Source organism: Bradyrhizobium sp. SYSU BS000235 (genome assembly GCF_049747295.1).
Taxonomy (GTDB): Bacteria; Pseudomonadota; Alphaproteobacteria; order Rhizobiales; family Xanthobacteraceae; genus Afipia.
Genome location: NZ_JBMHJM010000001.1, coordinates 1,576,745 through 2,492,027 on the forward strand (window position 1 = coordinate 1,576,745; position 915,283 = coordinate 2,492,027).

At 59.3% G+C, this 915,283-nt stretch carries 847 protein-coding genes, 9 tRNA genes, 1 other RNA gene and 13 pseudogenes (2 of these 870 cut by a window edge); 424 read left to right on the top strand and 446 right to left on the bottom strand.

Annotated features, from left to right (window positions below; all coding sequences use genetic code 11):
• On the top strand, positions 1-48 hold the final stretch of the coding sequence (locus ACP0KA_RS07335) for a PsiF family protein (RefSeq protein ID WP_424628171.1). 237 nt of this gene lie to the left of the window's left edge; the window shows 48 of its 285 coding nt (coding positions 238-285); the start codon falls outside the window, past its left edge; it ends in the stop codon at positions 46-48.
• Positions 49-206: 158 nt separating this feature from the next.
• Positions 207-1,298: an AbrB family transcriptional regulator gene (locus ACP0KA_RS07340; protein WP_424628172.1), complete on the top strand. Its 1,092-nt coding sequence runs from the start codon at positions 207-209 to the stop codon at positions 1,296-1,298.
• A 27-nt stretch (positions 1,299-1,325) separates the two neighbouring features.
• Here ACP0KA_RS07340 and ACP0KA_RS07345 read toward each other — a convergent pair whose 3' ends face one another.
• On the bottom strand, positions 1,326-1,868 hold the full coding sequence (locus ACP0KA_RS07345; RefSeq protein ID WP_424628173.1) for a disulfide bond formation protein B: 543 nt from the start codon (positions 1,866-1,868) through the stop codon (positions 1,326-1,328).
• A 147-nt stretch (positions 1,869-2,015) separates the two neighbouring features.
• Here ACP0KA_RS07345 and ACP0KA_RS07350 point away from each other — a divergent pair.
• Both ACP0KA_RS07350 and ACP0KA_RS07355 read left to right on the top strand, forming a co-directional pair.
• Positions 2,016-2,100: transfer RNA gene (locus tag ACP0KA_RS07350), tRNA-Leu, on the top strand.
• 460 nt (positions 2,101-2,560) lie between these two features.
• On the top strand, positions 2,561-2,887 hold the full coding sequence (locus ACP0KA_RS07355; protein WP_424628174.1) for a GrlR family regulatory protein: 327 nt from the start codon (positions 2,561-2,563) through the stop codon (positions 2,885-2,887).
• Between the two features lie 106 nt (positions 2,888-2,993).
• Here ACP0KA_RS07355 and ACP0KA_RS07360 read toward each other — a convergent pair whose 3' ends face one another.
• The 7 genes from ACP0KA_RS07360 to ACP0KA_RS07390 all read right to left on the bottom strand — a co-directional run bounded on the left by ACP0KA_RS07360 (position 2,994) and on the right by ACP0KA_RS07390 (position 9,920).
• Positions 2,994-5,354, bottom strand: coding sequence for a TonB-dependent receptor (locus ACP0KA_RS07360; protein WP_424628175.1), 2,361 nt, complete (start codon positions 5,352-5,354; stop codon positions 2,994-2,996).
• A gap of 371 nt (positions 5,355-5,725) precedes the next feature.
• A complete protein-coding gene (locus ACP0KA_RS07365) occupies positions 5,726-6,499 on the bottom strand; it encodes a thioesterase family protein (protein WP_424628176.1) in 774 nt (257 codons plus the stop codon).
• A 44-nt stretch (positions 6,500-6,543) separates the two neighbouring features.
• Positions 6,544-7,512 (bottom strand): NAD(P)H-dependent flavin oxidoreductase, encoded by a 969-nt coding sequence (locus ACP0KA_RS07370; RefSeq protein WP_424628177.1) that lies wholly within the window; start codon positions 7,510-7,512, stop codon positions 6,544-6,546.
• Between the two features lie 101 nt (positions 7,513-7,613).
• Entirely contained in the window at positions 7,614-8,213 is a 600-nt protein-coding gene (locus ACP0KA_RS07375) for a hypothetical protein (RefSeq protein ID WP_424628178.1), read from the bottom strand.
• 66 nt (positions 8,214-8,279) lie between these two features.
• Positions 8,280-8,861, bottom strand: a complete 582-nt coding sequence (locus ACP0KA_RS07380) for a YqaA family protein (protein WP_424628179.1) — start codon at positions 8,859-8,861, stop codon at positions 8,280-8,282.
• Between the two features lie 64 nt (positions 8,862-8,925).
• Positions 8,926-9,375, bottom strand: a complete 450-nt coding sequence (hisE, locus tag ACP0KA_RS07385) for a phosphoribosyl-ATP diphosphatase (protein WP_424628180.1) — start codon at positions 9,373-9,375, stop codon at positions 8,926-8,928.
• Positions 9,376-9,506: 131 nt separating this feature from the next.
• Positions 9,507-9,920, bottom strand: coding sequence for a hypothetical protein (locus tag ACP0KA_RS07390; RefSeq protein WP_424628181.1), 414 nt, complete (start codon positions 9,918-9,920; stop codon positions 9,507-9,509).
• A 243-nt stretch (positions 9,921-10,163) separates the two neighbouring features.
• Between ACP0KA_RS07390 and ACP0KA_RS07395 the strand changes: the two genes are divergently transcribed.
• The 6 genes from ACP0KA_RS07395 to ACP0KA_RS07420 all read left to right on the top strand — a co-directional run bounded on the left by ACP0KA_RS07395 (position 10,164) and on the right by ACP0KA_RS07420 (position 18,757).
• On the top strand, positions 10,164-11,204 hold the full coding sequence (locus tag ACP0KA_RS07395) for an ABC transporter substrate-binding protein (RefSeq protein ID WP_424631505.1): 1,041 nt from the start codon (positions 10,164-10,166) through the stop codon (positions 11,202-11,204).
• 93 nt (positions 11,205-11,297) lie between these two features.
• The gene (locus ACP0KA_RS07400) at positions 11,298-13,097 is read left to right on the top strand and encodes a glucan ABC transporter ATP-binding protein/ permease (protein WP_424628182.1); all 1,800 of its coding nucleotides are present in this window, start codon (positions 11,298-11,300) and stop codon (positions 13,095-13,097) included.
• 218 nt (positions 13,098-13,315) lie between these two features.
• The gene (locus tag ACP0KA_RS07405; RefSeq protein WP_424628183.1) at positions 13,316-14,797 is read left to right on the top strand and encodes a D-alanyl-D-alanine carboxypeptidase family protein; all 1,482 of its coding nucleotides are present in this window, start codon (positions 13,316-13,318) and stop codon (positions 14,795-14,797) included.
• A 250-nt stretch (positions 14,798-15,047) separates the two neighbouring features.
• A complete protein-coding gene (locus tag ACP0KA_RS07410; protein ID WP_424628184.1) occupies positions 15,048-16,736 on the top strand; it encodes a long-chain fatty acid--CoA ligase in 1,689 nt (562 codons plus the stop codon).
• A gap of 23 nt (positions 16,737-16,759) precedes the next feature.
• Positions 16,760-17,311 (top strand): DUF924 family protein, encoded by a 552-nt coding sequence (locus tag ACP0KA_RS07415; protein WP_424628185.1) that lies wholly within the window; start codon positions 16,760-16,762, stop codon positions 17,309-17,311.
• A gap of 81 nt (positions 17,312-17,392) precedes the next feature.
• The gene (locus ACP0KA_RS07420) at positions 17,393-18,757 is read left to right on the top strand and encodes an oligosaccharide flippase family protein (protein WP_424631506.1); all 1,365 of its coding nucleotides are present in this window, start codon (positions 17,393-17,395) and stop codon (positions 18,755-18,757) included.
• On the opposite strand, the gene ACP0KA_RS07425 is transcribed toward ACP0KA_RS07420, so the two are convergent.
• From ACP0KA_RS07425 to cysG, 12 genes are all read right to left on the bottom strand, one after another.
• Complete coding sequence (locus ACP0KA_RS07425; RefSeq protein WP_424628186.1) at positions 18,758-19,546, bottom strand: 3-hydroxybutyrate dehydrogenase; 789 nt, start codon at positions 19,544-19,546, stop codon at positions 18,758-18,760.
• A gap of 13 nt (positions 19,547-19,559) precedes the next feature.
• Positions 19,560-20,717 carry a DUF3734 domain-containing protein gene (locus ACP0KA_RS07430; protein ID WP_424628187.1) on the bottom strand — a complete coding sequence of 386 codons (1,158 nt, stop codon included), beginning with the start codon at positions 20,715-20,717 and terminating at the stop codon, positions 19,560-19,562.
• 98 nt (positions 20,718-20,815) lie between these two features.
• Positions 20,816-21,325, bottom strand: a complete 510-nt coding sequence (locus tag ACP0KA_RS07435) for a CAP domain-containing protein (RefSeq protein WP_424628188.1) — start codon at positions 21,323-21,325, stop codon at positions 20,816-20,818.
• A gap of 97 nt (positions 21,326-21,422) precedes the next feature.
• A complete protein-coding gene (locus ACP0KA_RS07440; RefSeq protein WP_424628189.1) occupies positions 21,423-22,472 on the bottom strand; it encodes a sulfate/molybdate ABC transporter ATP-binding protein in 1,050 nt (349 codons plus the stop codon).
• Positions 22,462-23,328, bottom strand: coding sequence for a sulfate ABC transporter permease subunit CysW (gene cysW / locus ACP0KA_RS07445; RefSeq protein ID WP_424628190.1), 867 nt, complete (start codon positions 23,326-23,328; stop codon positions 22,462-22,464). Before cysW ends, ACP0KA_RS07440 begins: the two co-directional genes overlap by 11 nt.
• Positions 23,329-23,339: 11 nt before the next feature.
• A complete protein-coding gene (gene cysT, locus ACP0KA_RS07450; RefSeq protein ID WP_424628191.1) occupies positions 23,340-24,182 on the bottom strand; it encodes a sulfate ABC transporter permease subunit CysT in 843 nt (280 codons plus the stop codon).
• A gap of 26 nt (positions 24,183-24,208) precedes the next feature.
• Positions 24,209-25,198, bottom strand: coding sequence for a sulfate ABC transporter substrate-binding protein (locus ACP0KA_RS07455; protein WP_424628192.1), 990 nt, complete (start codon positions 25,196-25,198; stop codon positions 24,209-24,211).
• A 147-nt stretch (positions 25,199-25,345) separates the two neighbouring features.
• On the bottom strand, positions 25,346-26,107 hold the full coding sequence (locus ACP0KA_RS07460) for a phosphoadenylyl-sulfate reductase (protein ID WP_424628193.1): 762 nt from the start codon (positions 26,105-26,107) through the stop codon (positions 25,346-25,348).
• Entirely contained in the window at positions 26,104-26,616 is a 513-nt protein-coding gene (locus ACP0KA_RS07465) for a DUF934 domain-containing protein (RefSeq protein ID WP_424628194.1), read from the bottom strand. Before ACP0KA_RS07465 ends, ACP0KA_RS07460 begins: the two co-directional genes overlap by 4 nt.
• Positions 26,603-28,261: a nitrite/sulfite reductase gene (locus ACP0KA_RS07470; protein WP_424628195.1), complete on the bottom strand. Its 1,659-nt coding sequence runs from the start codon at positions 28,259-28,261 to the stop codon at positions 26,603-26,605. The genes ACP0KA_RS07465 and ACP0KA_RS07470 overlap by 14 nt, the downstream gene beginning before the upstream one ends.
• A gap of 11 nt (positions 28,262-28,272) precedes the next feature.
• Positions 28,273-28,587 carry a DUF2849 domain-containing protein gene (locus ACP0KA_RS07475; protein WP_424628196.1) on the bottom strand — a complete coding sequence of 105 codons (315 nt, stop codon included), beginning with the start codon at positions 28,585-28,587 and terminating at the stop codon, positions 28,273-28,275.
• Positions 28,584-30,008 (bottom strand): siroheme synthase CysG, encoded by a 1,425-nt coding sequence (cysG, locus tag ACP0KA_RS07480; protein ID WP_424628197.1) that lies wholly within the window; start codon positions 30,006-30,008, stop codon positions 28,584-28,586. Before cysG ends, ACP0KA_RS07475 begins: the two co-directional genes overlap by 4 nt.
• A 381-nt stretch (positions 30,009-30,389) precedes the next feature.
• On the opposite strand from cysG, the gene cysD reads away from it, so the two are divergent.
• The 4 genes from cysD to ACP0KA_RS07500 all read left to right on the top strand — a co-directional run bounded on the left by cysD (position 30,390) and on the right by ACP0KA_RS07500 (position 35,836).
• Positions 30,390-31,208 (top strand): sulfate adenylyltransferase subunit CysD, encoded by an 819-nt coding sequence (gene cysD / locus ACP0KA_RS07485; RefSeq protein WP_424628198.1) that lies wholly within the window; start codon positions 30,390-30,392, stop codon positions 31,206-31,208.
• 18 nt (positions 31,209-31,226) lie between these two features.
• Complete coding sequence (cysC, locus tag ACP0KA_RS07490; RefSeq protein ID WP_424628199.1) at positions 31,227-33,143, top strand: adenylyl-sulfate kinase; 1,917 nt, start codon at positions 31,227-31,229, stop codon at positions 33,141-33,143.
• Between the two features lie 236 nt (positions 33,144-33,379).
• Positions 33,380-35,539 carry a malate synthase G gene (locus ACP0KA_RS07495; RefSeq protein ID WP_424628200.1) on the top strand — a complete coding sequence of 720 codons (2,160 nt, stop codon included), beginning with the start codon at positions 33,380-33,382 and terminating at the stop codon, positions 35,537-35,539.
• 96 nt (positions 35,540-35,635) lie between these two features.
• Positions 35,636-35,836: a CsbD family protein gene (locus tag ACP0KA_RS07500; RefSeq protein WP_424628201.1), complete on the top strand. Its 201-nt coding sequence runs from the start codon at positions 35,636-35,638 to the stop codon at positions 35,834-35,836.
• An 84-nt stretch (positions 35,837-35,920) separates the two neighbouring features.
• On the opposite strand, the gene ACP0KA_RS07505 is transcribed toward ACP0KA_RS07500, so the two are convergent.
• From ACP0KA_RS07505 to ACP0KA_RS07515, 3 genes are all read right to left on the bottom strand, one after another.
• Positions 35,921-36,082 carry a Thivi_2564 family membrane protein gene (locus ACP0KA_RS07505; protein ID WP_424628202.1) on the bottom strand — a complete coding sequence of 54 codons (162 nt, stop codon included), beginning with the start codon at positions 36,080-36,082 and terminating at the stop codon, positions 35,921-35,923.
• A gap of 99 nt (positions 36,083-36,181) precedes the next feature.
• On the bottom strand, positions 36,182-36,835 hold the full coding sequence (locus ACP0KA_RS07510; RefSeq protein WP_424628203.1) for a DUF2865 domain-containing protein: 654 nt from the start codon (positions 36,833-36,835) through the stop codon (positions 36,182-36,184).
• Positions 36,836-36,905: 70 nt separating this feature from the next.
• A complete protein-coding gene (locus ACP0KA_RS07515; RefSeq protein WP_424628204.1) occupies positions 36,906-37,685 on the bottom strand; it encodes a L,D-transpeptidase in 780 nt (259 codons plus the stop codon).
• A 217-nt stretch (positions 37,686-37,902) separates the two neighbouring features.
• Here ACP0KA_RS07515 and ACP0KA_RS07520 point away from each other — a divergent pair, with 217 nt between their 5' ends.
• The 4 genes from ACP0KA_RS07520 to ACP0KA_RS07535 all read left to right on the top strand — a co-directional run bounded on the left by ACP0KA_RS07520 (position 37,903) and on the right by ACP0KA_RS07535 (position 40,147).
• Positions 37,903-38,061 (top strand): DUF3309 family protein, encoded by a 159-nt coding sequence (locus ACP0KA_RS07520; RefSeq protein WP_424628205.1) that lies wholly within the window; start codon positions 37,903-37,905, stop codon positions 38,059-38,061.
• 15 nt (positions 38,062-38,076) lie between these two features.
• Complete coding sequence (locus ACP0KA_RS07525) at positions 38,077-39,192, top strand: AI-2E family transporter (RefSeq protein ID WP_424628206.1); 1,116 nt, start codon at positions 38,077-38,079, stop codon at positions 39,190-39,192.
• A gap of 64 nt (positions 39,193-39,256) precedes the next feature.
• The gene (locus ACP0KA_RS07530; RefSeq protein WP_424628207.1) at positions 39,257-39,628 is read left to right on the top strand and encodes a DUF883 family protein; all 372 of its coding nucleotides are present in this window, start codon (positions 39,257-39,259) and stop codon (positions 39,626-39,628) included.
• A gap of 84 nt (positions 39,629-39,712) precedes the next feature.
• Positions 39,713-40,147 carry a hypothetical protein gene (locus tag ACP0KA_RS07535; RefSeq protein WP_424628208.1) on the top strand — a complete coding sequence of 145 codons (435 nt, stop codon included), beginning with the start codon at positions 39,713-39,715 and terminating at the stop codon, positions 40,145-40,147.
• A 93-nt stretch (positions 40,148-40,240) separates the two neighbouring features.
• Here ACP0KA_RS07535 and ACP0KA_RS07540 read toward each other — a convergent pair whose 3' ends face one another.
• Entirely contained in the window at positions 40,241-40,681 is a 441-nt protein-coding gene (locus ACP0KA_RS07540) for a hypothetical protein (protein WP_424628209.1), read from the bottom strand.
• A 324-nt stretch (positions 40,682-41,005) separates the two neighbouring features.
• Positions 41,006-41,815: a response regulator gene (locus tag ACP0KA_RS07545; protein ID WP_424628210.1), complete on the bottom strand. Its 810-nt coding sequence runs from the start codon at positions 41,813-41,815 to the stop codon at positions 41,006-41,008.
• 231 nt (positions 41,816-42,046) lie between these two features.
• On the opposite strand from ACP0KA_RS07545, the gene ACP0KA_RS07550 reads away from it, so the two are divergent.
• Together ACP0KA_RS07550 and ACP0KA_RS07555 are read left to right on the top strand one after the other, a co-directional pair.
• Positions 42,047-42,289: a NepR family anti-sigma factor gene (locus tag ACP0KA_RS07550; protein ID WP_424628211.1), complete on the top strand. Its 243-nt coding sequence runs from the start codon at positions 42,047-42,049 to the stop codon at positions 42,287-42,289.
• Complete coding sequence (locus tag ACP0KA_RS07555; RefSeq protein ID WP_424628212.1) at positions 42,289-42,837, top strand: sigma-70 family RNA polymerase sigma factor; 549 nt, start codon at positions 42,289-42,291, stop codon at positions 42,835-42,837. Before ACP0KA_RS07550 ends, ACP0KA_RS07555 begins: the two co-directional genes overlap by 1 nt.
• Before the next feature lie 106 nt (positions 42,838-42,943).
• On the opposite strand, the gene ACP0KA_RS07560 is transcribed toward ACP0KA_RS07555, so the two are convergent.
• The 15 genes from ACP0KA_RS07560 to urtA form a co-directional block, all read right to left on the bottom strand.
• Positions 42,944-44,599, bottom strand: a complete 1,656-nt coding sequence (locus tag ACP0KA_RS07560) for a CHASE domain-containing protein (RefSeq protein ID WP_424628213.1) — start codon at positions 44,597-44,599, stop codon at positions 42,944-42,946.
• Positions 44,600-45,107: 508 nt separating this feature from the next.
• Positions 45,108-45,746 carry an urease accessory protein UreG gene (ureG, locus tag ACP0KA_RS07565; protein WP_424628214.1) on the bottom strand — a complete coding sequence of 213 codons (639 nt, stop codon included), beginning with the start codon at positions 45,744-45,746 and terminating at the stop codon, positions 45,108-45,110.
• A gap of 28 nt (positions 45,747-45,774) precedes the next feature.
• Positions 45,775-46,500, bottom strand: a complete 726-nt coding sequence (locus tag ACP0KA_RS07570; RefSeq protein WP_424631507.1) for an urease accessory protein UreF — start codon at positions 46,498-46,500, stop codon at positions 45,775-45,777.
• Positions 46,478-47,053 (bottom strand): urease accessory protein UreE, encoded by a 576-nt coding sequence (locus tag ACP0KA_RS07575; RefSeq protein WP_424628215.1) that lies wholly within the window; start codon positions 47,051-47,053, stop codon positions 46,478-46,480. Before ACP0KA_RS07575 ends, ACP0KA_RS07570 begins: the two co-directional genes overlap by 23 nt.
• 64 nt (positions 47,054-47,117) lie before the next feature.
• On the bottom strand, positions 47,118-47,417 hold the full coding sequence (locus ACP0KA_RS07580) for a putative quinol monooxygenase (protein WP_424628216.1): 300 nt from the start codon (positions 47,415-47,417) through the stop codon (positions 47,118-47,120).
• Between the two features lie 39 nt (positions 47,418-47,456).
• Positions 47,457-49,172, bottom strand: a complete 1,716-nt coding sequence (gene ureC, locus ACP0KA_RS07585) for an urease subunit alpha (protein WP_424628217.1) — start codon at positions 49,170-49,172, stop codon at positions 47,457-47,459.
• 9 nt (positions 49,173-49,181) lie between these two features.
• Positions 49,182-49,535 (bottom strand): GFA family protein, encoded by a 354-nt coding sequence (locus tag ACP0KA_RS07590; RefSeq protein WP_424628218.1) that lies wholly within the window; start codon positions 49,533-49,535, stop codon positions 49,182-49,184.
• A 28-nt stretch (positions 49,536-49,563) separates the two neighbouring features.
• Positions 49,564-49,869: an urease subunit beta gene (locus ACP0KA_RS07595; protein WP_424628219.1), complete on the bottom strand. Its 306-nt coding sequence runs from the start codon at positions 49,867-49,869 to the stop codon at positions 49,564-49,566.
• 9 nt (positions 49,870-49,878) lie between these two features.
• Positions 49,879-50,181 (bottom strand): urease subunit gamma, encoded by a 303-nt coding sequence (locus ACP0KA_RS07600; protein ID WP_424628220.1) that lies wholly within the window; start codon positions 50,179-50,181, stop codon positions 49,879-49,881.
• Positions 50,182-50,206: 25 nt separating this feature from the next.
• Entirely contained in the window at positions 50,207-51,043 is an 837-nt protein-coding gene (locus ACP0KA_RS07605) for an urease accessory protein UreD (RefSeq protein WP_424628221.1), read from the bottom strand.
• Positions 51,044-51,077: 34 nt separating this feature from the next.
• A complete protein-coding gene (urtE, locus tag ACP0KA_RS07610; protein ID WP_424631508.1) occupies positions 51,078-51,773 on the bottom strand; it encodes an urea ABC transporter ATP-binding subunit UrtE in 696 nt (231 codons plus the stop codon).
• Positions 51,774-51,777: 4 nt separating this feature from the next.
• The gene (gene urtD / locus ACP0KA_RS07615) at positions 51,778-52,539 is read right to left on the bottom strand and encodes an urea ABC transporter ATP-binding protein UrtD (RefSeq protein WP_424628222.1); all 762 of its coding nucleotides are present in this window, start codon (positions 52,537-52,539) and stop codon (positions 51,778-51,780) included.
• 4 nt (positions 52,540-52,543) lie between these two features.
• A complete protein-coding gene (gene urtC / locus ACP0KA_RS07620) occupies positions 52,544-53,713 on the bottom strand; it encodes an urea ABC transporter permease subunit UrtC (protein ID WP_424628223.1) in 1,170 nt (389 codons plus the stop codon).
• Positions 53,713-55,281: an urea ABC transporter permease subunit UrtB gene (gene urtB, locus ACP0KA_RS07625; protein WP_424631509.1), complete on the bottom strand. Its 1,569-nt coding sequence runs from the start codon at positions 55,279-55,281 to the stop codon at positions 53,713-53,715. Before urtB ends, urtC begins: the two co-directional genes overlap by 1 nt.
• 119 nt (positions 55,282-55,400) lie before the next feature.
• Positions 55,401-56,723 (bottom strand): urea ABC transporter substrate-binding protein, encoded by a 1,323-nt coding sequence (gene urtA, locus ACP0KA_RS07630; protein WP_424628224.1) that lies wholly within the window; start codon positions 56,721-56,723, stop codon positions 55,401-55,403.
• A gap of 528 nt (positions 56,724-57,251) precedes the next feature.
• On the opposite strand from urtA, the gene ACP0KA_RS07635 reads away from it, so the two are divergent.
• From ACP0KA_RS07635 to ACP0KA_RS07645, 3 genes are all read left to right on the top strand, one after another.
• Positions 57,252-58,718 (top strand): DEAD/DEAH box helicase, encoded by a 1,467-nt coding sequence (locus tag ACP0KA_RS07635; RefSeq protein WP_424628225.1) that lies wholly within the window; start codon positions 57,252-57,254, stop codon positions 58,716-58,718.
• Between the two features lie 34 nt (positions 58,719-58,752).
• Complete coding sequence (gene infA / locus ACP0KA_RS07640) at positions 58,753-59,037, top strand: translation initiation factor IF-1 (protein WP_424628226.1); 285 nt, start codon at positions 58,753-58,755, stop codon at positions 59,035-59,037.
• Positions 59,038-59,307: 270 nt separating this feature from the next.
• Entirely contained in the window at positions 59,308-59,520 is a 213-nt protein-coding gene (locus tag ACP0KA_RS07645) for a cold-shock protein (RefSeq protein WP_002714433.1), read from the top strand.
• Positions 59,521-59,629: 109 nt separating this feature from the next.
• Here ACP0KA_RS07645 and ACP0KA_RS07650 read toward each other — a convergent pair whose 3' ends face one another.
• Genes ACP0KA_RS07650 through cpaB form a run of 3 tightly spaced genes read right to left on the bottom strand, consistent with a single transcriptional unit; the run spans position 59,630 to position 61,765 of the window.
• The gene (locus ACP0KA_RS07650; RefSeq protein WP_424628227.1) at positions 59,630-60,169 is read right to left on the bottom strand and encodes a TadE/TadG family type IV pilus assembly protein; all 540 of its coding nucleotides are present in this window, start codon (positions 60,167-60,169) and stop codon (positions 59,630-59,632) included.
• A gap of 41 nt (positions 60,170-60,210) precedes the next feature.
• Positions 60,211-60,882, bottom strand: a complete 672-nt coding sequence (locus ACP0KA_RS07655) for a TadE/TadG family type IV pilus assembly protein (protein WP_424628228.1) — start codon at positions 60,880-60,882, stop codon at positions 60,211-60,213.
• A 58-nt stretch (positions 60,883-60,940) separates the two neighbouring features.
• Complete coding sequence (cpaB, locus tag ACP0KA_RS07660) at positions 60,941-61,765, bottom strand: Flp pilus assembly protein CpaB (RefSeq protein ID WP_424628229.1); 825 nt, start codon at positions 61,763-61,765, stop codon at positions 60,941-60,943.
• A 422-nt stretch (positions 61,766-62,187) separates the two neighbouring features.
• Between cpaB and ACP0KA_RS07665 the strand changes: the two genes are divergently transcribed.
• From ACP0KA_RS07665 to ACP0KA_RS07700, 8 genes are all read left to right on the top strand, one after another.
• Positions 62,188-62,370: a Flp family type IVb pilin gene (locus ACP0KA_RS07665; RefSeq protein WP_424628230.1), complete on the top strand. Its 183-nt coding sequence runs from the start codon at positions 62,188-62,190 to the stop codon at positions 62,368-62,370.
• A gap of 300 nt (positions 62,371-62,670) precedes the next feature.
• On the top strand, positions 62,671-63,195 hold the full coding sequence (locus tag ACP0KA_RS07670; protein WP_424628231.1) for an A24 family peptidase: 525 nt from the start codon (positions 62,671-62,673) through the stop codon (positions 63,193-63,195).
• A gap of 378 nt (positions 63,196-63,573) precedes the next feature.
• Positions 63,574-65,052 carry a type II and III secretion system protein family protein gene (locus tag ACP0KA_RS07675; RefSeq protein ID WP_424631510.1) on the top strand — a complete coding sequence of 493 codons (1,479 nt, stop codon included), beginning with the start codon at positions 63,574-63,576 and terminating at the stop codon, positions 65,050-65,052.
• A gap of 20 nt (positions 65,053-65,072) precedes the next feature.
• A complete protein-coding gene (locus ACP0KA_RS07680; RefSeq protein WP_424628232.1) occupies positions 65,073-65,810 on the top strand; it encodes a CpaD family pilus assembly protein in 738 nt (245 codons plus the stop codon).
• Positions 65,807-67,069 (top strand): AAA family ATPase, encoded by a 1,263-nt coding sequence (locus ACP0KA_RS07685; RefSeq protein ID WP_424628233.1) that lies wholly within the window; start codon positions 65,807-65,809, stop codon positions 67,067-67,069. Before ACP0KA_RS07680 ends, ACP0KA_RS07685 begins: the two co-directional genes overlap by 4 nt.
• A 21-nt stretch (positions 67,070-67,090) precedes the next feature.
• Positions 67,091-68,572 carry a CpaF family protein gene (locus ACP0KA_RS07690; protein WP_424628234.1) on the top strand — a complete coding sequence of 494 codons (1,482 nt, stop codon included), beginning with the start codon at positions 67,091-67,093 and terminating at the stop codon, positions 68,570-68,572.
• Positions 68,573-68,583: 11 nt separating this feature from the next.
• Positions 68,584-69,561, top strand: coding sequence for a type II secretion system F family protein (locus tag ACP0KA_RS07695; RefSeq protein ID WP_424628235.1), 978 nt, complete (start codon positions 68,584-68,586; stop codon positions 69,559-69,561).
• Between the two features lie 9 nt (positions 69,562-69,570).
• A complete protein-coding gene (locus ACP0KA_RS07700; RefSeq protein ID WP_424628236.1) occupies positions 69,571-70,548 on the top strand; it encodes a type II secretion system F family protein in 978 nt (325 codons plus the stop codon).
• Positions 70,549-70,609: 61 nt separating this feature from the next.
• On the opposite strand, the gene ACP0KA_RS07705 is transcribed toward ACP0KA_RS07700, so the two are convergent.
• Positions 70,610-71,413, bottom strand: coding sequence for a tetratricopeptide repeat protein (locus ACP0KA_RS07705; protein ID WP_424628237.1), 804 nt, complete (start codon positions 71,411-71,413; stop codon positions 70,610-70,612).
• 144 nt (positions 71,414-71,557) lie between these two features.
• Here ACP0KA_RS07705 and ACP0KA_RS07710 point away from each other — a divergent pair, with 144 nt between their 5' ends.
• Both ACP0KA_RS07710 and ACP0KA_RS07715 read left to right on the top strand, forming a co-directional pair.
• The gene (locus ACP0KA_RS07710) at positions 71,558-72,940 is read left to right on the top strand and encodes a leucyl aminopeptidase family protein (RefSeq protein ID WP_424628238.1); all 1,383 of its coding nucleotides are present in this window, start codon (positions 71,558-71,560) and stop codon (positions 72,938-72,940) included.
• Positions 72,933-73,778, top strand: coding sequence for a C40 family peptidase (locus tag ACP0KA_RS07715; RefSeq protein WP_424628239.1), 846 nt, complete (start codon positions 72,933-72,935; stop codon positions 73,776-73,778). The genes ACP0KA_RS07710 and ACP0KA_RS07715 overlap by 8 nt, the downstream gene beginning before the upstream one ends.
• On the opposite strand, the gene ACP0KA_RS07720 is transcribed toward ACP0KA_RS07715, so the two are convergent.
• The 6 genes from ACP0KA_RS07720 to ACP0KA_RS07745 form a co-directional block, all read right to left on the bottom strand.
• On the bottom strand, positions 73,779-75,416 hold the full coding sequence (locus tag ACP0KA_RS07720; protein WP_424628240.1) for an ABC transporter ATP-binding protein: 1,638 nt from the start codon (positions 75,414-75,416) through the stop codon (positions 73,779-73,781).
• A gap of 5 nt (positions 75,417-75,421) precedes the next feature.
• Positions 75,422-76,600, bottom strand: a complete 1,179-nt coding sequence (locus tag ACP0KA_RS07725) for an ABC transporter permease (protein ID WP_424628241.1) — start codon at positions 76,598-76,600, stop codon at positions 75,422-75,424.
• Positions 76,597-77,706 (bottom strand): microcin C ABC transporter permease YejB, encoded by a 1,110-nt coding sequence (locus ACP0KA_RS07730; protein WP_424628242.1) that lies wholly within the window; start codon positions 77,704-77,706, stop codon positions 76,597-76,599. The genes ACP0KA_RS07725 and ACP0KA_RS07730 overlap by 4 nt, the downstream gene beginning before the upstream one ends.
• A gap of 3 nt (positions 77,707-77,709) precedes the next feature.
• A complete protein-coding gene (locus tag ACP0KA_RS07735; RefSeq protein ID WP_424628243.1) occupies positions 77,710-79,581 on the bottom strand; it encodes an extracellular solute-binding protein in 1,872 nt (623 codons plus the stop codon).
• Positions 79,578-81,470: an extracellular solute-binding protein gene (locus ACP0KA_RS07740; protein WP_424628244.1), complete on the bottom strand. Its 1,893-nt coding sequence runs from the start codon at positions 81,468-81,470 to the stop codon at positions 79,578-79,580. Before ACP0KA_RS07740 ends, ACP0KA_RS07735 begins: the two co-directional genes overlap by 4 nt.
• Before the next feature lie 213 nt (positions 81,471-81,683).
• Complete coding sequence (locus ACP0KA_RS07745) at positions 81,684-82,235, bottom strand: c-type cytochrome (protein WP_424628245.1); 552 nt, start codon at positions 82,233-82,235, stop codon at positions 81,684-81,686.
• A gap of 211 nt (positions 82,236-82,446) precedes the next feature.
• Here ACP0KA_RS07745 and ACP0KA_RS07750 point away from each other — a divergent pair, with 211 nt between their 5' ends.
• Complete coding sequence (locus ACP0KA_RS07750; protein WP_424628246.1) at positions 82,447-83,193, top strand: 3-deoxy-manno-octulosonate cytidylyltransferase; 747 nt, start codon at positions 82,447-82,449, stop codon at positions 83,191-83,193.
• The gene (locus tag ACP0KA_RS07755; RefSeq protein ID WP_424628247.1) at positions 83,190-84,053 is read left to right on the top strand and encodes a prephenate dehydratase; all 864 of its coding nucleotides are present in this window, start codon (positions 83,190-83,192) and stop codon (positions 84,051-84,053) included. The genes ACP0KA_RS07750 and ACP0KA_RS07755 overlap by 4 nt, the downstream gene beginning before the upstream one ends.
• Before the next feature lie 6 nt (positions 84,054-84,059).
• Here the strand turns inward: ACP0KA_RS07755 and ACP0KA_RS07760 are convergent, their stop codons facing one another.
• Positions 84,060-85,079 (bottom strand): LLM class flavin-dependent oxidoreductase, encoded by a 1,020-nt coding sequence (locus ACP0KA_RS07760; protein WP_424628248.1) that lies wholly within the window; start codon positions 85,077-85,079, stop codon positions 84,060-84,062.
• 390 nt (positions 85,080-85,469) lie between these two features.
• On the opposite strand from ACP0KA_RS07760, the gene metF reads away from it, so the two are divergent.
• From metF to ACP0KA_RS07775, 3 genes are all read left to right on the top strand, one after another.
• A complete protein-coding gene (metF, locus tag ACP0KA_RS07765) occupies positions 85,470-86,372 on the top strand; it encodes a methylenetetrahydrofolate reductase [NAD(P)H] (protein ID WP_424628249.1) in 903 nt (300 codons plus the stop codon).
• Positions 86,373-86,375: 3 nt separating this feature from the next.
• Entirely contained in the window at positions 86,376-90,218 is a 3,843-nt protein-coding gene (metH, locus tag ACP0KA_RS07770; RefSeq protein WP_424628250.1) for a methionine synthase, read from the top strand.
• Between the two features lie 246 nt (positions 90,219-90,464).
• Positions 90,465-91,031: a hypothetical protein gene (locus ACP0KA_RS07775; protein WP_424628251.1), complete on the top strand. Its 567-nt coding sequence runs from the start codon at positions 90,465-90,467 to the stop codon at positions 91,029-91,031.
• A gap of 71 nt (positions 91,032-91,102) precedes the next feature.
• On the opposite strand, the gene glpK is transcribed toward ACP0KA_RS07775, so the two are convergent.
• The 7 genes from glpK to ACP0KA_RS07810 form a co-directional block, all read right to left on the bottom strand.
• Complete coding sequence (gene glpK, locus ACP0KA_RS07780) at positions 91,103-92,608, bottom strand: glycerol kinase GlpK (RefSeq protein WP_424628252.1); 1,506 nt, start codon at positions 92,606-92,608, stop codon at positions 91,103-91,105.
• A 139-nt stretch (positions 92,609-92,747) separates the two neighbouring features.
• Complete coding sequence (locus ACP0KA_RS07785) at positions 92,748-93,521, bottom strand: SDR family NAD(P)-dependent oxidoreductase (protein ID WP_424628253.1); 774 nt, start codon at positions 93,519-93,521, stop codon at positions 92,748-92,750.
• 20 nt (positions 93,522-93,541) lie between these two features.
• Entirely contained in the window at positions 93,542-94,684 is a 1,143-nt protein-coding gene (gene pimD / locus ACP0KA_RS07790) for a pimeloyl-CoA dehydrogenase small subunit (protein ID WP_424628254.1), read from the bottom strand.
• A gap of 14 nt (positions 94,685-94,698) precedes the next feature.
• Positions 94,699-95,886, bottom strand: coding sequence for a pimeloyl-CoA dehydrogenase large subunit (gene pimC, locus ACP0KA_RS07795; protein ID WP_424628255.1), 1,188 nt, complete (start codon positions 95,884-95,886; stop codon positions 94,699-94,701).
• 20 nt (positions 95,887-95,906) lie between these two features.
• On the bottom strand, positions 95,907-97,091 hold the full coding sequence (locus tag ACP0KA_RS07800; RefSeq protein ID WP_424628256.1) for an acetyl-CoA C-acyltransferase: 1,185 nt from the start codon (positions 97,089-97,091) through the stop codon (positions 95,907-95,909).
• Positions 97,088-98,764 (bottom strand): dicarboxylate--CoA ligase PimA, encoded by a 1,677-nt coding sequence (gene pimA, locus ACP0KA_RS07805; RefSeq protein ID WP_424628257.1) that lies wholly within the window; start codon positions 98,762-98,764, stop codon positions 97,088-97,090. Before pimA ends, ACP0KA_RS07800 begins: the two co-directional genes overlap by 4 nt.
• A 3-nt stretch (positions 98,765-98,767) precedes the next feature.
• The gene (locus ACP0KA_RS07810) at positions 98,768-100,855 is read right to left on the bottom strand and encodes a 3-hydroxyacyl-CoA dehydrogenase NAD-binding domain-containing protein (RefSeq protein WP_424628258.1); all 2,088 of its coding nucleotides are present in this window, start codon (positions 100,853-100,855) and stop codon (positions 98,768-98,770) included.
• A 126-nt stretch (positions 100,856-100,981) separates the two neighbouring features.
• Here ACP0KA_RS07810 and ACP0KA_RS07815 point away from each other — a divergent pair, with 126 nt between their 5' ends.
• The 11 genes from ACP0KA_RS07815 (at position 100,982) to ACP0KA_RS07865 (ending at position 113,074) form a co-directional block, all read left to right on the top strand.
• Positions 100,982-101,866 carry an IclR family transcriptional regulator gene (locus ACP0KA_RS07815; protein WP_424628259.1) on the top strand — a complete coding sequence of 295 codons (885 nt, stop codon included), beginning with the start codon at positions 100,982-100,984 and terminating at the stop codon, positions 101,864-101,866.
• Positions 101,867-101,905: 39 nt separating this feature from the next.
• On the top strand, positions 101,906-102,703 hold the full coding sequence (locus tag ACP0KA_RS07820; RefSeq protein ID WP_424628260.1) for an ABC transporter ATP-binding protein: 798 nt from the start codon (positions 101,906-101,908) through the stop codon (positions 102,701-102,703).
• Entirely contained in the window at positions 102,700-103,413 is a 714-nt protein-coding gene (locus ACP0KA_RS07825; RefSeq protein ID WP_424628261.1) for an ABC transporter ATP-binding protein, read from the top strand. Before ACP0KA_RS07820 ends, ACP0KA_RS07825 begins: the two co-directional genes overlap by 4 nt.
• Positions 103,414-103,423: 10 nt before the next feature.
• Complete coding sequence (locus ACP0KA_RS07830; protein WP_424628262.1) at positions 103,424-104,302, top strand: branched-chain amino acid ABC transporter permease; 879 nt, start codon at positions 103,424-103,426, stop codon at positions 104,300-104,302.
• A 1-nt stretch (position 104,303) separates the two neighbouring features.
• Entirely contained in the window at positions 104,304-105,323 is a 1,020-nt protein-coding gene (locus tag ACP0KA_RS07835) for a branched-chain amino acid ABC transporter permease (RefSeq protein WP_424628263.1), read from the top strand.
• Between the two features lie 9 nt (positions 105,324-105,332).
• A complete protein-coding gene (locus ACP0KA_RS07840) occupies positions 105,333-106,556 on the top strand; it encodes an ABC transporter substrate-binding protein (RefSeq protein ID WP_424628264.1) in 1,224 nt (407 codons plus the stop codon).
• 210 nt (positions 106,557-106,766) lie between these two features.
• Positions 106,767-107,993, top strand: a complete 1,227-nt coding sequence (locus tag ACP0KA_RS07845) for an ABC transporter substrate-binding protein (RefSeq protein WP_424628265.1) — start codon at positions 106,767-106,769, stop codon at positions 107,991-107,993.
• A gap of 118 nt (positions 107,994-108,111) precedes the next feature.
• Positions 108,112-109,398, top strand: coding sequence for a glycerate kinase type-2 family protein (locus ACP0KA_RS07850; protein WP_424628266.1), 1,287 nt, complete (start codon positions 108,112-108,114; stop codon positions 109,396-109,398).
• A 153-nt stretch (positions 109,399-109,551) separates the two neighbouring features.
• Positions 109,552-110,592 carry a branched-chain amino acid ABC transporter permease gene (locus ACP0KA_RS07855; RefSeq protein WP_424628267.1) on the top strand — a complete coding sequence of 347 codons (1,041 nt, stop codon included), beginning with the start codon at positions 109,552-109,554 and terminating at the stop codon, positions 110,590-110,592.
• Complete coding sequence (locus ACP0KA_RS07860; RefSeq protein ID WP_424628268.1) at positions 110,592-112,367, top strand: ABC transporter permease subunit; 1,776 nt, start codon at positions 110,592-110,594, stop codon at positions 112,365-112,367. Before ACP0KA_RS07855 ends, ACP0KA_RS07860 begins: the two co-directional genes overlap by 1 nt.
• Complete coding sequence (locus tag ACP0KA_RS07865) at positions 112,364-113,074, top strand: ABC transporter ATP-binding protein (RefSeq protein ID WP_424628269.1); 711 nt, start codon at positions 112,364-112,366, stop codon at positions 113,072-113,074. The genes ACP0KA_RS07860 and ACP0KA_RS07865 overlap by 4 nt, the downstream gene beginning before the upstream one ends.
• 162 nt (positions 113,075-113,236) lie before the next feature.
• Here ACP0KA_RS07865 and ACP0KA_RS07870 read toward each other — a convergent pair whose 3' ends face one another.
• Positions 113,237-114,391, bottom strand: a complete 1,155-nt coding sequence (locus ACP0KA_RS07870; RefSeq protein ID WP_424628270.1) for an ABC transporter substrate-binding protein — start codon at positions 114,389-114,391, stop codon at positions 113,237-113,239.
• 355 nt (positions 114,392-114,746) lie between these two features.
• Here ACP0KA_RS07870 and ACP0KA_RS07875 point away from each other — a divergent pair, with 355 nt between their 5' ends.
• Positions 114,747-115,169 carry a PaaI family thioesterase gene (locus tag ACP0KA_RS07875; protein ID WP_424628271.1) on the top strand — a complete coding sequence of 141 codons (423 nt, stop codon included), beginning with the start codon at positions 114,747-114,749 and terminating at the stop codon, positions 115,167-115,169.
• Here the strand turns inward: ACP0KA_RS07875 and ACP0KA_RS07880 are convergent.
• Complete coding sequence (locus ACP0KA_RS07880; protein ID WP_424628272.1) at positions 115,166-116,071, bottom strand: LysR family transcriptional regulator; 906 nt, start codon at positions 116,069-116,071, stop codon at positions 115,166-115,168. The two genes, ACP0KA_RS07875 and ACP0KA_RS07880, sit on opposite strands and share 4 nt — an antisense overlap.
• Positions 116,072-116,181: 110 nt before the next feature.
• On the opposite strand from ACP0KA_RS07880, the gene ACP0KA_RS07885 reads away from it, so the two are divergent.
• The gene (locus ACP0KA_RS07885) at positions 116,182-116,805 is read left to right on the top strand and encodes a pyridoxamine 5'-phosphate oxidase family protein (RefSeq protein ID WP_424628273.1); all 624 of its coding nucleotides are present in this window, start codon (positions 116,182-116,184) and stop codon (positions 116,803-116,805) included.
• Between the two features lie 17 nt (positions 116,806-116,822).
• Here the strand turns inward: ACP0KA_RS07885 and ACP0KA_RS07890 are convergent.
• Positions 116,823-117,550, bottom strand: a pseudogene (locus tag ACP0KA_RS07890) (glutathione S-transferase family protein).
• 106 nt (positions 117,551-117,656) lie between these two features.
• Here ACP0KA_RS07890 and ACP0KA_RS07895 point away from each other — a divergent pair.
• Genes ACP0KA_RS07895 through ACP0KA_RS07905 form a run of 3 tightly spaced genes read left to right on the top strand, consistent with a single transcriptional unit; the run spans position 117,657 to position 118,908 of the window.
• Complete coding sequence (locus ACP0KA_RS07895; RefSeq protein ID WP_424628274.1) at positions 117,657-118,355, top strand: helix-turn-helix transcriptional regulator; 699 nt, start codon at positions 117,657-117,659, stop codon at positions 118,353-118,355.
• A gap of 5 nt (positions 118,356-118,360) precedes the next feature.
• Positions 118,361-118,669, top strand: coding sequence for a YkgJ family cysteine cluster protein (locus ACP0KA_RS07900; protein WP_424631511.1), 309 nt, complete (start codon positions 118,361-118,363; stop codon positions 118,667-118,669).
• A 56-nt stretch (positions 118,670-118,725) separates the two neighbouring features.
• Positions 118,726-118,908 carry a hypothetical protein gene (locus ACP0KA_RS07905; protein WP_424628275.1) on the top strand — a complete coding sequence of 61 codons (183 nt, stop codon included), beginning with the start codon at positions 118,726-118,728 and terminating at the stop codon, positions 118,906-118,908.
• A gap of 21 nt (positions 118,909-118,929) precedes the next feature.
• Here ACP0KA_RS07905 and ACP0KA_RS07910 read toward each other — a convergent pair whose 3' ends face one another.
• The 7 genes from ACP0KA_RS07910 to ACP0KA_RS07940 all read right to left on the bottom strand — a co-directional run bounded on the left by ACP0KA_RS07910 (position 118,930) and on the right by ACP0KA_RS07940 (position 125,535).
• On the bottom strand, positions 118,930-119,385 hold the full coding sequence (locus ACP0KA_RS07910; RefSeq protein ID WP_424628276.1) for a hypothetical protein: 456 nt from the start codon (positions 119,383-119,385) through the stop codon (positions 118,930-118,932).
• Between the two features lie 289 nt (positions 119,386-119,674).
• Positions 119,675-120,370: a nitroreductase gene (locus tag ACP0KA_RS07915; protein ID WP_424628277.1), complete on the bottom strand. Its 696-nt coding sequence runs from the start codon at positions 120,368-120,370 to the stop codon at positions 119,675-119,677.
• Between the two features lie 5 nt (positions 120,371-120,375).
• Positions 120,376-121,620 carry an acyl-CoA dehydrogenase gene (locus tag ACP0KA_RS07920; RefSeq protein ID WP_424628278.1) on the bottom strand — a complete coding sequence of 415 codons (1,245 nt, stop codon included), beginning with the start codon at positions 121,618-121,620 and terminating at the stop codon, positions 120,376-120,378.
• Positions 121,621-121,637: 17 nt separating this feature from the next.
• Positions 121,638-122,765 (bottom strand): acyl-CoA dehydrogenase family protein, encoded by a 1,128-nt coding sequence (locus tag ACP0KA_RS07925; RefSeq protein WP_424628279.1) that lies wholly within the window; start codon positions 122,763-122,765, stop codon positions 121,638-121,640.
• A gap of 85 nt (positions 122,766-122,850) precedes the next feature.
• The gene (locus ACP0KA_RS07930) at positions 122,851-123,609 is read right to left on the bottom strand and encodes an SDR family NAD(P)-dependent oxidoreductase (RefSeq protein ID WP_424628280.1); all 759 of its coding nucleotides are present in this window, start codon (positions 123,607-123,609) and stop codon (positions 122,851-122,853) included.
• A 33-nt stretch (positions 123,610-123,642) separates the two neighbouring features.
• Complete coding sequence (locus ACP0KA_RS07935; protein ID WP_424628281.1) at positions 123,643-124,767, bottom strand: CaiB/BaiF CoA transferase family protein; 1,125 nt, start codon at positions 124,765-124,767, stop codon at positions 123,643-123,645.
• A gap of 45 nt (positions 124,768-124,812) precedes the next feature.
• Complete coding sequence (locus ACP0KA_RS07940) at positions 124,813-125,535, bottom strand: TetR family transcriptional regulator (protein ID WP_424628282.1); 723 nt, start codon at positions 125,533-125,535, stop codon at positions 124,813-124,815.
• Between the two features lie 139 nt (positions 125,536-125,674).
• On the opposite strand from ACP0KA_RS07940, the gene ACP0KA_RS07945 reads away from it, so the two are divergent.
• Positions 125,675-126,847 (top strand): acetyl-CoA C-acetyltransferase, encoded by a 1,173-nt coding sequence (locus tag ACP0KA_RS07945; RefSeq protein WP_424628283.1) that lies wholly within the window; start codon positions 125,675-125,677, stop codon positions 126,845-126,847.
• A gap of 77 nt (positions 126,848-126,924) precedes the next feature.
• Positions 126,925-128,472, top strand: coding sequence for an acyl-CoA synthetase (locus ACP0KA_RS07950; RefSeq protein ID WP_424628284.1), 1,548 nt, complete (start codon positions 126,925-126,927; stop codon positions 128,470-128,472).
• A 6-nt stretch (positions 128,473-128,478) separates the two neighbouring features.
• Here the strand turns inward: ACP0KA_RS07950 and ACP0KA_RS07955 are convergent, their stop codons facing one another.
• Positions 128,479-129,087: a hypothetical protein gene (locus ACP0KA_RS07955; RefSeq protein ID WP_424631512.1), complete on the bottom strand. Its 609-nt coding sequence runs from the start codon at positions 129,085-129,087 to the stop codon at positions 128,479-128,481.
• Positions 129,088-129,247: 160 nt separating this feature from the next.
• Here ACP0KA_RS07955 and putA point away from each other — a divergent pair, with 160 nt between their 5' ends.
• Positions 129,248-132,256 (top strand): bifunctional proline dehydrogenase/L-glutamate gamma-semialdehyde dehydrogenase PutA, encoded by a 3,009-nt coding sequence (gene putA / locus ACP0KA_RS07960; RefSeq protein WP_424628285.1) that lies wholly within the window; start codon positions 129,248-129,250, stop codon positions 132,254-132,256.
• A 21-nt stretch (positions 132,257-132,277) separates the two neighbouring features.
• Here putA and ACP0KA_RS07965 read toward each other — a convergent pair whose 3' ends face one another.
• From ACP0KA_RS07965 to ACP0KA_RS07975, 3 genes are read right to left on the bottom strand one after another with little or no spacing between them, the layout of a single operon-like run.
• Positions 132,278-132,775: a TPM domain-containing protein gene (locus ACP0KA_RS07965; protein ID WP_424628286.1), complete on the bottom strand. Its 498-nt coding sequence runs from the start codon at positions 132,773-132,775 to the stop codon at positions 132,278-132,280.
• 17 nt (positions 132,776-132,792) lie between these two features.
• Positions 132,793-133,653 (bottom strand): TPM domain-containing protein, encoded by an 861-nt coding sequence (locus ACP0KA_RS07970; protein ID WP_424628287.1) that lies wholly within the window; start codon positions 133,651-133,653, stop codon positions 132,793-132,795.
• A 21-nt stretch (positions 133,654-133,674) separates the two neighbouring features.
• Positions 133,675-134,310: a LemA family protein gene (locus ACP0KA_RS07975; RefSeq protein WP_424628288.1), complete on the bottom strand. Its 636-nt coding sequence runs from the start codon at positions 134,308-134,310 to the stop codon at positions 133,675-133,677.
• A 338-nt stretch (positions 134,311-134,648) separates the two neighbouring features.
• Between ACP0KA_RS07975 and ACP0KA_RS07980 the strand changes: the two genes are divergently transcribed.
• On the top strand, positions 134,649-135,482 hold the full coding sequence (locus ACP0KA_RS07980) for an enoyl-CoA hydratase (protein ID WP_424628289.1): 834 nt from the start codon (positions 134,649-134,651) through the stop codon (positions 135,480-135,482).
• Positions 135,483-135,488: 6 nt separating this feature from the next.
• On the opposite strand, the gene ACP0KA_RS07985 is transcribed toward ACP0KA_RS07980, so the two are convergent.
• The 3 genes from ACP0KA_RS07985 to ACP0KA_RS07995 all read right to left on the bottom strand — a co-directional run bounded on the left by ACP0KA_RS07985 (position 135,489) and on the right by ACP0KA_RS07995 (position 137,764).
• On the bottom strand, positions 135,489-136,772 hold the full coding sequence (locus ACP0KA_RS07985; protein WP_424628290.1) for an acetyl-CoA C-acyltransferase: 1,284 nt from the start codon (positions 136,770-136,772) through the stop codon (positions 135,489-135,491).
• Between the two features lie 99 nt (positions 136,773-136,871).
• The gene (locus ACP0KA_RS07990) at positions 136,872-137,510 is read right to left on the bottom strand and encodes an N-acetyltransferase family protein (RefSeq protein WP_424628291.1); all 639 of its coding nucleotides are present in this window, start codon (positions 137,508-137,510) and stop codon (positions 136,872-136,874) included.
• Positions 137,511-137,554: 44 nt separating this feature from the next.
• Positions 137,555-137,764 carry a DUF1127 domain-containing protein gene (locus ACP0KA_RS07995; protein WP_424628292.1) on the bottom strand — a complete coding sequence of 70 codons (210 nt, stop codon included), beginning with the start codon at positions 137,762-137,764 and terminating at the stop codon, positions 137,555-137,557.
• A gap of 114 nt (positions 137,765-137,878) precedes the next feature.
• Here ACP0KA_RS07995 and ACP0KA_RS08000 point away from each other — a divergent pair, with 114 nt between their 5' ends.
• Both ACP0KA_RS08000 and ACP0KA_RS08005 read left to right on the top strand, forming a co-directional pair.
• Complete coding sequence (locus ACP0KA_RS08000) at positions 137,879-138,820, top strand: transcriptional regulator GcvA (protein WP_424628293.1); 942 nt, start codon at positions 137,879-137,881, stop codon at positions 138,818-138,820.
• Between the two features lie 24 nt (positions 138,821-138,844).
• Positions 138,845-139,264, top strand: coding sequence for a VOC family protein (locus tag ACP0KA_RS08005; protein ID WP_424628294.1), 420 nt, complete (start codon positions 138,845-138,847; stop codon positions 139,262-139,264).
• A gap of 28 nt (positions 139,265-139,292) precedes the next feature.
• Here ACP0KA_RS08005 and ACP0KA_RS08010 read toward each other — a convergent pair whose 3' ends face one another.
• Both ACP0KA_RS08010 and ACP0KA_RS08015 read right to left on the bottom strand, forming a co-directional pair.
• The gene (locus ACP0KA_RS08010) at positions 139,293-142,445 is read right to left on the bottom strand and encodes an efflux RND transporter permease subunit (RefSeq protein ID WP_424628295.1); all 3,153 of its coding nucleotides are present in this window, start codon (positions 142,443-142,445) and stop codon (positions 139,293-139,295) included.
• 9 nt (positions 142,446-142,454) lie between these two features.
• Entirely contained in the window at positions 142,455-143,624 is a 1,170-nt protein-coding gene (locus ACP0KA_RS08015; protein ID WP_424631513.1) for an efflux RND transporter periplasmic adaptor subunit, read from the bottom strand.
• A 222-nt stretch (positions 143,625-143,846) separates the two neighbouring features.
• Between ACP0KA_RS08015 and ACP0KA_RS08020 the strand changes: the two genes are divergently transcribed.
• Together ACP0KA_RS08020 and ACP0KA_RS08025 are read left to right on the top strand one after the other, a co-directional pair.
• Positions 143,847-144,452, top strand: coding sequence for a hypothetical protein (locus tag ACP0KA_RS08020; RefSeq protein ID WP_424628296.1), 606 nt, complete (start codon positions 143,847-143,849; stop codon positions 144,450-144,452).
• 68 nt (positions 144,453-144,520) lie between these two features.
• Complete coding sequence (locus ACP0KA_RS08025) at positions 144,521-144,658, top strand: hypothetical protein (RefSeq protein WP_424628297.1); 138 nt, start codon at positions 144,521-144,523, stop codon at positions 144,656-144,658.
• A 154-nt stretch (positions 144,659-144,812) separates the two neighbouring features.
• Here the strand turns inward: ACP0KA_RS08025 and ACP0KA_RS08030 are convergent, their stop codons facing one another.
• Positions 144,813-145,169 carry a hypothetical protein gene (locus ACP0KA_RS08030; protein WP_424628298.1) on the bottom strand — a complete coding sequence of 119 codons (357 nt, stop codon included), beginning with the start codon at positions 145,167-145,169 and terminating at the stop codon, positions 144,813-144,815.
• Positions 145,170-145,442: 273 nt separating this feature from the next.
• Here ACP0KA_RS08030 and ACP0KA_RS08035 point away from each other — a divergent pair, with 273 nt between their 5' ends.
• The 3 genes from ACP0KA_RS08035 (at position 145,443) to ACP0KA_RS08045 (ending at position 150,919) form a co-directional block, all read left to right on the top strand.
• Positions 145,443-146,432 (top strand): AraC family transcriptional regulator, encoded by a 990-nt coding sequence (locus tag ACP0KA_RS08035; RefSeq protein WP_424628299.1) that lies wholly within the window; start codon positions 145,443-145,445, stop codon positions 146,430-146,432.
• A gap of 371 nt (positions 146,433-146,803) precedes the next feature.
• Positions 146,804-147,319 (top strand): hypothetical protein, encoded by a 516-nt coding sequence (locus ACP0KA_RS08040; RefSeq protein ID WP_424628300.1) that lies wholly within the window; start codon positions 146,804-146,806, stop codon positions 147,317-147,319.
• A 240-nt stretch (positions 147,320-147,559) separates the two neighbouring features.
• The gene (locus ACP0KA_RS08045) at positions 147,560-150,919 is read left to right on the top strand and encodes an adenylate/guanylate cyclase domain-containing protein (protein ID WP_424628301.1); all 3,360 of its coding nucleotides are present in this window, start codon (positions 147,560-147,562) and stop codon (positions 150,917-150,919) included.
• 24 nt (positions 150,920-150,943) lie between these two features.
• Here ACP0KA_RS08045 and ACP0KA_RS08050 read toward each other — a convergent pair whose 3' ends face one another.
• The 3 genes from ACP0KA_RS08050 to ACP0KA_RS08060 form a co-directional block, all read right to left on the bottom strand.
• Positions 150,944-152,197, bottom strand: coding sequence for a patatin-like phospholipase family protein (locus ACP0KA_RS08050; protein WP_424628302.1), 1,254 nt, complete (start codon positions 152,195-152,197; stop codon positions 150,944-150,946).
• A gap of 319 nt (positions 152,198-152,516) precedes the next feature.
• Complete coding sequence (locus tag ACP0KA_RS08055; protein WP_424628303.1) at positions 152,517-153,155, bottom strand: alpha/beta hydrolase; 639 nt, start codon at positions 153,153-153,155, stop codon at positions 152,517-152,519.
• On the bottom strand, positions 153,152-154,087 hold the full coding sequence (locus tag ACP0KA_RS08060; RefSeq protein ID WP_424628304.1) for a ring-cleaving dioxygenase: 936 nt from the start codon (positions 154,085-154,087) through the stop codon (positions 153,152-153,154). Before ACP0KA_RS08060 ends, ACP0KA_RS08055 begins: the two co-directional genes overlap by 4 nt.
• Before the next feature lie 128 nt (positions 154,088-154,215).
• Between ACP0KA_RS08060 and ACP0KA_RS08065 the strand changes: the two genes are divergently transcribed.
• Positions 154,216-155,097 carry a LysR substrate-binding domain-containing protein gene (locus tag ACP0KA_RS08065; RefSeq protein WP_424628305.1) on the top strand — a complete coding sequence of 294 codons (882 nt, stop codon included), beginning with the start codon at positions 154,216-154,218 and terminating at the stop codon, positions 155,095-155,097.
• A 46-nt stretch (positions 155,098-155,143) separates the two neighbouring features.
• Here ACP0KA_RS08065 and ACP0KA_RS08070 read toward each other — a convergent pair whose 3' ends face one another.
• From ACP0KA_RS08070 to ACP0KA_RS08100, 7 genes are all read right to left on the bottom strand, one after another.
• Positions 155,144-155,695 carry a hypothetical protein gene (locus tag ACP0KA_RS08070; protein WP_424628306.1) on the bottom strand — a complete coding sequence of 184 codons (552 nt, stop codon included), beginning with the start codon at positions 155,693-155,695 and terminating at the stop codon, positions 155,144-155,146.
• Positions 155,696-155,714: 19 nt separating this feature from the next.
• Positions 155,715-157,157, bottom strand: a complete 1,443-nt coding sequence (locus tag ACP0KA_RS08075) for an LVIVD repeat-containing protein (protein WP_424628307.1) — start codon at positions 157,155-157,157, stop codon at positions 155,715-155,717.
• 389 nt (positions 157,158-157,546) lie between these two features.
• Complete coding sequence (locus ACP0KA_RS08080; protein WP_424628308.1) at positions 157,547-160,099, bottom strand: ATP-binding protein; 2,553 nt, start codon at positions 160,097-160,099, stop codon at positions 157,547-157,549.
• A gap of 397 nt (positions 160,100-160,496) precedes the next feature.
• Positions 160,497-161,453, bottom strand: a complete 957-nt coding sequence (locus ACP0KA_RS08085; protein WP_424628309.1) for an antibiotic biosynthesis monooxygenase — start codon at positions 161,451-161,453, stop codon at positions 160,497-160,499.
• Complete coding sequence (locus ACP0KA_RS08090; RefSeq protein WP_424628310.1) at positions 161,450-164,155, bottom strand: molybdopterin-dependent oxidoreductase; 2,706 nt, start codon at positions 164,153-164,155, stop codon at positions 161,450-161,452. Before ACP0KA_RS08090 ends, ACP0KA_RS08085 begins: the two co-directional genes overlap by 4 nt.
• Entirely contained in the window at positions 164,152-164,967 is an 816-nt protein-coding gene (locus ACP0KA_RS08095) for an FAD binding domain-containing protein (protein WP_424628311.1), read from the bottom strand. The genes ACP0KA_RS08090 and ACP0KA_RS08095 overlap by 4 nt, the downstream gene beginning before the upstream one ends.
• A gap of 12 nt (positions 164,968-164,979) precedes the next feature.
• Complete coding sequence (locus tag ACP0KA_RS08100; protein WP_424628312.1) at positions 164,980-166,605, bottom strand: multicopper oxidase family protein; 1,626 nt, start codon at positions 166,603-166,605, stop codon at positions 164,980-164,982.
• 246 nt (positions 166,606-166,851) lie between these two features.
• On the opposite strand from ACP0KA_RS08100, the gene uraD reads away from it, so the two are divergent.
• Complete coding sequence (gene uraD / locus ACP0KA_RS08105) at positions 166,852-167,886, top strand: 2-oxo-4-hydroxy-4-carboxy-5-ureidoimidazoline decarboxylase (RefSeq protein ID WP_424628313.1); 1,035 nt, start codon at positions 166,852-166,854, stop codon at positions 167,884-167,886.
• Between the two features lie 11 nt (positions 167,887-167,897).
• Positions 167,898-168,341 carry a hydroxyisourate hydrolase gene (gene uraH, locus ACP0KA_RS08110; RefSeq protein WP_424628314.1) on the top strand — a complete coding sequence of 148 codons (444 nt, stop codon included), beginning with the start codon at positions 167,898-167,900 and terminating at the stop codon, positions 168,339-168,341.
• A gap of 50 nt (positions 168,342-168,391) precedes the next feature.
• Here uraH and ACP0KA_RS08115 read toward each other — a convergent pair.
• Both ACP0KA_RS08115 and ACP0KA_RS08120 read right to left on the bottom strand, forming a co-directional pair.
• A tRNA-Arg gene (locus ACP0KA_RS08115) sits at positions 168,392-168,468 on the bottom strand.
• 138 nt (positions 168,469-168,606) lie between these two features.
• A complete protein-coding gene (locus ACP0KA_RS08120; protein WP_424628315.1) occupies positions 168,607-170,085 on the bottom strand; it encodes an ATP-binding protein in 1,479 nt (492 codons plus the stop codon).
• Positions 170,086-170,412: 327 nt separating this feature from the next.
• Between ACP0KA_RS08120 and rpmH the strand changes: the two genes are divergently transcribed.
• From rpmH to ACP0KA_RS08160, 8 genes are all read left to right on the top strand, one after another.
• Positions 170,413-170,547 (top strand): 50S ribosomal protein L34, encoded by a 135-nt coding sequence (gene rpmH, locus ACP0KA_RS08125; RefSeq protein WP_006609582.1) that lies wholly within the window; start codon positions 170,413-170,415, stop codon positions 170,545-170,547.
• A gap of 48 nt (positions 170,548-170,595) precedes the next feature.
• Positions 170,596-170,985 carry a ribonuclease P protein component gene (gene rnpA, locus ACP0KA_RS08130; RefSeq protein WP_424628316.1) on the top strand — a complete coding sequence of 130 codons (390 nt, stop codon included), beginning with the start codon at positions 170,596-170,598 and terminating at the stop codon, positions 170,983-170,985.
• 3 nt (positions 170,986-170,988) lie between these two features.
• Positions 170,989-172,833, top strand: a complete 1,845-nt coding sequence (gene yidC, locus ACP0KA_RS08135) for a membrane protein insertase YidC (RefSeq protein WP_424628317.1) — start codon at positions 170,989-170,991, stop codon at positions 172,831-172,833.
• A gap of 60 nt (positions 172,834-172,893) precedes the next feature.
• The gene (gene yihA / locus ACP0KA_RS08140; RefSeq protein WP_424628318.1) at positions 172,894-173,562 is read left to right on the top strand and encodes a ribosome biogenesis GTP-binding protein YihA/YsxC; all 669 of its coding nucleotides are present in this window, start codon (positions 172,894-172,896) and stop codon (positions 173,560-173,562) included.
• A gap of 50 nt (positions 173,563-173,612) precedes the next feature.
• Positions 173,613-174,014, top strand: coding sequence for a DUF423 domain-containing protein (locus tag ACP0KA_RS08145; protein ID WP_424628319.1), 402 nt, complete (start codon positions 173,613-173,615; stop codon positions 174,012-174,014).
• Positions 174,015-174,090: 76 nt separating this feature from the next.
• Positions 174,091-174,987 (top strand): acetylglutamate kinase, encoded by an 897-nt coding sequence (gene argB / locus ACP0KA_RS08150; RefSeq protein ID WP_424628320.1) that lies wholly within the window; start codon positions 174,091-174,093, stop codon positions 174,985-174,987.
• Positions 174,988-175,085: 98 nt separating this feature from the next.
• Positions 175,086-176,063, top strand: coding sequence for a DUF1036 domain-containing protein (locus ACP0KA_RS08155; RefSeq protein ID WP_424631514.1), 978 nt, complete (start codon positions 175,086-175,088; stop codon positions 176,061-176,063).
• Positions 176,060-176,758, top strand: coding sequence for a pyrimidine 5'-nucleotidase (locus ACP0KA_RS08160; RefSeq protein ID WP_424628321.1), 699 nt, complete (start codon positions 176,060-176,062; stop codon positions 176,756-176,758). Before ACP0KA_RS08155 ends, ACP0KA_RS08160 begins: the two co-directional genes overlap by 4 nt.
• Before the next feature lie 36 nt (positions 176,759-176,794).
• On the opposite strand, the gene ACP0KA_RS08165 is transcribed toward ACP0KA_RS08160, so the two are convergent.
• Positions 176,795-178,006 (bottom strand): DNA recombination protein RmuC, encoded by a 1,212-nt coding sequence (locus ACP0KA_RS08165; RefSeq protein WP_424628322.1) that lies wholly within the window; start codon positions 178,004-178,006, stop codon positions 176,795-176,797.
• Positions 178,007-178,178: 172 nt separating this feature from the next.
• Here ACP0KA_RS08165 and def point away from each other — a divergent pair, with 172 nt between their 5' ends.
• The 3 genes from def to truA all read left to right on the top strand — a co-directional run bounded on the left by def (position 178,179) and on the right by truA (position 180,433).
• Positions 178,179-178,694, top strand: a complete 516-nt coding sequence (gene def, locus ACP0KA_RS08170; RefSeq protein WP_424631515.1) for a peptide deformylase — start codon at positions 178,179-178,181, stop codon at positions 178,692-178,694.
• A 69-nt stretch (positions 178,695-178,763) separates the two neighbouring features.
• Positions 178,764-179,696 carry a methionyl-tRNA formyltransferase gene (gene fmt / locus ACP0KA_RS08175; RefSeq protein WP_424628323.1) on the top strand — a complete coding sequence of 311 codons (933 nt, stop codon included), beginning with the start codon at positions 178,764-178,766 and terminating at the stop codon, positions 179,694-179,696.
• Positions 179,696-180,433 carry a tRNA pseudouridine(38-40) synthase TruA gene (gene truA / locus ACP0KA_RS08180; protein ID WP_424628324.1) on the top strand — a complete coding sequence of 246 codons (738 nt, stop codon included), beginning with the start codon at positions 179,696-179,698 and terminating at the stop codon, positions 180,431-180,433. The genes fmt and truA overlap by 1 nt, the downstream gene beginning before the upstream one ends.
• A gap of 60 nt (positions 180,434-180,493) precedes the next feature.
• Here the strand turns inward: truA and ACP0KA_RS08185 are convergent, their stop codons facing one another.
• The 4 genes from ACP0KA_RS08185 to dapD are packed head-to-tail and all read right to left on the bottom strand — an operon-like array spanning position 180,494 to position 183,467.
• On the bottom strand, positions 180,494-180,874 hold the full coding sequence (locus ACP0KA_RS08185) for a RidA family protein (RefSeq protein WP_424628325.1): 381 nt from the start codon (positions 180,872-180,874) through the stop codon (positions 180,494-180,496).
• A 13-nt stretch (positions 180,875-180,887) separates the two neighbouring features.
• Positions 180,888-181,457: a 5'-methylthioadenosine nucleosidase gene (locus ACP0KA_RS08190; protein WP_424628326.1), complete on the bottom strand. Its 570-nt coding sequence runs from the start codon at positions 181,455-181,457 to the stop codon at positions 180,888-180,890.
• A gap of 10 nt (positions 181,458-181,467) precedes the next feature.
• Positions 181,468-182,622 (bottom strand): succinyl-diaminopimelate desuccinylase, encoded by a 1,155-nt coding sequence (gene dapE / locus ACP0KA_RS08195; protein WP_424628327.1) that lies wholly within the window; start codon positions 182,620-182,622, stop codon positions 181,468-181,470.
• On the bottom strand, positions 182,622-183,467 hold the full coding sequence (dapD, locus tag ACP0KA_RS08200; protein ID WP_424628328.1) for a 2,3,4,5-tetrahydropyridine-2,6-dicarboxylate N-succinyltransferase: 846 nt from the start codon (positions 183,465-183,467) through the stop codon (positions 182,622-182,624). The genes dapE and dapD overlap by 1 nt, the downstream gene beginning before the upstream one ends.
• Positions 183,468-183,622: 155 nt before the next feature.
• On the opposite strand from dapD, the gene ACP0KA_RS08205 reads away from it, so the two are divergent.
• Positions 183,623-184,999, top strand: coding sequence for an AmpG family muropeptide MFS transporter (locus ACP0KA_RS08205; RefSeq protein WP_424628329.1), 1,377 nt, complete (start codon positions 183,623-183,625; stop codon positions 184,997-184,999).
• 90 nt (positions 185,000-185,089) lie between these two features.
• Here the strand turns inward: ACP0KA_RS08205 and ACP0KA_RS08210 are convergent, their stop codons facing one another.
• The 5 genes from ACP0KA_RS08210 to ffs all read right to left on the bottom strand — a co-directional run bounded on the left by ACP0KA_RS08210 (position 185,090) and on the right by ffs (position 188,552).
• Positions 185,090-185,512, bottom strand: a complete 423-nt coding sequence (locus tag ACP0KA_RS08210; RefSeq protein ID WP_424628330.1) for a hypothetical protein — start codon at positions 185,510-185,512, stop codon at positions 185,090-185,092.
• A gap of 23 nt (positions 185,513-185,535) precedes the next feature.
• Entirely contained in the window at positions 185,536-186,141 is a 606-nt protein-coding gene (gene recR / locus ACP0KA_RS08215; protein WP_424628331.1) for a recombination mediator RecR, read from the bottom strand.
• 1 nt (position 186,142) lies between these two features.
• Positions 186,143-186,463 (bottom strand): YbaB/EbfC family nucleoid-associated protein, encoded by a 321-nt coding sequence (locus tag ACP0KA_RS08220; protein ID WP_424628332.1) that lies wholly within the window; start codon positions 186,461-186,463, stop codon positions 186,143-186,145.
• A gap of 22 nt (positions 186,464-186,485) precedes the next feature.
• Positions 186,486-188,342 carry a DNA polymerase III subunit gamma/tau gene (locus tag ACP0KA_RS08225; protein ID WP_424628333.1) on the bottom strand — a complete coding sequence of 619 codons (1,857 nt, stop codon included), beginning with the start codon at positions 188,340-188,342 and terminating at the stop codon, positions 186,486-186,488.
• A 113-nt stretch (positions 188,343-188,455) separates the two neighbouring features.
• Positions 188,456-188,552, bottom strand: an RNA gene (ffs, locus tag ACP0KA_RS08230) — signal recognition particle sRNA small type.
• 171 nt (positions 188,553-188,723) lie between these two features.
• Between ffs and ACP0KA_RS08235 the strand changes: the two genes are divergently transcribed.
• The 4 genes from ACP0KA_RS08235 to ACP0KA_RS08250 all read left to right on the top strand — a co-directional run bounded on the left by ACP0KA_RS08235 (position 188,724) and on the right by ACP0KA_RS08250 (position 191,790).
• Positions 188,724-189,149 (top strand): HIT domain-containing protein, encoded by a 426-nt coding sequence (locus tag ACP0KA_RS08235; protein ID WP_424628334.1) that lies wholly within the window; start codon positions 188,724-188,726, stop codon positions 189,147-189,149.
• Between the two features lie 19 nt (positions 189,150-189,168).
• Entirely contained in the window at positions 189,169-190,107 is a 939-nt protein-coding gene (gene nudC / locus ACP0KA_RS08240) for an NAD(+) diphosphatase (RefSeq protein WP_424628335.1), read from the top strand.
• A gap of 126 nt (positions 190,108-190,233) precedes the next feature.
• The gene (locus ACP0KA_RS08245) at positions 190,234-191,190 is read left to right on the top strand and encodes a sugar kinase (RefSeq protein WP_424631516.1); all 957 of its coding nucleotides are present in this window, start codon (positions 190,234-190,236) and stop codon (positions 191,188-191,190) included.
• Positions 191,191-191,277: 87 nt separating this feature from the next.
• Complete coding sequence (locus tag ACP0KA_RS08250) at positions 191,278-191,790, top strand: Lrp/AsnC family transcriptional regulator (protein WP_424628336.1); 513 nt, start codon at positions 191,278-191,280, stop codon at positions 191,788-191,790.
• Between the two features lie 59 nt (positions 191,791-191,849).
• Here ACP0KA_RS08250 and ACP0KA_RS08255 read toward each other — a convergent pair whose 3' ends face one another.
• On the bottom strand, positions 191,850-193,349 hold the full coding sequence (locus ACP0KA_RS08255) for a phosphomannomutase/phosphoglucomutase (RefSeq protein WP_424628337.1): 1,500 nt from the start codon (positions 193,347-193,349) through the stop codon (positions 191,850-191,852).
• 188 nt (positions 193,350-193,537) lie between these two features.
• Here ACP0KA_RS08255 and ACP0KA_RS08260 point away from each other — a divergent pair, with 188 nt between their 5' ends.
• Entirely contained in the window at positions 193,538-194,140 is a 603-nt protein-coding gene (locus tag ACP0KA_RS08260; protein ID WP_424628338.1) for a DUF938 domain-containing protein, read from the top strand.
• Positions 194,141-194,151: 11 nt separating this feature from the next.
• Here ACP0KA_RS08260 and ACP0KA_RS08265 read toward each other — a convergent pair whose 3' ends face one another.
• The 3 genes from ACP0KA_RS08265 to ACP0KA_RS08275 all read right to left on the bottom strand — a co-directional run bounded on the left by ACP0KA_RS08265 (position 194,152) and on the right by ACP0KA_RS08275 (position 198,650).
• Entirely contained in the window at positions 194,152-194,691 is a 540-nt protein-coding gene (locus ACP0KA_RS08265) for a TIGR02281 family clan AA aspartic protease (RefSeq protein ID WP_424628339.1), read from the bottom strand.
• Positions 194,692-194,830: 139 nt separating this feature from the next.
• A complete protein-coding gene (hrpB, locus tag ACP0KA_RS08270; RefSeq protein ID WP_424628340.1) occupies positions 194,831-197,302 on the bottom strand; it encodes an ATP-dependent helicase HrpB in 2,472 nt (823 codons plus the stop codon).
• A 40-nt stretch (positions 197,303-197,342) separates the two neighbouring features.
• Positions 197,343-198,650 carry a UDP-glucose dehydrogenase family protein gene (locus ACP0KA_RS08275; RefSeq protein ID WP_424628341.1) on the bottom strand — a complete coding sequence of 436 codons (1,308 nt, stop codon included), beginning with the start codon at positions 198,648-198,650 and terminating at the stop codon, positions 197,343-197,345.
• Positions 198,651-198,804: 154 nt separating this feature from the next.
• Between ACP0KA_RS08275 and ACP0KA_RS08280 the strand changes: the two genes are divergently transcribed.
• Positions 198,805-199,863, top strand: coding sequence for an acyltransferase family protein (locus tag ACP0KA_RS08280; RefSeq protein WP_424628342.1), 1,059 nt, complete (start codon positions 198,805-198,807; stop codon positions 199,861-199,863).
• A 168-nt stretch (positions 199,864-200,031) separates the two neighbouring features.
• Positions 200,032-203,046 carry a DNA polymerase I gene (gene polA / locus ACP0KA_RS08285; RefSeq protein ID WP_424628343.1) on the top strand — a complete coding sequence of 1,005 codons (3,015 nt, stop codon included), beginning with the start codon at positions 200,032-200,034 and terminating at the stop codon, positions 203,044-203,046.
• A 92-nt stretch (positions 203,047-203,138) separates the two neighbouring features.
• Here the strand turns inward: polA and ACP0KA_RS08290 are convergent, their stop codons facing one another.
• Positions 203,139-203,765 (bottom strand): glutathione S-transferase family protein, encoded by a 627-nt coding sequence (locus tag ACP0KA_RS08290; RefSeq protein ID WP_424628344.1) that lies wholly within the window; start codon positions 203,763-203,765, stop codon positions 203,139-203,141.
• Positions 203,766-203,872: 107 nt separating this feature from the next.
• Between ACP0KA_RS08290 and pyrE the strand changes: the two genes are divergently transcribed.
• From pyrE to ACP0KA_RS08305, 3 genes are all read left to right on the top strand, one after another.
• Positions 203,873-204,436, top strand: coding sequence for an orotate phosphoribosyltransferase (pyrE, locus tag ACP0KA_RS08295; RefSeq protein WP_424628345.1), 564 nt, complete (start codon positions 203,873-203,875; stop codon positions 204,434-204,436).
• A gap of 91 nt (positions 204,437-204,527) precedes the next feature.
• Entirely contained in the window at positions 204,528-205,952 is a 1,425-nt protein-coding gene (locus tag ACP0KA_RS08300; RefSeq protein WP_424631517.1) for a sodium:proton antiporter, read from the top strand.
• A gap of 118 nt (positions 205,953-206,070) precedes the next feature.
• Entirely contained in the window at positions 206,071-206,880 is an 810-nt protein-coding gene (locus ACP0KA_RS08305) for a DUF2865 domain-containing protein (RefSeq protein ID WP_424631518.1), read from the top strand.
• 60 nt (positions 206,881-206,940) lie between these two features.
• Here the strand turns inward: ACP0KA_RS08305 and ACP0KA_RS08310 are convergent, their stop codons facing one another.
• The 6 genes from ACP0KA_RS08310 to ACP0KA_RS08335 form a co-directional block, all read right to left on the bottom strand.
• Positions 206,941-208,002 carry an alpha/beta fold hydrolase gene (locus ACP0KA_RS08310; RefSeq protein ID WP_424628346.1) on the bottom strand — a complete coding sequence of 354 codons (1,062 nt, stop codon included), beginning with the start codon at positions 208,000-208,002 and terminating at the stop codon, positions 206,941-206,943.
• A gap of 187 nt (positions 208,003-208,189) precedes the next feature.
• The gene (locus tag ACP0KA_RS08315) at positions 208,190-208,621 is read right to left on the bottom strand and encodes a hypothetical protein (RefSeq protein ID WP_424628347.1); all 432 of its coding nucleotides are present in this window, start codon (positions 208,619-208,621) and stop codon (positions 208,190-208,192) included.
• A 198-nt stretch (positions 208,622-208,819) separates the two neighbouring features.
• The gene (locus ACP0KA_RS08320; RefSeq protein WP_424628348.1) at positions 208,820-209,824 is read right to left on the bottom strand and encodes a formylglycine-generating enzyme family protein; all 1,005 of its coding nucleotides are present in this window, start codon (positions 209,822-209,824) and stop codon (positions 208,820-208,822) included.
• A 68-nt stretch (positions 209,825-209,892) separates the two neighbouring features.
• Complete coding sequence (locus tag ACP0KA_RS08325) at positions 209,893-210,306, bottom strand: SgcJ/EcaC family oxidoreductase (RefSeq protein WP_424628349.1); 414 nt, start codon at positions 210,304-210,306, stop codon at positions 209,893-209,895.
• A 170-nt stretch (positions 210,307-210,476) separates the two neighbouring features.
• Positions 210,477-212,093 (bottom strand): phosphoenolpyruvate carboxykinase, encoded by a 1,617-nt coding sequence (locus ACP0KA_RS08330; protein ID WP_424628350.1) that lies wholly within the window; start codon positions 212,091-212,093, stop codon positions 210,477-210,479.
• Between the two features lie 217 nt (positions 212,094-212,310).
• The gene (locus tag ACP0KA_RS08335; protein WP_424628351.1) at positions 212,311-213,048 is read right to left on the bottom strand and encodes a HugZ family protein; all 738 of its coding nucleotides are present in this window, start codon (positions 213,046-213,048) and stop codon (positions 212,311-212,313) included.
• A gap of 245 nt (positions 213,049-213,293) precedes the next feature.
• Here ACP0KA_RS08335 and ACP0KA_RS08340 point away from each other — a divergent pair, with 245 nt between their 5' ends.
• The 5 genes from ACP0KA_RS08340 (at position 213,294) to ACP0KA_RS08360 (ending at position 217,460) form a co-directional block, all read left to right on the top strand.
• Positions 213,294-213,995: a response regulator transcription factor gene (locus ACP0KA_RS08340; protein ID WP_424628352.1), complete on the top strand. Its 702-nt coding sequence runs from the start codon at positions 213,294-213,296 to the stop codon at positions 213,993-213,995.
• Between the two features lie 256 nt (positions 213,996-214,251).
• The gene (locus tag ACP0KA_RS08345) at positions 214,252-216,096 is read left to right on the top strand and encodes a stimulus-sensing domain-containing protein (RefSeq protein WP_424628353.1); all 1,845 of its coding nucleotides are present in this window, start codon (positions 214,252-214,254) and stop codon (positions 216,094-216,096) included.
• Positions 216,093-216,539, top strand: coding sequence for an HPr kinase/phosphorylase (locus ACP0KA_RS08350; RefSeq protein ID WP_424628354.1), 447 nt, complete (start codon positions 216,093-216,095; stop codon positions 216,537-216,539). Before ACP0KA_RS08345 ends, ACP0KA_RS08350 begins: the two co-directional genes overlap by 4 nt.
• Positions 216,540-216,747: 208 nt before the next feature.
• Positions 216,748-217,149 carry a PTS sugar transporter subunit IIA gene (locus tag ACP0KA_RS08355; protein WP_002713595.1) on the top strand — a complete coding sequence of 134 codons (402 nt, stop codon included), beginning with the start codon at positions 216,748-216,750 and terminating at the stop codon, positions 217,147-217,149.
• A 5-nt stretch (positions 217,150-217,154) separates the two neighbouring features.
• On the top strand, positions 217,155-217,460 hold the full coding sequence (locus ACP0KA_RS08360; RefSeq protein WP_424631519.1) for an HPr family phosphocarrier protein: 306 nt from the start codon (positions 217,155-217,157) through the stop codon (positions 217,458-217,460).
• A gap of 52 nt (positions 217,461-217,512) precedes the next feature.
• Here the strand turns inward: ACP0KA_RS08360 and ACP0KA_RS08365 are convergent, their stop codons facing one another.
• Entirely contained in the window at positions 217,513-219,219 is a 1,707-nt protein-coding gene (locus ACP0KA_RS08365; RefSeq protein ID WP_424628355.1) for a glycosyltransferase family 39 protein, read from the bottom strand.
• A gap of 179 nt (positions 219,220-219,398) precedes the next feature.
• Here ACP0KA_RS08365 and lepA point away from each other — a divergent pair, with 179 nt between their 5' ends.
• The 3 genes and pseudogenes from lepA to ACP0KA_RS08380 all read left to right on the top strand — a co-directional run bounded on the left by lepA (position 219,399) and on the right by ACP0KA_RS08380 (position 223,005).
• The gene (gene lepA / locus ACP0KA_RS08370; RefSeq protein ID WP_424628356.1) at positions 219,399-221,204 is read left to right on the top strand and encodes a translation elongation factor 4; all 1,806 of its coding nucleotides are present in this window, start codon (positions 219,399-219,401) and stop codon (positions 221,202-221,204) included.
• 843 nt (positions 221,205-222,047) lie between these two features.
• Positions 222,048-222,227: pseudogene (locus tag ACP0KA_RS08375) on the top strand (YegP family protein); the annotation flags it as partial.
• A gap of 388 nt (positions 222,228-222,615) precedes the next feature.
• Entirely contained in the window at positions 222,616-223,005 is a 390-nt protein-coding gene (locus ACP0KA_RS08380) for a hypothetical protein (protein ID WP_424628357.1), read from the top strand.
• A 10-nt stretch (positions 223,006-223,015) separates the two neighbouring features.
• On the opposite strand, the gene ACP0KA_RS08385 is transcribed toward ACP0KA_RS08380, so the two are convergent.
• Positions 223,016-225,226: a putative bifunctional diguanylate cyclase/phosphodiesterase gene (locus ACP0KA_RS08385; protein ID WP_424628358.1), complete on the bottom strand. Its 2,211-nt coding sequence runs from the start codon at positions 225,224-225,226 to the stop codon at positions 223,016-223,018.
• 404 nt (positions 225,227-225,630) lie between these two features.
• On the opposite strand from ACP0KA_RS08385, the gene mepA reads away from it, so the two are divergent.
• The 5 genes from mepA to modC all read left to right on the top strand — a co-directional run bounded on the left by mepA (position 225,631) and on the right by modC (position 229,428).
• The gene (gene mepA, locus ACP0KA_RS08390; protein ID WP_424628359.1) at positions 225,631-226,566 is read left to right on the top strand and encodes a penicillin-insensitive murein endopeptidase; all 936 of its coding nucleotides are present in this window, start codon (positions 225,631-225,633) and stop codon (positions 226,564-226,566) included.
• 161 nt (positions 226,567-226,727) lie between these two features.
• Positions 226,728-226,937, top strand: coding sequence for a TOBE domain-containing protein (locus ACP0KA_RS08395; RefSeq protein ID WP_424628360.1), 210 nt, complete (start codon positions 226,728-226,730; stop codon positions 226,935-226,937).
• Between the two features lie 312 nt (positions 226,938-227,249).
• On the top strand, positions 227,250-228,035 hold the full coding sequence (gene modA, locus ACP0KA_RS08400) for a molybdate ABC transporter substrate-binding protein (RefSeq protein ID WP_424631520.1): 786 nt from the start codon (positions 227,250-227,252) through the stop codon (positions 228,033-228,035).
• Positions 228,036-228,046: 11 nt separating this feature from the next.
• On the top strand, positions 228,047-228,742 hold the full coding sequence (modB, locus tag ACP0KA_RS08405; protein ID WP_424628361.1) for a molybdate ABC transporter permease subunit: 696 nt from the start codon (positions 228,047-228,049) through the stop codon (positions 228,740-228,742).
• Between the two features lie 2 nt (positions 228,743-228,744).
• Positions 228,745-229,428, top strand: coding sequence for a molybdenum ABC transporter ATP-binding protein (gene modC, locus ACP0KA_RS08410; RefSeq protein WP_424628362.1), 684 nt, complete (start codon positions 228,745-228,747; stop codon positions 229,426-229,428).
• Here the strand turns inward: modC and ACP0KA_RS08415 are convergent.
• On the bottom strand, positions 229,412-230,266 hold the full coding sequence (locus tag ACP0KA_RS08415; protein ID WP_424628363.1) for an ABC transporter substrate-binding protein: 855 nt from the start codon (positions 230,264-230,266) through the stop codon (positions 229,412-229,414). The two genes, modC and ACP0KA_RS08415, sit on opposite strands and share 17 nt — an antisense overlap.
• A gap of 73 nt (positions 230,267-230,339) precedes the next feature.
• Between ACP0KA_RS08415 and ACP0KA_RS08420 the strand changes: the two genes are divergently transcribed.
• Positions 230,340-231,350, top strand: a complete 1,011-nt coding sequence (locus ACP0KA_RS08420; protein ID WP_424628364.1) for a FecCD family ABC transporter permease — start codon at positions 230,340-230,342, stop codon at positions 231,348-231,350.
• Positions 231,347-232,132 (top strand): ABC transporter ATP-binding protein, encoded by a 786-nt coding sequence (locus ACP0KA_RS08425; RefSeq protein WP_424628365.1) that lies wholly within the window; start codon positions 231,347-231,349, stop codon positions 232,130-232,132. Before ACP0KA_RS08420 ends, ACP0KA_RS08425 begins: the two co-directional genes overlap by 4 nt.
• A 3-nt stretch (positions 232,133-232,135) precedes the next feature.
• On the opposite strand, the gene ACP0KA_RS08430 is transcribed toward ACP0KA_RS08425, so the two are convergent.
• Positions 232,136-233,932 (bottom strand): potassium/proton antiporter, encoded by a 1,797-nt coding sequence (locus ACP0KA_RS08430; protein WP_424628366.1) that lies wholly within the window; start codon positions 233,930-233,932, stop codon positions 232,136-232,138.
• 236 nt (positions 233,933-234,168) lie between these two features.
• On the opposite strand from ACP0KA_RS08430, the gene ACP0KA_RS08435 reads away from it, so the two are divergent.
• The 4 genes from ACP0KA_RS08435 (at position 234,169) to radC (ending at position 238,013) form a co-directional block, all read left to right on the top strand.
• The gene (locus ACP0KA_RS08435; RefSeq protein WP_424628367.1) at positions 234,169-235,482 is read left to right on the top strand and encodes a mechanosensitive ion channel family protein; all 1,314 of its coding nucleotides are present in this window, start codon (positions 234,169-234,171) and stop codon (positions 235,480-235,482) included.
• Between the two features lies 1 nt (position 235,483).
• On the top strand, positions 235,484-236,212 hold the full coding sequence (gene sfsA / locus ACP0KA_RS08440) for a DNA/RNA nuclease SfsA (RefSeq protein ID WP_424628368.1): 729 nt from the start codon (positions 235,484-235,486) through the stop codon (positions 236,210-236,212).
• 137 nt (positions 236,213-236,349) lie between these two features.
• The gene (map, locus tag ACP0KA_RS08445) at positions 236,350-237,177 is read left to right on the top strand and encodes a type I methionyl aminopeptidase (protein WP_424628369.1); all 828 of its coding nucleotides are present in this window, start codon (positions 236,350-236,352) and stop codon (positions 237,175-237,177) included.
• A gap of 116 nt (positions 237,178-237,293) precedes the next feature.
• Positions 237,294-238,013: a RadC family protein gene (gene radC / locus ACP0KA_RS08450; protein ID WP_424628370.1), complete on the top strand. Its 720-nt coding sequence runs from the start codon at positions 237,294-237,296 to the stop codon at positions 238,011-238,013.
• A gap of 15 nt (positions 238,014-238,028) precedes the next feature.
• On the opposite strand, the gene ACP0KA_RS08455 is transcribed toward radC, so the two are convergent.
• The 5 genes from ACP0KA_RS08455 to ACP0KA_RS08475 form a co-directional block, all read right to left on the bottom strand.
• Positions 238,029-238,682 (bottom strand): AprI/Inh family metalloprotease inhibitor, encoded by a 654-nt coding sequence (locus tag ACP0KA_RS08455; RefSeq protein WP_424631521.1) that lies wholly within the window; start codon positions 238,680-238,682, stop codon positions 238,029-238,031.
• Between the two features lie 77 nt (positions 238,683-238,759).
• On the bottom strand, positions 238,760-239,743 hold the full coding sequence (locus ACP0KA_RS08460) for a 2-hydroxyacid dehydrogenase (RefSeq protein ID WP_424628371.1): 984 nt from the start codon (positions 239,741-239,743) through the stop codon (positions 238,760-238,762).
• Positions 239,743-240,540: an ABC transporter permease gene (locus ACP0KA_RS08465; RefSeq protein ID WP_424628372.1), complete on the bottom strand. Its 798-nt coding sequence runs from the start codon at positions 240,538-240,540 to the stop codon at positions 239,743-239,745. Before ACP0KA_RS08465 ends, ACP0KA_RS08460 begins: the two co-directional genes overlap by 1 nt.
• A complete protein-coding gene (locus tag ACP0KA_RS08470) occupies positions 240,537-241,313 on the bottom strand; it encodes an ABC transporter ATP-binding protein (protein ID WP_424631522.1) in 777 nt (258 codons plus the stop codon). Before ACP0KA_RS08470 ends, ACP0KA_RS08465 begins: the two co-directional genes overlap by 4 nt.
• A 57-nt stretch (positions 241,314-241,370) precedes the next feature.
• Positions 241,371-242,387 carry an ABC transporter substrate-binding protein gene (locus ACP0KA_RS08475; RefSeq protein ID WP_424628373.1) on the bottom strand — a complete coding sequence of 339 codons (1,017 nt, stop codon included), beginning with the start codon at positions 242,385-242,387 and terminating at the stop codon, positions 241,371-241,373.
• 127 nt (positions 242,388-242,514) lie between these two features.
• On the opposite strand from ACP0KA_RS08475, the gene ACP0KA_RS08480 reads away from it, so the two are divergent.
• Together ACP0KA_RS08480 and ACP0KA_RS08485 are read left to right on the top strand one after the other, a co-directional pair.
• The gene (locus ACP0KA_RS08480; protein WP_424628374.1) at positions 242,515-243,330 is read left to right on the top strand and encodes a creatininase family protein; all 816 of its coding nucleotides are present in this window, start codon (positions 242,515-242,517) and stop codon (positions 243,328-243,330) included.
• A gap of 136 nt (positions 243,331-243,466) precedes the next feature.
• Complete coding sequence (locus ACP0KA_RS08485) at positions 243,467-243,745, top strand: hypothetical protein (RefSeq protein WP_424628375.1); 279 nt, start codon at positions 243,467-243,469, stop codon at positions 243,743-243,745.
• Positions 243,746-243,842: 97 nt separating this feature from the next.
• Here ACP0KA_RS08485 and ACP0KA_RS08490 read toward each other — a convergent pair whose 3' ends face one another.
• Entirely contained in the window at positions 243,843-244,757 is a 915-nt protein-coding gene (locus ACP0KA_RS08490) for a hypothetical protein (protein WP_424628376.1), read from the bottom strand.
• Positions 244,758-245,007: 250 nt separating this feature from the next.
• On the opposite strand from ACP0KA_RS08490, the gene ACP0KA_RS08495 reads away from it, so the two are divergent.
• Positions 245,008-247,005, top strand: coding sequence for a carbohydrate porin (locus ACP0KA_RS08495; RefSeq protein WP_424628377.1), 1,998 nt, complete (start codon positions 245,008-245,010; stop codon positions 247,003-247,005).
• On the opposite strand, the gene ACP0KA_RS08500 is transcribed toward ACP0KA_RS08495, so the two are convergent.
• The 3 genes from ACP0KA_RS08500 to ACP0KA_RS08510 form a co-directional block, all read right to left on the bottom strand.
• The gene (locus tag ACP0KA_RS08500) at positions 247,006-248,664 is read right to left on the bottom strand and encodes an FMN-binding glutamate synthase family protein (RefSeq protein WP_424628378.1); all 1,659 of its coding nucleotides are present in this window, start codon (positions 248,662-248,664) and stop codon (positions 247,006-247,008) included.
• Between the two features lie 213 nt (positions 248,665-248,877).
• Positions 248,878-249,750: a patatin-like phospholipase family protein gene (locus ACP0KA_RS08505; RefSeq protein ID WP_424628379.1), complete on the bottom strand. Its 873-nt coding sequence runs from the start codon at positions 249,748-249,750 to the stop codon at positions 248,878-248,880.
• A gap of 110 nt (positions 249,751-249,860) precedes the next feature.
• A complete protein-coding gene (locus tag ACP0KA_RS08510; RefSeq protein ID WP_424631523.1) occupies positions 249,861-250,616 on the bottom strand; it encodes an N-acyl homoserine lactonase family protein in 756 nt (251 codons plus the stop codon).
• Positions 250,617-250,861: 245 nt separating this feature from the next.
• On the opposite strand from ACP0KA_RS08510, the gene ACP0KA_RS08515 reads away from it, so the two are divergent.
• On the top strand, positions 250,862-251,287 hold the full coding sequence (locus tag ACP0KA_RS08515; protein WP_424628380.1) for an HIT family protein: 426 nt from the start codon (positions 250,862-250,864) through the stop codon (positions 251,285-251,287).
• A gap of 45 nt (positions 251,288-251,332) precedes the next feature.
• On the opposite strand, the gene ACP0KA_RS08520 is transcribed toward ACP0KA_RS08515, so the two are convergent.
• Genes ACP0KA_RS08520 through ACP0KA_RS08535 form a run of 4 tightly spaced genes read right to left on the bottom strand, consistent with a single transcriptional unit; the run spans position 251,333 to position 256,200 of the window.
• Positions 251,333-252,031, bottom strand: coding sequence for an ABC transporter ATP-binding protein (locus tag ACP0KA_RS08520; protein WP_424628381.1), 699 nt, complete (start codon positions 252,029-252,031; stop codon positions 251,333-251,335).
• Complete coding sequence (locus ACP0KA_RS08525; protein WP_424628382.1) at positions 252,028-253,935, bottom strand: ABC transporter permease subunit; 1,908 nt, start codon at positions 253,933-253,935, stop codon at positions 252,028-252,030. The genes ACP0KA_RS08520 and ACP0KA_RS08525 overlap by 4 nt, the downstream gene beginning before the upstream one ends.
• 3 nt (positions 253,936-253,938) lie before the next feature.
• Positions 253,939-254,814: a branched-chain amino acid ABC transporter permease gene (locus ACP0KA_RS08530; RefSeq protein ID WP_424628383.1), complete on the bottom strand. Its 876-nt coding sequence runs from the start codon at positions 254,812-254,814 to the stop codon at positions 253,939-253,941.
• 39 nt (positions 254,815-254,853) lie between these two features.
• The gene (locus tag ACP0KA_RS08535) at positions 254,854-256,200 is read right to left on the bottom strand and encodes a substrate-binding protein (protein WP_424628384.1); all 1,347 of its coding nucleotides are present in this window, start codon (positions 256,198-256,200) and stop codon (positions 254,854-254,856) included.
• A 357-nt stretch (positions 256,201-256,557) separates the two neighbouring features.
• On the opposite strand from ACP0KA_RS08535, the gene ACP0KA_RS08540 reads away from it, so the two are divergent.
• Complete coding sequence (locus ACP0KA_RS08540; RefSeq protein ID WP_424628385.1) at positions 256,558-257,124, top strand: hypothetical protein; 567 nt, start codon at positions 256,558-256,560, stop codon at positions 257,122-257,124.
• Between the two features lie 152 nt (positions 257,125-257,276).
• Positions 257,277-257,756 (top strand): MarR family winged helix-turn-helix transcriptional regulator, encoded by a 480-nt coding sequence (locus ACP0KA_RS08545; protein WP_424628386.1) that lies wholly within the window; start codon positions 257,277-257,279, stop codon positions 257,754-257,756.
• Between the two features lie 93 nt (positions 257,757-257,849).
• Here ACP0KA_RS08545 and ACP0KA_RS08550 read toward each other — a convergent pair whose 3' ends face one another.
• Positions 257,850-259,649: a chloride channel protein gene (locus ACP0KA_RS08550; protein WP_424628387.1), complete on the bottom strand. Its 1,800-nt coding sequence runs from the start codon at positions 259,647-259,649 to the stop codon at positions 257,850-257,852.
• Between the two features lie 441 nt (positions 259,650-260,090).
• Here ACP0KA_RS08550 and ACP0KA_RS08555 point away from each other — a divergent pair, with 441 nt between their 5' ends.
• Positions 260,091-261,071, top strand: a complete 981-nt coding sequence (locus tag ACP0KA_RS08555) for a Bug family tripartite tricarboxylate transporter substrate binding protein (RefSeq protein WP_424628388.1) — start codon at positions 260,091-260,093, stop codon at positions 261,069-261,071.
• A 52-nt stretch (positions 261,072-261,123) separates the two neighbouring features.
• Here the strand turns inward: ACP0KA_RS08555 and ACP0KA_RS08560 are convergent, their stop codons facing one another.
• The 16 genes from ACP0KA_RS08560 to ACP0KA_RS08635 all read right to left on the bottom strand — a co-directional run bounded on the left by ACP0KA_RS08560 (position 261,124) and on the right by ACP0KA_RS08635 (position 277,971).
• Positions 261,124-261,621, bottom strand: coding sequence for a hypothetical protein (locus ACP0KA_RS08560; protein WP_424628389.1), 498 nt, complete (start codon positions 261,619-261,621; stop codon positions 261,124-261,126).
• A gap of 45 nt (positions 261,622-261,666) precedes the next feature.
• Complete coding sequence (locus tag ACP0KA_RS08565) at positions 261,667-262,761, bottom strand: DUF937 domain-containing protein (RefSeq protein ID WP_424628390.1); 1,095 nt, start codon at positions 262,759-262,761, stop codon at positions 261,667-261,669.
• Positions 262,762-263,018: 257 nt separating this feature from the next.
• Positions 263,019-263,483, bottom strand: coding sequence for a DUF3617 family protein (locus ACP0KA_RS08570; RefSeq protein WP_424628391.1), 465 nt, complete (start codon positions 263,481-263,483; stop codon positions 263,019-263,021).
• Positions 263,484-263,645: 162 nt separating this feature from the next.
• Entirely contained in the window at positions 263,646-264,980 is a 1,335-nt protein-coding gene (locus ACP0KA_RS08575) for an MFS transporter (protein WP_424628392.1), read from the bottom strand.
• 77 nt (positions 264,981-265,057) lie between these two features.
• Positions 265,058-266,368: an NAD(P)-dependent oxidoreductase gene (locus tag ACP0KA_RS08580; RefSeq protein WP_424628393.1), complete on the bottom strand. Its 1,311-nt coding sequence runs from the start codon at positions 266,366-266,368 to the stop codon at positions 265,058-265,060.
• On the bottom strand, positions 266,365-267,990 hold the full coding sequence (locus tag ACP0KA_RS08585) for a GMC family oxidoreductase (RefSeq protein WP_424628394.1): 1,626 nt from the start codon (positions 267,988-267,990) through the stop codon (positions 266,365-266,367). The genes ACP0KA_RS08580 and ACP0KA_RS08585 overlap by 4 nt, the downstream gene beginning before the upstream one ends.
• Positions 267,991-268,021: 31 nt before the next feature.
• Positions 268,022-269,716 (bottom strand): thiamine pyrophosphate-binding protein, encoded by a 1,695-nt coding sequence (locus ACP0KA_RS08590; protein ID WP_424628395.1) that lies wholly within the window; start codon positions 269,714-269,716, stop codon positions 268,022-268,024.
• A 279-nt stretch (positions 269,717-269,995) separates the two neighbouring features.
• Complete coding sequence (locus ACP0KA_RS08595; RefSeq protein WP_424628396.1) at positions 269,996-270,736, bottom strand: GntR family transcriptional regulator; 741 nt, start codon at positions 270,734-270,736, stop codon at positions 269,996-269,998.
• 42 nt (positions 270,737-270,778) lie between these two features.
• On the bottom strand, positions 270,779-271,702 hold the full coding sequence (locus ACP0KA_RS08600) for an ABC transporter permease (RefSeq protein WP_424628397.1): 924 nt from the start codon (positions 271,700-271,702) through the stop codon (positions 270,779-270,781).
• Positions 271,702-272,502, bottom strand: coding sequence for an ABC transporter ATP-binding protein (locus ACP0KA_RS08605; protein WP_424628398.1), 801 nt, complete (start codon positions 272,500-272,502; stop codon positions 271,702-271,704). The genes ACP0KA_RS08600 and ACP0KA_RS08605 overlap by 1 nt, the downstream gene beginning before the upstream one ends.
• 11 nt (positions 272,503-272,513) lie before the next feature.
• Positions 272,514-273,518: an ABC transporter substrate-binding protein gene (locus ACP0KA_RS08610; RefSeq protein ID WP_424628399.1), complete on the bottom strand. Its 1,005-nt coding sequence runs from the start codon at positions 273,516-273,518 to the stop codon at positions 272,514-272,516.
• 784 nt (positions 273,519-274,302) lie between these two features.
• On the bottom strand, positions 274,303-274,749 hold the full coding sequence (locus ACP0KA_RS08615) for a GlcG/HbpS family heme-binding protein (protein WP_424628400.1): 447 nt from the start codon (positions 274,747-274,749) through the stop codon (positions 274,303-274,305).
• 9 nt (positions 274,750-274,758) lie between these two features.
• Complete coding sequence (locus ACP0KA_RS08620; protein ID WP_424628401.1) at positions 274,759-275,901, bottom strand: acyl-CoA dehydrogenase family protein; 1,143 nt, start codon at positions 275,899-275,901, stop codon at positions 274,759-274,761.
• A gap of 55 nt (positions 275,902-275,956) precedes the next feature.
• The gene (locus tag ACP0KA_RS08625; RefSeq protein ID WP_424628402.1) at positions 275,957-276,556 is read right to left on the bottom strand and encodes an enoyl-CoA hydratase/isomerase family protein; all 600 of its coding nucleotides are present in this window, start codon (positions 276,554-276,556) and stop codon (positions 275,957-275,959) included.
• A 3-nt stretch (positions 276,557-276,559) separates the two neighbouring features.
• Positions 276,560-277,321 (bottom strand): enoyl-CoA hydratase-related protein, encoded by a 762-nt coding sequence (locus ACP0KA_RS08630; protein WP_424628403.1) that lies wholly within the window; start codon positions 277,319-277,321, stop codon positions 276,560-276,562.
• On the bottom strand, positions 277,318-277,971 hold the full coding sequence (locus ACP0KA_RS08635; RefSeq protein WP_424628404.1) for a TetR/AcrR family transcriptional regulator: 654 nt from the start codon (positions 277,969-277,971) through the stop codon (positions 277,318-277,320). Before ACP0KA_RS08635 ends, ACP0KA_RS08630 begins: the two co-directional genes overlap by 4 nt.
• A 217-nt stretch (positions 277,972-278,188) precedes the next feature.
• Between ACP0KA_RS08635 and ACP0KA_RS08640 the strand changes: the two genes are divergently transcribed.
• The 3 genes from ACP0KA_RS08640 to ACP0KA_RS08650 are packed head-to-tail and all read left to right on the top strand — an operon-like array spanning position 278,189 to position 281,789.
• Positions 278,189-278,953 carry an enoyl-CoA hydratase/isomerase family protein gene (locus ACP0KA_RS08640; RefSeq protein ID WP_424628405.1) on the top strand — a complete coding sequence of 255 codons (765 nt, stop codon included), beginning with the start codon at positions 278,189-278,191 and terminating at the stop codon, positions 278,951-278,953.
• A gap of 23 nt (positions 278,954-278,976) precedes the next feature.
• On the top strand, positions 278,977-279,873 hold the full coding sequence (locus tag ACP0KA_RS08645; protein ID WP_424628406.1) for an HpcH/HpaI aldolase/citrate lyase family protein: 897 nt from the start codon (positions 278,977-278,979) through the stop codon (positions 279,871-279,873).
• Positions 279,874-279,878: 5 nt separating this feature from the next.
• Entirely contained in the window at positions 279,879-281,789 is a 1,911-nt protein-coding gene (locus ACP0KA_RS08650; RefSeq protein ID WP_424628407.1) for an AMP-binding protein, read from the top strand.
• A gap of 161 nt (positions 281,790-281,950) precedes the next feature.
• Here the strand turns inward: ACP0KA_RS08650 and ACP0KA_RS08655 are convergent, their stop codons facing one another.
• The 5 genes from ACP0KA_RS08655 to ACP0KA_RS08675 form a co-directional block, all read right to left on the bottom strand.
• The gene (locus ACP0KA_RS08655) at positions 281,951-283,477 is read right to left on the bottom strand and encodes a tripartite tricarboxylate transporter permease (RefSeq protein ID WP_424628408.1); all 1,527 of its coding nucleotides are present in this window, start codon (positions 283,475-283,477) and stop codon (positions 281,951-281,953) included.
• A 1-nt stretch (position 283,478) separates the two neighbouring features.
• Complete coding sequence (locus tag ACP0KA_RS08660; protein WP_424628409.1) at positions 283,479-283,958, bottom strand: tripartite tricarboxylate transporter TctB family protein; 480 nt, start codon at positions 283,956-283,958, stop codon at positions 283,479-283,481.
• Positions 283,959-283,982: 24 nt separating this feature from the next.
• A complete protein-coding gene (locus ACP0KA_RS08665; protein ID WP_424628410.1) occupies positions 283,983-285,146 on the bottom strand; it encodes an enolase C-terminal domain-like protein in 1,164 nt (387 codons plus the stop codon).
• 14 nt (positions 285,147-285,160) lie between these two features.
• Positions 285,161-286,165, bottom strand: a complete 1,005-nt coding sequence (locus ACP0KA_RS08670) for a Bug family tripartite tricarboxylate transporter substrate binding protein (protein WP_424628411.1) — start codon at positions 286,163-286,165, stop codon at positions 285,161-285,163.
• A gap of 164 nt (positions 286,166-286,329) precedes the next feature.
• A complete protein-coding gene (locus ACP0KA_RS08675; protein ID WP_424628412.1) occupies positions 286,330-287,034 on the bottom strand; it encodes a TetR/AcrR family transcriptional regulator in 705 nt (234 codons plus the stop codon).
• Between the two features lie 165 nt (positions 287,035-287,199).
• On the opposite strand from ACP0KA_RS08675, the gene ACP0KA_RS08680 reads away from it, so the two are divergent.
• The 3 genes from ACP0KA_RS08680 to ACP0KA_RS08690 all read left to right on the top strand — a co-directional run bounded on the left by ACP0KA_RS08680 (position 287,200) and on the right by ACP0KA_RS08690 (position 290,143).
• Complete coding sequence (locus ACP0KA_RS08680; protein WP_424628413.1) at positions 287,200-288,288, top strand: amidohydrolase family protein; 1,089 nt, start codon at positions 287,200-287,202, stop codon at positions 288,286-288,288.
• A 66-nt stretch (positions 288,289-288,354) separates the two neighbouring features.
• Complete coding sequence (locus ACP0KA_RS08685) at positions 288,355-289,260, top strand: fumarylacetoacetate hydrolase family protein (RefSeq protein WP_424628414.1); 906 nt, start codon at positions 288,355-288,357, stop codon at positions 289,258-289,260.
• A gap of 43 nt (positions 289,261-289,303) precedes the next feature.
• Positions 289,304-290,143 (top strand): polysaccharide deacetylase family protein, encoded by an 840-nt coding sequence (locus ACP0KA_RS08690; protein ID WP_424628415.1) that lies wholly within the window; start codon positions 289,304-289,306, stop codon positions 290,141-290,143.
• 35 nt (positions 290,144-290,178) lie between these two features.
• Here ACP0KA_RS08690 and ACP0KA_RS08695 read toward each other — a convergent pair whose 3' ends face one another.
• Both ACP0KA_RS08695 and ACP0KA_RS08700 read right to left on the bottom strand, forming a co-directional pair.
• Positions 290,179-291,021, bottom strand: coding sequence for an amidohydrolase family protein (locus ACP0KA_RS08695; protein WP_424628416.1), 843 nt, complete (start codon positions 291,019-291,021; stop codon positions 290,179-290,181).
• Positions 291,022-291,523: 502 nt separating this feature from the next.
• Positions 291,524-292,612, bottom strand: coding sequence for an ABC transporter substrate-binding protein (locus ACP0KA_RS08700; RefSeq protein WP_424628417.1), 1,089 nt, complete (start codon positions 292,610-292,612; stop codon positions 291,524-291,526).
• Positions 292,613-292,868: 256 nt separating this feature from the next.
• Here ACP0KA_RS08700 and ACP0KA_RS08705 point away from each other — a divergent pair, with 256 nt between their 5' ends.
• Positions 292,869-296,285 (top strand): molybdopterin-dependent oxidoreductase, encoded by a 3,417-nt coding sequence (locus tag ACP0KA_RS08705; RefSeq protein WP_424631524.1) that lies wholly within the window; start codon positions 292,869-292,871, stop codon positions 296,283-296,285.
• 484 nt (positions 296,286-296,769) lie between these two features.
• On the opposite strand, the gene ACP0KA_RS08710 is transcribed toward ACP0KA_RS08705, so the two are convergent.
• From ACP0KA_RS08710 to ACP0KA_RS08740, 7 genes are all read right to left on the bottom strand, one after another.
• The gene (locus ACP0KA_RS08710; protein ID WP_424628418.1) at positions 296,770-297,864 is read right to left on the bottom strand and encodes an ABC transporter substrate-binding protein; all 1,095 of its coding nucleotides are present in this window, start codon (positions 297,862-297,864) and stop codon (positions 296,770-296,772) included.
• Between the two features lie 21 nt (positions 297,865-297,885).
• Positions 297,886-298,671 (bottom strand): ABC transporter permease, encoded by a 786-nt coding sequence (locus tag ACP0KA_RS08715; protein WP_424628419.1) that lies wholly within the window; start codon positions 298,669-298,671, stop codon positions 297,886-297,888.
• Positions 298,668-299,513: an ABC transporter ATP-binding protein gene (locus ACP0KA_RS08720; RefSeq protein WP_424628420.1), complete on the bottom strand. Its 846-nt coding sequence runs from the start codon at positions 299,511-299,513 to the stop codon at positions 298,668-298,670. The genes ACP0KA_RS08715 and ACP0KA_RS08720 overlap by 4 nt, the downstream gene beginning before the upstream one ends.
• 333 nt (positions 299,514-299,846) lie before the next feature.
• Complete coding sequence (locus tag ACP0KA_RS08725) at positions 299,847-300,551, bottom strand: TetR/AcrR family transcriptional regulator (RefSeq protein ID WP_424628421.1); 705 nt, start codon at positions 300,549-300,551, stop codon at positions 299,847-299,849.
• 138 nt (positions 300,552-300,689) lie between these two features.
• Positions 300,690-302,981: a xanthine dehydrogenase family protein molybdopterin-binding subunit gene (locus ACP0KA_RS08730; protein WP_424628422.1), complete on the bottom strand. Its 2,292-nt coding sequence runs from the start codon at positions 302,979-302,981 to the stop codon at positions 300,690-300,692.
• Positions 302,981-303,454, bottom strand: coding sequence for a (2Fe-2S)-binding protein (locus ACP0KA_RS08735; protein ID WP_424628423.1), 474 nt, complete (start codon positions 303,452-303,454; stop codon positions 302,981-302,983). The genes ACP0KA_RS08730 and ACP0KA_RS08735 overlap by 1 nt, the downstream gene beginning before the upstream one ends.
• A gap of 9 nt (positions 303,455-303,463) precedes the next feature.
• Positions 303,464-304,321, bottom strand: coding sequence for an FAD binding domain-containing protein (locus tag ACP0KA_RS08740; RefSeq protein ID WP_424628424.1), 858 nt, complete (start codon positions 304,319-304,321; stop codon positions 303,464-303,466).
• 184 nt (positions 304,322-304,505) lie between these two features.
• On the opposite strand from ACP0KA_RS08740, the gene ACP0KA_RS08745 reads away from it, so the two are divergent.
• Together ACP0KA_RS08745 and ACP0KA_RS08750 are read left to right on the top strand one after the other, a co-directional pair.
• Positions 304,506-305,459, top strand: coding sequence for an amidohydrolase family protein (locus tag ACP0KA_RS08745; protein ID WP_424628425.1), 954 nt, complete (start codon positions 304,506-304,508; stop codon positions 305,457-305,459).
• 7 nt (positions 305,460-305,466) lie between these two features.
• Positions 305,467-306,381, top strand: a complete 915-nt coding sequence (locus ACP0KA_RS08750; RefSeq protein WP_424628426.1) for an alpha/beta hydrolase — start codon at positions 305,467-305,469, stop codon at positions 306,379-306,381.
• Positions 306,382-306,397: 16 nt separating this feature from the next.
• On the opposite strand, the gene ACP0KA_RS08755 is transcribed toward ACP0KA_RS08750, so the two are convergent.
• Positions 306,398-307,810: an aldehyde dehydrogenase family protein gene (locus ACP0KA_RS08755; RefSeq protein WP_424628427.1), complete on the bottom strand. Its 1,413-nt coding sequence runs from the start codon at positions 307,808-307,810 to the stop codon at positions 306,398-306,400.
• A 124-nt stretch (positions 307,811-307,934) separates the two neighbouring features.
• Here ACP0KA_RS08755 and ACP0KA_RS08760 point away from each other — a divergent pair, with 124 nt between their 5' ends.
• Both ACP0KA_RS08760 and ACP0KA_RS08765 read left to right on the top strand, forming a co-directional pair.
• Positions 307,935-308,711, top strand: a complete 777-nt coding sequence (locus tag ACP0KA_RS08760; RefSeq protein WP_424628428.1) for an aspartate dehydrogenase — start codon at positions 307,935-307,937, stop codon at positions 308,709-308,711.
• 107 nt (positions 308,712-308,818) lie between these two features.
• Complete coding sequence (locus tag ACP0KA_RS08765) at positions 308,819-309,271, top strand: SRPBCC family protein (protein ID WP_424628429.1); 453 nt, start codon at positions 308,819-308,821, stop codon at positions 309,269-309,271.
• A gap of 21 nt (positions 309,272-309,292) precedes the next feature.
• Here ACP0KA_RS08765 and ACP0KA_RS08770 read toward each other — a convergent pair whose 3' ends face one another.
• Positions 309,293-310,690, bottom strand: coding sequence for an aspartate ammonia-lyase (locus ACP0KA_RS08770; RefSeq protein WP_424628430.1), 1,398 nt, complete (start codon positions 310,688-310,690; stop codon positions 309,293-309,295).
• Between the two features lie 162 nt (positions 310,691-310,852).
• On the bottom strand, positions 310,853-311,323 hold the full coding sequence (locus ACP0KA_RS08775) for a cupin domain-containing protein (RefSeq protein ID WP_424628431.1): 471 nt from the start codon (positions 311,321-311,323) through the stop codon (positions 310,853-310,855).
• 800 nt (positions 311,324-312,123) lie between these two features.
• Here ACP0KA_RS08775 and ACP0KA_RS08780 point away from each other — a divergent pair.
• The 5 genes from ACP0KA_RS08780 to ACP0KA_RS08800 all read left to right on the top strand — a co-directional run bounded on the left by ACP0KA_RS08780 (position 312,124) and on the right by ACP0KA_RS08800 (position 317,221).
• Positions 312,124-313,281, top strand: a complete 1,158-nt coding sequence (locus ACP0KA_RS08780; RefSeq protein ID WP_424628432.1) for a thiolase family protein — start codon at positions 312,124-312,126, stop codon at positions 313,279-313,281.
• A 98-nt stretch (positions 313,282-313,379) separates the two neighbouring features.
• Positions 313,380-313,709 (top strand): Zn-ribbon domain-containing OB-fold protein, encoded by a 330-nt coding sequence (locus ACP0KA_RS08785; RefSeq protein WP_424628433.1) that lies wholly within the window; start codon positions 313,380-313,382, stop codon positions 313,707-313,709.
• Between the two features lie 2 nt (positions 313,710-313,711).
• Complete coding sequence (locus tag ACP0KA_RS08790; RefSeq protein ID WP_424628434.1) at positions 313,712-315,232, top strand: class I adenylate-forming enzyme family protein; 1,521 nt, start codon at positions 313,712-313,714, stop codon at positions 315,230-315,232.
• Positions 315,233-315,238: 6 nt separating this feature from the next.
• Entirely contained in the window at positions 315,239-315,880 is a 642-nt protein-coding gene (locus ACP0KA_RS08795; protein ID WP_424628435.1) for a TetR/AcrR family transcriptional regulator, read from the top strand.
• Positions 315,881-316,129: 249 nt separating this feature from the next.
• Positions 316,130-317,221 (top strand): ABC transporter substrate-binding protein, encoded by a 1,092-nt coding sequence (locus ACP0KA_RS08800; RefSeq protein ID WP_424628436.1) that lies wholly within the window; start codon positions 316,130-316,132, stop codon positions 317,219-317,221.
• A gap of 312 nt (positions 317,222-317,533) precedes the next feature.
• Here ACP0KA_RS08800 and ACP0KA_RS08805 read toward each other — a convergent pair whose 3' ends face one another.
• The 3 genes from ACP0KA_RS08805 to ACP0KA_RS08815 all read right to left on the bottom strand — a co-directional run bounded on the left by ACP0KA_RS08805 (position 317,534) and on the right by ACP0KA_RS08815 (position 319,207).
• A complete protein-coding gene (locus tag ACP0KA_RS08805) occupies positions 317,534-317,677 on the bottom strand; it encodes a hypothetical protein (RefSeq protein ID WP_424628437.1) in 144 nt (47 codons plus the stop codon).
• A gap of 301 nt (positions 317,678-317,978) precedes the next feature.
• Positions 317,979-318,431 (bottom strand): CoxG family protein, encoded by a 453-nt coding sequence (locus ACP0KA_RS08810; protein WP_424628438.1) that lies wholly within the window; start codon positions 318,429-318,431, stop codon positions 317,979-317,981.
• A 155-nt stretch (positions 318,432-318,586) separates the two neighbouring features.
• Positions 318,587-319,207 carry a MarR family winged helix-turn-helix transcriptional regulator gene (locus tag ACP0KA_RS08815; RefSeq protein ID WP_424628439.1) on the bottom strand — a complete coding sequence of 207 codons (621 nt, stop codon included), beginning with the start codon at positions 319,205-319,207 and terminating at the stop codon, positions 318,587-318,589.
• 221 nt (positions 319,208-319,428) lie between these two features.
• On the opposite strand from ACP0KA_RS08815, the gene ACP0KA_RS08820 reads away from it, so the two are divergent.
• From ACP0KA_RS08820 to ACP0KA_RS08830, 3 genes are read left to right on the top strand one after another with little or no spacing between them, the layout of a single operon-like run.
• Positions 319,429-320,298, top strand: a complete 870-nt coding sequence (locus tag ACP0KA_RS08820) for an FAD binding domain-containing protein (RefSeq protein ID WP_424628440.1) — start codon at positions 319,429-319,431, stop codon at positions 320,296-320,298.
• Positions 320,295-322,619 (top strand): xanthine dehydrogenase family protein molybdopterin-binding subunit, encoded by a 2,325-nt coding sequence (locus tag ACP0KA_RS08825; RefSeq protein ID WP_424628441.1) that lies wholly within the window; start codon positions 320,295-320,297, stop codon positions 322,617-322,619. The genes ACP0KA_RS08820 and ACP0KA_RS08825 overlap by 4 nt, the downstream gene beginning before the upstream one ends.
• The gene (locus tag ACP0KA_RS08830) at positions 322,616-323,092 is read left to right on the top strand and encodes a (2Fe-2S)-binding protein (RefSeq protein ID WP_424628442.1); all 477 of its coding nucleotides are present in this window, start codon (positions 322,616-322,618) and stop codon (positions 323,090-323,092) included. Before ACP0KA_RS08825 ends, ACP0KA_RS08830 begins: the two co-directional genes overlap by 4 nt.
• A gap of 156 nt (positions 323,093-323,248) precedes the next feature.
• Here the strand turns inward: ACP0KA_RS08830 and ACP0KA_RS08835 are convergent, their stop codons facing one another.
• The 11 genes from ACP0KA_RS08835 to ACP0KA_RS08885 form a co-directional block, all read right to left on the bottom strand.
• The gene (locus ACP0KA_RS08835; RefSeq protein WP_424628443.1) at positions 323,249-324,217 is read right to left on the bottom strand and encodes an amidohydrolase family protein; all 969 of its coding nucleotides are present in this window, start codon (positions 324,215-324,217) and stop codon (positions 323,249-323,251) included.
• Positions 324,214-324,981, bottom strand: coding sequence for an FCD domain-containing protein (locus ACP0KA_RS08840; protein WP_424628444.1), 768 nt, complete (start codon positions 324,979-324,981; stop codon positions 324,214-324,216). Before ACP0KA_RS08840 ends, ACP0KA_RS08835 begins: the two co-directional genes overlap by 4 nt.
• 15 nt (positions 324,982-324,996) lie before the next feature.
• Positions 324,997-327,306: a xanthine dehydrogenase family protein molybdopterin-binding subunit gene (locus ACP0KA_RS08845; RefSeq protein ID WP_424628445.1), complete on the bottom strand. Its 2,310-nt coding sequence runs from the start codon at positions 327,304-327,306 to the stop codon at positions 324,997-324,999.
• Positions 327,306-327,782: a (2Fe-2S)-binding protein gene (locus tag ACP0KA_RS08850; protein ID WP_424628446.1), complete on the bottom strand. Its 477-nt coding sequence runs from the start codon at positions 327,780-327,782 to the stop codon at positions 327,306-327,308. Before ACP0KA_RS08850 ends, ACP0KA_RS08845 begins: the two co-directional genes overlap by 1 nt.
• The gene (locus tag ACP0KA_RS08855) at positions 327,779-328,660 is read right to left on the bottom strand and encodes an FAD binding domain-containing protein (RefSeq protein WP_424628447.1); all 882 of its coding nucleotides are present in this window, start codon (positions 328,658-328,660) and stop codon (positions 327,779-327,781) included. The genes ACP0KA_RS08850 and ACP0KA_RS08855 overlap by 4 nt, the downstream gene beginning before the upstream one ends.
• A 36-nt stretch (positions 328,661-328,696) precedes the next feature.
• A complete protein-coding gene (locus tag ACP0KA_RS08860) occupies positions 328,697-329,788 on the bottom strand; it encodes an ABC transporter substrate-binding protein (RefSeq protein ID WP_424628448.1) in 1,092 nt (363 codons plus the stop codon).
• A 15-nt stretch (positions 329,789-329,803) separates the two neighbouring features.
• Positions 329,804-330,577 (bottom strand): ABC transporter permease, encoded by a 774-nt coding sequence (locus ACP0KA_RS08865; protein ID WP_424628449.1) that lies wholly within the window; start codon positions 330,575-330,577, stop codon positions 329,804-329,806.
• Between the two features lie 10 nt (positions 330,578-330,587).
• Positions 330,588-331,316, bottom strand: coding sequence for an ABC transporter ATP-binding protein (locus ACP0KA_RS08870; RefSeq protein WP_424631525.1), 729 nt, complete (start codon positions 331,314-331,316; stop codon positions 330,588-330,590).
• Positions 331,317-331,485: 169 nt separating this feature from the next.
• A complete protein-coding gene (locus tag ACP0KA_RS08875) occupies positions 331,486-332,565 on the bottom strand; it encodes a WD40 repeat domain-containing protein (protein ID WP_424628450.1) in 1,080 nt (359 codons plus the stop codon).
• 141 nt (positions 332,566-332,706) lie between these two features.
• The gene (locus ACP0KA_RS08880; protein ID WP_424628451.1) at positions 332,707-333,639 is read right to left on the bottom strand and encodes a cyclase family protein; all 933 of its coding nucleotides are present in this window, start codon (positions 333,637-333,639) and stop codon (positions 332,707-332,709) included.
• Between the two features lie 9 nt (positions 333,640-333,648).
• Positions 333,649-333,957, bottom strand: coding sequence for a Dabb family protein (locus ACP0KA_RS08885; RefSeq protein WP_424628452.1), 309 nt, complete (start codon positions 333,955-333,957; stop codon positions 333,649-333,651).
• Between the two features lie 268 nt (positions 333,958-334,225).
• Between ACP0KA_RS08885 and ACP0KA_RS08890 the strand changes: the two genes are divergently transcribed.
• Positions 334,226-335,230, top strand: coding sequence for an amidohydrolase family protein (locus tag ACP0KA_RS08890; RefSeq protein WP_424628453.1), 1,005 nt, complete (start codon positions 334,226-334,228; stop codon positions 335,228-335,230).
• Between the two features lie 39 nt (positions 335,231-335,269).
• On the opposite strand, the gene ACP0KA_RS08895 is transcribed toward ACP0KA_RS08890, so the two are convergent.
• The gene (locus tag ACP0KA_RS08895) at positions 335,270-336,205 is read right to left on the bottom strand and encodes a glutathione S-transferase family protein (protein WP_424628454.1); all 936 of its coding nucleotides are present in this window, start codon (positions 336,203-336,205) and stop codon (positions 335,270-335,272) included.
• 115 nt (positions 336,206-336,320) lie between these two features.
• On the opposite strand from ACP0KA_RS08895, the pseudogene ACP0KA_RS08900 reads away from it, so the two are divergent.
• A pseudogene (locus ACP0KA_RS08900) lies at positions 336,321-337,678 on the top strand (amidase).
• A gap of 818 nt (positions 337,679-338,496) precedes the next feature.
• Here ACP0KA_RS08900 and ACP0KA_RS08905 read toward each other — a convergent pair.
• The 5 genes from ACP0KA_RS08905 to ACP0KA_RS08925 form a co-directional block, all read right to left on the bottom strand.
• Positions 338,497-339,486 carry a hypothetical protein gene (locus ACP0KA_RS08905; RefSeq protein WP_424628455.1) on the bottom strand — a complete coding sequence of 330 codons (990 nt, stop codon included), beginning with the start codon at positions 339,484-339,486 and terminating at the stop codon, positions 338,497-338,499.
• Positions 339,453-340,151, bottom strand: coding sequence for a Tn7 transposase TnsA N-terminal domain-containing protein (locus ACP0KA_RS08910; protein ID WP_424628456.1), 699 nt, complete (start codon positions 340,149-340,151; stop codon positions 339,453-339,455). Before ACP0KA_RS08910 ends, ACP0KA_RS08905 begins: the two co-directional genes overlap by 34 nt.
• A 1,203-nt stretch (positions 340,152-341,354) precedes the next feature.
• Positions 341,355-343,436, bottom strand: coding sequence for an AAA family ATPase (locus ACP0KA_RS08915; RefSeq protein ID WP_424628457.1), 2,082 nt, complete (start codon positions 343,434-343,436; stop codon positions 341,355-341,357).
• A 22-nt stretch (positions 343,437-343,458) separates the two neighbouring features.
• The gene (locus ACP0KA_RS08920; protein ID WP_424628458.1) at positions 343,459-344,235 is read right to left on the bottom strand and encodes a metallophosphoesterase; all 777 of its coding nucleotides are present in this window, start codon (positions 344,233-344,235) and stop codon (positions 343,459-343,461) included.
• Between the two features lie 460 nt (positions 344,236-344,695).
• Entirely contained in the window at positions 344,696-345,097 is a 402-nt protein-coding gene (locus ACP0KA_RS08925; protein ID WP_424628459.1) for a hypothetical protein, read from the bottom strand.
• A 312-nt stretch (positions 345,098-345,409) separates the two neighbouring features.
• Here ACP0KA_RS08925 and ACP0KA_RS08930 point away from each other — a divergent pair, with 312 nt between their 5' ends.
• Entirely contained in the window at positions 345,410-345,679 is a 270-nt protein-coding gene (locus ACP0KA_RS08930) for a helix-turn-helix transcriptional regulator (RefSeq protein ID WP_424628460.1), read from the top strand.
• A gap of 260 nt (positions 345,680-345,939) precedes the next feature.
• Entirely contained in the window at positions 345,940-346,689 is a 750-nt protein-coding gene (locus ACP0KA_RS08935; RefSeq protein ID WP_424628461.1) for a CBS domain-containing protein, read from the top strand.
• Here the strand turns inward: ACP0KA_RS08935 and ACP0KA_RS08940 are convergent.
• Both ACP0KA_RS08940 and ACP0KA_RS08945 read right to left on the bottom strand, forming a co-directional pair.
• The gene (locus tag ACP0KA_RS08940) at positions 346,686-346,916 is read right to left on the bottom strand and encodes a ChaB family protein (protein ID WP_424628462.1); all 231 of its coding nucleotides are present in this window, start codon (positions 346,914-346,916) and stop codon (positions 346,686-346,688) included. The genes ACP0KA_RS08935 and ACP0KA_RS08940 overlap by 4 nt on opposite strands.
• 32 nt (positions 346,917-346,948) lie before the next feature.
• Positions 346,949-347,395: a host attachment protein gene (locus ACP0KA_RS08945; protein WP_424628463.1), complete on the bottom strand. Its 447-nt coding sequence runs from the start codon at positions 347,393-347,395 to the stop codon at positions 346,949-346,951.
• A gap of 436 nt (positions 347,396-347,831) precedes the next feature.
• Between ACP0KA_RS08945 and ACP0KA_RS08950 the strand changes: the two genes are divergently transcribed.
• The 5 genes from ACP0KA_RS08950 (at position 347,832) to nhaA (ending at position 355,428) form a co-directional block, all read left to right on the top strand.
• Positions 347,832-348,815, top strand: a complete 984-nt coding sequence (locus tag ACP0KA_RS08950) for a zinc-dependent alcohol dehydrogenase family protein (protein ID WP_424628464.1) — start codon at positions 347,832-347,834, stop codon at positions 348,813-348,815.
• Positions 348,793-350,361: an AAA family ATPase gene (locus tag ACP0KA_RS08955; protein ID WP_424631526.1), complete on the top strand. Its 1,569-nt coding sequence runs from the start codon at positions 348,793-348,795 to the stop codon at positions 350,359-350,361. The genes ACP0KA_RS08950 and ACP0KA_RS08955 overlap by 23 nt, the downstream gene beginning before the upstream one ends.
• 201 nt (positions 350,362-350,562) lie before the next feature.
• Positions 350,563-352,953: a phosphoketolase family protein gene (locus ACP0KA_RS08960; RefSeq protein WP_424631527.1), complete on the top strand. Its 2,391-nt coding sequence runs from the start codon at positions 350,563-350,565 to the stop codon at positions 352,951-352,953.
• Positions 352,950-353,921 carry an iron exporter MbfA gene (gene mbfA, locus ACP0KA_RS08965; RefSeq protein WP_424628465.1) on the top strand — a complete coding sequence of 324 codons (972 nt, stop codon included), beginning with the start codon at positions 352,950-352,952 and terminating at the stop codon, positions 353,919-353,921. The genes ACP0KA_RS08960 and mbfA overlap by 4 nt, the downstream gene beginning before the upstream one ends.
• A gap of 169 nt (positions 353,922-354,090) precedes the next feature.
• On the top strand, positions 354,091-355,428 hold the full coding sequence (gene nhaA / locus ACP0KA_RS08970) for a Na+/H+ antiporter NhaA (RefSeq protein WP_424628466.1): 1,338 nt from the start codon (positions 354,091-354,093) through the stop codon (positions 355,426-355,428).
• A gap of 488 nt (positions 355,429-355,916) precedes the next feature.
• On the opposite strand, the gene ACP0KA_RS08975 is transcribed toward nhaA, so the two are convergent.
• Genes ACP0KA_RS08975 through ACP0KA_RS08985 form a run of 3 tightly spaced genes read right to left on the bottom strand, consistent with a single transcriptional unit; the run spans position 355,917 to position 358,841 of the window.
• Positions 355,917-357,092, bottom strand: coding sequence for an MFS transporter (locus ACP0KA_RS08975; protein ID WP_424628467.1), 1,176 nt, complete (start codon positions 357,090-357,092; stop codon positions 355,917-355,919).
• A gap of 21 nt (positions 357,093-357,113) precedes the next feature.
• Positions 357,114-358,475, bottom strand: a complete 1,362-nt coding sequence (locus ACP0KA_RS08980; protein WP_424628468.1) for an FAD-dependent oxidoreductase — start codon at positions 358,473-358,475, stop codon at positions 357,114-357,116.
• Positions 358,476-358,523: 48 nt separating this feature from the next.
• Positions 358,524-358,841, bottom strand: coding sequence for an ArsR/SmtB family transcription factor (locus tag ACP0KA_RS08985; RefSeq protein WP_424631528.1), 318 nt, complete (start codon positions 358,839-358,841; stop codon positions 358,524-358,526).
• A gap of 96 nt (positions 358,842-358,937) precedes the next feature.
• Here ACP0KA_RS08985 and ACP0KA_RS08990 point away from each other — a divergent pair, with 96 nt between their 5' ends.
• The 5 genes from ACP0KA_RS08990 to ACP0KA_RS09010 all read left to right on the top strand — a co-directional run bounded on the left by ACP0KA_RS08990 (position 358,938) and on the right by ACP0KA_RS09010 (position 364,321).
• Complete coding sequence (locus ACP0KA_RS08990; protein WP_424628469.1) at positions 358,938-359,306, top strand: ArsR/SmtB family transcription factor; 369 nt, start codon at positions 358,938-358,940, stop codon at positions 359,304-359,306.
• Positions 359,299-359,826, top strand: coding sequence for an arsenate reductase ArsC (locus ACP0KA_RS08995; protein WP_424628470.1), 528 nt, complete (start codon positions 359,299-359,301; stop codon positions 359,824-359,826). The genes ACP0KA_RS08990 and ACP0KA_RS08995 overlap by 8 nt, the downstream gene beginning before the upstream one ends.
• Before the next feature lies 1 nt (position 359,827).
• Positions 359,828-360,874 carry an ACR3 family arsenite efflux transporter gene (gene arsB, locus ACP0KA_RS09000; RefSeq protein ID WP_424628471.1) on the top strand — a complete coding sequence of 349 codons (1,047 nt, stop codon included), beginning with the start codon at positions 359,828-359,830 and terminating at the stop codon, positions 360,872-360,874.
• On the top strand, positions 360,871-361,332 hold the full coding sequence (gene arsC / locus ACP0KA_RS09005; protein ID WP_424628472.1) for an arsenate reductase (glutaredoxin): 462 nt from the start codon (positions 360,871-360,873) through the stop codon (positions 361,330-361,332). The genes arsB and arsC overlap by 4 nt, the downstream gene beginning before the upstream one ends.
• A 298-nt stretch (positions 361,333-361,630) precedes the next feature.
• A complete protein-coding gene (locus ACP0KA_RS09010) occupies positions 361,631-364,321 on the top strand; it encodes a GNAT family N-acetyltransferase (protein WP_424631529.1) in 2,691 nt (896 codons plus the stop codon).
• A gap of 491 nt (positions 364,322-364,812) precedes the next feature.
• Here the strand turns inward: ACP0KA_RS09010 and ACP0KA_RS09015 are convergent, their stop codons facing one another.
• Positions 364,813-365,463, bottom strand: coding sequence for a BON domain-containing protein (locus tag ACP0KA_RS09015; RefSeq protein ID WP_424628473.1), 651 nt, complete (start codon positions 365,461-365,463; stop codon positions 364,813-364,815).
• A gap of 298 nt (positions 365,464-365,761) precedes the next feature.
• Positions 365,762-366,226 (bottom strand): Hsp20/alpha crystallin family protein, encoded by a 465-nt coding sequence (locus ACP0KA_RS09020; RefSeq protein WP_424628474.1) that lies wholly within the window; start codon positions 366,224-366,226, stop codon positions 365,762-365,764.
• 1,400 nt (positions 366,227-367,626) lie between these two features.
• Here ACP0KA_RS09020 and ACP0KA_RS09025 point away from each other — a divergent pair.
• Positions 367,627-368,310 carry a CBS domain-containing protein gene (locus ACP0KA_RS09025; protein ID WP_424628475.1) on the top strand — a complete coding sequence of 228 codons (684 nt, stop codon included), beginning with the start codon at positions 367,627-367,629 and terminating at the stop codon, positions 368,308-368,310.
• 58 nt (positions 368,311-368,368) lie between these two features.
• Here the strand turns inward: ACP0KA_RS09025 and ACP0KA_RS09030 are convergent, their stop codons facing one another.
• From ACP0KA_RS09030 to ACP0KA_RS09040, 3 genes are read right to left on the bottom strand one after another with little or no spacing between them, the layout of a single operon-like run.
• Complete coding sequence (locus ACP0KA_RS09030; protein ID WP_424631530.1) at positions 368,369-369,475, bottom strand: ABC-type transport auxiliary lipoprotein family protein; 1,107 nt, start codon at positions 369,473-369,475, stop codon at positions 368,369-368,371.
• Positions 369,475-370,248 (bottom strand): ABC transporter ATP-binding protein, encoded by a 774-nt coding sequence (locus ACP0KA_RS09035; RefSeq protein WP_424628476.1) that lies wholly within the window; start codon positions 370,246-370,248, stop codon positions 369,475-369,477. Before ACP0KA_RS09035 ends, ACP0KA_RS09030 begins: the two co-directional genes overlap by 1 nt.
• 2 nt (positions 370,249-370,250) lie before the next feature.
• On the bottom strand, positions 370,251-371,387 hold the full coding sequence (locus tag ACP0KA_RS09040; RefSeq protein ID WP_424631531.1) for an MlaE family ABC transporter permease: 1,137 nt from the start codon (positions 371,385-371,387) through the stop codon (positions 370,251-370,253).
• Positions 371,388-371,525: 138 nt separating this feature from the next.
• On the opposite strand from ACP0KA_RS09040, the gene ACP0KA_RS09045 reads away from it, so the two are divergent.
• From ACP0KA_RS09045 to ACP0KA_RS09055, 3 genes are read left to right on the top strand one after another with little or no spacing between them, the layout of a single operon-like run.
• Entirely contained in the window at positions 371,526-372,371 is an 846-nt protein-coding gene (locus ACP0KA_RS09045; RefSeq protein WP_424628477.1) for a universal stress protein, read from the top strand.
• A gap of 36 nt (positions 372,372-372,407) precedes the next feature.
• The gene (locus tag ACP0KA_RS09050; RefSeq protein WP_424628478.1) at positions 372,408-374,168 is read left to right on the top strand and encodes a cation-translocating P-type ATPase; all 1,761 of its coding nucleotides are present in this window, start codon (positions 372,408-372,410) and stop codon (positions 374,166-374,168) included.
• A gap of 23 nt (positions 374,169-374,191) precedes the next feature.
• Positions 374,192-374,950, top strand: a complete 759-nt coding sequence (locus ACP0KA_RS09055) for a cation transporting ATPase C-terminal domain-containing protein (protein WP_424628479.1) — start codon at positions 374,192-374,194, stop codon at positions 374,948-374,950.
• A 518-nt stretch (positions 374,951-375,468) separates the two neighbouring features.
• On the opposite strand, the pseudogene ACP0KA_RS09060 reads toward ACP0KA_RS09055, so the two are convergent.
• The 8 genes and pseudogenes from ACP0KA_RS09060 to ACP0KA_RS09095 form a co-directional block, all read right to left on the bottom strand.
• A pseudogene (locus ACP0KA_RS09060) lies at positions 375,469-375,783 on the bottom strand (nuclear transport factor 2 family protein); the annotation flags it as partial.
• 476 nt (positions 375,784-376,259) lie between these two features.
• Positions 376,260-377,246, bottom strand: coding sequence for a zinc-dependent alcohol dehydrogenase family protein (locus tag ACP0KA_RS09065; RefSeq protein ID WP_424628480.1), 987 nt, complete (start codon positions 377,244-377,246; stop codon positions 376,260-376,262).
• 217 nt (positions 377,247-377,463) lie between these two features.
• Positions 377,464-378,471, bottom strand: coding sequence for a DMT family transporter (locus ACP0KA_RS09070; protein ID WP_424628481.1), 1,008 nt, complete (start codon positions 378,469-378,471; stop codon positions 377,464-377,466).
• Positions 378,472-378,506: 35 nt separating this feature from the next.
• Positions 378,507-379,592, bottom strand: coding sequence for an L-dopachrome tautomerase-related protein (locus ACP0KA_RS09075; protein WP_424628482.1), 1,086 nt, complete (start codon positions 379,590-379,592; stop codon positions 378,507-378,509).
• Positions 379,593-379,623: 31 nt separating this feature from the next.
• A complete protein-coding gene (locus tag ACP0KA_RS09080) occupies positions 379,624-380,739 on the bottom strand; it encodes an L-dopachrome tautomerase-related protein (protein WP_424628483.1) in 1,116 nt (371 codons plus the stop codon).
• A 134-nt stretch (positions 380,740-380,873) separates the two neighbouring features.
• Positions 380,874-381,311: a GlcG/HbpS family heme-binding protein gene (locus tag ACP0KA_RS09085; protein ID WP_424628484.1), complete on the bottom strand. Its 438-nt coding sequence runs from the start codon at positions 381,309-381,311 to the stop codon at positions 380,874-380,876.
• A gap of 69 nt (positions 381,312-381,380) precedes the next feature.
• The gene (locus ACP0KA_RS09090) at positions 381,381-381,905 is read right to left on the bottom strand and encodes a cupin domain-containing protein (RefSeq protein WP_424628485.1); all 525 of its coding nucleotides are present in this window, start codon (positions 381,903-381,905) and stop codon (positions 381,381-381,383) included.
• A 65-nt stretch (positions 381,906-381,970) separates the two neighbouring features.
• The gene (locus ACP0KA_RS09095) at positions 381,971-382,984 is read right to left on the bottom strand and encodes a zinc-binding alcohol dehydrogenase family protein (protein ID WP_424628486.1); all 1,014 of its coding nucleotides are present in this window, start codon (positions 382,982-382,984) and stop codon (positions 381,971-381,973) included.
• A 237-nt stretch (positions 382,985-383,221) separates the two neighbouring features.
• Between ACP0KA_RS09095 and ACP0KA_RS09100 the strand changes: the two genes are divergently transcribed.
• A complete protein-coding gene (locus ACP0KA_RS09100) occupies positions 383,222-384,115 on the top strand; it encodes a LysR substrate-binding domain-containing protein (RefSeq protein WP_424628487.1) in 894 nt (297 codons plus the stop codon).
• 5 nt (positions 384,116-384,120) lie between these two features.
• Here the strand turns inward: ACP0KA_RS09100 and ACP0KA_RS09105 are convergent.
• Positions 384,121-384,255 (bottom strand): annotated as a pseudogene (locus tag ACP0KA_RS09105) (AraC family transcriptional regulator); the annotation flags it as partial.
• Positions 384,256-384,564: 309 nt separating this feature from the next.
• On the opposite strand from ACP0KA_RS09105, the gene ACP0KA_RS09110 reads away from it, so the two are divergent.
• Positions 384,565-384,780 (top strand): hypothetical protein, encoded by a 216-nt coding sequence (locus ACP0KA_RS09110; RefSeq protein ID WP_424628488.1) that lies wholly within the window; start codon positions 384,565-384,567, stop codon positions 384,778-384,780.
• Positions 384,781-384,784: 4 nt separating this feature from the next.
• Here ACP0KA_RS09110 and ACP0KA_RS09115 read toward each other — a convergent pair whose 3' ends face one another.
• The 5 genes and pseudogenes from ACP0KA_RS09115 to ACP0KA_RS09135 form a co-directional block, all read right to left on the bottom strand.
• Complete coding sequence (locus ACP0KA_RS09115; RefSeq protein ID WP_424628489.1) at positions 384,785-384,988, bottom strand: hypothetical protein; 204 nt, start codon at positions 384,986-384,988, stop codon at positions 384,785-384,787.
• 550 nt (positions 384,989-385,538) lie between these two features.
• Positions 385,539-385,739: a hypothetical protein gene (locus ACP0KA_RS09120; RefSeq protein WP_424628490.1), complete on the bottom strand. Its 201-nt coding sequence runs from the start codon at positions 385,737-385,739 to the stop codon at positions 385,539-385,541.
• Positions 385,740-386,888: 1,149 nt separating this feature from the next.
• Positions 386,889-387,149 (bottom strand): hypothetical protein, encoded by a 261-nt coding sequence (locus tag ACP0KA_RS09125; RefSeq protein ID WP_424628491.1) that lies wholly within the window; start codon positions 387,147-387,149, stop codon positions 386,889-386,891.
• Positions 387,150-387,350: 201 nt separating this feature from the next.
• Positions 387,351-387,578: pseudogene (locus ACP0KA_RS09130) on the bottom strand (hypothetical protein); the annotation flags it as partial.
• Positions 387,579-387,646: 68 nt separating this feature from the next.
• Positions 387,647-388,102: an Hsp20 family protein gene (locus ACP0KA_RS09135; RefSeq protein ID WP_424628492.1), complete on the bottom strand. Its 456-nt coding sequence runs from the start codon at positions 388,100-388,102 to the stop codon at positions 387,647-387,649.
• 613 nt (positions 388,103-388,715) lie between these two features.
• On the opposite strand from ACP0KA_RS09135, the gene ACP0KA_RS09140 reads away from it, so the two are divergent.
• From ACP0KA_RS09140 to ACP0KA_RS09165, 6 genes are all read left to right on the top strand, one after another.
• Positions 388,716-388,910 (top strand): hypothetical protein, encoded by a 195-nt coding sequence (locus ACP0KA_RS09140; RefSeq protein WP_424628493.1) that lies wholly within the window; start codon positions 388,716-388,718, stop codon positions 388,908-388,910.
• Positions 388,911-389,518: 608 nt separating this feature from the next.
• On the top strand, positions 389,519-390,511 hold the full coding sequence (locus ACP0KA_RS09145) for an MBL fold metallo-hydrolase (protein WP_424628494.1): 993 nt from the start codon (positions 389,519-389,521) through the stop codon (positions 390,509-390,511).
• A gap of 252 nt (positions 390,512-390,763) precedes the next feature.
• Positions 390,764-391,969 carry a molybdopterin-dependent oxidoreductase gene (locus ACP0KA_RS09150; RefSeq protein ID WP_424628495.1) on the top strand — a complete coding sequence of 402 codons (1,206 nt, stop codon included), beginning with the start codon at positions 390,764-390,766 and terminating at the stop codon, positions 391,967-391,969.
• A 47-nt stretch (positions 391,970-392,016) separates the two neighbouring features.
• Positions 392,017-392,307 carry a cytochrome c gene (locus tag ACP0KA_RS09155; RefSeq protein ID WP_424631532.1) on the top strand — a complete coding sequence of 97 codons (291 nt, stop codon included), beginning with the start codon at positions 392,017-392,019 and terminating at the stop codon, positions 392,305-392,307.
• Positions 392,308-392,584: 277 nt separating this feature from the next.
• Positions 392,585-393,955, top strand: coding sequence for a PLP-dependent aminotransferase family protein (locus ACP0KA_RS09160; protein ID WP_424628496.1), 1,371 nt, complete (start codon positions 392,585-392,587; stop codon positions 393,953-393,955).
• Positions 393,956-394,260: 305 nt separating this feature from the next.
• Positions 394,261-394,659 (top strand): hypothetical protein, encoded by a 399-nt coding sequence (locus tag ACP0KA_RS09165; RefSeq protein WP_424628497.1) that lies wholly within the window; start codon positions 394,261-394,263, stop codon positions 394,657-394,659.
• A 660-nt stretch (positions 394,660-395,319) separates the two neighbouring features.
• Here ACP0KA_RS09165 and ACP0KA_RS09170 read toward each other — a convergent pair.
• Positions 395,320-396,291, bottom strand: coding sequence for a helix-turn-helix domain-containing protein (locus ACP0KA_RS09170; protein WP_424631533.1), 972 nt, complete (start codon positions 396,289-396,291; stop codon positions 395,320-395,322).
• Positions 396,292-396,825: 534 nt separating this feature from the next.
• Here ACP0KA_RS09170 and ACP0KA_RS09175 point away from each other — a divergent pair.
• Both ACP0KA_RS09175 and ACP0KA_RS09180 read left to right on the top strand, forming a co-directional pair.
• A pseudogene (locus ACP0KA_RS09175) lies at positions 396,826-397,226 on the top strand (DUF302 domain-containing protein).
• Between the two features lie 162 nt (positions 397,227-397,388).
• On the top strand, positions 397,389-398,792 hold the full coding sequence (locus ACP0KA_RS09180) for an FAD-binding oxidoreductase (RefSeq protein ID WP_424628498.1): 1,404 nt from the start codon (positions 397,389-397,391) through the stop codon (positions 398,790-398,792).
• 600 nt (positions 398,793-399,392) lie between these two features.
• On the opposite strand, the gene ACP0KA_RS09185 is transcribed toward ACP0KA_RS09180, so the two are convergent.
• Both ACP0KA_RS09185 and ACP0KA_RS09190 read right to left on the bottom strand, forming a co-directional pair.
• On the bottom strand, positions 399,393-399,929 hold the full coding sequence (locus tag ACP0KA_RS09185) for a carboxymuconolactone decarboxylase family protein (protein WP_424628499.1): 537 nt from the start codon (positions 399,927-399,929) through the stop codon (positions 399,393-399,395).
• Between the two features lie 259 nt (positions 399,930-400,188).
• Positions 400,189-400,332, bottom strand: a pseudogene (locus ACP0KA_RS09190) (transcription termination factor Rho); the annotation flags it as partial.
• Between the two features lie 954 nt (positions 400,333-401,286).
• Between ACP0KA_RS09190 and ACP0KA_RS09195 the strand changes: the two are divergent.
• The 6 genes and pseudogenes from ACP0KA_RS09195 to ACP0KA_RS09220 all read left to right on the top strand — a co-directional run bounded on the left by ACP0KA_RS09195 (position 401,287) and on the right by ACP0KA_RS09220 (position 407,123).
• Positions 401,287-401,964 (top strand): HD domain-containing protein, encoded by a 678-nt coding sequence (locus ACP0KA_RS09195; protein ID WP_424628500.1) that lies wholly within the window; start codon positions 401,287-401,289, stop codon positions 401,962-401,964.
• Positions 401,965-402,241: 277 nt separating this feature from the next.
• Positions 402,242-402,562 (top strand): annotated as a pseudogene (locus ACP0KA_RS09200) (cbb3-type cytochrome c oxidase subunit I); the annotation flags it as partial.
• Between the two features lie 97 nt (positions 402,563-402,659).
• Positions 402,660-403,364 carry an HD domain-containing protein gene (locus tag ACP0KA_RS09205; protein WP_424628501.1) on the top strand — a complete coding sequence of 235 codons (705 nt, stop codon included), beginning with the start codon at positions 402,660-402,662 and terminating at the stop codon, positions 403,362-403,364.
• 173 nt (positions 403,365-403,537) lie between these two features.
• The gene (locus ACP0KA_RS09210; RefSeq protein WP_424628502.1) at positions 403,538-404,500 is read left to right on the top strand and encodes an MBL fold metallo-hydrolase; all 963 of its coding nucleotides are present in this window, start codon (positions 403,538-403,540) and stop codon (positions 404,498-404,500) included.
• 519 nt (positions 404,501-405,019) lie between these two features.
• Positions 405,020-405,349 carry a hypothetical protein gene (locus tag ACP0KA_RS09215; protein ID WP_424628503.1) on the top strand — a complete coding sequence of 110 codons (330 nt, stop codon included), beginning with the start codon at positions 405,020-405,022 and terminating at the stop codon, positions 405,347-405,349.
• 313 nt (positions 405,350-405,662) lie between these two features.
• Positions 405,663-407,123, top strand: coding sequence for an MFS transporter (locus ACP0KA_RS09220; RefSeq protein WP_424628504.1), 1,461 nt, complete (start codon positions 405,663-405,665; stop codon positions 407,121-407,123).
• Between the two features lie 178 nt (positions 407,124-407,301).
• Here ACP0KA_RS09220 and ACP0KA_RS09225 read toward each other — a convergent pair whose 3' ends face one another.
• From ACP0KA_RS09225 to ACP0KA_RS09240, 4 genes are all read right to left on the bottom strand, one after another.
• Positions 407,302-407,706: a response regulator gene (locus tag ACP0KA_RS09225; RefSeq protein WP_424628505.1), complete on the bottom strand. Its 405-nt coding sequence runs from the start codon at positions 407,704-407,706 to the stop codon at positions 407,302-407,304.
• Between the two features lie 166 nt (positions 407,707-407,872).
• Complete coding sequence (locus ACP0KA_RS09230; RefSeq protein ID WP_424628506.1) at positions 407,873-408,187, bottom strand: hypothetical protein; 315 nt, start codon at positions 408,185-408,187, stop codon at positions 407,873-407,875.
• A 278-nt stretch (positions 408,188-408,465) separates the two neighbouring features.
• Positions 408,466-408,840, bottom strand: a complete 375-nt coding sequence (locus tag ACP0KA_RS09235) for a hypothetical protein (protein ID WP_424628507.1) — start codon at positions 408,838-408,840, stop codon at positions 408,466-408,468.
• Between the two features lie 75 nt (positions 408,841-408,915).
• Entirely contained in the window at positions 408,916-409,371 is a 456-nt protein-coding gene (locus tag ACP0KA_RS09240; RefSeq protein WP_424628508.1) for an Hsp20 family protein, read from the bottom strand.
• Positions 409,372-410,462: 1,091 nt separating this feature from the next.
• Between ACP0KA_RS09240 and ACP0KA_RS09245 the strand changes: the two genes are divergently transcribed.
• The gene (locus ACP0KA_RS09245; protein ID WP_424628509.1) at positions 410,463-410,918 is read left to right on the top strand and encodes an Hsp20 family protein; all 456 of its coding nucleotides are present in this window, start codon (positions 410,463-410,465) and stop codon (positions 410,916-410,918) included.
• Positions 410,919-410,981: 63 nt separating this feature from the next.
• Positions 410,982-411,335, top strand: coding sequence for a hypothetical protein (locus ACP0KA_RS09250; protein ID WP_424628510.1), 354 nt, complete (start codon positions 410,982-410,984; stop codon positions 411,333-411,335).
• 398 nt (positions 411,336-411,733) lie between these two features.
• Here ACP0KA_RS09250 and ACP0KA_RS09255 read toward each other — a convergent pair whose 3' ends face one another.
• Complete coding sequence (locus ACP0KA_RS09255) at positions 411,734-412,252, bottom strand: hypothetical protein (RefSeq protein WP_424628511.1); 519 nt, start codon at positions 412,250-412,252, stop codon at positions 411,734-411,736.
• Positions 412,253-412,685: 433 nt separating this feature from the next.
• On the opposite strand from ACP0KA_RS09255, the gene ACP0KA_RS09260 reads away from it, so the two are divergent.
• Positions 412,686-413,153 (top strand): DUF4142 domain-containing protein, encoded by a 468-nt coding sequence (locus tag ACP0KA_RS09260; protein ID WP_424628512.1) that lies wholly within the window; start codon positions 412,686-412,688, stop codon positions 413,151-413,153.
• Between the two features lie 235 nt (positions 413,154-413,388).
• Here the strand turns inward: ACP0KA_RS09260 and ACP0KA_RS09265 are convergent, their stop codons facing one another.
• From ACP0KA_RS09265 to ACP0KA_RS09275, 3 genes are read right to left on the bottom strand one after another with little or no spacing between them, the layout of a single operon-like run.
• Positions 413,389-413,991 carry an NADPH-dependent F420 reductase gene (locus ACP0KA_RS09265; protein ID WP_424628513.1) on the bottom strand — a complete coding sequence of 201 codons (603 nt, stop codon included), beginning with the start codon at positions 413,989-413,991 and terminating at the stop codon, positions 413,389-413,391.
• A 32-nt stretch (positions 413,992-414,023) separates the two neighbouring features.
• Positions 414,024-414,776, bottom strand: a complete 753-nt coding sequence (locus ACP0KA_RS09270; protein ID WP_424628514.1) for an SDR family NAD(P)-dependent oxidoreductase — start codon at positions 414,774-414,776, stop codon at positions 414,024-414,026.
• A 48-nt stretch (positions 414,777-414,824) separates the two neighbouring features.
• A complete protein-coding gene (locus tag ACP0KA_RS09275; protein ID WP_424628515.1) occupies positions 414,825-415,559 on the bottom strand; it encodes an SDR family NAD(P)-dependent oxidoreductase in 735 nt (244 codons plus the stop codon).
• A 255-nt stretch (positions 415,560-415,814) separates the two neighbouring features.
• On the opposite strand from ACP0KA_RS09275, the gene ACP0KA_RS09280 reads away from it, so the two are divergent.
• Together ACP0KA_RS09280 and ACP0KA_RS09285 are read left to right on the top strand one after the other, a co-directional pair.
• Positions 415,815-416,711, top strand: a complete 897-nt coding sequence (locus ACP0KA_RS09280) for a LysR family transcriptional regulator (RefSeq protein WP_424628516.1) — start codon at positions 415,815-415,817, stop codon at positions 416,709-416,711.
• A 349-nt stretch (positions 416,712-417,060) separates the two neighbouring features.
• On the top strand, positions 417,061-417,300 hold the full coding sequence (locus ACP0KA_RS09285) for a hypothetical protein (protein ID WP_424628517.1): 240 nt from the start codon (positions 417,061-417,063) through the stop codon (positions 417,298-417,300).
• A gap of 302 nt (positions 417,301-417,602) precedes the next feature.
• Here the strand turns inward: ACP0KA_RS09285 and ACP0KA_RS09290 are convergent, their stop codons facing one another.
• Positions 417,603-418,637 (bottom strand): IS110 family transposase, encoded by a 1,035-nt coding sequence (locus tag ACP0KA_RS09290; RefSeq protein ID WP_424628518.1) that lies wholly within the window; start codon positions 418,635-418,637, stop codon positions 417,603-417,605.
• Positions 418,638-418,752: 115 nt separating this feature from the next.
• Here ACP0KA_RS09290 and ACP0KA_RS09295 point away from each other — a divergent pair, with 115 nt between their 5' ends.
• Positions 418,753-419,292 carry an SOS response-associated peptidase family protein gene (locus tag ACP0KA_RS09295; protein ID WP_424631534.1) on the top strand — a complete coding sequence of 180 codons (540 nt, stop codon included), beginning with the start codon at positions 418,753-418,755 and terminating at the stop codon, positions 419,290-419,292.
• 498 nt (positions 419,293-419,790) lie between these two features.
• Here ACP0KA_RS09295 and ACP0KA_RS09300 read toward each other — a convergent pair.
• The 6 genes and pseudogenes from ACP0KA_RS09300 to ACP0KA_RS09325 form a co-directional block, all read right to left on the bottom strand.
• Positions 419,791-420,198, bottom strand: a pseudogene (locus tag ACP0KA_RS09300) (XRE family transcriptional regulator); the annotation flags it as partial.
• Positions 420,199-420,746: 548 nt separating this feature from the next.
• Positions 420,747-422,522, bottom strand: a complete 1,776-nt coding sequence (locus tag ACP0KA_RS09305) for an ABC-three component system protein (RefSeq protein ID WP_424628519.1) — start codon at positions 422,520-422,522, stop codon at positions 420,747-420,749.
• Positions 422,519-422,770: an ABC-three component system middle component 6 gene (locus ACP0KA_RS09310; RefSeq protein ID WP_424628520.1), complete on the bottom strand. Its 252-nt coding sequence runs from the start codon at positions 422,768-422,770 to the stop codon at positions 422,519-422,521. The genes ACP0KA_RS09305 and ACP0KA_RS09310 overlap by 4 nt, the downstream gene beginning before the upstream one ends.
• Entirely contained in the window at positions 422,767-423,876 is a 1,110-nt protein-coding gene (locus ACP0KA_RS09315; RefSeq protein WP_424628521.1) for an ABC-three component system protein, read from the bottom strand. Before ACP0KA_RS09315 ends, ACP0KA_RS09310 begins: the two co-directional genes overlap by 4 nt.
• 221 nt (positions 423,877-424,097) lie before the next feature.
• Positions 424,098-424,174, bottom strand: a tRNA-Arg gene (locus ACP0KA_RS09320).
• 105 nt (positions 424,175-424,279) lie between these two features.
• Positions 424,280-426,247 (bottom strand): cache domain-containing protein, encoded by a 1,968-nt coding sequence (locus tag ACP0KA_RS09325; protein ID WP_424628522.1) that lies wholly within the window; start codon positions 426,245-426,247, stop codon positions 424,280-424,282.
• A 239-nt stretch (positions 426,248-426,486) separates the two neighbouring features.
• Between ACP0KA_RS09325 and ACP0KA_RS09330 the strand changes: the two genes are divergently transcribed.
• Entirely contained in the window at positions 426,487-426,933 is a 447-nt protein-coding gene (locus tag ACP0KA_RS09330) for a DUF1810 domain-containing protein (RefSeq protein WP_424628523.1), read from the top strand.
• Positions 426,934-426,943: 10 nt separating this feature from the next.
• A complete protein-coding gene (locus ACP0KA_RS09335) occupies positions 426,944-427,405 on the top strand; it encodes a secondary thiamine-phosphate synthase enzyme YjbQ (RefSeq protein ID WP_424631535.1) in 462 nt (153 codons plus the stop codon).
• Positions 427,406-427,416: 11 nt separating this feature from the next.
• Here ACP0KA_RS09335 and ACP0KA_RS09340 read toward each other — a convergent pair whose 3' ends face one another.
• Positions 427,417-427,839, bottom strand: a complete 423-nt coding sequence (locus ACP0KA_RS09340) for a CAP domain-containing protein (RefSeq protein WP_424628524.1) — start codon at positions 427,837-427,839, stop codon at positions 427,417-427,419.
• Between the two features lie 158 nt (positions 427,840-427,997).
• Between ACP0KA_RS09340 and ACP0KA_RS09345 the strand changes: the two genes are divergently transcribed.
• The 4 genes from ACP0KA_RS09345 to ACP0KA_RS09360 all read left to right on the top strand — a co-directional run bounded on the left by ACP0KA_RS09345 (position 427,998) and on the right by ACP0KA_RS09360 (position 429,967).
• Positions 427,998-428,297 carry a hypothetical protein gene (locus ACP0KA_RS09345; protein WP_424628525.1) on the top strand — a complete coding sequence of 100 codons (300 nt, stop codon included), beginning with the start codon at positions 427,998-428,000 and terminating at the stop codon, positions 428,295-428,297.
• A 99-nt stretch (positions 428,298-428,396) separates the two neighbouring features.
• Positions 428,397-428,807, top strand: coding sequence for a VOC family protein (locus ACP0KA_RS09350; protein WP_424628526.1), 411 nt, complete (start codon positions 428,397-428,399; stop codon positions 428,805-428,807).
• A gap of 152 nt (positions 428,808-428,959) precedes the next feature.
• Entirely contained in the window at positions 428,960-429,598 is a 639-nt protein-coding gene (locus tag ACP0KA_RS09355) for a YidB family protein (protein ID WP_424628527.1), read from the top strand.
• 87 nt (positions 429,599-429,685) lie between these two features.
• Positions 429,686-429,967, top strand: a complete 282-nt coding sequence (locus ACP0KA_RS09360) for a GlsB/YeaQ/YmgE family stress response membrane protein (protein WP_424628528.1) — start codon at positions 429,686-429,688, stop codon at positions 429,965-429,967.
• 39 nt (positions 429,968-430,006) lie between these two features.
• On the opposite strand, the gene ACP0KA_RS09365 is transcribed toward ACP0KA_RS09360, so the two are convergent.
• The gene (locus ACP0KA_RS09365; protein WP_424628529.1) at positions 430,007-430,786 is read right to left on the bottom strand and encodes an SDR family NAD(P)-dependent oxidoreductase; all 780 of its coding nucleotides are present in this window, start codon (positions 430,784-430,786) and stop codon (positions 430,007-430,009) included.
• Positions 430,787-431,050: 264 nt separating this feature from the next.
• On the opposite strand from ACP0KA_RS09365, the gene ACP0KA_RS09370 reads away from it, so the two are divergent.
• Genes ACP0KA_RS09370 through ACP0KA_RS09380 form a run of 3 tightly spaced genes read left to right on the top strand, consistent with a single transcriptional unit; the run spans position 431,051 to position 434,122 of the window.
• Positions 431,051-432,115, top strand: coding sequence for an acyl-CoA dehydrogenase family protein (locus ACP0KA_RS09370; protein WP_424628530.1), 1,065 nt, complete (start codon positions 431,051-431,053; stop codon positions 432,113-432,115).
• 29 nt (positions 432,116-432,144) lie between these two features.
• Entirely contained in the window at positions 432,145-433,305 is a 1,161-nt protein-coding gene (locus ACP0KA_RS09375; RefSeq protein WP_424628531.1) for an acyl-CoA dehydrogenase family protein, read from the top strand.
• 31 nt (positions 433,306-433,336) lie between these two features.
• A complete protein-coding gene (locus ACP0KA_RS09380; RefSeq protein ID WP_424628532.1) occupies positions 433,337-434,122 on the top strand; it encodes an enoyl-CoA hydratase/isomerase family protein in 786 nt (261 codons plus the stop codon).
• Between the two features lie 15 nt (positions 434,123-434,137).
• Here ACP0KA_RS09380 and ACP0KA_RS09385 read toward each other — a convergent pair whose 3' ends face one another.
• The gene (locus ACP0KA_RS09385) at positions 434,138-436,267 is read right to left on the bottom strand and encodes an acetate--CoA ligase family protein (protein ID WP_424628533.1); all 2,130 of its coding nucleotides are present in this window, start codon (positions 436,265-436,267) and stop codon (positions 434,138-434,140) included.
• A gap of 202 nt (positions 436,268-436,469) precedes the next feature.
• Positions 436,470-437,615: an ABC transporter substrate-binding protein gene (locus ACP0KA_RS09390; RefSeq protein WP_424631536.1), complete on the bottom strand. Its 1,146-nt coding sequence runs from the start codon at positions 437,613-437,615 to the stop codon at positions 436,470-436,472.
• A gap of 318 nt (positions 437,616-437,933) precedes the next feature.
• Here ACP0KA_RS09390 and ACP0KA_RS09395 point away from each other — a divergent pair, with 318 nt between their 5' ends.
• Together ACP0KA_RS09395 and ACP0KA_RS09400 are read left to right on the top strand one after the other, a co-directional pair.
• Positions 437,934-438,710, top strand: coding sequence for a thermonuclease family protein (locus ACP0KA_RS09395; protein WP_424628534.1), 777 nt, complete (start codon positions 437,934-437,936; stop codon positions 438,708-438,710).
• Positions 438,711-438,771: 61 nt separating this feature from the next.
• Entirely contained in the window at positions 438,772-440,208 is a 1,437-nt protein-coding gene (locus ACP0KA_RS09400) for a M48 family metalloprotease (RefSeq protein ID WP_424631537.1), read from the top strand.
• 93 nt (positions 440,209-440,301) lie between these two features.
• Here ACP0KA_RS09400 and ACP0KA_RS09405 read toward each other — a convergent pair whose 3' ends face one another.
• The 5 genes from ACP0KA_RS09405 to ACP0KA_RS09425 form a co-directional block, all read right to left on the bottom strand.
• Positions 440,302-441,078, bottom strand: a complete 777-nt coding sequence (locus ACP0KA_RS09405) for a CarD family transcriptional regulator (RefSeq protein ID WP_424628535.1) — start codon at positions 441,076-441,078, stop codon at positions 440,302-440,304.
• A gap of 388 nt (positions 441,079-441,466) precedes the next feature.
• Complete coding sequence (fdxA, locus tag ACP0KA_RS09410) at positions 441,467-441,805, bottom strand: ferredoxin FdxA (RefSeq protein WP_424628536.1); 339 nt, start codon at positions 441,803-441,805, stop codon at positions 441,467-441,469.
• 93 nt (positions 441,806-441,898) lie between these two features.
• Positions 441,899-442,168 carry an RNA-binding S4 domain-containing protein gene (locus ACP0KA_RS09415; protein WP_424628537.1) on the bottom strand — a complete coding sequence of 90 codons (270 nt, stop codon included), beginning with the start codon at positions 442,166-442,168 and terminating at the stop codon, positions 441,899-441,901.
• An 8-nt stretch (positions 442,169-442,176) separates the two neighbouring features.
• On the bottom strand, positions 442,177-445,578 hold the full coding sequence (locus ACP0KA_RS09420) for a helicase-related protein (RefSeq protein ID WP_424628538.1): 3,402 nt from the start codon (positions 445,576-445,578) through the stop codon (positions 442,177-442,179).
• Positions 445,579-445,949: 371 nt separating this feature from the next.
• Complete coding sequence (locus tag ACP0KA_RS09425; protein ID WP_424631538.1) at positions 445,950-446,804, bottom strand: DUF3108 domain-containing protein; 855 nt, start codon at positions 446,802-446,804, stop codon at positions 445,950-445,952.
• A gap of 532 nt (positions 446,805-447,336) precedes the next feature.
• On the opposite strand from ACP0KA_RS09425, the gene rpmB reads away from it, so the two are divergent.
• Positions 447,337-447,630 (top strand): 50S ribosomal protein L28, encoded by a 294-nt coding sequence (gene rpmB, locus ACP0KA_RS09430; RefSeq protein WP_424628539.1) that lies wholly within the window; start codon positions 447,337-447,339, stop codon positions 447,628-447,630.
• Between the two features lie 88 nt (positions 447,631-447,718).
• Here the strand turns inward: rpmB and ACP0KA_RS09435 are convergent, their stop codons facing one another.
• The 3 genes from ACP0KA_RS09435 to cobS all read right to left on the bottom strand — a co-directional run bounded on the left by ACP0KA_RS09435 (position 447,719) and on the right by cobS (position 451,789).
• Positions 447,719-448,762: an esterase-like activity of phytase family protein gene (locus ACP0KA_RS09435; protein WP_424628540.1), complete on the bottom strand. Its 1,044-nt coding sequence runs from the start codon at positions 448,760-448,762 to the stop codon at positions 447,719-447,721.
• Positions 448,763-448,765: 3 nt separating this feature from the next.
• Positions 448,766-450,664: a cobaltochelatase subunit CobT gene (gene cobT, locus ACP0KA_RS09440; RefSeq protein WP_424628541.1), complete on the bottom strand. Its 1,899-nt coding sequence runs from the start codon at positions 450,662-450,664 to the stop codon at positions 448,766-448,768.
• A gap of 129 nt (positions 450,665-450,793) precedes the next feature.
• On the bottom strand, positions 450,794-451,789 hold the full coding sequence (gene cobS / locus ACP0KA_RS09445) for a cobaltochelatase subunit CobS (protein ID WP_424628542.1): 996 nt from the start codon (positions 451,787-451,789) through the stop codon (positions 450,794-450,796).
• 268 nt (positions 451,790-452,057) lie between these two features.
• On the opposite strand from cobS, the gene ACP0KA_RS09450 reads away from it, so the two are divergent.
• Positions 452,058-452,708 carry a DedA family protein gene (locus tag ACP0KA_RS09450; RefSeq protein WP_424628543.1) on the top strand — a complete coding sequence of 217 codons (651 nt, stop codon included), beginning with the start codon at positions 452,058-452,060 and terminating at the stop codon, positions 452,706-452,708.
• Between the two features lie 43 nt (positions 452,709-452,751).
• On the opposite strand, the gene ACP0KA_RS09455 is transcribed toward ACP0KA_RS09450, so the two are convergent.
• Complete coding sequence (locus ACP0KA_RS09455) at positions 452,752-453,393, bottom strand: J domain-containing protein (protein ID WP_424628544.1); 642 nt, start codon at positions 453,391-453,393, stop codon at positions 452,752-452,754.
• 6 nt (positions 453,394-453,399) lie between these two features.
• Positions 453,400-453,654: a hypothetical protein gene (locus ACP0KA_RS09460; protein WP_424631716.1), complete on the bottom strand. Its 255-nt coding sequence runs from the start codon at positions 453,652-453,654 to the stop codon at positions 453,400-453,402.
• Here ACP0KA_RS09460 and ACP0KA_RS09465 point away from each other — a divergent pair.
• Positions 453,547-453,792 carry a BolA family protein gene (locus ACP0KA_RS09465; RefSeq protein ID WP_424631539.1) on the top strand — a complete coding sequence of 82 codons (246 nt, stop codon included), beginning with the start codon at positions 453,547-453,549 and terminating at the stop codon, positions 453,790-453,792. The genes ACP0KA_RS09460 and ACP0KA_RS09465 overlap by 108 nt on opposite strands.
• Positions 453,793-453,817: 25 nt before the next feature.
• On the opposite strand, the gene ACP0KA_RS09470 is transcribed toward ACP0KA_RS09465, so the two are convergent.
• From ACP0KA_RS09470 to ACP0KA_RS09480, 3 genes are read right to left on the bottom strand one after another with little or no spacing between them, the layout of a single operon-like run.
• Positions 453,818-455,122 (bottom strand): HlyC/CorC family transporter, encoded by a 1,305-nt coding sequence (locus tag ACP0KA_RS09470; RefSeq protein ID WP_424628545.1) that lies wholly within the window; start codon positions 455,120-455,122, stop codon positions 453,818-453,820.
• Between the two features lie 19 nt (positions 455,123-455,141).
• On the bottom strand, positions 455,142-456,284 hold the full coding sequence (gene aroB, locus ACP0KA_RS09475; RefSeq protein WP_424628546.1) for a 3-dehydroquinate synthase: 1,143 nt from the start codon (positions 456,282-456,284) through the stop codon (positions 455,142-455,144).
• The gene (locus ACP0KA_RS09480) at positions 456,281-456,904 is read right to left on the bottom strand and encodes a shikimate kinase (RefSeq protein WP_424631540.1); all 624 of its coding nucleotides are present in this window, start codon (positions 456,902-456,904) and stop codon (positions 456,281-456,283) included. The genes aroB and ACP0KA_RS09480 overlap by 4 nt, the downstream gene beginning before the upstream one ends.
• 366 nt (positions 456,905-457,270) lie before the next feature.
• Between ACP0KA_RS09480 and ACP0KA_RS09485 the strand changes: the two genes are divergently transcribed.
• The 4 genes from ACP0KA_RS09485 (at position 457,271) to ACP0KA_RS09500 (ending at position 461,292) form a co-directional block, all read left to right on the top strand.
• Entirely contained in the window at positions 457,271-457,417 is a 147-nt protein-coding gene (locus ACP0KA_RS09485) for a histidine kinase (RefSeq protein WP_424628547.1), read from the top strand.
• Positions 457,418-457,428: 11 nt separating this feature from the next.
• Positions 457,429-458,391 (top strand): site-specific tyrosine recombinase XerD, encoded by a 963-nt coding sequence (gene xerD, locus ACP0KA_RS09490; protein ID WP_424628548.1) that lies wholly within the window; start codon positions 457,429-457,431, stop codon positions 458,389-458,391.
• A gap of 145 nt (positions 458,392-458,536) precedes the next feature.
• On the top strand, positions 458,537-459,499 hold the full coding sequence (locus tag ACP0KA_RS09495; protein WP_424628549.1) for an acetyl-CoA carboxylase carboxyltransferase subunit alpha: 963 nt from the start codon (positions 458,537-458,539) through the stop codon (positions 459,497-459,499).
• A gap of 314 nt (positions 459,500-459,813) precedes the next feature.
• On the top strand, positions 459,814-461,292 hold the full coding sequence (locus ACP0KA_RS09500) for a L,D-transpeptidase family protein (RefSeq protein WP_424631541.1): 1,479 nt from the start codon (positions 459,814-459,816) through the stop codon (positions 461,290-461,292).
• A gap of 100 nt (positions 461,293-461,392) precedes the next feature.
• On the opposite strand, the gene ACP0KA_RS09505 is transcribed toward ACP0KA_RS09500, so the two are convergent.
• On the bottom strand, positions 461,393-461,920 hold the full coding sequence (locus ACP0KA_RS09505; RefSeq protein ID WP_424628550.1) for a hypothetical protein: 528 nt from the start codon (positions 461,918-461,920) through the stop codon (positions 461,393-461,395).
• A 134-nt stretch (positions 461,921-462,054) separates the two neighbouring features.
• Positions 462,055-462,825 carry an alpha/beta hydrolase gene (locus ACP0KA_RS09510; protein WP_424628551.1) on the bottom strand — a complete coding sequence of 257 codons (771 nt, stop codon included), beginning with the start codon at positions 462,823-462,825 and terminating at the stop codon, positions 462,055-462,057.
• Between the two features lie 216 nt (positions 462,826-463,041).
• On the opposite strand from ACP0KA_RS09510, the gene ACP0KA_RS09515 reads away from it, so the two are divergent.
• Positions 463,042-463,995 (top strand): cupin domain-containing protein, encoded by a 954-nt coding sequence (locus tag ACP0KA_RS09515; protein WP_424631542.1) that lies wholly within the window; start codon positions 463,042-463,044, stop codon positions 463,993-463,995.
• Between the two features lie 123 nt (positions 463,996-464,118).
• Here ACP0KA_RS09515 and secA read toward each other — a convergent pair whose 3' ends face one another.
• On the bottom strand, positions 464,119-466,953 hold the full coding sequence (gene secA / locus ACP0KA_RS09520; RefSeq protein ID WP_424628552.1) for a preprotein translocase subunit SecA: 2,835 nt from the start codon (positions 466,951-466,953) through the stop codon (positions 464,119-464,121).
• Between the two features lie 332 nt (positions 466,954-467,285).
• Between secA and ACP0KA_RS09525 the strand changes: the two genes are divergently transcribed.
• The 3 genes from ACP0KA_RS09525 (at position 467,286) to ACP0KA_RS09535 (ending at position 469,996) form a co-directional block, all read left to right on the top strand.
• Positions 467,286-468,209 (top strand): peptidylprolyl isomerase, encoded by a 924-nt coding sequence (locus ACP0KA_RS09525; RefSeq protein ID WP_424628553.1) that lies wholly within the window; start codon positions 467,286-467,288, stop codon positions 468,207-468,209.
• Positions 468,210-468,353: 144 nt separating this feature from the next.
• On the top strand, positions 468,354-469,595 hold the full coding sequence (argJ, locus tag ACP0KA_RS09530; RefSeq protein WP_424628554.1) for a bifunctional glutamate N-acetyltransferase/amino-acid acetyltransferase ArgJ: 1,242 nt from the start codon (positions 468,354-468,356) through the stop codon (positions 469,593-469,595).
• Positions 469,592-469,996 (top strand): (deoxy)nucleoside triphosphate pyrophosphohydrolase, encoded by a 405-nt coding sequence (locus ACP0KA_RS09535; RefSeq protein ID WP_424628555.1) that lies wholly within the window; start codon positions 469,592-469,594, stop codon positions 469,994-469,996. Before argJ ends, ACP0KA_RS09535 begins: the two co-directional genes overlap by 4 nt.
• 233 nt (positions 469,997-470,229) lie before the next feature.
• On the opposite strand, the gene ACP0KA_RS09540 is transcribed toward ACP0KA_RS09535, so the two are convergent.
• Complete coding sequence (locus ACP0KA_RS09540; protein ID WP_424631543.1) at positions 470,230-471,072, bottom strand: methyltransferase domain-containing protein; 843 nt, start codon at positions 471,070-471,072, stop codon at positions 470,230-470,232.
• 119 nt (positions 471,073-471,191) lie between these two features.
• Here ACP0KA_RS09540 and ACP0KA_RS09545 point away from each other — a divergent pair, with 119 nt between their 5' ends.
• Genes ACP0KA_RS09545 through ACP0KA_RS09565 form a run of 5 tightly spaced genes read left to right on the top strand, consistent with a single transcriptional unit; the run spans position 471,192 to position 474,154 of the window.
• Positions 471,192-472,016: a ComF family protein gene (locus ACP0KA_RS09545; protein ID WP_424628556.1), complete on the top strand. Its 825-nt coding sequence runs from the start codon at positions 471,192-471,194 to the stop codon at positions 472,014-472,016.
• A 32-nt stretch (positions 472,017-472,048) separates the two neighbouring features.
• Positions 472,049-472,324: a glutaredoxin 3 gene (gene grxC, locus ACP0KA_RS09550; protein WP_424628557.1), complete on the top strand. Its 276-nt coding sequence runs from the start codon at positions 472,049-472,051 to the stop codon at positions 472,322-472,324.
• On the top strand, positions 472,321-473,208 hold the full coding sequence (locus ACP0KA_RS09555; RefSeq protein WP_424628558.1) for a carbon-nitrogen hydrolase family protein: 888 nt from the start codon (positions 472,321-472,323) through the stop codon (positions 473,206-473,208). The genes grxC and ACP0KA_RS09555 overlap by 4 nt, the downstream gene beginning before the upstream one ends.
• Entirely contained in the window at positions 473,205-473,678 is a 474-nt protein-coding gene (locus tag ACP0KA_RS09560; RefSeq protein WP_424628559.1) for a DUF1178 family protein, read from the top strand. Before ACP0KA_RS09555 ends, ACP0KA_RS09560 begins: the two co-directional genes overlap by 4 nt.
• A 23-nt stretch (positions 473,679-473,701) precedes the next feature.
• The gene (locus tag ACP0KA_RS09565; protein WP_424628560.1) at positions 473,702-474,154 is read left to right on the top strand and encodes an EamA family transporter; all 453 of its coding nucleotides are present in this window, start codon (positions 473,702-473,704) and stop codon (positions 474,152-474,154) included.
• On the opposite strand, the gene ACP0KA_RS09570 is transcribed toward ACP0KA_RS09565, so the two are convergent.
• From ACP0KA_RS09570 to ACP0KA_RS09580, 3 genes are all read right to left on the bottom strand, one after another.
• A complete protein-coding gene (locus tag ACP0KA_RS09570) occupies positions 474,155-475,054 on the bottom strand; it encodes an EamA family transporter (RefSeq protein WP_424628561.1) in 900 nt (299 codons plus the stop codon).
• Between the two features lie 146 nt (positions 475,055-475,200).
• Positions 475,201-475,953, bottom strand: a complete 753-nt coding sequence (gene ubiG, locus ACP0KA_RS09575; protein ID WP_424628562.1) for a bifunctional 2-polyprenyl-6-hydroxyphenol methylase/3-demethylubiquinol 3-O-methyltransferase UbiG — start codon at positions 475,951-475,953, stop codon at positions 475,201-475,203.
• A 32-nt stretch (positions 475,954-475,985) separates the two neighbouring features.
• Complete coding sequence (locus tag ACP0KA_RS09580; protein WP_424628563.1) at positions 475,986-476,453, bottom strand: PH domain-containing protein; 468 nt, start codon at positions 476,451-476,453, stop codon at positions 475,986-475,988.
• 141 nt (positions 476,454-476,594) lie between these two features.
• On the opposite strand from ACP0KA_RS09580, the gene ACP0KA_RS09585 reads away from it, so the two are divergent.
• The 5 genes from ACP0KA_RS09585 (at position 476,595) to ACP0KA_RS09605 (ending at position 483,839) form a co-directional block, all read left to right on the top strand.
• Positions 476,595-477,848, top strand: a complete 1,254-nt coding sequence (locus ACP0KA_RS09585) for an aspartate kinase (protein ID WP_424628564.1) — start codon at positions 476,595-476,597, stop codon at positions 477,846-477,848.
• Positions 477,849-478,307: 459 nt separating this feature from the next.
• Positions 478,308-480,575 carry a phosphoenolpyruvate--protein phosphotransferase gene (ptsP, locus tag ACP0KA_RS09590; RefSeq protein ID WP_424628565.1) on the top strand — a complete coding sequence of 756 codons (2,268 nt, stop codon included), beginning with the start codon at positions 478,308-478,310 and terminating at the stop codon, positions 480,573-480,575.
• Between the two features lie 58 nt (positions 480,576-480,633).
• A complete protein-coding gene (gene prfA, locus ACP0KA_RS09595; RefSeq protein WP_424631544.1) occupies positions 480,634-481,719 on the top strand; it encodes a peptide chain release factor 1 in 1,086 nt (361 codons plus the stop codon).
• Positions 481,716-482,603: a peptide chain release factor N(5)-glutamine methyltransferase gene (gene prmC, locus ACP0KA_RS09600; protein ID WP_424628566.1), complete on the top strand. Its 888-nt coding sequence runs from the start codon at positions 481,716-481,718 to the stop codon at positions 482,601-482,603. The genes prfA and prmC overlap by 4 nt, the downstream gene beginning before the upstream one ends.
• Before the next feature lie 453 nt (positions 482,604-483,056).
• The gene (locus tag ACP0KA_RS09605) at positions 483,057-483,839 is read left to right on the top strand and encodes a DUF4167 domain-containing protein (protein WP_424628567.1); all 783 of its coding nucleotides are present in this window, start codon (positions 483,057-483,059) and stop codon (positions 483,837-483,839) included.
• 39 nt (positions 483,840-483,878) lie between these two features.
• Here ACP0KA_RS09605 and ACP0KA_RS09610 read toward each other — a convergent pair whose 3' ends face one another.
• On the bottom strand, positions 483,879-484,634 hold the full coding sequence (locus tag ACP0KA_RS09610) for a methyltransferase domain-containing protein (RefSeq protein WP_424628568.1): 756 nt from the start codon (positions 484,632-484,634) through the stop codon (positions 483,879-483,881).
• Between the two features lie 142 nt (positions 484,635-484,776).
• Between ACP0KA_RS09610 and gloB the strand changes: the two genes are divergently transcribed.
• Both gloB and ACP0KA_RS09620 read left to right on the top strand, forming a co-directional pair.
• A complete protein-coding gene (gene gloB / locus ACP0KA_RS09615; RefSeq protein WP_424628569.1) occupies positions 484,777-485,544 on the top strand; it encodes a hydroxyacylglutathione hydrolase in 768 nt (255 codons plus the stop codon).
• Positions 485,544-485,981 (top strand): cupin domain-containing protein, encoded by a 438-nt coding sequence (locus ACP0KA_RS09620; RefSeq protein ID WP_424631545.1) that lies wholly within the window; start codon positions 485,544-485,546, stop codon positions 485,979-485,981. The genes gloB and ACP0KA_RS09620 overlap by 1 nt, the downstream gene beginning before the upstream one ends.
• Here ACP0KA_RS09620 and ACP0KA_RS09625 read toward each other — a convergent pair.
• The 3 genes from ACP0KA_RS09625 to ACP0KA_RS09635 form a co-directional block, all read right to left on the bottom strand.
• Complete coding sequence (locus ACP0KA_RS09625) at positions 485,978-486,853, bottom strand: DMT family transporter (protein WP_424628570.1); 876 nt, start codon at positions 486,851-486,853, stop codon at positions 485,978-485,980. The genes ACP0KA_RS09620 and ACP0KA_RS09625 overlap by 4 nt on opposite strands.
• A gap of 54 nt (positions 486,854-486,907) precedes the next feature.
• On the bottom strand, positions 486,908-487,633 hold the full coding sequence (gene phbB, locus ACP0KA_RS09630; RefSeq protein WP_424628571.1) for an acetoacetyl-CoA reductase: 726 nt from the start codon (positions 487,631-487,633) through the stop codon (positions 486,908-486,910).
• 175 nt (positions 487,634-487,808) lie between these two features.
• On the bottom strand, positions 487,809-488,984 hold the full coding sequence (locus tag ACP0KA_RS09635; protein WP_424628572.1) for an acetyl-CoA C-acetyltransferase: 1,176 nt from the start codon (positions 488,982-488,984) through the stop codon (positions 487,809-487,811).
• 284 nt (positions 488,985-489,268) lie between these two features.
• Here ACP0KA_RS09635 and phaR point away from each other — a divergent pair, with 284 nt between their 5' ends.
• The gene (gene phaR / locus ACP0KA_RS09640) at positions 489,269-489,871 is read left to right on the top strand and encodes a polyhydroxyalkanoate synthesis repressor PhaR (protein WP_424628573.1); all 603 of its coding nucleotides are present in this window, start codon (positions 489,269-489,271) and stop codon (positions 489,869-489,871) included.
• A 39-nt stretch (positions 489,872-489,910) separates the two neighbouring features.
• On the opposite strand, the gene ACP0KA_RS09645 is transcribed toward phaR, so the two are convergent.
• Positions 489,911-491,608, bottom strand: coding sequence for an EAL domain-containing protein (locus tag ACP0KA_RS09645; protein ID WP_424631546.1), 1,698 nt, complete (start codon positions 491,606-491,608; stop codon positions 489,911-489,913).
• A gap of 478 nt (positions 491,609-492,086) precedes the next feature.
• Here ACP0KA_RS09645 and ACP0KA_RS09650 point away from each other — a divergent pair, with 478 nt between their 5' ends.
• Entirely contained in the window at positions 492,087-492,404 is a 318-nt protein-coding gene (locus ACP0KA_RS09650; RefSeq protein WP_424628574.1) for a hypothetical protein, read from the top strand.
• A gap of 29 nt (positions 492,405-492,433) precedes the next feature.
• Here the strand turns inward: ACP0KA_RS09650 and ACP0KA_RS09655 are convergent, their stop codons facing one another.
• The 3 genes from ACP0KA_RS09655 to mtgA all read right to left on the bottom strand — a co-directional run bounded on the left by ACP0KA_RS09655 (position 492,434) and on the right by mtgA (position 494,343).
• On the bottom strand, positions 492,434-493,201 hold the full coding sequence (locus ACP0KA_RS09655) for a hypothetical protein (protein WP_424628575.1): 768 nt from the start codon (positions 493,199-493,201) through the stop codon (positions 492,434-492,436).
• Positions 493,202-493,339: 138 nt separating this feature from the next.
• Positions 493,340-493,525 (bottom strand): 50S ribosomal protein L32, encoded by a 186-nt coding sequence (rpmF, locus tag ACP0KA_RS09660; RefSeq protein ID WP_424628576.1) that lies wholly within the window; start codon positions 493,523-493,525, stop codon positions 493,340-493,342.
• Positions 493,526-493,668: 143 nt separating this feature from the next.
• Positions 493,669-494,343 carry a monofunctional biosynthetic peptidoglycan transglycosylase gene (mtgA, locus tag ACP0KA_RS09665; protein WP_424628577.1) on the bottom strand — a complete coding sequence of 225 codons (675 nt, stop codon included), beginning with the start codon at positions 494,341-494,343 and terminating at the stop codon, positions 493,669-493,671.
• A 476-nt stretch (positions 494,344-494,819) separates the two neighbouring features.
• Between mtgA and ACP0KA_RS09670 the strand changes: the two genes are divergently transcribed.
• The 3 genes from ACP0KA_RS09670 (at position 494,820) to ACP0KA_RS09680 (ending at position 498,227) form a co-directional block, all read left to right on the top strand.
• Positions 494,820-495,746 (top strand): polyprenyl synthetase family protein, encoded by a 927-nt coding sequence (locus ACP0KA_RS09670; protein ID WP_424628578.1) that lies wholly within the window; start codon positions 494,820-494,822, stop codon positions 495,744-495,746.
• A 21-nt stretch (positions 495,747-495,767) separates the two neighbouring features.
• A complete protein-coding gene (locus tag ACP0KA_RS09675; protein WP_424628579.1) occupies positions 495,768-496,445 on the top strand; it encodes a DUF1345 domain-containing protein in 678 nt (225 codons plus the stop codon).
• Positions 496,446-496,622: 177 nt separating this feature from the next.
• Positions 496,623-498,227 (top strand): Na+/H+ antiporter, encoded by a 1,605-nt coding sequence (locus ACP0KA_RS09680; protein WP_424628580.1) that lies wholly within the window; start codon positions 496,623-496,625, stop codon positions 498,225-498,227.
• Between the two features lie 61 nt (positions 498,228-498,288).
• On the opposite strand, the gene ispG is transcribed toward ACP0KA_RS09680, so the two are convergent.
• The 3 genes from ispG to ACP0KA_RS09695 are packed head-to-tail and all read right to left on the bottom strand — an operon-like array spanning position 498,289 to position 501,084.
• Positions 498,289-499,581, bottom strand: coding sequence for a flavodoxin-dependent (E)-4-hydroxy-3-methylbut-2-enyl-diphosphate synthase (gene ispG, locus ACP0KA_RS09685; RefSeq protein ID WP_424628581.1), 1,293 nt, complete (start codon positions 499,579-499,581; stop codon positions 498,289-498,291).
• Between the two features lie 28 nt (positions 499,582-499,609).
• Positions 499,610-500,554, bottom strand: a complete 945-nt coding sequence (locus tag ACP0KA_RS09690) for a DMT family transporter (RefSeq protein ID WP_424628582.1) — start codon at positions 500,552-500,554, stop codon at positions 499,610-499,612.
• Positions 500,555-500,592: 38 nt separating this feature from the next.
• Entirely contained in the window at positions 500,593-501,084 is a 492-nt protein-coding gene (locus ACP0KA_RS09695; RefSeq protein WP_424628583.1) for a Fur family transcriptional regulator, read from the bottom strand.
• 192 nt (positions 501,085-501,276) lie between these two features.
• Between ACP0KA_RS09695 and ACP0KA_RS09700 the strand changes: the two genes are divergently transcribed.
• From ACP0KA_RS09700 to ACP0KA_RS09715, 4 genes are all read left to right on the top strand, one after another.
• Positions 501,277-502,383: a patatin-like phospholipase family protein gene (locus ACP0KA_RS09700; RefSeq protein ID WP_424628584.1), complete on the top strand. Its 1,107-nt coding sequence runs from the start codon at positions 501,277-501,279 to the stop codon at positions 502,381-502,383.
• Between the two features lie 131 nt (positions 502,384-502,514).
• On the top strand, positions 502,515-502,985 hold the full coding sequence (locus tag ACP0KA_RS09705) for a MarR family winged helix-turn-helix transcriptional regulator (protein ID WP_424628585.1): 471 nt from the start codon (positions 502,515-502,517) through the stop codon (positions 502,983-502,985).
• Positions 502,978-504,135 (top strand): HlyD family secretion protein, encoded by a 1,158-nt coding sequence (locus tag ACP0KA_RS09710; RefSeq protein ID WP_424628586.1) that lies wholly within the window; start codon positions 502,978-502,980, stop codon positions 504,133-504,135. The genes ACP0KA_RS09705 and ACP0KA_RS09710 overlap by 8 nt, the downstream gene beginning before the upstream one ends.
• 47 nt (positions 504,136-504,182) lie before the next feature.
• Positions 504,183-505,694 (top strand): MDR family MFS transporter, encoded by a 1,512-nt coding sequence (locus ACP0KA_RS09715; protein WP_424631547.1) that lies wholly within the window; start codon positions 504,183-504,185, stop codon positions 505,692-505,694.
• Positions 505,695-505,816: 122 nt separating this feature from the next.
• Here the strand turns inward: ACP0KA_RS09715 and pcaF are convergent, their stop codons facing one another.
• Complete coding sequence (pcaF, locus tag ACP0KA_RS09720; protein ID WP_424628587.1) at positions 505,817-507,025, bottom strand: 3-oxoadipyl-CoA thiolase; 1,209 nt, start codon at positions 507,023-507,025, stop codon at positions 505,817-505,819.
• A 204-nt stretch (positions 507,026-507,229) separates the two neighbouring features.
• Between pcaF and mutS the strand changes: the two genes are divergently transcribed.
• The gene (gene mutS / locus ACP0KA_RS09725; RefSeq protein ID WP_424628588.1) at positions 507,230-509,962 is read left to right on the top strand and encodes a DNA mismatch repair protein MutS; all 2,733 of its coding nucleotides are present in this window, start codon (positions 507,230-507,232) and stop codon (positions 509,960-509,962) included.
• 5 nt (positions 509,963-509,967) lie between these two features.
• On the opposite strand, the gene ACP0KA_RS09730 is transcribed toward mutS, so the two are convergent.
• From ACP0KA_RS09730 to ACP0KA_RS09745, 4 genes are all read right to left on the bottom strand, one after another.
• The gene (locus ACP0KA_RS09730) at positions 509,968-510,480 is read right to left on the bottom strand and encodes an OsmC family protein (RefSeq protein WP_424628589.1); all 513 of its coding nucleotides are present in this window, start codon (positions 510,478-510,480) and stop codon (positions 509,968-509,970) included.
• Positions 510,481-510,526: 46 nt separating this feature from the next.
• Positions 510,527-511,309: an ABC transporter ATP-binding protein gene (locus tag ACP0KA_RS09735; RefSeq protein WP_424628590.1), complete on the bottom strand. Its 783-nt coding sequence runs from the start codon at positions 511,307-511,309 to the stop codon at positions 510,527-510,529.
• 1 nt (position 511,310) lies between these two features.
• The gene (locus ACP0KA_RS09740; protein WP_424628591.1) at positions 511,311-512,156 is read right to left on the bottom strand and encodes an ABC transporter permease; all 846 of its coding nucleotides are present in this window, start codon (positions 512,154-512,156) and stop codon (positions 511,311-511,313) included.
• A 98-nt stretch (positions 512,157-512,254) separates the two neighbouring features.
• Positions 512,255-513,229 carry an aliphatic sulfonate ABC transporter substrate-binding protein gene (locus tag ACP0KA_RS09745; protein WP_424628592.1) on the bottom strand — a complete coding sequence of 325 codons (975 nt, stop codon included), beginning with the start codon at positions 513,227-513,229 and terminating at the stop codon, positions 512,255-512,257.
• A 329-nt stretch (positions 513,230-513,558) separates the two neighbouring features.
• Here ACP0KA_RS09745 and ACP0KA_RS09750 point away from each other — a divergent pair, with 329 nt between their 5' ends.
• Positions 513,559-516,351, top strand: coding sequence for a [protein-PII] uridylyltransferase (locus ACP0KA_RS09750; RefSeq protein WP_424631548.1), 2,793 nt, complete (start codon positions 513,559-513,561; stop codon positions 516,349-516,351).
• A 4-nt stretch (positions 516,352-516,355) separates the two neighbouring features.
• Here the strand turns inward: ACP0KA_RS09750 and ACP0KA_RS09755 are convergent, their stop codons facing one another.
• Positions 516,356-516,895, bottom strand: a complete 540-nt coding sequence (locus ACP0KA_RS09755) for a methylated-DNA--[protein]-cysteine S-methyltransferase (protein WP_424628593.1) — start codon at positions 516,893-516,895, stop codon at positions 516,356-516,358.
• Positions 516,896-517,039: 144 nt separating this feature from the next.
• Between ACP0KA_RS09755 and ACP0KA_RS09760 the strand changes: the two genes are divergently transcribed.
• Complete coding sequence (locus ACP0KA_RS09760) at positions 517,040-517,402, top strand: DUF1304 domain-containing protein (RefSeq protein WP_424628594.1); 363 nt, start codon at positions 517,040-517,042, stop codon at positions 517,400-517,402.
• A 110-nt stretch (positions 517,403-517,512) separates the two neighbouring features.
• Entirely contained in the window at positions 517,513-519,795 is a 2,283-nt protein-coding gene (locus ACP0KA_RS09765) for a transglycosylase domain-containing protein (protein ID WP_424628595.1), read from the top strand.
• A gap of 32 nt (positions 519,796-519,827) precedes the next feature.
• Here ACP0KA_RS09765 and ACP0KA_RS09770 read toward each other — a convergent pair whose 3' ends face one another.
• Positions 519,828-520,667 (bottom strand): M48 family metallopeptidase, encoded by an 840-nt coding sequence (locus ACP0KA_RS09770; RefSeq protein WP_424628596.1) that lies wholly within the window; start codon positions 520,665-520,667, stop codon positions 519,828-519,830.
• 256 nt (positions 520,668-520,923) lie between these two features.
• Positions 520,924-522,249: a polyhydroxyalkanoate depolymerase gene (locus ACP0KA_RS09775; RefSeq protein ID WP_424628597.1), complete on the bottom strand. Its 1,326-nt coding sequence runs from the start codon at positions 522,247-522,249 to the stop codon at positions 520,924-520,926.
• A gap of 247 nt (positions 522,250-522,496) precedes the next feature.
• On the opposite strand from ACP0KA_RS09775, the gene ACP0KA_RS09780 reads away from it, so the two are divergent.
• The 3 genes from ACP0KA_RS09780 to ACP0KA_RS09790 all read left to right on the top strand — a co-directional run bounded on the left by ACP0KA_RS09780 (position 522,497) and on the right by ACP0KA_RS09790 (position 525,497).
• Positions 522,497-523,828 (top strand): ActS/PrrB/RegB family redox-sensitive histidine kinase, encoded by a 1,332-nt coding sequence (locus ACP0KA_RS09780; protein WP_424628598.1) that lies wholly within the window; start codon positions 522,497-522,499, stop codon positions 523,826-523,828.
• Between the two features lie 90 nt (positions 523,829-523,918).
• Positions 523,919-524,473, top strand: coding sequence for an ActR/PrrA/RegA family redox response regulator transcription factor (locus ACP0KA_RS09785; RefSeq protein ID WP_424628599.1), 555 nt, complete (start codon positions 523,919-523,921; stop codon positions 524,471-524,473).
• A gap of 442 nt (positions 524,474-524,915) precedes the next feature.
• On the top strand, positions 524,916-525,497 hold the full coding sequence (locus tag ACP0KA_RS09790; RefSeq protein WP_424628600.1) for a biliverdin-producing heme oxygenase: 582 nt from the start codon (positions 524,916-524,918) through the stop codon (positions 525,495-525,497).
• A gap of 1 nt (position 525,498) precedes the next feature.
• Here ACP0KA_RS09790 and ACP0KA_RS09795 read toward each other — a convergent pair whose 3' ends face one another.
• A complete protein-coding gene (locus tag ACP0KA_RS09795) occupies positions 525,499-525,990 on the bottom strand; it encodes an MmcB family DNA repair protein (RefSeq protein ID WP_424628601.1) in 492 nt (163 codons plus the stop codon).
• Between the two features lie 627 nt (positions 525,991-526,617).
• Here ACP0KA_RS09795 and ACP0KA_RS09800 point away from each other — a divergent pair.
• Positions 526,618-529,053, top strand: a complete 2,436-nt coding sequence (locus ACP0KA_RS09800; RefSeq protein WP_424628602.1) for an EAL domain-containing protein — start codon at positions 526,618-526,620, stop codon at positions 529,051-529,053.
• Between the two features lie 104 nt (positions 529,054-529,157).
• A complete protein-coding gene (locus ACP0KA_RS09805; protein WP_424628603.1) occupies positions 529,158-529,829 on the top strand; it encodes an MBL fold metallo-hydrolase in 672 nt (223 codons plus the stop codon).
• 33 nt (positions 529,830-529,862) lie between these two features.
• Here the strand turns inward: ACP0KA_RS09805 and ACP0KA_RS09810 are convergent, their stop codons facing one another.
• The 4 genes from ACP0KA_RS09810 to ACP0KA_RS09825 all read right to left on the bottom strand — a co-directional run bounded on the left by ACP0KA_RS09810 (position 529,863) and on the right by ACP0KA_RS09825 (position 534,115).
• Entirely contained in the window at positions 529,863-531,797 is a 1,935-nt protein-coding gene (locus tag ACP0KA_RS09810) for a PAS domain S-box protein (protein WP_424628604.1), read from the bottom strand.
• Between the two features lie 108 nt (positions 531,798-531,905).
• A complete protein-coding gene (locus ACP0KA_RS09815; protein ID WP_424628605.1) occupies positions 531,906-533,093 on the bottom strand; it encodes a DUF3095 domain-containing protein in 1,188 nt (395 codons plus the stop codon).
• A 157-nt stretch (positions 533,094-533,250) separates the two neighbouring features.
• On the bottom strand, positions 533,251-533,562 hold the full coding sequence (locus tag ACP0KA_RS09820; RefSeq protein ID WP_424628606.1) for a DUF3551 domain-containing protein: 312 nt from the start codon (positions 533,560-533,562) through the stop codon (positions 533,251-533,253).
• Positions 533,563-533,680: 118 nt separating this feature from the next.
• Positions 533,681-534,115 (bottom strand): cupin domain-containing protein, encoded by a 435-nt coding sequence (locus tag ACP0KA_RS09825; protein WP_424628607.1) that lies wholly within the window; start codon positions 534,113-534,115, stop codon positions 533,681-533,683.
• Positions 534,116-534,215: 100 nt separating this feature from the next.
• Between ACP0KA_RS09825 and ACP0KA_RS09830 the strand changes: the two genes are divergently transcribed.
• Positions 534,216-534,620 (top strand): YccF domain-containing protein, encoded by a 405-nt coding sequence (locus ACP0KA_RS09830; protein ID WP_424628608.1) that lies wholly within the window; start codon positions 534,216-534,218, stop codon positions 534,618-534,620.
• Positions 534,621-534,635: 15 nt separating this feature from the next.
• Here ACP0KA_RS09830 and ACP0KA_RS09835 read toward each other — a convergent pair whose 3' ends face one another.
• The 4 genes from ACP0KA_RS09835 to ACP0KA_RS09850 all read right to left on the bottom strand — a co-directional run bounded on the left by ACP0KA_RS09835 (position 534,636) and on the right by ACP0KA_RS09850 (position 538,196).
• On the bottom strand, positions 534,636-535,025 hold the full coding sequence (locus tag ACP0KA_RS09835) for a nitrile hydratase accessory protein (protein WP_424628609.1): 390 nt from the start codon (positions 535,023-535,025) through the stop codon (positions 534,636-534,638).
• Positions 535,022-535,684, bottom strand: a complete 663-nt coding sequence (nthB, locus tag ACP0KA_RS09840) for a nitrile hydratase subunit beta (protein ID WP_424628610.1) — start codon at positions 535,682-535,684, stop codon at positions 535,022-535,024. The genes ACP0KA_RS09835 and nthB overlap by 4 nt, the downstream gene beginning before the upstream one ends.
• Positions 535,681-536,331 carry a nitrile hydratase subunit alpha gene (nthA, locus tag ACP0KA_RS09845; protein ID WP_424628611.1) on the bottom strand — a complete coding sequence of 217 codons (651 nt, stop codon included), beginning with the start codon at positions 536,329-536,331 and terminating at the stop codon, positions 535,681-535,683. The genes nthB and nthA overlap by 4 nt, the downstream gene beginning before the upstream one ends.
• 86 nt (positions 536,332-536,417) lie before the next feature.
• Positions 536,418-538,196, bottom strand: a complete 1,779-nt coding sequence (locus ACP0KA_RS09850; protein WP_424628612.1) for a B12-binding domain-containing radical SAM protein — start codon at positions 538,194-538,196, stop codon at positions 536,418-536,420.
• 384 nt (positions 538,197-538,580) lie between these two features.
• Between ACP0KA_RS09850 and ACP0KA_RS09855 the strand changes: the two genes are divergently transcribed.
• The 4 genes from ACP0KA_RS09855 (at position 538,581) to ACP0KA_RS09870 (ending at position 541,469) form a co-directional block, all read left to right on the top strand.
• A tRNA-Arg gene (locus ACP0KA_RS09855) sits at positions 538,581-538,657 on the top strand.
• 291 nt (positions 538,658-538,948) lie between these two features.
• On the top strand, positions 538,949-539,269 hold the full coding sequence (locus ACP0KA_RS09860; protein ID WP_424628613.1) for a UxaA family hydrolase: 321 nt from the start codon (positions 538,949-538,951) through the stop codon (positions 539,267-539,269).
• Positions 539,270-539,344: 75 nt separating this feature from the next.
• Positions 539,345-540,553 (top strand): UxaA family hydrolase, encoded by a 1,209-nt coding sequence (locus tag ACP0KA_RS09865; protein WP_424631549.1) that lies wholly within the window; start codon positions 539,345-539,347, stop codon positions 540,551-540,553.
• Positions 540,554-540,722: 169 nt separating this feature from the next.
• Positions 540,723-541,469 (top strand): GntR family transcriptional regulator, encoded by a 747-nt coding sequence (locus tag ACP0KA_RS09870; protein ID WP_424628614.1) that lies wholly within the window; start codon positions 540,723-540,725, stop codon positions 541,467-541,469.
• Positions 541,470-541,506: 37 nt separating this feature from the next.
• Here ACP0KA_RS09870 and ACP0KA_RS09875 read toward each other — a convergent pair whose 3' ends face one another.
• A complete protein-coding gene (locus tag ACP0KA_RS09875) occupies positions 541,507-542,562 on the bottom strand; it encodes a LacI family DNA-binding transcriptional regulator (protein ID WP_424628615.1) in 1,056 nt (351 codons plus the stop codon).
• A gap of 139 nt (positions 542,563-542,701) precedes the next feature.
• On the opposite strand from ACP0KA_RS09875, the gene ACP0KA_RS09880 reads away from it, so the two are divergent.
• The 10 genes from ACP0KA_RS09880 to ACP0KA_RS09925 all read left to right on the top strand — a co-directional run bounded on the left by ACP0KA_RS09880 (position 542,702) and on the right by ACP0KA_RS09925 (position 553,257).
• Entirely contained in the window at positions 542,702-543,481 is a 780-nt protein-coding gene (locus tag ACP0KA_RS09880) for an ABC transporter permease (protein ID WP_424628616.1), read from the top strand.
• Positions 543,481-544,263 carry an ABC transporter permease gene (locus ACP0KA_RS09885; RefSeq protein ID WP_424628617.1) on the top strand — a complete coding sequence of 261 codons (783 nt, stop codon included), beginning with the start codon at positions 543,481-543,483 and terminating at the stop codon, positions 544,261-544,263. Before ACP0KA_RS09880 ends, ACP0KA_RS09885 begins: the two co-directional genes overlap by 1 nt.
• 10 nt (positions 544,264-544,273) lie before the next feature.
• A complete protein-coding gene (locus ACP0KA_RS09890; RefSeq protein ID WP_424628618.1) occupies positions 544,274-545,095 on the top strand; it encodes an ABC transporter ATP-binding protein in 822 nt (273 codons plus the stop codon).
• 18 nt (positions 545,096-545,113) lie between these two features.
• Positions 545,114-546,160, top strand: a complete 1,047-nt coding sequence (locus ACP0KA_RS09895) for an ABC transporter substrate-binding protein (protein ID WP_424628619.1) — start codon at positions 545,114-545,116, stop codon at positions 546,158-546,160.
• Between the two features lie 70 nt (positions 546,161-546,230).
• Entirely contained in the window at positions 546,231-547,544 is a 1,314-nt protein-coding gene (hisD, locus tag ACP0KA_RS09900; protein WP_424628620.1) for a histidinol dehydrogenase, read from the top strand.
• Positions 547,544-548,317 carry an SDR family NAD(P)-dependent oxidoreductase gene (locus ACP0KA_RS09905; RefSeq protein ID WP_424628621.1) on the top strand — a complete coding sequence of 258 codons (774 nt, stop codon included), beginning with the start codon at positions 547,544-547,546 and terminating at the stop codon, positions 548,315-548,317. The genes hisD and ACP0KA_RS09905 overlap by 1 nt, the downstream gene beginning before the upstream one ends.
• Before the next feature lie 11 nt (positions 548,318-548,328).
• Entirely contained in the window at positions 548,329-549,324 is a 996-nt protein-coding gene (locus ACP0KA_RS09910; RefSeq protein ID WP_424628622.1) for a zinc-dependent alcohol dehydrogenase, read from the top strand.
• Between the two features lie 646 nt (positions 549,325-549,970).
• Positions 549,971-550,891, top strand: coding sequence for a hydroxyacid dehydrogenase (locus ACP0KA_RS09915; protein ID WP_424628623.1), 921 nt, complete (start codon positions 549,971-549,973; stop codon positions 550,889-550,891).
• Positions 550,888-551,877, top strand: a complete 990-nt coding sequence (locus ACP0KA_RS09920) for an Ldh family oxidoreductase (RefSeq protein ID WP_424628624.1) — start codon at positions 550,888-550,890, stop codon at positions 551,875-551,877. Before ACP0KA_RS09915 ends, ACP0KA_RS09920 begins: the two co-directional genes overlap by 4 nt.
• Before the next feature lie 42 nt (positions 551,878-551,919).
• On the top strand, positions 551,920-553,257 hold the full coding sequence (locus tag ACP0KA_RS09925) for a cation:dicarboxylate symporter family transporter (protein ID WP_424628625.1): 1,338 nt from the start codon (positions 551,920-551,922) through the stop codon (positions 553,255-553,257).
• 137 nt (positions 553,258-553,394) lie between these two features.
• On the opposite strand, the gene mddA is transcribed toward ACP0KA_RS09925, so the two are convergent.
• From mddA to ACP0KA_RS09940, 3 genes are all read right to left on the bottom strand, one after another.
• Complete coding sequence (gene mddA / locus ACP0KA_RS09930) at positions 553,395-554,180, bottom strand: methanethiol S-methyltransferase (RefSeq protein ID WP_424628626.1); 786 nt, start codon at positions 554,178-554,180, stop codon at positions 553,395-553,397.
• Between the two features lie 458 nt (positions 554,181-554,638).
• Positions 554,639-555,613: a tripartite tricarboxylate transporter substrate-binding protein gene (locus ACP0KA_RS09935; protein ID WP_424628627.1), complete on the bottom strand. Its 975-nt coding sequence runs from the start codon at positions 555,611-555,613 to the stop codon at positions 554,639-554,641.
• A gap of 304 nt (positions 555,614-555,917) precedes the next feature.
• Positions 555,918-557,960, bottom strand: a complete 2,043-nt coding sequence (locus tag ACP0KA_RS09940; RefSeq protein WP_424628628.1) for a YgiQ family radical SAM protein — start codon at positions 557,958-557,960, stop codon at positions 555,918-555,920.
• Between the two features lie 360 nt (positions 557,961-558,320).
• Between ACP0KA_RS09940 and ilvD the strand changes: the two genes are divergently transcribed.
• Together ilvD and ACP0KA_RS09950 are read left to right on the top strand one after the other, a co-directional pair.
• Positions 558,321-560,165, top strand: coding sequence for a dihydroxy-acid dehydratase (gene ilvD, locus ACP0KA_RS09945; protein WP_424628629.1), 1,845 nt, complete (start codon positions 558,321-558,323; stop codon positions 560,163-560,165).
• Positions 560,166-560,294: 129 nt separating this feature from the next.
• A complete protein-coding gene (locus tag ACP0KA_RS09950; protein WP_424628630.1) occupies positions 560,295-560,465 on the top strand; it encodes a hypothetical protein in 171 nt (56 codons plus the stop codon).
• Positions 560,466-560,483: 18 nt separating this feature from the next.
• On the opposite strand, the gene ACP0KA_RS09955 is transcribed toward ACP0KA_RS09950, so the two are convergent.
• Positions 560,484-562,289 (bottom strand): ABC transporter ATP-binding protein/permease, encoded by a 1,806-nt coding sequence (locus tag ACP0KA_RS09955; RefSeq protein WP_424628631.1) that lies wholly within the window; start codon positions 562,287-562,289, stop codon positions 560,484-560,486.
• An 85-nt stretch (positions 562,290-562,374) separates the two neighbouring features.
• On the bottom strand, positions 562,375-563,052 hold the full coding sequence (locus ACP0KA_RS09960) for an FkbM family methyltransferase (RefSeq protein ID WP_424628632.1): 678 nt from the start codon (positions 563,050-563,052) through the stop codon (positions 562,375-562,377).
• A gap of 761 nt (positions 563,053-563,813) precedes the next feature.
• Here ACP0KA_RS09960 and ACP0KA_RS09965 point away from each other — a divergent pair.
• Complete coding sequence (locus ACP0KA_RS09965) at positions 563,814-566,144, top strand: arylsulfatase (RefSeq protein WP_424628633.1); 2,331 nt, start codon at positions 563,814-563,816, stop codon at positions 566,142-566,144.
• Between the two features lie 94 nt (positions 566,145-566,238).
• On the opposite strand, the gene ACP0KA_RS09970 is transcribed toward ACP0KA_RS09965, so the two are convergent.
• Both ACP0KA_RS09970 and ACP0KA_RS09975 read right to left on the bottom strand, forming a co-directional pair.
• Positions 566,239-566,520 carry a DUF3551 domain-containing protein gene (locus ACP0KA_RS09970; RefSeq protein ID WP_424628634.1) on the bottom strand — a complete coding sequence of 94 codons (282 nt, stop codon included), beginning with the start codon at positions 566,518-566,520 and terminating at the stop codon, positions 566,239-566,241.
• Between the two features lie 169 nt (positions 566,521-566,689).
• Entirely contained in the window at positions 566,690-567,895 is a 1,206-nt protein-coding gene (locus ACP0KA_RS09975) for a cytochrome P450 (protein WP_424628635.1), read from the bottom strand.
• Positions 567,896-568,081: 186 nt separating this feature from the next.
• Between ACP0KA_RS09975 and ACP0KA_RS09980 the strand changes: the two genes are divergently transcribed.
• On the top strand, positions 568,082-568,822 hold the full coding sequence (locus ACP0KA_RS09980) for a TetR/AcrR family transcriptional regulator (protein ID WP_424628636.1): 741 nt from the start codon (positions 568,082-568,084) through the stop codon (positions 568,820-568,822).
• A 102-nt stretch (positions 568,823-568,924) separates the two neighbouring features.
• Here the strand turns inward: ACP0KA_RS09980 and ACP0KA_RS09985 are convergent, their stop codons facing one another.
• The gene (locus tag ACP0KA_RS09985; RefSeq protein WP_424628637.1) at positions 568,925-569,164 is read right to left on the bottom strand and encodes a hypothetical protein; all 240 of its coding nucleotides are present in this window, start codon (positions 569,162-569,164) and stop codon (positions 568,925-568,927) included.
• Between the two features lie 155 nt (positions 569,165-569,319).
• Between ACP0KA_RS09985 and ACP0KA_RS09990 the strand changes: the two genes are divergently transcribed.
• Positions 569,320-569,547 carry a hypothetical protein gene (locus ACP0KA_RS09990; RefSeq protein ID WP_424628638.1) on the top strand — a complete coding sequence of 76 codons (228 nt, stop codon included), beginning with the start codon at positions 569,320-569,322 and terminating at the stop codon, positions 569,545-569,547.
• Positions 569,548-569,559: 12 nt separating this feature from the next.
• Here the strand turns inward: ACP0KA_RS09990 and ACP0KA_RS09995 are convergent, their stop codons facing one another.
• The 3 genes from ACP0KA_RS09995 to ACP0KA_RS10005 all read right to left on the bottom strand — a co-directional run bounded on the left by ACP0KA_RS09995 (position 569,560) and on the right by ACP0KA_RS10005 (position 572,277).
• Positions 569,560-570,483 carry a DMT family transporter gene (locus ACP0KA_RS09995; protein ID WP_424628639.1) on the bottom strand — a complete coding sequence of 308 codons (924 nt, stop codon included), beginning with the start codon at positions 570,481-570,483 and terminating at the stop codon, positions 569,560-569,562.
• Positions 570,484-570,576: 93 nt separating this feature from the next.
• Complete coding sequence (locus tag ACP0KA_RS10000; RefSeq protein ID WP_424628640.1) at positions 570,577-570,921, bottom strand: AtuA-related protein; 345 nt, start codon at positions 570,919-570,921, stop codon at positions 570,577-570,579.
• A gap of 3 nt (positions 570,922-570,924) precedes the next feature.
• Entirely contained in the window at positions 570,925-572,277 is a 1,353-nt protein-coding gene (locus ACP0KA_RS10005) for an acyclic terpene utilization AtuA family protein (RefSeq protein ID WP_424628641.1), read from the bottom strand.
• Between the two features lie 83 nt (positions 572,278-572,360).
• On the opposite strand from ACP0KA_RS10005, the gene ACP0KA_RS10010 reads away from it, so the two are divergent.
• Both ACP0KA_RS10010 and ACP0KA_RS10015 read left to right on the top strand, forming a co-directional pair.
• Positions 572,361-572,690 carry a hypothetical protein gene (locus ACP0KA_RS10010; protein ID WP_424631550.1) on the top strand — a complete coding sequence of 110 codons (330 nt, stop codon included), beginning with the start codon at positions 572,361-572,363 and terminating at the stop codon, positions 572,688-572,690.
• Positions 572,691-572,775: 85 nt separating this feature from the next.
• Complete coding sequence (locus ACP0KA_RS10015; protein ID WP_424628642.1) at positions 572,776-573,447, top strand: dienelactone hydrolase family protein; 672 nt, start codon at positions 572,776-572,778, stop codon at positions 573,445-573,447.
• 60 nt (positions 573,448-573,507) lie between these two features.
• On the opposite strand, the gene ACP0KA_RS10020 is transcribed toward ACP0KA_RS10015, so the two are convergent.
• The 3 genes from ACP0KA_RS10020 to ACP0KA_RS10030 all read right to left on the bottom strand — a co-directional run bounded on the left by ACP0KA_RS10020 (position 573,508) and on the right by ACP0KA_RS10030 (position 575,302).
• Positions 573,508-574,074, bottom strand: a complete 567-nt coding sequence (locus ACP0KA_RS10020) for a polysaccharide biosynthesis/export family protein (protein WP_424628643.1) — start codon at positions 574,072-574,074, stop codon at positions 573,508-573,510.
• Positions 574,075-574,183: 109 nt separating this feature from the next.
• A complete protein-coding gene (gene msrA, locus ACP0KA_RS10025; protein WP_424628644.1) occupies positions 574,184-574,840 on the bottom strand; it encodes a peptide-methionine (S)-S-oxide reductase MsrA in 657 nt (218 codons plus the stop codon).
• 144 nt (positions 574,841-574,984) lie between these two features.
• Positions 574,985-575,302 (bottom strand): hypothetical protein, encoded by a 318-nt coding sequence (locus tag ACP0KA_RS10030; RefSeq protein ID WP_424628645.1) that lies wholly within the window; start codon positions 575,300-575,302, stop codon positions 574,985-574,987.
• 314 nt (positions 575,303-575,616) lie between these two features.
• On the opposite strand from ACP0KA_RS10030, the gene rpsT reads away from it, so the two are divergent.
• The 12 genes from rpsT (at position 575,617) to ACP0KA_RS10090 (ending at position 592,090) form a co-directional block, all read left to right on the top strand.
• On the top strand, positions 575,617-575,883 hold the full coding sequence (gene rpsT / locus ACP0KA_RS10035; protein WP_424628646.1) for a 30S ribosomal protein S20: 267 nt from the start codon (positions 575,617-575,619) through the stop codon (positions 575,881-575,883).
• Between the two features lie 1,324 nt (positions 575,884-577,207).
• Positions 577,208-578,647 (top strand): chromosomal replication initiator protein DnaA, encoded by a 1,440-nt coding sequence (gene dnaA / locus ACP0KA_RS10040; protein ID WP_424628647.1) that lies wholly within the window; start codon positions 577,208-577,210, stop codon positions 578,645-578,647.
• 224 nt (positions 578,648-578,871) lie between these two features.
• On the top strand, positions 578,872-579,990 hold the full coding sequence (dnaN, locus tag ACP0KA_RS10045; RefSeq protein WP_424628648.1) for a DNA polymerase III subunit beta: 1,119 nt from the start codon (positions 578,872-578,874) through the stop codon (positions 579,988-579,990).
• A gap of 134 nt (positions 579,991-580,124) precedes the next feature.
• Complete coding sequence (recF, locus tag ACP0KA_RS10050; RefSeq protein WP_424628649.1) at positions 580,125-581,264, top strand: DNA replication/repair protein RecF; 1,140 nt, start codon at positions 580,125-580,127, stop codon at positions 581,262-581,264.
• Positions 581,265-581,535: 271 nt separating this feature from the next.
• Positions 581,536-583,977 (top strand): DNA topoisomerase (ATP-hydrolyzing) subunit B, encoded by a 2,442-nt coding sequence (gene gyrB, locus ACP0KA_RS10055; protein ID WP_424628650.1) that lies wholly within the window; start codon positions 581,536-581,538, stop codon positions 583,975-583,977.
• 127 nt (positions 583,978-584,104) lie between these two features.
• The gene (locus tag ACP0KA_RS10060) at positions 584,105-585,283 is read left to right on the top strand and encodes a helix-turn-helix domain-containing protein (protein WP_424628651.1); all 1,179 of its coding nucleotides are present in this window, start codon (positions 584,105-584,107) and stop codon (positions 585,281-585,283) included.
• Between the two features lie 312 nt (positions 585,284-585,595).
• Positions 585,596-586,411 carry a winged helix-turn-helix domain-containing protein gene (locus tag ACP0KA_RS10065; RefSeq protein WP_424628652.1) on the top strand — a complete coding sequence of 272 codons (816 nt, stop codon included), beginning with the start codon at positions 585,596-585,598 and terminating at the stop codon, positions 586,409-586,411.
• Between the two features lie 116 nt (positions 586,412-586,527).
• Entirely contained in the window at positions 586,528-587,241 is a 714-nt protein-coding gene (locus ACP0KA_RS10070) for an SDR family NAD(P)-dependent oxidoreductase (RefSeq protein WP_424628653.1), read from the top strand.
• A 43-nt stretch (positions 587,242-587,284) separates the two neighbouring features.
• Positions 587,285-588,346 (top strand): NAD(P)H-dependent flavin oxidoreductase, encoded by a 1,062-nt coding sequence (locus ACP0KA_RS10075; protein ID WP_424628654.1) that lies wholly within the window; start codon positions 587,285-587,287, stop codon positions 588,344-588,346.
• A 157-nt stretch (positions 588,347-588,503) separates the two neighbouring features.
• The gene (locus tag ACP0KA_RS10080; protein WP_424628655.1) at positions 588,504-589,514 is read left to right on the top strand and encodes a methyltransferase; all 1,011 of its coding nucleotides are present in this window, start codon (positions 588,504-588,506) and stop codon (positions 589,512-589,514) included.
• Positions 589,515-589,570: 56 nt separating this feature from the next.
• Positions 589,571-590,800 (top strand): glycosyltransferase, encoded by a 1,230-nt coding sequence (locus tag ACP0KA_RS10085; RefSeq protein ID WP_424628656.1) that lies wholly within the window; start codon positions 589,571-589,573, stop codon positions 590,798-590,800.
• Positions 590,801-590,983: 183 nt separating this feature from the next.
• Complete coding sequence (locus ACP0KA_RS10090; protein WP_424628657.1) at positions 590,984-592,090, top strand: NADH:flavin oxidoreductase/NADH oxidase; 1,107 nt, start codon at positions 590,984-590,986, stop codon at positions 592,088-592,090.
• Positions 592,091-592,150: 60 nt separating this feature from the next.
• On the opposite strand, the gene ACP0KA_RS10095 is transcribed toward ACP0KA_RS10090, so the two are convergent.
• On the bottom strand, positions 592,151-592,597 hold the full coding sequence (locus ACP0KA_RS10095; protein ID WP_424628658.1) for a hypothetical protein: 447 nt from the start codon (positions 592,595-592,597) through the stop codon (positions 592,151-592,153).
• A 324-nt stretch (positions 592,598-592,921) separates the two neighbouring features.
• Here ACP0KA_RS10095 and ACP0KA_RS10100 point away from each other — a divergent pair, with 324 nt between their 5' ends.
• The 4 genes from ACP0KA_RS10100 (at position 592,922) to ACP0KA_RS10115 (ending at position 597,819) form a co-directional block, all read left to right on the top strand.
• Positions 592,922-594,292, top strand: a complete 1,371-nt coding sequence (locus tag ACP0KA_RS10100; RefSeq protein ID WP_424628659.1) for an MmgE/PrpD family protein — start codon at positions 592,922-592,924, stop codon at positions 594,290-594,292.
• Between the two features lie 138 nt (positions 594,293-594,430).
• Positions 594,431-595,813, top strand: a complete 1,383-nt coding sequence (locus ACP0KA_RS10105) for a malonyl-CoA decarboxylase (protein ID WP_424628660.1) — start codon at positions 594,431-594,433, stop codon at positions 595,811-595,813.
• A gap of 28 nt (positions 595,814-595,841) precedes the next feature.
• Complete coding sequence (locus ACP0KA_RS10110; protein ID WP_424628661.1) at positions 595,842-596,759, top strand: pirin family protein; 918 nt, start codon at positions 595,842-595,844, stop codon at positions 596,757-596,759.
• Between the two features lie 265 nt (positions 596,760-597,024).
• Positions 597,025-597,819 carry an enoyl-CoA hydratase/isomerase gene (locus ACP0KA_RS10115; protein ID WP_424628662.1) on the top strand — a complete coding sequence of 265 codons (795 nt, stop codon included), beginning with the start codon at positions 597,025-597,027 and terminating at the stop codon, positions 597,817-597,819.
• A 132-nt stretch (positions 597,820-597,951) separates the two neighbouring features.
• Here the strand turns inward: ACP0KA_RS10115 and ACP0KA_RS10120 are convergent, their stop codons facing one another.
• Both ACP0KA_RS10120 and ACP0KA_RS10125 read right to left on the bottom strand, forming a co-directional pair.
• Positions 597,952-598,287: a hypothetical protein gene (locus ACP0KA_RS10120; protein WP_424628663.1), complete on the bottom strand. Its 336-nt coding sequence runs from the start codon at positions 598,285-598,287 to the stop codon at positions 597,952-597,954.
• Positions 598,288-598,717: 430 nt separating this feature from the next.
• Positions 598,718-599,719 carry an adenosine kinase gene (locus tag ACP0KA_RS10125; protein WP_424628664.1) on the bottom strand — a complete coding sequence of 334 codons (1,002 nt, stop codon included), beginning with the start codon at positions 599,717-599,719 and terminating at the stop codon, positions 598,718-598,720.
• Between the two features lie 148 nt (positions 599,720-599,867).
• Here ACP0KA_RS10125 and murJ point away from each other — a divergent pair, with 148 nt between their 5' ends.
• The 15 genes from murJ to ACP0KA_RS10200 all read left to right on the top strand — a co-directional run bounded on the left by murJ (position 599,868) and on the right by ACP0KA_RS10200 (position 613,933).
• Positions 599,868-601,424, top strand: coding sequence for a murein biosynthesis integral membrane protein MurJ (murJ, locus tag ACP0KA_RS10130; RefSeq protein WP_424628665.1), 1,557 nt, complete (start codon positions 599,868-599,870; stop codon positions 601,422-601,424).
• Positions 601,425-601,480: 56 nt separating this feature from the next.
• Positions 601,481-602,518, top strand: coding sequence for a tryptophan--tRNA ligase (gene trpS, locus ACP0KA_RS10135; protein WP_424628666.1), 1,038 nt, complete (start codon positions 601,481-601,483; stop codon positions 602,516-602,518).
• A gap of 302 nt (positions 602,519-602,820) precedes the next feature.
• On the top strand, positions 602,821-603,315 hold the full coding sequence (locus tag ACP0KA_RS10140; protein ID WP_424628667.1) for a universal stress protein: 495 nt from the start codon (positions 602,821-602,823) through the stop codon (positions 603,313-603,315).
• Positions 603,316-603,451: 136 nt separating this feature from the next.
• Positions 603,452-604,012 (top strand): NifU family protein, encoded by a 561-nt coding sequence (locus ACP0KA_RS10145; protein WP_424628668.1) that lies wholly within the window; start codon positions 603,452-603,454, stop codon positions 604,010-604,012.
• 136 nt (positions 604,013-604,148) lie between these two features.
• Entirely contained in the window at positions 604,149-604,844 is a 696-nt protein-coding gene (tsaB, locus tag ACP0KA_RS10150; protein WP_424628669.1) for a tRNA (adenosine(37)-N6)-threonylcarbamoyltransferase complex dimerization subunit type 1 TsaB, read from the top strand.
• 2 nt (positions 604,845-604,846) lie between these two features.
• Positions 604,847-605,353, top strand: a complete 507-nt coding sequence (gene rimI / locus ACP0KA_RS10155; protein ID WP_424628670.1) for a ribosomal protein S18-alanine N-acetyltransferase — start codon at positions 604,847-604,849, stop codon at positions 605,351-605,353.
• 46 nt (positions 605,354-605,399) lie between these two features.
• The gene (locus ACP0KA_RS10160; RefSeq protein WP_424628671.1) at positions 605,400-605,849 is read left to right on the top strand and encodes a Fur family transcriptional regulator; all 450 of its coding nucleotides are present in this window, start codon (positions 605,400-605,402) and stop codon (positions 605,847-605,849) included.
• Positions 605,846-606,559: an HAD family hydrolase gene (locus ACP0KA_RS10165; protein WP_424628672.1), complete on the top strand. Its 714-nt coding sequence runs from the start codon at positions 605,846-605,848 to the stop codon at positions 606,557-606,559. The genes ACP0KA_RS10160 and ACP0KA_RS10165 overlap by 4 nt, the downstream gene beginning before the upstream one ends.
• A gap of 96 nt (positions 606,560-606,655) precedes the next feature.
• Positions 606,656-608,056, top strand: a complete 1,401-nt coding sequence (gene miaB / locus ACP0KA_RS10170) for a tRNA (N6-isopentenyl adenosine(37)-C2)-methylthiotransferase MiaB (protein ID WP_424631551.1) — start codon at positions 606,656-606,658, stop codon at positions 608,054-608,056.
• 4 nt (positions 608,057-608,060) lie between these two features.
• Positions 608,061-609,143 (top strand): PhoH family protein, encoded by a 1,083-nt coding sequence (locus ACP0KA_RS10175; RefSeq protein WP_424628673.1) that lies wholly within the window; start codon positions 608,061-608,063, stop codon positions 609,141-609,143.
• Positions 609,144-609,201: 58 nt separating this feature from the next.
• A complete protein-coding gene (gene ybeY / locus ACP0KA_RS10180; protein WP_424628674.1) occupies positions 609,202-609,711 on the top strand; it encodes an rRNA maturation RNase YbeY in 510 nt (169 codons plus the stop codon).
• Positions 609,712-610,827 carry a hemolysin family protein gene (locus ACP0KA_RS10185; RefSeq protein ID WP_424628675.1) on the top strand — a complete coding sequence of 372 codons (1,116 nt, stop codon included), beginning with the start codon at positions 609,712-609,714 and terminating at the stop codon, positions 610,825-610,827. It abuts the gene before it with no gap.
• Positions 610,824-612,425, top strand: coding sequence for an apolipoprotein N-acyltransferase (gene lnt, locus ACP0KA_RS10190; RefSeq protein ID WP_424628676.1), 1,602 nt, complete (start codon positions 610,824-610,826; stop codon positions 612,423-612,425). The genes ACP0KA_RS10185 and lnt overlap by 4 nt, the downstream gene beginning before the upstream one ends.
• A gap of 245 nt (positions 612,426-612,670) precedes the next feature.
• Positions 612,671-613,087, top strand: a complete 417-nt coding sequence (locus tag ACP0KA_RS10195; protein ID WP_424628677.1) for a helix-turn-helix domain-containing protein — start codon at positions 612,671-612,673, stop codon at positions 613,085-613,087.
• Positions 613,088-613,222: 135 nt separating this feature from the next.
• Positions 613,223-613,933, top strand: coding sequence for a tRNA (guanine(46)-N(7))-methyltransferase TrmB (locus ACP0KA_RS10200; RefSeq protein WP_424628678.1), 711 nt, complete (start codon positions 613,223-613,225; stop codon positions 613,931-613,933).
• On the opposite strand, the gene ACP0KA_RS10205 is transcribed toward ACP0KA_RS10200, so the two are convergent.
• Entirely contained in the window at positions 613,930-615,012 is a 1,083-nt protein-coding gene (locus tag ACP0KA_RS10205) for a DUF2336 domain-containing protein (protein ID WP_424628679.1), read from the bottom strand. The two genes, ACP0KA_RS10200 and ACP0KA_RS10205, sit on opposite strands and share 4 nt — an antisense overlap.
• A gap of 319 nt (positions 615,013-615,331) precedes the next feature.
• On the opposite strand from ACP0KA_RS10205, the gene rimP reads away from it, so the two are divergent.
• The 10 genes from rimP (at position 615,332) to ACP0KA_RS10255 (ending at position 626,654) form a co-directional block, all read left to right on the top strand.
• On the top strand, positions 615,332-616,105 hold the full coding sequence (rimP, locus tag ACP0KA_RS10210) for a ribosome maturation factor RimP (protein ID WP_424628680.1): 774 nt from the start codon (positions 615,332-615,334) through the stop codon (positions 616,103-616,105).
• Between the two features lie 3 nt (positions 616,106-616,108).
• On the top strand, positions 616,109-617,710 hold the full coding sequence (gene nusA / locus ACP0KA_RS10215) for a transcription termination factor NusA (RefSeq protein ID WP_424628681.1): 1,602 nt from the start codon (positions 616,109-616,111) through the stop codon (positions 617,708-617,710).
• Between the two features lie 16 nt (positions 617,711-617,726).
• A complete protein-coding gene (locus ACP0KA_RS10220) occupies positions 617,727-618,419 on the top strand; it encodes an RNA-binding protein (protein WP_424628682.1) in 693 nt (230 codons plus the stop codon).
• Positions 618,420-618,463: 44 nt separating this feature from the next.
• On the top strand, positions 618,464-621,193 hold the full coding sequence (gene infB, locus ACP0KA_RS10225; RefSeq protein ID WP_424628683.1) for a translation initiation factor IF-2: 2,730 nt from the start codon (positions 618,464-618,466) through the stop codon (positions 621,191-621,193).
• Between the two features lie 181 nt (positions 621,194-621,374).
• Positions 621,375-621,803 (top strand): 30S ribosome-binding factor RbfA, encoded by a 429-nt coding sequence (gene rbfA, locus ACP0KA_RS10230; protein ID WP_424628684.1) that lies wholly within the window; start codon positions 621,375-621,377, stop codon positions 621,801-621,803.
• Positions 621,803-622,930: a tRNA pseudouridine(55) synthase TruB gene (gene truB, locus ACP0KA_RS10235; RefSeq protein ID WP_424628685.1), complete on the top strand. Its 1,128-nt coding sequence runs from the start codon at positions 621,803-621,805 to the stop codon at positions 622,928-622,930. The genes rbfA and truB overlap by 1 nt, the downstream gene beginning before the upstream one ends.
• Before the next feature lie 2 nt (positions 622,931-622,932).
• Positions 622,933-623,202, top strand: coding sequence for a 30S ribosomal protein S15 (rpsO, locus tag ACP0KA_RS10240; RefSeq protein ID WP_424628686.1), 270 nt, complete (start codon positions 622,933-622,935; stop codon positions 623,200-623,202).
• Between the two features lie 100 nt (positions 623,203-623,302).
• A complete protein-coding gene (locus tag ACP0KA_RS10245) occupies positions 623,303-623,569 on the top strand; it encodes a hypothetical protein (RefSeq protein ID WP_424628687.1) in 267 nt (88 codons plus the stop codon).
• Positions 623,562-625,706, top strand: coding sequence for a polyribonucleotide nucleotidyltransferase (gene pnp, locus ACP0KA_RS10250; protein WP_424628688.1), 2,145 nt, complete (start codon positions 623,562-623,564; stop codon positions 625,704-625,706). Before ACP0KA_RS10245 ends, pnp begins: the two co-directional genes overlap by 8 nt.
• Before the next feature lie 201 nt (positions 625,707-625,907).
• Complete coding sequence (locus ACP0KA_RS10255) at positions 625,908-626,654, top strand: superoxide dismutase (protein ID WP_424628689.1); 747 nt, start codon at positions 625,908-625,910, stop codon at positions 626,652-626,654.
• A gap of 94 nt (positions 626,655-626,748) precedes the next feature.
• On the opposite strand, the gene ACP0KA_RS10260 is transcribed toward ACP0KA_RS10255, so the two are convergent.
• On the bottom strand, positions 626,749-627,660 hold the full coding sequence (locus ACP0KA_RS10260; protein WP_424628690.1) for a LysR substrate-binding domain-containing protein: 912 nt from the start codon (positions 627,658-627,660) through the stop codon (positions 626,749-626,751).
• Positions 627,661-628,041: 381 nt separating this feature from the next.
• Here ACP0KA_RS10260 and katG point away from each other — a divergent pair, with 381 nt between their 5' ends.
• Both katG and ACP0KA_RS10270 read left to right on the top strand, forming a co-directional pair.
• Positions 628,042-630,225 (top strand): catalase/peroxidase HPI, encoded by a 2,184-nt coding sequence (katG, locus tag ACP0KA_RS10265; RefSeq protein WP_424628691.1) that lies wholly within the window; start codon positions 628,042-628,044, stop codon positions 630,223-630,225.
• A 153-nt stretch (positions 630,226-630,378) separates the two neighbouring features.
• On the top strand, positions 630,379-630,975 hold the full coding sequence (locus tag ACP0KA_RS10270; protein WP_424628692.1) for a glutathione S-transferase family protein: 597 nt from the start codon (positions 630,379-630,381) through the stop codon (positions 630,973-630,975).
• Positions 630,976-631,010: 35 nt separating this feature from the next.
• Here ACP0KA_RS10270 and ACP0KA_RS10275 read toward each other — a convergent pair whose 3' ends face one another.
• The 4 genes from ACP0KA_RS10275 to fabA form a co-directional block, all read right to left on the bottom strand.
• Positions 631,011-631,469: a DUF1579 family protein gene (locus ACP0KA_RS10275; protein WP_424628693.1), complete on the bottom strand. Its 459-nt coding sequence runs from the start codon at positions 631,467-631,469 to the stop codon at positions 631,011-631,013.
• Between the two features lie 17 nt (positions 631,470-631,486).
• Positions 631,487-632,290 carry an enoyl-ACP reductase FabI gene (gene fabI, locus ACP0KA_RS10280; protein WP_424628694.1) on the bottom strand — a complete coding sequence of 268 codons (804 nt, stop codon included), beginning with the start codon at positions 632,288-632,290 and terminating at the stop codon, positions 631,487-631,489.
• A 139-nt stretch (positions 632,291-632,429) separates the two neighbouring features.
• Positions 632,430-633,653, bottom strand: a complete 1,224-nt coding sequence (gene fabB / locus ACP0KA_RS10285; protein WP_424628695.1) for a beta-ketoacyl-ACP synthase I — start codon at positions 633,651-633,653, stop codon at positions 632,430-632,432.
• 76 nt (positions 633,654-633,729) lie between these two features.
• Positions 633,730-634,260, bottom strand: coding sequence for a 3-hydroxyacyl-[acyl-carrier-protein] dehydratase FabA (fabA, locus tag ACP0KA_RS10290; protein WP_424628696.1), 531 nt, complete (start codon positions 634,258-634,260; stop codon positions 633,730-633,732).
• 219 nt (positions 634,261-634,479) lie between these two features.
• Between fabA and irrA the strand changes: the two genes are divergently transcribed.
• Positions 634,480-634,962 (top strand): iron response transcriptional regulator IrrA, encoded by a 483-nt coding sequence (gene irrA, locus ACP0KA_RS10295; RefSeq protein ID WP_424628697.1) that lies wholly within the window; start codon positions 634,480-634,482, stop codon positions 634,960-634,962.
• Positions 634,963-635,047: 85 nt separating this feature from the next.
• Here the strand turns inward: irrA and ACP0KA_RS10300 are convergent, their stop codons facing one another.
• Positions 635,048-635,575 carry an SH3 domain-containing protein gene (locus ACP0KA_RS10300; RefSeq protein WP_424628698.1) on the bottom strand — a complete coding sequence of 176 codons (528 nt, stop codon included), beginning with the start codon at positions 635,573-635,575 and terminating at the stop codon, positions 635,048-635,050.
• A 284-nt stretch (positions 635,576-635,859) separates the two neighbouring features.
• Between ACP0KA_RS10300 and ACP0KA_RS10305 the strand changes: the two genes are divergently transcribed.
• Positions 635,860-636,864, top strand: coding sequence for a 2-hydroxyacid dehydrogenase (locus ACP0KA_RS10305; protein ID WP_424631552.1), 1,005 nt, complete (start codon positions 635,860-635,862; stop codon positions 636,862-636,864).
• Here ACP0KA_RS10305 and ACP0KA_RS10310 read toward each other — a convergent pair whose 3' ends face one another.
• Entirely contained in the window at positions 636,865-637,785 is a 921-nt protein-coding gene (locus tag ACP0KA_RS10310) for a LysR family transcriptional regulator (protein WP_424628699.1), read from the bottom strand.
• 120 nt (positions 637,786-637,905) lie between these two features.
• Here ACP0KA_RS10310 and ACP0KA_RS10315 point away from each other — a divergent pair, with 120 nt between their 5' ends.
• Positions 637,906-638,910 (top strand): aldo/keto reductase, encoded by a 1,005-nt coding sequence (locus ACP0KA_RS10315; protein ID WP_424628700.1) that lies wholly within the window; start codon positions 637,906-637,908, stop codon positions 638,908-638,910.
• Between the two features lie 100 nt (positions 638,911-639,010).
• Positions 639,011-640,663 carry an NADP-dependent glyceraldehyde-3-phosphate dehydrogenase gene (locus tag ACP0KA_RS10320; RefSeq protein WP_424628701.1) on the top strand — a complete coding sequence of 551 codons (1,653 nt, stop codon included), beginning with the start codon at positions 639,011-639,013 and terminating at the stop codon, positions 640,661-640,663.
• 60 nt (positions 640,664-640,723) lie between these two features.
• On the opposite strand, the gene ACP0KA_RS10325 is transcribed toward ACP0KA_RS10320, so the two are convergent.
• Positions 640,724-641,521 (bottom strand): HesA/MoeB/ThiF family protein, encoded by a 798-nt coding sequence (locus ACP0KA_RS10325; RefSeq protein ID WP_424628702.1) that lies wholly within the window; start codon positions 641,519-641,521, stop codon positions 640,724-640,726.
• A gap of 143 nt (positions 641,522-641,664) precedes the next feature.
• Between ACP0KA_RS10325 and ACP0KA_RS10330 the strand changes: the two genes are divergently transcribed.
• On the top strand, positions 641,665-643,032 hold the full coding sequence (locus ACP0KA_RS10330; protein WP_424628703.1) for a peptidoglycan-binding protein: 1,368 nt from the start codon (positions 641,665-641,667) through the stop codon (positions 643,030-643,032).
• 66 nt (positions 643,033-643,098) lie between these two features.
• Here the strand turns inward: ACP0KA_RS10330 and mutM are convergent, their stop codons facing one another.
• Complete coding sequence (gene mutM / locus ACP0KA_RS10335) at positions 643,099-643,980, bottom strand: bifunctional DNA-formamidopyrimidine glycosylase/DNA-(apurinic or apyrimidinic site) lyase (protein WP_424628704.1); 882 nt, start codon at positions 643,978-643,980, stop codon at positions 643,099-643,101.
• Between the two features lie 15 nt (positions 643,981-643,995).
• A complete protein-coding gene (locus ACP0KA_RS10340) occupies positions 643,996-644,376 on the bottom strand; it encodes a glyoxalase superfamily protein (protein WP_424628705.1) in 381 nt (126 codons plus the stop codon).
• Between the two features lie 152 nt (positions 644,377-644,528).
• On the opposite strand from ACP0KA_RS10340, the gene ubiE reads away from it, so the two are divergent.
• From ubiE to trxA (ACP0KA_RS10395), 11 genes are all read left to right on the top strand, one after another.
• Entirely contained in the window at positions 644,529-645,290 is a 762-nt protein-coding gene (ubiE, locus tag ACP0KA_RS10345; protein WP_424628706.1) for a bifunctional demethylmenaquinone methyltransferase/2-methoxy-6-polyprenyl-1,4-benzoquinol methylase UbiE, read from the top strand.
• Positions 645,287-646,855, top strand: coding sequence for a 2-polyprenylphenol 6-hydroxylase (ubiB, locus tag ACP0KA_RS10350; RefSeq protein ID WP_424628707.1), 1,569 nt, complete (start codon positions 645,287-645,289; stop codon positions 646,853-646,855). The genes ubiE and ubiB overlap by 4 nt, the downstream gene beginning before the upstream one ends.
• A 78-nt stretch (positions 646,856-646,933) precedes the next feature.
• Positions 646,934-648,343: a bifunctional phosphopantothenoylcysteine decarboxylase/phosphopantothenate--cysteine ligase CoaBC gene (gene coaBC / locus ACP0KA_RS10355; protein WP_424628708.1), complete on the top strand. Its 1,410-nt coding sequence runs from the start codon at positions 646,934-646,936 to the stop codon at positions 648,341-648,343.
• A gap of 167 nt (positions 648,344-648,510) precedes the next feature.
• Positions 648,511-648,969, top strand: a complete 459-nt coding sequence (dut, locus tag ACP0KA_RS10360; RefSeq protein WP_424628709.1) for a dUTP diphosphatase — start codon at positions 648,511-648,513, stop codon at positions 648,967-648,969.
• 151 nt (positions 648,970-649,120) lie between these two features.
• On the top strand, positions 649,121-651,637 hold the full coding sequence (locus tag ACP0KA_RS10365) for a PAS-domain containing protein (protein ID WP_424628710.1): 2,517 nt from the start codon (positions 649,121-649,123) through the stop codon (positions 651,635-651,637).
• Positions 651,634-653,157 carry a tRNA (adenosine(37)-N6)-threonylcarbamoyltransferase complex ATPase subunit type 1 TsaE gene (tsaE, locus tag ACP0KA_RS10370; protein WP_424628711.1) on the top strand — a complete coding sequence of 508 codons (1,524 nt, stop codon included), beginning with the start codon at positions 651,634-651,636 and terminating at the stop codon, positions 653,155-653,157. The genes ACP0KA_RS10365 and tsaE overlap by 4 nt, the downstream gene beginning before the upstream one ends.
• Positions 653,158-653,304: 147 nt before the next feature.
• Positions 653,305-653,622 (top strand): PilZ domain-containing protein, encoded by a 318-nt coding sequence (locus ACP0KA_RS10375; RefSeq protein ID WP_424628712.1) that lies wholly within the window; start codon positions 653,305-653,307, stop codon positions 653,620-653,622.
• 169 nt (positions 653,623-653,791) lie between these two features.
• Positions 653,792-654,514, top strand: coding sequence for a nucleotidyltransferase family protein (locus tag ACP0KA_RS10380; protein WP_424628713.1), 723 nt, complete (start codon positions 653,792-653,794; stop codon positions 654,512-654,514).
• Between the two features lie 69 nt (positions 654,515-654,583).
• Positions 654,584-657,754 carry a double-strand break repair protein AddB gene (addB, locus tag ACP0KA_RS10385; RefSeq protein WP_424628714.1) on the top strand — a complete coding sequence of 1,057 codons (3,171 nt, stop codon included), beginning with the start codon at positions 654,584-654,586 and terminating at the stop codon, positions 657,752-657,754.
• Entirely contained in the window at positions 657,751-661,251 is a 3,501-nt protein-coding gene (gene addA, locus ACP0KA_RS10390) for a double-strand break repair helicase AddA (protein ID WP_424628715.1), read from the top strand. The genes addB and addA overlap by 4 nt, the downstream gene beginning before the upstream one ends.
• Positions 661,252-661,459: 208 nt before the next feature.
• Complete coding sequence (gene trxA, locus ACP0KA_RS10395; protein ID WP_424628716.1) at positions 661,460-661,780, top strand: thioredoxin; 321 nt, start codon at positions 661,460-661,462, stop codon at positions 661,778-661,780.
• Positions 661,781-661,852: 72 nt separating this feature from the next.
• Here the strand turns inward: trxA (ACP0KA_RS10395) and ACP0KA_RS10400 are convergent, their stop codons facing one another.
• The 11 genes and pseudogenes from ACP0KA_RS10400 to aroA form a co-directional block, all read right to left on the bottom strand.
• Positions 661,853-663,097, bottom strand: coding sequence for a bifunctional folylpolyglutamate synthase/dihydrofolate synthase (locus ACP0KA_RS10400; protein WP_424631553.1), 1,245 nt, complete (start codon positions 663,095-663,097; stop codon positions 661,853-661,855).
• 95 nt (positions 663,098-663,192) lie between these two features.
• A complete protein-coding gene (accD, locus tag ACP0KA_RS10405; RefSeq protein WP_424628717.1) occupies positions 663,193-664,104 on the bottom strand; it encodes an acetyl-CoA carboxylase, carboxyltransferase subunit beta in 912 nt (303 codons plus the stop codon).
• 65 nt (positions 664,105-664,169) lie between these two features.
• Complete coding sequence (trpA, locus tag ACP0KA_RS10410) at positions 664,170-665,006, bottom strand: tryptophan synthase subunit alpha (protein ID WP_424628718.1); 837 nt, start codon at positions 665,004-665,006, stop codon at positions 664,170-664,172.
• Entirely contained in the window at positions 665,003-666,220 is a 1,218-nt protein-coding gene (trpB, locus tag ACP0KA_RS10415) for a tryptophan synthase subunit beta (protein ID WP_424628719.1), read from the bottom strand. The genes trpA and trpB overlap by 4 nt, the downstream gene beginning before the upstream one ends.
• Positions 666,217-666,897, bottom strand: a complete 681-nt coding sequence (locus ACP0KA_RS10420) for a phosphoribosylanthranilate isomerase (protein ID WP_424628720.1) — start codon at positions 666,895-666,897, stop codon at positions 666,217-666,219. Before ACP0KA_RS10420 ends, trpB begins: the two co-directional genes overlap by 4 nt.
• A 66-nt stretch (positions 666,898-666,963) precedes the next feature.
• Entirely contained in the window at positions 666,964-667,359 is a 396-nt protein-coding gene (locus tag ACP0KA_RS10425; protein WP_424628721.1) for a LapA family protein, read from the bottom strand.
• Between the two features lie 97 nt (positions 667,360-667,456).
• Positions 667,457-667,780: pseudogene (locus tag ACP0KA_RS10430) on the bottom strand (integration host factor subunit beta); the annotation flags it as partial.
• 155 nt (positions 667,781-667,935) lie between these two features.
• A complete protein-coding gene (sppA, locus tag ACP0KA_RS10435) occupies positions 667,936-668,916 on the bottom strand; it encodes a signal peptide peptidase SppA (RefSeq protein WP_424628722.1) in 981 nt (326 codons plus the stop codon).
• A 269-nt stretch (positions 668,917-669,185) separates the two neighbouring features.
• On the bottom strand, positions 669,186-670,886 hold the full coding sequence (rpsA, locus tag ACP0KA_RS10440; RefSeq protein WP_424628723.1) for a 30S ribosomal protein S1: 1,701 nt from the start codon (positions 670,884-670,886) through the stop codon (positions 669,186-669,188).
• Between the two features lie 256 nt (positions 670,887-671,142).
• Positions 671,143-671,781 carry a (d)CMP kinase gene (gene cmk, locus ACP0KA_RS10445; protein WP_424628724.1) on the bottom strand — a complete coding sequence of 213 codons (639 nt, stop codon included), beginning with the start codon at positions 671,779-671,781 and terminating at the stop codon, positions 671,143-671,145.
• A complete protein-coding gene (gene aroA, locus ACP0KA_RS10450) occupies positions 671,778-673,115 on the bottom strand; it encodes a 3-phosphoshikimate 1-carboxyvinyltransferase (protein WP_424628725.1) in 1,338 nt (445 codons plus the stop codon). Before aroA ends, cmk begins: the two co-directional genes overlap by 4 nt.
• 149 nt (positions 673,116-673,264) lie before the next feature.
• Here aroA and ACP0KA_RS10455 point away from each other — a divergent pair, with 149 nt between their 5' ends.
• From ACP0KA_RS10455 to ACP0KA_RS10500, 10 genes are all read left to right on the top strand, one after another.
• Positions 673,265-673,678, top strand: coding sequence for a TIGR02300 family protein (locus ACP0KA_RS10455; protein WP_424628726.1), 414 nt, complete (start codon positions 673,265-673,267; stop codon positions 673,676-673,678).
• Positions 673,679-673,741: 63 nt separating this feature from the next.
• Positions 673,742-673,817: transfer RNA gene (locus ACP0KA_RS10460), tRNA-Ala, on the top strand.
• A gap of 219 nt (positions 673,818-674,036) precedes the next feature.
• The gene (locus ACP0KA_RS10465; RefSeq protein ID WP_424628727.1) at positions 674,037-675,236 is read left to right on the top strand and encodes a CaiB/BaiF CoA transferase family protein; all 1,200 of its coding nucleotides are present in this window, start codon (positions 674,037-674,039) and stop codon (positions 675,234-675,236) included.
• Positions 675,237-675,577: 341 nt separating this feature from the next.
• Positions 675,578-676,894 (top strand): sn-glycerol-3-phosphate ABC transporter substrate-binding protein UgpB, encoded by a 1,317-nt coding sequence (gene ugpB, locus ACP0KA_RS10470; RefSeq protein ID WP_424628728.1) that lies wholly within the window; start codon positions 675,578-675,580, stop codon positions 676,892-676,894.
• A 57-nt stretch (positions 676,895-676,951) separates the two neighbouring features.
• Positions 676,952-677,350, top strand: a complete 399-nt coding sequence (locus ACP0KA_RS10475; RefSeq protein ID WP_424628729.1) for a VOC family protein — start codon at positions 676,952-676,954, stop codon at positions 677,348-677,350.
• Positions 677,350-678,231, top strand: a complete 882-nt coding sequence (gene ugpA, locus ACP0KA_RS10480; protein ID WP_424628730.1) for a sn-glycerol-3-phosphate ABC transporter permease UgpA — start codon at positions 677,350-677,352, stop codon at positions 678,229-678,231. The genes ACP0KA_RS10475 and ugpA overlap by 1 nt, the downstream gene beginning before the upstream one ends.
• Positions 678,231-679,079, top strand: a complete 849-nt coding sequence (gene ugpE, locus ACP0KA_RS10485) for a sn-glycerol-3-phosphate ABC transporter permease UgpE (RefSeq protein ID WP_424628731.1) — start codon at positions 678,231-678,233, stop codon at positions 679,077-679,079. Before ugpA ends, ugpE begins: the two co-directional genes overlap by 1 nt.
• A 10-nt stretch (positions 679,080-679,089) precedes the next feature.
• Positions 679,090-680,187, top strand: a complete 1,098-nt coding sequence (locus tag ACP0KA_RS10490) for a sn-glycerol-3-phosphate import ATP-binding protein UgpC (protein WP_424628732.1) — start codon at positions 679,090-679,092, stop codon at positions 680,185-680,187.
• A 164-nt stretch (positions 680,188-680,351) separates the two neighbouring features.
• Positions 680,352-680,777 carry an Hsp20 family protein gene (locus ACP0KA_RS10495; protein WP_424628733.1) on the top strand — a complete coding sequence of 142 codons (426 nt, stop codon included), beginning with the start codon at positions 680,352-680,354 and terminating at the stop codon, positions 680,775-680,777.
• Between the two features lie 50 nt (positions 680,778-680,827).
• On the top strand, positions 680,828-681,091 hold the full coding sequence (locus ACP0KA_RS10500) for a DUF1150 family protein (RefSeq protein ID WP_424628734.1): 264 nt from the start codon (positions 680,828-680,830) through the stop codon (positions 681,089-681,091).
• 85 nt (positions 681,092-681,176) lie between these two features.
• Here ACP0KA_RS10500 and ptsN read toward each other — a convergent pair whose 3' ends face one another.
• From ptsN to ACP0KA_RS10540, 8 genes are all read right to left on the bottom strand, one after another.
• Positions 681,177-681,638 carry a PTS IIA-like nitrogen regulatory protein PtsN gene (ptsN, locus tag ACP0KA_RS10505; protein ID WP_424628735.1) on the bottom strand — a complete coding sequence of 154 codons (462 nt, stop codon included), beginning with the start codon at positions 681,636-681,638 and terminating at the stop codon, positions 681,177-681,179.
• Between the two features lie 138 nt (positions 681,639-681,776).
• Positions 681,777-682,391 (bottom strand): ribosome hibernation-promoting factor, HPF/YfiA family, encoded by a 615-nt coding sequence (gene hpf / locus ACP0KA_RS10510; protein WP_424628736.1) that lies wholly within the window; start codon positions 682,389-682,391, stop codon positions 681,777-681,779.
• 70 nt (positions 682,392-682,461) lie between these two features.
• Positions 682,462-684,093 (bottom strand): RNA polymerase factor sigma-54, encoded by a 1,632-nt coding sequence (gene rpoN, locus ACP0KA_RS10515; protein ID WP_424628737.1) that lies wholly within the window; start codon positions 684,091-684,093, stop codon positions 682,462-682,464.
• Between the two features lie 156 nt (positions 684,094-684,249).
• A complete protein-coding gene (gene lptB, locus ACP0KA_RS10520; RefSeq protein ID WP_424628738.1) occupies positions 684,250-685,356 on the bottom strand; it encodes an LPS export ABC transporter ATP-binding protein in 1,107 nt (368 codons plus the stop codon).
• A gap of 167 nt (positions 685,357-685,523) precedes the next feature.
• Positions 685,524-686,243, bottom strand: coding sequence for an LptA/OstA family protein (locus tag ACP0KA_RS10525; protein WP_424628739.1), 720 nt, complete (start codon positions 686,241-686,243; stop codon positions 685,524-685,526).
• Positions 686,240-686,938: an LPS export ABC transporter periplasmic protein LptC gene (lptC, locus tag ACP0KA_RS10530; protein WP_424628740.1), complete on the bottom strand. Its 699-nt coding sequence runs from the start codon at positions 686,936-686,938 to the stop codon at positions 686,240-686,242. The genes ACP0KA_RS10525 and lptC overlap by 4 nt, the downstream gene beginning before the upstream one ends.
• A 221-nt stretch (positions 686,939-687,159) precedes the next feature.
• Positions 687,160-687,774, bottom strand: a complete 615-nt coding sequence (locus ACP0KA_RS10535; RefSeq protein ID WP_424628741.1) for a ribonuclease D — start codon at positions 687,772-687,774, stop codon at positions 687,160-687,162.
• 104 nt (positions 687,775-687,878) lie between these two features.
• The gene (locus tag ACP0KA_RS10540) at positions 687,879-688,184 is read right to left on the bottom strand and encodes a DUF930 domain-containing protein (protein ID WP_424628742.1); all 306 of its coding nucleotides are present in this window, start codon (positions 688,182-688,184) and stop codon (positions 687,879-687,881) included.
• A gap of 356 nt (positions 688,185-688,540) precedes the next feature.
• On the opposite strand from ACP0KA_RS10540, the gene ACP0KA_RS10545 reads away from it, so the two are divergent.
• Positions 688,541-689,845, top strand: a complete 1,305-nt coding sequence (locus ACP0KA_RS10545) for a glycosyltransferase family 87 protein (RefSeq protein WP_424628743.1) — start codon at positions 688,541-688,543, stop codon at positions 689,843-689,845.
• A 60-nt stretch (positions 689,846-689,905) separates the two neighbouring features.
• Here ACP0KA_RS10545 and ACP0KA_RS10550 read toward each other — a convergent pair whose 3' ends face one another.
• On the bottom strand, positions 689,906-691,060 hold the full coding sequence (locus tag ACP0KA_RS10550) for an acyltransferase family protein (RefSeq protein WP_424628744.1): 1,155 nt from the start codon (positions 691,058-691,060) through the stop codon (positions 689,906-689,908).
• 404 nt (positions 691,061-691,464) lie between these two features.
• Between ACP0KA_RS10550 and ACP0KA_RS10555 the strand changes: the two genes are divergently transcribed.
• The 3 genes from ACP0KA_RS10555 (at position 691,465) to ACP0KA_RS10565 (ending at position 695,266) form a co-directional block, all read left to right on the top strand.
• Complete coding sequence (locus ACP0KA_RS10555) at positions 691,465-692,280, top strand: glycosyltransferase family 2 protein (RefSeq protein WP_424628745.1); 816 nt, start codon at positions 691,465-691,467, stop codon at positions 692,278-692,280.
• Positions 692,271-694,247: a hypothetical protein gene (locus ACP0KA_RS10560; RefSeq protein ID WP_424628746.1), complete on the top strand. Its 1,977-nt coding sequence runs from the start codon at positions 692,271-692,273 to the stop codon at positions 694,245-694,247. Before ACP0KA_RS10555 ends, ACP0KA_RS10560 begins: the two co-directional genes overlap by 10 nt.
• 77 nt (positions 694,248-694,324) lie before the next feature.
• Positions 694,325-695,266: a class I SAM-dependent methyltransferase gene (locus tag ACP0KA_RS10565; protein ID WP_424628747.1), complete on the top strand. Its 942-nt coding sequence runs from the start codon at positions 694,325-694,327 to the stop codon at positions 695,264-695,266.
• 440 nt (positions 695,267-695,706) lie between these two features.
• Here ACP0KA_RS10565 and ACP0KA_RS10570 read toward each other — a convergent pair.
• A tRNA-Leu gene (locus ACP0KA_RS10570) sits at positions 695,707-695,793 on the bottom strand.
• A 159-nt stretch (positions 695,794-695,952) separates the two neighbouring features.
• Between ACP0KA_RS10570 and ACP0KA_RS10575 the strand changes: the two genes are divergently transcribed.
• Positions 695,953-696,921: a complex I NDUFA9 subunit family protein gene (locus ACP0KA_RS10575; RefSeq protein WP_424628748.1), complete on the top strand. Its 969-nt coding sequence runs from the start codon at positions 695,953-695,955 to the stop codon at positions 696,919-696,921.
• A 47-nt stretch (positions 696,922-696,968) separates the two neighbouring features.
• Here ACP0KA_RS10575 and ACP0KA_RS10580 read toward each other — a convergent pair whose 3' ends face one another.
• Positions 696,969-697,775 carry an undecaprenyl-diphosphate phosphatase gene (locus tag ACP0KA_RS10580; protein WP_424628749.1) on the bottom strand — a complete coding sequence of 269 codons (807 nt, stop codon included), beginning with the start codon at positions 697,773-697,775 and terminating at the stop codon, positions 696,969-696,971.
• Between the two features lie 249 nt (positions 697,776-698,024).
• On the opposite strand from ACP0KA_RS10580, the gene ACP0KA_RS10585 reads away from it, so the two are divergent.
• Positions 698,025-698,717: a glutathione S-transferase family protein gene (locus tag ACP0KA_RS10585; RefSeq protein ID WP_424628750.1), complete on the top strand. Its 693-nt coding sequence runs from the start codon at positions 698,025-698,027 to the stop codon at positions 698,715-698,717.
• Entirely contained in the window at positions 698,666-699,859 is a 1,194-nt protein-coding gene (gene queG / locus ACP0KA_RS10590) for a tRNA epoxyqueuosine(34) reductase QueG (RefSeq protein ID WP_424628751.1), read from the top strand. The genes ACP0KA_RS10585 and queG overlap by 52 nt, the downstream gene beginning before the upstream one ends.
• 7 nt (positions 699,860-699,866) lie before the next feature.
• On the opposite strand, the gene ACP0KA_RS10595 is transcribed toward queG, so the two are convergent.
• Positions 699,867-700,337 (bottom strand): nuclear transport factor 2 family protein, encoded by a 471-nt coding sequence (locus ACP0KA_RS10595; RefSeq protein WP_424628752.1) that lies wholly within the window; start codon positions 700,335-700,337, stop codon positions 699,867-699,869.
• Between the two features lie 48 nt (positions 700,338-700,385).
• Positions 700,386-701,183, bottom strand: a complete 798-nt coding sequence (locus ACP0KA_RS10600) for an alpha/beta hydrolase (protein WP_424628753.1) — start codon at positions 701,181-701,183, stop codon at positions 700,386-700,388.
• A 339-nt stretch (positions 701,184-701,522) separates the two neighbouring features.
• Between ACP0KA_RS10600 and infC the strand changes: the two genes are divergently transcribed.
• On the top strand, positions 701,523-702,062 hold the full coding sequence (gene infC / locus ACP0KA_RS10605; RefSeq protein ID WP_424631554.1) for a translation initiation factor IF-3: 540 nt from the start codon (positions 701,523-701,525) through the stop codon (positions 702,060-702,062).
• Positions 702,063-702,188: 126 nt separating this feature from the next.
• Here the strand turns inward: infC and ACP0KA_RS10610 are convergent, their stop codons facing one another.
• Positions 702,189-702,611 (bottom strand): hypothetical protein, encoded by a 423-nt coding sequence (locus tag ACP0KA_RS10610; RefSeq protein WP_424628754.1) that lies wholly within the window; start codon positions 702,609-702,611, stop codon positions 702,189-702,191.
• Between the two features lie 354 nt (positions 702,612-702,965).
• Between ACP0KA_RS10610 and rpmI the strand changes: the two genes are divergently transcribed.
• From rpmI to ACP0KA_RS10635, 5 genes are all read left to right on the top strand, one after another.
• Complete coding sequence (gene rpmI, locus ACP0KA_RS10615) at positions 702,966-703,166, top strand: 50S ribosomal protein L35 (protein ID WP_011470932.1); 201 nt, start codon at positions 702,966-702,968, stop codon at positions 703,164-703,166.
• A gap of 62 nt (positions 703,167-703,228) precedes the next feature.
• Entirely contained in the window at positions 703,229-703,588 is a 360-nt protein-coding gene (rplT, locus tag ACP0KA_RS10620; RefSeq protein WP_424628755.1) for a 50S ribosomal protein L20, read from the top strand.
• A gap of 120 nt (positions 703,589-703,708) precedes the next feature.
• Positions 703,709-704,791, top strand: coding sequence for a phenylalanine--tRNA ligase subunit alpha (gene pheS, locus ACP0KA_RS10625; RefSeq protein ID WP_424628756.1), 1,083 nt, complete (start codon positions 703,709-703,711; stop codon positions 704,789-704,791).
• Positions 704,788-707,196 carry a phenylalanine--tRNA ligase subunit beta gene (pheT, locus tag ACP0KA_RS10630; protein WP_424628757.1) on the top strand — a complete coding sequence of 803 codons (2,409 nt, stop codon included), beginning with the start codon at positions 704,788-704,790 and terminating at the stop codon, positions 707,194-707,196. The genes pheS and pheT overlap by 4 nt, the downstream gene beginning before the upstream one ends.
• 79 nt (positions 707,197-707,275) lie before the next feature.
• Positions 707,276-708,229 carry an MBL fold metallo-hydrolase gene (locus ACP0KA_RS10635; RefSeq protein WP_424628758.1) on the top strand — a complete coding sequence of 318 codons (954 nt, stop codon included), beginning with the start codon at positions 707,276-707,278 and terminating at the stop codon, positions 708,227-708,229.
• A gap of 70 nt (positions 708,230-708,299) precedes the next feature.
• Here the strand turns inward: ACP0KA_RS10635 and ACP0KA_RS10640 are convergent, their stop codons facing one another.
• From ACP0KA_RS10640 to ACP0KA_RS10650, 3 genes are read right to left on the bottom strand one after another with little or no spacing between them, the layout of a single operon-like run.
• A complete protein-coding gene (locus ACP0KA_RS10640; RefSeq protein WP_424628759.1) occupies positions 708,300-708,971 on the bottom strand; it encodes an ATP-binding protein in 672 nt (223 codons plus the stop codon).
• A 6-nt stretch (positions 708,972-708,977) separates the two neighbouring features.
• Positions 708,978-710,420 carry a flavin monoamine oxidase family protein gene (locus ACP0KA_RS10645; protein WP_424628760.1) on the bottom strand — a complete coding sequence of 481 codons (1,443 nt, stop codon included), beginning with the start codon at positions 710,418-710,420 and terminating at the stop codon, positions 708,978-708,980.
• Between the two features lies 1 nt (position 710,421).
• On the bottom strand, positions 710,422-710,610 hold the full coding sequence (locus ACP0KA_RS10650; RefSeq protein WP_424628761.1) for a hypothetical protein: 189 nt from the start codon (positions 710,608-710,610) through the stop codon (positions 710,422-710,424).
• Between ACP0KA_RS10650 and ACP0KA_RS10655 the strand changes: the two genes are divergently transcribed.
• Positions 710,609-711,481: a YiiX/YebB-like N1pC/P60 family cysteine hydrolase gene (locus ACP0KA_RS10655; protein WP_424628762.1), complete on the top strand. Its 873-nt coding sequence runs from the start codon at positions 710,609-710,611 to the stop codon at positions 711,479-711,481. The genes ACP0KA_RS10650 and ACP0KA_RS10655 overlap by 2 nt on opposite strands.
• Before the next feature lie 36 nt (positions 711,482-711,517).
• Here ACP0KA_RS10655 and ACP0KA_RS10660 read toward each other — a convergent pair whose 3' ends face one another.
• Positions 711,518-713,617, bottom strand: a complete 2,100-nt coding sequence (locus ACP0KA_RS10660) for a glycoside hydrolase family 113 (protein WP_424628763.1) — start codon at positions 713,615-713,617, stop codon at positions 711,518-711,520.
• Positions 713,618-714,110: 493 nt separating this feature from the next.
• Here ACP0KA_RS10660 and ACP0KA_RS10665 point away from each other — a divergent pair, with 493 nt between their 5' ends.
• Positions 714,111-714,863, top strand: a complete 753-nt coding sequence (locus tag ACP0KA_RS10665) for a sulfate transporter family protein (protein WP_424628764.1) — start codon at positions 714,111-714,113, stop codon at positions 714,861-714,863.
• Between the two features lie 40 nt (positions 714,864-714,903).
• Here ACP0KA_RS10665 and nth read toward each other — a convergent pair whose 3' ends face one another.
• The gene (gene nth, locus ACP0KA_RS10670; RefSeq protein ID WP_424631555.1) at positions 714,904-715,680 is read right to left on the bottom strand and encodes an endonuclease III; all 777 of its coding nucleotides are present in this window, start codon (positions 715,678-715,680) and stop codon (positions 714,904-714,906) included.
• A gap of 22 nt (positions 715,681-715,702) precedes the next feature.
• Between nth and ACP0KA_RS10675 the strand changes: the two genes are divergently transcribed.
• Together ACP0KA_RS10675 and ACP0KA_RS10680 are read left to right on the top strand one after the other, a co-directional pair.
• Entirely contained in the window at positions 715,703-716,224 is a 522-nt protein-coding gene (locus ACP0KA_RS10675; RefSeq protein ID WP_424628765.1) for a DUF2244 domain-containing protein, read from the top strand.
• Between the two features lie 68 nt (positions 716,225-716,292).
• Positions 716,293-717,186 (top strand): methylated-DNA--[protein]-cysteine S-methyltransferase, encoded by an 894-nt coding sequence (locus ACP0KA_RS10680; protein WP_424628766.1) that lies wholly within the window; start codon positions 716,293-716,295, stop codon positions 717,184-717,186.
• Positions 717,187-717,269: 83 nt separating this feature from the next.
• Here ACP0KA_RS10680 and ACP0KA_RS10685 read toward each other — a convergent pair whose 3' ends face one another.
• The 8 genes from ACP0KA_RS10685 to dnaK form a co-directional block, all read right to left on the bottom strand.
• Complete coding sequence (locus ACP0KA_RS10685) at positions 717,270-717,893, bottom strand: 2,3-bisphosphoglycerate-dependent phosphoglycerate mutase (RefSeq protein ID WP_424628767.1); 624 nt, start codon at positions 717,891-717,893, stop codon at positions 717,270-717,272.
• A 31-nt stretch (positions 717,894-717,924) separates the two neighbouring features.
• Complete coding sequence (gene dapB / locus ACP0KA_RS10690; RefSeq protein ID WP_424628768.1) at positions 717,925-718,734, bottom strand: 4-hydroxy-tetrahydrodipicolinate reductase; 810 nt, start codon at positions 718,732-718,734, stop codon at positions 717,925-717,927.
• Positions 718,735-718,819: 85 nt separating this feature from the next.
• A complete protein-coding gene (locus ACP0KA_RS10695) occupies positions 718,820-719,125 on the bottom strand; it encodes a DUF1330 domain-containing protein (protein WP_424628769.1) in 306 nt (101 codons plus the stop codon).
• A gap of 19 nt (positions 719,126-719,144) precedes the next feature.
• A complete protein-coding gene (gene pyrF, locus ACP0KA_RS10700; protein WP_424628770.1) occupies positions 719,145-719,855 on the bottom strand; it encodes an orotidine-5'-phosphate decarboxylase in 711 nt (236 codons plus the stop codon).
• A 6-nt stretch (positions 719,856-719,861) separates the two neighbouring features.
• The gene (locus tag ACP0KA_RS10705) at positions 719,862-720,443 is read right to left on the bottom strand and encodes an NADPH-dependent FMN reductase (protein WP_424628771.1); all 582 of its coding nucleotides are present in this window, start codon (positions 720,441-720,443) and stop codon (positions 719,862-719,864) included.
• A gap of 259 nt (positions 720,444-720,702) precedes the next feature.
• Positions 720,703-721,302, bottom strand: coding sequence for a class I SAM-dependent methyltransferase (locus ACP0KA_RS10710; protein WP_424628772.1), 600 nt, complete (start codon positions 721,300-721,302; stop codon positions 720,703-720,705).
• Positions 721,303-721,392: 90 nt separating this feature from the next.
• Positions 721,393-722,529 carry a molecular chaperone DnaJ gene (dnaJ, locus tag ACP0KA_RS10715; protein WP_424628773.1) on the bottom strand — a complete coding sequence of 379 codons (1,137 nt, stop codon included), beginning with the start codon at positions 722,527-722,529 and terminating at the stop codon, positions 721,393-721,395.
• Between the two features lie 104 nt (positions 722,530-722,633).
• Positions 722,634-724,535: a molecular chaperone DnaK gene (gene dnaK / locus ACP0KA_RS10720; RefSeq protein ID WP_424628774.1), complete on the bottom strand. Its 1,902-nt coding sequence runs from the start codon at positions 724,533-724,535 to the stop codon at positions 722,634-722,636.
• 375 nt (positions 724,536-724,910) lie between these two features.
• Between dnaK and ACP0KA_RS10725 the strand changes: the two genes are divergently transcribed.
• Positions 724,911-725,855, top strand: coding sequence for a hypothetical protein (locus ACP0KA_RS10725; protein WP_424628775.1), 945 nt, complete (start codon positions 724,911-724,913; stop codon positions 725,853-725,855).
• Between the two features lie 10 nt (positions 725,856-725,865).
• Here ACP0KA_RS10725 and grpE read toward each other — a convergent pair whose 3' ends face one another.
• Both grpE and hrcA read right to left on the bottom strand, forming a co-directional pair.
• A complete protein-coding gene (gene grpE, locus ACP0KA_RS10730) occupies positions 725,866-726,471 on the bottom strand; it encodes a nucleotide exchange factor GrpE (RefSeq protein ID WP_424628776.1) in 606 nt (201 codons plus the stop codon).
• A gap of 89 nt (positions 726,472-726,560) precedes the next feature.
• Positions 726,561-727,652 (bottom strand): heat-inducible transcriptional repressor HrcA, encoded by a 1,092-nt coding sequence (gene hrcA, locus ACP0KA_RS10735; protein ID WP_424628777.1) that lies wholly within the window; start codon positions 727,650-727,652, stop codon positions 726,561-726,563.
• A 162-nt stretch (positions 727,653-727,814) separates the two neighbouring features.
• Between hrcA and rph the strand changes: the two genes are divergently transcribed.
• From rph to hemW, 3 genes are all read left to right on the top strand, one after another.
• The gene (gene rph, locus ACP0KA_RS10740; RefSeq protein WP_424628778.1) at positions 727,815-728,528 is read left to right on the top strand and encodes a ribonuclease PH; all 714 of its coding nucleotides are present in this window, start codon (positions 727,815-727,817) and stop codon (positions 728,526-728,528) included.
• 204 nt (positions 728,529-728,732) lie between these two features.
• Complete coding sequence (rdgB, locus tag ACP0KA_RS10745; protein WP_424628779.1) at positions 728,733-729,374, top strand: RdgB/HAM1 family non-canonical purine NTP pyrophosphatase; 642 nt, start codon at positions 728,733-728,735, stop codon at positions 729,372-729,374.
• Positions 729,361-730,521 (top strand): radical SAM family heme chaperone HemW, encoded by a 1,161-nt coding sequence (hemW, locus tag ACP0KA_RS10750; protein WP_424628780.1) that lies wholly within the window; start codon positions 729,361-729,363, stop codon positions 730,519-730,521. Before rdgB ends, hemW begins: the two co-directional genes overlap by 14 nt.
• A gap of 2 nt (positions 730,522-730,523) precedes the next feature.
• Here the strand turns inward: hemW and ACP0KA_RS10755 are convergent, their stop codons facing one another.
• Entirely contained in the window at positions 730,524-731,741 is a 1,218-nt protein-coding gene (locus tag ACP0KA_RS10755; RefSeq protein ID WP_424628781.1) for a penicillin-binding protein activator, read from the bottom strand.
• 187 nt (positions 731,742-731,928) lie between these two features.
• Here ACP0KA_RS10755 and rsmI point away from each other — a divergent pair, with 187 nt between their 5' ends.
• The 5 genes from rsmI to ACP0KA_RS10780 all read left to right on the top strand — a co-directional run bounded on the left by rsmI (position 731,929) and on the right by ACP0KA_RS10780 (position 737,116).
• Positions 731,929-732,888, top strand: coding sequence for a 16S rRNA (cytidine(1402)-2'-O)-methyltransferase (rsmI, locus tag ACP0KA_RS10760; RefSeq protein ID WP_424628782.1), 960 nt, complete (start codon positions 731,929-731,931; stop codon positions 732,886-732,888).
• Positions 732,875-733,315, top strand: coding sequence for a YraN family protein (locus ACP0KA_RS10765; protein ID WP_424628783.1), 441 nt, complete (start codon positions 732,875-732,877; stop codon positions 733,313-733,315). Before rsmI ends, ACP0KA_RS10765 begins: the two co-directional genes overlap by 14 nt.
• Before the next feature lie 254 nt (positions 733,316-733,569).
• Entirely contained in the window at positions 733,570-734,511 is a 942-nt protein-coding gene (gene gshB, locus ACP0KA_RS10770; RefSeq protein ID WP_424628784.1) for a glutathione synthase, read from the top strand.
• A 114-nt stretch (positions 734,512-734,625) separates the two neighbouring features.
• The gene (locus ACP0KA_RS10775; protein WP_424628785.1) at positions 734,626-735,477 is read left to right on the top strand and encodes a hypothetical protein; all 852 of its coding nucleotides are present in this window, start codon (positions 734,626-734,628) and stop codon (positions 735,475-735,477) included.
• Positions 735,478-735,577: 100 nt separating this feature from the next.
• The gene (locus ACP0KA_RS10780; protein WP_424628786.1) at positions 735,578-737,116 is read left to right on the top strand and encodes a YifB family Mg chelatase-like AAA ATPase; all 1,539 of its coding nucleotides are present in this window, start codon (positions 735,578-735,580) and stop codon (positions 737,114-737,116) included.
• A 244-nt stretch (positions 737,117-737,360) separates the two neighbouring features.
• On the opposite strand, the gene ACP0KA_RS10785 is transcribed toward ACP0KA_RS10780, so the two are convergent.
• Positions 737,361-737,648: a hypothetical protein gene (locus ACP0KA_RS10785; protein ID WP_424628787.1), complete on the bottom strand. Its 288-nt coding sequence runs from the start codon at positions 737,646-737,648 to the stop codon at positions 737,361-737,363.
• Positions 737,649-737,933: 285 nt separating this feature from the next.
• On the opposite strand from ACP0KA_RS10785, the gene ACP0KA_RS10790 reads away from it, so the two are divergent.
• Together ACP0KA_RS10790 and ACP0KA_RS10795 are read left to right on the top strand one after the other, a co-directional pair.
• Positions 737,934-740,192, top strand: coding sequence for an ATP-binding protein (locus tag ACP0KA_RS10790; protein WP_424628788.1), 2,259 nt, complete (start codon positions 737,934-737,936; stop codon positions 740,190-740,192).
• 98 nt (positions 740,193-740,290) lie between these two features.
• Positions 740,291-741,316, top strand: a complete 1,026-nt coding sequence (locus ACP0KA_RS10795) for a GNAT family N-acetyltransferase (RefSeq protein ID WP_424631556.1) — start codon at positions 740,291-740,293, stop codon at positions 741,314-741,316.
• A gap of 33 nt (positions 741,317-741,349) precedes the next feature.
• On the opposite strand, the gene coaA is transcribed toward ACP0KA_RS10795, so the two are convergent.
• The 7 genes from coaA to hisB all read right to left on the bottom strand — a co-directional run bounded on the left by coaA (position 741,350) and on the right by hisB (position 746,120).
• Positions 741,350-742,315 carry a type I pantothenate kinase gene (coaA, locus tag ACP0KA_RS10800; RefSeq protein ID WP_424628789.1) on the bottom strand — a complete coding sequence of 322 codons (966 nt, stop codon included), beginning with the start codon at positions 742,313-742,315 and terminating at the stop codon, positions 741,350-741,352.
• Between the two features lie 55 nt (positions 742,316-742,370).
• The gene (locus ACP0KA_RS10805) at positions 742,371-742,694 is read right to left on the bottom strand and encodes a phosphoribosyl-ATP diphosphatase (RefSeq protein WP_424628790.1); all 324 of its coding nucleotides are present in this window, start codon (positions 742,692-742,694) and stop codon (positions 742,371-742,373) included.
• A 63-nt stretch (positions 742,695-742,757) separates the two neighbouring features.
• Positions 742,758-743,534, bottom strand: coding sequence for an imidazole glycerol phosphate synthase subunit HisF (gene hisF / locus ACP0KA_RS10810; RefSeq protein WP_424628791.1), 777 nt, complete (start codon positions 743,532-743,534; stop codon positions 742,758-742,760).
• Between the two features lie 12 nt (positions 743,535-743,546).
• A complete protein-coding gene (gene hisA, locus ACP0KA_RS10815) occupies positions 743,547-744,296 on the bottom strand; it encodes a 1-(5-phosphoribosyl)-5-[(5-phosphoribosylamino)methylideneamino]imidazole-4-carboxamide isomerase (protein ID WP_424628792.1) in 750 nt (249 codons plus the stop codon).
• Positions 744,284-744,934: an imidazole glycerol phosphate synthase subunit HisH gene (gene hisH / locus ACP0KA_RS10820; RefSeq protein WP_424628793.1), complete on the bottom strand. Its 651-nt coding sequence runs from the start codon at positions 744,932-744,934 to the stop codon at positions 744,284-744,286. The genes hisA and hisH overlap by 13 nt, the downstream gene beginning before the upstream one ends.
• On the bottom strand, positions 744,931-745,425 hold the full coding sequence (locus ACP0KA_RS10825) for a DUF2628 domain-containing protein (protein WP_424628794.1): 495 nt from the start codon (positions 745,423-745,425) through the stop codon (positions 744,931-744,933). Before ACP0KA_RS10825 ends, hisH begins: the two co-directional genes overlap by 4 nt.
• A 101-nt stretch (positions 745,426-745,526) precedes the next feature.
• On the bottom strand, positions 745,527-746,120 hold the full coding sequence (gene hisB / locus ACP0KA_RS10830) for an imidazoleglycerol-phosphate dehydratase HisB (RefSeq protein WP_424628795.1): 594 nt from the start codon (positions 746,118-746,120) through the stop codon (positions 745,527-745,529).
• 181 nt (positions 746,121-746,301) lie between these two features.
• On the opposite strand from hisB, the gene hslV reads away from it, so the two are divergent.
• From hslV to hslU, 3 genes are read left to right on the top strand one after another with little or no spacing between them, the layout of a single operon-like run.
• Positions 746,302-746,856 (top strand): ATP-dependent protease subunit HslV, encoded by a 555-nt coding sequence (hslV, locus tag ACP0KA_RS10835; RefSeq protein WP_424628796.1) that lies wholly within the window; start codon positions 746,302-746,304, stop codon positions 746,854-746,856.
• 29 nt (positions 746,857-746,885) lie between these two features.
• Positions 746,886-747,341, top strand: coding sequence for a GNAT family N-acetyltransferase (locus ACP0KA_RS10840; RefSeq protein ID WP_424628797.1), 456 nt, complete (start codon positions 746,886-746,888; stop codon positions 747,339-747,341).
• Positions 747,338-748,639: an ATP-dependent protease ATPase subunit HslU gene (gene hslU, locus ACP0KA_RS10845; RefSeq protein WP_424628798.1), complete on the top strand. Its 1,302-nt coding sequence runs from the start codon at positions 747,338-747,340 to the stop codon at positions 748,637-748,639. The genes ACP0KA_RS10840 and hslU overlap by 4 nt, the downstream gene beginning before the upstream one ends.
• Positions 748,640-748,690: 51 nt before the next feature.
• On the opposite strand, the gene ACP0KA_RS10850 is transcribed toward hslU, so the two are convergent.
• From ACP0KA_RS10850 to ACP0KA_RS10860, 3 genes are read right to left on the bottom strand one after another with little or no spacing between them, the layout of a single operon-like run.
• Complete coding sequence (locus ACP0KA_RS10850) at positions 748,691-749,278, bottom strand: Smr/MutS family protein (RefSeq protein WP_424628799.1); 588 nt, start codon at positions 749,276-749,278, stop codon at positions 748,691-748,693.
• The gene (locus ACP0KA_RS10855) at positions 749,275-750,693 is read right to left on the bottom strand and encodes a murein transglycosylase A (RefSeq protein WP_424628800.1); all 1,419 of its coding nucleotides are present in this window, start codon (positions 750,691-750,693) and stop codon (positions 749,275-749,277) included. Before ACP0KA_RS10855 ends, ACP0KA_RS10850 begins: the two co-directional genes overlap by 4 nt.
• Positions 750,671-751,372 (bottom strand): Tim44/TimA family putative adaptor protein, encoded by a 702-nt coding sequence (locus tag ACP0KA_RS10860; protein WP_424628801.1) that lies wholly within the window; start codon positions 751,370-751,372, stop codon positions 750,671-750,673. Before ACP0KA_RS10860 ends, ACP0KA_RS10855 begins: the two co-directional genes overlap by 23 nt.
• 405 nt (positions 751,373-751,777) lie before the next feature.
• On the opposite strand from ACP0KA_RS10860, the gene secB reads away from it, so the two are divergent.
• Positions 751,778-752,254, top strand: a complete 477-nt coding sequence (gene secB / locus ACP0KA_RS10865) for a protein-export chaperone SecB (protein WP_424628802.1) — start codon at positions 751,778-751,780, stop codon at positions 752,252-752,254.
• A gap of 1 nt (position 752,255) precedes the next feature.
• Here secB and dnaQ read toward each other — a convergent pair whose 3' ends face one another.
• Genes dnaQ through ACP0KA_RS10885 form a run of 4 tightly spaced genes read right to left on the bottom strand, consistent with a single transcriptional unit; the run spans position 752,256 to position 755,054 of the window.
• On the bottom strand, positions 752,256-752,963 hold the full coding sequence (dnaQ, locus tag ACP0KA_RS10870; RefSeq protein ID WP_424628803.1) for a DNA polymerase III subunit epsilon: 708 nt from the start codon (positions 752,961-752,963) through the stop codon (positions 752,256-752,258).
• A gap of 24 nt (positions 752,964-752,987) precedes the next feature.
• Positions 752,988-753,587: a dephospho-CoA kinase gene (gene coaE / locus ACP0KA_RS10875; RefSeq protein WP_424628804.1), complete on the bottom strand. Its 600-nt coding sequence runs from the start codon at positions 753,585-753,587 to the stop codon at positions 752,988-752,990.
• A gap of 19 nt (positions 753,588-753,606) precedes the next feature.
• Positions 753,607-754,215, bottom strand: coding sequence for a Maf family protein (locus ACP0KA_RS10880; protein ID WP_424631557.1), 609 nt, complete (start codon positions 754,213-754,215; stop codon positions 753,607-753,609).
• 5 nt (positions 754,216-754,220) lie between these two features.
• Complete coding sequence (locus ACP0KA_RS10885) at positions 754,221-755,054, bottom strand: pyruvate, water dikinase regulatory protein (RefSeq protein WP_424631558.1); 834 nt, start codon at positions 755,052-755,054, stop codon at positions 754,221-754,223.
• Between the two features lie 525 nt (positions 755,055-755,579).
• Here ACP0KA_RS10885 and hemJ point away from each other — a divergent pair.
• The 7 genes from hemJ to ACP0KA_RS10920 all read left to right on the top strand — a co-directional run bounded on the left by hemJ (position 755,580) and on the right by ACP0KA_RS10920 (position 763,686).
• Positions 755,580-756,002, top strand: coding sequence for a protoporphyrinogen oxidase HemJ (gene hemJ / locus ACP0KA_RS10890; RefSeq protein WP_424628805.1), 423 nt, complete (start codon positions 755,580-755,582; stop codon positions 756,000-756,002).
• Between the two features lie 268 nt (positions 756,003-756,270).
• Positions 756,271-757,536 carry a transcription termination factor Rho gene (rho, locus tag ACP0KA_RS10895; RefSeq protein WP_424628806.1) on the top strand — a complete coding sequence of 422 codons (1,266 nt, stop codon included), beginning with the start codon at positions 756,271-756,273 and terminating at the stop codon, positions 757,534-757,536.
• Between the two features lie 219 nt (positions 757,537-757,755).
• Positions 757,756-759,114, top strand: a complete 1,359-nt coding sequence (gene mnmE / locus ACP0KA_RS10900; protein WP_424628807.1) for a tRNA uridine-5-carboxymethylaminomethyl(34) synthesis GTPase MnmE — start codon at positions 757,756-757,758, stop codon at positions 759,112-759,114.
• Between the two features lie 158 nt (positions 759,115-759,272).
• Positions 759,273-761,144 carry a tRNA uridine-5-carboxymethylaminomethyl(34) synthesis enzyme MnmG gene (mnmG, locus tag ACP0KA_RS10905; protein ID WP_424628808.1) on the top strand — a complete coding sequence of 624 codons (1,872 nt, stop codon included), beginning with the start codon at positions 759,273-759,275 and terminating at the stop codon, positions 761,142-761,144.
• Positions 761,145-761,155: 11 nt separating this feature from the next.
• Positions 761,156-761,821 carry a 16S rRNA (guanine(527)-N(7))-methyltransferase RsmG gene (rsmG, locus tag ACP0KA_RS10910; protein ID WP_424628809.1) on the top strand — a complete coding sequence of 222 codons (666 nt, stop codon included), beginning with the start codon at positions 761,156-761,158 and terminating at the stop codon, positions 761,819-761,821.
• A 39-nt stretch (positions 761,822-761,860) separates the two neighbouring features.
• Positions 761,861-762,703 carry a ParA family protein gene (locus tag ACP0KA_RS10915; protein WP_424631559.1) on the top strand — a complete coding sequence of 281 codons (843 nt, stop codon included), beginning with the start codon at positions 761,861-761,863 and terminating at the stop codon, positions 762,701-762,703.
• Positions 762,704-762,795: 92 nt separating this feature from the next.
• Positions 762,796-763,686: a ParB/RepB/Spo0J family partition protein gene (locus tag ACP0KA_RS10920; RefSeq protein ID WP_424628810.1), complete on the top strand. Its 891-nt coding sequence runs from the start codon at positions 762,796-762,798 to the stop codon at positions 763,684-763,686.
• A gap of 6 nt (positions 763,687-763,692) precedes the next feature.
• Here ACP0KA_RS10920 and holA read toward each other — a convergent pair whose 3' ends face one another.
• The 4 genes from holA to ACP0KA_RS10940 form a co-directional block, all read right to left on the bottom strand.
• Positions 763,693-764,721, bottom strand: a complete 1,029-nt coding sequence (gene holA / locus ACP0KA_RS10925) for a DNA polymerase III subunit delta (protein ID WP_424628811.1) — start codon at positions 764,719-764,721, stop codon at positions 763,693-763,695.
• Between the two features lie 15 nt (positions 764,722-764,736).
• A complete protein-coding gene (gene lptE, locus ACP0KA_RS10930) occupies positions 764,737-765,291 on the bottom strand; it encodes an LPS assembly lipoprotein LptE (RefSeq protein ID WP_424628812.1) in 555 nt (184 codons plus the stop codon).
• Positions 765,278-767,914: a leucine--tRNA ligase gene (gene leuS / locus ACP0KA_RS10935; protein WP_424628813.1), complete on the bottom strand. Its 2,637-nt coding sequence runs from the start codon at positions 767,912-767,914 to the stop codon at positions 765,278-765,280. The genes lptE and leuS overlap by 14 nt, the downstream gene beginning before the upstream one ends.
• Positions 767,915-768,155: 241 nt before the next feature.
• Positions 768,156-769,847: a diguanylate cyclase domain-containing protein gene (locus ACP0KA_RS10940; protein WP_424628814.1), complete on the bottom strand. Its 1,692-nt coding sequence runs from the start codon at positions 769,845-769,847 to the stop codon at positions 768,156-768,158.
• Between the two features lie 106 nt (positions 769,848-769,953).
• Between ACP0KA_RS10940 and ACP0KA_RS10945 the strand changes: the two genes are divergently transcribed.
• On the top strand, positions 769,954-770,634 hold the full coding sequence (locus ACP0KA_RS10945; protein WP_424631560.1) for a YggS family pyridoxal phosphate-dependent enzyme: 681 nt from the start codon (positions 769,954-769,956) through the stop codon (positions 770,632-770,634).
• Positions 770,635-770,645: 11 nt separating this feature from the next.
• Here the strand turns inward: ACP0KA_RS10945 and ACP0KA_RS10950 are convergent, their stop codons facing one another.
• Entirely contained in the window at positions 770,646-771,218 is a 573-nt protein-coding gene (locus ACP0KA_RS10950; RefSeq protein WP_424628815.1) for a L,D-transpeptidase family protein, read from the bottom strand.
• A gap of 131 nt (positions 771,219-771,349) precedes the next feature.
• On the opposite strand from ACP0KA_RS10950, the gene ACP0KA_RS10955 reads away from it, so the two are divergent.
• Both ACP0KA_RS10955 and ACP0KA_RS10960 read left to right on the top strand, forming a co-directional pair.
• The gene (locus tag ACP0KA_RS10955) at positions 771,350-772,036 is read left to right on the top strand and encodes a response regulator transcription factor (RefSeq protein WP_424628816.1); all 687 of its coding nucleotides are present in this window, start codon (positions 771,350-771,352) and stop codon (positions 772,034-772,036) included.
• A 36-nt stretch (positions 772,037-772,072) separates the two neighbouring features.
• Positions 772,073-772,513 (top strand): Crp/Fnr family transcriptional regulator, encoded by a 441-nt coding sequence (locus ACP0KA_RS10960; RefSeq protein ID WP_424628817.1) that lies wholly within the window; start codon positions 772,073-772,075, stop codon positions 772,511-772,513.
• Positions 772,514-772,612: 99 nt separating this feature from the next.
• Here the strand turns inward: ACP0KA_RS10960 and ACP0KA_RS10965 are convergent, their stop codons facing one another.
• From ACP0KA_RS10965 to tesB, 9 genes are all read right to left on the bottom strand, one after another.
• Positions 772,613-773,428 carry an exodeoxyribonuclease III gene (locus tag ACP0KA_RS10965; protein ID WP_424628818.1) on the bottom strand — a complete coding sequence of 272 codons (816 nt, stop codon included), beginning with the start codon at positions 773,426-773,428 and terminating at the stop codon, positions 772,613-772,615.
• Between the two features lie 80 nt (positions 773,429-773,508).
• Positions 773,509-774,264: an outer membrane lipoprotein carrier protein LolA gene (locus ACP0KA_RS10970; protein WP_424631561.1), complete on the bottom strand. Its 756-nt coding sequence runs from the start codon at positions 774,262-774,264 to the stop codon at positions 773,509-773,511.
• Positions 774,265-774,435: 171 nt separating this feature from the next.
• Complete coding sequence (locus ACP0KA_RS10975; protein ID WP_424628819.1) at positions 774,436-776,910, bottom strand: DNA translocase FtsK; 2,475 nt, start codon at positions 776,908-776,910, stop codon at positions 774,436-774,438.
• An 8-nt stretch (positions 776,911-776,918) separates the two neighbouring features.
• The gene (locus ACP0KA_RS10980; RefSeq protein ID WP_424628820.1) at positions 776,919-778,145 is read right to left on the bottom strand and encodes an aminotransferase class I/II-fold pyridoxal phosphate-dependent enzyme; all 1,227 of its coding nucleotides are present in this window, start codon (positions 778,143-778,145) and stop codon (positions 776,919-776,921) included.
• A 378-nt stretch (positions 778,146-778,523) separates the two neighbouring features.
• Positions 778,524-779,966, bottom strand: a complete 1,443-nt coding sequence (locus tag ACP0KA_RS10985; RefSeq protein ID WP_424628821.1) for an ammonium transporter — start codon at positions 779,964-779,966, stop codon at positions 778,524-778,526.
• 37 nt (positions 779,967-780,003) lie between these two features.
• On the bottom strand, positions 780,004-780,342 hold the full coding sequence (locus tag ACP0KA_RS10990) for a P-II family nitrogen regulator (protein ID WP_424628822.1): 339 nt from the start codon (positions 780,340-780,342) through the stop codon (positions 780,004-780,006).
• A gap of 342 nt (positions 780,343-780,684) precedes the next feature.
• Positions 780,685-781,941, bottom strand: a complete 1,257-nt coding sequence (locus ACP0KA_RS10995; RefSeq protein WP_424631562.1) for an ammonium transporter — start codon at positions 781,939-781,941, stop codon at positions 780,685-780,687.
• Between the two features lie 119 nt (positions 781,942-782,060).
• Entirely contained in the window at positions 782,061-782,399 is a 339-nt protein-coding gene (locus ACP0KA_RS11000) for a P-II family nitrogen regulator (RefSeq protein ID WP_424631563.1), read from the bottom strand.
• Positions 782,400-782,549: 150 nt separating this feature from the next.
• Positions 782,550-783,434: an acyl-CoA thioesterase II gene (tesB, locus tag ACP0KA_RS11005; protein ID WP_424628823.1), complete on the bottom strand. Its 885-nt coding sequence runs from the start codon at positions 783,432-783,434 to the stop codon at positions 782,550-782,552.
• A 176-nt stretch (positions 783,435-783,610) separates the two neighbouring features.
• Here tesB and ACP0KA_RS11010 point away from each other — a divergent pair, with 176 nt between their 5' ends.
• Positions 783,611-784,831, top strand: a complete 1,221-nt coding sequence (locus tag ACP0KA_RS11010; RefSeq protein WP_424628824.1) for a ubiquinone biosynthesis hydroxylase — start codon at positions 783,611-783,613, stop codon at positions 784,829-784,831.
• Between the two features lie 59 nt (positions 784,832-784,890).
• Here ACP0KA_RS11010 and ACP0KA_RS11015 read toward each other — a convergent pair whose 3' ends face one another.
• The 3 genes from ACP0KA_RS11015 to trxA (ACP0KA_RS11025) all read right to left on the bottom strand — a co-directional run bounded on the left by ACP0KA_RS11015 (position 784,891) and on the right by trxA (ACP0KA_RS11025) (position 786,791).
• Complete coding sequence (locus ACP0KA_RS11015; protein ID WP_424628825.1) at positions 784,891-785,088, bottom strand: Trm112 family protein; 198 nt, start codon at positions 785,086-785,088, stop codon at positions 784,891-784,893.
• 76 nt (positions 785,089-785,164) lie between these two features.
• On the bottom strand, positions 785,165-785,839 hold the full coding sequence (locus ACP0KA_RS11020) for an LON peptidase substrate-binding domain-containing protein (protein ID WP_424628826.1): 675 nt from the start codon (positions 785,837-785,839) through the stop codon (positions 785,165-785,167).
• A 37-nt stretch (positions 785,840-785,876) separates the two neighbouring features.
• Positions 785,877-786,791: a thioredoxin gene (gene trxA, locus ACP0KA_RS11025; RefSeq protein ID WP_424628827.1), complete on the bottom strand. Its 915-nt coding sequence runs from the start codon at positions 786,789-786,791 to the stop codon at positions 785,877-785,879.
• Positions 786,792-787,038: 247 nt separating this feature from the next.
• Between trxA (ACP0KA_RS11025) and ACP0KA_RS11030 the strand changes: the two genes are divergently transcribed.
• The 4 genes from ACP0KA_RS11030 (at position 787,039) to ACP0KA_RS11045 (ending at position 791,274) form a co-directional block, all read left to right on the top strand.
• Positions 787,039-787,113 (top strand) — tRNA-Gly (locus ACP0KA_RS11030).
• Between the two features lie 232 nt (positions 787,114-787,345).
• Complete coding sequence (locus ACP0KA_RS11035) at positions 787,346-788,401, top strand: alpha/beta hydrolase (protein WP_424628828.1); 1,056 nt, start codon at positions 787,346-787,348, stop codon at positions 788,399-788,401.
• Positions 788,402-789,025: 624 nt separating this feature from the next.
• Entirely contained in the window at positions 789,026-790,042 is a 1,017-nt protein-coding gene (locus tag ACP0KA_RS11040; RefSeq protein WP_424628829.1) for a hypothetical protein, read from the top strand.
• A 38-nt stretch (positions 790,043-790,080) separates the two neighbouring features.
• Positions 790,081-791,274, top strand: a complete 1,194-nt coding sequence (locus tag ACP0KA_RS11045; protein ID WP_424628830.1) for a TAXI family TRAP transporter solute-binding subunit — start codon at positions 790,081-790,083, stop codon at positions 791,272-791,274.
• Positions 791,275-791,311: 37 nt separating this feature from the next.
• Here the strand turns inward: ACP0KA_RS11045 and panE are convergent, their stop codons facing one another.
• Both panE and ACP0KA_RS11055 read right to left on the bottom strand, forming a co-directional pair.
• On the bottom strand, positions 791,312-792,241 hold the full coding sequence (panE, locus tag ACP0KA_RS11050; RefSeq protein WP_424628831.1) for a 2-dehydropantoate 2-reductase: 930 nt from the start codon (positions 792,239-792,241) through the stop codon (positions 791,312-791,314).
• Between the two features lie 108 nt (positions 792,242-792,349).
• Positions 792,350-793,087: an SDR family oxidoreductase gene (locus ACP0KA_RS11055; protein ID WP_424628832.1), complete on the bottom strand. Its 738-nt coding sequence runs from the start codon at positions 793,085-793,087 to the stop codon at positions 792,350-792,352.
• Between the two features lie 313 nt (positions 793,088-793,400).
• Here ACP0KA_RS11055 and ACP0KA_RS11060 point away from each other — a divergent pair, with 313 nt between their 5' ends.
• Positions 793,401-794,066 carry a glutathione S-transferase family protein gene (locus ACP0KA_RS11060; RefSeq protein ID WP_424628833.1) on the top strand — a complete coding sequence of 222 codons (666 nt, stop codon included), beginning with the start codon at positions 793,401-793,403 and terminating at the stop codon, positions 794,064-794,066.
• Positions 794,067-794,110: 44 nt separating this feature from the next.
• Here ACP0KA_RS11060 and ACP0KA_RS11065 read toward each other — a convergent pair.
• A pseudogene (locus ACP0KA_RS11065) lies at positions 794,111-794,356 on the bottom strand (amidohydrolase family protein); the annotation flags it as partial.
• Between the two features lie 35 nt (positions 794,357-794,391).
• Here ACP0KA_RS11065 and ACP0KA_RS11070 point away from each other — a divergent pair.
• Positions 794,392-796,233: a recombinase family protein gene (locus ACP0KA_RS11070; protein ID WP_424628834.1), complete on the top strand. Its 1,842-nt coding sequence runs from the start codon at positions 794,392-794,394 to the stop codon at positions 796,231-796,233.
• Here the strand turns inward: ACP0KA_RS11070 and ACP0KA_RS11075 are convergent.
• A complete protein-coding gene (locus ACP0KA_RS11075) occupies positions 796,183-797,070 on the bottom strand; it encodes an amidohydrolase family protein (protein ID WP_424628835.1) in 888 nt (295 codons plus the stop codon). The two genes, ACP0KA_RS11070 and ACP0KA_RS11075, sit on opposite strands and share 51 nt — an antisense overlap.
• A 358-nt stretch (positions 797,071-797,428) precedes the next feature.
• Here ACP0KA_RS11075 and ACP0KA_RS11080 point away from each other — a divergent pair, with 358 nt between their 5' ends.
• Complete coding sequence (locus tag ACP0KA_RS11080) at positions 797,429-800,884, top strand: class I SAM-dependent DNA methyltransferase (protein ID WP_424628836.1); 3,456 nt, start codon at positions 797,429-797,431, stop codon at positions 800,882-800,884.
• Between the two features lie 148 nt (positions 800,885-801,032).
• Positions 801,033-801,824, top strand: a complete 792-nt coding sequence (locus tag ACP0KA_RS11085; RefSeq protein WP_424628837.1) for an abortive infection family protein — start codon at positions 801,033-801,035, stop codon at positions 801,822-801,824.
• Between the two features lie 29 nt (positions 801,825-801,853).
• Here ACP0KA_RS11085 and ACP0KA_RS11090 read toward each other — a convergent pair whose 3' ends face one another.
• A complete protein-coding gene (locus tag ACP0KA_RS11090; RefSeq protein WP_424628838.1) occupies positions 801,854-802,513 on the bottom strand; it encodes a recombinase family protein in 660 nt (219 codons plus the stop codon).
• Between the two features lie 229 nt (positions 802,514-802,742).
• Between ACP0KA_RS11090 and ACP0KA_RS11095 the strand changes: the two genes are divergently transcribed.
• Both ACP0KA_RS11095 and ACP0KA_RS11100 read left to right on the top strand, forming a co-directional pair.
• Positions 802,743-804,317 (top strand): hypothetical protein, encoded by a 1,575-nt coding sequence (locus ACP0KA_RS11095; RefSeq protein ID WP_424628839.1) that lies wholly within the window; start codon positions 802,743-802,745, stop codon positions 804,315-804,317.
• Entirely contained in the window at positions 804,310-806,907 is a 2,598-nt protein-coding gene (locus ACP0KA_RS11100) for an AAA-like domain-containing protein (RefSeq protein ID WP_424628840.1), read from the top strand. The genes ACP0KA_RS11095 and ACP0KA_RS11100 overlap by 8 nt, the downstream gene beginning before the upstream one ends.
• A 161-nt stretch (positions 806,908-807,068) precedes the next feature.
• On the opposite strand, the gene ACP0KA_RS11105 is transcribed toward ACP0KA_RS11100, so the two are convergent.
• Genes ACP0KA_RS11105 through ACP0KA_RS11115 form a run of 3 tightly spaced genes read right to left on the bottom strand, consistent with a single transcriptional unit; the run spans position 807,069 to position 810,434 of the window.
• A complete protein-coding gene (locus ACP0KA_RS11105) occupies positions 807,069-807,980 on the bottom strand; it encodes a plasmid partitioning protein RepB C-terminal domain-containing protein (protein ID WP_424628841.1) in 912 nt (303 codons plus the stop codon).
• A 1-nt stretch (position 807,981) separates the two neighbouring features.
• Entirely contained in the window at positions 807,982-808,869 is an 888-nt protein-coding gene (locus ACP0KA_RS11110; RefSeq protein ID WP_424628842.1) for a plasmid partitioning protein RepB C-terminal domain-containing protein, read from the bottom strand.
• On the bottom strand, positions 808,866-810,434 hold the full coding sequence (locus ACP0KA_RS11115) for a recombinase family protein (protein WP_424628843.1): 1,569 nt from the start codon (positions 810,432-810,434) through the stop codon (positions 808,866-808,868). The genes ACP0KA_RS11110 and ACP0KA_RS11115 overlap by 4 nt, the downstream gene beginning before the upstream one ends.
• Positions 810,435-810,502: 68 nt before the next feature.
• Here ACP0KA_RS11115 and ACP0KA_RS11120 point away from each other — a divergent pair, with 68 nt between their 5' ends.
• The gene (locus tag ACP0KA_RS11120) at positions 810,503-810,904 is read left to right on the top strand and encodes a hypothetical protein (RefSeq protein ID WP_424628844.1); all 402 of its coding nucleotides are present in this window, start codon (positions 810,503-810,505) and stop codon (positions 810,902-810,904) included.
• 329 nt (positions 810,905-811,233) lie between these two features.
• Here the strand turns inward: ACP0KA_RS11120 and ACP0KA_RS11125 are convergent, their stop codons facing one another.
• A complete protein-coding gene (locus tag ACP0KA_RS11125) occupies positions 811,234-811,683 on the bottom strand; it encodes a hypothetical protein (protein WP_424628845.1) in 450 nt (149 codons plus the stop codon).
• Positions 811,680-812,075, bottom strand: a complete 396-nt coding sequence (locus tag ACP0KA_RS11130; RefSeq protein WP_424628846.1) for a hypothetical protein — start codon at positions 812,073-812,075, stop codon at positions 811,680-811,682. The genes ACP0KA_RS11125 and ACP0KA_RS11130 overlap by 4 nt, the downstream gene beginning before the upstream one ends.
• A gap of 315 nt (positions 812,076-812,390) precedes the next feature.
• Between ACP0KA_RS11130 and ACP0KA_RS11135 the strand changes: the two genes are divergently transcribed.
• The 3 genes from ACP0KA_RS11135 (at position 812,391) to ACP0KA_RS11145 (ending at position 814,141) form a co-directional block, all read left to right on the top strand.
• Positions 812,391-812,903, top strand: coding sequence for a hypothetical protein (locus tag ACP0KA_RS11135; RefSeq protein ID WP_424628847.1), 513 nt, complete (start codon positions 812,391-812,393; stop codon positions 812,901-812,903).
• A 155-nt stretch (positions 812,904-813,058) separates the two neighbouring features.
• Entirely contained in the window at positions 813,059-813,571 is a 513-nt protein-coding gene (locus ACP0KA_RS11140; RefSeq protein WP_424628848.1) for a hypothetical protein, read from the top strand.
• 141 nt (positions 813,572-813,712) lie between these two features.
• A complete protein-coding gene (locus ACP0KA_RS11145; protein ID WP_424628849.1) occupies positions 813,713-814,141 on the top strand; it encodes a hypothetical protein in 429 nt (142 codons plus the stop codon).
• 562 nt (positions 814,142-814,703) lie between these two features.
• Here ACP0KA_RS11145 and ACP0KA_RS11150 read toward each other — a convergent pair.
• The 3 genes and pseudogenes from ACP0KA_RS11150 to ggt form a co-directional block, all read right to left on the bottom strand.
• Positions 814,704-815,369: pseudogene (locus ACP0KA_RS11150) on the bottom strand (amidohydrolase family protein); the annotation flags it as partial.
• Between the two features lies 1 nt (position 815,370).
• Positions 815,371-816,666 (bottom strand): MFS transporter, encoded by a 1,296-nt coding sequence (locus ACP0KA_RS11155; RefSeq protein WP_424628850.1) that lies wholly within the window; start codon positions 816,664-816,666, stop codon positions 815,371-815,373.
• 142 nt (positions 816,667-816,808) lie between these two features.
• Positions 816,809-818,542, bottom strand: coding sequence for a gamma-glutamyltransferase (gene ggt, locus ACP0KA_RS11160; protein WP_424628851.1), 1,734 nt, complete (start codon positions 818,540-818,542; stop codon positions 816,809-816,811).
• A gap of 112 nt (positions 818,543-818,654) precedes the next feature.
• On the opposite strand from ggt, the gene ACP0KA_RS11165 reads away from it, so the two are divergent.
• On the top strand, positions 818,655-820,046 hold the full coding sequence (locus ACP0KA_RS11165; RefSeq protein WP_424628852.1) for an MFS transporter: 1,392 nt from the start codon (positions 818,655-818,657) through the stop codon (positions 820,044-820,046).
• A 23-nt stretch (positions 820,047-820,069) separates the two neighbouring features.
• On the opposite strand, the gene purH is transcribed toward ACP0KA_RS11165, so the two are convergent.
• From purH to ACP0KA_RS11180, 3 genes are all read right to left on the bottom strand, one after another.
• Positions 820,070-821,662 carry a bifunctional phosphoribosylaminoimidazolecarboxamide formyltransferase/IMP cyclohydrolase gene (gene purH, locus ACP0KA_RS11170; protein WP_424628853.1) on the bottom strand — a complete coding sequence of 531 codons (1,593 nt, stop codon included), beginning with the start codon at positions 821,660-821,662 and terminating at the stop codon, positions 820,070-820,072.
• 97 nt (positions 821,663-821,759) lie between these two features.
• Positions 821,760-823,511: a heparinase II/III family protein gene (locus tag ACP0KA_RS11175; protein ID WP_424628854.1), complete on the bottom strand. Its 1,752-nt coding sequence runs from the start codon at positions 823,509-823,511 to the stop codon at positions 821,760-821,762.
• Between the two features lie 247 nt (positions 823,512-823,758).
• The gene (locus ACP0KA_RS11180; RefSeq protein WP_424628855.1) at positions 823,759-825,108 is read right to left on the bottom strand and encodes an RsmB/NOP family class I SAM-dependent RNA methyltransferase; all 1,350 of its coding nucleotides are present in this window, start codon (positions 825,106-825,108) and stop codon (positions 823,759-823,761) included.
• 293 nt (positions 825,109-825,401) lie between these two features.
• Here ACP0KA_RS11180 and ACP0KA_RS11185 point away from each other — a divergent pair, with 293 nt between their 5' ends.
• Positions 825,402-825,599: a DUF1674 domain-containing protein gene (locus ACP0KA_RS11185; protein WP_424628856.1), complete on the top strand. Its 198-nt coding sequence runs from the start codon at positions 825,402-825,404 to the stop codon at positions 825,597-825,599.
• Between the two features lie 69 nt (positions 825,600-825,668).
• Here the strand turns inward: ACP0KA_RS11185 and ACP0KA_RS11190 are convergent, their stop codons facing one another.
• From ACP0KA_RS11190 to tsaD, 7 genes are all read right to left on the bottom strand, one after another.
• Entirely contained in the window at positions 825,669-826,178 is a 510-nt protein-coding gene (locus tag ACP0KA_RS11190) for a L,D-transpeptidase (protein ID WP_424628857.1), read from the bottom strand.
• Positions 826,179-826,431: 253 nt separating this feature from the next.
• Positions 826,432-827,547 (bottom strand): Kelch repeat-containing protein, encoded by a 1,116-nt coding sequence (locus tag ACP0KA_RS11195; protein ID WP_424628858.1) that lies wholly within the window; start codon positions 827,545-827,547, stop codon positions 826,432-826,434.
• Positions 827,548-827,735: 188 nt separating this feature from the next.
• Positions 827,736-829,688 carry an acetate--CoA ligase gene (acs, locus tag ACP0KA_RS11200; protein WP_424628859.1) on the bottom strand — a complete coding sequence of 651 codons (1,953 nt, stop codon included), beginning with the start codon at positions 829,686-829,688 and terminating at the stop codon, positions 827,736-827,738.
• 157 nt (positions 829,689-829,845) lie between these two features.
• A complete protein-coding gene (locus tag ACP0KA_RS11205; protein ID WP_424628860.1) occupies positions 829,846-830,520 on the bottom strand; it encodes a class I SAM-dependent methyltransferase in 675 nt (224 codons plus the stop codon).
• A 33-nt stretch (positions 830,521-830,553) separates the two neighbouring features.
• Entirely contained in the window at positions 830,554-830,967 is a 414-nt protein-coding gene (locus ACP0KA_RS11210; RefSeq protein ID WP_424628861.1) for an EVE domain-containing protein, read from the bottom strand.
• A gap of 13 nt (positions 830,968-830,980) precedes the next feature.
• A complete protein-coding gene (locus ACP0KA_RS11215; RefSeq protein ID WP_424628862.1) occupies positions 830,981-831,961 on the bottom strand; it encodes an NAD(P)H-dependent glycerol-3-phosphate dehydrogenase in 981 nt (326 codons plus the stop codon).
• Positions 831,962-831,975: 14 nt separating this feature from the next.
• Positions 831,976-833,067 (bottom strand): tRNA (adenosine(37)-N6)-threonylcarbamoyltransferase complex transferase subunit TsaD, encoded by a 1,092-nt coding sequence (gene tsaD / locus ACP0KA_RS11220; RefSeq protein WP_424628863.1) that lies wholly within the window; start codon positions 833,065-833,067, stop codon positions 831,976-831,978.
• A 219-nt stretch (positions 833,068-833,286) separates the two neighbouring features.
• On the opposite strand from tsaD, the gene ACP0KA_RS11225 reads away from it, so the two are divergent.
• The 4 genes from ACP0KA_RS11225 to ACP0KA_RS11240 all read left to right on the top strand — a co-directional run bounded on the left by ACP0KA_RS11225 (position 833,287) and on the right by ACP0KA_RS11240 (position 837,215).
• Positions 833,287-834,033: a uroporphyrinogen-III synthase gene (locus ACP0KA_RS11225; protein ID WP_424628864.1), complete on the top strand. Its 747-nt coding sequence runs from the start codon at positions 833,287-833,289 to the stop codon at positions 834,031-834,033.
• A gap of 47 nt (positions 834,034-834,080) precedes the next feature.
• Complete coding sequence (locus tag ACP0KA_RS11230) at positions 834,081-835,304, top strand: hypothetical protein (RefSeq protein ID WP_424628865.1); 1,224 nt, start codon at positions 834,081-834,083, stop codon at positions 835,302-835,304.
• A gap of 8 nt (positions 835,305-835,312) precedes the next feature.
• Complete coding sequence (locus ACP0KA_RS11235; RefSeq protein ID WP_424628866.1) at positions 835,313-837,061, top strand: heme biosynthesis protein HemY; 1,749 nt, start codon at positions 835,313-835,315, stop codon at positions 837,059-837,061.
• Positions 837,062-837,139: 78 nt separating this feature from the next.
• Positions 837,140-837,215, top strand: a tRNA-Thr gene (locus ACP0KA_RS11240).
• A gap of 33 nt (positions 837,216-837,248) precedes the next feature.
• On the opposite strand, the gene ACP0KA_RS11245 is transcribed toward ACP0KA_RS11240, so the two are convergent.
• On the bottom strand, positions 837,249-838,187 hold the full coding sequence (locus tag ACP0KA_RS11245) for an AraC family transcriptional regulator (protein ID WP_424628867.1): 939 nt from the start codon (positions 838,185-838,187) through the stop codon (positions 837,249-837,251).
• A gap of 128 nt (positions 838,188-838,315) precedes the next feature.
• On the opposite strand from ACP0KA_RS11245, the gene ACP0KA_RS11250 reads away from it, so the two are divergent.
• Positions 838,316-838,852, top strand: coding sequence for a carboxymuconolactone decarboxylase family protein (locus tag ACP0KA_RS11250; RefSeq protein WP_424628868.1), 537 nt, complete (start codon positions 838,316-838,318; stop codon positions 838,850-838,852).
• A 50-nt stretch (positions 838,853-838,902) separates the two neighbouring features.
• A complete protein-coding gene (locus ACP0KA_RS11255) occupies positions 838,903-839,376 on the top strand; it encodes a YkgB family protein (RefSeq protein WP_424628869.1) in 474 nt (157 codons plus the stop codon).
• Between the two features lie 102 nt (positions 839,377-839,478).
• On the opposite strand, the gene ACP0KA_RS11260 is transcribed toward ACP0KA_RS11255, so the two are convergent.
• Positions 839,479-839,694 carry a hypothetical protein gene (locus ACP0KA_RS11260; protein ID WP_424628870.1) on the bottom strand — a complete coding sequence of 72 codons (216 nt, stop codon included), beginning with the start codon at positions 839,692-839,694 and terminating at the stop codon, positions 839,479-839,481.
• Positions 839,695-839,928: 234 nt separating this feature from the next.
• Between ACP0KA_RS11260 and ACP0KA_RS11265 the strand changes: the two genes are divergently transcribed.
• The 8 genes from ACP0KA_RS11265 (at position 839,929) to ACP0KA_RS11300 (ending at position 849,339) form a co-directional block, all read left to right on the top strand.
• Complete coding sequence (locus ACP0KA_RS11265) at positions 839,929-841,317, top strand: cytochrome P450 (protein ID WP_424628871.1); 1,389 nt, start codon at positions 839,929-839,931, stop codon at positions 841,315-841,317.
• 250 nt (positions 841,318-841,567) lie between these two features.
• Positions 841,568-842,701 carry a TRAP transporter substrate-binding protein gene (locus ACP0KA_RS11270; protein WP_424628872.1) on the top strand — a complete coding sequence of 378 codons (1,134 nt, stop codon included), beginning with the start codon at positions 841,568-841,570 and terminating at the stop codon, positions 842,699-842,701.
• Between the two features lie 109 nt (positions 842,702-842,810).
• Positions 842,811-843,479: a TRAP transporter small permease subunit gene (locus tag ACP0KA_RS11275; protein ID WP_424628873.1), complete on the top strand. Its 669-nt coding sequence runs from the start codon at positions 842,811-842,813 to the stop codon at positions 843,477-843,479.
• Complete coding sequence (locus ACP0KA_RS11280) at positions 843,476-845,356, top strand: TRAP transporter large permease (protein WP_424628874.1); 1,881 nt, start codon at positions 843,476-843,478, stop codon at positions 845,354-845,356. The genes ACP0KA_RS11275 and ACP0KA_RS11280 overlap by 4 nt, the downstream gene beginning before the upstream one ends.
• 132 nt (positions 845,357-845,488) lie before the next feature.
• Positions 845,489-846,898, top strand: coding sequence for an adenylate/guanylate cyclase domain-containing protein (locus ACP0KA_RS11285; protein WP_424628875.1), 1,410 nt, complete (start codon positions 845,489-845,491; stop codon positions 846,896-846,898).
• Between the two features lie 164 nt (positions 846,899-847,062).
• Positions 847,063-847,542, top strand: a complete 480-nt coding sequence (locus ACP0KA_RS11290) for a TerB family tellurite resistance protein (RefSeq protein ID WP_424628876.1) — start codon at positions 847,063-847,065, stop codon at positions 847,540-847,542.
• 86 nt (positions 847,543-847,628) lie between these two features.
• Positions 847,629-848,408: an SDR family NAD(P)-dependent oxidoreductase gene (locus ACP0KA_RS11295; RefSeq protein ID WP_424628877.1), complete on the top strand. Its 780-nt coding sequence runs from the start codon at positions 847,629-847,631 to the stop codon at positions 848,406-848,408.
• A gap of 100 nt (positions 848,409-848,508) precedes the next feature.
• Entirely contained in the window at positions 848,509-849,339 is an 831-nt protein-coding gene (locus ACP0KA_RS11300; RefSeq protein ID WP_424628878.1) for a glutamine amidotransferase, read from the top strand.
• Between the two features lie 3 nt (positions 849,340-849,342).
• On the opposite strand, the gene ACP0KA_RS11305 is transcribed toward ACP0KA_RS11300, so the two are convergent.
• A complete protein-coding gene (locus ACP0KA_RS11305) occupies positions 849,343-850,566 on the bottom strand; it encodes an alpha/beta fold hydrolase (RefSeq protein WP_424628879.1) in 1,224 nt (407 codons plus the stop codon).
• A 132-nt stretch (positions 850,567-850,698) separates the two neighbouring features.
• A tRNA-Ala gene (locus ACP0KA_RS11310) sits at positions 850,699-850,774 on the bottom strand.
• 167 nt (positions 850,775-850,941) lie between these two features.
• Between ACP0KA_RS11310 and ACP0KA_RS11315 the strand changes: the two genes are divergently transcribed.
• Genes ACP0KA_RS11315 through folD form a run of 3 tightly spaced genes read left to right on the top strand, consistent with a single transcriptional unit; the run spans position 850,942 to position 852,459 of the window.
• Positions 850,942-851,232: a YggT family protein gene (locus ACP0KA_RS11315; protein WP_424628880.1), complete on the top strand. Its 291-nt coding sequence runs from the start codon at positions 850,942-850,944 to the stop codon at positions 851,230-851,232.
• A 19-nt stretch (positions 851,233-851,251) separates the two neighbouring features.
• Positions 851,252-851,575 carry a DUF167 domain-containing protein gene (locus ACP0KA_RS11320; RefSeq protein ID WP_424628881.1) on the top strand — a complete coding sequence of 108 codons (324 nt, stop codon included), beginning with the start codon at positions 851,252-851,254 and terminating at the stop codon, positions 851,573-851,575.
• Entirely contained in the window at positions 851,575-852,459 is an 885-nt protein-coding gene (gene folD / locus ACP0KA_RS11325; protein WP_424628882.1) for a bifunctional methylenetetrahydrofolate dehydrogenase/methenyltetrahydrofolate cyclohydrolase FolD, read from the top strand. The genes ACP0KA_RS11320 and folD overlap by 1 nt, the downstream gene beginning before the upstream one ends.
• Before the next feature lie 47 nt (positions 852,460-852,506).
• Here folD and ppa read toward each other — a convergent pair whose 3' ends face one another.
• Positions 852,507-853,040, bottom strand: a complete 534-nt coding sequence (gene ppa / locus ACP0KA_RS11330) for an inorganic diphosphatase (protein ID WP_424628883.1) — start codon at positions 853,038-853,040, stop codon at positions 852,507-852,509.
• 95 nt (positions 853,041-853,135) lie between these two features.
• Entirely contained in the window at positions 853,136-853,645 is a 510-nt protein-coding gene (locus ACP0KA_RS11335; RefSeq protein ID WP_424628884.1) for an N-acetyltransferase family protein, read from the bottom strand.
• A 170-nt stretch (positions 853,646-853,815) separates the two neighbouring features.
• On the opposite strand from ACP0KA_RS11335, the gene ACP0KA_RS11340 reads away from it, so the two are divergent.
• The gene (locus ACP0KA_RS11340; protein ID WP_424628885.1) at positions 853,816-854,745 is read left to right on the top strand and encodes an alpha/beta hydrolase family protein; all 930 of its coding nucleotides are present in this window, start codon (positions 853,816-853,818) and stop codon (positions 854,743-854,745) included.
• A 9-nt stretch (positions 854,746-854,754) separates the two neighbouring features.
• Here ACP0KA_RS11340 and ACP0KA_RS11345 read toward each other — a convergent pair whose 3' ends face one another.
• The 4 genes from ACP0KA_RS11345 to ACP0KA_RS11360 all read right to left on the bottom strand — a co-directional run bounded on the left by ACP0KA_RS11345 (position 854,755) and on the right by ACP0KA_RS11360 (position 861,383).
• Positions 854,755-855,999, bottom strand: a complete 1,245-nt coding sequence (locus tag ACP0KA_RS11345) for a flavin monoamine oxidase family protein (RefSeq protein ID WP_424628886.1) — start codon at positions 855,997-855,999, stop codon at positions 854,755-854,757.
• 175 nt (positions 856,000-856,174) lie between these two features.
• Positions 856,175-858,001: a translational GTPase TypA gene (gene typA, locus ACP0KA_RS11350; RefSeq protein WP_424628887.1), complete on the bottom strand. Its 1,827-nt coding sequence runs from the start codon at positions 857,999-858,001 to the stop codon at positions 856,175-856,177.
• A 214-nt stretch (positions 858,002-858,215) separates the two neighbouring features.
• Entirely contained in the window at positions 858,216-859,775 is a 1,560-nt protein-coding gene (locus ACP0KA_RS11355) for an alkaline phosphatase D family protein (RefSeq protein ID WP_424628888.1), read from the bottom strand.
• Positions 859,776-859,976: 201 nt separating this feature from the next.
• Positions 859,977-861,383, bottom strand: coding sequence for a TAXI family TRAP transporter solute-binding subunit (locus ACP0KA_RS11360; RefSeq protein ID WP_424628889.1), 1,407 nt, complete (start codon positions 861,381-861,383; stop codon positions 859,977-859,979).
• Between the two features lie 165 nt (positions 861,384-861,548).
• Here ACP0KA_RS11360 and ACP0KA_RS11365 point away from each other — a divergent pair, with 165 nt between their 5' ends.
• Together ACP0KA_RS11365 and ACP0KA_RS11370 are read left to right on the top strand one after the other, a co-directional pair.
• Positions 861,549-861,854 carry a 4a-hydroxytetrahydrobiopterin dehydratase gene (locus tag ACP0KA_RS11365; protein ID WP_424628890.1) on the top strand — a complete coding sequence of 102 codons (306 nt, stop codon included), beginning with the start codon at positions 861,549-861,551 and terminating at the stop codon, positions 861,852-861,854.
• Between the two features lie 91 nt (positions 861,855-861,945).
• Positions 861,946-862,320, top strand: a complete 375-nt coding sequence (locus ACP0KA_RS11370; protein WP_424628891.1) for a YkvA family protein — start codon at positions 861,946-861,948, stop codon at positions 862,318-862,320.
• 99 nt (positions 862,321-862,419) lie between these two features.
• Here ACP0KA_RS11370 and ACP0KA_RS11375 read toward each other — a convergent pair whose 3' ends face one another.
• Positions 862,420-863,394, bottom strand: a complete 975-nt coding sequence (locus tag ACP0KA_RS11375) for an NADPH:quinone oxidoreductase family protein (RefSeq protein WP_424628892.1) — start codon at positions 863,392-863,394, stop codon at positions 862,420-862,422.
• A 218-nt stretch (positions 863,395-863,612) separates the two neighbouring features.
• Between ACP0KA_RS11375 and ACP0KA_RS11380 the strand changes: the two genes are divergently transcribed.
• From ACP0KA_RS11380 to ACP0KA_RS11410, 7 genes are all read left to right on the top strand, one after another.
• Complete coding sequence (locus ACP0KA_RS11380; RefSeq protein WP_424628893.1) at positions 863,613-864,242, top strand: invasion associated locus B family protein; 630 nt, start codon at positions 863,613-863,615, stop codon at positions 864,240-864,242.
• A 107-nt stretch (positions 864,243-864,349) separates the two neighbouring features.
• The gene (rlmN, locus tag ACP0KA_RS11385) at positions 864,350-865,579 is read left to right on the top strand and encodes a 23S rRNA (adenine(2503)-C(2))-methyltransferase RlmN (protein ID WP_424628894.1); all 1,230 of its coding nucleotides are present in this window, start codon (positions 864,350-864,352) and stop codon (positions 865,577-865,579) included.
• A gap of 6 nt (positions 865,580-865,585) precedes the next feature.
• Complete coding sequence (locus ACP0KA_RS11390) at positions 865,586-866,044, top strand: hypothetical protein (protein ID WP_424628895.1); 459 nt, start codon at positions 865,586-865,588, stop codon at positions 866,042-866,044.
• Positions 866,045-866,089: 45 nt separating this feature from the next.
• Positions 866,090-866,944 (top strand): phosphatase PAP2 family protein, encoded by an 855-nt coding sequence (locus ACP0KA_RS11395; RefSeq protein WP_424628896.1) that lies wholly within the window; start codon positions 866,090-866,092, stop codon positions 866,942-866,944.
• 77 nt (positions 866,945-867,021) lie between these two features.
• Positions 867,022-868,251, top strand: a complete 1,230-nt coding sequence (locus ACP0KA_RS11400) for an argininosuccinate synthase (protein WP_424628897.1) — start codon at positions 867,022-867,024, stop codon at positions 868,249-868,251.
• A 69-nt stretch (positions 868,252-868,320) separates the two neighbouring features.
• Positions 868,321-868,572 carry a hypothetical protein gene (locus ACP0KA_RS11405; protein WP_424628898.1) on the top strand — a complete coding sequence of 84 codons (252 nt, stop codon included), beginning with the start codon at positions 868,321-868,323 and terminating at the stop codon, positions 868,570-868,572.
• 184 nt (positions 868,573-868,756) lie between these two features.
• Positions 868,757-869,713, top strand: a complete 957-nt coding sequence (locus ACP0KA_RS11410) for a homocysteine S-methyltransferase family protein (RefSeq protein ID WP_424628899.1) — start codon at positions 868,757-868,759, stop codon at positions 869,711-869,713.
• A gap of 58 nt (positions 869,714-869,771) precedes the next feature.
• Here ACP0KA_RS11410 and ACP0KA_RS11415 read toward each other — a convergent pair whose 3' ends face one another.
• Entirely contained in the window at positions 869,772-870,923 is a 1,152-nt protein-coding gene (locus ACP0KA_RS11415) for an OmpA family protein (protein ID WP_424628900.1), read from the bottom strand.
• Positions 870,924-871,144: 221 nt separating this feature from the next.
• On the opposite strand from ACP0KA_RS11415, the gene ACP0KA_RS11420 reads away from it, so the two are divergent.
• On the top strand, positions 871,145-871,564 hold the full coding sequence (locus tag ACP0KA_RS11420) for a hypothetical protein (protein WP_424628901.1): 420 nt from the start codon (positions 871,145-871,147) through the stop codon (positions 871,562-871,564).
• Between the two features lie 357 nt (positions 871,565-871,921).
• On the opposite strand, the gene ACP0KA_RS11425 is transcribed toward ACP0KA_RS11420, so the two are convergent.
• Entirely contained in the window at positions 871,922-872,140 is a 219-nt protein-coding gene (locus tag ACP0KA_RS11425) for a hypothetical protein (RefSeq protein WP_424628902.1), read from the bottom strand.
• On the bottom strand, positions 872,140-872,610 hold the full coding sequence (locus ACP0KA_RS11430) for a pyridoxamine 5'-phosphate oxidase family protein (RefSeq protein WP_424628903.1): 471 nt from the start codon (positions 872,608-872,610) through the stop codon (positions 872,140-872,142). The genes ACP0KA_RS11425 and ACP0KA_RS11430 overlap by 1 nt, the downstream gene beginning before the upstream one ends.
• 122 nt (positions 872,611-872,732) lie before the next feature.
• Between ACP0KA_RS11430 and ACP0KA_RS11435 the strand changes: the two genes are divergently transcribed.
• Complete coding sequence (locus ACP0KA_RS11435) at positions 872,733-873,110, top strand: MAPEG family protein (protein ID WP_424628904.1); 378 nt, start codon at positions 872,733-872,735, stop codon at positions 873,108-873,110.
• On the opposite strand, the gene ACP0KA_RS11440 is transcribed toward ACP0KA_RS11435, so the two are convergent.
• From ACP0KA_RS11440 to sdhC, 8 genes are all read right to left on the bottom strand, one after another.
• A complete protein-coding gene (locus tag ACP0KA_RS11440; RefSeq protein WP_424628905.1) occupies positions 873,111-873,494 on the bottom strand; it encodes a VOC family protein in 384 nt (127 codons plus the stop codon).
• Between the two features lie 19 nt (positions 873,495-873,513).
• Entirely contained in the window at positions 873,514-874,329 is an 816-nt protein-coding gene (locus ACP0KA_RS11445; protein ID WP_424628906.1) for an FkbM family methyltransferase, read from the bottom strand.
• A gap of 90 nt (positions 874,330-874,419) precedes the next feature.
• Positions 874,420-874,992: a cytochrome b gene (locus ACP0KA_RS11450; RefSeq protein WP_424628907.1), complete on the bottom strand. Its 573-nt coding sequence runs from the start codon at positions 874,990-874,992 to the stop codon at positions 874,420-874,422.
• Positions 874,993-875,142: 150 nt separating this feature from the next.
• Positions 875,143-876,552, bottom strand: coding sequence for an MFS transporter (locus tag ACP0KA_RS11455; RefSeq protein WP_424628908.1), 1,410 nt, complete (start codon positions 876,550-876,552; stop codon positions 875,143-875,145).
• Between the two features lie 91 nt (positions 876,553-876,643).
• On the bottom strand, positions 876,644-877,426 hold the full coding sequence (locus ACP0KA_RS11460; protein ID WP_424628909.1) for a succinate dehydrogenase iron-sulfur subunit: 783 nt from the start codon (positions 877,424-877,426) through the stop codon (positions 876,644-876,646).
• 39 nt (positions 877,427-877,465) lie between these two features.
• Positions 877,466-879,289, bottom strand: a complete 1,824-nt coding sequence (gene sdhA, locus ACP0KA_RS11465) for a succinate dehydrogenase flavoprotein subunit (protein WP_424628910.1) — start codon at positions 879,287-879,289, stop codon at positions 877,466-877,468.
• Between the two features lie 3 nt (positions 879,290-879,292).
• Entirely contained in the window at positions 879,293-879,709 is a 417-nt protein-coding gene (gene sdhD / locus ACP0KA_RS11470; protein WP_424628911.1) for a succinate dehydrogenase, hydrophobic membrane anchor protein, read from the bottom strand.
• Entirely contained in the window at positions 879,706-880,101 is a 396-nt protein-coding gene (gene sdhC / locus ACP0KA_RS11475; protein ID WP_424628912.1) for a succinate dehydrogenase, cytochrome b556 subunit, read from the bottom strand. Before sdhC ends, sdhD begins: the two co-directional genes overlap by 4 nt.
• 281 nt (positions 880,102-880,382) lie before the next feature.
• Between sdhC and ACP0KA_RS11480 the strand changes: the two genes are divergently transcribed.
• Positions 880,383-881,243: a sulfite exporter TauE/SafE family protein gene (locus tag ACP0KA_RS11480; RefSeq protein ID WP_424628913.1), complete on the top strand. Its 861-nt coding sequence runs from the start codon at positions 880,383-880,385 to the stop codon at positions 881,241-881,243.
• Positions 881,244-881,298: 55 nt separating this feature from the next.
• Here the strand turns inward: ACP0KA_RS11480 and ACP0KA_RS11485 are convergent, their stop codons facing one another.
• A complete protein-coding gene (locus ACP0KA_RS11485) occupies positions 881,299-882,822 on the bottom strand; it encodes a malonate--CoA ligase (protein WP_424628914.1) in 1,524 nt (507 codons plus the stop codon).
• 83 nt (positions 882,823-882,905) lie between these two features.
• On the opposite strand from ACP0KA_RS11485, the gene ACP0KA_RS11490 reads away from it, so the two are divergent.
• The 4 genes from ACP0KA_RS11490 (at position 882,906) to ACP0KA_RS11505 (ending at position 886,121) form a co-directional block, all read left to right on the top strand.
• Positions 882,906-883,658, top strand: a complete 753-nt coding sequence (locus ACP0KA_RS11490) for an SDR family oxidoreductase (protein WP_424628915.1) — start codon at positions 882,906-882,908, stop codon at positions 883,656-883,658.
• 209 nt (positions 883,659-883,867) lie between these two features.
• Positions 883,868-884,467, top strand: coding sequence for a fasciclin domain-containing protein (locus ACP0KA_RS11495; protein WP_424628916.1), 600 nt, complete (start codon positions 883,868-883,870; stop codon positions 884,465-884,467).
• Between the two features lie 219 nt (positions 884,468-884,686).
• On the top strand, positions 884,687-885,322 hold the full coding sequence (locus ACP0KA_RS11500; protein ID WP_424628917.1) for a cytochrome b/b6 domain-containing protein: 636 nt from the start codon (positions 884,687-884,689) through the stop codon (positions 885,320-885,322).
• A gap of 13 nt (positions 885,323-885,335) precedes the next feature.
• Positions 885,336-886,121 carry a molybdopterin-dependent oxidoreductase gene (locus ACP0KA_RS11505; protein WP_424628918.1) on the top strand — a complete coding sequence of 262 codons (786 nt, stop codon included), beginning with the start codon at positions 885,336-885,338 and terminating at the stop codon, positions 886,119-886,121.
• Positions 886,122-886,180: 59 nt separating this feature from the next.
• On the opposite strand, the gene ACP0KA_RS11510 is transcribed toward ACP0KA_RS11505, so the two are convergent.
• A complete protein-coding gene (locus tag ACP0KA_RS11510; RefSeq protein ID WP_424628919.1) occupies positions 886,181-887,062 on the bottom strand; it encodes a sigma-70 family RNA polymerase sigma factor in 882 nt (293 codons plus the stop codon).
• 140 nt (positions 887,063-887,202) lie between these two features.
• Here ACP0KA_RS11510 and ACP0KA_RS11515 point away from each other — a divergent pair, with 140 nt between their 5' ends.
• Positions 887,203-887,661 carry a carboxymuconolactone decarboxylase family protein gene (locus tag ACP0KA_RS11515; RefSeq protein ID WP_424628920.1) on the top strand — a complete coding sequence of 153 codons (459 nt, stop codon included), beginning with the start codon at positions 887,203-887,205 and terminating at the stop codon, positions 887,659-887,661.
• A 64-nt stretch (positions 887,662-887,725) separates the two neighbouring features.
• Here the strand turns inward: ACP0KA_RS11515 and ACP0KA_RS11520 are convergent, their stop codons facing one another.
• Positions 887,726-888,922 (bottom strand): YbfB/YjiJ family MFS transporter, encoded by a 1,197-nt coding sequence (locus tag ACP0KA_RS11520; protein ID WP_424628921.1) that lies wholly within the window; start codon positions 888,920-888,922, stop codon positions 887,726-887,728.
• A gap of 143 nt (positions 888,923-889,065) precedes the next feature.
• Between ACP0KA_RS11520 and leuB the strand changes: the two genes are divergently transcribed.
• Positions 889,066-890,178, top strand: coding sequence for a 3-isopropylmalate dehydrogenase (leuB, locus tag ACP0KA_RS11525; protein ID WP_424628922.1), 1,113 nt, complete (start codon positions 889,066-889,068; stop codon positions 890,176-890,178).
• A 76-nt stretch (positions 890,179-890,254) separates the two neighbouring features.
• Here leuB and ACP0KA_RS11530 read toward each other — a convergent pair whose 3' ends face one another.
• Complete coding sequence (locus ACP0KA_RS11530; protein WP_424628923.1) at positions 890,255-890,635, bottom strand: hypothetical protein; 381 nt, start codon at positions 890,633-890,635, stop codon at positions 890,255-890,257.
• Positions 890,636-890,765: 130 nt separating this feature from the next.
• Positions 890,766-891,563, bottom strand: a complete 798-nt coding sequence (locus ACP0KA_RS11535; RefSeq protein ID WP_424628924.1) for a hypothetical protein — start codon at positions 891,561-891,563, stop codon at positions 890,766-890,768.
• A 193-nt stretch (positions 891,564-891,756) separates the two neighbouring features.
• On the opposite strand from ACP0KA_RS11535, the gene ACP0KA_RS11540 reads away from it, so the two are divergent.
• Positions 891,757-892,791 carry an aspartate-semialdehyde dehydrogenase gene (locus ACP0KA_RS11540; RefSeq protein ID WP_424628925.1) on the top strand — a complete coding sequence of 345 codons (1,035 nt, stop codon included), beginning with the start codon at positions 891,757-891,759 and terminating at the stop codon, positions 892,789-892,791.
• 192 nt (positions 892,792-892,983) lie between these two features.
• On the opposite strand, the gene ACP0KA_RS11545 is transcribed toward ACP0KA_RS11540, so the two are convergent.
• Positions 892,984-893,628 carry a carbonic anhydrase gene (locus ACP0KA_RS11545; RefSeq protein ID WP_424628926.1) on the bottom strand — a complete coding sequence of 215 codons (645 nt, stop codon included), beginning with the start codon at positions 893,626-893,628 and terminating at the stop codon, positions 892,984-892,986.
• A 116-nt stretch (positions 893,629-893,744) separates the two neighbouring features.
• Between ACP0KA_RS11545 and ACP0KA_RS11550 the strand changes: the two genes are divergently transcribed.
• Positions 893,745-894,626: an HpcH/HpaI aldolase/citrate lyase family protein gene (locus tag ACP0KA_RS11550; protein WP_424628927.1), complete on the top strand. Its 882-nt coding sequence runs from the start codon at positions 893,745-893,747 to the stop codon at positions 894,624-894,626.
• Between the two features lie 259 nt (positions 894,627-894,885).
• Here the strand turns inward: ACP0KA_RS11550 and leuD are convergent, their stop codons facing one another.
• Together leuD and ACP0KA_RS11560 are read right to left on the bottom strand one after the other, a co-directional pair.
• Positions 894,886-895,491 carry a 3-isopropylmalate dehydratase small subunit gene (gene leuD, locus ACP0KA_RS11555; RefSeq protein WP_424628928.1) on the bottom strand — a complete coding sequence of 202 codons (606 nt, stop codon included), beginning with the start codon at positions 895,489-895,491 and terminating at the stop codon, positions 894,886-894,888.
• Between the two features lie 384 nt (positions 895,492-895,875).
• Complete coding sequence (locus ACP0KA_RS11560) at positions 895,876-896,274, bottom strand: metallopeptidase family protein (protein ID WP_424628929.1); 399 nt, start codon at positions 896,272-896,274, stop codon at positions 895,876-895,878.
• Between the two features lie 134 nt (positions 896,275-896,408).
• On the opposite strand from ACP0KA_RS11560, the gene ACP0KA_RS11565 reads away from it, so the two are divergent.
• Positions 896,409-896,741: a hypothetical protein gene (locus tag ACP0KA_RS11565; RefSeq protein WP_424628930.1), complete on the top strand. Its 333-nt coding sequence runs from the start codon at positions 896,409-896,411 to the stop codon at positions 896,739-896,741.
• Positions 896,742-896,931: 190 nt separating this feature from the next.
• On the opposite strand, the gene ACP0KA_RS11570 is transcribed toward ACP0KA_RS11565, so the two are convergent.
• Positions 896,932-897,234 (bottom strand): hypothetical protein, encoded by a 303-nt coding sequence (locus ACP0KA_RS11570; RefSeq protein WP_424628931.1) that lies wholly within the window; start codon positions 897,232-897,234, stop codon positions 896,932-896,934.
• A 180-nt stretch (positions 897,235-897,414) separates the two neighbouring features.
• Here ACP0KA_RS11570 and ACP0KA_RS11575 point away from each other — a divergent pair, with 180 nt between their 5' ends.
• A complete protein-coding gene (locus tag ACP0KA_RS11575) occupies positions 897,415-897,774 on the top strand; it encodes a hypothetical protein (RefSeq protein ID WP_424628932.1) in 360 nt (119 codons plus the stop codon).
• Positions 897,775-897,887: 113 nt separating this feature from the next.
• Here ACP0KA_RS11575 and leuC read toward each other — a convergent pair whose 3' ends face one another.
• Positions 897,888-899,300, bottom strand: coding sequence for a 3-isopropylmalate dehydratase large subunit (gene leuC / locus ACP0KA_RS11580; protein ID WP_424628933.1), 1,413 nt, complete (start codon positions 899,298-899,300; stop codon positions 897,888-897,890).
• A 123-nt stretch (positions 899,301-899,423) separates the two neighbouring features.
• Here leuC and ACP0KA_RS11585 point away from each other — a divergent pair, with 123 nt between their 5' ends.
• The gene (locus tag ACP0KA_RS11585) at positions 899,424-899,837 is read left to right on the top strand and encodes a VOC family protein (RefSeq protein ID WP_424628934.1); all 414 of its coding nucleotides are present in this window, start codon (positions 899,424-899,426) and stop codon (positions 899,835-899,837) included.
• An 82-nt stretch (positions 899,838-899,919) separates the two neighbouring features.
• Here ACP0KA_RS11585 and rplS read toward each other — a convergent pair whose 3' ends face one another.
• The 5 genes from rplS to ffh form a co-directional block, all read right to left on the bottom strand.
• Positions 899,920-900,306, bottom strand: coding sequence for a 50S ribosomal protein L19 (rplS, locus tag ACP0KA_RS11590; RefSeq protein ID WP_424628935.1), 387 nt, complete (start codon positions 900,304-900,306; stop codon positions 899,920-899,922).
• Positions 900,307-900,409: 103 nt separating this feature from the next.
• On the bottom strand, positions 900,410-901,138 hold the full coding sequence (trmD, locus tag ACP0KA_RS11595) for a tRNA (guanosine(37)-N1)-methyltransferase TrmD (RefSeq protein WP_424628936.1): 729 nt from the start codon (positions 901,136-901,138) through the stop codon (positions 900,410-900,412).
• A 21-nt stretch (positions 901,139-901,159) separates the two neighbouring features.
• Positions 901,160-901,687: a ribosome maturation factor RimM gene (gene rimM, locus ACP0KA_RS11600; protein ID WP_424628937.1), complete on the bottom strand. Its 528-nt coding sequence runs from the start codon at positions 901,685-901,687 to the stop codon at positions 901,160-901,162.
• 12 nt (positions 901,688-901,699) lie between these two features.
• Positions 901,700-902,032 (bottom strand): 30S ribosomal protein S16, encoded by a 333-nt coding sequence (rpsP, locus tag ACP0KA_RS11605; protein ID WP_424628938.1) that lies wholly within the window; start codon positions 902,030-902,032, stop codon positions 901,700-901,702.
• 42 nt (positions 902,033-902,074) lie between these two features.
• Positions 902,075-903,589 (bottom strand): signal recognition particle protein, encoded by a 1,515-nt coding sequence (ffh, locus tag ACP0KA_RS11610; RefSeq protein WP_424628939.1) that lies wholly within the window; start codon positions 903,587-903,589, stop codon positions 902,075-902,077.
• 438 nt (positions 903,590-904,027) lie between these two features.
• Between ffh and ACP0KA_RS11615 the strand changes: the two genes are divergently transcribed.
• A complete protein-coding gene (locus ACP0KA_RS11615; RefSeq protein WP_424628940.1) occupies positions 904,028-905,086 on the top strand; it encodes an MBL fold metallo-hydrolase in 1,059 nt (352 codons plus the stop codon).
• A gap of 7 nt (positions 905,087-905,093) precedes the next feature.
• Here ACP0KA_RS11615 and ACP0KA_RS11620 read toward each other — a convergent pair whose 3' ends face one another.
• Entirely contained in the window at positions 905,094-905,795 is a 702-nt protein-coding gene (locus ACP0KA_RS11620; RefSeq protein ID WP_424628941.1) for an SIMPL domain-containing protein, read from the bottom strand.
• A 17-nt stretch (positions 905,796-905,812) separates the two neighbouring features.
• Entirely contained in the window at positions 905,813-906,631 is an 819-nt protein-coding gene (locus ACP0KA_RS11625; RefSeq protein ID WP_424628942.1) for a GyrI-like domain-containing protein, read from the bottom strand.
• A 244-nt stretch (positions 906,632-906,875) separates the two neighbouring features.
• Between ACP0KA_RS11625 and dapF the strand changes: the two genes are divergently transcribed.
• Together dapF and mtaB are read left to right on the top strand one after the other, a co-directional pair.
• Positions 906,876-907,748 (top strand): diaminopimelate epimerase, encoded by an 873-nt coding sequence (gene dapF / locus ACP0KA_RS11630; RefSeq protein ID WP_424628943.1) that lies wholly within the window; start codon positions 906,876-906,878, stop codon positions 907,746-907,748.
• Between the two features lies 1 nt (position 907,749).
• Positions 907,750-909,021 (top strand): tRNA (N(6)-L-threonylcarbamoyladenosine(37)-C(2))-methylthiotransferase MtaB, encoded by a 1,272-nt coding sequence (gene mtaB / locus ACP0KA_RS11635; protein WP_424628944.1) that lies wholly within the window; start codon positions 907,750-907,752, stop codon positions 909,019-909,021.
• Here the strand turns inward: mtaB and ACP0KA_RS11640 are convergent.
• Entirely contained in the window at positions 909,010-909,744 is a 735-nt protein-coding gene (locus ACP0KA_RS11640; RefSeq protein ID WP_424628945.1) for an RluA family pseudouridine synthase, read from the bottom strand. The two genes, mtaB and ACP0KA_RS11640, sit on opposite strands and share 12 nt — an antisense overlap.
• Before the next feature lie 51 nt (positions 909,745-909,795).
• Between ACP0KA_RS11640 and ftsY the strand changes: the two genes are divergently transcribed.
• Together ftsY and ACP0KA_RS11650 are read left to right on the top strand one after the other, a co-directional pair.
• Positions 909,796-910,743 carry a signal recognition particle-docking protein FtsY gene (gene ftsY, locus ACP0KA_RS11645; protein ID WP_424628946.1) on the top strand — a complete coding sequence of 316 codons (948 nt, stop codon included), beginning with the start codon at positions 909,796-909,798 and terminating at the stop codon, positions 910,741-910,743.
• Positions 910,744-910,770: 27 nt separating this feature from the next.
• Positions 910,771-911,373: a septation protein A gene (locus tag ACP0KA_RS11650; RefSeq protein ID WP_424631564.1), complete on the top strand. Its 603-nt coding sequence runs from the start codon at positions 910,771-910,773 to the stop codon at positions 911,371-911,373.
• A 93-nt stretch (positions 911,374-911,466) separates the two neighbouring features.
• Here ACP0KA_RS11650 and ACP0KA_RS11655 read toward each other — a convergent pair whose 3' ends face one another.
• The 5 genes from ACP0KA_RS11655 to ccmA all read right to left on the bottom strand — a co-directional run bounded on the left by ACP0KA_RS11655 (position 911,467) and on the right by ccmA (position 914,331).
• Positions 911,467-912,060, bottom strand: coding sequence for a DsbE family thiol:disulfide interchange protein (locus ACP0KA_RS11655; protein WP_424628947.1), 594 nt, complete (start codon positions 912,058-912,060; stop codon positions 911,467-911,469).
• Positions 912,057-912,236 (bottom strand): heme exporter protein CcmD, encoded by a 180-nt coding sequence (gene ccmD, locus ACP0KA_RS11660; RefSeq protein WP_424628948.1) that lies wholly within the window; start codon positions 912,234-912,236, stop codon positions 912,057-912,059. The genes ACP0KA_RS11655 and ccmD overlap by 4 nt, the downstream gene beginning before the upstream one ends.
• 4 nt (positions 912,237-912,240) lie before the next feature.
• Positions 912,241-912,972 (bottom strand): heme ABC transporter permease, encoded by a 732-nt coding sequence (locus tag ACP0KA_RS11665; RefSeq protein WP_424628949.1) that lies wholly within the window; start codon positions 912,970-912,972, stop codon positions 912,241-912,243.
• Positions 912,973-913,066: 94 nt separating this feature from the next.
• Positions 913,067-913,735, bottom strand: a complete 669-nt coding sequence (gene ccmB, locus ACP0KA_RS11670; RefSeq protein ID WP_424628950.1) for a heme exporter protein CcmB — start codon at positions 913,733-913,735, stop codon at positions 913,067-913,069.
• On the bottom strand, positions 913,732-914,331 hold the full coding sequence (gene ccmA, locus ACP0KA_RS11675) for a heme ABC exporter ATP-binding protein CcmA (protein WP_424628951.1): 600 nt from the start codon (positions 914,329-914,331) through the stop codon (positions 913,732-913,734). The genes ccmB and ccmA overlap by 4 nt, the downstream gene beginning before the upstream one ends.
• A gap of 240 nt (positions 914,332-914,571) precedes the next feature.
• Between ccmA and acnA the strand changes: the two genes are divergently transcribed.
• Positions 914,572-915,283 carry the start of an aconitate hydratase AcnA gene (acnA, locus tag ACP0KA_RS11680; RefSeq protein ID WP_424628952.1) on the top strand. 2,009 nt of this gene lie beyond the right edge of the window, so the window shows 712 of its 2,721 coding nt (coding positions 1-712); its start codon is at positions 914,572-914,574; its stop codon lies beyond the right edge, outside the window.

Here is a 915,283-nt window from a genome sequence, read left to right on the forward strand (position 1 = left end):
GCCGCCAAAGCCGGTTCAACGACCACCGACACCACCAAGGCGAAGTAAGACCACACGCCTGCAGTGAGCCGGCCGTGAACCTAGCGCCGCGGCCGGCTTTTTGCTGCGAGTTTGCCGCATGGAGATCGCGCGAGCCATGTGCAGCGCTCATTTGTCGGGTACGGTTCGATTTGCGATAAACGCGGCATCCTCGAACCCATTGCCTGATGTCGTTACTTCACCTGAAATTTTCAAACATCTTCGGTCCAGACCTCAAACGCGACACCTTCGGCGTGATCGAAACACTTGCGATCGGGGCCGCGGGAAGTCTCACCTTTCAGTGGCTTGAACTTCCCGGCGGCTTGATCTCCGGTGCGATGATCGCGGTCGGCATCGCCGCCATCTCCGGCCGCCCGATGGCCCTCCCCCCGATCATGGCACACATCATCCTGATGACCCTCGGCCTGTCGCTCGGCTCGATGGTCTCGCCCCAGATGCTGTCCAACATGGCGTCCTACCCGCTCAGCATCGCGATCCTCGCCGCCTCGACGTTTTGCGCGACGTTCGGCAGCAGCCTGTATCTGCAGCGCGTCCACGCCTGGGATCGCACCTCGGCCCTGCTCGCCGGCAGTCCGGGCGCCCTGTCCCAGATCATCATGCTGGCGAACGAAAAAGGAGCTGACGTTGCCGGCATCGCCGTGGTCCAGACCATGCGCGTCATCATCCTGACTGCCGCCCTGCCGATCATTCTCGCCACCTTCGGCCTCGGATCTCACGGAGCAGCGTTGATGCGCGCGGCACCGGCAACCCCGCTGGCGCTCACGGTCCTTGCGGTTGCCTGCGTCGGGACAGCCTGCCTGCTGCGACTGCTGAAATTCCCCGCAAGCTGGATGTTTGGCGCCATGCTTGGGTCAGGCGTGTTGCACGGATCAGGTTGGATCACCGGCGGACTGCCGGGCTGGGCTTACGCCACCGCTCTGATCGGGATCGGGACGCTGATCGGGACGCGCTTCGCACGCATTTCAGCCCGCACCTTGCTCAGCCATATGGTCGCGGCGCTTGGCTCGTTTGCAGCCGCCATCGTCGTCTCGGCCATCTTCGTCGCCATCGTCTTTCTGACGGCGCAGGGCCGGTTCGGGGATCTCGTGGTCGCGTTCTCACCGGGAGCGATGGACGCCATGCTGGCTCTCGCCCTCACCCTGCATATCGACCCGATCTTCGTCGGCGCGCATCATCTGGCACGATTTATCTTCGTCTCGGTCGCGACGCCGGGCATCGTCCACCTGTTCGGACGCCCGCAGGTGGACGCGGACGACTAGGCGCCAAATCCGATCAGGCTATTGAGGCTAGGCCGGCTGTCTCGACTTGATGACGCCCCAGAGGGCCAGCAGCGCCAGCGCCAGCGAGATCAGCACGTTGTAGCCGGCCAGCGACAGGCCCAGAAAACGCCACTGCACCTCGTCGCAACGAATCACTTTCACTTTGTTCAAGCCGTCCAGCAGGTTGCCGGTATTGCCGAAATCGGTGATCGGACCGGTGCAATCAGTCGGGCCCTGCCAAAATCCCCATTCCACGCCCGCGTGATAGCCGCCGAGCACCGCATTGGCGACGAGCGCAAGGCCGAGAATGGCTAAGCCGCCGCCAAGCAGGCTGCGCGACAGTCCCCGGGATGCGCCGAGGGCGATCAGAACCGCCAGCGGGATTGCGAAATAATAGGCATAACGTTGCTCCAGACAGAGCGGACAGGGCCGAATATCGAGCACCAGCTCAAAAAACCAGGCGCCGGCGATGGTGGCGGCCGCGATCACAGCGACGGCCGCCGCAGCAACGAACACCGGGTCCCAGGAGCTGCCGGCCTGCCCCTGTCTCAAGGTCGTCTCGCTCGCCACGTCGTGCTCTCCTCTTCCAGACCGGGTCGTACCTCGCACGATCAAAACTGTCGACGCCCACATGATCACAGGCGGTTGACCAGACGGCCGCGCAAGCTATAGTCCCGCCCGCTTCGTGACCCCTACCGCTCGGTGGTGGTCCCGGGAGCCCCTGTGGCGGAACTGGTAGACGCGCTCGACTCAAAATCGAGTTCCGCAAGGAGTGCTGGTTCGATTCCGGCCAGGGGCACCACCACCTTCCTTCCAAGGCAGTCCCATCCAAGACAGTCCCAGGGGATCGGTGCGTCCATTGAAGAGGCCGCGCCGGTATGGATGGTTCGACCTTCCGGTTCGGCGGCTTCGCCCGACGAGAGCCCGCCGAAACGCGTCGCTCAACGCACACGAACTCATCTGATCGACAGGCCGCGCTTATTGACTGACATCTGCGCGAGCGAGACTCGAACGCACTGTCCCAACGCCGACATTGAATCTGCTTCTCACTCCGAGCTCCGATCCAAGATGAACGATCGAGCTGCACCGGCAATGCCGTCGCGGCTGTTCAAAGAAACTGCACATTTGAAATCGGCTAAAGAATTCGATCAAATTTTTCTGATGGCGGCAAACGACGCGAAATCATCCTTTGTCGAGTTGTGCATCGGCGCGTATACACGCTAAAGAATCGTCACAACATCTCAACGAGCCAACGTCCGCAAATGTTCAAAGGTTTGTACAAGGTCGAATTCGAAACCCCGCGCGGAAAAGCGCTCGGCGTCGTGAACGCTGAGAATGGAAGAATACGCGGCGGCAGTTCTGCATTCGCCTATGTTGGCTCCTTCACCGAGAACGGGCACTCGTTTTCAGGGAGCGTTCGCAGCATCCGACATACCACAGATCCGGCACATCCATCGGTTTTCGGATTCGACGAGGTGAGCGTCAACTTTCAAGGCGCGGCGAAAGGCGACTACGCGATCTGCGAAGGTACATCGCCCGACTTTCCAAGCCTCGCATTCAAAGCCGTACTCACACGGCTTTCGGATTGAAAGCGATCCTTCATCGCATCGCATATCGCTACTCATGAAAACGCCCGACACAAAGCCGGGCGTTTGATTTGTGCAGAACCTGCACCTTATTTTAGCGCGATCACATTCAGAACTTCGCCGTCGCCGACACTTTGAAGGTGCGCGGCTGGCCGGGAGAGATGTTGTTGTTGCCGTCGGCGGATGCCCAATAACCCTTGTCGAAGATATTTTCGATGTTGAGCTGGCCGCGCCACGTCTCATTGATCTTCACGTAGAGCGCGGCGTCGACACGGACGAAGCCGGGTAAGCGAACGGTGTCATCGGAGGCTGCATAAGAATCCGAGAAGTAAATAATACCGAGCCCAGCTCCCCAGATTGGGTCGATCTGATACTTGTTCCACCACGAGAACTGATTGTAGGGGACGAGTTGGACTCGATTCCCGGCAAGGACAGGCGGTACTGCAGTGGGCTGCGTGAGATCCTTCGCGATCCGCGCATCCGTGTAGGCGTATCCGATCGAGGATTGCCAGGCATCGGTCACATAGCCATTGAGGGCCGTTTCGAAGCCCCGCACCTTGCTGGCGCCGTTCGGCAACACAAAAGGCGATCCTCTGACAGGATCAGGAATTGGCTGATTGGTGCGGTTCAATTCGTAAATCGCAGAAGTAAACTGCAGCTTTGGAGTGATGTTCCACTTCACACCAACTTCGGTGTTCTCGAATTTCTGCGGTTCGAGAATCAACGTGCCATCGTTCAACGCGCTGAACTGGTCGCCTGACGCCGGCAGATACGACACGCTATAGGCGCCATAGACCGACAGATTCTCCACCGGCTTGACGATAATCGCAGCCTGCGGTGAAAGCTTCTCGTCAACACGACCCCTTTGGATGCCGGTATTCCTGTCGACCGCCGACATGTCGAAACGGTCATAGCGAACACCACCAATTACTTGCAGCCAACGCGTAATTTCAATCTGGTCACGCACATAGGCCGACTGGGTGTTGAGCGCGTATTTGCTGTTCGAGTCAGCCGACGTCACGCCATCGGTGTTGGTCGCGGTCGGGTGATGAATGAAATCGATAGTCCCGAAGAAGGTCGGATCGAACGGATTCGCCGTGAACGAATTCGTCCCGGTGCTTGCGAAGATGCCGGTGTTACGCTGATCGATACCCGTCTGCCGGCCGAATTCCGTTCCGAACCCAAGTGTATGACGGATTGAGCCGGTTGAAGCCTTGTAGGTAAAGTCCGTCTGGTTGATGGCGTTGTCGCGGTCTGTCCAGTGCTGGTACGCATTCAGATTGACCGCTGTTTGCGCGGAGTTCACCGCGCCGCCCGGATAAACGTTCTGATAGAATTTATTGTAGTCGGCATACACCGCCGAATTCTTCACGGTCAGTCCGTTTTCGAAGTCATGTTCGATCACAGCCATCGTGGTCTGCACGTCGGCCTTTGCGACGTTATAGGTTGGACTGCCGAAAAACGCCGTCAGATCTCCGTTCGGCGCGAACGGCGTCGTCGGATTGAAGCGTGTCGCGCCGCCAGGAATAGCAAGCGCTTGCGACGGATTCCCGCGATCCGCCGTGCGTTCATCGTGATAGTATTCATAGCTCAATTTGATCTTGGTGGTGTCGTTCGGCTTGAGCGTCAGCGTCGGATTGATGCCGTAACGCTCCAGATTTCCGAAGTCGCGGAACGTCTCAGACCCCTCATAGAAAGCGTTGAAGCGAGCAGCAACATTCTCGTTCACCGCCTGGCCGGCATCGATCGAGATGCGCCTGTCACCATATGAACCGGCTTGCGCCGTAGCCTCGTAGATCCTGGTGCCGTCGGCCTCCTTGAGCGTGCGGTTGAGAAGACCGCCGCCCGCACCGCGACCAAAGGTCAACGCGCTCGGTCCTTTCACGATCTCGATGCTCTGGGTGTTATAGAGATCGCGAAAGATCTGAACGTCATCGCGGATACCATTGACGAAGAAATTCGCACTCGAGTCCACACCACGGATAACGAGTTCGTCACGATTGCCTTCGCCCTGATGGACAGCGACACCAGGGACGTAGCGCGTGACGTCAGTGAGGCCGAGCGGGGCTTGATCCTTGATGAAATTCTTGGTGAGGACGCTGACGGACTGCGGAATGTTGATCAGCGGCGTGTTGGTCTTGGTGGCGACCGACGTGCTGTTGGAGACGTAGCCAGCAGTGCCGGTGCGGCTGTCCTGCGTGTCCGGCAGCGGTTCGGGCTTTGGCTTGGCTGCAGCTTCATCCGTCCGCCGCCGAGACGCCGTCCCCCGCCGACGCGCCTTCGGCTTGTGTGTCGCAACCACGACGGGAGGAAGCGCTGTCGCCCCCGACTGGTTTTCCGCAGCAGCCTGAGCCATTGCATCCGGCGCCCACAAGGTAACGCTGAGCACGAGATAGCTGGCGGACATGAGGATCGATCTGGAGATCGAAGTCGAGCGTGCCTGACGCTGCATGCGAATGGCGTGAATCATAACTGGCCCCAAGAAAAACACGCGCCGCAACCACGCGACGACGTCGTGGGCTTCTCTTGGAAAAATCAGCAGACTGCGTCCAGACGTCGCAGCCTTGAAAAATTTGTAATGTGTTGCGGAATAAACTTCAGCCGGATCGTTTTAGAAGCGATCTAGACTATATATCGTGTAACGATATGCCCGCCGATACGGTGTTTCTTCGTTTCTGAAGCAATCGAGACCCCATCGAAGCAATGAAGTCCGGTCCATATCAACGACTCATTCTCGATAAATTCTAAAACCGAGCAGCCACGAACTCATGATGATGCACAGCCACCGCGTGCAGTGACAGCAGCACCGCTCTCGCTTCAAGTTCACATTTGTGATTTTTGCTAGCGGCGCGGCTCGACCACGAGACACTGAATGGAGCGGCCGAAATAGCCTTTTGCATCTCCCAATCGCGACACTGCGATGCCCGCGCCATCCGGCCCCAATGTCGTTTCCGAGTTCAACAGAATCCAGTCGCCGACCGGTGCACGAGCAAGCGTGACGGTTAGATCGGCGTTGATGAACGTCCATTTGGCAAAATCGACGATCGAGGCGACGCCATTGGTGAAATCCGCGGAGAGCGCGGCCCGCATCACCGCAGAATTTTCACTTCCCTCGACCATGGGACGATTGGTGCGAAACCAGATCGCGGCCGGACCAAGCGTCAGAAAGCGCCCGCGCACCGATCGCAACGTCACGCTGTTGATGAACTTGCTCGAGCCGTGAGGCGGTTCTTCAATGCCATCGTCAGGCCCGGGAACGTCGATTGGCATATCCGCCACATCCGCCGGCAGTAAAACGGCCTCCGATCTCACCTTGAGCACGGTGGCGCGAACAACCTCTACGCCATTTGACAGAATGCTGACCCTGCAAAGCTGTATCTTGCGTCCTTCGCGCACCACCTCGCTCTCGAGCGTCAACGGCGCCACCGGCACCGGCCGCATCAGGTCGACGCTGACGCGAACCACCTGCATCGGCTGGGCAGACGGAATTCGTTCTGCAGCCCACACCACCAGGGCCGATGGCGCGCCGCCATGTTGCATCCCGGGATCCCACGGACCTCCGGCATGCTCGCTGGTGAACACACGATTCCCGTCAACGCGAAATACAGCTTCCATCAGATGAGACCGATTGCCAGATATCGATAAGGTTTGAAATCAGATCAAAGCGGATTGTCGACCGCCTCGCCATATTCCGTTGTGAGGCGCGCAACCAGTTCGGCGACAGGCACGACTTTCTCGACGCTGCCGATACCTTGGCCACTGCCCCAGATTTCCTTCCAGGCCTTCGGCTTGTTGCGCTCACCGCTGGCATCGGTCGCAAAGCTCATTTTCGATGGATCGGAAGCGGGCAGGTTGTCCGGGTCCATGCCGGCCGCGACGATGGACGGCTTCAGGTAATTGCCATGAACGCCGGTGAACAAGTTTGAATACACGATGTCTTCGGCAGCCGACGATGCAATCATCTCCTTGTAACCTTGAGGCGCGTTCGCCTCTTGCGTCGCGATGAATGCCGAGCCGATATAGGCGAAATCGGCACCCAGGACGCGCGCCGCGCGGACCGCCCGCCCCGTACCGATCGCACCGGACAGCGCAATCGGGCCATTGAACCATTGCCGCGTCTCCGCCACGAAGGCGAACGGCGACAGCGCTCCAGCATGACCGCCCGCACCGGCGGCAACCAGCACCAAACCGTCAGCCCCCTTCTCGATCGCCTTGTGAGCGAACTTCTGATTGATGACATCGTGAAAGGTGATGCCGCCCCAGGCATGAACAGCCTGGTTCAATTCCTCGCGCGCACCAAGCGACGTGATCACCATCGGCACCTTGTGCTTTTCACAAACCGCGAGGTCCTGATCCAACCGGTTGTTCGATTTGTGGACGATCTGGTTCACCGCGAACGGGGCGGACGGACGATCGGGGTGCGCCTTGTCGTGCGCAGCCAGCTCTTCTTTGATCCGATGCAACCACTCATCCAGCAAGGCTGCAGGGCGCGCATTCAGCGCTGGAAACGACCCGACTACACCGGCCTTGCATTGAGCAATGACAAGATCAGGACCCGATACGATAAAGAGCGGTGAGCCGATCACCGGTATCGAGAGACGATTCTTGAACAAGGCAGGCATCGACATCCGGAATTCCTTTTCTTCAAATTGATCGCCCGGCATTCGCCGTCAGGGCATTATCCCTACGGTCATACGGGCTGCGAGCGCGCCTTGGAAGAGCAGGAAAATTATTGACAGACGGCGCGGGTGACGAAATTTTCCGTCCTGCACGCCCTGCCCCCTGAAAAATAAGCTTTTGCCGAGCATTTCTGGGCGGCTTCGACGTCCAGGCTGCGACCTTCCTTATAGCCTTTTTCCCTGCATAGCTGGTCTGACGCCGATTTGCAGTCGGGTGCACCGTTGGATGCAACGATGCACATCGTCCGACCGACAACCACGGACTGCCCGGATAGCGGCGCGATGCGGGACAAACTGTCCGTCGCCTTTTTTGTACTGGAGTTCAGCTGCTCGAAGGTCTGCTGGGGCGACGGCAGCGAAGATGGCAAACTGAATGTGGGAGCCTTGAGCAGCTTTCCGATTTCCTCCACGAGGCCGGGGTTACTGCGTGCAGGCGGCTCGGGAGATGGCGGCTGATCAGTTGGTGAGACATCCGGTGCCGGAGCCTGGGTCGGCTGGGCTTGGGATTGCTGAGGCTGCGATTGCTGGGTCTGGGGTTGTTGCGGCCAAGCAACCGTCGTCACACCCAACAGCGCAACCAACATCGCAATCGCCGCAAAAATCTGGCGACTCCGCACATCCACAAAAATCTCGCCGGCGCGAATGGACATGCAGCGAACCTATCCTGCCCCTTCCAGGAGGGAAAGGGCTGTTCAACTAGTACGGTGATCGGGACACTAGAACAGCCGGAAGGCGATGATGAATCCGACGATCAGGGCGCCTGCTCCAATGCTCACCCACATCCCGAGCCGCTTCTCGATGGCCTCGCGAATCCAGGTGCCGTATCGGTTCAGCAGCACTGCCACGAAGAAAAACCGTCCGCCCCGCGCAACGATCGAGAGCAGCACGAACAGGAGCAGATTGTAATTGGCGAAGCCCGACGTGATCGTGACGATCTTGTAGGGGATCGGCGTTAGGCCCTTGAGCAGGATGATCCACGCGCCGTATTCGGCATAGGCGGTCCGGAATGCCTCGACCTTTTCGCCGTAGCCGTAAAGCTGGATGAGCCACTGTCCGACGGAATCGTAGAGCAGCGCCCCGATGGCGTACCCCACCATGCCACCGGCCACCGATGTGACGGTGCAGACCAACGCGTACAGCCAAGCCTTCTTCGGCCGGGCGAGCGACATCGGTATCAGCATCACATCCGGCGGGATCGGAAAGAACGAGCTTTCAGCGAACGAGACAGCCCCCATCAACCAGAGGGCGTAGGGCTTGTCGGCGGCGGCGATACACCAGTCATACATTTTTTTCAGCATGGGGCGATGAACCATCGTCCAGCCGATTTGTCCATGGATGGAATTGTGTCGAAGCTGCGAAAAATCAGCGCCGTTTCTTCAGGCGGCCACTTTCCCGCGCGACAATAGGTCGCCGAGGCGCATGCTCGGGAGCCGCCTTTTTCAGCTCCGGAGCAATGTCCGAAGACGGTGCGGCCGACTTGGTCGCGGTGGCCTTGGTGGCGGATTTGGGAAGTTTCTCGGCAATCCCCTGGGCCCGCTCGCGGCGATCCATCTCGTCCCACACGTCCTGCGGCTTGACCCCGGCAGCAACCCACAAGACGGACAGGTTATAGAATAAGTCCGCGCTTTCCCGGACGACGGCTTCTGGATCGCCATTCACGGCATCAATCACGACCTCGATGGCTTCCTCAGCGAGCTTCTTGGCCATCTTTGCCGGACCGCGTTGAAACAGCCGTGCAGTCCGCGACGTTGCCGGATCGAGATCCTTGGCCGCAATTACCGCTCGATAAAGCCGCTCCAGCGAATCGCTCATAGGGAAACCTTAGGTGAAATCTGTCCACAGCGTGTTAACAAGCGATCTTTCAACCGGCGGACATGCTTAAAAAAGCGAAAATCGCCGGGGTTTCCCGGCGATTGGCTTACGCAGCCGAAGCCTTCCGGGCCTCAATAATCCCAGTAGCCATCGCCGTCATAGGGCGGGACCCCGTAACCGTAATAGGCTGGCGCACCATAATAGTGGCCGCCGTAGTACGGTGTACCGCCATAGAAATAGTGCTGGCGATAGTAATCGCGGCGGCGTTGATCGGCGATGGCGGTCCCGATCGCACCAAGCGCCAGGCCCATAAAGGCGAGGCCCGCGGCATTGTTATGACGGTAGTGCCGCCGAGCCACACGGCGGCGGGCGCTGAAGTCGGTGGCCTCGCCCACCACGGCCGTCGAGGCGCTCACATCCTTCACGGCAGGAGCGGCGGTTCGCGCCTGAACGGCAGACGGAGGGACGGCGAGGCTTAGTGACAGAGCGGCAACGGTCGTCAGAACCATGCCTTTACGGAAGGACAAAATCTTCGGTCCGAACATTTCAAGTCCTCATGATCAAGTCCGGCGGCTATTGGCCGGAAAGGGAAGAATCCCTGAGCTTACACTGAGTTCCCCATCCCGAATGCAAGCTGAACGATGAGTGGCAAAATCAAGGCAATCTGTTACCAAAAGATAGAGCAGTGGCAAGCGGTCGCGGGTCCATCCATGGCTGGAGTCATCAAACAAACATACGGCGCGGACAAAACGTCATCGCGTCTCGTGTCAGGTCTCAAGCCAAGCATCATGTTGAAGCGTTCGACCACCTCCCTCCGCACGACCTTCCTGCTACTTATTGCGCTTCTCGGTGTCCTCTGCTTCGGCTCAAACGGAGCGCATGCGGCCACGGCGATGCGTTTCTCACTCGACCGGACAATCGACGGTGCGGCGGCCCCATTCATTGCAGCCTCAGCGAAAGACCTGTTCCGCGAGGAAGATCTGGCTGTCACAATCGATTCTGCCAATGGGTCGGAGGATGCGATTGCGCGGGTGGCGTCAGGCGCCAGCGACATCGCGCTGGCCGACATCAATGCTTTGATCCGCTATCGCGACAAAGACCACACGTCGCCGATCAAGGCTATATTCGTGCTGTACAACAAGGCGCCCTATGCCATGATCGCCCGCAAGAGCCGCGGCATCAAGTCGATGGCGGACCTTGAAGGCAAAACGATAGGTCTGGTGGACGGCGATCCCGCCGTAGGGCTGTGGCCCGCCGTTGCCCACCGGAACCATATCGATCTCGCCAAGGTGAAAGCCGAAAAAATCAATGCCGCTGTGCGAGAACCCATGCTGTCAGCCGGACAGCTGGATGCGGTCACCGGCTTCTCATTCCTGTCTGCGATCACTCTGCGGGATCGCGGAGTTCCTGCAAACGACCTGGCGATTTTGCGATTTGCCGACTTCGGTTGCCTGGTCTACGGCCATGCCCTGATCGTCAACCCCGCCTTCGCGGCAAAAAATCCCGAAGCTGTGAAAGCATTTTTGCGCGCGACGGTGTCCGGCGTGCGGATCGCCATCAAAGACCCTGAACTTGCGATCGACCTGGTCATGACGCAAATGAACAACGGCTCCCGCAGCATCGAGCTCGCGCGGCTGCAGGCAAGCATTCATGACAACATCGTTACGCCAGAAGTGAAACAGAACGGTCTCGGCGGGATCGAGACACATCGCTTTGAGGTCGCGCTGGATCAGATCGCGGAAGGCTACACCTTCCGCAAACGCCCGTCCGCGACCGACATTTTCGATGATAACTTTCTGCCGCCGGCAGACGACCGCAAAATCGATTAAGCACAGCGCGAACGACTGCTGTATTCCCTCAGCTTCACCAGTTAGGGTATCGTTCAGGTCAGCCTTGTCCGTGCGATAGTCGAGCAGAAGCCCATGCCCCTTATCCGCCTGTACATTCGTGTTCTCGACCTGCTCGGCAAGGAGGCGCGTCTCGGCTGGCTGCTCGCCGGCGCCAATCTGCTGCTGGCCATCGCACAGTTTGCTGAGCCGGTTCTGTTCGGGCGCATCGTTGATGTGCTGTCGGCGACGCCCGCCGCCGGTACCGAACCTCGATCGCCTTGGCCCCTGCTCGGCGCATGGGTTGCCTTCGGGTTGTTCACGATCCTCTGCAGCGCCGTGGTCGCCCTGCATGCCGACCGCCTCGCCCACCGTCAACGTCAGGCAGTCCTGACCGATTATTTCGAGCACATCATGCAGCTGCCGCTGACATTTCACAGCGGGACCCACTCCGGCCGTCTGATGAAGGTGATGCTGCAGGGAACGGATGCGCTGTGGCGGCTCTGGCTCAGCTTCTTCCGCGAACACTTCGCGGCAATCGTCTCATTGGTCGTGCTGCTGCCGCTGTCGGTCTACCTGAACTGGCGATTGGCCGTCCTGCTGTTCGTGCTGTGCGTTATCTTCACGTTGCTGACGACGCTTGTGGTGCGCAAGACCTATAGCCTGCAGATGCAGGTCGAAGAGCACTACGGCGATCTCGCCGCCCGTGCGTCCGACGCGCTCGGCAATGTCGCGCTTGTACAAAGCTTCGTGCGCGTGGATGCGGAAGTGCAGGGCCTGCGCGGCGTCGCCGACAAGTTGCTCTCGGCTCAGCTTCCTGTGCTGTCCTGGTGGGCGCTGGTCGTGGTCATGACCCGCGCATCCACGACCATCACCATCCTCGCTATTTTTGTTGTCGGCATCATCCTGCACGGACAAGGGCTGGCGAGCGTCGGCGAGATTGTGATGTTCGTCAGCTTCGCGACCATGTTGATCCAGAAGCTGGAGCAAGTCGTCAGCTTCATCAACAATGTCTTCATGGAAGCTCCGCGTTTGCGGGAGTTTTTCGACGTGCTCGACGCTGTCCCTGCGGTGCGTGATCGGCCGGACGCCATCGATCCCGGCCACCTGCAAGGGCTCGTGGAGTTCAACGATGTAACGTTTTCCTATGACGGCAAGCGGCCGGCCGTGGAAGACGTATCCTTCACCGCGCTGCCTGGGCAGACCTTCGCACTCGTCGGCGAAACCGGCGCGGGCAAATCAACCGCCATAGCCCTTCTCCACCGCGCGTTCGATCCGCAGTCGGGCATTATCAAGATCGACGGCATGGACGTGCGCGGCATGACGCTCGCTTCATTGCGCAGAAACATCGGCGTGGTGTTTCAGGAAGCCTTGTTGTTCAACCGCTCGATCGCGGAGAACCTGCGCGTCGGCAAGCCCGACGCTACCGACGCCGAATTGCGCGCAGCAGCCGAAGGCGCGCAGGCGCTGGATTTCATCGAACGCAGCGACCTGAAATTCGAGACCAACGCAGGCGAGCGCGGCCGCATGTTGTCCGGCGGCGAACGGCAGCGGCTATCGATCGCGCGCGCGCTGCTGAAAAATCCGCCCATCTTGATTCTCGATGAAGCAACCAGTGCTCTCGACGCAGTGACCGAGGCGAAAGTGAACGCTGCTCTCGATACTGTGATGAAAGGCCGCACCACGTTTGTGATCGCCCACCGCCTCTCTACGATCCGCAACGCGACCAGGATCCTGGTGTTCGACAAGGGTCGCGTCGCCGAGAGTGGAACGTTCGATGAACTCGTTGAAAGAGGCGGCTATTTTGCCCAGCTCGCGAAGGCGCAGTTCATGGTTCAGGAGAAAGCTGGCACCGGACTCGCGCCGCCGGCAACGCTGCTTGACGCAGAACCATGAGGCCATGCACAGGGTGTGGGCAACCGTCGAAATTTGGCCCATTTCCTGCTTGAATGAAGCCTTGACCCACTATGCCGGACCACCGCTCCGGTATAAGTATTGATCTCGTCGCCGCGCCGATCTGGCGGCATGGTCGCATCGCATATCCGAACGCAACACGCCGAGGACGCCATGACTTCATTCGCCGCAGGCGTGCTTTCAGAGATCGGAATCGGATAGTGGCGTTGTCTCCCACCCGGTTCCAATGGCTGTCATTGCGGGCGCTGATATGTGTCGTGGCGCTGGTTGCCGCGCTGGTGGCACCGCAGACCGTGCGTGCGGAAGCGCTTCTCGTCATCGAGGCCGACACCGGCAAGGTCCTGCAGGCCGAGAACGCAACATATCCTTGGTATCCGGCTTCGGTCACCAAGCTGATGACGCTCTACGTCACGCTGAAGGCCGTGAAGGAAGGTCGCATCACGCTGGACACATTGTTCACGGTGTCGCCGACTGCGCTTTCGCAAGCACCGTCGAAGATGGGATTTCCGGTCGGTACGCAGGTCACCGTCGATAACGCCGTGAAGATGATGATGGTGAAGTCGGCCAACGACATTGCCGTCGTACTTGCCGAAGGCGTTGGCGGCTCGATCGACAATTTCGCCGAAGAGATGAACAAGAATGCGCAGCGTCTCGGCATGACGCAGACGCATTACGTCAATCCGAACGGACTGCCCGCCGATGGGCACGTCACGTCTGCCCGCGATCTCGGCATCCTGGCACGCGCATTGCTCCGTGACTTTCCGGAGTATGAATATTACCTGCACATTCCGGCGATTAAATTCGGCCGCCGCATCACCGCGAATTTCAACAAGCTGATCGGCCGCTATCCCGGCGCCGACGGGATGAAGACCGGCTTCATCTGCGCATCGGGTTTCAATCTGGTCGCATCCGCAACCCGCAACAACAAGCGCCTGATCGCTGTTGTGCTCGGAGCATCTTCAGGGACCATGCGCGCGGTGCGCGCCGCACAGCTCTTGGAACGGGGCTTCAATAATCGCCTGTCGTGGCTCAAGCCATCACTCGGCACGGTCGACTCGCTGGCGCCGATCGACGCCGCACCGCCGAACCTCCGCGACGAAATGTGCGGACCAAAACGCAAGCGCCCCGCCGCCGAGGACGAAGACGATGATGTTGCAGTGACCGCCGGCAATACTGAGGGCGGCGTCTCAATGTTCACCTCCGGCTTCCAGGCGCATCCCATGAAGATCTCGGAGATGATTGCCGCACCGGCGAACCCTGTCACCCCCATCATCGTCTACACCGGCCCGACACGCACAGGCGACGCCGTTCTCGCGGCCGACGCGGCTGAAACCGCCAAGCAATCCATTCCGAGGAGGAAGGGTGCGAAGGCGAAAGCAAAGCTCGCCAAGCAAGAGGCGGGAACGGAGAAGAAGGACGACGCCAAGCAGGAGGCCAAGTCCAGCGCCAAGCCGGTCGCAAGCGCCAAGCCCGCGGCGGCCCATGGCAAATCTGCGGCCGGCGCCGCTTCGGCAGCCAAGCCGGCGACCACCGCCGCCGTCACGCCCGCAAAGCCGGACAAGAAGGCGGAGACCGCAGCCAAGCCGCATCCGGCGAAGCCCGCCCCGGCCAAGCCGGCGGCCGCCAAGACCGGTAAGCCAGCCGCGACGCAACAGAAGTCCGACACCGCGCCGCGGAGTTGAGTTCGCCAAGTGGTCAAGTCTCTCTTGGAGTTTGGGATTTGACATTCGCTTGACGAACGCGCGACCGGACGGGCAGCGAATGTCAAATCCACTCCACGAGATCTGTTTACCCTGCCCGCAAACCTTCGATGCGTCGTTAGCGCGCACAGGCTTGCTATGCCCCTCACTTCGGCCCAATACTCTGGGAAATACGTGGCATTCGGCGCAAGAACCGTAGCCAGCAGCAGGACATCAGCCGAGGGGACATCCGATGGAACGCATTTGGCTCAAGCAATATCCGGCCGGCGTGCCAACCGATATCGACGCCAACCAATATCCATCGCTCGTCGAACTGCTTGAGGAGAGCTTCAAGAAGTTCAGCGACCGCAAGGCGTTCATCTGCATGGACAAGTCCATCACCTATCGCGAGCTCGACGAGATGTCGACGGCGATCGGCGCCTACCTGCAGAGCAAGGGCCTGAAGAAGGGCGCCCGCGTCGCCATCATGATGCCGAATGTGCTGCAGAATCCGGTTGCGTCATCGGGCATTTTACGCGCCGGATATACCGTGGTGAACGTCAATCCGCTCTACACGCCGCGCGAACTTGAGCATCAGCTCGCGGACTCCGGTGCGGAAGCCATTATCATTATGGAAAACTTCGCCGGCACGCTGGAAAAAGTGCTGGCGAAGACCAACGTCAAGCACGTCATCATGGGCACCATGGGCGACCTACTCGGCTTCAAGGGCGTGATCGTCAATTTCGTCGTGCGCAAGGTCAAGAAAATGGTGCCGCCATTTTCGATACCCGGCGCGGTGGCCTTCAACGATGCGCTCGCAGCCGGCCGCAGGCTGACGTTGAACAAGCCCACGATCGGGCCCGACGACGTCGCTTTCCTGCAATATACCGGCGGCACAACCGGCGTTTCCAAGGGCGCAACGCTGCTCCACCGCAACATCCTCGCCAATGTCCTGCAGAACGATGCCTGGCTGCAGCCGGCGCTGCGCAAGCCACCCATCGTGGACCAGTTGCTGATCGTTTGCGCGCTGCCGCTCTATCACATCTTCGCGCTGACGGCGTGCTTCCTGCTGGCGGTGCGCGCCGGGGGCGCCAACCTTCTGATTCCCAATCCGCGCGACATCCCCGGCTTCATCAAGGAATTGCAGAAGTACCAGGTCAACAGCTTCCCGGCGGTCAACACACTCTACAATGCGTTGGTCAACAATCCCGAATTCAAGAAGGTCGACTTCTCCAAGCTCAAGACCTGCTTCGGCGGCGGCATGGCCGTGCAGAAGCCGGTGGCCGACCAGTGGCTTGCCGTGACCGGTTGCGCGCTGTCGGAAGGCTATGGCCTTTCGGAGACCTCGCCGACGCTGACCTGCAATCCGGCGGATACGGACCGGTTCAGCGGTTCGATCGGCGTGCCGGTGCCCTCGACCTATCTTTCGATCCGCGACGACAACGGCAACGAGGTGCCGCTTGGTGAGCCGGGCGAGATCTGCGCCAAGGGCCCGCAGATCATGGCCGGCTACTGGAACAGACCGGACGAGACCGCGAAGGTGATGACCGCCGACGGTTTCTTCCGCACCGGCGACATCGGCATCATGTCGCCGGACGGCTACACCAAAATCGTCGACCGCAAGAAGGACATGATCATCGTTTCCGGCTTCAACGTCTATCCGAACGAAGTCGAGGAAGTGATCGCCAGCCATCCCGGCGTGCTGGAATGCGCCGTGATCGGCGTGGCCGATTCGAAATCAACCGAAGCGGTCAAAGCCTTTGTCGTGAAGAAGGATCCGAACCTGACGGCAGAGGACATTATCAAGTTCGCTCATACCCAGCTCACGAACTACAAGGTGCCGAAGCACGTCGAGTTCAGGACCGAATTGCCGAAGACGAATGTCGGCAAGATCCTGCGCCGTGAGTTGCGCGACGAGAAATCCAAGGCCGCTGCAGCGTAGTCGAACTGATCTGCAACACACGCATGAGCAAACAGGACGTTTCACCTGAAGACGTTTTGAATTTCTGGCGTGCCGCCGGCCCTGACCGGTGGTGGACCAAGGACATTGCGTTTGACGCAGAAGTTCGCGACCGTTTCACACATGTGTGGAACGCCGCGCGAGGCGGGCAGTTGTCCGCATGGCAGGCCAGCGACAATGGCGCGCTTGCTCTCGTCATCGCGCTCGATCAGTTTCCGCGCAACATCTTCCGCAATGACCCGCGCGCGTTTTCGACGGATGCCATCGCTCTAGAGGTCGCGTCGCGCGCGATCGCCGAGGGACGCGACAATCGCATCGAAGCCGACTTGCGCGTCTTCGTGTACCTGCCCTTCATGCATTCGGAAAATCTCGCCGACCAAGAGCGCTGCGTCGAATTACTCAGTCAATCGGGCGACGCGGAAAACCTCAAATATGCAGAGGTGCATGCCGACATTATTCGCACATTCGGCCGCTTTCCTCATCGTAATCCGATCCTCGGTCGCGAGATGAAATCTGAGGAAGCCGCGTTCCTTGAGAGCGGCGGCTTCGCCGGTTAACCCAACCAAATATTAACGAATCCTTGCTAATTCACAGCATGCCGCCATCTGCGGCGAGCTGGAATCAACACCGTGTCCGTCATGCAAGCCGAAAGCGCGCCCGAAGCGAAGCCCGCTGGTCTGATCGCGCGGCTGCGTGAAGTGCTTGTCGGCACCAGCGAAGCCGCCGTCACCAAGCGCCTCGCAGGCACCGTCTTTCTGATCCGCGTGCTGAGCGCTGGTCTTGCCTATTTTTCGCAAGTGCTGCTGGCGCGCTGGATGGGCGGCTCGGACTATGGCGTATACGTCTATGTCTGGACCTGGGTGTTGCTGCTCGGCAGCGTGCTCGACTTCGGCATTGCCGTGTCAGCGCAGAAACTCATTCCCGAATATCGCACGGGCGGTCAGCTCGCCTTGCTGCGCGGCTTTCTGTCGGGCAGCCGCTGGATGGTGTTCGGAGCGTCGACAGCGGTCGCGCTGCTGCTCGCCGGCCTTGTCACGATCCTGTCGCCATGGATCGACGCCGACACAATTATTCCGCTCTACATCGGCTGCCTGACCCTGCCGGCCTTCGTCGTCGCCAATACTCAGGACGGTGTCGCGCGCTCCTATGACTGGATGCGGCTTGGCCTGATGCCGCAATTCATCGTGCGGCAGGGACTGATCATCGGCTTCACAGCCGGCGCCGTCGTGCTTGGCCTGCAGCTGGGGGCGACCGCGGCAATGATCGCGAGCACAGCCGCGGTATGGATTGCGATGATCGGGCAAATGCTGGTGCTCAACCGCAGCCTGCGCAACGCCGTGACGCCGGGACCCAAAGCCTACGATGTCCGCAACTGGCTAAAGGTCTCGCTGCCGATCATGATGGTGGAAGGCTTTTACCTGCTGCTCTCCTACACCGATGTGCTCGTGCTGCAGCAGTTTCGCTCCTCCGAGGAAGTCGGCGTCTACTTCGCGGTCGTGAAAACCCTCGCGCTGGTCTCCTTCATTCACTACGCGATGTCCGCGACCACTGCGCATCGCTTTAGCGAATATCATGCCACCGGCGACACGGAACGCCTCTCCGAATATATCGCGCACGCGATCAAATGGACCTTCTGGCCATCCGTCGCAGCAACCGCTGCACTGCTCGCCGTGGGTAAGCCGCTGCTGTGGCTGTTCGGTCCGCAGTTCACGGGCGGTTACGGCATCATGTTCGTCGCGGCCATCGGGCTGATTGCGCGCTCCGCGATCGGGCCGGTCGAGCGCCTGCTCAACATGTCAGGCAACCAGAACATGTGCGCTCTCGCCTATGCCCTTGCCTTCCTGATGAACCTGGCGCTGTGCGTCGTGCTTGTTCCCCGTTACGGCGGCTATGGCGCCGCCGCCGCAACATCGACAGCGCTTATCTTCGAGACGGTGCTGCTGTTCTGGATCACTAAGCGCCGTCTCGGCTTTCACGTTTTCGCCTTCGGCAAGAAAGGCTGATTACTCAGCCGTCCAGCCGCCGTCGATCGACAGGTTTGCACCGGTGATCTGCGCTGCATCGTCGCCGCAGAGGAACAGTGCAAGCGCCGCCACCTGCTCCGAAGTCACGAATTCCTTGGTCGGCTGTGCGTCGAGCAAGACATCGCGAATGACCTGTTCCTTGGTCATGTTACGCGCCTTCATCGTATCCGGGATCTGTTTCTCGACCAGCGGCGTCCAGACATAGCCCGGGCTGATGCAGTTGCAGGTGATCTTGAAGGTCGCGACTTCCAGCGCGATGGTCTTGGTCAGACCGGCGAGGCCATGCTTTGCCGAGACATAAGCGGACTTGAACGGCGAGGCGACCAGCGAATGTGCCGAGGCGGTGTTGATGATGCGCCCCCAGCCGCGCTTCTTCATGCCCGGCACCGCGGCACGAATGGCATGAAACGCGGACGACAGGTTGATCGCGATGATCGCGTCCCATTTCTCGATCGGGAATTCCTCGACCGGCGACACAAACTGGATGCCGGCATTGTTGACGAGCACATCGACCGAACCGAATGTCTTCTCACCGAGCGCGATCATCTCGGCGATCTCAGCGGGCTTGGTCATGTCTGCCGGCGAATAGGCCGCCTTGACCTTGAAATCATTCTCGATCGCGGCGCGCTCTTTTTCGATGTCGGCGGGAGCACCGAAGCCGTTGATCACCACGTTTGCGCCGGCGCTGGCAAAGGCACGCGCATAGGCCAAACCGATGCCACTGGTCGAGCCCGTCACGACAGCCGTCTTGCCGGAAAGAGTACCCATCATTTGCTCCTGTTTACTTTCGTTCGATTGGTTCGTCGCCGCAGAGATCGTAAGTCACCATGGTCTCGTCGGATTGCGGCCGCGCCAGCCACTCGGGATGGCTCATGGATTGATAGACGTCGCGTTCGCCGGCTTCCCAATGCTCGACCATCGCGACGCGAGAGAAATCGTAGTCCTTCGATGACGCTTCGTGGATCTTGCTGCGGTAGATCAAGTGGACGACAGTGACGGTATTTTCCTTCGCCGCCTCATTGAGAATACCGACCAACGGGTCGTTCTTGAGATCATCCGGTAATTTCGCGATCAGCGCTCGCACCGCCAGCTTGGCGTTATGAATCCTTCTGTTCTTATCCGTGTTCATGCGGGTACGGCTGGAGAAGCGAATATCTTTTTCGCGCTCTTCAGCTTCAGAAACAGTTTTGGGCAACGGCCCGCGCGCGCTGAACAGATCGACCTGAAAGATCAAGAGATCTTCGCGCGTTTCTTTTTCCAGCACGTAGTCCAGCGGCGTGTTTGAGACGATGCCGCCGTCCCAATAATAGGCACCGTCAATTTCGATCGGCGGAAATCCCGGCGGCAGTGCGGCCGACGCCATGATGTGTTCCGGTCTGATTTCGCGTTCGGTATTGTCGAAATACTCGAAATTTCCGGTCGCGACATTGACCGCGCCGACGCTGAGACGGATGCCGTTTGTGTTGATGCGATCGAAATCCACCAGCCGCTCAAGCGTGGCGCGCAATGGAGACGTATCGTAGTAGCTCAGCGACTGCGGAGTGCCGGCCGGCCATAACGGCGCGGCAGGAAAACGCGGCCTGAAAAATCCCGGCACCCCAAAGGTCGCGACCAGCGCCGCACTGGTCTCATTGAAAATCGATCGCGCCTTGTCCCCTTGCATAAACGGACTCCAGAACACCGGCGCCGAGGCCATATCCCAGAATTCTTTCAGCCGTGCGATGCGCTTCTCGCGCGGATTCCCGGCGATGATTGCCGAGTTGATGGCGCCGATCGAAATGCCGGCGATCCAGGAGGGCTCAAAATCATGATGGCACAAGGCCTGATAAGCGCCTGCCTGATAGGAGCCAAGTGCCCCTCCCCCCTGAAGCACAAGAACGCGCTTCGCTTCCATCGGCCTTGTGGCCTTCGGCTCGTGAATGTCGATCGGAGAGTTCATCAGGGATCACTGGAACAGACGGCGGGAATGTTCCCGCACCGTGGCGTCAGTTCGTCACGGCGTCAATGTGTGAAACGTTAAGGAATGTCACACGGATGTTATTGACCGTCGGGTGCCGCCAGAATGAGCGTCCAGAAAACTTTGTATTTGGTGTTCGGCGCATAGGTCGCCGCGATGCCCATTTTTGTGACACCCGACGCCAACATATTTGCTTTATGCGGCGGTGAATCCCGCCATCCGGAAAACGCCTCGGCAAGGGTGTGATAGCCGGCGGAAACGTTCTCCACGGCCTTGGTTGCATCGAATCCCGACGCCTTGATGCGTTTATCGAGTGTCCCGGCAACATTGTGATCGAGCTTGTTGCGGCTCGCCATGGCGTTCGATTGCGCCTCAGCCGCCTTCATCAGTAATGGATCGATCTGTACGGCGCCAAGGCCATTGTTCTGCCGGTAACCGGAAATCATGGACGCGGCCACCGGGCCATCGAGCTTGGCGTTCGGATTTGCCATGCTCACGTAGAATGCCGGCTGCTCGGTCGACGGCTCACGATCGGCCGTACAACCAGTCATCACCATCAGCGCCAGAAAGGCCCCCGCCGCACGCTTCATTCACGCCCCCAAACCCGTCAAAGGGCACTTGTTGCACACCAACAGTGGCTGAAAGGTGAACGGGATGAATGGAACAACCCACACGAACGCAGGTGGGTTAACCCTGGGCCGCGAACAGCCGATAACGCCGGGGCTGCAGGCTGACGACGTCGCCCGGCTTCAAATCGCGGTCGCGCGGCGCGTCCACCTCGACAAGGGTTTCGCCATCCCCGGCGCGCAATACGATATCGGCCCGCTGGGTCGGTCCAAACGCGCGAACGCGCTTGACGTCGCCCTCGATCATTCCGCTTCCCGCCGGGCCGATGGCCACATCGTGACGGCGGATAAACAGGCTCGACGGCCCCGAGATCGCATCTCGCGGCTCAAGGTTCAGGACCTTGTCGCCGAGGCGAACGCGGCCGTCACTGACCTCAACCGGCAGTACGATGGACTCGCCGATGAAGCTGTGAACGAAGGCGGTGGCCGGGTTGTCATACACCTCTCCCGGCGTGCCGATCTGCTCGATCTTTCCCTTGTCCATCACCACCACGCGGTTGGCGACCTCAAGGGCCTCTTCCTGATCGTGGGTCACGAAGATCGATGTCACATGGATTTCGTCGTGCAGCTGGCGCAGCCATCGACGCAATTCCTTGCGCACCTTTGCGTCGAGCGCACCGAACGGTTCATCAAGCAACAGGATGCGCGGTTCGATCGCCAGCGCACGTGCCAGTGCAATACGCTGCCGTTGACCGCCAGACAACTGGCTCGGGTAACGATCGGCCAGCCAGTCGAGCTGGACGAGGTCGAGCAATTCTTTCACGCGCTTGCGGATTTCCGTCTCGCTTTTCCGGATCGCGCGCGGCTGGACCCGCAGGCCGAACGCGACGTTCTCAAAAACGCTCATATGGCGAAAAAGCGCATAGTGCTGAAATACGAATCCGACATGGCGTTCGCCGGCACCACGTTCCAGTGCGTTCTCGCCATCGAAGCTGACGGATCCGTCATCGGGCCAATCGAGGCCGGCGATAATCCGCAGCAACGACGTCTTCCCCGATCCGGATGGGCCGAGCAGCGCAACGAGTTCACCGGTCGCGACCTTGAGGTCGACATCGTCCAGCGCTGTGAAGCTGCCGAACTTCTTTACGATATTACGAACTTCAATCGTCACTGACGGGTCGCCCCTCTTCGAGATGGCTTTCGAGGATCGTTTTCACGATCAACGTCACGAGCGCAAGGAATGCGAGCAGCGACGCGATCGCAAACGAAGCTACGAACTGATATTCATTGTACAGAATTTCAACCAGCAGCGGCATCGTATTCGTCTCGCCGCGGATGTGACCAGATACCACAGAGACGGCGCCGAACTCGCCCATGGCACGCGCATTACAAAGCAGCACGCCATACAGGACGCCCCATTTGATGTTGGGAATGGTGATGCGCAAAAATGTGAGCAGGCCTGAGGCGCCGAGCGAGATGGCGGCCTCTTCCTCCTGCGTTTCCTGCTCCTGCATCAGCGGGATCAACTCACGCGCCACGAACGGAAACGTGACGAACGTCGTCGCGAGCGCGATACCCGGCACCGCGAAAAGAATGTGAATGTCGTGAGCCTGCAGCCACGCGCCGAAATAGCCCTGCGCTCCGAACAACAAGACAAAGACGAGACCGGCAATCACCGGGCTGACGGAGAACGGAAGATCGATCAGCGTGATCAGAATCACCTTGCCTGGAAATTCAAATTTAGCGATCGCCCAGGCGGCGATAATTCCGAATACGAGATTGATACTGACTGAAATCGCCGCCACCAGCAGCGTCAACTTGATCGCCGATTGCGCTTCCGGATCCGACAATGCCGCAAAATAGGCGGCAGCGCCTTTGGCGAAGGCTTCTGTAAACACGACCACCAGTGGCAAAACCACGAAGATCGTCAGAAACGTGATCGCAATGCCGATCAAGGTCCACCGGACCAGCGCAGGTTCGGTCCGCGTGTCATGCGCCGACGAGGTGCGGGGACGGTTGATGACCATGACCATGCGACTCAGTGCGCGATTGCCGCGCCGCGCGTCTGCGCCCAGCGCTGAATGCGGTTGATGGCAAAGATGATCAGAAAAGCCACAACCAACATGATGACCGCAATGGCAGTCGCATCAGCGTAGCGGAATTCCGACAACCGGATCACGATCAGGAGCGGTGCAATTTCCGAAACGTTGGGCAGATTTCCCGCGATGAAAATGACCGAACCGTACTCGCCTACGGCCCGCGCAAATGCGAGCGCAAACCCTGTCAGGATCGCCGGCGTCAGGGTCGGAAGAATAACGCGGCGGATGATATCCCAGCGGCCCGCGCCGAGGCTTGCGGCGGCCTCCTCGACCTCAATCTCAAGATCGATCAGAACCGGTTGCACGGTCCGTACCACAAACGGAAAGCCGATGAAGATCATCGCGATGAAAATGCCGATCGGCGTAAAGGCCACCTTGATGCCCATCTGGGCAAGCGGCGCGCCGAGCAATCCCTTCTGTGCAAACAACGCCGTCAGTGCGACACCCGCGACTGCGGTCGGCAAAGCGAAGGGAACGTCAACAATGGCATCAAACAGGCGACGGCCGGGAAAGCGATAACGCACCAGCACCCAGACGATCACCATCCCCATCACGAGATTGACGATAGCGGCGGCAAAGGCGAGTCCAAAGGAAATCTTCAGCGCATTCAAGGTCCGCCGTGCGGTCAGAATGTCCCAAAATTGATCGAGGCTGAGTTCCGTGGTCTTCAGAAAAAGACCTGCGAGCGGAATCAGGACAATGATCGAAAGCCAGGTCAGCGTCAGCCCCATGGTGAGGCCAAATCCTGGCAAGGTCCGTCGCTGTCCCGCTCCTCCGCTCACGATGCCCCCTTCACAAATCGATCAGATCAGTTCTTGTAAATCTGATCGAAAATGCCGCCTTCAGCAAAGTGATCTTTTTGCGCCTTGGTCCAGCCGCCGAACACGTCGTCGATGGTAAAGAGCTCGACCTTGGCAAACGAGGCCTCGTATTTCTTGGCAATTTCCGGATCGCGCGGACGGTATGAATTACGCGCCGCGATCTCCTGGCCCTCCTTGGTGTACCAATATTTCAGATAAGCTTCGGCGGCAGCCCGGGTTCCCTTCTTGGCCGCGACAGAATCGACGACCGCAATCGGCGGCTCGGCCAAAATCGATAGTGGGGGCGCCACGATCTCGAACTTGTCCTTGCCGAATTCCCTGATCGCGAGAAACGCCTCGTTCTCCCACGCCAGCAGGACGTCGCCGACACCGCGCTCGACAAAGGTAACCGTGGAGCCCCGCGCGCCGGTATCCAGCACCGGCACGTTCTTGTAGAGGTCGCCGACGAACTTCTTCGCCTTGTCCTCGGAGCCGTACTTCTTCAGTGCGTATCCCCACGCCGCGAGATAATTCCAGCGCGCACCACCTGAGGTTTTCGGATTCGGCGTGATGACGTCGACGCCCTTCTTCACCAGATCATCCCAATCCTTAATCCCCTTCGGATTACCCTTGCGGACAAGAAAGACGATGGTGGATGTGTAGGGCGAAGAGTTCTGCGGAAGCTTGGTCTGCCAATCCTTCGCCAACAGCCCTTTGTTGCCGATCGCATCGATGTCATAGGCCAGCGCCAGCGTGACGACATCGGCCTGCAATCCGTCGATCACCGAGCGCGCCTGCGAACCGGAGCCGCCGTGTGATTGCTTGATCTCGATGCTCTTGCCGGTTTCCTTCTGGTACGCCGCCGAGAACGCCTTGTTGAAATCGACATACAGTTCACGGGTCGGATCGTAGGACACGTTCAGCAACGACACGTCAGCAGCAAATGCAGAGCCTGCCCAAAGAACACCCGCGATGACGAGAAGACTACGGCGAACCATCTCAATCTCCATTCAAACCAGCAACATCAGTGTCGCCGGAAGAGGTCACAACCTCTGAAAGTCGCATGGTTCTGTCAACGAAACTGGATTTCATTCTTCGCAGGCGCGCTGCACAATCGTTCTACGAAGCTGTGATTCTATGAAATTCTACGAATCCTTGGTGACATTCGTGTCAGCAAGATGGATTCCGCATTCGGTTTTATCCCGTCCCCGCCACCGTCCCGCGCGCGGATCTTCGCCGGGCCGCGTGCGGCTCGTGCAAGGCATACACCCGATGGACGAGAAACCGGATGCGACCAAGGGATGCGGCGGCAGCTTCATGGCTGCGTAGAGCGCCTTGAGTTCGTCCTGGGACACATTGGCAAATGGATTGAATTTCAGTCGGTCGCCATCGGCTTCAACAACCGGAAGGGCTGCGCGGTCGCCGCCCTGAAAACGTTTACGTCCATTGATCCAGGCATCGAAAGGCTTAAGCGCCCGCGCCAGCGGCTCAACCTTGCGAATGAAACAGCACCGGTCAGGATCGGAGAACCACAGGTCGCGGTCCTTATCCTCGCGCGCGAGGATTTCCGTCGACGGACGGATGGTGCGCACATCCTTCAAGCCCAACAAGGACGTCAGTGTGTCGCGATAGGCCAACGTTTCCGCGAACAGCCATCCGGTATCGAGAAAGACCACCGGAATGGCCGGGTCGACATCGGCAGCAATCTTCAATAGCGCGGCCGATTCAGTCCCGAAGGACGAGACCACTGCCAATTTGTCCCGGCCTACTCGCGTCATTGCTGCAGCAATGATCTCTGCGGGAGAGATCGCGCTCAAGGCGCGATCCAGCTCCGCTGCCTCTACGGCAAGATGCGAGGATGACGTCTCTGAAGATGGCGACAGGAATGACGCCGTGGCCACACTCATGAAGCCACGCTCTCCGACAAATGCATCAAGCGCCGGTGGAACGCGGTGACCCGGCCATCGCCGGTCGGCTGATAAAACACCGAATACCGCTTCGCCACCGTCGCGAAGGCTTCAGCATCGCTTTGCTTCTTGACCTCGAACGCATCGAACCCGGCACGCAGCATGAACACGAATTGGTCGCGCAGCACCTGACCTGTCGCGCGGAGTTCGCCACGAAACTTATAGCGCTCGCGCAGCAGCCGCGCCTGCGTATAGGCGCGACCGTCCCGGAACACCGGGAACACCAATGCGACCACAGCAAGCCGGCTGAGATAGGGCAGCAGATCCTCGACGTCGCGGTTGTTCGGCCAGATCACACCGGTTTTTCCCTGCCGCGCCAAAACGGCGTCGGGACCAGCCAGAAAACGCTCGGCCGAAACCAGGATTGCTCCGTCAGCGGGGATTTCCGCATCGTCGGCCAGATGCGCGAATTCATCGGCGACGATGACGTTACCTTTAACGAGTGGCATAAACGCGCTCCTTGAACGGCTCGACGCCGAGACGCTTCACAACATCGACGAACAACTCATCGGGCCGCTGACGCAAGGCAAGATAGGCCTCCACAATGTCCTCAACCACGTCAGCCACCTGCTCGTGAGGCACAGCGGGACCAACCAGCGTCCCGAGCTCCGCATGCTCATCAGCGCGGCCGCCTATAGTGATTTGATAGAACTCCTCGCCGTTCTTTTCGACGCCGAGAATGCCGATGTGGCCGACGTGATGATGACCGCACGCGTTGATGCAACCGGAGATGTTGACATGCAGTCGGCCGATCAAATTCGCCGTATCGGGATTGGCGAAGCGCCGCGTCAATTCCTGCGCGATCGGGATCGACCGCGCATTGGACAGCGAGCAATAGTCGAGCCCGGGGCAGCAAATGATATCCGACACCAGGTTGACGTTCGGCGTTGCCACGCCGACTTTGTCGAGCGCGCGCCACAACGCCGGTAGATCGCGTTTGGCGACATGAGGCAGAGCAAGATTTTGCTCGTGCCCGACCCGGATTTCGCCGAACGAATACTTCTCCGCGAGATCGGCAATGGCATCCATTTGGTCTGCCGTCGCATCACCGGGCGTCCCACCTTCGGGTTTGAGCGACAGCGTGACGATGGCATAGCCCGGCACCTTGTGGGGCGCGACGGAATTCTTGTACCAGGCCTCAAAGTGACGATCGGCTGCAACAGCCTTCGTGAGCTCGTCCGGCGTATCGGACAGCGTTTCGTAGTTCGGATAGGTAAAGCGCGAACGGATGTCCTCGATCTCGCTGCCTTCCAGTGTCAGTGCGCCGTCGCGCATCTGCGCCCACTCTTCTTCCACTTCCTGCTTGAATTTTTCGATGCCAAGCTCGTGGACGAGGATCTTGATGCGCGCCTTGTAGATATTGTCGCGACGGCCGTATTGGTTGTAGACGCGCAGAATTGCCTCGCAATAACTCAAAATATCGCGATGGCTGACGAAGCTGTTGATGGTCTTGGCGAGGAATGGTGTGCGTCCCAGGCCACCACCGACCAGCACCTCGAACCCGACTTCGCCTTCTGCATTCCTGTGGATGCGCAGCCCGATGTCGTGCACCTTGATCGCCGCACGATCATGCTTCGACGCCGTGATGGCGAACTTGAACTTGCGCGGCAGGAACGAGAATTCCGGGTGCAGGGTCGCGTATTGCCGCAGGATTTCAGCCCAGATCCGAGGATCGTCGACCTCCCCTGGTGCAACGCCTGCCCATTGATCGGCCGTGATGTTGCGGATGCAGTTACCACTGGTCTGCATGGCATGAATGCCGACCTCCGCGAGATCCGCCAGCGCGTCGGGCAATTCCGCGAGTTTGATCCAGTGAAACTGGATGTTCTGCCGCGTGGTGAAATGGCCGTAGCCACGATCATAGCGGCGCCCGACATGAGCCAGCCGCCGCAACTGAGCCGAGGACAGCGTACCGTACGGGATGGCAATCCGCAGCATGTAGGCATGCAGTTGCAGATAGACGCCGTTCATCAAGCGCAGCGACTTGAACTCATCTTCCGTCAACTCGCCGGACAGCCGGCGGGCGACCTGATCGCGGAATTCAGAGACGCGTTCGTTGACGATCGTGCGATCGAGTTCATCGTATGCGTACATGTCGGTTGGCCTTAAGCAGAGAGCCGCAGCGGGAAGGTAACGCCCTGCTGGCGAATGCGTTCACGCAGATTCCCCGGTGCAACGGTGCCCTGGTTGGAGATTTCGACAGGCGCGATGTAAGCGCCGATCGCGCCGAGATCATCGGCGGCGGATTCGGCGAGCAACTTGCGCGCATCATCCGCTGTCCGCACGATAGCGGCGTCGGACAATTCGACCGACCATCCTTGCGAGGCGGTCCGATAGATGACAACACCATCGCGGGTGCGATTGGCGGTGACGACGGAAGGTCCGCTGATTCTGATTTTCTGTTGCAGTGGGGAGGTCATTCGGCAGCCATCAAAAGTTGCGAGAGGATTTTCTCTGGGTTGGCATTCCGCCACGGGGCGGAGTGGGCGACGACGTCGCCAATGATCAAGATCGCAGGACCAGTCTCGACCTGCTTGGCGAGGTCGGGGAGATCGTTGAGAACGCCGACGACCGACTTGGCATCGGGCCGCGTGACCCGCGCGAACACTCCGACCGGCGTCTGCGGAGAGCGGCCGGCAGCGAGCAATCCTTCGCGGATGGTCGCAGCCGCGGTGATGCCCATGTAGACAACGACCGTCATTTTTGTATCGGTCAGCGCCGACCAATCGACATTGCCTGCGTCTTCCGCTTTGTGGGCCGTGAGGAAGGTGATGCGCAGCGCTTTCTTGCGAAACGTGAGCGGCACTTCCCATTCAGCTGCGGCACCAAGACCCGCCGTAATGCCCGGAATCACGGCGTAAGCGACATTTGCTTCACGCAGCGCCGCGATCTCTTCCCCGCCGCGCCCAAAGACAAATGGATCGCCGCCCTTCAAACGCACCACGCGTTGTCCGGCGCGTGCGGCTTCGATCAGCAGACGATTGACCGCGTCCTGCCCGATGCCAGGCTTGCCGATCCGCCGGCCGACAGACACACGGGTCGCATCGCGGCGGGCGCGGTCGAGCACCTCGGGCGAAACGAGATCGTCGTAGAAAACAACATCGGCATCCTGCAGGGCACGCAGCCCCTTGACCGTCAAGAGATCCGGATCACCCGGTCCCGCGCCGACCAAGGTCACAAAACCTTGGCCGTCGGCCTCGGCAAAAGCGGCGTGGTTCGGCAGATTTTTCAGGGCACGCTCGGCACTGTCGACACGCCCCGCGAGCACGTCGGCGCCGATGGCGCCATCGATCACGCGCTCCCAGAATTTGCGGCGCAATGAGATATCCGGCAGTCGCTGTTTGATGGTGTCGCGCCAGCGGCCAATGAAACCCGCGAGATCACCGATCCGCGCAGGCAATACGGCCTCGATGCGCTCGCGCACGCGCCGCGCAACAACGGGAGACGTCCCGCCTGTGCCCACAGCGACAACAACATCACCACGATCGACAATCGCCGGAAAGATGAAAGTGGAATGTGCAGCTTCGTCCATGACATTGACCGGAATGCCGACCGCGCGAGCACGCGCAGCCATCACCTGACCGATGTCACCGGCACCTGCACACAAAACAGCAATCACGTTTGAAAGATCGGCGGTGAGCGGATCACCTTCGGCGCGCTCAACACGCGCCGAGGTGTTCGCGTCTAATCCCGTCACGTCGTACCGGCCATCCGTCGCATACCACCGGACATGCGCGCCAGCAGACAACAGCAGGCGCAACTTGGCCTGTGCAGCCTCGCCCTGTCCGACCAAAATGATCGGTCCGACGTGCAGATCGAGAAATACCGGCAGAAACCGCATGCGAAACCCACTTCCCCATTTGCGGGGTTGACTGAAATTATTTTCTATATATGTATCGATTGCGTCACGTAAAGAGAAAATTATTTCTTCTCTGCTGCGCCGCAACTTTGGAAATTCGTACCACGAACCCGACGCAAAAGAGATGCTTGTTCTCGCGCCAATTCGGCATGGCCAGCGGCTTCACTTCACCCCCGACGACCGGCAGGCGGCGGTGCTCGCGGCTGACGCAGATAGTGGCGCTACTGGAAGCCGCGACGGCATCGGCAGGCTACTCAGCACAAAATTCGAGCACCTTCAGTCGGCGCCCGTTCGGGTGACCCCTTCCCACCTCTCTAACTTACGGTCTGCAGGCGCACGATGCGCCAGGCACGGAGTGAACCCATGGCGCCATCCATCCAGCCTTCAATGGATCATCTCGACGAGCTCGAAGCCCAGAGCATCTACATTTTTCGGGAAGGCTTCGCGCGATTGAAGAAGCTCGCTTTGCTGTGGTCGCTCGGCAAAGATTCCAACGTGATGATCTGGCTCGCGCGCAAAGCGTTCTTCGGCAAGGTGCCATTCCCCGCATTGCACGTTGATACCGGCAAGAAATTTCCGGAGATGTATGCTTTTCGCGATCACTATTCGAAGGAATGGGGTCTCGATCTGCGCGTCGATTACTGCCCGCCGATCGAGGACATCGATCCGACTCTGCCGCCGGCTGCGCGCTCAGCTGCGCGTAAGACGGAAGGGCTCAAGCTCGCCCTTGCCAAATATGGCTTCGATGGGTTGATCGCCGGCATCCGCCGCGACGAGGAGGCAACCCGCGCCAAGGAGCGCGTGTTTTCGCCGCGCGGCCTCGAAGGAAACTGGGACGTGCGCGACCAGCCTCCTGAATTCTGGGATCACTTCAACGCATCCCCACCGCAAGGCGCGCATCTGCGGATCCATCCGATCCTGCACTGGACCGAGGCCGACATCTGGGCCTACACGCAGCGCGAAAATATCCCGATCATCCCGCTTTATCTGTCAAAGAACGGCAAGCGTTATCGTTCGCTCGGCGATCAGGACATCACAAATCCTGTCGAATCGAACGCATCGAACATCGAAGAAATCCTGATTGAATTAAACGCGACCAAAGTGCCTGAGCGTGCCGGCCGCGCCCTCGACCATGAGACGGAAGACGCCTTCGAACGCCTTCGTGTTGCCGGCTATCTCTGACGCAGGATGAGTGCCCCCATGAATATCGCCGTCCCCAAAGTCGCATTGACCACGCCCAATGGCACCACGCGTCCGCAGGTTCGCATCGTCATTGTCGGCCACGTCGACCACGGCAAGTCCACGCTGGTCGGGCGCTTGCTGCACGAAACCGGCAGTCTGCCCGACGGAAAGCTTGAAATGCTCCAAGCCGTCAGCGCGCGGCGCGGCATGCCGTTCGAATGGTCGTTCCTGCTGGATGCGCTGCAGACCGAGCGGGATCAGGGCATCACCATCGACACCACGCAAATCCGCTTCCGCACCAAATCCCGCGACGTCGTTTTGATCGACGCGCCGGGCCACGCAGAATTCCTGCGCAACATGATCACCGGCGCCTCGCAGGCCGATGGCGCGGTGCTCATCATCGACGCCCTCGAAGGCGTCCGCGACCAGACCCGCCGCCATGGTTATCTGCTGCATCTCCTCGGCGTCAAACAGGTCGCCGTCGTCGTCAACAAGATGGATCGCGTTGATTTCAGCGCATCGCGCTTCAAGGAGATCAACGACGAGATTACGTTGCACTTGACTGGCCTTGGTGTGACACCAACGGCCGTCATCCCCATTTCCGCGCGCGACGGCGACGGCGTTGCCGAGCGCACACCCAACATCAATTGGTACGAAGGACCGACCGTGGTCGAGGCGCTCGATGCGCTGACGCCTGCGCGTCCGCTCGACGAATTGGCGCTGCGGCTTCCGGTGCAGGCGATCTACAAGTTTGACGACCGCCGCATTGTCGCGGGGCGCATCGAATCCGGCAATCTCGCTACCGGGGACGAAATCGTCATTATGCCGGCCGGCAAGATCGCCAAGGTGAAATCCATCGAAGGCTGGCCGGCAACGCCCGTGACAACCCCGCTGGGCGCTGGACGTTCGATCGGCATCACGCTTGACCGCGAATTGTTTTTAGAGCGTGGCGATATCATCGGCCACGTCAACGCCGCACCGCGCGACACCCGTCGCCTGCGCGCGCGGATTTTCTGGCTGCACGATGCACCGCTGAAAGCAGGTGCATCCGTCCTGGTCCGTCTCGGCACGATGGAATCCCGCGCCACGGTCGTTACCATCGACAAGGCGGTTGACCCCGGCGAGCTCGAAAGCGTCTCAGCTTCGTCCATCGCGCGAAATCATGTCGGCGAAATCGATATCTCGCTCGCCAAGCCGGTGGCGGCGGACGCTTACACCGAAAATCCGCGCACCGGACGGCTTGTGATCGAGGTCAACGGACGTATCGCAGGCGGCGGCTTGGTGTTGAGCGTGGACGCGGGGCAGCGTGCGATCCCGGTCGATATTGTCCCCGTCGAATCCGCCTTGCGTCCGGATGAACGTTCTGCGCGCTATGGCCATGGCGGCGCCGTTGTCTGGCTGACAGGCTTGCCCGGCTCAGGAAAATCCACCGTGGCACGCGCGCTGGAGCGCAGGTTGTTCACGCGCGGCGGGTCGCCTATCCTGCTCGACGGCGACACCTTGCGTGCGGGCCTCAACAGCGATCTCGGTTTTTCGCCTCAGGATCGCACCGAGAACATTCGCCGCCTCGCCGAGACCGCGACACATCTGGCGCGCAACGGCCACATTGCAATCGTTGCCGCTGTTTCGCCGTCCAGTGACGATCGGGCACAGGCGCGGCGCGTCGCCGGCGATCTGTTCCGGGAAGTCTATGTGTCGACACCGGCCGAGGTCTGCGAGAGCCGTGATCCCAAGGGTCACTACGCCAAGGCACGGGCCGGAAACCTGCAGAGCTTCACGGGGATCGCCCAGGACTATCAGCCCCCCGCGAATGCGGAACTGACCCTCGATACCTCGAACAAATCCATTCCCGATGCCACGGAAGCGGTCGAAGACCTGCTTGCGGGCAGCGGTGTACTGTTCGGCGAATTGAACGATCTCGCCGCGAACATCTGATCGCGAAAAATACAGTTTTCCAGCTTTTGGAGCTCCACGGCCACCTCGCTGCCAGTGATTGCCCTGCGATAGAATGGACCGTGGTATACAAGCTTGGAGCGGGGAAGGGACTTCTCTTTTGCCCGGCTTTGGCGTTAAAACCACCCCCACAAAGCCGCCCCGGCGGCGGCCCTTAAATTCACCTCATCCTGAAGCCCTGAAACGGCGCTTTTTTGCCGTTGTCCGTGAGATTTGTCATGAAACGTATCGATGCCAGCGGATTGAAGATCGCGCCTGCCCTGTTTGACTTTATCGCCAAAGAAGCAACCGCCGACACCGGCGTTTCACCCGATGCGTTTTGGGCCGGACTTGCCGCGATCGTGAACGACCTGGCGCCCCGCAATCGCGAGTTGCTGGCATTCCGCGATACGCTTCAGGCCAAGATCGACGACTGGCACAAGGCCCACAAAGGCAAGCCGTTCGACATGAATGCCTATACGGCATTCTTGAAGGAGATCGGCTACCTGCTCCCGGAGCCCGTTGCGAAGGAAGTGCAGACCGCGAACGTCGATGAGGAAATCGCCCGCATGTTCGGCCCACAGCTCGTGGTGCCGCTCACCAATGCGCGATACTCACTCAACGCGGCGAATGCACGCTGGGGCAGCCTTTACGATGCGCTCTACGGCACCGATGCGATCCCGCACGACCCGAGTGAGAGCGGCAAGGGCTACAACAAGGCGCGCGGCGACAAGGTCATCGCCAAAGCGAAGTCGTTCCTTGATCAGGCTGCACCGCTTGCGACCGGCAATCACAGCGACGTCACGGCCTACAGCATCGAGAGCGGACAGCTCGCAGCCAAGCTGAAGAGCGGCAACGCAACCGCACTGAAAAACAAGGCGCAGCTTGTCGGCTATCAGGGCGACGCGGCAGCTCCGAGCGCGATCCTGCTCGTCAACAACGGCCTGCACATCGACGTGCAGATCGATCGCAACCATGTCATCGGCAAGGACGATGCGGCCGGCGTCTCCGACATGATCCTCGAAGCGGCAGTCAGCACCATTCTCGATATGGAAGACAGCGTCGCCGCGGTTGACGCCGACGACAAGGTCCTGGTCTATCGCAACGTGCTCGGCCTGATGAACGGGACGCTGTCTGCGGACTTCGAAAAGGGCGGCAAAACCATGACCCGCGCCCTCAATACCGACCGCGTCTACAAAGGCGTGGATGGCAAAGAGGTGAAGCTCCACGGCCGCAGCATGATGCTGATCCGCAACGTCGGCCACCACATGTTCACCGACACCGTGCTTGACGCGAAGGGCGAGGAAATTCCGGAAGGCATCCTCGATGCCGCGGTCTCTGGCTTGCTCGCAATCCACGACGTGAAGGGCAAGTCCCAGCTCAAGAACAGCCGCAAGGGCTCGGTCTATATCGTCAAGCCGAAGATGCACGGCCCGGATGAAGTTGCGCTCACGGTCGAGATTTTCGGCCGCGTCGAAAAGATGCTGTCGCTGCCTGCCAACACGCTGAAGGTCGGCATCATGGATGAGGAGCGCCGCACCACGGTGAACCTCGCTGCCTGCATTCAGAATGCAGCTCAGCGCATCTGCTTCATCAACACCGGCTTCCTCGACCGTACCGGTGACGAGATCCACACCTCGATCGAAGCGGGCCCGATGATCCGCAAGAACGACATGAAGGCGCAGCCCTGGATCAAGGCCTACGAGGACTGGAACGTCGACATCGGTCTCGCCAATGGCCTGCCGGGCCACGCCCAGATCGGCAAAGGCATGTGGGCCGCACCGGACAAGATGGCCGACATGATTGCGCAGAAGGTCGCGCACCCGCAGGCCGGCGCGAGCACGGCGTGGGTCCCCTCGCCGACCGCGGCGACGCTGCACGCCCTGCACTATCACCAGGTCGATGTGCATGCCCGCCAGGAAGAACTGAAGACCCGCACCAAGGCGAAGCTCTCCGACATTCTCACCATTCCAGTTTCGCAATCGAACTGGGCACCGGATGATGTGAAGCAGGAGATCGACAACAACTGTCAGGGTATTCTTGGTTACGTCGTGCGTTGGATCGACCAGGGCGTCGGCTGCTCCAAGGTGCCGGACATTCACGATGTCGGCCTGATGGAAGACCGCGCAACGCTGCGCATTTCAAGCCAGCATCTGGCGAACTGGCTGCTGCAGGGCGTCGTAACCCGGGATCAGGTGATGGAGTCCCTGAAGCGCATGGCGATTGTCGTCGACAAGCAGAACGCCGGCGATCCGCTGTACCGCCCGATGGCACCATCGTTCGATGGCGTTGCCTTCAAGGCGGCGTGCGATCTGGTCTTCAAGGGGCGAGAGCAGCCGAACGGCTACACCGAGTTCATTCTCCACGCACGCCGCAAGGAAGCCAAACTCGCCGGCTGATCACAAACACACGGCGCGATGTCGCATCGTTTATCAGGAACGATCGCGACATCGCACCGTTATCGGTCACGTTCCATTTAAAAAGGGAGATGGCCGATGGACTGGAATCGCATTGAAGGGAACTGGAAGCAGTTCAAGGGTTCAGCCAAAGAGAAGTGGGGCAAGCTGACCGATGACGATCTCGATGTCATTGAAGGCCGCCGCGAACAGCTCGAAGGCAAGCTTCAGCAGCGTTATGGTTACGCCAAGGATCAGGTTCACAAGGACGTGGATGATTGGTTCGGCACGTTGAAGTGAGTGTCCTTGGAAGTGAGTTTCTCTCACGAAAAGCCCCGGCAACAATGCCGGGGCTTTTTTGTTTTAATTCCTTGGCAAAGAATTTCAGAACACGGCGAGATATTTCAGCATCGAAACGATGCCGATGATCACCACGATGGCTCTCGCGATCTGCTTCGCGCGCCCATCGATCGGCAACATGTTGATGAGATAAAGAACCAGGATAACGACAAGAAACGTAATCAAGATGCTTATCAGTATCGCCATGATCACCCCTCATGAGACCGGACTCGATGAAGGCACGCAACGCGTGCCATATCGGATCCAACGGTCGCCATCAGGATTGGTTCCCGTTCGGGAACAACGTTATTGAGCAGCAACTACGGGCAACTGCCCGAACTTCGCCCGCAAGGACTGAGGGGCCGGCGTGAAGTTGAGCTCCGCGCTGCGGCGGCTGCGGCCAACGACCATCAAACCGTCTGCACCGGCCACGATGTCGCCCTTGCGCAAGGTCGGATCGTCTTCAACCTTCATGGGCGCGAGACCGAACGCATCCTTTCCATTGCAGGTGCATCCGGCAACCAGTTCGTTACGATAGCGAAACGCGTTCGGCATGTCCGAATAGGATTTTCCGCTGTCGGTCGAAGCCTCGTCGATCGATGAGCCGCGATAAATTTTGGTCTCGCTGGCCGGGCAGAAATTGCTGCACATCTCCGCGCTGCTCTGCCCTTCGCGCACAGCGACCGGGAAATAGCGGCCATCACACGTTCGCACGCAAAAGGCGGTCGCGGATTCACGGTGCGGACGATAGACATAGACCCGTTGAGGTCGATCAAACCCCGTGCCCGGATCAGCATAGCCTAAGGATTGCTGCGCAGGTCTGGGATTACAGCCGCCGAAAAATTGCGTGAACGGATCACACGCGCCTTGCGCATGAGAAGGGACGATAAGATCGCCGTGAAATGCAAAGAGGAGAAGCGCGAAGGTCGAAGCGATTTTCAGACACGTTGAAACATGCATCACGAACCTCTTGGCGGGCACTTCACACTTCAACCAACGAGACCTCTAAACGGCGTTTCAAAACACGCGTTTAATATAATCCCGACATCTTGATGTTTTGTGACAGGCCACCCGCGGACGGCACATTCATCGAGAGACGCCCGCGACCCGCCAGTTTTTCTTCAATTTGAATTGGCTTGTTCTTGGGAAGAACGACGACCTTCGTGCCTATGCTGACGCGATTGAACAGATCCTGCACGTCAGTGTTGGTCAGCCGAATGCAGCCACTCGATACGAACTTGCCAATGGTCGAAGGATCATTGGTGCCGTGAATGCGATAGGCGCTGGAGCCGAGATACATCGCAGCCGCTCCAAGCGGATTTCCCGGACCGCCTGCAACAAACCGCGGCAGATAAGGCTGGCGCGCGATCATTTCTGCCGGTGGATGCCAATCGGGCCAGGCTGCCTTGCGCGACACACTCTGCACACCGGACCAGGTAAATCCTTCACGGCCGACGCCGACGCCGTAACGGATCGCGCGGCCACCACCCAGCACGTAATACAGCGCCGTATTGCCGGTATCGATCACAATGGTGCCGGGCGCTTCACGGGTTTCGAAAGAGACCACGCGCCGGCGAAAGCGCTCGGGAAGAACCGAACTCTCGTCCTCTTCCGGCGTAACTTGCGGCGAGGGTAACGATCGATCGTTTGACCAGAAATTGCCTTGCGGTTGTCCCGCATATCCCAGTGTCTGTGACAAGGCCGGACCGGCCAACCCGACCGAAAGCACGGCAGTCGCCGCCAGTGTGAACAGTCTTACGAAACGACGGGAATTCCCAGACCTTGCACTGAACGGCATTGAATACGCCATGACCAGCCTCGCTTCTGCGGTTGCCTTGGGAAGTGACTGGGAAACCGAACGCGCTGCCCCGGCGCTTGTTCCATGGCTCGCAGGCCTTGAGTCCGTTCAGTCAACCCCATCGGCAGTTCACGATCGCGCGAGGGAACTTCAGTTGCTCCGGGCGATTAGCGCTGGTGGGAGCCGGCGAGGAGGAGCCAGTCGGCAGAGACATGGAAGGATCACTGTCATGTCTTTGGGCACCGTACTTCTCATCATCCTGATCTTGATCCTGCTCGGTGTGTTTCCGCGTTGGGGTTACAGCAGCTCCTGGGGTTACGGCCCGTCCGGGATCGTCGGGACCCTTCTGATCATCGTGATCATTCTCTTGCTTCTCGGCAGACTTTGATGATGGGCGACCACGATGAGTGAAGCTCGCGAACTCAACCTGCACACCGCGAGCACACCGCTCGACGCCAGCCGGCTTGAGCGTCCTCCCATCATTCAGCGCACCGAGATCGTGACGTTCTGTCTGATCGGGTTGTTGCTGATCAGCATCACCGCTGTCCTTTACGTAGGGCGCGCATTTTTCCTGCCAATTGTCACAGCCGTTATCGTCGGGACGATGCTGTCTCCCGCCGCCAAATTTCTTGAGCGCTACCGAATTCCGCGCTCCGCCTCGGCTGTCGCAATTGTGACCGCAACGTTTGCCGGCCTTGCATTCATGATCGGGCTCATTTCCGCGCCCGTCATGGAATGGACCACGCGGCTGCCTGAGATTGGACCGCGCCTGAAAGACAAATTCCATGTGTTCGATCGGCCGATTGCGCTGTGGCACCAACTGCAGGGAATGTTCGGGGCGGCACCGGGACCGGGGGAGACGTCGCTCTCCTTGCCGCTGCCGAAGGTGGAATGGGTGCAGCCGACATTTGAATTCCTGTCGCCGACCTTCACCGAGATCCTGTTGTTTTTTGCAGTTCTCGTCCTCTTCATCGCGAGCTGGCCGAGCCTCCGACGCGCGCTGGTCCTGACCTTTGGCGACCATGAGTCGCGGTTAAGAACTTTGCGGATTCTGAATGCAATCGAGACGCATCTCGGCAACTATCTCCTGACGGTTACGCTGATCAACATGGGTGTTGGCATTGCGACCGGCGTTATCTGTGCCTTCACCCATATGCCCAATCCGGCGGGTCTTGGAGCGCTCGCAGCCATTCTGAATTTTATTCCGATCATCGGCCCGATCGTGATGTTTGTGGTGCTGCTGGCCGTGGGCATCATTACGGCCGCGACCTTAGGCGCCGGGCTTATTGCCGCAGCCGGCTTCGCGATCGTCGCCTTTATCGAGGGGCACTTCATTACTCCCACAATTATCGGCCGGCGGCTCGCGCTCAATGCGCTTGCGGTCTTCATCGCGCTCGCGTTTTGGACATGGCTATGGGGACCGATGGGGACGTTTTTGTCGTCGCCCCTGCTGATCGTCGGGCTCGTTCTCAAGGAGCATCTGATGCCGGTCAAGGATACCCAGCTTCCGGAGATCTAGCCGATGGAACCTTCCCGATAACACGGCGTTTTCGCAGCAGGAAATCCGTTTCCGGGAGCTTTCGATGTCGAGTACCGACGGCGAAGATGCGATGAGGACCATGACGGACAAAGCAACATATGACCGCCTGCAGAAGGATGTAGATACCGTGAAGAACGATATGTCAGCTCTGGCAGACCAGATCACAGATGTTCTGGACGCCTTCACAGGCAGCGCGCGCAAACAAGCCAGGCGCTCCTACAAACAGGCCCGCTCGAACGTGGATTCCATGATGTCCGATATCGGCCAGCGCGGCAGTGAGGCGCTCGATGCCGCACAGGAGGCTGCCGGCACTCTGGAGGAGTCGTTGGAAGACGCCATCGTGGAACGTCCGCTGGCGGCCGTTGGCCTCGCACTGGGACTAGGCTTTTTGATCGGCGTCACCTGGAGACGCTAAAGCGCGTCTCCCCACACCATCAATTGCTGATGACGCGCTTTCGGCGCGTCAATTTCATTGTGGCCATTTTGGATCGGATTTTCGATGCTTCAAAAACTCATCGATGATGTTCGCGAAAGCACCGGATCGGCGCTGCGGCAAACATCCCTCGCGCTTGCCGCCGCGGTATTTCTTTTTGTCACTGTCTCGTTCTTATGCGCGGCCGCCTTTGTCTTCGTTCTCGAGCGCTACGGCTTGATCCAGGCTTGTCTCGCGGGCGCTGGCGTATTCTTTATCGCCACGTTGCTGGCAGCAATGTCTTATGCGGTCCAGAAACGGCAGCAAGTGAACAAGCCTAAGCCGCCCTCTCCGTCCGCCATGCAGGCTGCTCTCAGCGATCCCATGGTGCTGGCTGCGGGCCTGCAAATTGTGCGAACAATCGGGATCAAGCGCATCATTCCCTTGCTTGCCATCGCTGGCGCAGCCCTCGGATTCATGGCAAATCGCAACGCGGCGGCAAAAGAAGAACCGGGCGAATAACTCATTCAGGCGAGCAACGGATAAGAAGGCCAAATGAAAAGAGGCGCCCATCGGCGCCTCTTTTCATTTAATCGGCTTATTGTCAGCTCTGAATTATGTAATGCAGCGCCCTGGGCCGAGCTGCTTGGCCACAGCGGTCAAGGCACTCACTACGGGTTCGCATGCAACCTGCCTGCGCTCCACAGCAGATCCTTTTTCCAGTCTAGCCGGCTGTACCGGCTTGCGGCGTGCATCCGCCGCATCACCTGCCGGCATTCGCAAGGCAACCGATGCATCGTTTGCGCCAGGGACTTTGAATGAAATCGTCAAGCCCCCAGATGGCTGCATCGCCAGATCGCGATCACCTTTTGCAGAGCGATTCACGTTCTGAGAGACAGCAGTCACATTAGCCGGTGCGTGGGCAATACCCATCGTTCCGCTCGTTCTTTGTGCCGAACCGACCAGATCGTTACCGGTCGCCACTTCAAGATGCACGGCACCGAGCGCAAGCGTTGCCGCCACCGCACCGAGAATTCCGGAAGTTACGTTTGACATGATACGCCTCTACGCGTTGTTGCATCGCCGAAGAGCGAATGCGTTAAACAACGTGAACGAAACGGCTTCGTTCCGGACTCAGCCGAAAGGGTGATGGGAACGGCGTCAAAATAATTGTGAAGTGGCCCGGAACGTTTTCGGATACCCCGCGTCTTTCCAAAAGCCGGTTATTCCCCCTGCCCCTAATCAACCGGCTATCGCGTGGGGTGCGACCGTGGTGATGCCGGCCGCACCCCATGTTATTTTAGTGAGACGCAAAAAGCAGGCAGGCAGCAAAAAGCCGGGCGTGGAAATCCACGCCCGGCTTTGCAATGCACTGCTGCGTCAGGAAGCGGCTGCCCTCGACGCACGATTGCGTGAGTTGCGCTGGAAGAACAAAGCCTGGCTCGCGACCGCTGAGACCATCGCGGGCTGGAACGGCTTGGAAATCAGGAAGGCCGGCTCCGGCCGTTCACCGGTGAGGAAGCGTTCCGGATAGGCGGTAATAAATACCACCGGCACCTCGAAGCTTCGCAGCAGTTCGTTGACAGCGTCCAACCCGGAGCTGCCGTCAGCCAACTGGATGTCTGCGAGGATCAATCCCGGCTTCTTGTTCTTGGCCAAGGCAACGGCATCCGCATGGGTCCGCGCCACGCCAATGACGTTATGGCCGAGATTTTTGATCAGGCTTTCCAGGTCCATCGCGATGAAGGTCTCATCCTCGATGATCAGGACGTCGGTCGCGATTTCCGCAGCCAGTTCGCGACCGGCGGTGTCCGTCAGTTCGCGGATCTTCGACACCTCAGTATCGAGGATGTGAGCGACCTCCTGCTCCGAAAAGCCTTCCAGCGACAGCAGCAGAAAGGCCTGCCGTGCCAACGGCGTGATATTTGAGAGCCGCTGCTCCGACGCCGCCTGGGCGGAGGCCGGAGCCTCGGCATTTTCGTTCAACGACACGGAATTCCAGATCCGCGTGAATAGCCGAAACAAGCCCGCACGCGGTCCAAACTTTTCTTCAAGCAACGAGGGGTCTTGCAACAAGGCCTCGAGCATGGCCGCCACATAGGCATCGCCGGACGTCTGGCTCCCGGTCAGGGCGCGTGCGTAGCGACGCAACAGTGGCAAATGTTCAGCAACGAGCTGAGAACGAGACATACCCCCTCCAATCGATAGCTAACGGTTCAGACCCGGAGACATCCACCCGTGGATCCCCGGTTCCTTGATCGCGATAATTACGCACGAACTTCATAAAAGTTCCCAGATGCTGGAACTTTATCCCAAACGACGCATTAGGTTTCTCACATAGGGGCTGAAGTCTTCATTGGCAGGGGGAAACCACCTGCAATTCAAAGCACTTAGCTCTCGGGGAAAACACGGATCACCGCCATGAAAGACTTGAAGCCTCCATCAAACAAACCATCTAGTGGATCGGGTGGATCTGGAAGCGGATCAGGCAAGCCAGGTGGGCTCAATGCCGAGATTCAATCCCGGATCGGACATCAGCTTCGTGCCATGTACGACGATGTAGTGCGCCAAGGCGTGCCGGATCGCTTTGCTGAATTGATCCGCCAGCTCGACACCCCGGATGCCGCTGCGCAGGCGCTGGCGAAAAAAGACGGGAGGGACTAATGCCTCTCACTGACTCTCTTCGAGATGAAATCCTGGCGACCGTGCCAAGTCTGCGCGCGTTCGCAATTTCACTGAGCGGTAACGGCGACCGGGCAGACGACCTGGTGCAGGAAACGCTGCTGCGCGCGCTGGCTCATATCGACTCCTTCCAACCGGGATCGAATCTGCCGGCATGGTTGTTCACGATTCTGCGCAACCTTTTCCGCTCGGACTACCGCAAGCGCCGCCGCGAGGTGGAAGACGCGGAAGGCAGCTACGCGAAAACTCTCAAATCGCAGCCGGCTCAGAATTCACATCTCGAATTCGAGGAATTCCGTACTGCCCTCGAGAAGCTTCCACAGGATCAACGTGAAGCACTTATTCTCGTCGGTGCATCCGGCTTCTCCTACGAAGATGCTGCAGCCATCTGCGGATGCGCGGTCGGCACTATCAAAAGCCGGGTCAATCGCGCTCGCTCCAAACTCAGCGCGCTGCTGACTGTTGAGGGTGCCGAGGATTTCGGTCCAGATGATACGGTGCGCGCCGTGATCGGAGGCGGAGGAGGCTGAGCTCCTCCGCTAATCAGAGAGCAAAACCGATAAAGCAAAAGCAGCTGCGCGGAGCGGCTGCTTTTTCGTTTGTCATGACACAAGCAGAAATAATCGATTTATCGGATCAGCGCTTTTTCACCGGCGCGCTGAGGCGGTTTGTGCGATCAAGTTCATTTTCGTCGATCACCGTTTCCATTGGCGCGGTCAGCTCATACACATAGCTAACATCTGTAAAGTAGCGCTTGGCTGTACCGCCAAGCGCTTCCGGCGCCACGCGATCCAGGAGAACAATGCCGAAATCACTATCGGGCCGCCGGGTGGCAGCGCTGGTATTGAATTCTTCCCAGCGGAAATGAAAGATCGTATCGGGCCGTTCGCCCGCCACGCTCCACTCCACGACCACATGCGGATGCTTGCCAACGAGTGAAAGCCCTTCATCGGCGTGAGAGGCGAGCTCAAAGAACAGCAGCGACAGGCTTTGCGCTGCCCGCGCACTGATGGTGATGTCGGGCCCGTTGAGGACGATGCGCTCACCGTGAGGAATGGCGCGCGACTCGAACAACCCCTTCAGCTTGACACCCTGCCACTGGCTCTCGCTCAGAAGCGAGACGACGTGCGACATGGCATGAATGCGTCCAATCAGCAATTCGCGCGCAACATCGATATCCGCGCCATGCCGCATGGTCCGGGTCACGATGGACTGGATCACCGCGAGGATGTTCTTCACCCGGTGATTGAGTTCATCGATGACGGCGGTCAGCCTCCGCTCAAAGCCGATCCGTGTCTCGATTTCGCGGCTCAGCCGGATGTTGTTGTACGAAACATACCCGAACAGGCCGCAAAGGATCGTGGTCAATGCGGCTCCGATCGCCAGCACGATCGCCGCGACTTCCTGCGCATGAGCCCCTACATGCAGCTTGGCGTAATAGATCAGTGTCCAATCCCGACTGCCGAATGAAACGACGCGCAACAGCGGCGGATTCTCGGCATCGAGTTGCAGGGGGACGGAAACAATGTTCCCGTTGGTGTCGGCACTGAGATTGTTGGACGCATCGCGGGGATCACGCAGCGCCACCGAAAACAGCGACAACTCATCGTTGGCCAGCATCAACGGTGCCAGGCGGTACGAGATCGTCAGAAATCCGGCCACAGTATCCGATCCATCGCCCTTGACGGCAGCGGCAAGAACAATCCCCATCGGGCCGCCGTTTCGGACCAGCTCAAGAGGATCAGATGAAATCGGCTTCCCTTCCTCCGCGGCGCGCGTCAGCACCGGTCCAATAATGGGCTGATCGTCAAAGACGCGGCCGACAAACAATTTCGTTTCATCGTTCTTCGGCTCGACATCCATCAAGACGCTTTCCGGATCCCGTAACGTTGCCGAAGTCAGCGGGGTGTCGTTGAAATTTCGGACCGTCGGATTGGGATAGCCGGCAGCTTTCAGCTCGGCCTGCGCCTGCCCAAGTTGTGAAACCGGAACGCGTGCGATCCAACCCGCGACGACGAAGTCCGTCTTGAATGCGTAGATTGACGAACGCAGCGGCTGCAGGGCATTGGCCTTGTTGATCGACGGCGTCCGGAAAAGCCCGACCGCCACCCTGGTCAGCAATTCGCGCTCGCTCAAGCGCTCCTGCACAAGCGCTGCATGGGTATCGACGGCCCGCGCCAGCGCGATTCGATCAAGCGACAACTCTTGTTCATAGACCTTGAAAGCGGCAAGCCCGGAGACAAGCACTCCGATAATCGCCATCAGTCCTATGATGAAGCCGAGACGGAGCACGCAACTACTCGGAAGAGGAGGAGAACGGGATAGCAGATCGCCGCCGATCAATAGCGGAGCAGTGCAGAGCGGGGAAGGACGCAGATACTGAACGAATGATCATTTGCGCTCAAGAGCCGGCAATCGTTAACCAATTCCAGGGCTGGAAATGGCCCGTGAGTGGGCTAATCACGCCGTGTTCTTTTGGTTCCCGGCAATCAACAAAGAAACCCCGTAATTCTTAATTTCGGATCACCGCTGAACCGTTCTGCGGCTGACCCTTGTCTCGAAGGACGTTCGGTTGATCCGTCCTGACCCTGGCGCCCAATGTCTCCGGGTACCGAGACGTGGAGTGAGCAATAGCCATCATCAAGCTGAGTACAATAACGACGATCCCGATGAGAATCGCCACAAGGAAAATATCGCTGTAGTCTTTGGTCGCGCCACGGTGTCCTCGCTTCATCCGGACTAACCCGCCCACGGGGTGGCAGTTCCGGAACGGACAAGCCAAAGACGAGCGACGAGCCGGCTAATTCTTGCGGGCTGCGTCGGTCACCTGAAGGCCGCCTTTGGTTTCGATAAAGCGGATGATCCGATCGAGCCCCTCGCTCTTCTTGAGATTGGTCATGACGAACGGCCGTTCCCCTCGCATACGCTTTGCGTCGGTGTCCATCTTGTCCAGCGACGCACCGACATAAGGCGCGAGATCGATCTTGTTGATCACCAGCAGATCCGATCGCGTGATTCCAGGGCCGCCCTTGGACGGGATCTTATCGCCTGCGGCAACGTCGATGACATAGATCGTCAAGTCGGCAAGTTCCGGTGAAAAGGTGGCGGCAAGATTGTCACCTCCCGATTCAATCAGTACGAGATCGAGGTTGGGAAACTTGACACGCATGTCGGCGACGGCAGCGAGATTCATCGACGCATCTTCCCGGATCGCCGTATGCGGGCATCCGCCGGTTTCCACACCGGCGATTCGATCCGGCGTGAGAGAACCCGAGCGCACCAGAAACTCTGCATCCCATTTCGTGTAAATGTCATTGGTTATCGCCGCGATATCGTAGCGTTCCCGCATGGTCTTGCAGAGCAGATCCATCAGCGCGGTCTTTCCGGAACCCACCGGGCCGCCAATACCGACACGTAACGGGCCATTGAATTTTGTCATGCGCATACTCGTTTTGCGAAAATCCGACTCATGAGCGGAACAGCCGTGTGTATTGCGTCTCGTGATGCATGCTGGCGAGATCGGCGCGGAATGTCGCGCTACCGAGGTCATCGAGCGTAGCGTCGAGAGCTTTGTCCGCTGTCACGAGGATCATGCTCTCAAGACCGGCAAGGACACGCTGGCTATCCGTCTGCCCGAGCGGAATGAGCCGCACCCCGGCCGAAATCCAGTTCGATGTCATCGCATGCAGAAACGCATGCAGCGTAAGGGCTAAGGAAATGCGGTGCCCGGCGGCCAGCACGCCGACAGCAACAGGATATGCGATCGGCCCGCCGCATGCAGCCAGCAAACCGAGAGCATCGCAGTTCCACGCAGCGCGTGCGATTTCAACGAACGCCCTGCCCTGCGCCGTCGTCTCGAGATGCCGCTCGCGCGACGGCGCGAATGCCGCGGCCAATTCGACGATATGCTGCAGCGTTGTCACGTCGCCCGCCTGCGCTGCGCGATGGGCGTGACTCAGGAACACGCCGTCGCAAAAGCCAGGACCATCCACGAGCATCGCGGATAGCCAGTCCTGAAGCGTCGCGGTGTCGATGATGTCTCCCGCCTCGACTGCCCATTCAATACCGCTTGAGTAAGAGAACGATCCAACGGGAAATGCGGGCGAAAGCCACGTCATCAGCCGAAAGAGCGAAGCCTGATCCGCTTCCGGAATGTGATTCAGACTGTTCTCAGTGCTCGTGGTCATGAGCATGGGAATGACCGTGGTGGTCGTGGTTGTGATGACCGTATGCGTGATGCTTGTGATCGTGCCCTGCGTGATCATGGCCATGATCATGATGGGCGTGCGCTGCGTCGTGCCCACCATCGTGACCATCGCCGGCATAGGCCCCGCCTTCCGGATCGAACGGCGCTTCGATCTCGATAACGCGCGCACCAAGTCCCTTCACCATAGCCTCGATCACATGATCATGACGAATCCGAAGACCCTTTCCGACAATCTGGGTCGGCAAATGCCGATTGCCGAGGTGCCAAGCCAGCCGCACCAGATGCGATGGATCAGTTCCTCGGATTTCAAGAAGCTGCTCGGCGGCAGCGACCACCTCGACCAGCCGGCCATCCTCCAGCACCAGCGCATCGCCGCTGCGCAGGGCAACTGCCTGTTGCAGATCAAGAAGGAATTCAAGGCCGCGAGTACCCGTCATCGTCATACGGCGGCGATGACGGTCGTCGAAACCAAGCACCACAGTGTCAGCCGCCGCCTCGTTCCAGCGATAATGTGGTCGCACTTGCGTTGCGCGGATCATATCAACAGCCTCACAACTTTTTGGATTTCGCCGCGCTGTAGTATGGCAGACGCGGCAACGTCAATTATCGGACATCCACCTTCGCAGGCGTAATCACTTCGATCTTTGGCGGTGCCGCCATGCAGTTTACCGCAATACGCCCGAACGCGCGCATATGGTCGGCCTTGCGGTGCGGCTCCAGCGCCTCTGCATTTTCCCACTGCTCCACGAACACAAGCTTGCTCGGATCAGTGACGCTCTCATGCAGATCATAGGCGATGTTACCCGCTTCCTTGCGTGTCTCCGCGATGCAAGCTTTCGCGCCTGCGATCAGCTCGGCGCGCATTTCAGGCTTCACGGTCAAAGTCGCAACCACATAGATCAAGGCATTTCTCCCGACTGTTTTACTTTCGACGCCGGGACCCTAGTACATGAAATACCGCTGCGCCATGGGCAGCACCTCGGCCGGCGCGCAGGTCAGCAATTCTCCATCGGCACGCACTTCGTACGTTTCCGGATCGACCTCGATGTTCGGTGTGGCACCATTGTGAATCATGCTCTTCTTCGAAATCCCGCCGCGCGTGTTTAAAACAGGATAGAGCGCCTTCTCGGTGCCCAGCTTCTTGCCGAGGCCCGAGATAACGGCAGCCTTTGACGTAAACACCACCGACGACGCCGTCAGAGATTTCCCGAACGCTCCGAACATCGGCTGATAATGCACGGGCTGCGGCGTCGGGATCGAAGCGTTCGGATCACCCATCGGCGCCGCGACGATCGAGCCGCCCTTGATGATGCAATCGGGCTTGACGCCGAAGAACGCAGGCGACCATAGCACGAGATCAGCCATCTTGCCCTTCTCGACCGAGCCGATCAGCTTCGAGACGCCGTGCGCGATCGCCGGATTGATCGTGTATTTCGCGATATAACGCTTCACCCGGAAATTGTCGTTGTCCTTACCCTTGTCCTCGGGCAGCGATCCGCGTTGTTTCTTCATCTTGTCCGCGGTCTGCCAGGTCCGGATGATCACTTCGCCGAGGCGACCCATGGCCTGGGAGTCCGACGACAGCATCGACAGCGCGCCAAGATCGTGGAGAATATCTTCCGCGGCAATGGTCTCCTTACGGATGCGGCTCTCCGCAAAGGCGAGATCTTCGGCGATCGACGGATCGAGATGGTGGCAGACCATCAGCATATCGAGATGCTCATCGATGGTGTTGCGTGTGAACGGCCGCGTCGGATTGGTCGACGACGGCAGCACGTTCTTCAACCCAGCAACCTTGATGATGTCCGGCGCGTGCCCGCCGCCCGCACCTTCCGTGTGGAAGGCGTGGATCGTGCGGCCCTTGAACGCCTTGACGGTATCCTCGACAAAGCCCGACTCATTCAGTGTGTCGGTGTGGATCATCACCTGAATGTCGTGATCGTCCGCCACCGAGAGACAATTGTCGATCGCCGCCGGTGTCGTCCCCCAATCTTCATGCAGCTTGAGCGCGCAGGCGCCCGCCTTGATCATCTCCACCAGCGCGGCAGGCCGCGACGCGTTGCCCTTGCCGGAAATGCCGAGATTGACGGGAAACGCATCGAAGGACTGGATCATCCGTGCGATGTGCCACGGCCCCGGCGTACAGGTGGTGGCGAATGTGCCGTGCGACGGACCGGTGCCGCCGCCGAGCATCGAAGTGACGCCCGACATCAGCGCGTGTTCAATCTGCTGCGGGCAGATGAAATGGATGTGGCTGTCGAAACCACCGGCGGTGAGAATCTTGCCCTCGCCCGCGATGATGTCGGTGCCAGGCCCGATGACGATGGTCACACCGGGCTGAATGTCCGGGTTGCCGGCCTTCCCGATGGCCGAGATGGTACCATCCTTGATGGCGACATCGCCCTTTACAATGCCCCAGTGATCCACAATCAGCGCGTTGGTGATGACCGTGTCGGCCGCCCCTTGCCTGTTGGTGACCTGCGATTGGCCCATGCCGTCGCGGATCACCTTGCCGCCACCGAACTTCACCTCCTCGCCATAAACGGTGAAGTCTTTCTCGACTTCGATGATCAGATCTGTATCGGCCAACCGGACGCGATCTCCGGTCGTGGGGCCGAACATGTCGGCATAGACGGAACGTTTAATCCTGGTGGCCATAAAACGCTTTCAGTATGCCTTGCCGTTGAACTTTTTCACCTGCAGCGAATCGACATCAATATCGTCAAGGCAGCGAACGTTGACGGCGATCATCTCAGCTCCATCAGGCGCTTTGCCGGACGCAAAAGACTCAACGCCGCAGGTCGCGCAGAAACGATGGCTAATGGCGTTTTTGTTGAACAAATATTCCGTTGTCGCGCCTTCACCGGAGAGCAGCTTGAAGTCCTGCGCCGGAACGAATGCAAGCAGTGTCCCGAGCCTGCCGCAGCGTGAGCAGTTGCACGCAAGGACCTCTCCGATCTCTCCGGACATTTCGTAACGAACCTTGCCGCACTGACAGCCGCCCGAATATGTGTCTTTCATCGTTTTCTCCGCCCGCTGACGTGTGCACTCACAGCTTGCCGCTCACCTCGCCGCGGAAGCCATAGATGGTGCGCTTGCCCGCAAGCGCCACGAGATTGACCTCACGCGTCTGCCCGGGTTCGAATCGCACAGCGGTACCCGCCGCGATATCCAGCCGCATCCCACGCGCTTTCTTCCGATCGAACTTCAAGGCTGGATTGGTTTCGAAGAAATGATAGTGCGACCCGACCTGAACGGGGCGATCGCCGGTGTTGGCGACGGTGAGTGTCACCGTCTTGCGGCCGGCGTTGAGTTCGATGTCGCCGTCCTTGATGAACATTTCACCGGGAATCATGGACGCCTCTCAACGAATTGGCTCGTGAACGGTGACAAGCTTAGTGCCGTCCGGGAATGTCGCTTCAACCTGGATATCATGGATCATTTCAGGAATTCCGCTCATGACCTGATCGCGCGTCAGGACTTCCGCCCCGGCCTTCATCAACTCGGCGACGGTACGGCCGTCGCGCGCGCCTTCAACGATGAAGTCGGAAATGATCGCCACCGCTTCGGGGTGGTTGAGTTTGACGCCGCGCTCCAGACGCCGCCGCGCCACCATCGCGGCCATCGAAACCAGAAGTTTGTCCTTTTCGCGGGGAGACAAATTCATGCGCAGTATCCGATTGAAATTGAACCTAGTTAAGCCAAAGACGCGGCAAACCCGACGGACTGGCCTGCCCTAACACCGTCATCATGTCGGCGCGAAGCGTCGCCGCATCCTGTGCGCAGAAGCGCGCGATTGCAAATCCGTCCCAGGCAGAGATACCGACTTCACCGCCGAATCGATCCGACGATGCGCGGATACGCTCCACGACCGCCTCATCCCCGGGCACGATGAGCGCCGTGCCGATCGCTCCGCCGCCGTTCAGGACAGCGCGGCTTGCCAGCCTGCGCGCGATGTCGCCGTCGAGACGAACGGTTTCCGCAAACGCCAGCTTGTCCCCGAGCCGCATTCGCCAGCGATCCACAAAGCGGCCCTTCGTCATCGTTTCGCCCATGGCGGCCCGGCCGAACACGACGATTTCGCACAGCAGAAGCGAAGCACCCTCTGCCACATCAATATCGATGCTGCGTGATACGCAAGACTGATCGAACAGGATCGTTTCCTGCGGTAACCACGCAAGCCGTGACCCGGTTTCGGCACACAACTTGATGTTCACATGCGATTCAGGCCCATGGGAGCGATAGAGTTTTTCCGCCGCAGCTGTCGTGACGGTCAGTTGGGCGTTGGCCCGCGTGCAGATATCAATATCGAAGCGATCGCCGCCCGCGATGCCGCCGGCGGTGTTGACGAAGACCGCAGAGAGGCCTTGCTGCTCGGGTGACGGAAAGCGCACACGCAGTGACCCCTCCTCGTGCAGCTCGCGCCGTCGCGTCAGTCCATCCCGGACATGCACGTCAAACCTCACCGCGCCAATCGCACGATTGGCCGCGAAGGTCTCCGATACCGAAGATGTCGTCTCGCTCTGCATCCCGCCCAGCCCGCTCAGGAGTCTTCACTTCCTATCAGAGCGCCATCTGGCGACTGATCTCGTCCGGATCGAGCGTGCTGCGACCGCATGTGAACTTCACCGCGCCGCGATCCATGACGGCGAAATTGTCGCCGAGCTCGCAGGCAAAGTCGAGATATTGTTCAACCAGCACGATGGCCATCGTGCCCAAGCTGCGAAGGTAGGAAATCGCCCGGCCGATATCCTTGATGATCGACGGCTGAATGCCTTCGGTCGGCTCGTCCAGGAGAAGCAGCTTCGGACGCATCACGAGTGCGCGGCCGATCGCGAGCTGCTGCTGCTGGCCTCCCGACAGATCGCCGCCGCGGCGGCCCAGCATGTTCTGCAGGACCGGAAACAGCGAGAACACGTCGTCCGGTATAGAGCGTTCGCTCCGCTTGAGCGGCGCAAAGCCGGTCTTGAGGTTCTCTTCGACGGTCAGGAGAGGAAAGATTTCGCGGCCCTGAGGTACAAAGGACATGCCTTTTCGGGCGCGCTCATACGGCTTCAATCCCGAAATGTCGGCGCCGTCGAAGGTGATGGAGCCGCCGGAGATTGGGTATTGTCCGACCATGGCGCGCAGCAGGCTGGTCTTGCCGACGCCATTGCGGCCCAGCACGCAGGTCACCTTGCCGGGCTCGGCCAGCAGCGACACCCCGCGCAATGCCTGTGCTGCGCCGTAGGAGAGGCTGATGTTGTTGACATTGAGCATAGCTTCACCGCCCCAGATAGACTTCAATCACGCGCTCGTTGGCGGAAACCTGGTCGATCGACCCTTCCGCCAGCACTGAGCCTTCGTGCAGGCAGGTCACGCGCACACCAAGCTCGCGCACGAACGTCATGTCGTGCTCGACCACGACCACCGTCTTGTCCTTGTTGATCTCTTTGAGAAGCTCAGCGGTCTGATGGGTTTCGACATCGGTCATGCCGGCCACCGGCTCGTCGACCAGCAACAGCTTGGGATCCTGCGCCAGTAACATGCCGATCTCGAGCCACTGCTTCTGACCATGCGACAATGCGCCAGCCAGCCGATCGCGCGAACCGGTCAGACGGATCGTCTCAAGAACGCGGTCGATCCGCTCGCGCTCGTCCGCCGTCTCCCGCCAGAACAATGTCTTGCGAACGCCATGGTCGGTCTTCAGCGCAAGGCGCAGATTGTCCTCGATGGTCTGGCTTTCGAACACGGTCGGCTTCTGGAATTTGCGGCCAATGCCGAGCTCCGCGATCTGGGTCTCGTCCAGTCGCGCGAGATCGACCGAACCATCAAACAGGACATCGCCTTCGTCGGGCTTTGTTTTCCCGGTGATGATATCCATCATCGTCGTCTTCCCGGCCCCATTTGGACCAATGATGGCCCGCATCTCGCCCGGCGCGATGGTCAACGACAGATTGTTGATGGCGTGAAATCCATCGAAGGAAACATGGACCCCATCGAGGTACAACATGGCAGACGTCGCGCGAGTGTCCATGACATTCATAGGCTTACTCCGCCATCCGTGTTTCAGCGATGCCATCTTCGAGTGCTGCGCTCGCTGCGTTTGTCTCGAACTGCTCTTCCCGGCGTCGCTCCCACCAGTCCTTCACAGTGCCGACAATCCCCTTGGGCAACAGCAACGTCACCAGGATGAACAGCGCTCCCAGCATGAATAGCCAATATGGCGCCAACACACCGGACGTGAACGCCGTCTTGGCGTAGTTCACAACAACAGCGCCGAGCGCTGCACCGATCAGCGTGCCGCGTCCGCCGACGGCAACCCAGATCACCGCCTCGATCGAATTGCCCGGCGCAAACTCCCCAGGATTGATGATGCCGACCTGCGGCACATACAGCGCGCCTGCGACCCCCGCCATGCAGGCCGACAGCGTGAAGACGAAGAGCTTGTAGGACTCCACGCGATAGCCCAGAAACCGCGTCCGGGATTCCGCGTCACGTATGGCAACGAGAACCTTGCCAAGCTTCGAGGTGACGATGGCGCGGCAGATCAAGAAAGCAACTGCAAGCGCGACACAAGACAGGATGAACAGCACCGCGCGCGTTCCCTGCGCCTGGACACTGAAGCCGAGAATATCCTTGAAGTCAGTCAGGCCGTTGTTGCCGCCGAAGCCGAAATCGTTGCGGAAGAACGCCAGCAACAGCGCATAGGTCATGGCCTGCGTAATGATCGACAGATACACGCCGGTCACGCGCGAGCGGAAGGCCAGCCAGCCGAAGCAGAAGGCCAGCAGGCCCGGCACCACAAGCACCATCAGGGCGGCGAACCAGAACATATCGAAGCCCAGCCAGTACCACGGCAGCTTCTGGTAGTTGAGGAACACCATGAAATCAGGCAACAGCGGATTGCCGTAGACGCCGCGACTGCCGATCTGCCGCATTAGATACATGCCCATGGCATAACCGCCGAGGGCAAAGAAGGCGCCGTGACCGAGCGACAGGATTCCGCAATACCCCCAGATCAAATCGATGGAGAGCGCGAGGATCGCATAGCAAAGATACTTGCCAAACAGTGCCATCAGATAGGTGGGCACCTGCAGCGGAGACGTTTCCGGCAGCAGCAAATTCGACAGCGGCACAAGAATGCCGATTGCCGCGACGATCAACAGAAAGACCGTCGCGCTTTTGTCGAGGGATCGGGTGAGAATGTGCGGCGTCATCATGCTTCCACCGACCGACCCTTGAGCGCGAATAGGCCGCGCGGCCGCTTCTGAATGAACAGGATGATCAGGACCAGAATGGCGATTTTGCCCAGCACCGCGCCGGCAACCGGCTCGAGAAACTTGTTGGCCATGCCGAGGGTCAACGCGCCGACCAGCGTGCCCCACAGATTGCCGACACCACCGAACACCACCACCATGAATGAATCGATGATGTAGCTTTGGCCGAGATTAGGGCTGACGTTGTCGATCTGGGATAGGGCCACGCCCGCAATGCCGGCGATGCCCGACCCGAGACCGAAGGTCAGGGCGTCGACCCGCGAGGTGGCGATGCCCATCGAAGCCGCCATGCGCCGGTTCTGCGTCACGGCGCGCATCTCAAGTCCGAGACTTGTGAAACGCAGCATCGCCAGCAGGATGAAAAACACCGCGAGCGTAAAGACCACGATCCACAGCCGGTTATAGGTAATCGTCAGGTAGCCGATGTCGAATGCGCCGCTCATCCACGACGGATTGCCGACCTCGCGGTTGGTGGGGCCGAAGACGGTCCGCACCGCCTGCTGAATGATGAGGGAGAGTCCCCAGGTGGCGAGAAGGGTCTCGAGCGGGCGTCCGTAAAGAAAGCGAATGATCGTCCGCTCGATCAAAACACCGATGAGCCCGGCGACCAGAAATGCCAGCGGCACGGCGATGAACAGCGAATAATCGAACAGCGCCGGGTAGCTCGTCCGGATGATCTCCTGCACCACGAAAGTGACATAGGCGCCGATCATCACCATTTCGCCATGGGCCATGTTGATGACCCCCATCACGCCGAACGTGATCGCGAGGCCGATCGCGGCCAACAGCAGTACCGAACCGAGTGAGAGGCCGTACCATGCGTTCTGCACGGTCGCCCAAATCGCAAGGGTGCTTTGGATCGATCCGATCGCACTCGCGGCCGCACGCACCACCGACTGCGGCTGATCCGGCGGCAAACTTGTCAGGATCGCCAAGGCGTCCTGATCACCGCGCGCGCGGATGACGGAGATCGCATCGAGCTTGTCAGCCTCGCTTGCATCGTCCTTGAACAGCACGATGGCGGCCTTGGCTTGCGCTAGCGCCCGCTTGGCGGTGCTGTTGGGTTCTTTCTGCAGCGCGCTTTCAACCGTCGGCAGAACAGCCGCGTCATGGGATTTGAAAACCGCCTGCGCGGCTTGAATGCGCGTCGCGACATCCGGCGATAGCAGTGTGAGCCCGCCCATGGCAGCCTCAACCGCACGGCGCAGGCGGTTGTTGAGGCGCACGGCACTCGCGCCCGCAGGCACCTCGGCCACAGGCGCCCCGGTCGCAGCGTCGGAAACTTTGCCGTCAGCGGCCTTGATGAAAACCTTCTTGCTCTCGGCATCGGCCATCAGGCGGCCATCCTGCAATGCCGCGATGATAGGAGCAGCCTGTGGATTGCCGCTGGTTGCGATCACACCGACAGCTTCTTCGGTATCGGAGAATGAGTCATTGGCAAACTGCGCAACCGCATCTTCAAAGGGCCCCGCCACTGCGGGCAGAGCCATGCAGACGATCAGCGCCATTGCCGCGAACAGCGCGCGGCCTCGAACCATGAAATTTAAAAGCACGTGACAACCCCGGCAGAGGTGGTGGGAGACGGCGACAATCGCCGCCCCCCGGACGTTCAGCTCAAGTCAGGCAATCAGGAGCCCTGACCGCCGCACTTGTTGGTCTTGACGTTGAAGTTGCCGCACTTGTGCGTGACCCAGTCGCCGATCAGATCCTTCGAGCCGTCGAGCTCCTTCGACCAGGCATCGCCGGCCACGAGGCTCGGGGTCTTCCACACCACATCGAACTGGCCATCGCCTTTGATTTCGCCGATGAACACAGGCTTGGTGATGTGGTGGTTCGGCAGCATCTTCGACACGCCGCCGGTCAGGTTCGCCGCCTCGGTACCGGGCAGAGCATCGATCACCTTGTCAGGATCGACCGACTTGGCCTTCTCGACAGCCTTCACCCACATGTTGAAGCCGATCACGTGCGCTTCCATCGGGTCGTTGGTGACGCGCTTCGGATTGTTGGTGTAGGCCTGCCACTTCTTGATGAACTCGGTGTTGGCGGGGGTCTTGATGGATTCGAAGTAGTTCCAGGCCGCGAGGTGACCAACGAGCGGCTTGGTGTCGATGCCGGCGAGTTCTTCTTCACCCACCGAGAACGCAACCACCGGAATATCGGTCGCCTTGATGCCCTGGTTGCCGAGCTCCTTGTAGAACGGCACATTGGCATCGCCATTGATGGTTGAGACCACCGCCGTCTTCTTGCCCGCAGAACCGAACTTCTTGATATCGGCCACGATCGTCTGCCAGTCGGAGTGACCGAACGGCGTGTAGTTGATCATGATGTCTTCCGGCTTAACGCCCTTGGACTTCAAGTAGGCTTCAAGGATCTTGTTGGTGGTGCGCGGATAGACGTAGTCGGTGCCGGCCAGCACCCAGCGCTTCACCTTTTCTTCCTTCATCAGATAGTCAACCGCGGGGATGGCCTGCTGGTTCGGCGCAGCGCCGGTGTAGAACACGTTGCGCTCGCTTTCCTCACCCTCGTACTGAACGGGGTAGAAGAGGATCGAGTTCAGCTCCTTGAACACCGGCAGCACGGATTTGCGCGACACCGAGGTCCAGCAGCCGAACACCACCGAGACCTTATCCTTGGTGATCAGCTCGCGGGCCTTTTCGGCGAACAGCGGCCAGTTCGAAGCCGGATCAACGACGACAGCCTCTAACTTCTTCCCGAGAACACCACCCTTCTTGTTTTGCTCGTCGATGAGAAACAGGATGGTGTCTTTCAGCGTGGTTTCGCTGATGGCCATGGTGCCGGACAGCGAATGCAAAACACCGACCTTGATGGTGTCATCGGCAGCCTTGGCGCCGCCGAGCGTCGCGAGACCTAAAAACAGGCCGGCTGACGCAGCCAGCCATCTGCGGCGGCTGAACGGCACGGCCATTGTCGTGCTGAAATGCGTAGTCATGCGATGATATCTCCCTGACGCAGCGTGAAACGCGATGAGACGGCCCTGGGCCGGCTGCGTTTAAGAGAATCGCAAGAAGTGTGCCACCGCCTGAAAATTCATCAAACCATTGCTAAAACTAACGAATTTCAGATTCCCGGCTTACGGTGTACGCAGCCAGCCCTGTTTTTAGGCGGCCGTCCTGAATACGAAGGCAGCAGAATGCCCAATAAATGAACAGTTGCGGCGCAGTGATTAAATCTGAAGCAAGCCAGCTCCTATCGACATTGGCGGGAGATCAACCATCCGGCGCGATTACCCGAAACAACGGATATTCACCTTGAAAGCGCCGCGTTCATGTTCCATATCAACGCCGCGACCTTGAGAATCGTAAGGTCTTTGCGAGCCGCGTGTTCTGATCCCGTTTTGCGGTTTCTGGCTTGCTTTCAGCTAACCGAAACCGACGCCCCAAACACGCGGGTGTCCCCGACACCGCCCGTACCCGACATGATGTCCGGCGCGCGCAATGACTCATAGAAAGACCCGCTTTTGACCTCGTTTCAGGATTTCGGGCTCGCCGATCCAATCTCGCGTGCTCTTAAGGAAGAGAATTATCACACGCCCACGCCTATCCAGGCTCAAACCATTCCCATCGCGATCACCGGACGCGACGTTATCGGCATCGCCCAAACCGGCACGGGCAAGACGGCATCCTTTGCGCTGCCGATCCTGCATCGTCTGCTGGAAAACCGTATCCGGCCGCAGCCGAAGTCTTGCCGCGTTCTGGTGCTCAGCCCAACGCGAGAGCTGTCCGGGCAGATCCTCGAGAGCTTCAACGCCTACGGCCGGCACCTGAGGCTGACGTCCGCGCTCGCCATCGGCGGCGTCCCGATGGGACGCCAGGTCCGCTCGGTCATGCAAGGTGTCGAAGTGATGGTCGCCACGCCTGGGCGCCTGCTCGACATGGTGCAGGGCAACGCCCTGAAGCTTGCTCAGGTGGAATTTCTGGTACTTGACGAAGCCGACCGCATGCTCGACATGGGCTTCATCAACGACATCCGCAAAATCGTCGCCAAATTGCCGATCAAGCGTCAGACGCTGTTCTTCTCGGCCACCATGCCGAAGGACATCGCCGATCTCGCGGAGCACATGCTGCGCGATCCGGCCCGGGTCTCGGTGACACCGGTCTCGTCCACCGCCGAACGGATCGATCAGCGCATCATCCAGGTCGACCACACGGCCAAGCCGGCCATCCTGGCACAACTCCTGAAAGCTGAGCCGGTGAACCGCGCTCTGGTCTTCACACGCACCAAGCACGGCGCCGACAAGGTGGTGAAGGGTCTTGCAAAGGTCGGGATTGCGGCCGAGGCCATCCACGGGAACAAGTCGCAGAACCATCGCGAACGTGTGCTGGCGGCCTTCCGCTCCGGCGACATCCGCACCCTGGTCGCGACCGATATCGCCGCGCGCGGCATCGACGTTGACGGCATTACCCATGTGGTCAATTTCGATATCCCGAATGTTCCGGAAACCTATGTTCACCGCATTGGGCGGACAGCGCGTGCAGGCGCCGACGGCGTGGCCATCTCGCTCTGCGCAGGCGAGGAACACACCTACGTGCGGGACATTGAAAAGCTGATCCGCATCAGCCTTCCGAAGGAAGATCGCCGTACGCCCGGTCAGCACCGCGCAGCGGCCTCCCCGGCGCAGCAGCGGCCGGTGCGTTCCGCAAACGGCCATGGACATGGAGCTGGAGCTCGTTCGAATGACGCGGCTCCCGCCTCGCAGGGCCCCAAGCGGCGCCGGCGACGTCCGGGCGGGGACAATGCAGCCCATGCCGGCCGGCATGAAGGCAACCGGCACGAAGGCAAGCGTAACGACGGCAAGCGTCACGAGACTTCCCGTCCGTCACAGGGCGGCAACAATAAGGGCGAAGGCATTCAGGGCGTCGCGTTCCTGCACCGCGAAAATCGTCCTGCTCAGGCCCAGCGCAACCAGCGCCCACACCGTTCATAGTCAGATCAACTATCTAGAGGACTTGGAGACCCCTATGGCGAAAGAAGAGTTGATCCAGTTCGAAGGACTGGTCACGGAAATCCTCCCCGACGCGCGTTATCGCGTCCAGCTCGATGCCGGACACGAGATCGTGGCTTACACCGCTGGCAAGATGAAGAAGAACCGCATCAAGACGCTGGCCGGAGACCGGGTCACGATCGAGATGTCGCCGTACGATTTGGAAAAAGGCCGCCTCATCTTCCGCCATAAGGACGAGCGTCCGAGCGGCGGACCTCCCCGTGCAGGCCCCCCGCGCGGCGGACAGTTCCGGCGCCGTTAATGGCCGGTACGCCATCCGCCATCGCGCACGGTGAATGCCTTGCGCGATTCGGCTATTTCAGCCGCCCCCGCGGATGTTAATATTTGGCGCACGTCAGGATTGTTTTGAGAGCATATCTCACGTATTATCGGCTTATCGATCTTCGGCCGGACGACACTCGCTATCCACCGGTACAGCCAGGTTAGCGCTCGACCTCTTCCAAATTTCGATCTCACCAGCCCATTTAACCGTGGGCTTCTACTATATCTATCTCGAGAAGGACTACCCCACGTGAGCATGGGAACAGTGAAGTGGTTTAACGCGACCAAGGGCTACGGCTTCATTCAGCCGGATGATGGCGGCAACGACGTGTTCGTTCACATCAGCGCTGTCGAGCGCGCTGGCCTTGGAACACTGCGCGAAGGCCAGAAGATCAGCTACGAAATCGTTGCGGATCGCCGTTCGGGCAAGTCGTCAGCGGACAATCTCCGCGCCGCCGGCTAAGCGAAGTTTCCGCGGCTCTGTCCGGAAACCGACCTAACTGACTTAAAGACAAAAAGGCCGTGCGCATCGCACGGCCTTTTTCAATTTCCGCAATATGAGCGGCGAAGCCTTAGCTGCACGATTTGCTGGTGTCGTATTGGACGAAGCTCGTTTGACGGGGACTGGTGAAACCCTGCTTGCTGAAATGGATCTGCGGGGCTTGAAAATTATTTGCGATATTAAATCCGATCGCCGGAGTGAAATAGTAATCGACCTCGCTCATGATCAAATACGTGCCGCCGACCGCGATATCCTGAGGCACCGTCACAGCGGATCCGACGGCGCGTGTTTTTTCGTTGCTGCTCCAGTCTATTTTTCCCTGAAGGGTCTTGGGATCGATTTTGACCTGCGAAATCGTCGCCGACATCTCCGATGGATAGGGCCACATGATCGCCTTACCGACTGCAAGGGCGTTGTTGAGATCGGTCGTGCAGACCTTCACCTCCTGGGAAACCAAGTCGGACATCGTGCGCGAGACCACCGCCACTTTTCGGTACACCGCGTACGCTGCGGTAACCTGAACCCCGCCGAACATGAGCGCCAACATCAACGGAACGATCAGCAGGAATTCAATAGAAGCTACGCCGCGCTCATCTTTCGAGAAACGCAAGGCAAGGCGATTGCTCCGACGCGATCTTAATTTTGGCATCGTCATGACGGCAACCCCGGTTCAACGCGGAAGGCTGCCGTTGCCGTAAGATACGTGAACTGCTTGCCAGCCACACTTGCGAGACTAAAGCCGTTAATATTCACGAGGAACGGCCACTTATAAAATGTGCGCACGATGACCGTGGATCCCGGCGGCGGATTTGTGTACGAAAGCCCCTTTAAATTCCCGTTTGCGTCGACCGGAGGTTCAAGAGCTGACGGCTCTACCGCGCTGAACTGGGGAATGATCTTCACGTCGATCATAACGCCTTGGTCCAAAGCGCCCTTTTTGCAATCGAACATCAGCCCGTTCAAGCGATCGCAAAGCTTATTCTTGAAATCATCCGCCTTGAAATTTTGGGCCTGCGCCTGGTTCGTGAAAATCAACCGGGCAGTGTCTTGCGTCACAGTCTCCAGCACCTGTCCCGCAAGAAACATCAGCGCGAATTCGAAAATCGCGAATAGCATCCCGAAGAATGGAAGCGCGACCATCGCAAATTCAACCGCAGCCGACCCACGCTGGCTGCTTCGAAAACGGCGCAAGATCCTGATGAACTTGCCTGGGAGCGGTGAAGGCATTGGGTAATTCCGGAATGAAGCAAAAGCACTGTTCATTCCAAAATAGACGACATTGATTGTTGAAAGCTTGCGGCGGATCTGGACAAGATGCAGCACCGCATTATGGAGCCGTTAACCAACAACCGGCGTCTTTACTGTCCAAGAGCTTCAGTTTCTAGCCGCCACCTTCGTTCACGACCTTTTTCTGGCAGGTCGACTTGCAATCGTAGGTTTGGCGCTGATCTCCGCGATAGACATTCACCAGGTTATCTGCGCTGTCATCCTCCTCACGGAGAGTGGAGACATTTGCATCAACAAGGCTGCGCAATGCGAGCGACAGCGTTCCGCTCTGACGCGCCCTCGCCAATGTTTCCGATTGCCGCGGCTTAAGTTCGAGGGTTGCGGTCTTCCCGACAACAACCTTTTGCCCGTTTTTCTCTTCGACCGTCTGGTCGATGGCGAGAACCCGTATATTGCTTAGGAGAGTCTCGGACGTGACGGTTTCCTTACCCTCATCGCCGCCTCTCTGACGGCGGGTCAAAATGACGTCGACGCGGTCATTGGGAAGGATGAACCCCCCGGCCCCCGTTTCCGGCGTGATCTCTGTCGAGACAGCCCGCATACCGGTCGGCAGGATCGCCGCCATAAAGCCCGACCCGTTGCCCTTAACAAGTTTTGTATCGCGGATCGGCTCTCCAGCCAGCATCGGCGAACGTGCAATCGAACCCGTCAACTGCGTGACGGCATCGGAACGGTCTTCGCGACGGATAAAGCTCGCGCTCGCAGTAGCTGCGGGCCAGGATTGCCATTGCAAATCTTCAGGCTTTAACTTTTCTCCGAGCCCGATGTCGGATTTGGCAACGAGCACGTCCGTCGTTTTCATCTGGGGCGCAGCCGGCGCTGTTTGCACCGTTTTCGGGGCGGAGCCGCTCGCCAGATAAGCCGCCACGCCACCTGCAGCCACAGCAATGGCCAATACGACAACCTGGGCCGGTTTCATACGCTTTACTCTCTTACGCTACGCAACACACGGCGTCCTCATGCTCTGCCAGATACACAACAGCGAATGACGCCAGACATGGCAAATCTGACGTTAATTGATGAATGAACTGCAAACGGAGCAGATCCCTATGTTGCGCCCCCAGGCGCGTCGCGGGGCGAGGATCTTTCCCACGTCACACAAATGGCATCGCCGTCTCACTGCATAGTCGATAAATCAGGATCGATATAATTCGATATAAATTATTTATGGGCATTAATTGCGCATTTACCGTCCGCAAGAACAGCCCGATACCCCAGTCTTTCGGCAATCGAATTAACTGCGCTGCAATTCCTCCCTCGTACGTTCACGCCATGGTCACGGTGGTTTCCGCCCCCGCAACGACCAAAGTTCGACAGCCACGTGTACATAGGGAGTCTTAAATGACCAATCTCATTGCTCGCTTCGTCAAAGACGAATCCGGCGCTACTGCAATCGAATACGGTCTGATCGCCGCCGGCATTGCGCTGGCGATCATCACGATCGTGAACACTCTTGGCGGCACCCTCAGCGGCAAGTTCACCAGCCTGAACACCTCGATCCTGAACGCTCCGAAGGATCCATAAATCCAACGCAGTAGCTATGAAAAGGCTTCGGTCCCCCGAAGCCTTTTTTCTTTTTCACCGCTTCTCTGATCGTACTGAGTTGATCCGCATATGAGTAAGGTCGCAACGGGACAGGCGCAGCGACCAAGGGCTGGAGCAAAGGGCCTGCAGCCAACCGTACTCGTATGTGCCGCGCTCATTCTTGCGCTATCGATGGTTTTGTTCCGGATCGCCATCATCTTGTGAAAGCTGTTTCACGATTTTTCATATCCGCGCTTTAAGGTGCGGCTCTCTCGTTGAACAGAACTGAAGCTCAGACCCATGATGATCGATCTTGCTCGTCTCTTTCTGTTCCCGGCATTGATCGCATTCGCCGCCGCGAGCGATCTGCTGACGATGACCATTTCCAACCGGGTATCTTTGCTGCTGGTTATGGGCTTCTGCGTGATGGCCGGAGTGAGCGGCATGCCGCTTCACGACATTGGAATGCATGTTGCGGCCGGCCTCACAATACTTGTCCTTGCATTTGCCTGTTTCGCCTTCGGATGGATGGGAGGCGGAGATGCAAAAATCGCGGCCTGCGTCGGGCTTTGGTTTGGCTTCCCTCATTTGCTCAATTACCTGACTTACACGTCGGTGTTCGGCGGCGCATTGACCCTTCTTCTGCTCGAATTCCGGCGATGGCCGCTTCCTTACGCGCTCGGTTCGCAGGAATGGGTGCAGCGACTCCACGGCAAAGACAGTGGCATTCCTTACGGCATCGCGCTCGCCATGGGCGCGTTGATGATCTATCCGGACACAGAATGGATGAAAGCGGTCGATCTGGTCTGGCTTCTCGGCCACTAGTGCAATCGGAACACTAGCGAGCCGGAAACGTCTCATTAACTCGGTTTAGATACGCCTCATTAACCATGCTTTGACCTTTAACTGGTCAAATCCCATCGCAGCGGCGGGTCCCGTCGTGCGTGATGTGGAAAGTTAATGCGTATGAAGACCGCGAAGAATGTCGTTCCGCCCACTTGTGCCGGCGGCAATGTTGCCTCCGTAACGGACGCACTTGGCTTCGCGAACACCATCCGGCCGGGCAGCCGCTCCAGCATCGGCACCGTCACTCACGCGACCAGCGGACAAAACGACAATGGCGATGCGGTACGCGACGGCGCCGATGTCCCGAGCCGTGGCTTCTTATTTGGCAGTCGTAAGGTGATCGAGAGGATCGGCAATATGAGGCGAGAGGGATATCGGGCACCTTTGCGGACCTTCTCGGTGCGCGCCCTGTCGTTTGCGGCCATTTCCGCGCTGATCTTGAATAATACAACCTCTCCGATCTTCGCCAGCGACTACCGCGCCGCGCCGGCACCGGTCGAGAGCTCCGCAGGCGGCCAGTTGAACGCCAAGTTTCTCCCGCTTGGCATCGGTAAATCCGTGGTCGTTGACCTCCCGCGCGACGTCAAGGACGTGTTGGTGGCAGACCCCAAGATCGCAAATGCGGTCGTACGGTCGGCGCAGCGCGCCTACATCATCGGCGCCGCCGTGGGGCAAACGAATATCATCTTCTTCGACTCCGCCGGGCAACAGATTGCTGCCTACGACATTGCGGTCACACGCGATCTGAACGGTGTCCGAGCTGCGCTCAAGCAAGCTCTTCCGTATGCCGATATCAAAATCGAAGGTGTCGGGGACGGCGTGATACTCACCGGCTCGGCCTCGAACCCGGCCGAAGCTCAACAAGCGCAGGAACTCGCAGTGCGTCTTGTCGGCGGCGCGGATAAGGTCTTCAACAGCATCGCTGTGCGCGGGCGCGATCAGGTCATGCTCAAAGTGACTGTCGCGGAGATGCAGCGCAACATCATCAAGCAGCTCGGCATCGACCTCAGCGGACAGCTGAATTACGGCACGGCGGTGGTGAATTTCAACAACGTCGCGCCGTTTACTCAACTCGGGCGCCCTCTGACGAACAGCTCGATCGCCGGCAACTTCGGACAAACGATAACCCCCGGCGGCCCGGTTCCGTCTGTGACGGCCACACTGCGAGCCATGGAAAGCGCCGGTGTCACGAAGACCCTTGCTGAACCGAATTTGACCGCGATCTCGGGTGAATCAGCGACGTTCATCGCGGGCGGCGAATTTCCGATTCCAACCGGCGTCACCTGTCAGAACGGCGGTAGCGGACCGTGTCAGCCATCGGTCTCGTTCAAGAAGTTCGGTGTCTCGCTGAATTTCACTCCGGTCGTCCTGACGGAAGGACGCATCAGTCTGCGCGTCATGACCGAAGTTTCGGAAATCTCGAACGACAACTCCATTACGATTAACACGCTCACGATTCCATCGATCAAAACCCGCCGTACGGAAACAACCCTGGAAATTCCCTCGGGCGGATCGATGGCGATCGCTGGCTTGATTCAGGACCAGACCAAGCAAGCCATCAATGGACTGCCGGGCCTCTCGCAGGTTCCGGTCCTTGGCACGCTGTTCAGAAGCCGGGACTTCATCAACAACCAGACTGAACTCATGGTCATCGTGACGCCGTATATCGTCCGCGCGGTTGCACAAAAGGATTTGTCGCGCCCCGACGATGGATTCGCCGAATCGTCTGACCCTCAAGCTGATTTCCTCGGCAGTGTCAGTCGCATCTATGGCGTTCCCAACCGAAGCCCGCAAGGCCGGACATACCGCGGCACCTACGGCTTCATCACGGATTGAGATGGGACAAGGATAGTCACATGATTACGCGAGTACCCGATCTCAAACGCGGCCTGCATGTTGCAGGAGTTCTTCTGGCGGCCGCCACCGCTCTAGGAGGCTGCAAGCACACCGAACAGGAAATCGTCACCGGAACCGTTCCGAACGATTATCGTCAACGACATCCGATCGTGATTCAGGAAGCCAGCCGCACCACCGAAGTGTTCGTTGGCCAGGGACGCGGCGGCCTCACAGCCGCACAACGTGCTGATATCATGGGGCTTTCGCAAGCATGGTTACGCGAAGGGACCGGCGGCATCATCATCGATATGCCGGTCGGTACGGTCAATGCGCGCACGGCCGCAGATTCACTTCATGAAATCCAGGCCATTTTTGCTGCTGCCGGTATACCTCCACGCGGAGTTACCGTTCGCAACTACCGACCAAGCGATCCTCGGCTGTTTGCAACCATCCGCGTGAGTTACCCGAGAATCATGGCGGACGCTGGTCCGTGTGGCGTATGGCCCGAAGACATCGGTCCATCGATCAAAAACAAAGGCTATTTCGAAAACCGTCAGTACGACAATTTCGGCTGTGCGTACCAGCGCAATCTCGCCGCGATGGTCGACAATCCGTCAGACCTCGTACAGCCGCGCGCTGAAACCCCGCCGATGGAGTCGCGCCGGAATGTCATGTTCGACAAGTATCGCAAGGGTGAGCCGACAAACTCGCAATACCCCGAGGCGGACAAGGCCAAACTGAGTGAAGCAGGCAAATGATCAGTTACGCCCGTCAAGATCAGGAAGACCAAGCATCCGCGCCCGCGGCGGACGAGCACATCGCGCCTGCTCCGCGCGTGTCGGTACAGGCGTTTTGCGAAACCGTCGAAACGGCGGCCGCCGTGCAGGCCGCCGGCGAGGATCGGCGGCTGGATAAGGCCCATCTCAAAATACAAATGGGCGGCATGACCGCCGCTATCGAAGCCTATCGCACCGCACCGACACCAAATGTGATCCTGCTCGAAACGGACGGTCGCGCCGACATTCTCGGCGGGCTCGATCAACTCGCGACAGTGTGTGACGCCGGTACTCGCGTTATCGTCATTGGCCGCGTCAACGATGTTCTGCTGTATCGAGAGCTCGTAAGACGCGGAGTCAGCGACTATGCGATCGCTCCGGTTGCACCGCTCGACGTCGTGCGTTCCATTTGCAATCTATTCTCGATTCCGGAAGCCAAGGCTGTCGGACGTATCATCGCGGTCGTCGGTGCCAAAGGTGGTGTTGGCGCATCGACCATCGCACACAACGTTGCCTGGGCGATCGCGCGCGATCTGGCGCTCGATTCCGTGGTCGCTGACCTCGATCTGGCATTCGGGACCGCGGGCCTCGACTACAACCAGGATCCGCCACAGGGCATCGCCGATGCGGTTTTTTCTCCAGACCGCGTTGACACAGCTTTCATCGATCGACTGCTCTCGAAATGCACCGATCACCTCAGCCTGCTGGCTGCTCCGGCGACCCTTGAGCGAGTTTACGATTTCGGCGCAGAGGCCTTCGACGCGATTTTCGACACGCTGCGCACCACAATGCCTTGCATCGTTCTCGACGTGCCGCATCAATGGTCCGGCTGGACCAAGCGCGCTCTGGTCGGAGCCGACGATATTCTTATCGTCGCATCGCCAGATCTCGCCAACCTCCGCAACACAAAGAACATGTTCGACATGCTCAAGGCTGCGCGCCCCAATGACCGTGCGCCTGTCTACTGCCTGAACCAGGCAGGCGTGCCGAAACGGCCGGAAATTGGCATCAGCGAATTCGCCAAAGCCATCGAAAGCCAACCGATCGTCACAATCCCGTTCGAGCCCCAGATTTTTGGGTCGGCTGCCAACAACGGACAGATGATCGCCGAGATCGCGGCCAACCACCGTGTGACCGAGATGTTTTTGCAGATCGCGCAACGTTTAACGGGTCGGGCCGAATCCAAAAAGCAGCGCAATTCGTTCCTTTCGCCTTTGCTCGGGAAACTTCGAGGCAAGTAAGCTTACGCGTGGAGTATCGTCGTGTTTGGTAAGCGTAGCGGACCAGAAACCGAATTCGGGGGAGCCAGAACTCCCAGCCGTGGGCTGGAGCCTGCTCAGACGCCTGCTGCCGCTCCCACCGCCTCGCGTCCTCCCTCCTCCCCGAGCGTGGCCTCGCCCCCGCTGGCTCCGGCGAGACCATCCGCACCGCCTCCTGTCGTCGAAGCCCGGCGCTCAGATACGTACTATCAGGTCAAGGCGACGATCTTCGGCGCGCTGATCGAGGCCATTGACCTCGCACAGCTCGCCAAGCTCGATGTTGAATCGGCCCGGGAAGAAATTCGCGACATCGTCAACGAAATCATCTCGATCAAAAACATCGTGATGTCGATTGCCGAGCAGGAAGAATTGCTCGACGATATCTGCAACGACGTTCTCGGCTACGGCCCACTCGAGCCTTTGCTGTCGCGTGACGATATCGCCGACATCATGGTCAACGGTGCCGGCACGGTCTACATCGAAGTTGCCGGCAAAATTCAAAGAACCAATATTCGGTTTCGCGATAATCAGCAGCTCCTCAATATCTGCCAGCGCATTGTGAGTCAGGTTGGCCGCCGCGTCGACGAGTCCTCTCCGATTTGCGACGCCCGTCTTGCCGATGGCTCACGTGTGAACGCCATCGTTCCGCCGCTCTCGATTGATGGCCCTGCACTCACAATTCGTAAGTTCAAAAAAGACAAGCTGACCCTGGATCAGCTGGTTAAATTTGGCGCGATCTCGCCCGAAGGCGCGCAAATTCTACAGATCATCGGTCGTTGCCGCGCCAACGTTCTGATCTCAGGGGGTACCGGCTCCGGAAAAACCACGCTTTTGAACTGCTTGACGAATTACATCGATGAGGATGAGCGCATCATCACCTGTGAAGACGCCGCTGAACTTCAGTTGCAGCAGCCTCACGTGGTCCGGCTCGAAACCCGCCCCCCCAACATCGAAGGCGAGGGGCAGATTACGATGCGCGATCTGGTCAAGAACTGTCTGCGTATGCGGCCCGAACGCATCATCGTCGGCGAAGTCCGCGGACCCGAGGCGTTCGACCTGCTGCAGGCCATGAATACCGGTCATGACGGATCGATGGGAACGCTGCACGCCAACAATCCCCGCGAAGCATTATCGCGCGCGGAATCCATGATTACCATGGGCGGCTACTCGCTGCCGTCACGCACGATTCGGGAAATGATCTGCGCATCGGTCGACGTCGTGGTGCAGGCCGCCCGCCTGCGCGACGGTTCGCGCCGCATCACGCACATCACCGAGGTGATGGGCATGGAAGGCGACACGATCATCACGCAGGATATTTTCGTCTACGACATCACCGGCGAAGACCTTAACGGAAACATTCTCGGCCGGCATCGATCGACGGGCATTGGACGCCCGCGGTTCTGGGATCGCGCTCGTTATTATAACGAGGAGAAACGCCTTGCGGCAGCACTCGACGCTGCCGAAGTGACCGGGGCGGATAGCTAGGAAAAGCGCCCATGAATATGCAAGCGATTGCGCTGGCCTTCCTGAGCTCCATCACGATTGGCGGGCTGGCGTGGGTCTTTCTCTATCCGCTCCTCAGCGGCGAGAAGAAAGTCGAGCAGAGACGAGCAGCATTTTCCCGGCCCGACCCTAGCCCTCGCGGCGGCGAAGAACGCACGTTGCGCTCTCGCCGCGCCCAAGTCGAAGAATCGATGAAAGAGGTCGAGCAAAGGCGAAAGCAGAACGAGAAGATCCCGCTCGCGATGCGAATTGAGCAGGCTGGCCTGAGCATATCGAGCCGGCAGTTCATCGTTTTCTCGATCATTCTGGGTGGCGCCACATTACTTGTTACCGTTATGACTGGCATATCCCCTTTAGCCGGCGCCGGCTTCGCTCTCGCCGCTGGTTTTGGGCTGCCGCGCTGGGTCCTCAATCATCTCAAGAAGCGAAGAGAAGCCAAATTTCTGGCCGCCTTGCCTGATGCGGTCGATATCATCGTCCGCGGCATCAAGGCTGGATTGCCGCTGTTCGAATCCATCAAAGTCGTCGCAGGCGACGCCCCTGAGCCGCTCCGAAGCGAGTTCAGCGCAATCATCGAGACACAGACGATCGGAATGCCGCTCGGCGAGGCATGCCAGCGGCTTTACGACCGTATGCCTGTTCCGGAAGCGAATTTCTTTGGAATCGTCATCGCCATCCAGACCAAGTCCGGCGGCAATCTGTCGGAAGCGCTTGGCAATCTCTCTAAAGTTCTTCGTGATCGAAAGAAGATGAAAGGGAAGATCCAGGCCATGTCGATGGAAGCAAAGGCTTCAGCTGCCATTATCGGGGCACTGCCGCCGCTCGTCATGCTCCTGGTCTATATCATGACGCCGCAATACATCTCTCTGCTGTGGACCCATCCAACGGGACAATTCATGCTTGCAGGCTGCGTCTTGTGGATGACGACAGGTATCATCGTGATGAAAAAGATGATCAACTTTGATTTCTGATGGGGTCGCATGTTCGGTCTTCTAATTGAGAAATTTCACGACGCCAGATTCATGACGATGCTTTTGTCGGCGATTGCCGTCGGCGCAACGGTGTGGGCGCTGGTGTCACCGATGTTTGCGGGCGACGGGCTGCAAAAGCGCATGAAGATGGTTGCAAGTGAACGCGAGCGTATGCGTCAGCGTGAACGCGACCGACTGAACCGCAACGAGAAGGTGACGTTGCGCCAGACACCCAAGCAGCTTGTGCAGAGGATCGTGGAAGACTTCAATCTCGGCAAATGGCTTGCCCAGGAAGAAGCCCGCGACAAACTCATCATGGCGGGATACCGCGGGCAGGCCCCGTACACCACGTTTCTTTTCTTCCGCCTCGTTATGCCGCTCGCATTTTTGATCTTTGGGACTGTGTATGTTTTTCTGATCGGAAACATACAGCAACCCGCAACCATCAAGATTGCCATGTGTATCGGCGCTGCCTGGCTTGGCATGCAGGCGCCGATGCTGTTTTTGAAGAACGCGATCAGCAAGCGACAATTGTCGATCCGGCGTGCATTTCCTGATGCGCTCGATCTGCTTCTGATCTGCGTCGAGTCCGGCATGTCAATCGAAGCAGCCTTCCGGAAGGTGTCACAGGAGATCGGCGGCCAATCGATCGCCCTCGCGGAGGAATTCACGCTGACCAACGCCGAATTGTCCTATTTGCAGGACCGCAAGGTCGCTTACGAGAATCTGGCGAAGCGGACCGGCTTGGAAGGCGTCAAATCGGTGTGCTTGGCACTCCAGCAATCGGAGCGCTATGGCACTCCACTGGGCCATTCACTGCGGGTGATGGCGCAGGAAAATCGCGACATGCGAATGAACGAGGCGGAAAAGAAAGCTGCAGCCCTCCCGCCAAAGCTCACCGTGCCAATGATCGTGTTCTTTCTGCCGGTGCTGTTCGTGGTCATTCTCGGCCCGACAGCCATCAGGGTCACTGAATACATGAAGTGACCTCCGGATCGCGCAGCACGATTGCTCGCGCGATCTGAGCTTAAGTTTTCGAAGTAGAATTTCAGCTCCGACTGACGCCGGCTGTCGATGTGGTTTGTTGACCGCGCGAACCGTCACGGCTCAGCATCTGCTTGAGATAGGCGACGTTCGCTTCGGCTTGCTCAGGCGGGAGATCAGCCTTGGCAATCGACTCCGCCTCGCTGAAACGCCCCTGAAGTCCCACCACAAGGGCGAGGTTCTGGCGGACGCGCGGATCGCTCGTGCCCCGGTTATATGCCCTGCGCAGAACCGCCTCTGCCTGGGACAAATCCTTGGACAAGACATACGACATGCCAAGGTTGGAGAGAACCGAGGGATCCTCCGGAGCAATTTTCAAGGCGCTCGCATAGTAACGGCGGGCTTCGTCATGCCTGCCGAGCTGATCAAGCGCTGTGCCCTGCACGGACAAAATGCGCCAATCGGGATTTGCCGGCGAGTGCGCGCGTGTGAGGACATCAAATCCCAACTGAAAACTACCGTTATCGACCAAAGCCCGGCCGTACGCCGCAAGCAGGGGCTTGTTCCCGGGATTGGTGAGCGTCGCCTGCTCCAGCACGGCGACAGCCTGCGGGCGCTGCCCGTTCAGACGCAACGCCTGGCCATACTGGAGCGCGGCATCGGCATTGCGCGGATTTGCACGATACCGCTCACCGAGCGCATCGATCTCACTGCGCGGAAGGGAGTTTGGCGTCACCTCTGCCCTCGCGTTCAGCGAACCGGTCACCTCAGGGGACCGCATGGTCTGGCAGCCGGCAAGACCGACAGCCAAGATCGCGACGGCCGCAACTGAACCGAGGTGCTGGGAGAGACGGAATGAATTACGCATGGGCACTTGGACTCGCAGTGGCGATGGGCGAAGCCGGTGTCCAAGCAATAGACTGTTAACCCTAATGTCTGGTTAATTGGGCTATGATGCTGTCCTATCCCGCCCTGCTATACTGCCCTTCCGCCCGCATCCTTCGAGAGCCTTATGCATTCAGCGTTTGAGACTTCGGCCACCGCCACAGCTGTTCCCATCACGTTTGCAACGAAATCGACCTGGAAGACCGTTAGTGCGACGCTTCCCGCCGCCGCGCGCCAGTTTGCGGAAGCCAACGCCTTCGCCGCGAAGCCCGGCCAATATCTGCCGCTCCCCGGCGCGGATGGAACCCTGGCTCATGTCCTCTTCGGTCTTGAAGATGAATCAAAGGAATGGCGTGACCTGTTCAGGCCCGGGCAGTTACCCGGCCTGCTGCCTGCCGGCGTTTATCAGTTTGCAAACGCACCACACGACGCTCGCCTTGCCGCGCTGGCTTTCGCACTCGGAAGCTACCGTTTCAACCGGTATCGCAACAACGACGCTCCCGGCGCACGGCTGGTTCCTCCGGATGGAATCGACGCACATGACATCTCGCGCATGGCGCAGGCTGCGGCGCTCGCGCGCGATCTCATCAATACGCCCTCCAACGATATGGGGCCGGTCGAACTCGCGCGAGTCGCGCAGGAGCTCGCAGAGCGATATAGCGCGACGTACCGCTGTGTCGTTGGTGAAGACCTGCTGAAGCAGAATTTCCCGCTGATCCATGCCGTCGGCATGGCGTCTTCGCGCGCGCCTCGCCTGATCGACATCACATGGGGCAATACATCCGACCCCAAAATCACGCTGGTCGGAAAAGGCGTCTGCTTCGATACCGGCGGGTTGGATCTGAAGCCGTCCAGCGGCATGCTGATCATGAAGAAAGATATGGGCGGAGCAGCCAACGTTCTGGCGCTGGCACAGATGATCATGGATGCGAAATTGAAGGTCCGGCTGCGCGTTCTGATTCCCGCCGTCGAAAATTCCGTCGCGGGCAACGCCTTCCGTCCTCTCGATATCTTCCGCTCCCGCAAGGGATTGAACGTCGAGATTGGCAACACCGATGCGGAAGGCCGTCTGGTGCTGGCCGACGCACTGGCACTGGCGGACGAAGAGAAACCAGATCTGTTGATCGATCTCGGCACGCTGACCGGCGCGGCGCGCGTGGCCCTCGGGCCCGAGGTGCCGCCATTCTACACCAATGATGAAACGCTGGCTGCAGACGTCGCACGATATGCGCGCGAAGAGAACGATCCTCTGTGGAGGCTGCCGCTGTGGATGCCTTACGACGCGTGGCTCGATTCGAAAGTTGCCAACATTAACAATGCGCCATCGGGAGGGTTCGCAGGCTCCATCACGTGTGCTCTGTTCCTCAAGCGCTTTGTCGAATCCGCAAAGAGCTGGCTTCACGTTGATATCTATGGTTGGACTCCCAGCGCAAAACCCGCCCGCCCGGAAGGCGGTGAATGCCAAGCTGCACGTGCGATCTACAAATTGCTGAGCGAGCGTTATGGCTGATCCTCGCCTCACACCCGCACGACCGGACCTTGCCGCCAAACACCTTGAAGGCAGGGTGCAGGCTGCACGCTTTGTCGAGGGCGTGGAATTCGAGGTCTTCGATCCGATCGCGCCGGTTCGTCGAAGTCCATCGCACGATGCTGCGCTCGACACCGAGGCGCTGAAGGGAGAGCGCGTCACGATCTATGATCGCGATGCGGAAGGTTGGGCTTGGGGACAACTTCAGTCGGACGGCTATGTCGGGTGGCTGCCGGACAGCGCACTGGTGCAGCCGCGCAGCACGGCAACCCATAAAATCACCGCGCTGCGTACGCTCGCCTTCCCCGGTCCCTCGATCAAATTACCTCCCGCGGAAAGCCTGCCGCTTGGCGCCCGTGTTGAGATCGTCAAGAGCGACGCCAATTTTGCGATCACCAGCCAGCGGCATTATCTGCCGTTGCAACATGTCGGGCTGCTCGATGCGAATGAAGCGGATTTTGTTGCAGTGGCGGAAAGGTTCGTGGGAACGCCTTATCTTTGGGGCGGCAAGAGTGCCCTCGGCATCGACTGCTCTGGGCTGGTCCAGATTTCACTCGCCGCCGCCGGGATCCCCGCCCCACGCGACAGCGATATGCAGGAAGCCGCGCTTGGAAAGGCGCTTCCACAGTCAGAATGGAGAGGCGCCAAGCGCGGCGATCTGATTTTCTGGAAAGGACACGTCGCCATCGTGCGTGATCAGGAGACCATCGTGCACGCGAATGCCCATCATATGGCAACTGCGATTGAAACCACGCAGGGCGCCATCGACCGCATCAAGGCCGCAGGCAGCGGCGTGATCAGCATCAAGCGATTGAGTTGATCAATCGTCCGGGACAATATTCGGGGCGGCCTCGATATTGAACGCCGCGGCAAACAAGGCCTGGGTGTAATCGGTTTTCGGATTCTTGAAGAGGTCGGATGCAACGCCTTCTTCGACAATCTTGCCATGGCGCATCACAATCAGATGGCTGGCGAGCGAGGCTACCACGCGCAGGTCGTGCGAGATGAACATGTAGGTCAGGTCGCGCTTGCGTTGCAGATCGCGCAGCAACGCCACCATCTGCGCCTGGAACAGCATATCCAAGGCACTGGTTGGTTCATCGAGCACCACAAAGCTCGGCTCCAGCACGACGGCGCGCGCGATGCTGATGCGCTGCCGCTGACCGCCGGAAAATTCGTGCGGATAGCGAAATCGCGTTGCAGGATCGAGACCGACATCCTTGAGCGCCTTGATGACGCGCGCTTCTCGCTCCGCGGCCGTCAACGACGGCTGATGCACCCCGAGCCCCTCGGCCACGATATCGCCCACGGACATACGCGGGCTGAGCGCACCATACGGATCCTGAAACACGATCTGCATGTCCCGGCGGATCGGGTGCATCTGCTTGAAGCGCAGGCCCTGGATGTTGTTGCCGAGAAAAACGATCGGGCCATCCGACGAAATCAGCCGCAACAACGCCAGCCCGAGAGTTGTCTTACCCGAGCCAGACTCGCCCACGACGCCCAACGTTTCACCCTGGCGCACGGAGACACTGACACCATCAACCGCCTTGATATGCCCCACTGTCTTGCGCAACAGGCCCCGCTTGATCGGGAACCATACCTTCAAGTCGTCGGACGACATGACGACCGGAGATTCCGGACGCGGCGGCGCCGGATCCGGCTTCGGCTCAGCGGCCAACAGCGCCCGAGTGTACGGGTGCGTGGCGCGGGTGAAGACCTGCTCGACCGGTCCCCTTTCGACGATCTTGCCGTTGTTCATCACACAGACCGTATCGGCGATACGGCGGACGATCCCGAGATCGTGCGTGATGAACAGCATGCTCATTCCCAACCGCGTACGGATTTCCGAAAGCAGCTTCAGGATCTGCGCCTGCACCGTCACATCGAGCGCCGTGGTAGGCTCATCGGCGATGAGCAAGTCCGGCTCGTTTGCCAGCGCCATCGCGATCATGACGCGCTGCCGCTGGCCTCCGGACAACTGATGCGGATAGCTTCCGAGCCCCGTCTCCGGGTCCGGAATGCCGACCTGCGTCAGCAGCTCGAGCGTGCGCGCCCGCGCCATCGATCCGCGGACACCGCTATGCAGGTAAATGGCCTCGCCAATCTGTGCCCCGACCGTGTGCAGCGGGTTGAGCGACGTCATCGGCTCCTGGAAGATGATCGAAATATCGTTGCCACGAATGGCGCGAATTTCGTTCTCATTCATTCCGAGCAGTTCATGGCCTTTGAACCGGATGCTGCCGGATGGATGCGTTGCAGTGGGATACGGCAACAATTTCAACACCGACAGCGCGCTGACCGACTTGCCTGAACCCGACTCTCCGACCAGTGCGACACACTCGCCGCGATTGATCGAAAATGAGATCCGATCCACGGCGACGCTCTCATGTCCGCCCTGGCGAAACGCCACCGACAGGTCTCGGACATCCAGCAGGGGTTGATTGATCGCATCCATGCCGTTCACCTGAATGTCTTGCGCGGATCGAAGGCATCGCGAACGCCTTCGCCGATGAAGATCAACAGCGACAACATGATCGCTACGGCGAAAAAGCCGGTGAATCCCAACCACGGCGCCTGCACATTGGCCTTGCCCTGCGCGAGCAGTTCACCGAGTGACGGCGAGCCGGGCGGCAAGCCAAACCCGAGAAAGTCCAGCGCCGTGAGCGTCATCACCGATGATGAGACGATGAAAGGCAGGAAAGTCATCGTCGCCACCATGGCATTCGGTAACAAATGACGGACCATAATGGTCTTGTTTGAGACGCCGAGCGCGCGGGCCGCCTGGATGTACTCGAAATTCCGCCCACGCAGGAATTCTGCGCGGACAAGACCGACCAATGACACCCAGGAAAACAGCAACAGAATACCGAGCAGGACGAAGAACCCCGGCACCAGCACCGACGACAGGATCAGGAGAAGATAGAGCGAGGGAATCGCCGTCCATATTTCGATGAAGCGCTGAAACACAAGATCGACCCAACCGCCGAAATATCCCTGTATACCCCCCGCCGCAACGCCGATGATGGACGAGATAATCGTCAGCGCCAGACCGAACAGCACCGAAATGCGGAAGCCGTAGATCAAGCGCGCAACAACATCTCGTCCCTGATCATCCGTGCCAAGCCAGTTGTATTCGAGATCGCGGCAGCTCTTGAGCCCCTTCTTCTCGACCACCGATTTGCACTGCGCTTCGGTCAACATCCAGGTCGGCGGCGATGGCGCCGGCGTCGGCAAATCGAGATTATGCGTATCGTAGGAATACCGGATCAGCGGCCAGACGATGGTGCCGCCTTTGTCTGCAATCAATTTCTGCAGGTAAGGATCGCGATAGTCCGCGGCGGTCTCGAAATCCCCGCCGAACGTCGTTTCCGAATAGGTCACGAATGCCGGGAAATACAGATGGCCATCAAATTTGATCAGGAACGGCCTGTCGTTCGCGATCAATTCCGCAAACAGCGAAACCAAGAAGAGGATCGAGAAGATCCAAAACGACCAGTATCCCCGGCGATTCGACTTGAAGTTCTTCCAGCGGCGGCGATTGAGCGGGGACGGACTGAAACGATGGCGCGTCGGCGGCACGGCTTCGCCCAGCGGAGCCTGCGATGTCGTCTCGGTTGGCGGGGAAACGACCGTCGTCATACCTCTCGCGCCTCGAAATCAATTCGCGGATCGACCCACATATAAGCGAGATCGGAAATCAGGTTCACGATCAGGCCCACGAGCGAAAAAATAAACAAGGTGCCGAAAACCACCGGATAATCGCGGTTCAGCACGCTCTCAAAGCCAAGCAAGCCGAGTCCATCGAGGGAGAAGATTGTTTCGATCAGCAACGATCCGGAAAAGAACGCATGGATGAAGGCGCTCGGAAACCCCGCAATGACAATCAACATGGCATTGCGGAAGATATGCCCGTAGAGCACCTGCCGCTCAGTGCAGCCTTTGGCGCGGGCGGTCATGACGTATTGCTTGCGAATTTCGTCGAGGAACGAATTCTTTGTCAGCAGCGTCATGGTCGCAAAGGCGCCAAGCGCCATCGAGATCAACGGCAGCGTGATGTGCCAGAAGTAATCGATGATCTTCCAGTACCAGGGGAACTGCGACCATCCATCCGACGTCAATCCGCGTAACGGGAAAATGTCGAAGAATGACCCGCCTGCGAACAGAATGATAAGCAGGATGGCGAACAGGAAGCCCGGAATCGCGAAGCCGATGATGATGATTCCCGAAGTCCAGATATCGAACCGGGAGCCGTCCTGGATCGCCTTTCGAATCCCCAAAGGAATCGAGATCAAATAGGTCAGCAGCGTCATCCAGATGCCGAGCGACATCGACACCGGAAGCTTCTCCTTGATGAGCTGAATGACACTGACGTCTCGAAAATAGCTCTTGCCGAAATCGAAGCGCGCGAAATTCCACACCATTAGCAAAAAGCGCTCGGGCGCGGGCTTATCGAAACCGAACTGCTTTTCGAGGCTCTTGATGAAATCCGGGTCAAGCCCCTGAGCGCCCCGATACTTTGAACTGACGGCATCCGCGGATGCTCCGGCCTGCGGACGTGAGGCAAAGTCGCCTCCGGATGACCCCGAGATGCGCGAACTGGCGCCGGTATCCGAACCGGACAATTGCGCAATCACCCGTTCAACCGGGCCGCCGGGCGCGAACTGCACGACGACGAACGACACGAAGAGAATTCCCAGCAGAGTGGGAACCATCAGTAAAATTCGGCGGGCGAGATATGCAGCCATGAACTACTTTGCCTGCTCGGGCTTTTTGGCCTTGGCCTCATCGGACCACCACAAATCCGGCACGCCGGCACTGCCGGCGTAACGCGGAATATGGGGAGGATGGGCGAAGACATCCCAATAGGCAATGCGGTGGCTGCCTGAATACCATTGCGGGACCCAGTACCGGCCGGCGCGGAACACGCGGTCGAAAGCCCGGCAGGCGGTGCGCAGATCGTCTCGATTGTCGGCAGCAATGATCTTTTCGATCAGCGCATCGAGCGCCGGACTGGCCACGCCGGACAGGTTTTGCGATCCCTTGATGTTGGCCGCCTGTGAAGAGAAGAACGTCCGGAGCGAATCTCCCGGGGTCGATGCCATGCTGAAGCGTTGAATCGCGACATCGAAATCGAAGTCATCGACGCGGGCGCGGAACTGCACCGGATCGACCAGACGAACATTGGCGTCGATCCCCAGCGTGCCAAGGTTCTTGATGTAAGGCGCGTGGTGGGCCTGGAAGGCCGGCTCATCGAGCAGAAACTCCACGCGGAATTGCGCGCCGTTCGGCAACCGCCGCTTACCGTCCTTGATCACGCATCCGGCGTCCTGCAACAGCTGCGAGGCTTTACGCAACAAAGCACGGTCCTGTCCCGATCCATCAGACACCGGCGGCACATAGGGATCGCCAAACACTTCGTCGGGCACCTGACCACGAAATGGCTCCAGCAGTTTGAGCTCTTCCGGCGACGGCTTGCCGCTCGCCATCAGGTCCGAATTCTGAAACGGCGAGTGAGTACGCGCATACGCGCTGTACATGATGGTCTTGTTGGTCCACTCGAAATCGAAGGCCTGGGTCAGCGCTTCGCGGACGCGTGGGTCCTTGAACTGTTCGCGTCGGGTATTGAGGAACCAGCCCTGAGCTCCCGACGGCGTCTCATCGGGCAAGATTTCCTGTTTGACGCGGCCGTCCTTGATCGCAGGAAAATCGTACCGTGTACTCCAGATGCGCGCGGTGAATTCCTCACGATACAAATAATTGCGCCCGGTAAATCCTTCGAACGCGACGTCGCGATCGCGATAGAATTCGTAGCGCACAGTGTCGAAGTTGAATGTTCCGCGCGAGACCGGAAGGTCTTTCGCCCACCAATCCTTGACACGCGTGTATTCGATATAGCGGCCGGCCTCGAAACGCCCCACCTTGTACGGCCCCGAGCCCAACGGAATATCGAGGGTCGATTCATCGAACGGCTTTTTATCGTAATAAGCTTTGGAGAAGATCGGCAGGCCCGCCACATACAGCGGCACATCACGGGCACGTTTCTCGGCGAAGACCACGACAAGCGACGCATCGTCAGCGGCTTCCGCTTTCACCATGTCGCGCAGTTGCTGCCGGATGATCGGGTGCCCCTTTTCCTTGAGGACGTTCAGGGAGAACGCGGCATCCTGCGCCGTCAACTTCGTGCCGTCATGGAAGCGCGCTTCCGGCCGCAACGTAAAACGATACGTCAGCTTGTCCTTTGAGATCTGCACCGAGCGCGCCACGAGCCCATACATGGCGTCCGGCTCGTCGTTTGCCCGCACCATCAGCGGAGCGAAGGTCAAATCCATCGCAACCGCACCGTCACCCTTCAGGATGAAACTGTTGAGCGAATTGAAGGTCTGGAACGACTGATTGTAGGCGCGGGTGGATGGAATGGTGGAGAACGTACCGCCCTTGGGCGCATCCACATTCACGTAATCGAAATGCTGGAAATCGGGCGCGTATTTCAGATCACCGAACGCCGACATCCCGTGGGACTCGGGATCGTTGTCAGCCAGTGAGACCGACGGCCGAAGCAAGGTCGCAGCGGCCGCGCTGCCACCCAGGACGAGAACAGATCGCCGCGAAAATGTCTTCAAGAACGCCTGCCAATCTTGTTCGCTTTTTCCGTATCGAACCACCAAATCGTCGGAAATGCGGACATCCCATATTTCGGCAGTTCAGCAGGACGACCGAACCGATCCCAACGCGCCGTGCGCACGCGTGGATAATTCCATTGCGGCACGACATAGTGATTCCAGAGCAACGCACGATCGAGCGCTTTGGTTGCAGCAACGAGGTCTGCCCGATCCTTGGTGAAGATCACGCGCTCAATCAAGGCATCGATCGCCGGATTCTTGATGCCGATGAGGTTGCGAGAACCTGCCATATCGGCAGCCTGCGACCCCCAGTATTCGCGCTGCTCGTTCCCGGGAGAGAGTGACTCCGGCCACGAAGACGCCCCCAACACGTCGAAATCCCAACTTCGAAGACGATTTTCATATTGGGTGGGGTCGATGGTGCGAACGGTGACCGCGATCCCCAGCCGCTCCAGCGACGGCTTGTAAAACAACGTCACCCGCTCAAAGGACGGGTCGCTGGTCAGCAGCTCCATTTCAAACGGCGCTCCCGACTTGGCATCGACCAACTTGCGATCGCGTACCTCGTATCCGGCCTCTTTCAGCAGCCGCAGGGCCTCACGCAAATTGGTTCGCACATTCTCGGGACTGCCTCCGACCGGATTTTTATATTCAGTCGTGAACACTTCCGGAGGGAGCTTGTCCCGAACGGTTTGAAGGATTTCGAGCTCTCTGCCCTCGGGGAGACCACTCGATGCAAGCTCCGTTCCGGCGAAATAACTTCCAATGCGCTCGTACTGTCCGTAGAAAAGCTGCTTGTTCATCTCCTCGAAATCGAACGCGAAGTTCAATGCACGCCGCACACGGGCGTCCTTGAACTTGTCGCGACGAATGTTGAGGACGAACGCCTGCATGATGCCGGAGCTGCGATTCGGGAATTCTTCCTTCAGGACGCGCTTGTCATTGACTGCTGGAAAGTCGTAAGCGGTGGCCCAGTTCTTCGCGCTGTTCTCGGTGCGCCAATCGAGCTGATCACCCTTGAAGCCTTCGAGCGCTACCGTCGTATCCCGAAAATATTCGTACCGGATTTCGTCGAAGTTGTTTTGGCCAACGTTGACGTTGAGATCACGTCCCCAATAATCCTTCACGCGCTCGAGGATTACGGTGCGTCCCGGCACGAATTCCTTGATACGGTAAGGGCCGCTGCCGAGCGGCGGCTCGAGCGTGGTCGTGGTGATATCGCGATTGGTGCCGGACGCATTCTTCCCTTCCCACCAATGCTTCGGCAGCACGTTGAGCTGGCCGACGATTTGCGGCAACTCGCGATTGCCGGGTGCATCGAAGGTGAACTTGATATCGCGTTCGCCGACTTTTTCAGCCTTCACCACGTGGCGATAGTATGCGGAGTACTGCGGATGATTCTTCTTGAAAGCATCAAGCGAGAAGATCACATCCTCCGGCGTCACCGGCTTGCCGTCATGCCACTTCGCCTCGGCGCGCAGCCGGTAAGTCACCGATGAGTAATCCGGCGGATAACTCATGGACTCGGCGAGCAAGCCATATTGCGTCGAGACCTCGTCAAGGGAGGACGTGGTCAAAGCTTCGAAGAGATTCCCAATCGGCGCGAGCGATCCCTTCACACCCTCAGGTACCGGATTGAAGTTGTCGAAAGTCCCGATCGCACCCAGACGCACCTGTCCGCTTTTTGGGGCATCGGGGTTCACATAATCGAAACGTTTGAACCCTGCGGGATACTTCACGTCGCCAAACAGGGAGAGACCATGCACCCACGTTTGAGCTTCCTGCGCGCTTGCCACCTCGATCGCCGGCAATCCAGCAACGGTCTTGAACGCTGGAACGGCCGCGATGAAAGCGGCGCTCTGAAGAAGGCTTCGCCGGGTAATGCTCAATGCAAAGTTCCTGTTGTTGGAATTGGCAACCGGATAATCAACAAAAAGTCCGGACGGATTATGTCGGTTTTTGGATACGATACCAGTCCGCCATAACACCTTGTTGCGGCCAAACGTCCCGACAAACATGCGTGCACAAACGCAAAACGGCCAGGCGAACCTGGCCGTCAATTGCATTAAATTCCCGTAACAGCGACAGGCCCGAATGAGCCGTTATTGAGCCGTCGGAAGCGGCTCCGGATGATCCGACAACGTACGCAGATAAGCGATCACGTCGGCGCGCTCGCTGTCCTTCTGAATGCCGGCAAAGCCCATCGCCGTACCCGGAATGAAGCCCTTCGGACTGGTGATGAACTTGTTGAGATCATCGTAGGTCCACTTGCCGGGCTTGCCTTTCATCGCAGCCGAGAAGTTGAAGCCACCACGGCCCTCGCCTCGCGCTTCACCAACGATGCCGTAAAGATTCGGGCCGACCTTGTTCGGGCCGCCCTTCTCGAAGGTATGGCAAGCCGCGCACTTCTTGGCAGCGGCGGCGCCCTTCTCAGCCGAAGCGGTCTGGAGCAACTTTTCGATCGGCTCGGCAGGAGCGGCAGCTGCGGCGGCAGCGCCAGGTGCACCTTCGGTTTCCTTCACCGCGATTTCAAAACCCGGCTTCTCGGGCGTCTTCGGCGAGAAAATCGCGTTGGCGGTAAAATTGGTCACAAGCAGAACGAGGCAGGTGCCGAGCACCGCGCCCATGATCTTGTTCAGTTCAAAGGAGTCCATTGTCGATCAGGCTCCGGGCCGTAATGTCGAGATGCGCAGCCGCGGAAACGGCCATGAGGATGCTCCCTGCGACAGGCGCGCAGCGCCCCACAGGTAACGGGGTTGAGATAACGGTTTGCCTGCCTTCTGGCAACCCGTATAAACGGGCGACTCCTTGAGAACACCCATCATTTCCTCATCAATTCGGCCGCCTGAGCGCCCCTCGATTCCGATGACTGAAAGCCGCACTTTGGTGCTGATTCCCGCCCGGATGGCGGCCACGCGCCTGCCCGGAAAGCCGCTGCTGGACATCGGCGGCCTGCCGATGATTGTCCACGTGCTCAGGCGTGCGCAGGCTGCCCGAATCGGCCGCGTGGCGGTTGCGACCGACTCACCCGATATCGCCCAGGCGGTCACCGCCCATGGCGGCGAAGCCGTCATGACCCGCGCCGATCACCCGTCCGGATCAGACCGGATTTTCGAGGCTCTGGAGACGCTTGACCAGGCCGGCCAGATCGAGACCATCGTCAACGTCCAGGGCGACCTGCCCACCATCGATCCTGCGGACATCCAGGCCGCCGTTGGGCCGCTTGAGGACCCGGGCGTGGATATTGCCACGCTTGGGGCCATCATTCGCAAGGACGAGGAACACACCAACCCCAACGTGGTCAAAATCGTCGGCTCCCCGCTCGGCGGGGCGCGATTGCGAGCGCTGTACTTCACCCGCGCGACTGCGCCCTACGGCGACGGCCCGCGCTATCATCACATCGGGCTCTATGCCTATCGCCGGAGCGCACTCGCCCGGTTCATCGCGCTGCCGCCCTCCCCTCTCGAGATCCGCGAGAAGCTGGAACAGCTTCGCGCCCTCGAAGCAGGAATGCGGATCGACGTGTCCGTTGTTGACACGGTGCCGCTGGGCGTCGATACGCCTCACGACCTTGAGACCGCACGCCAAGTATTGGCTGGAAGACCATCATGACCAAAACTTTGAAGATCGCCTTCCAGGGCGAGCCGGGCGCCAACTCCCACATCGCGATCGCGGAAGCTTATCCCGACGCGACGCCGATACCTTGCGCCACCTTTGAAGACGCCCTTGCGGTCATCTCTTCCGGCGAAGCCGATCTCGGCATGATTCCGATTGAGAATTCGGTGGCCGGCCGTGTCGCCGACATCCATCACTTGCTGCCCCAGTCCGGCCTCTTCATTGTCGGCGAATGGTTCCTGCCGATCCACCATCAATTGATGGCGCCACGCGGCGTAAAGCTCGGTGACATCAAGACCGTCGAAAGCCACGTGCATGCGCTGGGCCAATGCCGCCGCATCATCCGCAAGCTCGGAATCAGGTCGATCGTGGCAGGCGACACCGCCGGCTCAGCCCGTATCGTCGCCGAGCGCGGTGACAAGAGCTGTGCTGCGATTGCCTCGCGTCTCGCCGCCGATATTTACGGCCTCGACATTTTGGCTGAGGACATCGAAGACGAATCCCACAACACGACCCGCTTCGTGATTCTGGCGCGCGATGAAAAATGGGCCGCTCGGGATTCCGGCCCGCTGGTGACCACGTTCGTATTCCGCGTCCGCAACCTGCCCGCAGCCCTCTACAAGGCGCTCGGCGGCTTCGCGACCAACGGCGTCAACATGACGAAGTTGGAAAGCTACATGGTCGAGGGTAATTTCTTCGCCACTCAATTCTACGCCGACGTGGATGGCCACCCCGAGGACCGCAATCTCGCCTTCGCTTTGGAGGAGCTGAAGTTCTTTTCAAAAGAACTGCGAATCGTCGGCGTCTATCCCGCCCATCCGTTCCGCGTCGCGTTCAGCGAAAAGGCGGCGGAGTAACCTCATTCAGGCCGCCGCCTGTTTTCCGAGCTTGAACGCGTCCGCCATCAGGCTGTATGAGCGTTTGCGCGCGTCGTGATCAAACACAGCCGTAATCACCATCACCTCACCGGCTTCGCTTGCCGCGATCAGCGGCGAGATCTTCTGCATCACCGTTTGCGGGCTGCCCACGAACAGCCGTGAGCGGTTGCGCGCGATGTGCGCCCGCTCGGCATCGCTATAGGGATACGCCAGCGCCTCCTCGATGCTCGGCAGCGGGCGATACTGGCCGCGGTCGCGCAGCAGACGGTTGAGATCCGCCGATAGAACCAGCCGTTCTGCCTCTTCATCGGTCGGCGCCATGATGACCGCGATGGCGAGGATACTGTGCGGCTGGTCGCGCCAGCGCGACGGCTTGAAGTGCGCACGATACCACGTCATCGCATCCACGGCGTCGTGAGATGCGAAATGATGGGCGAATGCGAATCCCATCCCGATTTGCGCCGACAGCTGCGCGCTGTAGTCGCTCGATCCGAGCAACCAGATCGGCGGCAACGGCGCATCGTTCGGCATCGCGACGACGTTGTTATAGGGGTGGCCGTCCGGAAACTCACGCGTCTCCCAGAGTGTCAGTTCGATCAGCCGCTCGACGAAGTCGTCCCCTTCGCGGCCGTCGAACCTGCTGCGCAGCGCGTGAATGGTTGCATGGTCCGTACCCGGCGCACGGCCGAGCCCGAGATCGATACGCCCCGGGAACAACGCTTCCAGCATCTTGAAGCGCTCCGCCACCATCAGCGGTGCATGGTTGGGCAGCATCACGCCGCCGGACCCGACACGAATGCGTTCCGTCGCGGCTGCAATCTGCCCAATCATGATGTCAGGCGCCGGACTCGCGACCGACGCCAGGTTGTGATGTTCGGCCAGCCAGTAACGGGTGTAGCCGAGCTGGTCGGCATGCTGCGCGAGATCGATGCTGTTGCGCAGCGCCACGGACGGCCTGGTGGCTGTGGTGACCACCGAAAGATCGAGGATGGACAATGGAATCATGCGACTAGGCTAGTGGTCCAGGCGTTGTGGACAAGGGGCCATGGATCAGACTGCCCAAGCGTTCGGATGACGCCTATCAAGTGGGCAGAAACCAACGACAAACTAAGATCTACAAAAGACCCCAACGAATATAGACCCTATTAAGTACAAGAAGGTCGATTTCCATCGGGATTTGCGTATCTTTCATCGAGATTTTCCGCTTTTATTCCTCCCACCGAGACCATGTATCGGGATTATTACCGACCCAAACCACAATAAGTGGGCAATTTCCCATAAGAAATACGCCCCCAGTGGGCTGTTGAACATCCTTGCTTTCATCTATTTTAGAGACCTGCCCAAGGCCGCCGGCACCAACCGCAGTGCGGTTTTTCAGATGTGGAGTCTCCCAGCGTGACAAGCGAAACACCCGGCGCACAGACGCAAAAGCTCCCGACGATCTCTTTCGAATTCTTCCCGCCGAAGACGGAAGACATGGAGCGTAATCTGTGGGAGGTCATCAGCCGGCTGGCACCGCTGACGCCGAACTTTGTCTCTGTCACCTATGGCGCCGGCGGATCGACTCGCGAACGCACCCACTCCACCATTGCCCGCATTCTCTCTGAGACGGAGCTGACGCCGGCGGCTCACCTCACCTGCGTCGATGCAACCTGCGCGGACGTGGATGATGTCGTCGCGCGCTATTACGAAGTTGGCGTCCGTCACATCGTCGCCCTGCGTGGCGATCCGTCGAACGGAATTGGGACCGCCTATCAGGCTCATCCGCAAGGTTACCAGACGTCCGCCGATCTCGTGGCCGCGATCAAGCGCAACCACAGCGACATGGAAGTCAGCGTTTCGGCCTATCCGGAGAAGCATCCAGAGAGTGCCGATCTCGATGCCGACATCGACGTCCTGAAAGCCAAGGTTGATGCCGGCGCGACACGCGCGATCACGCAATTCTTCTTCGATAACGACCTTTATTTCCGTTATCTCGATCGCGTTCAGGCCGCCGGCATCACGATCCCCATCGTGCCGGGCATCTTGCCGGTGCAGAATTTCAAGCTGGCCAGCAATTTCGCCAAGCGCGCAGGCGCGACGCTGCCAGAATGGCTCGCGAAGAAATTCGAAGGCCTCGATGACGACGCCGATACCCGCCGTCTCGTCGCGGCCACGGTGGCTGCCGAACAGGTGCAAAACCTCTCGGCACGCGGCGTCGAGAACTTTCACTTCTACACGATGAACCGTGCGGACCTCGTATTCGCCATTAGCCACCTGCTCGGCATCCGTCCGAACGGCGCGCAGAAAGCTGCTTGATCCATGACCAAGAAAACATCCCAGCAGGCCGACCTTTTCCGCGCGCTCGCGCGCGACCGTATCCTCGTGCTCGACGGCGCGATGGGCACCATGATCCAGGGTCTGCAATTCGATGAAGCAGCCTTTCGGGGCGAGCGCTTCAAGGATTTCCACCGCGACGTTCGCGGCAACAACGATCTGCTGATCCTGACGCAGCCGAAGGCCATCGAGGACATCCATCACGCTTACCTGCGCGCAGGCGCCGACATCGTCGCGACCAACACGTTCTCGTCCACATCGATTGCGCAAGCCGACTACGACATGGCCGATATCGCCTACGAGATGAACCTCGAAGGTGCAAAGCTGGCCCGCAATGCCGCCAAGCGCGCGACTGCAGAGGACGGCAAGCCACGTTTTGTTGCCGGCGCGCTGGGCCCGACCAACCGCACGGCGTCGATTTCACCGGACGTCGCCAACCCGGGCTATCGCGCGGTCACCTTCGACGATCTGCGCATCGCCTACAGCGAGCAGATCAACGGCTTGCTCGATGGCGGCGCGGATCTGCTGCTGGTCGAGACCATTTTCGACACGCTCAATGCCAAGGCGGCTTTGTACGCGATCTCCGAAATTTCCGAGGCGCGTGGCATTTATGTACCGGTCATGATTTCGGGCACTATCACCGACAAATCGGGACGGCTGTTGTCCGGCCAGTTGCCGGAAGCCTTCTGGTATTCGGTGCAACACGCAAATCCGATCACCATCGGCTTCAACTGCGCGCTCGGCGCGGAAGATTTACGTGCTCACATTGCCGACATCGGCCGTGTCGCGGATGCGCTTGTCTGTGCCTATCCCAACGCCGGGCTGCCGAACGAATTCGGCCAATACGATGAGAGCCCCGAATACATGGCGCGGCTGGTCGGCGAGTTCGCGCAGGCCGGCTTGGTCAACGTGGTCGGCGGCTGCTGCGGCACCACGCCGGATCACATCGCGGCGATTGCTGCTGCGGTTGCACCCCACAAGCCTCGCGTCGTGCCGGAGATCGCGCCGCTCCTGCGCCTGTCGGGTCTCGAGCCGTTCTCGCTCACGTCGGATATTCCGTTCGTCAACGTCGGTGAACGCACCAACGTGACGGGCTCCGCCCGCTTCCGCAAGCTCATCAAGAACGCGGACTACACCGCTGCGCTGCAGGTGGCTCGTGATCAAGTCGAGAACGGCGCCCAGGTCATCGACATCAACATGGACGAAGGCCTGCTCGACTCCAAGCAAGCGATGATCGACTTCCTCAATCTCGTGGCCTCCGAACCGGACATTGCCCGCGTGCCGGTGATGATCGATTCATCGAAGTTCGACGTCATCGAAGCCGGCCTGAAGTGCGTTCAGGGCAAGCCGATCGTCAACTCGATCTCGCTCAAGGAAGGCGAAGAGAAGTTTTTCCACGAGGCGACCGTTGCCCGGCGTCACGGCGCGGCCGTTGTCGTCATGGCGTTCGATGAGACCGGACAAGCCGACACCTATCAGCGCAAGATCGAGATCTGCAAGCGCGCCTACGATCTTCTGGTCGAGAAGCTGGATTTCCCCCCGCAGGACATCATCTTCGACCCCAATATCTTCGCGATCGCGACCGGTCTCGAAGAGCACAACAATTACGGCGTCGACTTTATCGAGGCCACGCGCTGGATCCGCCAGAATCTGCCCCACGCACATATTTCCGGCGGCGTCTCGAACCTCTCGTTCTCGTTCCGAGGCAATGAACCGGTGCGCGAGGCCATGCACTCGGTGTTCCTGTATCATGCCATCAAGGCCGGCATGGACATGGGCATCGTCAATGCCGGGCAGATGGTCATCTACGACGACATCGATGCCGAGTTGCGGCAAGTTTGCGAAGACGTCATCCTCAATCGCGATCCCGGCGCGTCGGAGCGACTGCTGGCGCTGGCGGAGAAATTCCGCGGCCAAGAAAAGCAGACCAAGGAAGCCGATCTGGCTTGGCGCGAATGGCCGGTGGAGAAGCGGCTGTCGCACGCTCTCGTTAACGGCATCACGGAATTCATCGAGGCTGACACCGAAGCCGCGCGTCTCACTGTCGACCGGCCGTTGGGAGTCATCGAAGGCCCGCTGATGGCCGGCATGAATATCGTCGGTGACCTGTTCGGCGACGGCAAGATGTTCCTGCCGCAGGTGGTGAAGTCCGCCCGCGTCATGAAGCAGGCGGTCGCCTATCTGATGCCGTTCATGGAAGAGGAAAAAGCGCGCAATCAAGCGAAGGGTATTGCCGGAGATGGGCGTAACTCAGCCGGCAAGATCGTGCTCGCGACCGTAAAGGGCGACGTCCACGACATCGGCAAAAACATCGTCGGCATCGTGCTCCAGTGCAACAACTTCGAAGTGGTCGATCTCGGCGTCATGGTGCCCGCCGCCAAGATCATCGATACAGCCAAGGCCGAACAGGCCGACATCATCGGCCTGTCGGGACTGATCACGCCGTCGCTCGACGAAATGGTGTTCCTTGCCTCCGAACTCGAACGTCAGGGGCTCGATATTCCGCTGTTGATCGGCGGCGCCACCACCAGCCGCGTCCACACCGCCGTGAAGATCGATCCGGCCTACAAGCGCGGCCCTGTTGTCCACGTCAATGATGCCAGCCGCGCGGTCGGTGTCGCGTCGTCGCTGCTGTCCCTCGACAAGCGCATCGACTACGCGCGTGAGATCCGAGCCGACTATGCAAAGATCTCCTCGGCGCACTTCCGCGCCCAGCAGGACAAGAAACGGCTGAAGCTGCAGGACGCGCGCAACAACGCTTTGAAGATCGATTGGTCGCAAACCAAGCCGACCAAACCCGCCTTCTTCGGTACCAAAAGCTTCACCGATTATTCGCTGGCAGAACTGGCCGAATACATCGACTGGACGCCGTTCTTTCAGACCTGGGAATTGGCCGGGCGTTTCCCTGCCATCCTCGATGATCCGAAAGTCGGCGAAGCCGCGCGGTCGCTCTATGAGGACGCCCGCAAGATGCTGGATCGGATCATCAAAGAGAACTGGTTCAAGGCGAGCGCCACGATTGGCTTCTGGCCCGCGAATGCCGAAGGCGACGACATCGTTCTCTACACGGATGAATCCCGCAAGACACCGATTGCGACGCTGCATACGTTGCGCCAGCAGTTGGAAAAGCGCGAGGGCCGCTTTAACGCGGCGCTATCGGACTTCATCGCACCTCAGACCAGCGGCGTGCCTGATTATGTCGGCATGTTCGTCGTCACCGCCGGCATTGGCGAAGATGTGATCGCGGATCGCTTCAAGAACGCCAATGACGACTACTCATCGATTCTCGTGAAGGCGCTGGCGGACCGTCTCGCCGAGGCTTTTGCCGAACGCATGCACGAGCGCGTGCGCAAGGAATTCTGGGGTTATGCTCCGGATGAAGCGCTCTCCAGCGATCAGTTGATCCTTGAGCAATACCAGGGCATCCGCCCTGCGCCGGGATATCCCGCGCAACCCGATCACACCGAGAAGGCCACCCTGTTCCGCCTGCTCGATGCCGAACAAACCGCAGGCGTGAAGCTCACCGAGAGCTATGCGATGTGGCCCGGCTCGTCGGTCTCGGGTCTCTATTTCAGCCATCCCGAAAGTTATTATTTCGGCGTCGGCAAAATCGAGCGCGATCAGGTCGAGGATTACGCAGCGCGTAAGGGATACTCTTCTGAACAGATCGAGCGTTGGCTCGCGCCGATCTTGAACTATATCCCGACTGCGAACTCCAATGCCCTCCCGCAGGCAGAGGAAGCGACCGCCGACACGGCATCACATCCTCCCGGATGCAACTGCGCATTCCATCTGCAGTATCGCAAGAAAACAGCGCAAGCGAGCTAGTTTGGCTTTGTCCCGCAACTGCCGGACGCCACACAAATTGCGACAATAACGCTGCCTCACCATGAGAACCTGAACCTCTGCTGCGCGTTAGCAGCAGAGGGTGAAAAGGCAGATCGATCCGCACAAAAGCGGAACTCGATTTCTCACGTGCGTGTGATGTCATTTGATACGGAACAGGGAACGGCGAGCCGCGCGCTGGGTTGAAGACCCGTCTGTTTTCGTCCCGCAAAAATAAGGAGTTCAACGATGAAGAAGGTGACATTGCTCGCCGCAGTAGCGGCTGTGAGTGCGCTGGCCGCAACACCTGTTATGGCAAGGGATTATGTGAAGCCCCACGCGGGGGCTCACATGAAGGGCACGAAACATCAGGCGCGCATGCAGAACCGCGCGATGTATCGTGACCGTACGGCCTATCGTCAGAACAATTGGGACGGTGGACCAGGAGCAGTCGCGGGTGGAATTGTGGGCGGTGCGATCGGCACGGCCGGCGCAATTACCGCCGGCGCTCTGAACACCGCGGGAGCGGTCGCAACTGCACCATTTGGCGGCCCGTACTATAACAACACCGCCTACTATAACCGAGGGCCGTACTACGGCGACGCAGGCGGCTATGCATATGGCAACCGCGTGCGTTACGGCGGGTCTTATGCATCGGCCGACACCATGGGCTGGGGCGGACCCGGTTATGGCGATGCCTATTCCACTTACAGTTACGACGGCATCGCAATGCCCGGTTCACCAGACTATGACGCGCGAAACGGCTTTTCATGCCGTCCGGGAACCATCACAAAGAGTGGCGCGATCTGTCAGTAATCACTGACGCAGCGTATACTCAGCGATAAATCAAACGGCGGCTCAAAGCCGCCGTTTGATGTGTATGGAAACTATTCGCCCGGATCGCTCGCCAGCACGCCCTTCACCGCCTGCGACCATCCTGTGAGCTTCCGCGTGCGCGTGGCTTCACTCATGTTCGGCTTGAAGCGATGCTCGAGCCGCCAGCTGTCGGCGAAGCGCGCCGGCTCCGGATAGACACCCGCACCAAGCCCTGCGAGATAGCCCGCGCCGAGCGCCGTGGTTTCCTGGATCATCGGCCGATCCACCGGCGCATCGAGCAAATCAGCGAGGCGCTGCATGGTCCAGTCGGACGCCGTCATGCCGCCGTCGACACGTAACACGGTATTCGCGTCCGATGCCTCAGGCCAGTCGGCGCGCATCGCGGCCCATAGATCGTAGGTCTGATAACACACGCTTTCCAGCGTCGCGTGCGCCAATTCGGCCGGCCCGGTGTTGCGGGTCAACCCGAACAACGCACCACGTACACGCGGATTCCAGTAGGGCGCGCCGAGCCCGACAAAAGCAGGCACGAGATAAACCGACTGCATCGGATCAGACTGGTCAGCGAGCGTCCCGGTCTCGCTGGCACTTTTGATGATTCCGAGGCCGTCGCGCAGCCACTGCACGGCGGAGCCGGCGACAAAGATGGAGCCTTCCAACGCATAGGTTCGCTGGCCATTCAGTTGATAGGCAATCGTCGTCAGCAGTGTGTTCTTGGAGGCCACTGCCGTGGTGCCCGTGTTCAACAGCGCAAAACATCCGGTGCCGTAGGTCGATTTCATCATGCCCGGCGTGAAACACGCCTGACCAATGACCGCCGCTTGCTGGTCGCCCGCAATGCCGCGAATGGCGATCGCCCCGCCAAACAGCTCCGGAACACTTTCACCAAAGTCGGCCGACGAATCCCGCACGTCCGGCAACATCGAGCGCGGCACCCTCAGCAGCTTGAGCAGATCATCATCCCACTGGCCGGTGTGGATGTTGAACAGCAGCGTACGTGACGCGTTGGTCGCGTCCGTCGCATGGACCTTGCCCCCGGTCAGCCGCCACAGCAGATAGCTGTCGACGGTGCCGAACATCAACTCGCCGCGCTCGGCGCGTTCGCGTGTGCCCGGTACGTGATCGAGAATCCATGCGACTTTTGTCCCCGAAAAATAGGGGTCGATAATCAGGCCTGTCTTGGCGCTGATGGCAGGCTCGTGTCCTTCAGCTTTCAGTTTGGCGCAAAACTCCGCCGTGCGCCGATCCTGCCAGACGATGGCCCGGTGCACGGCGCGGCCCGTGGCGCGGTCCCATACCACCGTTGTCTCGCGCTGATTGGTGATGCCGATGGCGGCAATATCGGCCGCGGTGACATTGGCCTTGCCCATAGCCTCACGGCAGGTCGCGATGGTCGACGTCCAGATGTCTTCCGGCTCATGCTCGACCCAGCCGGACGCCGGAAAATGCTGCTGGAATTCCCGCTGGGCCTGCGCTGCTATCGAGATATCAGCTCGAAATACGATGGCACGGGATGAAGTCGTGCCCTGATCAATGGCCAGAATGTGGGACGCCATGTCGTTTCCTCAAATCGCTTTCATTTCAGCGGTTGGACGCAAGCAAACCGATTGCCACCGCATCCGTCAACCCGCGCAACGCATACAAAAAGGGGCTCCAAAAAGGAGCCCCTTCAAAGAATCCGCCGCAAAGTGGAGATCAAACGGCAGCCGTTGTCACACCGCCGTCGATGACGATCGTCTGACCCGTCATAAAGGTCGACGCATCGGACGCCAGATACACGACGGCTCCGGCAATCTCGTGCGGTTCGCCGATGCGGCGCAACGGCGTCGTCGCCGTCCGGCGCTTGAGATTGGCTTCATCCTCCCACAGCGCGCGGGCGAAATCGGTCTTCACCAGACCCGGCGCGATGCAATTGACCCGCACGTTCTTCGGCCCCCATTCGCCGGCGAGGCTGCGGCACAATGCAAAGTCCGCTGCTTTCGAGATGCCGTAGGCGCCGATGACGGTCGAACCACGCAGACCGCCGATGCTGGAGATGATGATCACCGATCCGCCGCCACGCTCGGCCATCTTCGGAATCGCGAGGCTGGACAGCCAGATGTTGCTCTTGACGTTCGAGCCCATGATCTTGTCGAACGCCTCGTCGGTAATGTCGAGCAGCGGTCCGTAATAAGGATTCACCGCCGCATTGCAGACGAGAATATCGAGCTGACCATAGTGCTTGATGGTGCCGTTGATCAGCGCCTCGACTTCCTCGCGGCGGCTGATGTTGCAGGCGATGACGTGCGCGTCACCGCCCTCCTTGCGAATGCCGTCCGCAACGTCCTGGCAGGCATCCGCCTTGCGGCTGGACACCACCACCTTCGCGCCCATGCGGGCGAGAAGTTCGGCGGAGGAACGGCCGATGCCCCGGCTTGAACCGGTGACGACAGCCACCTTTCCCGCCAGATCGAATGGCGACTTTGTCATGGCTGCGTCTCCGATTGCCGTCAGATCAAGCCGCCCTGCGCGCTGACACGACGCAGGTGATAATCGGTGTCACCAAAGGTGTTTTCGATCATGGTCAGCCGCTTGAAGTAGTGACCGATCTTGAACTCCATGGTCATGCCGACACCGCCATGCAGCTGGATCGCCTGCTGGCCGACGAACTTCAGCGATTTGCCGATCTGCACTTTCGCAGCTGCGACAGCGTTGGCACGTTCCTTCGCATTGGTGAAGTCGCCCGCCATGGTGGCGAACATCGACATGCTGCGGGCCTGTTCAAGCGCCACGAACATGTCCGCGGCCCGGTGCTGAAGCGTCTGGAACGTTCCGATCGCAACGCCAAATTGCGTACGTGTCTTGAGATATTCGACGGTGGCCTTCAACGACTCGTCCATCGCGCCGACGGCCTCGGCACACATCGCAATGCGGGCATCGTCCACGACCTGCTCGATCAACGGCAAAGCGTTCTCCGGATCGCCGATGGCGGAATCCGCGCCAACCTCGACGCCAGAAAACGAGATGTCTGCCGCATGCAGGCTGTCCTGGGTCGGATAGCCCTTGATGGTGACGCCCTTCGCATTGGCCGGCACCAGAAACAGGCCGATGCCGTTGCGATCACGTTGGCCACCCTTGGTCCGCGCCGTGACGATCAACGTATCCGCCGAGTCGCCATTCAAAACGACAAACTTCTCGCCGTCGATAACCCAGCCGTTGCCCTTCTTCTTGGCCGTGGCCGAGACATCGCCGAGATCGTAGCGCGAATTCTTTTCCAGTTGCGCAAAGGCCAGCGTCTTGCTGCCATCGATGATCGACGGAATGTAGGCAGCCTTCTGCTCGGCCGAACCGCCGCGGCGCAGGAAGCCGCCGCCAAGCACGACGGTCGCCAGATAAGGCTCCACGACGAGCGCCTTGCCCAACGCTTCCATGACGATCATGGTTTCGATCGCACCAGCGCCGAACCCGCCGTCTTCCTCCGAAAACGGCAGACCCAGCAGGCCCTGCTCTGCAAGCTTGCCCCAGACCGCTTTGCTCCAGCCGCCCTTTTCGGCCACGTACTTCTTACGTTGTTCGAAATCGTAGGAATCCGTAAGCAAACCGTCGACGCTATCCTTCAGGAGCCGCTGCTCCTCGGACAAATCAAAATCCATTTTAATTCCTCAAATCACAAACCGAGAACGGCCTTGGTGATGATGTTGCGCTGAATTTCGTTCGAGCCTCCGTAGATGGAGACTTTGCGGTTGTTGAAGTAGCTCGGCGCGATCTGCGTGGTCCAATCCATCGCTTCGTTCGAACCATGCTCGTGATCGTCGTAAGGCGCCGCGAACGGCCCGATGACTTCCATCATCAGTTCGGTCGTTGCCTGCTGGATTTCCGAACCCTTGATCTTGAGAATCGACGACGCCGGATCGGGCTTGCCCTTCCCGTGCTTACCTTCATTGGCTACCACGCGGAGCTGCGTCAGCTCGAGCGCCTTCAGCTCGATCTCGACAGCGGCGAGCTTCTCGCGGAATTTTTCATCCTCGATGATCGGGCGTCCAGCGGACTCGACCTTGGCGGCCAGTTCCTTGATACGGCGAATGCGCTCCTTGGACACGCCAACGCGGGCAATGCCGGTGCGCTCGTTGCCGAGCAGGAACTTGGCATAATCCCAGCCCTTGTTTTCCTCGCCGACGAGATTGGTGACCGGCACCTCAACGTTATCGAAGAAAACTTCGTTGACCTCGTGGCTGCCATCGATGGTCTGGATCGGGCGCACGGTGATCCCGCGCGACTTCATGTCGACCAGAATGAACGAGATACCCTGTTGCTTCTTGGCGGCCGGATCCGTGCGGCAGAGACAGAAGATCCAGTCGGCGTATTGCGCCAGCGTGGTCCAGGTCTTCTGACCGTTGATCACATAGACGTCGCCCTTCCGCTCCGCTTTGGTCTTGAGCGAGGCGAGATCCGACCCCGAACCTGGCTCGGAAAAGCCCTGGCACCACCAGTCATCGATATTCGCGATGCGCGGCAGGAAGTATTTCTTCTGCGCCTCGTTCGCGAAAGTGTAGATCACCGGGCCGACCATGCTGACGCCGAATGGCAGCGGCGACGGTGCCGGCGCCATCTGCATTTCTTCGTTGAAAATATACTGCTGCACCGGCGTCCAGCCGGTACCGCCGTATTCCTTCGGCCAGTGCGTCACCGCCCAGCCCTTCTTGTTCAGGATACGCTGCCAGTTGACGAGATCCTCTTTGCCGAGGTGGCGGCCTTCCTGCATTTTCTGGCGCGTAGACGCCGGGACATTCTCATTGAAGAAGGTCCGCACCTCGTCGCGAAACGCCAGTTCTTCCTTGGTGAAGCTGAGATCCATCGGACCCTCCTTAAGAGTCGTTACTGGAGAATTTCGAACAGTCCGGCGGCGCCCATGCCGCCACCGACGCACATGGTCACGACGCCGTACTTCGCCTTGCGGCGGCGGCCTTCGATCAGCACGTGGCCGGCGAGGCGCGAACCGGTCATGCCATACGGATGACCGACGGCAATCGAACCGCCGTTGACATTGAGCTTTTCCGGGTCGATGCCGAGCTTGTCGCGGCAGTAGATGACCTGAACGGCGAAAGCTTCATTCAGCTCCCAGATGTCGATGTCGTCGATCTTGAGGCCGTGACGCTGCAGCAGACGTGGAATCGCGAACACCGGGCCGATACCCATTTCGTCCGGTTCGCAGCCTGCGGAGACGAAGCCGCGGAAAATGCCGAGCGGCTTCAGGCCCTTCTTGGCGGCCATTTTGTCGCTCATGATAACAGCTGCGCTGGCGCCGTCCGAGAGCTGGCTGGCGTTGCCCGCGGTGATAAAGCCGTTTTCACGCACCGGCTTCAGACCGGCGAGACCTTCCGCAGTGGTGTCCGGACGCGGGCCCTCGTCCTGCGACAGGGTGACGTCCTTGAACGACACTTCCTTGGTTTCCTTGTTGACCACAGCCATCTTGGCCGAGATCGGTGCGATTTCTTCCTTGAAGCGGCCGCCCTGCTGCCCGGCAGCCGTGCGACGCTGGCTCTCGAGTGAGTACTCGTCCTGCTTCTCACGCGAGATGCCATAACGCTTCGACACCACTTCGGCGGTATCGAGCATCGGCATGTAAACGTCGCCCTTCATCGCCATGAGTTCGGGATCGACAGCGTGGAACTTGTTGATGTGCTCGTTCTGCACCAGGCTGATGGACTCGCCACCACCTGCAACGGCGATATCGAGACCGTCATAGATGACCGAACGCGCGGCCAGCGCGATCGCCTGCAGGCCCGAGGCGCACTGACGGTCGATTGTCGTGCCGGCAACGCTCACAGGCAGACCCGCACGGAGCAGCGCCTTGCGCGCGATGTTGCCACCGGTCGCGCCCTGCTGCAGCGCCGAGCCCATCACCACGTCTTCGACTTCGGCGCCGTCGATGCCGGCGCGAGAAACGGCGTGCGAAATGGCATGACCGAACAGGGTCGCACCTTCGGTGTTGTTGAGGGCGCCACGAAAGGCCTTGCCGATCGGTGTGCGAGCAGTGGAAACGATAACGGCCTCGGTCATGGGTGACCTCCTGTGACAAGTTGTTGCGGTTGTTTGCGTTGTTGAGAGCGCAGTTCGTGCCGGGACAGTTTGCCGACACTCGTACGCGGCAGTTCTTTCACGAATTCAACGGCCACCGGCAACTCGTGCTTGCCTAGTTTGCCGGTGAGGAATTCGCGCAATTCTTCGATCGTGAACGGCAACGCGTTGGCACGCAACGTCACGAAAGCCTTCGCGGCCTCGCCACGATAATCATCTGGAATGCCGATCACGATGACTTCCTGGACCGCGGGATGCTGATAGATCGCCTGCTCGATCATCTGCGGGTAAACGTTGAACCCGCCGGAAATGATCATGTCCTTCTTGCGATCGACCAGATAGAAATAGCCATCGCTGTCCATGTAGCCGATGTCCCCGGTCAGGAAGCGATCGCCGACAAAGGCTTCGGCGGTTTCCTTTTCCCGATTCCAGTAACCGCGCGTGACGTTCGGACCACGGACACGGATCTCTCCGGTTTCACCGACCGGCAAAACCTGCTTCGGATCGTCCAGAGACACCACGTCCATTTCGATGCCCGGCAGCATGAGGCCGATGGAGCCCGGTTTGCTCGGCCCTTCCGGAGGATGGCTCGTGCCTGGTGAACAGGTCTCGGTCATACCCCAGCCGCTCTTCAGCGTCAGGCCAGTTTTCTTCTCGAAGATCTTGGCAACCTCGACCGGCAGCGGTGCGCCACCCGACCCTGCACTCACCAATGACGACAGGTCCCGCTTGTCGAGATCCGGCAGATTGGCAATGGCGATCCACATGGTCGGCACGCCGGGGAAATATGTGGCGCGCTTTTCCTCGATGTCACGCATCACGGCCTGAACATCGAATCGCTGATGCATCGAGATGAGGTCCCCATTGCGGATGTTTCGCAACAAGACCACGGTCAACGCGTAGATGTGGAACAGCGGCAACACCAGGATGACGCGCTCGATGGTGTTGCGTTCGGCTTTCGCTTGCGCATTCCAGACATCATAGATCGACACCGCCGACGTCAGGTTGCCATGGGTCAGCATCGCGCCTTTCGGCAGGCCGGTGGTCCCGCCGGTATACTGCAGCAACGCGATGTCATCGGAACTGACGGACGGCCACGAAGCCGGCGGCTGCGCTCCTTCAACGAACTGCTTGAAGGTCACAATTCGCGGATCGTCCGGAATCGCCGCGACCGTATTGCCGACATCACCCCAGGTCGCATCCTCGCAAACGATCAGACGATCAAGCAGCCCCTTGTTAAGGAACTTCAACGCCATCGGCAGCAGTGCCGCCAAATTGCAAGTCACGAGAATGCGGGCGCCGCTGTCCGTCAGCTTGTGCGACAGCGCGATTTCACCGTCGAGCGGACTGAGATGCACGATACGTGCACCGGCTGTCAGCCCGCCGAAGAAGTTGGTCGGGTGGTCCGGCGTATTACCGAGAAACAGCGCAATCGACGCGCCCTTGCCGTATCCGGCACGCAGAAAGGCTGATGCCGCAACGTCAGCCATGCCCTTCAACTGAACGAAGGTGATCGGGCGCTCCCGAAATTCGATCGCGGTACGCGATCCAAAATCGGAAGCCGCCTTCGACAGCAGATCCGGCAAGGTTCCGCGGGCGATTGGTGCATCCCAGCGAACGCCTTCCGGGTAGTGCTGCTCCCCAGGGTGCGTCATCGATCAGCCCTTGGCGAGCGATGCGAATGTCTTGCCTTCGTCTGCAAGGCGCTTCAACAGCGGCGCCGGTTCGAGTGACGGATCGTTGGTCTGCTTGGCGTAGAACGACAGCCGCTCCGCGATGTGCTTCAGGCCGACCTGATCGGCATAGAACATCGGACCGCCGCGATAGATCGGCCAGCCGTAACCATAGAGCCAGATGACATCGATATCGCTGGGGCGTGACGCGATCTTCTCTTCAAGGATACGCGCCCCCTCGTTGACCATCGGATAGATCATGCGCTCGAGGATCTCGTCATCGCTGATGGTGCGGCGCTTGAGGCCAAGACGCGCGCAGGTTTCTTCGATCAGCTTTTCGACTTCCGGATCCGGCAGCGGTGCACGCGAACCAGCCTCGTACTTGTAGTAGCCCTTGCCGGTCTTCTGGCCGAAGCGGCCAGCTTCGCAAAGCGCGTCGGCGATCTCGGACTTGATGCCGCGATCCTTGCGCGAGCGCCAGCCGATATCGAGGCCTGCGAGATCGCCCATGGCAAACGGTCCCATCGGCATACCGAACTTGGTGACCACAGCGTCGACCTGCTGCGGCAAAGCCCCCTCGAACAGGAACTTCTCGGACTGCTTGGAACGGGCCGCCAGCATGCGGTTGCCGACGAAGCCGTCGCACACACCCACTACTGCGGGCACCTTGGCAATCCGGCGCGCAACGGCAACAGCCGTCAGCAGCACATCCGGCGCGGTTTTTTCGGCGCGAACGATTTCGCACAGCTTCATCACGTTGGCCGGGCTGAAGAAGTGCATGCCCAGCACATCCTGCGGACGCTTGGTGATTGCGGCAATCTCGTTGATGTTGAGATACGACGTGTTGCTGGCGAGCACGGCCCCCGGCTTGGCATACTGATCAAGCTTGGTGAAAACCTCCTTCTTGATCGCCATCGTCTCAAACACGGCTTCGATGATGAGGTCCGCATCCTTCACGTTTTCGAGGCCGACAACGCCGGTAATGAGCGCCATGCGCTTGGCCGGCGCATCCGCCGGAATGCCGCCGCGCGCCGCCGTTGCCTCGTAATTCTTCTGCATGATGCCGAGGCCGCGCTTGAGCTGCTCGTCGCCGGTCTCAATCAGCGTCACCGGGATGCCCGCATTGGCGAATGACATCGCAATGCCGCCGCCCATGGTGCCAGCGCCGATAATGGCAACCTTCTCGACCTTGCGCGGCTTGGTGCCCTCGGGAACGCCGGACACCTTCGCTGCCTCGCGCTCCGCAAAGAACGCATAGCGCTGCGCCTTCGACTGATCGCCATTCATCAGCTTGAGGAAGGAATCGCGCTCCTTCTTCAGGGCTTCGTCGAACGGCGTGTCGAGCGAGAAGCTCACCGCCTCGGCAGCCGCAAGCGGCGCATCCAGACCGCGGTTGCGCTTATTTGCCGCAGCTGCCGCATTGGTGAAGATTGCACGATCGGCCTTCGCCGCCGCCAGCTTGGCGTCGTCGTCCCGCAGCCTGCGCAGCGGGCGCTTTTCAGCGAGCACTTTGCGCGCAAATGCCTCACCGCCGACCGCAGGCTCGCTCTCGATAATTTCTTCGATCAAGCCGGCCTTCAAGGCGTCCGACGCGCCGATCGGATCTCCGGTCACGATCATCTTCACCGCGAGTTCGGGTCCGACCGCACGAGGCAGACGCTGCGTTCCACCCGCACCCGGCAGCAAACCGAGCTTCACTTCAGGCAGACCGAGCTTTGCATCCTTGACCGCGACACGGAAATGACATCCGAGCGCCAGTTCCAACCCGCCACCGAGTGCGGTGCCATGGATGGCCGCCACCACCGGCTTCGGACAATTTTCAATTTCGACAATGACCTCGTGAAGGCTTGGCGACTGCGGCGGCTTGCCGAACTCGGTGATGTCAGCGCCTGCAATGAAGGTGCGGCCCGCGCACGCAATGACAATGGCCTGAACTTGTTGGTCGGCAGCGGCATTCTTGACCCCGTCAAGGATGCCCTTTCGCACTGCAGCACTCAGTGCATTCACCGGAGGACTATCGACCATGACGATTGCAACTGCGTCGTGACGTTCCACCTTGACCACTTCGCTCACGCAACTCTCCCTTAAAACGAGGCCTTTTCGCTTGTTTCGCAGAGCGGAACTTAATTCCACATCTTGACATGGAGGCATATTTTGAAGCACGTGCCTTGTCAACGAAGACCATCCATGCAGCGGAACATGAAACGGGCACCAAAGAAATCTGCGACTGATCGCAGTTTCGTCGTCGCACTCTCGCGCGGCCTTGATGTCTTGCGCGCGTTTCGCCCCAATGACGGACTGCTCGGCAATCAGGAAATCGCGGCGCGCACGAATTTGCCGAAGCCGACCATTTCGCGGTTGACGTACACTCTTACAAAACTCGGTTATCTCACGCAGGTGCCGCGGTTCGAAAAGTATCAGCTCGCACCAGCCGCCATGGCGCTCGGTTACGCCGCGCTCGCAAATATGGGCGTTCGCCACGTGTCGGACCCATATCGGGATCAATTGATGCGGGAGACCGGCGGCGCGGTTGCGGTCGGCGCGCGCGATCGTCTCAGCATGATTTATTTCGGACAGAGTCGCAGCGAACTCACCGTCGGCGTGTTGCTTGATGTCGGATCGCGCGTTCCAATCGCAACATCCGCCATGGGCCGTGCATATCTTTGGGCGCTTCCGGAAGAAGAACGCGCTGAATTGCTGCACGACATAAAAGAACACGTCGGACATCGCTGGCCGAAAATGCGTGACGGCATCGAGCGCGCAGGCGAGACCGTGGCCAAGCACGGTTTCGTAATGTCGGCTGGCGAATGGCACAACGACATTCATGCTGTCGGCGTCGCACTAAAGTTGAATGACGGCACTGGACCTTATGCATTCAATTGCGGCGCGCCAGCGTTTAAGTTCACCGAAGAGGCTTTGCTGAACGACATTGGACCACGTCTTGTCGCGATGGTAAGGAACATCGAAGCCGCAATGACGGGCAATGTCGTTATGCGCAAATCACAAAACAAAGAAATTGCCGACACAAAGAAACTGAAGCCGTCAGGAGGGAAAGTTGCGCGCGTTACTGAGGGGATTGGATAACCGCGGCTGCTGCGGTTTTCAGGCTGTGAGCGTCCGCGTATGACGCAGGCACAGGTCGCGCAGGGACAGGATCCCCTGCTTGCGGTTCGCGACGTCAGCGTCGTGTTCGGCGGCATCGTTGCGCTGAATGGCGTCTCGTTCGAGATGAAGAAGGGCCATATTCTCGGTCTGATCGGCCCGAACGGCGCCGGCAAGACGACACTCTTCAATTGTCTCAGCCGACTCTATCAGCCCACCACGGGGGATATCCTGATGGAGGGAAAAAGCATTCTCAACCGTCAACCTTCGCAGATTGCAGCTGCTGGTATCGGCCGCACGTTTCAGAACGTTGCGCTGTTTCCGCGCCTGACGGTGCGCGACAATATACGCATCGGCGGGCATTCCCGCACCAAGAGCGACATCATCAGCGATGCGCTGAAGCTGCCGTGGGTTCGCAGCGAAGAGCACGATCTCAATATCAAAGTCGACGAAATCCTGACCTATCTCGATCTGCATGATGTCGCCGATCGTGAAGTGGCCGGACTTCCGTTCGGAACGCAGAAGCGCGTCGAGCTCGGCCGCGCGCTCGCGACCGAACCAAAGATCCTGCTCCTCGACGAGCCAGCCGGCGGCCTCAATCACGAGGAAGTCTACAGCCTCGGTGACTTGATCCGCCGCGTTCGCGACGAACGCGACATCACCGTTCTTCTGGTCGAACACCACATGGGACTGGTGATGTCGATCGCCGATCACGTCGTTGCGCTTAATTTTGGCAAGAAACTCGCTGAAGGCACGCCCGCCGCCGTGCAGTCCGATCCCGACGTTATCAAGGCCTATCTCGGGAGCAAGGACGCATGACGACGCTGCTGACGATCAAGGATCTGCGCGCCTACTACGGACAGGTCCAGGCTTTGCACGGACTGGAGCTTTCGCTCAACGAAGGCAGCGTGACCACGCTGCTCGGCGCCAACGGGGCCGGCAAGACGACGACGCTACGCGCGATCTGCAACATGATCCGCTCAACAGGCGCGATCGAATTCGAAGGCAAGCCGCTCGCCGGCATGTCGACCGAAAACATCGTCCGCCTCGGCATCGCGCATGTGCCTCAAGGCCGCGGCACCTTCACCAACATGACGGTCGAGGAAAATCTTCAGCTCGGCGCGATCTCGCGGAACGACAGAAAGGCGATCGACAGCGACATCGAGCGCATGTATGCGCATTTCCCCGTGCTCAAGCAGCGGCATACGCAGCAGGCAGGCACGTTGTCGGGCGGCGAACAGCAGATGCTGGCGGTTGCCCGCGCGCTCATGCTGCGTCCCCGATTGATGCTGTTGGACGAGCCGTCCTTCGGCCTCGCGCCTCTCATCGTGCGCGACCTGTTCGGCATCCTCGGCAAGATCAATCGCGAGGATAAAGTCTCGATCCTGGTGGTGGAACAGAATGCGCAACTCGCCCTTGAGATCGCGCAGAAAGCCTACGTAATCGAAACCGGCCGCATCGTGATGCAGGGCAACGCCAACGAGATCGCGAACGACGAAAATATACGCAAGTCGTATCTCGGATACTGAGGAACCGGCTATGGAACTGTTTACCAACCAAGTCCTGGCTGGCATCGCCACCGGCGCAATTTACGCCTGCATGGCGCTGGCCGTCGTCATGATCTATCAGGCGATCGATCACCTCAATTTCGCTCAGGGCGAAATGGCGATGTTTTCGACGTTCATCGCCTGGCAGCTGATGCAATGGGGCCTGAGCTTCTGGCCGGCATTTCTCCTCACGCTGGTGATCTCGTTCGTCGGCGGCATCGCGATCGAGCGGACACTATTTAAGCCGCTGACCAATGCCCCAGTCCTTGTCCATGTCGCGGGCTTCATCGCGCTGTTCGCGATCCTCAACAGCGTGGCGGGCCTGACCTGGGACTTCACCATCAAGCAGTTTCCGTCGCCGTTCGGATCATCCGGCTTCCTCGGTAGCCAGTTGATCAGCACTCACCAGGCTGGAATGATCGGCGTCACGCTTGTTCTGCTGCTCTTGCTGTATGGGTTTTTCCGCTTCACGCGCATCGGCCTCGCCATGCGCGCGGCGGCGGCAATGCCGGAGTCTGCCCGCCTCGTCGGCATCAACACCAGCTGGATGATCGCGCTGGGCTGGGGCATGGCGAGCGCCATCGGCGCCATCGCCGGCATGCTGATCGCCCCTGTTGTGTTCCTGGAGCCCAACATGATGGGCGGCATCCTGCTCTACGGCTTTGCCGCAGCTGTGCTTGGCGGCCTGACCAGCCCATTCGGCGCCGTGGTCGGCGGCTTCCTCGTCGGTGTCTTCGAAAACCTGGTCGGCACCTACATTCCCGGTGTCGGCAACGAATTGAAGCTGCCGATCGCGCTGGCCCTCATCATTGTCGTGCTTGTCATCAAACCTTCCGGCTTGTTCGGCCGCAAAATCGTGCAGCGAGTGTAACATGAGCACAGTTCAGGATTCTCTCGCCAAGCCTGCAGCCGTCGGAGCCGCCGTTTCCAAAAAGACGATGACGGTCAGCACCACAGCGTCGCTGATTTTGCTGGCGCTTCTGATCGTCGTTCCTCTGTTTGTGAAGAACTTCATCATCTTCCAGATGACGATGGTGCTGATCTACGCCATCGCCATTCTTGCGCTCAACATCCTGACCGGCGGAAGCGGTCAGTTCTCGCTGGGGCAGAGCGCGTTCTACGCGGTCGGTGCCTACACGGCTGGGATCATGATGGAGCACTACAACATCAACTATGCCGTCACGATCCCGGCGGCGGGCATGATCTGCTTCCTGTTCGGCTTCCTGTTCGGCTTCCCGGCGCTGCGCCTGAGCGGCGTATATCTCGCACTCGCCACCTTTGCGCTGGCGGTCGCGATGCCGCAGTTGCTCAAACTTGGCGTGTTCGAACCGTGGACGGGCGGTGTGCAGGGCCTGGTCGTGACCAAACCCGATGCGCCGTTCGGCCTGCCGATGTCACAGGATATGTGGCTCTATTATTTCACGCTGTTTATTTCGATCGTGATCTATGTGCTGTCCGTGAACCTGCTGCGCAGCCGGTCGGGACGCGCCATGATGGCCATTCGCGACAACCAGATCGCGGCGTCCGCCATGGGCGTCGACCTGCCGCTCTATAAAACGCTGGCCTTCGGCATCAGCGCCGCGTTTACCGGCATTGCCGGCGCACTTGGCGCCATCGTGGTTCAATTTGTTGCACCCGACAGCTTCACCATCCAACTGGCCATTGCCATCTTTCTCGGAATGGTGGTCGGCGGCGTTGGCTGGCTGCCGGGATCGCTCGCCGGTTCGGTGTTCATCGTGTTCGTCCCCAACATTGCGGAGGGGATTTCCAAAGGCCTCTCAGGCGCCGTGTTCGGCGTGCTGTTGATCGCCGTCATCTTCCTCGTGCCGCATGGCGCGAGGCAAGTCGCCTACACCATCGAAGCTCTGTTTCGAAAAATGAAGAAGCCCTAAGGAGTGAAAATGCTTTCTACCAGACTCAGCGTCGCAGCATTGTCGGCGGCCGTCGCCCTGGCCATGACGAGCGGCAGCGCCCTCGCGCAAAAGAAGTACGATACGGGCGCGAGCGATACCGAAATCAAAATCGGCAACATCATGCCCTACAGCGGTCCGGCTTCGGCCTACGGCGTCATCGGCAAGATGGAAGAAGCCTACTTCAAGATGATCAATGAGCAGGGCGGCATCAACGGCCGCAAGATCACGTTCGTCACCTATGACGACGGCTATAGCCCGCCAAAGGCCGTGGAGCAGGCGCGCAAGCTGATCGAAAGCGATGAAGTGCTCTTCATCTTCGGACCGCTCGGCACTCCGTCGAATTCGGCTATCCAGAAATACATGAACGCCAAGAAGGTGCCGCAGCTCTTCGTCGCCACCGGCGCGACCAAGTTCGGCGACTACAAAGGCTTCCCGTGGACCATGGGCTGGCAACCAGCCTATCAGAGCGAAGGCCGGATTTACGCCAAGCACCTGCTGTCGACCAAGCCCGACGCCAAGATCGCCGTCATGTATCAGAACGACGACTTCGGTAAGGACCTGCTGAAAGGTCTCAAGGACGGTCTTGGTGCAAAGGCCTCGCAGATCATTGCGGAAGAGAGCTATGAAGTGTCCGAGCCGACCATCGACTCACACATCATCAAGCTCAAGGCGTCCGGCGCTGATGTCTTCGTCAGCATCACCACACCAAAGTTTGCCGCTCAGGCGATCAAGAAGGTGGCCGAGAGCGGTTGGAAGCCAACCTACTACCAGAGCAACGTCGGCGCATCCGTCGGCAGCGTGCTGAAGCCGGCTGGTTTCGAGAACGCCCAGGGCCTGCTCTCCGCCGCATATGCCAAGGACGGTGCCGACTCGCAGTGGGACAACGATGAAGGCATGAAGAAATTCTACGCTTTCCTTGCCAAGTATGCTCCCGACATGAACAAGACCGATGGTTCCGTCGTCTATGGCTACGGCCAGGCTCAGACCCTTGTGCAGGTGCTGAAGCAGGCCGGCGACAACCTGACCCGCGAAAACATCATGAAGCAGGCGGCGAGCCTGAAGGCCTTTGCGCCGGATACGCTGCTGCCTGGTGTCGCCATCACCACCAGCCCGACGGACTTCTATCCGATCGAGCAGCTTCAAATGATGAAATTCAACGGCGACAAGTACGACCTGTTCGGACCGGTCATCAGCGGCGAACTCAGCCACTAATCTCTTTCGCCCTGCGAAACGAGAATAGTTCATTCGACTGATAAATGAGCCCTCTGCGACGTTGTCGCAGGGGGCTTTTTATTGAACGGCTTTGGCAAAAGGTATTGAATATCCGCGAAGCCGCTAGAGCTTTCGAAGCCGCTAAGAGCTTTCAACGAAGAAACGAACAAAGAAGAGAAGAGGAAACGACCAAGATCAGGGAGTAAGCTAATGAGGACCAAGTCTGGACTTGCAGTACTTTCGGCTGCGCTCACGATGCTCGCAGCCACAAGCAGCGGCGCACTTGCTCAAAAAAAATATGATCCGGGTGTAACGGACACCGAAATCAAGATCGGCAATATCATGCCCTACAGCGGACCCGCTTCCGCCTACGGCATCATCGGCAAGACCGAAGCCGCCTACTTCAACAAAATCAATGCCGAAGGCGGCATCAATGGTCGCAAGATCAATTTTGTTTCTTACGACGACGGCTACAGCCCGCCAAAAGCAGTCGAGCAAGCTCGCAAGCTCGTCGAGAGTGATGAAGTCCTTTTCATATTCAATTCGCTCGGGACGCCATCAAACTCGGCAATCCAGAAATACATGAACGGCAAGAAAGTGCCGCAGCTGTTTGTTGCGACCGGCGCGACCAAGTGGAACGATCCGAAGGATTTCCCTTGGACCATGGGTTGGCAACCCAACTACCAGAGTGAAGGCCGCATCTATGCCAAGTATCTGATGAAAGAGAAGCCGAATGCCAAGATCGGAATTCTCTATCAGAACGACGACTTCGGCAAAGACATGCTGAAAGGCCTCAAGGACGGTCTCGGCGCAAAAGCCGCCAGCATGATCATCGCCGAGGAGCCTTATGAAGTCACCTCGCCCACCGTGGACACGCAGATCGTCACGCTGAAGTCCAAGGGCGCCGACGTCTTCATGAGCTTCACCACGCCGAAGTTCGGCGCCCAGTCGATCAAGAAGGTGGCGGAGCTTGGCTGGAAGCCGTTGTTCATTCTCAACAACGTCGCGGCCTCCGTCGGCAGCGTGATCAAGCCGGCTGGCTATAACAACGCACAGGACGTCATCTCCGCGGCCTACGCCAAGGACGCGACTGACCCGCAATGGAAAGACGATCCGGGAATGAAGAACTTCGATGCCTTCCTCGCGAAGAACTTCCCGGAAGGTAACCGCGAAGACGGCTCGGTCATGTACGGCTTCAATGCCGCACAAACGCTGGTGCACGTCCTCAAGGCGTGCGGCGACAACCTGACCCGTGAGAACGTGATGAAGCAGGCCGCAAGCCTGAAAAAACTTCAGCAAGACGGAATCTTGCCCGGCATTACGCTCAACACAAGTCCGACGGACTTCGCACCGATCGAGCAACTGCAGTTGATGCGTTTCCAGGGCGAGCGCTGGCATCTCTTTGGCGACATCATCAGCGGGGAAGTTGGCGGCTAACTCGACCAAACTCTGTTGCAATGCACCAAGGCCCTTCGCAATAAGTTGCGGAGGGCCCTTTTATTGACCGGATCGCCGTGCGATGTGTTGGCCCCCGCCACGTGACCAAGATGCCGCAATGACCGATAGACGTCCCCTGCTGCACGCGATCTTCGACGCCGCGGTTGCCGCAGCCCATCCTGACCGTATTCTCGCTGCTCATCTTCCTTCGCCGCCGAAGGGCCGAATTATATGTCTCGCAGCCGGTAAGGGCGCGGGAGCATTGGCCGCCGCTGCCGAACGGCACTATCTAGACACGGTCAAGTTCGAACCTTCGCGGCTTTCGGGGCTCGCCACAACACGACACGGCCATGGCGTGCCAACCCGGCGCATCGAAGTCGTCGAGGCCGGCCATCCCGTGCCTGATGAGGCGGGAATGAAAGCCGCCGGCCGCACGCTGGAGCTTGCCGAGACCGCCGGTGCCGACGATCTGGTCCTCGTGCTGATGTCAGGCGGCGGATCCGCCAACTGGATCGCACCCGCCGAAGGCGTCTCGTTCGCGCAGAAGCAACAGATGAATAAAAGTCTTTTGCGATCCGGCGCGCCGATCTCGGAGATCAACACCGTACGCAAGCATCTGTCGCGGATCAAAGGCGGACGCCTCGCCCGCGCGGCAGCACCCGCTCCAGTTCTCACGCTCGCGATTTCGGACGTGCCGCACGATGACCCGGCCACGATTGCGTCAGGCCCCACCGTGCCGGACCAAACCACCCTCGCCGACGCGCGTGCAATCGTCGCACGCTATGGCATCAAGGCTGAAGACGCGGTCCGTGATGCCCTCGACGATCCGCGTAACGAGAGCTGCAAGCCGGGAGACGCCGCATTCGAACGCGCGGAATTCAGGATCATCGCGCGGCCTCGTGAATCGCTCGATGCTGCCGTCGCGGTGGCGCGGCAGGCGGGGTACGAGGTCATCGATCTGGGCGCCGACCTCGAGGGAGAGGCGCGGACCGTTGCCGCCACACATGCGCAGCTGGCGTTGAAGGCCCGTGCCGAGGGAAAAAAGCTCGCCATCCTGTCGGGTGGTGAACTCACCGTGACAGTGCGAGGCAACGGCCGCGGCGGCCCGAACCAGGAGTATGTGTTGGCGCTGACGGATCTTCTTGCCGATACGACCGGCATCTCCGTGCTGGCTGGCGATACGGACGGCGCCGATGGCGGCGCAGGAAGCGCCACCGACCCCGCGGGTGCACTTTGCGATCAGCGGACATTCGCGAAAGTGCGCGAACTCAAACTCGATCCAAAAGCCTACCTGGACAACAATGACGCAACCGCATTCTTCACCGCCACGGGCGATCTCCTGAATACCGGGCCCACACTGACGAATGTTAACGATATCCGCATCATTCTTGTCGATCCGGCCTGATGGACTGCGCCCTCCGCGCCAGACCGGGTGTTCTTGAGCTTGCCGACCATAGCCGTTAAGAACACCGGCAAAATCGACGGTGCGGAACTCAACGGCCGTTTTGTTTGGTCGGCGGATCATTTCCGCAGCACGCTCGGCGCGTGAGGGGGCATTTTGGACAGTACGATTCTTCTGTTCCTGCTGCAGGACGGAATTACCAGCGGCGCGATCTACGCGCTGCTCGGCCTTGGACTCGTGCTGGTCTTCGCCGTGACCCGCGTGATCCTGATTCCGCAAGGCGAGTTCGTCACATTCGGCGCACTGACCTACGCGATGCTGTCAGCAGGCAAGATGCCGGGCACCACCTCGCTTGCCATTGCCCTGGGTGCCATCGCGTTTTGCTTCGACATGATCAGCCGCCGCAATGCCATGAGCGCACAGTTGTTCCTGCGTTCATTTGCGCTGAACATCGCGCTGCCGCTCGCGATCTACGGCATCGTGACACTGTTGATCGGTCGGCCAGCTAACCCATGGCTCAACTTCCTTTTGTCCGTTGTGATCGTCTCGCCCATCGGCCTTTATCTCTATCGCATCGCCTACCAGCCGATTGCACATGCGTCGGTTCTGGTGCTGCTGATCGCATCGGTCGGCATTCACTACGCGCTGCAAGGACTGGGCCTTGCCTTCTTCGGTCCGGAAGGGCTGCGCGGACCGGCGATTTCCACTGCAGCATTCACGCTCGGACCACTGCGCTTTACCGGCCAGAACATCGCCATCTACGCAATCACGATCCTGCTGATCATCGGTCTTTGGCTGCTGTTCGGCCACACGCTTTACGGCAAGGCCTTGCGCGCCACCGCCGTTAACCGTCTCGGTGCCCGCATCGTCGGAATCCGCACCTCTCTCTCCGGGCAAATCGCATTCCTGCTGGCGGCAGTGATCGGTGCCATCTCGGGCATTCTGATCGTGCCGATCACCACCGTGTACTATGACACCGGCTTCCTGATCGGCCTGAAGGGCTTCGTCGCAGCGATCATCGGCGGACTGGTGAGCTATCCCCTCACAGCCATCGCGGCGCTCGTGGTTGGCATCGTCGAAGCCTTTTCGTCGTTCTACGCCAGCAACTACAAGGAAGTTATCGTCTTCACACTGTTGCTTCCCGTCCTGGTCGCACGTTCCCTCGCTTCGCCCGAAGTCGAAGAGGAGAACGATTGATGGCTTCCTCGCGACGCTGGACGGTGCTGGTCTTCGCGCTGGTGATGGCGCTTGTTCCCTTTATTCCGGGAATTCCTCCATTCTGGATTGTGCTGCTCGATAACATTGGTCTCGCAGCACTGGTCGCGATGGGCCTCGTGCTGCTGACCGGTGTCGGCGGCCTGACGTCATTCGGCCAGGCCGCATTCTGCGGCTTCGGCGGCTATGCCACTGCGCTGCTGACGACATCCTTCGGCTTGTCCCCATGGCTGACGCTCCCAATCGCACTGATCGTCAGCGGTGCCGCTGCCGTGGTGCTTGGCCTGATGACCGTGCGTCTTTCGGGGCACTACCTGCCGCTCGGCACCATCGCGTGGGGACTGAGCCTGTTTTACCTGTTCGGTAAACTCGAATTCCTCGGGCGTAATGACGGCATCTCCGGCATCCCGCCTCTCTCGCTTGGCTCCCTCCAACTCACGGATCCCGCCAGGATTTACTTCGCGATTTGGCTTGCAGTGATCATCTGCGCAGTGCTGACCACGAACCTTCTGGACTCGCGCACGGGCCGTGCCATCCGCGCCCTGCGACGCGGCCATGTCGCGGCGGAAGCCTTCGGTGTGGAAACCGCAAGCGCCAAGTTGCTGGTGTTCATCTATGCCGCTGTGCTCGCGGGCCTGTCCGGATGGCTGTACGCGCACTTCCAGCGGGCAGTGAACCCGACGCCGTTCGGACTCAACGCCAGCATCGAGTACCTGTTCATCGCGGTCGTCGGCGGCGCCGGCTATGTGTGGGGCGCCGTGCTCGGCGCAGGCATCGTCGTGGTGCTCAAGGAACTTCTCCAGAGCTATTTGCCCGTGGTGTTTCACGGCTCGGCTCAACTCGAGACTGTGGTGTTCGGCGTTTTGCTGGTCGTCCTGCTGCAGATCGCTCCCGCAGGAATGTGGCCGCAACTCGCGGCACTTCTTCCGTTTTCTTCGGCACCGCGCCGGCTTGAATCGGGTGAGGCCCTCCCTGCAGCGCACCGCCCTCAAGAGAGCAACAAACCTCTTCTGAACGTCGTCAAGGCGCGGAAACAATTCGGCGGCGTCATCGCGGTGAACGATGTCAGCTTCGATGTCGGCACAGGTGAAATCGTTGCCTTGATTGGTCCGAACGGCGCAGGGAAAAGCACCACCTTCAATTTGATCACCGGTGTGCTGCCCGCATCGGACGGCAATATTTCCGTCCTGGGCAACAACGTCAGCAACGCATCACCGCAAGACATCGTGAAACTTGGCGTTGCCCGGACATTCCAGCACGTCAAGCTCGTTCCGGACATGACTGTGCTCGAGAATGTCGCGCTCGGCGCTCATCTGCGCGGATATGCCGGGCCTGTTGCCAGCATGCTGCGGCTGGACCGCACGGATGAAGCCAAGCTGCTCTCCGAGGCGGCCCGTCAGATCGAGCGCGTCGGCCTTGCCGAACAGATGCATCAACTAGCCGGAAATCTTTCGCTGGGCCAGCAGCGCATCGTAGAGATCGCGCGCGCCTTGTGCGTCAACCCACTGCTGTTGCTGCTTGACGAGCCCGCCGCCGGTTTGCGCCACATGGAAAAGCAAAAACTGTCCGCATTGCTGCGGCAACTGCGCAGCGAGGGCATGTCGGTGCTCCTCGTCGAGCATGACATGGGTTTTGTCATGGATCTCGCCGACAGAATTGTTGTCCTGGAATTCGGCACCAAGATTGCCGAAGACGTCCCGAGCGCCATTCGCACCAATCCCGATGTGATCAAAGCCTATCTCGGAGGTGCAGCATGAGCCCTCCCCTGTTGGCCGTCTCGGATGTGTCGATTTCCTACGGCAAGGTCGAGGCCGTCCGCAACGTCACGCTCGACGTGCATGCCGGAGAGATCGTTACCATCATCGGCGCCAATGGTGCCGGCAAGACCACGCTGCTGAATGCCGTCATGGGAATTCTGCCGCTGACCGGCAGCGTGATGTTTATGGACAGGCAGATCGCCCGCCTCGACATCGAGGATCGCGTTGCCGCGGGGCTTTGCATCGTGCCCGAGCATCGCGAATTGTTCGGCACCATGACCGTTGAAGAGAACCTTCAGCTTGGCGGCTTCCGCGTCTCGCGCGTGAAAGCGGCGACGGAGCAGGAGCGCGTCTACACGCTGTTCCCGCGGCTCAAGGAGCGGCGCACGCAACTCGCAGGGACGCTTTCGGGCGGCGAGCAACAGATGCTGGCGATGGGCCGCGCGCTGATGAGCGATCCAAAGCTCCTCATGCTGGACGAGCCAAGCCTTGGCCTGGCCCCGCTGATCGTGGCGGACATTTTCCGCATTGTCGGCGAGTTGCGGCAGATGGGCGTCTCGGTGCTTCTCGTCGAACAGAACGCACGTGCCGCGCTCGAAATTGCCGATCGCGCCTATGTGATGGAGCTTGGGGAATTCGTCATGAGCGGATCGGCCAGGGACATCGGTGCTGATCAGCGCATCGTGGCGAGCTATCTCGGTTTCTAGTGGTCTGATTCTAACGTTCGCATCACGACTTCGCGGCAAGCAAGATAGCGAACGTCAAATCCGCTCCACTAGCACGGCGAAGACAGCGCGCTCTAAGTGCAATAAAAAATGGCCGGGCGAACCCGGCCATTCATCAGGATTCAAGACTGGCGTTTCATCCAGTTACTTGATCATCACGTACTTTCCATTCTTCACGGTCAAAAGAATGCGCGAACGGTCATCGGTCCCGAAGCGATCCTTCTCGGTGAAATTATAGACACCCTGGGTCGCAGGAATTTCCCGCTCCGTGAGCAGCGCCTTACGAATGGCTTCACGGAATTCAGGCGTACCCGGCTTTGCCGTTTTCAGCGCGACCGGAACGACGCGCTTGAGCATCTCGAACGCGTCGTACATATGCCCGGCGAACTGGCTCCGGGTGTTCGCGCCATACTTTGCTTCATAGGCGGTATCCAGCGCGAGGCCCGGCTTCTTCGTCAGCGCGCTATCGGCCTGATCTTCAGGAGCCATCACCGGTCCGGAAGCCATGATGACGCCTTCCGCCGATGCTCCGGCGATACGGATGAAGTCGATCGCCGCGGCACCATGCGTCTGATAGATCAGGCCCTTGTAGCCGCGCTCACGGAGCGCGCTCTGGGGCAAAGCGGCGCCTGCGCCGGACGCACCAATCAGGATCGCATCTGGATTGGCCGCCACAAGCTTCAGCACCTGGCCCGTGACTGACGTGTCGGGACGGGCATAACGCTCCTCGGCGACAACGCTGATACCCCCCATTTTGGCAGTCTGGGTCTTGAGGTCGTTCGACCACAGATCGCCATAGGAATCCGAGTAACCGATATAGCCGACGGTCTTCACGCCGTTCTTCTTCATGTGTTCATAGAGCGCCTTGCCCATGATCGACACCGGCTGCGGCAGCACAGCGGTCCACTTCTCGCGAGCCGGAGTCACTGGGATCGGCGCGAGGCTGAAATGAGGAACGCCGGCCTCGTTGGCAACGGTGGAAACCGCGATGGCGGGTGGTGTGGCCGACGAACCGACAATCACATCGGCGTTTGATTCGGTCACGAAACGACGCGCGTTGGTGGTGGCGTTGGTCGGGTCACCGGCGTCATCGAGCACGATGGTCTTGATCTTCACGCCGCCAATTTCAGTCGGCACGAAATCCAGCGCATTCTTCTCCGGCACACCGAGTGCGGCGACCGGTCCCGTGGTGCTGATGGTAATTCCCACAGTCAGGTCCTGTGCCGCAGCCGGCGCCACCAGGCCCGGCAGAGCAGCCGAAGCCACGAACGCCACGGCTGCCAAAATCGAACGCTTCATTCAGTCCTCCCTCTCGGTTTTCCTCAACCGCGAAACATCACGATAATTCCGCCATTGCGGCGCACCATCGCACTCGAAATATCCACCATACAGATACAAGTTATCGGCCATTTGCAATGGCTTCGGCGCCATTTCAGCCGCTTGACCCAGGGGCCCCGAAATGGAATCCGCCGTCGAAGCCTGCACCGGCTCGCCGTTACGAAATCACAGGCTCATCCCTAGGACCGTCGCTCGCCCCCCGCATGTTTGAAACCACCGAGACGTGATCGTTTCAAACTTTGATTGCCAATGAGCTCGTCACACCCATGGCCTAACAATTCGGGCAGCGAAGTCGACTGCCTGGAGGAGAGAGACCATGACCACCGCCGACATTCCGTCGGGCTTTGAACCTCATTCGCGGCGAAGTCCGGTGACCGAACCTTGGGAACCGATCTACGCAAAGAAAACGCCTGATGCCGTGATCATCGGTCTTAGGCTGGCGCAGGCTCATACAAATTCGCGCGGCATTGCTCATGGCGGTCTGATCACGACACTCGCAGACAACGCAATGGGGCTGAGCTGCGTCCGCAAAATGCCCGAACTTCCCCATGGACTTGTCACCGTCTCGCTGGGCGTCGATTTTCTCGGTTCAGCCAACGTCGGGCAATGGCTGGCGGTCGAAACCGATTTCATCAAGCTCGGCGGATCGATCTGCTTCGCGCAGTGTTTCGTCACTGCGGACGGCGAACCGTGCGCGCGCGCCAATGCAACATTCAAGGTGCTGCGAAAGAAGCTCTAATCATATGCTTTGGCGAAACGCCAATCCGCCTGCTCCACCACGAGGTCGATGAATGCTCTCACCTTCGCCGAGAGCAGCCGCGACGTCGGATAGACCAGATTGATCGGCATCGGCGGCGGCTCATAATCGGCCAGCACAACCTTCAAACGTCCCGCCTCGATCGCCTCCGCAGCCTGATAGGCCAACACCATCGCGAGGCCACCATCCTGTTCCGCATGCAAGACCGCCGCATCGGCACTGTTGGTCGCGTAACGCGACACATGCGACACACGGACGTCGCGCCCGTTCTCCGTGAAGCTCCAGTCGTGAAGCGAACTGCGGCTGGTAAATCGAATAATCGCATGCTGGGCGAGGTCGGACGGCTTCATTGGCGTTCCGCGTTCTTTCAGATATCCCGGCGATGCCACCACCAGCAGCCGCATGTCGCCAACGCTGCGTGCGACCAGGCTTGAATCGGCGAGGTGTCCGATACGAACCGCGATATCGATTCCCTCGTCGACGAGATTGACCATACGATCGGACAATCGCAGTTCAGCACTGACGGCTGGATACGCCCTCAGATAAGCCGACATCATGTGGCCCACATGCAGCCGTCCGAAAACCAGTGGCGCCGAGACCACCAGCCGTCCCGACGGCTGGGTACGCTCGGCCTGCGCTGATGCCTCTGCCTCTTCCACATCGCCAAGAATGCGCCGCGCCCGCTCCAGGTAGCGCTCGCCGACATCGGTCAGCGTCACCGACCGCGTGGTCCGCTGCAGGAGCCGCGCCCCGAGGCGTTCTTCAAGACCGGCCACCAACCGCGTAACCGCCGACGCGGACAGCCCGAGCTTGCGGGCCGCGGGGGCAAATCCCGCTAAATCGGCTACCGCGACAAAGGCTTGCATGGCGTCAATACGGTCCATCAGATTATTTCATATTATGCAACGATGAACTGTCAATCCCGATGATTGCCCCTATACGCGAAAGAACTTACATCTGCGCGCGAGGTTGTGATGTGCCGAGGAGGTTTTTCATGACCAACATTCATGTTTCGAGCGACGTTGCCTTCACCCCCGCCGTCAAGGCCATCCAGACGCGCAAAGGCTCCCGTGAGAGTTATGCGCGGGTCGAAGAACGTGGTGGATGGCGCACCGAAATCGATGACGGTCTCGCAGCCTTCATCAGCGAGCAGACGAGCTTTTTTCTGGCCACAGCCACGGCGGATGGGCAGCCGTATATCCAGCATCGCGGCGGACCGCCCGGCTTCATTCACGTCCTCGACAAGACGACGCTTGCGTTCGCCGATTTCCGCGGCAATCAGCAGTACCTCACCCAGGGAAACCTGTCCGAGAACCCGAAAGCCTACATTTTCCTGCTCGACTACGTTCACCGCCGCCGCATCAAGATCTGGGGCGAGGCGCGGGTCATCGAGGATGATCCCGCACTGGTCGCGTCCCTGATGCCGCGTGGCTATAAGGCGAAGTCCGATCAGGCGATTCTGTTCAAGGTTGCTGCCTGGGACATGAACTGTCCCCAGCATATCCCGCAGAAACTCGACGTCGCCGATGTCGCAGCCGTCATCGGCCAGCGCGACGAGCGCATTGCGGCCCTCGAGGCAGAAGTGGCGCAACTGAAGCAATTGCTTCCGGCCTCGTAACCACCGCTTCGCCCCGATCAGGCAGCCGCTTTCAGCGGCTGCCATGCGTGTTCCGGATAATATTGCGCCATCATCCGATCGACATACGCAACGAGATTGGCGAATTCGCATGCCCGGTCGCGCAACGGCGAGTCGAAGAACGGCGTCAGTAATCCTGCCAGCACCCCGAAAGCCGTTGCATCCACTCCGCAGGGACGATCGCCCATGAGATAGGGCTTCCAGCCCAGCAGCATCGACAACGCTGACAACGACCTTGTGCCGAGTTCCACGATCTCCGGCAATGCATGACGACCAGGCCCGGTCATCCTAACAACATCTTCGACCCGCGCATGAGCCTCGCGTCGCACCTGATCGCGAACCGCGTCCGGCAACGCGTCAAAAATTGCGACGGTCCTTTTTCAAAATTCTCCGGAATCACCCAGCGCATATAGACGAGCATCCAATAAAGCTGGTTTTCGACCATCCGCTCGATGGCCCAGGCTTCCGCACGCCGCGGCTCGTCGAGCGCGGCATCGAGGTCGAAATTATAGGTCTTCTCAAGATGCATGCGAATAAAGGTCGAATCCGCAATGCGCGTTGCGCCGTCATCGAGGTAGGGCAATTGGCCCTTCGGTGACTGCTCCCGTGCGCCGATTTGCTTGTCATAAGCGAGGCCGAGCATCTTGAGCTGAACTTCAGTTTTGATAACGAAGGGGCTGGCCTCGGGAAGTCCAAAATAGGGGCCGAAGCCATACAGCGTGATCATGATGGACATCCTTGTATGTTGATGAGATGCCTGTTTGTAGCTACCCCCTGCTGCCAACGTGGTGTCAGCAGCAAACTGGGCGATCCACTCAGCGGGACTAAATTCAATGAGACGCGCCGACCGGCTGTTTCAAATCATTCAAGTGCTTCGACGCAGCCGCAAACCGCTGACCGCGGAGACGATCGCCACTGAGCTCGAAACGTCCAAGCGGACGATCTATCGCGACATCGCCACCCTGATTGGCCAGCGCGTTCCGATCAGAGGCGAAGCCGGCACCGGCTACGTGCTGGAAAAAGGGTTCGACATGCCCCCTCTCATGCTGACGCCGGACGAAATCGAAGCGGCCGTATTAGGCGCGCAATGGGTCGCCGGACGTGCGGATCGCGTGCTGGCGAAGGCCGCCCACGATCTGATTGCGAAGATCGTCGAGACCGTTCCGGAACGTCTACAACCGCTGGCGCTTGAGCCCGCCAGTCGCGCGCCACCGAAACTGGAAGAGGAGGAGGACACCATCGACATGACGCGATTGCGCGCCCATATTCATGCCGAGAGAAAGATCCAGCTCGATTATCGCGACGAACATGGCCGAGGCACGCAACGCACGATTTGGCCAATTGCAGTCGGGTATCTGGAGACGGTCCGGCATCTCGCAGGATGGTGCGAGTTGCGCAAGGATTTTCGCAGTTTCCGCATCGACCGGATCGTTCAGGCGGACTTTCTGGACGAACGCTATCCCGAGCGCCGAACCGCTTTGCGAGTCAGATGGATGAAGAGCATGCACATGTCGCGTCTGCGCGAACGGTGAAGCGGATGGATAATCCCTGCCAAAGCTGCGGCGCATGCTGTTCCTATTCGCGCAACTGGCCGCGCTTCACCATTGAAGACGATGCCGCGCTCGATCTGATCCCTGCGGAACTCGTCAACGAACGATTGTCCGGGATGCGGTGTGATGGAGAGCGATGCTGCGCGCTGGCCGGAAAAATCGGCGAGGCGACGTCATGTGGAATTTATGCCATCAGACCAGAGGTTTGCCGGACATGCATGCCCGGCGACGCTGAATGCGCCATGGCCCGCCGCAAGTTCGGCCTTCCGGAACTTGCTGGCAATTCTATCGGATAGTCGCGGAACGAAGCGGCTGTTGCGACGTCGACTCTCTCGAACAGGGAGCAAAGGCCATGTTGCAAACTGAAATTCACACCTACGCGCGGCAATTGATGGAGACATTCGGTCAGAATGCCATCGCCAAGGCGGCGGAACGCGCAGTGGAATGTGAAGCGCAAGGCAATACGGACCAGGCGAAAACCTGGCGAAGCGTTGAAGACGCATTGAAGAGCATGCGCGGCCCGCGCCAAGGCTAAGCCGGGTGCTCCGAGCGTCCGTTAGACCGATGTCGGTTCGGCGGCGGCCGCGGAGACGTCGTCGCTGGAAGCCGCGTGGGCGGCATTGGTGACATCATCCTCGTCGTCGAAATCATCGTCATTCACGTCGACGAAGGTGCTGAGCGGCGCGGTGGATAACGAAATGGAACGGCGGCTGCTTTGGGCGGACACCGGGCTCGTCGAGGGGGCTTCACGCGAGAGCGCGAAGAGCGTCGAACCGACAGTGCCGCCTTGCTCGGTCAGGTCTCGCTCGTTGCAGGATGCGGCGATCGCGAGGCTCAGCGAGTGCAAATGGGCGCGCCGATAGCAAAACAAAGCAAGCATAGCGCGTACATCGGAAGAGACGGTTTCCACCAGTTCTGCCAGTCCGTGCGGACTGGCGCGGTAGAGCGTTCCGAGGAACTCGTCACCTACGGGACAAGCATCGCTTTCAAAGACTGTTCGGCTCGACCACATGGCAAATCTCCCTGATGCGAAGGATGCAATGCAATATCCTAACGAGAGGTTAACCACCTTCGCCGGTACAGCCGTATGTTCACGTTTTATAGAGGGGTGTCGGAACGGCAACATATCCGGGCCGATTCGGCGCGGCTCGTTGTTTCCCGGCCAGGCTCGCGTCCCGAGTCCGAAGTTTGCATCCTTGCGCGGCAGCTTGGTTTGCGAACTTCAGCAAATTATTGATTTGGTTCAGAAGTCCGCATTCCAGACTCGCCGCACGAATGACGCGGACTTCTGAACCGCCACACTATTCTCCGATGAAAGTCACCGCCGCGGCGAGATCCGCCCGCCGCGTTCGATAGCTGTTGGCAGGATGGCTGTTGTCCGGATAGCCAAATGAAATCCCACACACGATACTTCGGTCCGCACCGAGGCCGAGATGCTCGCGAATCACATCCGAATGAGTAGCAAGTGCGGCTTGGGCGATTGTGGCTAGACCCATGGCTTCCGCAGCCAGCATGAAATTACTTACATACCCACCGCAATCGACCGCGCCATAGACACCAAGCGCCTCATCGCTTGTGATGATCGCCACATGAGGCGCCCCAAACAGGCGGAAGTTCTCAAGTGACTGTTTGCGGTAAGCGCTCTTGTCGCCGCGGGCGATTCCGAGGGCACCATACAGTTGAAATCCAGTTTCCCGCCGCCGGTCGAGATAAACGCCCCGGTATTCGCGCGGGAACGGAAAATCGCCGGCGTGCGGTGCACCGTCGCTGGCGGCTTTGTACATGACATCCGCGAAAGTACGGGCGGCGGTGCCGCTAAGAACGTGAACATGCCAACATTGACTGTTGGACCACGAGGCCGTTCGTTGCGCAGCCGTGAGAACGCGCTCGATGGTGGCGCGCGGAACGGGATCCGGCTTGAATGCGCGGCAGGAAAACCGTGCAGCCAGAAGCCTCTCCACGACCGGCATGTCGTTGTCATCCACTCGAGCGGGCATGGTGCTCAACGCCCTTTGGTCGGAATGGCGTTGAAGGGAACGTCCTTGTCGACACGGATATCGCCCGGCAGCCCCAGCACGCGCTCCGCGATGATGTTGCGCAGGATCTCGTCGGTGCCGCCGGCAATGCGATCGGACGGTGACCGCAACAGGATCGCCTGGAACTGTCCGGCTGCGGCGACACTGTCGGCATCGCTCAAGACGCCGGCCGCCCCCTGCAAATCCATGGCGAAGGTTGCGATGTCTTGCAGCATCGTGCCGGCCACGAGTTTGCCGATGGAATTCTCCGGCCCCGGGCGCTCCCCGCGCGACAGCGCCGAAATCGAACGGTAGCTGGTATATTTCAGGCCGCTCGCCTTGACCGCCCAGCTCGCCAGTTTCGAACGCACGTTCTTGTCGTCGATCGCGAGCCCGTCTTCCAGCATGAGGTTGCTGCAAAACGCGAACAGCTCGGGAAGGCCGGTCGACTGCCGCGCACCGATCGACATGCGCTCGTTCATCAGCGTTGTCAGCGAAACGTTCCAGCCGTCATTGACCGCACCTAACCGCTGCGAATCGGGAATCTTCACGTCGGTGAAATAGACCTCGTTGAATTCCGATTGACCGTTGGCCTGCTTGATCGGCTTCACCTCGACGCCGGGCGTCTTCATGTCGAGGAAAAACATCGTCAGGCCCTTGTGCTTGGGCTGGGTCGGATCGGTGCGCGTGATCACGATGCCGTAGTTGGAAAAATGCGCACCTGTGGTCCAGACCTTCTGGCCATTGATGATCCAGTCGTCGCCCTTCTTCTCCGCACGCGTGCGAAGTCCTGCGACGTCCGATCCGGCGGAAGGCTCGGAGAACAACTGGCACCAGATGTCCTCGCCGGATGCCAGTTTCGGCAAATACTTCGCTTTGTCCGCTTCGCTGCCGAATGCCATCACCGTCGGGCCGCACATGCCCTGGCCGATGAGAAAGACACCTTCCAGCTTGCCGTAGATGCCCTCTTCCTGCTGCCAGATCACCCGCTCGATGGGCGAAGCTCCGCGACCACCGTATTCCTTCGGCCAGTGCAGACACGCCCATCCGGCCTCGGCTTTTTTCTTCTGCCATTTCTTGGATTCGGCGAGGATGTCCCTGTCCTTCAGCGCAATGCGACCGACGGTCGGCTGTGACAACTCGGCTTCCAGTTCTTTGGGCGCATTGGCGCTGATCCAGGCACGTGCTTCGGCGCGGAACGCGGCTTCCTGCGGGGTGTCGTCGAAATTCATGATGCGATCCGATCCTCTTAGACGGCGTTGCGAAAGCGCATACGGTCGATCAACTGGCTTTCCCAGTAAGACAGACTGCCGAGCGAAAGCGCGAGCGCATTGGCACGCCGATAGTACAGGTGACAATCGAATTCCCAGGTGAAACCCATGCCGCCATGCACCTGGATGTTGTTTTTCGCGCAATGCTGAAACGCCTGCGTGGCGCTGATGCGCGCTGTCGCGGCCGCTTCCGGCAGTTCGGCCGCATTGGTCGACAACGCCCACGCGCCGTAATAGCAATTCGAGCGGGCCAGCGTCGCGGAGACGTACATATCCGCAAGCAAATGCTTCACTGCCTGGAATGATCCGATCTGCCGGCCGAACGCGATCCGGTCGAGTGCGTAATCCCGGCCCATCTCCAGCGCACGATCCGCACCACCAACCTGCTCGAATGCGGTGAGTACCGCAGCACGGTCGAGCACGCGCGTGAGAATGCTCCAGCCTTCGTTCGCCGCGCCAAGCGGCTCCGCCTTGCATCGATCGAAGATGATTTCCGCCTGATTGTGGGACTGATCGATGTTGGTCAATGTCTTGCGCTGAACGCCATCGCCACTGAGATCGACCAGAAACAAGCCAATATCGCTCTCACGGCCGGTTGAAGCCGTCCGCGCGGCAACGATCGCGAAATCGGCGATGGTGCCGTCCGCGACAGGCGCTTTGGTGCCGGAAACCGTGCCTTGCGAACCGGATACCTTGATCGTCTTGTGCGCCGGATTGCCTGCGCCCTCAAACAGCGCCAGCGCTCCAACAGCCGCGCCGGATGCAATCGCCGGAAGCCATTTTGCTTTTTGGGCATCGCTGCCCGCGAGCATGATGGCTTCCGCCGCCAGATAGATCGTCGAGGCGAACGGCACCGGCGCCAGTGCCCGGCCCATTTCTTCCGCGATCACGCACAATTCGAGGTAGCCTGCGCCGGCACCGCCAAACTGCTCGGGTATGGCAACGCCGAGGAAGCCCATTTCCGCGAGCCCTTTCCAGAGCGCGCGGTCATAGGGTTGCCTGCCCTCCAGCACGTCACGGACCGCCTTGGGCGGACAGCGCTCGGTTAGAAATCGCCGCGCTTCGTCGCGAAGTTGCTTTTGATCGTCGGAGAAATCGAAGTTCATGCGTTCCACCCGGAGTCTGTCGAAAGAAGGTCATCGGCGAGGGACTTGTTGGTGTTGTCACCCTCGCCGATCGGCGGCGATGCCGTTAGCGCGGCGCCATGCGGATCGCGCCATCGAGACGGATGACTTCACCGTTGAGCATCGGATTCTCGACGATATGCACGGCGAGATTGGCATACTCGCTGGGATCACCGAGCCGCGCGGGATGCGGCACCTGCTCGCCGAGGCTTTTCCGTGCTTCCTCGGACAATCCCATCAACAACGGCGTCAGGAACAGACCCGGCGCGATGGTCATCACGCGGATGTTGAGCGAGGCAAGATCGCGCGCCACCGGCAAGGTGAGACCAACGATACCGCCTTTCGAAGCCGAATAGGCGGCCTGACCGATCTGGCCGTCATAGGCCGCAACGCTCGCGGTATTGATGCACACGCCGCGCTCTTCACCGATCGGAGCCGCGGTCTGCATGCGCTCGGCAACCAGCCGAATGCAGTTGAACGACCCGATCAGATTGACCTTGATGATGCGCGAGAAGTGATCGAGCGGATACGCGCCGTTCTTGCCGACGGTCTTCACCGCGCCGCCGATACCTGCGCAGTTGACCAGCACGCGAATGGTGCCGTGCGCAGCCTCAGCCTTCGCAATCGCTTCCTTGACCGGCGCTTCTTCCGACACGTCGCCAACCAGCGCGAGACCCTTGATCTCGGCGGCGACCTTCTCGGCGCCCTCCTTGTTCATATCGATGACCGCAACCTTGGCGCCCTTGGCTGCCATGGCACGCGCTGTCGCGGCCCCCAGACCAGAGCCACCGCCTGTGACGAGAACCGAAATATCCTTGAGCTGCATCAGTTGTTTCCTGCTTTGGTTTTGAAGGTTGGATTACGAAACGTGGTTTGCAGTGACTTCGGACCACTGCATCAGAATGTCCGCAGCCTCGGCAGGCGGCGTTGCCGCCGATCCCTGGATCGCGGATGGCGTGCGTGAAAATCTGGGTGCGGGCGCAGGCTGAACACCGCCATGCGCGTCGACGAAGGTCTGCCGCGCGGCAAGATGCGGGTGCAAGGGCGCCTCGAACATTCCGACGACTGGCGCGGCGCAGGCGTCCGATCCCTCGAGGATCTTCGTCCATTCATCGCGGGTCCTGGTCTTGAACAGCGCCTTCATCTTCTCCTGTAGATCCGGCCACTGCTCGCGGTTCATTTGATTGTCGAAGCAGTCCTCGTCGAGGCCAGCAAGCGTCCGGAGCTCCGCGTAGAATTGCGGCTCGATGGCTCCGATCGCCATATACCGCCCATCCTTGCACTCGTAGGTGCGATAGAAATGGGCACCACCGTCGAGCAGGTTGGTTCGTGGCTTCTCATGCCAGTTCCCCAGCGCACGCATGCTGTGAAAGAGTGTGAGCATGTTGGTCACGCCATCGCACATCGCGGCATCGACCACCTGCCCCTTGCCGGAGGTCCGCGCTTCAATCACGGCGGCCAGGACGCCGACCACCAGGTAAAGTGCGCCGCCGCCATAGTCGCCGACAAGGTTGAGCGGTGACACCGTATCGCCGTCGCATGAGCGGAACGAATCCAGCGCGCCGGTGATGGCGATGTAGTTGATGTCATGACCTGCGGCGAAAGCGAGAGGCCCGGTCTGCCCCCAGCCTGTCATACGTCCGTAAACCAGACGCGGGTTGCGTTTCATTGCAACGTCCGGCCCAAGGCCGAGGCGTTCCATGACCTGCGGCCGGAATCCCTCGATCAAAATGTCGGCCGCCGCAATGAGATCAAGCGCCTGCTGGACGTGATCGGATTTTTTCAAATCGAGCTCGACCACCCGACGCCCGCGATGAACGAAATCGCGCGCGTCACGCTTGCCCTGTCCAGGCCGCGTAATGCAGACCACGTCGGCGCCCATGTCGGACAGCATCATCGATGCAAACGGCCCGGGACCGAGACCGGCGAATTCGATCACCCGTATGCCACGCAGCGGGCCCGTCGCCGCCGACTGCTCGTTCATTCATCCCTCCCAAATTTATTTTTCTTGTTTGTGAAAATCATCTTATCACGCCCGAACGGCCGGGCTTTCAATGATACGACCCGGCAGATCAGCCTTGTCCGTGAGCATGCCGCCAAGGATGAGATTGGTCATATGCGCGATATACTGCCGGCGAACGGCGTCGGTAATGCCATTCGCCCCGAAGCGCGCGCTCATCTGGCGCCCATAGAAAAGATGGTCGCAGGCGCCGACCAGACTTGTGTAGAACAGCGCCGGATCAACCTTGCGAAATTCTCCGGCGGCAATGCCTTCCGCGAGCAGCCTGCGCTGAAATTCAAACAACGGCGTGACAAAGAAGCGATTGACTTCCCTCGCCGTCTTCTCGCTGCCCTGATGCAACAGCAGATGGATCAGGCGATTGAGATAGGGGAAGCGGTAATAGGCATTGATGATGCCGGCGATGTGCCGCTTCAATTTCTCGGTTGGTGAAATCGGCTGATCGAGCACGAAGGCAAGGTTGGCCATTTCGGCTCCGGCATCGCGAGCGAGCAGCGCAAGCAACAGGCCATCCTTATTACCGAAGTGATATTTCACCAGCGCAGAGTTGACGCCCGATTTCTCCGCGATGTCGCTCAGCGAGATATCCGTTGAATTGCGCTCGATCATCAAGTCGCCCGCGGCCACCAGCAACTTGGCGGCCGTTGCATTCATCGGGACAGCGTCTTTTTCCGGCACTCGCTTGGCCGGCAACTGTCGTCTCGATGTTTTCGGACTCGGACTAGGCGACATTCGGAATCCTGTGCGCGCAAGGGAGATAGCTAAGCCGATGATCGGACGCCGCTCAAGAGTTAATTGACCGATTGACTAAACCCCGAACGGCCATTTTAATTCTCGCCAATCAACAAGAACGACAATCAGGGAGAATGGAATGGCCGAAGCCTATATCGTCGCCGCAGCCCGAACCGCCGGCGGCCGCAAGGGAGGCCGCCTCGCGGGATGGCATCCCGTCGATCTCGCCGCATCCGTGCTGGATTCGCTGGTCGATCGCACCGGCGTCGACCCTGCGCTGGTGGAAGATGTCATCATGGGCTGCGTGATGCAGGCCGGGGAACAATCGAACAACGTCGCGCGGAACGCGGTGATGGCCTCAAAGCTGCCGGAGAGCGTGCCCGGCACATCCGTGGACCGTCAATGCGGCTCTTCCCAGCAGGCGCTGCATTTTGCCGCACAGGCGGTAATGTCAGGTGCGATGGATGTCGTGATCGCCGCCGGCGTCGAAGGTATGACCCGCGTGCCGATGGGCCTGCCCGCCTCGCTTCCGTTCAAGAACGGATTCGGCTCCTATATGAGCCCTAACCTTCAGGAGCGTTATCCGAACATCCAGTTCAGCCAGTTTACCGGCGCGGAAATGATGGCGCAGAAATACGGCATCGAGAAAGACGAACTCGATGAATATTCCTACTACAGCCACCAGAAGGCGATTGCCGCCACACAGGCAGGCAGCTTCAAGGACGAGATCGTGCCGCTGCCGATCACGCGGGCCGACGGCTCAAGCGACACCCACGCCATCGATGAAGGCATCCGTTTCGACGCCAGCCTCGACGGCATCCGCAGCGTCAAGCTGCTGGCCGAAGGCGGACGCATCACGGCCGCCAGCGCCAGCCAGATCTGCGATGGCGCTTCCGGCGTGATGATCGTGAATGAACAGGGTTTAAAGGCGCTTGGCGTTGCGCCGATGGCCCGCATTCATCACATGACCATGATCGGCCATGATCCGGTGATCATGCTGGAAGCGCCGCTGCCGGCGACGCACAGAGCGCTGAAGAAAGCCGGAATGACAATCGACGACATCGACCTGTTCGAAGTCAACGAAGCCTTTGCATCTGTCCCCACAGCATGGCTCAAGGACACCGGTGCCGATCCTGCGCGGCTCAATGTCAATGGCGGCGCGATTGCGCTCGGACATCCGCTCGGCGGCTCGGGCACAAAACTGATGACCACGCTGGTCCACGCTCTGAAGCAGCGCAACAAGCGCTACGGCCTGCAGACCATGTGCGAAGGCGGCGGCATGGCGAATGTGACGATCGTCGAACGGCTTTGATGTCGTATAAAGGCGGGTGCATCACCCGCCTTTTTTGTTTACGCCGCATTTCGTAAGTCGCAGCAGGTCGCTTCAGCATGACCCATCCGTCTCTTCACGCGCAGTCGACGCCTGACAAGATCGCCTACCAGATGGCCATGAGCGGTGAGGCGATCACCTACCGCGAGCTCGATCAGCGATCGAACCAGGGAGCGCATCTGTTTCGCAAGCTCGGACTGCGCAATGGCGACCACATCGCCGTTCTGATGGAAAACTCGCTCGCATTCATGGAAATCTGCTGGGCAGCCCAGCGCAGTGGCCTCTACTACACGGCAATCAGCCGCTATCTCACCGCTGACGAGATCGCCTACATCGTCAAGGATTGCGGAGCCAAGGTTGTCATCACCACGCCGAAGTGCGGCGAGACAATCGCAGGATTGGTCACAACGAACGCGGACGCGTCCGTCTTCTTCATGACGGGTGAAGCGCGCCCCGGGTATCGTTCGTGGGACACCGAGCGGGCTGCGCAACCTGTAACGCCCATTGCCGACGAGACCGCCGGCTTCGACATGCTCTATTCGTCAGGCACCACCGGCCGACCAAAGGGCGTGAGGCGTGTCGCGACCGAGATCTCTGTCCTCGTGCCGAACGCTTTCCTGAGATATCTCTGCGTGGACATGTACGGCATGTCTTCGGACAGCATTTATCTGTCCCCGGCGCCCCTCTATCACGCGGCTCCCTTGCGCTTCAACATGATGGTCGGCGTGCTCGGCGGCACCTCGATCATCATGGAACATTTTGACGCCGAGGAATTTCTCAAGCTCGTCGAAAAACATCGCGTCAATGTTTCGCAACTCGTGCCGACGATGTTCGTCCGCATGCTCAAGCTGCCGAATGAGATCCGTACCCGCTACGACATCTCTTCCCTGAGATCGGCGATCCATGCGGCCGCGCCGTGTCCCGTCGAGGTCAAAGCGAAGATGATCGACTGGTGGGGGCCGATCATCGTCGAGTATTACGCCGGCTCCGAAGGAAACGGCGTCACGGTTTCAAATTCGAAAGAATGGCTGAGCCATCGCGGCACCGTGGGACGCGCCGTTGTCGGCAAGATCAAGATTGTCGATGACAACGACGAGGAGCTTTCCACTGGCGAGGTCGGCACGGTGTATTTCGCCGACGCGCCGCAGTTCGCCTATCACAACGATCCCGAAAAGACCAAGCGTGCCTACAACGCCAAAGGCTGGTCGACCCTTGGCGATGTCGGCTACGTCGATGCGGACGGCTTTCTCTATCTCACGGACCGCAAGGCCTACATGATCATCTCGGGCGGCGTGAACATCTATCCGCAGGAGACCGAAGATATCCTGATCACGCACCCTGCGGTCGCCGATGTCGCGGTCTTTGGCGTCCCGAACGAGGAAATGGGTGAAGAGGTCAAGGCCGTGGTGCAGCCGCACGATATGTCAGCCGCCGGCAAGGAGCTTGAAGCCGAGCTGATTGCGTTCTGCCGGCAGCGTCTATCGCCGATCAAATGCCCCAAGAGCGTGGATTTTGAAGCCGAATTGCCGCGGACGCCGACCGGGAAACTGGTGAAACGGCATCTGCGGGATCGCTACTGGGCAGCCGCGAGGAAAGCACGGGCGTAACCGCCCCTAGTCTTCCCGCAGCCATTTCTCCACCAGCATGACTTCCGGCGCTTGCAGGTATTTGGTCGTCCACATGTCGACGGACCACTCGATCCCGCTTTCCTTTTCCACAATGACGGCGGTGTTGTGCGGCAATTGAAGCGCGAGCAGGTTGCCGCGGTAGCGGGGATTGCCGACCCTGTGATGCTTCAGCAGCCCCCACTCCTGCAGCACCAATAAAAAGCTCGACGCGTTTCGGGTGGAATCCCAACAGTCGAAATTGCCGGCATCAGCGCCAGTCCGGATGTCCGCCCGCGCCACGCGCTTGTTGGTTCCGATCATCGGACCGACACGATGGTCGAACCAGATCACGGCTTTCTGAATAGCTGCGCGCTCGGCGGCGGCCGACGCCTTCCCGGCCGCCAGTATCTGCGTCAATTGCTTTTTGTCGCCGGCAGTAAAGTCGAGGAGTGCGCGGCGACGGCAGACAAAACCGTAGCAAATCGTCATCTCGCTGGCGTTCGGCGGATTGATCGAGACCGACGTATACAAGTCCGCCTGCTGCGGACTGAGTTGAAGGGCACGGGCCGGCAGCACACCGGAGACGAGACCAAACGTCGCCACAGCGAGGGCGATACGGGAAGAAAATCCAGACAACGGACTGCCCTGTTGATGTTCGTGACGAAGGAGTATGGCGGATTTGATGTGCGATCAACAGACAGATCGGTCATGCCACGAATATTCGGATGGAATTGTGGCAGTCTCCGCGATTAGGATTTGACCTCAAGAGGATGTCATGTCCACAGCACAGTCCAGCGCCCCCTCATTTTCTGCGCCTTACGCGGCAGATGACAATCAGATTGCGGCACGGCTGCTCGCCCTGCCGCCGCTGGCCCAAGAGCAGAATGCCCGAATTGATCACACCGCGGCGCGGCTGATCGAAGCCATCCGCTCCCGCGATGCCGGGTTCGGTGGCGTGGAGGACATGCTGCGGGAATTCGCGCTGTCGACCAAAGAGGGCCTAGCCCTCATGGTGATGGCCGAGGCCCTTCTGCGCGTTCCCGACACGGCGACAGCGGATCGCTTCATCGAGGACAAGCTGGGACAAGGCGATTTCGCCCATCACCAGACCCGATCGAGCGCCTTGCTGGTCAACGCATCGGCCTGGGCGCTCGGGATGTCGGCGCGGGTGATCCAACCCGGGGAGACCCCGAGCGGCACCATTGGGCTTCTCGCCAAGCGTCTTGGTCTTCCGGCGGTGCGCACGGCGACCCGGCAGGCGATGCGCCTGATGGGCAATCACTTTGTGCTGGGCGAAACCATCGAGGCGGCCCTTGAACGCGCCGGCAATGACCGAATTCACGGCCATCGTTACTCTTTCGACATGCTTGGCGAGGGGGCCCGCACAGCGACCGACGCCAAGCGCTATTTCGCATCCTATGCATCCGCTATTGATGCGATTGGACATGCGGCAGGCAGCAAGCCTCTGCCGGATCGCCCCGGCATTTCAGTGAAACTGTCGGCATTGCATCCGCGTTACGAACCGTTGAGCCGCACCCGAGTGATGGCGGAACTGGTTCCGCTCGTCACCAAACTGGCGCAACGCGCCAAAGCATTTGACCTGAACTTTACCATCGATGCCGAAGAGGCGGATCGGCTCGAACTCTCGCTGGATGTGATCGATCAGGTGTTTTCCGATGCATCATTCGCCGGCTGGGACGGCTTCGGTCTGGCTGTTCAGGCCTATCAGAAGCGCGCCGAAGCGGCGATCGATTATGTTCACGATCTGGCATCTCGCCATGACCGGCGCATGATGGTGCGTCTCGTGAAAGGCGCCTATTGGGACACCGAGATCAAGCGCGCGCAGGAACGCGGCCTTGACGACTATCCGGTGTTTACGCGCAAGGCGATGACTGACCTCAACTACGTGGCCTGCGCACGGAAACTTTTGGCGCTCCGCCCGCGCCTGTTTCCGCAATTCGCCACCCACAACGCGCTCTCCGTCGCGACAATTGCCGAACTTGCCGGCGGAAGCCGGGATTTTGAATTTCAGCGCCTGCACGGCATGGGCGACGCGCTTTATGCGCAGCTGAACGAGGACAAGCCGACCATCGCGTACCGGACCTACGCGCCGGTCGGCAGTCATCGTGACCTCCTGGCCTATCTGGTGCGTCGCCTGCTCGAGAACGGCGCAAACTCATCTTTCGTTGCACAGGCTTCGGACGATTCGATCCCCGTTACAGCATTGTTGGAGCGGCCGGAGGCCCTGGTGGGATCCGCGGACAATGCCCGCCTGTCTCATTTGCCGCGACCACGTGATCTTTATCTTCCTCGCATCAATTCGCGCGGCATCGAGTTCGGCGATCGAAACGCGTGCGATGCCCTGCTGCAATCCGTTGCCCGTGAAGCTGCCTCGCTGCCCGCGAAATCTTCGATTCACAGCTCAGATGATCCGGCGAAAGCAATGGTTGCTGCCCGATCTGGATTCACCGCGTGGAGCAGGACGCCTGCCGAGGTCCGCGCCGCGGCCCTTGAGCGCGCAGCCAATCTGCTTGAACACCGCATGCCGCGCTTCATCGCCTATCTGCAGACGGAGGGCGGCAAGACCATCGACGACGCGGTCTCGGAAGTTCGCGAGGCGATCGACTTCTGCCGCTACTATGCGATGGAAGGCCGTCGGCTGTTCGGCAATAACGTCGCGATGCCTGGCCCCACCGGCGAGACCAACTCCTTGCGGCTGCGCGGCCGCGGCGTGATCGTGGCCATCTCGCCGTGGAATTTCCCGCTGGCGATTTTTCTCGGGCAGATCACAGCAGGCCTGATGGCCGGCAACGCCGTCGTCGCCAAGCCTGCCGAGCAAACGCCGCTGATTGGTGCGGAAGCGATCAAGTTGTTGCATGAGGCCGGCATACCCGTAGCGGCTCTCCATCTGGTGCAGGGCGACGGCAAGACCGGCGCGGCACTGGTCACGCATCCCGATGTCGCAGGCGTCGTCTTTACCGGATCGACCGAAGTTGCGCGCGCGATCAATCGCGCACTCGCCGCAAAGGACGGCCCCATCGTGCCGCTCATCGCTGAGACCGGCGGTATCAATGCCATGATTGTCGATGCAACGGCCTTGCCCGAACAGGTCGCCGATGACGTTACAACATCGGCATTCCGCTCCGCGGGCCAACGGTGTTCAGCGCTGCGGTTATTATTCGTCCAGGACGATGTCGCCGACCGCATGATCGCGATGATCGCGGGCGCGGCGCAAGAGTTGACAGTCGGCGATCCGCGCGATCCGGCCACCCAGATCGGCCCGGTGATCGATGCAGAGGCCAAACAACGGCTCGACGCTTACATCGCCCGCATGAAAAAACAATCGCGCGTGCATTTTTCCGGCGCGGCACCTGCTGAGGGCCGCTTCGTTGCGCCGCATGTATTCGAACTGTCGAGCGCGACCGAGTTGACCGAAGAAGTATTCGGCCCAATCCTTCATGTCGTGCGCTACAAAGCCGACAAGCTCGGCGCTGTCCTGCAATCCATCGCCGCCGGCGGCTACGGACTGACGCTCGGCATTCACTCCCGGATCGATGAGACCATCGAAGAGATCATCGAGCGGCTTGCGGTCGGAAACATCTACGTCAACCGCAACATGATCGGTGCGGTCGTCGGCGTGCAACCGTTCGGCGGGCATGGCTTATCGGGAACGGGACCCAAAGCCGGCGGACCACATTATCTCGCGCGCTTCGCGACCGAGCAAACCGTTACGATCAACACGGCAGCGGCCGGCGGCAATGTCGCTTTGATGTCCGATCAATAGCGGCCCGGCACAGAAGCAGAACTAGACCACCACCGGCTTGTCAGGCAATTCGTTCGGGTGCGGTCCTGATGCCGGGAAATGCTTCATCAGGAGTTTGGTGACGGCGGCAATGCCGGCCAGCACGCCGCCCTCGAAGTTCCGGCTGCGCAATTCCGCTTCCATCACGCGACAGATCGCCTCCCACTCGCTCTGATTGACCTTGGCATCGATGCCGCGATCGGCAACAATTTCGACATCGCGGTCAGCGAGCAGCAGATAGATCAAGATGCCGCTGTTCTTGTCGGTGTCCCAGACCCGCAGTTGCGAGAACACATCGATGGCGCGCGCCCGCGCCGGCTGATCCCTGAACAACGGACGACCGTCGAGTGCGCCTTCTACAACAAAGCGGATTTGCCCGGTGTGATCTTTCTCGCTGACCTCGATGGCCGTCTCGATATTGGCCAGCGCGTCGCGCGGAAAAGCGCGCCGCACACTCCAGCGATACGGAATAAGATGCCTGCCGATGCGTTGAATGCTCATCGCTACATCTGCCCTGGCTACCATCTGCCCGAGGCGCCGCCGCCCCCAAAGCTGCCTCCGCCTCCGCTAAATCCACCACCCGAGCCGCCAGAGCCTCCCGAGCTCCAACCGCCGCCGGTACTGTAGCGCCCGCCGCCACCAGTGCCCACGGCGTCGCCGATCAATGTAACGAAAAAGGCGATCAGCCCAGCGATCAAAGCCACCGGCAGAACGCCAAGCATACTCCACGCGATAAAGGCGACGCCGCCGCCCATCACCAGCGATCCCAGCAATCTCCCCAGGATCGCCCTGAGAATTCCGCCCACGACCAAAGCTCCGATGATCAGAACCGGGAAAAATTCTCCGAGGCTATCGAAACTGGCGCTGGTGTCCGACTTCGGTTTAGGAGCGGGCAACGGCTCGCCATCGACCACACGTTCGATGCGATTGGTCCCGTCGATGATTCCTCCGGCGAAGTCGCCGGTGCGAAACTTCGGCGTGATGATCTCGTCGATGATCCGTCTTGCGGTTGCGTCGTTCAGCACGCCTTCAAGACCGTAGCCGACTTCGATGCGCAATCTGCGATCATCCTTGGCGACAATCAGAAGCGCACCATCGTCGATCTTCTTCCGCCCGAGCTTCCACTGCTCGACCACGCGCAAGGAATACTGCTCAATGGTTTCCGGCGCGGTTGTCGGCACGATCAGCACGGCAATCTGGGTGCCCTTGCGATCTTCGAAATCCTTGAGCTTGTTGTCGAGAGAAGCGATCTGGTCACTGCTGAGCGTCCCAGTCAGATCAACCACGCGACCGGTGAGTGGCGGCACCGCGACGTCGGCCGCGGCGGCCCAAGCCCAGCACAGCATAAACGCAAGAATGACTGCTCTTGCCGCCCTCATCGCGGATACTCGCGTTGCCGCTTACTTTGCAGGCGCGGGTGTTGCCGGCGCAGGCGACGCTGGAGGCGGCGGGTTGAAATCAACCTTCGGTGCGGTCGATATCTCCTTCTCGTTGTCGACCGTGAAGTTCGCCTTTTCCTTGTAACCAAACGCCATCGCCGTCAAATTGTTCGGAAATGTCCGGATACCGACATTATAGTCCTGTACCGACTTGATGTAGCGATTGCGCGCCACGGTGATCCGATTTTCGGTGCCCTCAAGCTGCGCCACAAGATCACGGAACAGCTGATCGGATTTAAGCTGCGGGTAATTTTCCGTCACCACCAGCAAGCGCGATAGCGCACCGGTCAGCTCACCTTGCGCGGCCTGGAATTTCTGCATCGCCGCCGGGTCGTTCACGACATCCGGCGTCATCTGCACGCTGCCGACCTTGGCCCGCGCATTGGTGACGCCAAGCAGGACATCTTTCTCCTGCTGCGCAAAGCCTTTCACCGAGTTGACGAGGTTGGGCACCAAATCAGCGCGGCGCTGATACTGGTTCACCACTTCCGACCAGCCCGATTTGACCGCTTCGTCGTTCTGCTGGATGGCATTGTAGCCGCAGTTGGTGAGGCTAAGTGAGGCGAGCGCCGCGAAGACCGTCAAAAGCTTGCGCATGGCTATCTCCAAAATAAACAAAGTCGAATGCGACCCTACAATGGTCCTGTGTCAGCCATCATACACGGTCAAAGAGACCAGGTCATCTGGCCCATCCGCGTCCACATTTGTCAGCTTGTTTCGGCAAAATCGATGTAAGCCCGGAGTGCCACTGGCAGCAGGCGCCCTGCTCACTGTTCTGGATCGCTCTGCGAAACAACGGTGCGCGGGTGACAATGCTCTTGCCCGCACGCCGGGCACTCCTTGCGCAACCCTGTCATGTTGCGCGAGGTTTCGCTGGTATCATCACCCTGATGGCTCCAGAGTCTCGGTTGGACCACACACGGATTGGGCAGCATATGAACAACACAACAGGCAGCATCGACATCGATACCGGAACTGATGAGCTGCTTTGTTCGCTGCGCGATCGCGTTGCCATCATCACGCTGAACCGCCCGCAAGCACGCAACTCTCTCTCGGACAATCTTACGCCGGCGCTTCGCACCATGATCAAGGAGCGCGGTGAGGACCCAAATGTCGGCGCCATCATCATCACCGGTGCCGGCACCGCCTTCTGCGCCGGCGGCGACGTCAAAGGCATGGGCGCGAACAGCAAGAAGCAAACGTGGTCGTTCGACCAAAAGGTCGAGGATCTGCAGGACCGTCAGCGTCGGCTGACCGGCGCGCTGATATCGGTGCGCAAGCCGACCATCGCGGCCCTCCCCGGCGCAGCTGCCGGTGCCGGTCTTTCGCTCGCGCTCGCGTGCGACATTCGCATCGCGGCGGAATCGGCATTCGTCAGCACGGGATATATGCGCGTCGGCCTTAGCGGCGATTACGGCATTGCATGGCTGCTGACGCGGCTGGTTGGCACCGCCCGCGCTCGCGAGTTGATGTTCCTGTCCGAGAAGATCGACGCCAAGCGCTGCGAGACCATCGGCCTCGTCAACCGCGTGGTGCCTGATGACAAGCTGCAGGACGAGGCCTTCGCGATGGCCAAAGCCATGGCGGAAGGCCCCTCCATCGCCCTGCGATATATGAAGAACAATCTCGACGAAGCGATGGCCTTCGACTTCAACACCGCGCTCGACCATGAAGCCGAGCGGCTGGTGCGCGCGGCGAGCACCGCCGATCACAAGGAAGCGGTGCAGGCCTTCATCGAAAAGCGAAAGCCCAACTTTAAAGGCGTCTAATCGCCTCTAAGCGGACTGCAGCAACGCCACCGTGCCCTGACCGCCATCGGCGCAAATGCTGACGATGGCGCGCTGTCCGGACGGCATCGCTGCCAGCTCCTTGACGGCCTGGCTCAAGATGCGCGCACCTGTTGCCCCGAACGGATGGCCGATCGCCGTGCTGCCGCCTGTCGGATTCAGCCGCTCCCGCGGAAATTTTCCGAACTCTGCATTCACTTTGGCTTTGTCGCGGATGAATTCGGGACTCTCCAATGCCTTGATGTGCGCCAGCACTTGGGCCGCGAATGCCTCGTGGATTTCCCAAAGATGGATATCGGCATAGGTGAGGCCGTGACGCGCCAGCAGACGCGGAATGGCATAAGGCGGCGCCATCAACAGGCCTTCGGTGCGGAAGTCCACCGAGGCGATTTCGTAATCGATCAATTTGACGCGCGGCGTCTCGGCAGGAAGTTTGCTCAATCCTGCAGATGAGGCAACCCAGATGCTGGACGCGCCATCCGTCAACGGCGAAGAATTGCCAGCAGTCAAAGTGCCTTTGCCGCTGGTGCGGTCAAACGAGGGCGGCAACCGCGCCAGCTTTTCAAGCGACGTGTCCTTGCGGGGGATGGTATCCCGGCGCACGTCGCCAAATGGAATCACCAGATCGTTGAAGAAACCGCGCTCCCAGGCCGCGACCGCACGCTGGTGACTTTCCAGCGCGATCTGGTCTTGCGCCTCGCGCGAGATATTCCAATCCTTTGCGGTGATTTCCGTGTGCTCGCCCATGCTCATGCCCGTGGTGCGATTGCTGACCGCCGGGATATAGAGCCGCACATCGCGCAGCTTGAGATCGATGGCGTGGGTTAGCTTCTGCCCGAGCGAGCGCGCCGACTGAAACTGGCGTACCCAGTTCGACAGCGACGTACCCAATCCCAATTGAACCTGGCTCAAGCTGTCGACGCCGCCGACCAGGGCGAGATTACGCGCCTCGCCATCGAGCATCCCGGCCGCCTCAAGAACGCCCATCATGCTGGTCGAACACGCCATGACCGTGGAATAGGCCGGAACCGTTGCATCGACGCCGGCATCCATCAGGATTTCCCGGGCGATATTGCTCCAGGTGAGGTTCGGGACCACGTTGCCCCACACCGCGAAGTCAGGCTTGCCGCCGTTCAACTGGCCGACCATATGCTTCACGACCGGGACCGATAGCGCGATTGCATCGGCGCCGCTCAATGGTCCATCGACCTTTGCGAACGGCGTGCGAACGCCTGACGCCAGCCAAATTTCGGTTTTTGCGGCTTGCGCCATCGGACCACTCCCCGGATCAAACGCCGTCAACGGCGCGCTTGAATCCTAGTCGATCCGACCGATTACGCACAAGCAGACACACGAGGCAAAGAGATAAAATCAGGCCGCGGCCAGCGCAGCGTGCAGTTGATCAATGATCGCCGCATCTTTCCAGCTCTCGCACGGAATGTCCGCGCGCCCGCCCTGCAACGTCTTCTCAAGGCGAACATGTCGCCAATCGTAGGGAGCCGGCACAAATTCGTACCCAGACTTCCTTGCGAGCCCGATCATTTGCTCGTTGTTACGAAAAGTCTCTCCCACCATACGAACAGCGCCTAACGCGGCTGACCGGCACTCAAGATTCATCAGGATCGCCGATCCGATCCCACGCCCCCGCCATGCATCGCCGATCGACAGTCCGAACTCGCTGCTGCGCGCCTCCGCATCATAACTATAGCGCGCTTCACCGACGACGGTGCTCACGCCGTCGACTTTCATCTCGGCAATCACCGCGAAGCGGCTGTTCTCACCCACATGAAGGGTCTTATCCAGTTCTGAAGGGGGCAGCTCGCTCGCGGCCCCCATCAGACGATTGTAACGTGACTGCTGCGACAACGAGCGGAAGTAAAACTGGAGAACGTCACCATCGCCCAAGGTCACAAATCGGATGATCAACGTTTCTCCAGTCCGCAGCCGTACGACATCGGTGAACCTGCCGAGCGCGTTTAAACCGGCCTGACTTACGCTGAACGCCACCATCTGACTGCTCCATCCCTGACGAGATTCAGCTTCCAGGCGCAGTATCACGCCCGCCAAAACGGCTTATTCGCTTCGTATTCGTAATCCGACCAGCTCGCGCCGACGTCATGGAAGTCCTGGTCGCTCATCCGGGCCAGCTCAACCCGGTATTGATAGCGGTAGCGCCACTTCCGCAGAATCTCGGCGACATAAGACGCGGGATGAGCAATGCTTGGATGATGATTTGTCATCCCTTCGCTGTTGCAAACAGACATTTTTGCCTCCTGAATTAATTTGATGACGCTAATATCTATGGTGCACTGCAGCTTGACAAACGACAGCTTGTCCTCCGATATATGAGATATTCTCATGTATTGGGTGCCCGGCCGATGATCGCAAGGTTGCCATCGCTGAACGGACTGCGCGCTTTCGAGGCGGCCGCCCGGCATTTGAGCTTCACGCTCGCGGCCCAGGAGCTGAACGTCACGCAGACCGCGATCAGTCATCAGATCCGACGGCTGGAAGAAGAGCTTAATATCCGCCTGTTCATCCGCCAGAACCGGTCACTGGCGTTGACACCGCAAGCCATCGAATATCTTCCCGGGATCCGAGCCGCCTTTCAGGATCTTCGCTCGGCCACCGATCGCCTGCTGCGCAATGACAATGATCGCGTTTTGACCGTCAGCACGCTGACCTCATTTGCAGTGAAGTGGCTGCTGCCGAGGCTGCGCGGCTTTCAGGACCAACATCCGGACATCGATGTCCGCATCACGACGTCCATCGAGCTGGTCGATTTCCGCAAGGACAATGTTGACGCCGCCATCAGGTTTGGCCGCGGACAATGGCCGGGACTTCGGGCCGACTGGCTGATGGCTGAGCATCTGTTTCCCGTGTGCAGCCCGGCGCTGCTCAAGGGCAAGCAGGCTCTGCGGCGACCGGAGGATTTGTCACGCGTCACATTGCTGCACACCAGTGCACATGATGACTGGCGGCTGTGGCTCACCGCCGCTGGCCTGCCGCCCGAGCTGTCGCAAAGTCCGGGGCTGACGTTCGATCTGGCCTTCATGACGATCCAGGCCGCAATCGATGGTATCGGCGTGGCCATGGGCCAAACAGCCTATGTCGCGGACGATATCGCCAAGGGACGCCTCGTCGTTCCTTTCGACATCACCATGCCGGCCGACGCCGGGTTCTACATCGTTGCACCACAGAGCAAAGCGACGGCGCCGAAAATCGATGCATTCCGTGATTGGTTGATCGCGACTACCGAAGCCGAACGAAACGCACAGTCAACGCGAAATCATTCCGGGAAAAGACTCTCGACTGCCTGAATGACAGAAACCAGGAGGCTAAAAATGCGGCTCGCTGATTTCTATCCTCTCATCATGACGGACAAGCTTGCGGAAACACGCGACTTCTACATCCGATGGTTCGGCTTCACACCACAGTTCGAGGCCGACTGGTGCGTCTATATGCGCTCAAAAGGCGAGCCAGGTTTCGCGCTGATGTTCATGTCACCCGATCATCCCTCGCGGCCGCCGGGACGCGAAACGCATTCGGGACAGGGGCTCATCCTGACCATGCAGGTAGAAGATGCCGAAGCCGCCTTCAAAGAGATGAAAGACAGGGGACTGCCAATCCAACACGGCTTAACGGATGAACCGTGGGGACAGCGCCGTTTTCTGACGCGGGATCCCGCAGGCGTGTGGATCGATGTGGTCGAGCAGATCGCACCGGCTGAAGGCTTCTGGGAGCAATACGCCGTTGCAAGCTAGGCAGCAGATCGCGGCCTGAGTGCATCATTCACGGCGACTCGGCGACGGCCGATTTCGCCGGCTTCTTTCGGCTTGCGCGCCATTCCTCGAAACGTTGCACCACGACAAAGAACGCCGGCACGAACAGGACGGCAAGGCACGTCGAAGCCAGCATGCCGCTGAACACGGTGATGCCGATGGATTTACGCGCGCTGGCACCGGCGCCTGTTGCGAGAACCAGTGGCACGACGCCGAGGATGAACGCAAAGGATGTCATCAGGATCGGACGGAAGCGCGCCCGCGCAGCTTCGACGGCGGACTCCAGCAAAGGCTTGCCGTCGCGAACACGCATTTCACGCGCCACTTCCACGATCAGAATCGCATTCTTTGCGGAGAGCGCAATCAGCAGGATCAACCCGATCTGGACGTAGAGATTGTTGTCGATCCGCAGGCCCATCAGCACGGACATCGGGCCGAGCAGAGAAAGCGGCACCGCAAGAATAACGGAAATCGGCGCATACCAGCTCTCATATTGTCCGGCCAGGACAAGATAAACCAGCAACAAGGCCAGACCGAACGTGAAGTAGATCTGGTTGCTGACGATTTTTTCCTGATACGACATCGCCGTCCATTCAAAGCTCGTGCCCGGCGGGAGCGTTTTGGCCGCAATCTGCTCCATGAGCGTCATGGACTGTCCGGAGCTGAAGCCCTGCGCAGGCAATCCGATCACGGTCGACGATGGATAGAGATTGTAGAGGCTGATCAGCGAGGGGCCGACCGTGGGCGTAATCTTGGCGATCGTCCCGAGCGGGATCATGTTGCCCTGCGCATTGCGCACCGTCATGTTCTCGATGTCCCGCAGGCGCAACCGGTAAGGTGCGTCCGCCTGCGCGTAAATCTGGAATGTCCGCCCGAATCTGTTGAACTGGCTGACGAACGTCGATCCCAGATAGGCAGCGAGGGCCGAGAACACTTGATCCGTCGAGACCTGCATCGTCTGGATCTTGACGCGATCAACCTCGACATTGAATTGCGGTACCAGTGCGCGAAACGGCGAGCTCACCCGCTGCAGCGAGCTTTGGGTCTGGGCGTTCGTGACGACCGCATTGGTGATGGTCTGCAGTTTGGCATAGTCGGAACTCCCATCACGCAGCTCGATCTGCATGGCAAATCCGGCCGCGTTGCCGATGCCCTGGATCGGTGGCGGCGGCAGCACGATCACCCGCGCTTCAGGAATCTCCGCCATCGCCTGATTGAGACCAACCACCAGTGACCGCAGATCCTGGCCGGGGCCGCGCTCGCTCCAGTCCTTCAGGACCAGATAGGCCACACCGGCATTGGCAAGGCTCGCGCTATTATCGAGGGCCGAAATACCGGCGATGCCGAGCACATGCGCAACGCCCGGCGTCTTGCCGGATATGTTGCTGACCCGGTCCATGACACGCTGCGTGCGATCGAGCGACGCGCCATCCGGCAGTTGCACGGCTGCGAGCAGATAGCCCTGATCTTCGATCGGCAGGAATCCGGTCGGCACGCGGGACAGGCCGTAACCGCCGATCCCGATCAGAACCAAGGCAACGAGCACCGAGATTCCGCTATGGGCGACGAGGCGTTGGATGAAATTGGCGTAGCCGCGCTCGATCCGCGCATAGACCACATTGAATCCGCGGTAGAACCAGTTGCGCTGTTCCGGCGGCACGGAAGGCCGTAGCCACAAGGCGCATTGCGTCGGCTTCAAGGTTGCCGCGTTGATTGCGCTGATGAGTGCCGTCGCAGCGATCACCAACGCAAACTGCGCGTAGATTCGCCCTGTTAGGCCCGGCAGGAATGCTGCAGGCAAGAACACCGATATAAGCACCAGAGTGATGCCGATGATCGGACCGAACAGCTGATCCATCGCGCTGATGGCGGCCTGCGGCCCGTTCATTCCGCGCTCAATATTATGCGCGGCGCCTTCCACCACGACGATGGCGTCGTCCACCACGATGCCGATGGCGAGAATGATGGCGAACAGCGTGGAAAGATTGATGGAGAAGCCGAGCGCCGCCATCGCGGCAAACGCACCGATGATCGTGACCGGCACCGTGGTCGCCGGTACCAGCATGGCCCGCCAGTCCTGCAGGAACACGAGGATCACGATGAGAACCAGCAGCGCCGCCTCGATCAGCGTTTTATAGACCTCGTTGATCGAGGCTTGGACAAACTTGGTGGTGTCGAACGGAATGTCGTACGTGACCCCTTGCGGGAAATTCTTCGCAAGTTCGGCCATCTTTTTCTTAACTTCGCCCGCCACGTTAATGGCGTTGGCTCCCGGCGACTGGAACACGCCGATGCCGGTTGCCGGGCGGTTGTCGAGCGAAAAGGCCTGGCTGTAGGTCTGCGCCCCCAGCTCCACCCGCCCAATATCGCGCAAACGCGTCACGTCGCCCGCGGTACCGGTCTTGACGATGATATTTGAGAACTGGTCGACGTCATCAAACCGGCCTTTCACATTCAGCGTGTATTGAAAGGCCGTTCCGCCCGGCGTCGGCGGCATGCCGACCTGACCAGCCGTTACTTGTTGGCTCTGCTGCTGCACGGATTGGATGACGTCTTGAGGCATCAAGCCTCTGGCCTGCAGCTTTTCGGGATCAAGCCACAGGCGCATGGAATACTGCCCTGCGCCGAACACGGTCACGTTGCCGACGCCGGGCAAGCGCGAGAGTTCATCCTTGAGATTGATGGTGGCGTAGTTGCTCAAGTAAAGGCTGTCGCGCTGGGAATCAGACGATGTCAGCGTCACGAACAGCAGGATCGCGGTCGATTTTTTTTGAACTGTCACGCCTTGGGTCTGCACAGCTTGCGGCAGCGACGACAGTGCGCTCGCGACCCTGTTCTGGACCAGCACCTGCGCGAAGTTCAGATCAGTGCCGATCTTGAACGTGACGGTGAGCGTATAGCTGCCGTCGGACGCGCTGTAGGACTGCATGTAGAGCATGTCCTCAACGCCATTCACCTGCTGCTCGATGGGCAGCGCCACCGTATCGATGACCACCTGCGCGCTTGCGCCCGGATAACGTGTTGTGACTTGAACCGTTGGCGGCACCACGTCGGGATACTGGGCAACGGGAAGCCGCAGCAGCGCCACCGCGCCGATGAGAACCATCAGAATCGCAATGACGTTGGCGAGAACCGGCCGCTCGATAAAAAACTTTGAAATCATGCGCGATTCCTAATTGGCTGACGCGCGTGGCTGTTCAATCGTCTGTATCTTCGGATTAACTTTCTGACCCGGGATGGCCCGCAGGACGCCCGCGATCACAACGCGGTCCTCCGGGCCAAGCCCTTTTTCGATCACCCGCAGAGAGCCCTCCACCGGACCGATTTCGACTTTACGTTGCTCGACAACATTATCGCTGTTGACGACCAGCACATATTGTCCGCCCTGATCGCTGCCCAACGCGACGTCGGGCACCAGCAGTGCCTTGACTGATTCTTCAACGGGAACGCGAACGCGCACAAAATAGCCCGGCAATAGCGCGCGGTTGGCGTTTGGAAGAACGCCACGAACGGCGAGCGTTCCCGTCGACTGATTGACCGTCGGCGCCGCGTAGTCGAGCTTTCCCCTGTGAGGAAAACCGGTCTCCGTCTGCAAGCCGACCTCAACGGGTATATTAAGCAGATCGGCCGAGGTGAGCCCTTTCATCATGGCTTCGGCGCGAATGCGAAGAACGTCCTGCTCACCCACGTTGAAGTTCACATAGATCGGGTCAAGCTGGACGATCGTTGCGAGCTGCGTCGGCGATGCGACGCCGACCAACTCACCGACGGAGACAAGGTGCGCAGTCACGATGCCATCGAAGGGCGCGACGACGTTGGTATAACCGTAATTGACGGCGGCGATCTTGGTATTGGCCTGGGCCTGCTGCAGACTGGCCTGGGCATTGTCGCGCGCGGACGTCGCCTGTTCGAAGTAGGATTGCGTTGCAAATTGCTTGGCGACCAATTCCTGCTGGCGCTTGAATTCCGCCTCGGACTGCTTCAGCGAAGCCTGTGCGCCAACTTCTGCAGCCTGCGCCTGATCAAGCTTCAGCTTGTATGTCTCAGGCTCGATGGTGAAGAGCGTGGTGCCTTCCTTGACGAAGGATCCGTCTTTGTAATTGATCGCCTGCAACACGCCCTGTACACGCGCGACAAGGTCGACGCTTTTGATCGGCGCTGTATTTCCCGTTGCATCCAGATAGCGCGTAATCGTTTTCTGAAGCGGGGGAGCCACATCCACGACAGGCGGAGGCGGCTGAACGAACGTGTTTTGCTCACATGCCGTGAGCAGAGAAACAGCTGCTAACAAAAGTAATACGCGTTGCTCGCGGGCCTTCGCAATTCGTGTATGGCCCCTCATCAATATGTCGAGCAGCGAATGACGAAACTTCATTCCCATTCCTCCCTGTCGACGTGTCTTCGGCAAGCAGGCTCGCACTAATGGTAGGACGATAGCATATTCTTCTTGCCGGAAAATCCAAAAGCGTGCAGTCTTTCTTTCGTTTCAAGGTCTCTGCTGGTCGCTGCTTGATTTCATTCGCTGCTGACACGTCTTCTACAAGGCAAAGCACTGGAGATCGAAATGCCAAAAGTTATTGGATGCCGCCTGGCGGCGCTATTTGCTTTAATTGCGACAGGTCTAGCCCTTCTGATTGCCCCCGCTGCGGCGCAGCAGCCAACGACAGCGCAACGCGATGCCATTCGCTCAGCCTGCCGTTCCGACTACGAGGCCCATTGCGCAAGCGTTCCGCCTGGCGGCAAGCCGTCGTTCATGTGCCTGCAGAAGAACATGGCCAGCCTGTCACCGGACTGTCAAAAGGCTGTGAATGCGGTCGGGAAGTCATCAGCGGCACCGGCAGCAGCTCCCAAATCTTCCGCAGCGACTCCTTCGACAGCGGCGCCGCCGGCACAAGCAGCGACCGGCGCAGCACCTGCCGCCGCCGCTCCACCTCCGGCTGGAACAGCTCCTCAAGCAACGGTCGGCGCAGCAGCCATAGCGCCTCCACCCGCGCTTACGCCGCGCCAGGAACTCAGGCTTGTCCGCCTCTCCTGCGGCGGAGACTATCGCACCTACTGCAGCAACATTCCGTTGGGTGGAGGCCGAGTTGCCCAATGCCTGCGCGCAAACGCAGCGTCGCTTTCCCCGGGCTGCCAGAGCGCGCTGATGGGACTACGCCAGTCTCGTTGAATCTTCACTCCTTTCATACGCTTGGAAATGCGCATCAGCGCAAGAAAGCGAACGCTTGGGAGACAAGCATGATCCTCATTGGTTCGGCGACGGGCGCTGATGCCACAGCGCCTGGCGGCACCACCATCGCACATGCGGCAGCAGCAGGTTCGCTGGTCGAACAAATTGTTGTTGTCCGCCGCAGCGTCTATCGAGGCACACCTTAGTGGCTGCCGCCGCGTCCGCACATGCGGCCCGAACGGCTGTGTGTACGTTCGCAGGTGCTGGTAGACGCAAGGCGCGACATCAACCCACACCAGATGATGTATGCCGCTTCGAGGCATTTCTCGAAGCGGTGATGTTTTTGTGTGTGTATCATTCCTATTCGCCGCGAAAGGCGAGAATCAGCTGCACAAGGCGTACGGAGAGCGCAACGTAGCAGACTGCCATGACGATCTGCAGAACCGTGTGCCATTCCGATTTAGAGAGACGGTACAAACCATCAAGAAAATTCAAGGCAAGAAGGACGATACCGAATAATTCGATGCCGCGCCCGACAAGGCCATGCCGCAAATATCCAAATAACATGATCGCCGGTTCGTTCGTGGAGATGTGCGTACCTGCCGATACCACGAGCGTCCCAACAATAATCCTCTCAACGTAGCCAAAGACCGCATGCACGGACTCTTCAAGATGTCCCGTGTAAAATGAATGCCACTTTCTCTTGTACGTATTCATTTCTAGCTCCGTCAGTTTCGAAACAAAGCCGTGAGCAGCAAGGTTAAAAATTTTTGCAACACCCGTGTGAGGCGGTCCGACATCACCGAAATCTACGCCGTGACACCGACCTCGCAATTCTCCTCCTCTGGTCTCCTCCGCGGTAGCAGGGCTTGTAACAAATGCTATTGCGCCCTCATTTCCGCACAGCCCTAGGTCGACTTCCTTACAGACCAAGACAAGAAGACCTACCCTCCACATACTGTGGCAGTTGTTGCTCGATAGGAAGTCCGCGTGGCGCCCCCAACCGGGAAAACCGCTGTCCTCAAATTTTCAACCGACGACCTTCCCGCCCGCGACCGGATTACCATTTGGCGGGAGGTCTTCGCGCGTTCCGTGGTCAAGGTGGACCTGGAGCCTCTTGGTGAGGGCCCATTTCGCAGTGAATCCCTCGTCCGCGTCTTGCCGGATGTCATGGTCAGGAGCTCCTCTGCATCTGCGGCTGTCGTGCGTAGAACCAAGCCTCTCGTGGCCGATGGCGACGACAATCTGATCCTGAGCATCATCAGGAAAGGCCAGATGTTCGCGACACAGGGCAATCGCGAAGTCTACCTGGATAACGGAGGCGCCTATCTGTGGTCGAATGCGTCGACCGGCGTCTCGCGCAACCCCACCGCGATGGACCTCGTCACCATCTCATTGACAAGGCGTAGCCTCTCTGCGGTCGTCGCCGATCTCGACAGCGCTGTGATGCGGCTCGTGCCGGCATCGTCCGATGCTTTGCGGCTACTGGTCAGCTACGTCGACATTCTGCAGAAACAAACAGCCCCGATGACGCCGGACCTGCTCGCCGTCAGTGCGACGCATATTCAGGATCTGGCCGCCCTTGCCCTCGGCGCGACGCGGGATGCCACGGAGGCTGCAAAAGTCGGAGGATTGCGTGCCGCGCGCCTTCAGGCGCTGAAGGCCGACATCATCGCCAATATTGGAAATCCCGAACTCTCACTCGATGCGATCGCTGTTCGGCACAATATATCTCCAAGATACATTCGGACATTGTTCAACGATGAGCAGACAAGCTTTTCCGATTTCATCCGCGAGCAACGGCTGAGACGCGCGTATCGCATGCTCAGCAACCCTCAACTTATTGACCGGAACGTCAGCGCGATCGCACTCGAATGCGGATTCGGCGACCTCTCCCATTTCAACCATTCGTTCCGGCGACGATTTGGCGCTACGCCCAGCGACGTCCGTACCCGCGCGCAACAAGAACGGGCAACCTAACCGGACAGTGCCCGTGACATTTTTGATGTTTGCTGCCGCGTCATCCGCGCGCTTACCTCCAAAGAGTATCGTTGCTTTGCCTAGTGGCAGTGGTCACCTGGTGCTACTCTGACGACCGCCAACGCATCGTCCGAACCGAAGCGCGTCGCTATGCGTGGGTGCGCTGAAAGCCAGCCTTTGAAGGAATGGCATTTATAACCCGCTCTATTGAAACGGTGCCGATTCTCATGGGTACACGACAGGATGCGGAGACGCTCGCATCAACGACCTCTTCGCTCATAGTGCGGAAATACAAATCAAGATCGGGCCGACGCTCTGAGAACCATAGCGTGCTCGATCGCATCTCATTTTCCAAACTGAAGGAGAGAACCATGGCAATGACACATGCACTCTTCGTATTGTCTTCCGTTACCGTCGCCCTCGCTGCCGGCAACGCCCAAGCGCAGAGCATCCCGCCGGAAGGTCCTGTCTCGGTGACATTCACGGCCACGCAAACTTCACCTGTCAAGCCGATGCCGATCGGAAACGGGAAAGAGTTCATGGTGATCAATCAGGCGATGACCGCATCGAACGACGCAGGAAATCCGATCCTTCACAACATGGGCGGACGATGCCTGTTCAGCCGTCTCGCGGATTCATCGGCCAAGACTGTGGAGCTTCACGGATTCTGCAATTACGTCGACAAGGATGGCGACCAGATCTTCGAGCAGTGCAATTTCCTTCCTGGCGCGCCCAACAACTGCAACGTCGTTGGAGGAACGGGTAAGTTCGAAAATCTTCAAGCTTCGCTCGTCATCAGCGTCACTCCCCTTAAGTCCAACTACGAGGGCATCACTCAAGTCGTGGGCCACAAAAAGGGGACGTACAAGATCGTCAAAACAAACTGATAAGCCCCGACCCAATCCCCGCACTTTGGGCATTGCCGGTGTCGCCGCGGGGATTGCCGGTTACAACCACCGGACGTTTCCGGATCGTTGATACAAGGAATTGGCGACAACGCTTTGAGAGGGGCTGATCGCCTTTTCATCGGATTGGAGTGAAGACCGAAGGCGATATAGCGGAGCTTTGAAAGCAGCTTTGCATGTTCCATTGACATGCTATGATCCCACGGAACCGTGGGCGCCACCATGACAGGTATTGCGGAGTGGCTAGCATCGATCGGGTTGGGAGAGTACGCCCAGCGTTTCGGCGAGAATGCGATTGACCTATCGGTCGTCCGCGATCTGACAGAACAGGACCTCAAGGACCTCGGTGTCCTGCTTGGGCATCGCCGCAAGATGTTGCGTGCGATTTCAGAGCTCAAAGCCGGTATCCTCGTAACGCCCCAGACCAGAACCAGGCTAATGCCGCGCGATGCCGCGGAAAGGCGTCAGCTCACCTTGATGTTTTGCGATCTGGTAGGCTCGTCGGCGCTGTCAGTCCGCCTTGATCCTGAGGATTTGAGGGCCGTTATTGCCGCCTATCATGACTGCATCGCGAAAGTCATCGGCAAGAATGACGGTGTCATTGTTAAATATCTCGGCGACGGCGTGCTTGCGTCTTTCGGCTATCCGGTTGCGCACGAAGATGATGCGGAACAAGCAACGCGCACGGGGCTTGCGCTCGTTGAAGCTGTGGCCAGCCTTCCGACCGACATCGGCGAAACGTTGCAGGTGCGCGTCGGCATCGCCACCGGCACCGTGGTCGTCGGCGATTTGATTGGCGAGGGCGCGGCCAAGGAGCAAGCAGTGATCGGTGAAACGCCGAATCTGGCTGCGCGCCTGCAGATGCTTGCCGAGCCGGCCACAGTGGTCATTTCAGAGAGCACCCACCGTCTCACCGATGGACATTTTGAGTACCGGCATCTCGGTCCGATCACATTGAAGGGTTGGACGGAGCCGATCTCGGCATGGCAGGTCTTGCGAACCACCGGCGTGGTGAGCCGGTTTGAAGCGCAGCACAAGAGCAGACTGACCCCTCTCATCGGGCGCAACGAAGAACTCGAGTTGCTGTCGCGCCGTTGGCGTGCTGCGACCCGCGGCCAGGGCTGCGTTGCGGTGCTGACGGGAGAACCGGGCATCGGAAAATCGCACATTGCTCTGGCACTTCAGGAGCGAGTCCAGGTCGAGCCACATTATACGCTGCGCTTCTTCTGCTCCGCACACCACACCAACAGTGCGCTGTATCCCTTCATCGGCCAACTCGAACGCGCCGCCAGATTCGAGCGAAGCGATACGCCATCAGAAAAACTCGCCAAGCTCGAGACTTTGCTCGCACTCTCCGGCCCTCAAGCAGGCCATACGGTGCGGCTGGTGGCCAACCTGCTCTCGTTACCCGCCGACGATCCGTACCATCTCGCGGAGATGCCTCCGCAGAAACGTCGAGAGTTGACCTTGACTGTGCTTTTGGCATTGCTCGAAGGCCTCTCGGCGCGCAGGCCCGTATTCCTCATCTTCGAAGACGTCCATTGGGCGGACCCGACCTCTCGGGAATTGTTGACGGCGATCCTGGATCGTGTGCCGCAACTGCGCGTCCTGCTTCTCATCACGGCGCGGCCGGAGTTTACGCCGCCTTGGCCCGGCCACGCGCATGTGACAACTGTCTCCCTCACGCGGCTGAGCCGGCGCGACGGAGCGACGTTGATCGACCGTGTCACGGCCGGCAAGGCGCTTCCCGAAGAGGTGATGAACGAGATACTCGCCCGCACCGACGGCGTGCCTCTCTTCGTTGAAGAACTGACCAAGACGGTGCTCGAAACGGGACTGCTGGACGAGCAGGATGGACGTTACACGCTCAAGCGCCCGCTACCCGCCTTGTCGATTCCAACCACACTACACGCATCGCTGATTGCCCGGCTTGATCGGCTGGCCCCCGTGAGGGAAGTGGCACAGATCGGCGCCGTCGTCGGCCGCCAATTTTCCTACGAGTTGCTGAGCACCGTTGCCGGACTGCCCCGAGAGAAACTCGACGAAGCACTTGCCCAATTGGTTCAATCCGAATTGATGTTCTGCCGGGGCGAAAACCCGGACGCGGTTTACATTTTCAAGCACGCGCTGGTTCGCGATGCTGCCTATTCAGGTCTGCTGAAAAGCCGCCGCGCAGCGCTTCATGCCACGATTGCGGACGCATTCGAACAACGCTTTCCGGAGATCGTCGAGGCGCAACCCGAAACTCTCGCGCATCACCTCACAGAGGCGGGCCTGATTGAAAAGGCGGAGGGCTATTGGCTCGAGGCCAGCAAGAAGGCGGCCATGCGCTCTGCGAACCTCGAGGCGATCGCACACGCGCAACGTGGCATAGAGACACTGGCTTATTTGCCCGACGGTGCGGAAAAGGATCGGCGAGAGCTCGATTTTCAGTTTGCTTTGGGACCCTGCCTCATCGCGACCCAGGGTCCGGCGTCGAACAATGCAATCGCGACGTTTGCCCGCGCCCGTGAATTATGCGAGCGCCTCGGAGATCCGCCCGAACATCTCCAGGTTATGTTCTGGCTGACCACCGCAAGCGTCATTCGCGGCGAACTGCCGACTGCGCAGGAAACAATCGCGGTGTTGCTGAATCTTGCGCAGGCGCGCGGCGATCGGGCGGCCCTGCTCAACGCCATGCGCGGGCAAGCCATGATCAGGCTTTTCATGGGACAATTGACCGGCGCGCGAGATGTGCTTGAGCGAGCCATCGAAGCCTTCAACATCAGCAGCGAAGAGGAGCGATTGGCGGCCCGTGCGGCCGGTCAGGACGCCGGCGTGGCAGACATGGCTCTGATGTCATGGGCTCTCTGGCTGCTCGGCGATGCCGATACCGCAATCGCTCAAGCTGCCGCCGCCATCCAGCGCGCCGACGATATCGATCATCCGCATTCGCAAGCCTATGCCTGCTACTACGCCTCGGTTCTTCATGCCTTGCGTGGAGAGTTCGCGCACGCGCAAAGCTATGCGGAGCGCTGCCTTCTGCTTTCGGACGAGCACGGCTTCCGGCAATGGCGCGGGCTGGCACACGCGGTGCGGGGCATATGCAGTGACCTGCTGTCCCCATCCGCGGCCGCACTCGAAGAAGTGCACATGGCGCTCGATGAGTATCGCAGCGCCGGATATCAGCTCGGCATTACAGCACTGTATGTATTGCTGTGTCCGGCCCTCTTGGCAAACAGCAAACGGGACGCCGCGTTGGACCTGATCGAGCAGGGACTGACGATGGCGAACCATAATTCGGAACGGATATTCGAGGCCGAACTGTATCGGTTGAAGGCGAATGCGCTGCTTATCTGTGGGACACCAGGCACCGATCCCGAGGTGCAGTCACTGCTCGAGCAGGCATTGGCCTTGGCAAAAGGTCAGAAAGCGAAGGCACTTGAACTTCGCGCCGCAAACAGCCTTGCAGCATTGTGGGTCAGCCAAGGCAAGCGACTGGAAGCGCGCGGCCTGCTTGAACCGATCTATGTTTCCCTTACAGAGGGATCTAACACACGCGACCTCATGGAGGCGAAGGCACTGCTCGATCAACTGCAATAACTGCGCACGCAGGGCAGATGATCTCTATTCGGCTGCGGCCTTGTGACCTCCATGCTTGTGGCCTCCATGCTGCGGACCGGGCTTGGGATTCAGCTCATTGATGAAGCGGACTTCTCCAGTCCCATTGTCGCCTGCAGCCCGGTAAGCCTCGATGGCTTTCTCCGCGGCAGCTCGTCCTAATCTTTGTCCTTTGTCGAGATTGCTGTGATTCCATTTGAAATCGATCGTGCTCGGCACCTGAATTTCGACGACGGTGCCCTTCCAGGGCTTCTGCCCTGCCTCGGGATAACGAAGGTGATACTTGAAGAGCTTGACGTCGTCTTCGCCTACGGTCGCCGCAAAGAGCTGACATAGATTTGCGAGGGCATCATGCAGATTGTCAGGCTTACGGATTTGCTTGGCATCAACAATTCGGCTGATCCATATTTCATCCAGATCAGGATGCTCCTCAAGCAAGCTCCTGAAATTAACCGTGTCCACCAGCGCACCCTCGCAATATGTGGCCCCGTCGATCTTGACGGTCTCCTCGACAAACGGGAGCGCCGAGCATGCGCAAAGCGTCGACGCCTCGATATCGCCTTTGTACCCTTTGTCTTTCATTGGGTAGTTGGAGAAGAACGCGAGCTCCTGTGCATCCAGATTCCACGCGTTGTGGAATATCCACGGCTTCCCTTTTTCAAAGAGCCTGTCGAACTTGATGCGCTTCATGAATTCGCTGTCCGGATAGTTGATCCTCGACAAGCCAGTGATGTTGGACAGATACATCAGCGACGTCAGATAGCGAACCGCCGGATTTGGCGCCAACACCTGGTTGAGAAGCCATCCATTGATGTCCCCTCGGTCCCATTTCTGGTAATTTCTGCGCATGGGAGAATGATCGTACATGAGAGACATCGTCTCATTGAAAGCATCGACCATTTTGTGCGGTTGCCAGAGATGCTTGTAGCTCTCAGGATTGAAGGCGAAGTCCATGATCGCGCGCGAATTACCGAACCAGTCCGAGCCGAACACCGAATTGATGGGAAAGCGTTCATAGCTCTCATCGTCGCGAAATACTTTATCGCGGAAGAACTGGTACGTTTGCTCGACTTCCCTGCCGTCGTCGCACTGGTTGTAAACAATCCCGACCCATGCACCGATACATGACAGCGACCACACGTTAAATTTTATGCCGGCGGAATGAAGGGCTCTTAAAGCTCCGATGTGCAATCCGGCGGCGGGACCACCCCCGCCAAGTGTAATTGCTCTTTTGGGAGTCGACTTTGCTATCTCCTTCATGTGAACCCCCTCAATATGCGTTTGATATTAAATGTGCCCGCAATGCTCTCGTATTTAATGAACTGGCAAACAGCTTAATTGCTTTGTTTAATATTGGAAAGCGCACGTCCGCGTGTACGGATATGACAGCAAAGCTGACGGAGTCACATCGCTGCTCACGGATAAAAATTAAAGCAAATACAAAACACCAAAACGCAATCTGCTCGCTTGGAAACCATAATCGTAAACGCGCGAAGCCCGCCAGTCATGTTCGACTGGCGGGTTCTAATTGCTGTTCACCAATGCCGATCGCGATTCTGCGTTTGCTTTTTAGCATCCATCAAACATCGTGCGTCGCAGAGACGCGCCTCGCCGCGATCCACTGCTGCGCAAGCAAAAGATCTGCCTGCGAAAGTTCATGCCCGACTGGCACAACTCGGCGATCGACGTCTGCTCCGGCATCGCGCAGCATCGCGGCCAGCGATTCACCATTTTCAGAAGGAATGATCGGATCTCGCAAGCCCGACAAAATCAGCACAGACTTTCCCGCGAGATCGGCTTTTGGCGGCCGCGACAACGGCACCATCGCACGAACCAGCAAACCTCCGGCGAGAACACTTGGCCGAAGCAAAAGCGTCGCGGCCGCGATATTCGCGCCGTTGGAATAACCCAACGCAATTGGCGCGGCGATACCATACCGCTCGCGGGCATCCTCAACGAAATCGGCCAACTCGTGCGCACGCCGCACGACATCCTCTTCATCGAAAACGCCTTCCGCCAGACGGCGAAAGAAGCGGGGCATGCCGTGTTCGAGCACCTGGCCGCGAACCGACAACAAGGCTGAGCCCGGCGAGACCGCACGGCCCAAGGGCAATAAATCATTCTCGTCGCCTCCGGTCCCGTGCAGCAGCAGAAGCGGCGGGGCTTCGAGCCGGGTGGCCGGCTCGAAGCGATGGATGAAAGATTGGCTTTGCGTCATCGCGTAACTCCTTCCAGCGCAGGCAACACGTTCTCAATGTCCTTGCGATGCGGCTCGAGGAAAGACGGTAACTTCAATTCCTTGCCCAGCGATTCCACTGGTTCATCAACAGCGAAGCCGGGAATGTCCGTCGCGATCTCGAACAGGACACCGCCCGGTTCGCGGAAATAGATCGAGCGGAAGTAGTTGCGGTCCTTCTGCTCGGTCGGATGCATGCCGTGACCCATGACAAGCTTTCGCGCCATCGCAGCTTCCTCGGCATCGTCTGCCGCACGGAAAGCGATGTGATGCACCGAACCACGCCCCTGCCTTCCCGGCAAAAAGCCCTTAGCTTCATAGATATCGACGATGTGTCCAAGCTCCGCGCCTGCCGTGTAACGGACCACGGAGCCTTCACGCGCGCTTTCCTTGAAGCCGAACACGTCGGTCAAAATTGCGCCGGTCTTCGTCGCATCGTCGAGCAGCAGCGTGACGCCATGAAAACCACGGATCGCGTGCTCCGCCGGGACATCACCGTTGCTCCAGCCTGGTTCGTTCTCTGCGCCCTGTACGCCGACCAGTGCAAGGCTCATCCCGTCCGGATCGGTGAACGGAAGCACCGCTTCGCCGAAGCGCTTCTCCAACGCCTGGTGCGCAATGCCCTTCTCGATGAAGCGGTGTGTCCAGTAGCCCAACGATCTTGCCGGTACACGGAAAGACGTCTGCTGGGCCTGGCCAACGCCGCCACGGCCGGCTGCGGCGTTCTCCCATGGAAAGAACGTGAGTATCGAGCCCGGCTGCCCGGTCTCGTTGCCGTAATAGAAGTGATAGGTGCCTGGATCGTCGAAATTGACCGTCTTCTTGACGAAGCGCAGTCCCAAGGCACGCGTATAAAAGTCGAAATTCCGCAATGCGTTACCAGCGATCGCGGTGACATGATGGATGCCGGACATGATCTTCTCTCCTCATTTCGGGGCTCATCGCCCGTTGTTGAGGGGAATATTGGGCATCTTCATTCTATGGACAATTAGGCAAATCAAAGCATTACTGTCTATGATTTGGAAACAATAGTAGCCCGCCCATGGACAAGCTTGCTAGCCTTCGCGCGTTCACCAAGGTCGTCGAACTCGGCAGCTTTTCGGAGGCCGGCCGGGCGCTACGTCTCTCCCGCTCCGCGATCAGCAAATACATCAATGATCTCGAAAACGAACTCGGCGTTCAGCTGCTGAATCGGACGACGCGGCAGGTCAGCCCGACAGAAAACGGCCAGGTCTATTTCGAACGCGCCATTGGTGTGCTGAGCGAACTCGACGCCGCAGATCAAGCCGTCACACATCTGCAGGCAACGCCGCGCGGCCTGTTGCGCGTCAACGCGCCGATGTCGTTCGGCACATTGCAGCTTGGACCGGCGATTGCCGAGTTCATGGAGCGCTATCCCGAACTTCGCATTCAGCTTGTGCTGAGCGATGCCCAGGTGGATCCAATCCAAGAGGGTCTCGACGTGACGCTCCGCATTGCCGATCTTGAATCCTCCAGCCTGATTGCGCGCAAGATCATGCCGGTTGATCGGGTGGTCTGTGCGTCCCCGGATTATTTCGCGCGCCATGGCACACCGAAACATCCGAGTGACCTGCGCGATCATAACTGCCTCACCTACGGTTTCCTCTCCACCGGCAACCAATGGAAACTGACGGGGCACGACGGCGACCACTGGATTCAGCCGCGATGGACGTTGTGCGTCAACAACGCCGAAGTTCTGCGCGATGCCGCCATCAATGGCCGCGGCATCGCCGTCCTACCGGTGTTCATCGCATCAGATGCATTGCGTGACGAACGGCTGCAAACGTGTCTCGCCGACTATCATCCGCCTGAACTCGCGCTCTATGCGATTTATCCGCCCACGCAGCATCTGGCTGTGAAGGTCCGGCTCTTCATCGATTTCCTCGTCGAGAGGTTTGGCTGATCAAGCCTCAGGTAAATAGGACTCTCAAAATCTGGCAATGCGCGATCTACTCGCTCTGCATCGCCGATTTGATCCAGCCGGCTTCATCGTGCGACGACAGCAAGGCCAGCGCTCTTTGCTGGAGGTCCGCCGTGCTCGCCTTGCCTTGCACCACTGCAACCATCAGATCGCAGCGATGGGACACCGCCATCCCCACGGCTTGCCGCGTCGATCCGTCGCTCATGTTGAGGCTGTAGTTTCTTGTTCGGCCCGTCATGCCGGCGATCTGCACCACCTGGCCCGGCTGCAGCGGCCGAAAGCGCGGGGTAATCATGTCAAGATCCGCCACCCGATCAACCTCGTCGTCGTCCGCAACACCGGTGTCGCAATTGCAAAACCCGATCTTCGGTCGAACGTAGAGCTCCATCTCGCTGCCGCAGGTTGCCGCCTGGCAACGGTAAGCATGGCCAGGCGGCCAGCCATCCCGCGGAAACGGCCAAGCGATGCTTTGCCAGGCTTGGCCGCGCTCGGAAGCCCCGACATAGGCTGCGATGGCGATGACGGAAGACGCGATGAGCACGAGCATCCCGGCCCCGATCATCGTCGTCTTTCGCACCATCGCCAACCTCACTTCGTCACTATTTGAGCCCCGCGACGTCACGCGCTTCGCCGGTCAATTCGAGAATGTGCAGACCCGTGTTGGCGCGGTCGACGATATAGATATAGCCGCGGTCATCGGTCTCCACATTGTTGGTTTGGATCGCCACGCGGCAGCGTTCCTTGCCATCGATGGTGACACAACGCTTATCCGTCGCAGCGGTAATCGACGGAATGAAGTATCCAACTTCCTTGGGGTGATAAGGATCGCGGATATCGAGAGCCCGGACGCCCGCGTTGAAGAAGGCAATGAAAGCCATCTTTTTGTAGAACACCGGATCCATGCTTTCGTTTGACGAGTGCGAACCAAATCGTCCCCCTCGTTCGCAAAACGATCCGCTGGCCTCAGGTACCGTGTAGCTCGAGATCATCATCGGCCGGCTTTCGACGGTGACATCGGCAAACCACACCATCTGCCGTGGCTCACCGCATTCATTGAGAATGGCTTCATCGACGATCATGACGATGTCACGGGTCTTGCCGTCCTTATCCTTGGCGAACTCCGCGATCGGCATATCCTTCATCGGAAACGTCGTATGGGCGCCGTTGAAGGCCGACATGGGCATGCGCGATATTTCGGGGTACCGCAGATTCTCCGGCGTCGGCTCCTTCGGCCCATTGATGAGCTTGTCGCGATCGACGATCTGCAGGAAGCCACCTTTGTTCGTGCCGTAGCCAAAATAAATGCGATTGGCCTTGGGGCCGAGCGAGATCGGTCCGTGAACTTCCGTTGGAACAGCACCGGTCGACCCCGGCTCCTGACCGGGCAAACCGAAATCGCGAATTTTCACTGGATGAGCGGGGTCGCTGAGATCGTAAACCTGCGTCATGCGCTTCGTTCGCCAGTCCGGCGCGCCGGACACCAAAAAGGCGATGCCCGTGTCGCATTCCCACCAGCTCTTGTGCGTGTCCTTCAATCCGCCAATCCGCGTCACCAGAACCGGATTTGCCGGGTCGGCGACATTCCAGATTTCATGCGCCTCGCTGCCGAACGTGCGCAGCATATAGACCGCTGAGGGATCCCCCTTCGGCAGCGTCTTCCCGTCACACACGCGGACCATCTGCGCACCGCCGCTCTCATACTTTCCCTCTTGTCCGGGGATGTGGCGCAGATATTTGGGATGAGCGGGGTCGGTCACATCGACAATGGAGGTGCCGTTCGGCTCGGCCTTGCCGGTTTGCGGGTTGATGGGATCCGGGACATCATCCGTACCGCCGTGATGACCAATATAGGCAATCCAGCGGTTGCCTTGATGATGTATCGTCGGCTGATAGCCGGCGCGCGCCTGCAGATCATTCATCCCCACAAGCTTCATATTCTTGGCTTCCGGAGGAGCGCCAATAACTTGCTGCTGTGCAAGAAGCGGCGTGGACCATCCGGAAAAGACGACAAAAAGACATGCCGCAAGTTTTAGTCGATTCATTTTCTTGCACACCCTATTTCAAATTCCCGCGTTTCCTCAGCGGTTGACGGCGCTTTATTTATTCCATGCGCCGTTCCCGTCGGTTGCCGCATCATCGCGAATAATGCCGACCGAGCTTCGAATGCTATGTCGAGTTTATTGAGTGAACAATTCGCGTATCGCGCACACCCCTCCTCATAAAAATGCTGCTTGCAAATCAGATTTTCCCTCGTGACGCGAGATAACGGGGGTGTTCGGTCATGAGCGATTGAACGCGCCCTGGATCAGGCAGGGTTTTCCGAAGTTCGCCACGCGTTATGGGATTCAGAGCAAGCTGCTCGAACGAGCGGCATCATTCGGAACGTCGTTGCAGGCGACCCCGGTCGCAACCCTCAGTGACGTAGTGAGGATTATGTATCCTGCAGGACCGAACGCAGGCGCCGAGCCAAGTCCGCCAAGCGGAAGGGCTTATCAATAATTGAAAACTCTCCTACCGCGTTGTGTCGTTCGAGCACGTCCTCTGCGTAGCCTGAGGTGAGTAAGATCTTGATATCTTCGCGTAGCAACCTGGCTTCGCGGGCCAGCTCAACACCGCTTATCCCGTTCGGCATGACGATATCGCTCAGCAGGAGCTCAAATTCCTGACCGCTGTGAAGTATTTCAAGCGCTTCCGCGCCATTCCGGGCGGATGAAACCTGATAACCCAAGCCGGTGAGCATGGTCGACGTGACGTCCAGAAGATCCTCATTGTCGTCAACCAATAGAATTCGCTCCGACCCTGCCGGTACAGCCATGGGTTGGGTCTGATTTGCTTCGGCATCGGGCGTTTGCGTCCCCTTCGGCAGATACAAATCGATGGTCGTTCCCACATCGAGGACACTGTTGATGTCAATGTGTCCACCTGATTGCCGGACAAACCCATAAACCATGCTCAGACCGAGCCCCGTACCTTTCCCGACCTCCTTCGTCGTAAAGAACGGCTCAAACACGCGATCCCGTACCTCTGGAGTCATCCCGCAGCCGGTGTCCGCGACGGATATCTGGACGTACGATCCGGGCAGACATCCGGCTACCGCAGATTTCTCATCCAATACTGCGTTCCTCGTTTGGATCTTGAGCACCCCGCCGTCCTGCATGGCGTCGCGCGCATTCAGAGCCAGATTGAGAAGAGCTGTCTCCAGCAACGCCGGGTCGACACAGCACAGCCACAACTGATCATCGGTCTGCAGCATGACCTCGCATCGCGCTGCGACAGCCTGATGAATGAGTGCGAGAAATGCACAAATGAGCTGGTTCGCGTCGACCACTTTCGGGTTCAGGACTTGCTGCCGCGAAAACGCAAGGAGTTGCGACGTCAGCTTTGTCCCCCGGTCAATCGCCCGTCGCGCCGTGGTGCCGTATTGCCGGATCTTACTGATATCCGTGGCGTCTTCGATCAGCTCGAGATTTGCGGAAACGACCATAAGCAGGTTGTTGAAGTCGTGCGCAACGCCACCGGTGAGCTGGCCGACCGATTCCATTCTCTGGCTATGGTGGAACTGCGCCTCGATGACGCGCTTTGCCTCGACGGCATTCTTGTGCTCGGTTATGTCTCGGAGGAAAATCGCGATGCCCTCGCAAGACGGGAACGCGTTGACCGCATACCAGACATTTCGGCGAGTGCAGAACACTTCGACGAAAGCCGGGCGTTGCTCCGAGATTGCGTCTCGAAGCTGGCTCATGATTTCAGTCTCGGCGACATCTGGCATAACCTCCAACAATGTCATGCCGATGAGATTGCGATTTTCGATGAGTGTCCAAGCTGACCCATTGAGGTAGCTGATCCGCCAGTTCGGATCGACAATGACCACACTGTCAGTGGTACTCTCAAAGATCATGGTAATACGGGCTGCGGCTTCTTCAGCTCTCTCCTTCGCTTCGGACAACTCTTGCTCGCGATGTTCCAACGCGTCTGCCATCGTGTTGAAAGCTTCGGCGACTCCCGCGATTTCGGATTTCCCCCGGATATCTACACGGCGGAAAAATTCGCCGATCCGCCATCGGTTCGCAGCATCGACCAGCTGCCCAAGCGGATGATGAATAAACCGCCTCGCGCCGAGTGATATCAGCCCCAGCGTTAGCGAGGTGCTCAGGCAAATCAAGAAAATGCCACGCTGAGTACGGCGTTGAATCTCAGCAAAGGTCTGCACCTTGTCGAGACCGAAGCTGATGACAAGCCCTCCGTATTCGTCTCCCAGAGCCGAATAGCCGACAATCCGCCGCACGCCATCGACGTCGATAATATCCTCAGCGCGCCGATGGCCAGGCGAGAAACTCTTTTCAGGGGCCTTTCGCCCGACAAACTGAGCGTTGTCCGGATAGCGGGCGAGGAAAGTGCCATTACGGTCCATGATCGCAATCGCGGCTCCCGCCGGCACGCCTTTCTTGGCGATGTAATCGGCGAGCCAGTCGAGACCGATCGTCCCGATGATGATGCCGCCCATTTTGCTGTCGTCACCGTAGAATGGTAACGCAAACTGTATCGCTCTTCGGCCGGATTGCAGACCGTACGAAAATTCGCCCACCGTGAAATCCCCCGTCTTGAGGATGCTGGCAAAATATGCCCGCGCGGAGACGTTGACCGGCTTGTTGTAGGGATCGCAGAAGGTCTGGCCCTTCAAATCCGTCACGACAAGGGTGAGAAATGCGGGAAAGCGTTGCTTCACTGCTCCCAGGTAGGCATTGCAGGCCTGCCCATCCCTCGCCTTTATCGACGGAAGTTCTGATAACACGATCAGGACTTGATGAATTCCCTGGACAATCTGCCGTTGCTCCTCCGCTGCAAGGTCGGCAAGATTGATCGCGTGGTTTTGCACTTCAATCTGACGCGAGCGGCGCAGGTCGAATTCATTGTAAGCTTGGATCGCGATCGCTGGCAGTAGAGCGACAAACACCAACACAAGCAGCCGCGATAAAAGGGTCAAATCCCAGTTCCCAGTCCTATGACTTCGGCCGCCGGCATAAGGACTGCGGTAACTCGTGACGAGTTAGGGGCGCGAGCAAGCCTACTCACGGAATCCGTCTGTCCACCTTAGGGCTATGTCGAGGATGAGGACGCTATGTAACGGCTATATTTCACCAGCGAGGAGTTTCGTTACAAACGTAATGCGTTGAGATCGCTGCCAACGCGACAGCGATCAACGCGACTCTCGCGAAAGCCGTTTTTAGCGGCTATCTCGTGTTCTCCACCGGTTAGACACTTTCAAGATTCCGGAATCCCGCTCCCGGCGGGTCAGCCGCCGATCGGCGGTCGCAATCACCTGGCCAGCCTCGGAAGCAGTTATTGGGAATCATGGTCGATCACAACTGACCGTACGACCGCTATAAAACCTTCCAGAACAGCACGACCATGATTGCGTAGGCCGCAATCAGCAAACAGGTGCCCTTGAGGTCAACGAGAGTTCGTCCGGCCTTCGGCGGCGTGAGCCACCAGTCGAGCCGCTTGGCGGTCCACGGCACCAGATACGACGTCAGGATGACGCTGAACGCATTGCCGATGAACAGCGCAACCGGAAAATTCAGGTGCAATAATCCTGTCAGAAGCGGCGTGCTGACCCACAGGCCCCACAGAAACACGACCGGATAGAGCGTCAGAAGCACGATCATGTTCATCTTCCACGCTGCGGGTGGCGGCGCACCCAGCGGCGTGGTGTCGCGAAACCATTGCTCGAAACCGCTTTGTGCCGTGCGCGTGTGAAACTCTTCCGCCAGCGGCGCGGCTTCGTCGAGCAATTGACGTCGCTCTGGCGAGTCCAGCCAGGCCTTCAGATTGGCCTCGCTGTCAAAACGCAAGATCGCGACAAAATCGTCCTGCAAACCGGGCACCGCCGGCTCGAACCGATAGCCCTGCAAACCAGCTGCCTTCGATTGCGCGGCCGCGATCTTCTGCTCCCATTTGAGATACTCGGCCTCCAGACCGGGTTTCACCCTGGTGCTGATGACCGCGGAGACGGGCGCCGTACGCACGCCACCGGCATCGTCGCGCACGATATGCACGTCATCGCGCCCTACGAGCATGGACGCGACGCCTTCGATGCGGGATTGCCGCTCGGGCGATCCCAGCCACCGCGTCGCGTCCTGCAGGCTGCCGAAACGCTGCAGGATCACCCAATCGACCTGCAGCGGCGGCTGCGGCGGCATCAGCCGCTGCTCGATGAACCCCGGAAAGCGCGAGATCACGCGGCTGGTTTCGCCCTGCCATCGCGCGAAAGCGTCGGCACACTCCGGCCGGACGCATGTCTGCGTGACAATACTGACGCTGGCCGCCGCTTCGCTCATTTGGCGGCTGCGAGTTTCGTGAAAAGACGATCGGGCGTAAACGGCAGATGGGCAAAACGCACGCCGGTCGCATTGGCCAGCGCATTCGAGACAGCCGGTGCCACCGGATTGATGCCGCACTCACCTTGCGACTTCGCGCCCAGAGGCCCGATCGAGTCAGTCGTATCGGCAAAGAAAATGTCGGTATGCGGCGTGTCGGCGAAGGTCGGAATGCGGCAGTTGCGCAGCTGCGGATTGACCATGTGGCCTTCGTCGTTATGCACCATGTGTTCGACCAGCGCCCAGCCATAACCCATCGAAACCGCGCCATCGAGCTGGCCGCGACACTGCATCGGGTTGATCGGCCGGCCGATATCGGCCGCGTGCACGCTGTGCAGCACCCGGATTTCGCCAGTCACCCGATGCGCCGCAAGCCGCACGCCTTGCACGTTGAAGGCAATCGTGCGCGGCGAGAGATAGGCCCGACGGCTGACCGAGAAGCGATGGCCGGTCTTCGCGCCTTCGGCATAGAGTTCACGCAGCGAAATCCGTCGATTACCGCAGATGACGGCGTCGTTATCCAATCGGCATTGATCGACGGGCACGCCGGCGTGGCGGCTTGCAAAGCCGATGATATCGTCCGCCATCGCCTGCGCCGTCACATGAACCGCCTTGCCTCCGACGACAACGCCGGTGCTCGCGAAAGTGCCGGTGTCGTAGGGCGCGCGATCGGTATCGGCATTGATGATGTCGATGTCGTCGGCGCGCGTGCCCAGGATCGACGCGGCGATCTGCTTGTGCGCCGTGGTAATGCCGTTGCCCATTTCGGTCGAGCCGCAGGCGAGATGATAGGTGCCGTCCGGCAGCAGGCGCATTTCGGCGCCCGAGCGATGCTCGGTCGGCGGTCCGCATTCGAGCATCGCCATTGCGACGCCCTGCCCCTCGGCCCATTCCGCGCCTTCCGGCTTTGCGACGCCATTGCCCTTCTTGAGCTCTCGTTCGACGATATCGAGGCATTCGTCGATGCCGTAGCTGCCAAAGCTGGCGTCGTTGGGCTCTTTCCAGATCGATTCAATATTGTCGCCCGGCCGCACCACATTCCTGCGCCGCATCTCGAACGGGTCGATGTCGAGCAGCCTTGCCACCTCGTCGATCGCGCATTCGATCGCGAAGGTCGTCTGCGAAGCGCCATAACCGCGAAACCCGCCGGCTGGGGTCATGTTGGTGTAGACCGCGTGGCCGATACCCTTCTTGTTCTCGCAGCGATAAGCCGCGATCGGGCTGGCCATCGCGGCCGCCAGCGTTTCGCTGCCGTGGCCGCCATAGGCGCCGGTGTTGGAGAACACCTCCACGTCGAGCGCTGTCAGCGTGCCATCCTTGCGCGCGCCGATCTTCACCTTGGTGGTCATCTGGTGCCGAGTCGTGGCGCTGATAAATTCTTCCTCGCGGCTCCATTCCCACTTCACCGGACGTCCCAGTTTCATCGTGGCGAACAGCACAAGATCTTCCGAAACCATCTCCTGCTTGCCGCCGAAACCGCCACCGACGCGCTCGGTGAACACATGCAGGTCGCGCGGCGGAATTCCCATGATGTAAGCGAGCTTTTGAAGCGCGGCGAAGGGGGCCTGCGAACTCGTTCGGATATGCCAGCGGTTATCATCACCCTTCCAGGCGATCGACCCATGCGTCTCCAGATGCACGTGCTGCACGCGCGTGGTCGAATAGGTCTGCTCGTGCACGGCGTGGGCTTCCTTGAAGCCCTTGGCGACGTCGCCGATTTCCCCCTGCAGCGTGCAGAATATGTTGTTGCTGGCGGTCATCCCGTCCTTGTCATGCAGCAGCGGCGCGTTGGGTTGCATCGCCGAGACCGGATCGAACACGGCGGGCAGGATCTCGTATTCAACGCGCAGCGCACGGCAACCGGCTTCGGCCGCCGCCTCCGTCTCCGCGACAACGGCCGCGATCCGCTGGCCGACGAAACGCGCAACATTGTCGAGCAACAGCATGTCGTCGGGATCGACGAGATGATCCTCATGCAGCGCCGAACTGAAAAGACGCTTCGGCACGTCTTCCCAGGTATAGACCGCGATAACGCCCGGCACCGCAAGCGCGGCGCTTCGATCGACGGAGACAATGCGCGCATGGGCATGCGGAGAACGCATAACCTTCAGATGCAGAAGTCCCTCGATCGCCAGATCCATCGTGTAGCGCGCGTGGCCTGTCACGATGGTGTCGGTGAACGGATTGGGCAGGCTCGCGCCGAGTGCCTTGCCGGCTTCGTCCGCCTCGATGTTGCATCGGCCATGAAGCGCGTCATTGATCGAGCGATAGCCGGTGCAGCGGCAGAGATTGCCCTTCAGCGTGTGAGGCAGATCGGCCTTTTGCGCGTCAGTCAGCGTCACCGCCGTCATGATCATGCCGGCGGTGCAATACCCGCATTGAAAAGCCTGCGCATCGTGAAACGCCTTCTGCATCGGATGCAGCTCGCCGTTCGGCGCCAGCCCCTCGATCGTGGTGATCTCGCGGCCTTCAGCACGAAAGGCCGGCACCAGACACGAATGGAAGGGCTTGCCGTCGATATGCACGGTGCAAGCGCCGCAATCACCGGCATCGCATCCCTTCTTGACGCCGAACACGTCGAGATCGCGCAAGAACGTACGCAGGCACTGGCCGGGGGCCGGTTCGGCGGCGTAGCGGCGGCCATTGACGTGATAATGGCTCATGCAAGCTCCGCGCGAATTTGTTCGGCGAGATAATGCGTCACGTGGCGCTTGTAGGCCGCCGATCCGTGCACGTCGTCGAAATATGCTTCCGGCGCCAATCGCGCATCGAGGGCGCGGCGCAGCTCGTCAGACGATGGATAAGCCGTGAAGCGAAGCTGCACCGGCCGCGGGGTTGCCGCCGAGACGGTCAGCAGGAAATCCGAGCCGTCGTCGCGCACCGTGGCGACGATGAGCGCTGCCGAGCGGCCGAGTTTGGTGAGGGACACCTGCCGCATCGCGCTGCGTTTGGACAAAGCCGCCGCGGGCAGATGAATATTGCGCAGCAACTCGCCTTTCTGCAGCACGTTCTGATGATTGCCGGTTACGAAATCGACGACGGGCACCTGCCGCGGTTCGCCGTCATGCGCCCATAGCGTGCAGACGCCCTCAAGCGCCGCGGTCAGCGAGATCATCGCTCCGGCAGGTAGCGACATGCAGATATTGCCGCCGACGGTCGCAGCATTCCAGATCTTGAACGACATCAGAAACGCATCGATGCATTGTCTGAACAGCGGCACGGCGTGCCATTCGGACGGACCTTTGAAGTCATGCAACTCGACGATCCGGCAGGTTGCGGCGATGTCGAGGCCCGCTTCCGTCACTGTCAACGGAGTCCAGCCCAAGCTATCGAGATCGATCAGCGTATCGACAGCCACCTGAGGCTCGGAGAACAGCCAGGTGCCGCCGGCCAGCCATGAATAACCGTCACGCCACTCTCTGAGATCGCCGAACGACGCCGGGCGTTTGACTTCGGTTATCGTGTTCAAATTCATGATCGTATTCGCCTACGCTTTGTAGACTTCGACCGTCTGCATCATGCCCATCTCTTCATGATTCATCATGTGGCAATGGAGCATGAAGATTCCGGTGAAATCCAGAAAGCGTGAGCGGAATACGACCTTGCCACCCTTGCGATCGACAATCACGGAATCGCGCCATTCCGGCACGGCCAGCGTCTTGCCGTTGACCGACACGACCTCGAACGGGTTGGTGTGGATATGGAAGACGTGATCGTCATGCTCATGGGTGTTGATGATCGTCCACTCTTCGACCGCCCCGAGCTTGACCCGTTGATCGATGCGGTTCGGATCGAATTTCTTGCCGTCGATGAAGAAGCCGAATTCCTGCCAATGGCCGGCAGCATCCGCCTCGGGTGCGGTCGCCGAGAGAATCACCGTCCGACGATTGGTGATTTCGGAATCCTTGATCCTCGCCAGCGGCGGCGGGGGCAACGCGGCCGGCAGCTTCATGTCCACCGGCGCGCCCGACACGACCACCGTCGCGAGCGGGCCGACCGGCGACGGATGCCCCTGATCGTAGTCCACCGCCTTCAACGCGTAGCTGCCGGGAGACCCCGCACGCACCAACAAATCGGCGCGCTGTCCCGGCGCGATCAGAAGCTGCTTGAGAGACTGCACGGCTCCAAGCTGAATTCCGTCATAGGCGATGGCGTGCAGGTTATGCTTCTCCAGATCGAGCAGCATATCGTCCTGATACGCCGCATTGAGAATCCGCCAGCGCTGTACCTCGCCGGGGCGCATGTCGATGACGGGCCGGCGTTGGCCGTTGATCGCCAGAAACCGCGTCGCCGTCTCCGGAAACAGCGTCTCGAAATTCTCGACCATACCGCTTGCGTCAAAGACGACCTGCGTGAGCACCAACAGGCGTTCGCGGACACTGGCGATTTCCGGCACCTCGGCGAAATCGCCCTCGACGATGACGGCGCCCACCATGCCGCTGGACATCTGAATATCGGCGCTGCCGTGATGGTGCGGGTGATACCAATAAGTGCCCTTGGTGTGATCCTCCGGCAGCTTGATCTCGATGTTGTAGCTGTGGCCGGGGGTCATCGAGCGCATAACGTTGTCGGCGATGCCGCTCGGGCTCGCATGCGCACCATGAAAATGGAAATTGGTGTTGTTGAACTGATGCGGATGGCCAATATCGGCGGGCAGGATGTCCCGGTTCGGCGGCAGATCGTTGATGAGTTTGATGCGCAACGTTTCGCCGGCCTTCATGCGCAAGGTCGGCCCCGGACTGCCGCCTTCATAAGACCGCACATAAAGCCTGACGCCGCCAATTTGCCGGTAAGCGTAAGACACGCGCAGAGTGGTATCGAGCACACCGTTCACGGATCGGCGCACCTCCGGCTCGATCAGCGGCTGATCCATCGCGGGCACCGGCGGCTCCGGCACCATGCCCATCGTGGGAGACATGTCCGCGGACATCGCTCCGGACATGGCGCTCTTGCCGTGCATGTGGGCGTGCATGTGGCCTTGGCCCTTGGCCGCCCCCGCAGTCAGCAAAAATGCACCGATCCCTATGCTGCCATCGAGCAGTTCGCGCCGGGATAATTTCTTTGCGCTAGATGAGATAGCGACGGCGCCATTATTTTCCAAATCCTGCGGCACTTAAATTCTACTCCCCGAAGATCGATTCATTTTAAATACATACCCATCGTAAATTCGGCGTGAATGATTCGCGTACAATGCTCGACTGCGTGATGTCCATATCCACTGTTTTCCGAATGGCGCGCAGTGCTTTTGACTTTGCACGGTTTTGGCAGCGAATTGACTAACGAACGGAAGTCTCCGTAAATGACGCAGGTTCTCCCAATACGCCGGACGTTTGTCGCCCGGCTTCACGGCTGACAGCTCATGAAGCTCAACACCATCTCCGAAGCGAAGACTTGCTCCGAAGCGAAGACTTGCGACAACGCATTTTTGGAGCGCTTGTCTTTCGGTCGCCGCGATTTCCTGCGGATGACTGTCGGAGGGACTATCGCGGGCGCCGGCTTGGCGTCCTTGCCATTCGGACGCGCGTTGGCCGAGCCGGCCAAGCTGACGCTCGATCAAGTCAATCGCATGGATCTCGACGCGTTCGTCGCTGCGTTCGGTGACGTGATCGAGTTTACGCCGGCGGCGGCGAAGGAAGCCTTCACCAAGCGACCTTTCGCCACCGTGACCGCCCTGCATGAATCGCTGTTCGATAATTTGCGCCTGGCGCCGCCTGCAGAACAGCACACGTTCTTCCGCAGGCTGTCCGACATCGGAGAGAACGCCGTTCCGTTCACGGCGGCCTCCACGTCAGAACAGGCGAAGGCCAGCATCTCTTCGCTGGATGCGCCGGCGCTCGCGCGCCTGCATGCGTTGAACGTGGCGTATCGGGCGAAGTTCGACATGTCCTATACGATCTGCGTCAGGCGCAATACCGTGCAGAGGATTTTCGATGAACTCGAGCGTCGCCTGCACAACGAGAAGGACGTCGAGCTCGCCACAGCTGTGCAGGAAGAACACCTCATCACGCGGATACGAGTCGTCGAGCAAGTGAGCGGACCGGGAGCGCCGAAGATTTATGGCGACATCACCACTCATGTGCTGGACGCCATGATCGGCAAACCGGCGAAAGGCGTGAGGGTTGAACTCTATGATGTCGGCTGGGACAATCCTCGCAAGGTCAGCGAGGCCATCACGAATGCCGATGGCCGCGCCGAGTTGATGAAGGAGCGCCCCGTGCCTATCGGCCGTTACGAATTGCGCTTCGCCATGGGCGATTATTTCCGCAAGAGTCGCACGCCGGTCGCCAAGCCATTTTTCGACGTGGTGCCGATGCGCCTGTCGATCAGCAAGCCGGAAGAGAGCACCCACGTGCCATTGATCGCCACGCCATTCAACTATTCCACCCACGGCTGACCGAGCACAGCATGAAACGCCTTGTCCTCGCGCTTGCTATCGTCGGCGCCTCGCTCAGTGTTTCGGCCGATGCCTCGCCGAGCCACGCACAAGCGAAGAAGAAAGCCTCCGGCGATCTCAGCACGATCGTGACCAACGCCGTGAGCGGCGGATCGGCCGCAGGCATGATCATCGAGCTTTACGAGATTTCCGGCGCCAAGCCGCGCAAGATCACCCAGGTTTCAACCGGGGAAGACGGCCGGGCCGATTTAATCAGCAGCGGTCCCTTGCCGCTCGGCAAATACGAATTGCGATTTCAGGTGGGCGACTATTTCCGCAAGCAGAGTGTGGGCGCCAGCGATCCCGCGTTGCTCGATTTCGTGCCGGTCCGCTTTTCGATCACCGACCCGGCGGGGCATTATCACGTGCCGCTCACTTGCACGCCTTCGAGCTACACGACCTACCGGGGGAGTTGAATAACAGGCCCGGACACTGTGTCCGGTGGGGTTCGCAGATACGTATGGAATGGCGCGCTCGAAGAGATTCGAACTCCTGACCCCCAGATTCGTAGTCTGGTGCTCTATCCAGCTGAGCTACGAGCGCGCGTTTCACGGACGATTGGGGCCGAGGGCCCGCCGCGAAAGAGCGCCATAGCTAACGGCTCCGGCATGGCTTGGCAAGAGTCGATTCACGGGTAATCCCGGGCAAGTTCGGCTGAGAATGCGAAATTGGTGAAGTTTTTCAGGCGCGCGCCCGTGCTTCGCGGAGGCTGAGCAGCTCGACGGCCCGGTCCGGGATCGTAATGCGGAATGTCGCGCCGATCGTCCCTTCCACCAGATTGAGGTCGCCGCCGTGGGCACGGACCAGCTCCGCCGCGATAGCAAGACCAAGACCGGTTCCGCCGTCTCGGGACGAGCCCTGAAATGCCTCGAACAGATGTTCGCGGGCTTTGGCCGGAATACCTGGGCCGGTGTCGGAAATTTCCAGAATCGTCACCGCGCCTTCGCGGCGGCCGGTCACCCGGATCTGATGGGCCGGCGCCGACTTGGATTTCTGGCTTTCCAGCGCTTGCGCCGCGTTGCGCACCAAATTGAGCAGAACCCGGAACAGTTGATCGGGATCGGCATCCACCATCAGGCCGCGCTCGATGGCATTGACCCACTCGATCGAGGCATCGGAGGCCAGGCCTGCCGATTCGCGCACCTCGTTGACGATCGGCTCCACCAGAATCAGACGACGGTCGGGCGGCGCTTCCTGCGCCTTGCCATACGACAGGGTGGACTGACAGAACGCGATGGCGCGCTCGAGAGAACGCATCAATTTCGGCGCAAACCGTTGCACCCGCGGATCCGGAACGCTCGCAAGCTGATCGGACAGCAGTTGCGAGGACGCGAGCAGATTGCGCAGATCGTGGTTGATCTTGGAGACCGCGAGACCCAGCGCCGCAAGCCTGCTCTTTTGATGCAGCATCGAGACAAGATCCCGCTGCATGTCGGACAATTCGCGTTCTGCGACTCCGATTTCATCGCCTCGTCTCGACGGCTCGATGATCCGCGCGCTGCTCTCCGGATTCTCATGGAAGGCCACGAGGCTCGCGGTCATGCGCCGCATCGGCCGCACGAACAGATGGTGCAGAGCATAATAGATGAGGCCCGACGTGATGATCGCCATGGCCAGCGACAACAGCAGCAAATTGCGAGAGAACCGAAACATCGCATCGCGCAACGGCTTCTCGTCGACGACAACCTCGATGAACTGGCCACCGCCCGGCGGCGGGCCGATGATGCGGATGACTTCATCACCGCTGTCGAGCATCACCTGAAACGCGTCGAAGATCGCCGACCAGACGGACATGTCCCGCATGTCAAAGTCGTGATCGATTTTCGTCGGCATGTCCGCAACGGCCAGCAACCGGCGCTGCTGGCCAGACTTGATCGCGACCGCCCGCGCGCCGATGCTTGCGAGAATTTGCCGCGCCAACGCATCCGGGACCATGCCCATGGGGGCCGCATCAAGAACCAGCGCGGCGGTATTCGCCGTGGCCAGCCGGTCATTGAGCCGGTTCACCCGAAAATTGGCGATGGATGGCACATAGATGAGGATTTCGGCGATCAGGATGAGCGGAATCGTCAGCAGCAGCAGTTTTCCAGACAGCCCAAGCCATGCCCCCGATCGGGGCTGGGGAGCGGTCTCAGCTGGCTGCTCGCCGGATTCGGACATAAGGTCGATTGCCTGCCTCTATTTTCCGCCCCAACATGCGCTGCGACGGCACCGTGGTCAAATCTTTCAAAGTGTTAAGGTTTGTTCCAACCACGCCCGCCAGCGAGTCTGGCGCAAACGACGACTTCGTAAACCCCAAGATTGACGAAAACAGGCCGCTCCCGTATAAGCCGCGCCAACTGTCCGCGATGGCCCGGCTCGACCGGGCCGGTTCATTTTGGGGCCGAAAGGTCTCGTCTTGGAACCGAAAACTGGCCCAACCGGGCTGACATCGCAGGATTTCATCTCAATTTATCGGCGAATTACTCGGCCAGCGGAGAACGACCCGTGAAGCGGACTTATCAACCCAGCAAACTGGTGCGCAAGCGCCGTCACGGCTTCCGTGCTCGTCTCGCGACCACCGGCGGCCGCAAGGTTCTCGCTGCACGCCGTGCGCGTGGCCGCAAGCGTTTGAGCGCCTGAGCGGACCACACCGAGACCTTTCATGCTCCGGTTGAGATCGCTGAGATCATGAACCGGTTGAAACAACGTGCGGATTTCGTCGCAGCATCCCATGGACCGCGAATGGCAAGTGCTGCCTTTGTGGTCCAGAGTCGTATGCGCGATGATGATGGTCCGATCCGGGTCGGTTTTACCGTCACCAAGAAAGTTGGAACTGCCACGGAACGCAACCGCGTCCGCCGCAGGCTTCGCGAATTGGTGAAGCGGCTGGATGTCACATCCATGCGACCACACCATGATTATGTGATAGTTGGCCGTAGAGCTGCGCTGGACCGCGGCTTCGAAACCATGTTCAACGATTTGCGCTCGGCGCTTGGTCGCCTCGAGCAGCAGACCCCGAAACGGCCAAGCAACCTGCCTCATCCAGTATCCACGCTCGAGCGGAATGACGAGACCTGAACGATGACCGATAACCGCAACACCATCCTCGCCGTCATCCTGTCCGGCCTCGTGCTGATCGCGTGGCAGTACTGGTACAACATTCCGCAAATGGAAAAGCAGCGCATTGCGCAGCAGGCCTCCCAGAGCCAGACAGCGAATCCTAAGGACGCATCCGGCGCAAATCAGCCGGCAGGCACAACTCAGGCACCGGCGCCAGGACAGCAAGCGGGCGCTCCCGCTAACCAGCCTGCTGCCGCACAGGCAGCTCCGGTCCAGCCGCGCGCGACAGTGCTCGCAGCTTCTCCGCGCGTGAAAATCGACACCCCGAGCGTGAGCGGCAGCATCTCGCTGACCGGTGCACGGATCGATGACGTCGCACTGGTGAAGTATCGCGAGACGGTGGATCCGAAATCACCGGCGATCGAATTGTTGTCGCCGTCCGGCACCAAGGAGCCTTTCTACGCTGAGTTCGGCTTCGTTCCTGCCGCCGGCTCCAACGTCAAAATGCCGGATCGCGACACTGTCTGGAAGCAGGAAGGTTCGAATGCGCTGACCCCCTCGAGCCCGGCCGTGCTGACCTGGGACAACGGACAGGGACTCACCTTCAAGCGTACGATTTCCATCGACGACAAGTACATGTTCACGATCAAGGACGAGGTCACGAACGCCGGCAATGCGCCGGTCACGATGTATCCGTTCGGCCTGATCTCGCGCCACGGCACGCCGCCCGTGTCCGGCTACTACATCCTCCATGAAGGCCTGATCGGCGTGCTCGGTGATCACGGCTTGCAGGAATACAACTACAAGAAAATCGACGAAGCCAAGGCGGTGGAGTTCAAGGCCACCAATGCGTGGCTTGGCATCACCGACAAGTACTGGGCCGCGACACTGCTTCCGAGCCCGAAGGCTGCGGTGCAGGCGCGCTTTTCGTCGAACCTGGTCGGTTCGCTGCGGACCTATCAGACCGACTATCTGCTCGACCCGATCACCGTCGCAACCGGCGGTACGGGGACGACGACCACCAACCTCTTTGCCGGCGCCAAGGAATCCAAGACCGTCGACGCCTACGACCAGCAACTCGGACTCAACAAGTTCGACCGCCTGATCGACTGGGGCTGGTTCTACTTCATCACCCGCCCGATGTTCTGGATGATCGACTTCCTCTATCACATCGTCGGCAACTTCGGCGTCGCCATCCTGTTGGTGACAGTGATGGTGAAGGCGATCTTCTTCCCGCTCGCCAGCAAGTCCTATGCGTCCATGGCCAAGATGAAGGCCATTCAGCCGCAGGTCGCTGCGCTGAAGGAGAAGTATCCTGACGACAAGATGAAGCAGCAACAGGAGATGATGGAGATCTACAAAAAGGAGAAGATCAATCCGATCGCGGGCTGTCTTCCCATCGTGATCCAGATCCCTGTGTTCTTCTCGCTCTACAAGGTGCTGTTCGTCACCATTGAAATGCGGCATGCGCCGTTCTTCGGATGGATCAAGGACCTCTCGGCGCACGATCCGACCAACCTGTTCACTTTGTTCGGCCTGTTGTCTTACGATCCGACGCAGCTTCCGATTATCGGACACTACCTCGCACTTGGCCTGTGGCCGATCATCATGGGCATCACGATGTGGTTCCAGATGAAGCTGAACCCGACCCCGCCCGATCCTACGCAGAAGATGATCTTCGACTGGATGCCGCTGATCTTCACCTTCATGCTTGCCTCGTTCCCGGCCGGCCTCGTGATCTACTGGGCCTGGAACAACACGCTGTCGGTACTTCAGCAGAGCTACATCATGCGGAAGAACGGCGCGAAGGTCGAATTGTTCGACAACGTGAGGGCGCTGTTCGCCGGCAGTAAGAAAGCAACCTGACATTCCTGAATCAAAACGCCCGGCGAAGTCGCCGGGCGTTTCATATCCGAGAGCCTTCGCATGACCGCCGATAATGATGCGGAGCTGATTGAAGCCGGCCGAAAGATCTTCGCCGGCGAATGGCAATTCTTCTGGGCGTCGCCGTCCATCGAAAGCCTACCCCCGATGCAGGGGGTCGAGGTCGCTTTCGCCGGCCGTTCCAACGTCGGCAAATCCAGCCTCATCAACGCGTTGACCAATCGCAACGGGCTGGCACGCACCTCGCACACGCCTGGCCGTACCCAGGAGCTGATCTTCTTCGAGGGCCCGACGCCTGCCGACGGCAAAGACGCCGGCCTGCGTCTCGTCGACATGCCCGGTTATGGCTACGCATCCGCCCCCAAGACCAAGGTGGCGTCGTGGACCGCGCTGATTCATAAATTTCTGCAGGGCCGCGCCAATCTCGCACGGGTCTATGTACTCATCGACTCGCGTCACGGCTTCAAGGACGTCGACGCCGACGTGCTCAAGACGCTCGACAGAGCCGCTATGAGCTATCAGGTGGTGTTGACCAAGGCCGATCAGATCAAAAAATCTGAGCTCGAGGGCACGACGGCCGGCGTCATGGAAGCGCTTCGCAAGCATCCGGCCGCCTTTCCGGAAATTCTTGTGACATCATCACGCACGGGCGCGGGCATGCCGGAACTTCGCGCCGCGATGATCAAATTGTTACGCGAGCGCGGAAGCTAGTGTCCCGAGAATCGTACGACCGCAGACAAATCATTTCAGGGCAATGACAGATGCACCCCGATGCTCCCATAGCGACTGCCAACACGACGATCCGGCTCGCTGCGGTATTGGCAGGATTGATGGGCGCTCTCGGTGTCGTCCTTGCCGCTGCGGCGGCCCATCAGCCTGACGCAACACGGCTCGGCTCGGCATCCTCAATGCTGCTGTTTCACGCCAGCGCCGTCCTCGGAGCGGCGCTGTTGACCGCTCAAGGTCTCATCCAGCGGCATCTCGGCCTGGCCGCGACCTACGGCTTCATTTTGGGCGCAGCGCTGTTCGCAGGCGACCTCGCTATGCGCCAGTATGTTGGTCACAGCCTGTTCACAATGGCCGCGCCGACCGGCGGGACGTTGCTGATCCTGAGCTGGCTGGTGCTGGCTGTCGCCGCCGGATGGCCACGGCGCCGGGGCTGATCCGCGCGACAGGTGCTTTCCGCCTCCCCGCCAATCGGCTACACCGTCCTGGCCCGCCAGCAAACGAGATTCCTCAATGATCGATCTGCCCAATATCAGCCCGCAAGATCAGGCCCGCATCCTCTCCGAAGCGCTGCCGCATATGCAGCAGTACGACGAGGAAACCATCGTCATTAAATACGGCGGTCACGCTATGGGCGAGGAATCGCTGGCCAAGCAATTCGCCCGCGACATCGTTTTGCTCGAGCAGACCGCAATCAACCCTGTGGTGGTGCATGGCGGCGGCCCGCAGATCGCCTCGATGCTCACCCGGCTCGGCATCAAATCGGAATTCGCGGCCGGCCTGCGCATTACGGACGCCGCAACCATCGAGATCGTCGAGATGGTGCTGGCCGGTTCGATCAACAAGCAGATCGTCAGCCACATCAATGAAGCCGGCGGTAAGGCGGTCGGCCTGTCCGGCAAGGACGGCAACATGGTCACAGCGGTCAAGGCAAGCCGCACCATGGTCGACCCGGATTCCAACATCGAGAAGATCGTCGATCTCGGCTTCGTCGGAGAACCCGACAAGGTCGATCTCACGCTGCTCAATCAACTGATCGGCTACGAGCTGATTCCGGTGCTGGCACCGGTGGCGGCCTCGAAGACCGGCGAGACGTTTAACGTCAACGCCGACACGTTTGCGGGTGCTGTGGCCGGTGCACTAAAGGCAAAGCGCCTGCTGCTGCTGACCGACGTCCCGGGTGTGCTCGACAAATCCAAGAAGCTGATCCCGGAACTGTCGATCAAGGATGCCCGCAAACTGATTGCGGATGGCACCATTTCCGGCGGCATGATCCCGAAGGTGGAAACCTGCATCTACTCGCTGGAAGCGGGCGTCGAAGGCGTCGTCATTCTCGACGGCAAGACCCCGCACGCTGTGCTGCTGGAGCTGTTCACGAACCAGGGCACCGGCACATTGATGCACAAGTGATCTGCAACGAAACCGCTGTGAGTTCCATCGAAGCCGTCTTTGCGAAAGCAGGGCGGCATCGTTCATGGTTTCGATCACGGAGTTTCGCTGCGCTCGCTGTGGGTGTCGTTGCTCAGGCTTTCGCTGCTGCTCCGGCTCTGGCCGATCTGAAGATCTGCAATCGCATGAGCTATGTGGTTGAAGCCGCCATCGGCATCGACAACCAGAACACCACCGCCACGCGCGGCTGGTTTCGCATCGATCCCGCGCAATGCCGTGTGGTGGTGCAAGGCGCCCTCGCCGCAGATCGCACTCTGCTTCATGCCCGCTCGCTTCCAGTTTATGGGGCTTCGCCTGTCCCGCAGAACGGCAGTGACACCCTGTGTATCGCGCCAACGGACTTCGTGATCGCGGCGGCGCGGCAGTGCCGGGGCGGCCAAACCGCAGTGCCATTTACCGAGATCAAGCCGAGCACTGGAGAAGACGGCAATCAGGTCGCTTATCTTGCCGAAGACTCCGAATACGATGACGAGCAGGCGCGGCTGGCCGCGATCCAGCGATTGCTGGTGATTGCAGGCTATGACGCAGCCCCGATCGACGGCGTTGACGGCCCCAAGACGCAGAATGCCCTGTCCGCATTTCTGAAAGCGCGAGGCCTTCCCGCGGATGCGCCACAGGCAGCGAACTTCTTCGACACCATGATCGCGGCGGTAGAATCGCCGTCGGCCACCGGGCTGACCTGGTGCAACGACACCACTTATCGAGTGATGGCATCGATCGGCACCGATGACGGAAAGGCGGTCACCAACCGCGGCTGGTATCGCATCGAGCCGGGCAAGTGCCTGCATCCCGATATCACGGGGCAGCCGCGCAAGGTGTACAGTTTTGCTGAAGCCGTCGACACCGACGGCCGCACCATCAAGCTCAATGGCCGTCCGTTGAACTGGGGTGGAGCGACCGCGCTCTGTACGCGCGAAACACAATTCGAGTTCACCGGGCAGAGCGATTGCGGCGCGCGCGGCCTGAGCACCAGCGGTTATGGGCAAGTCAATATCAGCGCCACCGCCGGCACAACGCTACGATTTGGGATGCCATGATTCAAAAAGCCAAGCGGTCCTTCGCCCATGTGGAGACCTGGGTGTTCGATCTCGACAACACGCTGTACCCGCATCACGTCAATCTCTGGCAACAGGTCGATGTCCGGATCCGCGATTTCGTCGCGTCTTATCTGAAGGTCTCGAAGGACGAGGCGTTCAGGATCCAGAAGGACTATTACCGCCGCTATGGCACCACGATGCGCGGCATGATGACTGAACACGGCCTGCGCGCCGATGACTTTCTCGCCTACGTCCACGAGATTGATCACTCGCCGCTCGAACCCAATCCCGAGATGGGCACGGCCATCGAGAAACTTCCGGGCCGCAAATTGATCCTTACCAACGGGTCACGCGCCCACGCCGGCAAGGTGCTGGAGCGGCTCGGCATCGACAAGCATTTCGAAGACGTGTTCGATATCGTTGCGGCAGAACTGGAGCCGAAGCCGGCGCGGCAAACCTATCTGCGCTTCCTCAAGCTGCATGGCGTCGATCCGCAGAAGGCCGCGATGTTCGAAGACCTCGCCCGCAATCTGGTGACGCCGCACGATCTCGGCATGACCACCGTTCTCGTAGTCCCTGACGGCACCAAGAACGTGGTACGCGAAGATTGGGAGCTGGAGGGCCGTGACGCCGCTTATGTCGATCACATCACGGATAATCTGACGGGCTTCCTGGGAACACTCGAGAAGCACTGAGGCGCGGGACCGCTAGCGAGCAGCAACCTCGCTCTTTTATTCCCCGGCTTGGAGCTTGCGCGGTGTGCGGGCCTGAAACAGATCGCTGGGGGCCGCAGTAGCTTGCGGCGCATCGCCCTGATCGGTGGCCTTGTCGAAGTCGAGTTCTTCGATCCTGGCCGCACGTTTGCCGATCTTGTTGACCGAGATCAGCACCTGCCGGACGTCTTCGTTGACCTGATCGAAGTGGCCGCCGAGCTTGCTGACACGGTCACGCAGACGCTCGACATCGCCCATCATGTTGACCACTTCGGTCCGGATCTGATCGGCGGCATCGCGCATGCGCGCGTCTTTCAGAATCTGCTGCATCACCTGGATCGCCAGCATCAGCAGTGACGGCGACACCAGCACCACGCGGGCGCGATAGGCCTTCTGGATGATGTCGTCAAAGCCGTCGTGGATTTCCGCATACACCGATTCCGACGGCACGAACATCAAGGCCGTGTCCTGGGTTTCGCCGGGAATGAGATATTTGTCGGCAATATCGCTGACGTGCTTCATCACATCCTGACGCAGCCGTTGCGTCGCGTATTTTCGCTCCTCATCGCTCCGGGCATCGCGGAGCGCCGTCACGGCCTCCAGCGGGAATTTCGCATCGATACAAAGCGGCCGCTGATCCGGCAGATACACCACACAGTCCGGGCGCTTCCCCGTCGACAGCGTATGCTGGAATTCGTAGCTGCCCTTCGGCATGCCGTCCTGCACGATGGCTTCCATCCGTGCCTGTCCGAATGCGCCGCGCGCCTGCTTGTTGGCAAGCACGTCACGCAACGTCGTCACCTGGGTCGTGAGGTCGGTGAGATTCTTGTGCGCATTGTCGATGATGCCGAGACGCTCGTGCAGCACGCGGAGCGAGTCCATGGTGTTGCGCGTGGTCTGCTCCATCGACTGGCCGACCTTGTGGGTCACGGAGTCGAGCCGCTCGCTGACCGCGCGCGCCATCTCAGCCTGCCGGCCAGCCAGCGCCTGCCCCATGGCATCGACCCGGCCCGCGGCTTCGCTCTGCAGCCGCACCATCTGGCTGAGGCGTTCTTCCAGTTCGTTGGCGCGAATGGCCTGCGCCATCGCCACCTCGGCACCCTTCCGGCCGGAGCGCGCGATCACCACGGCAATCACCACAAGCAGCAGGAGCGCGAACACACCGAAAACGATGAGGGCCGTCCCGCCACGGACCGGCATATCGCCGAGCATGAAAAGAATGTCGTTCATGCCGACCTTGTAGCGCGATTCGCCCCCATCCGCGAACGAATAGAGAACATTTATGGTTAACAGATCCCTTATTTTTATGGTTAACCGCCGGTTAACGGGGCCACGCCCTACCGAAACGCGTTGCGCAACAAGGGATTTGACCCCGGCAAGCGCTCCCATTACATCGCGCATCATGGCTATTCGTGAAATCATCAGCTTGCCGGACAAGCGCCTTCGGCTCGTCTCCGAACCCGTCAAAGCGATCACGCCGGACATCCGTGCGCTCGCCGACGACATGCTCGAAACCATGTATGACGCGCCGGGCATCGGCCTGGCCGCGATCCAGGTGGCTGTTCCGCTGCGGCTCATCACCATGGACCTCTCCAAGAAGGAGGGGGAAAAGGAACCGCGCGTTTTCATTAATCCCGAAATCCTGTCCTCGTCGGAAGACTTGTCCGTCTACGAGGAAGGCTGTCTCTCCATCCCCGAATATTACGAAGAGGTGGAGCGGCCGGCCAAGGTACGGGTGCGGTTCATGGATCTTGATGGCAAGATTCATGAAGAGGATGCCGAGGAGCTCTACGCTACCTGCATCCAGCACGAGATCGACCACCTCAACGGCGTGCTGTTCGTGGACTATTTGTCCAAGCTCAAGCGCGACCGTGTGATGAAAAAATTCACCAAGGCCGCCAAGCTCGCGGCTAAATAAGACGGTGATCCGGACAAGCGGACACCGGTTTTCCAAAAAGACCTCGATCTCAACTTATTGGCCGATCGCATGCCGCTTCGTCTGATCTTCATGGGCACGCCGGACTTCGCGGTGCCGACATTGCTGGCGTTGGCGGACCACGGCCACGAGATCGCAGCCGTGTACACCCGCGCGCCGAAACCGGCCGGCCGCGGCATGAAGCTGCAGGCGACGCCCGTCGAGATCGAGGCACGGCGGCTCGGTATTCCCGTGCTAACGCCGAAGACATTGAAGACACCTGAAGCGGAAGCGGAATTTCGCGCTCATAATGCTGATGCCGCGGTCGTGGTCGCCTACGGCATGATCCTGCCGCAGAACATTCTCGACGCCGTGCCGCTGGGTTGTTTCAACCTGCATGCATCGCTGCTGCCGCGCTGGCGCGGCGCCGCGCCGATCAATCGGGCCATTATGGCTGGTGACGCGGAAAGCGGTGTCATGGTGATGAAGATGGATGTCGGGCTCGACACCGGTGATGTCGCCATGGCCGAGCGCCTCGCCATTACCGACACCATGACCGCGCAGGATCTGCATGACGCGCTCGCGCCGCTGGGTGCCGACCTGATGGTGCGTGCAATCGGGGCGCTGGCCCGCGGTGGGCTGCAGTTCACCAAACAGAGCGAACAAGGCGTCACCTACGCCGCCAAGATCGACAAGCTCGAGGCGCGGATCGACTGGACCCAACCGGCCAACGACGTGCTGCGGCACATTCATGGCCTCTCGCCGTTTCCAGGTGCATGGTTCGAGTTCCCGCTGGAAGGTGAGGCCGTGCGTGTGAAAGTGCTGCGCTGTCAGCTTGCCAAAGGTTCAGGCGCGCCGGGCGAACTGCTCGACGATCAGTTCACCATCGCCTGCGGCGAAGACGCCATCCGCCTGCTCGACGTGCAGCGCGCCGGCAAGCAGCCGATGAAAGCAGCGGACTTCCTGCGCGGCACGCCGCTCAAGCCGCCACTGCGTGTGAGCTGATGCCGCGCTATAAACTCATCATCGAATATGACGGTTCGCCGTTCTGCGGCTGGCAGTATCAGGACAATGCCCCGACCGTGCAGGGCGCGCTGGAAGCCGCTGTCACGGCGATGACCGGCGAGATGGTGCGTGTCAGCGGCGCGGGCCGTACCGATGCCGGCGTCCACGCGCTCGGCCAGGTGGCACATATCGATCTGACACGGGAATATCGCGCGGACCGCGTCCGTGACGCACTGAACGCGCACCTGCGGCCCCATCCCATTGCGGTGCTTTCGGCCGAGATCATTCCAGAGACCTTTGACGCGCGGTTTTCCGCCATCAAGCGGCACTACGTCTATCGCATCGCCAATCGCCGCGCGAACCTCGCGCTTGGCGCCGGACACGTCTGGCGCGTTCCGAAGACCCTCGACGTCGAGGCCATGCACGAAGCCGCGCAGGTTCTGGTCGGGAAACACGACTTCACCACCTTTCGCGACACCGAATGTCAGGCGAAGTCTCCGGATAAAACGCTGGATGCACTCGATGTGACGCGCGACGGCGAGAATGTCATCGTCACGACGTCAGCGCGCTCGTTCCTGCACAGCCAGGTCCGTTCCATGGTCGGATCACTGGTGTGGGTCGGCCACGGTCGCTGGGATGCTGATGACATGCGCGCCGCGCTGGAGGCGTGCAACCGTGCGGCGTGCGGTCCGGTCGCGCCACCGGACGGCCTTTATCTCGTGCGCGTGGACTATTAAGCTTTTTTTGGTTTGACGCGTTTTCTTTACGCGAACCGGTATCCACTTCGCTTGAAAACGCTACGCAGCTGCGACCACCTCGATCTCAAGCAGCCACTTGCTGTCGAAAATTTCCGCAACGATCACCGTCAATGCCGGCGCGTGGCTGCCGAGAACATCCTTCCGCACAGCGCGATTTTCGAGATTGTATTTGCGGTCGGACAGAAACGTCGTCACCTTGACAATGTTGCGCAGACCCATGTCGACCGCTTTGAGCTGGGTTTCCACATTGACCCAGACTTGGCGGCACTGTGCCTCAAAGGTGTCAGGCACGGCGCCATCGGCGGATTGCGGGATCTGGCCGCTGACGAAAGCCCAGCGTTTGACGTCGCTCACTTCGCAAACCTGCGCGTAACCGAACGGTTGCGGCGCGTTTGCGGCATTGACGCTGCGTCGTTCCATCACCGCCCCCCGATCAAGATCGATCGATGATCTGTCGCCTCAGGATATCCCAGAACAGCTCTTCACCGTCAGCGATGTTCTCGGTCCAGTGATCGGCCGCATTGTCATCGGCATCGTCGGTGATGAACTTGAACGCTCGCCATGGCACACTGTGACGTTGGCAAACATGCGCGATAGCGAACAACTCCATATCGACGATGTCGATATTGTTCTCCGTCAGCCACGGGTCCACGGAGGTGACGAAGCTGTCGCCGGTGCCGCAGACCACGCTGCCATATCCCGACGACAGACGATCGAGATCCGGCGAGAACGGCGTCCGGCCACGCGGCGCCAGAGGCATCGCCATCATATCGCGCTGGACCACCGCCGAGACTTCGACAAGACCGCGCAACGACTTGGTGATCTTGCCTGCCGTACCGTAGTTGATCACAAGGGTCGGCTGCTGGGCTTGTAGCGCCAGGGTGGTCGCACTCGTGGTGTTGATCTTGCCGACGCCGGTGTAGATCACTTCCACGCCGGCCGGCGCACGCGCCTTGTCGAGTTCATCGCTGATGGCGGTCAGAACGAGGATCTTGTCGCTCATGGGCGAAGGCTCATGCGAAGTAACGTTCCAGAATACTGCGGTAGATGGTCGTGAGCTTCTCGAGGTCGGCGACAGGCGTGCGCTCATCCACCTGATGCATGGTCTGGCCCACCAGACCGAACTCCAGCACAGGACAATAATTCGTGATGAAGCGCGCGTCCGAGGTGCCACCGCCAGTGTTGAGATCCGGCTTGCGGCCCGTCACCTCTTCAATCGATGCCACCACGAGATCGGTGAATTTTCCCGGCTGCGTCAGGAACGCATCGGAGTTCGACGGCTCCCAGACCACGTGTGCCTTGATGCGATTGCCGGAGGCTTGCATCACGCGCTGCTCGATCAACGCCTGCAATGATGCCCGCGTGTGGCAATCATTGTAGCGGATGTTGAAACGCGCCTTGGCCTGCGCCGGGATCACATTCCATGCCGGATTGCCGACGTCGACCGACGTAAATTCCAGATTCGACGGCTGGAAATGATCGGTGCCCTGATCGAGCGGATCGCCGCTCAGCGCCGCAATCAACGTGGCGATATCGGGAACGGGATTAGACGCACGATGGGGATAGGCGACATGGCCCTGCGTGCCGTCCACAATCACCGTACCAGACTGCGATCCGCGCCGGCCCACCTTGATGCTGTCGCCGATCTCATTGACGTTGCTCGGCTCGCCGAGCAGACAGTGATCGAATGTCTCGCCACGGTCCGCCGCCCATCTCAACAGTTTGATGGTGCCGTTGACGGCGATATCTTCCTCGTCGCCCGTGATCAGGAACGAGATCGAGCCCTTGGGCTTGCCGCCATGGGCAGCAAGATAGTCGAGGACTGCGGCGACGCAGCAGGCAATCCCGCCCTTCATATCCACGGCCCCGCGACCGTAGAGGTAACCGTCCTTCACGTCGCCGGAAAACGCACCGTGCGTCCACGCCGCTTCATCGCCTGCAGGCACGACGTCGGTGTGTCCTGCGAAGGTGATGTGCGGCGCCTCGGTGCCGATGCGCGCATAAAGATTGTCGATATCAGCCGTGCCCGGCTCGCTGAAGGTGATGCGCTGAACGTCAAAACCGGCGCCCTTCAGCAAAGCCTCAAGAACACCAAGCGCGCCCGCGTCCGCCGGCGTCACCGAAGGACAACGCAACAGGTCGCGGGCGATGGTGAGAGCGTCGGACATCAGTCGCGCAGCAACTCGTTAATGCTGGTCTTGGCGCGGGTCCGCTCGTCAACCCGCTTGACGATCACGGCACAGCTCAGCGACGGGCCCGGTGAGCCATCCTTGAGCGGCTTGCCCGGCATCGAGCCTGGCACAACGACGGAGTATTCCGGAACTTCGCCGATGAAGGTCTCGCCGGTTTCGCGATCGACGATCTTGGTCGACGCGCCGAGAAACACGCCCATGGACAGCACCGCGCCCTTGCGCACGACGACGCCTTCGGCGACTTCCGAACGTGCGCCGATGAAGCAATCGTCCTCGATGATCACCGGCCCGGCCTGCAGCGGCTCCAGCACGCCGCCGATGCCGACGCCGCCGGAGATATGCACATTCTTGCCGATCTGCGCGCAGGAGCCGACCGTCGACCAGGTATCCACCATGGTCGATTCATCGACATAGGCGCCGAGATTGACGAACGACGGCATCAGCACGACGTTCTTGGCGATGAAAGCCGAGCGGCGCACGATCGCGCCGGGCACCGCACGGAAACCCGCGGCACGAAAACGGTTTTCACCCCAGCCCTCGAACTTCGACGGCACCTTGTCCCACCAGGTGGCGCTGCCGGGACCGCCGGGGATGGCGGTCATGTCGTTCAGCCGGAACGACAGCAGAACGGCCTTCTTCAGCCACTGATGCACCTTCCACTGGCCATCGGCTTGCCGTTCTGCGACGCGAGCCTTGCCCTCATCCAGCAGTTGCAGAGCATGGTCCACGGCCTCACGGACTTCACCTTTGGTCCCGGAATTGACGGTGTCGCGGGCATCGAAAGCGGAGTTCAGCGTGGTTTCGAGAGCGGAGAGAGACATTGCTTTTCCCTGGCTATTTCTTCGAGGGCCCTCAAGCAGGCCCCAAAATTGTCAGGAAAGCTTGTCGGAATTTGACGGGGCAGTGTCAAGCAGCGGCCGCCCTCGTTCTACCATCGTGGCGGGAGAAAGAAGCTCGAATCTGCTAACAGGGCATCATGACAGCTCCTGAAACGACGAAGGCAGCCTCGGCCGCTCCCCGCGCCGCTTCCCAAGACTCTTGGCGCGCGGCCATGGCAGTGTACCTGCAACCGCGCGTGCTGATCGTGCTATTCCTCGGCTTCTCATCCGGACTGCCGCTGGCGCTGTCCGGATCCACGCTGCTGGTGTGGATGCGGGAATCCGGGGTCGATCTCGGCACCATCGGGCTGTTTGCCCTTGTCGGCACGCCCTACACGCTGAAATTTCTCTGGGCGCCGCTGGTCGACGCGCTGCATGTGCCGATCCTCACCCGATGGCTGGGACGCCGTCGCGGCTGGCTGGTGTTTGCGCAACTCCTGCTCATCGCGGCCATTCTCGTGCTCGCCATGACAGACCCTGCGCGATCCCCCTTCTATGTCGCATTCGGTGCCCTGCTGGTGGCCACGGCTTCCGCGACACAGGACATCGTCGTCGACGCATTTCGTGTCGAAAGCCTGCCGGAAAGCGAGCAGGCCGCGGGCATGGCCTCCTATGTCGCCGCTTATCGCGTCGGCATGCTGATCTCGACAGCAGGAGCGCTGTTTCTGGTCAGCGGATTTGAAGCCACAGGCTTGACGAAATCGGCGGCCTGGATGTGGGGCTATGTCGCGATGGCCGGCATGGTCCTGATCGGGATGATTGCCTCTTTGCTCGCAACCGAACCTGAGCAATCCCGCCGCGCCGATGAGGCGACATCCGGCGAAAGCGCGATGAAGCGTGTCACCACGGCGGCTGTGGGAGCCTTCACCGAATTCCTCACTCGCAAAGACGTCTGGACGGTTCTCGCGTTCGTCGTCCTGTACAAGTTCACGGATTCATTTTCCGGCGCGATGACGGCGCCGTTCGTGATCGATCTCGGATTCAGCCGCAATGACTATGCGGCCATCGTCAAAGGGGTTGGCCTCGCGGCAACACTTATAGGCGGGTTCGCCGGCGGCTTTCTGGCCCGCGCATGGTCTCTCGAATCCTGTTTATGGATCGGCGGCGTGCTGCAGGCGATTTCGAACCTGGCGTTTGCTTGGCTGGCGTTGGTCGGCCTCAATCAGTGGGCCCTCGCGCTTGCGATCACTGCCGAGAATTTCACCAGCGCGATCGGCACGGTGATCTTCGTCGCCTATCTGTCGTCGCTGTGCCAAAGCCCGCTGCACACGGCGACGCAATATGCCCTGCTGACGGCCTTCGCCGCCATCGGCCGCACCTATCTGTCGTCAGGCGCGGGCTACGTCGCGCAAGCGACGGGCTGGCCGATGTTCTTCGTGCTCAGCGTGATTGTCGCGATCCCGAGTTTCATTCTGCTCGCGTGGCTGCAGCGGCGCGGCCACTTCGCGGAACTGGTCAGGGCACGCGCAACCTGACTAAAGCGATCTTCAAAAAACAAAACTGCCGGGTCAAACCCGGCAGCGGCACTGACGTCTGATCGTGATCGGCAATTGCAAGACGCCACACTAGTGCTTCACCACGCTCCACTTCGAGACGATCGCGTCGCTGAATTGCCCGGCCTCTGCGGCGCAGGACATTTCATCAGCCTTCAGCGAGACGCTTTTGCCGATATAGGGCTTGAGCGCGGCAGCTTCAGCATCGCTCTTGGTCACGATCTGAAATGTCTCAGGGCCGGTTTCGAGATTGCAAAGGCCTGACGGGGACGGCAACCGGCGCGGCTCGCTGGTCAGCTGATACGTGATCATCCGCTTCTTGCGCGGACCGCTGCGCATCGCGGTCAATTCTCCTGACAGCACCTCACCGGCGTGAAGCGGCTTGGGCGCGGGCGGCTTGGCGGCCTGCGCAGACGCTCCCGTTACCTCCAAAGAGAGGGCACAACACGCGAAAACAAAACCCGTTGCGAATTTTGCAAACAGAGATGACGTCATGCGACTTCTAGTCCCAGTGATTTTCAAAACAAAGTCCGCTGCCGCATTGCAGCCGAGAGTGTTCCTTCGTCGAGATAATCGAGCTCACCGCCCACCGGCACACCGTGAGCCAGCCGCGTGATTCGCACATTAGCATCCTGCAACAGGTCTGTGATGTAGTGAGCCGTGGTCTGCCCATCGACAGTTGCATTCAATGCCAGAATGATTTCCGTCACCTGTGGATCGTGCGCCCGCGCCACCAATGCATCGATGGTCAGATCCTGCGGACCGACCCCGTCGAGCGGCGACAACGTCGCACCCAGCACGTGGTAACGCCCGTTTGTGGCATTGGCGCGTTCCAGCGCCCACAAATCGGAAACATCCGCCACCACGACAATGATGGCTGGATCGCGCCGCGGATCGGTACAGACCGTGCACGGGTTATGTGTATCGATGTTGCCGCACGTCTTGCAGACCTGAATCTTGTCGATCGCAACCTGCAGCGCCGTCGTGAGCGGCGTCATCAGGGCTTCACGCTTCTTGATCAAATGCAATGCCGCGCGCCGCGCCGAGCGCGGACCGAGCCCCGGTAACCTTGCAAGCAATTGAATCAGCCGTTCGATTTCAGGACCGGCAACCGAGGTAGCCATGTCAGCCGAGACCTAGCCCCGGCGGCAAACCGAGCCCGCCCGTCAGCGACTGCATCTTTTCCTGCATCGCCGTCTCAGCCTTGCGACGCGCATCGCCATGCGCCGTCACCAGCAGATCCTCAAGGATTTCACGTTCCTCGGCCTTCATCAGCGAAGGGTCGATCTTGATCCCCTTCACTTCCATCTTCGCAGTCATGCGCACGGTAACAAGACCGCCGCCGGACACGCCTTCGACCTCGACGTGTTCGAGTTCGTCCTGCATCGCCTTCATCTTCGATTGAAGCTGAGCGGCCTGCTTCATCATGCCGAGAAAATCAGCCATGAGTCATTCCTCTTTTTAAAATTTAGAGTTCGTCGTCTTCAATCGGCTCGACAGGATCTTCGCCGGTCGGCTCGCTCGCGGGCTCCGGTGCCAACCTGCGCACATCAACCAGCTGCGCGCCGGGAAATTTCGCAAACACCGCCTGCACGCGCGGATCGGCATGCACGCCTTCCCTGAGCTGCTCTTTCTCCGCCTGTGCCTGCGAGCGCAGTGTCGGCTGACCCTGTTCGTTGGACACAACGATGGTCCAGCGCCGGCCGGTCCAGACTTCGAGCTTGCGCGATAGGTCGCTGATCACAGAGCGCGCAGCACTGCGCTCCAGCGCAACTTCAAGCTTGCCGTCTTCCATGCGCACGAGGCGCATGTCGGCTTCGAGCGCGGATTTGATCTGCAGATCACGCTTCTCACCGGCGAGCGCGACCAGTTCAGCGAACGTCGCGATGCGCCGCTGCGGCTGCGCCGGCGGAGCTGGAGCGGGCGCGGGCACGCTCATCTGCGGACGATTCAGCGCCTCACCACCGGGCCGCGCGCCGGAGGCAACTGCCCGCACAGGCGAGCCATGGTCCACCACAGGGGCCATCGACACCGTGCCGCGCGGCACGCCATTGCCGCCGTGTCCACCGACCACAGGCGATGAACCACCACCTGCATCAATCATTCTGATCGCCTCGTCCGGTGTCGGAAGATCGGCAACATACGCGATGCGCACCAGCACCATTTCCGCCGCCGCCTGCGGACGTGTCGCGGCCTGGACTTCGGCAATGCCCTTCAGCAACATTTGCCACATCCGCGACAGCACCCGCATCGAAAGCTTCGCAGCAAAATCGCGTCCGCGCGTCCGCTCGGTTTCACCAAGCGCCAGATTGTCGGCGGTGGCCGGCACGACTTTCACGCGGGTGACGAAATTCACGAACTCGGCAAGATCGCTCAGCACCACCACAGGATCGGCGCCGGTGTCATACTGCTCGCGGAACTCCTTGAACGCAGCGGCGATGTCGCCGCTCGCCAGGGACTGAAACAAATCGATGACGCGGGTACGGTCGGCGAGACCCAGCATCTGCCGGACGTCTTCGGCGCGGACCACGCCGGCTGCGTGGGCAATGGCCTGATCGAGCAACGACAGCGAATCGCGCACCGAGCCTTCCGCGGCTCGTGCGATCAGACCAAGCGCTTCGGGCTCCGCCTTCACGCCTTCCTTGTCGGAGATGTTGGCAAGGTGCGCCATCAGCACATCCGAGTCGACGCGTCGCAGGTCGAAGCGCTGGCAGCGCGACAACACCGTCACCGGCACCTTGCGGATTTCGGTCGTGGCGAAAACGAACTTGGCGTGCTCCGGCGGCTCCTCCAGCGTCTTCAGGAAGGCGTTGAACGCCTTCTCCGAGAGCATGTGGACCTCGTCGATAATGTAGACCTTGTAGCGCGCACTCGATGGCGCATAGCGGACGCCGTCGGTGATCTGTCGCACGTCGTCGATGCCGGTGTGCGACGCCGCGTCCATTTCGAGAATATCGATATGCCGGCTTTCCATGATCGCCTGACAATGGGTGCCCATCGTCGGCATATGAATAGTCGGCCCCTTCACCGAGCCGTCCGGCAACTCATAGTTCAACGCACGGGCCAGAATGCGCGCGGTCGTGGTTTTGCCGACGCCGCGAACGCCGGTGAGGATCCAGGCCTGCGGAATGCGTCCGGCCTCGAATGAATTCGAGACAGTGCGGACCATGGCCTCCTGGCCGATCAGGTCATCGAATGTCGAGGGGCGATATTTACGCGCCAGGACCCGATAGCCCGTCCCGGCATTCGCGGAACCGGATGCGCCGCCGAGTGCGAAACCCGCCTGATCGGCCTGGGTCACGGCGGAAATGTCAGCATCGGTCATGGAGCGATCCGCGATTATCTCATCAAGGGGCGTCTTGCGGAAAATCCGGCGCCCGGCATCCTGGAGCGCACCGCGCACACATTGTACCGATCCGAGCCCGTCGGATAGAAGAGGTAGGAGACTGACGAGCGACCCGATCCGGACCTCGTTAGGGCTGCTTCCTTCCGGACCTGACCCGGTTGGCGAGTGGCTCGTCCACCGCCAATCTCCCGGTCCCTATTTGGGGCCAAAGGCGACGGAAAGCAAGCCTCCGAATAACCGACCCGATTTGCGGCGCGCTCGCCCCGATCAACAATTTGCGCGAATTTTGACAGTGAAAGCGGTAACAACGGGCGCCGGATACGCGCTAAGTTGAGTTTATTGAAATCATACGGAATTCTGATGGCCGCCGACGTCCCTGCCTGGTCGCTCAATCCCCAGCTTGAAAAAGACACGATCAATATCGGCGACCTGCCGCTGTCCCGCGTGCTTGTCATCAAGGACGCAAATTATCCGTGGCTGCTGCTGGTTCCACGCCGGACGGACATTGTCGAAATCATCGATCTCAGCGAGGTCGAGCAGGCGCAGTTGACCACCGAAATCAACCGCGTCGCCCGCGCGCTCCAGGACATTACCAAGCCCGACAAGCTGAACATTGCCGCCTTGGGCAATGTCGTCCCGCAATTGCACGTTCATATCATCGCCCGCCGTTCCAGCGACGCCGCCTGGCCGCGGCCGGTCTGGGGTGTCGTCCCGCCGCTTGCCCACGACCCACAGGAAGTGGAAGCATTCATCAGCGCCCTGCGCCGCAAGATCTGGTTGACCTGACGTCTAGAGCAAAAAAAACATGACAACAAACGACTCCTTTCCGCTCGGGCAGCCGGGCTTTGTCTCCCATCCGATCGATCGCGCTGCCCATCTGCGCGGCAATGACGAAAAGCTCTACGCGATGGAAACCCATCGCGACGCACGGGCTTACGTGATCCATCGCGATTCGCTGCTCATGACACAGGGAGCGGACGGTCCACGCGCGCTGCTGACCCTGGATGAGGCCCGCAAATTCGGCGCCAACCCCGGCACAATTTTTCTCGGCCTGAACGATGGCGCTGCGATCTTCGGCATGGGCATCAGTGCGACGGCAGCGGAAGCCTTGATGGGGCGAAGCGATGTCGGCGTGGAAAATCTCCGCGCGGTCGCCGCGAGCGGTGCGGTGGCCGCACGAGAACTGTCCACCATCGCCATGGCGAAGTCCCTCGTCGGCTGGCATCAACGCCACGGCTTCTGCGCCAATTGCGGCACCCGCACCTCCATGACCCAAGGCGGATGGAAGCGCGATTGTCCGAGCTGCAAGGTCGAACATTTCCCGCGCACCGACCCCGTTGTCATCATGCTGGTCACAGCAGGTGACAAATGCCTGCTCGGACGGCAGGCGCAGTTTCCGCCGTCCATGTGGTCATGCCTTGCAGGGTTCGTCGAAGCCGCGGAAACCGTCGAAGACGCAGTGCGCCGCGAAATCCTGGAAGAATCCAATATCCAGTGCACGGACGTGCGCTACTACATGACGCAGCCGTGGCCCTATCCGTCGTCGCTGATGATCGGATGCACGGCGCGCGCGACCACGACCGATATCATCGTCGACAAAACCGAACTGGAAGACGCACGCTGGTTTAGCCGTGACGAAGCTGTTGCGATGCTCAAGAGAGAGCATCCGCAGGGGCTGACGGGGCCACATCCTGTCGCGATCGCGCATCATCTTCTGGCAAACTGGCTAGCCCAACCTGCTTGATCGGTTGCCGCCGCATTGCAGGAACTGCGTTCCCTGTGATTGATTGTTTTGCCGTGAGGCGGCGTCGCGGCGAGGTTTGATCGCCCGGTCGTTGTGACGAGCCCCCGAGGCGCGACAATGTCATTTATGGAATCGCAGCCCATGCCGTCGAAGAAGAAACCTCTGCGAATTTTGTGCATCGGCATGCCGGTGCGCGACCTAATTTTCCGCGTCGACGACGTGCCGACGCGTGGCACGAAAAAGCGTGCAACGCATTTCACTGAATTGACCGGCGGCAATGCCCTCAACGCGGCCGTTGCGATCTCGCGGCTCGGCGGCCGCGTGCGGATGTCGGGCCCGATGGGCCATGCCGGAGAAAAAACCACCGCGCACATGTTCGACGACATGGAGCGCGAGGGCATTGAGAACGCTCTGGTTCACATGCCGGGCCTGGTGACGCCGATCTCCAGCATCATGATCGATCCAAGCGGCGAGCGCACAATCGTGACCTATCGCGATCCGGAATTGTGGAAGGTCACGCTGCCGCACGCCGACCTGCTGCTGAAGGACTGCGACGCCGTCCTGACGGAAAACCGCTGCGCGGCATTCGTCACCGATCTCTGTGTGGAAGCTCGCAACCGCGCCATTCCCGTAATCCTCGACGCCGACCGCGTCATGTCACTGAGCGAAGGCGTGCTGGTGGCGTCGAGCCACATCATCTTCTCGGCGGAAGCCCTGCATGCCACCGCCGGAATGACTGATGACACCGAAGCCTTGCGCAAGATCGCCGACCTGACGCCGGGGTTCCTGGCGGTCACCAACGGCGCGCAAGGCGTCCTGTGGCTCGACGACGAGCGGCGGCCGCATCACATGCCGTCTTTTCCGGTTCACACCGTCGATACCCTCGGCGCGGGCGATGTGTTCCACGGGGCCTTCGCGCTCGGCGTCGCCGAAGGACAGCCGATCCGGGACGCTATGCGGTTCGCATCGGCCGCGGCCGCGCTGAAGTGCACCCGCCACGGCGGAGCTTTCGCCTCGCCGCAACGCGCTGAAGTTGAAAGACTTTTGGCAGAATCCCCGGTGCTCAAACAGGCCGGAGAATAGCTCTAAGGACAGCTTGAGGCGCTTGCACGAGAAGATTTTTCTATATATTAGGGGTCTAAGCCGTAAATATGGAAGAAAGTTCTTTTCATGACCGACCTCGCCGCCCCGCCTGCCGCGGAAACCAACCGCCGCCTTGATGCCATCGACCGCAAGATCCTGACTGTGTTGCAGGACGACGCCTCCCTGTCGGTTGCGGAAATCGGCGATCGTGTCGGCCTGTCGTCCACGCCCTGCTGGAAGCGCATCCAGCGCATGGAGGCCGAGGGCATTATTCTTCGCCGCGTCGCCCTCGTTGATCAAAACAAGATCGGCCTCGGGATCACGGTGTTTGTGTCCGTGGAGAGCGGCGACCACTCCGACGGCTGGCTGAAGAAATTTGCCGACGCCGTCAGCGCCATGCCGGAGGTGATGGAATTTTATCGCATGGCCGGCGATGTCGATTACATGCTGCGGGTCGTCGTGGCCGACATGCAGAGCTATGACGTGTTCTACAAGAAACTCATCAGCGCCGTCTCACTGAAGAACGTGACGTCGCGATTCGCGATGGAAAAGATCAAGTCCGTCACGGCGCTACCGGTGCCGGCCGCAAGCGCAGCCTGATCTGCGCCCGCCTATTACAATTAGCCCCGCCTCCACGATGTGGAAGCGGGGCTGATTTGTTAGATCTTCTGATTGTATTCGCCGACTTCCGGATGGGTGCGCAGCACTGAATCCATCGCCTCGAACATGTCGCGCATCCGCTGCTCCGACACCGGGCTTTCGACCACCACGACCAGCTCGGGCTTGTTCGATGACGCGCGCACCAGTCCCCAGCTGCCGTCCTCGCACGTGACCCGCACACCGTTGACCGTGACCAGATCGCGGAGCGGTTGACCGGCGACCTTGCCGCCCTTGGCCTTCACGTCCTCGAAGTGTTTCACCACCTGATCGACGATGCCGTATTTCACCTCGTCAGCACAGTGCGGCGACATGGTCGGCGACGACCAGGTCTTCGGCAGCGCGTTCTTGAGATCCGACATCTTCTTGCCGCCCGCGCGGTCGAGCATTTCGCAGATGGCAATGGCTGAAACGAGACCATCGTCATAGCCACGCCCGACCGGCGCATTGAAGAAGAAGTGCCCTGACTTCTCGAAGCCCGCCAACGCCTTTAATTCATTGGTCCGGCGCTTCATATAGGAATGCCCGGTCTTCCAGTAGCTCGTATGCGCACCCTGCTTCTGAAGAACGGGATCGGTCACGAACAGCCCAGTCGATTTCACGTCGACCACGAATTGCGCGTTCTTGTGAATCGCCGACATGTCGCGCGCCAGCATGACGCCGACCTTGTCCGCGAAGATTTCTTCACCGGTGTCATCGACCACGCCGCAACGATCACCATCGCCGTCGAAGCCCAGGCCGACATCCGCCTTGTGTTCAAGGACTGCATCACGGATGGCGTGCAGCATTTCCAGATCTTCCGGATTGGGATTGTATTTCGGGAAGGTGTAATCGAGCTCGGTGTCGAGCGGGATCACCTCACAGCCGATCGCCTCCATCACCTTGGGCGCAAAAGCACCTGCGGTGCCATTGCCGCACGCAACGACCACCTTCAGCTTGCGCTTCAATTTCGGCCGGTCGGTGAGATCGGCGATGTAACGCGCCGGGAAATTTTCCACGAACTGATACGAGCCGGCCGGCTTGAGCTTGAAATCGGCATTCAGCACGATCTCCTTCAGCCGCGTCATTTCGTCCGGACCGAACGTCAGCGGGCGATTCGCGCCCATCTTCACGCCGGTCCAGCCATTGTCGTTGTGGGACGCGGTCACCATCGCAACGCACGGCACGTCCAGCGCGAATTGCGCGAAATACGCCATCGGCGTCACCGCGAGGCCGATGTCGTGCACCTTGCAGCCGGAGGCCAGGAGGCCCGAGATCAGCGCGTATTTGATCGACGCCGAATAGCCGCGGAAATCGTGTCCGGTCACGATTTCCTGCTTCGCGCCAAGCTCACCGATCAGGGTCCCGAGCCCCATGCCCAGTGCCTGAATGCCCATCAGGTTGATTTCCTTGCCGAACAGCCACCGCGCGTCGTACTCGCGGAAACCTGTCGCCTTCACCATCGGCTCGGATTCGTAGGCATAGGTGTTGGGGAAGAGTTCGGGCTTCGGCTTCGGAAACATTCAAGGCCTCGTAAAAAAGGAAAATGTTCAATCCCAGCAGCCATAGCGAATGCGATGAACTGTGGAAAGGCGGGAGCTGACACTTTGGCCACAAATTACGGCATATTGGCAGCGTCGACCTCGTGGCGGTTTGGACGTCCGCTCCATTTTTCGCGCGAAGGACACTAGGATTGCTCAAGCGAGGAACCATGACCGATCACCGTCTTCAGGCACCTGCCGCGTTGCGCAACCGTGAGCCTATTCTCGATGTGCTGCGCGGAGTCTTGCCGGCATCCGGCCTCGTGCTCGAAATCGCCAGCGGCTCTGGTCAGCATGTGGCGTATTTTGCGCAGCATCTGCCCCATCTCACCTTCCAGCCCTCTGATCCGGATGCCGCCGCGCTCCAAAGCATTCCGGCGTGGACGCATGACGCCGGTGTGACCAATGTGCTGCCGTCCGTCATGCTGGATGCGGCGTCCAATGACTGGCCGCTGGCAGCTGCCGATGCGATCATCTGCATCAACATGATCCATATTTCGCCATGGCGGTCGTGCGAGGGACTGCTGCGGGGAGCTGCACGGCTGCTTCGCCCGGGATCGCCGCTCTATCTGTACGGCCCCTATCGACGCGCGGAGGTTGCGACCGCACCGAGCAACGACGCGTTCGATGCCGCGTTGAAGTCGCGCGATCCCGAATGGGGACTGAGAGATCTGGAGACGGTGGCAAAATTGGCGGAGGCAGAGGGTTTCTCAGCGCCGGTGATTACGGAGATGCCCGCCAATAATCTCAGCGTGGTGTTTCGGCGCAGATAAAAAGCAGCGCCTTATTGTTCCATCACCAGCTTGCCGTCGGCGAATTCGAAGCGCTTGAGCTTGGACAGGAACGAAAGACCGAGCAGATTCTCGGATAGTGCTTCATCAGGAAGCACCATGGCATCGACGTCCCGAACGATAAGTCCGCCGATGTCGATCATCGCAAGTCGTGTGCGCGCAGCCTTGATCTTGCCGTTGGCGGTGGACACCACCGTCGTGTACGCGTTGGGGGACGGGCGCACGCCGATCTGTGCCGCGGAACGCTCATTGAGTGCGACCACGGATGCGCCCGTGTCGACCATGAAGCCGATGCGTTGTCCGTCGATACGGCCATCGGTCTGGAAGTGACCGCGCCGGTCGCGCGGAATCACAAGGCTGCGTGCGCCAGCGCTGCCAGCTGTCTGCGGCTGGACTGAAGCAAATGAATTGCTGGACTTGGCGTTTTCGAATGCCTTTGCCTGCGCGGCATCGGACGACAGCTTGTCCGCCATCTGGCCCATAAAGGTACCGAGGACGATGAGGACGGCTGCAAAGATCATAATACCACGCATCACGCCACGCCTGCTTTAACGCGCCCAGCGCACCAGACCATACCGGACTGGAAGTTGGACCTAACCGCACTAGCGAAGGTGGCTTTTTCCGAGAAAAGGGTGATTGAAGCGTTAACGCGCGAAACCCTCGCGTCCGAAGTCAGGTTCCACGAGGCTTGACGCGTCGTGTCGGCATTGCGGTGGCCGGATCTTCGGGCCAGGGATGACGCGGATACCTCCCACGCAGATCGGAACGCACCGCGGCGTAGCTGCCGCGCCAGAAGCCCGGCAAATCGCGCGTGACCTGGACGGGCCGATGGGCCGGCGACAGCAATTCCAGCACCAGCGGGATTTTGCCCTTGGCAATCGACGGATGCACATTGAGGCCGAACAATTCCTGCAGCCGCACAGCGATGGTCGGTCCCTGTTCCGCTTCATAGTCGATCGGCAAGGACGTGCCGGTCGGCGCTTCAAAATGCGTCGGAGCTTCACGATCCAGCCGCGACCGCAACTCCCACGGCAACAGGTTCATCAACGCATCGGACAGATCGCCTGCGGACACGTCCGCCACCGACGTCTTGCCGAACAGCGCGGGCACAAGCCAGTCATCACGCGTCTCGAGGAGCGTCTTGTCCGACAGATCCGGCCACTCGTCCGGAGACGCCGCGCGCAGGAACATGACGCGGTCGCGCCATTGCTTCAGGGGTTTCGACCAGGGCAAGCGATCGAGCCCTATGGCAACAAGACCATCGGCAAACGCCTTGGCTGCCTCCGGTGACGGCGTGATCGCAAGAGGCTGCTCCGATAGCGTGATCGCATGCAGCTTCCTGCGGCGTCGTGCGCGCAACGCCATTGCGGATTTGTCGAACGTGATGTCGTCCGCGACCTCGATGTGTGCGTAGAATTCGGCTTCGATCTCCTGCTGCGTGATCGGCGCGGCGAGCAGAATGCGGCCGTTCGCAGCGGTGCCGGTCAATTCCGCCACCGCGACATACGGTGCGCGCGCCAGCGCCGAGGTCTGGTCCATGCTGGCGCCTCGCCCGTTGGCGAGCAGGAAAGACCCATTGCCGCGATTGCGCGCGACACGATCAGGAAACGCGAGCGCCAGCATGACGCCCGTTGAAAGTGGCTCGTCCTCAGGCCCCTTCGGCGCGATGTCGGCGACTTGTTCCGCCCAGCGCTGGGCCAATTGCCGCGCGCTGACAGCACGTTGCGAACGGTCTCGCCGGAAATTGTCGAGACGCGCGTCAAGGTCGACACTGTCGCCGCCAAGGCCGCGCTCGGTCAAGATCGCAGCGATCAGTGCCGCCTCTTCACCCGAGTTTAGACGGTTGGAATCGACGATCATACGCGCCAGACGTGGCGGCAGAGCCAATGCCCGCAGGCTGTTGCCCTCGCTGGTGATGCGACCATCGCCGTCCAGCGCATCCAGTTCACGCAGCAATGCGCGGGCCTCGGTCAACGCCGGCACCGGCGGGGGATCGAGGAACGTGAGAGACGCCGGATCGCTGGTTCCCCAATGCGCCAGATCAAGCACCAGCGATGACAGATCGGCCGATAAAATCTCTGGCCGCGTATAAGCCTCTAGCGACGCCGTCTGCGGCTCGTCCCACAGGCGATAGCAGAGGCCCGGCTCGGTGCGGCCGGCGCGGCCGCGGCGCTGATCCACCGCAGCGCGCGACGCGCGCACCGTTTCCAGTCGGGTGAGACCAATGTCCGGCTCATAACGCGGCACCCGTGCCAGCCCAGAATCGACCACGATCCGCACGCCCTCGATGGTGAGCGATGTCTCGGCAATCGATGTCGCAAGCACCACCTTGCGCTGTCCCTTCGGAGCCGGGGCAATGGCCCGGTCCTGCACGCCGGCCTCCAATGCACCGAACAACGGCACGATTTCCGTATTTGCATCGCTCAGACGTTCGCTCAGCATATTTTGCGTGCGGCGAATTTCCGCTGCACCCGGCAAAAACGCCAGCACCGATCCGGCATCTGCCCGCAGCGCCGTGGCAATGACATCCGCCATCTGCCGCTCGACCGGCGCGTCCGGCTTGCGGCCGACGTAACGGGTCTCGACGGGAAAGGCGCGGCCCTCGCTTTCAACCACAGGCGCCTCGCCAAGCAGCTTCGCCACCCGCGCGCCATCGAGTGTCGCCGACATCACCAGAATGCGCAGGTCCTCGCGCAGTCCTTGCTGCGCATCGCGCGCCAGCGCCAGACCAAGATCGGCATCCAGTGATCGCTCATGGAATTCGTCGAACAGCACCGCGGCAACGCCGGCCAGTTCGGGATCATGGAGAATCTGCCGCGAGAAAATCCCCTCGGTGACGACCTCGATGCGCGTCTTGCGGGACACCTTGGAGCCGAAACGGACACGATAGCCGACCGTGTCGCCGACTTTCTCACCCAGCGTCTGCGCCATCCGCTCCGCCGCCGCGCGCGCGGCGATCCGGCGCGGCTCCAACACGATGATCTTTTTGCCGTCCGACCATGCAGCATCGAGCAGCGCCAAAGGCACCCGCGTCGTCTTGCCCGCGCCCGGCGGCGCGACAAGTACGGCCGTGCTGCTGCGGGCGAGCGTCGCGGTCAGATCAGCGAGAACGGCATCAATCGGCAGCGGCGAGTCAAACTTCATGACTCGCTTCATAGCCGGTCAGCAGAGGCGCGGGAAGAAGTTAAGCTCCGCGCCCGATGCTCTCGTAGGTGAAGCCCAGCTCTTCCATCTCGTCGCGCCGATAGATATTGCGCAGATCGACGATAACGGGGTTTGCCATCTCCCGCTTCAGGCGTGCGAGATCAAGCGCACGGAATTGCACCCACTCGGTCACGATGACCAGCGCATCGGCACCTTTCGCGCATTCGTAAGGATCTTCGCAGTAGAAGATATCGGGCAGTTCATGCTTCGCCTGCTCCATTCCGACCGGATCATAAGCGCGCACCTGCGCTCCGTGATCGAGCAGGCCGGTGACCAGTGGAATCGACGGCGCCTCGCGCATGTCGTCGGTTTCAGGTTTGAAGGTCAGACCCAACACACCGATGGTCTTGCCGCGCAGATTGCCGCCGACGGCGGCAGCAACCTTGCGGGACATCGCGCGCTTGCGGTTGTCGTTAACGGCCAGCACCGATTCCACGATCCGCAGCGGCACATCGTGATCGAGCGCCGTCTTCACCAGTGCGCGGGTGTCCTTCGGGAAACACGAACCGCCGAAGCCGGGGCCGGCATTGAGGAATTTCGTGCCGATGCGGTTATCAAGGCCGATGCCGCGCGCAACTTCCTGCACGTCCGCCCCGACCTTCTCCGAGAGATCAGCGATCTCATTGATGAAAGTGATCTTGGTGGCGAGAAATGCGTTTGCTGCGTATTTGATCAATTCGGCGGTTCGCCGCTCCGTGTACATGATCGGCGCCTGATTGAGGTACAATGGACGGTAGACTTCGCCCATGACCTTGCGAGCGCGTTCGTCGTCGGTGCCGACCACAATACGATCCGGATGCTTGAAGTCGCGGATCGCGGCTCCCTCGCGCAGGAATTCAGGATTGGACGCGACGGCAACATCCGCTGCCGGATTGGTCTCGCGGATGAGGCGCTCCACTTCATCACCGGTACCGACCGGCACGGTGGACTTCGTGACGACGACGGTGAAGCCCTGCAGCGCTTTCGCGATATCGCGGGCCGCCGCATGCACATAGCTCAAATCGGCATGGCCATCGCCGCGGCGTGACGGCGTACCGACCGCGATGAATACCGCATCGGCCTTGCCGACAGGGCCTGCAAGATCCGTGGTGAAATCGAGACGTCCCGCTTTCACCGAAGTCGCAACCAGCCGGTCGAGGTCCGGCTCGAATATCGGAATTTCGCCGCGGTTGAGAGCAGCGATTTTGCCGGCATCGGTATCAACGCATGTCACGCGATGACCGAAGTCCGCGAAACAAGCCCCCGAAACCAACCCCACGTAACCCGTGCCGATCATGGCAATTCGCATGAAGACCCCTACTCAGAGACAGTTAACCAAACAGCGTTTTCACCCGCCTTTTAGCCCGATTCCGGGGAAAGGAGGCACATCATTTGAATGAATAAAGGAGAATGAAACGCCTGCGCCCGATGATAGGGCGAATTTGGACCGAAACGAGACACCCATGAATAATAACGGCACATCTGCTACCCGCTTGTCGCCTGTCTCAGAACGAGTTGACTGGGTCGACTATGCCAAAGGCATCTGCATCGTCATGGTCGTGATGATGCATTCGACGCTGGGTGTCGAGGCCGCGGCTGGCAAGCATGGCTTCATGCACCTTGTGGTCGAGTTCGCAAAGCCGTTCCGGATGCCGGATTTCTTCCTCATTTCGGGCCTGTTTCTTGCGCGTGTCATCAATCGCGACTGGCGCACCTACCTCGACCGCAAGGTGGTCCACTTCGCCTACTTCTACGTACTGTGGCTGACGATCCAGTTTGCCATCAAGGCTCCGGGCATGGCTGCCGAGCAAGGATGGGTGCATGTCGCTGTCATGTATTTGCAATCTTTCATCGAGCCGTTCGGCACGCTCTGGTTCATCTGGATGCTGCCTGTGTTCTTCGTCCTAACCAAGGCAACCCTGCGAGTGCCGGCGGCTTTGATCTGGATCGCAGGCGCAGCACTTGAAATGGCGCACATCAACACTGGATGGACCTCGATCGACGAATTCGCAGCGCGCTTCGTCTACTTCTATTCCGGCTATCTGTTCGCGACTTATGTGTTCGCGCTGGCAGGTCGCGCCCGCGCCAATCCCAGCCTGGCACTCGCCGGTCTCGCATCATGGGCCACGATCAATACTCTGCTGGTGTTCAGCGGCGTCTCAGAACTGCCGGGCATTTCACTGATGCTTGGATTGGCCGGGGCGTGCGCCATCATCACGATCGGCGTGTTGCTCGCCCGTGCCAACTGGCTGGGCGCGCTGCGCTATTGTGGAGAACATTCCATTGTCATCTATCTGGCATTTTTCCTGCCGATGGCGGCCACTCGCGCACTGCTGCTTAAAACCGATCTCATTCCAGACCTTGGCCTGGTCTCGATCATTGTCACGGCCGTCGGTGTTCTCGGCGCACTCGTGATGTGGTGGGGTGCCAAGCGTTTTGGGCTGAACTTCCTGTTCGAACGGCCGGATACCTTCTGGATCGCTCCCAAGCAGCGCGCCGTGCAGTTGCAAGCTGCGGAATAATAGAGCGGGGCTCCCAAATCGGAGCCCCGGACCTTTCCGGCAAAGGTTCCTCGACAGGCTTTTGGCAAACTCGACTCAGACGGTATCGGGCAGAAACCCCGCACATTTCGGTGCGCATCTGCCCTGCGGAGGGGTGCCAATCGCGGCCAAAAACCCTAAGTTGCCGCCATGTCGAAAAAGCCCACCACAGCCGCCCAACCCGCCGCCGTCAAAGCCCCCGCCAAAGGCGACCATATCTTTCTGGTCGACGGCTCGTCCTATATTTTCCGCGCCTACCACGCGCTGCCGCCGCTGAACCGAAAATCCGACGGCTTGCAAGTCAACGCCGTTCTCGGTTTCTGCAACATGCTGTGGAAGCTGTTGCGCGATATGCCGCAGGACAATCGGCCCACGCATCTGGCCATCATCTTCGACAAATCCGAGCGAACGTTCCGCAACGAATTTTATCCGGAATACAAGGCCCACCGGCCACCTGCGCCGGATGACCTGATCCCGCAATTCGCCCTGATCCGCGAGGCTGTTCACGCCTTTGACCTGCCCTGCCTGGAACAGCTCGGGTTCGAAGCGGACGACCTGATTGCAACCTATGTGCGCGAGGCCTGTGAGCGCGGCGCCAACGCCACCATCGTCTCCTCCGACAAGGATCTGATGCAGCTCGTGAACGACTGCGTCACCATGTACGACACCATGAAGGATCGCCGCATCGGTATCGCCGAGGTGATCGAGAAGTTCGGCGTGCCGCCCGAAAAAGTCGTCGAGGTGCAGGCATTGGCCGGCGACTCCGTCGACAACGTTCCCGGCGTGCCCGGCATCGGCGTCAAGACCGCCGCGCAACTGATCACGGAATACGGTGATCTTGAAACACTGCTGGCGCGGGCCGGAGAGATCAAGCAGCCGAAGCGGCGCGAGGCACTGATCGAGAACGCCGAGAAGGCGCGTATCTCACGCAGGCTGGTGCTGCTCGACGACAAGGTGAAACTCGATGTGCCGCTCGACGATCTCGCGGTTCACGAGCCGGATTCGCGCAAGCTGATCGCGTTTCTGAAGGCGATGGAGTTCTCCACGCTGACCCGCCGCGTCGCGGACTATTCGCAGATCGATCCCTCGGGCATTCAGCCTGACGAGAAACTGAAAAGCTCTTTCGCACCTGGCGCCGTCGATGAGGACTCGCCCAGCACGCTACCGCTCGGCGGCGAGCCGGACGAGCAAGCCAAAGGCACATCGTCAACGCGGCAAGCCAAGTCTGAAGCCAAAGGCGGTGCCGGGACAAACGAACTCACGCCGAAATCGCTTGCGGCTACCCGCGCGGCCGAAGCGCTCAAGACGCCGGTCGATCGCAGCAAGTACGTCACCGTCCGCACACTCGATCAGCTCAATGCCTGGATTGCCCGCGCACGCGACATCGGCCACGTCGCCATCGACACCGAGACCACGAGCCTTGATCCGATGCAGGCTGAACTCTGCGGCTTTTCACTGGCATTGGCACCGAATGATGCTTGTTACGTGCCGCTGATCCACAAGCAGGGCGGAGACGGCTCCGGTCTGTTTGCCGGCGGTTTGGCGCCCGATCAAATCAAGACAGAAGACGCCTGCGCCGCACTGAAGCCGCTGCTCGAAGACGAGAGCGTTCTCAAGATCGGCCAGAACCTCAAATTCGACGCGCTGGTGTTCGCACAATGCGGTATCCAGCTGCGTGCGATCGACGACACCATGCTGCTCTCCTACGTGCTCGACGCCGGACGCAGCCCGCACGGCATGGACCCGCTATCCGAACGATGGCTCGGCCACACGCCGATCAGCTACGGCGAGGTCGCCGGCACCGGCAAAAATCAGGTGTGTTTCGATCAGGTCTCGATCGAAAAAGCCACGGAGTATGCCGCGGAAGACGCCGACGTCACTTTACGCTTGTGGCTGGCGTTGAAACCGCGTCTCGCCGCAGAGCGCATGAGCGCGGTGTACGAGACGCTGGAACGACCAATGGTCAACGTACTGTCGCGCATGGAGCAGCGTGGCATCACCATCGATCGTCAAGTGCTGTCGCGCCTGTCGGGCGATTTCGCGCAGACAGCAGCGCGGCTCGAGGCCGAAATCCGCGACCTGGCCGGCGAGCCGATCAACCCGGGGAGCCCCAAGCAACTCGGCGACATCATGTTCGGCAAGATGGGCCTGCCCGGCGGCAGCAAGACCAAAACCGGCGCATGGTCGACGTCTGCGTCAGTCCTCGAGGATCTGGCGGAAGAAGGCCACGCATTTCCGCGCAAGATTCTCGACTGGCGTCAGGTCTCGAAACTCAAATCGACCTATACCGACGCGCTGCCGACCTATGTACATCCGCAAACGCACCGGGTGCACACGTCCTACGCCCTCGCCGCCACCACCACCGGACGACTGTCGTCGTCGGAACCGAACCTGCAGAACATCCCGGTACGCAACGAGGAAGGCCGCAAGATCCGCCGCGCCTTCATTGCAACCCCGGGCCACAAGCTGGTGTCGGCCGACTATTCACAAATCGAACTGCGACTGCTCGCGGAGATCGCCGATATCCCGGTGCTCAAGCAGGCGTTCCAGGACGGTCTCGACATTCACGCCATGACGGCATCGGAGATGTTCGGCGTGCCGATCAAGGACATGCCGGGCGAAGTGCGCCGCCGTGCCAAGGCGATCAACTTCGGCATCATCTACGGCATCTCGGCGTTCGGCCTGGCGAACCAGCTCGGCATTCCGCGCGAGGAAGCCGGCGCTTACATCAAGAAATATTTCGAACGCTTCCCCGGCATCCGCGCCTATATGGACCAGACCCGCGATTTCTGCCGCGAGAAGGGCTATGTCGAAACGCTGTTCGGCCGGAAGTGCCACTACCCGGATATCAAGGCGAGCAATGCCTCAATCCGCGCTTTCAACGAGCGCGCCGCGATCAATGCCCGCCTGCAGGGCACGGCCGCCGATATCATTCGCCGCGCCATGATCCGTATGGATGATGTGCTCGCGGCAAAAAAACTCTCCGCGAAGATGCTGTTGCAGGTGCACGACGAACTGATCTTCGAGGTGCCGGACGACGAGGTGGAGAAGACACTGCCTGTGGTCCAGCACGTGATGCAGGACGCACCGTTCCCTGCCGTCATTCTGTCGGTGCCGTTGCAGGTCGACGCCCGGGCTGCGCACAACTGGGATGAAGCGCACTAAAATTTAAGTTCGTCTCCCTTCATCGTTGAGAGAAGGGAGACGAATTTTCTCATACAAGCGGCAACGTTCGCGCTCGAATTCAATGACCGCAGCTAATCCAGCTTCGCATCGAAGCCGCGCTTCACCGCCGGCCGCGCCATCAGCGCATTGTACCAGCGCTGGACGTTCGGATAATCGCTGAGCGGAACCTTGTGGCGTTCGTGCCGCCAGGCCCAGCCCAGGATCGCGAAGTCGGCAATAGACAATTTGTCTGCAACGAATTCGTGTTCTGCGAGACGCCGGTCGAGCACGCCATAGAGCCGATGCGTTTCCTTCGAATAGCGCTCCAGGCCGTAGCGGCGATCCTGTTCGTTATCGACCATCAGAAAATGGTGCACCTGCCCGGGCATCGGCCCGAAACCGCCCATCTGCCACATCAGCCACTCCCACACCGGAATCCGCTCATTGAGGTCCTTCGGCAGGAATTTGCCGGTCTTTTCGCCCAGATAAAGCAAAATGGCGCCGGATTCGAAGATGCTGACCGGCTTGCCGTGCGGACCGTTCGGATCGACGATGGCGGGGATGCGGTTATTGGGGCTGATCTTGAGAAACTCCGGCGCGTGCTGCTCACCCTTGCCGATATTGATCGGGTGGACCCTGTAGGGTAGCTCCATTTCCTCGAGGGCGACGCTGATTTTTCGGCCGTTGGGCGTATTCCAGGTATAAAGGTCGATGGTCATGCGATTACCTTGTATGGACTTCCACTGTTGACGGTGCGCGATCCGCACTGGAATGTCCACGCAACGGGCGCTAAATTCGATAAAATCCCCCTAGCATGAGATTGCCCTTGTCCAACCCCTCCCCGCGCGCACGCCTCGCCGACATCATCCGCACCCGCTCGTTCGGACGCGGCGAAATCACGCTGGCCTCCGGCCGCAAGAGCGATTTTTATTTCAACCTCAAGCCGACCATGCTCGACCCGGAAGGCGCGGCACTGCTCGCGGAGCTGTCGCTCGACGCACTGAAGGACGACAATGCCGACTACATCGGCGGGCTGGAGATGGGCGCGGTCCCGATCGCGGGCGCAATCGCTCAACTGTCGTGGTTGAAGAGAAGCCCCATCTCGGCCTTCTTTGTGCGCAAAAAGCCGAAGGAACATGGCGCACGGCTCGCGGTCGAAGGGCTGGTGAAAGGCGAGACCCTGCAGGGCAAGCGCATCATCATTGTCGAGGACGTCACCACCACCGGCGGTTCGGCCATCAAGGCGGTCGATGCGGTGAAGGATGCCGGCGGCGAAGTCATTCTGGTCTTCACCATGGTCGATCGCGATGAGGGCGCAACGGAAGCATTCCGCGAAGCCGGCATTCCCTTCCGCGCACTCTACAAGGCGGGCGAATTTCTCAAGGGCTGACGCCTGACTCCCCGCGACGAACGACTTGGAGAGCACTGCCGTGGCCGGCCTTTTCCTATCTCACAACAGAATGCTCTCCACTTTGCAGAAGATGAAAGAGCCTTGGGGTCGCGGCCTTATCGCTGTGAGCGTGTTTCTCCTTCCCTCCGCTCCTGCGTTCGCCGGGGAAGGCTTGAACGGAGCCCAACTGTCGTTGGCATGGGCGCTGCCGTTCGTTGGCATTCTGCTGTGCATCGCCACGGGCCCGGTATTCTATCCACACGTCTGGGAGCATCACTTCGGGAAAATCAGCGCCCTCTGGTCGGCCCTGATCATTATTCCGATGCTGATGACGGCCGACATCCACGCCGTCACCACCACGCTCGCGCATACCGCGCTGCTGGAATACATGCCCTTCATCCTGTTGTTGCTGGCCCTCTTCACGGTTGCCGGCGGCATTTATCTGGAAGGCAATCTACGCGGCAGCGTTTTCACCAACACAGTGCTGCTTGCTGTCGGAACGATCATGGCCAGCCTCGTCGGCACCACCGGCGCGGCAATGATCCTGATCCGGCCGCTGATCCGTGCCAATGACGATCGCAAATACAACGCGCATGTGGTGGTGTTCTTTATTTTCCTCGTCGCCAATATTGGCGGCGCGTTATCGCCGCTGGGCGATCCGCCCTTGTTCATCGGCTTTCTCAAAGGAGTCGACTTTTTCTGGACCACCCAGCATCTGTGGCTTGAGACTTTGACGGTCGCCGGCATCGTGCTGGCCGTTTTCATGTGCATCGATCTCTATATGCACCACCGCGAAGGCCGTTTCGCGAAGCTGAAGGATCCGACGCCGGATAAGTCCCTCGAGCTCCACGGCAAGATCAACCTCATCCTGATCGCAGTTATCATTGTCGCCATCCTGATGAGTGCGCAATGGAAGCCTGGCATCGCCTGGTCCGTTGCAGGCGTCGAACTCCAGCTTCAGGATCTGTTGCGCGATATCATTTTTATCGTGGTGACGATCGCGTCTGTTGCTTTGACAAGGAAAGAGCACCGCGACGCCAATAGCTTCGCCTGGGGACCGATCAAGGAGGTTGCGATCCTGTTTGCGGCAATCTTCATCTGCATCATTCCGGTGATGGCGATGTTGCAGGCCGGAAGCCAAGGCCCCTTCGCCGGTTTGCTCACCCTGGTCACGCATCCTGATGGCAGTAACAACAACGCTGCCTATTTCTGGCTGACCGGGGGGTTGTCGTCGTTTCTCGACAACGCGCCGACCTACCTTGTGTTCTTCCAGCTCGCGGGCGGCGATCCGCACATCTTGATGACCGCAAAGGCAACGACGCTGGCGGCGATTTCTTCCGGCGCGGTCTTCATGGGGGCCAACACCTATATCGGCAATGCGCCGAATTTCATGGTGTATGCCATTGCTCGCCAAGCCGGGGTGAAGATGCCGAGCTTTTTCGGCTACATGATCTGGTCGGGACTGGTGTTGATCCCAACATTCATTCTCGCAACGTTTTTGTTTTTCCGCGCCTAGTTGTGGTGCCCCGCGCCAGCGGCGTCCTAACTCCACGTTTACCATCACGCATTATTGTTCTTGCCTGTCGAGGCGCCATCGCTTCGGCGAGGTCAGTGGCGTGTGTGAGGCAAACGTGTTGCGTCAAAAGTTGCGTGTTTCGTGCGTGCGGCGTTACGTGATGTTCGTTCTTGCCGCTTTACTCGTGATACCCGCGGTGTTCGCGCCACGCGCGGCCTCCGCCGGCTTCTTCGATTTTCTGTTCGGCGACGACAAGCCGGCTAGCGGAGCGCAGGCCCGTTCTTTCGCTGATCCATTCGGCACCGAAAGTCAGCCCGCACAGCCTCGCACGCCAGTCGCCAGCGCCGGTCGCGGCACATCCTACTGCGTCCGAACCTGCGACGGCCGATATTTCCCGTTGACGATGCGCGGTGGCGCAACTCCCGCACAGGTCTGCCAGTCATTCTGTCCCGCCAGCGCGACCAAAGTCTTTTTCGGCAGCACAATCGACAACGCCGTCAGCGCCCACGGTGAGCGGTATGCGGATTCGCCGAATGCGTTCTCTTATCGCAAGGCCTTGAAGGCAGACTGCACCTGCAACGGCCGCGATTCCGCAGGGCTTGCACCGGTCGACCTATCGCTCGACACCACATTGCGCCCCGGCGATATCGTCGCGACGTCCACCGGACTGGTTGCATATTCCGGGACCAAGACAGCCACCGGTCAGACCGCCGAATTCACGCCAGTCGCAAGTTATCCCGGCCTGACCGCCGATCTTCGCGCCCGGCTGGGCGGGATGAAAGTTGCTCCCGTAAGTGCGGAAGTCGCGGAAGAAGGCTATTTACCGCCGGACGATGTCGGTACGCTGGCCCAGCCTGATTTCATGCAGCCCGCACCCGGCTTACGCGGACCGTTGTTGCAGAAGGACAAGCGCGCCGATCTCAATTGAGGCGTTGGCTGGTCAAGCTGCATCCACCGCTTTTGCGAGGATGCAGCTCAAATCGCTCCGTCACATTCCCTGCTTGGGCGCCGACTTCAACAGCTCATCGACCTGCTGCTTGTAGAATTTCGCCATGCCCGTGGTGAGATGACCACGCGTGTCTTCGCTCGCGGGAATCAGGAACAGCTTGCCGTTTTTCACGCGCTTGAGTTCGCGATCCATGATGCCGGTTTCCGGCGGGTTGCGCTCATCGTCCGCGGAGTTGATCGCAAGCAGTGTGGCCGAGATCTTTTCCAATCCCGGAGACGCGTTGTAATCTCGCGACGATCCCCATTGATAGAGAAAATCGTTGGCATCGCCATTGAACGGTGCGGCCAGGCGTTCATCGACCATCTTGTCGGCCTTGTCGCCGGTCGGCGCCAGCTTCTGATACGCCAGCGTTCCGCCACCGGTCGAGATGCCGAAGAACACCCTGGCGATTTTCAGAAACCGCGGCTGCGTGGCGTAGTCGCCATTGTTGTATTCGGGATCGTTGCGGATGGTCTCGAGCATCATCCGCCGCAGCATCCAGTTGCGGCTCGCCATCTCGCTCGGCTGCGAGGCCATCGGCACCAGAATGTCCGCGAATTCGGGGTGCTTCTCGCCGAGCAGCCAGGTGTTCATGCCGCCCATCGAATTGCCGATGATCATGCGCACGTGCTTGATGCCGAGACCTTCGTGCAGAAGCCGATACTGCGCATCGACCATGTCGTCGTAGTTGTATTTCGGGAATTTTGTACGCAGGCCATCCGAAGGCTTCGACGATTTTCCGTGGCCGACCGCGTCCGGAAGAATGATGTAATACTTCGTGGCATCGAGCGGCTGGCCGGGACCAAACATTTCACCCGCGAAGGCCGGAGTCAGCATGCTGGCAGCAGAACCGCCCGAACCATGCAGCACCACCACCGGCTCACCTGAAGGCGCGCCGACGGTGGTGTAGCCCAACCGCAACTCCGGCATCACGTCACCGGTGTGGAATTTGAAATCCTTTGCGATCCACGTGCCTTGTTTGGGCGCCGGATAGTCGGCGGCGCTTGCGGCGAATGATGTGATTGCAAATGCGAAAGCCGCCGCCATGCGGAAATGCTTCATTCCTGTCTCCTGCCATTTCATTCCGCCCGAATTCCCGGCGCGTCATCGCGCTCTCGTTCCGGCTTGTGGGAAAGCTACAGGAGGAAGCATCGTGCAGGAAAGGCGCGCGGGTATCAGCGCCGCAAATTAAATGTTGCTGCCGCGAGGGAATAATCGCGACATCCCGCAGATGTTGAAATGCGGCCCTCTATCGGCCGACGATCACCCCGATCACGTTCGGCGCAGCGAGATATTTCTCTTCCATCTTCATGCGCGCCCGCGCCTTGATCTCCGGCGTCAGCAGGCCGCGATGCTCGGCAAGGATCATCCAGCAATAGCCCCACCAGTCGGTGAGGATGCCATTGTCGTCGACAAGGTCATAACCGTGCTCGGCCGCGAAAACGCGCGCTTTCGCCTCGTCCAACGAGTCGAGGAATTCGTGATCCTTGAGCGAGAACAGATCGTCGTCGAAATCGTCAGTCGTATAGCCCCAGATCGACATACAGACCGCGTTGAATTCACGATCAATCTGATCGTCATCCACCAACCGGGTGCGTGCGGTCACATGCAGGCGCGAAAGCGTCCGGGCGAAATCGGCGATGCGCGTCAGCGCCATGTTGTCGAAAGCAATGTTGGACATATCGTCCCCAAGACCAGTAACAGACCCCAGATATAGGGGCGCGAAGGCGCCCGAATCGGGATGATATATCAATGGCCTGCAAAAATGTTCTTAATTTGTTCTAAACGGTAAAGGATTTGCTAACCGGAGCGGCCCTCTCGTCGCCCCTCCAGTTTCATCTCTCACGCCGCCGCGGCCTGCTTCGTGAGCAGCGAGCGCTCAGTTGATAGCGCTCAGTGAGCGCACCACACGGAAGCCGATCTTGCCGGCAGGCGTGTCGTCACGCGCCTCGTCACGTGCGCCGGAACGAAGCCTCTGCGCCTGATCATCCCACGCTCCGCTGCGAACCATGCGCTTGCTGCAATCGCCCTCCAGCCACGGCGAGCCGTCGGTCGGCGTGTCCTCGTTGTAGCGCTTGTTGTAGCAATCCTGTGTCCACTCCCGCACATTGCCATGAACCTGATAGAGGCCGAACGGATTGGGTGCATAGGAATCGACCGGTTTTGGCGCCTTGCTGTCCTCACCGCGTGGCCCATTGTCATAGGGAATCGATGCGTAATAGTTGGCGTTCTGCGGCCCAATAGTCCTGCCGAACCAGAACGGTGTCGTGGTTCCTGCTCGGGTAAAATACTCGCGCTCGGATTCACTCGGCAGACGGTAAGTCCGGCCAATTTTCTTCGACAGCCAGGCCAGGTAGTTCTGCACTTCATTGAAGCGAATGCCATGCGCGGGCATGCGGCCGCGCCCGAAACCATGATCATCGCCGCGCACGCCACCGCAGCCGCCATCGGCAAGACAAGCATCCCAGTCGTCGAAGGAAACCGCGAAACGCCCGACCGCAAAAGGCTTGGCAATTGTCACCCGATGAACCGGATCTTCGCCCTTCGAGCGATCAACTTCGTTCGGCGGCGTGCCCATCATGAAGCTGCCCGCCGGCACCACGACCATCTCGGGACACTCGGGACATTCCTTGAAGCTGTCCTTCGGCTTCAACGTCGCTTCGACTTCGGCCGACAGCGGCATCGCGCCCCACGGCTGGATTTGCCTCGGCAGGGGTACCGGCTCTTTGGGGCCCGACTGGCGCTCGCGGACCGTCGTCCTGTCGATCTGGCCCTGCCTGTCCGGCTTTGGCTTCCGATGGTGTTTCTTCGCCGCAAGTGCCGGGCTCCATGCCGTGGACGCCATGACAAGCACCGCAACACCAACCTTGATCCACGTTCCCACGACTGCCTCCAGACGACACACCTCGCGATATGTCGCGGATGCCGGCAGGCGGGTTCAAATGGCCATTGTTATGGCTGCGCTTCAGGACGTGGCGAGGAATGATGGTGCGCGATCATCCATCGGCCGTCACGCCTAACCACCAGCATGGTGAACCGCGACGGACGCGGCGTGTCATTCTCCACCGCGCGGCTGAACGTGTAGAAGCCAGTGCCGACCACCGCATCGTCGCCGAGCACGATGATATGCCGCTCGGTAATCGCATTGCGGCGGCCGCTGTTCGGCAACATGTCGAAGTACTTTCGAATGGCGTCGGTGCCCCGGGAGATGATCGGGCTCGTCGTGCCGAGAAGGATCGCATCCGGCGCATAAAGGCTGACGAGCAGATCATGATCATTGGCGCTGTAAGCCGCGGACCAACGATCGATGATGGTACTTGCATCTTCTGCCGGTCCAGCAGTGACCGTCGTCTGAAATGTCGACACTATCGAGCGCTCCTCACGATCATTCCAAGCCCCCATATAGCCGGAGACGCCCTATCGGCTCAACAAAAGGGGAAGCCCTGAACAATGCAAGCGAAGGCCGCCGGGACAGCGGCTTGCAACAAAAAAGGCGGCTCAGTGAGCCGCCTTTTGCATTTCAACGTTATCCGAAATTATTCCGCGGCCAGCTTCGCTTCCGGCGCGGCCGCGAGAACTTCCGCATCGACGTGCTTCTCGAACTTGGCAAAGTTCTTCTGGAACATGCCGACCAGCGCACGGGCGGTCTTGTCGAATTCAGCCTTGTCCTTCCAGGTGTTGACCGGATCAAGGATCTCGGTCGGCACGCCGTCGAGCTTGGTGGGCACGGCAAACCCGAAGTACTTGTCGGTGCGGAATTCGGCGTTGCGCAGCGAGCCGTTCAGCGCGGCCGTCAACAGCGCGCGCGTCACCTTGATCGGCATGCGGCTGCCGACGCCATACTTGCCGCCGGTCCAGCCGGTGTTCACCACCCAGCAGTCGACATTGTACTTGGCGATCAGGTCGCGCAGCAGCTTGCCGTACTCAGCCGGATCACGCGGCAGGAACGGCGAACCGAAACACGCGGAGAATTCGGGCACCGGCTCGTTGCCAAGGCCACGCTCCGTGCCGGCGACCTTTGCAGTGTAGCCGGACAGGAAGTGATACATCGCCTGCGCCGGCGACAGCTTCGCGATCGGCGGCATCACGCCGAATGCGTCGGCGGCAAGCATCACCAGATTCTTCGGATGCGAGGCGCGGCCGGTACGCGACGCGTTCGGAATAAAATCGAGCGGATAAGCCGAGCGGGTGTTTTCCGTCTTCGAGCCATCGTCGAAGTCCGGCACGCGGGTTTGCGGATCGAGGACGACGTTCTCAAGCACCGCGCCGAACCGGATGCTGGCGTCGAAGATCGCGGGCTCTGCTTCGCGCGACAGCTTGATCGTTTTCGCGTAGCAGCCGCCTTCGAAGTTGAAGATGCCTTCCGGACCCCAGCCGGTCTCGTCGTCGCCGATCAGCGTGCGATGGGGATCGGCCGACAACGTGGTCTTGCCGGTGCCGGAGAGGCCGAAGAAAATCGCGGAATCGCCGTCGGGACCGACGTTCGCCGAGCAGTGCATCGGCATCACGCCCTTTGCAGGCAAGAAGTAGTTCAGCGTCGTAAACACCGACTTCTTCATTTCACCGGCGTACTGGCTTCCGGCAATCAGCACGAGCTTGCGGGTGAAATCGATCGCAACGATGTTTTCCGATTTGCAGCCGTGGCGCTTCGGGTCAGCACGGAAGCTCGGCAGATCGACGATGGTCAGTTCAGGCGCAAAGCTCGCGAGCTCGGCGAGTTCTGGACGAATGAGCAGCGTGCGGATGAACAGCGAGTGCCAGGCAAGCTCGGTGTAGACACGGGTCTTGATGCGATACGTCGGATCAGCGCCGCCGTAGAGGTCCTGGGCAAACAGCGTCTTGCCCTTGCAGTGTGCGATAAAATCGTCGTGCAGTGTCTGGAACTGTTCGGGAGTGATGGACTGATTGCCATCCCACCACATCGTCTTGTCGGTGTTGGCGTCGCGAACAGTAAACTTGTCTTTTGGACTACGACCGGTGAACACACCGGTCTCGGCGCAGAGCGCACCTTCCGCAGTCAGCACGGCTTCACCGGCGCGGATGGCGTGCTCATACAGCGGCGCCGTTCCAAAATTCCAGTTCACCCCACCGAGATCTTTGAAACCGAATTTATCGGCGCCGAAAGCACCGTTGCGCACACCCGACTCTTGCACTTTAGATTCTCCTTTGAAACCGCGTCTCGTTCACGCTCGTCCCAAGCGCTGAATTCGCGGATACCGGGGAACTGACTATAGCTCCCGGGCTACGATCCCGCGACTTATTAGTGACCAACGCCGGTGTTGCCAAGTCGGTCCAGAAAGTTTGGTTTATTGCATAGCGGGATTGCTGCAAAACAAGCTGGATTGCACATGTTTGGCGGACTTAGCTGGATCAATCCGGTTGCGCCCGTGCCTTGTCTGCAAGAGATTTCAAAACCTCCCGCACTGCGGCAAGCGTTGTGATGCGATGCGGAAAAACAAGTCGCAACGTGCGTATGCCGTCCTGCATATCGAGTCCGTCGGGATCGCATCCCGTGCATCGCCATGTGCCCGGTTGTGCGCCCAGAAGTTTTATCGCGTACAGATTCATCGTGTCGGCGTGATCTGCATTCATGTGCGAGACGATGTCAGTCTCAGCCTCGACGAATGCATCGGCATCAGTGAGATCCGTCAGGAAATCGCGTGGGGCGAGATCGATGATCCGTCCAAAGCCTGCAACCAGATGAAGCCCTTTCGGCACGACCCGAAAAAATGAGAAATCCTTGAAGTCGGCGAACATCTCGGCTGACGGATGAGCCGCAAGATAACGGCGACGGAGTTGAGCGAGGTTATCGCCGCTGGCTTCTTCGGCGGTGCCTGCAAGCATGATGCGTGCACCCTCGAGCGGATCGCCGGCGGCGCGTTCGTCCAGCATCACCGACACGCGTGCATCAGCCAGAATATTCCTGGTGTGGATCGCAAGCCGTGAGATTAGCAGGATCGGCGCCCCATCCGGCGCGGATGCGACGTTAATCAACGAACAGTAGGGATCACCGGTCGCCACCATGAGCGTGGCCAGAGCGCCCTGACGGCTGCGGCTCAGCAGCGAACGGGCCAGCCCGGCCGGTTTAAAATCTGCGGTAGGCTCCATGGCGTGGCCCTGAGACGGTTCGATTAACGGCTTTTTCTTGGCAGAAAGGGGTTATTTCGGCAAATTATGGCCCTATATAGCCCGTACAACTTCGAATTCCTTGAGTGTGGGAAATCGGTCACATTTCAGCCCAGCTTGCATTGCTCGTTGCATCGCAAGCGTAACGCCTTATTTCGGGGCCTCCGGTTCAAACCGGCAGTCAGAAAAGTCGCCACGCCACAACTATCGATTTGGAAAGCAGATTCATGCCCACAATCGCCTTGGTCGATGACGACCGCAACATTCTCACGTCGGTCTCGATTGCACTGGAAGCTGAAGGCTACCGCATCATGACCTATACGGATGGCGCGTCCGCCCTCGATGGCTTCAAGACGAGCCCGCCCGATCTCGCGATCCTCGACATCAAGATGCCGAGGATGGACGGCATGGAGACCCTGCGAAGGCTCCGCCAGAAGTCCGACCTGCCAGTCATTTTCCTCACCTCGAAGGACGAGGAGATCGACGAGTTGTTCGGCCTCAAGATGGGCGCCGACGACTTCATCCGGAAACCGTTCTCGCAACGCCTGCTGGTCGAGCGCGTGAAGGCCGTGCTGCGCCGTGCGGTCCCGAAGGATCCGACGGTGGCGCAGAAGGAAATGGACGCCAAGGCGCTGGAGCGCGGATTGCTGCGCATGGATCCCGAACGCCACACCTGTACCTGGAAGAACGAACCGGTGACGCTCACCGTGACGGAATTCCTGATCCTGCAAGCACTGGCCACCCGCCCAGGTGTTGTGAAAAGCCGCAATGCATTGATGGATGCCGCCTATGACGATCAGGTCTATGTCGATGATCGCACCATCGACAGCCACATCAAGCGGCTGCGGAAGAAGTTCAAAGCCGCCGACGACGATTTCGAGATGATCGAAACGCTTTATGGCGTCGGATATCGGTTCAAGGAAACCTGATCGATCCGTGTTCGCAGTCGGCTAGTGTTCCGGTTCTGACATTCGTATCACCTCGCAGCAGGCACTTTACGAATGTCAGAACCAAAGGAACACTAGCAAGAATATGAATCTAGTGCGGTTTTGGATCTGACGTTCGTATCACGGACTCGCGATTAATACTGATACGAACGTCAGATCCACCGCACTAGCCTCCTGACGGACGCGGATATTTACGATAGGGTCGCGACCTCAACGAAACAACCAAGCGGTTCAGCTTTTGCTTGATCGAACGCAGCTTGATCCGAATGACGACGCCAGGGATGAGTCATCGTCTCTGGCATCGGATTCTGATTCCTACACCGCGGCTCCCCAAGACACGTCGAGCCGTGGGTGGCGCAGTCCAAGCGAATTGCTCAGGAGTGCAGGCCGCTATTTCGTCGCCCTGACATTCTCAAGCCTGACCCGCCGCATTGTCTCGCTCAACCTGATCGGTCTGATTGCGATGCTTGCGGGTATTCTCTACCTGTCGCAATTCCGTGCCGGGCTGATTGACGCCCGCGCTCAGAGCTTGCTGGTACAGGCGGAAATTATTTCAGGCGCGATTGCGGCATCGGCCACGGTAGACACCAATGCCATTTCGCTCGACACGGATCGCCTGCTTGATCTGAAGACCGGCGAAAGCCTTCCCAGTGAAGACTCTCTTTCAGGCATCGACTTCTCGATCAATCCCGAACGCGTTGCTCCCGTTCTACGACGGCTGATTTCGCCGACCAAAACCCGCGCCCGCATCTACGGTCGCGACGGCGTTCTGGTTCTCGACAGCCGCAATCTTTACGGCCGCGGCGACGTCCTGCGCTTCGAACTCGCGCCGCCGACCGCCGAGAAGCCCGGCATCGCCGAACGGACCATGATCGCAATCCGCACATGGCTCAATCGCGGCGACCTTCCGCTCTACCGTGAGCTCGGCCCCGAAAACGGCAACGGTTATCAGGAAGTTCAGCAGGCATTAGACGGCAAGAAAGCCAGCATGGTGCGGATCAATGACCGCGGCGAGGTCATCGTCTCGGTCTCGGTGCCGGTGCAACGCTTCCGCGCGGTGCATGGCGCGCTGATGCTCTCGACGCAGGGCGACGACATCGACCAACTGGTGACCGCCGAGCGGCTCGCCATCCTGAAAGTGTTCGGCATCGCCGTCGGCGTCATGATTGTTTTGTCGCTGCTGCTCGCCAGCACGATCGCCGGCCCCGTGCGCAGGTTGGCCGACAGCGCGGACCGTGTCCGCCGCAGGATCAAGACCCGCGTGGAGATCCCCGACTTCTCCGGAAGGGGCGACGAGATCGGTCACCTGTCGCGCGCGCTGCGCGAGATGACCGATTCGCTCTACAATCGTATCGAGGGCATCGAACGGTTCGCCGCCGACGTTGCCCATGAATTGAAGAATCCTTTGACGTCGATGCGCTCAGCGGTCGAGACTTTGCCGCTCGCACGCTCCGATGAAAGCCGGTCGCGTCTGCTTGCTGTGATCGAGCACGATGTGCGCCGGTTGGATCGTCTGATCTCGGACATCTCGGACGCCAGCCGCCTCGATGCCGAGCTCCAGCGGCAAGATGTCGAGCCGGTGGATGTTCGCCGACTGCTGAACACATTGACCACGGTTGCGAACGAAACACGCCAGGGCAACGATGTGAAGGTCGAGACCCGCTTCGAAGGCGCACCGTCCGACATGTTCTCGGTGCCCGGACACGATTCCCGTCTGGGACAGGTGATCTCGAATCTTTTGACCAATGCGCAGTCGTTCTCGAATCCCGGCGGCAAAGTCCGGATCGTTTGCCGGCGCCGCAAGGGTGAAAAAGGCGAGAAAGGCTGGGTCGAAATCGTGATCGACGACGACGGTCCCGGCATCCGGCCCGGCGCGCTCGAAAAAGTCTTTGAGCGTTTTTACACCGACCGGCCGCATCAGGGTTTCGGCCAGAACTCCGGGCTTGGCCTGTCGATCTCCAAGCAGATTATCGACGCCCACGGCGGACGGATCTGGGCCGAGAATCGCGCGGGCCCGCTTGATGAAGAGGGCGACGCACGCATCGCCGGTGCACGGTTCACCGTGCGGCTGCCGGCGATATGACCCGAGAGGCGACTGCAAGCATTCACGCCTCTGCGGTGCGGGTTGGAGACCGCGCCGTGCTGATTCGCGGCCCCTCGGGCTCAGGAAAATCCCGCCTCGCCTTTGATTTGATTCTCGCCGGACGTGCGGGGCAGTCGGCCAAAGCAACCTTGATCGGCGATGATCGCGTTCGCCTGAAGCCGCTCGACGGCACCATAATTGTGCAAAACGTCCCCGAGCTTGCAGGCCTGATCGAGATTCGCGGCTTGGGAATCCGGAAAATCGAGGCCGCTTCGGACGCCATTGTCAGCCTGGTCGTTGACCTTTCCGCCTCCGACGCCGAACGCCTGCCACCGCCAGAAGCGTTGAAAACGATCATTTTCGGTGTGGAATTGCCCCGAATTCCCGTTGCCGCGGGCCAGAACCCACTACCTCTGGTCCTGGCCTTTCTTACGACAACTTAAGGTTTTCCGTGAGCCGCCCACGACCTTCGGATGATTGCTCGAAACGGATTGGTAGCCATATAAGCCCTACACTCGCCACCAAGCCGGCCAGCCCGACTCCTTCATTTTTCAGGGGGTACGCGGCAACAACCCCTCTTGCGTCGGGGCTCTGGATGGTCAACATGTGGCCCTTTCGTGCGGTGCACCACGCGCCCGCGAGGAGTCTTGGATGATTGGTCTAGTACTGGTGACCCACGGGCGTCTTGCCGACGAGTTCAAGGCGGCGCTCGAACACGTCATGGGTCCACAAAAACAAATCGAAGCCATCACGATTGGCGCCGAAGACGATGCCGATCTGTGTCGCAGCGACATTATCGAGGCCGTCAAGCGCGTCGACAGCGGCGATGGCGTTGCGATTCTCACCGACATGTTCGGCGGCACGCCGTCTAACCTCGCGATCTCCTGCATGAGCCGCCCGAAGGTGGAGGTTCTCGCCGGCATCAATCTGCCGATGCTGGTGAAGCTTGCGAAGGTGCGTGACGACAAGCCGCTGCCGGACGCCATTGCCGCCGCGCAGGAAGCGGGCCGCAAGTATGTCACCATCGCGAGCCGGGTGCTCGCCGGGAAATGAGCGACATGCCGGGCGAACAGACATCGACGGCCGGCGTCCTCGTCCGAGAACTTCCCATTCTTAACAAACGCGGCCTGCACGCCCGAGCTTCGGCAAAATTTGTCCAGACAGCCGAGCGGTTCGATGCGGAGCTGACCGTCACCCGCAACGGTGAAACCGTCGGCGGCACATCGATCATGGGTCTCATGATGCTGTCCGCAGGAATCGGCACATCGATTACGGTTTCCGCCACCGGTCGCGAGGCCCAGGCGGCGCTCGATGCCATTACCGAGCTTGTTGCGAACAAGTTCGGCGAAGAAGACGCAGGTTAGAGCTTCCGCCTGGCTGAATCGGAACGGAAGCCTCTATCCCGGCTTTGAAGGTCTATCCCTCTTCCTTCCGTTCCGGGCCAACGATCCATATTTTCCAGCGCACCGCGGGCCCGGCCTTGCCGTGGAAATAACGCCGCGCGGTCATCGTCAATTTTTCGGCGTTCGGCACGGTGTCATTCATCCACTTCTCGCACGTCGGCAGACGGGCATCGGTGGTGTCACACACGCCGATGAATCCGAGCCGCAGCGCCTCTTCGAGACTTGTCAGCCCGGATGCCCAGACCTCGCCCGGCGTCAGCGGTGCGGGATGGTCCGGACTGTAGAACGTCATCGGTTCACCGACTTCAGTCGTGCCGGCCACCACCGGCCAGCGGGAATTGAAACGCGCGCGCCACGCTTCGGTCAACTGTAGCGCGAATTCCGAACGCGGCGCGAAACGAGTGCCCGCCTCGCCGTCGCGCCGCACGGTCTGCACCGCAAAGATCGGCGAGATCAGCAACATCACGAGCGTGAACGCGAGCCACATCAACATCAGGCGGATCAACGCCATTTGCGTCACCCGCAACGATGGAATCGCAACCAGCGCCAGAGGCACAAGGAAAAACAGCGAGATGCCCCAATCGGTCTTCATGTAGATGCCGAAGACGACCGCTGCGATCGGCGGCACGACACCAACGATGATTTGCGTCACCCAAATATTGCGGGCCTGTGACAGATAGACGCCGGGATTGGGGCCGCGAGCCCAAGGCCGCTTTGCGGATTCGATGAATTCGTGAAAAATCCCTTTTGCGCGGATCGACTTCCACCACTGCAGCTTCCACGCCAGCGCGACGGCCGCCAACGCGATCGGAAGCAGCAACAAGGCGACGTTGTGGGCCAGATAGATCGACGCCAACCCTGACGTCCGGGCAAACGTCTGGCCCCCGTAAACGTCATCGGCATACACCAAGGGCAGAAAGTCCGACTGCTTCAGCCACCACAGGTGCGGCAACATCGCAACGACACACGTCACGATGGCCACCCATGGCGCGGGCGAACGCAGAAACTTCATCCGTTCGGGATGGATCAGCGCCGCAAGCCCCACGGCGCCGATCATGGTCAGCACCCAATATTTGGTCATCAAGGCGGCGGCGCCGGCAAGTCCAAGCCAGACGCCTGATTTCCATGTCCGCTTCTCGAACGCATCGAGATAGGCCAGCACCACCAGCGGCAGGGTCACGAGTTGCAGCAGGTCGGGATTGTATTTGAAGCCCTTGAAATTGAAGATCGGATAAATCGCGAGCATCGCCACCGTGAACATCGCGCGACGATGATCGACGACGCGTACGGCGATGAGCCAACACAGGACGAGCCCGCAGCCAAGGACCGTCATCGCCAGAGCGTAGGTCGCCCAGTCGGTTACAGGAAAGATCCTGAACCAGATGCCCGCGATCCAGCCCGACAGCGGCGGATGCTTGCCATAGCCAAGCTCAAACTTCCGCCCCCAGGCAAAGGCCTCGGCGACGTCCATGTGGACGTCCTGAGCACTTTTCAGCGCGGTCAGGATGATGGTCCAAAGCAAAGCATGGGCAATCGCAAAGCCAATGACAAAATTGAGGCTGGTACTGGGATCATGGGCCACAGCGGCCACCCAGGCCGCCACACGCCGCGTGACGGGCACATGGCGCTGACGCGCCCTCTCGCGGGATTTCAGTCCTGTTCGCGGCCCGGGATTTTTTCCGGAGCGGCGTCCCGTCACGGTGGATGACATATCGGACATTGCGGAAACCTGTCCTCGATCTGGCGCTGAAGTCGTCAGCCGTTGCTACTCGTGTCCGGGTTCTGACTAGCGCAAAGCCATGGCCGGCAACAGCAAATCATTGCGATTTCTGCGGAAGTCCGTGCCGGAACACCCCAATTTTGTTGCCGCTTTGCGGCGCGAATGCTATCCCGCGCCCCATGACAACGACCCCCATTTCCAACATCCGCAACTTTTCCATTGTCGCCCACATCGACCATGGCAAGTCCACGCTCGCCGACCGGCTGATCCAGACCACCGGCGGGTTGCAGGACCGCGAGATGAAGGAGCAGGTGCTCGATTCGATGGACATCGAGCGCGAGCGCGGCATCACCATCAAGGCGCAGACCGTTCGCCTGAACTACAAGGCCAAGGACGGCAAAGACTATATTTTCAACCTGATGGACACGCCTGGCCACGTCGACTTCGCCTACGAGGTGTCACGGTCGCTGGCGGCCTGTGAAGGCGCGCTGCTCGTTGTCGACGCAAGCCAGGGCGTCGAGGCCCAGACACTCGCCAACGTCTACCAGGCGCTCGACAACAACCTTGAGATTGTGCCGGTCCTCAACAAGGTCGACCTGCCCGCCGCAGAGCCCGAACAGGTGAAGCAACAGATCGAGGACGTGATCGGCATCGATGCGTCCGAGGCCGTGATGATCTCGGCGAAGACGGGCCTCGGTGTTCCTGACGTGCTGGAAGCCGTTGTCACGCGCCTGCCGCCGCCGCAGGGCGACCGCGACGCAACGCTGAAAGCGCTGCTGGTGGACAGCTGGTACGACGTCTATCTCGGCGTGGTGGTTCTGATCCGCGTGGTCGACGGCGTGATGAAGAAGGGCCAGCGCATCCGCATGATGGGCACCAACGCAGCCTATGATGTCGAACGCGTCGGCTTCTTTACGCCCAAGATGGTCAATGTCGACGAACTCGGTCCCGGCGAAATCGGCTTCATCACCGCCGCGATCAAGGAAGTGGCGGACACCCGCGTCGGCGATACCATTACCGATGACCGCAAGCCTGTCACCGAGATGCTGCCGGGCTTCAAGCCTGCCATCCCCGTGGTGTTCTGCGGTCTCTTCCCGGTCGATGCGGACGATTTCGAAACTTTGCGTGCGGCGATGGGCAAGCTGCGCCTGAATGACGCCAGCTTCTCGTTTGAGATGGAAACGTCCGCCGCGCTCGGCTTCGGCTTCCGCTGCGGCTTTCTCGGCCTCCTGCACCTCGAGATCATTCAGGAGCGGCTGTCGCGCGAGTTCAATTTGAACCTGATCGCAACCGCGCCGTCCGTTATTTACAAGATGCATCTGACCGACGGGCAGGAGATCGAGATTCACAATCCGATCGACATGCCGGATGTCGTCAAGATCGCCGAAATCCACGAGCCATGGATCGAGGCCACGATCCTCACGCCGGACGAATATCTCGGCAGCGTGTTGAAGCTATGCCAGGAACGCCGCGGCACCCAGAAAGAACTGACCTATGTCGGTACCCGCGCCATGGCGAAATACGAACTCCCGCTCAACGAGGTGGTGTTTGATTTCTATGACCGCCTCAAGTCGGTGTCGAAGGGCTACGCGTCGTTCGACTATCATTTGACGGATTACAAGGCGGCAGACCTCGTGAAGATGCAGATCCTGGTCAACAACGAGCCGGTGGATGCACTGTCGATGCTCGTGCACCGCACCCGTGCCGAGGGCCGCGGCCGCGCCATGGTCGAGAAGATGAAGGAGCTGATCCCGCCGCACATGTTCCAGATCCCGATCCAGGCGGCGATCGGCGGCAAGGTGATCGCGCGTGAAACCGTCCGCGCGCTGCGCAAGGATGTCACCGCGAAGTGCTACGGCGGCGACATCACGCGCAAGCGCAAGCTTCTGGAGAAACAGAAGGAAGGCAAGAAGAAGATGCGGCAGTTCGGCAAGGTCGACATTCCGCAGGAAGCCTTCATTGCCGCGCTCAAGGTTGATAGCTGAGCGCAACTCGCATCGGTCGACTCTGCTTCTGCCGGATCTGACGGCCAGAGTTATTAGCCGTCACTCCTTCGCCCCGCTCACATTCTCCTCAACCCATGCCGTGAGCCTGCCGGCATCAGCGTTGCGAATAAGAATGTTCAGGAGCTTGATACCTGCCGGGGAGCGGAAAGGCCGCGAGCGCAAGACGGCATTTTTTGTTGCTCCGCCGGAAATAGCCCGGATGAGCTATTTGCAGCCACATCCGCGCTCGATATGTTGCTCCTCGTTCCGCGGTACCGATAGATTCGGCCATCTATATCCATTTTCCGGTTATCGTTTTCGCATGAGCTGATCCGTAAACATCCCGACGGGCGTTACATCATGATAAAATCAACACTCTTTGGTGCGTGTGCCTTTGCGATGCTTGCGATGGCCACGACGACAGCGGACGCCCAGCAGATGCCCACTGCGCGGATGTGTAAAGCCGGGATGCCTTATACAAAATGCATGGAGAATTGCTTTGAGGCCGGTGCCGGCAGCAGAAAGCCCGCGAAGTTTTGTGGCAACAAGTGCCTCAAAATGGGGTGCAAATAATCGTCCCCCTGCTGGTCTGCAGCTGAGCCGTAAACGGCCAGTATTCATCTCTCGGCGGAAGTTGAGTTTAGCTCTTACCGCGAAAGGCTTGAACATTGAGTGAAGCTGGTTGTGAAAGCGAGCCGCGACCGAGGTCTCTCATGACTGGTTTTTGATGAAGCCGATCCGGAAATAGCAGGGGCCGCTCGTCATCTGGTGCGCGCCGTATCTTGACTCTGGTTCCATCAGCGCCAACGGTGCCGTTGCTTCGAATCAGCTTTGGAGAACGTGATGGCCTACAAGTTCGAGATTTACAAAGACAAGTCCGGCGAATTCCGTTTTCGCTTTCGTGCGCCGAACGGCGAGAAGATGTTCGCCTCGGAGGGATATTCCAACAAAGCGTCGGCCAAGAGCACCATCAAGTCCATCGTGAAGCACGTTGCTTCCGCCGACATCGAGGATGTCTCGAAGGAAAAGAAAGCGTCCAAGGACACCCCTAAGGCAAAGAAGACCAAGACGAAGAAAACGAAAAAGTCGAAGAAGTAAGGCACCTCTGCAGCTGTCTTATCGGTTCGACAGTCGACGAACAAAATTCGCCCCGGCGCCTAGCGTCGGGGTTTTGTTTTTTAGCGCCTGGGGTGGTGGTTCAGAAGTTCGCTTCATTTTCTCCGCACATCCTTCAAGCGAACTTCTGAACCTGAACCACACTAAAATCATAGATTTGCTAGTGTCCTTTTGGATCCGAAGTTCGCTGCGCGATGTGCCGGAATGTAAGGCGAACTTCGGGTTCAAGACACTAGGGAACAGCTTCATATGACACGCGTTTCTGCTTCATCACCATCTGTCGTGGAGGCATGTCATGCCACGTGGAGACAAATCCAGTTACACCGACAAACAGAAACGCAAAGCGCAACACATCGAGGAAGGCTACGAACACCGCGGCGTCAGTGAGGATGAAGCCGAGCGGCGGGCCTGGGCCACCGTCAACAAGGAGACGGGCGGCGGCAACAAGAGCGGCTCAGGACGGGGTGTCAAGGACACCAACGTAGCAGCCAAGAAAGGCGGACGCATTGGTGGCCCGCGGGGTGGTAAAGCGGCGGCCAGACGGCCCGCAGCGGCGCGCTCGCGTTCCGCCAAGAAAGCTGCGGCCACCCGCAAGCGTCATGCGGCTGCGCGGTCTAAATCTGCAAAGAAGACAACGGCTCACAGGACCGGACGCAAAACGGCGAAACGCAAATCGGCTCGCTAACACGCACGAGTTAGGCTGCGGCTTCACCCGAGTTACGCTGCGCAAGCAACAGACGCATGATCTCCTCGTTCGGCCGGGCGCGGCTGAACAGGAAGCCTTGGCCCTCGTGACATCCTTCAGCGCGCAAACAGCTCAATTCAGCTTCGGTCTCAACGCCTTCAGCCGTGATCGTTACGCCGAGGCCCTTGCCGAGGCTGATGATCGAACGCACGATGGCCTGCGCGTCCTGATTGGAGCCAAGATCGCGAACAAACGACTGATCGATCTTGATCTTGTCGAACGGGAAACTCCGCAGATAGCTCAGCGACGAATAGCCGGTGCCGAAATCATCCATCGAAATTCGCACACCAAGTGCGCGCAGTGCATGCAGCGTCGCAAGCACCTGATCGCTCTTGTCGAGCAGGACCGTTTCGGTGATTTCAAGCTCAAGACGCTTGGGTGACAACTCCGCACCCTTCAGCGCGTCCATCACGACCGGCAGCAGATTGCCGACCTTGAACTGCAACGGAGACAGGTTGACGGCAACGCGCACTTCGTCCGGCCATTGCGCGGCGTCTATGCAAGCGCGGCGCAACATCAGCCCGCCAATTGCGCTGATCAATCCGGTCTCTTCAGCGACTGGAATAAACTCGCCCGGCGAAATCATGCCGCGCTCGCGATGCGGCCAGCGCACCAGCGCCTCAAACCCCGTGATGCGCCCGCTCTTCAGATCAACCAGCGGCTGATAGTAAGGCTGCAACACATTGCTGTCGATCGCCGCGCGCAGATCGGTCTCGACGCGGCGGCGCGACTGCGCACGTGCATCCATTTCAGCTTCGAAGAAACTGAACGTGCCATGACCTTCGCTCTTGGCACGGGACAACGCCATGTCCGCATTCTTGAGCAACTTTTCCGCATCGTCGCCATCGCCTGGCGCAATGGCGATACCAATGCTGGCGCCGCTCACAATCGTATTTCCGTCGAACAGGTAGGGCTCGCTAATCGTATCGATCAGACGCTTCGCAAGGAACGCGACATCTTCGGGACGATCCACACCGGCCTGCACGATGGCGAATTCGTCCGATCCAAGGCGTGCCACCGCGTCCTCTTCGCGCAATGAAGAACGCAGTCGCTTGGTGACGCCTTTCAGGAGTTTATCGCCGACGGCGTGCCCCAGCGTGTCGTTGATGCCTTTGAAGTTATCGAGATCGAGAAACAGCACCGCGACGTTGTCGCCACTGCGGCGCGTGTGCGCCAACAACTCGTCCAAGCGTTGACGCAGCAGAATGCGGTTTGGCAGGCCGGTCAATCCATCGTGCTGCGCCATGAAAGCGAGCCGTGCCTCGGCGCGTTTACGCTCGGTGATATCCATCAGCGCAAGCAGCACTGCCGGCTGATTGTCGAACATCAAATGGCGCGAATAGATCGCGACGTCGATGAGCGATCCGTTGGCCTTGATATGCTTCCAGGTGCGTGCAGCACGCTCGTCAGTGGTTTGCTCGCTGACCCAGGGCATCGATTGATCGAAGGCCTGGACATCGGAAATCTTCAATTTCTCGAAGTCGGCACGCAGATAGCCATAGTGTTCGATCGCCGCGTCGTTGACACCGATAATGTGCCCATCGCTCTGGGCGCAGACCAGCATCGGGACGGGGTTGCCGTCGAACAGCAGCCGGAAAGACGCCTCGCGCTGCTTGAGCTCGGTAATATCGACGCGCAGGCCGATGATGCCGCCGTCGTCCGTCAGCCGCTCCTCGATCAGGACGCAGCGGCCGTCCGAGAGAAGCTGCTCATGACGCTGGCCAGGATGGTAGAGCTTCTCAAGTCGCTCGGATATCCACTCCTCTTCGCGTCCGGTGGCTTGGGGATAGTCACCGCGTTCCACACCGATGCGCAACGTATCCTTGAGATTCGCCCCCGGTCGGAACAGGTCCGCACTCTTGCTATAGATCTCGGAGTATTTCTTGTTCCAGAGGATGTAGCGACCCTCGGCATCGAGAAACACTATGCCTTGCGGCAGAACGTCGATCGCTTCGCGCAGGCGCGCATCTGACGTCTGGGCCTGCGCAATCGCGGCTTCGATTTCCGCGCGCTTGCGAACAACCTCACCGATCGCGGCAGCAGCCTTGCGGTTTTTCTGCGCAAGCTTGGGCGCAGCCTTCGCGAGCCGAACGGTTGAGATCCGCTTGGGCGATATGGCCTTTCCAGTTCTGGTTTTTGGTTTTGGCCGATTATTCGGCATCGCCTCGCCTGCTCTTTGCGTTCTGCAACGGGCATTCTCATCCAAGTGTCTGAAAAAAGGGTATCTTGCCCGAGGCTTACTACCCGAGCATCGTTGGCTCCGCCCTCCCGAGTGTTCGCCTGACGTACGCCATTGAAGGCCGGTTCTCGTAAGTCCTGCTATTTTCGAATCTGCTGCGTGTATCGGGGTTCTAGAGCGGGCTGCCACCACACAAACATGCACGAATTTTATTCCGGAGCGACGACGTCATTGTCGTGCTCATGACTAATGAAACGTTAATATCACTGGCCGGTGTCTTTCTTTGGATCCGCGTTCGCTGCTGAAGGTCCAACACCGGTCAACAGCCATTCAATTCGCCGTCATGTCGTCTCGTGCGTCAGCGGCTCTTCAGCTATAAGCACGCCATGATGCGGCCTCGTCTGATTCTCGCAGTCGTCCTGTTCCCCGCCATGCTGGCGGTGACCGCTGTTCAGGCGCAGGATAAAGGTTCGGTTAACCCAAAACCGCTTCCGCCGCTGGCCAATCCGAATGATCCCAACATCGCGGCGAAAGAGCTGTTTGGCCGCAAGCCAAAGCCGGCGTCACTCCCGGTCCACTCCATTGGCTTCTATGCCAAGGGCTGCATCGCGGGCGCTGAAGCTTTGCCGATCAATGGGAAGACGTGGCAAGTCATGCGACTGTCACGCAATCGGAATTGGGGGCATCCGGACCTGATCGCACTGCTTGAGCGACTGTCCGAGAAAGCCCACAAGGTCGCCGGCTGGCCTGGTCTTCTCGTCGGAGACATGTCGCAGCCACGCGGCGGCCCCATGCTGACAGGCCACGCCAGCCATCAAATCGGGCTGGACGCCGATATCTGGCTGACACCGATGCCGGCGCGGATGCTGTCGCGCGAGGAGCGCGAGGAGATATCCGCGGTAATGATGGTTCGTCCCGATCGGCTCGATATCGATCCGAAAGCGTGGACACCAACACATCTGTCGGTGATCCGTGCCGCGGCGCAGGAACCGCAGGTGGAACGCATCTTCGTCAACGCCGCGATCAAGAAGGCGCTCTGCCGTGAGGCGAAGGGTGATCGCAGCTGGCTGTCCAAGGTGCGGCCGATGTACGGGCATGATTATCATTTCCATATCCGCATGAAGTGTCCTGCCGGAAGCGGAACCTGCACACCGCAGGAACCACCCAGTGGGAGTGAGGGCTGTAGCGCCGGCGATCTCGCTTACTGGTTCAGCGACGCTGTGCTTCATCCCAAGCCACCGCCGACACCGCCAAAACCCAAGCCGCCATTGACGCTGGCCAATCTTCCGACCGAATGCCGGCAGGTCCTGCTCGCCCCGTGAGCGAGCCTTTCAAGCTTTGAACGTGCAGTCTGCGCCTGATAGGTTGGCATTCGTTGCGCCGTAAGCGCGCCAAAATCAGAGGCCACTCTCCTCACCTCATATTGCCTCATCGCTCAACGGCGCATTCACGAGCGATATCTGCTACCGAAGAAAGGATTGTCATGAGAATTAGCGCACGCAACCAGATCAAGGGAAAAGTCATCGAGGTCAAGAAGGGCGCCACCACTGCGCATGTGCGTGTCGATATCGGCAACGGACAGATCGTCACCTCGGCAATCACCAATGAAGCGGTCGACGAACTTGGCGTGAAGACAGGTGGCGCGGTGACCGTGGTCGTCAAAGCGTCAGACGTGATGATCGCTGTCGACTGAAGCTTTTATGGTGGTTCGCGATCGACGCGGACCACCGCTCTCAACTTCGCTGCCAGTGCCAAGGGTTCAATTCATCTGATATTTGCGGGGCCTGCGACAGCATAGCGGCCAAAAAGCCTTTACGCAGGTGCTGTGCCTGATATGTTCGCGCCACGATGCCCCGGCCAGCCGTAAGCCTGCTGGGGACACGGAACGGCGCTTCCGGTTGTCGTACAAAATTCAACTTTGCCGATGCTTGCAGGGCCTCCGCGCTGCGGGCGGCTTTGGAGCGCCATCATGAATTTACTCTCCCGACTTTTCCTCGCCTTTACGATGTTGCTTGTACCCGCGCTGCCGCAGGCTTTCGCGCAGGACAGCAAGGCGACGACCGCCCCCGCCGCTGCACAGGACAAGGTGCTGACGGTTTTTGCTGCAGCTTCGATGAAGAATGCACTCGACGAGGTCGACGCCGCTTACACCGCGAAGTCTGGCGTGAAGGTTGCCGCAAGTTACGCTGCAAGTTCTGCGCTGGCCAAGCAGCTCGGACAAGGAGCTCCGGCCGATATCTTCATCTCTGCCGATACCGATTGGATGGACTATTCCATCGGCAAGAAGGCCATCAATGAACCGACCCGCGTCAACCTGCTTGGCAACAAGATCGTGTTGATCGCACCGAAGGATTCGAAGATCGGCAATGTCACCATCGGACAGGGCTTCGATCTCGCCAAGCTCGCCGGCGATGGACGCATCGCAACCGGTGACGTGAAAGCAGTTCCGGTCGGAAAATATGCCAAGGCTGCACTTGAAAAGCTGGGCTCATGGAAGGCTGCCGAGCCGAAGTTCGCGATGGCCGAAAGCGTTCGCGCGGCACTGGCCCTGGTCGCACGCGGCGAGGCTGCGCTTGGCATCGTCTACGAGACCGATGCGAAGGTTGAACCGGGCGTGAAGATCGTTGGCGCATTCCCCGCGGATTCGCACCCCGCCATCATCTATCCTGTCGCCTCGACAGCAACCGCCAAGTCTGATGCCGCAGGTTATCTGGCGTTTCTGCGTTCAGGCACTGCCAAGACTATTTTCGAGAAGTACGGCTTTACATTCCTGATCAAGCCGACATCATAAAACGAACGACTGTGTTTCAAATTTCTGCCGAAGAATGGACGGCGATCCTGCTATCAATCAGGATCGCCGCAGTTGCCACGTTGATCGCGACACCGCTCGGTGTCGCGGTGGCGTGGCTATTGGCGCGGCGAGACTTCTGGGGCAAGGCCGCGCTCGATGCCGTGATCTATCTCCCCCTCGTACTGCCGCCTGTCGTCACAGGTTATCTCCTGCTGCTGACATTTGGCCGAAAAGGCCTGGTCGGTGGCTGGCTCGCCGATCATCTCGGCATCGTGTTTGCGTTCCGCTGGACCGGCGCGGCGTTGGCCTGCGGCGTGATGTCCTTTCCGCTGCTGGTGCGCCCCATCCGATTGTCCATCGAAGCGGTCGACCGGAAGCTTGAACAGGCGGCGAGCACCCTTGGGGCGCCCCCCTGGCGCGTGTTTCTCACTGTAACGCTGCCGTTGGCGCTTCCCGGCATTGTCGCCGGCATGGTACTCGGCTTCGCCAAGGCCATCGGAGAATTCGGCGCAACGATCACATTCGTCTCCAATATTCCGGGCGAAACGCAGACGATTTCGGCGGCGATTTACACGCTGACTCAGGTCCCGGACGGCGATGCCGCCGCGTTGCGCCTCGTCATCGTGTCGATTGCGATTGCGATGATTGCGCTGATTGCCTCGGAAATTCTGGCGCGCCGCGCCACGCGACGGCTGCACGGATACTGACGATGCTCTCAGTCGATATCATCAGGCAGCTCGGCAACTTCACCTTGAAGGCTGCCTTCAAAAGCAATGGCCTCGTGACAGGCCTGTTCGGAAACTCCGGTGCCGGCAAGACATCGATCGTCAACATGATCGCCGGCCTGACCAAACCAGATCGCGGCCTGATCTCGCTGGACGGCGAGACACTCGACGACACGGAATCCGGAATTCACGTTCCGCCTCACCGCCGCCGCATCGGCTACGTGTTTCAGGATGCCCGGCTATTCCCGCATCTCAATGTCAGACAGAATCTCGACTATGGCCGCCGCATGAACCGGCTCGGCTACGATGCGGCTGCCGAAAACCGCGCCGTCGAATTGCTCGATATCGGTCATCTGCTCGATCGCCGCCCGGCGCAGTTATCTGGCGGCGAGCGCCAGCGCGTCGCGCTCGGCCGCGCGCTACTGGCCAAACCTCGCCTGCTGCTGCTCGACGAACCGCTGGGCTCGCTGGATGAACAGCGCAAGGCGGATATCCTGCCCTACTTCGTTCGCTTGCGAGACGAAGCCAGCATCCCGATGGTGTTCGTCAGCCACGACGCCAACGAAATGCGCCGGCTTGCAACCAACGTCGTGATCCTAAAGCGCGGCGGCGTCGCCGCATTTGGCGGCGTCGAAGTCCTGCCGAACGGCCTTACCGCAGCGTCTTGATCGCCCTGGCGAGATAATCCAACCCCTCAATCAACGGAGGACCGCCGCACAGCGTGTAGCGCGATGGAAGATCAATCCGCCGGTTCGCACCATAACGCGCCAGCAGGGCCGGATGCGTGATGAACAACGCACCCTGGTCTCCCGCAGTCTGCGGGGGATCCTGCAGCACCAGAACATCGGGACCGTCGACCAACAATTGCTCGAGGGAGACATATCCGCCGAAACCGCCGAGGTCGGAAGGCGAATTCGCCGGCGGCCGCAAACCGGCAGTCGTCAACATGCCGGCCACCAGACTCGCAGGGCCTTCGCTGTAGCCACCACGCTGCACGACAAGCGCGGTCATTGGTGGCTTCAACGCAACCGCTGCCAGTTGCGTTTCCGCTTCTTCAAGCTTGCGCGCCATCGCTTCGCCGCGGTCGGGATGGCCAATCAGCCGGCCGATCTCCCGGGCCTGCTGGATCGCCTCCGCGGTGTTGCTGATGAAGCGAACTTCCGCAACGCGGATTCCCATCGCGCTCAGCATCGCTTGTGTCGGACGATTGCTGGGTCCCACCAGCACAAGATCAGGCGCCAGATTGACGACCGACTCTGCATCCCAATCGAGCCGAGGGAAATGCGCAGCCTGATCGGTCGTGACCGACAGCGCGGCGTCCGTCGCATAGGGCGACAGACCCGCAATCTGCGAGGGATCCGCCAGCGCAAGCAGCAACTGGTCCGCACAAAGATTGAACGAGACAATCCGCTTCGGCGGCGCCTCGGCCCGCGCAGAATCTTGCTCGCCGTAAGCGCCCGTTAAGCCAAGAAACACGGATAACGCGATGATGGTCTTCTTGATCATGACGCTCCGTTATGCCACGCCACTTGGACGGCGTCAGCGTTCCTTCTGACGTTTAGACTGCATTTGGATCAAGATGACTTTTGAGCGTCGAGGCAACTGGCTGACTGTAATTCTCGCCATTCTGGTGGCGGGACTGTTCGCGCTTTCGCTGATGACCGGCCCTGCCCATTTTTCGCCGCAAGCCGTCGCCAGTGCATTGGTCTCGGATCATGGCGTGACGTCCATCATCGTGCGCGACATCCGGTTGCCGAGAACGTTGCTTACGATGCTGATCGGCGCCACCTTCGGATTGGCCGGCGCCTCGCTGCAGGGCCTGTTGCGTAATCCGCTCGCCGAACCCTCGCTCTTCGGCGCGCCGCAGGCGGCGGCCGCCGCCGCCGCCGCAATCATGGCGTTCGGTCTTGCCAACGCCCTGTCCCTCGCTGTGCCTCTCGGTGGCATTGCAGGCGCGTTGCTGTCCGTCGGAGCGCTGGTGGCCATCGCAGGACGCCGTGCATCGCTGACGGTCACGCTGCTCGCCGGTCTGGCGCTCGCAAGCCTTGCCGGCGCCGCCATCGCGCTGATCCTCAATCTCGCCCCCAATCCCTACATTGCACTGGAAATCGCGTTCTGGCTCCTCGGCTCGCTGCGAGACCGCAGCATGGAGCATGTCTGGCTCGCCGCGCCTTTCATGCTCGTGAGCTGGGTGGTGCTTGCACTCAATGCCGGCGCCTTCCGCGCCCTGACGCTCGGAGAGGACGCTGCCGCATCGCTCGGGGTGAATGTCGAACGCACGCGTGTGCTGGTGGTCATCGGCGTCGCACTCGGCGTCGGCGCCGCCGTCTCCGTTGCGGGCGCGATTTCGTTCGTCGGCCTCGTTGCGCCGCATCTGGTGCGGCGATTTTACGGTTCCGATCCCGCACGTGTTTTGCTGCCTGCGTCGCTGGCGGGTGCGGCGCTGCTGACTGCAGCCGATATTGCCGTCCGACTGGTGCCCGGCGCTGTCGAGATCAAGATCGGAGTCGTCACCGCGCTAATCGGCGTCCCATTTTTCCTGGCGATGATCTTCCGTGAGCGGCATGCGCTGGAGGACAGCACGTCATGACGCCAAACACCGCTCCCCGTCTCGTCGCCAACCACATCACGGTTATCCGCAATCGTCGCAAGACCGTGGACGACGTCAGTCTCACGCTCAATGCCGGCGAATTGACGGTTCTCGTCGGTCCCAACGGCGCGGGTAAGACAACGCTTGTGCGCGCGATCATTGGCCTGATCGCATCGAAAGGGTCCGTCAGCTTCGACGGCACCAGTCTTCGTGCCATGACGCCGCGGGCGCGGGCGCGCGCGATTTCTTATCTGCCGCAGGGCCACGAATTTCACTGGCCCATGAGCGTGGACAGTATCGTGGCACTGGGCCGCGAGCCGCACGCCGATCCCTTCTCACAGACATCCGCGGCCGACCGCGTCGCCATCGAGCGCGCGATGCAGGCAACGGCCGTGACAGAATTCTCGTCGCGCCTCATTTTCGAACTGTCAGGCGGCGAGCGTGCACGCGTCGCCATTGCCCGTGCTTTAGCGACAGAAGCATCGGTGCTGATCGCGGACGAGCCGACGGCGTCCCTCGACGAGCGCCATCAATTGATCGTCATGGATCTGCTGCAACGGATCGCTCATGACGGCACAGCCGTGCTTGCAATCATTCACGATCTTGCACTTGCGATGCGGTTCGCCGATCGCGTCGTCGTCATGCATGAAGGGCAAATCGCGGCCAATGATACGCCTGCTCTCGCGCTGACACCGGACCGGATCGCGGAGGTATTCGGCATATCGGTCAACCGCGTGGAAACGCCGGATGGCCCTTTGCTGATCCCTTCGCGCGCGCTCTAATCCTCAAGGACCGGTCAGCGACGACCACACCTTCGACAGTTTGCGCTTTGCAACCGCCCGCCGTGTCCGCGGCAGCGGGGGCGGCGGCTCATCTTCAGGCAACCGAAGGCCGACAATATTCACCCGGTTGCCCCCGATACTGCGCGCGACCAGCACGATGGTGTCGAGCGGCAAGGTCGCGTTGACCCGCGGCGCGTGATCGAGGTGGATATCGAAATAATCCGCCAGCGTCAGATGCTCGTTGCCCGGCTCGACATTGACGCCATAAATCTCTGCGACATCCTTCAGCAGGACATCCCCGGGCATCATGAAGTCGCCAAGCAGATGCGGATCGGGCGCGGGCACCACCGGCATATCGACAAAAAAGCGATCCAGCGCCTCAGCCTTTTCGGGAGGGGCCAGCAGATAGAGATAATCGCCCTTCACGATCGGAGCCGCTTCGACCGGCGACAGGATCTTTTCGTCGCGGATCACCAGCGTCGGCTTCGACCATGAAGGGATCAATCCGCGCTTGAGATAGAGGCTGTTGGCACGGACCGGATAACCGACCAGCTGTTGCTCAAGCTGCCCTGGCAGATCGAGCTCGACGCGGCGCGGTCCCCGCTCTGCCCGCGGCAGCGCGACGTGGAGCCGCCGTGCAGCGGTGCCGAGCGTCCAGCCTTGCAACAGCAGTGAGATCAGTACGACGATGAAGGCCACGTCGAAATAGACGTGCGCATTCGGCAGCCCCACCAGAAGCGGAATGGAAGCCAGAAAGATCGCGACGGCGCCGCGCAGGCCAACCCAGGCGATAAAGGTCTTTTCCCGCCAGTTGAAACGAAACGGCGCCAGGCAGAGAAACACGGCAACTGGCCGCGCCACCAGCATCAGCACCAGCGCCACTGCGGTCGCGGGCAGCGCGCTCGCGAGCGTCCGCTCCGGCGATACGAGCAGGCCCAGCAACACGAACATGACAATCTGGGCGAGCCATGTGGCAGCATCCAAAAAGGTCACCACCGAATTGTGCGCGCGGGTCGGACGATTGCCGATCAACATGCCGGCAAGATAGACCGCGAGGAACCCAGATGAATGGCAGATCTGCGCGATGCCGAAGATCACCAGTGCTGCCGTCGCGACGAACGGTGCGTGCAATCCCTGCGGCAGGGCGACGCGATTGAGCAGGAACACCACGAGCCATCCGCCGGTGACGCCGACCAACGTGCCGATCACGACTTCTCGTCCGAACTGCAGGGCAATGTGAGTTCCGGAGGTCTGGCCGAGCGACAGCAGTTCCACCATCACCAGCGTGAGGAAGATCGCGAACGGATCGTTGGTGCCGGATTCGACCTCCAGCGTCGCACCGACACGCGGGCGCAGGCGCAAACCTTGGGCATGCACCAGGAGGAACACCGCCGCAGCGTCGGTGGATGCAATCACGGCGCCAACCAGCAGCGCCTCCGACCAGCCGAGGCCCAGCGCATACTTCGCGACCGGCGCCGTGATCAGCGCGGTGAGCAGCACACCCACGGTAGCCAAGACAATCGAGGGCCCGAGTACGGTGCGGATGGTCTGAAAACGGGTTTTCAGGCCGCCATCGAACAGAATCAGCGCCAGGGCTAGCGAACCGACAAGGTACGTCGTCTGCACGTCGTCGAAGCGCAAGCCGCCGGGCCCGTTTTCACCCGCCAGTATACCGATCAGCAAGAAGACCAGCAGCAAGGGAGCGCCAAAGCGCAGCGCGAGCAGGCTTGACAGGATGCCCGCCATAACGAGCACAGCGCCGAGCAGGATGGCAATGCTAACCGTATCGAGGGATGCCATTACCGCTGTTTGTCCACCTCTCCCTGTGCCGTCGCAAATCGTTGCATTTGCATGATTATCGTCGCATCCGCCGCGCGCCAACCGATTTGTGCAACACGCGCCAACAAGGCCGATTTGCTGGTGTTAAATTGCCATTCATGCGACTTCAGAGCAGCCCTCGGGCTTCGAATCTGAAAATCTGCGGAAATTTCGAATCAAACGATGCGGCGGACGCTCGCTCATAAGAGAACCTGACTATGCCCTGGGCCAACATCCATGACCTCTTCAGCGGGATCATTCGCGCCATCCGCGCGGACGTCTCGTCGCCATGGTTCTACGCCCAGTTCGGCATCATCCTCGCCGGAATGGGGCTCGCACTCGGCTTCGCCACGGCCGTACGGGGAAATATGGCGTCAGGAGCGCTGGCGAGGACCGTGGAGTGGCCCCTATCGCTCCGCCTGATCTTGCGTGCATTGCTGCGGCACGCCGGGATCTTGATTTTCGCACTGCTGATGGGCCTCTGCCACGTGATCATGGCTCACGCGGCCGTTCCAAGTTATCTGATTGCGGCGGCCGCCAGTCTCGCGACAGCCTGGCTCGCCGTTCGCATGGCTGCCAGCCTGATCCGCAACGATTTCCTCGTCCGCATCATCTCCATCGTGGCGTGGCTGCTGGCGGTGCTCGGGATCTTCGGGCTGTTGCAGCCGGCGTCGGACGCACTGGACTCGGTTTCGATCATGCTCGGAACCCTGCGCCTGACACCGCTGCTCGTGATCAAGGTTGTGGTGTTTTTGGGTCTCGCTCTGTGGGCGTCCAATATCCTCAGCAACTTTCTTGAGACTCGCATCAACCACTCGAGAGATTTGACGCCCTCCATTCAGGTGCTGCTGACCAAGATCGTCCGGCTGGCGCTGATGGTGCTCGCAGTGGCCATCGTCATGAGCGCCGCAGGCATCGACCTTTCGGTGTTCGCCCTGTTCTCGGGCGCTGTCGGTGTCGGGCTCGGCTTTGGCCTGCAGAAGATCGTCGGCAATTTCATCAGCGGCATGATCCTGCTGGCCGACAAATCCGTGAAGCCAGGCGACCTCATCACGGTGGACGACAGCTCCGGCCGGGTCAACGCGATGAACACGCGCTATATCTCCGTGGCCGCGGGCGACGGCCGCGTCTTCCTGATTCCGAATGAGGACCTGATCACGAAGAAGGTGGTCAACTGGACCTACACGGACTCGAGCACCCAGTTGAAGGTCAACTTCTCCACCACTTACGACGCCGATCCGAACCTCGTGTGCAGGCTCGCGACGGAGATCGCGTCCGCCACGCCGCGCGTCATTCCCCTCAAGCCGCCGAGCTGTCTGCTGACGGATTTCGCAGAGACCGGCATGAAATTCTCACTCACCTTCTGGATCGCCGATCCTGACGCCGGCATGGACAACGTGCGCAGCGACGTCTTGCTGGCCCTGTGGGACGCGTTCAAGCGCGCAAACATTCACGCGCCCTATCCGGTGCGCGAGATCCGCCTGCAAAGCGGCGCGCTGCCGGTCGCGCCCGTGCACGAGGCGCGCGACTGATATGCGCTTTGCCGGTGAACTCGTTCCTGCGACCCTGATCCGCCGCTACAAGCGCTTTCTTGCCGATGTCGAGCTGACGGACGGCACGATCATCACCGCCCATGTCGCCAATCCCGGCGCCATGACCGGCCTGCAAACCGAGGGAGCGCGGGTGTGGCTGTCGAAGTCCCCGAGTCTCACACGCAAGCTGCCTTACTCGTGGGAATTGGTGGAAGTGGATTTCGGCCGCGCGCAGGAGCTGGTCGGCGTCAACACCATGCACCCGAACCCGATCGTCGCGGAGGCTCTTGCGGCCGGCGTCATTCCCGAACTCGCAGGATATGCGACCATCCGTCGCGAGGTGAAGTACGGCCGGATCATCAACGGCAAGGGATCGCGGGTCGATTTTCTGCTGGAGGATCCGGCGAAGCCGCTCTGCTATGTCGAGGTCAAGAATGTCCACCTGATGCGCCGGCCTGGGGTCGCCGAGTTCCCGGATTCGGTCACCGCGCGCGGCGCAAAACATCTCGATGAGCTCGCGGAAATGGTCGCCACCGGCGCGCGCGCCGTCATGCTGTTTGTGATCCAGATCGGGTCCGCCTCGTCCTTCGCACTCGCACGCGATATCGATCCAGCCTACGGACGGGCGTTCGACAGGGCCCGCGCCGCGGGCGTAGAGGCGCTGGCATGGACCTGCAAACTCACGGAGCAGGACATCGTTCTCGGCCAGCCGGTCCCGATTGAGCCCTGAAAAGCCCACAAAATGGCGCTTTCCTGCGGCATCGCTTGCACTCGGGGCCGCATCCATTAGATTAGTCAAGCGGTTTGCGGCTTTTCGGCTCCAGCGGCTATTCCCCTTTCAAAAACAGAACCACCAAAGAAACCCGAATGAACTACGTCGAAGCCACCGAAACCTCTCTGCGCAAAACTGGACAAATCAAGCTCCATGGCCCCGGCGCATTTGCCGGCATGCGCAAGGCCGGGGCGCTGGTTGCGAAATGCCTCGATGAGCTGGTGGACATCGTCCGGCCTGGCATTTTCACATCGCAGATCGACGAGTTCGTCCGCAAGTTCGCATTCGACAACAAGTCCTATCCCGCGACCCTGATGTATCGCGGCTATCGCTATTCCACCTGCACCTCGATCAACCATGTCGTCTGCCATGGCATGCCCGGTGATCGCCAGCTCAAGGAAGGCGATATCGTCAACATCGACGTCACCTTCATTCTGGATGGCTGGTACGGCGACTCCAGCCGCATGTATGCCGTTGGCGAGATTTCCCGGCGGGCCGAACGGTTGATCGATGTGACCTATGAAGCGCTGATGCGCGGCATTGCCGCGGTGAAGCCCGGCGCCACCACCGGCGATATTGGCCACGCCATTCAGAGTTTTGTCGAACCGCAGCAGATGAGCGTCGTGCGCGATTTCTGCGGTCATGGTCTGGGCCGCATGTTTCATGACGAGCCCAACATCATCCATGTCGGGCGACCTGGCGAAGGCGTCGAACTGAAGCCTGGCATGTTCTTCACCATCGAGCCGATGATCAATCTCGGCAAACCGCACGTGAAAATCCTCTCGGACGGCTGGACCGCGGTGACGCGGGATCGCTCATTGTCCGCCCAGTTCGAGCATTCGGTGGGTGTGACCCAGGACGGCGTCGAAGTCTTCACGCTATCGCCCGGCAAGCTCGACAAGCCACCTTACAAGGCGGCCTAGCTACGCTCCTTTTGCGAGCTGTGCTTTGCACCCCTCATGAGGTCTCTGCAAATGCCGGTTGCAAAAATCATCAGGTCCGGCATGGTGAGTGCGTATTTTGGGGCGCGCATCACGCAATGTCCTCCAAGTCAGATCCGCCAACCGTCAGGCCGGACGCCACTGAGGCGCCGCACTATCACGGCCATCGGGAGCGGCTGCGCGACCGGTTTCGCCAGGCCGGCGCCGACGCGCTGAGCGATTACGAGTTGCTCGAGATGGTGCTGTTTCGCGCCTTGCCGCGGCGGGACGTCAAACCCCTTGCAAAAATGCTGATCGGAAAGTTCGGTTCATTCGCCGAGGTCGTTCACGCTCCAGAGCTGCGGCTGAAGGAAACCAGTGGGCTTGGCGACTCCGCCATCACTGAAATCAAGCTGATCGCCGCGGCTGCGAGCCGCATCGCCAAGGGAGAGTTGAAGCAGAAAGCGGTATTATCGTCGTGGACAGCGGTGATCGACTATTGCCGCACGGCGATGGCGTTCGCCGACAAGGAACAATTCCGCATCCTGTTTCTCGACAAGCGCAACCAACTCATCGCCGATGAAGTGCAGCAGATCGGCACAGTCGATCATACGCCGGTCTATCCGCGCGAAGTGGTAAAGCGCGCACTGGAATTATCCGCGACCGCGATCGTGCTCGTCCACAATCATCCGTCCGGCGATCCGACGCCATCGAAGGCGGACATCCAGATGACGCAGTCCATCATGTCCATTTCTGGCCCGCTCGGCATTTCCGTGCACGACCACATCATCGTCGGCAAGAACGGGCATGCCAGCATGAAGGCGCTGCGGCTAATCTAGCCTTGCCGCTGCGGATTACTGCCGCATCAGGATCAGCGGATCGGCGCTGTCCGGCACGCGCCGCCATTGCGCGTTGTCATCCGCCTCGAACCGCCAGATTTCACCGCTGGCCGACTGCAGCAGCAACTCGCCGCGCTCGATGCGCCACATAGTCGGCGCGAAACTGGCCACCGCCGGATCGCAGCGCGGCTTCAGATAAACAGCGAAATTGTCAGCCGAGGCTTCGGTGTTTGTCAGAGTCAGCCCGCACACCGTCTTGCCGCTGCCACGCATCATCGCCCAGTCGCCGATCAACTGATCCGTCGATTTCGACAGCGCGCGCGCCGCCGCAAGAGTTTGCAGCAAGTAGACGCCTTCGCCCTGCCGGACACCTTCAAAGATGCCGCTTTCGACTTCGGTCACATCGATGATGGACTGCCCCTTGGCATCCTGCAGCCGCACAATGTCCAGGCCCTTCACGCTCCAGCCCGCGATGGCTTTGGTGAAAGGCAACGCATCACCACAGCCCTTGTCGAGCTCCAGCTTCAGCCCCAGCGGCGTGGTATCGCCCTTCAGCGTGACCACACAAGTCTTGTCGCGACCGGCCGTGGACAACTCCCACTGCCCGATCATGTCGTTGGTCAAGGAACGCGCGTCCTGCGCGCGCGCGGATGCATTGCAAACAATCATAGTTGCCAGAGCGAGCAAAACGGCTCCCTGGCGCGTCGATTGTTTGCCGAATGCGATCCGCGCGGCGCTCATGGCTGTCAGCGGCCCTTGACCGGCGTTTCCGGGATTGGCGTGATCGGCGGCTTGCCGGCGAACCATTCCTTGATGTTGTCGACCACAAGCTGATCCATTGCATTGCGCGTCGATATCGACGCCGAACCGATATGCGGAAGCAAGACCACGTTTGGCAGGTTGCGCAATTCCTCCGGCACGTTCGGCTCCTGCGCGAAGACGTCGAGACCCGCCGCCATGATGGTCCCGTCCTTGAGCGCCGCAATCAGAGCGGGCTCATCGACGACGGAGCCGCGGGCAACGTTGACCACGATGCCGCGCGGGCCAAGCGCCTTGAGCACCTCCGCATTGATCATCTTCGCGGTCGAGGCCCCGCCGGGCATGATCAGCACCAGCGTATCGACATCCTTCGCCATCTCAACGAGGTTCGGATAGTGCTTGTGGCTGACGCCCTTGGCCGGGTTGCGCGAGTGATACACAACGGGCACCAGCGAGGCATCGAGCCGGCGCGCGATGGCCTGGCCAATGCGTCCCATGCCGACAATGCCGACCTTGCGATCCCGCAGCGAGCCCTGGCTCAACGGAAAGCCCTGTGTGCTCCACTGACCCGAACGCACAAAGCGGTCCGCCTTGATGAATTCACGGGCGGTCGCGATCAACAAACCGAGCGCCACGTCGGCCACTTCCTCGGTCAGAACGTCCGGCGTGTTGCAGACGACGATGTTGTGCCCGCTGGCATACCTCGCATCGATATGGTCATAGCCGACGCCGAAGCTCGACACGATTTCCAGTTTCGGAAACTTTGCCATCATGGCGCCGTCCGCCTGCACCAGTCCGCTGACGGCGACGCCGCGGATGCGGGCAGCCACTTCGGGTGACAGCCGGTCAAGGTCATGCTTGTTTTCGCATTTGTGCAGCGTGTAGTGCGCTGGAAAACCGCCGTCGATAATGGGCTTTGACGGGCCATAAATCAGGACGTCGGGGTTATTCTGGGAATGACTTGCAGACATCAATTATCCTTTCCAAGCGCACTTTCGTGCCAGCGTCGTAGCACAAGATACGAGGCCAGCGAGAGAGCCCCATAAATGACAATCCCGGCGATCGAGAGCAACAGCAATGCCGCGAACATTCGCGGAATGTTCAGCCGGTAACCGGATTCCGCGATCCTGTAGGCAAGCCCGGAACCCGCCCCCGCGGAGCCGGCTGCGATTTCCGCGACCACGGCACCGATCAGCGACAGGCCCCCCGCGATCCGTAAGCCCCCCATGATATGGGGCAGCGCAGAAGGCAGCTTCAGGTAACGCAGGGTCTGCGTTCGCGACGCCCCATAGAGCGCAAATAACCCGCCCAGATTGCGATCCACGGATTTCAGGCCGAGGGTCGTGTTGGACAGCACCGGAAAGAAAGCCACGATCCATGCACAAGCGACGACAGCCAGATGCTGCGGCAAATAGATCAGGAGCAAGGGGGCGATCGCGATCACCGGCGTGACCTGAAGGATTACCGCATAGGGGAACAGTGCGTATTCGATCCATTTCGAACGGCTGAACACCATCGCCATCGCGATGCCGCCCACGGCAGCAGCAATAAAACCTTGGACCGTGGTCAGCAGCGTCGTGAGGAGCGAGGCGAACAGCAGCGACCAATCTGTCACCAATGTGGCGAACACAACGCTTGGCGCCGGCAGCACATAGTCGGGAATATTGTTGATCCGGACCACCGCTTCCCAGATCGCCACACCGAGCGCCAGCGTGAGGACCGGCAGGCCAATCTGCAGAAGGCGCGTGAGGGACCGGCCCTGCGTCATCGGACGCCCTCCACTGCGCTCGCCGCAGCAAGTGCGGCTGATACCTCACGGCAATGCGCGGCGTAGTCCGCCGAAGTGCGGAAATCGGCATCGCGCGCGCCCACGCTGTCAAAGCGAAATTCCTTGCCGATACGCCCCGGCCGGGATGTCATGACAAGCACGCGCTGCGACAGATAGACCGACTCGAAGACTGAATGGGTAACGAACACGATCGTCTTGCGTAGCGTGCGCCAGATCGCGAGCAGATCGTCATTCAATTTGAAGCGCGTAATCTCATCCAACGCCGCAAAAGGTTCGTCCATCAGAAGAATATCGGGATCCGTCACCAGGGCCCGCGCAAGCGAGACCCGCATCTTCATGCCCCCTGACAGTTCACGCGGATAGGCGCCGGCAAACTCTGCCAGACCGACGTCCTGAAGGGCTTGTCCGACGCGAACGTCAGACTGATCTCGCGCGACATGCGACAATTTAAGCGGCAATCGCACGTTGTCGGACACCGTTGCCCACGGCATCAGTGTCGGCTCCTGAAACACAAAACCGATATTGTGCTTGGAGTGACCCTGCATGTTGCGCGCGACATCCACGACACCGCGCGTCGGCGCACTCAACCCGGCGATCATCCGCAGCAACGTGGACTTGCCGCACCCCGATGGCCCGACCAGTGAAATGAACTCTCCGGCCTCGACATCCAGATCAAGCGGCCCCACCGCGGCGACGCCATTGTCATAGACTTTGGCCACATCGCGAAGCTGAATTACCCTGCCCGCCGGCATCCCCCCGTCGGTGCGAGCCGCGGCATCTGTCGGCAAGTTACTCAAAGACCTGCGCCCTCATCTGGTTGGGTGCAGGTTGGTGCCGATACCCTTGTTGACGAACCGCAACGTATAGGCCTTGCGATAATCAATATCGCGCGGGGTGACACCGGCTTTGACCATCTTGTTGAAGAAATCCGCCATACGGTCATCACTCATGGCGCCAATGCCGTTCTTCAGCGTGTCGCCGGAATCCACGATGCCGTACCGTTTCATCGCCTCAACGGAATACGCCAGCAACTCGTCGGTCATCTCCGGGTTGTTCTTCTTGATCAGAGCATTGCCGGGCTTGTTGTTTCCATAGAGATAATTGTACCAGCCGATGATCGAGGCATCGACAAAACGCTGCACGAGATCGGCCTTCTTCTCGGCGAAGTCGGTGCGCGTTTCAATCAATGTCGAATAGCTGCTGAATCCGTAATCCGCGAGCAGCACCACAGTCGGCTTGAATTTGGCGCGCTTCTCGATCGCGAACGGCTCCGACGTCACATAGCCCTGCATGGCGCTTTTCTTGTCGGCCAGAAACGGCTGCGGATTCGAGGTATAGGGCTTCACCTGATCCTCGTTGAACCCATATTCCGATTTCAGCCACTGGAAATAGGTCGGCATCCCCTCCTTGGAGACGAACAGCGTCAGGGGCTTCAGGCCCTCGAGATTGGTCACCTTGGATTCCGGATGTGCCAGAAACACCTGGGGATCTTTCTGGAAGATGGCCGCCACCGCCACGACCGGCACTTTGTTGGTCACGGCATCGAATGATTGAAGCGTGTTGGCGCTCATGAAGAAGTCGAGTTTGCCTGCGACAAGCTGGATGCGATTGTTGACGTTGGGACCACCGGGGACGATGGTGACATCCAGTCCGTAGCTCTTGTATGTCCCATCCGCGACCGCCTGGTAGAAACCGCCATGCTCGGCTTCCGCCACCCAATTGGTGCCGAACGAGACCTTATCGAGGGTCGTGGCCTGCACCCCCGAGCCAGCTATCCAGAACGCGAGACCAGCCATTAACGCTCGCGATATGAGGCTCGGTATCATCATTGGACTCCATCGATCATTTTGCCGCATGATAGAATAGCGATCTCAATTGGAAACAACCATGCAGGCGAATTTATCCCGCAAATCGGGTTAAAAAAACGCCCGTTTGAACAATCCTGATGGCACGATGATCAAACCTCCGCTCGACTGGAGCGACACCCTCAAACTGAATGTGGAGAAGCACAGTGCATCCCGCTGGATTGCCGTTCTCCCACTCGCCGCAACGGAGCAGCATGGGCCGCATCTGCCGTTCGAAACGGACGTCCTCATCGGCGAGGCCTATCTGGCGCGCGTACGCGAGACCTTGCCGCAGGATCTTCCGGTCACGTTTCTTCCGATCGAACGGGTCGGCATTTCAACCGAGCACATCGCCTATCCCGGCACTCAGACGCTGACGACGGATGCTGCTCTGAGAAAATGGATGGCACTGGGCGACGACATCGCGCAGATGGGCGTGAGAAAGCTCGTGATCGTCACCAGCCACGGCGGCAACAGTGCCGCGATGGCGCTGATCGCGCAGGATCTGCGCGCAAAGCACGAGATGCTCGCGGTCACCACGAGCTGGAGCCGCTTCGGCGTACCGAACGGCTCGTTCCCGGCCGACGAAGTGCGCTATGGCGTTCACGGCGGCGCCATCGAGACCTCGATCATGCTGGCGGCCTGTCCGCAGCATGTGAAGCAGGACCGAATCGCGAAGTTTGAATCCGCGGAAATTCAAATGACGAAAGAATTTCGCTGGCTCTCCGCCGGACGACCCGCAGCCTTCGCCTGGGCCACGCAGGATCTCAATCCACAAGGGGCAATCGGCGATGCGACACTCGCAACCGCCGAGAAAGGCAAAGCGCTGCTTGATCACGGCGCACGCGCGTTCATCGAATTGCTGGCTGATGTCGACAAATTCGACCTGACACGACTGGCCAACCAGCCAATTGTCCACCGCTAGCGCTTAGCAGCCTGAAAATACTGTCTTTTTTATATTCGCTAAATTCTTTTGCCGGATCTCGAACCTGTTTCCGGCGGCTCCGCACCAATTGGCATGTGGGCTCGATGGCCCACCCCAAACAAGGATGGAGTCGATCATGTCAGTGAAGACCAGAATTGCCGCTTTCGCAGTCGCTGCAATCGCTTTGACCGGCGGCATGGCCGCCACCACGCAGCAGGCTGAAGCCGGGTACAAGGGTGTCGGAATTGGTGTCGGCGTCGCCGCAGGCGCGCTGTTTGGCGCCGCTCTCGCGAGCAACGCATATGGCGGGCCAGTCTACGTTCATGACGGTTACGGCTATCGCCGCTGCGGCTGGGTTCGCCAGTTCGACGTGTACGGCAACTACATCGGCCGCGTCCGCACCTGCAACTACTGATCACATCGTGAGTTGAGTTCGGCGCGGCGCCTCATCCACGACGTGCCGATCTTGGACCCGCCCGGTTGTCCCCCCGGGCGGGTCATCCTTTTGCAGTTTAGAATCCGAAGCCGAAGCGCAGCCGAACCTGATGACGTTCGAAATTGATCAGGTCCAACCGATCCCTTTCATCGCGTGAGCGGCCGGCAACCTGCACATTCCACGCGAGCGTCATGTTGGCGCGCGGTGAGAACATCACGTAGAGCGTCGGCCCCGCAAACACTGCATCACCTGCGAACCCGGACAAGCCCGCCGTTTCGTAGGCGCGCAGATAGCGGACTTCGCCGCCGAGAAAGACACCGTTGGCGATGCGATTGGTGAGCGCAGCACTGATCTCGGTCGCAGCCGCCCGCTCCCATATTCCCGTCGCGTGATCGCGGGCCCATGACGGCGCATAGACGACGTTGATCGCACCAAACAAGCGATTCTTGATAAGTTCTCGGTCGAGCGCCAGGGAGACGTCGAGGGCGTAGTCGCGCGTACGTTGGCCGGTGCCGCTATCGATCCGTCCCATCGATGTGTCGACGCCGAGCGTCAGACCAAAGGGCGCATCGACGCGGTTGAGAAAGCGGTATTTGAATTCCACGCCACCTGATGCGATGCCGAGATTGTTGAGATCGACCATGCCCGGCACCGATGAAATCGCGTGATGGCCAAACTCCACATGTGGCGCGATGCGAAAACTGTCCGTCGCGGTATATTTCAGCTGCAGCGAATTCATCGCCGCGTAGTAGCGGCCCGCGCGCTTGCCGAAGCCCGAATCCTGCTCGCCTTCGATTTCGATCTCGCCGGCACTCCCGATGTCGGACCCGACGGTGAAGCCGAACATGTGCTCGCTGTCGACGCTCCAAAATGCTTCGGACGTCGAGCGATCCTCCGCGCGAACCTCGCCGGGCTCACCCATGCCCATCCCTGCAAGGAGCGCCAACACGACGCGGGCCGGTGTTACGCGACTGTCACAAACCGATGTCATGGCTGCTGGTTCGACCCGAACTAGTTGCAATTCATTCGCAATAATTCAGTTGCGAATAGATCGCAACTATTATTTGATAATCATTCGCAAATAGCCGCAACCCGCTGAAGTCGTCGAATTTTCAATGCGCCGCACTCGCCTTGCTTCCAATCCCCCGAATTTTCTCTCCGGGTTCGGGGATCGTCTGGCTTGTCGTCATCGTGACGTGTCAAATCCCGCACGCATTCAGTTTCCGCGGAATCGAAACATTATGACCGGGCGGCGCGTGCCGGATCTTACGAACTGCCTGCTCGCCGGTGCCGCTATGGCGGCACTCTCGGTGGGAATGGCCCATGGCGCCAACATGCCGCTCAAGGCTCCGCGTTTCGAGCAATATATGGATTGGTCCGGCGTCTATGTTGGCGGTCACTCTGGATACGGCTGGGGCGGGTTTGGGCCGGGCACCAGCCCGCTTCCGCAACAGGGCGTCCTCTTTCCGCACAGCGTCACCGGCCTGATCGGCGGCTATCAGGCGGGCTACAATCTGCAGCTCAGCAACCGATGGCTGCTCGGCGTTGAGGCAGACGTCTCCTTCACAAGCCCGCTCGATGCTCCGAAACTCGCTCCAGCCCCGTTCAACAGCACGTTGGACTATGTCGGCACCGCACGCGGGCGGATCGGCTACGCGTTCGGAACGTGGCTGCCCTATGTCACCGGCGGCGCCGCATTTGGAAGGACGCATATCGATCTCAACAATCCAGACGGCGACATCGTGGGCACCAAGGCGCGCATGCATCTTGGCTGGGTGGCTGGCGCAGGTCTTGAGTTTGCCCTCGGCGGCAACTGGAGCGGCAAGGTCGAATACAACTATATGGACCTTGGCGCTCGCAGCTACGGGCTAAGCGATGTTCCGCTTCCCGATGTGACGGTCGATCCCAAGATTCAGACGATCAAGGTCGGCGTGAACTACAAATTGTGGGACACGCCATGGAGCGGCGGTTCTGCTGTCAGGCTGCCTGCTCTTCCCGAGTCAACCGACTGGAATGTGCACGGCCAGACCACGCTGATCACCCAGGGCTATCCGAGCTTCCGCTCGCCGTATCAGGGCGTGAACAGCCTGCCCGGCTCAGGGCGCACCCGCGAAACCTGGACGGTCGGCGCCTTCCTGGGATGGCGCCTGTGGGAGGGCGGCGAGTTCTACTTCAACCCCGAACTGGCCCAGGGCTTCGGCATCGGCAGCACGCTGGGGCTCGCCGGGTTTGCGAACGGCGAGGCACAAAAAGGCGGCGCGGAATATCCGAAATTCCGCGCGCAACGCTATTTCTTCCGCCAGACGTTCGGCCTCGGCGGCGAGCAGGAAGAGGTCGCCGATGCTCCCAATCAACTTGCGGGCAAGCGCGACATCGACCGCGTCACTGTCACCATTGGACGGTTCGCGGTGGGAGACTATTTCGACGGCAATTCCTACGCAAAAGATCCGCGCGCCGATTTCATGAACTGGGCCATCTGGGCGTCAGGAGCTTACGATTTCCCTGCGGATCTCCCGGGCTTCACGCGTGGTGCTGTCGTGGAGCTCAATCGCAAGAACTGGGCGCTGCGGGCCGGATTCTTCCAGGTGCCCTCGCAACCCAACAGCGATGTACTTACCTTCAAGACCGGCGGCGCCGTGGTCGAACTGGAAGAGCGCTACACGATCTACAAACAGCCGGGCAAGTTGCGGCTTGGTGTGTTCGCCAATCGGGGCAACACCGGCAACTACCGTCAAGCTCTGGCGCTCGGCGCGGCCAATCCGGCCGTCGACATCAACGACATTATGGCAGCCGACCGCAAGGAGCGGTCGAAGTACGGCTTCTATATCAACGCCGAGCAACAGATCGCGACTGACCTTGGCGTGTTCGCGCGCGCAAGCTGGAACGACGGGCGGAACGAAATCCTGTCGTTTACGGATATCGACCGTAGCATCTCCGGCGGCGTTTCCGTTAAAGGAAGCTATTGGGGGCGGCCGAGCGACACGGTCGGATTTGGCGGCGCCATCAATGGGCTTTCAAGCGGTCATCGCGATTTCCTTGCGGCCGGCGGCAAAGGCCTGCTGATCGGCGATGGCCGGCTGAACTACGACAACGAGCGTATTCTGGAGACCTACTATGCGCTCGCGCTCGACAAGGCGCTGACATTCACCGCCGACTATCAGCTGATCGTTAATCCCGCCTACAACGCGGACCGCGGGCCGGTGTCGATCTTCTCGGGCCGTCTGCACGCCGAATTCTGATCAGGCGCGAACGACCGTCAGTTCGGGCACGTTCTCCAGTGGTGAGAAGGACTCGGCCTGCGCCAGCTTCCAGGCATCGCGGAAGCGCGGGCTCTCGGTGTGGCCTTCGAGCAGTTCTCCCGGATGCAATTCGGGATAGAGCCGCGCGAACGAAAGAACCTCGGTCCCGGAAATGCGATGCGAGAAATGAATCGGCCTGATCTCTTCCGGATGGCTCAAGCCTGACGCCGCAATCAGCTCGGCCAGCGCATGCATTGTCGCGCGATGATAATTATACACCCGCGTGGTTTTATCGGGGACCACCAGCGCGCGGTTGCGGGTGGGATCTTGCGACGTCACGCCTGTCGGACAACGGTCCGTGTGGCAGCTCAGCGACTGGATGCATCCCAACGCGAACATGAACCCGCGTGCGGAATTGCACCAATCCGCCCCAAGCCCGATCGCGCGGGCAATATCGAAAGCCGTTGCGATCTTGCCGGACGTACCGATGCGGATACGCTGGCGCGCATTGATGCCGATCAGGGCGTTGTGAACGAAGTTGACGCCCTCGCGCATCGGCATGCCGAGATGGTCCATGAACTCCGCGGGCGCGGCTCCGGTGCCACCTTCGTTGCCGTCGACCACGATGAAGTCCGGATAGATTCCGGTCTTCACCATCGCCTTGCAGATCGCGAGAAACTCCCAGCGATGGCCGATGCACAACTTGAAACCGGCGGGCTTGCCTCCTGACAGTCGACGCATCTCGCCGATGAACTGCATCATCTCGATCGGCGTCGAGAAGGCCTTGTGATAGGCGGGAGAAACGCAGTCCTCGCCCATCGGGACGCCCCGGACTTGCGAAATCTCAGCCGAAACCTTCGCCGCTGGAAGTACGCCGCCGTGACCGGGCTTTGCGCCCTGGCTGATTTTCAGCTCAACCATCTTGACCTGGTCGTCGCTCGCCACCTTGGCGAACAATTCCGGATTGAACGTTCCGTCCGGGTTGCGGCATCCGAAATAGCCTGACCCGATCTCCCAGATCAGATCGCCGCCATTTTCGCGGTGATACGAGCTGACGCCCCCCTCACCGGTGTCATGAGCAAAATTGCCCTTCTTCGCGCCGGCATTCAGCGCGCGCACAGCGTTGGGGCTCAACGCGCCAAAGCTCATCGCCGAGATATTGAACACGGAAGCCGAATAGGGCTGCGCACAATCCGGGCCGCCGATCTTGAGGCGGAATTCCGGGTTCGAGAGCGGCTTGGGGGCAACCGAATGGTGCATCCATTCGTAGCCGGCTGCGTAAATATCTTCCTGGGTGCCAAACGGCCGCTTGTCGAGCACCATCTTCGCCCGCTGATAGACCACCGCGCGCATGTCGCGACTGAACGGCTTGCCGTCTTTTTCGCTCTCGAAGAAATATTGCCGCATCTCGGGGCGGATTTCCTCGAGCAGAAAACGGATGTGCGCGGAGATCGGATAGTTGCGCAGCACCGCGTGACTTTTCTGCAGAACGTCGTGGATGCCCAGGACGGAGAGCGCCCCGAACACGGCGCCCGGAATCGCGAACAGCCAGATATGCCGCGGATCATGGATCGCACCCGCCGCGAGCAAGACGGTGGTGACAATGCAGAGCGTCAGAACAATAAATCGCGGCGAGAAGGCGAGCATAAGCGTCTGCATGGAACCCTCGATGACCAACGGATCAATTGGTCAGGCATTGCGAAAACGATCCTCGCAGCGATCGAAGAACCGATCGCCGCCGTGAGAATAAGCTAAAATTATATACGGAATTTCCAACAACGGCACGAAGTGCCGTCGCGCGCGACTGACTTAATCCTGTCATACAAATTCGCGTGACACGCGTTCTTGCTGCAAAGCAACAAAACGGACCGATCAATGCCGGTGCGGCCGGATCTCTCCCGGGATACCGCCCTTTTCCAGGCCGCCGCTCGCAATCCATTCTTCGGTGCTTTTCACCGCCCGCGTAATGTGATCGTCGGTGCGCGAAAAATCATAGGGCGAACCAACCAGCGGACAGAGCGGCGGCACAACGTAGTACTCGATCGCCGAATCCAGATACTCGAGTTCGGTGGTCATCTGTCGGGCAATCAGCAGCGTCAGTGCATGCAGCGCGGTCGCAACCGCTCCCGATGGCGGCTCATGCCCCGCGCAGGCAAAACCGGTCGGCATGATGATCAACCGCCGCGCGCCCTTCTGAATGGCAATATTGATCGGCGTATTGCTGGAAATCGCGCCATCCGCGAGAAACATGTCCCGGTATTTGACGGGAGCGAATGCGCCCGGGATTGCGGTGCTGGCGACGATGGCCTCGGCTGCCGAGCCGTCGGACAACACCACCGTCTCTCCGGTGACGATGTTGGTCGTCACGATATGGACGGGGAGTTTCGCCTGTTCGAGGTTCTTGTAAGGTAAGTGATCCTCGACCAGCTTGCGCACGCCGTCGTGCGCGATCAGAAAATCCCGGCGCCACAAGAAGCCAGCGAACGAGCGAAGCGAGATCGGAAATACATCATGGCGCGTGAGGCCTCGCCAGATGGTGGCGAGTTGCTTGACGCCATCGAGCGTCGGCGCCCCGGCATAGTACGCTCCGTTCATCGCGCCCACGCTTGATCCGACCACAAAGTCGGCCGTCACGCCGTGAGCGGCAAGTGCCTGCATCATGCCAACTTGAATGGCGCCAAAACTGCCGCCTCCCGCAAAGACAAAGGCAGTTTTTGGCCTGATGGGCGCTGAAGGTTGATGCATCGACGTGACGTTTGATAGATTGAGTATTGCGGACAGCTCAGGACGGCTCGCCGCTTGATGAAACTATATCAGCGGCGGTTTCACCGAATCAATCGCGTTCGCTGAGCCGATTACTTCACGAATGATCGCGACGGCTTCTCGTGGAGCGCGAAAGCATCGTCGCCGACTTGCGGATAAAGTTCGCGAACCATCGGGTCATGACCTGGAATCACCCGGTCTGGATGCCCGGCGAGACGCTCCACTTCCTTCCAACCTTGCATCATATCGCCAACGTTGAAGACGATCGGAAACGGATTGCCGCGATGCATGTTGCCGTAGTAGTGCGACGCATCCGACGCCAGCACAACAGGCCCGCGCGCGGTTTCGACACGCACCACCTGCAGGCCATCGGAATGCCCCCCAACGTGGTGCAGCGTAATGCCGGGCGCAATCTCGCCATCACCATCATGGAAAACCACGCGGTCGCTGTAGACATGGCGAACCATGAGCGTGACGTCTTCGGCGGAGAATGGATGGCGCAGCGCGCCGTGACACATGCAGCGGCCGGTCGCATAGCTCATTTCGCGATCCTGCAAGTGGAATCGTGCGTTCGGAAAGCGATCGAGATTGCCGGCATGATCGTAGTGCAGATGCGTGACCACCACATCGCGAATGGTCTCAGGCTGCACGCCGAAACGCGCGAGAGCATCCGCAGGGTTGATGGTCAGGGTCCGCGCCCTCTCGTGCGCGGCGGCTTCATTAAAACCGGTGTCGACCAGAATATCGCCATTCGTGCCGCGGATCAGCCAGATGAAATAGTCCAGATCCGTGCCTTCGTTGTGCACGTCGTGGATCATGTAGTTCTGGTGAGGTTGCCGCCCGGTCATGGTCGCGTAACGGAGGGCGTAGATCTGATATTGTTGAGTCAAGGGCGTCCTCTCCTTTTTGATTTTGGACCGGCACTCTGCACAAAGGCGCATCGGCCGACAAGCGCCGCACAGAGATCCAAGACCTGCATCGCAAGACCGGAATGCCAAGACCGGAGTGGACGGATTGCAATGCTCTGTGTGATGATTGTCGGAAACGACCCTCGCAGCAACGCTGGGGCTCTTCATATCAGTCAGGAACAATCATGGCCGCTTACGACAACCAGAACATCTTTGCCAAAGTTCTTCGCGGCGAGATTCCGTCCTACAAGGTCTACGAAAACGACCACACCTTCGCGTTTCTGGACATCATGCCGCGATCGCCCGGACATACGCTGGTGATCCCAAAGGTCCCTGTCCGCGGCCTTCTGGATATTTCAGCCGACGATTTCGCAGAGGTGGCGCGCACCACAAAGAAAATCGCCGTTGCCGCTGTGAAAGCCTTCAGCGCCGATGGCGTGATCATCCAACAGTTCAGCGAACCGGCCAGCGGCCAGGTCGTCCTTCATCTGCACATGCATATCATGCCGATGAAAGAGGGCATTGAGCTGCTTCCGGCTCAGACCGTCAAGGAAGACCCTGAGGTTCTGAAGCAGCACGCCGCCAAGCTGATTGCCGCATTGGCCGAATGAAGCGATCCGGCGGGGATTAACTCCCCGCCGCAAACAAGCGAACCGTTAAACACCGAGATACCGCTGCAGGATCTCAGGCTGCGCCTTGATTTCCTGCGCCGGTCCCTCGTGAGCGATGTGGCCGTTGTTGATGATGTAGACGCGCTGCGCCAACGCCAAGGTGGCCGCCAGATTCTGCTCCACCAGCACGATGGTCTGGCCTGCGGCCGCAAGGTTGCGGCACGCCGTCATCAGGTCGCGAACGATCACGGGCGCCAGACCTTCGAACGGTTCGTCCAGCAAGACAATCTTTGGATCGCGCACCAGCGCTCGCGCAATCGCCAGCATCTGCTGCTCGCCGCCGGACAAATCCGTGCCACGGCTCGTGCGACGCTCCTTCAAGCGCGGAAACATTTCGTAGATGCGGTCGAGCGGCCAGCGGTTTGACGCGGTCAGCCCGGCGAGGATGATATTTTCCTCGACATTCAGGCTGCCGAAGACGCGGCGATCTTCGTGCACCAGCTGCATGCCAGCCTGCGCAATCGAATGGCTCTTCTTTCCGGCGATATCGACGCCGTCGAACATCACTGTGCCTGAGCGCGGGGTGACCACACCCATCAGGCTTTTTAGCGTCGTGCTTTTGCCGGCCCCGTTGCGGCCGAGCAGCGCCACCACCTCGTTACGCTCCACGCGCAATGAGACGTCGAAGAGGATATGGGAATCCCCGTAGTACGAATTCAAACCATTGACTTCGAGCAAACTCATTCGAGCACTCCACCGAGATAGGCTTCCTGCACCTTGGGATTGCTCTTGATTTCCTCCGGTGTGCCTTCGACCAGCACGCGGCCTTCCTGTAAGACGGTGATGCGGCCGGCCAATTCGAACAGCGCATCCATGTCATGATCGATGATGATCATGGTGCGGCCCTGACTGATGGACTTCAGCAGCTTGACAGTCTCGATACGCTCGCGCGGGCTCATGCCCGCCAACGGCTCGTCGAGCAACAGGAGGCTGGGCGAATTCGCCAGCGCCAGACCAATTTCAAGCCGCCGTTTTTCGCCATAGGCCAGCGACGACACCAAAGCATCCGCGCGCGCGGTCAGATTGACCATCGCAAGCGTATGCTCGACCTGATCGGTCACGCCGGGGAAACTCTCGGCACTGCGCAGCATGTCGAGCCGGAATTTCCCGCGCAATTCAGCAAGCACCGCGATCGTCACGTTCTCGCGCACGGTGAGGCGCGAGAACAGCTGGTTGACCTGATAGCTTTTGGTGAGGCCCAACTGGCAGACGTCCGTGACGTCCTTGCCGGTGATGTCGTGCCCTTCGAAGATAATTTTGCCCGACGTCGGTGGAATCTCGCAGGTCAGCATCTTGAAGAAGGTGGACTTGCCCGCGCCGTTGGGGCCGATGACGCCGCGCAACTCGCCGTGCTGGACCGTGAAGTCGATGTCGCTGTTGGCCATCAGGCCGCCGTAGCGCTTGCTGAGACCGGTGGCCTGCAAGATCGGGCCGCTATAGCCGTCGAGCGCGCGATGGCGTGGCGGCATCGGGGCGACCGTCGGCTCCTTGGCGACTTCGGCCTCGGCAACGCGCTGCTCCTGCTCGGCCGTCAGGCCGGACACGGCCTCATCCGGCTCGGCCTCGGCCTGCTTCTGTCCGAATGAAAGTTCGATCAGGTCCTTGATGCCACCGATGATGCCCCGGCGCAGGAAGCATACCAGCAGCACGAAGATCACGCCGAGCGCCAGCTTCCACGATGCACCGAGACCAACGGTGTCCTGCAGGAAGTCGCGGAGATAAAGCCAGACCGCGGCGCCAACCAAGGGACCATACAACGTCCCAAGACCGCCGATGACAGTTTGCATCACGAGCTGACCGGACGTGTCGAATGTGAAGGCGTCCGGCGGCATGTAGCCCTGCATCACGCCGAGCAAGCCACCGGCCAGTCCGGCGTAAGCCGCAGCGACGATGAAGACCAGCAACTTGTAGCCGTGAACATTGTGCCCAACGGCGGCGGCCCGCAGCGGATTGTCACGGATCGCCACGAGAATGCGTCCGACCGGCGAATGCACGATGCGCCGCGCAATGACGATGCCGATCAGATAACACGCGGCCAGGAAACCATACATGGTCCAGCCGCTTCCGATGGCGATGGTGGTAAAACCGAAATTAAACACCGGCGCAGGCACGCCCGGCAGACCATTCTCGCCACCGGTGAACGCGGCCAACGGTGAGTTCTCGACGAAGAAGAACACTTCGGCGATCGCGACCGTGATCATCGCAAAGTAGATTCCGGTGCGGCGCAGAGCGATCAGGCCGACGACATAGCCCACCACGGCTGCGATCAGCATGCCGATGATCAGGGCAAGCACAACGCTCGGGAAGCCCATGCGTGTCAGCAAATAGGCAGCGATAAAGCCGCCGGTGCCGAAGAACGCGGATTGACCGAACGACAGCAATCCAGTGTAGCCGAACAACAGATCGAACCCGATGCCGAACAAGCCGAGCACGAGGATGCGGCTCATGGTGTCCGGCACGAAGCCGAAGCGCGGCAGAATGAACGGCGCTGCGACCAGACCGATCAACGTGATGACGTCAGGGAGCCATCTCAGGCGCACCCAGATTGACGGCCCGGGCGTCCCAGGCTTCGAGGACGGCTTCGACATAATTCAGTTCCGCCCTTGTGTTCCAAGCAACCCATGCGGCCGCGCAACCAGCACGATCGTCATCACAACGAACAGCATCGCGTAGGAGTAGCCGGGATTGATCATCGAGGTGATGCTGAGGATCTCACCCGCGATCAGTCCACCGAGCACAGCCCCAGGGAATGACCCCACGCCGCCGATCACGATCACGACAAAAGCCTGCACCAGGATGGCGTCGCCGATGTCCGGCGTAATGGGCGCCACCGGCAAATTGACGATTCCTGCGAAGCCCGCGGCCATGGCGCCGATGCCGAAGACGACCATGAAGATCCGGTAGACGTTGATGCCGAGCGAATCGACCATCACCGAGTCTTCGATGCCGGCGCGAACGATCATGCCGAGACGCGTGCGGTAAAGAACAAGGTAAAGTGCCAGAAGCGCCACCGCGACGATGCCGACAACCGCCAGGCGGTACGTCGGATAGAACATGAAACCGAGCGACGTGATCCCGGATGCCCACGGCGGCGAGGGCATGGAGCGTGACAGACTTCCGAAGAAAAAGCGGATGATTTCGACGAAGCAGATGCCGAGACCGAAGGTGACCAGGATCTGGTCCTCATCCGGGCGGCTGTAGAAATGGCGGATAATCACCCGCTCCATGACCACACCGACCAGCAACACGAACAGCGAACCGCAGAGCACCGCGGCAACGAAGGATTCGGTATAGCTATAGGCGACAAAGCCGGCGTAACCGCCGACCATGAACATCGCTCCGTGCGCAAGGTTGAGCACGCCCAGCGTGCCATAGATGATGGTCAGGCCGGAGCTGATGAGCGCGAGAAGCGCTCCCAGCACCAGGCCATTGAACATCTGTGAAACAAGATTAGCCCAGTTAACCACCAGATGCCTCGCGCACGGAAAACGAACAGTAACGCGAGATCAGGTGTAGCTGCCGAGCTTGCATCCGAACGCGTCGGGTGCCTGCATCAACGGACCACCAGCTACGACGTCGATGACTTCGTAGAAATCTTCCGGATTCTTCATGTCACCCGGCTTCTTGCCGCGTGTAATGACGACCGGGCGGATCAACTGGTGATCAGCCGCACGGAACATGACTTCGCCAACCATCGACTGAACCTTCGCACCGGCCTCGTACGCCTTGATCACATCCGGCGGATAGAACGACTTGGCGCGCTCAACTGCGTCAGCCCACATGGCGAGCTGCAGGTAACCACAGCAAGCACCCCACTCCGGATTGCTCTTGTGCTTGGCGCGGAAGGCCTCGTTGAAGAGCTTGGCGAGTGGGTACTTGTCTTCCAGCGTCCACCAGTAGTCGGTGGCCGCGATGACGCCCTGCATGTTTTCCGCGCCGACTTCCTTGGCGAGGAACGGCGTGTTGTAGGGCAAGGTCAGCGTCATCTTGCTGAGGATGCCGAACTGCTGAGCCTGCTTCGTCGACAGCACCGCGTCACGGCCGAAGTTGATGTTGACGACAACATCGGCGCCGCTGTTGGCGACGTTCAGCAGATAGGACGAGAAGTCCGTGGTGCCGAGCGGCGAAATCTGGTTGGTGGCCGTGGTCCAGCCGCCTTCCTTCATGTGGTTCTCGACCGATTCACGCACGGTATGACCGTAGGTGTAGTCCGGCGTCAGGAACGCGACCTTCTTGTTCTTGCCGAGATTCTTGATCAGCACCGGCACGATCGCTCGCGCTGCCGTCTCAGCGTAGAAGCACTCACGGAAGGAGTAGCGCACGCAATCCTTGCCCGTGGTGTCGTTTGAGCCCGAAATGCCCGGCAGATAGATCACCTTTTCACGATCCGCGGTCTTGTTCATGGCGACGGCTTCGGCGCTCGACACCGAACCGGTGATCACCACGGCCTTGTCCTGACTGATGAACTTGGAGAAGTTCTGCACCGCCGTGTTCGGCTTCGCTTCGCTGTCGGCGATGCCATGCTTGACCTGCTTGCCGAGCACACCCTTTTTGATGTTCGGCGAAATCTTGGTCATCAATTCATGACCGGCGTTGAGGTGCTCGATCGCAAGCTCATAGCCCTTGATCAGGTCCTCGCCCTGCGCGGCGTAGGTACCGGTGCGCGGCACGGAAATGCCGACGAAAACCGTCGATCCCGACGATCCTGCCGGATAGGTGCCAAGCGCCGGATGATCCTCAGCCAGGGCAGGCATCACCATGCCTGCGGGCAAGAGCGCGCCACCGGCCAATCCTGCCGCGGTCTGCAGCAGTGCACGGCGTGACACCGTCAAGTTTTGAATGTCTTTCTTCATCACGTTTATCCTCCCACGATATTTGTTGTGTGATGCGCGACGTTGTTGGTCGCCCTAAAGCGGATTGAGAATCCGCTGTCGCAGAAACGTCATCGTCCTGCGGTGTGTACTCCCGTAATTTTTTCAGGCATCTCCGCTCCGCGTAACCGCAGACCAGCTTCACCAATATGCGATGGCCATATCGCCTTACGACAGACAGGGCGTCAATCTCACTTTCGTCGCATGAGCTATCGCATTAGGATATGGTCGCCTAACGATATGTCTGGGTGTTATGTTGCGCTGCAATGAACCTTCTTCACATCACTGCATTCTGCGTGAATCAGCGCAGGGATCGCTGTTATTTCGCGACATCCCGAAGTGCAGCACGATTTTCGCGGCGAGGCGCGCATGAGCACAAAGCTTAAAGGCGTGGTCGCCCGCCGGAACGCTTCGGCCGCCGAGGCAACGTTGTCCTCTGCTGCCGTCAGGTCGGAAAAACGGCCGCGACTGGTCAGCGTCGGCGGCGCAGCGACAAGCCCCCCTCCGGCCGCTCCCTTGAGCAGCCGCGCCCTAAATGTGTTGAAACTGCTTGCGCCGGAATTGACGGGAGAAACGCCCCCAAAGGGAAAATGGACTCCGACAAACGCGCTCCTTCAAAAGCTAACAATGAAGCGGCTTGCGACAGCCCGAAATTGCGGGCCACAAACAGCTGACGAAATTGTCAAATGGGCCGCCTCCCGAGGGGTGATCATTCAACCCGTTCACCACGCCGGCAAATCACTTTCGGCGATGTGGAGCGACCTCGAACAGAAGTTTGCCGCGGGCGCGCTCACCAAGATGGAGGTGACGGAGGCGATGGAGCGGTCCATACGCCGCAGAAGCACGAAGATCCCCCTGGCGTTCCAGGTCATCCTCCTGAGCCTGATAAGCTCGGCCTGCGAATAGCGCTGGCCCGCCCGGTTACGAACCGCGGCTTTATACCTACATATCCGTAAGGCGCGGCAATCCGTCACGGATACTGGATTCAGGAGTCATCTAGTGTCGTGGATAGGACGGTGGTGCAGCGCCGCCGCTCAATGACACACCCAGGATCAGGAATGCCCCGTTCAAAGCAAAAGCCTCAACGTGCAGCATTGCTTTCCTCGAGCCGCGCCGGCCAAACGGTCCGGAGCAAGGCGGAGGCGGTCGATTACCGAGCCCTGGCCAACTTCCGGTTTGAGCTTCGGAAATTTCTCGCATTCAGCGAAACCGCCGCGAACAAAGCCGGGCTAACGCCACAGCAGCATCAGGCCCTTCTGACCGTCAAAGGCTTTTCCAGCGAAAACCCCGTTTCGATCGGGGAGCTGGCAAAGCTGCTGTTCATCAAGCACCACACGGCTGTGGAGCTCGTGGACAGGATGACCAAACTTGGACTTCTGAGCAGGGTCGTCGACGACAACGATGGCAGACGCGCGCTCGTCAAGCTGACGAGAGAGGGCGAACAGCGATTGCGGAAACTGTCGCGAATTCACTCCGAAGAGCTCGGCGCTGTCGGCCCGACGCTTGCACGGATCTTGAAGCCGTTTCGCCGGCGCTGAATGAATTTGAAAGAACTTGCGACGACGCAAAGCATCGTCGCAAGCGAGGTTGTACCATCCGTTTCTTGTTATCTCGGATGTTGGAGGGCCGGCTTACGCGGGCTCATTTTCCGGAACGGGTGTTCCCGGCCGCCGCGCAAAATAAGCAACACGCAGCGCTTCCGCCGATTTAGCGGTTGCCCGAATACGCAAGAGGTCCTTGCGAGACACGAGCCCTACCAGGCTTGAGGTTTTCGGGTCGAGAATTGGCACGCGCCCGACATCGGCCGCAACCATGCGATCCGCCAGGTGAGAGACCGGCTCATCCGGGTAACCGATGGTCAGCGATCTGTCCGAGACACGATCGAACAACGTTTCCTCACCGGGAGGACGTTCGGAGCGCCACTGCAGCACATCGGCGCGCCCGACGAGACCGACAACGCCTCGGCTATCGTCGAGGATCGGATAAGATTTATGCCGCCGTTCCTCGCCTGAGAAGAAAGCGACCGCCTCATCGATGCGCATGCTGGCAGGCAACGTATCGACGTTTTTCACCATCACCTCGGCAACGCGCAGCAATTCGAATGGATCGATGCTGTATTCGCGCACAATGTGCTGACCGCGACGCGCGATTTTCTCTGTCAGGATCGAGCGCTTGAGCAAAAGAACGGTGACGGCATAGGAGGACGCCGTTGCGATCAAGAGCGGACCAAGCAGCGCGAAATTTCCCGTCAATTCCACGGCAAACAAAATGCCGGTGAGCGGCGAACGCATGGTACCGCCCATCATCGCAGCCATGCCGATGAGAGCCCACGCACCAGCGTCTCCCGGCAATAACTGGCCTTCGAGCCATCCGGCACAGCCACCGAAGATCAGCAACGGGGCAAGAACGCCACCCGATGTGCCTGATGCCAGCGCAATGATCCAGATGGCCGACTTGACGAGCAGGATCGCGACAACCTCGTTCGTCGTGATGTGACTGCCGAGCAGGTCGCTGATGATGTCATAACCAACGCCCAAAGCTCGCGGCTCGATCAATCCGCCCAGTCCCACGAGCAGGCCGCCGATTGCCGGCCACCACATCCAGTGAAACGGAATCTCCCCGAACAGATCTTCCGCCTTGTAAAGAAGGCCAGTGAGCAGACCTGACTGAAGCCCGGCGACAATCCCGACGCCGATGCTGACAAACAGCCCCCACCACGGCAGATCCAGTTGACCCGCAAACGGAAACAATGCTCCGGAGCCGATCATCAACGGACGCCAAGCGGATGCGACCGCGCAGGCGGTGATCACCGGAATCAGGCTGCGTGGCTTCAATTCGAAAAGCAGCAATTCGACCGCGAGCAACACAGCCGCGATCGGCGTGCCGAAGATCGCGGTCATGCCCGCGGTGGCACCAGCGACAAGCAGAGTTTTCCGTTCTGCCGCGCTCATGCTGAAGCACTGCGCAAACAGCGAGCCTATGGCACCGCCGGTCATGATGATCGGGCCTTCCGCGCCGAACGGACCGCCGGAGCCGATCGAGATCGCCGATGATATCGGCTTCAGGATCGCGACCTTCGGCTGCATGCGACTGCCGCCGATGAGGATCGCTTCGATCGCTTCCGGTATGCCGTGACCTCGAATTTTCTCGGAGCCAAAACGCGCCATCAGGCCAATGATCAGTCCGCCCAGGGCCGGGGCCGCCACCATCCACGCGCTCGGCTTGAGGCCGGACAGCGGAATATGCTCCGCGGTGAATTTTTGGAACCACACCAGATTGGTGGTCAGGGCAATGAGGTGCAGAAGCACCCAGGCTGCCGCAGCACCGCCGGTGCCGACGAGAGCAGCCATCAAGACCAACACGAGAACACGCCGATCGGTCGTGAAATCGCCCAGACGCGGCGAAGCATTCATGGAAGAGGAACGATGCATAATGAGCTTTCGAGAGGATGACGCGGCAATGGAGGGCGCGATCTGGACCGTGATTAAGCGGACGACCATTGCAGCGCAACAAGTATATCGGAAAACGATATAAAAAGGCTGAACGTGACGGGCAGATATGTCGCAAGCTCATATCTGGAGGCTGTGGAACCAGCATTTCTCGGGCTTTTGAGGCCGGCGCCTTTGCCCGGCGAGCTCCTTTGGTCCTCTAAAATCTTAACTTGTTGAGGCAAATTGCTGCGTCGCCCGCGCTCGGGGAGCGACCAAACGTCCCAAGCGCCTGCCCTTGTGCGGCCGATCCGCATGCCGGATCATGCACATCATTGCGCACCACAATACCGCTACGCGCCCGGAAACATTGCCCGGAAGCATGCCGCAGAACCCAAGAGCCGCGCCCATAAGCGGCCCCGTTCGACCCAAGGAGGAACGCCCGTGGACTTGAAGCCTATTCACCTCACCCTGCTCGCCTTGTTGACGAGCGCCTCGATCACAGCCGGCCAGGCGCAAGCGCAATCTTGGCCGCAGAAGCCGATCACCTTCATCGTGCCATTCGCAGCCGGCGGCGGCACCGACGCCTTTGCGCGGCCGCTTGCGGCGCAACTCGACACCCAACTCGGCACACGCGTCCTGATCGAAAATCGCGCGGGAGCCGGCGGCACCGTTGGCGCGTCACAGGCCTCCAAGGCCGCTCCGGATGGATACACGTTCTTCATGGGCGCAGCCCATCACGCCATTGCGCCGTCGCTCTATCCCAACCTCGATTACAACATTGAAAAGGATTTCATTGCTGTAGCCCTGGTTGCACGGCCACCGCAGGTTGTTGTGGTCAACCCCAATAAAGTGGAAGCCAAGACGCTTGAGGAATTTACCGCCTATATTCGAGCGAATCCGGACAAGTTGAACTACGGCTCTGCCGGTGTCGGCACCACGCACCACCTCGCGGGCGAGCTGTTCAAGATCCTGACTCAGACGCGAATTCTCCACGTCCCGTACCGCGGAGCCGGCCCCGCGATGCAGGACCTTGTCGCGGGTCACGTGCCGGTCGTGTTTGACGGGCTTGGTTCGTCGGCGCCTCAGATCAGAAGCGGGCAGTTGCGCGCGCTCGCAATTGCGGCACCGACACGCGTCGCTGCGTTTCCCGACGTTCCCACCGCAGCCGAGGCTGGATTGGCAGGGTATGAAGTCTCGACTTGGTATGGACTGTTTGCGCCGAAGAACACGCCACCCGAGATCGTTCAACGCATGACCAAGGAACTGCAGACTGCTTTGCAGACGGCCACGGTCAAGGAAGCCTGGGAGCGCAACGGCTCCGACGTCCCGGACGTCACGGGAGCGGCCTTCGCCACCATGGTCTCCGCTGAAACCGCGCGTTGGCGAAAAGTCGTCAACGACGCCGGCGTCAAACTCGATTAGTCCGTCAAGCAATCCTGACGAATCACAAGTGCGAGTCTGCTTGCACGAAATTTCAGGCGCCCAAGGCGCTTGAAATTTCGTTCAGCGTTGCCTTTTCGGCATCACTCACCTGAACGCCACCAATGCCGAACAGGCTGCCACCTTCCGTGGCGGCCTCCGCCGTGTGCTGACTGATCTGGCGAAGCCATTGCTTAAAAGCACCAGCATCTTCCGGCGCTTTGGCAGCGAGCAATGCAGACACTTGTTTGAGGAGTTCGACGGAGCGGGCTTTGACCTCCGACGACTTGCCGCCCGACAGTTTTTCCTGAAGCCCCTCGCGCGCGGCGCTCCGCCCCTCGCTTGTGGTGAAGTCGCTCGCCACGGCTTTGACCAATACGTTGGCTCCAGGGTCACTTGCGACTTGCGTCAACGCGCCGCCAGCGGCGAGCGATTCCTTCATCAAGCCCCATAACCCACTGGGATCGGCGGCAGTGATCGCCATACCCGCAATGACCGGACTTTGCAGAAGCAACGCCCACTCGTCCTTTGTGAAGCTCGTCTTGTCAGCCATTGGTCTTCCTCCTCATGATCATGCACACGTGAGAGGCGACGTTGCTCAAGCGCGGGAGAGCGCGTCGAGCTTGCTGCGAAGTTCGTCGATTGCTGGCTTTGCAATTCCCGCGACACCCGGAGTGGCCAGCACCTTGTCGCACATTTGGTTGATTGTCGGTGTCGCTGCCGCAATCAGCGTGGCGAGCGCGGCTTTTCCTTCAGGGCTGAGACTTGAGGCCTTCGTGCTGACATCATTCAACTGAGCCATTGCTTCGCGGATTTTGGGAAGAGCCGACTCAGCCGAGGCTGTATCCGTGATTCCCGGAAGCACCGATCTCAGGGTCCCCATCGACGAATTGACCTGATTTGTCAGGTTCACGCCGCCGACGGTCAAATTGGGATTTGCAACACCGACAGTGGCGTCTGGCCGGGCCGTGGTGGATTTCGGCACTTCCGCCACCTTCTCATCGCCCGGACGTCCCATGAAGTACCACGCAAGACCACCCAGCACGACCAGGGCAGCAAGCCAATAGGGCCATTGCGCCGAGGGGCTGCTGGTTGCCGCTCGCGCAACCCTGCTGGTCGTCCGATCCGCGGCACTCGCCATTTCACTCCCGGCGCGGTCAATAAGTCCGGCCGCGCTCAATTGATCGGCCAAGCCGCTTGGGATCGCCGAAACAATCTGGTCTTTCTGGGAAGCAAGAAGGGATGCCACCCCGCCGGCATCGAGGCCTGCAGTACGCTGCTGCTGGCCCAGAGCGCCGAGCACCACCGGGGCAAGCATTCCAAGCAAAGACTTGCTCACGCCCTCGTTGAGTCCTGCGAACCTGCCGATCGACTGCGCCATGGTGTCCAAGGCGCCACCGCCGAACAACCCGGACAACATGCTCGATCCGCTGTCGGCAAATGCCTTCTGACCCGAACCGCCGATCGCGCTTCTCATGCTTTCAGGCGAGCCAGATTGCTGCTGCAGCAAATTGAACAGCTGACGCATTCCGCCGGGAGTCGTGGAAGCATCCGCCAGACTGGAGAGAAGCGCCGGTACGGCGCCGCCAATCGCTTTTTGTGCAAGGGTACGATCCAGGCCCAAAGCGGAAGCAATTTTTGCAATCATGTCGGGCGTTAAAAACTGCATCACAACAGAGACGAGATTAGCCATGGCGGTCTCTCCTACTAAAAGTTGTGAGGTGACTAAAACGCGCGAACATTCGGGCCGCCGATTGGTTCCACTCCTTTCCATCACATTTGATTACGTCGAGACACATTGCGCTCGCGTGGTTGAATCTCAACCGCGAATTCAGAACGCCAGGATCAGGCAATTGAATTACATTTTATAATGCAAGGGAGTCGCCGTCGATCGATCGGCGTCGCAAAATGCCTTTTCAAATGAAACGTGGTAAAACGACCGCAGTTCGATCACGTCCCTTTGCCTGGCATCTGGCCCGGGCAGTCACCAACGCGACGCATCATGGTGAGGATGGACGACGACGCAGCCTTGTAACCCGTGATCAGAGTCTCGATGGTCTGCGACACAAGATCCTTCGCAAAACGGAAGGTCACGATGGTCTTGGCACCGTTGCAATCCATGGCGAAGGCAAAGCCGTTCGGCATGCTCTTTGTTTCGCCGAGCGTGCAAGATTTATTGAAACTCTCCGACGATCGATATTGCTGCAACGTTTCATCACGGAAGTGATCAAAGTCGGCTGATGCGACACAAGTCTTCGATTTGGCCGGTTGATTTTGGAAATGGCTGTTGCGGCTTTCAGTCTCATACTCTCCCGGCACGAACACAGGCTTCGGAGTGATCAGTGGCACGGCATCCTGGGCCACCGCACCTGAGGCCGACAGGATGAGGGCGAAACTGACAATTGCTGCTTTCACGGCGTTCACTTCTGTCTTTCAGGCCATGCGGGACAGCCGCAAGGACTCCTCGGGAATCGGCGAACAACTCTTCACCTATGAGTGCGACAGATAAACGACGATGCCGCGGGAAGCTAGGCTTCCCATGGTGGCTGGCTCGGCCCGGGACCGAGCCAGCACTATTCAAGCAATTTCTTCGAGGGCAATTCCTTTGGTCTCTGTGCCAAAGACGATCATCGCAATCGTCGCGATGACAGCATCGAGGCAAAAGACCGCCATCGTGATCTGAAGCCCAAATCTGTTCAGCAGAATAGGAAACAGCAAAATACCAACGATGGAGCCGAGTCGTCCTGCTGCCGCAGCCACACCTGTTCCGAATGAGCGGATGCTGGTTGGAAATACCTCCGGTGCAACGACACCCACGAGCCCCGCGGGTCCTACCCAAGCGAAGAGCTGGAATAGGCTGAATAGCGCGAGCAATACAGGGAAGACAATGTTCCCACTGACGAGAACGATGCCGATATCGACGACCGCAAGGAGTGCAAATCCGGCGACGGCGAGGGATTTTCGTCCAACCTTGTCGACCAGCAGGAACATGATCACGGCGCCAGCGACCGCAAAGAGTGAGACGATGACGCCACCGAGTAGGGATAAATGGGCGGTAAAGCCCAGAGTCTTGAAGATGTATGGCGTAAAGTAAGAGACGCCATAGGTATTGAAGGTCACGCAAAACCACATGATGCAGATGTAGAGCGTACGATGGGTCTGGGTTTTCGACGCGAACAGCATGCGCCAGGAAATCTTCGATTCTTTGTTGATTGGCGGAAGCTTGATCAACTCCACCGGTACGTTTTCCAGCGTTTCAGCAATTGCGGCACGCGCTTCGTCGTAGCGCCCTTTCTGAATCAGCCATCGCGGAGATTCCGGTAACTTGCGTCGTCCGATCAAGACGATGAGTGATGGAATAAGGGCAAGCGCAAAGACAACGCGCCATGTCTGCTCCCCAAGCAAGGGGTTGAGGACGAAGCTCAACACATAGGCGGAGCAACTTGCGACGGTCCAAAGTATCCAAGTGCTTGCATTCAGGCGCCCGCGTGATTTGCGCGGCGCAAATTCCGCGATGATTGTGAAGCTGAGCGCTTGATCTGCACCGATGGCAATGCCGAGGCCGATGCGCGCCGCGACCAGAACCCAGAAATCCGTTGCGACTGCACTCATGATTGCGAACACGGCGTAGAGCACGATATCCGTCATGTACATGAACTTGCGGCCGAGTCGGTCCGCGAGATAGCCGATCAACAGGGCGCCGATAATCGTTCCCACATGGGTCGATACCGCGAGAAGTGCTGTCCGTTCAGGTGTCAGGTGGAAGTATGGGACGAGAAAGACCAGGGCCGACGCAATGTTGGTAAAGTCGTAACCCTCGAGAAATACGCCCATGCCGGACAACCAGGTCACACGCTTATGAAAGCCGTTGACCTTGGCTGAATCCATGGCGTTAAACACGTCACTACTCATATCGTTTTCTCCCTCGTTCTTCTATTTTCAAGATTCTTGTATTTTCAAAGCTCCCGGATCTTTGGTCCGGTTGAGCATTACAGATGTGTCGACAGTTGATGCGCAGTTGGCGGGTGGCCTGCCGCTATCGACGGCCAAAGTTCGGCAGCATCCAGCGTTCCGAGGCCAGCATGGACTGCGCCGGCGAGCAGGTCTCGACTGAGGCCGAGAACCGGTGCAGGAATGTCGCGTTGAAGCGCAGAGGTGAGGACATCGTGCGTGGCGGCATGGGCTTGCGCCACGGTGAAGCCCGCAGGTGCGATCACCGCCGTCGCCAGACACTTTTCGGCAATGCGGCTGGCACCGCTGCTGAGCGCCAGCACCCGCGCAAAATCGACCGCCGCAACTCCGTTCGATGCCGCAATCGCGACTGCTTCCTGTGTTGCAAGCAATGCTGTGGCCTGCAAGGCGAGAATGAGTGCCTTTTCGCTGTGCGGTTCGGAAGGTTTGCCGCTGTTCCGCTTGGACGAGCCTGCGAGTGCCTCGACTTGGGCGAAAAGCAGAGTGTTATCGGCTTCGCTTCCCATTCCCACCGCGCGATCATAGAAGTCGACCACGCGGTGCGTGAAAGGCCGGAAAAGTCCGGACCCGGTTGCGATGGACGCGGCGATGCCCACGTCTTTGCGCATCAAACCCAATGTGAAGCGTGAATCGAACCGCTTCGTCAGCACATATTTCGGGTAATGATTGGCCGAGACAAAGCTGGCGGCGTCGCTGGCCTCGATAGCATGATGCAGCTTTGCCTGTTCAAAGCCCATGGCCATTCCGATGGTCATGGCTTCCGCAAGCGCAATGAAATTGCTCCCCAGCACGCTCATGTTCAGGGCCTTGGCCACATGGCCGGTGCCAAGAGCGCCGGTCCTGATGATGTCTGTGCCAAACAAACGAAGCACGTGGTCCGCGTCATCGAGATCGCTGTCCGCACCTCCCGCCATGATGGACAAGGTGCCGGTTTCCGCCGCGGGCACACCCCGGCTGACCGGGGCATCGACCACGCGCACGCCCTTTTTGGCCAAAGCGGCTGCGACCTTCCGCGTGACGTCGGGCGTCGAGGTTGTGGTCTCGATCACGAGCGTGCCGGCCTGTGCGGCCTCCGCCACACCGCGTGCCCCAGTGAGTGCCGCTTCGACGGCTTGCGGGTCGGTGACGCAGGTGACAATCACATCGCAACGCGCCGCGAGGTCCGCTGCCGAACTTGTTGCGGGCGTCCCCGCTTTGCTGACGGCAGCAAGTGTCGCCTGGTCGATGTCGTAAGCAAGTGTCGCGATGCCATGATGCCGTGCGCGCGCAGCCATCCGCGCGCCAATGGCACCGACGCCGATGAAGCCAATGCAAGTCGGCGTGTTCATCGCACTGCCTCCGCATCCTCGAGGATCAAGCTCGCGCCCTTTTCCCCGATCACGAGGGCGGGCGCGTTCGTGTTCGAGCTGGCCATGGTCGGCATGATGGAGCAGTCGACGACGCGCAGGCCTTGAACGCCGTGAACCTCAAGCCGGTCATTCACGACGGCGTCTGCGTCGTGTCCCATGCGGCAGGTGCCCATGGGATGCCAGGAGGTCTGGCCCGTACTCCGGGCATAGTCGAGCAGCTCGTCGTCACTCACCACGCCTGGACCGGGGCGTCGCTCCGCGACAATGAAGGGCGCCAACGCCGGACTGGCCGCGATCCTGCGGATGGCGCGCAGCCCATCAAGGCAGGTCGCAATGTCGTCCTCGTGGCTGAGATAGTTCGCGTGGATCTCCGGCGAAGCCAACGGATCACGGGAGCGGATGTGCAGGCGTCCACGCGATTTCGGCCGGAGCGTGAACATGCCGATCGAGAAGCCCGAATAGGGATCTATCCCGTGTTCCTTTGATCGCGAATAACGATCTTTCCCACTAATGTGGGCAAGCTGAATCTTGACGTCGATGCGGTTTCCACCATGCCGCGCACGGGCAATCGCATGAATGGTGGAGGACGTCGTCGACAGGATGCCGCGTCGCGTGAGCACGTAGCGCAGCCCCTCCCAGTAGCGCTTGATCGGATTGTTCATCAAGTCGTTGATGGTGTTGTGCGTCGTGCATTCATACGTGAAGCGGACCTGAACGTGGTCGCAGAGGTTCTCACCAACTCCCGGAAGATCCTGGACCACCTCGATCCCGTGAGACCGCAGCCGGTTGCCATCGCCGATACCCGACAGTTCGAGCATTTGAGGGCTCTGGATTGCGCCACAGGCGAGCACCACTTCCCGACGGCACCGGTACGTTTCTCGCCGCCCCTCACGCATTACCTCTACACCGACCGCGCGGCGCCCTTCGAACAAGACACGCTGCACCATGGTGTTGCTGAGAATGCGCAGGTTCGAGCGCCCGCGTGCGGGAGCCAAATACCCAACTGCAGCGCTCCAGCGCCGGCCGTTATGACCGGTCTGCTGCAGGTAGCTCACACCTTCGACATCGCCGGCGTTGTAATCGGGATTGGCTGGGATGCCGCTCTGCTGGCACGCTTCCAAATAGGCATTTGAAAGAGGATCTGGATCCCAGCTTCCACGGTTGACGATCTTCATCGGCCCATCGTGCCCGCGCACGGCCGGATCACCTTCAGGATAGCATTCGAGCTTCTTGAAAAACGGCTGCAGATCCGAGTAGCCCCAGCCCTTGTTTCCCATCGCGCGCCAGTGATCGTATTCGTCCGGATCTCCGCGCACATAGACCATGCCGTTGATCGAACTCGATCCGCCCAACACCTTGCCGCGCGGCCAATAGATGGATTGGCCTTTCAGCCCAGCCTCGGGCGCCGTGGCGAACGGCCAGACATATTTGGTGTTCTGCAGCAGGCGCCCGACGCCGAGCGGGATGTGGATCCAGACGTTCCGATCCTCGCCACCGGCCTCGATAAGGAGAACCGAGTGCCGCCCGGATTCTGAGAGGCGGGCAGCCAGCACGCAGCCGGCTGAACCCGCGCCAACAATGATGTAGTCAAATTCGTTCATGGATTGCTCGTTCAGCTCATAGGAAGCGTGATTACTTGCCAGCCCGATGCTTGAAGGAGTCGCGGCGGAAGCTGTAGAGCGCGTTGGGATCCATCTGGATGTCGACCACGGCGGGCTTGCCGCACTCGAGCGCGCTCGTCACAACCGCGTCGATCTGATCGGGACGCTCCACCCGGAAGCCGCGCGCGCCGTAGAGCTCGGCGAGTTTGTCATAGGGAGGATTGAGGACGTCCGCGCCGATATAGCGCTCGCCGAAAAAGTCACGCTGATAGGCTTTCTCGGCGCCCCAGCAATGGTTGTTCATCACGATGGTGACGGTGTTGAGGCCGCAGGAGACCGCGGTGGAAAGCTCCGATGACGTCATGCCGAAGCCGCCATCGCCCATCAGGCTCACGACCGGCCGTTCGGGCGCCGCCGCCTTCGCTCCGAGACCGCAGGCGAACGAAAAACCGACGAGGCCAAAGTCGAGCGGAGTCAGCAAGGCCGGCGTCTCGAAATAATTCAACTTATCGGTGGCCTGCAGGCAGAGCGTGCCGGCGTCCATTGTGACGATGGAGTTGCGCGGAAGCACTCTGCGCAGTGCGCGGAACAGCGTATCGGGCTGGATCGGGGCGCCCGCATCGGCGTCGGTCGAACGGTCGCGTTCCTCAAGAAGGCCTTTTCGATCGAGTTTGAATTGCGTTGTCCAACCTTCGGCGGCGGCATTCCGCTTCAGGCCACCAAGATCGCTGGTGATCTGCCGGGCGACCTTGCGGGCATCGCCCCAGATGCCGATGTCGACTGGAAAGAAGCGGCCGATGGCAGTGGGTTCGATCTCCACCTGGATGATTCGGGCTTCACGATTGATGTTGTCGTAGGAGTAGAACGTGGTGTTGAAGCCGAGCCGCGTCCCGAGCGCGAGGATCACATCCGCCTCACGCGCAAGACGCGATGCCACCACATTGCCGCGCGGCCCCACTTGTCCGGCATAAAGCGGATGATCGCATGGCAAGGCGTCGCCATGGCCGGGAGAGGTTGCGATCGGAGCGCCGAGTGCTTCTGCAAGCGCAAGCGCTTCGCGATAGCCGCGCGTCTGCTTGATGCCGCCTCCGACAATGATCAGCGGACGATGAGCGCTTGCCAATAATTGCGCCGCCGCGCTGACGAGATCGGCATCGCCCAGCGGAGCGCTCATGTTGCGATAGCTCTTCGGCTCCCCGAAATCGCCGAAGCTCGCACTGTCGGAGAGAATGTCGCGAGGCACGTTGATCTGCACCGGCCCCTGGCGCGGTGAGAGCGCCGTCCGGAATCCTTCGCGGATCATTTCCGGCACGCGCGCGGTCTGCGTGACGGTCCAGGTTTTCTTCGTGACCGGCTTGAACAAGGCCTGCTGGTCAACCTCCTGAAATGCGTCGCGGTAGATATGAGCCGAGGAGAGCGCGCCCGCGATGGAGACCACGGGAGAGTATGCCGCTGCGGCCTGAGCAAGACCGGTGGCGAGGTTGGTTGCGCCGGGTCCGTTCTGGCCGGCGAGGATCACACCTGCCTTGCCGGAGACGCGGGCGTAACCATCCGCCATGTGAGTGCCCGTGCGCTCGTCCCGCACGCCGACAAAGCGCACGTCGTTGGCGTCATAGAGCGCGTCGAACACTTCCATCGTGGCGGAGCCAATGAGCCCGAAGACGCAATCGACGTCTTCCGCCCGCAACGCCTCGACGACTGCCTTTCCACCGGTGAGATCCTTCATCTCGCTTCCTTTCTTGTCTGCAACTTTACAACTCATTCTGCCGACAAAATTGTCGACAGATATGGCCAAAAAAAAATCAGGCAGTTACCCACCTTGCGACTTATGTTCCCCGGCGAGCCTAGTGTGGCGGTTCAGAAGTCCGCATCATTTTTGCGGCGAGTCCGGAATGCGGACTTCTGAACCAAAGCCACACTAGATCCATGGCTTGCTAGTGTCCTTCGATTCCGAAGTTCGCAAACGAAGGTGCAGCGGAATGATGCGAACTTCGGAATCGGGACACTAGAGAATGAAATCCTGATACTTCCGCGCTGTTTCGCGGGCGCTCGCGATGATCTCGCGTTTGACCCGCTCAGCCGCTTCCGCGTCACGGGCCATGAATGCTTCGAGCAATTGCAGGTGCAGCTTGCGTCCGAACTCGGCACGTCCGGGAAGGATAACCACCCGCCGCGCGATCACCTGAGCCTTGTCGTAGACGAGGTCCAGCATGTTCTCGGCAATCGAGTTGTCGGCGAACTGAATCATGCGCTTACGCAGCGCGACCAGTGCATCTAGATAAGCCAGGAAGTTTCCTTCTGCGATCTTCTTTTCGAGCTCTTGCCCGAATGACACCTGGAGGTCGTCCCACCCACCGTCAGGAGCTTTCCGCGCCGCTTCCCGGGCACATAAAGCCTCGAGTTCGATACGCACGTCGAAGATTTCGAAGATCTGTTTGGAATCGAGACGGGTGACCATCGCTCCACGGTTGGCGATACGGACGATGAGGCCCCGCTCCTCAAGCGCGCCGAAGGCCTCGCGGATCCGTGCGCGTGAGACGCCGAACTCATCGGCGAGCACGTTCTCGCGCAGCATGCTGCCAGGCGCGAGCACGTGCGAGGCAATGCGCTGACGCAGGATCTCCAGCACATCGAGCCCGGCCACGCGCTTGCGTTTGGCGCCTGCGGACGACACGACAGTGAGGTCCGCCTGCCCTCGCTTGAGGGGACGATGGGGCTTTGACCTCGCCATGCTCGCCTTGCTCATCGTGCTCGTCCCTGATTTGGAGTTTCCAGACATCAAGCTGCTCTAATGTTGCATGCCCCAGCGCCGGATCGTCCGCGCCTCGATCGTCTGAAATATACCGTTCTCGACCACGACACCAATGATCATGACCATCAGCAGTCCGGCAAATACCTTGGCCGTGAACAGGTTCTGGCTGTTCTCGAAGATGAACCAGCCGAGGCCCCCGCTGCCCTGATTGGCGCCGAACACCAGCTCAGCAGCGATCAGCGTGCGCCAGGCGAAGGCCCAGCCGACTTTCAGTCCGGTGAGGATCGACGGGAATGCCGCCGGAATGAGAATTTTGTAGATGAAGCCCAATCCCTTGATGCCGTAGTTGCGGCCGACCATCCGGAACGTTGGACTGACCGAGGCGAAGCCGGTCTGGATGTTGAGAGCCACCGCCCACAGCACCGAGTTCGCGACAACGAATGTGAGGCTCATCGGACCAAGACCGAACCACAGCATCGCCACCGGGACCAGTGCGATAGCCGGCAAGGGATTGAACATCGCGGTCAAGGTGCCGAGCAGATCGCGTCCGAAGGCGCTGCGCACCGCCGCGATCGTCAGGACCGCGGCGCAGGCCAAGCCGAGCACGTAGCTTTCCAGCAATGTGCGAAGCGACATCATGACCCGTCCGAGCATTTCGCCATCGGCGATCGATTTTCCGAGCGCCGCAACGGTGGCGCTGAAACTTGGAAAAACCAGCGGATCCACCTGGCCGAGGACCGTGTAGCCCTGCCAGAGAGCGATGAGCAAAGTGAGCACGGTCAGCTTGCGCACGGCCTCGCTGCCTGCGGCGCGCGCCACGACAGAGCGCGGCTGCGTCACATCTTCCCCACCGGCATTCCCGCCGTCGGCGATCTCGTATTCCGGACGCACCACCAGCACGCCGTGGGTGCCGAATTCGGTGCCAAGTTGAGTGTCAAGGTCGGTTGCAGCCTTCACCATCAGTGCGCCTCCGCCATGTCCGGGGCGCGATCGAACAGCATGCGATAGATGCGGTCCCGAGTCGCCGCGACCTTCGGGGCGTTGGCCTGACTGCGGTCCATCTCATGTGTATTGATCTCGGCCCTGACCCTGCCTGGATGCGGTGAGAGGATCAGGATGCGACTACCGAGGATGACCCCTTCGTCAATGGAATGGGTGACGAAGATGACAGTGAACTTGGTCTCTTCCCACAGCTCCAATAACTCATCCTGCATCTGACGGCGCGTGAGCGCATCAAGGGCTGCGAACGGCTCATCCATCAGCAGGATCGCTGGCTGCATCGCAAGTCCGCGGGCGATGGCCGCGCGCTGCTTCATGCCGCCGGACAATGTATGAGGATAGGCGTCGCGAAACTTCCAGAGTTTGACCTTGTCGAGATAACGATCGGAAATCTCGCAAGCCTCCTTGCGCGAGATGCGGCGTCCGCAATTGGCGAGTGCAAAGCGCAGATTTTCCGAGACCGTCATCCAGGGCAGCAGCTGGTCGAATTCCTGGAACACAAACATGCGGTCGGGTCCGGGTTCGCGCACGCGCACGCCATCGAGACGAATCTCGCCATCGGACGGCGGCATGAAGCCACCGATCGCCTTGAGCAGGGTCGACTTTCCACACCCGGAGGGGCCGAGCAGCACGAAGCGATCACTCGGATAAACCTGGAAGGTGACGTTCTTGGCTGCGACGACCTTCTGAGTCGGGGTCTCATAGCGGAGTGTGACGCGATCGACTTCCAGAAGTGGACGAGGTGACGATATGGCAAGCATCGAAAACTCCGTCAGTTGCCCGGAAGATCGGTGACGCTTTCCCAGCAATAATCCTTCCAGCTTGCCGGAAGGGTCGACAGGTCTCCGTTCTCCTTCAAGAATTGGGCGTAGACGTAGGTGCCGCGGATATCCGGCCGGTATTCGACCTCCGCCTTGTCGGAAATCATTTCGAGCACTTCGTCGGCGGTTTCGGCCGACTTCTCTGTCTTCACAAAGAGCTCCGCAGTCTCGCGCGGATGGGCCTTGATCCATTCGTGCGCTTCGAAAAAGGCATCAGCAACCGCCTTGAACAGTTTTGGATTCGCGTCTTTCCATTTGCGCGTGTTGTAGAGCACGACACCTGTATGCGGCCCGACGAGATCGTAGGACGAGAACACGAGGTGCGCCTTGCCGCTTTTTTGCAGCATGTAAGTAAAAGGCAGCGTTGCGAAGTGGCTTTTGACCGGCAAGTTGCCGTTCATCATGGCCGCATAGGCTTGCGGATGCGGCATGGAAACGGTCAGCGGATCGAGGGCGAAAGCTTTTCCGGCGCCGAACTGCTTCTGCGCCGCCATTTCGAGTGTGACCGCCTGGGTCGACACTTTGACCGATGGCACGGCAATTTTGGCGTCGGTGATGTTGGCGTAATCGGCGATGGTGTGGATCCTCGGGTCCACCGAGTACAGTTTATAGGCCATGTGGGTGAGTGCGATCATCGCGCGCACCTCGTTGGGTGTGCCGCGCGTGCGGTCCCAGATCTTGAGCAGCGGAGGAATACCACCGGCTGCGATATCGACGCTGCCTGAAAGGATCGCAGTGTTGACCGCGCCGCCTCCGCTAAACTGGCGCAGCGTGACGGTGATGTCGCCAAGCCCTGCCTGCTTGGCATGCTGCTCAATGAGATGCCGCTGCACCGCGACACGGAGCGGCAGATAGAGCAGGCCTATTTGATCAGCGATCACTACGTGGTCGGCTTCTGCCCGCGCCGGTTCTGCCGAAGACCCGAAAACGGCGGCGAGAGCCACGATAGCGGCCAAGGGGGCTCTCCCCCGCGCTCGAATGCGCATCCTTGCTTCTCCCTCGTCGTGCTCTGACGGCACTTTCAGCTGGGCGCGCGGCGGCCCCGCATTGACATGCAAAGCTCTTATTGTAGGACACGATTGTCAACATTAAAGTCGTCAATCTTGTAAGATAGAAAGTTTATATAGCAATATCAAGTGCTTATGATGTTATCGACTTCAGAGACCTCGTGCAGCGCGCGCTGCCCGCTCAATCTCAGCAATTGTCATTGAACCGTGAGCCGTGGAGATGAGGCACTGGCATCGACAAGATCGAGGTGCGGAACGCCCGAGATGCAGCGCTGTCAAAGCGCCCGGCTCTCGCTTATTTCCGTAAGCGACCGGCGAAAGCGTTAGGCGAGGGATGCAATTCCTCTGCACGTAACGCAACTTCAGTTTTTCGATGTGATCAGAACGACGCTGCACGATATCGAACGAGGTGATCTCTTCGATCGCTCGTTTATGAGCATCGCGCAGTTGCCCATGTGCGAATGTCTCGCGGGTCATGCGCCCGCCTAACTCTCCCCCGCTCCAGCGGTGGACAGACCACGAACCGTGTGACCGCCGCGTGTTGCATAGAGCAAACAGCACGGCGCCTAAGTGCACGTCATCGCGCGAAACCAGCGGACTCTATGGAAGTCGCCCGTGGACCGCCCATCGTTCGGCGAACAGCATGGACAATGGCGATGATCCATCGACTGCGGAGTTGTTGAAACCGGTCAGATCGCCGCCGATGGCACACTACTCGGAGAGCATGCAGATCTTATTTAGGCAGGGGGTCGCCGATGTCCGGTGTCAGGCCGATTGCGAGGACCGCGGGGACAAGTGCAGCCTCGTCGTTATCGGAGGTGTCGCCAGAGACCCCGACTGCACCGACAATCTCGCCGTTGTTGTCACGCAGCAAGGCGCTGCCCGCGACCGCAGCCATCCGACCGTCAGAGATCGCATTCAGCGATGCAAAGAATCCGGGTACGGCATTCGCTCTGCGCGCCAATTCGCGACCACCGAAGCCCATACCGAGGGCACCCCACGCCTTCGCGGTGGCCAGTTCTGGCCGCATGATGCTGGCACCATCGGCGCGCTTGAGGACGACGACATGACCGCCAGCGTCCAGAATGCAGACGGTCAACGGCGCAAAGCCGAGTTCACGGCCCTTGGCCAAGGTGCCGTCGGCGATCCGGTCGGCTTGTTCGAGTGAGAGTTTCGACATTCCGCTTCCTCACAACCCAAGCGTTGCAGCGATGATGTTTTTCTGGATTTCCGACGTCCCGCCGCCAATGGTCGCCAGCCGCGAGTCGCGAAAGAAGCGCTGCATCGGATACTCCATGCAGTAGCCGTAGCCGCCGAAGATCTGCAGACAAACGTCGGATATCGTTTTGTACGATTCAGCGATGTAATACTTGATGACAGCGGTGTCGGCACGCTCGGCCTTGCCGTTCTCCATCAACCAGGCATAGCGACGGATCATCGTTTGCGACGTATCGAGCATGACCTTCATGTCCGCGAACTTATGCTGCGTGACCTGGAAGCTGCCGATCGGCTTGCCGAACTGAGTGCGCGTCTTGGCATAATCGAGCGCGAGCTCGAACGCGCGGCGCGCCGCTCCGATTCGCGCAGCGGAGAGGCACAGACGCTCATAGCGTAACGTGTCCTCACAGATCGCCCAGCCCTTGTCGAGTTGACCGAGCAGAGCTGTAGCCGGCACCCGCACGTCATTGAACGTGACCTCAGTGGTGCCGATAGCATGCTGACCGAGCGTCGGGATCTTGCGCACCTCGATGCCTGGCAATTTTGTATCGACGATAAACGTGCTGATGCCCAGTTGCTTCTTACCCTGGTCGCTCGTGCGCAGGGCAAGAAGGACATAGTCGGCAATGTCCATGCCGGAGGTGAACTGCTTGCGCCCGTTGATCACAAAGTCGCTGCCGTCAGCGACGGCGCGCGTTCTCAATGCGGCAGCGTCAGATCCCGAATCGGGTTCGGTCAATCCGAAAGCGAACGACAGTTCGCCCTTCACGACGCCGGGCACGATGCGCCGCTTCTGCTCGTCAGTGCCGTGTTTGAGCACCGCGTAGCATCCGTAAGTGAAGTTGCGAAACAGCCAAAGCCCGAGTTCTTCGAAGTGATTGCCGGTTTCTTCCAGCAGCAGAGCGAGGTCAGTGGGTGAACCGCCAGCGCCGCCATATTCCTCAGGCGCGATCAAGCCCAGCCATCCGTTGCGGGCCATGGCATCGAAGGCTTCGCGCGGCGGGGTGCGGGTCTCGTCGCATTTGGCCACGTAGGCCATGTCGCAGACATCGTCTAGCAACGCACGAACGTGGCCGAGCATCGCTTCCTGATCACTGGTAATGCCGAAATTCATCTCAAGGTCTCTTTCAATCAACTGTTTAAAGCGTATAGTTGAATTTGAAGGTCTGTCAATGTGCGGCGCGCGCAGCAATTTCGAGCGCGCGATGCAGTGGATCGCCGTCCACGATCTCGCTCACGATGCCCCAGCGCCGTGCCCGCTCCGCATCGAAAGGCCGGCCGGTCAGCGCGGCATGAGCGATGCCGCGCGGTGTCGTCATCTCCATGGCGGCTTTGACGATCTGGGCGCCAGGCACGAGGCCAAAATTGATTTCGGGAAGGCCAAAGCGCGCGTCCCGGCCCGCGATCACGACATGGGACGCGGCCAATATGGGAAGCGCGCCGCCGAAGCAGTAACCCTGCACGGCCGTGATGATGGTCTGGGTGAGTTCGCGCAGCAGATGCGTACGCCAATGATCCGTCGCGGTGCGCGCACGACGCAGCAGATCCGGTGGCCGGGTGGAACTGTCAAAAAAGTCCTTCATGTCCATGCCGGCAGAGAAATGACCGCCGATGCCATGGAAGATCACCGTATGGACCGCGGCATCGTCGCGGGTGCGCAGCAACTCCGCTTCCATCGCCAGTGTCAGCTCCACGCCGATGGCGTTACGCTTGGCTGCGCGGTCAAGCCCGATGAGGCGGACGCCGTCGCGATCCTCGAGGCGGAGCATGCGCTAACTCCCGAGGCCGGGCTTGCTTGTGCCGGCCAGAAAACTCTCGACCGCCGCCGCGCGGGCCGACGGCTTGCCGGCCTGAATCGACTTGAGTTCGGCGAATTTAGCGGCGTTGTAGTCGAGCACAGCGTCCCACCCCATAGTCGGGACGTGGCGAAGGGTCTGCTTGGTAAACTGGAGTGCGAGCGGATCTTTTTCCAGCAGGCTCGCCAACAGCGTGTCGGTCTCGCCGTCGAGGTCGGCCGGCGCAAAACTGAGCGTCGCGAGACCGTTGCGTTCGGCTTCGATGCCGTTGAACGGCCGACCGTCGAGCGCATGCTGGCTGACTGAGCGTCGGGTCATCACGGAAGATAAGGCCTGTCCCACGGGCCCGCTGATGAAGGTGCCGTTGTTCGCCTCGTCCAATTGAAATTCGGCGTCATCGGCGGCGTAGACGATGTCGCAAGCGGCGACGAGTGCGAGCACGCTGCCATGCCAAGCACCGCGCAGCTTCGCGATGACCGGCTGCGGCAAGGCGCGTAGCTGTCGCACCAGATCGCCGCAGATACCGGGCGCTATGCTGCCGCGGAGACCACCGGCCGCGCTACACAAGACGACCACGCGAACCAACTCATTCGCCGCCACGGCCTGAAGCTCGGCGAGCAAGATCCGGCCCAGTTCCGGATTCAAGTCGCCGCGCGCGAATGACAGCGTCAGCACGCCGGCGTCGATACGCGTGGACAAGCCGTGGGGAGCGCCCTGCTCTGAATGCATTTCACTCATGGCGCACGGAACCCGGCTGCAGCAAATCGGACGAGTTGGGCCAATGCGGCCTCCGGATCCACCGTGTCGATGCCGTCATGGGTGATCGACTCGATGCGGCCGGGCATGGCCATGGTGTAGACCATCGAACCGAGCAGAAAATGAAAGCGCCAATGCAGAGTCTTGTTCGGCAAGTCAGGCAGAGCTTTCATCAGCGCGTTTAGCGCCATCTCGCTGGTCCGATTGAAGGCTTTGCTGAGTGCGGCCCGCCGCACCTCCTCGCGTTCGAACGCCATACGCGCGCGCATCATCGAGAAGGCCATGCCATCGGGCGTGCCCAAGGCTTCGAGCCCGGGTCGCAGGAACGCGGCCAGGATATCTTCCAGGATCGGCCGACCGGACCCGTCGAGCTTGAGCTGACTGAGCAATTCTTCGCGGCGGTCTGCGATCGGTTGCGCGCGCAGCGCGAACAGCTCCTGCAGCACGGCTTCCTTCGAACCGAAATGATAATGCGCGGCCGCGGTGTTGACACCGGCGGCGGCCGTGATCTCGCGCAGGCTGACCGCATCGACGCCGCGCTCGCTGAACAGCTTTTCCGCCGCCAGGAGTATTCGTTCGGGAGTGCCTGAGGCGGCGTCCACCGTTTGCTCGGCCACTTTCGCCATACCCATCTTGGTCCTCTGGTTAGCCGGAGCCACCTTAAACCTGTCCGTGATTTTAAGCAAACGCTTGCTTCATGCAATCGTTTGAGTTACGCACCATAAGGTCCCGTGCCAGTGGCCTGAACATGACGCAGGCGGTTGTGGCTCCAGGACGACGATCAACAAGCAAGCTGACAAGGCTCGTTCATCCATGAATAGCGCTTCGCGATTGCCAGAAACATTGAACGTGTCCGTACAGGGTCGGGTGGCGATCATCACCTTGAACCGCCCGCAGGCGATGAACGCTATCAGCATGCAGATGCGCGCTGACTTGCGGGAGACGCTGGAAGCTTTTCGGCGCGATCCCGAGATCGGCGCTGCAGTGCTCACGGGCAGTGGCGAGAAGGCATTTTCGTCCGGAATGGACCTGCGTGAGTTTGCGCAGATCAATGCCGACATGCCGGTCGCCGAGATGAAGCGTTTCCGTTGGGCTCAGGCAGAAGGCATCGCTGCTTTCGACAAACCGATCATAGCCGCGATCAACGGCGTGGCGATCGGCGGGGGCTTCGAACTCGCGTTGCTTTGCGACCTGGTGTTCGCGGCGGAGAGCGCGAGCTTTGCGTTCGCGGAAATCAAGCGCGGGTTGATGCCTGGCAATGGCGGCACACAGCGATTGTCGCGCCGCATCGGCCAGGCGCGCGCACTCGAGATCATCCTGACCGGCCGCAGCGTGAGCGCGGACGAAGCCCTGGCGCTTGGAATCGTTGAATACGTCGTGCCGCAAGCCGAACTGCTGGCGAAAGCTGTCGCGCTGGCCGCGGAGATGGCGGCGCAGGCGCCGGTCGCCGTGCGTTCGGCCAAGGCCGCTATCCAGCGCGGCGCCGAGCTCTCGCTCAATGATGGCATCCGCCTGGAGCAAGACCTGGCGGCCTTTCTTTATACTACCGAAGACGCGACGGAAGGCCCGCGCGCCTTCCTCGAGAAACGAGCGCCGGTCTGGCGCGGTCGCTGATCGACCCACGCGAAAAGAGAACCATGTCAACCACGTCAATTCCTCTCCACCGCACGTTGCTGTTCGCGCCGGGCAGCCGCCCCGAACTGCTTGCCAAGGCTCAGACCGGCGAGGCCGATGCGCTGATCTTCGACCTCGAGGACTCCGTGCCCGTCAACGCCAAGGACGAAGCGAGACGAAACATTGCCAGTGTTCTCGCAGCGGGACTGGCAAAGCCGATGTTTTTGCGCATCAGCAATCCGCGCGCTGGGGATGCGGTCAGCGATCTTGCGGTGCTCGGACAAGCCCGCGACCTTTCCAATGTGGCCGGCGTGATCCTGCCGAAGGCGGACAGCGAAAATGACGTGCGCGCGGTCGCGGCACTGCTCACGTCCGTCGAAGAGAAGCTGGGCGCGACTGCGGGCCATCTGGCGATCCTCCCACTGATCGAGACCTGCCTGGGCCTGCGCAACACCTTCGAAATGGCTCGCGCATCGACGCGGGTGTGCGGCATGTCGCTCGCCAGTGCCGAAGAGGGCGACTTCATGGTCGATCTCGGCGGGCGCTGGACGCCGGAGAGTCGCGCGCTCGCCTATGCGCGCAGCAAAATGGTGGTCGATGCGCGAGCCGCCGGTCTGCAATGGATCGTCGATGGCGTCTTCATGAATTTGCGGGACACCGACGCGCTGCGCACTGAATGCGAGATCGCCCGCGAACTTGGCTTCGTCGGCAAGATGGCTATCCATCCGACACAGGTAGCGGTGATGCACCAGGTGTTTTCGCCAAGCGAAGAAGAAGTCGACTACGCCACCGGGCTGCTGGCTGCCTTCGAGGAGGGAGAGGCGCGCGGTGTCGGGGCGGTGAAATATCGCGGCATGATGGTCGACTACGCGAATGTGCGTTTGGCGCAGCGTACGCTCTCTCTGGCGAAAAGGCGTTGACTATAATGGCCGACCTCGAAACGTCGCCCGAACTCGACATCGACGGCACCAGCGCTCCGCGACGCCACTATCCGCCGCTGCGCACACCGGCCGACGTCATCGAAATCGAGCGCATTCCGCTGGATGAGAGAATCACGCAATGGGACTTCGCGCTCAGCCTGCTCAACGGCTGCCGTATCAATCCCCAGCGCGCCGCTCTGCACGTAACCAACAACGGGCAAATCGATGGCCCGCTGATCACGTGGAGCTTCGAAGATCTCGAGCATCGCGCCCTGCAAATTGCCAACCTGTTGCGCGCGAGCGGCCTCGGCAAAGACGACGTGGTCGCGATCGTAAGTCCGACAGTGCCGGCGCTGTTTCCTCTTTTGATCGGCGGCCTGCTTGCCGCGCGGCCCTTTCCGATCAACTGGATGCTCAATGCGCAGGCGTTGCGCGACCTGATTGAGAGCTCCGGCGCGAAAGCCGTCGTCACGCTCGGGCCAACACCGGGCTTTTCGATTTGGGAGAACGTGAGTGATGCTCTCGCCGAGATGCGCCAGCCGCCACGACTGTTCACGCTTCATGATCCTTTCGCTCCGGCTCACGCAAACGACTTGATCGAAGCCGCCGCCGTCCACCCGCATGACAAGTTGGCCTTTTCGCGTGAGACAGCGCGGCGCGACACTGTCGCCTGCTATGTGCATTCGGGCGGCACCACCGGTCATCCAAAGATTGTGCGGCTCCTGCACGGAGGGCTCGTCTATCGGCAGTGGGCGGCAAACCTGTGCCTGGGCTTTACGCCAGACGACGTCGTGCTTTCCGACACGCCGCTGTTCCATATCGGCGGGCTGCTGGTGCGAGGTCTCGTCTCGACGGCGGACGGCCACACCACCGTGATCCCAAGTATGCACGGAGCGCGCGACAAGGCTTATATCGCGTCCTACTGGCGCTACGTGGAGCGCTTCGGCATCACGCAGATCTCGGGCGTACCGACATCGCTCTCGGTGCTGGCGAAAAATCCGCCGACCACTGAGGACATCAGCTCCCTGCGCCCCTATTTTGCGACGGGTTCGACTGCCATAGCGCCGTCCGTGCAAAAGCGCATCGGCGAAATCACCGGCGCGCGAGCTCTCCAGACCTATGGCCTGACGGAAAACACCAGCCACGCGACGGTGGATCCAAGGGACGGCGAACAACGCCAGGGCTATTCGGGCATCCGGGTGGCCTACATGGTGATCCGCATCGTCAAAATGGGACCTGACGGCACAATCGAGCGCGATTGCGCGCCTGGTGAGGATGGAATGGTGCTCGTCGGTGGTCCTGGCGTTGCCGGCGGATATCTCGACCCGTCGCAAAACCACGGCACCTTCCTGCCCAATGGTTTCTTCGTCACGGGGGACCTCGGCAACATGGACGCCGACGGCTATCTGCGCATCAGCGGCCGGCAGAAGGACATGATCATTCGCAGCGGACACAACATCGAGCCCGGCCTGATCGAGAACGCGTTGTTGCAGTCACCCCACGTCTCGCAGGCCGCGGCCATCGGGAAGCCCGATCAATACGCCGGCGAGCTCCCGATCGCTTATGTCGAACTGCACCCCGGCGCCAGTATCACGGCTGAGGAGTTGCTGCGTTTCGCAGCCGATCGCATTCCCGAACGGCCGGCGGTGCCGAAGGAGATCGTCTTCCTCGACAAATTGCCGCTGACCGCAGTCGGCAAGCCCATCAAGCACGTCTTGCAGTTGGACGCCGCCAAGCGCGTCTTCAACGAAGCCATGCGCGATGTGAGCGGCAAGTGGCGGCTCGATGTCGAGCATACCGGCGGCGGGCTGAAGACCGCATTCGTCATGCTCGGAGCGCAACCGGGATTGCGCGAGCGCGCCGAGGAAATCCTCTCGACTTTCTCCACGCCCTACACGGTTCACCAGGAAGACTAGTGTAGCGATTCAGAAGTCCGCATCATGCGGACTTCTGAATCGGGCATTCATGCCGGATCAGGCCCAGCGTCCGAGGCGCTCAACGAGCAGCCTCGGCACCTTTGCGTCATGCGCAACACCAGGTGCGCGCGCCAACATCCGCAGCCTGCGCAGGCGCCGCTTCAATCAAATGCTGCGGACGGGATCACGGTCGGCGGTTGGATCTTGCGAAACCGGGCATAGACCTGCACCACGACGAGCAGAACCGAGATCACCAGGAATGTCGCGCTGATCGGATGGTCGGTGAATATCCGCAGGCTGCCGCGCGAAAGCACCAGCGAACGACGGAAATTCTCTTCGAGGCGCGGCCCGAGAACGAATCCGAGCAGGATCGGCGCCGGTTCGAACCGCAGCTTGATCAGCAGATAGCCGAACATGCCGAACACCAGTGTTGCGCCGACGTCGAACATGTCGTTGCGCGACGCAAAGACACCGATACAGACGAAGAACAACGCTGTCGGATACAGATAGCGGTAAGGAACGGTCAGCAGTTTGACCCAGATGGCGATCATCGGGACGTTGAGGAACACCAGCATGATGTTGCCGATCCAGAAACTGGCGATCAATCCCCAGAAGATGTCGGGATGTTCGACGATCAGGCGTGGCCCGGGTTGAATACCCTGGATCATCAAAGCGCCCATGAGCAACGCCATGACCGCGTCTCCGGGGATACCGAGGCTCATCGTCGGGATAAAATCGCCTTGAACGGCCGAATGCGTCGAGGCTTCGGGACTGGCAACCCCCTCGATCGCGCCATGTCCAAATCGCTCGGGTGTTTTGGAGACCTTCTTTTCCGCAGCGTAGGCGACGAAGGAAGCAATCGTCGGACCGGTGCCGGGGATCATCGAGCACAGCGAGCCGATCAATGTGCCGCGCAAAATCGGAAATGCCGCAGCCTTCATGTCGGCGCGCGCGGGGCGCAGATCGCGCCAGCCGAGCTTCGCATAGGTCGTATTCACCGGAGCGGAGTTGTTCGCACTTTTGAGAAATTCGGCGATGCCGAACAGACCAAGCGACACGGCAACCAGTTCGAAACCGTCGGCCAGATCGATCAGCCCGAACGTGAATCGCTCGCTGGCCGTATTGACGTCGGTACCGGCCAGACTGAGAATGATGCCGAAGATCGTCATCGCGATGCCCTTAAGCGGAGAGCCTTTCGCGAGGGTAGATCCGGCCAGAAGCCCCAGCAGCATCAACGAACAGATTTCGGGCGGACCAAACTTGAACGCGATGCTGGCAATGAACGGCGCCATGAAGATCATTTGAATGATGCCGAATGCGGCGCCGAAGATCGCCGCCATCATGGTCACGCCGAGTGCGACGCCGCCACGTCCCTGCTTGGTCATCGGAAAACCGTCGAGGCAGGTGACCGCGTGAGGCGGATGGCACGGCAGATTGAGCAGGATCGAGCAGATCGCGCCGCCATACTGCGCGCCGTAGTAGATGCCCGCGAGCATCAACAAAGCCGCAACCGGCTGCATCGAGAAGGTCAGCGGCAGCAAGATCGAAATGGACGACAGTACGCCCATACCGGGCAGGACGCCGACCAGATTGCCGATCAGCACGCCGAGAAAGCACCACATGAGGTTATGCGGCTCGAGCGCGATTCCGAAACCGTGAACCAAGTCGACAAAGCCGGTCGTGACCATCTCAAAATCCTCGCAGAATCGGAATCTGGACTTGCAGCCCATAACCGAACAGCAGCACGCCGAACACGGTCACACCGATCGCAAGCGCGAATGCCTGCTTCCAGCTCGTCGCCCGGGAGCCGATCGCCGAGACGAAAACGCACGAAAAGATCGCGGGAAGTAGCCCGAGATACTCAGAGCACGCCATGAACAGGCAGACGCCGGCAATGATCGCGATCCAGGAACGCCAGTCCACCGCGGCCGGTGCGCCGTGTTGCGCATTCTCCAACCCTATCGTCGCCTCACCGGCCTTGCCGTTGGTCGCTGCAATCGCAGCTCCGACGAGAACCAGAAGGACCCCAAGCACGGTCGGAAAGAAACCCGATTCCATCGCCGCCAGCGACCCGATGCCATACTGACTGCCTTGATACGCCGTACCGGCGCCGATCATGGCCATCAAAGCGCCGGCATAATAGTCGCGATTGCGGTCCGTGATGATCATGACGACCTGTAGTCCGTGTGAGCATTAGACATCGGTGATCCCCCGCATGATTTGATACAGCGCGGGCTGGGCCTCGAAACCGATGCCGGGATAGTCCGGTACGGTGATTTCGCCGTCATGAACGTTCATGCCATCGGCAAAGCCGCCGAAGGCTGCAAAGACGCCGGGATAGGCTTCACATCCACCGAGGCCGAGGCCTGCAACGAGCGCAAACGACATCATGTTGCCGCCGTGGGGAAAGATGCGTTGACGTGAACCGCCCAGCGCTTCGACACGCGCGACCATATGAGCGTAAGCTGTGACGCCGTAGGCTTGTGGCGGGTCGACCTGCAGGATGTCGCGATCCTTGCGAAACCCGCCGAACTGAAACAGATTCTCCACGTCCTGTTGGCAGAACAGGTTCTCACCCGTTGCAAGCGGGGCGCCGTATGATTCCGCCAGCCGCGCGAACGAAGCGTAGTCGAGGGGGCCGCACGGCTCTTCGAACCAGCGCAAACCAAATGGCGCGAGCGCTTCGCCATAGCCAAGCATACGATCCACCGACAGCGCCGCATTGGCATCCACAGCAAGACGCTCCGCAGCGCCAATCAGCGAAATCGCGGACTCGATCCGTACAAGATCGTCTTTGATCGAAACGCCCCCGACCTTGATCTTGAGATGAGTATAGCCGTCGCCGAGATGACGCCTGACTTCGTCATGCAGGGCCGCCAGGTCATCTTTCGGTTTGTACCATCCGCCGCCGACGTAACACGGCACCTTCTGCAAGGCCTCACTGGCGAAACGCTCGGCGAGAACGTGCCAAAGCGGCCGATCCAGAATCTTCGCGACAGCATCCCACACTGCCGTCTCGATCGTGCCGATCGGGACCGAGCGCTCGGCATCGCCGCCCGGCTTCTCGCGCATCATCATGCGCTGCATGACCTTGCCTGGATCAATGATGCCGGCATCATCGAGCAATGAGTCCGGCTCGGCCGACAGAATGCGAGGCACGAAGCGCGCACGCATCGCCGCCCCGCACGCGTAGCGGCCTGTCGAATTGAAGGCATAACCAATTACTGGCTTGCCGCCACGCACGACGTCGGTCACCACTGCGACGACCGACGTCGTCATTTCGGAGAAATCGAACGCTGCATTCCGCATTGTCGACGCGACGGGAACGGACTTCTCGATGATATCAGTAATACGCAAGAGATGTCCGATCGTCAGACGGGCTTGATACCGGCCTTTTTGACGATATCGCGCCACTTCGGCACTTCGTCGTTGATCCGCTTCTGCATTCCTTCGGGACCGTTTGCGATCACCTCGAAGCCGCTGTCGCGCAACTTCTCAGCAAGCTTCGGATCCTTGAGAATCGCAACGGCCTTCGTTGCCAGCAGTTGCACGATCTCGGGCGGCGTCTTGGCCGGCGCAAGAAAGCCCTGAAAGGTATCAGCGATGAAATCCTTGTAGCCGACCTCGATCATGGTGGGCACGTTCGGCAGGTCGAACCATCGATTGGCGCCGGTGAGGGCCAGCGCCTTAAGTGCACCGCTCTGGATGTGTGGATGCGCCGGAGGCAGCGACGCCGAACAGACTTGGACGGTTCCGCTGAGAATGGCCTGAATTGCAGGGCCTGCACCCGGAAACGGGACGTGAGTCAGGTTGATGCCGGCGTTGATCTTGAGCAATTCGGCAGACAGATGGGGCGTCGTGCCGATGCCAGGGCTTGCGTAGTTGAGAAGATTTGGCTCGGCCTTGGCGCGCGCGACCAGTTCCTCGATCGAATTGATCCCGAGCTTGGGATCTACGAGAAATACGTTTGGCGACGTCCCCAACTCGGCGATCGGTGTGAAATCCTTGTAAGGATCGTAGGGAATTTTGGCGTAGAGGCCGGGATTGACGACATAAGCGCTCGAGGTGATGAGCAGCGTGTAGCCGTCCGGCTCGGAATGTGCAGTCACGCCAATTCCGATATTGCCGCCGGCGCCCGCACGATTATCGACGATGACCGAACCGCCGATTGCGTTGCCCAGGTTGGCAGCGACAAAGCGCGCCATGATGTCGGTCGGGCCGGCGGGCGCGAAAGGAACGATGATCTTGACGGGTCGCGCGGGATAATTAGCGGCCCTCGCGCCGCGTGGTGATAGCCCCATCGCCGCAGCGCCGGCAAACGCCGTGGCGCGCAACATGTTGCGCCGTGACAGGCCGCCGGAATGTTGTCTCAGCATAGCGTTCTCTCCTCAAATCGGGGTCTTCGCCCCCGTGATTTATTTGTCGTTAGGCTTTCGCCTGCGCGAATATTTTGGCCGCACCGCGTCGGTTCAAGCTGCCGCGGGAGTTCATGTGATGAGTCAGCGAGGGGCAACCGGATCGATCGCAGACCCATGCTCGTTCATCTGGGTCGCCGTCTTGCTGTCGTCGTGGGTTTGGAGTCCGGCTTCGATCGAAAGCCAGCGGCGAGAAACGGAATGATGTGCGCAAGCGCGTCTTCCACGCGGCCGGGATCGCAACGTCCACCGGTCAGTGACTGAATGCGACCGGCGTCTGCCATCGTATAGAACATCGTGCCCAGCATGAAATGGAAACGCCATTCCAGATCTTCTCTCGGAAGATCAGGCAGAGCGCGCGCAAGAGCTTCAAGAAACTCACGGCTCGATTCATCGAACGCACTCGACAAAATGCGGCGGCTGACTTGCTCGGGCTCCGTCGCCAACCGGGCGCGAAGCTTGACGAACGCACGACCGCCAAATCGTTCGTCCGATCCGATCGTCAAAGCCGGCCTGAGGAATGCCTCCAGAATACGCTCGAGCGACGGTGCATTGTCGAGATCGATCTCCGACAACAAGCGAACGCGCTCTTCGGCAATCGGCTTTGCACGGGCGGTGAAAATCTCGGAGAGCAGTTGCTCCTTCGATCCGAAATAATAATGCAGCGCAGCAAGATTGACCCCCGCCGCCGTAACGATCGTTCGAATGCTGACAGCGTTCCAACCATGCTCGGCGAACAACTGCTCCGACGCATCCATCAAGCGCTGACGCACCGACAATTTGCCGGGTGCGTCATCTAACGATTTCGCGAAAGCTGAGACGCGGGCCATCGTATCCCTTGACTAAAACGAACGATCGTTTCAATAAGTCGTTCGTCGGGACCGTGTCAAGCGAAAGCCAACACTGCTTCGATCGACGGTTCGACAAACGGACTCACATAAAAAGATCGGCCGAGATTGCCCGCAAGGGCGGCTCAATTACGGGGGGCTGACGTCATGACCACACGCCGCACGTTTATGAAGGGCCTTGCAGGCGGCCTGGCCTTCTGCAGTTGCGGAATGCTCGATGCCGCGAGCGCGCAGCACCATGCGCCGCGCCGTTTACCCGTGATGGTCAGCGGCAAGCGCATTAGAACAGTCGATGTCCATGCGCATTGCCTGTTCCACGAGTCGCTCGAGCTGATGGGTGACGCGGTCGCGCGCATCTTGCCGCCGACCAAGGGCCAGCAAGAGCATTTTATCGTGGTGGAGAACCGCCTGCGGTCGATGGATGCTATGGGCATCGACATGCAGGTCTTGTCGATCAACCCCTACTGGTATGGAAAAGATCGCGACCTTTCGGCCAAGATCGTCCAGATCAACAATGAAAAGCTTGCCGAGCTTTGCGCATCGCATCCGGATCGCTTTGCCGCATTCGCTTCTCTATCACTGCACCATCCCGACCTCGCCGTGCAGGAACTCGAGGACGCGATCAAGAAAAAGGGCCTCAAAGGCGCTGCCATCGGCGCGAATGTGGGAGGCGTCGACTTCGCCAATCCTAAATTTCACCCGGTCTTGGCGAAAGCCGAAGAACTTGGCGCCACGCTGTTCATCCATCCGTACCGGCTCGGAGAGTTGGCGTCCCGCTTCAAGGGTAATGGTTGGCTGGCAAATGTTGTGGGAAATCCGCTCGACACCACGATTGCGCTTCAGAAACTCATTTTCGAAGGCGTTCTGGATAAGTTTCCGAAACTCAAGGTGCTTTCGGCTCATGGCGGCGGTTATTTGCCGTCTTATGCGCCGCGCTCCGATCACGCATGCTTCGTCTCGCCCCAGAATTGCGATCCGACGATTCAACTGAAAAAGAAGCCGACCGAGTATCTTAATCAGTTGTATTTCGACTCTTTGGTATTCACGCCGGAGGCGCTTCGGCATCTCGTCGCTCAAGTCGGCGCCAGCCAGATCATGCTCGGCACCGACCAACCGATTCCTTGGGAAGAGCACCCCGTAGACCATGTGTTCGCGACGGAAAGTCTGAACGACAGCCAGAAGGCTGCGATCCTGGGCAAAAACGCCGCGCATCTGCTGGATCTGAAATTCAGTTGACGCCGGCCGGTGACGTCACGAATGAACTCACTCCTCCTTGCCCATTGCAGTCACCGATAGAGACCCATGATGCAACTTGTGACGTTTGACCATGACCGCTCCGTAAAGCTTGGGGCGTTGATCAGCGATGGCGCCGTGCTCGATCTTAAGCGCGCCGCTGCTGATCACGGCGCGATCTTCGAAGACCTGATAACATTGATCCAAGCAGGAGATGCCGGAATCAATGCAGTCAAACGCCTTCTCGTTCAGGCACAAGCCGGCAGCTTCAAGGAGGCCATCTATCGGCTGTCTGATGTGAGGCTGATGGCTCCGATCCCTCGGCCACAGAAGAACGTGTTCTGCGTCGGCCGCAACTATGTCGAACATGTCAACGAAGGCTACCGTGCCCGCGGGACCGAAGCCAAACTGCCGGAATTCCCGCAATTCTTCACTAAGCCGCCCACATCCGTTATCGCGCATGGTGGGCTGATTCCCGCGCATGTCGGCGTGACCGAGAAGCTCGACTATGAGGTCGAGCTTGGTCTCATTATCGGGACACGCGGCCGCGACATCCCGATGGACAAGGCGTTCGATCACATCTTTGGTTACACGATTATCAACGACGTCACCGGGCGAGATTTGCAGCGCCGCCATGACCAGTGGTTCAAAGGCAAAGGCCTCGATGGCAGTTGCCCAATTGGCCCGGGTGTCGTGCTCAAGTCAGACATCCCGGATGCGCAAGCGCTCAATATCGAATTGCGCGTGAATGGCGAAGTTCGGCAACGCTCGAATACCAGGCACATGATCTTCTCGATCCCCCGTATCATCGCCAATCTCTCCCAAGGCATGACGCTGGAGCCGGGTGATATCATCGCCACCGGCACGCCGTCAGGCGTGGGATATGCGATGGAGCCGCCCCACTTCTTGAAGTCTGGCGACGTCGTCACCTGCGAAATCGAAGGCATCGGCACGTTAGAAAATCGCGTCGCCTGACGCCTGCCTCGTATCCAGCACAACTGAGAAAATCAGGATCGTCATGACGGCATCGACACTGCCCCGCAATTGGCCCGCCGAGCGAAAAATCGCGCTCTCCGTCAGCGTCATGCTCGAAGGCTGGACCGACGACAGCGCGCCCGGCATCGGGCCGATGGGCAATCCGTTGAAATCTGGCGTGCTCGACCTGCAAGGGCAGTCCTGGGCGGCCTATGGACCCGAGGTTGGTGCGTGGCGCCTGCTCGACATACTTGCCGCCGCTGGTGTCAAAGCGGTGTTCTATGTCAGCGGCATCCTGGCCGAACGATATCAGCCATTGATGAAAGCGATCGTCGCTGCCGGACACGACATCGCCGCACATAGTTGGGGCCAGAACATCGTGCCCGCCTATCAGACGCGCGAGGAAGAAAAGACAGATCTGCTGCGGTGCCTCAAGGCGCTCGAGCTGTCTTCCGGCCAGCGTCCCCGCGGCTGGATAAGCCCACGCTGCACGCCAAGCCAAAGCACGTCCGAATTGCTGGCCGAAGCAGGCTTTGCGTGGCACGGCGATATCTTCAATAGCGACCTGCCGTACCTGCTCAAGACCCCTGCCGGCTCATTGATGGCGGTGCCGTTCACGATGGAAGTGAACGACATGCCGCTTTACATCCGATACGGCAACGAACCGGAGGCCTTTACGCGCGTGTTGCAGCGAATTCTCGAGAATGTCGACGGCATATCCCGCAAGCCGTTCTGTCTCGATCTGACCGTCCATGCGCATGTTTTTGGCCGTCCATTCGGCGCCATCGAATTCGCCAAATCGCTGGAGTTTGCCAAGCGGCACGCCGCGACGTGGCTGACCGACCACAGTGCGCTGGCGAGCCAATTTGCAGAAGCGGTCTGATCCCGGCAAAGCGAGATCATCTCTGGCCGGTCACGCTAGCTTTTCGTCGGAGACCATCCGTAAGCCTTCGCACAAGCACCGCCCATCAGCATCGCGCGCTCTGCCTCGCTGATCCGGCTGGTGGTGCGGAAGCATTCAACGGCCTGCTCGTAATTGACAATGGTGATCGCCCGCGTCCAGTCGGTGCCCCACAGGCAGCGATCGAAACCCCAGACGTCAAACACGCGGGCGAGCGGATCCCAGATATCCGGAAATGGATATGGTTGCCGCGACAGCGTGCAAGCACCACTCACCTTGATCACGACGTTCTTGCGCTCCGCAAGCTTGAGCACCTTCGGCAGATCGGCCCAGGGATCCAGCGGCGCGGGCTGCTGCGGCAGTTGCATGATGCCGAGATGATCGAGAATGAACCGGACATCGGGGTGGCGGTCGATCAACGCAATGCCGGCATCCAGATTGTCCCAGCAAAGGATATTGACGGGAAAGTCATGACGTACGGCTTCCCGTAGGATCCGGTCGAGGCCGGGGTCGTTGGGATCACGCTGATCTTCCCTGGTTAGCATGATACGGATGCCAACCGTACCGGGCGTTTTCTTCCAGTCGGCAATGACATCGGCGACGTTGCGATCGTCGGGATCGACCGGCTTGACGATGGCCATCCGGCCGGAGTGAGCCCGTTGCACGTCCACGGCGTAGCTGCCGTCGTAGCGGTACATCGAATACGGCGAGACCAAAATCGCGCCGTCGACACCGACCTCATTCATCGCCGTCACCATCTCGTCACCCGTTGCGTGATCGGGCCAGTTCGGCACGATGTGCCAGGGGCGCTTGGGCGTATTCGCCTCATAGGCATGAACCTGAGAGTCGATGATTGTCATTGGCGGCTTTCCCGTAATTTTCTTCGGACGACATCGGACGTACGGACATTATGCCGACTTCCGGCATGGTGACGCAAACGCCATCGTATCGATGCGGGGAAAAGCGGCGCAAGCACCGGAGAAAATTTCTGTCGTGTTGCCGCGAAAGTCGATTGCGCGGTTGGATCCGGCATCATTCCGGTAGGCACCACTGCGGCAGCAGATGGAAAACGGCTTACCGGCTCGTCGAGAGGCATTAGCGGCGGGCCCGTGATCAATCAGGACGGAAAGAACACTCAAAAATGTGCTAGCGATCCCGGGGAAGACCCGAACTTCCGACCTACGGTTTAGGAAGCCGCTTTCCGTGAGGCGATTTCAACAGTTTATCACAATCGTGTTGTAGCTATGTTGCATCGAGACTTTGCCTAATCAGTGCCCTTGCTGAATATTCCTTCCACCGCGCCTGCACGCATATAGATGCGCGCAGGCTGGAGGGCGCATCGCAAGCTCCAAGACAGCTCGGTCAACGAATGGATCCGAGGTCAAAATTTTTCGCTTGTTGGACGATGGCGTTACGATCGTAGTCGTTAATCTGATCGATCAGGTCATTGGTATATATTCGCGAGGTCGGCACGGGCTTGGCTATCTGCCCTCCTGCCAGCAGAAAATCGCTCAAACTTTTCCAATCGTCTTTAAGAAAGAGTCCGTTCTTGCCGTTGGTCTTAGGACTCGTCCAACTGGGGCTTCGTACCTGGAGAATCTTTAGCCCTTCAGAGAGAGCCTTCTGAGGATCAGCCTCCTTCGAACGGCTCTCGGGATACATTTTCCAGGTGATGAGAACCGCTGCCGCCGGGTTGACGCGTGTAAAATCGACCGCCTTCGACACCGCTCGTGCAAATCCGATCAGCATTTTCGGATTGTTTTTAATGGTGTCATTTTTTGCAAGGAGCGAAAGGTCCGGCAACGCTTCAAATTTTTCGCCGATATCAAGATTCCTTAGTCGGAGGCCGGCGAGCTCGAACCGAGCGTCGGCAACATCCCAAAACGCGACCGCGTCGACAACTTTTTGCCGAATGGCACTCGCAGCTTGGGAGCCAGACCCGATCGGAATAAATGTAACATCCTTGTCTGGATCTAGTCCGGCTGAACGCACATAAGCCTTGCCGTAAGTGAGCCCGCCGCTTCCAAACGATGGGACACCAATCTTCTTTCCTCGGAGCTCCGCGATCGTCTTGATGCTGCTGCCTTCCGGCACGGACATCGTCCAGATATTGTTATAAGAAAAACAATAATAGTAGCGAACGTCCAAGGACGCCGCCACATTCTCCTGCATGCTGATCACGGCTTGCGAAGGACTGGCTACGCCAATATTCGCGTTGCCAGAGCCGACTTGAATGGCGATCTCATTTGACCCGCCGACGTTCAGCAGATCGACATCGAGCCCCTCCTTGCTGAAATAACCCAGATATTTCGCGACGATGAAAGGCGCCTGCGACTCATCCATGTTTCGTATGCCGATTAAAGCCTGGACTTTTTCGGCGGCGAGCACAGGCGCACAGTGCGCGCCTAACGAAACCACCAGGAAAAACAGAAACAGTCGAAGTTTGCTCACATCACCCTCCTGACGAAGATCCGGCCAAAACTGGCATCAACTCCCAATTCGATTCTTGTTTCTTATTAGCGGTTGCTTTCTACACGTGTTGACCAAATAGTCAACTACACATAAGATTGCGGAAGATTTCGTCGGTCAACATGTCCGCTGGCGCGCTTGACCGGCCCATACGTCGCCGCGACCGTTTTCTATGTTCCGAAATATCGGTTTGTGGCAGGAGCTCTCCAGAGGTGCGCTACGCTACGGAAAACAGACGATGGGTGAGGTTCGAAGCTTCTGTACGCTATGCGGCTCGCAATGCGGAACGATCAATGTGGTCGAGAACGACCGGCTGGTCGCTGTGCGAAATGATGCCAGCCATCCCACTGGATACGCCGTTTGTCCGAAAGGAAGGGCTGGTCCGGAGATTGTGGCTGCAAATAATCGGATCCTCTATCCGACGCGCCGCACGCGGCCTAAGACGGATCCCGATCCTGGGTGGGTACGCATTTCCTGGGACGAGGCGCTCAATCTGTGTGCCGAAAAGTTACTCGATATCCGAGAGCATTACGGGGCCGAAGGCGTCGCTTTTGCTGTAACGACGAAAAGCGGAACCGGTATCGCCGATAGCATCGAATGGATCGATCGATTCGTCCGCTTATTTGGAAGCCCGAACATCGCGAGCTCCACTGACGTTTGCAATTGGCATCGGGATGTCGCGCATCGGTTCACGTTCGGTGTCGGCATGCCGGCCGCCGACTATGCACATGCCGGGCTTATCATCCTCTGGGGTCACAATCCGACCAGCACTTGGCTCGCTCAAGCAGATGCGATCGCGCGTGGCCGTGCGAATGGTGCAGCCATGATCGTCGTCGATCCGCGAGCCACACCCCTCGCCGCCGACGCTGACGTGTGGCTCCAGGTTCGGCCCGGCACTGATGCGGCTTTGGCGCTAGGTATCTCCAATCTCCTGATCCAGGAAGGAGGAGCCAACCTCGAGTTTCTTAGGCAATGGACCAATTCGCCGATGCTTGTCCGCGAGTCCGACGGACTGTTTCTAAGAGCGCGGGATCTTCCGAATTACAAAAATGACACGTCAGCCGAGCAATTTGTCGCGTGGGACGTCCAGGCCGGTAAACCTTACATCTATGACACGACCCGCCTGCTCGACGTCGATATCGCTCGCCGATTGGCTTTAACCGGACGGTATGAAGTTCCGGGTCCTCATGGTGAAGCGATCACGTGCAGGCCTGCTTTTGATCACTTCCGGAGCGCCTGTGCGAATTGGACGCCCGAACGTGTCGAGCAGATAACCGGGGTTCCGCGCGAAAAGCTAAAAGCCGCGGCATCGCTCATGGCGCGCCATCATAAAATTGCCTACCACTCTTGGACGGGCATTGGTCAGGGCAGCAACGCCACTCAAACTGAGCGCGCAGTCGCCACGCTCTACGCCCTTCGCGGATGCTTCGATGAAATCGGCGGCAACCGCATCTATGGCAAGCAGCCAGTGAACAAGGTCGACTCCACCGCTCTCCTCGCTAAGACGCAATCGGCCAAGACTCTCGGACGTGACATCCGCCCGCTCGGACCTGCGGCCGAAGGCCGCGTGAAGCCGCTGGACGTTTACCGCGCCATCGTGACGAGCGATCCTTATCCGATCCGTGCGTTAGTGGGTTTCGGATCCAACCATCTGCTCACGCAGGGAGACACCGATGAAATTCGCCGTGGATTGGAAGCTGTAGAATTCTACGTCCACAGCGACATCGTCGAGACCCCGGTCGCTCGTTATGCCGACGTCTTGTTGCCTGCGAGCACGCCTTGGGAGCGGGAAGGCCTACGATTCGGTTTTAACATTAGTGAAACCGCACAGAATTTAGTTCAGTTGCGCCCAGCCGTCGTGACGCCACGGGGAGAAGCGCGCTCCGATCTGGAGATGGTATTTGCCCTCGCTAAACGCATGGGCATGGGAGACAGATTCTTCGACGGCGACATAGACGCTGGTTGGAACTACATGCTGGCGCCTCTCGGGATCACTGTCGAAGACCTGCGAGCGAATAGCGGCCAAATCGTTCGTCCAATTGAACATACCGCGCGCAAATACGCACACGTGGATGCCAAAGGCCACGTGGCCGGCTTCCAAACCGAAACAGGACGAGTCGAGCTTTATTCGGAACTGCTGTTTCGCAATCGCCAATCGCCTGTACCGATCCACCTAGATGAGGACGTCAATCGCTCGCTCTACCCGTTTACTCTGATTAGCATGAAGAACGGCGTCTACTGCCATAGTCAGCATCACGGGATCGCCTCGCTAAGGCGGCGTGCCGGCCGACCAACGATCCGATTGCATGGCAGTGCAGCGCGCCTGAAGAACATCGGCGACGGGCAAACTGTCGAAGTCGAAAGCCGCTATGGGCTGACGCGTTTCGTGGCCGAGATCGACAATACTCTTGCATCCGACGTACTGGCCGCCGAGTTTGGATGGTGGGAGGCCTGTGAACCGCTCGGTAAGCGGGCCTACCCGCTGTCGGGGGCGGCCAGTTCCAATTTTAATGCCCTCGTGTCTGCCGAGCGACGTGATCCGGTCAGCGGTTCTGTCAATCATCGTGCGGTCGCCTGCAACGTCAGGTGTGTTGATGATTTGGAGAACCGCTCGTGGCCTGGATTCCGGCGTTTCACCGTGTCGCATCTGCATCGGGAATCGGACGCAGCCCTGGCTGTCTCGCTGTCGCCGCAGGAAGTCGACGCCCTACCCGATTACGAACCCGGACAGTACCTTCGTATCAGACTAACGCATCCCGACACCGGAGAACTGCTGACGCGAGCCTATTCATTGACCGGAGCGGCCAACGTCGAAAATCGCCTGGACTACACGATCTGCGTGGGCCGCTCGTTGGCCGGCGCCGCTGAGCCCGGGACCTCGCTCTCCTCTCTCATACATGAGGCCCTCAAGATCGGAGATACGGTCGAGGTCGAGGCTCCGAGTGGCGCTTTTACGATGCCGACGGTGTCTTCCGTCCCGCTGGTCCTGATCGCGACAGGTATCGGCATTACCCCGTTTATCAGTCTTCTTAATTCGCTCGGTGATGGCGATGAAATACCTTTCGTGACCCTGCTGTACGGCAACAGAAACGGATCGGAGCACGCCTTCAAGAACCGGCTGCGCGCCCTTGAAAAGCGGTGGCCGCGACTGACCGTTAGGAATTTTTATAGCAAGCCACGCGCTTCAGACATCCTGGGAAGCGACTTTCATGTCACCGGTCGCCTGGATGCCGCACGAATCGACCCCTCGCTGGTCGCGAAACGTGCGCGCTTCTATCTATGCGGCTCGGATGCAATGGTCGCCTCCATGGTCAAGGGCTTGATATCGCTCGGGGTACCAAAATTCGACGTCTATAACGAAGTCTTCATCTCACCGACGAACACGCTTGATGGCAGCCTGCGCCCCTGCTCGATATCGTTCAAGCGATCCGGCGTTTCTTTCCAATGGTCTCCGAAAGACGGGACACTGCTGGAATGCGCTGAGCGCTTGGGCATACGCGCCCCTAGCGGCTGTCGGGTCGGACAGTGCGAGAGCTGTGCTGTGCAAGTTCTAAGTGGAAGCACGAGGCAACTCTCTGGTGCGATACCGGAAGATTCGGACACGGTGTTCACATGCCGAGGAGTTCCGTTAAGCGATCTCGTTCTCGATCTCTAGGGAGCATGCTCGCCGTACGCGAGACGAACGCGCAGCCCTGTGAGGCCGCGCTTTTCTGTTGCTCGTTTCGATGACGGATTGGTCTCGCGGTACGGCCGGGCGGGGCAAGCGGTCGTTGATCGCTTCACCGGGGCTCTCGTTTGGAACCGCCATCGCGGTGATATTACGGAAACCGCTGGCGTCGCGTTCACGAAGACAACCGAGAAACTAGTCGCAGGCCCCCACAAGATCGTCGGATTCCGACGAATTAACAGGAGCTCCGCTAAGAACTGCTCAGAAATGGAGATCGCCGAACAATGGGTCAAAATCAAAACGCCTCGGCCCCGTGCCTGAGGGCGGCTGGCCCCCCTCCTCGAAGCCAGCCGCCCAAGCTACTCGGCATCGCCGGACCAGGTAGGCGACGATATGTGGGACTCTGTAATGATCGAAGTAGTTCACTCTGTCCAACATATGACGCGGCCCGCAGTGGTCATCATCTATTCGCTTATTGAAGCTTTGAGAGGTCTTCTTTCTTGGCGGCTGCAATAATAGCCGGCCGGTCATATTGATTGATCGCGTCGTTGAAATCGTTTGTGATGACGTGATCGACAGGCACGGCAGCCGGAATTACCTTCTGATCCACAAAGAACTGGATCAGGCGTTCCCAGTCACTTTTGACCATGAGGCCGTGCTTGTCGCCGATCTTCTTCGAATTCCAGATCCCCAATCGCGCCTGGTTCACAACCACGCCCTCTTCGAGGGCGGCCTTAGGATCCGGATTCTTGGACTTCGCCTCCGGATATGCTTTCCAGGTGATCAGCACAGCCGCTTGAGGATTGGCCATCGAATAATCGTAACCCTTTGCGACCGCCCGCGCGATACCTGTCAGCATCTTCGGGTTTTTCGCGATCGTTTCGTTGCGCGCCAACAAGGCGACGTCGGGAAGTGTACGTAGATTCTCAGCCACAGGAAGTTCTCGCAGCGACAACCCCGAGAATTTGAACTTCGCGATTGCCGCGTCCCAATACACAATGCCGTCGACCATCTTCCGCTGTACGGAGGTCACGGCCTGCGCGCCGACACCGATGGACAAGAATGAAATGTCCGTCTCCGGATTCAGGCCAGCCGCTTGTGCAAAGGCGCGCCCGAAGGTTGTCCCAGCGCTTCCCATTGACTGAACGCCAAGTCTCTTGCCCTTCAATTCGGCAATGCTCTTGATCGGACTGTCGGGCAACACGCCCACCGACCAAATATTGGAATAATACAAGCCGTAGAAGTAACGGATATCGAGCTTTCCGGACTGAATACCGACGAGTGCCTCACCGGGTGAGGCGGCTCCGACCTCGGCGTTTCCTGAAGTGACTTGAATGGCTGACTCGTTCGAGCCCCCAACCGCGATAAGAGTGACATCGTAACCTTCGTCGGCAAAGTACCCTTTCTCCTTTGCCACGACGAATGGAGAGAAGGCTTCATCAATGTTTCGGACCGGAATTAAGACCCGAACTTTCTCGAGTGCATTTGCTGCGCTGAAGTTACATGCGACAGCGGCAAGGATCGCCGACGATAGAAATAGGCGACGTAGGGAACATCTAATCGGCATATCCGACTCCTTTGGGAAAGCTCAAGTCATTACCGGCGCTTCACTACGACGGATCCAGAAAATGTAACGACGGGCCGCGTAGCGCATGAGACCGTGCATCACCAAGCCTATGATCGAGAGGATAATCAAAACTGCGAAGACCCCCGGAACATCCATGCTGAAGTTTAGTGTGATGACGAGGTATCCCAGGCCGACCTGCGCACCGACAAACTCACCGACGATGGCTCCGATGACTGCGAGCACCGCGGCGATTTCCAATCCCGCGAAGATGAGAACTAACGCCGACGGAATTCTTAACCGAAGGAGAACCTGCCATTTCGTCGCCCCGAAGGCCTTCATCATCTCCAACTGATCTTTATCGGTTGAATGAAAGCCGGCGATGACACTGACGAGAATAGGAAAGAAGCAAATAAGGGCCGTGATGACGACTTTCGAAGTTAATCCATAACCGAACCAGATGATAAAGAGCGGCGCTATCGCAATTTTTGGCAGGGTTTGAAGAGCAACGAGATAAGGATAAACGAGCCGCTCGAAGGCCGGGATCAGCGAGATCATTGCGCCGGCGACCAGGCCAGCGATACAGCCAAGCAAGAATCCCAGCAAAACTTCGAAAAGTGTCGCCCAAAGATGGGGCCAGATCGTTCCACTTTCAAACAAGGAGTAGAGGCGAATAAGCGTTGAGCTCGGTGCGGGCAAGACAATTGGCGAAATCTCAAACAGACGACATGATCCCTCCCAAACGGCCAGGAATGCGATTGCGAGGACAATCGATTGCAGTCTGTTTTTGTTTGAAGAGTTCTTGCTCATAGCGAGGTCGCCGTCATTGATTGCGCGCCAAAGATCGTACGGATGTGGTGGCAGATTTCACCAAAGCGTGGCGTCCCCATGGTTTGAAGGCTGCGGGGACGACCTATATCGACATCGATGACTTCCGATATTCTTCCCGGCCGTGGTGACATGACCACGACGCGATCGCCGAGAAGGACAGCTTCTGGAATGCTGTGGGTGATGAAGACCACGGTCTTCTTCTCTTCCGACCACACTCGCATCAGTTCCATATTCATGGACTCGCGAGTCATCGCATCAAGTGCTCCGAACGGCTCATCCATGAGCAAGATGCGAGGTTCGCGCATCAGGGCGCGGCAAATGGAAGCACGCTGCTGCATTCCGCCTGAAAGTTCAAACGGGTATTTTTCTGCAAAATCCTTCAGGCCCATGAAGGACAAAAGGCCTCGCGCGCGCGTAACAACGGCTTCAGATTTGTCGTTTCGGAGTCTCGCGGGAAGCAAGACGTTTTCGAGCACCGTATTCCACGGAAGCAACGTCGCCTGCTGAAAGACAACACCAACATCAGGTCGCGGTTCAGTGATTTGAGTGCCGCCACACTCAGCGACGCCGGAAGTGGCCTGCTCAAGGCCGGCCAGGATACGCAATAGCGTTGTTTTACCGCAGCCGCTTGGGCCTACGACTGAAATGAATTCGCCCTCACGAATGTCGAGGTTAACATTCGTCAGAGCATTCACTGTCTCGCCTGAGCGCGTATTGAACCGCTTTTCCAAATTAGCGATTCTGATCATTGCCGGATTACCGGGAATGTCCGCTACGCGCGCACCATCTCTGTCTCTTAGCTGGGCGTTCAATCCAATCATCCCTAATCCGTTTTTTCCCTAAATCTCTCGCGTCACATACGCGGAGACTGGTCTCTGTTGACCAAGAAGTTAACTGGAATTCGTAGGATTTGTCTAGTTACAAATATTTCTAACTGCAAAGCGTTCAGGCGCGGCAAGGCGCAAATTGCCTAATTCTTGTTTGTTTTGTTGAACTCGGTGGCGACCAAGCGAAATCGGGCCAACACTTTTGTGCCGGCTATTTATCTAACCAATTAGTTTTTCATTACAAAAGGGATGTTCCCGAAACGCGTCATGGCGCGCTCGCAATCGGGTGCACTGCACTCAATTTGTGCCGCGTGCATAGTCCAATTTTCAGGATTCGACTTTACGGCGCTCGCGAATGTCAGCCTGAGCTAGTTTCGTCTCGGCATTTCGGCGCAACATATCCTCTGGATCGAACACGCAGAACTGCAGGACAACGTTGGTCACGTGCCGAAGCCATTCTTGACGCGAACTAACAGAACTGAGGTCTCTGCCGAGAGCAATTTCCAAAGTGTATTGGTTTGACAGGTAGTGATAGCAAAGCGACGACAGCGTGAGATAAACCAGCGTCGGGTCGAGGTTTGTCCGAAATATCCCGTCTTTGCTTCCTCGATCGAGAATGAAGCTCAAGGTTTCGACAAGCGGATTGTACAAATCCCGAATCCGCTTCGATTTTCGAATATACTTACCACGATGCTTGTTTTCCTCATTCAGCAAACGAATGAGATTTGGGTTGCTTTCCAACGCAAGGAAGGTGTGCTCGATCAGCTGTTCCATCGCAAACATGGGATCGCTCGCGCGGATGGATAAATCCCGCTGTTGATCGCGAAATGCCTCGTACATCTTCTCAAGCGCGGCGACGAACAGCCCTTCCTTCGACTTGAAGTAATAGTACAGCATGTTCTTGCTGAGGTTGCAGCGCTCCGCAATCCTATCAACACGCGCGCCTTCGAATCCGATGCGACCGAATTCGTCCATCGCAAGCTTTAGAATCTTTTCCCGAACCCGAGCTGGATCGCTGCTTCGACGCGCCAAGATGGACTCCTCTATCCCTTAGATGGCCAAGCGAGGACTCCTTCGTATCCCAAGGTCACCGTGCCTCTCTGGACGCGGGCGGGTCCCCACCCGACTCCAGAGAGAGCTTAAACGTCTGCGAAAATCAAATAAAAATAACTAGACCGGCGAAGCCTCCGCACTCGCATCCTCCGCCAACTGCCAAATTCGCGGTGGCGAGAGCGGCAATTCCATAGGCTGCACATTGAGGTGAGACAGCGCATCGGCGATTGCATTCGCCATTAAGCCGCCCACAGGAATGAGCCCGCCCTCTCCCGCTCCCTTGGCCCCCAAGGGATTGTTTGGACAGGGTTTCAGTTCAAGCGTGATCGATTCGATCTTTGGGAAATCCGAAGCCGTCGGCATCAGATAATCGGCGAAAGATCCTGTAAGGAGCTGCCCTTCATCGTCATAGACAAGGTGCTCGAGAAACGCGCCGCCGAGGCCTTGAACGATGGATCCGAGGGCCTGCCCATGCAAGGTCAATGGATTGATCATGCGCCCCACGTCTTCTACCGACATGTAATCAAGAACCTTGACATGGCCGGTGCCCGGATCGACCGCCACGTGCGCGGCCTGGGTGCCATAAGCCCATGTATACTTCTTGTTGAAAAATTCGGCTTCGATCTCCAGCGGTTCTTCCGAGAGCTCCCCGAACGGAATGCTGGATTGCCGGAACGTTGCCTGCTCTTCGCCCAGCGAGACATCGCTTGGAGCGCACCCAAAGTGAGCGGCCGCCTTCTCCCGTATGAGGTTTTTCAGCTTTTCAGCACCGACGAGAATTGCAGATCCACCCATAACGGTCGAGCGGGAATGATAGGCTCCGTAACCATCCTTCACATAGCTCGTGGACCCGTGGAGGATCGTAATCTTGTCGTATGTGATTTCCATCGCGTCCGCAGCGATCTGCGCCATGATGGTTTCCAGTCCTTGTCCGACCGAAGATGAACCCATGTAGACCGTCAGCAACCCGCCAGGCTCTAAAACCAGCCGGACTTCTTCCTTCGGTCCTGCAGCACCACCTTCAATGAAGCTGCCCACAGCCAGTCCATGGTAGTAGCCATCGATCAGCTGCCCGCGCAGTTTGGATTTTTCCTTCCACTTGAATTCATGCAAGCAGCGGTCAAAAACGGCATGATAGTCACCGCTGTCGAGTTCGGTCGAGCTGTCGTAGGGCGTAATGGACGCAAGCGGATAAGGCATCTGAGCGTCAGCCACCAGGTTTCGGCGACGCAACTCCACGCGATCGATCTTCAAGTCTTGAGCTGCCAGATCAATCATTCGCTCACGAATGAAGTCCGTTTCATAGCGTCCCGGCCCTCGGTACGTTCCGCAAGGCGTCTTGTTTGTAGTCAGCATCGAGCTCTTGATATCGATGTGTTCGAAGCAATACGGACCGCTCATGTATTGCGCGACATTGCGTGGTCCGACCGAGCCGTTCGTTCGAATATAGGCACCGGTGTCGCACCATACCTGTCCTCGCAACCCGATGAACTTGCCGTCACGTGTCGCGGCAAACTCGACTTCGCACTCCACATCTCGCGCGTGGTTGGCGCTCATCATGTGCTCGCGGCGGTCCTCGACCCATTTAACGGGCCGGCCGACGATCTTCGCCGCCGCCGGGATGAGAAAGTCCTCCGGATAGAATTCTCCACGTGATCCGAAGCCGCCACCGACGTCCACCTCAATCAGGTCGACTGCCTCCAGTTCGAGACCCATTTGGGCAGCGAGAGTACGGCGATTGTGCCACGCCGTCTTCGCCGCGCCCCACACAGTCAACTTGCCGGCTGCACTGTCCCACTCCGCCACAAAGCCGCGCGGCTCCATGAACATGGCGGCGTGCCGTTGCACCCTGAATCGTTCGCGTCGCACGTAATCGGCAGTCTTGAAAGCTTCGTCCGCATTACCACGGAACGCCTTCCAGGTGATGGCGACGTTGGAGCCGTGCTCCTCGAACAGCAATGACTTCTTCGCCTCGACATGAGCGCGATTGGCCACGGGCGCCAGCGGCTCGATGTCCAGGTCTACGTACTCCAGTGCGTCCTCCGCAATGGCCGGACTATCGGCAACAATCACGGCAATTGGCTCACCGACATAGCGAACCTTGCCATCAGCGACCACAGGCTGGTGAAAGGTCTCAAGCTGAGGTAACGGCTGCAACCGCAGCGGAATCCGCGGAACTGTGCTTCCGAAATCCTTAGCCGTCAGGACAGCGTGAACGCCCTTAAGCGCGAGGGCAGCTTGAGTGTCGATTGACTTGATTGTTCCGTGAGCGGCAGAACTCCGCAGAATGACGGCATAGAGCTGGTTCGGCCTGTTGACATCAGCGACGTATGTCCCGGCGCCCCGGACCAAGCGGAGATCCTCAACGCGCTCCATGGGGCGGCCGATATAAGAATTCGAAACTTTCATTACTTGCCACCCTCATTTCGATAGGAGCCGCGCGCTTCCAGGACAGCCTCGACGATCGGGATATATCCCGAGCACCGGCATAGATTTCCCGAAAGAACCTCCCGGATTCGCTCTTCGTCGGCGTCCGGTTCATGGCTGAGAAGTGCATGCGCCGTTGTAATGAAGCCTGGGGTGCAGAACCCACATTGCAACGCGTGGTGCTTGCGAAATGCGGCTTGCAGCGGCGTCAGTTCGTCCCCCGAGAGCCCCTCGACGGTGACCACTTTTTCATTCTGGGCTTGAACGGCCAGCATTAAACACGAACGGACAGCTTCACCATTGACCAAGACTGTGCATGCGCCACAGACGCCGTGCTCGCAGGCGAGATGCGTTCCCGTTTGACCAAGATCGTTCCGGATGCAGTCGGCGAGCGTCGTGCGCGGCTCGACATCGGCTTTTACGGAGTTGCCGTTGAGATCGAATTCGATTTGCATCATCAACTCCTAGATTGCCGTTTTCTTCAGGCCGCGAGCCAGAAGCGTCGAGACAAGTGCCGCCCGATAGGCGCTTGGCGCGTGGATATCGGATGGCGGATCGACTGTTTGTCTCGCCTTTGCGGAGGCCGCGGCGATCAGGCTCTCGGTCAGAGGATTTCCGTTCAGCAAGCTCTCGACTTCCGTCAACCGGATTGGCCGGTCTGCGATGCCGATCGCACCCACATGAGCGCCAACGATCCGCTGCTTTCCATCGAGATCGTAAAAAAGGGCGACTCCCGCCATCGCGAAATCGCCTTTCCTTCGCGCGAACTCCAGAAACGCCCATTTTCGCTCTGCATTCCACGCAGGAAGGTGGATTTCAGTCAAAATCTCATCCGGCTCGAGCGTCGTTTGAAGTGGCCCCACGAAGAAATCGGCGGCGTCTTCAATTCGTGTGCCCGATGCCCCGACGATGGTCAGCTTCGCCTCGCAGGTGAGCGCAATTCCCGGCATTTCAGCCGAAGGATCCGCGTGTGCGACCGATCCGCCTACCGTTCCCCGATTGCGAACCTGGTAATGGGCAACATGTTTTATCGCCTCTGCAAGCAGTGGATGACTGACAGTGAGCCGTTTGTCGGCCTCGATATCACACCATCGCACCTTGGCGCCCAATCGAACCCCATCTTCGCCGATGGCAATCGCGTCTAGGTTTTTAAGATACTTGAGATCGACCAGAAGCTCGGGCGACGCGAGGCGATAGGCCAACATTGGCATCAGGCTTTGTCCGCCGGAAATGACCTTGGCATCTCCATTTCTCGACGCAAGCAGCTTTACAGCCTCATCTACGGAAACGGGCGCTGCATATTCCAGAACCGGAGGCTTCATTGCACCCCCCAGAAATAAAGAAACATCGGCTTACGGCCTCCTCCAAAATAGTCTGCCCGCGCAGTTCATTCGCTGACGACTGTCGTCGCCGGGCACTTTCAGATTCACTATATGGATTGTTGACTATTCGGTCAACACATGGATAGCCTGCATCACATGAGACCATTAGAGTTAGGGATTTGCAATGCACAACAATACGCCGGTTATCGCCATCGAAGAGCACTATTGGGATCCAGAACTGGCGAAACATTTTCCGAGCGGCGAGAACAAGTCCCACGTCCAGGATTTATTGACCGAAATCGGCGACGTTCGGCTGCGCGCGATGGATGAGGCTGGAATTGATCTCCAGGTGCTCTCCCACGGTGCACCGGCTGCACAGAAATTGCCGGCGGATGTTGCTGTCGACCTGACGAAGCGAACGAACGATCGCCTCGCCGAAGCGTGCGCTAAGCATCCCTCCCGCTTTGCAGCATTTGCAGCCCTTCCGACCCCAGTTCCAGAACAGGCGGCACGAGAGCTCGAAAGATGCATCAAGGAACTCGGCTTCAAGGGAGCAATGATTCACGGGCTTACGAATGGTCTGTTCATCGACGACAAGCGGTTCTGGCCAATCTTTGAAGTGGCAGAAAAACTCGATGTTCCGATTTACCTGCATCCTTCGGTCCCAAATTCGGAAGTCACGAAGCTTTACTACGACGATTACGCCAATGAATTTCCGACAGTCATCCGACCGGCTTGGGGATTTACGGTCGAGACAGCAACCGTCGCCATTCGCCTTATTTTGAGCCGAGCGCTCGAAAAATACTCAAAGCTCCAGATCATCCTTGGCCATCTTGGGGAAACGCTGCCATTCTTGCTATGGCGCATCAACCAATCGCTTGCTCGCCCGGGCCAAAAGCCTCTCGATTTCCGCAAGCTGTTTTGCGAACACTTCCACGTCACAACGAGCGGCTTCTTTTCCACGCCGGCGCTCATGTGCACAATGCTCGAGCTTGGCATCGATCGCATCATGTTCGCCGTCGACTACCCTTACGTTCTGAACCAAGACGGGATGGATTGGATCGAGCAACTTCAGTTGTCGCCGGACGACAAGCGCAAACTTGTCGGGGACAACGCACGGAAACTTCTGAAGCTGTGAGTGTAGAATGACCGTGCTGCCAACGATACCAACTGAACTATCAGACCTGATGGCGAAGGTAGGCCCGATTTGGGCCTCCAACACCAAGGGCCACATTCAGTTGATGATCGACAAATTCACCGATGTGCTGAAGTGGTCTCCCAAGGACAATATCGCTGTCGAATCCATCTCGTATGGGCCACATGAGCGACAGAAATTCGAGCTTTTCAACCCTGTGAGAGGGTCTGCCGGCCGCAGGCCAGCACTCATTTTCGTGCACGGAGGCGCCTTCACCGAAGGCAGCCGACACCGCAGCACAGAGATCTACGCCAACGTGCTGTACTACTTCGCCCGACACGGTGTCGCCGGCATCAATCTCGGCTACCGTCTCGCGCCCGAGGCGCAGTATCCGGAAGCAACCCTTGATATTGCGTCAGTCGTGAGCTGGGTCCGGGCCAACGCCAACCGGCTTAACGTCGACCCAAAGCGCATATTTCTCATGGGCCACTCAGCGGGCGGCGCCCATGTTGGAAGCTACGCCTACGACAAGAAACTTCAGCCCGCGAGCGGTCATGGTTTGGCCGGCGTTCTGATCATTAGCGGGAGAGTGCGCGCTGATGCGCGAGACGACAATCCGAACGCGAAGCGGGTCATGGCCTACTATGGCTCGGATACCTCGGTTTACGACGATCTATCCCCGGTTTCGCACGTGGATGCCCAAAGCCCACCCACGTTTGTGGCCTGCGCCGAGTTTGAGAATCCTCTGATCGACGTTTATTGCTTCGAGCTCGCCCATCGCCTCGCTGCCGCAAAGGGGCATGCTCCACCTTTTATGTGGTTGAAGGGGCACAATCACACGTCGATTATAGCCCACTTCAACACTGCAGAGGATGAGCTAGGTCGGGCCTGCCTTAGATTTATACAGGAAACGCCGCCGTCTTAAGCTCGTTCACCAAGCGTCAGGCAAGCCTGACGCCAGTAAACTTCGGCTGCGTGTACTCCTCGAGCGCATATGGAAGCCCTTCGCGGCCCACACCCGATCTCCCGACGCCTCCGAATGGATAGTTGTCGAGCCGGAAGCGGCTGGCTTCGTTGATCCATACGGAGCCTGCTCTCAGGTCCTCCGAGACACGCATTGCTGAAGCAAGGCTCGTCGTGAAACACGACGCCTGTAATCCAAACTCACACTCGTTGGCGATCTGAATCGCATGATCAAGGTTGTTGGCACGCATGACAACAACAACGGGACCAAAGACCTCTTCACGAACCAAACGAGCCTCAGAAGGCGGATCGACAACGATCGTTGGCGGAATGACGCATCCGGTGCTGCCGCCGGAGCTTATGATGCTGCAGCCGAGTGCCCGTGCATCCTCCAGCATTGAGGTTATTCGGGCCGCGGCACGCGCGTTTACAACCGGTCCTAGATCGGTATCGGAGAGCTTTGGATCACCCAATTTGAGCCGCTTGGATGCCTCGACAAAGCGATCGAGGAACCTGTCGAAAATTGTCGTTTCAACGATGATCCGTTGAGTCGAAATACATTGCTGACCGCTTGCTTCGAAAGAAGATGGAATAAGGCGCGCAACGGCATCTTCGAGATTTGCATCCGCAGCCACGATATTTGCCGAGTTTCCTCCGAGCTCGCCCAGGAATCGCTTAGCACCTGCAGCGCGTGCCAGCGCGTCACCCGCGGAGGTTCCGCCCGTCAGCGTCACGACATCGACGTCGGGGTGCGCTGCAAGCGCAAGCGCTTCCTCACGGTCCCCCGAAACGACGTGAATGAGTCCCTCCGGCAGGCCCGCTTGCACGAATGCCTTCGCTATGGCTTCCGCGATCTGCGTACCTTCGAGGCTCGGCTTGATAATCACCGCGTTTCCAGTCACGAGCGCCGGCGCCACCTTCTGAACCAGCAAGTTGGATGGTGCGTTGAACGGCGTGATTGCGGCCACCACCCCATAGGGGATCCGCCGCGTGAATCCGAACAAACCCTTGCCCGCCGGAACAGCATCAAGCGGAATGACCTCGCCGCCCAGGCTATGGATATGCTGTGCACAGGCTTGAATAAACGCAATACTGCGTTTCACTTCCATTTCCGCCGCCCGCCGCGGCTTGCCGATGTGTGAGATCGTCATCGTCACCAGGCGCTCGAATTCACCTTCGAGGACTTTGGCTGCGGCGCCAATCCAGGACGCACGCTCATGAGCAGACGCCTTGGCGGACGCCCGGAAAGCCAATCGCGCTGATTTTGCTGCCCGGTCGACCGCATCGTTCCCGCCTGGCTGCACTTCAAATGCGGCGACCTGGGTCCATGGATCGACAACCGTGAAACGACCATCCTTCGTTACTGGCGCGCGCACAGAGCTCTCAGTCATCTTCGTCAATCTTTCCTGTTCTCTGAAGCGCACGACTGACGGGCGCTCTTACCTGATTTAGAAGCTTGACATCATGTTGACCACATAGTCAACATATGGATGACCTCGGATCGTGGAGTTTACCTTGAGGATTGCAGTTATCGGATATGGCGCAATCGGACGATTTCTGATCTCGCAATTGAATTGCGAACCGGACATCGAGACCTGTGCAGTGCTTTCATTGCCTCGGCCTGACGCGTGCTCAAAGCCTGTTGTCGACGATGTCGATGAACTTCTCTCGACACGGCCCGACCTGGTTGTGGAATGTGCCGGCCACGGCGCTTTACGCGCTTTCGGCGAGGCCATCCTGCGCCATGGAACCGATCTGCTCGTCGTATCGGTCGGCGCGCTGGCCGACTCGGACTTGGAAACAGCCCTGCGGTTTGCCAGCTCCGCCGGAGGCGGCAAGCTGCTGATTCCCGGTGGGGCCCTGGGAGGCATTGACGCGTTAAGCGCGGCGCGGGAGGCAGGTCTTTCATCCGTCGACTACATCGGGCGAAAGGCACCCGCAGCATGGAAAGGAACGGCAGCCGAGAAGATCGTGCAGCTCGACCGCGTGACGGAACCTCATACTTTCATCGATTGCGAAGCTCGGACAGCGGCTCTGACATTTCCGCAGAATGCGAACGTCGTGGCTGCCATCGCGTTGGCAGGCTTAGGCTTCGATAAAACCCGCGTCCGACTGATCGTTGACCCGCAGGCTGAGGGCAATGTTCATTCCTACGTGGCCCGTGGCGAGTTCGGTGAAATCTCCACCATCATTCGTTCCAAGACATTGGCGGCGAATCCGAAGACGTCGATCCTCGCTCCGTTTAGCTTGGTTCAAACCATCAAGAAGCGAAGTGGATTGATCTCCGCGTGATGCCCGGGGATCGCGTCATTGAGCTTCAACCTACTTGAAATTCGCGTTCTATCGAACGCGCAGAGCAGCGAATGCTGCCTCACTCACGCAACGTAAGGATCTTTGTCATGCCGATGACGATGAACGGAACCATTGAGCTGGCGGCCCCCCGCGCAACGGTTTGGAATAAGCTCAACGATCCCGACACGCTCAAATCGTGTATCCCGGGCTGCGAACAGCTCAATCTCCTCTCCGATCACGAATTCGAGGCGGTCGCCGTCAACCGGATCGGGCCCGTGAAAGCCAAGTTCAAGGGCCGTGTGACCTTGTCGGATATCGCGCCGTTGGAAGGCTATAAGATTTCCGGCACCGGGGATGGCGGCATCGCAGGGTTTGCCAAGGGCGCGGCCTCGGTTCGCCTCGCCGACCACGGCGAAAACACCCTGCTCACCTATGAGGTCGAAACCCAGATCGGCGGGAAGCTGGCCCAGCTCGGGCAGCGCCTGATCGACGGCACAGCCAAAAAACTTGCCGACCAGTTCTTCGAAAGATTTGCCGAAGCCGTGAAACAGGCCGCGTAAGGCGCGGCCCGTACCTCCCGGCTATGCTGGATCCAGGTTGACCAGTCGCTCGAAGCTCAACATGTCATCCCATTGCTGTTGCGACATCAGCTCCCGCTCCACCACGACGAGTTGGTGGAGCGACTTCCCCTCCAAATAGCTGGCACGGGCGATTTCGGCACACACGCGATAGCCGAACAAGGGCTTAAGTGCCGTGACAATGCCCAGGGAATTCAGAAGCATATTTCGCGTGTGCTCCTCGTTCGCCGTTATACCGACGATGCAGCGATCGCGCAGGCTTGTCATCGCCCGTTCCATGGTCCGAATGGAAAAGAAGAGCGAAAAGGCGATCACCGGCTCCATCACATTGAGCTGCAACTGCCCCGCTGAAGCAGCGAGCGTAATAGTGGTATCGAGTCCAATGACCAGAAAACTCACTTGATTCACGACTTCCGGGATAACCGGATTGACCTTCCCAGGCATGATGGAAGATCCAGGCTGCAGCTGAGGCAAGTTTATCTCGTTTAATCCGCATCGAGGGCCTGAACTCAGCAATCGGATATCATTGCATATCTTTGTCAGTTTGCTCGCCGTTCGCTTCAGCGCGCCCGAGAGCTGCACATAAGCGCCGGTATCCGATGTCGCTTCCACGAGGTCGTTCGCCAGTACGAACTCAATCCCCGTCAAATCGCTCAGATGCTTCACCGCCAGCCGAGGATAACCGCGTGCGGCGGTGACCGATGTCCCGATCGCGGTCGCGCCAAGATTGATCTCTCGAAGCAGCTTTTGAACTTCCCTCGTCCGATCGATTTCCTCTCCAATGGTTGTCCCCCAGCCCCGAAACTCCGAGCCCAGAGACATCGGCACTGCGTCCTGAAGATGGGTCCGCCCCATCTTCAGGACGCGTGAGAATTCCTTGCCCTTCTCGAAAAACGAATCGCGCAGCCTCTCTAGAGCAGTGACGTACGCCTCAAGCCGTAGGATCAGTGCCAGACGAAGGGCCGTGGGATACGTATCGTTGGTTGACTGGCCATAGTTCACGTGATCGTTCGGGCTGACATGCTGATAATCGCCCTTATCGCGGCCGAGCAGTTCCAACGCGAGGTTCGCGATCACCTCATTGGCATTCATGTTGGTTGAGGTGCCGGCCCCGCCCTGGACAAGATCAGTGACGAACTGATCGTTCATAGTTCCGGCGATCACCCGGTCACAGGCCTCCAGGATCGCTTCTGCAATATCCGGCGCCAAGACCCCAAGATCTCGATTCGCCATTGCGGCGGCTTTCTTGACGTAGCCAAAAGCCCTCACAAAGGACGGCTCGTGACTCATCGCTATGCCGGTGATGTCGAAATTCTCAAAACCTCTAACGGTCTGAACGCCATAATAGAGGTCGCCAGCAATTTCACGCTGACCAAGAAAGTCGTGCTCGATGCGGTTCATGTGCGTCTCGCGTCACATGATTGCCCTAGCCTCCCAGGCCGGACGCAGCATCTCCAGGAGGCCGATCGCAATTCACGACTTGCGATGTAACAAGTATGCCACGCCGTAAGAGGCTTCCGCGTCGAACAAACTTCCGAGCAGAAGCCTCCATCGGTGCCGCAGTTAAGCGCCCGTGAGGTGAGCGTCACGACGCTTATAAAGTTCGTCGTCGGCATACCCCATCGTCTCGGGCTTTCCGCGGCCGAGCATCACCTGAAAATAGACCGGTTCTAGGCTGTTGTTCTCGTAGCCGTGAATGACGCCGGCCGGGCAGGAAATACATTCCCATGGTCCGAGGCGCTTTTCGATTTTACGGCCATCCTCATCTTGTACGAAGATGTCGAGATGACCTTGCAGAACGAAGAAGACCTCTTCTACCTCATGCGTATGCGCTGCGTTTCCCTGTCCGGGCGGCACGAACATGATCGAGAGAGTGAAATTTCCCGGAGGAATCGCAGAATTATCTCCATGTTTACCGGAACCGCCGGCGCCAATGAAACGGTGTTGCGCACGCTTGAAACCTTCGATCTTCGCATCCTCGAAGGCGGCCCAGTCCGCACGCCGATCGGCGTAACGAGCAACGTAGCGGGCCATGATTTCCTCGAGCGAAGCTGACTCCAACTCCTTGGCGCGAGCGTGACGTGCGACAGCCATTTATCTCTCCTACTAATGTGAATCCGGCTCGAGACGCAGAGCAGTCGCGCCGCGAGCCTAACGTGGACACCGCTCCCGGAACGGGGGATCCACGTCGGCTGGGTATTTTCTATATTAAGTTGACCATCTAGTCAACATGAAGCCGTGTGCACAAGGTGGCACCGGCTGGATTGCCAGATGCCCGTAGCGCGCCCTTGGGGCCGTCGGGAACCCAGCGAGGGGCGCTCAGCGTTGCTCCAGGAAATTTTATAGTCATTTTACAGAAGGGCTTGAGAGGGCCGCCCACTCAAAAAGCCGCCGCCCTATGTCCCGAACACCTTGAAGACGCTTGAGTTAGTTTGTTCGGCACAAGTACCGCACTAAAGCTCCGCATAGACCAACCACATCCTGGCAAAGTCGGGTTCGGCTTTCGCCGGCACAGTGGGCTCCCCTCCTGTTGTTGCCCCATCTCAGTGAAAGCGTGGAAATATCCAGCAGTTCTCGAGGGCGACTGGCTGATAGCGGAGATCGACCCTCTCCCATAATTCGTCGATCCCGTTCATGGGTCGGTTCAACTGTCCGCGCACAACGAACGGTCCCGGCAGATTTGCCCTTGAGGATTGAGCCGCATTGAACATGAGGAACGCGACGCGCGCCTCAGGCGGGAAACAACATCAGCAAAAAGAAAAACTGTACAATCGTACAATTAGTCGTACAGTTGTACGATAAGAGCGATTGAACGAAACCAGATGGGTCCGTCAATGAAAGACGTTGCTATTGCAGGTTACGCGGAGACAAAGATCGACGTCCGGGGAGGCCGAACATCGTACGAGTTGGCGGGAGATGCTCTCGACCAGATCCTGCGTCAAACAAGCGTGGATAAAAGCGAAATAGATGGTCTCTTGGTGTCTGAGACCATGAGCGAGAGCGCCAATCCATTCTGGGCTCAGTATATGGCGGACGTTCTGGGCATATCCCCAACTTGGCTCGAGCTGCTCGGGCTCGGAGGCGTCTCCAGCATTGGTGGTGTGGCACGCGCGGCCATGGCGATTCAGAATAAAGCCTGCTCCATCGCGCTTGTCCTGGCCGCAGATGCACAATCCAGCGGCCAAACGCCGGAGCAAGGCGCGCAACGCTTTGAATTTCAATATCCGACAGGCTTAAGGGGGCCTGTTGGCGCGTTTGGGATGATCATGCGGCGGTATGATCATCTCTATGGTTTAAACCGGCGTGCACTTGCTCGACTAGCGGTGACCCAGCGCGGCCATGCGATTCTGAATGACAATGCATGTCCGCGCCTACGGAAGGCGATCACCGAAGAGGACTATTTGAATTCGAAGCTGGTCTCGGATCCGCTGCGTGTCCTCGATAGCGTCATGGTCTGCGATGGCGCGAATGCTGTTCTGGTGATGTCGAGCGATGAAGCCAAGCGGCGAGGTCTTAAGGCAGTTTATCCGACCGGTTACGCAGAACTGACGCACTACAAAGTCACCGAGCCGCTCACTGAAATCACTGAGTCGGGATTTCTGGCGGCTGGTCCGCGCGCGCTGAAGCAATCCGGATTGAGAGCGCAGGATGTGCAGTCCTTCCATCCCTATGATGATTTCATCATCGCGATCATGTTGCAACTCGAGCAGATCGGCTTCTGCGACGTCGGGAAAGGTGCCGATTACATCCTCAGCAAGGATATGACGTTCAAGGGAGATCTGCCGCTTAACACCGGTGGCGGCCAGATTTCCGCAGGGCAGCCAGGGCTCGCTGGCGGAGGGCTGAACTTGGTCGAAGCCGTTCGGCAGATGTTTGGCGATGGCGGACCGCGGCAAATCAGGAGAACCCAGAATGCGATGGTCACCGGCATCGGTGGCATCCCATATGCTCGCAACTGGTGCACATCAGCGGTCATGATCCTGGAGCAATAGAGATGAATGAAAACGTAAAGGCCGTCCGGCCTCTTCCAAAAATCGGATCATACATCGATACGAAGGAGTTCTGGGATGGAGCAAAGCGCGGGAAGTTGATGTTGCAGTTCTGCACTGAGACCAAACGCTTTCAGCACTTCCCAAGGCCGGTCAGCCTTTTCACCGGCCGAAAGACTTTCGAGTGGCGGGAAGCATCGCGCTACGGAAAGGTCTATTCGTGGACCGTAACACGATCGCCCTGGCCGGGCCACGAACAGCGCGTCCCGTATATTTGTGCCTATGTGGAGCTTGATGAGGGGGTTCGTTTTCTGTGCAATCTGGTCGATTGCGACGATAATGAAATCGAGATTGGTATGCCGGTCGAGGTGCGGTGGGATCGGCTGACTGAAGAAATCGCTTTCCCCGATTTTGCACCAAGACGGAGATAGCCGTGAAGCTGCCGGCATACCTCGCTGCTCAAGCACACCTTCTGCCGAACAAGGCAGCACTCGTCTGCGGTGACAGTCGCGTAACGTTTCGGCAGCTTCATGAGGACAGCAGCCGTATTGCCACGTATCTGCGTCACTCCGGTATCCAGGTCGGGGACCGAATTGCGATTTGCCTGCCGAATTGCTGCGAGTTCGTGACGATCTTCTTTGGAATCGTGAAGTGTGGCGCGATCGCGATGCCGATCAATATGCGCCTTTCTTCAAATGAGATCTCAGCGATCATAACGGATGCGGCCCCAGCGGCGGTCTTCTTCAGCGAATCGGAACGGGATGCCGTCGCAAAGCTCGATACCGATAGTCTCCAACGGTTCTTCGTTGGAGAGACCTCAAGCTCGAATGAAACACCGCTTACAACTCTTCTTGCGGCTAAGATTGAACAAATAGACGTCCCGCCAGAGTGCGATGACTGCCTGATCTCTTACACCTCTGGAACGACCGGACGACCGAAGGGCGTTATCACCACGCAGGCAAATTACATCGTCGCAAACGGCTTCTTGAACGCGACGTATTGGCGGCTGTCTGCCGACGATCGAATTTTGGTTACGACGCCGCTGGCGCATCGAACTGCTTTCGCGCGCGTTGGAAACATGGCCGTCCTCGGCACGACCCTACATATCATGCCTCGTTTCGATGCAGAGGAAGCGGCCAGGATCATCGAGGCTGAAGAGATCTCGCTTATTTCGATTGTCCCAACTGTCGGCCGGATGATGTTGCCATCTATTGTGGCAGGTCCTGGCCGCTATCGCTCCCTGCGCGTCCTTGTAGCTACGGGTGAGGCGTTTCCCGTCGAGACCAAGCGACGATTGATGACGGCGCTTCCGCACCTCCAAATATTCTCCTTCTTTGCAATGACGGAAGCAGGCTCGCTGGCAATGCTCCAGCCGCAGGACCAGCTCAAGTACAGCGGTTCCGTTGGGCGCGTCACGCCAGGAGTGGAGCTTCGCCTGGTCAACGAGGCGGGCATGCCAGTTCAAACCGGTGAGGCGGGTGAAATATGGGTGCGGTCGGGACTCCCCGGGCAATATCTCCTCTTCAGGACATACTTCAGGCAGCCTGACGCGATGCGCAACGCATTTCAGGATGGCTGGTTCAAGACGGGAGATATCGGTCGGTTTGACGAGGAGGGCTATCTCTACATTGTCGACAGAAAGAAGGACATGGTCCTTTCCGGCGGGTACAACGTGTACTCTAAGGAGGTCGAGTTGGTCCTCCTGCGTCATCCGGGGGTCGCAGACGCGGCGGTGATCGGTGTACCCGACGACATTTATGGGGAATCCGTGGCAGCGTTTATCGAACTCGAACCTGCGGCCAACGTATCGGCTGATGAGCTTGTTCAGCGTTGCGCAAAGGAGCTTGCCAGTTATAAAAAGCCGAAGCACGTCGTCTTCGTGAAAGAACTTCCCAAGAACAGCACGGGAAAGGTCTTGAAGACCGTACTACGGAGTGCTTTCAAGAAGCATTAGATCGTTTTGACAGCCAACACAGCCGGTATGCCAGAAAACTCAGCAGCAACGAAGCCAGGATCCTCCCCTGTCGAAAGTCGGGGTAAGCTTCAACAAAGGCATATCGCTGGTGTGGTGTATGACCTGATCGCCGAATTGGGCATTGAAAATGTAACGATGCGGCAGATTGCCGAGGCTGCAAATGTAAGTCTCGGCACGATTACCTACCATTTTCGATCGAAAGAAGCGCTGATAGCGACGGCGCTCGAGGCAGGTTATGCCTTGCCGGATGACTGGGACCAGCACAAGGGGTCGCCCGTTGCCCAACTTCGTCGCATCGCCTCGTCTTACGTCGAGCAGTTGCCAGCAAATCGATGGTGGCGCTTTTGGATCAACTCCGTTGCGATGAGTACCCGAAGTTCCGAGCTTCAAATCATCCAATCGAAGCGCTTCGACAAGCAAAGGCGGTTTTGGATCAAACTGATTGCCGAGGGACAAAAGGCCGGTGAGATCAAGCCGGATATTCCGGTCGAGGAGACCGCAGATCGAATGCTGGTTGAAGTTCACGGCCGGATAATCCTACAGCTCATGAAGCCCGGCGCGAAGATGAGAAATGCCGCTCGTGACGCGATCAATAAAATGATCGATGACATTCTGACCGGCGCATAATTTCACAAGCTTTCACCACTTAATAACCCGCGGCGAAAGTCGCCGGCGGGACGATTCGCGCGCCAGCTATATTGTCGCACAATCGTACGATTTGTCGTACGGATGTGCGATTTAGATTGACAGTCAGGTTTCTCCTCGTACGCTGGGAGGATCATTCGCGATCAGCCGTTGACGAAATGCGGTATCGGTTGGCGGTCCCGGTCGTTGTTTGAAGTCCGTGCAGATACGCTTCAACAAGCGAGGGCAAACATGACCAAGTTGTATTCAGTTTTCGTCGCGCTCATGCTCGCTATGTCCATGAATACAGGGGGCAGCTTCGCCGCCGAGAAAGTTCGAGCGCTCATCCCTGTACGCAATATCGATGAGTCTCTCGCGCCGTTTCCGGTGGCCAAGTATCTCGGCTACTACGCGCAAGAAGGCCTCGACGTCGAATTGCTTGCGGTCGGCGGCTCGAATGAAGTTGCTATTCAGATTGCAGCCAGAAATGGCGACGTTGGGGAAGCAAGTCCCGCGCAAGCGGTGATTGGCATGCAACAGAATGCAAGCGCACCGCTTGATCTGCGATACTTCTACAATGCTGGCTATCGAAATATATGGTCGATCTCGGTTCCCGCTGACAGTCCGGTTAAAAGCATCGGCGATCTTCGTGGCAAGAAAATCGGAGTCACCGCACTGGGAAGCGCCGGCACGACTTATGGAAAGGCTTATATACGGTCTGGCGGTTTGAATCCGGACACCGACGTCACATTTGTTCCGATAGGAGCCGGCCCGCAGGCAGTTGCCGCAATTCAGCAAAAAATCGTCGATGCGATCGTGTTTTGGGATGCTGCCAATGTGCGGTTCGAACTCAGCGGGCTGAACCTGCGCCCCCTCAAAATCGATGCGAAGCTCGAGGCCCTGCCCGATGTTTCGATTTTGGCACGCAACGACGTCATTCGCGACAAGCCCAAAATGTTGATCGGTTTCGCGAGAGCCGTCTCCAAGGCGCTCGACTTTACATTAGCAAACCCGGCGGCAGCGGTGCTGATTACCTGGAAGATGTATCCGGAAAGTCGACCAAAAGAGAAAGATCCTGAAAAAGCTTTGGCCCAGGGCCTGAAAATTAGTCAGCTGAGAATGGCAGGGTGGACCAATCCGGAGACGCACGGCAAGAATGGCCTTTTTATCGAGGACGACTGGAAGAACCTCGGTGATTTCCTGTTGAGAGAAAAACAGATCGCTCAATCGGTGCCGACGTCGCGCATGTTCACTAACGCCCTTATCGACGAGATCAACAACTACGACAGGGCGGCTGTCGTGCGGCAGGCAAAGGAATTTGATCTGAAATCGGTCCAACCATGAACGACTATGAGAAACTGCGCGCCGGCCGATAGAACGATCGGCCGGCGTATTTTGCTTTGGTATGGCGATCAGCTGTTTACGATACGGCCCTATGCATCTCTCGTTCCGCTGGGCGTCCTTGCGTTGTCGCCTTCTTGCGAAGGAAGCTAAAAAATGGCTTCAACCTCGCTGCAGGCTCACGCCATAGGCGACGAATACGAATAACGTAGCAGTGGGCAATTCAGAATTCAAAGAGCCTGCTTTAAGTTTGGGGCTGGCAGGGACACCGAAAAGCCATGTCAACCAACGTCGTTTCATTCAGCCGCGACGTAGTCACATGTACGGCGGGTGATCTTTCAATTTCGTCCACTCTTCACGCAGCCGCTTTGCATCCCAGCCGACATAGACGCGCCACCACACAATGACGACCGCCCCGAAACCAACTACGGAGAGCAAGACAACAAGTTCTGTTGGCATCACCGTGAACCCCAGAAATAAGATCGATCTCAAATTTGTAGCGGTCGGTCCCGTCGTGAGATGTCAGATCCGGCTTGTGATGCAGCATCGGTAGGAAGAGATCCTCGACATCAGCAGTACCAGCATATCGGAACAGGAGGAGGCCATATCGCTCGGATAGGATATTGCGAGAGTTTCTGACGTAGCGCCGAGGCATTCAGCGCAAGCACACTGGCGACCAGTAGAATCACCGCCGGAAATAATAAGTTCCGAAGAGGGTGTCGGCGCTTCATGCTCACTCAGCGCAATGATCGCGACATGGCTACGACTTGGCCGCCTCGCTTCCAAAGCGCTCGAAGAATTGATCCGCTAGCTTCTTTGCGACGCTATTAACCAGTCGCTGCCCCAACTGGGCGAGCTTCCCACCTATCTGGGCATCGACCTCGTACGTGAGGCGTGTGACATCGGCACTTACTTCTTCAAGCTTGACGAGTGCGTTACCCTTGGCAAAGCCAGCTATTCCACCGTCACCCTCTCCGCTGATCCGATAGCTGTTGGGAGGATCAAGATCTAGCAACAGCACCCGGCCTTTGAACTTGGCCCTGATCGGTCCAACCTTGTTTGTTGCGACAGCGACGAGCGACCCGTCCGTATCTTTCTCCAGGCTTTCGCAACCCGGAATGCATTGTTTCAAGATTTCAGGGTCGTTCAACATCACCCAGATCGTTTGCCTCGGCGCCGCGAGTTCGATCTCGCCGACCATATTCATGCCCATAGACGTGGCTCCTTCCTCAATTAGCCCTCGCCCGTACCAGGTCGCGCGAAAGCGTGCAGGCTCAGGCAGTCCTCCGATGAGAACCGCCAGACCCCGGCCTCGGAGGCCAGAACGAATATAGTTCGATATCGAAGTACTTTGCAAGCTCGCCGAGGTTATCGTGCGGCCAATTCTGATTCCGCGGCTTGCTCAGAGCTGCTGGCTAGCAAACTCAAGAAGTTGGTCAGCAGGCTAATCAGCTCCCCAGTATTACGAGAACCGAGCGCGGAGACGACGCGCCATTGGGCTTCGACGATGCTTGGGATCATTTCGTCAATTAAGCGAACACCGCGATCTGTAAGCTGAATTTTCACGCTTCGACGGTCGTTCGGTTCTGGCAATCGAGCGATCAGATAGAGACTTTCAAGGCGATCGAGGCGGCTGGTCATTCCAGCCCCACTCAACATTAGAGATTCTGACAGACTTTTTGGGGTCAAACAAAAGGGAGGCCCGGAGCGCCTTAGCGCTGAAAGCACATCAAATGAGGGCCGCGAGAGCCCCCATTTCTCCAATGCATCATTCATAAATGAAGTAGTCATCGACTGAGATTGAGCGAGCAGCCCGAATAGTTTCATTGGCGCGGGATCAATATCCGGACGTTCTCGCTGCCACTGCGTCAGGATCATTTCGATCGGATCGTCCACCCTCTCCCGCACGACGGCTTCTTTTGACGACATCTTGGTTGGGGACGCCTTTTTGGCGGTGGTGCTCCGAGCTTTTGCATGACGGGACTTCACGTGCAGATCTCCTACGAAAACTGATGCACCTGGGTCGATTGAAGCGTTGCGACGCCCATTCAGGGTGCACAGCATTATCGGACGAATGATAGACGTTAATGGCTAATTACACCAGTATAGTTCGATATCGAACTATTTACTTGCGAAATTTAAGGTGCTAGTTCTACTCCGTCCAGGAGCTACTCCCATCACCGGACATGAAGCAAGGTGGGAATTAAAGTATGAAATCCCCAATATTTAAACGCCATGTGCCTCGCACCCTGCAGGAGGCTATCACCCTCTTAAGTGATCTTCAGGCTGACGATTGCCGCGTACTGGCGGGTGGCCAGAGCTTGGTCCCGATGATGGCATTTAGGATGGCCCAGCCTGCCAACCTAATCGACATAAATGAGATTGAGGGACTCGGCCAAACGCGCGTCGAGAATGGTGTCCTCGTTGTCGACCCGCTGGTCCGTCACGCGCAATTTGCTCAACCGGTTGCGCCCGGCCCAACGGGTCCATTGCTCAGGCGAGTGATGCACCACATCGCACATTTTCCCATCCGTACGCGCGGCACGTTTTGCGGAAGTCTCGCCCATGCCGATCCGTCATCCGAGTGGTGCATGGTGGCGGCAACACTAGGCGCTTCTGTCATTGCTGAGAGCCTCCGAGGCAGGAGGGAGATCGCAGCTGATGAATTGTTTGAAGGCCTCATGGCGACAAGCCTTGAATCCGACGAGATGATCGTCGGTGCACATGTCCCTCTCTTGTCTGAGCAGGCGCGCTGGGGCTTTTACGAGTTTGCCCGTCGCCCCGGTGACTATGCGATTGCCATGTCGCTCGTTTCTTATGAGTTATCGCACGGGTCAATTGTGAATCCCCGCATTGGACTTGGCGGAGCTGAAGCTAAGCCTCGCCGCATAGCAGAAGCAGAACAATCACTCGAAGGCAAGCAGCCGACGAGCGAACTCTTTCGCAACGCAGCTGAAATTGCGGCGTCCACTATCGAGCCGATGGAGGATCTCCAGGCTGACGAACAATATCGGCGCGACCTCGTGAAGGTGGTCATACATCGCGCCCTGGAGTCTGCCGCATCGGAGTCATTGGCATGAGTAAGGGAAATGGAGCCGATTCCAAAGCATGGATTGGACAGCCGATAAAGCGGGTTGAAGACTTGCCGCTTGTAACCGGCAAGGGCGTCTTCACGGCAGATCTAAAAGCAGATCTTTTCGCCAGGTTTGTTCGCAGTCCCTTGGCCTCAGGCAAGATCGTAAAAATCAGCGCTCCAGACGGTGTGAAGTTAATCACTGCTAAAGACCTCGCAGGGGTCAATCCAATTCGGATTGTACTGCAAAACTACAACTACATTCCTGTTGAACAACCGCTGTTGGCAACCGACTACGTTCGCTTCGTCGGCGAGCCGATCGCCGTTGTTCTGGCCGACTCCATGGAAGCTGCGGAGGACGCGGCAGACCAAGTCGAGATCGACATCACTGAAATAACGCCCGTGGTGACAGTGGCGGAGGCCTTGTCCGAAGATTCGCCCCTCGTTCATCCGCACGTCGCGGGCAATACAGTCGTCGATGGCCAATTCTCGTCAGGGCCGGCGCCTGAGAACGTTTATAAGAAGGTGCGCTCGGATGTTCGCACATATCGTGAAGCGGCTTTACCCCTAGAACCACGCCAGGCGCATGCGGCTTATGATCGACTCTCCGATCGGGTTACGTTGACCTGCACAACACAATCACCGCATCTATTTCGAACCATCATCTCTGATTTGCTAGGCAGGCCGGAAGCAAAGCTTCGAGTCATCGCGCCGGATGTCGGCGGCGGTTTCGGGCAAAAAGCAACTCTTCCACCTGAGTTCCCGGTTATCGCGTGGCTCGCTGTTCATTTCGGTACGTCAGTTGCGTGGAACGAAGATCGCCGCGAAAATTTGCTAGCCGGATTCCATGCTCGAGACGCAGAATTAAGCCTCGAAGGTTCGTTTGACGCTCAGGGTAAACTGCTGGCGGTGGACGCCGATATACGGGTCAATGTCGGCGCTTACTCCTCTTTTCCCACGAGCTTCGCCGTAGAGCCTCTTATGGCATTAAATGAAATGCCAGGCGTCTACGACTTCCAAAACTACCGCTGTCGCTCTCGAGGTATCGCGACCAACACGTGTCCGATGGCGCCCTATCGTGGCGTCGCTCGACCAATGGTCGTTCTTGCGATGGAACGACTATTCGACAACGCGGCAATTGCTTTTGGCCTAGAGCCAACAGAGCTACGCCGTCGTAATCTCATCCGTCAGTTTCCGTATAAATCGGTTACGGGATTGACATTCGACGAGGCCACCTACGCCGAAACGATGGAAATGGCGGTAACCGCTATCAATATCCCTGAGTTTCGAGATCGACAGCTGAAAGCCCGAGCCAACGGCGAGTATCTTGGTGTGGGTTTTGCTACATTCTCGGAACGGACTGGTTTTGGCACGCCCGCATTCGCGGCAAGAAAAATGCAGTTCACGATGGGTTGGGAGCAGGCTCAAATATCGATGGATCCGTCCGGATTTGTCGAAGCACGGGTAGGAGCAAGCCCCCACGGTCAGGGGTTACGCACCACACTGTCCCAAATCATCGCCGATGAAATCGGCATCTCACCCGACAAAATTACGGTGGTGCATGGGGATACGGATCGCACACCATACGGATGGGGCACCTTTGCGAGCCGATCTCTGGTAATCACAGGCGGCGCGAGCAAACTCGCCGCTCAAAAGCTGAACGGCAAGCTGAGAACGATCGCCAGCCATCTCCTGGAGACATCGGCTGAGGACATAGTCATCGAGGCAGGCGTTGCAAAAGTAAAAGGAACCGATCGCTTAATTTCGGTCGCGGATCTCGCGCGCACTGCCTACCATCAGGCACCGCGTCTCCCCAAAACGATCGAGCCAGGCCTGAACGAAACAGCGACTTATGATCCTGGTGGCACGTTCTCTAACGCATGCCATGCCGCAATCGTGAGGGTGGACATTGAGACGGGACAGGTAGCAATTGAGCGTTTTGTCGTCATGGAGGACGCTGGTCGCCTGATAAATCCGATGATTGTTGACGGTCAGATTCACGGCGGCGTCGCTCAGGGTATCGCCAATGCGCTCTTAGAAGAAGTTGTGTATGACGATACTGGAAACGTCCTTACGACGACCCTTGCAGATTTTCTACCCCCGACGTCTCTGGACATTCCTGCGATCGAAATCGGCCATGTCGAGACATGGACGAGTGCTTCCATAACCAAGGCAAAAGGGTTAGGTGAGGGCGGAGCGATCGGCCCACCAGCAGCTATTCTTAACGCCATAAATGACGCGTTGGCTCCATTTGGTGCCAGCATCAACGCAATCCCTGCGAGCCCACGCCGGGTATACGCTGCGCTCAGGGAGGCCAGAGGGCTATGAGCACATTTACTGAAATCACCCTCTCGGTTAACAACAAGAAGCATGTGATTAACGTGGAGGAGCGTCGGATTCTTGCCGATGCGCTGCGCCAAGACTGCGGCTTAACAGGAACGCATCTTGGATGTGAACACGGTGTTTGCGGTAGCTGCACCGTTCTCGTTGATGGGCAGCCTGTACGATCTTGCCTGATGTTTGCCTGTCAGGCGGAAGGCAAAGAAGTCCGTACGGTTGAAGGTTTGGCCAAGAACGATAAGCTTCATCCCTTGCAGCAATCGTTCATTGATCATCACGGTCTTCAGTGCGGATTCTGCACACCAGGTTTCTTGATGTTAATCGTCGGCGTTGTCGAATCAGAGCCTGCCCTTACCGATGACGAAATCATCGAAGCGATCTCATCGAATTTGTGTCGCTGTACGGGATACCAGAATATCATCAAGGCCGTTCGGGCAGCCCTGCCGGAAATGCGGGGCTAAGGCCCTATAGGGCTTATCGCTTGCACGAAACCCAAAGTATCGATAGCGCGCATAGCGGAGTAGCGGTTATAGAAACTGCCCCTTGGCAGAGCCAAGGGGCAGCGAAATCGGTTAGAACGCCCCCGTTTCTAACTGACTGCGCTTCTTGAGGTCATCTCAGTGCTTTTTGATTAGCAGCGAAATGTTGTCGGTCAGAATACTCTGACCCGCAGCACCCATTGCGCGGATGTTTTCGATAAACGTCCGGACGTTGTTCGGATCTCGCACTTCTTGCGGATAGTCCGTAGCGAAAACAATACGATCAGCAGGAAATTCGATCAGAGCCGCCTGCAGAGGCTTCATCGCTCCACCTATCCCTGCAGTATTGTAAACAAAATTTCGGGTCAGGTAGTAATCGAATGGCTTATCAGCCTTTCGGCCGTGACGCTCATTGCCAGTCGTTCCCCAATACTCCTTGTCTTGGTACATCCTGATGCGGCCAAGGAGAGAGGCGACATTACCGCCAAGATGAGAAATATGAACTGTCAACTCGGGATAACGATCGAACACGCCGGAGTTAATCATGCGAATAAGTGCCATGATCAAGGAGAATTCGCGGCCCACCGAGCGCGACATATCATAGCCGTCGAACTGTCGAGAGTCGTTCAACTTGAGCGCTGGGTGCAGAAAGACGAACTGATTTAGTCGCGCCATCTCCTTCCAAAACGGCTCGTAGAGCGGAGAGTCGATATAAAGACCCTTCACTTCAGAAGCGATGATTGCACCGTGGAACCCAAGATCGTCAAAGCAACGCGACAATTCCTTGAAGTGTTCAGCTCCGCCCAGCGGATCGATATGAGCACATCCAATGAACCTATTCGGGTAGTCCTGTCCCGCTTTTTTGGTCGCGTCATTGACCTTCCGACAGCGCTCGACCTCAGAAACCATGCCGGCGGCACTGGTCAGCAGCGCGGCATCGATGCCGGCGATGTCCATCATTCGGACGTGCTCGTCGAGATCATAGAGCATCGAATGAAAGGTATAGCTCGGGGCACCGTTCTCGTCGAATTGCGTACGCGGTGCGGTTCCAACGTCCTTGTCAACAAACTCACGAGGAGTGAAATGATGCTCAAAGTCGATAATCATGGCTTCTTCGTTTTCCTTGTTTTGAGTTTCACCCGAGAATTTGGCTTTGTTGTTGGCTTAGTGAAGCGCTGACCGCTCTCTGTGATATGCTTGCTCATCAGGTTTTCGGCTTTGCTGGCGTCATGCTTCTTCAATGCGGCGACGATCGCGCGGTGCTCTAGGCTCTTGGTAAGGCGACCGCCATCCCGCGCCAGGCCGCGGCGACTGATCAGGTGAATCTCATTGATGAGGTTTCGATAGAGTGCCACGAGCTTCGGGCTGTTTGCCATTTCGACAATGCGATTGTGGAAGTGAACATTCCGCGGATAGAATTCATTCACATCCTGTCGCTCGTAAGCCGGCGCCATTCCATCGACGATCTGTTCAAGCTCTCGGACTTGTTCAACCGTTATTTTGGGCGCTAGTAGTCTGCAGGCGAACGCCTCCAAGCAAGCTCGAACGTTGTACAGATCTTCAGCTTCTTCCGGAGAGATATCGCGAACAAAAACCCCGCGATTCTTCGTCGAATAAAGAAGACCTGCGCCCTCTAGAGCACGAAAGGCTTCCCGAACTGGTCCGCGACTGATTTTCAGACGCGCCGCAAGCTCGAATTCATTCAATCGTTCGCCCGACTGAATCGCACCGTTTAGTATGAGATTCAGTATCGTTTCTTGAACTGCCTGCCGTAGAGACCTCGACTGCAGTATCGCCAACTCATCAGTGTTCTGACGCGGAGCCGACGCCGACGATTTTGGAGCTCGCTTCGGTTTAGTGCGAATATCCATTGAATATGCCTGCGGTTATTTCTTTCCTGGGAGAGAGACCAATTTTTGCTTTTGATCAATCAATTCCCAAATATTGGGCGGCGTCATTGGAAGTGAAGTCACATCAACACCTAATGAACTTAGCGCGGCTGACACAGCATTGGCGGCGACACCGCCTACAGCAATGATACCGCCCTCCCCAGCCCCCTTTGCACCCAACGGATTATTTGGGCACGGGTGCGTTTCCATCGAGAAACCCCGAATGCAAGGGAAGTCATCGGCACTCGGGATCACGTAATCCGCAAGAGAGCCCGTAAGCAACTGCCCATGCTCATCGTATTGGAGATGCTCCATGAAAGCGCTTCCGAGCCCCTGGACCACGGCGCCGATGACCTGACCGTGAAGCGTCAAAGGATTGATAATCTTGCCGACGTCCTCAACCGCGACGTAATCGAGCATCTCGACGTGACCAGTCCCGGGATCGACCGCGACATGCGCACAATGTGCTCCATAAGCATAGGTGTGCTTTGTATTCGCGAAGCTACGTTCGATGGAAATACCGTCTCGATAAAATTCTGAAATTCCGATTCTCCGATGACGCGGCCCGACCACGTCGAATCCTTCGATCTCGATTTCAGACTGATCGCAGTCCAGCCGTTTGGCGGCCGCGACTTTTAGTGCGTCTTGGAAGTCTTTTGCGGCCACAACGATCGCGGAACCTCCAACAACGGTCGATCGCGAGTGATAGGATCCGAAGCCTTCCGTTACATAGCTCGTCGAACCGTGAAAGATCTTTATGCGATCGAAGGGCACTCCGATGGCATCAGCTGCGATTTGCCCGAGCACCGTCTCCAGGCCTTGGCCAAGGGCCGAGGACCCGACGTATACACCGATGGTTCCGTTGTCCTCGATTGCAATGCGTGCAGCCTCACGTGGGCCAGCCGCACCTCCTTCGATGAACGCACCGACGGAAACACCATGATAGCGTCCGTCAATCAGCCGCCCCTGGAGCTTTACTTTTTCTTCCCAATTGAACTCCTTAAGACATCGTTCAAAGGTGAGACTGTAGTCCCCGCTATCACAGTCCGTATCTGTGTAGGGATCGATGTGTTGCATCGTTGCCAATGGATACGGCATCGCTCCTTCAGGAATCAGGTTTCTTCTGCGCATATCGACCGGATCAAGACGCAACTCTCGCGCTGCAATTTCAACCATTCGTTCGACGAAGAAACTACCCTCAAAACGACCGGGCGCCCGGTAGGTGCCGCACGGCGTTTTATTGGTGACCAGCGCATTTGAATCGATGAGGATGTTCTCAATTTTATAAGGTCCTGACGTAAATTGAGCGACATTTCGCGGAGGCGTCAGGCCGTTGGAGCGAAAGTAGGCACCACAATCCACATCGACTGAGCCACGGATGCCCAGGATGATACCGTCCCGACTACATGCAATTTCGAGATCTGCGTACATCTCACGGGCGTGATTCAGCGCCATCAGATTCTCGCGGCGATCCTCGCTCCATTTGACGGGACGACCGGTAAGTCTGGAGGAGAATGGAATAAGAAAATCTTCTGGATAAAACTCGCCTCGCGCCCCGAACCCTCCACCGATATCGTTCTCGACCAGCTCTATTTGCGATTCTTCGATGCGCATCATCGCCGCCAGCGCGCGACGGTTAAAGAACAACACCTTGCCCGCGCCGTAGACTTTCATCTGCTCTAGTTGGCTATTCCACACCGCCAACAGGCCTCGAAGCTCAAGTGGCAACGCCATATGACGCTGGACCGAAAGCTTCTCACGTCGAACGTAGTCCGCCTGGGCAAACGCCTTATCCACGTCCCCCTTTTTTCCGGTAAACCGTTTCCCGAGGTTCGTCCCCATCGATTCAAATAGCAGTGTGTTGTCCGCGCTGGACTCGACGTAATCATGGACAATTGGAAGTTCATCGATTTCCACGACAACCGATTGGAGCGCGTCCTCGGCGATAGCAGCACTGTCTGCCAGGATCACCGCCACCGGTTCTCCAACGTATCGGACCTTCTGATGGGCGATCACCGGCTGACGATACGGCTTAACCTCCTCGAGAGGCTGCAACCGCATTGGGATGACCGGAATTTGCTCTCCAATGTCCTTTGCAGTGACGACCGCACAAACGCCGGGGATTTCTAGAGCCGCTGATGCGTCAATGTTTCGTATCCGGCCGTGGGCAACCGAGCTACGGAGGATCACGGCGTGAAGCTGGTTGGGAAGATCCAGGTCATCAACATAGACCCCTTCCCCGCGAAGGAAGCGATAGTCCTCAACCCGCTCAATCGGTGCGCCAACAATCGTATTACGTTGATTCATCACACGTCACTCTGTTTGATGTAAAACGGCTTTGCGTCGAGCACCGCTTCGATGATCGGAATGTAGCCAGTGCACCGGCAAAGATTCCCGGAAATGACTTCCCTGATGCGTTTTTCATCCGCGTCGGGTTCTTGTGAGAGAAGAGCGTGCGCGGTCGTCAACATGCCAGGCGTGCAGAACCCACATTGCAACGCGTTGTGCTTTTTGAACGAGGATTGAAGAGGCGACAACGTTTCGTCAGCTGTCAGACCCTCAACCGTTGTGATTTCACTGTTGCTTGCTTGAACGGCAAGCGTGAGGCATGAACGGATAGCGTCCCCATTCATTATAACCGTACAAGCGCCGCAGACGCCGTGCTCGCAAGCAAGATGGGTTCCGGTCTTACGAACGATGTGACGCAAACAATCCGCCAGCGTCGTACGTGGCTCCACATCTATTTTGACAGCCGTTCCATTTAGGGTGAATTCAACATTCATTGTGCTGTCCCCGCGTAAGTCTCATTCATCGCTGCTGTCAACGCACGCTCGACCAGCGTACCAATCAGGGCCTTTCGATAGTTTCTGCTCGCATGAATATCATGCTGCGGATTTACGAGGTCACTTGCCGCAATGCCGGCGGATCGCATGAGACCTTCATTTGGCTGAGAGCCAACCAGCATCGCCTCAACTGTCGATAGACGTTGGGCACGCGGCGAAGCGCCCATCATTCCGATAGCGCATTTTGATACAGTGCCATCCTGATCAACATCCAAGTATGCTGCCACGCCACCCAAAGCGAAATCCCCTCTGCGCTTCGAGAATTCGATGAAGGCGCTTCGGCGCCGATTTGGCCAAACGGGGAAGTGGATATCTGTGATGACCTCGTCGGGCTGCAGAACGGTCTCCAGTTCTCCTACAAGAAAGTCGTCGGCAGCTACCGTCCGAGATCCGTAGGATCCGTGGAGGGTTACGATGGCATCACATGTCACTGCGATGCAGGGGAATTCTGCAGCTGGATCGGCATGCGCAAGCGACCCCCCAACCGTCCCCCTATTGCGGACCTGGTAATGCGCAATATTAGCAACCGCGCTCCGAAGAAGCGGCTGACATTTCGCTACGTCTTCGCTGCATTCCAAGTCGCGCCAGCGTACCAGTGGACCCAAGTGAAGGCCGTCAGGCTGAACTTGAATGCGCCGGAGATCAGGGATCTCCCTGATGTCGACCAGTAGAGCCGGCGCCGCAAGCCTGAAGGCCATGATCGGAAGCAGGCTTTGACCACCTGCGATAATCTTGGCATCTCCGGAATGCTTGTTCAGCAATGCGACCGCATCATTGAGCGTCTTGGGGACAACGTAGTCGAAAGATGGAAGCTTCATCGGTGACCAACTCTATTCTTGTGTGCCTTCAGCACTCTACTTCGACGACGGAAACGTGAATTCGGTCGCCTGCTTTATGATCGCTTGTTTGTCGAATTGGTTGATGTCGGCCGACAACGCATTGGTATAGATTCGGCTTAGCGGCACGTCTTCCTGCAGAGATCCATCATCCTTCAGAAAGGCGACCAAATTCTTCCAGTCAGAATCAACAAAGGCACCGCTAACTCCATTGGTCTTCGGAGAGCTCCAGATCGCCATGCGCGCTTCCGTGACAGCCACGCCTTGTTTCAAGGCCTCTTCGGGTGACATATTTTTCGGTTGAGCTTCGGGCTTGAGTTGCCATGTCAACTTAACAGCGGCCAGCGGGTTCGTGATCGTGAACAGGTACCCCTTGGCGATCGCGCGAGCGAAGCCGACGTATTGCGCGCGTTTCGACTTAAGGTTCTCTGGCCTAGCAAGAATGCTGGTGTCGGGAAGATTCTGCATTTCGTCGCTCACTGAAAGCAGACGCGTCTTCAGCCCCAACACTCCAAACTTCGCCAACGCAGAATCGTTGAAGACGAGGGCTTGGACGACCCCCTGACGTATTGCCGTGAGCGCCTGAGCGCCCGCCCCGATAGGGATGAATGACACATCCGTCTGAGGATTGAGACCGGCATCCTTTACGTAGGCGCGTCCGAAGGTGATACCGGTGCTGCCCATGGACAACACGCCGATCTTCTTTCCTTTGAGCTCTTTGACCGAAGTAATCGGGCTGTTGTCGACAACGGAAATCGGCCAGATGTTACGGTAATAAAGGTTCGAGTAGTATTGCACATTCAGATCTTTTCCAGTCTGCATACCGATGATTGCGTCAGCAGGAGACGCAAGGCCGGCATCCGCATTTCCAGCGGAAACCTGAATTGCTACCTCTTTCGAACCGTTCACGGCTGTAATTGTGACGTCGAGTCCTTCTTGCTTGAAATAGCCAAGCTGCAGCGCGACGGCGACAGGCGCGAAGGACTCATCGAAATTCGGGATGGGCAACAGCGCGTGGAACTTAACGGGCTGCTGGGCGGATGCCGCCGCACCAAACTGCACTGCTACTGCCGTCGATAGTCCAACCAACAATGCCTTCAGAAAGCGCATATCATCCTCCTTCTGTTATACGATGTTCACTCGATCCGATCGGATCCAGAAAACAGTGCGCCGACTTACGAGCCTTACGAGCCCATGAAGTATCGTCCCAAGAAGTGAAAGCACGATCAGGACGGCAAACACTCCAGCCACATCAATGTTGAAGTTGAAGGTAGTAATGAGATGGCCGAGGCCCTCTTGCGCTCCGACAAACTCGCCCACCAGAGCCCCGATGACAGCGAAAACGGATGCGATCTCAATACCCGCAAAAATCGTCGGCATCGCCGCATAGGCCCGCAGATGACGAAAGATCTGCCACCGAGATGCTCCGAACGCCCTCATCATATTCAACTGATCTCGATCGGTCGTGTGGAGAGCTGACATCACGGCGACGAGCACAGGAAAGAAGCAGACCAACGCGGCGATCACCACTTTCGAAGTGATTCCGTAGCCGAACCAGATAAGGAAGAGCGGCGCTATCGCCACCTTAGGAACGGTCTGCAAGGCGACGATATAGGGATAAACGTACTTCTCGACAGACGGAAGAAGTGCGACGAAGACGCCGAACATGAACCCGGCCGCAACACCAAGGGCGAAACCTAATAGAACTTCAATTGTTGTCGCCACCAGATGGGGCCAGATCTCCCCGCTAGCGAACAGATCATAACCTCGTGCCATAATCGCACTTGGAGCCGGCAGCACGATAGCAGGGAGCAAGCCCGCTCTTGCAATAGCTTCCCATGCTCCTACGAAAACGAGGAAGAGAGCGATCTGCTTAATTCTTTCCGGAGTCGAGATCATTTGTGTCGCCTTAAAGATGTGCTGCGCTAGCGTCAGCCGCAAATAGGAAGCGAAGCTTTGCGCATAGCGCGGCGAACTGCGGAAGAGCCATCGTCTCCAGTGTGCGCGGACGCTGGATATCGATCTCCAGCACATCTGAGATGCGTCCCGGGCGCGGGGACATCACAACAACTCTGTCGCCAAGAAACACTGCTTCCGGAATGCTGTGAGTAATAAAGACGACGCTCTTTTTCTGATCAGCCTGGATGCGTGCGAGCTCGATATTCATCTGTTCGCGCGTGATCGCATCTAATGCACCGAATGGTTCGTCCATCAGGAGAATGTCGGGATCGCAGACCAGCGCCCGGCAGATAGCAACACGCTGCTGCATTCCGCCAGAGAGTTCGAAGGGGTACTTCTCCGCAAAGCCTGATAGAGAGACCATGCTTAGTAGCTCGCGACCTCTCTCGGTGCGATCAATTCCTCGCAGCGTGGCAGGCAGAACAACGTTCTCGAGTACTGTTTTCCAGGGCAGCAGAGTGGCTTGCTGAAACACGACGCCGACGTCAGGACGCGGCCCTCGGATTGGTTCGCCGGAAACGGCAGCGGTGCCGCTATTCTGTTTGTCGAGACCCGCCAGAATGCGCATCAGTGTCGACTTGCCGCACCCCGACGGCCCCACAATAGAAATGAACTCGCCAGGACGTATCGATAGGTTCACGTCACTCAGTGCATGAACTGGATCTCCTTGACGTGTCATGTACGTCTTTTCGAGATTTTGGATTTCAATCAAGGCTTAGTTCCTTCCCCCGCCCATTCTGCGTTTTTGTTTTGTCGTACACGTCGTCCAGGGATAATCAGGTTAGAATTGCATATTGTACATTGTCAACAATCCGCCGACCCATGCTTCGGCCTGTAGTTTCAGCCGCTTAGCCAGTGCGTTGCAAAGGTTGATGTTCGGTGCCTAGGTAAGGAGCTTCAAGCGTTGCCCCTCCCAGCTCCGCGAAGTTAACAATGCGGCCCACCCCGTCACCGCAAGCAATTGCCAGAGAATTTCCCTCAGCATTCCAAGCCAGCGCCGAGACAGCAGAAGCGCCAGCTTGCTTGATTAGAATTTCGGACTCATCCTCTATGCGAATGAGTAACACCAGCCCATCTGCGTAGCCGACTGCCACGATATCCTCACGCGGATGGCACGACACGACCGTCGCCTCCGCGCGGTAGCCGGCGAGCAGAATTGGAACACCGGAGAGCGGATTTTCCGCTTGCTCGAAAGGCCAAAGAACAAGATAGCGGGAACCGCTGCTCGCAAGCCATTTGCCGCCAAAAGTCCAATCGACGGACTGCACCCGCACGGCATAGCCATGCATCGGCATTTCTCTCTGATCGCGCAATCGCCAAGCGTGGATCGCGGGCTCGCGCATCCTGGTCACGAGAAAATTTCCGCTCGGACTGAAGCAGACATCAACATGCGAGCCCTTGTATTCTAGACGCTGCTCTGGAGCGCTTGGATCATGAGGGCTCCAAAGAGTTACTCCTCCGTAGTGGGCTATCGCGAGCGTGGAGTCCGGCCCGAACGCCAAGCCAGTCACTGTCGATGGGACTTCCATCGATAGCGCTTCTTTCTGCGGGGTAGAAAGGTACACCTGCCTCCCGGCAGACCACGCAAAGACTGTCCCACCCATCGAAGCAACCGCATCGATCCAACGGCGCTTGCCATCGGTGGCTATCACCCGCGTTGAGCCGCTTGCGGACGTAAGGACGACGCGACCGTCATCACCACCAGTCAGAATTTCCTGATCGGCTGTTTTGGCGGCACATAGTATTGCGCCAGCATGAGCCGCAGCTGAAATCTGGTGTTCCGCAGGCGTCACAAGTACCACCTGCTCTTCGCCAAGAACAAATGCGACATTTTCCCCTAGGAACTTGACCGCAATTACCGGGTGCTTCACGTCAACCTTGCGGATACGCGATATCTCTACCCTCAGATTTTCCACCGCAGCAGCCAACAGCTTGCTCCCAAGTGACTGACGGATTCACAGCCTTACGGGCCATCTTCCGTTAATAATTCAGAGAGAGTGACAAACCCTATGTTTGAAGCGTCTGCCCCTTGCCCTTTCAGCAAGGGCGCAAGATCGCTACCCACGATTTTATGACCGGAGCGGAAACGCAAGCGGCCGAAGCGGTGAACCGGTAGCGCCACGCAATCGAATCGGAGCCCCGATAAAGGCAAACTCGTAAACCTTGTCTCGAGCTAGCTCTTCGAGGTTCAAGCATTCAATTTGAGGAACGCCGGCTTCCGTAAGCAAGTGATTGTGTACTGGCAGCCAGTTATCATCGTGCCTTGACGGGGTGTGCTCCACTGCTTCGTTGTCTGCGCCGATGACAACGATGTTTTGCGCGGTTAGCCACTTCGCGGCCTCTAGCGTAATCCCGGGGCTGTCACCGAAAACCTTCGACCCATCCGGCCAGTAGCGCATTCGGCCTGTTCGAACCAAGACGACATCACCCTCCTGGATGTCGACACCTTGCTTCTGCATCGCTTCTTGGCAATCTTTGATTGTCACCCCATAAGACGGTGAAAGACAATCAACGCCTCGCAGCGTGGCAATATCAAGCAACACGCCCCGCGTAACGATCGGAACGATCTGCTCGCTTCCGTTCTTCTGCCAACCACGGCTCCCGAGATGCTCATCGGCATCGTAGCCGTTATATATCTCGCGCCCATAACCAAAGTGGTTCAAGGAATCGATGTGCGTGCCGGTGTGGGTGTACATCAAGATGACGTCGCCGGAGTACCCGCAGCACATGTTGTTCCGCGCGCCTTGACCGTTGAGGTTATCGACGATCGTGCCGCGCGGTGTATGGGTCATCCACATCTGATACGCAGGATCTCCCGCCGCCTGAAAACTCGGCATCCCGACGAAATAGTCGACACTCAGATCGTAGACATGGCGGCCATCGATCCTCGCCATAATCGTCTCGCGAGACTTGGAATCAATGCGATTGAGCTGGCCCTTCTGATCCTCTGGACCCCAAGGACTTTTGCCTGCTTTAGGTGGGGTATCGTACTTCAGACCCATTGCGCCCTCCTACTTCACCGAAGCATTCGCGAACTCGTAGTCGCAGACCGCTCGAGCCGAGAACATAGGAGTCAGCTTCTCGACCACCTCCATATGGAACGGATGATCTGAATAGGTCTGAAGGCCCTTGAAGTCATCGAAGTCGCATACAAGTCCGTAATCCCAAAGATCGCCGGATGCGCCCGGTTCACCGGTGTGCTTGCCAAGAGTCCAGGTCCGAATTCCTGGAACCTTCTTTGGAAGTTCATTGAGAATACGAACGATCTCATTTGGGTCCGCATGGGGCGCGACTTTGTAAAGAAAGATGTGACGGATCATGTTGCCCTCCCGGTTGACGGCACCCTTCGCGAACGTGGCACCAATAATTCACAGGAAGATATTTCGATATCAAACTATGTCAAGCCTATTATGAGGCGAGACGGTACCCGAGGTGACAGGTCTGAAAAAATGCACTTGTTTTAAGCTATCCCCGATACCGGCGGTTTCGGTTGACCAAGAGGGGCTTTACATATACTTCGATATCGAACAATTCGGCTTCGATAGAGTTTCGCCGTCCCTTTGCGCGGCCATTTCATGGAATCCAACGATGTCTTCGATCGTCGACATGCATGCTCACTATGTTTCTCCGACACTCATTCGGGAGGCGGAGCTACGCGGAAAGGCTTTTGGGAGCGCTGTTGAAGTCTCAGCTGACGGTAGACAGCAAATTCGCTTCCAGGACGGCACGCTACTTCGGCCATTTTTTCGGGAGCTTTGCGATCTGGAAGTTCGGCTTCCTGAGATGGATGAGCGAGGAATTGGTTCTCAGATCGTATCGACATGGACAGACATGGCCGGAGACAATCTTCCCATTGAAGAGGCGGCACGATGGGCAAGGCTGCAGAACGAAACTCTTGCCGCCGATGTTCAGCCTTGGTCCGATCGATTTATCGGCATGGGCACTCTTCCCATGAACGACGCCGCTCGAGCGATCGATGAACTCGAGTTTATTGTGAAACACCTCGGCATGAATTCGGTTGAGATCGGTACGAACATCAATGGGCGCGACCTCGACCACCCAGAATTCCGACCGTTATGGCGGCGAATTTGCGATCTTGGAGTATTTGTATTGCTCCATCCGCCGATGCGTCCGGTTGGACTTGACCGCACCGGCGATTATTTTCTGAACAATCTGATTTCTTATCCGGTGGATACAACAATCGCGGCTGCGCGATTACTTTTCAGCGGTATATTCCAGGAGCTTCCCGGGCTGAAGATTTGCTTAGCCCACAGCGGTGGCTTTCTACCGTTTCAGATCGGTCGAATGGACCGTGGCTATCACGCCCATCCGGCATGCTCGAAGTCACTTCGAGAACCGCCATCCAAGATTATGAATAATTTCATCTTCGACAGCCTCACACATAACGATGCAGCTCTAGCTTTCCTGCTCGAGTTAGTCGGACCCGCGCGCGTCGTGTATGGCAGTGACTATCCGTTTGAAATGTTAGATCCACGCGGTACAGACCGAATCAAATCGCTGGATGCACTAAGCGAAGATCAGCGGTCCGACATTCTCGGAGGAAATATCAGTTCCCTCCTGATGAAATCCTGATGCATCCAAAATCCGGGACTTGCCTGCGGAATAGCTCAACTAAGCAAGTTTCTCGCGGTGGTGGGGCTTTTCGAAATTCAGCGCGGGCCCCAACGGCACGATCGCAGTCGGATTAAGGCCAAGGTGACTTTCGTAATAATGACGCTTGATATGCTCAAAATCGACCGTCGTTCCAAATCCAGGACTTTGGTACAGGTCGCGAAGGTAAGCTGAGAGAGCCGGGAAATCGGCGATCAAGCGATAGTTGCACTTAAAATGACTGTAGTACACGGCATCGAATCGAATGAGCGTGGTGAACAAGCGAATATCCGACTCCGTGATAAGACTGCCCACCAAGTATCGTTGCGTCGAAAGCCGTGTTTCGAGCCATTCCAGGGTTTCTGCGACTGCCCTAAACGCGCACTCATACGCATGCTGAGTGCGCGCAAATCCGGCTTTGTACACTCCATCGTTCAATCCACGATAGACGCGGTCATTGATCGTATCGATCTCATCGCGATGAGCTTCAGGATAGTGACAACTCGAACCGGGCGAGATGGATTCGAATGCCAGATCCATCATCCGAATAATCTCGGAGGATTCATTGTTTACGATTGTTTCGCGTTTTCGATCCCACAGCAGTGGTACAGTGAAGCGCCCGCGATAATTGGCGTCCGCGGCTGTATAAATCTCGGACACAAGCGACTTTCCGAGCACGCTATCCGGAACGACACCCTGTTCATCTTGGAAACTCCAGCCCTGACCGGCGAGTCGCCAGTGCACAACCGACATACCAATATGAGCCTGCAGGCCCTTACGCTCGCGCATAATGATCGTTCTATGAGCCCAGGGGCACGCGAGAGAAACATAAAGATGATAACGACCAGATTCTGCCGCGAAGCCCTCTTCGTCTGAATGCCGCCCCTGTCCTTGAGGTGTGATCCAACGACGAAACTTAGATTCCTCTCTATCGAATTGTTCTGTAGCAGACGCCATGATGCACATCACAGTTGCGGGTGCTCAAATCACGCAAACCCAAAGTCTCTCTGCAGGACAATATCTTCAAGCAGCTTCAAAGCAAGCATCCCGCCGAAATGATCGAGGACATGTCATGACAAGCCCCGCCCCAACCTTATCATCGCTTGCACGCGATCTGGCGAATGGCCGGACAAGATCGACCAAGCTCGTTGAGGATTGCTTGGAACGCATTCGGGATAGTGGAGGCGAAGGATCTCGAACCTTTATTGAGGTCGATGCAGAAGGAGCGCTTGGCACAGCGTTTAAAATGGACGCTCTCCGAAGTAGCGGGAACCATCCAACGCCGTATGCAGGCATACCGATCTCGATAAAGGATTTATTCGACGTCGAGGGACAAGTCACTCGAGGAGGATCTCGTGTTCTGAACACAGCAACTCCTGCCCGCAAAGATGCAATAGCCGTAGGTCGCTTGCGCCAAGCAGGATTCGTCGTGATCGGCCGAACGAATATGACTGAGTTCGCCTTCTCGGGCCTGGGGATGAATCCGCACTACGGCACCCCTCTCAATCCTTGGGACCGCAAGTTGGCCGTGTCCCCGGGGGATCATCGTCGGGCGCGGCAATCTCCGTAAGCGATCAAATGGCACATGTCGCGCTAGGGACAGACACCGGCGGATCGTGCCGCATTCCTGCGGCATTCACGGGCTTGGTTGGCTTCAAACCGACGGCGAACCGCGTGCCTCTTGAAGGCTGCCTGCCGTTGTCTCCATCGCTGGATTCTATCGGATCAATTGCTCGCTCGGTAGAGTGCTGCACAACAATCGACGCCATCATCTCCAGTGAAACTCAAAGAATCACCGACAATATCTCACTCAAGGGACTGCATTTCGCAGTCCCTACGAACGTGGTTTTCGAGGACATCGACCCAGTTGTTCAGGCTTCCTTTCAATCGGGATTGGATCGCTTAAGCGAACATGGAGCGATAATCGAGAACGTTACGATATCTGAGTTCGACAGCATCGCGGGAATGAACTCGAAGGGTGGCTTTGCCGCAGCGGAAAGTTTTGCTTTCTATCACGACCTTCTCTCGAACAGGCTGCAAGAACTGGATCCGAGAGTTGCGGTTCGAATTCGTCGCGGAGCTGAGCAGAGCGCTCTTGATTACATTAGGCTCAAAGCACAGCGGACAAAGTTGATCACCGGTGTCGAGCGCGCAGTTTCTACGTATGATGCATTGATCATGCCGACCACTCCAATTGTGCCACCCACCTTGAGCAGCCTCGACGAGGATGATGCATACGGGTGCGCAAATCTCCTGGCATTAAGAAACTGTACGATTATTAACTTGATCGATGGTTGCGCAATCTCGATTCCAGCCCCGGATCGAGGTGATGTTCCCGTCGGAATCATGTTGGCAGCTCGGCATGGTTTCGATCAAAGATTGTTGGCGATTGCTCGTACGGTGGAAAGCGTCTTTCTTGAAAGTGACTAAGTTCGGCGTGCCTCTGTCCGAGCGCGAGGGTCACTGAGCTTCGATATGCGAAATTCCCGACTCAACAGTCGCTGCTTAACCGTTACCGGGAATTAGTTCGCATCTGGCGTGCGGCGTTCCACAGCCTGGTAAGTGTAAGCGCGCCAAAGCCAAGAGCGGACGGCGAAGCATCCATCCGAACACGACAGCCAGGTTCACCGCCACGCTTTCTATGAGGATCTAAACCACGGCGGCAAAGCAGTGGTCACCGCGACACATCAGGTCGCGGAAGAGATCGGGAAGCCGGCGCCGAAAGAAGTTGCAACGGCGTAGCGGAGCAAAAACGGACCAAATTTCTTTGCTCCGCTCCGCCGTCGTTCGGCTAAGTATATCCGTACACTTTAAAAGCGATTCACGTAAGCCTCTGATTTGACGCAAGCCCGCATTTTCCATCCGACTCGACTGAGACTTTAAGAATGACTCATTCTGTCGTGTCTAACGATAAGATCGACTCAAATCCGTAGATGATTGTTTCTTCATACGATCCTAAAAGACCAACCTGGGCCTCGAGCGTAGGACGGCTAACGAGGGCTACGTCGCCAAGGCCCCAGGTCGTCATGGAAGTGCGACGGGTTGTTACCGGACGCTTTCAAGACTGCTAAAAGGGGAGTGGGCGATTGCACGCCGGTCGATCGGCAAGACACATCAATCGTACGAAGGAATCTTGAATGCCTGCTACGGGATCCCATAGCGGCGGTGGCGAATTCACATAGCCCGCCTCACGATAAGGGTGACAGCCCCTCGCAACTAGCTTGTTCGGATTATTAAGAGGTCTTGTTTTAATTTTGCGGTACTTGGACTTTCGCCCGTTCGTAAATAAAATCTGTATTCTCTCGAAGAGCCAGGACGGGTTCAACGCCGTGGTCCCTCATAAAGAGCTTTACACCGTTGGCAGCAATACCCATTCGTCTCGCTATCTCGCCAGAAAAAATGTATCGATCTGCAAGGGCTACGATTTCATCCCGTCGATATGAATTCGAGCCAGTGCGTCGATTCGCGAAAAGATCGGGTCGCGCAGCAACAAACCTATAAAACAGCGTTACGTGAATCTTGAGAATCGCTGCTGCCGTGGCACCGGAGATCCAGCTGTGGACTCTGCGCTCTTCTAGCCGCATATGGTTACGCACGCCAACGGCAAATTTCTCGACCTCTCGCACGCCGAAACTGAGCTTTAGATTACTGGACTTGTTACCTGTAGACAAAACCTCGACGTCATCAGCCAAGATCGCTGCGATCATTGCGGCCCAAGGAAATTCGATTTCGCCAAACTCCCGAGCTGCGACTTGGAGAGAAAAAAAGGAAACGCCCCCCGCCGGCTGGATACGTGATTGGATCCGTTGCCGGAGTTCTCTGACGGATTCGGCGGAGTAAGCTTCGCCGCACGCAGCAATTTCGCAAACGCGGGTGTTGAGCGCGACAACCAATCCGCGCGCAGATAAATCTCTCATGACGCGTGGCGGAACATGCAGTTGCCGCGCAGCGTCGACACACGATGTCACGTCCTTTATCTGATCCACTAAGGGAACAACATCGGCCAACCGCATCAGAACTATTCGACGACCATTGTCATTCGGCGACTCAATCGTCTGAATATACCCTTCGATTGATAAACGTTTTAGCGGACCCAGTCCGATGTCGAACGTCTCCGAGATTTTATTGACCGTAAGGAACTTCTCTCCTTCCGCCTCGCCAGGATACCCCAGCTCGTCGTTGATGAGTTCTTTAAATAATACTCTTAGCGTATGTGGAAGGACAACGTCAGTGGCCAAGTACGAGAGCGGTCCCAATTCCTTCTTCTTGCCGTAAAAGCCGCGTCGCAGTCCGCTCTTTTCGCGAAAGCGAGCCGCGAGATGCGAGAAGCCCTTGTTTGAATCGATAATAGCGCGACCGGCAGCCGAACATGATCCTCCGACCCGATCGCCGTGAACCGATCGAGCCGGATTAGCTTGGCGTTCGCGAATGCTTGCGTCGGCAGCAGATCCGTATCAGCGGAAATTACGCGAAATTCCCAGCCCTGCCGGCGCGAAACCGCTCGTGCGAGAGCGATCTTTGCCGCGTAGCGGGGATCTCTGGCGATTTCGGCTCGGGTCTTCTTGACTTCTATGATTTCGACCTTGGACCCAAGTCTACGTTCGATATCTGGGAAGTAGATCATCTTCTCGCCGTTCGCGAAGTAAAATTCCATACGGAACGGCTGCACAAGGAAAGACGTCACTCGAAAGTCAACTTCTGAGATCCACATGAAGTGGCGCTCGTCAATCGCTTCCCACGGAAACGCACGTCGATTCTTTCTCGACGTGAATATACCGGTCGCCTTTCCATGGCCCCGCTCAACGACGGTCCGGATCGGGCCGCCATCTTTGCTGCGAACGATCTTCACCAACGTCGGCTGCAAACTAGTTGCGGTACGTCTCTTTTTTCTTTCTTTCGACATTTCGGCCACCGCGGAGACATAGCTTCGCCGTTCGGGCGCTGGATACCGCGCTCGGTCATGGCCACGCGAGTTTCATTCAGTCTTTCAGGCACTTGCCTCGGGCTATCCGGGGTCTGCTCAAGGAGCAGCCGGATGCGATCGCTCGACTTAGGGCGACCGTCGGAACAATACGTTCACCGTCCCAGGCAAAGTTCTCCCGTGGAGCACCCGCATACGAGCGCAGCGACGGCCACTTGTATGAAGCGGAGATCGCTCAACATGCCGTCGGCCGCAGAAAAGAGCGGGCGCTGCGATCGATTTCCAGCTCATGACAGCCTCCGTCGGTTCGAGTAGGGCGTAATCCCATGATCGAGCAGAACTGAACTTGGGACGCGCTGTAACCACCGGCGGTGCCAACGGCGAGTGTTCTCGGCGACGCGCTTGCTAACTTTCGCCAAGCGCCTGGCTTCGACCTCAACGCAGACTGAAGCAGCGCGATAGCCGCCTATCACCTCGACGATTTCACCGACGGTCAGTTGCGGCGGTTGCCCGCTTGGATCAGCTGGCACTGAGATACTTTTAAGAACCTTTGCTGTATCTGCTTTGCTGTGCGTTGCGCGATATGACCTCGGTTGACCGCCGGGCTCACTGGCGACGATAGAGACACTTGTGGTCGGCAGATTATGCCCAAACGCGATGTCAGGCCGCGGTGTCGATATGGCAGTCATCGTCCTATCTCCTCGTCAGCGGAGCTTGCGGTACAGACCGTTCTAGGATCCAAGCAACCAGCAACGCTCTGCCGTCTCCGCCAACGATGTCGTCGGCGGTCGATGTTTCATTTTTGGGGTGTTTGCGAGCGCGTTAGTCAAAGCGCGCTAGGTTCGAGAATAGTACGAAACAGGCGCGGGTCGCGTGACGCTGGCCGAAGCCGATACTGTAACAGCTGCTAGACTTTAGCCTTGCCGCTACGCGCTTTAATCATTGTACATAGTTTCATCGCACTTCTCCCCGCCGACAAGCTCTGCCGGCCTTCAACCGATCGATGATTGCTTAGGAGACGGACCCTGTCCGCCGGCTTAGCCGGCGGAATCCTTGACGGATCTTCGGCGGCTTAAGCCTGGCTCACGAAGTACGTCGCCCGAAGGCGTACACAAAGGATTTTGGTCATGATGCTCATACCGTTGCTCTATCATACGAAACATGAAGCAATTTACCTTCGGATCGCTAAACTTCGACCGAATTTACCTCAGTGTTCTTTCCTGCCTGCGTTGAAAGGACAATTCGGCGAATCTCTTCACCTGATAGTTGGCGCTGCAACTTTAGACGATCGGCTACCGCGAGAATCGCGTCCCGATGCGATCGCACCACTTGGTCCGCGCGTGCCTGCAAAACCTGAAGGTGTTGCTCAACCGTCTCGCGGAGCTCGCGGTCGATACCCACGGCCGCAAGTGCATCTCTGTGCGAGCAAACGTAAATTAGAGTGTGGCCGAGCCCTGTAGATGCATGCAGCGTTGCGAGCATCTGGGTAACGCGCGCAAGATCGGACTCATCGTCGCCGCCAGCGCCAATACTTGCTTCTCCTATTAAGAGCTTTTCTGCACTACGGCCGCAAAGGAGGGCAATGGACCGTCTTTCGATCGAATCCCTTGTCGGCATGTCGTCCTCCTCCTTCTGGATGAGGGTCAAGCCGGCTACAGCCCCGCCGCTACCTGCCGAGCATCTCTTGAGAGTACCGTACGGAACGGCCAAAGAGGCAACGGCGTGTCCGGCTTCGTGGATGCAAATACGCGTGAGCATGGTCTCCGCAATCTCCCCAACAGGCGATATCGCTTGCACGAGGTCATCCCGTCTCAATGCTCTTCTTTCGTATCGTGCAATTCGGCGAGCATTACGAGTGGTCATCATAATTTCGGCGCCCGTTTGCCCTTCGATCAGGTCGGCAATCTCCGAGAGATCTTCATGTAGAAGGTCTCCGTTCAGATGGTAACGCAAAATATTCAGAGCGCCCGCTTGATCCGGTCGCTTGACTTCGATCGTGCGTTCGAGGCGGCCAGGACGGAGGACCGCTGCGTCCACGCCGGAGATGTTATTAGTCGCGGCTATTACGACGATGCCAGCCCGCCTGCCCTCCACCGCGTTGTCAAGACTAAGTAGGAAGTCGGTGAGCACTGTCGTCCACCATTCTTGCGCGCGCGACGACATCGTGGCTCGGTTCGGCAACGCATCAATCTCATCGAGGAAGAGAATACATGGCGCTGAAGCGGCGGCGCGCTCAAACATGGCACGTGATGCCTTAACGACCCCATCGAGATCGCCCCGGGAGTTCGCAAACAGATCAGAAACCGAATACGCTAAAACTGGCACACCGCAGGCTTGGGCTAATATTCTGGCGAACAGCGTCTTCCCAAGGCCGGGCTCGGAATGAATCACCGCACCCCGATCGACATCTTGCCAGGCTATTTTTCCCGCCCGATAGTCCGCGATATCCCTTGCTAGAGTGAGTCCCCAGGCTCTGGCATCTCCGTATTCTACCGCATCTTCGAGAGAAGGCAGGCGATCGGTTGGTTCGGAGAGCTTAATGGCTACTCTGGCCCTCTGAAGACGGGAGATGATTTCTGTCGGCGATGAGTCTGGACGGAATGCTGCAACCAGATCGTAGAACTCTAGGCCGGCGGCGACGTCATCATCGATCTCACTTGGGGGGCGTTGTCGGGTCGTCAATCTGATGGCCTTGCCGACTGCTCTTCCGTTCGGATGATTAAGTTGGATGACGAAATCTGCCGCAGTGATCAGCGTGGGAGGCAAGGCATCGCGAGCCGCCGCGACACCAACAATCGGTACGCCGCTTGCGAGATACTTTCCGATATCGGAGTTGCGTTCGGCTTTTTCCCAAGATTTCGTGGAAAGGTCGACGGTCTGCCAGTGCGTGCCAAATCGCCTAAGGAAGAAGGATCTAACAGGTTCGATCCAGCTTGGCCCTGGTACGAGTATGACCAATGCCAAGGAGGCCGAGGTCTTTAGCTTCAGCCTGGCTACACCTGTAGTTGCTTGATGAAACGCGGCCGCAACAATCGCATATCTCGCCGAAGCTGGAACTTTGATCGTTGAGAGCTGAGTACACTTTGACGAGCTCTCAGTGGCAATTGTATCCAGGGGCAGTGTCTCTTGGTTAGATCCCGACAACTCGCTGATGGTGGTGTTACCCCTATTCTGTGGTTCCCACGGTATAGCGGGAAGCTCGCCACTACCGAGAAAAACCTTCCGACTTCGCAGGCGTTGCAGTTTCGCATAACTTTTTTTGGTCATGCTCGTCTCCAGTGTGTTGGCACTACATTTCGACGATGAAAGTCGGATTGAATTTCGAGTTTTCCCATTTCTCGTTCGCGTGCCATGGGCCGTATCCCTTGGCGTTGGACACGACACGCGTAGTGCCGGCGAAAAAGTCTCGACTCTCGTGCGTATGCCCGTAAATCCAGACGTCCGCGCCCTTGATGGACGCACGACTTGTATATGCCGCGGCAACCACATCCTGCTCATGGCCAGCCGGGACAGCCTCAGCATGAAAGCCCATATGGGTCACGACAACGCGGGGCATGTTTCTCTGTCGGCTTAGTTCGCGCTTTAGGAAAGCGCGGGTCTCCATATGCCGCGCGAGCGTGTCCCTTGGACGCAAGCGATATGCATAATTCCTCACGCGAATCTTGCGGTAGTCGTTCATTGTCTGGCCAGCGACTCTCATCGCGAGGTAAGGATCACCAAACAGGTTGAAATCCGTCCAGCCGGTGGCGCCAAAGAAGAGCGTGCCGTTGATGATCACGCTATCGTTTTGAAGGACGTGAATATTCGATCCGGCGGCGGCGGCACGCGCTTTCTCGACTGTTCTGTCGAGATCGGTGCCATAAGCCTCGTGGTTTCCGCAGACGTAGATCACGTGCTGATCCGGTACGCGCTCCAAGAGCCATCGAACACCGCGCTCCATACGCGTTGTCAAGTCGCCCGCCACAATCATTACGTCGAAGGGCGGACGATCGGTAATTGCTGGGAGATCCCAGCCGCGGGTCAACTCCATGTGGAGATCGCTTAGAATCCACAGCCGCATAGGCATGCCTCAAGACGCTCGTGTGCACAGTTGCTCTCCGTTCCTCGGGCCGTGGAGGGGAAGTTGCTACGGTACATTTGAGCTGCGTGGCGGCTCGGGCGCGCCGAGCCGATAATATCGCGACCATGTTCTCGCCCAGCCGTTCACGGCATCGCAAAGGATTACCTGAGACGTGCGAGCTCGCGCCCCCGGGACTTAGAAAAGGATGACCGCTGATGGTGCCAACAATACATCTGGTCGGCACCAAACCGAATTCCCACCGATCAATCATGGGAGCGTTGCTTACGCTTCCCGGGGAAACTGTTTCACCAGTTTCAAGCTTGCGAATATCTTTTGTCAGGGTGTCTTGGAGACAATGAAGACTGCCGTAAGGTGTAATTGGCGACATCTCAAACCTCCGCGATTACGTTCGCCACGGATAAGGCCGGTCGCTGTACTGAATCCGCGATCGAACTCAACGCACGCGTCAAAGCCTTGCAACCAGCCAAAGCAGGCTGAGATGCCGACAAGGCGGATCGCATTTCGAGCGGCGGCGTAATGCTGAAGAAATCACGATTGCTGACGCTGGATCACCCTCTAACGCACAAGCTAAAACTGCTGACAGCGATAGATCGACCTCAGAAGCTGTAATCTTGCGCTCGCTCATCTGTTTAACTGCGATCCCGATCGCAACGGCGGGATCACCGAGGATTGCGCGATTCCAATCGTATTCGCCGTGTATTTCAGTACCCAGCAATGCCTCGCGGATACCTCTGATTTGTCGACATAGAAGGACGCTAGGCCGACGAGTACGCCACCAAGCGAGCGGCGAGAACGGTTCGATGTTTGGCACCGATGAAAAACGCGCACGATTCCCCGATACGGACATGAGAGACTCCGTTGGTGCGAGTGATGGATTACCGGTACGCGATGAGGATCCAAGGATTCGATCTGCGAGAGATCTTCTGGTGCCTCTGCCCTGAATGCGCCGCTATCAAGGATTGAACGGCGGCCGATCCGAGCACGAGTTATCACTTTCAGAAAACCCTTCTCAAGGATTCGCTGGTACAGTCCGACTTAAATTGGAATTTCAAGAAGCTTTCGAACGGGTCGCACGCAGCGCGTCGACGGTTAAGCAACTCTTAATATCTTAGCACAGATTTCGATTTTTGCACTAAAAATGAAGAAACAAAGGGAAGTTATGGTTAATTCCCGCCTCCAGCCGATCTCACCGGAGCAACTTCGGGCTGCGCGAGGCTGGCTATCCTGGACGCAGGACGAGCTTGCTGAGAGATCGGGCGTCTCCAAAAGAACGATTGCAGCCTACGAAACCAATAACACGTCATCAGCTCATGAGCGAACGCTGGTCACCCTGAGAACCACTCTTGAGGAAGCTGGCGTGGAGTTTCAGTTTGAAGAGACGATCGCCATGGGAATTCGCGTGAGACCTCGTCTCCAGAGCGATCGCTGACAAACAGATCAGTCTCGAGTTGTGGCCTGTTCGACGGGGGGGGGGGACTGCGAGGCCCGCGCCGAGTAAGACGACGCGCCAAGCTGAGCGGAATTTCAATAGGCACCATTGAGACGCCGAGCGACATCAAGGCGCAAGGTTAGCAGCTTCCGGTTCTTCAACGATCTTCGAAAAAAGCGCTGCGTTTTTGAGGCATATCAATCCGCCTCGTGCCAAGCACGCTATTCGCTTGACGTAGCTTTCGAGTGCGGGAGTACATCATGCGCGCGCATCAGGTTATGTGCCGACGGGTTATCACGACCTCACCTCAGACATCTATCGCGGACGCGGCGAGGACGATGCTGAACGAACACATCAGTGGGCTGCCTGTCGTTGACAGTTCAGGCCGTTTGGTCGGCATAGTCTCTGAGGCTGATTTTGTTCGACGATCCGAGATCGGGACTGGGAGACGACGTGGTCGGTGGATTACGTTGCTGTTTGGCGCAGGTAAGATGGCTGCGGAGTTCGTGCAAGAGAATGGCCGGGTTGTTGCGGATGTGATGACAACCGAACCTATAACAGTGTCGGAAGATGCATCAATCGAAGAGATCGTCAGCTTGATGGAGAAGAACAACATTAAGCGTATTCCCGTTTTGCGGGACAAAGCTGTCGTCGGAATGGTCACGCGATCGAACTTGCTTCAGGCTGTTGCCAGTTTAGCTCGCGATATCCCGGATCCCACTGCTGATGATGACCACATCCGAGATCGCGTGCGAAAAGCAATCGAGAAAGAGGATTGGAAACCGGCCAATCTGGAAGTCATTGTAAGAGACGGAATAGTCCATCTAAGCGGCATGATTACTGACGAGCGAAGCCGACGAGCGAGTATTGTTGCGGCCGAAAACGTCAGCGGGGTCGTACTCGTTCACGACCACCTATCTTGGGTCGACTCCTTGTCTGCACTTTATTATCTCTCGCCGGAGGATGAAGAGATGTCTCAGAACCCGCAGCCGAATTACGGCAGGTTCTAGAAGTCTCCTTTTCCTTCGGTGCGCACCCATTGTGTTCCTTCCTTATGGTATGAGCGCTTGACGGCTGCCCATGCGACGCGGTGCGCAGCTTCCTCTTTCTGCGCCGGTGAAAGGTCCGAGTAGCTCATCCAGGCGCTGTTGAAGGCTCCGCGATATATTTCCTGCGCGTGCAAAGGCAGGTGCATCTGGATCGATGGCGGAAGATCTTCGAGTAATTTGTACGGCATAGCTTCGCATCCTTCGACACGCGAGTTTCGCGCTACTCGGAAATGTATCCCTCGATCTCGCTGATAGCGTGCTTCGTAAGGTCTTTCTCTATTTCTGCGACAATGAGTTCGCGAACGTGTGTGTTCAGCGTCTTTCTTAGCTCGCCGATTGTGTGAGGAGGGGCAACAATGGCTATCTTACGCACGTTCTCTCGTTCGACGTATTTTTCGAGCGAAGCGGCTACTTCCTCTGCAAATCGCTCCTTTTCTATGAGATGCCAGTCAGTCTGTTCGACACCGCTGCGGCGGCTCGACGAGCTATCATAAACGCGTCCGGGACGATCACTCCCCTGATCTCGCGTCGGCGGATTGTTATCGTTGAACACGCAGGCCGGAGTTAGATTAGGAAACAACTCGTCTCCGTCATTTCGGAGAAAAAGTGCGCGTCGTCCATCGGCGACAAGCACCAGAGAATTGTGCGGAAGTTTAAGTCCGTGCATTGCTTGACCCTTTCTTCCCAAATTTATCTTTGAGGGCTAACAGCTCTGTTTCCAGGACCATAAGTAGCGCTCGTAACGTTAGCGCTTGTCGCAGGGCCTTCTCGCGCTCTCGTTGATCAAAGCTTGAGGCGCGAATCGAGTACCGCTCAAGGTCTGGCGCCCGTCGTTTGAAGGAAGGAGCTTCCTCACGTTGCACGTGGTCAGCTTTGGGCGAACACATCGCTGCCTCCTTTGAGGAATATGCAGCCTGCCTAAATTGAAACCGCGATCATTGATCTCGCGCAAAGAAGCGGGAGTTCATTCCACGCGGCGGCGCTTGAGGCACGTCAAAGCAATAATCCGTCGGACGTGCATAGAGAAACTCGTATCAGGGTCTGAGAGCCAACTCGCTTACTGATGTAGCGAAGCGGGGCGGTGCCCTTTGTGAGGCGTGCACATGCGAGCGATGATTTTGGATGGCCCAGGTAAAAAACTGGAGATGCGGGAGATTCCAGATCAGGTCCCGGGTCCAGAGGAAATCCGGGTCAAGATCAGCGCATGTGGTGTGTGTCGAACGGATCTGCACGTCATCGACGCTGAGCTGTCGCACATCAAATATCCGATCATTCCGGGACACGAAATCGTCGGCCATATAGATCTAGTCGGCCCTAAAGTGACAACGCACAAAGTTGGAGATCGCGCGGGGATCCCATGGCTGGGACACACCTGCGGCACATGTCCCTACTGCCGATCCGGGATGGAAAACTTGTGCGACGCTCCGTCATTTACCGGTTATACGCGTGACGGAGGCTTCGCCACTTACGCCATTGCTGATGCCAGGTTCGCATTCCCCCTAGGGGATGAGAGTGACGACGTCGCGACCGCACCGCTGCTATGCGCCGGTTTGATTGGCTGGCGGTCTCTCACAATGGCAGCGGACGCGAAAAGTCTAGGCATTTACGGCTTCGGAGCCGCGGGTCACATCATCGCTCAAGTCGCAAGATGGCAAGGCAGATCGGTTTACGCCTTCACGCGGGGCGGCGACACCGCGGCACAGTCACTTGCGAGGGAGCTTGGAGCCTCGTGGATTGGCTCATCTGAGATGCAGCCGCCTGATCTTCTTGATGCCGCGATTATCTACGCTCCTGTCGGAGCGCTTGTTCCCGCAGCGCTTCGCGCTGTGCGCAAAGGCGGCCGGGTGATTTGTGCCGGCATTCACATGAGCGACATTCCGTCCTTCTCCTATAACCTCCTTTGGCAGGAGCGGCACATCCTGTCTGTTGCCAATCTGACGCGCCAGGACGGGATCGATTTCTTGAAAATCGTACCACAGGCCAGGATCAAGACACGGACCACGTTGTTTCCCCTCGATCAGGCCAACGAGGTCCTGACCGCCCTGCGTAACGGAGATTTTGTTGGTGCAGCAGTCCTCAGACCCTGAGACGGCCAGCGCATCGGCACCGGTGCCGGACACTGCGGATCAGGATCGTGTATTTGCCTTCTTGAGCGATCCCCTAACGCATGGCGAACATCCCGTTCGTATCGATACGCACGCCGCTTCAGTTTTCCTGGCTGGCACCCGCGCCTTGAAGGTGAAGCGCGCCGTCAAATTTCCGTTTCTTGATTACTCGACGCTCGAGAAGCGAAAAAAGGCGTGCGAGCAGGAGATTGAGGTCAACCGCAACTTCGCTCCACAAATTTATCGAGGCTGTGTTCCGATCACGAAGAACTCCGACGGATCATTACAAATTGACGGCCAGGGCACGGTCGTCGAGTGGGCCGTCGATATGCTCCGATTCGATGAGAGTCGCACACTCGACAAACTTGCCGCACAGGGCGCTATCGATCGGGCTCTCTCCGAAGGCGTCGCGGATGCGATCCGAACCGTGCATCAGGAAGCTCCAATCAGGAGACAATCGTCCTGGCTTCCATCCATTGCTCACTTAATTGAGGCGAATTCCGCGGCATTCGCGGGATCTTTCGACTCGCAAGAAGTCAAAGACCTGGAACGAAACAGCTACGCTTTCTTTCAGCGAACTCTCCCAATTCTGCAGCGCCGCGAACGTGACGGACTTATCCGTCGCTGTCACGGAGACCTTCATCTTTCAAACATTACCATTATTGACGGAAAACCCGCTCTCTTTGACGCCATTGAGTTCGACCCTGCGGTCGCAACAACCGACGTGCTCTACGATCTTGCCTTCATCTTGATGGATCTTCTCCACTACGAGCAAGTGGAAGCTGCGAACCTTATTCTTGCCCGCTATCTGCTATCCTCGACCTTGGAGGATCTGGATGGCCTGATAGCTCTTCCACTTTTTATGTCGATCCGGGCCGGTATACGGGCGAACGTGCTCTTGGCTCGCCGCCATAGAAACCCAAAGGAAAGTCACGCGCTGAGAGAGACGGCCGCAGCCTATTTTTCTCTAGCAGTCTCACTTATCAAGCCTGCGGCTCCGAAACTCATTGCGGTCGGGGGGCTCTCCGGCACCGGGAAAACGACCTTGGCGCGCAAACTGGCGCAGTTTCCAGGACCGCCGCCGGGAGCGCTTGTGCTGCGCTCCGACATATTTCGGAAGCGGCGCTTCGGTGTTTCCGATGCCGAGCGCTTACCGGCTGAAAGTTATACATCTGAGGTGTCACGACTGGTCTACGAAGAAGTACTTGATCGAGCGGAACGCATTCTGCGCCATGGTTACTCGGTGATCATCGACGCCGCCTCTACGAAACCTGAACAGCGGTCAGAGATTACAAAATTGGCGAAAACTGTAAACGTGCCATTCGTCGGTTTCTTCCTGCATGCGGACCTTGCAACGCGGCTGCGGCGAGTCGGGAGTCGGGTCAACGATGCCTCCGATGCGACAACGCAAATTGTGCAGCAGCAAGAGAACTATGAAATCGGTGGCGTAGATTGGACACTCATTGATGCCTCAGGAACGCCAGAGGAAACCTTGGCAAAAGCGCGTGTGACCATCGAATCTGCTTAATTGCGCGATCGTCTGTTGCTGGCACGGAGGCAATTATTCTCGGGGCGGTTGGCGACCTTCATGGTGCTGTTGTACTCAGGGGAACAGTCCTTTTCGAAGGACTCTTTCTTGATCCCGATCAAGCTCCTGCCAGTTGAAGAACTTAGTCATAGCAAGCACCCGAAGTGTGCTTTCAAAAACGCCCGTGCAGCGGAGGTTGACATGACATCAGCTGAGACGTTGTCGGAACAAGAGCTTCGGCTCGTTGATGCCTGGTGGCGTGCCGCTAATTATCTCTCGGTTGGCCAAGTATACTTGCTTGATAATCCTCTACTGCGTGTCCCGCTGAAAATCGACCACGTTAAGCCTCGCTTGTTGGGACACTGGGGCACAGTCCCTGGCCTCAATTTCATCTACGTTCATCTCAATCGTGCGATCAAAGCGCATGGTCTAAATATTCTATTCGTGACAGGACCCGGTCATGGCGCGCCCGGGGTTATCGCCAACGCATACCTTGAGGGGACCTACAGCGAGCTCTATCCGGACGTCACGTTGGATGAAGATGGGCTGCGCCGCCTCTTCAAGCAATTCTCATTTCCAGGAGGGATACCGAGCCACACCGCTCCGGAGACGCCGGGTTCGATACATGAAGGCGGCGAGCTTGGCTATTCGCTGTCGCATGCATACGGAGCGGTATTCGACAATCCGGATTTGATTGCCGCATGCGTCATCGGTGACGGGGAAGCGGAAACAGGTCCTCTTGCTACATCTTGGCATAGTAACAAGTTTCTGAATCCCGCGACCGATGGCGCAGTCATCCCGATACTCCATCTCAACGGCTACAAAATCGCGAATCCAACTATATTGGCGCGCATACCTCCCCAAGAACTCCGCTCTTTATTCGAAGGCTATGGCTATGCGCCAGTCCTGGTGGAAGGCACTGATCCCTTAGAGATGCATCGGAAAATGGCATCGGCGATCGAACATGTAATGTCCGATATCGCAGCTATTCAGAAAGCCGCACGGTCGGGAGGGCAGTCTGGACGACCAAACTGGCCGATGATTATCTTGCGATCGCCCAAAGGGTGGACAGGACCAAAAGTGGTCGATGGGCTGAAGACCGAAGATTTCTGGCGGTCTCACCAGGTACCTTTCAGCGACATGGCAAAACATGGTCATTTGCAACTACTCGAAGACTGGTTGCGAGACTATCACCCGGAAGATCTTTTCGATTCCTCAGGCCGCCTTCGCGCCGAAATAGCTGCGCTCGCGCCCGCCGGCGAAAGACGCATGAGCGCCAATCCTCACTCAAAAGGTGGCTCGGCGAACAGACCCCTTAGACTTCCAGATTATCGATCGTTTGCCATCGATATCAAAGCGCCTGGCCAGATCAATGCCGAAGCGACGCGTCTCCTTGGAAGTTTCTTACGAGAGGTGTTGAAAGCGAATGAGGAGAACAGGAATTTCCGAGTCTTTGGACCCGACGAAACAGCGTCGAATCGTCTGCAGGCTGTGTTCGAGGTGACTGATCGGTCCTGGAATGCCAAAACTATTCCGGAAGACGATCATCTCTCACCAGCCGGGCGCGTGATGGAGGTTCTTAGTGAGCATACGTGTCAGGGATGGCTAGAAGGGTATCTACTGACAGGCCGGCACGGCGTCTTTTCCTGCTACGAGGCATTCATTCACATCGTTGATTCGATGTTCAACCAACATGCGAAGTGGCTAAAAACATCAAGAGAAGTACCTTGGCGCCAACGGATCGCCTCACTCAATTATCTACTGACGTCCCACGTTTGGCAGCAAGACCATAATGGCTTCAGCCATCAAGATCCGGGCTTCATCGACCATGTCGTGAACAAGAAAGCTGACATCGTCCGCGTTTATCTTCCTCCGGACGCAAATTCGCTGCTTTATGTCGCCGATCACTGCCTTCGCAGCTGGGATAGAATTAACGTCATCGTAGCCGGCAAAGCGTCTTCCCCGCAGTGGCTTTCTATGGATGCCGCCACCAAGCATTGCACTGAGGGGATTGGGATTTGGACCTGGGCAAGTACCGATTTTGAAAGCAAGCCTGATGTCGTGCTTGCCTGTGCCGGAGACGTCCCCACCCTTGAAGTACTCGCAGCCGTCACTCTTTTGAGGCGGCACTTGCCAACTCTTAAGGTTCGCGTGGTCAACGTGGTGGATTTGATGACTTTACAATCGAAGGATCAACATCCGCACGGATTAAGCAATCAAGATTTTGATGCAATATTCACGACGAATACTCCGGTGATCTTTGCTTATCACGGCTATCCCTGGTTGATCCATCGATTGACTTACAAACGAGCCAACCACTCAAATTTTCACGTGCGGGGCTATGAGGAAGAAGGGTCGACAACCACTCCGTTTGACATGGCCGTCCGGAATAGGATCGATAGATTTCATCTGGTCGGGGACGTAATCGACCGTGTTCCCCAACTTGGTGCGTCTGCCGCCTATGCGAAGCAGGCAATTCGAGACAAGCTCGTCGAGCATCAGCAATACATAGAGACATACGGCCTCGACATGCCAGAAGTAAGGAATTGGCATTGGGACGGTGAATCGTCTTCCTCGGATAGCCGGCCATGAAGAGCTTTGCGGACCTTAGCGAACGCGAGATTTTGGCTGTTGCGATCGCGGCTGAGGAAGAAGACAGCCGTATCTACATGAGCTTCGCGGAAGACTTAAAAAGTCGATTCCCCGATTCAGCAAAGATTTTCGAGGAAATGGCTGAAGAAGAGAAAAGCCATCATCATCTGCTGCACCAGCTGTATGAGAGCCGCTTTGGGTCCGCGTTGCCCCCCATTCGCCGGGAAAATGTGAAGGGCTTTCTGCGACGTCGCCCCATTTGGCTGACCAAGAATTTGCCGCTCGATACCATTCGCCGTGAAGCCGAGACGATGGAGTTTGAAGCTGCGCGCTTTTATTCAAAGGCCGCCGAACGAGCGGGGGATCCGGGCGTACATAAATTGCTCAGTAAACTCGCAGAGATGGAAAAGGATCATGCCGCACTCGCGGCAAAGCTGACAGATCGCATCTTAAGTCCCGATGTGCGATCCAAGGAAGACCAGATAGGAAGGCGAGTGTTCGTTCTGCAATATATCCAGCCTGGTCTGGCGGGCTTGATGGACGGCTCCGTCTCTACATTGGCCCCACTTTTTGCCGCAGCCTTCGCAACCCATCAGAATTGGCAGACGTTCCTGGTTGGGTTGGCCGCTTCCATTGGAGCAGGCATTAGCATGGGATTCGCCGAGGCCCTGTCTGATGATGGGTCCTTGACAGGTCGCGGATCTCCTTGGCTGCGTGGAGCCACCTGCGGAATCATGACGACGCTGGGCGGGCTAGGTCATACTCTTCCCTATTTGGTTCCGGATGGATGGCCGAACGCCTTCTGGGTTGCCACCACGATCGCAGCCATTGTCGTGTTCTTCGAGCTTTGGGCGATCGCTTTTATCCGCGCTCGCTATATGGACACACCATTTCTTCAAGCCGCATTTCAGGTCGTGTTGGGAGGAATCATTGTGCTCGGAGTCGGAATAGCAATCGGTTCGTCGTAGTTCTGGACAGACTAGGTGTATTCAAGGACAGAGCAGAAGTGCCCTGGCGGGCACCGTTCTACGGTTGAAATGTCCCGGTCGCGATGTATAACAACGTTCGGGTGCTCGCTGCATAGAGCAGCGACAGGTTAAGCGATGGTCGGGCCGCCACGCGGAAAGCGTGCGCCCCATGAACCACAGCCCTCTATTTAGCGATTTGCCGAAAGCTCAGCGACTGGCGGAGCAGGCCCTCAGCACCTTTTATCGTTTCCTGCATGTCGAAGCTGTCAGCGGTGCCGTGCTTCTCGTAGCCGCCGCTGCTGCACTGATTTGGGCCAACTCTCCATTCGCCCATAGCTATCACGACTTTTGGAACCTTCCGCTCACAATTGGTGTCGGCGAACACGTTTTTTCTCGGCCATTGCATTTCTGGGTCAACGACGCGCTGATGACGATCTTCTTCCTCGTCGTAGGCATGGAGATTCGGCGCGAGGCCCATGAAGGCGCACTGAGTAGCTTCGACCAAGCCATACTGCCGCTGGTTGCAGCAACTGGTGGCGTGATCGTCCCGGCGCTCATCTATCTGAGCCTCAACAGCGATCCGGCTAGAGCGCAAGGCTGGGCCGTGCCGACCGCGACAGACATCGCATTTACTGTTGGGGTACTCGCGCTGCTTGGACGAACGATCCCGGCAAATGTGCGGGTCTTCCTGCTTGCTCTGGCAATCATCGACGACATCATAGCGGTACTGATCATTGCCCTCTTCTACACCGCCAGTCTTCAGCTTGGCGGTTTCGTTATCGTCTCAATTGGGTTACTCGCGGTTTTAGGATTTCAGCGGATTGGGATCGGTTCTGCGCTTTTTTACGTATTGCCCGGGTCTCTAGTTTGGATTGGGTTCATGGTAGCCGGGATACATCCAACCCTTGCAGGTGTCGTGCTGGGGCTGATCACTCCGGCACGCCCCTTACCGATGCGGGAAACGCCGCTGGAAATAATGTCGCGAGTGCTCAAACAGTTGCGAAACGGCGCGGTAAAGGCAAGAGATCCGCACCTTTTGGAGCAACCGCTACGAGACCTTCACGTAGCTCACCGCGAGATGTTGCCGCCGGTGTCGCGGTTACAGATGGCAATGCATCCCTGGGTGGCTTACGGCGTGATGCCGATCTTCGCGCTGGCGAATGCCGGCGTTAGCTTGACGGGCGTTGATCTGTCCGCCGACGGCTATCTCGTGATGACGGGCACTGCACTTGCCTTGATCGTTGGGAAACCGCTCGGCATCGTCGGCGCGACCTGGGTCGCGGTGCGACTGGGGTGGTGTCGGCTTGCGCCAGGAGTTTCGTGGGGGGGTATTTGTCTGGTCGGCCTGCTCGCTGGCATCGGTTTTACTATGTCGATCTTCATCTCGATGCTCGCCTTCTCCGATCCAGGATCGTTGAGGGCGGCTAAGCTAGGCGTACTCTTCGGCTCGCTTGTCGCCGCCGCGCTCGGCCTTGGCTGGGGCGCCATCTACGTTCGACGTCTGTGAGAGCGGCTCCAATGCCTTTCAAAGCTCCGCACGTATCGTTCGTATCATTCGCCGTTGATGTTCTACCCTCTGGGATGACCCGAGTGATGATCGTCGAAACTTGCTTGCACCTAAATCCGGCGCATCCCTCGTACAATAAATCCGGCGTGGAAAATCTCATTTCGGCCGCGCAAAGGTATGCGAGCGCTAACATAGAAGGTCCTGCCTCCATCCGCCTTATATCGACCCAAAGCGGAGAGATCTAAGGTCTGCGCACCGCTCCTTTTGTCGGCAATTTCCCAAATCTTCCCTCAAGAACTGGGCGGAGCATGTCCGCTCTGCCCAGTTATTTCGGACGTCCACCCGCTCGACTTTGCCAGCGGCAATCCAGCACTCGGTTGGGGCTCGGATTTGGCCAGTTGGCGCTCGTCGGATTGATTGGACTGTTCTTCGTTCGCAAATTGACATAGCGACCGACACGAACAAGACAGCGCCTCCCGTTGCCTACGTCAATTGACGATGACACTCGCGGCCTCAGGCTGCTTCGCCCTCACCAAACACATCGCGGCAAATGCCGACAGGCTCAACACCGACGTGACCATCAGCACACCTGCGCCCATCCAATCAATCAGAACACTGAACGCCAGAGGGGCCATGGCCTGCAAAACCCGCGACGGAGCACCAAGGATGCCGAGCCGGTATCCGTAGTTTTCCGGGCCAAAGATCGCGAGTGGCAACGTGCCCCGTGCGATGGTGAGAATGCCGTTGCCGCTGCCGTGGAAGATCGCGAAAGCGGTGGCCGCCACGCCGCCAAACATCGCGAGAATGGCCGCGCCGATGGGATGCGTCAGACAAGCGAGACGCGCAGAGATCAGCGGATGGTATCGGTTGAGGAAACTCGCTTCCACGATACGTGCGAGCACTTGGGCTGGGCCGATAAAGGCGCCAGCAGCCACCGCCTGCACGCTCGTCGCGCCAGCGGCTTCGAGAATGCGCGGAAGGTGGGCGGCCATTGCGCCGGCCACCGTCCATCCGGCCGCGAAAGTAAAGCCCAACAGGATCATCGTGCGGTCAATCGGGATATGCGGTTTGGGCTGATCGATCTCAGGAGTTGCGCTGCGCGCGACCTGCGGCAAAAAGAAAAGATTGAGTGGCAGACCAATCACGATATGCGCGGCAGCCCATGCAAGGCAGGTGCTGCGCCACCCAATCGTCTCAAGCCCCCATGCGGAGAGCGGCCATCCGATCGTGCTGGCAAATCCGGCGAGCAACGTGATCCCGGTAATGGCTGATCTCGCCTTGTCGCCGTAGATGCGGCCAAGCGCGCCGAAGGCCGCGTCATAGAGCCCGAGGCCCATGCCGATCCCGAGGAAAAGCCACGCAATTGAAAGCACGAGCAGCGAGTGCGCGCTTCCGAGCGTCGCCAGCCCCGCCGCGAATACAAGATTTGAGATCGACAAAACCTGACGGCCGCCGACCAGATCGATCTGGCGTCCGACACGCGGGCCGAGCAGCCCCGAAATTACCAGCGCTGTGGAAAAAAACGCGAAGAACCAGTTAACCGAGATTCCAAGCTCGTGCGCTATTGGGTCTGCGAGGATCGCCGGAAGGTAGTAACTCGATGCCCAAGCCAGTGTTTGTGTCGTGCCGAGCGCCAGGATGAGCGGAAGCTGTTTCTTATTCACGCGATGTTCGCTTCTTTATCTTTAGCCACAACCGCAACCGGACTTGCCTTCGTCCTTGGCAATGGCGTCCTCTACACAACAGGCATCGCCGCGCTCGGGCACCGGGCCGCCACAACATGACGACGCAGTTGCGTCAACTCCGCGTGTGCACACACCGGTCTCCGGCAAGTCGAGCTCGACCCGCGCAGCCGCCTCATGATCTCCAGCGATGTGGGCGGCGATGGAGCGAACCTGCTCATAACCCGTGATCATCAGGAACGTCGGGGCGCGTCCATACGACTTCATTCCCGCGAAATAAAATCCGGGCTCGGGCTGCGAAAGCTCCGCTGCCCCGTGCGGCCTTACCGTGCCACAGCTATGCTCGTTCGGGTCGATCAACGGAGCAAGCCTCGGCGGCGCCTCGACCGCTGGATCAAGTTCGAGCCGCAACTCGCGCAAGAAATCGAAATCAGGACGGAAACCGGCAGCGACGATCACTTCGTCCGCCGTGATACGCCGTCCGCAGCAAGACGATCCCGCACCAAGCCGTAGCCGCGCATTCGCTTCGCCGATATGCGATAGTTGGAATTCGGTCTCGACGCGGATGTCACCTTTGCTGACCATCGCCGCAAAAGCACTTCCAAGCTCGCCACGCGCCACCAGCTTGTCGTTCGCGCCTCCGCCGAAAGCCTTGGCGGGATTATTGCCACGAAGCAGCCAGACCGGTTCGGTTGTCGGCGCATGTTCTTTCAGCTTGGCAAGGTCAAGCAGTGTGCCGACCGCCGAGTGTCCAGCGCCGAGCACAGCTACGATCTTGCCTGCATAGCGGCTGCGATCCTTGCCCAGCACGTCCGGCATGCCGTAACGAATATGGGTAGCGAGTTCTTTTTCGCCGACGGCGGCAACGCCATTGGGGCCGCCGGGATTGGGCGTGAACCACGTTCCCGAGACATCGATGACGGCATCAGCCAGCAAAACCTTCGGGCCGGCCCCGTTCTCATAGCGTAGCGCAAATGGCGCACCTTCGCGGCCCTTCGATTTCAGCTTGTCGAAACCGACGCGGCTCACTGAGGTGACACGGCTCGACAATCGAATGTGATCTTTCAACACCGTTTGGGTCGCAAGCGGTGAAAGGTACCGTTCAACCAACTCGCCACCGGTTGGATACTCTGCCGGCTCTGGCGTGTTCCAGCCGATATCTGCGAGAAGCCGTGCTGCCGCCTTGTCGACGTTGTATTCCCAAGGCGAGAACAGCTGCACGTGCGACCACTGTCTTACGGCATGGGCTGCATCCGGCCCTCGTTCAAGCACTACCGGCATCAGCCCGCGCTCAAGCACATGCGCGGCGGCGGCAAGCCCCACAGGCCCCGCTCCGATGATCGCGACCGTCTTCGTTTGGCCCATGGCATGCTCCTGTCAAACTAGAAATATCGAAATAAGAGACGCAACAACTCACGCTGCGCTCTTTGTGTCCTTGCATCCGACTTCATCGGCGCAGCACTCAGCGACAAGGAAGTCAACCAGGCCTTGCATGGTGTCGTAGTTGGCGACGCAGCGCAGCGTGGTCGCTTCGCGCTGCTGCGTCACGAGATTGGCGGTGACCAGCGCCTTGATGTGATGAGAGAGAGTGGAACCAGCGATCTTGAGCTTGTCCTGCAAGTGGCCGACCGGCATTCCCGAATGCCCGGCGCGGACCAACGCCCGGTAGATCTTCAGGCGAGTCGGATTACCAAGCGCTTCGAGACGGGCAGCCGCATCATCCAGCTTCAAAGGCGTCATCCCTTCTGTTCATATTTCTAGAATTATCGAAATACTCGCATTTGTCAATCTACTTGACCCAGCCGATATATCCATTATTCTGGATATATGGATAGCGTACAAGCCATCGCGGCGCTGGCCGCCCTCGCCCAAACCACGCGCATGGACGCCTTCCGTAAGCTCGTCGAATACGAGCCCGATGGCATCGCGGCCGGCGAACTCGCGCGCCTGTGCGAGGTGCCGCAGAACACCATGTCTTCGCACCTGGCGATCCTGACCCGCGCCAACCTCGTCACGGCGGAACGTCAAAGCCGTTCCATCGTCTACCGCGCCAATCTCGGCGCCTTCCGCGAGGTCGCGCTGTTCCTGCTGCAGGACTGCTGTGGCGGACATACGGACATCTGCGCGCCGCTGATTGAAAGCCTCACACCTTGCTGCCCTCCGCAAAAGAAGACCAAGGCGAAATCCCATGTCTGACAAAATTTACAATGTGCTGTTTCTCTGCGCTGGAAATTCCGCACGCTCCATTCTCGCGGAGTCTATTTTGCGTAAGGACGGCCAAGGCCGCTTCCGCGCTTTCTCCGCAGGGAGCGACCCCAAGGGCCAGGTCAATCCATTCGCGCTCAAAGTGCTTGAGAGCCTTAACTATCCGACTGACGGCATGCGCTCCAAAAATTGGCTGGAATTCGTAGCGGCTGATGCGCCGGTCATGGATTTCGTTTTCACGGTTTGCGACAACGCGGCGGGCGAAACATGCCCGGTCTGGCCGGGGCAGCCGATGACCGCGCACTGGGGCATTGAAGACCCCGCTGCTGTGGAAGGCACTGACCTGGAAAAGCACACCGCTTTCATTACGGCATTCCGTTATCTCAAGAACCGTTTAGGCAGTTTCCTCAGTCTGCCTCTCGGCAGCATCGACAAATTGTCGCTCGGCACCACGCTGCGAGATATCGGTAACAGCGAAGGCGCAACATCGCGCCGTCCGGATGTGGCATGACATGAATATCTTCGAACGCTATCTCACCCTGTGGGTGGCGCTGTGCATCGTTGCAGGCGTCGCACTCGGTTATATCATGCCCGGTCCGTTCGGCGCGATTGCCGGAGCCGAAATCGCCAAGGTCAATATGCCGGTGGCGGTCCTGATCTGGTTGATGATCATTCCCATGCTGCTGAAGATCGACTTCGGCGCACTCGGCCAGGTGCGCGAGCACTGGCGTGGTGTCGGGGTGACGCTGTTCATCAACTGGGCTGTGAAACCATTCTCCATGGCGTTGCTGGGCACGTTCTTCATCGGCCATGTGTTTGCGCCCATGCTGCCCTCGGCGCAAATCCCCTCCTACATCGCAGGGCTGATCCTGTTGGCGGCGGCGCCGTGCACGGCGATGGTCTTCGTGTGGTCCAACCTCTGCAATGGCGAGCCGCACTACACCTTGAGCCAGGTGGCGCTGAACGACGTGCTGATGATCTTCCTGTTCGCTCCGCTCGTCGGCCTTCTGCTTGGGGTCGCATCCATTTCCGTTCCGTGGGACACGTTGCTGCTTTCGGTTGCGCTCTACATTGTGGTTCCTGTTGTCATCGCCCAACTATGGCGGCGCTCGCTGCTGGCGAGTGGCTCCTTCGATCGAACGATGCATGTCTTGCAGCCGGTATCTCTGATCGCGCTGCTCGCTACGCTGGTTCTTTTGTTTGGGTTCCAGGGCGACCAGATCCTCGCGCAGCCCATCGTGATCGCAATCCTCGCTGTGCCAATTCTTATTCAGGTCTATCTCAACGCGGGCCTTGCTTATTGGCTCAGCCGACGGTTTGGCGTTGCTTGGTGCGTGGCAGCGCCCGCAGCCCTTATCGGCGCCAGCAATTTCTTTGAGTTGGCAGTCGCGGCTGCGATCAGCCTCTTCGGCCTCAACTCAGGTGCCGCTCTCGCGACTGTCGTGGGCGTTCTGGTGGAAGTGCCGGTGATGCTCTCAGTAGTCAAAATCGTAAAAGCGTCGCGCGGTTGGTATGAATCTGCTGCGCCCGCTCAGCAGAAAGTGGATGCGCGCGTATGACCGTCACGATCTATCACAACCCTGACTGCGGGACGTCACGTAACACGCTGGCGATGATCCGCCAGAGCGGCGTCGAGCCGACCATTATCGAATATCTCAAGACGCCGCCGTCTCGCGAGCGCTTGAAGGAGCTGATCGCGGCGATGGGCATGTCCGTGCGTGCGCTACTGCGCGAGAAAGGCACGCCCTTTGCGGAGTTGAACCTCGGTGATGCGTCGCTCTCGGACGATCAATTGCTCGACGCAATGCTCGCCCATCCGATCCTGATCAATCGGCCCATCGTCGTCACGTCCGAAGGCGTCAAACTCTGCCGTCCGTCGGAGGCCGTGCTCGCTATCCTGCCAAATCCGGATATCGGAGAGTTCGTGAAAGAAGACGGCGAGATCATCGGTGCATCGGCACGCGCCGATCGCCAAAGCGGTGGCGGGCGCCCCTCCACACCTCGCAACGCCGCCTAGCCCCGCGTAGCCGAGCCGGACCCACAGCGGCGCCCAACGCCGCGAGCTGTACCAGAAGCTGATGATTTGCTTCTGGCCCCTAGCGGACATGCCGACGTCCCCTGCCGATCAAAACGGAGTTCGCCTGCCTGTATTCAGGGGGCCACTCATTTATGAGTACATCCACGATCACCGCTGCCGGCTTTGGTGATCGCGGTTGCCATTTGGGCTATCGAATTTGACCCACCTCAAGGCCAGGACGCGCATCATCTTTATGGTGGTCGGGACGGCAACGCTCCTTCGGCAAGCGTGGACCCCGATGTCGACTTACAACATGCAGAGGCTCCTCAATCCTCGCTCGGTTGCGCTCGTTGGAGGAAGCTTGCGAAAGGGCTCGGTTGGGGCAGCCGTCTTGCGGAACATTCGCGGGGCCGGATTTGTCGGTGATATCGGAGTCGTCAACCCCAAACATCGCGAGATTGAAGGTGTTACCACGTATGCGGGGCTCCCAACTTTGCCGTTCCTGCCTGACTTAATCGTCGTGACAGCGCCGGCGTCTGCAATTCCGAACATCATCGAGGAAGCGGGCAGACTGGGCGTTCCGGGTGCCGTTGTCATTAGCTCCGGACTAGGTCACGGCAACGAATCCTTCGCAAACCGTGCTGAGAAGGCGGCGCGCGAACATCGGATGCGTCTGATTGGGCCAAATTGTCTTGGGATCATCAGCCCAAGGTCCAATCTCAACGCGAGCTTTACCGCACATACACCTAAGCCGGGGCGCCTTGCGCTTATTTCGCAATCTGGCGCCATCGTCGCAGGTATGGTGGAGTGGGCGGCCCAGAAATCCGTAGGGTTCTCGGGAATCATATCCATCGGCGACCAACTCGATGTCGATATTGCCGATGCGCTCGACTTCTTCGCTCTCGATCGAGAAACGGAAGCGATCCTTCTTTACGTCGAAGCGATCAAGAATGCTCGGAAATTTATGTCCGCGGCTCGCGCTGCGGCGCGTCTTAAACCAGTCATCGTAGTGAAATCTGGCCGCATGTCTCAGGGAGCGAAAGCAGCTGCGACCCATACCGGCGCACTGGCGGGCTCTGATGCCGTATACGATGCCGCATTTCGACGGGCAGGAATGCTGCGATTGCTTGATTTGCGCGAATTGTTTGCCTGCGCCGAAATCTTGAGCCGATATCCTGCGTCTTTGGACAAACGTCTCGCGCTGCTGACGAATGGCGGAGGGCTCGCAGTTCTCGCGGTCGACCGACTGGCAGAGTTAGGCGGCGCGCCGGCTGAGTTGTCGGCCGATGTACGGAGATCTTTGGACGGGGTGCTGCCGGCAAGCTGGTCGAAGTCCAACCCCGTGGATATCGGGGGTGACGCTGATCCAGCAAGATATCGAGAGGCCCTAGAAGTTCTCCTGAGGGATTCTGGTAGTGGTGCTGTTCTAGTGATGAATGTTCCGACTGCTATCGCTTCGTCGGCAGAAATTGCGAAAGAGGTTGCTCGCGTTGTCTCAGCGAATCGCGAGGCGAACCGGCCCGTAAAGCCTGTTTTGGCCGTCTGGGTAGGCGCCGATGATGCCACCTTGAAATCACTCGACGAGGCCGCAATTCCAAATTTTCCAACGGAGGATGATGCTGTTCGCAGCTTTTCTTACCTGCGAAATTATGCGGTCGCGAAGCGAGCCCTTTCGGACGTTCCGCCGAGCGTACCCGATCAGTTTGTCCCGGCCATAGACACTGCCAGGGCGGTCGTTCGAGCTGCCATCAGCGACAATAGGCAATGGCTAGATCCACTCGAGGTCAAGCAACTCCTTGATGCTTACCACATACCCATGGTGACAACGATCGCGGCAAGAACGCCAGACGAAGCGGCCCGCAGCTCACGGCCGTTCCTTCAGAAGGGACATCCGGTCGCCGTAAAGGTTCACTCGCGGGATATCGTCCACAAATCCGACGTCGGCGGTGTTGCCCTCAATCTTATCGATGCTGATGGTGTTCGTGACGCCGCACGTAAAATGTTGGAGCGAGCACAGACCGCGCGTCCCGAAGCGCGAATTGAAGGCTTCATCATCCAACCGATGATCGTGCGACCAAAAGCCCGCGAATTGATCATGGGATTTTCAGAGGATTCGACCTTCGGACCCGTGATCGTATTTGGCCGCGGAGGCACCGCCGTCGAGATCCTGGATGACAAGGCTTTAGCGCTTCCGCCACTTGATACAAATCTGGCACGGGATCTAGTGGGACGCACGAAGGTTTCGCGCCTGTTGGGAGCGTATCGCGACGTCCCCGCGGTCAAAATGGACGAGATCCTGCTAACGCTGGTCAAATTGGCACAACTCGCCGCTGATCTACCAGAGATCAAGGCAATTGATATCAATCCTCTTCTAGCTGATGAAACGGGTGTTATCGCGGTCGATGCCCGAATTGCCATCGGTCCGCCGACAGCACGGTTTGGCGGCCCTGGCAACGCGCGGTTCGCAATCCGGCCTTATCCGTCGCAGTGGGAGCGTCGAGTTGAGCCAAAGCAACACGAAACGCTCTTGATCAGGCCACTTCGTCCCGAAGATGAGCCCGCACTCCTCGACATGCTCAAACATGTGACGAAGAATGATTTGAGAACACGGTTCTTCAGCACTATCCGCGAGTTCACGCACGAGTTTGTGGCACGTCTAACTCAGTTGGACTATGCGCGCTCGATGGCATTCGCCGCGTGTGATGAAAGCCACAACATCCTAGGAGTTGCTCGGTTTCATTCCGACTCGGTCTATGAAAGCGCAGAATACGCTATCCTCGTACGCTCCGATCTGAAGGGCAAGGGCATCGGCTGGGCGTTGATGCAGACATTGATCGAATATGCTCGATCGGAAGGGCTTCGATCCCTCCATGGTCAAGTTCTTCGGGAAAATAGCACCATGCTGGAGATGTGCCGCGAGCTTGGCTTCGAACAAACCGCCGATCCCTCTGATCCTATACTGGCTTCCGTGACTTTGAAGTTGGGCTAGAGAAATTGAGAGATGGGAACACTCACTTTTGTTCTCCAGCTTCCAGTTCTCCCAGTAAGACCTATCCAGCCCGCAGATGTCGGTGATCTCCTTCTGCGAGAATACTATGCAGTTTTCGCTCCAATGCTGCGATCATTTCAAATCGGCTTACAATTCCAATTACTTTGTTTCCGCAAACGACGAGAACTTCGCTGTTTCGGTGCAAGTCCATCCGGCCGACGATCTCGTCAAGGCTGGCCTCCTCATGCGTCTTGTCTTCTCCGCGCATGACGACCAATACTTCGCGTTAGCCTCTCGAAGTTCGGCGCAGGCGAGTTCATCAAGCGCAAAGTAGTCGAGGGCGCCTCCTCTTACCTCGTTAGGGAACTTCGAACGAGACACGGCTTGTCTCCGTAACTGGAAAGCAGAAGTTCGCCGAGGCGAGCCATTGAGAATATCTCACTATAGCTCGGCCTCGATCCGTTCGCCGGGCGCGATGGACCCGCGGCCAGCTATCTGATGGTGAGTAGATCCTCTACCCACTCCACACCGGGGGCGGACCACGCAGCATTTTCAGCTGCGACGCGCTCTTCCCAATTGTCAACCTTGCCTTCGAGAACAATTCTGTTTCCCTGCTGAACCGAGATGCGAATTGCATTCGCTTCAAGTTCTGCATGGCGTTTCAACGCAGCTTCGATTTTGCCCTTGACATTAGACGCGTCGACACGGGACCTGATAGCAATCTGGTTGGTTACGCCGCGGACGCCGGATAGCTTTCTGACATCGTCTTCGGCCGCCTTCCTTTGGTATTGCCAGTTGACCTCGCCTGAAAGAGTAACCCATCCGTCACGAACCAAGACTTTGACGCTGTCCTCGGGAATCATGACGTCCCAATTCAGGATGTCGATAGCTCGCTTCGCAATCTGGTCATCCTCTGTCTTCTTCTGAAACGGATACCGAACTTCAATTTCTTCGGCGATCGCCTTCACGCCTTTGACGCGTTGCGCCGCTGCAATCGCCGCGAGCTTCTCCGCGTAGCTCTCCACATGTCCGGTGAGCGTCACGACATTCTTCTCGACCGCAACGCCGATATGCTCGCCGCAAAATCGAGGATCGAATTCGAACTCATCAATTACATTCTGTCGAAGTTGATTGTCGTTCATGGCTGTTCTCCGAGTTGCCTCATGCAAGCAGTCTACGGATTCTTCGCCAGGCCGATTGACGCAGCTCAAGAATGCAAAAGGAATTTTCAGAAAGGGCGATTTTTGACTCGGATCAACGCGTCGTAGGACCCGAGCGCTAGTCCTACTGGATGAGGATGCCGTGGCTGATCAGATCTTTAAGAAGGAACATCCGTCAGGATCGCGAGGCGATAATAGGTCGCGCCTTCTGCCTTAATTTGTATGAGAAAGAGCCCGCTAATCAGCGGGCTCTTTCCTTGTAAAGTTTGAACGGAGCACGTCAGGCCGCTTTCACATCAATCTTCTTCGATTGAGCTGGAGCAGGCTTGGGAATCGTGATCTTCAACACTCCCTTGGACATCGTCGCCTTGATCGCATCCGCATTGACGCCGGGCGGCAATTCCACGGTGCGCGAGAACGAACCATAGCTTCGTTCGACCATGTGGTAGTCCTTATCTTTTTCCTCGCGCTCGCTCTTCTTTTCCCCTCGGATCGATAGGGTCTGATCTGCGACGCTCAGTTGAACATCCTTTTCTTCAAGACCGGGTAGTTCCGTTGTGACTTCAATCTCCTTCGCGGTCTCGCTGACGTCCATGCTCGGAACCAGGGATTGAAACGGACTTGGGCTAAACCCTCGGGTGAACCCTTCGAACAAGCTGTCGATCTCTTGTTGCAGGGCCAGGAATGGGCTGACCATTCGACGACCAGGCAGCGTTTCGCGATGAACGGGAATAAGCGATTTCATGTCATCCTCCTATGGGTTGGCGACCGCTCACTACTGCGTCGTGTTTGAACCACACATGAGCTCCACCGCAATAAGGACACTGCACTTGGCGGGGAACATTCAACAGACCGGGAAATTCCGCTTCATTCGTGGTTAGACCCGTATAGACGGCCTTATTCGTTGAAGGGCATTCGACTACAACTCTGTACATGACGATCCTCCCATTTTTAGAGAGGCTAAGTCCAACTCTCCCAGGCAAGTTGACACGCATCAAGTCCGCCGAAAAAAGAAACCCCGCGTGGGCGGGGCAGCAAGCTAATCAGGAATCCCGGCGAGCTTCCCCAGGATCGGTGGGCGGGCTTTCAGATAACTCTGCGACCTTCTGCGCATAGCACGCCAGCCTATCGTACTCGACTGCGATTTTCAGCAGACGTGATCGCTCGACTGGATTGCTGATGCAGGCTGCCTTGTCGCGTGTCATTTCCGACCGCTTACGCCAATGGTCAGGGCTATAAGCTTCCCTGGGAGTCACAACGCTATTTGGGAACAGGGGCATTGACGGATCTCCTTCGATCGAAAGACCGCCATTAAACGGGAGAACCATTTGATGATAATTGATCGACGTCAAATTTGAGTACTTTGCTTCAGTCCCTTTTGATCTCCCTCAAGTTCTTCTGTGGCTTCGATGCTATTGTGATCGTTATAAGAACGGGAGAGTCCGATGTCTGACTATCGCGTGAACTTTTACAAGACACTTTTGAACTCGCAGGGCCATAGCTTCAAGTGTCTTCAGAGGGAGATTGAAGTCCAATCGGATACGCCCTCGGGCGCCTTAACGCTCGCCCAAAATCGACTTGATGTCGGCTTCGAACCAGACTGCATCGAGGTAGTTCGCACCGGTCGCTCTACGGGCTTTTACGAAACGTTACCGTGAGGAAATCGGTAGTCCATTCAAACTGGTCCTTAACAGTATCTGCGACGGCATTAGAGATCTTGAACCCGCAGTCAACGCCGTCGGCAACGAGATTCCATGATGCGATTGAGGTGCGATCGTACATAGCGTTGATTCCTCGTTGTCTCTCTCTGGTCCAAATCTTTTGCAATCCTTCGCTATGCTGCCTCCCAGCCACCCGCCTGATTTCTGCGACCTATGAGGCTGCGTCCGCTCCTTGTTTGCCAAGAAGGTCAGCCGCCCCAGAATCCGAGCAATCGGTCACAGGGAGTTTCCGCCTCAAATCGTAGCTGTCGTTCTCGCGAAAACTTCCTCTCGAATGCTTCGCATCGCGCTTCTCTGAACGTGCCTTCACTCGAAGCCAAACTAGAGCGGCTCTTTGTCGATGGTTTTGATCGGAATCAAAATCGCCCACCTCGGGCCGCATAATCTCCGCTGGCGACTATTCACAAACCGACGGAGATCTCCGATGAGAGCAAAGGATGTTATGACCAAGCGTCTCGTCAGCGTTTTGGCCGATGTCGATGTGCGGGACGCAGCCGAAACAATGGTGCGTAACGGGATTAGCGCCGTCATTGTTACCGATCAGAACGGAAACCTCGCAGGAATCCTCTCGGAAGGGGATTTGTTGCATAGAGGAGAGTTGAGGACCCAGTCGAGACGATCCTGGTGGCTACAGCTATTTACCACCGAACGTCAGATAGCCGCCGATTATACTAAATCACATGCTCGAAAGGTCCGTGATGTCATGACGACGGACGTCGTGACCGTTTCTCCTGAAACATCACTTGGCGATATCGCGAGACTATTTGAGAAACATCACATCAAACGCGTTCCCGTGATCGAGGACGGACATCTCGCCGGTATCGTTACCCGCGCTAACTTGGTTCAAGCGCTTGCAAACACAAAGGATCTGATCTCGTCGAATGAAACAGATGCAATGCTTGAGCGCGAAATCGATCGCAGGATTACCGCGCATTCTTGGGGACGCCGAATATTCAGCGTTCATGTCAGTAAAGGCAATGTGGATATCAGCGGCATTGTCTATGACGACAAGGAACGCGATGCCATCCGCGTCGCCGCCGAGAACACTCCAGGGGTAAGATCTGTCACCAACAACTTGCGCGTAATGCCGACACCGATCGAGGATTGACTAGGTCGTATTCCTCTGAAGCTCAGCCTGTCGGTCACTTGCGTGAGGACCGTCCTCGTCACAGTGATTGACTTGTCCATGAAATAATCTCGCGGGCAAGCGCTGCGAACGCTTCGTTCAATGCGGATGCTGCTGTGCGAGCGTCCATTTCGCCTATCTTAGAGCTTTCTTGAAATATACGCGATGCGATCACTTTGCCATCAGCACCAACTAATCGGACTGAAAGTGCGATTTCGGCGGCAGGAGTTTCAACGGTGATGATCTGCATCCGGCGGATGTCGATCATCAATTTGTAATCCGCGTTGATCCCCTCCGTCGCCCGGACCGGCGCGTTCGCGATATCGAGGTTCTCGAAACTCTGGATCAATTTTTCCTGTATGAGCTTTGGAATGGTGTCTGCCCATTGGGCGTCTTCAAAATGAGATATACGGCCGTCGTTCTCCTCAATGAGGATGCGCTGTGTATCAAATAACACGATGGACGTGGGGTCGGTGACAACGACCTGTGCCTTTATTGGGCGCTCAAGGGCCGGGCCCGCGGCTATAGCCTTAAGATCGTAGACCGCCTTGGGCGGCGCCGCCCCTCCGCCCGTCATTCGTTCCAGTCCGCCCAGGATCCCGTCAATACGGTTCGTGTTTCGAGCCAAGCCATCTGAGAATGTGCGCAGGTTTGAGATTGTCGCTTGTAGGGAAGAAGAATTGTCGGCCAGGACGGTATCCATCCGCCTCAAAGCATCTCGAGCCGCTTGTGTCATGCTCTGGCCGGCACCCGGCTCCGCAACCAATTGCCACGTGCCGGTCGGCTCCTGACGGGCTTCTCCGCCTTCAAGAGCGATGACAGGAACCCCAGTCAATCCTTGAAACTCAAGGCTTACCTTTGTGTCTCGACGAACGGGCGTTCCCACCGCAACGCTTATCTTGGCGTCAACGCGATGTGTATCATCGGGCACCAGCGACAAGCTAGTGACCTCACCAACGCGGATGCCGTTAAACAGAACGCCCGCGCCGACAAGTAGCCCGGGGACGGATCCATTGAACCTAACAGAATAGGTTGCCCGAGGACCTAAGCCGCCAACGTTATGAAGCCAGTAAACAAATCCGAATGCTGCGCCGATGATTACGCAGATTAGAGCCCCAACGATTAAATACGGTGCCCGTGTTTCCATCATACAGCCCTCGGCTGAAGCATTTGGGAGCGTGCGCTATGAAAATATGATCTCACCCAGGGGTGCTCTGAACGCAGCACTTCTGCCATTGTCCCGAGTGCCGCAATTCGTCCTTCGGCAAGCGCAGCGACGCGATTACAGACCGTGTTCAAGCTGGCGAGGTCATGCGTCACCATGAACACTGTTAAGCCTAATGTTTTTTGCAGCGCTTTTATCAATGTATCGAAGTCGCCTGCCGCAATCGGATCTAATCCGGACGTCGGTTCGTCAAGGAAGACAATTGCCGGATCGAGCGCCAGCGCTCTAGCCAGTGCAACCCTCTTCGTCATGCCGCCCGACAACTCTGACGGAAACTTGTCTCCGTCCCGGGAAGACAGCCCGACCATGTTGAGTTTGGCGTTGGCGATTTCATCCAACAGGCCATCGGGAAGCGCCAAACTTTCCCGCAACGGAAATTGGATGTTCTGCCGCACCGTCAGGGACGAAAAAAGCGCGCCTTGTTGAAAGAGAACGCCCCAGCGCCCAGCCGTCACCTGCAACGGCTCATCACCATCGATCGCTTGGCCGAGGACCTCGATCGAGCCACTGCGCTTTTGGATGAGCCCGATGATCGTGCGCATCAGAACCGATTTCCCGCCCCCTGAGGCGCCGACTAATCCCAGGATCTCGCCCTTCCGAACGTGAAGGGACAAATGGTTGATTACCACCTGGTCCTTAAAGCCGACCACGAGATCTTCCACACTAACGACGAATGGGATTGGGGCCTCGACCATCATCACATTCCTATTGATGCAAAGAAGATCGCGAACACGCCGTCTAGAACGATGACGAGAAATATGGATTTCACCACTGAAGTCGTTGTCTTTTGCCCTAGCGATTGCGCGCTGCCCTTCACTTGTAAGCCCTCGCTGCAAGCCACAACGCCAATGACAAGGGCCATGAACGGCGCCTTGATCAGTCCCACCTCGAAATGTGTGACAGAAATTGCGTCGTGAAGCCGAGCGATAAAGATTGCGGGACTCATGCCGCCATAGAGCCAGGCAATCATTCCTCCCCCGTACAGCGCCGCCATGGCGCCCAGAAATGCGAGTATTGGCAGAGAAATGATAAGCGCGACTACCCGGGGTAAAATCAGCACTTCCACTGGACTGCGTCCCATGGTGACAAGTGCGTCTATTTCCTCCCTCATTTTCATTGAGCCGAGTTCCGCCGTGTATGCGCTGCCCGAACGGCCAGCCACCATGATGGCGACAATCAAGACTCCGATCTCACGCAGGACTAAGATGCCGACCATGTCGACCACGTAGGATTCCGCACCAAACTTGCGGAAGTGAAAGATTCCCTGCTGAGCAATGATCGCACCGATCAGGAAAGTTATGAGCGCTATGATCGGGATCGCCTGCCAGCCAACTCGATAGATGTGAAAGATAAGGGACGTAAAGCGAAACGACTTCGGCCGGGACAGGATGGCGACACCGGCGAGACCGATGGCTCCCAACATGCTCAAGAAAATGGAGCCGCTTTTAAGAGTGTTCGCTGCTGAGGCACCGAGCTTTTCGACCCCTGAAACTAGTGTGGTTCGCTTGGGAAGTCCTGAAATCTCATCGCGGTTAACACTACGCATTTTACCGATGAGGTCGGCATAACGCTCTGCGACACCCACAAGGCTCGCAGGACGATTGGCCTTTGCAGCTAATCGCAAGGTTCTTTCAATGAACCATGCCCCAATCGTGTCGAGCTCTGATAGGTCCGCAATATTGAATTGAACGGCTTTCGCGTCTACAACCCGCGCCGATGCGCTCTGGAGCAAGTCCTGCAGAACATCAGCATTTTGCGCGTTCCACGGGCCGCTCGAAATCAACGTCAGACATTCCGGGTCATCTTTGACGAGCAAGTCTGGGTGAGTGGTCAACATCGTCGCCTTGCTTGGAAGAACACGACTGACGTTTACGTGTGGCGAGCAGCCCCAACTTGATCTAGCTCAAGTTCTCAAACCGCGAGTCCTGCAGAATTACGCCGCTCAGTCAGCAAGCTCCGAATCGAGATGAAAATGGCGATCAAAGATGCGATGCTAGTGTTGCGCACATATCCGACGCCGACAACGGACGGCTTCATCGCGTCGAGCGTCGGCTTGGCTGAGCGTCTCGGTTGCCGCATCTCCATTCTCGCACCAGAAATCCTTATCCGGCTCCCAAGTACGTTTCTCGGAAATGTCTTGATCGACATTCCAGGGATGGCGGCATGCGAAATGGGGAAAAGTGCTCAGAACGCGAGCGTGCTTGTCAATCTCTGCAGTCAATTGGCGGAGAAGCGCGGAATACCACATGAAATGATCAAGGAGCGGGCGCCCATCGGTGAGATTTCCCTTTTAATCGCTGAATACGGGAGGCTGAAAGATCTGATCATTCTTCCAGCGCTTGCCGGAGATTTTGTTGATCAGTGGGACAGGGAGGCGGTCATCTTCAATTCTGCTCGACCGGTCGTGTTGATGCCAGAGGGGCGCACCTTAGCGAATGCAGCCCTAAAATCTGTGGGAGTCGCATGGGATTATAGCCGACCCGCAGCGCGTGCTGTCGCGGACGCGATGCCGATCCTGGAGCGAGCCGAGACCGTACATGTCGTGACCGTCCTCAATGAAAAGGTGTTCGACATTACGCGCAAGACGCATGAGATTGGCACCTACCTCGCCCGGCATAACGTAAATGTAGAGATTCATGAGATTGATGCGGCAGGCCAGCACATTGGAAGAGTCCTGGAAGACTTCGCAAACAAACTACATCTCGATTTATTGGTGATGGGTGCGTACGCACATTCACGGCTTCGGGAACTTGTCTTGGGAGGAGCTACCCGATCGATGCTCGCGAAGCCGCCAGTTCCGCTACTGCTTTCGCACTGATCATCCCAGGATTGCGCCTCGGGAGTACCGTTCGCGATGGGCACCTCCAGCAGCGCGAAAGCGATTAATCTCCAGGGGCTAAGTGCGAAGGAGGCAGAAGAGCGGCTCCTTCGCACAGGCCCAAACCTTATCAACGATACTCGGCCGCGGACCATCCTCGATATCATCAAAGATACAATGCGGGAGCCGACGTTTGTCCTGCTCCTCTTGGCCGCATGTCTCTACCTGATCTTTGGTGACCTTGGTCAGGGCTTGTTCATCTCCGCCGGTGCCGTTGTCTCATTGGGATTAGTGATCTTCCAGGAATCACGGAGCGAACGCGCGTTACTCGCCCTGCGCGCCTTGGCGGAGCCTTATGCCAGAGTCATCCGAGATGGAGGACACCATCGCGTTCGAGCTAGTGAACTCGTGCCAGGTGACATCGCCTTAGTGGCTGCCGGCGAACGAATTCCCGCCGATGGAGAGCTCGTTTCAGAACAACCCATCGCTATCGACGAGTCGCTACTGACAGGAGAATCCGTTCCCCTCATAAAGTCCGCCATCAGAGATGCTGCTGATCGCAATCGCCCGGAAGAAAGCGCGAAAGTGTTCGCGGGGACGCTCGTTGTCCGAGGAGACGCCGTAATAAGTATAACCGCGACGGGTGATAAGACACAGATCGGCAGAATTGGGGCATCCCTGACAAACCTGCAATCCGAGCCGACGCCGTTGCAACGTACGTCGGCGAGGCTGGTTAAGCAGCTCGGTATTCTCGCTATCGCGTTTTGCTTGGTCGTGATTGTTGCTTATGGCGTTCTGCGCCACGATTGGATTGGCGGCGCGCTTGCCGGAATTACGCTCTCGATCGCTTTGATACCCGAGGAATTCCCGATGGTACTGGCGATTTTCATGGCGCTCGGCGCCTGGCGATTAGCACAAAGACATGTTCTGGTCCGCCGCGGCGCAGCCATTGAGACGCTCGGTGCAATAACCTCTTTATGTGTCGACAAGACCGGCACACTCACCGAAAACCGAATGTCGATCGCGACCGTCTGGAGGAATGGCACATTTTACGATGAGGCTGATCGCGCATCCGGGCCATCGGCAGTTCTGGCAGTCGCGGCTTTGGCATCTCCGGTCTATCCAACCGACCCCATGGATATCGCCACTCATCAATTGGCGCCGAACGCAAGCTATGAGCTCCGAATACTCGACCGCACGCCGGCGCGCGAGCGCGCTCTTGACCCCAATTTGCTGGTTGTCATCAACGCGTGGCGGCGGGAAGACGACATGTTCCTTGCTGCAAAGGGAGCGCCTGAAGCTATTTTTCAAATTTGCAAGATAGCTTCGGAAGATCGAGCCCAGTTGGTCTCAGTTCTAGGCCAAATGGCAGACGAAGGCTTGAGAGTCCTCGGCGTTGCCTCCTGCGTTCTCGTAACTCAAACGCCTGATGATCTAACTAAACCGACGTTTCAATTCGAAGGCTTAATCGGCTTTCGAGATCCCATTCGTCCGGGCATCGCAGACGCAATTTCAACAGCGTATGGTGCGGGAATTTCAGTTTGCATGATTACGGGAGATCATCCCGCAACGGCCAGGGCGATCGCACGCTCTGCTGGCATTCCCATCGAGTCGGGCGTTGTCACGGGGCGGGAGATCGCGGCCATGGATTCCGCGAGCCTCCGAGGCAGCTTGCGTTCGGCCCGCATCTTTGCGCGGGTGATGCCCGAGCAGAAGCTGGCGATAGTCGAGGCGCTTAAGGGTGATGGAGAGATTGTCGCAATGACCGGCGATGGCGTGAATGATGGCCCGCTCTGAAGGCGGCCAACGTCGGGATTGCTATGGGGAAGAGAGGAACAGATGTCGCTCGAGAGGCCGCCGATATTGTCCTGCTCGATGATAGTTTCATCTCAATTGTCAGGGGCATCGAACTGGGCCGTCGGATTTTTGTAAATTTGCGTAAGGCCCTGATCTTCATTACGGCGACCCATATTCCGATCGCGGGACTGGCATTAATCCCCCTGCTATTGGGAGCTCCTCCGCTGCTTTACCCCATCCATATCATCTTGCTAGAGCTCGCAATCGATCCCGTTTGTGCTTTGGTTTTCGAGGCAGAGCCGTCCGCGCCAAACAGCATGAAACAGCCGCCACGCGATAGGAAGCTGTCGCTATTCGGAAGACGAGAGTTTCTGCTGAGTGTCCTACAGGGCGGGGTGATTTTGGGCGGAGTGCTCTCGATTTATCTCTCGATGCTACATTGGGCATTTCCCGTAGATGAAGCGCGAGGCGCCGCCTTCTGCGCTCTAATCTTGAGTAATCTCACGCTGGCATTTGCGGAATCCGCGGAAGCCGGAACGAGGTTCTTCGATAAGCGCAGGATCGTCTTCTGGACGATCCTAGGCGTAGTGCTCTTGATATTAGTTGCTATTTTCATTCTGCCCCGCCTTGCCGACCTTTTCCAGATGGCTCAACCGCCTCGATCGATGCTGCTTGTAGCTGCGTTGGCCGCGATTGTTCTCGGCGGATGGTACGGAATAGGCAAGCAAATCGCCTGGATGGGTGGCATCAGCCAACGACGGCCAATCGGTAACTCACGTTGAAATCAACCTTGGCGGAGGTGGCTTCCCCCGCGGTTGCTAGTAAGGACTATCGGGTGTGCCGGTGGCTACGTTGTTCTATCGACTATCTGATCTCGATCAATGTCGGCCGCACAAAATATGCCAGGGTGCGGTAAGTAGGATTCGTTTCGAACCTGCACGCCACCTCCGTTTCCGATTTTATTATGCCGAGCTTCCTTTACCGCTGCCCGAACACTGGTCTCAACGTCCAACAGCGCTTCGACGACGATGAGACGTTGAAAGCCGACAGAAGCTATCGACTGATTGATTGTCCGGCTTGTCGTGGAATCCATTTCGTAAACGCCACGACCAATAAGTTGCTTGAGGAGCGAAACCAGTAATCCACGGCTGATCCACCCTCTATCGCGAACCGACAGCCGCAGATCGCCAGCGCTACGCCGGCCCGGACGCGTCCATCTGCGACTGGTGTTCGCTATCGCGGTCCGGGACGGCAGACTGACCAACATCGGGGAATACGTCGATACGCACTGGCGCGGGCCGTCCTCGAACGTCTTGCTGGTGGCTTTGATCTTTCCCTCGCGAAGCCGACGACCAGGACCCGGTCTCCTTGCGCTACGAACTCCCCGGGGGTCCGTGGACGCTTATATCGATTTGGATGCCGTCTCAAGCAAATCCGCCAGCCCTGTGTGTCCGCGGTGTGCTCCGGCCAGCGGCCACTCCTCGCCCGGGATAATCCACTCGATGTCCTCGGCGACCGGTGCCAGCAGTCCCTCTCCGTCACCGCGGCCGATCGCGGCGAAGAAGTCCGAGGCAAGGAATCGGCTGAAAACTCGATCCGCGTTGACAGAAGTGATGCGCTGCGACTTTGCGAGGTCGCATCGGCGGCCTCGCACTACCCCTCAAGAGAACCGCGCGCGCTTTTTCTTTAGTCCACCGTATATTTCGACTTTAAGCATCTTGTAACGGCTCAACAGATCAGCCGCCGCTACCTTTGCTTCGGCATCGCTTTCGTACTTCGTCTAGAAATGACCGTCCCCAACGAGAGTAAAGCCATCGGCTGGCGCAATGTCGGCTCGTGGTATTTTGCGCGGCTCTTTGAAGGGTAATTGGCTTTTTCATCTTGGCTCCGTTTGGGGACCGCGTTCTAGCCCATCATTAGACACTTGCAGCAGTATCACCTCATCAAACCAGCCGTTGTAAGGGCACGGGTGAGAACTGCATTGATGTCGATTCCGGTATTGCCTTTTCGGCTTCTCGATCCGCACCGATATCATGAGCGTCGGCGATCAGACCTAGGCTGCCTCGTCGAAATCTTGGCCAGCTAATGAAGCTATTCCGGATTAACATCGATGACGATTTTGCCAGCCGCAGTACCAACTTCCATCGCAGCATACGCTTGTTCGATCTCATCGAGTGTAAAGTGACGCGGATCGAGGCGAGGCACTATTTTGCCCAGGTCAACCAGTTTCGTCGCCTTGCGCAAGATATCTCCGTGATGAGCGCGCCCCTCACCGGCCAGCAACGGCAACAGCGTGAAGACGCCGGAGTAGCTGGCTGCCCGAAAAGACAATGGCGCAAGCGAATGAGTCCCCCAGCCCAGTGCGCTAACGACATGTCCGAAACGGGCTATCGCATCGAACGATGCGTCGAGGACAGTTCCCCCCGCGGTGTCATAGACCAAATCAAACCCTTTCCCCGCGGTGTGCTTACCGACATAGTCGCCAACCGACACATCGCTGTAGTCGATGAAAGTCGCCTCGAGCTCCTCGATATACCTCCTGCTCCGCGAAGATCCCGTCGCAAAAACCTCAGCCCCGAAATATCGGGCGAGTTGAACGGCCATATGGCCGACACCACCCGCACCACCATGAACCAGGACCTTTTGACCGGCTTGTACGCTGGCCCTATCTACTAGGCCCTCCCAAGCCGTAATGAAACTCAGCGGCAGCGCTGCAGCTTGACGCATCGAAAGAACGGCGGGCTTTAAAGCGAGCAGGTCAACATCGGCAGCGACAAACTCGGCAAGCGATCCCGGCAGGCCGCCGACTCCACCCGTCATTCCATAGACCTCATCGCCAGGACGGAATCGCGTCACTCCTGCCCCCACGCTTTCGACAATGCCGGCAAGGTCGATTCCGAGAATGGCCGGAAGCGGATGGCGAGCATGTGCGGCCTGTCCCTTGCGTATTTTCAGGTCGAGCGGATTGACCGCGCTCGCCTTAATCCTGACAAGCACCTGCCCATGCTGAGGATCTGGACGCTGAACCGCACTGATCGTAAACGGAGAGCCGTGATCGTGCAGGACAGCTGCTCGCATGTTTCTCGAAATTATCGCAATCACTTTCTGATACTAATCCGCGACCGTAGTCGGAATTTTTCGTTACGGTTCAATCGCACTCTTGAGATAGGTGCTTTACCCTTTTAGGTTCGACATCGACCCGCATCCTTCAAAGTCGCTTCATCAACGAAATTTCCCTCAGCACGGGCGGGGTTATTCACAACTAGACTTCCCCGTCGACTCGGTCAGTTTGCGCTCAGAGATTGCCTCTCGTCTGGAGAGGATGAAACAGCCGTGCGATTTTCGAGAGCCAGTGCTCGGGCACCAGCGAAAGGCCGAGAGCTGTGCCCAGGAACGCGCCGGCGACAATGTCCTGCACCGTCAAGCGCTCACCGAGAATCGCGAGCGAGGCCGCGAGCCCGAAGAAAATCGAGCCGTAGGACGTCAATGCCACCACAAGAGCGACATTGAGTGAGCGCAGCGCAACACCCTGTAGCAATTGGCCGCCGAGCGACAGCAACAACACCAGTTCGAGGTCGAACCACAGCACGGTTTCCAGATCGAAATGCCGCAGCGGGATGAGAACGGAATCGAAGCGTCCCATGGCTACGCCGATTGCACCGAGCGCGATACATCCGATGGTGCCGAACACACCAACAACGAACAGCGCTGGATAGGTTTTATCAAGCTGACGTATCCCGAGTGTCAGGATCGCCCACGTGAGAATGAAAGCAGCGATCAGCAGGTCGCCGGTCATGGTCGCGCCGCCGGATGATTTGGACAGCGTCAGCGTTGCGGCCCCCATCACACCGATAGCGATGGCGACCATCTTCAGCACCGAAAGCCGCTCGCGCAGGAATACGGCCGCGAGCCCCGCAGCCAGAGGCGGAAACAGGCTGAGCAGCAGCACAGCATGGGCGGCGCTGGTGCGGTGCGCGCCGAGCGCAGACAGCGCGTTGGTGCCGGGACCATAGGCGATGCCGCAAAATAGAAACAGTGCAGCGCTCTTTGTCGTCAGTGGCGGAAGCTGTCGCGGTTTGGTGACAACAGCGAGCAACAGGAACAGCGGTAACGACCATGTCCCGCGTGCAACGAAAAGACTGACCGCATCGAACCCTGCGGCAGCCTGCGGCGCATAGAGAATTTTTGAGGCGACGGCATTGACGCCGAAGAACACCGCAGACACTAGTGCGGCAGTGACTGCGAGAGGCCGGCTTCCCCGATCAGCGCCTGCACCAGCCGCCGTATCTGCGATCTTCATCATGTCCCCAAGTCAAAATTTCCGAGGCTGCAGCAGCACTATCGCCGTACCGGCTTCGCCCCGATTGCAATTGAATAGACGGTCACCGGCCAATCGACGGCGTCTTTCCCTTCGTTGAGACCCGCCGTCCGATTGAGCTGCGCGGCCGGCATCCACAACTTGCCGTCATCGTCGATCCACATGGCGTCGATCCACGCGAGACGAGGATCGTCCACTAGCGTCGATATCTCGCCAGCGGGAGAGATCTTCAACACACGCGAATGATCGGTATCGCTGACATAGATTGTCCCAGCGAGATCGATGGCGGTTCCTCCGGTCGAAGGCGTGTCGGCAAAAGGCGCCACATGACCGGAAAGTGCCGCCGCATCAAGAGACGGATCGTCAAGGAAGCGCGTTTCAATGCGAAACATCGGACCGGAGCACGGCTGGTAGAATAACCAGCGCCCGTCATTGGAGACTTCCAGTTGATCGGCGTGAACAACTACGGGATGGCCGTGCGGGTCGCGGAGCTGCCGGCCTTCCGCCATCAGCGGTCGCGCGGCGACCGTCGAGGGATGATTCTCCAGCACGCGGCGGGCCTTGCCTGTCACCAGATCAAGCACGATCAGCGCGGGGCGGCCTGCGTCGGTCAGGTAGGCCATGTCGCCATTGAAGCGCACGTCGTCGACGAAGCTCTCGCCTTGCGCAACGGAGGCCAGATCGTAAACCCTACTCACTCGATTGGCGGCGAGATCGATGCGGACGAGTTTCGGACCGCCTTCGGCCAACGGTGCGCCGATCCCAGGAGCTCCGCGATCGACAACCCACAGCGCACCATCCGGACCGACACGCAGGGAATTCGCACCGACGAACGCCGCACGTCCGTCCTCACTAGGGAGCCAGTTATTCCACTCCACATCCGGATAAGGCTTCGCCGATCCAGAGGTGATTTCGGCGATCTCGAGTTGACCCGGCTTTTGCGGTTGGACGACAACGAAACGCCGCCCATCAGGCGTCGTCGTCACGCCGTTCATGATCAGCGTGTTCGATGCAAACTCCGGGACAAGCTGATCCATGGGTGCCGCCATCGCAGATGAAGTCGCCAGAACAAGCGCCGGAACAAAGGCAAGCAACAAGTGACGCATCACGCATCTCGCCTGCATCGATGCACCTTGATTACCGCAGCAGGACCGGACCTGCATCGATCTTGACGCGGAAGAGCGTATAGGGTTTCTCCCGCAGGTCCTTCCCTTCGTGGAATTGTGCCTGCCGATGAAGCTGGTTGGCGGTGAAGTATAGATAGCCATCCGAGGCAACCGACAGCGTGTCGGGCCAAAGGATTCTCGGATCGTGGGCGATGGTCTTCCACTCGCCGTCCGTCTGACGCTGACGGACGCTGTTGCGCTCGTAATCGCCCGCATAGATGCGGCCCTTGTCATCGGCCTCGAGGCCATCGGATGCGCCCTTCTCGCCGAGATCGACGACGGCCTCCGCAACGGCCGCATCCGTCGCAGACCGATCGAGAAGAAGTGCGGTCGGGACCGAATACAAATGCCGGCTGGATAGCGGGCAGTAATAAAGCGTCGCCCCGTCCGCGGAAATGGCGATGCCGTCGGAAGCGACATTGAATGGCGCGGGAGGCCTGCCCTTTTCACGTACCGCGAGCCGCTCCCCTTCCACGACAGGGATAAAAGCGGGGTCGGGCGAGGTCGACTTGTGGCCTGTGAGTTTCCTCCAGCTTTCACCGCTGTCGAGATCGACAACGATGATGCCGCCTGGGCCGCTGATCGAAGAGTCAGTGATGAAGGCAACTCCCGCTTTGCCCTGACGCAGATCGAAGCGCACGTCGTTGATATAGGTCGTCGACAAAACGGTTGATGAGGACAGCACAATGGTCTTCACCACTTTGTCTGTCTTCAGATCCACCGCGACCAGCTTGGCCCCGCCCGCGATGGGGCTCGAAAAGCCCGGCGCCGCCGTGTCGAGAATCCACAGCCGGTTGGCTGGATCAACCACCACGCTCTGCACACTGCCCAGCGTCTCGCCAGGCCGCTTGGGGTCGAATGTATTGATCGCCGCGTCGGGATAGGCAACGACTTCGCCCTTGCGGATTTCGCCGACGGTGAACGGGACATCATCGCCCCACCGTGGGAAATTGATGAAGATACGCCCGTCGGCAGCGACGGACACGCCGGTCGGCATGGCATCATGGAACTCGAACACAGGCTCGATTGCCCCGATCGGACGATCACTGGCGAGGTGCTTCGAGGAGCCGGATGCTTTCGAGGCCATAGCATTGTCTCCTTGGTTTCGCGTCAGTGCCACCGTTGCTGAACCGACGAGAACGGTGAGACAAGCGACCGCTGCTGTTTTGTATAAAGTCATCAATCGAATTCCGGATCCTTCAACGCACCCCGACGCGAACATCACGCAGACGTGGCGAGCGCCGCCAGCAGCGCATCGCGCCCCGCTTCCGCGACCGCGACATCCTGTTCGGTTGTTCCCGATCCAACGCCAATCGCCCCCAGCAGTTCGCCGCGAAAGATAATTGGGAAACCTCCGCCGAGATTCGCGATGCCGCCGTGGCTGGCAAAGCCTAAGTTCGCCCCGAACTCGAACGGAATTCCGCCGGTCGGCGCACCGATCGATGCGCTGGTCGCGGCCTTGGCGATGGCCGGATCGCGGGCGAGCACAGCCGCGCCTTCAACCCGCGCGAATGCCAGCAGATTGCCGCCGGCATCGACAACGGCGATACACTCCGGAGCATCAATCGCTCTCGATTTCGCGACCGCAGCTTCAATCGCAATCGCGGCCGCCGCATATGTCAGTTGTTGCTTGCTTTGAACGAGGGACTGGCTGGGCATTGCATGAACTCCCGCATGAGGCTCAGTGGTATTGGAACTCAAATCTGGCTGTGTTGATCGTACGCTGGTTCACTTTGCCGTCGTGGCAATCGAAGGTGCGCCGTCGATCCAGTCCTGTCGCTGCGGAGCGAAGAAATCGATGTCGATGGCATCTTCCGTGCAGACAAATTCGTGCGGCGTGTTTGGCGGAATGATCAGAATCGTCCCCGCGGTCATGATGAACTTCTTGCCTTGCGAACTGACCTCGCACCGCCCTTCGGTAATCCAGGTGATCTGTTCGTTGGCGTGATGGTGCAGCGGGAAAACGCCGCCCTTCTTTACGGTCCACTTCACGAATGTCGATTGCGCGCCCGACAGGTACTGACGTTGCACCAACGGAGAGACCTGCTCGATCGGCTGTTGGTCAAGCTGATAGAGCACCGGCATGGTGGTGGAATGCCCGCTGACGCCGGGCTGAATGCCGCTGCCCGGCGCGTCGGTAACGGCAGGCGCCCCCGACAGCGAGGGTGCCGGGCGGTCCTGTGCCATCGCCGGCACGTTCAAGACTGACCAGCCTGAGAGCAGCAACGCAAGAGCAACGATATGAAAGCGCATTTGATGTTTCCTTGAGAGAACACGGAAGATGGATGGATATGACCGGCTTCGGCCGGAGCTTTGGTTCAAAACCCCGATAAGACCGTCTTGCCGATGCTTCGCCCGCGTTCGATCGCGGCGTGAACGCGCTTGAGGTTGAGCGCATTGATGGTGCCGGAATCTTCCGTGAGCGTCGTTCGCAGAAGTCCCGCGTCAACGAGAGCCGCGACCTCGTTCAGCAATCGATGCTGCGTGATCATGTCGGGCGTCTGGTACAACGTGTGCGTGAACATCAGCTCCCAATGAACGGAGACGCACTTGCGTTTGAGACTCACGATATCGAAAACATGCGGGTCGTCGATCAACGCCAGCCGGCCGTGCGGCGCAATGGCTTCCACGATGGCCGGCAAATGCTTGTCGGTCGCCGTTAGCCCCGCAACGCATTCCACCTGATCGATACCGATCCTCTTCAGTTCCTGATCAAGCGGATGATGGTGATTGATGACATGATGCGCCCCCATATTGCAGCACCATGCCTCGGTTTCCGGACGGGACGCGGTTGCGATGATCGTCAGCCCGGTCAGCCGCCGCGCCAACTGTGTCAGCATCGATCCGACGCCGCCCGCGCCGTTGATGATCAGGAGCACGCCGGTCTGGGATTTCACGCCGTATGGAACAGCAAGGCGCTCGAACAGCAGCTCCCACGCCGTAATCGATGTCAGCGGCATCGCCGCCGCCTCGCTGAAACTCAATGTCTTCGGCTTCCGGCCAACGACGCGCTCGTCAACGAGGTGAAGCTCGCTGTTGGTGCCCGGCCGGTTCATCGCGCCGGCATAGAATACCTCGTCCCCTGGCTTGAAGAGCGTAACCTCCGAGCCGACCGCATCGACAACGCCCGCAGCATCAAAACCGAGAATCCGGACCTCACCTTTCGGCGGAGACACGCGCGCCCGTATTTGCACATCCGCTGGATTGACCGAGATCGCCTTGACTGCAACCCGCAGATCGCGCGGGCCTGGCACTGAAACCGGCACCTCAAGATCGACAAGCGAGTCTTCCGCTGAGATGGGACCTGCTGCCCGATAACCAACAGCCTTCATAGCAAGCAACTCCCGAGTCTCTTCATCTCCAGCGGACGTCCATCACTCAGCTTCGCGATTGTTCTTCTGGAGATGCACGCGACGAATGTCCCGACGATCAGCCTGCCCGCGAATGACGCTCAATGATTTGCCAGCCGCGGGCGACTGCATTACGCTTGCCCGATCTATCGCTGCTTAGCGGCGGCAAGAGAAACGCATAGTTTGAATGGGCCCAGTAACAAACCTAATGGATGCCGTGTGCGCGACCTTGATCTAGATTTGCTGCGTGCTTTCGTTGCTGTCGCCGATGCGGGAAGCTTCACCGCGGCAGCGGACACCGTCGGCCGCACGCAATCAGCCGTGAGTCAGAAGATTCGAAGGCTCGAAGAGCTTGTCGGATATCCACTTTTTGACCGGGACAGCCGGTCGCTGACATTGACCGGAACGGGAGGACAATTGCTGATTGGAGCTCGCCGCCTGCTCGACCTGAATGACGATGTCATTCGCTCGCTTCAGACACCGCAGACAACGGGCCGATTGCGCGTGGGAATTTGCGAGGATTTTGTCCCGCTTCAACTCTCAAAGCTGCTTGCACGCTTTCTTCGATTGCATCCGGGCATCCAGCTCGACGTCAACACAAGTCTCACGCACAGCCTGCTGCGCGAATTCGAAGCCGGGAATTTGGACATCGTCATCGCGACGCGCGAGTTCAAAGAGCGAGGCCGCGTTATCTGGCGAGAACCCATGGCGTGGTTCGCAGCCTCCGACTTCAAGCTCGATCTCGACCGGCCGCTGCCGCTGGTGCTGCTGCAGCCGCCCTGCACTTACCGCGAGCTCATGTTCACGACACTCGACACCGCGCGGCAGAAATGGGTGACAGCTTGCACGGTCAGCAGCCTTATGGGTGTTCAGGCGGCCGTTGCCGGCGGGCTCGGCATCACGCTGCTTGGCCGTTCGTTCATTCAGGATGGCATGCAGATCCTCGATGTGCCGGAGCACTGGCCACCCCTGCCCATGACTGAAATCGTCGTCGTTGGAGATGACACTGCCGAGAAGTCGCTCGTTCAGCCGCTCCTGGAATTCCTCGTCGAAGGCATGCGGATGCCGGCGTCGGTCGCAATTTCTTGCGGGCGGGCTGCATCGGGAAGTTAAACTTGATATCGATGGAAAAGGTTTGAAAACGCCGCCGCTGTCGCGCAAGCGACCCGGCTGGCACTCCGTGCGATGGGCTCATCGCTGGTTTCCGGCAAGAATTCCGCCTCCGCCATCCGGCGTTCGATAGGCCATCGACGAGAAGACCAAGCGCTCTTAGTTCAGGGTCATAGCAACGTATAGCGGTGGCCCGTTTCAAAGGCCGCGTTAATCTGGCCGTTCTCGGCATCTCGCCTCCGGAATATGCTATGCTGTCGCGCGAAGGGAGGATGCGAGATGTCAACTTCAAAACAAAAGCCATTGAAGCCTGACGATTTCCCGGTCCACGCAGAGGGTGAGACAATAAAAAAGCAGGACGGCACTCCAATTGCGGAAACCGAGAATTCCACTTCCGCCGAAGATATCGCAGAGCGTCTCAATGAAGATGAGGCTCGGCGCGAAGAGGATAAGTGGTCAGCCTGCATGATCGGTCGCTCCGGCTGGCTCCCCAATGGACCTATATCGGCACGAACGCAGCCGGTGTCGGTGCCATTGTCCACGTCGGCATCATCACTGGCCGCGACGCATCAGGCCGTTGGGTCGTTCTCATTGGCAATGACGGAATCTGGGGACGATACCGCCCTGCGGTCAAAGGGGGGGGGGCTGGAGCGCGCGAGCAAGAGTGATCGCCTAACTGCCGAACGCGTCTGGAAATAGAAACACGCTGCAAGCGAAGGCGATGCACGCACCTAAAAGCCAGTCAATAAGTAGTTCGGCCTTGTTGATGTTGCCGCTTCCAAGCGAAGACTCTGGCGAAGGCGCATCCATCAAGCCACGTCCAGATCCGAAAGCAACGCCTAACAGGAGATCGGTCGTTTTCGGCTGATTTTGCATCCACTAGCTCTACCGCGTCCCGCGGTAACAAGTAAGTCCTCAGATAAAAATGTGAACGAGTGGCCTCAAGTGCCCGATCGCGACGTAGTAAACGATACACAAAAGGCTGAAAGCTACGACGAAACAGTGAGCAGGTCGGTAGCGGCGACCATCTACGCGTTGCGGGCGTCATCTCCGTGTCGAGGAAGTATTCAACGCCGAACTCTCTTCGCATTTTTTTGTCTCCACCAGCGGCGCTTAAGTGGGCGTATCGATCGACGACAGCATGCGCGCCAGTACCCGGGCTGCAGCCGCGAATGCGTCTTCAGGGAGCTCTTGAAGAAGACTTCCGCGAACTGCGAAAACAAAAGGTCGGATCACGCGTCAGCGCGCCATCGTCGAAGGCCAATATCCGTAGCTGAGCCAGCTGACGCTACCCCATCAACATCAGCCGACCCGGAGAGACCGACTATGGCTAACGTCTGGAACAGTGGTGTTAAGAAGCAGCAACGGCCCGGCCGAGGGGTGACGACAATCACAGTCGGCGGGGCCATGCCATGCTCGGCCTCGGTTATCTATTGAGTATCAACGCCAATATGAAACCAACCACGCCTGCAACAACCAATGAACCGAGCGGTTGCTCCTGCACGGTTGATGCGATCGCGCGACTTCCTTCGCGATAGTATTCGCTGCCGCTTTTCATCGGATCCTTAGCAAGGTTGCTCGCGACTTCACCTACTTTGCCAACGACATTGTTTGAATCCTCGTCCATGGACTGCCTCCTGAGTGTGCTGCTCAACATCCGTGCGGAAATGAAGGAGCTCGACCGGTCCGGCTTTAGGAGGCATCGTTCGATCGGACTCCCACCGTTGCCCCTCGCGGCGCAACGATCGGTTCAGCCGCTAAACGGAAAGCTTGTCCACCCGTTCCCAAAAAAGGGCCCGACCACTCGGTGCGACCTCACTTCTTAGGCCGGCCCCTGGGAGGAAATACAATTCTGTAATCGTTGGCACTGTTGCGCAACTTTCCAGCACGTTTCAGCGCTTCGGAGCGCTCGGGCCCGGGCGGCAATCGTCGGGCTTCCTCTAGCACATCGTCTGCAATCGATGACCTATCGATCGCTTTCCCGGACGGAGGAGGTTTAGTGCCGTCACTCTGATTTGGCATTGAACTTTTCGATTAGATTGAATGAGACGGAGTGGTGACCACAAAGATCTGGCCACGATGCCGCCTAGCGGGGAGCGGCGGCCTGAAAACGCATATCCGTAAAAAGAGTTCCCAAAAAAATCCCCGGCCAGTTGTGCTGACCAGGGGAGAGTAGTCGAGACCGCCGAGAGCATCACCAACTCAGCGGTTACCCAACGATCGAACGCAACTCCATAATCACTAATGAAGCTAAACGTTCCGCATCATCTTCGTGACCGCACTTCTATGCCTTGCTCGCCTGTGCCGTCCAACATCGCATCCCACTACGGAGTCGGTGACGGCTACGGCGGCGCACTCAAGCCTTTCGCGAGACTGGCTTTTTATTTATGAGCACCCTAGGCAAGTTACCCCAGGAACAGCCGTATCATCACCGAGTTTAGGAGGCAGGTGATAAATATGGTCGTTGCAAGCGAACGATACGTTCACTTCCTCGTAGACGTCTCCGGCAGACTACCCCAAAGATGCCGCGTCTCGTTAGCGGCTCTTGCTGCATTGGAGGGGACCTGCCCCATTAACACCCAACTAGACCGAGCGACGGGTTTGTTTCTGAAACACCGTCGAATGATCGAAGCGGTGGCGCGGATAAAGTTGTCCGATGCAAAAGAACCAACAAAGTGGCTAACCATTGCTGCCGATGATGTGAACTCGACTCCTTAAGCAATCGCGCGCGCAGCGCGCCTTAACCGAGGCGCGGCTTTTGCGACCCGTCAGCTTCTCATTTCTCTACTTCAATCTTCAATGCGTTATTGAGATGGGTCTTGCATTGAGAAATGTCTTTCTTGGCCATCATTTCTTTTGCCAAATCCAGTTCTTTGACAGCAGTTGCCTTCTTTTCACCGCCCGGCATTGTGTCCATCGCGGCGCTGGCTTTTGACATGTTCTCTTCATTGCAATCTTGTTGCGGGGGGCGGGTTGCCCGTAAGCTGAGAGGGGGAAGAATCGCTGTGAAGGCGACTATGCGAAACAGACTATTCATTGGAATCCTCCACTGAATTGCTGACCGACAATGATACGCTTAGAACGTCTAGCTCGTCATAGTGCGGCCCGGCGTCTCAGGGCCGCGCCGTTGGGCTGATACCCTCAGCGCGTCGATCCCGCTTCAACTGCCTATCATAAGGAAACGGGCAACCGATCGACTTCGTTCGTGCGTTGACGCTGACGATGCTCCGGCGCAACGCACAGGCGCGCTCAACCCGGCGGGTGCGAGAAGCCCGGGACATGACGCGACAGTTGCGGCGTCCGAGGCCCACGATGCAAGAATGGCGCGCTTCTCACCCAGAGTGAGATCGCGGCTTCTCACGACGTCGCGCGGGTGGTTGAAAACCCGTTCCGGGTGAAGAAGGGCATTGATGTCGATCAAGTTATGGTCTGGACGAAGTCCAGCAGGTGCGGTCGTCGGCCGCATGGTTGCCTCCATTGTTGACGAGTTGATGCACTAGGGGAGGCTGCCGCCCGTGGCGGCAGCCTCGCTCCTCAAGCTGCTTTCACTTCGATCTGCTCCGGTGACTTCGGAAGCGCGCCATTGATGGCGATCTGCCTAGGCTTCATCGCTTCCGGCACTTCCCGCACTAGGTCGATCACGAGCAGTCCGTCCCTGAACTGGGCGGACTTCACCTCGACATGGTCGGCAAGCGTGAACTGGCGCTTGAAGGACCGTGTCGAAATCCCGCGAAACAGATAGAGCCTGTCGCCGTCCTTCTCAGTCTTGCGACCCTCCAAGGTTAGGACATTCTGCTCGGCGGTCAGCGAGATCTCGTCCGGGCTGAAACCCGCTAACGCCACGGAAATCTGGAAGCGGTTCTCGTCCAGACGCTCGATATTGTAATGGGGGTAGTTGTCTTCGGTGGTCCGCTGAGCCTCGTCGAAGACATCGAACAGGTGGTCAAATCCGATCGTCGACCGCCACAGGGGACTCCAATCATACCTCATAGCCAAATGCTCCTTAGAGCAAGTTGGGTACGAGCCGGCACCGGACACCCGCCGGCGCCCGTCTCATCACTGGGCCCTGATCGAGGCACCCAGATCGCCTCTCGGCGACGGCAAAAAAATCGGTAAGCCCAAAAAAAGTTTCAAGAGTCGAGACAAAATTTTTGGCGAAGAATTTCGGTGGAATTGGCGCGGGGTGGTCTTTCGCATTAGCGAAATTTTTAACTTTAAAGACTTCAACAGCCGAAGAGAGGCGCAGATGCGATGAGCAATCCTCTTGAACGCGGAAATCTGTTTCACTATTTTCGCGGTCGGGCAGCGCCCGAACTCCAATCCGTAAAGGACTCTAGCGACCGTCTAAGGTGACGATGATGATTGACGACAAACTAGCCAGTATCCGCTCCACCGTTAACAATATCCGCCGCTACCGCCGCTTGCTGGAGACTCAGTTGACTGAGACAGAGCGGCAATTCGTAGAACGACGGCTCTCCGAGGAGAGAGCAGCGCTCGACGCCCTACGCAACGAAGCCTTTCCCATGGCATTCCGGATGGCTGGCTCCGCTCCCGGGTCGCCATCGGCCCGATCTCAAATATCGACGGCAGAATGAGGGCGGCTATGAGCACGAGAACACCGGAAGAGTATCGACGATGGCTGAAGGAGCAGACGGAAAACTGCTTACGCCAATCGAACCAGACGATCGATCCAGCAATGGCGGCGGCGATCGACAGCGCCGCCGACAATTATATGACGGTACTGGAAAGATTGACGGCCAGCAGAAAAAAGGTGGGTAATATTCCGCAGGAGGAATGACTCCTCGACGGTACTGAATTTACGTCTGCTGTCGGATGGTCGCTCTTCTCTGGATTCATGCCGAGTTTGGACGTGATTCAGGTGAGAGTGGTCAAGTGTGCGGCAAGCGCACCGGACAGGCTCGTAAACGAGACAAAGTCTTCTCCATTCAGCCAAAGGAAGTGCGCGCCACCAGCGTCGCCCGATACGACAGGCTCCAACGAAATAGCACCACCTTCATCAGATCCACGTCGCTCTCCCGCAGCCGGCGATACGTTTTCGGGTTCTGCTCCCATCGCGAGCTTGAACGGGTAGCTTAATACACTCGATGGTGTTCTTAGCCTGCGAGCGGATCGGCGCTGGACGGTCATTTCACGCCGATCCGCGCCTTCCCGGTGCAAGCTCCGATCGTCGTCGGGTTGCCTGTCCCGACATCACGTTGGCCCAGTTCGCGCGCCTGCTCCTTTCTAGCCTGTAGGTCCTCGGTCCATACACTGTGATCGGCACCAGGTTTATTTCCGAAAAACGAGCGCTATTTTCGGCCTATGCAAACCCAATTGCAAAACATCTCTGGCGCATATGGCTGGCCGATTCTTTGTGCCGGCTGCGCGAGGAAAGGAGATCCAATTATGACGACAAATCGGCTTGCGGTTTCATCGATCGCCGTACTCCTGTCTTCAGCTCTTTTTGCTTTTGGATATGGAGCCCTCGCGACTACCACCGCGCCGGTAAAAGGAGACTATTTCCATACCGGGGCCGGCGCGCATTATCTTGAGCGCGCCAAGGGCGACATCGTCACTGTGCCTTTGCGCGGCAACATCAATGTCCTGATGGGATCCGGGGCGAATATCGTGGTTCTGTCGGGAAGCGAGGGCAAGTTCCTCGTCGACGCCGGCATCAAGCCGTCAAAAGACAAATTGCAGGAGGCTCTCAATAACCTCGGCCCGTCACCGTTGAAATACGTCGTAAACACTCATTGGCACTGGGATCATACCGACGGAAACGAGTGGATGCATGCAGCCGGCGCCTCGATCATTGCGCAGATAAATACGCTGAAGCATCTTGCCGAAACCACTCACGTGGATGATTGGAATTGGACATTCGCTCCCGTTCCAGACGGCGCGCGCCCGACGATCCTCGTAGAAAATGAGAAAGACTTCAGCCTCGCGGGCGACACCATAAAGGTGGAGCATTTCGGCGCCGGCCATACCGACGGCGATGTGGTGGTGTATTTCGAAAAGGCCGATGTGATGGCCCTCGGCGACGCGTTCTGGAACGGAAACTATCCGTTCATCGACAACGAAGACGGCGGCAGCGTCAATTCGGCCATCGCCTTTGCCAATAAGATTATCGAACACACCACGGATAAAACAATTCTGGTTCCGGGTCATGGGCAGGTCGGCAACCGCGCTCAATTGATTGAATTCCGCGATATGCTGGTCGCGGTGCGCGATAAGGTCGCTGCACTGAAGTCGCAAGGAAAATCCCTCGAAGAGGTCATAGCCGCGAAGCCGACTGCGGCCTTCGACGATAAATGGGGGAGATTTGTGATCGGTCCGGAATTCTTCCCAAAGCTTGTGTACGAAGGACTTCCGGCACGTTCGCAGGAAGATCCCTCGTGAACACCGTGCAATCTACGTTCGAGGGGGTTCCGTCCACACGTGCCGGTCGGTTGCCAACTTTTTCGAGAAGCATAGCTTTAAAGCTTGCGCGGTGGCCGACCGGCATGAGTTCGGCCGATATTTCGCCGCTGGCACCAGATACCTGCGAGACGTTCCGCAAGGCGATGCCGTTCGAGAGCCACATTATTCTCTACCCGGTTGAGATCAGCAACATCTGAAACTCATTTGGACGAAGGCAACGAGAGGTCCACCATGATCGACAGACGCACCCTCCTGCGCTCCGGAATGCTTGCAGCATCCAGTGCCGCTATATCCTTTTCATCAAAGTTAGCTTTGGCTGAGACCGTGACGTTGCCGTTCGGCAATGGCGAGCGGCCGCTGATCAAATACCCTCAGAAGCGTCCGCTGATCGGCCTGACCAGCCGGCCGCCGCAGTTGGAGACGCCGTTTTCGGTGTTCAATGAAGGGGTGATCACACCGAACGATGCTTTCTTCGTGCGCTACCATCTCGCCGATATTCCGCTGGAGATCGATCCGGATACTTTCTCCGTTGATATCCAAGGGAGAGTGGACAAGCCGCTGAAGTTGTCGCTGGCCGAGATCAAAAACATGCCAGCCATTGAGCTCGTGGCAGTCAATCAATGCTCCGGCAATAGCCGGGGATTTTTTGATCCGCGCGTCGGCGGTGGTCAACTCGCCAACGGCGCCATGGGCAACGCACGTTGGAAGGGCGTTCCTCTCAAGGCGGTTCTCGACAAGGCCGGCGTGCAGGCGGGCGCTAAGCAGGTCGTGTTCGACGCGCTCGATGGTCCGGTGAGCGACAGGACGCCGGATTTTGCCAAGGCACTCGACGTCGATCATGCGAGAGACGGCGATGTGATGCTGGCCTATGCCATGAACGGAGAGGACCTTCCGGTCCTTAACGGATATCCGCTGCGCCTGATCGTGCCCGGTTACTATGGCACCTACTGGGTCAAGCATCTCAACGAAATCACCGTCATCGACACGGTGTTCGATAACTTCTGGATGAAGAGCGCCTATCGAATTCCGGACAATGACTGCAATTGCGTCGAGCCGGGAACGGCGCCAAAGGCGACCATCCCAATCAATAAATTCACCGTGCGCTCCTTTCTGACCAATCTCGTCGATGGCGCCAAGGTGAAGGCTGGTGCTGAGACGACGTTAAGAGGCATTGCATTCGATGGTGGAAGCGGCATCAAAGAGGTCGCGGTCTCGACGGATGGCGGACAAACCTGGACGCCGTCACGCCTCGGCGAGAACCTCGGCCGGTACTCATTCCGCGAATGGACGTCGATAGTCAAATTGCCGGCCGGCGCGCATGAGTTGAAGGTCCGCGCGACCAGCAATGACGGACAAACGCAGCCCTTGCAGCCATTGTGGAATCCCGCGGGCTACCTGCGTAACGTCGTAGAAACCTATCGTGTTGTGGCAGCTTGAGGAGAGTGGTCATGAAGCTCCTGGTTATGACTGGTCTCCTGAGTGCGATGGCCTTGGCAGGAAGTGCTTACGCTCCAATGTTGGCGAAGGCCAAGCCTGTCTCCTACAACCTTCCCGAAGAGACAGCCGCTTTCAAGCCAGGGCCAAACCTGGAAGTCGTCCAGAACAACTGCACCGCATGTCATTCAGCCGACTACATCAAGACTCAGCCACAGGGCCCCAAATTCAAGAAAGATTTCTGGCACGCCGAAGTCATGAAGATGATCAAGGTGTACGGCGCACCGATCGACGAAGCGGACGTTGACAAGATCGTTGAGTATCTTTCGCAGACGTATTAAAGCGACCAGCCCGCTGTATCGATCAGTCGGACAACGGTGAACGACCACTGCGTTGCCCGTTCGAGCCCGTATCGAGATGGCAGCAACGAAGTCGTGTTCGTGCAATTTCCTCAAAAAAATTTTTCGAGGAGATGGACCACATCTACCAAGTTCATGAGGAGGGCTCCCACAACGTGGAGGAAAAAATACTACCGAAGGATATCAATCAGCTACATGTAGCCCCATCACGTTGGTGGCCTCGGATTTCAGTCTTGGTCCGAACACGAGAGGCCGTTGTATGAGCTGGACTCCGACGCTAACCGATCGCGAAGGCCCGGTTTATTTGCGCATTGTGGCAGCCTTGGCCGCGGACATCGAGAGCGGAAGGCTGGTGCGCGGACAACAGCTCCCCACGCATCGAGAACTGGCCAAGACGCTGGGCATCGATCTCACCACGGTGACACGCGCCTACACGGAAGCTCGGCACCGCGGGCTGACGCAGACCCGCGCCGGGCAAGGCACGTTCGTCGTCGAGTGTCTATCGTTCCCGAGGCGCAGCTCGTACCAGGCGCCGGACGTCGACCTTTCTATGATTCTTCCCCCTCAACCGCTAGACAGCGACCTGGAAGGGCGGCTCACGCGCGGACTCGCAGCGATCCAGCGCGAGATTGGGTTCTCCGCGCTTCTCACTTACCGGGACCCTAGAACATGCCAGGCCGAGTGCAACATTGCTGCAGAGTGGCTCCGTTCGCGCATCGCGGACGCGCGGGGTGATCGCCTCGTGATCTGCCCCGGAACTCAGAACGCAATTTTCAATCTGCTTGGAACGCTGACGTCGCCAGGTGATGTGGTTCTCACCGAGGCGCTGACCTATCCCGGGATTAGGGCCGCGGCCGGATATGCGGGCGTTCGCCTGGTCGGGGTCCCGATGGATGAGGACGGCGTCGTTCCGGCCGCGCTCGACGCGGCGTGTCGGCGACATGCCCCCAAGGCGGTGTATTTGGTTCCGACGATCCACAACCCGACGACCGCGACAATGCCGCTTTCGCGGCGCCAGGAGGTGGCCGAGGTATTGCGGAGAAACGACGTAGTGCTGCTGGAAGACGATGCCTACGGCGCACTCGAGCCGGAGGCGGTGCCGCTTGCGTCACTGATTCCGGAGCGGACATACTTCATGGCGAGCCTTTCAAAGTGTATCGCCCCCGGCTTTCGCGTATCATTTGTCCTGACCCCCGATCACGCGTCCAAAGAGCTTCTGGCGACCGCGCTGCGAGCGAGCGTTCAGATGCCGATGCCCCTCACAGTCGCGCTCGTCACGCGGTGGCTGCAGGACGGCAGCGCCAATGCGATCATTGATGCCGTCCGCGCCGAAGCGACAGCAAGACAGAAGCTGGCCGCCAGCGCGCTCGCGCGACACCCCTATTACGCACATCCCAACGGCCATCACATCTGGATCCCGATGCTCGGTGATTGGACCAGCACCGAATTCGCATCGCATGTTCAGGGTCAAGGTCTTGCGGTCGTTACCTCCGAACCATTCGCCGTCGATAGAGTTCCGCCGCACGCCGTTCGCATCTCGCTCGGCGCCGCCACCAGTCGATCTGATCTCATCAGAGCGTTGAATCTCGTCGCCGCCGCATTGAATCATCAATTGACCAAGTCAATCTGACTCAACCCAATCGAACCAACTGCGTCGCTACCACGAGCCGCTCAGTACTCCCTCCCGGCAACCGGAGTAGCGGACGGCAGTTTTGATCTATAGAGACCGCTCGACTGCGTTAGCCCACGCGAATGCAGTTACTTTTGTCGCCTGCAGGTCCTCGGTCCATACACTGTCATCGTAGCGAGCTTTATTTGCGGCAGGCGGGACGCTACTTCAATCAGTGCAAACGCAATTACACAGATCGATGCGCGGATGAGGTTTGAATGAGTCCTCACGCGCATAGCTTTCTGTCTCGCAGAGTGGGTGCTCGCATGTCTTTTGCCAAAGATCGTGGTTCAAGTTTCTTGAAATCTGACGAGCCGATTGCGTGGCCCGAACGGAACCGGACGGCGCGAGTCGCGTTTGGTCGCAGATCATTCTGGCTATTGGCTTCAGTATCTGTAGCGTTGCTGTCTGGCTGCTCCGACAAAGCTCAGAGCTTCCTGACACGAGGCACACCCGTCTTGGAGCGAGAGTATCATCATTTGTGGCTGATCACGCTGGTCACGCTAATCGTCCTGGCGTTGTGCCTGATGTTTTTCTCGGGGTCGCTAGTTACCCTTATGAACCCACGAATGCTGTGGCTTCTTTTCAACCTCCATAAGCGGATGATGGCGGTAGCCAACTCCGCCAGCCTTGAGGTCGTCTGTCCTGGAACCGGATCATTGTAAGTCGATGTCGGAATTTCATGCGGCAAGGCTGTACACACAAACCATCATCAGGAAGAGAAAAACGATGATAATTTCACTGTCAGCCCTAGTCCTACTTCGCAACCTGTTTGTGTCGAGGCGCTTTGTGCCAATGCGTGCATTGTTTATACGCAAGCGAGCCAATTCATTCGTCTGATTACTATAGAGCAAATCAGATCCACGCGCGCCGACGTGATATTTGGGCAGGGTGCTGCCGTCAAGCTGGTCGAAGTCAGCGTTCAATAGCCCCGAGATCATTAGCGGTACGTGGATGATTCCTTCCGCTAATAAAATGGCTTGACGTTCGAAATCTGCCGGGCCGGCAGGAGCTCTTATTCGACGGGTGTGGTGAGTACTTTATCCCGGAATCGACGACAAAGACCCCGCTCTGACCAGCGAAGGCACTCAGTCAGCAGAGACATCGTCAGGTAGAAAGGCGCGGCGGCGGAAGCAAGATCAACCCAGAGCACGCACTATTCCATTGGGCATGTTCGAAAACCCTTGTGTGGCCGGCAAGTCTCCAGAGATCAGGAATGAGACATAATAACAACTGGCCGAAAGAAGGCGGTGCCATGCCGTCGGGACGCCATCGCTCGGCTCGTGCCATCACAGATTGGCCATTGAGCGGGCCACGTTGTGGATCTAACGCGTCCTTTCGTGCCTTACGCCACGCACTAGGTTGGCGTCATCGCCCTGCTCATGGACGCCGGGTGCGTGACCGAACCGTTGGCGGAACGCACGGGCGAAATTATTGTAATCGCGATACCCGCAAGCGTAGGCTATTTCGCTCAGAGGTTGGCCCGACTGCATCGACGTCCGACGATTAATGCTACGTGCAGCTTGATCCAGGCGCACTGATTGAATGAAGCCGCTGCAGGTACAACCGCGGTTCGTGAACAGTTTTTGGAGGTAGCGTAGTGAAATACCAACCTCGGCAGCAATCTCACACGGACCGAAATCTGGTTGGGCAAAACGATCTTTGACGACGTCGCAGATGCGCTTGAACAACCGATCCGAATGAAGGGAGCTTGGTGCGGCGTCTGGCGGTGCTAATAGCGCTCCAAGCAGATCAAAAACCGCCAATCGCATATAGTTGTTAGACGACGTAGGCATAAGTTGCTCGTCGTTGCAGGCGTTCAGAACAAGTTGGAATAGCAGGCGTGATGCGGGTGTTCCAGAGTAGCCACTGAGGCCGCAGTGCGGCTCGAATCCAACACCACGGATCAGACACTGGCGAGGCAACTGCAGAGTAATCCACTGTTCGTGGCCATCATTAAGATAGGTCACTGGGCGAGCACAATTTATGAATGCGACATCTCCTACCGTCAGTGCCACCGCCTGATCATCTTGAACGATTGTTGATTGTCCAGCGACCTGAAATACGGCAAAGCAGTGATCAAGGCCGTCAAGGCGAATATCCCTTTGTGTGCGTTCGCAACGGCATTTATTGTTCCTAATCTCCGACGCATTAAGCCCGAAAATATCTCGGGGGCGTACTCTGCCGGCAAAGGCTTTAGGATTGTCTATCGTGTGCAGCCCATAGATCGGGCGCAATAGATCCCTCCACTCTTCGTAATTCAACTCGGGCGTCTGCAGAAGGTCAGCACTCCGCATCGTCACCGAGATCCTTCAAGGCTATCATTTGAAAGACTTAAACAGGGGCAATTCCGACCCTTTAACGGCGCGCGCAATCAAATCTTGGAGAAGCGCACGATCGTGAGCGCAACGCATTCGACGGATTATTCCCGGTTCCATCTCCGCTGCGACTTTCACCTTGGCGCCCTCGGCGAGATCGACGGCGAATCACGCTCTCACCCTGCTTCCCCCCCGGCGCACCTCGACCTCTGGGCCACAGCGACCTTACGTAGACGAGCGACACCATTCTGCACCACCGCGACATGCCTGCCACTGGCATTCTCTAGTCAAGCGTCCGAATTCTTCAGGCGACGGTAGTGCGTGATGCAAAGAACGAAAGGGCGCGTTGGACCCACGACGCCGCCCGGTAGGTGGCCTATGACGACGCCAAGCGGGATCGTGAGAGCCTGGCGAAAACTCAGGATGGCTAACCGCCATGGCTTTGCGACAGATCCGGAGTTCGATCCTGCACAACTGTTCGTGGTCGCGCTTACGCTATTGGGAGAGCATGCCATGTCTGCAGATGGATTGATCACGACGCGTAGCAACTTCGGACCAGAAGAGACCATGAAGCGGTTCGAAGCCGAGGTCCGTGCCAAGGGCATGACGTTTGCCCACATCGACCACGCTGCGGGCGCTGCTGCGGCCGGCATGCGGCTGCGGCCGACCGATCTTTTGATTTTCGGTGGGGCCAAGGGCGGAACACCGCTGATGCAATCGGTACAGAGATTGGCATCGACCTGCCGCTCAAGGCGCTGGTCTGGCAAGACGAGGCCGGCACGACGTTTCTTTCCTACAACGATCCCCGCTATCTCACGAGCCGGCACGAACTCGGTGACTGCGCCAAGCCTGTCGTCGAAGCGATGTCAGGCGCGCTGAGGGAGTTCGCAGCGAAGGCGACAACAGTTCGCTGAAATCAGGGGAAGCCAAACGTGAGGCGCGTCTGGTTTCGGAAGCTCCCAGACTAATTCAGCCCGCCGAATGAATCACGACGGCTGAGGAGAACAGACTGAGGCTCTTCGGACTCGTCCGAGGTGCCTTGGCTTCGGGTTTGACACTAGCAATAGGAATACGTCATGGACTTCATCAATTCGTCGCTTCCGCCAGTATTGCCGGAGGATGCTGCGGCCCTCGTGGCTGCCGTCGCCGGTGCGGTGCTGCTGCCCGGCGACGCGGGATACGACGATGAACGCGCCGTCTGGAATCTGAATCACGAGCTGGTGCCTGCGGTGATCGTGGTGCCGGACAGCGCGGCCGATATCCAGGCCGCCGTTGCTTTCGCGGCGAGGCAGCAGCGGCCCGTTCTCGTGAAGAACACCGGCCACCAGATGGTCAGCAAGGCCCACGACGCCGTCGTGATTGCAACTGGCCGGATGAATCACGTGGCCATCGATGCAGTCGGCCGCACGGCCCGGGTCGGCCCCGGAGCGATCTGGTCCGACGTCGTCGAGAAGGCAGCCAAGGCAGGGCTGGCTCCGCTGAACGGGTCGAATCCCACGGTGGGAGTCATCGGTTACACGCTGGGTGGTGGGCTCAGCCCGACCCTCGGCCGCTCTCAAGGCTACGCCGCCGACCATGTGCGCTCGTTCGACGTGGTGACTGCGGACGGCGAACTTCGGCATGTCGACGCGGAGTCCGAACCCGAACTGTTCTGGGCGCTACGCGGCGGTAAGGGCAACTTTGGAGTGGTCACCGCGGTGGAATTCGACCTGTTTCCGGTGTCCCGCCTCTACGGCGGCGCCATCACCTTCCCCGGTGAGCGGACGGCCGACGTGCTGCGAGCTTGGACCGCCTGGCACCCAGACACCCCGGAGACCATGATCTCCTCGTTCGCCGTAATGCGGATGCCGGCGATGCCCGCAGTGCCTGAGTCTTTGCGCGGGAAGTTTCTGGTGGCGGTGCGGATCGCTTACAACGGCACGACCGCGGACGGTGAGCGGATGATCGCGCCGCTGCGGGGGGTCGCTCCGGCAGTCCTGGATACAGTGCGGGACATGCCGTACACCGAGGTCGCGTCGATCCACAGCGAGCCGACTGACCCGCTGCCCTACTACGAACGGGGTATCATGCTGCGAGAATTCCCCGCACAGGCGCAGGACAAGCTGATCGAACTCATCGGTCCGGACGCCGACACTACCTTGGTGATCGCCGAGCTGCGTGCCCTGGGCGGGGCGTGGGACCGAGAGCCGGCGGTGCCCAACGCGGTGGCGACCAGAGGCTTGCCGTACAGCTTGCTTGGCGTCTCGGCCGGTCCGCTATCGCAGGAGGAGCAACTCAAGAAGTCAGTCGCCGAATTGCTCGACGGGATGAAGCCCTGGCAGGGCGACCGGCGGTACGTGAACAACCTCGCGCCGGATGAAGCAGTCGACGCCGCGGCGATCTACGGCCCGGAACGCTACAAGCGCTTGGCCTCCATCAAGAAGACCTACGACCCGGCCAACCTGTTCCGGCTCAATCACAACGTGGTGCCTGCCGCATGATGAGGTACTGGCGCCCGACGTCACAGTGAGCCGGCGATCTTGGCCGGTACTGAATAGTTGCGGCATGAACTCTCAATCCTATGGGCTTCCGCGCCTCCATCCAGGCTTTGCTCGGTGCTGTGTTGGATCAATCTAGAGCTGACACCACACCGCCTATGTGGATTGAGATACAGCATGGAAATCGAGGCAACCTCTGCTATCGAGGCTGATCGAGGGAGCCAAATCGATGACCCGAAACCCGCACGATCACTTTAGTTCCGGTGCACGACGCGTTCGCTAAGTTGTTTTCCAACTGGAAACCTGTCGCCGCTTATCCAAAAGCAAGAGCCGAAGGAATACGGCGGTCGATGGAATCGTAAGCAGGTTTATTCGCATGATCTGGATGTCCTTCCCTACCGTGCGTCGGCCCTCTCGCAGATAACACGCGACCCAACCCCAAAACGTTTCAAAACGTTGCCTTGCAGGCGCGCATATGAATTATCATCGAATATGGTTCCTCGCTGTCTTGAAGTAAGCATTTGGAGCTACGCGAGTGAGGATCACCACCTTCAGGTTGTGCGACGAGCGGTTACGGCGCAGAAAGCCGGAAATCTCCATGCGCTAATCGGCAGGAGGGAAATCGAGCGTAGTGTCGTTGATCCGATTGAACAGATTGGTGAAAGTAATGCTCGTTATCGCCATCGCGGTATCGACAATTTGCGCATCAGTAACGCCGGCCTGTTTGACCGCCGTCACGACATCGGCTGGAGCGGTTCCGCTGGTCGTGAGCAGGTGTAACGTAAACTCGGCCAACGCATCATTGCGCGCATTGCCCGACGGCTGTGCCTGACGTAACGCCAAGATGGCATCTCGGCTCAAGCCTAGCTTCTTTCCGATCATCGTGTGTGCGGCCAGGCAATAGTCGCAGCCAGTCGCATGGCTGACGACCAATTTGATGACTTCAATGTCCAAAGGGCTCAAGCTGCTTTTTCTGAGCGAGGTCTCCAGGTTTAAGACCGCTTCCAGTGCCACCGGGCTGTTGCCGCCAATTCCAATATATGAATTTGGGACTTTGCCGGTCGCATTTTTGACGGCACTAAACAATTCGGCCGTGCGACCTGTAGCTTCGGACAATGTGATAGTGTGAAGACGAGCCATGATGCTTTCCTTTATTGACTAGACCACGAAATTTTCCAATTGCGCGTCGTGGCGGCGAAAGACATGCACCACCAACTCTGCGCGACAGAAGTCTGTGCGCGGAAGGGAAACGTCATCCGCGCTTTAAACTGTCCAATTGCGTTTGCATGAATTGAAAATAGCGTTCGCTTTCCGGAATTAAACCTGGCCCCGGTGATAGTGTATGGACCGAGGACCTACGGGCGAGAAAGGAAGCTTAATTCAGCTTGGGCCACAGCGCAGAACGCTGCATGTGCGTGACGTTTTCCGGACACTCGTCGATCAGAAGAGCGATGAGATAACCTTACGGATGATTGGCTGTAATTGCATGGTCAATGTTCTGCATCAGCACGGTTTTCCCAGCGCGTGGCGGAGCAACGATAACGCGTGCGTAACTGAGCGGCTCGTACGAGCGGCAACGTTGGTTTAATCGGGTCGGATTAGACGGTTCAGGTCAACGTTTCAACGCGGCGGCGCTTGTTCTGATGCACTTCCCTGCTCTGGTGATCACGCCGCGAGCTTTGGATTACCGAGCGCTCTGCACAATTGAATATTTCGTACGCTCACCTTGAAGCGGTTGCACGTGCGATCGCGAAGTAGGACGCGAGAAAACCTGAGGTCCTGACGGCGAAGCGCGGCGGCAATGCGCGCTGCTGAACCCCGCGAATCGGTCCACTTTGTGATGCGCACCGTTCGAATGTTGTCCCGGCGGTATCCGGTAGCCTAATGAACGGAAGGTATGGAAAGACGCATCGTTACTGCCCTCCTTTCGAGTCATTGGCCAGACAGTCGGGATACTGTCCTTCGACACTCGCATACGGATGCTGTCGGAATGAGCTGGCCAGGGGATTTTGCGGGGACTTGAATTGGTTGAGATCGACGTGACACCTGACTTCTCCCTTGGCTAGTCAGCGCGCACCTCCTGAGGCGGCTGGCGGCCGAGCGCACGCCAGTCGGCTCAGGTGGCCTCCTCGATGGGCTAATAGACGAGTGCGATCACGCGAGATCCTCTCATAGATGTTCAAATGAGCCATAAGCCTCGCTGGCGCTCGTACAAATATGCGCTTCATGCACCGGGTTCATCCGGCGACTGAAATTGTTTCACTTCCTACTGTGGACGCGTTCGCACAAGGTATGGGGGTGGAGTGCGGCCGAACACTGTAGCCAGGACGACCGGCGGCGAGATCTTTGATCGTGACGGCCCTCTTGTTTGCTGCACGTTTGCTAGTGCACGCCGCGACGCTGGAACGCTGGACCGACTTGGTGCTGACATCGCCGCAACAAACTTGTTTCGTAAGCGCCGACATTTCGATCTTTATGCACTCGAAAGGAAACACGGATGTCTACGAGCCTCCATGAAGCCACTCATGATGCTGCGGCCGTCGCGATTGATGGCGAGACTATTCCAGACAGCAAGATGGCGAGACAATTAAGGGAACTAGTCCGCGATACAGAAACAGAGCTCCTGTTTAACCATTCGACACGCGTGTATCTTTTCGGCGCATTAACAGGAAAACGGCTTAACCTAAAGTTCGACCCAGAGCTTCTCTATGTAGGCGCGATGTTTCACGATATGGGGCTTACCGAGAGATATCAAAGCTCGCAAAACCGCTTCGAGGTCGATAGCGCGAATGCCGCCCGCGATTTTCTGCGAGGGTATCAGATTCCTGAAACGGAGGTCGAAACGGTGTGGGATGCGATCTCGTTGCACACCACACCAGGCATACCCGAACACAAAAAGCCCGAAGTGGCTCTGTTGACGTCCGGCGTGGAGATGGATGTCATGGGTCTGGCATATACGCAATTTAGCGAGGCGCAACGAGACGCGGTCGTGACGGCCTATCCTCGCGGAAATTCGTTTAAAAACGACATCATTCGCGCGTTCTATGATGGAATGAAGCATAGGCCCGACAGCACATTCGGTACAGTCAATGATGACGTCCTCGCTCACTGTGACCCGAACTTCAAACGTGCAGACTTCTGCAAAATCATAATGCAGTCTCGCTGGCCTACCTGACCCTGAGTTTTCGCTTCTTGGGAATGAGCGCGAGTGAACACAGTTGCTCCCCTCGCGCCCGGCTTCTGAACGAGACGATCTGTCGTTCACTGAGAGATCGGCATAAGAAACGACATCAGAAAGACGCTCAGCGTGATCACGTATATCCATACAGAGGCACAGAAGCCCTGACCCGATATCCTCGAGCTCAAGGAAGACGGGAATGACAAGCGTACAAGATGCTTCCTCCCATTCGCACGCACACAACCTTCCAACCGGTTGGCGACGGTACGTTCCGCTGGCGAAGCTCCACTTCTGGCTGACCTTTATCGGAGTCAATTTGGCATTTTTTCCGATGCATCTGCTTGGCCTGTCGGGAATGCCCCGTCGCATCGTTGATTATCCGGATGCGTTTGCCGGCTTCAATCTGATGTCATCGATCGGCTCGTATATTTCCGCGGTAGGTTTAGTCGTTTTCCTTTTCTGCATGGCTCAGGCTTTCGTTCGCAAAACAACGGCGGCAGGAAATCCTTGGGGGCCAGGTGCGACGACGCTCGAATGGACACTGCCGTCGCCGCCGCCATTTCACCAATTCAGCATTCTCCCTCGAATTCCATGATGCAGATCGGAATCAAAGCGCACGATCCCCAGTTGTTGAACCGCAGATATCTCGGACGAGCCTGATTCCACTTAAGCAAGGTCGCAAGGAGGAAGCAATGAAGTATCAGGACGGACTCTCTGGCGCTGGAGCTACGACGCTGGGCAACCCGCGTGCGCGCCAACAGCAGATCTCTGGTATCAAGCTGCCCGATAGCCAAATCGCACGAGAGGCAACGGAGTTGGTGCGCGAACATGAGTCAGAAATATTGTTCAACCACTCCATTCGCGTTTACGTGTTCGGCGCGATGAAGGGGGTTCGTCAAACTCTTAAGTTCGACCCCGAACTCCTCTATTTAGCGTCGATATTTCATGACTTAGGCCTTGTCGATAAGTACCACACGGACACGAAACGGTTCGAAGTCGATGGCGCTGACGCCGCCCGCGAGTTCCTCCGGAGCCACGGTATTCCCGATCTTAATGCGGACCTGGTCTGGCAAGCGATCGCGCTTCATACCACTCCAGGCATTCCGCAATACATGCAGCCCGAAATCGCTCTTACGCAGGCGGGGGTTCTCGTGGACGTCCTCGGAACTGGATACGATGATTATACAGCAGAGCAGCGTGACCAAGTGCTCGCCGCCTTTCCACGCGGCCATAACTTCAAAAATGAGTTCATTGAGGTTCAGACCCGCTCCGCATTGAAAAAGCCCACAACAACATTCGGTACCGTCAACCTCGAATATATTGAGTGTCATGATCCAACATTCCGGAGACCCCTGAATGTTTGCGCGCGCATCCGCAACGCGCCATGGCCTAGCTAAGACGTTATTCCCGTGCGTCTGATAAAGCGCTCAACCCGATCGTCCCCACCCAGCGCGTAAGTGCTGGTCGGCTACCCCTGCTCAGTTCATTTTGTCTAGGAGTAGCACGCAAACATCTCTGACCATATGCCCAACTCTTGGTGCCGGTTGCGTTAGGAAAGGAGATCCAGATCATGCCAGTAAAACTACCTATGATTCCATCGATCGCCCTATTCTATTCGGCTCTTCTTGCTTTCGGATATGCCGTTCCCGCAACTGCCGCTGCGCCAGTAGAAGGAAACTATTTCTCTACCGGCGCCGGCGCGCATTATCTGGAGCGAGCCAAGGGCGACATCGTCACCGTGCCGTTGCGCGGCAACATCAATGTCCTGATGGGATCCGGGGCGAATATCGTGGTTCTGTCGGGAAGCGAGGGCAAGTTCCTCGTCGACGCCGGCATCAAGCCGTCAAAAGACAAATTGCAAGCGGCTCTCAGCAAGATCGGCTCGTCACCGTTGAAATACGTCGTAAATACCCATTGGCACTGGGATCACACCGACGGAAACGAGTGGATGAATGCAGCCGGCGTTACAATCATTGCGCAGATAAACACGCTGAAGCATCTTTCCGAGACCACTCACGTGGATGATTGGAATTGGACGTTCGCTCCCGTTGCAGACGGCGCGCGCCCGACGATCCTCGTGGAAAATGAGAGGGAGTTCGCCTTCGCAGGCGACACCATAAAGGTGGAGCATTTCGGCCCCGGCCATACCGACGGCGACGTGGTGGTGTATTTCGAAAAGGCCGATGTGATGGCCCTCGGCGACGCGTTCTGGAACGGAAACTATCCGTTCATCGACAACGAAGACGGCGGCAGCGTCAATTCGGCGATCGCCTTTGCCAACAAGGCTATCGAACGCACCACGGATAAAACAATTCTGGTTCCGGGTCATGGGCAGGTCGGCAACCGCGCTCAATTGATTGAATTCCGCGATATGCTGGTCGCGGTGCGCGATAAGGTCGCTGCACTGAAGTCGCAAGGAAAATCCCTCGAAGAGGTCATAGCCGCGAAGCCGACCGCGGCCTTCGACGATAAATGGGGGAGATTTGTGATCGGTCCGGAATTCTTCACAAAGCTTGTGTACGAAGGTCTCTAGACATAGCCGAACCTCCATCGCCAAAGGTGGCTGACACGCAGCCTTGCGAGCTGAGTATGAGAAAAGGGCAGTGGTCGGCCCAATCTCGCAACTGCGCCACTGCGATACGGCTAAACGCGCTGGTCATCGCCATTATTGAACTCGAGCGCTGGTACGCTGATATCGACGACGGTTCTGACCTATCGAGACACGTCAAGTGCACTGTGGCTCCCGCTAAATCCAGTTCCTTTCTGGCCTGTAGGCCCTGGGTCCATACACTGTCATCGGGGACAGGTTTATTTCCGGAAAGCGAACGCCATCTCAATCCATGCAAACGCAACCGGAAGGCTGTGCGCGGATGAGGTTTGGGCAGCCCGTCAGATTTCAAAGATTTGAACCACGATATTTGGCGAAAGACATGGCCCAGTTCGACTACGCCTTGAGGTCATATCCAGCGGGAGCCTGATCAAGTAACTCGATTTCGCAATCTCGTCCGACAAGACTGTACCAAGACAAATCCACCAACATGAGGAGAAGAGGATGATGATTTCACTTTCAGCCCTAGTCCTGGCCTCGCAACTGATCGTCACCGTTGCAGATCATGTTCCAAATTTCGACATCGAACGAGCGTGCAAACTCGACAGCGCCTCCGCAATCGACCCCAACGCAGATTTGGACACAACGATAAAGAAATGTGCGGACGACGAGCAAAAGGCAAAGGATGAGCTTCATGCAAAATGGACGCAGTATGCACCGTCCGAAAAGAAAATATGCATGGGGTTAACGACGGGCGACGCTTCGACCCCGCCAAGCTACGTTGAACTGCTGACGTGCCTTTATGGCCAACAGATAGTCCGACCGAAGGATTAGAAGTAAGGCTGCGTTGGCCTTTCACTTCAAGGGCGCGATAGAGCACCTACTCGCGGACAAAGAACCGCAGCGTTTCGCTACGCGGGCTTGCCTTCGACAAGGCTGCCGTTGGTGTCGAGGCGCGCTCGTATCAAAATCGCGCAAAGTTCATACCCAGGCCAGGAAATTCATTCCGTCTGACTCCGTTCCACCCCGGAGCAAATCATATCCACGCACGTTGGCATCGGCTGTCTTGTCTGCCGCGCGATAGGTTTCATGGCGGGCTCGCCGTTGTTCTCCGGATATGGATTGAAGGAAAGCAAAGATAAGAAAAATGAAGCACGAAAAATCGATGACTGCCGTCGTATCAGCGACGCGGAACGAGGTCGAAAATATCGATCCAAGGCGGTGGTGGGCGCTCGCGTGTCTGCTGGTGGGTTCTTTTCTGGCGCTACTCGACTTCTTCATCGTCATTGTCGCGATGCCGTCGATCACGTCGGGGCTGCGAGCCACGGCGGCGGACGCGCAGCTCATCATTTCCGGCTACTCCGTGGTCTATGCAGTCTTTCTCATCACCGGCGGACGGCTTGGCGATATTTATGGGCGCAAGTCCGTCTTTCTGATCAGCCTTGCCGGCTTCGCCTTGACTTCCGCATTCTGCGGCCTCGCCTGGTCGCCATCCTCGCTCATCATGGCGCGGCTGTTGCAGGCGCTGGCCGCCGCGGTCATGGCCCCGCAAGCGCTGGCGTCCGTGCATGCCCTGTTTCCGCCGCGCGAGCGGGGACGTGCGCTAAGCATTTACGGCATCACCCTCGGCTTGTCCTCAGCCATCGGCCAACTTTTGGGCGGCGCGCTCGTTGCCGCCGATATCGGCGGATTGAGCTGGCGTTTGATCTTCCTGATCAACGTGCCGATCGCAGTTGTCGCATTCATCGCCACGCTCCGAGTGCTGCGAGAGACGCGCAGTGAACGCCGTCCGCGGCTGGACTGGGGCGGCGTCGTTTTGTCCTGCGCGGCGCTTACAGCTTTCGTGCTGCCGCTGGTCGAAGGGCGCGAGCGCGGCTGGCCGCTGTGGTCGATCGTCATGTTGCTGACCACGCCGATCTTCATCGAATGGTTTCGGCGCTACGAAATCCGGCTGGCCGAGGCGGGCGGCGATCCGCTCATCGCTCTTGATATCTTTCAGCAGCGCGGCCTGATGCGCGGCCTGGGCGCCATCATGACGCTTTACGCCATTTCGACGTTCTTCCTGATCTATTCGATCTATCTCCAGGCTGCGCTGAGCTTCACCGCCATGGAGGCCGGGCTCGGAATCATTCCGTTCTCCATCGGCTTCGTGACCGGATCGACTTTCAGTCCGCAGTTCGGCCGCTGGTTGGGACGGGCGGCTACGTCGCTCGGCTTTTCTCTTTCGGCGACCGGCGCTGTCGCGATCGCGTTGATCGCCTCTCATTTCGCCGCTGGCGTCATCCCGCCGTGGACTTTGCTCGGCTCGGCGGTGGCGGTCGTCGGACTCGGCATGGGCGTATCCATGCCAACAATGATGCGTGCGATTGTCGAGCGCGTGGAGCCGCGCCACGCTGGTCTGGTCGGCGGCATTGTCAATTCCACGTTGCAGGTGAGTGCCGCGGTCGGCATCGCCGTACTCGGCGGCCTGTTCTATACCGTCATGGGCGCGCATGCCGTGCCGGCAACCGTGACGCGCGCCTTTTCAGTTACCCTCGTCGGGATTGCCATCTGCCACGTCGGCGGTGCTTTACTCGCCGCCGGTTTGGGGCAGCGTAAGACGCGCTGAGCGGCGGCGACCGACGATAAGCGTTATGGGTCGCGCCATCAACCTTGCGCCTGACTTGCGATAGGAATGGCACTCATTACCTTGGAGCAAACGCCTACCAAATCTTAGGACGTGTCTCGCTGCAATCTCTTCAGGCCTCGGGGCGGTAAAAAACATAGGATAAAAAACAGCGGAGACCTCATGGCGGCGGCGATTGGTCCACGGTGTTGAGCATCTGAGCTACTGCAGTCACCAATTGGGCGGCGGCAAACGGCTTATTCAAGAGAACGCTGTTTGGCACGCCCAGGGACGGCCATTCGTTGGCGGCGGCACCGGTCATGTATATTACGGGGATCTCGGGACTGAGTTCGCGAGCGCGTCTAGCGACTTCCCATCCGGTCAATTGAGCCTTTAAATTAATATCGGTTACTAAAGCGCGGTGCTTGTTTATGTCCAAAACCTTGATCGCGTCTTCTCCAGAAGCGACAACTTCCGCCTGAAATCCGCCTTCTGAAAGCGCGTCGTGAACCATGCTCTGCAATAGGGGATCGTCTTCGATTACCAAAATTATTGGCTGAGTATTCAAGCGCTTCTCCCACACCATTGTGGCGCAGGCTAATTCCCACCAGGAGCAATCGGTTCCGCATGATCGCGATCAAAACGGTAGATGCCGAGGCTGACCTCATCGGCCAGCCAGCGCCGTGACGAAATCGGGCATATTTTTCGACCTGAAGTAGCTTGGCCGATGCGCCTATCCTCGACGAGCACTATCATCGGCATCTCATAAATTGCTCCAAATCTCCGATGGCGAACGTTGCCTGCGAGAATGGATCATTTTCAGAATACTCAAGATGTGCTGCCGCAACCGCTTCCCAGAGAGCCGGACTTATCTGGCTATAAATCTCCCCTTGTGACGGCGGCATGATCCAGACGTCTAAAATAGGCGAGCATGCTAAAGCATGGGAGAACGCGTAAAGCCTCTGTGTCGCAGCGTACACGTCCTCGAAGCCGAACTTGTGTTCTTGAAGAACGGCCTCGATGAGATCGGGACGACTCTGCCTGTTGGCGATCGCCTGAGTGATCATTAGTAGCTCAACAGAAACCGGCCGAACGAGCATCAGATCCTCGCGCAGACAACAAAAGCTAACTTCGAGGGTGGCGGCTTTCGATTGCTGAATGAGGGGCCTTCTCCAGTTTTATTGCTATCTGTGGAATGTGGTTCCCGCCGGTGCACACAACACTCTTAGATCCTCGTCGCTTCAATCTAAAGGCTATGCCTACCTCGGAAGACCGCGAACTCTTTCGCTTTCGCCATTCCAAAACTTCTCGTTCTAACTTCACGGCCCAGCGGCGTTCGACATTGTCAACGATGTGGCGTGGAAGATTCACCGTGGCCTCCGTTATGCTCCATAACACGCGATGTGGAACGGACGCGCTGGGCTTTGCCGTCCGGCGGTCGAGGTGGTCCGCCATCTAGTTCGCAAAGGGCTTCGAGGTTAACGTCGATTGAGCGGGGAGCGCTCAACCCAGAAGGAGCCCGAAGATCAGGACAGGAAGCTACCGCCGCGGCATCTGACGCCCACGAAGCCAAGATGGCGCGCTTCTCGCCAAGCGAAAGTTCGGCACTCTTCACCACATCGCGTGGGTGGTGGAAAACCTTGTCTGGGTGCAGGAGAGCGTCGAAGTTGAAGACATTGTCATTGGATTCAAGATGAGCGGAAGCGGTCGTCGGCCGCATGGTAGCCTCTGTTGTTTGACGATGCATGTTAATCGGCGCGAGCAGCCACCATGGGAGTGGCAGCCCAGTTGGAAATCAAGCGGCCTTAGCCTCTATGCGTTCAGGCTGCCTGGGTTGAGCACCGTTGATGGCAATCTGCCGAGGTTTCATCGCTTCCGGCACTTGCCGCACCAAGTCAATCACCAGCAAGCCATCCTCGAACCGAGCCGACTTAACCTCGACATGGTCCGCCAAGGTGAACTGGCGTTTGAAGGGGCGGGTCGAGATACCCCGGAAGAGGTAAACTCTCTCACTATCCTTCTCCGGCTTGCGGCCCTCTAACGTCAGCACGTTCTGCTCGGCGGTCAGAGCAATCTGATCCGGACTGAAGCCGGCCAAAGCCACCGAGATCTGGAAGCGGTTCTCGTCCAGCCGCTCGATGTTGTAATGTGGATAATTGTCTTCCGTGGTCCGTTGGACCTCGTCGAAGGCGTCGAACAGACGGTCAAACCCGATCGTCGACCGCCATAGAGGGCTCCAATCATACCTCATAGCCAAATCCTCCTTAGAGCAAGTTGGGTACGAGCCGGCACCGGACACCCGCCGGCGCCCGTCTCATCGGCTGGGCCCTGATTGAGGCGCCCAGATCACCTTTCGGCGACGACAGAAAAATCGGGCAGCCCAAAAAAAGTTTCAAGAGGTAAGGTGAAAAGATTTTCGGGGAGCGTACTTATGGCAAACGCCCGTTTCCTGCCCCTCCGTGTGCAGGGCGGCGGCTAGACCGATACAATCCTCTTGATCGCAAAAAGTCGTCGAACTATTTACGCGCTCGGGCAGCGCCCATCCCTCAACTGCTGCGTCGGTGAAGTGAATATTTATGCAGCGTATCGACCTTCCTCCTCGAGTAATCGCTGCTGAGCGGCTTCTTCACGCTCTAGCTTCTCCTCGATCGCCGATCGCAGGGAAGGGCTCAACGCGGGTGACGCAAGCAAGAACCTGTAATGGGCGATGACCTTCTCGTGGCCCCGGACAAGAAACTTGAAAACATCGCTCGTCATAGGTCACCTCGCTGCGAAGCGTGCGATGTTTCGGAGGCTATCCGGGACAAGCGGAATGCAAGGGGGAAGGTCTCAGCCTGAAGCTCGCTTAACCTTGCTCTCTCTTCGGTTAGCCGCCGGTTGATAAACTCCCGCTCAATGTCGGTCAGCTGGGTCTCCAACAATCGGCGGTAGCGGCGGATGTTGTTAACGGTTGAGCGAATGTAGGCTAACTTATCGTCGGTCATCATCGTCACCTTAGACGGTCGATAAAATCCTTCGTTGCTTGGGCCTCCAGCCCGGTCGCGAAAATAATAAGAGGATTTTTGTCGTTCAAGAGGATCATCTGGTTTCGGTCGCATCCTCGTCGCACCAGACCGACACCATTTAAAGCACCGCTATTGCAAGGGCGAAGCGTCTTTGGCCAGGCCGCTCTTTCCTGCAAAAATTTTTGCCTCACCTCTTGAAACTTTTTGGGGCTTTTCCAATTTTTTTGGCGTCGCCAGGAGGCGATCTGGGCGCCTCGATCAGGGCCCAGCCAGAGACGGACGCCGGCGGGTGTCCGGTGCCGGCTCGTACCCATCTTGCTCTAAGGAGGATTTGGCTATGAGGTATGATTGGAGCCCCCTATGGCGGTCGACCATCGGATTTGACCGTCTGTTCGATGTCTTCGATGAGGTTCAACGGGCATCGGAAGACAATTACCCCCATTACAATATCGAACGTCTGGACGAAAACCGTTTCCAGATCTCAGTGGCGCTGGCCGGGTTCAGCCCTGATGAGATCTCGCTGACTGCCGAGCAGAATGTGCTCACGCTGGAAGGTCGCAAGCCTGAAAGAGAAGCCGATAGGATTTATCTCTTCCGAGGGATTTCGACCCGCCCCTTCAAGCGCCAGTTTACGCTCGCAGACCATGTCGAGGTGAAATCGGCGCGGTTTGAGGACGGTCTCTTGGTTGTCGAACTGGCACGAGAGGTGCCGGAAGCGATGAAACCCAAGCAGATTGCAATCAATGGCGGCTCGCCAAAGAAGCTCGACCACTTCGGAGCTAAGGCAGCTTAGTTAATCAGGCTGCCGCGGAATCCCGCGGCAGCCCCCGCTCACTCGTCAACAATGGAGGTTCCCATGCGGCCGACGACCGCACCTGTAGGCGGACATAGCCCTACCAAAATCGCAGAAGACAACGTCTTCGATTTCCATGCACTGCTTTACCCAGGCAAGGTATTTCGGCATCCACGCGATGTCGTTGACAGCGCTGATCTAACGCACAGCGAGAAGCGCGCCATTTTGGCCTCGTGGGCGTCAGATGCAGCAGCAGTTGCGTCATGTCCTGCGCTCAGAGCTCCACCCGAATTGAGCGCCCCCGTGACCATCGACGACATCCTTGAAGCTCTTTGCGAGCTGGACGGTGGTCCGCGAGTCCCGCCAGGCGGTAAAGCCCAACGCCTCCGCTCAACGTCTCGGGCAATGGCAGCGTAGGGAGAATCAGACATGCATCTCCCGCAACACATCATCGACAGTATCGAACGCCGCTGGGCCACCAAGCTCCAACAGGAAGTGGAGGCATGGCGACAACGAAAGCGCACTCAACAGGCTCGGGAACGCTCAAGGAGCACACGCGCGGCTCTGTCTCCGAAGAAAAACGCGCGCCGGTATAGCATCGGAAGTGATTTCGCCGCTTGAACGGAAGAACACTTCTCACGCTCTCCTGACGACGTTGCCTTAAGAGGAGGGAGAAATGGAGAAACGGATTGGATCGAAACATCCTGAATACCTACGCTACGAGGCCCGTCGACTTCGCGAAGAAGCAGATACTTTGCCGTCAGGCCAGGCCCGGAACGAGCTGCTGCAAAGGGCTTCTCGGCTAGATCTGCTCGCTAAAATCGAAAAAGCTGGCATCGCCACAGGTCGACAATATTCGTTTGGCGAGAGAGGGTCATGAAACGCTCAGACATGTTGCTTGATAACGCCAAAAGCCCGTGCCGCCGCATGAAGCATGTAACGAACCGAACTTGGATGCCTGAAGACGAACGCAGATTGATAGAAATGTCCAAGAGAGGGGTTTCGGCTGTGCGCGCCGCGGTCGCATTTAAGCGTTCAATCGTTAGCGTAAAGGCGCGGGCTAAGCAGTTGGGTGCACCGTTCCCCGACGACCGAATCATGAAGCGCAAGCGGCGATCGCAGGAAGAACAAAAGCCGAGCGGGTTGGTTTGGCGGTAATTACAGCGAAAAAAAGCCTGCGGACCGATCCGCCGCAGGCTTTCAGTTGAGCTGAATAAAGCGTTATCGGCCACCACCTCCGCCGCCCGCGCCTCCACCAGCACCTCCTCCAGCGCCGCCGCCGGCACCTCCTCCGGCGCCGCCGCCGGCAGCGCCTGTGGTGCTGGATGCCCCACGCGTCACTGTGGACGGAGCGACAGTCGAACTGCCGCCGGCGTTCGTGTTACCAGGAATAGGATTTCTTCGAGCCATCTCTTCTTTTTCTCGTTGGGTCATACCCGATGACTGCGCGAAAGCGGAGGTCGCTAAAAGCACGCCGCAAGCGGCGACTAGCATCAATCTCTTCATTAGACCCGCTCCATAGGTTGGATGTGTGCCATTAACCTGAAAGGATCTGCGCATGTTCCAGAGGATCGAGTATCCCTTCGACTCTTCGTTGACACTCATGTTCGTTGCCGTATTTCCCAAACAAAAGCTCTCAGGTCACGCAAATAGCCTCGTGAGCGAACTCCAATTCGACAGCCCCATTGTCAGGCTCCTCTTCGGCGGAACTAGCCAATAAGTATGAAGTTGGTGCGGCAATAGTCGGATCACTCAGTGAGGTTCGCCATGAAGCTCGCATCGCTCACGATTGTTGCAATGGTGTTCACCTCGCCCGTTTACGCAGGCGAGAATCAAAGTAGCACCTTTTTGAAAAAGGCCATTCAAGGCAACTTTGCCGAAATCGAAATGGGAAAGCTTGCGCAACAGAATGGCGCTAGAGAAGACGTCAAGCAGTTCGGCCAAATGCTGAATTACGACCATTCGGCAGCGAACCAAAAAGCGCTCGATGCGGCTAAGTCGATGGACGTCACTCCACCCGATAGCCCCAGCAAAAAGCAAAAATCGGACTTCGAGAAGATGTCAAAGTTGTCGGGCGCGCGCTTCGATAGCCAGTTCGCAAAGCACATGGTCGCGGACCATGAGAAAGACATCGCGGAATATAAGAGGGCTTCCAAGAGCGATGACGCGGCGGGAACTACGCCAAAGCTCAAATCGAGGTGCTTAAAAAACATCTCGATACTGCCAAGCTCTTGAATTCGACTAAATCGTCACGGCGCTAATGACGGAGAGGTGCGGAGGATTGAGCAGTGAAATGATTTCGCTGCTGACATCCCGCAGCGGGGAGGATTCATAGCCTGCAGCTGCGTAAAAAAAGGAGCGTGCCGACAACGCGCGGCTTGTGAAGGGGGCGATCCACCGTCTATCGCAATCGGATCGCGCTTGATCCGATCGCGTGCGTCGCGTCCCTGCCCGTGGGGACGCCGTGAGTTCATCGGTCGAACTTGACCAGGTCCTTGAAGATCAGTTGACCCCAGCTATTTCCGCGCGCCTGGACTAGCAGCCCACCTTCCGAAAGCCCGCCAAGTTTGATCGGCGCGAAGCCGAGATCTTCCGCAAGTCCACCAATTTCCGCTGCGGCGTCGTCATCGTCGCTCGCCAGGAACACGACTCTTCTGCCGCCGTGTACGGCCGGATCTTGGTCCAAGACGGCAGCGGCCAAATGATTGAAGCCCTTGACCAGTCGACCGCCCGCAAAGGCCAGCGCGACGGCCTTGGACGAAGGTTGTCCACCCAGTTTCTCGGGGGACACGCCGTAGGCATTGGTCACATCAACGATCGTCTTCCCCTGCCAGGTAGGCAGCGCCTTCGCGACATCCTGGTGCGACTCGAAGCGGACGGCCAAAAAGACGATGTCCGCCTTGGCCGCTTCCGCCAGTTTTTTGGGAATGATCGTGGGTCCGATCGCGGCCGCGGCGGATGCAAAGCTTTCCGGGTCGCGCGTGGTTGCAACTGATACTTCGATGCCATTGCGGGCAAACGCTTTCGCCAGGGCCCGGCCGATATTGCCGAAGCCGATAATTGCGTAGCTCATGATGTTTCTCTGATGTTGTGTGAATGTCGGTGTCAGACCTGCGCCATCCCTCCATCGACGGCGAGATCAATGCCGGTGATGAACGAACTTTCGTCGGAGGCGAGGAACGTGACAGCAGCCGCGATTTCCTCTGGCGTACCCCTGCGACCCATTGGGATCTGTGAAGCAAATTGGCCGGCCGCATGCTCGGCTTGCTCAGGGGTAAGGCCCGTTGTTGTCTCCAAGGCAGGGGTCTCGGTTGGTCCGGGGCTCATCGTATTGACGCGGATTTTGCGGTCTTTAAGCTCCAGCGTCCAAGCGCGCGAGAAGTTGCGCACAGCCGCTTTACTCGCGGCGTAAGCGCTAAACCCTGGCAGCCCCAACACATTCGAGACGGATGAGCTCAGGACAATCGAACCGCCGTCTTTCAAGAGGGGAAGGGCCTTCTGCACCGTAAAGAACAGCCCCTTCACGTTCACATCGAAGGTCTGGTCAAAATGGGCCTCAGTAGCTACCGCGAGCGGTGCGATCGTCCCCGCGCCGGCGTTTGCGAAGAGAATGTCGAAGTGACCATGTTTCTCTTTCACGACAGCATAAAGCCGGTCCAGATCTTCCAAGCGCGCCACGTCGCTCACGACCGTCGTAACGTTTCTCTTGATGAAGGCTGCGGCCTCCTTCAGCTCTTTCTCTCGTCGCCCGGTGATCACGACGTGCGCACCTTCTTCCACAAAGCGCTTGGCTGTGGCCAACCCAATCCCACTGCTTCCGCCCGTGATGACTGCGACCTTATCTTCCAGTTTTTTCATGATCTTTTATCTTTCGTTATGTGGGCCAGGCACGGGACCGCGCCGGGGTCAGAGTTGCGCTAGGCCGCCGTCGACGGCGACTTCGCTGGCGGTCATGAAGCTGCTGTCCGACGACGCGAGAAAGGCGGCCACAGCCCCGATCTCCGCCGGATCGGCCATGCGCTGGAGCGGAGTCATCGAGGCGAAGATCTTCTGACCCTCCTCGCCGAGCGCTTCTTTCGCGAGTTCGGTCGCTGTCGCCCCGGGCGACAGCACGTTTACCCGGATGCCGCTGCCCTTCAGGTCCTCCGCCCAGGTCCGTGCGAGGTTGCGCACTGCCGCCTTGCTCGCGCTGTAGGCGCTCATTGCCGGGGCGCCCGTGGTGCCGGCGCTCGATCCAGTCAGGATGATCGAACCGCCCTGGTCCATCAGCGGCAGCGCCTTCTGGACCGTGAAGATCGTACCCTTCACGTTGGTATCGAAGGTTTCGTCAACGTGTGCGGCTGTGATCTCGCCGAGCCGAAGCTGGCTTCCCGCCCCGGCATTGGCGAAGACGATGTCGAGGGACCCGCGCTCGGCCTTCACCGCCGCGTAGAGGCGGTCGAGGTCGGCCAAATCGGAGACCGATCCCTTCACCGCGCGCGCATTCGGCCCGAGGTCGGCCACAGCCGCGTCGAGGGCTTCCTGTCTGCGGCCGAAGATGAAGACGAACGCGCCTTCATTGATGAAGCGCTTTGCTGCGGCGCGGCCGATGCCGGTAGCGCCGCCCGTGATGACTGCAACCTTACCCTCAAGCTTTCCCATAACTTCTCCTGTCGTGGCGTCGGAACAGCATCTGCCCCCGAGAACCTCGACATAGATCCGCGGACGCCGGGCGTTGAGTGCGGAAGCGCGCACATCGGTGGTGTGAAATCGATCCGGCCGGACGTTGTTAATCGCGGTCCGCCGCTTCGGAATTGGACATTGCTTAGTCGGCGAAGGCTAAGATGACCGTCGATACTGCTATAGGTGGCGTAGATTGGGCTTTGGAAGGCGCACCGCGCGGTGCGAGATTGCACCATGATCGACTGGGATGACGTTCGCTTCTTTCTTGCCGTCGCGCGCGGAGGCTCGGTGCGGGCTGCCGCCGAGCGCCTCAGTGTGAACCACGCGACAGTGCTGCGACGCATCGCCCAGCTCGAGGAACGCCTCGGGGCGCACATGTTCGAAAAGCTGCCTTCGGGCTACCGCCTGACGGCTGCAGGCGAGGAGGTCCTCGAGTTCGCGGACCAGATGGAAGCGTCCTCGCACCAGTTGGAGACGCGAGTCTTCGGGCGCGACCAGAGCGTGCGCGGGCGTCTGCGGGTGACGCTGGCGCCGCCGCTCGCGACACACCTGCTCATGCCGGACTTCGCGGATTTCGCGCGTCTGCATCCGGACATCGAGATGGAAATCCTGTCGTTCGGCGAGCTGGCAAATCTGACCAACCGGGAGGCCGACCTGGCGATCCGCGTCGTCTACGACCGCAAAACCCTGCCGCTCAATCTTCACGGCCTGAAGGGACCGGAGCTGTTCGGCGGCGTCTACATGTCCCGCGATCGACTGGCCGAGTGGCGTGCAGGCGCGCCTGATCCCATTCGCTGGATCGTCATCAGCATTCATGGAATTCCGGATTGGGCCAGCGAGGGTGAGGTTCGTACCACCGGGGTTCCATTCAGAACCAGTGACGCCGGGACGCAGATCGTTGCTGTACGGCAAGGGCTCGGAATCACGACACTGCCGTGCTTCGTCGGCGATGCCGACCCGCTGCTGGTGAGGGTGCCGGGCACCGACCTGCACATGTACGGAACAGTCTGGCTTCTCACACAGGGGGAAACACGCAAGACGAAGCGCGTGCGGCTCTTCGCGGAGTTCGTGTCCCGCAGGCTCGCCGCGTACGCTCCGCTTCTTGCGGGGCTGTCCATATCGCGCGACTGACGCCCGGCAGCTCGCCTGCGACGCTTGCAGTGGACAAGTGCCTGCAAGCGGGCATTCCCAACGTCCGACATGCGTCATTCGCGGCGGGGCCGAGCCACCGGGAGCCGGCAATATCCCTTATGCCGCCATGAAATTGAAGCTCCGAAACCGGCGCCTCGAATCAGACGCTACGAACTCAGCGAGTACGAAGGATCGCAACTATATCGATGCAGCCGAGCAACAGCGTGGGGTTCGGCGCGTAGACGACCCTCGCGTGCTCAGTGACGCGGTCTGCCCGAGACCTGTCTTTGGGTTCTGAATTGCCATCCGTCGGGAAACGGCGCTATCGATACTGCTAGACCATGCGCGAATGAGAACCGTCCGGATCTGGGCCGAGCACTCTCCGTTCGATCTCAAGGACGAACTCAAAAAGCGCGGATATCGTTGGAGTTCTGGTGACGAAGGGCGTCCAAAGGGCTGGTACGTCGATATTGATGAAGCGCTCGAAGCGGACGAAGTCCGCTACCTCAGCGAACACATCTATCGACGAGATGTGGACTTGTTTACTCAGATCATCACGCCTTTCGAACGATACTCCGTGCGCGCCTGATTTCTCCTCTCAAGCCTCTTCAAGCGTTGCCTAAGCCATGACCTGTCTGATTGCGATCATCACCGCAACCTTCCTTTGCCATCTGCACCCCTACACCCCTGCCAGATGAAGCCCGCGAGGCTCGTTCTTGTCTACGAGGTCGATGCACAGATCGCCTCAAGATGGTGGTCCGATGATCGAAGGCTGCTATCTACGAAGGCGTACTGGAGCACAATCGTTACAGCGCAGTCACTTCAACCCGGTCCTTGCGGGACATCAACCTGCCAGCGGCAGATTCCAAGATAGCTCAGCTCGCTTTTGACTTATGCAACCGCGGGTTTGGCGTCCCAACGATACTTGGTCCCATCCATCCAAATCCGATGCATGACGATTGCTAGTTTCCGGGCAACAGCGATGATGGCACGCCGTAGCCCCCGCCGTTTTGCCAGGGCGAGACCCCACGCTCTGATACTGGAATGCTTGGTCGACCGCGTGAGAAGCGCCAACCCTGCCTGATACAGCACGCTCCGCATAGCCACGTCACCGCATTTGGAGATGCCGCTGTTTCGATCCGTCTCTCCGGACGCATACTTTTTCGGCGTCAACCCGAGATGCGCGCCGACATCCCGTGATCGCTCGAATCTAACCGGATCATCGATGGTGGTGAGATAGGTGATCGCTGTGATGGCGCCCACGCCCGGAATGGTCATGAGTCGACGACACGTGTCGTCCTGTCGAACCATGTCCAGCATCATCTTGTGAAGGACGGCACATTGCTGCCGAAGCACGGTACGCGCAATGAGCATCGGCCGAACCATTGCGCCAAGACGTGGTAGAGTTTCGATCAGATCGAGGACGCGTTTTTCAAACGGCCCCGAGGTTATGCGCCCGCTAAGTTTTATCCCGAAGACGCGCAATGTTCCTCGAATCTCGTTTTCGATGTCTATCTGCTTTGTCTGCAGGGTCCGCCGATTGGCAAGCAGCATGCGCATTTCCTGGCTCGCCTCGCTCTTCACATGAACAATCGAGTACCAGCCTACACGCATGCAGCCGGCGATTGCACGGGCGTCATTTCGATCGTTCTTGACCGGCATTGTTTTGGTCATTGCTCTCAGCCGACGCGGATCAATGCAGATGGCGGGTAGGCCCCGTTGCTTGAGCCCGTTGTAGAGCCAGGCTGCAGTCGTGCCCGCCTCCAAGCCGACTCTGGCCAGTGCTATGCCAAGTTGCTGCAGCCAATCGGCGATATCATTGGGATCCGAAATCGCCGTCCCCTCCCGAACAATAATGCCGTCTTCGTCCAAAATGCAGATGGCGGTTTCTGCCAAAGACACATCCAATCCAGCGTAGTATTTCATAGCGTCGACTCCCCTTTTCCCGGCTCCGATTGCGCGAAGCAGACCAAGACCTGGGAGCGACCGCAATCACCCCATCTACGAGCAGCATATTCGCTGGAAGCAGTACTGCGACATGATGCAAGCATTGGAGCTTGGCATTCCAACGCAGCAGACTGAGCTTGATCTACCGGTAGCCGACGACATCAAGATCAACGATAGTGGGCCTGTGATGCGCGCCGCCGGCAATGGCATGGAGCTTGTCCCGATGAACTTCAGCTTTCCGCCGTCCGGTTCTCGCGGCGGGCCGGTTTTTAATTTCCGAAGCGAGGGACGAAACTTCGAGAAGTCGAATAGATGTCTGATACCGGCATCGGCGTTCTTTGAGTTCACGGGAAAGAAATATCCTAAGGCCAAGCACCGTTTCACGCTCAATGGGGCTCCCTTTTTGGCGATTGCGGGTATCTGGCGAGAGAGCAAAAACGGCGCGCAGGCTTTTACCATGCTCACAACAGAGCCAAGTCCGGACGTCGAGCCTTACCACAATAGGCAGGTGGTGGTGCTGAAGCCGGAAGATTGGGCGCATTGGATCTATCTCACCAAGCCACAAGCCGACTTGTTGCGGCCGCTTCCTGAAGGTTCGTTGGAGGCTGAGACGATTCGAGAGGGAAGCGACTGATTGCTTCGATTTGAATATGAAGCTCGGCCTTGGTCGGTTCGCTTCACAGTAAACTCGTCCATCGGTACGACGGAGTGGCCAGGTAGCTCAGATGAGGGATGGGCTAAACGAAGGAACGGTCGGTGACGCCGCAAAGCTGATGATGCATCGGCTAATTGTGCGGAAACTTCGCCATGATCCATATCTGGTTCAAAAGGCTAAAGATGCCCACGCTCGTCGAGCGGAGCAATTCGAGGGATGGCGGTTTGTGAAAGAGTGGGAGGCGCTCCTTGCACTCCCAGTGGAAGAACTTGCAGTAAAACTCGTCAGTCGCGATAGAGAGATGGTCCGACTTCGCAATTCATCTCCATTTTACTTAACTGACGGCGTTGATTTCGGTGACTATCGTGCAAGGCTCCGCTTGCGGAGGGCTGCGCGAAGGTCGTCAAGCGTGGCCTGAAGCTTTCTTAAGGCAGACGCTCTTGAGCGCAGTCAAAACTATCGACCTCATATCGTTGCTCAACTGAAATCTCTTCCGACGCTTTCAGCTACCTCAAGAACGGCCCTGACCTTTCCGCGCTCCAGAGCCTCGCGCCCCGTCAGCCCTCCGAGCTCACCATGCCGCTGTACGAGAAAGCGATAGACTGCCCAGAGGCCGCCCAACCGCTTATGTAGCACCGCCAGCTCGGCATAGGGTTTGCCTTCGGCATTGAGCTGCCAGACCGGGAAGCGATAGCCCCTCTTCCCGCCCTTTAATCCCAAGATCTGGCCGCTCTGACGCTTCGTGTTCACCGTCACCCGAGTCGTGCCGAGCATCTTTGCGAACGCATCCGCACTTTGCATGCCCTCGCCGTCCAGAATCTCGGCGGCACGCAACCGACCGCGTTCACTTGCCTCGGCCAACGCTGTCTGCAAGCTCATTTCCGGTGCGGCAGCCGTCCGGCCCGCGCCGCGACGAATGCCCTTCTTCGATTTAGGAGATGCCATTGTTCAACCTCCGATGAGGCGAGTAGGTCGAAGATGCATGGGTTCGTAAATCGTAGCAGGTTTAGGTTCGAGATTGCTTCCAAAGCTCGACGAAAAACGTCGCCTCAGCTTCGATTTCGTGTACAGACGGGATGTAGATCTGTTCACTCAGACGTTGACCGCTGTAGAGCGATATTCAGGCAGAGCCTAACCAACTCGGGGCATCCCAGATTTCGCAGTGTCGGCATGTTGGTTCGGTATCCGTTGCTCGCCGACGGCGGACAAACGTTATTGCTGGACGAATGATGGCGCGGTACTCAAGCATCGCTAATCCCCACTCGCACGGGGATAGTGCAACTTCTGGCCCGGCCGCGTTTGCTCGTTGTGTGGTAAGGCCTCTTTTCTCGTTGGCCGGGGGCATTCAAGGCTCGGGACCCAACGACGTCGGCTCTTGTGCCCAGTCGAATTTGAGCGTCTCGCGGTCATAGACACAATGCGTAAGCTCGTAGTTAGTCGAAGCGAAATCCGAATAATCCGCCAGTCTCGTGGTCCGTCAACCGGACAGGAAGGATGGCGTTCACGACGACTGTTTCATTAGCGACACCACTCGCTGAAAGCTCGTCACTGTTCATTGCAATAATGTATTGACCCGCATGAGCTGCAGCGGTCTTGGCGCCGAAAATGATAGCCCCTCGCACTTGGCGAGCATCAACTCCATCGAACAGATGGCTATCGTGAACCAAAAAGCCAGGCCCGCCCAGCCTGTCAGAGACAGCTTCATAAAGCATGGTATCGAAACAAAAAATCTTCATCAAATCGATACCGCCCTTATTCCCTCCGCCCTGGATTACAATATCGATTTGCGGCCCGTTCTTTGAAGGCGTTACTACCAAGTTGCCGGTGCGATCGTCGTACAGTTCTGCAATCGCTTGATCTACTTTTACGGTGGCATACTTGATGACGTTCTCGCTGCGCTTATGGTCCTCTTGGAGCATTATTTCCAAGTCAGCACTATCGCGCTTCGTCTGAGCGATCTTATTTTCGAGTATGTTTGCATTCTGCAGCTTAGTACGGAGCGCGTCGGCGCGATTTGAGTTTGTCGCGAACTCTTCGTGCATCGCCATAAGATCTTCGAACGCGCCTTTGCCATCGAGGACAAGAAGTATTTCGGATTTTCGGATGTCCGCAGAAGCCAATTCGGATTCGAGCGTCTGTTGGGTGACTCTCGCTGCTTCGATCTCGGCTTCAAGATAACCGCGCCGATTGGAAACGACCGACTGTTGGAATTCGCGGACTTCGTCGAAGCGGCGCAACGCTACGCCGGGCAATTGAACCCCGGCCTCGGCATAGAGCATTTCCACGGCGGCGTAAGCGGGGGGCTTTTCCTCTTGGATTGAACTTGCGAGGTATACGATCGTTTCTTTGATCAGAGCGAGCTCCGCCGCTATCTCTGTCATTCGATTTTTGATCCGAGATACCTCATCGGCCATCTCACGGTAGCTCTCCAACACGCGGAACTTGTCGATACGGGATTTTAACTGGGCAATGCGCGCTTCTGTCCTTACGAGCTCTGGCCGGATCTCTCCTGAGGTGCCGAAGATATTACCAAGTTCTCCCGCCTTAATCGCCTGCCTCAAGGTCGAAAGGCTTTTCTTACGCGCACGAAGATCCTGGATCTCTCGCGGGATCTTCCAATCAAATCCCAAAAGATAAGAGAGATTGACTTGCCAGTCCCAAGGCTGCTGATTGTCGTTTTGCTTCTGGATATTTGAGTAACCACCAGATTTGCGCCGACGGATAAGGTAGCTTATCGCGGACCGGAACGAGGGCGTAAAGCTCCCTTCGAATTCCGTACCTTTGCGAGGGGTCGGGATTTTGAACCATGCTTGGCCAAGACAGTCCTTCCAATCATCTACCGTTACGTATTCCAAACCGGTGTCATCATCTCGCTTGATTGCCAGGCCAATCGAATTTGCATGGTCCTTACTTATAAGGATCTTTTTCTCGTCGTTCCCGCTCCGAGTTACCTTGATGCGACTGCCTTCGATCGCAAATTCACCACTGAACGAGTGAGCGACGATTTCCTTTTTCTTGAACAGCGAATTTTTATCTGCGTCAGCTCCCAGCAAGAAATGGATAATCTCGATCATGCTGGTCTTGCCAGCGCTATTGCGAGTCTGCTTGTCGGTAGATTTTGGAGTAACGTCTGCCAAAAGGATATTTAGTCCCTCCTCGAATCGAAGTGATTTGAAGGTGGGAATTGAGCTGGTGATGGAGAAAATCATGCTGAACCTCGAACCGGCGTGATGAGATCGCCGTCGCGATCGAGGGCCGAGATGGCATATAAAAGTGTCAACGCAAGAATAAACCAATCAAAAGATACAGGCGAGGCATCCTCACGGGTTGCTCGCATGACTTGGACCTTTCTCCAAATGGAAGAAACCGTCATCGCGCGGTCAAGCACCGAAAGAATATCCCCGCCGACAGCAATCAGCGCCCGGTCCTGTTTGATGTGTTTTCCCGGAAGGATCATAGGGCTTTCGCTTCTTCAACCGGATGGTCCTCGAAGATAGTACATTTCTCAAACAGATGGGCCAGCAAACTCCAAACGGCAACTTCACGCGGTGTCGAATTCTGTTGGCCTCCGAGCGTGAATTCATAGAGACAGTCCATAATTTCATCGGGCTGGAGGCCTTGCATCTTCAACTCGACGTACTTGCCTGCAAAGACGCTCGCAATTTTTCCATCAAGCGTCGGGTCAGGGTGATCGAGGAGATATTCGCCCACTCTACCAGCGTTTTGGAAACCCAGCCGGATGCGGTCCTGATAGATCGCGGGTAAGTTATTGAAATCGAGTTTAGCCGCGGGCACAATAACGGGCTGATCGTCGTTCAACCCGCTCCCATGAACCCGCTGCATTACATCATTTATGACCATTTGTACTTCTGGGAGCTGCAATTGTCTAAAGTCCTCGTCAGTCGCGTCGTCTCCAAGTAGTTCCTCGATATCGTCGAGGCTTAACGAGAAGATCGCGAGACGAAACTGTTCAAGTCCGAACTGCTTCAAGACGCGATTTGGATGAGCGCCCGCGAGCTCTAATATCTTTGCGGTGATCTGAGGCGGCGTCCCCGTCACATAGTTGGAAACGAAAATCCACTCCTTTAGTGCCGGCCAGTTCTGAATCGCGCCAAAAAAATCCTCCGCCACTTTGGCCACCGCGTTAGCAATCGAGCCAGAGCTTTGGCCATCGCCACCGTTCGTGGGCCCGTAGCAAGCGAATACTGTTAGAGGATCTTGGAGAAGTCCGTCGCATTTCAGATCCCCTTGAGAGTAATGGGCGCTCGCGGGGATGAAGTTATCTTTCCACACTTTCGTCATAACGGCTGCCAAGAACAACTGAAGCATATCGCCTCGGCTCCGGCGGAGCTTCAGCTCCAATGTATTGCGAAAGGCGCGCTGCAAAATTGGCGTCATTATTGCGGGCATACGTAATTCCTGATCTGCCGATTCGGCTAAATAACACGCTAACAGAGAGATCAGGAAGGTCTCCATTTCTGCGTGTAAGGAGGATTCCGGCGCGAACGGACAGCAGTGTTGTGCTCTGCGCAATTCCGAACTGCTTGCGAGCACTGTCAGCATCAGCCAAGTCGATCGAAGTGCCGACTTGGCAGAACTGACCAAGAGATCTTTACCGACCTGGATTTAATAGCGACATGCCTGCGGGAAAAACAAAACGCTAAAAATTATCGGGCATAATCAGCGAGATATCAGACCGCAGCGCTCTTAAAGGCAGAAATCGAGTCGTTCTTAAACCGAAACTGAATCGTTCTTTCGGTGGAGGGACAAAGTATCTGAAAACTTGGCGATCCCGGCATGACTCGAACATGCGACCTACGGTTTAGGAAACCGTCGCTCTATCCGGCTGAGCTACGGGACCGGATGCCACTCACACCCGTGCACGGCATGGTGATCCGCCTTCCTTACCAGAGCCAGGAGCCTGTCGCTACCCCGCTCTTGCGGGAGCCCCGCTGTCATCTCGCTGTCAAGCCGCCCGGATGCTGGCGAGGAAGCGATCCACCTCACCGCGCAGGGTCTCAGACTGCGTGGCGAGTTTTGCCGCGGATCCGAGCATTTCGCGGGCTGCGGTTTCCGTGGTGGCAATGCCTTCGGTCACGCTCAGAATATTTTGCGACACTTCGCCGGTGCGTTCCGCCGCTTGCTGCACGTTGCGGGCGATTTCCTGCGTCGCCGATCCTTGCTCCTCGACTGCGGACGCGATCGAAGAGGAGATTTCATCGATCTCGGTGATGGTGGAGGTGATGTCGTGGATGTCCTCCACAACCGCACCGGTCTCGCGCTGAATGGACGCGATCTGAGCCCCGATATCCTCGGTGGCTTTGGCGGTCTGGGTCGCAAGCGACTTCACTTCGCTTGCCACCACCGCGAAGCCCTTGCCGGCCTCGCCGGCCCGCGCCGCCTCGATGGTGGCGTTGAGAGCCAGCAGATTGGTCTGGCTCGCAATGCTGTTGATCAGCTCGACGACCTCGCCGATTTTCTGAGTGGCGGATGACAGGCTCTGCACCCGGGCATTCGATTGACGGCTGCCGTCAGCAGCCTTGCTCACCACCGCCGATGCCTGGGCCAACTGCCGGGCGATTTCGCCGATCGAGGATGACATCTCCTCCGACGCCACGGCGACGCTGTGGACATTGTCGGAGGCGAGCTCGGACGCAACTGAGACGACCTCTGTCTGCTGCCGTGACTGCGCGACGGTCGACGACATCGACTGCGCGGTCATCTGCATATCAGACGCGGCCGAGGATACGCTTTCGACCACATCTCGCACGCTGGCCTCGAAGTGATCGGCCAAGGCTGCGAAGGCCTCCCGTTTCTCATGGTCCGAACGCGCCTTGCTCTCTTCTTGCTCCACCTGAAGCTGACTGACCCGAACGGCATTGTCCTTGAACACGGCGACAGCCTGCGCCATCTGCCCGACTTCATCGCTGCGCTCGCGCATAGGCAGCTCGACAGCAAGGTTGCCGTTCGCCAACTCGCGCATCGCATCGGTGATGGCGAGGATCGGACGCGATATGCCGCGCGCAATCAGCAATCCGGCCGCGAGCGCGAGAATGAGACCCAGCGCCGCCATGCCGGCCGCCAACAGCCGGGCATGCTGTTGCGAGGCGACATACTCACCGTTGTCCATGACAATTTCGACGACCCCGATGGACTTTCCGGAGAAGTCCCTGATCGGTCCCAGCAGAGCCGCGACCGGAGTGCCGTTCAGGTCACCCTGACGGATCAGGAAGCCGCCCTCTCCGACGCTGCCGTAATCAGATGCATTGAAAAAGCTCTGCCCGCCGAGCGTTCCGCCGAAGGTCTTGAACGTATTGTCGCCCGCGAGGTGAAAGGCGATGTCGACGCCGCGGGTGCGCTTGAATTCATCGAAGAAGCCCTGACCGAATGTCAGACCGAATTCGACCGACCCAACGTGCTTCCCAGCCGCTACAATGGGCACAACACCGCGGATGCCGAGGCCGGCCACGCCGCCTTCCAGGCCGACGACCGTCTTCTTTTCCGTGTTAGCCACCACCACGGTCTTTCGGAAGCCGGAGAGATCATCGCCGAATTTTGCCGGCTGATGGGCCCGGAAATAGGAGACCGCGGAAGGCGTATGGAATTGGAACTGATCGACGCCGTATTCCGACTTCATTGTCGCAAAGCCGGGACCGAACAATCGCATCAAAGCGGCGCGATCGTCCTTCGCCATGGCCTCCTGAACGGCCGGGATGGATGCGACCACCGCACTCATGGCCGCGGCGCGGCGCGCCTCCTGGCCGAGACGCGATTGAAGTGCATCATAATGGCTCTGGAGTTCGCGCTGGTCGGCCCGGTCGACGATGCCAGAGATAATCCACATGGCGCCGGCCAGCATGAACAGAGCTGTCGTCGCCGAGGCAAATGCCAATGCGGCCGTGATTCGCCCTCTCAGGCCAAAATTCCTCAGCATTATAATCTCGCGCTAAATGTGCCCGACCGAACCCAAAAACACAGATGGCCGGATGGGCGCGGATTTTATCCGCAAGTCATTAACGGACCTTAATTTCGTCCCTGTCGCCGCAGACAACGCAGTGCGTCACATCTTCACAGCCGGCTTTCCAAATGACCCACTTGAATGATGAGCGCGAGGCAAGGCTTATGAGGCAAAGCTTATGATTGCCGATCTGATGTCCCACATGGGGAGCCGGCATGAGCGCATCGTCTGATCTCGAGCGCTTCGTCGACGCACAGGCGCCCGTCTACGATCGAGTGCTCTCAGAGCTCCGTGCAGGACTGAAGCAAAGCCACTGGATGTGGTTCGTCTTCCCGCAGATTGCAGGACTTGGGCACAGCGCGATGTCACAGCGGTACGCCATCGCCTCGCGTCAGGAAGCAGTGGACTATCTGCATCATCCCCTGCTCGGGCCGAGACTACGGGAATGCACGCGACTGGTCTGTTCCGTGTCAGGAAAGTCCATCGAAGGCATTTTCGGATGGCCGGACAACATGAAGTTTCATTCCTCGATGACGCTGTTCGCCCGGGCGTCTGACGACAACCGGGATTTTGTCGAAGCGATTCATCAATACTTCAACGGGCACTTCGATCAGGCCACACTGGATCGGCTGAATATCGCGCGTGATGCCAACACGGAGTGAACACACCATCATGACCTATGCGCCCATTGTATCCGCATCCATCGATATCATTGCAACGACAACGCTCACTCTCTCAACGCGCGGCGAGGGATTCATCGATTTCACGCGTGACGTTCGCCAGTTTCTCGAAGAGACAGGCGGTGTGTCCGGAACGGTCAACCTGTTTATCCGGCACACCTCCGCGTCGCTGACCATTCAAGAGAATGCCGATCCCGACGTCCTGACCGACCTGACTACGGCACTGCGGCGAATGGCACCGGATAACGCGGGATGGATTCATGCGACCGAAGGGCCGGATGACATGCCGGCCCACATCAAGACCATGCTGACGTCATGCAGCCTTCAAATCCCGGTCATTGACGGCGCGATGGCGCTCGGAACGTGGCAAGGGATCTATCTGATCGAGCATCGTACGCGGCCGCACAGGCGAGAGATCGTGATGCAGTTCATCGGCACCCGCGACCGCGCATAGGAAGCTGGCACTTAATCGGTGATAACCATCGCCCAGAACACGCGATAGGGCGAACTCGGGTTTGAGACCGAGGCGACACCGACCTTCTTCGCACCTGCCATCAGCAAGTTCTCGCGATGGCCTGGACTTTCTTCCCACTGCTTCAACGTTTCGGAGAAGGTGCGAAACCCTGCTGCAATATTCTCAGCCGCCCGAGACTTCCGTAAGCTCGCCACACGGGATGAAAAACTGCCTCCGACAGTATGGCTGATGGTTCCGCTCGACGCCATTGCGCGCGCCTGCTGAAGCGCAACAGCATTCAGCCAGCTATCGATCTTCACCGACGACAGTCCATGCGTGCGCCGATAGGCACTGATTTGACTGGCGTAGTCAGCGGCCATCGCCGAGGTCTGCAAAGTAAGAATAAAACAAATGATGAGGGAAGCGATTTTCATGTTCACCTCAGTTTTGTGAGTCGTTGGACTCTTGCGTTGATCGACGTCGATGAATGTTCATTCATGGACATTAAAATTCAAGGACGAATTCAAGCGGCCACATTTTCGAGCAACTTTTTCTCATCACTCACGTTTGTCTTTTGAGTAAGGAGGATGAGATGAAACTCAAACTGGCTTTCATTGGGCTCGCAGCGCTTGGAAGCGTCGCGCTGGCGTCGGGTACCGCTTCGGCAATGCCGAACGGCCTGGCGGGAGCTGCTCCCACGGCAAACAACGTCGAGCACGTCCGCTGGGTCTGTAATCCATGGGGGCGATGCTGGTGGCGGCCGAACTACTATGGAGCTTACGGCTTCTACGGCGGCCCCCGTTTCTATCGTGGTCCGAGATATTTCGGCGGCTGGGGTCACCGCGGCTGGCGGGGTGGCTGGCACCGCGGTTGGCATGGTCGCCGCTGGTGACGGTGCCGCTGGTGACGTACAAGGGAGGGCATCAGCTCTCCCTTTTCTTTGATCGGGACGAAAATCGCGATCAATTCTCTCAAAGTCGCCGGAAACCCCATGCCAATTGAAGTTGATGCCCTCGATCATCTGGTGGTGAACGTCAAAGACGCCGAGCGATCGGCCGTTTGGTACGAACGGATTCTTGGCATGAAGCGCCAGGATTTCGATCCGGGGCACGGCCGCGCCAAACGCATTTCGATGCTGTTCGGCAATCAAAAGATCAATCTCCGGCCGGTAACGACAGATAAGCAGGAGTGGTTTACCGCAGACCATGGGGCGGCCGGAAGCGACGATTTGTGCTTCCTGACCACGGCCACACCACAGGATGTGGCGCTTCATCTCAAAGGCTGCGACGTCGCGATCGAAGAAGGTCCGGTTGAAAAGCAGGGCGCCAGAGGCACGTTGATATCCATCTATTGTCGCGATCCGGACGGCAGCCTGATCGAAATCTCGTCTTATAAAATCTAACGAACGCGAGCACTGAGCTCAGTCTGGGAGACGCTGACCTCTGTCCCGGCGACCTCGCGGTGCGCACGCTTTCGGTTCCACTGCCTTGTAACCGTCATGTCGACCCGGTAATCTTGTTCGTACGGGGCAGGATGAGACGACAGGAGACAACAATGGGTTTGCTCGACGTTCTCAATGGCATGCAGAATGGACCACGCGGACCGAGTGGGCCGAGTGATCAAAGCGAGAGCAGCGGCGGAATGTCGCCGATGACCATGGCGATACTTGCCCTTCTCGCCTACAAAGCCGTCAAACATCTCGGCGGCAGCCACGCGCAAACAAGCCCCGCGGGCACTCAGCCGACACAGGCCCCACCGACGTTGCCGCCAGGAACGACCACGGCAAGCGCAGACGCCGGCGGGCTTGGAGGTGGACTTGGAGGCGCACTCGGCGGCGGCCTCGGCGACCTGATGAGAGGGCCGCTCGGTGGTGCCCTTGGCGGCCTGCTGGCCGGCGGCGCGGCCGGAAGCGTCCTCAGCGGCGGCCTTGGCGATCTCCTGAAGCAGTTTCAGGACAACGGACACGCTGAAACGGCCAATTCATGGGTTGGCCCTGGTGAGAACAAGCAGATCGCTCCGAATGACCTCGCCTCCGCACTCGGTGCCGACCAGATCAGCACGCTGACATCTCAGACCGGCCTATCACGCGACGAACTGCTTTCCGGGCTCGCCCGGCAATTGCCAGATGTCATCAATCAGCTGACGCCGAACGGCAGACTGCCGACTGAGCACGAAGCCTCCCGTTGGATCTGATGAAACTGTTCAAATGATGATGGAGCGGGGCCCCGCCGCTCCATCATCTCGCAATCGATGCTTCACACTGAATGAAGGATAGCGGCAATGGGCGGCATTCTCTGGATCATCATTGTTGGTTTTGTTGCAGGCATTATCGCACGACTGCTGTCGCCGGGGCCGAATAACCCGACCGGCTTCATCCTGACCACGGTCCTCGGCATCGCCGGCGCTTTTCTCGCGACGTTCATTGGCCAGGCGATCGGCCACTACGGGCCAAACCAGGGCGCGGGATTCATCACCGCGACCATTGGTGCGCTGGTTGTGCTGTTCATCTGGAATCGGCTCGTGGCCCGCGGCGTCGTCTCCGATCCCGGCAACAGACTCTAACTGACAAGAATAGCTGATTCAGATCTTCTGAATCAGCTTTTACCAGACCAAGTGCGCACCGGCATCGATGCGCACGATTTCTCCTGTCATGTTGCGTGATTGCGGCCCCGCGAGGAAACAGACAACGTCCGCGACGTCCTCGGCGCTCGACGCCAACTTCAGAGGGGATTTCGCGGTGACCATGTCACGGACCTTGGCAGCCTGTTCGGCGCCGCGTCCCTTCGTGAACCATGGCGTGTCGATATAGCCCGGACAAACCGCGTTGACGCGGATCAACGGTGCCAGGGCACGCGCCAGCGACAGCGTCACGGAATTCAGCGCGCCTTTGCTGGCTACATAAGCGACTGACGATCCAATGCCGGAAACTCCAGCAATCGATGAAACGTTGACAACCGCCGAGGCGCGGCCGGTCTCCTTTGCGCCCGCTTCGAGCAACTCGCGCGTGGCCCGGACCATCTGATACGGCCCGATTGTGTTAACCGCGAAAAGGCGCTGAAAGTCGTCGGCGGAAAGTCCCTCGAGATTGTCATGCGCCATGTGCTTGGTGGTGCCGGCATTGTTGATGAGCGCGTCAAGCCGTCCCCAAGGGGCAGCGGCAGCCGCGATCTTTCGGCAGTCTTCGTCACGCGACACATCACCCTGAACCACCACGACCTCGGCGCCGGCACTGCGGCACAGATCGGCCGTCTGCTCGGCTTCCTTCTGGCTGGAGGCATAATTGATGACGATGCGTGCCCCTTGCTTCGCCAGGATCGCTGCCGATGCCGCACCTAATCCCGATGCCGATCCCGTGATGATGACCCGCAATCCATCCGCCATTGAATGTCTCCTCGTATACGTTTACGGCGTCGCCGCCGCGGCCGGTGCAACCTAGCGAGATAAACTGCAACGGAACAGACTTTTCATCTGAGCGCGATGGCCTAGCTGCCATGAAGCACACCCCGATGATCTATGCGTATCCCGCAGTGACCCGCGATGAGTTCGCAGCTTGTCATCGCATCAGCTTTTCCTCATCATACCTTTCACAGGAATGACATCCGCGTTTTGCATGGCGGAATTGACAACACTGAAGCGGGAGACGTCGTGGCGGAGAGTGAGAATATTGTAGCGGAAACCGCCGAGCGCATTTTTGCCGACCTCGCTGACGCACAGACGATTAACAGCGACAAGGACGACCACTGGAAAGCGCCGTTGTGGTCGACTCTGGTTGACGCCGGTTTGCCGCTGTCGTGGGTCCCGGAAGCATGCGACGGCGCGGGCGTCAGCCTCGCGGAAGGTTTCAGCGTTGCGCAATCGGCGGGCAAATTCGCTGTGGCCGTTCCGCTGGTCGAAACCATGCTGGCGGGCTGGCTGCTCGCACAGGCTCAAATTCCCTCGCCGTCCGGAAAAATGACGGTGGCGCCCGCTCGTCCGCAGGACCGCATAACGGTCAATGCCGATCACACGCTGACCGGCCGCGTTCGTGGCATTCCTTACGGAGCAGATGCCGAGCATATTGCCGTTGTTGCGGCTTCGGAAACAGGCCCCGTGATCGCGCTTGTCGAAGCAAGCGCGTGCCATATCGACGCCGGCGAAAACCTCGGCCATGACACGTCGAACACCGTGGCGTTCAACAACGTCAAGCCGCTGACGATCAAACCGGCGCCGGCCGGCTTCACATCCAGATCATTGATGCTGATGGGAGCAACGTTACGCAGCCTGCAAATCGCAGGCGCACTGGAAGCCTTGCTTGACATCAGCGTTCGCTATTCCAACGAGCGCGTCGCGTTTGAAAAGAAGATTTCCAAATTTCAGGCGGTCCAGCACAATCTCGCGAAACTGGCGGGTGAAGTCGCAGCTGCCGTCACGGCCGCAGGCTCAGCCGCAGACACCATCGCCAATGGTTCGCCGTTCGACGACGCGGTCTTTTTCGAAGCGGCTTCGGCCAAGATCCGTTGCGCGGAAGCCGCGGAAAAGGGAACGGCCATTGCCCATCAGGTGCATGGCGCGATCGGATTTTCCATGGAGCACATTCTGCATCGCTATACGTTGCGCGCCCTCGCCTGGCGCGACGATTTCGGCCACGAAAGCTATTGGGCGACCGAACTCGGAAAGTTCATCGCGGCACGCGGCGCCGACGATCTGTGGCCGCTGATCGCATCGCGATAATACGGGCGTGACAATTCAGGATACATGACATGACCGCAGCCCTTCGTTTTGATCAGATTCGCCTGCCGCCGGAATGTGAAACCTTGCGGCACGAAGTTCGTGAATTTCTCCGCGAGGAAATTGCCGCCGGCACCTTCAACCCGGATGAACCACAACGCGAAGACAGCGACATCCCGGAGTTCAGCCGCCGCGTCGGCGAACGCGGCTGGATCGGCATGACGTGGCCCAAGCAATATGGCGGCCATGAACGGAGCTTTCTGGAACGCTACGTCGTGACCGAGGAGATGCGCGTCGCCAACGCGCCGACGCGACGCTTCTTCGTCGCCGACCGTCAGAGCGGCCCGGTTCTGCTCAAATACGCCAATGAGCGGATCAAGATGGATATCCTGCCGCGTATCTGCCGCGGCGAGGTCTGCTTCGCGATCGGCATGAGCGAGCCGAATTCAGGCTCCGACCTGTTCGCGGCCAAGAGCAAGGCGACCAAGACCGACGGTGGCTGGCTCCTCAATGGCACCAAGGTCTGGACCACGTCCGCGCACATCGCGGACTACATGCTCGGAATTTTCCGCACGTCCCCGCCCACGGCAGACAATCGCCGCCATGGCCTGACGCAATTTCTCGTCGATATGAAAACACCTGGCATCAAGGTCAATCCGATCGCGCAGATCAGCGGATTGAAGGAATTCAATGAGGTCGTCTTCGAGGATGCCTTCATTCCTGACGACCACGCCCTCGGTGAAATCGATGGCGCATGGAAGCAGGCAACGAGCGAATTGGCTTATGAGCGCAGCGGGCCGGAACGGTTTCTCGAAACTTATTACGTCCTGACGGAGCTTGTCCGCGCGCTCGGCAACAGCCCCGATACACGGGGCGCGGAGGGTATCGGCCGCCTGATCGCACAGTTGCACACCATGCGACGCATGTCAGTTTCAGTCGCCGGCATGCTGCAAGCCGGTCAGGAGCCCGTGGTGGAAGCCTCGATCGTCAAGGACATCGGGACACTCTGGGAGCAGCAACTGCCGCATCGCGTGCGAGACCTCGCGGCCTTTATCGACAGCGACACGGCAAATCATCATACGCTTGAGGAACAACTGGCATTCGCCACCAAGATAGCACCCAAGCTGACAATCCAGGGCGGTACCACCGAGGTCTTGCGCGGCATCATCGCGCGCGGCCTTGGTCTCCGCTGAACCCAATCGATCAATTCAGAAAGGATACCAGATGAGCGGCTCCCCGGATCTCGGCGTTGAGAAACATGGTCATGTCACGTTGATCGAGATTCGCCGCCCCCCGCTGAATTTCTTCGACCTGTCCCTGATCCAGCAGATTGCCGATACACTCGACCAACTCGATGAGGACAAAGACTGCCGCGCCGTGGTGCTCGCCTCGCAGGGCAAAGCCTTTTGCGCTGGAGCAAACTTCAACCGGCCCGTCGCTGACGGCGGAGACGCCGCCTCCGGCACGGGCACCACGGGCGACCTCTATCTCGAGGCCGTGCGCATCTTCCGCAACAAGAAACCGATCGTCGCGGCGGTGCAGGGCGCAGCCATTGGTGGCGGACTTGGCCTTGCAGTGTCCGCCGATTTTCGCGTGGCCTGTCCAGAGGCCCGCTTTGCCGCCAATTTCACCCGTCTTGGGTTTCATCCGGGTTTTGGCCTGACGATTACGTTGCCCGAGATCATCGGGAAAACGAATGCCGCGCTGATGTTCTACACCAGCCGCCGCGTCACCGGCGAAGAAGCATTCAAGATGGGACTTGCCAACATTCTCGTGCCGCAAGATCAGGTGCGCGCGGAGGCGTTCAAGCTGGCCAACGAAATCGCCGAGAACTCACCACTGGGATTGCTGTCGACGCGCGCGACCATGCGCGCCGGCCTTGCCGACCGGGTCAAGGCGCAGACGGATCATGAACTCGCGGAGCAAACCTGGCTGCGCCAAACCGAGGATTTCAAGGAAGGCGTCAAGGCAACCGAAGAACGCCGGCTGCCGAAGTTTCAAGGTCGTTAGGCGGAAGCCGAAGCGTTATTGCGCTGAACGCCGTCCGGCGACGAGGGCATCGATCACCGTCACCCCCTCGCCTTCGCCGTGCACGATCACCGGATTGATTTCGATCTCCGAGAGGCTATCTTGGAGATCGCCTGCCAGGATCGAGACCTGCGCTATCAATCGCGCCAACGCCGCCTTGTCTGCCGGTAGTGCACCACGGAAGCCGTTCAGAAGCGGGGATGACTTTAGTTCATCAACCATCGCGACTGCTTCGGTTTCGCTCACCGGCGCTTGGCGATAGACCACATCCCTGAAGAGTTCGGTTGTCACGCCGCCGAACCCTGCCATCACGATCGGGCCGAACGTCGCGTCGTTGACTGTGCCAACAATCATCTCAACGCCCTTCTTCGCCATCGGCCCGACCAGCACGCCTTGAATTTGCGCGGTCGGCTTGAACCGACGCGCATTCTCAATCAGAGCATCAAATGCCAACGCGGCTTCGTCGAGGCTCGTCAGGTTGATGCGCACGCCTCCCGCTTCACTTTTGTGCGGGATATCGCGTGACTGGATTTTCATGACCAGTGGAAACGGCATTCCGGCAATCGCACCTGCCAGAGCCGATTTCTCCGTGACGAGGACTTCGCTTGGCACCGCGATGCCGGCCTCACGAAGCAGATTCTTGCTCTCGTATTCGGAGAGATTTCCTTCGACCCACGCAGAGTTCACGCCGCCCTTTGGGGTCTTGCGAAGCAACGTACCGGGCTCATCCAGGACGAAGCGTCCCCGATCGATCAACTGCCGAGCTGCACGGCCGAGTGTTGCCAGCCCCTGGAAGGCGACGATACCGGAAGCGGCCAGACCCGTGCGCGCGAACTGCGACGGCAGTGTATAGGAGAAGAACAAAATTGGCTTACGCTGCGCATCAATCAGCGGCTTGATCTCGTCCGTCTTCACCGGAATCCGCGTCTCGCTTGCCAGCGACACCACGACCACGATGAGGTCGATGTCGTCTGACCGGTTGAGCAGTTCGATCACCTTCTGCAGGCCGCCGCTGTGGACCGCCTGCGCCGTGATATCGACCGGATTGCGTGCCGACCCGTAAGATGGGATCAACGAGCGAATCTCCACCTGCTGTGGGCCCGAAAGTTCGGGTATCTGCAGCCCTTCGCCTGCAAGCGTGTCCGCCACCCACGCGCCCGCGCCCCCCGAGACGGTCACAATGGCGGCTCGATTGCCGCGCGCCAAGGGCGCGGTGGCAAATGCCGCAGCGATGGCGACCGCCTCATCGAGGTCGTTGGAAACAATAAGACCATACTTGGCGAAGACTGCATCGTAAGCCGCTGTCCAGCCTGCCATGCTCGCGGTATGCGATGCGGCTGCGCGTTCGCCCGCGCTTGAACGCCCGACCTTCGAGACAATGATGGGCTTGCCGGATTTCGCTGCGCGTTTCGCAGCAGCAACGAACATTGCGGGATCGCGAATGCCTTCGATGAACAGCAGGATGACGTCTGTCGCCAGATCCCGCACCATGTAGTCGAGGAATTCACCGGCAGCGAGATCGGATTCATTTCCGGTGCTGATCACCTTGCTGACCGCGACACCCATTGCTTTGGCGCGATTGTAGATCGCAAACCCGATGCCACCGCTTTGCGCAATGATGCCGATGCGGCGCGGGCTTGCCAGCAGTCGGGGGGCGTCCGGTTTAACATCGACGGTCGGGCTGAATGTCGCCGCGATGCGCTCCGGCTCGTTATAAAACCCCTCGGCATTGGGGCCGGAAATCCGCATGCCCGTGCGCTTCGCAAGCGCCGCGATTTCCGTCTGCATGTCCACGCTCGCACCACCCTCCTCGGCAAACCCGGACGAAATGATGATCGCGTTCTTCACGCCCGCGGCCACGCACTCGTTCAGCACGCCAAGCACCGCACGCGCAGGAACGATCACGATGGCAAGATCAATCGGCTGCCCGACCGCTGAGATCGACGCAAAACATCTCAAGCCTTCAATATCGTCATAAGCCGGATTGACGGGATAGATTTCCCCCGAGAATCCATTTCGTCGCAGAAACGCGAGGAGCATGCCCGGAATTTTCGTGCCGTCGCGGGAGGCGCCAATGATTGCGATGCTTCGGGGCGAGAAGAATGTATCGAGGGGATGCTTCGTCACGTCGATCCTCAGATGATGAGGTAGAGTTGATGCTGCCGTGAGCCGAATTTCAGACAGCTGTTCATTGTTCTTGCGGCACGGACCGGCAAAAAAGAAAGCCGGCCCGAGTTGTGAGCATGCTCACAAATTCGGGCCGGCGATATCTACGTTATTGCGGCCCCGTCATGCTCGGTTGCATCATGCACGGGATCGGCTCTTCATCTCATTTCTTGATCAGCGGACAGCGCGACGCTTCAAGCGGCTGGAAGGCCTGATCGCCCGGCACTGTTGCGAGCAGCTTGTAGTCGTCCCAGCGCCCCTTCGATTCGGAAGGCTTCTTGACCTCGAACAGATACATGTCGTGGATCATGCGGCCATCCTCGCGGATCTTGCCGTTCTTGGCGAACATGTCGTTGATCGGCGTCGACTTCATGACTTTCATGACAGCTGCGGAATCCGTCGTACCTGCTGTCTTCACCGCGTTGAGATAGAACAACACCGACGAATAGATGCCGGCTTGCGCAGACGTCGGCGCATGGTTGACCTTCGCCATGAAGCGTTTTGAAAACGCCCGCGTCTCGTCGTTCATGTCCCAGTAGAATCCTTCCGCCAGCACCAGCCCCTGTGCGGTTTCGAGACCAATGCTGTCGATGTCGGTGATGAAGGCCAGCAGCGGCGAGACCTTCTGGCCACCCTTCATCAAGCCGAATTCGGCGGCCTGCTTGATGGCGTTGATCGTATCGCCGCCGGCATTCGCGAGGCCGATCACCTTTGCTTTGGAAGATTGCGCCTGCAGCAGGAACGAGGAAAAATCGGAGGTGTTGAGCGGATGCTTCACGGTGCCGAGCACCTTGCCGCCCATCTTGGTCACGACCGTGGACGTGTCCTTTTCGAGATCCTGCCCGAAGGCGTAGTCCGCCTGCAGGAAGAACCAGGTATCAAGGCCGGCTTTCACTGCGGCCAGACCGGTCGAATTCGCCTGAGCGAACGTGTCGTAATTGTAGTGCACAGTGTATGGGCCGCACGCTTCGTTGGTGAGGCGAACCGCGCCGGGACCACTCAGCATGAGGATCTTGTTGCGGGACTTTGCAATCTCGTTCACGGCGAGTGCGGTTGCTGACGCCGCAACATCCATGATCGCTTCGACGCCCTGATTGTCGAACATTTCGCGCGCGATGTTGGCGGCGTTATCAGCCTTGTTCAGATGATCGGCTGCAATGATTTCAACTTTGCGGCCGAGCACCTCGCCACCGAAATCCTCCACCGCCATCTTTGCAGCGGTCTCACTGCCAATACCCGTGATGTCGGCATAAAGGCCGGACATGTCGAGAACCGCGCCAAGCTTCAGCGGCGGCTTGCTCTGGGCCATCGCCGTGCTCGCGCCCAGCGCGATGGCGGAGGAAATAAGCCCGGCAAAAATTGTCTTCGAAATCGTCAAAGTCGTCTCCGTGTTCGCTCGTCTGTCATGCAAAGCTGATGACAGCGATCATGCAACAACGCTCGGTCTGCGGCAAGCGAACGGGCGTTTGGCATATGCGAGACCGCTTGACTTGCACGGATCGAACACCGCAGATTTCGCAGATCGAAATTAGCTCCTCCTATTTCAGTGAATGACATTTCCGGTGCCATACGGAGCAGCATGACACCTCATTGGTATGTCCGACCCACCGTTGCGGGATGCATCTGCGTGACATTGCTCACAACCTTCAGTGACGAGCTTCGCGCTGCGTGCAATTCGACGGCTCAAGGTGAAGGTCGTGTCGTCAGTGTCATCAGCGCGACCACAATCCGGCTCGACGATGGGCGCGAGGTGAAGCTGGCGGGCATCGAACCTGCGCCGGAAAACCCGATCGGTGCGGCTGATCTTCTGACGTCGCTCATTGCCGGCCGAGACGTCAGCCTGGCCGGCGAGGACGACCAGCCCGATCGATATGGACGCCAGCGCGCTTTCGTCTCATTGAGCGACCCGCCGCGGTTGGTCCAGGCGGAGCTGCTGCGTCAGGGCGCGGTGATGGCCTATCCGCCAGCGTCCGATCGGGACTGCTCGGGGGAACTGCTGACCGCCGAAAATACCGCCCGGACAGGGCGCCGGGGAATTTGGGCCAGTTCCGCTGCCTTAAAAAACGCGAAAAGACCCGGCGATATTTTGACGGGGATTGGGCGATTCCTCGTCGTCGAGGGCAAGGTTCTGTCCGCGCGCCAGGCTGGCGCGACATTTTATGTCAATTTCGGGCGACGGTGGACTAGGGACTTTGCCGTGACAATTTCACGGCGCATGATGCCGTCCTTCGAAAATGCGGGGCTTGATCTGAAATCCTTGGTAAACAAGCGAATTCGGGTTCGGGGCTGGGTGGAAAAACATGGCGGACCGCGGATGGAAATGGTCCGGCCAAGCCAGATCGAATTGATCCCGGAGAGAGGCGGCGTCGTGACAAATCGTGTGCCGGCGCATGAAGGCGAGTAACGGCGTGATGAGCTTTGTGAACGGTCAAGTGAAGGGGACGCAGAGCCGCGTGTTCGCGGCGATGATTCTGTGCGCGTCGCTGTCGCTTGGCGCCTGCGGCGACATGGGCCGCTTTCAGGTTGCCGCTCCGAAGCCCGCGCAGACATCGAGCAAGCCAAACAAACCCGCAGCGACGACGGCGGCGACGGAACGCGAGCATGAGCGCATCCTTGCTTCCTACGGTGGCAATTATGACGATCCAAAGCTCGAAGCGCTGATCACGAAGACGGTCGAGCGTCTGGTGGCGGCGTCGGACCGCCCTGACCTCACCTACAAGGTCACGATCCTGAATTCGGGTGCGGTGAATGCATTCGCATTGCCGACAGGACAGTTGTACGTCACCCGCGGCTTGATCGCACTCGCCAGCGATACATCCGAATTGTCATCGGTCTTGGCGCATGAGATGGCGCATGTTCTCGCCAAGCACGCCGCCATCCGGGAGGATCAGGCAAAGCAGGCGGCCGTGGTCACGCGCGTCGTTGCCGACATGGGCAATGATCCGGACATGACGGCACTGGCGCTCGCCAAGAACAAGCTCACGATGGCGAGCTTCTCGCGCGCCCAGGAGTTCGAGGCGGACGGAATCGGCGTCGGCATTGCTGCGCGAGCCAAGTTCGATCCTTATGGAGCTTCGCGTTTCCTGTCCGCAATGGAACGGAATGCGGCCCTGAAAGCGGGACGTGCGCCAGCCGATCCGCGCTCGATGGATTTCCTCTCATCACACCCGGCAACCCCTGAGCGCGTGCAGAATGCACAAACCAATGCGCGCCAATACGCCTCCCCCGACAGCAACGAGCGAGACCGGGAGACTTACCTCGCGGCCATCGACAACATCGTCTATGGCGAGGATCCCAGCGAAGGCTTCGTTCGCGGCCGGCGCTTTCTGCATCCGAAGCTTGGGTTCACGTTCCAGGTGCCGGACGGCTTCACGCTCGAAAACACCGCCCAAGCTGTTGTCGGCGTCCGTGACGGCGGCACGCAGGCCATGCGCTTCGATGTGGTACGGGTGCCCTCCGAACAGACGCTCGGCGATTACCTGAATTCAGGGTGGATGGAAAATGTCGACAAGAGTTCCACCAGCGACCTGTCGATCAACGGCTTTCCTGCTGCCACGGCCACCGCCAGCGGCGACCAGTGGCAGTTCAGGATCTACGCGCTTCGCTTCGGTAGCGACGTCTATCGCTTCATTTTCGCGACCAAGCAGAAGACGCAGGACGCGGACAAAGGCTTCCGCGACACCGTCAACTCCTTCAGACGCCTGACGCTTGCCGAGATCCAGGCGGCGCGGCCGCTGCGGATCAAGGTCATCACCGTGCAGCCCGGCGATACCGTTGAATCGCTGTCACATCGCATGTCCGGCGTCGATCATCCGACTGAGCGGTTCCGCGTCCTGAACGGACTGGACACGCGCGTCGCTGCACTGAAGCCTCGCGATCGCGTCAAGATCGTCGTGGATTGAGCGCGCAAGCATCCGCGCGTATCACCGACCACAGCCAAGCAAAAAGCCCGGTCAAACGACCGGGCTTTGTTGTTAGCTTAAGGAATGATGCGCTCAGGCCGCTTCGTCAGCGGAGAGCGAGTCATCACCATCATCATCGCTGTCGTCTGAATCGTCGGCCGCCCCCTCGGTGGCAGCGTCAGCATCCGCCTTGGCACCGCGACGCGGGCTCTTGGCGAGGTTCGCCTCGATTTCCTTGACCGCTTCAGTTTCAGTGACGTGCTGAACGACGGCGATTTCGCGCGACAGGCGATCGAGCGCCGCTTCATAAAGCTGACGTTCACTGTAGGACTGCTCGGGCTGCGATTCCGAACGGAACAGGTCGCGCACGACTTCCGCGATAGCGACGATGTCACCCGAATTGATCTTCGCTTCGTATTCCTGCGCACGGCGGGACCACATGGTGCGCTTGATACGTGCACGACCCTTGAGCGTCTCCAGAGCGCGCTTCACCAGCGCTGGATCGGACAGCTTGCGCATGCCGACATTGGCGACCTTCGCCGTCGGAACGCGGAGCGTCATCTTGTCCTTGATGAAATTGATGACGAACAACTCAAGCTTTGCGCCCGCGATTTCCTGCTCCTCAATCGCAAGAATCTGGCCAACGCCATGCGCCGGATAGACCACGTACTCGTTGGTCTTGAATCCCTGGCGCTGAGTCAGAACCTTCTTCGGTTCTTCCACGCGCGGCGCAGCAGCGGCGACAGGCTTGCTCGCGGCGCTCTTCACGGGAGCAGCCTTGGCAACAGGAGCTTTAACGGCAGTCTTCGAACCAGCCTTCACAGGAGCTTTGGCAGGAGCTTTGGCAGTTGCAGTCTTTTTGGTTGGCATCGTGCTTCTTTTGTTTTTTGAGTGTTGGGCGGACGCGCGCGCATCCTTCTTTGACGCGCTGCGAGCGGCAGCCGTCGTCTTTTTCAAGCCCTTGTCCTTGGAAGCTTTGTCCTTTGTCTTAGAGTTCTTTTTATGACGCGATTTGTCTGACACAGCGCCTATGCGTGGAAACCGCCACGCCCCTGTTCAATGGTTTTTCGGGGGAACCCATCAGGGCCCAAACCGGGGACAAAAGGGATCCAGCTCGACTAATGTGCCAATAATAGCACATTTCCCGCAAAAATCAATGATTTATGCCCCCTCCGACCAATCGGAGGTGGTTAACCCGACACGCATCGCCGGGTAAGGTTAAGGCTTCGGGGCGAGAAGCCGACCGAGGGAGATTAAATCAATCGCCCGAACCCGGATTTGGGGAAAAGTATTTTGCAAACTTGCCTTCGACGCCATCGAATTCCTTCGCGTCGGCCGGAGCGTCCTTTTTCTGCGTAATGTTTGGCCAGGACTTGGCGTGCTCGGCATTTACCTCGAGCCATTTCTCAAGCGCGGGTTCGGTGTCCGGCTTGATCGCATCAGCCGGGCACTCGGGCTCGCAGACACCGCAATCGATACATTCGTCCGGATGAATTACGAGCATGTTCTCGCCCTCGTAGAAACAATCCACGGGGCATACTTCCACGCAATCCATGTATTTGCACTTGATGCAGTTTTCAGTGACGACGTACGTCATCCAAGGCTCCGGACGGGTATCATTTTCATGTGTGGGGTAGCGCAGGATGTCCAGCGCTGCAAGGAACTAAAACTCGTATTTATATGCAATTAGTTACTCTTCTGGTGATTGCAAATCTGCGCACAGCACATGGACAGACGCCGCATCACCGCGACGCTCAGCGAATCCGATGACCTTCAGGATCCGGACGCGGGCATCGAGCGCGACGGTGAGCACATCACCGATCTTGACCCCATGGCCGGGAGATTTCTGGCGCGTACCGTTGATCCGGACATGGCCCTTCGCGACCAAGGCCGCAGCATCCGAACGGGTTCTGACCACCCGCGCATGCCACAGCCATCGATCGACCCGCTGACGTTCCAATCCCGGAATTAATCCTTGCGATTGCCGGCAAGCTGCTCCTTGAGCGCCGCCAATTTTGCGAAAGGCGAATTCGGATCAGCCGGCCGGTCGCGCTCACGCGGCGAAGCGCTGGTGGCGTAAGTCCGATGCGAGGCGCCGCGATCATCCTTGCGACCATCGCGCCCGCCTTTGTCGAACTTGCCCTTGCCTCTGTCCTGATTGCGGTCCTTGAAGTGCTCGCGCGGCGGACGCCCGCCCTTATCATCGCGCGGTGGGCGCGCCTGTGCAGCGTCTTTGTTGTCTCCAGCTGCGGACGGCGCATCACCGCGCGGCCGATAATTGTCGTTGAGGCGATCACGCCGACGGTGACGGCCGTGGCGCTCGCGCTTGTCGTCGGCGCCACCCGCTGCTTCACCGGCAGCGGCAGGCGCTGCGGCGGACTTGTCCGGTCCCTTATATCTGCTGCGATCATGACGCGGACGGCGCTCATCAGAGCGCCCGCCCGGTCGCCAGACTTCAACCAGTTCAGGCTCCGCCGGAGCCGCGGCTTCAACGGTCGTGTCTATCGCTGGCTCAGCGACCGGAGCAACGGCGTCAGCCGCCTGTTCCGACGTCTCGGCTTCGGACGCTGCGGTCGCAGTCTCCGCCGCCCTTTCTTCAGCCACCGGCTCTGTCACCGGTTCAACGGAAGGCTCGGTGGCGGGCGCTTCCGCAACCGGCTCCACTGCCGGAGCGAAATCAACGCCCGGCAACCGGGCGGCCGTGGCTTCAACAGACGCCTCGGCAGAGACTTCGGTCTCATCGGTCGCCGCGGAGCTTTCGGTCGCAGCTACGCTATCGTCGGCAAAAGCAGGAGCTTCCGATGCCGTTGCGGCTTCGTTTGTGGTTTCGGTGGTGATGGCCGCTTCCACAGGCGCGGCTTCAGTGGAAGCCGCTTCAGCAGGAGGAGCAACAACCGGCAATGGCGGCCGCTTCTCCATGCGGTAGCCCAATGCCTTCAGGATCGACGCAAAATCCTCACCAGCCGATCCGGTCAGCGATGTCATGGCCTGAGTGGCGGTGAAAGAACGTCCGTCAAATGCACCGGCCGGCTTCTCGCCCGACGAGCCCGGACGCCATGACAGCGCGGGCCGGATCAGATCAGCGAGCCGTTCGAGAATATCGACACGGACGGCGCGATCACCGCAGAGCTTGTAGCCAAGCGTCCGATAAGCTTCCTGATTGAGCGCCTTGTCGGCAGGGAAAGAGGTGCGGCCACTCGAAGCGAGATGCTGCGCACCGGTCAACGCCGACCAATCGGTGCTCTCGTGCTTCAACGCCCACAACAGCGAAGCCAAGCCACGTGCAGCCGGTTTCAGCAGATTGGGCAGGAAAATGTGATAGGCGCCGAAGCGCACACCGTACTTGCGCAATGAGGCGCGCGACGGCTGATCGAGATCCTTCATCTCCGCAGAGATCTTGGGACGCTCCAGGACACCGAGAGCTTCCACGAGCTGGAATGCAATCCCGCGCGCGATGCCAGTGATGTCTTCCGCCTTCGACAGTTCGAACAACGGCCCCAGGATTTTTTCGATATGAGTCTTGAGCCAGAGATCGAGACGGTTCTGCACGCCGTCACGGGCCGCCCCCGTCAGCCGCTCATCCGCGATAATCCGAATGCGCGGATTAAGCGTGTTGTCGGCGGCGACAAGCTTGGCAACGGCATCGCCGGTCCAGCGCAACGTTCCGTCGGACGCCAAGACGAATTGCTCGTCCGGCGCATTGGACAATTTCTCAGCGCGTGCATCGATTTCGCCGGCCAGCGCCTTGAGCGCCGTCGCCTGCAAAGCCTTGGCATCGGATCCAGCTTCGGCAGACTCAGGCGCAAACATGAACCCGTCGAGGCGGCCAATCACATGGCCCTCTACAATGACTTCGCCCGTCTTACCAATCTCAGTGTTCAGCATCGTGTTTTCCCGCAAGCGGCGCATCAATACACTGGTCCGGCGGTCAACGAAACGCTCAGTTAGCTTTTCATGCAGTGCATCGGACAATTTATCCTCGACGCCGCGTGAAATTCCCTGCCAGTGCTCAGGATCCGCCAGCCAATCCGGGCGATTTGCGGCGAATGTCCAGGTCCGAATCTGGGCAATTCGGGCCGATAATGTGTCGATATCGCCGTCAGTCCGGTCGGTTTGCGCGATCTGGGCGGCAAACCAGTCATCCGGGATTTTGCCCTTCCGCATCAAAAACCCGAACAAAGTGGTTACCAGCTCGGCATGAGCTGCAGGTGACAGCTTTCTATAATCTGGAACGAGGCAGGTATCCCAAAGACGCTCCACCGCCCCTGCGGTGCGCGCCAGGTCGCGCACATCTTCGTCACGGGCGGCGTGGTCGAGGACGCGGATGTCTTCGGCGATCGGCGCACGGGTCAATGCGTCATGGCCGGGCACCAGCGACAGCGACACCTGCAATGCGCCGAGCGACGAGAAATCGAGCTTCGAATTCCGCCACTGGAGCATTTTCACATTGTCAAAGGTGTGATTCTGCAGCGCGTTGATCAGCTCGGGCTCGAACGGCGCACACCGTCCCGTGGTGCCGAAGGTGCCGTTACGCGTCGCACGCCCGGCACGGCCCGCAATTTGCGCAAATTCCGCCGGATTCAGCCGCCGAAACTGATAGCCGTCGTATTTGCGGTCGGACGCGAAGGCGACATGGTCAACATCGAGATTGAGCCCCATGCCGACAGCGTCGGTGGCGACGAGGTAATCGACATCGCCGGATTGAAACAGCTCGACCTGGGCATTCCGCGTCCGCGGCGACAGCGAACCCAGCACCACCGCAGCGCCGCCGTGCTGACGCCGGATCAGTTCGGCGATCGCATAAACTTCATCGGCAGAAAATGCGACGATGGCGGTCCGCCGCGGCTGGCGCGTGATTTTGCGGTCTCCCGCAAACTCAAGCTGCGACAAGCGCGGCCGGGTGACGATGTTTGCCCCCGGCAATAAGCGCTCGATGATCGGCCGCATGGTTGCGGCACCCAGCAGCAGCGTTTCATCCCGCCCGCGGCGATTCAGGATCTTGTCGGTAAAGACGTGACCACGCTCGAGATCGGCCGCGATCTGAACTTCATCCACCGCGAGGAACGACACGTCGATGTCGCGCGGCATCGCCTCGACAGTCGACACCCAGAACCGGGGCTTCGGTGGCTTGATCTTTTCCTCGCCGGTGATGAGGGCGACCGCCTCAGATCCGGCGCGCGCGACGAGCTTGTTATAGACCTCGCGCGCCAGCAGACGCAGCGGCAAGCCAATAATGCCGGACGAATGCGCCAGCATCCGCTCAATCGCAAGATGGGTCTTGCCGGTATTGGTGGGACCGAGAACTGCGGTGACGCCGGTACCGGGAGCCCGGTCATTTGCAAATAACGGCACTGAAGAGGACAGGGACATTAGGACGGGTCCGCACAACGCACACGACGCGGAACGCCGCAGCAAGCTTCTGGAAGTGTCTCACAATGCAACGCTTTTCGCGTTGCGCCTTAAGATATGGAACGAGTCCGGAACGAAAGAAGCCCGAATCGCTGACTCCGATGATGTTCGGCTTCGTTCACCGCAATATGTCGCGCACCTTATCCTTTAGCGGCACTACATCAAGTCCTGACGCACGCTGCAAGTGATCGACTTTGCCGTGACTGTCTTAACGCCGGAGTCGAATCGGATTGGCCGAAGAGTCAACATGATTCAGAGCCGGAATCCGCTCATTCTCTTTAGCTTGAGCATGATCTTTTCGGAAAACCGGTTCCCACTTTTCCGGATCATGCTCAGTTCGTCTTTGCTGTTTTTTGCACCGAAATGAATTCCGTTGCCTCGATGATCCCGGTGCCGATCGGGGTCGGGATCACGATCTTGAACGGAACAAGGACACGCGTCCCTGCGATGGGGGCGAACCAGATTTCCATGTTGCGCTGGGCCGCCACATATTTGATCGCAGCGCGGTCCGGGACGTAACCCGCGATCGGCGTGAAATAAACCGCACACACCACTGCGGGGCCTTTGTAGCCCTTTTCGGCCTTGACCATTTCAATGCGCTTGTAATCGAGGCTGAGGTCATAGCGCATTCGGCCGTCGAACACCGGGATCGTCCGGCGGCAAGCCTCGGGGCTCAACGGATCCCCCGTTCCCGGGACACGCAGCAGCGAACCGGTCATCGGGTCAAGGACGTTGCGGCGATGCGCATCGGTGACCGGAAGTCGGTCGGGCGTCACCGGCGGCTCGGGTTCGATCGACGTTTCCTTGATGCTGCCGCCAGCCATCAGGATGCGGATAATTTCGGCCTTTTTGCCGTAGTTGATGGTGGACAGATAGCTCAAGGGCACCAGTTGGCCGTTCGCGATCCGGCCTTGGCTCGTGCCGGTTCCGCTGCCGCCGCCAATCGACTTCATCAGGCCGGTGGTGGCGCCGCTCACGGCCGCCGCATACTGGTCCTCGGCAATATCGACGATCCATCCGCCCTTGCCGATGGTAATCCCAGCGAGAGACGCTTCGTATTTCGCGTCCAGCCGACCCTGGGCCATTGCAGGAGCAGTCAGGCCGACACATGCCGCGAAGGTAAACAATGCGCTAAAAACACGCGCCATGGAGCCAAGCGGCCAGCGAGGCATCAATAAACGGGGCATATCCACCAGTGGAGAATCCTGTAGCGCAACGACGCGTCGACCGACTGAAATATCCGGCAAAATCCCGCCGGGAAAGCCGCCTCGCGAGGCTCGCGCGAGTTTCTTTGAAATCCTGTTACCCTCATTTTGTCAGGGAATACGTCGTTTATATGTTGGAGAAATCCCTGTATTAGCGAGGGAAATCGCGTTCCAGGCTAGTGTGGTGGTTCAGAAGTTCGCTTCATTTTCTCCGCACGTCCTTCAAGCGAACTTCTGAACCTGAACCACACTAGAATCATAGGTCTGCTAGTGTCCTTTCGAATCCGAAGTTCGTTAGGGATGCGCTGCAAGACGAGGCGAACTTCGGATTCGGGACACTAGGCCACCTTTGACGAAAATCGTCATGATTCGACCACTGGAACAGCGCTCTCGCCTTGACGCTGGACGGCTGGGCCCTTATACGTCCGCGGTTCCTGAAAATGGACAGCTTTCAAACCCCCACGCGAGCTCCTTTCAAACGGGCAGGCTCCGGGGATGACAGAGGATTTTCGCCATGTCTCGGCGCTGTGAATTGACCGCCAAAGGCGCTCAGGTTGGCCACAAAGTCAGCCACTCGAACCGCAAGACCAAGCGCAGGTTTCTGCCGAACCTGTGCAACGTCACGCTGATCTCGGACACGTTGGGCCGCACCGTGCGCCTGCGTGTCTCGACCAACGCACTGAAGAGCGTTGATCATCGTGGTGGCCTTGATGCCTTCCTGATCAAAGCGAATGCCGCCGAGCTTTCGCCGAAGGCTGTTGAGCTGAAGCGCCAGATCGAAAAGAAGAAGCTCGCTGCAGCCAGCTAAGCTCTGCTTCTTTTTATAAAATCGTTCGACAGGCCGGGCTTACCCCCGGCCTTTTTCGTTGACGTGCATCTTCGCAGAAAGTCGCCCCTCACTCTTCCACCAGCGTGAACTGCAGCAGCAGCGTCCGCTGGATCACGGAAAAGTTGTCGTCGGAAATCATGGTCACCACCGTATCGCCGTTCTCCGCGACATGGGTGTCTATGCCTTCCATGTTGTCGATCTCATAGCCGAGATCGACTTCGAAAATCGTTGGACCATCGATCACGGCGTCTGGAGCAATCGAGCCGGCAGATACGCGCCGAATACGGATACCAACTCCCTCCATCATCGAAAATTTTCTTTCGAGCAGCAGCAGATCACCCGACGGGAGCAACGTCGCATCGCTGATGTCGAAGTTTTTGGTTCGGCTGACCGAGAATTGCCCGGGCGCTGGTCCACCAATGAGGAAGCCCAGAATGTTTCCCGCTGGATCAAGACCTCGCTCGGAGATTGCAATCAGGGTCCCTGCGAGCGGCTGTCCCTTCGGCACGAAGACCAGCGACTCGAGTCCCTTGTTGAAGGGCAGTTTCTCGACCCCCGCTGGGACCGATATCGGCATGCCCCGGGCGCGAATGCCGTCCTTGCCGAAATCAAAACGCAGGATCTGGTTGACCCGCTCGAGGCCGACATAGGCTGTCGCTCCATCGAACGCGAGCGACTCGGTGTCGTACCATCCGCGCTGGGTGATCTTTTTGCCGTCGCTGCCGAGCACAGGTGCGGATTTCACGTCGGCGAGGCCCGACAACGTGTTGCCACGATAAACAAGCCGCCCCGTGAACCAGTTTGCCTTGTCGCTGAGCGAAATAAAATGCTCGCCCTTCTTGTCGAGTCGCAATGCCGACAAGCCGCCAAAGCCGCGGAACGAGGACGTCAGCACCAGTCCGCCGCGAAACTCGAGCGCACCATAGCGGACGTGCGACGCATCGCGAGGATCGAAGTGCTCGATCCGGCGTGCATTCACATCCAGGGAAACAGGCCCATCATGTGACGCGTCTTGCGCCATCGCATGAAGCGGGGCGAGAAGGCCGCTACCCGCGGGAAACGCCGCCGCGGCGTTCAAGAGCAACCGGCGGCGGCTTAATTCCATGCTCATGTGTCAGGAGTGCAATCTGCGGCGGTGTGACGGTGCTGGTGTTTCAACATGGGTTTCGCTGAACAGCTCTGCCAGCTTTTCGGTGATCGCACCGCCGAGTTCTTCGGCATCCACGATCGTCACGGCGCGGCGATAATAGCGCGTGACATCGTGGCCGATACCGATGGCGATCAATTCCACCGGTGACCGGGTCTCGATCTCTTCGATGACGTGACGCAGATGCCGCTCCAGGTAATTCCCCGGATTGACCGACAGCGTCGAGTCGTCGACCGGCGCACCATCCGAAATCATCATCAGGATCTTGCGTTGCTCGGATCGGCCGAGCAACCGCTTGTGCGCCCAGTCGAGCGCTTCTCCGTCGATGTTTTCCTTGAGCAGACCCTCACGCATCATCAAGCCGAGATTCTTGCGCGCACGGCGCCAGGGCGCATCCGCCGACTTGTAGATGATGTGGCGCAAATCATTGAGACGGCCGGGATTGGCCGGCTTGCCCGCGGCAAGCCACGCCTCGCGCGACTGTCCACCCTTCCACGCCCGTGTCGTGAAGCCGAGGATTTCGACCTTGACCCCGCAACGCTCCAGCGTGCGCGCCAGAATATCGGCGCAAGTCGCAGCCACCGTGATCGGCCGCCCGCGCATCGAGCCGGAGTTGTCGAGCAGCAACGTCACCACAGTATCGCGGAACGTCGCCTCCTTCTCATGCATGAAGGACAGCGGATGATGCGGATCGGTGACCACACGCGACAGCCGCGCAGGGTCGAGGATTCCCTCTTCGAGATCGAACTCCCAGGCACGGTTTTGCTGCGCCATCAGCTTTCGCTGTAGGCGATTGGCCAGGCGTGCCACGATGTGCTGCAAGTGGGCCAACTGCTTGTCGAGATAGCTCCGCAAGCGCTCCAGTTCGTCATGTTCGCAGAGGTCTTCGGCTGAGACGACCTCGTCGAATTTCGGAGCGAACGCGTGATACTCCGGCCCACGCGGCTCGTTCGCACCCCGGTTCTGTGGGCGCTGCGCCTCGCCGGGTGTTTCATCCTCGCCGAGATCGGCATCATCGAAGGTATCGCTGGCGGAGGCTTGCGCGCTCTCCATCGCGTTTTCAGACATCTCCTCGGTGGAAGACTGCGCCTGATCGGCGCTCATTTCCTCCGACGAATCGCTCTCCGGTGAACCTTCCGCGCCGGATTGATCTTTTTCACCCTCGCGGTTGTCCTCCTGATTGTCGTCCTCGTCCTGCTCGGCATTGCTGTCGTCGACGAGTTCCAGCGCTTCGAGCACATCATGGACCGCATCGCCGAAGCGGGCCTGATCCTCGGTAAAGGTGGCAAGTTGATCGAGACGCGCGCCGATCTTGTCTTCAAGCGTTGGACGCCAGAGATCGACCATCTTGCGGGCCGCGGCCGGGGGCGCGAGACCGGTCAGTCGCTCACGCACCATCATCGCCAGCGCATCGGCCAGCGGTGCATCGGCACGATCGGTAATCTCGTCGTATTTGCCGCGGTGGAAATGATCATCGAGCATCGCCGTCAAATTCTTGGCGACCCCAGCCATCCGCCGCGATCCAATCGCTTCCACGCGCGCCTGCTCGACGGCATCGAACACGCCGCGCGCTTGCGGGTTGCCCGGCGCCAGCTTGCGGTGAACTTTCGGATCGTGACAGGCAATCCGCAAAGCGATGGAATCGGCATGGCCGCGCACAATCGCCGCGTCCTTCCGTGTCAGCTTTCGTGCGGGCTCCGGCAACCGCGCCTTGCCGGGCGAAAGTCCCGGACGCTCGGCTGCAAACGTTACTTCCAGTTCGGGCTGCTTGGAAATCGCCCGCAAACAGGACGTCACCGCTCGCTTGAACGGTTCGGTCGGAGATTCCTTGGAGCCAGTCTTGAATTTAATATTGGATGTGCTCATCGCGCCCTATTCCCTCGCCCACTCCGAAGAGAGGGCGGGGTGAAGGAGTAATGCGGAAGCGGAACACGAAGCCCCTCACCCAACCTGCTTCGCTCGCCACCTCTCCCCAGCGGGGGGAGAAGTTCATCCTTAGCTCAACGCGACGTTCACCGATGACTCAGGCAGCTCCGCGTTGAAACAGCGCTGATAGAATTCAGCAACCAGCGGGCGTTCAAGCTCATCGCACTTGTTCAAGAAGGTCACGCGGAAGGCAAAACCGATATCGCCGAAGATATCGGCATTTTCCGCCCAGGTGATGACCGTGCGCGGGCTCATGACCGTCGACAGATCGCCGTTGGCGAAGGCATTGCGCGTCAGGTCCGCAAGACGAACCATCTTGTTGACGATGTCGCGCCCGGCGTCGGTCTGGTAGTGCTTCGCCTTGGCGAGCACGATCTCGACCTCGTTGTCATGCGGCAGGTAGTTCAGCGTGGTGACGATCGACCAGCGGTCCATCTGGCCCTGGTTGATCTGCTGCGTGCCGTGATAGAGGCCCGATGTGTCGCCGAGACCAATGGTGTTGGCGGTCGCAAACAGGCGGAACGCCGGGTGCGGCTTGATCACCTTGTTCTGGTCGAGCAGGGTCAGACGGCCCGACACTTCGAGCACGCGCTGGATCACGAACATCACGTCCGGACGGCCTGCGTCGTACTCGTCAAACACCAGCGCCACATTGTGCTGGAGCGCCCATGGCAAAATGCCATCGCGGAATTCGGTGACCTGCTTGCCGTCACGGACGACGATCGAGTCCTTGCCAACGAGGTCGATACGGCTGATGTGGCTGTCGAGGTTGACGCGCACGCAAGGCCAGTTCAGCCGCGCCGCGACCTGCTCGATGTGGGTCGACTTGCCGGTGCCGTGATAGCCGGTGACCATCACACGGCGGTTACGCGAGAAGCCTGCGAGAATGGCGAGTGTGGTGGCGCGATCGAACCGATAGTCCGAATCGGTTTCCGGCACATGTGGGTCGCTGTTCGAATAGGCGGGCACTTCAAGATCGCTGTCGATGCCGAAGACCTGACGAACCGACACTTTCATGTCGGGGAGATTTGCGGGTTCCTGCGATGTGGTCGTGGCGGCGGTCATCAATCCTCCGTGGTCCCGGATGTTCTCCCGAAACCAGACATGCTTGCTGCGGGGTGGGGTGCTGATTTCAACCTAGCAGAGAGAGGCGAACGGCAGAAGCCCGCATCCCGCTGAAAGTTCCACTGTATTATCATCCAGATAAACCGTGATTGCCAGTTTGGAAGGGCTGCCCTGTGCATGACGCGCAGGCCAGATAAGCCTCCGAAGGGCCGATTTTCGAATAAGCTCGTGAGAATCAGCCTTTGCAGCCACCATCACCGGATCGCGCGTGATTTCATATCTTCAAGATCTGATGGGCCTCGTTTCGACCCACGCCTCCTGGGCCTATGCCGCGATCTTCCTGGCTGCGCTCCTGGAAGCCATACCCATCGTCGGCGCGTTTGTTCCAGGCTCCACCGTCATCGTGGCACTCAGCGCGCTGGTCCCGAGTGGAAACCTTAAGCTTGCACCAATATTGGCCGCGGCGATCGCCGGCGCCCTCATTGGCGATGGGCTAGCTTACTGGCTGGGACGCCGCGCCGAGCGCGAGGTCCTCACGGCATGGCCGTTATCGAAGTACCCGGCCATCGTCTCACAGAGCGAGACGTTCTTCCATCGCTACGGAACCTTCGCGGTGTTCCTCGCCCGTTTTGTGCCGCCGGTACGCGCCGTGGTGCCGATCATCGCCGGCGCCCTTGGCATGACTCCACCACGCTTTTTCGCGGCCATGATACCGGCTGTGTTGCTGTGGGCACCAGCCATGATCCTACCCGGTGTGCTGGCGGGCTCAGCCGCCGAGCGATGGGGCATGAAGGCCGAGCATTATGCATTGCCCCTGGTGGGCGGAATCATTGCGGTGGGCGGTCTTGGCTGGGCGCTTTTCTGCTGGCGCAAGAAACGGCGGCACGACGCACTATCGGCCGATACATCGGCCCGATAGATCGCCGTCCGGGTTTTTCAGATTCGCCTGAGCACCCGAACGATCAGGTGCGCACCACCGTTTTCAGGTAGTTGTAGGCCTGGATGATCTCAATCAGCCGGTCCTCGGTGGACCGATCGCCGCCATTGGCATCCGGATGATGCTGCTTCACCAACAGCTTGTACTTGGTTTTCACGTCCTCAAGCGTCGCTTCCGGCCCCAGACCCATCACCTGCAACGCCTTGCGTTCGGCATTGAAAACTTTTCGCGTTTCCGCCTTCGGTTCAGACTTCGAGTCTGCGCCCGGCCGCCAGCGGTTACGGCCGTTCATTTCGTTGAACACGCTGAACGGATCGACCGCACTGTCGATGTCGAGATCGGCCTTGCCCTTCTTGCCCTTGGTGCCGCCGTTGGCGCCCATCTTCCATGTCGGGCGATGTCCGGTCAGCGCATCTTTCTGATAGCTGGCGACCGCTTCGTTCGACATGCCCTGGAAGAAATTATAGGACTGGTTGTATTCCCGAACGTGGTTCAGGCAAAAATGCCAGTACTCTTTCTCCTTGCCGCGGCCTTTCGGCGCGCGATGCGGCGCGGTGTTCTTGCACTCCGGCCACTCACACATAACCACGTCTTCCTTGACGCGCGGCTTCTGCTTCGCGGTGGGTTTGATGCGGATCTTGTCGAAGTATTTCGATTCGAAGGTCATGGCTGACTATGACGATGCCTTGCTGAAAGCTTCAAGTCTTGACACGTAAATTAGCGTCCCGATTTCCGGTTCGCTGTTTCGCGCCATTGACGAACGTACATAAGTGACGATATTGCGCGGATCATGACGACCAGAGATATTATCATAAATAAGTTGAACGAAGCTTTCATTCCCGAAAGCATCGACGTCATTGACGAGTCCCATTTGCATGAGGGCCACGCCGGCCATAGGCCAGGCGGTGAGACGCACTTCAGGGTACATATTGTATCAAAGGCCTTCGAAGGGAAGAGCCGGATCGACCGTCACCGCATGATAAATACGCTGTTGGCGCCCGAGCTGTCCGGCTCGGTTCATGCTCTGGCCATCAAGGCGCATGCTCCGGGCGAAAACAAGGTTTGATCTTCAAGGCTTGACGTTCGAGCCTTCAGAACGACGTTCCGGCCTTTGGCACTTTTTGGAACGTGTCAGGCTCACGGGGCAATGGCACGATTCGAAGCGCGGTGATGCGGTTTCGCTCGCGCCGGAGCACGCGGAACCTGAAGCCATGGAACGTGAAGCTCTGCCCGCGGTCGGGAATTGATCGCGCCTCGTGGATCACGAGCCCTGCGATGGTCGTGGCCTCCTCATCCGGCAAATTCCAGTCCATCGCGCGATTGAGATCGCGGATCGGCACCGATCCTTCAACAAACACCGAACCGTCCGGCTGCGCGCGCACCCCGGCCACGGCAACATCGTGCTCGTCCGAGATGTCGCCGACGATTTCCTCCAGAATGTCTTCGAGGGTGACCAGCCCCTCGACCTCGCCGTACTCATCGACCACCAATGCGAAGTGGGTCTTGCGGCGACGGAACGCCTTGAGCTGTTCGGAAAGCGGCCGCATCTCCGGCACAAACCAAGGTTCAAGCGCGATCGCCGCCACATCGACCTTGGAGATATCACCCTCGGCCAATTGAATGGCACGCAGCAGATCCTTGGCATGCAGAACGCCGACAATGTTTTCCGACTTCTCACGCCACAACGGAATGCGGGTGTACTCGGTCGCCAACACTTCGCGGACCAGGTTTTCCGACGGCAAGTCGGCATTGATCATGACCATCTCGGTGCGATGGACCATGACATCCGAGACCTGGAGATCTTTCAGATCGAGAAGACCCCCCAGCATGTCGCGATCATGCTTCTCAACGCCGCCCTCGTGGTGGATGAGATCGACCGCGCCGCGCAGCCGCTCCGTCGGCGACAAGAGCGGCTGATTGGCCCCGACGGGAATTCGCAGCAGCTTGAGCAGCACGCGAATGATAACCTCGATCACGGTGAGCAAAGGACTCAAGACCGCGACCACCAATGTCATCGGTCGCGCCACCAATAGCGAAATACGGTCCGGCGCGTTGATCGCCACGGTCTTCGGCAGCACTTCGGCGAAGATGATCACCAGCACCGACATGACGCCGGTGGCGTAGAGCACACCGACTTCGCCGAACCACGCCGTGAAGACGCCGGTGGCCAGCGCTGAGGCACCGATATTGGCCAGATTGTTCCCAACCAGCAGCGCACCGATCATGCGCTCGCGGGTATTGAGCAGGTAGGCAACGATGCCAGCCTCGTGGCTGCCCTGTTTCTGCAGCCGCAGCATGCTCGACCGCGATGACCCGGTCAGCGCGGTCTCACTCGCCGAGAAAAAAGCTGAAATCAGCAGACACCCGATCACGACGCCGAACGAGAACCAGTACATGGCGATTTCATCGACCTCGTTAAGAAGCGAGCTTGCGGACCAGGAAATTGCGAACGGCAGAGGGATCCACGTCGTTGGCGATCACGGCCTTGCCGACCTTTTCGAGCAAGATGAAAGTGAGCCGTCCGCGCTTCACCTTCTTGTCCTGCGCCATCAACGCCATCAGGGCATCTGCATCGGCGAGGCCTTCCTGCCGGAAACCTGCGATGTCCTGCAGGCTTGTCGGCAGGCCGACGGCGGCAAGGTGCCGTTGCACGCGCTCCGCATCCGCAGCAGGGATCATATTCATTTCCGCCGAGAATTCAGCGGCAAGCACCATGCCAACGGAGACACCCTCGCCATGGAATAGCCGGTCAGAGAAGCCTGTTGCCGCCTCGAGTGCGTGGCCGAATGTATGACCGAGATTGAGCAGCGCGCGCTCACCGTTCTCGCGCTCGTCGCGCGCGACAATGGCCGCCTTGGCGCGGCAACTGGTGGCGATCGCGTGCTCACGCGCATTGCCGCCGGAAAAAATTTCGGCGTGATTTGCTTCCAGCCACGTGAAAAACGCTTCGTCGCCGAGTACGCCATATTTGGCGACTTCTGCGTAGCCCGCGCGAAACTGGCGCGGCGACAACGTGTCCAGCACAGCGGTATCCGCCACCACAAGCACGGGCTGATGAAACGAACCCACGAGATTCTTGCCGTGAGGCGAATTGATCCCGGTCTTGCCTCCGACCGATGAATCGACCTGCGCCAGCAACGATGTCGGCACCTGGACGAAATCGACGCCGCGCCGGACAATCGCGGCGGCAAACCCCGCCAGATCACCGATCACACCGCCACCCAGCGCGATCACCAGATCGTTGCGCTCGATCTTCGCGGCAATCAGCGCCTCGCAGACATCCTGCAACACCGCATAACTCTTGGAGGCTTCGCCCTCACCCACCACAAAATGCGAGGACACGACGCCCGCTTCCGACAATGCGGCTTCGGTCTTATCGAGCCAATAACCTGCCACTGTGCGATCGGTGACGATCGCCACGCGTGCGCCGGGCCGCAGCTCTTTGATGCGGTGACCCAGCGACGGCAGCACGTCGCGGCCGATCACGATGTCATAGGCGCGGTCGCCAAGGGCGACATCGACTGTCACCGGGGCGGAAGTTCTGATGGAAACGGTCATGGGGCTTCGTTCGCAGAGGATGGGGCTGTGCTACCGGACAGCAGGTAGGCATGAATGGCGTCGATGCATTCGTCGACAATCTTTTCGTGCGGCACGTCGCGGGATGCAATGGCGATGTCGGCGAGCTGATAGAACGGACTGCGTTCGACGATCAGGCGTTCAATGGTCGCGGCAGGATCCGCGGTTTGCAGCAGAGGCCGGTCGGAGCGCCGCTTGACCCGTCGCAGGATGATATCACCGTCCGCCTTCAGCCAGACTGACACGGACTTCGCGCGGATACGGTTGCGGGTTTCCTCCCGCATGAAGGCACCGCCCCCCGTGGCCAGCACGCAGGACGGACCATCGAGCAACGCGGCGATCACACGGGCTTCGCCGTCCCGGAAGTACGGCTCACCGTGTTCCGCGAAGATCTCCGGGATGGTCATGCCGCCATGGCGCTGTTCGATCTCGTGGTCTGCGTCCAGAAACTCCAGCCGCAGCCGCGCGGCCAGCCTGCGGCCGATGGTCGACTTCCCCGCCCCCATCATACCGACGAGCACAATAGACCGCGGGCCCAGCGCCGCTGTGATTTCGGCCTCCTGGGCCGTGGGGTCGTGCTGTCTGGCCGCGGGTTCGGTCATCATTTGAGCCTGGCTAACCGCGAATGCGGTTCTCGCCACACCCTATACTACTCCAGCGGACGAGGCCGCTAGTGGTCCGATTCTAACGCTCGCACCCTGTTTGGGGCCGGCACTTTTGCGAACGTTAGAATCAAGGGATCACTACCAAATATTGGTTCCTAGTGGAGTTCTGGATTTGACATTCGCTTTGCCGGCCCGCGGCCAACGGGGTCGTGAATGTCAAATCCACTCCACTAGTGTCTCTTGCCGAAACAGCGCGAACATGTTGGTAGTTGGTATCAATCTGCCGGACACGTTCCATTGGTTAACATGCGGCTGCCACGGCATTAACTCAGGCTCCCCAACGCTCCTTCGAGGCAAAGTTCGATGCCCAGCCTGTTCCGCTTCCTGACCGTCGTCGCAGTGCTAGGCGGGCTGATCTATGGCGGGATTTTCGCGCTTGCCAATTTCGTCAACCCGAAGCCGCGCGAAATGACCGTCACCATCACGCCCGATAAATTTCTCAAACAATAAACGGGACCGCGATGCGGCTCGACAAATCTTCTGACACCCGCCTCACCACCTTGTTTCTCGACATGCTCGCTGCCGAGCAAGGCGCGGGCGAGAACACGCTGCAAGCCTATCGCTCCGATCTCGAGGATCTCTCGGAATTCATCGCCCACCGGAAAAAGACGTTCCTTGTTGCGGACACGCAAATCCTGCGCGACTATTTGGCCGATCTCGATAGCCGCGGATTCAAATCATCGAGCGTCGCGCGCAAACTATCGTCGATGCGACACCTGTTCCGATTTCTGTTGAACGAGCGCGCACGTGACGATGATCCGGCCGCGATCCTGTCCGGCCCAAAGCGCGGCCGCAGCCTTCCCAAGGTGCTTTCGATCGCGGATGTCGATCGTCTTCTGACACACGCGCGAACGCTGGCGCAGACGCCCGACCAGTCGTCCTTGCAGCGTCTTCGCACCCTGCGGCTGTCGTGCCTGCTTGAAGTTCTTTACGCCACCGGTCTGCGGGTTTCCGAACTGGTCTCGCTTCCGTTATCGGCGGCGCGACGCGACGCGCGGATGATCGTGGTGCGCGGCAAGGGCAACAAGGAGCGGCTGGTGCCGCTTAATGATGCCTCGAAGCAGGCCATGGCGGATTATCTCGCCGCGGTGGACGCAACCCATCGCGAGCAGAAGAAGAAGGCCGCAGCGACTTCGAAATGGCTTTTTCCGTCGTCCGGCGAGAGTGGCCACCTGACGCGCCAACATTTTGCCCGCGACCTCAAGGAACTCGCAGCCAGCGCGGGCATCGCGCCGCGCCTCGTCAGTCCTCACGTCCTACGTCATGCCTTTGCAAGCCATCTTCTGCACAATGGCGCGGACTTGCGCATCGTTCAGACGTTGCTCGGACATACCGATATTTCCACGACGCAGATCTATACCCATATAGTGGAGGAAAGGCTCAAGAGCCTGGTTCGAGACCTGCACCCGCTAGCCGACAACTAGATCTAAATAAATCAATAATATCAGGATGTTTTGAGCCGGAGCTTGACTTGCGCCCCCTTCTTGACTTGAAAGACGCCAACAAGCATTCAAACGTCGTTTCATCCGCCCTTCGCTGGAAGCGCGTTAGACCCTATGTACCCATCACATGTCGGACCTGATGCGCAGCTATCTCGATTTTGAAAAACCGGTCGCCGAACTTGATTCCAAGGTCGACGAATTGCGCGCGCTCGCCGCGAGCGGCAGCGACATCGGCGAAGAAGTGTCGCGCATCGAAGAGAAAGCGACGCAGGCGCTGCACGAGCTCTATACCAATCTGACACCGTGGCAGAAAACACAGGTCGCGCGCCACCCGCTGCGTCCCCACTGTGTCGACTACGTTAAGTCCTTGATCACCGAATTCACCCCGCTCGCCGGCGACCGCAAATTCGGCGACGACGACGCCTTGATCGGTGGCTTCGGCCGCTTCCGCGGCGAGAGCGTCTGTGTCATCGGCCAGGAAAAAGGCTCCACGACCGAAACGCGACTGAAGCACAATTTCGGCATGGCCAAGCCTGAAGGCTATCGCAAGGCCGTTCGCCTGATGGAAATGGCGGATCGCTTCGGAATTCCCGTCCTGTCGCTGGTTGATACGGCAGGCGCATATCCGGGCATCGGCGCGGAAGAGCGCGGACAGGCGGAAGCGATTGCACGCTCAACCGACGCCTGTCTCAGCCTTGGTGTGCCGAACGTTGCGGTCATCATCGGCGAAGGCGGCTCCGGCGGCGCCATCGCCATTGCAACCGCAAATCGTGTCCTGATGCTGGAACACGCGGTCTACAGCGTGATTTCGCCCGAAGGCGCGGCTTCGATTTTGTGGCGCGACGCTGCAAAGGCGCAGGAAGCGGCGACCAACCTGAAGATAACGGCGCAGGATCTGGCACGCTTCGGCGTCATCGACACCATTTTGAAGGAGCCGCCGGGCGGGGCTCACCGCGATCCGGAGGGCATGATCGCCAAGACCGGAGACGCCATTGCGCAGGCCTTCAATGACATGCGCAGTCTGGATGCTGCGGCGGTTCGCAAGCAGCGGCGCCTCAAATTCCTTGAGATCGGACGCAAGCTCAGCTAGCTGACGCCGATCGTCATTTATGGCTTTTTCTGGGCACTTCGGTCCAGCGCGCCTGTTTACGCACCATTGACCATCCTGACGCGGAGCCCGCCCGAGCAGGCCGTTCGGCTTGCGAGCCGCAGCCCTTAAGGCTAATGATTGTTCAATTAATTCCGCGCGTTTTTCACTGTCAGGATGACTTTGCCTTGACGATGAAAACAGGCGCAGCCGATTGAAGGTGATGATTTCTTCTGCGGCCTACAGGATGCCATTTTGCCGGGGAATGCTCTCGCGGCGGGGATGATAGCCGGAGTTGGGGATTGCCGATTTTCGCATTGACCGACCGCACGATGGTTCGCGCGCTGGCCACCTCGGCTGTGCTTGCGCTCGGCGTGCTGCTGTCGGGCTGCAACGGCGACGCCATTTCGCCGACCGCAAAAGCGACCAAACCGATCCCGGAAAAGCTGCTGGCTGAAATCGAAGCCAAGAACATGGACAAGGGCTCGCCGATGCTGGTGCGCCTGTTCAAGCAGGAAGCCGAGCTTGAAGTCTGGAAGCAGGACCGCACCGGTCACTTCGCGCTGCTGAAAACCTATCCCATCTGCCGCTGGTCGGGCGACCTCGGTCCTAAGATCAAGGAAGGCGATCGTCAGGCGCCGGAAGGCTTCTATTCGATTACGCCGGCGCAGATGAATCCGCAGTCGGCGTATTATCTGTCGTTCAACATGGGCTATCCGAACGCCTACGATAAGTCATGGGGACGGACCGGCTCGCAGCTGATGGTGCATGGTGATTGCTCATCGCGCGGCTGTTACGCCATGACCGACGAACAGATTTCGGAAATCTACGCATTGGGCCGCGAGTCGTTCTTCGGCGGTCAGAGCGCGTTTCAGGTGCAGGCCTATCCGTTCCGGATGAATGCGCAGAACATGGCAAAGTATCGGAACAATCCGAACATGCCGTTCTGGAAGATGATCAAGGAAGGCAACGACCACTTCGAAGTGACGAAGCAGGAGCCGAAGGTGGACTTCTGCGAGAAGAAGTACGTTTTCGATGCGCAGAAGCCGGCGAATTCGACGCGGCCTTTGACTTTCAATGCCTCTGCCCAGTGCCCGGCCTATGAAATCCCGCAGGACATCGCCGACGCAGTGCGTGAAAAGGAACGTCAGGACGATGCGAAGATTGCGCAGTTGGTTGGCCGCGGAACCCCTGTCGCGCGATCGCGCGCCGGCATCGACGGCGGCATGCACCCGATCTTCGCATCGAAGCTGCCCGAAGGCGAAGCTGCCATCGACAAGGACGTGACCGATTACGCGGTGGCATCGTATCTGCCTGCGCCGGGAACCGTCCCCTCGCACGCCACCATTCCAAGGGCGCCGGAAGCACCGATGTTCGGGTCGTCGTCATCCAGCGGCGAACCGATGGTCGCTGTCTCAACGCCGGCTCCCGATACAAGCGCCACGAATACAACGTCATCCTCTTCAAATGAGAGCTTCCTGAGCCGTCTGTCGCGATCCGTTGGTCTGCGGCGCGATCCAGCGCCGGCGCCGACGACAGTTGCCGCGGCGTCGAAGCCGGTGAAGCCGGTTACCCAGAAGGCAAAGTCAGTGGCGCATGCGAAGCCTGCTGAATCCAGGCCTGCCGAACCACGCGTGATTCCGCTGGACAAGACGCAGCAGGCCCAGGCCCAGCCCAAGAGCGTATTCCCTGAACCGGCGCGGGCCGCGGCGCCACCGGCGCAGCAATCCATCGCCGGCGCGCAGGCCCCGGTGCCGTCGAATTCATTCGACAGCCGCTGGTCGACCGTTCGCTAATTCAACTTCTCGCAGACAGTCAAGTGCGTGACGTCCCCCGACGTTGCGTTCAGTACGGAAGAAATCGAGGCGGCGCTACCGAACAGTTGAGGCCTCGCGCCTAGCCCTTCGCGGCGGGCACGGGAGGCACCGGCAGAATGATTTCGGAAGCGACCTTCCAATCCTTCCCGACGCGAAGCCAGTTGATGATCATGAGAAACGGCCGAGCTGTTCCGTCCTGCCCCGCATAAGAAACCGTGATGTTCATCGGCACATAGGACTCAGCGACGTCGCGCGTCAGGCCGACAACCTTGAGCTTCGAATAATCCGGCGCGAGCACGACCGGACCGGAGCTGCCGATATCATGCAGCTTTTGATCAATCGCCTCGTTGCCCCAAAAGCCGGCCCAGTTTCCCTCGGATTGAATCGCGCTCTTAGCCACCAATAGGGTCGAAGGCGACTGCCAGAACATCCCATGCAGAGCCTTGAAATCGTGCTTGTTGGCCAATTCCATCAGCTTGCCGAACTTCGATTTAATGGCGCTGAGGGTCGCAGCATCGAGCGGCTCTTTCCTGACTGCGGCAGTGGACGCGACAGCGCCGGTGCAAAGAGCCGAGGTCGTGAGAGCGACAAGGAGTGCCTTGTACATGCAGGAGCTTCCCTTCCAGCGTCTGCCTCGCATCATGACAACGCCCGTCCCGTTCTGCGATTGGTATGAGTTACTCATTATCTGTCTGAGCGAGCATGCGCGCTCCCGGCGCTTTTACGCCGGGAGCGGTACCGTCACTTCACGAGTGCGGCCTTTTCAATCACCGCAGCGACGTCCTTGGCATGAACGACGAGGGAAGCATGGCTGCCGGCCACTTCCGTCGCCTGCGCCTTCATCCTCGTGGCAAAAAACTTTTGAGCCTCGGGTGCGATCACCTTGTCCTTGGTGCTGATCACGTAGAACGTCGGCTTGTCCTTCCAGGCGGCAACATCGACCGGTGCCTCGAACGCCGTGTGGTTCAACGGAAGCTGATGGTTCGCCAGGGCTTCGGCGATCTTCGGGGGAAGGTCAGCTGCGACCGCCGAAGGAAACACCTTTGGATCGATGTACAGATTGCCTTTGTCGTCGGGATGAATCGCCGCGCCACCTTCGGTCGCCGGACCGCTCTTGGCAAGCATCGCCAGGGATTGTCCCACGTCAGGCGCGAAAGCGGAGACGTAAACGAGCGCCGAGACCTTGGGATCGTTCCCGGCTTGCGTGATGACCACGCCGCCCCAGGAGTGGCCGACGAGGACGGTCTTGCCATTCTGCTTCGCGAGCGCCTGCTTGGTGGCATCGACATCTGCAGCAAGCGAGGTCAGCGGATTTTCGACGAGCGTGACGTTGTAGCCTTTCTTCGTGAGAATATCGGCAACGGGCTGCCAGCTCGTCTGGTCCACGAAAGCGCCGTGCACGAGCACGATGTTATGGGCTGCTCCCTTGGGCAGTTCCGCGGAATGGACGGAGCCGACCAATGTCGTTCCGGCCAGGAGTACGGTGGCGGCTGAGAGGAGGAGATTTCGCATTCATTGTTCCTGTTGGCATGTCGGACAAACACGGTCCGGGGGAATGGACAGGCGTTTCCAGCAATGTCGCGGTTCTTCCATTCTGCAATTGGCGAAATGGTTGCCGCTCGTAACGGCGGCCCGCCGCGACATGACCTATTGTGCGGACTTTCCGGACGATAGAGATCAATCGTCCAGATGTTGTGTCCGATCGTACGGGGGTCTAATCTCGGCGGCATGGATATCCTCGCCCAAGTGCTCGATCGCGTTCGTCTCGGCGGGTCGCTGCTCTTTCACTTCGAGCTCGGCCATCCCTGGCATCTTGAGTTGCCGGAGCGCCGATACGCTCTGTTTCACTATGTCAGCGAGGGCTCAGCGACCCTCGCGCTCGAACATGGGCAGGAAATCCAGATGAGTGAGGGCGATTTTGTCGTCATCACACGCGGAGAGCCCCATGCGTTTTATTCGGATCGCCGGGCCAAGCCTTTGCGGATTATGGATATCGATCGACCGTCCCCGCGCCTTGGTGTCGTTCGTCACGGCGGCCGTGCAAAGCCGCTCTCGACCATGATTTGCGGCAACTTCACAGTTTCACGGCCGCTATTTGGTAGCGTGCTGGAGTTACTTCCGCCCGTGCTCCTGCTGAAGCCGACGGCGGACGCTGGTTGGCTTGAAGCAATCCTGCGCCGCATGGTCAGCGAAGCCGCGTTCGAGCGTCCAGGCCAACGCGTCGCGCTTTCACGACTGACAGAAGTGCTCTTTGTCGAGGTGCTCCGAAGCTGGATCGCGTCCCTCAGTCCCGGAGAAGGCGGCTGGCTCGGCGCCATATCTGACCCGCATATCGGACCGGCACTCAGGCTGATTCACGAAAACCCGGAGCGGCCCTGGACGCTAAGCGACCTTGGCCAGCGCGTGGGACTCGGCCGCTCGGTATTTTCGGCGCGCTTTACCAAGCTCGTCGGCCAATCCATGCATCGTTATGTGATCGAACGCCGGATGGCGGAGGCGGGGTTTCTGCTGGAAACCAGCGATGAGCCCATCGCACGGATTGCCAGCCGGGTTGGTTACGAGACAGCGGCGGCGTTTTCGAAGCTGTTCCATCGACATCACGGCCTATCGCCGGGCCGGTACCGAGCAGCTCGACGCTCTGACAGCGGCGCAGACGCGCAGGAAGCAGCAGTCGCCGATTGATCTTGGCCCGGTTGATTTGCGCGAATTCCGTGGAATCGCCCTTTTGGTGATCTCCACATTCAAGCTAGGAGCCGGTCTTTCGACCGGCTTCTTTTCTTCGAACTCAATTCGAGCGACATCCCCTCAGACGTAGCGTCCGTGGCAATGCTTGTACTTCTTGCCTGAACCGCAAGGACAATCCTCGTTGCGTCCAATCTTGCCCCATGTGGCAGGATTCTGCGGATCACGCTCCGACGCCGGGACCGGTGCGAGTGAAGCCGCCGCAAACGACATCTCGTCCTCACCCGTGTTCGGGTTGAGTTTGTGCGCTTCCATCTGCGGCAATTCCGGCTGCTCTTCCGGCGGAACGATCTCAACCCGCACGAGCTGTGCCGTGACCGCTTCACGCAGGTGCGCGATCAGGCCTTCGAACAACGCGAACGCTTCGGACTTGTATTCCTGCAACGGATCGCGCTGGCCGTAGCCGCGCAGGCCAATCACCTGACGCAAGTGATCCAGCATGACCAGATGCTCGCGCCACAAATGATCCAGCGTCTGCAGCAGAATCGATTTCTCGACATAGCGCATGACATCCGGGCCGAACTGCGCCGACTTCGCCGCCATATGTTCATCGACGCGCTTCTCGATACGCGCCAGCATTTCTTCGTCGGCGATGCCTTCTTCCTTGGCCCAGTCCTCGATCGGCAAATCCAGGTCCAGCACGCGCTTTAATTCTTCGTCCAAGCCCTCGATGTCCCACTGCTCGGCGTAGGCGTGCTCGGGGATGTGCTTGGTGACGAGATCATCGACCAGGGCATGGCGCATGTCCGCCACGGTCTCGGCGACATTCTGATCGCGCATCAGATCAACACGCTGCTCGAAGATCGCCTTGCGCTGATCGTTCTGCACGTCGTCGAACTTGAGGAGGTTCTTGCGGATGTCGAAGTTGCGCGCTTCGACCTTCTGCTGTGCCTTTTCGAGAGCCTTGTTGATCCACGGATGGATAATCGCCTCGCCTTCCTTCAGGCCGAGACGCGTCAACATGGTGTCGAGCCGGTCCGAGCCGAAGATACGCATCAAGTCGTCTTCCAGCGACAGGTAGAACTTGGTGCGGCCCGGGTCACCCTGGCGGCCGGCGCGGCCCCGCAGCTGGTTGTCGATACGACGTGATTCATGACGTTCGGAGCCGATGATGTAGAGACCACCCGGCTTGGTGATCGTCTTTGCCGGCCTGCTGCCCTTCGCCGGCTCAATTTCGATCGTTTCTTCCGCCTTCAACACGATCTCGCGAAAACGTTCGATATCAGCCTTGATCTGTGCGATCCGCGCCTGCTTCTCGGCCTCGTCCGTGATGTCCGCCGTTTCCTGCGCAACGCGCATTTCGAGCGAACCACCGAGTTTGATGTCGGTACCACGGCCGGCCATGTTGGTCGCGATGGTGATCGCACCCGGAACACCAGCTTCGGCGACGATATAAGCTTCCTGTTCGTGGAAACGTGCATTCAGCACCGCGAACAGCTTCGCTGGCTTGCCTGCGCGCGCGGCTGCGTACAGCTTTTCCATCGCTTTCGGATTGCCGAAATCGATCAGCTTGTAGCCGTTCTTCTTCAAGAACTCACCGAGCACTTCCGACTTCTCGATCGAAGCCGTACCCACCAGCACCGGCTGCATACGCGCATTGGCGCGCTCGATCTCCGCCAGGATGGCGCGGTGCTTTTCCTCGGCCGTTCGATAGACCTCATCGTCCTCGTCGAGACGCGCGATCGGCAGGTTGGTCGGCACCTCGATGACTTCGAGCTTGTAGATGTCGAACAGTTCGTCCGCTTCGGTCGCCGCCGTACCGGTCATGCCGGCCAGCTTTTCGTACATGCGGAAATAGTTCTGGAAGGTGATCGAGGCGAGCGTCTGGTTCTCCGGCTGAACCGGCTGATGTTCCTTCGCTTCCAGCGCCTGATGGAGACCTTCGGAATAACGCCGGCCCGGCATCATGCGGCCGGTGAATTCGTCGATAATGACGACCTCACTGTCGCGAACGATGTAGTCCTTGTCGCGGGTGAACAGCGAATGCGCGCGGAGCGCCTGATTGACATGGTGAACGACGGAGACGTTCTCGACGTCGTAGAGCGAGTCGCCCTTGAGCTGTCCGGCATCGCGCAGCAGGGTCTCGATCTTCTCCATGCCGGCTTCGGTCAGCGTGACGGTGCGCTGCTTCTCATCGACTTCGAAGTCTGCGGTCTTCTCGAGCTTCGGGATGTAGGTGTCGATGGTGTTGTAGAAGTCGGACCGGTCATCGAGCGGGCCGGAAATGATCAATGGCGTGCGGGCTTCGTCGATCAGGATCGAGTCGACTTCGTCGACGATCGCGAAAAAGTGCCCGCGCTGGACCATGTCCTCCAGGCGATACTTCATATTGTCGCGCAGATAGTCGAAACCGTACTCGTTGTTGGTGCCGTAAGTAATGTCGCACCCATAGGCGGCTTGCCGCTCGGCATCGTCGAGGCCGTGGACGATCACGCCCGTGGTAAGGCCGAGGAAGCCGTAGACCTGGGACATCCAGTCGGAGTCGCGCTTGGCCAGGTAATCGTTGACCGTGACCACATGAACGCCCTTGCCCGCGAGCGCATTGAGATAGACCGGCAGGGTCGCGACCAGCGTCTTGCCTTCACCAGTCTTCATCTCGGCGATGTCGCCCTCGTGCAGAACCATGCCGCCGACGAGCTGGACATCGAAATGCCGCTGGCCGAGGGCGCGCTTGGCAGCTTCCCGAACAGTTGCGAAGGCCGGCACCAGCAAATCGTCAAGGCTCTTGCCTTCGGCGATCTGTTTGCGGAATTCGACAGTTCGCGCCTTCAGCGCTTCGTCGGACAATGCCGAAACTTCGGGCTCCAGTGCATTGATGGCATTGACGCGAGACTGATAGCCTTTGATTCGCCGGTCGTTGGCAGAGCCGAAAAACTTGCGGGCGAGCGCACCGAGCATCGAAAATTCCTGTCTTGCAGTTTGGCGTTGCGGCCACGGAAACCGCGGCCATTGACCCGTGAGAGGCGTATTCCCAGAATTCCTTGCGGGAGCAAACCCTTGCAGATGAGTGCGGGAAACGAATTCCGGGGTTCACGTGGTCAACCGCGGCATTGTCCCACAGCAGCCTCAAGATCCCGTGCGGAGAGATATGGGCGGCTCCAAGCCTTGTCAACGCGCGAACCTGTCAAGGATTTCATGATTTTGGCGGCTTTTTCGCGTTGCTTCTCGGCAATGGTTGGGCGAGTGTCCGCCGTCCCGAACCGTCCGACTTTGACCCATAAGGATTTTCCATGACTGTTTCTCAACCCCGCACGGCCCTGAGTACGCGATCCGGCCTGCTCTCGACCGCCGCGGCAACTTGTCTCGCGGTTCTCTTGATGGCCGGCCAGCCGTTGTACGCGCAAAATGCCGACCCCGTGATCGCAAAGGTTAACGGTGCGGAAATCCACCAGAGCGACCTGACGGTTGCCGAGGAAGAGCTTGGACCGAGCCTGCAGCAGATGGACCCCGCCACCCGCCGCGAAAACCTGATTTCTTTCCTGATCGACATGAAAATCGTCGCCAAGGCCGCCGAGGACAAAAAAGTCGGCGACAGCGCCGACTTCAAGAAGAAGCTTTCTTTTGCCCGGGACCGGCTCTTGATGGACAGCATCCTCAACACCGAGGGCAAGGCCGGAGTCACCGACGAGGCCATGAAGAAGGTCTACGAGGACGCCACCAAGCAGGTTTCCGGCGAAAAGGAAGTCCATGCACGGCATATCCTCGTTCCGACCGAGGAAGAGGCGAAAGCGATCGTCGAAGAGCTCAAGAAGGGCGCCGACTTCGCGGAACTCGCCAAGAAGAAGTCGAAGGATCCAGGCGCCGCGGACGGTGGCGACCTCGGTTTCTTCACCAAGGAACAAATGGTGCCGGAATTTTCCGCGGCCGCCTTTGCACTCGAGCCCGGCAAGATTTCCGATCCCGTGAAGTCCCAGTTCGGTTGGCATGTCATCAAGGTCGAGGAAAAGCGCGACCGCAAGCCGCCGCCATTTGACCAGGTGAAGCCGCAGATCGAGTCCTTCGTCGTTCGTAAGGCGCAGTCCGACTACGTCACCAAGCTGCGTGAAGCCGCGAAGATCGAGCGCCTCGACAAGAAGGACGAGCCCGCAGCGGCAGCCACGCCGGCTCCGGACGCAAAGGCCGCCCCGGGCGGCGCCATGATGAAGAAAAAATAAGCGTCACGGTTTCGTCATCTGTGACATTCCGAGACAGAGAATGCCCGGCTCGCGCCGGGCATTTTTCATTTCAGCCTTTTTCGACCTTGCGATTCACCCGCCTGATGCGTTTGATGCGCCCAGTCTCAAATCCGGAAGATTTCAATGTCGACAACGGTCTCGCCTCTCGCCCCCACCCACGTTCCTGATATGCCGCGGATCGCCGGTGTGCGCCTTGCGACCGCCGCAGCCGGCATTCGTTACAAGGACCGCACCGACGTCCTGTTGGCCTTGTTCGACAAAGGCACCGCCGTCGCGGGCGTGTTCACCAAGTCCAAGTGCCCGAGCGCCGCAGTGGACTGGTGCCGCGCGAAGCTGAAGGGCGGCGAAGCCCGCGCACTAGTGGTCAATTCCGGCAACGCCAACGCTTTCACCGGCAAAAGCGGTAAGCAGTCCACTACTCTGACCGCCTCAATCGCCGCGAAAGCAGCGGGAACGACACCGGCCAGGATCTTCCTGGCTTCGACCGGCGTCATCGGTGAGCCGCTTGACGCAACGAAATTCGACGGCGTGCTCGATAACCTCGTGCAGAGCGCGGCAGAGGGTGGTTGGCATGATGCCGCCCGCGCCATCATGACTACTGACACCTTCCCCAAAGTCGCGACCGCGACGGTCAAGATCGGCAAAACGGAAGTCCACATCAACGGCATGGCGAAAGGCGCCGGCATGATCGCGCCGGACATGGCGACCATGCTGTCATTTATCTTCACGGACGCGCCGATCTCCTCAGGCGTGCTGCAGTCGTTGCTCAAGACCGGTGTCGAAGACACCTTCAACGCGGTGACGATCGACGGCGACACCTCGACGTCCGATACCCTGCTCGCATTTGCGACCGGTGCAGCCGCAGCCAATGGCGCACCGAAAATCACCCGCGCCGCCGACCCCAAGCTGAAGGCGTTCACGAAGGCGTTTCATGGCGTGCTGGCGGATCTCGCCGAGCAGGTTGCACGCGACGGTGAAGGCGCACGCAAGCTGATCGAGATCATCGTTGAGGGTGCAACGTCGAAGAAATCCGCGCGCAAGATTGCGATGTCCATCGCCAACTCGCCGCTGGTGAAAACCGCGGCCGCCGGCGAGGACGCCAACTGGGGCCGCGTCGTCATGGCCGTCGGCAAAGCCGGCGAGCCGGCCGACCGCGATAAACTGTCGATCTCGTTCAACGGCATTCGCGTCGCGACCAAGGGCGCGCGCGATCCGTCCTACAACGAAGCGGAAGTCTCCGCGCTGATGAAGCAACAGAAAATCCAGATCAAGGTCAGCCTCGGTCTCGGCAAGGGAACCGACCGCGTGCTGACATGTGACCTCACCAAGGAGTATGTCACGATCAACGGCGACTACCGGTCGTGATCAAACTCACCCTCGTTGTCGCCTGCGCGCTGATCGACGCCGATAACCGCGTCCTCATCGCGCAGCGTCCCGAAGGAAAAGCACTGGCCGGACTGTGGGAGTTTCCAGGTGGGAAGCTCGAGCCCGGCGAGCGGCCCGAACCGGCATTGATCCGCGAGCTCGCCGAAGAGCTCGGCATCACGGTGCAGGAGCCGTGTCTCGCGCCGCTGACGTTCGCCAGCCACGCGTATGATACTTTCCACCTGCTCATGCCGCTTTACATCTGCCGGAAGTGGGAAGGCATCGTCACCGCGCGCGAAGGTCAAAATCTCGCATGGGTTCGCGCCAACAAACTGCGCGACTACCCGATGCCGCCGGCCGACATTCCCCTCATTCCGCACCTCACCGATCTGCTTCTGTGACGCGCACGCGTTGCACGCGGAAAGCTAGTGTGGCGGTTCTGAAGTCCGCATCATTCGTGCGGCGAGTCCGGGATGCGGACTTCAGAACCAAAGCCACACTAGAACAATAACTTGCTAGAGTCCTTCGATTCCGACGTTCGCAGACGAACGAGCCGCGGAATGATGCGAACTTCGGAATCGGGACTCTAGTGATGATGCACACGCAACCCCAGCGCATCACACCAGCAAAAGCCTCACGTCTTCGATTTGCCTTTCACCGCAGCCTCCAGGCTCATCTTCGCCGAGCCCGGCTTGAGCGGCTTCTGCTGGCTTTCGTGAGGGGCCCATCCCGAGAGCCAGATGATATCGAACGTGGCGCGAATGCGCCCGTCGGGATCGGCGAAGCGCTCCGCATAGACATGCGCCATCTTCAGCATTGTGGCCCGGCGAGAGAGCGTCCGGCGACGCTCGGTCAGAATATTGGTCGCCCCCATGCGCCGCAGGTCATGCATGAGTGCGAACGCATTGTCGTACCGCACCACGATGCGATCCACGTCCGTGACCGGCAATGCAAAACCCGCACGCTGCAGCAGAGCACCGACATCGCGCAGATCGGCAAATGGCGCGACGCGCGGCGATACCCCGCCTTCGACTTCGGCTTCAGCCGCAGCGAAGGATTGCCGCAGCTCTGTCAGGGTGTCGCCACCGATCAATGCCGCGAGCAGCAGTCCATCCGGCTTGAGGGCGCGGCGCACCTGCGCCAGCACGCCCGGCAGATCATTCACCAACTGCAGAGCCAACGCCGAGACCGCAAGATCGATGGATTGCGGAGCCAGCGGCAAGGGCTCGCTGTCGGATGCCTGCAAAGCGACCGCCGCCAGTTGCCGCACACTCGCGTCGATCGCGCTGCGCACCTGATCACCCGGCGTACCAAGATCAACGCCATTGGAGAACTCGCGCAGCACGGCATGCAGGCGCTCCGCCAAATCCTCGGCCACGCGATCCAGCAAAAATGTCGCGGGCCCGAGCCTCGTCGCGCGACGCTGGCGCTGGTCGAGCAAGGTGCGGTCAAACAGGCGCGGAGGATTATCATTCATCGTCATGGGCCGTTGGTACGTCTTGCACCGTCGTCTGACAATCGCCGAAAGCTCTCGCGCGCCGAAAGCCCACTTGAGCCAACCGTATCTCCCGTTTAGCCTTCATTTGCGGGGGAGATATGTCAGGATTGGACCAGACAGCATCGCATCCTTTGAGGGCCCGGGTACGGGACGGGGTGTTTCGCGTGCTCAAGGGCTGTCGGGACGCGTGCATGGCCATTCCGCGCGCGGCGCTGGATATCGCGTTGCCGACCCTGTGTGTGTCCTGCCACGAGCCTGTCGCCGGTGAAGGCGTATGCGCCACCTGCTGGGCCAAGCTGTCGTTTATCGCACCGCCATTCTGCGTCCGGCTTGGGATTCCCTTTGTCTACGACCCCGGCCCGGGTTTCCTTTCGATGGAAGCCATCGCGAAGCCGCCGGCTTACCAGCGCGCCCGCGCCGCGGTGCGCTATGACGATGTCGCACGGACCCTGGTCCATGCGCTGAAGTATCAGGATCGGACGGACCTTGCTCCCACCATGGGACGCTGGATGGCCCGCGCCGGTCGCGAGCTCCTCAACGAGGCGGATGCCCTCATCCCGGTGCCGTTGCATTGGCGGCGGAGCTGGAGCCGCCGCTACAACCAGTCCGGCGCCCTGGCCAACATCATCAGCCGTGAAACCCGCTTGCCGGTCATCGGCAACGCCCTGCAACGCGTCCGTCCGACGCTGCAGCAAATCGGATTGTCCAAATCCGAGCGAGCGCTCAACGTGCAGGGCGCGTTCAAGGTGCCTTTGGAGAAAAAATCTTCCGTGCAAGGCCGACGCATTGTCCTGGTTGACGATGTGTTGACGTCGGGCGCGACGCTCGATGCCTGCGCCCGCGCGCTGTTGCGGGCCAGGGCTGCGCAGGTGGACGTGCTGGTGTTCGCGCGGGTTGTGGACACGTTCAAGGCCCCCATATAATTTGCATTCTTTCACCCTTGTCGAGACACAACATGCCTGCTGAGATTGAAATCTATACCCGCCCCGGCTGCGGCTATTGCAGTGCTGCGAAGTCCCTTCTGACCCGGAAGAAGGCTGCTTTTAAGGAATTCGACGTGTCGGTTGATCCGTCATGGCGCGCGGAGATGGTGGAACGCGCCAAGGGTGGCGCGACATTCCCGCAGATCTTCATCGACAGGACGCATATCGGCGGGTGTGACGATCTCTATGCGCTCGATCGCGAGGGCAAGCTCGACGGCTTGCTCGATGGCCAGAAGGTTTCGTCATGAGCACGATTGAAGCCGGCGCTCCGTTTACCGCAGCCATGGTGCAGATGCGCACCGCGATGCTGCCAGAGACGAGCCTTGCCGAAGGGATCAAGCTGATCCGTGAGGCCAAGGCCAAGGGCGCCGACTACGTGCAGACACCTGAAGTGAGCAACATCATTCAGGTCAACCGCAAAGGCCTGTTCGAAGTTCTCGCGAGCCAGGAGGACGACCTTTCGCTCAAGGCTTATCGTGAGCTCGCGCGCGAACTGAAGATCTACCTTCACATCGGATCTCTGGCCCTCAGGGCCACGCCGGAGCGTGCCGTCAATCGATCGTTCCTGATTGCGCCGACCGGCGACATTCTCGCCACCTACGACAAGATCCATATGTTCGATATCGAACTCGACGGCGGCGAGAGCTACCGCGAGTCCGCGAATTATCAACCCGGCGAAACGGCGGTGATCTCGGATCTGCCGTGGGGTCGCCTCGGCCTGACGATCTGTTACGATGTGCGCTTCCCCGCGCTTTACCGTGCGCTCGCCGAAGCCGGCGCGGCTTTCATTTCGGTTCCATCGGCGTTCACGGTTCGCACCGGACAGGCACACTGGCACACGCTGTTGCGTGCCCGCGCCATCGAGAACGGATGCTTCGTGTTCGCCGCAGCTCAAGCCGGAAAGCATGAAAGCGGACGGGAAACTTACGGCCATTCGCTGATCGTCGATCCCTGGGGTGAAATCCTCGCCGAAGCCGGCACGGAAACCGGCGTCATCCTGGCGAAGATCGACCCGGCGAAAGTCGCGACCGTTCGCAAGACCATTCCGTCCCTGCAGCATGGCCGCCGCTTCACTCTGGCCGACCCGAAGGCAGGTCCGGACCATCTGCACCTTGTGCGAGGATCGGCATGATCCGCTACGCGTTGCGCTGTGAGCGCGGCCACGATTTCGAAAGCTGGTTTCAAAGTTCGTCCGCTTACGACAGCCAGCGCAAGCGCGGCCTCGTCGCGTGTCCGATGTGCGATTCGACCAAAGTCGAAAAAGCGATCATGGCTCCGCGGATTGCGACCAAAGGCAAATCGAAGCAGGCAACGCCAGCGCCACAACCTGCTCCCGCCGCAGATGAGAGCGGATCGTCATCGCTGGTCATGGCGCCGCAGGAGCGCGAGTTGATCGCCAAGATCAAAGAGCTGCGCGATCATGTTTTGAAGAACGCCGACAACGTCGGAAACAAGTTCCCGGACGAAGCGCGCAAGATGCACTACGGCGACATCGAGCATCGCGCAATTTACGGCGAAGCCACCGCGGAAGAAGCGAAGGCTTTGGTCGATGAGGGCATCGAGGTGGCGCCGCTGCCGATTCTTCCGGACGACCGGAACTAGGCCATGAACTCGCTGGGTTGCCCATGAGCCCTGAAACGATGTCATCGTGGCAAGGCTCCTGGCAATTCTGGGCACTCTTGTCGGCAGTGTTCGCGGCGCTCACAGCGATCTTCGCGAAAGTCGGCGTCGAGAACATCAATCCCGACCTGGCAACATTCATCCGCACGGTTATCGTGCTGGCGAGCTTCGCAATCATTCTGTTCGGCACAGGCCAGTTCCGTACGCCGGGACCAATCTCCGGCAGAACTTGGCTGTTTCTCGTACTATCCGGGCTGGCCACGGGCGCCTCGTGGCTGTGCTATTTTCGCGCCCTCAAGCTCGGGCCCGCGACGCTCGTTGCGCCGATCGACAAACTGAGCGTCGTGCTTGTGGCCCTGTTCGCTTTCGTGTTTCTGGGCGAGCGCCCCTCGGCCAGCGGATGGCTCGGCATCGGCCTGATTGCTGCAGGCGCGGTGTTACTCGCCCTCAAAAAATAATCAGCCGGCAACAAGCATCGCCACGCCGACCAAAATCAATACAATGCCGCTCACCTCGCGCATCGAGATCGGCTGTTTCATCGAATAGTACGCGACACCCTGCGCGAACAGCACTTCGACCAGCGCCAACGTTCGAACATTCGCCGCGGCCGTGAGCGCGAAAGCAAGAAACCAGAACAACGATGCGAACGATCCCATGAAGCCGGCGAACATCGACGGCTTCCAGAGCCGGAAGATCGCGGTCATCGTGCCGGGCGCACGCACAATCAGCCACGCGGACAGGATGATGCTCTGCATCAGCAGCGTTGCCACCAAGGTCAGGCTCGCCGCGGTGACGAAACTGACATTGGCCACATTCAGGATCGCGCCGCGATAGCCGACCGCCGACAATGCAAAGAATGACGCTGCCAAAAGGCCAATCAACGTCGGCTTGAGGCTGCCGAAGCCCTTGGCACCGCCCGGGCGCAGCGCGGTGATGACCACGCCGATGGTGGCGATCAAGATCGCCACGACTTTCAGAACTGTGAGATGATCTGCAAGGAAGACAAAACCGAAAACCGCGGCCTGAATGGCCTCGGTCTTGAGATACGCGGTGGTCACCACAAACGACCGTTCATTCATTGCCATCAGCATCAGGGCGGTGGCGATAATCTGCGCCATACCGCCGGTCACAAGCCACGGCCAGAATCCCGCCTCCGGCCAGGACAACCGGTCGCCGGTCGTTGCGAGAATGAGGCTTAAGAAAATCAGCGAGAACGGAAAACCGAACAGGAAGCGGATGTGCGTCGCGCCCAACGTTCCGAGCTGTGCCGTCAAACCGCGCTGCATGGCGTTGCGCACGACCTGCCCTGCTGCCCCCATCAGGGTGAAGGGAATCCAGAGCCAGACAAATTGGGTCATGATGTGATTTCAACCGAGCAGGCAGGGCGATGAGCAATCATAAAAGCCACTGCCTGACGGTTCAGGTCAACCGGCACCCCGTCATGCCCGGATTGCACCACCTGTTATCCGGACTCGGATACGACAGGAGGCTGGTCAATTTATGTCTAGACCGCAGCCTCGGCGATCATCATGTAGTTGACGTCCATATCCGACGACAGGCCCCATTTGTCCGCAATCGGACTGTAGACCACACCGGCCTGATCGCTGATGGCGAGCTTGTTGCGGTCGAGATGATGGGTGATCTCGGCGGGAGTTACGAACTTGTCCCATTGATGGGTGCCACGCGGCAGCCAGCGCAGCACATATTCCGCGCCGACGATGGCGAGCGCGAAGCTCTTCCAATTTCGGTTGATGGTGGAGATCACCATCATGCTCGCAGGCTTGAGCAATGCGGCGCAATGATCGAGGAAGAGACCGACGTCAGCGACATGCTCGACCACTTCCATGGCCAATACGATGTCAAAACGCTCGCGCGGATTGATGTCTTCGACGGTGGTGCAGCGATAATCGATCAGAAGATGCGATCGATCCGCGTGCAGCTTGGCCACGGCGATGTTGGTTTCGGACGGGTCGACGCCTACGACCTGAGCACCAAGGCGCGCCAGGGGCTCGCACAGCAAGCCAGCGCCACAACCGATATCGAGAATGCGCAGGCCTGACAGGCAGTTCAGGCTTTTGGGATTGCGGTCGAACTTCCGGCAGATCGCGTCGCGAATATAGGCGAGTCGCAGCGGATTGATCTTGTGCAGCGGGGCCATCTTGCCCTTGGGATCCCACCACTGCTCGGACAACTGCGAGAAGCGCGCGACTTCCTTGGGGTCAACGGTAGAGGCCGATAACGAACTGGTGCTCAACATTGCTACTGCCGCGTACGCATGAGAACGGACGTCTATCTCGCCGTGATGTGATTCCGGAATTCGAGCGGCGAGGCGATCATCTTAATCGTTTTTCTGCCCTCGCCTACACCCATAACCGTCACGTTTCCCCAGCCAAAAATTCGCCCGGCAATACTCTGCTCGACATCGACGCTCTCGATCTTGTCCAGGCTCATCTCGAACGTCTGGCGCTTGATGAAACCTTCCTTGTGGACGACCCGAAGTGACGTCACGTCGGTTTCAACGATCCAGCGCCGAAACCAGGCTCGCAATAGCTCAAAGACGGCGATAGCCGCGAGCAATGCGCTAACCACCCACAAAATCTTCTGCAAACCGTCATTTGAGGCCATTTGCGCTCCGAAAAGGCCGATCGCGGCGAGCAAAAGACACAGCAGGCCGGGGACGTAGATGATTCCGTGTATGGTTGTCGAATACAGCACTTTCTCGCCGGGCTGCAGAATCTCGTCGATATAACGCCCCATACTGACCTCAAAGTCCCAATTTCCGATGGGATTGCTTGCCCGCGACCCGATGGGTATGTATAGCCGCCTTTTCAGGGTTGTACCGTCGTTTTGCGCGGAACCGCCTCAACAATCAGATCAGCTAGGACTGCGCCGTTCGCCATGGGCCGCCTTGTGATGAAATTCGGCGGCACGTCCGTCGCTAATATCGAACGCATTCGCAACGTCGCGCAGCACGTCAAACGCGAAGTGGATGCCGGCCACGATGTCGCCGTGGTGGTCTCGGCCATGTCCGGCAAAACCAATGAATTGGTCGCCTGGGCCACCGAGACGTCGGCGCTGCACGATGCGCGCGAATACGACGCCATTGTCGCCTCGGGAGAGCAGGTCACATCCGGCCTGCTCGCAATCGCGCTGCAGGCGCTCGGCATTCAGGCCCGGTCGTGGCAGGGCTGGCAAATTCCGATCCAGACCAGCGACGCCCATGCGTCTGCCCGTATTACCGGAATCGACGGCGGCGAACTGATCAAGCGTTTCAAGGAACGCAAAGAGGTCGCGGTCATCGCCGGCTTCCAGGGCATCCATGAGCCGACCGGCCGCATCACCACCCTTGGGCGCGGCGGCTCAGACACGTCGGCCGTGGCCATTGCGGCGGCGATCCAGGCCGACCGCTGCGACATCTACACCGACGTTGATGGCGTCTACACCACCGACCCCCGCGTGGTGCCAAAAGCCAAGCGCCTCGACAAGGTTGCGTTCGAGGAAATGCTGGAGTTGGCGTCCCAGGGCGCGAAGGTCCTGCAGGTGCGCTCCGTCGAGCTCGGCATGGTGCACAACGTGCGCGTGTTCGTGCGCTCGAGCTTTGACAAACCGGAAGATATTGATGCCCACGGCACGCCGCCGGGAACGCTGATCTGCAGCGAGGAGGAAATTATGGAGAGCCAAGTCGTCACCGGCATCGCCTTCTCGAAGGATGAAGCCCAGATCTCCGTTCGCCAGATCGAAGATAAACCGGGTGTCGCGGCGGCCATCTTCGGTCCGCTTGCGGATGCCAGCATCAATGTCGACATGATCGTTCAGAACGTGTCGCAAGATGGCAAGACCACCGATCTGACCTTCACGGTCCCTGCGTCCGAATACACCCGCGCCAAGGACACCATCACCAAGGCGAAGGACAAGATCGGCTACAAGGCTGTCGACAGCGCGACCGATGTTGCCAAGGTTTCCGTCATCGGCATCGGCATGCGCAGCCATGCAGGTGTTGCCGCACAAGCCTTCAAGGCGCTCTCGGACCGCAACATCAATATTCGAGCGATCACTACTTCCGAGATCAAGTTCTCGCTGCTGATCGATGCCGCTTACACGGAATTGGCGGTTCGCACACTGCATACCTTGTACGGCCTGGATCAGGCCTGATCTCGGTGCGGCGCGGAACGCTAGTGTCCCGTCTCCGAATAACCGATCGATTTGCGGCGCGCTCATACGGTTATTCGGAGACGAAAGGACACTAGCAAAGTCAAAATGCTGGTGTGGCTTCTGTCTCACAATTGCCGATAAGAGACCGGCCGCAAGAGTGATCGGCAATTGCGAGACGCCACACCAGTTCCGCGCCTTCGCTGCACTGCGACAATCCGACCTTTCCTGCCATCTCAGGGCTGTTATTTGGCAAGTGTTTTGCTTGGCAAAATGAGCCTCGATTCGATATAGCCTCAGGATAAGGCCGTTGCTTTTTCGTCCCTGATCCTGACATCGAAAATGTCACGGATTGGCGGGCTCCAAGAGTGCGCAGCCCTGAATTATTGTTTGTTTACCACTGGTTAACGCTATCGCGGCCTCAAGGGGCCGCGCTTGAGTTGCAGCGAAGGATGTCAACGGATGCGGAGCGCGCTGGGAGGCCCCCGCGTCTTGCTGAGACGGCTCCGCGAAGTGATGGCCGAACCGGTCAGCGCTCAGGACCGCCTCGACAAGATCGTGGTGCTGATCGCCGCCAACATGGTGGCGGAGGTCTGCTCGACCTACGTGCTGCGCATCGACAACACGCTTGAGCTCTATGCCACGGAAGGTCTGAACCGCAACGCAGTCCACCAGACGGTTCTCACTGCACACGAAGGTCTCGTCGGTCTTGTCGCCAGCGAAGCGACGCCGCTGAACCTGTCCGACGCACAGTCGCATCCCGCATTCTCGTATCGTCCGGAAACCGGCGAAGAAATTTATCATTCCTTCCTCGGGGTACCGATCCTGCGTTCGGGCAACACGCTCGGGGTGCTGGTGGTGCAGAACCGCGCCCACCGCACGTACGTCGAGGAAGAGGTCGAGGCGCTGCAAACCACCGCCATGGTGGTCGCGGAAATGATCGCCTCCGGCGAGTTGTCCGCCATTGCGAAACCGGGCGCCGAACCGGCCGCGCGCCATTCGCTGCACAAGACCGGCGCCGTCCTCTCGGACGGCATTGCCCTCGGGCACGTCGTGCTGCACGAGCCGCGCGTCGTCATCACCAATTACATCGCCGAAGATCTTCCGAGAGAACTCAAGCGGCTGGACACCGCGATCCTCAAGCTGCGCGCCGATCTCGATCGCATGCTGGAGCGCGGCGACGTTGCCGAGGGCGGCGAACACCGCGATGTGCTGGAAGCGTATCGGATGTTCGCCAACGACCAGGGTTGGCAACACAAGCTGCACGAGGCTGTCGCCACAGGTCTCACCGCGGAAGCCGCTGTTGAGCGTGTTCAATCGGACACGCGCGCGCGCATGTTGCGCTCGACCGATCCGTACTTGCGTGATCGCCTCCATGACCTGGAGGACCTTGGTTACCGGCTGATGCGACAACTCGTTGGCCAGGATCACGCGCCGTCGCGCGAGCAATTGCCCGACAATGCCATCCTGATCGCCCGCTCGATGGGCCCCGCGGCGCTGCTCGACTACGACCGCAAGCGCCTGCGCGGGCTTGTGCTGGAAGAAGGCACCGCCAACTCACACGTCTCGATCGTTGCGCGGGCGCTGGGGATTCCTGCCGTTGGCGAAGTGCAGAATGCGGCCGGCATCGGCGACCCGGGCGACGCGATCATCGTCGATGGCACCTCGGGATCGATCTACATTCGTCCCTCGATGGAAATCCAGTCGGCGTATGCGGAGCGCGTCCGCTTCCGCGCCCGCCGCCAGGAGCAATATCGCGAACTGCGGGACAAGCCGTGCGTGACCAAGGATGGTCAACCGGTCGAATTGATGATCAACGCAGGTCTTGTCATCGACCTTCCGCACATCGATGACACCGGCTCGTCGGGCATCGGACTGTTTCGCACCGAGTTGCAGTTCATGGTCGGTCAGAGCCTGCCGCGCACCAGCGAGCAGCTTGCCCTCTACCGAACGGTCCTGGATGCCGCCGGCGACAAGCCGGTGACGTTCCGCACCCTGGACATCGGCGGCGACAAAGCGCTGCCGTATATGGATACGATCGTCGAGGAAAATCCCGCGCTCGGATGGCGCGCGATCCGGCTCGGCCTCGACCGGCCGGGGCTTCTGCGCGGACAAATCCGGGCACTGCTGCGTGCTGCCAGCGGCCGTTATCTGCGCGTGATGTTCCCGATGGTCTCGCAGGTCGACGAATTCGATCAGGCGAAGCTGGTGATCGAGCGTGAACTTACCTATTTGAGGCAGCACGGCCATACGCTACCGGAACGCGTTGATGTCGGCACCATGGTCGAGGTGCCTGCCCTGCTCTACCAGATGGATGAGTTGCTGAAGCGCGTCGATTTCGTATCGGTCGGCTCAAATGACCTGTTCCAGTTCATGTTCGCTGTCGACCGCGGCAACTCCCGCGTCACCGATCGTTTCGATACGCTCTCGGCGCCGATCCTGCGCGCGCTGCGCGACATCGTCAGAAAGGCGAATGCGGCCAGAAGATCTGCATCGCTGTGCGGTGAGATGGCATCACAGCCGCTTGGCGCGCTGGCCCTGGTTGCGCTCGGCTATCGCTCGTTGTCGCTGTCGGCGACCGCACATGGTCCCGTCAAGGCGTTGCTTCTCGAGTTGAACGCCAAGAAGGCTGAAGCGATGATGATGCCGCTGCTGGACGCGCCGACCGGCTCGTTGTCGATCCGCAGCAAGCTGATGGAATTCGCCGAGGCTGAAGGGCTTCCGCTTTAGCGCCGTTGTCTGGCTTATCCGCCGAACGCTACGCCTATGAATCACCTGACCAACCGAGATTGAAATGCTGCCTGAAGCCAAACTTGATACCTTGCTGGCACGTCACGCGGCGCTTGAGGCCGAATTGCTCGGTCAGGTGAATTCGGACACCTATGTCCGCATCACCCGCGAACTGAGTGAACTGACCCCTGTCGTCGATGCCGTGAAAGCCTATCGCGCGGCAACGGCGGAGATGTCCGACATCGAGTCCCTGATTGCCGACCCGCAAACCGATTCCGACATGCGGGCGATGGCGGAAAGCGAGCGCCCCGACCTCGAGGCGCGCCGGGATGAATTGGCGCAGCATATCCGCATCGCTCTCTTGCCGAAGGATGCGATGGACGAGCGCAACGTCATGTTGGAAATCCGTGCCGGTACTGGCGGCGACGAAGCCTCTCTGTTCGCGGGCGATCTGTTCCGGATGTATGAGCGCTTTGCAGCGTTGCAGGGCTGGAAGGTCGAAGTGATGTCCGCCAGCGAAGGCACCATGGGCGGCTTCAAGGAAATCGTTGCCGAGCTGCAGGGCCGTGGCGCCTTCGCCAAACTCAAGTTCGAATCCGGTGTCCATCGCGTACAGCGCGTCCCGGACACGGAGACTCAGGGCCGCATCCACACATCCGCAGCAACGGTCGCAGTGCTACCGGAAGCGGAAGATGTCGATATCGACATCAAGGACAGCGATCTGCGGATCGAAACCATGCGCGCGCAGGGCGCCGGCGGTCAGCACGTCAACAAAACCGAGTCCGCGATCCGCATCACCCATATTCCCACCGGCATCGTCGTCAACATGCAGGACAGCCGCTCGCAGCATAAGAACCGTGCATCGGCGATGAACATCCTGCGCTCGCGCGTTTACGACGCCGAGCGCCAGCGCGTGGATGCCGAGCGTTCGGCCGAACGCAAAGGACAGGTCGGGTCCGGCGATCGCTCCGAGCGAATCCGCACCTATAATTTTCCGCAAGGCCGCGTGACCGATCATCGCATCAATCTCACGCTGTACAAATTGCCTCAAGTCATCGCGGGCGAAGCACTGGGCGAATTGGTGGACGCGCTCACCACCGAGCATCAGGCCGCACAGCTCGCCGAACAGGGCAACGCGGCGTGACCGCTGCCAAGCTCGCTGGACTAAGCGTTGACGTCGCACGGCGGACGCTGGCTGCACGCTTGAAAGAGAGCGGCATAGATTCGCCGGAACTCGACGCACGATTGCTGATCGGCGCTGCGCTCGATCTTGATCACACCGGGCTGGCCGTTCACGGCGCGCGCCAGATTATCCCTGTCGAAGCCGGCGTTATCGAAAGCTTCGCAAAGCGTCGGATCGAACATGAGCCGATTGCCCGCATATTGGGCCACAAAGAATTCTGGGGCCTCGATCTGCGCCTTTCAAAAGCGACACTTGTTCCACGGCCTGACACCGAGACCGTGGTCGAAGCCGCACTTGAATTCGTGCGAAGCAATCCCATCTTTGAAGGAGAAATTCGTATCGCCGACATCGGAACGGGATCTGGTGCCATTTTGTTGGCGCTGCTCAGCGAGCTCCATCAGGCGATTGGAACGGGCACCGATATTAGTTGCGAAGCGATTGCAACGGCGGAGCTGAACGCCGAGCGGCTCGGTATCGCTCATCGCGCAAGTTTCATTCAGTGCAACTACGCTGCCGGATTGTCAGGTTTTTTTGATCTGATCGTGTCGAACCCGCCGTATATCCGTTCGTTGGATATCCAGACGCTCGATGCAGAAGTACGGGACAACGATCCGCACCTGGCCCTTGATGGTGGTCCCGACGGTTTCGATGCCTACCGCATCATCGTCCCTCAAGCCGCGAAGTTGTTGGCACCGGGGGGCGGGCTGATCGTTGAAGTTGGGTACGATCAAAGCAGGCAGGTGAGCCAAATGATGCAGGCGGCAGGATTAACCGTTCCACATCCGCCACGGGCTGATTTGGGCGGTATTGAGCGCGTTGTCGTGGGACAACAGGTGGGCCTTTAAGGGTGTCTGGAACAGAAAAAACCTCTTGGAATATTGCTCCGGAGCGACTAGGTTCCGGCCACAATATCGGTTCAGGGTCGTGGCTCCCGTTAAGGGATATGGGGTTGAAGCCAGGCGTCTCGCGAGAGATACCCTCCGGGTCAAAGGTTCCTAAAAGGCAGGTCATGTTAAGCGCGAAGGCTGAAAGTGCTGCGCAGCTTGAGACCGCGAAGCGAACGAAAGCCTAAGATTGCGCTCGAATATTCACTTGCAGAACATCATGCTTGCTAGTGCAGGCTGATTTGATCCGGCCCAGATGGCTCATTGCCTTCGGGCATTTGGAGAACGCGTCCTTGTTGAACGCGATACACGGCAAAGTCGAAGTGAATCTGGACGGCTCCGCTTCAATGCGGACGATGCGCCGTGCGTCCGGCATACCAACCACCTCTATCCAGAATCGGTAAAAGGCACGACATGAGAAACGGTCCGAACAACAACAAGCGTATGCGCAGTCGGAACAACAATAATAACAATAACAATAATAATAACCGCCGCGGCCAGAACCCGATGACCCGGGTGTTTGAATCCAACGGACCTGACATCAAAATCCGCGGCACCGCCTCTCATATCGCTGAAAAATATGTCCAGCTGGCCCGCGACGCGCGGAGCTCGGGCGACCCGGTTGCGGCAGAGAATTACTACCAGCACGCAGAGCACTATTTCCGCCTGATTGCAGCGGCCCAGGAACAGTTTCGCCAGAGCCAACCGCAGCAGCAACAGCCGATGGTTCGCACTGACGTCGACATGGATGACAGCGGCGAGGAAAGTGACGGCTATTCAAGCTTCGGCGCCGAACCCGGATTTGTCCCCGTTCAGCAGCCTCAGCCCCAACCGCAATATCAACCGCGCGAGGCTCAGCCTTATCAGCAGCAGCCGCGCGAACAGCGCCAGCCCCGCGAAGACCGCCAGCCGCGCGAAGATCGCCAGCCCCGTGAGGACTACCGCGAACAGCGCGAACACCGCTCGCAACAGCAGCCCTCCGTTCCGCATTCCGAGAATGACCAAGTCGATCGCCTGCCGTCGTTCATCACCGGCGGCGCTCAGCCGCAGCCGAGTGCCAACGGGCATGAGACTGGCGGAAGCCAGAACGGCGAACGTTTTGGCCATCGCCGCCGGCGCCGGCCACCGGGACCGCGCGCTGCGGACAGCCAAATCGCTGCGCCCTCGAGCGATGACCTCGGCTCCGCGGGCGACTGATCCAAAGCGTTAGACCCATTACGAAAGACGCGACCGGTTTTAACCGGTCGCGGATGTGTCGTCCCGCCGGGTCGGGGTCGGCACAAGGACCGGCGGCATCGCCGGAATAAGCCGTGTCCGCTCCCGGCGCGCTGGAATGGCACGATAGACCTGCTTCGACGCCTCCACGATGTGCACGCCTGCAAATGGCGAGGACACAGCCGCGCTCATTCGCTCCCACGCCATCGCCGAACGTAAAATCCATCCGCCCTCGATCGGCGGCATGAACAGCGCTTCGCCCCAGGCCGTCGGTGTGAACCAGGTTTGCCGCAACAGCTGCGTGATCTGGGAGCGCGAATACGGACGGCCGTGACCGAATGGCGTGTTGTCGGTTCGGGTCCAGACGCCGCGGCGGTTGGGAATAACCGCCATCATGCGCCCCGAGGGCGCGAGCACACGCCAGACCTCGCGCAGCAGTCCCTCCGGATCATCCGAGATTTCCAGCGCATGGACCACCAGGATGCGATCGATCACGGCATCCGCCAGCGGCAGCGAGAATTCATTGACAAGCGTCGACAGCGTCGGACGCGCGGTCGGCCACTTCATAACGCCCTGAGCCGCCGGCATCAGCGCGAGACAGCGCTCCGCATCTTCGCGGAACAGACCGAGATAGGGTGTCGGATATCCTATGCCCGCGACACGCATGCCCTCCGCATGCGGCCAAACACGGTGGATGCCGCGACTGATCAACCGCCGCGCCACGGTGCCCAGGCGCTGCGAATAGAAGTTGCGAAGGTCGATCACGTCGATTGTCATGCGTTTGAACCTATCATGACCTACCGGCGCATGCAGCGGGGCTTCGTCCGACGCCGACCGGTGATTGAAGGTGGCGTTAACGCATTTCACTCGACACGGCGGCCGTGTTAGCGTGGCCGCAATCCCGAGAAACGGAGACGTCATGACCGCCGAGATCCGACTTTTTCCCTGCTTGTCCGACAATTTCGGCTATTTGATTCATGATCCTTCGACCAAGGCGACCGCCTCGATCGACGCGCCGGAATCAGGACCGATCATCAAGGCGCTGCAGCGTGAAGGCTGGACGCTGACCGACATCCTGGTGACGCATCATCATGCGGACCATGTCGGCGGCATCGCCGATCTGAAGAGCAAATACGATTGCCGCGTCATCGCGCCGCATGACAAGGGAACAGCCATTCCCCTGGTGGACGAACGCGTGAAGGAAGGGTCAACCGTCAAAGTCGGCAATCTCACCGCGCGCGTGCTGGAGACGCCCGGCCACACACTCGATCACATCAGCTACGTCTTCGATGCCGAGCGTGCGCTGTTCTGCGCCGATACACTGTTCTCGATCGGCTGCGGCCGCGTCTTCGAAGGCACCTACCCAATGATGTGGGAGTCGCTTCTGAAGCTGCGCGCATTGCCCAACGACATGCGGGCTTATTGCGGGCACGAGTACACGGCCTCGAACGTCAAATTCGCGCTCGCAATCGAGCCGAACAATCCTGCGCTGAAAGCCCGCGCCGAAGAAGTCGCGCGCCAGCGCTCGGCAAACCAGCCGACAATTCCAACACTGATCCGCGACGAGAAGGAAGCCAACGTCTTCCTGCGTGCCGACGTGCCGAGCGTCGCAGCCGCCGTGGGCCTGGCAGGAAAAACACCTGCTGAGGTGTTCGGCGAACTGCGCGAGCGCAAGAACAAGGCATGATGTCAATGCACCCGTCGCTGACGGCAGCCGAGGTCATTGCGCGTCTTGACCTCAAGCCGCATCCTGAGGGAGGGCACTATCGCGAAACATTTCGCGATCCTGCCAACGATAGCGACGACCGCTCGGCGTCCACCGCGATCTATTTTCTGCTGGCGCGTGGCGAAAGGTCACACTGGCATCGCATCGATGCCGCAGAGATCTGGCACTACTACGCCGGCAGTGCGCTGACGCTCCACATCGCCGATGATGCCGGACAACGCGGTATTCAACTGGGGCAAGATTTGTCCACCGGTGAGCAGCCTCAAGCGGTCGTACCGGCGCATGCATGGCAAGCCGCGGAAACCACAGGTGACTGGACGCTGGTGGGTTGCACCGTCGCGCCGGGTTTTGATTTCGCCAAGTTCGAACTCGCACCGCCCGGCTGGAGTCCTAATTAAGGCTTCTTGCCGAACACCATGTCCTTCGCGGCGATTAGTCCGCCCCCCGCAATCAGGGCGGCGGCAAGAGCGAGGGTTGTTGTCGGCTTTGCGAAACCGGCAATAATCAGAAACGCCGTCGAGAGCAAAGGTGTGGCATACGATGCCGCCCCAAGCACGCGGATATCGCCGCGCTTCATGCCGATGTCCCACACAAAGAACGCAACACCGACAGGACCAACACCAAGGGCAATAATCGCGAGCCACTGGCCAAAGGTCTCAGGCCACACGGTGACTTCCAGGATGAGGTGCATCCCTGTGGCGAGGATGGCGGTCACGAGACAAAATCCGGCGACCGCATCGGTCGGCACCGCCGCCAGCTTGCGCGACATCACAGAATAGCCGGCCCAGACAAAGGCGGCGATAAAAGCCGCGACAAAACCGGGAATGTAACTTGCAGCGAATTCAGATCCGCTATTGCCGACCAACAGCAGAACCGTGCCGGCGAAGCCGAGAACCGCGCCGACGATGTGATGCGGCGCAAGCCGCTCCCCCGGGAGCAGCGACGACAACAGGACGATCAGAAGCGGCCAGAGATAATTCAGGAGGCCGGCTTCGGCCGGCGGCGCCAATCGCAGCGCAAGAAAATAAAGTGCGTGGTAACCGAACAGACCACCGACGCCGACGGCCCACACCAATGCGGGCTGACGTAACGCGGCAATCGCACCGGGCCGCCACAACCAGGTCAACGGACCGATGCAGGCGCCGATCGCAAATGTCATCGCCAGCAACTGGAACGGTGGGATGCGGCCTGTTGCCACGGTCAACGCCGCGAGCAACGACCACATGACAATGGCGGCAAGGCCGACAAGGGTCGCAGTGGAAGACGTCATCGCGAATCAGTGCCACGCAGATCGCGATGACGCCACCCTTACCTCGTGCGAATTTTAGTGCAGGTACTGACCACCGTTGATGGTCAGGGTGGAGCCGGTGATGAAGCCTGAATCATCGGACGCCAGGAACACCACCGAGCGCGCGATTTCCTCCGGCTCGCCGAGACGATTGGCCGGGATCTGCGGAATCACATTCTTTTCCAGCACGTCCTTTGGCACCGCCTGCACCATTTCGGTGTTGATGTAGCCCGGGCAAATCGCGTTGACCGTGATGCCGCCGCGGGCGTTCTCAAGCGCGAGTGCCTTGGTGAACCCGATGTCGCCGGCCTTGGACGCCGAATAATTCACCTGACCAAACTGCCCCTTTTGGCCGTTGATCGAGGAGATGTTGATGACGCGTCCAAACTTGCGGGCGCGCATGCCTTCGATCACCTGCCGTGTCATGTTGAACAGCGAACCGAGGTTCGTATTCACGACGGCATTCCATTGATCGAGCGACATTTTGTGGAAGGGGACGTCGCGGGTGATGCCGGCGTTGTTGACCAGCACTTCAATGGGTCCGATTTCCGACTCAACCTTCTTGATCCCGTCCGCACAGGCGTCGAAAGAACTGACATCCCACTTGTAAACGGGGATGCCGGTTTCCGCCTTGAACTTCGCTGCAGCTTCATCATTGCCGGCATAATTTGCCGCAACGGTATAACCGGCAGCCTTCAGAGCTTTGCTGATCGCCGCCCCAATGCCGCGCGTTCCGCCCGTCACCAATGCCACGCGTGCCATCTTGAATATCTCCTCCGGAAAAACTTCTGACGCTCTTATGGAAGGAAAGTATTTCGGCCATTTGAAGGGACGGCAAGAAAAAATGCCCGGCAGATTGCCGGGCATTTTGTTTTTATATTGTGCAGTGCGCTGACGTTACAAAGCCATCATGATTCGATGTGGGCTAAGAGCGATTTTAGCGCTCCACGCACATCGCAATACCCATACCGCCGCCGATGCACAGCGTGGCGAGCGCCTTCTTCGCATCACGCTTTTGCATTTCATGCAGCAGCGTCACCAGTACGCGCGCACCGGACGCCCCGATCGGGTGACCGATGGCAATTGCGCCGCCGTTGACGTTGACCTTGGAGGTATCCCAGCCGAGGTCCTTGTTGACGGCGCAGGCTTGTGCCGCAAAAGCCTCATTGGCCTCAATCAGATCGAGGTCGTCGGCTTTCCAGCCCGCTTTCTTCAGCGCGGCACGCGAAGCCGGGATCGGCCCCGTGCCCATGATTGACGGGTCGACGCCGGCCTGCCCCCAAGAGACGATGCGGGCGAGCGGAGTCTTGCCTTCCTTGGCAGCCTGCTTGGCGCTCATCAGCACCAGTGCGGCAGCGCCGTCGTTGATGCCGGAGGCGTTGCCGGCGGTCACCGAGCCGTCCTTTTCAAACGCCGCCTTCAGCTTGCCCATCGCGTCGATCGAAGCACCATGGCGGGGGTATTCGTCGGTATCGACGACGATATCACCCTTCCGGCTCTTGATGATGACCGGGACGATCTCATCCTTGAACCTGCCGGCCTTTTGCGCGGCCTCAGCCTTGTTCTGCGAGCCGACCGCGAATTCGTCCTGCTGCGCGCGGGTGATCTGATACTGCTTCGCCACGTTCTCGGCGGTGTTGCCCATGTGGTAACCGTTGAAGGCGTCCCACAGGCCGTCCTTGATCATGGTATCGACCAGCTCAAGCGAGCCCATCTTCACGCCGCCGCGAAGGTACTGCGCATGCGGCGCCATGCTCATGGACTCCTGCCCGCCGGCAACCACGATCTCGGAATCGCCGTTGCTGATCGCCTGATAGCCCAGCGCCACAGCGCGCAAACCCGATCCGCACAACATGTTAACGCCCCATGCGGGGCTGGCCACCGGGACACCGGCACCAATCGAAGCCTGCCGCGCTGGATTCTGTCCCTGCGCTGCAGTCAGGATCTGGCCCATGATGACTTCGGTGATACGATCCGGCTCAACGCCGGCGCGCTCCAGGGCGGCCTTGATGGCGACGGCTCCAAGGTCATGGGCGGGGGTGTTAGCAAACGCACCATTGAAACTGCCAACGGCAGTGCGCGCGGCGCTGACGATGACGACATCGTCGGTCATGGACATCTCCTGGGGTTGATAGGGTGAGGTAACCCGCCGGGTTGGCGGGACGCTCTCTCAGCTTTCATCCTCTTAATCTATGTCGCGGGTGTCAATCAGCCCATCTGCGAATTGATGCATCCGGCGCATGGCTGGTGGGGCCCGATCCGCGCCGCCCGGTTAACCCTCCTGCATAAAACGGTGGCAGTACCCATCTGAAAGTGCTTAGTTTATTGCGTCGCATTGTTTGCACTGCCCTCGGCGATGTCCGGCGGTTCCATCCCTCGATAGGTATGTGTGAGTCCATGGCAAAATCTGATCAGCCAATTACCATCAAAAAATACGCTAACCGGCGTCTCTACAACACCGGAACCAGCACTTACGTGACGCTTGAAGACCTCGCGGCCATGGTGAAGGAAGGCGAAGACTTTCTCGTCTACGATGCAAAGACCGGCGACGACATCACGCGCTCAGTTCTGGCGCAGATTATTTTCGAACAGGAAAATAAGGCCGGCCAGAATCTGCTGCCCACCACGTTCCTGCGTCAGCTTATTCGCTTCTATGGCGACAGCATGCAGATGGTGGTGCCGAAGTATCTCGAGCAATCGATCGATACCCTGACGCGCGAACAAGAAAAGTTCCGCAAGCAAATGACCAACACTTTCAGCATGACGCCTTTCGCGCCGCTGGAAGAGCACGTCCGCCGCAACATGGAAATGTTCGAGCGAACATTCTCGATGTTCAAGCCCTTCGCCGCACCTTCACGCAAGGAAGGCCCTCTCGGCGATGACACGCCGCCAAATGGCAGCGAACCACCCGCCGATGATATCGACGATCTCAAGCGTCAGATGAAAGAGATGCAGGATCGCCTCGAGCGCATGGCACGAGAGCCCGAGAACAAGGGCTAACCCGCAGGCGCCATCAGGCTGTAGCGGTCGACAGTCCCATCATCGCGCGGCGGTGATGGGAGGCGCTGTGTGGTTGATTTCCGGGCGCGTCAACGTGGCAAGGCCAGTCAGGCGGCCTTGGATGTAGTCGCAGCCCCATCCTTGCAGCAGCTTCGCCGATTCTTCGTCCTGCACCCATTCGGCGACTGTTTGAATGTTCAGCCGGTGCGCAAGATCGATCAGTGTCTGGACGAAAGCCCGGTCGTCGGCCGATCGTGAGATGTTCTGCACGAATGCGCCATCCACCTTGACGATATCGACGCCAAGTTTGCGCAGATTGCGGAACGACGTATAGCCCGCGCCAAAATCATCGATCGCAATCCGGCTGCCCATATTCTTCAGGCGCGTCACGAAACCTCGCACATCGTCGAGATCCTGAATCGCAACGGTCTCCGTAATCTCGACGATCAACCGTTCGGCAACTCCGGGATTCGCCCGCATCAGCGACTCGATGCTGGCCCACCAGTCGGGGTCCATCGTGGTGGCAGGGGAGATGTTGAGGCTGAGGTGCGCATGCGGCGCATCGGCCAGTTCCGCAACCACAAGCTCAAGGACGCGGTGATCGACAAGCCGGATGAGGCCCAACTTCTCGGCGACCGGGACGATATCGGGCGACAACGAATATTCACCGTCTTCCTGCCTCATCCGCACGAGACATTCATGGAAGGCGATTTGACGCGATGTCGTGGCGACCACCGGCTCATAGGCCATGACGATGCGGCGCTCGTTCAGCGCGGTGACGATTTCGTCGGTTACGCGGATATTGACGCGACGCTGAGCATCGCGCTCGACGCTCGGACGCCATTGCATCAGCGAGCCGCGACGCCGGACCTTGGCGAGATCGAGCGCTTCCTGCGTACGGTTCATGGCCTCTTCGGCGGTACGCGCATGACGCGGTACGCTGATCGCACCGATCGACGCCGTCACAGCCACCGGTCCCAGCGGCGTTGGCACGACCTCGTCACGAATACCGGCCAGAAACCGTTCCGCTGCGACATTCATGTCGTCCACGGTGCAGTTCTTCAAGATCAGGCCGAATTTATTGCCGGAGAAACGGCCCAGAATGTCACCGCCGCGTAGCCGTGCGCGAATCCGCCTTGCGACCTCAAGGATGACGCCATCGGCGACATCGTATCCGAAGGCATCGTTGATACGCGCCAGATGGTCGATGCCGACGAGCATAAAAGCAAATGAAGAGCGAAAGCGCGCGGCCTCCTCGATCATCTCGGCCAGCGCAGCCACCAGACGCGTGCGATTGAATTCGCCGGTCAATGGATCGTTCTGCGAAAGCTTCAGAAGCTGTTCGTCACGGGCGCGACGCTCGTTATTGACACGGACAAGGCCCAGCGCACGTGCGGGCCGTCCATCCGCGCCGGCGAACCAGCGTCCGGTTTCCTCGATCCACAGCACGGGCGCCGACATGCTGGCGCGGATACCGTATTCGATCTGATATGGCACGCCCTGGCCCGCATCCGAGCCGCTCGAATTCAACACGGCATCGGATCGGATGCCGCGCAAAGGCTCGATCAGCTTCGAAAAATCCGACGCCCTCGACAACGCCTCAGCCGGAATCTCGGGCAACACAGACGTGACGTTGTCGCTCCACTGCAGACTGTCGCCGGCAAGGTCCCAGACAAACGTCGCGTGCCCCAAAACGTTAAGGATGTCCGAAGCACCTGCCGATCTAAATGTCGTGATTTTCGGTGCAAAATTGGCTGCCGGAGGCGCAAAGGTGGTTGTCACGGTCGCCTCATTCCAGGACACGGCCAGATGATTCGCTGCTTCAGGATAAAACGTTCTATGGCGATCAGACTAGTGGCCCGTCTCCGAATAACCGGCCAATTCGCGGCGGGCTCGCACAGTTATTCGGAGACGAAAGGACACTAGAAAAATCAAAAAGCTAGTGTGGCTTTTGTCTCGCAATTGCCGAAAAGAGACGAGCTGCAAGGGACGTCGGCAATTGCGAGACGCCACACTAGTCCATGTTCTTGAAGAATGTGCCAACGAGTGTCCCGCGCACCCCGCAGCGGGCTTCGGATTCGAGAGGACACTCGCAAATCTGAGATTTTAGTGTGCTTTAGGTTCAGAAAGGGATTGCCAACCATAGTCGGCACGAACCTTGCGATGCCTGTCTCAACGGACGTTTGACGTCCCAAAACGAGACAGGCGGTACATCGTGAAAATCAGTCCCACGGCAAAGTACGGCACTTTCGACACCAGGCAGAACGGTCAGACAGAAACCGTCAGTGCCCCGGTAAGCACCGCACTAGTCCCGGTCGGACGAGCCGAAGTGCACACGTCATCGCATCGTTACGTTTCGACACGTCCGAACGCACCCTTCGTCGCTCACCTGATCGCGACGGCCGAACAAGCTCCACAGACACGAACTCTGCGGCGCGCCACATCAGCGGATGCACTTGCAGCCTATGGCCGTGTCACCGCGCGAACGGCTGCAATCGTCTCAAATGATGAAAACAGGTCGCTGGTCGCCTGAGCACCAAGCCGCGACAAGACGAAACCCAATCAGGGTTTGGAAGAAGCCGGCGGATCGACCGGCTTGTCACTCACATCCTTGGCGGCCTCGGCCTCATTGTCCTTGATGAGGTGAGACACGTTCCAGTCGGCGATCTTGCGCTCCGCAGCGCTGCTCTCGGCCGTTTGCAGCGTCGCAATGGACGGCGCCGGCTTCAACTCAGGCTCGCGTGCAGGCTCTGTCGGCGTCACCACCGGCGCGGTCGGTTTCGGCTCTTCCACCGTGACGTTGTGGACAGGAGCCCGCTCGGCAGGGATTGGATCCGGACGCGTTGGTTCGGGAGCCGCTCGCTCGGCGGGTACGGGGGCCGGAGTTGCCGGCGCCACGGGTTCGCGGCGAACCGGAGCAGGTGTAGCGACCGGTGCATCTGCACGCACACGACGGGACCTGTTGCGAATTCCGATCACCAGTCCTGCGAGGAATTCTATCGCCGTCAAAACGACCAGTAAAAAGAACGTCGAATTTCCGAATGGCGCCAGCAGTACGAATTCGGCGGTGGCCGCGCCGAACAGGATCAATGACAACAGATGATCGGTCACATAGCGAGCGCCGGGGCGCGCTGCTTTGATGACCTCGAACATCAGCAGCACCATGGCGAGCGCCAGCAGCGCATCGCCGAAGGTCACGGTCCAAACCACGCCGGACATCAACGTCACGCTCACGACCGGCGAGGAGAAAGCCACGCCGGGCATCAGGAAAACGAAGATGTTGTAGATCGCGAGCGGGATGAGAAGCAGCGGAAAACCGACCATGGACATCGGCAAGCTCTCTACAGGGCCATTGTTGGAAGCGCGCTCGTCACATGGATGTATGGCGTTCTTGAGGAGCCCGCATCACGTGCTCGTCGGCTGCCAACATCAAGCCAACGCCGCCCGGAGGCGGCGCGGCTGGAAGGATCAGGCGTCCTTCTTGACCTTCAGAACCTGACGGCCCTTGTACATGCCGGTCTTCAGGTCGAGATGGTGCGGACGGCGCAATTCGCCCGAGTCCTTGTCTTCAACATAGGTCGGCTTCTTGATCGCGTCCGCCGAGCGGCGCATGCCGCGGCGTGACGGCGAGGTTTTCCTGCGTGGAACGGCCATGGGGTCGTCGTCCTCTAAATCAAAGGCTCACCCGCCGGTGCGGGGGCTTTCCAAAAATCCGGATTGAGGCCGCGCTTATAGAGGAAGGCGGCCAACAAAGCTAGACCACAGAGGGGCCGAAAATGCGTTAAAATGGCTCAAAATCAACGATTGCGGTCCCAGCAATTGGAGATTTCAGCCGACTGGGCCCGCACCATATAGGTTCCGGCCAGCCGCCGCACCCCGGGTCCAGGCCGGCGAGCGCTCCGGGTCACCGGATTGGGTAAAATCGAGGCCAAAGTCGCGGCTTCCCGGGGCGACAACGCCGACGCGGAGCGGCCGAATGCGTACTCCGCCCCGGCCTCCGCCCCAAATTGCCCGCTGGGCCCCAGCTCCGCGACATTGAGATAAAGTTCCAGAATGCGCTTCTTGGGCAGGATGAGGTCGATCCAGAGCGCCAGCGGGAACTCCAGCCCCTTGCGGATGACACTGCGCCCCGGCCACAGGAACAGGTTTTTGGCGACCTGCTGGGTGATGGTCGAACCGCCCCGTGTCACCTCGCCTTCCTGCGCGTCCTCGATGATCTCCTGCACCGAATTCCAGTCGATGCCGTGGTGAAAGCAGAACTTGGCATCCTCCGCGGCGATCACCGAACGCGGCAGGGCCGGCGAAATGGCGTCAATGTCGATCCATTTTCGCGTCACAGGCTGGCCGGTGAGGTACCGGATGATCATCAACGTCGAAACCGGATGGCCCGTGCTGTAAAATGGCGTGAGGACGTAAGGCAGCAGCACCAATCCCAGCAGAATGAGGATTAACGCACGGATCAGTCGTCGCATTCGGCCCTAGTGTTCCGGTTCTGACATTCGTATCACTTCGCAGCTGGCACTTTACGAATGTCAGAACCAAAGGAACACTAGCAAAAATATGAATCTAGTGCGGTTTTGGATCTGACGTTCGTATTACGGACTCGCCGTTAATACTGATACGAACGTCAGATCCACCGCACTAGCCTCGATCATCCGGTCCAAATCTAGCTACCAGTGTGGCGGTTCTGAAGTCCGCATCATTCGTGCGGCGAGTCCGGAATGCGGACTTCAGAACCAAAGCCACACTGGAACAATAACTTGCTAGAGCCCTTCGATTCCGAAGTTCGCAGACGAACGAGCAGCGGAATGATGCGAACTTCGGAATCGGGGCTCTAGAAACAGGCCCACCCGCGAAATTCTCGTTCGCGACCAGCCTTTTGCGGAATTGACGCGGACGATGCCATGACCGATTGTCCGGCCGAAATTGCGTTCTCCTGGAGTTTTTGATGACCACCGGCACGTCCCCCCAAGAATTTGCGAAACGTCTCGACGCCACGGCGGCGGACACGGAAGCGCTGCTGACGCGCCTTCTGTCCGACACCCCGCTTCCGGGCGAGATCATCCGGCCGAAGCGGTTGATGGAGTCGATGCGCTATTCGAGCCTCAACGGGGGCAAGCGTCTGCGGCCGTTCCTGGCGGTGGAGAGCGCCGCGGTGTTCGGGGTCTCACGCGAATCCGCCCTGATGGCCGGTGCCGCTCTCGAATGCATTCACTGCTACTCGCTGATCCATGATGACCTGCCGTCGATGGACAACAGCGATCTGCGGCGCGGACGCCCGACCGCCCACAAGCAGTTCGACGACGCCACCGCTATTCTCGCCGGCGACGGATTGCTCACGCTGGCCTTCGACATCATCACGCGCGACGAAGTTCATCGCGATGCCGGCGTCCGTCTTGCGCTGACACGCGCACTGGCTCGCGCGGCGGGTGTCGGCGGCATGGTTGGCGGCCAGATCATGGATCTCGCCGGCGAGGGCCGGTTCGGCGACCGTGAGCCGCCGGATGTTGCCAAGCTTCAGCAAATGAAGACTGGCGCCCTGTTGAAATATGGTTGCATCGCAGGCGCACTGCTCGGACAGGCCACGAAGGAACAATACGACGCGCTCGATGCTTATGGTCACGCATTTGGAGAAGCGTTCCAGATCGCGGACGATTTACTCGACGTTGAAGGCGACGCTGCCGCGCTCGGCAAGCCCGCGGGGCAAGATGCGGCCGCCGGCAAGACAACTTTCGTCACGTTGCTCGGCATTGATGGCGCCAAGGCGCGTCTGCGTGATCTCCTGAAGAACGCAGATGCCGCGCTTGCGCCTTTTGGAGCGAAGGGGGACATTCTCCGCGCAGCTTCCCGCTTCGTCGCGGAGCGTCAGAGCTAAACTACGGAACGACGCCTTGGCATGACGGACAAGCAATCGGACGATCCCTATCTTCATCGTCTCAAGGGCATGCCGAGCCTACTCCGCATCATCTACGTGCGACCGCGCTTGTTTATTTCACTGGCGATTGGGTTGGCGGTGCTGTTTGCGCTGCCAGCCCATTTCCGGCTCGCGACGCGTCTCCTCGTCGCTTGGGATACATCCATCGCGCTCTACACCGTGCTGGCGTTTGCTCTGTTTCTGTCCTGCGATCATACCCGGATCAAGCGGCTGGCCAGCCTTCAGGACGACGGCCGTTTCCTGATTCTCATCCTGACGGCAGTGGCAGCGTTTGCGAGCATCGCCGCCATCGTTCTGGAGCTCGGCGTCAAACCGCAACGCCCGCCGCAACTCGTCCTCGCTGTCGTGACCATCGTGCTGTCGTGGTCCATGATCCACTCGACATTCGCGCTTCACTACGCGCATGAATATTATCGCGGCGCCAAGGCCGGCGGCCTGGCGTTTCCCGGCGACGACAAGCCCGACTACTGGGACTTCGTCTATTTCTCGTTCGTCATTGGCATGACGGCCCAGGTGTCAGACGTCGGCATCACCGACAAGGCAATCCGACGCACAGCCATTGCCCACGGCGTGGTTTCTTTCATTTTCAACACGGCTCTTCTGGCCCTGATGGTCAATATCGCGGCAAGCGCGATCTAGTGGAGCGGATTTGACATTCGCTACCGGTCACGCAGCGGGTTCGTTCGGCGAATGTCAAATCCTAAGCTCCACTAGCAGCTTATATTTGCTAGTGGTTCTTTGATTCTAACATTTGCAAAGGCATTCGCTGAAACGGGATGCAAATGTTAGAATCGAACCACTAGGGCGAACCCGCGCATGGCGACGACATTCCAAATCTTTCTGCTTCTCTTGACGGTCTTCGCCGGCACGGCGGCCGTTGCCAAAAAATTCAACCTGGCGCCGGCCATCCTGCTGATGGTCGTCGGCATCACGCTCGCGTTCATGCCCGGGTTACCGAAAGTCGTGCTGGAGCCCGAAGTCGTCATGCAGATCCTGTTGCCGCCGCTGATCTATTCGGCCGGCGTCTCCATGAGCTGGCGTGAGTTCAAATTCAATCTTCGACCGATCGTAACGCTGGCCATCGGATCTGTGATCTTCACAACCTGTGCCGTCGCCGCGGCGGCCTACTACGTGTTGGGATTGCCGTTGAGCGTCGGCTTCGTGCTCGGCGCCATCGTATCGCCCCCGGACGTTGTCGCTCCGCTGGCGATCGCGCGCAGGCTCGGGTTGCCACGCCGCATCCTTGTGATCCTCGAAGGCGAGGGCCTCGCCAACGACGCCACCGCCCTCATTCTTTATCGCTTCGCGATCGTCGCCATCGGCACCAGTGCGTTCTCGACGGTCAAGGCGACGGAGACGTTTTTTACCATCGTCATATGCGAGGTGCTTTTCGGCATTGCCGTCGGATGGCTCAGCCTGCGCCTGCGGCAATGGGCCCATGAACCGCGCATCGAAATCACGCTGTCGCTGCTGACGCCCTATCTTGCATTCTGGGTGCCTGAGCATCTCGGAGGCTCCGGCGTGCTCGCAACTGTCGCCTGCGGCCTCTACGTCAGCTGGAATGGTCCATTGCTGATTTCCTCGGCCACGCGCCTGCAGGGCATCTTCTTCTGGGATCTCGTCATCTGGCTGATCGAGGGCATCCTGTTCCTGCTGATCGGCTTCCAGATGCGGCTGCTGGTGGAGAAACACAACGCGCTGCCGCTCGGCGAAGTCCTGACGGCTATCGCTGTTGTCTCAGCGATCGTCATCGTGGCGCGTTTCGTCTGGATGTTTCCGGCCAGCTATCTGCCGCGCTGGGTGAGCAAGCGCTTACGAGAGCGGGACCCTGCCCGATGGCGCTACATTTTTACTATTTCCTTTACCGGAATCCGGGGCGTCGTCTCGTTGGCGGCGGCGCTTGCCATCCCATTGACGCTCCCGGACGGCCAGAGCTTCCCGCACCGCGATCTCATTCTATTCGTCGCCTTCGGCGTCATTTTCGTCACGCTCGTCGGGATCGGTCTGACTTTGCCGATGGTGGTGAAGGCGCTCAATCTCGCGCAGCACGGTCATGACGAAGCGATCCACGAACGGGAATCCGAGATCTCGGCACGGCGCGAAATTCTGCACGCCGCGCGGAATTCGCTGAAGGAGATTATCGTTGAACGGAATCTGCCGGAGGGCCTCGCAAGATTCCTGCAGTCACGGCACGAGATGCGCATGCAGGCGCTTCCCGATCCTCCCAGCGAGGCAGGCCAGGCCACCCCGGCAACGAGAGGGGCAGCCCTGGTGCGCGAGATGATTTCGATCGAACGCAAGCTGCTGCATCAACTGCTGCGCGACGGCAAGATCACGGACGAAGTGCGGCGGCGCATCGAGCGGGACCTCGACCTCGAGGAAGCCGTCGTCGACAATCGCGAGAAGACGACGCCGCTCTGACTGCACAAACAAAAACGCGGCGCCTACGCGCCGCGTCTTACAGACCAAATGATTTGATCGCTTATTCCGCTGCCGTTACAGCGGTCGCAGGCGCTGCACCGCCCTTGCCGTAACGCTGATCGATGTAATCGATCACCAGCGCCTTGAAGTCGGCCGCAATCGACGGGCCGCGCAGCGTGCGGAATTTCTGGCCGTCCACGAACACCGGTGCGGCCGGCGTTTCACCGGTGCCAGGCAGCGAGATACCAATGTTGGCATGCTTGGATTCGCCCGGGCCGTTGACGATGCAGCCCATCACCGCGACGTTCAGTTGCTCAACGCCGGGATAGCGCGTCTTCCACGTAGGCATTTCGTCGCGGATGAAATCCTGAATGTCCCGCGCAAGCTCCTGGAACACGGTCGACGTCGTACGGCCGCAGCCGGGGCACGCCGCGACCAGCGGCACGAAGGTGCGGAAGCCCATGGTCTGGAGAATTTCCTGACCGACTTTCACCTCGACGGTGCGATCGCCGCCCGGCTCCGGCGTGAGCGAGACGCGGATGGTGTCGCCGATGCCATCCTGCAGCAGGATGCCAAGCGCCGCGGACGACGCGACAATGCCCTTCGAGCCCATGCCGGCTTCGGTGAGACCAAGATGGATCGCATAGTCGGAGCGCGCGGCGAGCTCGCGATACACCGCGATCAGATCCTGCACGTTCGACACCTTGGCCGAGAGGATCATCTTGTTCTTCGGCAGGCCGATTTCCTCGGCGCGAGCAGCGGACAGCAGCGCCGACTGCACCATGGCCTCGCGCGTCACCGCGCGGGCGTCGATCGGATTAGGCGACTTGGCATTCTCTTCCATCAGCCGCGTCAGCAATTCCTGATCGAGCGAACCCCAGTTCGCGCCGATGCGAATGGTCTTGTTGTTCTTGATCGCGATCTCGACAATGTCAGTGAACTGGGTGTCGCGCTTGTTCTTGAAGCCGACATTGCCTGGATTGATGCGGTACTTCGCCAGCGCCGCGGCGCAGTCCGGATAATCAGCCAGCAGCTTGTGACCGATGTAGTGGAAGTCGCCGATCAACGGGACATCGACGCCGAGCTTGTCGAGCTTCTCGCGAATGTGCGGAACCGCGGCAGCGGCCTCGTCACGGTCCACCGTGATGCGGACCATTTCCGAACCGGCGCGCGCAAGGGCTGCGACCTGTTTTACCGTGCTGTCCACATCGGCGGTGTCGGTGTTGGTCATCGACTGCACGACGATAGGCGCGCCGCCACCGACTTTGACGTTGCCGACAACTACCTGAACCGTTTGATGGCGCCCCTTGGGGCCTGCCTCGATGGTCTTGGTCCGTTCTTTCAGATCGCTCACTTCAGGGTCCCTTTTTGGGGCTCAAATATCAGGTTTTGGTGACGGGGAGCAGCGGATCGCCAGCCGCTTCATGGGGGCGATTTACCAGATATAGGCCCGCCATGACCAGAAGGGCAGCCCCCGCAAAGGCTAAAGTGAGGGTGTCATGCATAACGAAATACCCCCCAATCACGCCAAAGAGCGGGGTCATGAAGGTAAATGACGACAATTTGCTCGCAGAATAGGTCTTTATCAGGAAAAACCAGATCAGGAAGGTGATCCCGACCACCCAGAAGGTCTGGTAGATCATCGATGCCCAGGCGATGGTTCCCGGCAGATGGGTAATCGTTTCCCCCGACAGCAGCGCTCCCAAGGCCAAAATCGGGATCGAGACCGCGACCTGATAGGCCAGCGCCTTTTCCGCAGGCGCCCGGATCAGCGACGTTCCTTTGGCGACCAGCGTCGTGGCCGCCCAGAGCACGCCGCCGCCCATCACCATGATGTCCCCCATGATGACCGTGGCATCCACCGACGCCTGCGGAACACCGATCGCCAGCGCGACACCGGCAAACGACAACGCCAATCCGCTCCACTGCAGCGAGCTCAACCGTTCGCCGAGAAAACGGCGTGAGCCAAGCGCAACCACAAACGGGGCCACGTAGAGAAACACAACCGCGCGCGACGCACTGGTGTAGACGAGACCGCGGTAGATCAGGATGAATTCGACGCCGAAAAACAGACCTGCGATCAATCCGGACCGCAACGTGCCGTCGCGCTCGAACATCTTCACACCGCGTAACCAGGCAATGAGCAGGATCACAGCCAAACCGCCGATGGAGCGAAGGGTCGCCTGCATGAGCGGTGGAATGTCAGGGAGCGCGACCTTGACCGAAATCTGGTTGAAGCCCCAGCTCAGACACAGCATCACCATCAGGGCAATCGCTGTCGCACTCAGCGGCCGCGCCTTTGCAGTTGTCGATTGATCCGATGGCATGGCCCCCCGCGGCCGGCTTTCCGCCGTGTTGTTCTTGGTTACGCAGCTTTCTGACAATGAGCGCAGATACCGGTGATTTCGACCACTGACAATTTCGGCGAGAAGCCGGTGCCGCGCGCAGCTTCGTTGAAGCTCTGTGCCAGCGGCGTTGCCGGGATTTCACCCACCGAGCCGCACATTTCGCAAATCAAAAACGCCACCATCGTCGTCTCATCATGGTTGTGAGCGCAGGCGAGGAAAGCGTTACGGCTTTCGATGCGGTGGACCAACCCGTTTTCCATGAGAAAATCGAGGGCGCGATAAACCGTGATGGGCGCGGGCCGCGGCATCGTCTTCGCGAGTTCCTCAATCACCTCATAGGCGCCAAGCGGACGATGGCTTGAAAGCAGCGCGCTCAATACCTGTCGCCGGATTGGCGTAAATTTCTGCCCCCGACCACCGCAAACGCGCTCAGCATGCGAAATCGCATCCTCGGTGCAGCGGCCGTGGTCATGATCCGGCGCGGGAAAAACAGGCTTCGTCTGTTCCATCGTTAAACATGTAGTGCGATTGGGGTGATTCCGCTCATATTTTTCATAGCATCATCGAATATGAAATTTTTGCAACGCAGCAATTTCTATTGCATTGCGACATAAACTCCCAAATCATCCATGACCGTGAAAACCCCATAGGCCCAACGTCCCGCTGGAACTGATTTTTGCCATTTACAGAGATCAACGACCATGGCGCCCACGCTTAAATCCTATCTCGATAATCTTTCGCCGTGGAATTTCAGCAGCGGACGCAAAGTCGGCGCGGCCAAGAAGATCAATCTTGCACTGCAGGGCGGCGGATCTCACGGTGCGTTTACGTGGGGCGTGCTGGATCACCTGCTCGCCGACGGCCGGCTGGAAATTACAGGGATTTCCGGCGCGTCAGCCGGCGCGGTCAACGCCGTGATGCTCGCCGACGGCCTGACACGCGGCGGACCAGACGAGGCCCGCAAACGATTGGCCGAGTTCTGGCGGGCCGCAAGCGCGGGTGGCGATCTTCCGCCGGTTCAGCGCGCACTGACCGACCGCTTGTTCTCGATGCTGCCTTTCGCGGCAACACCGGTGCAAAGCTGGTTCGAGACCATGGCGCGTTATTTTTCGCCCTATGAACTCAACCCGCTCAACATCAATCCTCTGAGTGACTTGATCGCGCGTTTCGTGGACTTTGAAGCGCTTCGCAACAACACCGATCTCGCGCTCTATATTTCCACGACCAACGTGCATACCGGACGCCTGCGCATCTTCGCCGGCGACAAGATCACAGCCGACGTGGTGATGGCATCGGCGGCGCTGCCTTTCCTGTTTCGGGCCGTGGAGATCGACGGCGTGCCCTACTGGGACGGCGGTTACATGGGCAATCCCGCCATCTTTCCGTTCCTGCAAACGACGGACACCGAGGATGTGCTCGTTGTCCAGATCAACCCCATCTCACGCAACGTCACGCCGCGCACGTCTGCCGAAATCATCAACCGCCTGAATGAAATCACATTCAACTCGGCGCTGATCTCGGAATTGCGCACGATGGATTTCGTCAACCAATTAATCGACGATGGCCGTCTGCCGCGCGGCACCGGCAAGGATCAGTACCGGCGCTTGAATATCCACCGCATCGACCTGGGCGGGCTCGGCACCCGGCTTGCGGCGTCCAGCAAGCTGAAGACCGACTTCGAATTCTTCGAACTGCTGCACCGGGCCGGCATCCGCGCCGCGAAGAAGTTCCTCGACGCCCATTTCGACAAGATCGGCCGCACCAGCAGCATCGACCTGGCCGCCGAATCCGGTGTGGAGTGGGCCTGACCTACCAACCAACTGAAATCATGATGTTTTCTGGCGCGCTATGCGCCATTTGCAGGCCTCGCATCTGGATTCAAGGCCTGCTAAATTAGTAAGCCTTGCTTATTATAGCCGAAGCTTAATGTGAGGCATCCATGCCCAAAAGCCCGACCGATTTTCTTTTCATGTTGTTCGAGACCCAGCGGCTGCTGCGGCTCCTCGCCGAGAAGCAGGCCGCGCCTTACGGCATCACCAAAGCCCAATGGGGCGTGCTGGCCAAACTGGAGCGGACCGAAGGGCTCAAGCAGTCCGAGCTGGCGGAATTGCTGGATGTTCAACCCATCACGCTGACGCGCCTCATCGACCGGCTGTGTGAGAGCGATCTCATCGAGCGACGCGAAGACGCCAAGGATCGTCGCGTGAACCGGCTTTACCTGCGCCCGGCGGCGCGGCCGCTGCTGGAAAAGCTGAGCGAGCTGCGCGCGGACATCACCGAAACCGCTTTGAACCACCTGAATATCGAACAGGCGAACGATCTCGTGCGCCAGTTAGAGACCATCAAGAACAACGTGCGCGATGCATTACAGAGCGCCGACAATAAACTGAAGGACCAGCGATATGGCTGAACCGGTCGTAAAGTTCCCCACTGAACAGAAAGCGAAGGACAAAGAATCTGCGCCCGGCAATCAGCGAAGAGGCTGGCGTCAGACCATGCGTGAGAGGCGGCGCACGCTGCTGCTCGTTGTCGTCCCCTTGATCGCCGTTGTCGGCGGCATCGCCTTTTATTTGTCCGGCGGGCGCTATGCGACCACCGATGATGCCTATATTGGCGCGCAGAAGGTGCTGATCACACCGGATATTTCGGGCAAGATCGATAAGGTCGTGGTCAAAGAAGGTCAGCACGTCAACGTCAACGATGTCCTGTTTGAAATCGACCCGGTCCCGTTCCGCTTCGCCCTGGAGCAGGCCAAGGCCACGCTCGAGCAGGCCAAGACGAACTACGACAATCTGAAATCCAATTATAAGTCTTACACGCAATTGCTTGAGCTCGCGCAGCAGGGCGTCGACTTGAAGCAGCGCGACGTCGATCGCAAAGCGACGCTGGTGAAAAGCAGCGCCGGATCGCAACTCGACCTCGACACCGCGACAACCAACCTCGTTCTTGCGCGCGCTCAGCTCGAGCTGCTGCAGCAGCAGACGTCCAACTCAAAGAATCAATTGCTCGGCGATCCCGATCTGCCGTTGGAGCACTTCCCCCCTTACGCGCAGGCAAAGGCCGCGCTTGATCAGGCACAGCGCAATCTCGATCACACAGTTTTGCGCGCGCCGATGAGCGGGACCGCAACACAAGTCGATCAGATTCAACTCGGACGTTTTGTCGCCGCCGGTACGCCGGTGTTCAGCGTGATCGATGACGCTGCGCCGTGGGTTGACGCAAATTTGAAGGAGTCCGATCTCACTTACGTAGCCAAGGGTCAGCCCGTCACACTGTCAGTGGACGCGTTTCCTGATCACACCTTCAAAGGAACTGTCGGTTCGCTGAGCCCAGGAACCGGCGCGCAATTCGCCATTCTGCCGCCGCAGAATTCAACCGGGAACTTCGTGAAAGTCGTGCAGCGTGTTCCCGTCCGGATTTATTTCGACACTCATGATGCCGCCGTAAAGAAGCTCAAGGCTGGGATGAGCACGTATGTCTGGATCGATACCGGACATCAGCGTTCGCTCGCAGGTCTTCTCGGCCTCTCCTCCGCATCGGCGCAGGAGGAAACCCGGTGACCGCCTCCGCCACCTCCACGGCGGCGGTCCCGGGTCTTCGCCGTAACATGGTCACGGTCTGCGCCATGACCGCGACCATCATGCAGGCCCTCGACACGACGATCGCGAACGTGGCGCTGCCCTACATGCAGGGCACGCTGTCCGCGTCGCAGGATCAGATCAACTGGGTTCTGACATCTTATATCGTCGCCGCGGCCATCATGACCGCACCGGTGGGCTGGATCGCCAACCGGTTCGGACGCAAGAAGATCTTCATCATCTGTTCGGCAGGCTTTACCGTAGCATCAGTGATGTGCGGCCTCGCGCAGGACATCACGCAGATGGTGCTGTTCCGCCTGCTGCAGGGCGTGTTCGGTGCAGCACTGGTGCCGCTCTCGCAAGCGGTGATGCTCGACTCCTACGCGCTGCACGAACGCGCGAAGGCGATGTCGATCTGGGGCATGGGCGTGATGCTGGGGCCGATCATGGGCCCGTCCCTCGGCGCCTGGCTCACCGAGACTTATTCCTGGCACTGGGTGTTCTTCGTCAACCTGCCGTTCGGTATCGTCACCGTACTGGGCCTGATGGCCTTCATGGATGAAACAACACCGAACCACAATCTTCGCTTCGACTGGTTCGGCTTCATCGCGCTGGCGATCGGCATCGGCTCCATGCAGCTCGCACTGGACCGTGGCGAACAACTGGGCTGGCTGGAATCGCCGGAAATCGTGGCAGAATCGATCATCTCGATCATCGGTTTCTATTACTTCTTCGCGCACTCGTTCACGACCAAGCAGCCATTCATCCAGTTCGCGATCTTCAAGGATCGTAACTTCATCGGCGGCTGCGTCTTCATGGCGGTGATGGGCCTCGTGCTCTACAGCACCATGGCACTGGCATCGCCGTATCTGCAGAATGTCATCGGCTATCCAATCATGACCGCCGGCCTGCTGCTGGCGACGCGCGGACTGGGCACATTCGTCGCGATGATGCTTGTCGGACGCTTCATGAAATATATCGAAGCGCGGACGCTGATTGCGAGCGGCATGATTCTCATGTCGGTCTCCCTGTTCTTCATGACGGGATGGACCGACCAGACCAGTGTGCCGACGATTGTCGTCGTCAGCATTGCCCAGGGCTTCGGCCTTGGCCTCGTGTTCGTGCCGCTCTCAACGGTCGCGTTCCTGACACTGCCCAATCACCTGCGCACCGACGGCACCGCGATGCTGACCCTGGTGCGCAACGTCGCCAGCTCGATCGGCATTTCTGTCGTCATCGCCAAGCTGACCGAAGGCGGTCGCCAAGCCTATGCGATCCTCAACGAGCACGTCACGCCGTTCAACCACGCGATGCAGATGCCGGACGTTGCCGGCATTCTCAACATGAAGACCGATTCCGGCCGCGCCATCATGGATGTGCTGCTGCAGGTTCAGGCGCAGATCATCGCCTTCTCACGCGATTACCAGATGGTGATGATCGTGACGCTGTGCGCGATTCCGCTCGCCCTCATGATCGGGTCGAGCAAAGCGGCGATGCGGCAGCAGGCCCAGTCCGCGGATCATGCGGCGGTGATGGACTAAGGTCTCGAAGCCACAGCTAACCATCTGCCTGCGGCTTACCATTCGGATCAAATAAAAAGCACGACCAGCATACCGCTGATCGTGCTTTCGCTTTTAGATCGCCGCTTTTCAGCGAGATGCGATCAGTTCAGCTTCTCGATCGCGGCCGCGACGCCCTGGCCGACGCCCACGCACATGGTAGCGATCGCGAGCTTGCCGCCACGCTTTTCCAAACCGTGAACTGCGGTCATCGCAAGACGCGCCCCGCTCATGCCGAGCGGGTGGCCCAGCGCGATGGCACCGCCATGGGGATTCACGAAATCGGCGTCTTCCTTCACGCCGAGCTGACGCAGCACCGCGATGCCCTGCGAGGCGAAGGCTTCGTTGAGCTCAATGAGATCGATGTCAGTGATCTTGAGGCCGAGGCGTCCGAGCAATTTCTGCACGGCCGGCACCGGACCGATGCCCATCACGCGCGGCGGGACACCTGCCGATGCGAGGCCGAGAATACGTGCACGCGGCGTGAGGCCGTGCTTCTTCACGGCCTCTTCGGATGCAAGGATCATGGCCGCCGCGCCGTCGTTGACGCCGGACGCATTGCCCGCGGTCACCGTGCCGTTGGGGCGAACGACAGGCTTCAGCTTCGCGAGCCCTTCAATGGTGGTTTCAGGACGCGGATGCTCGTCCTTGTCCACGACAATGGGGCCGCCCTTGCCGCCGGCGATCGTGATCGGCGTGATTTCCTCGGCGAAATAGCCTGCGGCGATCGCCTTGCCCGCGCGCTGCTGCGAGCGGATGGCGAACGCGTCCTGATCGGCGCGCGAGATCTGATAATCCTCCGCCACGTTCTCACCGGTTTCAGGCATCGAGTCGACGCCGTACTGCTGCTTCATCAGCGGATTGATGAAACGCCAGCCGATGGTGGTGTCATAGGTCTCAACGGTGCGCTGAAAGGGCTGCTCCGCCTTGCCGGTTACAAATGGCGCACGTGTCATGGATTCCACGCCGCCGGCAATCGCAAAATCGATTTCGCCCGCGCGGATCGCACGCGCCATTCCACCAACGGCATCCAGACCCGACGCGCACAAACGGTTGAGGGTCATGCCGGGGATGCTGTCCGGAAGACCGGCAAGCAGCAACGCCATGCGCGCCACGTTGCGGTTGTCTTCACCGGCCTGGTTGGCGCAACCGAAGGCGACTTCATCCAGCGCGGTCCAATCGACGTTGGGATTGCGCGCCATCAAGGTCTTGATCGGCGCGGCCGCGAGGTCGTCCGTGCGCACTTTGGCGAGCGACCCGCCAAAACGTCCGATCGGCGTACGTACCGCGTCACAAATATAAACATCGCGCATTGTTTGCTCCCTGAATGCCAAGCGGACGGAACGACCGCACCGAATTTGGCGTGAGTTTTAGGAAGGCCCATCCGCCACGTCAAACAATCGATGCTCAAACCGGCCTCGTTTTCAGGCAGATCCGGTATGCCGGCCCCATCCAGGAGCGTGGAAAACGCGGTCTTGGAGCCCAACGGGCGCGAAAACTTTGATAGTTTCGCGCCTATGACGATCCATTCGACGCCCCCTGCCCCCATCGAGACCGAAACCACCTCACCGGAGGCGGCCAGCCGCGTCACGCCGATGATGGAACAGTATCTTGAGATCAAGGCCGCCAATCCCGGCCTGCTGCTGTTCTACCGAATGGGCGATTTCTATGAATTGTTCTTCGAGGATGCCGAAATCGCGTCGCGTTCCCTCGGCATCACCCTGACCAAACGGGGCAAGCATCTCGGGCAGGACATCCCGATGTGCGGGGTGCCGGTGGAGCGGGCCGACGACTATCTGCACCGGCTGATTGCACTCGGCAATCGCGTCGCTGTTTGCGAACAGATGGAGGACCCGGCCGCTGCCCGCAAGCGCGGCAACAAGAGCGTGGTCCGCCGCGACGTGGTGCGGTTGGTGACGCCGGGCACGCTGACCGAAGACACCCTGCTCGACGCCAGAACCAACAACTACCTGCTCGCGGTCGCGCGAGCCCGCGCATCGTCTGCCGGCGGCGATCGCATCGGACTGGCGTGGATCGACATCTCCACGTCGGAATTCATCGTCACCGAGTGCAGCACCGCAGAGTTGGGCGCGACGCTGGCGCGTATCAACCCGAACGAGGTGATCGTCACCGACGCCTTGTACAGCGATCCCGAACTAGCCGCCTTGTTCCGCACCTTGCCCGCGGTGACGCCGTTGACCCGCGATGTGTTCGACGCCGCGACCGCCGAGCGGCGGCTATGCGATTATTTCGCCGTCGCCACCATGGACGGATTCGGCACGATGTCGCGGCTCGAAGCAACCGCGGCTGCTGCGGCCGTGACCTATATCGATCGCACGCAGGTCGGCAAGCGGCCGCCGCTGTCGCCGCCGGCGCGTGAAGCTGCCGGGACCACCATGGCGATCGATCCGGCAACGCGGGCCAACCTCGAACTCACCCGCACATTGTCCGGCGAACGGCGCGGATCGCTGCTCGACGCCATCGACTGCACCGTCACCGCAGCCGGATCAAGACTGCTTGCGCAACGGCTGGCTGCGCCATTGACGGACAGCCCGACCATCAGCCATCGGCTCGATGCCATCGCGTTGTTTGCGCACGACAGCGCCGCACGGGAAGATCTTCGCGGCATTTTGCGCGCGGCGCCGGACATCTCCCGCGCACTGGCGCGACTGTCAATCGGACGCGGTGGACCGCGCGATCTCGCTGCCCTGCGTGACGGCGTGCTGGCGGCCGACCAGGTGGTGGAGCGGCTCTCGCGGATCACCGATCTGCCCCGCGACATCCATTTGGCACTCGACGCGCTGCGCCGGCCGTCACGCGACCTCGCCCGGGAATTCGCGCGTGGTCTCGCGGAGGATCTGCCTTTGCTCAAGCGCGACGGCGGGTTCGTTCGGCAGGGCTATGATTCAAATCTCGACGAGACACGCAATTTGCGTGATGCATCGCGGCTCGTGGTCGCCGCAATGCAGGCGCGCTATGCCGACGACACCGGTATCAAGGCGTTGAAGATCCGCCACAACAACGTGCTGGGTTATTTTGTCGAGGTCACCGCGCAGCATGGCGACAAGCTGATGACTGCGCCGCTGAACGCAACCTTCATCCATCGCCAGACGCTTGCGGGACAAGTGCGCTTCACCACCACTGAACTCGGCGAGATCGAAGCCAAGATCGCCAATGCCGGTGAACGCGCGCTCGGTCTTGAGCTCGAGATTTTCGACCGGCTGTGTGCGAAGGCGATTGCCGCGGGAGACGATCTGCGCGCCGCGGCCCACGCCTTTGCGCTGCTTGACGTCACCTCGTCGCTTGCGAAGCTCGCCATCGACGAGAATTATGTGCGGCCCGTCGTCGACAATTCGCTGAAGTTCTCCATCGAGGGCGGGCGGCATCCAGTCGTCGAGCAATCGCTGAAGCGCGACGGCCAGCCGTTCATTGCCAATGCCTGCGACCTGTCGCCCGGCCCATCGCAATCGTCTGGGCAGATCTGGCTGATCACCGGTCCCAACATGGCCGGTAAGTCGACCTTCCTGCGGCAGAACGCATTGATCGCGTTGCTGGCGCAGATGGGAAGTTTCGTGCCGGCGAAGCTCGCGCACATCGGTATCGTCGACCGGCTGTTTTCACGCGTCGGCGCGGCGGATGACCTCGCGCGCGGCCGCTCAACCTTCATGGTGGAGATGGTCGAGACTGCGGCCATTCTCAACCAAGCCAGTGAACGCGCGCTGGTGATCCTCGATGAAATCGGCCGCGGCACATCGACCTTCGACGGATTGTCGATCGCCTGGGCGTCCATCGAACATCTGCATGAAAGCAATCGCTGCCGCGCGCTGTTCGCCACCCACTATCATGAGCTGACAGCGCTGTCGGCGAACCTGCCGCGGCTGTTCAACGCCACGGTCCGCGTCAAGGAATGGCAGGGAGACGTCGTCTTCCTGCATGAGGTGCTGCCGGGAGCCGCCGATCGTTCCTACGGCATTCAGGTGGCGAAACTCGCAGGCCTTCCCGCGGCCGTCATCGCGCGGGCGAAATCAGTTCTCACCAAACTGGAAGCGCAGGATCGCGGATCGACCGCACGCGCGCTTGCCGACGATCTGCCGCTGTTTGCCGTGACATCGCGTGCAGCGCATGAACCGCTGCCGCCAAGTCCGGCTGATCAGCTCGTTGAGGCGCTCAATGCGCTGCATCCCGACGACATGTCACCGCGGGATGCACTTGAAGCATTGTATGCCTTGAAGGCGAAGCTGCCGAAATAACTCGGTTAGATACGATTGATCGAGACGCTGGTCTTCGGACCATTCTTGATGGTCTGATACACGACGCAGTAACGCTCGGTGAGCTTGAGCAACTGATCGAGCTTTTCCTGTGGCGCGTCGGTATCGACGTCAAAGCGAAGACGAATTTCCGCGAAGCCCACCGGCGCTTCCTTGTCGACGCCCAGCGTGCCGCGGAAATCGAGATCGCCTTCGGCGCTCACATTACCGGACTTCAACGGCGCATCGATCGCGGTTGCCACCGACTTCAGCGTCACACCGGCACAGGCCACCAACGCTTCGAGCAGCATGTCACCCGAGCACAGTTCGAGACCGGAGCCGCCGGTTGCCGGATGGAGGCCCGCCACTGCCGCGATGGCACGACCGGTTTCCACCTTGCAGGCGATGCCTTCGCTTTCCAGTGAGCCCTTGGCCTTCAAGGTGATGAAAGCGGCATTGGGATCGGACTTGTAGCGATCCTTGATCGGGGCCTGCATGGCGCGGAGTTCGGTTGAATCCATCTGACTGCTCCAAAAACGATGATCAAAACGACTTCTATATGTGGTGTTACCACCACATCGCGGCACCTTCCACCGGCTGCTCATTACCCGGCTTCGCACGGTCAAGCGAACGGTCCAACGCCGTCAGCACCTTGCGCTTGACGGCATCGAACAATGGCGATGTGCGATCGCGCGGACGCGTCAGTTCAACCCTGATCTCTTCGAACAACCGGCCGGGCCGCGGACGCATCACCATCACGCGGTCCGCCAGCACGACGGCTTCGTCGACATCATGGGTGACGAGAATAAGCGTCGGCTTGGTATCCGCCCACAGGCCGAGCAGATGATCCTGCAGATCGGCGCGCGTGAAGGCATCGAGGGCCGAAAACGGCTCATCGAGCAACAGCACTTCGGGCGACGGCACCAAGGCCCGCGCAATCGCCACGCGTTGCGCCTGGCCGCCGGACAATTCGCGCGGCCACGCCTTGGCCTTGTCGGCGAGGCCAACACGCTCCAGCGCACGTGCGACCTTTTGCTGACGTTCCGCGGCGGGCAAATTCATGATGCCGAAACCGACATTGTCAGCCACGCTCAGCCATGGAAGCAGTCTCGGCTCCTGGAAGATGATGCCGACCTTCTCGTGCGGCGCGGTGATCGACGCGCCATCCAATGTAATGTCGCCAGTTGTCGCGCGTTCGAGACCCGAGATCGCACGCAGCAAGGTGGACTTGCCGCAGCCGGAGCCACCGATGATGGCGATGATTTCGCCCAGCTTGATCCGCGCCGAAAATCCCTCGAGCGCATGAACACCGTTGGGATAGACCTTGCCGACATGATCGAGGGTGAGCATCTCAAGCCCTCTCCGCATGCGAGCTGAAGGAATCCTGCCACCGCAAAAATGGTTTGGCGGCAAACTGGATCAGCCAGTCGGTGATCTTGCCGAGGATCGCGAACACGATGATCGCGGCCATGATCTGCGCGGGCTTGCCCAACTGTTGTCCGTCAGTCAGCAGAAAGCCGACACCTTCGGATGCGCCCATGAATTCGGCGGCAACCACGAACATCCACCCGAGCCCGAGGCCGGTGCGCAACGAGACGATAAAGGCGGGCAGCACGGCCGGCAGAAGAATGCGCCGGATCATCGCGAAGCCGCTGAGACGGAAGGTCCGACCGACTTCGACGATCTTGCGATCGATCCCAAGGATCGCATCCATCACGCCAAGATAGATCGGGAAAAACACGCCGGCGGCGATCAACGCCACTTTCGATGTTTCAAAAATGCCGAGCCACAGGATGAAAAGCGGAATCCACGCCATGGACGGAATTGCGCGCAGCGCCTGCAGCGTCGGATCGAGCAACCGCCGCGCCAGCGACCAGTAGCCACAGATCGCGCCGAAAATCGTTCCCGCCAGAACACCGATACCAAAGCCGGCGCCGACCCGGCTCATGGTCGCGATAATGTGCCGGCTCAACTCGCCGCTGGCCGAAAGTTCAACGAGAGTCGCCCAGATACGGCTAGGCGGCGGCACCAGACGGCCATTGGAATAGCCAAATCGCACCGCGAGCTCCCAGACCAACGCACAGATGAGGGGCAACAACAGGCCGATGGCTGGCCGCGCAATGCGCTGCAGTCGCCCGGCGGGGCGCCGCGCCGCCACGCCGGCCTCAAGAGCTGGATTTTCGAGTGTCATAGCCACAGCAAAAACGCGCAAACGCTCCCGATTGCAAGCCCCTTTCATGACAACACCCTGCACGGCCGGAGCCATACAGGGTGTCAATCGTCATTGGCCGCGACTTAGTTTGTCGGCAGCGGAACCTGATCGTCGATCAGGGAATCCACCGCGGCTTTCACATCGACGCTGGACTTAATGACACCGGCCTGCTGGAGGGCGAGACCCGCTGCCAGAATCGATTCACGCTGTGGCGCGCCGATACGGTTGTGTGTCAGCTCAGTACGCTCCTTGAGCTGCTTGTCGATCACCACGTCAGGCAGCTTGGTGGCAGCCTTGAAGCCCTGCTTGAGCTCATCGTAGTGGCTCAGCGAATACTTGCGCGCCTCTTCATAAACCGCGAGCACGCGGCGCACGAGGTCCGGATGGTCCTTCAGGAATTCCTCGCGGACGTTGAGGATGCCCCAGGTGTTGGCTTCCGGCTTGCGGTAAAACAGCTTGGCGCCGTCTTCGATTTCCGCCTGCGCCATCATCGGATCGAGACCCGCCCATGCATCAACATCGCCGCGAATGAGCGCGGTCTTGCCGTCAGCATGCTGCAACAGGACCGGCGTGATGTCCTTTTCGGTCAGGCCCGCTTCGAGCAGCGCACGCACCAAAAAGATGTGCGGATCAGTGCCACGCGTCACAGCGACACGCTTGCCCTTAAGATCAGCCACCTTGGTGATCTTGGAATCCTTGGTCGTGACCAGCGCGGTCCATTCCGGACGCGAATAAACATAAATCGACTTGATCGGGTTGCCGTTGATTTTGGCAACCAACGCCGCAGATCCCGCGCTTGAGCCGAAATCGATCGATCCGGCGTTCAAGAATTCAAGCGCCTTGTTGGAGCCGGCAGACTGTACCCAGACGATCTTGATCCCGTCCTTGGCGAACTCCTTCTCGAGCAGTCCCTTTTCCTTCAGCACGATGGAAACCGGATTGTAGGTCGCCCAATCGATCGCGATCTGTTTCGGCGCATCGGCGGCGAACAGCGTGCTTGGCGCAAGCGCTGCGACTGCGGCAATCGCGGCAAACATGCGTCGGGTAAACTGGGACATCAAATCTTCTCCATCTCGTGAGGGTCGTGCGGGCGTGTGCTGCAATCCCACATTCCGCGGCAATTTAACAGAGCCCGAGAGCCCTGAATTATTGTTTTTATATCAATAAGTTAACTCGCTCGCGTCAATGAGAAAATAACTGCCCGAATTGCGCTCGGGACGAAACGGCATTCCTTGAATCGCTGAAAAATGAGAACAGATGTCGCTGGTATGACGGTTCGGGCTTTCGCAAGCGAAGGCGCCGCGCAATGCTGCGAACTGCGGAATCGGGACACCGGATGACTAATCCCTTGATGACACCGCTTTCATGCTCCGATATTCCGGATGTCATGGACAATGTTGCGGCCAACCTCCCGCCAGACGTTGAAACTGTTTTCGACAGTGCCCGGATCGCTGCCGCGATCAGCGCGCTTGCCGACAACGCCGGCAACGACGACATTTTCCGGTCTGCCATGGCCCAGTTGCTCAAGGCCGAACTCGCCGCGGCGCGGGAGGCGGCACAAGCGAAACTGTTGAAGGACCGGCACGGACGGCGCTGCGCGGAGTGGCTTTGCTTCGTGCAGGACGAAATCATCCGCCTGCTGTTCAACGCCGCGACCCGGCATCTTTATCATTCGCCCACGCCGTCCGACTCCGAGCGGATGGCCGTGATCGCCACCGGCGGCTACGGCCGCGGCCTGATGGCGCCGGAGTCCGACATCGATCTGCTGTTCATCCTGCCCTACAAGCAGACCGCCTGGGGCGAGCAGGTCGCCGAAGCCATCCTGTATTGCCTGTGGGACATGGGCTTGAAGGTCGGGCATGCGACGCGCTCGGTTGATGAATCGATCCGGCAGGCGCGTGCCGATATGACCATCCGCACCTCGGTGCTCGAAACGCGCTTCCTGACCGGCGACACCGCGCTTTACGAAGAACTGGTCACGCGGTTCGACAAGGAAGTCGTGCAGGGCACGGCAGCCGAATTCGTCGCCGCCAAACTTGCCGAGCGCGAGGAGCGCCATCGCCGTGCCGGCCAATCGCGGTATCTGGTCGAACCGAACGTGAAGGACGGCAAGGGCGGCCTGCGCGACCTGCATACGCTGTTCTGGATCGCCAAATACGTCTATCGCGTCCGCGAAACCGAAGATCTTGTCCAGCGCGGCGTGTTCGACGCGCAGGAGTATCGCACCTTCCGCCGCTGCGAGGACTTTCTGTGGTCGGTCCGCTGCAACATGCATTTCCACACGGGCCGTCCCGAGGAGCGCCTGTCGTTCGAAATGCAGCGCGAGATCGCGCAGCGGCTTGGTTACACCTCGCATCCTGGCATGCAGGATGTCGAGCGCTTCATGAAGCACTACTTCCTGATTGCCAAGGAAGTGGGCGACCTCACCGCGATCCTCTGCTCCAAGCTCGAAGACCAGGAAGCCAAACCGGCGCCGGTGCTCAGCCGCGTGATGGCGCGGCTGCGGCCGGGCCGAAAGCGCGGCCGCGTGCCGGGCGGTGAAGATTTCATCATCGACAACAACCGCATCAATCTCGCCGTCCCCGACGTCTTCAAGCGCGATCCCGTCAATCTGATCCGGATTTTCCGGCTGGCGCAGAAGAACAATCTGGCGTTCCATCCGGACGCCATGCGGGCGGCGACGCGCTCGCTCAATTTGGTCAACCAGAAGCTTCGCGAAAATCCTGAAGCCAACAGCCTGTTTCTTGAGATTCTGACGTCGAACGATGCCGAGACCGTGCTCCGGCGCATGAACGAAGCCGGCGTGCTCGGCCGCTTCATCCGCGCCTTCGGCCAGATCGTGTCGATGATGCAATTCAACATGTATCATCACTATACAGTGGATGAGCATCTGCTGCGTTGTATCGGCATCCTTCAGGACATCGAGCGCGGCAACAACGACGAGTTCACCGTCGCCAGCGATCTGATGCGGAAGATCCGTCCCGAGCATCGCGCGTTGCTCTACATGGCCGTCTTTCTCCACGACATCGCGAAAGGCCGGCCCGAGGATCATTCAATCGCCGGCGCCAAAGTCGCGCGGAGGCTATGTCCGCGCTTCGGCTTCAATGCCGCCGACACCGAGTTGATCGCGTGGCTGATCCAGGAACATCTGACGATGTCCACCGTGGCGCAGTCGCGTGACCTGTCCGACCGCAAGACCATCGAGAACTTCGCGGCTGTGGTGCAATCCGTCGAGCAAATGAAGCTGCTGACGATCCTCACCACCGCCGACATTCGCGGCGTCGGCCCCGGTGTATGGAACGGCTGGAAGGCGCAACTTATCCGGACGCTGTATTACGAGACCGAGCCCGTACTGACCGGTGGTTTCTCGGAGGTCAATCGCGCCCAGCGGATCCAGCATGCACAGGCCGAATTCCGCGCCGCGTTTACCGAGTGGCCGGAGAGCGAGCTCAATGCCTACATCGCGCGCCATTATCCAGCCTACTGGATGAAGGTCGACCTGGCGCGCAAGATCCGCCATGCCCGTTTCGTCAAGGCCAGCGAGGCGAGCGGACACAAGCTGGCGGTCAATGTCGGCTTCGACGAAGCGCGCGCTGTCACCGAGCTGACGATCCTGGCGCCGGATCATCCCTGGCTGCTGTCGATCATCGCCGGCGCATGCGCGTCGGCCGGCGCCAACATCGTCGACGCGCAGATCTACACCACGACGGACGGCATCGCACTGGATACCATCGCGATTTCGCGCGAATACGATCGCGACGAGGACGAAGGACGGCGCGCCACCCGGATCGGCGACACCATCGAGCAGGTGCTGGAAGGCAAACTTCGGTTGCCGGACGTGATGGCGAAGCGCAGCGCCGTGAAGGCCCGCTTGAGGCCATTCGTCGTCGAGCCAGAAGTCATCATCAACAATCAGTGGTCGGACCGCTACACCGTGATCGAGGTCTCGGGCCTCGATCGCCCCGGCCTGCTCTATCAGCTCACCACCGCGATTTCGAAGCTCAACCTCAACATCGCCTCAGCCCACGTGGCGACATTCGGTGAGCGCGCACGCGACGTGTTTTATGTCACCGACCTGCTCGGCGCCCAGATCACCGCGCCGACACGGCAGGCCGCCATCAAGCGGGCCCTCGTTCATCTCCTCGCCAACGAGGACAACGCCGAAAAGCCTGCGGCCTGATCCCTTATTGAGACGTTGCGGATTTGAATGTCGCGCCTTCGTGCTTCAAGAGCCATTGCTTGCGGTTGAGGCCGCCGGCGTAGCCGGTCAGCGACCCGTCCGACCCGATCAGGCGATGACACGGCACCACAACACTGATCGGATTGGAGCCGTTCGCGAGCCCGACAGCCCGGGCCGCATTCGGAACGCTCAGCCGTCCCGCAAGCTCGCCATAGCTCGATGTCCGTCCCGCGGGGATGGTCTGCAACGCGGTCCAAACATTACGCTGAAACGGCGTTCCGCCGGTGCGCCACTTGATGGTCGTCAATTGCTGGAGATCGCCGGAAAAATAACCTTTCAACGCGCTGATCAGACTCTTTGGCGCCGGCGTATCCTCAAGAACAATGTCGCCATAATGCCGTCTCAGCAAACGGTGCAGCCGGGTTTCGTAGTCGGACCAGTCGAGTGCACGCAAAAAGCCATCGTCATCCGTCACCAGAAGCGCGATGCCGATCGGCGTCTCGAGCCGGTCGAGGAAAAAACGTTCAGTTGGCTTTGCGGGCATGGAAGTCTCCCTGATCTCTGTCTTGATCAAGCATCGCTGCTTTGACGCCTTCTGTCTTGCCGATTTCCGACAAGGCACGACGCCATCGTATTTTCATGCTGCGGCGTGTAGGTTCCATGCATTCGATCGGCTTGGGGAAGCAACATGAGCTATGTCGCCAATGGTCTCGTCGTGCTGGTCGCGGCGCTGCACTTCTATTTCCTTGTGCTGGAGATGTTTCTCTGGACCAAACCGAAAGGCTTGGCGGCCTTCGGCAACACGCTGGAGAAGGCCCAGCAGTCCGCTGTGCTGGCGGCCAATCAGGGCCTCTATAATGGCTTCCTCGTCGCCGGACTGATCTGGGGTCTCGTTCATCCCAGCGCGGCATTCGGCTTTCAGATCAAAGTCTTCTTTCTGCTCTGCGTTATCGTGGCCGGGCTCTATGGATGGTATTCCGTCAGCCGGAAGATCTTGATCGTACAGGCGCTGCCTGCGCTCCTCGCGCTGATCTTGCTGTGGCTTGCCTAATCGCCGCCATGCCTAAAGTTGCGTTAACGCCCGCTTAACGCGCCTTTAAACCGCCACCGCTAGCCTGCAAACCACAAGCGACAGTTCAGTGGGGCGTGGGCGTATCGCGTATGGCGTCGGGGCGAAAGAAAAAAGGCGGACGCAAAGAGCCGAAGTTCGACGGCCCGGCCTCGCTTGACAGCGTTCGCCTCAACGGCTGGGATCGCGTCGGCCATGCTATTGACGACGACGAGCCGCAGCCCAAACGCCGGCGCGCCAAGCCAATCGACGATGATGATGGTGATGAGGCGCCCCGCGAGCGGCGAACGCGCAACGCGCCGGCACGCAGAGACAAAGAGAGTTCGTCCAGAGGCCGCTCGCGGTCCCTGCTGGGTCGTCTCGCTTATTGGGGCGTGGTTTTCAGCCTTTGGGGCGTGATTGCCGGCGCCGGGGTCATCGTTTGGGTCGGCGCGCAGCTTCCCTCCATCCAGTCGCTGGAAATTCCCAAGCGGCCCCCGACGATCCAGATCGCCGCCATGGACGGCAGCATTATCGCGACCCGCGGCGAAATGCCTGGGGCCAACATGTCGCTGAAGGAACTGCCGCCTTATCTACCCAAGGCGTTCGTCGCCATCGAAGACCGGCGCTTCTACTCACATTTCGGCATTGATCCCACCGGCATTGCGCGCGCGATCGTCGCGAATTTGATGCATCGTGGCGTGTCGCAAGGTGGGTCCACGCTGACGCAACAGCTCGCAAAAAACCTGTTCCTGACCCAGGAGCGCACGCTCCAGCGCAAGCTGCAGGAGGCCGAGCTCGCCCTTTGGCTGGAGCGGAAATACTCCAAGGCCGAGATCCTCGAACTGTATCTCAATCGCGTCTACTTCGGATCCGGCGCCTACGGTGTCGAGGCGGCTGCGCAACGGTACTTCGGCAAGTCCGCGAAGAACGTGACGCTGGCGGAAGCCGCGATGCTGGCGGGCCTGGTGAAGTCGCCATCCCGTCTTGCCCCCAATCGCAACCCCGAAGGTGCGGAAAAGCGGGCACAGACCGTGCTCACCGCGATGGCGGACGTCAAATTCATCACCGAGGCTCAGGCGCAAGCTTCAATCGCGCATCCCGCGCATGCCGTGAATCCGGCCGGAGCGGGCACCATCAATTATGTCGCTGACTGGATCGGCGAAGTGCTTGACGATCTCGTCGGGCAGATCGACCAGAACATCGTGGTCGAGACCTCGATCGATCCCAAACTGCAAAGCGTCGCCGAAGCAGCCATCATCGATGAGCTGGCGACCAAAAGCGTGAAGTTCAACGTCAGCCAGGGCGCTCTGGTCGCGATGACACCAAGCGGCGCGGTGCGGGCCATGGTCGGCGGCCGCAACTACGCCGAAAGTCAGTTCAACCGCGCGGTCACCGCAAAGCGCCAGCCCGGCTCGGCCTTTAAGCCCTTCGTTTATCTCACCGCTCTCGAAGCCGGGTTGACGCCGGATACGGTGCGCCAAGACGCTCCGCTTGATGTCAAAGGCTGGAAGCCGGAGAACTACAGCCGCGAGTACTTCGGTCCTGTCACATTGACGCGCGCGCTCGCGATGTCGCTCAACACGGTGGCCGTCAGGCTCGGCATCGAGGTGGGTCCCGCGAATGTCGTGCGCACCGCCCATCGTCTCGGCATCGCATCGAAGCTCGAAGCCAATGCCTCGATTTCTCTCGGAACATCGGAAGTGTCAGTGACCGAGTTGGTCGGCGCCTATGCGCCATTCGCCAACGGCGGTTTCGCCGCATCACCCCACGTGGTGAACAGGATCCGCACACCGGAGGGCAAAGTCCTTTATGCCCGCCGCGCCGATCCCCCGCTGAAGGTCATCGATCCGGCCTATGTCGGCATGATGAACAGCATGATGCATGAAACATTGGTGACCGGCACCGCGCGCAAAGCCGATATTCCGGGCTGGTCCGCCGCCGGCAAGACCGGTACCAGCCAGGATTTCCGTGATGCGTGGTTCGTCGGCTACACCGCCAATCTCGTGACCGGCGTCTGGCTCGGTAACGACGACAATTCTCCGACCAAGAAGGCAACCGGCGGCGGATTGCCTGTGGAAGTCTGGACCCGTTTCATGAAAGCCGCGCACCAAAACGTGTCGCCGGTGCCGCTGCCAGGGTCTTATCAGCCGCCTCAGACCAATGACGGCGGCGGGTTCCTGTCGAGCCTCTTTCCGGGCAACAGCCGCGCGCCGGTCCCTGTTCAGCCAATGGACCGACAGCAACAGATTCAACAGAGCAGCAATCAGGGCTATCTGCCGCCGCCCCCGAATGCACAGGCTCGACCTCGTGTGACACAAACGTCAACACGGCCTGAGGCGGATTCAGGTCTCGATGGCTGGCTGATCGATCGGGTGTTCGGCGGCAGGCGCTGACCTGCCGCGTGTCCCGAGATTATGTCTCGAGATTATTCCTCGATCCCGTAGCGGTGCAGATCATTGCCGTGGGTATCGAGCCACTTCTTGGCGCGCTCGGTTGCCGGGCAGATCCGCGCGACGACCTTCCAGAACCGCGACGAGTGATTCATCTCAACGAGATGCGCGACCTCATGGGCTGCGAGGTAATCGAGCACATAGGGTGGCGCGAGGATGAGCCGCCAGGAAAATGACAGCGCGCCGGCAGAGGTGCAGGACCCCCAACGGCTCGACTGATCGCGGATGGTGATCCGCTTGACCTTGACCCCGAGCATCTCGGCATATCGATGGGATGCATCGGTCAACGCGCGGCGTGCTTCGCGCTTGAGAAAGTCATGAACCCGACGGTCGATGAACTCGATATCACCGGCAACACAAAGAATCTTCTCGCCGCTGTCGCGGGTATCCGTCCAAACGGTTCCACGCTCGCCCGCGCGATGCACGATCCGATGTGGAACTCCACGCAATGGAATTGATGCACCATGCGAAAACGGTGCCGCCTTCGGCAAACCGCCAAGTCGCGCTGCGATCCAGGCACCATGACGCTGAGCGAAGTCTTTCGCATCGGCCAAATTGCCGCGCGGCGGCATCGTCAAGATGGCTTCGCGCTTGCTTGGATGAATACGGAGTGTGTAACGGCGCGCACGGCGATGGCGCCTGAGCTGGACAGCGTAAATCGACGAGCCGATTTTGACGGCAAGGGTGCGAGGTTCGGTGGGACGGCGGTAAAGGAGAGCACGAAAGGCCATGTCAGCGGGTCCGGACAGCAGGAGTTCGCCGGGATTCTGCCATATCCGCCGCCAGTGAAATTCATCGGCGCAAAAACAAATCATTTGCCCAATATATCGTGGATTTAGGGATTCGCCCTCCCAGATAAGGGGGGTTGAAACACGAAATTCTGATTCATTTTTAAGCTGTTAGGCCCGCCCGGGACCGGCGGAGAAATTCACTTTTATGGCGCGAATGTGCGCGGCTATTAGCCGTTGAGAATCAAAGCCTTGAGGGAAAGCTGGGGACTCTTGCGTGGGTAAAATTGCAGAATCCCCAATAAAATATGGCGTTTCCGACGAAATTGGCCTCTCGGGAACCCTATTCCGCCGCCACCAGCGACGGTTTGCTGAGAGCCGCCGAGTGCATGAAATCCGAGATCCGAGGCACAATTTCAGACTTGAAGCGCGAGCCGTTGAAAACACCGTAGTGGCCAACATCCTTCTGCACATAATGAACGCGACGGCTGTCTGGAATCGCGCTGCATAGTCCGTGGGTTGCTTCGGTTTGACCTAACCCCGAGATGTCGTCCTTCTCGCCTTCCACCGTCATCAGCGCAACGCGTTCGATCTTCGATGGATCGACCGGTTTGCCACGATGCATCATCTCACCTTTCGGCAAAGCGTGCTTCACAAACACCAGATCGACGGTCTGAAGATAGAATTCGGCGGTCAGATCCATGACTGCGAGGTACTCGTCATAGAATTCGACATGCTTGTCGACGAGATCGCCGTCGCCTTTGACGAGATTGCTGAACAACCGCTTATGCGCGTCGACGTGACGATCGAGATTCATGCTGACGAAGCCCGTGAGCTGCAGGAACCCGGGATAGACATCGCGCATGAACCCTGGATGCGGGAAGGGCACCTTGCTGATGACGTTGTTGCGGAACCAGTCGATGCCCTTCTCTTCCGCAAGGTTGTTGACGGCGGTCGGATTGCGCCGCGTATCGATCGGCCCGCCCATCAGCGTCATGGATGTCGGAAAGTAGGGATCTTTCTCCGCTTCCATGATCGAGACCGCTGCCAGAACCGGCACCGCCGGCTGACAAACCGCAATGACATGAACGTTGCCGCCGAGCACATGCATCATCTCGATGACGTACTCGATGTAATCGTCGAGATCGAACCGGCCCTGCGCGACCGGGACCATGCGCGCATCCGACCAGTCGGTGATGTAGACGTCGTGGCCCGGCAAGAATGCTTCGACCGTGCCGCGCAACAGCGTCGCATAATGACCCGACATCGGCGCGACGATCAGCACGCGCGGCTGCGGCTCACGTAGCGGCTGGCTGAGCTTGCGATCGAAGTGGAGCAATCGGCAGAACGGCTTTTCCCAAATGGTCTTCACTTCCACCGGGACACGGACACCGTTGACCTCGGTTTCATGAAGACGCCATTCCGGCTTGCCATAGCGACGGGTGGTGCGCTCGAACAGCTCGCACCCCGCGGCAACCGACTTTCCGAATTCCGTAGTGGCGAAAGGGTTGAGCGGATTTTCAAAGACGAGCTTCGTCATATCCGCCAATGCGCGCGCCGGATTGAGCGACGCCTGCCCCATCTCGTACATCCAATACATATTGGTGGTGAGCGCAGGGCTGGCTTCGGTGGGCAGTTCAGGTGGCCTGCCAAATTCGCCAATCGGCATGTGACTTCCTTATTCCCGGTTTCGCACCGCAACATACTGTCGAGAGTGCGACAAACCGTCAATCCACCGAAAGTTCTTTCATGATGGTTATTGGCGGGTAAGCGAAGAGAAATCGGAAGAATCAACTCAATTCACAAGGCTGGAACAGGTGCGACGATAAGATCATCCGCGAATTCATCGGCTTATGGCAGAGCGAACTGTTCCCTCCGGTTTGTGACCGGCACTATTCGACGCTAAGGATAACTGAATGAGCGATATCGCCGCCTCGGATTTCCGTCACCCGCGCCGCTTTGTGCGTCTCGACACCATTCTGCGGCTGCGCTGGCTCGCCGTTCTGGGGCAACTCGCGACGATTTTTATCGTCTCACAGGGCCTGGATTTCGATGTCCCGATTGTTCCCTGCGTCACCATCATCGGCTTCTCGGCGCTGCTCAATCTCGTGCTGCAGATTACGTTCAACCCGGTACATCGTTTGGAACCGGCCTATGCGGCCGCCCTCCTCGCAATCAACATCGCCGAGCTCGCGGCCCTGCTGGTCCTGACAGGTGGCCTGCAGAATCCGTTCTCGTTTCTGTTTCTTGCGCCGGTGCTGATCTCGGCAACGGCCCTGCCGACGCGGTTCACCATTGCGCTCGGCCTCCTTGCCATTGCCTGCGCGACGGCGCTCGGCTTCTTCCATCTGCCGCTGCCCTGGAACGGCGACGAGCCTCTGGTGCTGCCGCCGACCTACATGACCGCCGTCTGGCTTTCGATCGTGCTGGCGATCGGCGTCACCAGCCTTTACGCATTCCAGGTGACTGAAGAGGCCCGCAAACTCTCCGACGCACTGGCAGCGACCGAGTTGGTGCTGACGCGCGAGCAGCATTTGACTCAACTTGACGGTCTCGCCGCCGCCGCCGCCCATGAACTCGGGACGCCGCTGTCGACGATCTATTTGATCTCGCGGGAGCTGGAAGGGACCACTCAGGGCGACAAGCTCGACGAGCACACACGCAACGACCTGAAAATGCTGCGCGAACAGGCGCGCCGCTGCCGCGATATCCTGGCCAAAATCACACAATTGTCGTCGCGCGATACGTCGTTTGACCGCATGCCGTTGTCATCATTGATCGAAGAAACGGTGGCCCCTCATCGCGACTTCGGCATTGTGATCAAAGTGCGCATCGCGCTCGCAGATGACCCCGAGCCCGTCGGCGTCCGTAATCCAGCTATTCTGTACGGCGTCGGAAACATTCTGGAGAATGCCGTCGACTTCGCGCGTGAGAAGGTCGAAGTCAACGCATGGTGGAATACCGATGTCGTGGAAATCATCGTTTCCGATGACGGACCTGGTATCCCACCCGACATCCTCAAGCGGATCGGCGAACCCTATCTATCGCGGCGCCGGACCAACGACGAACAGAACGGCCGCGATGGCTTGGGCCTTGGCGTTTTCATCGCCCGAACACTGCTGGAGCGCACCGGCGCACGCGTCTCGTTCACCAATCGGGTGTTCCCCGCGCACGGCGCCGTGGTCACGATCGTGTGGCCGCGCGATGGTTTCGAAACCACGGAAATCCCTTCCACCTCGCTGTCGTGACTAAGGGCCGCACCCCTGCGGCCTTGGCGGTACCCAATTGCCACGCCATATCTTTGCGAGCATGATGGTCGTAACAGGAGGTTCCAAAACGTGACCGCAACCGCCGAATTAACTGAGATCGCAGACCGCTCTCTTCTCATTGTGGAGGACGATAAGGCATTTCTCGACCGGTTGGCGCGCGCGATGGAAACTCGCGGCTTCGCTGTCACGGCATGTGACAATGTGGCTGAAGGCCTGAGCCACATCGGCAAGGCCGCACCGGCCTTTGCGGTCGTTGATCTTCGGCTCGGCGATGGCAATGGTCTGGATGTGGTTTCGGCGCTCAAACGCCAGCGGCCTGATGCGCGCGCCATCGTGCTGACGGGCTACGGCAACATCGCCACCGCCGTGACCGCCGTAAAAATGGGTGCGATCGATTATCTCTCGAAGCCGGCCGACGCCGATGACGTCGTCGCGGCCCTGCTTGCGAGCACGACAGATAAGAACCAACTCCCGCAAAACCCCATGTCGGCGGACCGTGTGCGTTGGGAACATATCCAGCGCATTTATGAGATGTGCAATCGCAACGTCTCCGAGACCGCCCGGCGGCTGAACATGCACCGCCGGACCCTGCAGCGCATTCTGGCCAAGCGAGCCCCCCGCTGAACCCAGGCGGTCGTTGGGACGTTCGCTCCATTTTCTCGACGTGTCCTTTAAGCGAACCGGATTCAGCACAGTGGTGGAACTTTTTTGATTGTGCCTGCGTTGAAAGCGCAGACACAATCAAGGGGGCGCAACTGCGCTGCGGGCCATCATGCGGAAAGCTCGGCATATCGATATCTGCTCCCGTCTCGAGACCACCAAACAATTCGGCCTTGTGGAAGATTATCGGATCGAGTGGCGGGAAAAATCTTTCTGCCCGCCACGGGTCACGATACGCGGTCGGTCGTCATGTCCGGAGCAAATGACGAGAAACTACGTGACCAGTCTCATCGGTCACCTCGTTCCAACGCGTGACATCGTGATCACGCGGGATCATTGAGCGATGGGTGACATCATCGCCGTTGATTTCGGTGCGCATTCGTTTTTTGAGCGAAGGCAGGGCGCCATGACCAACCCAATTATGACCTCCTCAATCCGAGACATCGTCAGCGAAGCAACGCAAACCTCACATCGACGGCTTGATCTTGCTCTCTCGTGGCTCGATCTCAGCAATCCGCGCAATTATGCCGGCTTTCTGCGCGGCCAGGCCGAAGCGCTGTTTCCCATCGAGGCGGCTCTCGAACGCGGAAGCATCGAAGCGCACATTCCTGACTGGCAACAACGCGTGCGCACCTCGGCGCTTGAGCACGATCTGGCCGTGATGGATGTGGCCTGCGACCTGTTGCCGGTACCTGAGTTCAAAACCACAGCGGAGATGCTCGGCGCCTTGTATGTGCTGGAAGCATCGCGCATGGGCGCGCGCGTCATGCTGGCGCGGCTTGCACGGGATCCTGATTCGAGTTCTCTGGCTGCCACCGCGTATTTGCGTCACGGCTTTGGGAAGCGGTTCTGGCCGACCTTTCTCGCCGTGCTTGAGAACCACCCGTCGGCGCGCGCGGACACGGCGGGCGTCATCGAGGGCGCCCAGATTAGCTTCGGGATGTTCGAAAGCGCCCTGATCCCGATCGCAAACGTCGCCGCCGAATAGGCTATTCGTCGATATCGCCGTGGCCTTGCGGATCAACGAGCCGGCTCATCCGCCGCGCCGCCAGCAATCCGAAACTGACGATCATTGACTTGCGGGTTGCCGCCGGCAACCGGTGTTCCGGTGCATCGCAATGCAAGTACGCGCCATAAGCGTCGGCAACGATCAGCCCGGTATCCGGCGGGAAAACCTCGCAGGGCAGGTCCTGGGTGAAAGCGAAAAACAGCCGGTCACAATGCATCCGGTAGTCCTGCCATTTCTGATCGGCGCGCAGGTCTTCCAGCGACGACTTGATCTCAACGATCCAGATGTCGCCTCGTGCATTCATGGCGGCCAGATCGGCGCGGCGGCCGGATGGCAGGGACAGCTCGCTGACGCAGGAAAAACCGAGTGATCTCAGAAATCTGGACGTGCCCCGTGCTACCGCAAGCGCCGTCTCCGACTGGCGACGGTCCTGCGGCGGAATGACATCGATGAAGCTGGTAGGGGAATTCATGGCAGCGGCAATCTAGCAGACGAGTGTCCCGTCTCTGAATAACCGACCAATTTGAAGCACACCCGCACGGTTATTCGGAGACGAAAGGACACTAGCAGGATTAAAGTACTAGTGTGGCTTTTGTCTCGCAATTGCCGATAAGCGACTGGCCGCGAGTGCGATCGGCAATTGCGAGACGCCACACCAGCGCGCTCCTCAGCCCCTAACTTGTACTTGCCCCGCCAAAATTCCGGCCCGGCTGTGTGGCGAAGCGTGGGAACTCTCGGTTCCGGTGGATAGGCGCGATGCGGCCTCAACAATCAAATTGTCGTTCGACAGCGCCGTCGAGATCACGTTGAAACCGCAGCTCAAAAAATAGTTAACGAATTTTCCGCGGGGCCGGCAATCGCTGACCATGCGCTCGCCGGCGCTGATCGCGCCAACTTTCAGGACATTATTTACGTGCCGTTCACGCAGCTTTCGCTGCACGCGATGCGGGTACCTAAAATTCGGTTCTTCTTAATCCGGTACCGTCACGCTGTCCGATGCGCCTCGGACCGGCAGACCACCGTGCGGAAGCGCAACTGTTTTCGAACGGACTGAACTGAAATTCTCTGGGGCGATTTCTCTCAAGGCGCGCGGCATCCAATGAAACTGTATCAGCTGTTTGGAAATGCACGACTGCTGCGCCTTGTTGCGCCGTTTATGGCCATTGTGCTGCTGCAGGCGTTCGTTGCCGGCATAAGCCTGAATGTCCTGTCCTCGGTACGCGCCTATGTGGGCGGAGAGAGCCTCTGGTCCAAAGGACAAAAGGAAGCAATTCATTCGCTCTACCTCTTCAGCGGTACCGCCAAGCCGGAATTCTACGATCAATACGAGCGCGCGATTGCCGTCCCCCTTGGGGACCGCAGAGCCCGGCTCGCGCTCGAACAAACGCCACCGGATATCAAGACAGCTCGCGAAGGCCTGTTGAGAGGGGGCATTAACGCCGACGATATCGACGGCATGATCTGGCTATTCCGCTACTATCGCGATCTGCCGGCGTTCAAAAAGGCCATCAACCATTGGCGCGCCACCGACCCGATGCTCACGGAGCTCATTAATCTCGCCAATGCGATTCACACCGAAAACGCCATGGGGCCTGCGGCCCCCGAAATCGCCGACGAGTATCGCGTCGAGCTCAATCGGCTCAACGCCCGGATCGCGCCGGAAGCGATGGCGTTCTCCGCAAGCCTCGGAGACGGCTCCCGCCAGATCAAGATCGTCCTGACGATCGTCAATCTGTTCACGGCCGGCCTGCTTGTGCTCGTACAATATTTCTACGTGCACCACTTCCTCGCGCAGCGTCAGAAGGATGAGGATGCGCTGAAGGCCTCGAAGGAGCGTGTACAGATCACGCTGGCTTCGATCGGCGATGCCGTCATCAGCACCGATTCACTTGGCTATGTCGAATATATGAACCCGGCGGCAGAGACACTGGTGTCACGCCGGATGGTCGATTCGAAGGGCCTGCCTCTCACATCGCTGTTCAAGATCGTTGACGAGCAGACCGGTGAAATCAGCGAGTGCCCGATCGAACGAGCCCGCAACGGTCATGGCGCTATTTCCAAGTCGCATATGCTTCAGCGCAACGACTCCACATCCGTCGCAGTTTCGGTGGTCGGCGCGCCCCTGCATGAGGACGGCGAATTTGCCGGCGTGGTGCTGGTGCTGCGCGATATGACCAGCGAGCGCGAATATATCGCGCAACTGTCGTGGCAGGCCTCGCATTGCAGTTTGACGAATCTGGCCAACCGGCGCGAGTTTGAACATCGTCTTCAGCAGACCTTGCTGCAGCTGGAAAGCGCGGATGCACAATCCCGTGCGCTGATGTTCATCGACCTCGACCAATTCAAGATCATCAACGACACCTGCGGACATGCGGCCGGTGATAAATTGCTGTGCGAGATCTCGGATCTTTTGCGGCGGCAAACAAGATCGGGGGATCTGTTGGCGCGGCTGGGTGGCGATGAGTTTGCCGTTCTGCTGAATCACACCGATATCGAGCAGGCAGCTTTGAGCGCAGAGCGGATTCGGCAGGCGATCCAGGACCTCAACTTTGTCTGGAACGGCCGGGCATTCAATGTCACCGCCAGCATCGGCCTCGTCTACCTGCTGCAGGGCCGCGCAACCATGGACGAGACCGTGCGAACCGCGGATCTCGCCTGCTACATGGCGAAGGAAAAGGGCCGCAACCGCATCCAGATCCATAATCCAGGCGATACGGAACTGCAGCACCGCTTCGGCGAGATGGCCTGGGTTCAGCACATTCGCGAGGCTCTTGAAGAGCAGCGTTTCTGTCTCTACGCGCAGAAAATAGCCGCACTGAATGGTAATGACGGCGATGGCGCGCATCTCGAATTGCTGCTGCGGCTGCGCGACCGCGAAGGCCGGCTGGTGCCGCCCGGAGATTTCATTCCGGCCGCAGAGCGTTATGGACTGATGCCGCTGATCGACCGCTGGGTCGTTCGTCATGCATTCGAAACTCTGGCAACCCGGCTCCGACGCTCATCATCGAACATCGCGACCTGCGCCATCAACCTGTCAGGCGCAACATTCAACGATGATGGATTCGTCGATTACGTGTTTGAGCAGCTTCATTTGCACGGCATTCCGCCGACGATGATCTGCTTCGAAATCACCGAGACCAGCGCCATCGCCGATCTCGACAACGCCAATCGCTTTATCAACGTGCTGCAGAAGTTGGGCTGCCGTTTCTCGCTCGACGATTTCGGCAGCGGAATGTCGTCCTTCGGCTATCTCAAGAATCTCTCAGTCGATTATCTCAAGATCGACGGAGGCTTCGTGAAGGATATGCTCGATGATCCGATCGACCACGCCATGGTCGAGATGATCAGCCGCATCGGCAAGGTGATGGGGAAGCAGACCATCGCCGAATTCGTGGAAAACGACGCAATTCTTCAGGCGCTTCGTGACATCGGCGTGGACTATGCACAAGGCTACGGCGTTGGGCGGCCCGAACCCTTCGATGCCTTCACCGGGGTTGAAAGCACGTCCGACGCCATGTCGCGCCGCGTGGCATGACGTGTCAATGACAAGGAACCTCGGGTAGACATTCGCGCCAAGGTTCAAACAAGATTTGACGGAAAGCGCTTGGCGCAGCCGAAAAAATCGGCAATGTGTCGTGCATGAATGACACATCCGATAATGCCGACGCCAAAGCCGGCGCGATCATCGTCCCGGTCTCGCCCTTCCAACAGAACTGCACGCTGCTGTGGTGCAACGCCACGCGCCGCGCCGTCGTGGTCGATCCCGGCGGAGATGTTCCGCAGATCCAGGCCGCAATCAAGCAAGCGGACGTCACAGTTGAGCAGATCTGGATCACGCACGGCCATATCGACCACGTCGGCGGCGCCGCACAATTGCGCGATGAATTGAAGGTGCCGATCGAGGGACCGCATCTCGCCGACAAGTATCTGCTCGATCACGTGGTGGAAAGCGGCGCGAACTACGGCATGGTCGGCGTGCGAAATTTCGCGCCCGATCGCTGGCTCAATGAAGGCGATCAGGTCAAGGTGGGCGAGCTCGCCTTCGACGTGTTCCATTGCCCCGGACATTCTCCAGGCAGCGTCGTATTCTTCAACAACGAGATGCGGTTCGCGCTGGTCGGCGACGTGTTGTTTAACGGCTCCGTCGGCCGCACTGATCTGCCCGGCGGCGATCATGCCACGCTGATTAACTCCATCACCAACAAGCTTCTGCCATTGGGCGATGATGTCGGCTTCATCTGCGGACACGGGCCCGGCTCAAGCATCGGCCACGAACGCAAGACCAATCCCTTCCTGAACGGGATGGCTTAGTACCGGCTCTTTTGCAATTGTGCAGCCGAACTCTCAGTTGCGCATGATGGCGCTGACAGCCTGCGACAGCTCCTGCTGCCGGAACGGCTTGGCCAGTTTGGGCAAGCCGATCTCGGACCCCGGCGGCAACTCGGCATAACCGGTTGCCAGGATAATCGGAAGACCCGGCCGTTCGTCGTTGATCGCCGTCGCGAGCTGTACGCCGGTCATCTGCGGCATAGCGTGATCGGTGATCACGAGATCGACGGCTTCTTCCCGCCGCAGAATATCGAGCGCCTGTTTCCCGGATGTGGCCTCGAACACCTTGTGCCCGAGTTCTTCGAGCATCATTGCCGTGTTCATCAGCACGAGACCGTCGTCATCGACGGCGAGCACCACCAGCGGACGAACGGCTTCCTCAGCCTCCTTTGCGGCATTGCCAGCGCTGCTTTCCGCCTGCGTTTCTTTTGCTATCGGAATCCACAACTCAGCCACTGTGCCTTCGCCCTTCTCGCTTTTGAGCACGAAGCGGCCGTTGGTCTGCTCCATCATGCCGTGCACCATCGACAGGCCGAGACCGGTGCCGCGGCCAGTCCCCTTGGTGGTGAAAAATGGCTCCATCGCCCGGGACAGCGTGGCTTTATCCATGCCTTCGCCGGTGTCTGCCACCGACAGGCAAATATAGCGCCCTGCTTTCAGCCCGCTCGTCGAGCCTGCCATAACCTTTTCCTCGCGCGCACCAATGGTGATGGCTCCTCCATTCGGCATCGCATCACGCGCATTCACTGCGAGATTGAGCAGCGCCATCTCAAGCTGATTCGCATCGGCTCGGGCGGTGGCGAGCTTGAGTGGAAAACGTGTATCGACGGAAACCGATGGCCCGAGCGAGCGCTGCAGGAGATCCATCATGTCACGCACGAGAGCAATCACATCAACCGGGGTAAACTCGAGGTCTTGACGCCGGGCAAATGCGAGCATGCGCTGAGTTAGCCCTGTGCCACGCTCCGCAGCCTGCTTGGCGTTGCTGATCAGACTCGCAATTTTGGGATCATCGGGCAGCCGTTTGCCGACGAGTTCGAGGCTGCCGAGAATCACCATCAGCAGGTTGTTGAAATCGTGGGCGATGCCACCAGTCAGTTGCCCGATCGCTTCCATTTTCTGCGATTGGAACAACGCCTCGCGTGTCTGCTCAAGCGCTTTCTGAGCCTCGCGGCGCTCGGTGATGTCGCGCGTGATCTTGGCAAAGCCGATGATCTGACCCGCATCATCGCGGATCGGATCGATAACCACATTGGCCCAGAACTGCGTGCCATCCTTGCGGACACGCCAGCTCTCCCTTTCGTAGCGCCCTTCGCGCGTTGCGATTTCCAGCGCGCGTTGAGGCTCGCCTTTCAGCCTGTCCTTCTCGGTGTAAAAACGAGAGAAGTGCTCGCCGATGATTTCGTCAGGGCGGTAACCCTTGATCCGCTGTGCGCCAGGATTCCAGTTGGTGATGCGGCCATGAGGGTCAAGCATATAGATCGCGTAGTCGGTGACACCCTGCACCAGCAGTCGAAACTGTTCTTCGCTCTGCCGCAACAACGTCTCTGCGGCTTTACGCTCCGTGAGATCCCGCGTGATTTTGGCAAATCCGACCAAGCGCCCTGACGTGGTCCGGATTGGATCGATCACCACGTGGGCCCAGAACCGGGTGCCGTCCTTGCGAATGCGCCAGCCTTCGTTCTCGAACTTGCCTTCGCGCACCGCGGTGTCCAAGGCGCGCGCCGGAAGTCCGGCCTTCCGATCTTCCTCGGAGTAAAAACGTGAAAAATGGCTGCCGACGATTTCAGCCGCCGTATAGCCCTTGAACCGCTGGGCGCCAGGGTTCCAGCTCGTCACGATACCGTTCGCGTCAAGCATGTAGATGGCATAGTCGGTGACAGCATCAATCAGGAGGCGATAGCGCTCCCCATCGGTCAACGTTGTATCGAAACGGTCGACCGTTTCCATCAAACTTCCGCTATCAGCCATTCAGATACCCGCATGTACAACGGGGCGAAACACGCAACATGCGAAAAAGTTCCAGGCATCCTTTCCTTATGCGACTAAAGTCCCGTTTCAGTTCAGCATGGCCTTCAGGGCGGTGGCTGCAGACGCGTAACCGCCGCGGGCGCCGTCGATAAAATGGAAATGATCCGGCCGGGTCACCGAGAGCGTGAAGCAGGTCATCATGGCGGCGTCCTGCCGATGGAGGCCGTAGCAGACCGTTCCGCTCGAAGCTGCAGAGACCAGACGCTCTTCGATGGCGTCGGCAAGTGCCGGACTGCAGTCGAGGACCATGCGCAGCCCGTCATCGTACTTTCTGAAATCGGAGTTCTCGACGAGCTGCTTCATGTAGACCTGCGGGACAAAGCCTCCCATCGAGATTCCGTAGCGAAACACCGCATACGAAAACAGCGCGACCGCGTGGGCGCCGAGCCGCCGCAGCAACAGCGGCTTGCTGCGCCATGCACGTGCTTCATACTCCACGCCAGGACTTGGCCAGCGCAGGGGCGGCCCATTGGACGGCACCGGCCGCCCCGCCCCGGGACTTCGTTCTACCAGCGCGATCACATCCTCGATCAGGCGACGGAACGCAATGTCCTTGGCATCGCTGGCCGGCACGATCAGCAAGGACAGGATCAAGCCGCGTTCGGTCGGAATCTCGGAGAACCGGCACGACAGGCCGGTGAGGTCAGGATGTGTTCCGGCGGGCGCCATCGCCACCGTGTAGTCGCCGCGTTTCATGGCAGCTTCCGCCCAGGCAAGGCCGCCGCCGGAAAACATCGCATAGGACACGTTCGGGGATGGCCCATAGCGCGCCACACGAACGTCCAGCCCTTGCGCACGGATCGCATCGATCGGCACCAGCGCGACCCGCATGACGAGGTCGAGGTCTTCCTTGACCCAGGTTGCGGTTGCGGCAAGCGCGGCGCGGGCCGCGCTCTCATCCTGCGGCGACACCGCAAAGCTTGCGCCGTCACCACCGAACGCGAATGGAAAGCCCCGATTCTCAAGTGCGTTGGTGACGGAGGCAATAATGGCAGCGCCCGCCATGTTCACCGCCTTGTAGCGATTATTCGCAATGGCCTTGGTGGATTGCACGATGTCGGCGACGCCGATCAGCCAGCCATCGGGCACCGGCTGATACAATGACGGCTCCATCAATCGGCTGAATCCGTGGAACACAGGCAGGCGGACGTAAAAATCATCCGCTTGCTGCACCCCGCGAGCGCCGGCATCTGTGTCTTCGGACGAGCTCTTCACACCATCACGCCGCTTGTTTTGCATCACCCTATAACAACGTTGCCGTCAGCGCATATCCAACAATCAAAGCCAATATCTGAAATGAAAACGCTCCGATCCTGATTCAATCAAGACCGGAGCGCCGTGTCGTCAGCATTCGTGTCGATTCGCCACTTGCTCAGTTCGGAACATGGCGGCGGTGCTTTCGAGCGCGCGGCGGAGGGACAGGAGCCGGCTCCTCGTCGTTGTAATACTGGTACCACTGATTGCGGCTGCACGTTCCACCCACGCCGCTCGACGTCGCGAGGCATTCTTCATACGTGTAAAACGTGCAGACCCTGCCAGGGCCGACGCGGCTGTAATTCTCCCAGCAAAAGGGGCCTTCCGAGTAGGCTTGTGCCGACGTTGGTGCGCCTGCCACAAAAACCAGAGCCGCGACCGCAGCTGAGGCCCACAGCGCAACAGAGGCTGGACGTTTAGTGTTCTTCATTTGAGTTCTCCTGTGTGTCCCAGTCTCCGTGGGCTCGTTTTCATATAGCGCCGCGAGGTGATTTCGCCAACGAACGGACGCCTTTTGCCGCGCGCTGTGGTTAGCGAGTTACGCGATCTCAATCGGTTGATTTTGCATTCCGTGCCATGAACGTCTCCGGCGATCCGTCCCGTGGATCAACGAAGACGATGTCCGTCGGCTGACGGCGCGGTGTATCGATCGACAGGAAGACCACGGGCTCTTCGAACAATTCAGGCATGGCGTGAACGGTCCCGCGCTCGAAAAACAGCAACTGTCCCGGCCGAAACTCCGCTTTGGTCGCCGGGTCCCTCATCCAGAAGGTGCCGCGTCCGGAGACAACGTAGAGATACTCATCACAGGTGACATGATAGTGCGGCGGCGTCGGGCGGTAGACTCGAAACACCCGCACACTGGCCTGCTCGCGGTCGGTGAGATATTTGTCGACCAGCAGGGTTGTCGCGGTGTCCGGCAGCGCGTTCGCGATAGCCTGGATGTCGAATATACCGGTCGAACCTTGAGCCTCGTCACTCATCGCTATTTCCTCACAAACGTCAGGCATCTGTCTCGCGGCGACGTTATAATGACCGCGACAGCCAAGGACCAGCGCCAGGACCCGCGAAAGGGACCATCAAATGTCTCCTCTCTCTCTTCTTCTCAATATTGCCTGGATCCTTTTCGGAGGTCTTTGGATGGCCGCCGGCTGGGTGCTGGCGGCCGTGATCATGGCGATTACCATCATCGGCCTGCCCTGGGCGCGTGCGGCGTTCAATATCGCGGCCTATACGCTGCTGCCCTTTGGCCAGAGGGCTGTCCCGCGCGACGCGTTGACCAACCGCTCCGATATCGGCACGGGACCGCTCGGCTTTCTGGGCAACCTGATCTGGTTGGTGTTCGCAGGCTGGTGGCTGGCGCTCGGCCACCTGATCACGGCCATCCTCCTGGCCGTCACGATCATCGGCATTCCCTTCGCCTGGGCCCACCTGAAACTCGCAGGACTAGCGCTCTGGCCGATCGGCAAGGAAATCGTGCCGGCATAAGGGCGTCCGACATGATCAGGCTGAGGGGAAATCATCCGGCGTGAGCTCGATCGGCTGGCCGTGCGGCGTGCGATCCGCCGCGTGGTCCCAGGCGTCGCGATAGCGATGCAGAATAGTTTCGGTTGCGACATTTTTTGAGGCGACCAGCTTTTCGAGCGTTGCGAGCCAATGGCGATAGTAGGTCTCGCCGGTGTCGGCATCGCCTTCGGCTTGCGCCTGCTTGATCTCGCGCGCCAGCGCATCCGCCCATTCCGGCCAGGTGAAGACGCCGCGTCCGTGCAATGCCACCGCCATCGCAAAAGCCCGTGCTTCCCATGGCTCTCGGAACACCGGGCCTTCGTCATCATGCGGAATTCCGGGAAGCGCGGCTGTCGCCTGCGCGGCCGCGTGACGGTCAACCATCATTCGGCGGGCTCCAGATACGATTCCCACGCATCGACCGAGATCGCCGTACTTGCATCGGCGCGCTCGCCCCACAGCTCCCGGCCTGTAAAGCGCACCGTGTAGAGCCACTGCGGCGCTTCACCAGCACCCCGCGCGTTAGTATCCGGAAACACATGACATCCGTGAAGCCGCTCCACGACGCCGACATGGCCGCGCACATAACGCGGCAAGCGCGTGTGCCCCTTGGGGTGAATATTCTTCATACGCACCCGGTCCCCAACCGCAAACATCGCTTGCGATGCGGCATCGCGTTCAGTCGGCCCACCCCGGCGCAGCATCGCGGCGACGTCGTCACGCGCGAGCACACCAACACCAGCCTTCGGCGGCTGAAGCACGCGGCTTTCATCGATTTCCGGGATAGAGACCAGATTGCGCTCGTCCATTAGGCGTTCGAGGCCGGCAAGCCAGATCTGGTAATAGCTCTTGCTCAGATAGTCAGCGGGCGAACGGTCTTCGCGTGCAAATCGCGACATATCGATGTTCCAGCCGCCGGGCTTCGCCATGGCAAGCGTCAGCGCCAGCACACGGCGCTCCCAATCGCCGTGAAACACCGGCTCATTCGGCTCGGGCACCACCGCGCCGAAGCCGTCAACGCCGCCCATGTCGTGCGCGCCGTTCATCGCATTTGCTCCGGCGACTTCGCAAACCCGGTGCCGATCATGCTGTCGCGGGTCACGAGATCGGCGAGCGCCTCCTCGCTCCAGCCTTCGGTCCCTGAGGGGCGCTGCGGCACCACCAGATAGCGGATCTCGGCGGTCGAATCCCACACCCGGATTTCGGTTTCAGCGGGGAGTTCGAAGCCGAAATCGCGCAAGACGCCGCGCGGGTCGATCACCGCGCGCGACCGATACGGCGCGGATTTGTACCAGACCGGCGGAAGCCCGAGCACCGGCCACGGATAACAAGAGCACAGCGTGCAGACGACCATGTTGTGCAGCCGATCGGTGTTCTCGACCGCGACGATGTGTTCGCCTTGCCGCCCGGCATAATCGAGCTCGGCGATGGCGGCGGTCGCGTCCACCAGCAGCCGCGCGCGGTAGGCCGGATCGGCCCAGGCTTTCGCAATCACGCGCGCGCCATTGCGCGGGCCGACCTTTGTCTCGTAGGTCTCGATCAGGACATCGAGTGCGGCCGGGTCGACGTAACCCTTCTCGGTCAGAACCGTTTCCAGCGCGCGGACACGCAGCTCGGTTTCCGACAACTCGGAATGGTCGTGGTCATGATCGTGATGATGGTGGTGCTGATGATCGTGATCGTGGTGCGACATGAGAAAAGGATACGCCCCTCGACATGAGGATGTCGAGGGCTGCTATCAGCAATCCGAATCGGCGAAAATGCAGGGTCGCCAGTCTCTCAGCTGGCCTTCTGGGCCCCCACCGTCAATTCGCGTACGTGCCGCTCGTGGTGCACGGCGTTTCGGGCGGCGTCGTTCTGATTGAAGAGCTCCAACGAATCCAGATCGTCCTCGATGGCCGGCGTCAACGCTTGATCCATATACGCCTTCTTCAGAGGATCAGCCTTGATGCTTTTTGCCAGGCCGTAGAGGTGTCGCGCCGCGCCGGCAACGCGCACGAGTTTGCGTGCCGTGTCCGCAACGTATTTTGGATAAAACGCCCAGACGGGCTCGATCTCGAATGTCGATCGTCGATCACGACGGAATTTCAACCGGAAGATACCGCCCTGCAGCGGATGCACATTCTCAACGGCCGTAAACTGCGAGAAATGCAGAAGCGTTCCTGCAAGCGAACTCAGATTGATCCCGGTTGCACCGGCACGACGCAGGATGCGCTCGAGATGCGTCGGCGTGTAGTAGGTCTCCCACGCCTCGCGATAGATCGCCTCCCATTCCACCGGCGTCATTTTGGCGTGCGCCGTCACCACATGTTCGGTGTCGTATTTGTTCATATCGGGATCCATCGCAACACCCTGGCGGTGCAGCACCTGGTGATCCTCCGAGCCGGGCAACGGCGTCAGGCAAAAGAACTCCATCATATCGATCGGCAGTTCGCGCTGAACGATCGAGATGTCGCGCCTGATGGACTCGGGCGTGTCATTCGGGAAACCGAGAATGTACCCCGCATAGGTCACAGCGCCGACACTCTTCCAGGCGAGCAACAATTTGCGATATTCGGTAATTTTGTTTTGCCGCTTCTTGGCTGCGATGAGCGTATCGGGATTGACGCTTTCCATTCCGATGAAGACGCGGCTGACGCCTGCTTTCGCGCACTTCTCGACGAAGTTCGGAATCTTGTGGCACAGCGTATCGACCTGGATCATCAGGCTGACTTTGATCCCCTCGTTGACACGCAGCTCGATAATGCGATCGAGGATAACCTCCCAGTCCTTGTTGCGGGCGAGATTGTCATCGGTGATGAAGAAGCGATGAATCCCCTCCTCCCAGTTCTGCCGAATGATGTGCTCGATATCGTCGGGCGAACGGCGGCGCGATTTACGTCCCTGCACATTGATGATCGTGCAGAATGAACATTGGTAGGGACAGCCGCGCCCCGCATCGAAGGTCGAGTAGTTGCCGACCGTGCGGCTGACGTGCTTGCGCAGCAGCATGGGCACGGGCGCCGACTGAATCGACGGCAGATCATTGAGGTAGTTGTAGACAGGCTGCAGCGTCCCTGTCGCGGCATCACGCAGCAACGCGTCGAGCTGCTCCTCAGCCTCACCCGCAAACAGGCTGATCCCCAGATCCACAGCCTCCTGAATATCGGGCTGCATCCCTTTCAGCATCGACAGACAACCGGAGATATGAAACCCGCCGATCACCACATTGACGCCCGCGGCGCGCAATGGGCGGGCGATGTCCATCGCGCGCGGAAACTGGTTTGATTGCACGCCGACGAGGCCGACCACGCCGAAGCCACCGTGCCGCTTGAGCTGGGCAATGATCTTCTCAGGCCTGATCCGGGTATTGGTCTCGTCAATCGGCGTGACATCGATGGCGACGTCGAGGCCAAGCACCTGGCGTTCAGCGGCGTCGATCGAGAGGCCGTAGAGCGCAGCCAGTGAATTCGACGGCATCACCGAACGAAACCACTGAATCACATAGCCGTCGTCGTCGTAATGCGATGGTTTGATCAGGATGAGCTGGAAGCGCCGCTGCAGTGGATGAGCTGGCATAAAGGTCACCTGATCATGACGCCCCCATGGGCATCCTCGCGTTAATCTATTGATTGTCAATGCGTCCCTTTGTGACAAAACAAGAGGTATGGCCGCGATTAAGGGGTGATTCATCCAGCGATGCTGCGTCACCGCGAGCGGCGGGGCTTCGAACATTTCTGTTTCGAGCCCATTTCATCGTCCGGCGGTCATAATGCGTGGGGATGGAGCTTTGCTCATCATGGCAATGCGGTGCAGATTTGACCGCACGCAAGATCAGCTGTTGTCCCTCATCTGCGAGGTATTCCAAGTCCGCGCAAAATGTGGCCGCGCGCTCCATTCAATCGTCAAAGAGCCCCGATGCCCGTTGCCCCTCAGCCACCAATCGGCTAAATGGGAGCTTACGCACCCGTAGCTCAGCTGGATAGAGCGTTGCCCTCCGAAGGCAAAGGTCACACGTTCGAATCGTGTCGGGTGCGCCATTCCGATCCACGACTGCGAACGTTGTGGCGTGAGGCATTTTTCGCCATCACCGCGCCGGCCGACAATCCAGATCGTCTTGTCCCCCACGACGACCCTGCCCAAAACCCCGCGGAGGTTCGCTTTCAGGGCCGACGCTTCGCCATTGCCGGCGAGTGCGTCGATAGCCGCAAGAATATTCGACCTTTACCCCGATCGACTGTGACCGCGCCCACGCGCCGTCGCCCCACAACGGACTTGCACCCATTGTCTATCTTATATAAGATATAAAAATTCAGAAAAAGAGGACGCCTATGGCAGTTTTAGAAAGTGCATCGGCTAACAAAGCCGGCATTCCGCACGTGTTGGCTCACAGCCCGAAGGACAATGTTGCGGTGGTGGTGGTGGAAGGTCTCAAGGCCGGCACCAAAGCGCTGGGAGTCGTCACCGAGGACAATTCCAGCTTCACGGTCGAGGTGAAGGACGACATCCCGATCGGCCATAAGGTCGCGCTCATCGACCTCGCCGACGGCACGACGGTGATCAAATACGGTCAGGACGTCGGCAGACTAACCGCCGCGGCGGCGAAGGGTCGCCACGTTCATACACACAACATGAAGACGAAGCGTTGGTGAGGAAGAACCATGACCGGATTGGCAATCATGAATGAACAATCGTCACCGTTCGTCGGTGGAGCCCCCGATCAGCTCATGACCTCCGCGCTGTCGGGCGAGCGTGCCTCGGCCAACTTCAAGGGCGCAACTTTCCTCGGCTGGCGCCGTGAGAATGGCCGCGTTGGTGTTCGCAACCACGTCCTCATTCTTCCGCTCGACGATCTTTCCAACGCCGCGTGCGAAGCTGTGGCAAATAACGTCAAGGGCACCCTGGCGATTCCGCACGCGTATGGTCGCCTGCAATTCGGTGAGGATCTCGATCTCCACTTCCGCACCTTGATCGGCATCGGCTCGAATCCGAATGTCGCCGCCGTGGTCGTGATCGGCATTGAGGATGGCTGGACCGGGCGCGTGGTCGACGGCATCGCAAAAACGGGCAAGCCCGTCGTCGGCTTCGGTATCGAGGGCCATGGCGACATCGCCACGATTTCGCGCGCGAGCTATCAGGCCAAGCGTTTCATGCAGTGGGCCTCCGAACTCTCGCGCGAACAGTGTCCGATCTCCGATCTCTGGGTGTCGACCAAGTGCGGCGAGTCCGACACCACGACGGGTCTGTCGTCCTGCCCGACGGTGGGCAACATGTACGACAAACTGATTCCGCTCGGCATCTACGGCGTGTTTGGCGAGACGTCGGAGATCACGGGCGCGGAGCATCTCTGCAAGGAGCGCGCGGCGACTCCTGAAATTGCCGAGAAGTGGTACAAGATGTGGAAGGCCTATCAGGATGACGTCATCGAGGCGCACAAGACCGATGACCTCTCCGATTCGCAGCCAACCAAGGGCAATATTGCGGGCGGCCTGACCACGATCGAAGAGAAAGCGCTCGGCAATCTCGAGAAGATCGGGCGGACGTGCCGCTATATCGACGCGCTCGATCCGGCTGAAGCGCCGGCGAAGGGAGCGGGCCTCTATTACATGGATACGTCTTCCGCTGCAGCGGAATGCGTCACGTTGATGGCCGCCGGCGGGTTCGTCGTCCACACCTTCCCCACCGGCCAAGGCAACGTCATCGGCAATCCGATCCTTCCGGTGATCAAGATCAGCGGCAATCCGAAAACGCTCCGGACCATGGGCGAGCATATCGACGTCGACGTCACCGGTGTTCTTCGGCGCGACATGACGCTCGACCAGGCGGGCGACGCATTGATCGACATGATCGTGCGGACGGCCAACGGTCGCCTGACAGCGGCGGAATCACTTGGTCATCGCGAGTTCTCGATGACCAAGCTCTACCGAAGCGCGTGAACCACGAGGGCGGGACAAAGTCCCGCCCTTTCCCATCGACGAGGAAATGCCTGAGCGGACTCAGTCCACCAAAGCAACTTCAACGACGTCATCTCGCGCGCACTTGGTTGCGGGGTATGCCGATATCTTATATCTAACAAATATTCAAAAAGGGGATGGGATCAGCGGCGTGCCGGATAAGGAATCGTCATCGGACGGACGGGCCGAATATCAGCCGCTTTATGCGCAGGTGAAATCCTTGTTGCTCAAGCGCATCGGATCCGGCGGCTGGAAGCCCGGCGAAATGCTCCCCAATGAATACGAACTCGCCGCCGAGTACCGGGTCAGTCAGGGGACCGTGCGCAAGGCCCTGATGGCGCTGGAGACGGACAAGATGCTGGTCCGCCGGCAGGGTGTGGGAACTTTCGTCGCCAGACATTCCCGCGATCGCGCACTCTTTCAATTCTTCCGCTTGGTCGGTCTCGACGATGATCGACTGACACCCACCAGCAAGGTGCTCACCCAGCGCACGATCCGCGCCAAGAGCGACCAGGCGGCCAGCTTGGGTGTCGATACAGGGGCTGAACTGCATGCGATCGTCCGGGTTCGATATCTCAACGGCTCGCCGGCGATCTTCGAACGCATTTTTGTGCCCGCCCATCTCATGCCGGATCTCGCTGTGACTGAAGGCGATGAGATGGAAGACGAAATGTATGTGATCTATCAGGAGCGCTTCGGGATCAGCATTGCGCGCGTCGCCGAGCGGCTCGCCGCCGTCGCCGCAACCGCCAACGAGGCGCGCCATCTTGGACTCGAGCCCGGCGCGCCACTGCTGGAAATTTCCCGCGTGGCATTCGATGTGAGCGGAAGGGCCGTTGAGTTGCGGATAAGCCGGTGCGACACCACGCGAACGCGCTACGCCGCCGATATTCAATAACAGGCCGCGCAATGATAGGCCGCGGGCCTGTTCCGGTTTAGTTGCGCGCCGATTTCTTTTCGCCGTCTTTATGACGATGCGCCGCGCTAAGCCTGGCGGTGGATTTCCTCGACACCAATTCAATCGGCAAATCGATCGTATTGCGCTCTTTTTGTCCCGCAATCTGTTCGAGCAGCGACCTGGCTGCAGTCTCTCCGATCTGGCCGACGGGAAGATGCACGCTCGTCAGCGGCGGAAAGATGTGACCGGACATCTCAATATCGTCAATCCCGACGACGGATAACGCTGTGGGAACGACGATATTGCGGGACTGAGCTTCGATGATGCAGCCGATCGCCAGGATGTCTATTCCGCCAATGACCGCGCTTGGCGGATCATCGAGTGCCAGCATCCGCGCGCAGCCTGTGCGGCCGCCTGCGAGTGTCAGCGGTTGTTCGGTGACCCGAGAGTCCGGAAGGTCCAGCCCCGCTTTACGCAGCGCTCGTTGCATCCCGGCAAGCCGTGCAGCTTGGCGATCATTGAATTGGCGAGCGCCGATCACCGCGCCGATCCGCTTGTGCCCGAGATCGATGAGGTGCTGCGCGGCGATCTGGCCAGCCCTTTCGTTGTCGACCACCACCGAGTGAAACCGGTCGGTGCTGCACCATGTGACCGCAATCGGAACACCAGATGTGCGCAGCAGATCCCAGGTCGAGTCCGCGCGTTGCGCGCCGACGAGTATGAGGCCGTCAACGCCTCGGGTCAGGAGCGTGCGAATGGCTTCGGCTTCAGCTGCAGAGTTATAGTCGTGTGATGCGATCAAAAGCTGGTAGCCCTGACGGGACAACGTCGTCTGCATCGATTGCAGCGCGTGGGAAAAGACTGCGCTATCGAGCGTCGGGACGACGGCGCCGATCGCCATCGACTTGCCGGACGCGAGTGCGCGCGCTGCGCCGTCGGGAACGTATCCCAGTTGCGCCGCGCTCGCGCGAATGCGCGCAAGGGTCTCGGGACTGACCAATTCAGGACGCGCGATTGCACGCGAGACGGTCGCGGCCGACACGCCCGCATGATGCGCCACGTCCTGCAATTTGACCTTCCGAGTTGTTGTCATCGACGTGCGCCCCAGTGAAATGAAAGAACTTTCATATACGCTCAGCGCGAAATAGCCAATATTGACCGATATGCCGCGGTTGACAAAGTTGAGACACGGCCTCCTAATGAAAGCGTTTACATAAGAAGAAAGTCAAGGGATGGGAGCACGGCGCGCGTGGATTGGGCTGGCAACATTCGTTGCGCTTGTAGCGCTGTGGGTTGCGTTGAGCGCGACGGGACTCGTATCTGCAGCACGCTTTCCGTCGCCAAAGGACTTCTGGCTTTCGCTCAATCAAATCACGTTGAAGGGTTATGCCGGCGGCCTTCTGCTGACGCACGCGCTTCATAGTCTTTTTCTCATCGCTCTTGGATTTTTCGCCGCGGCGGCAACGGGTGTGCCACTTGGCCTTTGGATGGGGTGGAGCCGCCGCGCCGAGGCGGCCATCAATCCCGTCTTTCTGATCATTAGGCCTATACCGCCGCTTGCCTGGATCCCGCTCGCCATTCTGTGGCTCGGGTTGGGTGATGCCGCCAAGGTTTTGGTGATCTGGTTTGCCGCATTCGTTCCCTCGGTCATTAATACCTTTGTCGGTGTCCGCACGATCGACCGTTCGATCATCGAGGCCGCGCGCATGCTCGGCACGCCGTCGCGCCGCTTCATCATGGAGGTGCTGTTTCCTGCTGCCGCGCCGATGATCTTTACAGGCCTGCGGCTCTCGCTGCAGGCGGCGTGGACGACGCTGGTGGCCGCCGAACTGGTCGGCGCATTGGTCGGGCTCGGCTTCGTGCTGAACATGGCCCAGCAGGATATTTATCCGGGCATGATCATGGTCGGGATGGTCGCCGTCGGCGTGCTCGGCTTCGCGACCACCTTCCTGCTTGCGCGAGTCGAGCGGGCCGCGCTGAGCTGGAATGTCGCGGCAGGAGGTGGACACTAATGGATCAACCTCTCTCAGCGAAGGAAACGATCCTCTGGGGTCTTGCCGGCCTGACGATCTTTTGCGGGATCTGGGTACTGCTGACGGCCTCGGGCATGGTCCCGCAACAATTCCTGCCGGCGCCCTGGGATGTCGTATCGCGCATTGCGCAACTGATCGTCACCCCGTTTGCAGGCGCAACCTTGCCGCAACATCTCGCGGCCAGCGCCGCGCGTTATCTCTACGGGCTGGCTTTGGCAGCCGTGATCGGCATTCCGCTCGGATTGCTGATGGGTTGGTTCCGGCTGCTTGACGACATCGTGTCGCCCATCTTCGAGGGCCTTCGCTTCATCGCGCCCATCGCATGGGTGCCATTTGCGGCGCTGTGGTTTGGGACCGGCATCGGCGGCCCCGTGATGATTATTTTCGCCGGTGCCTTTCCGCCCTGCCTCATCAATGCCTATCGCGGCGCGCGCTTCGTCGACCCGCGATTGATCGAGGCGTCGCGGATGCTGGGCACCGGGCATCTGCGCACGATTGTGGAAATTCTGCTGCCGGCATCCGTCCCCTCCATCGTCGCCGGTCTGCGCGTGGCAGCCGGACTCGGATGGCAGTCTCTGGTCGGCGCCGAACTCATCGTGGCCGCCAGTGGCGTGGGATTCATGATGGTTCAGGCGCAAGCGAACGTCTCAACGACGACGGTGATGAGCGGGATGGTCGCGATCGGCGTGGCGGGCATGCTGATCGATGTCCTGCTACGCCAAGGTGAAGCAATCATCCGCCGGCGACGCGGTCTGGCGTAGGAAGCATTAAATGGGTGCAATTCGATTTGACGGGGTGAACAAGTTCTTCGGGCCGAAAAAAGACGGTCTGAAAGTGCTGGAAGATATCAACCTCGACATCGCCGAGAAGGAATTTGTCGCGATCGTCGGCCCGTCCGGCTGCGGCAAGACCACATGCCTTCGCATCGTCGCCGGCTTCGAAAAGCCGAGCACCGGAACGGTCATCGTCAACAACCGTCAGGTCACCGAACCCGGCCCGGATCGTGCGGTCGTGTTCCAGCATTTTGCACTGTTTCCCTGGAAGACCGTGCGCCAGAACATCGAGCTTGGGCTTCGCAACAAGGGCCTGCCCCGCGAGGAGCGCGACGGACTCGTTGCCGGCGCGCTCGAGCTCATGGGCCTCGAAAGCCACGCGGATGCGTTTCCGCACCAGCTTTCCGGCGGCATGCAGCAGCGCGTGGCGATCGCGCGCGCCTATGTTTTGAAGCCCGAAGTGCTGCTGATGGACGAGCCGTTCGGTGCGCTGGACGCACAAACCCGGGTCGTCATGCAGGAGGAACTGGTCCGGCTCGCTCGCATCAATCCGCGCACGGTCCTTTTCATCACGCATTCGGTGGAGGAGGCCGTCTATCTCGCAGATCGCGTGGTGATCATGACGCGCCGCCCGGGACGCATCAAGGAGTCGATCGACATCAAGTCGATTCGCGAAGCCGAGAATTGGAGCAAGTTCTCGAAAATTGAAGACGTCATGGACCAGGGGTCGTTCATACACCTGCGAACCCAGATTTGGAAATCACTGCGCGAGGAGAAGCACGAAAGCCGCGGCGCAGATACGTCAACAACCAAAAACTAAACAACGGGAGGAGATGACATGATTCGAAAGATGATCAAGTTCGCTTTGGCAGCCACATTGCTGGCTGCTCCGCTCGGCGCCAAAGCACAAACGGCGATCGGCGTGAGCTACCAGCCGTCGCTCTATTGGGGGTTGCCATTCTACTATGCCACGGTGAAGGGGTGGTGGAAGGACGTCGGGCTCAACCCCAATTTCTCGACCTTTCCCGCCGGCGCTCCGCAAATTGCCGCGTCCGCCGCAAAGTCGTGGGATGTGGGAGGCGTCGGCTCCGTGCCAGCCGTGCTCGGCGCGGTCCGCTTCAATGTCCTGACCATCGGGATCACCAACGACGAATCCAAGGCAAACGCCATGATGGTTCGTGGCGATAAATACGATGCCGTCAAAGCCGACCCGAAACTTTTGAAGGGGCAACGCCTGCTTCTGACCACCAACTCGACGGCGGACTACGCAGCGCGCAAGTGCCTGACCAAGTTCGGTCTGGTGCAGGGCGACATGCAGTTCGTCAATCTCGGACAGGCACAAATCGTCACGGCGATCACGTCGAACAACGGTGACTATGCCGGCGTCTGGGCTCCTAACACCTACACACTCCAAGAACGCGCCAATGCGAAGTACCTCTGCTCGGGTGCAGACGCCGACGCCGTCGTTCCCGGCGCCCTCATCGTGCGCGGCGACTACGCGAAGGAGCATCCGGATGAGGTGGCCAAGTTTCTGGCCGTCTATCTTCGTGGATGGGCGTGGGCGAAGGCCAATCCCGCAGAGGCACGCAAGCTGGCGCTGGATTTCTACAAGCAGGGCGGGCTCGAGACCAGCGCGAAGGCGATGGACGAAGAATTTGCGCTGCGGCCGACATTCTCGCTCGACGAGCAACTCAAGCTGATGTCGCGGGCAAACGGCGAGTCGACAATGGACAAATGGTTTTCCCAGATCGCCAAATACCTGGTCGAGGTCGGCACGGTTCCGTCGGCTCCCGAGGCAAAAACCTACATCACTGATGAATTCATGAAGCGCGTGGCGGCGGATCCCAAGCTGCATGCCTTCGCCACTGAATTCGTCAAAAAATAATCACCCAGCACGATCCGGCGATTCATCTGAATCGCCGGACGTCTTGAACCACAGCGAGAGAGCAGTTCGTATGTCCGTCGTTTATATGAAGAAGGCAGCCAAGACTCCCGAAACGGAGACCGAAACTGCACGCGCAGTCGTTCACGACATGCTTGCCGCGATCGAGACGGGGGGCGAGCAGACTGTCCGCGACTATGCGCTCAAGCTCGACAAATGGTCAGGTCCGATCGTTCAGACCGCCGAAGAGATCGAACGCCGGACACGCCATATCCCGCAGCAGGTGAAAGACGATATCGAATTTGCCGCGGCCCAGGTGCGGCGCTTTGCCGAAGCGCAGCGCGATTCGATTCAGGACTTCTCGCTGGAGATTTCGCCGGGCCTCCAGCTTGGCCAGAAGCTGGTGCCGATCAACACGGCGGGTTGTTACGTGCCGACTGGCCGCTACGCTCATATCGCCTCCGCCTACATGTCGATCGCGACCGCCAAGGCTGCGGGAGTTCGGAACGTCATCGCCTGCTCAGCACCTTACAAGGGCGAGGGAGTTCATCCTTATGTGCTTTACGCCATGCAGGTGGCGGGTGCCGACGTGATCATGTGTCTGGGTGGTGTCCAGGCCATTGCCTCGATGTCCTATGGCCTCTTCACCGGCAGCAAGGCGGATGTGATCGTTGGACCGGGCAACAAATTCGTCGCGGAAGCGAAACGGACACTGTTCGGCAAGGTTGGCATCGACGTCTTTGCGGGCCCGTCGGAAGTGGCCGTTCTGGCCGACGAGCATGCCGATCCTCTTATCGTCGCCGCCGATCTGGTTGGGCAGGCCGAACATGGTCACGAAAGCCCGGCCTGGCTGATCACATCGTCGCGCCGCGTCGCAGATGAAGTGTCCCGGATCGTACCTGAATTGATCGAGAAGCTGCCGCCCACGGCGCGCGACGCCGCGAGTGCCGCATGGCGTGACTATGGCGAAGTCGTCCTCTGCGATACCCGCGAAGAGATGGTCGAAATTTCGGACACCTATGCCTGCGAGCATCTCGAGGTGCACTGTACGGATCTCGACTGGTGGCACGCCCACCTGACGAACTACGGCTCGCTCTTTCTTGGCGAAGAGACCAACGTCGCCTTCGGCGACAAGGTGTCGGGACCGAACCACATCCTGCCGACCAAGTTTGCGGCGCGCTATTCGGCGGGCCTTTCCGTACACAAATTCTTGAAGCCACTGACGTGGCAGCGGATGACGCGAAGCGCTTGCGAGGTGATCGCTCCGATCTCCGCGCGCATCTCGCGACTGGAAGGCATGGAAGCTCACGCGCGAACGAGCGATGTCCGGATGGCAAAATATGCGCCGGGATCGAATGCGGATCTCGGTGCGCAGGTCGCTTCGTAGTGTCGTTCCGGCTTGGTCATCTGTTCGATCTCACCGGACGAACCGCGCTCGTAACCGGCGGCAACAGCGGTATCGGCTTGGCAATGGCCCGCGGACTGGGTCTTGCCGGCGCCAAGATCGTACTGGTGGCGCGGCGAACCGTCGAGCTTGAGCAAGCGCGAGATGAGTTGTCGAACGAAGGCGTGTCGGCCCGCGTGATCGCGGCCGACCTCGCCTCCTCTGATGCAGGAATGGCCCTGGCGCAGGCTGCAGACACACTTGGTGCGACGGTGGACATCATCGTCAACGCGGCCGGCGTTAATCTCAGGGAGCCGTTTCGCGACGTCAGCGTGGCGGCGTTCGATCTGCACATGGCCTTGCACCTCCGCGCGCCGTTCCTGCTAACCCAGGCCTTCGCGCCGGGCATGGCCGCGCGGAGATGGGGGCGGATCGTGAATATCGCCTCACTGCAGAGCTGGCGCGCCTTTCCGAACTCGGCGCCCTACGGCGCAGCGAAGGGCGGCGTGTTGCAGCTGACGCGCGCGATCGCGGAAGAGTGGTCGGCAAATGGGATTACATGCAATGCGATTGCTCCCGGATTCTTCCCGACCTCGTTGACGGCATCGGTCTTTCGCGACACCGAGCGCGCGAAGCGGCTTGCCGCGCAGACTGCCATCGGCCGCAATGGCGAACTGAACGATCTAATCGGTGCGACCGTCTTTCTTGCATCGGACGCAGCGGCTTACATCACTGGACAGTGTCTCGCCGTGGACGGCGGGTTCACCGCAAAATAAGGAGAGGCGCGATGCGGGCGCTCGTTTATACCGGACCGCATTCACTGCAGATGCGCGAGGAGGCGTTTCCAACTCCCCTTGCCGATGAGGTTGTGGTCCAGGTTGAGGCCGTCGGCATTTGCGGCTCCGACATGCATGCTTATCACGGCCACGACTCGCGCCGCCCTGCTCCGCTGGTTCTCGGTCATGAGGCGGCGGGGCGCATCGCGACCGGACCGCGGACAGGCGAGCGCGTGACCATCAATCCGCTCGTCGTCGATCCGGCCTGCCCCTACGCCATCGAGGGACGATGGCATCTGTCGCCTACACGCCAGATCCTTTCGATGCCGCCGCGTCCGGGCGCGTTTGCCGAATACGTCAGAGTGCCTGAACGCAATCTCGAACCGATCCCGGAGGCACTCGCCATCGAGGATGCTGCGCTCGCGGAGCCGATCGCAGTGTCCTGGCATGCGGTTCGTCTCGGAATGGAGAAGCTGCATCTTCCGATGGCTGCGGCCCGCGTCGTCGTTCTCGGCGGCGGCGCGATCGGGCTGGCGGCGGCGTTGGTGGCGCGGCATTTCGGAGCCGTGGACTTACGCGTGGGAGAGACCAATGCGCTTCGTCGCGCCTCCCTGCAGCGCTTGGAACACATCGAGACTTACATGCCGGGCGACCCATCCGAACCCAGCGAAAACAGTGTCGATCTGGTGATCGATGCGGTCGGCGCCGAGGGCACACGGGCGGCGTCCTGCCGGATGGTGAGGCCGGGCGGCGTTATCGTTCATATCGGTCTGCTGCCGGGTGTCGCTGGCCTCGACATTCGAAAGGTGACACTGCAGGAAATCACCTTTGTCGGCGCCTATTGTTATACGCCGATCGATTTCAGGCAGACGGTGACCGCGATCGCCGGCGGCAGGCTCGGCAAGCTCAAATGGTATGAGGAGCGTCCACTGGCCGAAGGCGCGCATGCTTTCGCGGACATCGATGCCGGTTCAGTTGCGGCAGCGAAAGTCATTCTGCGTCCCTAGAGAGCCGCTTCTTCGAACGGCAGGTCATCGCCCGCAAAGGCCGCGATCAGTCGCGAACGATCGCTGCAACTTCTGCTCACATTGAGAACACGCACGCAGACGGCCGCCAGCCGGCTGACGTCTTCGATTTGAAATACGCAATGTCACGTAACCGTCAACATCCGTGGCAACGGTCCGGTGAATGCCGCGGCTTGCCTTCCCATATCTATTATCTTATATAAGATCTATAACTAAGCTTTAAAAACAAGAGGCCGGAGGAAATTGGCATGGAAGATCAAGGCGCTGCGCGCGCTAGAGCAAGACGACCGTCGTCGTGAGCCTGGGTAGGCTGATCGGCGATCCAGCTGCTCCCGCAACCGAGATCAACCAAGGCCGCGAACGTTGCAAGCTTTGCGTGCGCATCGTGACGCGAGAGAACCGGCATTCCCGGCGTGAACGACTCTCGTGGTGAGTGTGGTTGTGGATGTTGCTCGTTCGGCGGACTGCGTTGTCCGGTCACGTAACATCTGATCAGTCGTGCTGCCGTGACGGAAGTCGCCGAAGCGCGCGGAAGCGTTGTTCGCCATCCTTTCCATCCATCACCACAGCAATCGCCGACGACAACTCAACGCAACGACGTTCGCAAGTCGTCATACGGAGGATCATCGTGCCCGATATCGTGATCAGCGAATTCATGGATGAAGCGGCCGTCCGCGAAGGCTTGGCGAGGTTCGATGTCGTCTACGATCCGACGCTGGTCGACCGCCCGAACGAACTCATCAAATTGGTCGAGAGTGCACGCGCATTGATCGTACGTAATCGCACCCAGGTTCGCGATCGGTTACTCGAGGCAGCCTCCCGCTTACGCGTTGTCGGCCGCTTGGGCGTAGGTCTCGATAACATCGACCTCCTGGCGTGCGAACGACGACAAATCTCGGTCTATCCGGCAACGGGCGCGAACGATCGATCGGTCGCAGAATATGTGATCTGTGCGGCAATGATGCTATTGCGCGGCGCCTACACATCAACATCACGCGTCGCTGCGGGCGAATGGCCACGCGAAGCGCTGATCGGTCGTGAAATAGGCGGTAAAGTGTTGGGTCTGGTCGGCTTCGGATCCATCGCCAAGCAAACCGCCGTGCTGGCGCGGGCGATGGGCATGCACGTCATCGCCTATGATCCCTACACGGACGATTCGCAATTCGCGACGACCAATGTGGAGAAGCGACAGCTCCCTGCACTTCTGGCCGAAGCCGATGTCGTTAGCCTCCACGTTCCGCTCACGGAGGAAACTAAAAATCTCATCGACGGCGCTGCGCTGCAACTGATGAAGCCCAATGGGATCCTGATCAATGCCGCAAGAGGCGGGATCGTGGACGAAGCAGCCGTGGTCCAGGCGCTCATTGCCGGCACACTCGGCGGAGCCGCGCTTGATGTCTTCGCGAAAGAACCGCTCGGGGCTGGAAGCTTCTTGGAAAACGTGCCCAACCTGATCCTCACGCCGCATATCGCCGGCGTGACCGACGAGTCGAACGTAAGAGTATCGTGGGTGACCGTAACGAATGTGAAGAAGGCGTTGGATGCATGAGTGTACTTTCTGTAGCGGACGCAATCGACCTGGTGGCGGCGATATTTGGCAAATACGGGTGCGGTTCTGATAACGCGCGGTCCGTGGCCCGCGCTTTGGTCGCCGCAGAGGCCGATGGTCTTCGCGGCCATGGGTTCTCGCGAATCCCCACCTATCTGGCGATGGTCAAGACCGGGAAAATAGACGGCAAGGCCACGCCTCGCGAAACACTCCCCCGCCCTGGCGTCCTGGCCATCGATGCTGCTTGCGGCTTTGCCTACCCGGCCATCGATCTGGCTCTCACGCAATTGCCGAACATCGCGTCGACACAGGGGATCGGCGTTGCGGCAATAAACCGCTCGAACCATTGCGGCGCCGCGGGCCTGCCATGTGAAGCGCTGGCCCGTCAGGGTTTGGTGGCCTTGCTGTTCGCCAATACACCAAGCGCCATGGCTCCATGGGGTGGCCGAACACCCGTCTTCGGAACGAATCCGATCGCATTCGCGACGCCAACGCGGGGAGAGCACCCCGTCGTGGTGGATCTTGCGCTGTCGAAGGTCGCACGCGGTCCGATCGCGGCCGCGAAGCAACGTGGCGAATCGATTCCCGAAGGCTGGGCATTGGATACGGATGGAAATCCAACCACCGATCCAGCCGCGGCGCTGGCAGGGACCATGATCCCGCTCGGCGATGCGAAAGGCGCAGCACTCGCTTTCATGGTTGAGATACTCGCGGCGTGTCTGACGGGCTCCAATCTCGCGTTCGAAGCATCCTCGTTTCTCGATGGTGAAGGCGGTCCACCTCAGACCGGGCAATTGATCCTTGCGATCGATCCCGCGGCGTTCGGCCACCAAAGATTCCTCGACCGGGTCGCGGCACTTGTCGGCGCGATCGACGCACAGGATGGCGCGCGACTGCCCGGCTCTCGGCGATTAGCCATCCGCGCGCGCGCGGCGCGCGAAGGTCTCGCGATCCCTCCCGAGATCAAGGCCCTCGCCGACAACTAAGTACCAAACACAATAATCAGAAGTAACAGGGAGACAGTGGCAATGAAGGCATTCAAAGCCATGGGACACGTGTACGTCCAGGTTGTCATTGGCATTATTGCCGGCCTCGCACTTGGTGTGCTGGATCCGGCTCTCGGCGTTCAGATGAAGCCTCTGGCTGACCTTTTCGTCAAACTGATCAAGCTGTGCGTCGGTCCGCTTGTCTTTCTTGCGGTCGTCCATGGTATCACGTCCGCCGGAAGCCTTCGCACGGCGGGGCGTGTAGGCCTCAAAGCGCTCATCTATTTCGAAATTGTCACGGCGCTGGCCATGCTGATCGGGTGGGCGGTCGGCGAGATCATGCAACCTGGCGCCGGCTTGAACGTCAATCCCGCCGATCTGGATCCCGCCGGAATCAGCAGCTTCACAGCCACCAAGGCCGCGGCCGCCAGCGGTCCGTTGCTGTTGAAGTTCGTTCCTGTCTCGATATTCGATCCCTTCGTGCGCAACGACGTTGTCGAGCTGTTGGTGATGGCGGTGTTCGGCGGCATCGCGCTTCTGACCATCAAAGACAAAGCTCCACAGTTGAACGCGGTCCTTGATCAGGTCTTGCAGTGGCTGTTTCGCATCATGGGCATGATTACGCGGCTGGCACCTCTCGCCGCGTTTGGCGCCATCAGTTTCACCATCGGAAAATTCGGCATCGGCGCACTGCTTCCGCTCATGAAGCTGGTCCTGGCCTACTATGTCGGTGTTGTCCTATTCATCGTTATCGTCCTCTGGACGGTATTGCGATGGTGCGGCGCGGGTTTGATCGAATTCATGCGTTACATCAAGCAAGAGATTGCCATCGTGTTCGGCACCATCACGTCCGAGGCCGTAATGCCGCGTCTCATTACCAAGCTCGAACATCTCGGCTGCAAGCCGGACGTGGTTCGTATCGTGTTGCCGACGGCTTACTCGTTCAATCTTGACGGGACCGCACTCTATCTCGTTCTGGCTCCGCTGTTCATCGCTCAGGCACTCAATCTCGACTTGTCATGGACGGACAAAGCAACGCTCTTTCTGCTTCTCATGCTGACATCCAAGGGGGCCGCAGGTGTAACAGGCGGCGTGTTGGTCACTCTAGTGTCGACAATGCTCGCCCATCCGGTCATCCCGGCAGCCGGTATCGCAATCACACTCGGTGTCGACCGCTTTCTGAACGAAGGGCGCGCAGTCGTAAATCTGATCGGAAACGCTGTAGCGACGTTGGCGATCGCTCGCTGGGACAATTCGCTCGACGTTCCGCGCATGCGTGCGGTGCTGCAGGGCAAGGTGCCGCTTCTCGACGATGAGATCGTAGCACCAACGTACGTCACGCCACCATTGCGGGAGTCGTCGGCAAGCTTACAGACCTGATACGCTTGCTGCACCCTCCAGTCCAATCGCTGCAATCGTTGAAAAGACGACGCCTTCGCGCGCAGAGGCGTCGTCCTAAAACCAGGCCGCGCGCCGATGACTCTGCCGCTCGGAGAGGTTGATGGCGCCACATATGTTCAGAACACGCCGGGCAGCAACATGGCGACCTTTTGCTTGTAGTGGCGGTATTCCTCACCGAACAACGTGACCAGATCGCGCTCCTCGAGCCAGATACCGACAAAGATGTAGGTCGTCGTCACTGCCGCGAATAACAGATGGCCCAGCGTCATGGTCGGCGCCGACCAGAATGCGATGATAAAGCCGAGATAGATAGGGTGCCGGATCACCCGATAGAGGCCGGGCATCTTGAACTTGATCGGCTCGCCGAGCCGACCCGTGAAATGAGTGACCACCTGAGTCAAGCCGAACAGCTCGAAATGGTTGATCAGGAAAGTACTGTAAAGCACGATCAGCCAGCCGAGAAAGCCTCCGGCAGTCGCGACAGAGACAAGCGTAGACGACTTGATTTGCCAAACGACCGTCGTGATTGGCTGCCACTGCCAGAACAGTAACAGAAGCGTCAAACTCGCCAGCAGCACATAGGTGCTGCGTTCGAGCGCAGGCGAGGCGAAGCTCGCAAACAGCTTCTTGAAGCCTTGTCGCGCCATGCCGCTGTGCTGGACGGAGAAGAGCGACATCAGTGCGAGGTTGACAATCATGGCATGCAGAGGCGAGTTCGCCGCACCACTATCGATTGTCTTCGGTACCAGGAACTGCGACACGAAGCCGATAGCGTATAGGAACGCGCCGAGAAAGATGAGATAGGCGAGCGTCCCATAGCCGAGCACGAAGCTCCGTGCGACGAGCGAGCCGAGGGCGAAGGCCGGCCGATGTGCTGGCTCATCTTGCAGGGATGTGGACATAATCAATTCTCATGATGTGAGTTACGAAATCGCCGTTGCCAAAGTCGACCCCGCTGGCGCGATGCGTCGCCGCTGACTCTACTGCCAACGGATTCTGTGCGACTGGACCTGAGGTGTCGTGAGGCGATCGCGCCCAATCGTCCGTACGAGCGCGCACCGCGCCAATGTGAGGCGCAAGGTCTGCCTTGGGTCATTCGCGACCGGGTCGAGCCAGCAGCAAATCCGGCCAAGTCCGCGATGCCGCCGAAAGCGGAAGATTCAGAGCATCAACGGTACGGCCACGGAGCATTGTCGGTTGATGGCGCCGGCTTCTGTGTGGCTCGGGAAGCTGAACCGGTTCGAGTCAGCAGGGACGGATATCACCCAACAACCGCTCCGGCCTCACTGCCGGGCCGATCTGATGATGAGGGCGACGTCGTCGTTCGGCCGTACTTGATGGATTGGAAGCGAACGGCGACCTAGCGGGCAGCGGCCGCCACGCCGGCCTCCTTCAAGAAGGTATTCCAGCGCTCGACCTCGAACTCAAACCGAGCTTTGTGTGCGGCGACCGCCCATTCGGACGACGGAAATGTGGTGGTGCCGGCCGCTATGAAGCGGTCTACGATCATCGGGTCGGCAAGCGCCTTGCGCAGGGCGTCATTCAACTTTGCCACGATGTCAGGCGGAATGCCGGCTGGGGCGTAAAGACCGTGCCAGATCGTCATATCGAATTGCGGCAGGCCCGCCTCGCGGGCGGTCACGACATCCTTGATGACATCCAGGCGCTTATCGGATGTCACGATATATCCCTTGACGCCTCCGCCGAGAATTTGCGGCACCGACGTCGTGGACTGATCGCACAGCACGTCGACCTGACCTGAGACCAGATCGTTCATCGCCGGCCCAGTGCCGTTATAGGGGACATAGACCGGCTTGATGTTGAGTGCTTTGCCGAGCAAGATCGCGCAGAGGTGAGCGTTGGAGCCGTTACCTGCATGCGCCATCGTGAGCTTAGAACCCTGCGCTTTCATGTATGCGATGAGTTCTGACGCAGTCTTGGCCTCGAGCGTCTTTTTTCCGAGCAGCACCATAGGCCCTGTATTGACAAGTCCGAGCGGAGAAAACGCAGTCCGCGTGTTATAGGTCAGATTGCTGTAGAGGCTCGGCGCCGCGGCGAGCGCCAGATGATGGATCATGATCGTGTATCCATCGGGTGCAGCTCGTGCGACCCGGGCGGCCGCCAACGTTCCGCCTGCTCCTACGACATTTTCAATGATGATCTGTTGGCCCAGACTCTGGCTCATCGGTTGCGCGATCAGACGCGCGATGACGTCAGATGGACCTCCTGCCGCAAAGGGCACGACGAGCGTAATCACTTTGTTCGGAAAGGACTGCGCCTGAGCGCTCCCTGCCAGCACCATCAACGCCGCGATAAACCTCAATGCCCGGAACATCACGCCCCCCAAGAGATCTGTAGCCCTCCCTCAATATCATATCTCATATCTTATACAAGAGAGCTCGACGGGTGCGGCGTCACTGAGACAAGTCCATCAGGCAGCCGATAGCTGCTCTCGAGTCGACCCGAGACGACATTGGCGGCGAAATCGCCCTTCAGCGTGTAGAAACCGCGCAGGACGCGGCACGCAGGTCGACGTCGCGCCTTTGGCCTATGCCGACGAAGCGGCGGCCGCGCCGGCCACCACGGCTTTAAGGCCTTCGCTTGCGCGCGGCCGCCGGCTTCACGAGCGACAAGCGATTTCAGTTTTTCAGCGGCACGCCCTTGGTGGTGAAGCGCTGCATCTTGCCGCCACCACGGATCGGGCGCCGCGTGCCGGCGGCCTTGCCGGTGCCGGGCGGCTGATGCGCCGGCACCAGTTGGTCCGGGCGTGAGCCGATCAGATCGGCGCGGCCCATCGCTTTCAACGCCTCGCGCAGCACCGGCCAGTTCTCCGGGTCGTGATAGCGCAGGAACGCCTTGTGCAGCCGGCGCTGTCGCAGCCCCTTGATCGCCTCGACCTTTTCACTCGCGCCGCGCCGCACGCCGCGCAGCGGATTGACGCCGCTATGATACATCGCGGTGGCCGTCGCCATCGGTGAGGGCAGGAAGGTCTGCACCTGATCGGCGCGATAGCGATTCTTCTTCAGCCAGAGCGCGAGGTGCATCATGTCCTCGTCTGTCGTGCCCGGATGCGCCGCGATGAAATACGGGATCAGAAAGTATTTCTTGCCGGCCTGCTTTGCAGCCGCCTCGAACATCTCCTTGAAGCGGTCGTAGGTGCCGATCCCCGGCTTCATCATCTTGTCGAGCGGGCCGCGCTCGGTGTGCTCGGGCGCGATCTTCAGATAGCCGCCGACGTGATGCGTGACGAGCTCCTTGACGTATTCGGGACTCTTCACCGCGAGGTCATAGCGCACGCCGGACGCGACCATCACTTTCTTGACGCCTTTCGTCTCGCGCACCTTGCGATAGAGCCGGATCAGATCGTCATGCGAGGTGTTGAGGTTCGGACAGATGTCGGGAAACACGCAGGACGGCAGTCGGCACGCTGCTTCGATCTTTGGATCCTTGCACGCCATCCGGTACATATTGGCGGTCGGCCCGCCGATGTCGGAGATCACACCGGTGAAGCCCGGTGTCTTGTCGCGGATCCGCTCGATCTCACGCAGGATCGAGCCCTCCGAGCGGTTCTGGATGATGCGGCCCTCGTGTTCGGTGATCGAGCAGAACGTGCAGCCGCCGAAACAGCCGCGCATGATCGTCACCGAGAACTTGATCATGTCCCACGCCGGGATCTTGGCATCGCCGTAGGACGGATGCGGCGCGCGGGCGTAGGGCAGATCGTAGACCGCGTCCATCTCCTCCGACGTCAGCGGAATCGGCGGCGGGTTCAGCCACAGATCGCGATCGCCGTGGCGTTGGACCAGCGCGCGCGCATTGCCGGGATTGCTTTCCCGATGCAGCACGCGCGACGCGCGGGCATAGGCCTCGCGATCCTCTTCAACCTGCTCGCAGGCCGGCAGCCGGATCACCGTGTCGCCGCGCTGGCGGCCGGCGCCCTCATCCGCAGAGTCGAGATCGTCGGCGTGCAGTTCCGTGTAATTCTCCGGCACGCGGCGAAACAGAGCGACGCCGCGCACGTCGTCGAGTTCGCGTGGCGCCTCGCCGGCAGCGAGGCGATGCGCCACTTCGACAACGGCGCGCTCGGCATTGCCGTAGAGCAAGAGGTCCGCCTTGGCATCCGCGAGAATCGACCGGCGCACCTTCTCGGACCAGTAGTCATAATGCGCGATGCGGCGCAGCGATGCCTCGATGCCGCCGAGCACGATCGGAACATCCTTGAACGCTTCACGGCAGCGCTGGGCATAGACGATGGTGCAGCGGTCCGGCCGCTTGCCGCCTTCGCCGCCGGCCGTATAGGCGTCGTCATGGCGCAGCCGTCTGTCCGCCGTGTAGCGGTTCACCATCGAATCCATGTTGCCGCCGGTGACGCCGAAGAACACAAGCGGCTTGCCGAGCGCCTTGAAGGGCTCGGCGGAGTGCCAATCGGGCTGCGCGATGATGCCGACCCGGAACCCTTGGGCTTCGAGCAGCCGTCCGATGATGGCCATGCCGAAGCTCGGATGATCGACATAGGCGTCGCCAGTCACCAGCACGATGTCGCAGGCATCCCAGCCGAGCGCCGTCATCTCGGCGCGGCTCATGGGCAGGAACGGCGCCGCCTTGCCGGAAGACGCCCGGGTGGGGGACAACGACATCAAGGGTTTTTCAGCGACAGCGAGTGCATTCGTGGTGGTATTCATGGCGCCACGCATAAGACCCCGGACCTTTAAATTCAACCAACCGGCGGCGATTTCGACGGCCTGCGACGACGCCCGTGATCAAGAATATTGTCGTACTATCTCAACGAGATAAATGTTTGGTGTTTGGGGCTGACCGGTGCACCGCTCGCGCCGTGATCGCCCGAGACGACCTCCAGTGACCGCACCCCCGATTTCCCACCCTTTTCCGGCGCCCAAGGCTCGGATATCCTGCGGAACCAACCGAAACCGGAAAAAATAGGCCCACCGCATAGCGCCCCTGCGCCAGCTCCCGTTCATTTTCGCCGGTTCGCCATTTAGAAGATAAACTTCTCAAAATCACAAAGACTTAAGGGACAAACCATGCCTGCCTACCGCTCCAGAACGACGACCCATGGCCGCAACATGGCAGGCGCACGTGGCCTCTGGCGAGCCACCGGCATGAAGAACGAGGACTTCGGCAAGCCGATCATCGCCGTGGTCAACTCCTTCACCCAGTTCGTTCCCGGTCACGTCCATCTTCAGAATCTCGGCCAGCTCGTCGCGCGCGAAATCGAAAAGGCCGGCGGCGTCGCCAAAGAGTTCAACACCATCGCGGTCGACGACGGCATCGCCATGGGCCACGACGGCATGCTGTACAGCCTGCCGTCGCGCGAAATCATTGCCGACAGCACGGAGTACATGGTCAACGCGCACTGCGCGGACGCCATGGTCTGCATCTCGAACTGCGACAAGATCACGCCCGGCATGCTGATGGCAGCTTTGCGCCTCAACATCCCGACCGTCTTCGTGTCCGGCGGACCGATGGAATCCGGCAAGGTCACTCTCAAGGGCAAGAAGCGCGCGGTCGATCTGATCGACGCCATGGTCGCAGCTGCCGACGATAAAGTCAGCGATGCCGAAGTCGAAGTGATCGAGCGTTCCGCCTGCCCGACCTGCGGCTCATGCTCCGGCATGTTCACGGCCAACTCCATGAACTGTCTCACCGAAGCGCTCGGCCTCGCGCTGCCTGGCAACGGCTCGATCCTTGCTACCCATGCCGATCGCAAGGGACTGTTTGTCGAAGCCGGTCACCTGATCGTCGATCTCGCACGCCGCTATTACGAGCAGGACGACGAGACCGCATTGCCGCGCAACATCGCGAGCTTCAAGGCGTTTGAAAATGCCATGACCCTCGATATCGCCATGGGCGGATCGACCAACACCGTGTTGCATCTGCTGGCCGCGGCCTATGAAGGCAAAATTCCGTTCACCATGCAGGATATCGACCGGCTGTCGCGCCGGGTGCCGGTGCTGTGCAAAGTGGCACCCTCCGTTGCCGACGTGCACCTTGAAGACGTGCATCGCGCAGGCGGCGTGATGGCGATCCTGGGCGAGCTTGACCGCGCGAACCTCCTCAATCGCGGCCTGCCGATGGTCCACAGCAAGACGCTGGATGACGCGTTGGCCCGTTGGGACATCCAGCGCACCAAGAGTGACAGCGTCCGCACGTTCTATAAAGCCGCGCCGGGCAATGTGCCCACGCAGACGGCCTTCAGTCAGGAGAAGCGGTTCGAAGAACTCGACACCGATCGCACCGCGGGCTGCATCCGCGATTTCGAGCATGCCTTCTCCAAGGATGGCGGTCTCGCCGTGCTGTTCGGAAATCTGGCGCTCGACGGCTGCATCGTCAAAACCGCAGGTGTCGACGACAGCATCCTGAAGTTTGAAGGACCGGCCCGCATCTTCGAAAGCCAGGATGCCGCGGTCGAGGGCATCCTCGGCGGTAAGGTCAAGGCCGGCGATGTGGTGGTGGTTCGCTATGAAGGCCCGCGCGGCGGACCCGGCATGCAGGAAATGCTGTATCCGACCAGCTACCTGAAATCGAAGGGCCTCGGAAAGCAGTGCGCGCTGATCACCGACGGGCGCTTCTCCGGCGGATCGTCAGGTCTGTCGATCGGCCATATGTCGCCGGAAGCAGCGGAAGGTGGCCTGATCGGCCTCGTTGAAGACGGCGATCTCATCAAGATCGACATTCCTGCGCGCTCGATCAATCTGCTGGTCGACGACGCCACGCTCGCCAAGCGCCGGGAAGCTATGATCGCGCGCGGGACGGAGGCTTGGAAGCCAGCGAAGAAGCGGACCCGTAACGTGTCGATGGCGCTCAAGGCCTATGCTGCGCTCACCACCAGCGCCGCCCACGGTGCGGTGCGCGTCGTCCCCGAATAAGGGGCTGTAACTTAACGAGACGGACTCCCTGGAGCCCGTCTCGTGCGGGTGTGACCCGATTGTGATTTGCGACGTTGAGCTTTTTCCAGCGAACATCGCGCTTTCCCTCGTCGAGATCGGAGTTTTGACATGGTCAAAGCAGCGAGCAAGCCGGGACAGAAAACCACCAAGGCTGCGAAGCCTACCGCAAAGAAGGCTCACGAGGCTCCGTTCCCGCCACCTGAAGAGGAATTCGGCGGCGGTGATTTCGTGTCACCGGTGGAAGCACCGCCCACGGATGATGACAAACCGCTGGAGTAAAGCTGCTTAAGGCTGCGATCACAGGCTCGCGGCCGCACCGCGCATCACGGGATGAGGCGGGCTTTGAATTCGGGACACCAGTCTTGCCCCACCCGGGCATCTTTCGAGGGTGACTTTGCGGCCGTGAAAGACTTCCAACTCGGCGCGGTGCGCGACACTGACGATGGCCGCATCTCTCATTTCCTGATCGAGCAATGTCATCATCCGGCTTTGGCTACGCGCGTCGAGCGCCGATGTCGCCTCGTCCAGCACGATGATATCGGGCCGGTGAAGGATGATCCTGGCAAACGCCAGTCTTTGCTTCTCACCGCCTGACAGGATCTGATCCCACGACGCCTCTTCCGTCACGCGTTTCTCGAGATGCCCCAGACCCACCTTGTTCAGCGCAGCACAGATCTGATGCTGCGACCAAGTCTCCACCGCGCCCGGATACGCCACCGCGCGCGCCAGTGAGCCAGATGGGATGTAGGGCTTTTGCGGCAGCAGGAATAATCGCCGTCCGGCGCCGAGATCGACGCGGCCGCTCCCCCATGGCCACAATCCCGCGATCGCCCGCACGAGCGTACTTTTGCCAGAGCCGGATTCGCCCGCCACAAGAATGCGCTGCCCCGGCTCGATGGTCATGCGCGATCGCGCGACCACGGTCGTTCCATCATCCAGCGTCACCGATAGATCGTCGAGGTGCAGCAGCGCGGGTCCTGCGGCTTGACCGCGCTTGATGCGACGAAGGCCTTCGTCCCGTTCGTCGGACCTGAGCCTGTCGAGCGAGGTCATCAGAACGGCAATGCGCCGCGCGCTGCCGTTCCAGTCGGCCAGCCGCGGGTAATTGTCCACCAGCCAGCCGAAGGCGCCTTGCACGATGGCAAACGCCGACGCCGCCTGCATCACTTGGCCCAAGGACATCTCGCCTTCGAGGAATTTCGGGGCGCAGAGCAGAATCGGGACCACCGGGGCCAGCAGGCTCGATCCCTGCGAGACCACCGTGGTCCGCATGTGCTGGCCGCACAACAAGGCCCACTTGTTGATCACATTGCCGAATGAGCGCTGGATGTCGGCCCGCTCCTCGGCTTCCCCGCCAAGCAGCGCGATGCTTTCACCGTTCTCGCGCACCCGCATGAGGGCGTAGCGATACTCCGCTTCAGCCTGATTTTTTTCGATCGACACCGAAACGAAATGCCGGCCGACAACGGCCATCAGGCTGCTGGCAACGACGGCATACACGACAGCCGCCACGACGAGAAACCCCGGCACAACGACGCTGACATTGAAAATCTGCACGAAGACCGAACCGCCGATCTTCCAAAGCACAACGATGAACGTCGCGGCCGAGAGACATGCCACCGTGACGCCGGCGAAGAAATCTACCGGCGCGTCGGTGGCGACACGAAGATCCTCCGCGATCCGGTATTCCGGATTCTGATGGCGGTCATCGATCAGATTGAGCTGGTAGTAGCGACCGTTCTTGAGCCAACGTCCAACAACGCCACGCGCGAGCCACCCCCGCCAGTGGCGCTGAATTCCCATTCGGACAAAGACCTGCGTGGTGCTGCACGCCACGCTTGCGGCAACCAGCGGGAAGAAAATCGCCGTCAGTTGCAGAACGACTGACGCGTCTTTTTTCTCGATGGCATCGAAGATCGACCTGTTCCAGACATTGATGCGATATTGCAAGAAGACGTGCACAACGATCAGGACGAGCAGTCCGCCTGTAAGCACCCAGGCCAACCGGTCACCTCTGGCACCCCAAAAGCCTCGGGCACTTTTCCAGAAGCGCTTGAGTAAATCGCGATGTTCGATCCGTGCAGCTCTTGCCATTGAAAGCATGAGATCCGCCTCCAGATGATGGACGAGATCGTTTCAACCCGAATGTCGCTTGCAGTTTTACTCGTGCTGGCCTGCGGCCGCGCAGCTATGTCGCAAACAGCCGAGATACCAAGTCACTGTCCTGGGCCGGCACAAACATATAATCGCATTCCGACGCGTTGTCCCACGTCCAGATCTTGTTTGGGAATTCGGCCATCTTCACAAGCCCGCGAACAGCACTGCCATCATCGCTCTTTTCAATTTTGAGACAAATGTAGCCCAAACCGCCGATGAGCGTCATGAGGTCATTCATTCTCGACGCAAACGCGCGCGCATCCGCCCTGCTGTCCCTGTGCAGCACTTCGCAAAGAATCCAGCAACCTTCTTTGAGTGTTTCCTGCATTCCACGAAGAGTGGAAAGCTCCGCGCCTTCAACATCGATTTTAATGAGAGAAATTTCGCCGATACCAATGCTCTGGCGAATGGCATCGAATGTGTAGCAGGCTACAAATTGCACAGCCCACTCGCGATCCGGCCGCAATCCGATTTCAATGCTCGCGGACGAATCGACGATCGAATCCTTCTCAAGCAATAATTTCCGAATGGCGTTTTCATCGGCGAGGCCCGCCGGAATTACAGAGCAATCCGAGCGACCGTTGACGCGGACAATATCGACAAGCGCGCTGACACAATGATGATTTGGTTCAAATCCGAAATACGAGGCCGTCACTGGAGCCGCGAAGTAATCCATCAATGTCTGGCCGCAATTCGCGCCGACATCCACGAATGCACCGGCGCGCATGGCCAACGTCTTCCCAACGATCTGCGTTTTCCAGTCCGGCTTCCACGCAAGCAATTCGTTCGCAATCGGATGATGTGCGGGAACGAGAATGTCGCCGCGCGACATCTGCAACCTGTGGCATGAGAATAGACTTTCCCGCATTCCGATGCCTTGACACCAACGACGCTTCGCCAATATCCTCTTTCATCTTAGCAAATTGCTGCTCGTAAGTCTTATAAGTTGTCTGAGCGTTGCCGGCCAGGCGAGTTCGCCGCTGCTATATTTCAATTCTGAGCACTCTCTCGCTGCCCGTTAAGGGCGCAACAATCAGCCGGCTTTACATTGTTGAATGAGCGGATTTCGGCGCGGCTCGAAGCGTCGATCGTTATCGTTTTCGCAGCTTAGTGCGTGAAGAGACCTCCGGCGTTTCTTGTTCCGGACAGATCTTGGCGCAGCTCGGGACGGGTCAGCCCCATGACGATGGCCATACACGACGAGGGTTTATTCGAAACAACATCCCCTTTACGGCGGTGCTCGCCGGCATGACGGATCTCGCTCGTGCCGATTTCGTTTTGCGCGTTTCCGCCAGATTCCATCTTCCGATACTTGAAGGGGCCGCTGCTCTGACAAAACACAAGCGAAGGAGGTGACCTGCAAGATACCGCAAGCGATCAGCTTGCAATCGCATGGGGAACATTGCTGCGAACGAGAGTGCGCCTTGGGGAACGTACGAACACATCAACGTCACCAGAGGAAAGCAAGCCATGCCCAAGAAAGCCTTTCACGGCGTCATCAAGCTTGATATCCGCGATTCAAAGCCGGATTGGACGCCATACACGCTCCCCAAGGCCCGCGACGGATCACCGAATGTCCTGATCATTCTGTACGACGACACAGGAATGGCCGCATGGTCCCCCTATGGCGGCGCGATCAATATGCCGACGCTTCAACGTCTCGCCGATCGCGGGTTGACGTATTCGCAATGGCACACCACGGCCCTGTGTTCACCGACACGATCGACCTTCCTGACCGGCCGCAATCATCACCTCAATGCCTGCTCATGCATCACCGAGGCAGCACAGGGGTTCCCGGGCTGGAGCGGACGCCTCCCCGCCGAATGCGCCACTATCGGACAAGTCCTTCAGGATTCCGGATGGAGCACGTTCTGGCTCGGCAAGGATCATAACGTTCCAGAGCAGGATATCTCGGCCGGCGCGAGCCGCAGCGAGTGGCCCCTGCAGAAAGGGTTTGATCGCTTCTACGGCTTCCTCGGAGGCGAAACCAACCAGTGGTATCCGGACCTCGTCGATGACAACAAGTTTGTCGATCAGCCCTATAGCCCGGAGGAGGGCTATCACCTCTCCAGAGATCTCGTCGACAATGCCATGCAGATGATCCGCGATCAGAAGGCCAGCAATCCCTCGAAGCCATGGTTCATGTGGCTCTGCCCTGGCGCCAATCACGCGCCACACCACGCGCCGCAAGACTACATCGACAAGTACAAGGGGCGATTTGACGACGGTTATGAAGCTTATCGCGAGTGGGTCTTGCCGCGCATGATCGCAAAGGGGCTGCTGCCGAAAGATACCAAACTCACCCCGATCAACCCGCTTCCAGGCGAGATCGCCAATCCGGGCGACGCCGTGCGGCCCTGGAATTCGCTTAATGCCGACGAGAAGAAGTTGTTCGCCCGCATGGCCGAGGTCTATGCGGGATTCTCGGAATACACCGACGTGCAGATCGGTCGGCTGATCGACTATCTCGAACAGAGCGGCCAGCTCGACAACACCATTGTTTTCTATTGCTCGGATAACGGCGCCTCGGGAGAAGGCAGCCCCAACGGCTCGGTCAACGAAAACAAGTTCTTCAACAATTATCCCGACGAGTTGTCCGAGAACCTGAAATATCTCGACGTTCTGGGAAGCGTGGATACTTACAATCACTATCCGACCGGTTGGGCCGTGGCCTTTTCCACGCCGTTCCAGATGTTCAAACGCTACTCGGAGTACTCCGGCGGCACATGTTGCCCGCTGATCATTTCCTGGCCCAAAGGGATCAAGGCCAAGGGAGAAGTCCGCAACCAGTATCATCACTCGACGGACATCGTGCCGACCATCCTCGATGTCTGCGGGTTGCAGATGCCGAAGGCCTATCGCGGCGTGAAACAGCATCCGGTGTCCGGGGTGTCGATGCGCTATACTTTCGCCGCGAAGCCCAACGCACCGACCAAGAAAAAGCGCCAGTACTACGCCATGCTGGGAACGCGCGGGATCTGGGAGAAAGGGTGGAAGGCCGCCGCGATCCATGCGCCCCTGACCGGCAAGGGGCATTTCGACAAGGACGAGTGGGAACTCTATCATGTCGATGCGGACCGCTCCGAGGCCACCAATGTCGCGAAGCGCTATCCGGCCAAGCTCAAGGCGCTCGTTAAGGCGTGGTTCGAGGAAGCCAAGAAGAACAACGTGCTGCCGCTGGACGATCGCAGCGCCGCCGAACTGCTGGGCGTCGAACGGCCCAGCGAGGAAAAGCCGCGCGAGCGTTACATGTATTATCCGGATACTTCTCCCGTTCCGGAGGGCGTGGCCGTGAATGTGCGCGGACGCACGTACAAGATTCTGGCGAATATCGAGATTACAGATTCGGATTGCTCAGGCGTGATCTTCGCCCATGGATCCCGCTTCGGCGGCCATACGCTCTTCATCAAGGATATGAAGCTCTACTACGTGTACAATTTCCTCGGCATCAAGCCGGAACAAAAGTTCGTTTCCGGGGAATTGAAGCCCGGCAAATACACGGTGGGCGTCGAATTCATTCGAGGCAAAACCGGCAAACACGGCGAGTCACTCGGCAAGACAACGCTTTACGTCAACGAGAAGATCTCAGCGCAAGGCGACATGAAAACGCAGCCGGGCAAATTTACCCTCTCGGGTGACGGCCTGTGTATCGGACGCGACAGCGGTGATGCCGTCAGCGAAGAGTACAAATCGCCCGGAACGTTCAAGGGCGGAAAGATCTTGTTCGTTGGCGTGACCATCGAAAAACGCCAATACCTCGATTTGGAAAAACTGGCGGCCGGCGCCTTTGCGGTCGACTAGGCGGACGCGGTGCCAACGCGTTCAACAAGACGCCGCGCGGTTGTGACCGCGCGGCTTCAATCTGCGCTCAGCGCGTGATGCGAACCGAGGAAGCTCAATATCCCGGACCATAAAAACGCTGACTCTGTGGCGGGCGACGGCCTGACAATGCGGGATCCGGCTGCCGAAGCCAGTAGTTTGGTTGGCACTGACCACCGGTCCCGGATACGGCGGCGAGACACTGCTCGTAGGTATCGTATTTGCAGTCACCAGGACCGCCCTCGCCCCTTCTGCAGAACGGATAATCCCTTGCCTGCGCCATGGGGCCGCTAAATGTGATCGCGGCGGCAATCGTTAAGGTGGCTAAAGCGACTAAAGCAAACAATCGCATGATCATGAACTCCGAGAGGCAACGACACGCACGACGACAGCACTGTATCTAGATATATGTCGGCCGGCGCCAAAGCCTATCCGTTATCGTCTGGAGGACGCTTAACAACAACGTGACGCAAAGCCCCGAACACCGTCGGGGCTCGAGTCGCGAAATCATGAAAAGACCAGTGGGGCTAGTTTGCTAACACCGGCAAGCGTTCGATCGCTTTCATGCCGGGTCGCTTTCGCCATTTGATCTGCGATTCATCAACCGCCAGCTCGAGGCTTGGCCAGCGCTTGAATAGCGCCTTCAGCGCACAGCGGCCCTCAATGCGCGCGAGCTGATGACCGAGACAGAAATGGATACCGGTACCGAATGCCATATGCCGGTTCGGCTTTCTTTGGATGTCGAGCCGCCCCGGATGAGGATTGGCCTGCGGATCCATGTTGGCGGCGGCAAGCATGACCATCACCTTCTCACCCTTTTTCAACCTCACGCCGCCGAGATCGATATCCTTGCGCACAAAGCGCGGCTTGGTGAATTGCACGGGCGTGATGAACCGTAAGAATTCTTCCACGGCCAGATCAGCACGGCTCCAATCCTCCGCCAGCCAATTGCGCAGGCCGGGATTCTTCAGAAGCTCGTAAACCGATCCGCTGATCAAATGCGTCGTGGTCTCATGGCCTGCGAACAGCAGCAGGAAGACCATGGCGACCATTTCATCAGGCGCAATCCGTCCGCCCTCCTTCTCCACCCGCACGATTTCGGCGATCAATCCTTCGCCGCCATGCTGCCGGACCGCCTCGATTTGCCGCCGCATATAGCGCTTCATCGCGATGATATTCGGGATCATGCTGAGAAAGCCGAGCGCACCCGACAGCCGTGTGAAGCCGCCGGCCCATGCCGAGAATTTCGGCCGATCCGCCAGCGGCAGACCAAGCAGTTCGCAAATCACCGACAACGGCAGCTTGCGGGCATAGCGGTCCACGAGATCGGCCGGACTTCCCGCTTCGAATAACTCGTTGGCCAGTTGATCGCTGATCGCAAGGATGTGCGGCTCCATCTCCAGCACGGCGCGACGACGAAAGGCTTCGTCGACGATGTCTCGCAATCGCCCATGATCCGGCTCGTCCATCGACAGCATATTGTTGGCCAATGTGCGCAGAACACCCGGCATCCACCACTGGTATCCCGCGATGTTGCCGTCGTCCCTGCGGATGGTGAAGGTCTCATTATCCTTCAACACCCGATCGGCCAGAGCTTGCGTGGTCGTGGTCCAGACTTTTCCGACGATTGGAAATTGGACTTCAACGACGGGTCCGGCGGCACGCAATTTTTCCAGCGCGTCGACGGGATTGCGAAAATAGTCCTGGCTTGAGAAGTCTGCGTGGAACGTCATGAATGACCTCCTGGCAACCACAAAGGGGCTTCTCGCCACCTGCAGTCGTTGGCCGGAACCGCCCAAAGCGTCACCGCGCGCGCTTGCGAATACCGACCACTGGTCTATTATACCGACCATTGGTCTATTTCAAGCTTAGGGCCATGTCGGCGCCACATAACTTCATTGCAGGAACAACAAGGACGCATGCCGCGCATCATCAAGCATCCCGAACAGCGACGCGGCGAAATCCTTGATTGCGCGCAGGCGCTGTTTCTCCAACACGGCTATGACAATGCGAGCCTCAACGATGTGATCGCGGCAGCCGGCCTCTCGAAAGGCGCCTTTTATCACTACTTCGCCTCGAAGGAGGCGCTGCTCGAATCCCTAGCGGAACGATTTGCGCAGCACGCGCTCACTCAGATCGAGAGGATGGATACGTCGGATCTCGATGCACTCTCGCGGCTGAACGCGTTTCTCGCGCGGGGCCGCCAAAACAAGATGGAAAACGCGGAGATTGCATGGGGCTTGTTCGAGGCCCTGTTCAAGCCTGAAAATTTCATCCTTTTCCATCGGGTCACGGCCGCGACGTCAGCACTGGTTGCGCCCGTGCTGGCCGATCTGATCAGACGTGGAGTTGAAGACGGCACGTTCAAGACCTTCGATCCTGAAGGCGTTGCCGACATGATGATGCAGCTCAGCACGGCAACCCACGACATGGTGGTCCGTGCGCTCGCAGCCAGCACCGCACGACAGCTCGATGATGCCATCAACGCGTTCGACCAGCGCATCAAGCTGTATGAAATTGCCCTCGACCGAATTCTTGGCTTGCCGGATGGCAGCGTCCGTATGGCTGAACCTGGCTATATGCGGGCCCTGTTCATGGCGCGGACGCAGTCCGGCAAACGCAGGGCGACAAAGAAGCAGCAAACCAGCCGTCGTTCATAACAGCGTTCGCGTCAATCGATCTGACAGAACCCCGGGGACGGATCGACGAGGCAAAGAGAAAGGCCCCAGGTGGGGCCTTTCCATGACACAGTTTGATCGCGATCAGCGGCCGCTGCCGCCCTCATTCGTCCCTTGACCACCGGTCTGCGATTTGGCGCCCGATTTATGCATCGCGCTGCCCGTGGTCTTGCTCGTGTGTCCCTTCTTCATGTGGCGCTCGCCACTCGGCGACATCGTGCCGCTCGACTTTGCGCCGGGCGCGGCACTTTCATTGGTCTGAGCGAATGCGCCAGTAGCTGACAGCGCCAACGCACAGGCGCCGGCAAGCAGGATTTTCTTCATGAGTTTTTCTCCTTCTCGAGACAACAGGCGCCCAACTTCAGCGCGCGCAATACGTTCCCTCTCGATTGATCACATCATGCGTGAGGTCTCACTCACCGAACCTGCTATACTCAATGGCGGTTTGAGTCACAGTTTCAACAATGAGTGGACATGAGATGCGCAAAGTCATCGCGTTTGACGACGAGACTTATCAAGCGCTCATACAACTTGGCCGCGATCGGATGGCAACGCTGCAAGAGCTCGCGGATGAGGCATTTGCCGATCTGCTCAAGAAGCACGGCGTGCCGATCGACCTGAAAGACGCGCTGCGTAAAAGTGTAAGCTCGCTCAAGGAAACGCGGCCCCGGAAAACGGCGAAACGTTCAGCCAAACGCACAACATAAGCACCGTCAGCGTCAGGATGATTTTGCTGCGGCTTTCCGCGCTGGAATCGTCATGGCGGCAATGCCGACAATGACGCAGATCAATCCTATCAATGCCGTGGACGACAAGGACTCGCCAAGAAAAACCACGCCGAGCGCGACACCGATTGGCACACGCAAATAGGCTTGCGCCGTGGCGCCGACCGAACCCAGCGTCTGGATCAGCTTGAAATAAATCACGAAGGCGAGCGCCGTCGAGAACACCGCAAGTCCGATCAAGGCCAGGATCGAGTTCATGGAAGGTGTGAGCGTCCAGGGTCGATCAACCACAAGGCTGACGGGCACGAGCATGATCGCACCGCAGATCATCGATCCCGCTGCCGGCACGATTGATTCAAGCCCATTGAAATTCCGCCCGAACAGCGCCGCCGCCCCAAAGCTCACCGCCGAGAACACAAGCGCGAATTGCGCGAGCAGCTGCTGCCCCAATCCACTGAACGCATTGACCCCGACCACCAGGCAGATACCGGCCAAACCGGCAGCCACGCCCAGGGACTGGCGCGGCGTCGGCCGCTCGTGGCGAACGAACAGCACAGCGAGCAGGAAAGCAAAGATCGGTGCGTTCGATCCAAGAATGGTGGCGAGACCCGCGTCGACGTGGCGCTCCGCCCACGCGATCAGCGTGAACGGGAGCACACTGTTGAGGCAGGCCTGAATCATGAAGCGCCGCCACACCGCGGGATCTCGTGGCATCTTGATGCCGCGCATCCACATCACCAACAGAAGAACCCCACCGGCAATCAACGTGCGGCCTGCAATCAGCGTGATCGGTGGAATGGTCGCGACGCCAATCTTGATGAAGGTGTAGGAGCCACCCCACAGCGTCGCCAGAATCAGCAGCAGCGCAAGATTGGTCGCAAAGTGCGGGCGCTGGCGGGTCTCGATTGCAATTGTCATAGGGCTGCCGTGGTGTCCAATATCTCCGGCACTATGCCATGCCGGCAAATTTAAGTGGTTCGATCCGGATCGAAGTTTATCCGGCTTCCGGAATTATCCGCCTTGCAGCAGGTTGTCGTACTGGTCGGGGACTTCGATCTCGAAGCCGAGGATCGCCGCCGACAAGGCCTTTCCGTAGTTGTCGAGACTGAGGCTGCGCGAAACGCCGCCGCCCAGCGCGCCCTCCGCCACGAAATTCAGCGCAGCGAGATTGTCGACGTCATAGCGTGTGACATTGCCCTTGATGGCCCCGTGATAGAACGCCTTGAAGCGTTCCGCGGTCAGCTGTGCTTTCAGCAGAGGGTAGAATTCATCGCGGTAGGCAATCACTGAAATATTCGATGTGTTGCCTTTGTCGCCGGACCTGACGTGCGCCACGCGCTCGAGTTTGACTTGCATCGCTTAGCTCTCATACCAGGTGATGGTGGGCGGCACTGCCTCGCGCGGAACCAGTGTCGACCAGACGCCGATGATTTCGCGGGTACGGTCCTGATGCGGCACGCGCTTACCGGTCATGGCGACGCCCGAGACGGCCATGCCGTCGATCTCTCGCCCGACCTTCAAGGCCTCTTCGCGGGTTTTCGTGCGGGCCGCGACGCGCACCGCGACTTCGTAGGGTTCGGGCGTATCAGGCGGGCTTGCCTCGCCATGGATGGCATTCAACCCGACGAAATCAATCCGCAGATCGTCCGCCTTCAGATCGACAATGCGGAAGCGCTCTTCCAGAATTTTCTTGGCCAGCCGGGCACGACGCAGGGCGCCAGGACCGGCATAAAAGAACATGTCCTCGCCGATGAACCCTTCCATGCAGCCCATGGAAACTTTCAACGTCGGCGTGCGCGGCTTGCCGCTGATACCACGCACCCGCATCCGATCAGGACCAGCCTCTTCCAGCACAGCAGTGGTAAAATCAACCACCACGTCGGGCGTGATGTAATTCGCCGGGTCATGGACCTCGTAGAGCATCTGCTCCTTCATGGTCATCGCATTGATCGCGCCGCCGGTCCCGGCAACCTTGGTGATCACCGCACTGCCGTCGGAGTCCACTTCCGCGATGGGGAATGCAAGATCCCATGGCGAGGACACATCCTTGAAGCCCGGATCGGCGAAATAGCCGCCGGTGACCTGGGCGCCGCATTCCAAAAGGTGACCAAGACCGCTGCCGGCACCGAGTCTCACGGCATCGTCGGCCTGCCAGCCGAATTCGTGCATCATCGGCGCCAGGAACAGAGACGGATCCGCCACGCGGCCGGTGATCACGATGTCGGCCCCGCCGCGCAACGCTTCGACGATCGGCTCCGCGCCCAGATAAGCCTCCGCGGAGATCAGATCCGATGCGATCGAGCCGACGGGTTCACCGTTTTCCAGAATCGTCCCGCCCAGCTTTGCCATGCGATCGGTGATCAGGCTGCCTGAGACTGCCGCCACTTTCTTGCCGCGGGCTCCGTGCTCGCGCAGCAGTTCGACGATGCGCTGCGCCGCTCCGTCCGGATTGATCCAGCCCTGATTGCTGATGATCTTGGTGCCTCGCTTCAAGCAGCCCGGCAGCACGGCCTTCATACGATCATCGAGATAGGTGTCGTATCCCGGGAAAGACGGATCGCGCCGTTTACGCACCTGCGCTGCGGAAACCGTGGCTTCGGCCATGGTCTCAAAACAGAGATAATCGAGATCGCCGCGCTCGGCGTTGAGTTTTGCGGGCTCGATGCGGTCTCCCCACCACGCCGATCCAGCACCTATGCGCAATGCCGACAAAAAGTTGATCCTTCTTCCCGAGGCTTGAGGCTTGCCTTGCCAGGCAAAACCGACGAAAAATTCGCACCATGAAACTACGCGTCATGAAACTAGTGGTCTTCGCTTCGCTTGTCGCCCTCACTCTTGCGCATACGCCTGCGCGCGCAGAGCGGTTGCCTCCCTCGCCTTTCACCACGACACTGTCCAATACGACGCCGCTGGTGTTCGGCATGAGCGCCGCGGACGCGGAAGACGCGCTGGGACAACCCCTGACTTACGTCAGCGGAAAGCCCGGTAATGAAACCTTCCTGGTCATCCGCAATGTCGGCGGCAGCCGCTGGTCGTACCGCGACGATCCGCTTTACCTGCTGTTCCGCGGTGGCCGCCTCACCGGTTGGAAAGGCGACTGGAGCCGCAACTGGATGTGGCGATAGACGCGCCTCGGTGCGGCCACCTTGATGCGGCTGCCTTGCGGCGTCACGGACAACTCGCTCCCCCTTACATGGAAGGACCGTCCACATGGGACAGACCATTACATTGACCGCATCAGACGGCTTCAAACTGGGGGCCTATCGTGCCGACCCCACCTCGGCTCCGAAGGGCGCAGTTGTCGTTATCCAGGAAATCTTCGGCGTCAATTCGCATATCCGCAACATCTGCGATCGGTTGGCGAATGAAGGCTATGTCGCGATTGCGCCCGCGATCTTCGATCGCATCGAGCCCAACTTCCAGTCCGGCTATTCGCCGGATGAAGTCGCCGTCGCGCGTAAATTTGTCGCCAATCCCGACTGGACCGCCATGTTGCGCGATACGCAGGCCGCCATCGACGTGGCGAGGGGCAGCGGGCCGGTCGGCATTATCGGTTTTTGCCTCGGCGGCAGCATTGCCTATGCAGCGGCGACCAAACTGACCGGCCTCAAGGCCGCGGTCGGCTATTACGGCGGCGCCGTGGTGCGCTTTGCGGACGACAAGCCGACCGTCCCGACGCAGCTTCATTTTGGTGAAAAGGACAGCGGCATTCCGCTCACCGATGTCGAAACGATTAAAGCCAAGCGGCCGGAGGTGGAGATCTTCATTTATCCGGGGGCGCAGCACGGTTTCGGCTGCGACGAACGCGCGAGTTACGACAAGGCAAGCTCCGATCTCGCCTGGAAGCGCAGCCTCGCGTTCTTCGCCGCGCATTTAAAGTAACACCGCTGCAGTAAGACGTGGCATTGGGATGAGAGCAACTCATCCCACCCTCTCCGGCTCTTAAAACCACCGCTCCCCGATGACGATCGTGTCGCCGGGCTTCAGATAAGTGGCTGGCGGTACGGTGGCGCGCTGGGTGCCGGCGCCGCCGGTGCGCGTCAGCGCCATTGAATCACGCTGGGCTCGCGGCGTGAATCCACCCGCAATCGCCACGGCGCTTTCGACCGTCATGTTCGGCACGTAAGGATACTGTCCGGGAGCCGTGACCTCGCCGAGGATAAAGAAGGGCCGATAGGTTTCGACTTCAGCGGCCACATAAGGCTCGCGCAGATAGTTCTTTTTCAGTCGCGCCGTGACCGCGGCCGCCAACTCAGCGGGCGTCAAACCACGAGCGCTAACTCCGCCGATCAGCGGCATGGTGATCGCCCCGCCGGCATCGACCGTATAAGTGTTGGTCAGACCTTCCTGCCCATAGACGACGATCCGCAGCCGATCGCCGGCATCCAGCCGATAGGGCTCATCGACGGCAGCATAGGCGGAGGCGATGGGCGCGGCCGGACGCATGCAACCGGACACCGCGAAGGCACACAGAAAAACAGCGATCAGCGGTAATCGAGACGCGCGCATGAAACGCTCCGGGCCTGCTCTGAACAGGCCCGGTTTGCAGTTGGTATGGTTAAGAAAGGGTAAGCAGCAACCGAGCCCCTCTGGGAACCCGAGTTGGTAACGCAAGCGCTTAAGCGCTGACGCCGACCCCGATCGGGCACGACACGCCGGTGCCGCCCAGACCGCAATAACCGCCCGGATTTTTCGCCAGATACTGCTGGTGATAATCCTCGGCAAAGTAGAACTCGCCAGCCGGCGCGATCTCGGTGGTGATCGCATCGTATCCCTTGGCGGCAAGCGCCTTGCCGTACGCGGCCTGCGACGCCAGTGCAGCCTTCATCTGAGCATCGCTCATGGTGTAAATCGCGGAGCGATACTGTGTCCCGATGTCGTTGCCCTGACGCATGCCCTGGGTCGGGTTATGGCTTTCCCAGAACGTCTTCAGCAGATCGTCGTAAGAGATTTTCTTCGGATCGAAGACCACCAACACCGCTTCGGTGTGGCCGGTTCGGCCCGAGCACGTCTCTTCATAAGTCGGGTTTGGCGTCGAGCCGCCGGCATAGCCAACCGCCGTGACGTAGACTCCATCGCCGAGCTCCCAGAACTTGCGCTCTGCGCCCCAAAAACAGCCAAGGCCGAAGACCGCGGTCTCAAGGCCCTCAGGATAAGGCCCCTTCAGCGGATGGCCATTGACGAAATGGGTTTTCGCAGTGGGAAGCGGCGCTGCGCGGCCGGGCAGCGCGTCTGCCGCAGTTGGGATCTCAAGAGATTTGCGCATAAAGAACATCGCTCAATTCCTCCGTGGATCACTTATATATGTATCTACGCAAGATACGGCAGGATGTTACGCCTGCGCCGCGCCATCATATGTTTGGCATCGCCCCTGACATCGGAACGAATGCTGTCTGCGCACACAAGCGGAGTTGCGGAGTTAGTGCCGCGAGTAGCCGATCAGCGGCTTGCCGGGCCGAAACAGCAACATGAGTAAGATGCCTAAAACGCCCATCACGGCCCAGGCCGGCTGATTGAGAAGCACCTTGATGACCGCATTCCATAAGAGCGGCGAGAAACTTTCAACCATGCTCTGCACAGCGTGCTGACTTCCCTGGTTGATGTCGTTCCACAATTCGCCAAGCCGTGTCAGCCGGACGGTCTGATCGGCGATCGAGCGCGCCCCGTCGTAAACCAGGGCAAGGAACCCGAGGACCAGCAATACCAGCCCGATCAGTCGAAAAAAGCCGCGGATCATCACCCACCCCACACTAAGCCGGCCACGGCTCCCCAACCGCCCGGCAGCCCCGCCATACCGCCCCGATCAGCCAAATTCAACGGTAACGGGGCCCAAAAGCCGCGTTCCGTGGTCCGAATCAGGCCTGGAAATCGTTGACGCTGCAAACAGGTATCCTTATAACAGCCTCCGACTGGCGGTGGGCGCAATCCTGCCGCCGATGTTCTTTGAGAAGAACCTTTTCAAGGACAACTGGATTTTCACCCATCATCGGCCGAACGGTCGATATCGATCAGGCTGGCGGTCTGAGCCGCAGCCTGAAGGACCGAGAGCACATGGCCAATACCACCTCTGCGAAGAAGGCGACGCGCAAGATTGCCCGCCGTACTCTGATCAACAAGTCGCGTCGCACCCAAATGCGCGGCGCGGTTCGCACCGTTGAAGACGCGATCAAGAAGGGCGACCGCAACGCGGCCGTCGAAGCAATGAAGCACGCCGAGCCCGAACTGATGCAGGCTGCTCGGCGCAACATCATTCACAAGAACAATGCGAGCCGGAAGGTGTCACGCCTGACGCACGCAATCGCCAAGCTTGCGCAGTGATCTGACCGATCAAGTCAAAACGATCTTTTCAAAGCCCGGCTTCTCTGCCGGGCTTTTGTTTTTTCAAGACCAGACGTTCCTCACGCGACGTCATCATCAACGTAGCTGACGATTGACGATGCTGCTCATGCCACATCGTCGCACGTGATGTTGTCTTTGCCGATCAAACCATGATGCGGACGCGCACGCGGTAACCATGCGGTCTTTCTGTCACCGCCATCCAACGTCAGAACGCTTGACGTATCGACGATACGGTATCGCACTCGCACACCGATTCGACGGCGATGTTTGCAAAACGCAGCGGACAATGATGTTTGCAAATTGCAAGCCCGTATTCATACGGAAGCCGTGGATGACTCGGGAGTTACCCTGTTTCGTTGAACAGGAAAATGCACGACTCGTTAGCTACTTATCGGCATAGCGACGCACACCACTTTCAAAACGCGGTCGCGCCCGGATCAAACATAAACAATTTATGAATTTCTTTTGTGCGGGCCGCACCTATGTGACAGTTGTCCAACGTTACGAATCTCTGCGCAGATTCAAAACCTTGCTGTTCTGTCACAGCGCACAATGCGTTTCGCAGTGCGGGTAAATCGAAACACACGCACGCGGAGCAAAATCAATTTCGTTGCGAGACACGACGCCTCGTGTATTTCTTATTCCGTCGCGCCACCTGCGGCTCTTTTGATCAGTGCGGTCTAAGAACTGGGGTGGGCGTGCAAGTAAGATACGGTCTGCACGTTAGCGACGCTTTCCAAGCGATGGTCGAGTTCAACCTCATGTGGTTTATGAGATCGGCTTGCCGTGGCGAAATTTCTCCGGTCGTGAATTTCCGATGTGCGGGACACGGCAACAACGAAGGAGAAGGCCCACGGGACGGGTCACTTGGAAGGTGGAATGTTGAAGGACGGGGTTGGGTAGTAAGACGGGCGGCAGCGCAAACCTGAACAGTGAATTGTTCGGGATGCAAAATCGAATTTTTGACACATCAACACGACAGCAACTTGTCGCGATTTCCTACGCGACAGGAGGGGGAGCTTTCATGTCCATCAAACAGAAGCAGCCAGAAAATCTAAAGACATTTTCAATCGGCAATCCCATTTCAAAGACATTCTTCGCGCTCAACGTTTCCTGCGCGCCATCCGCGTCTGACGGTTCTTCACCTCACAGTACGCGCTAACCCACCGCGTTTCCTTTCGAGTTCCCGGCGGAGTCGACGGCAGTCAATGCCGAACGATGTTCTGTCCGTGAACGATGGAACCGCCGTCGGACAAATCACCCTACAGACGAAACCAATCCAACGAGAAAAGTCAGAGCTCAAATGACAGACGTGGCAAACAACGAACAAAATCACTGGAACCGGGTAAAGGGACGCCTCCGCACCAACGTCGGTGAAGATGTCTACACCAGTTGGTTTGCGCGGATGGATCTTGAGCGGATTCAGGACGACAGCGTGCACCTGTCGGTTCCCACCAAGTTTCTCAAGAGCTGGATTCAGGCACATTATGCAGAGCGCGTGCTGAGCTGCTGGCAGGCTGAACTGCCCGAGGTCAGCCGTGTCGACCTGACCGTGCGCAGCGCGGTGCGCGCCCCGGCGCCAGCGAAGGACGTCAAACCGGCAATTGAAGAACGCCGTCCGGAGCGCCTGGACAACCGGCCTATCCCCGAACTACGCGCCACCGCCACCGTTCCGGTGTCAGCCAATCATGACGCGCTTGGCGGCTCGCCGCTCGACCCACGCCTGACATTCTCATCGTTCGTCACGGGCCGCTCGAACACCCTGGCACTCGCGGCAGCGCGTCAGGTTGCGGAAGGCCGGCATGGCGATCCGGTGATGTTCAATCCGCTCTACATTCACGCAGGTGTTGGCCTCGGCAAAACCCATTTGCTGCAGGCCGTCACCTGGGCGGGCAACTCCAGCTCCGATCGCAAGGTGCTGTATCTGACGGCCGAGAAGTTCATGTACGGCTTCGTTGCCGCGCTGAAGTCGCAGACGGCACTCGCATTCAAAGAAGCACTGCGCGGCATCGACGTGCTGGTGATCGACGACCTGCAATTCCTGCAGGGGAAATCGACCCAATCGGAGTTCTGCCACACCCTCAACGCTTTGATCGATGCCGGACGTCAGGTTGTGATTGCAGCCGACCGGCCGCCGTCAGATCTGGAAAGCCTGGATGACCGGGTGCGTTCGCGCCTGGCAGGCGGCCTCGTGGTCGAGATGGGCTCGCTTGGCGAGGAGCTTCGGCTCGAAATTCTGAAGTCGCGCGTGACGGCCGCGAGGGTGCATCACGCGTCCTTCGATGTCCCGCTTCCGGTGCTCGATTATCTGGCAAAGACCATTACGCATAATGGCCGTGACCTCGAGGGCGCGATCAATCGTCTGCTCGCGCACAGCAAACTCAATGCCACGGCGGTGACGCTGGAAATGGCTGAGCGCGAGGTCCGCGATCTGGTGCGGCCGCAAGAGCCCAAGCGGGTCAAGATCGAGGACATTCAACGGGTCGTCGCCCGTCAGTACAATGTCAGCCGGTCGGACCTGCTGTCGTCACGCCGTACCGCCAACGTGGTTCGCCCGCGCCAGGTTGCGATGTATCTGGCGAAGACCCTGACGCTGCGTTCGCTCCCCGAGATCGGTCGCCGGTTTGGCGGTCGGGACCACACCACTGTGCTCCACGCGGTCCGCAAGATCGAATCCCTGGTCTCCAAGGACCTTACGCTGTCCGACGAAGTCGAGCTCCTGAAGCGCCAGCTTCAGGAATAACAAAGGGGAAACGCGCAGTTACGGCGCTCGTCGCCCTTGCGCTCAGCCCTTATCCACGCCACCTTGCGGTCCCCCATGGACCCGGCCAAAATCATTTTGGCTGGGCCATGGGCGTCAGTCGCCGTGGCGGCCTCCGCCCGGCATCTTCATCGCGCGTCTTCCGTAAGGGGACACGGTTTTACGGCCGACGCGCAGACACTTGCTTGGGATCGGGCGGATTTGTCATGAAAGTTACCGTCGAGCGCGCACAACTCCTGAAATCGCTAGGCCATGTCCATCGTGTGGTGGAGCGGCGCAACACGATTCCGATCCTGGGCAACGTGCTGATCCGCGCCGAAAAGTCGCGCCTCAGCCTGAAGGCCACCGACCTCGATCTCGAAGTGACCGAAACGCTGGCGGCAGAGACCGGCACCGCAGGTTCGACCACGGTGCCCGCCCATATGTTCTACGACATTGTGCGCAAGCTGCCTGACGGATCGCAAATCATGCTCGAAGCCGATGGCGACCGATCGGTTCTCGCCATCCGCGCCGGCCGTTCGCGCTTCACGTTGCAGACCCTGCCCGAGAGCGATTTCCCCGACCTCGCGGCCGGTGACATGACGCATGCCTTCGCACTGGCCGCATCAGACATGAAGCGCCTGATCGACCGCACCCAGTTCGCGATTTCAACGGAAGAAACACGCTACTACCTCAACGGCATCTACCTGCACGCCGCCGGCACGGCGAAGGACGCGACACTTCGCGCGGTCGCAACCGACGGCCATCGTCTCGCGCAGGTCGATCTGCCGTTGCCTCCAAACGCAGACGGCATGCCGGGCGTGATCGTTCCTCGCAAAACGGTCGGCGAAGTCCAGCGCCTGATCGAAAACAATGATGAGGAGCTCAAGATCGAGCTTTCGCAGGGCAAGATCCGTTTCACCATCGCCGACGTGGTGCTGACCTCGAAACTGATCGACGGCACCTTCCCCGACTACGGGCGCGTCATTCCGCAAAACAATGACAAGCAGCTTCTCGTCGACAAGAAAGACTTCGAAGCCGCGGTGGATCGCGTATCGACCATTTCCAGCGAACGCGGACGCGCGGTGAAACTGTCTCTTGCTCCAGGCAAGCTGGTGCTGTCCGTCACCAATCCGGACTCGGGAAGCGCAACCGAAGAGCTCGAGGTGGAATACGCGTCCGACGCGCTCGATATCGGCTTCAACTCGCGCTATCTGCTCGATATTGCCGCGCAGATCGAGGGCGAAGTGGCCGTGCTCCGCCTTGCCGATCCTGGTTCGCCGACGCTGGTGCAGGACAAGGACAACAAAGGCGCGCTCTACGTGCTGATGCCGATGCGGGTGTGAGGACTTTTTGTTCTGATATTTCGTCCCTAGATGCGTCATGGCCGGGCTCGTCCCGGCCATCCACGTCTTCGGGCGCCTCTCAGGACGTAGCTGCCGGCTTTACGGCCACAAGACGGCGACAGAGTTCTTGATCGATGACAGCCTCCCGTATCCTGCGTCTCAGCCTGACGCACTTCCGCAACTACCGCGCGGCCAGCCTGGAAACGGCCAGCAACGTCGTCGTTCTGGTGGGCGCCAATGGCGCAGGCAAGACCAACTGTCTGGAAGCGATCTCATTTCTCTCGCCCGGCCGCGGGTTGCGGCGCGCCACCCTGGAGGATGTCGCCGATAATCAAGGCGATGGCTCATGGGCTGTGTCGGCAACGGTCGAAGGCGAACTTGGTCTGTCCACACTCGGCACCGGGATCGATGCACCAGCGTCCGAAGGCGCGTCATCACCCCGCCGCTGCCGCATCGACCGCGAACCCGTACCTTCAGCGACAGCCTTTGCTGATTATCTGCGCATGGTGTGGCTGACGCCCGCCATGGATGGGTTGTTCATGGGCGCGGCATCCGAGCGGCGACGGTTCTTCGACCGCCTCGTGCTGGCCATCGACAGTGACCATTCAAGCCGCGTATCCGCGCTGGATCGCGCCCTGCGCTCGCGGAACCGGTTGCTCGAGGACCGCAATTTCGACCCACACTGGTGCGAGGCCATTGAACGCGAGACCGCGGAACTTGCGGTTGCTGTCGCGGCTCAACGCGGCCAGACCCTGCAAAGGCTCGCGGCAACGCTGGCTGCGCGGGGCAGCCAGTCGCCTTTTCCGTCCGCTCTGATCGCCCTCGACGGCTGGATGGAAAACGCGCTTCTGACCGAGACCGCCACTGCCGTGGAAGACCGCTACAGGGAGATCCTGCGCGAAGGCCGCCTGAAAGACGCCGCCGCCGGGCGAACGCTCAACGGACCCCATCTGACCGATCTGCAAGTCGTCTATGCGCCGAAAAACATGCCGGCACGCGACGCCTCCACCGGTGAACAAAAGGCGCTGCTGATCGGTCTCGTCCTCGCGCACGCGAATCTCGTCGCGGAGATGACCGGCATCACCCCGCTGTTGCTGCTCGATGAAGTCGTCGCCCATCTCGATCCGAACCGCCGTGGGGCGCTGTTCACCGAGCTTGCGAAGCTCGGAGCACAAGTCTGGCTGACAGGCGCAGACCCGGCTGCCTTCGCGAACATGGGCGTCGATGCCGATATTTTCGATGTCGACGGCGGACGCGTCACACGCCGCGCGTAGAGATCCGCCTCGATAAACACCTCGATCGCGCGACCGACGTGGCGTTCAAATCATGCCTGCAAAACGCCCAAAATTGCGCCGTCGAATCATGCTTTCACAGCCGCTCGGAAAGGGCCGTTTGCGGGCTTGAAAATCGGCCAAAAAATCCCATCTATTCAAAGACTTGGTTGGCGCTAGTTTGCCCTATGCGGCCATCTGATTTCATGGCACAAATCGATGATCCGGGACGCGTTTCCGCGACCTCAATCGACCCACCTTCAAAGGCTCCAATATGAGTGAACCAGCCCGGCAAGCCAGCGCCGAACCAGCGCCATCCTCAGGTGCGGAATACGGCGCGGAATCGATCAGGGTGCTGAAGGGCCTTGATGCGGTGCGCAAGCGCCCCGGCATGTACATCGGCGACACCGATGACGGCTCCGGCTTGCACCACATGGTCTACGAAGTCGTCGACAACGCCATCGACGAAGCGCTTGCCGGACACGCGACGCGCGTTGACGTCATCCTCAATCCGGACAACTCGGTGACGGTGCGCGATGACGGCCGCGGCATTCCGACCGATATCCATAAGGGCGAAGGCATCTCGGCGGCTGAAGTCATCATGACCCAGCTTCATGCCGGCGGTAAGTTCGACCAGAATTCTTACAAAGTCTCCGGCGGTCTGCATGGCGTCGGCGTCTCCGTCGTCAACGCGCTGTCGAGCAAACTGGAGCTGCGGATCTGGCGCGACAACAAGGAGCATTACGTCGAATTCGCGCACGGTGATGTCGTTGCGCCGCTCAAGGTCGTCGGCGATGCCAGTGGCAAGCGCGGCACCGAGGTGACCTTCCTAGCTTCGACCGAAACCTTCAAAAACGTCGAATACGATTTTGCCACGCTGGAGCATCGCCTGCGCGAACTCGCGTTCCTGAATTCCGGCGTCAATATTCTGCTGTCCGACATGCGCCATGCTGTCGAGAAGCGTGAGGAGTTGCATTACGAAGGCGGCGTCGAGGCGTTCGTCAAGTATCTCGATCGCAATAAGAAGGGCGTGGTCACTGAGCCGATCGTGATGCGCGCTGAGCAGAACGGCATCAGCGTCGAAGTCGCGATGTGGTGGAACGACAGCTACCACGAGAACGTACTCTGCTTCACCAACAACATTCCCCAGCGCGACGGCGGCACCCACCTTGCGGGCTTTCGCGGCGCCCTGACGCGCCAGGTGACGAGCTATGCCGATGCGATGGCGAAGAAGGAAAAGATCGCGCTCACTGGCGACGATTGCCGTGAGGGCCTGACCGCCGTGCTCTCGGTGAAGGTGCCGGACCCGAAATTCTCGTCGCAGACGAAAGACAAGTTGGTTTCGTCCGAAGTCCGCCCCGTCGTCGAGAACGTGCTCAACGAATCGCTGGCGGCCTGGTTCGAGGAACATCCCTCTGAGGCCAAGACCATCGTCGGCAAGGTCGTCGAGGCCGCGGCGGCGCGCGAAGCCGCGCGCAAGGCCCGCGAACTGACGCGCCGCAAGGGCGCCCTCGACATCGCCTCTCTGCCCGGCAAACTCGCCGATTGTCAGGAGCGCGATCCGGCCAAATCCGAACTGTTCATCGTCGAGGGTGACTCCGCCGGCGGCTCCGCCAAGCAGGGCCGCAATCGCGAGTTCCAGGCGGTGCTGCCGCTGCGCGGCAAGATCCTCAATGTCGAACGCGCACGCTTCGACAAGATGCTTTCCAGCGAACAGATCGGTACGCTGATCACCGCGCTCGGCACCGGTATCGGCCGAGAGGACTTCGACCTTTCGAAACTGCGCTACCACAAGATCATCGTCATGACCGACGCCGACGTGGACGGCGCGCATATTCGCACCCTGTTGCTGACGTTCTTCTTCCGCCAGATGCCGCAGCTGATCGAGGGCGGCCATCTCTACATCGCGCAGCCGCCGCTGTTCAAAGTGACCCGCGGCAAGTCCGAGCAGTATCTCAAGGACGAGCGCGCGATGGAAGATTACCTGATCGAGACCGGGCTCGATGATTGCGTTCTGAAACTGGCGTCCGGCGAGGACCGCAGTGGACGCGATCTCCAGGCGCTGGTGGACGATGCGCGCGTGATCCGCGGCCTCCTCAATAATATGCACAGCCGTTACAATCGCGATGTGGTCGAACAGGCGGCGATCGCGGGCGTGCTGAGCCCGAGCGTGGTCGGCAACACCGAGACGGCCAGCGCGGCCGCGGACTACATTGCCAAGCGCCTTGATGCACTGGCGGACGAGGTCGAGCGCGGCTGGATTGGTCGCTTCACCGAAGGTGAAGGATATTTCTTCGAGCGCACGGTCCGCGGCGTCAAGGATGTCGCCGTCATCGACGATGCTCTGCTCGGCTCCGCTGAAGCGCGCAAGCTCGACGAGTACGCCGTGACCTTGCAGGAAGCTTATCCGCGCAGCGCTATGCTTCGGCGCAAGGACACCGAAACGCCGATCCATGGCCCTGTGACCCTGTTTGAAGCGGTGACTGAAGCTGGCCGCAAGGGCGTCAGCTATCAGCGCTACAAAGGCCTCGGCGAGATGAACCCCGGCCAGCTGTGGGAAACCACGCTCGATACGAACGCGCGCTCGCTGTTGCAAGTGAAGGTCAAGGAAGTTGACGCTGCCGACGATATCTTCACCAAGCTGATGGGCGATATCGTCGAGCCGCGCCGCGAGTTCATTCAGGACAACTCCCTCGATGCCAACGTGGACGTGTGAGCCGGCTGTAAAGCTGCGGCTCACCTCCACGTCGGCGAGAAGCGAAGCATCAGCGACCAGGGCTTAGTGTCACAAATCTGTCGCAGGCTTGCTCATCCTCACATGCCTGTGAACGAGCTCGCGATACTTGGTCCGGCGATGCAACCACCATTCGAAGCGGCTGTTCGTCAGCCAAGCTGATGCCCTGCGATTCATAAATAAATTCAATAAAGCCGTCGCTGTCACAAAGCGGCGATCGACCGTCTACGCACTTCATGATCGAGAAGTCGTCGCTCGCTCAATTTTGCATATCTTAATTTGCCCATTATTTCCGGCAGACCTTGGTAGCAGGTCGCTGGAGTGTTTTGCTCGCATGAATTTCGTCGAATATCCAATTGGCGTCCGTGCAGACACATCGACAAGAGATATTGGCATTCTGCGATGTTTTCGTTCTCCATCGCTTTCCGATACAATCGAGGCGATTTGGGATTGCGATATTCCGGACGAAGACTTTGCGAAGGCGCTTACGATCAAGTGCGCCCCGGGCACCTGTCTTCACTTAATCGGTCAGTATCGAAAACCCGCGGAAATCCATCAACGCACAGAGCTGCTGCCGACGAAGTGCGCCACTCACATTCAGTCTCATGCCGTGACTCTGCGCCCCACCGGGGCACTCGGCGTCGTCATTGTTTGTCTGAGGCCTGACGCGGCAAGCCGCATTGTCGAAGCTCCGGTTAGGGAATTCGCAAACGCCAACTTCCATCTAGGGGACATCTTTGGTGCCTGGGAAGTGGCGATGTGTGACGAGCTGATCGCCGCAGCGCGGACAAGCGTGGAGCGGATTGCCAGTATCCAGTCCTTCCTGCTTCGGCGTCTTCGCCCTTGTGTCGACAGTCTCGCCAACCGCGCGGCGCTGCATCTCAGGCAAGACCCAACCCTGCAAATGGACTCTCTTGCGGAAAAAGTCGGCGCGAGCTCGCGTCAACTCTGTCGAAGCTTCAATGCCACTTTTGGCGTCAGCCCGAAGCGATTTGCACGCCTCGCGCGGTTTCAAAAAATCCTCGCGGAACGACAGAGCGGCCGATCCTGGGCCCAAGTCGCCCACGCCTGTGGCCTGACCGATCAGGCCCACCTCGTGCGCGAGTTTCGGGACATCGTTGGCGAATCCCCGACGGATTTCTGCACGCATGCGCTCCGCATCGGCGCGACCGGGATCAACGACACAAACCTCATCATCCAGCACGCTCCGACGATCGCTTGCTCGCGAATAGTTGAAGGACATGTCCGAAATCACCAAGACCCAATTGCGAAGACATTACCAAGTTAAACCTGAATTTGGTTGATTTCAGCAAAGCGCTACGATGTGGCGTCCTATAGAGAAAGTTGTAGCGACATGTGCGTCTCGAAAGACCGACGCCGGAGTAGTTCGGGATTTCCTCACAAACGCCGTCATAAGTCATCGACCTGCTCGGCTTGTCATCTTTCTGTCGGGCGCGAACGACCCCTATCGACCAGTTAGCCGTCGCATCGAAATCAGGACAATTGGTTCGGCTGATAAGAAAACCTCGCGAAGGCGCCGCGACCTCGGGCGGCGCCCAGTTCAAGTTGCCCCCTCGTTAGCCTTCCTGAGCAGGATCCCATGAAAACAGAACTGTCTGCAGGCGCAGCGGAAGAGCAGCTGTCCCCCTCACCTTCGATCCAGAATCAAAACGGCAACGACGTACATGTCGTTGTCAGCAACACGGGTTATGTCCTCTTCATCGAGAACGATCCGGTCACGCGCCTGTCGCTCATTGGCTATTTCGAAGAGCACAATGTGCCGGCCTGCGCGATCACCGGCCAGCGCGAGCTCAACCGCCATTTCGCGAACAGCAATCTAAGCCTGATTATTCTCGACCTGTGCGCAGGCGAGGACGACGGTCTCGCTTTGCTGAGGGACATTCGATCCCGCTCCGACGTCCCGATCATCATCACGGCAGGCGGCCGATGCGACGAGATCGACCGTGTCGTCGCCCTCGAACTCGGGGCCGACGACTATGTGACCAAGCCGATTAGCTCAAGAGAATTGCTCGCACGCGCCCGTGCGGTACTCCGACGGCAGAAGATCGGAGAGACGACACGCGCGCGCGACCCGGAGCGAGGCGGTTTCAGATTCAGCGGCTGGCACCTGGATCGCCGCACACGGCGCTTTCTTGACCCGAAAGGCAACCTCGTCCCTCTGACCAAAGGCGAATACGCTTTGCTCGTTGCCTTCCTTGAAGCACCGCAGCGGCCGCTCTCGCGCGAGCAATTGCTGCACGCGACCCGGATTTATGAAGACGTTTTCGACCGCAGCATTGATGTCCAGGTTCTGCGTCTCAGACGCAAGCTGGAGACCGACCCAAATGCACCACGCATCATCAAGACCGAACGCGGCGTTGGCTACCTCTTCGCCCCGTCCGTCGAGCCGTTCTAACGGAAACGGCACGGTCACGGAAACCTGAAGCAAGGCGTCCGAAAACGCCAAGACGGCTTTCGCAGCGATCGTCAAATTGATGCCTGAGATCCGGTCAATTCAGCAAAGCAGTCACAATGAGTTCAGAAGAAAAAGTTGCCATCGTCACAGGTGCGTCACAGGGAATTGGCGCCGGCATCGTCCAGCGATTCCTTACCAAGGGCTATCGTGTCGTCGCCTGTTCACGCAAGATCGCGACCAAAAGCCAGCCAAATCTGATCGAAATTGCCGGCGATATCTCGCAGCCAGAAACGGCCTCGCGGGTTATCGAAACAGCGAGAGAACGCTTCGGACGCGTCGACACCCTGGTTAACAACGCAGGTGCTTTCCTGCCGAAGCCGTTTACGGAATACACCGAGAGCGAATTTGCAACGCTCTTACAAGTCAACCTCGGCGGCTTCTTCCATGTCTCGCAGAGAGCGATAGGTGAGATGCTTCGTCAGGCCAGCGGGCACATCGTCAACATTACCTCAAGTCTCGTGGCCGAACAGCCATTGAAAAGCGTGCCGGCGGCTTTGACGGCGATCACCAAGGGTGGGGTTAACGCCATCACGCGGGCGCTCGCCATCGAATATGCGGACAAAGGCATCCGGGTGAATGCGGTGGCTCCTGGAGCGATCCGTACCCCCATGCATTCGAGCGACACGCACGTTTTCCTCGCAGCACTTCATCCAATGGGCCGCATGGGAGACATTCACGACGTCGTCGATGCGGTGCTCTATCTCGAAAATGCACCTTTCATCACCGGTGAGATTTTGCACGTTGATGGTGGTGCCAATGCCGGGCGCTGAGGATCCGGTAACAGCCTGGAAAGCCGACTAGTACGAGGAAGAAATGAGCAGCTATCCTCGACCAATTACCGAGCTGTTCGGAATTGAAGTCCCGATCATTCAGGCGCCAATGCTGGGTATTGTTACGGCTGAGATGGTGATCAGAGTTGCAGAAGCGGGCGGACTTGGATCAATTTCCGCGTCCCATCTCGGCGCGGAGGACGCTCGGAATCTGTTTTCCAAAATTCGACAGCGAACGTCGAAGCCCATCAATGTCAATTTTCTTTGCCATGAATCGCCCGAGGGAAATCCCGCGTGCGAGGATGCCTGGGTTCAGCGTTTAGCGTCGTATTATGCCGAGTTCGGCGTGGCCTTCGATCCAGGTCCTTTTCGCAGTCCCATTCCGACATTTGGAAGCGCGCATTGCGCCCTCCTGGAAGACATCAAACCCAAGGTCGTCAGTTTCCATTTTGGTCTTCCGCCCGAGCCCCTTCTGGAACGTGTGCGCAACACCGGTGCGAAGATCGTGTCCTCGGCAACCACCGTCGAAGAGGCGCAGTGGCTTGAGGAAGCCGGCTGCAACGCCATCATTGCTCAAGGGCTTGAAGCAGGCGGACATCGGGGAACGTTTCTTCATCACAAAGTGGACGCGCAGGTCGGCACGATGGCCCTGGTGCCACAGGTTGTCGATGCAGTGAAGGTCCCGGTCATCGCAGCCGGAGGCATTGGCGATCCCAGGGGCGTTGCTGCTGCATTCGCGCTAGGAGCATCGGCGGTACAGGTCGGCACGGCATTTTTATTCTGTGAGGAGGCGAATGTCTCTCCGTTGTACCGGCAGGCGATAGCCGTTTCCCGACCGGAGCAAACGGTCGTCACAAACATCTTTACCGGACGACCCGCCCGCGTACGCGAGACACGGATCGTTCGAGAGCTTGGTCCGATGGCGGAGAATGTACCCGCGTTTCCTCTCGCTGCAGCTCCACTTGCTCCTCTGCGAGCTGCATCTGAGCCGCAGGGATGTGCAGACTTCATGCCGTTGTGGTGCGGTCAGGCTGCGCGCCTGAGCCGGCAGCTCTCAGCCGCAGAGCTGACGAGGTGGCTGTCGACGCCAAACCGGCCGCAATAATCGCCATTCCACGGAGGCGCCGCGAAGGAATACCCCGATGACCCAATTCTCGATGCAATCCACAGCGGAAAAATCGCGCGTTCACGATCTTCACATGCCGCGCTGATCACCGCGGACACAGTCTCGTTTTCTCAGCAACCAACGAAATGGCCACTCAATGGACAATGCCTCGACTTCAGCACCGCAAGATATGTTTCGCATGATCACGGGATACTGGGTGACGCAGCTCGTGCGGGCCGCTGCGTGCTATTCACTGGCCGATCATCTCGAGCGTCAACCGATGACGGCGCGCGAATTTGCCGGCGCCGAAAACCTCGACGAATCGGCTGCCAAACGCTTCCTGACAGCCTGCGACGGGCTCGGAATCGTCAAGCTGGAAGCAAATCGATACCTCACCACTGAACTGCTTCGAACTCTGCGCAAGGGGGTCCCAGGCTCGCTGAGGAATTTTGCCATATCACAAGCAGCCCCTGGCCATTGGCTGCCGTGGGGACGTTTCACGGATGCGCTCAAGACCGGCGAACGGCAGACGGTCACGACCCTCAAGGCAGAGATCTGGGACTATTATAAAGCAGTTCCGGATGAGGGAGCCGCTTTCACCGGTTCGATGACCGACATGACTTCTGCCATCTCAGACATGGTTGCCGGTGTGTTGGATACGACGCGCGCCACGCAAGCGGTGGATGTCGGTGGCGCGGCAGGAGCGTTCCTCTACGCTCTCATGCGAGCGAACACCGCCCTGAAAGGTGTTGTGTACGATCTGCCCGACGTGGTGCCACGTGCAAGTTCCGCAGCCGAGGAGGCCGGGCTTGCTAAGCGCGCCAAAGCCGTTGGAGGAAGCTTCTTCGAGAGCGTGCCTGAAGGTGATTTGTACCTGCTCAAGTACATCCTTCATGATTGGGGTGATGAGGAGTGCTTGACGATTTTGCGGAACTGTCGACGAGCCGCAAAACCCGGCGCGCGTCTTGCGGTTGTCGAGCAAGTGCTCGAGCCCGGAACCGGATCGCCTCTCACGCCGCTGATGGATATCAACATGCTCATCATGCAAACCGGGCGTGAGCGGACATTGGAGGAGTATCAGAAGCTGTTCTCTGAGTGCGGCTTTGGCCAGATCTCAATGACGCGGACCGAGTCACCGCTGATGATCCTCACGGCCGATGCCGTCTGACATATGGCTCAAAACGGCGGCGATCCCTTCCACGCCGCCGTCCGCGGAGTGAAGCCATGCCCTATAGTTTTCTTGTGGCATCTTGGGGAGGGCCAGGTCACCTCGGCCCGACCCTGACCGCAGCACGGCAATTACGTGCGAATGGTCACGGTGTCCGCTTCATCGCTCGCGCGGACGCGCGAGAGCCGGTGGAGGTGGCAGGTTTCGATTTTGCCACTTGGCAACGGGAGCCGCGGTTCACGCCCATCGCCAAGAGCAGCAATCCTCTAGAGTACGCCTACGATAACCTGCTGTTTGGTCCGGCCGCCGCACGAGGTGCGGACACGCTTGATGAGATCAAGCGCATCCCGACTGACGGTCTGTTGACCGACACCGCTCTCTTTGGCTCCGTGCTGGCAGCGGAAGCCGCTTGCATTCCGTGCGCGCTGCTTTCGCCCACAATCAGTTTGCGGCCTTTGCCAGGCGTCCCGCCGATCGGCAGCGGTTTGCCGGCACCTTGTACGCCTGCGGAGCGCATTCGGATCGAGGAAGCAAACAGCCAGTTCACCATTGTCATGAATAAGTGGCTGCCGATGCTGAACGAGGCGCGTGCAAGCCTGCAGCTTGCCCGTTGTGGCCATGTGCTGGAGCTGTTCAATCGGCCCGCCCGGCTCCTGATAGCCATGAGCGCGGCATTCGATTTTCCCGCTGACTCTCTGCCCGGTAACGTTCGCTATATTGGACCTTTGTTGGATACCTCGGATTGGTCGAAGCCATGGGCCTTCTCCTGGCCCCACGGATCCGATCGTCCTCGCGCGCTGGTGTCTTTCAGCACGACAAATCAAGACCAAGCCGATGTTGTGCAACGGACTGTCAACGCAATCGGACACATCGAGATGGATGCGGTGGTGACGCTCGGTCCTGCCCTGAAGGACACCAGCCTGCGAGCGCCGGCGAACGTCACCTTCTTGCCTAGCGCTCCACATGATCTGGTGATGAAGGAGGTCACACTGGTCGTGACCCATGGCGGCCACGGCACGGTGAGCCGCGCACTCTCGCACGGCCTGCCGCTCTTGGTGATGCCGATGGGGCGCGATCAGGGCGACATCGCCGCGCGCGTGGAGGCCTGCGGGGCAGGATTAGTTTTGGAGCCGACCGCGACTGAGGCGGACATCGCAGCCACGATCCGCCGCCTGATCGAGGAGCCGCAATTTCATGCTGAAGCGCGCCGGTTGGAGAGAATTATGACCGCGGAGATCAGCAAGAACAGTCTCGTGAGCGAGCTGGAGCAGATCGTCCATCCATAGCGTGCGGCAAAGCCGATTTGGCCGATCTTGCAACAATTCTAGTCTATGCATGGCGCTCTCCTGAGGGGAAGCTTCTTTTCGCGCACGCTCCGGACGATTTGTTCGCCAATGCTGAGAATATCGATCTTTGGCATGACGGCCTCGATGCTGTAGATCTGCTGCCTCTGCATCAAGGAGATCGTCATGGCCCTGCCCGCCCTCTTCCAGCCAATCCGGGTTCGAAAGCTAGCTCTATCGAACCGGATCGTCATCGCACCCATGTGCCAGTACTCGGCCGAAGACGGCTGCATGACCGACTGGCATATGATCCACCTCGGCCAGCTCGCGCTCTCCGGTGCGGCGCTGTTGACGATCGAAGCGACAGCCGTTCTTCCGGAAGGCCGCATCACCTGGGCCGATGTCGGACTATGGAATGATCAAACGGAAGCCGCCATGGGCAGAACGCTGGAAGGCATTCGCCGCTGGTCCAACATGCCGATCGCAATCCAGTTGAACCACGCCGGCCGCAAGGCTTCTACGGAAGTGCCATGGAAGGGAGGCGCCCAGTTCGCGCCAAGCGCAACCCATGGCTGGCAAACGGAAGCTCCTTCGGCTGTGCCGTTTACTGAGGGCAATGTTGCTCCAACGGCCCTCGATCGCGACGGGCTTCGCCGGGTGAGAGATGCCTTTGTTGCATCCGCAGGCCGCGCGGCACGGCTTGGAATCGATGCCATTCAGCTTCACGCCGCACACGGCTATCTCCTGCACCAGTTCCTCTCGCCGCTTTCCAACCGGCGTGATGATGAGTACGGCGGCTCGCTGGAAAACCGGATGCGTTTTCCGCTCGAAGTCTTCGACGCCGTGCGCGCTGCTTTCCCTGCAGAAAAGACCGTCAGCATGCGCGTCTCCGGCACCGACTGGATGGAAGGCGGCTGGACCATCGACCAGACTGTCGCGTTCGCCAAGATGCTTGAAGCTCGCGGCTGCGATGCAATCCATGTTTCAAGCGGTGGCCTGCATCCCGCGCAGCAGATCCCTGTGGGACCAAGCTATCAAGTGCCGCTTGCACGCGCCGTCAAAGCTGCAGTGCGCATGCCCGTCGTCGCTGTCGGGCTGATCACGGGCTTCGACCAGGCTGAGGCGATCGTGGCAACGGGCGATGCCGACATGATCGCGCTGGCACGCACGATCCTCTACGATCCACGGTGGCCATGGCACGCCGCAGCGGAATTGGGCGCGAAAATTCGCGTTCCCAGCCAGTATCTCCGATCTCAGCCTCGGCAGTACAAGGATCTGTTCGAGAGCGAGTAATCGCTGGCGCACGATCAGCAGATCGGATCAAGCATCGACAATCATTGCGGACGGCGTCAGTTACGCCGCTTTCCGCAATGGAGCCGTCTCACGCCGTCGGGCAGAGACAGCGCAACCGCACTCGTGAATCATATCGGCTTCAACCACGAGACCCCGCTTTTCGAGTGCAAGATGGATGTTCTGGATCGCAGCCGGCTTCTGTGGATCAACCCAGATCAAGAGTGTCCCTCGGGGATTCAAGTAATTCAGCAGCCAGTCCAGCGTCTGTTCAAGAGTCCTGAACGGGCGACGCCGCCAATCCACCAACGTGACATCGTACTGTCCCGCCGGCCGGCCACAATTGGCGGTCGCAGCAGCATGAACATAACCGCGCCAATGCATATCAAGCATGAGCTCGATCGCCTTAGCGCCGGCGATCAGGATCTGATCTTGTTGAGAGCACTTCGCGAGCGCGATCATTGGTTCGATCACGCGATCGCTCGCGCGTGAAGAAAACATACCTACCATGGCCACCACCGAACATCGATAAATACGTCAGGAAGATGGATCACCGTGCCATAAAAAATCGAGCCGGATGGATAAGCCTAAGTATAAGCGCGCCGTTATTTTTTGGTGAGATGGCATAATTCAGTGAGACACGTCCGTCATCGAGGCGGGCCGTCGTGCAGCACATCGCGTTGTTCGCGCCTGGCCTCCCGTAAGCGACGCCATGTCTTTAAGCGACGCCATGAAGCGACGCCATGTCTTTCCGGGATTGGAGCGTCGCGATCTCGCGACTTGAACAGCGCGCGCGCAACGCTTAGTTTGCCGCTCTCACTGCAAGGAATCCACATGGCAAACGAAACCGCAACGCTCGCCGCTTACGTCGCCAACCTGAAATACGATGACATTCCGGCCGACGTGCTGGAGCGCGCAAAAGCCCTGACTTTGGATTTTCTTGGCAGCGCCGTGCGGGCGCGGCAAGATGCGGAATCGACACCTTCCCTGCTCGCGATGCTTGCGACACTTGGGCTCGACGCCCAGGGTGAGGCGACCGTGTGCGGAGACAGCCGCACCTACACGCCGGCTGTCGCTGCCTTGTTGAACGGCGCGCTTGGGCACTCGCTCGACTTCGATGATACCCATGCCGATTCCTCACTGCATCCCAGCGCGCCGGTTGTGCCCGCTGCGTTTGCCGTCGGAGAGATCACGGGCGCAAGCGGCCGCGACGTGCTCACCGCCATCGTCGCCGGCTATGAGGTGTGCTGCCGCCTCGGCAATGCACTGGACCCAACCTCGCATTATGCGCGGGGCTTTCATCCGACCGCGACTGCCGGAACATTTGGCGCAGCTGCCGCGGCCGCAAAGCTCTACGGCCTTTCCGCCGAACAGATCGTCGCGGCGTTCGGCGTGTCTGGCAGCCAGGCTGCAGGCTCACTGCAGTTTCTGCTCAATGGAGCCTGGAATAAGCGTTACCAGGTGGGTGCGGCGGCAATGAATGGCGTTGTCGCCGCTTCGCTGGCGCGCGAAGGCTTCATCGGCGCGACGGAATCCGTCGAAGGCAAGCATGGACTGCTGGTGGGTTACAGCGACGATGCGCATCCGGACAAGGCGGTGGCGGATCTCGGTCAGGTTTATGAGACCATGAAGATCGGCGTGAAGCCCTATCCAAGCTGCCGCTACACCCATGCCGCCATCGACGCGCTGATCGCCATGCGCCGTGAACACAACCTCACGCCCGAGAACATCCAGCGTGTCGAGATCGGTCTGCACCGTAACGGCATTACCTTGACCGGCGATGCCGCCACCAAGCGCCGCCCGAAGAACGTGGTCGGCGGGCAGTTCTCGATGTATTTCACCGGCGCCCTTGCCCTCGAACAAGGCAGCTTCGGCTGGGACGATTACGAGCGCCTGGGCGACCCTGCAATCGAGGCGCTAGCCGACAAGATCGACGTGGTGCAGGATGATCGGCTTGAAATCGGACGCACCCACCCCTTCGGCGCGCGCGTCAGCATCGTGAGCGGAGAAGGGAAGCTCGAACGTCTCATTCCTGACCCATCCGGAGAGCCATCGCTGTTTCCGGACGCCCAGGCGATGCGCCAGAAATTCCTGCAACTTGCACGGCCCGTGCTGAATGCCGGCGCGGAACGCTTTGCCGACGCGGTGCTCGCGCTGGAGACGTTCGATCGGGCGGACGCGGCCATTCGCCTCGCGCGTCAGTGATTGTTTCTTCCGATCGCAGCAGACTAAAGTCTCTTTTTGCTTGTCTGGAAACGGACACGCACACGATCTATTGTCGGCAGGGCTTTCCAGATAAGATATGCGCTGGAATTTCGCGAAGATTTTAAGGCAGGTTTGAATATGGCGACACTGGGATTTGACCGGGCACCTGCATTTCTGAGCGACCTCATCAACACCCTGACCGAGCGTGGTCGTGACCTGCTCGGTCTGTCGAACGGCTCGCGCCCCATGTCGAAGGCCGAGCTGATCAGCCTCGGCGAAACACTGCTGTCGCGGCGCGGAGAAGCCACCGGCGTGGCCCTCGCCAGCACGCTCTTGGCGGGCTACGCGGCGGCAAGCGACGCCGACAAGCTCGCTTTTCTCAATGCGCTCGCCGATCTGTTCGGACCTGACATGCCGCAGCTCAACGACGCGGTGGCGGCGGTGCGCGCCAAGAATGCGTCACCGGACAGCGTCAGCAAGTTACTGAAAGCCGCCGAGCCGCGGCGGCAGGAATTGATTCGCCGGCTCAACCTCGCCCCGGGCGGCACTGCGTCGCTCGTGCAAATGCGCGAGGCGCTGCTGGCCCATATCTCGGAGCATCCCGCACTCAAGCACGTCGACAGCGATTTCGTGCATCTGTTCGCCTCATGGTTCAACAGAGGGTTTCTCGTGCTGCAACGGATCGACTGGACCACCCCCGCCAACATCCTCGAAAAGCTCATCCGTTACGAGCAGGTCCACGCCATCACCAACTGGGACGATTTGCGCAGCCGCCTCGCGCCCAGCGACCGGCGTTGTTATGGATTCTTCCACCCGCAGCTTGTCGACGAACCGCTCATCTTCGTTGAAGTGGCGCTCACCCGGGACATCCCCGGTGCGATTGCGCCTCTGCTGGATCTATCGCGGACACCGATTACTGCGACGACCGCCAATACCGCGGTGTTCTACTCGATTTCCAATACACAGAAGGGGCTCGCCGGAATTTCCTTCGGCAACTTCCTGATCAAGCAGGTTGTCGAGGAAATCAAGCGCGAGTTGCCGAATGTGCAAACCTTCGTAACCCTCTCGCCGGTGCCGAACTTCACGGGATGGCTGAAGCGCGAGCGCACCAATGAAAGTTCGATATTGCTCGACGCAGGCACCCGCGCGGCCCTCGACGAGCTCGACACACCCGGCTGGGCCGATGACCCCGAGACGGCGGAACGCGTTAAAGGCGCGCTGATGCCGCTTGCTGCGTATTATTTCCTTGAAGCAAAAAACCCACGCGGCCAGCCGGTCGATCCGGTTGCGCGCTTCCATCTCGGAAACGGCGCACGGTTGGAGCGGCTGGACTTCCTCGGCGATCGGTCTGAGAAGGGCATGCAGCAATCGTACGGGCTGATGGTCAATTATCTCTACGCCCTCGACAAGATCGAGGAAAATCACGAGGCCTATGCCGAGAAGGGCGTTGTTGCCTCGTCATCGACAATTCGCAAGCTGGTCCCGGCTCGGGCAGTTTCGGTCGCGGGCGACGCGAACTGAATATTATTGCTTTCCGCAGGAGGCCGTCATGAGCTGGATGCCATCAAATGATCCGATCCTTGGCGATGCGCAAAGCTGCGACGCGCTCGAACTGATGATCGTCCCGCGGACGCGCGATCTCGGAGACGGCTTCGCCGTGCGCCGCGCCCTGCCCCACGGCAAGCGGCAGATGGTTGGACCCTTCATCTTCTTCGATCATTTCGGCCCGGTGCAGTTTGTCGCCGGCAAAGGCATGGATGTGCGGCCGCATCCTCACATCGGTCTCGCCACGGTCACGTATCTGTTCGATGGCAGCATCATGCACCGCGACAGCGAGGGCAATATTCAGGAGATCCAGCCCGGCGCCATGAATCTGATGACGGCCGGACGCGGTATTGCGCATTCCGAGCGGACGCCAGACGTTCAGCGCGCCAACGGCCAGAGCATGCTCGGTCTGCAAAGCTGGATCGCGCTTCCTGCCGGCAAGGAAGAAATCAACCCGTCGTTTCAACACTACAGCGCGGAGAGCCTGCCGACGGTGCAGGACACCGGCTTCAAGGCACGGATTATTGCCGGCTCATCATTTGGTGTGAAGTCGCCGGTCGATATGGTGTCGCCATGGTTTTACGTCGAGGTGACACTCGACGCCGGCATGAGCGTGCCGCTTGACGCCGATCATGAAGAGCGTGCGATCTACCTTGTCGAAGGCGAAGTCGAAATCGCACGCGAAAAGTTTTCCAGTCCGCAGATGCTGATCTTCCGCCCGGGAGATCGCATCACCGTTACGGCGATGCGTCCAACGCGCATGATGTTCTTAGGGGGAACCGCACTCGAGGGACCCCGGCACATCTGGTGGAATTTCGTCTCCTCGAGCAAAGAGCGAATCGAAGAGGCGAAAGCCGATTGGAAGGCCGGACGCTTCGCACATGTCCCGAACGAACACGAGTTCATTCCGCTTCCGGACTAACGCGGCATCGACACGCAGGATGCAGCAGCTCACCACTCGACGCTGCTAGCTCTTCTGCGTTGGAAATTTCCTAAGCGCAGGTATTTCTTCCGCCCTGCGAAATTGATCAGCGCATGGCTGGTCCGACACCGGCATCTCGCCTCGCCCCGGCGTTTACAGCCTATCCGGATTGCCGGATAGTCTTGCTTGAAAGCGATAGCTCGTTTCGCTCCGCGAAATTTTCGCAAGCAGAACGAGGACGCAAAAAACATCAAGCGAGGAACGCATGCAGTTCAACCATTGCAAACTGGAATTCGACGGAGCCGTCGCCACACTGGTGCTCGATCATCAGGAAGTGATGAATGCGGTCTCAACTGACATGCTGGCGGGCCTCAGTGAGGCACTCGATGCCGTTTACGACAAGCGTGACGACATCCGCTGCCTCGTCCTGACCGGCGCAGGAAAAGCCTTCTGCACCGGCGCCAACCTGCAGGGCCGCAACAAGGAGCAGAATCCGGTTCGGCGCAACGCAGGGGGCACTCTGGAAACCGCATTTCATCCGTTCCTGCGCCGTCTGCGCGATCTGCATTGCCCTCTCATCACGTCCGTTAACGGCCCTGCCGCCGGTGCAGGCATGAGCTTCGCGCTGATGGGCGACATCATCCTGTGCGCGCGGTCGTCCTACTTCCTGCAGGCGTTCCGGCGGATCGGCCTCGTTCCCGATTGCGGCTCGACATGGATCCTGCCCCGCTTGATCGGCAAGGCGCGCGCCGTCGAGTTGTCGCTGCTTGGCGAGCGACTCCCCGCCGAAAAGGCGCTGGAGTGGGGTCTCATCAACCGCGTGGTTGATGATGCCGCGCTGGCGGAAGAAACCAGAAAACTCGCGCACGATCTCGCGAATGGTCCGACGGTCGCCCTGTCGCTGATCCGCCGCCTCTATTGGGAAAGCCCGCACAATTCATTCGAGGAGCAGCTCGATCTCGAAAAGCGATCCCAACAGATCGCGGGCCGCGCGGAAGACTTCAAGGAAGGCGTCAGCGCGTTCCTGGAAAAGCGCCCGGCGAAATTCACCGGCCGCTGATTTTAGTCGGCCATTTCCACACAAAAAGCCGCTCTGAAGACAGGGCGGCTTTTTTATCTTGGAATAGTAAGCTGTGCGCTTTCGCGTCTTTTGATCGACGCGTTACGCCTATATCGATCACGCAAATTCTCATCAGGCTACATGGCTATGGTTCATGTACGCTTCACGCCGGCCGATCATGCGTTCGGCTGCGGCTTTGGCATCCGCGCGCGTCGCCGTCGCACAGGTCCTATATTCGAGGTCGGGAAGCGCAACCGGATCGCGCCGGCCAAACCACGACGTGAATGATTTCGGCCCCGTATGCAGCGACGACAATGCGTTCGCGAGATTGTCGACCGCGTCGAAGGCGAACAATGCGCCCGATGACGCATGCCTGACTTCGTAAATCCCCGGCCCGATCGGTGCTTCAAGCCGCTCCCCGCGCGTGGCTTTGGGATACCGTTTCCACTCACTCCAGGTCGCGATCATCTTGGTCCTTCCGCCGTGCGATGCGCGGCAAACATCTGTTTTTTGTCTGGTTTGCACTTGTTGAAAGACGTCGAGCCACAAGAGACCTTGAACCACAACCGCGTTCCAATTCCCGGCGGCAAAAATGGTTCCCACCGGCATGCTTCAATCGGCATATGGCGGCTCGGATCCGCGCATTCAAGACGAAAGGAGTTAACGCAAAGCTCTGACGCAGGCGAAAAGCCGCAAACAACGCCGTTGATCGCGCTGCTGCCACCTCGCCTGTTCTTGTCATGGTTAATTTTCGAGGCCGAGCCCAGCGTCGGCCGGATCTTGGATCATCCAGCGCGGCGCTGCGAGCTCCGATACCGCGAAGCACGCAGCAACGCGATTGCTTGTCACGTCCAGCAGGGAAAAGTGAGCCCTATCTTGTCGGGCATCAGCTTGGATCTCAGACGGACAGACCGCTCGCCTGGGCCAGCGCCTTCAGCGAGGTCTGCGGACGCGCCCCGATATGCTGAATCACTTCGGCTGCGGCAAGTGCACCCAGACGACCGCAATCTTCATGGTTGAATCCGCGCACCAGACCAAACAGGAAGCCCGCCGCGAACAGGTCGCCCGCGCCCGTCGTGTCCACCACCTGCTTCACGGGAGAGGCCGGCACCGGTGTCGCCTTATCACCGCTAAGAACCACACAGCCTTTTTCGCTGCGCGTCACAACCGCGAGGCTGGCATCGCCGCGCAATTGCGTCAGCGCTGCGTTGAAATCATTCGTCTGATAAAGCGACAGCAGCTCGGCCTCATTGGCGAACACAAGATCGACGGTCTTGGTCTTGATCAGATCGAGAAATTCATCGCGATAGCGGCCGACGCAAAATGCATCCGACAATGTCAGCGCGACGGTGCGCTTGTTCTCATGCGCGATTTTCGACGCCTTGAGGAAGGACTCTTTCGCATTCTTCGGATCCCACAGATAACCTTCGAGATAGACGATCGAAGACGCTGCGATCTGTGCCGGATCGATATCCGCAGGCGACAAATCCTGCGCCGCGCCGAGATACGTGTTCATGGTGCGCTCGCCGTCCGGCGTGACGAGGATGTAGCAGCGCGCCGTGGCCGCGCCGACCGAGGCTGGGCGGGTGTCGAACGCAACCTTGATGGCGCGGATATCGTGGCTGAACACATTGCCCAGTTGGTCGTCGCGGACCTTGCCGACGAAGGCCGCCCGGGCACCGAAGTCGGCAACGCCGGCAATGGTGTTGGCAGCCGACCCGCCCGAAATTTCCGTGGCCGGCCCCATCGCCTGATAGATCGCAGCCGCCCGCGACTCGTCGATCAGCGCCATGGCCCCTTTCGACATGCCCTGTTCTGCAAGAAAGCCGTCTTCGGTTTTCGCCAGGACATCGACGATAGCGTTGCCAATCCCGAGAACATCGTATGTCGTTGCGGTCATTAATTATAATCCTGCTGGGCGGAGGGCGGAACCAACAAAAGCTGGTATTTCATACCGCCATGAAGGTGTGGCGACCTATCACGACAAGGCATCCGCCAGCAAGCGCGCGGCCTCATACGACCCTTGAAAGGCTCCAAAGAATACCCGCATGATTCGTCATATTTTGACCGTATCGACCGGAACGCTGTCCTCGCGGATGCTGGGCTTTTTGCGGGATTCCCTGATCGCGGCCCTGCTCGGAGCCGGCGCGGTTGCGGACGCTTTTCTGGTCGCCTTTCAGTTCATCAACGTGACGCGGCGCTCATTCACCGAGGGGGCACTGAACGCGGCGCTGGTGCCAACCTATCTGCGCGTTCGCGAAACCGAGGGCAAAGTGGCTGCAGCCGCGTTTGCGGGGCGGGCGCTTGGCTGCGTGAGCCTGATCCTGATCTGTATCGCGCTTGCCCTGACGCTCTTGATGCCGCTCGTCATCTCGCTCCTGGCGCCGGGATTTGTAGGCGGTGAATCGCTGCAACTCGCCATCAACAACGCCCGGTTGATGATGCCCTACCTCGCGTTTGTCGGCCCCTCCATCGTGATGATCGGAGTTTTGAATGCCGAGCAGCGCTACCTTCTGACGGCCTTCTCGCCGGTGCTGTTCAATATCACGTTGATCGTCGTGCTCGTGGTGCTGTTGGTCTGGCGGCACGATCCGCTGTTTTCAGCGACCGTCATTTCAGGCGCCGTTGGCGTCGCCGGATGTCTGCAAATGCTGATTCTGGTCCAGCGCCGGCCCTGGCGGGAGGGCGTTGCGACGCCTCTGCGGATTTCATTCGATCCGCAGATCCGCGGCTTCCTTCGCAAGGGAATCCCCGGGATGATCGCGAACGCCAGTCCGCAGTTTCTCATCGTCAGCGGCGCGATCATTGCCTCCTCATCGCCTGCAGCGGTCTCGTGGCTTTATTTCGCCAATCGACTGATCGAGCTGCCGCTCGGCATGGTCGGGGTGGCGATGGGAACCGTGCTCGTCCCTGAACTGACCCGCTCCATTCAGGGCGGCGATCGCCAAGCATTGATGCACGCGGAATCCCGCGCACTTGAGCTCGCGGTTGGTCTTGCTTTGCCGGCAACGCTTGGACTGGCGCTTCTGAGCCAGCCGATCATCCGCGTGCTGTTCCAGCATGGCGCGTTCACGGCGGAGGATACCGCCGCCACCGCGCAGGCATTGTCCGTCCTCGCGCTCGGCCTGCCGGCGCACGTTCTGGTGAAGGTGCTGTCCCCTGCCTTCTTCGCCCGGGAGGATACCAAGACGCCGCTGGTCGCCACGATCGCCGGGATGGTGGTGGCCGTGCTGAGCGGGCTGACGTTTGGACATGCCTTCGGGGTCACGGGTGTCGCCGGAAGCATTTCGCTCGGCGCCTGGTTCTGCGCGGCCGTGCTGGGATGGCGCGGCGCCACAACATTCGGATTTTCGATCGATGCGGTGGCTTGGCGGCGCCTGCCGCGCATTGTGGCATGTGCGGCAGCGATGGGAGCGATGCTCTACGTCGCAGAATCCTTTGTCTCGTCCGTCGAGGTCAACGCAAGCTTCGCCGCCAATCTCACCATTCTCGGTGGCCTCGTGGCTGCCGGCGTCTCCTTCTATGGCCTGCTTCTCGACCTGTTCCGGATCGTCAGCTGGGGCGAGGCGATCGAGAGTTTGCGCGATGGTGGCTTGCGCGAGTAAGCCTCGCCCGGCTATTGACGGCGCTGTGGGATGCTTGACGGACAGGAATAACGGTAATGGCAGCGAAAGAACTGGTTTTTTCAGGCGTTCAACCGACGGGCAATCTGCACCTCGGCAACTATCTCGGCGCCATCGTCAATTTCGTCAAACTGCAGAACACGCACAACTGCATCTACTGTGTGGTCGATCTGCACGCGATCACCGTGTGGCAGGATCCCGCCGAACTGACGCGCAACATCCGTGAGGTCACCGCGGCCTTCATCGCCAGCGGCATCGACCCGAAGAAACACATCGTGTTCAACCAGAGCCAGGTGTCGGGCCACGCCGAACTGGCCTGGGTGTTCAATTGCGTTGCCCGCCTCGGCTGGCTCAACCGCATGACCCAATTCAAGGAGAAGGCCGGCAAGGACCGCGAAAACGCGTCGGTCGGACTCTACGCCTATCCGAACCTGATGGCCGCGGACATTCTGGTCTATCGCGCAACCCACGTGCCGGTCGGCGAAGATCAGAAGCAGCATCTGGAATTGGCGCGCGACATCGCGCAAAAATTCAACAACGACTTCGCCGATTCCATCCGCGCCCACAACTTCGATGAGAAGTTCTTCCCGCAGCCGGAGCCGCTGATTACGGGACCGGCGACCCGCGTGATGTCGCTGCGTGACGGTTCGAAGAAAATGTCGAAGTCCGATCCGTCGGATTATTCGCGGATCAATCTGTCCGACGACGCCGATGCCATCGCGCAAAAGGTCCGCAAGGCCAAGACCGATCCGGAGCCGTTGCCGAGTGAGGAAGAAGGCCTGAAGAGCAGGCCGGAGGCGGACAATCTTGTCGGCATTTATGCCGCACTCTCCGGCAAGCCGAAGGCAGACGTGCTGCGCGAGTTCGGCGGCGGCCAGTTTTCCGGCTTCAAATCGACGCTGGTCGATCTTGCCGTCGAAAAGCTCGGCCCGATCGGCGCGGAAATGAAGAAGCTGACACAGGATGCGGCTTACGTGGACTCAGTGCTCATCGACGGCGCAGATCGTGCGCGCGTCATCGCTGAAGACACCATGAACGCCGTGAAAGACATCGTCGGCTTCGTCCGCAAGCGCTGAAACGCATACGACACCGGTCGGCCCAGCGCTCGCAGAACGCTCTGCAACCGCGAATCAACCGCGCGTCAAGGTTTCTTCTCGTCTTGTCGGCATGACCCCACGCATGGCAGCATGATCGCGTGTCCCGATTCCGAAGTTCGCATGGACTTGCGGCTCGTTCAGATGCGAACTTCGGAATCGAAGGGACACGCGCAAAATATGAATCTAGTGCGGTTTTGGATCTGACGTTCGCATGATGGACTCGCGGTTATTGCTGATGCGAACGTAAGATCCACCGCACGAGTTCATCATTCGGGACATGCATGAGCAATCAGCGACGAAGCTACGAACAGGGCCATAAGCCAAAATGTTTGGTCATCGTTGACGACAGCGCCGAAGGCGACCGCGCCGTCTACTATGCCAGCCGTTGGGCCGTGCGGGTCGGTGGCGGTGTGGTCATGCTGCGGGTCATCGACACCGAAGACCGCAATCAGCAATGGCTCGGCGTTGCCGACATCATGCGTGCGGAAGCGGAGGAAACAGCCAACGCCGCGCTCGACCGCGCCTCCGGACGCGCCAACGGCATCGCCGCCATCACGCCCGAACGTGTGATCCGGGAAGGCGCTCCCACCGAACAGATTCTGGATGTGATCAACAAGGACGTCGATATCGCCGTGCTGGTGCTTGCGGCCAGCGTTGGCGCCGAGGGACCCGGCCCGATCATCACCATGCTGGCGAAAACGGCCGGAACCTTTCCGGTTCCCATTGCCATCGTCCCGGGCAACCTCAGCGATAGCGACCTCGACGCCTTGTCCTGAGCCGGGCCAACGGCGCCTGGCGGACACCCCTGCTCCGCGCCCCTTGACCGTGCTTTTTCAGGCGCCATCTGCTAGAGGAACCCTTCACCCACCCCGTTCGCGCCGGCCTTGAACTGGCGATGTGTCGGAGAATCAAATGTTTATCCAGACTGAAGCCACGCCCAACCCTGCGACCCTGAAGTTCATTCCGGGGCGAGCCGTCCTCGACAACGGCACCATGGAATTCACCAGCCGCGAGGCTGCCGCCCGTTCGCCCCTGGCGGAACGGCTGTTCGGCGTCCCCGGCGTGACCGGCGTGTTTTATGGTTCCGACTTCGTCACGGTGACCAAGGACGACAGCGACTGGCAGCATCTCAAGCCGGCAATCCTCGGCGTCATCATGGAATATTACATGTCCGGTGCGCCGCTGCTGGCGGATGGCGACAAGCCCGAAGAAGCCCATGCGGAGGAGTTCTTCGACGCAGCCGATACCGAGACGGTCGACACGATCAAGGATCTGCTCGAGACCCGCATTCGTCCTGCGGTCGCAGGCGACGGCGGCGACATCACGTTCCGCGGTTTCAAGGACGGCATCGTCTATCTCGATATGAAGGGCTCATGCGCCGGCTGCCCGTCGTCCACCGCAACACTCAAGCACGGCATCCAGAACCTGCTGAAGCACTTCATCCCCGACGTGGTTGAAGTCCGGCCGATGTAAGGCGGGCTTACCTTGCGTCAGACATCGCGGCCGGGCATGTCCCGGCCGTTTTTATTCCGGCAATTTTCTGGTCATTCCAAATCAAGCGAAAAGATTTTCAATTCCAGCAATGCTCGGCGGTGCTAGAACTGGTTCCATGTTGATCCTCGCCATAGACACTGCGCTCGATTATTGCGCCGCCGCCGTGCTGGACACCAATACCCAGACCGTGATCGCGCAGGAAACGCAGCCGATGAAGCGCGGCCACGCCGAAGCGCTGATGCCACTCATTGCACGCGTCATGACCGATTCCGGAATCGCCTATCTCGACCTCGACCGTATTGCCGTCACCACCGGCCCCGGCAGCTTTACCGGATTGCGCGTTGGCCTCTCCGCCGCGCGGGGCATCGGACTTGCCGCGGGCAAGCCCGTCGTGGGTTTGACGACGCTATCCGCTTACGTCGCTCCACTGGTCGCGGAAGGACAGGAGCAGCCGATCATGTCAGCGATCGATGCGCGCCACGGCCATGTTTATTTTCAGGTTGTCGCCGGCAATGGCGCGACGCTGATGAAGCCTGCAGTCGCGCCGATCGAGGAAACGTTTGCTGCGGCCCGCTTCGGCACGTTACGCATGGTTGGCAATGCGGCACAATTGCTCGCCGATCTTTGGCCGCACGATCAGATGGGGCCGTCGTCGGTCGATACACAACCCGGCCCGGACATTACCTGGGTGGCATGGCTCGGCGCGGCCGTTGAGCCAGGCGAATCGCCAGCGAAGCCGTTTTATCTGCGGCCGCCCGATGCCAAACCGAAAGCGAGCACACCGCAGGTACAGATCGGGCCGCGAGCCTGACGATGTCACTACTCACCGATGTCCTTAGCCGGATTTTTCCGCGGTTGTTTAAAGCACCCGCACCTGCTGTCGAGATTGCAACCGTGCGCGACGCGCCGCGACTGTCGCAACTGCATCGTGCATCCTTCCACCGCGGCTGGGGCGCTGACGAATTTGAGCAGATCCTGATTGAGCGTAACGCACTTGCCCATCGGCTGCGGCAGGGGCGCACGGTCATCGGCTTCATCGTCTCGCGCATCGCCGCGGACGAGGCCGAGATCCTGTCCGTTGCCATTGCGTCGAATCAGCGCGGGCGCGGCTATTCGCGGGACTTGTTGCGCACGCATCTCGGGCATCTGGCAGGGCAAGGCCTGAAAAAGGTATTTCTCGAAGTGGAAGAAAATAACCGAGCCGCGCGTGCGCTTTATGAACGGGCCGGATTTCGCGTCGTCGGCCGCCGCGAGCGCTACTACAAGGATGCTAGCGGGGAACAATTGAACGCCGTGGTGATGCAACGAGACTTGTCGTAAACTGTACCCAATGGCAAAACAGGCTCCATCCATCCGGAACTGAAACATGACGGCCCTGAAATCCATGCCTGCCGGCACCCATACGGACATTGAAAAGCGCTGCGCCGCAGCGGGTATGCGTATGACCGAGCAGCGGCGCGTTATCGCGCGCGTGTTGGCGGAGTCGCTGGATCATCCCGACGTCGAAGAGCTCTATGCCCGGGCGGTTGCGATCGACGACAAGATTTCGATCTCGACGGTTTATCGCACGGTCAAGCTGTTCGAAGATGCTGGCATCATTGAACGGCACGACTTCCGCGAAGGCCGCGCGCGCTATGAGCAGGTGCCCGACAATCACCACGACCATCTCATCAATCTGCGTGACGGCAAGGTGATCGAATTCACCTCTGAAGAAATCGAGAAGCTGCAGGCCGAGATCGCCCGCAAGCTTGGCTTCAAGCTGGTCGATCATCGGCTGGAGCTGTATTGCGTGCCGCTGGAAGACGACAAGACTTGAGTCAGTCCAACGCCGACAGTCCCTACGACCTGATCATCTTCGATTGCGACGGCGTTCTCGTCGATAGCGAGGTCATATCCTGCCGCGTGCATGCCGAAGTCCTGACGCGTCACGGTTATCCGATCACCGCTGAACAGGTGCGCGAGCGTTTCCTTGGCCGCTCCGCCCGCGATAGCAACCTCGACGTCGAGCGAGAGCTGGGCCGCCCACTGCCGGAGGCTTACGATTCCGAGCGCCGCCAACTGTTGCTGGAAGCACTCGCCGAGGCGGCCGAGGCTATTCCTCACATCCATGACGCACTCGATGCGATCGATGCGCGGATGTGCGTGGCATCGAGCGGCGCGCATGAAAAAATTTTCACCACGCTGTCGCGTGCCGGTCTCTATACGCGCTTCGCGCCCCACATCTTCTCCGCGTCGCAGGTCAAGAAGAGCAAGCCTGCGCCGGACCTGTTCCTGTTTGCGGCGGGTCAAATGAAGGTTGAACCGGCGCGCTGTTTCGTGATCGAGGACAGTGTCTCGGGGGTCACCGCGGCACGCGCCGCTGGAATGACGGTCATCGGCTTCGTCGGCGGCGGCCACTGCCGTCCGGGGGATGAGGCCAATTTGCAGACGGCGGGAGCGACGGTGGTCATAGACGATATGCGGGCCCTCCCCGGCCTGCTCGCGCGAGCGGCCCCGCCGCATATGCAGGCAGCCGCCCCGATTTGAGACGGTCGAAATAGGCCAGATAGCTGGATTCTGGCGCCTTTTACCTATATTTGAGGCGCCAACGGGATGGCGGAAGCCACCAATCACAAGGTTTCGATGAACACGCCGCGAAAGCTGCACATCAAGTCATACGGCTGTCAGATGAATGTCTACGATGCACAACGCATGGTGGACACGCTGGCGCCGGAAGGATTCGTGGAAACGTCGAGCGTCGATGACGCCGACCTCGTGATTTTGAATACCTGCCACATCCGCGAAAAGGCCTCCGAGAAGGTCTATTCGGAGCTTGGACGGCTGCGCACAGCCAAAGATGAAGCTGCGCGCCAAGGCCGCGAGATGCGGATCGCCGTTGCCGGCTGCGTCGCGCAGGCAGAAGGCAATGAGATCATCAACCGGGCCCCTGTCGTTGACGTCGTTGTTGGCCCGCAGAGCTATCATCATTTGCCGCAGCTTTTGGCAAAGGCGAAAGCCGAGGGCCGCGCCGTTGAGACCGAATTTCCTGTCGAGGATAAATTCGCGGCACTTCCCGATCCCAAGCCGGCGGCGATTCGGGCCCGTGGGATTTCGTCCTTCGTCACGGTGCAGGAAGGCTGCGACAAGTTCTGCACGTTTTGCGTGGTGCCCTACACCCGCGGCATGGAAGTCTCACGCCCGGTCGCGCGTATCATCGAGGACGTGCAACGGCTCGCAGACAACGGCGTGCGTGAGATCACGCTGATCGGCCAGAACGTCAACGCGTTTCACGGTGACGGCGAGGACGGCGCGACCTGGTCGCTCGGCCGATTGCTGCATCGCCTTGCTGCAATCCCCGGCATCGCCCGATTGCGCTATTCAACCAGCCATCCCCGGGATGTTGACGAGGCATTGATCGAGGCTCACCGCGATATTCCCGCCGTGATGCCATTCGTTCATTTGCCGGTTCAGTCAGGTTCCGATCGCATTCTCGAAGCCATGAACCGCAAGCATACCGCGATGGACTATCGTCGCACCATCGACCGGTTCCGCAAGGTCCGCGAGGACATCGCCTTTTCGTCGGATTTTATTGTCGGTTTCCCCGGCGAAACCGAAGACGACTTTTCAGCCACACTCGCGCTGGTCACACAAATCAGCTACGCTGGTGCGTATTCTTTCAAGTATTCGCCCCGGCCCGGAACGCCGGCGGCGGACATGCAGGAGATGGTCACGGCAAGCGTGATGGATGAGCGATTGGCGCGACTCCAGGCATTGATCGACAGCCAGCAGGCTGCGTTTAACGCAGCTTCGATCGGCAAGACGGTTGATGTGCTGTTTGAGCGAGCGGCCCGTAACCCCGGTCAGCTCGTCGGCCGCACGGCCTATCTGCAGCCCGCACACGTCATGGCCTCCCCGGACATTATCGGCAAGGTCTTGCCGGTCTCCATCGAAAGTCTCGAGCGCTACAGCCTGATCGGCGCGCTCGCATCGTCTCCCAATCCCTCGCTGCAAGCCGTCCCGTCCGCCATGACCACCGGAGCCTGAACCCTTGCCAAAAAGCGCATCGGATTCGCCGACCCTCGCCCCTGGCCGCAAGCACGACCGAGACATTCCACTGACGCATGAAACCCAGATCGTCGTTGCGTTCGACGACAACACGGCCGCCTCTGCGCTGGTCGGCCCCTACGGCCAAAATCTGGCATTGATCGAACGCCGCCTCGGCGTTGTGGCGGATTCCCGCGGCAACCACATCACCATCGCCGGAACGCGGGATGCATGCGACGGCGCACGACGCGTCCTTGAAATGCTCTATGAGCAGGCGACACGCAATCACGATGTGGCGCAGGGCGACGTGGAGGGCGCGATCCGCGCCGTCATCGCGCAAGGATCGCTGTTCGAGTTCGACAAAGGCTTCGAATCCAAGTTGGAGGAGCCAAAAGCCGCGAAGCCTCAGTTCGAAGAACTCAATTTGCGCAAGCGGCCAGTGCGTGCCCGGACAGCTGCGCAAGACTCTTATATTCGCGCGTTGAAGCGTCATGAGTTGGTGTTCGGCATCGGCCCTGCGGGTACCGGTAAAACGTGGTTGGCAGTGGCGCGGGCGTGTCAGCTGTTCGAGCGCAAGGAAGTCGACCGGATCATCCTGTCACGTCCGGCGGTCGAAGCCGGCGAGCGGCTCGGCTTCCTGCCGGGCGACATGCGCGAAAAAGTCGATCCTTATCTGCGACCGATCTATGATGCGCTCTATGACCTGATGGACGCGCGCATTGTCGAACGCGGTTTGCAAAGCGGCGAGATCGAGATTGCGCCGCTGGCATTCATGCGCGGCCGCACGTTGACAAACGCCGCGATTATTCTGGACGAGGCGCAAAACACCACATCGATGCAGATGAAGATGTTTCTGACGCGTCTTGGCGAGAACAGCCGCATGATTATCACGGGAGACCCGAGCCAGGTCGACCTTCCCAATGGCCAGCCCTCAGGCCTCGCGGAAGCCACGAAGCTCCTTGCCGGTGTCGAAGGGATCGCACAGGTGCACTTCACCGCCCAGGACGTCATCCGCCATGAACTGGTGGCGCGGATCGTTGCCGCTTACGAGGGCGCTCCGAAACAGGCCGCCCCTGGCAAACCTTGATGCATCATGCACGGATGCTTATGACATAAACCGTGTGGACGATAGAAAACCATCACCCATGACCCCCGACGGCTACCCCGCGACCGAAATTCTCGTCACCGCCGACTGCTGGCAGCGCGAAACAGAGGCGGAAACGACCATTCATCGCGCCATCGAGGCGGCGTCCGCCATGGTCGATGCGGATACCGCGGACGCCGAACTTGCAATTATGCTGACGGACGATGCCGGCATCCGCACGCTGAACAAGAATTGGCGCAACATCGACAAGCCGACCAACGTGTTGTCGTTTCCAGCACTGCAGCCAGCCGGCCCATCTCGTGATGACGATGCGCCGCGCATGCTCGGCGACATCGCCATTGCATATGAGACGACGCGCGCTGAAGCCGACGCTGAACACAAGCTGTTCGACCATCATCTCAGCCATCTGGCCATCCACGGCTTTCTGCATCTGGTCGGCTACGATCACGAAAACGACGACGACGCTGAGGTCATGGAAGACCTCGAGCGGAATATTCTCGCGCAGCTCGGTATTCCCGATCCCTATGCGCACGACGATCAGGTGAAATAGGTGCCCGACCCGGACAGTAGTCATACCGAAACCCAGCGGCCCAGCAGCAATTTGCCGGTGCCGGTGCAACACGGTGAAGTCTTACGGCCGTCCTCCGAGATGTGGCTGATGCGTGCGCTGCGCACGTTGTTCGGCTGGAAGGCCGGATCGGCACGTGCGGATCTCCAGGTTGTTCTCGATGCGACGGCGCCTGATGAAACGGGATTTTCGACCATCGAGCGCACCATGCTGCGCAATATCCTCGCGCTGCACGAGCGACGCATCGCCGATGTCATGGTGCCGCGCGCCGACATCGTTGGCGTCAAGCGCAACATTTCGCTCGGCGAATTGATGACCACGTTCGAGAGCGCGGGCCATTCCCGGCTTGTGGTTTACGACGACACGCTCGACGAGCCGGAAGGCATTGTCCATATCCGTGATCTGCTCGCCTTCATCACCGCAAAGGCCAAGGTTGCCGACGAGATCAATGCCAAACGCAAAAAGCCGTTTCCGGCGGGACTCGATCTGCGTGCCGTCGACCTGCGCATGTCGCTGATTGACGCGAACATCATGCGCAAGCTGCTCTATGTTCCGCCGTCGATGCCCGCCATCGATCTTCTGGCGCAGATGCAGGCCACCCGGATTCATCTGGCTCTGGTCGTGGATGAATACGGCGGTACTGACGGACTGGTGTCGATCGAAGACATCGTCGAACAGGTGGTCGGCGAAATCGACGACGAGCACGATGGCGATGAACCGCCATCGGTAGTCCGGCAGGGCGACGGCTCCTTCATCGCGGACGCTCGCGCGGGCCTTGACGACGTCAAGTCGGTGGTCGGCGAGCAGTTCGACACCGGCGAAGCGGGCGAGGACGTCGATACGCTGGGCGGTTATCTCGTGACGCAGGTTGGCCGCCTGCCGATCAGGGGCGAGATCATCTCCGGCCCCGGTGAATTCGAAATCGAAGTGCTCGACGCCGATCCACGGCGGGTCAAGCGTGTGCGGATCGGCACGCGCAAGGATCGCTCAAATTCGCGCCTTCGTGAAAGGCGCCGGGAAGCTGCAGCGGATTCCGCGAACACGCCTCCACCCGACACAAACTCTTCGCCCTCCGGCGACACTGCGGGTACTCCATGACATCTCTGCGCGCGTTCATCGCAGGTATCATCCTGTCGTGGGGCTGGCGCCGCGCCGCCATCGCGTTCGTCGCCGGCGCAGTGTCCGCGCTCGCCGTTGCGCCGTTCAATGCATGGCCTGTCCTTTTCATTACGATTCCCGTTACGGTCTGGCTGATCGATGGCGCCGGTGCGGGACGCCTCGGAGGCATTCCAGCCGCTGCTGCCAGCGGTTGGTGGTTCGGCTTCGGATATTTCGTCGCAGGCCTCTACTGGGTCGGCTACGCATTTCTCGTCGACGCACAGACATTCGCCTGGCTGCTGCCGATTGCCGTGATGGGGTTGCCTGCGCTGCTGGCACTGTTCATGGCTTTTGGCTTTGCGCTTGCCCGCCTGATCTGGACCAAGGATGGAACGCGCGTCCTTGCGCTCGCATGCGCTCTCACCGTCAGTGAATGGCTGCGTGGGCACCTCCTGACGGGCTTCCCATGGAACACCCTCGGCTACGCGCTGACTGAGCCGCTTGCGCTGGCGCAGAGTGCCGCGCTGATCGGCCTCTGGGGATTGACGTTTGTCACGGTGGCGATCTTCGCGAGTCCTGCGGTCTTGTTCGATGACCGCAGCAACACGTCCCGGCCATGGCTGCCGCTAAGCGCGTCGCTTGTGCTGCTCGCGGTCATGGGCGCTTACGGGACGGCGAGGCTCTCCAGCAAACCCACCCGGCTCGTCAAGGACGTCAAGCTACGTCTCATGCAGCCGAATCTGCAGCAGGATGTGAAGTTCAATTACTCCGCCAAGCAGATGGTGATGGATAAATATCTGTCGCTGTCGGATCGCTCGACGGGACCGCAAACGACTGGCGTCAAAGACGCAACGATTTTGATCTGGCCGGAATCGGCGTTTCCGTTTTTCCTGTCACGCGAAGCCGACGCCATGGCGCAGATCGCAAACTTCCTGCCCCCGAGTACGGTCTTGGTCACCGGCGGAATCCGCCCACCCGATCAACCTCCCGAATCCAGGATCACGCGCGCCTACAATTCGATTTACGTCATTGATCACGACGGCACGATCTTGTCGGTCTATGACAAGCTTCATCTCGTGCCGTTCGGCGAGTATCTGCCGTTCCAAAGCGTGCTGGAAAAACTCGGTCTCCAGCAGCTGACAAAAATGCGCGGCGGCTTTATTCCCGGCGACCGTCGGCGATCCATGGCGATCCCCAATGCGCCGCGCATGCTGCCGTTGATTTGCTACGAGGCTATTTTTCCGGGCGATGTGGTCCCCGGCGATGATCGGCCGGGCTGGATCGTCAATCTGACGAACGACGGCTGGTTCGGAATTTCGACGGGGCCCTATCAGCACCTCCAGCAGACGCGCATGCGCGCGATCGAGGAAGGCCTCCCGATCGTCCGCTCAGCGAACACCGGTATCTCGGCGGTCATCGACCCGGTCGGCCGGATCATCGGCCATCTCGATCTTGGAACCGAAGGTGTTTTGGATTCCGGACTTCCTGCCGCGATATCGCCTACATTGTACTCACAAGTGCAGGATATTCCTGCCGCAATCGTGATCGCGCTGTCCGCGATCGTGGTTATCCGCCGGCGTGCGAAGCAAAGTGCGTGAGGCGCCTTAAACTTCTTCCAAGTTTGCTTGCGTTTCTGCACTATCATGGGCTGTTCCCTTCCTGACAAAAGGGTTTCAGGTATGATAGTGCGGAACCTAGGTAAGTCGGGCGCCTAATAGCTGAAATTTTCACCATTCCGTCACAACTATTTGACGGCCTCGCGGCGAAAGGCGTAATCCGGTTCTATCATTCCAACAATGGTAATACTGGTATTGTGTATGCAGCGATGGCGCGGAGCTTCTAGATGACAACCAAGGCGCCCAATCCTGTCGATAAATATGTAGGTAGCCGCGTTCGGATGCGGCGGATCATGCTTGGCATGAGCCAGGAAAAACTCGGCGAAGCGCTGGGTTTAACCTTCCAGCAAGTCCAGAAATACGAGAAGGGTACGAACCGTATCGGTGCAAGCCGCCTCCAGCAGATCTCCGACATCCTGCAGGTGCCGGTGTCCTTTTTGTTTGAGGGCGGGCCGGCTGGTCCCAACGCACCGACGGGAATGAGCGAAGCGTCATCGCCCGCTTATGTTTCCGACTTCCTCGCAACGTCGGAAGGGCTGGCTCTCACCCGTGCGTTCACGCGCATTACGGATGCCAAGCTTCGCCGCAGCATCGTGGATCTGGTCGAGCAGATGGCTTCGCGCGAACAAGCGGACCATCCCTGATCATCGCCACAGCTTCTCGATGACTGATGCTTGCTTGACGGGCGATGAACTGGATTCTGGACATTCGTAAACGAGCTAGCCACAACTCATACGAATGTCAGAAGCCGGACACTAGTTATGTCGGAAAACCAGCATATGCTATCGCCTGATCGCGAGCATGGTCAGGGATCTTTTTTTGGCCGACGCAAGGGGCACAAGCTTCGCAACCATCAGGCGGACTTGATCGCCCATCTGCTGCCGCGGCTTGTGTTGGATATCGGCCAGCCGAGTCCATCGGATCTCGGCGCCCTGTTCGACCGGCCCGTGACCGCAAAACGTCTCGAGATCGGATTTGGCGGCGGCGAACACCTGATCGCGGAAGCGCTGGCTTATCCGGACGTCGGCTTCATTGGCTGCGAGCCTTACGTCAACGGCATGGCGAAGATTCTCACGCAGGTTGAAGAGCACAATATCTCGAACCTTCGCCTGTTTGCCGGTGATGCCGCAGAACTTCTCGCCTGGGCTCCTCCAGCAAGCTTTGCACGCATCGATCTGATCCACCCGGACCCGTGGCCGAAGCGGCGGCACTGGAAGCGTCGCTTCGTTCAGGATGCCACCATCGCCGCGATGTCGCGCATTCTAACCACCAGCGGTGAATTCCGCTTCGTCTGCGACATCGACGATTATTGCGCATGGACCTTGGCCCACATGGCGCGTTCAAAAGATTTCGCCTGGACCGCCGAGCGCGCGGACGACTGGCGGATGCCGTGGGCGGGTTACACGATGACCCGCTACGGGCGGAAGGCGGAGCGCGAAGGACGCCGCGCTGCTTACCTGACCTTCAGGTTGACGGAAAAAGCAGCTTAAGCAGGCTTGGTCTTTTCACGTGCCCTCCAGAAGGCAAGGACACGCTCCGCGGTGGACAAAGAAAGCCGATCATAGTTAACGCGCGCTTCTTCGATATCGGGCGGCGGCATCGTTTTGCCAGGCCCCAGCCGCAGCATGATTAAGGCGCGTACGGTCGTCCACTCCATCCCCGAAGATTTGGCGAGCAGAAGGATCGGATCCTCGCGGTCTCCCTGGATCAGTTGGTGGACCATCGGCAACCGCATGCCGGAGAGGGCCGAGAATGCCGCGACCGCTTCCTCATATTTATGCTGCCGGGCAAAATCGAGCAGCGCCTTCTCATTGAGCGCGCCTGCCTGGTGCATAGCGAGAATGGCGCGCTGTGCCGGCCCGAAATCTCGCTGCGCCGGCTTCTGGGTGCTGGCAATTTCAGCCATCACGTCGTTGATCGCAGCCTTTCGTTCGGGGTCGGCTGCATCGAGCAGGTTGCGCCGAACGCCGTCCTCCGACTTCGCCAGCAGCTCTTTCAACGATGCCGACGAAATATCTTCACGCTGGCCGACCGTGACCGCCAGCACATCATCATCCGTCGCGCGCTTGACCAGACCCGCATATCCCCCTTCGGAGAAGCGGGCGCCATCATTCGCAGCCACGGTGCGGACCACATCGCGGTCGCCGCGGCGCAGAATGACATCCGTTATGGAAGTGGTCAGCTTCGGCCGCTCGGAGATCGCCGCCAAGTGCGACTGTCCCTTTTTTCGAGCGATATCGACGAGGGTGGGCTCATCGAGCAGCGGCGAATGAGACAGAATCGGTCCTGCGATCTTGATCTCGTCCTCGCGCGCCAATTGCCGGACCAGCGTCGGCGGCGCGTTGTCGACGCGCGACAGGCGCGCGGCGAGTTCGGCACGGGTGTCAATTTCGGTGGTTGGGACCAGCCCTACGAGAATATCGTCGAACAATTCGACATGCTGGGCTTGAAAGCGCGCCGCCCCCTCAAGAAAGAGCTCCGAGATGCGCTCAATTGCTTGGGCCCGCTTTTTTGCAGTTCCGTTTTTAACGATATCGTCAAGTTCCGGAATAAGGGACGCTGCTGCCATGGAAAACTCGGTCGCGTGGACGCGCGGTCCCGAAAGGCACTATTCCGATCGAAGACCCGGCGTCAGCGGCAATCTAGGGAACCGAAGTGAAGGAACAGTTAGCCGCAATTGTACGGTTTTTTGCGTTTTGAATCCGAATCGGCGCCTTGCCGCCCAGGCAAAAAAGCTCTATATTCCGAGCAACATAAATTCTCATACGAGCACGTAGGAGAGTGGGCCCCGCGGGACCCGCTCTTTTTTATTACCCTTACGACCCACATCTCCGACCCATCGCGAATGATGCGTCGCGGCTACAAACGAGCAATTCGCCCTGCATAACATGATCGATCCATCACACGCCGACGACGATCAGCTGAATGAACTCTTGGCCGAACCGCGTCTTGTGGTTGAGCCGGGGGTGGCAGCGCGCGTATCGGCGGTGGCGACTCCTGTTCTCGAGGGCATGGGATACCGGCTTGTACGTATCCGGGTGTCCGGTGAGGCTGGTTGCACCGTCCAGATCATGGCGGAACGGCCCGACGGCACCATGCAGATCGAAGATTGCGAAGCCATCTCGCGTGCGCTTTCGCCTGTGATGGATGTCGCGGATCCGATCCAACGGGCCTATCGCCTGGAAATTTCCTCGCCCGGCATCGACCGGCCGCTGGTGCGCAAATCCGATTTCGAGCGCTATGCGGGACATCTTGTGAAGGTCGAGATGGCGGTCCCCCATGAGGGCCGCAAGCGCTTCCGTGGTAAGCTTAATGGGGTCGAAGGCGCCGCTGTCAGACTCGTCCGCGACGATGTTCGCGCCGGTCAGGAGCCCGATGTTCTCCTGACCATGGAGGATATTTCCGACGCGCGGCTCGTTCTCACCGACGAACTGATCGCCGAATCCATGCGCCGGGGCAAGGCGGCCGCGCGCGACCTGCGCGAGGATCTCGGCATCGAGCCGCCACCGCCACCACATGCCAAAACAGCCAGATCCAAAAACGATCCGGCCAAAAGCAATAAGCCGAAACCAAAAGCAAAGCCGACCAACACCAAGGAACATCGCCTGGCCGCCGAAAGACAGAAGCGCACAGGCAAAACCGACCACCACGAGGGAGACTGAGCCATGGCTGCTGTCAGCGCCAACAAACTCGAACTGCTGCAAATCGCGGATGCGGTTGCGCGCGAGAAATCGATCGACCGCTCGATCGTCATTTCCGCGATGGAAGACGCGATCGCCAAGGCGGCACGCGCCCGCTACGGTTCGGAGACCGATGTCCACGCCGAGATCGACGCCAAGAAGGGTGAATTGCGGCTCTCGCGCCACATGCTCGTCGTCGAGCAGGTCGAAAACCCGTCCAACCAGATTTCATTGAGGGATGCTCAGCGCGCCAATCCCGGCGCACAGGTTGGCGACACCATCGCCGACACGCTGCCGCCGCTGGAATACGGTCGCATCGCCGCCCAATCCGCGAAGCAGGTCATCGTGCAGAAGGTGCGCGAGGCAGAGCGCGACCGGCAGTACCAGGAATTCAAGGACCGCATCGGCGAGATCGTCAACGGCGTCGTCAAGCGCGTCGAATATGGCAGCGTCATCGTCGATCTTGGCCGTGGTGAAGCTATCGTGCGCCGCGATGAGATGCTGCCGCGCGAACTGTTCCGCAACGGCGACCGTGTTCGCGCTTACGTCTTCGATGTCCGCCGCGAAACCCGCGGACCGCAGATTTTCCTGTCGCGCACCCATCCGCAATTCATGGCCAAGCTGTTCGCGCAGGAAGTGCCAGAAATTTACGACGGCATTGTCGAGATCAAGGCTGTCGCACGTGATCCCGGTTCGCGCGCCAAGATCGGCGTGATTTCCCGCGATTCCTCGGTCGATCCCGTCGGCGCGTGCGTCGGTATGCGTGGTTCGCGCGTGCAGGCCGTGGTGAACGAACTGCAGGGCGAGAAGATCGACATCATCCCATGGTCACCGGATATCGCGACATTCGTCGTGAACGCCCTCGCCCCCGCCGAAGTCGCCAAGGTTGTTATCGATGAGGACCGCGAGCGCATTGAAGTCGTGGTGCCGGATACCCAATTGTCACTTGCGATCGGACGCCGTGGCCAGAATGTGCGCCTGGCGTCGCAGCTGACCGGTTGGGATATCGATATCCTGACCGAACAGGAAGAATCGGAACGCCGTCAGGCCGATTTCGAAAATTCAACCCGCGTTTTCATGGAAGCGCTCAATGTCGACGAAGTTGTCGGCCAATTGCTCGCATCCGAAGGTTTCAGTTCAGTCGAAGACCTCGCGTTGGTGGATCCGAGGGAACTCACCAGCATCGAAGGGTTCGACGAGGAAACCGCCAACGAGCTGCAGAGCCGCGCGCGCGAATATCTCGAACAACTCGAGGGTGAGCTCGAGGCGAAACGGAAGGAACTTGGCGTGGAAGACGCTTTGAAAACGGTCCCAGGCGTAACCTCGAAGATGCTGGTGAAGTTCGGCGAGAACGACATCAAGACGGTCGAGGATCTGGCCGGCTGTGCCACCGATGATCTGGTCGGCTGGACCGAACGCAAGGACGGCGAGACGACGAAACATGCGGGCATCCTCGACGCCAATGACATTTCGCGCGAGGACGCTGAAGCCTTGATCATGCAGGCGCGGGTCGTCGCGGGCTGGATCACCGCGGAAGACCTCGCGAAGACGTCGGAGGCCGACGCCTCCGAAGACAATCCGGCTTAAAGGAAATGTCGCGCGCATGCTTGCCATCGCTGATCACGCAGATCTCGATCGCGGACCCCGGACGAAGTCCGGGACCGAACGGATGTGCGCGGTCACGCGGCAGGTTGCGCCGATCGATGATCTGATCCGGTTCGTGCTTTCGCCCACGGGCGAGGTGGTTCCGGATCTAAGACGCAGATTACCCGGCCGTGGCCTTTGGGTCTCGTTGTCTCATGCCGCCGTCGCCGAAGCTGGGCGGCGCAATGTTTTTGCGAAGAGTTTCAAGCGCGCCGTGCAGGTGCCGAAGACCCTCGCCGACGATATCGACCGGCTCATGGTCCGGGGACTGGTTGATGCCCTCGCCATGGCCGCCAAGGCCGGCCAGGTCGTTTCCGGGTTCTCCAAGGTCGAGGGCGCGATTGACGCGGGACAGGCGGTCGCCCTGATCCATGCCAGCGACGGCGCCGCAGATGGAATTCGCAAGCTGAATGGTAAATTGGCGGCCCGGATTCAGGTAAATACCGAAAATCCGAGGGATTTGCCCATTGTCAGCGCTTTAAGCACGGATGAATTGGATTTGGCACTTGGGCGGGCAAATGTGGTACATGCTGCCCTGCTCGCGGGCCCGGCCAGCAAAACCTTCCTGATGCGCTGCCAGACACTCAGCCGTTTCCGGATCACGGCTGGCAGCAAAATGACCGGAACGGACAAGGACTTAGGGCCTCGCTGACATGATGGGCATGCGGGCAAACCGAACGAGATTGGGACTATTGAATGGCTGATACGAAAACACCTGGCGACAAGACGCTGAGCGTTGGTTCGAAAACTCTGTCGCTGAAGCCGCGCACAGAGACCGGCGTTGTGCGCCAGAGTTTCAGTCACGGCCGCACCAAACCGGTGGTGGTCGAGAAGAAGACCAAGCGCCGCTTGGCTGGCGATCCCCCGCCTGCGGCTGAAACCGCCGCGCCCGCCCCGGCCGCGCCAACCCCGGCGCCCACGGCCAAGGTCGCATCGCAGCAACGTCGCCCCGAGCCGCCGAAGCCCGCGCCGCGGACATCCGGCGTGGTGCTGCGCACCTTGACCGAGGACGAACAGAGCGCCCGCGCCAGTGCACTGGCCGATGCGCGCGCGCGCGAAATCGAAGAGCGCCGCATCGCCGAGGAAGAAGCCGCGCGCCGCAACACCGAGGAATATAAGCAGCAGCAGGAACGAGAAGCCGCCGAGGCGCGCAAGAAGGCCGAGGAAGAGCGCCATCGCGCCGACGAGGAAGCGAAGGCGAAGGCCGAGCGCGAGGCTCAGAAGCGTTTCGGCGAGGCTGAAAAGAAACCCGCAGGAGCACCCGCTGCTCCGACATCGGCCGCAGCACCTGCCGCTCGCGCGCCCACGGGCCGCCCCGCCACACCTGGAGCTCGTCCTGGAGCGCCTGGAGCTCGTCCTGCGACTCCCGGAGCCCGTCCTGCAACAGCTCCAACAGCTGCGCGTCCTGCAGCTGTCGCGGCAGACGGTTCGGACGAGGATGAAGCACCGCGCATGGTTCGCCGCCCCGGCGGCGGTCCTGCCCGACCGGTCGTCGCGCCAAAGCCGACTGCAAAGCCAGGCCCTGCGAAGCAGCGTGGCCGATTGACCCTGTCGACAGCTCTCAATGCCGACGACGTGCGCGAGCGCTCGATCGCATCGTTCCGCCGCCGGACTCAGCGCCTCAAGGGCCATGCCTCGAATGAGCCAAAGGAAAAGCTCGTTCGCGAAGTGACCATTCCTGAAGCGATCACCATCCAGGAACTCGCCAACCGCATGAGCGAGCGCGGCGTCGACGTGATCCGGCTGCTGATGAAGCAGGGCGCAATGCACAAGATCACCGACGTGATCGACCCCGATACCGCCCAGCTCATCGCCGAAGAAATGGGGCACACCGTCAAGCGTGTGGCTGCTGCCGACGTTGAGGAAGGTTTGTTCGACGTTGCCGATGATCACGCGTCCGACACCACGCCACGGCCGCCGGTCGTGACCGTCATGGGTCACGTCGACCACGGCAAGACCTCGCTGCTCGACGCGCTGCGCCATGCCAACGTGGTCAGCGGCGAAGCCGGCGGCATCACCCAGCATATCGGCGCTTATCAGGTGACGTCGCCTGACAGCGGCAAGAAGATCACTTTCATCGACACGCCGGGCCACGCCGCGTTCACTGCCATGCGCGCCCGCGGCGCCAAGGTCACCGACATCGTCATCCTGGTGGTGGCCGCCGATGACGGCGTCATGCCGCAGACGATCGAAGCGATCAACCACGCCAAGGCGGCGAAGGTGCCAATGATCGTGGCGATCAACAAGATCGACAAGCCGGACGCGAAGCCCGAGCGCGTGCGCACCGAACTGCTGCAGCATGACGTGCAGGTGGAGTCCTTCGGCGGCGACGTCGTCGATGTCGAAGTCTCGGCCAAGAACAAGACCAACCTCGACAAGCTGCTCGAAATGATCGCGCTGCAGGCCGAAATTCTCGAGCTCAAGACCAACCCGGACCGTCCGGCCGAAGGCACCGTGATCGAAGCGAAGCTCGATCGTGGTCGTGGTCCGGTGGCGACCGTGCTGGTGCAGCGCGGCACATTGCGGATCGGCGACATTATCGTTGCCGGCGCTGAAATGGGCCGTGTCCGCGCGCTGATTTCCGATCAGGGCACCAACATCACTGAAGCCGGGCCTTCGGTGCCAGTCGAGGTGCTTGGCTTCAATGGACCACCGGAAGCCGGCGATCGTCTCGCGGTTGTCGAAAACGAAGCGCGTGCACGCCAGGTCACGGAATACCGTGCGCATCAGAAGCGCGAAAAATCCGCCGCCAGCATGGCCGGCATGCGTGGTTCACTCGAACAGATGATGTCGCAGCTCAAGACCACGGGCCGCAAGGACTTCCCGCTGGTGGTGAAGGCGGACGTGCAGGGCTCGCTCGAAGCGATTCTCGGCTCGCTGGACAAGCTCGGCACCGACGAAGTCGCCGCACGCATTCTTCATGCGGGCGTCGGCGGCATCTCCGAATCGGACGTCACGCTGGCCGACGGCTTCAACGCTGCGATCATCGGCTTCAACGTCCGTGCCCACAAGGAAGCCGCTGCGATCGCCAAGCGCGACGGCATCGAAATTCGCTATTACAACATCATCTACGATCTCGTCGACGACGTGAAAAAGGCGATGTCGGGCTTGCTCGCACCAACACTGCGCGAGACCATGCTCGGCAACGCTCAGATCCTCGAGGTGTTCAACATCTCGAAGGTTGGCAAGATCGCGGGTTGCCGCGTCACCGACGGTACCGTGGAACGCGGTGCCAATGTGCGCCTGATCCGCGACAACGTCGTTATCCACGAAGGCAAGCTGGCACAGCTCAAGCGCTTCAAGGATGACGCGCGTGAAGTTGTCGCCGGCCAGGAATGCGGCATGTCGTTCGAAAACTATCAGGACATGCGTCCTGGTGACGTGATCGAATGCTATCGCGTAGAGACCATCCAACGCTCCTTGTAAGTCCAAGTCTTACAGGCGCGCTGCAGTCTCTCCGAAATTAAGTCGTTGCTGCTGGGACAAGGGCGGGAAATCCGCCCTTGAAGTTGTTGCCCGGTTTTCAGCGAGTGGATTTCTGCTCTCAAAAATGCGGGTGCCCGGGTTGGCCCGGGCACGACGAATTGATTTTTGGACAAGGACAGCAATGCCAACACATCGCAAAGGCGATAGTGGTCGTGGTGCCAACGCCAATGGGGGCTCGCAGCGTCAGTTGCGCGTTGGTGAATTGGTGCGCCATGCGATCGCTGACATCCTCGGGCAAGGCGGCGTGCACGATCCAGCGCTTGAGGGGCACATCATCACGGTGCCTGAAGTGCGGATGTCGCCGGACCTCAAGCTCGCAACAATCTACGTGATGCCGCTCGGCGGGCGCGGCACCGATGACGTGATCGCGGCGCTCGAGCGCAACAAGAAATTCCTGCGCGGCGAGGTCGCTCACCGCGTTAACCTGAAATTTGCACCTGATATTCGCTTCCGCGTCGATGAGCGATTCGACGAAGCGGAACGGATCGAGAAATTACTGAGAACACCTGCAGTTCAAAGAGACCTCAAGACGGATTCGGACGACACCTGATGAATGTGACTTCTCCAGACGACGTGGTTGCGTCTGACAACGGCCCTTCGCATGCACCATCTGAAAATAAATTTTCAGATGCGTCGGCGGCGAACGCAGCCAACCCAAGCGCAGCACGCGACCACGACCGCGCTCCACGTCAATCCGGCGGCAAGCGGCAGCACGGCCAGTTCAAGCGTGATCGTCGCGACGTTCATGGCTGGGTGATTCTCGATAAGCCGGTTGGAATGACCTCTACGCATGCGGTCGCCGTGCTCAAGCGATTGTTCCAGGCCAAGCGTGCGGGCCACGCCGGCACCCTCGATCCCCTGGCGTCGGGGGGCTTGCCCATCGCCCTTGGTGAAGCCACCAAGACCGTCCCGTTTGTGATGGATGGACGCAAGCGCTACCGCTTCACCGTCTGCTGGGGGCAGGAGCGCGACACCGACGACACCGAAGGACAGGTGACACAGACCAGCGACGTTCGCCCCAGCACGGAGGCGATCCGGGCTCTGCTGCCGCAGTTCACCGGGGTGATCGAGCAGATCCCGCCGCAATACTCGGCCATCAAGATCCAGGGCGAGCGGGCCTATGACCTCGCACGTGACGGCGAAACCGTCGCCCTGCAGCCCCGCCCGGTCGAGATTCACGAATTAATCCTTGTAGATCAGCCGGATAGCGACCATGCCGTATTTGAGGCGGAGTGCGGCAAGGGGACTTATGTCCGCGCGCTGGCCCGCGACATGGGCCGGATTCTCGGTTCCTACGGCCATATCAGCGCGCTTCGGCGCACGCTTTGCGGCCCGTTTACCGAAGCGGACATGATTCCGCTGGCAGAATTGGAGGCTTTATGCGATAGAGCCGCGTCTGGCGAGGGCAGCCTCGCCGACGCGCTTTTGCCCGTTGAGACCGCGCTGGACGACATCCCGGCACTGGCCGTCACACGGGCTGATGCTGCAAGGCTTCACAGAGGCCAAGCAGTTTTGTTGCGCGGACGGGATGCGCCAATCTTAAACGGCACAGTCTATGTCACCGTCGGAGGAAGGCTTTTGGCCCTCGCCGAACTTGGCAATGGCGAACTCATCCCCAAGCGCGTGTTCAACCTGACCGGGCTGACTGCCAGCACCGGTCGCAACGAAGGTGTTTGACGATGTCGATTGCCGCAGAACGCAAAGCGGAAGTCATCAAGAATAACGCAAACAAAGCCGGCGATACCGGTTCACCCGAGGTTCAGGTCGCGATCCTTTCGGAACGCATCGCCAACCTCACCGAGCATTTCAAAACCCACAGCAAGGACAACCATTCCCGCCGTGGTCTGCTGAAGCTCGTCTCCACGCGCCGTTCGCTTCTCGACTACGTCAAGAAGAAGGACGAAGCGCGCTACAAGGCGCTGCTCGAAAAGCACAACATCCGTCGCTGACGAGTTGGCGCGCGTTCGAAGCGCGCGCACGGGTGTGGCCGCAGAGCAAGTGCCGGTTTTCCGGCTGCGGCCATCCCCTACATCGTACCCATGCGGGCACATGTTTGTCCGCATCCTTGGTCCAGCAGCAATCCGGCGGCTGGACAATGACGGGCAAGGTGCCCGTCGCGCGGGTCAAGGCCATTATTCCTGGCCCGTCCCATCGGAAGGGATGGAAGCCATTCACGACACAAAGACCATGGCAGGATCGCCGGACGCTGAGGCTGTAATCGCCTTGCAATCAGCGTCTCGCAATCTTGCGCATGGTTTTTGTGTTTTTGGCTTCCGCGAATTCCGCGAACTCATGAAAGATATCTCAAATGTTTAATACTCATTCAGTCGAACTGGACTGGGGCGGACGTCCGCTCAAACTTGAGACCGGCAAGATTGCACGTCAGGCCGACGGCGCTGTGATTGCGACCTACGGCGAAACCATCGTGATGGCGACCGTGGTGTCCGCGAAGACGCCGAAGGAAGGCATCGACTTCCTGCCGCTCACAGTCAACTACCAGGAAAAGACCTACGCGGCCGGACGCATTCCCGGTGGCTACTTCAAGCGTGAAGGCCGCCCGACGGAAAAGGAAACGCTGGTTTCCCGCCTGATCGATCGTCCGATCCGTCCGCTGTTCGCCGACGGCTATCGCTGCGACACGCAGGTCATCGTCACCACGCTGTCGCACGACATGGAGAACGATCCCGACATCGTGGCAATGGTTGCGGCTTCAGCCGCGCTGACATTGTCCGGCGTTCCTTTCATGGGTCCGGTCGGCGCTGCCCGCGTCGCGTTCAGCAACAACGAATTCATCCTCAATCCGTCGCTTGACGAAATGGCCGACACCCAGCTCGAGCTGGTTGTCGCCGGCACCGCCGACGCCGTGCTGATGGTCGAGTCGGAAGCCAAGGAACTGCCTGAAGAGGTGATGCTCGCTGCGGTGATGTTCGGTCATCGTCACTTCCAGCCGGTCATTCAGGCGATCATCGAACTCGCGGAAAAGGCAGCGAAGGAGCCACGCGAGGTCAAGGTCATCGATAACTCGGCGATCGAAAAGGAAATGCTCGGCCTGATCGAGCAGGAGCTGCGCAGCGCTTATGCAATCCCGGTAAAGCAGGACCGTTACAACGCGGTCGGCGGCGCCAAGGAAAAGGTGATGGCGCACTTCTTCCCTGAAGGCCAGGAGCCGAAATACGACAAGCTTCGCGTTGCGGGCGTGTTCAAGGAGCTGGAAGCGAAGATCGTCCGCTGGAACATCCTCGACACCGGAAAGCGTATCGACGGACGTGACGTCAAGACCGTACGCCCGATTGTGGCGGAAGTCGGCGTACTGCCGCGTGCACACGGCTCGGCATTGTTCACCCGCGGCGAAACACAGGCGCTCGTGGTGACCACACTCGGCACCGGCGAAGACGAGCAGTTCATCGATTCGCTGTCGGGAACGTACAAAGAGACGTTCCTGCTGCACTACAACTTCCCTCCCTTCTCGGTCGGTGAAACCGGCCGCATGGGCTCGCCAGGCCGCCGCGAAATCGGCCACGGCAAACTCGCCTGGCGCGCGATCCATCCGGTTCTTCCGGCGCATCACGAATTCCCCTACACACTGCGCGTCGTCTCCGAGATCACCGAGTCGAACGGCTCCTCGTCGATGGCCTCGGTTTGCGGCGCCTCGCTTGCACTGATGGATGCTGGTGTGCCGTTGAAGCGGCCGACCGCAGGCATCGCAATGGGCCTCATTCTTGAAGACGCGCGTTACGCAGTGTTGTCCGACATTCTCGGCGACGAGGATCACCTCGGCGACATGGACTTCAAGGTGGCCGGCACCGAAAAGGGCGTCACATCGCTGCAGATGGACATCAAGATCGCCGGTATCACCGAAGAGATCATGAAGGTTGCTCTCGCCCAGGCGAAGGACGGCCGCATTCACATCCTCGGCGAAATGGCGAAGGCTCTCACCGCGGCACGCGCCGAACTCGGTGAGCATGCACCGCGCATCGAGGTTCTGCAGATCCCGACCGACAAGATCCGCGAAGTGATCGGCACCGGCGGCAAGGTGATCCGCGAGATCGTCGAGAAGACCGGCGCCAAGATCAACATCGAGGACGACGGTACCGTGAAGGTGGCATCTGCCAACGGCGAAGCCATCCGTGCGGCCATCAAGTGGATCAAGTCGATCGCGTCCGACCCGGAAGTCGGCCAGATCTATGACGGCACCATCGTGAAGGTGATGGAGTTCGGCGCCTTCGTGAACTTCTTCGGACCGAAGGACGGTCTTGTTCACATCAGCCAGCTCGCAGCCAACCGCGTCCAGAAGACGTCCGACGTCGTCAAGGAAGGCGACAAGGTCAAGGTGAAGCTGCTGGGCCTCGACGATCGCGGCAAGGTTCGCCTGTCGATGAAGGTTGTCGATCAGGAGACCGGCGAAGACCTCGAAGCCAAGCAGAAGGCCGAGGGCGCGCCTGCTGCGGAGTAAGCTTCAAAACATCGTGTGAGACAAAGGGGTGGCATTTTGCCGCCCCTTTTTGTTGGCTGATTCACGTCGCGGATTGCTTGGAGCGGTCACGCGTTGCGGCACAATTGCCGGCATCAGGCGTTATGAGCCTTTGGCTCAATGCGACAAATGGCAGGCAAAAAACTGTTGCTTCTTTCAGCCAGCGAATCTCGGAGAGAGAACATGTCACCGATTTCACGCCGACTCTTTCTTGCAGCAAGCGGCCTTGCTGCCGTCGCTGCCTCACCACGTGCCGTCTTCGCGCAGGCAACTGCGCCGGCTCCTGCGGCAACACCAATGACCGGTCCATTTACACTGCCGCAACTTCCCTATCCGACCAATGCACTTGAACCGCACATCGATGCCAAGACGATGGAAATCCATCACGACAAGCATCACGCGGCCTATGTCAATGCGATGAACACCGTCGCCAAGACCCATCCGCAGCTCGGCACGATGCCGATCGAAAACATCCTCGATCATCTCAACACCCTGAACGACGACATCAAGACCACCGTGCGCAACAATCTAGGCGGCCACGCCAATCACACCATGTTCTGGCAGATCATGGGACCCAACGGCGGCAAGCCGACCGGCGACGTGTTGGCCGCCATCGATCGTGATCTCGGCGGGATGGAGAAATTCCAGACCGAGTTCAACACGGCGGGCGGAAAGCAATTCGGATCCGGCTGGGTGTTCGTGACCGTTTCAAAGGACGGCAAGCTCGCTATTGAAACACGACCTAATCAAGATACGCCGCTGATGGACGGCAAACGTGTGCTGATGGGCAACGACGTCTGGGAGCACGCTTATTACCTGCACTACCAGAACCGCCGCCCGGACTATCTCAAGGCGTGGTGGAATACTGTGAACTGGGCCAAAGTCGCTGAACGTTATGCCGCAGCCAAAGCAGGGACACTTGGTGTCTAAGCCCTGCATTCGCTGTCTGAAATAGCTTGATGGCCGGGTCCGCATCCCGGCCATTTTTGCTTTGCGGGTTGCTCGCGGCTCGCTCAATCGCCTTTCAAACAAGGCTTTCTTTCACCACCTCACCAAGTGCAACGAAATCCTGTTTGCGCGGTGATGTGCGGCGATACACAAGCCCAATGCTGCGACCGGGCTGGGGCTCGTCAAACCGCAGAAACTTCACGCGGCCATCGCGTTGCTCGACGTCGGCGGCAATTTGCGGAATCAGCGTGATGCCGTAGCCATTCGCGACCATCTGCATCACTGTCGCAAGGCTGCTTGCACCGAAGGTCATGCCGCCGCTGTTCGTTACGCCATTCGAGCGGGCACGCGGCACCGTCGCGCAGAATGCGAGTGCCTGATCGCGCAGACAATGCCCATCCTCCAACAGAATAAGACGGCTTTGATCGATATCGTGAGCGACAACACGCTCGCCTTCAGATCGTGCGTCGTCGAGCGGCACCGCCAGCAGGAACTCATCATTGAACAGATGCATGGTCGCCAGATCAGCTTCGTGAATTGGCAACGCCAACATCGCTACATCGAGCGCACCGCTTTTCACTTCGTCGAGCAATTGCCGCGTCTGGGTTTCGCGCAGTTCCAGCCGCAGATCAGGGAAGCGTCCCTGCAGACGAGGGAGAATTTTGGGCAGTACGTAAGGCGCCAATGAGGGAATAACCCCGAGGGAGAGTCGCCCGGCTAATGGTTTTGCCTGCTGACGCGCGAAGTCCATCAGGTCGCGCGACTTGGCCAACACCTCATCGCCACGCCGGACAATCTCAACACCCGCTTCAGTCAACGTCACGTCCCCGGGGCGGCGCTCGACTAACGCAAGGCCCAGCGTTTTTTCCAGATCGCGGATCTGCATCGAGAGCGCCGGCTGGGTCACGGCGCAGTCTTCGGCGGCACGGCCAAAATGGCCATGCCTGGCCAACGCGGACAAATATTTGAGCTGTCGCAGCGTAATCATATCGATCAGATAAACTTATCGAGACGCTAAGGCAAATCGACTGGACCTGATCCTAGATATCTTCCAAACTCTCAACCACGCAATCATCGCGATGATTAGAGGTTGGCGCTATGGCCCTGCCAAGCGATTGAAACCGGAGAGCTTTTTCAACTCTTTCAGGTTCCATCGAGACCCATTCACCGCCTGAAGCGATGCAGCTCACTGCCGGAAGGAGACTGTCCTCACCAACGACCACGCACGGCCGGCGATCAAGCGCCGATATCCAAAATCAAACAGCGCCGATCCACGCAAGTTGCGCTGTCGGGCCGCAGGTCACGGACGTCACAGTCATTCAATACGGATCACCACAAAGAAACTCGCAGAACAGCATTGGAGAGAATCATGGACAAGAAAACTGATGAAAATAGCGCCGGCAAATGTCCGGTCCATCACGTCGCGGGCGGCGGCACCCAGCACAGAGATTGGTGGCCTACCCATTTGCGAGTCGAGCTGCTGAACCAGCATTCGTCAAAATCCGATCCGCTGGACCAGGCGTTCAATTACCGGGAAGAATTCAAGAAGCTCGATTACGACGCGTTGAAGAACGACCTGCGCAAGCTGATGACCGATTCGCAGAGCTGGTGGCCTGCTGACTTCGGGCACTACGGTCCGCAGTTCGTCCGCATGGCCTGGCACGCCTCCGGGACCTATCGCCTGAGCGACGGTCGCGGCGGCGGTGGCCGTGGTCAGCAGCGCTACGCTCCGCTCAACTCCTGGCCAGACAACGTGAACATCGATAAGTCACGCCGTCTGCTGTGGCCGATCAAGCAGAAGTACGGTCAGAAGATTTCCTGGGCGGACCTGCTGATCCTCACTGGCAACGTGGCGCTGGAAACGATGGGTTTTCGCACGTTCGGTTTTGCCGCAGGCCGCGAGGACACCTGGGAACCCGATCATGACGTGAACTGGGGCACCGAAACCGAGTGGCTGAAGCACCGGCCGCTCGATAAGCTCGGTAATCACCTCGGCGCCACCGAGATGGGCCTGATCTACGTCAATCCGGAAGGTCCGGGCGCCAATGGTGATCCGGTTTCAGCAGCCGCGTTCATTCGTGAAACCTTCGCACGAATGGCGATGAACGATGAAGAGACCGTCGCGCTGATCGGCGGTGGCCACACCTTCGGCAAGACGCACGGTGCCGCAGCGGAATCTCACAAAGGTCCCAACCCCGAAGCCGCTGACATTGAGGCGCAGGGCCTCGGCTGGGTCAGCAGCTATGGCTCCGGCAGCGCCGCCGATGCCATTGGCAGCGGTCTGGAAGTCACATGGACGCAGACGCCTGCACAATGGAGCAACTTCTTCTTCGAGAACCTGTTCAAGTACGAATGGGTGCAGACCCGCAGCCCTGCCGGTGCCATCCAGTGGGAAGCCAAGGACGCCGAAGCCGTCATCCCCGACGCGCACGATCCGTCGAAAAAACACAAGCCGACCATGCTGACCACTGACCTGTCGCTGCGGATGGACCCGGCCTACGAGAAGATCTCGCGCCGATTCCTTGAGAACCCGCAGGCTTTCGCCGAAGCCTTCGCACGCGCCTGGTTCAAATTGACTCATCGCGATCTGGGCCCGCGCGCGCGTTATCTGGGCCCGGAAGCACCGAAGGAAGTTCTGATCTGGCAAGATCCGGTGCCTGCCGTTGATCATCCGCTGGTCGACCAGGCCGATGTCGCCGCATTGAAGGCCAAGATCAAGACCGCGGGTCTGACGGTGTCCGAACTCGTTGGCACGGCCTGGGCCTCGGCCTCGACCTTCCGTGGCGGGGACAAGCGTGGCGGCGCCAACGGTGCGCGCGTCCGTTTCGCGCCGCAGAAGGATTGGGAGGTCAACAATCCTGCGCAGCTTGCGAAGGTTCTCTCTCGTCTCGAAGAGCTCCAGAGGGAATTCAATGCGTCGCAGTCTGGCGGCAAGAGGGTTTCGCTGGCTGACCTGATCGTGCTCGCGGGCAATGTCGGCGTCGAGCTGGCAGCGAAGGCCGCCGGCCACGATACGGCCGTGCCCTTCACCCCTGGCCGCACGGACGCCTCGGAGGAACAGACTGATGTCCACGCCTTCGCCGTTATGGAACCTGTCGCGGACGGCTTCCGTAACTATGAAGAGAACGGACTTTCGCTGCATGCCGAGGTGGGTTTGATCGATAAGGCACAATTGCTGACATTGACGGCGCCTGAGATGACAGCGCTGATCGGAGGTCTGCGCGCGATCAACATCAACACCGGTGGGACTAACCACGGCGTGTTCACTGACAAGCCAGGAGCGCTGACGAATGATTTCTTCGTCAACCTGTTGGACATGAGCACGCAGTGGAAGGCGACAACTGACGCACAGAATGTGTTCGAAGGGCGCGACCGCAAAACCGGTGCCGTCAAGTGGACCGGCACTCGCGTTGACCTTGTGTTCGGCTCGAACTCGATCCTGCGTGCTTTGGCCGAGGTGTACGCCAGCTCAGACGCGAAGGACAAATTCGTGAAAGACTTCGTTGCCGCGTGGACCAAGGTGATGAACCTCGATCGCTTCGATCTCAAGTGATCGCTGCGCCTGCGGCAACGCAGCGACATAACGCGTAAGATGAAAGCCCTCATGACGGTGTCATGAGGGCTTTTTCTTTGAGCGGATATGGTTGCCCTTCTGTTATGGATTGAGCAGAAGAGCAGATCAGAAGCCTCACTAGGGAGATTCGGGATGATGCAGCTCTATTGGTCGCCGCGTTCGCGTTCGTTTTCGGCCCTGTGGCTGATGGAAGAGACCGGTCAGCCCTATGAGCGTGTCCTCACCGACATTTCGACCGGCGCGCAGAAGAAACCCGAATTCCTCGCCATCAATCCGATGGGGAAGGTTCCCGCGCTGAAGGATGGCGATGTGACCGTCGCGGAAGCGGCGGCGATTTGCGCCTATGTTGCGGAACGTTGTCCGGATGCCCAACTGGCGCCCCCCACTGGCGATCCGCGCCGCGGAAAATATCTGCAATGGATGTTTTTTGCGCCGAGCTGCATCGAGCCGGCGCTGATTCAGATTTTTACCAAGATCGAAGTGCCCACCAGCACGGCGGCGTGGGGCGACGCGATCCAGGTCTTCGATGTTCTCGACAAAGCGCTTGAAAAAGGGCCATGGCTGCTCGGAGATACATTCTCGGCGGCCGATATCGTGATCGGGTCCGGCCTTAACTTTGCGGTGAGAGCCTTCAAGATGGTGCCCGCCCGGCCCTCATTCGACCGCTACATCGATGCGTGCGCCGCGCGACCTGCGTTTCAGCGCGCCACTGTGATCGCCGCTGGATAATCGTTGCAGGAGAGATGAAGCGTTGCCGTCGCTGTCTAGCCGGCGCGGCGGTAACGCCCCGTCATCACCATCGACCAGGTGGCACCGCCGTCGAATGAGTTTTCGACTTGCGTCGCCAGTGAATCTTCCGTCGGACTAAATATGTGCCGCGCCATACCGCGCGGCGAGGTGCGTATCAGCACGAGATCGGAGCCCACCCAGTCACCACGCGCAAGCGAAGGCGGCACGAATCCGAAGCCATCGAACCACGCCATGACGTATTGGGCGGCTTCCGCATCCCAGGTCAGCCGGGCGTGCGCCTCGAAGATCGTTTCACCATCGCGGTGTTGCGTGTGATCGAGCGCAAGCCAGAAACCACCCAGCGTCATCGCGCCCGACAACTCGGCGTCAGCCGTTCGTCCGGGCCCCCACTGGGTCGGAGCAACATCATCGCTCCCAACGAAGCGACCCGAAAGCGCGGCAAGACGGCGATGATGGTCGGTCAGGGACGGCACGGCGCCAGCAACACGCGTTACGCCTCGTCGGCCTTCAAGGCATCCGGATGCGGCATCGAGATGATGTTGTAACCGGAATCGACGAAGTGCGTTTCGCCGGTGACACCGCCCGACAGATCCGACAGGAAATAGAGGGCTGTGCCGCCGAGCTCCTCGAGCGTGACACCACGTCCGAGCGGCGAATGCTTTTGCTGAAAGGCAAACATCGCGCGTGCATCACCAATACCTGAGCCTGCGAGGGTGCGAATCGGACCTGCCGAGATCGAATTGATGCGGATCCCGCTGCGGCCGTAATCGGCGGCGAGATAGCGAACCGAGGCTTCCAGCGCAGCCTTGGCAACACCCATGACATTGTAGTTCGGCATGACGCGCGTCGAGCCACCGAACGTCAGCGTGATCATCGACCCGCCGTTTGGCATCATCTCTGCCGCGCGCTTCGCCACCTCCGTAAAGGAGAAGCAGGAAATCACCATGGTGCGCGAAAAATTCGCGCGGGTGGTGTCGGCATAACGCCCCTTCAATTCATTCTTGTCCGAGAAGCCGATGGCGTGGACGAGGAAGTCCATCGTGCCCCACTTCTCTTTGAGTGCGGCGAACGTGGCATCGACGCTTGCGATGTCTTCCACATCGCACGGCAGCACAAGCTCTGCTTTCAGCGATTCCGCCAGCGGCTTCACGCGCTTCCCCAGCGCGTCACCCTGATAGGTGAATGCCAGCTCTGCCCCCTGCGCAGCGAGCGTCTTGGCGATGCCCCATGCAATCGAATGATCGTTGGCGACGCCCATGATGAGCCCGCGCTTGCCTTGCATCAAATTGGTCATGTCAGATTTCCATCAAAGGGAGCCGCTGGCGCAGATATCAGCGCGCGACAAAACAAGTGGTCAATTCGTCGCCCGCTGAAAACAAAGTTCGAAATCAAAACAGCGGATACGCCGGCCAGTTGATGGGCCGGCGCATCGATCACGCTTCGAGGCGCTTGAAGACGAGCGTCGCATTCGTTCCGCCGAACCCGAACGAATTCGAGAGCACCGTGCCGATCTTGGCGTTGTCGATGCGCTTGCGGACGATCGGCATGTCAGCGAACGCCGGATCGAGTTCGGTGATGTTCGCGCTCTCGCAGATGAAGCCGTTATTCATCATCAGCAGGGAGTAAATCGCTTCCTGCACACCAGTCGCGCCCAGCGAATGTCCGGTCAGCGATTTTGTCGCCGAGATCGGCGGACACTTGTCGCCTGCACCAAAGATGTTGCGAATTGCATTGATCTCCGGCGGATCACCGGCCGGCGTCGAAGTCGCATGCGGATTGATGTAATCGATCGGCGTCTTCACGCTTTCGAGCGCCATTCGCATGCAGCGCTCGGCACCTTCTCCGGACGGCGCCACCATGTCGTAACCATCGGAGGTCGCGCCATAGCCGACGATTTCTCCGTAAATGCGCGCGCCGCGCGCCTTCGCATGCTCGAGTTCTTCAAGGACGACAACGCCCGCGCCGCCGGCAATCACGAAGCCATCGCGGTTGACGTCATACGCGCGCGAAGCGGTCGATGGCGCGTCGTTGTATTTAGAGGACATCGCGCCCATGGCATCGAACAGCACCGACAACGACCAGTCGAGTTCTTCGCAGCCGCCGGCGAAGATCACGTCCTGCTTGCCCATCTGGATTGTTTCGTAGGCATTGCCGATGCAGTGGTTCGACGTCGCACACGCAGACGAGATCGAGTAGTTCACGCCCTTGATCTTGAACCAGGTCGCAAGTGTCGCCGACGCTGTCGATGACATGGCTTTCGGCACAGCAAACGGACCGACGCGTTTCGGACCCTTGGTGCGCGTGATGTCGGCGGACTCAACGATGGTCCGCGCAGACGGTCCACCGGACCCCATGATGATACCGGTGCGGACGTTCGAGACGTCGGATGGCTCGAGGCCGGAATCCTGAATCGCCTGTTCCATCGCGACATGATTCCACGCCGCACCTTCCGCCAGAAATCGCATGGCGCGGCGATCGATTACATCAGCAGGGTTGAGTGTCGGCGCACCATGCACCTGCGAGCGGAATCCCATCTTCGCGTAATCTTCCGAACGCGAAATTCCAGGCTTGGCTTCGTAAAGACTCGCAAGCACTTCCTGAGTGTTGTTTCCGATGGACGAGACAATGCCCATCCCTGTGACGACAACCCGTCTCATGATCGCCTCGCCCTTGTTATTGCAATTGCCCCGACAGTCCGATCAGGATGCGACAGCCCAATGAAGCAGCCCTGCATCATGTTCCCGGTTGCATTGCGGCATCCTGCCGGAACAGTCCTACCTTCAAGTCCTTGGCGCGATAGATAATCTCGCCGTCAGATGAAAGCCACCCGTCGGCAACGCCAAGCACCAGCTTTGAGCGGATCACGCGCTTGATGTCGATGTTGTACACAACCTTGGTGATGTTCGGCAGCACTTGGCCTGCAAACTTCAGATCGCCAAGGCCAAGCGCACGGCCGCGTCCCGCGCCACCTGTCCAGCCAAGAAAAAATCCCACCATCTGCCACAACGCATCGAGCCCCAGGCAGCCCGGCATGACGGGATCACCTTTGAAATGGCATCCAAAGAACCAAAGGTCTGAATTGACGTCGAGCTCCGCGCGAACCAGGCCTTTGCCGAATTCTCCGCCGGTATCGTTAATTTCCGTAATGCGATCGAACATCAGCATCGGCGGCAGTGGCAATTGCGCGTTGCCGGGCCCAAATAGCTCACCGCGACCGCAGGCCAGCAATTCTTCATAGGTATAGCTGGCTTGGCGATCTTTCATTTGGGGACCTCAATTTCGGGGTTAGAGTGGTTGATGACCTCCTAACATAGCTACAGCAGGGGTCAAAGTGGCCCGGAACCGGGGAAATCGAGCCATTTTTAAAGCGCTTCACAGCTGTTCTAGTTGCGAAAAACTTGCATGTAACTGCATCTTTTCTTATAGTCTGGATAACAGGATTTTCCGGGCCCATTTGGGCCTTCGTAGTGTTGAGTGATCTTGATGAACGATCTGACGACCATGGATAAGGATCATAACGAGGCGCACGGGCATAGCCATGCGCCGATGCTGACCGGCTGTCCGTGGCATGACGTCAATGAGATGCTGCAATCGGTCGGTTTGCGTCCCACGCGCCAGCGCATGGCTTTGGGCTGGCTGCTGTTCGGCAAGGGCGGACGCCATCTGACGGCGGAAATGCTCTACGAAGAAGCCACCCACGCCAAGGTGCCGGTGTCGCTTGCGACTGTCTACAACACGCTCAACCAGCTGACTGAGGCCGGGCTGCTTCGTCAGGTCAGCGTGGACGGCACCAAGACTTACTTCGATACCAACACCAGCGCTCACCATCATTTCTACATGGAAGGCAATCACGAGCTGGTCGATATCCCGGACCCGAATCTCGTATTGCAGAAGATGCCGGATGTGCCGGAAGGCTACGAGATCAGCCGCATCGATATGGTCGTGCGTCTGCGCAAGAAGCGCTGACCGTTATTTCAGATTGTTCTGAGTTTTGATCGCGCGGGTTGAAAAGCCCGCGCGTTTGATTTTACAGCAAAAAACTCGCGAAACGTCAGTTGACCTTTTCGTCGGCGTAGACGCCCCACAGCCGCTGCTGTTCGATCCAGCCGTCGAAACCGTCGCCTGTAATCCGGCACCATCCATCATTGCAGCGCTTGACCTGCGCGACAACGCCGGCCTGCAACCGCGCTGCAACAGCACTTTTCGCATCAGCGCTGTCATAGATCGACGCAAGGTCGTTCTTGTTTTTCATCGTCACGACCGCGGTTCGCTTTCCCGACAGCAGCGAGTGATAAACCCAGCCTTCCGAGCCTTCCGAATCCCTGACGCGGCGCCAATTCTCGAACTCCGCGGTGATTTCCACCGGCAGGCCTGCGCGAGTGTAAATCCAGGTAACGTCCTGATCTTTGGTCGGACCGGCACGCACGTTCACATGATCGGACTTCAGGCTGACGTAACGCGGCACCGGCAAGCCGCTCGCCGTCGGCGGCATATCCTTGGCGGCGATACCCACGGTGCACATTGCAGTCCACAAGGTGCCGACTGCCACCAGCGACGCAAAACTCGACTTCAACCCCATTACGCTATCCCTACACCACGCCCCCAAGCGCCCCCGTCCCGCTGCCTGTCCGACCCCTGCGACAACCCCGCTGCTGACCGCCCCGCATGTGGAACTTGCGGGTTCTTGTCTTGGCGCGGCCTTCTGCTAGAGAGAGTCCCAAGGCCAACCGCCTGAAATGCTGTACAAAGCTTCCCTGACCGGCATCGAATTTCCACCTTCATGCAAGCCGGTTAATGTGGACTGAACGGCGCAGACGGAAGCATTCGGTTACGTGGAAATCTCAAGGAATTAACGAGAGAATGATCTCGGGTAAGAAAAAGCCTCTGGTAGTTGTGACCCGCCGATTGCCGGACACCACCGAGACTCGCATGCGCGAGCTTTTCGACACCCGCCTCAATCTCGATGATACGCCGATGACAGCTGAGCAACTCGCCGAGGCGGTCCGCACAGCGGATATCCTGGTTCCCACCGTTTCCGATGAAATCACCGCCGACATCCTCAACCAGCCGGAAGCGCGCCTCAAGCTGATCGCGAATTTCGGAAATGGCGTCGACAACATCGATGTCGCCGCGGCACACGCGCGCAGCATCACCGTGACCAACACGCCGAAGGTCCTCACTGAAGACACCGCCGACATGACCATGGCGTTGCTTCTGGCCGTGCCGCGCCGATTGGTGGAAGGCGCATCGATTCTCACCTCAGGCAACGACGATTGGCAGGGGTGGTCCCCGACATGGATGCTGGGCCACCGCATCGGCGGCAAGCGCCTCGGCATCATCGGCATGGGACGCATCGGCCAGGCTGTCGCTCGCCGCGCGCACGCCTTCGGCTTGCAGATCCACTATCACAACCGCAAACCGGTCGCCCCACAGATCGAAGAAGAGTTGGGCGCAACTTACTGGGACAGCCTCGATCAGATGCTGGCGCGGATGGATTTCATCTCGGTGAACTGTCCGCACACGCCGGCCACGTTCCATCTGCTGTCCGCGCGCCGGCTGAAATTGATCCGCAAGGACGCCTACATCATCAACACCGCGCGCGGTGAAGTTATCGACGAGGCGACGCTCACCAAGCTGCTCGAAAGCGGTGAAATCGGCGGCGCGGCGCTGGACGTGTTCGAGCACGAGCCCGCCGTCAATCCCAAGCTCGTCCGGTTGGCCAAGGCTGGCAAGGTCGTGCTGCTTCCGCACATGGGCTCGGCCACGCTCGAAGGCCGCATCGAGATGGGCGACAAGGTGATGATCAACATCCGCACCTTCCTCGACGGCCACCGCCCACCCGATCGTGTGCTGCCCGGCATTGGCTAGTTACGCCCGGCGCGATTTTCGTTTTTCCAGCTTTCGCCACTCCGCAACGAACGCAATGAAGGCGCGCAACGCCGGCGGCGGTTGACGGCGGCTGGGGTAGTAAAGGAACGGTCCCGGGAACGGCGGGCACCAGTCGTCCAGCACACTAATCAGCGATCCGTTCTTGACCGCATCGCGGACCCATCCTTCGAACGTCATCGCGAATCCCAGCCCATCCATGGCAGCTCGCAGCATGAGCGCGGGCGTTGTTCCAATGAGAGTTGCCGGCGGGGTCAGCTTGATCACGCGTCCGGCTTTCTCGAATTCCCATTCGAGCAGAGCCCCGCTGGGAAAACGGGTCAGGATGCAAGGCAGGTCAAGCAGCTCCTCGGGATGCTTCGGTTTGCCGCGCGCGGCCACAAGCTCGGACGACGCCACCACGGCATAGCGCTCCGGCGGCCCAAGCGGCACGGCAATCATGTCCTGCGCCAGATGCTCGCCGAATCGCACCCCTGCGTCGAAACCTCCCTTGACGATGTCGATGAGCGACGTCTCGCCGACAATCTCCAGCTCGATTTGCGGATAGCGCTGCAGGAATGGTGTCACCATCGGCGCAAGGACAAGCTCGACCGTTGGAATCGGCGCGTTGATGCGCAGGCGGCCGGACGGTGTCTCGCGCAGGCCACGCACCTGCTCCAGCGCCTCGCCGATATTGCCCATCGCCGGACCAATTTGCGACAGCAGCAACTCGCCGGCTTCGGTGAGGCCAACGCTGCGAGTCGTCCGGTTCATCAACCGGATGCCGAGGCGCTCTTCCAAAGCGCGCAGCCGCTGGCTCAGGCTCGAGACGGAGACGTGCTGCTCCACCGCAGCCCGTCGGAAATTTCGGGCACGGGCGACTGCGAGAAATGCGTCGAGGTCACGAAGATCGAAATCCTTCATTGTTCAATATAGTGAACAGCTCATTCAAAATTGTCCAGCTTATCGATTCAATGCCGTCGCGCGATATTTGCCCCGTCAGCAGCGCCTGCATGACCGCGCTGCATTTGAGGAGCAAAACAGATGGACAGTTTCAAACTTGGCAAAAGCGGCCCCATGGTATCGCGGCTCGGCCTCGGCTGCATGGGCATGTCGGACATGTACGGACCCGCCAACCGCACCGAGAGCATCGCCACGCTGCATGCGGCACTCGACGCCGGCATGAATCTTCTCGACACCGGCGACTTCTACGGCATGGGCCATAACGAGCTTCTCATCAACGAAGCGCTGAAAGGACGAAACCGTGATGATGTCCTGATCAGCGTCAAATTCGGCGGCTTACGCGATCCTGCAGCCGGGTGGACAGGCCTCGACAACCGGCCGATCGCCGTGAAGAATTTTGTGGCCTACTCGCTGCAACGCCTCGGCACCGATTACATCGACATCTACCGGCCGGCGCGTCTCGATCCCGCCGTGCCGATCGAAGACACCATCGGCGCCATCGCGGATCTCGTGAAGGCCGGAATCGTCCGGCACATCGGCTTGTCCGAAGTCGGCAGTGAAACAATCCGTCGCGCCCACGCCGTCCATCCGATCGTCGATCTGCAGATCGAATATTCCCTGATCTCCCGCGGCATCGAAAACGACATTCTGGCAACCTGCCGTGAACTCGGGATCGGCATCACGGCTTATGGCGTTCTGTCACGCGGCCTGATCAGCGGTCACTGGACCAGCTCTCGTGTCATCGAGAAAGATTTCCGCGCCACGAGCCCACGTTTCCAGGGCACGAATCTCGAGACCAACCTGACACTGGTGGAACGCCTTCGCGCCATTGCCAGCGAGATGGGCGTCTCCGTGGCCCAGCTTGCAATTGCATGGGTGCTGGCACAGGGAACGGACATTGTCCCTCTCATCGGCGCTCGGCATCGTGAGCGCCTGGAGGAAGCGCTCGGCGCGCTCGATGTAAAGCTTTCAACCGAAGAGCTGCGCGCTTTGACCACAGCCGTCTCGCCGCAAGATGTCGCCGGCGGCCGTTATGCGGACGCAGCCCTTGCCCACATGGACAGCGAGAGAGCCGTGCACGCCTGAGACCCGTTGCACCACGATCGGCTCGAACCCGATCGTGGTGCAATGCTGCTATCTTGGCCGACATCCTATTGTTGCCGCGTTGCCCTATGATGATGCGATCATGCCCATGTGGTCGAAAGGGTACGCCGTGGTTGACCAGCAATTTCTCAGAAGCCTGTTTCCAAAAGCCAGTGACATTCCCTCCGAGCACCGCCTCGGCGCGCCGCTGCATCAACGCACCACGCTTGTGGCGGGCGAACTGAAGCCGTGGCGCGGGCATACCCAGCCAGTGATCTCGCCGATCCGCATTCGTGAGGGCGACAACCTGACATCGGTCGAACTCGGCAGCGTTCCCCATGGCGGCCTTCCAGAAGCGGAAGACGCACTGGCCGCTGCGGTTGCGGCCTATGACAGCGGGCGCGGCGTCTGGCCGACCATGAGCGTGGCGGAACGCATCGCCTGCATGCAAGACTTCACCAAGCAAATGGTCGCTCGCCGCGACGAGGTGGTCAAACTGCTGATGTGGGAAATCGGCAAAAGCTTTTCCGATTCGGAAAAGGAATTCGACCGCACCGTCGACTACATCAAGGCAACCATCGACGCACTGCGTGATCTCGACAACAATTCATCGCGCTTCATGGTCGTCGAAGGGACCATCGGTCAAATTCGTCGCACGCCGCTTGGCGTCGTGTTGTGCATGGGACCCTATAATTATCCGCTCAATGAGACCTTCGCGACGTTGATTCCCGCTTTGATCATGGGCAACACGCTGCTGTTCAAACCGCCAAAATTCGGCATCCTGTTGTTCGCGCCATTGCTTGAAGCCTTCCGCAGCGCGTTTCCCAAAGGCGTCATCAACACCGTCTACGGCAGCGGCGCCGAGGTGGTCCCGTATCTTCTGGGATCAGGCAAGGTGAACACTTTGACGCTGATCGGCTCAAGCAAGGTGGCCGACCACCTGAAAAAACTCCATCCAAAAGCCAACCGGCTGCGTGCCATTCTCGGCCTCGATGCCAAGAACGCCGCGATCGTGCTGGCTGATGCGGATATTGAGCTTGCGGTGAAAGAATGTTTGCTCGGCGCGCTGTCCTTCAACGGTCAGCGCTGTACCGCTCTGAAGATGCTGATTGTGCATCAGTCAATCGTGGACAAATTCCTCAAACGATTTTCCGAAGAACTCGCGAAGCTCAAGATCGGCATGCCGTGGGACAAGAGCGTGAACATTACGCCCCTGCCCGAGCCGGACAAAACAGCGTACATGACCCAATGCGTCGATGACGCCGTCGCCAAAGGCGCTCGCATCGTCAATGCCGATGGCGGCACCCACTGCGACACGCTGTTCTATCCGGCAATTGTCTATCCGGTTCGCGAGGGCATGAAGCTCCATCGGGAGGAACAGTTCGGGCCAGTCGTTCCGGTGATGCCGTTCGAGGAACTCGAAACCGCGCTCGATTACGTCATCACATCCGAACACGGCCAGCAGGTCAGTATTTTCTCGTCAAGCCCCGAGATGATCGGCGCGTTGGTTGATCCGCTCGTCAATCAGGTCTGCCGGGTCAACATCAACTGCCAGTGCCAGCGCGGTCCGGACATCTTTCCGTTCACCGGCCGCAAGGATTCCGCGGAAGGCACGCTGTCCGTCACCGATGCGCTGCGCTCATTCTCGATCCGCTCGATGATCGCAGCCAAGCAGACCGACGCCAGCAAAAAGCTGCTGGACAGCATCGTGCAGAACCACGACTCGAAATTCATCAACACGGGATTCATTTTCTAAAATCCGGTCGCTGATGAATCACATGCGGTCTTCTGTCTCTCGACAAAAGACCGCGAGGAGTTATTTGTGCCCGCTCAAATCCCGGATGGTCGGATTGTCGCCATTCAATGGATTCGACGGGTCGCGGCCGTAGCGCAGCGTCTCGAATCGCATGGCCCGCGCATCAATCATCACCAGACGACCAACGAGGCTTTCGCCGAACCCGACGATCTCGCGGATCGCTTCCAACGCCATCATTGAGCCCAGCACACCGGCAAGGGCGCCAAGCACGCCCGCTTCTTCGCAGGTCGGCGTGGTGCCCGGCGGCGGCGCTTCCGGAAACAGGCATCGATAGGTCGGATAGACTTTCCCATCGTCCGCCGCACCCGCACGGATCGTGGTTAGCGATGCATCGAACACGCCAAGCGCGCCCGCGATCAGCGTCTTCTTCGCCAGGAAGCAGGCGTCGGAAACCAGATAGCGCGTGGTGAAATTGTCCGACCCATCGAGAACAACATCGTAATTGCCGATGATCTCGAGTGCGTTTGCGGCGTTGAGCCGCGTGGCATGGGTGCGAAGCGTGACGTGCGGATTGAGCGCAAGAATCCTGTCTGCCGCGCTGTCGACTTTGGGACGTCCAATGTCAGGCGTCGCGTGAATGATCTGCCGTTGCAGATTCGACAGCGACACGGTGTCATTGTCAACGACACCTAGCGTGCCGACCCCTGCTGCCGCGAGATACATCAGCGAGGGGGCACCGAGACCACCCGCGCCGATCACCAGCACACGCGCGGCCTTCAGCGCCGCCTGACCCGGACCGCCGACCTCGCGCATCACAATATGGCGCGCGTAGCGCTCCAGTTCCTCGGAAGTCAGCATGCGAATATCACCCGCCCGTCACTTGTCGCGCGGCCTTGCACCCCGCGGACTAATTCTAGTCACACAGATCGAACCATTCCGCGACTGTCGCGGACAAACCACCTGTGCATATACTGTCGTCATTGCTCACTATGAGATTAATCATGAAATTGCCGTTCGCCACAGCATTGATGATGACCGCCATGCTCGGCCCTGCGGCGGCGCAAACTCCCTTAAAGCGGTCGGATATCACGCCCAAGCCGATCGCAACCGTGCCGATCCGCCCCGACGGGTCGGTGGCGACGACAGCCGATGCCGCCGCCAAGGCCAAGGAGCAAGGCGAACGGCTGGCGATCCAGTCGGATCTGGCATGGATCAACCTCTATAACGGTGTGATCAATGGCGAGGCGAGCGAGCGTCTGGGCGCGGCGATCAAGACATTCCAGAAAAACCACAAGACCACCGCCACCGGCTCGCTGACGCCGCAAGAGCGCAGCGCCCTCAACGCCGAGGCCAAGAAGCTCCGGGACAATGTCGGCTGGACGGTCATGACCGATCCGCTTACCGGTTCGCGCGTCGGGTTGCCCAAGAAGCTGCTGACGCAGGTGGTCAGCGACGTCAACGGCACCAAATGGTCGTCCGCCACCGGCGCCATCCAGGTCGAGTTGGCGCGGCGCAAGGAGGCGGCAGCCACCACCGCCACCGTGGCCGACAAGGAAAAGAAAGTCGCGGGCCGCAAGGTCACTTACAGCGTGGTCAAACCTGATTTCTTCGTGCTTGCAGGCACTCAGGGGCTGAAGAAATTCTACATTCGCGGCCAGACCAAGAGCGACGAGGTTCGTATTTTGACCGTCCTGTACGATCAAGCCACCGACGGCACCATGGCGCCGGTCATCGTGGCGATGTCGAGCGCATTCAATCCGTTCCCAACGCTGGTCGCGCAACCGGGTCCACCGCCCCGTAAGAAGATCGAGTATTCGACCGGTATCGTTGTCAGCTCAGACGGTGCCATTCTGGTGGACCGTCAGGCGACGGAAGCCTGCGACACCATCGTCGTGCCCGCGTATGGGAATGCGGCGCGCATCGCCCAGGACAAGGACAGTGAACTTGCGCTGATTCATATCTACGGCGTCAGCGATTTGAAGCCGCTGGGAATGGCGAGCAGCGGCGCGACGAAGCCGCATGTCAGCGTTTTTGGGATCGCCGATCCGCAAAATCAGGCCGGGCGTTCAGCTGTGACAAATCACACGGCCGTGGTGACGCCGGTCGGAACGAATATCACCCTGTCGCCTGAACCGGGACTTGGGTTCTCCGGCGCGGCAGCCGTCGACAGCGATGGAAGTTTCGCCGGCATCGCGCGGCTGAAGCCTGCAGTGGTCGCCGGACCAAGTGGAGGGCCAGTGCCCGCGCAGGCATTGCTGGTGTCGGCCGATACCGTCCGACGATTTCTGAAAAGCAACGATGTCACTGCGCCATCAAGTCAACCCGATGCGAAAGCATCGCTGCTGCGGGTGATCTGCATCAGGAAATAAATCGGAAACCCGTTCCGATCGTCCGTTCTGACGCTTCATTATCTCTGAGGCGTTACTTTTGACACTTCACTTCTGGCACTTGGGGCACCAGAAGGTCGAGCGGCCGTTCTGTGTGAAGCGCTTGACGATGCCGCTGCATTTCGCCGTTTTGCACGGCTCGCCCTCGCGATCGTACACCTGAAATGAATGCTGGAAGTACCCGAGCTCACCGTCGGTCTGACGATGATCGCGCAGCGACGACCCACCCGCCTTGATCGCAGCGTTCAGGACCGCATGAATGGCGGCGACGAGCCGCCTGGCATGATCGTTCGGCGCGCCAGTTTTTGTCGCCAAGGTCGACGCCAGTCGCTTTGGCGACAGATGCGCACGAAACAACGCCTCGCAGACATAGATGTTGCCGAGACCTGCGACCACACGCTGATCAAGCAACGCAGCTTTCAGCGACGTCTTCTTGCTTGCGCAGGCGCGGGCCAGCATCGAGGCATCAAACTCGTTTCCCAGCGGCTCAGGACCGAGGCCGCGCAACAGCGGTTCGGTGTCGACCTCAATCCGGGGAATAACCTTCATGTAACCGAAGCGCCGCGGATCATTGAAGGAAACGGTTGCACCCGATGCCATGTGAAACACCACATGGTCGTGAGTCCGGTCCTCGCTGCGCGGATAATGAAAATCGCCCGGTGTGGTCTCGCCCGCAGGAAGCGCGACGCGGAACGATCCCGACATGCCGAGATGCATCAGCAGGACGTCGCCAGTCTCAAGATCGGCCATGAGATATTTCGCCCGCCGGCCGAGGCTCGTCACCACCTTACCGTCCAGCCGTGCTGTGAAATCCTTCTGGAACGGAAAACGCAGGTCGCCGCGGCGTGTCTCGACCCGGGCAATTCGCACGCCTTCCATCACCGGCTGCAAACCGCGGCGCACGGTTTCGACCTCGGGCAACTCAGGCATCGGCAGTCCTTGACGTCACGATCCGTCCTTCGACGCTTCGCTGAAAATGATGTGATTGGAAAACGGATCGTACACGGTCATGGTCGTCGCGCCCCAAGGTTGCTCCACCAGACCCGGCCGCATGTAGTTGTAGCCCTTGGCGGCCAATTCGGCGTGATATTCGGCAAGTCCCGCCGTTTCGATGTTGACATGAACGCCCGGTGACCCGTCACCATGGTGCTCGCTGATGTAAAGCCGGGCGCCGCTGCGCGATATCTGCATGAACAGCGGCAGCGCCGGCTCAAACCGGTGCTCGAAATCGACGGTGAAGCCGAGATAATCCAGATAAAATTCCCGTGCTTTGAGGACATCGAACATCCGCAAGGTCGGGATCACACGGCTGAACTCGATGGACATCGGCCATTCCTTAAGGCAACCGGCAGACGATTTGTCGCGTTAACCTTGACGCCATCCGGAGCCCGAATGACGCGCAGCGGCAAGGTATGTAGCGCGTCACGGCGCGACAGGCTATGGTCCCGCCGCAAAAGCGCTCTTGGAATTGAAACAGCATGGAACGGCCTGACGGAACGACGCATTTTGGCTTCCGGGATGTCAATCTCGGCGAAAAGCAGACGCTGGTGAACGACGTGTTTCACAGCGTGGCCAGGCGCTACGACCTGATGAACGACTTGATGTCGGGCGGAATGCATCGGCTCTGGAAAGAGGCGATGATCACCGCGCTCAATCCTCCGCGCACGGATGCACCCTTCACCCTGCTCGATGTCGCCGGCGGGACCGGGGATATTTCCTTCCGCGCGGCCAAGGCCTCGGGATACGGCTTCCACGCCACGGTCTGCGACATCAACGCCGAGATGCTGGCGGTGGGACGCGAGCGCGCGCAGACACAGCATCTCGACGATCGGGTCTCGTTCGTTGAAGGCAATGCCGAGACGCTGGCGTTTTCCGACAAGAGTTTCGACGCCTACACCATCGCGTTCGGCATCCGCAACGTGCCGCGCATTCCGCTCGCGCTTCAGGAAGCCTATCGGGTGCTGAAACCCGGATCGCGCTTCCTGTGCCTGGAGTTCTCATCCGTGGACGTCCCAGGCCTCGACAAGATCTATGACCTGTTTTCGTTCAACGTCATTCCGCAGATCGGCCGTGCGGTGACCGGCGATGCCGAGTCCTATCGCTACCTCGTCGAATCGATCCGGAAGTTTCCGAGGCCCAACGCGTTTGCGGAGATGATCCGTGACGCCGGATTCTCCCGCGTCAAATACGACATCATGTCCGGCGGCATCGTCGCGCTGCATTCAGGCTGGCGTTTGTGATCGCTGCACTCATTCACACCGCGCGGCTGACACGCGCCCTCTATGTGTTCGCACGCGAGGGCGTGTTCGGTTTCGCCGATGTCTCGACGCTGCCGCCGCAGGCTCAATTCGCCGTTCGTATCGCGCGGCTGATCGAGCGACGTGGCGCCGCCACCAGCGGCCGCCTGTCACGCGCCCTGACGCGGCTTGGTCCGACATACGTCAAACTCGGCCAGTTCCTCGCCACCCGCCCCGACGTGGTCGGTGTCGCGATGGCGCAGGATCTCGAGAATCTTCAGGATCGGCTGCCTCCATTCCCTCAGGCACAGGCAGAAGCCGTGGTGGCCGCCGCGTTCGGCAAGCCCTTGTCACAGGTGTTTGCAAGTTTCGGCGAATCGGTCGCGGCGGCATCGATCGCACAGGTGCATGGTGCCGAGATCGAGAAAGACGGCGTCCGCAAGACAGTCGCCGTGAAGGTGCTGCGTCCTAACGTCAGCAGCCGCTTCCGCCATGACCTCAGTTCGCTGCTGTTCGCGGCCCGCCATGCCGAAGCCATGTTCTCGGAAGCGAGACGACTGCGACTTGTCGAGATTGTCGACACGCTGGCGCGCTCGGTCGCGATGGAGATGGATTTGCGGTTAGAGGCCGCCGCCCTCTCCGAGATGGCCGAAAACACCCGCGACGACCGCGAATTTCGCGTGCCGGCGGTAGACTGGGATCGCACCACGCATCATGTGCTGACGCTTGAGTGGATCGACGGCATCGCGCTGAACGACCGCAAGAAGCTCGAAGCTGCCGGCGTCGACCTGCCCGACCTTGGCCGCAAGGTGATCCAGAATTTCCTGCGCCATGCCCTGCGGGACGGCTTTTTCCATGCCGACATGCACCCCGGCAATCTGTTCGTCGACGACGCCGGACGACTCGTGGCGGTCGATTTCGGCATCATGGGACGATTGGGCCTGAAGGAGCGGCAGTTCCTCGCGGAGATTTTGCTGGGCTTCATCACGCGGAATTATCGCCGGGTCGCGGAAGTGCATTTTGAAGCCGGCTATGTGCCGGCCCATCACTCGGTGGAGAATTTCGCCCAAGCTATCCGCGCTATCGGCGAGCCGATTCACAACCGGGCGGCCGATGAAATCTCGATGGCGAAACTGCTGTCGCTGCTGCTCGAGGTCACGGCGCTGTTCGACATGCGCACCCGGCCCGAACTGATCCTGCTGCAGAAGACCATGGTCGTGGTCGAGGGCGTGGCGCGCGGCTTCGACCCGAAGCTCGATATCTGGACCACGGCCGATCCTGTGGTGCGTGAATGGATCGAACGCAATCTCGGTCCGCTCGGCAAGATCCAGGGCGCCATGCACGGCGCGGGCGCGCTGGGCCGGGTGCTGTCGGACCTGCCATCCATCGCAGCACGCTCGGTCGCGGTCCTCGAGCAGTTCGACACCATGACCCGCAACGGCTTGGTCTTGTCACCCGAAACCGTGGCCGCCATCGGCGCCGCCGAAGCCAAGCGCAACCGCTGGCAGACCGCGGCGCTGTGGGTCATCGCGCTGACCTTTCTCGGCATTCTCTGGAGCATCAAGTAATGATATCATTGCAGTCATCATTTGATTGCAATGATATCATTGGCTATAGTCCCGTGCAGAGCGCAGGGGAAAATGCCGATGGCCAGCCTGACCGTCCGAAAACTTGATGAAGCCCTTAAAGCCAGCTTGCGGCTGCGTGCAGCCCAAAATGGCCGCTCGGTCGAAGACGAGGTCCGGATGATCCTCCGCGAGGCCACGGAAGCGCCGGCGGCCTCGGCGCCCCCCACAAGCCCTCCTGCAAGTACATCGCCCTCACCAAACAACCGCCGCCAGGGGACGAAATCGGCCCTTCCGCGGGTGACGCTGATCATCGGCGGCGGTATCGCCGCCTACAAGGCGCTCGACCTGATCCGGCGCCTGAAAGAGCGCGGCATCCACGTCCGCTGTGTGATGACGCGCGCGGCCCAGCAATTCGTGACCCCGCTGACCGCCGGCGCGCTCGCTGACGAGCGCTGCTACACGGACCTGTTCGACGCCCAGAGCGAGTTCGATGCCGGGCATATCCGGCTCGCTCGCGATACCGATTTGATTGTCGTTGCCCCAGCCACCGCGGATCTGATGGCAAAGATGGTGCAGGGTCACGCCGACGACCTCGCCACCGCCATTCTGCTCGCCACCAATCGTCCGATCCTGGTCGCGCCTGCGATGAATCCGTTGATGTGGGCGAACGCCGCAACCAAACGCAACGTGGCGCAATTGGCCCGCGATGGCGTGACATTCATCGGCCCGAATTCGGGAGAAATGGCCGAGGCCAACGAGGCCGGCGTCGGCCGCATGTCCGAGCCCACCGAGATCGCTATTGCTGCGAACGAGATGCTGCGACCGCCACGCCCGCAGCCGCTCGCAGGTCTCAAGGTGCTGGTGACCGCAGGACCGACTCACGAGCCGATTGATCCGGTGCGCTACATCGCCAACCGCTCCTCCGGCAAACAAGGTTACGCCATCGCGGCCGCTGCTGCCGACGCCGGCGCCGAGGTCACCCTCGTTTCCGGTCCGGTCGATCTCGACGACCCAACCGGCGTGCGTGTTGTGCGCGTCGAATCCGCGCGCGATATGCTGGTGCAGGTCGAACAGGCCTTGCCGGTAAACGTCGCTATTTTCGCTGCAGCGGTTGCGGACTGGCGGGTTGCAAATGCCGGCGAGCAGAAAATCAAGAAGACCTCAGCAGGCATGCCGCCGCTGCAGCTGGTCGAGAACCCCGACATTCTCGCCACGATTTCTAAGCTCAAACAGAATCGCCCGACACTCGTTGTCGGCTTTGCCGCCGAAACCGAGCATCTGATCGACAACGCCATGGCAAAGCTGACGCGCAAGGGCAGCGACTGGATTGTCGCCAATGACGTCTCGCCCTCTACCGGCGTCATGGGCGGCGATCGCAATACCGTGCATATCGTCACCCACGACAAAATCGATTCGTGGCCGGTGATGACGAAAGATGAAGTCGCCATCGCACTGGTCGCAAGGATCGCCGAGACTCTAGTGTCCTGAATCCGAAGTTCACCTGATAGTGCAGCGCACCTCGTAGCGAACTTCGGATTCAAAAGGACACCAGCGACCTATGATTTGAGTGTGGTTCAGGTTCAGAAGTTCGCTTAAAGGACTCGCCGAGGAAATAAAGCGAACTTCTGAACCACCACACTAGGACAAGAACCTGCATGACAACTGCCATCACCGTCGATGTTCAACGACTGCCTCATGCCGAAGGTCTCGAATTGCCGGCCTATCAAACCGCGCATGCGGCCGGACTGGATCTGCTCGCCGCAGTCGCCGAAAACGTTCCGGTGATTCTGGCGCCAGGGCAGCGCGCCCTGATTCCAACTGGATTGATGATCGCGGTTCCTCCCGGATTCGAAGCCCAGGTGCGGCCTCGCTCCGGTCTCGCTTTCAAGCATGGCGTGACCGTGCTCAATGCGCCCGGCACCATCGACGCGGACTACCGCGGCGAAGTTGGTGTGCTTTTGATCAATCATGGCGACGCGGCGTTTACGATCCGGCGCGGTGAGCGGATCGCCCAGATGATCGTCGCGCCGGTGACACAGGCAAATCTGGTAGGTGTCGAGTCATTGTCGTCCACTGCTCGTGGTAGCGGCGGATTTGGCTCAACGGGGCAATGACTCATCGCGTCATTGCCGCGAATCAGCGCAACAATCGCCTGCAGAAGTCATTATTTTGCAGTGAGATTCACGTTCACGGTCTGGACTCTTACCCGACGACTCCTGTCGGGGGTATTGTCGTTCGATTCGTGAGCGGCGGTTGGGATTGATCATGTCAGGCGTGGTCGGGAGGATGCGGCGGAGCTTGCTGTCGTGCACCTCGATTGTGCGCGGGGGCCTCGCTGCCTTGAGCGCTTCGATATTGCCCGGTGCAACGCCGGCGCTCGCGGCTGACCACACCCTTCTCCACAACACGCTTTCCATTTTCACGGACATCAACCGTCAAGAGCTGGCCGCGCTTATCACCGCCACGGCCGTGCTCGGCTTCTCCGTGGTCGCGGCCATCCTGCTGATGCGGACACGCATTCGCGCCGCGCGCATCGAAACCAAACTGCGGTCCGACAATCAAGCGCTGCAACTGGAAGCGGATCGGTTCCGCGCGCTCCTGTTCGCTGAACCCCAGATTCTGATCTCCTGGGCGGCAGGTGACGACCGCCCCGACATCAGCGGCGACGTCGCACTTGTGCTGCCGCAGGGCTTCGAGCAGCCGCAACGCGTTCTGGCATTTGGAAGTTGGCTGCCGCCGGAGCAAGCGCTTGAGATGGATCATGCCGTCGATGCGCTGCGTGAGACCGGCGAAAGCTTCCAACTCAATCTCATCACCGTGACGGGCCGCACCATCGAGGCGATGGGTCGCGCCATCGGCGGTCAGGCCATTGTCCGGATTCGCGAATTGTCGGGCGTCCGCATGGAGCTCGCCGAGCTGGGCATCCGGTTCAATCACCTGCAGGAAGAGACCGGGGCGCTTCGCGCCTTTGCAGGCGCGGCGCCGTTCCCGCTATGGGCAAGACGCAGCAATGGGACATTGAGCTACGCCAACGCGGCCTACGCCCAGGCGGCGGACGCAACCTCCGTTGCCGACGTGATCGATCGCAATCTCGAACTTCTCGACAGTGAAGATCGCGAGATCATGGCGCGGACACTGGCCGAGAAAAACGGATTTGGCGCACGCGTTCCCATCGTCACTGGCGGCCAGCGCCGTATCTTCGACATTCAGGCGCTCAATATTCCGGGCGGGCAGGCTGGGATCGCCATCGATGCCACCGAAGCCGCGCAGCTTCGTGCCGCGCTGCACCAGATGGCCGAAGCGCATCGCCGCATGCTCGATCAATTGTCATCCGGCGTTGCCGTCTTTGACGCGCAGCGACGGCTGACGTTCTACAACGATTCGTATCGCCGGCTCTGGGATCTCGATCGCACGTTCCTCGACAACAATCCCGATGACTCGAGCGTGCTCGACAGGCTGCGCGTGGCGCGCAAAATTCCCGAGCAGGCCGATTTCCGCGCCTGGAAAAACAAGCTGTTCGAGGCCTACCGCGCGATCGAGCCGGCCAAGGACACATGGTATCTTCCAGACGGCCGTGCGCTCAGCGTCGTCACCACGCCCAATCCCGAGGGTGGCGTCACTTACCTGTTCGACGACGTTACTGAAAGCCTGAAGCTGGCGCGGCAGAACGACGGCCTGATGCGCGTCCAGCGCGAAACGCTGGACAATCTTGCCGAGGCGGTGGCGGTGTTCGGCAGCAATGGCCGCGCGCAGCTGTTCAACCCGCCATTTGCGCGGATGTGGAAACTATCGCCTGACGCGCTCGCTCAGCAGCCGCACATCGAAACCATCGAACAGTGGTGCCGTCCGCTATTCGACGATGAGGCCACCTGGCAAACGCTGCGGGCCGCGATCACCGGCATCGACAATCGCAACTCGGTGCCGCTCAAGATCGAACGCAAGGACGGCAGCGTGCTGGATTGCATGACCATGCCGCTGCCCGACGGCGCGACCATGCTCACATTCCAGGATGTCACCGACACGGTGAATGTCGAACGCGCCCTGCGCGAACGCAACGAAGCGCTGGAAACCGCCGATCAGATGAAGATCGATTTCGTTCATCACGTGTCGTACGAACTGCGCTCGCCGCTGACCACGATCATCGGTTTTGCCCACTTCCTGAGTGATCCGACCACCGGCCCGCTGACCTTCAAGCAGAGCGAATATCTCAGCTACATCACGTCTTCGACCAATGCGTTGCTCGCCATCATCAACAACATTCTTGATCTGGCGACCATCGATGCCGGCGCGATGTCGCTCAATCTCGGCCCGGTCGATGTGAAGAAGACCGTGACCGAAGCCACCGCCGGCATTCAGGATCGCTTGGCCACCGAACACATCCGCCTTGATGTCGACATCGATCCGGCCATTCACAACTTCATTGCCGATGAACGCCGCATTGTTCAGGTGCTGTACAATCTGCTTGCCAACGCGGTCGGCTTCTCGCCCGCAAATAGCGCCATCAAATTGCGCGCCCGCACGACCAACAGCAGCGTGGTGTTCTCGGTTTCGGATTCCGGCCCCGGCATTCCAGAAGGCGTCAAGGACAAGGTCTTCGACTGGTTCGAAAGTCATGCCAACGGCTCACGCCATCGCGGCGCAGGGTTGGGCTTGTCGCTTGTTCGCTCCTTTGTCGAGCTACACGGCGGCGGGGTGCATGTTGATTCCATCGTCGGCAAAGGCACGACCGTGACCTGCGAATTCCCGATCGATCAAACCGCGCACCGTAACGCCGCTGAATGACCGAGGACTCGACATTCTCCGTTGCGCTGGCGAATGAAACCGCGACCGCGCACCTGATGGAGGATCTGGCGCTGCTGCTCAGCGCCGGCGATACGGTGACCCTGTCGGGCGATCTCGGGGCGGGAAAGACAGCCGCGGCCCGCGCCCTGATCCGCTACGTCGCCGGCGATGAAGACCTCGAGGTGCCGAGCCCCACATTCACGCTGGCACAGACCTACGATCTTCCAGCCTTTCAAATTCTCCACGCGGATCTTTACCGCGTTGCTGATCCCAGCGAGCTCGAAGAGATTGGACTGTCGCCCCTGCCGGAAGGCGTCGTGGCATTGATTGAATGGCCCGAACGCGCCCCGGATCTGTTGCCCGACAATCGCATCGACATCACTTTCAGTCATCGACCCATGCTCGGCACGCACGCACGGGCCGCTGAGTTTCGCGGTTATGGCGATGGGGAAACGAAAGTCCGGCGCCTCGCTGCATTGCTCAATTTGCTGAACCTTTCGGGCAATGAAGACGCGAGGCGGCAGCGCATGCCCGGCGATGCGTCGACGCGATCCTACGCGCGGCTGTTCAAGGGCAACCAGTCAACCATCCTGATGAATTCACCGCGGCGCGCGGACGGCGCGCCGATCTATGATGGCAAATCCTACAGCGCGGCGGTTCATCTTGCGGAAGACGTCAAGCCGTTTGTCGCCATCGCCAATGGATTGCGCGAACGCGGCTATTCCTCACCTGCCATTCTGCACGCGGACATCGACGAAGGATTTTTGATCACCGAGGATTTCGGCCGCGCCAGTTTTGTCGCGGGCGATCCGCCCACGCCGATCGCCGAGCGCTATCAGGCTGCCGTCGACATGCTGGCGGCGTTGCACCGCAATCCGCTGCCGGAGACGCTATCGCTTGCGCCGCATTTCGACTATCGCGTGCCGCCCTTCGACAACAACGCGATGCTGATCGAAGTCGGCCTGATGCTGGAATGGTATCTTCCAGATAAAAGCGTGGCGGTGACCGATGAGATGCGAACTGATTTCGTTCGATTGTGGAATGACCTGTTCGACAAGCTCGCCATGGCACGCAAGACATGGATGCTGCGCGACTTCCATTCCCCCAACCTGATCTGGCTTGGGCAGCGCAGAGACACCAGCCGCGTCGGCATTCTTGATTTTCAGGATGCCGTGCTCGGCCCGCCGGCCTATGATCTGGTCTCGTTGCTTCAGGACGCGCGGATCGATGTCCCGGAAGACATCGAAATTCCGATGCTGGCGCATTACGCGCGCAAGCGTCGCACCGCCGATCCGGACTTCAATCCGGCCGCTTTTGCGGAAGAATACGCGATCATGTCGGCCCAGCGGAATACACGGCTGCTCGGCACTTTCGCGCGCCTGAACCGGCGCGACAACAAGCCGCAGTACTTGAGGCATCAGCCGAGGGTCTGGACCTACCTCAATCGCGCACTCGCACATCCGAGTCTGGCGGCGTACCGCGACTGGTGCACGGCGCACGTCCCGCCGCCGGGTTCGTGACGAAATCCTGACGGTTTAGACGGTTTGAAGGTTTGGATTTACCGCTTATTAGCCAGCTCGTCGCTAGGTTGATCCTGACTATCTGCGTCTGTGCGCATCCGATGCTGCACGGCGCGATCGGTGAAGGACTGAACGGAGTAGCGACCGATGGCTGAACGGCAACGAGGCGACCGCGTAGTGTTCGAGCGAGGTTTCGCGGCGTCCTTGATGGGCATTGACGGCACCTGGCGCCGCAACTGCCTGGTGGAGGATGTTTCCGAAACCGGCGCCAAGCTCACGGTCGACGGCTCCGTCGAAGGCCTGAATCTCAAGGAATTTTTCCTGCTCCTGTCGTCGACCGGGCTCGCCTATCGTCGCTGCGAGCTGTCCTGGGTGAACGGTGGACAGCTCGGCGTCAGTTTCCTTAAGCCATCCGACAAAAAGAAAGCGGCACGGCGTCCGAACTCACAGGTCGTGGAAGTCTGATACCGACGGGTTGGGCGTCTGGCGCGAGTCGCACCGCTGTCACATTATGCGATTACTGCCTGAGTGGAGCGATGTGCTTCCGTAATGCGGATGGTGTCATCGACTTTTTACCGGTTCCCGAAGTACCTTAACGGCTGCTGCGGCAGCCGCCTCCGAGACGCACCCAACAATGCCCACCAAACCAACCACCGCCATGATCCTCGCCGCCGGCCTCGGTCTGCGGATGCGACCGCTGACCGAAAAGATGCCAAAGCCGCTGGTGTCGGTCGGCGGGAAGCCCTTGCTCGATCATGTGCTCGACCGCCTCGCCGAGGCAGGGGTCAGCAAGGCTGTGGTCAACGTGCATTACCTGCCCGACCAGATCGTGCAGCATGTCGCCCAACGCACCCGGCCGCAGGTGATCATCTCGGACGAACGCGATGTGGTGCTCGGCACCGGGGGTGGCGTGGTGAAGGCGCTGCCGCTGCTGGGCAACGAGCCGTTTTATCACTTGAATGCCGACACCATGTGGATCGACGGCGTGCACCCGAACTTGCTGCTCCTCGCCGAGGCGTTCGACCCCGCGCGGATGGACATCCTGCTGCTGATGGCGCCGACCGCGCAGAGCATCGGCTACACGGGATCTGGCGATTACGCCATGCTGACCGATGGAACCCTGCGCAAACGCAAGGAGCATCAGGTGGTGCCGTTCGTCTATGCCGGCGTCGCCATCATGTCGCCCGCCATTTTCGCAACCGCGCCTCAGGGCGAATTCTCGCTGACCAAAATCTTCGATGAGGCCAATGAGCGGGAACGCCTGTACGGACTGCGGATGGATGGCCTCTGGATGCATGTCGGCACGCCGGACGCCGTCGAAGCCGCGGAAGAAGCCCTTCTCGCCAGCGTCGCCTGACAGATCCCGCACCACTCCCTCCGCTGGTCAGGGCATGCCATGATGTCCTGAACACGAATCGGGACGTTTATGCGCGTTTTCAACGTGCCGTCATCGGCACCCTTTCTCCGCACAGTTATCTCAGCTCTTGTCGACGGCAGGCTCGTTGATGGATTCGACGCGCGCAGCAATCCCGACCGGCTCGCGGATGTCACGCTGTATCTCCCGACACGACGCGCGGGCCGCATGGCGCGTGAACTCTTCCTCGATGTTCTGAATACCGACGCGGTGCTGTTGCCACGCATCGTTGCGCTGGGCGCGGTGGACGAGGATGAGCTCGCCTTCGCAGCCGATGAGATGGGCGGATCCGCGACGCTCGATATTCCGCCCGCGCTCGATGGGCTTGAGCGCCGTCTCGTGCTGGCCAATCTCGTCACCGCCTGGGCCACGCGATTGTCGCCGCACGATCCTGCTTCAGCGCCGCTTGTGGCCGGCGGTCCCGCCTCGATGCTGGCGCTCGCCGGCGATCTGGCGCGGCTGATGGACGACATGGCGACGCGTGACGTTCCATGGACAGCGCTTGACGGGCTGGTGCCGGACGAACTCGACAAATACTGGCAGCTGACGCTGCAGTTTCTGAACATCGCCAAGGACACGTGGCCGGTCATCCTCAGCGCTCACGGCAAAATCGAACCAGCCGTCCGGCGCGATCGGCTGATTGCGGCGGAAGCGGCGCGATTGGCTGCGAATCCCAAGGGGCCGGTGATCGCGGCCGGCTCCACCGGCTCAATGCCTGCCACCGCGAAATTCCTTCATGCGATTGCGAAGCTGCCGCAGGGCGCTGTCATTTTGCCCGGTCTTGATACCAGCCTCGATGAGGCCGCTTGGTCTTCCATCGGCGGCATTGAAGCGGCTGACGGAACATTCTCCACACTCGCGTGGAGTCACCCTCAATTCGCCCTGCACAACTTGATCACGCGCGTGTTCGGGATCGCCCGCGATGATGTCGTGGCCCTGGGCTCGCCCGCCCCGTATGGCCGCGAGGTTCTGACATCGGAAGCCATGCGGCCGGCTGCATCGAGCGCGCTGTGGCACACGCGGCTTGAAGACAAAATGATCGCACAGGAAATCGCGCGTGGATCAAAAGGTCTCGTCGTCATCGAAGCAGCCAATCCCGAAATGGAGGCCCTTTCCATCGCGGTGGCGATGCGCGAAGCACGCCATCAGCACATCACCGCAGCGCTGGTGACACCGGATCGCACGCTGGCGCGACGCGTGATGGCAGCTCTCGCGCGCTGGAATCTCGAATTCGACGATTCGGGCGGCGATTCCCTCATGGATACGTCTGCGGGAATCTTTGCCCGGCTCGCCGCGCAAACAATCTCCGAGGGGCTGACGCCGGCTCCATTGCTCGCGCTGCTGAAACACCCACTGTTTCGCCTTGGGTCCCCACAGGATGCCTGGACTGCAGCCGTTGCCGATCTTGAGCTGGCACTGCTGCGTGGAACACGGCCTGCGCCGGGCAGTGCCGGCCTGGTACGGGACTTCGCGCGCTTCCGCGATGAGCTTGGAAAGCTGCGGCGCAAGGAAGCCTCCACGCTTCATGCGTCCGAGCCGCGGGCGCAGCTGAGCGATCTTCGCCTCACCGCCGTGCAAATGCTGATCGAACGCCTGTCGGACGCCTTCAGGCCGCTTGAAGAGATCAAGAACGGCAAGCCGTGTGACTTCTCCGACCTCGCGGCGCGCCACCGCCAGATGCTGATGGCGCTATCTCGCGACGACAAAGACAAGATATGGGCCTTCGAAGAAGCCGATGGCGCCGGCCTGTTGCGCGCCTTCGACGAATTGCTTGCTGCTCCCGCCGAGGGCGATGCCGTACCGGCCAGCGGCCTCATGGTTCAACTGCGTGACTATCCGGAGGTGTTCCAGACTGCGTTCGGCGAGCAGATCGTGCGCTGGCCGCAATCGCCTGCCACGCAGTTGCGCATTTACGGCCTGCTCGAAGCCCGTCTGACCGAATGCGACCGCATCATCCTCGGTGGACTGGTGGAAGGCGTGTGGCCGCCCCAGCCGCGCATTGATCCGTGGCTCAGCCGCCCGATGCGGCATCAGCTCGGCCTCAACTTGCCCGAACGCCGGATCGGTCTGACGGCACACGACTTCTCGCAGTTGCTGGGTGCGAAGGAAGTCATCCTGTCGCACGCGGCAAAAGTCGGCGGCGCACCGGCGGTGGCCTCGCGCTTCCTGCATCGGCTCGAAGCCGTGATGGGCGAAGACCGCTGGAAGGCCGCGACGAAAAACGGCGCGACCTACGCACGCTATGCAGACGAACTCGACCGGCCGCAGCGCATCGAACCCATCGCCCAACCGGAGCCGAAGCCCGCAGTCGCACTGCGTCCAACCAAGATGTCCGTCACCGAAATCGAGGACTGGCTGCGCGACCCGTACACGATCTACGCCAAGCGTATCTTGAAACTCATTCCGCTCGATCCGGTGGACATGCCGCTCACGGCCGCTGATCGCGGTTCGGCGATCCACGAGGCGTTGGGCGAATTCACCAAGCGATTCGCGGACGCCTTGCCGGACGACACCGCCGCGACCTTGCGCAAGATTGGTGCAGTCTACTTCGAGCCCTTGATGGAACGGCCTGAGGCGCGCGCGTTATGGTGGCCGCGTTTCCTGCGCATCGCATCGTGGTTCGCCGGATGGGAAGCCGAGCGCCGGCTGAACGTCGTCGGCATCGAAGCGGAAATTCGCGGCGAGATTCCAATTCGTCTCAATAATGGGCGCACATTCATGCTGTCCGCACGGGCCGACCGCATCGAACGCCGCACCGATCGCACCTACGCGGTGCTCGACTACAAGACGGGACAGCCACCGACCGGCAAGCAGGTGCGCATGGGCTTGTCGCCGCAATTGACCCTCGAAGCAGCCATTCTGCGCAACGGCGGCTTTGAAAATATTCCCGCCGACTCGTCGGTGAGTGAACTCGTCTATGTCAGGCTCAGCGGCAACAATCCACCGGGTGAGCCAAGGATTCTCGAACTGAAGATCAACAAAAGCGACGAACCACAATTGCCCGATGACGCGGCGGACGAAGCGCTGCGCAAGCTGGCGACGCTCATTCGAAAATTTGAGGACGCCGAGCAGCCCTATCGCTCACTCAGCCTGTCGATGTGGTCGAACCGGTACGGCGCCTACGACGATCTCGCGCGCATCAAAGAGTGGTCCGCCAGCGGCCTCGGCGGAGGCGACGAATGAGTTCACCCCGCCTGAATATTCCCGATGCCGTGCGCGACGCCCAGACCCGCGCTTCGAATCCGGAAGCGTCAGCCTTTGTCGCGGCCAATGCCGGCTCCGGTAAAACCCACGTCCTGGTGAACCGCGTCATCCGTCTGCTACTCAACGACGTGCCGCCGGAGAAGATCCTCTGCATCACGTTCACCAAGGCAGCCGCAGCCAATATGGCGCAGCGCGTGTTCACGACCTTGGGGCACTGGGTCACGCTGTCGGATGCAGAGCTGGATGCTGCGATCGTGTCAACCGGCGCGCCAAGACCAGGTCCGGCCATGCGCCTGCGCGCGCGCCGACTGTTCGCCTGCGCGCTGGAAACGCCCGGCGGACTGAAAGTGCAGACCATCCACGCGTTGTGCACGCGGCTGCTGCAGCAATTTCCATTCGAGGCCAACGTACCTGCGCGGTTCTCGGTGCTGGATGATCGTGACCAGAACGACATGATGGAACGGGCCAATCTGGCGGTGTTGCTGGAGGCCTCCGCCAATCCGGACAGCGCGGCCGGTCGCGCACTTCAAATCGCGATGTCAACGGCGGCTGACGTGACATTCAAGGACGTCGTGCGCGAGGCATGTCTCAGCCGCGATCATTTCATGGCGTGGTCCGACAGCGCCGGCACCGTCGAGACGGCCATGGCGCAAGTCGCGCTCGCGCTTGGCGTCGATGTCAACGAGCGCATCGACGATGTCGAACGTGACATCGTGGATGGCCCACATCTGCCGCGCAGTGAGTGGCAAGCGGTCGCCTCTGCTTTTGATGGCGGAAGCTCGACTGATGTCAGCCAGGCGATCCGGCTCCGGACCGCCAGCGAATTGACCGGTAGCGCGCAGGTTGATGCCTATCTCGATGTGTTTCTCACCGAGTCCAAAGGCGTCACCGGTCCTCGCAAAACGCTGATGACGAAACCGCTCGGCAAGCTGCACGCGTCGTTGGCGACGCGGCTAGACGCCGAGCAGACCCGCATCCTGCAACTGGAGCCGAAGCGCCGCGCGGTGATTCAGCGCGATCGGACCCACGCCTTGCTCGTGATCGCCAGCGCCGTTGCCGCGAACTACCGCCGGGAGAAGCAGGAGCGCGGCCTGCTCGACTATCACGACCTGATCGACAAGACCTACGACCTTCTCAACAGCGTGTCCGCCGGCTGGGTGCATTTCAAGCTCGATCGCGGCATTGATCATGTCCTGATCGACGAGGCGCAGGACACCAGCCCGCAACAGTGGGACATCATCGAGCGGCTGACGTCGGAGTTCACATCAGGGGCCGGCGCGCGTGACGGAGTCGTACGCACGATCTTTGCGGTCGGCGACGAAAAGCAATCGATCTTCTCGTTCCAGGGCGCCGATCCACGCGAGTTTGCTTCCCGCCGTCGTGACATCGAACGGCGCTTCAAGGCGGCTGGCCTCGCGTTTGAGCCGGTGTCGTTCAAGCATTCGTTCCGATCCGGCTGGACCATCCTGAAGTCCGTCGACTACGTGTTTCGCGAGCCCGGCATCTACAAAAGCATTCATGCGGTGGAGAACGCCTACCCCGTGCATGATGCGCTGGGTGACGCGGCCCCTGCGCTGGTCGATCTCTGGCAACTTGAAGAGCCTGACACGCGAGAGGCCATCGAAGGCTGGGACGCGCCTTTCGATGCGGTATCAGAAACCAGCCCGGAAGTGAGATTGGCCCGGCGGGTTCAAGGCGAGATCCGATCACTGATTGACGTCACCACCATGACCGGCTCCACGCATAGGCGCCGGCCGCTGCGCTATGGCGACGTGCTCATCCTGGTGCGGCGGCGCGGAAAGGCCTTCGATTCGATCATCCAGGCCCTGAAGCATGCCGGCATTCCCGTGGCCGGCGCCGACCGGCTGAAACTGACCGAGCACATCGCGGTCATCGATCTGATGAATCTGGCCGATGCGTTGCTGTTGCCGAGCGACGATCTGGCGCTCGCGGTCGCATTGAAGAGTCCCCTGTTCGGCCTCGACGACGACGACTTGCTCACGATCGCGCCGGACCGCAAAGGCTCCTTGCGTGATGCGTTGGCGGAACACGCAGGCCATAGCGATAAGCTTCGACTCGCTCTGAGCCGTCTTGAAATCTGTGAAAAGCGATTTGCGAACGAGACGCCGTTCACATTCTACGCGTGGTTGCTCGGCGGTGACAAAGGCCGCGGACGGATTCTGGAGCGGCTGGGGCCGGAAGCCAACGACGCGCTGGACGAGTTTCTCGAACTGGCTCTCACCTACGAGCAGAAAGCCCCGGCCTCACTGCAGGGCTTCATGGCGTGGCTGCGGGCCGCCGACACCGAAGTCAAACGCGACATGGAAATCGCGCGCGACGAAGTCCGCGTCATGACCGTTCACGGCTCCAAGGGGCTCGAGGCGTCAGTCGTGTTCCTTGTCGACACCACGACGTCCCCCGCGGACACCCAGCGGATGAACCTCATCCGCATGCCGCAAGGCAATGCCGCCCCCGACGCGCCCGGCGTTGTGCTCTGGGCGGGACGGAAGGCCGACGATCCTCCGGCTGTGGCGGTGGCCCGTGCCGCGATGAAGGACGACACCGAGGACGAATATCGCCGCCTGCTTTACGTCGCCATGACCCGCGCTGCCGATCGCCTGATCGTCGGCGGCGTGCTGCCGGGGAACCGCAACGCCGTGCGCGAACTCTCCTGGTATGACCTGATCACGAAAGGCCTCTTGGCATCCGACCTACAGCATCAGGAAATCCAGACCGCCTCGGGGCCGGTTCAGCGTTACTCGCGCCTTGAAGACGTCGAGCCGCCGGCGGGCGTGGTTGCCGTACAGGACAGTCCGGCACCTGAACCCTTGCCTGCGTGGCTGAGCGATCCAGCGCCACCGGAAGCCGCCGCAGACGTGTTGCTGCGTCCGTCCGATGCCGCCGACAGCGACGCCCATGCAGTCGTCACCGAGGAAACACGGCGGGCCCGCGAACGGGCGTTGAAGCGCGGAACTTTCACCCACCGCCTGCTCCAGTCATTGCCGGATGTCGCGCCAGAGCGGCGCGCGGAGGCTGCGGGGGCCTTCCTGGAGCGGAACGCGAAAGACTGGTTTGACGGCGCGGAACGGGACGCGCTGGCCCAACAGGTGATGCTGTTGATCGAGAGCCCGGTCTTCGCGCCGCTGTTTGCTGCGGGCAGCCGGGCCGAAGTGTCCATTGCCGGGCGCATCGAACGTCGCGGCCGGCCGCCCGCGCTGGTCTCCGGCCAGGTCGACCGCCTGGTGGTGACCGAGGCCGAGGTCTTGATCGTCGACTACAAGACCAACCACAGCCCCCCAGGTGCCGTCACCGACGCGCCGCAGGCTTACATCCGGCAGATGGCCCTCTACCGGCGCGTGCTGAGAAACCTGTATCCGGCCCGATCGATCCGCTGTGCATTGCTGTGGACGGAAACGGCCCAGATGATGGAAATTCCGCCGGCCGCGCTGGATGCAGAGCTGCAATCGCTGATCTAGTAGGGGCTTATTCGACCTAACCCAAGCCCCTGCTCGGCTTAAGCCATTGAACTGGCCTGCGTTCCGGTCGGAGGATGCATGCATTTGCATGGAAGCCATCCCGATCACCCAGCCTTGACCCCGCAAGGGCGCGTTCATAGGTTGAATTTACGTTTTACGGCGCGCGATTCTTCAAAGGCGCGCTTCTTCATCCAACGAGGCAAATCACATGAGTGTGGGCAAGGTTTCGGACGCCGATTTCGATACGGAAGTTCTCAAGGCGGACGGCCCGGTCGTCGTCGATTTCTGGGCGGAGTGGTGCGGTCCTTGCCGCATGATTGCGCCTGCGCTTGACGAGATCGCCGGTGCAATGGGCGACAAGGTCAAGATCGTCAAACTCAATGTCGACGAGAGCCCGAAGACGGCGTCGAAGTACGGCGTGATGTCGATTCCCACCCTGATGATCTTCAAGGGCGGCGAAATGGCGTCGCGGCAGGTCGGCGCAGCGCCGAAGCAGAAGCTTCAGCAGTGGATCAGCGGCGCGGTCTGATCGTCGTTTGATTTAAGGTTTGAGAAACGGCCGGCGATCAGCCGGCCGTTTCGTTTTGCGCGCGCAGCAAGCTTACTGCGGTAATGTGCCGTTCTCGCGCAGAACGTGACCGGCAAGATAGAGCGAACCGGTGATGAGAATGCGGGGCGGCACTTCATAGGCAAGTTTCGCGATCGCCCCCAGCGCTGCTTCGACACTGGCGGCGGTTTCGACACGCATTCCAATCTGGCGCGCAGCATCCGCGAGCGTGTCGAGCGCCATCGCGTTCTCCTCGCCGGGAATTCTCACCGCGATGATATGGCGGGTGAGACCGGCAAAATTCGCCAGGAAGCCCTGCGCGTCCTTGTTGCCCATCATGCCCGCGATCACGACCAGCGGACGCGGAACGCGTTCTTCCAGATCGCCCAGCGCATCCGCCACCACCCGTCCGCCATCAGGATTGTGGCCGCCGTCGAGCCAGATTTCCGCATCCGGCGGAGCGGCATTCACCAGCGCACCGGTGGCAAGGCGTTGCATGCGCGCGGGCCACTCCGCGCGGGCAATGCCCTGCTCAAAGGAGGCCGGATCAATCTTGAAGGCGTCGATCGCCCGCAGCGTCGCGATTGCCAGCCCCGCATTGTCGAACTGATGCCGCCCGAACAGCCGCGGCGGAACGAGATCGAGGAGTCCCCGCTCGTCCTGATAAACCAGCCGCCCACGCTCGACCGTGACATGCCACTGCTGGGTCGCGGCATGAAGCGCGGCGCGGGCACGCTTTGCAGTCTGCTCGATCACGTCGGCAGCTTCCGGGGCCTGCTCCGCGCACACCACCGGCACGCCTCGTTTGATGATTCCCGCTTTCTCGGCGGCAATTTTTCCCAGCGTATCACCAAGAAATTCGAGATGGTCCATGCTGATCGGCGTGATCACGCTGGCCAGTGGCTGCTCGATCACGTTGGTCGCGTCGAGACGACCGCCGAGGCCGACCTCCAGCAATGTGACATCCGCAGGATGTTCGGCGAACAGATGGAACGCCGCCGCGGTCTCAATCTCGAAAAGTGTAATCGGTTCGCCGTCGTTGACGCGCTCGCAATGATCCAGGGCTGCACGCAGCTCATCGTCGGTGACAAGAACGCCACCGCCGACCTTCCCGAGACGGAAGCGTTCGTTGAAGCGCACCAGATGCGGCGACGTGTAAACATGGACCCGCAAGCCCGCCGCTTCCAGAATGGCGCGCAGGAATGCGACGGTCGATCCCTTGCCGTTGGTACCGGCCACCTGGATGACCGGCGGAATTCTTTTTTCGGGATGATCGAGGCGATCAAGAATGCGCCACATGCGATCAAGCGTCAGATCGATACGCTTGGGATGCAATGAAGCGAGACGCGCCAGAATGTCGTCGTAGGACGGCGGCGATGGAGCGGGCGACGAGCTCACGCGGGGGACGCTGCCGCGGGCAGATCAACGGGCGGCGCCGCCGTTGCAAAGCCCTCGACCGCAGGAGTCTTGGTCAACAGACGGCAGAGCCGCGCCAGCGTGGCACGCAGGTCGTGACGGTGCACCACCATGTCCACCATGCCGTGCTCCTTGAGATATTCCGCGCGCTGGAATCCCTCGGGCAGCTTTTCGCGGATCGTCTGTTCGATCACGCGCGCGCCGGCAAAACCGATCAGTGCACCCGGCTCCGCGATCTGCACGTCACCGAGCATCGCATACGAAGCCGTGACGCCGCCCGTGGTCGGATTTGTCAGCACGACGATGTAGGGCTGCTGAATTTCGCGCAGCATCTGAATCGCCACCGTGGTGCGCGGCATCTGCATCAGCGACAGGATGCCTTCCTGCATACGCGCGCCGCCTGAGGCTGCGAAAATGATGAAGGGCGACTTCTTCTCGACTGCGAGTTCGAGGCCTTTGACCACGGCTTCACCGGCTGCCATGCCGAGCGAGCCACCCATGAAGTCGAAGTCCTGAACCGCAACAACGACAGGATTGCCTTCGAGCTTGCCGTAGCCGACTTTCACCGCGTCGTTGAGGCCGGTCTTGGTGCGCGCATCCTTGATGCGGTCGACATACTTGCGTTCGTCGCGAAATTTGAGCGGGTCAGCCACCACCTCCGGCAGCGCCACGTCGAACCATGTCTCATTGTCGAAGATCGACTTGAGCCGCGCCACAGCGCCCATGCGCATGTGATAGTTCGAACCGGGAATGACGAACTGGTTCTGCTCGACATCCTTGTAGAACACCAGCTGTCCGGAATCCGGACATTTGATCCAGAGGTTTTCCGGCGTTTCCCGCTTCAGAATGCTGCGGATTTTCGGCCGGACGACGTTGGTCAACCAGTTCATATCTAAACTCCATGCGCGCCCCGCTTATGTGCGGTCTGGCGCCCTCCCCCACAAGGGGACCAAAACTATTCCGCGGCCTGCTTTGCCCCGCGCACGCCCTGGGCAAGTGCGGCGGTGAGATCGGCAACCGCGGCCACGGTCTTGGCCGTAGCACGGCCCTCGGTGTCGAGCGTCGCCTTCAACGCATCGATCAGTGCGGAGCCCACCACAGCTCCGTCGGCGGCCTGCGCAATGCCGCGTGCCGCCTCCGGGGTGCGGATGCCGAACCCGACGCACACAGGCAAATCCGTGTGACGCTTGATGCGGGCGACAGCGCTCGTGACTTGCGCCGTGTCCGCAGCGGCGGCGCCGGTAATGCCGGTGATCGAGACGTAGTAGACGAAGCCCGATGTGTTGGCGAGCACCGCCGGGAGGCGCTTGTCGTCGGTCGTCGGCGTCGCGAGACGAATGAAATTCAATCCCGCCTTCATCGCCGGCAAGCACAGCTCGGTGTCTTCTTCCGGCGGCAGGTCGACGATGATCAAGCCGTCGACACCGGCGGTCTTCGCATCGGCCAGAAATTTATCGACGCCGTAAATGTAAATCGGATTGTAGTACCCCATCAGCACGATCGGCGTCGTGGCATCCTCGCTGCGGAATTCGCGCACCACATCGAGGGTCTTCTTCAATGTCGTGCCGGCCTTGAGCGCGCGAAGGCCCGCGGCCTGAATCGCGGGACCATCCGCCATCGGATCGGTGAACGGCATGCCGATTTCAATGATGTCCGCGCCCGCCTTCGGCAGCGCCTTGATGATGGCAAGGGACGTTGCAAGATCGGGATCACCGCACATCACAAAGGTGACGAAAGCGGAGCGGCCCTGCTTTTTCAGCTCGGCAAAACGTGTGTCGATGCGCGTGGTCACTTGTTCTTGCCTTTCAGGATTTCCGTGATCTGCGGAATGTCCTTGTCGCCGCGGCCGGACAGGTTGACGACCATCAGGTGATCTTTCGGCCGCTTCGGTGCGAGCTCCACCGCCTTGGCGATGGCATGTGCGGATTCCAGCGCGGGCGGGATTCCCTCCAGCCGTGACAGCAGCATGAAGGAATCGAGCGCTTCGTCGTCGGTTGCCGAGAGATAGGTGACGCGGCCGGTCTCGTGCAGCCAAGAGTGCTCGGGACCGATGCCCGGATAATCGAGGCCTGCCGAGATCGAATGCGCGTCCTGGATCTGGCCGTCATCGTCCATCAGCAGATAGGTGCGGTTGCCATGGAGGACGCCCGGGCGACCACCCGCGATCGAGGCCGCGTGCAGATTTGTGAGGCCGTGTCCGGCCGCCTCAACGCCATAAATCTCAACGCCCGGATCGTCGAGGAACGGATGAAACAAGCCCATCGCATTGGAGCCGCCGCCGACGCAGGCAATCAGCGAATCCGGCAAACGGCCTTCGATCTCCTGGATCTGCGCGCGCGCTTCATGACCGATGATCGACTGAAAATCGCGCACCATCATGGGATAAGGATGCGGACCGGCGACCGTGCCGATGCAATAGAACGTGTTGTGCACGTTGGTGACCCAGTCGCGCAGCGCCTCGTTCATCGCGTCCTTCAGCGTGCGCGTGCCCGACTGCACCGGCACCACCTTGGCGCCCAGCATCTCCATGCGAAACACGTTCGGCGCCTGCCGTGCGACGTCGACCGCGCCCATGTAGACAATGCATTCAAGCCCAAACCGCGCACAAAGCGTCGCGGTGGCAACGCCATGCTGACCGGCACCGGTTTCCGCGATGATGCGCTTCTTGCCCATGCGCCGCGCGACCATGATCTGGCCGAGCACGTTGTTCACCTTGTGTGAGCCGGTGTGATTGAGCTCTTCACGCTTCAGATAGATCTTTGCACCACCGAGATGCTCAGTGAGCCGTTCGGCAAAATACAGCGGCGACGGGCGGCCGACATAGTCCTTGAGGTAGCCGTTCATCTCGCGCTGAAACGCGGGATCAGCCTTGGCGTCGGCGTAGGCTTTTTCCAGATCGAGGATCAGCGGCATCAATGTTTCGGCGACGTAGCGTCCGCCGAAAATTCCAAAATGGCCGCGCTCATCGGGACCGGAGCGGAAGGAGTTGGGAAGAGGCAGGCTCATACGCGACTCGCGACTTTCAGGTTTGCAGACATGGTTTCCGCCTCGCGTGCGGCACGGATAAAACTGCGGATCATGTCGGGGTCTTTGACCCCCGGCGCGCTTTCGACGCCCGAGGAAATATCGACGCCACCGGCGTGGGTGATGCTGAGAGCTTCCGCGACATTGCCGATGGTCAATCCGCCCGACACCATGACCGGTACGTCCAGCTTGACGTTTTCCAGGAGATGCCAATCGAACGGCACTCCAAGTCCGCCAGGGCGCGTGGCGTCTTTCGGCGCGCGCGCATCGAACAGAATGCGGTCAGATACGGCTGCATATCCAGGGAGCCCGGCAAGATCGGCAGCAGTGCCCACTGGAATAGCCTTCATCACGGGCAATCCGAATTTCTGCTTGATGTCCCGCACCCGCGCCACGCTCTCGCTGCCGTGAAGCTGTAGCAGCCCCGGTCGCAGTGCCTCGATAATATTCTCCAGTGTCGCGTCATCCGCATCGACCGTGAGCGCCACTTTGACGGCGCGACCATTGACCTGCCGGCCAAGCTCGCGCGCGGCGCCGAGACCGACATGGCGTGGCGATGCCTCGAAGAACACAAAGCCCACCATGTCTGCGCCAGCATCCAGCGCCACCTCAAGGGTGTCGCGCTGGGACAGACCGCAGATTTTCACCACAAGTGACATGGTTTCGGGACGAGGGTTGGGCCATTGGCCGCAGATTAAGGATAGGACCGGCAATCGAAGCGGGTTCTACAACGTCGCGCCGTACTTGTCTCGCCCGACAGACCCGTATTGTGAGGCGGAGCCGATCGCTGGAACCTGCCGATCGCCGCCCGATGCCGCCTGCATCCGCTCGCGCAGATCCGCCAGCTGAGCTCGGGCGTGGCGGGCTTCCGCTTCGTGCAGTTTCGCCGCCTTCCGCCACCGGTGCTGGCCGAACCAGGTCGCGATGCCTCCCGCAATGACGCCGAAAATGGCGGCAGCGATAATGACGATGAACAGCGGCAACGTCACACCCAGCGCCGGATCGTTTGAAGCAAATGGATCAAACGACAATGTGACCAATTGACGGTTCGCCACCGCGAACACCACGAAGATGATCGCGAGCGGCAGTATCACCAAGGCATTGACGATCTTGCGGAGCATGCGAGTCCTCACGACGACAGCGGGTCTTGATCCCTGTCAACGCAGGGACAGCGATATGATCGATCGTACTCAGGAATACCCGCAAATACAGGCTAAATCAGGCAGAAGCTCCAGCTTCGCCCGTGTCATCGCGGTTGAGCCGCTCACGCATTTCCTTGCCGGTCTTGAAGAACGGCACGCTCTTTTCCTCGACCGGCACATGCGCACCGGTGCGTGGATTGCGGCCAGCGCGGGCGGGGCGATGCTTCACTGAAAACGCGCCGAAGCCACGCAGCTCCACACGATCACCACGCGCAAGAGCGGCAACGATTTCGTCGAGAATGGCATTCACGATGTTCTCGACATCCCGCTGATAGAGATGCGGGTTGTGCTCGGAGATGCGCTGAACGAGTTCGGATTTGATCATCGACTGTTGGATCCGTGCGTGCGGGTAACCATTTCCTTGAAAAAGCCGCGAACTGTCAAGTCGCTAATTCAAGGCAAATGGCCGCTAAACTACATGACAAGGACAAAATTTCGCGCTTGGCCTCACCACCGCGCTGCGGCAAGCAATGGCTGAAACCAGATTCATGACAATCAATTCGATGCGTTGGGGTGCCACAGCGCCAGCATGCCATCGAGACCAAAGCGATCGACGGCACGCACCACACCGGATTGTTCAAGCTGCCGCGCGATGCTGCTCAGACCGACCGTATCCAGTGCAAAAGACGCTGCAGCGCGCAGGAAAGTCATATCGCCGAAGCGCGGCGTCAGCTTGAAATCCCTTACAGGAAGCTCGGAAGAGATTTTCTTCTGCGCCACAAGCCAGGCAACAGCGGTCTTCTCATCGCCGAGTTGATCGATCAGCTTCAGGGACACGGCCTGGCGGCCCGTGAAGACTCGGCCATCGGATACGGTCTGCAGCGTTGTGTCGTCCATGCTGCGGCGCGTCTTCACCAGGTCGCGAAACCACGCGTAGGAGTCCTTCACCAGCGCATCGAGCGCCGCTCGTGCCTCCGGACTGGTTGGTTCATAGCCGTTGGGCGCCGCTTTCAAGGGCGACGATTTCACCTCTTCGACCTTCACGCCCACGGTCTTCATCAGTTCCGAGAAATTCGGATATTGAAACAGGACGCCGATTGAGCCGACCAGCGAGCTCTGCTGCGCAATGATCTGGTCGGACGCGAGCGCGGCGATATAGCCGCCGGATGCGCACAAACCTTCGACCACGACGACGAGCGGCTTCTTCGCCTTCAGGCGCGTCAGCGCGTCGTAGAGTTGTTCCGAGCCTGCAGTGGTGCCGCCGGGCGAATTGATATGGACAATGACGGCAGCGGCCGACGACCTCTCCAGACGTTCAAGCGCCTCGACCCGCTCCTGATCGCTGCGGATCAGGCCGTCGATCTTGACCCGCGCGATCGAGCTCGAGCCGCCGACCGCGCTGCGTCCGGCAGGTGTGCCGAGTACCGCCACCGCGATGACGGCAGCGATAATCCCCAGCGCGGCAATGAAGCGCCAGAACGTCAGCTTGCGACGAATGCGGCGGCGATCGACGATCGCATCGGAATCCAGCGACATGGTTTTCTCCTGAACCGTCGAATGATGTGAAAGGCTTATAGGATGAGAACTCTAGGGTGTTGAAAGAACTCGCCGTTCTGAGGCCTCAGCCTTGCTATCCGGTAACTTCAATACATCAATTGCCATCTAATTTGAAGAAAGCATGGCGTCCGGATACGAGCAGCGCCGAACGGCAGAGAGGCATACAAAGAAGGCCAAAAAAAAGGGCTCCGGAAAATTCCGGAGCCCGATTTGTGACAGAACGACTATCCGTCGTTCGATTGTCGCGCTTACTTGTCGCGCTTCTTGAGCGCGTTGCCGAGAATGTCGCCCAGCGTCGCGCCCGAATCGGATGAGCCGTACTGTGCGATGGCTTCCTTCTCCTCAGCGACTTCAAGCGCCTTGATCGAGACCTGCACCTTGCGGGCCTTCTTGTCGAACTGGATGACGCGAGCGTCGACCTTTTCGCCAACCGCGAAGCGTTCAGCGCGCTGATCGCCACGGTCACGCGCCAGTTCGGAGCGCTTGATGAAGGTGGTGAAGTCGGTGCCGGTGATCTGAACCTCGATACCGGTGTCCTTCACTTCGAGGATTTCACAGGTCACCACAGCGCCCTTCTTGACGTCGCCCGGCTCGGCGAACGGATCGCCTTCGAGCTGCTTGACGCCGAGCGAGATACGCTCCTTCTCGACATCCACATCGAGAACGACGGCCTTGACCATGTCGCCCTTCTTGAAGTTGTCGATGACCTGCTCACCCGGCTGCTTCCAGTCGAGGTCGGAGAGATGGACCATGCCGTCCACTTCGCCTTCGAGGCCGAGGAACAGACCGAATTCGGTCTTGTTCTTGACTTCGCCTTCGACGGTCGAACCGACCGGGAACTTCTCGACGAACACTTCCCACGGATTGCGCATGGTCTGCTTGAGACCGAGCGAGATACGGCGCTTGGCGGAATCCACCTCGAGCACCTGCACTTCGACTTCCTGCGAGGTCGAAACGATCTTGCCGGGGTGCATGTTCTTCTTGGTCCACGACATCTCCGAGACGTGGATCAGGCCTTCGATGCCCGGCTCCAGCTCGACGAATGCGCCGTAGTCGGTGATGTTGGTGACGCGTCCGGTGAAGCGCGAGTTCAGCGGATACTTCGCCTCGATGCCCTGCCATGGATCGTCCAGCAGCTGCTTCATGCCGAGCGAAATGCGATGGGTCTCGTGGTTGATCTTGATGATCTTCACCTTGACCGTCTGACCGATGGTCAGCACTTCGGTCGGGTGATTGACGCGGCGCCATGCGATGTCGGTGACATGGAGCAGGCCGTCAATGCCGCCGAGATCAACGAACGCACCGTAATCGGTGATGTTCTTGACCACACCGTCGATGACCTGACCTTCTTCGAGGTTCTGCACCAATTCCTGACGCTGTTCGGCGCGGGTCTCTTCGAGGACCGTGCGGCGCGACACAACGATGTTGCCGCGGCGGCGATCCATCTTGAGGATCTGGAACGGCTGCGAGTTGTTCATCAGCGGAGCGACATCGCGGATCGGACGAATATCGACCTGCGAGCGCGGCAGGAAGGCCACGGCGCCGTCGAGATCGACGGTGAAGCCACCCTTGACCTGATTGAAGATGATGCCGTTGACCTTCTCGTTGTTGTTGAAGGCCTTCTCAAGCTTGCCCCAGCTCTCTTCGCGGCGCGCCTTGTCGCGCGACAGCACAGCTTCACCGAGGGCATTCTCGATCCGGTCGAGAAACACCTCGACCTCGTCGCCGACCTTGAGGTCGCTTTCACGGCCCGGGCCGTTGAATTCACGGAGAGCCACGCGGCCCTCGGTCTTCAGGCCGACGTCGATGACGGCCATATCCTTCTCAATCGCAACAACCTTGCCCTTGATGACAGAGCTTTCCTGCAGGTTGCCGCCTGCGAAGGACTCGTCGAGCATGGCGGCGAAATCGTCGCGGGAAGGATTATAAGAATTAGCAGTCGAAGCCATTTGTTCTCCAAATGCGGAATGCCGGCAGCGGGGTAAGGGCGTATCGCGCATCCAGTGTCAGAGGGTCCGCAACCTTTGACGACCGCCCCGCAAATTTCTTGCGAGAACGGGCCGGCGGGGTGCCTGCACGAGCGATACGATGATTGACGCGCTTCTGCGCGCGTGACGTGTAAGTCCAAGCCCAAGGTGAAAATCGACCTCAAAGCAGCCGACGTTCGAGAACCTGGAGCGGGCATTCCTCCAATAACGGCAGGGACTATGCCCTCGGCCGGCCCGCTCGAACGGCCTCGACAATGTCGATGGCAGCCCGGACTCCGCTCTCTATATCCAAATGAGAGTTATCCAGCAAGTATGCATCCGGGGCAGCCTTTAAAGGCGCTGCGGCCCGGTTTTTGTCCCGTTCATCGCGTTTCAGGATGTCCGCGAGCACGGCCGCCTCATCCGCTGCCTCGCCTCGCGCCCGCATCTCCAGAGCCCGTCTCCGGGCCCGCACCACCGGGTCCGCAATCACGAAAATCTTCACATCGGCGTCGGGGCAAATCACAGTTCCGATGTCCCGGCCATCAAGCACCGCCCCCGGAGGACCGGCTGCAAAGTTGCGCTGGAATGTCAGGAGCGCGGCGCGTACCGACTGGTGGGCGGAAACCACCGAGGCGGCTTCTCCGACCGCCTGGGTCTTCAAAACAGGATCGCCAAATGCGGCCGGATCGAGCTCGGCGGCCAGCGCGGCGGCGCGCGCCTCGTCTTTGAGGTCATCCCCCGCATCCAGCACCGCCTTGGCGACGGCGCGGTAGATCAGCCCGGTGTCGAGGTGGCGGAAGTGGTAATGCGCGGCGAGACGCTTGCCCAGGGTGCCCTTGCCGGAGGCTGCCGGCCCGTCGATTGCGATGATCATGTAAGGTCCGCTCCGAGAGCGCGCATCATCGGAATGAAGTCCGGGAAGCTCGTGGCAATGAAGGTGGTGTCGTCAACCTTGACCGGCGCATCCGCGGCCGTGCCCATGACCAGGGCCGACATCGCGATACGGTGATCCATGTGGGTGGCGACAAGACCCCCGCCTGGGACGTGGCCCTTGCCGACCACGATCATGTCGTCACCGGAAATCTCGACCTGGACACCGTTGACGCGAAGCATGTCCGCGGTGGCCTGCAGGCGATCGGATTCCTTGACGCGCAACTCCTGCAGACCGCGCATCGTCGTGGTCCCTTCGGCAAAAGCCGCGGCGACCGCGAGCACGAGATATTCGTCGATCATCGATGGTGCACGCTCCGGTGGCACCTCGACGCCGCGCAGCTGCGACGCACGAATGCGGAACTGCGCCATCGGCTCACCGGTATCGTTGCGCTGGTGGCTTTCCTCGATGGAGGCGCCCATTTCACGCAGCGTCGTGAAAAGCCCTGTTCTCAGCGGATTTGTCATCACATCGGTCAGAACGACATCGGATCCCGGCGCGATGAGCGCGGCAACAATCGGGAACGCCGCGGAGGATGGATCGGCCGGGACGACAACGTTGGCGCCATGCAGCTCCGGCTGGCCGGTGAGCGAGATCTTGCGGCCGTGCGTGCCCTCGTTCGTGGTGACCACATGCGCACCGAAATGACTGAGCATCAGTTCGGTGTGATCGCGGCTGGCTTCCGTCTCGATCACCGTGGTCACGCCAGGCGCCGAAAGACCAGCCAGCAGAACAGCGGACTTGATCTGGGCCGAGGCCACCGGGGTCCGGTAGACAATCGGCAGCGGGTCGCGCGCACCTTGCAGCGTCATCGGCAGACGGCCGCTGTCGCCGCTCGATGTCACCTTGGAACCCATCAGTTCGAGGGGGTCGAGAATCCGGCGCATCGGCCGTTTGCGCAGCGAGGCATCGCCATCGAATGTAGCCACGATCGGACTGCCGGCCACCGCGCCCATGGCGAGGCGGCATCCGGTCCCGCTGTTCCCGAAATCCAGCGGCGCGTCGGGCGCCTTGAAGCCACCGACGCCGACGCCGTGGACCGTCCACGCGCCTTCTCCGGTACGCTCGACCTGCGCCCCCAGCGCCCTCATGGCCTTGGCGGTATTGAGGACATCTTCGCCCTCCAGAAGGCCGGAAATGCGGGTTTCCCCCACAGCCAGCGCACCCAGGATGAGGGCGCGATGGGAGATCGACTTGTCGCCGGGCACGCGGACGCGCCCGCTCAGCGGGCCGCTGGACCGCGATTGGAGCGGGGTAGGCTGGTCAGAATGAGACAATTTCGGGATCCTTTACGCAGGGCGGCTCCTACCACGAGACCGTGAGGACGTCACGACCCGGTCATTTATCATTCAAACCGCTATTGACAGCGGCGACGCAACTAGCCAAGTGAAGCTCCGTTTTTCTCGACATTCTCAGGACTCCGCCCGTGGCCAAAGCCGATCTCGGAACCAAGCGCATTTGCCCAACGACAGGCAAAAAGTTCTATGACCTGAACAAAAGCCCGGTGATTTCGCCTTATACGGGCGAAGTCGTCCCGATCGCACCGGCACCGGTGACCCGGGGACGGGGCGAGGCCGCGCGTGCGGCTGCGGCTGCTTCTTCTTCCATCGTGCCGGAGGCCGCGGAATCCGAAGAGTTGGTCTCGCTCGAGGAGGCCGATGCCGAGGAGAATTCCGGCAAGGTCAAGGCTGCGATGCCGGAATCCGAGGACGATATCGAGGTGGATGACTCGCTCGGCGACGACGATGACGATGATTCGACCTTCATCGCCGAGGACGAAGAAGACGATGAAGACGTGACCGACATCATCGGTGACGTTTCGGGTGATGAAGAGACTTGAGATAAACGCTCAAGTGTGATCTTTCACGATTCCCCGCGCGACCTGCTTCGCGCGGTGAGGTTCGGGGCCATAGCTCAGCTGGGAGAGCGCTTGCATGGCATGCAAGAGGTCGGCGGTTCGATCCCGCCTGGCTCCACCAACTCCCCTCTCGATATCGAGAGCGGATGTTCGCCTCCTGAACATCTTCCCGGAGATCGCTTTTATTGAAAAGCGCTGATGGACTCTCGCCTCCGCATGGGTCCCTGCACGCGCCGATATTGACGGCGCCGTTCAAATTCCTCCAATGTGACGAACCCACAACAAGCTGTGACGTCGCGATAGCGATGTTTCTGCTTTCTCGCAGATCAAAGGTTCACCGATGACACTACCAGGCGCCGGAGCGATAGCCGGATTGCGTGTGATTGACCTGTCACGCGTGCTGGGCGGTCCCTATTGCACGCAGATTCTCGCGGACCACGGCGCGGATGTTATCAAGGTTGAACCGCCAGCCGGTGACGAGACGCGCGACTGGGGCCCTCCGTTTCACGAGGACGATGCAGCCTACTTCCTTGGTGCAAACCGCAACAAGCGCTCGATCGGGCTCGACCTCGCGTCGGAAGGTGGACGCACGGTCCTGATGAAGATGCTCGAGACAGCCGATGTGCTGATCGAGAATTTCAAGCCGGGCACCCTCGACAAATGGGGCATTGGCAACGATGTCCTGCGCGGCCGATTCCCGAAGCTGATTCATTGCCGTATTTCAGGATTCGGTGCGGATGGACCACACGGCGGCCATCCGGGGTATGACGCGATCATCCAGTCGATGGTTGGACTGATGGCGGCGACCGGCTCACAGGAAAGCGGCCCGACGCGCATCGGCGTTGCACTGGTGGACATGGCGACCGGTCTCTATGCGACGGTCGGTATCCTGATGGCACTTGCGGAGCGCGAAAAATCGGGGCTTGGCCAGTTCGTCGAAGCGACGCTTTACGAAACCGGGCTCGCGATCATGCATCCGCATACCGCGAACTTCTTCATGCACGGCAAGCCCCCCGCACTGACCGGCAACGAGCATCCCAATCTCGTGCCTTACGCAGTGTTTGCGGCACGCGACGGAAATATCTTCATGGGCGTCGGCAACGACGCCACATTCCGCAAGCTGTGCAAGGAGCTCGGCAAGCCCGAACTCGGGACCGATCCGCGTTTCGCCCGCAACCGCGATCGTGTTGAACATCGCGATGCATTGCGTGCCGAACTCGAAGCGATCCTGAAGCAGCACGACAGCGAACCTCTATGCCGCCGGCTGCTCGCCGCCGGCCTGCCCGCAGGTCCGGTGCAATCCATCGACAAGGCGCTGGCCAACGAACACACCAAGTACCGCGGCGATATCATCGAAAAGGACTGGTACAAGGGCGTCGCTTCTCCGGTCCGCTTCGATCGCACCAAGGCGTCGCTGCGCCGCGTTCCGCCGAAATTCGGCGAGCATGCCGACGAGGTGCTCGCGGAGTTCGGGTACTCGGCGAAGGACATCGCAGACCTTCATGCGGCGGGAACAGTGGTTAGCGAGCGCAAACGCTAGTGGTCCGATTCTAACATTCGTATCCCGCTTCAGCAGACACTTCCTGCGAATGCCAAATCTACTCCACTAGCTGGTTTCGCAGCGCGAAAACAAAAGGAAAGGGCGAAGGTCAATGACGACCTTCGCCCTTTCATTTTGCCGGTTGAACCGCGTCCAAAGTTCAAGCTCTCAATTTTTGTTTGACGCGTTTTCTTCACGCGAACCGGGAGCCACTTCGCTCGAAAACGCTTTAATTAGGGCTTCCCTCGGGCGACCTTCCCCGACTACCATCGCGCGTCACTTGCACGTCATCCGGCGCTGCTACCGCGCGAACGATGGTGACGGCTTCAGGGAGAACATCGATGACAATGCGCCAGATTGGCTTTGGCTTGGCGACTTCAGCCCTCATAGCACTTGCGACACCGGCGCAGGCGGTGACCGAAATCCAGTGGTGGCACGCCATGACCGGCGGCAACAACGACGTGATCGTCAAGCTTGCCGAAGAATTCAACGCCTCGCAGAGCGATTACAAAGTCGTCCCCTCCTACAAAGGCAGCTATCCGGACACGATGAATGCCGGCATCGCCGCGTTCCGCGCCGGCAATGCGCCGCATATCCTGCAGGTGTTCGAAGTCGGCACCGCGACCATGATGTCGGCGACCGGCGCCGTGAAGCCGGTTTACAAGCTGATGGCCGACGCCGGAGAGAAGTTCGACCCGAAGGCTTATCTGCCGGCGATCACCGGTTACTACTCGACATCGAAGGGTGAAATGCTGTCGTTCCCCTTCAACTCATCCTCTATGGTGATGTGGATCAACAAGGATGCGCTGAAGAAAGCCAACATCGCCGAAATTCCGAAGACCTGGCCCGAGGTGTTCGACGACGCCAAGAAGCTGAAGGCCGCCGGCTACTCCACGTGCGGATTTTCAACGGCGTGGGTGACCTGGGCCAATCTCGAACAGCTGTCGTCGTGGCACAACGTTCCTCTTGCAAGCAAAGCAAACGGTCTCGACGGGTTCGACACCGTGCTCGAATTCAACGGCCCGCTGCAGGTGAAGCATCTGGAGAAGCTGATCGAACTTCAGAAGGACAAGACCTACGATTATTCCGGACGCACCAACACCGGCGAAGGCCGCTTTACCTCGGGTGAATGTCCGATCTTCCTGACGTCATCGGGGTTCTTCGGCCAGGTCAAAGCGAATGCGAAGTTCGACTGGACCAACGCCCCGATGCCTTACTATCCGGACGTGAAGGGCGCTCCGCAGAACTCGATCATCGGCGGCGCGTCATTGTGGGTGATGGGCGGCAAGAAGCCCGACGAATACAAGGGCGTTGCCAAATTCCTCGCCTTCCTCTCGGACACCGACCGTCAGGTCGCGATCCACAAGGCCTCCGGCTATCTGCCGATCACCAAAGCCGCTTACGCCAAGGCAAAGGCAGAGGGCTTCTACAAGGATCAGCCCTATCTGGAAACGCCGTTGCGCGAACTGACCAACAAGGAGCCGACGGAAAATTCCCGCGGCCTGCGTCTTGGCAACATGGTGCAGCTGCGCGATATCTGGGCCGAGGAAATCGAAAGCGCCCTGGCCGGCAAGAAGACCGCCAAGGAAGCACTTGATGCGGCTGTTACCCGTGGCAACCAGATGCTGCGCCAGTTCGAGCGCACGGTTGCGAAGTAAACCCAAAAGGGGCGAGACAGCGCTTGTCTCGCCCTTCCTTTTTGCTTTGATCGCTGAATGAAGCTCACCACTCTCATTCCCATGCTGAGTGTGTCCGATCTCAAACGGACGATGGCGTTCTATGGCGAGCAGCTTGGCTTCGACATTCTAAACAGCTTCGGCGAGCCCGAGCCCAAATGGTGCCTACTCGGGCGCGACAGCGTGCGGATCATGTTCAATCAGCCGCCACGAGATGAACTAGATGCGCTTCCTAAGCGCGCCAAGGATTTCCAGATTTTCTACTTCTATCCAGACGACGTCGCATCCCTGCACGCAGCCTGGAAAAGCGCCGGGTTACCCGTCAGCGAGCTGCGCGTGACCGACTATGGGATGAAGGAATTCGAATTGCGCGATCCTGACGATTATTGGCTCTGGTTCGGACAGGACTCATCCGACGCACCGACCGGGCACGCGTGATGCAGAAGCAGACTGTTTTCCATTCCCGCCTCTTGCCGTTCGTCCTGCTGATCCCGCAGGTGACGATCGTGCTGATTTTCTTCTATTGGCCGGCGGCGCAGGCGGTGTGGCAATCCTTCCTGTTGCAGGATGCGTTTGGCCTCTCGACGACCTTTGTCGCATTTGAAAATTACATCGAGCTGCTGCACCAGCCGGAATATTTCGATGCGATCGTCAGGACCTTCGCTTTCTCGGCGGCCATTGGCGGCGCGTCTCTATCAATCGCACTGCTGCTCGCGGTGATGGCGGACAAGCCGTTGCGAGGCGTCACCATCTATCGCACGCTGCTGATATGGCCTTACGCGGTCGCGCCGGCGATCGCTGGGGTGCTTTGGATCTTCATGCTGCATCCCTCTCTGGGCGTGCTGGCACGCGGATTGCGCGCCATGGGCATCGATTGGAATCCCCTGCTCAACGGCAACCATGCCGTCATCCTTGTGGTGATGGCGGCGACCTGGAAGCAAATTTCCTACAACTTCCTGTTCTTTCTCGCCGGCCTGCAGGCGATCCCCAAGAGCGTGCTGGAAGCCGCGGCGATTGACGGCGCCAAGCCGATGCGGCGTTTCTGGACGGTGACGTTTCCGCTGCTGACGCCGACAATTTTCTTTTTGATTGTCGTCAACGTTGTTTATGCGTTCTTCGACACGTTCGGCATCATTGATGCCATGACGGGCGGCGGCCCGGCGAAGGCGACAGAAACCCTGGTCTACAAGGTTTATCTCGATGGCCTGCTCGGCGGAAACCTCGGCAGCTCCGCGGCACAATCCGTCATCCTGATGGTCATCGTCATCGCCCTCACCGCCATTCAATTCCGCTACATTGAACGCAAGGTGACGTACTGATGGTCGAGCGGCAGGGCATCCGGCGTTACGTCGCGCATCTCATTTTGTGGGTCGGCATCGCCATCGTGGCGTTTCCGGTCTATCTCGCCATCGTCGCGTCGACCCAGGAAGCAGCGCAGATCGCCAACGGGCAGATGTCATTGCTGCCCGGCGGCCACTTTCTCGACACCTACTATAAAACCATTTTCGTCGGCACCAGTGGGTCAACGCGCGAGCCGGTCGGGGTGATGCTGCTCAACTCGCTGGTGATGGCGCTGTCGATCGCACTCGGCAAGATCGCGATTTCCATCCTGTCGGCCTACGCGATCGTCTACTTCCGGTTTCCATTCCGGATGTCGATTTTCTGGCTGATCTTCATCACGCTGATGCTGCCGGTGGAAGTCCGAATCTATCCCACCTACAAGATCGCTGCCGATCTCAGCCTGCTCGACAGTTATGCCGGCCTGTCGTTGCCGCTGATCGCGTCGGCCACCGCGACGCTGCTATTCCGGCAATTCTTCATGACCGTACCGGACGAACTGCTCGAGGCATCGCGCATCGATGGCGCGGGACCATTCCGCTTCTTCAAGGATACGCTGCTGCCGCTGTCCCGCACCAACATGGCGGCGTTGTTCGTGATCCTGTTCATCTACGGCTGGAATCAATATCTCTGGCCGCTGCTGATCACCACGCGCGATGACATGCAAACCATCGTCATCGGCATCCGCAAGATGATCACCACATCGGATGCACTCACCGAATGGCCGGTCGTGATGGCGACCGCGGTGCTGGCGATGCTGCCGCCGGTGGCCGTCGTGATCCTGATGCAGAAGCTGTTTGTGCGCGGGCTTGTCGAGACCGAGAAATAGGATTCAAGGTATGGCGAACGTCGTTCTGCACGATGTGCGGAAAATCTATCCGGGCGGCGTCGAAGCCATCAAGGGCGTCGGATTCGAAATCGGCGATGGGCAATTCTGCGTGCTGGTCGGTCCCTCGGGGTGCGGCAAGTCCACGCTGTTGCGCATGGTGGCAGGGCTGGAAACAATCACCGGCGGCACGATCGATATCGGCGGCCGCGTCGTCAATCAGCTCGAGCCCGCCGAGCGCGACATCGCCATGGTGTTCCAGAACTATGCGCTCTATCCGCATATGAGCGTGTACAACAACATGGCGTATGGCCTGCGAAATCGCGGCATGCCGAAGCCCGAGATCGACAAGCGGGTGCGAGAGGCTGCGCAGATTCTCGAGATCGCACCCATGCTCGAACGCAAGCCGCGACAGCTTTCCGGCGGGCAGCGACAGCGCGTTGCCATGGGCCGCGCGATCGTACGGCAGCCGAAAGTGTTCCTGTTCGACGAGCCGCTGTCCAACCTCGACGCCAAGCTGCGCATCGCCATGCGCGTCGAGATTCGGAAACTGCAGCGCCGCCTTAACACCACCTCGATCTATGTCACCCACGATCAGCTGGAGGCCATGACGCTTGCCGACATTCTCGTCGTCATGAACGGCGGCGTGGTTGAGCAGATCGGCAAACCGCTGGACATCTACAACAAGCCCGCCACCACCTTCGTGGCATCCTTCATTGGCGCGCCGCCGATGAATTTGTTGCCCTTGAAAGCCAACGGCTTGGAATCGCAACTCGCCAGGTTGCAATTGAATGCGCCCGGGGATGCCGTGCTCGGCGTCCGTCCCGAGGACTTCTCGATCTCGGGCGATTCCGCGTCAGGCCGCCTTGGCCTTGAGCTCATCGTTGACGCGATCGAGCGGGTGGGCCCGGAAACCTATGTGTACGGCACACCGGCACACGACGGCGCGGCCCGCACGGTGAGTGCGAAACCAGGGGAACTGCCGCCTGGCGAAATTATCGTGCGGCTTCCGGGCGAGGCGGTTCCCGTAATCGGCGAACGCCTTCAAATCGCGGCGCCACGGGCAAAACTGCACCTGTTCAGCGCCGCTGGGCGCCGAATTGGCGATTAGGTCGGGAAAACACCCCATTTTTCCAAGTTGTGAGCAGCCACTTGGGGCTCCTTGAACAGCCCCGGGTGCATCGCCATATTGATTTCATCCGGCGGGCCGCAAAGCCACCGGTAGGGTGCCGAAAGGGCCTTAACTGTCAAAGTCGCTTCGAGAGGACTTTGTGAATGTCTCGTGTTCCTTCGCTATCGAGTCCGTTTCTTTTGGGATTCGACGAAATCGAGCGTGCGCTCGATCGCGTCGTCAAAGGGGCGGACGGTTATCCTCCTTACAACATCGAACGGTGCAGCCGTGGCGAGGGTCAGCCCGAACGCCTGCGGATCACTTTGGCGGTTGCGGGGTTTACCCGTGACCAGCTCGATGTGACCACGGAGGAGAACCAGCTCGTCATTCGCGGACGGCAGCAAGACGACAAGACCAGGCAGTACATCCATCGCGGTATCGCCGCGAGGCACTTCCAGCGAACCTTTGTGCTGGCCGACGGGATGTATGTGCTGGGCGCAGACCTGAAAAACGGCCTGCTGTCGATTGATCTGGCCCGGCCCGAGCCTGCACGGGTGATTAAGACAATAGCGATCAATGAACACGAATAATGGAACAGAAGCGGACTCGACCGCTTAGTTAACTGTGAGGAGTCGAGACCATGACTGAAGCTAACGTGATCTTCGAGCCTGATGTCTCTCCGGAGGCGCTTGCAACACTGGGCGAGGGACACATCGCCTACGTCAAACAAATTCGCTCAGAAGACGTGCCAGGCCTTTTCCCGCAGGCGCCGGAGCTTGCGCCGGGATTGAAGCTGTTCGCGCTTCATGCAGCCGATGGCACGCCGATCATGCTGACCGATAGCCGCGAGGCGGCGATCGCCAATGCATGGAGCAACGAGCTGGAAACCGTCAGCGTCCACTGAAGACGCGCGGCAGGCTCAAGGAAGCGAAGCGGCAGTGCGATGAGCGCTGCCGTTTTATTTTGTCGGTTTGGTTTACGATCGATGATCAGGCTGCCGTCGCGGGCGGCAGCGCCAGCACCGAATACAGCGCCTCGGCATCACGCGACGCCCGCAGCTTCTTGGCGATTTCCTGATCGCGCAGCAGGCGCGCAATTCGCGCCAGTGCCTTGAGATGATCGGCGCCCGCACCTTCCGGCGCAAGCAGCAGGAAGATCAGATCCACCGGCTGGCCATCCATCGCCTCGAAATCAATCGGGCGTTCCAGCCGTGCGAAAAGTCCCGAGAGCTTTTCAAGTTTCGGCAACTTGCCGTGGGGAATGGCCACGCCATAACCAACCGCTGTGGTGCCGAGCTTCTCTCGCTGCAGCAACACCTCGAAGATCGCCCTTTCGTTCTGGCCGGTCAAAACAGCAGCGCGCGCGGATAATTCCTGCAAAGCCTGCTTCTTGCTGTTGACCTTCAACGCAGGGAGAATCGCCTCTGGTGCGACCAGATCGGTAATCGTCATAGGGCGTTCCGAAGGTGATTAAGCCGTTGGTATGGTTAAAAGATCGATCTCAGACCGGGCTGCGTCAAGAGCTGTTGGAACCGATGGGGTCCGCAGCCTCCTGAAGGCGGCGGACCATAGTTAGGCTGTCGCTGGGCGTCAATGGCGCACCCGCTCGTTCGTGGCCGGCGGATCGACCCAGCCAACGTTCCCGTCCGCGCGCCGATAGATGACGTTAATCCGGCCGCTGCTGCCATGCTGGAACACCATCACCGCAGCGCCGGTCATGTCGAGTTCCATCACGGCTTCGCTCACCGAAAAGCGCTTCAGCGAGGTGGTGGCTTCGGCGATGATCACAGGATTGAAGTCGGTGACGTCTTCTTCGCCTTCCGGCATGGCTTCGATGACATAGCTCGAGGCGTCAATACCGCCTCCATTGAGCTCAGACATCGCGGCGGATGCAGCGTGCGCCTTGCGCGCCGCGCGATCCTTCAGGCGGCTCTTGTAGCGCCGCAGACGCTTCTCGATCTGCAACAATGCCTGATCCGCGCTGGCATAAGCATCGGCCGCCATCGCGTCGGCTTCGAGTGTAATTCCGGAATCCAGATGCAGTGCGCAATCGGTGCGAAAACCAAAGCCGTCTTTGCAAAGAGTGATGTGGCCGGAGTAGTTGCCATCGAAATACTTTCGCAAGACTTCCTCGGTCCGTTCGCTAATACGCTCACGCAGAGCTTCGCCGACACTGATGCTTTTTCCAGAAACCCGAAGTGTCATGTCATGCCTCACTTGCTTTTCGGACTCGCAATTCGACCAGATGTAAGGGTTCTGCTAATTGAGGCTCCCGTCAAGCCGTAGCGGTGTCGCGGGATCTATCTCCGGCGGAAAGCGCAGCGCCAAGCATGCCTTGCTTGTCGCGCCGTCGTTGGACTGAGGAGGGGATGCGCATGGCTTCACGATATTTCGCAACGGTTCGCCGGGCGATATCAATGCCGTCGCTGCGCAATCGTTCCACAATCGTGTCATCCGACAAGATAGCCGAAGGGCTTTCCGCATCGATCAATTGCTTGATGCGGTGCCGCACGGCCTCGGCCGAGTGAGCATCGCCGCCATCGGCGGACGCAATGGACGCCGTGAAAAAATATTTCAGTTCAAACGTACCGCGGTTCGTCGCCATGTATTTGTTGGCGGTCACGCGAGAAACGGTCGATTCGTGCATCTGGATCGCGTCGGCAACAGCTTTCAAATTCAGGGGCCGCAGATGCGCGACGCCCTGTGTAAAGAAACCATCCTGTTGACGTACGATCTCCGTGGCGACTTTCAAGATCGTCCGCGCCCGCTGATCAAGCGCGCGCACGAGCCACGTCGCGTTTTGCAGACAATCCGTGAAATACGACTTGTCGCCGTCCTTACGGATAGTTTTCGACAATTCGGAATAATAAACTTGATTGACGAGAACCTTCGGCAGGGTGTCGCTGTTCAATTCAACATGCCAGCCACCGTCCGGGCCAGGGCGCACGTAGACGTCAGGCACCACCGTTTGCGCTTTGGTCGATCCAAACTTCAGACCGGGCTTCGGATCGAGATGGCGAATCTCACCGATCATATCGCTGATGTCTTCGTCGTCGACGCCGCAGATCTTGCGCAACGCTGCGATGTCGCGCTTCGCCAGCAGATCGAGATTTTCCACCAGCGCCTGCATGGCCGGATCGTAGCGGTCGCGATCGCGCAGCTGAATCGCGAGACATTCACTCAAATTGCGCGCGCAAATCCCGGGCGGATCAAACGTCTGAAGAACGCGCACCACGTCTTCGACCGTCTCACGTGACGTGCCAAGCTTGTCCGGCGCATCGCCGAGATCCGGCGGCAGGTATCCCGCATCGTCGACCAGGTCGATGAGATATTGTCCGATCATGCGGCGTGATGGATCGGGAAACGCTACAGCCAGTTGCTCGGCGAGGTGGCTGCTAAGAGTTACTTCGGCGGCAGCAAAGGCCTCCAGATTGTAGTCGTCATCGTTGGACGCGCCACCGCCCCACTCCGTGTAAGCGGTTGGCGCCGCATCCTGCGCGTTTCGCGCGGCCGCCTCGGCAGGCTCTTCGGAGAACACATTCTCCATGCCGGTGTCGAGTGTATGCTCGATTTCAGTGCGGGTCCCGAGGTCGCGGTTCATCCAGTCTTCAGGCGCAGCCTCATAGTCCCCCGATGGGCCGTCCTGGCCATCACCGCTGTAGTCGCCGTCATCCGCCCCGGAAAATTCCGCCTGTCCGGTCTCAGCTCCGTTTGAGGAGGGTTCTGCGGAATCCGCACCGCCGTCATGGTCGGCCCGCTCGAGCAAAGGATTGCGCTCAAGCTCCTCCTCGACGAATGCCACCAGATCGAGATTTGAGAGCTGGAGAAGCTTGATCGCCTGCATCAGCTGCGGCGTCATCACCAGCGATTGCGACTGACGGAATTCTAATCTCTGCGTAAGCGCCATAAACGAGACTCGGTCCAAAATTGGTCCGTTTCTTGCTTAGCCCCTTCCCGAGGAGAAGTACACGACTTGACGAATTGATATTTCCAACTACCGGCGATTCTTGGAGACCTACAAATCCCCGAAGAACCTCGCACGCCGCCGATGCCGACGGGCATCTTACAGGCGGAATTCCTCGCCGAGATAGAGGCGCCGAACGTCCGGATCCGCGACGATTTCCTCCGGATTACCTTCCGTCAAAACCTCGCCCGCGTAGACGATGTAAGCGCGGTCGGTGAGGCCCAACGTCTCGCGGACGTTGTGGTCGGTGATCAAAACGCCAATGCCGCGATTCGTAAGGTGCCGCACCAATTGCTGAATATCGCCGACGGCGATCGGATCGATGCCGGCGAACGGTTCGTCGAGCAGCATGTAGCTTGGGCGCGACGCCAAAGCGCGCGCGATTTCGACGCGCCGCCGCTCGCCGCCCGAGAGTGCGATCGAAGGCGATTTGCGCAGCCGCGTGACGTTGAACTCCTCGAGCAACGAATCCAGTTCACGCTCACGTTTGCGCTTGTCGGGTTCGACGACCTCAAGCACCGCGCGAATATTGTCTTCCACCGAGAGGCCGCGAAAAATCGACGTTTCCTGCGGCAGATAGCCGATGCCGAGGCGCGCGCGCTGATACATCGGCAATTGGGTGACGTCATGCCCGTCAAGCTCGACGCGCCCGCGGTCCGGCTTGATAAGACCGGTGATCATGTAGAACACCGTCGTTTTACCGGCACCGTTCGGCCCCAAAATGCCGACGGCCTCGCCGCGGCGAACATAAATGCTGACGCCGTGGACAATCTTGCGCGTGCCGAAACTTTTCTCGACACCATGAATAGCCAGATAGCCGGCATGAGCGGCCCGAGGCGCGGCAGCTACAGGGGATGGACTTCGCATCTTCGGAGCTTGGCTTTGTGGCTGCGACGCCGCCACCGAATCGCGGGGTGCTGCTCGCGGGATAGGCGGCGCGTCATGCATGAAATCGGACGGTTCATAACCATCCGGCAGCGGCTCGTGCGCAACAGCCGCGACGGCGGCCTCCCGCCTGACCGGGGCGGAATCCCGTGATGGCTGACGCGGCTTGGTTGCGGAGGGCTTCTCGCCAACCACCGACCGGAAGATGTCCCCCATCCGCTCGCCAAGAGACGTGATGTCCTGACGCGAGCGGGCAAACCCCTGTCGACCAGGGGCCGGGCTGGCGCCACGGCCACGAAACATGCGGAACAAATCCACCATACCCGCTTCAATCAGCCTTCAGAGCGTTGTCGCACGTCGTCCCAACGATATTTATCAAAAGCCTGCCCATCCCTGTCAGCATGCGCTTGTTCACGCTCTCAAGTCGGCGACCACGGCGAGTGTCCTGAACCGCCGCGCTAGAGTGATATAGGCTCGATCCGGCGGGTTCAACCTGGCCGCCGCGACGAGCTATTCAAGTTATTGAGCTTTAAAGGCTTTCCCGGCTGCGCATCACGCCCTGGGGCAGGCACGATCCCTCCACCGGGGGAACCGTTGCTCGGCGACGCTTGGAAGACTCCCTGGACTCTCGATTTCGATTCGACCCGGGACACACCGGTCGTGAGATCGACGACCAGACGGTCGCCTTTCAACACGTTCTTTTCCTTGGTGAGCAGAACGTTGCCGACCATCGTCACCGTATTGGCACGCATGTCGAATACGCCGGTGTCGCCAGTGACCGTCGAATCTTTCTGCGTAACGACGACGCCGCCTCTCGCTTCAAGTTTACGGATGGACGAACTGCCGGTCGGGCCAGGTGTTGCCGACTTCATAGCGGGCTTGGCTCCCGACGAAGACTGATCGTTGTCGTAGAACACCACCAGCGTCTTGCAGCGCATGGTGGTGTCGCCCTGCACCACTTTGACATCGCCGCTGAAAGTCGCGGCCTTGTCCTTGTCTCGCATTTCAAGCGTCGCCGCATCGATCTGTATCGGCTTGTCGCGATTCTGCGAAAAACCCTGCATCGCGTTCGGAACACCCGTTGTCGTGCTTTGCGCCACGGCTTCTTGTGTTCCGCCAAGCGCAACAGCAATCAGGCACGCAAACAACGCGCGCGACTTCGTGCGAAACAAATGCTGAGCTCTCAAGTGATTAACCAACGACGTCATCTGGATGTGGCGTCCTGTGCTGAGGCCGAGCCCTGTTCCGTCTTCGCCGCGGGATCCGCCGGGATTAGCACCATCGAAACTCCGCCCTCAAACCGGACCAATGCGCCATTCTCGGTGATTCTCAAGCGCTGGGCATCGAGAGTCCCGTTGAGCAATTTCACCGCGACAGGCTGATCTGACGACACAGTCCCGCCTGCAATATCGACCGCAGCCTGGGTCAAACGCGCCTCATACCCGGTCGAGGATTGCAGAAAGATCTGGTCCTTCAAGTTCAGCAACTGCGATTTGGTGTCGAACAGTCCACTGCGCGCATCCATGGAGATGCCCGTCTTGTCTTCCATCTGAACCTTCGCGTGCAATTCATTCAGCTCGACATTGGTCGGGTTGGTGACATCCTGAACAGCCGACTTGGCCCAAAGCTCATAAGGTCGCTGGTCTGGCGTGAAGCCCGCAAGATGCGGCGAGTCCATGGTGATCTTGGTGCCGGACACCGCCAGCTTGGTGAGATCGATCGGCAGCTTGGCCAAAATCCTGAAGGGGTTGAAAAGCGAAATGCCAACGACAGTGAGCAGGGCCGCCGCCACCATCACCGGCACGGCAAAGCGCAGCTGGCGCACGCGCCGGCTGTGGCGCTTTGCACGCGCGTAACGCGCATCGGCGTCCGCCTGATAGTTTTGGCTTTGAATCGAATACAAAAATCGCTCCGAAGCGTCGGATGCCCCGCTTAGTTTACGCGATCCGACGGAACTTTGCAGCCCGGCTTTCTGGTCGCACCAATGGTCCGCCGGCCGTTCCAGCCAGGTTACCGCGCCAACAGGCGAAGGAGTGTGACCGAAACGAGGCGGCTTTGAGCGCGCCTCAGAAAACCGATTCACGCCGCCTGCCCGCGCCAATCCACCGCGAGTCGGAGGCCCCCTTACGAATGAGCGAAAATATCGTCGTTTTCCCAGCCCTGAAGGTCGAGCTTGGCGCGCGTCGGCAGAAATTCAAAACAAGCCTGGGCCAGCGCTTCTCGGTTTTCCCGCGCCAGCATGGCGTCGAGCTTGTCGCGCAAGGCATGAAGATGCAGCACATCGGATGCAGCATACGCAAGCTGCGCGTCCGTCAGCGTTGCCGCGCCCCAGTCGCTCGACTGCTGCTGCTTGGACAGCTCGACGCCGAGCACCTCCCGCACCAGGTCCTTCAAACCGTGCCGATCCGTATAGGTGCGAACAAGCCTGGAAACGATCTTGGTGCAATACACCGGCGCCGGCATGACGCCGAAAGCCTGCGAGAGCACCGCGAGATCAAACCGCGCGAAATGAAAAATCTTGGTGACACTGGAATCGCCGAGCAGCTTCTTCAGATTGGGCGCATCGGTGTGTCCCGCCGGGATTTGCACCACATCGGCGGTGCCATCGCCGTTCGACAGTTGCACAACGCACAAGCGGTCGCGGTGCGGATTGAGTCCAAGCGTTTCAGTGTCGATCGCAACTGACTGCGTATAACGCGAAAGATCCGGCAAATCGCCGCGATGCAGACGGATGGTCATGGTTTACAGCACCTCGATTTTTCAAAGCCGTTAGAACCGATACGGCTCAAATTAACGCTCGAACCTTTATCCAAGAGAGGCATCGAAGAGAAGCGATCAAAGCCTCAACGCCAAAGCCCGTAGCTGGCCCATTTGGATTCCGGAATGGGTTCGCCGATTTTATAGCTGAACGACAGAACGCTCATGTGGTCGCGAGCACCTTTGCACACGAACGAAAACGAATACCAGTGACCTCTGCTGCGGAATGCACCGCCTGTCCCCTTCACCGTATCTCCCGTATGCTGGGGATGTGAGATCACATCGGTTTTGGCGCGATCCGGCCGAAAGGACCGCGCATCCTTGGCAATACGGCTCATAGCCTCAAAGTCACAGACCTGCTCCAGGCGGGTTTGTGGATCCAGTTTCTTCAAGCTCGCCGCGAAGCGGGGATCCATAGCGAAGGATGGCGTGATTGCAGTCGCTGCCGCGAGCAAGATCAGAGAGGAATACTTCAAGTGAGGACCATTACGAAGTGGGTGAGGGACAAGTGCCTCACGAGGGCATTTCCGGGAGGGCCTTCCGCGAAACTTGTGACGCCCGGGGCGGGATCGTGTCGCCGACAGCAGAGCCATTGATTTAACAAGAGTTTTAGCCATCTGCGACCCAGTTGGCCAGTTCTATCATCGAATTTTCGCGCTTGCACTTAAACCGTTCGTAATGGTCTGCACCTAGCGTGCGGCCACAGACCTCCATCACACAATCCACCGGTTCAGAAAGCGAACACAGGATGACGGCCAGCCGGATCATGGCTGCGGTTCGAAGCGGAACGTGGCTGACCCATGAACGGATTATCGGCTACAGCATTATTCTGTTGGCCTACGAAGGCATCGCTTTCCTTTATTTCGTTGCGCTTGCGAATGGTCTGATTGACGCAACACTTGCCGCGTCAGGCACGGACTTCACCAGTTTCTATGCCGCCGGTCGCCTCGCACAAGAAGGAACGCCCGCGCTTGCCTACGATCAGGCGGCGCATCACGCCATGGAGCGCATCATCGTCGGCGGGCCTACGGCCTATAATTTTTTCTACTACCCGCCGGTCTTTCTGCTGCTGTGCTCACTGCTCGCGAAGCTGCCGTATGCCGCGGCACTTGTTCTCTTCGAGGCCACGACACTTGCCGCTTTTCTTTGGGTCGGACGGCGAATTCTTGCCGATCGCAAACCCATCGTAGTCCTCGCTCTGCTGGCTTTTCCGCCCGTCTGGTACAACGCCTTGCTCGGACAGAATGCATTCCTGACAGCTTCGCTGTTCGGCATGGGCTTTCTTCTCCTGGATCGGCGGCCAATACTTGCGGGCATCGTTCTTGGCGCCATTTGCTATAAGCCGCATTATGGATTGCTGCTTCCTGTCGCATTCATTGCTTCGCGTAACGCAAAGGCCTTCATTGCCGCGGCAGGCAGTGTCGCCGCGCTTGTCGCGCTCTCGCTTCTGCAATTTGGCTGGGTGACCTGGGCAGCTTATTTTAAGGCTGCTGCAGGCTCGCATGTGAGTTACGAATCCGGCGCAGTGGACATGGTTAGCGTTGCCACACCTTTTGGCGCGTCGCTGGTTCTCGGGCTGCCTTCATCACAAGCCTATATCGTCCAGGGCGTCGTGACAGCCTGTGTCGTCGCGTGGGTTGGTCTTGTTTGGCATCGTCGCGACACCAGCCTTGCGTTGCGCATTGCCTCGCTGCTTGCAGCGATTCCCCTGACCGTGCCGATTTTCCAGTATTACGATCTGGCGATCTTGGTATTCGCTTTTGCCTGGCTGGCGCAGGCGCCTTACACGCGCGGCATCATGCCATTTGAGCGAACCGCGATAGCCTGCCTGTATGTCGCAAGTATTCTCACCTACGCCACCAACGCGACACCACGCTTCCTCGTAGCACCGATCATCGCTGCTGGCGCGTTCTTGATCACCGTCGCGCGCGTCAGATTTGAGCGATCGCTTGCCTCGCTCCCGGAGATCGGAGATCAGCACGAAACAGGCGCCATGTTGCCACGCGGCTTATCGGCAGGACCTCACGTCGCCGCCGAGACGCCGCTGCGCTAGCCACATCGAAAGGACCATCGCCGAGGGAGAATCAACCAGAGCGGCCACCAAATACTCAGCTCAAGAGGATAGGGCTTGAAGCTGCCCGCCGCTGGCCGTCTTCTTCGCGCTCCATTTCCAGCTGCGTCCATAGGCCGTCAGCGGCGCCTCGATCAATGTCGTGAGCGCCCAGCCAACGCCGACCGCCACGAATAATCCCGTGACCGTCACAAGCCATTGCTCGACGCTGCCGAGCGAAGGCTTGGCGCCGAGAATGAGGCCATGCATGAGCCCAAGCACCATGAGATGAGTGAGGTAGACGCAATAGGAGATATGGCCGAAGAAGCAAAAGAACTTGCTCTCAAAGCGTTTTGCCTCGGGCGCTCCTCGCACCATCGCGACCAGCAGACAGGCAAAGCCGGCCGAGACCAACAGCGGTCCAAAAACATTGAACAGGACCCGTTCGACCGGATCGATCAAGGTGATCAGGACCGCGGCGAACATCAACACGACAGGCGCGCATCGGAGCGCGAAATCATATCGGGATAGATCGATATTTTTGTCCTTGAAGATGATCGCGGCGATCACCCCGACAACAAGCACGTCGCCGCGCGTCGGCAAAACCACCAGTCCCCAGATCGGCGCCACGTTCGATGTGAACAACATCGCCCGAAGCGCAACCGCGGCGAGCGCAACACCGATCAGGATCCGCAGCCAGTAACGGCGCGGCGCCAGAAAGAATACGAAAGGCAGCAAAACGTAGAGCTGCTCCTCGAGGGCCAGCGTCCAGGTCGGGGCCAGCCAATAGACCCCGACATCGTTCGTCATGCCCATGAAGATGTTCTGGGAGAACGACAGATACGACCAGAGTGGAAATTCGATTTTGAATTTGGTCCACGGCTCGGTGCGGAAAATCCAGAGCACGGCAAAAATGATCAGAACACTGACGATGTAGGACGGAATCGTTCTGCAGATCCGCCGCATCACAAACACCGTGAAGAAGTTTTCGCTGTCCATCCGCTCGATGATCAGCCGGCCGATCAGAAAGCCAGAGAGCACGAAGAACATGTTGACGGCCAGCCAGCCGAATCCAAGTCGTGGAAAGCCGTTATCGATCTCGGCAAAGAAATGCGAGAACAGCACCAGGATGGTCATGAAACCGCGCACCCCATCCAGCGCGGCGATGCGAAGGTCCCCGGTTGCCGATTTCGGTTGGTCCAGGCCGGGCGTTGGCATGCGAACGGTCTCCATTCGCCCAACCAGCTAGCACGACGCCCATGAATGCCGGTTTTAAAGTCAGCTGCCGTTCGATGTTGGGTTAACAAAAGATGTTTGTCGACGGAAGCGCTAGCTGGGGTGGCGCTACTTCGTCAGAGCCGAGACGATCCTCGCAGAACGAAGACGCATTAAACTTGCCACCATCGCCAACGATCGCTTGCAGTAACGCCTGCAGGCTTCTTACCCCCGAGCCTCTCTTCTCGAAACGCCTGATCAGTCTCAAATTATCTGACGACGGACAACTTCTAGTTTGTGTGTCGTATCGATAGATTGTAAAGCCTAACAGTAAATCCTGTGCGAGACGCCGATCCTCAACTTGTGAGTGAAGCCAACGCGCGGAAAAGGATAAGGATGTTAATTGAATGGACTTTCCTTCCAATTCGCCCGGCGCAGCGGACACCGGACAATCAAGTGAACAAATATCATTGTTTGCTAGATCGCGTGTACCCGACCTAAGCATTATCGTTCCGTGCCTCAACGAAGAGGAAAATATCGCAGTTATCTTGTCGAAGCTGAGAGACGTTTTATCGGGATCCGATATTTCGGCAGAGGTGATAGTCGTTGACGACCAGAGCGATGACAAGACGTTTGAACGCGCGAAGGCCTTTGCGGCCAGCGTTAAAGGGATCATGCAAATCGAAGTAATCCGCCGCCCCTTACGTAGGCGCGGCTATGGAGCCGCTGTTAGATACGGCGTGGCAAATAGCATCGGAAAATATTGCATTTTTGTTTCAGCCGATGCTGTCGATCCGATCAATCTTATCCCGCTTTTTTTTCGCCGTATGGAAGCAGGTTTCGATTTAGTGCAGTGCTCGCGCTATTTGCAGCAAGGTGATGATGTAACTATTCCTTTTAAGTACAAATTCTATCAATTTTTCTACAGGTTTGGGGTTCGAACATTTCTCGGCGAAAATGTCCGCGATTCAACTTACGCATTTAAAATGTTTAAGCGTGCGGATGCGCTCGGAGTTGGATTGACACAAAATCGATTTAGCATCAGCCCAGAAATAACGTTCAAGGTGATGTTGAATCAAGGTCGGATAGAGCACGTTCCTGCGGGTCAAGGCATCAGGACGGCCGGCACTTCTAAATTTTTCTTTCGTAAAGAAGCGTTCGGTTACAGCTACGTATTGCTACGTGCATTACTGCATCGTACCGGATTGATTCTATGGTTTTAAAATTCAGACCTAACACTAAAATAGTTTTAGATTATACTTTGTTGGCTGTATTTATTGCAGTTTCGACATGGTTGTTAGTTGGCGATATGGACATCCGCCTAGCCAACATATCGTCGGATGATGGACTCACATCTTACGCGTATTTTCTGAGATACCCTAACAACTTCCGTTTAGACTCCTTGCTCATTAATTTCGCCCCTGCTGGGCTCGCTTCCATTTTGAATTGGTTGCCAGCGCTATCGTTTTTGTATTTCGACATTTCACCGAAATTTTTTCATGTCCTGTTTTTGTACGCGCAAAATATTTTGCTTGGGATTGCCATATTTCGTTTTACCTATGTCGCATCCCGTTCTCGGGAAGTTGCGTGGGTCAGCGCACTTTTTTTTGGAGCGTTCAGGCCTCATTGGTGGAATTTGGGGTTATTTGCCGACCTCGACTGGATGCCCTATGCCGGTTTCTTTTCCTTGCCGATGCTTATTTTGGCAATGTCGTTCTGTTTGGAGCGCAAGACGTTTTCTTCGACTGCGTTTCTTCTGATTGGCGGATTGATTCATCCGATACTAGGCCTGTTTTCGGCTGGAATTATTGCAATGTATTGGGTGTCTCTGTGCATACTTGACCAAAACGTGACGCTTGGATTTCGACGCGTCGGAGCAATAGTTCTTGCGGTTATGCTGTTCGTCACTCCGGGACTCATAACAACGTTTGGTATACGAGAAATTCCTGCGACCGTGTCGTTGCCTATGTTTCTACGTAATGGGCACACCATTCCTTGGGGAAACGCGACTTGCACATACTGTATGCCGTCGTTTCTCACCGGGCTCGTTGTAACTTTCGCGTTTGTCGCGCTGGCAATTACGTCGCTACGTCGAGATGTCTGCAGCCGGGAAACAAAAATTCTCTTTCTTTCCGCAGTCGTAGTTTCAGTTTCAGCCGGACTTCTTCATGCTCTTGGATATTATCTAGGCAATGTTTTTTTACTGCGCTTAATCGCGCTTCGCGTCACGCTTATCCTACTTTGCATTGCCACCCCAATCGTAATAGCCGTGGTTTGGCAAGCAATACGCTCGAATAATATCGCTCAGTCATTAGCGGGAAGTTTTTTTTTGATGGGCGTTTCAGCCCCGGTCGCGGTTGGCACTGCCTTGGTGCTGGCTCCGCAAAATAATAAACGCGATCCGAATAGTGCTCGTAAATGGATATCCACCGGGGTTGAGAGCATAGGTTTTTTGCTGCTTGTTTTGCTTGCCGCGCGATACCTACCTAAAGTTGGACCGGTACTCGATAAGCATCTTCAATCGTACTTACCGGATGCCACATGGTTATATTATTTTCTGCCACCTGATCGGCCTACGCGATGGATGTGGCTGCTCATTCCCCTCCTAGCCGCTGCCCCACACATAGAAAAAATATTTCCGGGTTTGCATCGTTTTGCAAAGCTACCATCCGCTGCGATCCTTGCATCGGTCGCACTCGCTCTTTTTACGTTAAGAACAAATGCTGGCCGAGGCAGCGCCTGGACACACGGAGAAGCTGCGCAATTCGCTCAAGTTCAGCTCTGGGCGCGCACTTCTACCGAGGCAGACGCAAGTTTTATCACGACAGGCACCTCGATATATTCTGCATGGCGAAACTATGCGCATCGGCCTGTGATCGCTACCTATCGGGTCGGCTCGGTCTATTTTTTTCCGGAGGCCGCCGAAGAATATAATAAGAAATTATACCGCATCTTCGCCGAGCTTCTTGGAATGTCCGAAGGCGATGTGCGGAAAGAAATGGAGGGAGCGGGGTATCTCGATCTTTACATGCGGCTTACAAGCCCGGAGTTCATGAAACTGGTCGCAACGATTGGGGGCGACTTTGTTGTCCGTCGCTCATCTTGGCCGACGCTTGATTTTCCCGTTGCTTATAAAAACGATGCTTTTGTCGTATACGATCTGCGTCAGTGGTCACGATCGACGAACTAATTTAAACGCCTATAGACGACATTCTATCCAAGCGACTTGGAATGAATTGAGATGCTTCGACTGAAACGGGTTACGACATGACCAGCAATATCGAGCCTTTGCATGACAGCCGACCGCCTGTAGCGGAGTTCGAAAGGCGCGCCATTCCTTGTGTCGTTTGCGAAAATACAAAATGGAATTTCAAGTTTCGTAAGCAGGGATATGATTTTGTGCAATGCGCCGAGTGCGGTTTGGTGCGGCTTGATCCGCTACCGAGTGCAGAAGCCCTCAATCATCATTATGAAATGCGTGCAAAAGCCGGAAATTATGAACCGGGCAAAGCGATAGAACGCCTTCGCGTTTCAGAACAAATTTTTGCGTCGATCGAAAAAATCACGAACTCAAAACCGAAAAAAATATTTGATATTGGCTGCTTTGATGGCCAGCTTCTTGACGTCGCGAAGGGGCATGGATGGGAAACGTGGGGGCTCGAGTTGCAAGGATCTGCAGCGGAGGTGGCCCGAAAAAAGCACGGCGATCATATTTTTATCGGGACAGTTGAAGAATGGGGCATTCGGCACCCAGGATATTTTGATGTGATTACTGCGATAGCAGTGATTGAGCATCTGACCGATCCACGAAAGCTCCTTGATCTCGCCTGGAGTTGTTTGAAACCAGGCGGCTTGTTCGTCATTCAAACTCCTAATAACGATTCAATCCCTTCTAAAATCATGGGCCGGTATTGGCCATGTATAGCTGCTCCCGAGCACGTCTTTTACTTTTCCGACAAAACCTTGGAGAAGATGTCGACACATGCTGGTTTCGATTCTTTGTTTTGGTCGTCGCATTGGAAGTCGCTTCGTTTGGGATATGTGATTAATCAGCTCCAATATTTTGGTCCTGAACTCGGGCGCGTTGTGTCTCGATTGGAGCCGTTCTGTCCCAACTGGATTTTAAGTCGGCAACTTCCCGTATATGGCGGTGAAATGCTATTCTTTGCACGGAAGCCTTACTCGTCTGACCATAGCTCGGCTGGATAGAGCACCAGACGAAGAAACTGAGGGCCGGGAATTGGAATATCTTCAGGCGCTCATTTTTTATTCCTGCGATATCTGTCGACTATAGGCGTGCCAAAGCCAACTACGAGTGAGCGGTAACACGGTTGCGGCCGACGCGGCGGCAGACCTTACCTTCGCCTCTTGAGCATCGCGTGTTCGCAGAGACGCTTTTACAAGCTGAGTGGTTGGGCCAAGTTCAATGCCACCGCCACCGGCTTCCTCTGGTAGCTGATCTTCAAACCTCGGGCTACGGCGCGGACATCCCGCGGTACAGGTAGCCGGACATAGTAAAAACCACTCTCAGGGGGCTTCCAAGGACGCGCCACTTGCAGGACCATGTGTACCGCCTCTGTGTACCAGAGAGACGGTCAAAACCCCTGCAGTGAGAGGGACATCAACAATATCAGCGCCATCTGAAAAGATGGTGCCCAGGAAAGGACTCGAACCTTCACGGCCGTTAAGCCACTGGCACCTGAAGCCAGCGCGTCTACCAATTCCGCCACCTGGGCACGGAGCGGTTTACTACGGACAGGCCGTCCGCTTGTCAAATTGAGCTGATAGAAACCCAACGCCTTTTTCAGAGCGAAAATGCTGGCATCTCGCCGAAACGCGGGATATGCCCGCGTTCAGCGTTATAACTTGCCAGATAACTAGCCAGGAATCGCCCCATGCCAGCGCCCATCGATACCCTCGTTACCGTTTTCGGAGGATCGGGTTTCCTCGGCCGGCACGTGATTCGGGCGCTCGCCAAACGTGATTATCGCATCCGGGTCGGCGTCCGCCGTCCGGAATTGGCCGGGCACCTCCAGCCGCTGGGAAAAGTCGGCCAAATTCACCCGGTCCAGGCCAATGTCCGCTACCCGGCGTCCGTCCAGGCCGCCGCCCGGGGCGCCAGCGTCATCGTGAACCTGGTCGGTATCCTGGCCGAGGGCGGGGCTCAGAGCTTTGACGCTGTTCAGGCCAAGGGCGCCGAAACCGTTGCACGCGCCGCCAGCGAGATTGGAGCCCGGGTTGTCCACGTCTCCGCCATCGGAGCCAACGCGGAGTCCACCTCCCAATATGCCCGTACGAAGGCCGCCGGCGAGGCCGCGGTGCTCGCGGCATCGCCTTCCGCGACGATCATTCGCCCCTCGGTGGTGTTCGGCCCCGAGGACCAATTCACCAATCGTTTCGCCGCGCTGGCGCGCATGTCACCCATGCTGCCGCTGATCGGCGGCGGACACACCAGGCTGCAGCCGGTGTTCGTCGGCGACGTCGCCACCGCGATTGCCGATGCGGTGGACGGCAAGACCAGGCCAGGCGCCACTTACGAACTCGGCGGCCCCGAAGTCATGACCATGCGGGACATCCTGGAGGCGATCCTGGCCATCACCCAGCGCGACCGGGCGCTGGTTCCGTTGCCGTTCGGGCTGGCACGCTTCCAGTCGATGTTCCTGCAGTTCGCGCCGGGTGACCTGAAGCTGACCCCGAATCAGGTCGAACTGCTGCGAAGCGACAATGTGGTGTCTGAGGACGCCAAGGCTGCCGGGCTGACCCTGGAAGGCTTGGGGATCACACCGGACTCGCTGGAAGCCGTGGCGCCGTCCTATCTGTGGCGCTTCCGCAAGACCGGGCAATTCGCGCCCAACGGCGCGTAATTCCGAAACGCGCCGTCCTGCGGGTCAACGCTTAAAAGGCCGATTTATTAGAATCCCAAGGCGAGCCCGATCAGGCCCAGGCTGCCGACGACCACGCGCCACCACGCGAACAACCCAAATCCGTGGCGCGTGACGTAGCCGAGGAACGTCTTCACGACGATGAGCGCGGTGATGAACGACACCGCAAAGCCGACCGCGAGGATCAGGGAATGGTCCATCGTCATGTCGTTCCGGCTTTTGTAGAGATCGTAGACGAATGCGCCGACCATGGTCGGAATCGCGAGAAAGAACGAAAATTCCGCCGCCGCGCGCTTGTCCGCACCGAACAGCATCGCCGCCACGATCGATGCCCCCGAACGTGATACGCCGGGAATCATGGCCGCGCACTGCGCCACGCCGATGCCGAGATACATCGGCAGCGAGAACGTGGTCGCATCATGATAACGCGGCTTGAGGTCTTGCTGGTCGACCCACAGCAGCACAGCACCGCCGACAATCAGCGAGAAGCAGACCACCCAGGGGTTGAACAGAACCTCCTTGATGAAATGACCGAACAGCAATCCCATGACGACCGCGGGGAAGAACGCCACCAGCACGCCGATCACGAACCTGCGGGCCGCCGGATCGGAAAACATCCGGGTGGCGATGTGCCAAAGCCTGCCGAAGTAAATGGCCAGGATTGCCAGGATCGCGCCCAGCTGAATCAGCACCGCAAAGCTTTTCCAGAAGTTGTCCTGATCGAGATTGAAGAAGCGCTCCACCAGCAGCAGGTGCCCTGTCGATGACACCGGCAGAAACTCGGTAACGCCCTCAACGATGCCAAGGACGAGGGCTCTGAAGAAATCAGCTAACATCAGGGATAACCCGCAAGGCTAGTGGAGTGATGCGAATGCTAGAATCGGAGCACGAGGTTCCAAGACCGCCGAACTTGTCGCCCATTCGGCATGCTGCCGCAACGGCAAATACATCCGGCGCGGACTTCAAATCGACACATCGAGGCGGCAGATGGCGAGGGACGTGCATCCCCTTTCGTCTCAACCGGCTGAGCGTATTAACCGCTCTTTGAGACGCTTTGTTAAAGCTAAACGGACTATCACACCTTCATGTTCACGCTTTTTCATCATCCCTTTTGTCCGCGATCGCGTTTTGTGCGGCTTGCGCTAGGCGAGCATGGTCTGGATTCCCGGCTGGTTGAGGAAAGAGTCTGGGATCGCCGCGAAGCGTTTCTCACCCTCAACCCTGCCGGCAGTACGCCGGTTTTGATGGCAGAGGGAGCGCCGGCCATTCCAGGAGCCGGCATCGTGGCTGAATACCTCGACGAACGTCACGGCACATTGCTCGGCGAGCATCGCCTGCTCCCGCAAGCCACCGCCGAACGCATCGAGGTTCGCCGGTTGCTGGCATGGTTCAACGACAAGTTCTTTGACGAGGCCAGCGGTCCGCTGGTGACGGAGCGGATCTACAAACGTTTCATGAGCGCCGAGCACGGTGGCGGCGCACCATCGACCGATGTTCTGCGGGCGGCCAAGGCGAATGTGCGCTATCATCTGGCCTATATCGGCTGGCTGGCGCGGACGCGGAATTTCCTGGCAGGTGACCGTCTCACCTATGCCGATCTTGCCGCAGCTGCCCACCTCTCTGCGATCGACTATCTGGGCGACGTGCCATGGAACGAGGACGATGCAGCCAAGGCGTGGTATGTGCGGATCAAATCCCGCCCCTCGTTTCGGCCCCTGCTGAACGAGTGGCTGGCGGGGTTCCCGGCGGCTGCGCACTACATGGACCTCGACTTCTGACTCAGGACAGCGCTCTCGACCCGATGGCCGTCAAAGCGGCGCTGAGCCGTGAGGCGCATTCCCTCGGTTTCAGCGCGATTGGCATTACCGACCCCGCGGCAACCGCGGGCGCCGCCGAACGCCTGAAGGCGTTTCTCGACAATGGAAGCCACGGCGACATGGACTGGCTCGCCAACGACCCGCAGCGCCGCGGCGATCCGCGGGTGCTGTGGGGCGATGTCCGCTCGGTGATCATGCTGGGCGTGAACTACGGTCCCGACGAAAATCCGTTGTCCATTCTTGAACAGACCACGCGCGGCGCGATCTCGGTTTATGCGCGTGGCGACGATTACCATGACCTGATCAAGAAGCGTCTGAAGACGCTGGCCCGATGGCTGCTCGCCCATGCCGGCGGTGACGTCAAAGTCTTCGTCGACACCGCCGCCGTGATGGAAAAGCCGCTGGCCCATGCTGCGGGCCTTGGCTGGCAAGGCAAGCACACCAACCTCGTCTCACGCGAGTATGGCTCATGGCTGTTTCTCGGCGCGATCTTCACGACGCTCGATTTGCCCCGCGATAGCGACGGCGGCAGTCACTGCGGTTCATGCCGGAATTGTCTCGATGTCTGTCCGACCAATGCATTCCTCGCGCCTTACCGGCTCGATGCACGGAAATGCATCTCGTACCTGACAATCGAACATAAGGGCCCGATCCCCCACGAATTTCGCGAGGCGATGGGCAACCGCATCTACGGATGTGACGACTGCTTGGCCGCATGTCCCTGGAACAAGTTCGCCCAGGAAGGCCATGAGGCGAAACTGAAAGCGCGCGAAGAACTGCGCGCACCGTCGCTGGCCGACCTTGCGCAACTCGACGACACCTCGTTCCGTGCGCTGTTCACGAAATCCCCGGTCAAGCGAATTGGGCGCGATCGCTTCATTCGGAATGTCCTGATCGCCATCGGCAATTCCGGCGATGCGGCACTTGCCGGCCACGCAAGGCGCTTGCTGGATGACGCGAATCCCCTGATCCGGGGCGCCGCGGTCTGGGCGCTGTCACGCCTGCTGCCATCAACAGAATTTGCAGAACTCGCGACGCGTTCAAACGATCCAGACGAGATGGTTCGCAACGAATGGCAAGCCCGAGACGCGGCGGTCGCCTGACAACAATTCAATCCGCGAGATGCCGTTGCATCTCGGGTCTGGCTTTCAACGCAGCACTTTGCTTCACAAAAATCTTTGCCATCCGCTCAGGCGCGAAGTTCATATCGACGAAGCCCGTCGCGACATTTGCCACCTCAGTGTATTCCGCGATCAACCCGTCCTGCAGCGTCATGATGGCGACGCCTTCGAACATGGCCCGTGCACCGTTGGCTTCCGGCAGCAGCGACCGGTAACTGAACGTGTAGCGCGCATAGAGCGTTCGTCCGTCGCTGACAGGATCATGCATGTCCCAACGGAAATCAGTCGCGGTTCGATAGAACCAGTCGTCAACCATGTCCGCGATCTTCGCCCGGCCCGCAAATGCACCGTAGAAGACGTCGTGATAGACGCCGCCCTCCGTAAACAGTGCCGCGAAGGCACGGCCATCGCGCTGCTCGACGGCGCGGCAAAATTCCCGAAGCATTATCTCTGGCTGCATGATGATCTTCCGACCTGAAGCTCGATTGTGCCGGAAGAACTCGTTGCGTCAACCAGCCGACAGCTCGTCGACGGCCGCCAGCATGCGCGCAATGTCTTGCGGCCGTGACAGCCGATGGTCGCCATCTTGAATCAGGGTGAGGACCACGTCATCGCTGGGCAGACAGTGCGTGAGCGAAAAGGCATGCTGCCACGGAACATCTGGATCCTGCGCGCCCTGCAGGATGCGGACGGGGCAGCCGACATTGATGGCGCCGCTGAGCAGCAAATGATTGCGGCCTTCTTCAATCAGGTTGCGGGTGATCGGGTAAGGCTCGCCGTATTCGGACGGGCGATACCAGACACCCTTGGTTTCGAGTTCAGCGCGGATCTCCGGCGAAAAATTTTTCCACATCAACTCTTCAGTGAAATCCGGCGCCGGCGCAATCAGCACAAGCCCGGCCAGCGTCGCGCGGCAAGGCCCTTTCCGTTTCGCGAGCGCACGTGCCAGCAGCAGCGCCATCCAGCCGCCCATGGACGAGCCGATGGCGACCTGCGGTCCTTCGCAACAGGTCTCGAATACCGCAAGGCTCTCCTCAAGCCATTGCCCGATCGTCCCGTTGACGAAGTCTCCGCCGGATTCGCCATGTCCCGAATAGTCAAAGCGCACACAGGCTCGCCGGTTCTCGCTCGCCCACTCATCGAGCGCCTGCGCCTTGGTGCCCTTCATGTCCGACTTGAACCCACCGAGCCATAACAATCCCGGCGCGTCACCGCGGCGTGCACGGACTGCGATCCGACGCACGACATCGCTGCCGACATTGATGAAAACCGGGTCAGACCCGGCGGAACCGTCTGCTGAGCTCATGTGAACCTATTTGTCCGACTGACTGTTATTGATGTGCGGCCGCTGGTGCGTCAATCGGCTGCTGAACAGGGAACCATAGGGTTAAAAATTGATCGACGGCCATCACGAATTTGCACGGACATAATGCCACGATGCTTGCGCACCAGATGCCACGCCTTTATGTGAACCACACGCAAAACGTTCCGCCTGAACGATTTGCCGCTTATTTGATGGTTTCGTGACTAATGCCTTTTCCGACCCATTCCGTCGGAAAATACATTCTGCACCATCGGCGCGCTTGCCCATGGCGCCGTATTCATTCAAACTAAGCCCTTCACTAACAGCATTGGAGAACTACCCATTCGCCGTCCGAACAGAGCCCCGGTTGCCGTCGCCAAAGACGGGCCGCGCATCAACGATGAAATTCGAAATGTCCAAGTCCAGCTGATCGACCAGCATGGTGAAAATCTCGGTACCATCGAGACATCGGTCGCAGTGAAAATGGCGATGGACGCCGGCATGGATCTGGTCGAGATCTCGCCGAACAACAATCCTCCCGTATGCAAGATCATGGATTACGGGAAGTACAAGTTTCAGGCCCAGAAGAAGGCCGCTGAAGCTCGCAAGAGGCAGAAAACCGTCGAGATCAAGGAGATCAAACTCCGGCCGATGATCGACGATCACGACTACGACGTGAAGATGCGCGCGATGCTCCGGTTCTTCGAAGAAGGCGACAAGGTCAAGATCACGCTGCGCTATCGCGGCCGTGAAATGGCCCACCAGGAAATCGGAACCAAGCTTCTGGACCGCGTGAAGTCCGAAGTCGCCGAAGTTGCCAAGGTCGAGCAGGACGCCAGGTTCGAAGGCCGTCAGGTCGTCATGGTTCTGGCGCCGCGCTGATCGCTAAGCACTGATCGCCAAAGCATTTTTGAAGTACGGAAACAGCCCGCCGATCTGGTGGGCTGTTTTCGTTTGGCAACAAAAAAGCGCCGCGAACCCGCAGCGCCATTTTTATTTCTGCTGAAGCTACAGGCTTCTGGCGGCTTCCCAGCGTCCCGAACACGCCGTGCTCGCCGATTTCCCGCTCCATTGTCCGGAGCCGGAATTGCCGGACAGCTTGCCGCTCGCGCTCGCCTTCTGGTCGCCGCGCGCGATGGCAACGCTTACGGCACCTGCCTCGCCAACGCGGCCGGAGATGTCGAAGCTGCCGTCGCCGGAATAGCTGATGCGGCCGTCGACGACTTTGACCGGGTAGCTATAGGCGGGATCGCAATTTCCAGCCTGGGTAATGATGGTCACCTTCCAGGCTCCATCGAAGGCGGCCCCCGCTCTGGCGCCGCCGGCAAGCGCGACCGCCGCGGCCAATGCGAGAGCGGCAAAAAGCCAGCGAATGATTGCCGGGGAAACAGTGTTCTGGGAAACGGCAATAGCTTTGGCTTTTCTTGCCATCAGGCAGGTCCTCGTGATTTTTGAGTGGGGAATGAGGGGGGCGATGATCGGACAGGTTGGGATATAGGCGCGCAACGGCGCACTTGCCAGTATTCCGGCTGATCTCTCATCGCGGTGGCTCGCCGCTCCGGGCAAGACCTTCGGCGCAAAAGCGACGTTAATCGTTGCCAATTCGGCCTTTCTCTGCAATAAGCCCAACCTTCGTCGCCCGGCTGATTAAGGGCTGCCGTGGCGATGTCAGTGCCGATCTTCTTCCAATCGGGAATTAGTCGAGCATTTTCAACGCTCTAACGAGCATTTTTGGCCAACAAGGCGCCTTTTGGGCGCTGTTTTGTTGCGCAACAGGAGAGCAAAATGCCCAAGTTGAAGACCAAGTCGGGCGCTAAAAAGCGCTTCAAAGTAACCGGAACCGGCAAAGTGGTATCTGCCCATGCCGGCAAGCGTCACGGCATGATCAAGCGGACGAAGAAGCAGATTCGTCAGCTGCGCGGCACGCGCATCTTGTTCAAGACCGATGGCGAAAACATCAAGAAGTACTTCTTGCCGAACGCCTGATCGCCTGCCGCGCTGAGGCGCGGCTCTCTCACCATTTATTTTTCAGATGAAGGAGATCAGTCATGGCTCGCGTTAAACGCGGTGTGACGGCTCATGCCAAGCACAAGAAAGTCTACAAGGCCGCCAAGGGTTTCTACGGCCGCCGCAAGAACACCATCCGCGCCGCAAAGGCTGCGACAGACAAGGCTCAACAGTACGCTTTCGTTGGCCGCAAGCTGAAGAAGCGCACTTTCCGCGCACTCTGGATCCAGCGCATCAACGCCGCTGTGCGTCCGTTCGGCATGACCTACAGCCGATTTATCGACGGCCTCGCCAAGTCGGGCGTTGTTGTCGACCGGAAGGTGCTGTCGGATCTCGCCATCAACGAGCCCGCGGCTTTCCAGGCGATCGCTGAAAAGGCCAAAGCCGCACTCGCGGCGTAAGCTTGCCCCTCTTGCACGAGGCCGACACGACCGGGGTGTAACCACACCCCGCTCCGTTCGGCTGGGCAGTTCGATCCCCGCCGGGCGGTTTACTCAAACCGTTCCCGATGGGGCTCTTGCATGTCCGATCTCGCTACTCTCGAAAACGAAATCCTGTCCGCGATTACCGCCGCAGCCGATGAAGCCGCGCTGGAAGCGGTTCGCGTCGGCGCGCTCGGCAAGAAGGGCTCGATCTCCGCGCTGCTGGCCACCCTGGGCAAGATGTCGCCCGAAGAACGCAAGACCGAAGGCGCAGCCATCAATGCCGCCAAGGACAAAATCTCACAGGCCCTGACCGCGCGCCGCGACATTCTCAAGAATGCCGCACTCGATGCCCGCCTTGCCTCCGAAACCATCGACGTCACGCTGCCGACGCGCGACACCCCCACCGAGCAGGGCCGCATTCATCCGATCAGCCAGGTAATGGATGAACTGACCGCGATCTTTGCCGACATGGGCTTCTCGATCGCCGAAGGTCCGGACATCGAGACCGACGATTACAACTTCACCAAGCTGAATTTCCCCGAGGGCCACCCGGCGCGGGAAATGCACGACACCTTCTTCTTCAATCCGAAGCCGGACGGCTCGCGGCTTCTGCTGCGCACCCATACGTCGCCGGTGCAGGTCCGCACCATGCTCAGTCAGCAGCCGCCGATCCGCGTGATCTGCCCGGGCCGCACCTACCGCTGCGACAGCGACCAGACCCATACGCCGATGTTCCATCAGGTCGAGGGTCTGGTGATCGACAAGGGCTCGCACCTCGGCCACCTGAAATGGATTCTGTCGGAGTTCTGCAAGGCGTTCTTCGAAGTCGATAACGTCAACATGCGCTTCCGTCCGTCGTTCTTCCCGTTCACGGAGCCGTCGCTGGAAGTCGACATTCAGTGCCGCCGCGACAAGGGCGAGATCCGCTTCGGCGAAGGCGAAGACTGGCTGGAGATTCTCGGCTGCGGCATGGTTCATCCCAATGTGCTGCGCGCCTGCGGCATCGATCCCGACGTCTATCAGGGCTTCGCGTGGGGCATGGGCATCGATCGCATCGCGATGCTGAAATACGGACTGCCGGACCTGCGCGCCTTCTTCGAGGCCGACGTGCGCTGGCTCAATCACTACGGCTTCAAGCCGCTTGAAGTGCCTACCTTGGCGGGAGGATTGTCGTCGTGAAGTTCACCTTCTCCTGGCTGAAAGAACATCTCGACACCGACGAGCCACTCGAGAAGATCGCCGACAAGCTCACCATGATCGGGCTTGAGGTTGAGCATCTCGACGACAAGGCGAAGGCGCTTGCCCCGTTCATCATCGCCAAGGTGATCACCGCCGAGCAGCACCCGAATGCCGACCGCCTGCGCGTCTGCACGGTGGACACCGGCGACGGCGGTGCACCGGTGCAGGTGGTCTGCGGTGCGCCGAATGCGCGTGCCGGTCTTGTCAGCGTGTTCTCGCCACCCGGCACCTACATTCCCGGCAAGGACATCACGCTCGGTGTCGGCACCATTCGCGGTGTTGAGAGCCGCGGTATGCTGTGCTCCGCCGCCGAGCTGCAACTGTCCGAGGATCACGACGGAATCATCGAACTCCCGGCGGATGCCCCCATCGGCAAGCCTTACGCCGAATGGGCCGGCCTTGGCGATCCGGTCATTGAGATCAACCTGACGCCGAACCGTCAGGATTGCACCGGCGTGCACGGCATCGCGCGCGATCTCGCCGCCGCCGACATGGGCAAATTCAAGGATCAGGCGCCGAAGCAGATCAAGGGCGAATTCCCCTCGCCTGTGAAGGTAACGATCGAGGACGCGTCGCTGTGTCCGGGCTTCGCCCTTCGTCTCGTGCGCGGCGTCAAGAACGGCCCGTCGCCCGAATGGCTGCAGCAGCGGCTGACATCGATCGGACTACGTCCGATCAACGCGCTGGTCGATATCACCAACTTCATGACCTTCGACCGCGCGCGCCCGCTGCATGTGTTCGATGCCGCCAAGGTAAAAGGCAATCTCGTCGTCCGCCGCGCCAAAACCGGCGAGACGTTGCTAGCGCTCGATGGCAAGACCTATACGCTCGATGAGAGCATGTGCGTGATTGCCGATGATCATGCCGTGGAATCGCTCGCCGGCATCATGGGTGGCGAAGCCTCGGGCTGCGACGAGACCACCACCGACGTGCTGATCGAATCAGCACTGTGGAATGAAATCAACATCGCCCAAACCGGGCGCAAGCTCGGCATCAACTCCGATGCACGCTATCGCTTCGAGCGCGGCGTCGATCCGGCTTTCATGCTGCCCGGCCTCGAAATGGCGACGAAGCTGGTAATGGATCTGTGCGGCGGCTCGCCGTCCGAGATCTTCGTCGCCGGCCAGACCCATGGCGATGACCGCATCATCGAATTTCCGATCACGGAAGTGAAGCGCCTCGCCGGCATCGATGTGCCGTTTCCGGAAATGCGCCGCATCCTCAGCCATCTCGGCTTCATGATTGCAGGCTCAGGTCCCGTGGTGAAGGTCGCGGTTCCGTCCTGGCGCGCCGACGTTCACGGCAAGGCTGACCTCGTCGAGGAAATCGTCCGTATCGTCGGCGTGGACAGCGTTCCTTTGACGCCGTTCGAGCGTGGCGATGCGCCACGCAAGCCGGTGCTGACGCCGATCCAGTTGCGCACGCGCCGTGCCAAGCGCGCGCTGGCCTCGCGCGGCCTCACCGAGGCGATCACCTGGTCGTTCGTCTCCAAGCCGCAGGCCGAATTGTTCGGCGGCGGACAAGCTGAACTCGCGCTCGCCAATCCGATTGCCTCCGATCTGTCGGACATGCGGCCTTCGCTCGTTCCGGGGCTGATCACAGCCGCACAAGCCAATGCAGATCGCGGCTTCGCGGATGTTGCACTGTTCGAGGTGGGACAGATCTTCCGCGGTGACCGGCCGCAGGATCAGTTCATCGCCGCAAGCGGCATCCGCCGCGCACTGGCCTCCGCCAAGGGCATTGGCCGCCACTGGTCGGGTTCGTCGAGCGTTGATGTGTTCGACGCCAAAGCCGACGCACTCGCAGCGCTTGCCGCCGCCGGCGCACCGATGCAGGGGCTGCAGATCGTTGCGGGCGGCCCATCATGGCTGCACCCGGGACGGTCCGGCACGATCCAGATCGGCCCGCAGAACATTCTCGGCCATTTTGGCGAACTGCATCCGCGCGCACTGGAAGCTTTGAAGGCTGAAGGTCCACTGGTCGGCTTCGAAATCATTCTCGAGCGCATTCCGGACGCGAAGGCCAAGCCGACGCGCGCCAAACCACCGCTTGAACTGTCTCCGTTTCAGCCGGTGTCGCGCGACTTTGCCTTCATCGTCGACCGCAGCGTGAAGGCAGGCGATATCGTCCGCACCGCGCAGGGCGCAGATCGCAAGCTGATCACGAACGTGACGGTGTTCGACATTTACGAGGGCAAGGGCATCGATGACGGCAAGAAGTCGGTCGCCATTGCCGTCACGCTGCAGCCGCGTGAGAAGACACTGACCGATCAGGAGATCGAAGCAGTCGCCTCCAAGATCGTCGCCGAGGTCACGAAGAAAACCGGCGGCGTATTGCGCGGATAATTGCAAGAATACTCTCTTGCAATTGTTTCGCATCACTTTAGCGTCCCGGCAAACTTAGAAACTTTGCCGGGAGCGCCGCATGATCGATCGCCGAGACCTTCTTAGATTTGCCGCGACCGGCACGGCCGCGATGATGTCAAAAGGTTCTCTCGCATTCGCGCAGAACGCCGCCAAGAAGCCTCGATCGCGGATTGTGTTTCTCGGCACCAAAGGCGGTCCACGGGTCGGCGGCGCATCGAATCCCGCAAATGCGGTGATCGTCAACGGCACGCCCTACGTGATCGATTGCGGCATGGGCGTCAGCAGGCAATTGGTCAACGCCGGTATCCCGCTTCCGTCGGTCAGATATGTTTTCATCAGCCATCACCACTCCGATCATAATCTCGAATACGGCAATCTGCTTTACAATGCCTGGGCGTCCGGATTGTCGGCGCCTGTCCATACGTTCGGCCCTGCAGGCCTGGTGCGGATGACCAGCACCTATTGGGAGCTCAACCGTTTCGATATCGACACACGGATCGAAGACGAAGGCCGGCCCGACATCCGCAAGCTCGTGATCGCCAAGGACATCACAGACAGCGGTGTGGTGCTGAAAACCGACGATGTCACGGTCACCGCATTCCGCACGCCACATCCGCCGATCACGGACAATTTCGCCTACAAGTTCGAGACCCCGGATGGCACCGTCGTGTTCTCAAGCGACACCAACTACAATCCGAAGCTGGCGGAATTCGCCAAGGGCGCCGACGTTCTCGTGCATGAAGCGCTATACGAACCCGCCGTCGACCGCCTGGCATTGAAGGTCAAGAACGGCGCCACGCTGAAAAAACACCTGATGGACAGCCACACCACCACCGAGGATGTCGGCCGCATCGCGGCGGCGGCGGGCGTTAAGGTGCTCGTGCTCAGTCACTTCGTGCCGGGTGACGATCCGCTGGTCACCGACGACAACTGGACTGAAGGCGTCAAAAAGCACTTCTCCGGGAAGATCGTCGTCGCCAAGGATTTGATGGAATTGAACCTGCCGGTCTAAGCCAGTGTGGTGGTTCAGAAGTTCGCTACGGAATGCCCTGCATCATGAGGCGAACTTCGGATTCGGGACACTAGCCAGGATCAAGCGTCAGATCGCAATAGGCGTAGCCATCGCGCTGAACGACTTCGCCGGCCGTCACAGCAATGCGGCGCGACAACATCGGTCCGGCGACGACACAGGTGTGAAATTCACCGTTTTCCCCGCAGGGATCGACGCCCGCGGGCAAGTCCGCCAACAGTGACTCGTCGAACGTCCGTCCCGCGAAGGATGCAGGCAATTTCGCAAGATCGACCGTTGCGATATACGCTTCCAGTCCGCTTGCGATCATGTCGCGCGCGAGCTGCGCCGTGGGACGGCCCCAGAGCGGGAACACCGGCGTGATTCCGGTGCCGGCGAGTTTGGCTTCGCGATAAGCGCGGATGTCTTCGAGAAACAAATCACCGAAGATCATGTGCGTGACGCCGCCAGCCTTCGCCTGCACCAGCGCCTCGCCCATGCGCAGCTCATAGATTTCGTTGGGGCAGGGATAAGGGATCGGCACAATCTGGGGCGGCAATTGTGCGGCGTCCAGCTGAGCCTGGAGAATTTCATCCCGCACGCCATGGATGGACACCCGGCTGAACGTCTCGGTCACAGTTGTCAGCGCACCGACAACTTCAAATTCTTTCGACGCACGAATCTGGTGGAGTGCGAACGCGCTGTCCTTGCCGCTCGACCACGACATCAAAGCTTTCTTGTGCATGATTGATCAGTTTCGCGGCCAAAATAGACTGCGCGGTGCGGGCGCCTGAGCCTCCGCGGCCGCACGCGAGGTCCTGCGAGTCTTTTTTGCTGGACGCTCAGCGACCGGACTCTCCTTCTGACCACCCAGCTTGCGTAGCGCGGCCTCTCCCGCGCGCTCGCCGCTTTCCCAGGCCCCGTTCACCGTGCCCCACTGCGTTTCGTGCGCGGCCTCGCCGGCGAAGAACAAGCTACCCAGCGGCTCCATCAAAATTTTTCGCGCGGGCTGCCCGCCCGGAGATGCCGCGGACATTGCGCCCAGCACATACGGCATGTCGTTCCAGCGGGTCGCGGTCTTGCGTTTGATATTTTTGGTAAAGTTGCTGCCGAACAGTTTCGTCAGCCATTCGACCCCGAATGCCACCATCGTGGCTTCACCGCGTGCCGACATTTCGGCCCCAAAGGAGCCGGCGATATCGATCTGGCACAGCGATGAGCCGCCGAGATTTGCCAGCAACAATCCGGTGCGACCATCGGTACTCTGCTCGATCAACACATCGTCACGCGCCAGCTCCAGCGGATTGCCCGGCAATTCCAGCGCAATATGATCATAACTTCCCAGATCCAGTTTGGAGATTGCATCCTGCTGGCGCTTGGGCAGCTCAGGTGAAAACTTGATCTTGGACAGCAACACATTGGTCGACGCCGTGACGATGACGGCTTTCGCGGTGATCTTGCCGGCTGGTGTCTCAACCTGAGCGTCGCGTCCGCTCCATGCGATGCGCGTCACCGGCGTGGATAGCAGCACCGGCAACTGCGCGCCGAGCTTTCCGATCAACGTTCCCAGTCCCTGACGACACGCCAAAGGCGCGTCGCGCGGAGCCATGGCAACGAAATCAAGCGCGGAGAGATCCTGAAGATCCTTGCCGGTGGCACGGGCGCCGAGCAGGAATTCCGCCGCTCCGGTCCACTCACGCAAATCCTTCGGCAAAGCCGTGGCAGCGGCCATGTCCGGCTTACCGCGAACAGTGTCGCTTATCGCGCGATTGGCACGAACCAGCGTCACCAGAAAGTCTTCCATTTCACTTGCGCGAGCATTGCGGCGGCCAATGCGAACACGCTGGCCGCGCGGCGCGGGATACATATCGACGCCGGCACCACGGGCGAGCTTCGCCACCGGGCTGCTGTCGGCGCCGTAGAGCCAGCGGGCGCCGCGGTCGAACGGGACATCGAATGCCGTGTTGTCGGTGATGCAGCGTCCGCCGATGGCGTCCGAGGCCTCGATCACGACGACCTTCCGGTTGGCGGCGGCAATGCGCCGCGCGGCAGCGATACCGGCCACACCCGCGCCGATGACAACCACGTCGGCATCGCGCGGCGGAGGTGCGGCATAGACGCGCCCAGCGACTGCCGGCAGCACAGCGACCGCTGCTGCCGAAGCGCCTAAGAAGTCGCGCCGCGTGATTGTCATGTCATGGTTTCCAAATCTCGACCGAATAGCGGAACATCTCAAGAACTTGCCGCATCGGAGGCCCCGCAGCAACGATCATGGTGAACATCCCATTATCGATCATTTTGCGCCATGAACTAAATCGAAATTGGTTTCGACCAAGATGAGCCAACAAGAAAGCGGCCAGAATGCGCCGCTCGGGGGCTTCCATGGGCATCATGCTCGATACGGTCGGCAAAGTTATCGCCAAGTACCTTCAGAAAGAGGTGCCCGGCTATGAACCGTTCACGCCAAGCGATCCGGAGCGCCTGCGCGACCTGATGGAGCCCGGCGACGTGTTGCTGGTGGAAGGCAATAGCCGCATCTCCGGCATCATCAAATATCTCACACAATCAACCTGGTCGCATGCGGCACTCTATGTCGGCCCCGTTGCGGGTGCGACGGAACCCGACGGTGAGCCGCATGTGCTGGTTGAGGCCTATATTGGCGAAGGCGTCACGACCGCGCCGCTGTCGCGATATTTCTCGTATCACACCCGAGTCTGCCGCCCGGTCGGTCTGTCATACGAAGACCGCACCACCGTATGTCGCTACGCCATCAACCGCGTCGGCTTCGGTTACGACACGAAGAACATCATCGACCTGATGCGCTACCTCATCCCGTTGCCGCTGCCGCAGCGCTGGCGGCGCCGGATGATTTCGCTGGGCTCGGGCGATCCGACCAAGATCATCTGCTCCGCGCTGATTGCACAGGCGTTCGGCGCCGTGCGTTATCCCATCCTGCCGAAGATCACACAGGCTGCGAGCCGCCAGGCCAAGGAAGAAATCCTGCACATTCGCGACTCGTCGCTCTATATGCCCCGGGACTTCGACATTTCTCCCTATTTCGAGATCGTCAAACCGACCATCGTCCGCGGCTTTGACTACACGGCGCTGCATTGGGCCGACACGACGAAGCCGTCCCCGGAGGTGACGGGCGAACCGGATCCCTTTCCGGAAGGCATCTTCGAGGCGCCCGATGCCACTCTAGTTCCGTCGATCGAACCGCTGACAAATCAGACTCCGGCACGCGAGGCCGCCTGAGCCGACTCCATCGCGACGCAACGGCTCCAAACCGACTCACACAAACCAAAAGTGGTCGGCTCCAACGTGGGCCAACGTCGTGTTCTGGATGTCGATCGCGTTATGTGCATCGAGCGTGATGACCACATCGCTGCCCACCTGGGCCATATGTGCGTGCACATCATTGAAATCGGCGAACACTGACTTGCTGAACTGGATGACATCCTTGGCCGCGGCCCCATCGTCAAACTGGGCGATGACGTCGTGACCGAAATTTGGCGTGAAGACAAACGTATCGCTGCCGGCGCCGCCGTGCAGATAATCGTTTCCGGCACCGCCCTTCAAAACATCATTGCCGTTATCTCCCGAGAGATTGTCGTTGCCTGAACCGCCATAGAGCTGGTCGTTGCCATCGCCGCCAAACATTCTTGCGGTCCGCGCGCCGCCCTCGAGCTTGTCCTGGCCGGCTCCGCCGGACATGAGATCCTTCCCGCCGCCGCCGATGAGGTGATCGTTACCATCGTCCCCGTATAGCTGATCGTTTCCGGTTCCGCCGGTGATGAGGTCGTTGCCCGCACCGCCGTGAATCACATTATTGCCTGGCCCGCCATCAAGCGTATCGTCGTCAGTCGCGGATCCAAAGAACAGGTCCTGATGGCTGCCCGTGTCGTAGTGAATCGACTTGTTCTGGTAGAGATTCCACGTGCCCGGCGAACTTGGATTGTCGGCGCCTGCAGCGGTGAGATGCTCGCCGTTGACCGCAATATCCTTGATGTAGAGATTGCGGTCGCCGCCGCCAGTGATTGCATCATTGATAAATGCGAAATCCAGGCTCGCCACTTTCTCAGGATTGGCGAAAGTGAAGCTATAGGTCTGATACTGAGACGGCGTCGAGGCCGAATGAAACTCGACCGTTGCGCCGACCTGCTCGCCATTGACCAGCACCTGCATCTTCGCGCCAACGCCATCGACCACCGGGCTGTAGCCCGTGACGGTGATGGTGGTGTTTGCGAGCGGCGAAATCGCATCGGGGCCGCCGATGATGTGATCGTCACCCGCACCGCCGCGGATGACGTCATTACCTGCGCCGCCTGACAGCGTGTCGTTGCCACCGCCGACATCGATCAGATCCGCCGCAGGGGATCCGGTGAGGTGCAAAGCCGGTGGCGTATGCTGTCCATTGAACCATTCGGTGATGAGATGCTCGGCCGGTTTTCCCATCGGAGAATATCCGGTCGGCGAATAAGTGTTATTGGGATCCCAATCCCAGATATGCGCTCCCTTGAACCAACTGCCGCCCTCCGAACTCCACACCTGAAAGAACGCATTGAAGGCGTCGTACTGCTCCTGCACATCCGGCGTATTGCTCCCGCCGCCTCCGCCGGGCGCAATGTTGGTGCCGTCGACGCTGCGATAGCCGGTCTCGGTCAGCAACACCGGCTTGTTGTGTTCGACGGCGAGAGAATGCAGGAAATCCACTGGCGACTCATGGTCCATCGCCGCTGCCCAATAGTCGTCGGTGGACACGCTGTTCCACGCGGTCACCATCTCGCTCACGGTCGGATCGGTTTTGGTCGTGAGCGGCGGATAGGCATTGACGCCGATGTCATCGACCTTGTCCCAGAAGCTGACATGGCTCGCTTCGTCGGTTGCAGCCGCATAGGTGAGATCGCCGTGATAGACCGAGCGGATGGAGTCGATCAGATCGACCCAATGATCGCGGTATTGCGCGCCGGAGAGCTTGCTGAGCTCGTTGCCGATCGAAAGCATCTCCACATGGTTCTGCTCGGCAACCCGTGCGAGATCGAGCATTTCCGCCTTGTAGGATGCAAAGAACGCATCAACGTTGCTGGGTGTGAGCTGCCCCTGATTGGTTCCATCAAGGCCGGTGAGCATCGGCTTGAGCAAGACTGACAGCCCAAGATTGTGCGCATCTGTGATCGTTGCAGCGATGTTGGCGTCGCTTTCGGTCTTGCCGGCATCGGCGATGACGCTGTTTGAGTTCTTTCCACCTGTAAACAATCGCGGCGCAATTGATATCGAGTTAGCGTGGGTTGCCGCCAGACCCTCCATTGCATCGTGTGCGGAGCTGGTGCGGAATTCGCCGTTATAGTCGGATTTGAAGCCAAATCCCTGAATGTCGAAAACACCTGCCATGACGGGCTCCTTGATTTGGAACGTTTCTTGGCGTGATGACGCGCAGGTGAATGCGAGCTTGTTCAGCCGCAATTCATATGGATCGGTCAGAATGACGCCCCGCAGCGCGATGCAAGCATCGCCATGAGCAGATGTTGCGAATCCAATCCGTCAAAGATCGGCCCGCGCGATGACCAAACAATGATTTATGGCTGCAGCGATTCACACCTTTCGGCACCGCGAACAATTCGCCTCCAAAATGAGTGCAAATGTCGCGATTTGCAGGCTAGTACCCGCTTTCCGAAGTTCGTAACACGTCGCAGCATCCGCTTTGCGAACTTCGGAAAGCAAAGGGTACTAGCAACCTATGATTCTAGTACCGCTATCGATTTGAAGTCCCTGGACGAGATCGCCGCAACTGATACAGGGACTTCAAATCGGCGGTACTAGCCCAATGCTTGCTGAAATCGGCCGCGGTATCTAACTCTCATGAGATTTTTGAGGAGGCAGAAGCATGCTTGACGCCGCATTCAAGGCGTTGTCACAAATCCTGTCACCGCCGATGCGGGCGATCCTGTGGAAGTCGGTCGGCCTTGCATTGGTGCTGATCGTCGTCGTCGCAGTTCTGCTGCAGCGGCTGCTGAGCTGGCTCGCCGGATCGGGAGAAATCTGGGCCGAGACGATGCTTGGGCCCAATTTCCACACGCCGCTGAATATTTTGGCGTGGTTCATCTCGATTGCCGCCGGACTGGGCATCGTTGCCGGCGCCATATTTCTGATGCCGGCGATCACCTCGCTGGTCGCGAGTGTGTTTGTCGATGACGTCGCGGATGTCGTGGAGCGTGAGCATTACCCGGCAGAACGTCCCGGCATAGCACTTCCCGTTGGGCGCGCCATGATCGAGGGCTCGAAAACCGCGCTGCTGACCATTCTGGTCTACCTGCTTGCGCTGCCGTTTGTGTTCATCGCGGGCGCAGGCGTCATCGCATTCTTCATCGCGACCGCATGGCTATTGGGCCGCGAATATTTCGAGCTGGCGGCCATGCGCTTCCGCACACCGGACGAAGCCAAGTTGATGCGAAAGCAGAACGCCGCGACGGTGTTCACCGCAGGTCTGTTCATTGCGGCCTTCGTGTCGATACCGATCATCAATCTTGCGACGCCGCTGTTCGGCATGGCCTTCATGGTGCACATGCACAAGCGGCTCTCGGGCCCACGGCCGGAACTGATCGAGCCCACCCGCAAAGCGGGCATTCCGACGGCCTAGTGGTCCGTTCTAGCGAGCGTCAAATCCGCTCCACGAGCTGTCAGGCCGGAACTGTCTTTTCCGGCCAGCGGCAAAGATCGTTGATCAGACAGACCTCGCACCGCGGCTTGCGCGCGACGCACGTGTAGCGCCCGTGCAAAATCAACCAGTGATGGGCGTGACGCTTGAACTCGGCCGGGATGATCTTGTCCAATCCGAGTTCAACCTCCAGCGGGGTTTTTCCAGGCGCCAGACCTGTGCGGTTGCCGACGCGAAACAGATGGGTATCGACCGCGATGGTCGGCTCGCCAAAAGCGATATTGAGCACGACGTTGGCGGTCTTCCGTCCCACGCCCGGCAGCTTTTCCAGCTCCTCGCGTGAGCGCGGCACCTCACCGCCATGGTTTGCGATCAACTGCTCTGAAAGACCGATGACGTTCTTGGCCTTGGTGCGATAAAGCCCAATGGTCTTGATGTACTCGCGCAGCTTCTCCTCGCCGAGCGCCACCATTTTTTGCGGCGTATCGGCGACAGGGAACAGATGCCGGGTCGCCTTGTTGACACCGACGTCGGTCGCCTGCGCGGACAGCGCCACTGCAACCAACAGGGTGTAGGGGTTGAGATGCTCGAGTTCGCCCTTCGGCTCCGGATTGGCCTTGCTGAAGCGGCTGAAGGCCTCGTGAACTTCTACCCGCGTCCAAGGTTTTATCTTGGAGCTTTTAGTTCTGGAAGTCTTGCTTGCCTTGGGCCGCGCAGCCTTCACCGGCCGCTTTGCGGCTTTGGCGGCGAGAGGTTTCGAGGGAGCTTTTGAACGGGACGTGATGGTCTTTTTTGCCATGATGCCGGTATAGTGAACCGCTATGGACAACCGCAACGACTTTGATCCTCCGCTGCAGGACGCGCCGCTGTTTTCCGCGCGGCTGACGCCGCATCGGTCGCTCAGCCGCGGCGGCTTCCTGGCGCTGATGATTTTCCTCACCGCGGTCAGCTTCATCGCCGGCTTCGTGTTTCTGCTGATGGGCGCCTGGCCGGTGTTCGGATTCTTCGGCCTCGATGTGCTGATCGTGTATTGGGCCTTCCGCCTGAATTTCCGTCGCGCGGCCGCCACCGAAGATATCGTCGTCACGCCGTACGAGCTGCGCGTCCGCCGCGTCAGCCACCGCGGCCATGTTGTCGAATGGACGCTCAATCCACTCTGGGTGCAGCTCGACAAACAGGTTCACGAGGAGTTCGGAATCGAGAAGTTGTATCTGGTTTCACGAGGCCGGCGCCTGGTGGTCGGCAGCTTTCTCGGCCCTGAGGAGAAAGCTAGCTTTGCCAAGGCCTTAGGCGCAGCCCTCCAGACCGCAAAGCGTGGCCCTACTTATAATCCCGTGAGCTGAATCCGGTCAGAAATCGGGTGGTGGCCGGGGTACACGCGGCTTACATCCGTCGTATGATGAACATTGCCATGACAACTCCGATCATTTCCGAACAGCGGCTCGTCAAGCCCGCAGCCCATGCGGCCCTGCGCGACTACGATGCCGTTCGGCGCGCCATTGCGTTCATCTCAGAAAACTGGCGCAGCCAGCCGACCATTGAGGCCATGGCTGATGCAGCGAGCCTCACCCCCGACGAGTTGCACCACCTGTTCCGGCGCTGGGCGGGCTTGACGCCGAAAGCCTTCATGCAGGCGCTGACGCTCGATAACGCCAAACGCCTGCTGCGCGATTCCGCAAGCGTACTGGATGCAGCCTATGATTCGGGTCTGTCAGGTCCGGGCCGGCTGCACGATCTCTTCGTCACCCATGAAGCCATGTCACCGGGCGAATGGAGGAAAGGCGGAGAGGGCACCACTCTGCGCTACGGCTTCCACCCGTCGCCGTTCGGCGTTGCCATCGTCATCGCGAGTGAACGGGGGCTGTCGGGATTGGCTTTCGCGGACGAAGGCGAAGAGCAACCAGCATTTGAGGACATGAAGCGTCGGTGGCCGCTGGCGACCTATGTGCGCGATCAGGAAGGTACCATTGCGCTGGCGCAACGCATTTTCGATTCGTCGCAATGGTGCGCCGACCAGCCGCTGCGCGTTGTTCTCATCGGAACCGACTTCGAAGTGCGGGTCTGGGAAACGCTGCTAAAGATTCCGATGGGCAAGATGACCACCTATTCGGATGTCGCAAACAAGATCCTGTCGCCGAAGGCATCCCGCGCCGTCGGCGCGGCTGTCGGCCGCAATCCAGTTTCGTTCGTGGTGCCGTGTCATCGCGTGATGGGCAAAAGTGGCGCAATCACCGGCTATCACTGGGGCACAACCCGCAAGCAGGCCATGCTTGGGTGGGAAACCGGCCGTTTCTGCGACGTCTGATCTCTCAAGAAAAAATCGTCTCCGTTGGTACGGAGACGATTTTGCAAACTCTCCTTGCTTTCCCGCCTCAAGGCAGGCGCCAGTTACTTCGCCGTGTCGACCACGGACGCCACAGTCGCATCGGCGTTGAGGCGATAGATCACCGGCGTGCCGGTGGCGAGTTCGCGCTTCAGGATCTGCTCCGGTGTCAGTTTTTCCAGCACCATGATGAGTGCGCGCAGCGAATTGCCGTGCGCTGCAACCAGCGTCCGCTCACCACGCAGCACGCACGGCAAGATCTCCTGCACAAAATACGGCAGTGTGCGCGCCAGTGTGTCCTTGAGACTTTCGCCGCCCGGCGGCGGGACGTCATAGGAGCGGCGCCAGATCAGCACCTGCTCCTCGCCCCATTTCGCACGCGCGTCGTCCTTGTTCAGGCCGGACAGATCGCCGTAATCGCGCTCGTTGAGAGCCAGATTTTTTGTCACTGGAATATTCGTCTGGCCCATTTCCTTCAGCGCCAGATCCAGCGTGTGCTGCGCGCGCGTGAGCGCCGACGTGAACGCAACATCGAACGACAGGCCAAGCTCTTTCAGCTTTCGTCCCGCCTGCACCGCTTCTTTGACCCCGAGCTCAGTCAGATCCGGATCTTTCCAGCCGGTGAAAAGATTTTTCAGGTTCCATTCGCTCTGGCCGTGACGCACGAGCACGAGAAGACGATCGCTCATTCTATGATTCCGATTTGGGATTGGGTTGGTTTCAACTGATGCCGAGGACATCGGTCATGGTGTAGAAGCCCGGCTTCTTGTCCCGCGCCCACATGGCGGCCTTCAGCGCCCCTCGTGCGAAGATCATGCGGTCCTCGGCCTTATGCGCCAGCTCAATGCGTTCATAGGGGCCCGCAAAAATGACCGAGTGATCGCCGGTGACCGTGCCGCCACGCAGGGTCGCAAAGCCGATATCACCGGGATTGCGCGGACCGGTGTAGCCATCGCGGGCACGCACCGATCGCTGCGCCAGATCGATGCCTCGGCCTTCTGCAGCCGCTTGACCCAACAGATACGCGGTGCCGGATGGGGCATCGATCTTCGCCTTGTGATGCATCTCGATGATCTCGATGTCGAAATCCTCATCGAGCGACTTCGCAACCTGCTTCACCAGTGCGGCGAGCAGATTGACGCCAAGGCTCATATTGCCGGACTGCACAACGATGGCCTGCGAAGTGACACTTCGGATCACGGCGTTGTCGGAAGCCGAAAGACCCGTGGTCCCGATGACGTGGACGAGACCGCGCTGGGCCGCGATGGCCACATTGGCGATGGTCGCGGCCGGGACCGTGAAATCGAGGATGCCGTCAGCGTCCTTGGAGAGGCTCCACAGATCGCAGGACAGTTCGACACCACTGGCCGGGAGGCCCGCCAATACGCCGGCATCCTGCCCGAGCAATTCGGAACCCGGCGCCTCCAACGCACCGGTGACCACCGCGCCGGGTGTCTCCGAAATGGCTCGGATCAGGGCCCGGCCCATCCGTCCACCAGCTCCCGCAACGATCAACCGCATATCGGACATTGCTCAACCCTCTGAAGATATTGAGGGTATAGCGGGCGAGCCGGGGCTTGTCAGCCCACCCGTACAGGATCGGGGAGGAAGAAGCTCAGGGCTGCTGGCCGTCATAGCCCTCGATGATGATGATTTCGCCATTGGAATGGGGGGCGCGCTTCGCCACCAGCGCCTGATATTCAGGCGAATGATAGCAAGCGAGTGCGGTCTCGTAGTCCTTGAATTCAATGACGACATTGCGCGAGCGCGCCGGGCCTTCATGCGCCTCGTGCTGTCCGCCGCGCACCAGAAACTTCGCACCGTATTTTTTAAACACCGCTCCGTTGTGCGCGACGTAGTCATTCTTGTAACCATCGAGGTCGTGCACATCGATGCGCGCGACCCAATATCCCTTCGCCATTTGCGTCTCCTGTTTTGAACTACCCGCCGGCCTGAGCAATTTCGGCGACGATGGCCTCCGCCGCCGCCTTCGGATCGGAAGCCGCCACAACCGGACGACCGACAACAAGATAATCCGCGCCGGCCGCGATGGCGCGGGCCGGCGTCATAACCCGCTTCTGATCGCCGACATCACTGCCCGCAGGCCGGATGCCCGGCGTTACCAGATTCATGCCGGCTCCAATAATGCCACGCAGATTGGCGGCCTCTTCACCCGAGCACACCAGACCGTCGACACCGATCGCTTGTGCCTGTCGGGCGCGCAATTCGACCAGGTCGGCAACACCCGGCCGATAGCCCGCCTGCTGAAGGTCATTGTTGTCGTACGATGTGAGGACCGTCACTGCGAGAATTTTCAGGGAAGATCCGGCACGTGCTTCGACCGCCGCCTTCATGGTTTGCGGATAGGCATGCACCGTCAGAAATGTCGCGCCCTGTTTGGCGATACTCTCGACGCCCTTGGCAACTGTGTTGCCGATATCGTGCAGCTTGAGATCGATAAAGACTTTTTTGCCCCGATCGGCGAGCTTGGCAACCATCGGCAAGCCACCGGCGTAGGCGAGCTGATAACCGATCTTGTAGAAGGTCACGCTATCGCCGATCCGATCAATCAGCGCTTCCGCAGCCTCGACGCTCGAGAGATCAAGCGCAACGATCAGACGATCGCGCGTGGCAATATTTGTAGATGTCATCCCACCTCACATCATTCGTTGCGCGACATCGATCAGCTGCCGCATGGCACCCCGAAGCAAATCTGCATCGTTTGGATCTTTCAAGGCACCCATGTCATCGAAAGCTTCAGCCGCGCGCGATAACGCGACCTGCTTCGGAACAACCGTCGCCCCGCATCCAAGCATCAGAATCTGCCGGAGCGCCATCAGCACACGCACGCCGCCGAACTTTCCGTTTGACGCTGCGCCGATTGCGAACGCGCGCTCGCGAAATACCTGCCCGAGCGGTTCTCCGCGTTCACGCACCCGCGTGACCCAGTCGATGGCGTTCTTCAGAAGCGGCGGCACCGACGAATTGTATTCGGGGCTGACAATAAACACGCCGTGATGTGCACCGATCATGTTCTTCAGATCAACGGCGGCTTTTGGGGCGCCGGAATTCACCTCGAGATCTCCATCGTAAATCGGCAACGGATAGTCGCCGAGCGAGATCAGCGTGGCATCTACATCCGCCAATACCAATTCCTTGATGGCCGCGGCCGCCAGCTGCGCATTGTAAGAGCCGGTGCGCACGGAGCCTGGAATGACGAGAATTTTGAGAGCGGCCATGACATCCTATCGCCCGCCCAGCGTGGCGTCTCGCCCGAGGCGTGCGAGATTTATAGCTTGGCAGAGTCAGAGACGCAAAACGCTAGTGGTCCGATTCTAACATTCGCATCCCGTTTCAGCAGGCGCCTTCTGCGAATGTTAGAATCACGGGACCACTAGCAAATATAAATTTCTAGTGGAGTTTTGGATTTGACATTCGCTCACGAACTCGCAGCCAAGTGGTAGCGAATGTCAAATCCACTCCACTAGCAGAAAGGGGTTAGCCTTTGCGGTAAACCCAAACACGCGCCGGCGGCAGATTCATCCAGATGCGCTCGGACGCCTGCGTGTGAACGCCCGGCAACGACTTCGGGATCGGCGGCGCCACTGAATACGTAAACTGGATGAACGGCGCACCGTGCTCGAGCTTCAAGAACGCGTCCCGCATCAGCTTCATGCGGATCATCATCGGCTTGGTGACGAGAGGCAGGCCGGACACCATGGCCGCCGCAGGCTGACGCAATTCGGCTAACGTCTGATCGAGGTTATAGGCATCGCCCTGAATGACGGTCGCTTGCGGATAACGCTCGCGCAACAGCGCGCAAAAACCGGGATCGAATTCCACCAGCAGAAGACGTTTTTCGCCGACGCCGCGCGCGATCAGCGCATCGGTGATCGCGCCCGTGCCTGGACCCAGTTCGATGACAGGTGCGGTTGATTGAATATCGACATAACGGGCGACAGTGCGGGCCAATACCTTGCCTGATGGCATCACCGCGCCGACGTGCAATGGCTTTTCAATCCAAGAGCGAAGAAAACGAACTTCGTCATCGAGACGAAGCGGCTTTTTCAGCGCACGCGCAGAGGATTGGGGGGCCATGGCACTTCCAAGAAGCCCGTGAATGGGCGGGGACGTCAAACTTCCTTCACAAAGGGGTACAGGCGCAAGCGAAAACCGTCAAGGATTGGCCTACGCAGTACCGGTTCGATTGCCAAAGAAGTCCTTGACCATCTTGAAGAATCCGGCGGCCTCAGGCTGCGTTTCACCGGATGAAAGCTTCTCGAATTCAGCCAGCAATTCTTTCTGTTTCTTCGTCAAATTCTGCGGCGTCTCCACCACAACCTGGACATACATGTCCCCCGTCTGCCGAGAACGCAATACAGGCATGCCCTTCGATGCGATCCGGAAACGGCGACCGGATTGAGTCCCCGCCGGGACCTTCACTTTGGTTTTGCCCTTGTCGATGGTCGGCACTTCAAATTCACCTCCCACCGCCGCCGTCACCATCGATACCGGGACGCGGCAATGCAGATCAGCACCGTCACGCTGGAAGAACTTGTGCGCCACCAGCGACAGGAAAATGTACAGGTCGCCCGGAGGACCGCCCATCACACCGGCTTCGCCTTCGCCCGCGAGCCGAATGCGGGTGCCGTCCTCGACGCCCGGCGGAATATTCACCGACAACGTGCGATCGCGTGTGACCCGGCCCGTGCCGGAGCATGAAGGGCATGGGCTTTCGATCATCTGGCCGCGACCCTGGCATCCAGGGCAGGTGCGCTCCAGCGTGAAGAAGCCTTGCGCCTGACGAACGCGGCCGGCGCCGCCACACATCGAGCAGACCTTCGGCTTGGTGCCGGCCTTGGCGCCGGTGCCGGAGCAGGGCTCGCACGTCACAGCGACCGGAATATCAATCTGGGCCGTCTTGCCGAGGAAGGCTTCCTCCAGCGTGATTTCCATATTGTAGCGCAGGTCCGCGCCGCGCTCGCGGCCGCCGCGGCCACCGCGTTGTCCGGCCATGCCGAACAGGTCCTCGAAAATATCGGAGAACGACGAGGCAAAGCCCGCCCCGAAGCCGTGGGCCTGACCACCGCCGCCGCCCTGCTCAAACGCAGCATGGCCGTAGCGATCGTAGGCAGCGCGCTTGTTGCTGTCCTTCAGGACTTCGTAGGCTTCGCTGATTTCCTTGAACTTGTGTTCACAGGACGGATCACCCGGATTCTTGTCCGGATGCCATTTCATCGCAAGCTTGCGAAACGCCGTCTTCAAGCCGGCGTCATCAATGCTGCGTTCGACTTCCAACGTCTCGTAGTAGCAGGTCTTAGACATTGCAGATCTTGGATTTGCGAATCTGGGACATGCGAATCTCGAAACTCAAGGCTTGCTCAAGAAAAACCTCCCCCGCAAACGGGGGAGGAATTCGGAGAAACGCGTTACGCGGACTTCTTGTTGGTTTTGTCGTCGTCCACTTCCGTGAACTCCGCATCGACCACATCATCCTTCGCAGCGTCCCTGGCGGCATCAGCTTCCGCCTGCTGCGTATACATGGCTTCGCCGAGCTTCATCGAAGCCTGGGCCAAGGTGTTGCTCTTGGCCTTGATCGACTCGGCGTCGTCGCTCTTCAGCGCTTCCTTCAGGTCGGCCAAAGCATCTTCGATCGCCTTGCGCTCGGGCTCGCCGACCTTGGTGCCGTGTTCGGACAATGCCTTTTCCGTGGAATGCACGAGAGCATCCGCATGATTCTTGGCATCGACCGCCTCGCGGCGCTTCTTGTCTTCAGCCGCATTGGCTTCGGCATCCTTGACCATCTTTTCGATGTCGGACTCGGAGAGACCGCCGGACGCCTGAATGCGAATCTGCTGTTCTTTGCCGGTCGCTTTGTCCTTCGCCGACACGTTGACGATGCCGTTCGCATCGATATCGAACGTCACTTCGATTTGCGGCATGCCGCGCGGTGCCGGCGGAATTCCCATCAAATCGAACTGGCCAAGCGCCTTGTTGTCGGCAGCCATCTCGCGCTCGCCCTGGAATACGCGAATGGTGACCGCATTCTGGTTGTCCTCGGCAGTCGAGAACACCTGGCTCTTCTTGGTCGGAATCGTCGTGTTGCGCTCGATGATGCGGGTGAACACGCCACCCAGCGTCTCGATGCCCAGCGACAGCGGCGTCACGTCGAGCAGCAGCACGTCCTTGACGTCGCCCTGCAGCACGCCCGCCTGGATCGCAGCGCCGATCGCGACTACTTCGTCCGGATTGACGCCCTTATGGGGCTCCTTGCCGAAGAATTGCTTCACGACCTCCTGGATCTTCGGCATACGAGTCATGCCGCCGACCAGAACCACCTCGCCGACTTCACCGGCGGTCAGGCCGGCGTCCTTCAAGGCCTTGCGGCAAGGCTCAATGGTCTTCTCGACAAGGTCAGCCACCAGCGCTTCGAACTTGGCGCGGGTCAGCTTCATCGTCAGGTGCTTCGGACCGGAAGCGTCCGCCGTGATGAACGGCAGGTTGATTTCGGTCTGGGTGGTCGACGACAGCTCGATCTTTGCCTTTTCAGCAGCCTCTTTCAGGCGCTGCAAAGCGAGCTTGTCGTTGCGCAGGTTGATGCCCTGCTCCTTTTGGAATTCATCAGCCAGATAGCTGACAAGGCGCATATCGAAGTCTTCACCGCCGAGGAACGTGTCGCCGTTGGTGGACTTCACCTCGAACACGCCGTCGCCGATCTCGAGGATCGAGACGTCGAACGTACCGCCGCCGAGGTCGTAAACCGCAATCGTGCCCTGCTTGGACTTGTCGAGACCATAGGCAAGCGCAGCCGCCGTCGGCTCGTTGATGATGCGCAGCACCTCAAGACCGGCGATCTTGCCGGCGTCCTTGGTGGCCTGACGCTGGGCGTCGTTGAAATAGGCAGGAACGGTGATGACCGCCTGATCGACCTTCTGGCCGAGATGAGCTTCCGCGGTCTCCTTCATCTTCTGCAGGATGAAAGCGGAGACTTGCGAAGGCGAGTAGGTCTGACCATCGGCCTCGACCCAGGCGTCGCCGTTGCCGGCCTTGACGATCTTATACGGGACAAGCTTCTTGTCCTTTTCGACCGTCGGATCATCATAGCGACGACCGATCAGGCGCTTGACAGCGAAAATGGTCTTTTCCGGATTGGTAACGGCCTGGCGCTTGGCCGGCTGGCCAACGAGGCGCTCACCATCGTCGGTAAGGGCGACGATGGACGGGGTCGTCCGCATCCCCTCGGCATTCTCGATAACTTTCGGTGTTTTGCCATCCATTACGGCGACGCACGAATTCGTGGTGCCGAGATCGATCCCGATGACCTTTCCCATGGTCCGTCTACCCTTCCTTTTTCGGCCGGCTGGCTGGGCCCTGACGGCGCCCTAATCCATACCCCCATTATCAAATATCCGCGACATCGCGACGCTCCGCCTCATATAGGAGGGGGCCATAGCCCTGCAAGGACTGGCATAACAAACCGCAACGAAAATGAATTTTCATAGAGTCCTGCGCCGAATTAAGGCAGCCTCGGATGAGGAGCGGAGCCATAGGGTCATCCACTCCTCGCGTCTTTGTGCGTCAATTTGCAACGAATCGGGACTTGATCTGTTTGCCAGTCACGGGACACTAGCCCTCCGCCGCCATCCGCGACGGGTCCTTGCCGCATCGACCATCGAACGGCCCCAATAAAACACCAGTCAGGCTCCATGAAAAAGCTCCTCTGCGCCTCCGCTAGCCCTGCTCTCGCCCTGCTCCTGCTTTTGGCACCGGCTGCAGCCGCCGATGCGGTTTTCCCGCCCGGCGCGCGGGTCGGAATGGTGCCGGCAGATGGCCTGACTGTTGCCAAAGAGTTCTTGGGTTTCGAGACCGAAGACAAGAAAGTCAAAGTCGGTATTGCGGAGATACCGTCTGCAGCTTTCACCGCCGTCGCGACGGCCGTGAAGGAGGGCAAAACACCTCCCACAGGGCCCAAGCCTGAAAAATTCGAAACCGCGGCGGGATCGGCCTACATCACCACCGACACCGGCAAAGACGGTACAACCAATATCCAATCATATTCGCTTATCATCCCAGGCACCGATCTGTTCTCGGGCTATGTCATTGCCCAAGTCCGCGGTGACGCTGCAAAGCCCGTCTCCGACGAAGCGATGCGCAAGATGCTGGCGTCAGCCACCATCCGCAAAGAGGTCCCTGTCGCCGAACAGCTCGGCCTGCTGCCGTTCAAAGTCAGCGAGCTCAGCAACTTCAAAACGGTCCGCACCCTCACACCGCGTTCGACCGTTTTGCTGACGGACGGAACCGAAGAAACGACCCTCGACGGCGCGCCCTACATGGTGATCGGTGTCGTGACAGGAACTCCGGCCCAGCCGGAGGATCGCGGGCGCTTCGCGCAGCAGGCTGCCGCGACGATTCCGGGCCTGCGTGATGCACGCATCACCTCGAACGAGCCTCTCCGGATCGAAGGCACGCCCGGCTTCGAGACCCGAATCGATGCCGTGACCGGCAAGAACGACACTCCGGTCACGGTTGTTCAGTGGCTGCGATTTGGCAGCGGTTCGGCGTTGCGGATCATCGCTAGCGCGACGCGCGAGGATTGGCCAAAAGCATTCCCGCGATTCCGCGCGGTGCGCGACGGCATCGATCCGCGTTGAGCCTTAGCTCTTAGGTCTTCGGCCCACCTTTGGCGACACCCACCAGAGCGGGCCGAAGCACGCGCTCGCCGATCATGTAGCCGGCCTGCACGACCTGCAGGACGGTCCCTGCCGGCACCGACGCATCTGGGATTTCGAACATCGCCTGCTGAAAATTGGGATCGAATTTCTGACCCAGTGGCTCAAGCTTCTGCACGCCGTTTTTCTCCAGCGTGTTGTGAAGCGAACGCTCGGTCAGTTCGACCCCTTCAATCAGCGCTTTAAGGCCAGCTTCCGCAGCTTCCTTCGCTTCGGCGGGAACAGCATCGAGTGCGCGCTGCAGGTTGTCGGCAATATCCAGCACCTCGCGGGCGAACGATGAAATGCCGTAGGTCTTGGCGTTGGAGATTTCACGCTGGGTCTGCCTGCGCAGATTCTCCATCTCGGCAAGCGTGCGCAGCATCTTGTCCCGCGCATCTGCCGCTTCCTTTGCCAGAGCCTCTACAGACCCCTCTTCGGGATCGTCAGGCATGACATAAGGCTTTGAGACCACAGGCTCCTTGTCGGTCACGGAGCCGTTCGCGCTCTCTTGCGCGATATTCTCCGACTGTTCCTTGCGCCCACTGGTTCCGGCCATCACTCACCCTTTTTAGAAAATCGTCATCGATCATGCGGGAATTCCCCGCCGCATATCGTGGTTTAGGCACGAAAAATCAAGCGGTTCGATTATTTCCCGATCAACTGGCTGACGATGCGCGCTGCATAATCAACCATAGGGATCACGCGTGCATAATTCAGCCTGGTGGGGCCAATGACGCCCAATACGCCCACAATCTGACCGGCAGCGTCCCGATAGGGTGCGATGACCGTGGATGAGCCGGACAAAGAGAACAGTTTGTTTTCAGAACCGATGAAAATGCGCACGCCGTCGGCACGCTCGGCACGGCCCAACAGGTCGATGACGCCCTTCTTGGCTTCGAGGTCATCGAACAACAGCCGAACACGCTCGAGATCTTCCATCGCGTGAAGATCCTCCAGCAGATTGGCGTGCCCTCGCACGATCAATTGCCGCTCGTCGCCGCCTCCACCGGACCAGCTTGCGATTCCCGCGGCGATCACCTTCTGCGTGAGCTGATCGAGTTCATTGCGGCTCTGGGTCATTGCCGCTTCAAGCTCGACACGCGCTTCCGCCAAAGTCCGCCCGCGAATTCGCGCATTGAGGAAATTCGAGGCTTCCGTCAACGCCGATGTCGGCACTCCCGGTTGCAACTGCAGCACCCGGTTTTCGACCTGACCATCCTCTGCAACGAGAACCACCAACGCCTGCTCGGGCTCCAACCGGACGAACTCGATATGTTTCAGGCGCACGTTGGATTTCGCGGTCAGCACCACCGCCGCGGCGCGCGTCAGACCTGACAACCGCGTGAGGGCCTCACTCAACGCGGCTTCAACAGACTGTGCCGCGCCGACCGATTTCAGCTGTGCTTCAATCGATTGCCGCTCGGGCTCCGTGAGATCGCCGAGTTGCATTAGCGCGTCGACAAAAAAGCGCAGTCCCAGTTCCGTGGGCAATCGCCCTGCGGATGTGTGTGGCGCGTAGATCAACCCCAACTGCTCGAGATCCGACATCACGTTGCGCACGGAAGCGGGCGACAACGGCATCGAAATCAGACGCGAAATATTACGCGAACCCACCGGCTCCCCGGTCGCCAGATAATTTTCGACGATTTGACGAAAAATATCTCGAGACCGTTCGTTGAGTTGCGCCAAAGCGGAGCTCGGCGTGATCAACTGACCTATCGGATCGTGGTGGGCCAAATCGGGCTCCAAGAGAATTGATTACCCTCCAATTTGTCCATCACGCGCCGCGATGACAAGCGGCTTTCTCGGCTTCGCCCTTGTCTCCGCCCTTGCCGCTGCCGCCTCCGCCCCCTAAAAGCACCGCCTGAACTGTTTTTCCTGAATTCCGGAGGTTTTCACATGCGGCCAAGCCGTCGCGCGCCCGATGAACTGCGTCCCGTCACGTTGGAACGCGGGGTGGTCAAATACGCCGAGGGTTCCTGCATGGTGAAATTCGGCGACACACATGTGCTGGTGACGGCCACGCTTGAGGAACGCCTGCCACCGTGGCTGAAGGGCCAAGGCCGCGGCTGGGTCACCGCGGAATACGGCATGTTGCCGCGCGCAACCCACGAGCGCATGCGCCGTGAATCGGCGGCAGGCAAGCAGAGTGGCCGCACCGTTGAGATCCAGCGTCTCATCGGCCGCTCGCTTCGCACCACGGTCGATCTGGTCGCACTCGGTGAACGGCAAATCACGGTCGATTGCGACGTCATCCAGGCCGATGGCGGCACCCGCACCGCGTCCATCACTGGTGCGTGGGTTGCACTTGCGGACTGCCTGAATTGGATGAAGGCGCGCAACATGGTGAAGGGCAACGTGCTGCGCGACAACGTGGCCGCGATTTCCTGCGGCATCTACAACGGCACGCCGGTGCTTGACCTCGATTACGCCGAGGATTCGGAGGCAGAAACCGACGCCAACTTCGTCATGACCGGCGACGGCCGTATCGTCGAGGTGCAAGGCACAGCGGAGAAAACGCCGTTCACGCAAGACGAATTTCTGAATCTGATGGCGCTGGCGCAAAAGGGCATTGCGCGTCTGGTGGATTTGCAAAAGATGGCGGTTGCATAATCTGACGCACCCGCAAGACTAGTGGTCCGATTCTAACATTTGCATCATGTTTCCGCGGATACCGTTGCAAATGTTAGAATCAAAGGACCACTCGAAAATATATAATTCCAGTGGAGCTTTGGATTTGACATTCGCTTCCAGAACTCGCGGCTACGTAAGGTGCGAATGTCAAATCCGCTCCACTAGTACGGATAAGTCGCTTCCATGAGAGATCACCGTAAAATCACCGGCCGTCTCGTGATCGCAACCCATAACTCCGGCAAACTCGCCGAGATGCGGGAATTGCTGGCGCCGTATGGCGTGGAAGCCGTGTCGGCGGCAGAGCTTGGCCTCGGCGAACCGGAAGAGACCGGCACGACATTTCAGGCCAATGCGCGCATCAAGGCCGTGGCTGCGGCAAACGCCACGCGGCTTCCGGCTTTTGCCGATGATTCCGGACTTGCCGTTGACGCGCTCGACGGGCAACCCGGCATCTACTCGGCACGTTGGGCCGGCGAGACCAAGGATTTTCTCGCCGCGATGACGAAGATCGAACGTCTGCTCCAGGAGCGTGGCGCCAAAGATCCGGCGCAGCGCAAGGCGCATTTCGTGTCAGCCCTGTGCGTGGCCTGGCCGGACGGCCACATCGAGGAAGTGGAAGCCCACGTCAACGGAAGCCTGGTATGGCCGCCGCGCGGCACAGCGGGTTTCGGATACGATCCGGCATTTCTTCCCAATGGCCATGGGCGTACCTTCGGCGAGATGACGAGCATCGAGAAACATGGCCTGCCGCCGCTTGGTCTTGGCCTGTCCCACCGGGCCAAGGCCTTCGTGCAACTGGCGGAGATGTGCCTTGACCCGCAGTGACGCACAGTCCGCCTTCGGCGTTTATGTGCACTGGCCGTTTTGCCTGTCAAAATGCCCGTACTGCGACTTCAACAGCCATGTCCGCCACGCGCCGATCGACGAAGTGCGCTTCGCAAAAGCTTTCGACCGTGAAATCGCAACCACGGCGGCGCGCGTCCCCGGCCGTGAGGTGACATCGATCTTTCTGGGCGGCGGCACGCCGTCTCTGATGCAACCGCAGACCGTCGGTGCGATCCTCGATTCGATCGCCAAACACTGGACGGTCGCGGGCGATGTCGAAGTCACGCTGGAAGCTAACCCGACCAGCGTCGAAGCCACACGGTTTCGCGGTTATCGCACCGCGGGCGTCAACCGTGTCTCGCTCGGCGTACAGGCGCTCGACGATGCATCGCTGAAAGCCCTGGGGCGGCTGCACACCGCACGCGAAGCGCTCGACGCCGTTGCCATCGCGCGCGGCGCATTCGATCGCTATTCATTCGATCTGATCTATGCGCGGCCCGATCAAACGCCGCAGATGTGGCGCGACGAGCTGATGCTCGCAATCTCGGAAGCCGCCGAACATCTCTCGCTGTATCAGCTGACCATCGAACCGGAGACGCCGTTCTTCGGATTGCATGCCGCGGGCAAGCTTAAAATTCCCGACGAAGCTGTCGCACGCGCGCTTTATGACGTGACGCAGGAGGTCTGCGCACAACAAGGTCTGCCCTCTTACGAGATTTCCAATCACGCGCGGCCGGGAGCGGAGTGCAAGCACAATCTGGTTTACTGGCGCGGACAGGAATACGCCGGCATCGGTCCCGGCGCCCATGGCCGGCTCGATATCGACGGCGTGCGTCACGCCATCTCCACCGACAAGCGCCCCGAGGCATGGCTGATGCGCGTCGAGGAGCAAGGTCACGGCGTGATGGTTGATGAACTCCTCAACAGCGAAGAACGTGCCGACGAATATCTGCTGATGGGTTTGCGCCTTGCTGAAGGCATCGATCCGCAACGTTACAAGGCGCTGTCCGGTCGAACACTCGATCCGCGCCGGATCGCGATTCTGAAAGACGAAGGCGCCATCACCGTCGATCCTGACGGGCGTGTGCGCGTGACGATGCAGGGATTTCCGGTGCTTGATGCCGTAGTGGCTGATCTCGCTGCCTGAAACTAGGCGCCGAAGCTCTTTGGTGATGCCACCACCGCCTGCCCGCCACCGGCTGCTGCTCGCATCACCGCAAGACCCCGTTCGTTGGTGCCGTCACTACGGAAACGAAACAGTCCATCGATGCCCGCAAAGCCCGATGGATTGGTCAACACCTCCGATGAGAACCGCTGTCCGCCCTGGGTGCGGGCCAGTGCAGCGACGAGCGCGACCGAATCATACGCCAGCGTCGCCGTCCGCACCGGGTCCTGACCGTATTTGGTGCGGTAGCGGCCGGAGAAACTTCGGAAGCCTGCAGGATCAGGCGCAGCGTAGAAACCGCCTTGCAGATTGGCATTGCCGAACACCCGCGGATTGTCCCACAGCCCTGTACCGAGCAACTGCAGGCGCTTGAGATTGGCGCCGCTTGCGGCCAGTGCATCCGCGACACCGACCAGAACATCGCCATCATCAGCCAGCAGCAACGCATCGGCACTTGCGAGACCTTGCGCGACAGTCGCCGCAGTGCTCTGGATTTGGGCGCCCGGGCTGTATTTCTCGAATGCGACGATACGGCCGCCCTTGCGCGCCACGGCCTGCTTGAACGCGGCTTCGACCACGTTCCCGTAAGCATTCGCCGGGAGGAAAGCCGCAAACGATCGTTTACCGGTTCCGGCGGAGTATTCAACGATGCGGTTGACGTCCGATTCCGGCAGAAAGCTGAGGAGATAGACACCGCGTCCGGCGACGCTTGAATCAGTCGAGAACGCAATCATCGGCACGCCACGGGTGCGCGCAAGCTGTGCCGCAGCCGGGACCGACAACGCGAACAGAGGGCCGAGGATGATCTCAGCGCCTTCATCAAGCGCCTGCTGCGCGCCCTGCTGAGCCCCTTGGGCAGTGCCCGCGTCATCTTTCACCAGAAGCTGGATGTTCGGATTCTGGAATTCGGCCAGTGCCAGTTCAGCCGCGTTGCGCATGGACTGCGCGGCAACCCCGGCGTTGCCGGATGCAGACAACGGCAACAGCAATCCGACTTTCACATTCCCGCTGCCGAGCGCCGACGGCTGCTGTGGCGGACCCGCCGGGGCGGTCGGCGGCTGCTCCGAGCTGGAGAAAGGCGAGGAGAACGATGACGAAAGGCTCGAGCACCCGGCGATAAGAGGCGCCCCCAGAATCAGACCAACAGCCGAGCGGCGCGTGGCGCCGAAGCGTCGGGATTTCGGGGTAGTTGGAACGGCCATTTCGTCTCTTTCAGTGGATCCGCTTCCGGACCGGACGGGCTATCGCCCACGGTCTGGAAGAAGATTCAGGCATATTCTCGGCTATAAGTTAAGCAAAACAAAAGCTTTATGGCGGCGATCGCGAACAGGCTGACTAATATCCCTCACCGGACGGGACGCCGCCGTTCTTCGACGCTAGATTGACCGCATGCGCGCCAAAAGCATTTCCGACCCATCTCCCGATCAAGACCCCGAAGGTTCCAACCGTTCTTTCGCCGTCAGTGGTCACCTGCTGAACGCGCCCAAGAGCGCCCCAGGACTTTATCTCGTAGCGACCCCGATCGGCAATCTCGGCGATATTACCCTGCGTGCCCTCGAAACACTCGCCGCCGTGGATATCGTTGCATGCGAAGATACGCGCATCACCCGGCGGCTGCTCGATCGCTTCAGCATCAAAACCACGCTCTGGTCCTATCATGAGCATAACGCAGCACAGGCTCGTCCCAAAATACTGGAACGGCTTGCGCAGGGCGCCTCCATTGCCTTGGTGTCAGATGCCGGCACGCCTTTGATCTCGGATCCGGGATTCAAACTCGTGCGCGAGGTCTCCGCGGCAGGTCTTGCCGTCACCGCGTTACCGGGACCATCGTCTGTCTTAACGGCGCTGACGGTCGCAGCCCTGCCAACGGACCGTTTCTTTTTCGAAGGCTTCCTGCCGTCGAAACAAATGGCTCGCCGGAACCGGCTTGCCGAGCTTGCACGCATCGACGCAACGCTTGTGGTGTTCGAATCCGGCTCTCGCGTGCAGGAAACATTGCACGATCTGCGAGATGCGATGGGAGAGCGCGAAGCTGCGATTTGCCGCGAGCTGACGAAACTGCATGAGGAGGTGCGTCGCGCGACAATCGCCGAGCTGGCGTCAGAAGCGGATGCACTTGAGACGCGCGGAGAATTTGTCCTGGTGGTGGGTCCACCCGCCGCCGATGCCGGCATCATGGACGACGCAGCTCTCGACGAGATCCTGCGTTCCTCGCTGGCAAACGGCAGTGTGAAGGACGCGGTGGCTCATGCCGTCGAAGTGTCAGGACGACCGCGTCGCGAAGTCTATGCCCGGGCTCTTGCGCTCACCAAGAGTAGTTCTCCGCGAGGACACGATGACGGAGAATAGCGACGACCCACGGATCAGGCCGGGCGCGAAGCTGAGAAGCGCGGGCGCGAAAACTCCCTCACCTGCACGTGTCGCGGCGTTCCAGACCGGCCTTTCCGCGGAGAGCCGCGCCTGCGCCTATCTGATCGCGAAGGGGTATCGTATCCTGGCGCGACGTTACCGCACGCCTTATGGCGAAATCGATGTCGTGGCGCGGCGCCGTAACCTGTTGGCGTTTATCGAGGTCAAGGCCCGCGCCACGCTCGACGACGCAGCCTATTCGGTCACGCCCCACCAACAGCAACGCATTGTCGCCGCGGCCCAAGCGTGGCTGATGACACAACCGGATTATGCAAATTTCGACATGCGCTTCGATGTTGTGCTGATTGCGCCAAAACACTTGCCGCGCCATCTGATGGCAGCCTTCGATGCCAGTGTGGCGTTCTGAAGTCCGCATCATTCGTGCGGCAAGTCCGGAATGCGGACTTCAGAACCAAAGCCACACTAGAACAATAACTTGCTAGGGTCCTTCGATTCCAAAGTTCGCAGACGAACGAGCCGCGCAATGATGCGAACTTCGGAATCGGGACACTAGCGCCTGAGCGGCAGGGTTGCGTTCAAATCCTCTAGCGCTGACACCTGAAATCGCCCAGATTGCCGCCCCTGACTTCTACCTCTGACTTCCACAGCCGGATCAAAAGAATGAAATTGAAAGTCGCCGTCCAGATGGACCCGATTGCGCGGATCAACATTCGCGGTGATTCCACGTTTGCCTTGCTGCTCGAGGCGCAGAAGCGCGGCCACGCAATTTCGTACTACACGCCGGAACAACTTTCATTGAGCGGCCAGGACGTCGTTGCCACAGTCCAGCCGTTGACCGTGCGCGACCAGGACGGCGATCATTTCACGCTGGGCGAAGCACAGCGCGTCAACCTCGAGTCCTTCGATGTGGTTTTGCTGCGGCAGGATCCGCCGTTTGATCTTGCCTACATCACCACCACGCACTTCCTTGAGCGCATCCATCCGAAAACGCTGGTGGTGAACAATCCGGCCAGCGTGCGCAATGCGCCAGAAAAGATCTTCGTAATGCAGTTCGCGGATCTGATGCCGCCAACGCTGATCTCGCGCGATAAGAACGAAATCAACGCATTCCGCGCCGAGCATGGCGATGTCGTGATGAAGCCACTCTATGGCCACGGCGGCGCTGCGGTATTTCGCATCACGCCAAACGATATGAACTTCGGCTCGCTTTACGACATGTTCTCGGTGACATTCCGCGAACCCTGGGTCATTCAGCGTTTTCTTCCTGAAGTGAAAAACGGCGACAAACGCATCCTTCTGGTAGATGGAGAATTCGCAGGCGCGGTCAATCGTGTCCCTGCCGTTGATGATCTGCGCTCCAACATGGTGCGCGGCGGCGCTGCCAAAGCCACCGAGCTCTCACCGCGTGAGCAGGAGATTTGCGCGCGGCTTGGACCGGCGCTGCGTGAGCATGGACTGCTTTTCGTCGGCATTGACGTGATCGATGGTTACCTGACCGAGATCAATGTGACCTCTCCGACGGGCATCCGCGCGGTCGCTCGTCTCGGCGGTCCTGATGTCGCAGCACAGATCTGGGACGTCATTGCTGCCAAGCGTGCGTAATTCCCGCCTTTAGCAACGACGCTTAATCAATTGCTGACCACCTTGTGCCAATTTGTTTGACGGCCTGAATACTGCGCTCTGAACTGACCGCAGTATCATCGGAGCGGCACACTTATGGCGATCGAGGTTTTCAATGGCTCATCGATTCCGCGCGAGCTGACAACAGCTCCGATGGAATTCCTGTGGGCGAAGTGGAAAACCCTCAACGACACCAATAGCTTGACGTTGCAGCGCCTGACCGAGGAATGCAGCTACCAGCTGCGCGCGAATTCCACGCATCTGCTGAGCGTGGGTGATGACTTTGCCTACATCTATGTGGGAGAGGCGCTTCAGGCGGCCTACAGCGAAAGCGTTCCGGGCACACTGCTCTCGGACAATCCCAGTCCACTCAAACGCGAGTTTGCTGAAGTTTACCGGCAGGTCGCCAAACGGCTGACCCCCGCCTTTATTCGCTTCACCGGGACCCGGTCCGAGAACGGCGAACTCTGGCAACGGCTTGTCCTGCCGATTCCGCTCGCGGGCGGCGCCGTGATGCTGATGATGTATTCTGAGCTCATCAATCATCAGATGGAGGTCTACGAGCATCTCTTTCGCACAGCTTCCGATGCCATGGTCGTCGCCTGTCCGATCACGAACGACGCTGGTCACACCATCGACGGCTGGATCGTCATGATGAATGATCGCGCCCGGCATCTGCTGAGATTCGAAGGCAGCATCGGCAACCTGCGTCTCACCGAGCTTCCGCAATTCGCAGACATCGATCTCTGGGACCGGCTGCACGCGCCGAAATCGGCCGCGACCTCGGCCATCACAACGGCCGAGTTCGATCTCGATATCATGCGGTTTTCGCACGTGTTTGGGCTTCGCATTCGCCCGAAAACCGGACTCAAGACGGAAATGGTCAAAGACGACACCGTCACGCTGGTGCCGGGCGATGACGCCGCCGGCACACGGGTATCTTCCTAGCGCCGAGCCTCGCTCGCCGCCGCGCACCCATTTGTTCTCTGAATGTTCTTGGCATCGGGTTGAACCTTTGCTATGGTTTCGCGCAGCGCGCGAGGGGACCATGGTTCAGCACGTTTCCACGGTGGCGTTTGAAGGCATCGAAGCCCGCGCGGTGGACGTGCAGGTCCAGGTCGCGCCGGGACTCCCCGCCTTCTCGATCGTTGGTCTTCCCGATAAGGCGGTGTCTGAAGCCCGTGAACGGGTCCGTTCCGCCCTGATTGCATCCGGCCTCGCCCTTCCCGCGCGGCGCATCACCGTGAACCTCGCCCCTGCCGACTTGCCCAAGGAAGGCAGTCACTACGATCTCCCAATCGCACTGGGATTGATGGCCGCGATCGGTGCCGTTCCGCCGGACGCCCTGTCGAATTTTACCGTGCTTGGCGAACTCGGGCTGGATGGCTCGATCGCGCCGGTTGCGGGCGTGTTGCCCGCCGCCATCGGTGCCAATGCGCGAGACGAAGGGTTGATCTGTCCCGCAGCCTGCGGCCCAGAGGCGGCATGGGCCAGCCCCGATCTGCAAATTGTCGCCGCGTCGTCGCTGATCCAGCTCGCCAACCACTTCAAAGGCACGCAAGTTCTTTCACGTCCCCAACCGAAAGTCGCAGAGCCACAAACCAGTTTGCTCGACCTTCGCGACATCAAGGGGCAGGAAAGCGCCAAACGCGCGCTCGAAATCGCAGCAGCCGGAGGCCATCACCTCTTGATGGTCGGCTCGCCGGGATCGGGCAAATCCATGCTGGCGGCACGGCTGCCATCGATCCTGCCGCCGCTGTCGCCGTCTGAACTGCTGGAAGTCTCCATGATCGCCTCGGTGGCAGGCGAGCTTGAAGGTGGCGCGTTGACCGCGCACCGTCCGTTCCGGGCGCCGCATCATTCCGCGAGCATGGCCGCGCTCACCGGCGGCGGCATGCGCGCCAAGCCGGGCGAGATTTCCCTCGCGCATCAGGGCGTTCTCTTTCTCGACGAGTTGCCGGAGTTCGACGTGCGGGTGCTGGATTCGCTGCGGCAGCCACTGGAAAACGGCGAAGTCGCAGTCTCACGCGCCAATCATCGCGTGACCTATCCCGCGCGCTTCATGCTGGTGGCGGCGATGAATCCGTGCCGCTGCGGCAGTGCTTACGAGCCGGGTTATTCCTGCAAGCGCGGGAAGCTCGATCGCTGTAGTGCCGATTACCAAGGACGGATTTCTGGTCCGCTGATGGATCGTATTGATCTGCGCATCGAAGTGCCGGCCGTCACCGCAAGCGATCTCATCCTGCCGCCGCCGTCGGAGGGCTCCGCTGAAGTTGCAGCGCGCGTTGCTGCGGCCCGCGCTGTCCAATTGGACCGGTATGCCGGCTTGGGGTTGCCTCATATCCGCACCAACGCCGCGGCGCCTGCCGCTGTACTGGAGGACATCGCCAAGCCGGACGCTCAAGGCCAGAAGTTGTTGCGTGACGCCGCCGAGACCATGCGCCTTTCAGCACGCGGCTATCATCGCGTCCTGCGCGTCGCCCGCACGCTGGCGGATCTGGACGGCACGGAAACGATCGGACGGCTGCACCTTGCCGAGGCACTGTCCTATCGCGCGCTGGCGGAAGACATCCGGCGCGCCGCGTGATGCTCGTCGGTTCAACGATCGACGACCTGGAAACTGCGCGCCCATAGGCGTCGTTCAATCTCGCCGCAGCACCCTCCTTTCGCGCGTAGATGACATTTGACGCGCCGCGTTGCCAAAATCGGCCGCATGAGAACGCTCTGGTAACGATCTCTCTTTACACTTCAGGAACCATAAGCGCGGGTCGCCGGGCTTCGGTTTATTGTTCCTGTGAGTAGCGTCCATGTTGCGTGTCAAGATTCTGGCATCATCCCTGCCATTGATCCTCGTTGGCTTCGTTGCGGGCGGCGAACTGCTCCCGAGCAACCAGCCCTGCATTTCTGTCGGAAGCACCTCGCTCCAGATGGCGACGGCACCCTGGCAAAGTCAGCTTCATGTCAGCTTCACTGACGATCCCGCCGCAGCGACGGTCCGAGTTCAGCTCGTCGAACGCGCAGATATCGCCGATTTTGTCGTGGTTGATGACATGAGCACCCCGGACGCCGACAGCTGCGCAATCAATCGGGACACACGATTCATCAGCATCGGTGCCCATGCCTCAATGTCGGAGCCGATCATTTATCTGTCAAAAGACGACGGGGCGGATTACCGGATTTTCGTTCAATCGCGGACTTTTACGGCACGCGAGGCGGCAGCCCTCCTCGTCAGCGCCAGACATGCTGCGCCGGTCCAAAAGACAGCATCACTTTGAGGCAGGCCGCAACTTAACGGCTCGTCAACCACGTTGCCATCGGCGAGATCCGGCGCAAGCACTTCGCAACATCCCCCACGCACTCTTCCGGGACTTCATGCGCATGATTCAACTGCGGGACGGCAACCGATGCGAGGTTTGAGAATCAAAGCGCGGCTCCGCCGGTTTGCGCGCGTCCATCCGAGACTTCGCTTTGCCATCCGCGCGGTCATGCTCCTCATGGCGGCGTTTGGCGGCGCCTATGGATTTATCTCCGGCAGCCGGCAGGAAGTATCCGGATACGATCCTCAGGCATTCGCCGTGGGCGCAAGCTTTCTGTTCGCTCTCGCGTGCCTCGGCCTTGCAGTCCAGAGCATGCGGTTTCGCTGGATGCGAAAGAAAGTCCGCAAGATCGAGCTGCAATACGAAGCGCTTGTGGATCGCAATTGGGAGCTCAAGGAAGCCGAAGAACGCGCGCGCTTCCTGTTCGAATCCCAAAGCGACTTGATTGTTTTGCGCGATAGCACCGGCCGCATCACGTCGGTCAACGACGCCTATTCCGCGCTCGCACAGAAATCTCGCGAAGCGCTGATCGGAACATCGTTCACGCTGCCGGTTCTTGAACAGGGAGATGCCGCCGTCGAAGCGAACGGCGTCCAGGTTCATGATCAGAAAATCGACACCGCCTGGGGTCCCCGCTGGATCGCATGGCGCGAAGGCCTCGTCCGCAGCGATGCCAACCGCACAGCCGACCTGCAGTGCGTCGGCCGCGACGTCACGGATCGCGCGGAAACCGAACGCGCTCTGGCGGATGCCCGCGACCTTGCCAACTCCGCCAACCGCGCGAAGTCGCGTTTCCTGGCGATGGCCTCGCACGAAATCCGCACGCCGCTGAACGGCATCATCGGCATGAGCGGTCTGTTGCTCGATACGTCGCTCACGCCTGAGCAGACGACCTATGTCAAAGCCGTCAAGACCTCGGGCGATGCGCTGCTGGCACTGATCGAAGAATTGCTGGACTTCTCGAAAATCGAAGCCGGCAAGATCGACATCGAACATCGGCCCTTTGCTCTCGCCACCTTGGTCGAAGATATCACCGAATTGCTCGCCCCTCGCGCACAGGCACGGAATCTCGAAATCGCCGCCTATGTCGACGAACGATTGCCATCGAAAGTTATCGGCGATGCCGCCCGCCTGCGGCAGGTGCTGCTCAATCTTGCCGGCAATGCCATCAAGTTCACGACCACCGGCGGCGTGGCGCTGATCGTCGAGCCTGGCATCTGGCCCGGTGAAGTGAGCTTCCTGGTGCGCGACACCGGTATCGGCATCGCGCCGGACGCGCAGGAGCGAATCTTCCAGGAGTTCGAGCAGGTCTCGCCGCGAAACTACAGCGGGACAGGTCTCGGATTGAGTATCAGTGAACGCCTCGTCAAGCGGATGGGCGGCCGCATCACGCTTGAAAGCACTGAGGGCGCCGGTGCGACATTCGAATTTTCGATCCCGCTTAGCGCCGATCCTGAGAGCGAGGTGACGCCGACCTTCATAGCTCCCGACCTGACCGACAAGGCGATCATGCTGGTGGCAACGCAAACCATCGAGGCGTCACTGATCGCCCGGCGGCTGGAGCGTTGGGGTGCACAGACATGCATCGTCTCCGACCCTTTCATTGCCCAGGTTTTGCTGCCCGAACGTGCGTGGCATGCGGTGCTGGTCGATCACATGATCGGCGAGGCCGACATGCGGGCGTTTGGCGAGGCTGCACCTTCGCACGCGTCCTATCGTATCGCGATGTTTACGCCTGCCGGCCGGCACGAGATCGCTCCATCAACCATGGCAGCCTTCACCGGCTATCTGGTCAAGCCGTTAAGAACCGCTTCGCTCGCAGCCCGTCTCGCTGCGCCGTCGGCGACGCTCGTACCGGACATCTCGGGCCAGGATGCCGAATGCATTGATGCGCCGACGACCGCCGCAACGTCGCATTCAGAGGCGCTTTCAGTTCTCGTCGCTGAAGACAACGAAATCAACGCACTCCTGATTCGCTCGCTGCTCAAGCGTCTCGGCCATCAATGCACTGTGACGACCGATGGCGAGGAAGCGCTGGAATCCTGGCTTGCGGCAGACTCCGCCGGCACGCCCTACGACGTGGTGCTGATGGACGTGCAGATGCCGAAGCTCGACGGCATCGAGGCAACAAAGCGAATTCGCGCGCGTGAGGCGGGCCGTGGTTCGAGAACGATCATTCTCGCATTGACCGCCAATACCCTGGTGGACGACCGTTACGCGTGCTTCGAAGCCGGCATGGACGGCTTCCTCATCAAGCCGCTCGACCGCGATAAACTCGCCGACGCACTCGCAACGGTCCGCGCGAATGCGATGTCTGGACATAGGCCTTCCGTGACAGTCGTATAACGATAGACGTCATAAATCCGTATCACGTCCGTGTTTATTCATGCCCCATAGACTGCGCTTTCGCGAATCGAATAAGGCGCGCGGTCATGAGGAAGCCCATGCACGGCAACGGACCGGCTGGAACGAAGCCCGGCATCACGAAAACTCCTGAGCGCCCTGCGATTCGAAAGCCGCTAGCCGCAATTCGGCAGCACGCGCTGGTGCAGATGTTCAAACCCGAGAAGGCAAAGTTCGCAGCTAGTGCCGCCGCGACATGGCTCATGCCCGGCCTTCGTGGCGAAGGCATCATCAGTCCATTCCAGACGTTTACACCGGCATCCGCGCCACTTGGCCGGATCGGCCCGCTCGAGGTGCGGCTCGCACAAACCAAGGGCGACGTGAAGCGCGCTCAGAAGCTGCGTTACAAGGTCTTCTACAAGGACGGCACCGCGATCGCCGATGCGGCAACCATGCTCGCGCAGCGCGACAAGGATGCCTTCGACAAGATCTGCGACCACATCCTGGTTGTCGACCATGATGCCAAGCCATCTCTCAGCGGCAAGCAACCGGTGGTCGGCACATATCGTTTGCTGCGGCAGGACGTCGCCGAGCGTCATGGCGGCTTTTACACCGACGACGAATTCGACATCTCCGGTCTGATGGAGCGGCATTCGGGCTTGAAGTTTCTGGAGCTCGGCCGCTCCTGCGTGCTTCCACCCTATCGCACCAAGCGGACTGTAGAGCTGTTGTGGCACGGCGTGTGGAGCTATGTGCGACGGCACAATCTGGACGTGATGATCGGTTGCGCCAGTTTCGAGGGCACCGATCCGGATCGCCTGGCCCTGCCGCTGTCGTTCCTGCACCACTTTGCACGTGCGCCGGAAGCATGGCGCGCCAGCGCGCACCCTTCGCGCCGTGTGGACATGAACCGGATCGCGAAGGACGACGTCGACACCAAGGCTGCGCTGAAGCAGCTTCCGCCTTTGATCAAAGGCTATTTACGAATCGGTGCGTTCGTCGGCGACGGCGCCGTGGTGGACCACGAGTTCGGTACCACGGACGTTCTGATCGTGATGCCGGTGTCGTCCATCAGCGGACGTTATCTCGATCACTTCGGTGTCGACGCCACGCGGCACGCGGCATAATCGCCATCCGGACGTGACGTTGACCGGCGCCGGTTATAGCCGGCGCAGCGAGACGTTTTCGATCACGTGATCGCTGCCCTTTTTCAGGATCAGTGTGGCCCGTGGGCGCGTCGGCAAGATGTTTTCCTGAAGATTGACCAGATTGATTCCGTTCCAGAGCGACAGCGCCTTTTCGGTCGCTTCCTCATCGGACAGCGTCGCGTAGCGATGGAAGTAGGATCGCGGATCAAGGAACGCGGTGTCGCGTAGCGTCAGGAAGCGCTCGACATACCACTCGCGCAAAATGGGCTCTTCGGCATCGATATAAACCGAGAAATCGAAGAAGTCGGACACGAACGGCACGGCTTTGCCATCGCGCGGCAGTCGGCCGGTCTGCAGCACGTTCACGCCCTCGACGATCAGGATGTCCGGCCGGTCAACTTCGGCCCACTGGTTGGGAACGATGTCGTAGGTCAAGTGCGAGTAGATCGGCGCCTGCACCGGCCGCCGCCCCGCTTTGATGTCGGACAGAAAGCCGAGCAGCGCGGGAAGGTCGTAGCTTTCCGGAAAGCCCTTCCGCTGCATCAGCCCTTCCCGTTCCAGCACTTCGTTGGGAAACAGGAAGCCGTCGGTCGTCACCAGGTCGACCTTGGGCTGCGGCGACCAGCGCGCCAACAGCGCCTGCAGCACGCGGGCCGTTGTGGATTTTCCGACAGCGACCGAACCGGCGACGCCGATAATGTAGGGCATCTTGCGGTCCTCGATACCGAGGAAGTGCCGCTGGGCCACAAATAGTCGTTGAGCTGCCGCAACGTAGAAGGACAGCAGGCGAGACAGCGGCAGATAGATCTCCTCCACCTCCGCGATATCGAGGCGATCATGCATCGAATGCATCCGCGCGATTTCCTCGGCGGTGAGAGTCATCGGCATGTCTTCGCGCAGGGTCGCCCACTGTGCCCGTGAGAAAACCCGGTACGGATTGTACTGGATCTGATTTTGCTGCTCGGCTCTCGCATCCATGAGCCAGGTTCCTTTTGACCAGAGCGCGGATCCCTCCGCGCTGCAGGCGATGAAGTTAATCGCGCTTGCGCGCAGCTTTTTCCTCGAGTCCCGACATCTGCGTACGCTGCGCAAGCGCGGCCTCGACTTCAGTCAAAGTGACGCCACGTGCTTTCAGCAGCACCAGCCAATGAAAGATCAGATCGGCGCTTTCGGCGATGAGATGTGCCCGGTCGTTCTCCACGGCGGCAATCACCGTCTCGACCGCCTCCTCACCGAACTTCTTGGCGCAATGCTCAGCGCCTTTATCCAGGAGCTTTCGCGTATACGACGCCTCCCCGCCCGACGCTGCGCGGGTGTCGATGATGGTCGCAAGATCATGGATCGTGAAACTGGTCATGACGCGCTTTCTATCACTTCCACACCTTGGTAGGGAATACAAACTGCTGATCGGACTAGCCTTTTAGGGATCAAGCCGCATCGGCAGTCCGGCCCCGACCATATGGTCCTTGGCTTCGCGAATGCTGAACTCGCCGAAATGAAAAATGGATGCGGCCAGCACGGCCGTCGCGTGGCCTTCCCGGATACCCGCCACGAGATGGTCGAGATTACCGACGCCACCGGAGGCGATGACCGGCACCTTGACGCTGTCGGCGATGATGCGGGTCAGCGGAATATCGAACCCTTGGCGGGTGCCATCGCGATCCATCGATGTCAGCAGGATTTCGCCGGCTCCCAGCGACACCACTTCCTGGGCGTATTCGATCGCATCGATGCCGGTGGCTTTGCGTCCGCCGTGGGTGAAGATTTCCCAGCGGTCCGAACCACCCGGACGCTTGACGCTTTTGGCATCAATAGCCACGACGATGCACTGATCGCCGAACTTCTCAGCGGCTTCCTTGACGAACTCCCGGCGGCTGACAGCCGCGGAATTGATCGAAACCTTGTCGGCTCCGTAGTTCAGGAGCGTGCGAACGTCGTCGACGGTGCGGACACCGCCGCCGACGGTCAGCGGCATGAAACAGGCTTCCGCCGTCCGCCGGACGACATCCAGCATCGTGCCGCGATTTTCATGGGTGGCGTTGATATCGAGAAAGCAAAGCTCGTCGGCTCCCGCCGCATCATAGGCGATTGCCGCTTCGACCGGATCGCCGGCGTCGCGCAGATCGACGAAGTTGATGCCCTTGACGACACGGCCGTCCTTGACGTCGAGGCAGGGGATGACACGAACCTTAAACATGGTGCCGCCCTCTTACGCTGCGGCCCGGGCATTGCGAATCAACGTCAATGCCTCGGTTGGATCGATCCGGCCGTCGTAAAGCGCGCGTCCGGAAATGGCGCCCTCGAGCTTTTTGGCGCGCGGCGTCAGCAAGGCCTTCACATCTTCGATCGAAGCCAGGCCGCCCGACGCAATTACTGGAATCGAAATCGCATCCGCCAAAGCGATGGTCGCATCGAGATTGAGGCCCTTGAGCAACCCGTCGCGCGCGATATCGGTGAAGATAATCGCGGCCACGCCGGCATCCTCGAACTGCCGCGCAATTTCCAACACCGTGACCGTCGATGTTTCCGCCCAGCCTTCAACGGCGACCTTGCCGTCGCGTGCGTCGAGGCCAACCGCGACTCGGCCAGGGAATTTCTTTGCAGCTTCCCTCACCAGCGCAGGATCGCGCACCGCCGCGGTCCCGATGATGACGCGTGAGATGCCTTTGCCGAGCCAGGCTTCCACGGTCGCAAGATCGCGAATGCCGCCGCCGAGCTGCACGGGCATCGTCACCGTTTTCAGCATGGCTTCGACGGCCTGCGCATTCATCGGCTTTCCGGCGAATGCCCCGTCCAGATCGACAACATGCAGGTATTCGAAACCCTGCGTCTCGAACGTTTTTGCCTGCGCGGCGGGATTGAGATTGAAAACGGTGGCGCGCGTCATGTCGCCCTGCTCCAGGCGCACGCACTGGCCGTTCTTGAGATCAATCGCTGGAAAAAGAATCACGGCTTCCACTTGAGAAAGTTCGAGATCAGAGCAAGACCGAAACGCTGGCTCTTCTCAGGGTGAAATTGCGTCCCGATGGCGGTGTCCTTGGCTACGATCGCCGTCAGCGGCCCACCGTAGTCGGCGCGCGCCACGACATCGGCCTCGTTCGTCGCATTCAAATGGTAGGAATGGACGAAATAAGCGTGACGCCCTTTGTCGCCGAGCGGCAGCCGCTCCAGTACCGGATGTTCGCGCAGGAGATTGAGCGTGTTCCAACCCATGTGAGGAATCTTGAGATTTTCCTCACGCGGTGAAATTTTTTCGACGTCGCCCGCGATCCAGTTCAGCCCCGGCGTGGTGACGTATTCCTTGCCTTGGGTCGCCATGAGCTGCATGCCGACACAGATGCCAAAGAACGGCCGCGCCTTATCGCGCACGACTTCGGTCATCGCATCGACCATGCCGTTCAGCGAATCGAGTCCTTTGCGGCAGTCTGCGAATGCGCCAACGCCGGGAAGGACCACGCGATCCGCACGAAACACCACATCGGGGTCGCGCGTGACGACGACTTTTTCAGGATTCTCCATGGCACGCGCGGCGCGCTCGAACGCCTTCGCAGCCGAATGCAAATTGCCTGAACCGTAGTCGATAATCGCAACGCTCACCGTGAGACTCCGGGCTCCGGAAACAATCCGATGACGTCTTGCTGGGATGTCAGAGATGCGTGCGGCATCGGATGCAGTGGTCCATTGCCACGATCATCGCGCGCGGCATGCTCAGCCCAACGGTCGAAAAAGCGCCGTTCGGCCTCTTCCTCGTTTTTGGCGACGACCACGTCCAACTGCCGCCACTTGCGCCGCGACAGCTTCCATCGCCGCAACGATCCCGCCTCGAGACCAATCAACAGCGCAATGATCAGCGCGACGAAAGCGCGCGCGCCGAAGTCGAGGCCGAACGAGCGAAGCACGATGGTCGACGCAATCGAAATGACGACATAGCCGAACAGCGCCAGCCACAGCCGGTGCCAGATCAGCCAGAAAAACGACAAAACGAACGCCCAGAAATAAAAGCCGTCGCGCACGAACACGACCCGGTCGGATGTGGTGCGCACATCAACACCGTAACTTGCCGGTGCGTGAACTGTGTAAACCGCCATAACCTACTCCGAACCTTACTCATGCAGCGATCCGCACCAGATCGTGCTTTTCTCGTCATTTAGAAAGAGACGTCCGCACATGCCCAGCATGCGCTGACAAATCAACCGCCGAGCTGCCCCTTGGTGGAAGGCACCTGGCCCGCAGCCTGCGGATCGATCGCAACCGCAGCACGGAGCGCCCGCGCCAGACCCTTGAAGCAAGATTCCGCAATATGATGGCTGTTGTCGCCGTACAGCGTCTCGACGTGCAGTGTCACGCCGGCATTCATCGCGAACGCGTTGAACCACTCACGGACCAGCTCGGTGTCGAATTCCCCGATCTTGTCGCGTGGAAAGTCCGCCTTGAACACCAGGACCGGCCGTCCGGAAATATCGATCACGACACGCGTCAGCGTCTCGTCCATCGGCATGTGAACACCCGCATAGCGGGTGATGCCGGCCATGGTGCCGAGAGCCTGTTTCACGGCCTGCCCGAGCGCGATCCCGACGTCTTCCGTGGTGTGGTGATAATCGACATGCAAGTCGCCATCGGCCTTCACGGTGATATCGATGCGCGAGTGCCGCGCCAGAAGGTCGAGCATGTGGTCGAAAAAACCAATGCCGGTCGCGACATCGGACACGCCGGTGCCGTCCAGATTGACCGACACCTGGATGTCGGTTTCCTTGGTTTTGCGCTTGATGGTGGCCGTGCGCATGGAAAAATGCTCTCCGGAGCCTGAAAGTGCGTCCTTTTAACAGGCACGTGACACCTTCGCTACTGCAGTATCAGGCGATTTTTGTCTGATATTTCAAATATGGTGACCGAATCCCGGGCGGGCCTGCCGATTGCAAGAGCCGCCACGAACGCCTAGATCAGGCCGGTCAATGAGGTTTTTCATGCAAGCATCACAGGTTGAGGTCTGGCACGGCACCACCATTCTGACGGTCCGCAAGGGCGGCAAGGTGGTCATCGGCGGTGACGGGCAGGTCTCCATCGGCCAGACGGTCATCAAATCCAACGCCAAAAAGGTCCGAAAACTCGGAAAAGGGGACGTCATCGGCGGTTTTGCCGGCGCCACGGCGGACGCTTTCACGCTCTTTGAGCGCCTTGAAAGCAAGCTGGAACAATATCCGGGGCAATTGACCCGGGCGGCGGTCGAACTGGCCAAGGATTGGCGGACAGACCGCTATCTGCGCCGGCTCGAGGCCATGATGATCGTCGCCGACAAGGACGTCTCCCTCGTGCTCACCGGCACGGGCGATGTGCTGGAGCCTGAGCACGGCGTCATGGCCATCGGTTCCGGTGGTAACTATGCACTGGCAGCCGCACGCGCTCTGGCAGATTCGGACAAGGATGCCGAAACCATCGTGCGGCGTTCGCTCGACATCGCTGCTGATATTTGCGTTTACACCAATCGCAACTTGACGATCGAAACGCTGACAACCGGCTGATGGAGACTCTGCGCTATCAGTTTCAACCCATGACAACCGACGACTTGCCTTTGATCAAACGTTGGCTTGATACACCACACGTTGCGGAATGGTGGGATGGCGGTGAAGAGTTCGAACTGATTAGCGGTGACCTTGATCATCCCGACATGGCGCAATTCATTGTTGCTTGCGACGGACAGCGGTTTGCCTATCTGCAATGCTACAATTTGAGCGCGTGGAATACCGGCTTTGGCTCCCATCCCGAAGGCACACGTGGCCTTGATCAATTTATCGGTGAGGCAAACATGCTCGATCGTGGCCATGGCTCTGTCTTCATCCGCGAATTCACTGAGCAATTGTTTGCACAAGGGACGCCGCGCGTTGTGATTGATCCCGATCCCGCCAATGCACGCGCAATTAGAGCCTATGAAAAGGCCGGTTTTCACCGTAGCAACGTTGTCGATACGCCTGACGGCCCTGCACTTCTGATGGTACGCAATCCATGACTGACTTTTCTCCTCGCGAAATCGTTTCCGAACTCGACCGCTTCATCGTCGGCCAGGCTGACGCCAAACGTGCAGTGTCCATTGCGCTGCGCAACCGCTGGCGCCGGCTGCAGCTGACGGGTTCCTTGCGCGAGGAAGTGCTGCCGAAGAATATTCTGATGATCGGCCCGACCGGCGTCGGCAAAACCGAGATCGCCCGGCGGCTCGCCAAACTTGCAGGCGCTCCCTTTATCAAGGTCGAAGCCACAAAGTTCACGGAAGTCGGTTATGTCGGCCGCGATGTCGAACAGATGATCCGCGATCTCGTTGAGGTTGCGATTCTCCAGACCCGCGAACGCAAGCGCAAGGACGTCCAGGCCAGGGCCCAGCTTGCAGCCGAAGAACGCGTGTTGGATTCGCTCGTCGGCGCCAACGCCAGCGCATCCACCCGCGAATCGTTTCGCAAAAAGTTGCGCGCCGGAGAGCTCAACGACAAGGAAATCGAAATCGAGACGCAGTCGTCCGGCGGCACGCCGATGTTCGAGATTCCCGGCATGCCGGGGGCCCAGGTCGGCGCCATCTCGATCGGCGATATCTTCGGCAAGATGGGCAGCCGCACCAAGACCCGCCGGCTGACGGTGTCGGACTCGCACGAAGTGCTCGTCAACGAAGAGAGCGACAAGCTGCTCGACAACGATCAGTTGACGCAGGAAGCCATTCAGGCGGTCGAGAACAACGGCATCGTATTTCTCGACGAAATCGACAAGATCTGCGTTCGCGATGGCGCGCGTGCCGGGGACGTGTCGCGCGAAGGTGTGCAACGCGATCTGCTACCCCTGATCGAAGGCACCACCGTGTCGACCAAGCACGGTGCTGTGAAAACAGACCATATTCTGTTCATTGCGTCCGGTGCATTTCACATCGCCAAGCCATCCGACCTGCTGCCGGAATTGCAGGGCCGCCTCCCGATCCGCGTCGAGCTGCAGGCCCTGACCCGGGACGATTTCCGCAGGATTCTCACCGAGCCGGAAGCATCCCTGATCAAGCAATATATGGCGCTGATGCAAACCGAAGGCGTGACGCTCGAGATTACCGATGACGCCATCGACGCGCTCGCGGATGTGGCTGTGTCGGTCAATTCGACCATCGAGAATATCGGAGCGCGACGGCTGCAAACCGTGATGGAGCGGGTGCTGGACGAAATTTCCTTCGTTGCGCCTGATCGCAGCGGCGAGACCATTCGCATCGATGCCGACTACGTGACGAAGCATGTCGGCGATCTTGCGAAAAACGCCGATCTCAGCCGCTTTATTCTGTAGTCCTGCAAACGACTGGTGATGCGATGAGCCGCAACGGCACGCGTGATCGCGTCACCTTGACCGGCGCACCCGAACGTAAAGTGCGCCCTCACCGCCGTGACCGATATGGGCTTCCTCGAAGCCGACGACGAGGTGACGAAATTCCGGCAGGCCAAGCCATTGCGGTACGTGGCGGCGGAGAATGCCGCGCTCGGATTCGGGTCCCGTCGTCCGCCCCTTACCGGTGATCACCAGCACGAACGTCATGCCATTGGCATGGGCATGGTGCAGGAAATTCAGCAACGCGCGATGCGCTCGTGTCTGCGTCATGCCGTGAAGGTCGAGCCGGGCGTCGATGTCCTTCCGACCGCGCGACAATTGTGAGCGCTCACGACGCCCAAGCGGCGCGAGTGGCGGTGGGGCTGCGGGAGCCACAACAACTTTTCTCGGCACCGTCGCGATTGGCCGTGTCGTCCGCGCAGATTGCTCAGCCTCGGCATCTTTAATCGCGATCTCAGCAGAGCCTTTTGACGGCCGCGGTTTCTTCCGCAATGGTTTGATCTGTTTTGCAACATGTTCCCACAACGCAAGCTCCTCACCGCTGAGCGTGCGCTTGCGGCGAACCGGCGAAGGTGTTGTGAGAACGGGCGGTCGCTTCATTGGCGGGATCGGTCACGTCGATGTTGACGTCCGCGATTTGACGCGTCGGACTTCGCTTCCGCCTCCAACGCAGAGGCCGATGCCGCTTTCGGCCGCGCTTCGGGCAAGGGCACTGTTTTACCGCGCGCTGTAGGATCGAGGCTTTTCGGCAGCAGCATCACGAAATTGGCCGGATTTTTCAGGCGGCCCGCAATGCGGCCGGCTTCCGCGCCCGCACCGAAGTAAAGATCCGCCCGCGCCGGACCGACGATCGCCGACCCCGTGTCTTGCGCCACCATCAGACGATGAAACGGCGTGTTCGGCGCATCGGATTCGATCGGCAGTTTGCCTTCGATAAAAAACGGCGTGCCATAAACATGCAGTGATTTATCGACCGCAATCGACCGGCCCGCCGTCAATGGCACGCCTTGCGCGCCCACCGCCTCGTCGTCCTTCGACAAGGAAACCTCGCGGAAGAAAACATATGATCGATTCTGCCGCCGCAACTCTTTCGCGGCGTCGGGATTTTGATCCATGTATTCCCGAATGCGCTGCATCGACATCTGGTCTTTGGGCACGATGTTGCGGTCGATCAGCACCCGGCCGACCGGCGTATAAGGATAACCATTATGCGCTTCGTAGTTGATGCGCACCATCGATCCATCTTCCAAATGAATGCGCGCTGATCCCTGGATCTGGATGAACAGCAAGTCCGTCTGGCTCTTCAGCCAGACCACTTCCAGGCCGCGGCCGGCAATCGCGCCGTCTTCGATCTCGCCGCGGTCGTAATAAGGCACCAGTTTGCGACGACCGATCTTTCGGAACACCTGGCCCTTGTTCGGCAAACTCGTGGACGCCTGTGAAAATCCTCGCACGAACAAGTTCGATGGGCGGCGATAAACCGGGACCGTGTAGACATCGGTTTGAACACGCGAGCCGTCGACAACCGGCTCGTAGTACCCGGTGACGAAGCCGGCCTCCTCGCCAAGGCGCGAGATCTGGAGCGGGATAAATTGCTGCTCGAAAAACTCCCGGGCTTTTGCGGAGTCCGAGATATTCGCGGCCCGCGCCAGTTTGCACGGATCAAGCAGCGAGTTGCCGAGCGCCTTGGTCTCGATCGGAGGAACGGTTTGCGCGACAATCGGCTTGCAGCTTGCGCGGAATGTTTTGAAGGCGGGCAGCGGATCGTCGTCGGTCCATCCGCTGACGTCGCTCCACTTCAGCGGAGCGTACTGGGCACCGGAAATTTCTAGCGGCCAAAGAACCGGGCCATGATGATGGCGGTGATATTCCGATTCCGCCGCGTGATGACGAACAGGCTTCGCGTCCGCAACGAGGGGCAGACTCACAGCAGCGACAGCGTACAGCCAAAAATGGACATAAGAAATCCACGCACCGGGCAAGGATTTCTTTTTACTGTCCGCTTTCCGTTCCAACCAATTTCCAGTTTGGATCACGCGAGGAGATGTCACGGGCGAATGTCCAGATATCTGTGACATCGGTGAGCTTCTCCGGGTTGCCATCCACGACGGTGCCAGCCTTGTCGCGTGTCGCCGAGATCATCTGGGACACGAAGCGAACCGTGATCTGCGCGGAGCGATCCCGCATTTCCGCGCCGACAATGTCAGCCTTGTCGATCGAGGCGAAGCGGGTCTCCACTTTTTCGCCGCGCTGCTCGCGTTCCTTGATCGCGGCGTCGAAGCCTTCGTAAACTTCCGTGGACAGCAAATCCTTCAGTGCGCGGCGGTCGCCATTGGCAAACGCCAGCACGATCATTTCATAGGCGCTCTTCGCACCCGAGGTGAAGTGACGGGCGTCAAAAGACGGATCGTTGGCGACGATCTGATCAAGGCCCTTGGCAAGCGCAGAACCGGCTTCTGCGATCCCCTTCCAGCGATCCTGTGCTGGGGCCTCTTCTTCCGTTGACGAAATGGGGGCCTGATCGAGAACCTTGCCCGGCATCGGCACGACGTTGTCCGGAGCGCCACGCAGCACATCCCGGGCCGCGCGATCATAAGGCGGGCGCTCGTCACCGGTGCGTTGTCCCAGAACGTTGCGCAGCCGCAGAAAAATGAAGACGGCCAGAGCCAGAAAAATGATGGTGTAAATGTCCACGTCGCGTTCACTTTCTGATCGATGCCGGAGAGCCACCCTGGACCTCCCGGGAGGCGGAAGGAACATCAGGCTCTTCAAGCACCATGTAGGCACGAAATCGGGTCAAGCCAACACCGCCATATGCCGCGCTTTCGGGGAAGCCCAAAACCTAGGTTAAGGGCAACTTATCGCGGCAATTCAGAGGGATTTTAGCCGATCTGGCGGCCGCGGCCAACCTCGGCGGCCCGGTTTCAGATCGATGATCCTTGTCGAATGCGGCAAGCCTATGATAGCCACTCGCCCCGACAAGCAAGACATTGCCGCTTTCAAGACACGGTCGAATGGCGTCTGGTCAGCGGGTCAATCTTCCGTTCCTGGCGGGAGCCTCTTGAGGCGATCCGTCTTCACCGCTCTCGGAGAATTATCATGACCAACGGCAACGGCGCACCTCTCGAGAATGCGGCTCCGCCCCAACTCAACGTCCTGGCACAATACGTCAAGGATCTGTCATTCGAGAATCCGAACTCGCCGAATTCGCTTGCTCCGCAGGAGAAGCAGCCGGCCATCAACATCCAGATCAACGTCACCGCCAAAGCTCTCGCCGAGAACGACTACGAAGTCGCCCTTGCCATCGAGGGCAAGGCGGAAGCTGAGGGTGCACTGCTGTTCGGCTTCGAACTCGTCTATGCCGGCGTCTTCCGCGTCCTGAACGTGGATCAGGAGAATCTGCACCCCTTGATCATGATCGAGTGCCCGCGGCTGCTGTTCCCGTTCGCACGCGAGATCGTCGCATCGTCCGTGCGCAATGGCGGCTTCCCGCCCATGATGCTGGACCCGGTGGACTTCGTTGGCCTCTATCGCCAGAACATGGCGCGCCAAGGCGAACAGATCCGCCCGAGCTAAGCTATTCGGGCGTCGCCTCTTTCAAATATTCGTTCCAGATCGGATTGCCGCCACCAAGCGTTGTAATGAACGCAGCGTGTGCGGCAATGTCGTCTTCGGTCACCCGGGACACCAGCGGCACGTCGCGTTGCCGCCGCGGCGCATCGACCTGCCCGACCGCAAACGAAACCCGCGTTTCTGCAAGAATAAGTTGTGACTGCCGGGCGCCGATCAGGTCGATATAGACTTCGGCGAGCAATTCGGCGTCGAGCAAGGCGCCGTGCTTCGTGCGCCGGGAATTATCGATCGCATAGCGCGAGCACAGATCATCCAGCCGGTTCGACACACCGGGATGTTTCCGTCGGGCCAGCGTCAGCGTGTCCACGAGACGATCCCGCGGAATGGCTGCGAGTGATACCCGGTCAAGCTCAGCGTTAATAAAGCCGACGTCGAATGACGCGTTGTGAATCACAAGCGGCGCATCGCCGATGAACGCGAGAAAGTCTTCGACCACAGCGGCAAAAAGCGGCTTGTCCGCAAGGAACTCCGACGACAGCCCGTGGACTGCGAACGCTTCTTGCGGCATGTCCCGTTCGGGATTGAGATAGACGTGAAACGTCTGCCCGGTCGGCATGTGATTGACCATCTCAACACAGCCGATTTCAACCAGGCGATCGCCGCGCAGCGGGTCGAGGCCAGTGGTTTCGGTATCGAGAACGATTTCACGCATGACCGGATCGGACCATTTTTCGAATCAGCTTCGCCGTTGCGGCATTTTAGCAAGCTGATCGAGAATTTCACGGATCCGCAGCCGGACCGGGTCCAATCCGTGCGACGTATCCACCACGAAGTCCGCCCGCTTCCGCTTTTCCGCATCCGGCAGTTGACGCGCCAGGATCGCATCGAGTTTCTCCGGGGTCATGTTCTCCCGGGCGAGAATGCGTTCCCGCTGGATTTCAGGCGCGGTCGTCACCACGACCACAGCATCCACGCGCTTTTCTCCCCCTGTCTCGAACAACAGCGGCACGTCGAGCACCGCCACCGGCGCTCCCGCCTCTTCCGCATCGCTCAAAAATTTTTGCTGATGGCTACGCAGCATGGGATGCACGATTGTCTCGAGGCGCTTCATCGCCTCGGGATTATTCACGACCATGGCAGATAGCTTCTGCCGGTCCACCTTGCCGTTGGCCGTGCTGCCGGGAAATGCTGCTTCCATCGCAGGCACCGCTTCGCCTTCATAGACTTTATGAACGGTGGCATCGGCATCGTAGACCGGCACCCCGGCTTCCTCGAACAGCTTCGCCGTGGTGGATTTCCCCATCCCGATCGAACCGGTCAAACCAAGCAGCAACATTTTACAAATCTCTTTTGAACTACACAGCCAGCAAGTTCTTGCTGCGAAAAAAGCCAAGCAATGGCACCAGCGGCAGTCCCAGAATCGTGAAATGATCGCCGTCAATCCGATCGAACAGATTCACGCCAACCCCCTCGAGTTGATAGGCGCCCACACTTTTGGTCACTGCATCGCCGGCCAGCTCAACGTAAGCAACGATCTGATCGTTCGTCAAAGACCGCATGGTCATGCGCGCGACACTCACATGCGAGAACAGCAGCTCGCCATTTTGCACGACACTGGCGGCACTGTGGAGTTCATGAACCTGTCCGGACAGCATCCGGATCTGCTCAACGGCCGCGGCCGAGTTCACGGGCTTGCTGAAAAGCTGTTCACCCAGCGCCAACGTCTGGTCGGCGCCGACAACATATCGGTCTTTGGTCTCTAACGAGACGTACCTGGCTTTTTCGCTGGCCAACAGCGCGGCGATTTTTCCCGGGTTTTTCAAACCAGACGCTTGCTGGATTTCGCGCTCATCAATATCGGCCGGAATGCATTCAATCGACAGGCCAGCATTCGCCAGCAACATGCGGCGTGCTGCACTTTGAGACGCCAGAATAAGAGGTTTCTGCTCAAGCCAAATCGACATGGTCACTAGTTCTTCTGACGTTGCCGGTCGGCGAGCAGTTTCATCACGGCCGCGGCTGTCTCTTCGATCGAGCGGCGGGTGACGTCCAGCAACGGCCAATCATATTTGGCGCTGAGCTTACGGGAAAACGCCACTTCTTCCGTCACCGACTGGCGATCGATGTAATTATCATCCCCCGTCTTCGCGCCGATCCCAAGCAGCCGGTTTTGACGAATCTGGATCAACCGCTCCGGCGTCGCATGCAGGCTGACGACAAGCGGCTTCTTTAACGTTTCGAGCTGATGCGGGATGGGAATGCCGGGCACCAACGGAACATTGGCGGTCCGGACGCCGCGATTGGCGAGATAAATCGAGGTCGGCGTTTTCGATGTCCGCGACACACCGACAAGCACGACATCGGCTTCTTCGAGACCTTCGACGTGCTGACCGTCGTCGTGCATCATCGAATAATTCAGCGCATCGATCCGTTTGAAATACTCGGCATTGAGCGTGTGCTGGGCGCCGACGCGACGCGACGTCTCGGTCCCGAGATAGGCCTGAAACAGCTGCATCACCGGGCCGATGATCGAAAGGCTCGGAATGTTGATCTCCTGACATTTCGCCTCCAGCCGCTCGACGAGATCTTTTTCCAGCAGAGTGAAGAGGACGATGCCTGGGGCTTCCTCGATTTCGGCAAGGACGCGATCGAGCTGCTTCTGGCTGCGAATCAGCGGATAGACATGCTCAACGGGCGAGACGTTGGAATATTGCGCGGCGACGGCGCGGGCGACGGTGATGAGTGTTTCTCCGGTCGAATCGGAGATCATGTGGAGATGAAAATAGCTCCCGGTGGTGGGCACCATATCGACTCGATTCCCGCTTTGACGCCGTCACTCCCATTGTGAATCGCTGTGAATCCCTGTGGGGACTTCGACCTCGATCGGACCGCGCAAAGGCACGCCCGGGATAACGCGACATTTCATTCACAGCCGTGATTTCGGGATGAAACCAGACAGTTTTGTTGATGGTAACGAGGTTATGTGGATTTGTCTTGGATTAATGCCGGACACACAACGGCAAGGCATTGAAACTATCTGCTTTTTCGCAAGCGCGTTTCTCAAATCAACTGCGGGTATAAACACGCCCCATGTGGATGGAGGCGGAATAAAACGAGGACCGAATTGCGCGGACACTAATCACGGTCACTCAAACTCTAACCTAAGAATCTAAAAGGATTCTTTAAGGAAGTTGTGCCCAGCGGATAAGCCTTGCATGAGGTCACCCATTGGTGCTCAACGTCTTCTCGGATGGATTAGTTCCACCAGTCATTCTTCTAAGCCGCGTATAGATCTTCGGCTTGGCAGAGCAGAAAAGAGCATTCGGCAATGTATGAATGGATCAAAGCGCTCCATGTGATCGCGGTCATTTCCTGGATGGCCGGCATGCTCTACTTGCCTCGCTTGTTTGTCTATCACTGCGACGCTGAGATCGGCTCCAAGCAGTCCGAGACGTTCAAGGTGATGGAACGGCGGCTGCTCAAGGCCATCATCAATCCGGCCATGATTGTCACCTGGCTCGCCGGCCTTTGGCTGGTGTGGCAAGGCCAATGGTATAAAGCGGGCTGGTTCCACGCCAAGTTTGCGCTGGTTTTGGCAATGTCAGCCCTCCATGGCTTTTTCAGTGCCCGCGTGCGGGATTTTGCCGCTGATAAAAACACCAGAACTCATAAATTCTATCGCATAATCAATGAGGTAGTTACCGTCCTCATGATCGGAATCGTCATTCTGGTGATTGTGAAGCCGTTTTAATCTGGAATCCGGTCCGCTGCCCCATGATCGTCTTGCGTCGCTGAGGCCTATTTTCTATATTTGATCCATCCCACCGAACGCAGGCGGATGCGGTAGAGTCGCGGTTTTATTGTTGGACCGGACGCCGCATCAGGTTCGAAGCCTCCCGGCACCTTCCTTGCTCAAGACCTGCGGACTTCTAGTCGTTTTTGTTGTCCGTATGTCGTCAGCAAACTGAACCTTCTCTTGCTCCCTCCCTTCTTCTCTATTTCTCCACAGGACGATCCCAATGCGGGAAATCAAACTACAAGACCTCAAAGCAAAAACACCGGCGGAGCTTGTCTCGTTCGCTGAAGAACTCGGGGTCGAAAACGCCAGCACCATGCGCAAGCAGGAGCTGATGTTCGCCATTCTCAAACAACTCGCGATCCAGGAAACCGACATCATCGGTGAGGGCGTCGTCGAGGTTCTGGCCGACGGCTTCGGCTTCTTGCGGTCATGGGATGCGAATTATCTCCCGGGCCCGGACGACATTTATGTGTCGCCGTCGCAGATTCGCCGTTTCGGTCTTCGCACCGGTGACACCATTGAGGGTCACATCCGCAGCCCGAAAGAGGGCGAGCGTTACTTCGCGTTGTTGAAGGTCAACACGCTGAATTTCGAAGATCCCGAAAAGTCCAAGCATAAGGTCAATTTCGACAACCTGACGCCGCTGTTTCCGGATCAGCGATTCAAGCTCGAGCTGGATGATCCAACGCGCAAGGACCTGTCGACACGCGTCATCGATATCGTAGCGCCTATCGGCAAAGGCCAACGCGCACTTATCGTAGCGCCGCCACGTACGGGTAAGACCGTGCTGATGCAGAACATCGCGCATGCGATCACGGCCAACCATCCGGAATGCTATCTCATCGTTCTTCTGATCGACGAACGTCCGGAAGAAGTCACGGACATGCAGCGCTCAGTGAAGGGTGAGGTGGTTTCATCGACGTTCGATGAACCGGCCGTGCGTCACGTTCAGGTTGCCGAGATGGTGATCGAAAAGGCCAAGCGTCTCGTGGAGCATGGACGCGATGTCGTCATCCTGCTCGATTCAATCACGCGTCTTGGCCGGGCTTACAACACCGTGGTGCCGTCATCCGGCAAGGTGTTGACCGGTGGTGTCGATGCGAACGCACTTCAGCGTCCGAAGCGTTTCTTCGGCGCGGCGCGTAACATCGAAGAGGGCGGTTCGCTCACCATCATCGCAACGGCGCTGGTCGATACCGGCAGCCGCATGGATGAAGTGATCTTCGAAGAGTTCAAGGGCACCGGTAACTCCGAGCTCATTCTTGATCGCAAGGTCTCCGACAAGCGCACATTCCCGGCGATCGATATTTCGCGTTCGGGCACGCGCAAGGAAGAGCTCATCACCGATCCACAGTTGCTCAAGAAAATGTACGTCCTCCGCCGCATCCTCAATCCGATGGGGACGATGGACGCCATCGACTTCCTGCTCGACAAGCTCCGCAACACCAAGAACAACTCGGAATTCTTCGAGTCGATGAACACCTGATCTACGCGATAAGCGAACCGGACGACTTTTGGAGTCCGGTTCGCCCATGCGGTTCGTTGCCAATGGCGAGCCGGTCCTCCTGTCAGGTGGCTAGTGTGCAACGCAGCAAATTTCATGTTGCACCCATTGTGCAGCGATATTGCATCGCACAAATTTACAGTTTAAGCCTCTGATTGAATTTTGATTGCGCGTTGTGTGCCCGTTCGACAAATAGGCGCAATGCTTTCTCCCAACCAAACCATCTTCGCTTTATCGTCCGGCCGTGCACCAACGGCGATAGCAATTATCCGGTTGTCGGGGCCGCACACACGCGATGCGGTCGAAAGCCTGTGCGGCAAAATTCCTCCACCTCGGGTGGCTCATCTCGCGACACTGCAAAACGCGAATCACGAATCCATCGATGAAGGCGTGGTGCTTTGGTTTCCGGGACCGCACAGCGTCACGGGGGAGGACGTCGCCGAGTTTCAAGTTCATGGTGGACGTGCTGTCATCGCGGCGATGTTCGAGGCTCTTGGGAAGATCGACGGGTTGCGTCCTGCCGAGCCCGGTGAATTCACACGGCGCGCATTCGAAAACGGCAAGCTCGATCTGACGGAGGCTGAAGGCCTCGACGATCTGATTCACGCAGATACCGATCGCCAGCGGCGCCAGGCGCTCCGGCAATTGAAGGGCCTGCTTGGCAATCATGCGCGCGATTGGCGTGAGCAGATCATCAAGGCATCAGCGCTGGTCGAAGCGGCCATTGATTTCTCGGATGAAGGCGACGTGCCTGACGATCTCATCGGGCCTGCGAAGGAGAGGGTGAAACACCTACTCGGTGATATCGAGCGAGTACTGGCGACAGGTGGACGAAGCGAGCGTTTGCGCGACGGCCTCGTGGTGGCCATCGCCGGCGCTCCCAACGTCGGCAAGTCGACCCTGATGAATGCGCTTGCCCGGCGCGACGTTGCGATCGTTTCGCCCCAGGCGGGAACCACCCGCGATATCATTGAAGTACATCTCGATCTCGACGGTTATCCGGTCACCCTGATCGACACTGCGGGAATCCACGACACGTCGGACCCGATCGAGCTGGAGGGCATCCGGCGTGCAAAAGCGCGGGCCACCGATGCCGATCTGGTTTTCTGGCTTGTCGATGGCCGCGTTGGTGAGGCGAAGATCAGTCCGAACGTGTCGGAATGGGGTGAGGGCGTTCCGAGCGATCCCGACCGGATCTGGACGATCCGCAACAAACTCGATGATCTCACAGACCTCACGACGACCAGTTCGGATGGTCAGCCGGCTTTTTCGATCTCGGCGAAGAACGGGCGCGGGCTTTCCAAACTGACGGACAGCCTGGTCCGGTTTGCGTCGTCACATTTCGACGACGAGGTTTCGCTGATCACCCGCGCAAGACACCGGACATTGCTGACGGATGCCGCGGATGCCTTGGGCCGGGCTTTGAGCATGAAAGAGGAACCGGAGCTCGTCGCCGAGGAGCTTCGAATAGCGATTCATTCGTTAGGACGACTGATCGGGCGTGTGGACGTGGAGGATATTCTGGATTCGATCTTTCGGGACTTCTGTATCGGCAAGTAGGCGCGCTCAGAGCTGTTTCACGTGAAACATCGAACCAGAGCAGGGGTTGTTTCACGTGAAACACCTCCTGAGAACTTCACTTTGTTTCACGTGAAACGGCTTGGTCTGTAGTTCTGACTTTGAGCTTTTACAGTTGCACGATAGAACACCGTTCAATCATGCAAAATTCATTCGACGTCATCGTGATCGGGGGAGGCCACGCCGGCTGTGAAGCCGCGGCTGCTTCCGCGCGCATGGGGGCCAAGACGGCCCTCGTGACCCATCAATTCGCAACTGTCGGCGCCATGTCCTGTAATCCCGCAATTGGTGGATTGGGAAAAGGCCATCTCGTCCGTGAGATCGATGCTCTGGACGGCTTGATGGGCCGTATGGCCGACCAAGGCGGAATCCAGTTCCGGGTTTTGAACCGTCGAAAGGGTCCCGCGGTTCGTGGACCTCGCGCTCAGATCGATCGCAAGCTTTATGCCGCGGCCATGCAGGCGGAGATCCGTCAGACCCCCAATCTTTCCGTGATTGAGGGTGAGGCCGATGAATTCCTTCTATCCAATGGTCGTATTTGCGGACTGCGGCTGGGTAACGGCCAGGAACTCGCTACAGCTGCGATCGTCGTCACGACCGGCACGTTTCTGCGCGGTTTGATCCATCTGGGAGAGCGGAATTGGCCGGCCGGACGGGTCGGCGAGGCGCCGGCGATGGGACTGTCGAAGTCTTTCGAGGCTGTCGGCTTTACCCTTGGCCGCTTGAAGACGGGGACGCCACCCCGGCTCGACGGCTCCACAATCAACTGGTCTGCGGTGGACATGCAGCCGGGAGATGATCCCATTGAGCCGTTTTCGGTCGTTACGTCTCGGATCACGACTCCTCAGATCGAATGCGGCATTACCCGCACCACCGATGCGACCCACGAGATCATCCGGGCCAATGTGCACCGGTCCCCGATGTATTCCGGTCAGATCAAGAGCACCGGCCCACGCTATTGCCCCTCGATCGAGGACAAGATCGTCCGCTTTGGCGACCGGGACGGTCATCAGATCTTCCTGGAGCCGGAAGGGCTCGACGATACAACCGTCTATCCCAACGGAATCTCCACCTCCCTGCCGGAAGAGGTTCAGTTGGCCATTCTGGCTACAATTCCGGGGCTGGAGCAGGTCAAAATGGTCCGCCCGGGCTACGCCATCGAGTACGATCACGTTGATCCCCGGGAATTGAACCCAACGCTGCAGACCAAGCGGGTGCCGGGGCTTTTCCTGGCCGGGCAGATCAATGGCACGACGGGATATGAAGAAGCTGGTGCGCAGGGGCTGGTTGCTGGCCTGAACGCGGCTTTATGGGCCGGAGGTGGTCAACCGATCGTGTTTGACCGGGCTCATGGCTATCTGGGCGTGATGATCGATGATCTGACCTCGCGCGGTATCACCGAGCCCTATCGGATGTTCACGTCGCGGGCGGAGTATCGATTGACCCTGCGGGCGGATAACGCCGATCAGCGTCTGACCGATCGCGGCATCGCGTTGGGATGTGTCGGCGAGGAGCGGGCGCGTTTTCACGCCGCAAAGATCTCTGCGCTGAGCGAGGCCAAGTCTCAGGCTAAATCTCTGTCGGTGACCCCCAACGAAGCGGCGAAGCATGGCCTTGCGCTCAACCGCGACGGTCAACGTCGTTCGGCGTTCGAACTGTTGGCTTACCCGGAGATCGGTTGGACGGAAGTGACTACGATCTGGCCTCAGCTCAAGGAGATCGACGCTGGTATCGCGACCCATCTGGAGATCGACGCCAAATACGATGTCTATCTGTCCCGGCAGGCAGCTGACGTGGAAGCTTTCCGGCGCGATGAGGGCCTGGTTCTCAGCGGCGTCGACTATCGCGAAGTGCCGGGACTCTCGAACGAAGCGCGCCACAAACTTGAGAGCATTCGGCCCCGGACCATTGGCCACGCCGCCCGTATTGAAGCCATGACCCCGGCGGCTCTGGCGATTCTCGCGGCTTACCTGCGTCGCGAAGCCCGCCGTACCCCGGCAGCGTCGGCCTGAGGTCGGTGCCTATGGCTAAGTCGTCTTCCACGGACCTTCCATCGATCTCGCTTGCAGATAAAGCCGCGGCTTTGGCGCTGACGCCTGTTTCACGTGAAACGGAGGCGCGGCTGGATCGCTATGTCGATCTGCTTGTGGAATGGCAGGCAAAAACCAATCTCATCGCGCCATCCACGCTGCCGACCCTCTGGACCCGGCATGTGGCCGATTCCCTCCAGCTCCTCACTCTGGCACCCACGGCCCGGACATGGGTCGATCTCGGGAGTGGCGGCGGCTTCCCCGGTGTGGTGCTGGCTTGTGCGATGGCGGAGCATGACGGCGCTGCTGTTCACCTGGTCGAGCGAAACGCAAAGAAAGCCGCATTTCTGCGAGAGGCTCTTCGAGTGACCAACGCGGCCGGCGTGATTCACCCGGCGGACATCGGGGATTATGTGGATAGTTTCCGCGCGCCGGTGGATTGCATCACCGCCCGCGCACTCGCTCCTCTACACATGCTCTTGGACTACGTTGAACCCCTCATGAAGCGCGGCGCGAAAGCGCTGTTTCTAAAGGGACAAGATGTAGAGTCTGAATTGACTGAAGCCACTAAATACTGGAATATCAACCCACACCTACATCCCAGCCGGACAGGCGGACAAGGCTGGATCGTCGAGCTTGAGACCATCGAGCGGCGATGAACCGTCCGTTTCACAGATATGGCCACGCAAATGATTGATATGAATGGGGTTTTTCAGGGCGACGTGCCAGAAGGCACACCGGAGCGCCCGCGTATCCTCGCTCTAGCCAACCAGAAGGGCGGCGTCGGCAAAACAACCACCGCGATCAACTTAGGCACAGCACTCGCCGCCATCGGCGAGCGTGTTCTGATTGTTGATCTCGATCCTCAGGGCAACGCTTCGACCGGACTTGGCATCGATCGTCGCAACCGTAATTGCTCGACCTACGACGTGCTGGTGGGTGAGGCGAAGTTGCAGGAAGCGATCATTCCGACCGCGGTCCCGCGCCTTCACATCGCCGCTTCGACGATGGACCTCTCGGGTCTCGAGCTCGAACTCGGAACGACGCATGGTCGCGCGTTCCGTCTGCGCGATGCGATTGCGGAATTGAACGTCGGCCTCGAAGCTGAGTCGGCTTACACCTACGTGCTGATCGATTGCCCGCCGTCGCTCAATCTCATCACCGTCAATGCCATGGCCGCGTCGCACGCGATTCTCGTCCCGCTGCAGTGTGAGTTCTTCGCACTCGAAGGTTTGTCGCAGCTGCTGCAGACGGTCGAGCAGGTGCGTTCAACTCTGAATCCCGGTCTGACGATTCACGGCATCGTGCTGACGATGTTCGACTCGCGCAACAACCTGTCGAACCAGGTGGTCGCCGATGTGCGTCAGTTCATGGGCAGCAAAGTTTACGACACGATGATTCCGCGCAACGTCCGCATTTCGGAAGCGCCGTCCTACGGCAAGCCGGTGCTGGTGTACGATCTGAAGTGTGTCGGAAGTGAAGCTTATCTCAAGCTCGCGACTGAAGTGATTCAGCGTGAGCGTGAATTGCGCACCCACTGAGCAAACCTAAAAAGAAGACGGCGATGTGAATCGCCGTCACAATAAACTTTACTGTAGCGGGAGTGCGTGAGTTGAGTGCAAGGGAGCAGGCGATGGCCGACGAGGCGCGTTCGCGACTGGGTCGCGGTCTTGCAAGTTTGATCGGGGATGTTGGCGGTGAGGCGGCTCACGTCGAGCGTCCCGCCCGTACCCCGCGTCGGGTACCGATTGAATTCCTGAAAGCCAATCCGCGCAATCCGCGCCGAACGTTCTCCGACGAAGAACTGAGTGAGTTGTCGGCATCGATCAAGCAGCACGGCGTCATTCAGCCGATCGTGGTGCGGCCGGTGCGCGGCGCGCAGGATCGTTTCGAGATCATCGCCGGCGAACGTCGCTGGCGCGCGTCGCAGCGCGCTGGTCTGCACGACGTTCCGATCGTCACCGTCGACGTCAATGACAGTGACGCGCTCGAGATCGCGATCATCGAAAACGTGCAGCGGTCCGATCTCAACGCAATGGAAGAGGCGCAGGGCTATCACGCGCTCGCGGCCGAATTCAAACGCAGCCAGGACGACATCGCCAAGATCGTTGGCAAGAGCCGCAGTCATGTCGCGAACATGATGCGTCTGACCAAGCTTCCGGCGGATGTGCAGGCCTACATCGCCGAGGGAAAAATCTCGGCGGGTCATGCACGCGCACTGATCAATGTGCCGGATGCCTCAGCGGCTGCAAAGCGAATCGTCGAGGAAGGACTGACCGTGCGTCAGACCGAAGCCCTGGCGCATGATGAAGGCGTGCCCGAACGCAAGCCGCAGAAGGCTCGCAGCGGCGGCAGTGCGTCTGTGAAGGATGCCGATACGCTTGCGCTCGAGAAGCGCGTCGGTGACGTTCTTGGTTTGAAGGTCAGTGTTGATCATCGCGAACCCGGCGGCGTCGTCACGATCAAATACAAAGATCTTGATCAGCTCGATGAAGTTCTCCGCCGCCTCGAGGCGGGTCACTAACTTACCTCAGCCGCGGCGCCGTGCGTTGACGGCAACCGCAAGCAGTGCGCGTTGGGCGATGACTTCGGCCAGTGACGATTGTTTACGCATGTCGAATGCCGCGTCGGCGAGTTGGGCAATGACCTTGACCAACCGCTCGCTGTTTGTATTTCGCAAGGCTGTCTCGACCAACGCCTTGCGTGAAAAGTGCAGGCGAGGGAAGCCGCTTTCCAGCGCATCCAGCTCGCTTCGTCCTTCCTCGACCGAAAGCCGGGCCTTGTGCAATTGCGCCGCCTGCCGCTGCGCCGACATGATGATCATGCCGGGATAAATTCCGGCTGCCATTGCTTTGGCGAATGACGCTTCCACATCGGCGGCGCGTCCCGCAAAGGCATTGTCGACAATCGGGTCGAGCGCAAGGCCCGACGCATCGGTGACAATCGCGACAACGTCGTCGAGCGTGATCTCGCGTTGGCCGTGAGCGTAGAGTGTGAGCTTACGAATCTCATTTCGCGAGGCCTGCCGGTCGCCACCAAGCAGCGAGGTCAGGGCCGCCCGCGCATCGGGTGCGATCCTCAAGTTCGAGATGCGCAACTCATCATCGATCAGGCGTGCCAGATCTCGTTCAGTGTCGGCATAACACGCGATCGCAACCGCCGACTTCGCGCGCTCGCAGGTCTTGCGAAGCGGTGCATCGGGCCGCAGCTCACCAGCCTCGATCACGATCAGGCAATCCTTGACCGCCATCTCCGTCAGTGTTTCGACACCGCTGGCAAAGCTGCGCGAGCCTGCCCGGACGCGGATGGCGCGCCGCCCCCCGAACAACGGCACTGTCATCGCCTCGTCGACGAGGCGCGACGGTTCGGCGGCGAGTTCATCGCCATCAAGCTTTACCAAGGCGAATGGATCGTTTGGATCGTCGACCGCCAAGGCCATCAAGGCATTGGCGCGCTCATGAACCAGGCCAGTGTCAGGGCCATAAAGCAGGACGATCGGGCGCGCCGGATCGGGCCGGGCGAGATAGGTATCGATGTCCCTGCCGCGGAGTGCGACCACGTATCCTGAATCCGCTTATGTGCCGGCGATGAAGAAGGATGCCAGACGCTGACTGATGTTGTCGGCAATCACCTTGGATGCGCGGTCTTCCGCATCACGCAACGCGCGGGACCCCGCAAACCGCTGAGCTTGACCCGGAATATCGTAAGAGACACGCGAGAAGGTCGTACCGGTCAGCACCGTCTTGTCGGTCGCGTTGTCTTTCAGTTCGTAGGTCGCATCGATTCCGTAGTTTTCCAAATCCGGCCGTGCGGTAGCCGGATCGACGATCACTGACAAACGACTTGTGGTGATCCGGATCAGCAGGCGGTGAGTTGGCGGTCCGCCAACGGCGCTGCCGTACATGCTGAACATCAGTGTATTGCGGATATTGACGCCAAGCCGCGCCTCGCGCGATCCGTTCGGCAGCTTGAGGGGAGGGACTTCGACACCCTGGAGCTTTTCACGCAGTGCCGGCTCGCCATTCGTTCCGCGTTCCGCATACATCGGCTGGAAACAGCCAGCGACCGTAGCAGCCAAGGCTGCCACGACTGCCAGCCGGGCAGCGATGCGCTTATTAAACCACGACATTCACGATCCTCTGCGGAACGATAATCACTTTGCGCGGGGATTTCCCGTCCAAGGCCGATTTTACCGTATCGAGGGCCAAAACGGCAGCCTCAATTTCCGGATTTGCGGCATTTCGGGCGACCGTGACATCCGCGCGCTTTTTGCCATTAACCTGTACGGGCAGCGTAATTGTGTCGTCGACCAACAAATTGGCTTCAATTTCTGGCCATTGGGCCTCCGAAACCAGGCCCTGGTGCCCCAGGATCTGCCAGCATTGCTCGGCGAGGTGCGGCATCATGGGGGAGATCAGCCGCAGCAGGATATCAAAAGCTTCCCGGCTGGCTGCCGCCACGGCCGTATTGGTCTCGAGCAGTTTCGCCGGTCCGTCGACGACATCCGCCAGGACGCCAACAAATGTGTAGAGTTTGGCGATCGCCGTATTGAAGCGGAGCCGCTCAATGGCACTGGATACGTCAGCAAGAGTCCGGTGGGCGGCGCGCCGCACCGTCAGCACGGCCTCGTTGTTGAGGTCGGTCAGCGGCGTACCCGACGGCGGCAAATGCGGAGCCGCGATGTTCACGAGACGCCAGATACGCTGCACGAAGCGGTTGGCGCCCTGAACGCCTTCTTCGCTCCAGATCACATCGCGATCCGGAGGCGAGTCCGACAACATGAACCAGCGCGCCGTGTCCGCACCGTAGGTCCCGATGATGTCGTCGGGATCGACGGTGTTGCGCTTCGACTTCGACATCTTCTCGATCGAGCCGATCTCGATCGGTTCGCCCGTTGTCAGCAGCGATCCGCGGCGTGTCTTGCCGTCGCCTTCAATCGTGACTTCGGCGGGAGATGCAAAGGTACCGTCCGGTTTCTTGTAGGTTTCATGGACGACCATGCCTTGCGTGAACATGCCGGCGAACGGCTCGTCCATGCCGATGTGCCCCGTCGCTTTCATCGCGCGGGTGAAGAAGCGACTGTAGAGCAGATGCAGGATCGCGTGCTCAACGCCACCGATGTATTGATCGACGGGCATCATGCGGTCGACCACATCGCGCGTGGTCGGCGTGTTCTCGTTCCAAGGATCGGTAAAGCGCGCGAAATACCATGACGAATCGACGAACGTATCCATGGTGTCCGTCTCACGCCGCGCGTGCGCGGTGCCGCATTGCGGGCAGGAAACGGTTTTCCATTTGGTGTGGCGGTCGAGCGGATTGCCGGGACGATCGAATTCGATGTCGTCGGGCAACTGCACCGGCAGGTCTTTGACCGGTACGGGCACGACGCCGCAAGTCTCGCAGTGAATGATCGGAATCGGACAGCCCCAATAGCGCTGACGTGAGATTCCCCAATCACGCAGGCGGAAATTGACCTGTCGCTGCGCCACCGCACGATTGCCGAATGTCGCGCTTTCGAGACGCTTGGCGATTTCTTCCTTGGCCTCGGTAATGGTCATGCCGTCGAGGAAGCGCGAATTGATCATCCGGCCGTCGCCGTCATAGGCGGTGTCGGTGATGACAAAACTCGCGGGATCCTGCCCCTCGGGGCACACCACCGGGATGTTGCCGAGCCCGTATTTGTTGACGAAGTCGAGGTCGCGCTGGTCATGCGCAGGGCAGCCGAAGATTGCACCCGTGCCGTAGTCCATCAGCACGAAATTCGCGACGTACACCGGCAATTGCCACGATGAATCGAGCGGATGAACGGCCTTGATGCCGGTATCGAATCCCTGCTTTTCGGCGGTATCGATTTCCGCCTGCGCGGTGCCGGTGTGACGGCATTCCTCAATGAATGACGCCAGTGCGGGATTTTTCTTTGCAGCCTCCGCAGCCAGCGGGTGGTCTGGCGACAAGGCCACGAACTTTGCCCCGAACAGCGTATCGGGACGTGTTGTAAAGATCTCGACCTCGCTCTCTCCCGCCGGAGTCGTCTTTGTGTCGAGGGCGAAGCGAACAAGCAGACCTTCCGAACGGCCGATCCAGTTGCGCTGCATGATGCGCACCTTGTCGGGCCAGCGATCCAGGGTATCGAGCGCAGTGAGAAGCTCGTCTGAATATTTGCTGATCTTGAAGAACCATTGCGTCAGTTCACGCTGCTCGACCAGTGCACCGGAGCGCCAGCCTCGGCCGTCAATCACCTGCTCGTTGGCGAGCACGGTCTGATCCACGGGGTCCCAGTTCACCTTTGACTGCTTGCGCTCGACCAGTCCCGCTTTCAGGAAATCGAGGAACATGCGCTGCTGGTGCTTGTAGTAGCTTGGATCGCAGGTGGCGATCTCGCGGTTCCAGTCCAGCGACAGCCCCATCGACTTGAGCTGCTTTTTCATGGTGGCGATGTTTTCGTAGGTCCATTTCGCCGGATGCGTCTTGTTCTGCATCGCCGCGTTTTCCGCCGGCATGCCGAAAGCATCCCACCCCATCGGATGGAGCACGTTGTGGCCTTTGGCCCGCATATAGCGCGCCACCACGTCGCCCATGGTGTAATTGCGGACGTGACCCATGTGGATGCGCCCCGACGGATACGGGAACATCTCGAGCACGTAGTATTTCGGCTTCGGGTTGTCGTTGCGGGTGGAGAAAATCCCCCGCTCCTCCCAAAGGCGCTGCCAGCGCGGTTCGGTTTCGCGGGCGTTATAGCGTTCGGTGCTCATGGATGGATCGTCTGCCAGAGGATGGAAAGCGGCAGACTAGTGTCCTGAATCCGAAGTTCGCCTCATTATGCAGCGCATCCCGTAGCGAACTTCGGATTCAGAAGGACACTAGCAAACCTATGATTCTAGTGTGGTTCAGGTTCAGAAGTTCGCTTGAAGGATGCGCAGAGAAAATAATGAAGCGAACTTCTGAACCACCACACTAGCCACAAAAGACCGCGCTGGGTCAACGCCTTGCCGACTATCCGGCGAGCGACATTTGCTGTTTGGCGGCCGGGACCAGCGCATGCTCCACCACGGTGTTCCGGCCCTGGCGTTTCGCGGCATAAAGGGCCGCATCCGCGGCCTCCAGCAGGTCGTCCTGGGGCTGGCTATCTCCCGGCGTGACGGTTGCAACCCCGACGCTGACCGTGACGGATTGATAACTGCTCGTGCGGTGTGGAACAGCGAGCTTTTCCACCGCTGCGCGCACGATTTCAGCAACCTGCATGGCTCGGGCGGCGTCGCGGGCCGGCAGCAGCAGGCAGAACTCTTCTCCGCCATAGCGCGCCGCGAACCCGGCATTCTGATCGGCGATGGCGGCGAGCACCTCACCGACCCGGCCAAGACAAGTGTCCCCTTCGAGGTGCCCGTAGGTATCGTTGAATAACTTGAAATAATCGACGTCGATCATCATCAGGGACAGCGTCGTATCGGTCTGGATGGCCTTCATCCACTCGAATTCGAGACGGCTCTGGAAACCTCGGCGATTGGCAAGGCCGGAAATCATGTCGATTGAGGCAATGACGGTCAGCCTGTCATTGGCCGCGAGCATTTCACGCTCACGTTCGGACAACTGCGAAGCCATCTCGTTGAAGGCTTCGGCCAGCGGCACGAATTCGCGGGGCAACGCCGCTTTCGACGCGCGAGCTGACAGGTCGCCTTCGCCGAATCGGTTGGTCATGTCAGTCAGGACCTCGATCGGCCGAATAATGAGCCGTTCACCCGCGATCCAGGCACCCAGCAGCGCGAGAATTCCGACCAAGGCCAGTTGCAGGTAGGCGGTCCAAATATCGCGATCGATATCGCCCAGCATTTTGGCTTCATTGACGCTGACGATGAGACGGGCGCGCGTTCCCTTTACGCCGGCGAATGACACAGCTTGTTTGTCGCCGTTCGCGGACTCAAACATAATGGAGCCGGATTCGCGGCCCTGGTTGATTTCGCGGAGCGTGACGGCTTCCAGGAGCGATGTGTCCTTGAGCGGATGGCCGATCAGGCCCGCGTTTTCCGGCCGGGCCGCAAGGATGACACCTTTACTATCGACGAGCAGCACGGACACGCCGGCACGATCGCCCCGTTTGCTCATCAGCTGCGACATCCATTTGAGGTCGATCGCAGCGATCACGACCGCCTCTTCGCCACCGTGAATGGCTGATACGGGATAAGCTGCCATAATCGTCGGCAAATTGGCTGCCCGGCTGAAGATATAGTCGCTGATGACGAACTCATGGAATTCGCGCGCGTGTTTGAAGTAGTTGCGGTCGCTCAGATCGAGCCCGACCACGCTCTGTTCGGTCGAACATCTGACGATGCCGTCTTTCCCGATAATCGATAAGCTTCGGATCCACGGCAGGTCCACGCGCAGACTGGCGCGCATGATTGCGCAGCCTCGCCCCTGATGGGATGCTGCGGAGTAGATGTAGGCGGAGGATTGCAGGACGGCCTGCACGGTTGAAATGATTTCCCGCTGCGCATCGGCCGTATGCTGGGCCAATTCGGAGAGTTCATTGGCAGCCAGTGAGACTTGTTTGGCGCGGCTATCCTCAAGCAGGCGTACCCGATCGACCATCAGAGGAACAACGAGAATCAGCGCAAGCAACACCAGACGCGCGCGGATTCCCCAAAGCGTCTTGAGTTTTAAGGTGTTGCGGCCAAAACTGGCAATCGACATCTGGTATCCCCTTGCCCCGCTGGGACACTAGATTAAAGGGTTCAAGAAGCCTTTCTTCGATTCGCTAAAATTGGAACGATCTGGATCTTTTCGAATGGCCGAACCGATGCCGCCTGACAATGGACCATCCGACGCCTCAAAGGGCCTCGCAGCGGTGGAGAGTGATATCGCGCGCGCGTGCAAGGACGCACGTCGGGACCGATCTTCGTTAACCCTGATTGCTGTATCGAAAACGTTCGACGCGAAAGCAATCACGCCTGTCATCGAAGCTGGACAGCGTGTTTTTGGTGAAAACCGGGTGCAAGAAGCGAAAGGAAAATGGCCAGATTTGACGGCTGCCAATCCCGACATCGCTCTGCATCTGATCGGACCATTGCAATCCAACAAGGCGAAAGAGGCGGTGGCGCTGTTCGATGCGATTCATTCGGTGGATCGACCGAGCATCTGTGAGGCGCTTTCGAAGGAAATCATTAAGCAAGATCGGCGTCCGCACCTGTTCGTGCAATTGAACACCGGTGAAGAACCGCAAAAGGCCGGGATTGCGCCGGCCGATGCCGATGCATTCCTTGCACGCTGCCGGGATGTCTACGGCCTTCAGATTTCCGGCTTGATGTGCATTCCGCCGGTCGATGAAGCGCCAGCACCGCATTTTGCGTTGACCGCCAAAATTGCTGCGCGCAATGGCCTGAAACAATTATCGATGGGAATGAGCGCCGATTTCGCCATCGCGATTCAGTTCGGCGCGACCCACGTCAGAGTGGGTTCGGCGATCTTCGGTCACCGCTGATCGGCTCGCTCTCACGATGTGATGACAATGCGCGTCGCCGGACCAATGCGGGACAGCAAACGCAGCATGGCGTTTTTTGTCATGCCGACGCATCCGGCGGTCGGTGAAAAGTTGTTGCGGGCGAGGTGAAGGAAAACGGCACTCCCCCGGCGGGCAACGCGCGGCTTGGTGTTGTGGTCGATTTCGATGATGAAGTCATAGAGGTGATCGTCCCGCATGAGCCGATCACCACCCTGACTGTGGTTGAGCCGGACGGCGCGATTGTAGTGCCGGTCCGCCGGGTCTTCCGACCAGGCGTCTTCCGGGCGGATCCGGCGAATCGGGAGGTGGGTCAAAGGCCGACCATGGCGATCCGCGCGCCACCACACCCGTACCGGTTGAAATGTGCCGCGGGGTGTGCCCCCATCGCCTTCGAATTTGTTGGCCCTGATTCCGCCACGTCCAAGCGCGACGGGTATAGTATGCGCTCCGGCGATCAGCCAACCTCGGCTAGGATTGCCGGCAGCAGCGCGGATTCGTACGACAGGCAACGGCCGATCACGGAACAGTGTTCTGCAAGTCCTTGGAAAAGCTTCACTTCCCATGCCTGAGTGCAACTCCCGCTTGCCCTTTTGTCTGCAAATGTTCTATTTCGCCAGGTTTTTAGAGAGCTTTCGCTTCCGGGGTCGCTCCCAGAAACCTTTATTCGAAACCAAGACCTAAAGGATTGGACGCAATGGCCAACGCCCGCAAGATCCTCATCGTGGACGATGACACTGATCTGCGCGAAGCCCTGGTGGAGCAGCTGTCGCTGCACGAGGAATTCGAGGCATCCGCCGTCGATACGGGTGCCAAAGGTGCCCAAGCCGCTAAAGTCAATTCACCCGACCTTGTCCTGATGGATGTGGGCCTGCCTGATACGGATGGCCGGGAAGTGGTTCGCAGCCTCCGCAAGGGCGGCTTCAAATCGCCGATCATCATGCTCACCGGTCACGACACCGATTCGGACACCATCCTTGGGTTAGAATCCGGGGCGAATGATTACGTCGCGAAACCATTTCGCTTTGCTGTCCTGTTGGCGCGCATCCGCGCCCAACTCCGCCAGCATGAAGCCAGCGAGGATGCGGTTTTCTCGGTGGGCCCCTACAGCTTCCGCCCGGGCTCCAAGATGCTGACTGGCCCCAATGCCAAGAAGGTCCGGCTGACCGAAAAAGAGACTGCGATCCTTCGATTTCTCTATCGGGCCGGACAGCAGCCGGTCTCTCGCGAAATGCTGCTCCAGGAGGTTTGGGGTTACAATTCTGGCGTGACCACTCACACGCTGGAGACGCACATCTACCGGCTGCGACAAAAAGTGGAGAAAGATGCTGCCAATCCGGAAATTCTTGTGACCGAATCCGGTGGCTATAAACTGGTGCCATGAGACGAATCAACCGACGCACCAGCACCACGGCCCTGAATGGCCATTGAAGACGACATCGCCCTCTTCGCGCGCGTTCCAACCTTGAGTTTGTTGGGTACGGCTGCGTTGCAGGTGCTTGCGATCGGCTCGGAGCAGATTGACTACGAGTTCGGCGAAAAGCTGTTCCACGTCGGCGACAAAGGCGACTCGGGCTTCATCGTGAAGATGGGCTCGTTCCGCATTCTGGACGAGAGCGGTGTCGAGACAGTCGCCGGCCCCAGCGCATTGATCGGTGAGCTCGCATTGATCGTCGCCATGCCGCGGCCGGCGACCGCAACGGCGCTGGAACGATCGTCAGTCCTGCGTGTCTCGCGCAGCCTGTTTCAGCGCGTGCTGGAAAGCCATCCAGATGCGGCGCGCCGTCTGCGCGATGATCTTGCATCGCGCACGACAGCAGTGACCGGCGCCATCTCGAGGCTGACTGCGCGCCTCAAGTAATCCCATGTCAATGACGCAAGTGACGCGCTGCTCGTGTGGCGGTGCAGACGTCCACAAACGAAGGTGCTGCGCAATCACGCGAACTTCGGAATCGGGACACTAGGTGTCGAATGTTGCCGTCACGGGCACGTGGTCGGATGGGCGCTCCCAGCTTCGGGCATCCCGCATGATTGTGAAATCAATGATGCGCTCGCCGAGCGCTTGCGACGTCCAGATGTGATCGAGCCGCCGGCCACGATCGCCGACTGTCCAGTCCGCAGCGCGATAACTCCACCACGTATAGATTTTCTCAGGCTCTGGAATTCGCTGACGGGCAATATCGATCCAATTGCCTTCAGCCTGGACATTGATCAGCTTTTCGCACTCGATCGGTGTGTGCGACACCACCTTCAGCAATTGCTTGTGAGACCATACGTCATTTTCGTACGGCGCAACGTTGAGATCGCCGACAAGGATATGACGGTCACCTGGCTTCGGATGCAGGGCTTCGCAGGTCTTCATTTCGTCGAGGAATGAGAGTTTGTGCTCGAACTTCGGATTGAGTGCAGGGTCGGGAATGTCGCCGCCTGCGGGCACATAGAAATTGTGCAAGACAAGCGGTTCAGACATTCCGGCTTTTGCTCCGAACGCAACCGAGATGTGCCGTGAATCGATCTTGCCGCAGAAGGTTTGGATGTCGCTGCTCTCGAACGGAAGTTTCGAGACGATGGCAACGCCGTGATAGCCTTTCTGTCCGTTGAGCGCGATGTGCTCATAGCCCAACTGTTTGAAGCGCTTCGCGGGAAACGCATCGTCCGGGCACTTGGTCTCCTGCAAACACAGAACGTCGGGCCGCACGGCCTCGATGAGCTTCGCAGCGAGCTCAATGCGCAGGCGGACGGAGTTGATGTTCCAGGTTGTTACAGTGAAAGGCATGAAAGCTGATCATTCAAGGGAGGGTGCTAAACCGTTATCCGGTTTTGCAGCCCTGCTCCAGTCCGCCAGCCTCATGCGCACTAGTTGTTCGGGATCTGATAGTTGGTGTAGTCGATCCTGAACATGCCTGGATCGAGCTTCTTCGTCGTATCGAGATTATAGACCGCGACCGTTGTGTCGTAGCCCTGCGGGTCGGTCACGGTCCACTGCTTGAGCTGATTGTCCTTGGCGCCGACCATCAGCATCAGGCGGCTTGTACCAATAAGCGCCTGCTTCTCCTCAATGGTGACGCTGATGAACATATCGTCGGCAGAGACACCAACGAGATTCGTATCGCGCATCAGGTCGATGCGGTCTGAGAGCAGGAAGCGCAACGGCGTCTGCGAGAGCGGATAATTATCCTGCGTTCCGAGCTTGCGGTCACGCACGACCACCGTCGTTCCATCGGACACAATAGCAATCTGACTCGGGGCATCGTACTCGAAGCGGACTTTGCCGGGCTTCTGAATGTAGAAGTCGCCGGTGGTGCGGCTGCCGTCCGGCCCGACCTGGACAAAATTTCCCGAGACGTTCTGAAGGCCAGAGAGATACGCACTGACCTTGCTCGCGAGCGCTTTTTGATTCGCGTCGAATGTCGGCGTTGCCGAACCACCATTGAACAGATTGCGCAGAGCGGGCGGGATCGGATTCGGGAAATTTTGCGATGCTGCCGGGGCGCTTGGTGCCGGCGGAGCGGATCGCTGCTCGGTTGCCCCATCGCGGGGTTTGGGAGCAGGCTTCGGCACCGGAACGGCTTGCGCGAATGCAGACGACATCAGAAACGTCGCCGCGAGCATCGTTGATGCGGTGAGGCGAAGAGACCGTGCCTTGCCGGTACGCAGGTTGAACAGCTGATTGCGGTGAAGTTTTCTCAACGGTCCGTCCTGTCCGGGAATTTGATGTCCGCTGGGCTAGCCCCGAGCTATGGCGATTTCGCGGCTGCGAAGCAACGAGTTAATCACGCAAAACTAGTTGAAACGGTCTTCCTCTTCACCGACCAGGATTTCACGTTTTCCGGCGTGATTGGCCTGTCCAACGATGCCTTCCTGTTCCATGCGCTCCATCAGCGTCGCGGCGCGGTTATAGCCGATCTGCAGCCGGCGTTGAATGTAGCTTGTGGAGGCCTTGCGGTCGCGTTTCACAATGGCAACAGCCTGAGAGAACAGGTCGTTTTCGCCACCACCGCCCATGCCGGTGGAGTCGAATACCGCGCCGTCCTCTTCGGTTTCCTCTTCGGCGGTCACAGCTTCGAGGTATTCCGGCTGGCCTTGAGCCTTGAGATGGCGAACGATCTTCTCGACTTCTTCATCGGAGACGAACGGTCCGTGGACACGACTGATGCGACCGCCGCCGGCCATGTACAACATGTCGCCCTGGCCGAGTAGTTGCTCAGCTCCCATTTCCCCGAGGATGGTACGGCTGTCGATCTTCGATGTGACCTGGAAGGAGATGCGGGTCGGAAAGTTTGCCTTGATGGTGCCGGTGATGACGTCAACCGATGGGCGCTGTGTGGCGAGAATCACGTGCAGTCCCGCGGCGCGGGCCATCTGCGCGAGGCGTTGTACGGTGCCCTCGATGTCCTTGCCTGCAACCATCATCAGGTCGGCCATTTCGTCGACGATGATGACGATGTAGGGCAGCGGCTCGAGCTCGAGCTTCTCTTCCTCGTAGATCGCCTTGCCGGTTTCCTTGTCGAAGCCGGTGTGCACCGTGCGCGTGAGCTCTTCGCCCTTTGCCTTGGCTTCAGCAACGCGGACGTTGTAGCCGTCGATGTTGCGCACACCGAGCTTGGACATGTTCTTGTAGCGCTGCTCCATCTCGCGCACCGCCCACTTCAGCGCGACGACCGCCTTCTTCGGATCCGTCACGACGGGTGTCAGCAGGTGCGGGATGCCGTCATAGACGGAGAGTTCGAGCATCTTGGGATCGACCATGATGAGGCGGCACTGATCGGGCCGGAGCCGATAGACCAGCGACAGGATCATGGTGTTGATGGCAACGGATTTACCCGAGCCGGTGGTACCGGCGATCAGCATATGCGGGGTGCGCGCCAGATCGATAATGACCGGATCGCCGCCGATCGTCTTGCCGAGGGCGAGCGGAAGCTTTGCGTTGCTTTCGGCGGCTTCCTTCGCCGTCAGAAGTTCACGCAAATAAACCTTCTCGCGCTTCAGATTCGGCAGCTCGATACCGATGGCGTTGCGGCCCGCCACCACAGCAACACGGGCGGAGATCGCGCTCATGGAGCGTGCGATATCGTCGGCAAGACCAATGACGCGCGACGACTTGATGCCGGGCGCAGGCTCCAGCTCGTACAGCGTGACGACGGGGCCGGGATTGGCTTTCACGATTTCGCCGCGCACGCCGAAATCCTGCAGAACGCCTTCGAGCGCCCGGGAATTTTCTTCCAGCTCGTCCTTGCTGAGCGTCAGCCGATCCGAGGCTTTTGGTGCTGCGAGGACGGAAATCGGTGGGAGAACGAAAACGCCCTTGCGGCTGGAGGACTTCGGCTCAGCGCGCTTACGTGAGCGGGGCGCCGGTTCTTCCTCTTCCTCGTCTTCTTCTTCCTCTTCTTCCTCGCTCTCTTCTTCGTAGTCCTCGTCTTCGGCTTCCGGGACAAGGGAGGGGCTTCTGCGCCCGGCGCCGATGTTCGGCTCCATCCGCTCAAACGATCGGGCGGCGCGTGCGTCCTCGTTACGCCCGAGCATCATTGCGAAAATTGACGAGAACAAGCGTGTTGCGCGCGCCTTTGCGCTCATGATGGCGTGGACAATCCAGCCGAGCGAAATCGAGCGACGATCGTTGTCCTCGTCGGTGAAATCCTCGTCTTCTTCGTCGATCATCGGCGCGCGTGTGCGTTCGACGATCTTCTCCTGAGATCCCGCGCCGCTTGCGAACAGGAAGCTCGCAATCATCGTTGCGAACAGGATGAGGCCAAAAACCGCGCGATAGATCAAACCGGGCGGACCAAAAACAACGGCAGGAACGCGCACGAGCCCGTCGCCGACCACGCCTCCCAATCCCGTCGGAAGCGGCCACGCGCCACTACGCGGCAGGCAGCTCGCGAGACCACCCGCGACCACCGCGCAAAGGATCCAGCAGGCGATCCGCAAGGCTTCGCGATCAAAAAAGCGATGGGTCAGCAAGCGCCATCCCCACACGGCGATGGGCAGGATCAGCATGATCGAACCGAGGCCGAAAATCTGCATCAGCAAATCGGCGCCGATTGCACCGGGACGCCCGATCAGATTGCGAATGGGACCCGAGGTGGCGTGACTGAGACTTGGGTCCTGCACCGACCATGTCATCAGCGCTGCCGCAATGATGCATGCGAGCGACAGCACGCCGAGTCCTGCGAGCTCGCGTAAGCGCCGCGCGAGCATTTCGCGGATCGGGTCGGAGATCTGGCCGACGATGGGGATGACGCGCTCGATCGCTGGCATGGCGTGATTTAACCCCGCGACTCGTTCAAGACTTCAACCATACGATGCAACCCCTCGGCGGTCGTCTCGCTGTCCTGCACCATGGCGACGCGAATGTATCCGGCGCCAGGATTGCTGCCGTCGGCTTGGGCGCGCGCCAGATAGCTTCCCGGAATGACGCGGACACCGCCTTCCTTGAAGAGCCTGACGGTCGCGGCTTCATCGCCGCCGTAGGCCGAGACATCGAGCCAGATGCAGAAGCCGCCGGCCGGCCGGCGGTAGCCGAATCGTTCGCCGAGAATCTGATCTGCAAGATCGAACTTGATTTTGTAGAGACGCCGATTTTCCTCGACGTGAGTTTCGTCGCTGTAGGCAGCCACAGCGACATGCTGCAGCGGCACCGGCACCTGCGGAGCGGCGACGTTGCGCAGCTCGTGAAAGCGGCTGAGAAACGCCTTGTCACCGGCGACAAAGCCGACGCGCATTCCCGGCAGGTTCGATCGCTTCGAGAGCGATTGAAATGCCACCACGTTGGCAAAATTCGGCCCGGCGGAACTCAGGATGCTGCCTGGCGCCCGCTCGGTATAGATCTCGGAATAGCATTCATCGCTGAGCACCATGAATCCGTGGCGATTGGCGAGCTGGGTGACCCGATCGAAATAATCCCGAGTCGCGACCGAGCCCTGCGGATTGGCAGGTGAGGCGAGATAGAAGGCTACGGTTCGATCAAGCGTTGCTGCGTCGAGAGAATCCAAATCCGGCAGGAATCCATTCTCTCGGGTGGTCGGCAGGAACACCGCCTCGCAACCCGCCGCCCGCGCACCGGCGGCATAGGCCGGGTAAAACGGATTGGGCATCAGGATCGCCGGGGTGCCCTTGCGCGGGCTGACATAGCGGCTCGCCGCGATGGCTGCGAAAAACAGCCCTTCACGGCTGCCGTTGAGCACGAGGACCTCGGTCTCCGGATCGAGGACACGGCCCAAGTCGAATCGCTTCGAGGCCCAGCCCGCTGCGGCCCGGCGAAACGGCTCAATGCCCTTGGCGATCGGATAGCGTCCGAAATCGGCGATATGGTTCGCGAGAATGGGGCCGACAAAACCCGGGACGGGATGCTGCGGTTCGCCAAGTGACATATTTATCAATGGCTTACCTGGCTTATGCGAGCTCAGGAGGTCCGCCAGCCGGGCAAAAGGCGAACGCTCGCCGTCTTGGGCGCCGGCACCTGGAGCCGTGCGGGAAGAAGCGGTCATCGCCATTGTAAAAACGCCAATACTTGAGGGTCCGTCGAAAGAGGATCAGGTCGCGCAAAACTGATCACGTCACCATAGGTTCTGCGAGGTTAAGACGCGATTAACCATCGGTTTTTCCTAGTGTCCTGGATCCGAAGTTCGCCTCATATTGCAGCATATCCGTAGCGACCTTCGGATCCAAAAGGACACTGAACCTTAGTTTTGCTAGTGGTCCTTTGATTCTAACGTTCGCAAGCGTGCCTGCCCAGACGGGATGCGAACGTCAGAATCAGACCACTAGCCCACTTCAGGGCAAATCAAGGGCTGAAAAAGTGAAGGGCCCCAGCTTGCGCTGGAGCCCTTCGACGGACGGGGCTTTGCCGGGTTTGTGCCCCAACCGTTGTCTCACATGTTGTAGGCGCGCTCGGTGTGTTCGGTGACGTCGAGACCCTCGCGTTCCTTGTCGACGGTGACGCGGAGGCCGACGACGACGTCGACGATCTTGAACAGGACCGCCGACCCGAGACCCGACCACACCAGCGTGGTGCAGACGCCCCAAATCTGGGAGGTCATCTGGGCTGCGAAGTCGTACTCGCCGATCTTGCCGGCGACGTAGTCCATCACCCCGGTACCGCCGAGGGCCGGATTGACCAGAATGCCGGTGCCGAGCGCGCCGATGATGCCGCCGACGCAGTGGATGCCGAACACGTCGAGGGAGTCGTCATACTTGAGTGCGTTCTTCACGACGGTGCAGAAGAACAAGCAGACCACGCCGACCACAAGGCCAAGCACGATCGCGCCCATCGGACCGGAGAAACCGGCCGCGGGGGTCACTGCCACGAGACCTGCAACGGCACCGGACAGGGCACCGAGCAGTGAGGGGTGTCCCTTGATCATCCACTCCGCGAACATCCACGACAGCGCCGCCGCCGCAGTTGCGACGAAGGTGTTGGTCATGGCGAGGGCAGCGCCGCCGTTGGCTTCGAGGTTCGAGCCGGCATTGAAGCCGAACCAGCCGACCCAGAGCAGGGCCGCGCCGATCATGGTCATGGTCAGCGAGTGCGGAGCCATCAGCTCCTTACCGTAGCCGGTGCGCTTGCCGATGATCAGCGCGCCGACAAGGCCTGCGATACCGGCGTTGATGTGAACGACGGTGCCGCCTGCGAAGTCCAGCGCGCCCTTCTTGAAGATCCAGCCCGCATCGGCGTTGATTTCGTCGAGCTTGGCCTGCGCCGCAGTCTTTGCCGCGCCGTCAGCCGCTGCTGCCAAGGCCTTCGCAGCGTCGGAGATGGCGTCCGGCCCCGGCCAGTACCAAACCATGTGCGCGATCGGGAAGTAGATCAGCGTGACCCAGAGCGGGACGAACAGCGCAAACGCTGCGAACTTCGTGCGTTCAGCAAACGCGCCGACGATCAGGGCCGGCGTGATGGCTGCGAAGGTCAGCTGAAAGCAGAAATATACCAACTCGGAGATATTCGCGTCGACGCTGAAGGTCGCCGCGGCCGAGTCGGTGGTGATGCCGGCCATGAAGGCCTTGGAGAAGCCGCCGATGAAATCGGAGCCGCCGGTGAAGGCGAGGCTGTAACCGTAGACTGCCCAGATCACGGTGACGATGCAGACGCAGTAGAACACCTGCGCCAGCACGGAGAGCATGTTCTTGGAACGAACGAGACCGCCATAGAACAATGCGAGGCCCGGAATGGTCATCAGCAACACGAGAACGGCCGATGTCATCACCCAGGCGTTGTCGCCCTTGTTGATGGTCGGTGCGGCATAAGCGGCGGTCGTGGCAAATAGCCCGACTGCAAGAGCCGCCAATCCCGCGCTGATGGGACGCTTCAACGTCATTTGTTTGTACTCCTGGTAAGATGAGGTTTGCGCGAAATCAGAGGGCCGCGTCGTCAGCTTCGCCGGTGCGGATACGGACCGCGTGGTCGAGAGCCATGACAAAGATCTTGCCGTCGCCGATCTGGCCGGTCTTCGCAGCGGCGGTGATGGCGTCGATGGTCTTGTCGACCTGTGCCGAGGCAACAGCGACCTCGATTTTGATCTTGGGCAGGAAGCTCACCGCGTACTCAGCGCCACGGTAGATTTCCGTGTGGCCTTTCTGGCGGCCGTATCCCTTGACTTCCGTCACCGTGAGCCCGTGGACGCCGATGGCGGTCAGAGCGTCGCGGACCTCTTCCAGCTTGAATGGCTTGATGATCGCCATAACAATTTTCATAGGTTATTCCCCGCTTGGGCCCGATCGGGAGACCGGGCGATCTCGACTGAGGGTCACCACGCGAAGAAAAAGCCCCTCCACGGGCACAGCCTGCACCCGTAGAATCAAATGCCGTGCCAGACCGGCGGAATTCTATAACCTGTTATGATTCTTAAGTTTTTTGCCTTGGGCCGAAGGCGCGCGAGATCGGGCTATTGCGTCGCGCCTAAAAGATCGACAGGCGTGCCGAAAACATGGGCACATCAGCGTGTCGACATAATCCTGCCTACGGACGAGGCAGCAGCGGTTTTACATGGGACCGGGCCGCAAATCGGAACGGAGCTTTCGGCGCGGGACGGAAGCTTATTGAAGGGCTTCGCCATGCTGGGTGATGTCGAGGCCTTCGACTTCATGCTCGTGGGAGACCCGCAGGCCTGACATGATATCGATGGCTTTCAACAGCACGAAAGTTGCCGCTCCCGTCCAGACGAACACCACGGCGGCACCGTAGAGCTGGATCAGAAGCAACTTTGGATTGCCCTCGAGCAATCCGGACACGCCGCCGACCGCCGCGGTTCCGAAAATACCAATGAGCAGCGTCCCAAGCAGGCCCCCGATTCCGTGGATGCCAAAGACGTCGAGGCTGTCATCGTATTTGAAGCGGTGCTTGAGCCATGTGCAGGCCCAGTAACACACCAGTCCGGCTGCGATGCCGATTACGATGCCATGCCATGGTTCGACAAAGCCGGAAGCCGGCGTGATGGTGCCAAGACCGGCGACAGCACCCGAAATCATCCCCAGCACGGAGGGCTTCCGTCGTGTGATCCACTCGATCGCGATCCACGTCAGGGCGCCAGCGCAGGCCGCGAGGTGCGTCGCGAGAATCGCCATCACCGCACGCGAATTGGCCTGCAGCGCCGATCCGCCGTTGAAGCCGAACCAGCCAACCCACAACAGGCCCGTGCCGATCACCGCAAGCGATAGATCGTAGGGCGATAGATTCTCCGTGCCGTAGCCGCGGCGATTGCCCATGACCTTCGCGGCCACCAGTCCGGCAGTGCCGGCGCTCAGATGCACGACGAGGCCGCCTGCGAAATCGAGCACGCCGGCTCGTCCCAGGAAACCGCCGCCCCAGATCCAGTGAGCCAGCGGCACATAGACGAAGGTGAACCAGACAACGCAAAAGATCACATACGCCGAGAAACGCATGCGATCGGCGACGGAGCCCGCCACAAGCGCAACGGTGATGACGGCAAAGGTCATCTGGTAGAGAACGAAAAGAGCTTCAGGAATAGTCTTTGCGAGCGGATTGACGCTGTCCATGGTCATACCGGACAGAAAAACCCGGTCGAACGTACCGAGGACCGCATCATCCCCCACGAACGTCAAACTATATCCGTAGGCAATCCAGAGGATCGAGATCAGTGCCACCGCGGTCAGGCTTTGTGCCATTGTCGCGAGCACGTTCTTCTTGCGAACCATGCCGGAATAAAACAGTGCGAGGCCTGGGATCGTCATCATCAGCACGAAGGCCGTCGCCACGATCATCCATGCCGTGTCGGCGGGTTCGATCTTCGTCGTTTCGGCGAAGGCGGGCGTTGCGACCGCGAAAGCAAACATCGCGACAACAGCCGTCGTTATCCGGGCGGCACGCGGCTGGTCAGTCATGGATTCCCCCGCTTCGGTCGTTTGTGCGGTGGCTCGAAGCACCGCTAGCCGCTGGATGATGAATGTCAGGGTTAGAGAGCGTCGTTGTCGGTTTCGCCGGTGCGGATCCGCACGGCATTCTCGATCGGTGTGACGAACACCTTGCCGTCGCCAATCTGGCCAGTGCGCGCGCCGGCCGTGATCACCTCAACCGCTTTTTCGGCCAAGTCTGTGCCGACCGCAATTTCGATGCGCAGTTTAGGCAGGAAGTTCACGATGTATTCGGCCCCGCGGTAAATCTCGGTGTGGCCTTTTTGGCGGCCATAGCCCTTCACTTCGGTCACGGTCATTCCATGCACGCCAATGGCGGTCAGGGCCTGGCGGACCTCCTCAAGCTTGAAGGGTTTGATGATGGCAGTGATGAGTTTCATGGCAGGGCTTTCTCTGCGTCCAGCATGCTGTTTGGGCAGCATGCCCGTGCTCTTGTACCTATGCCAGCTTTATTGGCAAGGCGCGCAGACAGTAAGCTGGCCGGATGCCTTGTTTTAAGGCAGTTGCGGGCTTTCGAGCCTATCCAGCCATCACGCTTTCGGCTTGATCAGGTCATCGCGCTTTTCACGGAGCGAGCCTTCCTGGGCGACGGACGCCACCAGTGTGCCGTCGGGCTTGAAGATCAGTCCGCGGGCCAAACCCCGCCCCCCGCGCGCGTTTGGGCTGTCCTGGCTGTAAAGCAGCCATTCGTCCGCCCGGAAGGGACGGTGAAACCACATGGCATGATCGAGGCTTGCGGCCATGACGCGGCCGTCGAACAATGTTCGGCCATAGCGCGACATCACCGAGTCCAGCAGTGAGAAATCCGATGCGTAGGCCAGCGCGCACTGATGCAGCGCCGGATCGTCCGGCAACTTCGCGGCCGTGCGAATCCAGATGTTGATGCGCCCGTCCGGGATCTTTTCGCCGAAGTAGCGCTTGAATTCGACGGGGCGCAGTTCGATTGGACGGTCGGATTCATAGTAGCGCTTGATGAATTCCGGCATCTGGTCGAACAGAGAATCTTTCATCAATTCCTCCGCCGTCAGTTTATCCGGCGGCGGCACATCGGGCATTTTGTCCTGATGATTGAAGGAATCCTCTTCCTCGATGTGGAAGGACACCATCATCGAAAAAATCGCATTGCCGTGCTGAATGGCCGTCACGCGACGGGTGGAGTAGCTTTTGCCGTCACGCAACCGCTCGACTTCATAGACAATCGGAATTTGCGGATCGCCCGGCAGGATGAAGTAACAATGGAGCGAATGCGGCATCCGGCCTTCGACGGTGCGGCATGACGCAACGAGCGCCTGCCCAATCACCTGTCCGCCAAATACCCGCTGCCAGCGGGTTTTGGGGCTGTTTCCGCGGAACATATTCACTTCGAGCTGCTCGATATCGAGAATCGACAACAGATCAATCAGGCTCTTTGACATTCACTATGTTCCGATCTGCCGCAGCTCGTGGAGCTGATTTGGATGCGAAGGTTTCCGGTGGTCCGCAAACCCTGATAAAAAGATCCCAGGGCCGCACCTTTCGGCCCCGCGTGCTGCGTCATATTTCCCTTATGGCCGGGCGCGAGGCAAGAGCGGCTGAAAGGTAGCGAAATATCATGTCGTCACAACGAAGTATCGTGATCGGAGGAGGCGCCTTCGCCGGTCTTGGGCTTGCGCTGGCGATCCGTCAGGGGCTGGGACCGGAGCTTCCAGTGGTGGTGGCCGATCCCGCGTTCACCATGCGCCCAAGCCGCGATCCGCGTGCATCGGCCATTGTGGCTGCATGCCGCAGGTTGTTTGAAACGATCGGTGTCTGGAATGACGTTGCGGCCGATGCCCAGCCGATCCTCGATATGGTGGTGACCGACAGCAAACTCGATGACGCGACGCGGCCGACCTTTCTAACCTTCACGGGCGATGTCGCGCCCGGCGAGCCCTTCGCGCATATGGTCGAAAATCGCCTCCTGATCGATGCGCTGGTGAAGCGGGCTGAGGCCGAGGGCATCGAGCTCACTGCGACAGCGGTGTCCACCTATGAGTCGCGTCCTGACGGCACCAAGGTCACGCTGAGTGACGGCCGTGAGATCGAAGCGAGCTTGCTGATCGCGGCTGACGGTGCCCGTTCGAAACTGCGTGAACGTGCAGGTATCGTGACCCACGGCTGGGACTACGATCAATCAGGAATCGTTGTCACGGTCGGACACGAGCGTGATCATCAAGGCCGCGCCGAGGAACACTTCCTGCCGGCGGGGCCGTTTGCGATTCTGCCCCTTAAGGGAAAGCGTTCATCGCTGGTGTGGACGGAAAGCCGGCGCGAGGCTGCGCGCATCGTCGATCTGCCGGCGGATGATTTCAAACGCGAGCTTGAAACCAGGTTTGGGTTGCACCTCGGAGAGTTGCAGCCGCTCGACAAGCCGCGGGCATTTCCGCTCGGCTATTTCGTCGCGCGCTCTTTCATCGCTGAGCGGCTGGCGCTCGTCGGCGATGCCGCGCATGTGATCCACCCGATCGCGGGACAGGGACTTAACATGGGTCTCAAGGACGCGGCGGCCTTGGCCGAGGTGATCGTCGATGCAGCGCGGCTCGGCCTCGATCCAGGTCAGGCGGATGTGCTGGAGCGCTATCAGCGATGGCGGCGTTTCGACACCGTCGCAATGGGTGTCGCGACCAACTCTCTCAATATGCTGTTCTCGAATCACTCAACGCTGCTGCGTACGGTTCGTGACATCGGCCTTGGCCTGGTCGATCGCGTGCCGCCGCTGAAGGGCGCATTCATTCGACAGGCAGCCGGCTTGTCGGGCGAGGTGCCGCGGCTGTTACGTGGTGAGGCGCTTTAAGCCGCAGGACTTTGGTTGACGCGTTTTCCTTGCGCGAACCCACTTCGCTCGCAAATGCTTTAGTCGATGCGGCGCGCTTCTTCCGGCAGCATAATGGGAATGCCGTCCCGGATCGGGTAAGCAAGCTTGGCTGAACGCGAGATCAGTTCCTGCCGCGCGCTGTCGAACTCCAGCGGCCCCTTCGTCTGCGGGCAAACCAGGATTTCCAGAAGCTTCGGATCGACGGCGCCCTCGGGGCGATCGTTCGCTGTGGTCATCTTGGCAGGACTCCGTACGAAAAATGAATCGCGCGATCATAGCACAACGCCGATTCGGCAAAAGCCGGCTTTGGCGTCATTGCAGCGGCGGATCGCCCGACGTTTTTTTCTTCGCCAGATCCATCTCGGTGACTGCAACAAGAATTTCCGCGCGCGTTTTGAGATTTGGCGCCTCGAGCAGCGCCTGTTTCTCCGCCGGCCCATAGGGTGACATCATGGCCAGCGCGTTCACGAGTGCTTCGTTTGGAGCACTCTCAATGCCCTCCCAATCGACCTTGAGGCGATTCGCTTTCAGGAAGCTCGTCAGCGCCTTCAACAAGGCCTGCCGATCGACGTCTTCTTCTCCCTTGCGCGCGGTGAAGTCGTCGATAAAGGCGAAATAATCCACACGGCATTGGCGATAGAGGGTGGACACCGACATTTCTTCGGCGATGGTGAAGCGCGAGACGCCGGTTAATTCGAGAATGTAGCGGCCGTCACCGGATTCGGCGAGCTGGGTGATCCTGCCGACGCACCCGACCTTGAACAGCGACGGGCGGTCACTGTCATTGGAGTGGGCCACATCCGGCTGGATCATACCGATCAGTCGGTGCCCATCACGCAGCGAATCGTCCACCATCTGCAGATAGCGCGGCTCGAAAATATTCAACGGCATCTGTCCACGCGGCAGGAGCAGGGCGCCCGCGAGAGGAAACACCGGGATGATCTCCGGAAGATCAGCCGGCCCGCGATATTCGGCGTTGATCGGCATTCACTTCCCTCACCATCTGAGAGCCGGACGAAAAATGTCAGGAAAAGAGAATCGTCGACAGACGCTTGCGGCCGTCCACGGTCGCATCGTCCGCCGGACCCCATGCTTCAAAGAACTGCACCAGCTTCTTGCGTGCACCGTCATCGTCCCACTTCCGATCACGCTTGACGATTTCCATCAGGTGATTGGCTGCTTCGATACGCTGGCCCGCGGCGTTGAGCGCCACCGCGAGGTCGAAACGGGCTTGATGATCAGCCGGATTTGCGGCGACTTTCTGCTCGAGGTCCGTCACCGGTCCCACCGCTTTCGCCTGCTCGGCGAGGTCGAGCATGGTCTGCACGGCAGAAATGGCGGCATCGTTGCGCTTGGATTCGGGGACCATGCCCAGCGTCTGCTTGGCCTGATCAAGAGCGCCGGCAACCACGTAGCAGCGTGCAAGACCCGCGATGGCCGGAATGTTCGACGCGTCCTCACTCAAGACTTGCGCGTACACAGAGGCTGCAGTGGCGGCGTCGCCCTCCGCCAGGATCGCCTCGGCTTCCGCGAGCAAATCAGCCGCACTGCCGGTGGAAGGCATGCCCTGGGTCAGCTTGTCGATGAAAGCCGTCACCTGGCTCTCGGGCACCGCGCCCATGAAACCGTCGGCCGGCTGGCCGTTGACGAAGGCGATAACGGCGGGAATCGACTGGATGCCCATCTGCCCCGGAATGGCCGGATGCTCGTCGATGTTCATTTTGACCAGCTTGACCTTGCCTTTTGCGGCGCGAACGACCTTTTCGAGGGTCGGGGTCAGTTGTTTGCAGGGGCCGCACCACGGGGCCCAGAAGTCGATCAGAACCGGCTGGAGCTTTGATTCTTCGATAACGTCCTTAACGAACGTCTGAGTCGTGGTGTCCTTGATCAGGTCGGAGGGCGCACCCGCAGGCCCGTTTCCTTGCTCAACTATCGTCACGTGATCCCTCGCCTGCCGTATTATTTCTGAAAGAAAGCCGTTCTAGCACGGTCGCCGCCATAGATGGCGGTCTTGCCGTCGATTTTCAATTGGCAGGAATGTCCCGGAAATCGTTGAAAAGGTGGCTCTCGGGATCTTTTGGGGAACCGACCCTCGAAAAATGACGAGTTCGCCCTGTTGCATTGCGTGTCTGCTTTTGGCATAGGTTTGCCCGGCGGCGCGCTTGCGCCCCGCCAATCTCTGCGATGCGGGTGTAGCTCAGGGGTAGAGCACGACCTTGCCAAGGTCGGGGTCGAGGGTTCGAATCCCTTCGCCCGCTCCAGAAATTCTTGGCCGTGTCAGATTTCACGAAATCGAACACGAAATGATGACAAGCCGCCGTAAGGCGGCTTTGTCATGTCTGGCTATCCACTTTCACAAGGATTTGCGGGGCGACATCATGATGTCAGCCCTTCCTTCGGCGCGGCTACTCATCGAATCGGAACCTGCCTAACATCCCTCCCGGCGCGAGGCGCCAGTTTCAAAATTTAAAACGTGTCCCTGGGAGGGCTTTGATGATCATGAGGTTTTTGCGGGTATCCCTGACGTGTCTTGCGGCGGGGGCGGTGTTCGGCAGCGCCGGTGCGCAGGCGAAAAGCGTCAAGCTTGAGAAGACCGATGCGATGATTCCATCGGCAGACGCCGGAATTCAGCTGTTCGTCCGCAACAAGCATCCGGCGGGTAAAACCAGCTTCCCCGCGGACAAGATTCTGCTCTATGTGCACGGCGCGACCTATCCATCGGAAACCGCGTTCGATCTGCCGATCGCCGGCAAATCGATGATGGATCTCATTGCCGAGCGCGGATACGACGTCTGGCTCGTCGATGTTCGCGGTTACGGGCGTTCCACCCGGCCGCCGGAAATGAGCCAGCCGCCGTCAGCCAACAAGCCGATCGTGCAGACCCCTGTGGCTGCCCGCGATTTCGGCGCTGCCGTGGACTACATCCTCAAGAAGCGCGGCGTCTCCAAGATCAACGTCATGGGCTGGTCGTGGGGCACGTCCACCGTCGGTCTCTACACCAGTGAGAACAACGCCAAGGTCAACCGGCTCGTGCTCTACGCGCCGCAATGGATCAAGAAAAATCCAGCCACCGCTGCTCCACCCCAACTAGGTGCCTATCGTCTCGTCTCGAAAGATTCGGCAAAGGAGCGTTGGCTGAAGGACGTGCCCGAGAATAAGAAGGCCGATCTCATTCCGCCTGGCGTCTTCGAGGCCTGGGCTGATTCGACCTGGGCGACTGATCCTGAAGCCGCGAAACAGAATCCGCCAATGCTGCGGGCGCCCAATGGTGTGGTCGAGGACAGCAACAATTACTGGAATGCCGGCAAGGCACTCTACGACCCCGGCAAGATCACCGTACCCACGTTCATTCTCCATGCAGAGTGGGATGCCGATCTGCCGAGCTATCTGGCCTATGCCTACTTCACCCAGCTGAAGAATGCGCCCTACAAGCGCCTGGTCGAACTGAGCGAAGGCACTCATACGATCATGATGGAAAAGAATCGCATGCAGTTCTTCCGCGAACTGATGGGATTCCTCGACGAAGAAAAGCCGCTCGCTCTGAACTGATAGCGGGCGATCAATGAAAAGGCCGGACCCAGTGGTCCGATTCTAACGTTCGCGTCCGTCTGGGTAGGCACGTTTGCGAACGTCAGAATCTACTCCACTCAGTCCGGCCTTTTTCTTTATGCAAGTATGGGTCATCGAATCCGCGTGGCTTCATCGAGACAATTTGAGGATGTGATCCGCCGCGGAGAGCGCGAAGTCGCATGAGCCTGCGTGCCGACCGTGGTCGCCAGCAAGGCCATTGCCCAAATGGCGGGTGTAATCCTCATGGGGTATATCTCCGCCGTGGATCGGCCGTTACGATCCATGGGTCGTGGCCTCGGATCCGAAGGTTCAATCGGCAGGATCGACGGTGCGCGGTATTGCGCGTTGAAGCAACGAGATCGGCCGGTACTTCGGAGCTCTTGATCTCGTAACGCGATCTCTAACACGGTCATTGTTTGGCGCTTTAAGCGGCTTTTTCGTCTCTATCACTTGCGAGCTTTTGTAAGACTTGAAGTGCAGACGTTGGTGCGTTGTCCCGGCGCGTATTGTTTTGCCGAAGTACCCTTACGTTCCGGAGCCACAGTCGACGCCTGATAAGTGCGGGTTTGCCTTTAGGTGCGTATTTCGACAGGGCGTGACGCGATGGGAAGCAAAGCGAGAGCACTTCCAAAAGACGATCCGTCCCTGCGGAGCACCGCGGGCACCGAGCCATCGACGACAGACAGCTTCGACGACATCTTCACCAAGCCTTTGTCGGAATTGCTGGCTTATGCTCCGCCCACGCGCGGGCGATCATCGACGTTGCAGGCTCGCGCGGTTGCTGACGATCGGGAAGATCGAATGCCGTTGTTTCTCGAACGCAATGATCGCGCCGAGGACGACGATGGATTTCATTTTAAGCAGCGAGACCCCGCCCAGGAGGAAGAGGGCAGACAGGATCTTCATCCAACCAATCCGCCAGCGCATTGGTTCGAACCGGAAGTACTGGACGTTTCAACCGTCTCCGTCGCGAGGCCTGGTTTTCTCCGGTACGCCGCATGGTCTGTTGCTGCGGCGTTTGCGATTGCCGGAGGATTGGGGGCTGTCGGGTTTTTCGGAGGAGCGTTCAGTGGCTCGCGTTCCGAGACGACCGGCGTGAGGCACGCCGCGAAAGCCGCAACAGCGCCAAAACAGACCGCGATCAGCTTTGATCAAATTTTTGCCGCTGTCTCCGCTCCGCCGCCGCCGGAGAGCAAGCCGGAAACATCGGTTCTCAGTGAGACAAGCCGGACGCCGCAGAGCAGCACCGTTGGAATTGCGACAAGCGATGTGAAGGTGCAGACGGATAAGTCGACCGTACAGGCAGCGGTTCCCCCCGCGCCGACCGAGTCGCCGCGACAGATCGATCAAGCAGAGCTGGCAAGCCTGCTGAAGAGAGGAAAGGAATTGATCGGCGTAGGGGACATCGCGTCCGCACGTTTGTTGTTGCAGCGAGCCGCGGATGCGCGCGAGCCTCAAGCCGCGTTAGCGTTGGCCGGAACTTACGATCCTGCCGTTCTTGGTCGTGTGAAAGCCTATGGCATCGCGCCCGATCCAGCGATGGCGCGAAACTGGTACGAAAAAGCCAGGGAGTTCGGCGCTTCCGAAGCGCAGCAACGGCTCGAGCAATTGCAGAGGTGAATTCACATCACTTCAGGTGACGAAGACAAAGGATGACCATGGGACGGTTGCTCCGACACATCGAGATCATCACCTTGATCAGTTTGTGCCTGCTCACCGCAGCGCGGGCGGAAGACACGCAATATGATCCGGGAAAGGTCAGTGAGGGCCTCAAGGCTATTTTCCAATACGGCACTGGATCGTCCGGCCCAAGAGAAAAGCTGAATGCCAATACGGTGACGCTGATCTCAGGAACGATCGGCGGCACCTATGTTCAGTTCGGTGCGGATCTCGCATCGGTGCTCGACAACGGGGATAATTTGCGCGTGCTGCCAATCGTGGGCCGGGGCTCGGTGCAAAGCGTGGCCGATATTCTTTATTTACGCGGCATCGATCTTGGCATCGTGCGCGCAGACACCCTCGATTACCTGGAAAAGAAGGGCTACGCAAAAAACATCAAGGGACAATTCACCTACATCACCAAGCTGTACAATGAGGAAATGCATGTCATTGCCCCGAAATCGATCCGCAGCCTGAAGGATCTTGAAGGGAAGACAGTGAGCGTGGATCTGCCGAACGGGGGAACGTTTGTGACCTCGCTCCTTGTGTTTGAGCGGCTCGGGATCAAACCCAAATTCGTCTACGTGGAACAGCGGATCGCGTTCGAGAAGATGAAGAAAGGTGAAGTTGACGCGGTGATCGCGGTTCAGGGCAAGCCTTCCAAGTTCATCAGCCAGATCAAGGACGATAATCTGCACCTCGTGCCGGTGGACTACGCTCAGCCGCTGCAGTCCGATTATTTTCCCGCGGAGCTCACGGCGAAGGACTATCCCAACCTGATCGGCCACCAGGAGCGGGTCGATACCATTGCGGTACCGGCGGTTCTCGCCGCCTATAATTGGGGGCCGAAGACCGATCGCTACCGACGGCTTTCGTTGTTCGTCGACGCCTTCTTCAAGGAGTTTCCCAATTTTCAACGGTCTCCATTTCATCCCAAATGGAAAGAGGTGTCATTATCCGCGCCGCTGCGGGGGTGGGAGCGATTTGCTCCTGCGCAGCGATGGCTCGATCAGAACGTCGGGGCACAGCAGTCCCGCATCAAGTTCGAGCAATTCCTGACGGAGAATCAGCGGAGCAACGAAACGCCACCGTCCGCGGCCGACAAGGAGGCGCTGTTTCAACAATTTCGCGCCTGGGAAGCCGCGCAGAACAGCAAGGCACAGGTGAAGCCGTCCAATGCGACGCGCCCCTGATGGAACGCGCCGGTGATATGAACGATGCGAGACGCGTTTACGACAGCTGCGATTCGTAAGCTTTGAGATGCGTGTAGACGGTCCGTAGAAGCGGCACGCTGAGTGCGCCCTTCTGGTTGGTTTCAGCACGATGGATCAGGTCACCGATGATCTGATCCGCCTCAATGCGCGCGCCGCCCTTGATGTCGCGGGCCATGGACGCGGTGATGGGCGAGCCTGGAGCGAACAGCAAACCGTTCGTTCGCTCAAGGAATTCAGGACGCGGAGCATAACCGGCCGCTTCTGCGACGGATGCAATCTCGGCGCGAAGCCCGCGAATAAAGTCCGTGCCGCCCGGAGCTGCGGTGATGTGCCCCGCAGGCGCGCGCATCAACGAGGTGCTGCCTGCCAATGTGGCCAGAAATACCCATTTCTCCCACATCTCCTGAAGGATCACGTCGCTTGCCCGCGCGTCGAACATCGCGCCCTGGAGGCCGGCTTCGATACGCTTGGCGCGATCGCCTTTCGATGCGCCACGTTCACCGAATGACATCGAGTGCATGGGATTGAGCTGTACGATGACGCCCTGAGGATCGAGCATCGCGGCGACCTGGCACTGGCCGCCCATGACGCAATCGATGCCGAACTTGGCGTCCAGCACGTCGAGGTGCTTCATGCCGTTGAGAAATGGGATGATCGCCGTATTCGGTCCGACAGCCGGCGCGAAAGAGGCGATCGCATTGTCGAGATCATAAGCCTTGCAGCTCAGGATGATGACGTCGAATTGCGTTTTGAGATTTTCCGCCAAAACCGTCGGCGGGTTTGGCAGGGTCACGTCACCGAGAGGGCTTTTGATAACAAGGCCGTTCTTCGCCATGAGCTCGGCGCGCTTGGGCCGCACGAGGAAGGTCACGTCTCGTCCAGCCTGCAACAGCCTGCCGCCAAAATAGCCGCCTGTCGCGCCGGCACCGATCACCAGAATACGCATGTTTTTCTTCACTTCGTTTGGAAATTGGGAATGCGATCCTCACCGAACGACCCTGCCATTGCAAGGCAGGATCGCTTGGAGGCGTGCGTGTCAGTTATGCGCCGCCGATTACCACTTCTCGCCGAAGGGCCGGATCTCCATTTCAAAGGTCCAGGCGCTGCGTGGCTGTTTGTAGAGCTGCCAATAGGATTCAGCGACGGAGGCCGGCGGCATCAGCAGGTCGGGATTGTCGAGCGCATTCGGTCCAAGCGCTTCGACGCGGCGTTGGCGAACCCATTCGGTGTTGACGCCGGAATCGATGATCAGGTGCGCGACGTGGATGTTCTTGGGCCCGAGTTCGCGCGCGATCGACTGTGCCACGGCGCGCAATCCGAATTTGGCGCTGGCAAACGCAGCATAGCCGGAGCCGCCACGCAGGCTTGCGGTCGCGCCGGTGAAAAAGATATTGCCCTGGCCTCGCGGCAACATCAGCCGCGCGGCTTCGCGCCCGGCAAGAAAGCCAGAGTAGCAGGCCATTTCCCATACCTTGCGAAACACGCGCTCAGTGGTGTCGAGAATCGGGAAATTGACGTTTGCGCCGATATTGAAGATGCAGACGTCCAGCGGTGCGTGCTTGTCGGCGTCATTGAGAAAGGAGATGATTTCCTCTTCCTTTCGCGCGTCGAGCGATCGTCCGTGGATTTCGCCGCCTGCGTCCTCGATCTCCTTGATGAGAGGCGCGAGCTTGTCGCCGTTGCGGCGTCCCGCAAAGACCGTGAATCCTTCCGAGGCGAACTTCTTGGCGATTTCGCTGCCGATGTAATCGCCAGCGCCGATGACTGCGACAGTCGCGTTTCGTTTGCTCAAGGTTCTCTCCTTGTTGAATCATCAGGAGGCGCGCCGCCGGAATGTTTCCGCCACGCCAGATCACATCATCTCATTTGCGTCGTCGCTCAGCAGGCGTCAGCACGACCTGCGCCGCCCGTCGTCATCTTTCTGATCTACGAGAGTACGCTAAAGTTCTATTTTAGAACTGTCAATCATGCACAGAGCAGATTCGCGTCCGGCTGTGACCGGAGGTGAGCCAAACCATCTTTCGTTCGCGGCTGAGAGCAGTCCGCTCGACATTTATCCGGGTACGCGGCATGACCTGCCGACATGGTTCACAAGCGAGGCGTTCATGCTGACGGTTCATCACCTCAACAATTCTCGTTCGCAACGCGTGCTTTGGCTGCTGGAAGAGCTCGGGGTGCCGTATGACATCATCCGCTATCAGCGACTGCCGTCGATGCTTGCGCCGAAGGAGCTGCGGGCGATCCACCCGCTCGGCAAATCCCCCGTCATCACGGACGACGGCCACACCATTGCCGAGTCCGGGGCCATCATTGAATATATTGTCGAGACCTATGGCGAGGGCCGCCTCATCCCCGCGCCGAAAACTCCGGAACGATTGCGCTACACATATTGGCTGCACTACGCCGAGGGCTCGGCCATGCCGTTGCTGCTGCAGCAGTTGCTGTTCACGCTGGTGCCGAAGCGTGCACCCTTCCTGATGCGCCCGCTGCTGACGCCGATATTCAACCAGCTGCTGGCGACGCTTGTTACGCCGCAGCTCAAGCAGCACATGGCTTTTTGGGAAAGTGAGCTGAGCAAAAGCGAATGGTTTGCAGGCGACGAATTCAGCGCGGCTGATATCCAGATGAGTTTTCCGCTGGAGGCCGCTGTGGCTCGCGCGGGACTGGATACAAATTATCCGAAGGCCATGGCTTGGTTAGAACGTATTCATGCGCGTCCGGCCTATCAGCGCGCGCTGGACCAGGGCGGTCCCTATCAGCTTGCTAAATAGTTGGGATCGGTGCGCCGCAAGCAACTTGCGGCGCACGGAGAATTTTAGGAAACGGCGGGAAATCCGAAAAGCCGTTGTGGATTGTCGGTGAGGATGCGGTTGCGAATGGTCTCATCCGGCACCCAGTCAGCGAGCAGATCGAGCAGATCCGCGACACCCATCATCACGCCCCAGTTGGCGACATGGGGCCAATCCGACCCCCATACGCAACGATCGGGTGCAGCCTCAACCACTTTCTGCGCGAACGGAATCGTGTCGCGATAGGGTGGGCCTTCGATCGTAATCCGGTGGACAATTAACCCCTGATATTCTAAAGCCATTTCCTATGGCTCAGAATAAGCGACCGATCGCATTTTCTTACATCCGCATCTCATCTGAGGCGCAGGCCAAAGGCAGCGGCCGCAAACGTCAATTGGAGATGTCTAAAAACTTCGCGGCAGCTCGCAACCTCGAACTTGATGAGACCTTCTCTCTCGAAGACATCGGTGTTTCAGGTTTCAAAGGTGCAAATGCGGCTGTCGGTGAGTTCGGGAAGATACTCGAAGCGATTAAGACTGGGGCGATTCCTCCAGGATCGTTCCTATTAGTCGAGTCCTTGGATCGTATTAGTCGCCAGCAACCGAGCATTGCTTTGACGACGTTCATGAACATCATTAACGCCGGAATTACCGTCGTTACGCTTGCCGATAATCGCGAATACACAGCCGCAACCGTCAGGTTGGAAGACATCATGTACTCCCTTGTTGTGATGAGTCGCGCGCACGACGAATCACAAATGAAGAGCATTCGAACAAAGGGTGCCTGGAAGGCGAGACGGCTGAACGCCGACAGTCAGAAGATCACACGGCAGGTCCCGTTTTGGCTGGAGACGAGTCCCGATAAGAAGTCCTTCAAGTTAATCGAAGAGCGCGTCGCGATCGTGCGCAGAGTATTCAGCGACGCTATCGCGGGAATCGGTGCCTACACCATTGCCCGAAGGCTGAATGAGGAGGGGATTCCATCTTTCGGAAGGTCGAAGGAGAAGAAGTGGCAAATATCGTCGATCCACAAAATGATTCAGGGACGAGCCGTTCTTGGCGAATATCAGCCAAGGATAATGGAGAACAATAAGAGAGTGCCTGCGGGGCCGGTGATAACAGATTACTTTCCAGCCATCATCGATGAGGAGACGTTCTTCGCGGCACAGAAATCTCGCCTGCAACGTCGCACCAATAGTGGCGGACGTAAGGGTGTCGAGCTCACCAATCTCTTCTCTAAGCTGGCGACTTGCGCTTACTGCCACGCGAATATGTCATTCGAAAATAAAGGAGGCACCAAGGGCGGTCGTTACTTGGTGTGCAGCACCGCATTGAGAGGAAAAGGTTGCTGCTCCACGCGATGGAATTATCGAGACTTTGAAACGTCGTTCCTCACCTTCGTGGAAGAACTCGACCTGGGCTCGCTGTTTATGAGCGATGCTGACGCTTCTCAACGTGCAGCGCTTGAAACACGGGTTGTCGCGCTGGAAGGAGAGCTATTAGTCGCAGAGCAGGAAGAAGAAGCAATTTACCGATTGATCCTGCAGCCTGGCATGGATAACTCAGCAATCGTTGCAAAAAAGCTTCAGGAGTGCGCTGAACGTAAGTTAAAAATCGCAGCGGATCTCGATGTTCAGAGGGAGCGGTTAGCGCTTACAGCGGATGTTGCAACGCGCTATTACGAAAGCAAAAGCGATCTGAAAGATTTGATCCATCGCATTCGTGACCGGACAGGGCCCGACGCATACAAAGAACGAGCGCAAATTGCGTCAAGGCTGAGAGCCCTGCTGATTAACCTTGAGGTCGCCCCATTGGGGACGAGACCGATTGCTGAAAAAACTGCGAATTCAGTCGCCAAAATCATGAGAAACGAAGGTGTCTCAAACGACGAAGCAAATGCAGTGCTTCATACGATTCAGACACCATCGCCCTACTCGAAACGATACTTCTCGGCTCTTTTCCGCGACGGAACGTTTCGCGTCGTTTATCCAAGCAAAGCGGATCCAATGCAGTATGAACAACAGATCGTCCGTAACGGCGGTGAACCAGAAGTCCTCAACGCTGATGGATCACGTTCGATTCTGATTCAGACGAACGGGTCAAAAGCCGAAGAGTTTATGAGGATTATCGACGAGGATCCTATTCCGTAGAGTTTCATCGGGTACCCAATCAGCGAGCAAGTCGAGAAGGTCGCTGACGCCCATCATGACGCCCCAATTTGCCACATGAGGCCAATCCGATCCCCAAACGCAGCGATCAGGTGAAGCCTCAACGAGCAGCTTCGCGAAGGGAATAGTATCACGGTACGGAGGACCTTCTACCGAAGTTCGGTAGGCCCCTGATAGGCGTACCCATGCTCCATCCCGAACGAGAGATAGCAGAGTCTTGAACCCCTCGTGTTCGACTTCAGCCGTTGTAGGGAAATGACCCATGTGGTCGATCAAGAAAGGGACGGGAAGTTTCGATAGGCGCGGCGCGAGTTCAGGAAGTTGGCGCGCATCGAGCAGGAATTGCAGGTGCCATCCCATTTCACGGCAAAGCGCGGCGTAACTTTCGATCTGCGCAAAATCAACACCTCCGCCCGCATAAAGGACGTTCATCCGCAGGCCGACGACGCCCGCATCTTTCAGGGCAGCTCGTTCGCGTTCGGGGCAGTCCAGCGGTATCACAGCAATACCACGCAGACGTTTGCGGTTTGCGCTCAACGTTTCCACCAACAATCGATTATCGGTGCCATGAACGCTGACTTGAGTAAGCACGCCATACGTCATGCCGGTCGCATCCAGCATAGCGAGATAGTCCCGAGCGGTGGCTTCAGGTGGCGTGTAGCTCCGTGATGGGACAAATGGATAGTCTGGTGGAAGTCCGATCACATGAGCATGCGTATCGACAGCGCCTGAAGGCACTCGAAAGAGCGTCGCGGCTTTTGGCTTCGGTTGAGGGCCTGGACATGCGCGAGGCGCGGATAGGGATTCAGTCGACGGCATATGAATTTCTCGTAGGAGCGTTGAGCACTATTCGAATAGTGGTGGAATAACAGAGAAATATCCACGACCAAATCGGGTCATGTTTCGATCTTTTCTTCCCCACTGGAAAATACACGGTTTGGGGTCAGTAAAATGCATTGCCGCGTATGTTTGGAGAACGCTGGAGTTGTTACTTCGGACGTTGTGGAAGGACGCTTAATTAACCCCATCTCTAAAGCGGAATTCGAGGCGTTTATCTGCCGCCGGTGTCGATCGTTTGGCCGGGGAAACACGGGTGATATGCAAGACTTTCACCATCAAGGCCCCGCCGCGGGTCTTCAGGCCTTGATCGCGTGCTCAATGCAGCTATTTTGGCCCCATGGGGCAGCAAAAGATAGAAGAAGCGGTAGAGAAGTTCATTGCGCGTTGGCAGGGGCGTGAGGGTGGCCAGGAACGAGCAAATTATGTCTCGTTTCTGAATGAATTAATTGCCCTCTTAGGATTGCAGCCGCCAGATCCTGCCGACGCAACTCATGAGAACAACGACTACGTCTTTGAGCGTGCTGTTAAGAAGCATCGGGAAGAGGGCGATTCCCAAGGTCGAATCGATCTTTACAAGAAAGGCAGCTTCGTACTCGAGGCCAAGCAGAGCCGCATTAAAGGTGGTAAAAAGGAGGTTGCCGGTCAGAACGATCTGTTCACAACAGACGTGCCGGAAGCGTCACGTGGCCGTCGGGGAGCGGATCGAGCGTGGGACGTTCTGATGCTTAATGCGAAGCGGCAGGCAGAAGAGTATGCCCGCGCACTGCCTACGTCCCACGGCTGGCCGCCGTTTATCCTCGTGTGCGACGTCGGCCATTGCATCGAAGTTTACGCCGATTTTTCTGGTCAAGGCAAAAACTACACACAGTTTCCAGATCGCCAGACTTTTCGCATCTACCTGGAAGATTTACGTCATCGCGAGGTGCGCGAGCGGCTGCAAAAAATTTGGCAGGAGCCCGAAAAGCTCGATCCGACTCAGGTTTCTGCCAAAGTTACGCGCGACATCGCCAAGCGCCTCGCACAGGTGTCGCTCGCATTGGAGAAAAAGAAATATCCGGCGCAGGACGTTGCGATGTTTCTAATGCGCTGCCTGTTCACTATGTTCGCGGAAGATGTCGGCCTACTTCCGGAAAAATCCTTCAAGGACGTGCTGGAGGAATGCGAGGAAGCACCAGACACATTCGTACCGGTTGTGACGCAGCTTTGGGAAGCGATGAACACGGGCGGTTTCGCGCACGCGCTGAAAAAGGAAGTTAAGAAGTTTAATGGCGAATTCTTTCGCAACAAGGCCGCGATGCCGCTTGGCCGTGAGGAAATTGGCGAGCTACGCCAGGCGGCAAGTTACAATTGGAAGGAAGTTGATCCATCGATCTTTGGAACGCTGGTCGAACAAGCGCTCGATCCTGTCGAGCGCCAGCGCCTCGGCGCGCATTATACGCCGCGTACCTATGTCGAGCGTCTGGTCATAGCGACGATCGTCGAGCCGTTGCGCGAAGACTGGCGCAACGTGCAGGCAACTGCGGAAATCAAGCGTGGCAGCGGCGATTTCAAGGGTGCAGCAGCGGAAGTTAGCGCGTTTCACGAAAAGCTCTGCCAAACGCGCGTGCTCGATCCGGCGTGCGGTACCGGAAATTTTCTGTACGTCTCGCTCGAGTTAATGAAACGCCTTGAAGGCGAAGTGCTGGAAGCGCTGCTCGATCTCGGCGGCCAGGAAGCTTTGCGCGGCCTCGCATCGCACAGCATCGATCCGCACCAGTTTCTTGGAATTGAGATTAATCCGCGCGCAGCCGCGATTGCCGAGTTGGTATTGTGGATCGGTTATTTGCAGTGGCATTTCCGCACAAAGGGCGGATCACCAGACGAGCCAATCCTGCGGGCGTTCAAGAACATTCAGGTTAAGAATGCTGTACTGACGTGGGATGGCGAGCCTCTGCCTGTGGCTGTCAATGGCAAGGAGACGTATCCCAACGCGCGTCGGCCTGACTGGCCAGCAGCAGAGTTTATCGTTGGTAACCCGCCGTTCATTGGCGGTAAGGATATTCGGGCGCGGTTGGGTGACGGTGTCACCGAAGCGCTTTGGGCGGCTCATAAAGACATGAACGATTCTGCCGATTTTGTGATGTATTGGTGGGATCGCGCTGCTGAATTGCTTACTCGCAAGGCAACGGTACTCAGAAGATTCGGCTTCGTTACTACCAATTCCATTTCGCAGGTTTTCCAGCGCCGGGTCTTGGAAAAACACCTACGGGGTAAGAGGCCTATCTCGCTTGTAATGGCGATAGCGGATCATCCCTGGACCAAGGCCACGCAAGACGCTGCCGCAGTTCGAATTGCAATGACGGTAGGGGAAGCAGGAACATCTCCGGGTGTTCTGCGCGTGGTCACTTCAGAAGCCGCACTCGATACTGATGCGCCTATCGTGGGATTCACAGAAATCGAAGGCCCCATAAACGCCGATTTGACTGTTGGAATTGATGTGACCTCGGCGACCGCTCTGAATGCAAATGAAGGAGTTTGTTCGCCCGGTATGAAATTACATGGAGCTGGTTTTATCGTGACTCCCGACGCCGCCCGACACTTGGGACTGGGCAAGCGCCCTGGGCTTGAGCTGCGTATCAGGAATTATCGAAATGGGCGGGATCTCACCGCACGACCACGCAACGTAATGGTCATCGATCTCTTTGGATTGTCGGCGGAAAAAGTTCGAGAACAATTTCCAGAAGTGTACCAGCACATCAAGCTGGAAGTGAAGGAAAAGATCCAGATCAACAAAAGAGGCGAGCAAGAGTTTGTTGGGAGAGATTGGAACAACCGCCAATCATACAAGGACAATTGGTGGATATTCGGCGAACCGCGCGATGAGTTGAGACCGGCACTATCGGGATTGGAAAGATACGTGGTCACGGTGGAGACGATGCAGCACCGAGTGTTTCAGTTCTTGTCATCAGAAATTTTGCCTGACAATCGTCTTGTCGTGTTTGCTACATCCGATGCGTATGACTTAGGAATCGTCTCTTCTCGGGCACACATTTGCTGGACCTTAGCGAACGGGGGTACGCTTGAAGATCGCCCCATATATACAAAGTCCCGCTGCTTCGACACCTTCCCATTTCCGGCCGCGAACAATATTCAGAAACAAAGTATTCGTGTCATCGCGGAAGAACTAGATGCGCATCGCAAGCGTGTTCTGGCGGAACATCCACATTTGACGTTGACCGGCCTGTACAATGTGCTCGAAAAATTACGAGCTGGCACAAGACCCGGTGAGCTCGACGATTCTGACCGCAAGATTTTCGATGACGGCCTCGTGCTCATCATCAAGGAGCTTCACGGGAGGCTCGATGTCGCGGTCGCGGATGCCTATGGCTGGCCTGCAGACCTCGATGATGATGATATCCTAAGTCGTCTTGCAGCGCTTAACAAAGAACGTGCCGGAGAAGAAAAGCGCGGGCTCGTCCGCTGGCTGCGGCCCGACTATCAGATTCCGCGCCTAGGCAAAACACTGGACAAACAAGCTGCCCGCGAAGAAGGCACGCAAGTCGCGGCTTCGCTCGACGTCAGGGAGAAAGTGCAACTTCCATCGTTCCCAGTTGGGGCAGTTGAGCAGACAGCTGCAGTGTTTGCTACATTGGCCCGCTCAAGCGTACCGCTTGACGCAAGGTCGATCGCTACGCAATTCAAGAAAACAAGGACGACGGAGAAGAAAGTCAGCGATGTTCTGGCTTCACTCGCGCGCCTAGGCCATGTTTCAACTGAGATCGACGGAACCTTCACACTCCGCAAGACGGCGTAGATACTGAATGACCGCGATCTCGCAGTCGCCGACGTCAGATTGCGGAGTTTCGGCGGTGCGAAGCACGTAGTATCAAACTGTCCGCGCATCATTCACGCGAAGAGTTGTGTTTTGTGTTTATGATGATCTTAAATGCAGAAGATTTACAATGGCTCCATTAGAAAACCGTTTCATTGTCGCGCTGGCCGATGCGCTCGTCAGCACTATGAACGAGAGTGATTGGAAACGGTTCGCGACGCTCCATGGATTGTCGCACGAAATCGAGAATCACCCTCGGTTTCTCAGAAGCTTGCAATGGGGCGATCCGGACTACGAAGGTCACGTACTTTCGCTCGTCCAAAATCTTTTTGAGAGCGAAGACAGGGAGGCCTTTGACGCCCTTATAAAACTTTCCTCTGTGCAAAGCTGGTTCAAGCGTCATCAAAAAGAGCTGTTAGCGCAATGGACAGCGGCGAACGAAGACGATCCAATCTTGGAGGGCATTTCTGGCAGCTTGGAGGAAGTTCACGAGATAGCCGACGCGATTGATCTCGGTAGCTATACAGCGCGCATTAGAGATGCGCTGCCTCGTGACCCAGCGTTGGCTGTTGGCGCCACAAAAGACCTCCTCGAGGCAGTAATGCGAACAGCATTAAAGAAACGATCAGTGGATGATATCGACAATCTCGATTTTCCCGCCCTAACAACGAAATGCTTCCACGAAATCGGTCTTTCATCTACGACGCCTCCAGCGGATGCGACGGAACGGCTTATGCGGAAAACTGTGAGCCGTATTCAGCAAACCATTGAGACTATCAATGAGCTTCGCAACGAAGCCGGTACAGGTCACGGGAAGCCCGCTGGAACGAAGACAACGATTACCTTAGACGACGCGAATATGATCGGATCGATCGGAATGATTTTATCTGCATGGTTGATGAGAAAGGCCGATCTCGAATAGTCTGTTTTCGGCCGGCGAAGTCGCCAGTTTCATGCTTCTCGAGGAGATGGCGCTGGGGCGGCTTTGCGCTGCAGATAGTTCTTCACCGTCTGTGGGTAAAACTTTTTTCCTTTCATGGAGGTGATCCCCGCATCATTCAGGTGTCGCGCAATCTCGCTATAAGAACGGCCCATTAAATCCGTATCCAATTTTTCCCTAAGCTGAGATGCAAACTCGTCAGCATTTCTGCGATTCTTCGCGGCCAAATACTTTCCATTAGCGCCGAGAATTTTTCCCCGACGTTTCGCCTCCGCTAGAGCTGCTTTGGTTCTTTCGGAAATCAGCCGGCGCTCCTCCTGTGCCAGCGCTGCAAAAATGTGCAGCTGGAAGTCTGAAGCAGTTGGCATCTCGGCACAGACCAGACCGATACCTTGCTCAAGAATGCTGGCGATAAAGCTGACACGGCGGGAGAATCGGTCAAGGCGGGCGATGACGATCTTGGCGTTCTCGCGCTTGGCTAACTGGATCGCTCGCTGCAACTCTACGCGCGAATCATCTTTCCCCGATTGAATATCGCAGAATTCAGCGATCAGCGTTCCGGCCGCACCTGAGGCGAATTCAGAGATTTTGCGATGCTGAGCGGCCAACCCCAGCCCAGACTTCCCCTGGCGATGCGTGGATACGCGGAAATAGGCAATGAGTTTTGTCATGGCACGACCCATACTATCGTTGGACCGACTTCCGGAAGTTTTTACACTTGGGCAACGGCATTCTTTGCCTCTAGTTCTTTGCTCAACGAAGTAACGATCGATGAGCGAATAACCGAAGAATCCAGCCGTCCTACCGTCGGCTAGACCCGCTCCGAGACTGCGTTTCGTGCCCTAGCGCACTCAACCTTGCGCTCAAAAAGTGCGAGTGCTACCTATCTGAAAAATAGTAATGACTGGAGCTGCAACTCTGAGGATCCCATTCTTCAAACGAGCGATAGTCCGCAGAAATGTTAAGGACGATCCCGGCTCAAGTCCCGCAATTTTGTTCATCCATGGTTTGGATGGAAGTCCAGCAAAGACCTGGGCTCGGATGATAGCGACTTGTGTGTCGGATAAGGCTTTTGATCACTTTTCGCTCGATTGCTATGCTTACCCGTCGCGTTGGTCCCCACCGATCTTCGGACGAATCGCAAATCTCCATGAGCTGTCTCGCGGTCTCGAGACCGAAATCCGAGCCAGACATAGCCATCGTTCTGAACTGATAATTGTTGCGCACAGCTTAGGGGGGCTAGTCGCACGGCAATACATCATCAACGTCCTAAAATCGAAGCAGCGGCAAATTGCAACGAAGCTAATGCTGATTGCTGTGCCGCACACCGGGGCGACGTTAGCAAACGTCGCGACGAACATTTATGGCTATCATCCGCAAGTAAGCCAACTCTGCAAAAATGCAGATCTTCTGCAGATTCAGAATGAAGATTGGATTCATCTCCGCGCAGAAGGCGCCGTGGATGTTCGATACGTTATCGGGGGAGCGGACTCAGTAGTCACGCCAGACAGCGCCAGCCCATTTCAGCCCTCTGAGCGGGTGCACACCTTGATCGGCAGCAACCATCGATCGATTGTAGAGCCAAACGATAAAGACGACACCAGATACATCGTTCTTAAGCAATTTGCGCTAGAGGGGAACTTATCAAACTTAACAGCGAACTCTGCTCAACGCGTCGGAACGCATCGTCCAGCAGACGTATTATTCGATCTATATTCGAAGCAGGATGAGTTGTTTTACCTACAACGTTCGTCGGACGAACGAATAAGCGTGGCGTCAACCAACGGGCACATCTGGATTACAGGCAACAGCGGTGTTGGCAAAACGTCAGCGGCGAGAAGATCTATCTTCTCTGCCGGACGTCAAGTAGCGCAGATCATCTTAGCGGGCTACCACGGCTTGACGGCACTTGGTTTGTTCAGGGCGATGTGCGTGGAGCTCTCCGAAAGCTTAGGGCATGACGAACTCCCACCTGCGAGCTCTACGCCAGCCGAGCTATTGACCTTTGTCAAGCGAATGCTTCGCGCTAGAACCGATGGTGGATCTCTTACGATCCTCGTGGAGGAGATACCTCTTGGAACGAAGGAAGATTTCGACGTTTTTCTCGGATCTATCCTCCAGATGATACTCGTCCTCGAAGCGGATGCTCGTCTGCATGAAAGGATCAGGCTTGCATTCACATCGATCCATGATCCCTCCCGAGGTGCTGTCGGTCTGGAAAAATTGCATGAAAAGCTGCAGTTCATTGATATGTCGCCATGGAGTCTGGACGATCTAACATCATTGAGCCGTATCATCGCGCGGGAGCTGAATCCACACTTGAGCAGCAATGAGATCGGTCTCATTGCGCGGGCAGCTAGTGGCTCGCCGCGCTACATCAAATCAATTTTTAGGCGGTGGAGAAACGGTACCGATGGGGGGCGATCTGTCCCAGAGTTGATTGAAAGTATAGCGATGGAGGTTCGGCATGCCTAAAATGCTGAAGTCGACAACCATCATACCATCGTCATTGTATGTGGAGAGAGCTGCTGATCGACAGCTCGACCGCATCATCGAGGATATGGGACGCCCTGGATACGTCCTCGTAGCTCGACAGATGGGGAAGACTAACCTGTTGATCCACATGAAGCGTCGGCGAGAGACGCTCGGCGATGTGGTCGTTTACTTTGATCTTTCAACGCGATTTGAAAGCGCAAGAGATCTCTTTCGATTCGTAATTGATCGGATTGTCGAATCTGTCGATGATTTGCAGCGCGAAGTCCTGGCGCGAATCGAAAGCCAAAGAAAGGACGTGCGAGCTGAAGCAAATCTCGAGTTCGATCGGCACCTGCGGACTATACTGAAAGCGCTGAACGGTCGGCGCCTCATCATCGTACTGGACGAAATCGATTCACTGATTAGCGCAGTCTACTCTGACAGCATATTCGCGCAGATTAGAAGCATGTACTTCTCTCGCGTCAATCATCCGGAATATGAGCGATTGACGTATGTGCTATCCGGCGTCGCCGATCCAATAGACCTTATCAAAGACAAAAACATCTCCCCCTTTAACATCGGTGAAAAAATCTATCTCGATGATTTCTCTCACGACGAATTCGCTCGGTTGCTGGATAACGCAAAAGTTCGCTTTTCGACGGCCGTGATCCAGGAAATTTACGCTTGGACTGCGGGCAACCCTCGCTTGTCTTGGGACTTGGCCGCCGTGTTGGAAGATCTAGGGGAGAGTGGAGAACAAGCGACGCGCAAGGATGTCATAGCAGCTGTCGAAAAACTCTATCTGAGCCGCTTTGACCGGGCACCCGTTGACCATATTCGTGTTTTAGCTGAGAGCGATCCTCAAATTCGTAGCGCGTTGATTAGCATACGGTGGGGCAAAGGAGATTCATTGGATGAGAGAAGTCGGGCGAGATTGTATCTCGCCGGGATCATTTCAGATGCGAGCGGCACGCCAACCGTAAAAAACAGAATTGTTGACGCAGCCCTATCTGACGCGTGGCTTGCGCAAGCATCGGCCTCCCAAAGAAGCTTACTCGAATCGGCTGCTGAACACTTCAAAGAGCAGCGATATGATCAAGCCATACAGCATATCCAGGATCATATTCAAATTCAGCCCGCAGGCGTCGAGCTGGATGTAACACACCAGTTCATGCTGGGAATGGCCTACTACAATGAGCGACGTTTCGAGCTGGCAATCTCTAGCTTAAAAAAAACGATTGAGCAGTCGTCGAATTCCGAGCTTACGGCGACATGCCAGTACTACCTTGGCTCATCCTATCTTCAGAGCGGTAACGTTACAGAAGCGGTTCCGATACTAGAACACGCAGTGACTACCAGCGGCACACTCCAGAATGTCGCACGCTTGTCCTTGACGTCCGCACTCCTTCGGCTTGATGCAACAGGTCATTTCGAAAAAATTCTTAGCATCACTGAATCGGTCGTTGGAGAATTAATGGCCGGCCGGACGCTACCCGCTGCTGATGACGCAGAACTAGTTGCGTCAATCTACTTTAATCTTGGGCAGGCGAATGCTGCCACCGGCAGGAGCGGGCCAGCGGGTGAGGCCTTCGGTTCATCTCTAAAATACGCGCCTGCAAAGTGCCACCCGGCAATTTTGATACGGACGATGAGGAATGACTCTGGTGCTCCTGTGTCTGATGCAGCTAGGAAAGCTGCACATGTCATCATGAGCGAGCGTATTCTCCTCGCCCCTAAGACTCAAAATTCACTGGAGTTCGACGAAACAGTCTTAGCTTCGGTAATTCTGAAGTTAAACGACGAAAGCGCGTTCGAAGAACTCGATCAGCTAGTGAGATACGCTAGCGACACGTTGTATGCTCACGCAAGGAGACCATTTGCGGTCCTCCTGCATCTAGCGCTCGCATCGAATGATGACAGAGCTGGCCTGAGCCCGCTCGCTCGATTAGCTTTGGAGAGGTATGACGACGAAACTGTTACTTCTGAGCAACGTTTCGAGGCGATACGCCTGGCCGCTCAATATACGACAGGGGGACAGCGTGAACGGTATGTCACCGTTTATGCGGAGTCTCTTCAGGATCGATATACCAAGAACATCTCGCCATCAGACGATGATTTCGTCGTTCTCATCAACTTATCGAGCGAGCTGATCGTTCGAGGTGAGCATCGGCGTGCGTTGAATCTAATCAATATCGGCATGGAGATCGCGGGATTTCCGGACGATGATCATTGGCTCTTTTATGTGCTCCTCCTGCGCTACAGGCTTGATACTCTACGTTCGTTAGAGATGCTAAGTGAAGCTCGAGCAACTGCTAAGCGCTTATTGGAAGTCACCGAAGCCGGAGCGCCCAAGCAATTGCCGGATTCGGAAGGATTCGATCTCGCCTCAATGATCGAAAGCTTCAGAACCTTTGCCAGCAAAGCCCTGCAGGATCATTTGATCGATCCGTTTAGAAAGATTGGTCGAAACCAACGTGTTGTCGTGCGCGACATGGAGACGAAGCGTGTCCGAACAGTAAAATTCAAATTCGTTGAGCGGGAGCTGCGGAGCGGTGCTTACGAATTGGAAGACATCGAGGCAAACAAATGACGTATCGAGCGTACAAGATTATCGAGCGTTTATGTTTGACGAATTCGCCTACCTTCACGTACCCTTCCCAATTAGAGCTCGAAACACTTTGAGTAATACATGATCGCGCGGATCTTCGCGGCGAAATAGCTTCGCCCGAATAGCATCTGCTATCGGTCGCTTCATGATAAACCGGCTGTGGTAGATTGGCTTTCAAGCGAGGCCGACGAGATGATTGCCCTGAACTTCTCGAGGATCTCCGGGCTACTGCTCGCCAAATATTTTTCGATCTTTTCGTTCGCGACCAGTTTTGAGAGATATCCAGAAGCAATCACTAAGTGTAACACATCCTCGCCATAGGAGGACTCAACTGCTTTGAAGTCCCGTTGCAAAGTTTCCATTTCTCGCTCCATGCGAGCCATTTGCTCAGGGGTCATTCCTGATATTTTCTTGGGTCGTTCTGGTCTAGCCAGATCGGATTGTTTAGTGGCCGCAAGCAGGGCTTTGGCATAGCTTGAGCTGAAGTTAGAAACTGAATGCATGAGCTCCGCTGCCTCAATCTGGCGCATAGGCTTCATCTTTTTCAAAACGCCAAAGGTGGACGGATTCACGAACCTATCCTTGAGCATTTCAATGACTTCGGGACATACGCCGTCTAAGAGAGTTCTTCGTCGCTTGATATGACCGATATTGACGTCGAGAGCTCGCGCGAGCTTTTCTTCAGGAACACCCTTCTCAAGTGCCCGCACAATCATAAAGTGTTCTTGTATTGTGGCGAGATGGTTTATTCGCTTATTGTAAGTGAAAGCCTCATCATCTAGCGCCAAGATGCAGCGAGCTTCTGTTTCGCCAAGATCTAATAGTATCGCTCGACGAGCATGACCGTCCAGTAACAAGCGTGAACCGTTGTCGGATGCCTCGCGGGTAACCACTAGAGGCTCGATGAGCCCGATTTCGGCTATGGATTGAGCTATTCGCTTGTACCGTGCAGAAGTCTTTAATGCTTCGGGCACTTGCTTGTGTGGAAGCACCTTGTCCAAACGCAAATCCAAAATGGTTTGTTCGAATCCAACTCTGACGTTGGAAACCTGCATCTTATCCTCCGAGTAGCTCAATACGGTCCGCGAGTACGCGAGGAACGGTATGGAGCTCCTCTTGACGTAGCATTTGCAAAAACCGCGGATCAGCAAGCAGGGTGCGCAAAGCATTCACAACGAAGATAAGGCGTTCCTGTGCGAGGGTTGCTTTCTTGACGACGAGCTTCTGTCGATCAGCCTCCTTTCGATAAGCCCTAATAAGAGCACCAGATGTCACGGTTTTTTTGGATTGTGAACGTCGGCTCGCTGAGCGAAGACTCTTTCCGGTGAGATTTCGCTGTTCGACAATTCGGCGTATGGCAACAATTTGATTCCCTGGAATCGCGCCAGTTTCATAAGCCTCAGCCAATGCACGTTGAACGTCGGTGTCTTTGGCTCTCGCGATCTCCATCGCGATCGAATGTGGAATGATTCCTCGTTCCACTCCGGATAGAAGCCTCTCTTCACCGTGCTCGAGGAGATAACATATCGCATATACATATTCCGGGCTGAAATCGATTTTCGCCGCAATTTGAGCTGTCGAGTAGCCTCTCTTTTTGAGGTTACCGATTTCAGAAACCAACTCGATAGGAGAGTGGTGCCTTCTCGCTAAGTTCTCAACCAGACTCATGACGTAGCAGTCTTCCGGCGATGCACTGATGACTACAGCCGGTATTTCTTTTTGGCCAAGCGCGACAAAAGCCTCGAGACGCCCCTGACCGCAAACTAGATCGAAAGCAGTTCCACCGTCTCTCTCGCTTACAGTGATTGGCTTTTTGAGGCCTAGGTGGGCAATACTCGAAACGAGCTCACTAAAAACACGTTTATTTCGCGCGCGCGGATTAAGGACGGTGATTAAGTCAATCGGAATTGAGCGGATAACGCGAGTGTGCTCCTCTTCATTCATGCCGCATACCTCAACTCTCCACGCGAGCTGAGATTCAGCAGCGTGTCCAAAGTGTCGAAGCGATAAGCGTCGAACTGAATGCTATTATCCTCGCGCAACCGGAATGTATTTTCAGCAAGGTCGATGCGCGGAAGCAGATAGTAGTCCATCACGGAATCGTTCGCTTCGTTCATTCGAAGAACGATGGTGATGTCAGGAAGTAAGCTCGTGTCGAATCTAACTTTCCAGCGAAGGCCGCCAGATTGCATTCGACAGCATCGAACTAAGACAATTGAGGCAGTGAACTCCCCGTTGATCGTCAGAATGTCGTTTATAGAATTGACAGTTACCTCTCCCCCTACACCCTCGATACGTTCTAGCGCCATCGACACGATGTCGGGATGCATTGACCTGAGTTTTCGATTGATCTGAATGTATCGATAGTCGCGAGTGGGGTGAAATCCGACGAGATGATATGCTCTGAGTAAGCTGCCGAAACGTGTGCGATAAGCAGACGTCGATGGCATGTCATCTCTCTCATCGATAGTTAAGCCCGAGAGATAGCCCGCACTAGTGTAGAGTGAAGACAGGCGCTCCAGCATCTCGTCATCGCTCAGACGTTTGCTGCGTTCGTCGATGATTCTTTTAGCCGCTTGGAAGAAATCTAGCTCGACCAACCCTTCGAATGCGTTTGGACACCTCACCCAAAGATCCGGCGGATTCGACACCCTTTTCTGCTTTAACTTGAAGGAGATGCGATTATAGACGTTATTGCCGATGTATTTCTCGTTCGTAAGCACTTGGTGAACTGTCCCCCGGCTCCAGGGTCGCCCAAATTCGTTCGAAATACCTTCGTCGTTCAGCGTGACGGCTATTTCTTCCTCTCGTTTCAACTGGAGGACGAAGAGCCGATAAATCTGCTGAACAACCTGTTGCTCCTCATCAGGTCCAGGTCGCAGTATAACGCGGTCTGTCTGCAAGCTCTTGTATTCACCGGGTCCCAGCTCGGCTTTGTAGTTTCCTTTGTCATCGATAAGCTGACGGCGAAGCCCGTACCCAGGACTCCCGCCCTGTCTAAAACCCAACGATACGAGATGACACTGTCCACGGAATACTTTGGCCGACAATTCACGGCTATACTCACCGGCCATCGCGCGCTTCATACTCTTTATTATTGTTGAAGCGAGACTGCCATCGTTGTCGAACTGCTCGGCACAGTAATGAATAGCGATGCCGGCTTCGCGGCAGAGATATTCGTAGTATGCGCTTTCATCCGCGTCCTGGAAGCGCCCCCACCGACTAACGTCGTAGACGAGGATCGCAGAGTAACTGGCGCGGCCATGTCGAACGTCCGCGATTAATTGCTTCAGGGCCGCCCGACCTTCTAGTTTCAGGCCGCTCCTTCCTTCGTCTGCATATGTGTGAACAATCGAGTAACCGCGTTCCGCTGCATATGCTGCGATGACCGCGATCTGATTTTCGGTCGAATACTTCTGGTGCTCTGTGGACATCCGCACATATTGTGCGGCTCGCACTGGGCTGGCCGTTCCTTCGAATGGGGCGCGCACCGTCATCTTATCTAACACAATTGGCTTATAGGGGAACAAGTCCACCGACACATAACTGTCGGTAGCCTAGCCAAGGGAGATGCGGAATGTCGCCTCCGAAAACAGACCGAAGAATTCAGTCCATTTCAGGAAAAGGTTTTCGGTTCTCCGAACCGAGTCTCGAGAACGAGCGATTTGCAAACGTCATCTCGCAAGCACTGCGAAGACAATTCGGGGAAACTCATGCGTCGATAAAGACGGTAGTTGCGCTTACGAAAGCAAACGAGCGTGCGGTAAAGAACTGGTTCTCAGCCAAGAACGGTCCGACAGGAGAGCATCTCGTGGATTTGGTTCGCAGCTCGGATGAAGTCTTGGAGGCTGTGCTATTACTGTCGGGCCGCCGAGATTTGGTTCTTGCAAAGAAAGTCGGGGATGCGAAGGCGGTCCTACATCGAATGTTGAAATTGATGGAAGATCTGGAGGGGCAGAAGATCGCCCGAGAGGAATAGATCAGATTGACGCATCTTTACATGGTTACAGGCATAAGATCTCCGGACCTTCAGAAGTCCTATCGATAGTCACCAAATCCAGGGAGCTGTGAGGAAAACGACGATGAAAATAGCGGCGACGATGCCCGCCCATCCTTTGGCGTCAAATGTGAAGCCGGGTCCCTTGAAGCGAAGCCTATGGTTTGACATACAGCTCTCCATTTATTCTGAGAGCAGCTCTTCATTGAGATAAGATAGTTTTGCAGAATCTTGAAGCGGGTCAAGCGCTCCATAGTGCCTTTTACCTCAATGAACACACTTCACTGTTTTCACGTTCCTCAGGCCGACGCTTATCTCCACTTTATCGAGTATTCAGCCGAACCACGGTCAGTATCAATTTCCACCAGCATAAATGACCCGCAAAAACCGCCGATCATTGCCCCTGTGCCGATCATAGCGTGGCTACCTGGCTCTAAGATATTTGATGAACCTAGTTGGACGGCTTGCTTGGGATCAAAGGAGCAGCCTGCGCTCTGGTTACGATTGATCGTAACGTGTTTTAGCGTAATGGCGTCCTGGGAGAGGTTAGTAACGGTGATAAAACCGAACCGCGAACCCTGCTGCATAGCGAGCTTATTCACTTCGACGGCCAACTCTGGTCCAGATAAGTTCATCCTCGTCAGCAACCAACGAAGGGGTTTATCCAATTTGCCCTGAGTGAGTAGGAGGCAAAATACCAGGAATGCAATCAGTCCAATCCATTTGAGAGCGGAGGCGAGAGTGCTTGAGGCGGTAATCATTGTTTGCACCTCTCAAGCAAAGACTTCACCGTTTCTACAAACGCATCCGCCATCGCTGGCTCAAATTGAGCACTTTCGACCTTCATGAACATCCGACCGGTGTTCGCGCGTATCTTTCGGAGACCTTCTTCCGAATTGGTCTCATGCATCGGAGCAAATCCTGTAAATTCGTAACCGGCGATCATTGGGTCTCCGAATCGACGCGCTTCCGAACTCCACTGCATGAGGCGATTCATGCGATCGGGACCATTTCCGTCCGGAGGCGGTGGAATATCAACAAGCGATCCATCGGAGAGCAAAATGCGGTGCTGTGCAGGCCGTTCAGTGGTCACTTCGAAATAGAGGTCGAATGCTCTCTGCCGTCGCTGAATGAGATCAGCATCAAGAGCCATAAGAGGAATAGTAAGCTCTCGGCCACCCTCGTGTTCGAGAAGTTATCTCTGAGCGATTGAACCCAAATTGACGGCTGCTATCTACCACTCAGTCGAAAGGAAGTGGGTCGTGAAAAGAGATGAAACACAGGAAGAGCGCGTTGCTAGGAAGCGCGCGAAGTTTTTTGCTGGGGCGGAGGAGCGAGAGCGAAGGCTTCGAGCAAGAGCATTGGAGCGGCGTATTGAAAGGCTGGCGCGCCACATTGAAAACATTGAGGCTCGCGAAATCAGCGGCCACGAGTACGAGCCCATTGATCTAAAGCGATTGTAACAGCCGTGTTCTTCGCAGAAAATGAGGCCTTGAGCCGTATCCGGGAGGAGACGCGCCGATGGCTAGACGATCATTTGTCTGGCTGGGGCGTTACGTCGTTTATCTCGCTCAACTTCAAAGAAATGCGCCGGTGTGACACCGGTGCATATATTCGACTGGACGAACGTGTCGCCCGGCGGGAGATCGAATTGTTCTGCAAACGGATTGACCGAGCTATTTACGGGCGGCTAGTTCAACGTTTCAATCGGCGGGTCAGACGGATACCGTTTCTCGAATTCGGACATGACCGCGGATGGCATGCGCACGTTATCATTGAGTGTCCGGACGCGGTGGCAGAAGTCCGGTTTCATCATCTCGTCAGGAAAGCTTGGGCGGAATCGTCTTGGAGCACCAATCTTCACGACCGGATGGCGGACGAGGGGGCGCCGTCGTACCTCGCGAAAAAACGTTCAAAAGCCGAGTTGGAAGCCTGGATCGACACGATCGTCCTCGAGGCTGTTGTCGTCGACACTAAATAACTCCGCATACGAGGAGTAAGTGTTGGTGCAAGATCATCCTCTGAAGAAACGTATGTCCCATCACTAGACTCGAGGATCAGAAAACCGTTTCTGAGCCTTATCCAAAATATTGTCCAAAACGATCAACCAAACCAAATGGATACCGAAAGTCGACAATGAAGCACCGTGGCAAATTTATAATCGAGGAATTTGAACTGCTGCGAAGTGTAGCTGGAAAGTCTGGCTTGCAGCTGCCTTCAGAAATTACGCAGGGACCACAGCTATTCCGCAAACGCGATCTGCTATTCAAGCAGCTCAAATTAGATCCGAATAACGAGCATCATGTCGCGTTTCTATGCTCGATTGTTTACGACCATCTTTACCTGGATAAGCCTTCGCCCGCCGATGTGAAGTTCGACGACAATAAAAACTTCGATCTCCTTGTGAGACTGATCAATCACTACAAGAAGAAGCAGCCGAAGCGAGATAGCGATCTCTTCCGATCGTTTCTCAAGGAGGATGCGCAGACGAAGGCGGAGTATCCTAGTGAAGTTAAAGTCGATGCTTTTCGTATGCGTGTCAAACGTGCAGCCGAGAAAGCGATTAACAACAGAATGAAGTTGACCGCAAAACGCGAAGCTCGATTGAAGTTGATACTACCAGATCTGCGGAGCTTTTTCGAGAAGTAGGTTGTGATGATCGAACACGCTGGCCCTGTCGTGTTCGACGGAGAGCCTTAGCTAGGTTGAGTTCAGCAATTTAAGTCTTAGTCATAGTGCTGCGGTTTCGCAGAGGCCGCTGATCTCAACAAAAGGAAAAGGCAGACGTACATGTATAAACAGATTGCAACACGGGCTCGTTTCATGGACCCGATTCAGCACGACGAAAAGCTCACGGATTTCTCAGGCGTCAGGACTGACTGGCCTATCGAGGGGATCGTTTTCAACAATGATGGGTGCAACTACGACGTCGGCGACGATGGCGATTTCACCATGCACTCCATCGAGTTTCACGATGGGTCGCGTTGCTATTTTGAAAGGCTGACTGACGGAACGCTCAGTCACTTCATGGCGGACGCATACACCGAGCTTCGCGATGGTTTGCTGGTCGTTAGTGCTCGATCGGTTTACGAAGACGCTAAGATGAGAGAGAGCAGGGGTACCGCAGACTTCGAGCGCAATGGTGGTGGAAGCGAACATCATAGCGATCACGCATTCCGATCTACTGCTTATCCGAGAGGTCGCCATGGCGGCTTCTGATTGGCTTAGGAGCTGAATATGCATCCCGCTCTTAAGCCGCCAGAACTGCCAGAGAAGCCATCAGCAGCGAGCAGGTATCTTTATGCAAATGCGACGAGGACAAACGATATTAAACACTGGTTGTCCACGGATGGTCCTACCAACGAGTCGGAGCTGGACGACCTGCTTCAGGCGGTCGCAAGCTGTACGAAGATCGGTTCTTACCAAGCTGGGAAGATGACGCAAGAATGGGACGGAAGATCGAAGCCTCGGATACTCATCAAAGGTCCACGCCGTGGTTTGATCATCAGCCCAAAAGCCGTGCGTTACCTCCGACATTGGCTCAGCCTCGTCCGAGAGCTTGGGGCCTATCGGATCGTTAAGCGGCCAGCAACGCTTCGTGGTATTATATTTCCAAAGTAATGGAGGAGCCCGGCCTTAATGCTGGGCTCCTCTGATCTTCAGGGGCATTCCCAGAGCAAAATGAGTCGGTTGCTTTAAACTTTGTTTTGCCCGTCCCGTACTCGACCTTGAGCGGATAAGCGGGCGAGTCGGAAAAATTCCGGGGGTTAATTGTCTAGTAGATCGTGTTGCGATAGGCGCCGGACAACCGCACCCAGGCGCCGTCGCGCACCAGCGAGACGAGAGTCTTGAAGCCCTCGTTGTCCACACCGGCCGAGGTCGGGAAATGTCCGATGTGATCAATGAGAAACGGAACCGGCAGCTTGGAGAGGCGTGGTGCCAACTCGGGCAATTGGCGCGCATCGAGCAGGAATTGCAGATGCCAGCCCATTTCGCGGCACAGCGAGGCATAGCTTTCGATCTGCGCGAAGTTAACACCGCCGCCGGCATAGAGAACGTTCATGCGCAGGCCGACAACGCCCGCATCTTTCAGGGCGGGGCGCTCGCGCTCGGGACAGTCGAGCGCAATCACCGCAATGCCGCGCAAACGCTCACGGTTCGCGCGGAGTGTATCCACCATCAAACGATTGTCGGTGCCGTGCACACTGACTTGCGTCAGCACGCCGTACGTCATGTCCGTGGCGTCCAGCATGGCGAGATAATCGCGCGCGGTGGCTTCGGGTGGGGTGTAAGCGCGGTCCGGCATGAAGGGGTAAGCCGGCGGCAAACCGATCACGTGACAGTGGGTATCCACGGCGCCGGGCGGCACCGTGAAGCGTGTGGCCTTGTGTTGTGAAGGCAGAGGCCCCGGACATGCCGGGGCCTCCTTATGTGTTGAATCAATCATATCAAGCTTCTGCGTGAAGAATTCTGCCGCGGGTTTCGGGCAACGCGTAAGCCGCGAGGAAGAACAGGCCATAAGCCAGCACCGCGAAGATGCAGATGGCGTTGCCAAGGGTGGTGGTGGTGGACAGCCAGCCGACCAGGAACGGGAACAGCGCGCCGATGCCGCGACCGAAGTTGTAGCAGAAGCCCTGGCCCGATCCGCGCAGGCGAGTCGGATACAGTTCGGTCAGGAACGCGCCCATGCCGGAAAAATATCCCGACGCAAAGAAGCCCAATGGGAAACCCAACACCCAGAGGATTTCGTTGCTCAACGGCACCTGCGTGTAGACGAGAATCAGAGCGATCGCGCCGATGGAGAAGGTCAGGAACAGGTTGCGGCGTCCGATGCGATCGGCCAGCCACGCGCCGACGAGATAGCCGATGAAGGAGCCGATGATCAGCGTCGCGAGGTAACCCGTGGAGCCGACGATCGAGAGCTTGCGCTCGGTGGTGAGGAAGCGCGGCACCCAGAAGGTGATCGCGTAATAGCCACCCTGGCAGCCGGTTGCCGCGAGCGAGGCAAGGATTGTGGTCTTTGCGATCGGGCCCGAGAAGATTTCCCAGAGCTGCGGCCGGTCGCCGGTTGCTGCCTGCTTTGCGCGTGTCTCAGCCGCGATCTGCGGTTCTTCAACGTAGCGGCGCAGGAAGAACACCATCAGCGCCGGCAGAGCGCCGATGGCGAACATCCAGCGCCAGGCTTCTTGGGCCGGGAAAATCGAAAACAGAATGGCCTGCGCAAGCACGGCGAGACCCCAGCCGACGGCCCATCCGGACTGCACCGAACCAACAGCGCGTCCACGGTACTGCGCGCGGATGGCTTCGCCCATCAGCACGGCGCCGGCAGCCCACTCACCGCCGAAACCGAGGCCAAGCAGCGCACGGGCGATCAGGAGCTGGTCGAAATTCTGCACGAACGCGCAGACCAGCGAAAAGAACGAGAACCAGAGAATGGTCAGCTGCAACGTCTTCACGCGACCAATGCGGTCCGCAAGATAACCAGCCAGCCAGCCGCCGATGGCTGAAGCAAAAAGCGTCACGGTGCCTGCGAGGCCCGCCGTGCCGGCATCGACCTTCCACATCGTGATAATTGTGCCGATGACGAGCGGATAGATCATGAAATCCATGCCGTCGAGTGCCCAGCCCGACGCACAAGCCCAGAACGTGCGCCGCTCCGGCACGTTCATGTCGCGGTAGAACGCGAGAAGGCTGGTGTCTTCAATTTTTGCGACTTCAATCGCATCCTGCGATGATGTGCTCATAAAATGCTCCCCCAAGTTTAACGGCTGTTGTTCCGGACCCCGCGCCGGCCGCGCGTCACAGGGTTGATTGAAAGCAGTGAAATAAATCTACGCCAATCGTCGGGTCTGTCATCATTCAAAGTCAGCCGGAAACGTTGATTATCTAGTTCCCGGCTGCGAATGCCCCACGGGTACGCGGATCGGGCGCGCCAAGCAAGCCGGTGGGGGTCACCGCGATGGAATTGGCCGAGGTTTGTCCCAAAGGCACCACCACGCGGTGCCCTCTGGCGCGCAATGCAGCAATAGTGTCGTCCGGGATGCCATGCTCGGCACGGACTTCGTCCGGCAGCCATTGATGATGCACACGCGGTGCGGCGACTGCCGCAGCGACATTCATGTCGAAGTCCAGCGTGTTGATGACGACCTGCAGGACCGCCGAGATGATCCGGCTGCCGCCGGGCGAGCCGGTCACCAGCACGACCTTGCCATCCTTGAGCACGATGGTTGGCGTCATGGACGACAAAGGCCGCTTGCCCGGGCCGGGGAGGTTGGCCTCGAACCCGACCAGGCCAAAGGCGTTGGATGCACCCGGGGCCGCGGTGAAGTCGTCCATTTCGTTATTGAGCAGGACACCGGTGCCGTCTGCGACCAGACCGACGCCATAGCTGAAATTGAGGGTGTAGGTGTTACTGACCGCATTGCCGAATTGATCGACGACAGAGAAGTGTGTGGTGTTGGTGCCTTCCCGAGGTGGAACGACAGAGGTCTCGTTCGACGGTGTTGCCTTCGCCATATCGATCGTGGCGCGCTGCCGTGCTGCATAGTCTTTTGAGAGCAGCTGTGAGATCGGTGCATTGACGAAGGCCGGATCGCCGAGATAGCGCGCGCGATCGGCGTAAGCGCGCTTCATCGCTTCGATCATGACATGCAGCGCATCCACAGAGCCTGCGCCCATCTGGTGCAACTTGTATCCCTCGAGAATATTCAACGATTCAATCAGCACGGTGCCGCCGGATGAGGGCAAAGGCATCGAGACGATATCAAAGCCGCGATAGCTGCCGTGCACCGGCTCTCGTATGACGGGTTCATAGCGCTTGAGGTCATCAACCGTCATGATGCCGCCGGCATCGCGAATGCCCGCGACGAGTTTCTCCGCGACGGGACCCTCATAGAATCCGCGGGGTCCTTGCGTGGAAATCGCTTCCAGCGTTGCCGCAAGATCCGTCTGAACGAGCTTGTCGCCTGGCTGCAACGGAGTGCCGTCTGGCCGGGAGAAAATTTTTCGGCTCGATGGCCAGCGATTCAGCCGACCGTACAGCTCCGGCAATGTATCGGCGATGTCATCCGCCACCGTGAAGCCGTTGCGCGCCAAAGCGATGGCCGGCGTGAGCAGGTCCGGAAGCTTGAATTTGCCGGAGCCGTATTTCTCCAACGCAAACGCAAGACCAGCAACAGTGCCGGGAACGCCGATGCCAAGCGCCTGGTCGCGAGATTTTTTTGGATCCGGTTTTCCATCGCTGCCGAGAAACATATCGCGGGTCGCAGCGGCTGGTGCACTCTCGCGGTAATCGATGGCGACGTTTGTGCCGTTCGCCAAGTGAACAATCATGAAGCCGCCGCCGCCGATATTTCCGGCACGTGGATAAGTCACGGCCATCGCAAATCCCGTGGCGACCGCGGCGTCGATCGCGTTGCCGCCGCGCGCCAGAACATCACGGCCGATTTCAGCGGCGATTCGCTCCTGAGCGACGACCATCCCGCTCTTTGCAACAATCGGCTGAAGGGTTCCGAGTGTGGGGTTGGTGTAATACCCGTTACGCGAGTCCTGCCCGAATGCGGGGGAGCACAATCCAATGAGCGTGAGAGCGAATATGTCGCGGCGGGTAAAAAGAGACATGCGGGCTCCAAGACGTGCAATCGCTGAAAAACACGATTAGCAATTGAACCGCGTCACTATATGGTCGCGCGGCGGAAAGAGACATCACGTTCGAGACATGGCAGGGGCTTCAATGACAACCATTTCGGGGCATGACAGTCATGCGGGCCATCCGCCGCGTGAATATCCCCCTCGGTCCGCGGTTGTCGGCTGGATTTTGTTCGACTGGGCGGCGCAACCCTATTTCAGTCTGATTACGACGTTCGTGTTCGCGCCCTATTTCGCGACGCATGTGGCGAATACGCCGGCAGCCGGGCAGGCGATGTGGGGATTTGCGACAGCCGCGGCGGGGCTTGTCATTGCCGTCATGTCACCGGTGCTCGGCGCCATCGCGGATGCCGGTGGGCGGCGCAAGCCGTGGATCGCCGTGTTCGGTAGTTTGCTGGTGATCGGGTCGTCGATCATGTGGATCGGAAAGCCGAATGACCCCGACATCATCATTCCTTTGCTGATCGCATTCGGAATCGCGACGATCGGTGTCGAGTTCGCCACCGTCTTCAACAACGCGATGATGCCGACGCTGGTGCCCCCGGAACGTATTGGGCGCCTCTCAGGCACCGGTTGGGCCACCGGCTACATCGGCGGCATTCTCAGCCTCATTCTCGTTCTCGGCTTTCTTGCAGCCAGTTCGGACACCGGCCGCACGTTGTTCGGCTTCAAGCCGCTGTTTGGTCTGGACCCGGTGATGCATGAAGGCGATCGCATTACCGGTCCGCTCACCGGACTGTGGTTCGCGATCTTTGTCCTTCCGATGTTTTTGTTTACACCGGATCGCGCTGCCAAAAAGCCCGCGCTGGGCGCGGTGCGCGAGGGCCTGCGCGAATTGCGCGAGACATTGGCGACGCTGCCAAGCAAGCCGGTGATGCTGACATTCCTGATCGCTAACATGGTCTACACCGACGCGTTGGTGGCGCTGTTTGCCTTCGGCGGCATTTACGCGGCCGGCACGTTCGGCTGGCAGACCATCCAGATCGGCACGTTCGGAATTCTGCTGGCATTTTCCGGCACGCTTGGGGCGTGGCTCGGCGGCAAGCTCGATGATTACCTCGGGCCGAAGAAAGTCATTGCAGGCAGTATGCTGATCCTGCTGTGCGCGATCATCGCGATCCTGTCGATTGATCGCGATACGTTGTTCTTTGTGATCAAGGTGGCGCCTCCGGTGCCCGGAGGCGGCATGTTCGCGGCGCCTGCGGAAAAGGCCTACCTCGCCCTTGGCGTCCTGATCGGCATGGCAGCGGGCCCGTTGCAGGCGGCATCGCGTACGCTGCTCATCCGTCTCGCACCACCGGACCGCATCACCCAGTACTTCGGCTTGTTTGCGCTGTCCGGCAAAGTTACGTCGTTCATGGCGCCGCTGGCCGTCAGTATTGTGACCGCTGTGACCGCCAGCCAGAAAGCCGGCATGGCCGCATTGGTCGTTTTCTTCTCCGCGGGCTTGATCCTGCTGTCGCGCGTGCGCGCTTAAGCAGGACCATGCCTGCGCGGGGTTTAGTGCTTGAAGTGGCGCGTGCCCGTCAGCACCATGGCGATGCCGTGCTCATCGGCGGCGGCGATCACTTCGTTGTCGCGCATGGAGCCGCCCGGCTGAATCACGGCCGTTGCACCGGCTTCGATCGCCACCAGCAATCCGTCGGCGAACGGGAAGAAAGCGTCTGAGGCGACGACCGATCCCTTGGTCATCGGTGCCGCGAGGCCCAATTCCTTTGCCGCATCTTCCGCCTTGCGCGCAGCAATGCGGGCAGAATCGACACGGCTCATCTGGCCGGCGCCGATGCCGACGGTGGCAAGATCTTTCGCATACACGATGGTGTTCGACTTGACGTGCTTGGCGACGCGGAACGCGAAGCGCAAATCCTGCAGTTCGGCTTCAGACGGCGCGCGTTTGGTCACGACCTTCAGCGCCATGTCATCGACGACGGCGTTGTCGCGGGACTGCACCAGCAATCCGCCGGCGACGGTCTTTGCCGTCAATCCGACAGCACGCGGGTCGGGGAGGCCACCTGCGAGCAGCAGGCGCAAATTTTTTCGCTTGCCGATGATGGCGATGGCTTCGTCCGTGGCGTCGGGCGCGATGATCACTTCAGTGAAGATCCCGGCCACGGCATTCGCGGCGTCGGCATCGAGGGTTCGATTGAATGCGATGATGCCGCCGTAAGCGGATGTTGAATCGCAGGCCAGCGCCTTCCGATAAGCGCTGGCGAGATCTGCACCCTCGGCGACGCCGCAGGGATTTGCATGCTTGACGATGACGCAGGCAGCGGTGCGCTTGGCATCGAACTCGGCGATGCACTCATACGCCGCGTCGGTATCGTTGATGTTGTTGTAGGACAACTCCTTGCCCTGGAGCTGGCGCGCGGTCGCGACGCCGGGCCGGCGCTCGGGGGTTTTGTAGAACGAGGCACTCTGGTGGGGATTTTCGCCGTAGCGCAGCGCCTGGATCAGACGTCCGCCGACGGCGCGGAAATCCGGCGCCTCGATCTTCAGTTGCTTGGCGAACCAGTTGGAGATGGCTGCGTCATAGGCCGCGGTGCGGGCATAAGCCTTGGCCGCGAGGCGTTTGCGCAACGTCAGCGTGGTGGCGCCGTTATTCGCTGCCAGTTCATCGAGCACAGCCTGATAGTCGGAAGCTTCGACGACGACGGCGACATCGCCATGGTTCTTGGCTGCTGCGCGGATCATGGCCGGGCCACCGATATCGATGTTCTCGATGCAGTCGTCTTCGCCGGCGCCTTTGTCCACCGTCGCTTCGAAGGGATAGAGGTTGACCACCAGAAGATCGATCGGTCCGATGCCGTGGTCTTTCATGGCCTTCGCGTGGTCAGGATTATCGCGAATCGCAAGCAGGCCACCATGGACGTTGGGGTGCAGTGTCTTGACCCGCCCGTCCATCATCTCCGGAAAGCCGGTCAATTCCGACACGTCCCGTACCTTCAGCCCGGCATCGGCGATGGCCTTCGATGTGCCGCCTGTCGAGACGAGCTCAATGCCGTGCTGCGAGAGGGCGCGGGCGAAGTCGATCAGTCCGGATTTATCGGAAACGGAAAGCAGGGCGCGCGTGACGCGACGCGGATGGTCAGCCATAGGGAAAAATCCTGGTTCGGTGGATGCCCGCCGGGTAGCACGGTTTTCGGCCCGGCAAAACCATCTATAGCGCCTGAAACAACCAGAATCTGGCAGATCAGAGCGGCAATTCCGGCTCCCGCCGGGCGTCGCGGCGCGCGGTCGTGGTGGCGGCCGAGCTGGACGAACGAACGAAGTTCCAGCGAATGCTGGGCGCGTCCTTTCGGCTCTGGCGGATCACGATCTGGGTGGTCCGGCGGGGACCGTCGGAGCCGGCCAGAAACACGCTGTCCTCAAGCTCGACCTTGTCGTCGAGAGCCTCAAACGTCCAGACGTCGCGGTTGGGCAGCACCAGAATGACGCCGCGGGCATCGCTCAAGCGATTTGCTTTCACGGATGGATGCAAATGAAAGCGCACAACATAATCGTCGGCGCGCCCGCGCGATGAATTTGAGGCGTTGAGCAGGGTATCCTCGCCGTCGAGTCGCGTGCCGTCTTCAGACAGCATCAGCACGCGCTGATGGACCACACCGAATTGTCGCGCGTAGCCATCGTGGGATGTGGTGAGCAGCACGCCGCTATTGGTTGCTTCGCGAAACGCGCCGACGGTCGCCGGCCCGCCGACGATCGGCGCACCTTCCAGCATCCGCTTCATTGCGGGCAGTTTGACGAATTGGCATGACGACGTGTCGTGATAGGTCAACGTTGAGTGTGCCGCGGTGCTGCGCGAGAAAGCCCGCCAGTTGTCGCGTCCGGTCGCCGGGATGCCGCAGTTGACCACGATGCGGCTCGGCCCCGACGAGAGCTCGAACGAAAGGCACCCTGCGTGCGCATCGCGGCTCACGGCTGCCGGGGGCGGTGCGCCCGTATCCATGATGAGGGCCGTCGCGCCGGCCTCGAGACGCTGAAAGCCGCTGTGCGGCATGCTGGCCATCGGGATGCCGTGGGTGTCGTCATAGGCCAGGAGGGTTGCGAGCAGCCCTGACGGCGCGCTGCTCATGCCGTTGAACAGCGCGAAGCTGCCGTCGCCATGCCGGAAGAACCTCAGCATCGGCATCATGCGGTCGATGGCATTGAGAAGCGCCGAGGGCGGCGCCATGTTGCGCGCGGCAAATGTCTGGCGCAGAGGCAACAGGTCAGGCAGCAATTCAATCAGCGCGCCGGGATTGCGCGAAATGTGCCCGCCGTCCGGCAGGATCTGCTTTTGCAGTTCGTCGGACAACCGGCGTGATGCCGTACGGATCTGCTTGCCCTGATTGGCGAGGCACAGTGATGCGTAACACAGTGCGATCAACACCTGCAGGCGCGGCACGCCGTCTGCAATGTCGAGCATCGTGTAGCGCAGATAGCGGATTTCGCGCGTCAGGTTGCGCAGGAACCGGCGATAGAACCGGCTGTCGGCATCGTTCAAAACCAGCGGCGCCTGAGACAGCAGTGAAATCACGCGGCGCGCGACGACGTCCGGGCGCCAGCCGATGCCACGCCTGCGGATCGGCTTCGAGATCCAGTCATCGATCAACGATCGCGCATTGGCGCGCGTGATTGCGGTATCGGCGGCGCGCAAATGGCGCAGCCAGCCAAAACCGAGCAGGTTCGCGTCCCAGTCTTCCGACGGCGGGTCGAGATCGAAGATCGAACGTCCATGGGACGAGACAATCTTTCCGGCGAAGACAAAACGTCCGGCGTAAATCTCGGATGCGCGCGTCGCATCCACGGTGCGCAGATCATTGGGTGCAATCAGCAGCCGGTCGGTCCGGCCGGGCCAGAAGCGTGACAACGCGACAGATTTTCCACTGGCGCTGGCCAGCACTTTGCGTGCCGCACGGCCGAGTACCAGGGATGAAATCCGTCTTCGTTGAGCGACCGACACGTGCGCTGTTTGCCCTAGACCACGATGAGCCGGAGTGGCCCATCCCCCAAATCAATAATCGTGGTTGATTCCCTTCGCGGGAGCATCATACCCGAAATCTGCCCACTCGGTTGAGCATTGCGATTGTTCGAGAATCTCTCCGAATCGTTGTAGTCCGGAATGGACTCGAAGGCACCCCATTGACGCGCCATCAACAGGGGGAATCGTTCCGGATGTGCAGCGAATCACTTCGGGAGGGCGGCAGCCGTCAGGATTTCACCAGGCGTGCCGCGAAGAAGCCGTCGAGACCGCCGAGACGGGGGTCGCTGTGCGGCAGATGCGACGGCAGCGTCCGGATATCCCCATCAGGGGTGAGAATTTCATCGAGGCCGCCGACTTCGCCCGATGTGACAGGCAGACGTCGAACGCCCGATTCTGTCGCAAGGAGAGAGGCAATGGCCTGCTCACCTTCTTCGGGTTCCAGCGAACAGGTGCAGTAAACCAGCGTCCCATTGGGTTTCAGCAGCGTGACAGCTTTTTGCAGAAGCCGCTTCTGCAACGCTGAGAGAGCGCCGATGTCGGTTTCCTGTTTCAGCCATGCGACGTCAGGATGGCGCCGGATGGTCCCGGTGGCGGCGCAGGGCGCGTCAATCAGAATGCCGTCAAACAGTCCTGTCTGCTCGCTCTGCCATTCGGTTGCGTCTGCAACGACTGTTTTCGCATCGAGCCCGAGGCGCGAAAGGTTGTCCTTCAAGCGGGCAACGCGGTTCGGCGAGCGGTCGACAGCGGTCACCGTCGCTCCGGCGTGTATGAGCTGCGCGGTTTTGCCGCCGGGGGCGGCGCAAAGATCGGCGATGGCTTTGCCCGCAACGTCGCCGAACAGGCGCGCCGGAAGAGCGGCGGCGGCGTCCTGAACCCACCATTGACCTTCATCAAATCCGGGCAGCATGGTCACAGACCCATGCAGCAAGGTTCGTACCGTTCCGGTTGCAAGTTCCTCGCCATGCAAACGCGTGGCCCACCCGGCGGGATCGGATTTCACCGTAAGGTCGAGGGCCGGTTCCACGCTGATGGCGGCCGCCATCGCGCGCGCGGTGTCTTCGCCATAGGCCTTGATCCACCGGGCGACCAGCCACGGCGGCAGGTCGAGCATTTCCGATTTGACCTCGTCGATCAGCGGTTGCCCTTCACGGGCGCACCGCCGCAGCACGGCGTTGACGAGACCGGCATACTTCGCTGCGCGTCGATCCGCCTGCACCAGTCGCACCGAGAGATCGACCGCGGCATGATCGGGTACATCCATCCAAAGAATTTGCGCGGCGCCGATCAGCAACGCGCTTTGCGCACGCGGGGCGTCCGTGGGGATGCCGCGGTCAAGCAACCGTGAGAGGATATGGCCAAGGGTGCCGAGCCGCCGCAGGATTGTCGCCACCAGCCGGCGCATCAGGGCGCGGTCGCGGTCCGACAGCGTCTTCAGTCCGGGATGCGCGCCGGCGCCGTCGAGCTGATCGTCGAGCATGCGCCGCTTGTGCAACACGCCATCAAGAATGTCGGCCGCGATCCGGCGCGCTGCGAGGCCGGGCGCCTCGGTCGGCGGAGCGAATCTTGAAGGCTTCATGTGCGGAAAACAGTCTTTGGGTGGAAAGATCGCGACGGACGCCGCAACGAGAACCATGTGGTGGCACGGGAATATGCCAAATGTAAGAATCCTGATTTGCAGCAAGCGACTCGTATCAGAAAGGTCACCGCTGAAACGCTCTTATGCATAAAAGTTTTGGCCGTTTTGTAACGTCCCGAAGTGTCTTGCATTTTCGATAAGTTGCATGCTTTCCACGGGGTTGACCCGGCCTTGATTGGCTGTTCTGCGTGTCTAGCTCTCAGGTGTCAGACAAGCGACAACAGGATGTAACGATGAACGACCAGTCAGCCCATCCACGCAAGCCGTTGCCGCCGGCCGCTCAGCGGGCGTTGGCGGAGGCCGAGGAGCGGAGACAGAAAGCCGCTCAGGAAAAAGCGCCGCCGGCACCGAAGGAAATCCAGGGTCCCAAGGGGCCGGAACCGACGCGATTTGGGGACTGGGAGACCAAGGGGATCGCTTCTGATTTCTGAAGCAAAAAGCCGCCCGAGGGTGGCCTTCGTCGTTCAAGGCAAGATCTTAAAAATCCAAGATCTTAAAAATCAACGGGTCATCACCACCGGCGTGCCGACAGAGACGCGTTCAAACAAGTCGCTGATGTCCTCGTTGTACATGCGAACGCATCCATAGGAGACATAGCCGCCGACTGAATTCGGACGGTTGGTGCCGTGGATTGCGTACTCGCCGCCGGCGAGCGTCATGGCGGCAACGCCCATCGGATTTGCGGGTGTGCCGCCGGCAATCACGTCCGGAATGCTCGGATTATCGCGCTTCACATCGGCGGGCGGCGACCAGGCCGGCTGGCGGTATTTGCCGTCAATGCGCGTGGTTCCGGCCCATTGCTTTCCGGGCTTGCCGACGCCGACCGGATACCGCACCGCGTGTCCGTCGCCGATGACGTAGTACAAACGACGTTCTTTCGTCTTCACGACAATGGTGCCCGGCGCATAGCCAGCAGGTGACGCCACAACATCGGGCCGCGCCTGTGCAGCCGTGCCCATCAAACCGATCGCCATGGTGGCCACCATCGCCACCGTGAATTGACGCAACATTCCAGCCTCCGATGCGTTTCGCACATCCCGGAGGGATGAACGGAACCGTCACTGAATTTCCTGAGCCGCCACTGTGGAGGAAGAGATTCAACAGGCCGGCTTCCCCAGCGCGCGCAAGGCGGCGCCGGGCGCGGGCATACAGAGAAAATTACACGGGCAAAGTAAATGACCGGGAAACAACACCCACCTGCAAATGCCTTTAAACGCAGGCTCGGGTGCTGACATTTGCGTGAACCCGCCTTGGCGGGCTTGGTCAGGTGAGCGTGAACGCCTCATGCACGGCGGACTGCACCGAGCCGCCGGTCACGGCCCCACCCCCCGCGACATAGATCCAGTCGCCGATCGCGGCCGCGCCGACGGCATGACGCGGCGTCAGCATCGGCGCATGACTCTGCCATGTGTCTTTTGAAGGGTCGTAGCTTTCCATTTGCCCGAACACCTTGCCCTGGGTGATCTGACCGTTGCGGACGATCCCGGCTTCGCCGCCCATGGCAAACAGCCTGTCGCGATAGACCACGAGCCCGTGACCGGAGCGCGTGGTCGGCAGTGGAGTGCGGGTTTCCCAGGTGTCGCGGTCGAGCAGATACACGTGATGCAGGTCGGTGTTGTACTCGAAGGTGTTGAAGCGGCCGCCGACGATGTGGATCACGCCGTTATAGGCGACGCAGCCGACATGGTCCCGCGCTCCCGGTAGCGCCTTGAGCGTGGTCCACTTGTCGGCCTGCGGATCATAGACTTCGTGCCAACCGACACTGGCGCGCTCCATGGTGGGCTCCGATGCGCCGCCGATCAGATGAATGCGGCCATTGAGCACGACGGCTGCGCCGGCGCCGCGCGGCCGGGGTAGGGGAGCAATCTTGTCCCATCGGTTGCCGGCGACATCGTAGGCGTAAGCATTGTGATCGGGATTACGGTTCTGTTCGATGAAGCCGCCGAGCGCGTATACGCGGCCATGGTCGGCCGCCACCGCGACATGGTTTGCGCCACGCGGCAATGGGGCGCCATTGAGCCACTGATCCGCGGACGGGTCGTAAATGTGATGATAGGCGCGATCGACCCGCCCTTCACCATAGCCGCCGACGATGTGGATGCGGCCGGCCCACGCGGTGGCCCATGCCATCTCGCTGCGGGGAAGCGGAAGCGCCGCGCGGGTGATCCATTTTCCCGGCGGACCTTGCGGCGCGGGGCTGTCAGTGACGCGCTGGGCTTGTTCGTCCGGGGTGATGTGGTGCGGTGCTCCGCTTCTCAAGTTAGCAAAGGGGTCGGCTGAGGGTGCCGCCTGCGGCAGCGGGGTGTGCTGATGCTGTGCGCGGACAGAGGTGGCGGCAAATGCAAGCGCTGCGCCGGCAACGAACGTTCTGCGATCCATGGCTCTGCTCCGAGGCCTTTACAATTTGATAGTATCACAACCGCATGTGACGGGAGTGCCCGCGCACCCGGCGAAAATTGCCGCATCGGCGATCTGTCTCGCCGGCTTCAATTGATCTCAGCTCAAACGTAAATGGCCGGGACAAGCCCGGCCACGACGCAATCCAGTTATCGGTCATCCAGGACGCTTTAAGCGTTGGCTTTCTTGTTCTGCCGATTGTGAACGAGGTCATCGACCACTGCAGGGTCCGCAAGGGTCGAGGTATCGCCGAGACTTGACGGATCATCTTCCGCGATCTTGCGCAGGATGCGGCGCATGATCTTGCCGGAGCGCGTCTTCGGCAGGCCCGGTGCAAACTGGATCAGATCGGGTGATGCGATCGGGCCGATGTCCTTGCGCACCCACGCCACCAATTCCTTGCGCAGGGTTTCGGTGGGCTCGACACCCTTCATAAGCGTCACATAGGCGTAGATGCCCTGACCCTTGATGTCGTGCGGATAGCCGACAACGGCGGCCTCGGACACGCATTCATGCGCCACCAGCGAGCTTTCAACTTCAGCGGTGCCCATGCGGTGACCGGAGACGTTGATCACGTCGTCAACGCGACCGGTGATCCAGTAGTAGCCGTCGGCATCGCGGCGGCAGCCGTCGCCGGTGAAGTACTTGCCCTTGTAGGTGGAGAAGTAGGTCTGCTCAAAGCGGGCATGATCGCCGTAGACCGTCCGCATCTGTCCCGGCCATGAACGTGCCAGACAGAGATTGCCCTGGGTTTCGCCTTCGAGAACCTTGCCGTCGGCATCCACGATCTCGGGAACGACGCCGAAGAACGGCCGTGTCGCCGAGCCGGGTTTGAGCTTCGTTGCGCCCGGCAGCGGCGTGATCAGAATGCCGCCGGTCTCGGTCTGCCACCACGTGTCGACAATCGGGCAGCGGTTGTCACCCACCACGCGATAATACCATTCCCACGCTTCCGGATTGATCGGCTCGCCCACCGAGCCCAGCAGCCGAAGACTTGCGCGTGATGTCTTCTTCACCGGATCGTCACCCGCCTGCATCAGTGCGCGGATCGCGGTGGGTGCGGTGTAGAACGTGTTGACCTTGTGCTTGTCGATGACCTGCCAGAACCGCGAATTGTCCGGATAGTTCGGCACGCCTTCAAACATCAGCGTGGTCGCGCCGTTGGCGAGGGGTCCGTAAAGAATGTAGCTATGGCCGGTGACCCAGCCGACGTCGGCGGTGCACCAGTAGACATCGCCCTCGTGGTAGTCGAACACGTATTGGTGTGTCATCGACGCAAACACCAGGTAGCCGCCGGTGGTGTGGAGCACGCCTTTCGGCTGACCGGTCGAGCCCGACGTGTAGAGAATGAACAATGGATCTTCCGCGTTCATGTGCTCCACGGGACAATCGGTGGTCACCATGTCGGCGGCTTCGTGATACCAGACGTCGCGAACCGGATTCATGTCGACCTTGCCGCCGGTGCGGCGCACGACGATCACGTGGTCGACGTCGCCGACCTTGGCAATGGCCGCATCCACATTGGCCTTGAGCGGAACCTTCTTGCCGCCACGCAGACCCTCGTCGGCGGTGATGACGACCTTCGATTTGCAGTCGACAATGCGCTGCGCGAGACTGTCGGGAGAGAAGCCGCCGAACACGACCGAATGGATCGCGCCGATGCGTGCGCAGGCGAGCATCGCGTACGCGGCTTCCGGAATCATCGGCATGTAGATGGTGACGCGATCGCCCTTGGCGACATTCCGCAGGCGCAGGATGTTCGCCATCTTGCACACTTCGTCGTGCAGCTCGCGATAGGTGATCTTTTTCGACTCGGACGGATCGTCGCCTTCCCAGATGATCGCGACCTGATCGCCGCGATTTTCCAGGTGGCGATCGATGCAGTTATAGGCCGCGTTCAACACGCCATCTTCGAACCACTTGATGGAGATATTGCCGGGTTCGAAAGAAACATTGTCGACTTTGCTGAAGGGATGAATCCAGTGAACGCGCTTTGCCGCTTCCTCAGCCCAGAAGGCTGTCGGGTCCTTGATCGAGCGTGCATACATCTCGCGATATTTGGCGTCATCGATATAGGCGCGCTTCGCCCATTCCGCGGACACGTCATAAGTTTTATCGGACATGATTTCCTCCCAACGCCGGGCGCGTGAACGCCCACAATCCATCAACTTCTATTTCGCTCTATTATGCTGTCACCGGGTCAAGCGACAAGGCGCCAAATATAGCACTTTGGTCAGGCCATGGGCCTGTCCAAAGGGATACAGACTTGAAGCGTCGCCTTCACAGCGTCCACACCGCAGTTTTCTTGATATCAGCATCCTCGAGGTCTCGGGTCACCGGCACACTGTAGTCGGCAATACGGCGCAATTTGTCGCGGGGCAGGTAACTGCGTCCCGGATCGCCGATCAGCACCGTAGCGCCGTTTGCTGCGTGCCGCTGCAAAAAATCGAATGCGCGCTGCGCGGTGTCGCGCTCGTAGAAAATATCACCCGCAAGGATGATATCCCAGGACTGGAGGCTTTCTCCGAGAAGCAGGTCCTCTTCCGTGACGGATATGTAAACGTGGTTATGTGCAGCATTGAGCTTCGCTGCTGCGCCCGCGAAGGCATCGATATCCGCAACGGTCACCGCCGCGGCGCCAGCTTTCATGGCAGCAATGCCGACGAGGCCCGATCCGCTGGCGAGGTCGAGGACGATCTTGCCTTGAACGATCGCCGGATGATCCAGAATATGCCTGGCGAGCGCCTGGCCGCCGGCCCAGGCGAATGCCCAGAACGGTGGCGGCAGTCCAGCCTCACCGATTTCTTCCTCCGTCTTGTGCCACAGCGGCACGGCTTCATCCGCCACGTAGAGCAAAATTTCAGGAGTCAGCGGGACAGGCCGAAGCCGAGTGTTGGCGCGGATAAATGCGTCTTTGTCGGTGATGGTGTGGGAGAGCGGTTTGCTGTGCTCCACAATGCGCCTCGACGGTGCTTTAGTTGATGCTGATTAAAGCCCGCCCATCTTGCAGACAAGCTTCCATTCTTCCGGCTTGACGCTCTGGACCGACAAACGTGAGAGCTTGAGCAACTCCATCTCCGCAAGCTTCGTCTCGGCCTTGGCGGCGACAAGCGTAACAGGGGTCTTCAGCGGCTTGTCGGCGGCGATGTCGACGCAGACGAACTTACCTGTCTCGTCGGTCGGATCGGGATAATGCTCGCGGACGATCTCCACGATGCCGACGATCTCCTTGCCTTCGTTGGAATGATAGAAGAAGGCGCGATCGCCTTTCTTCATCTTCATCATGTTCAGCTTTGCGGTGTGATTGCGCACGCCGGTCCAGGCTTCGCCCTTCTTGCCCTTCGCGACCTGCTGATCCCACGACCAGACCGAAGGTTCGGATTTCACCAGCCAATATGCCATCACTCTGTCGTCCTTATCCTTCAGCCTTGAACGGCCGTGTCAGCAGCATCTCGATTGCTTCGTTGATCGTCAGTGCGCCACTCAGCACCGCCGCCACGGCGCTGGCGATCGGCATCTCGACATTCTTCTGGCGCGCCAGTTCAACAAGCACCGGCGCGGTGAACTCACCTTCAGCCAGCTTGCCGCGCGGCGGAGCCTCACCACGCCCAAGCGCGATGCCGTAGGAAAAATTGCGCGATTGCGGGCTCGAGCAGGACAGAAGCAGGTCGCCCAATCCCGAGAGCCCCGAAATCGTCTCGGGCCGAGCGCCGCAAGCACGTCCCAGGCGCACCAATTCAGCAAACCCGCGCGTCGTCAGTGCCGCCTGCGCCGAGGCGCCGAGTTGTTTGCCCACCACGATGCCGGCTGCAATCGCCAGCACATTCTTCGCGGCGCCGCCGATCTCGACGCCGCGCACATCCGTGCTGTGGTAGGGGCGAAACGTATCGGAGCCGAGCGCGTGCACGAGCGCGGTGGCAATGGTTTCATCGCTGGCAGCGAGCGTGACGGCGGTCGGCAGCCCGCGCGCGACATCGACGTCAAAACTCGGCCCGGACAGGATTGCTGGGACAGCCTGCGGCAAAACCTTCGCAATGATCTCCGTCATGAATTGATGCGTGCCGCGTTCGATGCCTTTGGCACAAACAATGGCCGGAATGTCTTTCGCAAGATAAGGCGCGAGCGATGTCGCGGCTTCACGCAAGCTCTGCGCCGGTGTGACGAGCAAGAGCGCATCGGCCCCGGCGGCTTGCTTCAGATCGCTCGTCACCGTAACGGATGCGGTGAGCCGGATATTCGGGAGCCGTGGATTTTCCCGCGTGCGTGAAATTGCCTCGGTTGCAGCAGGATCACGTGCGTAAAGCGTGACGTTGCGTCCGGCGCGGGCCGCAGCGTTCGCCAGCGCTGTGCCCCAGGCGCCAGCGCCGATCACCGAAATGTTTTGATAAGAAGGCATGGCGATCCCGGTGATCAGTGCCGCGCGCGGGTGTTGGTGAATTTCGCCGGCGTTTGCGTGTTTTCGTCCAGCCGCCAGCGCGCCCGCGGCGCGGTGTCCATGTCGTCGAGTAGACCAAGCGCGAGCCGTTCCGCGCCCGCCCACGCGATCATGGCGCCATTATCGGTGCAGAGTGCGGGCGGCGGCACAACCAATGTAGTCTGCGCTCTGTCCGCGATCGCCTGCAAGGCACCGCGGATCGCGATGTTGGCGGCGACACCACCCGCCGCGACAAGTGCGCTCGGCGGGCCGAATTGATCCTGAAATAATCTGAGGCCAACACGGATACGATCCGCCGTGAGATCAAGCACGGCCGCCTGAAAGCTCGCGCAAAGGTCGGCGATATCCTGCGGCTCGATCGAATCGAACCGTGCGGCTTCGTTGCGCACGGCCGTCTTCAAGCCGGACAGCGAAAAATTTGCGTCGGGCCGGCCGACCATCGGGCGCGGGAACGGAAAGCGCGCGGGGTCACCATACGCGGCAAGCTTTTCGACATGAGGTCCACCCGGATAGGGCAGGTCGAGCATTTTCGCGACCTTGTCGAAAGCCTCGCCGATGGCGTCATCGAGCGTGGTGCCGAGGCGGACGTATTGTCCGACACCCAGCACGGCGACGATCTGGGTGTGACCGCCTGAAGCCAGGAACAAACAATAAGGGAACGGCAGGGGAACCGTCAGCCGCGGCGTCAGCGCATGCGCTTCTAGATGATTGACGGCAATCAGCGGCGTGCCGTGGACCAGTGCAATGGCTTTTGCCGTGGTGAGGCCGACAATCACGCCACCGATCAGACCGGGACCCGCGGCAGCGGCAACACCTGTGAGCGCGTCGAATCGCGTGCCGGCGTCTTCCATGGCGGTGCGGATGATGCCATCGAGCATATCGACATGAGCGCGTGCGGCGATTTCGGGGACCACGCCGCCAAACGGCGCATGTTCCTCGATCTGTGAGCGCACCACATTCGACAGAATTCTGCCGCTGCCGTCGCCACGGCGTTCCACCACCGCGGCCGCGGTTTCATCGCAGGTGGTTTCGATCCCCAGCACCAGTGTGGGTTTGCCGTTTGTCAATTTCAGTCCTTGCCTTCGCGATCAAACCGGCGTTTCCCTCGTCTTGCCAGAGCTTTCGCGGCTACCGTCAGCCTGGCATCGTTCCAAGGGATCATAAGCCGTTCATGATCTTTAAATGGTCCTTGGGGTTCATAACGTGAAATCGTCACGCAAGCCATCCTTGCGTGAGCTTGCTGGAGCCCAGCATTTGGTGAAACGCATTTCTTGCTGGAGTCATGCATGGCCGTTCTCGTGACACGCCCCGCGCCTGACAATCAGAGGACGGCGGCAGCCTTGCTTGCGCGAGGATATCGGGCGCTGTTGTCGCCGATGCTTCGTTTTGAAGCCCTGGCATTCCAGGATGACGGTCTCGCCTATGACGGTATCATTCTGACCAGCGCCAATGCGGTTCGCGCCCTTGTTCATCACCCGGCAATGGAGCGCCTCGTGGACCTGCCAACATTTACAGTGGGCGAGCAGACGGCTGAAGCGGCGCGGCGGGCGGGATTTCGTAACGTCATCAGTGCGAAGGGTGATGCTGAGGCGCTCAACGAACTTATCGTCGAGACGGCTGTCGCGGGGAAAATAAAAAAGAACGGCGCTGCCCTCTGCTATTTTGCGGGCGCGGATCGGGCGCGCGATCTGTCCGGTGACCTGAGCGCGCATGGTTTCGTGGTGACCACCCATACGGTCTATCGCATGGCTGCAGTAGAGGATCTGTCGCCGGAGGTGAGTAGTGCTTTCGCTTCGGGCGGGATCGATGCGGTGCTGCATTATTCCCGTCGAACCGCGCGGGCATTTGTCGATGCGGCTCGAATCGACGGCGTTGAGATTTCCGCCTTGGCTTTGCCGCAATGTTGCATCTCCGATGCCGTTGCTGCGGTGCTGCGCGAGGCAGGGGCCGCGCAAGTCATTGTGGCGCGTACGCCCGATGAAGACGCCGTTATCGAGACCCTCAACAGGACAATACAACCATCGTTGCGGTAAGATATCGCGTCGAATCTGATAGGTTTCGGCGACAGGAGTAAAGTTCGATGGATGACAACAAGCCAGACGAGGCAGGTGCGCCGCCTGCGGGAGGTTCGCGCAAGCGACCGCCGCCGACCATCGAATTAACCGCCGCCGATGTTTCTGAAAGTCCTCGGCCCGCCGATGAAGCAAGCGCGGCTGCACCGGATGGTGATCAATCCGAGCAAGCGGCGCCGGAAGATGGCGACGCCAATAACAAGCCGTCGCCGCGAAAATTCTCGACGCGCTCTCGCCTGCTGCTGGTGACGTTGCTGACCTCTGCCGCAACCGGCGCATTTGCTGCGGGGCTCGTGCTTGGTGCGGCCTACATCGCAGGGTGGCAAAATACAGCAACTCAGCCTGTCGTCTCTCCACCGGTCGCCACCAACGATGCATCGGCCCGGGCGGACATTGCTGCGCTCGGTGCACGTGTTGCAAAGGTCGAGTCGAACGCCGCAACGACGGCCTCCTCTTCCGTTGATGCTGCTGTCATGGCGCGTATCGATGGGTTGGAAAAGTCGATTGCCTCATTGAAGAGCGATATCGCTGCGGCTCGCGGCCAAAGCGACAAGGCGGTCGCTGCGCTCGATGATCTCAAATCCGCGCCACGCGATAGCGCTGCACCAGCAGCCGATGTGTCGACGATCGAACAACGGCTCGACAAAGTCGAGCAGGCAACCGTTGCGCTGTCAGCAGTCGCGAATGCTCCTGCGCCGCAGCCGCCAACAGAGGATCCTGCGCTGCGCCGCGTGGCTGCGGCGACCTTGCTTGATTCACTGGTCCGTCAGGGCGAGCCGTATGCTGCGGCGCTCACTGCAGCGAAGTCCTTGGCAAGTAATGCCAACACGTTGAAACCTCTGGAGGCGTTTGCCGCGACGGGCGTGCCATCGTCACGCGTCTTGCTGCGGGAACTTGAACCCTTGTTGCCGAAGCTCGCACCTAAACCGGAAACTGCTGCAGCTCCCACGGGGATGTTCGATCGTTTGCGACAAAGTGCGGCAAAGTTGGTGCGCATTGAGAGGACGGATGTCGCTGCGGGCGGCAACGGCGCGGTGATCGCGCGTGTCGCTGCGGCGGCCGGGCATTCCGATCTCGACGCTGCGAAGCGCGCTTTGATGGAGATCCCGGCGGCTGATCGAACTCCTGTTCAATCATGGATCGAGAAGGTCGACGCGCGCGATGCCGCGCTCGCGGCGTCCCGGCAATTTGCCTCAGACACAATGACAGCGCTTTCAGCCCCGGCGCGATAGGGAATTCGATGATCCGGATCATTCTGTTTCTTTTTCTGATTGGTGCAGTTGCTCTAGGGGCTGCGGTCATTGCGGATCAAACCGGCAATGTCACGCTGTCGTGGAGCATCTGGCGGGTCGAGACATCGCTGCCGGTGCTGGCTTTGGCGTTTCTCATCATCGTGTTCGTGGCGATGCTGCTGTGGTCGATGGTGAGCGGTGTGTTTGGCACGCCGGAGCGGATTCGCCGGATGCGGCACACTCGGCGTCACGCGCGTGGGCGCCACGCCATCACGCAGGGGTTGATCGCGATCGGCACCGGCGATCACTTCGCTGCGCGCCGTCATGCGGACGTCGCGCGGCGTCTCGCGCAGGAGGATCCGCTGGCGATGCTGCTGCATGCGCAGTCGGCGCAAATGAACGGTGACCGTGAGGGCGCTCAGCGCGCGTTTCACGCTCTCGCCGAGCGCAAGGACACACGCTTGCTGGGGTTGCGCGGGCTCTTCATCGAGGCGCAGCGGCGCGACGATCTGATCTCTGCGGTCGCCTTGGCGGAGGAGGCACTGAAGGTTGCGCCCTCGGCCGCCTGGGCCTCCCATGCCGTACTTGGCTTTCGTTGCAGCCGCGGCGATTGGGACGGCGCACTGAAGATTCTCGAAACTGATCTGGCTTCCGGATTGATCGATCCGGCAGGCTACAAGCGTCAGCGCGGTGTGCTGTTGACGGCGCGTGCGCTGGATGTTGAGACGAAAGATCGCGATCGCTCGCGCGCGAGCGCGATGGAAGCCATCAAATTCGCGCCGACCCTGGTGCCCGCAGCGGTGCTGGCGGCGAAGTTTTTGAGCGAGCAGGGGCAGGCACGCCGGGCGATGCGAATCGTCGAAGACGCCTGGCATGCCCAGCCGCATCCGGATCTGGCGGATGCTTACGCCCACATCCGTCTTGGCGATTCTGCGGTTCAGCGGCTTACGCGGGTCGAGAAGCTGGCGGCGATGTCGCCTGGCCATATCGAAGGCGCGCTTGCCATTGCGCGCGCCGCGATTGATGCCGGTGAGTTCGCCCGGGCCCGCGAGGCGCTCACGCCGTTTGTCGCAGCTCCTACTCAGCGTGTTGCGATCATGATGGCGGAGCTGGAGCGCGCCGAGCACGGCGATGGCGGCGAGGCGCGGAGCTGGATGCTGCGCGCGGTTCGTGCTGCGCATGATCCCGTGTGGACCGCTGACGGCTATGTGTCGGATCGCTGGCGGCCGGTGTCGCCGGTCACGGGCCGTCTCGACGCGTTTCAATGGCTGACCCCGGTGGCGGCACTGCCGTCGGACAAGGCGCCGGTCATTGAAGCTGACATCATGAAGACGGTTGTGAACGAACCAGTGATCACATCGCTTCCCGCAGCCGTTGAGACAGACGGCGTGGACGAGGCGAACGAAGCAGACGCGAAAGACGCCTCGCCGGTCGCTGAGGCGATTACCCAGGACAATTCGGCGACGCAGGACAATGCTGCCGAAGTTTCACCGCCTCCGGAGCCAGCAGCTTCTGTTCCGCTGCCACCGCCCGCTCCGCCCCCTATTGCCGCGGTCCCGCCGCCGGTGTTCCGTCCGCGGCGTGAATTGGAAAAGCCGGATTCCCAATCCATTCCGGCGGTGATTCCCATCATCCGGGCGCCTGACGATCCCGGCGTGGAGGATGAGATTCGCCGGGAGGAATTTGACGATGAGATGAAACCGCGCGGCGCCCAGGAGGGGGGCTGGCGAGGATTTTTATCCCGACTTGTCAGTTGATTAGCGGTTTCCCGCGTTGATGTTCTTGCAAAGCAGCGCGCTGGCCGATATCAGGTGCGGGTACCGGTTCTGGAGTTCGCCGCAATAGCTCAGTTGGTAGAGCACGTCATTCGTAATGACGGGGTCACAGGTTCGAGTCCTGTTTGCGGCACCACCGGCTTCCTTCCTCAACCATTCATTTCCATTTCTATTCAGTCGCCCCGCGCCGCCAGCGCGCTGGCGTGACGCCCATGCGTTGCTTGAAGGCGCGCTGGAAGGCGGCTTCGGATTGGTAGCCGACCGCTTCTCCCACGGCGCCCACCGAGGCCGATGATGTCCGCAGTTCATTGGCGGCCAGCGTCATGCGGATATCGGCCAACAGGTCGCTGGCGGAACGGCCCAATCGTTCCTGAAAATAACGCGCAATGGTGGCGCGGGACATGTTGCAGAGCTCAGCCAATTCCGGAAGCGTCCATGGCCGCGCCGGTTCGAGAAACAACGCGCGCAACGCGGGAGCGAGGCGAGGTTGGCCGGCGAGAGCCAGCAGGCCGGCGGGCGCTTCACCCGATTCGCTGGAGAAGCGCAATGTCAGCGCGAAAAGAGCGGCGGAGAGCGCGTTGAGCATGGCCTGTCCGCCGAGGCTTTCGCTGGCGGCTTCCGCCCGCATCAGCTCCATCAGGGCTGTCAGCTGAGCGCCGGTCCCTGCCGGTCCCGCTGTGTCACTGGATTTTGCCGTACGTACGATCAGGCGTGGCGGCAGGTAGCTCAGCAGCAGGCGATCGTGCGGGGGCGCGAGCATGAAGCGCCCGCAGAGCATATCCAGCCGCGCACCTGTTCCTGCATTCTCGCTGATGATGAAATTGAGGCCGTTGCGGTCGGTGGCCTTGTTCGCGCGCTTGCCGCTGCCGTCATGCAGGACGTGCGCACCGCCATGAGGCAGCAGCAGGATATCGCCCGCACTCAAATGCTGCGGCGGACCGCCGTCCAGATCATCCAGCACCGCCGAGCCCCCGACGATCACGTGGTATGGCATCTCTCCGGCGTCGGACACCTCGTAGGCCACCCGCCACGGCGCGCCATAGTGACAGCGCAGTTCGAGCTGGCCGCTGACGGGCATCATGGTGAGCAGGTTGCTGAGCCAGTCCATCGGAGGATCCTTCGCAAAATGAGACGATGGAGCATATTATTGAGATAAACTAATATCAACAGTCTCAATTCGGCTTTGTAGGGTGACACCGTTGCTTCAACAAACCCTCGCACAAAGGAGTGTCACCCATGACCCGCATTGCTACCCCTTCCGTTGAATCCGCGACCGGCGCCACCGCTGACGTCTATGCCCAGATCAAAAAGGCCGTCGGCAAGGTGCCGAACACGTTTGTCGCCATTGGCGCTCATGGTCCGGCGGCGCTGAAGGCGATCCTGCAGGCTGACGCCGTCCTCGCGGCGAGCTCGCTCAGCAAGCAAGACCAGGAAACCATCAAGCTGCTGGTGAGCGAAGTTGCAGGCTGTGATTACTGTGTCGCTGCGCACTCGCTGCTTGGCAAGATGACGGGTCTTGCGCCCGACGTTCTGAAGCAGATCCGGGCCGGTCTGCCCACCGGCGATGCCAAACGCGATGCGCTGGTTCGTTTCGTCGACAACCTGGCGCAGACGAGCGGCACCATCAGCGACAAGGAGTTCGCGGCCATCAGGGCCGCCGGCTACACCGATCAGCAGTTGGTCGACATCAGCCTGGCGATTGCCGTGACGACCTTCACCAACGTCTTCAACCGCATCAACGACACCGCCATCGACTTCCCCGCGGTCGCTTAAGCGACCGCCGCCGGAGACGTCACGGCCTCGCAAATTTTAGGAATAGAACAATGAACGCTCTCATCACAGGTTTTCTGAAGAGTGACCTCGACTACCACTTCGTTCGTGCATCAATGGTGACCATCTTCCTGTTCTTCGGCTACCAGAAGTGGTTCGACTACGAAGCACAGATCCTGATCCCCTATATCAGCAATGGTCCGCTGATTTCATGGATGTACCCTGTATTCGGAATCCGCGGCGCCAGCACGTTCCTCGGTGTCGCCGAATGGACCTTCGGCGCCCTCATCTTCGCCGGCTTCTGGAACAAGACGGCTGGTGTGCTCGGTGCGCTGGGATCGATCGCGACCTTCATCGGTACGGTCACCATCATTCCCTTCATGCCGGATGGCTGGGCTGAATCCGCCGGTGGCTTCCCGGCCATGGTCGGCAACGTCCCGTTCCTGATGAAGGATGTCGTTCTTCTTGCTGCATCAGTCTACTTGTTGAAGCAAGATGTCGTGCGCGTGTCGGCCGCACGCGGCTGACATGGTCATGGGCCTGATGCAGCGGCCGGCGGGATCGAACATCCCGCCGGCCACTGCATATTTCGGCATGGTTTGTCGCAACGGCATTCGCCGGATTTCTGATCAGTGCGGTCGCTGACCGTGTTTCGAGCGCTTGCGTGGCACGGCTTTCATGTCTGGCGTTGTTGGCTGGAGGGCCTTGCGAGATTCGATCAGCGCACGGTCATAGCCCGGAGATGTCGTGGCCGTCGGCGGGCGAGCCGCCGCCGGCGACACGGCCATCCAACTCCCGAGTGCCAGCACGACACAAGCGGCTGCAATTTTGACTGGCGATTTCATAGGCACGTTCCTGTACTTGCAAAGACGAACCAATACGTCACGGACACAATCGATCTTTAAACGTGGTGCATTTCTCGTCCAGTCCTGCTGCCGCCGTCTGCGACATTGATCATGGAGAGCTACGGCGAATTGATTGAAAACGGTCGCCGGGCACGCCAGATAGATGCAGGGCGACCATCGGCCCGCCCCAGTTGTATGGTCCAGTTCGCTGAACTCTCGACCGCGAGGCGCCGCGTGAGCATTGCTGAAAGTTTCGATCCGTCGATGCAAAGCAAGCGGCTTATTCCGCCGCGGCCGCCGCTGGCGCCGGAAAATTTGTCAGCGTTCGATCGCCTGTCGCTGATCCGCAGAAACGCCATCGCGAGCTGGAGCAAGGAGGCTTACGAAGAAGACATCGTCCGCGGGCGCTTCTTCCGCCGCAGCAGCTTCATCCTCAATACGCCGGAGACGATCCGGCATGTTCTGGTCGACAATTACGAGAACTATACAAGGACGCCGGCGGGCTTCCGCGTCCTGCGGCCGATCCTCGGCGAGGGTCTTTTGCTGGCTGAAGGCCGCACATGGAAGACCCAGCGCCGGACGCTGGCACCGGCCTTCTCGCCGCGGGCGGTCTCGCTGCTGGTGCCGCATATGGTGTCTGCGACCGATGATGCGCTGGCCGCTCTCGATGCCAAGTGCGGATCGCCGGTTGATTTGCGCGAAGCCATGCAGCATCTCGCGCTTGATGTTGCCGGGCGTACGATGTTTTCGTTCGAGATCGCGCGGCATGGCGCGGCGCTCCGCGGCTTCGTCAATGATTACGGCGCGCGTCTCGCGCAACCACGCCTCCTCGATCTCCTGCTGCCGCTTGGCTGGCCGACCCCAAAAGACATTTCGCGCGCGCTGTTCCGGCGCAAATGGACCCGGTTCATGAGCACGCTCATCACTGAGCGCAAGGCGAAGGGGGTGGAGGGCAATGCCCCACGCGATCTGTTCGATCTGATGGTCGCCGCGCGCGACCCTGAAACCAATCAAGCATTCACCGATGCACAGTTGGGCGATCAGGTCTCGACCATGATCCTTGCCGGCCACGAAACCACGGCGGTGGCTCTGTTCTGGGCGCTTTATCTGCTGTCGCTTGATCCTTCGACACAGGAGGAGGTCGCGCGAGAAGCGGGGCCGGTGGTGGCTGCGGGTGGCGTGCCGGATTTTTCCCGGCTGACTTTTACGCGCGCCGTCATCGACGAAACCTTGCGGCTCTATCCGCCTGCGTTTCTGATCGTACGGGCCGCCCGCGGCCCGGATGTGGTCGCCGGCATTTCTGTCGCTCCAGGCGATGTGTTGATGATTGCGCCATGGGTTTTGCATCGGCATGAAAAGCTTTGGCGTGACCCGAACGTGTTTGAGCCGACGCGTTTTTTGCCGGGCAATCCGCCGCCCGACAAATTTGCCTATTTACCGTTTGGCGTCGGTCCGCGTGTTTGCATTGGTGCACAATTCGCGATCACCGAAGCCACGCTGGTGCTGGCGAAATTGATCGGGACATTCAAGGTCGAGCTTCTCGACAAGGCGCCGATCACGCCGATGGCTGTCGTCACCACGCAGCCTGATCGCGCTCCGATGTTTCGGCTTGTGCGGCGCTAGCGTCTTCGCCCGACGCGTTTTCCTCACGCGAATTCGCTCTGGCCTTGTGATGCACATTGCGCTGCAGCGGAATTAAATTCCTAAAGGCGACGCTCTGTGCGTCTCATCCCAAAGTCGGATGACGGTTGAACGTGAGGCGCGTCGTAGCGTCGCATCACGCCGATCATTGTTGCAAATCCCCGGCGCAAGCCCTTGTCTTGCGATCAATCACAAGAAGCCAAAAGGCTGACTTTAAGCAGGGGAGAACGCAATGACTGTATCCAAGAAGGACAAGCCGACGCGCCGCCGCTTTTTGAAAGTGGCCGCGGCGGGTGCGGCTGCAACTGTCGCAACACCGGTGATCGCACAGTCGCAAGGACCGATCAGCATGCGCTGGCAGAGCACCTGGCCGGCGAAAGATATCTTCCACGAATACGCGCTCGACTACGCCAAGAAGGTCAACGACATGACCGGCGGCGATCTCAAGATTGAAGTGCTGCCGGCGGGCGCGGTCGTTCCGGCGTTCGGTCTGCTCGACGCAGTCTCCAAGGGCACGCTCGATGGCGGCCATGGCGTGCTGGTCTACCACTACGGCAAGCAGACCGCGCTGGCCTTGTGGGGATCCGGTCCCGGTTATGGGATGGACGCCAACATGCTGCTCGCCTGGCACAAGTACGGTGGCGGCAAGGAGCTGCTGGAAAAACTCTATGCGTCGATCGGCGCGAATGTCGTGTCGTTTCCCTATGGACCGATGCCGACGCAGCCGCTCGGCTGGTTCAAGAAGCCTGTCACCAAGGCGGATGATCTGAAGGGCACGAAATTCCGCACTGTCGGCATTTCGATCGACGTGTTCACGGGTCTGGGCGCCGCAGTGAACGCGTTGCCTGGCGGCGAAATCGTCTCGGCGATGGACCGCGGCCTTCTTGATGCTGCGGAATTCAACAACGCATCCTCGGACCGCGTTCTCGGTTTCCCCGATGTGTCCAAGGTCTGCATGTTGCAGAGCTACCATCAGAATGCCGAGCAGTTCGAGATCATGTTCAACAAGACCAAGTACGACGCGCTGCCTGAGAAAATGAAGGCGATTATCGCCAACGCAGCCGAGGCGGCCAGTCAGGACATGGCATGGAAGGCGATCGATCGCTATTCCAAGGACTACGAGACGATGCAGACCAAGGATAAGGTCAAATTCTACAAGACGCCTGACTCGATCCTGCAGAAGCAACTCGAGGTTTACGACGAGGTCGTCGCCAAGAAGTCGGCGGAAAATCCGTTGTTCAAGGAGATCGTCGAATCCCAGGTGGCGTTTGCCAAGCGCGCAACGCAATGGGAGCAGGATACAGTGGTCAACCGGCGCATGGTTTATAACCACTATTTCGGACCAAACGCCAAGAAGAAGACCTAACGGAATCTCTTTCGCGATTGAGGCATCATCCGGGATCAAAATCCCGGGTGGTGCTTCGTATCGTTTCAAGAGTTTTTGACGATCCTCATACTTTGGCGGGCGCAAATATATGAAAGCGCAACGTTTACTATACACCATCGACGGTATCAGCACGTGGACCGGAAAGGTCGCGGCCTGGCTGATCATCGGTCTGATGACTCTCGTGTGTGTTGAGGTGTTCAAGCGCTACATCATCAACATGCCGACCGCGTGGATCTTCGACGCGTCCAATATGCTGTATGGCACCCTGTTCATGATCGCGGGCGCCTACACGCTGGCGCAGAACGGTCACGTCCGCGGCGATTTCCTTTACAGTTCGATGCGCCCGCGCACCCAGGCCCTGCTGGACTTCGTGCTCTACATCGTATTTTTCCTGCCCGGCATCGCAGCGCTGGTTTATGCCGGCTGGGACTACGCCTACGACTCCTGGCGCATCAATGAGCATTCGAACGTGACCGCGGATGGTCCTCCGGTCTACCACTTCAAATTTATGATCCCGTTGGCGGGTGCTTTGCTGCTGCTGCAAGGTTTCGCGGAGATCATGCGCGCCGTCATTTGTCTCAGGACCGGGGAGTGGCCGGATCGCCTGAAAGACGTATCCGAGATCGACGTCGTCGAAGAGCAACTCGCTCAAAGCGAATACGTCGATGAAGCATCGCGCAAGATCGCGATCGAACAAGCACAAAACATTGAAGAAAGCGCTCGGCAGCGTGGTATGGGCGGGGAATTGAATCGATGAGCGACCCAGCACTTGGCCTTCTGATGCTCGGACTCATCGTGGTCGTGATCATGATGGGCTTCCCCACGGCCTTCACGCTGATGGGCTTGGGCATGTTTTTCGGCCTCTTTGCCTATCACCGCTCGGGAGAGGCATGGGGTGACAACCAGATCTTCGATCTGATGGTCCAGCGCACCTATGGCGCGATGACCAACGACGTACTGATTTCCATCCCGCTCTTCGTGCTGATGGGCTACGTGATGGAGCGCGGCGCGCTGGTGGACAAGATGTTCTACTCGATCCAGCTTGCGTTCCGCCGCCTGCCGGCCTCGCTCGCTGTGGCAACCCTGATCGTCTGCACATTCTGGGGCATTGCCAGCGGCCTTGTCGGCGCGGTCGTGGTGTTGATGGGCGTGATTGCTTTCAATCCGATGCTGAAGGCCGGTTACGACGTGAAACTCGCGTCGGGCGTCATCACGGCGGGCGGCACGCTCGGCATTTTGATTCCGCCGTCCGTCATGATCATCGTCTACGCCGCCGTCGCGGGGCAGTCGGTCGTCAAGCTTTATGCCGCGACGATGTTTCCGGGGTTCTTCCTGGCGCTGCTCTATCTGATTTACATCATCGGCTGGGCACTGCTGAATCCCAAGATTGCACCAAAGCTTTCCGAAGAGGAGACGCGTGTTCCGGTGCGGCCGTGGATCGGTCAGCTTCAGCAGATCTACTCCCGCAAAATGCTGCCGGCGCTGCTGGCTGCGGTCCTCGCACCATCGAAGGCGCTAACCATTACCGCCGACGGTGTGCGGGTCGGCTACTCGATGCTGCTCAAGAATCTTGGCTTTGCACTGGTGCCGTTGGTGCTCACGGTGGGAACGCTGTGGGGGGCGTGGTGGTATGTCGTGATCCACCAGCAACCGGACATCGCATCGCCCACCGCGACTGTCGTTGAACAACTAGGCAGCGGAGCCGGGCAGTCGACCGGCGCGGAGCCTGTCGAAGAAAAGCTCGAGGAATTGGGTGGCGGCTCGTCTGGTGCCTCAAGCTCTGAAAACGAAGGGGCGTCAGAGACCCTGCAACAAATGGGCAATGCCGGTCTGCAGAGCAGTGGAACGGCGGCGCCCGCGGCGGCAGGTCCGCCGCCGCAGTTCTATACTTATTTTGCCTTTACGGCGGCCATCCTGCTGCTGCTGTTGGCCTACTATTATTGGACCATGGAGGCGGAGCGGTTCGAGGTCCTCCGGCTGTTGATTACGTCGGTGATGCCGCTGGGCATCCTGACCGTGGTTGTGCTTGCGGTGATCCTGCTCGGCATCACGACCGCGACGGAATCGGCGGCGGTTGGTGCCGCGGGTGCGTTCCTGCTCGCGTTCCAGGCGCGCACATTGAACTGGAAGCGCACCAAGGAAGCCGTATTCCTCACCGCGAAGACGACATCGATGGTGTGCTGGCTGTTCGTCGGCTCCGCCCTGTTCTCGGCGGTGTTCGCCATCCTTGGCGGCCAAGCGTTGCTGGAGAGCTGGGTGCTGTCGCTGAACTTGACGCCGCTTCAGTTCATGATCCTGTCGCAGGCCATCATTTTCGTCCTCGGCTGGCCGCTGGAATGGACCGAGATCATCGTGATCTTCGTGCCGATCTTCCTGCCGATGCTCAAGCATTTCGGCATCGATCCGATCCTGTGGGGCGTGCTGGTGTTCGTCAATCTGCAGGCGGCGTTCCTGTCGCCGCCGGTGGCGATGTCGGCCTTCTATCTGAAAGGCGTGGCGCCATCCCATGTCACGCTCAATCAGATCTTCGGCGGCATGATGCCCTATATGCTGATCGTCATCGTTTGCATGGTGCTGATGTACATCTGGCCGGGGCTGACGCTCTGGCTGCCGGAATATCTCTACGGGAACTGACAGGCCGCGCCGCTCGCCGGGCGGTGGAACGTCGATGGATGATACGAAAATGTGACAGGCGGCCGTTTTCGCGGCCGCGTTAGGTCGCATGGGTTGCTTGGATACGCATCTGTTCTGCCGTAAAATCGGTCCATGAACGACGTCCAATCCCTTTTTTCCGTCCTGAAGCAGACCGCCGATCCGAAGGTGGTCGATGCGATCGAAGATCTGATCAAGACCGGCGCTGACCACGAGTTGAACCGGATCAACCTGATTGAGTTCGCTGCCAAGGCGCGTCTCGGTGAAGAGCCGGTTATTTCGGGTTTCCTTCATGCCTCGCGGCTGGGGATCTTCGACCTGACATGGAATGTGCTGTGTCCGGGATGCAGCGGCGTGCTCGGTGCGCATGACACGCTGAAGCAACTTCGTCCCGAAGACTATCACTGCGGGCTCTGCGCGGCAGGTTATGAACCTTCGGTCGACGATCAGGTCGAGGTCGCTTTCACCGTCAGTCCACGGGTGCGGCGCATCGCGGCCCATGATCCGAACACTTTGCCGAGTTGGGACTACTGGCGGCAGGTTTTCTGGAGTTCGGGAATCGATATCTCGGAAGATTCTTTTGGCCGCCTCATTGACGAGGCGACGCTGGAGGCGATCGAATTGCCGCCCGGCGAAAAAGCAGTGCTGTCGCTTCAACTGCCGGCGGAATTCGTCATCGTCTTCGAACCCGTCACCCATTCGGCGCTGTTCCTCGACGTCAAGGGCGAGGCGTCGCGTGAAAAGCAGGCGACGTCGATGATCTTCGACGGCGTGCATGCGCCGACCGGCACGATTCCCATGCATCCGGGTCCGTTGCGTCTGTCGCTGGAAAATCAAACCAAAGCGCGTGTGCTGCCTTCGGTATGGATTGCGGGTCACGCGCTGCACGACCTACTCGGCAAGCGCAAGCCGATCGTCACGGCGAAGCGGATTCTTGCGAATCAAACGTTCCGCGACGTGTACAAGGCCGACAATCTCAACATCGATCAGCGCCTGAAAATTACCTCGCTAACGTTCCTGTTTACCGATCTCAAGGGCTCCACCGCGCTCTACGAGCGGGTCGGTGATCTCGCGGCATTTGACCTGGTTCGGGCCCATTTTCGCGCCTTGCTGGAAATCATCGCGTCAGAAGCCGGCGCCGTGGTGAAAACCATCGGCGACGCTGTGATGGCAACCTTCGTGCGGCCCGAACAGGCCATTGCGGCGGGCTTACGCATGCGCAAAGCCATGGATGCCCTCAACGAAGAGCGCGGGACGCAGGACCTGCTGGTCAAGATCGGAATCCATGAAGGGGCCTGTCTTGCGGTGATGCTGAACGACAGGCAGGATTACTTTGGCCAGACGGTAAATATTGCCGCGCGGGTCCAGGGGCAGGCCAGCGCCCAGGCCATCAATGCGACCGGTCCGGTGGTAAAATCTCCCGCGGTGATGGAGCTTTTGCGCAAGGCCGATCTTTCTCCGGTCGAGAAAAGCGTGGAATTGCGCGGGATTTCTGACAAGGTCGTGATCTACGAAATCCCGTAGCGGCCATGCCCGATAAACACAGCGGTTTTGGCCATAGCCAGATCGGGCTATGGAGCTGGAACCCCGCAAAGATTGCCAGAGTTTCATTTTCAGGCCATAGAACATCAAGGTTCTGTAGCTTAGATCGAAGGGCGTCTGCCCCCTGTTGCCGATAGCAAAGATTGATGCTGGACAAATTACGCCACTTTATCGCGGACGTCGTTTCCCCCTCCGGACATGAGACTCGCAGCTTCGGCGACGGTGATTACCGTCTGGCGGCGACTGCGCTTCTGATTCATGTGATCTCGCTTGATGGGCCGCCGTCCGAGGTCGAAAAGAAAAAGCTTCATACTTTGCTTGAAACGCGTTTCGCGCTCGACCCCGGAACGGCGGACAAATTGATTGCCGACGCAACGCTCGTCGAGGGGGAGGCCGTTGATCTTTACCACTTCACCAGCGTCATCATGCGTTCCGTCGATGAAGTGGGCCGGTTGCGCATCATTGAGATGATGTGGGAGTTGGTCTATGCCGACGGCAATGTCAGCGAGTTCGAGGACAACATCGTGTGGCGCGCAGCAGATTTGCTCGGCATCTCGTCGCGCGATCGCGTCAACCTCAAGCGCAGCGTTGCTGACAGCCAACTGACCTCGGACAAGACAACATAATTCCTGCAGGCTTTCGCCTTATTTGCACGACGCTTCCTGTCTTTTCAGTTTCGCATTACAAAAACGAACCATAACAAAGTATAGGCATGACCGAACGCGTCACGTTAATCACCGGAGCTTCATCAGGCATCGGCGCAGAACTGGCGCGGATTTTCGCCATGCATGGCAATCGCATTGTCCTGGTGGCCCGCCGCTCTGATCGCCTCAGGCAACTCTCGGACGAAATCGTTGCTGCCGGGGGCCCCAAGCCCTTCGTCATCACGTGCGATCTGCATCAGCCGGACGCCTGCGATTTGATCGCTGCGACGCTGGCCAAGATGGGTGTCGAGGTCGAGACGGTCGTCAACAACGCAGGCTTCGGGCTGTTCGGCGAAGCGATGGAACTGGATCGTCATCAGCAGCTCGCGATGGTGGATCTCAACGTTCGCGTCCTGACCGATCTATCCCTGCGGTTTGCCGAAAGCCTGGTTCGCCATCGCGGCGGCATCCTCAACGTCGCGTCGATTTCGGCGTTTCTTCCCGGTCCGAGGATGGCGGTGTACTACGCCACCAAGGCCTATGTGCTGTCCTTTACCGAAGCGATGCGCGGCGAACTCGGCCCCAAAGGGGTCCGCGTGACGGCGCTTTGCCCTGGACCGGTTCCGACGGAGTTCCAGGGCCGGGCTGGATTTAGCCCTGGGTTTGATTCCGCCGTGCTCAATGTTTCGGCAGCCGCCGTGGCAAGAGCCGGTTACCGCGGCCTGATCGCCAACAAGCGGCTGATCCTGCCGGGCGTCGGCGTCCGTATGATCCCGTTTTTGCTGCGGTTTGCGCCACGGAGCCTGGTGCTGGCATCGGTGTCCAAGGTGCAACGGAAGCGCGGCTAGCGCAGACCTTCTTTGCGACAGTACGGCAACAAAATATTTCCAAATTTGGTATTCGATACGTTAGCTTTATTGCGCCGGGACCGCCCGAAGAAGAAAAAGCATGTTGCTACCTGACAAGGATCGACCGTTCGCCGCCTTCAAGCAGCCTCGTCAAAGGCAGGTGGGAGGCTTTGCCTCGCCCCTTGATCCGGTTCTGATCGTTTTGCATGGGCCACTGTCGACCCCGGGCCGGGTTGGGAACGCTCTGCGCGCCTTTGGCCATCCGCTCGATATTCGCCGCCCGGTCTTGGGTGACGCGCTACCAGAGTCTCTCGAGGGTTATGCCGGCGCGGTCATGTTCGGCGGACCCATGAGTGCCAACGACGGCGATGATTTCATCCGCCGGGAGATCGATTGGCTGGCTGTTCCGCTGAAAGAGAATAAGCCGTTTTTGGGGATTTGCCTCGGCGCGCAGATGCTGGCGAAGCAACTCGGGGCGCGGGTTGCACCTCATCCTGAAGGCCGTGCCGAAGTCGGTTACTATCCGATCCGTCCCACGGACGTCGGCTCGCAAGCCTGCAAGAAATGGCCGTCCCACGTTTATCACTGGCACCGTGAAGGATTCGACCTTCCAGCCGGCTGCGACCTGCTGGCGGAAGGCGACGACTTCCCAATCCAGGCATTTCGCACGGGGCGTTGCTTCGGCATCCAGTTTCATCCCGATGTGACCCAGGCCATGATGCACCGGTGGACCACGCGCGGACATGAACGAACACTGATGCCGGGTGCGCAACTGCGCGCGGCGCACTTCGCCGGCCGCATGGTTCACGACCATGCCGAACGGGCCTGGCTCTGGGCATTCCTCGACAATTGGCTGCATCGCCCGCCGCGTGCTGGAGCGTGTGCGAGCGATGCGGAGATGATCCCGATCACATCGCTCGCGGCGGAGTAAGCGCTACTCGGCGGCGCGCGTGACGATATCGATCTCCGATGTCAGCGTGCGATGCACCGGGCATTTGTCGGCGATTTCGAGCAGCTTCTTGCGCTGCTCCGCATCGAGATTGCCTTCCATTGTAATGGTTCGGTCGATGCGGCTGATCATGCCTTCCTTCGTCTCGCAGGTTTCGCAGTCCTTGGCATAGATCCGGTTGTGCTTCAGCGTCACCGTGGTGCGCTCCAGCGGGATTGATTTCCGCTCCGCATAGAGCCGCATGGTCATGGATGTGCAGGCGCCGAGACCCGCAAGCAGGAAATCATAAGGACCGGGCCCGCTATCGAGACCGCCTGCGCTCACCGGCTCGTCGGCAATCACACGGTGTTTGCCGACCAGGATCTCCTGCTGCAGCTCGCCCGCGCCTGTTTCGCGAACCACCACCCCATCGGGAATGGCGTCCGCAGATGGCGCCTCAGTTGCGGCCGGCGCGTCGAGATAACGCGCGGCCCATGCGGCCACCATGTCGGCCACGTAAAGAGCGTCTTGTTTCTTCGTCAGCAGGTGATCGGCGCCAGCCAGCGAAACGAAACTTTTGGGATGCTTGGCCGCGATGAAGATCTTGGTGGCATTCTCGATGCTGACGTAATCGTCGGTCGGGGCATGAAAGATCAGCAGCGCCTTGTGAAGTTTTCCGACGGTGTCCAGCAGGCGGTGTTCGGCGACGTCATCGAGAAATTCGCGTTTGATCCGGAATGGGTGGCCGGCGAGCGAGACCTCGACTTCGCCTTGCTCGCGAATCGCAGGAATGTGGTCTTTGAAAAGATGCGTGACGTGAGCGGGGTCTGAAGGCGCTGCGATCGTGGCGACGCACTTCGCCTCGGGAATTTGCGCTGCCGCCGCCAGGATCGCCGCACCGCCGAGGCTGTGGCCGATCAGGATCGACGGTGCCTGGTGGGCCTTGCGCAGGTGATCCGCTGCCAGCACCAGGTCCGCGATGTTGGACGAAAAGGTACTGTTGGCAAACTCGCCCTCGCTGGCACCGATGCCGGTGAAGTCAAACCGCAATGTGGCGATACCGTGCTGCGCCAGCCCTTCGGCAATGCGTCTTGCCGCGAGGACGTCCTTGCCGCAGGTAAAACAGTGCGCCAGCAGTGCGTAGGCGACCGGCGCGCCCGCCGGCAGATCGAGGGACGCGGCCAGCATCTGGCCATTCGAGCCTGGAAATTGAAATCGTTCGGTCGGCACGGACAGCTCCTTGATTTGCGGTGACACAGAGGACCGCACGGCGGCAGCCCATCGTGGCTGTCGCGTACTCTAATGCATCGGCATGTCAGAAGGAAAAACCGCTTTCGGCGGCGGGGATTTGCGGAGGGCATTTGGTGGAGCCAGGCGGGATCGAACCGCCGACCTCGTCATTGCGAACGACGCGCTCTCCCAGCTGAGCTATGGCCCCTTATCTCGGCACTACCGACCGATAAGTGCGGTCATTTACAGTCCATGCCAACGCCAAGTCAAGAACGGCGAACCCCCGGTTTAGGGCGTTCCCCCCGGGACCTCCCTTGTTTGCGGGGCAGCGAACCGGTATTGAGGCAGCAGTTCCTCACGCGAGCCAGACCCGCCATGCGCGCCATTCTCGACATCATTCTGATCGTTCTCAACCTGTATGTCTGGTTGCTGATCGCCTCGGCCATTTTGTCCTGGCTGATCGCGTTCAATGTCGTGAACACACGCAACCAGTTCGTCGCCTCGGTCGCGGAATTCCTCTACAAGATCACCGAGCCGGTGCTGCGGCCGATCCGCAACATGATGCCGAACTTCGGCGGCCTCGATATCTCGCCGATCATCGTCATCCTGATCATCATGTTCATCCAGCGTGTGATCGAATATTACATCTACCCCAACGTGATCTGATTGTTCGGACGGACCATCCTTGGCGCTGCCGTGGCGATTTTCCGTTGAGGGCGTCAGCGTCGCGATACGGGTAACGCCTCGCGGCGGCCAGGATGCGGTCGACGGAATTGAAACACTGGCCAACGGCCGCAGCGTGCTCAAGGTGCGCGTCCGCGCCATCGCCGAAGGCGGCGAGGCCAATCGAGCCGTGATCGAATTGCTTGCCAAGGCGTTGCGCGTGCCGAAGAGCAGCGTGCGCGTGATGTCAGGCACGACGTCGCGGCTCAAGCAGATCGCGATCGATGGCGAGCCCAGGAAACTGGGCGATGCCCTGCAAAATTTGACGGAGAAAAAAGAGCTCTGATGTCAGCCCGGATCATCGATGGAAAACTGGTTGCCGCCGATCTGCGTGCGCGCGTTGCCGAAGAAGTTACCCGCGTCAAACGCGACCATGGCCTGACGCCGGGACTTGCGGTGGTGCTTGTCGGTCACGATCCTGCCAGTGAAGTCTACGTTCGCAATAAGGCGAAGCAGACCGAGGCCGCCGGCATGACGTCGTTCGAGCACAAGCTGCCGGCTGACACGTCGCAGGCCGATCTCATGGCACTGGTGGCGAAGCTCAATTCCGATCCCGCGGTGCATGGCATTCTGGTGCAATTGCCGTTGCCGGCGGGGCTTGATTCCCAGGCCGTCATCAATGCAATCGATCCAGCCAAGGACGTTGATGGTTTGAACCCGCTCAATGCGGGCCGGCTCGCCAATGGTCTTCCGGCGCTGACGCCGTGCACGCCGCTGGGTTGCATCATTTTGACCAAGACTGTGCATGCGTCATTAGAGGGCATGAATGCCATCATCCTCGGGCGCTCGAACCTGGTGGGACGCCCGCTGGTGCAGTTGCTGCTCAATGAAAATGCCACAGTGACGATTGCGCATTCGCGCACGCGCGATCTTGCGGACATCTGCCGGCGTGCGGATCTGGTTTATGCGGCGGTTGGCCGGCCTGAGATGGTCAAGGGCAGCTGGCTCAAGCCGGGTGCGACCGTGATCGATGTCGGCATCAACCGCTTGCCGGGTGCCGACGGAAAAAATCGTCTGGTCGGCGACGTCGCCTATCAGGAAGCGCTGGATGTTGCGGGGGCAATCACCCCTGTTCCGGGCGGCGTCGGCCAAATGACGGTGGCGTGCCTGCTGGTGAATACACTGCGCGCGGCTTGTGCCATCAAGGGCTTGCCTGCGCCCAGCGTTTGATAGCAACGAAGCGGAGTGGTGAACACTCCGCTTCGTTTAAGTGCGTCTTACTTCGCCTTCTTGGCGCGTTCGATTCCTTCAAGGATCAGCTTGCGCGCTTCAGCGGCGTCGCCCCAGCGCAGCACCTTCACCCACTTCTTGGGCTCAAGATCCTTGTAGTGCTCAAAGAAGTGCTGGATCTGCTGCAGCGTGATGTCCGGCAGATCGTTGTAATTCGTGACCTTGTCGTAGCGCTGGGTGAGCTTGGACGACGGCACCGCGATAATCTTCTCGTCGCCGCCGGCCTCGTCTTCCATGAACAGCACGCCGACCGGACGCACGCTCATTACCGCGCCCGGCACGATGGCGCGGGTGTTGGCCACCAGCACGTCGCAAGGGTCGCCATCGTCCGACAGCGTGTGCGGAATGAACCCATAATTCCCCGGATAGCGCATCGCGGTATAGAGGAAGCGGTCCACCACCAACGTGCCGGCTTCCTTGTCGAGTTCATATTTGATCGGCTCGCCGCCGACCGGAACTTCGATGACAACGTTGACGTCGTCGGGTGGGTTCTTTCCGATAGAGATTGCGTCGATACGCATGACAAACCTTAGTGTGTGTGACAGGCAAATAACCGGAACCCGCCAAGTGCATCAGCATCATGGCGGGAACCAGTTCGTTTAGTGGGAATGCAGTATCAGGCCGTCCAGGCGAAAGCGACCTTGTCGAGCGATTTGCCGCCAAATCGTTCGGATGACCGGGCGACCATCCGACCACCTAAGGTGCGGTAGAATTCAACAGCCGGTTCGTTGTCCGACAGCGCCCAGATCACCATGCTTTTCAGCCCGCTTTGGACCAAATCGCGCTTTGCGGCAGTGAACAGGCGGCGGCCGAAGCCGAGGCCCTGGAACTCGGGGCGGAGGTAAAGTTCGTAGATCTCGCCCTCGAAGTGCAGGCTGCGGGCCCGGTTACGCCCGTAATTGGCATAGCCTGCGATCTTGTCGCCGAACGACAACACGCTGACGCGGCTGCCCTTGCGGATCGCGCTGTCCCACCACTGCGGGCCGCGGCGATTAATCAGTTTTTCGAGTTCGGCGCCGGGGATAATTCCCTGATAGGCAGAACGCCATGCCTCGTCATGCGTGGCAGCAATTGCTGACGCGTCTGACGCTTTGGCCGGTCGGACCTCGATAAGGATCGTGCTCATGGACGCAATCAAAGCAAGTCACGGGCCGGGCTTCAAGGTCCATCATTAATTATCAGTTAATATGTGAGCTTTTTGCATCACGTCGTGCGGCGCCTGTTTCGAAAAGGGACAGAATGGCCTGCAAATCCCGTTGGCGCGGTGCGCATCGGTGGATAATCATCCACGCTGGAATGATTAAAATCAAAATCCCTCGATTTATCGCCCTGTTTGTATCGATCAGTTTTCTGCTCGATCCATCAGCGTCGCTGGCTGAGGTGAAATTCGGCCCGCAGAGCAAGGAGACGTTTCCGAATCGGCGGCAGGAATGGTTGGTGCCGAGTCAGGATCTGATCACACCTTCGCGAGCGGTGTTGTTTCGCCCCGCCGGACAGGGCCCGTTTCGGCTTGCCATCATAGCCCATGCGTCCACGCAGAACCGGCTGCAGCGCGCGCAAATGCCCCAGCCGGAATATTCCGCCTTGGCAGCCACTCTCGTGGCGCGCGGCTTTGCAGTGCTGGTTCCGCAGCGGCCGGGTCACGGAAAGACCGGCGGCCCCTATCTCGAGGACCAGAACGGCTGCGACAACGCGGAGTACACGCTGTCCGGGCAAACCACAGGGGACTCGATCCTGGCGGCGTTGCGTTACATGCGCGAGCAACCGTTCGTGCGAAAGGATGCCACGGTGGTCGTCGGCCATTCCGCCGGCGGGTGGGGCGCATTGTTTCTGGCGGAGCGGGACCCGAAGAGCATCTCTGCCATCATCGTCTTTGCCCCCGGGCGAGGCGGTCTCGCCAATAATCGCGCCGACACCATCTGCGCGTCGGACAAACTTCTCGAAGCTGCTGGTCGCCTGGGTGAGCGTGCGCGAGTCCCGGTGACGTGGTTGGTGGCGGAGAATGATTCCTATTTCCCGCCGGCGTTTTCTGAACGCATGGCCGATGCGTTTCACAGTGCGGGCGGCAAGGTGGACTTTCGCGTGCTGCCGCCTTTCGGCAATGAGGGGCACTGGCTGGCGGAAAGCAAAGAGGGAGGTTTGTTGTCGTCACTGATCGCGAATGCATCGGGACTGAACCTTCAGTCATCTACGGGACAGGAACGAAGCATCGCAAAGCGACGATAACGATGGTCGTCACACCGCCGATGAGCTCGCCAGCACTTCCTTAGCGGCGCGGACGCCGCTTTCCTGCGCGCCATGGGCGGTGGTGAAGAAATTCGGCGATGTTGCCTCACCTGCGAAAAACAGGCGGCCAGTGATCGGTGCGGCCAATGTGGCGCGATCATCGGCATGTCCCGGCAGCGCATGGGAGTACGAGCCGCGCGCAAACGGATCATGCGCCCAGCGCGATTCCCCGATCGGCCTGACTTTCTTGCGAAAATCGGCCCCGATCAGCGCGACAAGCTCATCGATGGCCTGCGCCGCAAGAGCGCCTTCGCCCGCGTCTTCAAGCTGGCGCGCAAAGGAGCCGCCAAAGAAGCCCGCAATGCAGGGCTGACCCAGCGGCCGCAGGTGATAGCTGCCGGTGCCGGCGCGGTCGAGCGCGCCATAGAGATGCCCGTCACGCGGCAGCGCTTCCGGATCGTCCAGCGCCAGCATCACCTTGTCGGCAAGGCCGAGCGGCAGCCCCGCCGCCGCGGCGACCTTTTCAGGGAGGGCGGGCTGAAACCGAATCGATTCATTCGCAATGAGATCGGTCGGTGCTGTGACGATGATCTTGCCTGCAGTGAGCGTGCCGCGCGAAGTCTCGATGCGGATGCGCGGGCCCGAATGATCGATCAGTGTGACCTGGGTATTGAGCGCGACCTTGCAAGGCGCGCCATAGGCCGCGATTAGCGCGCCGTAACCTTTGCTCAGCCGCCAGTTCTCGCCGGTATCTTCATAGGCATCGAAATCGTAGGTCGAAACCTGGTCGAGCTCGCAGCCGTTGATGTACGTGCTGATGGCATCGATCTGTGCGTTCCAGCGATTGCCCGGCTCGAGCCATTTGCTCGCGACCGTATCCTCCGGCAGATCGGACGCGGCCTCGACACGGGCGTCGAATTCATCCATCGCCTTCAGGAAATCATCGCGCTGCTCAGGTGGAAAGCCGAGATTGAGGCTCTGCTCGCGCCAGCGTGGGCGCGTCTTGTCGATCACGAAGCCAAGTTCGTTTGCGATCGGCACGAAGGAGTTCTTGTTTGCGGAATGCAGCCATTCGCAGCCGACATCGAAGATGATGTTGTTTTCCAGAATAGTTGTATGACTGCGGCCGCCGATCCGGTCGCGCGCCTCGAGGATCAGTATTGAAAGCGCCGAATTCTCCAGCGTACGTGCAGCCGCAAGGCCTGCCGCGCCGGCTCCGATAATCGCGACGTCGACGTGAGAGGGAAGGGACATGGCGGCGGTCGTACAGTCATTCAACGTTAAAGGCGACTGACATTATGGCGAACTGAACACCACTCGTCATCCCCTCCGTTGTGATCGAACTCTATTGGTCTTTACCAGCGGCTCAATAAAAATGGCCGGGACAAGCCCGGCCATTTTGGTCTCAGATGACAGATTGTTGAACGCGTTAGCTCGCGAGAGCTTCCTTGGTCTTCTCGGCGCGCTTGCGCTCGTTGGGATCAAGGTGGCGCTTGCGCAGCCGGATCGACTTCGGCGTGATTTCGACAAGCTCATCGTCCTCGATGTAGGCGAGCGCCTTTTCCAGCGTCATCTTGATCGGCGGCGTCAGACGAACGGCTTCGTCCTTCGACGTGGTGCGGATGTTGGTCAGCTGCTTGCCCTTGAGCACGTTGATCTCGAGGTCGTTGTCGCGGGTGTGTTCACCCACGATCATGCCGCGATAGACCCGCCAGCCCGGCTCGATCATCATCGGGCCGCGGTCTTCCAGCTTGAACATCGCGTAGGCGACCGCTTCGCCCTGATCGTTCGAGATCAAGACGCCGTTGCGGCGGCCCTGGATCTCGCCCTTGTACGGCAGGTAGTCGTGAAACAGCCGGTTCATGATCGCGGTGCCGCGCGTGTCGGTCATCAGTTCGCCCTGATAGCCGATCAGGCCGCGGGTCGGTGCGTAGAACACCAGACGCAGACGATTGCCGCCAGAGGGGCGCATTTCGATCATTTCAGCCTTGCGCTCGCTCATCTTCTGCACGACCACGCCAGAGAACTCTTCGTCCACGTCGACGACGACTTCCTCGACCGGCTCCAGAATCTTGCCGTTCTCATCCTTGGTGAAGACGACGCGCGGACGCGAGACGGAGAGCTCAAAACCTTCGCGGCGCATGTTTTCGATCAGGATCGCAAGCTGCAATTCGCCGCGGCCGGAGACTTCCATCGAATCCTTGTCGGCGGCTTCCACCACGCGCAGCGCGACGTTGCCTTCGGCCTCGCGCAGCAGGCGGTCACGAATGAGGCGGCTGGTCACCTTGTCGCCTTCGGTGCCGGCGAGCGGCGAGTTGTTGACGATGAACGACATCGACACGGTCGGCGGATCGATCGGCTGCGCCTGGATCGGCGTCTCGACCGATGGGTCGCAGAACGTGTCGGCGACTGTGCCCTTGGTGAGGCCTGCAATGGCGACGATGTCGCCGGCTTCGGCGAGATCCACCGGCTGCCGCTCAAGACCACGGAACGCGAGGATCTTGGTGATGCGGCCGGTTTCGACAACCTTGCCGTCGCGCGACAAGACCTTGACCGCCTGGTTGGGCTTCACCGAACCGGATGCGATGCGGCCGGTGATGATGCGGCCGAGATAGGGGTTGGCTTCGAGAATGGTGCCGAGCAGACGGAACGGACCTTCTTCCACCACCGGTGGCGCGACATGCTTGATGACGAGATCGAACAGCGGCTTCATGCCGACGTCATGGGAGGCATCCGGGCTGTCGGCCATCCAGCCGTTCTTGCCCGAGCCGTAGAGAATCGGGAAGTCGAGCTGCTCGTCAGTGGCGTCGAGCGCGGCGAACAGGTCGAATACCTCGTTGACCACTTCGGTGATGCGCGCGTCGGGACGGTCCACCTTGTTGATTGCGACGATCGGCTTGAGGCCGAGCTTGAGTGCCTTGCCGACCACGAACTTGGTCTGCGGCATCGGACCTTCTGCAGCGTCGACGAGCACGATGACGCCGTCGACCATCGACAGGATGCGCTCCACCTCACCGCCGAAGTCGGCGTGGCCGGGGGTGTCGACGATGTTGATCTGTGTGTCTTCCCATTGCACCGAGGTGCACTTGGCGAGAATGGTGATGCCGCGCTCTTTTTCCAGATCGTTGGAATCCATCGCGCGCTCGGTCACTCGCTGGTTCTCGCGATAGGTGCCGGACTGCTGGAGGAGTTTGTCGACGAGGGTGGTCTTGCCGTGGTCGACGTGAGCGATGATGGCGATGTTGCGCAGATTCATGGGATCTTCTTCTGGTTTAACGGTCTGGGTGCCCTTGATCTCGGGTTCAACGCAGGCCCAATCCATCGTCGAATGGCACGGGGCAACCTGGTGAAAACGCGTTGGGCAATCCCTGCAAAAGCAAACCCGGCCCAAAAGGGGCCGGGTACTCGGACGCGTTGCGGCGCAATATAGTCAGAAATCGCCGGAAAACAATGCATATTCGGGGGTTTGGTTAGCCCATTTTGGGGTCGAGGGTGATCGCCCAAAGGGCCGTATCGGCCCTATCCCGGAGGGTCACGGTCATCTGTCCGGTCGCGCCCTCGATTTTGACGTGGCCGAAGAACTGCATGCCCTCCGATGGCGGCAGGTTCTGATGACCAGGCCCCGGGCCCTTCACGAAACGCACCTCGGGGCCGAACGTGTTGTCCATGCCCCCTGGGCCGAAACTTCCGGCGTGGAACGGGCCGGAGACGAACTCCCAGAACGGTTCGAAGTCCTGGAACTGGGCCTTGTCGGGGTTGTAGTAGTGGGCGGCGGTGTAATGGACGTCGGCGGTCAGCCACACCGTGTTGCGGATGCCGGCGGTCTTGATGAACCGCAGCAGATCGGCGATTTCGAACTCGCGGCCGCGGACCGGGCCATCGCCCTGGGCAAAGGCCTCGGAGCCCTTTTTGGCGGTGGCATCATCATAAACGATGATGCTGAGCGGCATGTCGGAGGCGATCACCTTCCAGGTCGCTTTCGACTTCAAAAGTTCGCGCTTGAGCCAGGCGAGCTGGTCCGGCCCGATGAAGTAAGCATCGGGTCCGTAGCTGGTCTGCTGATTCTCGCCGTTCGGGCCGCGATAGCTGCGCTCGTCGAGCATGAACACGTCGACGTGCGGGCCGTAATTGATGGTCCGGTAGACGCGGCCGGGTTCGACGATGCTTTCCCGCATCGGATACATTTCGTGGAACGCTTTCGCCCCGCGCGCCGCAAGCAGCGTGATGTCACGCTCTTTGTAATCGGCCGGCAGTTGCTTCGACAGCGACCAGTTGTTGCAGATCTCGTGATCGTCCCACTGCACGAAGATCGGCACTTCAGCGTTGAAGGCGCGGACGTTGTCGTCGAGGAAGTTATATTTGTGCGCGGCGCGGTATTCGTCGAGCGTTTCGGCGACTTTCGCCTTCTCCGGAATCGTAATGTTCTTCCAGGTCTTGCCGTTGGGGAGTTTGACTTCTGACGGAATGATGCCGTCCGCATAAATCGTATCGCCGGAGTGAATCAGGAAGTCGGGATTGTGCTTGCGCATCGCCGCGAAGGTGAACATGCCGCCGTCGTCGGGGTTGATGCCCCAGCCTTGCCCGGCGACGTCGCCGCCCCAGACGAAAGACACGTCGCGACGGCTTGCCGGTGCGGTGCGGAAGCGGCCGACCACGGGCTCACCGACGATGTTGATGTGAGACAGATCGCGGAAGCGGGCGCGGTAAAAGATCGTTTGATCGGAGGGCAGATCCTCGATCAGCATTTTGGCGGTGAAATCGTTTTCCGGCATCGCGTTGATCGGCGGTAGCGCGCGGGCGTCCTTGAACGATTCGGTCGTCGCGACCTCGACCATCAGCTGCGCGGGGCGATCGGCACGCGCCCACACCACGCCGCTGTCGACGTTGACGTCACCCGATTGCACGCCATGGGACACCATCGGGCGGTCTGCCGCGCGGCTGAGATGAGGCATCGCGATGCCGCTTGCTGCGGTGATACCGCCCGCGGCGGCGGTTGTCAGAAAGCGTCGGCGAGAAATGCGAAGGGTCACGAAAGCCTCCAAAGCAGGTATCCAAGCCGGCCCGCCCACGGCAAGCCCGTCCATGGCTCAGCGGGCGGCACCATGCAGCGCATGCCTGACAGAATAAGGAAGGTTATGTGACGCCTTGGCGAAACGCGCTCGGAGGAAAACGCATGCAACGTATCGGCAAGCGATAGAGCGTTCGGCGCCGGGATTGGCGTGGAGAAAGGTTTAAGCCACGTGAGGGCGTGGGGTACGGGTCGGGGTCTCCGGCATCTGCAGCAGAAACGCCTTCCGGTCGGCCACCGCGTTGTGGAACTGCTCAAGTGCAATGCTGAAGGCTGTCAATGAGCCTTCCTCGATGGCCCCATCCTCGAAGCAGTGCAGGGTATTGGTCATGATCTCGTCGGCTTCCGCCTGCATCGCGTCGAGTTCCTCCATGGAGGTCGACTTGCGTGCGGCTGAGAGCATCTGCAGCAAGCGCTCGCGCAGCGAAGAATTGGTTACGCGCTCGTCCTTGCGCAGATAGCTCGCAAACCACGCGCCGGCAGAGCCGAGCGCGGACAGCGCCATCAGGCTGCCCCAGATGTAATCGCTGTATTTGTCGAGAAAGGTTTTCTCTTCACCGTCAACATAGGCGGCGGCGCCGGGATGCGCGGGAATGGCAGCGTCCTTGTCGGTGTCCGGCGTTTCAAGTTTCGCCGAGAGCGGGAATTCGTTCTGGATGCTTTGGCGGATTGCGAACAATTGACGGGTGAGCGCGCCGACCGTTGCCTCTGACAATGAGCTGCGCGCGACGATGTGATGCGCGAACGTGATGGTGTCGATCTTGTCGTCCGGGCGTGCAGGATTCGCGCCGAATGTTCCTGCGGGAATTTCCCCGGAATCGTAGGCGGGGTACTTTTGCGCGATGGCGTCGGCGGTGTCGATCGACAGGAAGGTGACCTTCTTGTCCTTCGCCGTGACTGCAATGGCATCCGAGGTGATTTTGCTGTTGAGCGGACCGACTGCAAGGAATGCGTCGATCTTTTCGTTTTTGACAGCTTCGGCAAAGCCGGTGGTGCTGAACTGAACGGTCTGCACTTTGTCAAAATTAACGCCGGATTGCGTCAGGATCACTTTCAGCAAATTGACGTTGGCCGGTGTGCGGCCGATCACGCCAATACGTTTGCCCGCAAGCTGCTCGATCTTGGTGATGCTACCCTTGCGGTGAGCTCCGGGGACCCACAGCACGGCGAAGTTCTTGCGGATGCTGGCGACAGCCTGCGCATTCTTCGGCAGGTCGAGGTCTCCACGCACGACGGCGAGGTCTGTCGTGCCTGCGGTCAAACTCGCAGCACTCGCGGTGGCGCCTTCGGTGACGATCGGCCGCAGCCTGACATAACTGCGATCACGTGAGAACATTTGCGTGATGGACTGAATGACCTTCACATCGTCGCTGTTCGGGGGACCGACCGCGATCCGGAGATGAACCGCGCGCGTCATGTAATAAGTCGCCCCGCCCACGGCGGCCACGGTGGCGAGCACCGCCGCAATGACGATCAGCAAGGCTTTCGATTTGCGCGACCGCGGCGTCAGGGTGCCGGGCGTCTTCGCCGGGTCCAGCGCAGGTCTGGAAAACATATCACTGATGCCCATTGTTCGTCGCGCCTGTCGGGGTCGGAACTCTAGCAAATGGATAGCATATCCGGCGATTCCATGGTGTTCATGGTTAGCGGTCTTCGCGGGCTTGTTATCAACCGGCACATCCAAGCCCTGACTGCGTTCTAGGACGGGAACGACGGTGCAAGCGGTAAAGTTCAGGTGAAGGAGGTTAACATGGTGGAAAAACTGGCTTCTGAGGCTCGGAAGGCGGCGCTGGCAAGCCTGAGCGGATGGTCGGAGGTGTCTGGTCGTGACGCCATCTCGCGCACCTTCACCTTCAAGAATTTCAACGAAGCGTTCGGCTTCATGACCCGCGTCGCGCTGGTCGCCGAGAAGAACGACCATCACCCGGAATGGCGTAATGTCTACAAGACCGTCGAGGTGGTTCTGAGCACCCATGACGCGGGTGGCGTCACCCAGCGGGATATTGCGCTGGCCGAGGCGATGAACAAAATCGCCGGCTAACTATCCACGCTTCATCTTGTGGCGCCCGGGCAGAATTTCCACATATCAAAGCGTATCGGCCCGCTGCCGACAGGAACCTGGGAACCATATGATGGCATCCGACGACACCATGCACTTTGGACCGGCCGACGAACTGGCAAAGGATCCTGAGCGTCTGCGGAAGCGCTTCTGGACCAAGTTCAAGCGCGTCGTCGCCAGCCTGCCATTCGCCGAGGAGTTGCTCGCGGCTTATTATTGCGCGTTCGACCGTGAAACGCCGCGGCACGTTCAGGTGTCGCTGCTTGGCGCGATTGCCTATTTCGTGCTGCCGTTTGATTTCGTTCCCGATGTCCTGCCGGTGCTTGGGTTCACGGATGATGCCGCGGTCCTTGCAACCGCGATCCGTATGGTGGCGAGCCACATCACATCCGATCACCGGGACGCGGCGCGCGCGGCGTTGAAACGTGTGCTGGATAAGAAAGACTGAGAGTCAATCAGGCGCCGCATTTTAGGGCGCCTGTTATCATTCAAAACGACGCAGACAAAAACGCGCGGGTCGTCCCGCGCGTTTTCTTTGTGCTGAAGCTCAGGGGTGAAGGATTACCTTGCCCATGGCCTGACGTCCGGCAAGGACCTTGAGGGCGTCGGCGGTTTGCTCCAGCGGGAAGGTGCGGTCGACGTGCGACGAAATCTTTCCTTCGGCTGCCCACCGCATCAGCTTCTCGAGATTGGCGCGGCCATCCTTGGGATCGCGGCGCATATAAGCGCCCCAGAACACGCCACGAATATCGCAGCCTTTGAGCAAGGCCAGGTTGAGCGGGATTTTTGGAATCTCGCCTGCGGCGAAACCGATCACCAGAAAGCGGCCTTTCCATGCCAGCGAACGAACACCGGCTTCGGCATAGGCGCCGCCGACCGGATCGAACACAATGTCGATTCCCTTTTCGCCGCCGATGCGCTTGAGCGCGTCCTTCAGGTCTTCCTTGGCGTAATTGATGGTCAGCTCGGCGCCGTGCTGCTTGGCGAATTCAAGCTTTTCGTCGGAGGATGCACAGGCGATCACCTTGAGACCGAGCAGTTTGCCGAGTTCGCACGCGGCAAGACCAGTGCCGCCGGCGGCGCCGAACACGGCGAGCGTTTCACCCGGCTTCGGATCGGCACGGTCCTGCAGCGCATGCAGCGCTGTTCCGTAGATCACGATAATGCCGGCGGCGCGGTCGAAATCGAGATTGTCGGGAATCTTTACGACGGACGAAGCAGGCAACGCGATCTTCTGACGTGCTCCATTGTGTCCGCATGAGGCTGCGACGCGATCGCCCGGCTTCACATCGGTGACACCGGAACCCACGCTCTCGACAACGCCTGCGATTTCTGCCGCCGGTGAAAACGGAAACGGTGGTTTCACCTGATACTTGCCCTGGATCATCAACAGGTCGAAAAAATTCAGCGCCGCTGATTTGATCGCGATCACGACTTCACCGGGACCTGCAACCGGTTCGGGAATGTCACTCAACACGAGATCGTCAGGACCGCAGAATTGCGAACAGAGAATGGCTTTCATGAACACACCTGGAATAGAGGCCGAATGGAGTCGCGCGTGGAATTGTTCATGGCGGATTTGAGGCCAGTCCACAATTCAATTCGCTTGTCCCACACATTGCGCGTAACCTTACATTCTCGCAACCGCCTTTCCAAAAAGGGCTTTTCCGTTTAATGCATAAATGGAATCTTCACCCACAACAGGCACGTTCGATACCGATCATGGAGCGGGGACTGGCAATGCGATGTCTGCGAATACCGATGCGGCAGGTGCTGGCTGTGCTGATGACTGGCGCGTTCGTGTGCGGCTTTTCCGGTCTTGCGCAGTCGCAGACGGCGTCGAAAGCAACGCATGCAAAATCGAAAGCCCCGGCGGCAAAGCCTAGCGCTGCGCCCGCGAAACCTGCAGCCGTCGGCGGCGCGGAGCCGTCGCTGATTGGACAGTTCGGCACCTGGGGTGCCTACACTGCAACGCCAAATGGCAAGAAGGTTTGTTTCGCGCTGGCCAAGCCTGCATCCTCGAAAACCAATCCGCCGAATCGGCCGCGCGATGCAGCCTATGCCTTCATATCGACGCGCCCGGCCGAGAAGGTTTCGAACGAGGTTTCGATCATGATCGGCTACCAGCTGAAGCCGGGGTCGGAAGGAACGCTCGAGATCGGCAGCGCGCGCTATGCCATGTACAGCCAGGGCGATGGTCTCTGGATCAAGAACGCGGCTGAGGAAGACCGCATGGTCGAGGCGCTTCGCAAGGGCGCGGATGCTACCGTCAAAGGTGTCTCGTCCAAGGGCACCGAAACCACGGATGTCTTCCCCTTGAAGGGCCTCTCGCAGGCGCTGGACAAGCTGGCGGCGGAGTGCCGGCGGTAAAGGCGTCCCGGCTCCGGGAGTAAAAGCGCAGAAGATTTAAGGCTTTAGCGCGGCAGTTGATGTTATAGGGCGGCATCAGTATTTAGAGCGCTCACCGGATTAACGTCATGACCACTCCTTCAACCGGGGCTGAACCCGCGCCTGCATTGGCGCACGGGGTTCCCTTGGAAAAGATCGCGCTTGAAACCTACGTGCCGCCGGAGCGGCCGTCGCTGGTCGGCATGTCGCGCGCCGAGCTGGCCGACAAGCTTGGCAGCGTTGGCGTCTCCGAAAAGCAGCGCAAGATGCGTGCGCAGCAGCTCTGGCACTGGATGTATGTGCGGGGCGCGGAAACGTTCGACGAGATGACCAATGTCTCGAAGGACATGCGCGCAGAACTCGAAAAGCATTTCACGGTGGCTCGCCCCGAGGTGGTCGCCGAGCAGATTTCCAATGATGGGACGCGGAAGTGGCTGCTGCGGCTGCCGAGTGGTCACGCCTCCGAGCGTCCGCACGAGGTCGAGTGCGTCTACATTCCCGAAACCGATCGCGGCACGCTGTGCGTGTCATCGCAGGTCGGCTGCACGCTGAACTGTTCTTTCTGTCACACCGGTACGCAGCGTCTGGTGCGCAACCTCACCGCAGGCGAGATCGTCGGACAGGTGATGGTCGCACGTGACCGTCTGAATGACTGGATCGATCGCGAGACGCCGAACGGCAACCGACTCGTCACCAATGTGGTGATGATGGGCATGGGCGAACCGCTCTACAATTTCGATGCGGTGCGCGACGCGCTGCTGATCATGTCGGACAATGAAGGCATCGGCATCTCGCGGCGCCGGATCACGTTGTCGACATCCGGCGTGGTGCCGAACATCGCGCGCATGGGCGAGGAAACCGGCGTGATGCTGGCGATCTCCCTGCATGCGGTCCGCGATGAGCTGCGCAACGAACTGGTGCCGCTCAATCGCAAATACCCTATCGCTGAATTGCTCGATGCCTGCCGCGCCTACCCCGGCTCGTCGAATGCGCGCCGCATCACGTTTGAGTACGTAATGCTGAAGGGCGTCAACGATTCCCTCGATGATGCCAGGCTGCTGGTGAAATTGCTCAAGGGCATTCCCGCCAAGATCAATTTGATCCCGTTCAATCCGTGGCCGGGCAGCAAGTATGAGTGCTCGGACTGGGAGCAGATCGAGAAATTCTCGGAATACGTCTTTAATGCAGGGTATTCGTCGCCGGTGCGCACGCCGCGCGGGCGCGACATCCTTGCGGCATGCGGGCAGCTGAAGTCGGAAACGGAAAAGCTCTCGGCGCGAGAACGTCAGGCGCTGCGCGCCATGGCGATGACGGATTGATCCTCGATGGCCTTGATCGGTCGACTGTTCGCGATCTTCTTCGGGTTTCTCGCGGCGTGTTTTGTGGCCGGTGCCGTCATCGTCTACGCGCTGCTGTTTCCTGAGATGGACATGCAGAGTCTTGAGATAGACAGTGGTGCCGTGAATCTCATTCTCGGGTTCGGCTTCGTTCTACTCAGCGGCTTTGCGCTGTTGCCGGCGTTGATCGCGGTACTGGTCACCGAGGCGTTTTCGATCCGGCATATTCTCGCTTATGCGGTCGCTGGCGGCGTCGCGGGTTTGCTCTGTTATCTCGCCTTCATTCCGTTCGACACCGTCACCATGACATTTGAGGGGATCATTCGCCGTCATCTCGAAGTGATGGTGGGCTCCGGCATTCTCGGCGGCGTCGTGTATTGGATGATCGCGGGGCGCAACGCCGGGGCGTGGCGAACGGCATCCGTTCCAGCGCAGCGGCCATCTTAACCTGTACAAATGCGTACTTCGAAATCGGGACACTAGACAGCACCCATGAACCGGACTGGACTTTTCATCGCGCTGGGACTGTCGCTTGTGGTCGGATTGCTGTTCGGACTCTATCCCGAGCTGGACCTCAAGATCGCGGCCCTGTTCTTTGATGCGGCGACAAAAACCTTCCCTCTCAAAGCAAGCACATGGGCGTCCATTGCGCGCGATGGCGCGATGTGGGTGGCGTGGGCGCTGGTGATGCCCGCGCTGATCACCTTCGTCGTGAAGCTGCTGCGGCCGGTCAAGCCGTTGATGATGTCGGGTCGTGCGATGGTGTTTCTGCTCGTGACGATGCTGCTCTCGGCGATCGTGTTGTCGAATATCGTCTTCAAAGGCTATTGGGGGCGCCCGCGTCCCGTCGTTGTCACGCAGTTCGACGGCAAATTGGATTTCGTGCCGTGGTGGGATCCGCGCGGGAAATGCCCGAAGAACTGCTCTTTCTTCTCCGGTGAAGGCGCCACCGCATTCTGGACGTATGCACCCGCCGCATTGACTCCGCCTGCATGGCGGCCTGCGGCTTATGTGGCGGCCACCGCATTCGGCCTTGCCACGGGGGGATTGCGGATGGCCTTTGGCGGCCATTTTGCCACCGACGTGCTGTTCTCCGGCATTGTCTCCTTTCTCGTGGTCTGGCTCGCTTATGCCTTGATCTATCGCTGGCCGTCGACACGGTTGACCGATTACGGCGTCGACGTCTGGCTGACCCGCCTGGCGTGGCCCGGCTACCGCTGGCGGCAGAAGCGACTGGGACGGGACATTGGCGACGCGCCCCGCATCCGCCCCGGCACGGACGGTCCCGACACCGATGCTCCAAGCCATGGGCAGGCTGCTTCGGACAGCGCCCGCGCGGCTCTCTGATCTTGCGTCAGAGGGCGTTCCGCCTATAGTCCGGCCAAATTCGATCGGCCGTTTGCCGCAAATTCCATAGGATTTTCATGAGTAAAAATGTGAAGAAGGTCGTGCTTGCCTATTCGGGCGGGTTGGACACCTCGATCATTCTGAAATGGCTGCAAACCACCTACGGCTGCGAAGTGGTCACCTTCACCGCCGATCTCGGCCAGGGCGAGGAACTCGAGCCGGCGCGCCAGAAGGCGCTGCTGCTCGGCATCAAGCCGGAAAACATCTTCATCGAGGACCTCCGCGAGGAATTCGTCCGCGATTACGTCTTCCCGATGTTCCGCGCCAACGCGGTGTATGAGGGACAGTATCTGCTCGGCACCTCGATCGCCCGTCCGCTGATCGCCAAGAAGCAGATCGAGATTGCGGAGAAAACCGGAGCCGATGCGGTCTCCCACGGCGCTACCGGCAAGGGCAACGACCAGGTTCGCTTTGAGCTCGGTTACTATGCGCTGAAGCCGGACATCACCATCATCGCGCCATGGCGCGAGTGGGATCTGCGCTCCCGCGAGCAGCTGATTGCTTTTGCCGAGCAGAACCAGATTCCGATCGCGAAGGACAAGCGTGGCGAAGCGCCATTCTCCGTGGATGCGAATCTCCTGCACGCATCGTCCGAAGGCAAGGTGCTGGAAGATCCCGCGCAGGAAGTGCCGGATTACGTCTACTCGCGCACCATCGATCCGCAGTCTGCGCCAGACAAACCGACGGTCATCTCCATCGATTTTGAAAAGGGTGATGCTGTTGCCATCGATGGCAAGAAGATGTCTCCCGCCACCCTGCTCGCGAAACTCAACGAACTCGGCAAGGCCAACGGCATCGGCCGTCTCGACCTCGTTGAAAATCGTTTCGTCGGCATGAAGTCGCGCGGCATGTACGAGACGCCGGGCGGCACCATCCTGCTGCAGGCGCATCGCGGCATCGAGCAGATCACGCTCGATCGCGGCGCGGCCCATCTCAAGGATGAGCTGATGCCGAAATATGCCGAGCTGGTCTACAACGGCTTCTGGTTCTCGCCCGAGCGCGAGATGCTGCAGGCCGCGATCGACCACAGCCAGCAGCTTGTCACTGGTCAGGTCCGGCTCAAGCTCTACAAGGGCAACGTCATTCTGATCGGCCGCGACAGCAAGTATTCGCTCTACGATCAGGACCTCGTCACCTTCGAAGAAGGCGCCGTGGCTTACGATCACCGCGATGCCGCCGGCTTCATCAAGCTCAATGCGCTGCGCCTGCGCACCCTGGGCCAGCGCAAGAAGAAGCTGGGTTTGTAAGATCCCGGATAGGGATCGGCGGAATGGCTCTCTTGGCAACAAGTGCCAGGAGAGCAAATTTGAGTACGAATGGGATTTCACATGGGATGGGAGCACATAGGGCCGGACGGAGAAGTCTTCTCGCCTCATCTATATCCCAATGGACTTTACCGTGTGGCTGACCCTGCCTTGGGCGATGTGAAGCATCACGCCAAGAATCAACTTTCGGTCAGGGAAGACCAGATCGAGGGTTATTTGCAGCGTGGCTTTTGGCTGCGCATGAAGGGGTCCATCGGCGGGAAGGTGAATTTGATTGCGCCAGCTGAGATCAAGCGGATCTGATCAAAGACGGCCATCCTCGCCCCGCACGCTGCGATATGTGATTGATTCCATAGTATTCTGAGAAGGTTCTTTCGGCCGCACCACGAGCTTTCCAGTCGGCCCGCGACAACATGCGGCATCTCTCCGGGCGAGCCGAAAGCGTTGTCAGCCTGACATACGAGCTGCATCCATTCGGAGAGCTTCGATGGCCAAATACCGCCACAGGCTGCCGCATCTGGAAGATTCGACGTTCCTCAGTGATGGCGGCATGGAGACCACGCTGATTTTCCATCATGGGGTCGACCTGCCCCACTTCGCCTCATTCGTGTTGCTCGACACGGCTGACGGCAGGAAGCATCTGATCGACTACTACGAAAGCTATCTTGCCGTCGCGCGCGCCAACCACGTGGGGTTCGTGTTGGACACAGCAACATGGCGCGCCAATGCCGACTGGGGCAGCAAGCTCGGCTACGATGCGCAGAGACTGAAGGCAATCAACACCGCAGCCGTGGCGATGCTGGAAAGTCTCCGTAACAGATGGGAAACGGAAGCGACGCCCTGTGTCATCAGCGGCGCCATCGGTCCGCGTGGGGATGGCTACAAAGCCGGCCGAATGGATGCGCGAGAGGCGGAAGCCTATCACCAGCCGCAGATCGCGGCGTTTGTGGCGGCCGGCGCCGACATGGTCACGGCCTACACGATGAACAATATCGACGAAGCGATCGGCATCGCGCGCGCTGCCAAAGTGACCGGCATTCCATGTGCGATCTCGTTTACGGTGGAGATAGATGGCTGTCTTGCCACAGGGGCATCGCTGCAAGAGGCGGTTGAACGGACGGATGCCGAGACCGGCGGCTATCCTGTCTACTATATGATCAACTGCGCGCATCCGGCGCATTTCGAAAGCGCCCTGAAGGCGGGCGAGTCATGGTCGACGCGGATACATGGTGTCAAAGCGAACGCGTCGACGAAGAGTCACGCGGAGCTTGATGAATCCGAGACGCTCGATGCCGGCAATCCGGGTGATCTCGCGCGTCGTTATCGTGATCTACGGCGATTGTTTCCGTCACTGCGGATTCTCGGAGGCTGTTGCGGCACGGATCACCGCCATGTCGCGGCGATTTGCGAAGCCTGTCTGCCGCCGCGCGTATCCAGCGCCTAGACCCAATGAAAAAATGGCCGGGATCGCTCCCGGCCATTTGTTTTCATGAAGACGCTGATCAGCGTGGCGCAGCCGCTGCCTGGCCGCCATTCAGCAGAGGCGTGATGTTGCGGATGGTGACGCGCCGGTTGACCCGGCTCGGACCGTCGATCTGTTCCTTGAGGTATTGTTCGCCGTAGCCTTGCGATGTGAGATTTTCCGCTGGTACGCCGAATTGCTGCGTCAGCAGCGTTGCTGCGGATTCGGCGCGGCGATCTGACAGCGACAGATTATCGACATCGTTGCCCACTGCATCCGTATGTCCTTCGATCAGGAACACCTCTTGCGGATTGCGCTGGATGGCGCGGTTGAGACCGTCCGCGATCGCTTGCAGCTTCGCCGCCTGATCCGGTGGAATATCCCACGATCCGGTTTCGAAGTTGATGGTGTCGATATCGATGCTCGGCATGCGTTGGCGGACCGACGGGCTGTAGCGGATCTCGTCGAGTGAATATGCGCGCTCGATGCGGTCCACCGGCGGAGCCATCAGCGTATCGTAGATCAGTTGAGGTGGTGCCCCTTCGGCTTCGACGATGTAGCGATCTTGCGGGATGCGAAGCACCGGTGGCGGCAGCGCCACGAAGAAGCCGCCGACACCACGCGGACCGCGCGGCCTGTTGTCGATGATCACCACATCGCGTCCATCCCGACCGCGACGGACGCGGCGAAGCAATCCGCCATCGCGATCGTTGACCGTGATAATCTGCGAGCCGTCGGGACGTACCACAATGGTCTGTGTGTCGTTGCCTTGACGGGAAACGCGGACGTCGCGCGCGCCGTAACGGAAGCGGTCGACGTCGTTGTGCCGGACGAAGGATTGTCCGTTCGGATCCTGAACGATGACGCGGCCGGGTTCGGTGATGACCGTGCGACCGCCAACGGTCGATTGCTGACGCTGGCTGCGGAAGTCATCCAGCCGTCCGCCATGACGCTGACCCTGCTGCACGGGAATGGGCGCAGTCTGGACCGCAGGCGCTGGCGGCAACGGCGCGGCCACCGGCGCCGCGGCGGGAGCGGCGGGAGTTCCTGCCGGCATGCCGGGCGGCGGCGCGAAGCGCTGCGTGCGATGTTCTCCAGGCTGTCCGTGTGCAGGCGGTTGACCTGGTGCAGGCGCTGCGCCCGGTGCCGCTGGCGTTGCACCGGATGCGGGTGCGGCTGCCGGCGGAGCCACTTGCGGACGGGCTCCAGGCTGCGCTGTTGGGTGGCCCGGAGCAGGCGTAGGTGTTGTGCCCGGTGTTGGCGCGGCGGTCGGAGCCGTCGTCGGACGGCCATTGTGTCCGGGCTCGGGCACGCGTTGCGGCGTGACATCGCGAACGCCGGGTGCGACGGGCGCAGCATTCGGGGCCTGCTGCCGTTGAAGCTGCGGTGCGGCCTTGTCCGCCGGACCGGGAGTTGGACGAGGTGCCCCCGGCGTTGGATGCGGAGCGGAGGGTGCTGTCGCTGGCGGTGTGCTTGTGGATGGCGCTGCCTTCGGTGCTTGGGGCGGCGGTGGAGGCGCCGCCTTCGGCGCCTGAGGTGCAGGCGCAGCCTTGGGCGGAGCGGGTGGTGGTGTGGGTGCAGCCTTGGGGGCGGCCGGAGGTGGGGCTGCGTGAGGTGCCGCAGGTGGGGCTGGCGGTGCAGCCCTTGGTGCTGCGGGCGGAGGCGGTGCGGCCGGACGAGCAGGTGGCGCGGGTGCCTTCGGTGCAGCAGCCGGAGGCGCAGCGTGCGGCGGAGGAGCGGCTTTCGGTGCTGCAGGAGGGGCGGCCTTGGGTGGCGCCTTCGGTGCGGCCTTCTGATCATCAGGAGCCGGTGCTGCCGCTTGTGCAACGATGAAAGAGGATGCTGCTTCAGCATGAGCTGAAAGATGTGGAATCTGCGCGGCTGCAATTGCAGTCGTGGCCAGCAGGATCATTCGAAAGTTTTTCATGTTGTCCTGTATGTGAGAAGAGAATCAGGGCGGGGTGATGCCGCTGTCAGCATCGCATATTTGTGTTTGGTGATCAGCCGATAGTGATTAGGCGGCAGCAATGTGGCGAAGCCGCTTGATGATTCGATTATTTGCGTGGAACGCGGGCTCAACGCATCGAGAATGAATGGACGTTAAGTTTCGCAAGTGAAACGGCAGCATTCACAGCGAAGCACGTTCGCCGCGATGAAATGTTCTTTTTGTGATGCTTGTGTGATTCGCCGTTAGGCGTTCGCGGGGCCCTTTGGCCCACGCACCGGCAGTTCATCCGGCACGCGACCGGGCAATTCGTTCGGCTGCGATGGCTCTGCAGGATCATTCATGGGTGGCGGGACCTCGGGACGCGGATTGCCGGGCGGATCTTCCTGTGGCGGCTCGGTCGGATTTCCAGGCGTGGCAGGTGGAATCTCCTCGGGATCGCCAGTCATTGAAATCTTCGTCATCACATCGCAACCTTGCGGTTCTCGCCGATATCCGGACGCGAACCCGTCAGGGCTGCGACCGCCATTTTCACAGTGCTGACGACTTTACCCGGCGTATCCCAATATTCGGCAAGCGTTGGTTCGACTTTGAGCAAGCAGATGTTTGGATCGTCCGCCGAGGACCACCAGGCTTTGGCCCATGGGGACCAAAGCTCCTTGATCTTTACGCGATCGTTGGAAACGGACGCCTCGCCGGTGATGGACACGTATTTCTGGCTGCTCGCATCAGCGAATGCGAGGCACACGGTCGGAAATTTTCTGATGTCGTCGTCTTTGTGGTGTCGCTTGTCAGCGAGGAAGTAAAACGCATTTTCGTTGCGTGCGACGTGTGCACTCATCGGTCGGGAACGGGGCTTTTGGCCATCCCAGCTTGCAAGCATCGCGATGGATATTTTGTCCGCTAATTCCCACACATGGTCTGAATCGCTCATCGTTTATCTCCGTCGAGTTTGGGAATTAACGATGGGGTGAACGTGGTGTTCCTGAGGAACCGCGTTGACGCCACCTCGAAACGTCGTGACAGTGTTCGCGGAACAAAGGCCAGGGATCACAAATGCCGTTCGCTTATTGGTGCATCTTGATCGCAGCGGTGCTGCCGATTGTCTGGGTCAAATATGCCAAGACGGGGTTCATCGGCGATAATCGTCATCCGCGCGACATTATCGAGAGCCTGCCGCCGCAGAAACGCCGCGCCTATGCCGCGCACCAGAATGCGTTTGAGAGCTTTCCGTTCTTCGCGGCTGCCGTGATCATCGCCGTCACGCAGGGAGCATCCGTGAGCATCGTAAATGTGCTTGCCGGACTCTATGTGCTGCTGCGCATCGTACACGGATGCCTGTACATCGGCGATCAACCGTCGCTGCGATCATTCGTGTTCGCGGCGGCGTTCGTCGTTAACACCGCGATCTTGTTGTCGCCGCTCTTCAAGTAATCATTCAGGCGCGTGGCAGACGGCCTCGATATTATGGCCGTCATGATCAAGCACGAATGCGCCGTAGTAATTTGGATGATAGTGCGGGCGCAGACCTGGAGCGCCGTTATCACGTCCGCCAGCAGCAAGCGCCGCCTTGTAGAACGCATCGACGGCGGCGCGATCGTTGGCGGTGATGGCGATGTGAACGGGTTTGTTGAGCCCGCCTTCGCCACCGATCCAGAAATCCGGCTTGCCGTTGATGCCGAAGCCTGCTGCGGGAGCGTCGTTCTGGTCTTGAGCGACCTCCATGATGAGGCTGTAACCAAGCGGTGCGAGCGCCTTGGTGTAGAAAGCCTTGGCGCGTTCGTAGTCGGAAACGGAAAAGCCGATGTGGTCGATCATGCGAGCCTCTCGTGAGAAACTAGCGTCGCACCAGCAATGTATTGCTGCGGGTCTTGCCGGCAACGCCGTAGCCGCGTGAGATCATATCGGCGATGCAATCGTTGAGCCACGCCTTTCGTTCCAGGTGCTCGATGGCGATCGCCTGCGGCCACAGGGACTGCGGCGCGTCGTGGAAGAATCCGGTCAGCACACGGTCTTCGTAACCTTCGACGTCAATCTTGAGTGCGTGGACCTGTGAGACCCCGGCATTCTGCAGAATTGTCAGCAGGCGGTGTGCCGGTACTTTGAAACCGCCGGTCGCTGAGATGTGGCTCGCCCCAAGATTCTCGCCATCGGTCTCGATCAGGAGTTCGCCGTCGACGTCGCCGGCGGCGGCCCGGACGAGGGTCAGATTGCTCAGGTTCGAGGCCGCTGCATTGAAGGCAAGCCGCGCATTGCTCACAGGATGCGGCTCGATCGCGATCACCCGGCCGGTGGTGCCGACATGCTTTGCGAGCGCGACGGCATAGGTGCCGACGTTGGCACCGACATCGACGAAGGTCGATCCCCGAGGGCTGTGCTCGCGAAGGAAATCAAGCTCGGGGAGATTATAGTCCGGATTGAACAGCGCGCCCCGTTCCGTGCCGCTCGCCAAATGATGCAGCCGGAATGATGCGCCTTGATAGGTTGTATCGATAGGACCAGCTCCGAACAAATGGACCAGCCGCGACAGCCAGGGACGGAAGGCGCCGCGCTTCAGGCCGGACCCATGCGCGGCGGCGATGACAAGGCGCTGCATCGCATTCGGTGTGTGGGCGCCGAACGGCTTCTGGTCGCTGCGGGATTGATCGCGCATTCAAATTCATCGCGCGGGAAGCGGCGCGATTCAAGCAGAAAAGAGGCTTGGAAAGCGATCTTCGGCTTCAACGCAGCCTAGAACTTGTCGCTATCGCACCTGTCGCGCCGGCTGCCTGGATGGCCACATCCGACGCAGGACGGAATCCTTGATGACATAGTGATGAAGGAGGGCTGCGGTTGCATGCAACAGGGCCACGGCCATGATGATGTTCGCGACAAGATCATGCCAGTGATTGATCGCTCTCCTCAAATCGGCTTCACCAATTTTCGGAAACCGCCACATGTTGAACAGCGGAAAAGCGTGGGTGAACACGTTGATCACGCCAAGCACGACCACGATGGCGAGAAGGAGATAGAGCAACCAGTGAACGGCGCGGGCAAGCAAGTCGAGTGTGCTCTGATCGGCAGAAGGAAGCTTTCGCCCGTTGGTCGCACGCCAAATCAGGCGCGTCACCAGGACACAAGCCAGCGCCACGCCGAGCAGGATGTGCAACGACCACATGTCGATCCGCAACGGGCCTCGCGGCATGAAACCGATCGTCCTGCCCATGAGCCACAGGATCGAGACGAGCGCCGCCGTCGCCCAATGCAGCCGGATTGTCAGCCTGTCGTAAATCTCGGGAGCTGTATCGATGGGCGCATGCGTCGAGTCATTCTTCATTCGTGGCAGCGATTCTTGTCTGAGGTGGGACGAGCCAGTGCGGAGACCACCAACTTACCTTCCCTTGTAAGTACGAACGATGACGCATTCGAGTGCGCTCACGTATTCCTGATGTGCCGCAGTTAGATTGCTTCTAACACCGGGTCAACACTAGCTCGCCGTGATTAGCAGGAACGCGCTCAGGGATGCAGCCACGCACGCCAGGGCGCCTGCAATTGCAGCGCCCGCTACCGCCGACAGCAACGCCGGCCCTGTGATGACCAGCACCGATCCGATCAGGGCCGTCGCAACCAATCCGCCGTTACGTGCGACCGCGCTGTTCAATCCGGATGCAGCTCCAACGTGAGATGGATCGACGGACATCAGGACTGCTGTTGTCAGCGGCGCAACCGCAAGGGCCATTCCGAGCGCGATCACGACCATCGCGGGGAATACGTCTCGCCAGTAATTCTCACCCTGTCCCATCCGAAGCATCAGCAGGAAGCCGAGCGCGACGATCATCGGCCCTAATGTCAGAGGCATGCGCGGCCCGCTCTTGGCAGAGAATGCGCCGGCGATCGGTGAGGCAAGGGCGATGACCAGCGGAAGCGGCAAGAGCGCAGCGCCGGCGGCGGTCGCCGAATATCCGCCAGCCGTAATGAGGACATAGGGCACCACCACAAACAGGCCGCCGAGCGCGCCATAGAGCAGGAACGTCAGCAAGGTCAGTCCGACAAAGCTTGACGATCCGAACAGCGCGAGCGGCATCATCGCCTTGTCGCCGCAGCGGTGTTCGAACAGCACGAACACGATCAAGAGAAGAATCCCGGCGCACAACACGGCCGCTACAAACATCGACCAGCCGTGTGCCGAGCCCTGTGTCAGCGCCCAGGTGGTCACACCAAGGCCGGCCGTGGCCAGAAGCCCGCCGATCCAATCCAATGCATCGGAATCGCTGTTCTGATCGGCATCGACAAAGAGGTATGTCAGCGCGATGGCGGCCGCTGCGAGCGGCAAATTGATCAGAAAGATCAGCCGCCAACTGCCGACATCGATCAGCCATCCGCCGAACACGGGCCCGACGGCGCCGGCCGCGGCACCGACAGCGGCCCAAATTCCGATCGCGCGGCCCTTGGCCTCGCCGGAAAAGCTTTGCCCGAGGATTGCAAGGCTGTTCGGCATCAGCATCGCGGCGCTGACGCCCTGAGTAAAGCGCCCGATGAATAACGAGGGAAGATTTGGTGCGAGTGCGCAAGCGAGCGACGCCACCGCGAACAGCGCAACGCCGGTAATCAGAAGACGTTTGCGACCGTAGCGATCACCGGCGGCTCCGCCCAGGAGGAGCAGCGCACTTAATGGAAGGAGATAGGCATTCACGATCCACTGCAGGTCGCTGACATCAGCCTGAAAACTCGCGCCGATCGCGGGAAGGCCGACGTTCACGACCGATCCGTCAATGAAAGCTAACGTCGAGGCCAGGATCGTGCTGGCAATGACGAGCTGCGGGTGGCTGGCTTCATGCGCACAAACCACCTCTTTTGCGGCGGCAACATCGCAGGACGCGTACAGGCCGTTGCTCATGCCTGTTTGTACGAAAATCCGCTGAACGAAACAAATGAGACGGTGGAACGAATTCCACCGCCTCAAAATTCATTGTCGCTTGGTCTGAAGATTAAACTTGTCGTTCGACCATCTTGAGCTTCAGGTCGGCGATCGCCTCGGAAGGGTTGAGCCCCTTCGGGCAGGCCTTGGCGCAGTTCATGATGGTATGGCAGCGATAGAGCCGGAACGGATCTTCCAGATTGTCGAGACGTTCGCCGGTGGCTTCGTCACGGCTGTCGTTGACCCAGCGGTCGGCCTGAAGCAGCGCAGCGGGACCAAGGAAGCGATCGCTGTTCCACCAGTAGCTCGGGCAGGATGTCGAGCAGCACGCACACAGAATGCACTCGTAGAGACCATCGAGCTTCTTGCGATCCTCCGGAGACTGCCGCCACTCCTTCTGCGGCGTGGCAGTGGTGGTGTGGAGCCAGGGCTCGATCGACGCATATTGCGCGTAGAAGTTGGTCAGATCCGGCACGAGATCCTTCACCACCGGCTGATGCGGCAACGGGTTGATCTTCAGCGCGCCGTCGTCGACATCGTGCATCGACTTGGTGCAGGCCAACGTGTTCTGGCCGTCGATGTTCATGGCGCATGAGCCGCACACGCCCTCGCGGCAGGAGCGGCGGAAGGTCAGCGTCGGATCGATGTTGTTCTTGATCCAGATCAGACCGTCGAGAACCATCGGGCCGCAATCGTCGGTGTTGACGTGATAGGTGTCGACACTTGGATTTTTGCCGTCATCCGGATTCCAGCGATACACCTTGAACTCGCGTGTATTCACCGCGCTGGCCGGCTTCGGCCATTCCTTGCCGCCGGTGATCTTCGAGTTCTTTGGGAGTGCGAATTCAACCATATCTCGGACTTTCGCTTGGGCGTTCGTTAAATCGAGCGATCAGTACACGCGCGCCTTCGGCGGAATGTATTGGACGTCGTTGGTCATCGTGTAGTCGTGCACCGGGCGGTAATCGATGGTCGACGTTCCCTTGTCGTCCATCCATGACAGCGTGTGCTTCATCCAGTTCTTGTCGTCGCGCTCGGAGTAGTCCTCGCGGGCGTGGGCGCCGCGGCTCTCGGTGCGATTCGCGGCCGAATCCATGGTCACAACCGCCTGAACGATCAGGTTGTCGAACTCGAGCGTCTCGATCAGATCGGAGTTCCAGACCAGCGAGCGATCGGACACCGCAATGTCCTTGATGCCGCCGTGCACCTTGTGAATCAGGTCCTTGCCTTCGTTGAGAACTTCACCGGTGCGGAACACCGCGCAGTTGTTCTGCATCACGCGCTGCATGTTGTCGCGCAGCTTGGCCGTCGGCGTACCGCCCGCGGCGTGACGATAATGGTCGAGACGGCTGAGCGCGAGGTCGGCGGAGTTCGCTGGCAGATCGGGCTGCTTCGCATTCGGCGTCAGCTTCTCGGCGCAGCGCAGAGCGGCTGCGCGGCCGAACACGACGAGATCGATCAGCGAGTTCGAGCCGAGACGATTTGCACCGTGGACCGACACGCAAGCTGCTTCGCCCACAGCCATCAGGCCCGGCACGATCGCGTTGTCGTCGCCGTTCTTCTTGGTGACGACCTCGGCGTGGAAGTTCGTCGGGATGCCGCCCATGTTGTAGTGCACTGTCGGCACGATCGGGATCGGCTGACGGGTCACGTCGACGTTGGCGAAGATCTTGGCCGATTCCGAGATACCCGGCAGGCGCTCGTGCAGCACCTTCGGATCAAGGTGATCCAGGTGCAGGTAGATGTGATCCTTGTTCTTGCCGACGCCGCGGCCTTCGCGGATTTCGATGGTCATGGCGCGAGACACCACGTCACGCGAGGCAAGATCCTTCGCGGAAGGTGCATAGCGCTCCATGAAGCGCTCGCCTTCGGAGTTGACGAGATAACCGCCTTCGCCGCGTGCACCTTCGGTGATCAGACAGCCCGAGCCATAAATGCCGGTCGGATGGAATTGAACGAATTCCATGTCCTGCATCGGAAGGCCTGCGCGCAGCACCATGCCGCCGCCGTCGCCGGTGCAGGTATGGGCAGAGGTGCAGGAGAAATAAGCGCGGCCATAGCCGCCGGTGGCCAGAATCGTGGTCTGCGCCCGGAAGCGATGCAGTGTGCCGTCATCGAGCTTCAATGCGATGACGCCGCGGCAGACGCCCTGATCGTCCATGATCAGATCGATGGCGAAGTATTCGATGAAGAATTCGGCCGAATGACGCAGGGCCTGACCATACATCGTGTGCAGCATGGCGTGACCGGTGCGGTCAGCCGCGGCGCAGGTCCGTTGAGCCTGGCCCTTGCCGTAATCGATGGTCATGCCGCCGAACGGACGCTGATAGATCTTACCGTCTTCGGTGCGCGAAAACGGAACGCCCCAGTGCTCCAGTTCGTAGACGGCTTCGGGCGCGTTGCGCACCATGTATTCGATGGAGTCCTGATCGCCGAGCCAGTCCGACCCCTTTACGGTGTCGTACATATGCCAGCGCCAGTCGTCCTTGTGCATGTTGCCGAGCGAGGCTGAAATGCCGCCTTGTGCAGCGACGGTGTGCGAACGAGTCGGGAACACCTTGGTGATGCAGGCCGTGCGCAGGCCGGCCTCGCTGCAGCCGACAGCGGCGCGCAGGCCAGCGCCGCCGGCGCCGACGACAACAACATCAAAAGTGTGATCTTCGATCGCGTAGGCTTGGCCGTTGGCGGCCGGAGCGCCGTTGGCTTGGGTGCCCATGCGTTAAACTCCAGATGAAAGTTTGAGAATGGCGTAGATCGACGCAAGGCCGACCGCAGCGGAGAAGAACGTGTTGGCAATGATCAGTGCCAGCTTGAGCTTCTCGTCGGTGATGTAGTCTTCCAGCACGACTTGCATGCCGATTTTCATGTGCCAGACGCTGGCAATGACGAAGAGGATCAGAATCACGGCAACCAGCGGCGACCCGAGGATGGCGGCTGCGCCGGCCTGATTTCTGCCGAGCATCGACATGATCACGACGATGACCGGCACGATCAGCAGGATCATCGCCACGGCGGTGACGCGCTGGCGGAAAAAGTCCGAGGTGCCGCCGTGAGCCGAGCCGAGATTACGAACGCGACCGAGCGGTGTTCGCATCGACGTTTTCTTCATGGAACCGTTGGTGTCTTGTGCGCTCATCGGCCGCCTCCAACCGCATAGGCGACGATCCACAACACGATCGTCAGAATAATTCCGCCGACCAACGCTGCGCGAGTTAGCCATTCGCGTTCATTGGGCCCGAAGCCGTAACCCAGATCCCAGACCAGGTGGCGAACACCGCTGAGCATGTGATGGATAAGTGCCCATGTGTAGCCGAACACGATGATGCGCCCGATCCAGCTGCTGGTGAAAGCCTGAAGATTGGCATAGGCGCCGGGGCCGGACGCGGTTGCGATCAACCACCAAGCCAGCAGCACGGTACCAGCGTAGAGGGCGAGACCGGTGATGCGGTGGACGATGGACATCGCCATCGTCAGGGTCCAGCGGTAGGTCAGAAACGGTGAAAGAGGGCGGTCGATCCTGGGAGCCATTGAGCAACTTTGACGGTTTGCGGCAAAAACGTGGTGCCGACTTTTTATGCGGGATCGGGTTAGAGGATTTCTATTTACGAAGTGACAAGATTGAGCGCAACGCAGAATCATCGAATTTATGAATATAAGTTCATTCTTTATTTTGCGCTTTTATTCCTGCTGGTATATGAGTTTCATGTATACCACGAAGCAAGCCGCGCCGCGCGGACCTGAAGCAGGATTCATCTTGCTCTTCTCGGCCCTTCTGCGACACATGGCTGCAGCGAAAAAGGGCTGATTTTATGATCGCCGGGGTTAGCTCATCCGAACTTCTCGAATTGGCCGTTCTGTTGCTTGGAACGGGGGCGGCGGCCGGCTTTCTGGCCGGTATCTTCGGCATCGGCGGCGGGGCGATTTTGGTCCCGGTTCTCTATGAATGTTTCCGCATAGCTGGTGTGCCGCTGGATGCGCGCATGCCGCTTTGTGTCGGCACGTCGCTAGCGATCATCATTCCGACATCGATCCGCTCGTGGCGCGCTCACCAAGCTCGCGGCTCGGTCGATCTGGACATTCTGAAGCGCTGGGCGATCCCGGTTTTGGTCGGCGTGATCGCGGGCAGTGTGATCGCCAGATACGCACCCGAGCGGTTGTTCAAATTCGTCTTTGTCGCCGTGGCCTGGTCAGCGGCAGCGCGACTGCTGTTTGGCCGCGAAGACTGGCGGCTCGGGAAAGATTTCCCGACCGGCTTTTTCATGCGGGTCTACGGCACAATCATCGGCCTGCTCTCGACACTGATGGGGATCGGCGGCGGTCTGTTCGCAAATCTGGTGATGACCCTCTACGGCCGTCCGATTCATCAGGCTATCGGCACCTCGGCGGGGTTGGCCGTGCTGATCTCAATTCCAGGCGCGTTGGGCTACATCTATGCCGGGTGGCCTGCTGCGGCCCGCTTCCCCGAAGTCGCCGCGCTGCAACTGCCGTTCGCGTTGGGCTACATCTCGTTGATCGGCGCCATTCTTGTGATGCCGACAAGTCTGCTGGTGGCGCCGCTCGGTGTGAAAGTCGCGCACCTGTTGTCGAAGCGGCAGCTTGAAGTCGCGTTCGGGCTTTATCTGGTGACCGTCAGCATGCGCTTCGTCATCAGTCTGACCACGGGATATTGAGCGATCTTCGCACCGCCGTGCCGGCGAGAACGGCACGGCCGGCTTGTGCGACGGCTTACGACTTGTAGAGCCCGGCGTAAGAATCGCGCAGAATGTTCTTCTGCACCTTGCCCATGGTGTTGCGCGGCAGATCGTCGACGAACAGCACGCGTTTCGGCATCTTGAACTTCGCAAGCCGTCCTTCGAGGGCGTGAAGCACGGTGGCTTCATCCAGCGCTGTGTTTTTGTCCTTCACGATGACAGCTGTGACCCCCTCTCCGAAATCCGCGTGCGGCACGCCGATCACCGCGCTTTCGATCACGCCCGGCATCGCGTCGATCTCGGATTCCACTTCCTTCGGATACACGTTGAAGCCGCCCGAGATGACGAGGTCCTTCCCGCGGCCGAGAATATGGACATAGCCGCGCTCGTCGATCTTGCCGAGATCGCCCGTGATGAAGAAGCCATCTTCGCGGAATTCCGCCTTGGTCTTTTCCGGCATGCGCCAGTAGCCCTTGAACACGTTGGGGCCTTTGACCTCGATCATGCCGATGGTCTCGCGCGGCAGCTCCTTGCCGGTCTCCGGATCGGTGACACGTGTCGACACGCCCGGCAGCGGGAAACCAACGGCGCCCGGCACGCGGTCGCCTTCGTAAGGATTCGACGTGTTCATGTTGGTTTCGGTCATGCCGTAGCGCTCGAGCACGGCGTGTCCGGTGCGGGCCGACCACTCACGGTGGGTGTCGGCGAGCAACGGCGCGGATCCTGAAATGAACAGGCGCATATGGCTGGTGGCTTCGCGCGTGAGCGCCGGGTTTTGCAGCAGGCGCGTGTAGAACGTCGGAACGCCCATCAGCACGGTGGCGCGCGCCATCAGCTTGATGATCTGGTCGGCATCGAATTTGTTCAGAAAGATCATCGACGCGCGCGAGAACAGCGTGACGTTGCTGGCTACGAACAGGCCGTGCGTGTGATAGATCGGCAATGCGTGGATCAGAACGTCCTGATCGGTGAAGCGCCAGACGTCGATCAGCGTCAGCGAATTCGATGCCAGATTGTCATGGCTCAACATCGCGCCCTTGGAGCGGCCCGTTGTGCCTGATGTGTAGAGGATCGCGGCGAGATCCTCGCCGGTACGCGGGACGGTGGCGAATTCGGCGGGGGCCTTCTCCGCGCCGTCCATCAGGGAACCCCTGCCGTTCGCATCGAGGGTCTCGACCTTGGCGTTGACCTTCGCGGCGATCTTGTCGATGCCGTCCGCTTTCGAGGGATCGCACACCACCAGCGAGGGCTCGGCATCACCGATGAAATATTCCAGCTCGTTGAGCGTGTAGGCGGTGTTAAGCGGCAGATAGACGGCGCCTGCCCGCACGCAGGCCAAATAAAGCACCAACGCCGGTACCGATTTTTCGGTTTGCGCTGCAACACGATCGCCCGGCTTGACGCCGCGGGAGACGATGAAATTCGCCATCTGCCCGGATTGCGCGATCAGGTCGCCATAGCTGATGCGGCGGCCGTCAGTTTCGATGGCGAGCTTGCCGAGGTCGGTCAGACCATCGAACAGGCGGGAAAACAGGTTGGCGTTGGCGCTGGTGTTCATGCATCATCTCGGAACAAGGCGTGATCGACATTGGAAATGTCATTAGCAAAACCAGCCTTTGGAAAGCAACGGAGACGACCGGTATGAGCGATAACAAGAAACGTGTGGCCTGGATTACGGGCGGGGGAAGCGGCATCGGTCTCGCGGGCGCCCAGGCGCTGGCGGCGGAAGGCTGGACGGTTGTGATCTCCGGGCGGCGCAAGGACGTGCTCGATGCGGCGGCGGCCGATATTGCGAAAGCTGGAGGCAAGATCGAAGCAATGGCGCTCGACGTCGGCAACGTCGACGACGTCAATGCCGTGGCTCAGGCGATTGTTGCCAAGCATGGTCGCATCGATCTTCTGGTCAACAGTGCCGGCTTGAACGTGCCGAAGCGCAGTTGGGAAGAGGTGACGACGGATGGCTGGGACAAGGTCGTCGACATCAATCTCAACGGCTTGATGTATTGCATCCGCGCCGTGTTGCCGGCGATGCGTGCGCAGAAGGACGGCTGCATCATCAACGTTGCGTCATGGGCTGGACGTCACGTCTCGAAGCTGACTGGTCCTGCCTATACCGCAACGAAACATGCCGTGTTGGCGCTGACGCACTCGTTCAACATGGAAGAATTCAAGAACGGATTGCGGGCCTGCTGTCTGTCGCCCGGCGAAGTCGCGACGCCGATCATGAAGCTGCGTCCGGTACCGCCAAGTGCCGAAGATATGGCGCGCATGCTGCAGCCTGAAGATCTCGGGAAGACCATCGCATTTGTTGCGAACATGCCGTCGCATGTCTGCATGAACGAGATTCTCATCAGCCCGACGTGGAACAGAAGCTTCCTCACCGCGACGCTGTGAGTGTTCGATCTCCCCTTCATCGGAAGGGGAGAGCCTCACGTCTCGCAGAGTTTAAAGTTTCAGATTCTGCAAAATTTATTCTTTGAAACGCGCCGCTAGATGTCCGCGTAGCTCGGACATCGGCGGCGCGGGGTTTCTTCGCAGACAGCGCTGCCGGCAACGCCCGGTGGAATTCTCGCCGGGATGTTCCATTCACCGGGAGAAGATCGATGTCCAAGCTCAACTCAACGCGTACTGCATTCTTGTCGGCCGCTGCACTTGCCGCAATGGCCCTCACCGTCAGCGTCGTTGCGCCGGTACAGGCGCAAGACAAGACGATGAAGAAGAGCGAAATGTCCGGCGAGAAGACCGTGATGGTCGGCGGCGCACCGATGTATCGCACCAGGAACATCGTCGAAAACGCCGTGAACTCGAAGGACCATACGACACTGGTGGCGGCGGTGAAGGCGGCGGGTCTGGTCGACACGTTGTCGGGCAAGGGACCATTCACCGTGTTTGCGCCGACCAATGCGGCGTTCTCCAAATTACCGGCGGGAACGGTTGAAACTTTGGTGAAGCCCGAGAACAAGGCGACTCTGACCAAAATCCTGACCTATCATGTGGTCCCCGGAAAAATGAACGCGTCGGATCTCGCCGATGGCAAGAAGCTCAAGACGGTCGAAGGGGAAGAGCTCACCGTGAAGAATGCCGGCGGCAAGGTCACGTTGACCGACGCCAAGGGTGAGACGTCAACGGTGACCATTGCGGACGTTAACCAATCGAACGGCGTGATTCACGTCATCGATACGGTGCTGATGCCGAAATCTTGAAGTTATCACTACGTGGGTCGTTTCCTCTCCTCATTCCGGGAGAGGAAACCCCCACATTCGAGATCCGTCAGCTCCGATGTTCGCTCGCGCATTCGTGAATGAAGCTTCGCGACGTTTCACCGCTGTGTGTCGGGCTGCTTTTTCTGGCGCTAAGACGTAACAACACTAGAATATCAACGTATCGTTGGTGTTAGTGACTTCATCGGAACGGAAGCGCTCATGTCCAGCATTGTAACTCATCACTCGGAAGCGGAACACGCCGCCACATCCGGGAAAGTCATTCAGCCTGCCTGGGTGAGGATCGTCCACTGGGTCAATGCTGTCGCCATGGTCATGATGATCATGTCGGGCTGGCAGATCTACAATGCGTCACCGCTGTTCAACTTTACCTTCTCCCATTCGATCACGCTGGGCGGTTGGCTTGGCGGGGCGCTGCAATGGCATTTCGCGGCCATGTGGCTGCTGATGGTCAACGGTTTGGTCTATCTGGCGCTGGGGTTGATCACCGGGCGGTTCCGCAAAAAGCTGCTGCCGATCTCGGCAACGGGTGTGCTCGGCGATACCAGGGCGGCATTCACGGGCGGGCTCTCGCACGCCGACCTCTCCACCTACAATCAAGTGCAGAGGCTGCTTTATGCCGGTGTCATCGTTGCCGGTATCTTGATCGTGCTATCCGGGTGGTCGATCTGGAAGCCCGTGCAACTGCAATGGCTCACGGCGTTGTTCGGCGGCTATGACTTCGCCCGCTACGTCCACTTTTCCTGCATGGCTGCAATCGTCGGCTTTCTGGTGATCCACATCGCACTCGCGATCGTGGTGCCGAAGAGCCTTCGCGCCATGATCATCGGCCGCTGAAAGGACGTCGGTCATGGGTCTTAAACGCAAACTCATCATCCCCGGCGTCGACAAGAAGCTTCTTGTCAGGGACGCCACCAAGCTGATGCCGGATCTGTCGCGTCGCCGATTTCTCGCAGGCGGCGCCAGCCTCGGGGCGTTGACGATGCTGACGGGGTGCGATGTCAACGACAGTTTCTCTGCGGAATCTCTTCTGGCGCAGATTTCCAAGTTCAACGACAGCGTTCAGGCCGCGCTGTTCAATCCCAACACACTGGCGCCCACCTATCCGGAAAGTGCGATTACGCGACCATTCCCCTTCAACGGCTATTACTCGGTGGATGAGGCGCCCGAGATCGACGGCAAGACCTGGAAGCTCGAGGTTCGCGGTCTGGTCGATAACAAAAAGTCATGGACGCTCGAAGAGCTCTATCAGCTGCCTCAGGAAAAGCAGATTACACGCCACATCTGCGTCGAAGGCTGGAGCGCGATCGGGAGCTGGACCGGCACGCCGCTGCGCCACTTCCTGAAATTAATAGGCGCCGATACCCGCGCCAAATATTGCTGGTTCCAGTGCGGTGATCAGGACGGCTACAACAGCCCGCTCGACATGGCGACGGCGCTGCATCCGCAAACGCAGATGACGTTCAAGTTCGGAAACGAGATATTGCCGACAGCCTATGGCTATCCGATGAAGATCCGCGTGCCCACCAAGCTCGGTTTCAAGAATCCCAAGTATGTGATCTCGATGGAAGTCACCAATGACTACAAAGGCGGCTACTGGGAAGATCAGGGCTACAACTCATTCAGCGGCAGCTAATTTCCCTCGCCGACGGGATGCCTCGCTTCGTGCCGGGCATCCCTCAGATATCTCGACGATCACGACGATGCTCCATCGCTAGCCAGGACTTCGACATCCAGCGCCTCAATGCTTGCAGGATCAGCAATCGCCTCGATCCCGGCGATCCTGTCGTTTGTGATCGTAAGATTGAGTACAATCCGCAGTCGGCCACCAAAAATAACCGCGGCTCCGATAACCCCGTCCACCAGGGCAGGCTTCGCGGCTTGCGCGCGCCCCTTGAACATTTGCGCGACGGCCGCTGCACCGCGAACTTCCGCCGGCGATCCCATTCGCGCCGCTGTCGGGTCTGCGCGCAACACGACGTCAGGGTCGAGAACCATCAGAAGGTCTTCAAAATCTCCATCGCGTGATGCCGCCAGAAATGCATCGACGATCTTTCTCTTGTGGTTGAGATCGGGCTCTCCAACTGCGGGAGCGCCTTGCACGCGCCGTCGTGCGCGGCTCGCGAGTTGCCGCGCGGCCGCCGGTGAACGTGCCACGATGGGGGCAATTTCCTCGAATGGCACCGCGAACATGTCATGCAGCACAAAGGCGAGACGCTCGGCAGGAGCGAGGGTGTCGAGCACCACAAGCAGCGCAGTCCCCACCGAATCGGCCAAGTGCACCTCCTGCTCGAATGCCTCGGTGTCGTGGACCGGCTCCGGCACATCGGGCCCCATCGGCTCCTCGCGCCGCGATTTGCGCGATCGCAGTATGTCGAGACAAATCCGCGCCACCACGGTGGTCAACCAGCCGCCGAGATTGGCGACATCGCCGGTGTCGCTACGGTTCAGTCTCAACCACGCTTCCTGGACTGCGTCGTCCGCTTCGTTCGAGGAACCGAGCATCCGGTAGGCCACCGCCCGCAAGCGATTGCGATTGGCTTCGAATTGTTCGGCCAGAATTTTTGTCTCGTCCATCGGTCACATTCCTTCATCGCCATCCGTCATCACACTGACGAATGAGCCGTGGCCGATGTGACAGGTCTCTGAGCCATTCGTGGAATGGGAACCGGACGCTCTGGCGTCCCGGATTTACCAAGACCGGACAGGAGATCATCATGCAAGCCCGAATAACCAATCCAGCCCTCGTTCTTCCCGATGCATTGCAGGCGCTGCAAGCCTTGAACACATCGATTGAAAAGGACGGCGTACCCTACGCAACGCACAAGCTCATCCAATTGCGTGCGAGCCAGATCAACGGTTGCAGCGTCTGTGTCGATATGCACGCGCGCGAACTCAAGAAAGTCGGTGAGAAAGATGAGCGGATTTTTGCGGTCGCGGCATGGCGAGACACGCCTTATTTCAACGACGCCGAACGCGCTGCGTTGGCTCTGACGGAAGCGGTCACCCGGATCGCCGATCAGGCCGATCCGGTGCCGGATGCAATCTGGAATGAGGCGGCAAAGCACTACGACAAGCAGGCGCTGGCAACCTTGATTGTCTCGATCGCGCTCATCAATGTCTGGAACAGGCTCAATGTGTCCGTCCGGCAGATGGCTGGCGCCAGCTGGAATTAGGCGGCGGTATCGATTCCCAGCTGATCTTAGGAGGCCTCCCCGCGTGGCGCGGAGAGGCCTCGACTCATTGGCGCGGAGGACTTTTTGCGAGCGGCCGTTGAAGCGCGCATAACACTGCACCCAGAGCCAATGCTGCGGTAGATATGTTCAGCGCGTAGGACAAGCCCATCACGTCGGTGACGGCACCGGTCACGAAAGGCCCGAGCGTTTGGCCAAGACCGAAGGTGATCGTCATGATGCCGATGACCCTTGGCCACGCCACCGCCGGATAATTCAATCGCGAAAATGCAGTGGTTGCCGTCACCACGGCAAAAAAAGCATTGCCGAACACGAAGGCGGATCCGGCAAGGAGGGTTGGTGACGACCCGAACAGCGCGAGCCCGGTCCCGATAGCGGTGACCCCAATCAGGATCGCCGTCGTCATGCCGCTTTCACCGCGCGCCATCAATTTCCGCCACACCCATGGCGATGCATAAGCGCCAACACCGATCAGGCACCAGAATGCGCTCTGCGCCACGGCATCACCGCCCGCATCACGCACATAGGCGATCATGAACGTCATGTAGGCAATGTAGCCTGCACCGAAGAGGAAATATCCGGCAAGGTAGGGCAACATCGGTTTGAGTCTGATGTGGGGCGCAGCTTCCGGTGCCGCATTGGCAGCCGTGTCGAAACGGTTGAGCAGCAGTGGGATGGCCATCACAGCGGAAACAAGCGTGAGGGCGACCCACACGATCCACCATGATCCTGGGCCGAAATACTGCAGGATAAAGGGCGAGACCAATCCGGACACGATCAGTCCCGTTCCAGGGCCGGTGTAGAACAGGCTGAGCAGCAGGGCGGATTGTGCGGGACGTGATTGCGCAATGGTCGCAGCCAGTGCGCCGCCGCCGACAAAGGCGATTGCCGCCCCGAACCCCGACACAAGGCGGGCAAAGCTGAAGATAAAAAAGTTCGCGGACAGTGCGCAGAGCGCCAGCGACACCACGCAGGCGATCGCGCCGATCCATGTGGTCTTGAACAAACCATGGCGCCTGACGAACGAAGCAGCACCGAGTGCGCCCGCAAGATAACCGATGGCATTGACCGTATTCATGAAGCCGGCGGTGGAATAGGACCAGCCAAGGCTGTCGCGCATGTCCGGTAGCACCAGTGAATAGGCAAAACGGCCGATACCCAATCCGATGGCGGGTGCCAGCGCGAGAATGAGAATGATGCGCGCAGGGCGTGCGGATGGGGGAGGGAAATCAGCAGATGTCAAAGTGGTCGCTCCGGACGCCCGGCAATCTGCCAGCTTTCCGCGGACTTCGCTATCCGCGAGGGTGGCAATGGTGTCTTGCCAAGCGTGCAAGGGCGTTTTAGCACTTCGCGCGACGTGTCCACGAACCCTGTAAGGCAATCAAAATGGCGACCCACAAGCTGCTGCTTCTTCCCGGCGACGGTATCGGCACCGAAGTAATGGCGGAGGTGAAGCGCCTGATCGACTGGCTCAACAAGCGCGGCACTGCGCGCTTTGAAACCGAAACCGGTCTGGTCGGCGGCGCGAGCTATGATGCCGACAAGGTTTCGATCTCTGACGCGACCATGGCCCTGGCACAGGCCGCGGATGCGGTGATTTTCGGTGCGGTCGGTGGCCCGAAATGGGATGCAGTGCCTTACGACGTGCGGCCCGAAGCAGGTTTGTTGCGGCTACGCAAAGATATGGCGCTGTTCGCGAACCTGCGCCCGGCCATCTGCTATCCGGCGCTCGCCGATTCCTCAAGCCTGAAGCGGGATGTCGTCGAAGGCCTCGACATCATGATCGTGCGCGAGCTGACCGGCGGCGTGTATTTCGGCGAGCCGAAGACGATTACCGATCTCGGCAATGGCCAGAAGCGTGCCGTCGATACGCAGGTCTACGACACCTACGAGATCGAACGCATTTCCCGCGTGGCATTCGAGCTTGCGCGCAAGCGCCGCAACAAGCTGACCTCGATGGAAAAGCGCAACGTCATGAAGAGTGGCGTGTTGTGGAACGAGGTCGTGACGCAGGTGCATCAGCGCGAATACAAGGACGTCACGCTTGAGCATCAGCTTGCGGACTCCGGTGCCATGCAGTTGGTGCGCCAGCCGAAGCAATTCGACGTCATCGTCACCGACAACCTGTTTGGCGACATTCTCTCGGATATCGCGGCGATGCTGACCGGCTCGCTCGGCATGTTGCCGTCGGCGTCCCTCGGTGAGGTCGATCCGAAGACGAAGAAGCGCAAGGCGCTGTATGAACCGGTCCACGGCTCGGCGCCGGATATCGCCGGCAAGGGCCTCGCGAATCCCGTTGCGATGCTCACGTCGTTCGGCATGGCGCTGCGCTATTCGTTCGATATGCCAAAGGAAGCCGATCTCATCGATCAGGCGATCGCCTCGACGTTGGCAAAGGGTCTGCGCACCGGCGACATCAAGTCCGAAGGCTCAAAGGTGGTCAGCACATCGCAGATGGGCGAGGCGATCATCGGTGAGCTTGACGTCCTGACCGCATAATCCGGCACCTCGCTGACCAGTTGATACGAAAATGCCCGGCGCGAGCCGGGCATTTTGCGTTGAAAGCTGAATGAAATCAGTACAGCGGGAAACCCGTCGGGACGCCGGTATCCCACTGGTCGCCGAGCGGACGGCGGGCCGTATATCGCGGATCGATCAACTCGCCGTAGTTGTAGCCCGGCGGGAAGGCGTAATCGGTGAACTTGCGTTCACCGGGGACCACCTCGGTACCGGCATCGAGCCAGGAGCGGCGCGTGATGTACACGCGGGTACGGCCGCGCTTGTAGGAGTAGTTCTGCGGCTTGCGGGGCGGGCCGTCATAGGTCTGGCTGCCCTCAACATTCACGCTGCGCCGGGGTTGTGCATTGGCTTCGGGGGCGCCAAGGCTGATCGCCGCAACAGCCGCGGTGGCCAGCAGGACCGCCCAAGTATTTGCGCCAGAAATTTTCAAAGCCATCATGTCCTCACGGGATTCCGAATTTGGATCTTATTTAGCCGTTCCGGTCACGCCCCCACAAGATGAAATGGGCCACACTTCCCGACAATAAAGAGCCGGGCGTCGAAAATGTTTCATGAATGACAGGGCGTTAGATGCTGCCCCGGAGCAGAGGCTCCTGCGGCCCGGTGGCCCAGTCGGTGGAGGCTGCCGCCGCAGCACAATCCGAGCGCCGCAATTCGGCTCTTGCGAACAGTTCGGCCATTTTTGGATCGTTGCCGGCCGACAGCAGGGTCAGGCGGTTCAGCGCACACCCCAAAAAAATGCGCTGCGCACTTGCAGAACTGGCATGACAGGACCAGCCGCTGAGCCTGACCTTGGGGACCTCGAAGGTCTTCACGAAGCCGAGACATGCCTGGTTTGCAACCGGCGTGCCGCTGAAGCGAAGCAGATCAACAGGCCCGAATTTGGTATCGATGACGCCTGCGGTCTGCGCTTCTCCATGGCCGGCGGGCCCCATCCGCGGGCCAAGGTCGGCGCCAGCCGCGGCGAATGCACCGAGTTCGTTCCCTGGCCGGTAAATCTCGATTTCAGCGACGGGCGGCTCATCGGCGCCGGCAGACCAGCGCAAAATGTCCTTCCGGCCCCCCTGGGGATGCCGGAGAATGTCGTAACTCTCTGTTTTCTTGACTAAATCCAGGTGACTCACGGCGAAGGCCGGATGTGGCCGGCTGGCCGGCGCCCAGCCGCGCAATGAGGGGCTTACGATCTCGGTTCCACTGGGGGCCGCAGCGGCCAAAAGGTCCGCGACAATTGCAGCCAACACTGCAAGTCCCGAACAGTAGGCCATCAATCGCACGATCACCTCGCGTCGCATAAGGGCGAAGCTGCGAAGGGCGGGATGGATGGTGGAGGTATCCTGGACGTAATCGACGGCGGTCGGACTCATGCGGCGCGTTCTGCTTCCTGAAACGGCGTCGCGCTGTTCCAGCCTCGACGCGGATTTCATCCGCCTCACGGCTGAGCTAGAGTGATTCGACATCGCTTCTGCGTTGTATTTGCGCCGTTTTTCGCATAGAAGCGCTGCCTCTTCCCTTTCCGCAAACCGCGGGGGCGAAGCTTTTTTCCTCGGAGAGTCAACGATGGGTTACAAGGTGGCCTGTGTGGGAGCGACCGGCAATGTGGGCCGGGAAATGCTCAACATTCTGGACGAACGCAGCTTCCCGGCCGATGAGGTCGTGGCACTGGCATCACGCCGCAGCACCGGCGTCGAAGTGTCGTATGGCGACCGGACCCTCAAAGTCAAAGCTCTCGAAAACTACGATTTCAGCGATGTCGATATCTGCCTGATGTCCGCAGGCGGCGAGGTCTCGAAGGAGTGGTCACCGAAGATCGCAGCCGCCGGCGCTGTGGTGATCGATAACTCATCCGCATGGCGCTATGATTCGGATGTGCCGCTGGTCGTGCCTGAGGTGAATGCCGATGCGGTCGCGGGCTTCACCAAGCGCGGGATCATCGCCAACCCGAACTGCTCGACAGCGCAACTCGTCGTCGCACTGAAGCCGCTACATGACGCGGCAACCATCAAGCGCGTCGTGGTTTCGACCTATCAGTCCGTTTCAGGTGCCGGCAAGGATGCGATGGACGAATTGTTCTCGCAGACCAAGGCCGTCTACACCAACGGCGAGCTGGTCAATAAGAAATTCCCGAAGCGCATCGCCTTCAATGTGATTCCCCAGATCGACGTGTTCATGGAGGATGGCTACACGAAGGAAGAGTGGAAGATGCTGGCCGAGACCAAGAAGATTCTCGACCCCAAGATCAAGCTCTCTGCCACCTGCGTGCGCGTGCCGGTGTTCATCGGCCACTCGGAAGCGATCAACATCGAATTCGAGAAGCCGATCTCGGTGGATGAAGCGCGCGAGGTCCTGCGCAAGGCTCCAGGTTGTCTCGTGATCGACAAGCGCGAGCCGGGCGGCTACGCCACGCCGTACGAATGTGCCGGCGAGGACGCCACCTACATCAGCCGCATCCGCGAGGACGCGACGGTGGAGAACGGCCTCGTGCTGTGGTGCGTCTCCGACAACCTGCGCAAGGGCGCGGCGCTCAACGCGATCCAGATCGCGGAGTGCCTCGTCAATCGCAAGCTGCTGCAGCCGAAGAAAAAAGCGGCCTGAGCGGCCGAGCTGGTCACCAGCCCGCAATATCTGACGATCGATCCGAATCAGGCCTCAAGCGTGGAACTCACGCTTGAGGCCTTGTTGTTATATGCCGTCGACACTGCTGATCGCATGGCCGGATCGGCCTGGCCGCGACCACGGCAATTCGGGAAAAGCCGCGCACCAAAAGAAGTCGCGCGGCTGCGATTGCTAGACGACGGCCTTCACCGCATGGAACTCGCCGCTCGACTGATCGAGCACGGACAGCGATCCCTTCGCCACGCCAAAATAGGCGCCATGCAAATGCAATTTGCCGCGTTCAGCCAGGATTTGGATGCAAGGGAACGTCAGCAGGTTCTTGAGGCTGGTCGATACGGCCTTCTTCTCAAGGCGCGTAATGAATTCCTCCAACCCCTCAGTCCGTCCGCGCTCAGCTTCTTCCAGCGTCGGCTCGAGAATTGACATCCACTTGCCGATGAAATCGCCCGGCGACAGCGGTGCGGAATCCTGAACCAGTGCTTTGACGCCGCCGCACTGGGCATGACCGAGAACGACGATGTGTTTGACGTGAAGCACCTGCACCGCGAATTCCAGCGCGGCTGAGACGCCGTGCGCTTCGCCGTCCGGCGCGTAGGGCGGCACCAGATTGGCGACGTTGCGTACGACAAACAATTCGCCTGGTCCGACGTCAAAAATGACCTCCGGAGACACACGGGAATCGCAGCAGCCGATCACCATCGTTTCGGGCGATTGCCCATGCTGGGACAACTCGCGGTAGCGGGATTGCTCGGTCGGTAGACGCTGGGTGGCAAAAGACTGATAGCCGGAGATCAAACGTTCGGGAAATGACGACATGGGCACCTCGCGGATTGCTGCAACGTGGCTAACCATATGCGATGCTCTTGGACAAGCCTTCCGGAGCGCGCGCCGAAGTGGTATCGCCTTCCGATCTCATCTTACAGGAAGCAACCATGTTTCGTCCGCGTCGCAGTGTTTTGTTTATGCCAGGCTCCAATGCGCGGGCGCTCGAAAAAGCGCGTAATCTTCCCGCTGACAGCATCATTCTGGATCTGGAGGATTCCGTCGCGCCGGATGCCAAGGGAACTGCACGTGATCAGATCGCGGCCGCGATCGCGGCGAAAGGGTTCGGCAAGCGCGAAATCATCATTCGTATCAATAATCTCGAGTCGGAATGGTGGCTGGACGATCTGGCAATGGCCGCCAAGGCCCAGCCGGATGGAATCCTGGTGCCGAAGATCTCCACTCCCGATGACATCAAGCAGGTTGAAAGCGAGCTTCGTAAGCTCAAAGCCGATCCTGCTATCCGCATCTGGGCCATGATCGAAACGCCGTTGGCCGTGCTGTCCGCTCAGCAGATCGCGGCGCAGGCGCGCGAGGGCGACAAGCGCCTTGAGGCTTTTGTGATGGGGCCGAATGACATTGCGCGTGAGACGCGGATGCGAATGTTGCCGGGCCGTGCGGCGATGATCCCGCTGTTTGCCCACTGCATCATGGCAGCGCGCGCCTATGGCGTGGAGATGCTGGATGGCCCCTACAACGACATCAACGACATTGCGGGCTTCGCCAAGGAATGCGCGCAGGGCCGCGATATGGGGTTCGATGGCAAGACGTTGATTCATCCCGGCCAGATCGACGCAGCCAACGCCACCTACACGCCGCCGGCAGAGGAAGTCGCACGTGCACGCAAGATCATGGGCGTGTTCGATCTGCCTGAGAACGCCAACAAGGGCGTCGTGCAGCTCGATGGCCAGATGGTCGAACGTCTGCACGTCGAAATGGCCAAGCGCACTGTCGCGATCGCAGATGCGATTGCCGCTTTGAAAGCGCACTGACCCGAAACGCGACGCACTCCTCGTCGAGCCAAACGAAAATGGCCGGGCAAGCCCGGCCATTTTGCGTTGATGGGTCTGTTTGACTTAGAGCCAAGCGCTAGTACCGCCGATTTGAAGTCCCTGTATCACTCTCGGAAAACGCGCGACAGGGACTTCAAATCGAAAGCGGTACTAGAATTATAGTTTTGCTAGTACCCTTTGCTTTCCGAAGTTCGCAAAGCGGGTGCTGCGACGTGTTACGAACTTCGGAAAGCGGGTACTAGAGCCAAGGCCGCTCGGCCCGTTCCTTCGTCTCGAACACGTCGATCGACTTGCTCTTTTCCATTGTCAGCCCGATGTCATCGAGACCGTTGAGCAGGCAGTGCTTGCGGAACGGATCGATCTCGAACGTGACGGTGCCGCCGTCGGGACCGCGGATTTCCTGCTTCTCAAGATCGACCGTCAGCGTTGCGTTGGCGCCGCGATCGGCGTCATCGAACAGCTTGTCGAGGGTTTCCTGCGATACACGGATCGGCAGGATGCCGTTCTTGAAGCAGTTGTTGTAGAAAATGTCGCCGAACGACGTCGAGATGACGCAGCGGATGCCGAAGTCGCCGAGTGCCCACGGCGCGTGCTCACGGCTCGAACCGCAGCCGAAATTGTCGCCGGCCACCAGAATCTTGGCCTTGCGGTAGGCCGTCTTGTTGAGGACGAAATCCGGATTCTCGCTGCCATCGTCCTTGTAGCGCTGTTCGGAAAACAGGCCCTTGCCGAGACCGGTGCGCTTGATGGTCTTGAGGTATTGCTTCGGAATGATCATGTCGGTGTCGACATTGATGATCTTCAGGGGTGCGGCAACACCTTCGAGGGTGGTGAATTTGTCCATGTTTATCCCGTGAACCAGCTGCGGTTTCGCCTGTTTTCATAGATATATCATCATTGCCGTCAAGCTAAAGCCGATAAGGATTTTGCTATGGTCATGGGGCGAAAGCTTTTTCGGGGAAGTTGGGCTGTTTTCGCCGCTGGAACCGTTGTTTTGCTCTCGGTTTCAGGGGCGAGTGCCGATATCTGGTGCCGGCGTGACCTTGATCGGGACAATCCGGTCTGCATGTTCAAGGATGCGCGCGACTGTATCGCTGCTGCGGTTATTGTCGGGGGCGTCTGCGAGCGTCAGAAACTGGGCAACAGCGCAGTAAAATCCTGTGACCCGTCTCGCCTCCGATCCGCAAAAGCACGGCGTTCCGACCGCGCCGGCTGTGACGCGGGTTAGTTAGCCCGCGGCCTCTTCAATCGCTTCCATATCGTCGTCGGACAGCCCGAAATGGTGGCCGATCTCGTGCACCAGCACGTGGGTCACGATGTGGCCGAGGGTTTCGTCGTGCTCTGCCCAGTAATCCAGGATGGGACGGCGGTAGAGCCAAATCATGTTCGGCATCGGAGCGACGTCGCTGTCGCTGCGGAACGGCAGGCCGACGCCTTGAAACAGGCCGAGCAGGTCAAATTCGCTCTCAGCCTTCATTTCGCGCAGCACGTCGTCGGACGGAAAGTCGTCCACCTGAATGATCAGCCCTTCGCACAGGTCGCGAAAATGCTTCGGCAGCCGCGCGAAGGCCTCGTGCGCCATGGTTTCCATCTCAGCGAGGGTCGGGGACTTGGCTGAAGACCACATGCAGTCTTGTTTAAAAGGCTTGCGAGGGAAGTCCAGAGGCTGAAACCTTCCGCGATGGTTGTCCCGGAGTTGACGCGAACGTCGCAATCGGAGAGTTTCCGGCTCCATCCAGTGCCGATGGGACAGGAAGACGCATGATGACGCGGTCACGGACATCGATCATATTTGGGACGGCCTTGGCAGGGGTTGTCTTGGCCGGTCTGGTTTTGGCTGTGCCCACTGGGGCCCGCGCGGCACCGGCTGGCGAAGGAGTGTCCGGCACCGTCACGAAGCTGACGGCCGAGGAGTTTTCAGCGCAGAGCCGTAAAGTGCTTCGGCGTACCCGCCGCGTTCCGATTTACGGTGGATCCAGCTCAAGGTATCCCGGCCCCAATTCTGTGCGGATCTGCAACGACTGGTACGAGCAAGAGTATCGGCCGAGCGGCACCGTCATCGTGCCGCGCATGCGCTGCTACTGGAGCGGTTGACGCCCACGGGGCAAATCAATTTTCGCGTGAACGTGTGCGGCGTTTCTTGTCGCCGTTCTCCAAAATTCCGCTCGGCTCTTTCACAGACGATACAAGCTTCAAATCCGCTCCAATGGATTCATGTGTGTGAAAGCTTGACGACATTCCATGTCGGACGTTCATGATTGCGGCGGCAACATTCACGTCGCATTCAGATCTCCTTTCCTAGCCTGCAACGACTGCGCTGCTTGAAGGGAGAACGATCAAGATGAGTCTCAAGAAGTTTTTTGGTTTTGCGATTGTTGCTGGTTTGATGGCATTTGCGATGCCGGCTGACCGCGCTCAAGCGATGTCGCTCGCCAACCCTGCATCGGCCGCGACAACGCAGCATGCGGGTGATCTGGCGACGGCCGTGCACTGGCGCCGTCATCACCATCACCGCCGTTGGCACCATCATCGTCGTTGGCATCGTCATCACGGCTGGCATCATCGCCACCATGGATGGCATCGGCATCACCACCACCATCGCCGCTGGATCTGATTGGCCGTATGGAATGCGAAGCTCTGTGAGGCGTAAGGGTCTGCCACGGCGGGCCCCGTCGGCCGTGGCAAGCAGGGCGAACGGAAATTGGCGACGTGCGTTATCTGTCGCGTTGTTTTGAATGTGCTGAGACAGACCGGAAGGAGACTTGAAATGAGGAAGTTCGTGGGAGCTGCAGTCGTTGCTGCGGCTCTTTCATTGGGCGCCTGGGCGTCGGTTGTACCTGCAAGCGCTGCACCGCCAGTTGCGACAGTGTCGCCGGGTTATGACGCAAGACTGACCGAGACGAAAGCGACCGATATCAGCGCACGCCGTTACCGTCGCTATTATCGTCCTCACTATCGGCGCTACTACCGTCCGTATTATCGACCCTACTATCGCCCGTATTACCGTCCGTACGGATACTACCGGCCCTATTACGGCTACCGCCCGTATTATTACCGGCCTTATCCCTATTACGGATACGGCTATGGTCCGCGCTTCTACGGACCAGGGTTCGGCTTCCGCTTCTGATGTTTTAGAATTGACGCGTTTTCTTCACGCTTCGTTCGAAAACGCTTTGAAAACAAAACAGGCGCTCGTTAGAGCGCCTGTTTTTTATTGCGTCCAGTTTTGAGCAAAAATTTTTAAGCCGAGGGCCACTCGCGAATATCGACGAAGTGACCTGCGATCGCGGCTGCAGCGGCCATCGCCGGCGACACAAGGTGCGTGCGGCCCTTATGGCCCTGACGGCCTTCGAAGTTGCGGTTCGATGTCGACGCGCAGCGCTCTTCCGGCGCCAGCTTGTCAGGATTCATCGCAAGGCACATCGAGCACCCCGGCTCTCGCCATTCGAAGCCGGCCTTGATGAAGATCTTGTCGAGACCTTCCGCCTCGGCTTGCTCCTTCACCAGGCCGGAGCCCGGCACGATCATCGCATTGACGTGGCCATTGACGGTGTGACCTGCGACGATCTTTGCCGCCGCGCGCAGATCTTCGATGCGGCCGTTGGTGCATGAGCCGATGAAGACGCGATCGAGCTTGATGTCGGCAATCTTCGTGCCGGCCGTCAGGCCCATATAGTCAAGGGCGCGCTGCTTCGAGAGACGCTTGGCTTCATCTGCGATCTTCGCAGGGTCCGGCACAAAGCCGGTGATCGACGCCACGTCTTCCGGCGAGGTGCCCCACGTCACAATGGGAGGCAGCTTGGCGGCATCGAGGCGGATTTCCGCGTCGAAATGGGCACCCTCATCCGTGCGCAGCGTATCCCAGTAACGGATCGCCGCATCCCACGCGGCTCCGGTCGGAGACATCGGGCGGCCTTTGAGGAATTCGTAGGCCTTCTCGTCGGGTGCAATCAGGCCGGCGCGTGCGCCGCCTTCGATCGACATGTTGCAGACCGTCATACGGCCTTCCATCGTCAACGCGCGGATCGCATCGCCGGCGTACTCCAGCACATAGCCGGTGCCGCCTGCAGTGCCGATCTCGCCGATGATGGCCAGGATGATGTCTTTCGCGGTCACGCCGTCCGGCAGCTTGCCGTCGACGGTTGCGCGCATGTTCTTGGCCTTCTTCTGGATCAGCGTCTGCGTGGCGAGCACGTGCTCGACTTCGGAGGTGCCGATGCCGTGCGCCAGCGCGCCGAATGCGCCATGCGTGGAGGTGTGGCTGTCGCCGCACACAATCGTGGTGCCGGGCAGGGTGAAGCCCTGCTCCGGGCCGATCACGTGTACGATGCCCTGACGCTTGTCGTATTCGTTGAAATACTCGACCCCGAACTCGCGGGCGTTCTCGGCCAGCGCGGCGATCTGCTCGGCGCTTTCCGGATCGGGATTAGGCTTGGAGCGGTCGGTGGTCGGGACGTTGTGATCGACCACGGCGAGCGTCTTGTTCGGTGCACGGACCTTGCGGCCGGTGGCGCGTAGCCCCTCGAACGCCTGCGGCGACGTCACCTCATGCACAAGATGCCGATCGATGTAGAGCAGGCAGGTGCCGTCGGGCTGCTCGTCAACCAGATGATCGTTCCAGATCTTGTCGTACAGGGTGGTCGGTTTTGCCATTTTCAGGGTCGTCCGGTGGTGTGCGTGATGCGCTTGCGGCGCCAATTTGGTGTGGCTTTTTACTCGCTTAAACCCGAAGGTAAAAGTATTCTAATGTGATAATCGCTGATCCAAGGCCGCACAATGTCCGCACGCCCGCCGGTTGCACCTTACCTGACGGTTTCGCCCGCTGCCGGGGCCATTACCTTCTACACCGCTGCCTTTGACGCGAGACAGAAGGCGCTGATGCCTGCGCTCGATGGCATGCGGATCATGCATTGTGAGCTGGAAATCAACGGCGCCTCGCTCTTCGTCGCCGACGCCTTTCCCGAATTCGGAACTTCCCGCACGCCCATCCCGGGAGAGCCGGTGACCATGTCGGTCAGTCTCGAATTCGCGACAGCAGATGAGGTGGATTCGGTGTTCGCGCGCGCGACCAAGCTTGGTGCGAAGGGAGAGCTGACGCCCACCCACTCGTTCTGGGGGACGCGCACGGCGATCATCCGCGATCCGTTCGGTCACCGCTGGATCATGAACGGACCTTTGTCGCAAAAATAGCGCGACGTCTTTTCAAACAAGAATGATCAAACAAAAAAGCGCGGCAGAGCCGCGCTTTTTGCATTCTCGAATTTTTCAGCGATTACTCGGCTGCAGCCGCGGCCTGACGATTGTCCTGCTTCTCGACGATGCGCGCCGACTTGCCGCGCAGACCACGCAGATAATACAGCTTGGCGCGACGCACCTTGCCGCGACGGACGACCTTGATCGAGTCGATGTTCGGCGAGTAGATCGGGAACACACGCTCCACGCCTTCGCCGTAGGAAATCTTGCGCACGGTAAAGCTCTCGTTGATGCCACCGCCGCTGCGACCGATGCAGACGCCTTCATAGGCCTGCACGCGCGTACGCTCGCCTTCCTTGACCTTGACGTTCACGATGATCGTGTCGCCCGGTCCGAAGTCCGGAATCGTCTTTCCGGCGGAAAGCTTGTCGAGCTGCTCTTGGTTGAGCTGTTGAATGAGGTCCATCGCAAAACTCCATCGGCGGCGCGCCCGAAGGGGGCTGCGCGGGAAATTCGTATCCAGCACGTGCACGGATTGGCGCGTCGTATACGCGAAAGAGAAGGGGTTGTCACCCTTTCGTCGTGCTTTTTCGTGACCGGGCGAGGTCGATTCGGTTTTGGTAGGCGGCCCAGAGGTCCGGCCGCCGGGCCCGGGTCAGCGCTTCCGCCTCGTTTTGCCGCCAGACGTCGATTTTGGCATGGTCGCCGGACACCAGGACATCGGGAACCGTCCGGCCCTCGAAGACCTGCGGGCGGGTATATTGAGGGTATTCGAGTAGTCCGTTGGAAAAACTCTCATCGGTTCCGGAGGCTAGCTTGCCCATGACGCCCGGCAGGAGCCGCACGCAGGCGTCGATCAAGGCCATTGCCGCGATTTCGCCGCCGGACAGGACATAGTCACCGATCGAGACCTCCTCGAGTTCCCGGGCGTCGATCACCCGCTGGTCGATCCCCTCGAACCGGCCACACACGATCAGAGGGCCGGGCCCTGCCGCCAGCTCGCCGACTCGCGACTGGGTCAATGGCCGACCGCGGGGGCTCATCAGCAGTTTGGGCCGATCTGGTGAAATGTCAGCGGCGTCGATGGCCGCGGCCAGCACGTCGGCCCGCAGCACCATCCCAGGCCCGCCACCCGCGGGCGTATCGTCAACGCTACGGTGGCGGTCCGTGGCTGCGGTTCGGATATCTCGCGCGTCCAACCCCCAGAGGCCGGATGCCAGCGCACGGCCGGCCAGGCTGATGCCGAGCGGTCCGGGAAACATCTCCGGAAACAGGGTAAGGACCGTGGCGTGCCACATGGTCAGGGGCTCCAGCTTGGCTCAGGCCTCCTGCGGACTGTCGCCTTCGATTTCATGCGGAAGCTCGACCACGACGTGGCCATTTGCAAGGTCGACCGTCGGCACGACGGTGTCATTGAATGGCAGCAAGAGTGTCGGGCCTTGTGCGGGCGCGATCTCGATAATGTCGCCGGCACCGAAATTATGGATGGCAAGCACCTTGCCGATATTGCCGCCCTTGGCATCGATGGCCTGCAGCCCAATCAGGTCGGCGTGATAATACTCGCCTTCCTCGGTCTCGGGCAGTCTGTCACGGGGGATGTAGAGTTCGATACCGTTGATCCTCTCGGCGTCGTTGCGTGTTGTCACGCCCTTGAGTGTCGCCACGAGATGATCCTTGGCGATGCGGGCGTGCACCACTTCAAATTGACGCGCGCCGTCTTTGGTCGACAGCGGGCCGTAGTCGACGACCGCCATCGGGTCTTCGGTGAATGGCCATAGCTTCACCTCGCCGCGCACTCCGTGCGCGGCGCCGATTTTTGCAACGCAGATCAGCGCCGCTTGTGTCACGCGGGACCGCGATTAGCCCTTGGCCGCAGCTTCGGCGTTCGCCTTGCGCTCCTTGCGCGGCACAGCCTTTTCCGGGTTGTTGCGCGTGGTGCGCTTGGCAACGCCGGCCGCGTCGAGGAAACGCATCACGCGGTCGGATGGCTGTGCACCCTTGGCCATCCAGGCCTTGACCTTGTCCATGTCGAGCTTCAGACGCAGCTCGCTGTCCTTCGGCAGCAGCGGATTGAAGTGGCCGAGACGCTCGATGAAGCGGCCATCGCGCGGAAAGCGCGAGTCGGCGACGACGACATGGTACACAGGGCGCTTCTTGGTGCCTGCGCGAGCGAGGCGGATCACAACTGACATTCTCTTCTCCGTTGGTGTGTTCGTCTGTTCAAAAAAAGCGGATTATTTTTTCTTGCCGAGGCCCGGGAAACCGCCGAGGCCAGGCAATGTGGGTTTCCCTAAGCCTGGTAGACCGGGAAAATCTTTCGGCAGCGAAGGCGCGCCTTGCGGAATGCCGCCGGGCATCTTCTCTGCGAGCTGTTTCATCGCTTCGGCCGACGGCATGCCGCCGCCGCCAAAGCCCATCATCTGCGCCATGCCCGCCAGCGGGCCGCGCTTTCCCTGACCCATGGCCTTCATCATGTCGGCCATGTTCCGGTGCATCTTCAGCAGCTTGTTGACTTCCTCGACCTTGAGGCCGGCGCCGGCGGCGATGCGCTTTTTGCGGCTGGCTTTGAGGACGTCAGGATTGCGGCGCTCTTCGCGCGTCATCGAATCGATCACGGCGATCTGACGCTTCACGATCTTTTCGTCGAGATTGGCAGCCGCGAGCTGGTTCTTCATCTTGGCGATGCCGGGCATCATGCCCATCAGGCCGCCAATGCCGCCCATGTTCTGCATCTGCGTCAGCTGCTCGCGAAGATCGGCAAGATCGAACTTGCCCTTGCGCATTTTCTCGGCGACGCGCGCAGCTTTCTCTGCGTCGATATGCGCAGCCGCCTTTTCGACGAGCGAGACCACGTCGCCCATGCCGAGAATGCGGCCAGCGATGCGCGAGGGATGGAAATCTTCGAGGGCATCGGTCTTTTCACCGGTACCGATCAGCTTGATCGGCTTGCCGGTGACGGCGCGCATCGAGAGCGCAGCGCCGCCGCGTCCGTCACCGTCGACGCGGGTCAGCACGATGCCGGTGAGATTGACGCGGCTGTCGAAGGCGCGGGCCAAATTCACCGCGTCCTGACCGGTCAGCGAATCCGCGACCAGGAGAACTTCATGCGGGTTGGCGGCCGCTTTGACCTGCGCCGCTTCCGTCATCATCTCTTCGTCGAGGGTGGTGCGGCCGGCGGTATCCAGCAGCACAACGTCGTAGCCGCCCAGCTTGCCGGCCTGCAGCGCGCGTTGTGCGATCTGCGTCGGCATCTGTCCTGCGACGATAGGCAGTGTATCGATCGCAAGATCGCGGCCGAGCACGGCGAGCTGTTCCTGCGCTGCCGGGCGATAGACGTCCAGCGACGCCATTAGAACTTTTTTCTTGTCGCGCTGGGTCATCCGGCGCGCAAGCTTCGCGGTGGTGGTGGTTTTACCGGAGCCCTGCAGGCCGACCATCATGATCGGGATCGGCGCCGGGGCGTTGAGGTCGATCTGCTGGCCGTCGGAGCCGAGCGTATCCACGAGCTGGTCGTGGACGATCTTCACGACCATCTGGCCCGGGGTCACCGACTTGACGACCGTTGCGCCGATGGCTTGCTCGCGGACCTTGTCAGTGAACGAGCGCACCACTTCGAGCGCCACGTCCGCCTCGAGCAGCGCGCGGCGGACCTCGCGCATAGCGGCATCAACGTCGGCTTCCGTCAGCGCGCCGCGCCGGGTCAGCCGATCAAGAATTCCGCCAAGCTTTTCCGACAGATTGTCGAACATCGCTGCGCCGTATCCTGTTGTTCAGCCCCGGAATGGAGCAGAATTTCCAAACACATTTACGCCCGAGGGCGCACAGCGCTGTCGGGCGTTGGCCTCCGGCATCCAGCACCGGTCGGCGGGTCGAAAAGAAACTCTTTCCGAGAATTGCGGCGGTTAAAGCCCCCGAAGGCGGAAAAGTCAAGAAAAGTCCGAAAGATGGGGCTTCCCGTCGAATTGCGGGACAGATCCGGGAACCTTACCTCGCATAATACCTGCCATTCGGGCCCTAGTGTTCCGGTTCTGACATTCGTATGAATTCGCAGCAGGCACTTTACGAATGTCAGAACCAAAGGAACACTAGCAAATACAAAACCCTAGTGTGGCTTTCGGCTCTGACGTTCCTTCGAAGAGTGCGCAGCAAACCTGGAAGGAACGTCAGAGCCGCCACACTAGGGACCCATGAAAGTTACCCGCCGCCGTGTTTTTGGCCTGCTTGCCGGCGCCGCCGTCGCCGTGGGGCTGCCCTCTGTCTGGATTTCCCGCATGAAAACCTATGCCGGTCCTCCCTCCGATCACTTTGACGGAACTCAGTTTTTCGACCCTGACGGGGCGCCGCCGCGGCAGTTCTGGGAGGTGCTGCGCTGGCAGCTCACCAAGAAGTCGGCCAAATGGCCCGAAAAGGCGCCCAGCGGCCATTCGGATGTACCCCCTCCGCGGGTCACGGGCGACAAGGTGCGCTTTTCCTATGTCGGTCACGCGAGTTGGCTGATTCAGACCGCGGGGCTCAATCTGCTGATCGACCCGGTGTGGTCGGACCGCTGTTCGCCGTTCACGTTCGCGGGACCAAAGCGCGTCAATGAGCCGGGCATACCGTTCGACAAGCTGCCGGCCATCGATGCGGTGCTGGTCTCGCACGGCCACTACGATCATCTCGATATCGCCACGCTTTCGAAGCTGGCGGCGAAATTTTCCCCGCGTGTCATCACGCCGCTCGGCAATGACGTCACGATGAAATCCTACGACAGTGCAATCCGGGCCGAGGCCTTTGACTGGAATGAGCGGACTGAGCTTGGAAACGGGGTCTCGGTCACGCTGGTGGCGACGCGGCACTGGACTGCACGCGGAGTGTTCGATCGCAACAAGGCGCTGTGGGCGAGTTTCGTGTTGGAGACGCCGGCGGGCAAACTCTACATCGTCTGCGATTCCGGATATGGCGACGGCAAGCATTTTCGCCGGGTGCGCGATGCCCATGGTCCGCTGCGTGCGGCCATCCTGCCGATCGGTGCCTATGAGCCGCGCTGGTTCATGCGTGACCAGCACATGAACCCTGACGATGCGGTGAAAGCGCTGGGTGACTGCGGAGCCGCGGTGGCGCTGGCGCATCACCACGGCACGTTTCAGCTCACCGACGAGGCAATCGATGCGCCGGTGAAGGATCTTGCGGTGGCACTCGATGCCGCCAAGGTGCCGCGCGACAAATTCGTCGCGCTGAAGCCGGGACAGGTGTTCGAAATCTAGTGACGCTTTACTGCGCTTTAGACTTCAACTCATATGACACGCTGACGGTCACACGCAGAGTTTCTTCGCCTTGCGCCACGGGAGCCGCGGCCGAAACTCCGGCGGCCATCTTGCGATAGGGAATCGGGCCGGGCGTGCTTTCTTCCGAGATACTTAATGGTACGCCGACCGAGACCTCGGCGGCGCGCGCGTAGATTTCAGCTTTCCGCCGTGCGTCGCCGATCGCCTCGACGCGCGCTTCATCGAGCAATTTCGACGCTTTCGAGACCAGGAAGCTGATCCCGCTGATTTCGTTGGCACCGGATCCCACCAGTACGTCGATGGTTTCAGCAACCTTGGTGATGTCGCGGATCGTCACTGTCACACGATTGCTGGCGCGGTAGCCGACGATCTGAAACGGCGCGTTGGCGTTGCGGCTTGCAGCGCTCTGCGGCGACAGCGACAGGCGAGACGTCTGGATGTCCTTTTCCGCGATGCCTGCGTTCTTCAACGAGAGCAGCACGCCGTTCATCGCCTTGTTGTTGGCGTCGCTCGCTTCGCGTGCGGTCTTGGCTTCGGTTGTGACACCGCTGTCGATCTGCGCGACATCGGGCGGCACTGAAATCGTCGCTTCGCCATTGACCGTAATTGTTGGCGGCGCATTTTGTCCGAACGCTGATGAGGCCGTGCAGGCAAGAGCGATTGCGATGATGGCGGAACGGGCACGCATTCTAGGACTCCGGGTGTTCACTTGAGCGGCACGAACACGTTGATGATGAGCTTGTCCTCCGTTGTATTCAACGGATCGGTCACATACTCCTCAATGAACGTATCTTTGGCCTCGAGCTTTTTCTCGTCGAGATAATTGGTAATCGCTTCGTAGGTGTTGTCCATGTTGTCGTAGGATCCGCGATGAACGAACTTCAGCGTCGGGCCTTCGGGTGACGTGCCGATGCTCATTCCCTTGGTGAGGTTCTTTGGATCCTGATCGACCGGAATTTCAGCCTGATAGGTGAAGCCGTTATCGTCGGTTGACGTGTAGACAATGATGACAGATCCGGCAGGCTTGATGTTCTGCTTGTCCAAAAATGTAGAAAGCGATTTCAGCGAGCCGACAATCGTCTCAAACGCCGAATCCCAGGTGGCTGAGCTCTTGAGCATCAGCACTTTCTTTGCCGTCAGGGTTTGTTCTTCGCCGAATGGATCTGCGGACTTTGGCGCGGTGGTCGCCGGGGGCGCTTCCGCAGCAGGGGGTGGAGCGGCGGGCGGGGTTGCAGGCGTTTGCGCCGTCGCGGGCGGCGCGACCGGGGCGGGGGTCTCGGCTGTCGGCGCAGGCGGCGCGGCCGGGACTGCGGGTGTCGCCGCTGGTGGTGGCGGTGGCGTTTGTGCCGGTGCAGGTGCGGCTACGGGAGGCGTTGTTTGCGCCGGGGTGGTTGGTGCTGGGCTCGCCGGCGAACTGGCCGGTGGGGGCGGCGACTGCGCGAGGCTCCCCGGAAAATCGGACCACACCGCTGCTGCCACGACGGCCGCCATGACCACCAGGATCAAAACGCGGGCATTGTTCATGTAGCGGTCTCCATCAGCGCAAAAACATAATTATTCATCGCAAGCGGCTGCGTGGATGTTACCACGAACCACTTCGCTCCGTCTTCCGACGGCATGCGGGCAAAGTGGGGCCATAGTCTGACGCCACGGCTCTGGCCAATTCCATCCGTATTCGCCATATACACCAGTGCCCGATCTGACTTTGCCTCGTTTTGCATCGTTCTAAGCGACTTGCGATCTTATCCACCGGGCATAGGACACCACCATGAGCGCCCTCGCCAATCACAGCTTCGCTAAGATGAACGGTATCGGTAACGAGATCGTCGTTGTCGATCTGCGTGATTCGGCGGGCAAAATTACGCCCGAAGAAGCCCGCGCGATCGCATCGCCCTCGGGTGTGCCTTACGACCAATTGATGGTGTTGCACGCCCCGCGCACGCAAGGCACCAACGCCTTTATCCGAATTTATAATAATGACGGCTCCGAAGCTGCCGCCTGCGGCAACGGTATGCGCTGCGTGGCGCGGCAGGTGTTCGCAGAAACGGGCAAGGATGCGCTGACGTTTGAGACGCGAGCCGGCGTCTTGAACTGTTGGCAGGGGCCATCGCCCGGCCTTTTCACGGTCGATATGGGACCGCCGAAATTCGGCTGGCAGGATATCCCGCTGGCGGAAGAATTCCGCGACACCCGTTCCATTGAGTTGCAGATCGGCCCCATCGATGCGCCGGTGTTGCACACGCCGTCCGTGGTCAGCATGGGTAATCCGCATGCGATCTTCTGGGTGGATGACATCTACGCCTATGATCTTGAGCGTTTCGGACCGTTGCTTGAGAATCACCCGATCTTTCCCGATCGGGCCAACATCACCCTCGCGCAGATTGTCGATCGCGAACACATCGTCATGCGTACATGGGAGCGTGGGGCCGGTTTGACCAAGGCCTGTGGTTCGGCGGCTTGCGCCACCGCCGTGGCCGCCGCGCGCCTGCGCCGTACCGGGCGGACGGTGCATATGACGTTGCCGGGCGGTGAGCTCACGATCGAATGGCGCGAGAGCGATGATCATGTCCTGATGACTGGTCCAGCGGCATTCGAGTTCGAGGGCCGCTTCGATCCTGCATTGTTCGCCAACGTCGCTTGAGATGACGGTCGATGTCGTCACATTTGGATGCCGTTTGAATGCCTTCGAATCGGAGGTGATCAAGCGTGAGGCCGAGGGGGCGGGCATCGGCGACGCCATTGTCATCAATACTTGTGCCGTGACCAATGAAGCGGTGGCGCAGGCCCGCCAGACCATCCGCAAGCTGCGCCGTGAACAGCCGGATGCGCGAATTATCGTGACGGGATGTGCCGCGCAGACCCAGGCGCAGATGTTTGCCGGGATGAGCGAAGTCGATCGCGTGCTCGGCAATGACGACAAGATGCGCAGCGAAGCATGGCGTGCCACCCGTGCGATGTTCGAGGCGCCGACGCCTGGGGACATGTCAGCGGAGCGGAAGATCGCCGTGGCCGACATCATGGCGGTCACCGAGATGGCACCGCATTTGGTCGACGGATTTCACACCGGTCTGCCGCGCGTGTTCGTGCAGGTTCAGAACGGCTGCGACCATCGCTGCACGTTCTGCATCATTCCTTATGGACGCGGGAATTCGCGTTCTCTGGCTATGGGCGTGGTGGTCGATCAGATTCGCACGCTCGTTGATGCCGGGCACGCCGAGATCGTCCTGACCGGTGTCGATCTGACGAGTTATGGCGCCGACTTGCCGGGCGCACCCAAGCTCGGGACGCTGACGAAGCAGATTCTCAAGCATGTTCCCGATTTGAAGAGGCTGCGCATCTCCTCGATCGATTCCATCGAGGTTGATCGTGACCTCCTCGACGTGATCGCCGGCGATGAACGATTGATGCCGCATTTGCATCTGTCCCTTCAGGCTGGCGACGATCTCGTCCTGAAACGCATGAAGCGGCGTCACTCGCGTGCGGACGCGGTTGAATTTTGCCGGCAGGTGCGCCGGTTGCGGCCCGAGATGGCATTCGGCGCTGATATCATCGCGGGTTTTCCGACCGAGACCGAAGAGATGTTTACGCGCTCGCAGACTCTCGTCGAGGAATGCGATCTGACGTTTCTGCACGTGTTCCCCTATTCGCCGCGCCCCGGCACGCCGGCCGCACGGATGCCGCAGGTCGATGGTCGCGCCATCAAGGATCGGGCAAAGCGCTTACGGGCAACCGGTGACGCCGCTTTGCGCCGGAGGCTCGATGCGGAAACAGGCGCGACACGGCAGGTGCTGATCGAAAGTGGAACTCAAGGCCGCACCGAACACTTTGTGCCGGTCGCCATCAAAGGTTTTGCGCCGGGATCAGTCTGTACCTTGAAAATAGCCGGTCACGACGGTGCGCGGCTATTCGGCTGAAACCCCTGCTTCTTGGGTGGAGGCTTCATTGCCCGTCCATCCGCAGGCGCGCAGCCGTTCGTGAAGATGAGCGGGTGCGGGGGCTGCCACCCGCACAGGCGGTTTGTTCTTCGAGAGCGGAATCACGATTTCGCGTGCGTGCAGATGCAGAGTGGGTTCGCCGAAGCGCGGACCGTTGCCGTAAATATTGTCACCGACGATGGGCCAGCCGCTGGCTGCACAATGCACGCGCAATTGATGGGTGCGTCCGGTAATCGGCTCCATGGCGAGCCATGTCATGCCGTTGCCACGCCCGAGAACCTTCCATTTGGTCAGCGACGGAAACCCGTTCGGGTCAGGCTTTTGCCACCATCCTCGTTCTTCATTGAGCCGGCCGAGCGCAATGTCGATTTCACCCTCGTCCGAGCTAGGTCCCCCTTCCACCACGGCCCAGTAGGTCTTGGAAACCTTGCTGTGCTTGAACAGGAGATTGAGGGACGCAGTCGCCTTGCGGTGGCGTCCCAGGACGAGACAACCCGAGGTGTCGCGATCAAGACGGTGCACGAGAACCGGCGGGCGCGGCAGACCGTAGCGCAGAGCGTCGAATGAGGCCTCCAGATTCGGGCCGCCTTTGGGGCCGCGATGCACCGGAATACCCGCCGGCTTGTCGATCACCAGCATCAGCCCGTCGCGATGAAGCACGCGGGAGAGGATTTCGTCTGGTGTCGGTTGTGGCGTATCCATTTTTGCAGGCGGCTTTCGTTTGATGTCCGAACCGGGTAACACACCCTTCCCATGAGCGACAGTACACAAGACCAACCGAAGCAAAGCTGGTGGCGGCGCCTGTCCGCCGGATTGAAGCGAACGTCGAGTTCGATCGGCAGCGCCGTGGCGGATCTCGTCACCAAGCGAAAGCTCGACGGCGCGATGATCGAGGACATCGAGGATGTCCTGCTGCGCGCCGATCTTGGAACCGACGTTGCCGCGCGCATCGCGGAAGCGGTAGGCAAGGGACGTTATGACAAGTCGGTCTCGGCCGACGATGTAACCGCGATTGTTGCCGCCGAGGTGGAAAAGGTTCTCGCGCCCGTTGCGAAGCCGCTGGAGATCGATGCGAGCCAGAAGCCGTTCGTCATTCTCGTGGTGGGTGTCAACGGTTCCGGCAAGACCACGACGATCGGCAAGCTCGCTGCCAAGTTCTCCGCGGAGGGCCGCAAGGTCATGCTGGCCGCAGGGGATACGTTCCGCGCCGCGGCCATCGAGCAGTTGAAGGTCTGGGGTGAGCGCACGAAGTCGCCGGTGATTGCGCGCGCGCAGGGATCGGATTCTGCAAGTCTTGCCTTTGAGGCGATTGAAGCCGCGAAGGCTGACGCTCGTGACGTTTTATTGATCGATACGGCTGGCCGGCTGCAAAACAAGACCGAGCTGATGATCGAGCTCGAAAAGGTCGTACGCGTCATCAAGAAAGTGGACGCGTCGGCACCGCACGCCGTGCTGCTGGTGCTCGATGCCACCGTCGGCCAGAACGCATTGTCGCAGGTCGATGCATTTCACAAGACGGCTGGTGTCACCGGCCTCGTGATGACCAAGCTCGACGGCACCGCGCGCGGCGGCATTCTCGTCGCGCTGTCGGCCAAATACAAACTTCCGGTCCATTTCATCGGTGTCGGCGAAGGTGTCGATGATCTTGCGCCGTTTACCGCTCTTGACTTCGCCCGCGCCATCGCGGGACGCGAAAACTAAAGGATAGCCGACTTGGAAAAGTCCGATTTGGAAAAATCCGCGCCGCATCCGCTGTTCAAGCTGGCCACTGAACTTGGCCCCTTGCTGATCTTCTTCGGAGCGAATGCGAAGTTTGGATTGTTCGTCGCCACGGGCGCGTTCATGGTCGCGGTGGTCGCCGCAATCATCGCGTCTTATGTGGTGACGCGCCATGTGCCGTTGATGGCCATCGTGACAGCGGTGATCGTGCTGGTGTTCGGCGGCCTGACGCTGGTGCTGCACGACGAGACCTTCATTAAAGTCAAGCCGACGATCATCTATGGGCTGTTTGCCGGGACGCTTGGCACCGGACTACTGCTGGGACGGTCCTTCATCGCCGTCATGTTCGATCAGATGTTCAATCTGACGCCGACGGGGTGGCGACTTTTGACCATCCGCTGGATGATCTTCTTTGCAGGCATGGCGGTGCTCAATGAAATCATCTGGCGGACGCAGACCACCGATTTCTGGGTCGCGTTCAAGGCGTTCGGCGTGATTCCAATTACGGTGATCTTCGCGATGCTGCAGACGCCGCTGATCAAGCGCTACCATCTCGAGCCGGCGACGGACGAGGCGAGCGATATCGAGCGCGGCGACATCAGCAAGGGTTGAGTTTTAACCCCACTTCTCCGGCTCATGGTCAGAACAAACAAAAACGCACCGGCATGACCGGTGCGTTTTTGCTTGTGAGGCAAATGGGTGCACTCACGAGCGGGCGTTCAGCGCCTTCTCGATCTCGGTCTTCAGGACGCCTTTGATGTTGTCCGGCGTGATCGGACCGATCAGCTTGTAGACGATGGTGCCGTCACGTCCGATCACGAACGTTTCGGGGACGCCGTAGACGCCCCATTCGATCGCGGCGCGGCCATTGGCATCTACGCCAACCGCGTTGAAGGGATTGCCGTAGCGGCCGAGGAAACGGCGGGCGTTGTCGTCGGCGTCCTTGTAGTTGATGCCGATGACTTTAATGCGCTTGTCCTGCGCCAGCTGCAGCAGAAGCGGGGCTTCGTCATGACACGGCACGCACCACGAGGCCCAGACGTTGACGACGCTGACCTGTCCCTTGAACGAGGCCGGATCGAGCCCCGGCACCTGCGCGCCATCGGCCGTCAGTCCCTGCAGGCCAGGCAGGCTGGTCTGCGGAGCGGGGTGGCCGATCAAGGCCGAAGGAATGCGCGAAGGATCGCCGGAGCCGAGCCTGAACCAGAACAGGCCGGCGAGCAGTGCGAAGACGATCAGCGGCAGGGCCACCAACCATGACCGCCGTGGCTGACGTGTGGAGGGCGTGTCGGTGCTCATGATGATTCGCCGGATCGTTGCGCCGAGCGGCGCGTCACGCCGCTGGCTTCGAGATTGCGCAACGCCTGCTTCTGCTGGCGGAAGTCGAGGGCGATCCAAACAATCAGCGCTACGACGACGAATGCCACAAGTCCGTAAGACGTGACGATGAATGATGCATAGGGACCGAGCGACATGAGATCAGGCGCCCTGCTTGCTGGCTTGCATCATCTGCAGCGACCGCACACGCCGCCTCAATACCTCGTTGCGCATCGCTGCGAGATGCAATGTCAGGAACAAAAATGAAAATGCCACAGCCATGATCAGCAACGGAATGAGAAACGCGCGGTCCAGGGTCGACCCACCCATGCGGATCACCGACGCGCCCTGATGCAGCGTATTCCACCAGTCGACCGAGAACTTGATGATCGGAATGTTGATGGCTCCGACCAGCGTCAGAATCGCAGCTGCCCGTGCCGCGCGCGACGGGTCTTCCACTGCGCGCCAGAGCGCCATGATGCCGAGGTACATGAGAAACAGGATCAAGACCGAAGTCAGCCGGGCATCCCACTCCCAATAGGTGCCCCACATGGGCCGGCCCCATAGCGATCCGGTGACGAGCGCAAGAAATGTGAAAGACGCCCCGATGGGGGCCGCGGCCTTGGCCGCGACGTCGGCAAGGGGATGCCGCCAAACCAGCGTGCCGAGCGCGGCGATGCTCATCACGCCCCAGACGAACATCGACAGCCACGCGTTCGGGACGTGGATGAACATGATCTTCACCGTCGCGCCTTGCTGATAATCGTCGGGTGCGAGCGCTGACTGATAGAGGCCGATGGCCAGCAGGATCGCCGTCAGGGCGGACAGCCATGGCAACACGCGTTCCGTCAGAGCAAGGAACCGTGTCGGATTAGCAAGGTCGATCAGCTTCATAGCGTTCCTGATAATCGTGACGAGTGTGGCACGCAATGCATCCCGATGATGCCGCTGGTGCCTCCGCAAGAGTTGATAGCGGCGTCATGTGACATCAATCCAGCCCCTGTCGCAGGCTGGCCGCCGCGGCGAATGGCCCGACCACGAAACTGACAAGAGACAAGGCGCAAAGGATCGAAAACGGCGTGCCGAACGGTGCTGAGCCGCTGATGGCGGCGTTCGACGCTGCGACCCCGAAGATCAAGACGGGAATCGACAATGGCAACACGACCACCGCGAGCAAAAGGCCGCCCCGTCGTAGCGTGACCGCGAGCCCGGCCCCGATCATGCCGATAAAGGTCAGGGCCGGTGTTCCCACCAGCAGCGTCAACATGACAGCGAACGTTGCTTGCGCGTCCAGATTCAGCAGAATTCCGGCCAAAGGCGTCGCAACGATCAGCGGAATGCCGGCAGCGAGCCAGTGCGCAATGGCCTTGGCGGCGCATGTCAGCTCCAGCGGCGTGCGACTCATGGCGATGACGTCGAGCGAGCCGTCATCCTGGTCTGCGGTAAACAGGCGGTCGAGGGTCAAAAGGCTCGCCAGCATGGCGCCGAGCCAGAGAATCGCCGGGCCGATGCGCTTCAAGAGCGCCAGATCCGGCCCAAGCGCGAAAGGCATCACCACCACAACGGTGACGAAGAACAACACGCCGATCAGCGCACCGCCGCCGGCGCGGAGCGCGATCCGGATATCGCGGCGAATCAGGGCGGCCAACGCCGTCATGTGGCGCCTCCGATCCGGAGTTGGCGCGCGGCATCGAGTTCGACATGGGTGGCGGCCACGATCAGGCCGCCGGTCTGCTGGTGACTGGCCATCACTCCCGCGATCATCGCCTGGCCGCTGGTGTCGAGGGCCGTGGTGGGTTCATCGAGCAGCCAGACCGGACGTTTGACGACGAGGAGCCGCGCGATCGACAGCCGCTTGCGTTGGCCGGCGGACAAATAGGCCGCGGGCAGATGGGCGGCATGGGCAAGCCCGACCGCTTCAAGGCTCGCACGTGAGCCGGCCGCCTCACCGCCGAGAAAATCACGCCAGAAATCGAGATTTTCCAGCACGGTGAGAGACGGCTTCAGCGCGTCCCGGTGACCGAGATAGTGGACTTGCTCGGCCACTGTGAGTTCCTGCTCGCCGCCCTCGAGGCTGATGCTGCCGTCGGCAATCTGCAGAAGACCCGCGATCATCCGCAGCAGAGAGGATTTGCCCGCACCGTTCGGGCCAACCACGGCAAGCGCCTCTCCGGCGGCCACCGTAAAATCGAGATCTGCGAAGATCTCGCGCCCACCTCGCACACATCTCAAACCGCGCCCCGATAGCCTCATAGTGCGGAACCAATGACCTCAATGGAGAAGGGTCGGCGTCTGGGCGAACGCAGACGAGATGAGCAGACAATCCATAGCGTGTGTGGTGGACAGACTGGAAAGATTCTATAAAACCGGAACTTGATGCAGCACACAATCAACCCCTGCAGACCGCCCGGTCCAGCCCCATTTACTCTGCCTCGGACGGTATCTCGATACCTTTCATCGGGTGTCTCCAACTTCTGAATCGGGATCGCTCACATGCCCTCGCTCGATAGCTTCAAATGCCAGAAAACCCTCAAGGTTGGCGCGAAAACATACGTTTATTACAGCCTGCCCACCGCCGAAAAGAACGGCCTCAAGGGTATTTCGAAGCTGCCTTACTCGATGAAGGTGCTGCTCGAAAACATGCTCCGCAACGAGGATGACCGCACGGTCAAGAAGGCCGACATCGTCGCCTTCTCGCAGTGGGCCCGGAAGAAGACTCTCGAGCATGAAATCGCATTCCGTCCGGCCCGCGTGCTGATGCAGGACTTCACCGGCGTGCCGGCCGTGGTCGATCTGGCCGCCATGCGCAACGCGATGAAGGCCCTCGGCGGCGATGCCGAAAAGATCAACCCGCTGGTGCCGGTCGATCTGGTGATCGACCACTCGGTGATCGTGAACTTCTTCGGGGACAACAAGGCCTTCGGGAAGAACGTCGCGGAAGAATACAAGCAGAACCAGGAACGTTATGAATTCCTGAAGTGGGGCCAGAAGGCGTTTTCGAACTTCTCCGTGGTGCCGCCCGGCACAGGTATCTGCCACCAAGTCAATCTCGAATACCTGGCCCAGACCGTCTGGACCAAGAAAGAGAAGCTCAAGGTCGGCAAGAAGACCGGCACCTTCGAAGTGGCCTATCCCGATTCGCTGGTCGGCACCGATTCGCACACCACCATGGTCAACGGCCTTGCCGTGCTCGGCTGGGGCGTCG

What these genes read in the sequence shown, in the direction of transcription:
- ACP0KA_RS09245 (WP_424628509.1), top strand. Translation starts at nt 410,463, where the DNA reads ATGAGGTATGATTGGAGCCCCCTATGGCGGTCGACCATCGGATTTGAC.
- ACP0KA_RS11190 (WP_424628857.1), bottom strand. Translation starts at nt 826,178, where the DNA reads ATGTTGCGTCAATTCACGGTGGCGATGGTGGCCACCATGGCGATCGGT.
- ACP0KA_RS09495 (WP_424628549.1), top strand. Translation starts at nt 458,537, where the DNA reads ATGTCGGACCTGATGCGCAGCTATCTCGATTTTGAAAAACCGGTCGCC.
- trxA (WP_424628716.1), top strand. Translation starts at nt 661,460, where the DNA reads ATGAGTGTGGGCAAGGTTTCGGACGCCGATTTCGATACGGAAGTTCTC.
- ACP0KA_RS10650 (WP_424628761.1), bottom strand. Translation starts at nt 710,610, where the DNA reads ATGGAAGCCCCCGAGCGGCGCATTCTGGCCGCTTTCTTGTTGGCTCAT.
- ACP0KA_RS07755 (WP_424628247.1), top strand. Translation starts at nt 83,190, where the DNA reads ATGACCAAAACTTTGAAGATCGCCTTCCAGGGCGAGCCGGGCGCCAAC.
- ACP0KA_RS09610 (WP_424628568.1), bottom strand. Translation starts at nt 484,634, where the DNA reads ATGACAATCGACGTGATCGACCTTCGCAACTTCTATTCGCAGCGCCTG.
- ACP0KA_RS09970 (WP_424628634.1), bottom strand. Translation starts at nt 566,520, where the DNA reads ATGATCATGCGATTGTTTGCTTTAGTCGCTTTAGCCACCTTAACGATT.
- ACP0KA_RS10955 (WP_424628816.1), top strand. Translation starts at nt 771,350, where the DNA reads ATGGCCAACGCCCGCAAGATCCTCATCGTGGACGATGACACTGATCTG.
- glpK (WP_424628252.1), bottom strand. Translation starts at nt 92,608, where the DNA reads ATGGCGTCCCACATTCTGGCCATTGATCAGGGCACGACTTCATCCCGT.
- ACP0KA_RS08685 (WP_424628414.1), top strand. Translation starts at nt 288,355, where the DNA reads ATGATGCAACTTGTGACGTTTGACCATGACCGCTCCGTAAAGCTTGGG.
- ACP0KA_RS11550 (WP_424628927.1), top strand. Translation starts at nt 893,745, where the DNA reads ATGTTTCGTCCGCGTCGCAGTGTTTTGTTTATGCCAGGCTCCAATGCG.
- ACP0KA_RS07595 (WP_424628219.1), bottom strand. Translation starts at nt 49,869, where the DNA reads ATGATTCCCGGTGAAATGTTCATCAAGGACGGCGACATCGAACTCAAC.
- ACP0KA_RS09925 (WP_424628625.1), top strand. Translation starts at nt 551,920, where the DNA reads ATGAAGGCATTCAAAGCCATGGGACACGTGTACGTCCAGGTTGTCATT.
- ACP0KA_RS10010 (WP_424631550.1), top strand. Translation starts at nt 572,361, where the DNA reads ATGAAACTAGTGGTCTTCGCTTCGCTTGTCGCCCTCACTCTTGCGCAT.
- ACP0KA_RS09270 (WP_424628514.1), bottom strand. Translation starts at nt 414,776, where the DNA reads ATGAAAAAACTGGAAGATAAGGTCGCAGTCATCACGGGCGGAAGCAGT.
- ACP0KA_RS09705 (WP_424628585.1), top strand. Translation starts at nt 502,515, where the DNA reads ATGCCCAAAAGCCCGACCGATTTTCTTTTCATGTTGTTCGAGACCCAG.
- ACP0KA_RS08925 (WP_424628459.1), bottom strand. Translation starts at nt 345,097, where the DNA reads ATGTCCGTATCGGGGAATCGTGCGCGTTTTTCATCGGTGCCAAACATC.
- ACP0KA_RS08895 (WP_424628454.1), bottom strand. Translation starts at nt 336,205, where the DNA reads ATGGCGTCTGCTACAGAACAATTCGATAGAGAGGAATCTAAGTTTCGT.
- ACP0KA_RS08800 (WP_424628436.1), top strand. Translation starts at nt 316,130, where the DNA reads ATGACCAAGTTGTATTCAGTTTTCGTCGCGCTCATGCTCGCTATGTCC.
- ACP0KA_RS08620 (WP_424628401.1), bottom strand. Translation starts at nt 275,901, where the DNA reads ATGAATTTCGGCATTACCAGTGATCAGGAAGCGATGCTCGGCCACGTT.
- ACP0KA_RS10195 (WP_424628677.1), top strand. Translation starts at nt 612,671, where the DNA reads ATGACAACCAAGGCGCCCAATCCTGTCGATAAATATGTAGGTAGCCGC.
- gshB (WP_424628784.1), top strand. Translation starts at nt 733,570, where the DNA reads ATGAAATTGAAAGTCGCCGTCCAGATGGACCCGATTGCGCGGATCAAC.
- polA (WP_424628343.1), top strand. Translation starts at nt 200,032, where the DNA reads ATGTCGAAAAAGCCCACCACAGCCGCCCAACCCGCCGCCGTCAAAGCC.
- pnp (WP_424628688.1), top strand. Translation starts at nt 623,562, where the DNA reads ATGTTTAATACTCATTCAGTCGAACTGGACTGGGGCGGACGTCCGCTC.
- ACP0KA_RS10425 (WP_424628721.1), bottom strand. Translation starts at nt 667,359, where the DNA reads ATGCTCCGCAAGATCGTCAATGCCTTGGTGATACTGCCGCTCGCGATC.
- ACP0KA_RS09975 (WP_424628635.1), bottom strand. Translation starts at nt 567,895, where the DNA reads ATGACGTTCCACGCAGACTTCTCAAGCCAGGACTATTTTCGCAATCCC.
- ACP0KA_RS08830 (WP_424628442.1), top strand. Translation starts at nt 322,616, where the DNA reads ATGAGCACATTTACTGAAATCACCCTCTCGGTTAACAACAAGAAGCAT.
- mepA (WP_424628359.1), top strand. Translation starts at nt 225,631, where the DNA reads ATGATGCGGCCTCGTCTGATTCTCGCAGTCGTCCTGTTCCCCGCCATG.
- ACP0KA_RS10535 (WP_424628741.1), bottom strand. Translation starts at nt 687,774, where the DNA reads ATGACCATCCGTCTGCATCGCGGCGATTTGCCGGATCTTTCGCGTTAT.
- ACP0KA_RS07720 (WP_424628240.1), bottom strand. Translation starts at nt 75,416, where the DNA reads ATGGATGCGATCAATCAACCCCTGCTGGATGTCCGAGACCTGTCGGTG.
- ACP0KA_RS08165 (WP_424628322.1), bottom strand. Translation starts at nt 178,006, where the DNA reads ATGAACGACATTCTTTTCATGCTCGGCGATATGCCGGTCCGTGGCGGG.
- hisE (WP_424628180.1), bottom strand. Translation starts at nt 9,375, where the DNA reads ATGAGCGATTCGCTGGAGCGGCTTTATCGAGCGGTAATTGCGGCCAAG.
- ACP0KA_RS09145 (WP_424628494.1), top strand. Translation starts at nt 389,519, where the DNA reads ATGACGACAAATCGGCTTGCGGTTTCATCGATCGCCGTACTCCTGTCT.
- ACP0KA_RS09135 (WP_424628492.1), bottom strand. Translation starts at nt 388,102, where the DNA reads ATGAGGTATGATTGGAGTCCCCTGTGGCGGTCGACGATCGGATTTGAC.
- ACP0KA_RS11405 (WP_424628898.1), top strand. Translation starts at nt 868,321, where the DNA reads ATGGGATTTCACATGGGATGGGAGCACATAGGGCCGGACGGAGAAGTC.
- infB (WP_424628683.1), top strand. Translation starts at nt 618,464, where the DNA reads ATGGCTGATACGAAAACACCTGGCGACAAGACGCTGAGCGTTGGTTCG.
- fdxA (WP_424628536.1), bottom strand. Translation starts at nt 441,805, where the DNA reads ATGACGTACGTCGTCACTGAAAACTGCATCAAGTGCAAATACATGGAT.
- ACP0KA_RS08940 (WP_424628462.1), bottom strand. Translation starts at nt 346,916, where the DNA reads ATGCCGTACAAATTACTCGAAGATCTTCCGCCATCGATCCAGATGCAC.
- ACP0KA_RS08520 (WP_424628381.1), bottom strand. Translation starts at nt 252,031, where the DNA reads ATGAGTTTGCTCGAAGTCAATGGTTTGAATTCGTACTACGGGGATTCC.
- ACP0KA_RS07600 (WP_424628220.1), bottom strand. Translation starts at nt 50,181, where the DNA reads ATGAATTTGTCTCCCCGCGAAAAGGACAAACTTCTGGTTTCGATGGCC.
- ACP0KA_RS07530 (WP_424628207.1), top strand. Translation starts at nt 39,257, where the DNA reads ATGTCGAGTACCGACGGCGAAGATGCGATGAGGACCATGACGGACAAA.
- gloB (WP_424628569.1), top strand. Translation starts at nt 484,777, where the DNA reads ATGACCGCCGAGATCCGACTTTTTCCCTGCTTGTCCGACAATTTCGGC.
- ACP0KA_RS08340 (WP_424628352.1), top strand. Translation starts at nt 213,294, where the DNA reads ATGCCCACAATCGCCTTGGTCGATGACGACCGCAACATTCTCACGTCG.
- ACP0KA_RS11615 (WP_424628940.1), top strand. Translation starts at nt 904,028, where the DNA reads ATGAAAGTTACCCGCCGCCGTGTTTTTGGCCTGCTTGCCGGCGCCGCC.
- ACP0KA_RS09295 (WP_424631534.1), top strand. Translation starts at nt 418,753, where the DNA reads ATGCAAGCATTGGAGCTTGGCATTCCAACGCAGCAGACTGAGCTTGAT.
- ACP0KA_RS09820 (WP_424628606.1), bottom strand. Translation starts at nt 533,562, where the DNA reads ATGAAGAACACTAAACGTCCAGCCTCTGTTGCGCTGTGGGCCTCAGCT.
- ACP0KA_RS10115 (WP_424628662.1), top strand. Translation starts at nt 597,025, where the DNA reads ATGCAGTTCAACCATTGCAAACTGGAATTCGACGGAGCCGTCGCCACA.
- ACP0KA_RS09165 (WP_424628497.1), top strand. Translation starts at nt 394,261, where the DNA reads ATGTCTTTTGCCAAAGATCGTGGTTCAAGTTTCTTGAAATCTGACGAG.
- map (WP_424628369.1), top strand. Translation starts at nt 236,350, where the DNA reads ATGAACTACGTCGAAGCCACCGAAACCTCTCTGCGCAAAACTGGACAA.
- ACP0KA_RS11655 (WP_424628947.1), bottom strand. Translation starts at nt 912,060, where the DNA reads ATGAGCACCGACACGCCCTCCACACGTCAGCCACGGCGGTCATGGTTG.
- ACP0KA_RS10110 (WP_424628661.1), top strand. Translation starts at nt 595,842, where the DNA reads ATGAGCTGGATGCCATCAAATGATCCGATCCTTGGCGATGCGCAAAGC.
- ACP0KA_RS07940 (WP_424628282.1), bottom strand. Translation starts at nt 125,535, where the DNA reads ATGTCGCCTAGTCCGAGTCCGAAAACATCGAGACGACAGTTGCCGGCC.
- ACP0KA_RS08845 (WP_424628445.1), bottom strand. Translation starts at nt 327,306, where the DNA reads ATGAATCAACGTAATACGATTGTTGGCGCACCGATTGAGCGGGTTGAG.
- ACP0KA_RS09160 (WP_424628496.1), top strand. Translation starts at nt 392,585, where the DNA reads ATGAGCTGGACTCCGACGCTAACCGATCGCGAAGGCCCGGTTTATTTG.
- ACP0KA_RS08860 (WP_424628448.1), bottom strand. Translation starts at nt 329,788, where the DNA reads ATGCGCTTTCTGAAGGCATTGTTGGTTGGACTATCGACGGCAGTAGCA.
- ACP0KA_RS11085 (WP_424628837.1), top strand. Translation starts at nt 801,033, where the DNA reads ATGGCTCCATTAGAAAACCGTTTCATTGTCGCGCTGGCCGATGCGCTC.
- secB (WP_424628802.1), top strand. Translation starts at nt 751,778, where the DNA reads ATGACCAACGGCAACGGCGCACCTCTCGAGAATGCGGCTCCGCCCCAA.
- sdhC (WP_424628912.1), bottom strand. Translation starts at nt 880,101, where the DNA reads ATGGCTCCCAGGATCGACCGCCCTCTTTCACCGTTTCTGACCTACCGC.
- ACP0KA_RS07510 (WP_424628203.1), bottom strand. Translation starts at nt 36,835, where the DNA reads ATGCATGTTTCAACGTGTCTGAAAATCGCTTCGACCTTCGCGCTTCTC.
- ACP0KA_RS08660 (WP_424628409.1), bottom strand. Translation starts at nt 283,958, where the DNA reads ATGATCATCACGGACCGCAATCGCGACTATTATGCCGGCGCTTTGATG.
- metH (WP_424628250.1), top strand. Translation starts at nt 86,376, where the DNA reads ATGACCAAGAAAACATCCCAGCAGGCCGACCTTTTCCGCGCGCTCGCG.
- ACP0KA_RS09460 (WP_424631716.1), bottom strand. Translation starts at nt 453,654, where the DNA reads ATGTACCCTGAAGTGCGTCTCACCGCCTGGCCTATGGCCGGCGTGGCC.
- accD (WP_424628717.1), bottom strand. Translation starts at nt 664,104, where the DNA reads ATGAACTGGTTGACCAACGTCGTCCGGCCGAAAATCCGCAGCATTCTG.
- sdhA (WP_424628910.1), bottom strand. Translation starts at nt 879,289, where the DNA reads ATGGGCACCCAAGCCAACGGCGCTCCGGCCGCCAACGGCCAAGCCTAC.
- ACP0KA_RS09275 (WP_424628515.1), bottom strand. Translation starts at nt 415,559, where the DNA reads ATGGGAAAGCTTGAGGGTAAGGTTGCAGTCATCACGGGCGGCGCTACC.
- ACP0KA_RS10580 (WP_424628749.1), bottom strand. Translation starts at nt 697,775, where the DNA reads ATGTTAGCTGATTTCTTCAGAGCCCTCGTCCTTGGCATCGTTGAGGGC.
- ubiG (WP_424628562.1), bottom strand. Translation starts at nt 475,953, where the DNA reads ATGTTGAGCACCAGTTCGTTATCGGCCTCTACCGTTGACCCCAAGGAA.
- ACP0KA_RS09965 (WP_424628633.1), top strand. Translation starts at nt 563,814, where the DNA reads ATGCCCAAGAAAGCCTTTCACGGCGTCATCAAGCTTGATATCCGCGAT.
- rdgB (WP_424628779.1), top strand. Translation starts at nt 728,733, where the DNA reads ATGAGAGATCACCGTAAAATCACCGGCCGTCTCGTGATCGCAACCCAT.
- coaBC (WP_424628708.1), top strand. Translation starts at nt 646,934, where the DNA reads ATGGCCAGCCTGACCGTCCGAAAACTTGATGAAGCCCTTAAAGCCAGC.
- urtB (WP_424631509.1), bottom strand. Translation starts at nt 55,281, where the DNA reads ATGGCGCTGATCGTCTGCATGGCTCTGCCCGCAGTGGCGGGGCCCTTT.
- hpf (WP_424628736.1), bottom strand. Translation starts at nt 682,391, where the DNA reads ATGACACTTCGGGTTTCTGGAAAAAGCATCAGTGTCGGCGAAGCTCTG.
- leuS (WP_424628813.1), bottom strand. Translation starts at nt 767,914, where the DNA reads ATGAGCACCGAACGCTATAACGCCCGCGAAACCGAACCGCGCTGGCAG.
- ACP0KA_RS07465 (WP_424628194.1), bottom strand. Translation starts at nt 26,616, where the DNA reads ATGCCACTCGTTAAAGGTAACGTCATCGTCGCCGATGAATTCGCGCAT.
- ACP0KA_RS09170 (WP_424631533.1), bottom strand. Translation starts at nt 396,291, where the DNA reads ATGCGGAGTGCTGACCTTCTGCAGACGCCCGAGTTGAATTACGAAGAG.
- ACP0KA_RS07515 (WP_424628204.1), bottom strand. Translation starts at nt 37,685, where the DNA reads ATGGCGTATTCAATGCCGTTCAGTGCAAGGTCTGGGAATTCCCGTCGT.
- ACP0KA_RS10975 (WP_424628819.1), bottom strand. Translation starts at nt 776,910, where the DNA reads ATGCCAGCGATCGAGCGCGTCATCCCCATCGTCGGCCAGATCTCCGAC.
- ACP0KA_RS09995 (WP_424628639.1), bottom strand. Translation starts at nt 570,483, where the DNA reads ATGACAATTGCAATCGAGACCCGCCAGCGCCCGCACTTTGCGACCAAT.
- ACP0KA_RS07375 (WP_424628178.1), bottom strand. Translation starts at nt 8,213, where the DNA reads ATGTCCATTCGCGCCGGCGAGATTTTTGTGGATGTGCGGAGTCGCCAG.
- ACP0KA_RS07715 (WP_424628239.1), top strand. Translation starts at nt 72,933, where the DNA reads ATGGCTGATCCTCGCCTCACACCCGCACGACCGGACCTTGCCGCCAAA.
- ACP0KA_RS09700 (WP_424628584.1), top strand. Translation starts at nt 501,277, where the DNA reads ATGGCGCCCACGCTTAAATCCTATCTCGATAATCTTTCGCCGTGGAAT.
- ACP0KA_RS10095 (WP_424628658.1), bottom strand. Translation starts at nt 592,597, where the DNA reads ATGGTAGGTATGTTTTCTTCACGCGCGAGCGATCGCGTGATCGAACCA.
- ACP0KA_RS10850 (WP_424628799.1), bottom strand. Translation starts at nt 749,278, where the DNA reads ATGAAGCGACCGCCCGTTCTCACAACACCTTCGCCGGTTCGCCGCAAG.
- ACP0KA_RS10635 (WP_424628758.1), top strand. Translation starts at nt 707,276, where the DNA reads ATGATCGATCGCCGAGACCTTCTTAGATTTGCCGCGACCGGCACGGCC.
- ACP0KA_RS11640 (WP_424628945.1), bottom strand. Translation starts at nt 909,744, where the DNA reads ATGGATACGCCACAACCGACACCAGACGAAATCCTCTCCCGCGTGCTT.
- rph (WP_424628778.1), top strand. Translation starts at nt 727,815, where the DNA reads ATGCGGCCAAGCCGTCGCGCGCCCGATGAACTGCGTCCCGTCACGTTG.
- panE (WP_424628831.1), bottom strand. Translation starts at nt 792,241, where the DNA reads ATGCGTATTCTGGTGATCGGTGCCGGCGCGACAGGCGGCTATTTTGGC.
- ACP0KA_RS09335 (WP_424631535.1), top strand. Translation starts at nt 426,944, where the DNA reads ATGACCTATGCGCCCATTGTATCCGCATCCATCGATATCATTGCAACG.
- ACP0KA_RS09400 (WP_424631537.1), top strand. Translation starts at nt 438,772, where the DNA reads ATGATTCTGTGCGCGTCGCTGTCGCTTGGCGCCTGCGGCGACATGGGC.
- ACP0KA_RS08225 (WP_424628333.1), bottom strand. Translation starts at nt 188,342, where the DNA reads ATGACCGATGCTGACATTTCCGCCGTGACCCAGGCCGATCAGGCGGGT.
- ACP0KA_RS11070 (WP_424628834.1), top strand. Translation starts at nt 794,392, where the DNA reads ATGGCTCAGAATAAGCGACCGATCGCATTTTCTTACATCCGCATCTCA.
- ACP0KA_RS10695 (WP_424628769.1), bottom strand. Translation starts at nt 719,125, where the DNA reads ATGGCGAAGGGATATTGGGTCGCGCGCATCGATGTGCACGACCTCGAT.
- ACP0KA_RS11125 (WP_424628845.1), bottom strand. Translation starts at nt 811,683, where the DNA reads ATGATTACCGCCTCAAGCACTCTCGCCTCCGCTCTCAAATGGATTGGA.
- cysG (WP_424628197.1), bottom strand. Translation starts at nt 30,008, where the DNA reads ATGCGGTTTCTGCCGGTATTTCTCGATCTGCACGTCGGACCGATCATT.
- ACP0KA_RS11120 (WP_424628844.1), top strand. Translation starts at nt 810,503, where the DNA reads ATGTCGCCTCCGAAAACAGACCGAAGAATTCAGTCCATTTCAGGAAAA.
- ACP0KA_RS07545 (WP_424628210.1), bottom strand. Translation starts at nt 41,815, where the DNA reads ATGTCTCGTTCTCAGCTCGTTGCTGAACATTTGCCACTGTTGCGTCGC.
- ACP0KA_RS11195 (WP_424628858.1), bottom strand. Translation starts at nt 827,547, where the DNA reads ATGGATCGCAGAACGTTCGTTGCCGGCGCAGCGCTTGCATTTGCCGCC.
- ACP0KA_RS09025 (WP_424628475.1), top strand. Translation starts at nt 367,627, where the DNA reads ATGAGAGCAAAGGATGTTATGACCAAGCGTCTCGTCAGCGTTTTGGCC.
- cysD (WP_424628198.1), top strand. Translation starts at nt 30,390, where the DNA reads ATGGCGCCATCCATCCAGCCTTCAATGGATCATCTCGACGAGCTCGAA.
- ACP0KA_RS08475 (WP_424628373.1), bottom strand. Translation starts at nt 242,387, where the DNA reads ATGATACCGAGCCTCATATCGCGAGCGTTAATGGCTGGTCTCGCGTTC.
- ACP0KA_RS09150 (WP_424628495.1), top strand. Translation starts at nt 390,764, where the DNA reads ATGATCGACAGACGCACCCTCCTGCGCTCCGGAATGCTTGCAGCATCC.
- ACP0KA_RS08385 (WP_424628358.1), bottom strand. Translation starts at nt 225,226, where the DNA reads ATGCCGAATAATCGGCCAAAACCAAAAACCAGAACTGGAAAGGCCATA.
- ACP0KA_RS11060 (WP_424628833.1), top strand. Translation starts at nt 793,401, where the DNA reads ATGCTGACGGTTCATCACCTCAACAATTCTCGTTCGCAACGCGTGCTT.
- ftsY (WP_424628946.1), top strand. Translation starts at nt 909,796, where the DNA reads ATGAGCGACAGTACACAAGACCAACCGAAGCAAAGCTGGTGGCGGCGC.
- ACP0KA_RS07380 (WP_424628179.1), bottom strand. Translation starts at nt 8,861, where the DNA reads ATGCTGAAAAAAATGTATGACTGGTGTATCGCCGCCGCCGACAAGCCC.
- ACP0KA_RS10270 (WP_424628692.1), top strand. Translation starts at nt 630,379, where the DNA reads ATGATGCAGCTCTATTGGTCGCCGCGTTCGCGTTCGTTTTCGGCCCTG.
- ACP0KA_RS07430 (WP_424628187.1), bottom strand. Translation starts at nt 20,717, where the DNA reads ATGAACTCTCCGATCGACATTCACGAGCCGAAGGCCACAAGGCCGATG.
- xerD (WP_424628548.1), top strand. Translation starts at nt 457,429, where the DNA reads ATGCGGCTCGACAAATCTTCTGACACCCGCCTCACCACCTTGTTTCTC.
- rbfA (WP_424628684.1), top strand. Translation starts at nt 621,375, where the DNA reads ATGCCAACACATCGCAAAGGCGATAGTGGTCGTGGTGCCAACGCCAAT.
- cysC (WP_424628199.1), top strand. Translation starts at nt 31,227, where the DNA reads ATGAATATCGCCGTCCCCAAAGTCGCATTGACCACGCCCAATGGCACC.
- ACP0KA_RS09380 (WP_424628532.1), top strand. Translation starts at nt 433,337, where the DNA reads ATGAGCGGCTCCCCGGATCTCGGCGTTGAGAAACATGGTCATGTCACG.
- ACP0KA_RS11560 (WP_424628929.1), bottom strand. Translation starts at nt 896,274, where the DNA reads ATGTGGTCTTCAGCCAAGTCCCCGACCCTCGCTGAGATGGAAACCATG.
- ACP0KA_RS11290 (WP_424628876.1), top strand. Translation starts at nt 847,063, where the DNA reads ATGCTGGACAAATTACGCCACTTTATCGCGGACGTCGTTTCCCCCTCC.
- truB (WP_424628685.1), top strand. Translation starts at nt 621,803, where the DNA reads ATGAATGTGACTTCTCCAGACGACGTGGTTGCGTCTGACAACGGCCCT.
- ACP0KA_RS11515 (WP_424628920.1), top strand. Translation starts at nt 887,203, where the DNA reads ATGCAAGCCCGAATAACCAATCCAGCCCTCGTTCTTCCCGATGCATTG.
- ugpE (WP_424628731.1), top strand. Translation starts at nt 678,231, where the DNA reads ATGGTCGAGCGGCAGGGCATCCGGCGTTACGTCGCGCATCTCATTTTG.
- ACP0KA_RS08880 (WP_424628451.1), bottom strand. Translation starts at nt 333,639, where the DNA reads ATGGGTCTGAAGTACGATACCCCACCTAAAGCAGGCAAAAGTCCTTGG.
- katG (WP_424628691.1), top strand. Translation starts at nt 628,042, where the DNA reads ATGGACAAGAAAACTGATGAAAATAGCGCCGGCAAATGTCCGGTCCAT.
- ACP0KA_RS11270 (WP_424628872.1), top strand. Translation starts at nt 841,568, where the DNA reads ATGACTGTATCCAAGAAGGACAAGCCGACGCGCCGCCGCTTTTTGAAA.
- ACP0KA_RS07425 (WP_424628186.1), bottom strand. Translation starts at nt 19,546, where the DNA reads ATGGGTACTCTTTCCGGCAAGACGGCTGTCGTGACGGGCTCGACCAGT.
- ptsN (WP_424628735.1), bottom strand. Translation starts at nt 681,638, where the DNA reads ATGACGATTACCGATCTGGTCGCACCAGAGGCGATTCTCCCTGCGTTG.
- ACP0KA_RS09225 (WP_424628505.1), bottom strand. Translation starts at nt 407,706, where the DNA reads ATGGTGTGGGAGAAGCGCTTGAATACTCAGCCAATAATTTTGGTAATC.
- ACP0KA_RS10655 (WP_424628762.1), top strand. Translation starts at nt 710,609, where the DNA reads ATGGGCATCATGCTCGATACGGTCGGCAAAGTTATCGCCAAGTACCTT.
- ACP0KA_RS11015 (WP_424628825.1), bottom strand. Translation starts at nt 785,088, where the DNA reads ATGACCACAGCGAACGATCGCCCCGAGGGCGCCGTCGATCCGAAGCTT.
- ACP0KA_RS08255 (WP_424628337.1), bottom strand. Translation starts at nt 193,349, where the DNA reads ATGTTTCCGAAGCCGAAGCCCGAACTCTTCCCCAACACCTATGCCTAC.
- ACP0KA_RS08675 (WP_424628412.1), bottom strand. Translation starts at nt 287,034, where the DNA reads ATGGCCCGCGTCTCAGCTTTCGCGAAATCGTTAGATGACGCACCCGGC.
- grpE (WP_424628776.1), bottom strand. Translation starts at nt 726,471, where the DNA reads ATGGCCGGAACCAGTGGGCGCAAGGAACAGTCGGAGAATATCGCGCAA.
- mutS (WP_424628588.1), top strand. Translation starts at nt 507,230, where the DNA reads ATGACGATCCATTCGACGCCCCCTGCCCCCATCGAGACCGAAACCACC.
- ACP0KA_RS10100 (WP_424628659.1), top strand. Translation starts at nt 592,922, where the DNA reads ATGGCAAACGAAACCGCAACGCTCGCCGCTTACGTCGCCAACCTGAAA.
- ccmA (WP_424628951.1), bottom strand. Translation starts at nt 914,331, where the DNA reads ATGAGGCTATCGGGGCGCGGTTTGAGATGTGTGCGAGGTGGGCGCGAG.
- leuC (WP_424628933.1), bottom strand. Translation starts at nt 899,300, where the DNA reads ATGGCAAAACCGACCACCCTGTACGACAAGATCTGGAACGATCATCTG.
- ACP0KA_RS08990 (WP_424628469.1), top strand. Translation starts at nt 358,938, where the DNA reads ATGGATAGCGTACAAGCCATCGCGGCGCTGGCCGCCCTCGCCCAAACC.
- tsaB (WP_424628669.1), top strand. Translation starts at nt 604,149, where the DNA reads ATGTTGATCCTCGCCATAGACACTGCGCTCGATTATTGCGCCGCCGCC.
- ACP0KA_RS10340 (WP_424628705.1), bottom strand. Translation starts at nt 644,376, where the DNA reads ATGTCCATCGAGTTCAGCCGTGTGATCCCGACCTTGCGGATGTTCGAT.
- ACP0KA_RS09180 (WP_424628498.1), top strand. Translation starts at nt 397,389, where the DNA reads ATGGACTTCATCAATTCGTCGCTTCCGCCAGTATTGCCGGAGGATGCT.
- ACP0KA_RS10075 (WP_424628654.1), top strand. Translation starts at nt 587,285, where the DNA reads ATGAGCAGCTATCCTCGACCAATTACCGAGCTGTTCGGAATTGAAGTC.
- uraH (WP_424628314.1), top strand. Translation starts at nt 167,898, where the DNA reads ATGAAACGCCTTGTCCTCGCGCTTGCTATCGTCGGCGCCTCGCTCAGT.
- ACP0KA_RS10145 (WP_424628668.1), top strand. Translation starts at nt 603,452, where the DNA reads ATGTTTATCCAGACTGAAGCCACGCCCAACCCTGCGACCCTGAAGTTC.
- ACP0KA_RS11395 (WP_424628896.1), top strand. Translation starts at nt 866,090, where the DNA reads ATGAACCGGACTGGACTTTTCATCGCGCTGGGACTGTCGCTTGTGGTC.
- ACP0KA_RS08980 (WP_424628468.1), bottom strand. Translation starts at nt 358,475, where the DNA reads ATGGGCCAAACGAAGACGGTCGCGATCATCGGAGCGGGGCCTGTGGGG.
- yihA (WP_424628318.1), top strand. Translation starts at nt 172,894, where the DNA reads ATGACCGCCGATAATGATGCGGAGCTGATTGAAGCCGGCCGAAAGATC.
- ilvD (WP_424628629.1), top strand. Translation starts at nt 558,321, where the DNA reads ATGCCTGCCTACCGCTCCAGAACGACGACCCATGGCCGCAACATGGCA.
- phaR (WP_424628573.1), top strand. Translation starts at nt 489,269, where the DNA reads ATGGCAAAATCTGATCAGCCAATTACCATCAAAAAATACGCTAACCGG.
- ACP0KA_RS08920 (WP_424628458.1), bottom strand. Translation starts at nt 344,235, where the DNA reads ATGCCTATGCGGCTGTGGATTCTAAGCGATCTCCACATGGAGTTGACC.
- ACP0KA_RS10500 (WP_424628734.1), top strand. Translation starts at nt 680,828, where the DNA reads ATGACTGAAGCTAACGTGATCTTCGAGCCTGATGTCTCTCCGGAGGCG.
- ACP0KA_RS09770 (WP_424628596.1), bottom strand. Translation starts at nt 520,667, where the DNA reads ATGATTTGTTTTTGCGCCGATGAATTTCACTGGCGGCGGATATGGCAG.
- recR (WP_424628331.1), bottom strand. Translation starts at nt 186,141, where the DNA reads ATGGCTACCTCGGTTGCCGGTCCTGAAATCGAACGGCTGATTCAATTG.
- ACP0KA_RS08085 (WP_424628309.1), bottom strand. Translation starts at nt 161,453, where the DNA reads ATGAGCGAAGCGGCGGCCAGCGTCAGTATTGTCACGCAGACATGCGTC.
- ACP0KA_RS07470 (WP_424628195.1), bottom strand. Translation starts at nt 28,261, where the DNA reads ATGTACGCATACGATGAACTCGATCGCACGATCGTCAACGAACGCGTC.
- ACP0KA_RS09185 (WP_424628499.1), bottom strand. Translation starts at nt 399,929, where the DNA reads ATGGCTCGTCTTCACACTATCACATTGTCCGAAGCTACAGGTCGCACG.
- rho (WP_424628806.1), top strand. Translation starts at nt 756,271, where the DNA reads ATGCGGGAAATCAAACTACAAGACCTCAAAGCAAAAACACCGGCGGAG.
- ACP0KA_RS11445 (WP_424628906.1), bottom strand. Translation starts at nt 874,329, where the DNA reads ATGCGCGATCAATCCCGCAGCGACCAGAAGCCGTTCGGCGCCCACACA.
- ACP0KA_RS10785 (WP_424628787.1), bottom strand. Translation starts at nt 737,648, where the DNA reads ATGGGCACCGATGCTGATGAATCGTGTGTCCCGATTGATTGCGCAGCT.
- tsaE (WP_424628711.1), top strand. Translation starts at nt 651,634, where the DNA reads ATGACCGAGGACTCGACATTCTCCGTTGCGCTGGCGAATGAAACCGCG.
- ACP0KA_RS09265 (WP_424628513.1), bottom strand. Translation starts at nt 413,991, where the DNA reads ATGAGCTACGCAATTATCGGCTTCGGCAATATCGGCCGGGCCCTGGCG.
- ACP0KA_RS08605 (WP_424628398.1), bottom strand. Translation starts at nt 272,502, where the DNA reads ATGCTTGCCATATCGTCACCTCGTCCACTTCTGGAAGTCGATCGCGTC.
- cmk (WP_424628724.1), bottom strand. Translation starts at nt 671,781, where the DNA reads ATGATCATCGCAATCGACGGGCCGGCAGCCTCCGGCAAGGGCACCCTG.
- ccmB (WP_424628950.1), bottom strand. Translation starts at nt 913,735, where the DNA reads ATGACGGCGTTGGCCGCCCTGATTCGCCGCGATATCCGGATCGCGCTC.
- leuB (WP_424628922.1), top strand. Translation starts at nt 889,066, where the DNA reads ATGGCGACCCACAAGCTGCTGCTTCTTCCCGGCGACGGTATCGGCACC.
- typA (WP_424628887.1), bottom strand. Translation starts at nt 858,001, where the DNA reads ATGAATCTGCGCAACATCGCCATCATCGCTCACGTCGACCACGGCAAG.
- ACP0KA_RS10725 (WP_424628775.1), top strand. Translation starts at nt 724,911, where the DNA reads ATGAAAAAGCTCCTCTGCGCCTCCGCTAGCCCTGCTCTCGCCCTGCTC.
- ACP0KA_RS09240 (WP_424628508.1), bottom strand. Translation starts at nt 409,371, where the DNA reads ATGAGGTATGATTGGAGCCCTCTATGGCGGTCGACGATCGGGTTTGAC.
- ugpB (WP_424628728.1), top strand. Translation starts at nt 675,578, where the DNA reads ATGACAATGCGCCAGATTGGCTTTGGCTTGGCGACTTCAGCCCTCATA.
- ACP0KA_RS07505 (WP_424628202.1), bottom strand. Translation starts at nt 36,082, where the DNA reads ATGGCGATACTGATAAGCATCTTGATTACGTTTCTTGTCGTTATCCTG.
- ACP0KA_RS09120 (WP_424628490.1), bottom strand. Translation starts at nt 385,739, where the DNA reads ATGGACGAGGATTCAAACAATGTCGTTGGCAAAGTAGGTGAAGTCGCG.
- ACP0KA_RS08015 (WP_424631513.1), bottom strand. Translation starts at nt 143,624, where the DNA reads ATGAGGGGCCATACACGAATTGCGAAGGCCCGCGAGCAACGCGTATTA.
- ACP0KA_RS09435 (WP_424628540.1), bottom strand. Translation starts at nt 448,762, where the DNA reads ATGAGCATGGAATTAAGCCGCCGCCGGTTGCTCTTGAACGCCGCGGCG.
- ACP0KA_RS08565 (WP_424628390.1), bottom strand. Translation starts at nt 262,761, where the DNA reads ATGGCTAATCTCGTCTCTGTTGTGATGCAGTTTTTAACGCCCGACATG.
- ACP0KA_RS11430 (WP_424628903.1), bottom strand. Translation starts at nt 872,610, where the DNA reads ATGAGCGATTCAGACCATGTGTGGGAATTAGCGGACAAAATATCCATC.
- ACP0KA_RS09015 (WP_424628473.1), bottom strand. Translation starts at nt 365,463, where the DNA reads ATGAACGACAATCAACTTCGACAGAATGTAATTGATGAGTTCGAATTC.
- ACP0KA_RS08005 (WP_424628294.1), top strand. Translation starts at nt 138,845, where the DNA reads ATGCGGCTCGCTGATTTCTATCCTCTCATCATGACGGACAAGCTTGCG.
- ACP0KA_RS08890 (WP_424628453.1), top strand. Translation starts at nt 334,226, where the DNA reads ATGTCTTCGATCGTCGACATGCATGCTCACTATGTTTCTCCGACACTC.
- mnmG (WP_424628808.1), top strand. Translation starts at nt 759,273, where the DNA reads ATGCAAAATTCATTCGACGTCATCGTGATCGGGGGAGGCCACGCCGGC.
- ACP0KA_RS07935 (WP_424628281.1), bottom strand. Translation starts at nt 124,767, where the DNA reads ATGAACGAGCAGTCGGCGGCGACGGGCCCGCTGCGTGGCATACGGGTG.
- ACP0KA_RS09860 (WP_424628613.1), top strand. Translation starts at nt 538,949, where the DNA reads ATGGCAGTTTTAGAAAGTGCATCGGCTAACAAAGCCGGCATTCCGCAC.
- ACP0KA_RS09345 (WP_424628525.1), top strand. Translation starts at nt 427,998, where the DNA reads ATGAAACTCAAACTGGCTTTCATTGGGCTCGCAGCGCTTGGAAGCGTC.
- ACP0KA_RS09675 (WP_424628579.1), top strand. Translation starts at nt 495,768, where the DNA reads ATGACGGACAAGCAATCGGACGATCCCTATCTTCATCGTCTCAAGGGC.
- ACP0KA_RS09205 (WP_424628501.1), top strand. Translation starts at nt 402,660, where the DNA reads ATGAAGTATCAGGACGGACTCTCTGGCGCTGGAGCTACGACGCTGGGC.
- ACP0KA_RS08850 (WP_424628446.1), bottom strand. Translation starts at nt 327,782, where the DNA reads ATGAATGTTGAATTCACCCTAAATGGAACGGCTGTCAAAATAGATGTG.
- ACP0KA_RS11090 (WP_424628838.1), bottom strand. Translation starts at nt 802,513, where the DNA reads ATGACAAAACTCATTGCCTATTTCCGCGTATCCACGCATCGCCAGGGG.
- recF (WP_424628649.1), top strand. Translation starts at nt 580,125, where the DNA reads ATGACAGCCTCCCGTATCCTGCGTCTCAGCCTGACGCACTTCCGCAAC.
- ACP0KA_RS07920 (WP_424628278.1), bottom strand. Translation starts at nt 121,620, where the DNA reads ATGAATTTCGACGACACCCCGCAGGAAGCCGCGTTCCGCGCCGAAGCA.
- ACP0KA_RS09565 (WP_424628560.1), top strand. Translation starts at nt 473,702, where the DNA reads ATGAGCCCTGAAACGATGTCATCGTGGCAAGGCTCCTGGCAATTCTGG.
- ACP0KA_RS08810 (WP_424628438.1), bottom strand. Translation starts at nt 318,431, where the DNA reads ATGGGCATGAATATGGTCGGCGAGATCGAACTCGCGGCGCCGAGGCAA.
- ACP0KA_RS08380 (WP_424628357.1), top strand. Translation starts at nt 222,616, where the DNA reads ATGCCACGTGGAGACAAATCCAGTTACACCGACAAACAGAAACGCAAA.
- ACP0KA_RS10970 (WP_424631561.1), bottom strand. Translation starts at nt 774,264, where the DNA reads ATGCTCGCGGCGACGTTTCTGATGTCGTCTGCATTCGCGCAAGCCGTT.
- radC (WP_424628370.1), top strand. Translation starts at nt 237,294, where the DNA reads ATGTCCTCCAAGTCAGATCCGCCAACCGTCAGGCCGGACGCCACTGAG.
- ACP0KA_RS10555 (WP_424628745.1), top strand. Translation starts at nt 691,465, where the DNA reads ATGGACTTTCCTTCCAATTCGCCCGGCGCAGCGGACACCGGACAATCA.
- rpoN (WP_424628737.1), bottom strand. Translation starts at nt 684,093, where the DNA reads ATGGCGCTTACGCAGAGATTAGAATTCCGTCAGTCGCAATCGCTGGTG.
- ACP0KA_RS07895 (WP_424628274.1), top strand. Translation starts at nt 117,657, where the DNA reads ATGAGACGCGCCGACCGGCTGTTTCAAATCATTCAAGTGCTTCGACGC.
- tesB (WP_424628823.1), bottom strand. Translation starts at nt 783,434, where the DNA reads ATGTCAAAGAGCCTGATTGATCTGTTGTCGATTCTCGATATCGAGCAG.
- ACP0KA_RS09035 (WP_424628476.1), bottom strand. Translation starts at nt 370,248, where the DNA reads ATGGTCGAGGCCCCAATCCCATTCGTCGTTAGTGTGGAAGATCTCGTG.
- ACP0KA_RS08840 (WP_424628444.1), bottom strand. Translation starts at nt 324,981, where the DNA reads ATGGATATTCGCACTAAACCGAAGCGAGCTCCAAAATCGTCGGCGTCG.
- ACP0KA_RS08630 (WP_424628403.1), bottom strand. Translation starts at nt 277,321, where the DNA reads ATGAGTGAAATGCATTCAGAGCAGGGCGCTCCCCACGGCTTGTCCACG.
- hemJ (WP_424628805.1), top strand. Translation starts at nt 755,580, where the DNA reads ATGTATGAATGGATCAAAGCGCTCCATGTGATCGCGGTCATTTCCTGG.
- rsmI (WP_424628782.1), top strand. Translation starts at nt 731,929, where the DNA reads ATGCGCGCCAAAAGCATTTCCGACCCATCTCCCGATCAAGACCCCGAA.
- ACP0KA_RS09140 (WP_424628493.1), top strand. Translation starts at nt 388,716, where the DNA reads ATGAGCACGAGAACACCGGAAGAGTATCGACGATGGCTGAAGGAGCAG.
- ACP0KA_RS08670 (WP_424628411.1), bottom strand. Translation starts at nt 286,165, where the DNA reads ATGCTGAGACAACATTCCGGCGGCCTGTCACGGCGCAACATGTTGCGC.
- ccmD (WP_424628948.1), bottom strand. Translation starts at nt 912,236, where the DNA reads ATGTCGCTCGGTCCCTATGCATCATTCATCGTCACGTCTTACGGACTT.
- ACP0KA_RS08455 (WP_424631521.1), bottom strand. Translation starts at nt 238,682, where the DNA reads ATGATTGTTTGCAATGCATCCGCGCGCGCGCAGGACGCGCGTTCCTTG.
- rpmB (WP_424628539.1), top strand. Translation starts at nt 447,337, where the DNA reads ATGTCTCGGCGCTGTGAATTGACCGCCAAAGGCGCTCAGGTTGGCCAC.
- urtD (WP_424628222.1), bottom strand. Translation starts at nt 52,539, where the DNA reads ATGAATGTCATGGACACTCGCGCGACGTCTGCCATGTTGTACCTCGAT.
- rimP (WP_424628680.1), top strand. Translation starts at nt 615,332, where the DNA reads ATGATCGATCCATCACACGCCGACGACGATCAGCTGAATGAACTCTTG.
- ACP0KA_RS08825 (WP_424628441.1), top strand. Translation starts at nt 320,295, where the DNA reads ATGAGTAAGGGAAATGGAGCCGATTCCAAAGCATGGATTGGACAGCCG.
- ACP0KA_RS07670 (WP_424628231.1), top strand. Translation starts at nt 62,671, where the DNA reads ATGATGATCGATCTTGCTCGTCTCTTTCTGTTCCCGGCATTGATCGCA.
- ACP0KA_RS07875 (WP_424628271.1), top strand. Translation starts at nt 114,747, where the DNA reads ATGACCACCGCCGACATTCCGTCGGGCTTTGAACCTCATTCGCGGCGA.
- ACP0KA_RS08775 (WP_424628431.1), bottom strand. Translation starts at nt 311,323, where the DNA reads ATGGCCCGCTACGTTGCTCGTTACGCCGATCGGCGTGCGGACTGGGCC.
- ACP0KA_RS07665 (WP_424628230.1), top strand. Translation starts at nt 62,188, where the DNA reads ATGACCAATCTCATTGCTCGCTTCGTCAAAGACGAATCCGGCGCTACT.
- ACP0KA_RS11495 (WP_424628916.1), top strand. Translation starts at nt 883,868, where the DNA reads ATGTCCAAGCTCAACTCAACGCGTACTGCATTCTTGTCGGCCGCTGCA.
- ACP0KA_RS07785 (WP_424628253.1), bottom strand. Translation starts at nt 93,521, where the DNA reads ATGACAAAGTCGCCATTCGATCTGGCGGGAAAGGTGGCTGTCGTCACC.
- ACP0KA_RS07980 (WP_424628289.1), top strand. Translation starts at nt 134,649, where the DNA reads ATGAACAACACAACAGGCAGCATCGACATCGATACCGGAACTGATGAG.
- ACP0KA_RS08855 (WP_424628447.1), bottom strand. Translation starts at nt 328,660, where the DNA reads ATGAAGCTTCCATCTTTCGACTACGTTGTCCCCAAGACGCTCAATGAT.
- ACP0KA_RS08575 (WP_424628392.1), bottom strand. Translation starts at nt 264,980, where the DNA reads ATGAGTAGTGACGTGTTTAACGCCATGGATTCAGCCAAGGTCAACGGC.
- ACP0KA_RS08950 (WP_424628464.1), top strand. Translation starts at nt 347,832, where the DNA reads ATGCGAGCGATGATTTTGGATGGCCCAGGTAAAAAACTGGAGATGCGG.
- ACP0KA_RS09580 (WP_424628563.1), bottom strand. Translation starts at nt 476,453, where the DNA reads ATGGGGCGTTATATCGACGAGATTCTGCAGCCCGGCGAGAAAGTGCTG.
- ACP0KA_RS11480 (WP_424628913.1), top strand. Translation starts at nt 880,383, where the DNA reads ATGATCGCCGGGGTTAGCTCATCCGAACTTCTCGAATTGGCCGTTCTG.
- ACP0KA_RS08070 (WP_424628306.1), bottom strand. Translation starts at nt 155,695, where the DNA reads ATGGTGCGAAAGACGACGATGATCGGGGCCGGGATGCTCGTGCTCATC.
- ACP0KA_RS11575 (WP_424628932.1), top strand. Translation starts at nt 897,415, where the DNA reads ATGAGGAAGTTCGTGGGAGCTGCAGTCGTTGCTGCGGCTCTTTCATTG.
- ACP0KA_RS09485 (WP_424628547.1), top strand. Translation starts at nt 457,271, where the DNA reads ATGCCCAGCCTGTTCCGCTTCCTGACCGTCGTCGCAGTGCTAGGCGGG.
- rplT (WP_424628755.1), top strand. Translation starts at nt 703,229, where the DNA reads ATGGCTCGCGTTAAACGCGGTGTGACGGCTCATGCCAAGCACAAGAAA.
- ACP0KA_RS09075 (WP_424628482.1), bottom strand. Translation starts at nt 379,592, where the DNA reads ATGCGTCACTTGTTGCTTGCCTTTGTTCCGGCGCTTGTTCTGGCGACT.
- ACP0KA_RS08010 (WP_424628295.1), bottom strand. Translation starts at nt 142,445, where the DNA reads ATGATTTCAAAGTTTTTTATCGAGCGGCCGGTTCTCGCCAACGTCATT.
- ACP0KA_RS10980 (WP_424628820.1), bottom strand. Translation starts at nt 778,145, where the DNA reads ATGGCGATGACCGCTTCTTCCCGCACGGCTCCAGGTGCCGGCGCCCAA.
- ACP0KA_RS08090 (WP_424628310.1), bottom strand. Translation starts at nt 164,155, where the DNA reads ATGAGCCATTATCACGTCAATGGCCGCCGCTACGCCGCCGAACCGGCC.
- ACP0KA_RS10255 (WP_424628689.1), top strand. Translation starts at nt 625,908, where the DNA reads ATGTCACCGATTTCACGCCGACTCTTTCTTGCAGCAAGCGGCCTTGCT.
- ggt (WP_424628851.1), bottom strand. Translation starts at nt 818,542, where the DNA reads ATGTCTCTTTTTACCCGCCGCGACATATTCGCTCTCACGCTCATTGGA.
- ACP0KA_RS11410 (WP_424628899.1), top strand. Translation starts at nt 868,757, where the DNA reads ATGGCCAAATACCGCCACAGGCTGCCGCATCTGGAAGATTCGACGTTC.
- ACP0KA_RS07900 (WP_424631511.1), top strand. Translation starts at nt 118,361, where the DNA reads ATGGATAATCCCTGCCAAAGCTGCGGCGCATGCTGTTCCTATTCGCGC.
- infA (WP_424628226.1), top strand. Translation starts at nt 58,753, where the DNA reads ATGGCGAAAGAAGAGTTGATCCAGTTCGAAGGACTGGTCACGGAAATC.
- ACP0KA_RS10490 (WP_424628732.1), top strand. Translation starts at nt 679,090, where the DNA reads ATGGCGAACGTCGTTCTGCACGATGTGCGGAAAATCTATCCGGGCGGC.
- ACP0KA_RS09290 (WP_424628518.1), bottom strand. Translation starts at nt 418,637, where the DNA reads ATGAAATACTACGCTGGATTGGATGTGTCTTTGGCAGAAACCGCCATC.
- ACP0KA_RS10675 (WP_424628765.1), top strand. Translation starts at nt 715,703, where the DNA reads ATGGACAACCGCAACGACTTTGATCCTCCGCTGCAGGACGCGCCGCTG.
- ACP0KA_RS08740 (WP_424628424.1), bottom strand. Translation starts at nt 304,321, where the DNA reads ATGAAGCCTCCGGTTCTGGAATATGCAGCGCCCGTTTCCGTAGATGAG.
- pimD (WP_424628254.1), bottom strand. Translation starts at nt 94,684, where the DNA reads ATGGATTTTGATTTGTCCGAGGAGCAGCGGCTCCTGAAGGATAGCGTC.
- mnmE (WP_424628807.1), top strand. Translation starts at nt 757,756, where the DNA reads ATGCTTTCTCCCAACCAAACCATCTTCGCTTTATCGTCCGGCCGTGCA.
- ACP0KA_RS08335 (WP_424628351.1), bottom strand. Translation starts at nt 213,048, where the DNA reads ATGGAGCCTACCGCAGATTTTAAACCGGCCGGGCTGGCCCGTTCGCTG.
- cysW (WP_424628190.1), bottom strand. Translation starts at nt 23,328, where the DNA reads ATGGTCATCAACCGTCCCCGCACCTCGTCGGCGCATGACACGCGGACC.
- acs (WP_424628859.1), bottom strand. Translation starts at nt 829,688, where the DNA reads ATGTCCGATAAAACTTATGACGTGTCCGCGGAATGGGCGAAGCGCGCC.
- ACP0KA_RS10950 (WP_424628815.1), bottom strand. Translation starts at nt 771,218, where the DNA reads ATGGGAAGTGAAGCTTTTCCAAGGACTTGCAGAACACTGTTCCGTGAT.
- dnaA (WP_424628647.1), top strand. Translation starts at nt 577,208, where the DNA reads ATGACAGACGTGGCAAACAACGAACAAAATCACTGGAACCGGGTAAAG.
- ACP0KA_RS10995 (WP_424631562.1), bottom strand. Translation starts at nt 781,941, where the DNA reads ATGTTTGCTTTCGCGGTCGCAACGCCCGCCTTCGCCGAAACGACGAAG.
- ACP0KA_RS08120 (WP_424628315.1), bottom strand. Translation starts at nt 170,085, where the DNA reads ATGTCCGAATCCGGCGAGCAGCCAGCTGAGACCGCTCCCCAGCCCCGA.
- ACP0KA_RS07885 (WP_424628273.1), top strand. Translation starts at nt 116,182, where the DNA reads ATGACCAACATTCATGTTTCGAGCGACGTTGCCTTCACCCCCGCCGTC.
- ACP0KA_RS07455 (WP_424628192.1), bottom strand. Translation starts at nt 25,198, where the DNA reads ATGGTTCGCCGTAGTCTTCTCGTCATCGCGGGTGTTCTTTGGGCAGGC.
- cpaB (WP_424628229.1), bottom strand. Translation starts at nt 61,765, where the DNA reads ATGAAACCGGCCCAGGTTGTCGTATTGGCCATTGCTGTGGCTGCAGGT.
- rpmF (WP_424628576.1), bottom strand. Translation starts at nt 493,525, where the DNA reads ATGGCCGTTCCACGCAGGAAAACCTCGCCGTCACGCCGCGGCATGCGC.
- ACP0KA_RS07730 (WP_424628242.1), bottom strand. Translation starts at nt 77,706, where the DNA reads ATGGCTGCATATCTCGCCCGCCGAATTTTACTGATGGTTCCCACTCTG.
- trmD (WP_424628936.1), bottom strand. Translation starts at nt 901,138, where the DNA reads ATGTGGCACGCCACGGTCCTTACCCTGTTTCCGGAGATGTTTCCCGGA.
- ugpA (WP_424628730.1), top strand. Translation starts at nt 677,350, where the DNA reads ATGCAGAAGCAGACTGTTTTCCATTCCCGCCTCTTGCCGTTCGTCCTG.
- ACP0KA_RS10765 (WP_424628783.1), top strand. Translation starts at nt 732,875, where the DNA reads ATGACGGAGAATAGCGACGACCCACGGATCAGGCCGGGCGCGAAGCTG.
- ACP0KA_RS10640 (WP_424628759.1), bottom strand. Translation starts at nt 708,971, where the DNA reads ATGCACAAGAAAGCTTTGATGTCGTGGTCGAGCGGCAAGGACAGCGCG.
- ACP0KA_RS09880 (WP_424628616.1), top strand. Translation starts at nt 542,702, where the DNA reads ATGGGAGCACGGCGCGCGTGGATTGGGCTGGCAACATTCGTTGCGCTT.
- ACP0KA_RS10300 (WP_424628698.1), bottom strand. Translation starts at nt 635,575, where the DNA reads ATGGGGTTGAAGTCGAGTTTTGCGTCGCTGGTGGCAGTCGGCACCTTG.
- ACP0KA_RS09755 (WP_424628593.1), bottom strand. Translation starts at nt 516,895, where the DNA reads ATGCCCGCAAAGCCAACTGAACGTTTTTTCCTCGACCGGCTCGAGACG.
- pyrF (WP_424628770.1), bottom strand. Translation starts at nt 719,855, where the DNA reads ATGACATCTACAAATATTGCCACGCGCGATCGTCTGATCGTTGCGCTT.
- ACP0KA_RS11100 (WP_424628840.1), top strand. Translation starts at nt 804,310, where the DNA reads ATGCCTAAAATGCTGAAGTCGACAACCATCATACCATCGTCATTGTAT.
- ACP0KA_RS08210 (WP_424628330.1), bottom strand. Translation starts at nt 185,512, where the DNA reads ATGACGTCATCTCTGTTTGCAAAATTCGCAACGGGTTTTGTTTTCGCG.
- ACP0KA_RS09935 (WP_424628627.1), bottom strand. Translation starts at nt 555,613, where the DNA reads ATGTTCCGGGCATTGAGGTTTATCGCGGCGTTGATGGTGCTGGCAGGG.
- ACP0KA_RS09985 (WP_424628637.1), bottom strand. Translation starts at nt 569,164, where the DNA reads ATGAAGAAAATCCTGCTTGCCGGCGCCTGTGCGTTGGCGCTGTCAGCT.
- ACP0KA_RS11625 (WP_424628942.1), bottom strand. Translation starts at nt 906,631, where the DNA reads ATGAACAATGCCCGCGTTTTGATCCTGGTGGTCATGGCGGCCGTCGTG.
- ACP0KA_RS10880 (WP_424631557.1), bottom strand. Translation starts at nt 754,215, where the DNA reads ATGTCGATTTGGCTTGAGCAGAAACCTCTTATTCTGGCGTCTCAAAGT.
- ACP0KA_RS08065 (WP_424628305.1), top strand. Translation starts at nt 154,216, where the DNA reads ATGGACAAGCTTGCTAGCCTTCGCGCGTTCACCAAGGTCGTCGAACTC.
- ACP0KA_RS09285 (WP_424628517.1), top strand. Translation starts at nt 417,061, where the DNA reads ATGAGAACCGTCCGGATCTGGGCCGAGCACTCTCCGTTCGATCTCAAG.
- ACP0KA_RS07550 (WP_424628211.1), top strand. Translation starts at nt 42,047, where the DNA reads ATGAAAGACTTGAAGCCTCCATCAAACAAACCATCTAGTGGATCGGGT.
- ACP0KA_RS07370 (WP_424628177.1), bottom strand. Translation starts at nt 7,512, where the DNA reads ATGTCGATGCCTGCCTTGTTCAAGAATCGTCTCTCGATACCGGTGATC.
- ACP0KA_RS09220 (WP_424628504.1), top strand. Translation starts at nt 405,663, where the DNA reads ATGAAGCACGAAAAATCGATGACTGCCGTCGTATCAGCGACGCGGAAC.
- ACP0KA_RS10575 (WP_424628748.1), top strand. Translation starts at nt 695,953, where the DNA reads ATGCCAGCGCCCATCGATACCCTCGTTACCGTTTTCGGAGGATCGGGT.
- ACP0KA_RS09315 (WP_424628521.1), bottom strand. Translation starts at nt 423,876, where the DNA reads ATGCTGACAGTGCTCGCAAGCAGTTCGGAATTGCGCAGAGCACAACAC.
- ACP0KA_RS08690 (WP_424628415.1), top strand. Translation starts at nt 289,304, where the DNA reads ATGACGGCATCGACACTGCCCCGCAATTGGCCCGCCGAGCGAAAAATC.
- ACP0KA_RS08715 (WP_424628419.1), bottom strand. Translation starts at nt 298,671, where the DNA reads ATGAGCAAGAACTCTTCAAACAAAAACAGACTGCAATCGATTGTCCTC.
- ACP0KA_RS07705 (WP_424628237.1), bottom strand. Translation starts at nt 71,413, where the DNA reads ATGCGTAATTCATTCCGTCTCTCCCAGCACCTCGGTTCAGTTGCGGCC.
- ACP0KA_RS09480 (WP_424631540.1), bottom strand. Translation starts at nt 456,904, where the DNA reads ATGACCGAACCCGCGGCCAGACAGCACGACCCCACGGCCCAGGAGGCC.
- ACP0KA_RS08945 (WP_424628463.1), bottom strand. Translation starts at nt 347,395, where the DNA reads ATGCACGGACTTAAACTTCCGCACAATTCTCTGGTGCTTGTCGCCGAT.
- lptB (WP_424628738.1), bottom strand. Translation starts at nt 685,356, where the DNA reads ATGGTGGATTTGTTCCGCATGTTTCGTGGCCGTGGCGCCAGCCCGGCC.
- ACP0KA_RS08355 (WP_002713595.1), top strand. Translation starts at nt 216,748, where the DNA reads ATGATTGGTCTAGTACTGGTGACCCACGGGCGTCTTGCCGACGAGTTC.
- ACP0KA_RS10525 (WP_424628739.1), bottom strand. Translation starts at nt 686,243, where the DNA reads ATGACGTCGTTGGTTAATCACTTGAGAGCTCAGCATTTGTTTCGCACG.
- ACP0KA_RS09895 (WP_424628619.1), top strand. Translation starts at nt 545,114, where the DNA reads ATGATTCGAAAGATGATCAAGTTCGCTTTGGCAGCCACATTGCTGGCT.
- ACP0KA_RS09280 (WP_424628516.1), top strand. Translation starts at nt 415,815, where the DNA reads ATGATCGACTGGGATGACGTTCGCTTCTTTCTTGCCGTCGCGCGCGGA.
- ACP0KA_RS10205 (WP_424628679.1), bottom strand. Translation starts at nt 615,012, where the DNA reads ATGGCAGCAGCGTCCCTTATTCCGGAACTTGACGATATCGTTAAAAAC.
- ACP0KA_RS11230 (WP_424628865.1), top strand. Translation starts at nt 834,081, where the DNA reads ATGGATGACAACAAGCCAGACGAGGCAGGTGCGCCGCCTGCGGGAGGT.
- ACP0KA_RS09010 (WP_424631529.1), top strand. Translation starts at nt 361,631, where the DNA reads ATGTCGACTTACAACATGCAGAGGCTCCTCAATCCTCGCTCGGTTGCG.
- ACP0KA_RS07945 (WP_424628283.1), top strand. Translation starts at nt 125,675, where the DNA reads ATGGCCGAAGCCTATATCGTCGCCGCAGCCCGAACCGCCGGCGGCCGC.
- ACP0KA_RS11665 (WP_424628949.1), bottom strand. Translation starts at nt 912,972, where the DNA reads ATGAAGCTGATCGACCTTGCTAATCCGACACGGTTCCTTGCTCTGACG.
- murJ (WP_424628665.1), top strand. Translation starts at nt 599,868, where the DNA reads ATGATTCGTCATATTTTGACCGTATCGACCGGAACGCTGTCCTCGCGG.
- nthB (WP_424628610.1), bottom strand. Translation starts at nt 535,684, where the DNA reads ATGAACGGCGCGCACGACATGGGCGGCGTTGACGGCTTCGGCGCGGTG.
- ACP0KA_RS09790 (WP_424628600.1), top strand. Translation starts at nt 524,916, where the DNA reads ATGACCAACCCAATTATGACCTCCTCAATCCGAGACATCGTCAGCGAA.
- ACP0KA_RS11510 (WP_424628919.1), bottom strand. Translation starts at nt 887,062, where the DNA reads ATGGACGAGACAAAAATTCTGGCCGAACAATTCGAAGCCAATCGCAAT.
- ACP0KA_RS11080 (WP_424628836.1), top strand. Translation starts at nt 797,429, where the DNA reads ATGGGGCAGCAAAAGATAGAAGAAGCGGTAGAGAAGTTCATTGCGCGT.
- ACP0KA_RS08265 (WP_424628339.1), bottom strand. Translation starts at nt 194,691, where the DNA reads ATGCGTGGTATTATGATCTTTGCAGCCGTCCTCATCGTCCTCGGTACC.
- ACP0KA_RS08755 (WP_424628427.1), bottom strand. Translation starts at nt 307,810, where the DNA reads ATGACTGAGAGCTCTGTGCGCGCGCCAGTAACGAAGGATGGTCGTTTC.
- ACP0KA_RS10940 (WP_424628814.1), bottom strand. Translation starts at nt 769,847, where the DNA reads ATGTCGATTGCCAGTTTTGGCCGCAACACCTTAAAACTCAAGACGCTT.
- ACP0KA_RS07830 (WP_424628262.1), top strand. Translation starts at nt 103,424, where the DNA reads ATGGAACTGTTTACCAACCAAGTCCTGGCTGGCATCGCCACCGGCGCA.
- ACP0KA_RS08680 (WP_424628413.1), top strand. Translation starts at nt 287,200, where the DNA reads ATGACCACACGCCGCACGTTTATGAAGGGCCTTGCAGGCGGCCTGGCC.
- coaA (WP_424628789.1), bottom strand. Translation starts at nt 742,315, where the DNA reads ATGGATGCGAGAGCCGAGCAGCAAAATCAGATCCAGTACAATCCGTAC.
- ACP0KA_RS11035 (WP_424628828.1), top strand. Translation starts at nt 787,346, where the DNA reads ATGATCATGAGGTTTTTGCGGGTATCCCTGACGTGTCTTGCGGCGGGG.
- fmt (WP_424628323.1), top strand. Translation starts at nt 178,764, where the DNA reads ATGCCGCTTCGTCTGATCTTCATGGGCACGCCGGACTTCGCGGTGCCG.
- ACP0KA_RS07825 (WP_424628261.1), top strand. Translation starts at nt 102,700, where the DNA reads ATGACGACGCTGCTGACGATCAAGGATCTGCGCGCCTACTACGGACAG.
- ACP0KA_RS09560 (WP_424628559.1), top strand. Translation starts at nt 473,205, where the DNA reads ATGATCCGCTACGCGTTGCGCTGTGAGCGCGGCCACGATTTCGAAAGC.
- ACP0KA_RS07745 (WP_424628245.1), bottom strand. Translation starts at nt 82,235, where the DNA reads ATGGACTCCTTTGAACTGAACAAGATCATGGGCGCGGTGCTCGGCACC.
- ACP0KA_RS08765 (WP_424628429.1), top strand. Translation starts at nt 308,819, where the DNA reads ATGCCGATGACGATGAACGGAACCATTGAGCTGGCGGCCCCCCGCGCA.
- ACP0KA_RS09835 (WP_424628609.1), bottom strand. Translation starts at nt 535,025, where the DNA reads ATGATGGTTGACCGTCACGCGGCCGCGCAGGCGACAGCCGCGCTTCCC.
- ACP0KA_RS07905 (WP_424628275.1), top strand. Translation starts at nt 118,726, where the DNA reads ATGTTGCAAACTGAAATTCACACCTACGCGCGGCAATTGATGGAGACA.
- fabB (WP_424628695.1), bottom strand. Translation starts at nt 633,653, where the DNA reads ATGAGACGGGTTGTCGTCACAGGGATGGGCATTGTCTCGTCCATCGGA.
- ACP0KA_RS07415 (WP_424628185.1), top strand. Translation starts at nt 16,760, where the DNA reads ATGAGCAAACAGGACGTTTCACCTGAAGACGTTTTGAATTTCTGGCGT.
- ACP0KA_RS08745 (WP_424628425.1), top strand. Translation starts at nt 304,506, where the DNA reads ATGCACAACAATACGCCGGTTATCGCCATCGAAGAGCACTATTGGGAT.
- ACP0KA_RS09625 (WP_424628570.1), bottom strand. Translation starts at nt 486,853, where the DNA reads ATGACGTCTTCCACTGCGACCCTTGTCGGCCTTGCCGCCATTGTCATG.
- ACP0KA_RS09230 (WP_424628506.1), bottom strand. Translation starts at nt 408,187, where the DNA reads ATGATCACTCAGGCGATCGCCAACAGGCAGAGTCGTCCCGATCTCATC.
- mtgA (WP_424628577.1), bottom strand. Translation starts at nt 494,343, where the DNA reads ATGCGACGACTGATCCGTGCGTTAATCCTCATTCTGCTGGGATTGGTG.
- secA (WP_424628552.1), bottom strand. Translation starts at nt 466,953, where the DNA reads ATGCTCGGTGCGCTCGCCCGCAAGTTTTTCGGCTCTGCCAACGACCGG.
- dnaK (WP_424628774.1), bottom strand. Translation starts at nt 724,535, where the DNA reads ATGGGAAAGGTCATCGGGATCGATCTCGGCACCACGAATTCGTGCGTC.
- ACP0KA_RS11225 (WP_424628864.1), top strand. Translation starts at nt 833,287, where the DNA reads ATGGCCGTTCTCGTGACACGCCCCGCGCCTGACAATCAGAGGACGGCG.
- ACP0KA_RS09215 (WP_424628503.1), top strand. Translation starts at nt 405,020, where the DNA reads ATGATGATTTCACTTTCAGCCCTAGTCCTGGCCTCGCAACTGATCGTC.
- ACP0KA_RS07975 (WP_424628288.1), bottom strand. Translation starts at nt 134,310, where the DNA reads ATGCGCAAGCTTTTGACGGTCTTCGCGGCGCTCGCCTCACTTAGCCTC.
- phbB (WP_424628571.1), bottom strand. Translation starts at nt 487,633, where the DNA reads ATGGCACGCGTGGCATTGGTGACGGGCGGAACGCGCGGCATTGGGGCG.
- pcaF (WP_424628587.1), bottom strand. Translation starts at nt 507,025, where the DNA reads ATGCGCGATGTTTATATTTGTGACGCGGTACGTACGCCGATCGGACGT.
- ACP0KA_RS11390 (WP_424628895.1), top strand. Translation starts at nt 865,586, where the DNA reads ATGGCCTTGATCGGTCGACTGTTCGCGATCTTCTTCGGGTTTCTCGCG.
- dut (WP_424628709.1), top strand. Translation starts at nt 648,511, where the DNA reads ATGACAACTGCCATCACCGTCGATGTTCAACGACTGCCTCATGCCGAA.
- ACP0KA_RS10610 (WP_424628754.1), bottom strand. Translation starts at nt 702,611, where the DNA reads ATGGCAAGAAAAGCCAAAGCTATTGCCGTTTCCCAGAACACTGTTTCC.
- ACP0KA_RS08025 (WP_424628297.1), top strand. Translation starts at nt 144,521, where the DNA reads ATGATCCTCATTGGTTCGGCGACGGGCGCTGATGCCACAGCGCCTGGC.
- ACP0KA_RS11485 (WP_424628914.1), bottom strand. Translation starts at nt 882,822, where the DNA reads ATGAACACCAGCGCCAACGCCAACCTGTTTTCCCGCCTGTTCGATGGT.
- ACP0KA_RS10755 (WP_424628781.1), bottom strand. Translation starts at nt 731,741, where the DNA reads ATGGCCGTTCCAACTACCCCGAAATCCCGACGCTTCGGCGCCACGCGC.
- ACP0KA_RS09510 (WP_424628551.1), bottom strand. Translation starts at nt 462,825, where the DNA reads ATGCGAAATCTCCTCCTCTCAGCCGCCACCGTACTCCTGGCCGGAACG.
- ACP0KA_RS08310 (WP_424628346.1), bottom strand. Translation starts at nt 208,002, where the DNA reads ATGAAGCATTTCCGCATGGCGGCGGCTTTCGCATTTGCAATCACATCA.
- sppA (WP_424628722.1), bottom strand. Translation starts at nt 668,916, where the DNA reads ATGTCGCTGGATTCCGATGCGATCGTCGATCGCCGCCGCATTCGTCGC.
- ACP0KA_RS10140 (WP_424628667.1), top strand. Translation starts at nt 602,821, where the DNA reads ATGAGCAATCAGCGACGAAGCTACGAACAGGGCCATAAGCCAAAATGT.
- ACP0KA_RS11000 (WP_424631563.1), bottom strand. Translation starts at nt 782,399, where the DNA reads ATGAAACTCATCACTGCCATCATCAAACCCTTCAAGCTTGAGGAGGTC.
- ACP0KA_RS11280 (WP_424628874.1), top strand. Translation starts at nt 843,476, where the DNA reads ATGAGCGACCCAGCACTTGGCCTTCTGATGCTCGGACTCATCGTGGTC.
- ACP0KA_RS11570 (WP_424628931.1), bottom strand. Translation starts at nt 897,234, where the DNA reads ATGCCGATGCCATCCATGGTGGCGATGATGCCAGCCGTGATGACGATG.
- addB (WP_424628714.1), top strand. Translation starts at nt 654,584, where the DNA reads ATGCGCGTTTTCAACGTGCCGTCATCGGCACCCTTTCTCCGCACAGTT.
- ACP0KA_RS08465 (WP_424628372.1), bottom strand. Translation starts at nt 240,540, where the DNA reads ATGACGCAGGGCCGGTCCCTCACGCGCCTTCTGCAGATTGGCCTGCCG.
- ACP0KA_RS11450 (WP_424628907.1), bottom strand. Translation starts at nt 874,992, where the DNA reads ATGAAGAATGACTCGACGCATGCGCCCATCGATACAGCTCCCGAGATT.
- ACP0KA_RS11380 (WP_424628893.1), top strand. Translation starts at nt 863,613, where the DNA reads ATGCGATGTCTGCGAATACCGATGCGGCAGGTGCTGGCTGTGCTGATG.
- ACP0KA_RS08995 (WP_424628470.1), top strand. Translation starts at nt 359,299, where the DNA reads ATGTCTGACAAAATTTACAATGTGCTGTTTCTCTGCGCTGGAAATTCC.
- ACP0KA_RS10595 (WP_424628752.1), bottom strand. Translation starts at nt 700,337, where the DNA reads ATGCAGCCAGAGATAATGCTTCGGGAATTTTGCCGCGCCGTCGAGCAG.
- ACP0KA_RS07990 (WP_424628291.1), bottom strand. Translation starts at nt 137,510, where the DNA reads ATGGTGGCGTTCAGCGTAAGTCAGGCCGGTTTAAACGCGCTCGGCAGG.
- ACP0KA_RS08205 (WP_424628329.1), top strand. Translation starts at nt 183,623, where the DNA reads ATGACAGCTCCTGAAACGACGAAGGCAGCCTCGGCCGCTCCCCGCGCC.
- ACP0KA_RS07590 (WP_424628218.1), bottom strand. Translation starts at nt 49,535, where the DNA reads ATGAAAGACACATATTCGGGCGGCTGTCAGTGCGGCAAGGTTCGTTAC.
- ACP0KA_RS07815 (WP_424628259.1), top strand. Translation starts at nt 100,982, where the DNA reads ATGAAACGGGCACCAAAGAAATCTGCGACTGATCGCAGTTTCGTCGTC.
- ACP0KA_RS10310 (WP_424628699.1), bottom strand. Translation starts at nt 637,785, where the DNA reads ATGAAGGATTTCGATCTTCGTGACCTCGACGCATTTCTCGCAGTCGCC.
- ACP0KA_RS10790 (WP_424628788.1), top strand. Translation starts at nt 737,934, where the DNA reads ATGCGAGGTTTGAGAATCAAAGCGCGGCTCCGCCGGTTTGCGCGCGTC.
- ACP0KA_RS08055 (WP_424628303.1), bottom strand. Translation starts at nt 153,155, where the DNA reads ATGACGCAAAGCCAATCTTTCATCCATCGCTTCGAGCCGGCCACCCGG.
- ACP0KA_RS07355 (WP_424628174.1), top strand. Translation starts at nt 2,561, where the DNA reads ATGTTCAAAGGTTTGTACAAGGTCGAATTCGAAACCCCGCGCGGAAAA.
- ACP0KA_RS10705 (WP_424628771.1), bottom strand. Translation starts at nt 720,443, where the DNA reads ATGGCCGCTCTCAAAATTCTCGTCATTCCAGGCTCCGTGCGCACCGGC.
- ACP0KA_RS07835 (WP_424628263.1), top strand. Translation starts at nt 104,304, where the DNA reads ATGAGCACAGTTCAGGATTCTCTCGCCAAGCCTGCAGCCGTCGGAGCC.
- ACP0KA_RS08060 (WP_424628304.1), bottom strand. Translation starts at nt 154,087, where the DNA reads ATGTCCGGCATCCATCATGTCACCGCGATCGCTGGTAACGCATTGCGG.
- ACP0KA_RS07495 (WP_424628200.1), top strand. Translation starts at nt 33,380, where the DNA reads ATGAAACGTATCGATGCCAGCGGATTGAAGATCGCGCCTGCCCTGTTT.
- ACP0KA_RS09325 (WP_424628522.1), bottom strand. Translation starts at nt 426,247, where the DNA reads ATGCTGAGGAATTTTGGCCTGAGAGGGCGAATCACGGCCGCATTGGCA.
- rpmI (WP_011470932.1), top strand. Translation starts at nt 702,966, where the DNA reads ATGCCCAAGTTGAAGACCAAGTCGGGCGCTAAAAAGCGCTTCAAAGTA.
- ACP0KA_RS07965 (WP_424628286.1), bottom strand. Translation starts at nt 132,775, where the DNA reads ATGAGCATTCAACGCATCGGCAGGCATCTTATTCCGTATCGCTGGAGT.
- ACP0KA_RS07535 (WP_424628208.1), top strand. Translation starts at nt 39,713, where the DNA reads ATGCTTCAAAAACTCATCGATGATGTTCGCGAAAGCACCGGATCGGCG.
- ACP0KA_RS09065 (WP_424628480.1), bottom strand. Translation starts at nt 377,246, where the DNA reads ATGCGAGCAGCTGTCCTGCACGATCACGGCTCTCCGTTTACGATCAGT.
- ACP0KA_RS08720 (WP_424628420.1), bottom strand. Translation starts at nt 299,513, where the DNA reads ATGATTGGATTGAACGCCCAGCTAAGAGACAGAGATGGTGCGCGCGTA.
- rpsO (WP_424628686.1), top strand. Translation starts at nt 622,933, where the DNA reads ATGTCGATTGCCGCAGAACGCAAAGCGGAAGTCATCAAGAATAACGCA.
- nhaA (WP_424628466.1), top strand. Translation starts at nt 354,091, where the DNA reads ATGAACCACAGCCCTCTATTTAGCGATTTGCCGAAAGCTCAGCGACTG.
- ureG (WP_424628214.1), bottom strand. Translation starts at nt 45,746, where the DNA reads ATGACAAAATTCAATGGCCCGTTACGTGTCGGTATTGGCGGCCCGGTG.
- ACP0KA_RS09425 (WP_424631538.1), bottom strand. Translation starts at nt 446,804, where the DNA reads ATGCCCCGTTTATTGATGCCTCGCTGGCCGCTTGGCTCCATGGCGCGT.
- ACP0KA_RS09875 (WP_424628615.1), bottom strand. Translation starts at nt 542,562, where the DNA reads ATGACAACAACTCGGAAGGTCAAATTGCAGGACGTGGCGCATCATGCG.
- ACP0KA_RS08290 (WP_424628344.1), bottom strand. Translation starts at nt 203,765, where the DNA reads ATGACCATCGACCTTTATACCTGGAATACGCCCAACGGCCGAAAAATC.
- ACP0KA_RS08425 (WP_424628365.1), top strand. Translation starts at nt 231,347, where the DNA reads ATGACGCCAAACACCGCTCCCCGTCTCGTCGCCAACCACATCACGGTT.
- rlmN (WP_424628894.1), top strand. Translation starts at nt 864,350, where the DNA reads ATGACCACTCCTTCAACCGGGGCTGAACCCGCGCCTGCATTGGCGCAC.
- ACP0KA_RS11315 (WP_424628880.1), top strand. Translation starts at nt 850,942, where the DNA reads ATGCGCGCCATTCTCGACATCATTCTGATCGTTCTCAACCTGTATGTC.
- ACP0KA_RS07950 (WP_424628284.1), top strand. Translation starts at nt 126,925, where the DNA reads ATGACCCATCCGTCTCTTCACGCGCAGTCGACGCCTGACAAGATCGCC.
- ACP0KA_RS10945 (WP_424631560.1), top strand. Translation starts at nt 769,954, where the DNA reads ATGCCGCCTGACAATGGACCATCCGACGCCTCAAAGGGCCTCGCAGCG.
- ACP0KA_RS10550 (WP_424628744.1), bottom strand. Translation starts at nt 691,060, where the DNA reads ATGCCAACGCCCGGCCTGGACCAACCGAAATCGGCAACCGGGGACCTT.
- ACP0KA_RS11500 (WP_424628917.1), top strand. Translation starts at nt 884,687, where the DNA reads ATGTCCAGCATTGTAACTCATCACTCGGAAGCGGAACACGCCGCCACA.
- ACP0KA_RS11565 (WP_424628930.1), top strand. Translation starts at nt 896,409, where the DNA reads ATGATGACGCGGTCACGGACATCGATCATATTTGGGACGGCCTTGGCA.
- ACP0KA_RS08710 (WP_424628418.1), bottom strand. Translation starts at nt 297,864, where the DNA reads ATGCCGATTAGATGTTCCCTACGTCGCCTATTTCTATCGTCGGCGATC.
- aroB (WP_424628546.1), bottom strand. Translation starts at nt 456,284, where the DNA reads ATGACCGTTTCCATCAGAACTTCCGCCCCGGTGACAGTCGATGTCGCC.
- ACP0KA_RS09750 (WP_424631548.1), top strand. Translation starts at nt 513,559, where the DNA reads ATGGACAATGTTGCGGCCAACCTCCCGCCAGACGTTGAAACTGTTTTC.
- dapF (WP_424628943.1), top strand. Translation starts at nt 906,876, where the DNA reads ATGAGCGCCCTCGCCAATCACAGCTTCGCTAAGATGAACGGTATCGGT.
- ACP0KA_RS08235 (WP_424628334.1), top strand. Translation starts at nt 188,724, where the DNA reads ATGGCCGCCGACGTCCCTGCCTGGTCGCTCAATCCCCAGCTTGAAAAA.
- ACP0KA_RS09115 (WP_424628489.1), bottom strand. Translation starts at nt 384,988, where the DNA reads ATGCAAAATCAGCCGAAAACGACCGATCTCCTGTTAGGCGTTGCTTTC.
- ACP0KA_RS11210 (WP_424628861.1), bottom strand. Translation starts at nt 830,967, where the DNA reads ATGGCATATTGGCTGGTGAAATCCGAACCTTCGGTCTGGTCGTGGGAT.
- ACP0KA_RS10375 (WP_424628712.1), top strand. Translation starts at nt 653,305, where the DNA reads ATGGCTGAACGGCAACGAGGCGACCGCGTAGTGTTCGAGCGAGGTTTC.
- mtaB (WP_424628944.1), top strand. Translation starts at nt 907,750, where the DNA reads ATGACGGTCGATGTCGTCACATTTGGATGCCGTTTGAATGCCTTCGAA.
- urtC (WP_424628223.1), bottom strand. Translation starts at nt 53,713, where the DNA reads ATGACGCCGCACATTCTCACCCGATCCCTCGACAAAAGCGCGACGGTC.
- ACP0KA_RS08050 (WP_424628302.1), bottom strand. Translation starts at nt 152,197, where the DNA reads ATGAAGGAGATAGCAAAGTCGACTCCCAAAAGAGCAATTACACTTGGC.
- ACP0KA_RS07555 (WP_424628212.1), top strand. Translation starts at nt 42,289, where the DNA reads ATGCCTCTCACTGACTCTCTTCGAGATGAAATCCTGGCGACCGTGCCA.
- dapB (WP_424628768.1), bottom strand. Translation starts at nt 718,734, where the DNA reads ATGTCCGATATGCGGTTGATCGTTGCGGGAGCTGGTGGACGGATGGGC.
- dapE (WP_424628327.1), bottom strand. Translation starts at nt 182,622, where the DNA reads ATGTCCGACGCTCTCACCATCGCCCGCGACCTGTTGCGTTGTCCTTCG.
- ACP0KA_RS09085 (WP_424628484.1), bottom strand. Translation starts at nt 381,311, where the DNA reads ATGCCCAGCCAGTCCCTCGTTCAAAGCAAGCAACAACTGACATATGCG.
- ACP0KA_RS11110 (WP_424628842.1), bottom strand. Translation starts at nt 808,869, where the DNA reads ATGAATGAAGAGGAGCACACTCGCGTTATCCGCTCAATTCCGATTGAC.
- ACP0KA_RS08695 (WP_424628416.1), bottom strand. Translation starts at nt 291,021, where the DNA reads ATGACAATCATCGACTCTCAGGTTCATGCCTATGAGGCGAATACGCCC.
- ACP0KA_RS09095 (WP_424628486.1), bottom strand. Translation starts at nt 382,984, where the DNA reads ATGAAGGCTGTTGGTTATCGGGCAGCAGGTCCCATCTCAGCGGAAGAC.
- ACP0KA_RS08275 (WP_424628341.1), bottom strand. Translation starts at nt 198,650, where the DNA reads ATGCGAATTGCCATGATCGGCACGGGTTACGTGGGGTTGGTTTCGGGG.
- ACP0KA_RS09760 (WP_424628594.1), top strand. Translation starts at nt 517,040, where the DNA reads ATGAGCTATGTCGCCAATGGTCTCGTCGTGCTGGTCGCGGCGCTGCAC.
- ACP0KA_RS08315 (WP_424628347.1), bottom strand. Translation starts at nt 208,621, where the DNA reads ATGTCCAACATTGCTTTCGACAACATGGCGCTGACGCGCATCGCCGAT.
- ACP0KA_RS09990 (WP_424628638.1), top strand. Translation starts at nt 569,320, where the DNA reads ATGCGCAAAGTCATCGCGTTTGACGACGAGACTTATCAAGCGCTCATA.
- modC (WP_424628362.1), top strand. Translation starts at nt 228,745, where the DNA reads ATGCTCTCAGTCGATATCATCAGGCAGCTCGGCAACTTCACCTTGAAG.
- ACP0KA_RS09710 (WP_424628586.1), top strand. Translation starts at nt 502,978, where the DNA reads ATGGCTGAACCGGTCGTAAAGTTCCCCACTGAACAGAAAGCGAAGGAC.
- ACP0KA_RS10825 (WP_424628794.1), bottom strand. Translation starts at nt 745,425, where the DNA reads ATGGCGGTTTACACAGTTCACGCACCGGCAAGTTACGGTGTTGATGTG.
- ACP0KA_RS09525 (WP_424628553.1), top strand. Translation starts at nt 467,286, where the DNA reads ATGACTGTTTCTCAACCCCGCACGGCCCTGAGTACGCGATCCGGCCTG.
- ACP0KA_RS08260 (WP_424628338.1), top strand. Translation starts at nt 193,538, where the DNA reads ATGACCGATCACCGTCTTCAGGCACCTGCCGCGTTGCGCAACCGTGAG.
- ACP0KA_RS09250 (WP_424628510.1), top strand. Translation starts at nt 410,982, where the DNA reads ATGCGGCCGACGACCGCACCTGTAGGCGGACATAGCCCTACCAAAATC.
- ACP0KA_RS09210 (WP_424628502.1), top strand. Translation starts at nt 403,538, where the DNA reads ATGCCAGTAAAACTACCTATGATTCCATCGATCGCCCTATTCTATTCG.
- uraD (WP_424628313.1), top strand. Translation starts at nt 166,852, where the DNA reads ATGAAGCTCAACACCATCTCCGAAGCGAAGACTTGCTCCGAAGCGAAG.
- ACP0KA_RS08435 (WP_424628367.1), top strand. Translation starts at nt 234,169, where the DNA reads ATGCCCTGGGCCAACATCCATGACCTCTTCAGCGGGATCATTCGCGCC.
- ACP0KA_RS09800 (WP_424628602.1), top strand. Translation starts at nt 526,618, where the DNA reads ATGAAACTGTATCAGCTGTTTGGAAATGCACGACTGCTGCGCCTTGTT.
- grxC (WP_424628557.1), top strand. Translation starts at nt 472,049, where the DNA reads ATGCCTGCTGAGATTGAAATCTATACCCGCCCCGGCTGCGGCTATTGC.
- ACP0KA_RS10965 (WP_424628818.1), bottom strand. Translation starts at nt 773,428, where the DNA reads ATGCCTTTCACTGTAACAACCTGGAACATCAACTCCGTCCGCCTGCGC.
- ACP0KA_RS10065 (WP_424628652.1), top strand. Translation starts at nt 585,596, where the DNA reads ATGAAAACAGAACTGTCTGCAGGCGCAGCGGAAGAGCAGCTGTCCCCC.
- ACP0KA_RS11295 (WP_424628877.1), top strand. Translation starts at nt 847,629, where the DNA reads ATGACCGAACGCGTCACGTTAATCACCGGAGCTTCATCAGGCATCGGC.
- lnt (WP_424628676.1), top strand. Translation starts at nt 610,824, where the DNA reads ATGACATCTCTGCGCGCGTTCATCGCAGGTATCATCCTGTCGTGGGGC.
- ACP0KA_RS08185 (WP_424628325.1), bottom strand. Translation starts at nt 180,874, where the DNA reads ATGGAACGACGCAGCGTCAATGCCGCAAACGCGCCGCAACCGTTCGGT.
- trpS (WP_424628666.1), top strand. Translation starts at nt 601,481, where the DNA reads ATGGCAGCGAAAGAACTGGTTTTTTCAGGCGTTCAACCGACGGGCAAT.
- ACP0KA_RS08365 (WP_424628355.1), bottom strand. Translation starts at nt 219,219, where the DNA reads ATGTCCGATATGTCATCCACCGTGACGGGACGCCGCTCCGGAAAAAAT.
- ACP0KA_RS11490 (WP_424628915.1), top strand. Translation starts at nt 882,906, where the DNA reads ATGAGCGATAACAAGAAACGTGTGGCCTGGATTACGGGCGGGGGAAGC.
- ACP0KA_RS08350 (WP_424628354.1), top strand. Translation starts at nt 216,093, where the DNA reads ATGACCCGAGAGGCGACTGCAAGCATTCACGCCTCTGCGGTGCGGGTT.
- nth (WP_424631555.1), bottom strand. Translation starts at nt 715,680, where the DNA reads ATGGCAAAAAAGACCATCACGTCCCGTTCAAAAGCTCCCTCGAAACCT.
- ACP0KA_RS08360 (WP_424631519.1), top strand. Translation starts at nt 217,155, where the DNA reads ATGCCGGGCGAACAGACATCGACGGCCGGCGTCCTCGTCCGAGAACTT.
- ACP0KA_RS09695 (WP_424628583.1), bottom strand. Translation starts at nt 501,084, where the DNA reads ATGGAACAGACGAAGCCTGTTTTTCCCGCGCCGGATCATGACCACGGC.
- ACP0KA_RS09950 (WP_424628630.1), top strand. Translation starts at nt 560,295, where the DNA reads ATGGTCAAAGCAGCGAGCAAGCCGGGACAGAAAACCACCAAGGCTGCG.
- ACP0KA_RS07970 (WP_424628287.1), bottom strand. Translation starts at nt 133,653, where the DNA reads ATGAGGGCGGCAAGAGCAGTCATTCTTGCGTTTATGCTGTGCTGGGCT.
- ACP0KA_RS07360 (WP_424628175.1), bottom strand. Translation starts at nt 5,354, where the DNA reads ATGATTCACGCCATTCGCATGCAGCGTCAGGCACGCTCGACTTCGATC.
- ACP0KA_RS07840 (WP_424628264.1), top strand. Translation starts at nt 105,333, where the DNA reads ATGCTTTCTACCAGACTCAGCGTCGCAGCATTGTCGGCGGCCGTCGCC.
- coaE (WP_424628804.1), bottom strand. Translation starts at nt 753,587, where the DNA reads ATGTTGCTGCTTGGTTTGACCGGTTCGATCGGGATGGGGAAATCCACC.
- ACP0KA_RS09505 (WP_424628550.1), bottom strand. Translation starts at nt 461,920, where the DNA reads ATGTACAAGGCACTCCTTGTCGCTCTCACGACCTCGGCTCTTTGCACC.
- ACP0KA_RS09715 (WP_424631547.1), top strand. Translation starts at nt 504,183, where the DNA reads ATGGTCACGGTCTGCGCCATGACCGCGACCATCATGCAGGCCCTCGAC.
- ACP0KA_RS11105 (WP_424628841.1), bottom strand. Translation starts at nt 807,980, where the DNA reads ATGCAGGTTTCCAACGTCAGAGTTGGATTCGAACAAACCATTTTGGAT.
- ACP0KA_RS07575 (WP_424628215.1), bottom strand. Translation starts at nt 47,053, where the DNA reads ATGATCCGCGCAACGCAAGTGCGACCACATTATCGCTGGAACGAGGCG.
- ACP0KA_RS11235 (WP_424628866.1), top strand. Translation starts at nt 835,313, where the DNA reads ATGATCCGGATCATTCTGTTTCTTTTTCTGATTGGTGCAGTTGCTCTA.
- ACP0KA_RS09865 (WP_424631549.1), top strand. Translation starts at nt 539,345, where the DNA reads ATGACCTCCGCGCTGTCGGGCGAGCGTGCCTCGGCCAACTTCAAGGGC.
- ACP0KA_RS08300 (WP_424631517.1), top strand. Translation starts at nt 204,528, where the DNA reads ATGAAAGAGCCTTGGGGTCGCGGCCTTATCGCTGTGAGCGTGTTTCTC.
- ACP0KA_RS11370 (WP_424628891.1), top strand. Translation starts at nt 861,946, where the DNA reads ATGGCATCCGACGACACCATGCACTTTGGACCGGCCGACGAACTGGCA.
- ACP0KA_RS07680 (WP_424628232.1), top strand. Translation starts at nt 65,073, where the DNA reads ATGATTACGCGAGTACCCGATCTCAAACGCGGCCTGCATGTTGCAGGA.
- ACP0KA_RS10220 (WP_424628682.1), top strand. Translation starts at nt 617,727, where the DNA reads ATGCTTGCCATCGCTGATCACGCAGATCTCGATCGCGGACCCCGGACG.
- ACP0KA_RS09070 (WP_424628481.1), bottom strand. Translation starts at nt 378,471, where the DNA reads ATGATGAAGATCGCAGATACGGCGGCTGGTGCAGGCGCTGATCGGGGA.
- ACP0KA_RS09305 (WP_424628519.1), bottom strand. Translation starts at nt 422,522, where the DNA reads ATGATTTTCTCCATCACCAGCTCAATTCCCACCTTCAAATCACTTCGA.
- ppa (WP_424628883.1), bottom strand. Translation starts at nt 853,040, where the DNA reads ATGCGTATCGACGCAATCTCTATCGGAAAGAACCCACCCGACGACGTC.
- urtA (WP_424628224.1), bottom strand. Translation starts at nt 56,723, where the DNA reads ATGACTACGCATTTCAGCACGACAATGGCCGTGCCGTTCAGCCGCCGC.
- ACP0KA_RS11275 (WP_424628873.1), top strand. Translation starts at nt 842,811, where the DNA reads ATGAAAGCGCAACGTTTACTATACACCATCGACGGTATCAGCACGTGG.
- ACP0KA_RS10600 (WP_424628753.1), bottom strand. Translation starts at nt 701,183, where the DNA reads ATGAGCTCAGCAGACGGTTCCGCCGGGTCTGACCCGGTTTTCATCAAT.
- ACP0KA_RS09195 (WP_424628500.1), top strand. Translation starts at nt 401,287, where the DNA reads ATGTCTACGAGCCTCCATGAAGCCACTCATGATGCTGCGGCCGTCGCG.
- fabA (WP_424628696.1), bottom strand. Translation starts at nt 634,260, where the DNA reads ATGAAAGATCGCCAAGCCAGCTATACCTATGAAGAATTGCTGGCCTGC.
- ACP0KA_RS07820 (WP_424628260.1), top strand. Translation starts at nt 101,906, where the DNA reads ATGACGCAGGCACAGGTCGCGCAGGGACAGGATCCCCTGCTTGCGGTT.
- cobT (WP_424628541.1), bottom strand. Translation starts at nt 450,664, where the DNA reads ATGAGCACATCCAATATTAAATTCAAGACTGGCTCCAAGGAATCTCCG.
- ACP0KA_RS11130 (WP_424628846.1), bottom strand. Translation starts at nt 812,075, where the DNA reads ATGGCTCTTGATGCTGATCTCATTCAGCGACGGCAGAGAGCATTCGAC.
- ACP0KA_RS07995 (WP_424628292.1), bottom strand. Translation starts at nt 137,764, where the DNA reads ATGTCTGTTTGCAACAGCGAAGGGATGACAAATCATCATCCAAGCATT.
- ACP0KA_RS08000 (WP_424628293.1), top strand. Translation starts at nt 137,879, where the DNA reads ATGATCGCAAGGTTGCCATCGCTGAACGGACTGCGCGCTTTCGAGGCG.
- gyrB (WP_424628650.1), top strand. Translation starts at nt 581,536, where the DNA reads ATGAGTGAACCAGCCCGGCAAGCCAGCGCCGAACCAGCGCCATCCTCA.
- ACP0KA_RS07520 (WP_424628205.1), top strand. Translation starts at nt 37,903, where the DNA reads ATGTCTTTGGGCACCGTACTTCTCATCATCCTGATCTTGATCCTGCTC.
- ACP0KA_RS07695 (WP_424628235.1), top strand. Translation starts at nt 68,584, where the DNA reads ATGAATATGCAAGCGATTGCGCTGGCCTTCCTGAGCTCCATCACGATT.
- ACP0KA_RS11215 (WP_424628862.1), bottom strand. Translation starts at nt 831,961, where the DNA reads ATGCCTTCTTATCAAAACATTTCGGTGATCGGCGCTGGCGCCTGGGGC.
- hisD (WP_424628620.1), top strand. Translation starts at nt 546,231, where the DNA reads ATGTCCGTCGTTTATATGAAGAAGGCAGCCAAGACTCCCGAAACGGAG.
- ACP0KA_RS10960 (WP_424628817.1), top strand. Translation starts at nt 772,073, where the DNA reads ATGGCCATTGAAGACGACATCGCCCTCTTCGCGCGCGTTCCAACCTTG.
- ACP0KA_RS09055 (WP_424628479.1), top strand. Translation starts at nt 374,192, where the DNA reads ATGGGGAAGAGAGGAACAGATGTCGCTCGAGAGGCCGCCGATATTGTC.
- ACP0KA_RS11340 (WP_424628885.1), top strand. Translation starts at nt 853,816, where the DNA reads ATGATTAAAATCAAAATCCCTCGATTTATCGCCCTGTTTGTATCGATC.
- ACP0KA_RS09420 (WP_424628538.1), bottom strand. Translation starts at nt 445,578, where the DNA reads ATGTCCCTGTCCTCTTCAGTGCCGTTATTTGCAAATGACCGGGCTCCC.
- ACP0KA_RS10105 (WP_424628660.1), top strand. Translation starts at nt 594,431, where the DNA reads ATGGCGACACTGGGATTTGACCGGGCACCTGCATTTCTGAGCGACCTC.
- ACP0KA_RS10495 (WP_424628733.1), top strand. Translation starts at nt 680,352, where the DNA reads ATGTCTCGTGTTCCTTCGCTATCGAGTCCGTTTCTTTTGGGATTCGAC.
- ACP0KA_RS08505 (WP_424628379.1), bottom strand. Translation starts at nt 249,750, where the DNA reads ATGCATCAACCTTCAGCGCCCATCAGGCCAAAAACTGCCTTTGTCTTT.
- ACP0KA_RS07775 (WP_424628251.1), top strand. Translation starts at nt 90,465, where the DNA reads ATGAAGAAGGTGACATTGCTCGCCGCAGTAGCGGCTGTGAGTGCGCTG.
- ACP0KA_RS11435 (WP_424628904.1), top strand. Translation starts at nt 872,733, where the DNA reads ATGCCGTTCGCTTATTGGTGCATCTTGATCGCAGCGGTGCTGCCGATT.
- ACP0KA_RS10160 (WP_424628671.1), top strand. Translation starts at nt 605,400, where the DNA reads ATGACGGCCCTGAAATCCATGCCTGCCGGCACCCATACGGACATTGAA.
- ACP0KA_RS07860 (WP_424628268.1), top strand. Translation starts at nt 110,592, where the DNA reads ATGGCTTCCTCGCGACGCTGGACGGTGCTGGTCTTCGCGCTGGTGATG.
- ACP0KA_RS08820 (WP_424628440.1), top strand. Translation starts at nt 319,429, where the DNA reads ATGAAATCCCCAATATTTAAACGCCATGTGCCTCGCACCCTGCAGGAG.
- ACP0KA_RS08480 (WP_424628374.1), top strand. Translation starts at nt 242,515, where the DNA reads ATGATCAAACCTCCGCTCGACTGGAGCGACACCCTCAAACTGAATGTG.
- ACP0KA_RS08245 (WP_424631516.1), top strand. Translation starts at nt 190,234, where the DNA reads ATGGAATCGCAGCCCATGCCGTCGAAGAAGAAACCTCTGCGAATTTTG.
- ACP0KA_RS08550 (WP_424628387.1), bottom strand. Translation starts at nt 259,649, where the DNA reads ATGCATCGTTCCTCTTCCATGAATGCTTCGCCGCGTCTGGGCGATTTC.
- ACP0KA_RS08250 (WP_424628336.1), top strand. Translation starts at nt 191,278, where the DNA reads ATGACCGACCTCGCCGCCCCGCCTGCCGCGGAAACCAACCGCCGCCTT.
- ACP0KA_RS10545 (WP_424628743.1), top strand. Translation starts at nt 688,541, where the DNA reads ATGACGGCCAGCCGGATCATGGCTGCGGTTCGAAGCGGAACGTGGCTG.
- ACP0KA_RS11335 (WP_424628884.1), bottom strand. Translation starts at nt 853,645, where the DNA reads ATGAGCACGATCCTTATCGAGGTCCGACCGGCCAAAGCGTCAGACGCG.
- ACP0KA_RS11155 (WP_424628850.1), bottom strand. Translation starts at nt 816,666, where the DNA reads ATGAGCACATCATCGCAGGATGCGATTGAAGTCGCAAAAATTGAAGAC.
- ACP0KA_RS07420 (WP_424631506.1), top strand. Translation starts at nt 17,393, where the DNA reads ATGCAAGCCGAAAGCGCGCCCGAAGCGAAGCCCGCTGGTCTGATCGCG.
- ACP0KA_RS08870 (WP_424631525.1), bottom strand. Translation starts at nt 331,316, where the DNA reads ATGACACGTCAAGGAGATCCAGTTCATGCACTGAGTGACGTGAACCTA.
- ACP0KA_RS08485 (WP_424628375.1), top strand. Translation starts at nt 243,467, where the DNA reads ATGTCAGTGAAGACCAGAATTGCCGCTTTCGCAGTCGCTGCAATCGCT.
- ACP0KA_RS10400 (WP_424631553.1), bottom strand. Translation starts at nt 663,097, where the DNA reads ATGTGGCGCATTCTTGATCGCCTCGATCATCCCGAAAAAAGAATTCCG.
- ACP0KA_RS09670 (WP_424628578.1), top strand. Translation starts at nt 494,820, where the DNA reads ATGACCACCGGCACGTCCCCCCAAGAATTTGCGAAACGTCTCGACGCC.
- ACP0KA_RS08770 (WP_424628430.1), bottom strand. Translation starts at nt 310,690, where the DNA reads ATGAACCGCATCGAGCACGACTTTCTTGGTCAGCGTGAAATTGCTGGC.
- ACP0KA_RS11285 (WP_424628875.1), top strand. Translation starts at nt 845,489, where the DNA reads ATGAACGACGTCCAATCCCTTTTTTCCGTCCTGAAGCAGACCGCCGAT.
- ACP0KA_RS09730 (WP_424628589.1), bottom strand. Translation starts at nt 510,480, where the DNA reads ATGGATTCAACCGAACTCCGCGCCATGCAGGCCCCGATCAAGGATCGC.
- ACP0KA_RS11165 (WP_424628852.1), top strand. Translation starts at nt 818,655, where the DNA reads ATGACAACCATTTCGGGGCATGACAGTCATGCGGGCCATCCGCCGCGT.
- ACP0KA_RS08160 (WP_424628321.1), top strand. Translation starts at nt 176,060, where the DNA reads ATGATTCAAAAAGCCAAGCGGTCCTTCGCCCATGTGGAGACCTGGGTG.
- ACP0KA_RS11440 (WP_424628905.1), bottom strand. Translation starts at nt 873,494, where the DNA reads ATGATCGACCACATCGGCTTTTCCGTTTCCGACTACGAACGCGCCAAG.
- ACP0KA_RS08420 (WP_424628364.1), top strand. Translation starts at nt 230,340, where the DNA reads ATGACTTTTGAGCGTCGAGGCAACTGGCTGACTGTAATTCTCGCCATT.
- pheS (WP_424628756.1), top strand. Translation starts at nt 703,709, where the DNA reads ATGTCCGATCTCGCTACTCTCGAAAACGAAATCCTGTCCGCGATTACC.
- argJ (WP_424628554.1), top strand. Translation starts at nt 468,354, where the DNA reads ATGTCGACAACGGTCTCGCCTCTCGCCCCCACCCACGTTCCTGATATG.
- ACP0KA_RS08145 (WP_424628319.1), top strand. Translation starts at nt 173,613, where the DNA reads ATGCACCCCGATGCTCCCATAGCGACTGCCAACACGACGATCCGGCTC.
- ACP0KA_RS11255 (WP_424628869.1), top strand. Translation starts at nt 838,903, where the DNA reads ATGAACGCTCTCATCACAGGTTTTCTGAAGAGTGACCTCGACTACCAC.
- truA (WP_424628324.1), top strand. Translation starts at nt 179,696, where the DNA reads ATGCCGCGCTATAAACTCATCATCGAATATGACGGTTCGCCGTTCTGC.
- ACP0KA_RS08430 (WP_424628366.1), bottom strand. Translation starts at nt 233,932, where the DNA reads ATGGCATCCCTCGATACGGTTAGCATTGCCATCCTGCTCGGCGCTGTG.
- ACP0KA_RS08470 (WP_424631522.1), bottom strand. Translation starts at nt 241,313, where the DNA reads ATGCCGGCGGGCAGGGTAATTCAGCTTCGCGATGTGGCCAAAGTCTAT.
- ACP0KA_RS08045 (WP_424628301.1), top strand. Translation starts at nt 147,560, where the DNA reads ATGACAGGTATTGCGGAGTGGCTAGCATCGATCGGGTTGGGAGAGTAC.
- fabI (WP_424628694.1), bottom strand. Translation starts at nt 632,290, where the DNA reads ATGACCAATTTGATGCAAGGCAAGCGCGGGCTCATCATGGGCGTCGCC.
- ACP0KA_RS08705 (WP_424631524.1), top strand. Translation starts at nt 292,869, where the DNA reads ATGGGTGAGGTTCGAAGCTTCTGTACGCTATGCGGCTCGCAATGCGGA.
- ACP0KA_RS11075 (WP_424628835.1), bottom strand. Translation starts at nt 797,070, where the DNA reads ATGCCGTCGACTGAATCCCTATCCGCGCCTCGCGCATGTCCAGGCCCT.
- cobS (WP_424628542.1), bottom strand. Translation starts at nt 451,789, where the DNA reads ATGACCGCCGCCACGACCACATCGCAGGAACCCGCAAATCTCCCCGAC.
- ACP0KA_RS10030 (WP_424628645.1), bottom strand. Translation starts at nt 575,302, where the DNA reads ATGATCCGCGGCTTTTTTCGACTGATCGGGCTGGTATTGCTGGTCCTC.
- ACP0KA_RS09955 (WP_424628631.1), bottom strand. Translation starts at nt 562,289, where the DNA reads ATGCTTTCAATGGCAAGAGCTGCACGGATCGAACATCGCGATTTACTC.
- ACP0KA_RS11375 (WP_424628892.1), bottom strand. Translation starts at nt 863,394, where the DNA reads ATGAAAGCCATTCTCTGTTCGCAATTCTGCGGTCCTGACGATCTCGTG.
- ACP0KA_RS10920 (WP_424628810.1), top strand. Translation starts at nt 762,796, where the DNA reads ATGGCCGACGAGGCGCGTTCGCGACTGGGTCGCGGTCTTGCAAGTTTG.
- ACP0KA_RS09690 (WP_424628582.1), bottom strand. Translation starts at nt 500,554, where the DNA reads ATGCCATCGGATCAATCGACAACTGCAAAGGCGCGGCCGCTGAGTGCG.
- ACP0KA_RS07850 (WP_424628266.1), top strand. Translation starts at nt 108,112, where the DNA reads ATGACCGATAGACGTCCCCTGCTGCACGCGATCTTCGACGCCGCGGTT.
- ACP0KA_RS07605 (WP_424628221.1), bottom strand. Translation starts at nt 51,043, where the DNA reads ATGCAGAGCGAGACGACATCTTCGGTATCGGAGACCTTCGCGGCCAAT.
- hisF (WP_424628791.1), bottom strand. Translation starts at nt 743,534, where the DNA reads ATGTTTAAGGTTCGTGTCATCCCCTGCCTCGACGTCAAGGACGGCCGT.
- ACP0KA_RS07930 (WP_424628280.1), bottom strand. Translation starts at nt 123,609, where the DNA reads ATGCAGCTCAAGGATATTTCGGTTCTCGTCACAGGCGGTGGCTCTGGT.
- ACP0KA_RS10125 (WP_424628664.1), bottom strand. Translation starts at nt 599,719, where the DNA reads ATGACCGCAACGACATACGATGTTCTCGGGATTGGCAACGCTATCGTC.
- ACP0KA_RS09805 (WP_424628603.1), top strand. Translation starts at nt 529,158, where the DNA reads ATGAATGACACATCCGATAATGCCGACGCCAAAGCCGGCGCGATCATC.
- ACP0KA_RS11180 (WP_424628855.1), bottom strand. Translation starts at nt 825,108, where the DNA reads ATGAAGCCTTCAAGATTCGCTCCGCCGACCGAGGCGCCCGGCCTCGCA.
- ACP0KA_RS09795 (WP_424628601.1), bottom strand. Translation starts at nt 525,990, where the DNA reads ATGAATTCCCCTACCAGCTTCATCGATGTCATTCCGCCGCAGGACCGT.
- ACP0KA_RS07410 (WP_424628184.1), top strand. Translation starts at nt 15,048, where the DNA reads ATGGAACGCATTTGGCTCAAGCAATATCCGGCCGGCGTGCCAACCGAT.
- ACP0KA_RS10245 (WP_424628687.1), top strand. Translation starts at nt 623,303, where the DNA reads ATGTTTGTCCGCATCCTTGGTCCAGCAGCAATCCGGCGGCTGGACAAT.
- ACP0KA_RS11460 (WP_424628909.1), bottom strand. Translation starts at nt 877,426, where the DNA reads ATGGTTGAATTCGCACTCCCAAAGAACTCGAAGATCACCGGCGGCAAG.
- ACP0KA_RS11455 (WP_424628908.1), bottom strand. Translation starts at nt 876,552, where the DNA reads ATGAGCAACGGCCTGTACGCGTCCTGCGATGTTGCCGCCGCAAAAGAG.
- ACP0KA_RS07685 (WP_424628233.1), top strand. Translation starts at nt 65,807, where the DNA reads ATGATCAGTTACGCCCGTCAAGATCAGGAAGACCAAGCATCCGCGCCC.
- ACP0KA_RS09655 (WP_424628575.1), bottom strand. Translation starts at nt 493,201, where the DNA reads ATGTCCATGGTCGGTTTTCCGCTGCTTCTCATCCCGCTCGCGATCTAC.
- ACP0KA_RS07910 (WP_424628276.1), bottom strand. Translation starts at nt 119,385, where the DNA reads ATGTGGTCGAGCCGAACAGTCTTTGAAAGCGATGCTTGTCCCGTAGGT.
- mddA (WP_424628626.1), bottom strand. Translation starts at nt 554,180, where the DNA reads ATGTCCACATCCCTGCAAGATGAGCCAGCACATCGGCCGGCCTTCGCC.
- ACP0KA_RS08650 (WP_424628407.1), top strand. Translation starts at nt 279,879, where the DNA reads ATGGCCGACCTCGAAACGTCGCCCGAACTCGACATCGACGGCACCAGC.
- ACP0KA_RS07865 (WP_424628269.1), top strand. Translation starts at nt 112,364, where the DNA reads ATGAGCCCTCCCCTGTTGGCCGTCTCGGATGTGTCGATTTCCTACGGC.
- ACP0KA_RS11345 (WP_424628886.1), bottom strand. Translation starts at nt 855,999, where the DNA reads ATGTCCCTTCCCTCTCACGTCGACGTCGCGATTATCGGAGCCGGCGCG.
- ACP0KA_RS10080 (WP_424628655.1), top strand. Translation starts at nt 588,504, where the DNA reads ATGGACAATGCCTCGACTTCAGCACCGCAAGATATGTTTCGCATGATC.
- ACP0KA_RS10985 (WP_424628821.1), bottom strand. Translation starts at nt 779,966, where the DNA reads ATGACGTTGAAGCGTCCCATCAGCGCGGGATTGGCGGCTCTTGCAGTC.
- ACP0KA_RS09470 (WP_424628545.1), bottom strand. Translation starts at nt 455,122, where the DNA reads ATGTACTGGTTCTCGTTCGGCGTCGTGATCGGGTGTCTGCTGATTTCA.
- ACP0KA_RS11245 (WP_424628867.1), bottom strand. Translation starts at nt 838,187, where the DNA reads ATGGACTGGCTCAGCAACCTGCTCACCATGATGCCCGTCAGCGGCCAG.
- ACP0KA_RS09155 (WP_424631532.1), top strand. Translation starts at nt 392,017, where the DNA reads ATGGCCTTGGCAGGAAGTGCTTACGCTCCAATGTTGGCGAAGGCCAAG.
- ACP0KA_RS09355 (WP_424628527.1), top strand. Translation starts at nt 428,960, where the DNA reads ATGGGTTTGCTCGACGTTCTCAATGGCATGCAGAATGGACCACGCGGA.
- ACP0KA_RS11530 (WP_424628923.1), bottom strand. Translation starts at nt 890,635, where the DNA reads ATGGCTTTGAAAATTTCTGGCGCAAATACTTGGGCGGTCCTGCTGGCC.
- ACP0KA_RS09375 (WP_424628531.1), top strand. Translation starts at nt 432,145, where the DNA reads ATGACCGCAGCCCTTCGTTTTGATCAGATTCGCCTGCCGCCGGAATGT.
- ACP0KA_RS08585 (WP_424628394.1), bottom strand. Translation starts at nt 267,990, where the DNA reads ATGAACGAATTTGACTACATCATTGTTGGCGCGGGTTCAGCCGGCTGC.
- ACP0KA_RS07500 (WP_424628201.1), top strand. Translation starts at nt 35,636, where the DNA reads ATGGACTGGAATCGCATTGAAGGGAACTGGAAGCAGTTCAAGGGTTCA.
- ACP0KA_RS11045 (WP_424628830.1), top strand. Translation starts at nt 790,081, where the DNA reads ATGGGACGGTTGCTCCGACACATCGAGATCATCACCTTGATCAGTTTG.
- ACP0KA_RS08785 (WP_424628433.1), top strand. Translation starts at nt 313,380, where the DNA reads ATGTTGCAGTTCTGCACTGAGACCAAACGCTTTCAGCACTTCCCAAGG.
- pimA (WP_424628257.1), bottom strand. Translation starts at nt 98,764, where the DNA reads ATGACGCACCCTGGGGAGCAGCACTACCCGGAAGGCGTTCGCTGGGAT.
- ACP0KA_RS08580 (WP_424628393.1), bottom strand. Translation starts at nt 266,368, where the DNA reads ATGAACACGCCGACTTGCATTGGCTTCATCGGCGTCGGTGCCATTGGC.
- ACP0KA_RS10780 (WP_424628786.1), top strand. Translation starts at nt 735,578, where the DNA reads ATGGTTCAGCACGTTTCCACGGTGGCGTTTGAAGGCATCGAAGCCCGC.
- dnaJ (WP_424628773.1), bottom strand. Translation starts at nt 722,529, where the DNA reads ATGTCTAAGACCTGCTACTACGAGACGTTGGAAGTCGAACGCAGCATT.
- putA (WP_424628285.1), top strand. Translation starts at nt 129,248, where the DNA reads ATGTCCACAGCACAGTCCAGCGCCCCCTCATTTTCTGCGCCTTACGCG.
- ACP0KA_RS11040 (WP_424628829.1), top strand. Translation starts at nt 789,026, where the DNA reads ATGGGAAGCAAAGCGAGAGCACTTCCAAAAGACGATCCGTCCCTGCGG.
- ACP0KA_RS09940 (WP_424628628.1), bottom strand. Translation starts at nt 557,960, where the DNA reads ATGAATACCACCACGAATGCACTCGCTGTCGCTGAAAAACCCTTGATG.
- ACP0KA_RS08960 (WP_424631527.1), top strand. Translation starts at nt 350,563, where the DNA reads ATGACATCAGCTGAGACGTTGTCGGAACAAGAGCTTCGGCTCGTTGAT.
- def (WP_424631515.1), top strand. Translation starts at nt 178,179, where the DNA reads ATGGCTATTCGTGAAATCATCAGCTTGCCGGACAAGCGCCTTCGGCTC.
- ACP0KA_RS09780 (WP_424628598.1), top strand. Translation starts at nt 522,497, where the DNA reads ATGAGCGATATCGCCGCCTCGGATTTCCGTCACCCGCGCCGCTTTGTG.
- ACP0KA_RS08220 (WP_424628332.1), bottom strand. Translation starts at nt 186,463, where the DNA reads ATGGCTGATTTTCTCGGCATGATGAAGCAGGCCGCTCAGCTTCAATCG.
- ACP0KA_RS09090 (WP_424628485.1), bottom strand. Translation starts at nt 381,905, where the DNA reads ATGCGCTTTCATATCGTTGCTCTTGCGTTGCTGCTCTCAGGCTGGTCA.
- ubiE (WP_424628706.1), top strand. Translation starts at nt 644,529, where the DNA reads ATGGAACGGCCTGACGGAACGACGCATTTTGGCTTCCGGGATGTCAAT.
- ACP0KA_RS07540 (WP_424628209.1), bottom strand. Translation starts at nt 40,681, where the DNA reads ATGTCAAACGTAACTTCCGGAATTCTCGGTGCGGTGGCGGCAACGCTT.
- ACP0KA_RS08535 (WP_424628384.1), bottom strand. Translation starts at nt 256,200, where the DNA reads ATGAAGAAAGACATTCAAAACTTGACGGTGTCACGCCGTGCACTGCTG.
- ACP0KA_RS09235 (WP_424628507.1), bottom strand. Translation starts at nt 408,840, where the DNA reads ATGCGGCCGACGACCGCTTCCGCTCATCTTGAATCCAATGACAATGTC.
- folD (WP_424628882.1), top strand. Translation starts at nt 851,575, where the DNA reads ATGTCAGCCCGGATCATCGATGGAAAACTGGTTGCCGCCGATCTGCGT.
- ACP0KA_RS08040 (WP_424628300.1), top strand. Translation starts at nt 146,804, where the DNA reads ATGGCAATGACACATGCACTCTTCGTATTGTCTTCCGTTACCGTCGCC.
- ACP0KA_RS07880 (WP_424628272.1), bottom strand. Translation starts at nt 116,071, where the DNA reads ATGGACCGTATTGACGCCATGCAAGCCTTTGTCGCGGTAGCCGATTTA.
- argB (WP_424628320.1), top strand. Translation starts at nt 174,091, where the DNA reads ATGATCGATCTGCCCAATATCAGCCCGCAAGATCAGGCCCGCATCCTC.
- ACP0KA_RS11260 (WP_424628870.1), bottom strand. Translation starts at nt 839,694, where the DNA reads ATGAAATCGCCAGTCAAAATTGCAGCCGCTTGTGTCGTGCTGGCACTC.
- ACP0KA_RS07525 (WP_424628206.1), top strand. Translation starts at nt 38,077, where the DNA reads ATGAGTGAAGCTCGCGAACTCAACCTGCACACCGCGAGCACACCGCTC.
- ACP0KA_RS09030 (WP_424631530.1), bottom strand. Translation starts at nt 369,475, where the DNA reads ATGGAAACACGGGCACCGTATTTAATCGTTGGGGCTCTAATCTGCGTA.
- dnaQ (WP_424628803.1), bottom strand. Translation starts at nt 752,963, where the DNA reads ATGCGTGAAATCGTTCTCGATACCGAAACCACTGGCCTCGACCCGCTG.
- ACP0KA_RS07395 (WP_424631505.1), top strand. Translation starts at nt 10,164, where the DNA reads ATGTTGAAGCGTTCGACCACCTCCCTCCGCACGACCTTCCTGCTACTT.
- ACP0KA_RS08490 (WP_424628376.1), bottom strand. Translation starts at nt 244,757, where the DNA reads ATGACATCGGTTTGTGACAGTCGCGTAACACCGGCCCGCGTCGTGTTG.
- ACP0KA_RS07700 (WP_424628236.1), top strand. Translation starts at nt 69,571, where the DNA reads ATGTTCGGTCTTCTAATTGAGAAATTTCACGACGCCAGATTCATGACG.
- ACP0KA_RS09360 (WP_424628528.1), top strand. Translation starts at nt 429,686, where the DNA reads ATGGGCGGCATTCTCTGGATCATCATTGTTGGTTTTGTTGCAGGCATT.
- sdhD (WP_424628911.1), bottom strand. Translation starts at nt 879,709, where the DNA reads ATGAGCGCACAAGACACCAACGGTTCCATGAAGAAAACGTCGATGCGA.
- pimC (WP_424628255.1), bottom strand. Translation starts at nt 95,886, where the DNA reads ATGGATCTCAGCTTCACCAAGGAAGAACTGGCGTTTCGCGACGAGGTG.
- ACP0KA_RS10420 (WP_424628720.1), bottom strand. Translation starts at nt 666,897, where the DNA reads ATGTCACTTGTGGTGAAAATCTGCGGTCTGTCCCAGCGCGACACCCTT.
- leuD (WP_424628928.1), bottom strand. Translation starts at nt 895,491, where the DNA reads ATGGACAAATTCACCACCCTCGAAGGTGTTGCCGCACCCCTGAAGATC.
- ACP0KA_RS07340 (WP_424628172.1), top strand. Translation starts at nt 207, where the DNA reads ATGTCGTTACTTCACCTGAAATTTTCAAACATCTTCGGTCCAGACCTC.
- ACP0KA_RS07475 (WP_424628196.1), bottom strand. Translation starts at nt 28,587, where the DNA reads ATGACCTCCCCACTGCAACAGAAAATCAGAATCAGCGGACCTTCCGTC.
- ACP0KA_RS08030 (WP_424628298.1), bottom strand. Translation starts at nt 145,169, where the DNA reads ATGAATACGTACAAGAGAAAGTGGCATTCATTTTACACGGGACATCTT.
- rplS (WP_424628935.1), bottom strand. Translation starts at nt 900,306, where the DNA reads ATGGACCTCATTCAACAGCTCAACCAAGAGCAGCTCGACAAGCTTTCC.
- ACP0KA_RS11010 (WP_424628824.1), top strand. Translation starts at nt 783,611, where the DNA reads ATGTCGTCACAACGAAGTATCGTGATCGGAGGAGGCGCCTTCGCCGGT.
- ACP0KA_RS11545 (WP_424628926.1), bottom strand. Translation starts at nt 893,628, where the DNA reads ATGTCGTCATTTCCCGAACGTTTGATCTCCGGCTATCAGTCTTTTGCC.
- ACP0KA_RS08495 (WP_424628377.1), top strand. Translation starts at nt 245,008, where the DNA reads ATGACCGGGCGGCGCGTGCCGGATCTTACGAACTGCCTGCTCGCCGGT.
- nusA (WP_424628681.1), top strand. Translation starts at nt 616,109, where the DNA reads ATGGCTGCTGTCAGCGCCAACAAACTCGAACTGCTGCAAATCGCGGAT.
- ACP0KA_RS08735 (WP_424628423.1), bottom strand. Translation starts at nt 303,454, where the DNA reads ATGCAAATCGAATTCGATCTCAACGGCAACTCCGTAAAAGCCGATGTC.
- nthA (WP_424628611.1), bottom strand. Translation starts at nt 536,331, where the DNA reads ATGTCGCACCACGATCACGATCATCAGCACCACCATCATCACGATCAT.
- ACP0KA_RS11145 (WP_424628849.1), top strand. Translation starts at nt 813,713, where the DNA reads ATGTATAAACAGATTGCAACACGGGCTCGTTTCATGGACCCGATTCAG.
- ACP0KA_RS11360 (WP_424628889.1), bottom strand. Translation starts at nt 861,383, where the DNA reads ATGGGCATCAGTGATATGTTTTCCAGACCTGCGCTGGACCCGGCGAAG.
- ACP0KA_RS10090 (WP_424628657.1), top strand. Translation starts at nt 590,984, where the DNA reads ATGGCCCTGCCCGCCCTCTTCCAGCCAATCCGGGTTCGAAAGCTAGCT.
- ACP0KA_RS07800 (WP_424628256.1), bottom strand. Translation starts at nt 97,091, where the DNA reads ATGACCGAGGCCGTTATCGTTTCCACTGCTCGCACACCGATCGGCAAG.
- ACP0KA_RS10805 (WP_424628790.1), bottom strand. Translation starts at nt 742,694, where the DNA reads ATGACCAGTTTCACGATCCATGATCTTGCGACCATCATCGACACCCGC.
- ACP0KA_RS11620 (WP_424628941.1), bottom strand. Translation starts at nt 905,795, where the DNA reads ATGCGTGCCCGTTCCGCCATCATCGCAATCGCTCTTGCCTGCACGGCC.
- ptsP (WP_424628565.1), top strand. Translation starts at nt 478,308, where the DNA reads ATGCGGAGCGCGCTGGGAGGCCCCCGCGTCTTGCTGAGACGGCTCCGC.
- nudC (WP_424628335.1), top strand. Translation starts at nt 189,169, where the DNA reads ATGACAACAAACGACTCCTTTCCGCTCGGGCAGCCGGGCTTTGTCTCC.
- ACP0KA_RS09310 (WP_424628520.1), bottom strand. Translation starts at nt 422,770, where the DNA reads ATGATCCTTCCGGGAAAACACATCAAACAGGACCGGGCGCTGATTGCT.
- ACP0KA_RS07725 (WP_424628241.1), bottom strand. Translation starts at nt 76,600, where the DNA reads ATGACGACGGTCGTTTCCCCGCCAACCGAGACGACATCGCAGGCTCCG.
- ACP0KA_RS08835 (WP_424628443.1), bottom strand. Translation starts at nt 324,217, where the DNA reads ATGATTATCGACTTTGAGCATCATTTCACTCCTCGTGAGTTTGTTGAC.
- ACP0KA_RS11425 (WP_424628902.1), bottom strand. Translation starts at nt 872,140, where the DNA reads ATGACGAAGATTTCAATGACTGGCGATCCCGAGGAGATTCCACCTGCC.
- ACP0KA_RS08545 (WP_424628386.1), top strand. Translation starts at nt 257,277, where the DNA reads ATGCCCCGTTCAAAGCAAAAGCCTCAACGTGCAGCATTGCTTTCCTCG.
- rsmG (WP_424628809.1), top strand. Translation starts at nt 761,156, where the DNA reads ATGGCTAAGTCGTCTTCCACGGACCTTCCATCGATCTCGCTTGCAGAT.
- ACP0KA_RS08730 (WP_424628422.1), bottom strand. Translation starts at nt 302,981, where the DNA reads ATGAAAGTTTCGAATTCTTATATCGGCCGCCCCATGGAGCGCGTTGAG.
- ACP0KA_RS08460 (WP_424628371.1), bottom strand. Translation starts at nt 239,743, where the DNA reads ATGTCTGCAAGTCATTCCCAGAATAACCCCGACGTCCTGATTTATGGC.
- rpsA (WP_424628723.1), bottom strand. Translation starts at nt 670,886, where the DNA reads ATGGCTTCGACTGCTAATTCTTATAATCCTTCCCGCGACGATTTCGCC.
- modA (WP_424631520.1), top strand. Translation starts at nt 227,250, where the DNA reads ATGTTGCTTGTACCCGCGCTGCCGCAGGCTTTCGCGCAGGACAGCAAG.
- ACP0KA_RS08510 (WP_424631523.1), bottom strand. Translation starts at nt 250,616, where the DNA reads ATGACCGGGCGGCAACCTCACCAGAACTACATGATCCACGACGTGCAC.
- ACP0KA_RS10685 (WP_424628767.1), bottom strand. Translation starts at nt 717,893, where the DNA reads ATGAGCGATCGTCTTCTCGTGCTCGTGCGTCACGGCCAGAGCGAATGG.
- ACP0KA_RS08500 (WP_424628378.1), bottom strand. Translation starts at nt 248,664, where the DNA reads ATGCAGACGCTTATGCTCGCCTTCTCGCCGCGATTTATTGTTCTGACG.
- ACP0KA_RS07760 (WP_424628248.1), bottom strand. Translation starts at nt 85,079, where the DNA reads ATGATTCCATTGTCCATCCTCGATCTTTCGGTGGTCACCACAGCCACC.
- ACP0KA_RS10465 (WP_424628727.1), top strand. Translation starts at nt 674,037, where the DNA reads ATGACACTACCAGGCGCCGGAGCGATAGCCGGATTGCGTGTGATTGAC.
- ACP0KA_RS11540 (WP_424628925.1), top strand. Translation starts at nt 891,757, where the DNA reads ATGGGTTACAAGGTGGCCTGTGTGGGAGCGACCGGCAATGTGGGCCGG.
- ACP0KA_RS10915 (WP_424631559.1), top strand. Translation starts at nt 761,861, where the DNA reads ATGAATGGGGTTTTTCAGGGCGACGTGCCAGAAGGCACACCGGAGCGC.
- ACP0KA_RS09850 (WP_424628612.1), bottom strand. Translation starts at nt 538,196, where the DNA reads ATGCCAGCTCATCCACTGCAGCGGCGCTTCCAGCTCATCCTGATCAAA.
- ACP0KA_RS10365 (WP_424628710.1), top strand. Translation starts at nt 649,121, where the DNA reads ATGTCAGGCGTGGTCGGGAGGATGCGGCGGAGCTTGCTGTCGTGCACC.
- ACP0KA_RS09635 (WP_424628572.1), bottom strand. Translation starts at nt 488,984, where the DNA reads ATGACCGACGATGTCGTCATCGTCAGCGCCGCGCGCACTGCCGTTGGC.
- ACP0KA_RS08415 (WP_424628363.1), bottom strand. Translation starts at nt 230,266, where the DNA reads ATGATCAAGAAGACCATCATCGCGTTATCCGTGTTTCTTGGCTTAACG.
- ACP0KA_RS11400 (WP_424628897.1), top strand. Translation starts at nt 867,022, where the DNA reads ATGAGTAAAAATGTGAAGAAGGTCGTGCTTGCCTATTCGGGCGGGTTG.
- ACP0KA_RS11585 (WP_424628934.1), top strand. Translation starts at nt 899,424, where the DNA reads ATGTCCGCACGCCCGCCGGTTGCACCTTACCTGACGGTTTCGCCCGCT.
- ACP0KA_RS08280 (WP_424628342.1), top strand. Translation starts at nt 198,805, where the DNA reads ATGAATAATAACGGCACATCTGCTACCCGCTTGTCGCCTGTCTCAGAA.
- mbfA (WP_424628465.1), top strand. Translation starts at nt 352,950, where the DNA reads ATGAAGAGCTTTGCGGACCTTAGCGAACGCGAGATTTTGGCTGTTGCG.
- ACP0KA_RS09350 (WP_424628526.1), top strand. Translation starts at nt 428,397, where the DNA reads ATGCCAATTGAAGTTGATGCCCTCGATCATCTGGTGGTGAACGTCAAA.
- lepA (WP_424628356.1), top strand. Translation starts at nt 219,399, where the DNA reads ATGACAACGACCCCCATTTCCAACATCCGCAACTTTTCCATTGTCGCC.
- ACP0KA_RS09810 (WP_424628604.1), bottom strand. Translation starts at nt 531,797, where the DNA reads ATGGAAACGGTCGACCGTTTCGATACAACGTTGACCGATGGGGAGCGC.
- ACP0KA_RS10585 (WP_424628750.1), top strand. Translation starts at nt 698,025, where the DNA reads ATGTTCACGCTTTTTCATCATCCCTTTTGTCCGCGATCGCGTTTTGTG.
- ACP0KA_RS07460 (WP_424628193.1), bottom strand. Translation starts at nt 26,107, where the DNA reads ATGAGTGTGGCCACGGCGTCATTCCTGTCGCCATCTTCAGAGACGTCA.
- rpsT (WP_424628646.1), top strand. Translation starts at nt 575,617, where the DNA reads ATGGCCAATACCACCTCTGCGAAGAAGGCGACGCGCAAGATTGCCCGC.
- ACP0KA_RS09890 (WP_424628618.1), top strand. Translation starts at nt 544,274, where the DNA reads ATGGGTGCAATTCGATTTGACGGGGTGAACAAGTTCTTCGGGCCGAAA.
- ACP0KA_RS08780 (WP_424628432.1), top strand. Translation starts at nt 312,124, where the DNA reads ATGAAAGACGTTGCTATTGCAGGTTACGCGGAGACAAAGATCGACGTC.
- ACP0KA_RS09605 (WP_424628567.1), top strand. Translation starts at nt 483,057, where the DNA reads ATGAGAAACGGTCCGAACAACAACAAGCGTATGCGCAGTCGGAACAAC.
- ACP0KA_RS09765 (WP_424628595.1), top strand. Translation starts at nt 517,513, where the DNA reads ATGGCGTCGGGGCGAAAGAAAAAAGGCGGACGCAAAGAGCCGAAGTTC.
- ACP0KA_RS09735 (WP_424628590.1), bottom strand. Translation starts at nt 511,309, where the DNA reads ATGCTCACCCTCGATCATGTCGGCAAGGTCTATCCCAACGGTGTTCAT.
- ACP0KA_RS09620 (WP_424631545.1), top strand. Translation starts at nt 485,544, where the DNA reads ATGTCAATGCACCCGTCGCTGACGGCAGCCGAGGTCATTGCGCGTCTT.
- hslV (WP_424628796.1), top strand. Translation starts at nt 746,302, where the DNA reads ATGCAAGCATCACAGGTTGAGGTCTGGCACGGCACCACCATTCTGACG.
- ACP0KA_RS10710 (WP_424628772.1), bottom strand. Translation starts at nt 721,302, where the DNA reads ATGGCCCCCCAATCCTCTGCGCGTGCGCTGAAAAAGCCGCTTCGTCTC.
- ACP0KA_RS10645 (WP_424628760.1), bottom strand. Translation starts at nt 710,420, where the DNA reads ATGACAATCACGCGGCGCGACTTCTTAGGCGCTTCGGCAGCAGCGGTC.
- ACP0KA_RS09340 (WP_424628524.1), bottom strand. Translation starts at nt 427,839, where the DNA reads ATGAAAATCGCTTCCCTCATCATTTGTTTTATTCTTACTTTGCAGACC.
- ACP0KA_RS08885 (WP_424628452.1), bottom strand. Translation starts at nt 333,957, where the DNA reads ATGATCCGTCACATCTTTCTTTACAAAGTCGCGCCCCATGCGGACCCA.
- ACP0KA_RS09545 (WP_424628556.1), top strand. Translation starts at nt 471,192, where the DNA reads ATGTCAGGATTGGACCAGACAGCATCGCATCCTTTGAGGGCCCGGGTA.
- ACP0KA_RS09775 (WP_424628597.1), bottom strand. Translation starts at nt 522,249, where the DNA reads ATGCCGATTGGCGAATTTGGCAGGCCACCTGAACTGCCCACCGAAGCC.
- ACP0KA_RS10660 (WP_424628763.1), bottom strand. Translation starts at nt 713,617, where the DNA reads ATGGCAGGTGTTTTCGACATTCAGGGATTTGGCTTCAAATCCGACTAT.
- rpsP (WP_424628938.1), bottom strand. Translation starts at nt 902,032, where the DNA reads ATGTCAGTTGTGATCCGCCTCGCTCGCGCAGGCACCAAGAAGCGCCCT.
- ACP0KA_RS07675 (WP_424631510.1), top strand. Translation starts at nt 63,574, where the DNA reads ATGAGGCGAGAGGGATATCGGGCACCTTTGCGGACCTTCTCGGTGCGC.
- ACP0KA_RS08625 (WP_424628402.1), bottom strand. Translation starts at nt 276,556, where the DNA reads ATGCTCCGCCTCGAGGATCGCGACGGCGTCCGCCTCATCGGGCTTGAC.
- ACP0KA_RS10565 (WP_424628747.1), top strand. Translation starts at nt 694,325, where the DNA reads ATGACCAGCAATATCGAGCCTTTGCATGACAGCCGACCGCCTGTAGCG.
- miaB (WP_424631551.1), top strand. Translation starts at nt 606,656, where the DNA reads ATGAACACGCCGCGAAAGCTGCACATCAAGTCATACGGCTGTCAGATG.
- ACP0KA_RS08020 (WP_424628296.1), top strand. Translation starts at nt 143,847, where the DNA reads ATGCCAAAAGTTATTGGATGCCGCCTGGCGGCGCTATTTGCTTTAATT.
- ACP0KA_RS10990 (WP_424628822.1), bottom strand. Translation starts at nt 780,342, where the DNA reads ATGAAAATTGTTATGGCGATCATCAAGCCATTCAAGCTGGAAGAGGTC.
- ACP0KA_RS08645 (WP_424628406.1), top strand. Translation starts at nt 278,977, where the DNA reads ATGTCAACCACGTCAATTCCTCTCCACCGCACGTTGCTGTTCGCGCCG.
- ACP0KA_RS10775 (WP_424628785.1), top strand. Translation starts at nt 734,626, where the DNA reads ATGGCGATCGAGGTTTTCAATGGCTCATCGATTCCGCGCGAGCTGACA.
- ACP0KA_RS10200 (WP_424628678.1), top strand. Translation starts at nt 613,223, where the DNA reads ATGCTATCGCCTGATCGCGAGCATGGTCAGGGATCTTTTTTTGGCCGA.
- ACP0KA_RS08930 (WP_424628460.1), top strand. Translation starts at nt 345,410, where the DNA reads ATGGTTAATTCCCGCCTCCAGCCGATCTCACCGGAGCAACTTCGGGCT.
- ACP0KA_RS08525 (WP_424628382.1), bottom strand. Translation starts at nt 253,935, where the DNA reads ATGTCGAAGCCGTCCTCGAAGCCTGGGACGCCCGGGCCGTCAATCTGG.
- dnaN (WP_424628648.1), top strand. Translation starts at nt 578,872, where the DNA reads ATGAAAGTTACCGTCGAGCGCGCACAACTCCTGAAATCGCTAGGCCAT.
- ACP0KA_RS10260 (WP_424628690.1), bottom strand. Translation starts at nt 627,660, where the DNA reads ATGATTACGCTGCGACAGCTCAAATATTTGTCCGCGTTGGCCAGGCAT.
- ACP0KA_RS09920 (WP_424628624.1), top strand. Translation starts at nt 550,888, where the DNA reads ATGAGTGTACTTTCTGTAGCGGACGCAATCGACCTGGTGGCGGCGATA.
- ACP0KA_RS09825 (WP_424628607.1), bottom strand. Translation starts at nt 534,115, where the DNA reads ATGAGTGACGAGGCTCAAGGTTCGACCGGTATATTCGACATCCAGGCT.
- ACP0KA_RS10070 (WP_424628653.1), top strand. Translation starts at nt 586,528, where the DNA reads ATGAGTTCAGAAGAAAAAGTTGCCATCGTCACAGGTGCGTCACAGGGA.
- ACP0KA_RS10000 (WP_424628640.1), bottom strand. Translation starts at nt 570,921, where the DNA reads ATGCAAGTCAAACTCGAGCGCGTGGCGCACGTCAGGTCCGGCGACAAA.
- ACP0KA_RS08865 (WP_424628449.1), bottom strand. Translation starts at nt 330,577, where the DNA reads ATGATCTCGACTCCGGAAAGAATTAAGCAGATCGCTCTCTTCCTCGTT.
- ACP0KA_RS09680 (WP_424628580.1), top strand. Translation starts at nt 496,623, where the DNA reads ATGGCGACGACATTCCAAATCTTTCTGCTTCTCTTGACGGTCTTCGCC.
- purH (WP_424628853.1), bottom strand. Translation starts at nt 821,662, where the DNA reads ATGGCTGACCATCCGCGTCGCGTCACGCGCGCCCTGCTTTCCGTTTCC.
- ACP0KA_RS09020 (WP_424628474.1), bottom strand. Translation starts at nt 366,226, where the DNA reads ATGAAATCGCTTATTCCCGTTCATCGCGAAACGCTGCCTGGTCGTCGA.
- ACP0KA_RS10330 (WP_424628703.1), top strand. Translation starts at nt 641,665, where the DNA reads ATGAAATTGCCGTTCGCCACAGCATTGATGATGACCGCCATGCTCGGC.
- ACP0KA_RS08095 (WP_424628311.1), bottom strand. Translation starts at nt 164,967, where the DNA reads ATGAATTTGAACACGATAACCGAAGTCAAACGCCCGGCGTCGTTCGGC.
- ACP0KA_RS08560 (WP_424628389.1), bottom strand. Translation starts at nt 261,621, where the DNA reads ATGGCTGACAAGACGAGCTTCACAAAGGACGAGTGGGCGTTGCTTCTG.
- ACP0KA_RS09405 (WP_424628535.1), bottom strand. Translation starts at nt 441,078, where the DNA reads ATGCCAACCAAAAAGACTGCAACTGCCAAAGCTCCTGCCAAAGCTCCT.
- ACP0KA_RS11535 (WP_424628924.1), bottom strand. Translation starts at nt 891,563, where the DNA reads ATGAGTCCGACCGCCGTCGATTACGTCCAGGATACCTCCACCATCCAT.
- ACP0KA_RS08595 (WP_424628396.1), bottom strand. Translation starts at nt 270,736, where the DNA reads ATGAGCAAGGCGAGCATGGCGAGGTCAAAGCCCCATCGTCCCCTCAAG.
- ACP0KA_RS07985 (WP_424628290.1), bottom strand. Translation starts at nt 136,772, where the DNA reads ATGGCGCAAGCCGCAAAAACCGAAATTTGGCTGGCGTCAGGCGTTCGC.
- lptE (WP_424628812.1), bottom strand. Translation starts at nt 765,291, where the DNA reads ATGTCGTGGTTTAATAAGCGCATCGCTGCCCGGCTGGCAGTCGTGGCA.
- ACP0KA_RS08655 (WP_424628408.1), bottom strand. Translation starts at nt 283,477, where the DNA reads ATGGTCACGACCGGCTTTGTCGACTTGGTTCACGGTTTCGGAATCGCG.
- ACP0KA_RS09455 (WP_424628544.1), bottom strand. Translation starts at nt 453,393, where the DNA reads ATGACCTTCGAATCGAAATACTTCGACAAGATCCGCATCAAACCCACC.
- ACP0KA_RS10320 (WP_424628701.1), top strand. Translation starts at nt 639,011, where the DNA reads ATGCCCATGTGGTCGAAAGGGTACGCCGTGGTTGACCAGCAATTTCTC.
- sfsA (WP_424628368.1), top strand. Translation starts at nt 235,484, where the DNA reads ATGCGCTTTGCCGGTGAACTCGTTCCTGCGACCCTGATCCGCCGCTAC.
- ACP0KA_RS09540 (WP_424631543.1), bottom strand. Translation starts at nt 471,072, where the DNA reads ATGAATGATAATCCTCCGCGCCTGTTTGACCGCACCTTGCTCGACCAG.
- ACP0KA_RS09555 (WP_424628558.1), top strand. Translation starts at nt 472,321, where the DNA reads ATGAGCACGATTGAAGCCGGCGCTCCGTTTACCGCAGCCATGGTGCAG.
- ACP0KA_RS08190 (WP_424628326.1), bottom strand. Translation starts at nt 181,457, where the DNA reads ATGAGCGACAAGATCCTCGTTCTGACCGCCATCAGCGATGAACTCGAC.
- rimI (WP_424628670.1), top strand. Translation starts at nt 604,847, where the DNA reads ATGTCACTACTCACCGATGTCCTTAGCCGGATTTTTCCGCGGTTGTTT.
- ACP0KA_RS08590 (WP_424628395.1), bottom strand. Translation starts at nt 269,716, where the DNA reads ATGAAGGATCTCACCGGTGGAAAGGCAGTCGTCGAGGCGTTGCGGGCG.
- ACP0KA_RS07400 (WP_424628182.1), top strand. Translation starts at nt 11,298, where the DNA reads ATGCCCCTTATCCGCCTGTACATTCGTGTTCTCGACCTGCTCGGCAAG.
- ACP0KA_RS10020 (WP_424628643.1), bottom strand. Translation starts at nt 574,074, where the DNA reads ATGCGCGCGTCTCGATTACCGCTGATCGCTGTTTTTCTGTGTGCCTTC.
- ACP0KA_RS07845 (WP_424628265.1), top strand. Translation starts at nt 106,767, where the DNA reads ATGAGGACCAAGTCTGGACTTGCAGTACTTTCGGCTGCGCTCACGATG.
- ACP0KA_RS08075 (WP_424628307.1), bottom strand. Translation starts at nt 157,157, where the DNA reads ATGAATCGACTAAAACTTGCGGCATGTCTTTTTGTCGTCTTTTCCGGA.
- ACP0KA_RS10325 (WP_424628702.1), bottom strand. Translation starts at nt 641,521, where the DNA reads ATGCTGACTTCCGAGGAACTGGAGCGCTACGCGCGCCATATTGTGATG.
- ACP0KA_RS11250 (WP_424628868.1), top strand. Translation starts at nt 838,316, where the DNA reads ATGACCCGCATTGCTACCCCTTCCGTTGAATCCGCGACCGGCGCCACC.
- hslU (WP_424628798.1), top strand. Translation starts at nt 747,338, where the DNA reads ATGACTGACTTTTCTCCTCGCGAAATCGTTTCCGAACTCGACCGCTTC.
- ACP0KA_RS09570 (WP_424628561.1), bottom strand. Translation starts at nt 475,054, where the DNA reads ATGACCCAATTTGTCTGGCTCTGGATTCCCTTCACCCTGATGGGGGCA.
- ACP0KA_RS09910 (WP_424628622.1), top strand. Translation starts at nt 548,329, where the DNA reads ATGCGGGCGCTCGTTTATACCGGACCGCATTCACTGCAGATGCGCGAG.
- ACP0KA_RS07870 (WP_424628270.1), bottom strand. Translation starts at nt 114,391, where the DNA reads ATGAAGCGTTCGATTTTGGCAGCCGTGGCGTTCGTGGCTTCGGCTGCT.
- ACP0KA_RS10795 (WP_424631556.1), top strand. Translation starts at nt 740,291, where the DNA reads ATGCACGGCAACGGACCGGCTGGAACGAAGCCCGGCATCACGAAAACT.
- ACP0KA_RS09745 (WP_424628592.1), bottom strand. Translation starts at nt 513,229, where the DNA reads ATGTCCCAGTTTACCCGACGCATGTTTGCCGCGATTGCCGCAGTCGCA.
- yidC (WP_424628317.1), top strand. Translation starts at nt 170,989, where the DNA reads ATGACCGATAACCGCAACACCATCCTCGCCGTCATCCTGTCCGGCCTC.
- ACP0KA_RS08915 (WP_424628457.1), bottom strand. Translation starts at nt 343,436, where the DNA reads ATGACCAAAAAAAGTTATGCGAAACTGCAACGCCTGCGAAGTCGGAAG.
- ybeY (WP_424628674.1), top strand. Translation starts at nt 609,202, where the DNA reads ATGACCCCCGACGGCTACCCCGCGACCGAAATTCTCGTCACCGCCGAC.
- ACP0KA_RS10120 (WP_424628663.1), bottom strand. Translation starts at nt 598,287, where the DNA reads ATGATCGCGACCTGGAGTGAGTGGAAACGGTATCCCAAAGCCACGCGC.
- ACP0KA_RS08750 (WP_424628426.1), top strand. Translation starts at nt 305,467, where the DNA reads ATGACCGTGCTGCCAACGATACCAACTGAACTATCAGACCTGATGGCG.
- ACP0KA_RS09515 (WP_424631542.1), top strand. Translation starts at nt 463,042, where the DNA reads ATGGATATCCTCGCCCAAGTGCTCGATCGCGTTCGTCTCGGCGGGTCG.
- arsC (WP_424628472.1), top strand. Translation starts at nt 360,871, where the DNA reads ATGACCGTCACGATCTATCACAACCCTGACTGCGGGACGTCACGTAAC.
- ACP0KA_RS10680 (WP_424628766.1), top strand. Translation starts at nt 716,293, where the DNA reads ATGACAACTCCGATCATTTCCGAACAGCGGCTCGTCAAGCCCGCAGCC.
- mutM (WP_424628704.1), bottom strand. Translation starts at nt 643,980, where the DNA reads ATGCCTGAGTTGCCCGAGGTCGAAACCGTGCGCCGCGGTTTGCAGCCG.
- ACP0KA_RS10015 (WP_424628642.1), top strand. Translation starts at nt 572,776, where the DNA reads ATGGGACAGACCATTACATTGACCGCATCAGACGGCTTCAAACTGGGG.
- ACP0KA_RS10085 (WP_424628656.1), top strand. Translation starts at nt 589,571, where the DNA reads ATGCCCTATAGTTTTCTTGTGGCATCTTGGGGAGGGCCAGGTCACCTC.
- ACP0KA_RS08910 (WP_424628456.1), bottom strand. Translation starts at nt 340,151, where the DNA reads ATGTCGAAAGAAAGAAAAAAGAGACGTACCGCAACTAGTTTGCAGCCG.
- ACP0KA_RS09365 (WP_424628529.1), bottom strand. Translation starts at nt 430,786, where the DNA reads ATGGCGGATGGATTGCGGGTCATCATCACGGGATCGGCATCGGGATTA.
- ACP0KA_RS09045 (WP_424628477.1), top strand. Translation starts at nt 371,526, where the DNA reads ATGGCGATCAAAGATGCGATGCTAGTGTTGCGCACATATCCGACGCCG.
- ACP0KA_RS08935 (WP_424628461.1), top strand. Translation starts at nt 345,940, where the DNA reads ATGCGCGCGCATCAGGTTATGTGCCGACGGGTTATCACGACCTCACCT.
- ACP0KA_RS07570 (WP_424631507.1), bottom strand. Translation starts at nt 46,500, where the DNA reads ATGCTCATGACCACGAGCACTGAGAACAGTCTGAATCACATTCCGGAA.
- ACP0KA_RS09125 (WP_424628491.1), bottom strand. Translation starts at nt 387,149, where the DNA reads ATGAATAGTCTGTTTCGCATAGTCGCCTTCACAGCGATTCTTCCCCCT.
- ACP0KA_RS10840 (WP_424628797.1), top strand. Translation starts at nt 746,886, where the DNA reads ATGACAACCGACGACTTGCCTTTGATCAAACGTTGGCTTGATACACCA.
- msrA (WP_424628644.1), bottom strand. Translation starts at nt 574,840, where the DNA reads ATGTTCTTTATGCGCAAATCTCTTGAGATCCCAACTGCGGCAGACGCG.
- ACP0KA_RS11505 (WP_424628918.1), top strand. Translation starts at nt 885,336, where the DNA reads ATGGGTCTTAAACGCAAACTCATCATCCCCGGCGTCGACAAGAAGCTT.
- arsB (WP_424628471.1), top strand. Translation starts at nt 359,828, where the DNA reads ATGAATATCTTCGAACGCTATCTCACCCTGTGGGTGGCGCTGTGCATC.
- ACP0KA_RS11095 (WP_424628839.1), top strand. Translation starts at nt 802,743, where the DNA reads ATGACTGGAGCTGCAACTCTGAGGATCCCATTCTTCAAACGAGCGATA.
- ACP0KA_RS08395 (WP_424628360.1), top strand. Translation starts at nt 226,728, where the DNA reads ATGAGAATTAGCGCACGCAACCAGATCAAGGGAAAAGTCATCGAGGTC.
- hrpB (WP_424628340.1), bottom strand. Translation starts at nt 197,302, where the DNA reads ATGAAGTTTGACTCGCCGCTGCCGATTGATGCCGTTCTCGCTGATCTG.
- ACP0KA_RS11140 (WP_424628848.1), top strand. Translation starts at nt 813,059, where the DNA reads ATGAAGCACCGTGGCAAATTTATAATCGAGGAATTTGAACTGCTGCGA.
- ACP0KA_RS08805 (WP_424628437.1), bottom strand. Translation starts at nt 317,677, where the DNA reads ATGCCAACAGAACTTGTTGTCTTGCTCTCCGTAGTTGGTTTCGGGGCG.
- ACP0KA_RS07750 (WP_424628246.1), top strand. Translation starts at nt 82,447, where the DNA reads ATGACTGAAAGCCGCACTTTGGTGCTGATTCCCGCCCGGATGGCGGCC.
- ACP0KA_RS09885 (WP_424628617.1), top strand. Translation starts at nt 543,481, where the DNA reads ATGGATCAACCTCTCTCAGCGAAGGAAACGATCCTCTGGGGTCTTGCC.
- ACP0KA_RS08635 (WP_424628404.1), bottom strand. Translation starts at nt 277,971, where the DNA reads ATGGGTATGGCGAAAGTGGCCGAGCAAACGGTGGACGCCGCCTCAGGC.
- ACP0KA_RS08600 (WP_424628397.1), bottom strand. Translation starts at nt 271,702, where the DNA reads ATGGTGAAGGCTGCAACCGACCTTGACACTCAACTTGGCACCGAATTC.
- ACP0KA_RS09585 (WP_424628564.1), top strand. Translation starts at nt 476,595, where the DNA reads ATGGGCCGCCTTGTGATGAAATTCGGCGGCACGTCCGTCGCTAATATC.
- ACP0KA_RS09050 (WP_424628478.1), top strand. Translation starts at nt 372,408, where the DNA reads ATGGGCACCTCCAGCAGCGCGAAAGCGATTAATCTCCAGGGGCTAAGT.
- ACP0KA_RS10380 (WP_424628713.1), top strand. Translation starts at nt 653,792, where the DNA reads ATGCCCACCAAACCAACCACCGCCATGATCCTCGCCGCCGGCCTCGGT.
- dapD (WP_424628328.1), bottom strand. Translation starts at nt 183,467, where the DNA reads ATGTCTCTCTCCGCTCTCGAAACCACGCTGAACTCCGCTTTCGATGCC.
- ACP0KA_RS07710 (WP_424628238.1), top strand. Translation starts at nt 71,558, where the DNA reads ATGCATTCAGCGTTTGAGACTTCGGCCACCGCCACAGCTGTTCCCATC.
- ACP0KA_RS08615 (WP_424628400.1), bottom strand. Translation starts at nt 274,749, where the DNA reads ATGTCGAAACTCTCACTCGAACAAGCCGACCGGATCGCCGACGGCACC.
- ureC (WP_424628217.1), bottom strand. Translation starts at nt 49,172, where the DNA reads ATGGCCACCAGGATTAAACGTTCCGTCTATGCCGACATGTTCGGCCCC.
- addA (WP_424628715.1), top strand. Translation starts at nt 657,751, where the DNA reads ATGAGTTCACCCCGCCTGAATATTCCCGATGCCGTGCGCGACGCCCAG.
- ACP0KA_RS11300 (WP_424628878.1), top strand. Translation starts at nt 848,509, where the DNA reads ATGTTGCTACCTGACAAGGATCGACCGTTCGCCGCCTTCAAGCAGCCT.
- ACP0KA_RS07925 (WP_424628279.1), bottom strand. Translation starts at nt 122,765, where the DNA reads ATGAACTTCGATTTCTCCGACGATCAAAAGCAACTTCGCGACGAAGCG.
- irrA (WP_424628697.1), top strand. Translation starts at nt 634,480, where the DNA reads ATGAACGATCTGACGACCATGGATAAGGATCATAACGAGGCGCACGGG.
- ACP0KA_RS10315 (WP_424628700.1), top strand. Translation starts at nt 637,906, where the DNA reads ATGGACAGTTTCAAACTTGGCAAAAGCGGCCCCATGGTATCGCGGCTC.
- ACP0KA_RS11020 (WP_424628826.1), bottom strand. Translation starts at nt 785,839, where the DNA reads ATGCCGATCAACGCCGAATATCGCGGGCCGGCTGATCTTCCGGAGATC.
- ACP0KA_RS09260 (WP_424628512.1), top strand. Translation starts at nt 412,686, where the DNA reads ATGAAGCTCGCATCGCTCACGATTGTTGCAATGGTGTTCACCTCGCCC.
- ACP0KA_RS10560 (WP_424628746.1), top strand. Translation starts at nt 692,271, where the DNA reads ATGGTTTTAAAATTCAGACCTAACACTAAAATAGTTTTAGATTATACT.
- trpB (WP_424628719.1), bottom strand. Translation starts at nt 666,220, where the DNA reads ATGAGCCTGCCTCTTCCCAACTCCTTCCGCTCCGGTCCCGATGAGCGC.
- hisB (WP_424628795.1), bottom strand. Translation starts at nt 746,120, where the DNA reads ATGCGCACGGCCACCATCAAGCGCAAAACCAAGGAAACCGACATCCAG.
- ACP0KA_RS07390 (WP_424628181.1), bottom strand. Translation starts at nt 9,920, where the DNA reads ATGTTCGGACCGAAGATTTTGTCCTTCCGTAAAGGCATGGTTCTGACG.
- ACP0KA_RS09830 (WP_424628608.1), top strand. Translation starts at nt 534,216, where the DNA reads ATGTCTCCTCTCTCTCTTCTTCTCAATATTGCCTGGATCCTTTTCGGA.
- ACP0KA_RS10475 (WP_424628729.1), top strand. Translation starts at nt 676,952, where the DNA reads ATGAAGCTCACCACTCTCATTCCCATGCTGAGTGTGTCCGATCTCAAA.
- ACP0KA_RS09980 (WP_424628636.1), top strand. Translation starts at nt 568,082, where the DNA reads ATGCCGCGCATCATCAAGCATCCCGAACAGCGACGCGGCGAAATCCTT.
- ffh (WP_424628939.1), bottom strand. Translation starts at nt 903,589, where the DNA reads ATGTTCGACAATCTGTCGGAAAAGCTTGGCGGAATTCTTGATCGGCTG.
- rnpA (WP_424628316.1), top strand. Translation starts at nt 170,596, where the DNA reads ATGAACCGGTTGAAACAACGTGCGGATTTCGTCGCAGCATCCCATGGA.
- urtE (WP_424631508.1), bottom strand. Translation starts at nt 51,773, where the DNA reads ATGCTCAATGTCAACAACATCAGCCTCTCCTACGGCGCAGCACAGGCA.
- ACP0KA_RS08515 (WP_424628380.1), top strand. Translation starts at nt 250,862, where the DNA reads ATGGCCGCTTACGACAACCAGAACATCTTTGCCAAAGTTCTTCGCGGC.
- ACP0KA_RS07915 (WP_424628277.1), bottom strand. Translation starts at nt 120,370, where the DNA reads ATGCCCGCTCGAGTGGATGACAACGACATGCCGGTCGTGGAGAGGCTT.
- ACP0KA_RS07435 (WP_424628188.1), bottom strand. Translation starts at nt 21,325, where the DNA reads ATGAAGCGTGCGGCGGGGGCCTTTCTGGCGCTGATGGTGATGACTGGT.
- ACP0KA_RS09330 (WP_424628523.1), top strand. Translation starts at nt 426,487, where the DNA reads ATGAGCGCATCGTCTGATCTCGAGCGCTTCGTCGACGCACAGGCGCCC.
- ACP0KA_RS11185 (WP_424628856.1), top strand. Translation starts at nt 825,402, where the DNA reads ATGAACGACCAGTCAGCCCATCCACGCAAGCCGTTGCCGCCGGCCGCT.
- ACP0KA_RS10665 (WP_424628764.1), top strand. Translation starts at nt 714,111, where the DNA reads ATGCTTGACGCCGCATTCAAGGCGTTGTCACAAATCCTGTCACCGCCG.
- ACP0KA_RS09390 (WP_424631536.1), bottom strand. Translation starts at nt 437,615, where the DNA reads ATGGCCCAGAGCAAGCCGCCGCTGAAGCTTGGCGCGGTTCTCGACATG.
- ACP0KA_RS09080 (WP_424628483.1), bottom strand. Translation starts at nt 380,739, where the DNA reads ATGGCCTCGAAAGCATCCGGCTCCTCGAAGCACCTCGCCAGTGATCGT.
- ACP0KA_RS07365 (WP_424628176.1), bottom strand. Translation starts at nt 6,499, where the DNA reads ATGGAAGCTGTATTTCGCGTTGACGGGAATCGTGTGTTCACCAGCGAG.